This is a genomic window from Methylobacterium mesophilicum SR1.6/6 (assembly GCF_000364445.2).
Lineage (GTDB): Bacteria > Pseudomonadota > Alphaproteobacteria > Rhizobiales > Beijerinckiaceae > Methylobacterium > Methylobacterium mesophilicum_A.
In genome coordinates this window covers 4654695-5555938 of record NZ_CP043538.1, presented here as the reverse complement: position 1 = coordinate 5555938, position 901244 = coordinate 4654695, and the positions used below count along the sequence as shown (strand labels likewise).

General features: G+C 70.0%; 820 protein-coding genes, 8 tRNA genes, 20 pseudogenes and 3 riboswitches (2 of these 851 cut by a window edge). Of the genes and pseudogenes, 419 read left to right on the top strand and 429 right to left on the bottom strand.

Translation table 11 applies throughout. The features are described 5' to 3' along the window. Positions 1–32 carry the beginning of a carbohydrate porin gene (locus tag MMSR116_RS26290; RefSeq protein ID WP_039894009.1) on the bottom strand. The gene continues 1420 nt to the left of window position 1, outside the view, so only the first 32 of its 1452 coding nucleotides appear in the window; the start codon lies at positions 30–32; the stop codon falls past the left edge of the window. A gap of 306 nt (positions 33–338) precedes the next feature. Between MMSR116_RS26290 and MMSR116_RS26285 the strand changes: the two genes are divergently transcribed. After that, on the top strand, positions 339–1937 hold the full coding sequence (locus MMSR116_RS26285; protein WP_010685385.1) for a gamma-glutamyltransferase family protein: 1599 nt from the start codon (positions 339–341) through the stop codon (positions 1935–1937). 30 nt (positions 1938–1967) lie between these two features. Here the strand turns inward: MMSR116_RS26285 and MMSR116_RS26280 are convergent, their stop codons facing one another. Continuing rightward, positions 1968–2879: a cell envelope integrity EipB family protein gene (locus MMSR116_RS26280; RefSeq protein ID WP_010685386.1), complete on the bottom strand. Its 912-nt coding sequence runs from the start codon at positions 2877–2879 to the stop codon at positions 1968–1970. A gap of 61 nt (positions 2880–2940) precedes the next feature. Continuing rightward, complete coding sequence (locus MMSR116_RS26275) at positions 2941–4785, bottom strand: ABC transporter ATP-binding protein (protein WP_010685387.1); 1845 nt, start codon at positions 4783–4785, stop codon at positions 2941–2943. 368 nt (positions 4786–5153) lie between these two features. Here MMSR116_RS26275 and MMSR116_RS32435 point away from each other — a divergent pair, with 368 nt between their 5' ends. Beyond that, a complete protein-coding gene (locus MMSR116_RS32435) occupies positions 5154–5486 on the top strand; it encodes a helix-hairpin-helix domain-containing protein (RefSeq protein WP_010685388.1) in 333 nt (110 codons plus the stop codon). Between the two features lie 152 nt (positions 5487–5638). On the opposite strand, the gene trpB is transcribed toward MMSR116_RS32435, so the two are convergent. Beyond that, positions 5639–6880, bottom strand: coding sequence for a tryptophan synthase subunit beta (gene trpB, locus MMSR116_RS26265; protein WP_010685389.1), 1242 nt, complete (start codon positions 6878–6880; stop codon positions 5639–5641). 164 nt (positions 6881–7044) lie between these two features. On the opposite strand from trpB, the gene msrA reads away from it, so the two are divergent. Further along, the gene (gene msrA / locus MMSR116_RS26260) at positions 7045–7761 is read left to right on the top strand and encodes a peptide-methionine (S)-S-oxide reductase MsrA (protein WP_010685390.1); all 717 of its coding nucleotides are present in this window, start codon (positions 7045–7047) and stop codon (positions 7759–7761) included. 135 nt (positions 7762–7896) lie between these two features. Here the strand turns inward: msrA and MMSR116_RS26255 are convergent, their stop codons facing one another. After that, complete coding sequence (locus MMSR116_RS26255; RefSeq protein WP_010685391.1) at positions 7897–8838, bottom strand: prephenate/arogenate dehydrogenase family protein; 942 nt, start codon at positions 8836–8838, stop codon at positions 7897–7899. Further along, positions 8831–9946, bottom strand: coding sequence for a pyridoxal phosphate-dependent aminotransferase (locus tag MMSR116_RS26250; RefSeq protein WP_010685392.1), 1116 nt, complete (start codon positions 9944–9946; stop codon positions 8831–8833). Before MMSR116_RS26250 ends, MMSR116_RS26255 begins: the two co-directional genes overlap by 8 nt. A 188-nt stretch (positions 9947–10134) precedes the next feature. On the opposite strand from MMSR116_RS26250, the gene MMSR116_RS26245 reads away from it, so the two are divergent. The 8 genes from MMSR116_RS26245 to MMSR116_RS26215 all read left to right on the top strand — a co-directional run bounded on the left by MMSR116_RS26245 (position 10135) and on the right by MMSR116_RS26215 (position 15658). Then, on the top strand, positions 10135–10431 hold the full coding sequence (locus MMSR116_RS26245; protein WP_010685393.1) for a DUF1488 family protein: 297 nt from the start codon (positions 10135–10137) through the stop codon (positions 10429–10431). A 133-nt stretch (positions 10432–10564) separates the two neighbouring features. Then, on the top strand, positions 10565–10732 hold the full coding sequence (locus tag MMSR116_RS31480) for a hypothetical protein (RefSeq protein WP_191991843.1): 168 nt from the start codon (positions 10565–10567) through the stop codon (positions 10730–10732). Between the two features lie 80 nt (positions 10733–10812). After that, positions 10813–10992 (top strand): hypothetical protein, encoded by a 180-nt coding sequence (locus tag MMSR116_RS26240; RefSeq protein WP_010685394.1) that lies wholly within the window; start codon positions 10813–10815, stop codon positions 10990–10992. Positions 10993–11176: 184 nt separating this feature from the next. Continuing rightward, the gene (metX, locus tag MMSR116_RS26235; protein ID WP_010685395.1) at positions 11177–12382 is read left to right on the top strand and encodes a homoserine O-acetyltransferase MetX; all 1206 of its coding nucleotides are present in this window, start codon (positions 11177–11179) and stop codon (positions 12380–12382) included. An 8-nt stretch (positions 12383–12390) separates the two neighbouring features. Continuing rightward, positions 12391–13077: a methionine biosynthesis protein MetW gene (gene metW, locus MMSR116_RS26230; RefSeq protein WP_010685396.1), complete on the top strand. Its 687-nt coding sequence runs from the start codon at positions 12391–12393 to the stop codon at positions 13075–13077. 381 nt (positions 13078–13458) lie between these two features. Then, positions 13459–14580, top strand: coding sequence for a hypothetical protein (locus tag MMSR116_RS26225; RefSeq protein WP_010685397.1), 1122 nt, complete (start codon positions 13459–13461; stop codon positions 14578–14580). A gap of 72 nt (positions 14581–14652) precedes the next feature. Beyond that, positions 14653–15294 carry an adenylyl-sulfate kinase gene (cysC, locus tag MMSR116_RS26220; RefSeq protein WP_039893983.1) on the top strand — a complete coding sequence of 214 codons (642 nt, stop codon included), beginning with the start codon at positions 14653–14655 and terminating at the stop codon, positions 15292–15294. Between the two features lie 103 nt (positions 15295–15397). Beyond that, positions 15398–15658: a hypothetical protein gene (locus MMSR116_RS26215; protein WP_244625535.1), complete on the top strand. Its 261-nt coding sequence runs from the start codon at positions 15398–15400 to the stop codon at positions 15656–15658. 18 nt (positions 15659–15676) lie between these two features. Here the strand turns inward: MMSR116_RS26215 and MMSR116_RS26210 are convergent, their stop codons facing one another. The 5 genes from MMSR116_RS26210 to MMSR116_RS26190 all read right to left on the bottom strand — a co-directional run bounded on the left by MMSR116_RS26210 (position 15677) and on the right by MMSR116_RS26190 (position 21790). Further along, positions 15677–16669, bottom strand: a complete 993-nt coding sequence (locus tag MMSR116_RS26210; protein WP_010685400.1) for a catalase family peroxidase — start codon at positions 16667–16669, stop codon at positions 15677–15679. Between the two features lie 289 nt (positions 16670–16958). After that, entirely contained in the window at positions 16959–17501 is a 543-nt protein-coding gene (locus MMSR116_RS26205; protein WP_158169139.1) for a hypothetical protein, read from the bottom strand. Continuing rightward, entirely contained in the window at positions 17477–18367 is an 891-nt protein-coding gene (locus MMSR116_RS26200) for a hypothetical protein (protein WP_010685402.1), read from the bottom strand. The genes MMSR116_RS26205 and MMSR116_RS26200 overlap by 25 nt, the downstream gene beginning before the upstream one ends. Positions 18368–18376: 9 nt before the next feature. Next, positions 18377–18634 carry a hypothetical protein gene (locus tag MMSR116_RS26195; protein ID WP_039893986.1) on the bottom strand — a complete coding sequence of 86 codons (258 nt, stop codon included), beginning with the start codon at positions 18632–18634 and terminating at the stop codon, positions 18377–18379. A gap of 822 nt (positions 18635–19456) precedes the next feature. Next, positions 19457–21790, bottom strand: a complete 2334-nt coding sequence (locus MMSR116_RS26190; protein ID WP_010685404.1) for a lytic transglycosylase domain-containing protein — start codon at positions 21788–21790, stop codon at positions 19457–19459. A 179-nt stretch (positions 21791–21969) separates the two neighbouring features. On the opposite strand from MMSR116_RS26190, the gene dapA reads away from it, so the two are divergent. From dapA to MMSR116_RS26175, 3 genes are all read left to right on the top strand, one after another. Further along, the gene (gene dapA / locus MMSR116_RS26185) at positions 21970–22869 is read left to right on the top strand and encodes a 4-hydroxy-tetrahydrodipicolinate synthase (RefSeq protein ID WP_010685405.1); all 900 of its coding nucleotides are present in this window, start codon (positions 21970–21972) and stop codon (positions 22867–22869) included. A 10-nt stretch (positions 22870–22879) separates the two neighbouring features. Next, positions 22880–23353 (top strand): SsrA-binding protein SmpB, encoded by a 474-nt coding sequence (smpB, locus tag MMSR116_RS26180; protein ID WP_010685406.1) that lies wholly within the window; start codon positions 22880–22882, stop codon positions 23351–23353. Between the two features lie 232 nt (positions 23354–23585). Beyond that, on the top strand, positions 23586–24155 hold the full coding sequence (locus MMSR116_RS26175) for a peroxiredoxin (RefSeq protein ID WP_010685407.1): 570 nt from the start codon (positions 23586–23588) through the stop codon (positions 24153–24155). 4 nt (positions 24156–24159) lie between these two features. On the opposite strand, the gene MMSR116_RS26170 is transcribed toward MMSR116_RS26175, so the two are convergent. From MMSR116_RS26170 to rpoZ, 3 genes are all read right to left on the bottom strand, one after another. Next, a complete protein-coding gene (locus MMSR116_RS26170; RefSeq protein ID WP_158169137.1) occupies positions 24160–24801 on the bottom strand; it encodes an NYN domain-containing protein in 642 nt (213 codons plus the stop codon). Positions 24802–25149: 348 nt separating this feature from the next. Next, positions 25150–27402, bottom strand: a complete 2253-nt coding sequence (locus MMSR116_RS26165; protein ID WP_010685408.1) for a RelA/SpoT family protein — start codon at positions 27400–27402, stop codon at positions 25150–25152. A gap of 190 nt (positions 27403–27592) precedes the next feature. Next, the gene (gene rpoZ / locus MMSR116_RS26160; RefSeq protein ID WP_010685409.1) at positions 27593–28003 is read right to left on the bottom strand and encodes a DNA-directed RNA polymerase subunit omega; all 411 of its coding nucleotides are present in this window, start codon (positions 28001–28003) and stop codon (positions 27593–27595) included. Between the two features lie 305 nt (positions 28004–28308). On the opposite strand from rpoZ, the gene fabD reads away from it, so the two are divergent. From fabD to fabF, 4 genes are all read left to right on the top strand, one after another. After that, positions 28309–29253, top strand: a complete 945-nt coding sequence (gene fabD, locus MMSR116_RS26155) for an ACP S-malonyltransferase (protein ID WP_010685410.1) — start codon at positions 28309–28311, stop codon at positions 29251–29253. A 17-nt stretch (positions 29254–29270) separates the two neighbouring features. Continuing rightward, positions 29271–30008: a 3-oxoacyl-[acyl-carrier-protein] reductase gene (fabG, locus tag MMSR116_RS26150; RefSeq protein WP_010685411.1), complete on the top strand. Its 738-nt coding sequence runs from the start codon at positions 29271–29273 to the stop codon at positions 30006–30008. Between the two features lie 321 nt (positions 30009–30329). Beyond that, positions 30330–30569, top strand: coding sequence for an acyl carrier protein (locus MMSR116_RS26145; RefSeq protein WP_007559070.1), 240 nt, complete (start codon positions 30330–30332; stop codon positions 30567–30569). A gap of 175 nt (positions 30570–30744) precedes the next feature. After that, positions 30745–32007, top strand: a complete 1263-nt coding sequence (fabF, locus tag MMSR116_RS26140; RefSeq protein WP_039893992.1) for a beta-ketoacyl-ACP synthase II — start codon at positions 30745–30747, stop codon at positions 32005–32007. 113 nt (positions 32008–32120) lie between these two features. Here fabF and MMSR116_RS26135 read toward each other — a convergent pair whose 3' ends face one another. The 4 genes from MMSR116_RS26135 to MMSR116_RS26120 all read right to left on the bottom strand — a co-directional run bounded on the left by MMSR116_RS26135 (position 32121) and on the right by MMSR116_RS26120 (position 35973). Next, positions 32121–32828 (bottom strand): YidB family protein, encoded by a 708-nt coding sequence (locus tag MMSR116_RS26135; protein WP_010685413.1) that lies wholly within the window; start codon positions 32826–32828, stop codon positions 32121–32123. A 385-nt stretch (positions 32829–33213) separates the two neighbouring features. Then, complete coding sequence (locus MMSR116_RS26130) at positions 33214–33417, bottom strand: hypothetical protein (RefSeq protein WP_010685414.1); 204 nt, start codon at positions 33415–33417, stop codon at positions 33214–33216. Positions 33418–33524: 107 nt separating this feature from the next. Next, positions 33525–33794, bottom strand: coding sequence for a hypothetical protein (locus MMSR116_RS26125; protein WP_010685415.1), 270 nt, complete (start codon positions 33792–33794; stop codon positions 33525–33527). A 91-nt stretch (positions 33795–33885) separates the two neighbouring features. Next, positions 33886–35973 carry a hypothetical protein gene (locus tag MMSR116_RS26120; protein ID WP_010685416.1) on the bottom strand — a complete coding sequence of 696 codons (2088 nt, stop codon included), beginning with the start codon at positions 35971–35973 and terminating at the stop codon, positions 33886–33888. A gap of 177 nt (positions 35974–36150) precedes the next feature. Between MMSR116_RS26120 and MMSR116_RS26115 the strand changes: the two genes are divergently transcribed. From MMSR116_RS26115 to MMSR116_RS32075, 3 genes are all read left to right on the top strand, one after another. Further along, entirely contained in the window at positions 36151–36981 is an 831-nt protein-coding gene (locus tag MMSR116_RS26115) for a hypothetical protein (RefSeq protein ID WP_010685417.1), read from the top strand. 79 nt (positions 36982–37060) lie between these two features. Then, positions 37061–37309, top strand: a complete 249-nt coding sequence (locus tag MMSR116_RS26110; protein ID WP_010685418.1) for a hypothetical protein — start codon at positions 37061–37063, stop codon at positions 37307–37309. A 190-nt stretch (positions 37310–37499) separates the two neighbouring features. Then, entirely contained in the window at positions 37500–37703 is a 204-nt protein-coding gene (locus MMSR116_RS32075) for a hypothetical protein (RefSeq protein WP_244625534.1), read from the top strand. A 46-nt stretch (positions 37704–37749) separates the two neighbouring features. Here the strand turns inward: MMSR116_RS32075 and MMSR116_RS26100 are convergent, their stop codons facing one another. Further along, complete coding sequence (locus MMSR116_RS26100; protein WP_010685420.1) at positions 37750–37977, bottom strand: hypothetical protein; 228 nt, start codon at positions 37975–37977, stop codon at positions 37750–37752. 406 nt (positions 37978–38383) lie between these two features. Here MMSR116_RS26100 and MMSR116_RS26095 point away from each other — a divergent pair, with 406 nt between their 5' ends. Further along, entirely contained in the window at positions 38384–38638 is a 255-nt protein-coding gene (locus MMSR116_RS26095) for a hypothetical protein (protein WP_010685421.1), read from the top strand. 81 nt (positions 38639–38719) lie between these two features. Here MMSR116_RS26095 and MMSR116_RS26090 read toward each other — a convergent pair whose 3' ends face one another. After that, positions 38720–38962, bottom strand: coding sequence for a hypothetical protein (locus MMSR116_RS26090; protein WP_039893994.1), 243 nt, complete (start codon positions 38960–38962; stop codon positions 38720–38722). A 179-nt stretch (positions 38963–39141) separates the two neighbouring features. Further along, entirely contained in the window at positions 39142–39327 is a 186-nt protein-coding gene (locus MMSR116_RS26085; protein WP_010685422.1) for a hypothetical protein, read from the bottom strand. Between the two features lie 93 nt (positions 39328–39420). On the opposite strand from MMSR116_RS26085, the gene MMSR116_RS26080 reads away from it, so the two are divergent. Next, on the top strand, positions 39421–39639 hold the full coding sequence (locus MMSR116_RS26080) for a hypothetical protein (RefSeq protein ID WP_432419879.1): 219 nt from the start codon (positions 39421–39423) through the stop codon (positions 39637–39639). Positions 39640–39688: 49 nt separating this feature from the next. Here MMSR116_RS26080 and MMSR116_RS26075 read toward each other — a convergent pair whose 3' ends face one another. The 5 genes from MMSR116_RS26075 to MMSR116_RS26055 all read right to left on the bottom strand — a co-directional run bounded on the left by MMSR116_RS26075 (position 39689) and on the right by MMSR116_RS26055 (position 42405). After that, positions 39689–40018, bottom strand: coding sequence for a hypothetical protein (locus MMSR116_RS26075; RefSeq protein ID WP_010685424.1), 330 nt, complete (start codon positions 40016–40018; stop codon positions 39689–39691). A 293-nt stretch (positions 40019–40311) separates the two neighbouring features. Beyond that, positions 40312–40611 carry a PilZ domain-containing protein gene (locus MMSR116_RS26070; protein ID WP_010685425.1) on the bottom strand — a complete coding sequence of 100 codons (300 nt, stop codon included), beginning with the start codon at positions 40609–40611 and terminating at the stop codon, positions 40312–40314. Between the two features lie 220 nt (positions 40612–40831). Next, the gene (locus MMSR116_RS26065; RefSeq protein ID WP_010685426.1) at positions 40832–41014 is read right to left on the bottom strand and encodes a hypothetical protein; all 183 of its coding nucleotides are present in this window, start codon (positions 41012–41014) and stop codon (positions 40832–40834) included. A 463-nt stretch (positions 41015–41477) separates the two neighbouring features. Then, positions 41478–41747 (bottom strand): hypothetical protein, encoded by a 270-nt coding sequence (locus MMSR116_RS26060; RefSeq protein WP_010685427.1) that lies wholly within the window; start codon positions 41745–41747, stop codon positions 41478–41480. A gap of 196 nt (positions 41748–41943) precedes the next feature. Then, positions 41944–42405, bottom strand: coding sequence for a MucR family transcriptional regulator (locus tag MMSR116_RS26055; protein ID WP_010685428.1), 462 nt, complete (start codon positions 42403–42405; stop codon positions 41944–41946). Between the two features lie 354 nt (positions 42406–42759). On the opposite strand from MMSR116_RS26055, the gene MMSR116_RS26050 reads away from it, so the two are divergent. From MMSR116_RS26050 to MMSR116_RS26035, 4 genes are all read left to right on the top strand, one after another. Continuing rightward, a complete protein-coding gene (locus MMSR116_RS26050) occupies positions 42760–42966 on the top strand; it encodes a hypothetical protein (protein WP_010685429.1) in 207 nt (68 codons plus the stop codon). A 34-nt stretch (positions 42967–43000) separates the two neighbouring features. Next, positions 43001–43186 (top strand): hypothetical protein, encoded by a 186-nt coding sequence (locus tag MMSR116_RS26045; protein WP_010685430.1) that lies wholly within the window; start codon positions 43001–43003, stop codon positions 43184–43186. A 412-nt stretch (positions 43187–43598) separates the two neighbouring features. Continuing rightward, positions 43599–43832 (top strand): DUF6894 family protein, encoded by a 234-nt coding sequence (locus MMSR116_RS26040; protein ID WP_010685431.1) that lies wholly within the window; start codon positions 43599–43601, stop codon positions 43830–43832. Positions 43833–43913: 81 nt separating this feature from the next. Further along, positions 43914–44339, top strand: a complete 426-nt coding sequence (locus MMSR116_RS26035; protein ID WP_039893997.1) for a hypothetical protein — start codon at positions 43914–43916, stop codon at positions 44337–44339. A 56-nt stretch (positions 44340–44395) separates the two neighbouring features. Here MMSR116_RS26035 and MMSR116_RS26030 read toward each other — a convergent pair whose 3' ends face one another. From MMSR116_RS26030 to MMSR116_RS26020, 3 genes are all read right to left on the bottom strand, one after another. After that, positions 44396–44689: a hypothetical protein gene (locus MMSR116_RS26030; RefSeq protein WP_010685433.1), complete on the bottom strand. Its 294-nt coding sequence runs from the start codon at positions 44687–44689 to the stop codon at positions 44396–44398. A 107-nt stretch (positions 44690–44796) separates the two neighbouring features. Continuing rightward, positions 44797–46824 carry a threonine--tRNA ligase gene (thrS, locus tag MMSR116_RS26025; RefSeq protein ID WP_010685434.1) on the bottom strand — a complete coding sequence of 676 codons (2028 nt, stop codon included), beginning with the start codon at positions 46822–46824 and terminating at the stop codon, positions 44797–44799. A gap of 1116 nt (positions 46825–47940) precedes the next feature. Further along, complete coding sequence (locus MMSR116_RS26020) at positions 47941–49332, bottom strand: RsmB/NOP family class I SAM-dependent RNA methyltransferase (protein ID WP_244625533.1); 1392 nt, start codon at positions 49330–49332, stop codon at positions 47941–47943. Between the two features lie 56 nt (positions 49333–49388). On the opposite strand from MMSR116_RS26020, the gene MMSR116_RS26015 reads away from it, so the two are divergent. Beyond that, complete coding sequence (locus tag MMSR116_RS26015; protein WP_010685437.1) at positions 49389–49625, top strand: DUF1674 domain-containing protein; 237 nt, start codon at positions 49389–49391, stop codon at positions 49623–49625. Between the two features lie 318 nt (positions 49626–49943). On the opposite strand, the gene MMSR116_RS26010 is transcribed toward MMSR116_RS26015, so the two are convergent. Further along, on the bottom strand, positions 49944–50954 hold the full coding sequence (locus MMSR116_RS26010) for a 2-keto-3-deoxygluconate permease (protein WP_010685438.1): 1011 nt from the start codon (positions 50952–50954) through the stop codon (positions 49944–49946). A 212-nt stretch (positions 50955–51166) separates the two neighbouring features. On the opposite strand from MMSR116_RS26010, the gene MMSR116_RS26005 reads away from it, so the two are divergent. Next, positions 51167–51475 (top strand): cupin domain-containing protein, encoded by a 309-nt coding sequence (locus MMSR116_RS26005; protein WP_010685439.1) that lies wholly within the window; start codon positions 51167–51169, stop codon positions 51473–51475. A 13-nt stretch (positions 51476–51488) separates the two neighbouring features. Here MMSR116_RS26005 and MMSR116_RS26000 read toward each other — a convergent pair whose 3' ends face one another. Then, positions 51489–51998 carry a L,D-transpeptidase gene (locus tag MMSR116_RS26000; RefSeq protein ID WP_010685440.1) on the bottom strand — a complete coding sequence of 170 codons (510 nt, stop codon included), beginning with the start codon at positions 51996–51998 and terminating at the stop codon, positions 51489–51491. Positions 51999–52180: 182 nt separating this feature from the next. Continuing rightward, on the bottom strand, positions 52181–52819 hold the full coding sequence (gene bluB / locus MMSR116_RS25995; protein WP_010685441.1) for a 5,6-dimethylbenzimidazole synthase: 639 nt from the start codon (positions 52817–52819) through the stop codon (positions 52181–52183). Positions 52820–53174: 355 nt separating this feature from the next. Between bluB and MMSR116_RS25990 the strand changes: the two genes are divergently transcribed. After that, positions 53175–53549 carry a DUF2794 domain-containing protein gene (locus tag MMSR116_RS25990; RefSeq protein ID WP_010685442.1) on the top strand — a complete coding sequence of 125 codons (375 nt, stop codon included), beginning with the start codon at positions 53175–53177 and terminating at the stop codon, positions 53547–53549. 48 nt (positions 53550–53597) lie between these two features. On the opposite strand, the gene MMSR116_RS25985 is transcribed toward MMSR116_RS25990, so the two are convergent. The 3 genes from MMSR116_RS25985 to MMSR116_RS25975 all read right to left on the bottom strand — a co-directional run bounded on the left by MMSR116_RS25985 (position 53598) and on the right by MMSR116_RS25975 (position 56744). Further along, entirely contained in the window at positions 53598–54491 is an 894-nt protein-coding gene (locus MMSR116_RS25985) for a dihydrodipicolinate synthase family protein (protein WP_010685443.1), read from the bottom strand. Between the two features lie 424 nt (positions 54492–54915). Then, positions 54916–55686, bottom strand: coding sequence for a Bax inhibitor-1/YccA family protein (locus MMSR116_RS25980; protein WP_010685444.1), 771 nt, complete (start codon positions 55684–55686; stop codon positions 54916–54918). A gap of 470 nt (positions 55687–56156) precedes the next feature. Then, positions 56157–56744 (bottom strand): PAS domain-containing protein, encoded by a 588-nt coding sequence (locus MMSR116_RS25975; protein WP_010685445.1) that lies wholly within the window; start codon positions 56742–56744, stop codon positions 56157–56159. A 159-nt stretch (positions 56745–56903) separates the two neighbouring features. Between MMSR116_RS25975 and MMSR116_RS25970 the strand changes: the two genes are divergently transcribed. Continuing rightward, positions 56904–57188 (top strand): hypothetical protein, encoded by a 285-nt coding sequence (locus MMSR116_RS25970; protein ID WP_010685446.1) that lies wholly within the window; start codon positions 56904–56906, stop codon positions 57186–57188. 240 nt (positions 57189–57428) lie between these two features. Here the strand turns inward: MMSR116_RS25970 and MMSR116_RS25965 are convergent, their stop codons facing one another. Both MMSR116_RS25965 and MMSR116_RS25960 read right to left on the bottom strand, forming a co-directional pair. Beyond that, entirely contained in the window at positions 57429–60005 is a 2577-nt protein-coding gene (locus MMSR116_RS25965) for an ABC transporter permease (RefSeq protein ID WP_010685447.1), read from the bottom strand. Continuing rightward, positions 60005–60706 carry an ABC transporter ATP-binding protein gene (locus MMSR116_RS25960; protein ID WP_244625532.1) on the bottom strand — a complete coding sequence of 234 codons (702 nt, stop codon included), beginning with the start codon at positions 60704–60706 and terminating at the stop codon, positions 60005–60007. Before MMSR116_RS25960 ends, MMSR116_RS25965 begins: the two co-directional genes overlap by 1 nt. A 93-nt stretch (positions 60707–60799) precedes the next feature. Here MMSR116_RS25960 and MMSR116_RS25955 point away from each other — a divergent pair, with 93 nt between their 5' ends. Beyond that, positions 60800–61495 carry an arylesterase gene (locus tag MMSR116_RS25955; protein ID WP_432419919.1) on the top strand — a complete coding sequence of 232 codons (696 nt, stop codon included), beginning with the start codon at positions 60800–60802 and terminating at the stop codon, positions 61493–61495. Beyond that, entirely contained in the window at positions 61495–62034 is a 540-nt protein-coding gene (gene thpR / locus MMSR116_RS25950; protein WP_010685449.1) for an RNA 2',3'-cyclic phosphodiesterase, read from the top strand. Before MMSR116_RS25955 ends, thpR begins: the two co-directional genes overlap by 1 nt. A 229-nt stretch (positions 62035–62263) precedes the next feature. Here the strand turns inward: thpR and coaA are convergent, their stop codons facing one another. The 3 genes from coaA to MMSR116_RS25935 all read right to left on the bottom strand — a co-directional run bounded on the left by coaA (position 62264) and on the right by MMSR116_RS25935 (position 64850). Beyond that, entirely contained in the window at positions 62264–63253 is a 990-nt protein-coding gene (gene coaA, locus MMSR116_RS25945) for a type I pantothenate kinase (protein ID WP_010685450.1), read from the bottom strand. Then, positions 63250–63573 carry a phosphoribosyl-ATP diphosphatase gene (locus MMSR116_RS25940; RefSeq protein WP_010685451.1) on the bottom strand — a complete coding sequence of 108 codons (324 nt, stop codon included), beginning with the start codon at positions 63571–63573 and terminating at the stop codon, positions 63250–63252. The genes coaA and MMSR116_RS25940 overlap by 4 nt, the downstream gene beginning before the upstream one ends. 329 nt (positions 63574–63902) lie before the next feature. Then, positions 63903–64850, bottom strand: coding sequence for an aspartate carbamoyltransferase catalytic subunit (locus MMSR116_RS25935; protein ID WP_010685452.1), 948 nt, complete (start codon positions 64848–64850; stop codon positions 63903–63905). A gap of 528 nt (positions 64851–65378) precedes the next feature. Between MMSR116_RS25935 and MMSR116_RS25930 the strand changes: the two genes are divergently transcribed. Next, positions 65379–66239 carry a cytochrome b/b6 domain-containing protein gene (locus tag MMSR116_RS25930; protein ID WP_010685453.1) on the top strand — a complete coding sequence of 287 codons (861 nt, stop codon included), beginning with the start codon at positions 65379–65381 and terminating at the stop codon, positions 66237–66239. After that, positions 66236–67171 carry a molybdopterin-dependent oxidoreductase gene (locus MMSR116_RS25925; RefSeq protein WP_010685454.1) on the top strand — a complete coding sequence of 312 codons (936 nt, stop codon included), beginning with the start codon at positions 66236–66238 and terminating at the stop codon, positions 67169–67171. Before MMSR116_RS25930 ends, MMSR116_RS25925 begins: the two co-directional genes overlap by 4 nt. Positions 67172–67175: 4 nt before the next feature. On the opposite strand, the gene MMSR116_RS25920 is transcribed toward MMSR116_RS25925, so the two are convergent. Beyond that, a complete protein-coding gene (locus MMSR116_RS25920) occupies positions 67176–67436 on the bottom strand; it encodes a BrnA antitoxin family protein (RefSeq protein WP_244625531.1) in 261 nt (86 codons plus the stop codon). Between the two features lie 511 nt (positions 67437–67947). Between MMSR116_RS25920 and topA the strand changes: the two genes are divergently transcribed. Next, positions 67948–70632 carry a type I DNA topoisomerase gene (gene topA, locus MMSR116_RS25915; protein WP_010685456.1) on the top strand — a complete coding sequence of 895 codons (2685 nt, stop codon included), beginning with the start codon at positions 67948–67950 and terminating at the stop codon, positions 70630–70632. Positions 70633–70856: 224 nt separating this feature from the next. Here the strand turns inward: topA and MMSR116_RS25910 are convergent, their stop codons facing one another. Then, positions 70857–71045 carry a hypothetical protein gene (locus MMSR116_RS25910; RefSeq protein WP_010685457.1) on the bottom strand — a complete coding sequence of 63 codons (189 nt, stop codon included), beginning with the start codon at positions 71043–71045 and terminating at the stop codon, positions 70857–70859. Positions 71046–71404: 359 nt separating this feature from the next. On the opposite strand from MMSR116_RS25910, the gene parE reads away from it, so the two are divergent. Beyond that, a complete protein-coding gene (gene parE / locus MMSR116_RS25905) occupies positions 71405–73465 on the top strand; it encodes a DNA topoisomerase IV subunit B (RefSeq protein WP_010685458.1) in 2061 nt (686 codons plus the stop codon). An 84-nt stretch (positions 73466–73549) separates the two neighbouring features. Here the strand turns inward: parE and MMSR116_RS25900 are convergent, their stop codons facing one another. Beyond that, positions 73550–74044, bottom strand: a complete 495-nt coding sequence (locus MMSR116_RS25900; protein ID WP_010685459.1) for a PRC-barrel domain-containing protein — start codon at positions 74042–74044, stop codon at positions 73550–73552. 192 nt (positions 74045–74236) lie between these two features. Next, the gene (locus tag MMSR116_RS25895) at positions 74237–75106 is read right to left on the bottom strand and encodes an outer membrane protein (RefSeq protein WP_010685460.1); all 870 of its coding nucleotides are present in this window, start codon (positions 75104–75106) and stop codon (positions 74237–74239) included. Positions 75107–75512: 406 nt separating this feature from the next. Here MMSR116_RS25895 and MMSR116_RS25890 point away from each other — a divergent pair, with 406 nt between their 5' ends. From MMSR116_RS25890 to MMSR116_RS25880, 3 genes are all read left to right on the top strand, one after another. Beyond that, positions 75513–75833: a hypothetical protein gene (locus MMSR116_RS25890; RefSeq protein WP_010685461.1), complete on the top strand. Its 321-nt coding sequence runs from the start codon at positions 75513–75515 to the stop codon at positions 75831–75833. Between the two features lie 199 nt (positions 75834–76032). Beyond that, the gene (locus MMSR116_RS25885) at positions 76033–77565 is read left to right on the top strand and encodes a DEAD/DEAH box helicase (RefSeq protein WP_010685462.1); all 1533 of its coding nucleotides are present in this window, start codon (positions 76033–76035) and stop codon (positions 77563–77565) included. A 103-nt stretch (positions 77566–77668) separates the two neighbouring features. Continuing rightward, a complete protein-coding gene (locus tag MMSR116_RS25880; protein WP_010685463.1) occupies positions 77669–78727 on the top strand; it encodes a GGDEF domain-containing protein in 1059 nt (352 codons plus the stop codon). A gap of 81 nt (positions 78728–78808) precedes the next feature. Here MMSR116_RS25880 and MMSR116_RS25875 read toward each other — a convergent pair whose 3' ends face one another. The 10 genes from MMSR116_RS25875 to MMSR116_RS25830 form a co-directional block, all read right to left on the bottom strand. After that, entirely contained in the window at positions 78809–79186 is a 378-nt protein-coding gene (locus MMSR116_RS25875) for a HesB/IscA family protein (protein WP_010685464.1), read from the bottom strand. 364 nt (positions 79187–79550) lie between these two features. Further along, on the bottom strand, positions 79551–80543 hold the full coding sequence (locus MMSR116_RS25870) for a threo-3-hydroxy-L-aspartate ammonia-lyase (RefSeq protein ID WP_010685465.1): 993 nt from the start codon (positions 80541–80543) through the stop codon (positions 79551–79553). Between the two features lie 764 nt (positions 80544–81307). Next, a complete protein-coding gene (gene lpdA, locus MMSR116_RS25865; protein ID WP_010685466.1) occupies positions 81308–82747 on the bottom strand; it encodes a dihydrolipoyl dehydrogenase in 1440 nt (479 codons plus the stop codon). Continuing rightward, complete coding sequence (locus tag MMSR116_RS25860; RefSeq protein ID WP_051072256.1) at positions 82748–83218, bottom strand: DUF559 domain-containing protein; 471 nt, start codon at positions 83216–83218, stop codon at positions 82748–82750. It abuts the gene before it with no gap. A 254-nt stretch (positions 83219–83472) separates the two neighbouring features. Continuing rightward, positions 83473–84891 (bottom strand): pyruvate dehydrogenase complex dihydrolipoamide acetyltransferase, encoded by a 1419-nt coding sequence (locus MMSR116_RS25855; protein WP_010685468.1) that lies wholly within the window; start codon positions 84889–84891, stop codon positions 83473–83475. Between the two features lie 4 nt (positions 84892–84895). Continuing rightward, the gene (locus tag MMSR116_RS25850) at positions 84896–85084 is read right to left on the bottom strand and encodes a hypothetical protein (protein ID WP_010685469.1); all 189 of its coding nucleotides are present in this window, start codon (positions 85082–85084) and stop codon (positions 84896–84898) included. Between the two features lie 15 nt (positions 85085–85099). Further along, complete coding sequence (locus MMSR116_RS25845) at positions 85100–85387, bottom strand: DUF5076 domain-containing protein (RefSeq protein WP_010685470.1); 288 nt, start codon at positions 85385–85387, stop codon at positions 85100–85102. A gap of 66 nt (positions 85388–85453) precedes the next feature. Further along, positions 85454–86899 carry a pyruvate dehydrogenase complex E1 component subunit beta gene (locus tag MMSR116_RS25840; RefSeq protein ID WP_010685471.1) on the bottom strand — a complete coding sequence of 482 codons (1446 nt, stop codon included), beginning with the start codon at positions 86897–86899 and terminating at the stop codon, positions 85454–85456. Positions 86900–86954: 55 nt separating this feature from the next. Beyond that, positions 86955–88040 (bottom strand): pyruvate dehydrogenase (acetyl-transferring) E1 component subunit alpha, encoded by a 1086-nt coding sequence (pdhA, locus tag MMSR116_RS25835; RefSeq protein WP_010685472.1) that lies wholly within the window; start codon positions 88038–88040, stop codon positions 86955–86957. 160 nt (positions 88041–88200) lie between these two features. Then, entirely contained in the window at positions 88201–88512 is a 312-nt protein-coding gene (locus MMSR116_RS25830) for an FtsB family cell division protein (RefSeq protein WP_010685473.1), read from the bottom strand. Positions 88513–88593: 81 nt separating this feature from the next. On the opposite strand from MMSR116_RS25830, the gene MMSR116_RS25825 reads away from it, so the two are divergent. Next, a complete protein-coding gene (locus MMSR116_RS25825; RefSeq protein ID WP_010685474.1) occupies positions 88594–89796 on the top strand; it encodes an adenylate/guanylate cyclase domain-containing protein in 1203 nt (400 codons plus the stop codon). A gap of 161 nt (positions 89797–89957) precedes the next feature. Here MMSR116_RS25825 and eno read toward each other — a convergent pair whose 3' ends face one another. Further along, entirely contained in the window at positions 89958–91247 is a 1290-nt protein-coding gene (eno, locus tag MMSR116_RS25820; RefSeq protein ID WP_010685475.1) for a phosphopyruvate hydratase, read from the bottom strand. A gap of 194 nt (positions 91248–91441) precedes the next feature. On the opposite strand from eno, the gene queF reads away from it, so the two are divergent. After that, on the top strand, positions 91442–91912 hold the full coding sequence (gene queF, locus MMSR116_RS25815; RefSeq protein ID WP_010685476.1) for a preQ(1) synthase: 471 nt from the start codon (positions 91442–91444) through the stop codon (positions 91910–91912). A gap of 65 nt (positions 91913–91977) precedes the next feature. Here queF and MMSR116_RS25810 read toward each other — a convergent pair whose 3' ends face one another. Next, positions 91978–92310, bottom strand: coding sequence for a hypothetical protein (locus MMSR116_RS25810; protein WP_010685477.1), 333 nt, complete (start codon positions 92308–92310; stop codon positions 91978–91980). A gap of 322 nt (positions 92311–92632) precedes the next feature. Between MMSR116_RS25810 and MMSR116_RS25805 the strand changes: the two genes are divergently transcribed. Further along, a complete protein-coding gene (locus tag MMSR116_RS25805) occupies positions 92633–93307 on the top strand; it encodes a class I SAM-dependent methyltransferase (protein WP_010685478.1) in 675 nt (224 codons plus the stop codon). 5 nt (positions 93308–93312) lie between these two features. Here the strand turns inward: MMSR116_RS25805 and kdsA are convergent, their stop codons facing one another. Next, the gene (kdsA, locus tag MMSR116_RS25800) at positions 93313–94167 is read right to left on the bottom strand and encodes a 3-deoxy-8-phosphooctulonate synthase (protein WP_010685479.1); all 855 of its coding nucleotides are present in this window, start codon (positions 94165–94167) and stop codon (positions 93313–93315) included. 10 nt (positions 94168–94177) lie between these two features. Then, positions 94178–94666, bottom strand: a complete 489-nt coding sequence (locus MMSR116_RS25795) for a hypothetical protein (RefSeq protein WP_010685480.1) — start codon at positions 94664–94666, stop codon at positions 94178–94180. Between the two features lie 187 nt (positions 94667–94853). Between MMSR116_RS25795 and MMSR116_RS25790 the strand changes: the two genes are divergently transcribed. Next, on the top strand, positions 94854–95864 hold the full coding sequence (locus tag MMSR116_RS25790) for an alpha/beta fold hydrolase (protein WP_010685481.1): 1011 nt from the start codon (positions 94854–94856) through the stop codon (positions 95862–95864). 303 nt (positions 95865–96167) lie between these two features. Here MMSR116_RS25790 and MMSR116_RS25785 read toward each other — a convergent pair whose 3' ends face one another. After that, complete coding sequence (locus tag MMSR116_RS25785) at positions 96168–97343, bottom strand: glycine amidinotransferase (protein ID WP_010685482.1); 1176 nt, start codon at positions 97341–97343, stop codon at positions 96168–96170. A 209-nt stretch (positions 97344–97552) separates the two neighbouring features. Between MMSR116_RS25785 and MMSR116_RS25780 the strand changes: the two genes are divergently transcribed. The 6 genes from MMSR116_RS25780 (at position 97553) to MMSR116_RS25755 (ending at position 103928) form a co-directional block, all read left to right on the top strand. Next, complete coding sequence (locus MMSR116_RS25780; protein WP_010685483.1) at positions 97553–98665, top strand: flippase-like domain-containing protein; 1113 nt, start codon at positions 97553–97555, stop codon at positions 98663–98665. Beyond that, a complete protein-coding gene (locus MMSR116_RS25775; RefSeq protein WP_010685484.1) occupies positions 98656–99270 on the top strand; it encodes an MlaC/ttg2D family ABC transporter substrate-binding protein in 615 nt (204 codons plus the stop codon). The genes MMSR116_RS25780 and MMSR116_RS25775 overlap by 10 nt, the downstream gene beginning before the upstream one ends. Positions 99271–99354: 84 nt before the next feature. Beyond that, on the top strand, positions 99355–100563 hold the full coding sequence (gene hpnI, locus MMSR116_RS25770; protein WP_010685485.1) for a bacteriohopanetetrol glucosamine biosynthesis glycosyltransferase HpnI: 1209 nt from the start codon (positions 99355–99357) through the stop codon (positions 100561–100563). Between the two features lie 57 nt (positions 100564–100620). Then, complete coding sequence (gene hpnJ / locus MMSR116_RS25765; protein ID WP_010685486.1) at positions 100621–102054, top strand: hopanoid biosynthesis associated radical SAM protein HpnJ; 1434 nt, start codon at positions 100621–100623, stop codon at positions 102052–102054. A 123-nt stretch (positions 102055–102177) separates the two neighbouring features. Further along, positions 102178–103020, top strand: a complete 843-nt coding sequence (hpnK, locus tag MMSR116_RS25760; RefSeq protein WP_039894917.1) for a hopanoid biosynthesis-associated protein HpnK — start codon at positions 102178–102180, stop codon at positions 103018–103020. Positions 103021–103052: 32 nt separating this feature from the next. Next, positions 103053–103928, top strand: coding sequence for a bifunctional helix-turn-helix transcriptional regulator/GNAT family N-acetyltransferase (locus tag MMSR116_RS25755; RefSeq protein ID WP_010687454.1), 876 nt, complete (start codon positions 103053–103055; stop codon positions 103926–103928). A gap of 7 nt (positions 103929–103935) precedes the next feature. Here MMSR116_RS25755 and MMSR116_RS25750 read toward each other — a convergent pair whose 3' ends face one another. Further along, on the bottom strand, positions 103936–106602 hold the full coding sequence (locus MMSR116_RS25750; protein WP_010687453.1) for an MMPL family transporter: 2667 nt from the start codon (positions 106600–106602) through the stop codon (positions 103936–103938). Between the two features lie 615 nt (positions 106603–107217). Here MMSR116_RS25750 and hpnH point away from each other — a divergent pair. Beyond that, on the top strand, positions 107218–108381 hold the full coding sequence (gene hpnH / locus MMSR116_RS25745) for an adenosyl-hopene transferase HpnH (protein ID WP_010687451.1): 1164 nt from the start codon (positions 107218–107220) through the stop codon (positions 108379–108381). 74 nt (positions 108382–108455) lie between these two features. On the opposite strand, the gene MMSR116_RS25740 is transcribed toward hpnH, so the two are convergent. The 4 genes from MMSR116_RS25740 to MMSR116_RS25725 are packed head-to-tail and all read right to left on the bottom strand — an operon-like array spanning position 108456 to position 111136. Further along, positions 108456–109097 (bottom strand): GNAT family N-acetyltransferase, encoded by a 642-nt coding sequence (locus MMSR116_RS25740; RefSeq protein ID WP_039894916.1) that lies wholly within the window; start codon positions 109095–109097, stop codon positions 108456–108458. A 2-nt stretch (positions 109098–109099) separates the two neighbouring features. Then, positions 109100–109873, bottom strand: coding sequence for a hypothetical protein (locus MMSR116_RS25735; RefSeq protein ID WP_010687449.1), 774 nt, complete (start codon positions 109871–109873; stop codon positions 109100–109102). A gap of 16 nt (positions 109874–109889) precedes the next feature. After that, the gene (locus MMSR116_RS25730) at positions 109890–110090 is read right to left on the bottom strand and encodes a hypothetical protein (RefSeq protein ID WP_010687448.1); all 201 of its coding nucleotides are present in this window, start codon (positions 110088–110090) and stop codon (positions 109890–109892) included. Further along, a complete protein-coding gene (locus MMSR116_RS25725; RefSeq protein ID WP_039894915.1) occupies positions 110087–111136 on the bottom strand; it encodes a hydantoinase/oxoprolinase family protein in 1050 nt (349 codons plus the stop codon). The genes MMSR116_RS25730 and MMSR116_RS25725 overlap by 4 nt, the downstream gene beginning before the upstream one ends. Here MMSR116_RS25725 and MMSR116_RS25720 point away from each other — a divergent pair, their 5' ends adjacent. Both MMSR116_RS25720 and leuD read left to right on the top strand, forming a co-directional pair. Next, entirely contained in the window at positions 111137–111877 is a 741-nt protein-coding gene (locus tag MMSR116_RS25720) for a HisA/HisF-related TIM barrel protein (protein WP_051072325.1), read from the top strand. Positions 111878–111945: 68 nt separating this feature from the next. Further along, positions 111946–112548, top strand: a complete 603-nt coding sequence (leuD, locus tag MMSR116_RS25715) for a 3-isopropylmalate dehydratase small subunit (protein ID WP_010687446.1) — start codon at positions 111946–111948, stop codon at positions 112546–112548. A gap of 79 nt (positions 112549–112627) precedes the next feature. Here the strand turns inward: leuD and MMSR116_RS25710 are convergent, their stop codons facing one another. Further along, positions 112628–113299 carry an O-methyltransferase gene (locus tag MMSR116_RS25710; protein WP_010687445.1) on the bottom strand — a complete coding sequence of 224 codons (672 nt, stop codon included), beginning with the start codon at positions 113297–113299 and terminating at the stop codon, positions 112628–112630. Between the two features lie 94 nt (positions 113300–113393). Here MMSR116_RS25710 and MMSR116_RS25705 point away from each other — a divergent pair, with 94 nt between their 5' ends. After that, positions 113394–114047 carry a TetR family transcriptional regulator gene (locus tag MMSR116_RS25705; RefSeq protein WP_010687444.1) on the top strand — a complete coding sequence of 218 codons (654 nt, stop codon included), beginning with the start codon at positions 113394–113396 and terminating at the stop codon, positions 114045–114047. 54 nt (positions 114048–114101) lie between these two features. Here the strand turns inward: MMSR116_RS25705 and MMSR116_RS25700 are convergent, their stop codons facing one another. Then, positions 114102–114443: a carboxymuconolactone decarboxylase family protein gene (locus tag MMSR116_RS25700; RefSeq protein ID WP_010687443.1), complete on the bottom strand. Its 342-nt coding sequence runs from the start codon at positions 114441–114443 to the stop codon at positions 114102–114104. A gap of 172 nt (positions 114444–114615) precedes the next feature. Here MMSR116_RS25700 and MMSR116_RS25695 point away from each other — a divergent pair, with 172 nt between their 5' ends. The 3 genes from MMSR116_RS25695 to MMSR116_RS25685 are packed head-to-tail and all read left to right on the top strand — an operon-like array spanning position 114616 to position 116856. Beyond that, positions 114616–115830, top strand: coding sequence for a lytic murein transglycosylase (locus tag MMSR116_RS25695; RefSeq protein WP_010687442.1), 1215 nt, complete (start codon positions 114616–114618; stop codon positions 115828–115830). Beyond that, a complete protein-coding gene (locus MMSR116_RS25690; protein WP_010687441.1) occupies positions 115827–116210 on the top strand; it encodes a RidA family protein in 384 nt (127 codons plus the stop codon). Before MMSR116_RS25695 ends, MMSR116_RS25690 begins: the two co-directional genes overlap by 4 nt. 34 nt (positions 116211–116244) lie before the next feature. Then, on the top strand, positions 116245–116856 hold the full coding sequence (locus MMSR116_RS25685; protein ID WP_010687440.1) for a LysE family translocator: 612 nt from the start codon (positions 116245–116247) through the stop codon (positions 116854–116856). Between the two features lie 194 nt (positions 116857–117050). Here MMSR116_RS25685 and rplS read toward each other — a convergent pair whose 3' ends face one another. The 3 genes from rplS to argB form a co-directional block, all read right to left on the bottom strand. Continuing rightward, complete coding sequence (gene rplS / locus MMSR116_RS25680) at positions 117051–117452, bottom strand: 50S ribosomal protein L19 (protein ID WP_010687439.1); 402 nt, start codon at positions 117450–117452, stop codon at positions 117051–117053. 144 nt (positions 117453–117596) lie between these two features. Then, complete coding sequence (locus MMSR116_RS25675) at positions 117597–118343, bottom strand: pyrimidine 5'-nucleotidase (protein ID WP_039894914.1); 747 nt, start codon at positions 118341–118343, stop codon at positions 117597–117599. Positions 118344–118500: 157 nt separating this feature from the next. Next, entirely contained in the window at positions 118501–119394 is an 894-nt protein-coding gene (argB, locus tag MMSR116_RS25670; RefSeq protein ID WP_010687437.1) for an acetylglutamate kinase, read from the bottom strand. A gap of 304 nt (positions 119395–119698) precedes the next feature. On the opposite strand from argB, the gene MMSR116_RS25665 reads away from it, so the two are divergent. From MMSR116_RS25665 to MMSR116_RS25655, 3 genes and pseudogenes are all read left to right on the top strand, one after another. Continuing rightward, positions 119699–121042 carry a UDP-glucose dehydrogenase family protein gene (locus MMSR116_RS25665; RefSeq protein WP_039894912.1) on the top strand — a complete coding sequence of 448 codons (1344 nt, stop codon included), beginning with the start codon at positions 119699–119701 and terminating at the stop codon, positions 121040–121042. A gap of 343 nt (positions 121043–121385) precedes the next feature. Continuing rightward, a pseudogene (locus MMSR116_RS25660) lies at positions 121386–128842 on the top strand (SDR family NAD(P)-dependent oxidoreductase). Beyond that, positions 128839–130206 carry an aminotransferase class I/II-fold pyridoxal phosphate-dependent enzyme gene (locus tag MMSR116_RS25655; RefSeq protein WP_010687434.1) on the top strand — a complete coding sequence of 456 codons (1368 nt, stop codon included), beginning with the start codon at positions 128839–128841 and terminating at the stop codon, positions 130204–130206. The pseudogene MMSR116_RS25660 and the gene MMSR116_RS25655 overlap by 4 nt, the downstream one beginning before the upstream one ends. Positions 130207–130472: 266 nt before the next feature. Here MMSR116_RS25655 and MMSR116_RS25650 read toward each other — a convergent pair whose 3' ends face one another. The 3 genes from MMSR116_RS25650 to MMSR116_RS25640 all read right to left on the bottom strand — a co-directional run bounded on the left by MMSR116_RS25650 (position 130473) and on the right by MMSR116_RS25640 (position 132663). Continuing rightward, a complete protein-coding gene (locus MMSR116_RS25650; RefSeq protein ID WP_039894921.1) occupies positions 130473–131645 on the bottom strand; it encodes a polysaccharide biosynthesis/export family protein in 1173 nt (390 codons plus the stop codon). Positions 131646–131947: 302 nt separating this feature from the next. Beyond that, the gene (locus tag MMSR116_RS25645) at positions 131948–132196 is read right to left on the bottom strand and encodes a Flp family type IVb pilin (protein WP_010687432.1); all 249 of its coding nucleotides are present in this window, start codon (positions 132194–132196) and stop codon (positions 131948–131950) included. A 191-nt stretch (positions 132197–132387) separates the two neighbouring features. Next, entirely contained in the window at positions 132388–132663 is a 276-nt protein-coding gene (locus MMSR116_RS25640) for a DUF3072 domain-containing protein (protein ID WP_010687431.1), read from the bottom strand. Positions 132664–132839: 176 nt separating this feature from the next. On the opposite strand from MMSR116_RS25640, the gene MMSR116_RS25635 reads away from it, so the two are divergent. The 7 genes from MMSR116_RS25635 (at position 132840) to MMSR116_RS25605 (ending at position 138590) form a co-directional block, all read left to right on the top strand. Beyond that, positions 132840–133406 (top strand): gluconokinase, encoded by a 567-nt coding sequence (locus tag MMSR116_RS25635; RefSeq protein ID WP_010687430.1) that lies wholly within the window; start codon positions 132840–132842, stop codon positions 133404–133406. A 3-nt stretch (positions 133407–133409) separates the two neighbouring features. Next, positions 133410–134231 (top strand): Cof-type HAD-IIB family hydrolase, encoded by an 822-nt coding sequence (locus tag MMSR116_RS25630; protein WP_010687429.1) that lies wholly within the window; start codon positions 133410–133412, stop codon positions 134229–134231. A 249-nt stretch (positions 134232–134480) separates the two neighbouring features. Further along, entirely contained in the window at positions 134481–135467 is a 987-nt protein-coding gene (locus tag MMSR116_RS25625) for a transglycosylase SLT domain-containing protein (RefSeq protein WP_010687428.1), read from the top strand. Between the two features lie 320 nt (positions 135468–135787). Continuing rightward, positions 135788–136672, top strand: coding sequence for a helix-turn-helix transcriptional regulator (locus tag MMSR116_RS25620; RefSeq protein ID WP_010687427.1), 885 nt, complete (start codon positions 135788–135790; stop codon positions 136670–136672). Between the two features lie 226 nt (positions 136673–136898). Next, on the top strand, positions 136899–137750 hold the full coding sequence (gene cysE / locus MMSR116_RS25615; protein WP_010687426.1) for a serine O-acetyltransferase: 852 nt from the start codon (positions 136899–136901) through the stop codon (positions 137748–137750). A 151-nt stretch (positions 137751–137901) separates the two neighbouring features. Further along, a complete protein-coding gene (locus MMSR116_RS25610) occupies positions 137902–138117 on the top strand; it encodes a DUF3126 family protein (RefSeq protein WP_010687425.1) in 216 nt (71 codons plus the stop codon). Between the two features lie 143 nt (positions 138118–138260). Further along, positions 138261–138590, top strand: a complete 330-nt coding sequence (locus tag MMSR116_RS25605) for a DUF6949 family protein (protein WP_010687424.1) — start codon at positions 138261–138263, stop codon at positions 138588–138590. Between the two features lie 21 nt (positions 138591–138611). On the opposite strand, the gene MMSR116_RS25600 is transcribed toward MMSR116_RS25605, so the two are convergent. Then, on the bottom strand, positions 138612–139319 hold the full coding sequence (locus MMSR116_RS25600) for a transglutaminase-like cysteine peptidase (protein WP_010687423.1): 708 nt from the start codon (positions 139317–139319) through the stop codon (positions 138612–138614). 321 nt (positions 139320–139640) lie between these two features. On the opposite strand from MMSR116_RS25600, the gene MMSR116_RS25595 reads away from it, so the two are divergent. After that, a complete protein-coding gene (locus MMSR116_RS25595) occupies positions 139641–139898 on the top strand; it encodes a hypothetical protein (protein WP_010687422.1) in 258 nt (85 codons plus the stop codon). Positions 139899–139904: 6 nt separating this feature from the next. Here MMSR116_RS25595 and MMSR116_RS25590 read toward each other — a convergent pair whose 3' ends face one another. The 8 genes from MMSR116_RS25590 to MMSR116_RS25555 all read right to left on the bottom strand — a co-directional run bounded on the left by MMSR116_RS25590 (position 139905) and on the right by MMSR116_RS25555 (position 148715). Continuing rightward, complete coding sequence (locus MMSR116_RS25590; protein ID WP_244625530.1) at positions 139905–140504, bottom strand: transglutaminase-like cysteine peptidase; 600 nt, start codon at positions 140502–140504, stop codon at positions 139905–139907. 220 nt (positions 140505–140724) lie between these two features. Further along, positions 140725–140961 (bottom strand): hypothetical protein, encoded by a 237-nt coding sequence (locus MMSR116_RS25585; RefSeq protein WP_010687420.1) that lies wholly within the window; start codon positions 140959–140961, stop codon positions 140725–140727. 72 nt (positions 140962–141033) lie between these two features. Further along, complete coding sequence (locus tag MMSR116_RS25580) at positions 141034–142767, bottom strand: AMP-binding protein (RefSeq protein WP_010687419.1); 1734 nt, start codon at positions 142765–142767, stop codon at positions 141034–141036. A 62-nt stretch (positions 142768–142829) separates the two neighbouring features. Then, positions 142830–143609 carry an enoyl-CoA hydratase gene (locus tag MMSR116_RS25575; RefSeq protein WP_010687418.1) on the bottom strand — a complete coding sequence of 260 codons (780 nt, stop codon included), beginning with the start codon at positions 143607–143609 and terminating at the stop codon, positions 142830–142832. After that, a complete protein-coding gene (gene mmsB / locus MMSR116_RS25570) occupies positions 143606–144499 on the bottom strand; it encodes a 3-hydroxyisobutyrate dehydrogenase (protein ID WP_039894907.1) in 894 nt (297 codons plus the stop codon). The genes MMSR116_RS25575 and mmsB overlap by 4 nt, the downstream gene beginning before the upstream one ends. 301 nt (positions 144500–144800) lie before the next feature. Beyond that, positions 144801–145862: an enoyl-CoA hydratase/isomerase family protein gene (locus tag MMSR116_RS25565; protein WP_010687416.1), complete on the bottom strand. Its 1062-nt coding sequence runs from the start codon at positions 145860–145862 to the stop codon at positions 144801–144803. Continuing rightward, the gene (locus MMSR116_RS25560) at positions 145859–147004 is read right to left on the bottom strand and encodes an isobutyryl-CoA dehydrogenase (protein ID WP_010687415.1); all 1146 of its coding nucleotides are present in this window, start codon (positions 147002–147004) and stop codon (positions 145859–145861) included. The genes MMSR116_RS25565 and MMSR116_RS25560 overlap by 4 nt, the downstream gene beginning before the upstream one ends. A gap of 214 nt (positions 147005–147218) precedes the next feature. Then, on the bottom strand, positions 147219–148715 hold the full coding sequence (locus MMSR116_RS25555) for a CoA-acylating methylmalonate-semialdehyde dehydrogenase (RefSeq protein ID WP_039894906.1): 1497 nt from the start codon (positions 148713–148715) through the stop codon (positions 147219–147221). A 111-nt stretch (positions 148716–148826) separates the two neighbouring features. Between MMSR116_RS25555 and MMSR116_RS25550 the strand changes: the two genes are divergently transcribed. Next, positions 148827–149771 carry a LysR family transcriptional regulator gene (locus tag MMSR116_RS25550; RefSeq protein ID WP_051072324.1) on the top strand — a complete coding sequence of 315 codons (945 nt, stop codon included), beginning with the start codon at positions 148827–148829 and terminating at the stop codon, positions 149769–149771. Between the two features lie 53 nt (positions 149772–149824). Next, the gene (locus MMSR116_RS25545) at positions 149825–150988 is read left to right on the top strand and encodes an iron-containing alcohol dehydrogenase (protein ID WP_010687412.1); all 1164 of its coding nucleotides are present in this window, start codon (positions 149825–149827) and stop codon (positions 150986–150988) included. Between the two features lie 140 nt (positions 150989–151128). Here the strand turns inward: MMSR116_RS25545 and MMSR116_RS25540 are convergent, their stop codons facing one another. Next, positions 151129–152358 (bottom strand): ABC transporter substrate-binding protein, encoded by a 1230-nt coding sequence (locus MMSR116_RS25540; RefSeq protein ID WP_010687411.1) that lies wholly within the window; start codon positions 152356–152358, stop codon positions 151129–151131. A 284-nt stretch (positions 152359–152642) separates the two neighbouring features. On the opposite strand from MMSR116_RS25540, the pseudogene cpaB reads away from it, so the two are divergent. From cpaB to MMSR116_RS25505, 7 genes and pseudogenes are all read left to right on the top strand, one after another. Continuing rightward, positions 152643–153456: pseudogene (gene cpaB / locus MMSR116_RS25535) on the top strand (Flp pilus assembly protein CpaB). A gap of 5 nt (positions 153457–153461) precedes the next feature. Beyond that, a complete protein-coding gene (locus MMSR116_RS25530; RefSeq protein ID WP_010687409.1) occupies positions 153462–155021 on the top strand; it encodes a type II and III secretion system protein family protein in 1560 nt (519 codons plus the stop codon). Positions 155022–155039: 18 nt separating this feature from the next. Then, entirely contained in the window at positions 155040–155780 is a 741-nt protein-coding gene (locus MMSR116_RS25525) for a CpaD family pilus assembly protein (protein ID WP_010687408.1), read from the top strand. A gap of 56 nt (positions 155781–155836) precedes the next feature. After that, positions 155837–157096 (top strand): AAA family ATPase, encoded by a 1260-nt coding sequence (locus MMSR116_RS25520; protein ID WP_010687407.1) that lies wholly within the window; start codon positions 155837–155839, stop codon positions 157094–157096. A 27-nt stretch (positions 157097–157123) separates the two neighbouring features. After that, complete coding sequence (locus MMSR116_RS25515) at positions 157124–158566, top strand: CpaF family protein (protein WP_010687406.1); 1443 nt, start codon at positions 157124–157126, stop codon at positions 158564–158566. A gap of 16 nt (positions 158567–158582) precedes the next feature. Then, positions 158583–159571 (top strand): annotated as a pseudogene (locus tag MMSR116_RS25510) (type II secretion system F family protein). A gap of 32 nt (positions 159572–159603) precedes the next feature. Then, positions 159604–160581 (top strand): type II secretion system F family protein, encoded by a 978-nt coding sequence (locus tag MMSR116_RS25505; RefSeq protein ID WP_010687405.1) that lies wholly within the window; start codon positions 159604–159606, stop codon positions 160579–160581. A gap of 25 nt (positions 160582–160606) precedes the next feature. On the opposite strand, the pseudogene MMSR116_RS25500 reads toward MMSR116_RS25505, so the two are convergent. Next, positions 160607–160966 (bottom strand): annotated as a pseudogene (locus MMSR116_RS25500) (GcrA family cell cycle regulator); the annotation flags it as partial. 276 nt (positions 160967–161242) lie between these two features. On the opposite strand from MMSR116_RS25500, the gene sseA reads away from it, so the two are divergent. Then, positions 161243–162091, top strand: a complete 849-nt coding sequence (gene sseA / locus MMSR116_RS25495; protein WP_010687403.1) for a 3-mercaptopyruvate sulfurtransferase — start codon at positions 161243–161245, stop codon at positions 162089–162091. Positions 162092–162271: 180 nt separating this feature from the next. Here sseA and MMSR116_RS25490 read toward each other — a convergent pair whose 3' ends face one another. From MMSR116_RS25490 to MMSR116_RS25475, 4 genes are read right to left on the bottom strand one after another with little or no spacing between them, the layout of a single operon-like run. Continuing rightward, positions 162272–163096 carry an FTR1 family iron permease gene (locus MMSR116_RS25490; protein ID WP_010687402.1) on the bottom strand — a complete coding sequence of 275 codons (825 nt, stop codon included), beginning with the start codon at positions 163094–163096 and terminating at the stop codon, positions 162272–162274. A gap of 47 nt (positions 163097–163143) precedes the next feature. Beyond that, positions 163144–164577 carry a 4Fe-4S binding protein gene (locus tag MMSR116_RS25485; protein WP_010687401.1) on the bottom strand — a complete coding sequence of 478 codons (1434 nt, stop codon included), beginning with the start codon at positions 164575–164577 and terminating at the stop codon, positions 163144–163146. Continuing rightward, on the bottom strand, positions 164574–164918 hold the full coding sequence (locus tag MMSR116_RS25480; protein WP_010687400.1) for a cupredoxin domain-containing protein: 345 nt from the start codon (positions 164916–164918) through the stop codon (positions 164574–164576). Before MMSR116_RS25480 ends, MMSR116_RS25485 begins: the two co-directional genes overlap by 4 nt. A gap of 16 nt (positions 164919–164934) precedes the next feature. Next, a complete protein-coding gene (locus tag MMSR116_RS25475) occupies positions 164935–165498 on the bottom strand; it encodes an iron transporter (RefSeq protein WP_191991841.1) in 564 nt (187 codons plus the stop codon). Between the two features lie 350 nt (positions 165499–165848). Here MMSR116_RS25475 and MMSR116_RS25470 point away from each other — a divergent pair, with 350 nt between their 5' ends. Further along, a complete protein-coding gene (locus tag MMSR116_RS25470; RefSeq protein WP_039894905.1) occupies positions 165849–167975 on the top strand; it encodes a carbohydrate porin in 2127 nt (708 codons plus the stop codon). Between the two features lie 108 nt (positions 167976–168083). Here MMSR116_RS25470 and lipB read toward each other — a convergent pair whose 3' ends face one another. Next, the gene (gene lipB, locus MMSR116_RS25465) at positions 168084–168815 is read right to left on the bottom strand and encodes a lipoyl(octanoyl) transferase LipB (protein ID WP_010687397.1); all 732 of its coding nucleotides are present in this window, start codon (positions 168813–168815) and stop codon (positions 168084–168086) included. 104 nt (positions 168816–168919) lie between these two features. Between lipB and MMSR116_RS25460 the strand changes: the two genes are divergently transcribed. Together MMSR116_RS25460 and MMSR116_RS25455 are read left to right on the top strand one after the other, a co-directional pair. After that, positions 168920–169225, top strand: a complete 306-nt coding sequence (locus tag MMSR116_RS25460) for a FliM/FliN family flagellar motor switch protein (RefSeq protein WP_010687396.1) — start codon at positions 168920–168922, stop codon at positions 169223–169225. A 123-nt stretch (positions 169226–169348) separates the two neighbouring features. Continuing rightward, positions 169349–169433: transfer RNA gene (locus MMSR116_RS25455), tRNA-Leu, on the top strand. A 137-nt stretch (positions 169434–169570) separates the two neighbouring features. Here MMSR116_RS25455 and MMSR116_RS25450 read toward each other — a convergent pair. Together MMSR116_RS25450 and MMSR116_RS32610 are read right to left on the bottom strand one after the other, a co-directional pair. Continuing rightward, entirely contained in the window at positions 169571–170950 is a 1380-nt protein-coding gene (locus tag MMSR116_RS25450) for a tetratricopeptide repeat protein (RefSeq protein ID WP_191991839.1), read from the bottom strand. 79 nt (positions 170951–171029) lie between these two features. Then, positions 171030–171632 (bottom strand): adenylate/guanylate cyclase domain-containing protein, encoded by a 603-nt coding sequence (locus tag MMSR116_RS32610; protein WP_191991837.1) that lies wholly within the window; start codon positions 171630–171632, stop codon positions 171030–171032. A 1105-nt stretch (positions 171633–172737) separates the two neighbouring features. Between MMSR116_RS32610 and MMSR116_RS25445 the strand changes: the two genes are divergently transcribed. From MMSR116_RS25445 to MMSR116_RS25435, 3 genes are all read left to right on the top strand, one after another. After that, positions 172738–173010 carry a hypothetical protein gene (locus tag MMSR116_RS25445; RefSeq protein ID WP_158169135.1) on the top strand — a complete coding sequence of 91 codons (273 nt, stop codon included), beginning with the start codon at positions 172738–172740 and terminating at the stop codon, positions 173008–173010. 21 nt (positions 173011–173031) lie between these two features. Beyond that, positions 173032–173550 carry a hypothetical protein gene (locus MMSR116_RS25440; protein ID WP_244625529.1) on the top strand — a complete coding sequence of 173 codons (519 nt, stop codon included), beginning with the start codon at positions 173032–173034 and terminating at the stop codon, positions 173548–173550. Positions 173551–174246: 696 nt separating this feature from the next. Then, positions 174247–175782 (top strand): DEAD/DEAH box helicase, encoded by a 1536-nt coding sequence (locus MMSR116_RS25435; RefSeq protein ID WP_039894670.1) that lies wholly within the window; start codon positions 174247–174249, stop codon positions 175780–175782. Positions 175783–176035: 253 nt separating this feature from the next. Here MMSR116_RS25435 and MMSR116_RS25430 read toward each other — a convergent pair whose 3' ends face one another. Both MMSR116_RS25430 and MMSR116_RS25425 read right to left on the bottom strand, forming a co-directional pair. Then, a complete protein-coding gene (locus tag MMSR116_RS25430) occupies positions 176036–176731 on the bottom strand; it encodes an ArsR/SmtB family transcription factor (protein ID WP_010686870.1) in 696 nt (231 codons plus the stop codon). A 130-nt stretch (positions 176732–176861) separates the two neighbouring features. Beyond that, a complete protein-coding gene (locus MMSR116_RS25425; RefSeq protein ID WP_158169133.1) occupies positions 176862–177002 on the bottom strand; it encodes a hypothetical protein in 141 nt (46 codons plus the stop codon). Here MMSR116_RS25425 and MMSR116_RS25420 point away from each other — a divergent pair. The 5 genes from MMSR116_RS25420 (at position 176989) to MMSR116_RS25405 (ending at position 179168) form a co-directional block, all read left to right on the top strand. Next, a complete protein-coding gene (locus tag MMSR116_RS25420; protein WP_010686871.1) occupies positions 176989–177678 on the top strand; it encodes an antibiotic biosynthesis monooxygenase family protein in 690 nt (229 codons plus the stop codon). The genes MMSR116_RS25425 and MMSR116_RS25420 overlap by 14 nt on opposite strands. A 106-nt stretch (positions 177679–177784) precedes the next feature. Beyond that, complete coding sequence (locus tag MMSR116_RS25415) at positions 177785–177970, top strand: YegP family protein (protein WP_010686872.1); 186 nt, start codon at positions 177785–177787, stop codon at positions 177968–177970. A gap of 165 nt (positions 177971–178135) precedes the next feature. After that, on the top strand, positions 178136–178405 hold the full coding sequence (locus MMSR116_RS25410; RefSeq protein ID WP_010686873.1) for a hypothetical protein: 270 nt from the start codon (positions 178136–178138) through the stop codon (positions 178403–178405). A gap of 147 nt (positions 178406–178552) precedes the next feature. Then, entirely contained in the window at positions 178553–178690 is a 138-nt protein-coding gene (locus MMSR116_RS31470; protein ID WP_010686874.1) for a hypothetical protein, read from the top strand. Positions 178691–178715: 25 nt separating this feature from the next. Further along, a complete protein-coding gene (locus MMSR116_RS25405) occupies positions 178716–179168 on the top strand; it encodes an acyl-CoA thioesterase (protein ID WP_010686875.1) in 453 nt (150 codons plus the stop codon). Here MMSR116_RS25405 and MMSR116_RS25400 read toward each other — a convergent pair. After that, positions 179161–179703, bottom strand: coding sequence for a superoxide dismutase family protein (locus tag MMSR116_RS25400; protein ID WP_010686876.1), 543 nt, complete (start codon positions 179701–179703; stop codon positions 179161–179163). The two genes, MMSR116_RS25405 and MMSR116_RS25400, sit on opposite strands and share 8 nt — an antisense overlap. A gap of 110 nt (positions 179704–179813) precedes the next feature. Here MMSR116_RS25400 and MMSR116_RS25395 point away from each other — a divergent pair, with 110 nt between their 5' ends. The 5 genes from MMSR116_RS25395 (at position 179814) to MMSR116_RS25375 (ending at position 185179) form a co-directional block, all read left to right on the top strand. Next, positions 179814–180587, top strand: coding sequence for a TlyA family RNA methyltransferase (locus tag MMSR116_RS25395; protein WP_010686877.1), 774 nt, complete (start codon positions 179814–179816; stop codon positions 180585–180587). Continuing rightward, complete coding sequence (locus tag MMSR116_RS25390; RefSeq protein ID WP_010686878.1) at positions 180584–181834, top strand: class I SAM-dependent RNA methyltransferase; 1251 nt, start codon at positions 180584–180586, stop codon at positions 181832–181834. Before MMSR116_RS25395 ends, MMSR116_RS25390 begins: the two co-directional genes overlap by 4 nt. Before the next feature lie 53 nt (positions 181835–181887). After that, positions 181888–182160 carry a hypothetical protein gene (locus tag MMSR116_RS25385; protein WP_010686879.1) on the top strand — a complete coding sequence of 91 codons (273 nt, stop codon included), beginning with the start codon at positions 181888–181890 and terminating at the stop codon, positions 182158–182160. Positions 182161–182391: 231 nt separating this feature from the next. Next, the gene (locus tag MMSR116_RS25380; RefSeq protein WP_010686880.1) at positions 182392–183396 is read left to right on the top strand and encodes a magnesium transporter CorA family protein; all 1005 of its coding nucleotides are present in this window, start codon (positions 182392–182394) and stop codon (positions 183394–183396) included. A gap of 97 nt (positions 183397–183493) precedes the next feature. Continuing rightward, entirely contained in the window at positions 183494–185179 is a 1686-nt protein-coding gene (locus tag MMSR116_RS25375) for a methyl-accepting chemotaxis protein (RefSeq protein ID WP_010686881.1), read from the top strand. Between the two features lie 72 nt (positions 185180–185251). On the opposite strand, the gene MMSR116_RS25370 is transcribed toward MMSR116_RS25375, so the two are convergent. The 4 genes from MMSR116_RS25370 to MMSR116_RS25355 form a co-directional block, all read right to left on the bottom strand. After that, a complete protein-coding gene (locus tag MMSR116_RS25370; protein WP_010686882.1) occupies positions 185252–186937 on the bottom strand; it encodes a B12-binding domain-containing radical SAM protein in 1686 nt (561 codons plus the stop codon). 252 nt (positions 186938–187189) lie between these two features. After that, a complete protein-coding gene (locus tag MMSR116_RS25365) occupies positions 187190–187996 on the bottom strand; it encodes an SDR family NAD(P)-dependent oxidoreductase (RefSeq protein ID WP_010686883.1) in 807 nt (268 codons plus the stop codon). 32 nt (positions 187997–188028) lie between these two features. Next, on the bottom strand, positions 188029–188793 hold the full coding sequence (locus tag MMSR116_RS25360) for an enoyl-CoA hydratase-related protein (protein WP_010686884.1): 765 nt from the start codon (positions 188791–188793) through the stop codon (positions 188029–188031). Positions 188794–188803: 10 nt separating this feature from the next. Next, positions 188804–190543 (bottom strand): acyl-CoA dehydrogenase, encoded by a 1740-nt coding sequence (locus MMSR116_RS25355; protein WP_010686885.1) that lies wholly within the window; start codon positions 190541–190543, stop codon positions 188804–188806. A gap of 134 nt (positions 190544–190677) precedes the next feature. On the opposite strand from MMSR116_RS25355, the gene MMSR116_RS25350 reads away from it, so the two are divergent. Then, on the top strand, positions 190678–191676 hold the full coding sequence (locus MMSR116_RS25350; RefSeq protein WP_010686886.1) for an L-threonylcarbamoyladenylate synthase: 999 nt from the start codon (positions 190678–190680) through the stop codon (positions 191674–191676). Positions 191677–191826: 150 nt separating this feature from the next. On the opposite strand, the gene wrbA is transcribed toward MMSR116_RS25350, so the two are convergent. Further along, complete coding sequence (gene wrbA / locus MMSR116_RS25345) at positions 191827–192423, bottom strand: NAD(P)H:quinone oxidoreductase (protein ID WP_010686887.1); 597 nt, start codon at positions 192421–192423, stop codon at positions 191827–191829. A gap of 151 nt (positions 192424–192574) precedes the next feature. On the opposite strand from wrbA, the gene MMSR116_RS25340 reads away from it, so the two are divergent. Continuing rightward, the gene (locus MMSR116_RS25340) at positions 192575–193447 is read left to right on the top strand and encodes a LysR family transcriptional regulator (protein WP_010686888.1); all 873 of its coding nucleotides are present in this window, start codon (positions 192575–192577) and stop codon (positions 193445–193447) included. 6 nt (positions 193448–193453) lie between these two features. Here MMSR116_RS25340 and greA read toward each other — a convergent pair whose 3' ends face one another. The 18 genes from greA to rpsL all read right to left on the bottom strand — a co-directional run bounded on the left by greA (position 193454) and on the right by rpsL (position 216670). Further along, positions 193454–193927, bottom strand: a complete 474-nt coding sequence (greA, locus tag MMSR116_RS25335) for a transcription elongation factor GreA (protein WP_010686889.1) — start codon at positions 193925–193927, stop codon at positions 193454–193456. A 48-nt stretch (positions 193928–193975) separates the two neighbouring features. After that, positions 193976–194962: an MDR family oxidoreductase gene (locus MMSR116_RS25330; protein ID WP_010686890.1), complete on the bottom strand. Its 987-nt coding sequence runs from the start codon at positions 194960–194962 to the stop codon at positions 193976–193978. A 67-nt stretch (positions 194963–195029) separates the two neighbouring features. Beyond that, a complete protein-coding gene (locus MMSR116_RS25325) occupies positions 195030–195623 on the bottom strand; it encodes a hypothetical protein (RefSeq protein WP_010686891.1) in 594 nt (197 codons plus the stop codon). A gap of 215 nt (positions 195624–195838) precedes the next feature. Continuing rightward, positions 195839–196936: a cell wall hydrolase gene (locus MMSR116_RS25320; protein ID WP_010686892.1), complete on the bottom strand. Its 1098-nt coding sequence runs from the start codon at positions 196934–196936 to the stop codon at positions 195839–195841. Positions 196937–197370: 434 nt separating this feature from the next. Continuing rightward, positions 197371–201579: a DNA-directed RNA polymerase subunit beta' gene (gene rpoC / locus MMSR116_RS25315; protein WP_010686893.1), complete on the bottom strand. Its 4209-nt coding sequence runs from the start codon at positions 201577–201579 to the stop codon at positions 197371–197373. A 175-nt stretch (positions 201580–201754) separates the two neighbouring features. Beyond that, on the bottom strand, positions 201755–205879 hold the full coding sequence (rpoB, locus tag MMSR116_RS25310) for a DNA-directed RNA polymerase subunit beta (protein ID WP_010686894.1): 4125 nt from the start codon (positions 205877–205879) through the stop codon (positions 201755–201757). A gap of 245 nt (positions 205880–206124) precedes the next feature. After that, positions 206125–206505 carry a 50S ribosomal protein L7/L12 gene (rplL, locus tag MMSR116_RS25305; RefSeq protein WP_010686895.1) on the bottom strand — a complete coding sequence of 127 codons (381 nt, stop codon included), beginning with the start codon at positions 206503–206505 and terminating at the stop codon, positions 206125–206127. Between the two features lie 48 nt (positions 206506–206553). After that, positions 206554–207072: a 50S ribosomal protein L10 gene (gene rplJ / locus MMSR116_RS25300; protein WP_010686896.1), complete on the bottom strand. Its 519-nt coding sequence runs from the start codon at positions 207070–207072 to the stop codon at positions 206554–206556. Positions 207073–207605: 533 nt separating this feature from the next. Further along, entirely contained in the window at positions 207606–209249 is a 1644-nt protein-coding gene (locus tag MMSR116_RS25295) for a B12-binding domain-containing radical SAM protein (RefSeq protein ID WP_010686897.1), read from the bottom strand. 231 nt (positions 209250–209480) lie between these two features. Beyond that, the gene (gene rplA / locus MMSR116_RS25290; protein WP_010686898.1) at positions 209481–210179 is read right to left on the bottom strand and encodes a 50S ribosomal protein L1; all 699 of its coding nucleotides are present in this window, start codon (positions 210177–210179) and stop codon (positions 209481–209483) included. 11 nt (positions 210180–210190) lie between these two features. Then, positions 210191–210640, bottom strand: a complete 450-nt coding sequence (gene rplK, locus MMSR116_RS25285) for a 50S ribosomal protein L11 (protein WP_010686899.1) — start codon at positions 210638–210640, stop codon at positions 210191–210193. Positions 210641–210860: 220 nt separating this feature from the next. Then, positions 210861–211394 carry a transcription termination/antitermination protein NusG gene (gene nusG / locus MMSR116_RS25280; protein WP_039894690.1) on the bottom strand — a complete coding sequence of 178 codons (534 nt, stop codon included), beginning with the start codon at positions 211392–211394 and terminating at the stop codon, positions 210861–210863. Between the two features lie 56 nt (positions 211395–211450). Then, on the bottom strand, positions 211451–211747 hold the full coding sequence (gene secE / locus MMSR116_RS25275) for a preprotein translocase subunit SecE (RefSeq protein ID WP_010686901.1): 297 nt from the start codon (positions 211745–211747) through the stop codon (positions 211451–211453). A gap of 182 nt (positions 211748–211929) precedes the next feature. Continuing rightward, a tRNA-Trp gene (locus tag MMSR116_RS25270) sits at positions 211930–212006 on the bottom strand. 339 nt (positions 212007–212345) lie between these two features. Next, entirely contained in the window at positions 212346–213536 is a 1191-nt protein-coding gene (tuf, locus tag MMSR116_RS25265; RefSeq protein ID WP_010686902.1) for an elongation factor Tu, read from the bottom strand. Positions 213537–213593: 57 nt separating this feature from the next. Beyond that, entirely contained in the window at positions 213594–215669 is a 2076-nt protein-coding gene (fusA, locus tag MMSR116_RS25260; RefSeq protein ID WP_010686903.1) for an elongation factor G, read from the bottom strand. Between the two features lie 30 nt (positions 215670–215699). Beyond that, entirely contained in the window at positions 215700–216170 is a 471-nt protein-coding gene (gene rpsG, locus MMSR116_RS25255) for a 30S ribosomal protein S7 (protein WP_007557567.1), read from the bottom strand. Positions 216171–216298: 128 nt separating this feature from the next. After that, positions 216299–216670: a 30S ribosomal protein S12 gene (gene rpsL, locus MMSR116_RS25250; protein WP_007557568.1), complete on the bottom strand. Its 372-nt coding sequence runs from the start codon at positions 216668–216670 to the stop codon at positions 216299–216301. A gap of 758 nt (positions 216671–217428) precedes the next feature. Between rpsL and MMSR116_RS25245 the strand changes: the two genes are divergently transcribed. The 3 genes and pseudogenes from MMSR116_RS25245 (at position 217429) to MMSR116_RS25235 (ending at position 220915) form a co-directional block, all read left to right on the top strand. Beyond that, positions 217429–217806: a hypothetical protein gene (locus MMSR116_RS25245; RefSeq protein ID WP_010686904.1), complete on the top strand. Its 378-nt coding sequence runs from the start codon at positions 217429–217431 to the stop codon at positions 217804–217806. A gap of 302 nt (positions 217807–218108) precedes the next feature. Then, positions 218109–219637: pseudogene (locus MMSR116_RS25240) on the top strand (MDR family MFS transporter). Positions 219638–219880: 243 nt separating this feature from the next. Then, the gene (locus MMSR116_RS25235; protein WP_039894693.1) at positions 219881–220915 is read left to right on the top strand and encodes a TerC family protein; all 1035 of its coding nucleotides are present in this window, start codon (positions 219881–219883) and stop codon (positions 220913–220915) included. Between the two features lie 12 nt (positions 220916–220927). On the opposite strand, the gene MMSR116_RS25230 is transcribed toward MMSR116_RS25235, so the two are convergent. The 3 genes and pseudogenes from MMSR116_RS25230 to MMSR116_RS25220 all read right to left on the bottom strand — a co-directional run bounded on the left by MMSR116_RS25230 (position 220928) and on the right by MMSR116_RS25220 (position 222858). Beyond that, positions 220928–221683: an N-acetylmuramoyl-L-alanine amidase gene (locus MMSR116_RS25230; RefSeq protein ID WP_010686907.1), complete on the bottom strand. Its 756-nt coding sequence runs from the start codon at positions 221681–221683 to the stop codon at positions 220928–220930. Next, positions 221680–222436, bottom strand: a pseudogene (locus tag MMSR116_RS25225) (TerB family tellurite resistance protein). The gene MMSR116_RS25230 and the pseudogene MMSR116_RS25225 overlap by 4 nt, the downstream one beginning before the upstream one ends. Before the next feature lie 152 nt (positions 222437–222588). Then, positions 222589–222858, bottom strand: a complete 270-nt coding sequence (locus tag MMSR116_RS25220) for a hypothetical protein (protein ID WP_007560631.1) — start codon at positions 222856–222858, stop codon at positions 222589–222591. A gap of 250 nt (positions 222859–223108) precedes the next feature. On the opposite strand from MMSR116_RS25220, the gene MMSR116_RS25215 reads away from it, so the two are divergent. Beyond that, positions 223109–223717 carry an urease accessory protein UreE gene (locus MMSR116_RS25215; RefSeq protein WP_039894694.1) on the top strand — a complete coding sequence of 203 codons (609 nt, stop codon included), beginning with the start codon at positions 223109–223111 and terminating at the stop codon, positions 223715–223717. 545 nt (positions 223718–224262) lie between these two features. Continuing rightward, on the top strand, positions 224263–224886 hold the full coding sequence (locus MMSR116_RS25210; RefSeq protein WP_348529324.1) for an outer membrane protein: 624 nt from the start codon (positions 224263–224265) through the stop codon (positions 224884–224886). A 135-nt stretch (positions 224887–225021) separates the two neighbouring features. Here MMSR116_RS25210 and MMSR116_RS25205 read toward each other — a convergent pair whose 3' ends face one another. Further along, the gene (locus tag MMSR116_RS25205) at positions 225022–225234 is read right to left on the bottom strand and encodes a hypothetical protein (protein ID WP_010686911.1); all 213 of its coding nucleotides are present in this window, start codon (positions 225232–225234) and stop codon (positions 225022–225024) included. Between the two features lie 506 nt (positions 225235–225740). Here MMSR116_RS25205 and MMSR116_RS25200 point away from each other — a divergent pair. Further along, on the top strand, positions 225741–226616 hold the full coding sequence (locus tag MMSR116_RS25200; protein ID WP_010686913.1) for an SDR family oxidoreductase: 876 nt from the start codon (positions 225741–225743) through the stop codon (positions 226614–226616). Between the two features lie 56 nt (positions 226617–226672). On the opposite strand, the gene MMSR116_RS25195 is transcribed toward MMSR116_RS25200, so the two are convergent. Beyond that, a complete protein-coding gene (locus tag MMSR116_RS25195; RefSeq protein WP_010686914.1) occupies positions 226673–228250 on the bottom strand; it encodes a methyl-accepting chemotaxis protein in 1578 nt (525 codons plus the stop codon). 700 nt (positions 228251–228950) lie between these two features. On the opposite strand from MMSR116_RS25195, the gene dusA reads away from it, so the two are divergent. Continuing rightward, on the top strand, positions 228951–229982 hold the full coding sequence (gene dusA, locus MMSR116_RS25190) for a tRNA dihydrouridine(20/20a) synthase DusA (protein WP_010686915.1): 1032 nt from the start codon (positions 228951–228953) through the stop codon (positions 229980–229982). A gap of 15 nt (positions 229983–229997) precedes the next feature. Here the strand turns inward: dusA and MMSR116_RS25185 are convergent, their stop codons facing one another. From MMSR116_RS25185 to cobS, 3 genes are read right to left on the bottom strand one after another with little or no spacing between them, the layout of a single operon-like run. Further along, on the bottom strand, positions 229998–230690 hold the full coding sequence (locus MMSR116_RS25185; protein WP_010686916.1) for a retropepsin-like aspartic protease family protein: 693 nt from the start codon (positions 230688–230690) through the stop codon (positions 229998–230000). Then, positions 230687–230899, bottom strand: coding sequence for a DUF1289 domain-containing protein (locus MMSR116_RS25180; protein WP_010686917.1), 213 nt, complete (start codon positions 230897–230899; stop codon positions 230687–230689). Before MMSR116_RS25180 ends, MMSR116_RS25185 begins: the two co-directional genes overlap by 4 nt. A gap of 52 nt (positions 230900–230951) precedes the next feature. After that, positions 230952–231776, bottom strand: coding sequence for an adenosylcobinamide-GDP ribazoletransferase (cobS, locus tag MMSR116_RS25175; RefSeq protein ID WP_010686918.1), 825 nt, complete (start codon positions 231774–231776; stop codon positions 230952–230954). Positions 231777–231862: 86 nt separating this feature from the next. Here cobS and cobT point away from each other — a divergent pair, with 86 nt between their 5' ends. Beyond that, entirely contained in the window at positions 231863–232915 is a 1053-nt protein-coding gene (gene cobT / locus MMSR116_RS25170; RefSeq protein WP_010686919.1) for a nicotinate-nucleotide--dimethylbenzimidazole phosphoribosyltransferase, read from the top strand. A 139-nt stretch (positions 232916–233054) separates the two neighbouring features. Here the strand turns inward: cobT and MMSR116_RS25165 are convergent, their stop codons facing one another. Further along, positions 233055–234647: an ABC transporter substrate-binding protein gene (locus MMSR116_RS25165; protein WP_010686920.1), complete on the bottom strand. Its 1593-nt coding sequence runs from the start codon at positions 234645–234647 to the stop codon at positions 233055–233057. Positions 234648–234764: 117 nt separating this feature from the next. Here MMSR116_RS25165 and MMSR116_RS25160 point away from each other — a divergent pair, with 117 nt between their 5' ends. The 4 genes from MMSR116_RS25160 (at position 234765) to queC (ending at position 237662) form a co-directional block, all read left to right on the top strand. Further along, the gene (locus tag MMSR116_RS25160; protein ID WP_039894677.1) at positions 234765–235433 is read left to right on the top strand and encodes a GntR family transcriptional regulator; all 669 of its coding nucleotides are present in this window, start codon (positions 234765–234767) and stop codon (positions 235431–235433) included. Positions 235434–235544: 111 nt separating this feature from the next. Continuing rightward, positions 235545–236498, top strand: coding sequence for a dihydrodipicolinate synthase family protein (locus MMSR116_RS25155; protein WP_010686922.1), 954 nt, complete (start codon positions 235545–235547; stop codon positions 236496–236498). A 98-nt stretch (positions 236499–236596) separates the two neighbouring features. After that, the gene (gene queD / locus MMSR116_RS25150; RefSeq protein WP_010686923.1) at positions 236597–236953 is read left to right on the top strand and encodes a 6-carboxytetrahydropterin synthase QueD; all 357 of its coding nucleotides are present in this window, start codon (positions 236597–236599) and stop codon (positions 236951–236953) included. Continuing rightward, positions 236943–237662, top strand: a complete 720-nt coding sequence (gene queC, locus MMSR116_RS25145) for a 7-cyano-7-deazaguanine synthase QueC (RefSeq protein WP_010686924.1) — start codon at positions 236943–236945, stop codon at positions 237660–237662. Before queD ends, queC begins: the two co-directional genes overlap by 11 nt. On the opposite strand, the gene MMSR116_RS25140 is transcribed toward queC, so the two are convergent. Continuing rightward, positions 237649–238215: a TetR/AcrR family transcriptional regulator gene (locus MMSR116_RS25140; protein ID WP_010686925.1), complete on the bottom strand. Its 567-nt coding sequence runs from the start codon at positions 238213–238215 to the stop codon at positions 237649–237651. The two genes, queC and MMSR116_RS25140, sit on opposite strands and share 14 nt — an antisense overlap. Before the next feature lie 126 nt (positions 238216–238341). Here MMSR116_RS25140 and MMSR116_RS25135 point away from each other — a divergent pair, with 126 nt between their 5' ends. The 5 genes from MMSR116_RS25135 to MMSR116_RS25115 all read left to right on the top strand — a co-directional run bounded on the left by MMSR116_RS25135 (position 238342) and on the right by MMSR116_RS25115 (position 243188). Next, on the top strand, positions 238342–239310 hold the full coding sequence (locus MMSR116_RS25135; RefSeq protein WP_010686926.1) for a quinoprotein relay system zinc metallohydrolase 2: 969 nt from the start codon (positions 238342–238344) through the stop codon (positions 239308–239310). A 41-nt stretch (positions 239311–239351) separates the two neighbouring features. Then, positions 239352–240191: a quinoprotein dehydrogenase-associated SoxYZ-like carrier gene (locus MMSR116_RS25130; RefSeq protein WP_010686927.1), complete on the top strand. Its 840-nt coding sequence runs from the start codon at positions 239352–239354 to the stop codon at positions 240189–240191. 18 nt (positions 240192–240209) lie between these two features. Continuing rightward, on the top strand, positions 240210–240791 hold the full coding sequence (locus tag MMSR116_RS25125) for a rhodanese-like domain-containing protein (protein ID WP_010686928.1): 582 nt from the start codon (positions 240210–240212) through the stop codon (positions 240789–240791). Between the two features lie 218 nt (positions 240792–241009). Beyond that, complete coding sequence (panB, locus tag MMSR116_RS25120; RefSeq protein WP_010686929.1) at positions 241010–241828, top strand: 3-methyl-2-oxobutanoate hydroxymethyltransferase; 819 nt, start codon at positions 241010–241012, stop codon at positions 241826–241828. A gap of 223 nt (positions 241829–242051) precedes the next feature. After that, positions 242052–243188 carry an HPP family protein gene (locus tag MMSR116_RS25115; RefSeq protein ID WP_010686930.1) on the top strand — a complete coding sequence of 379 codons (1137 nt, stop codon included), beginning with the start codon at positions 242052–242054 and terminating at the stop codon, positions 243186–243188. 213 nt (positions 243189–243401) lie between these two features. Here MMSR116_RS25115 and MMSR116_RS25110 read toward each other — a convergent pair whose 3' ends face one another. Then, entirely contained in the window at positions 243402–244397 is a 996-nt protein-coding gene (locus MMSR116_RS25110; protein WP_010686931.1) for an NUDIX hydrolase, read from the bottom strand. 230 nt (positions 244398–244627) lie between these two features. On the opposite strand from MMSR116_RS25110, the gene thiE reads away from it, so the two are divergent. The 3 genes from thiE (at position 244628) to MMSR116_RS25095 (ending at position 246898) form a co-directional block, all read left to right on the top strand. Further along, positions 244628–245338: a thiamine phosphate synthase gene (thiE, locus tag MMSR116_RS25105; protein ID WP_010686932.1), complete on the top strand. Its 711-nt coding sequence runs from the start codon at positions 244628–244630 to the stop codon at positions 245336–245338. Then, positions 245335–246144, top strand: a complete 810-nt coding sequence (thiD, locus tag MMSR116_RS25100; RefSeq protein ID WP_010686933.1) for a bifunctional hydroxymethylpyrimidine kinase/phosphomethylpyrimidine kinase — start codon at positions 245335–245337, stop codon at positions 246142–246144. Before thiE ends, thiD begins: the two co-directional genes overlap by 4 nt. Before the next feature lie 127 nt (positions 246145–246271). Next, positions 246272–246898 carry a helix-turn-helix domain-containing protein gene (locus tag MMSR116_RS25095; protein WP_010686934.1) on the top strand — a complete coding sequence of 209 codons (627 nt, stop codon included), beginning with the start codon at positions 246272–246274 and terminating at the stop codon, positions 246896–246898. A 7-nt stretch (positions 246899–246905) separates the two neighbouring features. Here MMSR116_RS25095 and MMSR116_RS25090 read toward each other — a convergent pair whose 3' ends face one another. The 5 genes from MMSR116_RS25090 to MMSR116_RS25070 form a co-directional block, all read right to left on the bottom strand. Beyond that, positions 246906–247487, bottom strand: coding sequence for an ABC-type transport auxiliary lipoprotein family protein (locus MMSR116_RS25090; protein ID WP_010686935.1), 582 nt, complete (start codon positions 247485–247487; stop codon positions 246906–246908). Between the two features lie 121 nt (positions 247488–247608). Then, complete coding sequence (locus MMSR116_RS25085; protein WP_010686936.1) at positions 247609–248691, bottom strand: MlaD family protein; 1083 nt, start codon at positions 248689–248691, stop codon at positions 247609–247611. Between the two features lie 98 nt (positions 248692–248789). Then, a complete protein-coding gene (locus MMSR116_RS25080; protein WP_010686937.1) occupies positions 248790–249599 on the bottom strand; it encodes an ABC transporter ATP-binding protein in 810 nt (269 codons plus the stop codon). An 11-nt stretch (positions 249600–249610) separates the two neighbouring features. Further along, on the bottom strand, positions 249611–250750 hold the full coding sequence (locus MMSR116_RS25075) for an ABC transporter permease (RefSeq protein ID WP_010686938.1): 1140 nt from the start codon (positions 250748–250750) through the stop codon (positions 249611–249613). Positions 250751–250802: 52 nt separating this feature from the next. After that, positions 250803–251975: an MFS transporter gene (locus MMSR116_RS25070; protein WP_010686939.1), complete on the bottom strand. Its 1173-nt coding sequence runs from the start codon at positions 251973–251975 to the stop codon at positions 250803–250805. A 151-nt stretch (positions 251976–252126) separates the two neighbouring features. On the opposite strand from MMSR116_RS25070, the gene MMSR116_RS25065 reads away from it, so the two are divergent. Both MMSR116_RS25065 and MMSR116_RS25060 read left to right on the top strand, forming a co-directional pair. Beyond that, positions 252127–253101, top strand: a complete 975-nt coding sequence (locus tag MMSR116_RS25065; RefSeq protein WP_010686940.1) for a hypothetical protein — start codon at positions 252127–252129, stop codon at positions 253099–253101. A gap of 67 nt (positions 253102–253168) precedes the next feature. After that, positions 253169–253609, top strand: a complete 441-nt coding sequence (locus MMSR116_RS25060; RefSeq protein ID WP_010686941.1) for a DUF1489 family protein — start codon at positions 253169–253171, stop codon at positions 253607–253609. Positions 253610–253948: 339 nt separating this feature from the next. Here the strand turns inward: MMSR116_RS25060 and MMSR116_RS25055 are convergent, their stop codons facing one another. After that, positions 253949–261436, bottom strand: a complete 7488-nt coding sequence (locus tag MMSR116_RS25055) for a hypothetical protein (protein ID WP_158169131.1) — start codon at positions 261434–261436, stop codon at positions 253949–253951. 287 nt (positions 261437–261723) lie between these two features. Between MMSR116_RS25055 and MMSR116_RS25050 the strand changes: the two genes are divergently transcribed. Beyond that, on the top strand, positions 261724–262044 hold the full coding sequence (locus MMSR116_RS25050) for an Hpt domain-containing protein (RefSeq protein WP_010685603.1): 321 nt from the start codon (positions 261724–261726) through the stop codon (positions 262042–262044). Between the two features lie 159 nt (positions 262045–262203). Further along, on the top strand, positions 262204–262524 hold the full coding sequence (locus MMSR116_RS25045; protein ID WP_010685602.1) for a 2Fe-2S iron-sulfur cluster-binding protein: 321 nt from the start codon (positions 262204–262206) through the stop codon (positions 262522–262524). A 170-nt stretch (positions 262525–262694) separates the two neighbouring features. Here the strand turns inward: MMSR116_RS25045 and MMSR116_RS25040 are convergent, their stop codons facing one another. Then, positions 262695–263870, bottom strand: coding sequence for a vWA domain-containing protein (locus tag MMSR116_RS25040; RefSeq protein ID WP_010685601.1), 1176 nt, complete (start codon positions 263868–263870; stop codon positions 262695–262697). A 335-nt stretch (positions 263871–264205) separates the two neighbouring features. Here MMSR116_RS25040 and MMSR116_RS25035 point away from each other — a divergent pair, with 335 nt between their 5' ends. Continuing rightward, positions 264206–264613, top strand: a complete 408-nt coding sequence (locus tag MMSR116_RS25035; RefSeq protein ID WP_010685600.1) for a hypothetical protein — start codon at positions 264206–264208, stop codon at positions 264611–264613. Between the two features lie 35 nt (positions 264614–264648). Here the strand turns inward: MMSR116_RS25035 and MMSR116_RS25030 are convergent, their stop codons facing one another. Further along, positions 264649–266496, bottom strand: coding sequence for a cation:proton antiporter (locus MMSR116_RS25030; protein WP_010685599.1), 1848 nt, complete (start codon positions 266494–266496; stop codon positions 264649–264651). A gap of 298 nt (positions 266497–266794) precedes the next feature. Between MMSR116_RS25030 and MMSR116_RS25025 the strand changes: the two genes are divergently transcribed. The 3 genes from MMSR116_RS25025 (at position 266795) to MMSR116_RS25015 (ending at position 269779) form a co-directional block, all read left to right on the top strand. After that, positions 266795–268054, top strand: a complete 1260-nt coding sequence (locus MMSR116_RS25025) for a hypothetical protein (RefSeq protein ID WP_010685598.1) — start codon at positions 266795–266797, stop codon at positions 268052–268054. Next, a complete protein-coding gene (locus tag MMSR116_RS25020; RefSeq protein WP_010685597.1) occupies positions 268051–268692 on the top strand; it encodes a hypothetical protein in 642 nt (213 codons plus the stop codon). Before MMSR116_RS25025 ends, MMSR116_RS25020 begins: the two co-directional genes overlap by 4 nt. A gap of 235 nt (positions 268693–268927) precedes the next feature. Then, positions 268928–269779, top strand: a complete 852-nt coding sequence (locus MMSR116_RS25015; protein WP_039894050.1) for an AAA family ATPase — start codon at positions 268928–268930, stop codon at positions 269777–269779. A 15-nt stretch (positions 269780–269794) separates the two neighbouring features. Here the strand turns inward: MMSR116_RS25015 and MMSR116_RS25010 are convergent, their stop codons facing one another. Next, positions 269795–270724: a class I fructose-bisphosphate aldolase gene (locus MMSR116_RS25010; RefSeq protein WP_010685595.1), complete on the bottom strand. Its 930-nt coding sequence runs from the start codon at positions 270722–270724 to the stop codon at positions 269795–269797. A gap of 242 nt (positions 270725–270966) precedes the next feature. Between MMSR116_RS25010 and MMSR116_RS25005 the strand changes: the two genes are divergently transcribed. Next, positions 270967–271491 carry a SixA phosphatase family protein gene (locus MMSR116_RS25005; RefSeq protein WP_010685594.1) on the top strand — a complete coding sequence of 175 codons (525 nt, stop codon included), beginning with the start codon at positions 270967–270969 and terminating at the stop codon, positions 271489–271491. A 4-nt stretch (positions 271492–271495) separates the two neighbouring features. On the opposite strand, the gene MMSR116_RS25000 is transcribed toward MMSR116_RS25005, so the two are convergent. Then, positions 271496–272530: an alpha/beta fold hydrolase gene (locus MMSR116_RS25000; protein ID WP_010685593.1), complete on the bottom strand. Its 1035-nt coding sequence runs from the start codon at positions 272528–272530 to the stop codon at positions 271496–271498. A 194-nt stretch (positions 272531–272724) separates the two neighbouring features. Between MMSR116_RS25000 and MMSR116_RS24995 the strand changes: the two genes are divergently transcribed. Next, positions 272725–273207: an Hsp20 family protein gene (locus tag MMSR116_RS24995; protein ID WP_010685592.1), complete on the top strand. Its 483-nt coding sequence runs from the start codon at positions 272725–272727 to the stop codon at positions 273205–273207. Between the two features lie 152 nt (positions 273208–273359). After that, on the top strand, positions 273360–274373 hold the full coding sequence (locus MMSR116_RS24990; protein ID WP_010685591.1) for a GNAT family N-acetyltransferase: 1014 nt from the start codon (positions 273360–273362) through the stop codon (positions 274371–274373). Between the two features lie 189 nt (positions 274374–274562). Here the strand turns inward: MMSR116_RS24990 and MMSR116_RS24985 are convergent, their stop codons facing one another. Then, complete coding sequence (locus MMSR116_RS24985) at positions 274563–275012, bottom strand: hypothetical protein (protein ID WP_010685590.1); 450 nt, start codon at positions 275010–275012, stop codon at positions 274563–274565. 207 nt (positions 275013–275219) lie between these two features. On the opposite strand from MMSR116_RS24985, the gene MMSR116_RS24980 reads away from it, so the two are divergent. From MMSR116_RS24980 to MMSR116_RS24965, 4 genes are all read left to right on the top strand, one after another. Continuing rightward, on the top strand, positions 275220–276080 hold the full coding sequence (locus tag MMSR116_RS24980) for a Kdo hydroxylase family protein (RefSeq protein WP_010685589.1): 861 nt from the start codon (positions 275220–275222) through the stop codon (positions 276078–276080). A gap of 16 nt (positions 276081–276096) precedes the next feature. Then, complete coding sequence (locus MMSR116_RS24975; protein WP_010685588.1) at positions 276097–276396, top strand: antibiotic biosynthesis monooxygenase family protein; 300 nt, start codon at positions 276097–276099, stop codon at positions 276394–276396. Between the two features lie 109 nt (positions 276397–276505). Beyond that, positions 276506–281812: an alpha-2-macroglobulin family protein gene (locus tag MMSR116_RS24970; protein ID WP_010685587.1), complete on the top strand. Its 5307-nt coding sequence runs from the start codon at positions 276506–276508 to the stop codon at positions 281810–281812. 291 nt (positions 281813–282103) lie between these two features. Next, positions 282104–283228 carry a mechanosensitive ion channel family protein gene (locus MMSR116_RS24965; RefSeq protein WP_010685586.1) on the top strand — a complete coding sequence of 375 codons (1125 nt, stop codon included), beginning with the start codon at positions 282104–282106 and terminating at the stop codon, positions 283226–283228. Between the two features lie 179 nt (positions 283229–283407). Here MMSR116_RS24965 and rlmN read toward each other — a convergent pair whose 3' ends face one another. Then, entirely contained in the window at positions 283408–284682 is a 1275-nt protein-coding gene (gene rlmN, locus MMSR116_RS24960) for a 23S rRNA (adenine(2503)-C(2))-methyltransferase RlmN (RefSeq protein WP_039894048.1), read from the bottom strand. A gap of 98 nt (positions 284683–284780) precedes the next feature. Here rlmN and MMSR116_RS24955 point away from each other — a divergent pair, with 98 nt between their 5' ends. Beyond that, positions 284781–285437, top strand: a complete 657-nt coding sequence (locus MMSR116_RS24955; RefSeq protein WP_010685584.1) for a class I SAM-dependent methyltransferase — start codon at positions 284781–284783, stop codon at positions 285435–285437. 157 nt (positions 285438–285594) lie between these two features. Here MMSR116_RS24955 and grxD read toward each other — a convergent pair whose 3' ends face one another. From grxD to recQ, 6 genes are all read right to left on the bottom strand, one after another. Beyond that, positions 285595–285933, bottom strand: a complete 339-nt coding sequence (grxD, locus tag MMSR116_RS24950) for a Grx4 family monothiol glutaredoxin (RefSeq protein ID WP_010685583.1) — start codon at positions 285931–285933, stop codon at positions 285595–285597. Between the two features lie 14 nt (positions 285934–285947). Then, positions 285948–286823 (bottom strand): DUF29 family protein, encoded by an 876-nt coding sequence (locus MMSR116_RS24945; RefSeq protein WP_010685582.1) that lies wholly within the window; start codon positions 286821–286823, stop codon positions 285948–285950. 23 nt (positions 286824–286846) lie between these two features. Then, complete coding sequence (locus MMSR116_RS24940; RefSeq protein ID WP_007568343.1) at positions 286847–287083, bottom strand: BolA family protein; 237 nt, start codon at positions 287081–287083, stop codon at positions 286847–286849. 24 nt (positions 287084–287107) lie between these two features. Continuing rightward, positions 287108–289333: a phosphoribosylformylglycinamidine synthase subunit PurL gene (gene purL / locus MMSR116_RS24935; RefSeq protein ID WP_010685581.1), complete on the bottom strand. Its 2226-nt coding sequence runs from the start codon at positions 289331–289333 to the stop codon at positions 287108–287110. Positions 289334–289823: 490 nt separating this feature from the next. After that, positions 289824–290843: a hypothetical protein gene (locus tag MMSR116_RS24930; protein WP_010685580.1), complete on the bottom strand. Its 1020-nt coding sequence runs from the start codon at positions 290841–290843 to the stop codon at positions 289824–289826. A gap of 295 nt (positions 290844–291138) precedes the next feature. Then, complete coding sequence (gene recQ, locus MMSR116_RS24925) at positions 291139–292980, bottom strand: DNA helicase RecQ (RefSeq protein WP_010685579.1); 1842 nt, start codon at positions 292978–292980, stop codon at positions 291139–291141. Positions 292981–293063: 83 nt separating this feature from the next. Between recQ and MMSR116_RS24920 the strand changes: the two genes are divergently transcribed. Both MMSR116_RS24920 and MMSR116_RS24915 read left to right on the top strand, forming a co-directional pair. After that, a complete protein-coding gene (locus tag MMSR116_RS24920; RefSeq protein ID WP_010685578.1) occupies positions 293064–293303 on the top strand; it encodes a type II toxin-antitoxin system VapB family antitoxin in 240 nt (79 codons plus the stop codon). Further along, a complete protein-coding gene (locus tag MMSR116_RS24915) occupies positions 293303–293704 on the top strand; it encodes a type II toxin-antitoxin system VapC family toxin (protein ID WP_010685577.1) in 402 nt (133 codons plus the stop codon). The genes MMSR116_RS24920 and MMSR116_RS24915 overlap by 1 nt, the downstream gene beginning before the upstream one ends. Positions 293705–293708: 4 nt before the next feature. Here MMSR116_RS24915 and denD read toward each other — a convergent pair whose 3' ends face one another. From denD to MMSR116_RS24890, 5 genes are all read right to left on the bottom strand, one after another. Beyond that, on the bottom strand, positions 293709–294686 hold the full coding sequence (gene denD, locus MMSR116_RS24910) for a D-erythronate dehydrogenase (RefSeq protein ID WP_010685576.1): 978 nt from the start codon (positions 294684–294686) through the stop codon (positions 293709–293711). Positions 294687–294712: 26 nt separating this feature from the next. Continuing rightward, on the bottom strand, positions 294713–295987 hold the full coding sequence (otnK, locus tag MMSR116_RS24905) for a 3-oxo-tetronate kinase (protein WP_010685575.1): 1275 nt from the start codon (positions 295985–295987) through the stop codon (positions 294713–294715). Continuing rightward, a complete protein-coding gene (otnI, locus tag MMSR116_RS24900; protein ID WP_010685574.1) occupies positions 295984–296766 on the bottom strand; it encodes a 2-oxo-tetronate isomerase in 783 nt (260 codons plus the stop codon). Before otnI ends, otnK begins: the two co-directional genes overlap by 4 nt. Before the next feature lie 139 nt (positions 296767–296905). Beyond that, positions 296906–297814 (bottom strand): L-threonate dehydrogenase, encoded by a 909-nt coding sequence (gene ltnD / locus MMSR116_RS24895; protein WP_010685573.1) that lies wholly within the window; start codon positions 297812–297814, stop codon positions 296906–296908. Between the two features lie 61 nt (positions 297815–297875). Continuing rightward, positions 297876–299198 carry an MFS transporter gene (locus MMSR116_RS24890; protein ID WP_010685572.1) on the bottom strand — a complete coding sequence of 441 codons (1323 nt, stop codon included), beginning with the start codon at positions 299196–299198 and terminating at the stop codon, positions 297876–297878. A gap of 461 nt (positions 299199–299659) precedes the next feature. On the opposite strand from MMSR116_RS24890, the gene MMSR116_RS24885 reads away from it, so the two are divergent. Together MMSR116_RS24885 and MMSR116_RS24880 are read left to right on the top strand one after the other, a co-directional pair. Further along, complete coding sequence (locus MMSR116_RS24885) at positions 299660–300667, top strand: LacI family DNA-binding transcriptional regulator (protein ID WP_010685571.1); 1008 nt, start codon at positions 299660–299662, stop codon at positions 300665–300667. Further along, positions 300664–301341, top strand: coding sequence for an aldolase (locus MMSR116_RS24880; RefSeq protein ID WP_010685570.1), 678 nt, complete (start codon positions 300664–300666; stop codon positions 301339–301341). The genes MMSR116_RS24885 and MMSR116_RS24880 overlap by 4 nt, the downstream gene beginning before the upstream one ends. A 16-nt stretch (positions 301342–301357) precedes the next feature. Here MMSR116_RS24880 and MMSR116_RS24875 read toward each other — a convergent pair whose 3' ends face one another. Next, positions 301358–301954 carry a TIGR00730 family Rossman fold protein gene (locus MMSR116_RS24875; protein WP_010685569.1) on the bottom strand — a complete coding sequence of 199 codons (597 nt, stop codon included), beginning with the start codon at positions 301952–301954 and terminating at the stop codon, positions 301358–301360. 223 nt (positions 301955–302177) lie between these two features. Between MMSR116_RS24875 and MMSR116_RS24870 the strand changes: the two genes are divergently transcribed. Then, a complete protein-coding gene (locus MMSR116_RS24870; RefSeq protein WP_010685568.1) occupies positions 302178–303680 on the top strand; it encodes a LysM peptidoglycan-binding domain-containing protein in 1503 nt (500 codons plus the stop codon). Positions 303681–303686: 6 nt separating this feature from the next. Here MMSR116_RS24870 and MMSR116_RS24865 read toward each other — a convergent pair whose 3' ends face one another. After that, positions 303687–305021, bottom strand: a complete 1335-nt coding sequence (locus tag MMSR116_RS24865; RefSeq protein ID WP_010685567.1) for a PLP-dependent aminotransferase family protein — start codon at positions 305019–305021, stop codon at positions 303687–303689. A gap of 104 nt (positions 305022–305125) precedes the next feature. Here MMSR116_RS24865 and MMSR116_RS24860 point away from each other — a divergent pair, with 104 nt between their 5' ends. Together MMSR116_RS24860 and MMSR116_RS24855 are read left to right on the top strand one after the other, a co-directional pair. Continuing rightward, positions 305126–305347: a DUF1127 domain-containing protein gene (locus MMSR116_RS24860; RefSeq protein ID WP_039894042.1), complete on the top strand. Its 222-nt coding sequence runs from the start codon at positions 305126–305128 to the stop codon at positions 305345–305347. Positions 305348–305434: 87 nt separating this feature from the next. Continuing rightward, positions 305435–307357 (top strand): ABCB family ABC transporter ATP-binding protein/permease, encoded by a 1923-nt coding sequence (locus tag MMSR116_RS24855; RefSeq protein WP_010685566.1) that lies wholly within the window; start codon positions 305435–305437, stop codon positions 307355–307357. Between the two features lie 19 nt (positions 307358–307376). Here MMSR116_RS24855 and MMSR116_RS24850 read toward each other — a convergent pair whose 3' ends face one another. From MMSR116_RS24850 to MMSR116_RS24840, 3 genes are all read right to left on the bottom strand, one after another. Then, the gene (locus MMSR116_RS24850; protein ID WP_010685565.1) at positions 307377–307673 is read right to left on the bottom strand and encodes an addiction module antidote protein; all 297 of its coding nucleotides are present in this window, start codon (positions 307671–307673) and stop codon (positions 307377–307379) included. A 2-nt stretch (positions 307674–307675) separates the two neighbouring features. Next, positions 307676–307966, bottom strand: a complete 291-nt coding sequence (locus tag MMSR116_RS24845; RefSeq protein WP_010685564.1) for a type II toxin-antitoxin system RelE/ParE family toxin — start codon at positions 307964–307966, stop codon at positions 307676–307678. Between the two features lie 67 nt (positions 307967–308033). Further along, the gene (locus MMSR116_RS24840; RefSeq protein WP_010685563.1) at positions 308034–308939 is read right to left on the bottom strand and encodes an NAD(P)-dependent oxidoreductase; all 906 of its coding nucleotides are present in this window, start codon (positions 308937–308939) and stop codon (positions 308034–308036) included. An 812-nt stretch (positions 308940–309751) separates the two neighbouring features. Between MMSR116_RS24840 and MMSR116_RS24835 the strand changes: the two genes are divergently transcribed. The 3 genes from MMSR116_RS24835 to mscL all read left to right on the top strand — a co-directional run bounded on the left by MMSR116_RS24835 (position 309752) and on the right by mscL (position 311974). After that, positions 309752–310462, top strand: coding sequence for a phosphatidylserine decarboxylase (locus tag MMSR116_RS24835; protein WP_010685562.1), 711 nt, complete (start codon positions 309752–309754; stop codon positions 310460–310462). Between the two features lie 8 nt (positions 310463–310470). Then, positions 310471–311358, top strand: coding sequence for a CDP-alcohol phosphatidyltransferase family protein (locus tag MMSR116_RS24830; RefSeq protein WP_010685561.1), 888 nt, complete (start codon positions 310471–310473; stop codon positions 311356–311358). 196 nt (positions 311359–311554) lie between these two features. Next, the gene (gene mscL, locus MMSR116_RS24825) at positions 311555–311974 is read left to right on the top strand and encodes a large conductance mechanosensitive channel protein MscL (RefSeq protein WP_010685560.1); all 420 of its coding nucleotides are present in this window, start codon (positions 311555–311557) and stop codon (positions 311972–311974) included. A 4-nt stretch (positions 311975–311978) separates the two neighbouring features. Here the strand turns inward: mscL and MMSR116_RS24820 are convergent, their stop codons facing one another. The 16 genes and pseudogenes from MMSR116_RS24820 to MMSR116_RS24755 form a co-directional block, all read right to left on the bottom strand. Next, positions 311979–312251 carry a hypothetical protein gene (locus MMSR116_RS24820; RefSeq protein ID WP_010685559.1) on the bottom strand — a complete coding sequence of 91 codons (273 nt, stop codon included), beginning with the start codon at positions 312249–312251 and terminating at the stop codon, positions 311979–311981. 145 nt (positions 312252–312396) lie between these two features. Then, positions 312397–312810 (bottom strand): DUF1236 domain-containing protein, encoded by a 414-nt coding sequence (locus tag MMSR116_RS24815; RefSeq protein WP_010685558.1) that lies wholly within the window; start codon positions 312808–312810, stop codon positions 312397–312399. 150 nt (positions 312811–312960) lie between these two features. Next, on the bottom strand, positions 312961–313701 hold the full coding sequence (locus MMSR116_RS24810) for a NepR family anti-sigma factor (protein ID WP_010685557.1): 741 nt from the start codon (positions 313699–313701) through the stop codon (positions 312961–312963). A 163-nt stretch (positions 313702–313864) separates the two neighbouring features. Continuing rightward, a complete protein-coding gene (locus MMSR116_RS24805; protein WP_010685556.1) occupies positions 313865–314650 on the bottom strand; it encodes a class II glutamine amidotransferase in 786 nt (261 codons plus the stop codon). Positions 314651–314728: 78 nt separating this feature from the next. Continuing rightward, positions 314729–315040, bottom strand: coding sequence for a hypothetical protein (locus MMSR116_RS24800; RefSeq protein WP_010685555.1), 312 nt, complete (start codon positions 315038–315040; stop codon positions 314729–314731). A gap of 1 nt (position 315041) precedes the next feature. After that, complete coding sequence (locus MMSR116_RS24795) at positions 315042–315701, bottom strand: cytochrome c oxidase subunit 3 (RefSeq protein ID WP_010685554.1); 660 nt, start codon at positions 315699–315701, stop codon at positions 315042–315044. Further along, positions 315698–317374, bottom strand: a complete 1677-nt coding sequence (locus tag MMSR116_RS24790) for a cytochrome c oxidase subunit I (RefSeq protein ID WP_010685553.1) — start codon at positions 317372–317374, stop codon at positions 315698–315700. The genes MMSR116_RS24795 and MMSR116_RS24790 overlap by 4 nt, the downstream gene beginning before the upstream one ends. Next, positions 317371–318015 (bottom strand): c-type cytochrome, encoded by a 645-nt coding sequence (locus tag MMSR116_RS24785; protein WP_244625528.1) that lies wholly within the window; start codon positions 318013–318015, stop codon positions 317371–317373. The genes MMSR116_RS24790 and MMSR116_RS24785 overlap by 4 nt, the downstream gene beginning before the upstream one ends. 331 nt (positions 318016–318346) lie before the next feature. Next, entirely contained in the window at positions 318347–318835 is a 489-nt protein-coding gene (locus MMSR116_RS24780; RefSeq protein ID WP_010685551.1) for a hypothetical protein, read from the bottom strand. After that, positions 318832–319902, bottom strand: coding sequence for a hypothetical protein (locus MMSR116_RS24775; protein ID WP_010685550.1), 1071 nt, complete (start codon positions 319900–319902; stop codon positions 318832–318834). The genes MMSR116_RS24780 and MMSR116_RS24775 overlap by 4 nt, the downstream gene beginning before the upstream one ends. Further along, positions 319899–320444, bottom strand: a complete 546-nt coding sequence (locus MMSR116_RS24770) for a c-type cytochrome (RefSeq protein ID WP_010685549.1) — start codon at positions 320442–320444, stop codon at positions 319899–319901. Before MMSR116_RS24770 ends, MMSR116_RS24775 begins: the two co-directional genes overlap by 4 nt. Beyond that, a complete protein-coding gene (locus tag MMSR116_RS32065; RefSeq protein WP_244625704.1) occupies positions 320441–321250 on the bottom strand; it encodes a DUF3341 domain-containing protein in 810 nt (269 codons plus the stop codon). Before MMSR116_RS32065 ends, MMSR116_RS24770 begins: the two co-directional genes overlap by 4 nt. A gap of 142 nt (positions 321251–321392) precedes the next feature. Further along, a complete protein-coding gene (gene nrfD / locus MMSR116_RS32060) occupies positions 321393–322466 on the bottom strand; it encodes an NrfD/PsrC family molybdoenzyme membrane anchor subunit (RefSeq protein ID WP_244625527.1) in 1074 nt (357 codons plus the stop codon). Positions 322467–322468: 2 nt separating this feature from the next. After that, the gene (locus MMSR116_RS32605) at positions 322469–324679 is read right to left on the bottom strand and encodes a 4Fe-4S dicluster domain-containing protein (protein ID WP_432419878.1); all 2211 of its coding nucleotides are present in this window, start codon (positions 324677–324679) and stop codon (positions 322469–322471) included. 637 nt (positions 324680–325316) lie between these two features. Further along, positions 325317–325439: pseudogene (locus MMSR116_RS32600) on the bottom strand (TAT-variant-translocated molybdopterin oxidoreductase); the annotation flags it as partial. Next, positions 325436–326095 carry a cytochrome c3 family protein gene (locus MMSR116_RS24755; protein ID WP_010685546.1) on the bottom strand — a complete coding sequence of 220 codons (660 nt, stop codon included), beginning with the start codon at positions 326093–326095 and terminating at the stop codon, positions 325436–325438. The gene MMSR116_RS24755 and the pseudogene MMSR116_RS32600, both read right to left, overlap by 4 nt. 421 nt (positions 326096–326516) lie before the next feature. Here MMSR116_RS24755 and MMSR116_RS24750 point away from each other — a divergent pair, with 421 nt between their 5' ends. The 4 genes from MMSR116_RS24750 to MMSR116_RS24735 all read left to right on the top strand — a co-directional run bounded on the left by MMSR116_RS24750 (position 326517) and on the right by MMSR116_RS24735 (position 332781). Next, the gene (locus MMSR116_RS24750; RefSeq protein WP_010685545.1) at positions 326517–329102 is read left to right on the top strand and encodes an ABC transporter ATP-binding protein; all 2586 of its coding nucleotides are present in this window, start codon (positions 326517–326519) and stop codon (positions 329100–329102) included. A 212-nt stretch (positions 329103–329314) separates the two neighbouring features. Further along, positions 329315–330250 carry a helix-turn-helix domain-containing protein gene (locus tag MMSR116_RS24745; protein ID WP_010685544.1) on the top strand — a complete coding sequence of 312 codons (936 nt, stop codon included), beginning with the start codon at positions 329315–329317 and terminating at the stop codon, positions 330248–330250. A gap of 193 nt (positions 330251–330443) precedes the next feature. Further along, complete coding sequence (locus MMSR116_RS24740) at positions 330444–331637, top strand: L,D-transpeptidase family protein (RefSeq protein ID WP_010685543.1); 1194 nt, start codon at positions 330444–330446, stop codon at positions 331635–331637. Between the two features lie 205 nt (positions 331638–331842). Continuing rightward, complete coding sequence (locus MMSR116_RS24735; RefSeq protein WP_010685542.1) at positions 331843–332781, top strand: MBL fold metallo-hydrolase; 939 nt, start codon at positions 331843–331845, stop codon at positions 332779–332781. Positions 332782–332791: 10 nt separating this feature from the next. Here MMSR116_RS24735 and MMSR116_RS24730 read toward each other — a convergent pair whose 3' ends face one another. Continuing rightward, positions 332792–332998, bottom strand: a complete 207-nt coding sequence (locus tag MMSR116_RS24730) for a hypothetical protein (protein WP_010685541.1) — start codon at positions 332996–332998, stop codon at positions 332792–332794. Between the two features lie 178 nt (positions 332999–333176). Between MMSR116_RS24730 and MMSR116_RS24725 the strand changes: the two genes are divergently transcribed. Beyond that, positions 333177–334406: a complex I NDUFA9 subunit family protein gene (locus MMSR116_RS24725; RefSeq protein ID WP_010685540.1), complete on the top strand. Its 1230-nt coding sequence runs from the start codon at positions 333177–333179 to the stop codon at positions 334404–334406. Positions 334407–334519: 113 nt separating this feature from the next. Next, positions 334520–335485 carry an NAD-dependent epimerase/dehydratase family protein gene (locus MMSR116_RS24720; RefSeq protein ID WP_010685539.1) on the top strand — a complete coding sequence of 322 codons (966 nt, stop codon included), beginning with the start codon at positions 334520–334522 and terminating at the stop codon, positions 335483–335485. 76 nt (positions 335486–335561) lie between these two features. On the opposite strand, the gene MMSR116_RS24715 is transcribed toward MMSR116_RS24720, so the two are convergent. The 4 genes from MMSR116_RS24715 to MMSR116_RS24700 are packed head-to-tail and all read right to left on the bottom strand — an operon-like array spanning position 335562 to position 339348. Next, a complete protein-coding gene (locus tag MMSR116_RS24715) occupies positions 335562–336758 on the bottom strand; it encodes a CaiB/BaiF CoA transferase family protein (protein ID WP_010685538.1) in 1197 nt (398 codons plus the stop codon). Positions 336759–336770: 12 nt separating this feature from the next. Next, a complete protein-coding gene (locus MMSR116_RS24710) occupies positions 336771–337589 on the bottom strand; it encodes an IclR family transcriptional regulator (protein ID WP_010685537.1) in 819 nt (272 codons plus the stop codon). Next, positions 337586–338323, bottom strand: coding sequence for an enoyl-CoA hydratase/isomerase family protein (locus MMSR116_RS24705; RefSeq protein ID WP_010685536.1), 738 nt, complete (start codon positions 338321–338323; stop codon positions 337586–337588). The genes MMSR116_RS24710 and MMSR116_RS24705 overlap by 4 nt, the downstream gene beginning before the upstream one ends. Further along, complete coding sequence (locus MMSR116_RS24700; protein WP_010685535.1) at positions 338320–339348, bottom strand: NAD(P)H-dependent flavin oxidoreductase; 1029 nt, start codon at positions 339346–339348, stop codon at positions 338320–338322. The genes MMSR116_RS24705 and MMSR116_RS24700 overlap by 4 nt, the downstream gene beginning before the upstream one ends. Positions 339349–339682: 334 nt before the next feature. Between MMSR116_RS24700 and MMSR116_RS24695 the strand changes: the two genes are divergently transcribed. From MMSR116_RS24695 to MMSR116_RS24635, 13 genes are all read left to right on the top strand, one after another. Further along, the gene (locus tag MMSR116_RS24695) at positions 339683–341752 is read left to right on the top strand and encodes a 3-hydroxyacyl-CoA dehydrogenase NAD-binding domain-containing protein (protein WP_010685534.1); all 2070 of its coding nucleotides are present in this window, start codon (positions 339683–339685) and stop codon (positions 341750–341752) included. 14 nt (positions 341753–341766) lie between these two features. Next, complete coding sequence (locus MMSR116_RS24690) at positions 341767–342954, top strand: acetyl-CoA C-acyltransferase (protein WP_010685533.1); 1188 nt, start codon at positions 341767–341769, stop codon at positions 342952–342954. 4 nt (positions 342955–342958) lie between these two features. Continuing rightward, positions 342959–344155, top strand: coding sequence for an acyl-CoA dehydrogenase family protein (locus tag MMSR116_RS24685; protein ID WP_010685532.1), 1197 nt, complete (start codon positions 342959–342961; stop codon positions 344153–344155). 137 nt (positions 344156–344292) lie between these two features. Continuing rightward, the gene (locus tag MMSR116_RS24680; protein WP_010685531.1) at positions 344293–345447 is read left to right on the top strand and encodes an acyl-CoA dehydrogenase family protein; all 1155 of its coding nucleotides are present in this window, start codon (positions 344293–344295) and stop codon (positions 345445–345447) included. Between the two features lie 184 nt (positions 345448–345631). Further along, positions 345632–346603, top strand: a complete 972-nt coding sequence (locus MMSR116_RS24675; protein ID WP_010685530.1) for an ABC transporter substrate-binding protein — start codon at positions 345632–345634, stop codon at positions 346601–346603. A 113-nt stretch (positions 346604–346716) separates the two neighbouring features. After that, positions 346717–348999 carry a glycogen debranching protein GlgX gene (glgX, locus tag MMSR116_RS24670; RefSeq protein WP_010685529.1) on the top strand — a complete coding sequence of 761 codons (2283 nt, stop codon included), beginning with the start codon at positions 346717–346719 and terminating at the stop codon, positions 348997–348999. A 141-nt stretch (positions 349000–349140) separates the two neighbouring features. Beyond that, positions 349141–349230: transfer RNA gene (locus MMSR116_RS24665), tRNA-Ser, on the top strand. 127 nt (positions 349231–349357) lie between these two features. Next, complete coding sequence (locus MMSR116_RS24660; RefSeq protein ID WP_010685528.1) at positions 349358–350566, top strand: phage integrase central domain-containing protein; 1209 nt, start codon at positions 349358–349360, stop codon at positions 350564–350566. Then, a complete protein-coding gene (locus MMSR116_RS24655; RefSeq protein ID WP_158169129.1) occupies positions 350527–351093 on the top strand; it encodes a hypothetical protein in 567 nt (188 codons plus the stop codon). Before MMSR116_RS24660 ends, MMSR116_RS24655 begins: the two co-directional genes overlap by 40 nt. A 124-nt stretch (positions 351094–351217) precedes the next feature. Beyond that, a complete protein-coding gene (locus MMSR116_RS24650; RefSeq protein WP_010685526.1) occupies positions 351218–351445 on the top strand; it encodes a helix-turn-helix domain-containing protein in 228 nt (75 codons plus the stop codon). A gap of 213 nt (positions 351446–351658) precedes the next feature. After that, positions 351659–352570 (top strand): hypothetical protein, encoded by a 912-nt coding sequence (locus MMSR116_RS24645; RefSeq protein ID WP_010685525.1) that lies wholly within the window; start codon positions 351659–351661, stop codon positions 352568–352570. Next, on the top strand, positions 352567–352800 hold the full coding sequence (locus tag MMSR116_RS24640) for a hypothetical protein (RefSeq protein WP_010685524.1): 234 nt from the start codon (positions 352567–352569) through the stop codon (positions 352798–352800). The genes MMSR116_RS24645 and MMSR116_RS24640 overlap by 4 nt, the downstream gene beginning before the upstream one ends. Beyond that, complete coding sequence (locus MMSR116_RS24635) at positions 352800–354062, top strand: ATP-binding protein (RefSeq protein WP_010685523.1); 1263 nt, start codon at positions 352800–352802, stop codon at positions 354060–354062. The genes MMSR116_RS24640 and MMSR116_RS24635 overlap by 1 nt, the downstream gene beginning before the upstream one ends. A 127-nt stretch (positions 354063–354189) precedes the next feature. On the opposite strand, the gene MMSR116_RS24630 is transcribed toward MMSR116_RS24635, so the two are convergent. From MMSR116_RS24630 to MMSR116_RS24620, 3 genes are all read right to left on the bottom strand, one after another. Next, complete coding sequence (locus MMSR116_RS24630) at positions 354190–354375, bottom strand: hypothetical protein (protein ID WP_010685522.1); 186 nt, start codon at positions 354373–354375, stop codon at positions 354190–354192. 61 nt (positions 354376–354436) lie between these two features. After that, positions 354437–354679: a hypothetical protein gene (locus MMSR116_RS24625; RefSeq protein ID WP_010685521.1), complete on the bottom strand. Its 243-nt coding sequence runs from the start codon at positions 354677–354679 to the stop codon at positions 354437–354439. Between the two features lie 97 nt (positions 354680–354776). Beyond that, on the bottom strand, positions 354777–355145 hold the full coding sequence (locus tag MMSR116_RS24620) for a hypothetical protein (protein ID WP_010685520.1): 369 nt from the start codon (positions 355143–355145) through the stop codon (positions 354777–354779). A gap of 925 nt (positions 355146–356070) precedes the next feature. Between MMSR116_RS24620 and MMSR116_RS24615 the strand changes: the two genes are divergently transcribed. The 3 genes from MMSR116_RS24615 (at position 356071) to MMSR116_RS24605 (ending at position 357402) form a co-directional block, all read left to right on the top strand. Continuing rightward, positions 356071–356739 carry a hypothetical protein gene (locus MMSR116_RS24615; protein ID WP_010685517.1) on the top strand — a complete coding sequence of 223 codons (669 nt, stop codon included), beginning with the start codon at positions 356071–356073 and terminating at the stop codon, positions 356737–356739. After that, a complete protein-coding gene (locus tag MMSR116_RS24610; protein ID WP_010685516.1) occupies positions 356726–356992 on the top strand; it encodes a hypothetical protein in 267 nt (88 codons plus the stop codon). The genes MMSR116_RS24615 and MMSR116_RS24610 overlap by 14 nt, the downstream gene beginning before the upstream one ends. Before the next feature lie 227 nt (positions 356993–357219). Continuing rightward, positions 357220–357402, top strand: coding sequence for a hypothetical protein (locus MMSR116_RS24605; protein WP_010685515.1), 183 nt, complete (start codon positions 357220–357222; stop codon positions 357400–357402). Between the two features lie 8 nt (positions 357403–357410). Here the strand turns inward: MMSR116_RS24605 and MMSR116_RS24600 are convergent, their stop codons facing one another. Next, on the bottom strand, positions 357411–357704 hold the full coding sequence (locus MMSR116_RS24600) for a hypothetical protein (RefSeq protein WP_010685514.1): 294 nt from the start codon (positions 357702–357704) through the stop codon (positions 357411–357413). Between the two features lie 263 nt (positions 357705–357967). Between MMSR116_RS24600 and MMSR116_RS24595 the strand changes: the two genes are divergently transcribed. From MMSR116_RS24595 to MMSR116_RS24580, 5 genes are all read left to right on the top strand, one after another. After that, complete coding sequence (locus MMSR116_RS24595) at positions 357968–358504, top strand: hypothetical protein (protein ID WP_010685513.1); 537 nt, start codon at positions 357968–357970, stop codon at positions 358502–358504. Then, the gene (locus tag MMSR116_RS32305) at positions 358501–358623 is read left to right on the top strand and encodes a hypothetical protein (protein ID WP_280178350.1); all 123 of its coding nucleotides are present in this window, start codon (positions 358501–358503) and stop codon (positions 358621–358623) included. The genes MMSR116_RS24595 and MMSR116_RS32305 overlap by 4 nt, the downstream gene beginning before the upstream one ends. Before the next feature lies 1 nt (position 358624). Beyond that, positions 358625–359740, top strand: coding sequence for a phage baseplate assembly protein (locus MMSR116_RS24590; RefSeq protein WP_010685512.1), 1116 nt, complete (start codon positions 358625–358627; stop codon positions 359738–359740). Between the two features lie 30 nt (positions 359741–359770). Beyond that, the gene (locus MMSR116_RS24585) at positions 359771–362140 is read left to right on the top strand and encodes a hypothetical protein (RefSeq protein WP_010685511.1); all 2370 of its coding nucleotides are present in this window, start codon (positions 359771–359773) and stop codon (positions 362138–362140) included. Between the two features lie 627 nt (positions 362141–362767). Next, positions 362768–363346 carry a DUF2335 domain-containing protein gene (locus tag MMSR116_RS24580; RefSeq protein WP_010685509.1) on the top strand — a complete coding sequence of 193 codons (579 nt, stop codon included), beginning with the start codon at positions 362768–362770 and terminating at the stop codon, positions 363344–363346. Positions 363347–363402: 56 nt separating this feature from the next. Here the strand turns inward: MMSR116_RS24580 and MMSR116_RS24575 are convergent, their stop codons facing one another. The 5 genes from MMSR116_RS24575 to MMSR116_RS32300 form a co-directional block, all read right to left on the bottom strand. Next, positions 363403–363618 (bottom strand): hypothetical protein, encoded by a 216-nt coding sequence (locus tag MMSR116_RS24575; protein WP_039894036.1) that lies wholly within the window; start codon positions 363616–363618, stop codon positions 363403–363405. A gap of 232 nt (positions 363619–363850) precedes the next feature. Then, a tRNA-Ile gene (locus tag MMSR116_RS24570) sits at positions 363851–363926 on the bottom strand. A 469-nt stretch (positions 363927–364395) separates the two neighbouring features. Then, a complete protein-coding gene (locus MMSR116_RS24565) occupies positions 364396–364767 on the bottom strand; it encodes a hypothetical protein (RefSeq protein WP_010685506.1) in 372 nt (123 codons plus the stop codon). Positions 364768–364995: 228 nt separating this feature from the next. Next, positions 364996–365196, bottom strand: a complete 201-nt coding sequence (locus MMSR116_RS24555) for a hypothetical protein (protein ID WP_010685504.1) — start codon at positions 365194–365196, stop codon at positions 364996–364998. Next, positions 365193–365318: a hypothetical protein gene (locus MMSR116_RS32300; RefSeq protein WP_280178349.1), complete on the bottom strand. Its 126-nt coding sequence runs from the start codon at positions 365316–365318 to the stop codon at positions 365193–365195. Before MMSR116_RS32300 ends, MMSR116_RS24555 begins: the two co-directional genes overlap by 4 nt. Before the next feature lie 164 nt (positions 365319–365482). Here MMSR116_RS32300 and MMSR116_RS24545 point away from each other — a divergent pair, with 164 nt between their 5' ends. The 5 genes from MMSR116_RS24545 to MMSR116_RS24525 all read left to right on the top strand — a co-directional run bounded on the left by MMSR116_RS24545 (position 365483) and on the right by MMSR116_RS24525 (position 368092). Then, complete coding sequence (locus MMSR116_RS24545; RefSeq protein WP_010685502.1) at positions 365483–365818, top strand: hypothetical protein; 336 nt, start codon at positions 365483–365485, stop codon at positions 365816–365818. Next, positions 365815–366570, top strand: coding sequence for a hypothetical protein (locus tag MMSR116_RS24540; RefSeq protein WP_010685501.1), 756 nt, complete (start codon positions 365815–365817; stop codon positions 366568–366570). The genes MMSR116_RS24545 and MMSR116_RS24540 overlap by 4 nt, the downstream gene beginning before the upstream one ends. Next, positions 366567–366776: a hypothetical protein gene (locus MMSR116_RS24535; RefSeq protein ID WP_010685500.1), complete on the top strand. Its 210-nt coding sequence runs from the start codon at positions 366567–366569 to the stop codon at positions 366774–366776. The genes MMSR116_RS24540 and MMSR116_RS24535 overlap by 4 nt, the downstream gene beginning before the upstream one ends. 820 nt (positions 366777–367596) lie before the next feature. Next, a complete protein-coding gene (locus MMSR116_RS24530; protein WP_039894033.1) occupies positions 367597–367782 on the top strand; it encodes a hypothetical protein in 186 nt (61 codons plus the stop codon). A gap of 91 nt (positions 367783–367873) precedes the next feature. Continuing rightward, entirely contained in the window at positions 367874–368092 is a 219-nt protein-coding gene (locus tag MMSR116_RS24525) for a hypothetical protein (protein ID WP_010685498.1), read from the top strand. A gap of 207 nt (positions 368093–368299) precedes the next feature. Here MMSR116_RS24525 and MMSR116_RS24520 read toward each other — a convergent pair whose 3' ends face one another. The 3 genes from MMSR116_RS24520 to MMSR116_RS24510 form a co-directional block, all read right to left on the bottom strand. Then, positions 368300–368545, bottom strand: coding sequence for a hypothetical protein (locus MMSR116_RS24520; RefSeq protein WP_010685497.1), 246 nt, complete (start codon positions 368543–368545; stop codon positions 368300–368302). Between the two features lie 86 nt (positions 368546–368631). After that, entirely contained in the window at positions 368632–368991 is a 360-nt protein-coding gene (locus tag MMSR116_RS24515; protein ID WP_158169127.1) for a hypothetical protein, read from the bottom strand. Between the two features lie 97 nt (positions 368992–369088). Beyond that, positions 369089–370072, bottom strand: a complete 984-nt coding sequence (locus MMSR116_RS24510) for a LacI family DNA-binding transcriptional regulator (protein ID WP_010685496.1) — start codon at positions 370070–370072, stop codon at positions 369089–369091. Between the two features lie 186 nt (positions 370073–370258). On the opposite strand from MMSR116_RS24510, the gene ptsP reads away from it, so the two are divergent. From ptsP to MMSR116_RS24490, 4 genes are all read left to right on the top strand, one after another. After that, entirely contained in the window at positions 370259–372826 is a 2568-nt protein-coding gene (gene ptsP / locus MMSR116_RS24505; RefSeq protein ID WP_010685495.1) for a phosphoenolpyruvate--protein phosphotransferase, read from the top strand. Continuing rightward, entirely contained in the window at positions 372823–373785 is a 963-nt protein-coding gene (gene pfkB, locus MMSR116_RS24500) for a 1-phosphofructokinase (RefSeq protein ID WP_010685494.1), read from the top strand. Before ptsP ends, pfkB begins: the two co-directional genes overlap by 4 nt. 245 nt (positions 373786–374030) lie before the next feature. Next, complete coding sequence (locus tag MMSR116_RS24495) at positions 374031–375737, top strand: fructose-specific PTS transporter subunit EIIC (protein WP_010685493.1); 1707 nt, start codon at positions 374031–374033, stop codon at positions 375735–375737. Positions 375738–375779: 42 nt separating this feature from the next. After that, positions 375780–377273 (top strand): carbohydrate porin, encoded by a 1494-nt coding sequence (locus tag MMSR116_RS24490; RefSeq protein WP_010685492.1) that lies wholly within the window; start codon positions 375780–375782, stop codon positions 377271–377273. 39 nt (positions 377274–377312) lie between these two features. Here MMSR116_RS24490 and MMSR116_RS24485 read toward each other — a convergent pair whose 3' ends face one another. Beyond that, positions 377313–380300: a PAS domain-containing protein gene (locus MMSR116_RS24485; protein ID WP_010685491.1), complete on the bottom strand. Its 2988-nt coding sequence runs from the start codon at positions 380298–380300 to the stop codon at positions 377313–377315. A gap of 1253 nt (positions 380301–381553) precedes the next feature. Between MMSR116_RS24485 and MMSR116_RS24480 the strand changes: the two genes are divergently transcribed. The 3 genes from MMSR116_RS24480 (at position 381554) to MMSR116_RS24470 (ending at position 382220) form a co-directional block, all read left to right on the top strand. Then, positions 381554–381799 carry a hypothetical protein gene (locus tag MMSR116_RS24480; protein WP_039894030.1) on the top strand — a complete coding sequence of 82 codons (246 nt, stop codon included), beginning with the start codon at positions 381554–381556 and terminating at the stop codon, positions 381797–381799. A gap of 96 nt (positions 381800–381895) precedes the next feature. Further along, complete coding sequence (locus MMSR116_RS24475) at positions 381896–382072, top strand: hypothetical protein (RefSeq protein ID WP_158169125.1); 177 nt, start codon at positions 381896–381898, stop codon at positions 382070–382072. Between the two features lie 10 nt (positions 382073–382082). Further along, complete coding sequence (locus tag MMSR116_RS24470; protein WP_158169123.1) at positions 382083–382220, top strand: hypothetical protein; 138 nt, start codon at positions 382083–382085, stop codon at positions 382218–382220. 27 nt (positions 382221–382247) lie between these two features. Here MMSR116_RS24470 and MMSR116_RS24465 read toward each other — a convergent pair whose 3' ends face one another. The 3 genes and pseudogenes from MMSR116_RS24465 to MMSR116_RS24455 form a co-directional block, all read right to left on the bottom strand. Beyond that, positions 382248–382499 carry a hypothetical protein gene (locus tag MMSR116_RS24465; RefSeq protein ID WP_010685488.1) on the bottom strand — a complete coding sequence of 84 codons (252 nt, stop codon included), beginning with the start codon at positions 382497–382499 and terminating at the stop codon, positions 382248–382250. A gap of 102 nt (positions 382500–382601) precedes the next feature. After that, positions 382602–384452, bottom strand: coding sequence for an ABC transporter ATP-binding protein (locus tag MMSR116_RS24460; RefSeq protein ID WP_010685487.1), 1851 nt, complete (start codon positions 384450–384452; stop codon positions 382602–382604). A gap of 932 nt (positions 384453–385384) precedes the next feature. Further along, positions 385385–385636: pseudogene (locus MMSR116_RS24455) on the bottom strand (IS66 family transposase); the annotation flags it as partial. Between the two features lie 147 nt (positions 385637–385783). Here MMSR116_RS24455 and MMSR116_RS24450 point away from each other — a divergent pair. Both MMSR116_RS24450 and MMSR116_RS32430 read left to right on the top strand, forming a co-directional pair. Further along, positions 385784–386356 carry a hypothetical protein gene (locus MMSR116_RS24450; protein ID WP_158169121.1) on the top strand — a complete coding sequence of 191 codons (573 nt, stop codon included), beginning with the start codon at positions 385784–385786 and terminating at the stop codon, positions 386354–386356. 207 nt (positions 386357–386563) lie between these two features. Continuing rightward, positions 386564–387367 carry a transglycosylase SLT domain-containing protein gene (locus tag MMSR116_RS32430; protein ID WP_039892111.1) on the top strand — a complete coding sequence of 268 codons (804 nt, stop codon included), beginning with the start codon at positions 386564–386566 and terminating at the stop codon, positions 387365–387367. Positions 387368–388457: 1090 nt separating this feature from the next. Here the strand turns inward: MMSR116_RS32430 and MMSR116_RS24435 are convergent. Further along, positions 388458–388907, bottom strand: a complete 450-nt coding sequence (locus tag MMSR116_RS24435; protein WP_106428205.1) for a hypothetical protein — start codon at positions 388905–388907, stop codon at positions 388458–388460. 578 nt (positions 388908–389485) lie between these two features. Here MMSR116_RS24435 and MMSR116_RS24430 point away from each other — a divergent pair. After that, the gene (locus tag MMSR116_RS24430; protein ID WP_010681875.1) at positions 389486–389707 is read left to right on the top strand and encodes a hypothetical protein; all 222 of its coding nucleotides are present in this window, start codon (positions 389486–389488) and stop codon (positions 389705–389707) included. After that, positions 389704–389907, top strand: coding sequence for a hypothetical protein (locus tag MMSR116_RS24425; protein ID WP_010681876.1), 204 nt, complete (start codon positions 389704–389706; stop codon positions 389905–389907). The genes MMSR116_RS24430 and MMSR116_RS24425 overlap by 4 nt, the downstream gene beginning before the upstream one ends. 886 nt (positions 389908–390793) lie before the next feature. Here MMSR116_RS24425 and MMSR116_RS24420 read toward each other — a convergent pair. The 3 genes from MMSR116_RS24420 to MMSR116_RS24410 form a co-directional block, all read right to left on the bottom strand. Further along, positions 390794–391912 carry an ATP-dependent DNA helicase gene (locus MMSR116_RS24420; protein WP_039892113.1) on the bottom strand — a complete coding sequence of 373 codons (1119 nt, stop codon included), beginning with the start codon at positions 391910–391912 and terminating at the stop codon, positions 390794–390796. After that, complete coding sequence (gene hemF / locus MMSR116_RS24415) at positions 391909–392841, bottom strand: oxygen-dependent coproporphyrinogen oxidase (RefSeq protein ID WP_010681878.1); 933 nt, start codon at positions 392839–392841, stop codon at positions 391909–391911. The genes MMSR116_RS24420 and hemF overlap by 4 nt, the downstream gene beginning before the upstream one ends. A gap of 80 nt (positions 392842–392921) precedes the next feature. Further along, on the bottom strand, positions 392922–393335 hold the full coding sequence (locus tag MMSR116_RS24410; protein WP_010681879.1) for a PaaI family thioesterase: 414 nt from the start codon (positions 393333–393335) through the stop codon (positions 392922–392924). Positions 393336–393803: 468 nt separating this feature from the next. On the opposite strand from MMSR116_RS24410, the gene MMSR116_RS24405 reads away from it, so the two are divergent. Next, positions 393804–394319, top strand: coding sequence for a MucR family transcriptional regulator (locus MMSR116_RS24405; protein ID WP_010681880.1), 516 nt, complete (start codon positions 393804–393806; stop codon positions 394317–394319). A 61-nt stretch (positions 394320–394380) separates the two neighbouring features. Here MMSR116_RS24405 and MMSR116_RS24400 read toward each other — a convergent pair whose 3' ends face one another. Then, positions 394381–394578: a hypothetical protein gene (locus MMSR116_RS24400; RefSeq protein WP_010681881.1), complete on the bottom strand. Its 198-nt coding sequence runs from the start codon at positions 394576–394578 to the stop codon at positions 394381–394383. A 225-nt stretch (positions 394579–394803) separates the two neighbouring features. Between MMSR116_RS24400 and MMSR116_RS24395 the strand changes: the two genes are divergently transcribed. The 4 genes from MMSR116_RS24395 to MMSR116_RS24380 all read left to right on the top strand — a co-directional run bounded on the left by MMSR116_RS24395 (position 394804) and on the right by MMSR116_RS24380 (position 397790). Then, positions 394804–395331, top strand: a complete 528-nt coding sequence (locus MMSR116_RS24395) for a hypothetical protein (RefSeq protein WP_010681882.1) — start codon at positions 394804–394806, stop codon at positions 395329–395331. Between the two features lie 58 nt (positions 395332–395389). Next, complete coding sequence (locus MMSR116_RS24390; protein WP_010681883.1) at positions 395390–395851, top strand: GNAT family N-acetyltransferase; 462 nt, start codon at positions 395390–395392, stop codon at positions 395849–395851. Positions 395852–395935: 84 nt separating this feature from the next. Next, positions 395936–396292 (top strand): hypothetical protein, encoded by a 357-nt coding sequence (locus MMSR116_RS24385; protein WP_010681884.1) that lies wholly within the window; start codon positions 395936–395938, stop codon positions 396290–396292. Positions 396293–396659: 367 nt separating this feature from the next. Beyond that, the gene (locus MMSR116_RS24380) at positions 396660–397790 is read left to right on the top strand and encodes a DUF2336 domain-containing protein (RefSeq protein ID WP_010681885.1); all 1131 of its coding nucleotides are present in this window, start codon (positions 396660–396662) and stop codon (positions 397788–397790) included. Positions 397791–397797: 7 nt separating this feature from the next. Here MMSR116_RS24380 and MMSR116_RS24375 read toward each other — a convergent pair whose 3' ends face one another. Further along, the gene (locus tag MMSR116_RS24375) at positions 397798–398112 is read right to left on the bottom strand and encodes a hypothetical protein (protein ID WP_010681886.1); all 315 of its coding nucleotides are present in this window, start codon (positions 398110–398112) and stop codon (positions 397798–397800) included. A gap of 250 nt (positions 398113–398362) precedes the next feature. On the opposite strand from MMSR116_RS24375, the gene MMSR116_RS24370 reads away from it, so the two are divergent. Beyond that, on the top strand, positions 398363–400255 hold the full coding sequence (locus tag MMSR116_RS24370; RefSeq protein ID WP_010681887.1) for an ATP-binding protein: 1893 nt from the start codon (positions 398363–398365) through the stop codon (positions 400253–400255). 26 nt (positions 400256–400281) lie between these two features. Next, a complete protein-coding gene (locus MMSR116_RS24365) occupies positions 400282–400995 on the top strand; it encodes a peptidoglycan-binding domain-containing protein (RefSeq protein ID WP_010681888.1) in 714 nt (237 codons plus the stop codon). Between the two features lie 381 nt (positions 400996–401376). Here MMSR116_RS24365 and MMSR116_RS24360 read toward each other — a convergent pair whose 3' ends face one another. Beyond that, the gene (locus tag MMSR116_RS24360; RefSeq protein WP_010681889.1) at positions 401377–401667 is read right to left on the bottom strand and encodes a hypothetical protein; all 291 of its coding nucleotides are present in this window, start codon (positions 401665–401667) and stop codon (positions 401377–401379) included. Between the two features lie 302 nt (positions 401668–401969). Between MMSR116_RS24360 and MMSR116_RS24355 the strand changes: the two genes are divergently transcribed. Then, positions 401970–402308 carry a DUF1491 family protein gene (locus tag MMSR116_RS24355; RefSeq protein WP_010681890.1) on the top strand — a complete coding sequence of 113 codons (339 nt, stop codon included), beginning with the start codon at positions 401970–401972 and terminating at the stop codon, positions 402306–402308. A 348-nt stretch (positions 402309–402656) separates the two neighbouring features. Here the strand turns inward: MMSR116_RS24355 and MMSR116_RS24350 are convergent, their stop codons facing one another. The 5 genes from MMSR116_RS24350 to MMSR116_RS24330 form a co-directional block, all read right to left on the bottom strand. Beyond that, on the bottom strand, positions 402657–403706 hold the full coding sequence (locus MMSR116_RS24350) for a ketopantoate reductase family protein (RefSeq protein ID WP_010681891.1): 1050 nt from the start codon (positions 403704–403706) through the stop codon (positions 402657–402659). 182 nt (positions 403707–403888) lie between these two features. After that, positions 403889–404872 (bottom strand): N-acetyl-D-Glu racemase DgcA, encoded by a 984-nt coding sequence (gene dgcA, locus MMSR116_RS24345; RefSeq protein WP_010681892.1) that lies wholly within the window; start codon positions 404870–404872, stop codon positions 403889–403891. A 1-nt stretch (position 404873) separates the two neighbouring features. Continuing rightward, entirely contained in the window at positions 404874–405887 is a 1014-nt protein-coding gene (gene dgcN, locus MMSR116_RS24340; RefSeq protein ID WP_010681893.1) for an N-acetyltransferase DgcN, read from the bottom strand. A gap of 196 nt (positions 405888–406083) precedes the next feature. Further along, positions 406084–406635 carry a GNAT family N-acetyltransferase gene (locus MMSR116_RS24335; RefSeq protein WP_010681894.1) on the bottom strand — a complete coding sequence of 184 codons (552 nt, stop codon included), beginning with the start codon at positions 406633–406635 and terminating at the stop codon, positions 406084–406086. A gap of 251 nt (positions 406636–406886) precedes the next feature. Further along, the gene (locus MMSR116_RS24330; RefSeq protein ID WP_010681895.1) at positions 406887–408053 is read right to left on the bottom strand and encodes a type III PLP-dependent enzyme; all 1167 of its coding nucleotides are present in this window, start codon (positions 408051–408053) and stop codon (positions 406887–406889) included. Between the two features lie 717 nt (positions 408054–408770). On the opposite strand from MMSR116_RS24330, the gene MMSR116_RS24325 reads away from it, so the two are divergent. The 8 genes from MMSR116_RS24325 (at position 408771) to MMSR116_RS24290 (ending at position 417580) form a co-directional block, all read left to right on the top strand. Continuing rightward, positions 408771–409286 carry a GNAT family N-acetyltransferase gene (locus MMSR116_RS24325; protein WP_010681896.1) on the top strand — a complete coding sequence of 172 codons (516 nt, stop codon included), beginning with the start codon at positions 408771–408773 and terminating at the stop codon, positions 409284–409286. A gap of 100 nt (positions 409287–409386) precedes the next feature. Next, the gene (locus MMSR116_RS24320) at positions 409387–410829 is read left to right on the top strand and encodes a lipopolysaccharide biosynthesis protein (RefSeq protein ID WP_010681897.1); all 1443 of its coding nucleotides are present in this window, start codon (positions 409387–409389) and stop codon (positions 410827–410829) included. A gap of 204 nt (positions 410830–411033) precedes the next feature. Then, a complete protein-coding gene (gene hydA / locus MMSR116_RS24315) occupies positions 411034–412461 on the top strand; it encodes a dihydropyrimidinase (protein ID WP_010681898.1) in 1428 nt (475 codons plus the stop codon). 49 nt (positions 412462–412510) lie between these two features. Further along, positions 412511–413506, top strand: coding sequence for an ABC transporter ATP-binding protein (locus tag MMSR116_RS24310; protein ID WP_010681899.1), 996 nt, complete (start codon positions 412511–412513; stop codon positions 413504–413506). A 16-nt stretch (positions 413507–413522) separates the two neighbouring features. Beyond that, a complete protein-coding gene (locus MMSR116_RS24305; RefSeq protein WP_010681900.1) occupies positions 413523–414779 on the top strand; it encodes an ABC transporter substrate-binding protein in 1257 nt (418 codons plus the stop codon). Between the two features lie 72 nt (positions 414780–414851). Beyond that, positions 414852–415784 (top strand): ABC transporter permease, encoded by a 933-nt coding sequence (locus MMSR116_RS24300; protein ID WP_010681901.1) that lies wholly within the window; start codon positions 414852–414854, stop codon positions 415782–415784. A gap of 1 nt (position 415785) precedes the next feature. Further along, the gene (locus tag MMSR116_RS24295) at positions 415786–416679 is read left to right on the top strand and encodes an ABC transporter permease (protein WP_010681902.1); all 894 of its coding nucleotides are present in this window, start codon (positions 415786–415788) and stop codon (positions 416677–416679) included. Between the two features lie 208 nt (positions 416680–416887). Beyond that, on the top strand, positions 416888–417580 hold the full coding sequence (locus MMSR116_RS24290; protein ID WP_010681903.1) for a 50S ribosomal protein L25/general stress protein Ctc: 693 nt from the start codon (positions 416888–416890) through the stop codon (positions 417578–417580). A 220-nt stretch (positions 417581–417800) separates the two neighbouring features. On the opposite strand, the gene pdxH is transcribed toward MMSR116_RS24290, so the two are convergent. Further along, positions 417801–418442, bottom strand: coding sequence for a pyridoxamine 5'-phosphate oxidase (gene pdxH / locus MMSR116_RS24285; protein WP_010681904.1), 642 nt, complete (start codon positions 418440–418442; stop codon positions 417801–417803). A 92-nt stretch (positions 418443–418534) separates the two neighbouring features. Between pdxH and MMSR116_RS24280 the strand changes: the two genes are divergently transcribed. Beyond that, complete coding sequence (locus MMSR116_RS24280) at positions 418535–419026, top strand: RT0821/Lpp0805 family surface protein (protein ID WP_039892118.1); 492 nt, start codon at positions 418535–418537, stop codon at positions 419024–419026. Positions 419027–419118: 92 nt separating this feature from the next. On the opposite strand, the gene MMSR116_RS24275 is transcribed toward MMSR116_RS24280, so the two are convergent. Further along, positions 419119–419412 carry a hypothetical protein gene (locus tag MMSR116_RS24275; protein ID WP_010681906.1) on the bottom strand — a complete coding sequence of 98 codons (294 nt, stop codon included), beginning with the start codon at positions 419410–419412 and terminating at the stop codon, positions 419119–419121. 339 nt (positions 419413–419751) lie between these two features. Between MMSR116_RS24275 and MMSR116_RS24270 the strand changes: the two genes are divergently transcribed. The 9 genes from MMSR116_RS24270 to MMSR116_RS24230 all read left to right on the top strand — a co-directional run bounded on the left by MMSR116_RS24270 (position 419752) and on the right by MMSR116_RS24230 (position 430446). Beyond that, positions 419752–421353 (top strand): glucosamine inositolphosphorylceramide transferase family protein, encoded by a 1602-nt coding sequence (locus MMSR116_RS24270; RefSeq protein WP_010681907.1) that lies wholly within the window; start codon positions 419752–419754, stop codon positions 421351–421353. Between the two features lie 248 nt (positions 421354–421601). Next, positions 421602–423575 carry a monovalent cation:proton antiporter-2 (CPA2) family protein gene (locus MMSR116_RS24265; RefSeq protein ID WP_010681908.1) on the top strand — a complete coding sequence of 658 codons (1974 nt, stop codon included), beginning with the start codon at positions 421602–421604 and terminating at the stop codon, positions 423573–423575. A gap of 8 nt (positions 423576–423583) precedes the next feature. Continuing rightward, positions 423584–425035, top strand: coding sequence for an MATE family efflux transporter (locus tag MMSR116_RS24260; RefSeq protein WP_010681909.1), 1452 nt, complete (start codon positions 423584–423586; stop codon positions 425033–425035). A gap of 144 nt (positions 425036–425179) precedes the next feature. Continuing rightward, positions 425180–425971: a DUF937 domain-containing protein gene (locus MMSR116_RS24255; protein WP_010681910.1), complete on the top strand. Its 792-nt coding sequence runs from the start codon at positions 425180–425182 to the stop codon at positions 425969–425971. A 75-nt stretch (positions 425972–426046) separates the two neighbouring features. Then, on the top strand, positions 426047–426358 hold the full coding sequence (locus tag MMSR116_RS24250; protein WP_010681911.1) for a cupin domain-containing protein: 312 nt from the start codon (positions 426047–426049) through the stop codon (positions 426356–426358). Positions 426359–426759: 401 nt separating this feature from the next. Continuing rightward, a complete protein-coding gene (gene glyA, locus MMSR116_RS24245) occupies positions 426760–428064 on the top strand; it encodes a serine hydroxymethyltransferase (protein ID WP_010681912.1) in 1305 nt (434 codons plus the stop codon). Between the two features lie 110 nt (positions 428065–428174). Next, the gene (gene nrdR / locus MMSR116_RS24240; RefSeq protein WP_010681913.1) at positions 428175–428702 is read left to right on the top strand and encodes a transcriptional regulator NrdR; all 528 of its coding nucleotides are present in this window, start codon (positions 428175–428177) and stop codon (positions 428700–428702) included. A 10-nt stretch (positions 428703–428712) separates the two neighbouring features. Further along, positions 428713–429819, top strand: a complete 1107-nt coding sequence (gene ribD / locus MMSR116_RS24235) for a bifunctional diaminohydroxyphosphoribosylaminopyrimidine deaminase/5-amino-6-(5-phosphoribosylamino)uracil reductase RibD (protein WP_010681914.1) — start codon at positions 428713–428715, stop codon at positions 429817–429819. 3 nt (positions 429820–429822) lie between these two features. After that, a complete protein-coding gene (locus tag MMSR116_RS24230; protein WP_010681915.1) occupies positions 429823–430446 on the top strand; it encodes a riboflavin synthase in 624 nt (207 codons plus the stop codon). Between the two features lie 48 nt (positions 430447–430494). Here the strand turns inward: MMSR116_RS24230 and MMSR116_RS24225 are convergent, their stop codons facing one another. From MMSR116_RS24225 to MMSR116_RS24175, 11 genes are all read right to left on the bottom strand, one after another. After that, positions 430495–430923, bottom strand: coding sequence for a PaaI family thioesterase (locus MMSR116_RS24225; protein WP_039892120.1), 429 nt, complete (start codon positions 430921–430923; stop codon positions 430495–430497). A gap of 194 nt (positions 430924–431117) precedes the next feature. Further along, positions 431118–432695 (bottom strand): SpoVR family protein, encoded by a 1578-nt coding sequence (locus MMSR116_RS24220; RefSeq protein WP_010681917.1) that lies wholly within the window; start codon positions 432693–432695, stop codon positions 431118–431120. Positions 432696–432741: 46 nt separating this feature from the next. Then, entirely contained in the window at positions 432742–434043 is a 1302-nt protein-coding gene (locus tag MMSR116_RS24215) for a YeaH/YhbH family protein (protein WP_010681918.1), read from the bottom strand. 181 nt (positions 434044–434224) lie between these two features. Further along, entirely contained in the window at positions 434225–436177 is a 1953-nt protein-coding gene (locus tag MMSR116_RS24210) for a PrkA family serine protein kinase (protein ID WP_010681919.1), read from the bottom strand. Positions 436178–436394: 217 nt separating this feature from the next. Further along, positions 436395–436838, bottom strand: coding sequence for an Ig-like domain-containing protein (locus MMSR116_RS24205; RefSeq protein ID WP_010681920.1), 444 nt, complete (start codon positions 436836–436838; stop codon positions 436395–436397). Between the two features lie 120 nt (positions 436839–436958). Then, on the bottom strand, positions 436959–437378 hold the full coding sequence (locus tag MMSR116_RS24200) for a hypothetical protein (RefSeq protein WP_010681921.1): 420 nt from the start codon (positions 437376–437378) through the stop codon (positions 436959–436961). Positions 437379–437502: 124 nt separating this feature from the next. Continuing rightward, complete coding sequence (locus MMSR116_RS24195) at positions 437503–437991, bottom strand: MerR family transcriptional regulator (RefSeq protein ID WP_010681922.1); 489 nt, start codon at positions 437989–437991, stop codon at positions 437503–437505. A 119-nt stretch (positions 437992–438110) separates the two neighbouring features. Continuing rightward, on the bottom strand, positions 438111–438431 hold the full coding sequence (locus tag MMSR116_RS24190; RefSeq protein ID WP_010681923.1) for an integration host factor subunit alpha: 321 nt from the start codon (positions 438429–438431) through the stop codon (positions 438111–438113). 156 nt (positions 438432–438587) lie between these two features. After that, positions 438588–439595, bottom strand: coding sequence for a beta-ketoacyl-ACP synthase III (locus tag MMSR116_RS24185; RefSeq protein ID WP_010681924.1), 1008 nt, complete (start codon positions 439593–439595; stop codon positions 438588–438590). A gap of 117 nt (positions 439596–439712) precedes the next feature. Further along, entirely contained in the window at positions 439713–440747 is a 1035-nt protein-coding gene (plsX, locus tag MMSR116_RS24180) for a phosphate acyltransferase PlsX (protein WP_039892122.1), read from the bottom strand. 294 nt (positions 440748–441041) lie between these two features. Beyond that, positions 441042–441623 carry a carboxymuconolactone decarboxylase family protein gene (locus MMSR116_RS24175; RefSeq protein WP_010681926.1) on the bottom strand — a complete coding sequence of 194 codons (582 nt, stop codon included), beginning with the start codon at positions 441621–441623 and terminating at the stop codon, positions 441042–441044. Positions 441624–441789: 166 nt separating this feature from the next. On the opposite strand from MMSR116_RS24175, the gene MMSR116_RS24170 reads away from it, so the two are divergent. From MMSR116_RS24170 to MMSR116_RS24090, 17 genes are all read left to right on the top strand, one after another. Beyond that, a complete protein-coding gene (locus MMSR116_RS24170) occupies positions 441790–442512 on the top strand; it encodes an SDR family NAD(P)-dependent oxidoreductase (RefSeq protein ID WP_039892132.1) in 723 nt (240 codons plus the stop codon). After that, complete coding sequence (locus MMSR116_RS24165) at positions 442509–443699, top strand: hypothetical protein (RefSeq protein ID WP_051072103.1); 1191 nt, start codon at positions 442509–442511, stop codon at positions 443697–443699. Before MMSR116_RS24170 ends, MMSR116_RS24165 begins: the two co-directional genes overlap by 4 nt. Further along, on the top strand, positions 443696–444172 hold the full coding sequence (locus MMSR116_RS24160; protein ID WP_010681929.1) for an NUDIX hydrolase: 477 nt from the start codon (positions 443696–443698) through the stop codon (positions 444170–444172). Before MMSR116_RS24165 ends, MMSR116_RS24160 begins: the two co-directional genes overlap by 4 nt. Continuing rightward, positions 444169–444633 (top strand): TIGR02301 family protein, encoded by a 465-nt coding sequence (locus MMSR116_RS24155; protein ID WP_010681930.1) that lies wholly within the window; start codon positions 444169–444171, stop codon positions 444631–444633. The genes MMSR116_RS24160 and MMSR116_RS24155 overlap by 4 nt, the downstream gene beginning before the upstream one ends. Positions 444634–444805: 172 nt before the next feature. Next, positions 444806–445060 carry a hypothetical protein gene (locus tag MMSR116_RS24150; RefSeq protein WP_010681931.1) on the top strand — a complete coding sequence of 85 codons (255 nt, stop codon included), beginning with the start codon at positions 444806–444808 and terminating at the stop codon, positions 445058–445060. 102 nt (positions 445061–445162) lie between these two features. Then, on the top strand, positions 445163–446014 hold the full coding sequence (locus MMSR116_RS24145; RefSeq protein WP_010681932.1) for a YgfZ/GcvT domain-containing protein: 852 nt from the start codon (positions 445163–445165) through the stop codon (positions 446012–446014). Between the two features lie 67 nt (positions 446015–446081). Continuing rightward, positions 446082–446696 carry a DNA-3-methyladenine glycosylase I gene (locus MMSR116_RS24140; protein WP_010681933.1) on the top strand — a complete coding sequence of 205 codons (615 nt, stop codon included), beginning with the start codon at positions 446082–446084 and terminating at the stop codon, positions 446694–446696. A 29-nt stretch (positions 446697–446725) separates the two neighbouring features. Next, on the top strand, positions 446726–447286 hold the full coding sequence (locus tag MMSR116_RS24135) for a metal-dependent phosphohydrolase (protein ID WP_010681934.1): 561 nt from the start codon (positions 446726–446728) through the stop codon (positions 447284–447286). Between the two features lie 49 nt (positions 447287–447335). Further along, positions 447336–447848, top strand: coding sequence for a tyrosine phosphatase family protein (locus MMSR116_RS24130; protein ID WP_010681935.1), 513 nt, complete (start codon positions 447336–447338; stop codon positions 447846–447848). 139 nt (positions 447849–447987) lie between these two features. Further along, on the top strand, positions 447988–448248 hold the full coding sequence (locus tag MMSR116_RS24125; RefSeq protein ID WP_010681936.1) for an exodeoxyribonuclease VII small subunit: 261 nt from the start codon (positions 447988–447990) through the stop codon (positions 448246–448248). A gap of 43 nt (positions 448249–448291) precedes the next feature. Then, positions 448292–450262, top strand: coding sequence for a 1-deoxy-D-xylulose-5-phosphate synthase (gene dxs / locus MMSR116_RS24120; protein WP_010681937.1), 1971 nt, complete (start codon positions 448292–448294; stop codon positions 450260–450262). 108 nt (positions 450263–450370) lie between these two features. Beyond that, on the top strand, positions 450371–451399 hold the full coding sequence (gene hpnA, locus MMSR116_RS24115) for a hopanoid-associated sugar epimerase (RefSeq protein WP_051072104.1): 1029 nt from the start codon (positions 450371–450373) through the stop codon (positions 451397–451399). After that, entirely contained in the window at positions 451396–452292 is an 897-nt protein-coding gene (hpnC, locus tag MMSR116_RS24110) for a squalene synthase HpnC (protein ID WP_010681939.1), read from the top strand. Before hpnA ends, hpnC begins: the two co-directional genes overlap by 4 nt. Then, on the top strand, positions 452289–453140 hold the full coding sequence (gene hpnD / locus MMSR116_RS24105) for a presqualene diphosphate synthase HpnD (RefSeq protein WP_010681940.1): 852 nt from the start codon (positions 452289–452291) through the stop codon (positions 453138–453140). The genes hpnC and hpnD overlap by 4 nt, the downstream gene beginning before the upstream one ends. Next, entirely contained in the window at positions 453140–454441 is a 1302-nt protein-coding gene (hpnE, locus tag MMSR116_RS24100) for a hydroxysqualene dehydroxylase HpnE (RefSeq protein WP_010681941.1), read from the top strand. The genes hpnD and hpnE overlap by 1 nt, the downstream gene beginning before the upstream one ends. 42 nt (positions 454442–454483) lie before the next feature. Beyond that, positions 454484–456481: a squalene--hopene cyclase gene (gene shc / locus MMSR116_RS24095; protein ID WP_010681942.1), complete on the top strand. Its 1998-nt coding sequence runs from the start codon at positions 454484–454486 to the stop codon at positions 456479–456481. A 223-nt stretch (positions 456482–456704) separates the two neighbouring features. Continuing rightward, positions 456705–457418: a phosphorylase gene (locus MMSR116_RS24090; protein WP_039892138.1), complete on the top strand. Its 714-nt coding sequence runs from the start codon at positions 456705–456707 to the stop codon at positions 457416–457418. 213 nt (positions 457419–457631) lie between these two features. Here the strand turns inward: MMSR116_RS24090 and MMSR116_RS24085 are convergent, their stop codons facing one another. The 4 genes from MMSR116_RS24085 to MMSR116_RS24070 all read right to left on the bottom strand — a co-directional run bounded on the left by MMSR116_RS24085 (position 457632) and on the right by MMSR116_RS24070 (position 464680). After that, positions 457632–459158, bottom strand: coding sequence for a Do family serine endopeptidase (locus tag MMSR116_RS24085; RefSeq protein ID WP_010681944.1), 1527 nt, complete (start codon positions 459156–459158; stop codon positions 457632–457634). Between the two features lie 375 nt (positions 459159–459533). After that, positions 459534–462251 carry a valine--tRNA ligase gene (locus MMSR116_RS24080; RefSeq protein WP_010681945.1) on the bottom strand — a complete coding sequence of 906 codons (2718 nt, stop codon included), beginning with the start codon at positions 462249–462251 and terminating at the stop codon, positions 459534–459536. A 114-nt stretch (positions 462252–462365) separates the two neighbouring features. Continuing rightward, complete coding sequence (locus MMSR116_RS24075; RefSeq protein ID WP_010681946.1) at positions 462366–462968, bottom strand: DUF2497 domain-containing protein; 603 nt, start codon at positions 462966–462968, stop codon at positions 462366–462368. Between the two features lie 122 nt (positions 462969–463090). Beyond that, positions 463091–464680: a TolC family outer membrane protein gene (locus tag MMSR116_RS24070; RefSeq protein WP_051072105.1), complete on the bottom strand. Its 1590-nt coding sequence runs from the start codon at positions 464678–464680 to the stop codon at positions 463091–463093. An 808-nt stretch (positions 464681–465488) separates the two neighbouring features. Here MMSR116_RS24070 and MMSR116_RS24065 point away from each other — a divergent pair. The 7 genes and pseudogenes from MMSR116_RS24065 to MMSR116_RS24035 all read left to right on the top strand — a co-directional run bounded on the left by MMSR116_RS24065 (position 465489) and on the right by MMSR116_RS24035 (position 475251). Continuing rightward, the gene (locus MMSR116_RS24065; RefSeq protein WP_158169119.1) at positions 465489–465629 is read left to right on the top strand and encodes a hypothetical protein; all 141 of its coding nucleotides are present in this window, start codon (positions 465489–465491) and stop codon (positions 465627–465629) included. A gap of 560 nt (positions 465630–466189) precedes the next feature. After that, complete coding sequence (locus MMSR116_RS24060; protein WP_083920165.1) at positions 466190–467215, top strand: glycosyltransferase family 2 protein; 1026 nt, start codon at positions 466190–466192, stop codon at positions 467213–467215. Between the two features lie 313 nt (positions 467216–467528). Continuing rightward, positions 467529–467940 (top strand): annotated as a pseudogene (locus tag MMSR116_RS24055) (transposase); the annotation flags it as partial. 124 nt (positions 467941–468064) lie between these two features. Next, the gene (locus MMSR116_RS24050; RefSeq protein ID WP_010681951.1) at positions 468065–470728 is read left to right on the top strand and encodes a GMC oxidoreductase; all 2664 of its coding nucleotides are present in this window, start codon (positions 468065–468067) and stop codon (positions 470726–470728) included. A gap of 623 nt (positions 470729–471351) precedes the next feature. Continuing rightward, on the top strand, positions 471352–472401 hold the full coding sequence (locus MMSR116_RS24045; protein WP_010681952.1) for a glycosyltransferase family 4 protein: 1050 nt from the start codon (positions 471352–471354) through the stop codon (positions 472399–472401). Between the two features lie 174 nt (positions 472402–472575). Further along, a pseudogene (locus MMSR116_RS24040) lies at positions 472576–473398 on the top strand (IS5 family transposase). 428 nt (positions 473399–473826) lie between these two features. Beyond that, entirely contained in the window at positions 473827–475251 is a 1425-nt protein-coding gene (locus MMSR116_RS24035; protein ID WP_010681954.1) for a lipopolysaccharide biosynthesis protein, read from the top strand. 765 nt (positions 475252–476016) lie between these two features. Here the strand turns inward: MMSR116_RS24035 and MMSR116_RS24030 are convergent. Both MMSR116_RS24030 and MMSR116_RS24025 read right to left on the bottom strand, forming a co-directional pair. Beyond that, a complete protein-coding gene (locus tag MMSR116_RS24030; RefSeq protein WP_083920167.1) occupies positions 476017–477048 on the bottom strand; it encodes a glycosyltransferase family 2 protein in 1032 nt (343 codons plus the stop codon). A gap of 205 nt (positions 477049–477253) precedes the next feature. After that, a pseudogene (locus MMSR116_RS24025) lies at positions 477254–477908 on the bottom strand (IS3 family transposase); the annotation flags it as partial. A gap of 517 nt (positions 477909–478425) precedes the next feature. Between MMSR116_RS24025 and MMSR116_RS24020 the strand changes: the two are divergent. The 4 genes and pseudogenes from MMSR116_RS24020 (at position 478426) to MMSR116_RS24005 (ending at position 484621) form a co-directional block, all read left to right on the top strand. Then, a complete protein-coding gene (locus MMSR116_RS24020; protein WP_158169117.1) occupies positions 478426–480204 on the top strand; it encodes an alpha/beta fold hydrolase in 1779 nt (592 codons plus the stop codon). 846 nt (positions 480205–481050) lie between these two features. Next, the gene (locus MMSR116_RS24015) at positions 481051–481935 is read left to right on the top strand and encodes a glycoside hydrolase family 16 protein (protein ID WP_010681959.1); all 885 of its coding nucleotides are present in this window, start codon (positions 481051–481053) and stop codon (positions 481933–481935) included. Positions 481936–482192: 257 nt separating this feature from the next. Beyond that, entirely contained in the window at positions 482193–483314 is a 1122-nt protein-coding gene (locus MMSR116_RS24010; RefSeq protein ID WP_010681960.1) for an acyltransferase family protein, read from the top strand. 101 nt (positions 483315–483415) lie between these two features. After that, positions 483416–484621: pseudogene (locus MMSR116_RS24005) on the top strand (IS3 family transposase). A 66-nt stretch (positions 484622–484687) separates the two neighbouring features. Here the strand turns inward: MMSR116_RS24005 and MMSR116_RS24000 are convergent. From MMSR116_RS24000 to MMSR116_RS32595, 6 genes and pseudogenes are all read right to left on the bottom strand, one after another. After that, on the bottom strand, positions 484688–486325 hold the full coding sequence (locus MMSR116_RS24000) for a phosphoethanolamine transferase (protein ID WP_010681962.1): 1638 nt from the start codon (positions 486323–486325) through the stop codon (positions 484688–484690). Positions 486326–486720: 395 nt separating this feature from the next. After that, a pseudogene (locus tag MMSR116_RS32035) lies at positions 486721–486867 on the bottom strand (IS3 family transposase); the annotation flags it as partial. Positions 486868–486911: 44 nt separating this feature from the next. Continuing rightward, positions 486912–487331 (bottom strand): annotated as a pseudogene (locus tag MMSR116_RS23995) (IS5 family transposase); the annotation flags it as partial. Beyond that, a protein-coding gene (locus tag MMSR116_RS23990) for an IS5 family transposase (RefSeq protein ID WP_432419877.1) occupies positions 487280–488067 on the bottom strand; the annotation gives its coding sequence in 2 pieces (ribosomal slippage) (positions 487280–487731 and positions 487731–488067; 789 coding nt in all). The gene MMSR116_RS23990 and the pseudogene MMSR116_RS23995, both read right to left, overlap by 52 nt. Positions 488068–488485: 418 nt before the next feature. After that, a complete protein-coding gene (locus MMSR116_RS23985) occupies positions 488486–489733 on the bottom strand; it encodes a glycoside hydrolase family 16 protein (protein WP_158169115.1) in 1248 nt (415 codons plus the stop codon). Beyond that, positions 489730–490095 carry a transposase gene (locus MMSR116_RS32595; RefSeq protein ID WP_432419918.1) on the bottom strand — a complete coding sequence of 122 codons (366 nt, stop codon included), beginning with the start codon at positions 490093–490095 and terminating at the stop codon, positions 489730–489732. Before MMSR116_RS32595 ends, MMSR116_RS23985 begins: the two co-directional genes overlap by 4 nt. A 404-nt stretch (positions 490096–490499) precedes the next feature. Here MMSR116_RS32595 and MMSR116_RS23975 point away from each other — a divergent pair. The 4 genes and pseudogenes from MMSR116_RS23975 (at position 490500) to MMSR116_RS23960 (ending at position 494097) form a co-directional block, all read left to right on the top strand. Then, positions 490500–491142 (top strand): annotated as a pseudogene (locus MMSR116_RS23975) (IS5 family transposase). A 241-nt stretch (positions 491143–491383) separates the two neighbouring features. Further along, positions 491384–491620 (top strand): hypothetical protein, encoded by a 237-nt coding sequence (locus MMSR116_RS23970; protein WP_010685954.1) that lies wholly within the window; start codon positions 491384–491386, stop codon positions 491618–491620. A 567-nt stretch (positions 491621–492187) separates the two neighbouring features. Next, on the top strand, positions 492188–492559 hold the full coding sequence (locus MMSR116_RS23965; protein ID WP_010685955.1) for a c-type cytochrome: 372 nt from the start codon (positions 492188–492190) through the stop codon (positions 492557–492559). A gap of 410 nt (positions 492560–492969) precedes the next feature. Further along, entirely contained in the window at positions 492970–494097 is a 1128-nt protein-coding gene (locus MMSR116_RS23960; protein WP_083920289.1) for a glycosyltransferase family 61 protein, read from the top strand. Positions 494098–494198: 101 nt separating this feature from the next. Here MMSR116_RS23960 and MMSR116_RS23955 read toward each other — a convergent pair whose 3' ends face one another. Continuing rightward, complete coding sequence (locus tag MMSR116_RS23955) at positions 494199–494444, bottom strand: hypothetical protein (RefSeq protein WP_010685957.1); 246 nt, start codon at positions 494442–494444, stop codon at positions 494199–494201. A gap of 826 nt (positions 494445–495270) precedes the next feature. Here MMSR116_RS23955 and MMSR116_RS23950 point away from each other — a divergent pair. Continuing rightward, complete coding sequence (locus MMSR116_RS23950; RefSeq protein ID WP_039894247.1) at positions 495271–496038, top strand: helix-turn-helix domain-containing protein; 768 nt, start codon at positions 495271–495273, stop codon at positions 496036–496038. Positions 496039–496112: 74 nt separating this feature from the next. On the opposite strand, the gene MMSR116_RS23945 is transcribed toward MMSR116_RS23950, so the two are convergent. The 4 genes from MMSR116_RS23945 to MMSR116_RS23930 all read right to left on the bottom strand — a co-directional run bounded on the left by MMSR116_RS23945 (position 496113) and on the right by MMSR116_RS23930 (position 497129). Further along, positions 496113–496319 (bottom strand): hypothetical protein, encoded by a 207-nt coding sequence (locus MMSR116_RS23945; protein ID WP_039894249.1) that lies wholly within the window; start codon positions 496317–496319, stop codon positions 496113–496115. 93 nt (positions 496320–496412) lie between these two features. Next, the gene (locus MMSR116_RS23940; RefSeq protein WP_010685959.1) at positions 496413–496700 is read right to left on the bottom strand and encodes a hypothetical protein; all 288 of its coding nucleotides are present in this window, start codon (positions 496698–496700) and stop codon (positions 496413–496415) included. After that, entirely contained in the window at positions 496697–496942 is a 246-nt protein-coding gene (locus tag MMSR116_RS23935; RefSeq protein WP_039894250.1) for a hypothetical protein, read from the bottom strand. Before MMSR116_RS23935 ends, MMSR116_RS23940 begins: the two co-directional genes overlap by 4 nt. A 112-nt stretch (positions 496943–497054) precedes the next feature. Beyond that, positions 497055–497129: transfer RNA gene (locus MMSR116_RS23930), tRNA-Val, on the bottom strand. A gap of 249 nt (positions 497130–497378) precedes the next feature. On the opposite strand from MMSR116_RS23930, the gene MMSR116_RS23925 reads away from it, so the two are divergent. The 10 genes from MMSR116_RS23925 (at position 497379) to MMSR116_RS23880 (ending at position 509882) form a co-directional block, all read left to right on the top strand. Further along, on the top strand, positions 497379–498383 hold the full coding sequence (locus tag MMSR116_RS23925) for an alginate O-acetyltransferase AlgX-related protein (RefSeq protein ID WP_010685960.1): 1005 nt from the start codon (positions 497379–497381) through the stop codon (positions 498381–498383). A gap of 224 nt (positions 498384–498607) precedes the next feature. After that, positions 498608–499648: a hypothetical protein gene (locus tag MMSR116_RS23920; protein WP_010685961.1), complete on the top strand. Its 1041-nt coding sequence runs from the start codon at positions 498608–498610 to the stop codon at positions 499646–499648. After that, positions 499639–501828 carry a glycosyltransferase family 2 protein gene (locus tag MMSR116_RS23915; RefSeq protein ID WP_039894252.1) on the top strand — a complete coding sequence of 730 codons (2190 nt, stop codon included), beginning with the start codon at positions 499639–499641 and terminating at the stop codon, positions 501826–501828. The genes MMSR116_RS23920 and MMSR116_RS23915 overlap by 10 nt, the downstream gene beginning before the upstream one ends. Positions 501829–502010: 182 nt before the next feature. Further along, on the top strand, positions 502011–503342 hold the full coding sequence (locus MMSR116_RS23910) for an MFS transporter (RefSeq protein ID WP_010685964.1): 1332 nt from the start codon (positions 502011–502013) through the stop codon (positions 503340–503342). A 114-nt stretch (positions 503343–503456) separates the two neighbouring features. Further along, positions 503457–504686, top strand: a complete 1230-nt coding sequence (gene cyoA, locus MMSR116_RS23905; protein WP_085988056.1) for a ubiquinol oxidase subunit II — start codon at positions 503457–503459, stop codon at positions 504684–504686. 75 nt (positions 504687–504761) lie between these two features. After that, positions 504762–506762, top strand: coding sequence for a cytochrome o ubiquinol oxidase subunit I (cyoB, locus tag MMSR116_RS23900; RefSeq protein WP_010685966.1), 2001 nt, complete (start codon positions 504762–504764; stop codon positions 506760–506762). 4 nt (positions 506763–506766) lie between these two features. Beyond that, positions 506767–507399 (top strand): cytochrome o ubiquinol oxidase subunit III, encoded by a 633-nt coding sequence (cyoC, locus tag MMSR116_RS23895; RefSeq protein ID WP_010685967.1) that lies wholly within the window; start codon positions 506767–506769, stop codon positions 507397–507399. Then, complete coding sequence (cyoD, locus tag MMSR116_RS23890; RefSeq protein ID WP_010685968.1) at positions 507396–507797, top strand: cytochrome o ubiquinol oxidase subunit IV; 402 nt, start codon at positions 507396–507398, stop codon at positions 507795–507797. The genes cyoC and cyoD overlap by 4 nt, the downstream gene beginning before the upstream one ends. Before the next feature lie 14 nt (positions 507798–507811). Then, the gene (locus tag MMSR116_RS23885; protein WP_051072272.1) at positions 507812–508588 is read left to right on the top strand and encodes an SURF1 family protein; all 777 of its coding nucleotides are present in this window, start codon (positions 507812–507814) and stop codon (positions 508586–508588) included. Between the two features lie 76 nt (positions 508589–508664). Further along, the gene (locus tag MMSR116_RS23880) at positions 508665–509882 is read left to right on the top strand and encodes a TIGR03862 family flavoprotein (RefSeq protein ID WP_039894254.1); all 1218 of its coding nucleotides are present in this window, start codon (positions 508665–508667) and stop codon (positions 509880–509882) included. Between the two features lie 10 nt (positions 509883–509892). Here MMSR116_RS23880 and MMSR116_RS23875 read toward each other — a convergent pair whose 3' ends face one another. Then, positions 509893–510723, bottom strand: coding sequence for a collagen-like protein (locus MMSR116_RS23875; protein ID WP_010685971.1), 831 nt, complete (start codon positions 510721–510723; stop codon positions 509893–509895). Positions 510724–510949: 226 nt separating this feature from the next. Here MMSR116_RS23875 and MMSR116_RS23870 point away from each other — a divergent pair, with 226 nt between their 5' ends. From MMSR116_RS23870 to MMSR116_RS23850, 5 genes are all read left to right on the top strand, one after another. Then, positions 510950–511744, top strand: coding sequence for a hypothetical protein (locus MMSR116_RS23870; protein ID WP_010685972.1), 795 nt, complete (start codon positions 510950–510952; stop codon positions 511742–511744). Beyond that, entirely contained in the window at positions 511671–513281 is a 1611-nt protein-coding gene (locus MMSR116_RS23865; RefSeq protein ID WP_106428305.1) for a Y-family DNA polymerase, read from the top strand. Before MMSR116_RS23870 ends, MMSR116_RS23865 begins: the two co-directional genes overlap by 74 nt. Continuing rightward, positions 513278–516568 (top strand): error-prone DNA polymerase, encoded by a 3291-nt coding sequence (locus MMSR116_RS23860; RefSeq protein WP_039894256.1) that lies wholly within the window; start codon positions 513278–513280, stop codon positions 516566–516568. Before MMSR116_RS23865 ends, MMSR116_RS23860 begins: the two co-directional genes overlap by 4 nt. 44 nt (positions 516569–516612) lie before the next feature. Then, positions 516613–517089: a hypothetical protein gene (locus tag MMSR116_RS23855; protein ID WP_010685975.1), complete on the top strand. Its 477-nt coding sequence runs from the start codon at positions 516613–516615 to the stop codon at positions 517087–517089. Positions 517090–517154: 65 nt separating this feature from the next. Beyond that, on the top strand, positions 517155–517769 hold the full coding sequence (locus MMSR116_RS23850; RefSeq protein ID WP_010685976.1) for a Uma2 family endonuclease: 615 nt from the start codon (positions 517155–517157) through the stop codon (positions 517767–517769). Here the strand turns inward: MMSR116_RS23850 and fae are convergent, their stop codons facing one another. Continuing rightward, positions 517770–518309: a formaldehyde-activating enzyme gene (gene fae / locus MMSR116_RS23845; protein WP_010685977.1), complete on the bottom strand. Its 540-nt coding sequence runs from the start codon at positions 518307–518309 to the stop codon at positions 517770–517772. 62 nt (positions 518310–518371) lie between these two features. Further along, a complete protein-coding gene (locus MMSR116_RS23840) occupies positions 518372–519613 on the bottom strand; it encodes an NRAMP family divalent metal transporter (RefSeq protein ID WP_039894258.1) in 1242 nt (413 codons plus the stop codon). Positions 519614–519693: 80 nt separating this feature from the next. On the opposite strand from MMSR116_RS23840, the gene MMSR116_RS23835 reads away from it, so the two are divergent. After that, on the top strand, positions 519694–519909 hold the full coding sequence (locus MMSR116_RS23835) for a hypothetical protein (protein WP_010685979.1): 216 nt from the start codon (positions 519694–519696) through the stop codon (positions 519907–519909). A gap of 38 nt (positions 519910–519947) precedes the next feature. Here the strand turns inward: MMSR116_RS23835 and MMSR116_RS23830 are convergent, their stop codons facing one another. After that, the gene (locus tag MMSR116_RS23830) at positions 519948–520418 is read right to left on the bottom strand and encodes a hypothetical protein (protein WP_010685980.1); all 471 of its coding nucleotides are present in this window, start codon (positions 520416–520418) and stop codon (positions 519948–519950) included. Positions 520419–520654: 236 nt separating this feature from the next. On the opposite strand from MMSR116_RS23830, the gene lexA reads away from it, so the two are divergent. Further along, on the top strand, positions 520655–521380 hold the full coding sequence (lexA, locus tag MMSR116_RS23825) for a transcriptional repressor LexA (RefSeq protein WP_010685981.1): 726 nt from the start codon (positions 520655–520657) through the stop codon (positions 521378–521380). On the opposite strand, the gene MMSR116_RS23820 is transcribed toward lexA, so the two are convergent. Then, the gene (locus tag MMSR116_RS23820) at positions 521374–523656 is read right to left on the bottom strand and encodes a ComEC/Rec2 family competence protein (RefSeq protein ID WP_010685982.1); all 2283 of its coding nucleotides are present in this window, start codon (positions 523654–523656) and stop codon (positions 521374–521376) included. The two genes, lexA and MMSR116_RS23820, sit on opposite strands and share 7 nt — an antisense overlap. Before the next feature lie 167 nt (positions 523657–523823). Here MMSR116_RS23820 and gltX point away from each other — a divergent pair, with 167 nt between their 5' ends. The 3 genes from gltX (at position 523824) to MMSR116_RS23805 (ending at position 528023) form a co-directional block, all read left to right on the top strand. Continuing rightward, positions 523824–525251, top strand: coding sequence for a glutamate--tRNA ligase (gltX, locus tag MMSR116_RS23815; protein ID WP_010685983.1), 1428 nt, complete (start codon positions 523824–523826; stop codon positions 525249–525251). 532 nt (positions 525252–525783) lie between these two features. Then, entirely contained in the window at positions 525784–527073 is a 1290-nt protein-coding gene (gltA, locus tag MMSR116_RS23810; protein ID WP_010685984.1) for a citrate synthase, read from the top strand. A gap of 80 nt (positions 527074–527153) precedes the next feature. Further along, positions 527154–528023: a DNA-3-methyladenine glycosylase family protein gene (locus MMSR116_RS23805; protein WP_244625701.1), complete on the top strand. Its 870-nt coding sequence runs from the start codon at positions 527154–527156 to the stop codon at positions 528021–528023. A 150-nt stretch (positions 528024–528173) separates the two neighbouring features. Here MMSR116_RS23805 and parC read toward each other — a convergent pair whose 3' ends face one another. After that, the gene (gene parC, locus MMSR116_RS23800) at positions 528174–530420 is read right to left on the bottom strand and encodes a DNA topoisomerase IV subunit A (protein WP_010685986.1); all 2247 of its coding nucleotides are present in this window, start codon (positions 530418–530420) and stop codon (positions 528174–528176) included. 248 nt (positions 530421–530668) lie between these two features. After that, positions 530669–531388, bottom strand: a complete 720-nt coding sequence (gene recO, locus MMSR116_RS23795) for a DNA repair protein RecO (RefSeq protein ID WP_010685987.1) — start codon at positions 531386–531388, stop codon at positions 530669–530671. 158 nt (positions 531389–531546) lie between these two features. Between recO and MMSR116_RS23790 the strand changes: the two genes are divergently transcribed. Both MMSR116_RS23790 and MMSR116_RS23785 read left to right on the top strand, forming a co-directional pair. Continuing rightward, positions 531547–532011, top strand: a complete 465-nt coding sequence (locus MMSR116_RS23790) for a hypothetical protein (protein ID WP_010685988.1) — start codon at positions 531547–531549, stop codon at positions 532009–532011. 19 nt (positions 532012–532030) lie between these two features. Beyond that, on the top strand, positions 532031–532723 hold the full coding sequence (locus MMSR116_RS23785) for a gamma-glutamylcyclotransferase (RefSeq protein ID WP_010685989.1): 693 nt from the start codon (positions 532031–532033) through the stop codon (positions 532721–532723). A gap of 3 nt (positions 532724–532726) precedes the next feature. Here MMSR116_RS23785 and MMSR116_RS31465 read toward each other — a convergent pair whose 3' ends face one another. Continuing rightward, positions 532727–532870 (bottom strand): hypothetical protein, encoded by a 144-nt coding sequence (locus MMSR116_RS31465; RefSeq protein ID WP_191991834.1) that lies wholly within the window; start codon positions 532868–532870, stop codon positions 532727–532729. Positions 532871–533045: 175 nt separating this feature from the next. Between MMSR116_RS31465 and MMSR116_RS23780 the strand changes: the two genes are divergently transcribed. Then, entirely contained in the window at positions 533046–533669 is a 624-nt protein-coding gene (locus MMSR116_RS23780) for a hypothetical protein (protein WP_010685991.1), read from the top strand. Between the two features lie 64 nt (positions 533670–533733). Here MMSR116_RS23780 and dnaE read toward each other — a convergent pair whose 3' ends face one another. Continuing rightward, positions 533734–537252, bottom strand: coding sequence for a DNA polymerase III subunit alpha (gene dnaE, locus MMSR116_RS23775; RefSeq protein ID WP_010685992.1), 3519 nt, complete (start codon positions 537250–537252; stop codon positions 533734–533736). Between the two features lie 524 nt (positions 537253–537776). Between dnaE and MMSR116_RS23770 the strand changes: the two genes are divergently transcribed. Beyond that, positions 537777–539132 carry a glycosyltransferase gene (locus MMSR116_RS23770; RefSeq protein ID WP_083920290.1) on the top strand — a complete coding sequence of 452 codons (1356 nt, stop codon included), beginning with the start codon at positions 537777–537779 and terminating at the stop codon, positions 539130–539132. Between the two features lie 226 nt (positions 539133–539358). On the opposite strand, the gene MMSR116_RS23765 is transcribed toward MMSR116_RS23770, so the two are convergent. Next, a complete protein-coding gene (locus MMSR116_RS23765) occupies positions 539359–539616 on the bottom strand; it encodes a hypothetical protein (protein ID WP_010685995.1) in 258 nt (85 codons plus the stop codon). A 221-nt stretch (positions 539617–539837) separates the two neighbouring features. On the opposite strand from MMSR116_RS23765, the gene MMSR116_RS23760 reads away from it, so the two are divergent. After that, entirely contained in the window at positions 539838–540110 is a 273-nt protein-coding gene (locus tag MMSR116_RS23760; RefSeq protein WP_158169113.1) for a hypothetical protein, read from the top strand. A gap of 137 nt (positions 540111–540247) precedes the next feature. Here the strand turns inward: MMSR116_RS23760 and MMSR116_RS23755 are convergent, their stop codons facing one another. Genes MMSR116_RS23755 through proS form a run of 3 tightly spaced genes read right to left on the bottom strand, consistent with a single transcriptional unit; the run spans position 540248 to position 543612 of the window. Then, positions 540248–540961 (bottom strand): ABC transporter ATP-binding protein, encoded by a 714-nt coding sequence (locus MMSR116_RS23755; protein ID WP_010685997.1) that lies wholly within the window; start codon positions 540959–540961, stop codon positions 540248–540250. 14 nt (positions 540962–540975) lie between these two features. Next, the gene (locus MMSR116_RS23750) at positions 540976–542259 is read right to left on the bottom strand and encodes a lipoprotein-releasing ABC transporter permease subunit (protein WP_051072279.1); all 1284 of its coding nucleotides are present in this window, start codon (positions 542257–542259) and stop codon (positions 540976–540978) included. A gap of 27 nt (positions 542260–542286) precedes the next feature. Further along, positions 542287–543612 carry a proline--tRNA ligase gene (gene proS / locus MMSR116_RS23745; RefSeq protein WP_010685999.1) on the bottom strand — a complete coding sequence of 442 codons (1326 nt, stop codon included), beginning with the start codon at positions 543610–543612 and terminating at the stop codon, positions 542287–542289. A gap of 611 nt (positions 543613–544223) precedes the next feature. On the opposite strand from proS, the gene MMSR116_RS23740 reads away from it, so the two are divergent. After that, entirely contained in the window at positions 544224–544430 is a 207-nt protein-coding gene (locus tag MMSR116_RS23740) for a hypothetical protein (protein WP_010686000.1), read from the top strand. A gap of 6 nt (positions 544431–544436) precedes the next feature. Here MMSR116_RS23740 and MMSR116_RS23735 read toward each other — a convergent pair whose 3' ends face one another. From MMSR116_RS23735 to MMSR116_RS23650, 18 genes and pseudogenes are all read right to left on the bottom strand, one after another. After that, positions 544437–544760, bottom strand: a complete 324-nt coding sequence (locus tag MMSR116_RS23735) for a DUF1467 family protein (RefSeq protein WP_010686001.1) — start codon at positions 544758–544760, stop codon at positions 544437–544439. A gap of 8 nt (positions 544761–544768) precedes the next feature. Beyond that, positions 544769–545173 (bottom strand): methylmalonyl-CoA epimerase, encoded by a 405-nt coding sequence (gene mce / locus MMSR116_RS23730; protein ID WP_010686002.1) that lies wholly within the window; start codon positions 545171–545173, stop codon positions 544769–544771. Positions 545174–545383: 210 nt separating this feature from the next. Continuing rightward, positions 545384–547057, bottom strand: coding sequence for a ribonuclease J (locus MMSR116_RS23725; RefSeq protein WP_010686003.1), 1674 nt, complete (start codon positions 547055–547057; stop codon positions 545384–545386). A gap of 16 nt (positions 547058–547073) precedes the next feature. Then, positions 547074–547877: a biotin--[acetyl-CoA-carboxylase] ligase gene (locus MMSR116_RS23720; RefSeq protein WP_010686004.1), complete on the bottom strand. Its 804-nt coding sequence runs from the start codon at positions 547875–547877 to the stop codon at positions 547074–547076. Positions 547878–547884: 7 nt separating this feature from the next. After that, entirely contained in the window at positions 547885–549330 is a 1446-nt protein-coding gene (gene nuoN / locus MMSR116_RS23715) for an NADH-quinone oxidoreductase subunit NuoN (protein ID WP_010686005.1), read from the bottom strand. A gap of 10 nt (positions 549331–549340) precedes the next feature. Beyond that, the gene (locus MMSR116_RS23710) at positions 549341–550861 is read right to left on the bottom strand and encodes an NADH-quinone oxidoreductase subunit M (protein WP_010686006.1); all 1521 of its coding nucleotides are present in this window, start codon (positions 550859–550861) and stop codon (positions 549341–549343) included. Next, a complete protein-coding gene (gene nuoL, locus MMSR116_RS23705) occupies positions 550861–552969 on the bottom strand; it encodes an NADH-quinone oxidoreductase subunit L (RefSeq protein WP_010686007.1) in 2109 nt (702 codons plus the stop codon). The genes MMSR116_RS23710 and nuoL overlap by 1 nt, the downstream gene beginning before the upstream one ends. Positions 552970–553050: 81 nt before the next feature. Continuing rightward, positions 553051–553356, bottom strand: a complete 306-nt coding sequence (nuoK, locus tag MMSR116_RS23700; RefSeq protein WP_010686008.1) for an NADH-quinone oxidoreductase subunit NuoK — start codon at positions 553354–553356, stop codon at positions 553051–553053. 34 nt (positions 553357–553390) lie between these two features. Next, a complete protein-coding gene (locus MMSR116_RS23695) occupies positions 553391–554011 on the bottom strand; it encodes an NADH-quinone oxidoreductase subunit J (protein ID WP_010686009.1) in 621 nt (206 codons plus the stop codon). A 223-nt stretch (positions 554012–554234) separates the two neighbouring features. After that, positions 554235–554723, bottom strand: coding sequence for an NADH-quinone oxidoreductase subunit NuoI (gene nuoI / locus MMSR116_RS23690; protein WP_007560744.1), 489 nt, complete (start codon positions 554721–554723; stop codon positions 554235–554237). A gap of 28 nt (positions 554724–554751) precedes the next feature. Beyond that, on the bottom strand, positions 554752–555774 hold the full coding sequence (gene nuoH / locus MMSR116_RS23685) for an NADH-quinone oxidoreductase subunit NuoH (protein ID WP_010686011.1): 1023 nt from the start codon (positions 555772–555774) through the stop codon (positions 554752–554754). 12 nt (positions 555775–555786) lie between these two features. Further along, a complete protein-coding gene (gene nuoG / locus MMSR116_RS23680) occupies positions 555787–557868 on the bottom strand; it encodes an NADH-quinone oxidoreductase subunit NuoG (protein ID WP_010686012.1) in 2082 nt (693 codons plus the stop codon). Positions 557869–558060: 192 nt separating this feature from the next. Beyond that, complete coding sequence (gene nuoF / locus MMSR116_RS23675) at positions 558061–559362, bottom strand: NADH-quinone oxidoreductase subunit NuoF (RefSeq protein WP_010686013.1); 1302 nt, start codon at positions 559360–559362, stop codon at positions 558061–558063. Positions 559363–559371: 9 nt separating this feature from the next. Further along, positions 559372–560733 carry an NADH-quinone oxidoreductase subunit NuoE gene (nuoE, locus tag MMSR116_RS23670; protein WP_010686014.1) on the bottom strand — a complete coding sequence of 454 codons (1362 nt, stop codon included), beginning with the start codon at positions 560731–560733 and terminating at the stop codon, positions 559372–559374. Positions 560734–560743: 10 nt separating this feature from the next. Further along, positions 560744–561934 (bottom strand): NADH-quinone oxidoreductase subunit D, encoded by a 1191-nt coding sequence (locus tag MMSR116_RS23665; RefSeq protein ID WP_010686015.1) that lies wholly within the window; start codon positions 561932–561934, stop codon positions 560744–560746. A gap of 16 nt (positions 561935–561950) precedes the next feature. Further along, positions 561951–562601 (bottom strand): NADH-quinone oxidoreductase subunit C, encoded by a 651-nt coding sequence (locus tag MMSR116_RS23660; protein ID WP_010686016.1) that lies wholly within the window; start codon positions 562599–562601, stop codon positions 561951–561953. 9 nt (positions 562602–562610) lie between these two features. After that, positions 562611–563197 (bottom strand): annotated as a pseudogene (locus MMSR116_RS23655) (NuoB/complex I 20 kDa subunit family protein). A gap of 42 nt (positions 563198–563239) precedes the next feature. Further along, complete coding sequence (locus tag MMSR116_RS23650; RefSeq protein WP_010686018.1) at positions 563240–563605, bottom strand: NADH-quinone oxidoreductase subunit A; 366 nt, start codon at positions 563603–563605, stop codon at positions 563240–563242. A 326-nt stretch (positions 563606–563931) separates the two neighbouring features. On the opposite strand from MMSR116_RS23650, the gene MMSR116_RS23645 reads away from it, so the two are divergent. After that, positions 563932–564008, top strand: a tRNA-Asp gene (locus tag MMSR116_RS23645). 114 nt (positions 564009–564122) lie between these two features. Here MMSR116_RS23645 and MMSR116_RS23640 read toward each other — a convergent pair. Both MMSR116_RS23640 and MMSR116_RS23635 read right to left on the bottom strand, forming a co-directional pair. Further along, entirely contained in the window at positions 564123–565031 is a 909-nt protein-coding gene (locus MMSR116_RS23640) for an EamA family transporter (protein WP_010686019.1), read from the bottom strand. A gap of 29 nt (positions 565032–565060) precedes the next feature. Beyond that, positions 565061–565351, bottom strand: a complete 291-nt coding sequence (locus MMSR116_RS23635) for a DUF1127 domain-containing protein (RefSeq protein ID WP_010686020.1) — start codon at positions 565349–565351, stop codon at positions 565061–565063. A gap of 113 nt (positions 565352–565464) precedes the next feature. Between MMSR116_RS23635 and MMSR116_RS23630 the strand changes: the two genes are divergently transcribed. Continuing rightward, positions 565465–566856 (top strand): PLP-dependent aminotransferase family protein, encoded by a 1392-nt coding sequence (locus tag MMSR116_RS23630; RefSeq protein WP_010686021.1) that lies wholly within the window; start codon positions 565465–565467, stop codon positions 566854–566856. Between the two features lie 317 nt (positions 566857–567173). On the opposite strand, the gene MMSR116_RS23625 is transcribed toward MMSR116_RS23630, so the two are convergent. Both MMSR116_RS23625 and MMSR116_RS23620 read right to left on the bottom strand, forming a co-directional pair. Next, the gene (locus MMSR116_RS23625) at positions 567174–568496 is read right to left on the bottom strand and encodes a sensor histidine kinase (RefSeq protein WP_010686022.1); all 1323 of its coding nucleotides are present in this window, start codon (positions 568494–568496) and stop codon (positions 567174–567176) included. After that, positions 568496–569161, bottom strand: coding sequence for a response regulator transcription factor (locus MMSR116_RS23620; protein ID WP_010686023.1), 666 nt, complete (start codon positions 569159–569161; stop codon positions 568496–568498). Before MMSR116_RS23620 ends, MMSR116_RS23625 begins: the two co-directional genes overlap by 1 nt. A gap of 335 nt (positions 569162–569496) precedes the next feature. Here MMSR116_RS23620 and MMSR116_RS23615 point away from each other — a divergent pair, with 335 nt between their 5' ends. The 5 genes from MMSR116_RS23615 (at position 569497) to MMSR116_RS23595 (ending at position 574102) form a co-directional block, all read left to right on the top strand. Beyond that, the gene (locus MMSR116_RS23615) at positions 569497–570189 is read left to right on the top strand and encodes a hypothetical protein (RefSeq protein ID WP_010686024.1); all 693 of its coding nucleotides are present in this window, start codon (positions 569497–569499) and stop codon (positions 570187–570189) included. Between the two features lie 102 nt (positions 570190–570291). Next, entirely contained in the window at positions 570292–570582 is a 291-nt protein-coding gene (locus MMSR116_RS23610) for a hypothetical protein (protein WP_244625523.1), read from the top strand. A gap of 79 nt (positions 570583–570661) precedes the next feature. After that, complete coding sequence (locus MMSR116_RS23605) at positions 570662–572413, top strand: ABC transporter ATP-binding protein (protein WP_010686026.1); 1752 nt, start codon at positions 570662–570664, stop codon at positions 572411–572413. 101 nt (positions 572414–572514) lie between these two features. Further along, the gene (locus tag MMSR116_RS23600) at positions 572515–573390 is read left to right on the top strand and encodes an aldose 1-epimerase family protein (protein ID WP_010686027.1); all 876 of its coding nucleotides are present in this window, start codon (positions 572515–572517) and stop codon (positions 573388–573390) included. A 4-nt stretch (positions 573391–573394) separates the two neighbouring features. After that, positions 573395–574102 carry a uroporphyrinogen-III synthase gene (locus MMSR116_RS23595; RefSeq protein ID WP_010686028.1) on the top strand — a complete coding sequence of 236 codons (708 nt, stop codon included), beginning with the start codon at positions 573395–573397 and terminating at the stop codon, positions 574100–574102. Here the strand turns inward: MMSR116_RS23595 and MMSR116_RS32025 are convergent. Beyond that, on the bottom strand, positions 574099–574809 hold the full coding sequence (locus MMSR116_RS32025) for a hypothetical protein (protein WP_244625522.1): 711 nt from the start codon (positions 574807–574809) through the stop codon (positions 574099–574101). The genes MMSR116_RS23595 and MMSR116_RS32025 overlap by 4 nt on opposite strands. A 100-nt stretch (positions 574810–574909) precedes the next feature. On the opposite strand from MMSR116_RS32025, the gene MMSR116_RS23590 reads away from it, so the two are divergent. From MMSR116_RS23590 to MMSR116_RS23555, 8 genes are all read left to right on the top strand, one after another. After that, on the top strand, positions 574910–576505 hold the full coding sequence (locus MMSR116_RS23590) for a hypothetical protein (RefSeq protein ID WP_010686029.1): 1596 nt from the start codon (positions 574910–574912) through the stop codon (positions 576503–576505). 125 nt (positions 576506–576630) lie between these two features. Further along, the gene (locus tag MMSR116_RS23585) at positions 576631–578169 is read left to right on the top strand and encodes a heme biosynthesis protein HemY (RefSeq protein WP_010686030.1); all 1539 of its coding nucleotides are present in this window, start codon (positions 576631–576633) and stop codon (positions 578167–578169) included. Between the two features lie 243 nt (positions 578170–578412). After that, positions 578413–578844, top strand: a complete 432-nt coding sequence (locus MMSR116_RS23580) for an NUDIX hydrolase (RefSeq protein WP_010686031.1) — start codon at positions 578413–578415, stop codon at positions 578842–578844. 103 nt (positions 578845–578947) lie between these two features. After that, a tRNA-Thr gene (locus MMSR116_RS23575) sits at positions 578948–579022 on the top strand. A 377-nt stretch (positions 579023–579399) separates the two neighbouring features. Then, entirely contained in the window at positions 579400–580386 is a 987-nt protein-coding gene (locus MMSR116_RS23570; protein ID WP_010686032.1) for an NAD(P)H-binding protein, read from the top strand. 253 nt (positions 580387–580639) lie between these two features. Then, on the top strand, positions 580640–580951 hold the full coding sequence (locus MMSR116_RS23565; protein WP_010686033.1) for a DUF6894 family protein: 312 nt from the start codon (positions 580640–580642) through the stop codon (positions 580949–580951). A gap of 495 nt (positions 580952–581446) precedes the next feature. Beyond that, on the top strand, positions 581447–581644 hold the full coding sequence (locus MMSR116_RS23560; protein ID WP_010686034.1) for a hypothetical protein: 198 nt from the start codon (positions 581447–581449) through the stop codon (positions 581642–581644). Then, positions 581641–581922 (top strand): hypothetical protein, encoded by a 282-nt coding sequence (locus MMSR116_RS23555; RefSeq protein WP_039894272.1) that lies wholly within the window; start codon positions 581641–581643, stop codon positions 581920–581922. The genes MMSR116_RS23560 and MMSR116_RS23555 overlap by 4 nt, the downstream gene beginning before the upstream one ends. Before the next feature lie 229 nt (positions 581923–582151). On the opposite strand, the gene MMSR116_RS23550 is transcribed toward MMSR116_RS23555, so the two are convergent. Then, positions 582152–582793: a Crp/Fnr family transcriptional regulator gene (locus tag MMSR116_RS23550; protein WP_244625521.1), complete on the bottom strand. Its 642-nt coding sequence runs from the start codon at positions 582791–582793 to the stop codon at positions 582152–582154. Positions 582794–583421: 628 nt separating this feature from the next. Here MMSR116_RS23550 and MMSR116_RS23545 point away from each other — a divergent pair. Both MMSR116_RS23545 and MMSR116_RS23540 read left to right on the top strand, forming a co-directional pair. Beyond that, entirely contained in the window at positions 583422–584279 is an 858-nt protein-coding gene (locus MMSR116_RS23545) for a manganese catalase family protein (protein WP_010686038.1), read from the top strand. Positions 584280–584444: 165 nt separating this feature from the next. Continuing rightward, positions 584445–584702 carry a metal-sensitive transcriptional regulator gene (locus MMSR116_RS23540; RefSeq protein WP_010686039.1) on the top strand — a complete coding sequence of 86 codons (258 nt, stop codon included), beginning with the start codon at positions 584445–584447 and terminating at the stop codon, positions 584700–584702. Between the two features lie 72 nt (positions 584703–584774). Here the strand turns inward: MMSR116_RS23540 and MMSR116_RS23535 are convergent, their stop codons facing one another. Beyond that, a complete protein-coding gene (locus tag MMSR116_RS23535) occupies positions 584775–585020 on the bottom strand; it encodes a hypothetical protein (RefSeq protein WP_010686040.1) in 246 nt (81 codons plus the stop codon). A 299-nt stretch (positions 585021–585319) separates the two neighbouring features. On the opposite strand from MMSR116_RS23535, the gene MMSR116_RS23530 reads away from it, so the two are divergent. From MMSR116_RS23530 to MMSR116_RS23515, 4 genes are all read left to right on the top strand, one after another. Then, positions 585320–586069, top strand: coding sequence for a sigma-70 family RNA polymerase sigma factor (locus tag MMSR116_RS23530; protein ID WP_010686041.1), 750 nt, complete (start codon positions 585320–585322; stop codon positions 586067–586069). A gap of 88 nt (positions 586070–586157) precedes the next feature. Then, positions 586158–586544, top strand: coding sequence for an energy transducer TonB family protein (locus tag MMSR116_RS23525; RefSeq protein WP_010686042.1), 387 nt, complete (start codon positions 586158–586160; stop codon positions 586542–586544). A 424-nt stretch (positions 586545–586968) separates the two neighbouring features. Then, positions 586969–587190, top strand: coding sequence for a hypothetical protein (locus MMSR116_RS23520; RefSeq protein ID WP_010686043.1), 222 nt, complete (start codon positions 586969–586971; stop codon positions 587188–587190). 247 nt (positions 587191–587437) lie between these two features. Further along, positions 587438–587647, top strand: coding sequence for a hypothetical protein (locus MMSR116_RS23515; RefSeq protein WP_010686044.1), 210 nt, complete (start codon positions 587438–587440; stop codon positions 587645–587647). Here MMSR116_RS23515 and MMSR116_RS23510 read toward each other — a convergent pair. Then, positions 587627–587767, bottom strand: coding sequence for a hypothetical protein (locus tag MMSR116_RS23510; RefSeq protein WP_158169111.1), 141 nt, complete (start codon positions 587765–587767; stop codon positions 587627–587629). The two genes, MMSR116_RS23515 and MMSR116_RS23510, sit on opposite strands and share 21 nt — an antisense overlap. A gap of 498 nt (positions 587768–588265) precedes the next feature. On the opposite strand from MMSR116_RS23510, the gene MMSR116_RS23505 reads away from it, so the two are divergent. From MMSR116_RS23505 to MMSR116_RS23495, 3 genes are all read left to right on the top strand, one after another. Continuing rightward, entirely contained in the window at positions 588266–588976 is a 711-nt protein-coding gene (locus MMSR116_RS23505; RefSeq protein ID WP_010686045.1) for a restriction endonuclease, read from the top strand. A gap of 147 nt (positions 588977–589123) precedes the next feature. Further along, positions 589124–589366, top strand: coding sequence for a hypothetical protein (locus MMSR116_RS23500; RefSeq protein WP_010686046.1), 243 nt, complete (start codon positions 589124–589126; stop codon positions 589364–589366). 314 nt (positions 589367–589680) lie between these two features. Continuing rightward, positions 589681–589935, top strand: coding sequence for a hypothetical protein (locus MMSR116_RS23495; RefSeq protein WP_039894279.1), 255 nt, complete (start codon positions 589681–589683; stop codon positions 589933–589935). 737 nt (positions 589936–590672) lie between these two features. On the opposite strand, the gene MMSR116_RS23490 is transcribed toward MMSR116_RS23495, so the two are convergent. Together MMSR116_RS23490 and MMSR116_RS23485 are read right to left on the bottom strand one after the other, a co-directional pair. Next, the gene (locus MMSR116_RS23490; protein ID WP_010686048.1) at positions 590673–591086 is read right to left on the bottom strand and encodes a thiol-disulfide oxidoreductase DCC family protein; all 414 of its coding nucleotides are present in this window, start codon (positions 591084–591086) and stop codon (positions 590673–590675) included. Between the two features lie 22 nt (positions 591087–591108). Further along, on the bottom strand, positions 591109–591561 hold the full coding sequence (locus tag MMSR116_RS23485; RefSeq protein WP_010686049.1) for a hypothetical protein: 453 nt from the start codon (positions 591559–591561) through the stop codon (positions 591109–591111). 933 nt (positions 591562–592494) lie between these two features. Between MMSR116_RS23485 and MMSR116_RS23480 the strand changes: the two genes are divergently transcribed. Then, positions 592495–593661 carry a helix-turn-helix transcriptional regulator gene (locus MMSR116_RS23480; RefSeq protein WP_010686051.1) on the top strand — a complete coding sequence of 389 codons (1167 nt, stop codon included), beginning with the start codon at positions 592495–592497 and terminating at the stop codon, positions 593659–593661. Positions 593662–594100: 439 nt separating this feature from the next. Here the strand turns inward: MMSR116_RS23480 and MMSR116_RS23475 are convergent, their stop codons facing one another. After that, positions 594101–594529 (bottom strand): hypothetical protein, encoded by a 429-nt coding sequence (locus tag MMSR116_RS23475; protein ID WP_010686052.1) that lies wholly within the window; start codon positions 594527–594529, stop codon positions 594101–594103. A gap of 394 nt (positions 594530–594923) precedes the next feature. Here MMSR116_RS23475 and MMSR116_RS32295 point away from each other — a divergent pair, with 394 nt between their 5' ends. Beyond that, positions 594924–595058, top strand: a complete 135-nt coding sequence (locus MMSR116_RS32295; protein WP_010686053.1) for a hypothetical protein — start codon at positions 594924–594926, stop codon at positions 595056–595058. Between the two features lie 146 nt (positions 595059–595204). Here MMSR116_RS32295 and MMSR116_RS23470 read toward each other — a convergent pair whose 3' ends face one another. The 3 genes from MMSR116_RS23470 to MMSR116_RS32590 all read right to left on the bottom strand — a co-directional run bounded on the left by MMSR116_RS23470 (position 595205) and on the right by MMSR116_RS32590 (position 597099). Next, positions 595205–595912, bottom strand: coding sequence for a hypothetical protein (locus MMSR116_RS23470; RefSeq protein ID WP_010686054.1), 708 nt, complete (start codon positions 595910–595912; stop codon positions 595205–595207). A gap of 683 nt (positions 595913–596595) precedes the next feature. Beyond that, on the bottom strand, positions 596596–596832 hold the full coding sequence (locus MMSR116_RS23465; RefSeq protein ID WP_010686056.1) for a hypothetical protein: 237 nt from the start codon (positions 596830–596832) through the stop codon (positions 596596–596598). A gap of 102 nt (positions 596833–596934) precedes the next feature. Beyond that, positions 596935–597099 (bottom strand): Flp family type IVb pilin, encoded by a 165-nt coding sequence (locus MMSR116_RS32590; protein ID WP_083920293.1) that lies wholly within the window; start codon positions 597097–597099, stop codon positions 596935–596937. Positions 597100–597600: 501 nt separating this feature from the next. Here MMSR116_RS32590 and MMSR116_RS23455 point away from each other — a divergent pair. The 3 genes from MMSR116_RS23455 to MMSR116_RS23445 are packed head-to-tail and all read left to right on the top strand — an operon-like array spanning position 597601 to position 602447. After that, entirely contained in the window at positions 597601–599013 is a 1413-nt protein-coding gene (locus tag MMSR116_RS23455; protein WP_244625520.1) for a TadE/TadG family type IV pilus assembly protein, read from the top strand. Between the two features lie 37 nt (positions 599014–599050). Continuing rightward, positions 599051–600085: an HD-GYP domain-containing protein gene (locus MMSR116_RS23450; protein WP_010686059.1), complete on the top strand. Its 1035-nt coding sequence runs from the start codon at positions 599051–599053 to the stop codon at positions 600083–600085. Between the two features lie 49 nt (positions 600086–600134). Further along, positions 600135–602447, top strand: coding sequence for an ATP-binding protein (locus MMSR116_RS23445; protein ID WP_010686060.1), 2313 nt, complete (start codon positions 600135–600137; stop codon positions 602445–602447). Between the two features lie 257 nt (positions 602448–602704). On the opposite strand, the gene MMSR116_RS23440 is transcribed toward MMSR116_RS23445, so the two are convergent. From MMSR116_RS23440 to MMSR116_RS23400, 9 genes are all read right to left on the bottom strand, one after another. Continuing rightward, a complete protein-coding gene (locus MMSR116_RS23440) occupies positions 602705–603808 on the bottom strand; it encodes an SMP-30/gluconolactonase/LRE family protein (RefSeq protein WP_010686061.1) in 1104 nt (367 codons plus the stop codon). 666 nt (positions 603809–604474) lie between these two features. Continuing rightward, entirely contained in the window at positions 604475–606427 is a 1953-nt protein-coding gene (locus MMSR116_RS23435; protein ID WP_010686062.1) for a hypothetical protein, read from the bottom strand. A gap of 17 nt (positions 606428–606444) precedes the next feature. Continuing rightward, positions 606445–607269: a hypothetical protein gene (locus MMSR116_RS23430; protein WP_010686063.1), complete on the bottom strand. Its 825-nt coding sequence runs from the start codon at positions 607267–607269 to the stop codon at positions 606445–606447. Continuing rightward, the gene (locus MMSR116_RS23425; RefSeq protein ID WP_010686064.1) at positions 607266–608291 is read right to left on the bottom strand and encodes a TRAFAC clade GTPase domain-containing protein; all 1026 of its coding nucleotides are present in this window, start codon (positions 608289–608291) and stop codon (positions 607266–607268) included. The genes MMSR116_RS23430 and MMSR116_RS23425 overlap by 4 nt, the downstream gene beginning before the upstream one ends. Further along, positions 608288–609376: a GTPase-associated system all-helical protein GASH gene (locus MMSR116_RS23420; RefSeq protein WP_010686065.1), complete on the bottom strand. Its 1089-nt coding sequence runs from the start codon at positions 609374–609376 to the stop codon at positions 608288–608290. Before MMSR116_RS23420 ends, MMSR116_RS23425 begins: the two co-directional genes overlap by 4 nt. After that, positions 609376–610653 (bottom strand): caspase family protein, encoded by a 1278-nt coding sequence (locus MMSR116_RS23415; protein ID WP_010686066.1) that lies wholly within the window; start codon positions 610651–610653, stop codon positions 609376–609378. Before MMSR116_RS23415 ends, MMSR116_RS23420 begins: the two co-directional genes overlap by 1 nt. A 17-nt stretch (positions 610654–610670) precedes the next feature. Beyond that, a complete protein-coding gene (locus MMSR116_RS23410) occupies positions 610671–611012 on the bottom strand; it encodes a hypothetical protein (protein ID WP_010686067.1) in 342 nt (113 codons plus the stop codon). 292 nt (positions 611013–611304) lie between these two features. Continuing rightward, the gene (locus tag MMSR116_RS23405; RefSeq protein WP_010686068.1) at positions 611305–615033 is read right to left on the bottom strand and encodes an SNF2-related protein; all 3729 of its coding nucleotides are present in this window, start codon (positions 615031–615033) and stop codon (positions 611305–611307) included. A gap of 121 nt (positions 615034–615154) precedes the next feature. After that, positions 615155–616345, bottom strand: a complete 1191-nt coding sequence (locus MMSR116_RS23400; protein WP_158169108.1) for a hypothetical protein — start codon at positions 616343–616345, stop codon at positions 615155–615157. Positions 616346–617142: 797 nt separating this feature from the next. Between MMSR116_RS23400 and MMSR116_RS23395 the strand changes: the two genes are divergently transcribed. From MMSR116_RS23395 to MMSR116_RS23385, 3 genes are all read left to right on the top strand, one after another. Further along, positions 617143–620238 (top strand): MobA/MobL family protein, encoded by a 3096-nt coding sequence (locus MMSR116_RS23395; RefSeq protein WP_010686070.1) that lies wholly within the window; start codon positions 617143–617145, stop codon positions 620236–620238. Between the two features lie 273 nt (positions 620239–620511). After that, complete coding sequence (locus MMSR116_RS23390; RefSeq protein ID WP_010686071.1) at positions 620512–621156, top strand: ParA family protein; 645 nt, start codon at positions 620512–620514, stop codon at positions 621154–621156. Continuing rightward, a complete protein-coding gene (locus tag MMSR116_RS23385; protein WP_010686072.1) occupies positions 621153–621503 on the top strand; it encodes a hypothetical protein in 351 nt (116 codons plus the stop codon). The genes MMSR116_RS23390 and MMSR116_RS23385 overlap by 4 nt, the downstream gene beginning before the upstream one ends. Positions 621504–621978: 475 nt before the next feature. On the opposite strand, the gene MMSR116_RS23380 is transcribed toward MMSR116_RS23385, so the two are convergent. Then, the gene (locus MMSR116_RS23380) at positions 621979–622389 is read right to left on the bottom strand and encodes a hypothetical protein (protein WP_010686073.1); all 411 of its coding nucleotides are present in this window, start codon (positions 622387–622389) and stop codon (positions 621979–621981) included. A gap of 485 nt (positions 622390–622874) precedes the next feature. Between MMSR116_RS23380 and MMSR116_RS23375 the strand changes: the two genes are divergently transcribed. The 3 genes from MMSR116_RS23375 to MMSR116_RS23365 all read left to right on the top strand — a co-directional run bounded on the left by MMSR116_RS23375 (position 622875) and on the right by MMSR116_RS23365 (position 625532). Further along, the gene (locus MMSR116_RS23375; protein ID WP_010686074.1) at positions 622875–623813 is read left to right on the top strand and encodes a hypothetical protein; all 939 of its coding nucleotides are present in this window, start codon (positions 622875–622877) and stop codon (positions 623811–623813) included. 179 nt (positions 623814–623992) lie between these two features. Beyond that, positions 623993–625318 (top strand): exodeoxyribonuclease VII large subunit, encoded by a 1326-nt coding sequence (locus MMSR116_RS23370; protein ID WP_244625519.1) that lies wholly within the window; start codon positions 623993–623995, stop codon positions 625316–625318. 22 nt (positions 625319–625340) lie between these two features. Further along, positions 625341–625532 (top strand): hypothetical protein, encoded by a 192-nt coding sequence (locus MMSR116_RS23365; RefSeq protein ID WP_010686076.1) that lies wholly within the window; start codon positions 625341–625343, stop codon positions 625530–625532. A 397-nt stretch (positions 625533–625929) separates the two neighbouring features. Here MMSR116_RS23365 and MMSR116_RS23360 read toward each other — a convergent pair whose 3' ends face one another. Then, positions 625930–627174: an MFS transporter gene (locus tag MMSR116_RS23360; RefSeq protein ID WP_010686077.1), complete on the bottom strand. Its 1245-nt coding sequence runs from the start codon at positions 627172–627174 to the stop codon at positions 625930–625932. A 221-nt stretch (positions 627175–627395) separates the two neighbouring features. Between MMSR116_RS23360 and MMSR116_RS23355 the strand changes: the two genes are divergently transcribed. After that, entirely contained in the window at positions 627396–629558 is a 2163-nt protein-coding gene (locus MMSR116_RS23355) for a TonB-dependent siderophore receptor (RefSeq protein WP_010686078.1), read from the top strand. Positions 629559–629971: 413 nt separating this feature from the next. Here the strand turns inward: MMSR116_RS23355 and MMSR116_RS23350 are convergent, their stop codons facing one another. The 7 genes and pseudogenes from MMSR116_RS23350 to MMSR116_RS23325 all read right to left on the bottom strand — a co-directional run bounded on the left by MMSR116_RS23350 (position 629972) and on the right by MMSR116_RS23325 (position 637774). Then, positions 629972–630505 (bottom strand): AAA family ATPase, encoded by a 534-nt coding sequence (locus tag MMSR116_RS23350; RefSeq protein ID WP_010686079.1) that lies wholly within the window; start codon positions 630503–630505, stop codon positions 629972–629974. Positions 630506–630516: 11 nt separating this feature from the next. Then, positions 630517–631482: a DUF6925 family protein gene (locus MMSR116_RS23345; RefSeq protein WP_010686080.1), complete on the bottom strand. Its 966-nt coding sequence runs from the start codon at positions 631480–631482 to the stop codon at positions 630517–630519. Continuing rightward, positions 631460–632275 (bottom strand): ABC transporter ATP-binding protein, encoded by an 816-nt coding sequence (locus MMSR116_RS23340; protein WP_010686081.1) that lies wholly within the window; start codon positions 632273–632275, stop codon positions 631460–631462. Before MMSR116_RS23340 ends, MMSR116_RS23345 begins: the two co-directional genes overlap by 23 nt. Next, positions 632272–633393, bottom strand: coding sequence for an iron chelate uptake ABC transporter family permease subunit (locus MMSR116_RS23335; RefSeq protein ID WP_432419917.1), 1122 nt, complete (start codon positions 633391–633393; stop codon positions 632272–632274). The genes MMSR116_RS23340 and MMSR116_RS23335 overlap by 4 nt, the downstream gene beginning before the upstream one ends. 51 nt (positions 633394–633444) lie before the next feature. Beyond that, positions 633445–633861, bottom strand: a pseudogene (locus MMSR116_RS32585) (TonB-dependent receptor); the annotation flags it as partial. Positions 633862–634076: 215 nt separating this feature from the next. Further along, positions 634077–634283, bottom strand: a riboswitch (cobalamin riboswitch). Between the two features lie 99 nt (positions 634284–634382). Beyond that, positions 634383–635438: a HoxN/HupN/NixA family nickel/cobalt transporter gene (locus MMSR116_RS23330; RefSeq protein WP_010686083.1), complete on the bottom strand. Its 1056-nt coding sequence runs from the start codon at positions 635436–635438 to the stop codon at positions 634383–634385. Positions 635439–635842: 404 nt separating this feature from the next. Next, positions 635843–637774, bottom strand: coding sequence for a TonB-dependent receptor (locus MMSR116_RS23325; RefSeq protein ID WP_244625518.1), 1932 nt, complete (start codon positions 637772–637774; stop codon positions 635843–635845). A 16-nt stretch (positions 637775–637790) separates the two neighbouring features. On the opposite strand from MMSR116_RS23325, the gene MMSR116_RS31460 reads away from it, so the two are divergent. Continuing rightward, the gene (locus MMSR116_RS31460) at positions 637791–638036 is read left to right on the top strand and encodes a hypothetical protein (RefSeq protein ID WP_191991986.1); all 246 of its coding nucleotides are present in this window, start codon (positions 637791–637793) and stop codon (positions 638034–638036) included. A gap of 68 nt (positions 638037–638104) precedes the next feature. Next, a riboswitch (cobalamin riboswitch) is annotated at positions 638105–638302 on the bottom strand. A gap of 155 nt (positions 638303–638457) precedes the next feature. Here the strand turns inward: MMSR116_RS31460 and MMSR116_RS23320 are convergent. The 7 genes from MMSR116_RS23320 to MMSR116_RS23290 form a co-directional block, all read right to left on the bottom strand. After that, positions 638458–639636 (bottom strand): DUF1624 domain-containing protein, encoded by a 1179-nt coding sequence (locus MMSR116_RS23320; RefSeq protein ID WP_010686085.1) that lies wholly within the window; start codon positions 639634–639636, stop codon positions 638458–638460. After that, a complete protein-coding gene (locus MMSR116_RS23315) occupies positions 639636–641717 on the bottom strand; it encodes a TonB-dependent siderophore receptor (protein ID WP_010686086.1) in 2082 nt (693 codons plus the stop codon). The genes MMSR116_RS23320 and MMSR116_RS23315 overlap by 1 nt, the downstream gene beginning before the upstream one ends. 160 nt (positions 641718–641877) lie before the next feature. Then, a riboswitch (cobalamin riboswitch) is annotated at positions 641878–642070 on the bottom strand. Positions 642071–642289: 219 nt separating this feature from the next. Continuing rightward, positions 642290–644197 carry a DUF6538 domain-containing protein gene (locus tag MMSR116_RS23310; protein WP_083920295.1) on the bottom strand — a complete coding sequence of 636 codons (1908 nt, stop codon included), beginning with the start codon at positions 644195–644197 and terminating at the stop codon, positions 642290–642292. 120 nt (positions 644198–644317) lie between these two features. Then, positions 644318–644392: transfer RNA gene (locus MMSR116_RS23305), tRNA-Gln, on the bottom strand. Between the two features lie 80 nt (positions 644393–644472). Further along, complete coding sequence (locus MMSR116_RS23300; protein WP_010686088.1) at positions 644473–646050, bottom strand: aldehyde dehydrogenase (NADP(+)); 1578 nt, start codon at positions 646048–646050, stop codon at positions 644473–644475. Positions 646051–646091: 41 nt separating this feature from the next. After that, the gene (locus tag MMSR116_RS23295; RefSeq protein ID WP_010686089.1) at positions 646092–647762 is read right to left on the bottom strand and encodes a thiamine pyrophosphate-binding protein; all 1671 of its coding nucleotides are present in this window, start codon (positions 647760–647762) and stop codon (positions 646092–646094) included. Between the two features lie 126 nt (positions 647763–647888). Then, complete coding sequence (locus MMSR116_RS23290; RefSeq protein ID WP_039894293.1) at positions 647889–648569, bottom strand: GntR family transcriptional regulator; 681 nt, start codon at positions 648567–648569, stop codon at positions 647889–647891. 241 nt (positions 648570–648810) lie between these two features. Here MMSR116_RS23290 and MMSR116_RS23285 point away from each other — a divergent pair, with 241 nt between their 5' ends. From MMSR116_RS23285 to MMSR116_RS23275, 3 genes and pseudogenes are all read left to right on the top strand, one after another. After that, positions 648811–649530: a ribonuclease activity regulator RraA gene (locus MMSR116_RS23285; protein ID WP_010686091.1), complete on the top strand. Its 720-nt coding sequence runs from the start codon at positions 648811–648813 to the stop codon at positions 649528–649530. Between the two features lie 82 nt (positions 649531–649612). After that, positions 649613–651342, top strand: a pseudogene (gene araD, locus MMSR116_RS23280) (L-arabinonate dehydratase). Positions 651343–651390: 48 nt separating this feature from the next. Beyond that, positions 651391–652395 (top strand): SMP-30/gluconolactonase/LRE family protein, encoded by a 1005-nt coding sequence (locus tag MMSR116_RS23275; RefSeq protein WP_106428308.1) that lies wholly within the window; start codon positions 651391–651393, stop codon positions 652393–652395. Between the two features lie 130 nt (positions 652396–652525). On the opposite strand, the gene metH is transcribed toward MMSR116_RS23275, so the two are convergent. The 3 genes from metH to MMSR116_RS23260 all read right to left on the bottom strand — a co-directional run bounded on the left by metH (position 652526) and on the right by MMSR116_RS23260 (position 658462). Continuing rightward, complete coding sequence (metH, locus tag MMSR116_RS23270) at positions 652526–656278, bottom strand: methionine synthase (RefSeq protein WP_010686094.1); 3753 nt, start codon at positions 656276–656278, stop codon at positions 652526–652528. A gap of 207 nt (positions 656279–656485) precedes the next feature. Further along, positions 656486–657403 carry a methylenetetrahydrofolate reductase [NAD(P)H] gene (metF, locus tag MMSR116_RS23265; RefSeq protein WP_010686095.1) on the bottom strand — a complete coding sequence of 306 codons (918 nt, stop codon included), beginning with the start codon at positions 657401–657403 and terminating at the stop codon, positions 656486–656488. A gap of 48 nt (positions 657404–657451) precedes the next feature. Next, positions 657452–658462, bottom strand: a complete 1011-nt coding sequence (locus tag MMSR116_RS23260) for an ArsR/SmtB family transcription factor (protein WP_010686096.1) — start codon at positions 658460–658462, stop codon at positions 657452–657454. Between the two features lie 116 nt (positions 658463–658578). On the opposite strand from MMSR116_RS23260, the gene MMSR116_RS23255 reads away from it, so the two are divergent. Continuing rightward, the gene (locus MMSR116_RS23255; protein ID WP_010686097.1) at positions 658579–659160 is read left to right on the top strand and encodes a histidine phosphatase family protein; all 582 of its coding nucleotides are present in this window, start codon (positions 658579–658581) and stop codon (positions 659158–659160) included. Between the two features lie 61 nt (positions 659161–659221). On the opposite strand, the gene MMSR116_RS23250 is transcribed toward MMSR116_RS23255, so the two are convergent. From MMSR116_RS23250 to MMSR116_RS23225, 6 genes and pseudogenes are all read right to left on the bottom strand, one after another. Beyond that, a complete protein-coding gene (locus MMSR116_RS23250; protein ID WP_010686098.1) occupies positions 659222–660118 on the bottom strand; it encodes a bestrophin family protein in 897 nt (298 codons plus the stop codon). A 79-nt stretch (positions 660119–660197) separates the two neighbouring features. Then, complete coding sequence (locus tag MMSR116_RS23245) at positions 660198–661124, bottom strand: ROK family protein (protein WP_039894295.1); 927 nt, start codon at positions 661122–661124, stop codon at positions 660198–660200. Next, positions 661124–662500 carry a dicarboxylate/amino acid:cation symporter gene (locus MMSR116_RS23240; RefSeq protein WP_010686100.1) on the bottom strand — a complete coding sequence of 459 codons (1377 nt, stop codon included), beginning with the start codon at positions 662498–662500 and terminating at the stop codon, positions 661124–661126. Before MMSR116_RS23240 ends, MMSR116_RS23245 begins: the two co-directional genes overlap by 1 nt. A 411-nt stretch (positions 662501–662911) precedes the next feature. Further along, positions 662912–663924: pseudogene (locus tag MMSR116_RS23235) on the bottom strand (hypothetical protein). A 357-nt stretch (positions 663925–664281) separates the two neighbouring features. Beyond that, complete coding sequence (gene msrB, locus MMSR116_RS23230) at positions 664282–664692, bottom strand: peptide-methionine (R)-S-oxide reductase MsrB (protein WP_010686102.1); 411 nt, start codon at positions 664690–664692, stop codon at positions 664282–664284. An 82-nt stretch (positions 664693–664774) separates the two neighbouring features. Further along, complete coding sequence (locus MMSR116_RS23225) at positions 664775–665986, bottom strand: YihY/virulence factor BrkB family protein (RefSeq protein WP_010686103.1); 1212 nt, start codon at positions 665984–665986, stop codon at positions 664775–664777. 113 nt (positions 665987–666099) lie between these two features. On the opposite strand from MMSR116_RS23225, the gene MMSR116_RS23220 reads away from it, so the two are divergent. The 5 genes from MMSR116_RS23220 to MMSR116_RS23200 all read left to right on the top strand — a co-directional run bounded on the left by MMSR116_RS23220 (position 666100) and on the right by MMSR116_RS23200 (position 668666). Further along, positions 666100–667173 carry a UV damage repair endonuclease gene (locus MMSR116_RS23220; RefSeq protein WP_010686104.1) on the top strand — a complete coding sequence of 358 codons (1074 nt, stop codon included), beginning with the start codon at positions 666100–666102 and terminating at the stop codon, positions 667171–667173. A gap of 46 nt (positions 667174–667219) precedes the next feature. Then, the gene (locus MMSR116_RS23215; RefSeq protein ID WP_010686105.1) at positions 667220–667771 is read left to right on the top strand and encodes an RBBP9/YdeN family alpha/beta hydrolase; all 552 of its coding nucleotides are present in this window, start codon (positions 667220–667222) and stop codon (positions 667769–667771) included. Between the two features lie 51 nt (positions 667772–667822). Further along, positions 667823–668065, top strand: coding sequence for a CopG family ribbon-helix-helix protein (locus MMSR116_RS23210; RefSeq protein ID WP_010686106.1), 243 nt, complete (start codon positions 667823–667825; stop codon positions 668063–668065). Beyond that, positions 668062–668349: a type II toxin-antitoxin system RelE/ParE family toxin gene (locus MMSR116_RS23205; protein ID WP_010686107.1), complete on the top strand. Its 288-nt coding sequence runs from the start codon at positions 668062–668064 to the stop codon at positions 668347–668349. The genes MMSR116_RS23210 and MMSR116_RS23205 overlap by 4 nt, the downstream gene beginning before the upstream one ends. Positions 668350–668441: 92 nt before the next feature. After that, the gene (locus MMSR116_RS23200) at positions 668442–668666 is read left to right on the top strand and encodes a hypothetical protein (RefSeq protein WP_010686108.1); all 225 of its coding nucleotides are present in this window, start codon (positions 668442–668444) and stop codon (positions 668664–668666) included. 9 nt (positions 668667–668675) lie between these two features. Here MMSR116_RS23200 and MMSR116_RS23195 read toward each other — a convergent pair whose 3' ends face one another. The 8 genes and pseudogenes from MMSR116_RS23195 to MMSR116_RS23160 form a co-directional block, all read right to left on the bottom strand. Next, positions 668676–669704 carry a YcjF family protein gene (locus MMSR116_RS23195; protein WP_010686109.1) on the bottom strand — a complete coding sequence of 343 codons (1029 nt, stop codon included), beginning with the start codon at positions 669702–669704 and terminating at the stop codon, positions 668676–668678. A gap of 31 nt (positions 669705–669735) precedes the next feature. Further along, a pseudogene (locus MMSR116_RS23190) lies at positions 669736–671180 on the bottom strand (YcjX family protein). A gap of 86 nt (positions 671181–671266) precedes the next feature. Further along, entirely contained in the window at positions 671267–672436 is a 1170-nt protein-coding gene (locus MMSR116_RS23185; RefSeq protein ID WP_158169104.1) for a hypothetical protein, read from the bottom strand. A 130-nt stretch (positions 672437–672566) separates the two neighbouring features. Beyond that, a complete protein-coding gene (gene hisN / locus MMSR116_RS23180) occupies positions 672567–673355 on the bottom strand; it encodes a histidinol-phosphatase (protein ID WP_010686112.1) in 789 nt (262 codons plus the stop codon). Positions 673356–673724: 369 nt separating this feature from the next. Then, positions 673725–675773 (bottom strand): AI-2E family transporter, encoded by a 2049-nt coding sequence (locus MMSR116_RS23175; protein ID WP_010686113.1) that lies wholly within the window; start codon positions 675771–675773, stop codon positions 673725–673727. Between the two features lie 114 nt (positions 675774–675887). Then, positions 675888–677342 carry an MmgE/PrpD family protein gene (locus MMSR116_RS23170; protein WP_010686114.1) on the bottom strand — a complete coding sequence of 485 codons (1455 nt, stop codon included), beginning with the start codon at positions 677340–677342 and terminating at the stop codon, positions 675888–675890. Between the two features lie 113 nt (positions 677343–677455). After that, positions 677456–678748: a nicotinate phosphoribosyltransferase gene (pncB, locus tag MMSR116_RS23165; RefSeq protein WP_010686115.1), complete on the bottom strand. Its 1293-nt coding sequence runs from the start codon at positions 678746–678748 to the stop codon at positions 677456–677458. Positions 678749–678871: 123 nt separating this feature from the next. Next, entirely contained in the window at positions 678872–679375 is a 504-nt protein-coding gene (locus tag MMSR116_RS23160; protein WP_010686116.1) for a pyridoxamine 5'-phosphate oxidase family protein, read from the bottom strand. A 127-nt stretch (positions 679376–679502) separates the two neighbouring features. On the opposite strand from MMSR116_RS23160, the gene MMSR116_RS23155 reads away from it, so the two are divergent. The 3 genes from MMSR116_RS23155 to mobA all read left to right on the top strand — a co-directional run bounded on the left by MMSR116_RS23155 (position 679503) and on the right by mobA (position 681687). Further along, positions 679503–679781 carry a hypothetical protein gene (locus tag MMSR116_RS23155; protein WP_010686117.1) on the top strand — a complete coding sequence of 93 codons (279 nt, stop codon included), beginning with the start codon at positions 679503–679505 and terminating at the stop codon, positions 679779–679781. A gap of 138 nt (positions 679782–679919) precedes the next feature. Continuing rightward, the gene (gene apbC, locus MMSR116_RS23150) at positions 679920–681068 is read left to right on the top strand and encodes an iron-sulfur cluster carrier protein ApbC (RefSeq protein WP_010686118.1); all 1149 of its coding nucleotides are present in this window, start codon (positions 679920–679922) and stop codon (positions 681066–681068) included. A 4-nt stretch (positions 681069–681072) separates the two neighbouring features. Next, a complete protein-coding gene (gene mobA, locus MMSR116_RS23145) occupies positions 681073–681687 on the top strand; it encodes a molybdenum cofactor guanylyltransferase MobA (protein WP_010686119.1) in 615 nt (204 codons plus the stop codon). A 152-nt stretch (positions 681688–681839) separates the two neighbouring features. On the opposite strand, the gene MMSR116_RS23140 is transcribed toward mobA, so the two are convergent. From MMSR116_RS23140 to MMSR116_RS23115, 6 genes are all read right to left on the bottom strand, one after another. Beyond that, the gene (locus MMSR116_RS23140) at positions 681840–682298 is read right to left on the bottom strand and encodes a peptidylprolyl isomerase (protein ID WP_010686120.1); all 459 of its coding nucleotides are present in this window, start codon (positions 682296–682298) and stop codon (positions 681840–681842) included. Positions 682299–682377: 79 nt separating this feature from the next. Beyond that, the gene (locus MMSR116_RS23135) at positions 682378–682875 is read right to left on the bottom strand and encodes a hypothetical protein (RefSeq protein ID WP_010686121.1); all 498 of its coding nucleotides are present in this window, start codon (positions 682873–682875) and stop codon (positions 682378–682380) included. Between the two features lie 7 nt (positions 682876–682882). Then, on the bottom strand, positions 682883–683431 hold the full coding sequence (locus MMSR116_RS23130; RefSeq protein WP_010686122.1) for a peptidylprolyl isomerase: 549 nt from the start codon (positions 683429–683431) through the stop codon (positions 682883–682885). 16 nt (positions 683432–683447) lie between these two features. Beyond that, positions 683448–683951, bottom strand: coding sequence for a pantetheine-phosphate adenylyltransferase (gene coaD / locus MMSR116_RS23125; protein WP_010686123.1), 504 nt, complete (start codon positions 683949–683951; stop codon positions 683448–683450). A gap of 49 nt (positions 683952–684000) precedes the next feature. After that, the gene (gene gyrA / locus MMSR116_RS23120) at positions 684001–686733 is read right to left on the bottom strand and encodes a DNA gyrase subunit A (protein WP_010686124.1); all 2733 of its coding nucleotides are present in this window, start codon (positions 686731–686733) and stop codon (positions 684001–684003) included. Between the two features lie 189 nt (positions 686734–686922). After that, entirely contained in the window at positions 686923–687270 is a 348-nt protein-coding gene (locus MMSR116_RS23115; RefSeq protein ID WP_010686125.1) for a hypothetical protein, read from the bottom strand. Between the two features lie 217 nt (positions 687271–687487). On the opposite strand from MMSR116_RS23115, the gene MMSR116_RS23110 reads away from it, so the two are divergent. After that, positions 687488–688357, top strand: a complete 870-nt coding sequence (locus MMSR116_RS23110) for a S49 family peptidase (RefSeq protein WP_010686126.1) — start codon at positions 687488–687490, stop codon at positions 688355–688357. 35 nt (positions 688358–688392) lie between these two features. Here MMSR116_RS23110 and MMSR116_RS23105 read toward each other — a convergent pair whose 3' ends face one another. After that, on the bottom strand, positions 688393–689280 hold the full coding sequence (locus tag MMSR116_RS23105; protein ID WP_432419916.1) for an NAD(P)-dependent oxidoreductase: 888 nt from the start codon (positions 689278–689280) through the stop codon (positions 688393–688395). Positions 689281–689371: 91 nt separating this feature from the next. Here MMSR116_RS23105 and MMSR116_RS23100 point away from each other — a divergent pair, with 91 nt between their 5' ends. Next, on the top strand, positions 689372–690394 hold the full coding sequence (locus MMSR116_RS23100) for a P1 family peptidase (protein ID WP_010686128.1): 1023 nt from the start codon (positions 689372–689374) through the stop codon (positions 690392–690394). Between the two features lie 128 nt (positions 690395–690522). Next, positions 690523–690789 carry a GCG_CRPN prefix-to-repeats domain-containing protein gene (locus MMSR116_RS23095; RefSeq protein WP_010686129.1) on the top strand — a complete coding sequence of 89 codons (267 nt, stop codon included), beginning with the start codon at positions 690523–690525 and terminating at the stop codon, positions 690787–690789. 53 nt (positions 690790–690842) lie between these two features. Here the strand turns inward: MMSR116_RS23095 and MMSR116_RS23090 are convergent, their stop codons facing one another. From MMSR116_RS23090 to MMSR116_RS31455, 11 genes are all read right to left on the bottom strand, one after another. Next, a complete protein-coding gene (locus MMSR116_RS23090) occupies positions 690843–691124 on the bottom strand; it encodes a hypothetical protein (RefSeq protein ID WP_010686130.1) in 282 nt (93 codons plus the stop codon). Further along, positions 691121–693502 carry a response regulator gene (locus tag MMSR116_RS23085; protein ID WP_010686131.1) on the bottom strand — a complete coding sequence of 794 codons (2382 nt, stop codon included), beginning with the start codon at positions 693500–693502 and terminating at the stop codon, positions 691121–691123. The genes MMSR116_RS23090 and MMSR116_RS23085 overlap by 4 nt, the downstream gene beginning before the upstream one ends. A 52-nt stretch (positions 693503–693554) precedes the next feature. Continuing rightward, positions 693555–694475 carry an EamA family transporter RarD gene (gene rarD, locus MMSR116_RS23080; protein ID WP_010686132.1) on the bottom strand — a complete coding sequence of 307 codons (921 nt, stop codon included), beginning with the start codon at positions 694473–694475 and terminating at the stop codon, positions 693555–693557. Between the two features lie 110 nt (positions 694476–694585). Further along, positions 694586–696277: a methyl-accepting chemotaxis protein gene (locus tag MMSR116_RS23075; protein WP_039894389.1), complete on the bottom strand. Its 1692-nt coding sequence runs from the start codon at positions 696275–696277 to the stop codon at positions 694586–694588. Between the two features lie 256 nt (positions 696278–696533). Continuing rightward, positions 696534–697133 carry a pyridoxamine 5'-phosphate oxidase family protein gene (locus MMSR116_RS23070; RefSeq protein ID WP_010686134.1) on the bottom strand — a complete coding sequence of 200 codons (600 nt, stop codon included), beginning with the start codon at positions 697131–697133 and terminating at the stop codon, positions 696534–696536. Further along, complete coding sequence (locus tag MMSR116_RS23065) at positions 697130–697462, bottom strand: lipid-A-disaccharide synthase N-terminal domain-containing protein (RefSeq protein ID WP_010686135.1); 333 nt, start codon at positions 697460–697462, stop codon at positions 697130–697132. The genes MMSR116_RS23070 and MMSR116_RS23065 overlap by 4 nt, the downstream gene beginning before the upstream one ends. Next, positions 697456–698223 carry a glycosyltransferase family 2 protein gene (locus MMSR116_RS23060; RefSeq protein ID WP_010686136.1) on the bottom strand — a complete coding sequence of 256 codons (768 nt, stop codon included), beginning with the start codon at positions 698221–698223 and terminating at the stop codon, positions 697456–697458. The genes MMSR116_RS23065 and MMSR116_RS23060 overlap by 7 nt, the downstream gene beginning before the upstream one ends. After that, the gene (locus MMSR116_RS23055) at positions 698220–699941 is read right to left on the bottom strand and encodes an ArnT family glycosyltransferase (RefSeq protein WP_010686137.1); all 1722 of its coding nucleotides are present in this window, start codon (positions 699939–699941) and stop codon (positions 698220–698222) included. Before MMSR116_RS23055 ends, MMSR116_RS23060 begins: the two co-directional genes overlap by 4 nt. Before the next feature lie 248 nt (positions 699942–700189). Then, on the bottom strand, positions 700190–701623 hold the full coding sequence (locus MMSR116_RS23050) for an MmgE/PrpD family protein (RefSeq protein WP_010686138.1): 1434 nt from the start codon (positions 701621–701623) through the stop codon (positions 700190–700192). After that, positions 701620–702810, bottom strand: coding sequence for a cystathionine beta-lyase (metC, locus tag MMSR116_RS23045; protein WP_010686139.1), 1191 nt, complete (start codon positions 702808–702810; stop codon positions 701620–701622). Before metC ends, MMSR116_RS23050 begins: the two co-directional genes overlap by 4 nt. A gap of 107 nt (positions 702811–702917) precedes the next feature. Next, positions 702918–703091, bottom strand: coding sequence for a ribosome modulation factor (locus MMSR116_RS31455; RefSeq protein WP_010686140.1), 174 nt, complete (start codon positions 703089–703091; stop codon positions 702918–702920). Positions 703092–703179: 88 nt separating this feature from the next. On the opposite strand from MMSR116_RS31455, the gene MMSR116_RS23040 reads away from it, so the two are divergent. Then, a complete protein-coding gene (locus tag MMSR116_RS23040; protein ID WP_010686141.1) occupies positions 703180–703449 on the top strand; it encodes a hypothetical protein in 270 nt (89 codons plus the stop codon). 334 nt (positions 703450–703783) lie between these two features. Here MMSR116_RS23040 and ntrC read toward each other — a convergent pair whose 3' ends face one another. Genes ntrC through dusB form a run of 3 tightly spaced genes read right to left on the bottom strand, consistent with a single transcriptional unit; the run spans position 703784 to position 707463 of the window. Continuing rightward, on the bottom strand, positions 703784–705250 hold the full coding sequence (gene ntrC / locus MMSR116_RS23035; protein ID WP_010686142.1) for a nitrogen regulation protein NR(I): 1467 nt from the start codon (positions 705248–705250) through the stop codon (positions 703784–703786). 48 nt (positions 705251–705298) lie between these two features. After that, positions 705299–706441 carry a two-component system sensor histidine kinase NtrB gene (locus tag MMSR116_RS23030; protein ID WP_010686143.1) on the bottom strand — a complete coding sequence of 381 codons (1143 nt, stop codon included), beginning with the start codon at positions 706439–706441 and terminating at the stop codon, positions 705299–705301. Continuing rightward, complete coding sequence (gene dusB, locus MMSR116_RS23025; RefSeq protein WP_010686144.1) at positions 706438–707463, bottom strand: tRNA dihydrouridine synthase DusB; 1026 nt, start codon at positions 707461–707463, stop codon at positions 706438–706440. Before dusB ends, MMSR116_RS23030 begins: the two co-directional genes overlap by 4 nt. 173 nt (positions 707464–707636) lie before the next feature. Between dusB and MMSR116_RS23020 the strand changes: the two genes are divergently transcribed. Then, complete coding sequence (locus MMSR116_RS23020; RefSeq protein ID WP_010686145.1) at positions 707637–708968, top strand: bifunctional 2-C-methyl-D-erythritol 4-phosphate cytidylyltransferase/2-C-methyl-D-erythritol 2,4-cyclodiphosphate synthase; 1332 nt, start codon at positions 707637–707639, stop codon at positions 708966–708968. A gap of 131 nt (positions 708969–709099) precedes the next feature. Here MMSR116_RS23020 and MMSR116_RS23015 read toward each other — a convergent pair whose 3' ends face one another. Beyond that, positions 709100–709498, bottom strand: coding sequence for an MAPEG family protein (locus tag MMSR116_RS23015; RefSeq protein WP_010686146.1), 399 nt, complete (start codon positions 709496–709498; stop codon positions 709100–709102). A 103-nt stretch (positions 709499–709601) separates the two neighbouring features. Here MMSR116_RS23015 and MMSR116_RS23010 point away from each other — a divergent pair, with 103 nt between their 5' ends. After that, the gene (locus MMSR116_RS23010; protein ID WP_010686147.1) at positions 709602–710099 is read left to right on the top strand and encodes a CinA family protein; all 498 of its coding nucleotides are present in this window, start codon (positions 709602–709604) and stop codon (positions 710097–710099) included. A gap of 22 nt (positions 710100–710121) precedes the next feature. Next, the gene (locus MMSR116_RS23005; RefSeq protein ID WP_010686148.1) at positions 710122–711339 is read left to right on the top strand and encodes an FAD-dependent oxidoreductase; all 1218 of its coding nucleotides are present in this window, start codon (positions 710122–710124) and stop codon (positions 711337–711339) included. 214 nt (positions 711340–711553) lie between these two features. Here the strand turns inward: MMSR116_RS23005 and MMSR116_RS23000 are convergent, their stop codons facing one another. The 7 genes from MMSR116_RS23000 to MMSR116_RS22970 all read right to left on the bottom strand — a co-directional run bounded on the left by MMSR116_RS23000 (position 711554) and on the right by MMSR116_RS22970 (position 718654). Further along, positions 711554–712012, bottom strand: a complete 459-nt coding sequence (locus tag MMSR116_RS23000; RefSeq protein ID WP_010686149.1) for a type II toxin-antitoxin system RatA family toxin — start codon at positions 712010–712012, stop codon at positions 711554–711556. A gap of 15 nt (positions 712013–712027) precedes the next feature. Then, positions 712028–713011, bottom strand: coding sequence for a lipoyl synthase (gene lipA / locus MMSR116_RS22995; RefSeq protein ID WP_010686150.1), 984 nt, complete (start codon positions 713009–713011; stop codon positions 712028–712030). 137 nt (positions 713012–713148) lie between these two features. After that, entirely contained in the window at positions 713149–713880 is a 732-nt protein-coding gene (locus tag MMSR116_RS22990) for an MIP/aquaporin family protein (RefSeq protein WP_010686151.1), read from the bottom strand. Positions 713881–714172: 292 nt separating this feature from the next. Continuing rightward, positions 714173–715678, bottom strand: a complete 1506-nt coding sequence (gene glpK, locus MMSR116_RS22985) for a glycerol kinase GlpK (protein WP_010686152.1) — start codon at positions 715676–715678, stop codon at positions 714173–714175. 55 nt (positions 715679–715733) lie between these two features. Then, complete coding sequence (glpD, locus tag MMSR116_RS22980; protein ID WP_039894329.1) at positions 715734–717266, bottom strand: glycerol-3-phosphate dehydrogenase; 1533 nt, start codon at positions 717264–717266, stop codon at positions 715734–715736. A gap of 84 nt (positions 717267–717350) precedes the next feature. Next, complete coding sequence (locus MMSR116_RS22975) at positions 717351–718172, bottom strand: DeoR/GlpR family DNA-binding transcription regulator (protein ID WP_010686154.1); 822 nt, start codon at positions 718170–718172, stop codon at positions 717351–717353. A gap of 236 nt (positions 718173–718408) precedes the next feature. Continuing rightward, positions 718409–718654, bottom strand: coding sequence for a hypothetical protein (locus tag MMSR116_RS22970; protein ID WP_039894330.1), 246 nt, complete (start codon positions 718652–718654; stop codon positions 718409–718411). A gap of 182 nt (positions 718655–718836) precedes the next feature. Between MMSR116_RS22970 and MMSR116_RS22965 the strand changes: the two genes are divergently transcribed. Genes MMSR116_RS22965 through MMSR116_RS22930 form a run of 8 tightly spaced genes read left to right on the top strand, consistent with a single transcriptional unit; the run spans position 718837 to position 730138 of the window. After that, complete coding sequence (locus MMSR116_RS22965) at positions 718837–719358, top strand: chemotaxis protein CheW (protein WP_010686156.1); 522 nt, start codon at positions 718837–718839, stop codon at positions 719356–719358. A gap of 7 nt (positions 719359–719365) precedes the next feature. After that, positions 719366–720877, top strand: coding sequence for a CheR family methyltransferase (locus MMSR116_RS22960; RefSeq protein WP_010686157.1), 1512 nt, complete (start codon positions 719366–719368; stop codon positions 720875–720877). Beyond that, positions 720877–721485 carry a chemotaxis protein CheW gene (locus MMSR116_RS22955; RefSeq protein ID WP_010686158.1) on the top strand — a complete coding sequence of 203 codons (609 nt, stop codon included), beginning with the start codon at positions 720877–720879 and terminating at the stop codon, positions 721483–721485. The genes MMSR116_RS22960 and MMSR116_RS22955 overlap by 1 nt, the downstream gene beginning before the upstream one ends. A gap of 30 nt (positions 721486–721515) precedes the next feature. Continuing rightward, the gene (locus tag MMSR116_RS22950) at positions 721516–723189 is read left to right on the top strand and encodes a methyl-accepting chemotaxis protein (protein WP_010686159.1); all 1674 of its coding nucleotides are present in this window, start codon (positions 721516–721518) and stop codon (positions 723187–723189) included. A gap of 13 nt (positions 723190–723202) precedes the next feature. Next, positions 723203–725464, top strand: a complete 2262-nt coding sequence (locus MMSR116_RS22945; RefSeq protein ID WP_010686160.1) for a hybrid sensor histidine kinase/response regulator — start codon at positions 723203–723205, stop codon at positions 725462–725464. Further along, positions 725461–726528 carry a chemotaxis-specific protein-glutamate methyltransferase CheB gene (gene cheB, locus MMSR116_RS22940; RefSeq protein ID WP_039894331.1) on the top strand — a complete coding sequence of 356 codons (1068 nt, stop codon included), beginning with the start codon at positions 725461–725463 and terminating at the stop codon, positions 726526–726528. Before MMSR116_RS22945 ends, cheB begins: the two co-directional genes overlap by 4 nt. A 2-nt stretch (positions 726529–726530) precedes the next feature. Further along, positions 726531–728255: a response regulator gene (locus MMSR116_RS22935; RefSeq protein WP_010686162.1), complete on the top strand. Its 1725-nt coding sequence runs from the start codon at positions 726531–726533 to the stop codon at positions 728253–728255. Then, positions 728252–730138 (top strand): response regulator, encoded by a 1887-nt coding sequence (locus MMSR116_RS22930; RefSeq protein ID WP_010686163.1) that lies wholly within the window; start codon positions 728252–728254, stop codon positions 730136–730138. The genes MMSR116_RS22935 and MMSR116_RS22930 overlap by 4 nt, the downstream gene beginning before the upstream one ends. Positions 730139–730531: 393 nt before the next feature. Here MMSR116_RS22930 and rplQ read toward each other — a convergent pair whose 3' ends face one another. From rplQ to rpsM, 5 genes are all read right to left on the bottom strand, one after another. Beyond that, positions 730532–730942, bottom strand: a complete 411-nt coding sequence (gene rplQ / locus MMSR116_RS22925) for a 50S ribosomal protein L17 (RefSeq protein ID WP_010686164.1) — start codon at positions 730940–730942, stop codon at positions 730532–730534. 241 nt (positions 730943–731183) lie between these two features. Beyond that, positions 731184–732203, bottom strand: a complete 1020-nt coding sequence (locus MMSR116_RS22920) for a DNA-directed RNA polymerase subunit alpha (RefSeq protein ID WP_010686165.1) — start codon at positions 732201–732203, stop codon at positions 731184–731186. A 108-nt stretch (positions 732204–732311) separates the two neighbouring features. Further along, positions 732312–733184, bottom strand: coding sequence for an MBL fold metallo-hydrolase (locus MMSR116_RS22915; RefSeq protein ID WP_010686166.1), 873 nt, complete (start codon positions 733182–733184; stop codon positions 732312–732314). A gap of 34 nt (positions 733185–733218) precedes the next feature. Then, complete coding sequence (rpsK, locus tag MMSR116_RS22910; protein ID WP_010686167.1) at positions 733219–733608, bottom strand: 30S ribosomal protein S11; 390 nt, start codon at positions 733606–733608, stop codon at positions 733219–733221. Positions 733609–733781: 173 nt separating this feature from the next. After that, complete coding sequence (gene rpsM / locus MMSR116_RS22905; protein ID WP_010686168.1) at positions 733782–734150, bottom strand: 30S ribosomal protein S13; 369 nt, start codon at positions 734148–734150, stop codon at positions 733782–733784. Between the two features lie 252 nt (positions 734151–734402). Between rpsM and MMSR116_RS22900 the strand changes: the two genes are divergently transcribed. Continuing rightward, positions 734403–734756 (top strand): hypothetical protein, encoded by a 354-nt coding sequence (locus MMSR116_RS22900; protein ID WP_010686169.1) that lies wholly within the window; start codon positions 734403–734405, stop codon positions 734754–734756. Between the two features lie 19 nt (positions 734757–734775). Here MMSR116_RS22900 and MMSR116_RS22895 read toward each other — a convergent pair whose 3' ends face one another. The 13 genes from MMSR116_RS22895 to rplN form a co-directional block, all read right to left on the bottom strand. Next, positions 734776–735009 carry a hypothetical protein gene (locus MMSR116_RS22895; protein ID WP_010686170.1) on the bottom strand — a complete coding sequence of 78 codons (234 nt, stop codon included), beginning with the start codon at positions 735007–735009 and terminating at the stop codon, positions 734776–734778. Between the two features lie 263 nt (positions 735010–735272). Continuing rightward, a complete protein-coding gene (locus MMSR116_RS22890) occupies positions 735273–735875 on the bottom strand; it encodes an adenylate kinase (RefSeq protein ID WP_010686171.1) in 603 nt (200 codons plus the stop codon). Between the two features lie 172 nt (positions 735876–736047). Then, complete coding sequence (gene secY / locus MMSR116_RS22885; RefSeq protein WP_010686172.1) at positions 736048–737394, bottom strand: preprotein translocase subunit SecY; 1347 nt, start codon at positions 737392–737394, stop codon at positions 736048–736050. Positions 737395–737540: 146 nt separating this feature from the next. Next, positions 737541–738044: a 50S ribosomal protein L15 gene (gene rplO / locus MMSR116_RS22880; RefSeq protein ID WP_010686173.1), complete on the bottom strand. Its 504-nt coding sequence runs from the start codon at positions 738042–738044 to the stop codon at positions 737541–737543. Positions 738045–738054: 10 nt separating this feature from the next. Further along, complete coding sequence (gene rpmD, locus MMSR116_RS22875) at positions 738055–738246, bottom strand: 50S ribosomal protein L30 (protein WP_010686174.1); 192 nt, start codon at positions 738244–738246, stop codon at positions 738055–738057. A 12-nt stretch (positions 738247–738258) separates the two neighbouring features. Further along, on the bottom strand, positions 738259–738846 hold the full coding sequence (rpsE, locus tag MMSR116_RS22870; RefSeq protein ID WP_010686175.1) for a 30S ribosomal protein S5: 588 nt from the start codon (positions 738844–738846) through the stop codon (positions 738259–738261). A gap of 181 nt (positions 738847–739027) precedes the next feature. Beyond that, positions 739028–739390: a 50S ribosomal protein L18 gene (gene rplR / locus MMSR116_RS22865; protein ID WP_010686176.1), complete on the bottom strand. Its 363-nt coding sequence runs from the start codon at positions 739388–739390 to the stop codon at positions 739028–739030. A 10-nt stretch (positions 739391–739400) separates the two neighbouring features. Continuing rightward, on the bottom strand, positions 739401–739934 hold the full coding sequence (rplF, locus tag MMSR116_RS22860; protein ID WP_010686177.1) for a 50S ribosomal protein L6: 534 nt from the start codon (positions 739932–739934) through the stop codon (positions 739401–739403). Between the two features lie 22 nt (positions 739935–739956). After that, positions 739957–740352: a 30S ribosomal protein S8 gene (rpsH, locus tag MMSR116_RS22855; RefSeq protein ID WP_010686178.1), complete on the bottom strand. Its 396-nt coding sequence runs from the start codon at positions 740350–740352 to the stop codon at positions 739957–739959. A gap of 10 nt (positions 740353–740362) precedes the next feature. Beyond that, positions 740363–740668: a 30S ribosomal protein S14 gene (rpsN, locus tag MMSR116_RS22850; protein WP_010686179.1), complete on the bottom strand. Its 306-nt coding sequence runs from the start codon at positions 740666–740668 to the stop codon at positions 740363–740365. A gap of 40 nt (positions 740669–740708) precedes the next feature. Next, positions 740709–741275: a 50S ribosomal protein L5 gene (gene rplE, locus MMSR116_RS22845; RefSeq protein WP_010686180.1), complete on the bottom strand. Its 567-nt coding sequence runs from the start codon at positions 741273–741275 to the stop codon at positions 740709–740711. Further along, positions 741268–741582, bottom strand: coding sequence for a 50S ribosomal protein L24 (rplX, locus tag MMSR116_RS22840; RefSeq protein WP_010686181.1), 315 nt, complete (start codon positions 741580–741582; stop codon positions 741268–741270). The genes rplE and rplX overlap by 8 nt, the downstream gene beginning before the upstream one ends. After that, the gene (rplN, locus tag MMSR116_RS22835) at positions 741582–741950 is read right to left on the bottom strand and encodes a 50S ribosomal protein L14 (protein WP_010686182.1); all 369 of its coding nucleotides are present in this window, start codon (positions 741948–741950) and stop codon (positions 741582–741584) included. Before rplN ends, rplX begins: the two co-directional genes overlap by 1 nt. A gap of 394 nt (positions 741951–742344) precedes the next feature. Between rplN and scpA the strand changes: the two genes are divergently transcribed. Then, positions 742345–744510, top strand: coding sequence for a methylmalonyl-CoA mutase (gene scpA, locus MMSR116_RS22830; protein ID WP_010686183.1), 2166 nt, complete (start codon positions 742345–742347; stop codon positions 744508–744510). Between the two features lie 200 nt (positions 744511–744710). Here scpA and MMSR116_RS22825 read toward each other — a convergent pair whose 3' ends face one another. Further along, on the bottom strand, positions 744711–745832 hold the full coding sequence (locus MMSR116_RS22825; RefSeq protein WP_010686184.1) for an alpha/beta hydrolase: 1122 nt from the start codon (positions 745830–745832) through the stop codon (positions 744711–744713). Between the two features lie 217 nt (positions 745833–746049). On the opposite strand from MMSR116_RS22825, the gene MMSR116_RS22820 reads away from it, so the two are divergent. Beyond that, complete coding sequence (locus tag MMSR116_RS22820) at positions 746050–747684, top strand: alpha-D-glucose phosphate-specific phosphoglucomutase (RefSeq protein ID WP_010686185.1); 1635 nt, start codon at positions 746050–746052, stop codon at positions 747682–747684. A 153-nt stretch (positions 747685–747837) separates the two neighbouring features. On the opposite strand, the gene MMSR116_RS22815 is transcribed toward MMSR116_RS22820, so the two are convergent. After that, the gene (locus MMSR116_RS22815) at positions 747838–748344 is read right to left on the bottom strand and encodes a GNAT family N-acetyltransferase (protein WP_010686186.1); all 507 of its coding nucleotides are present in this window, start codon (positions 748342–748344) and stop codon (positions 747838–747840) included. Between the two features lie 192 nt (positions 748345–748536). On the opposite strand from MMSR116_RS22815, the gene rpsD reads away from it, so the two are divergent. Next, positions 748537–749154 carry a 30S ribosomal protein S4 gene (gene rpsD, locus MMSR116_RS22810; RefSeq protein ID WP_010686187.1) on the top strand — a complete coding sequence of 206 codons (618 nt, stop codon included), beginning with the start codon at positions 748537–748539 and terminating at the stop codon, positions 749152–749154. Between the two features lie 141 nt (positions 749155–749295). Here the strand turns inward: rpsD and MMSR116_RS22805 are convergent, their stop codons facing one another. Further along, complete coding sequence (locus MMSR116_RS22805; RefSeq protein ID WP_010686188.1) at positions 749296–749598, bottom strand: hypothetical protein; 303 nt, start codon at positions 749596–749598, stop codon at positions 749296–749298. Positions 749599–749700: 102 nt separating this feature from the next. Between MMSR116_RS22805 and MMSR116_RS22800 the strand changes: the two genes are divergently transcribed. From MMSR116_RS22800 to MMSR116_RS22780, 5 genes are all read left to right on the top strand, one after another. Next, a complete protein-coding gene (locus MMSR116_RS22800; RefSeq protein ID WP_010686189.1) occupies positions 749701–750099 on the top strand; it encodes a DUF2293 domain-containing protein in 399 nt (132 codons plus the stop codon). An 83-nt stretch (positions 750100–750182) separates the two neighbouring features. Further along, complete coding sequence (locus MMSR116_RS22795; RefSeq protein WP_010686190.1) at positions 750183–750392, top strand: TOBE domain-containing protein; 210 nt, start codon at positions 750183–750185, stop codon at positions 750390–750392. A 181-nt stretch (positions 750393–750573) separates the two neighbouring features. After that, entirely contained in the window at positions 750574–751638 is a 1065-nt protein-coding gene (tsaD, locus tag MMSR116_RS22790; RefSeq protein ID WP_010686191.1) for a tRNA (adenosine(37)-N6)-threonylcarbamoyltransferase complex transferase subunit TsaD, read from the top strand. Then, positions 751635–752492: a GNAT family N-acetyltransferase gene (locus MMSR116_RS22785; protein WP_010686192.1), complete on the top strand. Its 858-nt coding sequence runs from the start codon at positions 751635–751637 to the stop codon at positions 752490–752492. The genes tsaD and MMSR116_RS22785 overlap by 4 nt, the downstream gene beginning before the upstream one ends. Further along, entirely contained in the window at positions 752489–753487 is a 999-nt protein-coding gene (locus MMSR116_RS22780; protein WP_010686193.1) for an NAD(P)H-dependent glycerol-3-phosphate dehydrogenase, read from the top strand. Before MMSR116_RS22785 ends, MMSR116_RS22780 begins: the two co-directional genes overlap by 4 nt. Positions 753488–753559: 72 nt before the next feature. On the opposite strand, the gene MMSR116_RS22775 is transcribed toward MMSR116_RS22780, so the two are convergent. Next, positions 753560–755938, bottom strand: a complete 2379-nt coding sequence (locus tag MMSR116_RS22775; RefSeq protein ID WP_010686194.1) for an EAL domain-containing protein — start codon at positions 755936–755938, stop codon at positions 753560–753562. Between the two features lie 250 nt (positions 755939–756188). Here MMSR116_RS22775 and MMSR116_RS22770 point away from each other — a divergent pair, with 250 nt between their 5' ends. Further along, the gene (locus MMSR116_RS22770) at positions 756189–756605 is read left to right on the top strand and encodes an EVE domain-containing protein (RefSeq protein WP_010686195.1); all 417 of its coding nucleotides are present in this window, start codon (positions 756189–756191) and stop codon (positions 756603–756605) included. A 77-nt stretch (positions 756606–756682) separates the two neighbouring features. Here the strand turns inward: MMSR116_RS22770 and MMSR116_RS22765 are convergent, their stop codons facing one another. Further along, positions 756683–758215 (bottom strand): sensor histidine kinase, encoded by a 1533-nt coding sequence (locus MMSR116_RS22765; RefSeq protein WP_010686196.1) that lies wholly within the window; start codon positions 758213–758215, stop codon positions 756683–756685. A 276-nt stretch (positions 758216–758491) separates the two neighbouring features. On the opposite strand from MMSR116_RS22765, the gene MMSR116_RS22760 reads away from it, so the two are divergent. The 7 genes from MMSR116_RS22760 to MMSR116_RS22730 all read left to right on the top strand — a co-directional run bounded on the left by MMSR116_RS22760 (position 758492) and on the right by MMSR116_RS22730 (position 763810). Next, the gene (locus tag MMSR116_RS22760; RefSeq protein ID WP_010686197.1) at positions 758492–758947 is read left to right on the top strand and encodes a (2Fe-2S)-binding protein; all 456 of its coding nucleotides are present in this window, start codon (positions 758492–758494) and stop codon (positions 758945–758947) included. A 61-nt stretch (positions 758948–759008) separates the two neighbouring features. After that, a complete protein-coding gene (locus tag MMSR116_RS22755) occupies positions 759009–761204 on the top strand; it encodes a xanthine dehydrogenase family protein molybdopterin-binding subunit (RefSeq protein WP_010686198.1) in 2196 nt (731 codons plus the stop codon). A gap of 137 nt (positions 761205–761341) precedes the next feature. Beyond that, positions 761342–761959: a uracil-DNA glycosylase family protein gene (locus tag MMSR116_RS22750; RefSeq protein ID WP_039894338.1), complete on the top strand. Its 618-nt coding sequence runs from the start codon at positions 761342–761344 to the stop codon at positions 761957–761959. A 54-nt stretch (positions 761960–762013) separates the two neighbouring features. Then, positions 762014–762289 carry a BrnT family toxin gene (locus MMSR116_RS22745; RefSeq protein ID WP_010686200.1) on the top strand — a complete coding sequence of 92 codons (276 nt, stop codon included), beginning with the start codon at positions 762014–762016 and terminating at the stop codon, positions 762287–762289. Further along, the gene (locus MMSR116_RS22740; protein WP_010686201.1) at positions 762276–762617 is read left to right on the top strand and encodes a BrnA antitoxin family protein; all 342 of its coding nucleotides are present in this window, start codon (positions 762276–762278) and stop codon (positions 762615–762617) included. Before MMSR116_RS22745 ends, MMSR116_RS22740 begins: the two co-directional genes overlap by 14 nt. A gap of 79 nt (positions 762618–762696) precedes the next feature. Beyond that, positions 762697–763389 carry an orotidine-5'-phosphate decarboxylase gene (gene pyrF / locus MMSR116_RS22735; RefSeq protein ID WP_010686202.1) on the top strand — a complete coding sequence of 231 codons (693 nt, stop codon included), beginning with the start codon at positions 762697–762699 and terminating at the stop codon, positions 763387–763389. A 76-nt stretch (positions 763390–763465) separates the two neighbouring features. Then, on the top strand, positions 763466–763810 hold the full coding sequence (locus tag MMSR116_RS22730; protein WP_010686203.1) for a DUF1330 domain-containing protein: 345 nt from the start codon (positions 763466–763468) through the stop codon (positions 763808–763810). Positions 763811–763833: 23 nt separating this feature from the next. Here MMSR116_RS22730 and MMSR116_RS22725 read toward each other — a convergent pair whose 3' ends face one another. After that, complete coding sequence (locus MMSR116_RS22725) at positions 763834–764466, bottom strand: TetR/AcrR family transcriptional regulator (protein WP_010686204.1); 633 nt, start codon at positions 764464–764466, stop codon at positions 763834–763836. Positions 764467–764631: 165 nt separating this feature from the next. Between MMSR116_RS22725 and MMSR116_RS22720 the strand changes: the two genes are divergently transcribed. After that, positions 764632–765402 carry an SDR family NAD(P)-dependent oxidoreductase gene (locus MMSR116_RS22720; protein ID WP_010686205.1) on the top strand — a complete coding sequence of 257 codons (771 nt, stop codon included), beginning with the start codon at positions 764632–764634 and terminating at the stop codon, positions 765400–765402. 61 nt (positions 765403–765463) lie between these two features. Here the strand turns inward: MMSR116_RS22720 and MMSR116_RS22715 are convergent, their stop codons facing one another. The 4 genes from MMSR116_RS22715 to MMSR116_RS22700 all read right to left on the bottom strand — a co-directional run bounded on the left by MMSR116_RS22715 (position 765464) and on the right by MMSR116_RS22700 (position 768179). Beyond that, positions 765464–765661: a hypothetical protein gene (locus MMSR116_RS22715; RefSeq protein ID WP_012318739.1), complete on the bottom strand. Its 198-nt coding sequence runs from the start codon at positions 765659–765661 to the stop codon at positions 765464–765466. A 226-nt stretch (positions 765662–765887) separates the two neighbouring features. Next, entirely contained in the window at positions 765888–766532 is a 645-nt protein-coding gene (locus tag MMSR116_RS22710; RefSeq protein ID WP_083920299.1) for an isochorismatase family cysteine hydrolase, read from the bottom strand. Positions 766533–766741: 209 nt separating this feature from the next. Beyond that, complete coding sequence (locus MMSR116_RS22705) at positions 766742–767251, bottom strand: ferritin-like domain-containing protein (RefSeq protein WP_010686209.1); 510 nt, start codon at positions 767249–767251, stop codon at positions 766742–766744. 721 nt (positions 767252–767972) lie between these two features. After that, complete coding sequence (locus MMSR116_RS22700) at positions 767973–768179, bottom strand: hypothetical protein (protein ID WP_010686210.1); 207 nt, start codon at positions 768177–768179, stop codon at positions 767973–767975. Between the two features lie 593 nt (positions 768180–768772). Between MMSR116_RS22700 and MMSR116_RS22695 the strand changes: the two genes are divergently transcribed. Then, the gene (locus tag MMSR116_RS22695; protein WP_051072282.1) at positions 768773–770776 is read left to right on the top strand and encodes a putative bifunctional diguanylate cyclase/phosphodiesterase; all 2004 of its coding nucleotides are present in this window, start codon (positions 768773–768775) and stop codon (positions 770774–770776) included. Between the two features lie 96 nt (positions 770777–770872). Here MMSR116_RS22695 and MMSR116_RS22690 read toward each other — a convergent pair whose 3' ends face one another. From MMSR116_RS22690 to MMSR116_RS22680, 3 genes are all read right to left on the bottom strand, one after another. Continuing rightward, positions 770873–774331, bottom strand: a complete 3459-nt coding sequence (locus tag MMSR116_RS22690) for a PAS domain S-box protein (protein WP_010686212.1) — start codon at positions 774329–774331, stop codon at positions 770873–770875. Positions 774332–774479: 148 nt separating this feature from the next. Then, complete coding sequence (locus tag MMSR116_RS22685) at positions 774480–775172, bottom strand: hypothetical protein (RefSeq protein WP_039894343.1); 693 nt, start codon at positions 775170–775172, stop codon at positions 774480–774482. Positions 775173–775380: 208 nt separating this feature from the next. After that, positions 775381–777057 carry an outer membrane beta-barrel protein gene (locus tag MMSR116_RS22680; RefSeq protein ID WP_244625515.1) on the bottom strand — a complete coding sequence of 559 codons (1677 nt, stop codon included), beginning with the start codon at positions 777055–777057 and terminating at the stop codon, positions 775381–775383. A 774-nt stretch (positions 777058–777831) separates the two neighbouring features. Here MMSR116_RS22680 and MMSR116_RS22675 point away from each other — a divergent pair. The 6 genes from MMSR116_RS22675 to MMSR116_RS22650 all read left to right on the top strand — a co-directional run bounded on the left by MMSR116_RS22675 (position 777832) and on the right by MMSR116_RS22650 (position 783626). Then, entirely contained in the window at positions 777832–778095 is a 264-nt protein-coding gene (locus MMSR116_RS22675; RefSeq protein ID WP_010686215.1) for a hypothetical protein, read from the top strand. Positions 778096–778319: 224 nt separating this feature from the next. Continuing rightward, positions 778320–778637: a hypothetical protein gene (locus MMSR116_RS22670; RefSeq protein ID WP_010686216.1), complete on the top strand. Its 318-nt coding sequence runs from the start codon at positions 778320–778322 to the stop codon at positions 778635–778637. A 359-nt stretch (positions 778638–778996) separates the two neighbouring features. Next, positions 778997–779887 (top strand): LysR family transcriptional regulator, encoded by an 891-nt coding sequence (locus tag MMSR116_RS22665; RefSeq protein WP_010686217.1) that lies wholly within the window; start codon positions 778997–778999, stop codon positions 779885–779887. 100 nt (positions 779888–779987) lie between these two features. Further along, the gene (locus MMSR116_RS22660) at positions 779988–780758 is read left to right on the top strand and encodes an HpcH/HpaI aldolase family protein (protein WP_010686218.1); all 771 of its coding nucleotides are present in this window, start codon (positions 779988–779990) and stop codon (positions 780756–780758) included. Between the two features lie 10 nt (positions 780759–780768). Then, positions 780769–782337 (top strand): galactarate dehydratase, encoded by a 1569-nt coding sequence (garD, locus tag MMSR116_RS22655; protein WP_010686219.1) that lies wholly within the window; start codon positions 780769–780771, stop codon positions 782335–782337. 83 nt (positions 782338–782420) lie between these two features. After that, positions 782421–783626, top strand: coding sequence for a PepSY-associated TM helix domain-containing protein (locus tag MMSR116_RS22650; protein ID WP_010686220.1), 1206 nt, complete (start codon positions 782421–782423; stop codon positions 783624–783626). Between the two features lie 201 nt (positions 783627–783827). Here MMSR116_RS22650 and MMSR116_RS22645 read toward each other — a convergent pair whose 3' ends face one another. The 4 genes from MMSR116_RS22645 to MMSR116_RS22630 form a co-directional block, all read right to left on the bottom strand. After that, on the bottom strand, positions 783828–786008 hold the full coding sequence (locus tag MMSR116_RS22645) for a TonB-dependent siderophore receptor (protein WP_010686221.1): 2181 nt from the start codon (positions 786006–786008) through the stop codon (positions 783828–783830). 321 nt (positions 786009–786329) lie between these two features. Next, positions 786330–788174, bottom strand: coding sequence for an NADPH-dependent assimilatory sulfite reductase hemoprotein subunit (locus tag MMSR116_RS22640; RefSeq protein ID WP_010686222.1), 1845 nt, complete (start codon positions 788172–788174; stop codon positions 786330–786332). Positions 788175–788243: 69 nt separating this feature from the next. After that, positions 788244–790013, bottom strand: a complete 1770-nt coding sequence (locus tag MMSR116_RS22635; protein ID WP_010686223.1) for a diflavin oxidoreductase — start codon at positions 790011–790013, stop codon at positions 788244–788246. Between the two features lie 111 nt (positions 790014–790124). Beyond that, positions 790125–790640 carry an Lrp/AsnC family transcriptional regulator gene (locus MMSR116_RS22630; RefSeq protein WP_010686224.1) on the bottom strand — a complete coding sequence of 172 codons (516 nt, stop codon included), beginning with the start codon at positions 790638–790640 and terminating at the stop codon, positions 790125–790127. Between the two features lie 265 nt (positions 790641–790905). Between MMSR116_RS22630 and MMSR116_RS22625 the strand changes: the two genes are divergently transcribed. Genes MMSR116_RS22625 through cysN form a run of 3 tightly spaced genes read left to right on the top strand, consistent with a single transcriptional unit; the run spans position 790906 to position 794104 of the window. After that, positions 790906–791745, top strand: coding sequence for a phosphoadenylyl-sulfate reductase (locus tag MMSR116_RS22625; RefSeq protein WP_010686225.1), 840 nt, complete (start codon positions 790906–790908; stop codon positions 791743–791745). After that, entirely contained in the window at positions 791742–792701 is a 960-nt protein-coding gene (cysD, locus tag MMSR116_RS22620; protein WP_010686226.1) for a sulfate adenylyltransferase subunit CysD, read from the top strand. The genes MMSR116_RS22625 and cysD overlap by 4 nt, the downstream gene beginning before the upstream one ends. Beyond that, positions 792701–794104, top strand: a complete 1404-nt coding sequence (gene cysN, locus MMSR116_RS22615) for a sulfate adenylyltransferase subunit CysN (RefSeq protein ID WP_010686227.1) — start codon at positions 792701–792703, stop codon at positions 794102–794104. Before cysD ends, cysN begins: the two co-directional genes overlap by 1 nt. 392 nt (positions 794105–794496) lie before the next feature. Here the strand turns inward: cysN and MMSR116_RS22610 are convergent, their stop codons facing one another. Both MMSR116_RS22610 and MMSR116_RS22605 read right to left on the bottom strand, forming a co-directional pair. Beyond that, a complete protein-coding gene (locus MMSR116_RS22610) occupies positions 794497–795540 on the bottom strand; it encodes a fumarylacetoacetate hydrolase family protein (RefSeq protein WP_010686228.1) in 1044 nt (347 codons plus the stop codon). 108 nt (positions 795541–795648) lie between these two features. After that, positions 795649–796677, bottom strand: a complete 1029-nt coding sequence (locus MMSR116_RS22605; RefSeq protein WP_010686229.1) for an LLM class flavin-dependent oxidoreductase — start codon at positions 796675–796677, stop codon at positions 795649–795651. A gap of 190 nt (positions 796678–796867) precedes the next feature. On the opposite strand from MMSR116_RS22605, the gene MMSR116_RS22600 reads away from it, so the two are divergent. Further along, entirely contained in the window at positions 796868–798070 is a 1203-nt protein-coding gene (locus MMSR116_RS22600) for a pyridoxal phosphate-dependent aminotransferase (RefSeq protein ID WP_010686230.1), read from the top strand. A gap of 78 nt (positions 798071–798148) precedes the next feature. Here the strand turns inward: MMSR116_RS22600 and MMSR116_RS22595 are convergent, their stop codons facing one another. Together MMSR116_RS22595 and MMSR116_RS22590 are read right to left on the bottom strand one after the other, a co-directional pair. Then, entirely contained in the window at positions 798149–798475 is a 327-nt protein-coding gene (locus tag MMSR116_RS22595; protein ID WP_010686231.1) for a type II toxin-antitoxin system PemK/MazF family toxin, read from the bottom strand. Further along, a complete protein-coding gene (locus MMSR116_RS22590) occupies positions 798472–798693 on the bottom strand; it encodes an antitoxin MazE-like protein (RefSeq protein WP_010686232.1) in 222 nt (73 codons plus the stop codon). The genes MMSR116_RS22595 and MMSR116_RS22590 overlap by 4 nt, the downstream gene beginning before the upstream one ends. Positions 798694–798778: 85 nt before the next feature. On the opposite strand from MMSR116_RS22590, the gene MMSR116_RS22585 reads away from it, so the two are divergent. The 3 genes from MMSR116_RS22585 (at position 798779) to MMSR116_RS22575 (ending at position 801528) form a co-directional block, all read left to right on the top strand. Beyond that, positions 798779–799621, top strand: a complete 843-nt coding sequence (locus MMSR116_RS22585; RefSeq protein ID WP_010686233.1) for an NAD(P)-dependent oxidoreductase — start codon at positions 798779–798781, stop codon at positions 799619–799621. A gap of 437 nt (positions 799622–800058) precedes the next feature. Then, on the top strand, positions 800059–800448 hold the full coding sequence (locus tag MMSR116_RS22580; protein ID WP_010686234.1) for a hypothetical protein: 390 nt from the start codon (positions 800059–800061) through the stop codon (positions 800446–800448). Positions 800449–800574: 126 nt separating this feature from the next. Then, positions 800575–801528: a DMT family transporter gene (locus MMSR116_RS22575; protein WP_010686235.1), complete on the top strand. Its 954-nt coding sequence runs from the start codon at positions 800575–800577 to the stop codon at positions 801526–801528. An 18-nt stretch (positions 801529–801546) separates the two neighbouring features. On the opposite strand, the gene MMSR116_RS22570 is transcribed toward MMSR116_RS22575, so the two are convergent. Then, entirely contained in the window at positions 801547–801816 is a 270-nt protein-coding gene (locus tag MMSR116_RS22570) for a hypothetical protein (RefSeq protein WP_010686236.1), read from the bottom strand. A gap of 604 nt (positions 801817–802420) precedes the next feature. On the opposite strand from MMSR116_RS22570, the gene ileS reads away from it, so the two are divergent. From ileS to MMSR116_RS22545, 5 genes are all read left to right on the top strand, one after another. Next, entirely contained in the window at positions 802421–805387 is a 2967-nt protein-coding gene (gene ileS, locus MMSR116_RS22565; protein WP_085988059.1) for an isoleucine--tRNA ligase, read from the top strand. A gap of 241 nt (positions 805388–805628) precedes the next feature. Then, positions 805629–806144 carry a signal peptidase II gene (gene lspA / locus MMSR116_RS22560; protein WP_010686238.1) on the top strand — a complete coding sequence of 172 codons (516 nt, stop codon included), beginning with the start codon at positions 805629–805631 and terminating at the stop codon, positions 806142–806144. A gap of 160 nt (positions 806145–806304) precedes the next feature. Further along, positions 806305–806964: a hypothetical protein gene (locus MMSR116_RS22555; RefSeq protein ID WP_010686239.1), complete on the top strand. Its 660-nt coding sequence runs from the start codon at positions 806305–806307 to the stop codon at positions 806962–806964. 161 nt (positions 806965–807125) lie between these two features. After that, the gene (locus MMSR116_RS22550; protein WP_010686240.1) at positions 807126–808535 is read left to right on the top strand and encodes a M16 family metallopeptidase; all 1410 of its coding nucleotides are present in this window, start codon (positions 807126–807128) and stop codon (positions 808533–808535) included. A gap of 103 nt (positions 808536–808638) precedes the next feature. Then, on the top strand, positions 808639–809934 hold the full coding sequence (locus MMSR116_RS22545; RefSeq protein WP_010686241.1) for a M16 family metallopeptidase: 1296 nt from the start codon (positions 808639–808641) through the stop codon (positions 809932–809934). Between the two features lie 29 nt (positions 809935–809963). On the opposite strand, the gene MMSR116_RS22540 is transcribed toward MMSR116_RS22545, so the two are convergent. Further along, positions 809964–810287 (bottom strand): HigA family addiction module antitoxin, encoded by a 324-nt coding sequence (locus MMSR116_RS22540; RefSeq protein ID WP_010686242.1) that lies wholly within the window; start codon positions 810285–810287, stop codon positions 809964–809966. Positions 810288–810323: 36 nt separating this feature from the next. Then, positions 810324–810608 (bottom strand): type II toxin-antitoxin system RelE/ParE family toxin, encoded by a 285-nt coding sequence (locus tag MMSR116_RS22535; protein WP_039894350.1) that lies wholly within the window; start codon positions 810606–810608, stop codon positions 810324–810326. Positions 810609–810742: 134 nt separating this feature from the next. Between MMSR116_RS22535 and MMSR116_RS22530 the strand changes: the two genes are divergently transcribed. Together MMSR116_RS22530 and MMSR116_RS22525 are read left to right on the top strand one after the other, a co-directional pair. Next, on the top strand, positions 810743–811693 hold the full coding sequence (locus MMSR116_RS22530; RefSeq protein ID WP_010686243.1) for a ring-cleaving dioxygenase: 951 nt from the start codon (positions 810743–810745) through the stop codon (positions 811691–811693). Between the two features lie 329 nt (positions 811694–812022). Beyond that, entirely contained in the window at positions 812023–812796 is a 774-nt protein-coding gene (locus tag MMSR116_RS22525) for a ferredoxin--NADP reductase (protein WP_010686244.1), read from the top strand. A 213-nt stretch (positions 812797–813009) separates the two neighbouring features. On the opposite strand, the gene MMSR116_RS22520 is transcribed toward MMSR116_RS22525, so the two are convergent. After that, positions 813010–816456: a DUF3971 domain-containing protein gene (locus tag MMSR116_RS22520; RefSeq protein ID WP_039894352.1), complete on the bottom strand. Its 3447-nt coding sequence runs from the start codon at positions 816454–816456 to the stop codon at positions 813010–813012. A gap of 184 nt (positions 816457–816640) precedes the next feature. Here MMSR116_RS22520 and MMSR116_RS22515 point away from each other — a divergent pair, with 184 nt between their 5' ends. From MMSR116_RS22515 to MMSR116_RS22490, 7 genes are all read left to right on the top strand, one after another. Continuing rightward, positions 816641–817108, top strand: coding sequence for a peroxiredoxin (locus MMSR116_RS22515; RefSeq protein ID WP_010686246.1), 468 nt, complete (start codon positions 816641–816643; stop codon positions 817106–817108). An 85-nt stretch (positions 817109–817193) separates the two neighbouring features. Continuing rightward, complete coding sequence (locus MMSR116_RS22510; protein ID WP_039894404.1) at positions 817194–818393, top strand: M23 family metallopeptidase; 1200 nt, start codon at positions 817194–817196, stop codon at positions 818391–818393. Positions 818394–818450: 57 nt separating this feature from the next. Then, positions 818451–819014 (top strand): Uma2 family endonuclease, encoded by a 564-nt coding sequence (locus MMSR116_RS22505; RefSeq protein ID WP_039894353.1) that lies wholly within the window; start codon positions 818451–818453, stop codon positions 819012–819014. 47 nt (positions 819015–819061) lie between these two features. Beyond that, positions 819062–819403 (top strand): hypothetical protein, encoded by a 342-nt coding sequence (locus MMSR116_RS22500; protein WP_010686249.1) that lies wholly within the window; start codon positions 819062–819064, stop codon positions 819401–819403. A gap of 132 nt (positions 819404–819535) precedes the next feature. Then, the gene (locus MMSR116_RS22495) at positions 819536–820387 is read left to right on the top strand and encodes a DUF1206 domain-containing protein (RefSeq protein ID WP_010686250.1); all 852 of its coding nucleotides are present in this window, start codon (positions 819536–819538) and stop codon (positions 820385–820387) included. A gap of 106 nt (positions 820388–820493) precedes the next feature. Further along, entirely contained in the window at positions 820494–820652 is a 159-nt protein-coding gene (locus tag MMSR116_RS31450) for a hypothetical protein (RefSeq protein WP_010686251.1), read from the top strand. Between the two features lie 111 nt (positions 820653–820763). Next, complete coding sequence (locus MMSR116_RS22490) at positions 820764–822764, top strand: SDR family NAD(P)-dependent oxidoreductase (protein WP_010686252.1); 2001 nt, start codon at positions 820764–820766, stop codon at positions 822762–822764. An 18-nt stretch (positions 822765–822782) separates the two neighbouring features. Here MMSR116_RS22490 and MMSR116_RS22485 read toward each other — a convergent pair whose 3' ends face one another. The 3 genes from MMSR116_RS22485 to MMSR116_RS22475 are packed head-to-tail and all read right to left on the bottom strand — an operon-like array spanning position 822783 to position 826832. Continuing rightward, positions 822783–823703, bottom strand: coding sequence for an NAD-dependent epimerase/dehydratase family protein (locus MMSR116_RS22485; RefSeq protein ID WP_010686253.1), 921 nt, complete (start codon positions 823701–823703; stop codon positions 822783–822785). Continuing rightward, the gene (locus tag MMSR116_RS22480) at positions 823700–824737 is read right to left on the bottom strand and encodes a glycosyl transferase family 4 (protein ID WP_010686254.1); all 1038 of its coding nucleotides are present in this window, start codon (positions 824735–824737) and stop codon (positions 823700–823702) included. Before MMSR116_RS22480 ends, MMSR116_RS22485 begins: the two co-directional genes overlap by 4 nt. A 52-nt stretch (positions 824738–824789) precedes the next feature. After that, positions 824790–826832 carry a protein meaA gene (locus MMSR116_RS22475; RefSeq protein WP_010686255.1) on the bottom strand — a complete coding sequence of 681 codons (2043 nt, stop codon included), beginning with the start codon at positions 826830–826832 and terminating at the stop codon, positions 824790–824792. 453 nt (positions 826833–827285) lie between these two features. On the opposite strand from MMSR116_RS22475, the gene ccrA reads away from it, so the two are divergent. Further along, complete coding sequence (ccrA, locus tag MMSR116_RS22470; protein ID WP_010686256.1) at positions 827286–828572, top strand: crotonyl-CoA carboxylase/reductase; 1287 nt, start codon at positions 827286–827288, stop codon at positions 828570–828572. Positions 828573–828731: 159 nt separating this feature from the next. Further along, a complete protein-coding gene (locus MMSR116_RS22465; protein WP_010686257.1) occupies positions 828732–829025 on the top strand; it encodes an alkylphosphonate utilization protein in 294 nt (97 codons plus the stop codon). Between the two features lie 38 nt (positions 829026–829063). Here MMSR116_RS22465 and MMSR116_RS31445 read toward each other — a convergent pair whose 3' ends face one another. After that, on the bottom strand, positions 829064–829240 hold the full coding sequence (locus MMSR116_RS31445) for a hypothetical protein (protein ID WP_010686258.1): 177 nt from the start codon (positions 829238–829240) through the stop codon (positions 829064–829066). A 193-nt stretch (positions 829241–829433) separates the two neighbouring features. On the opposite strand from MMSR116_RS31445, the gene MMSR116_RS22460 reads away from it, so the two are divergent. Beyond that, entirely contained in the window at positions 829434–830903 is a 1470-nt protein-coding gene (locus MMSR116_RS22460; protein ID WP_010686259.1) for a serine protease, read from the top strand. 99 nt (positions 830904–831002) lie between these two features. Here MMSR116_RS22460 and MMSR116_RS22455 read toward each other — a convergent pair whose 3' ends face one another. The 5 genes from MMSR116_RS22455 to MMSR116_RS22435 form a co-directional block, all read right to left on the bottom strand. Continuing rightward, entirely contained in the window at positions 831003–831158 is a 156-nt protein-coding gene (locus MMSR116_RS22455) for a hypothetical protein (RefSeq protein ID WP_007563230.1), read from the bottom strand. Positions 831159–831279: 121 nt separating this feature from the next. Beyond that, positions 831280–832329: a cysteine synthase A gene (locus tag MMSR116_RS22450; RefSeq protein WP_010686260.1), complete on the bottom strand. Its 1050-nt coding sequence runs from the start codon at positions 832327–832329 to the stop codon at positions 831280–831282. Between the two features lie 149 nt (positions 832330–832478). Then, the gene (locus MMSR116_RS22445; protein ID WP_010686261.1) at positions 832479–832676 is read right to left on the bottom strand and encodes a hypothetical protein; all 198 of its coding nucleotides are present in this window, start codon (positions 832674–832676) and stop codon (positions 832479–832481) included. A 61-nt stretch (positions 832677–832737) separates the two neighbouring features. Continuing rightward, positions 832738–834051, bottom strand: coding sequence for an MFS transporter (locus tag MMSR116_RS22440; RefSeq protein WP_010686262.1), 1314 nt, complete (start codon positions 834049–834051; stop codon positions 832738–832740). A gap of 117 nt (positions 834052–834168) precedes the next feature. Beyond that, entirely contained in the window at positions 834169–834729 is a 561-nt protein-coding gene (locus MMSR116_RS22435; RefSeq protein WP_010686263.1) for a cupin domain-containing protein, read from the bottom strand. Between the two features lie 166 nt (positions 834730–834895). Here MMSR116_RS22435 and MMSR116_RS22430 point away from each other — a divergent pair, with 166 nt between their 5' ends. Beyond that, positions 834896–836230 carry an aspartate aminotransferase family protein gene (locus MMSR116_RS22430; protein WP_010686264.1) on the top strand — a complete coding sequence of 445 codons (1335 nt, stop codon included), beginning with the start codon at positions 834896–834898 and terminating at the stop codon, positions 836228–836230. A 360-nt stretch (positions 836231–836590) separates the two neighbouring features. Then, a complete protein-coding gene (locus tag MMSR116_RS22425; protein WP_010686265.1) occupies positions 836591–837652 on the top strand; it encodes an SDR family oxidoreductase in 1062 nt (353 codons plus the stop codon). A 94-nt stretch (positions 837653–837746) separates the two neighbouring features. Here the strand turns inward: MMSR116_RS22425 and MMSR116_RS22420 are convergent, their stop codons facing one another. Next, the gene (locus MMSR116_RS22420) at positions 837747–839039 is read right to left on the bottom strand and encodes an ArgE/DapE family deacylase (protein WP_010686266.1); all 1293 of its coding nucleotides are present in this window, start codon (positions 839037–839039) and stop codon (positions 837747–837749) included. A 240-nt stretch (positions 839040–839279) separates the two neighbouring features. Between MMSR116_RS22420 and MMSR116_RS22415 the strand changes: the two genes are divergently transcribed. The 3 genes from MMSR116_RS22415 (at position 839280) to MMSR116_RS22405 (ending at position 841144) form a co-directional block, all read left to right on the top strand. Then, entirely contained in the window at positions 839280–839918 is a 639-nt protein-coding gene (locus MMSR116_RS22415; protein WP_010686267.1) for a L,D-transpeptidase, read from the top strand. A 153-nt stretch (positions 839919–840071) separates the two neighbouring features. After that, positions 840072–840557, top strand: coding sequence for an SRPBCC family protein (locus tag MMSR116_RS22410; protein ID WP_010686268.1), 486 nt, complete (start codon positions 840072–840074; stop codon positions 840555–840557). Positions 840558–840799: 242 nt separating this feature from the next. Then, positions 840800–841144: a hypothetical protein gene (locus tag MMSR116_RS22405; RefSeq protein WP_010686269.1), complete on the top strand. Its 345-nt coding sequence runs from the start codon at positions 840800–840802 to the stop codon at positions 841142–841144. A gap of 228 nt (positions 841145–841372) precedes the next feature. Here MMSR116_RS22405 and fdhE read toward each other — a convergent pair whose 3' ends face one another. From fdhE to MMSR116_RS22380, 5 genes are all read right to left on the bottom strand, one after another. Then, entirely contained in the window at positions 841373–842368 is a 996-nt protein-coding gene (gene fdhE / locus MMSR116_RS22400) for a formate dehydrogenase accessory protein FdhE (RefSeq protein WP_010686270.1), read from the bottom strand. A gap of 4 nt (positions 842369–842372) precedes the next feature. Beyond that, a complete protein-coding gene (locus MMSR116_RS22395) occupies positions 842373–843095 on the bottom strand; it encodes a formate dehydrogenase subunit gamma (protein ID WP_010686271.1) in 723 nt (240 codons plus the stop codon). Between the two features lie 150 nt (positions 843096–843245). Then, complete coding sequence (gene fdxH, locus MMSR116_RS22390; RefSeq protein WP_010686272.1) at positions 843246–844181, bottom strand: formate dehydrogenase subunit beta; 936 nt, start codon at positions 844179–844181, stop codon at positions 843246–843248. 15 nt (positions 844182–844196) lie between these two features. Further along, positions 844197–847277, bottom strand: coding sequence for a formate dehydrogenase-N subunit alpha (gene fdnG, locus MMSR116_RS22385; protein WP_083920301.1), 3081 nt, complete (start codon positions 847275–847277; stop codon positions 844197–844199). A 153-nt stretch (positions 847278–847430) separates the two neighbouring features. Beyond that, a complete protein-coding gene (locus tag MMSR116_RS22380) occupies positions 847431–847772 on the bottom strand; it encodes a hypothetical protein (RefSeq protein ID WP_039894359.1) in 342 nt (113 codons plus the stop codon). A 93-nt stretch (positions 847773–847865) separates the two neighbouring features. Here MMSR116_RS22380 and MMSR116_RS22375 point away from each other — a divergent pair, with 93 nt between their 5' ends. The 12 genes from MMSR116_RS22375 (at position 847866) to MMSR116_RS22315 (ending at position 861792) form a co-directional block, all read left to right on the top strand. Next, complete coding sequence (locus MMSR116_RS22375) at positions 847866–848090, top strand: NepR family anti-sigma factor (RefSeq protein ID WP_244625512.1); 225 nt, start codon at positions 847866–847868, stop codon at positions 848088–848090. 586 nt (positions 848091–848676) lie between these two features. After that, a complete protein-coding gene (locus MMSR116_RS22370; protein ID WP_010686277.1) occupies positions 848677–849714 on the top strand; it encodes a sulfate ABC transporter substrate-binding protein in 1038 nt (345 codons plus the stop codon). Between the two features lie 11 nt (positions 849715–849725). Further along, entirely contained in the window at positions 849726–850580 is an 855-nt protein-coding gene (cysT, locus tag MMSR116_RS22365; protein WP_010686278.1) for a sulfate ABC transporter permease subunit CysT, read from the top strand. After that, entirely contained in the window at positions 850573–851454 is an 882-nt protein-coding gene (gene cysW / locus MMSR116_RS22360) for a sulfate ABC transporter permease subunit CysW (RefSeq protein ID WP_010686279.1), read from the top strand. Before cysT ends, cysW begins: the two co-directional genes overlap by 8 nt. A 16-nt stretch (positions 851455–851470) precedes the next feature. Further along, positions 851471–852496: a sulfate/molybdate ABC transporter ATP-binding protein gene (locus MMSR116_RS22355; RefSeq protein WP_083920303.1), complete on the top strand. Its 1026-nt coding sequence runs from the start codon at positions 851471–851473 to the stop codon at positions 852494–852496. A gap of 445 nt (positions 852497–852941) precedes the next feature. Continuing rightward, positions 852942–853436 (top strand): 6,7-dimethyl-8-ribityllumazine synthase, encoded by a 495-nt coding sequence (gene ribH / locus MMSR116_RS22350; RefSeq protein ID WP_010686281.1) that lies wholly within the window; start codon positions 852942–852944, stop codon positions 853434–853436. Positions 853437–853447: 11 nt separating this feature from the next. Further along, positions 853448–854068: a transcription antitermination factor NusB gene (gene nusB, locus MMSR116_RS22345; protein ID WP_051072283.1), complete on the top strand. Its 621-nt coding sequence runs from the start codon at positions 853448–853450 to the stop codon at positions 854066–854068. Positions 854069–854071: 3 nt separating this feature from the next. Beyond that, entirely contained in the window at positions 854072–855067 is a 996-nt protein-coding gene (gene thiL, locus MMSR116_RS22335; protein WP_010686283.1) for a thiamine-phosphate kinase, read from the top strand. A 548-nt stretch (positions 855068–855615) separates the two neighbouring features. Continuing rightward, a complete protein-coding gene (locus tag MMSR116_RS22330; RefSeq protein WP_010686284.1) occupies positions 855616–857760 on the top strand; it encodes a sodium-translocating pyrophosphatase in 2145 nt (714 codons plus the stop codon). Positions 857761–857965: 205 nt separating this feature from the next. Next, positions 857966–859060, top strand: coding sequence for an alkene reductase (locus MMSR116_RS22325; RefSeq protein WP_010686285.1), 1095 nt, complete (start codon positions 857966–857968; stop codon positions 859058–859060). An 85-nt stretch (positions 859061–859145) separates the two neighbouring features. Beyond that, positions 859146–861059, top strand: a complete 1914-nt coding sequence (locus tag MMSR116_RS22320) for a PAS domain S-box protein (RefSeq protein ID WP_010686286.1) — start codon at positions 859146–859148, stop codon at positions 861057–861059. Position 861060: 1 nt separating this feature from the next. After that, a complete protein-coding gene (locus MMSR116_RS22315) occupies positions 861061–861792 on the top strand; it encodes an HAD hydrolase-like protein (protein ID WP_010686287.1) in 732 nt (243 codons plus the stop codon). On the opposite strand, the gene MMSR116_RS22310 is transcribed toward MMSR116_RS22315, so the two are convergent. Beyond that, on the bottom strand, positions 861729–862226 hold the full coding sequence (locus tag MMSR116_RS22310; protein ID WP_010686288.1) for an outer membrane protein assembly factor BamE: 498 nt from the start codon (positions 862224–862226) through the stop codon (positions 861729–861731). The genes MMSR116_RS22315 and MMSR116_RS22310 overlap by 64 nt on opposite strands. Positions 862227–862426: 200 nt before the next feature. On the opposite strand from MMSR116_RS22310, the gene MMSR116_RS22305 reads away from it, so the two are divergent. Beyond that, positions 862427–863002: a ubiquinol-cytochrome C chaperone family protein gene (locus MMSR116_RS22305; protein WP_010686289.1), complete on the top strand. Its 576-nt coding sequence runs from the start codon at positions 862427–862429 to the stop codon at positions 863000–863002. Further along, positions 862999–863502, top strand: a complete 504-nt coding sequence (locus tag MMSR116_RS22300; protein WP_010686290.1) for a YceD family protein — start codon at positions 862999–863001, stop codon at positions 863500–863502. The genes MMSR116_RS22305 and MMSR116_RS22300 overlap by 4 nt, the downstream gene beginning before the upstream one ends. Positions 863503–863690: 188 nt before the next feature. Here MMSR116_RS22300 and MMSR116_RS22295 read toward each other — a convergent pair whose 3' ends face one another. From MMSR116_RS22295 to MMSR116_RS22285, 3 genes are all read right to left on the bottom strand, one after another. Further along, on the bottom strand, positions 863691–864569 hold the full coding sequence (locus tag MMSR116_RS22295; RefSeq protein ID WP_010686291.1) for an amidohydrolase family protein: 879 nt from the start codon (positions 864567–864569) through the stop codon (positions 863691–863693). A 2-nt stretch (positions 864570–864571) separates the two neighbouring features. Beyond that, the gene (locus tag MMSR116_RS22290) at positions 864572–865876 is read right to left on the bottom strand and encodes an MFS transporter (protein WP_010686292.1); all 1305 of its coding nucleotides are present in this window, start codon (positions 865874–865876) and stop codon (positions 864572–864574) included. A gap of 142 nt (positions 865877–866018) precedes the next feature. Next, a complete protein-coding gene (locus MMSR116_RS22285) occupies positions 866019–866513 on the bottom strand; it encodes a hypothetical protein (protein WP_010686293.1) in 495 nt (164 codons plus the stop codon). Positions 866514–866606: 93 nt separating this feature from the next. Between MMSR116_RS22285 and MMSR116_RS22280 the strand changes: the two genes are divergently transcribed. Next, complete coding sequence (locus MMSR116_RS22280; protein ID WP_244625511.1) at positions 866607–867485, top strand: phosphodiester glycosidase family protein; 879 nt, start codon at positions 866607–866609, stop codon at positions 867483–867485. Positions 867486–867494: 9 nt separating this feature from the next. Here the strand turns inward: MMSR116_RS22280 and MMSR116_RS22275 are convergent, their stop codons facing one another. Continuing rightward, the gene (locus tag MMSR116_RS22275) at positions 867495–868625 is read right to left on the bottom strand and encodes an NADH:flavin oxidoreductase/NADH oxidase (protein ID WP_010686295.1); all 1131 of its coding nucleotides are present in this window, start codon (positions 868623–868625) and stop codon (positions 867495–867497) included. Between the two features lie 198 nt (positions 868626–868823). Here MMSR116_RS22275 and MMSR116_RS22270 point away from each other — a divergent pair, with 198 nt between their 5' ends. Continuing rightward, positions 868824–869294 (top strand): hypothetical protein, encoded by a 471-nt coding sequence (locus tag MMSR116_RS22270; protein WP_051072284.1) that lies wholly within the window; start codon positions 868824–868826, stop codon positions 869292–869294. Between the two features lie 270 nt (positions 869295–869564). Here the strand turns inward: MMSR116_RS22270 and MMSR116_RS22265 are convergent, their stop codons facing one another. The 4 genes from MMSR116_RS22265 to MMSR116_RS22250 all read right to left on the bottom strand — a co-directional run bounded on the left by MMSR116_RS22265 (position 869565) and on the right by MMSR116_RS22250 (position 873944). Continuing rightward, entirely contained in the window at positions 869565–870848 is a 1284-nt protein-coding gene (locus MMSR116_RS22265; protein WP_010686297.1) for an extracellular catalytic domain type 1 short-chain-length polyhydroxyalkanoate depolymerase, read from the bottom strand. 56 nt (positions 870849–870904) lie between these two features. Beyond that, a complete protein-coding gene (locus MMSR116_RS22260) occupies positions 870905–871324 on the bottom strand; it encodes a hypothetical protein (protein ID WP_010686298.1) in 420 nt (139 codons plus the stop codon). A 290-nt stretch (positions 871325–871614) separates the two neighbouring features. Continuing rightward, positions 871615–873543, bottom strand: coding sequence for a propionyl-CoA synthetase (locus MMSR116_RS22255; protein WP_010686299.1), 1929 nt, complete (start codon positions 873541–873543; stop codon positions 871615–871617). 218 nt (positions 873544–873761) lie between these two features. After that, positions 873762–873944 carry a YdcH family protein gene (locus tag MMSR116_RS22250; protein WP_010686300.1) on the bottom strand — a complete coding sequence of 61 codons (183 nt, stop codon included), beginning with the start codon at positions 873942–873944 and terminating at the stop codon, positions 873762–873764. Between the two features lie 131 nt (positions 873945–874075). Here MMSR116_RS22250 and MMSR116_RS22245 point away from each other — a divergent pair, with 131 nt between their 5' ends. From MMSR116_RS22245 to MMSR116_RS22230, 4 genes are all read left to right on the top strand, one after another. Further along, a complete protein-coding gene (locus MMSR116_RS22245; protein WP_010686301.1) occupies positions 874076–874336 on the top strand; it encodes a YdcH family protein in 261 nt (86 codons plus the stop codon). Positions 874337–874414: 78 nt separating this feature from the next. Further along, positions 874415–874912 (top strand): 5-(carboxyamino)imidazole ribonucleotide mutase, encoded by a 498-nt coding sequence (gene purE, locus MMSR116_RS22240; protein WP_010686302.1) that lies wholly within the window; start codon positions 874415–874417, stop codon positions 874910–874912. 16 nt (positions 874913–874928) lie between these two features. Further along, on the top strand, positions 874929–876026 hold the full coding sequence (locus MMSR116_RS22235) for a 5-(carboxyamino)imidazole ribonucleotide synthase (protein WP_010686303.1): 1098 nt from the start codon (positions 874929–874931) through the stop codon (positions 876024–876026). 352 nt (positions 876027–876378) lie between these two features. Then, positions 876379–877251, top strand: coding sequence for a tetratricopeptide repeat protein (locus MMSR116_RS22230; RefSeq protein WP_010686304.1), 873 nt, complete (start codon positions 876379–876381; stop codon positions 877249–877251). Between the two features lie 530 nt (positions 877252–877781). Here the strand turns inward: MMSR116_RS22230 and MMSR116_RS22225 are convergent. The 3 genes from MMSR116_RS22225 to pdxY are packed head-to-tail and all read right to left on the bottom strand — an operon-like array spanning position 877782 to position 880276. After that, entirely contained in the window at positions 877782–878504 is a 723-nt protein-coding gene (locus MMSR116_RS22225) for an NUDIX hydrolase (RefSeq protein ID WP_010686305.1), read from the bottom strand. After that, the gene (locus tag MMSR116_RS22220; protein ID WP_010686306.1) at positions 878497–879381 is read right to left on the bottom strand and encodes a PhzF family phenazine biosynthesis protein; all 885 of its coding nucleotides are present in this window, start codon (positions 879379–879381) and stop codon (positions 878497–878499) included. Before MMSR116_RS22220 ends, MMSR116_RS22225 begins: the two co-directional genes overlap by 8 nt. A gap of 46 nt (positions 879382–879427) precedes the next feature. Next, a complete protein-coding gene (gene pdxY, locus MMSR116_RS22215) occupies positions 879428–880276 on the bottom strand; it encodes a pyridoxal kinase PdxY (protein WP_010686307.1) in 849 nt (282 codons plus the stop codon). A gap of 125 nt (positions 880277–880401) precedes the next feature. Between pdxY and MMSR116_RS22210 the strand changes: the two genes are divergently transcribed. The 4 genes from MMSR116_RS22210 (at position 880402) to MMSR116_RS22195 (ending at position 884128) form a co-directional block, all read left to right on the top strand. Then, entirely contained in the window at positions 880402–880905 is a 504-nt protein-coding gene (locus MMSR116_RS22210) for a DedA family protein (RefSeq protein ID WP_158169101.1), read from the top strand. Between the two features lie 33 nt (positions 880906–880938). Then, a complete protein-coding gene (locus MMSR116_RS22205; protein WP_010686309.1) occupies positions 880939–881715 on the top strand; it encodes a cobalamin-binding protein in 777 nt (258 codons plus the stop codon). Positions 881716–881806: 91 nt separating this feature from the next. Next, positions 881807–882319 carry an MmcB family DNA repair protein gene (locus MMSR116_RS22200; RefSeq protein ID WP_010686310.1) on the top strand — a complete coding sequence of 171 codons (513 nt, stop codon included), beginning with the start codon at positions 881807–881809 and terminating at the stop codon, positions 882317–882319. Between the two features lie 204 nt (positions 882320–882523). Beyond that, positions 882524–884128, top strand: a complete 1605-nt coding sequence (locus MMSR116_RS22195) for a Na+/H+ antiporter (protein ID WP_010686311.1) — start codon at positions 882524–882526, stop codon at positions 884126–884128. A 15-nt stretch (positions 884129–884143) separates the two neighbouring features. Here MMSR116_RS22195 and MMSR116_RS22190 read toward each other — a convergent pair whose 3' ends face one another. Then, entirely contained in the window at positions 884144–884422 is a 279-nt protein-coding gene (locus MMSR116_RS22190) for a hypothetical protein (RefSeq protein ID WP_010686312.1), read from the bottom strand. A 147-nt stretch (positions 884423–884569) separates the two neighbouring features. Next, positions 884570–885028, bottom strand: a complete 459-nt coding sequence (locus tag MMSR116_RS22185) for a GNAT family N-acetyltransferase (protein WP_010686313.1) — start codon at positions 885026–885028, stop codon at positions 884570–884572. A 146-nt stretch (positions 885029–885174) separates the two neighbouring features. Between MMSR116_RS22185 and MMSR116_RS22180 the strand changes: the two genes are divergently transcribed. The 4 genes from MMSR116_RS22180 to MMSR116_RS22165 all read left to right on the top strand — a co-directional run bounded on the left by MMSR116_RS22180 (position 885175) and on the right by MMSR116_RS22165 (position 890950). Further along, positions 885175–886083, top strand: a complete 909-nt coding sequence (locus MMSR116_RS22180; RefSeq protein ID WP_010686314.1) for a glycine--tRNA ligase subunit alpha — start codon at positions 885175–885177, stop codon at positions 886081–886083. A 232-nt stretch (positions 886084–886315) separates the two neighbouring features. Beyond that, a complete protein-coding gene (locus MMSR116_RS22175; RefSeq protein WP_010686315.1) occupies positions 886316–886759 on the top strand; it encodes a hypothetical protein in 444 nt (147 codons plus the stop codon). 51 nt (positions 886760–886810) lie between these two features. Next, positions 886811–888910, top strand: coding sequence for a glycine--tRNA ligase subunit beta (gene glyS / locus MMSR116_RS22170; protein WP_039894367.1), 2100 nt, complete (start codon positions 886811–886813; stop codon positions 888908–888910). 252 nt (positions 888911–889162) lie between these two features. Further along, positions 889163–890950: a methanol/ethanol family PQQ-dependent dehydrogenase gene (locus tag MMSR116_RS22165; protein WP_010686317.1), complete on the top strand. Its 1788-nt coding sequence runs from the start codon at positions 889163–889165 to the stop codon at positions 890948–890950. Here MMSR116_RS22165 and MMSR116_RS22160 read toward each other — a convergent pair. Continuing rightward, a complete protein-coding gene (locus MMSR116_RS22160) occupies positions 890904–891833 on the bottom strand; it encodes a LysR family transcriptional regulator (RefSeq protein WP_010686318.1) in 930 nt (309 codons plus the stop codon). The two genes, MMSR116_RS22165 and MMSR116_RS22160, sit on opposite strands and share 47 nt — an antisense overlap. 92 nt (positions 891834–891925) lie before the next feature. Between MMSR116_RS22160 and MMSR116_RS22155 the strand changes: the two genes are divergently transcribed. Beyond that, positions 891926–892795, top strand: a complete 870-nt coding sequence (locus MMSR116_RS22155) for an aldo/keto reductase family oxidoreductase (RefSeq protein ID WP_010686319.1) — start codon at positions 891926–891928, stop codon at positions 892793–892795. Positions 892796–892953: 158 nt separating this feature from the next. On the opposite strand, the gene MMSR116_RS22150 is transcribed toward MMSR116_RS22155, so the two are convergent. The 6 genes from MMSR116_RS22150 to MMSR116_RS22125 form a co-directional block, all read right to left on the bottom strand. Continuing rightward, positions 892954–894183 carry an ABC transporter substrate-binding protein gene (locus MMSR116_RS22150; RefSeq protein ID WP_010686320.1) on the bottom strand — a complete coding sequence of 410 codons (1230 nt, stop codon included), beginning with the start codon at positions 894181–894183 and terminating at the stop codon, positions 892954–892956. 305 nt (positions 894184–894488) lie between these two features. Then, on the bottom strand, positions 894489–895373 hold the full coding sequence (locus MMSR116_RS22145) for a 3-keto-5-aminohexanoate cleavage protein (protein ID WP_010686321.1): 885 nt from the start codon (positions 895371–895373) through the stop codon (positions 894489–894491). An 18-nt stretch (positions 895374–895391) separates the two neighbouring features. After that, complete coding sequence (locus MMSR116_RS22140) at positions 895392–896150, bottom strand: SDR family NAD(P)-dependent oxidoreductase (protein WP_010686322.1); 759 nt, start codon at positions 896148–896150, stop codon at positions 895392–895394. After that, entirely contained in the window at positions 896147–897097 is a 951-nt protein-coding gene (locus MMSR116_RS22135; protein ID WP_010686323.1) for a 3-hydroxyacyl-CoA dehydrogenase family protein, read from the bottom strand. The genes MMSR116_RS22140 and MMSR116_RS22135 overlap by 4 nt, the downstream gene beginning before the upstream one ends. A 185-nt stretch (positions 897098–897282) precedes the next feature. Beyond that, the gene (locus MMSR116_RS22130; RefSeq protein ID WP_010686324.1) at positions 897283–898308 is read right to left on the bottom strand and encodes a cyclase family protein; all 1026 of its coding nucleotides are present in this window, start codon (positions 898306–898308) and stop codon (positions 897283–897285) included. Positions 898309–898509: 201 nt separating this feature from the next. After that, on the bottom strand, positions 898510–899481 hold the full coding sequence (locus MMSR116_RS22125; protein ID WP_010686325.1) for a transporter: 972 nt from the start codon (positions 899479–899481) through the stop codon (positions 898510–898512). 319 nt (positions 899482–899800) lie between these two features. On the opposite strand from MMSR116_RS22125, the gene MMSR116_RS22120 reads away from it, so the two are divergent. Both MMSR116_RS22120 and MMSR116_RS22115 read left to right on the top strand, forming a co-directional pair. Further along, positions 899801–901090: an ABC transporter substrate-binding protein gene (locus MMSR116_RS22120; RefSeq protein ID WP_010686326.1), complete on the top strand. Its 1290-nt coding sequence runs from the start codon at positions 899801–899803 to the stop codon at positions 901088–901090. 18 nt (positions 901091–901108) lie between these two features. Then, positions 901109–901244: the 5' portion of a branched-chain amino acid ABC transporter permease gene (locus MMSR116_RS22115; RefSeq protein WP_010686327.1), read on the top strand. Its footprint extends 740 nt past the window's final position; the window shows 136 of its 876 coding nt (coding positions 1–136); it begins with the start codon at positions 901109–901111; its stop codon lies off the right edge, out of view.

The following is a 901244-nucleotide window of genomic DNA, read 5'->3' as shown; positions in this document are numbered from 1 at the left end:
ATCGCGAGACGGGGTGTGAGCCTGCGGATGATGCTCCGGTTGCCGCTGTGAGCGACCAAACACGATAATCCGGCCCACGCCCTCATCCTGAGGTGCCGGAGCGTAGCGGAGGCCTCGAAGGAGCCCTCCAGAGATCGCGGAGGCTCTTGAACCCCCCCTTCGAGGCCGCTTCGCGGCACCTCAGGATGAGGGGGCGTGTTGGAGGGCCCGGCACCTCTTACTCCGCTACGGGGGCAACGGTGCCACAGCGTAGCATACTGCATCGGTTGAGGGCCCCCACCCTTTGCAGGATCCACACGCTCGCCTAACCCTGCGTCCGGAACACGACAGGATCGCCGATGCCCGAGACCCCCGTCTTCACGTCAGCCGCCGTGGCCGCGCCTCACAGCCTCGCCGCGCAGGCCGGCCAGACCGTCCTCGCGCAGGGTGGCAACGCCATCGAGGCGATGGTCGCGATGGCCGCCTCGATCGCGGTGGTCTACCCGCACATGAACGGCATCGGCGGCGACGGCTTCTGGCTGGTTCGCGAGCGGGGCGGCCGGGTGCGCGGCATCGAGGCCTGCGGACCGGCCGGGCGCCTCGCCACGATCCCGCGCTACCGCGAGAAGGGCTACGACGCGATCCCCGCGCGCGGCCCCGACGCGATGGTCACGGTTGCCGGCGCGGTGGGCGGCTGGCGCCTCGCCCTGGAGCTCGCCCGAGCGCTCGGCGGGCGCCTGCCCCTGGAGACGCTGCTCGCCGACGCGATCGCGCAGGCGCGCGCCGGCGTCCCGGTCTCGCCCTCGGAGGCGCGCTACGTGCCCCAGGAGCTCGACACGCTCCACGACGCCCCGAATTTTTCGAGAACCTTCCTGAAGGACGGCAAGCCCTATCCGGCGGGCGAGACCCGCGCCCTGCCGCTGCTCGCCGCCACCCTGGAGCAGCTCGCCCATGCGGGCCTCGCCGACTTCTACCGCGGCGATATCGGCCGGGAGATCGCCGCCGACCTGGAACGCCTCGGGGCGCCGGTGACCCGGGCGGACCTCGAGGCCTTCACGGCGGCCGAGCGGGTGCCGCTCTCGATCCGGCGGCGGGACACGACGCTCTACAACTTCCCGCCCCCGACCCAGGGGCTCGCCGCGCTGCTGATCCTCGGCATCTTCGACCGGCTCAACATCGCCGAGCCGGAGGGGACGGCCCACTATCACGGCCTGATCGAGGCGACGAAGCGGGCCTTCGCGATCCGCGACCGGGTGGTCACCGATTTCGGCCGGCTGCGGCACGACCCGGCCGCCTTCCTGACCCCGGAGCGCCTCGCCCGGGAGGCGGCGCTGGTCGATATGGGCCGCGCCGCCCGGGTGCCGCTGCCCGATCCGGGCCACGGCGACACGGTCTGGATGGGGGCGATCGACAAGGACGGCCTCGCGGTCTCCTACATCCAGTCGGTCTACTGGGAGTACGGATCCGGCACGGTCCTGCCGGCGACCGGAATCTGCTGGCAGAACCGGGGCATGTCGTTCTCGCTCGATCCGAAGGCCGTGAACCCGCTGGAGCCAGGCCGGCGCCCGTTCCACACGCTGATCCCCGCCATCGCCGCCTTCGACGACGGCCGGGTGATGAGCTACGGCAGCATGGGCGGCGACGGGCAGCCGCAGTTCCAGGCCCAGATCTTCACCCGCTACGCCGACTACGGGATGGCAGTGGCAAACGCCGTCGATGCCCCGCGCCTCCTCTACGGCCGGACCTGGGGGGCGCCCTCGCTCAGCGTGAAGGTGGAGGACCGGTTCGATCCGGCCTGTATCGCGGCCCTCGGCCGCCTCGGCCACGACATCGAGGAGCTGGGCGGTCCCTACATCGACTCGCTCGGCCATGCCGGCATGCTGGTCCGCCACCCTGGAAACGGGCGGATCGAGGCAACCCACGATCCGCGTTCGGACGGCGGCGCGCTGGGGCTCTGAAGACAGGTATCCTTGGGTGGGGGCTGGTTCTCAGGGCGTGCAGCCCTTCCCGGCCTCCCTGTCAGCCCGCCCCGCCTGCGCGTCGATGTCGAGGGCGGTCATGTCGCCCAGGATGGCGAAGTCGCCGTAATCGAGCTTGAGCGCGCCGCTGACGCCGTTCTCGTAGAGGTCGAAGCCGAGGGTGTAGATCGGTGTCCGCTCCCCGGCGCCCTCCGTGTAGTAGCTCAGGCGCACGGGCCAGTGCGGCATGGCGGCGAGGGCCCCGTCGCGCAGGGGCTTGTCGCGGGTCGAGCCGGAGGCGGGTGCCGGCCCCGTCTCCGTGTGGCCGATCACCGCGAAGGTGTCGTAGATCTTCTTGCCGTCGTCCGAGCCGTCGAACACCTTCACCGACAGCGTCGGCTGGCCGGCCCGCGCGGTCTCGATCAGGCGGCGCATGTGCTCGCTGGGGAACAGGACCGGCCCCGCGACGGTCAGCGGCTTACCGGGACCCTTCAGCTTCACCGTCAGGCTGTCGCCCTGCTCGGTGGCGGTCCCGTCCACGGGGGCAGCGGGCTGGTTGTTGGTGAGCGTCGTCGTCTTGAACCGGAACTCGCGGCCCTGCCCGCCCTCGAAGGTGGTGCTGCGCATGTCGGACAGGCGCGTGCCGGTCTCGCCCGAGGCCAGTTCCGTCACCTGACGGGTCAGCATCGTGTAGCCCCGGCAGGCATCACCCCGGAAATCGACGACGATGCGGCCCCGGGCGCTCTCCACCGAACGGGTGCCGCCGCCCTCGGCGAGCGACAGGTCGTAGACCGCGCGGTGGTTGGCCAGCACGATGGCGGGTTCGGTGGCGGGAGCCTGCGGCTTGGCCTCAGGCTCGGGCGCCGCGGGCGGGGCCGCCTGCGCGCTCCAGGCGGAGACGAGAAGGCCGGCCGTCAGCAGTCGGGAGAGGCGCAGGCGCATGGAGGACCTCGGTTCAGCCCGCCGCAGATAGCAGGCTGGGCAAATCGGGCAAACCTCGCGATCACCGGTAGCCCTCGGCCTGCAGGGTGAACAACTCGGCATAGCGCCCGCTCCGCGCCATCAGGGCCGTGTGGCTGCCCGATTCCAGCACCCGGCCGCCCTCCAGGACCAGGATCCGGTCGGCCATGCGCACCGTGGAGAAGCGGTGCGAGATCAGCACCGCGGTGCGGCCAGCCGACAATTCGCGGAAGCGCGCGAAGACGTCGTGTTCGGCCCGGGCGTCGAGGGCGGCGGTGGGCTCGTCGAGGATCAGGATCTCAGCTTCGCGCATGTAGGCGCGGGACAGCGCGACCTTCTGCCACTCGCCTCCGGAGAGGTCGAGGCCGCCCGCGAAGCGCTTGCCGAGCGGCTGGGCATAACCCTCGGGCAGGCGCTCAATCACCGGGGCGGCGAGGCCCCGGGCGGCCGCGGCCGCGATGCGATCCTCATCCGCCGCGGCCTCGATACGGCCGACCGCGACGTTCTCCCCGGCGGTGAGATCGAAGCGGACGAAGTCCTGGAAGATTGCCCCGATCCGCGCGCGCAGATCCTCGAGGTCGTAGGCGGTGAGCGGCATGCCGTCGAGGAGAACACGGCCCTCGTGCGGGTCGTAGAGACGGGTCATCAGCTTGACGATCGTGGTCTTGCCGGCGCCGTTGCCGCCGACCAGCGCCACCGTCTCCCCGGCGCGGACGGTGAAGGAGAGGCTCCGCAGCGCCCAGATCTCCGTGCCGGGATAGCGGTATCCGACATCCTCGAAGACCAGCCCCTCGCGGATCGGCACCGGCACCGGGACGGGACGCGCGGGCGCGACGATCTGCGGCCGTATCTCGAAGAACGCGTAGAAGTCGTCGAGGTACTGGGCCTGGCCGGTGATCTGGGTGAGCCCGAGGAGCATCTCCCTGATGCCGCTGTGCAGGCGCTGGAAGGCGCCGGCCAGGAAGGCGAGGTCGCCCACCGAGAAAGATCCCGCCACCGTCCGCCAGACGATCACCGCGTAGGCGGCGTAGTAGGCGAGCGTCCCGAGGCCCGCGAAGGCGAAGCCCCAGCCGGCGCGGGCGGTGGCGAGCCTCCGGTTCTCGGCCAGCAGCCGGCGCGCCACCGTCGCGTAGAGGTCGGTGACGTAGCCCGAGAGGCCGAAGAGCTTGACCTCCTTGGCAGTCTCCACGCTGGCGCCGAGATAGCGCAGGTAGTCGAGCCTGCGCCGCTCGGGGCTGCGCAACCAAGCCAGCCGGTAACCGGCCGCGGTGAAGTGCCACTCGTTCAGCACCGCCGGCACCAGGGCCACGGCGATCAGGACGATGAGCCAGGGCGTGAAGGCCGCCACGCCCGCCGCCAGGGAGACGAGGGTCAGCAGAGCCTGGACCTGCCAGAGCACCGTCCCGATGAGGCCGGTGCGGCCGCTGACCTGCCGGCGCGCGCGCTCAAGGCGATCCTGCTGGGCACTGTCCTCGAACTGCGCGAGGTCGAGGGCGGCGGCATGCGCCATCAGCCGCAGGGAGGCCGCGTTGGCGTAGCGGTCGCCGATCAGGGTCTCGACGAGGCTCGTGAGCCGGCCGGCGAGATCCGAGACCAGGGCGAGGCCGAACTCGGCCGCCACCAAGCCGGCGAGCCGCGCCCGGGCGGGATCGGCGAGCCACTGGGACAGGCTCATCTCCGGCGCTGGCCGGGCGTGCTCGGCGACAATCCCGTCGAGGATCAGCTTGGCGAGATACAGGGACAGGACCGGCAGGCAGGCCGCGACGAGCCGCAAGGCGAGGCTCGCGGCGAGCAGGCGCGGACTCGCCGCGGCGATCTCGCGGAACAGGACGGGCAGGTAGCGCAGTGCGCCGAAGCGCCCGGCGAGGCGCGACGTGCGCTCGGTCATCCCCGGACGATTCCGCGCCGCCGATCGACGCCCGGTTGGCCGGCGTGCAGAGAAAGCATAAGCTGTAGCATTATAGAGGCTTAGATCTCGTCGAGTGGTGTGTGCTCAGCGGCCCTGCAATTCTGAGAGTTTCGGTCTTACTCATTATCGCTGGCATACTCGCCGCGGTGGTGCAGTTCCTGTTGCCGTCCGCGGGACCCGGGCTCGGGACCCAATCGGCACCGCCGCCCGCTCCCTCTCAAGTGAACGAGCCGCCGCCCGTCGTCCAGCCGGCGCCGCCGCCCTCGTCGCCCGTGCCGGCCGAGCGTTCCCGGGAGCCGGCCGCGCCTTCCGGGACTGGCGCGACGACGCAAGCAGCCCCGCACCGGATGCCCTCCGATGCCCTCGCCTTCCCGTCGGATCCGGCCGCGCAGCAGGACGCGCAGACACAGGCACAGGCACAGCCTCAACCGCAAGGCCAGGAGGCCGCAGGTCAGGCCGAGGTCGAGCGGGCCGAGGACGGTGCCGGACCCCGGGCGCTGGCGGTGGTCGACCTGAACACCGCCTCGGTGGCGGATCTCAACCGCCTGCGGGGTGGCGGCACCATCGGCCGAGCGATCGTCGCCAAGCGCCCCTACACCTCGGTGGACCAGTTGCTGTCGAAACGCGTGCTCAGCCGGGCGGTCTACCAGCGGATCAAGGATCAGGTGACGGTGCGGTGAGGCAGCGGCGGCCCCTGCAGATCATTGTATCGCGGATGCCGCGCCCCGACCGAGATCGATTTCGCGGCGCGGGCGCGCGGGCTCACGCGGTCAGCCGTCCTGGTCTCCGCGGCGCGGGACAAGATCCAGGCCGAAGGCTGACATGCGCCCCTTCAGAGCCTGGTCCCGAAGATCTCCGCCACCTGCGGGATGTCCTTGTCGCCGCGGCCCGACATGTTCATCACCATCAGGTGATCGGCCGGGCGCTGCGGCGCGAGTTCCAGGACCTTGGACAGGGCGTGGGCCGGCTCCAGGGCGGGGATGATCCCCTCCAGCATCGAGCAGAGCTTGAACGCCTCTAGGGTCTCGGTGTCGGTCGCCGACAGGTAGGTGACCCGGCCCATCTCGTGCAGCCACGCGTGCTCGGGGCCGATGCCCGGGTAGTCGAGGCCCGCCGAGATCGAGTGGGCGTCAGCGATCTGCCCGTCCCCGTCCATCAGCAGGTAGGTGCGGTTGCCGTGCAGCACGCCCGGCTTGCCGCCGGTGAGCGAGGCCGCGTGCAGGCCCGACTGCACACCGTGGCCCGCCGCCTCGACGCCGAAGATCTCGACCTCGCGGTCGTCCAGGAACGGGTGGAACAGCCCCATGGCGTTCGAGCCGCCGCCGATGCAGGCGACGAGGGAGTCCGGGATGCGGCCCTCCTGGGCGATCATCTGCTCGCGGGTCTCGCGGCCGATCACCGACTGGAAGTCGCGGACCATTGCCGGATACGGATGCGGGCCCGCCACCGTGCCGATGCAGTAGAACGTGTCGGCGACGTTGGTGACCCAGTCGCGCAGCGCCTCGTTCATGGCGTCCTTGAGGGTCTTGGTGCCGGATTCCACCGGGATCACCTCGGCGCCGAGCATCTTCATGCGGAAGACGTTGGGCGCCTGCCGGGCGACGTCGACCGCGCCCATGTAGACGACACACTTGAGGCCGAAGCGCGCGCAGAGGGTCGCGGTGGCGACGCCGTGCTGGCCGGCGCCGGTCTCGGCGATGATCCGCGGCTTGCCCATGCGGCGGGCCAGCAGGATCTGACCCAGCACGTTGTTCACCTTGTGGGAACCGGTATGGTTCAGCTCCTCGCGCTTGAAATAGACCTTGGCACCCTGCCCCGCCGGAGCCTTGGCGCGCAGGTGCTCGGTGAGGCGCTCGGCGTAGTAGAGCGGGCTCGGCCGGCCGATATAGTGGGTGCCGTAGGACTCCATCTCGGCCTGGAAGCTTGGGTCGGTCTTGGCCGCGTCGTAGGCCGCCTCCAGCTCAAGGATCAGCGGCATCAGCGTCTCGGCGACGAATCGGCCACCGAAGATGCCGAAGCGGCCGCGCTCGTCGGGGCCGGTGCGGAAAGAGTTGGGCTCGGGGGCGATGGTCACGGGACGGGTCCTGCGCGAAGGTCGATCGTTTGCCGGGTGCCTAGACCCATGCGGCCGCCGCCGCAATGCGGCCAGCCGCCCGCGTAACCGGATCGGCCCTCAGGACGAACAGGCTGTCAGCGCACGCCGCCGCATCCGGCAGGCGCATCCGACAGGAGGTCTGCATGGCTCTTCGCGATACGGTCCGTCCGCTCCTCGGCGCGGCTCTCGGGCTCGGCTTGGCCGGCGCGCTCCTGCTGCCCCGGCTGCCCGCCTTCGCCGAGGAGGCGCCGCGCCGTCTGCCGGAGGCGGTGACGCGCTCCGCCGAGGCGCCGGGACCACACGTGGCCGTCTTCGCCGGCGGCTGCTTCTGGGGGGTGCAGGGGGTGTTCCAGCATGTCCGCGGCGTGAGCAGCGCGGTATCGGGCTACGCCGGCGGCACCCGCGCAGACGCCGATTACCGGGCGGTGAGCGGCGGCGGGACCGGCCATGCCGAGGCCGTCAAGGTCACCTACGATCCGGCTTTGATCCGCTACGATGAGCTCCTGCGGATCTTCTTCTCCGTAGCCCTCGACCCGACCCAGGTGGATCGCCAGGGACCCGATTCCGGGAGCCAGTACCGCTCGGCCCTGTTCCCGCGGGATGACGCGCAGGCCGGCGTGGCGCAGGCCTATATCGCGCAGCTCGACGCGGCCAAGGCCTATGCGCGGCCGATCGCCACCCGGATCGAGCCGGGCGCGGCCTTCTACCCGGCCGAAGCCTACCACCAAGACTTCATGGCGCTCCACCCGGGGCACCCGTACATCACCGTCAACGACGCGCCGAAGCTGGAGGCGCTGCGCACGCTCTTCCCGGAGCGCACGGCGCCGCAGCCGGTCCTGGTCAACCGTCCCCCGGCGTGAGGGTCCGCTCCGTCATCACGAGCGCTGCGAAGCGACGCGGGGCAGCGCGACATCCCTGAGCGTGGCGCCACCCTGGATCGCTTCGCTCCGCTCGCAACGACGGCGGTGCGATCACCGCGAGCCGTCCAGACTCCCCTACTCTTCCGGCGGCCGCGGACGGCCGAAATCGGGAGCCGCGGTCTCCTGGCCCAGGGCCACGATGCTGCGCCGGATCGCCCGGGTGCGGGTGAACATCGCGTGCAGCGCGTCGCCGTCGCCCCAGCGCACCGCTTTGGCGAGGGCCGAGAGATCCTCGTTGAACCGCCCGAGCATCTCCAACACCGCGTCGCGGTTGTTGAGGAAGATGTCGCGCCACATCGTCGGGTCCGAGGCGGCAATGCGGGTGAAGTCGCGAAATCCGCTCGCCGAGAACTTGATGACTTCGGATTGCGTGGCTGATTCGAGGTCGGCGGCCGTGCCGACGATGTTGTAGGCGATCAGGTGCGGCAGGTGGCTGGTGATCGCCAGCACGTGGTCGTGGTGCTCGGCGCTCATCGTCTCCACGTTGGCGCCCATGCCCTCCCACAGCGCCCGGACCCGCTCGACAGCCGCCGGATCCGTGCCCTCCGGCGGCGTGAGGATGCACCAGCGGCCGTTGAACAGGGTCGCGAAGCCCGCATCCGGCCCCGAGAACTCGGTGCCGGCGATCGGGTGGCCGGGGACCAGTGCGACGCCCTCGGGCAGGTGCGGCCGGACCGCCGCCACGACGGCGCCCTTCACCGAGCCGACATCCGACACGATGGCGCCGGGCTTGAGATGCGGCGCCATCTCGGCCGCTGCCGCACCGATGGCGCCGACCGGCACGCAGAGGATCACCAAGTCGGTGTCGGCCGCGCCCTCCGCCGGATCCCCCGTGACCACGTCGGCGATGCCGAGCTCGCGCACCCGCTCGCGCACGGCCGGATCTCGGTCCACCGCCACGATCGTGCGGGCGAGGCCGTAGCGGCGCGCCGCGCGGGCGATCGAGGACCCGATCAGGCCGAGGCCCACGATGGCGAGGCGGCCGAGGGCGGGCTCCGCCGGGATCGTCTCAGGCATGCTGGCCCCGCACGAAGTCGCCGAGGGCTGCCAGGAAGGCCGTGTTGGCCTCCGCCCCGGCCACCGTCACCCGCAGGGCGTCGGGCAGGCCGTAGGCGGTCACGCGGCGTGTGATCAGGCCGCGCTCCGTGAGGAACGCGTCCGCGTCGGCCGCCGAGCGGCCGGGGGCGTCGGGGAAGTGGATCAGCAGGAAGTTCGCGACGCTCGGCGTCACGGTCAGGCCCAGGGCGCGCGCGCCCTCGGTGAGCTTCGGCAGCCACTCGGCATTGTGGGCGGCGGCCGCCGCCATGTGGGCCTCGTCGGCGATGGCCGCCGAGCCCGCGGCGATCGCCGGTCCCGAGACGTTGAAGGGGCCGCGAATGCGGTTGACCGCGTCGGCCACGTGTGACGGTGCCACCATCCAGCCGATCCGGACCGCGGCGAGCCCGTGGATCTTCGAGAAGGTGCGGGTCATCACGACGTTCTCGGCCTCAAGGGCGAGTTCGAGCCCGGCCGAGTAGTCGTTCGCCCGGACGTACTCCGCGTAGGCGCCGTCGATCACCAGCAGCACGTGCGGCGGCAGGCCGGCATGCAGGCGGCGGATCTCGTCGAAGGGCAGGTAGGTGCCGGTCGGGTTGTTGGGGTTGGTGACGTAGACGATCCGGGTCCGGTCCGTGACCCGGGCCAGGATCGCGTCGACATCGACGGTGAGATCGCGTTCGGGCGCCACCACGGGCTCGCCGCCGGAGGCCAGGATGGCGATCCGGTAGACCAGGAATCCGTGCTCCGAGTAGATCCCCTCGGTGCCCGGGCCGCCATACGCGTAAGCCAGCAGCGAGAGCAGCTCGTCCGAGCCAGCCCCGCAGACGATCCGCTCAGGATCGAGCCCGTATCGCTTCGCGATGGCGGTTCGCAGCACCGTGGCGCGCCCGTCCGGGTAGGTCTCCAGCTTGGCAGTGGCTTCGTGGAGGGCCGCGAGCGCCGCCGGGCTGGGGCCGAGGGGCGTCTCGTTGGACGAGAGCTTGTAGACCTTGCCGCCGCCGGGCCGCCCGCTCTTGCCGGGCACGTAGGTGTCGATCGCCAGGACGCCGGGACGCGGTTCCGGACGGGCGGGTCGGGGGGCGGACATGGGCGGGCGACTCGGGATGGGCGGGTTTGAGGATTCTCGCGCCCGTCTACAGCATTTCCTTTGCCGGTGAACCCGGGCCCTCCGGACGCGCCGGCGGATCCGCCGCGAAGCGGTCCGCCCGATCCATCCCCGCGCGACCGCGCCGCCCTACTTCTTCCCCGTCCCACCTCACTGCGGAGGACGATCCCATGCCCCTCGAACGCTATCTGGACGGCGGCGCCCACATCCTGCCCGCCAACGAATCCCTGATCCGCTTCGCCATGACCGACGGCCAGCGGGTGATCGGCATCGACGTTCCGATCCCCGTGCTGCGCCAGCACTTCGGCGGCGGGGCCGAACTCGCGCCCCTGGAGCTGTTCGCCCGCAACCAAGCGGTGATCGAGGCCGCGGCGAGCCAAGCCTACGACCGGACCGAGACGCCAAACGACCTGCTGGACATGGGGCCGGAGGATTTCGACACGCGGCCAGCCCCAGCCAAGCTCTGACCAGCAGGATCTCTCAGCGGCAAAACGGTGACGCGCAAATGCCGCGGGGCACTCGCCACGTTTCGGCCTGTTGAGTCCGGAGAAGGGGCGCGTCGGGCGTGCCGCGCCCAGAATCCTCGTTGGCGGATCGACGATGCCCGGTGACCTGATCCTCTGCAGCCTGTTCTTGACCGGGATCCTCACCTCGGTCGCCGCGGATTGCCGCCTCCGGCGCGTCGAGGCTGCCCCGTGGATGAACGGCTGCATCACGGCGGCCGGCGCAGCCCTGGTCTTCGTCGCCTGCGCGGCCGCGATCCGCTGAGGAACCGTCCGGCACCGGACGGATTTCCCCAGCCGGATCGGGTGCTGCGCAGGCGACGCGGCCGGTTGGATGAGGTGTTTATGGTTTCGATACAGGCCCTCATCGGCTGCGGACTCGTCCTGACCGGCATGGTCATCGAGAGTGCGGCGAGCCGGCATTGGCGTGGCGGTGTGCGCGCCGATCGGCTCGATGCCCGCGCAGCCCTCGCCCTCGGCCTTCCGGCGCTGGGTCTTGCCGTGATGGCCGCACCGCTGGCGTGAGCGGGTCGGGGCCGGCGCGGAAAGGTCCCTCCTTCACGAAGCCGCGGACGTGGCGCGTTGACGCTCGGCGCCCCGCGCATTACCTCCGCGGACGCTGACCGCGTCGGGCGAGTGCGGCGCGTCACGCGACCTCCCTTCTCTCCCGGTTCGGCTCCGATCGGATACACGGTCGTCACGACCCGCCATGGACACCCAACCGGACACGGCCCTTCGGCCGGACCCGACCGACGCGCCCGCCCGGACTGTGCCCGAGCGCTCGCAGGCGCTCGACCCGAAGAGCCCGGTCGCCCACTTCGCCGCCGACACGCCGCTCCTCACGGATGCAGGGGTCGAACTCGCCCCCTTCCAGATCGCCTACCAGACCGCCGGCACCCTCAACGCCGCGCGCTCGAACGCGGTGCTGATCTGCCACGCGCTCACCGGCGACCAGTACTTCGCCCACACCCATCCGGTCACCGGCAAGCCCGGCTGGTGGGAGACCCTGGTCGGCCCCGGCAAGCCGATCGATACGGACCGCTACTTCGTGGTCTGCTCGAACGTCATCGGCTCCTGTATGGGCTCCACCGGCCCGGCCTCGATCGACCCGGCGTCGGGGCGACCCTACGGACTGAACTTCCCGCTGGTGACGATCCGCGACATGGTCCGGGCCCAGGCGATGCTGCTCGAGCATCTCGGTATCCGGGACCTGTTCCTGTGCATCGGCGGCTCGATGGGCGGGATGCAAGTGCTGCAATGGGCGGCGCTCTATCCTGAGCGCGTCTTCGCCGCGATGCCGATCGCCACCGGCGCCCGCCATTCCGCGCAGAACATCGCGTTCCACGAGGTCGGCCGGCAGGCGATCATGGCGGATCCCGCCTGGGCGGACGGGCGCTACCTCGAGGCCGGCACGCGTCCCGCCAAGGGGCTCGGCGTCGCCCGGATGGGCGCGCACATCACCTATCTGTCGGAGCCCGCTCTGCACCGGAAGTTCGGCCGGCGTTTCCAGGACGGCACGGCGCCGACTTTCTCGTTCAACGCGGATTTTCAGATCGAGAGCTACCTGCGCCACCAGGGCCTGAGCTTCGTCGAGCGGTTCGACGCCAACGCCTACCTCTACCTGACCCGAGCGATGGACTATTTCGACCTCGCCGAGGACCATGGCGGCGTGCTCGCCAACGCCTTCCGGGGTACGAAGACCCGCTTCTGCGTGATTTCGTTCACGTCGGACTGGCTGTTCCCGACGCGCGATTCCCGGGCGATCGTGCACGCTCTCAACGCGGCCGCGGCGCCGGTGGCCTTCGTGGAGGTCGAGAGCGACAAGGGCCACGACGCTTTCCTGCTCGACGAGCCGGCGATGTTCTCTGCGGCCCGCGGTTTCATCGACGCCGCGGCACGGGCACGCGGCCTGTGAGCGGCTCGATGCTGGGCAAAACCGCCCACGGGGCGCCCTGGGAGAGCGCTGACGCCCTCCCCCACACGGCCGAGGAGAACGGCGCCCGCGTCGATCACCTCGTCGTGCTGGGCCTCGTCCCGGCGGGTGCCCGGGTCCTCGACATCGGCTGCGGTGACGGCTCGCTGCTGGCCCTGCTGCGCGACCGCCGCGGCATCGACGGGCGCGGGATCGAATTATCCCGCGAAGGGGTCAATGCCTGCCTCGCCCGGGGCCTCTCGGTGATTCAGGGCGACGCTGACACCGACCTCGCCAATTACCCGGACGGGGCCTTCGACGTGGTGGTCCTGTCCCAGACCATCCAGGCAACCCGCAACCCCCGGATCGTGCTGGAACACCTGTTGCGCATCGGGCGGCAGGTAATCATCTCATTCCCGAATTTCGGGCATTGGCGGGTGCGCTCCGAGCTGGCCTTCCGCGGGCGGATGCCGATCACCGAGATCATGCCGGATGCGTGGTGGGAGACACCTAACATCCACCATTGCACGATCCGCGACTTCGTCGGCCTCTGCCGCCTGATCGGCGCCCGCATCGAACACGCCACGGCGCTCGACGCCCGCGGCCGGCCGATGCGGTTCTCGATGCCCTGGTGGGTCTGGAACCTGTTCGGCGCCCAGGGGGTGTTCCTGCTCCGGCGCGAGGGCAGCGAGAACTAAGACGGGCGAGGCGGGACCCGCACAGCGCGCGTCCGGAGGCAGATGCGGCGGACGCGGCCTGCCCAGGCGCGCTCCCCGCATCGGGGAGCGCGCGTCGCACTGCGACGTGGAACGCATCCCAGGCCCGCGCCGGCGCAGCGGAGTCTGACCCGGTCACCGGCCCGAGAGCCCGCCGCGCCGCTCCGCATTCCCGCACATATCCTGAAATAGAGCAGAAACGGAGCTTGGCTATTTCTGATCGCGTCGCCGTGATCGGACCGTGATTACGGATTTGGCTGAGTCTTGCCCGAGGCATATGCGTCCACGGAGGGGTCGTGGACTGCGTTCTGCTGGGCTGAGATCTTGCCGCAATCACGAAGTCCAGCGAGGTCGACAGCACAGGTGCGACGGGCCATCGTCCATATCGGTATGCCGCGAACCGGCTCGACGTCCTTCCAGGAGGTTCTGGCCCGTCTGAGGCCGCGGCTCGATTCGGTCGGGATCTGCTACCCGACGCTGGCGTCTCCCGGAGCTCCGGGGCACGAGGACGTCAACCATTTCCGGCTCGGCCAGGCGCTCGACCGGCGACGCCCCACGGTCGAGCGCCGGGATGCCCTCGCCTGCCTCGACGCGATCCTCGGCACCACCGGGGCGGATACGGTCCTCCTGTCCTACGAGGATTTCTCCGTGCAGCGGCCCTACTGGCGCGTGCCCGACACCCTGCACGCGATCTTCGCGCGGCACGGATTCGCCATGGAGGCCGTGCTCGTGGTCAAGCCGCAGGTCGAGCAACTGGCCTCGGCCTACGCCCTGCGGACGCAGGTGGTCGTCGAGGGCCGCACCTTCCGCGGCTTCCTGCGGGGCGAGGGCGCTTCCGGACGCTACGATTACGCGGCCCGGCTGGAACCCTGGCGGCGGGCCGCGGCAGGTCGGGTCGTGGCCGTGCCCTTCCGGGACCGGGCCTCCGACGCGCCGCTGCTCAAGCGCCTGATCGACGATCTCGGGCTCGGCGAGCGCCTAGCGCGGCTGCTCGGCCCAGCCGATCTCGAGTACCGCACGAACCGCAGCTCGGGCCCCGTGGCGGTCGAGGCCGCGCGCCGGCTGTACCGGCTCGGGGTTCACCGTCAGGTCGCGGGGCATCCGCGCCGGCTCGGCCATTTCCTCGACGACTGGGCCTGGGCGCGGGGACTCGACGGCGAGCGGTTCCGCGGCGATGCCCCGGACGGGCTGGCGGAGGTCGCCGCGCGCTACGCGGACTCGAACGCGCGCTTCGCAGCCTCGTGCTGGGGCCGTTCCTGGGACGCGGTCGTGGAGGCGGGCCCCGCCGCGCCTCCGAACGAACTCGCCGCGGGGCCGATCGCACCGGAGACGGAGGCGACCGTCGACGCTCTGGTGGCGGCGGCGACGGCATACGCCGCCTTCCGGGCGCCCCCCGCCTGGCGGCGCCGTGCGGCCCACGCCCTGGAGGAGGCCAAGGAGCGCCTCGGCGATGCGGTCGGCCTGCCGGTCTGGCGCGTGCCCTAGGGCGAGGAGGGCAAGGCGTTGACGATGCGATGCTTTTCCGAACAGGGCCGGCTTGCGCGGCCTGAGCCTCAGATGGTGGATGCGGGTGCCGTACCGAAGATCCCGACCGGCGTCACATGGCACAGCCTTCAGCCCCGGGAGGAGCGTTGGGTGCGTCTCGGCCAGAGGCCGGTGATCGCCTGGCTGACGGGCTTGTCGGGGGCCGGGAAGTCGACCATCGCGGTCGCGGCCGACCGGACGCTTGTCGCGAACGGCCGGCACAGCGCCGTCCTCGACGGTGACAACCTGCGCCACGGCCTCAACGCCGACCTGACCTTCACCCACGCGGACCGGTCGGAGAATGTCCGGCGCACCGCCGAGGTGGCGCGGCTGATGGCGGAGTCGGGCTCGGTGGTGATCGTGTCGCTGATCTCACCCTACCGCGCCGACCGGGCGGTCGCCCGGCGGATCGCCGGCGACATCCCGTTCTTGGAGGTGTTCGTCGACACGCCGCTCGGCCTGTGCGAGGCGCGCGACCAGAAGGGGCTGTATCGGCTGGCCCGCGCCGGCCGGATCCCGGGATTCACCGGAGTCTCGGCCCCCTACGAGGCACCGGAAAGCCCGGACCTGACGATCGCCACGGAGGATTGCAGTACGGAAGCCTGTGCGTACCGCCTGAGCACCCTGCTCCTGCGGCTCAGCCGCGGAGGCGAGGCGGCCGCACAACGGCGATAGACGCCCGGGTCGCGGCCGACATCGCGGGGGAACGCGCCCGAGCGCACCCGGTTGGTCCGAGGGGCCCAGCAAGGCGGGGCTCGGCATGAACCGTGGAGGTCCCGTGAGGCAATCCCATCGCACGATCCTGTTCGCGGCGGCGCTCCTGACCTGCGCGACCGGGGCCGCGGACGCGACGGACGGCAAGGGAAAGGCGCCGTCGACCGGTGCCCGCAAAAATGACGGCGCATCGACCACCAGCGTGGGAGCGGGTGGCCTGACCGGTACGGGAGCCGTCAGGGACGGGGCCCGCACCGGCGACGGCCAGGCGCGGACCGGCGACGCGAAGCCGTCCTCCGCCCCGGCGGCCGGCATCACCCGCTGAGACGCCCGACTGGCCGCGCTACTGCGAGCGCCGGCTGAACGAGACCGCGTAGGCCTGGACGCGGGCGTCGATCAGCGGGTCATCCGACACCTCGATACCGTCGGTCAGGTTGTTCGGCATGAACAACAGGGCTTTCTCGGCCTCGGCGCTGTCCGGAACCGCCTTGCTCACCGTTAGCGTGCCGAGATCGATAGTTTTGCGGTCGTCCGGCCAGGGCTTGGTGGCGTCATTGGTCGGATCGCCCGGCTCAGCGAGCTGCGCCAGGATGCGGAACTTGGCCGGCTCCTTCGCAATGCGTGGGCCGATCTCGGTCATCAGGTAGTTCGGATCGCGTTTGGCCGCGTCCTCGGACGACAGGATCTCCTCGCCCTGCACCGGCTCGATCCGGAAGCGGAACGGTTGACGCTTGCCCGCCGCATCCACGAAAATGAAGGCGTTGACGCCGTTATAGGTCTGCCGGGCGAGGCTCGACGGAGTCTTGGCCGTGCCGCCCGCCGTGGCGGCGGCCGGATGGGCCGAGGCGAAGCGCTCCAGAGCGGTCGGGTGGGCCGCGTTCGGGCCGCTGTCGGCGACCGCCTTCAGGAGGTCGCGGAACTCTTCGCCGGTGGCGACCGGGAAGTATTTCAGCGCGTTGGTGACGACATCCATGTCCGAGCCGTCGCTGAGCTTGAACTTCAGCGCCATCCCGTGCGGATTAGCATTGGCCGAACCATCCGGGATCGTCGGCACGCCGGTGGCGTCCGAGAACCGGATCGTCACGGGCACTGCGGGGCCTTTGAACAGGGAGGCCTTGCTGATCCGGGCAGCCTCCGCCGACGGGGTGAAGCTGCCCTCGGCGACCACGCCCTTGGCATGGTTGGCGCGCGCCCCCGGATGCTTGCCGAACAGCGTGTTCATCACGTCGATGGTCTGCTCCGCCGTGGAGGCCTCCTGGGCCGCGGCCGGAACTCCGGCCGCCAGGGCCAGGGTGGCGCTCAGCGTCACGGCGCACCCAAATCGCGTCAACAGCATGTGGATCCTCTCGGCTGCGCCAGTCCCATGAACGGGACGAGGTCGATCAACCCACCTTCTAGTGAGGCCGACACAACGCGCACAACCCGAAGCTTCGCCGTCGACGGGCGGCGGTTACGTCCGGCCGGGATTTTTCCGCGCGCGTCGCCCGTGTGAAGGTGCCTGCGGTCGCTCCTGCGGGTGCAAGCCGAGGAACGGCTGTCCCGGCGGGCCCGCAGCCGTCATGGCAGCAGGAGCGTTGGCCGATCCGGCCGCCACCCCCGACACGCCACCCTTTGTCGGAGACCGATCACGGCGCACCGGTGCCGCGACCTTGGAGCAAGGGCTGCAGATCGTCGTACAGGGCGGACAGGATTGCGCCCGGCGCTGCGTCGCACGTCCCTGGAACGACGAGCTTCACGGCCCGCTCGTCCCCGGCGAAAGGCCCGCTGACGCCGAGGACGGCGCCCGCCCGGTACATGAAGTACAGCATGCTCAGCTTCATCACGGCGCGAGGCCCGGCCAGCGTCCAGCCGCGATAGACGAAGGTGGTGCGGTCGCTCGGATCGGGCGAGGCCATCAGGGACGTGTCTCTGCCGTGCGGCGATGGCTCGACGAAATCGACCAGCACGGGTGTCGGGCACGCGGCGATCCGGAGCAGACGGCGACCGGCGTGGTGGAGTGGCAGGGCCAACCGTTCACCCGGCGCGATCGTAACGGTGTTGGCATCGGAGTCCGAGGCTGCGGATCGGTACGCGACGATCCGGGCCGAGACCGACGCGAGGAGCAGCAGGCACAGGACCATCAAAGTCGCGCGATCCGCTGTCCTCAGGCGCGCGGAGTGGCTGGACACGGCGTTCTCTCGAGCTGCAGGACGATCGGCAGGACCGAGGCGGCCGCCGACGCGAGTGCGACGAGGACCGAACCGGTCCCATCGTGCCAATAGTGATAGGCCACGGGCGACGGCAGCATGGCCAGGATCCGGGCAATATTGATCGCTACGACCAGGACGGCACTCACCGCGAGGGCTCCGAACGCGCCCGGATCCGCCCGTCGTCCGGCGATCTTGAGCACGCACAGCCAGATCAGGGCGGCCAGCGACAGGTTGTGGAAGGCCGAGCAGCCCTCCAGCATGACGATCGTCCAGTCAGGACGGGTGCTGAGGTACACGCCCGTCGCGTGCAGGTTGGGAAAGGCCAGACGCCCGATCCAGGCCATGACGGCGACCTCGAACGGCTCGATGGCGTGGTAAAATAGCTTGAAGGCGAGTTTGCTCCACAACTCGCAGAGGGACAGGGCCAGCCAGATCTGGGCGACATCGGTCATCAGGCGGTCGCGGGACCGCTGCGTGATGAGCCATGCCGCGGCCAGCGTCATGCCGGCGTAGACCGCATGCGCCTCGGGGAGTGTCCAGGCCAGGGCGGACACCGCCAGGATGGCGAGATCGACCGGTGTCAGGGCCGGTCTCGAGCGCGGCGCGGTGAGGATGAGCGCGATTACGGCGGCGGTGGCGAACAGCTCACCGAGGTCGAGCTCGATCAGCCGCTGGGCGCCGGGATCGGGTTCCAGCAACATCCGCTGTAGCGCGGCGGAGATCGCCGTGCCGCAGGAGAAAACCAGCAGGATCCAGCTGGCGGCGTGAATGGGTAGGTTGCGCGGGATGAGCAGCGCGATCGTGGCGCGCAGTCCTCTCCCGCGCCGCGCGACGGAGCGGGCCATGGCGAGACCTCAGGCGACAGCGACCGGGCGGCCGACGTGCCTGCAGAGCAGGAACGCCGAGGTGCCCATGGGCATGGGGAAGCCGAGGAGCGCGTTGACCGCGAGCGCGTGGGGGCCGCCCAAACCGCTACTGCTGGACGCGGTGATCGACGAGACCAATTCGGCGACAGCGCCATCACCGCCGTAGGAAGTCGCCGCCACGCTGCTGGTCACCGCGTATGAGCCGGCGCTCAGGTTGAGGCTTGCTTGGCTGGAGGCAGCGTCCATCAGAGTTGCGGACGGTCTGGAGGTATCGGCACCGCCGTTCCCCCGCCTGAACGTCAATCCAGTGAGGACGGTCTGAGCCGCCGTGGTCGCAACGTTGATGCGAAACGGGTGAGCGCCCGAATAGGCGTCAGTGACTGTAGGGGGCCCAGAGACGGATGGGACGAAGGAGAGCCGTGGTGGCGCTCCTTCGACAATACCGGAATGGACCGGAAAAAATCCCGTATCTGCACGGAAGGAGATACTTTGCGGCCGGGCCGGAACGACATTGGCCATCGCCAACGTCACCCCGAGCAATACGGGCGCAGATCTGAGATTGCCCACTGCCCCAGCCTTCCGTTCGAGATTCTTGAAGCCGCAAGCGTTATGGGTGGATCGCACCCGATGGCTTATGTGCCATGATAATAGATGGTGTTTCAATCTGACCGACAGATAGTTGTCAAGCGGACAATCGTCGGCGATGCGAGTTAATATTAAGTACGGGCTATAAGATTTCAGCCGGATCGCGTGTCGATCACTGTCGATCTGGCTGAGTGGGATTACCGGTGTACGGTCCAGGCACAGATGGCCGTCCGCCGGCTCAATGCGGCGTGCGTCACGCGCCTTTCGCCGTAGGCCGGGGGATAGCGGCGCTCGGTGTTCCAGACGCTGCGTGGCCTGTTCGAACCGGTCGCGGTCTCCCGAAAGGGCGACATCCGGCGTCGTCCCGCCCGGGGTACAGCCGCCCCGGCTCCTCCGGGCGTGTTGCAAGCGCGTCGAGCCTGTTGCGTCAGTAACGACGATCACCTTCGAAGGCCATCAGGCCAGGACGATGGTCCGTGGGCCCTACCGCGCCCCGCGGTGGAGGTCGCCGTCGATCAGAAGGGCGCTGCGGCTGTCGAGCCGGGAGCGGTAGACTTGAAGGTTCTCCATCACCCGCTGCACGTAGTTGCGCGTCTCCGTGAAGGGGATGCGCTCGACCCAGTCGATCACGTCGACGTCGCCCTTGCGCGGATCGCCGTAGGCGTCGATCCACTTCTTCACGTTGCCGCCCCCTGCGTTGTACGACGCGAAGGCCAGCACGTAGGAGCCGCGCCAATCCTCCATCAGCTCGCCGAGATGGGCTTGGCCGAGCTTGGCGCAGTAGGCGGGGTCGCTGGTCAGGCGGTCGACGTCGAACGCGGCCGAGACCCGGCGGGCGGTGCGTTGGGCGGTCGCCGGCATCATCTGCATCAGCCCCCTGGCGCCGACGCCCGATTGCGCCCGCGGGTCGAACTGGCTCTCCTGCCGGGCGATGGCGTAGACCATGGCCCGCTCCACCTGCGGCACCGCCGTGAAGGTCTCGTAGGTGGGGATCCCGATCGTCGGATAGGCGTGGGCGTCCAGCGGCAGGCCCCGCTGAACCGCCAGCTTGCCGATTGCCACCAGGGCGCGGGCATCCTTCATATCGGTGGCGAGGTCGCCGAGCGCCTGGATCTCGCGGGGGTCGGAGAGCTCCCGAGCGGCGTCGATATAGAGCGGCAGGGCCAGTTCCTTGATCCCCGCCTCGCCCAGCAGGCGCAGCGCGCGGATGTAGAGCCGGCCGTCGAAGGCCTGACGCTCGGGCCCTTCGAGATCCGCGGGCGCCCGCAGGGGCAAGCTGGTCTGGCCGAGCCGCGCGCGGGCCACCTGCCCGTAATAGGCGATCGGCTGGAGGGCTGCCCGCTCGTAAAAGCGCTTCGCCTCCTCGGTCTGGCTCAGAGCCTCGGCCGCGCGGCCCTGCCAGTAGGCGGCCCGCGCCACCGAGATCGGACTCTCGGCAATCGCCACGACCTGCGCGAAGTGCTGCGCGGCGCGTGCCGGGTCGTTGACGAAGCGGAGCGCGATCCAGCCGGCGTGGAACTCGGCCTCGATCCGCTTCTCCGGAGTGCGCGCCGCCGGGGCGCTGGCCACCGCGTAGGCGGTCTTCGCATCGCCGAGGTCGAGGAGCTTGCGCGCCACGATCCGGCGCTCGATCCACCACTCGTCGCCGTCGACCAGCACGTCCGGGTTGCTTGGCGCCGTGGCCAGCACGGCGGCGGCCGCCTCGGGCTTGTCGGCCCGGCGAAAATATTGCGCCCGGGAGAAGATGTAGGAGGCGTCCCCCCGCAGGGACGGCGGCACCGCGGCCAGAGCGGCGGCGGCGCCCGAAGACTTGTCCTCCACGGCCCGCCGGGCGCGTACGAGGCTGGCATAGCCACCCCCCGCGTAGCCGGCGGCCCGGCCGGCGCTCTCCCAGTCGTCCTTCAGGAGCGCCCGCTCCATTCGGTAGCGGTGATCGACCCGGGTGAGCACCTCCGGGAAGGCGTCGAGAACCTTGGCTTCGAGGCTCCGCCCGAAGTTCTCGCCGCGCCAGAGGTCGCGGACCATATCGGCGGCGTCCGCCTCGTAGCCCTCGGCGCGCAGCGCCAGGGCAAGGGCGAACTTGCCCGGCGCGCTCGAGGGCTTCGCCGTGGCGAAGAACGCCCGTACCGTCGCGGGGGATTTTCGCTCGGAGAGCAGCGCCTCCTCGGCCCGGCGACGCAGCAGCGGGCCGGCCGGCCAGTCCGGGTTGGCCCGGGCGAAGGCGACGGTTCGGGCGAAGCCGATGCCGGCGCCCGCGCGGATCGCCACCCATTCGAGCAGCGCCTTCGCGGCCGGATCGGTGAAGCCGTCGCGCATCCGGTCGCCGTCGGCGACCCGGCCCTTGCGATAAAGGTCGATGGCGCCGCGCAACAGCGTCGGGTCGGTGTCGCCGGAGATCGTCGGGCGCGCCGGATCGGGCACCTCCGGCACCGGAGCCGCCGGGGTGACGGCGGCATCCGGCAGCGGGAAGGCCACGGGGGCGTCGGGATCCGCGGAGGCGTAGGCCGAGGCCGCGGCCGGCAGCGTGCGGGCGGGTTCCTCACCCTTGTCGTCACCGCCGGAGGCATGGACCGGATCAAGCTTCAGGGCGTCGGCCGCGACCGCGTCGGCGGCTTTCTCGGCCTGCGCCCCCCGGACCTGCGCGGTGGACAGGGCGTCGTCGCTCGCGGGCGGTGTCGGCTGCGTGGCCGGCGGCGTCGCCGTAGGCACGTCCGGGCCGACCGGGCCGGCCAGCGCGACGCCGACGGTGGCGATGAGCGCGGCGGCAGTGAGGGACGTGCGCCTCGAGGCCGGATACGGGGCCGCGGATCCGATCACGATTCCCCCCTACTGATCACCGGAGCGGGAAAGGCCGAGGTTGAGGCGGCGACCATTAAGATCGCGTTAACCGACGCCACGATCTGTTTGCGCGGCGTGGCGCGACCGCCTATGTCTGCCCGTCCGCGCCCGTGAGCCGTGCGGCACGCGCGACGTCGAGATCCGTTGGGACGCCTGAGATGACCGAGATGACCGGGAGCCGCCTGCGGGGCTCGCTCACCGCGCTTGTGACGCCGTTCCGCGACGGCGCCTTCGACGAGGCCGCGTTCCGGAAATTCGTGCGCTGGCAGATCGAGCAGGGCAGCCACGGCCTTGTGCCCACCGGCACCACGGGGGAGAGCCCGACCCTCACTCACTCGGAGCACGACCGCGTGGTCGAGGCCTGCATCGACGAGGCGGGTGGACGGGTGCCGGTCGTGGCGGGGGCGGGCTCCAACTCCACCGCCGAGGCGGTCGAGCGGGCGCAGCACGCCGAGCGCGCGGGCGCCGACGCCGTCCTGGTGGTGACGCCCTACTACAACAAGCCGACGCAAGAGGGGCTCTATGCCCACTTCAAGGCCGTGAACGATGCGGTCGGCATTCCGATCATCATCTACAACATCCCGCCGCGCTCCGTCATCGACATGAGCGTCGAGACGATGGCCCGGCTCTTCGAACTGAAGAACATCGCCGGCGTGAAGGACGCGACCGCCAAGATCGACCGCGTCAGCCAGCAGCGTCAGGCCATGGGGGCGAGCTTCCTCCAGCTTTCGGGCGAAGATGCGACGGCGCTGGGGTACAACGCCCAGGGCGGCCACGGCTGCATCTCGGTGGTGGCGAACGTTGCGCCCCGCCTCTGCGCGGACCTGCAGGAGGCGTCGCTGTCGGGTGATTACGCGAAGGCGCTGACCCTGCAGGACAAGCTGTACCCGCTCCAGAGCGGGCTGTTCGCCGAGGCCAACCCGGCGCCGGTGAAGTATGCGCTGTCCCGGCTCGGTCACATGGGTGCGGACCTGCGCCTTCCGCTGGTGCCGGTGAGCGCGCCCACGAAGCGCATCGTGGATGACGCCCTGCGGCACGCCGGGCTCCTGGTCGACTGAGAGGATCCGCATGGCCCCGAAGCCGGAGCCCGGCCGGCGCGTCGTCGCGGACAACCGCGCGGCGCGCTTCCACTATGCCATCGAGGACACGCTCGAGGCCGGCATCGCGCTGACCGGCACCGAGGTGAAATCCCTGCGCGGCGGCAAGGCGACGATCGGCGAGGCCTATGCCGGCCCCTCCGGCAATGACCTGATGCTGTTCAACGCCTACATCCCGGAATATCTGGAAGCGAATCGCTTCAACCACGACACGAAGCGGCCGCGCCGGCTGCTGCTGCACCGCCGCCAGATCGACAAGCTGATCGGCGCGACGCAGCGCCAGGGCTACACGGTGGTGCCGCTGAAGATCTACTTCAACGACCGAGGCCGCGCGAAGGTCGAGTTGGGTCTCGGCAAGGGCAAGCAGGCCCACGACAAGCGCGAGGCCGTGAAGGAGCGCGACTGGCAGCGCGACCGGGCGCGGCTGTTGCGGGACCGGGGGTAGGCGGAGCGGCCGCCGCGCGCGGGCAGCCCCGTCCCGTCATCGCGTGCGGCGCGACTGAGGGCGACATGACGGCGAGCCCGGTGCAGCCGGATGGCTGCCGCCGGGCTCGCAAGGACGGGGCTGCCGAAGTCGTCCGGTGGCGACAGGATCGCTTTGGCCGTGATCGCGCGATATCTCATGGTCACGGCTCCGCCGGTGCGGCGTTCCGAGCTTGCGATATGCGGAGCGATCGATGCAGTCCAACCCCGACTCCCTGCCCGACGACCTCCCGAGCCCTGTGGATGACGGCGCGGCCGATCATCTGCGCGGGATGCGGCTGCCCGACGTGGCGCTCACGGCCACGGATGGCCGCACCGTCTCGCTGGCGCGGCTTCCCGGCCGCACCGTGGCCTACGCCTATCCCCGCACCGGCGAGCCGGGGAAGCCGAGCCTCACACCCGACTGGGACGCGATTCCCGGAGCCCGGGGCTGCACGCCGCAGGCCTGCGATTTCCGCGACCACCACACCGAGCTGACGGCGCGGGGCGTCGACCACGTCTTCGGCCTCTCGACCCAGCCGAGCGCCTACCAGCGCGAGGCCGCCGAGCGGCTGCGATTGCCGTTCCCGCTGCTCGCCGATCCGCATCGCGCCTTCACGATGGCGGCACACCTGCCGGTGTTCGAGGCCGGCGGGCATGTGCTGCTCCGCCGCCTCACCCTGGTGATCGATGACGGCGTGGTCAGCCAGCTGTTCTATCCGGTCTTCCCGCCGGACCGGAGCGCACGGCAGGTCCTCGACTGGCTCGACGGCGCAGGCGCCTGAGGCGCTAGTCCTCTCCGTCCTCCGGCTGGCGGATGCCGTAGCGGTTCTCCAGGCTCGGGTTCGCCCGGCCCTCGCCACGGTAGCGGCTCGGCGAGTCGGCCGTCGTCCGGGCCGGGCGCTCGCCGGGCTCTCGCCCGATCCGGCTCGCGAGGCTCGCGAGGTCGACGAACTCGTCCGCCTGTCGCCGCAAGTCGTCGGAGATCATCGCCGGCTGGGTCTGGATGGTGGAAATCACCGTGACCTTGACCCCGCGCCGCTGCATGGCCTCGACCAGCGAGCGGAAGTCGCCGTCGCCCGAGAACAGGATCATATGATCGATATGGGCGGCGAGTTCGAGGGCGTCGATCGCCAGCTCGATATCCATATTGCCCTTGTACTTCCGACGTCCCATCGAGTCCGTGAACTCCTTCACGGGCTTGGTCACGACGCGGTAGCCGTTGTAGTCGAGCCAATCGATCAAGGGACGGATGGAGGAATATTCCTGATCCTCTATCATGGCAGTATAGTAGAAAGCGCGGAGAAGGTTCTCACGCGACTGAAATTCCTTCAGCAATTTTTTGTAGTCGATGTCGAAGCCCAGGGCTTTGGTCGTGGCATAGAGGTTTGCGCCATCAATAAAGATGGCGCTGCGCTGCATCGCAGTCATGGATAGTTCGAATCCTGAAAAGAAGGGTGACGGGAAATCGCTAGATGAAACGGCCTGGCCTCGTCCGGCGTGGAAGGCCGGGACCGGGGCCGCCAGGAGGCGTCGCTATAGTCTGCAATCCCGGGCGCAATAGCCCGGTCTTCTTCCGTATGACCGCCGCCCAGTCGGACGAACCATTCGTTCCAAACGCCGTCTTGTCAAGCAGATCCGAAGATTTCCCGCCCTTAAGATCGTCTCCCGTCGGGTTGGTGACCGGAAGGGACCGATACGGTTTGGCTTTCACTGTAGCTGGGAAGATTTGCCGAAGATAATCGACGCAATCTCAGGTCTGTCCCCCGGCGGGCAGGCTCAGCCGTTTACCCGCTCGACGCTGTTCACCGGGCGCTTGCCGCGCAGTTCGGCGATGATCGCGTTCAGGTGCTGAAGGTCCCAGACCGAGAGGTCGATGGTGATGTCGGTGAAGTCCTGGGTGCGCCGCTTCATCGAGATGTTGTCGATGTTGCCGTCGTGGTCGGCGATCACCTGAGCGATCTGAGCGAACACCCCCGGCTCATTGATCGACTTGAGCGCGAGCCGGGCGGGAAACCGCTCGCCGCTGAGCGCCTCCGTGTCCCAGCGGACGTCGAGCCAGCGCTCCGGCTCGTTGTCGAAGGCGGCGAGCGCCGCCGACTGGATCGGGTAGACGGTGACGCCGACCCCCGGGGTCAGGATGCCGACGATCCGGTCGCCCGGTACCGCGCCCCCGTTCGGCGCAAAGGTCACCGGCAGGTCGCCCGCGAGGCCGCGGATGGGGATCGCGTCGCTCCGGTTCTCGTCCGCACCGCCCTCGGCACCCGGAAATGTCAGGCGCATCGTCTGGTCGGACGAGCGCACGAGCCGGCCCGCGCCCCCGGCCGCTCCCGGCGACGGTGACGGCCGGCGCTCGTCGCGGTGGTCGGGGTAGACGGCGCGGACAACATCTCCGGAAAACATCTCGCCGCGGCCGACCGCGGCGAACACGTCCTCGGTGCTGGCGCGGGCGAGCCGCGGCAGGGCGCCCCGCAGCTTGTCCTCCGAGAAGGTCTTGGCCGCCCGCTCGAAGGCCCGGTCGAGGATCTGGCGGCCGAGCCCGGCATATTGCCGGCGCACGGCGGCCCGCGTCGCCCGCCGGATCGCCGCCCGGGCCTTGCCGGTCACCACCAGGGATTCCCAGGCGGCCGGCGGCGAGGCGCCATCCGAGCGGCTGATCTCCACCTCGTCGCCGTTGGCGAGTTCGTGCAGCAGCGGCGCCATCCGGCCGTTGATCTTGGCGCCCACCGCGGTGTTGCCGACGTCCGTATGGACCGCGTAGGCGAAGTCGATCGGCGTCGCGCCCCGCGGCAGCGCGATCAGCCGGCCCTTCGGGGTGAAGCAGAACACCTGGTCCTGGAACAGCTCCAGCTTGGTGTGCTCCAGGAACTCCTCAGGGCTGTCGCCCTCGGCGAGCAGCTCGATGGTCCGGCGCAGCCACTGGTAGGCGCCGCTCTCGGCGGCCAGCCGCGGATGCACGCTGCCCTCGCCGCGGGCCGGCTCCCGGGTCAGCTCGATGCCGAGCTCCTTGTACTGCGCGTGCGCGGCGATGCCGTACTCGGCGATCTCGTCCATGGCGCGGGTACGGATCTGCAGCTCGACGCGCTGGCTCTTCGGCCCGATCACGGTGGTGTGGATCGAGCGGTAATCGTTCTGCTTCGGCGTCGAAATGTAGTCCTTGTAGCGGCCCGGGACCATCGGCCAGCTGGTATGGACGATGCCGAGCGCCGCGTAGCAACCCTGCACGGTGTCGACAACGACCCGGAAGCCGAAAATGTCGGAGAGCTGCTCGAAGGCGACGGACTTCCGCTCCATCTTCGACCAGATCGAGAACGGGCGCTTCTGCCGGCCGCTCACCTCCGCGGTGATGCCCTGCGCGCCGAGCTTGTCGGTGAGCACCTGCGCGATCGTCTCGACCACGCTCTCGGACTTGGCGGTGAGCCGCTCCAACCGCTGGGTGATGGTAGCGTAGACATCCGGCTCCAGGTTGCGGAAGGCCAGATCCTCCAGCTCCTCGCGCAACTCCTGCATGCCCATGCGGCCGGCCAGCGGCGCGTAGATGTCGAGCGTCTCCTGCGCGATGCGGTGGCGCTTATCCTCCCGCATGTGCTGGAGGGTGCGCATGTTGTGCAGGCGGTCGGCGAGCTTGACGAGCAGCACCCGCACGTCCGCCGCCACCGCGAGCAGCAGCTTGCGGAAATTCTCGCCCTGGGCCGCCTGCTTGGAAACGAGGTCGAGACGCTTGAGCTTGGTCAGTCCATCGACCAGCGCGCCGATCTCCGGCCCGAACAGCCGACGGATCTCCTCCAGCGTCGCCTCGGTGTCCTCCACGGTGTCGTGCAGAACCGCGGCCACGATGGTGGCGTCGTCGAGATGGAGGTCGGTGAGGATCGCCGCGACCTCGAGGGGGTGGGCGAAGAACGGGTCGCCCGAGGCGCGCTTCTGCGTGCCGTGCGCCTGCATGGCGTACACGTAGGCGCGGTTGAGCAGCGCCTCGTCGGCGACCGGATTGTAGCGCTTGACCCGCTCGACCAGCTCGTACTGGCGCATCATCCGCCGGGACGGGGCCGGCTCCTGGGGCGTGCGCGGGGGCCGGATCACGCGCGATTGTTCCGCACCCTTCGGCGCCACGCCAGCCTTCGCGGCGAGCGGGGCCGGTGCGGGCTCGGAACGAGAGAACCCGGCGTCGCCGCCGGGTCCGGATTCACTCAGGTCGTGCGTGTCGAGACCCACGGGGCCTGACTCACTCGCCCTCGTCGTCGGTCTCGACCGGCGGGGCGAGGTTCTCGAGGCCGCGCAGGAGGTCCTCCTCGCTCATGCGGTCGAACTGGACAGCCGCGTCGTCGCTGGAGGATTGCGGCGCCACCGCGGCGGCGGCCGGCGAGCTCGACAGCAGCGGCACGGTCTCTGCCTCGGGCTCGTCCACCTCGACGTATTTCTGCATCGAGTGGATCAGCTGCTCCTTGAGGTCGTCCGCCGTGATCGTCTCGTCGCCGATCTCGCGCAGGGCCACGACGGGGTTTTTGTCGCGGTCGCGGTCGATGGTGAGGGGAGCCCCGGCGGCGAGGAGGCGTGCCCGATGGCTCGCCAGCAGGACGAGCTCGAAGCGATTCTCGACCTTCTCGATACAATCTTCAACGGTGACGCGCGCCATGCGGGGCGGCTCCTTGGGCTTGAGCGACGTGTGCTGTCAGGTATGACGCCGTCTTACACCGGATGCCGTTCTGCAACAAGCACAGCGGCTTGCGCCCGGCGCGGCCCTGAGGGGCGAGCCGGGCCTGCCCGGAGGCATGCGCGGGGTCGGAGGCGGGGTCGAACGAAGGTCAACACCGTGCGGCACATTGTGCGGCGCATTGTTGACACCCGCGGCCGCGGGTGCGAGTGCGCGCGCCATTCCAGAGTTTCAGCCGACACGGGCGGCGTCCGCGCGCCGTCCGGCGCCGGCGATCGGGAAGTACCATGCGCGCACTCATCTTTCCCGGCCAGGGCAGCCAAGCGGTCGGCATGGCGCGTGACCTCGCCGGGGCCTTCCCGCAGGCGCGGGCCGTGCTCGACGAGGTCGACGCCGCCCTGAGCCAGAACCTGTCGCGGCTGATGTTCGAGGGGCCGGTCGAGGAGCTCACGCTCACGGCCAATGCCCAGCCGGCCCTGATGGCGGCGAGCCTCGCGACCCTGCGCGTGCTGGAGGCCGAGCGCGGCCTCGACCTGACCCGGGATGTCTCCTGCGTGGCCGGCCACTCGCTGGGCGAATACGCGGCGCTGGCGGCCTCCGGCAGCCTCTCGGTCGCCGACGCCGCCAAGCTTCTGCGGCTGCGCGGCGAGGCCATGCAGGCCGCGGTGGCGCCCGGCGCGGGCGCCATGGCGGCGCTGATCGGCACCGACCTGGAGGCCGCCCGGTCCGTGGCCGAGGCCGCGGCCGACGAGGCCGGGGGCGCCGCGGTCTGCGACGTCGCCAACGACAATGGTGGCGGCCAAGTGGTACTCTCGGGCGACAGGGCCGCCGTGGAGCGTGCCATCGGCATCGCCACCAGCCGCGGGATCAAGCGCGCCGTGCTGCTCAACGTCTCCGCGCCGTTCCACTGCCGACTGATGGCGCCCGCCGCCGAGGCCATGGCCCGGGCGCTCGCCGCAGTGCGCCTGGCGGCGCCGCGCGTCACCCTCTATGCCAACGTCACCGCCGCCCCGGTCTCCGACCCGGAGGCGATCCGGCGGGCGCTGGTCGAGCAGGTCACCGGCACCGTGCGCTGGCGCGAGAGCGTCGCCGCCATGGCGGGGTCGGGCGTGGACCGGTTCTACGAGCTGGGCGCCGGCAAGGTGCTCACCGGCCTCGTCAAGCGCATAGCCCCCCAGGCCTCGGCCTCCGCGATCGGCACGCCCGCGGACGTCACGGCCTTCGCGCTCTGATCCCACAGGAGCCCTGCATGTTCGACCTCACCGGCCGCAAGGCCCTCGTCACCGGTGCCACCGGCGGCCTCGGCCAGGCGATCGCCCGGACGCTGCACGCGCAGGGCGCCACCGTGGCGCTCTCGGGCACGCGCCCGCAGGCGCTCGAAGCGCTCGCCGCCGAACTCGGCGAGCGGGCTCACCCGGTGGCGGCCGACCTCGCCGACGCGACCTCGGTCGAGGGCCTCGTACCGGCCGCCGAGGCCGCGATCGGCCCGCTGGACATCCTGGTGAACAACGCCGGCATCACCCGCGACAACCTCTTCATGCGGATGAAGGACGAGGAGTGGGAGCAAGTGCTGGCCGTCAACCTCACCGCCGCCTTCCGCCTGTCGCGGGCTGCCGTGAAGGGCATGATGCGCCGCCGCTTCGGGCGGATCGTCAACATCGGCTCAGTGGTGGGCTCGACCGGCAATCCCGGCCAGGGCAACTACGCCGCCGCCAAGGCCGGCCTCGTGGGCCTGACCAAGGCGCTCGCCGCCGAGGTCGCCTCCCGCGGAATCACCGTCAACTGCATCGCTCCGGGCTTCATCAGCTCGCCCATGACCGACGCGCTGAACGAGAAGCAGCGCGAGGGCATCCTGACCCGGGTGCCCGCCGGGCGCCTCGGCGAGGGCGCGGAGGTGGCGGCCGCCTGCCTATACCTCGCCTCCGCGGAGGCCGGCTACGTCACCGGCCACACGCTGCACGTGAATGGCGGAATGGCGATGTACTAGGATCTGTATACTGGTCTTGGCTGTTCGCGAATCAGGGTGTCCGGCACGCAAACGCCACACCCATGAAGGGTTTCTGAACGGCCCCTCGCCAGGGCGGGAGCCCTGTGCTACCAACCCCCCGCAGCCGCACAGGGGGTTGACGGTTCAGCGGGTTTTCAGTCCAAGGCCTCCCGGCGGGGGCACAGGGTTCACCTCGCCGGTTACCTCAGAAGCACGCGCGATCGGACACCGGCCCGTCAACAAGCCCTAGAAGGGGCGCGACGCGGTCAAGGCATCACCCCGAGAAGACTGACAGACCAGAAGGACGAGGACGGAAGACCGATGAGCGATATCGCTGAGCGCGTGAAGAAGATCGTCGTCGAGCACCTGGGCGTCGAGCCCGAGAAGGTGGTCGAGAGCGCCAACTTCATCGACGACCTCGGTGCCGACAGCCTCGACACGGTCGAGCTGGTGATGGCCTTCGAGGAGGAGTTCAACGTCGAGATCCCGGACGATGCGGCCGAGACGATCCAGACGGTGGGCGACGCCGTGAAGTTCCTGGAGAAGAACTCCGCCGCCTGACGGCGCCGGGACTTTTTCGATTCACGCGGCGCGGGCGAGGCGGAACGGCCCCCGCGCCGTTATGCGTTTGAAGGCTCGGAGGCGTGATCGGTCCCGACGGGACCGAATCCGCCTCCGGCAGTTATAGACGATGCGCTCCGGCGGACCGGGTGCGCCTCAAGACGGGACGGGTGCGATGCGGCGGGTGGTGGTCACGGGTCTGGGGATGGTCACGCCGCTCGGCAGCGGGGTCGAGCACACCTGGAGCCGGCTGATCGCGGGCGACAGCGGCGCCGGCCCGATCCGCGGCTTCGAATCCGGCGACCTGCCCTGCCGGATCGCCGCCCAGGTCCCCTTTGGCGACGGCACCGACGGCACCTTCAACCCCGACGCGGTGATGGAGGCCAAGGAGCAGCGCAAGGTCGACCCGTTCATCGTCTACGCCATGGCGGCGGCCGACGAGGCCCTGAAGGACGCGAATTGGCTCCCGAAGAGCCACGAGGACCAGTGCGCCACCGGCGTGCTGATCGGCTCCGGCATCGGCGGCATCGGCGGCATCTACGACGCCTCCGTGACCCTGCACGAGAAGGGCCCGCGCCGGATCTCGCCATTCTTCATTCCGGGCCGGATCATCAACCTCGCTTCCGGGCAGGTCTCGATCGCCTACGGCCTCAAGGGTCCGAACAACGCCGTGGTGACGGCCTGCTCCACGGGCGCCCACGCCATCGGCGACGCGAGCCGCCTGATCGCGCTCGGCGACGCCGACGTGATGGTGGCGGGCGGCGCCGAGTCGCCGGTGAACCGCCTCTCGATCGCGGGCTTCTCGGCCTGCCGGGCGCTGACCACGGGCTTCAACGACATGCCGGAGAAGGCCTCCCGCCCCTACGACCGTGACCGCGACGGCTTCCTCATGGGCGAGGGCGCCGGCATCGTGGTGCTGGAGGAGTACGAGCACGCCAAGGCCCGCGGCGCGAAGATCTACGCCGAGGTGGTGGGCTACGGCCTCTCGGGCGACGCCTACCACATCACCTCCCCCTCCCCGGACGGCGACGGCGCCTTCCGCTGCATGAGCGCGGCGGTGAAGCGGGCCGGGATCTCCCCGTCCGAGATCGGCTACATCAACGCCCACGGTACCTCGACGCCCATGGGCGACGAGCTGGAGTTGAAGGCCGTGGAGCGCCTCCTGGGCGACGCCGCCGCGAACGCCACCATGTCGTCCACCAAGAGTTCGGTCGGCCACCTGCTGGGCGCCGCCGGCTCGGTCGAGGCGATTTTTTCGATCCTTGTCCTGCGCGACAACGTCATCCCGCCGACGCTGAACCTCGACAACCCCTCGGTCGAGACCAAGATCGATCTTGTCCCGTTCGAGGCGAAGCGGAAGCAGGTGGATGTGGTGCTGTCGAACTCGTTCGGGTTCGGGGGGACCAACGCGTCGCTTGTGATGCGGCGGGTGAATTAATTTCTAGGGACTTTGATCCATTACTGAGGTCATAGGATCAGGCGCAGGCCTCAAAAGCGAATTCTACCTGACCAACACATTGTCATGGATCGGTAGGAATTAGAGGTTGGCGGTCACCACCTCTGCCGCTCCTCTGCTCCGGGCACCCGCCCCTGCGGCGTGAGCGCGTGCACCACCTCTGGCAACGCCTGGGCCAACTGAGAAAGAAGCATCTCGCGGTCCATCCCAGTCTGCTGCTGGAGGGTATCCACTGTGCCGGGGCCCAGCGCCCGGGCAAGCTGGTCCGGGGCCACCGGGCGGTTGGCGCCGTGGCCGATCCAGGACTCCATCACGTCGCCGAGGCCCCCCTGGCGGAACCGGTCCACCAGCCCGTCGAGGCCGCCGAGATCCCCCTGCCCTTCCGGCGCGGCGCGGCTCGGGGCCGGGGCGTCGCCGGGGCCGTCGAGCATGCCGGACAAATCCGAAAAATCGCCGGGCGGCAGGGACGGGTCGACGGTGCCCTCGGGGCCGCTATCGCGGCGGCCGCCATACTGGTCCCAGCCGCCGATATCGCCCCCGTCGGGCCGGCGCCCGCCGGCATCGGCGGGGTGCTGGCCGGGATCGCGCCCGTAGGGCCCCGCGCCGCCGGAGCGGTCGGCCTCGGGTCCCGGCTCACCCTGGTGCCCGCGCCCGAAAATGTCGCCGAAGCCGCCGCTCGCGCCCTTGGCGAGTAGCAGCATCAGCAGGGCCTTCACCAGGGGCGACATCCCCCCGGATCCCTGCTTCTGCCCGCCGAACACCTGGCCGAGCACGCCACCGATCGCCGATTCGAGCAGTCCCATGGCCGTCTCCCCGGAGCCCGGATGCGGGCTCGGGCGGACAACAATTCGGAGCCGGTCCGGGTTGCCTCACCGGACGCGGCGGGCCGGCGGATCCGCCGCGGATCGCGGTGGGCGGAGCAGATCCGCAACTGCCCATTCCGCGCCGCAGCTTCCGGAGTCCCGTATCCGGCGCGGCCCGAACGGCCGCGGAGCGGGGCGCGAGGCTCCTTCCCCCCGGCCGGGATTGCCCGTCGAGGACTTCTTCGTGCCGATCCCGGGCAGACCCGGGATCGGCCGGGAGGAGCTACGGGGTCAGGGATCATGTCCTTCCGGACAACGCGCACCCCTCGCCCTACCCCTTTCCAGCACGGCAGTGACGGCGCGTCCGCCCGACGCGCCGCCGCCATTAGCGGGCCGGGAGTGTCAGGGCCGCCTGCGCGGTGTGGCCGGAGGTGGTCGCGTCGGCGGGCTCGACCAGCGGCACCGTGGCGGCCGAGAGGGCGAGAGCGGCCAGGAACAGGCCGGTGGCGGCGGCGCCGGCCCGGGGGCGCGGCAGACGGAGGGCGGAGCGGCGCTGCGCCGGGCGGGGACTTCGATCGGTCCGGATCATGGCGGCCTCGTCGGTTCGGGGTGGGCATCGCGCCCTGCATGGGGAGGCAACGCGGGCAGGCCGCGCACCGGTTCCCGAACCGATCGATCGCCCGTCGCCGGAGCCGCTCAGCTCCGCGTCGCGAGATGCCGCCCCAGCGCCCCGAGCACGCAGCCGACGAGATAGGGCGGCAGCAGCAGGGCCGCCGCGTCCAGCCAGAGGCCCGGCACGCCCGGCACGAACCCGGCGATCGCCGCGGCCGCCAGCAGACCCGCCAGCACGAACAGGCCAAGGGGCACGCCGTACCGGTCCGGCCAGCCCGCGAGGGCACCGACCACGAGGCCGAGCGCACCTGCCCCGGCGAGCCCGGGCCAGAACCCGGCGAGCAGAAGCGTCACGGCCGTCCGGCCTCCCTGCGGGTGCGGTGAAGACGCGGGCGCGGGAACGGGCGCGACCCGGCCGGCGGGCGCGCGGCGGGGCAGATGGCCGTCACGGCAGCAGCGCGATGGCGACGGGCCCGGCCGGGACGTCCGGTCCCGGCGCGACCTGATCGGGGCGGGCGCCCGCCTGGAGCAGGTACTCGACCACGGCCTGCGCCCGCAGGCGCGGCAGGTCCTGCGGCGGCTCGTCGGGCGCTTCGGCCGGCTTCTTCGCCGCCGTCTTGCCGTGGGCGGCGGCCTCCTTCCGGAGCGGATCCTTCTTCGATCCGTCCTTCTTCCCCGCATCGGCCTTCGGCGCGTCCTTCGCGACCGCCCCCGCCTTCTCTCCGGGCCCCTCCGGCGCGGCCTTGCCGGATGCCGGTTTGGCCGCCGCGGACGTGTCCGGCGTCGCCGCGGGCTTCCCGGCCTGTCCCTCCGGCTTGGCGGCACTGGCGGCACTGGCGGGCTGGGCCGGGTCCGCGGCGGAATGGGCGCCCTCCCCCGGGCCCGGTCCGGCGGCCGGCGTCGGCGGAGCCTTCGCCGGGGCCGGCTTGGTGGCGTCGGCGGGCCCCGAGACCGCGAGGTGCAGCGACGGGCACGCCTTGGCCAGGGCGGCCAGGGCGTCGAGGGTCGGGTAGAAGGCCGGCGACAGCACGGTGCTGCCCGCCGGGAAGCGCAGGTCCGCCCGGGTCAGGTCGGCGGCGTCGGCCCGGCAGGTCTCCGGGTCGCGCCGTTCCGCCGGCTGCCGGGCCGAGACCGAGGCCTGCCCGGTCCAGCCCCGGGGAAGCGCCTCGGCCAGCCGGTCGGAGGCGCGGGCGGCGCTCTCGCGGTAGAGGCTTTCGCCGCTCAGCGTCAGGGCGCGGTCCGAGGCCGCCAACTCGCCCGAGGCGAGGCCGGTCACCAGGGGGATCGCGGCGGCCAGTGCGCCGCCCAGATCCGGCGGGGCACCCTCGGCGAGGCGGGTGCGGTCGATCACGGGCTCGCGGAACAAGCGCGGCCTCAGGGCGTCGAGCAGGCGCTCCCGGGTCTGGACATCCGGCACATGCCCGGTGAGCGTGACCGCATCCGCGGTCCGGCGGATCGTCACCCGGTAGGGCGAGAGTGGCCGCGCCGCCAGCGCCACCCTCCCGGCCTTCACGCCGGCGGGCCGGGCGTCGCGCATCAGCGCCTCCGCGTCGGGAACAGCCTGCCCGTCGATGGCGTCCCCGGTCACCGAGACGGCGCCGTCTGCGAAGGCGACGCGGCCGGTCTGGATCAGCTCAGCCAGCCGGAACGCGAAGGCGATGAGGGTCTTGGGATCGATCGCCGGGTCGAGGCCGCGGGCCGGCAGGAGCCGGTCGTCCACGGCGTCGCCGGCCGCAGCCTCGGAGGCGGCGCGCCGGGCCGCTTCAAGGTCGGACGCGGTGGGTGCGAACCCGTCGAGCGTGATCCCTCGGGCGGTCTTCTCCACGGCGAACCGATACGATGCCACCAGCGGAGGCAGGATCTCAACCCGCCCGACACTGAACCCCTCCGGCGGCTCGGATAGGGCGGCGCGGAGCGCCTCGTAGGCGGGCACGTCCACGGCCTCGCCGGACAGGCTGAGCACCGTGTCGTCGAGCGACGCCCGGCCGCCCTTGGCGAGGCCTGAGAGCCGTGCCGCCAGGAACGCCGCCGCGCTCGCGAAATCCGGCGGCGCCCCGCGGGCGGCCCGCGCGATGTCGTCGAGGCTCGTGCCGGGGCTCAGGGCGCCGGTGACCCGCGCCTCCAGGGCGCGCCGGCCCATCTCCGCCGGGCGGCTGCCCTCCAGGGCGACCCGGTCCGGCCCCAGGCGGATCGCGGTCCACCGGAACGGCGCCGCGGTCTCGACGAGGCCGATCTCGGAGACGATCCGGCGCGGCCCGTCCAGTGTGGCAAGACGGAGGAGCACGCCGGTGCGCGCCGTGACATCGGGCGCCTCGCCGGCCGCCAGGAGGTCCCGGCCCCGGGCCTCCAGCCGCAGCCAGGGCTCGCCGGTTCCGGTACCGGTGCCGGCCACCACGGTCGCGCCCGCGGCCTCGATCCGATCACCGATCTCCGGGGCGGCGTAGAGGGTCGCGCTCGCCCAGACCAGCGCGAACGCCGGCAGGCCGGCGAGCCAGCCGGCACGGCGCAGGCCTGAGGCGAAGAAGTCGGGCAACGGTGCAGTCGTGGGTTCGGGCGGATCCGCCTGTCAGACGACACCGGCTTTCCGGCAGGATGAAGGCCGCAACCTCCCGTTCCGGCCGCTGCGGTGGGTGGTCCGCGTCAGCGCGCCGCCGGACCCGCACGGGCCGCGGCTTCGTTGATCCCTGAAGCGCCTCACGCGGAGACAATCATGCGGGCCATCCTCGCCGCCCTGCTGTTGCCGATCGCCGTCCCGGCCTGGGCCCAGAGCCTGTCGGCCACCGCGACGGTCCCGAATTCGGCCTCCCTGGAGCCCAACAGCGCCATCGCTAATCCCGGGCAGCTCAGCCTCGGCGGCGGAACGACCACCGGCCCCTTCCCGACCCTCTCGGCGCAGACCGGCGGCCTCGTCAATGCCGGCCAGCTCAGCCTCAGCCGCTCGGGCGGCGGTGGCGGCACCATCGGCGCGCCGTCTGGAACCGGACTCGCCGCGGGCCAACTCGGCCCGTCGGGAACCGGGGATACGGGCGGCGCCGGACTCGCGGGGACGACGGCCGGTTCGAGCGGGATCGGCAACACGATCGGCGCTACCGGGATCCGGATCGGCTCCAGTTCCACCGCACGCTCGGCGCAGGGTTCGATCGGGGGCGGCGTCTCGTCGATCGGCTCCGGCAGCCTGCCGGTCGGCGCCTCCGCGAGCGGCCTGACCTCCCCGGCAAACGGCTTCGGAGCCGGTGGCACCGGGACATCGACGGGCGGCGTTTTCGGGGTCTCGACCGGACAGGGGCGCCTCGGCACCGGCTTCGCGACATCGGGGATTGCGGCCAGCGGCGGCGCAAGCAGTGGCGGCGCCGGAATCGCTGTCGGCACGTCCGGGATCACAGACCGCGATCTCGATGCCGCCGCCACGGCGCGCACGCCACAGGCCGCGGGCGGCGCCTCCGGCGGTGCCGGCATCGCGGGCGCGGCGCCCGGCTCAGGGAGCAGTGCCTGCAAAGGCTTGCCGGCCGAGGCCTGCCTCGTCGGGGCTGACACCTTCTGAGGGACCGGTCGACGCGGAACCGGTCTCAAGCGGTGCCGTTCCTTCTGAGCCGGCACCTGGGCCGGGACAGGAGGCAGGGATGAACGTCACGGTGGGCCGCATCTCGCTCGCGGCCGTTCTCGTTCTGGGCGTCTCCAGCGCGGCGTTTGCGCGCGAGGCGGGGACCAAGACTCGCGGGGCCGACAGGGCATCGGGCCTGCATGGGATCGGCTTCACCGAGCCGAAATTCGGATCGACGCTTCGGACGGCCAGGGATCAACCCTATACGTGGCCGGTGAGCGACCGCTATCGTCCGGTCTCCCAGCCCTTCTACGGACGGGCCTACTGAGAGTCTCCGAAACACCGCCGGCGCGACCCCGCGCCGGCGTCCAGAGGCAGAGCCAGGAATGTGCGCGATGCATCCGCGAAGCTGGCTTGTCCTAACGGCCCTCGTCGCCTCGCCTTTCTCGGTGCAAGCGGGGGAGTTCGCGCAGACGGCGCCAACTCCCGGCATGGCCTTGACGCTTCCCGAGCCCGGCATGGCGAACGGCGTTCCCGCACGGGCGCCGCCCTCTGCCGCAGAGACGCCAGCACCGGTCGCGCCCCAGGTCGAATTCCAGGGCAGTCGGCGGCGATTCAAGGCGCTTGGCAGTGGATTGCCGGTGATCGACGGCCAGCTTCCCAACCAGCGCACAGGGCCCAAACGCGAACACGTGGTGCACGACATCTGTATCGGCTGCTGATCGCTTTCGACGGCGCCCCGGGTGACCGAAATCGGGGCTGAAGACCCTATTGAAGCGGGCGCCCAAGGGTGTTGGCCCGGATCCAACGCGGCGAGAGGATGTCGCCCGCCTCGGTGATGATCCAAGGTTGAGCATCCTCGGCCTCGATCGCCTGTGCGGCGACGGCGAGTGCTTCCCTGAGGGTTTTAAACGGTCGTCCCTCGGCGGAACGGCCAGGCGAGCGCCGGGGCCAGACGGTCAGTTCGGCGCGCATGTCGAGATCGGCGGGCGTCATCTCTCGCTCCGAGTGCTTCGCGGGCTCGCCATCCCTAACGCCGCCGTGTGACGTGGATCTGGCGATCGTGTTGCCGATTCGTGTCGCGGTTCCGCGCCGGTCCTCAGTCCGCATGCGCGGGCAGGGGGCAGGAACTGCGTCGTCTCTGAAAATCAAATCTTATACGGCCTCAATTTTGATTTGAACTCGGCATATGGAAGTTTAATTCCGCTTGCAGTCAATGCATGGCTTCAACAGTCCTTCCTCAAATCTCGCTCTCAGAATGCATCGGAAACATTGCAGTACCGTTCCGATGCGGCGTTATGGTGCAATGCGCAATCAACATGCCGCAACGCACAAATCCATGGTTTTCTGCGGGTGTCGGTCGTGTCCTGCGATCGATCCGCGCTCGAAACGGAGATGCCCCATGCGCACGATCCTCATCCTCGCCTCGGCCGCGCTTGCCACGGCTGCCGTCCTGGTCGGTCCCGCTGCCGCCGATGACCGCCTGCACCTCACCCCGCCGCTCTACAGGGAGCAGGCGCGCAGCACCCGCGAAGTCCACCCCGCCGGCGATCTGACGACCACGCCCCAGCCCGTGGCCGCTCCTGCCAGCCAGATCCGGTCCACCTCCGCCCTCGTTCGGCCCCTCATTCAAGCCTCTGCCGAGGTGAGCCGCTGAGCGCGACGCCAGGGGCACGATCGTCTCCGGCGCAGCTTCAGCCCTAGCGTCATCCTGTGCCGAGCATCGCGACGTCGATGATCAGACGAGGCGCAGGTCGCGGGCCGCGGCGGAAGGCGCGACACCCAGCCGGATCAACCGGCGTGTCCGCGCCCTCTGATCCTGTCGAGCGCTGCAGACTGAAGCTGCCGACCGATGCGCTTCGAACCACCATTCGAACCAGGCATAGTGGACGGCAACAGCGAGCAGGATGACGGTCTCCGCCTGCCGAAGACTCAGCCTCAGGCTTTCGTCCGCCAGACGGTCAACCTCGCCCGACATCATCGGCGCACCCGTTCCGATCCGTTCACAAGAACCGGGGCCGCGACTGCCTCCTGCGCGCTCAGAACCGACACGGCGCGACCGAACGGGGACCGGGATCTTCGCAACGTCATCCTGCCTCCTCGTGCACGAGCTGGCTCCTCAACCCCACCCATCCGTTGGGCGGTCCGGGTGAGGCTCGGTCAGATGTCGGTCTCGCGCCGGATCACGGCGTCCTCGTCGAGGCCCTTCTGCGACAGGCCGACATCGGGATCCTCGTCGGTGATCGCCGGAGGCCTGACCGCAGGAGGCGACCGGCGCGATCCGGGCTCCGGCTCGACCGCGGCGCTGTCCTGATCCGAAAGCTCGGTCGCGCGCGCGTTCGACATCCTGAAGCTCTCCCCACCCTTTCAACGCGCCGCGTGCGCTCCGGCTCCCTGTCGGGAGCGCCCACGGCGGCAGGATCGGATCGGCAGCGCTATATGGGTCGGGAGAACAAGGAGAGCGTTGTGTTCACCGTCAAGGGGATCGACCCGTCCGGGCGCGTCATGACCTTCGCCTGCGGGACCGACGAGCAGGCCATGGAGAAGACGTGGGAACTTGCCCGTCGCGGCTTCCGCGAGATCACGGTCGCCGATCCCAAGGGCAAGGAGATGTCGGCGGCCGCTTTCGAGCGTTCCCTGAACATCGACTGGGATTGATGCGCACTCCGGCGAAGCGGCCCATCCGAACGGCGCCGCGACTGCGCCGTCAGTGCAGCTCGTAGCAGTTCGTGATCACGCGCGGGTTGCGGGTCACATCGTACAGGATCGAGCACTGGACGAGATACGGCCTGTCCTTCCTGCGAAACAGGATGAGGGATGAGCGGTTGTCGAAGGTCCCGGTATAGCCGGCGATCTCCCAGCCTTCCGTGCTGAGCCGCTCGATGGTGAGTGGTTGCTCGGCCGCCGCGGTCCCCGAAATCCAAGCGAGGCTGGCGATCAGACCCAGACAGCTGCCCGGCAGCCTGAAGCCTTGAGGCCATACGGTTGGAATGGGCCTGCGTCCCCACGGTGCGAAGTTGCGTCCCGCCGGGATCACAGCCCCGTCACCTCATCGATTTCCGGCGCAGGCTCCTCTCGCGGGGGCATCGGCTCGTCCTCCGGTGCTGGAGGAAGCCGCGGTGGGGGCATCTCGCCGCTGTTCGGCGGTGTCGGCAGCCCCTGCGGGAGGTCGACAGCAGGCGCTGCGTCGGCGTCGCGCGATTTCGGATCCGGCATGATTCGTCCCCGATGTGACTCCGGCGACGCGCCGCGCCGCGACATCAACCCGACAGAGAACGACCGGAGCGCGGGAAGGTGCCGCCCCTGCGGCGGTCGGTCCGTCGATGCCGGTCAGGACAGCTCGAGCGCGCGGGTAAGACCGAGGCCGTCCATGTGTAGGATCGGGGATTCGTCCGTCGTCGCTCCGATCTCTTCCGCCTTTCGCCAGACCGCCCGGCAGACGAGAAACTCATTGCTGGCATCGATGCTGAGCACGAAATGCTCCGGCACGATCTCGGCATCCGGCAGAGCGACGCGGATCCCGCCTGCGGATCGGTCGTAGACGATGCACGGCAGGCTCCGGTGCTCGTCCACCGAGATGCTGCCGGTCTCATTCAGGCGCGTACGCGGGTAACTGCGTCGTTCGAACATCGCCGCCTCGTGGAGCTTCGAGCGGCAGAATCGGCGATACGCGTTCAGGGGACGTTTTTGAATTACATCAAATTGTCTGCACTGGCGATCGATTGTGAATTATGAGTTTTGATGTCGTATCCACAACATATTCGCGGAATGTATGCAGGTGATGGATCGTCCTGCCAGGCGGTTGAGCCACGCCGAAGGCCCTAACGAGGCCAGTCCGGACCGCGAAAGCCTATCCGGTGATCACCTCGACAAGGGTGGTCAAGAAGCCAAGGGCGACCGCGCCGATCCCACTCATGAACGCCACATCCCAGCCGGCGAACTCCTTCGACTGCGGCGCGCGCATGAAGGTGAACACCGTAACGACGGTTCCGCACACGACGAGCGCGATGGCGAGGTAGATCGGACGGGACATGACGCTTCCTCTTCACCGGTCCCGCGGCCCTGGAGGGCTCATTCTGCGGACGCATGAAACCGGCGTGATCTGTCTTTGCGCATCCGTGGACGAAGCATGACAGACGCGAACGCGGTGAACAAGGTGCATGTCAGTTCTGCATCGCAGAACGACGACGCGCGAAGGTGTGGAGATTTGATCTCAAGGTCGAGCTGCTTCAAGGCGGTCGAATTGTACCGCAGCGCTGCTGGGGCGGCCGGCCCGGGCAGGTCGGAGAAAAGGCGAATGCCATCGGCGTCGAGAATGTCTTACCGGCCTGGCGCCGTCGCGCTGAGCCGATCGTCGCCAATTCCCGCGCGGCGCCACGGCCTTCCGTGGCGAAGCGAGCCTACACGCCGACGAAACGAACCGACGCCGCAGGCTTGACCGCCGACGCGTCGACCGCGCCCGCCCGATGGAGGATCCGAGGCTTATGCTCGGGTGATTACTTCCGGGCAGCCATCAGGTCGTGGGTGAGTACCGTCAGCTTGCCGATCAGGCTGCTGATGTCGGCGCCCTTGCAAGACCACTGCGTTCCGATTGCTTCCCCGTCCGCCGAGACGGAGACCACGGCCACGGAGCGCAGCCGACCCTCACGGGCGAGCGCCAACTGGTCCTGCAGCACTGCGATGATCGACGCGGTATCCTCGTCGGCAATGGCGGGGGCGACATGGGCCGGGAAGGGCACCACCGTACTCGTCTGCTCTCGCTTCATCTCGCTGATCCCTCGACTCTCGTCCCAGGGACCGACGTGCGCATCCGCTTTGTGCAGAGTAAGGCAGCTTGTCCGTGTCGCGCGACGTTGCGGATCAGTGTGGCGCTCGCGCAACGATCGCGGCGTCCGGGCAGCGTCGTGGCGGCATCCCGTCCGGGCGCCGCACGCGCAGCCCCGCGACGGGACGCGGATCGGCTCAGGCGGCCTGACGGCCCTTCCGCTCGGCCATGGCGCCGGGCTGTCCGAGGCCGATGGCCTTGGCGAGGGCGGAGCGCTGCTCGGCGTAGCTGGGGGCGACCATCGGGTAGTCGGCCGGCAGGCCATAGCGCTCACGGTAGCTCTTCGGGTCGAGGCCGTGGCTGGTGAGGTGGCGCTTGAGCGTCTTGTAGGTCTTGCCGTCGATGAAGCTGACGATGCCGTCGGGCCGGACCGACTTGCGGATCTGGGCCGCGCCGGGCTTGTCGACGTCCGCCGGTGCCGCCGCGCCGGTCTCGACCGTCAGCGTGCCGGCGACGAGGCCGGCGATCGCGCCGTGCACGCGGGCGATCAGCGCCGGCAGCTCGGCGGCCGGAACGGGATTGTTCGACACGTAGGCGGCGACGATATCACCGGCCAGTTCGATGAAATTCGGATTGGGACCGGATGTTTCTTCTATCACTTCAAAATTCCTGATGTGCCCCTCTCCTGCGATTTGCTACCTTCGTGCGCCGAAAGCAAGTTACAAAAACATTCAACGGCCAGCATTTCGTGCATGATTGGTATGCCCGCCCGCGCCAATGGGTAGGAATTTCTAGCATTTTCGCCGTGAGACCTTTTCGCCCCGACCACCGGGCAACCGGTTCATTGCGGGTCTGTTTCCGTTCTGCAGAACAACCGAGGCGGGCGCCTAGGCGGGTTGTGAGCAACTTACGAGGCGCATCAGGGGCGCACAGAGCCGTAGCTGCGCCTCGACCCGGAGATCCTGTTTCACCTCCGCGGTGACGTGACGGCCTGATCGTGGCATGGGGCAGCGATGCTCCTGCTCGTGCTTCTCGTCGCCCTGCTGGCCGTCGTGGTCGCGATGTTCGTCCTGCGGCGATGGACAGGCCGGCTGACGTCCCTGGCAACACTCATCGCGGCGGCGATCGTGGCATTGTGGCTGGCGCAGGTCGGACTTCTCCCGGGCTCCAAGGGACCGCTCACCGCGGAACGGCCGCTGATCCCGGGCCTCGACCGGTAACGGTCCGGTAAGCGTATCGGCGCGAGCATGGCCCATGCCCTCGCTCTCCGCTCCGCGTCTGCTCACGTTTCTGGTGTCGGCCGTGCTGATCGGCCTCGCCGTCGCAAGCCTGTATACCCGGATCCCCATGGTCGGCCGTACGGTCGTCATGCACCGGCAATGGTTCTTCATCGGTGCCTACGTCCTGCTTGCCCTCGGGGTCACCACCCGCAGCCTGTGACGGACCGCCTGCCGGGCAGGAAGGGACCGATGCTCGCCCCCGTAGCGCACGGCATGAGCCTCGAGATCACCTTCGTCATGCAGGCCTCCAAACTGCATCGGAACCGCTCGAGAGCCGCGCGCCAGGAGCCCGCCCAGATCGAGTCCGGCGCGCCTGAGAAGGCCGCGGTCCTTGCCGCAGGCATGCCGGGCACGGCCGTGCTGAAAGGGACGCCGTCGACGGGACCGTCGAACCGAACGGCGCGACGATCCGCGCGGTCCCGGAAGACTTCTCCGACCTCTGCAGGGCGGCTGACAAACCGGCCCGTTTCCCGGTGCGACAAGCGCGACACGCGATTGCGGGGGCCCGGAAACTACGTAGAAACGACGGAGACTGATTCCCGCGGGCTGATACGCTCGCCGAGCAGAAACCCGTGCCCCGCTATTTCATCGATCTTCATGACGGCGCCAACCTCGTCCGCGACCATGAGGGCTACGACCTGCCCGACCTCGCGGCGGCGCGGGCCCAGGCGGTCCGGATCCTGACCCGCCTGGCGCAGGGTCTGACCGACCCGGTCGAGCGGCAGGACTTCATCATCGCGGTCCGCGACGCGGACGGGCTGGTCCGGCTCCGCCTGCGATTGTCCTACGATGTCGAGCCCAGCTGAAGGGGTTCTCACATTCGGGATAGCGTGGCGCCGCGCCGCGTTGGTGCTGGGCCGGCGCAGGTGCTCGGCCGGGGAGATCGGATGCGACGGTCCACAGGTGTGATCGGGACGCTCGCAGCGTCCCTCGTGGCGTTCGGCTGCATCGGCGGGGCGTCGGCACAGACCGCGCCGCCCCCGCCCGTGGGCACGGCGACGGCGACGGCGGACAACGCCATGCTGCTGACGGTCTTCCTGCGGCACGACCAGTCGCGGCCTCTGGCGGAGCTGAACGCGCAGCTGGCCAAGCAGGGCTTCTACAAGGCCTTCCCGCCGCCGGGGATCGAGGTGGTCTCCTGGAACGTCGTCATGGGCATCGGGCAGATCATCACCCTGCGGCTGCCCGCCACCCGGCTCCGCGAGGTCAACCGCGTCCTCGAGGACACCGCCTGGGGTGCCTACCGAACCGAGTTCTACCCGAGCTACGATTACAAGGCGGTCGGTCTCGCGGAGCACGAGAAGGCGCGCTGAAGCGGCGTCGGCGCCGCTGCCCCGTCCCGTCCGCGCGTCGGCGGCCGCAATGCTTCTCAGCGCGGGCCGCTGTCGCTGTTCCGCTGCCGGCAGCGCCAGCCGGCCATGCAGGACGGCACGTCCGCGGTGGGCTCGAAAGCCGGGGCCGCCGTCTCGTCGATCCGGCATGAGCCCGAATCCAGGTGGACGGTCTCGTAGGCCGTCTCGCTGGTCGCCAGGACCAAGTTGCGCGCCTGCGCGACGCGGGCCTGCAGCGCCGCGCAGGTGAGGCTGCGCGTGGTCACCCGCTCCTGCGCCAGGGCGGCGGGGGCGAAGGCGATCAGCACGAGGACGGAGACGAGGCGGGTCATGGATCCCTCGAGCGTTTCCCATCGGTTCGGCTTCGTCCCCGGTGAGGATGTGGGTGAGCACCGCGGCACGGCCCGGCGCCGCCCTCCGACCGGGATGCCGCCTCCCGTCAGGGCGTGTCGTCCGGGTCGTGATGGCCGTCGAGCACGGTGCCGCTCGTCGGGACCGCCGCGGCCACCGCCTCGGCACGGCGGACATCCGGGGCCGTCGCCTCCTCGACGAAGGCCGCCACGGCCTCGGTCAGCGGCAGCGTCCGGGTCTGCTGGCTGCCGAGCCGACGGATCGAGACCGTCCGCTCCTCCGCCTCGCGGCGGCCGAGCGCCAGCAGCACCGGCACCTTGGCCAGCGAGTGCTCGCGGACCTTGTAGTTGATCTTCTCGTTGCGCAGATCGGCCTCGACCCGCAGCCCGGCCCGCTCCAGGGCGCGCACCACGTCGCGGGCGTAGGGATCGGCCTCGCCGGTGATCGTCGCCACCACCACCTGCACCGGCGCGAGCCAGAGCGGGAAGTGCCCGGCGAAGTGCTCGATCAGGATGCCGGTGAAGCGCTCCATCGAGCCGCAGATCGCCCGGTGGACCATCACGGGCGGCTTCCGGGCGCCGTCGGCATCGATGTAGAAGGCGCCGAACCGCTCCGGCAGGTTGAAGTCCACCTGCGTGGTCCCGCACTGCCAGTCGCGGCCGATAGCGTCGCGGAGCACGTACTCGAATTTCGGGCCGTAGAACGCCCCCTCCCCCGGATTGACGGCGGTCTTGATCCGTCCGCCCGACTGTTCCTCGATCTGCGCCAGCACCCGGGTCATCACCGCCTCGGCGTGGTCCCACAGGGCGTCGGAGCCGACGCGCTTCTCGGGCCGCGTCGAGAGCTTCACGACGATCTGGTCGAAGCCGAAATCCGCGTAGGTGGAGAGGATCAGGTCGTTGATCTTCAGGCACTCGTCGGCGAGCTGGTCCTCGGTGCAGAAGATGTGGGCGTCGTCCTGCGTGAAGCCGCGCACCCGCATCAGCCCGTGCATCGCGCCGGACGGCTCGTAGCGGTGGACCACGCCGAACTCGGCCATGCGCAGGGGCAGGTCCCGGTAGGATTTCAGCCCGTGCTTGAAGATCTGCACGTGGCCCGGACAGTTCATCGGCTTGAGAGCGAACCAGCGCTTGTCCTCGGCCTCCTCGCCCGCCGACTGCGCGGCGAACATGTTCTCCCGGTACCAGCCCCAGTGGCCGGAGGTCTCCCACAGCGCCTTGTCGAGGATCTGCGGGGCGTTGACCTCGGCGTAGTCGCCGCGCAGGCGCCGACGCATGTAGGCGATGAGTTCCTGGAAGATCGTCCAGCCCTTGGCGTGCCAGAAGACGACGCCCGGCCCCTCCTCCTGGAAGTGGAACAGGTCCATCTCGCGGCCGAGCCGGCGGTGGTCGCGGCGCTCGGCCTCCTCCAGCCGGTGCAGGTAGCCGTCGAGATCGGCCTGGTTCGCCCAGGCCGTCCCGTAGATGCGGGTCAGCATCGGGTTGTTCGAATCACCGCGCCAATAGGCACCCGCGACCTTCATCAGCTTGAAGGCGGTGCCGACCTTGGCGGTCGAGGTCATGTGCGGGCCGCGGCAGAGATCGAACCAGTCGCCCTGGCGGTAGATCTTGAGGTCCTCGCCCGGGGGGATCGCGTCGACCAGCTCGACCTTGAAGGCTTCCTGCTTGTCGGCGAACAGGGCCCGCACGTCCTCGCGCTTCCAGACTTCTTTGGTGAAGGGCGCATCGCGCGAGATGATCTCGCGCATCTTCGCCTCGATGGCCGGGAAATCGTCCGGTGTGAACGGGGTCTCGCGATAGAAATCGTAGTAGAAACCGTTCTCGATCACCGGGCCGATCGTGACCTGCGTGTCCGGCCAGAGCGACTGAACCGCCTCGGCGAGGACGTGCGCGCAATCGTGCCGGATCAGCTCCAGGCTGCGGGGATCGGTGCGGTCCAGAAACTCGATGCGCGCGTCGCGCGCGATCGGGTCGTCGAGATCGGCAACCGTTCCGTCCAGCGCCATGGCGACGGTGCGCTTGGCCAGCGACTTGGCGATGCCCTCGACGACGCTGCGGCCGGACGTGCCGGCGGCGACCTCCCGCGTGTTGCCGTCGGGAAAGGTGAGAATCGGCATGGCTTCAAGCGTCTCCAGGCTCAGTCCTGCATACGGGGCAGGTAAGCGTCTTCAGGGGAGCGGCCGTGTAGACCGATTTTTTCGGAGAGGGAACCGAGCCCGGCGCGTGGTCGCCCCGCGCCCTCGCGCAAATGCGCGCCATCGTCCCCACCCGCCGTTCGGCGCCGGGGGCATGGCCCAGGAAGCAACACGCGGGACGCGGGACGCCGCGGGAACCCAGGTGTCGGCCGTGTACGCGCGGGATCCGATCCCCGCGGCGCCCGCGGCAGCGGCCGGGCATCGCCCCCGATCGCGGCCGTCTTTCTCGTCGCGGTGTCTTGCCGACGTCCCGGTCCTGCGCCTCGCTGCCGGCGGTCTCGGACGAGGTGCACGCACCTCCGGAACCCGCCCTTCAGCGCCGTGGCCTTCCAGCCGTCCCCCGCCTCGTAGTGGGCGGGTCCGCAGGGGGCTTCGGGCACGCCCAGAGGCGGGTCGGCGCGGGGGCATTTCCTCACCCCGCCGGGCCAAGGGCCGCCCGGTCTCACGCCCGCCTCCGAGACACGCCCCGTGCCGGTCCGCCGCCCGGGGCGATGGCGGCTGAGAGCCACCGACGCGGGCACCGCCCCGCCCGCGGACCCGCCCGGTCAGCCACCGGACGGGCCCCGCGAAGGACGCCACAGGATCGCTCCCGAAGCGCCGCGGGCAGGTGCGGTCAGGAAGCACAAAATAGGAACATTGTCAAGGGATCGGCACGGGAGGTCGGTGTCTTCCCGCTCTGCAGGCCTCGATAATCAGACGCCCACTTGCCGATGCGCTCTCCTTCCCCCTTGCGGGGAGGAGCCGAGGTGGGGGTGGTTCAGAAGGCACCGCTACGCCTCATCCTGAACCACCCCCACCCCTGACCCCTCCCCACAAGGGGGAGGGGAAAAGCGCCTCGATCTCAGCAGGTTGCGTGTCGCGGACAGACGCGTGAATCCGCAAGCCTGCATGAAGATGGCGCGTCGCGCTCCCTCATGAGCATCGATCCCCGCGGAGACGCGAAAACGTCGTTGCCCGGTCGGCCGAGCGCGGTGTCGGTGCCGCACGCCAAGCGCATCCCAACCCCTCACCCGCTCGCGCCTCGATGCACCGCCCTCCTCACCCCGCGCGCCGCAGCCGGCTCGCGAAGAAGCCGTCGAGGCCGCCGCGGGCGCCCGGCACCTCGGGGAGATGGCACGGCAGGGTGCGCAGGTCGCCGTTGCCGTCGATCAGCTCCGCGGCGCCGCCGACCTCCTCGGGCCGGACCGGGACCCGGACGAACCGGGCGTCCCGGGCCAGGAAGGCCGCGACCTGCGCCTCGCCCTCCTCGGGTTCCAGCGAGCAGGTGCAGTAGACGAGCAGGCCGCCCGGGCGCACCAGCCCGGCCGCGTGGTCGAGGAGCCTCGCCTGCAGGGTCGCGAGGCGGCCGATATCGGCCTCCGCCTTGGTCCAGGCCACGTCCGGATGGCGCCGGATCGTCCCGGTGGCCGAGCAGGGCGCGTCGAGCAGCACCGCGTCGTGGTCCTGCGGCTCCAGGGCGAGCGCGTCGGCGACCACGATCTCGACCTCCAGGCCGAGCCGCGCGACGTTCTCGCGCAGGCGCTCGAGCCGGGGCGCCGAGCGGTCGATGGCGGTGACGCGCGCCCCAGCCGCGGCGAGCTGCATCGTCTTGCCGCCGGGGGCGGCGCAGAGATCGAGCACGCGGGCGCCGGGCTCCGGCGCCAGCAGCCGGGCGGGGATCGCCGCGGCGGCGTCCTGCACCCACCACGCGCCGTCCGGGAAGCCCGGCAGGTCGGGGATCGGCGGCCCGCTCTCCGGCATCCGCAGGGAGCCGGTGGGGAGCGTCACGGCCCCGAGCCGCTGCGCCCAGTCGCCCGCCGGGCCGCGCAGGGTCAGATCGATCGCCGCCCCGGCGAGATGGGCCTGCGCGATCCGGCCGGCGCGCTCGGGCCCGTAGGCTGCGCTCCACCGGCGGGCGAGCCAGTCCGGCGTGTTGATCGCCAGGGCGTCGGCGCTCTCGGCCAGGATCGCGTCCCGCTCCCGGGCGATCCGGCGCAGCACCGCGTTGACGAGGCCCGCGAGGTGCGCGGTGCGCGGGTCGGCCTTCGCGAGCCGCACCGCGAGGTCGACCGCCGCGTGGTCGGGCACCGCGAGGTCGAGGATCTGGGCCGCGGCGGTGGCGAGCAGCGCCGTGAGCTGCGGCTTGGCGGCGGGCAGCCCGCGCTCCAGCCGCTGGGCGAGCGCGGCGCGGATCAGCCCGTAGCGCCGGAAGGTCGCCACCGCGATCGCCCGCGCCAGGGCCGCGTCCGCGGGTGCCAGCGCGGCGGCGCGGGTCGCCTGCGCGATCGCGTCGTCCAGGGCCGGCGGGCGCTCCTGGCCGATCAGGGCGGCCACCGCCTGCAGCGCGGCCCGGCGCGCGCCCAGGCCGGCGGCCTCGGGCCCCGACTCTTCCGCCGGTCCGCCGGTCGGTGTCCCGACCCGCCTGTTGCGACCTTTGTCCCGCGATGCCACTTCTGCTCCGGAGCCGACTTTCATCCGGCCCACGCCCTCACACCCGAGCGAGCGCGATGCAAGACCCCACCGGAAAAGACCCGAACGGCCATGGCGCGGACGCGCCCGAAGGCGCTCCGCGCCGTCTGAGCCCCGCGGCGCAGCGCGCCCTGGCCGAGGCCGCCGAGCGGCGGGCGGCGATCGATGCCCGCGCCGCCGCGATCAGCGCCAAGCCCGAGCGTCAGGGCCGCGGCGGGCTGGAGCCGGTGCGCTACGACGACTGGGAGGTGAAGGGCCTCGCGGTCGACTTCTGAGCGGATTTGCGGTGGCCGTCTCCACGGTACAGGACAGGATGCGGTCGGACGGTGTTCCGGTAGATCCGACCCTGCTCGCCTCATCCTGAGGTGCCCGCGTCAGCGGGCCTCGAAGGAGGGCTCCAGGGATCTCGGAGCAATCTGGAAGCCTTCTTCGAGGCCTTCGCTGCGCTCCGGCCCCTCAGGATGAGGTGGAGGATTGGACAGCCGATCCGAAGCTGCCCGGGCTTGTGTCACGGACCGTGGGCAGGCCGACGCGGCATCCGCTCAGACCCTCGGCCCGGCGCAGGTTCTCGTCGCGAAAGAGGCTCCGCCCGCCTACTCGGCCGGGAGGCCGGCGGGCGCCCCCAGCGCCTGCTCGACCGGCGCCTCCGCGGCGCCCGCCCCGAACCGCCGGTACCAGAGGCCGGTCAGGATCGGCACGACGATCGAGGTGACGATGATGCAGATCGTCACCAGCACGGTGGCGGTCGGGGCCGCCGGGGCGAATTGCGGCGCCACGGCCGCGATGGCGAGCGGGTTGGCGGCCGCCGCCCCGGCCGTGGAGGCGGCGGCGAGTCCCGCCGTCCCGGTGCCGCCGCCGATGGCCCGGTCGGCCAGGATCAGCGGGATCCCGGTCAGGACGATCACCGCCAGCGCCAGCGCGATGCCGAGCCCGGCGAGCGGCGAGAGCAGGTTGCCGAGATCGACCGTGTTGCCCAGCGCGAAGGCGAAGAACGGGATCATCAGCTGGCCGCCCGGGGCGAACAGGGCGCGCAGCTTCGGGTCGAGGTTGCCCAGCGCGAAGCCGACGAGGAACGGCAGCACCGCGCCGACGAAGATCTGCGGCTCGAAATGGGCCGCCCCCGAGGCGCCGAGGATGATCATGCTCATCAGCGGGCCGGACTCGATCGACGTCAGGATGAAGGCACCGGCCTCCTCGCGGCTGCCGTAGGTCTGCATCAGGGAGGCGTAGAGGCCGCCATTGGTCATATCCATCGCGCAGACGATCGCCAGGATCGACAGGCCGGCGGAGAAGCCGGACTGCACGCCCTCGGGCGGGATGAACAGCGACGCGACCATCACGATCGCCCAGGCCGACAGGAGCTTGGTCAGCACCAGCGTGCCGGACTTGCGCAGGACCGTACCGGTGGCGCCGAGGCGCAGCGACGCGCCCATGCAGAAGAACCAGACCGCCAGGATCGGGATCACGCCGGTCATGATCCCCTGCGTGAAGCCCTTGAAATAGGCCGGCGCCCCCGGCGCGAAGGTCTTGCACAGGGCGCCGAGCAGGAGCGGCACCAGCATGAGCCCACCGGGAATCCTGTCGATCGCCGCCTTGATCTGCATGGCCGTCCCCTCCCGCACGTCCGGCATCTGCCGACGCGCCGGGTCCCGGGCGGTCCCGCTGGCGTCGGGCCGGCCCGCGCCTCTGACGGGCGCCCTGGTGGGTCGGTGCGACATCCTGTTCCGGCCGGCCGATCATCGTCAAGCGCGCCGCCCGGGGACGGAACGGGGCCCGCGCGCCGCCGTTGGCCTGGATCATCCGGAAAGGGCGCGCGATGGCGACGAAGGTATCGGCACGGGGCGCGGCCGAGGGGCCGCACGGCGAGATCACCCTGGCGCAGGGCGCGCGCTTGGGGATGCGGATGTGGCGGGGCGAGGAGCCCAACGCCGACAAGCCGATGACCACCTCGCCCCACGAGACCGTGGGCTACGTGATCAGCGGCCGGGCGGAGCTGATCGTCGGGTCGGAGACCGTGGCGCTCGCGGCCGGCGATTCCTACTGCGTGCCGGCCGGGGCCGAGCACACCTACCGGATCCTGGAGACGTTCACGGCGGTCGAGGCGACGGCGCCGCCGGCGACCTGATCGGCCCCTGCCCTCAGTGGGTCATGTAGACCCGCGTGCCCACGTCGACCCGGCCGTAGAGATCGACCACGTCCTGGTTGTACATGCGGATGCAGCCGTAGGACGCGTAGGTGCCCACCGAGCTCGGGCGGTTGGTGCCGTGGATCGCGTACTCGCCGCCCGCGAGCGTCATGGCCGCCGCGCCCATCGGGTTGTGCGGCGAGCCGCCCGCGATGAGGTTCGGCAGGCGCGGGTTGTCGCGCTTCACCTCGGCCGGCGGGGACCAGGCCGGGGCGACGTACTTGCCGTCGATGCTCGCCGTCCCGAACCATTGCTTCCCGGGCCGGCCGACCGCCACGGGATAGCGGATCGCCGTCCCGTCGCCGTTCACCAGATACAGCTTGCGCTGCGAGACGCTGATTACCACCGAGCCCGGCGCGACGCCGTTCTGGAAGGCCACGACCTCGCGCGCCTGCGCGGAGCCCAAACATCCGGCCAGCATCGCTCCGGCCAACCCGAATAAAGCCGCCACCCGACCCGACATCACCTGTACCTCGACAAGCAAGAGCTTCTGCGGCCAAGTAATCCACGGCCGAGCTTGTCGTTCCAGGAAAAGCTATGGTTGATGCGTCTTCAGTCCCGGAAACCCTAGGGGACGGTAAAAGAGCATCGTAAATCGCCGCGTCGCGCCGGGACGGCGGTCCCAAAACCTCGGCGGCGTCCCGCTCAGCGCTCGATCAACGTGCCGCCGCGCCTGTCCTCGGCCTGCCAGCCGTGGCGCTCCAGCTCCGGGTCGCAGTGCTCCTCCACCGGGTGGCCGACGCAGAGATAGGCCACGAGCCGCCACGTCTCCGGCACCGCCAGGAGCGCCGTCACGGAACCGGGGTCGAGGATCGACACCCAGCCGACGCCGAGCCCCCGGGCCCGCGCCGCCAGCCAGAAGCACTGCACCGCGCCGACGACCGAGTAGGCGAGCGTCTCCGGCATGCTCGCCCGCCCGAGGCCGAGGCCGGCCACGGTCGCGTCGTCGCAGAAGGCCGCGAGATGGACCGGCGCCTCGTTCAGCCCGGCGAGCTTGAGCGACCGGTACTGCGCGGCGCGCTCCGCGTCGTAGCCGGACGCCGCGGCGGCGTTGCAGCGGGCGAAGCTCGCGGCGACGCCTTCCCGCCGGCCGGGGTCCGAGACGCGCACGAAGCGCCAGGGCCGGCTGTTGCCCACCGAGGGGGCCCGATGGGCCGCCGCCAGGCAGGCGCGCAGGGCACCCTCGTCCACCGGATCCGTCCGGAACCGGCGCACGTCCCGGCGCCACGCGAACAGCGCGTCGAGGTCGTGCAGGAAGGCGTCGTCGAAGGCGGGCGGGCCCATGATGGATCTGGCATACCCGCATCCCGGTCCGAACCGGAACTAGAAAAAAGGCCGCCCGGGTGGGCGGCCTGAAGTCCTTGGGTCTCGAAACCTCGGAGTGCCGGATCCTGGGATCCCGAGCGGCGACCGCTGGCTGGGGAGCTGGGTCGCGGGGCGCCGCCCGGGCAGGGCCCGGCGAGGTTCACGAAGTGTTGTGCCCCGGCAACGCGGCCCCGAAAAGGCGCGATTGGGGCGGAAGCGTGTTTTTTGTCGCTTGGGTGTGTCTTCGACGACACGCAGCGTACCCGCAGCCGCCCTTGCGGCCCGCTGCGGCGAAGCCCATCATTCGGCAAAGGATCGATGCACGGGAGCGGTGATGACCGAACGGACGAGCGCCGGGCCGAGGCCCGACGAGGCGGCAGGGCATGTCATTCCCTTCCCAGCCCGCGCGGCTCCTCCGCAGGTCGCCTTCAACCGGGACGAACTGCGCACGATCTTCAACCTCTACGGCCGTCAGGTCGCCGCGGGCGAGTGGCGCGACTACGCCCTCGATTTCCGCCGCGACAAGGCGGTGTTCTCGATCTACCGCCGTTCGTCGGAGATGCCGCTCTACCGGATCGAGAAGGATCCCAAGCTCGCGCGTCGCCAGGGCGCCTACGCGGTGATCGCCGCCAGCGGCCACATCCTGAAGCGCGGCACCGAGCTGGCCCGGGTGATCGCCGTGCTGGAGCCGGCGCCGAAGGCGGTCTGACCGCTACCGCATGCAAGGCCCCCGGGATGACGAGGGCGACTTGCTCGCTCAGGCCAGCCCCAGGGCGCGGACAGTTGCGGCGATCTCGGCCACGACCTCCGGTGGCAGCGGCCGGATCGGCCGCGGCGGCTCGGCCCGGCACAGGCCCAGGATGTCGGCCGCCGCGTAGACCACGCGCAGGCTCGAATGTGCCTTGAACAGCGCCCAGAGCGGCTCGAGATCCGCGTTCAGGGCGCGCGCCCGCGCGGCATCGCCCGCCTCGACCGCGCGCACGATCGCCGAACAGGCCTTGGGAAACAGGCCGCCCGCGACGCTGAACCACGCCGCGCCGCCGGCGATCAGCGACTCGGTCACGTTCCAGTCGCCGCTGAAGCCGATCGGGAAGTAGGGCGGGACAGCCTCCCGAAGCGCCGCGACGCCGGGGGCTGCGGCCGCCGGATCCGGCGCCGGACACTTCGCGGCGACCACGCCGGGCAGCCGCGCGATCCGGCCGATCAGGGCCGGCGAGAACCGGAAATGCGTCGTGGCCGGATTGTCGTAGATCACGAGCGGCAGGCCGCCTTCCTCCGCCACCGCTTCGAAATGCGCCGCGACCTCGTCGTCGGTCAGCGGCGTGTAGGACATCGCCGCGAGGAGTCCGGCCCCGGCGCCGGCCGCCCGCGCGTCCTGCGCGAGGCGGATGGCCTCGTCGGTGCGCAGGGCGCCGATGCCGACGAGGAGCGGTACCCGCCCGCCCACGGTCTCGGCGGCGATCGTGACGGCCCGCCGCCGCTCGTCACGGCTCAGATACGCGTAGGTCCCGGTGCTGCCGAGCAGGCCGACCGAGTCGACCCCGGCATCCGCCAGGGTCTCCAGGAGCCGGCGCAGGCCCTCGGCGTCGACGCGGCCGTCGGCATCGCTCGGGGTGATCGGGAAAGCGGAGAGGCCGGAGAGTGCGGGCATGGCCGGAGCTTACCAGCGCTCGTGCTCGCAGGCCACGCGGTCGCCGACACGAGCCAGGACAAACCCGGGCCGGCTCCCCAACCCATGACCTCATCCTGAGGCGCCGGAGCAAACCGGAGGCCTCGAAGGCGCCCTCCAGAGGCCGCCGCGATCCCTGGAGCGCTCCTTCAAGGCCCGCCGACGCGGGCACCTCAGGATAAGGGCGTTGGATGGGACCCCCCGGCACCACATCCTGTCGTGTCCCGTCGGCAAGCCGAAGCTTCGTCCTCTTGGAGTCCACTCGCGGTCTCGGCCGCAGATCTTCGTCGCAAACCGACAGCCGCTTTTGCCAAGCCTGCTGGGCGCATCCGGCTGCGCCGGGCACACAAAAAGAAACCCCGGCGGTTTCCCGCCGGGGCTTCGCTGGTTCGCCGTCCAGGCTGGCTTAGCGGCGGTCGCCGATCAGGCTCAGCAGGAACTGGAACATGTTGATGAAGTCGAGGTACAGCGTCAGGGCGCCGTTCACCGACATCTTGGCCGCCATCTCACCGTCGAAGCCGCCGTAGAGATACATCTCCTTGAGCTTCTGCGTGTCGTAGGCGGTCAGGCCCGCGAAGATCAGCACGCCCAGCACCGAGATGGCGAACTGGAGGGCCGACGAGGCGAAGAAGATGTTCACCAGCGACGCGAGGATGATGCCGATCAGGCCCATCATCAGGAACGAGCCCATGCCCGAGAGGCTGCGCCGGGTGGTGTAGCCCCAGAGGCTGAGCGAGCCGAAGGCGGCCGCCGTGATGAAGAACACCTGGACCACGCTGCCGCCGGTGAAGACCAGCAGGAGCGAGGACATCGAGGCGCCCATCACCGCCGCGAAGGCCCAGAACATCGTCCGCGCCGACGAGGCCGACATCCGGTCCATCCGCATGGAGAAGACGAAGATGAACGCCAGCGGGGCGAGCATCAGGACCCACTTCAGCGGGCTGAGATAGAGCGTCTGACCGAAGGGGGTCAGGATCGGGCGGGTGCCCTGGTAGGCCGCCACGGAGGCCATGTTCAGGCCGAGCGCGACGAGACCCGAGATGCCGAGCCCGACGACCATGTTGTTGTAGACGCCGAGCATGAACGTGCGCAGCCCCTGGTCGACCTCGACCTGGGTGCCGGCGTAGCCGGACGGCTGCTGGGCGCCGTACCGGAAGGGGCTGTTTTCGAATGCCATGGGAGTTTCCTTGCGGAGGCTCTCTCAGCGTGGTGTTCGGGCGAGGCCCACGCAGGACCTCTGGCGCCCGACTGGCGCCTCGGCCAGGAATATGTTGCGCCTGCGTCCGCGACACAAGTCCCCGGTCACGGTTGCGGGGCCGCTTTTCCGTGTCCGGCGGATGTATTTTTGTCCATTCAGGCAGGGATTAAAATGCATTCCGGTCCGACAGCGTGTCGTTCGACTGACGGTTGCCGGGATCGGACCGTTTCGATGAGCCCGCCGGAAGTCTTAACGGCGTCCTGATGCGACCTGCGCCTGCGCGGCGGCGCGTTTTTCCGGTGCGGACCGGCACCCCGGGCCCGGATACGTGCCTGCGCGGGCGAACCGCATCGTCTGAGATCCGACCCCCACCGCGTGGAATCTGGGCTGACCGGATCCGCCGGCCGCGGGGCTGGATCCGCTCCCGGGACGCCGACCGGCGGGGTTGCTCAGTCGGCCACCGTGCCGGCGATCGTGCGGCCGAGACCCAGCAGGACGAGTTCAGCCGCGGTTCGCACCTCCGCCGGCATGTCGTCGGTGAGCGTGTCCTTGAGCGCGAGGGCGAGGTCGACCGCCCGCTCCAGGGGATCAACGCCCGTCAGGGGCTTGCCGAGCACGTAGCGGTCGCCGCCGTCACGGATTTCCGTGATGTCCATCAGGATTCCGTGCGACCGCTGCGGCTGGCCGTCCGCGCTCCGATGGGTCCGACCCCGGCTCAGGAGCCAGCGGACGGAGCCGTCCGCCTTGAACACGCGGTACTCGGCCAGCACCAGTCCGCTGGACGAGACGGCCCGCAGCATGTGGTCCATCAGCCACGTCATGTCCTCGGGATGCACCGCCGCCAGAGCCATCGGTCCGTTGATCGGGCGGTCGGCGAGGTCGGACTTGCCGGTCAGCAACAGCGCCGCGCCCGCGTCGTAGACGACGACACCGCCGACATGGTCCCACTCCCAGGCTCCCACAACGCAGGAGGCGTCGAGGGCCGCGCGGAGACGGTCGGCATTCTCCGCGTAGCCATCGATCTCGTTGATGCGCATGGTGGATGGTCCCCCAGACCGTTCACAATCCAAATGTCTGTCTCCGTACCAATCCTACGGCAGAATGACAAAGAGTTCACTTGCGAATACCTGTTTGTCCGATCACCTTTCCTCAGGTTGGGAATTCATCCTCCGTCTGGGGACCTCTGAGGCACTTCCATGGATGAGGGTGGGATCGACTTCCCGCGCATGATTGTCGAGCCGGCGGGCGAGTCCAGATCTTCCCGCGCGCTCGACAGGATTGCCCGGTCTCTAGATCTGCCGATTGCGGCGTTCCTTCGGCCTGATCGACATCAGCCCGTCCTCCAGCCGATGACCGAGCGGGAAGCCGAGTGGCTGCTGCGGCTGGTGGAGGTCCACCTGCGCCAGCTCGATCCGAGCGCGCGGCGGCGCTTCGGCGAAGCGGTCTGCGCGATGCTCGACGCCGCATCGGCGGAGGGCTGAGAGCGCCGGCCGATCCGATCGGCAGACCGGCGATGCGGGAACGCGCGCGTGGCCGGTCCGCGGGACACCGCACAGGACCGCAACGACGAGGTGGGTCGGCCCCGGTCGCGGCCCGTCTGCCGCCGGGCGGAGTCGCATCTCGCTGAGTGGGCCCCCGGAGCGGGACCGTGGCGGCCGGCACGGCTTCTCGCGCGCCTCTCCCCAGACCACCGTCGCCCGGGCCCCACCTCCCTTCGCGCTTCAGATCTGCCGCAGGTACGGCGCCGGCTTCTGCCCCAGGATCCGCCAGGTGCCGGCGAGGCCGAGGAGGATCGCGAGCGCCACCGCGGCCACGGCCGCCACCAGCGCGCCCGACAGGTCGAGCCGGAAATCGAGGTGCATGACCTTGGCGACGATCACCCAGCCGGCGAGCGTCCCGGCCATGAGGCCGAACAGGGCGGTGGCGAGGCCCAAAGCGGCGTACTCGATCGCGTAGGCCGCGAGCAGCCGGGACCGGCTGGCGCCCAGGACCTTCAGCACGACGGCGTCGTAGAGCCGCGCCCGGTGCCCGGCCGCGATGGCACCCGCCAGCACGAAGAGGCTCGCCAGGACTGCGACGGCGCTGGCTCCGCGGATCGCCAGGACCAGCCGGCCGACGAGGTCGCCGATGGCGTCCAGCGCGTCCTTGACCCGAACGGCGCTCACTGACGGGAATGTCTTCGCCACGTCGCGCAGGATGTGGTTCTCGGTGGCCGCGTCGGTGCCGCCGGGCAGGGTCAGCGTGGCGAGGTCCGAGTGCGGGGCGCCCCGGAACGTGCCCGGCGAGAACACCATCACGAAGTTGATGCCGAGGTTGCGCCACTCCACCCGGCGCAGGTTGAAGATCGTCGCGGTGAGGTCGCGGCCGAGCACGTTCACCGTCACGGTGTCGCCGAGCTTCAGGCCGAGCTGGCGGGCGAGGTCGGCCTCGAAGGAGACCAGCGGCTTCGCGCCCTGCTCGGCGCTCCACCACGCGCCCTCGGTGAGGCTGGAGCCGTCCGGCACCGTGTCGGCGTAGGTGATGCCCCGGTCGCCGTCGAGCACCCAGGCGGCGTCTTCCGGCGGCCGGATCTTGCGCGCCGGCACACCGTTCAGGGCGACGATCCGGCCGCGCATCATCGGCACGTCCTCGATCTTCCCGTTCGGGGCGGCGCCGGCCAGGAAGTCCCGGAACCGGGCGGCGTCCCGCGAGGGGATGTCCAGGAAGAAGAGATTCGGCGCCCGGGCCGGCAGGGTCGCGCTGATCGTGCGGCGGACGTTGACGTCGATCAGGCTGAGCGTCACGAGAAGCGTCACGCCGAGTCCCAGCGACAGGACGATGGCGGGCGTCAGGGCGCCGGGCCGGTGCAGGTTGGCGAGCGCCATCCGGGGCGCGGGCCAGCGCGGATGCGGCAGGCGGCGGGCGAGCGCCATCAGCCCGAGCGCCACCAGATGCAGCAGGCCGAACGCGATCGCGGCGGCCGCGATGAAGATCAGCGCCACCCGCCGGTCGAAGGCGGTCGCCACCGACAGGGCGACCAAGGCCGTGAGGCTGACAGCCAGCCAGATCCGGTAGCGCCAGCGCGGGCTGACCCGGGCGGGGTCCACCGTGTCGCGGAACAGGCCGGAGACCGGCACGTCGTGGGCGCGGCCGAGCGGCGTGATCGCGAAGGCGAAGGCGGTGATCAGCCCGTAGGCGGCGGCGAGCGCCAGCTCGCCCGGGGCGAGGGTCGGGTTGAGCGGCAGCGGCAGGTCGGCGGCGAACAGGGCGTCCAGCAGGAAGGGCAGGCTCGCGCCGATCGCGAGGCCGATCCCGGTGCCGAGGCCGGCGATCAGCATCACCTGGGTCAGGTACAGGGCGACCACCTGCGAGCCCGGCGCGCCCACGCTCTTGAGGGTCGCGATCGAGGGCCGCTTGCGCTCCACGAAGGCGTGGACGGCGTTGCCGACCCCGACGCCGCCGACGATCAGCGCGGTGAGCCCCACCAGGGTCAGGAACTGCGTGAAGCGCTCGATGCTCTTGGCGAAGCGCGGGTCGGCGTTGCTCCGGGAGCGGATCTCCCAGCCGGCCTCCGGCGTCGCGGCGCGGATCCGGGCCTGCGCCGCGTCGAGGTCGGCATCCGGCGTGCCGGACGGCAGGAGGATCCGGTAGCTCCAGCGGTTGAGGCTGCCGGGCTGGACGAGGCCGGTGGCGCGGAGCGTCGGCTCGGAGATCATCAGCCGCGGCCCGAAGCCGATGCCGCCGGCGATCTTGTCGGGCTCGGACACGATCGTGCCGCGGATCGCCACCGGGTGCCCGGCGAGCGCGATCCGGTCCCCGACCTTGACGTCGAGCCGGGTCAGCAGGGCCGGGTCGGCGAGCGCCCCCGGCACCCCGTCCCGCTCCGCCAGCAGGTCGGCGAGGCGGCCCGGCGGGTCGGTGGCGAGGTCGCCCGCGGCCGGGTAGGTGGCGGGATCGACGGCCTTCAGCTCGACCAGGGCCGCGTCGCCGCTGCCCGCCACCGCCATGGCCCGCAGGGAGGCGACGACGTCGAGGCGGCCTTCCCGCGCCAGCGCCTGCCGCTCCGTGTCGGTCGCCTCGCGGTTGATGAGGTTGTAGGCGAGGTCGCCCCCGAGGATCCGGCGTCCCTCCCGCCCGAGCCCGTCCGAGAGCGAGCGCGAGATCGACGCCACGCCGGCGATCGCCGCGACGCCCAGCGCGATGCAGGCGAGGAACACCGCGAAGCCCCTGAGCCCGGCCCGCAGCTCGCGCAGCGCGAGGCGCAGGGTCAGCGGGATCCGGCGGGGTGCGGGGTCGGGGCGGGCGATCGTGCCGTGCATCAGGCGGCCACCGCCTCCTCGATCCGCCCGGAGCGCAGGCGCACGGTGCGGTCGCACAGGCGGGCGAGGCCGTTGTCGTGGGTGACCAGCACGAGCGTCGCGCCGCGGTCGCGCTTCAGCCGGAACAGCAGGTCGACGATCTGGCGGCCGGTGGCCTCGTCGAGGTTGCCGGTGGGCTCGTCGGCGACCAGGATCGCCGGGTCGGGGGCGACCGCCCGCGCGATGGCGACGCGCTGCTGCTCGCCGCCCGAGAGCTGCGCCGGGTAATGGTGCAGCCGGTGCCCGAGGCCGACCGCCTCCAGCTCGGCGCGGGCGCGCTCCAGGGCGCCGGAGCGGTCCGCGAGTTCCAGCGGCAGCGCCACGTTCTCGAGCGCCGTCATGGTCGGCACGAGGTGGAAGGCCTGGAACACGATGCCGATCCGGCGGCCGCGGAACCGGGCGAGCGCGTCCTCGTCGAGGCGGACGAGGTCGGTCTCCTCGATGACGACGCCGCCGGAATCGGGCCGCTCCAGACCGGCCATGACCATCAGCAGCGTCGACTTGCCGGAGCCGGAGGGGCCGACGAGGCCCACCGCCTCGCCGCGGTCGACGCTGAGCGAGATGCCGCGCAGGACGTGGACGCGGGCGGCGCCGCGTCCGAGGCTGAGATCGATGTCCGAGAGCGCGATCGCCGGCGCGCGCGGCACCTTGCCTTGGCTCACGGGCAGGCCGATCTGTGGGCGATGACGAGCATGGCGCGCGAGGTCCTCGGTTGGCTTCGATCTTGGCTGTACGGGCCGCGGGTGCACCGCGATATGGGTGCCGCATTGGGGCCGCGCCATGACGAAGGCGGTGTGTTCCGGCGCGCGGCCCTGTTTGCCGCAGCGCTAACCCTCCTGATGGTCTCTTTCATGACAGCATCGCAGGCCGCTCCGGGCGGCCCGGTCAGGCTCGTCGCCCTCGGCGACAGCCTCACCGCCGGCTATCGCCTTCCCGCCGACGCCGCCTTCCCGACGGTGCTGGAGCGCCTGCTCAAGGGCAAGGGCGAGGACGTGAGCGTGGCCAATGCCGGCGTGTCGGGCGACACCGCCACCGGCGGCCTCGACCGGGTCGACTGGTCGGTGCCGGACGGGACCGCCGGGGTGATCCTCGAACTCGGCGCCAACGACATGCTGCGCGGCACCGACCCGAAGGTGACCGAGGGGGCTCTGTCCGCGATCATCGAGCGGCTGAAGGCGCGGGGCATCCCGGTGCTGCTCGCCGGGATGCAGGCCGCGCCGAATCTCGGGCCGGACTACAAGGCGCGCTTCGACGCGATCTACCCGACCCTGGCCAAGCGCTACGACCTGACCCTCTACCCGTTCTTCCTCGACGGGATCATCGGCGACCGGGCGCAGCATCTCGATGACGGGCTGCACCCGAACCGGCAGGGCGTCGAGACCATCGCGGCCCGCATCCTGCCGACCGTGGAAACCTTCCTGGGCGGCCTCCGACAGGGGGCGTCGCGGTAATGCCGCGCCTGTTCACCGGGCTCGCCGTCCCGCCGGCGATCGCCGACGCCCTGAAGACCTACCAGGGCGGCCTGCCCGGCGCCCGCTGGATCGAGCCGGGCGACTTCCACGTCACCCTGCGCTTCCTGGGCGATATCGAGGCCACGGTGGCCGACGACGTGGTCGAGGCTCTGGCCGAGATGCGGCCGCGTCCCGCCCTGCGGGTGACGCTCGACGGCCTCGGCATCTTCGGCGGCGACAAGCCGCGGGCGCTCTACGCGGCGGTGGTTCCGGAGGCGAGCCTGATGGATCTCCAGGCCGAGCAGGAGCGGCTGGTCCGGCGGGCCGGGGTCGAGCCGGAACGGAGGAAGTTCACCCCGCACGTGACCCTGGCCCGCCTGCGCCGCGACGCGACGCCGGAGGCGACGGCGATGTACCTGTCGCAGGCGCCGGTCTTCGCACCGCTGTCGTTCGACGCGGATCGGGTGACGCTGTTCTCGGCGCGGGACTTGACCGGCGGCGGCCCGTATGTGGCGGAGGCGGAGTTCCCGTTCGCGTGAGCTGTGCGACGGCTTCGCCGCACGCACCGGTCGGCCCCTGGATCCGTCCCGCGTCGTTCCGGGGCTCGCCGCAGGCGAGAGCCCGGAATCCAGAACCGCCGGCGAGGCCCAGGCACGCACGGCCCCGCGCCAGACTGAACACGCGTCGAGGTCCTGGATCCCGGGCTCCGCTGCGCGGCCCCGGAAGGACGGGCGCGCATGTCATGGAAGCCCTGTCTGCGCCTCACGATCACAGCCGCCGCAGGGCCACGCTCTCGATCCGGTGGCTCGCGCCCTTGGTCAGGATCAGGCTCGCCCGCTGGCGCGTCGGCAGGATGTTCTCCCGCAGGTTGGGCAGGTTGATCGTGGTCCAGAGCCGGTCGGCGATGTCGAGCGCGTCGGATTCCGCGATCTCGGCGTATTTCCGGAAGTAGGAGCGCGGGTCGCGGAAGGCGGTCTGGCGCAGCTTCATGAAGCGCGTGACGTACCAGCGGTGCAGATCGTCCTCGTGGCCGTCGAGATAGATCGAGAAGTCGAAGAAGTCGGACACGAACGGGATCGCGGTGCCGTCCCGCGGCAGGCGGGCCGGCTGGAGCACGTTCAGGCCCTCGACGATCAGGATGTCGGGGCTCTCCACCACCCGCTCCTCCCCGGGCACCCGGTCGTAGACGAGGTGCGAGTAGAGCGGCGCGGTCACGCGCCGGTGGCCGGCCTTCACGTCGTTGAGGAAGCGCAGCAGGGCGGCGGTGTCGTAGCTCTCGGGAAACCCCTTGCGCTCCATCAGCCCGTTGGCGGCCAGGTCCGCGTTGGGCAGCAGGAAGCCGTCCGTGGTGACGAGGTCGACCTTCGGGGTGTTGGGCCAGCGCGCCAGCAGGGAGGCCAGGATGCGGGCGGTGGTGGACTTGCCCACCGCCACCGAGCCGGCCAGCCCGATGATGTAGGGGGCCTTGGACTCGCGCTCGGCGAGCAGGAAGCGCTGCGTCGCCTTGAACAGGCCCTGCGTCGCCGCGACGTAGAGCGACAGGAGACGCGACAGCGGCAGGTAGATCGCCACGACCTCCTCCACCGAGATCGGGTCGTTGATCGACTGCAGGCGCTCCAGATCCTCCTGGTTGAGGGTGAGCGGCGTGTCGGCGCGCAGCTGCGCCCACTCGTCCCGGCTGAAGCGGCGATAGGGCGAGAGCCGGTCCGAGGCTTCGAGGATCGCCTCGACGGAGCCCGGCAGCGCGGCCGCGTTCACGCGTGGCGCCTCGCGGCCTTCTCGGCGATGCCGCTCTGGGCCGTCCGGCGCTCCAGCTCGGCCATGACGGCGCTGAGCTCGACGCCGCCCGCCCGGAGCAGCACGACGAGGTGGTAGAGCACGTCCGCGGCCTCGTTCGTCAGGCCGGTCCTGTCGCCCTGCACGGCCGCGATCGCCGCCTCGACCGCCTCCTCGCCGAGCTTCTTGGCCGCCTTGGCGGGGCCCTCCGACAGGAGCTTGGCCGTATAGGAGGTGGCCGGATCGGTCCCGGCGCGGCTCGCCACGAGGGCGGCGAGGTCGGCGAGCGTGTAGGCGGTCATGAAGCGATCTGCATGTTGGACCCGTCCCTTATACGGACCGGCACCGGATTTCGGCAGGAAACTGCGCTACGGCCGGTCTGCGGGCAAGCGGGGCGTGTGAAGGCGGGCGTCGTTTGTTCGGCGCGCAGCCCGCGCCGTCCTTGTCCCGGGCGCGTCCAGCGCCAGCGGATTGCGACCGGGGATCCGGCACAAGACTTCGTGAAGCGGCTGGCTGAACCAACCTGTGCCGCCGGCGCGGCGCTCAATGCGCTGGGTCTCGGATCGCCTTCTGCTGGGTTCCAGGCGTCCGGGAAAAGGGCGCGTCTCATCCGGAGCCGCGGCGCGCCGCTTTACTCGTTCGGCAGGTGCCGGGCGAGCGCCTCCAGCACGGCCATGCGCACGGCGACGCCCATCTCCACCTGCTCGCGGATCAGCGACTGCGCCCCGTCGGCGATCTCCGAGGAGATCTCGACGCCGCGGTTCATCGGCCCCGGATGCATCACCAGCGCGTCGGGCTTGGCGAGCGCCAGCTTGTCGCCGTCGAGGCCGAAGTACCGGAAATACTCCTTCACGGACGGCACGAAGGAGCCGTTCATGCGCTCCCGCTGGAGGCGCAGCATCATCACGATGTCGCAGCCGACGAGACCTTTTCGCATGTCGGTGAAGGTCTCGACGCCGAAGCGCTCGATCCCGGCCGGCAGCAGGGTCGAGGGCGCGATCAGGCGGACCCGCGCGCCCATCGCCTGCAGCAGGATGATGTTGGAGCGCGCCACTCGCGAATGCAGGACGTCGCCGCAGATCGCCACCTGCAGCCCCTCGATCCGGCCCTTGTTGCGGCGGATGGTGAGCGCGTCGAGGAGCGCCTGAGTCGGGTGCTCGTGGGCGCCGTCGCCGGCATTGACCACCGCGCAGTCGACCTTGCGGGCGAGGAGGTGCACGGCGCCGGCCGATTCGTGGCGGACCACGATGATGTCGGGCCGCATGGCGTTCAGGGTCGCGGCGGTGTCGATCAGGGTCTCGCCCTTCTTCACCGAGGACGAGGCCACCGACATGTTCATCACGTCGGCCCCGAGCCGCTTGCCGGCGAGCTCGAAGGACGACTGCGTCCGGGTCGAGGGCTCGAAGAACAGGTTGATCTGCGTGCGGCCCCTGAGCGTCGTGCGCTTCTTCTCCACCTGCCGCGAGATGTCGACGGCGGAATCGGCGGCGTCGAGCAGGCCCTCGATGTCGGGCCGGGTCAGGCCCTCGATACCGAGGAGGTGCCGGTGCGGGAAGGCCAGGGGCGCGGGCGTCGTCATGATGAGGCCCGGGTGTAGGTGCGGCGCGTCCGGCGGGCAAGGCCGTGATGGGCATACATCGCCATCGGAGGACGAGGAGCGACCGGCCCCGCATCGCTCCCTCCCCCCTCTGCGGGCTACGATGTGCACACATCCTTATCTGATGGGCGATGAACGGCTCCGCGGCTCCCCCTCGCCCCTCAGTGGGGGAGGGTGGCCCTCGAAGGGGGTCGGGAGAGGGGAGCGACGGTGCAGAAAAGGGCACCGCCCTTCATGCAAGGCGCGTCCCTTCCGGAAGCCGCGCTCCCCTCTCCCGACCCCTGCTTCGCACGGGCCACCCACCCCCGCAGAGGGGGGAGGGAGGGCGCGTGGGTGGGTCGTTGTTCTCATCCTTCACTGTGTGAAGCCGGGCGCTCCGGCGAGCCGTCCGGCCGCCTGCGGCCTTTTTTCCCGCGGATGGTAACCGAACGCCCCTGCCCCACGTATCCGCCCGAACGGTCGGGATTCGCACGCTCCCGGCCTCGCGCCGCTGATCCGGGATTCAGACGCTTGGCCGCCTCCCCTGCCCTCGAAGCCCCCGAGACCGTCGACCGGCAGGGCCGCCGGTGGTTCTACCGCCACCCGCTCGTGATCCGGCTGGCGCACTGGATCAACGCCGCGGTGCTGCTGGTGCTGCTCATGAGCGGCCTGCAGATCTTCAACGCGCATCCGGCCCTCTACTGGGGCGCGGTCTCGACCTTCGACGATCCGGCCCTCGCCATCACCAGCGAGCAGGGCCGCGACGGCAGGAACCGCGGCGTCGTGACGGTCGGCTCCCGCACCCTCGACACCACCGGGGTGCTCGGCCTGTCGAAGCAGGGCGGCACCGAGGTGGAGCGGGCCTTCCCGTCCTGGGCGACCCTGCCGGCCGATCAGGACCTCGCCACCGGGCGGCGCTGGCACTTCCTGTTCGCGTGGCTCCTCGTGATCAACGGCGCGGTCTACCTGCTCTACGGGCTGGTCTCGGGCCAGCTCCGCCGCCGGCTGATCCCGGACGGGGACCAGATCCGCGACTTCGGCGGCTCCGTGAAAGAGCACCTGCTCCTGCGCTTCCCCGAGGGCACGGAGGCCAAGCGCTACAACGTCATCCAGAAGCTGACCTACCTCGTCCTCGTGCTGGGCCTGCTGCCCGCCATGGTGCTCGCCGGCCTCGCCATGTCGCCCGGGATGGATGCCGCGTGGCCCTGGCTGACCGAGCTGTTCGGCGGCCGGCAATCGGCACGCAGCGTCCACTTCATCGCCGCCGGTTTGATCGTCCTGTTCGTGGTGGTCCACGTGCTGCTCGTGCTGGTCTCCGGCCTGGTCAACAACATGCGCGGCATGATCACCGGCTGGTTCAGCCTCGGCCGCGATCGGGAGACCGCGCGATGATCCTCCACCGCCGCAAGCTCCTGACCACCGGCGCCGGGCTGATGGGCACCGCCCTGCTCGGCGGTTGCGACCGCTTCGCCGGGACCGAGACCGGTCAGCGCACCCTCAAGATTGGAGAGGACGCCAACGCGTACGTCCAGCGCCTGCTGATGTCGCCCACGACCCTGGCGCGGGAATTCCCGGCCTCGATGATCTCGCCCTGGTTCAAGCCGAACGGCACCATCGACCCGCCGGACCGCGCCTATCGGGCGCTGGCGGCGCGGACATTCTCGGACTTCAAGCTGACGGTGGACGGGCTCGTGCAGACGCCGCTCTCGCTCAGCCTCGCGGATCTGCGCGCCCTGCCGGCGCGGACGCAGATCACCCGTCACGATTGCGTGGAGGGCTGGAGCTGCATCGGCCAATGGGCCGGCGTGCCGCTCGCCGAGGTTCTGAAGAAGGCCGGGCTGAAGCCGCAGGCGCGGTTCGCAGTGTTCCACTGCGCCGACACGCTGGAATATGCCGGCCGCCAGGACGGGGCGACGCTGCTGCGGCCCGGCCATCCGGGCGCGGTGCGGGACGGATATGTCCAGCTCGCCGCCGCGGAGGATTGGGGCGGCGCACCCACCGCCACCGACGCGCCCAAGGACGATTGGGGCCAGGGCAGCCCGGCCGCGGAGCCCGAGGATAAGCGGATTCCGATCCGCTACTACGAGAGCATCGACCTCTACGACGCCTTCAACCCGCAGACGATCCTGGCCTACGACCTCAACGGCAAGCCGCTGCCGGTCTCGAACGGCGCCCCCCTGCGCCTGCGGGTCGAGCGCCAGCTCGGCTACAAGCAGGCCAAGTACGTGATGCGGGTCGAGATGGTGGAGTCGCTCGCCGGGATAGGCCAGGGCGGCGGCGGTTACTGGGAGGATCGCGGCTACGAGTGGTACGCGGGGATCTGACCGCTCAACGCGGTATCTCCCCGCGCTCGCGCTCGATCGTCTCCATCAACACCGCGTTGATGCGGGCCTGCCAACCGGGCCCCTGGGCACGAAAATGAGCGACCACCTCCGGAAGGAGACCGATCACGACCGGTCCGTCCATCCTGTCAGGCGGGTCGCGCCGCACGAGGCGGTCGCCGATATAGAAGTCGGCGCGCGCGAGCATCGCGTCGGTCAACTTGGGGATCTCGTCGTACTCCTCTGGCGTGATCACGTGCGCGTCCACCCGGGTCAGATCGCTCTTGATCGCGGCCTCAACGGATGAGCGGTGCGTAACGCCTCTGCTCTCTGACATTGGCCTTCCTCATCCGGGACTGCCACGCGCCACCTCCCTCCCCCCTCTGCGGGGGAGGGTGGCCCCCGAAGGGGGTCGGGAGAGGGGAGAGACGGTGCAGGACAAAGCTCTGTGCTGTGTGATGGCTGCGCCCTTTTCTGAACCCGGGTTCCCCTCTCCCGACCCCTGCTGACGCAGGGGCCACCGTCCCCCGCAGAGGGGGGAGGGAAGGTGCCAGGGGAATCGGGATCGCCATCGCGCACCGTTCAAATAAGCCGCTCGCGCCGCTTACGACGAGTCCCTTCGGCGAGGCTTGCGTCACGGTCGTCATTTGACATCCCGCCGCCCGTGACCCACTTGTCCCCGGCGCGCGGCCCCGGCCCGACGGCGGGCCTCTGTCCCGCGCGAATCTCGAACAGAATTCGTCCGTCGAGCCCAGGCTCCGTCAGGGGCAGAGGTCTGAATGAAAGTCGTCGTCGTCGAGTCGCCGGCCAAAGCCAAGACGATCAATAAGTATCTCGGTCGCGACTATGAAGTCATCGCCTCCTTCGGGCATATCCGCGACCTGCCGCCCAAGGACGGCTCGGTGGATCCCGAGCAGGACTTCCACATGGTCTGGGAGCTGGCCGACCGCGGGGCGAGCCGGGTCTCGGAGATCGCCAAGGCGGTCAAGGGCGCCGACAAGCTGATTCTCGCCACCGACCCGGATCGCGAGGGCGAGGCGATCTCCTGGCACGTGCTGGAGGCACTCACCGCCCGCAAGGCGCTCAAGGGCATCCCGGTCGAGCGCGTGACCTTCAACGCCATCACCAAGGCGTCGGTCGAGCAGGCGATGCGCAAGCCGCGGGAGATCGACCAGGCGCTGGTCGACGCCTACCTGGCGCGCCGGGCGCTCGACTACCTCGTGGGCTTCAACCTCTCGCCGGTCCTGTGGCGCAAGCTCCCCGGCGCCCGCTCGGCGGGGCGCGTGCAGTCGGTGGCGCTCCGCCTCGTCGTCGAGCGCGAGATGGAGATCGAGCGGTTCAAGCCGCGTGAGTACTGGACGCTCATCGCCACCCTGACGACCGCCGACGGCGCGACCTTCGAGGCGCGCCTCGTGGGCGCCGACGGCAAGCGCATCCAGCGCCTCGACGTCGGCACCGGCGACGAGGCCGCCGCCTTCAAGCGCGATTTGGAGCTCGCGACCTTCCAGGTGGCGAGCGTCGAGGCGAAGCCCGCCAAGCGCCACCCGCAGCCGCCCTTCACGACCTCGACCCTCCAGCAGGAGGCATCGCGAAAGCTCGGGATGGCGCCGGCCCAGACCATGCGGGTCGCCCAGCGCCTCTACGAGGGCGTCGACATCGGCGGCGAGACGGTCGGCATCATCACCTACATGCGGACCGACGGCGTCGACATGGCGCCTGAGGCGATCCAGGACGCCCGCCGGGTGATCGGCAAGGAGTTCGGCGACCGCTACGTGCCGGACGTGCCGCGCAAGTACAGCGTCAAGGCCAAGAACGCCCAGGAGGCCCACGAGGCGGTGCGCCCCACCGACATGGGCCGCCTGCCCAGGATGGTCGCCCGCCACCTCGAGCCCGAGCAGGCCCGGCTCTACGAGCTGATCTGGACCCGCACCATGGCGAGCCAGATGGAATCGGCCGAGCTGGAGCGCACCACCGTCGACGTCACCGCCAAGGTCGGGCCGCGCACGATCGACCTGCGCGCCACCGGCCAAGTGGTGAAGTTCGACGGTTTCCTCGCGCTCTACCAGGAGGGCAAGGACGACGAGGAGGACGAGGAGAGCCGTCGCCTGCCGCCCATGAAGGCCGGCGACCCGCTCACCCGCGAGCGGATCAGCTCGACCCAGCACTTCACCGAGCCGCCGCCGCGCTACTCCGAGGCGAGCCTCGTGAAGCGCATGGAGGAACTCGGCATCGGCCGGCCCTCGACCTACGCGGCGGTGCTGCAGACCCTGCGCGACCGCGAATATGTGAAGCTCGAAAAGAAGCGGCTGCAGCCGGAGGACAAGGGGCGGCTCGTCACGGGCTTCCTCGAGAGCTTCTTCCGCCGCTACGTCGAGTACGACTTCACCGCCGGCCTCGAGGAGCAGCTCGACCGCGTCTCCAATGCCGAGATCGACTGGCGGGCGGTTTTGCGCGACTTCTGGCGCGACTTCTCGGCGGCGATCGGCGAGACCAAGGAGCTGCGCGTCGCCGACGTGCTGGAGGCGCTGAACGGCCTCCTCGGGCCGCACATCTTCCCCGACAAGGGCGACGGCTCGAACCCGCGCACCTGCCCGACCTGCGGCTCCGGCCAGCTCTCGCTGAAGCTCGGGAAGTTCGGCGCCTTCATCGGCTGCTCCAACTACCCGGAATGCAAGTACACCCGCCAGCTCTCGGCCTCGGGCGTCGAGGGTGAGGGCGACGGCTCCTCGGCCGAGGGCGGGCAGCCGGGCGTGCGCGTGCTGGGCGACGATCCGGCGACCGGCCTGCCCGTGACGCTCCGCGACGGCCGCTTCGGTCCGTTCCTGCAGCTCGGCGAGGCCTCGACCGAGAAGGGCGCGGAGAAGCCGAAGCGCTCGTCGCTGCCGAAGGGGCTCAGCCCGTCGGACGTGGATCTGAACAAGGCGCTCGCGCTCCTGGCGCTCCCCCGCGAGGTCGCGCGCCACCCCGAGACCGGCGAGCCGATCCTGGCCAATCTCGGCCGGTTCGGGCCCTACGTGCAGCACGGGAAGACCTACGCCAATCTCGGGCGTGACGACGACGTGCTGGAGATCGGCGGCAACCGCGCCATCGACCTCATCGTCGCCAAGGAGCAGGGCGGCGGCCGCGGCCGTCCGGCCGCCGATCCGGGCCGGCCGCTCGGCAAGGACGAGGCCAGCGGCCGCGACCTCGTGGTCAAGGCCGGCAAGTACGGGCCCTACGTCACGGACGGCGAGGTGAACGCCACGCTGCCGAAGAGCCTCAGTGCCGAGGCGCTGACCCTCGATGAGGCGATCGCCCTGGTGAATGCCAAGCGCGCTTCCGGTGGCGGCAAGCCGGCCAAGCGCGGCGCGGTCCGGAAGAGTTCGGCGCGTGCCGCGGGCGGCGACAAGCCGGCGGCGAAGAAGACGACAGCGAAGAAGCCCGCGGCCAAGAAGGCGGCGGCGAAGAAGTCGAGTTCCGGCTGAGGGATTCGTCGAGGAGCGTGTTCGGACGCAGCGACGAGGCTCCTGATCCCACCCCTCTTCTCACGTGTCCACGTCAGCGGGACTCGAAGAAGCGTTCAGGACGCGCGCGGCTGGCTGAAGGGCTCCTTCGAAGCGTCCGCCGCGCTGCGTCGCCTCGGGATTAGGGCGAGGATCGGAGCCAGGATGGACCGCCGCACCGAGGCGCTGCGGAGATCCTGCCCGCCTCAGACCAGATAGGTGATCGTCGCGGCCACCGCGGTCGCGAAGGTCGCGAGCGTGATCGTCGTGGCGTTCACCAGGGCGCGGGCGGGCGGCACGCCGGCCGCATCGTCCTCGCAGCCGAAGGCGGCACCGGCCGCGTGCTCGAAGCGGATCAGGGTCAGGCGGCGGGCTTCGATCGCGGCGTCACTCATCGACTGCGGCTCCCTGACCACGGTCAAGTCTTGTCTGCGGCGCTAACGCCGGGCCGATCGTTCTGTTCCGGCGGTAATCTGCTGAGTGCGGACAGGCTGATCATGGGAAAGCCTTAACCCAATGTTGTGCAACGTCGTGATGACGGTCGACGCACCGCGACCGGTCCGGGGCGCCGCGCCGGCCCTCGCTCGCGGCGGCGCAGCATGCGATAAGGCGGCGGCATCGCCAGGGGGCGAAGGCCTTTGATGTTTACGTTTTGTTCCGCTATCATGCGGGGATGAAGGCGCATGCTCCACGACCCAAGACCCGTCTGCGTGATCCTGAGCCAGCCGATGCGCCGCGCCCGCGGAGGCCGCGCGTGAGCGACCCGGCGCGCGACCTGTTCGGACCCGGCGGAAAGGCGTCCGCCGTCCGCCCGGCCGAGCCGCGGCGGCGCCTGGACGCCTCGGCTTCGGTGACCGCGCTCGCATCGGCTGCGCCGGAGGCAGGGTACACCGCCTCCGACATCGAGGTTCTGGAGGGGCTGGAGCCCGTCCGGCGTCGCCCCGGCATGTATATCGGCGGCACCGACGAGCGAGCCCTGCACCACCTCTTCGCCGAAGTGATCGACAACTCCATGGACGAGGCGGTGGCGGGTCACGCCAGCTTCATCGAGGTGGAGCTGGAGGAGACCGGCGCACTCGTCGTCACCGACAACGGCCGCGGCATCCCGGTCGACCCGCACCCGAAATTCCCCGGCAAGTCGGCGCTCGAGGTCATCATGACCACGCTGCATGCCGGCGGTAAGTTCGACTCGAAGGTCTACGAGACCTCGGGCGGGCTGCACGGCGTCGGCATCTCGGTGGTCAACGCCCTCTCCGACCTGCTGGAGGTCGAGGTGGCGCGCAACCAGACGCTCTACCGCCAGACGTTCTCGCGCGGTCACGCGCAGGGGGCCTTGGAACTGGTCGGCCGGGTCCAGAACCGCCGGGGCACGCGGGTCCGTTTCCATCCGGACGCCGAGATCTTCGGATCGCTGAAGTTCGATCCGCGCCGCCTGTTCAAGATGGCACGCTCGAAGGCCTACCTGTTCGGCGGCGTCGAGATCCGCTGGCGCTGCGCCCCCGCCCTGCTCGAAGGGCTGGAGGACGTGCCGCCGGAGGCCGTGCACCGCTTCCCCGACGGGCTGCGCGACTACCTCGCCCGGGACATCGACGGCAAGGAACTCGTCACCGAGGCGATGTTCTCCGGCAAGATCACCAAGCCGGGCTCGCACGGCTCGCTCGAATGGGCGGTGGCCTGGATGGTCGCCGAGGACGGGATCTCGCATTCCTACTGCAACACGATCCCGACGCCCGAGGGCGGCACCCACGAGGCCGGCCTGCGTGTCGCGCTGCTGCGCGGCTTGCGGGAGCACGCCGAGCGGGTGAACCAAGCCAAGCGCATGACGGCGGTGACCACCGACGACGTCATGGCGACCTGCGCGTCGATGCTCTCGGTGTTCATCCGCGAGCCGGAGTTCCAGGGCCAGACCAAGGACAAGCTCGCCACCGTGGAGGCGCAGCGCATCGTCGAGACGGCGGTGCGCGACGCCTTCGACCATTGGCTCGCCGCCTCCCCGGCCCAGGCCAACAAGCTGCTCGACTGGGTGATCGACCGGGCGGAGGAGCGCCTGCGCCGCCGCCAGGAGAAGGAGGTCGCCCGCAAGAGCGCGACGCGCAAGCTCCGCCTGCCCGGCAAGCTGGCCGACTGCTCGGCGGCCGGCACCGCGGGCTCGGAGATCTTCATCGTCGAGGGCGACTCGGCCGGCGGCTCGGCCAAGCAGGCCCGGGACCGGGCGACCCAGGCGATCCTGCCGCTGCGCGGCAAGATCCTCAACGTCGCCTCGGCCTCGCGCGACAAGCTCGGCGCCAACCAGCTGATCTCGGATCTCACCCTGGCGCTCGGATGCGGCACCGGCTCGGCCTTCCGCGAGGCGGACCTTCGCTACGAGAAGGTGATCATCATGACGGACGCCGACGTGGACGGCGCCCATATCGCCTCGCTGCTGATCACATTCTTCTACCGCCAGATGCCGAAGCTGATCGACCGCGGGCACCTCTACCTCGCGATCCCGCCGCTCTACCGGCTGCAGCAGGGCTCGAAGGTGGCGTATGCCCGGGACGACGCGGATCGCGAGCGCATCATCAAGACGGTGTTCAAGAACGGCAAGGTCGAGATCGGGCGGTTCAAGGGCCTCGGCGAGATGATGCCGGCCCAGCTCAAGGAGACCACCATGGACCCGAAGAAGCGCACGCTCCTGCGCGTCGCGGTCCTCGACGAGGCCCGGGAATCCACCGGCGACACGGTGGAGCGCCTGATGGGCAACAAGCCCGAGGCGCGCTTCGCCTTCATCAGCGAGCGCGCGGCCTTCGCCGAAGGGGCCGATCTCGACATCTGATGGGGTCGCGCCGGCGCGGCCTCGCCGCGCCGGCCGATGGCGCCGCTCCGCTCGCAACGACGGATGACGGGCTTCGGTCGCGGCCTATCGGGGCGCCGGGATTACCTTCGCGGGATCGAACGGCTGGGCCGCCGCCACCGTGTCCTTGCTCATGTTGAGGACCGCCGAGAACCGGTCCCCGCCCGGACGCAGCACGAGAGCGCCGGGCTCTACCGCGATCCGCTTGCCGCCGAGCCCGAGGAACCCGCTCACGTCGATGACCACCGCCTTGAAGGTCCCGCCGTCGGTGATCAGGAGATCTTCGATCGTGCCGACGTTCTCGCCCGCCGCATTGCGCACCGTCACGCCGATCATCTTCGAGGTGAGGAAGGTGGCGGGCTTCAGACCCTGACGCTTGGCGGCCTCCTCGGCGTTCGGGGCCTCCATCAATCGGCCGACGCTGTTGCCGTCCGTGGCGGTGCCCGGACCGGTTCCCGGCAGCACCGTGTCGCGGCCGATCACGGTGGCGTCCTGGGCCAGGGCTGGTGCAATCGCGAGGCCGATGGCCGCCAGCGATGCGAGAAGGATGTGGCTGCGCATGGCCGATCGCTCCGAAGCGCCCCGTCTCATCGCGGCGCACCCGGCCAATCGTCTGATGCCGGCCCGGTTCCGGACGGGCATGTCGCACCTGCGCCGGCCCTGAGACACCGCGCCTCAACGCGAAAGGGCCCGGCCTCGCGACCGGGCCCTTCCCGTGCGCGGAGCCGGTCGAGCCGGCTCCGGCCTTCGATCTCAGTACGAGCCGAACTTGTAGTTCAGGCCGGCGCGGACGACGGCGAACTCGGTCTTGGCCGCGGCGCCGTTGAGATAGGCGGTGCCGTTCGGGGGGAGCAGGTTGCCGTAGAAGACACCACCGGCGGTGTTCTTCTGCCGGTCGAGGCTGACGTACAGGCCTTCGACCTTGAGCGTCACGGCCGAGGAGCGGAAGAAGTTCAGGAAGGAGTCGGTGGGCAGCGCGTACTCGATGCCGCCGCCTGCCGCCCAGCCGGTGCGGAAGCTGTCACGGAACCGATTGCCGGCGAAGTTCTGGTCGTCCTGGCCGGAGCCGTAGGCGAAGCCGCCGGTGCCGTACACGAGGGTGCGGTCGAAGGCGTAGCCGAGGCGGCCGCGCACGGTGCCGAAGTAGTCGAGGCCGTTGCCGCTGGTGGCGACGTAGGCGCGCGGCGGCGCGAAGGCGATGCCCGTGCTGGGGCCGCCGAAGGCGTAGTTCTGCGTCGCGTCGGCGCGGCGGGCGAAGTCGACGTACTGGGCGTCGGCCTCGAAGCCGATCACGACGCCCGAGCCCGGCGTGAACTGATAGTTGTAGCCGATCTGCGCGCCGCCGCTGAACCCGTCATTGTTGCTGCGGTTGTTGACGCTGACGACGCCGTTGGTGCCGGGCGAGTTGATCAGCGAGCCGGCCGGCAGCGCGTAGTTGGAGGTGTTGCGGCTGCTGGCATCGAAGCCGTAGCCGGCGTTCACACCGAAGTAGAATCCGGTCCAGGTGAAGACCGGGACGGGGGTGAACACGGGCGGCGGGGCGGCGCGGCGCGGCAGATCCGCGGCGGACACGGCCGCGGTGGTGGCGACAAGCACCGTTGAGGCGAGGAGAAGCTTCTTCATGGTTCCAAAGGTCCTGGTTTAGCTTGAGCCGGCAGCCTTCAAGGCGCTCTCGGTCGGCAGGTCTGTCGCTTTCCCGCAACAAGCAGGGTGAGACTAGGACGATCCCGTCAACGAAAGATGAAGACTAACAGCCGGTATCCCGGGTCGCCGCGCCAATCCTGCGGTGACATGGCCGGTAGAAGGATAAGAATCCGAGTAATGCTGGCGGGCGTGGGACTCGGCGGTCTCCCGTAAGACCTTCGTGGCGCGGTGGAGTCTGTCGACCGTCGCGCAGGCGGGGCACGGGGCCGCCGTTATATTCTGGGACAACTGGATCGGCGGCGACGGTCTAACGTAAGCCGACCATTAACCCTGTTGCCGGAAGTTGCGCCGAGGGCGGCCCCGCGCCCGGCCCGGAGAGCCGCCCATGCACAGCCGCCATCACCGGGGCGTCCAGCCTTTCGGCAGGCGACGCCCGACGTCCGAGGACCCGGATCGGGGGCACCCCGCCCGTGCGGCGAGCGCCCTGCCCTGGGCGGTGCGCGTGTCGGGTCTCATCGGGCTCGTGGCCGTGCTCGCCGCCGCCCAGCTGGCCCGGTGGAGCGTCCCGGCGGAAGCGCCCCCGGCGATCGCCCTGGCCGCGGGCCGCGTGCCGGAGGATCCCGTGACGACCGGTGCGATTCCGGCCGCGCGGGCGACGCGGCTGGACCCCTGTCTGGCGCCCGCGGCGGCGCATCTGCGGCCCTGATGCGGCCCGATCGCCTGTGCGCGGCGTCGCGCCGGGACGCATTGCGAGATTGACAAGCTGCGCCAAGCCCCTAACTGACAGGAACTATGCGCCCTGCGGCCCCGGGAGCATCCGAGCGTCCCGCGCGAGCCTTCTCCCCTGCCGTTGCCGCGACGGTGTCCATCGCGCCGGCCGGGCGCGCAACGGTTCCTGAACGCAGATGCCTTTTTCCGACCTGGGACTGAGCGAGAAAGTCCTGAACGCCGTCGAAGCGGCGGGTTACACCGAGCCGACGCCGATTCAGGCCGAAGCCATCCCCCATGTGCTGGCCCGCCGCGACGTCCTCGGCATCGCCCAGACGGGCACCGGCAAGACCGCGGCGTTCACGCTGCCGATGCTGACGCTCCTGGAGAACGGCCGCGCCCGCGCCCGGATGCCGCGGACCTTGATCCTGGAGCCGACCCGCGAGCTGGCCGCGCAGGTGGTCGAGAATTTCGACCGTTACGGGACCAACCACAAGCTCAACGTGGCGCTGATCATCGGCGGCGTCTCCTTCGCCGATCAGGACGCCAAGCTGATGCGCGGCACCGACGTGCTGATCGCCACGCCGGGGCGTCTCCTCGACCATTTCGAGCGGGGCAAGCTGCTTCTCACCGGCGTCGAGCTCCTGGTGATCGACGAGGCCGATCGTATGCTCGACATGGGGTTCATCCCCGATATCGAGCGCATCGCCAAGATGGTACCGTTCACCCGGCAGACGCTGTTCTTCTCGGCCACCATGCCGCCCGAGATCGAGCGGCTGGCGGACATGTTCCTGCACAACCCGCAGCGGGTCGAGGTGGCCCGGCCCGCCTCCACGGCGACCACGATCACGCAACGTCTGGTCGCCACCGGACCGGAGGGGCACAGCAAGCGCGAGCGCCTGCGCGACCTGATCCGCGGCGAGGCCGAACTCAAGAACGGGATCATCTTCTGCAACCGCAAGCGCGACGTCGCCATGCTGCAGAAGTCTCTGGTGAGCCACGGCTTCGACGCGGCCGCCCTCCACGGCGACATGGATCAGCGCGCGCGCACCACCGCCCTCGACGCGTTCCGCAGCGGCGACACCGCGCTCCTTGTCGCCAGCGACGTCGCGGCCCGCGGCCTCGACATTCCCGCGGTCAGCCACGTGTTCAATTTCGACGTGCCGCACCACCCGGAGGATTACGTCCACCGGATCGGGCGCACCGGCCGCGCCGGCCGGTCAGGCACCGCCTACACGCTGGTGTCGCCCGACGATTCGCGCTCGCTCGGCGCCATCGAGGCGCTGATCGGCCAGCCGGTCCCGTGGCTCGACGGTGACCTGTCGACCGTGGCCGAGGGATCCGGCGAGACCGGCACCCGTCATCGCGGCCGGTCGGGCGAGGGCCGCCGCGGCGGGCGTTCGGCCAAGGGAACAGGCAGGGGCGACGCCAAGTCTGACGTCAAGCGTGACGTCAAAGATGACGCCAAGGGGGACGTGAAGCGTGAGGCCAGGGCCGACGGCGAGGCGGCGGACCGGCCCCGCGCCCGCCGCGGCAGCGCGTCGACGGCCCAGCGCGCCGAAGCGCGTCCGGCCTCGCCCCGCGGCGAGGCCCGCGCCGCGTCGCGCCCCGAAACCGGCCGCGAGGAGCGCGGGCGCCGGGCCGAGCCGGACGGCGAGACGCCGGTCGGCCTCGGCTCGCACGTTCCAGCCTTCCTGCTTCGTCCAGTCTTGGCGAAGAAAGAGAAGTAACAGCAGTCTTTCCTGGCTTAACTCTCCGGCTACCACCCTGCCCTACATTGATTTTCGAGCCACGACGGATTGAAGCGTCGGCGGCTCGGGCGGCGGGACAGGGATGAGCCAGGACACCCATTCGGATCGCGACCGCAGCTTCGCCCTGGCGAAGCGGGCCCACGATCTGATTCGCGATTACGGCCCCGCGGCGACGCCGCGGGCCTACGCGGTCTGGTACGCCTACGTCTCGGGTGAGCTGCCGCTGCTGGGCGACGCCGTGAAGCGCCTGACCGCGCAGAACGGCTGCCTGACGGAGTCCGATATCGACACGCTGCACGAGGCCTATCTGGACGGCCGGCGGCTGGCGAGCGCGATCGACGATGTCAGCCGGGTGGTGCTGTCCGAGATCGCGGCGGTCACCGAGATCCTCGACCTGTCCCTCGGCTCCACGGCCCAGTACGGCGAGTCGCTGCGCGGGCTGGCGCTGGATCTCGCGCAGGGCGCGCCGAGCCGCGCCCGGCTGGGCGAGATCCTCACCACGCTGGTCTCCACAACCCGCGAGGTCGCCGCCAACAACCGCACCCTCGAGGCGCGGATGCGCGAGACCCGCGGCGAGATCGAGACCCTGCGCGAGAAGCTGGAGGCGACCCGGCTCGAGAGCCTGACCGACGCCCTCACGGGCCTGTTCAACCGCAAGCACTTCGAGGAGACCCTGAAGGCGACGGTCGAGGCCGCCCGCGGGCGCCAACTGCCCATGAGCCTGATCATCCTCGACATCGACTTCTTCAAGCGCTTCAACGACCTGTACGGCCACCTCACGGGCGATCAGGTGCTGCGGCTCGTGGCGATCGTCATGCGCGAGAGTGCCGGGACGCAGGCGCACCTCGCCCGGTTCGGCGGCGAGGAGTTCGGCATCGTGCTGCCGGACACCGACCGCGCCGCGGCCCGGCAGATGGCCGAAACGGTCCGCGCCAGCGTGATGGGGCGCGAATTGATCAAGCGCTCGACGGGCGAGTCGCTCGGCAAGATCACGGTCTCCCTCGGCGTGGCGGTGCTGCGCCAGGGCGACACGCCGGCCTCGCTCGTGGAGCGGGCCGACCTGTGCATGTTCGCCGCCAAGCGTGCGGGCCGGAACCGCGCCGTCGACGACACGGCCGAGTCGCTGACGCAGGTGGCGTGACGGGGTCCCGGAGGGCGCGGCCCTTCGGCGGGTCGTCGGGGCAGGCCCCCGACGGATCGCGCGAAGCCCGACGGCCGGGGGTCAGGCCCGGACGGGCACCCGGTCGGCCGAGACCGGCGTGATCGCCACGGATTCCCCGCAACCGCAGGCCGAAGTCTGGTTCGGGTTGTTGAACACGAACTGCGCGGCCAGCTTGTTGGTGGTGAAGTCCATCTCGGTGCCGAGCAGGAACAGCACCGCCTTCGGATCGACGAAGACCCGGACGCCGCGATCCTCGACCACGTCCTCGCCGGGCTTGGCGCCTTCCGCATATTCCATCGTGTAGGACATTCCGGCGCAGCCGCCGTTGCGGACGCCGACCCGCAGGCCCGCGATCGGCCGGTCGGCCTCCGCCATGATCGCCTTGATCCGATCGGCCGCCCGATCGGTCAGCGAGAGAACCTTGAAGCTACCCGACATCGTCACCCTCCCGCCCATCCGGGTTCAAGGCCCGGGGACGCGTATTCTGACGCGCACAAGATAAGCATTGGGTTGAGGCCGGTCCACCGCGCCCGGGTCACACCCGCCCGGCATTCGGCGGCGGAGGGGCTTGCCCGATGTCAGGGCGATCGGATGATCCCATCCGACCCCCCCCCTCATCCTGAGGTGCCCGCGTCAGCGGGCCTCGAAGGAGGGCTCCGGGGATCTCGGAGCGATGTGGCGGGCTCCTTCGAGGCCTCTGCTTTGCTCCGGCACCTCAGGATGTAGGGCGTGAGCTGGACAGCCGATCCGTGGCTTCGCGAAGGCGTGGGGCGAGCCATGCGGCCTGCCCGCGCGCGCCTGCTCACTCATCCCCGGCGGTGAGCCGCGCGAAGGTCGCGAGGTCGACGTTGCCGCCGCTGATCACCACGCCGACGCGCTTGTCCGTCACGTCCACGAGGCCGTGCAGCACCGCCGCCGCCGCGAGGCAGCCGGTCGGCTCGACCAAGATCTTCATCCGGCTCGCGAAGAACCGCATGGTCTCGACGAGCTGCGCGTCGGTGACGGTAAGGATGTCGGCGACGCGGTCGCGGATGATCGCGAAGGTGAGGTCGCCCAGCGCCGTCGACTGCGCGCCGTCCGCGATGGTGCGGGGCACCGGGATAGTCACCACGCGCCCCTCGCGGAACGAGCGCTGCCCGTCATTGCCGGCCTCCGGCTCGACGCCAATCACCCGGCAGCCCGGCGACAGCGCCGCGGCGGCGAGCGCGCAGCCCGCCAGCATGCCGCCGCCGCCGAGGCAGACCACCAGCACGTCGAGGGGGCCCGCGGTCTCGATCAGCTCCTGGGCGAGGGTCCCCTGCCCGGCGATGACGTCCGGGTGGTTGAAGGGCGGGATTAGCGTCAGGCCCCGGGGCTCGGCGATCGACCGGCCGAGCGCCTCCCGGTCCTGCGTGTAGCGGTCGTACAGGACGACCTCGGCGCCGTAGCCGCGGGTGGCGGCGATCTTCGCGGCCGGCGCGTCTGCCGGCATGATGATCGTGGCAGGGGCACCGAGCAGCCGGCTCGCCAGGGCGATCGCCTGGGCGTGGTTGCCCGACGAGAAGGTCAGCACCCCGCGGGCGCGCTCCGCCTCGGTCAGGGCGCTGATGGCGTTGTAGGCCCCGCGGAACTTGAAGGCCCCGACCCGCTGCAGGTTCTCAGCCTTGAAGAACAGTTTTCCACCGGTCCGCGCGTCGGCGGTGCGGGAGGTCAGGACCGGCGTGCGGTGCGCGGCCCCCGCGATGCGCTCGGCCGCGCGCGCCACGTCGGCATAGGTGGGCAGGCCCTCGGCCGCCGCGCCGTGTTCGCCCCGCATCGGATCCCGCCTCGCTCCCGTTCCGGTGGGATGTGTCATACGGGCGATTGGCCCCGCACGCATCCCGCTCCCGTGCACAGCTGGAAGCGGAGCCATTCGCCGGCTCGGGGCTTATTCCGGCGGGATCAATCTTGGCAGCAACGCTGGGGGGCGGCTTCGCCATGCGGACGGGATCGAACGGGCGGCGTGGTGCGGCGGATCAGCGGCTGGCCGCAGGGGGCAGCAGGTGAGCGGCTGGGCGCGGGAGCGAAAGCCGGGCGACGGGGCGACCGAGGTCACTTTCCGGGGCCGCGGGCTGGCCCTGCGCGCCGGCGGGCGGCTGATTCTTCTGGTGTGTCCGCTCTGCTCACAGCGGAACGCGCCGCGGGGGGCCGAGCGGGGGATCTGTGAGTGGTGCGCGTATGTGCCTTCGCCGGATGAGGAGGAGCCGGTGGAGGTGGGGCGGGGGTGAGGGTGCGCCCGGCTCCCGCCGGCACAGGGCCGAATCCCGGTCTTTCCGATGCGATTGCATCGAGCCCGCCATGCACGTTTCGCCCCGCACTGGCACTGCCGGCCTCGTAGATCGCGGCGCACGAGGTGACCGCTTTCCCGGACAGGTGGAGCGAAGCGGAGCCTGATCGGGATCCGGCACAACACCGGGCCGCGCAGCGGCACCGCTTGCGTAAGTCGGACGCTTCCCCTGGTCTTGCGCTGGATCCCGGGTCGCGTTCCGCTGGCACTTCCTGCGCCGGGGGGAAGACTGACCTGGACCGGGCCGCCTCCCCCTACGTGTGGATCACCTTCCCATACGCATCCAGCACGCTCTCGTGCATCATCTCGCTGAGCGTCGGGTGCGGGAACACCGTGTGCATCAGCTCCTCCTCGGTGCTCTCCAGGTTCATCGCCACCACGTAGCCCTGGATCAGCTCGGTCACCTCGGCGCCGACCATGTGGGCGCCGAGCAGCTGGCCGGTCTTCGCGTCGAACACGGTCTTGATCAGCCCGTCCGGCTCGCCGAGCGCGATCGCCTTGCCGTTGCCCGCGAAGGGGAACCGGCCGACCTTCACGGCAAACCCCTGCTCCTTGGCCTTGGCCTCGGTCAGCCCGACGCTGGCGATCTGCGGCTGGCAATAGGTGCAGCCCGGGATCTTGGCCTTGTCCATCGGGTGGGTGTGCAGGCCCTTGATGGTCTCGATGCAGATGACGCCCTCGTGCTCGGCCTTGTGGGCGAGCATCGGCGGCCCGGCGACGTCGCCGATCGCGTAGAGGCCGGGCACGTTGGTGCGGCCGAGCCCGTCCGTCACCACGATCCCGCGGTCGATCTTCACCCCAAGCTTCTCGAGGCCGATATTCTCGATGTTGCCGACCACGCCCACCGCCGAGATCAGCTTCTCCGCGGTGATCTGCTGGGTCTTGCCGTCGCCGCCCTCGATGGTGGCGGTGACGGAATTGGCGCCCTTCTCGACCTTCGTGACCTTGGCGCCGGTGAGGATCTTGATGCCCTGCTTCTCGAAGCGCTTGCGGGCCAGCCCGGCGATCTCGGCATCCTCCACGGGGAGGATCTGCGGCAGCAGCTCCACCACGGTCACCTCGGCGCCCATGGTGCGGTAGAACGAGGCGAACTCGATGCCGATGGCGCCCGAGCCCATCACCAGCAGGCTCTTGGGCATCGTCTCCGGGACCATGGCCTCGTAGTAGGTCCAGATCAGCTTCTTGTCGGGCTCGATCCCGGGGATCGCCCGGGGGCGCGCGCCGGTCGCCACGATGATGTGCTTGGCCTGGTAGGTGCCGGCGCCCTTGGCGCCCTTCGGCGGCTCGGCGCGCTTGGTCTCCTTCACGGTGACCTGGCCGGGCTGGTTGCCCTTCGCGGCGCTGTCGACCGAGGCCTCGCCCCAGATCACGTCGACCTTGTTCTTCTTGAGCAGCATGCCGACGCCGCCGTTGAGCCGGGCCGAGACGCCGCGGGAGCGCTTCACGATGGCGGCCGTGTCGAACCCGACCTTCTCGGCCGTCAGCCCGTACTCGCCGGGATGCTGGAAGTAGTGGAAGATCTCGGCCGAGCGGAGCAGGGCCTTGGTGGGGATGCAGCCCCAGTTCAGGCAGATGCCGCCGAGATGCTCGCGGTCGACCACGGCGGTCTTGAACCCGAGCTGCGCCGCCCGGATCGCCGTGACGTAGCCGCCGGGCCCGGCGCCGATGATGAGGACGTCGTAGGTGTCGGACATTTACCTCTCCGCGGACGCCCCTCCCCCTTGCGGGGAGGGGGCAGGGGGTGGGGGTGGCTCCGCCTGGCCGGCTGAATCCGGGAAAGGCGCGTCGCATGCGGCGAGCGCCGCGTGGATCGTGTCGAGGACGGTATCGATCTCCCGCAGGACCATGCGGTTCGGGAAACGCAGGACGCGGAAGCCTTCAGAATGAAGATAGGTATCCCGACGGGCGTCGTAGGCCGTGCCGGCTTCGAAGCCGTGCTGGTCGCCGTCGACCTCGACGATGAGTCGGGCCGTCAGGCAGCAGAAATCCGCCACGTAGGAGCCGAGGGCGACCTGCCGGCGGAAATGCGAGCCGTCCACCGGCAGGCGGTGACGGAGGTGCCACCAGAGCCGCTTTTCAGGTTCGGTCAATGTCCGACGAAGCGTCTTCGCGTTCGCGGCGGCTCTTGGGGACGCGGCTCTCCGGGGCTGTTGGTTCCAGGTCATAGGGTGGCGCGTCAATTGAACGTGGCTGATGGAGGCATGCTGATCGACAGCAAGGAGCACGGTTCATCGCATAAGCAGTGCGTGTCCTGGCCGATGCCCGTCACGTTCCCCCACCTCGACATTTCACGACGCGCCTTCCCCTCCCCCTTGTGGGAGGGGCTAGGGGTGGGGTGGTGCAGGATTGAGCGCAAAGGTGCCTTCTGCACCACCCCCACCTCCAACTCCTCCCCACAAGGGGGAGGAGAGTGCACCCCTCACACCAGCATGCCCATCGGGTTCTCGATCAGCCCCTTGAAGGCCGAGACCAGCTCCGCGCCGAGCGCTCCATCGAGGACGCGGTGGTCGCACGACAGGGTGGCGGTCATCACCTGGACTACGGCCGGCGCCCCGTCCTTCACGACGACGCGCTTCTCGCCCGCGCCCACCGCCAGGATGCTCGATTGCGGCGGGTTGATCACCGCGGTGAAGTGCTTGATGCCGAACATGCCGAGGTTCGACACCGAGGTGACGCCGCCCTGGTACTCCTCGGGCTTCAGCTTCTTGGCGCGGGCGCGGGCCGCGAAATCCTTCATCTCGTTGGAGATGGTGGACAGCGTCTTCTCGTCCGCCCGGCGGATCACCGGCGTGAACAGGCCGCCGTCGATCGCCACCGCGACCCCGACCTCGGCGTGCTTGAAGCGCAGGATCCGGTCCTCGGCCCAGACCGCGTTGGCGGCCGGAACGCGGGTCAGCGCGAGGCCCATCGCCTTGATGACGAAGTCGTTCACCGAGAGCTTGAAGGCGGGCTTGCCGTCCTTGTCCTTGCCGGCCGAGCCGTTCAGCGTCTCGCGCAGCTTCATCAGCGCGTCGAGCTCGCAATCCACCGTCAGGTAGAAGTGCGGGGCGACCTGCATCGCCTCGGTGAGGCGCTTGGCGATGGTCTTGCGCATGCCGTCCAGCGGCACTTCCTCGTAGGCGTCCTTGGCGTAGAAGCCCTTGACCTGGTCGGTCGTGAGCCCGGCCGGCGCGCCGCCCGCGGGGGCGGCTTTCGGCGCGGGGGCCGCCTTCGGCGCCTCGGCGGCGGCCTGGGGTGCCAGTGCCTTCGTGGCGCCGGAGGCCTTCGCGGCCTGGACGTCGCGGGCGATGATGCGGCCGTGCGGACCGCTGCCCTGGACGGCGCCGAGCTCGACGCCCTCCTGCTTGGCGATCCGCCGGGCCAGCGGCGAGGCGAAGACCCGGCCGCCGGAGCCGGCCTGCGGAGCGCCGCCGGGCTGCGCGCCCTCGGGGGCCGCGTTCACCCGCTCGTACGACATGTGGCCGCCGCCGGGCGTGGTGTTCTGCGACGCGGCCGACGCGTCGGTCTTGGGCTCCGGCTTGGGCTCGGCCTTGGCCTCACCGTTCGAGGCGGCCTTCGGCGCGCCGCCCGAGGCCTGCACGCTCGACGGGTCCTCGCCCTCGGCGGCGATGATGGCGATCAGGTCGTTGACCGGCACGTCCGCGGTGCCCTCGGGCACGAGGATCTTGGCGAGCACGCCCTCGTCGATGGCCTCCACCTCCATGGTGGCCTTGTCGGTCTCGATCTCGGCCAGCACGTCGCCGGACTTGATCGGGTCGCCCTCCTTCTTCAGCCACTTGGCGAGGTTGCCCTTCTCCATGGTGGGCGACAGCGCGGGCATCAGCACGTTGATCGGCATGGCATCAGGTCTCGGGCTGGGCCGGGGCGGCCGGATCGTCGAAGGGAAAGAAGTCGTCGAGGGGGAACGGCACGGCGTCGAAGGGCGGTTGCGGACCTGGGGCCGGCGCCTCGTTGAAGCGCGCAGCAACGCGATGTGCGGGGACCGCCTCCAGATCCGCGTAGATCGCCTGCCGGACAGCCGCCTCAGCCATGGTCGGCCGCCATCGTCAGTTGAGACCGCCGGGGTCGAGCCCCTCGGCCTCCCAGCCAGCGCGGATGCGCTCGACCGCCTCCTCCTCCGACATGTCGGTCTCCAGCGCGTAGGCGCGGGCGGCCTGTCGGGCGAGGTCGGCCAGCAGCCTCCCCCAGGTCGCCGGGTCGTCGAAGGACCGGCGCAGGGCGACGCTCACCGCGCCGTCCACGACGGCCGCGCGCAGCACCTCGATGCCGCCCTGCTCCAGGGCGTCGGGCGGGATGGCGAGTTCGGCGAAGTCGTTGCTGGACTCTTGGCTCATGGCGCGCCGGCTGTTCCTTGACCCCCCTGCCGGGACGGGGCGGGATCGTACCCGCCCGCGCGCCGGTCACTTGTAGCAGACGCTCTTGGCCGCCTCGACGACCTCCGCCACCGTCGGCAGCGCCAGCTTCTCGAGGTTCGCCGCGTAGGGCATCGGCACGTCCTTGCCGGTGATGCGCAGGACCGGGGCGTCGAGGTAGTCGAAGGCGTCGACCATCAGGCGGGCCACGATCTCGGCGCCGATGCCGGATTGCGGGAATCCTTCCTCGACCGTGATGCAGCGGCCGGTCCTCTTGACCGATTGCACCACCGTCTCGCTGTCCATCGGGCGGATCGTGCGCAGGTCGATCACCTCGGCCTCGATGCCCTGCTCGGCGAGCGCCTGCGCGGCCTTGAGGGCGTAGTTCATGCCGATGGCGAAGGACACGATGGTCACGTCGCTGCCGGTGCGGTGGATCTTCGCCTTGCCGATCGGCAGCACGAAGTCCTCGAGCTTCGGCACCGGGAAGGATTGCCCGTACAGGATCTCGTTCTCAAGGAAGATCACCGGGTTCGGGTCGCGGATCGCGGCCTTGAGCAGGCCCTTGGCGTCGGACGCCGTGTAGGGCGCGATCACCTTGAGGCCCGGCACGTTGGAGTACCACGCGGCATAGTCGTGGCTGTGCTGGGCGGCGACGCGGGCGGCCGCGCCGTTGGGGCCGCGGAACACGATCGGGCAGCCGAGCTGGCCGCCGGACATGTACAGGGTCTTGGCCGCCGAGTTGATGATGTGGTCGATCGCCTGCATGGCGAAGTTGAAGGTCATGAACTCGACGATCGGCTTCAGGCCGGCGAGCGCCGCGCCGACGCCGATGCCCGCGAAGCCGTGCTCGGTGATCGGGGTGTCGACCACGCGCTTCGCGCCGAACTCCTGCAGCAGGTTCTGGGTGACCTTGTAGGCGCCCTGATACTCGGCGACCTCCTCGCCCATGACGAAGACGTCCGCGTCGCGGCGCATCTCCTCCGCCATGGCGTCGCGCAGGGCCTCGCGGACGGTCTGGGTGACCATCGGCGTGTCGGCCGGGAACTCCTCCATCACCGGCTCTTGGGCCTTGTTGGTGATGACCGCCGGGGCCGCCGGCGCTTTGGGTGCGTCGTCGCCGGTCTTCGCGGCGGGCGCGGCCTTGTCGGCCATGCCCTCGGCCTGCATGTCGGGCGTCGGGGCCGGGTGGCCGCCCGCGCCGTTGGGCTTGGCGCCGCCGCCGGACGACTGGACGCTCGCCGGATCCTCGCCCTCACCGGCGATCACGGCGATCGGCGTGTTGACCGCGACGCCCTCGGTGCCCTCCGCGATCAGGATCTTGGCGAGGATGCCCTCGTCGATGGCCTCCACCTCCATGGTGGCCTTGTCGGTCTCGATCTCGGCCAGCACGTCGCCGGACTTGATCGGGTCGCCCTCCTTCTTCAGCCACTTGGCGAGCTTGCCCTCCTCCATGGTGGGCGAGAGGGCGGGCATCAGGATGTCGGTCGCCATGCTCAGCTCTGCGGTCGTTTATTCGTTGGGGGGCGGCCAGCGGCTTTGTCCGCGCTCAGGCGTGCGCTTCGAGCAGGATGTCGGTCCACAGCTCGGACGGATCCGGCTCGGGATCGTTGGTGGCGAACTCGGCGGACGCGTTGACGATCTCACGGACCTTGGCGTCGGTGCTCTTCAGATCCGCCTCCGGCACCCCGTGCAGTTCGAGCAGGCGCTTGCGCACCATCTCGATCGGGTCGTGCTCGTCGCGCATCTTCGAGACCTCGTCCTTGGTCCGGTACTTGGCCGGATCGGACATGGAGTGGCCGCGGTAGCGGTAGGTCTGCATCTCCAGGATGTACGGGCCCTGGCCGGTGCGGGCGTGCTCGATCGCCCGGGTTGCGGCCTCGCGCACCGTGCGCACGTCCATGCCGTCGACCTGCTCGCCGGGGATGCCGAAGGAGAGGCCGCGCTTCGAGAAGTCGGTCTGCGCCGAGGCCCGGGCCACCGAGGTGCCCATGGCGTAGCGGTTGTTCTCGATCACGTAGACGACCGGCAGCTTCCAGAGCGCCGCCATGTTGAAGCTCTCGTAGACTTGGCCCTGGTTGGCGGCGCCGTCGCCCATGTAGGTCAGGCTGACCTTGCCGTTCTCCCGGTAATGGTCGGCGAAGGCGAGGCCGGTGCCGAGCGACACCTGCGCGCCGACGATGCCGTGACCGCCGAAGAACTGCTTCTCGCGGCTGAACATGTGCATCGAGCCGCCCTTGCCGCGGCTGTAGCCGCCGCGGCGGCCGGTCAGCTCGGCCATGACGCCCTTCGGATCCATGCCGCAGGCCAGCATGTGGCCGTGGTCGCGGTAGCCGGTGATGACCTGATCGCCCTCGACCGAGGCCATCTGCATGCCGATCACCACGGCTTCCTGGCCGATGTAGAGGTGGCAGAAGCCGCCGATGAGGCCCATGCCGTAGAGCTGGCCGGCCTTCTCCTCGAAGCGCCGGATCAGCAGCATCTCGTGATAGGCGTGGAGATCCTCGTCCCGCGTGAACTGGGGCATGTTCGGCGCGGGGCGATGCGCCTCGGCGGCCTGAGGGCTCGCGGCCTGCACCGGCGCGGACGACGCGTCCTTTGCGGGCTCCTTGGCAGGCTCCTTGGCGGCGTCCATCGGCGCTCTCCCCGTGATTCCACGCGACTTCGTGGGGGTGTAGGACAGCGACGGTTGGAAAGCGAGGGCTGCCGCTCTGACAGGAAGCCGCTCTTGTCAGACGACTTTGGGGACTAGAGAAACTGCGCGCCTCAACTTCGGCGGGACATCCCCGGAACTGTCAGGGCGTGATGACGACCACGTCGTTGGCGTGGACCCGGCCCAGCACGATTCGCGCGCGCTCTTCCAACAGGTCGCGGTCGATCTGGTCGCTCTTGAGGAGGGCCACCCGGTGCTCCCAGGTGGCGCGCTCGGCCTTCACGGCGGCGAGTTCCTGGTTGAGGCCGTAGGCGCGGATCTTCAGCACCTTCTTGGCTTCGAGGCCCCGGTTGCCGCTCTCGGCCTGCCACACGAAATAGCCGACTACGAGCGCCGACAGGGTCCAGAGACCCAGCGGCAACACGACCATTCTGACTCGGCGGCGCACGACCATGGCGTGACCCTGGCGCGGAAAGGTTAACGGTTCTTTTCGGCCGCATGGCGCGGCCAGCACGGACAGGGGCGAGCCTGCGGGATGGACCTGACACACCTGGGACGCTGGATCGCCGCGCACGCCACGGCGACCGACGATCACGACACCCTGCTCGCCGGCTTCTGTGAGGCGCTGGTCGAGGCCGGCACCCCCGTCTGGCGGGTGAGCGTCATGGCGCCAGCGCTCGACCCGACGCTGCGCGGTGTCAGCCTGAACTGGCACGCGGGCGAGGGCATGTCGTTCGTCGCCAACGCCCACGGCGCCGATGAGGAGAGCGACTGGCTGCTGAGCCCGGTCTACGCCCTGGTGGAGACGGGCGAGACCTTCGGCCGATGGCGCCTCGACGCGCCCGGACTGGCGGTGGACTTCCCGGTCCTGAAGGCCCTCGGGGCGCAGGGCGGCATCGACTACGTGCTGCACATCGCCGAGTTCGCCCCCGGCACCGCCCTGCGGGGCATCGCGGTCTCGTTCTGTACACGCGACGCCGCCGGCTTCACCGACGCGCATCTCTCCGCCATCGCCGATGTCCTTCCATTCCTGACGCTGGCGATGGCCAAGATGGGCTTGGCCCACACGTTCCGCGAAGTCTCCGCCACCTATCTCGGCCGGTCCACCGCCGAGCGCATCCTCGACGGCCAGATCCGGCGGGGCGAGGGGCGCGCCGTGCCGGCCGCCATCCTGCTGAACGACCTGCGCGGTTTCACGGCTCTGGCCGACCGGGTGGACCCGGCCGACATGGTCACGTGGCTCAACGAGCACTTCGACGCGCTGGGCGATCCGGTGGCACGGCACGGCGGCGAGATCCTGAAGTTCCTCGGCGACGGCTTCCTGGCGATCTTCCCGGTTCCGGACGCCGACACTCTCCCCTGCCCGGTCTGCGGTGCCGCCCTCGCCGCCGCGACCGAAGGGCTCGCCGCCAACGCGGCGCTCAACGCCCGGCGCCGCGTGGCCGGACTGCCCGAGCTCCCGGCCGAATGCGTCGTGCATTTCGGGACGGTGATCTACGGCAATGTCGGGACCGAGCGCCGCCTCGACTTCACGATCATCGGGCGGGCGGTCAACGAGGCCAGCCGGATCGAGAGCCAGTGCGCGGCGCTGGGCCATGATCTCCTGGTGTCGGACTCCTTCGCCGAGCGCTGCGAGCGCCGTCTGGAGCCGGTCGGGACGATCGAGCTGCGAGGCCTATCCCGGCCGATGCGGGTTTGGACCGTGCCGGCGGAGCCGTCCGATGCGGCGATCCCCTGAGGCGGGCGCCGTCATTCCGGGTCGCCGTCGGCGAGCCCGGACCCGGAGGGGCACGCCGAAGGCGGGCAATCCAGACGCGCAGATTCTCCCAGATCTTGCTCCGGCGGCGGATCCGGGTTCCGGGCTCCGCTGTGCGGCCCCGGAACGACGGGATTGACGGATCAGCGGCGGGCGAACTGCTTGAGCGCCGCGGGGCCGGCATAGAGCGCCTGCGGACCCAGGCCCTCCTCGATGCGGATCAGCTGGTTGTACTTGGCCAGTCTGTCCGAGCGGGCGAGCGAGCCGGTCTTGATCTGCCCGCAATTGGTGGCGACCGCGAGGTCCGCGATGGTCGAATCCTCGGTCTCGCCGGAGCGGTGCGACATCACCGCGGTGTAGCCGGCGCGCTGGGCCATATCGACCGCCGCCAGGGTCTCGGTGAGCGAGCCGATCTGGTTGACCTTGATCAGGATCGAGTTGGCCGTGCCCTCCGCGATGCCGCGCGACAGCCGCTCGACGTTGGTGACGAACAGGTCGTCGCCCACGAGCTGGCACTGCGCGCCGACCTTGTCGGTCAGGAGCTTCCAGCCGGCCCAGTCGTCCTCCGACATGCCGTCCTCGATGGAGACGATCGGGTAGGTGGCGACGAGCTGCGCGAGGTAGTCGACCTGCGCCTCGATGGTGCGGGTCTTGCCCTCGCCCTCGTACGCGTAGGCGCCGTCCTTGAAGAACTCGGTCGCCGCGCAGTCGAGGGCGAGCGCCATGTCCTGGCCGGGCTTGAAGCCGGCGGCGCTGATCGCGTCCATCACGAAGTCGAGGGCGGCCTCGGCGGAGGGCAGGTTCGGAGCGAAGCCGCCCTCGTCGCCGACATTGGTGTTGTGGCCGGCCTTCTTCAGCTTGCTCTTGAGGGTGTGGAACACCTCGGAGCCCATCCGCACGGCCTCGGCGATCGAGTCCGCGCCGACCGGCATGATCATGAATTCCTGGAAGTCGATCGGGTTGTCGGCATGCGCGCCGCCGTTGATGATGTTCATCATCGGCACCGGCAGCACCCGGCCCTGCACGCCGCCGACGTAGCGGTAGAGCGGCAGGCCCGAGGCCTCGGCCGCGGCCTTGGCCACCGCCAGCGACACGCCCAGGATCGCGTTGGCGCCGAGCCGCGCCTTAGTGGGCGTGCCGTCGAGCTCGATCATCGCCTCGTCGACCGCGACCTGATCCTCGGCCTCCATGCCGCCGATCGCGTCGAGGATCTCGGTCTGCGCCGCCTCGACCGCCTTCAGTACGCCCTTGCCGAGGAACCGGTTCTTGTCGCCGTCGCGCAGCTCCACCGCCTCGTGGGCGCCCGTGGAGGCCCCCGACGGGACCGCCGCGCGGCCGAAGGAGCCGTCCTCCAGGATGACGTCGACCTCGACCGTGGGGTTGCCGCGGCTGTCGAGGATCTCGCGGGCGCTGATATTGGTGATCGCGGTCATGGAACGTCCTCTCGCGGGGGCCGCGGGTCGGCGACCGCGCCCAAATCAGAGGGTGCGGCGCATCGCGGCGGCTTATCCGTCAAGCCGCGGCCGGCGGCAAGCGCCGGAACGGCCAGCGCACAGCCGGAGCCGTCCGGGAAAGCGTCGCGACTCAGACGGATGCGCACGGCGCTGCCAGGCTCTATATGCGCGCCATGACCTCCACCAACGACACGACCTCCACCGACGACTTGCAGCTCGGCCAGCCGACCCCCTTCCCCACCTCTCCCGAGGAGGCTCGCCTGGACCGTGTGCCGAACCCGCACGCGGATACCGACTACGTCGCCCGCTTCACCGCGCCCGAATTCACCTCCATCTGCCCAGTCACCGGCCAGCCGGATTTCGCGATTCTGGTGATCGACTACGTGCCCGGCGACTGGCTGGTGGAGTCGAAGTCGCTGAAGCTCTACCTCGGGTCGTTCCGCAACCACGGAGCATTCCATGAGGACTGCACGGTGGCGATCGGCAAGCGGCTGCGCGACCTCCTCGCGCCGCGCTACCTGCGCATCGGCGGGTTCTGGTATCCCCGCGGCGGCATTCCGATCGACGTGTTCTGGCAGACGGGCGAACTGCCGAAGAATGCGTGGCTGCCCGAACCTGGCGTGCCGCCCTACCGCGGTCGTTGAGCGACCAAACGAAAAGGGCGACCGGCTCGCGCCAGTCGCCCTCCGATCCTCGCGGATCTCAGATCTCAGTAGCCGTAGCCGTAGTAGCCGTAGCCCGGGCTGGCGTAGCCGTAGCCGCCGTAGACCGGGGCGTAGCCGTAGGACGGGGCATAGCCGTAGCCGCCGCCGTAATAGCTGTCGCGGGCCGCGCCGGCAGCGATCGCACCGGCCGCGAGGCCGGCAATGCCGAGGCCGATCGCGGCGCCGGTGCCGATGCCGCGGCGACCGCGGTAGTAGCCGTGGCCGTAGCCGCCGTAACCGCCATGGTAGCCGTAGGGACGCGCCTCGGCGCCCGTGGTGGCGGCGACGCTGCCGAGCGCCATGGCGGCGGCGGTAGCAATGATACCGATCTTGCGCATAGTGTTCCTTCTCGATCCTCGATCGAACATGCCCAATAACGTGGCCGCGCAGAGTGAGTTCCAGCTTTCGGATCGGGTTTAGGTGCGCATCCGCACACAACCGAAATTATGAACCGCCGTTCATCATCCCCTGCAGGGCCGGCGGCACCGCCAAGCTTGCCGATCTGTGTGCGGATCCAGCGCCAACTCTTGCGCAGGGGCTTCCCGACGATACCCGCGGGGGGGAGCCGGTCGCCGGGCCGGGACGATCGAGCCATCCCGACGGCGAGGAGGCGCCCGTCCTGTGACGGGGCATGCTAGGGAGAGATCCGGAGGACTCTCAATGGACGCCTTGAGCCTGATCCGCGACACCTTCGCGCCGCTGGCGGGGAAGCGGATCCTCGACATCGGCTGCGGACCCGGGACGCTCGCACGGCGGCTGGTCGATGGCGGGGCGGCCGTCACCGGGATCGATCCCGGCACGGCGGCCCTCGCCAGCGCACGGGCTGCCGTGCCGGAAGCGCGGTTCGAGGCCGCCGGCGGCGAGGCCCTTCCCTTTCCCGATGCCAGCTTCGACGGCGCCGTGATGCTCAACGCCCTGCATCACGTGCCCGATCCCGCGGCCGCCCTCGGCGAGGCCGCGCGCGTGCTGGCGGCCGGCGGGTCCATCGTCGTTGTGGAGCCCCTCGCGGCCGGCAGCTTCTTCGATGCCCTGCGACCGATCGAGGACGAGACCGCGATCCGGGCAGCGGCCCAGGACGCCATCGCGGCGTCCCTGTCCCGCGGCGCCTTCGTGTGCCGGAGGGATGTCACGGTCGAGCGGCGCGAGAGCTTCGCCTCCCTCGACGGCTTCCTCACCCGCGTCTGCGCCGTGGATCCGGCCCGCGCGGCGACGATCCAAGACCGGCGCTCGATCGTGGAGGCCGCCTTCCTGAGGGCGGCGGCGCGCGACGCCGACGGCCGCTACGCACTCGTCCAGCCCCTCCGGATCCACGTGCTGGAGCCGGTCGCGGCCTGAGCCCGTCAGGCGGCGCGGCGTTTGGCCAGCCGGTCGAAGGCGATGAGTTCCTCCAGAAGCGCCGGCATATCCTTGAGCGCCACCATGTTGGGGCCGTCGGAGGGGGCCCGGTCCGGGTCGGGATGGGTCTCGATGAAGACGCCCGCAACGCCCACCGCCACGGCGGCGCGGGCCAGGACGGCGACGAATTCCCGCTGGCCGCCGGAACTCGCTCCCTGCCCGCCCGGCTGCTGCACGGAATGGGTGGCGTCGAACACCACCGGGGCACCCTCCGTCACCTGCGCCATGATCGGCAGGCTGCGCATGTCCGACACCAGGGTGTTGTAGCCGAAGGAGGCGCCCCGCTCGGTGACGATGACGTTCGGATTGCCGGCCTCCGTCACCTTGGCGGCCACGTGCTTCATGTCCCAGGGCGCCAGGAACTGGCCCTTCTTGATGTTGACCGCCCGTCCGGTCGCGGCGGCGGCCAGGAGCAGGTCGGTCTGGCGGCACAGGAAAGCGGGGATCTGGAGCACGTCCACCGCCTCGGCGGCGCGGGCGCATTGCTCCGCGGCGTGCACGTCGGTGAGCACCGGCAGCCCCAGGGATTCGCGGATCTCGGCGAAGACCGGGAGCGCGCCGTCGAGGCCGATGCCGCGGGCGGCCTTGCCGGAGGTGCGGTTGGCCTTGTCGAAGGAGGTCTTGAACACGAGGCCCAGGCCCAGGCCGGCCGCCAGTTCCTTGAGGGCGGCGGCGACCTCCAGGGCATGGCCGCGCCCTTCGAGCTGGCACGGTCCGGCGATCAGCGTGAGCGGCAGGTGATTGGCGAAGCGCACGCCGCCGACTTGAACGACGGGGCCGGATTCAGCGAGGATCGACATGGCCGCCGGTCTACCCCTTGCTGCGCACCCGCGAAAGTCCGGTCCGGACCGCGATCCGGCAGACGGTGAGATCGTCGCGCAGGGCGTCCCCGCGCGGGCCGGTCTCGCACAGCATGAGTGCCCGGCCGCTGGCGCCGCGCCGCGGGGCGCCGGCCAGCAGGCTGGCCTGATGGAGGTTGAGCGCCAGCACCTCGGCCGCGGCGGCGTCCGCGCCGGCGAGCGCCCGCGCCGCAAGCCCGATCAGGACGAAGTAGGCGGGTGGCGGCTCGCGATCCAGGGACGCCACCGTCATCCGTGCGGGGACGCGGCAATCGAGGCTCATCCGCTCGGCATCCTGAGCGCGGAACACCGCGACCGGTCCTGCCCGGCCGGCCAGGGACGCCCCCGTGGAGCGGATCACCTTGGCGGCGAGGACATCGCAGGCATCGGCCGCGCGGGCAGGCGCAGGCCCGAACGTGAGCGCACCGGCGAGGGCGACCTGGGCGGGGAGGCGCAGCATCGGGGACATCCGCGGCTGGAGACGGGAGCGATCAGCAGATAGCGCGGCCGGACGGAAGCGCGAACCTGTGCCGCCGCGCATGGCTGCGGCGCATGGACAGCGGCGCATGGACAGCGGCGCCCGAATGCCCGATCTGGGCGGGCGGTGCGGCGCCGACCGCCGCTCACCGACCAGGTCCGACGCTGCCATGCTCCGATTCGCCCTCGCCTACGTCCTACTCGCCCTGGCGCTGCCAGGGAGCGCTCCGGCGGAGCCGCTGCCGCAGCCGGCTTACGGACCGGAACTCGAAGGCTTCGCCTATCCGTTCCCGGTCGAGCGCTTCACCTTCACGTCTCAGCGCCAGCCGCTGCAGATGGCCTATCTCGACATCCGTCCCGCGACGCCGAACGGCCGCACGGTCGTGCTGTTCCACGGCAAGAACTTCTGCGCGGCCACCTGGGAGAGCCAGATCCGGGCGCTTGGCGCGGCCGGCTACCGGGTCGTCGCGCCGGACCAGATCGGCTTCTGCAAGTCGAGCAAGCCGGCCGCCTACCAGTTCACCTTCCGCCAGCTCGCCGAGAACACCCACGCCCTGTTGGGTAAGCTCGGGATCGAGCGACCGGTCGTGGTCGGCCACTCCACCGGCGGCATGCTGGCCGCGCACTACGCCCTGCTCTACCCGAAGGAGGTCGAGCAGCTCGTGCTGGTCAATCCCGTCGGACTCGAGGATTGGAGCGCCAGGGGCCTGCCGCCGATTTCCCTGGAGCAATGGTATCAGCGCGAGCTGAAGGTCTCGGCGGCCTCGATCCGCGCCTACGAGACGGCGACCTACTACGCCGGCACCTGGGAGCCACGCTACGACCAATGGGTGGACATGCTGGCCGGCCTCAACAACGGACCCGGCAAGGAGGCGGTCGCCTGGGATTCGGCGCTCCTCTACGACATGATCGTGACGCAACCGGTGGTCTACCGGTTCCCGCAGATCACGGTGCCGACGCTCCTGTTGATCGGCCAGAAGGACAATACCGCCATCGGCAAGGATCTCGCGCCGCCGGAGCTGCGGGCGAGCCTCGGCAACTACCCCGAACTCGGGAAGGCCGCCGCGAAGGCGATCCCGGGTGCCCGGCTCGTGGCGTTTCCCGAACTCGGACACGCGCCGCAGATGTCGGATCCAGATGGGTTCAACAAGGCGCTGATCGAGGGGATCGCGGCGCGCTGAACCCCCTCGATCGGAGGCGAAGCTCCGTTTTCCTGAGCGAGCGGGGATCTGGACGGGCGCGCGAACGCTCCCCGTCATCCCGGGGCCGCGCAGCGGAGCCCGGGATCCGGAGCCGCCGACTTGCCGGGGCCTCGCACTGACAAGGCATCTGGATTGCCCGCCTTCGGCCTGCCCCTTCGGGTCCGGGCTCGCCTGCGGCGCCCCGGAATGACACGGTGCCTTTCCCGGGAAGTGTCGGTCAGGACATATTCCCGTCCCGGCTGCGCCCTCTCCCCATGAGGAGAGAGGGCGACGGCGCAGGTCCTAGAAGTACGACTTGAGCACGCCCCGGCGGCGCACGTCGAGCGTGGCGCAGTGGAACGAGCCGCCGAACGGGCCGTAGCTGAGGAACGGCGCCGGGATCGGGTCGAAGCCCCAGTCCTTCAGAGCCTTGATCAGCGTCGGCTGGCTCTGGTCGACGACGATCTTCTTCTCGGTGATCGCCAGGACGTTGATCGAGGTCCAGGGCGAGCACATCGAGATCTTGCTCATGAAGCCCTCGACCGGGTCGGGGCGCGGGGCGATCAGGACATCCCACTTCTTGAGCACGGCGGGCAGCTTCTCGACGTCGATGTAGTCCGGGTTCACCAGCACCTTGCCGGGGGCCAGCGGCATGAACGACGAGTCGATGTGCATCGGCTGCGGGCAGCGGCTCTCGATCTCGTGGATGCGGAAGCCCGGGCCGAGGTGGCGGCGCAGCCACTCGATGCCCATCAGGTTCGTCACGTTCGAGCGGGTCACGAACAGGTCGCGGCCGCAGCGGACGAAGTCGGCGGCGTCGAAGACCGGCTCGAACTCGTTCACGGTGAACTGCATGGGCTCGCCGGCTTTCAGATTCGGCACCCGGTAGTCGTAGTTGTACAGGTCGTCGGTGAGCTGCGGGCGCGGCGCCGAGGTCCAGCGCGCGCCGGCGCGGAAGTATTCCTTGAACAACGACCGGTAGGCATCGCCCTCGAAGTAGCGCGAGCGCCAGCACATCGGGCTCTCGATGATCTCGTCGCCGATCACGAGATACGGGTCGCGCGGGCAGGCGACGCAGAAGCCGCGGGAGGTCCAGCGCGGCGCCTTGAACTTCTTGGAGAAGTCCACCGTGTCGGGGCGGCGAACCTTCACGCCCTCTCCGGCCAGGATCCCGATGAAGTTGTCGAGCTCGGCCTGGGCGAGCTTCTTCATGAACTTCGGATACTTCCAGCCGCTCGCCAGCCGGTAGAAGGGCTGCGCGGCACGCGGCAGGTTGAAGATCACCGTCAGGTGGTGGGTCGGGATCGTGGCGCCGTCGAGCGAGCCGACGATCACCTCCTCCAGCGGGTCCCACTCGTTCCAGGCCATCACAGGCGAGTGCGGCGCCGGGACGCCCGGGCTCGATCCCGCCGCGAAGCCGCCGGCATGCGTGTCGTCGGTCACGGCCTCCAGGGCCGTGATCGGTGATTCGCGCTCCATGACGTGTGCCCCTTCTGCGACGTGCCGCGGCCTTCTGCGTAGGCCCTCAGGCCCCGCGCCGCTTTGGCCCCCGGTGTGTCAAACGGGTGATAGACACCGCTAATCCGTGCTGCAACGTGGCAGAAACGTTCTCGGCCTGGCGGACCTATTTCTGCCGCGACCGTGGCCGATTTCCCGCATCAAGCCTTTTGCGAGCTTGAAAGACGACAATGAAGCGCCTGACGACCTTGGCCTCGATCGCCGGTCTCTGCACGGTCGTCGGCCTGTTCATGTCCTCCGGCCTGGAAGACGTATCGGCCGCCGTCGTGAGCGCCGGGTGGGGCGCCGCCCTGGTGGTGCTCGCCCGCATCGTGGCCGTCGCCTGGGCCGGCCTCGGCTGGCACGTGGTGTTCCCCGCCGGCACGGCCAAGCTCGCCGATTGCGTGTTGCTGCGCTTCGTGCGCGAGGGCATCAACACCCTGTTGCCGGTGGCCACGGTGGGCGGCGACTTCGTCGGCGCGCGCCTGCTGGCCAAGCGCGGCGTGCCGGGGGCGCTCGCGGGCGCCAGCATGTTCGTCGACCTGATGACCCAGGCGCTGACGCAGCTTCTCTTCACCGTGGCGGGTCTCGCCCTGCTGGTGCTGATCTCCGGCGACGGGCCGATCGCCCACACCGTCGAGGGCGGCCTGGCCCTGGCGGTCCCCGCGCTCGGCGCCTTCTACCTGATCCAGCGGAAGGCGGGTCATCGGCTGATCCAGGGCCTGCTCAGCCGCTTCGCCTCCGGCCGCGAGTGGCGGGCCTTCGGCGCCATCGACCAGCTCTACGACAGCCTCCGCCGGCTCTACGGCAACCACGGGCGCTTCGCGGCGGCCCTGGCGGTCCACCTGGTCGGCTGGGTGATCGGCACGCTGGAGGTCTATGTCTGCCTGCGCTTCATGGGCTATCCCGTGGACTTCGCGCAGGCGCTGATGATCGAGAGCCTCGCCCAGGCCGTGCGCGGCGCCGCCTTCGCGGTGCCCGGCGCGCTGGGGGCCCAGGAGGGCGGCCTGATCGCCCTGTGCGGCCTGTTCGATATCCCGGCCGAGGCGGCGCTCGCCCTGTCGCTGGTCAAGCGCTTCGCCGATCTCGGCGTCGGACTGCCGAGCCTCCTCCTCTGGCACCGGCTCGAGGCCAGACTCCGTGCCGAGGCGCCCGAGGACGAGGACCGGGAGGTGGAAACCGCCGGCGGAAGCAGGGCAACCCGCGTGTCCCAGCCCGCGACCCTGGGGCCGTTCTACAGCTACGCCCCGCCCCGCATGGTCGCGCGGCTCGGCGACGGCGAGGAGTTGAAGAAGTGCGCCTGACCCGCCGTCTCGCGGCCGCCGTCCTCCTGGCCGCCCCCCTGCTCGTCCCGATCCAGGCGTGGGCCGCGGACGATCCCGCCGTCCAGACCGTGCGCGACCTGTACGCCGCGTTCAGCGCGGCACTGAAGGATGGCCCCGGTCCCCTGCCCGCGCGGGTCGAGGCCGTGGGACCGGCCCTCGACAAGGCATTCGATTTCCCCGCCATGACGCGGGTCGCCGTCGGCTCGAAATGGTCGAGCTTCACCCCGGAGCAGCAGGCGGCGGTGATCGACGCGTTCAAGCGCAGCCTGACCGTCACCTACGCCAACCGGCTGGCCCGCGCCGCAGGCGGCAAGTTCGACGTGACGCCGAAGGTCGAGGAGCGCGGCTCCCAGCGCGTGGTGCCGACCCGCGTCACCGCCTCGGACGGCGACGATTCCGAGGTCGACTTCGTCGTGAGCGACAGCAACCGAATCCAGGACGTGCTGCTCAACGGCGACGTCAGCGAGATCGCCGCCCAGCGCAACGCCCTCTCGGCGCCGCTGAAATCCGGTGGGGCCGACGGCGTCGTGAAATTCCTCCGGCAGCGCGCCGACGGCATGCTCGCCGCCAAGCCGACGCCGTGAGCCTGACCGACGGGGGCGAACTGAACCGGCCGCCCATGGCCATCGCCGCCTGAGGCGGCCGGACGATCGCACGGACCCGACCGGATGGATCTCTCCTCGCTGGCGCTGCACAGCCTTTCGTGGCTCTCGCTGATCTGCCTGATCCTGGCGGCGGCGGGCTGCCTCTACGGGCTGGCGGCCGCCTATTGCGCCGGCCGCTACGCGGCCCGCCCCGCCCCGGTGCTCGCGCCCGGCTCGCGCCGGCCGTCCGTGACCGTGCTCAAGCCTCTCTGCGGCCTCGAGCCGAACCTGTATGCGAATCTCGAGACCGTGCTGCGCCAGGACTATGCCGGCCCGGTGCAGGTTGTGTTCGGCGTCCAGAAGGCCGGCGATCCCGCCATCGGCGTGGTGCAGCGGCTGAAGCAGGCCTACCCCCAGGCCCGGATCGACCTCGTCATCGATGGCCGCCAGCACGGCTCGAACCGCAAGGTCTCGAACCTGATCAACATGGCCGAGGCCATCACCCACGAGGTGGTGGTGCTGGCCGACAGCGACATGGTGGTTCCGCCCGACTATCTGGAGCGCCTCGTCGCGGAGCTTTCGCAGGAGGGCGTGTCCGGCGTCACCTGCCTCTACCACGGCGTTCCGGCCTTCCGGGGGCTGTACGACCAGCTCTCCACCCTGGCGATCGACGCGCAGTTCCTGCCCAACGTCGTGATGGGCCTGAGCCTCGGGCTGGCCAAGCCCTGCTTCGGCTCCACGGTCGCCTTCACCCGGGCGAGCCTTGAGGCGGTCGGCGGGTTCCGCCGCTTCCGCGACGACCTCGCGGACGACTACGCGATCGGTGCCGCCCTGCGCGGCCTCGGCGGCCGGATGGTGATCCCGAGCTTCACCATCGGCCACACCAGCGTCGATACGGATCTGTCCGGCCTCTGGCGGCACGAGCTGCGCTGGAACCGTACCATCCGCACGGTCGATCCGGCGGGCTATGCCGGCTCGATCATCACGCACGCCGTCCCCCTGGCCCTCGTGGCCGCCCTGCTGCCGGGCAGCGGCACCGCCGCGCTGTGGGTCGCCGGCTTCGCCCTCGCGAGTCGCATCCTGCTCTGCCGTCAGCTCGAGCGGGCCTTCGGCCTCGCCCCGCACCCCTACGGACTGTTGCCGATCCGCGACATCCTCTCCTTCCTGAACTTCGCCTGGGCCTTCGTGTCGGGGGCGGTGACATGGAAAGGTCACGATTATCACGTGGTTGCGGACGGTACCCTGATCCCGGACGCCGAACTCGGCCGCGATGCCGGCGCGCCGCTCCGCTGAACCCGGCTTCCTCGTCCTCCGCCCCTCCCCCGGCACTGCCCTGAGGCCTTGAACCCCATGCGCACGCTCTTCCTCCAGGCCCCCACCTTCGACGGTTTCGACGGCGGTGCCGGCTCCCGTTACCAGGCCAAACGCGAGATCAAGTCGTTCTGGTACCCGACCTGGCTGGCCCAGCCGGCCGCCCTGGTGCCGAACTCGAAGCTGATCGATGCGCCGCCGCACAACATCAAGCTCCCCGAGATCGTCGCCCAGGCCAACGACTTCGACCTCGTCGTGCTCCACACCTCGGTGCCGTCGTTCAAGTCCGACGTGAAGACGATCGAGGCGCTGAAGGCCGCCAACCCGAAGCTGATCGCCGGCCTGATCGGCGCCAAGGTCGCGGTCGATGCCGCCGGCGCCATGGCCCAGGCCCCGGTGGTCGATTTCTGCGCCCGCAACGAGTTCGACTTCACCGTCAAGGAAGTCGCCGAGGGCGTCCCGATGTCGGAGATCAAGGGGCTGTCCTATCGCGACGCCAACGGTGTCGTGGTCCACAACGAGGACCGCGAGATCATGACCGACATGGACCAGCTGCCCTTCGTCACCAGCGTCTACAAGCGTGACCTGGAGATGGAGAAGTACTTCATCGGCTACCTGAAGCACCCCTACATCTCGTTCTACTCGGGCCGGGGCTGCAAGAGCCGCTGCACCTTCTGCCTCTGGCCGCAGACGGTCGGCGGCCACACCTACCGCACCCGCTCGGTCGCCCACGTGATCGAGGAGATCAAGTACTGCCTGAAGGAGTTCCCCCAGACCAAGGAGTTCTTCTTCGACGACGACACCTTCACCGACAACCTCCCGCGCGCCGAGGAGATCGCCCGCGAGCTCGGCAAGCTGGGCGTCACGTGGTCGTGCAACGCCAAGGCGAACGTGCCGCGTGAGACCTTGAAGGTGCTCAAGGAGAACGGTCTGCGCCTGCTGCTGGTCGGCTACGAGTCCGGCAACCAGCAGATCCTACACAACATCAAGAAGGGCATGCGGGTCGAGGTCGCCGAGAAGTTCACCAAGGACTGCCACGACCTGGGCATCGCCATCCACGGCACCTTCATCCTCGGCCTGCCGGGCGAGACGAAGGAGACGATCCAGGAGACGATCGCCTTCGCCAAGCGGATCAACCCGCACACGATCCAGGTCTCGCTGGCGGCACCCTACCCGGGCACCTTCCTGTACAAGCAGGCGGTGGAGAACGGCTGGCTCGACATCGAGAACGCCGAACTCGTCGACGAGAACGGCGTGCAGGTCGCGCCCCTGCACTACCCGCATCTCTCCCACACCGAGATCTTCACCTCGGTCGAGGAGTTCTACAAGAAGTTCTACTTCCGCGCGCCGAAGATCGCCTCGATCGTCAGCGAGATGGTGCGCTCGCCCGACATGATGAAGCGCCGCCTGCGCGAGGGCGTGGAGTTCTACCGCTTCCTCAAGGAGCGTCAGGGCACAGCCAAGGCGGCGTAAGTCAGGGGTCCGGGGCCTGCCGGCCCCAGCGGGGAGTGCGGGGCAGAGCCCCGCCCCTCTTCCAGGGCTCCGCCCTGGACCCGCGAGAGGGCGCGCCCTCTCGACACCCGTTACGAGGTTACCGTGAAGCGTCTGGTCGTCACCGCGGATGATTTCGGGCTGAGCCCCGAGGTCAACGAGGCCGTCGAGCAGGCCCATCGCGACGGGATCCTCACGGCGGCGAGCCTGATGGTCTCGGCGCCGGCCGCCGCCGACGCCGTGGCGCGGGCCCGGCGGATGCCGTCCCTGCGAGTCGGGCTGCACCTCGTCCTCGTCGAGGCGTGGCCGACCCTGCCGGCCGCCGAGCTGCCCGACCTGACCGATGACGCCGGCCTGATGCGCGCCGACATGGCCCGACTCGGCCTCGACTTCGCCCGCAGGCCCGCGGCCCGGCGCCAGCTCGCCGCCGAGGTCCGGGCGCAGTTCGAGGCCTACCGGGCGACCGGGCTGCCGCTGGACCATGTCAACGCCCACAAGCACTTCCACGTCCACCCGCTGATCGCGGGCGCGGTCCTGCGCATCGGCCGCAATTTCGGGATGCGCGCCCTGCGGGTGCCCCGGGAGCCGCGTGAGATCCTGCGCCGCGCCGAGCCTGGCGCCCGCCCGAAGCCGGCCCTCGACATCGCCCCCTGGGCGGCGCTGCTCGCCGTGCGCGCCCGGCAGGCCGGGCTGCTGATCCCGGACCGGACCCTCGGGCTCGCGTGGTCCGGCGCCATGACCCCCGCCCGGGTGGCGGCGCTGCTCACGCATCTCCCGGATGGCCTGACCGAACTCTACACGCATCCGGCCACCGGCGGCGGATTCCCGGGGGAAGCCCCGGGCTATCGCTACGCCGACGAACGGGACGCGCTGGTGGCGTCCACATCCCGTGCGGCGGCCGAGAGCTCCGGCGCGATCCGGGGCGGCTTCTCCGACTTCCTGCGTTGATCTCCCGAGATATCTGACTAAAGTCAGATATCATGGATCGTAGCGCCGTCGCCCGAATCCGCCGTTTCGCCCGCGCTGTAACAGCCGAGGTCGGCGCACTCGACAACTCCTTCCTCGGCCGGGGTCGACCCCTGGGGGCGGCGCGCGTCCTGAACGCCATCGGGGCCGGGCGGACCGACATCGCCGCGGTCCGTGCCTATCTCGGTCTCGATTCCGGCCTCATGAGCCGCCTGCTGCGGAGCTTGGAGGACGAGGGTCTGATCGAGATCGCGGCGCACCCCGCGGATGGACGCCGCCGGGTCGCAACCCTGACGGAGGCGGGGCAGCGGGAGTTCCGGGCCTACGAGGATCTGTCCGACGCCCGCGCCGCGGAACTTCTGGCGCGCGCCCCGCAGGTTGATGCTCTTCTGAACGCCATGGATCGCGTTGCCCTCGTGCTGGCCGCCGACACCATCGGGATCGAAGAGGCCGACCCGGCGAGCGAGCCGGCCCGGTCCAGCCTCGGTGCGTACTATGCGGAATTGGCCGCGCGCTTCGCGGGCGGCTTCGACGTGGCCCTGTCCTGCGATCCCGAGGCCGCCGATATGGTGCGGCCGCGCGGCACCTTCCTGCTCGCCGTCGCGGACGGCCTGCCGGTGGGATGCGTCGGACTCAAGGGCAACGGCGGCCCGGTCGCGGAGATCAAGCGGCTCTGGATCGATCCGGCCGCCCGGGGCCTCGGTCTCGGCAAACGCCTGATGGGCGAGGCCGAGGCCGCCGCCCGCGACCTCGGCATCCGGACGCTGCGGCTCGACACCAACAGCGCCCTCCCCGAGGCGTTGGCCCTCTACCGGCGCTCGGGCTGGGTGGAGATCGACCGCTTCAACGACGACCCCTACCCGGATCTCTTCTTCGAGAAGGCTCTCTGACCGGCCGCTACTTGGCCGGGACCGGATCCTTCATCGTGGTGCTCTTCCTCAGCGCCGCGCCCGCGGCCTTCTCGGCTTCCGGGCGATCCTCATCCGGCTGAACCGGCGGCTCGCCCAGCGTCGCCGGGACCACGAAGAACGCCGCCACCAGGGTGAAGAACAGCGACAGCGCCAGCAGCTTGCCCATGCTGGCCGTGCCCGGATGGCTCGACAGGACCAGCGACCCGAAGGCGCTGCCGGTGGTCAGCGCCGAGAAGAAGATCGCCCGGGTCAGGCTGGAGGCGAGCATGTCGGTCACGCCCGCCCGCCACGCGATCACGTAGTAGATGTGGAAGGCCACGCCGACCGCCAGCATCAGCGGCAGGGCGATGATGTTGGCGAAGTTCAGCGGCATGCCGACGATGCGAAGGGCCATCAGAGTCCACAGGGTCGCGATCACCAGCGGGCCCAGCGTCATCGCCACATCCCAGGGTTTGCGCAGCGCCACCGACAGGATGACGAAGATCAGCACGAAGGCCGTCACAGCCGCCTGCACGAAAGCGCCCAGGATGGTGTAGCTCGACTGCGTGGTCGCCACCGGCGCGCCGGTGGCGTGGGGCGCGACCTTCAGCACCTCGTCCGAGAAGGTACGCAGCACCTGATCGTCGTTCGAGTCGCCCTTGGGGTGGACCTCGATGCGGGCGCGGCCGTCCGCCGCCACCCAGTCGGCCTTGAGCTGCGGCGGCAGGTTGTCGAGGGTGATCTTCTCCGGGTGCAGCAGGTCGCGCAGATGCGCCAGCAGCGGGCCGAGATCCTTGGTCAGGGCGACCGAGGCGGCCTCGCGCTGCTGGACCGGGCCGGCGGCGAGCTTGTCGAGGGTGCCGGCGAGCTGCTTGGCGACCTGGGCGCCCTTCGCGTCGCCCTTCGGCTCGTTCGCCACGCCGTTGAGCGCCGTTGCGGCGTCCTTCAGGGCCTTGACGTTGTCGGCATCGGTGGGCGGCGGCGGGCGGCGGCCGGGGTTGAGCACCGGATCGAGGAGCTGCGCCGTGTCGGCGATCTGCGCGAGCTTCTTGTCCTGGTCCCGCGGCACGAAGGTGTCGATGCTGTTGACCGAATCGGTGACCGGCAGCGCCGCGAGCTTCTTGGAGAGCGCCGGGACCGCATCCACGCTCGGGGCCAGGACGTCGATGACGTTCGGGCTGGTCTCGGGGTTCTTGATCAGGTCGAGGTAGGTCGCGATCGACTGCGTCTTGGCGCTGCGCAGATGCATCGGGTTGGAGTCGAACGGCAGGTGCCAGAGCAGCGGCGCGCCGGCCAGCGTGACCAGACCGACGGCGATCAGGATCGGCTTGCGGTGGCGGATGATCCACGGATCGACGCCGACGAGCCACTCGGTCTGGACAGCGGCCTTCTCGCCCTCCGGCTTGAACACCGCGATCAGCGCCGGCAGCAGGGTCAGGGAGAACAGGAAGGCCACGACCATCCCGACGCCGGCGATCAGGCCGAGCTCCGACACGCCCCGGAAGGCCGTGGGCAGGAAGGCGAAGAACCCCGCCACCAGGGAGACTGCGGCGAGGGTCAGCGACCAGCCGACCCCGCGGGCGGCGGCGCGGATCGCGCTGTCGAGGCTCGGCTGCTCGTAGCGGTCCGCCCGGTAGCGCACCGAGAACTGGATGCCGAAATCGATGCCGAGGCCGACGAACAGGGCCGCGAAGGCCACCGAGATCGGGTTCAGCTCCTTGACCATGACGAGGCCGAGGGCGGCCGTGACCACGAGGCCCGCGAAGGTCGTGATGATCACCGCACCGACGAGCTTGCCCGAGCGCAAGGCCAGCCAGAGGAACAGCACGATGGCGCCGACGATGATGCTGTTGTTGAGGCCCGCATCCTCCGAGAGCGTGGCGAATTCCTCGTCCGCGACCGCGACCGTGCCGGTCAGCCGCATGCGCAGGCCGTGGGCCGCGTCGATCTTGAGGTCCTGCGCGACGTTGCGGATCAGCTTCGTCGCCTGGTAGCCGGGCTCCAGGGCGTTGAAGTCCAGCACCGGCTGGATGATCACGAACTTCATCTTGTCCGTGACGCGGGTCTCGCCGTTCGACAGCAGCTCCTGCCAGGACATCCGCGCCGGCTGGCCCGCCAGCACCTTCTGGAGCGTGGCGTCGATCTGCCCCATGGGTTTCTCGAGATCCTCGAGCTTGGCGTCGCCGGTCTTCACGCCGCGCGCGCCCAGCGTCAGCACCCGCATCACGCCGCGCAGGGACGGGTCGGCGGCCAGCGGCCCGAGCAGCCCCTGCTGTTGGGTCAGGGCCTCGAGGGTCTTGTCCAGTTCGGCCTGGGACATCAGCAGCAGGCCGTTCTTGTCGAAGAACGGGCCGCCGTCCGGGCGATAGACGGTCTCGATCAGGTTCTTGTGGGCGGTGAGCGCCTTGGCGAGGTTGGCGGCCGCCTCCTCGGTCTCCTCGGGGGTCTGCCCGTTGATCACCGCCACGATCGTGTTGGTGCGCTGCGGGAAGGCCTGCTCGTAGTTGATCTCGTCCTGACGCCACGGCTCCTTGGGGTCGATCAGCCGCTCGACATCCGTATTGATTCGGAACAGGTGCGCCGCGACGCCGGCACTCGCGACCGTGACGAACGCCACCAGGGCGATCACGATCCACCGATACCGCACCGAGAACGCGACGAGACTTTCGATCACGAGCACCCTGCCTGTTCGCCTCGGATACGCCTCCGGCGCATCCGGCTCATCCAATCCGGCTCAGCGGGATCCCGACGGCCGGCGCCACCGGGATACGGAGCCCCCTGTGTCGGCCGCGCCGTGCTCCGCCCGGACACGCCTCGGGTTCGAGGAACGCTGTACTGTCCGCACCGGCCGTGCGGCGCGATGCGCGCGGATCGTGGCCGATATGGACTCCCGCGCCGCGATCCACCATGGGCCGCTCTTGCGTTACGGCCACGGGGCTCAGTAAAGAGAGCGATGCCAGAATGCAACGCGACCGCCTCGGTGTGGTCCTTGCACCCGTCCATGTGCGCTAGCGCACGGCGTCCTCGGCGGGTTGACCAAAATCTGGGTGTTTCGGTCGCATTGCCGACGCATTGCGCGTGCTGACCTCAGCGACCGGGTTTCCCAGTCCAGCGCGTCTGCGCATGCGGACCATGTGGCGGCGTTGCGTCAGGCGCGGAATAAGATGTCATGATCCCGCCGAAACGGGGTCGTTTGAGATTAGTTCCAAGCTAGGTCGCTAGAAATCGGGATTTTTTCGCGTTAAGCACCCCAACGCCCCGGGGTCGACGAAGTGAAGGAGCCGCAATCTTGGGTATCCCCCTCCGGTACGTCGCGAAGATCGGCGGCTACATCCTGAAGCAGCACCTGACGGGCCGCAAACGCTACCCGCTCGTGATGATGATGGAGCCGCTGTTCCGCTGCAATCTCGCCTGCGCCGGCTGCGGCAAGATCGACTACCCGGACGAGATCCTCAACAAACGCCTGCCGGTCGCCGACGCGCTCGAATCGGTGCGCGAGTGCGGCGCCCCCGTGGTGGTGATCGCCGGCGGCGAGCCGCTCCTGCACAAGGACCTGCCGCAGATCGTCGAGGGCATCATCGCCCAGAAGAAGTTCGCGATCGTCTGCACGAACGCGCTGCTCCTCGAGAAGAAGATCAAGGAGTACAAGCCGAGCCCGTACTTCACGTGGTCGATCCACCTCGACGGCGACAAGGAGATGCACGACCAGTCGGTGTGCCAGCGCGGCGTCTACGACAAGGCCGTGGCGGCGATCGCGAAGGCCAAGGAGATGGGCTTCCGCGTCACCATCAACTGCACCTTCTTCAACAACTCCAGCCCTGAGAAGATCGCCGACTTCTTCGACAGCGTGACCCGGATGGGCATCGACGGCATCACCGTCTCCCCCGGCTACGCCTACGAGCGCGCCCCCGACCAGAAGCACTTCCTGAATCGCAAGGCGACCAAGGAGCTGTTCCGCGGCGTGTTCCGGCACGGCAAGGAGAAGGGTCGGGAGAAGTGGACCTTCCAGCAGTCGGGCCTGTTCCTCGACTTCCTGGCCGGCAACCAGACCTACCACTGCACCCCGTGGGGCAACCCGACCCGCACCGTGTTCGGCTGGCAGAAGCCCTGCTACCTGCTCGGCGAGGGCTACGCGGCGACCTTCAAGGAGCTGATGGAGACCACCGACTGGGACGCCTACGGCACCGGCAACTACGAGAAGTGCGCCGACTGCATGGTCCACTCGGGCTACGAGGCCTCCTCGGTGGTCGATTCGGTCCGCAAGCCCTGGAAGCCGCTGGTGCACGCGATCCGCGGCATCAAGACCGACGGCGCGATGGCCCCCGAGGTCAGCCTCGAGAACCAGCGCCCGGCCGAATTCGTGTTCTCGCGCAACGTCGCGCAGAAGCTGTCCGAGATCAAAGCGGCCGGCGTCGACACGAAGCAGGAAGCCCGCAAGCGCACCGCCGCCTGATCCGGGCGCAGCGCTGACGATGAGACCCGCGGTCGACAGCCGCGGGTTTTTTCGTACCAGGGGCCTGCCTGCGCTCAGGGTCGCCCGCGGCCGCCGCCATCGAGCCGCGGGATGTGCGCGGCGCAATCCCGGGGCAGCGCTCCCGTGAGCCGCGGATCCGGCGCCACTTCGACGTGCACGGCGTAGGGCTCGAAGCCCGAGCGCCTGTAGAAGGCGAGCGCTCCGGGATGGTCCAGGGTGCAGGTGTGCACCCAGAACCGTGCGATCGGACGCGACCACGCCCGCCGGATCGCCTCGTCCATGAGTGCGCGACCCAGTCCGTTCCCGATGAGATCCTGCGTCAGTCCGAGAAACACCAGTTCGCAGGTTCCGGCCTCCCGGAAGTCCAGCTCCAGCATCCCGACGTTCTGCCCGCCCCGACGGAGCGCCCGGATCTCGACCCGCGGATCGGCGAGGATCGCCGCCAGCGCGTCCTCCGGCATGGTGAGCCGCGAGAACCAGAGCCAGTCGGCACCGACCGCGCGGAACAGGCCCCGGTAGCTATCCGGATCGGCGGGGACAAGCGGCTCCAGCCGGAGCCCGGCCGGGAGGGGTCGCGGCGGGCGCGAGCACGGCGGGCGGAGCATCTCCAGGCTTGTGACGATCGTGGCGATATGGCCGGGCGGCACCGCCGCGTAGCCGGGTCCGAGCATCGGGATCGCCGGACCTGCGATCATGCCTAGGCCGCCCGGACGCGTCGCCGCGCGAACAGCCAGGGTAGGACGCAGGCTGCCGACACCGCGATCGAGAGCGCGTAGGCGAGGACAGGATCGAGCTGCCCGACCATCAGGTGGACGCAGACGTAGAAGGCGAGCACGCCGAAGGCGCCCTGGGCGCTGCCGCGCACCACGTCGAGGGAGGCGCCGACGCCGTCTTGGTAGCGGGCGAAGGCGATGAGCGGCCAGGAGATGATCGGGATCGGCGCGAGGACGCCGCTCAGGCCGGGGCCGAGCAGCGGCGCGAGGCCGGAAACCGCCAGGACCAGGATCGTCGCCGCCGCGAGGCGCGCCGGCATGTCCCAGCGCGGCGGCCTCGGCCGGTGCCGCTGAGCGCCCTCCGGCGGGCAGAGTGCGACCACCAGCGCCATCAGCGGAAGGTCGATGGCCGTGGCGAGCCAGAGCCCGGGCCGGACGAGTCCGTGCAGCAGCATCCCGCCGAGCGCGAAGGCCGCAAGGGCGGCGCCGATGGCCCGGAGCGGCGTGGTCCGCGGCGCGCAGAGGGCATAGGCCAGGTAGCAGAGGGTGACCGCGCCGAGCCCCTCCGCCGAGCCCACCGCGGCCTCGGCGGCGAAGCCCTCGCCCTGCTCGACGGCGAGGTAGATCGAGATCGGCGCCGAGGTGAGCGGCAGGCCCGAGAGCAGGCCGCCGACGAGGCTGCCCCACCGCCGGGCGGCCGCCGAGACGGCCCACATCAGCGTCGGGGTCACGGCGATCTTGGCGGCGATCAGGCTCATGGGACGCGTCCGGGCCTCACGCGGCCTCGGGCGGCCCGTCGTCGTCGGGTCCGGTGGGCGAGTGGAGGATGTCCTCCAGCTCGTCCACCAGCCGGTCGATCTGGTCCTCGGTGGCGAGCACCTTCAGGACTTCACCCGACTCGGCCTCCACGGCCAGCTCGATATGCGGGCCGACCCGGGCCGTCAGGATCCGGGCCAGGATCTTGATTGCACTCATGCGTATGCACCCTCCGCCGCAATGATGCCGACCGCCACCGCCGGCCCGCAGGTCGAGATCCAGTCGCCCGCACCGTCGATCCGGTCCCCCAGAAGCGACACGAGGAGCCTCGACGGCCGCCCGACTCGTGCGGCGAGGCGCTCGCCCAGGAAGGCGCCGGCGCCGCAGAGGATCAGGGGCGCATCGGCGGCGATGTCCGGCCGGCTGAGCAGGAGTGCCGCCGCGTCGTGCAGCAGGCGCAGCTGCGCCTCGGCGAAGTGACCCGCCAGCGCCGCCCAGGCCCCCGCCGTTCCCTCCCGGCGGTCGCGGCCCACGATGCGGGCGAGCCGGGTCTCGCTCTCGGGGACCGACTTGCCCTTGCGGTCGCCGCTGGCCTGCTGGTCGGCTCCGTCGGGCAGAAGCCCAAGGATCCGGTAAACGTCGGCCATGTGGGCGAAGGTCTCGGTCATCAGCCGGGTGCGGCGGCCCGCGAAGGGCGCGTGGTCGGCGAGCGCGATCACTGGCGTGCGCACGACGCCGGTGTAGACGAGTTCGCCCGTCTCCAGGCGCTCGGCGTCGCTGTAGCCGGTCGCTGCGGCCCGGCCGCCGACGACCGGGATCAGGTCCGCGGTGGTCGAGCCGATATCAACCAGCAGGGCGTCCGGGGTGATTCGCCCGAAGAGCGCCGCCGTCGCGTGCCAGTTGGCGGAGGCCACATCCGCCGACACGGCGGCGGCCTCCTCCGGGACGACGAAGCCGCAGCGGCCGGCATAGATCCGCACGTGGCCCCGCAGCTGCGCGGCGGCCCAGCCGGACAGGGCCGCCACGCCCGCTTCCCGATCGGCGAAGCAGTCGGTCAGCTCGCCGGTCATGGTGACGGCGTGCTGGGCGTCGGCGCGCGCCCAGTCCGGCAGAGCGGCGAGCGCCCCGTCGAGGGCCGGCACGCCCTGCCAGAGCGGACAGGGAACCTGGGCGGCGTCGACCACCCGGCCCGCCACGATCCGCGCGGCCTTGACGTGGACCCCGCCGAGGTCCCACCCGATGGTCTCTGGAGGAGGTGAAGGCATATGACCGCGACGCGCGCCTCGACGGACCACAGGATCGGGCGCCCCGGCTTCGCGGTAATCCCGGTGCTCGACCTCCGCGGCGGCCGCGTGGTGCGGGCGCGCCGGGGCGAGCGCTCCTCCTATGCCCCGATCGAGACGCCCTTGGCAAAGGGCTCCGCGCCCGACGCGGTGGCGCGGGGGCTCCTCGGCGCGTGGCCCGCCGGGATCCTCTACGTCGCCGATCTCGACGCGATCATCGACGGGACGCCGCCGGATCTGCACGCCCTCGAGGCCGTCGCGACCGCCTGCCCCGGCATCGCGCTCTGGGTGGATGCCGGCTTCGCCGAGGCGGCCTCCGTGGACGCGTTCCTGGCTTCCGGCCTCGGGCGGCCGGTGATCGGCAGCGAGAGCCAGGCGGATGCCGATCTCGTCACCTCGCTCGGGGACCGCGCCGTGCTCTCCCTCGACACAAGCGGCGCGGAGCGTCTCGGGCCGGCCTCCCTCCACGACGACCCGTCGCTCTGGCCGCCCGAGGTGATCGCCATGACCCTCGCGCAGGTCGGTGCCGGCGCGGGGCCCGCCCTCGACGCCCTCGCGGCCCTGCGCGCGCGGGTGCCGGACCGCCGCCTCTACGCGGCGGGAGGCGTGCGCGGCCCGGAGGATCTGCGGTCCCTGCGCGCGGCCGGCATCGCCGGGGCGCTGGTCGCCTCCGCGCTCCACGACGGCAACCTGTCCCAGGCCATCGCGCCCGACCTCGCCTGACGCTTCCGGCCCGTGCCGGGGGCTGCTAAACCCCCGATAGAGAATCCACCTTCAAGAGCCGTCAGACGATGGAAAAGTTCACGACCCTCGAGGGCGTCGCGGCGCCCATTCGGACGATTAATGTCGATACCGACCGGATCATCCCGGCGAAGTACCTGAAGACGATCAAGCGGACGGGTCTCGGCAAGAGCCTGTTCGCCGAGATGCGCTACCGCGAGGACGGCTCCGAGAATCCGGACTTCGTGCTGAACAAGCCGGCCTATCGGGACGCCAAGATCCTGGTCGTGGGCGACAATTTCGGCTGCGGCTCGTCCCGGGAGCATGCGCCCTGGGCGCTGGCCGATTTCGGCATCCGCTGCGTCATCTCCACGAGCTTCGCCGATATCTTCTTCAACAACTGCGCCAAGAACGGCATCCTGGCGATCGTCGTGGCGCCCGAGGACCTGGAGAAGCTGTTCGAGGACGCCGAGCGCGGCGCGAACGCCACCCTGTCGATCGACCTCGACGCCCAGACGATCAAGGGTCCGGATGGCGGCCAGCTGCACTTCGATATCGAGGAAGGCCGCAAGCACAACCTCCTGAACGGGCTGGACGAGATCGGCCTGACGCTGGCGCGCGCCTCGGCCATCGACGCCTACGAGGAGAAGCTCGCGCATCGGGAATGGGCCTGAGCGGCCGGACTATCGTTCCGACGGCGGCCGCCTCGGCGGTCGACCGCCGTTCGGGATCGGCCTCGGGCTTTTCCAGACCTCACCCGAGCCGCATCGACAGTTCCACGTCCTCGGCGAACCGGACCGACAGGTAGCCGCGGCTCGGTGCGCGCACCCGCGCCAGATAGTCCGGGCTGTGATCCGCGTTGTCGGCGACGACGAGGGCGCCCGGCCGGAGGCGGCTCTCCACGAGGCTGAGAACCTCCGGGTAGAGGCCCTTAGCCCCGTCGAGGAGCACCAGGTCGACCGCGTCGGGCAGGTCGAGGCCGAGGGTCTGAAGGGCGTCGCCCTCGCGGAATTCGACGAGGTCCGCCAACCCGGCCTCCATCAGGTTCGCCCGCGCCCGCACCACCTTGGACGGCTCGAACTCGCAGGTGACGAGCCGGCCGCCGCCGTTGTCGCGCAGGGCCGCGGCGAGGTGAAGGGTCGAGAGGCCGAAGGAGGTGCCGAACTCGACGACCGTCCGCGCGCGGCAGCTCCGGGCGAGCATGTAGAGCAGCCGGCCGGTCTCCCGCGAGACCGCGAGCGGCATGTCCTTGAGCCGGCTGTAGAAGTCTCGATAGCCGGTGCTGCTGCCCATGAGGCGCGTCCGCTCGTCCGCCGAAAGATCCCCGATGGCGCTCAAGGGTGAGGACGTCTCCGCCTGGGCGAAGAGACTGTCTAACAAGGATGCGATACGCGGTTCTGCGAGTGTAGAGGCTGAACGTGACATGGTGCGTTGCTTTCCGTCTTGCATGTTTGACTGAACACAACGCAGAATACCGGCGCCCCCTGCCCTCGCCTATTCGCGTTCCGAGCGCCACCCCATGCCCGATCGGCCAAGTCCCGGAATCTCCAAGCGGAAACAGCCCCGGCAGGCCCGCTCCAACGACCTCGTCGCGGCGATCCTACAGGCGGCCACTCAGGTTCTGGCGGATGGCGGACCGGAGCGTTTCACGACGGCGCGGGTGGCCGAGCGGGCCGGCGTGAGCATCGGCTCGCTCTATCAGTACTTCCCCAACAAGGCGGCGATCCTGTTCCAGCTGCAGAGCGACGAGTGGCGGGACACGACCACCCTCCTCGCCGGGATCCTGCTGGATCGCGAGACGGCGCCGGACGATCGCCTGCGCGCCGCCGTCCACGCCTTCGTGCGCTCGGAATGCGCGGAGGCCGAGATGCGGCGGGCCCTGGACGAAGCCGCCCCGACCTATCGCGACGCGCCCGAGGCCGCGGAGCCGCACTTCGCCGGCACGCGGGCGTTCCAGGACTTCCTGCGCGCGGCGCTCCCCGCAACGCCCGAGGCGGAGCTGCGCGTCGCGGGCGAGATCATCGCGATGACCCTCGCCGAGGTCGGCGAGCGCATCTCGGAGACGGTGCGGACCGAGGCCGCCATGAACGCCTCCGCCGGAGCCCTGGCCGACATGCTCTGCGCCTACCTGGGACACCTCGGAGGCGGAGCCGCGATGGTCGCGCCATCCTGAAGGCGCCCCTCCGCGTCGATCCGGGAACGCCGCGGACCGGGCAGGCGGGCCGGCTCAGCCGCCCTCGCCGGTGAATGCCTCGAAGGCACGCGCGGTGTAGACCAGCGCGGCGCCCGCGTTCAGGGCTACGGCGACGCCGAGCGCCTCCACCACCTCCTCCCTGCTGGCCCCGGCCTTGCGCGCAGCCTCGGAATGGACGGCGATGCATCCGTCGCAGCGGGTCGTCACCGCCACCGCGAGGGCGATCAGCTCCCGGGTCTTCGCGTCGAGCTTGGGCTCCTTCGGGGTCGCGGCGGCGAGCTGATCGTGGGCTTGAAGTAGCGCCGGACTGACCGCCCCGATGCGCCCGAGCGTGCTCACCAATTCGGCGCCGTACTGCTTCCAATTCTTCATCATGGGCCGCGTCTCCCTGGTTCGACCATCCCGCCTCTCTCGGGCGGCACTGGTGCCAACCTACCGATAGGTAGATCCGGAGGTCAAGGTGCGCGTCTCGGCCACACGCTTCGTTAACCCACATGTCGCCTGATTCCGGCTGCAGATTACGTCCCGGACTCTGAGGATCGCCGACATGCCGAAGCACCCGACAGGACCGAGGACCGCGCGCGCCCTCGGTCTCTTCGCCGGCATCGCGGCCCTGCCCCTGGCGAGCCTGCCGGCCCGGGCCGACTTCGACGGCTGCCTCGCCGGGATCCAGTCGCAGGCCGCCGCGGCCGGCGTCTCGGCGCAGACCTTCCGGGCGGCGACGAGCGGGATCAGCTACGACGACAAGGTGATCGAGCTGTCCCAGGCGCAGCCTGAGTTCAAGACGCCGATCTGGGACTACATGGCCGCGCTGGTGGACGACGAGCGGGTCGAGGACGGACGCGCGGCCATGCGGCAGAACGCGGGCGCCCTCGCCCAGGCCGAGTCGCGCTACGGGGTCGACCGCTACACGATCGCGGCCGTCTGGGGTGTCGAGTCGAATTTCGGCAAGAACCTCGGCAAGATGCCGCTGGTGCAGTCCCTGGCGACGCTGGCCTGCTCGAACAACCGCCGCCGGGACTTCTTCCGTGGCGAGCTGATCGCCACCCTGCGGATCATCGAGCGCGGCGACATCGCGCCGGAGCGGCTCACCGGCTCCTGGGCCGGCGCCTTCGGCCAGACCCAGTTCATGCCCACCACCTATCACCGCCTCGCCGTCGACGGCGACGGCGACGGGCGGCGCGACGTAGTCGACTCGACGGCCGACGCCGTGGCCTCCACGGCGAACTTCCTGCACGTCGCCAAGTGGCAGCACGGTCAGGTCTGGGGCTACGAGGTGAAGCTGCCGCGCGGCTTCAACGTCGGCGCCGCCGGTCGCAAGAACAAGAAGCCGGTCGCCCACTGGTCGTCGCTCGGCGTGACCCGCGTGGACGGCCGTCCGCTCTCGGGCGAAGGTCCGGCCGGAATCATCGCGCCCGCCGGCATCGACGGGCCGGCCTTCCTGGTCACCAAGAACTTCGACGCGATCTACTCGTACAACGCCGCCGAGTCCTACGGCCTCGCCATCGCGGTCCTGTCGGATCGCCTGCGCGGCAAGGCCGGCGTCCAGGCGGCATGGCCGACCGACGACCCGCCCCTGTCGCGGGCGGAGCGGCGTGACCTCCAGACCCGGCTGGCCGCCCGCGGCTACGATGTCGGCGAGCCGGACGGCAAGGTCGGCCAGAAGACGCGCGACGCCATCAAGGACGTGGAGCGCCGGCTCGGCATGGCGCCCACGGGCCGTCCTGGCGGCAAGGTGCTGGAAGCCCTGCGCGGCGGATGAGCCGGCGGCTGATCGCGTCGGGCTCGCCGTTCGAGCGGGATTACGGCTACTCGAGGGCGGTCGTCGACGGGGACACCGTCTTCGTATCCGGAACGACTGGCTACGACTACGCCACCATGACGATGCCCGAGGGCGCCACCGCGCAGGCGGAGGCGTGCTGGCGGACGGTCGGGTCGGTGCTCGCCGAGGCCGGGGCGAGCCTCGCCGGCATCGTGCGCGCCACCTACTATGTCACCGACCGAGGCGACGCCGAGGCGGTGCTGGCCGTCTGCGGACGGGTGCTGGCCGACGTGCGGCCGGCGGCCACGATCGTGATCGTGGCCGGGCTCCTGCGCCCCGAGATGCGGGTCGAGATCGAGGTCACGGCGCGGATCGGGTAGGCTCTGCGCACGATCGCGGTGCTCGGATAACGACATGTCACCTGCCCTCTACGCCGCCTTCATCCTCGCCTCCCTGGGCCTCATCGCCCTGCCTGGCCCGAATGTCGGGCTGATCGTCGCGACGAGTCTGCGCCATGGGACGCGCTACGGTCTCGCCACGGTGCTGGGCACGACGGCGGCCATGCCGCCGCAACTCGCGCTCACCATTCTCGGCGCGAGCGCGCTGCTCGAGACTTCCGCGACGTGGTTCGAGATCCTGCGCTGGGTCGGCGTCGCCTACCTGCTGGTGCTCGCGCTGCGGGCCTGGCGCGTCTCCAAGGCCGAGGCGCCGCTCGTCCTCCCGCCGCGGTCGGTCCGCGGGATCGTCCTGCGCGGCTTCTTCGTCTCGCTGACCAATCCGAAGACTCTGCTGTTCTACGGCGCCTTCCTGCCGCAGTTCGTTGTGCCCGGTCCGGCGGCCGCGGGACAGATGACGCTGCTCGCCGTCACCTTCGTGGTCCTGGCGCTGGCCCTCGACTCCGCTTGGGCGATGCTCGCCGGCCGTCTCCGCGGTCGCGCGGCGCTGCCGGCGCGGTTGCGCGATCGGATCAGCGCCGGCTTCTATGCGGGTGCTGGGCTGGGGCTCGCGCTCGCCCGGCGGTCCTGATTCGAGCCGCTCGCGGCGGCCGCGGGCTCCGCGAGCGCCGCCAGGCAAGCGGGCCCGACGCTTGCCGCAACCGCGTCGTTCACGCGCCGGGCGCGGGTGCCGGCGGCTGCAGGCATGAAAAAGCCGGCCCGGCTGAGCCGGACCGGCCTGTCGCGTAGGGCCGCTCCGGCGCTGGCCGAGCGGCGATGGACGACTTACTCCGCGGCGGCGGGTGCCTCGGCGGCCGTGTCCTTGGCCTTGTAGCGGTCGGTGCGCTCGACGATGCGGGCCGACTTCCCGCGGCGGTCGCGCAGGTAGTACAGCTTGGCGCGGCGCACCTTGCCGCGGCGGGCCACCTTGATCGAATCGATCATCGGGGAATGGACCGGGAAGACGCGCTCCACGCCCTCGCCGTAGGAGATCTTGCGAACCGTGAAGCTCTCGTTGAGGCCACCGCCCGAGCGGGCGATGCAGACGCCCTCGTAGGCCTGAACGCGGGTGCGCTCGCCTTCCTTCACGCGGACGTTGACGATGAGCGTGTCGCCCGGCTCGAAATCCGGGATGGTCTTGGCGAGGCGCGCGACTTCCTCGCGCTCCAGCTGCTCGATGATGTTCATGGCATAGCTCCGGCCGTCGCGCCGTTCCGCCCCTCATGGGCGTTCGGCGCCAGGATTTCGGCGATCCTGTTGTGAGTTGCGCGGGTCTCTACAGGATCGCCGCCGGCTTGTCGATTGCCTTGCGCGCGGCCCGATCCGGCACCGTCAGGCGGCCGTTGCGCCCGCCTCGGGCAGCACGCAGGCCGACAGAAAGGCCGCCAGATCGTCCGTGATGTGGTCGATATGCGGCTCGCGCACCGCCTCCTGCTCGAAGGCCTCGCGGTAGGGATCCGTGATCCGGGGCACCACCAGCACGGTCGCCATGCCGAGGTCGTGCGGTACGGCGAGGTTGCGGGCGATGTCCTCGAACAGGGCCGCGCGAGTCGGCTCGACTCCGTGGACGCGCAGGAACAGCTCGTAGGTGGAGCGCTCAGGCTTGGGCACGAAGTCGGCGGCGGCTATGTCGAATACGTCCTCGAAATGGTCGAGGATGCCGAGCTTGGCGGCGACGTTCTCGGCGTGGCGGCGCGAGCCGTTGGTCAGGATCAGCTTGCGGCCCGGAAGCCGCTCGATCGCGTCGCCGAGGTCCTTGTCGAGCTTGATCGACGAGTGGTCGATGTCGTGGGCGAAGTCGAGGAAGTCGTGCGGATCGACGCCTTCCTCCTGCATCAGGGCCGACAGCGTCGTGCCGTAGCGGTGATAGAAGTGCTTCTGCAGGGCCCGGGCGGAGATCCCGTCGAGGCCGTAGAGCCGCATGACGTAGAGGGTGATGCGCTCGTCCACCTTCGGCCAGACCTGCGCGTCGCTCGGGTAGAGGGTGTTGTCGAGGTCGAACACCCAGGTGTCGACGTCGGCGAACCCGCGGGCTGCGGCGGTGGTGAACTGCGCCTTGTCGGGGTGATGCACCGGCATCCCTTCTGGAGTCGTGGTCCCCAAGCTTGAGTCTGGACCTGAAAGGCCAAGCTCGCAAGGCCGGCTTGCACGGAGCTGGACCGGGGCACGACAATGCGCGAGCGGGACGGAAGTTGCCCTCCCGCTCGCGGTCGCCGGGTCGGCCGGCGAAGGGCCCTCAGCCGCGCCGGATCAGCGTGCCGGCGCCGTAATCGGTGAAGAGTTCCAGCAGCACCGCGTGGTTGACCTTGCCGTCGAGGATGACGACCGCCTCGACGCCGCGCTCGATCGCGTACATGCAGGTCTCGATCTTGGGGATCATCCCGCCCGTGATGGTGCCGTCGGCGATCAGGCGGCGGCAATCCTCGACGGTGAGTTCGGGGATCAGCTTCTTGTCCTTGTCGAGCACGCCCGGGACGTCGGTGAGCAGCAGCAGGCGCTTGGCCCGGAGCGCCCCCGCGATCGCCCCCGCGAAGGTGTCGGCGTTGACGTTGTAGGTCTGGCCGTCCGCCCCGTAGGCGACGGGCGCCAGAACGGGGATCAGCTCGGCCTTCAGCACCGCGTCGAGGACGCCGCGCTCGACGTGATCCGGCTCGCCCACGAGGCCGAGATCGACGGTCTGCTCCACGTGGCTCTCGGGATCGACCACGGTCTTCATCGCCCGCTTGGCCCGGACCATATTGCCGTCCTTGCCGCACAGGCCGACCGCCCGGCCGCCCTCGGCGGAGATCCAGCCGACGATCTGCTTGTTGATCAGGCCGGCCAGGACCATCTCGACCACCTCGACGGTGGCCTCGTCGGTCACGCGCAGGCCGCCGCGGAACTCGGACTGGATGCCGAGCCGGTCGAGCATCCGCCCGATCTGCGGGCCGCCGCCGTGCACGACGATCGGCTTCAGGCCGGATTGCTCCAGCAGGACGATATCCTCGGCGAAATCCTCTGCGGCCGCCCGGTCGCCCATGGCGTGGCCGCCGTACTTGATCACCACGATTTCCTGGTCGTAGCGCTGCATGTGGGGCAGCGCCTGGGCCAGGACCTCGGCGCGCACGTGCACGTTCGGCAATTCGGTCATCGCGGTCCTTCGCCGATCCTCGGGGCGGGGCCGCCGGGGCGGATCTGAGGCCGTCCCGCCGGGCGGTGGCGCTTCTACAGGAAGCCGCCCGCGCTGCGAAGCCGCATCGCGCCGGGGGATCCGACGCGCGCGATCCCGTGCGGACCGGGGAGAACAGCCGTGCTGTCAAAAAAACGTCACGCCTCCGGGGTGTTGCATGCTGGCGACAGATTGGAGCGCATCCAAGGTCGTCCGGGTTGCGGAACGGCGCGGCCCGGATCATGCTGCGTTGCAACAAGCGCGGGGCGGGCTGCCGGAGGGCCGAATGCGGATCGCGATGATTGGGGCCGGATATGTCGGCCTGGTCTCCGGAGCCTGCTTGGCGGATTTCGGCCACAGCGTGGTCTGCATCGACCGTGACCCCGACAAGATCGCGAGCCTGAACGCTGGCCGCATGCCGATCTACGAGCCCGGGCTCGATGCCCTGGTGGCCGAGAACGTCAGGCAGGGGCGGCTCGCCTTCCGCACCGCCATGCCGGAGGCGGTGGCCGAGGCCGACGCGGTGTTCATCGCGGTGGGCACGCCCTCGCGCCGCGGCGACGGCTTCGCCGATCTCAGCTTCGTCTTCGACGCCGCCCGGGAGATCGCCGGTGCGCTGTCGGGCTTCACCGTGGTGGTGACCAAGTCGACCGTTCCGGTCGGGACCGGCGACGAGGTCGAGCGAATCATCCGGGACGCCAATCCCGCCGCCGAGGTCTCGGTGGCGTCGAACCCGGAATTCCTGCGGGAGGGCGCGGCGATCGCGGACTTCAAGCGCCCCGACAGGATCGTGGTCGGCACGCAGGATGCCCGCGCCGAGGCGGTGATGCGCGAGGTCTACCGGCCGCTCTACCTCAACCAGGCGCCGATCCTGGTCACGGACCGGCGCACGGCCGAACTCACCAAATACGCCGCCAACGCCTTCCTGGCCGCCAAGATCACCTTCATCAACGAGATCGCGGATCTGTGCGAGCAGGTCGGCGCCGACGTCCAGCAGGTCGCCCGCGGCATTGGGCTGGACAAGCGCATCGGGCCGAAGTTCCTGCATGCCGGTCCCGGCTACGGCGGCTCGTGCTTCCCCAAGGACACGCTGGCGCTGGTCAAGACCGCCCAGGATGCCGGCACCCCCCTGCGGCTGGTCGAGACCGTGGTGGCGGTCAACGACCAGCGCAAGCGCGCCATGGCCCGCAAGGTGATCAAAGCCTGCGGCGGCTCCGTCCGCGGGAAAACGATCGCGCTCCTCGGCCTGACCTTCAAGCCCGACACCGACGACATGCGCGACGCGCCCTCGCTCGCCATCGTGGCCGGGCTGCAGGATGCGGGCGCGAAGGTGCGCGCCTACGATCCGGAGGGCATGGACCACGCCCGCGCCCTGATGCCCGGGGTGGATTACGCCGAGAACGCCTACGCCTGCGCGGAGGGCACCGAGGCGGTGGTGATCGTGACCGAGTGGAACGCGTTCCGTGCGCTCGACCTGGACCGGCTGCGCAGGATCATGTCCTCCGCGGGATCCGCGCCCGTGCTGGTCGACCTGCGCAACATCTACGATCCCGCCAGCGCCGCGCGACACGGTTTCACCTATTGCGGTGTCGGACGAAACAAGGAGAGCGGGGCGCCGAGCGCGTCCTGATCATCGGAGCGGCGGCCGGCGCCGCGCTATTCTTGCGCCAGATCTGTGCGGCGCCTCGAAGATCTCTTGGGGGATCCGGCCAGACGGCTTCCGGCCGCCGGGTCGCAACTGTGGCTTTTCGATGATCGTCCCAGCGTCTCAACAGGCAGCCGGGCTGTTCAATCCTCGGATTCTGATCGTCGGCACTGGATAAGCGTCTGATGAATACATGTCACAGCCTCCGGCAATTTTGCTACGCAGGGATGACCTCGCGTCCGGGCCGGTTGGACACCGCAATGGTGCCACAGTAAGGGGTGACAGGGTACTCACTCGTCGCGAGCCGAGCCGACTTCCGATAACGAGCGTGTGCGAACCGAACGTGACACAACGTACAGACATTGCGATCGTCGGACGCGCATGCCGACTGCCCGGGGCCCCGAGCGTCGACGGGCTGTGGTCACTCCTCTCCGAGGGGCGCTGCGCCGTCAGCAAGGTGCCGGCCGACCGGTTCTCCCTGGAGCGGTTCGCCCACCCGCGCGCCCATGAGCGCGGCAAGAGCTACACCTGGGCGGCGGGCGTCATCGACGACGTGTGGTCCTTCGACCCGGCGGTCTTCGGCATCTCGCCCCGCGAGGCTGAGCAGATGGATCCACAGCAGCGCATGCTGCTGGAGCTGACCTGGGAAGCGCTCGAGGACGCGGGCCTGCGCCCGTCGAGCGTGGCCGGCAGCAACATCGGCGTGTTCGTCGGCGCCTCGTCCCTCGACTACGGCAACCTGCGCATCCTCGACGCGCCGTCGGGCGACGCCTACGCGGCCACCGGCAACACGCTCTCGATCATCTCGAACCGCATCTCGTACATCTTCGACCTGAAGGGCCCGAGCTTCACGGTCGACACGGCCTGCTCGTCCTCGCTGGTGGCCTTCGACAACGCCGTGCAGGCGATCCGGTCGGGCCGCGTCGACACGGCCGTCGTCGCCGGCGTGAACGTGCTGGCGAGCCCGTTCAACTTCATCTGCTTCTCCAGCGCGCAGATGCTCTCGCGCACCGGCCTGTGCCAGGCGTTCTCCAAGAACGCCGACGGCTACGTGCGCTCGGAGGGCGGCGTGGTGTTCGTGCTGCAATCGGCCGAGGCCGCGCGGCGCAACGGCGCCACGGTCCGCGCCGTGGTGGCGGCCTCCGGCATCAACTCGGACGGCCGGACCACCGGCATCTCCCTCCCCTCGGGCTACGCCCAGGGCGCGCTTCTGGAGAAGGTGTATCGCGAGGCCGAGATCCGGCTCGACGACCTCGCCTTCATGGAGGCGCACGGCACCGGCACGCCGGTGGGCGACCCGATCGAGGCCTCAGCCATCGGCTCGAAGCTCGGCCGCGGCCGGCAGGCGCCGCTGCCGATCGGCTCGATCAAGACCAATATCGGCCACACCGAGCCGGTCTCCGGCCTCGCCGGCCTGATGAAGGCGACGCTGGCGCTTGAGCACGACCTCGTGCCGCCTTCGCTGCACGCGGCCGAACTGAATCCCGAAATCCCCTTCGGCGAACTCAACCTGCGCGTCGTGCGCGAGCCGCTGAAGATCGGCCGCAACGGGCGCGAGCGTTTCGCCGGCGTGAACTCGTTCGGCTTCGGCGGCACCAACGCCCACGTGGTCATCACCGATGCCCCGGCCTGGGCGAAGCCGAGCGCGGCGACCCCCGCGCCCGAGGCCCAGGTCCTGCTGCTCTCGGCCCAGAGCCGGGCGGCGCTGAACGAGCTGGCCCTCGACTACGCCGAGCGTCTCGAGGCCGAACCCGCCCAGGCTCCGACCATCGCGGCGGCCGTCGCGCATCGCCGCGAGCGCATGCCGGCCCGCCTGGCGGTCGCCATCGACGGCAAGACCGACGTCGCCGCCGCGCTGCGCGCCGTCGGCGAAGGCGAGGACAGCGCCGACGCCTTCACCGGCACCGCGGTCGACCGGGTCGCCGAGGTGGCCTTCATCTATTCCGGCAACGGCAGCCAGTGGGCCGGCATGGGTCGCGAGGCCTACGAGGAGAACGCGGTCTTCCGCGCGACCTTCGACCGGATCGACGCCCTGTTCCGCCCCTACTCGAACTGGTCGCTGAAGGAGGCGCTCTACGCCGACGATCTGGACGAGCGCCTCGCGCTCACCAGCGTCTCGCAGCCGCTGATCTTCGCCATCGAGAGCGCCTCCACGGCCGCCCTCAAGGCCAAGGGCCTGATCCCGTCCTACGTCCTCGGCCACAGCGTGGGCGAGATCGCGGCCGCCGAGGCCGCGGGGATCCTGAGCCTGGAGGATGCGGTCCGGGTCATCTACTACCGCAGCCACCACCAGGAGACGACGCACGGCCAGGGCACCATGGCGGTGCTGCTGATGCCGTCCGAGGAGGTCGAGACCTTCCTCAAGGATTTCCCGACCCTCGACATCGCCGCCTACAACAGCCCGAAGGCCGTGACGGTCGCCGGGCCGGTGGCCGATATCGACGCCGCCATCAAGGCCCTCTCGCGCAAGCGCCGCCGCGGCCGCAAGCTCGACCTCGCCTACGCCTTCCACGGCCGGCTGATGGATCCGACCGAGAAGCCGCTGCTGCGCGACCTCTCGGGCCTGAAGTCCCGGGCCGGCACCACCGCGATGGTCTCCACCGTCACCGGCTCGGTGCTGGACGGAGCCCATTTCGGCGCCGGCTACTGGTGGCGCAACATCCGCGAGCCGGTCCGCTTCTGCGAAGCCGTCCAGGATGCCACCCGCCGCGGCGCCCGCGTGTTCGTCGAGGTCGGCCCGCGCGCGACCCTGATGTCGCATGTCGGCGACGCGGTCGAGCCGCTCGGCATCGAGACCGCCACGGTCGGCGTCATGCACCGCAAGGCCTCCGGCGGCGACCCGATCGCCAAGGCGGTCAGCGCCGCCCTGGTCCAGGGCGCACAGGTCGACGAGACCCTGCTGTTCGGCGGCGCGCCGAAGGGTGACGTCCGCCTGCCGACCTATCCCTGGCAGCGCCGCCCGTTCCGCCTCGCCGACACCACCGAGGGCGTCGGCGCGATGAGCCCCCGCCCCTACCACCCGCTGATCGGGTCGCGCACGACCTTCGACGGCCTGGAGTGGAACGGCTTCGTAGATCCGGCGACCGTGCCGGAGCTGGAGGACCACAAGGTCGACGGCCAGGTGATCATGCCCGGCGCCGGTTTCGTCGAGATGGCGCTGGCCTGCGTCCGCGAAGCCCTGCGCGACGACGAGGTCGTGCTGGCCGATTTCGAGATCGTCGCGCCGATGGTGTTCGCCGAGGACGCCCTGCGCGAGGTCGCGGTGCGCCTGTCGGGCTCCGGCAACGGCATCCAGGTTCTGAGCCGTCCGCGCCTGACCCAGACCCCCTGGCAGCTGCACGCCCAGGCCAAGATCGTCGAGGGGACCTTCTCGGCCCCGAAGCTCCCCGATCTGGACGGCTTCAGCTTCGACACCGCGGGCGACCACGTGCTCACGGGCGACGCGCTCTACGCGAAGGCCCTCGCCTCGGGCCTCGCCTTCGGCCCGAGCTTCCAGCAGGTCGCCATGAGCGCCCGGTTGGACGATGCCACCATCGTGTCCGAGCTGCTGCCGGCCGAGCCCGACACCCGCTACGGCCTCGTGCCGAACCGCCTCGACGCCTGCTTCCACGGGCTGATCCTGCTCTTCGCCGACCTGCTCGGCGAGAACGGCGGCAAGGCCTATATCCCGGTGCGCTTCGGCGAGGTCCGGCTGCTGCGCCCCGGCGCGGTGATCGCCCGCTCGATCATCCGCACCCGCCGCTGCAACGAGCGCTCGATCCTGGCGGACTTCACCCTCCTCGACGCCGAGGGCGCCGTCGTCGCCACGATCCGCGAGGGCCGGTTCCAGGCCCTGCGTGCCAAGAACGGCGGCGACCTCTCGGCCTTCGCGATCTCGCAGATGCCGGAGCTCGCCACCGAGCCGACCGCGATCCCGATGGAGCGCCGCCCGAGCGTGGCCGCGCGGCTGCGTCCGCTCGCCGCCGAGGCGAGGGGGCCGTCCGACGCCGCCCTGTCGCCGGGCCACCTCCTGCTGGAGGGCTGGGCGACCTCGCTGGCCTACCGCCTCGCCTCCGGGCTGGCGCAGGGGGAGACCGTCTCGGTCACCGACAGCCGCGTGCCCGAGGCCCTGCGCCCCTGGCTGCTGAACGCCCTCTACGCCCTGGAGAGCAGCGGACTCGCCGAGCGCGCGGGCCAGAACTGGACGCTGGGCGACGGCTCGGCGCTCCCGGCCCCCGACGAGATCATGCGCTGGATCGCCGGCGACCACCCGGACCTCTCGGCCGAGCTGGTGCTGATCGCCGATGTCGGCGCCCTGGTCGACCGCCTGCTGGCCGGGAAGCTGACCGACGCGCCCGCGCTCCCGCAAGGGGCGATCGACGCCTTCGTGCTGCGCTCGGCCACCGCGCGCCACGGCGCCGACGTGGTCGCCACACTGATCGAGCGCAGCCGTGCCCAGCTCCCGAAGGAGCGGGCGCTGCGCGTTCTTCAGGTCGGCTTCGGCCCACTCTCGGCCCAGGCCGCGAGCTTCGCCGCCGCCGCCGAGGCCCGACTCACCGTGTTCGAGACCGACCGCAGGCTCGCCGAGCGCGCCCGCCTGTCGCTCGGTCGTACGGCCGCCGTGGCCGAGACCGCGGACGAACTCGCCCCGGCGAGCTTCGACCTGATCCTGGCCTCCGGCAGCCTGCATCGCGGCGACCGCGCCCTTCCGGGCCAGCTCGCCGGGGCGCTCGCCACCGGCGGCCTGCTGGTGGCCGTGGAGCCGGGCGCATCCCTGTTCCGCGACCTCGTGTTCGGCCTCACGGCCGGCTGGTTCGAGGAGGCCGTGGGCGGCCTGCCGGTAGGCCGGCTGGAGGACATCGAGGGCTGGCAGCGGACGCTCAGCGCCCACGGCCTCGTCAAGGTCGAGGTCGAGCGCGCGGCCTCCGCCAACGGCGACGACCTGCTGCTGACCGCCGAGGCGCCGGTGCGTCCGGGCCCGGCTCCGGCGCAGAGCTTCGCCTTCATCATCGGCTCCGACGACGAGTTCGCGGCCGAGACCGCCTCGTCCCTGGCGACCCTGCTGGTCGCGGGTGGCGTGCACGTCTCGATCATCCTCGACTCCGAGACCTCCCTGATGGAGCTGGAGAAGGAGACCCCCGACACGGTGGTGTTCCTGGCCGGCGCCTTCACCCGCGGCGGCGAGGCGTCCGAGCGTCTGCGCGACCGCTGCCTCAGCCTGAAGCGCTGCACCGAGCATCTCGGTGCCCGCCAGACCAAGCTCTGGGTCGTGGCGCCCGGCGCCACCCGCGACCGCGGCGGCCAGACCACCAATATCGAGGCCGGCGTGTGGGCCTTCTCCCGCACGCTCGCCAACGAGGCCCCGAACCTCGACGTCCGCCGCATCGACCTCTCCCCCGAGATGTCGTCGAAGCGCGCCTCCGAGCGCCTGCGCGACCTCATCCTCTCCGGCACGCCGGAGACCGAGATCGTGCTGGACGACGAGCGGACCCAGGTCGTGCGCTTCCATGCGGGCCGGCCGCAGCACCGGGATCCGGCGGATCTGGTCCCGGCCGAGGCGGCGCGCCTGGAGCGCAGCAACACCGGCGGCTTGAGCGAGATGGTCTGGGGTCCGGCCGAGCGCCGCGCCCCCGGCAAGGGCGAGATGGAGATCGCGGTTGAGGCCACCGGCCTCAACTTCCGCGACGTGCTCTGGGCGCTCTCGATGCTCCCCGAGGAGATCCTGGAGGACGGCTTCGCCGGCCCCCGGCTGGGCCTCGAGTGCGCCGGCCGCGTCACCGCCGTCGGCCCGGGCGTGAAGGGCTTCAAGGTGGGCGACCCGGTCGTCGCCTTCGCCCAGTCGGGCTTCGCCACCCACATTGTGGTGCCCGACCTCGTCGTCGCGCCGATGCCGCAGGGCCTCGACCCGATGGCGGCCGCCACCGTGCCGGTGGCCTTCCTCACGGCCTATTACGGCCTCGTCTCCTGCGCCCGGATGCGGCGCGGCGAGTGGGTGCTGGTCCATGGCGGCGCGGGCGGCGTCGGCCTCGCAGCCCTGCAGATCGCCAAGCTCAAGGGCGCCCGGGTCATCGCCACGGCCGGCTCCCGGGAGAAGCGGGCGCTCGTGAAGGCGCTGGGCGCCGAGCACGTGCTCGATTCCCGCTCGCTGGCCTTCGTGGACGAGGTCCGGGCGATCACCGGCGACGGCGTCGACATCGTGCTGAACAGCCTGTTCGGCGAGGCGATGGAGCGCTCGCTCAACGCGCTCCGGCCGTTCGGCCGCTTCGTCGAGCTGGGCAAGCGCGACTACGTCGCCAACACCCATATCGGCCTGCGCCCGTTCCGGCGGAACCTCAGCTACTTCGGCGTCGACCTCGACCAGGTCATTCAGCACCAGGGCGACGACGGCGCGCGGATGTTCCGCGAGGTGATGGCGCTGTTCAATGACGGCGGCCTCAAGCCCCTGCCCTACCAGCCCTTCACGGCGGCCGAGACATCGGACGCGTTCCGGCTGATGCAGCAGTCCGGCCATATCGGAAAGATCGTGATCAGCCCGCCGAAGGCCGGCACGATCATGAAGGACACGGCCCGGCCGTTCACGGTCTCGGCCGAGGGCGTCCACCTGCTGACCGGCGGCCTCGGCGGCTTCGGCCTGGAGGCGGCGCGCTGGCTGATCGACCGCGGCGCCAAGCACCTCGTGCTCGCCGGCCGCAAGGGCGCGGCCACCGACGAGGCGAAGGCCATCGTCGCGGAACTCACTGCACGGGGCGTGACCGTCGAGGCCAAGGCCGTCGACATCACCAGCCGCGCTTCGGTGGACCGGCTCATCGCCGGGATCGAGCAGGGCGGCAGGAAGCTCGCCGGCGTGCTCCACGCCGCGGCGGTGCTCCAGGACGGCCTGATCTCCAACATCGACGCCGCGGCGCTCGACGCGGTGATCGGCCCGAAGGTGGTCGGCGCCCAGCACCTGGACGCCGCGACCCGCGACCGGAGCCTCGACTACTTCGTCCTGTTCTCGTCGGCGACGACCTTCATTGGCAACCCGGGCCAGGGCTCCTACGTGGCCGCCAACGGCTTCATGGAAGGTCTGGCGCGCCAGCGCCGCCGCCGCGGCCTGCCCGCCCTGGCGGTGGCCTGGGGTGCCATCGGCGACGTCGGCATGCTCGCCCGCAACAAGGCGGTCATGGAAGGCCTTGCCGGCCGCGTCGGCGTCACGCCGATGGAGGCCCGCCGCTGCCTCGACCTGATGGCCGAGGCGCTGGGCAGCCAGGGCGCATCCCCCGACGAGGCCGTCATCGCCATCGCGGCGATGCACTGGGGCAAGGCGCGGGAGCGTCTCGCCACGATGCGCTCGCCGAGCTACGCCGAACTCGGGTCGGACCAGCAGGCCGAGGCCGGCGGCGTCCAGGCGATCAACATCGCCGCGCTCCTCAAGGGCGGCGACCTCGACGCGGTCCGCAAGACCGTGTCGGACGCGATCGTCGAGGACATCGCCCGCATCCTCCGCCTGCCGAAGGACGACATCAGCCGCGTGCGTCAGCTCTCGGAGATCGGCCTCGACTCGCTTATGGGCGTCGAGCTCGGCGCCAGCCTGCAGGAGCGCTTCGCCCTCGACGCGCCCCCGCCGGACTTTCCTCGGGCATGACCGTCAACGAGCTGTCGGAGTCCTTAATTCAGGCGGTTTCCGCGCCCATGGACGAGACGGCCGGCGTCGCGATGAGCCTCGTCTCGAAGCATGTCGGCGGTGAGGTGGATGCGCAGATCCTCGCGCCTCTCAAGGAACTCATCGAGCAGACGTCCAGCGAGATCAAAGAGACCAACTCATGACCGATACGGCACGGCCGGACGGCGGGCGCGCGGCGCTCGCCGGCTTCGTGACCAACCGGCTCGGGCGCGCCACGCCGCGCCCGGCCCCCGTCAAGGCGGCCTCCCCCGCCGGCAAGTCGGCGGCGCAGAATTTCGAGAATCTGCCGGGCTACCGCGAGCTGAAGCTCCAGCGTCAGGCGGCCGATCTGATCGGCCTGGGCAACCCGTTCTTCCGCGTCCACGACGCCAAGGCCGGGGCGACCACCCGGATCGACCAGAAGAGCTTCACCAACTTCTCGTCCTACGATTATCTCGGCCTGAACGGCCATCCGCGGGTGAGCAACGCGGCGCGCGAGGCGATCGACGCCTACGGCACCTCCTCGTCGGCGAGCCGCGTGGTGGCCGGCGAGCGGCCCGGTCACATCAGCCTCGAGCAGGCGCTGGCCAAGCACTACCAGTCCGAGGGCTGCGTCGTGATGGTGAGCGGACACGCCACCAACGTGACCACCATCGGCGCGCTGCTGGAAGCCGGCGACGTGATCTTCCACGACGCGCTCTCCCACAACAGCATCGTCACGGGCGCGCAGCTCTCCGGCGCCCAGCGCCGCTCCTTCGCGCACAACGATCTCGACGCCCTGGAGACCCTGCTCCAGTCGACCCGCCACGAGCACCGCCGGGCGCTGATCGTGGTCGAGGGCCTCTACAGCATGGACGGCGACGCGCCGGACCTCGCCGGACTCGTCGCCCTCAAGAAGCGCTACGATGCGTGGCTGATGGTCGACGAGGCGCACGGCCTCGGCGTCACCGGCCGCACCGGCGCCGGCCTGTTCGAGCATTGCGGTGTCGACCCCCGCGAGGTCGACATCTGGATGGGCACGCTGTCGAAGACGCTCTCGACCTGCGGCGGCTACATCTGCGGGCCGATCGCGCTGATCGAGTACCTGAAACACTCGGCCGGCGGCTTCGTCTACAGCGTCGGCATGTCGCCGCCGCTGGCGGCCGCCGCCGAGGCGGCGCTGGCCGTGATGCACGCCGAGCCGGAGCGGGTCGAGCGCCTGCGCCAGAACGGGACGTTGTTCCTGGCCACCGCCAAGAAGCTCGGCCTCGACACCGGATTCAGCCTCGGCCTCGCGGTCGTGCCGATCATCGTGAGCGATTCGCTGAAGGCCGTCACCCTGTCCGACCGGCTGTTCCGTCGGGGCATCAACGTGCAGCCGATCATCCACCCGGCGGTGCCGGAGCGGGCCTCGCGCCTGCGCTTCTTCCTGACCTCCGAGCACACGCCCGACCAGATCCGCGACACCGTCAACGCGGTGGCGGAGGAACTTGCGGCGATCGACAAGGGCGGCTCTCTGATCGAGCAGCTGCTGGCCAAGCGGGTCTGAGCGCGGTCGGGGCTTCTGCCTCGGGTGTCTGATGCGGGGTCACACAGCCAAACGGGGCGTGGATATCATCCGCGCCCTGTTTGGCGTTTCAGCGTAGGACGGCGTGGGCGCGACGCCTGCGCTTGAGGACTTGAGTCGGTTTAGCCCGTCTCCGAAAGCGCGGGCGGAGCGTACTGGCTCAATATCGGCGCGCCGCCGCCGCAGCTGGCCAAACTTGGAGCCGGAGCGCCGCTGACAGCCGGCGATATGGACGCTGCCGGTCCAGCTCAGTTTCTCGTGTACGCGTAGGCGGTGGCCGCGGAGGCGACCGGGCCGGTGACGCCGCTGAAGGCCGAGAGCACCTTCGACACCTCGGTGAACGGCGCGTTCGACACGTAGACGAGGTCGCGGTTGCGCATGCGGAACGCCTGGCTGACGAACAGGCTGTTGGGGTCGCGCATGTCGATCCGGTAGACCACCGGCACCAGCGGCGTGCCCAGAAGCTTCGAGCCCGGGTTCAGCCGGCGCACCACGCTGGCCGGCTCGAACCGGAAGATGAACGTGCCCGCCGGGTCGGCGGCGAAGTCCGACAGCCCGCGCGCCTTGGCCAGCGCCTGCGCCAGGGTGATCCCGTCGGCCTGGAACGGCAGCTCGGTGCTGTTGCCCAGCGCGCCCACCGCGATGAAGGTCTGCGGGTCGCGCACCAGGGTCAGCACGTCGTTGGGCCGCAGGTAGATGTTCTCACGCGGGTTCGACACCACCGTGGTCAGCGGCACCGTGGCGGTGACCGGCCCGCGCGAGAGCCGCACGAAGGTCTCGTTGACCGGCGCGCGGTTGCCGCCCGCGGAGGCGATGACGTCGAGGATGCGGTCGCCGTGGCCCGACAGCGGCAGGCGGGCGCCGGCCGCGCCCTCGCCGGTGACGGTGACCGCCTGGCTGATCGGGCGGGTGACCGAGACCAGCACCTGCGGCTGGATGGCCTTGCCGGCGAGCTCGTTCTCGATGAGCGCCTGCACGTCCTGGGTGCGGCGGCCGGCGACCTTGATGCGGCCGGCATAGGGCACCGAGATGGCGCCGTCGCGCCCGACCGGCTGCTCGGGGATGAGCGCGGACTTCGAGCCGGCGGAGAAGCGGTCGGCGACCAGCGGTCCGGAGAACAGGCCGCCGGAGCCGGCTTCCCAGACGGAGACGGAGACCATGTCGCCGATGCCGATCACCGGCTCGGAGGACGGGCGGTGGTCGCCGAAGGAGGCGAGCAGGCTGTCCAGCGGCCGGCCGCGCAGGGCCTCGACGACGCTGGGGGTGACGTCGATGATCTCGTAGCGCGCCAGGAGCCCGCCATCCGCCGTCGCCACCTCGGCGCCGGCCTGGATCATGCTCGCCGTCGGTCCCGCCGCGGGCAGGTACGTGCAGCCCGACGTCGCCGCGACGGCGAGCAGGACGAGGGGAAGATTGCGCATCCAGATGTTGCCCATCGGTATTGCCGAGCCCGTGCCTAGCCCATGGCGGCCCGGGTGTCCGTGGCGGGTGGGCCACACTCCGCAGGCGACGGCCGAGACCGCACTTTCATCCTCGTAAAGCACAGCTTTTTCGGGGCAGGGACGCGGTGTTTTCTGTTTCTGTCTATTGCCGACAGACGGCCTGTCGTGTTGGCGGGCTGGGCTCGTGCAGTCGGGACGACACCGCTCGCGCCGCAGCGCCACCGCCGGCTCCAGCAAGGCCCCGGGCCGCGGGCGGCCCCTCATCGAGCGCCCGGGACGAGTCAGTTCTGGGTCACCGCGGTGCTGATCTGGCCGTAGACCCCGCTCACCCGGGAGGCGTAGGTCCGCAGGCTCGCGGCGGCCACCAGGAAGATCAGGGCGCCGATCAGGGCATACTCGATCGACGTCGCGCCCCGCGCGTCGCGGGAGAAGCGGATCAGCGCCGTCGCGCCGCCGCCGGACAGGATTCCGACCCGTGCGACGGCCCGCCCGGTCCCGTGGCAGCCCGGTTCGCGCCCCGGTTCTTGCATCGTCGAAACCGCCTTCTCGTCACGTTCCGCTGCCCGAGCGGCCTCGTTCCATGACCTGTCGTAGCGCATCCGCCCTTGCCGGCGGCTTAATGCGGTCTTCGAAACTCGGCCGTCGCGCTCCGCCCGGCCAACCTTTGCACCGGGAAGATTGGCACCGGGAAGATTGGCACTGGGAAGAGCGCGCGACCGGATCAGGCCCGACCGGCCTTGTGGCGCAGGTCGTCGATCCGCTTGGAGGCCTCGGCCTTGTCGAGATCGGCCTCGAAGGCCTCCGGCTCCTTGGCCTCCTCCGACAGGGTCTTCAGGTAGGAGGCCTGCGCGCCCGTCATCGGCTCGCCGCCGGTGGTCCACTGGTCCGGGTCCTTGATCTGGTTGGACACGTCCTTCGGGTCGGTCTTGGGGTTCTCCTGAGCCGCGTCCCGAGGCGAAGCGTCTCTCTGCTGGGTCTTCGAAGCAGTCTTGGCCATGACTTCTCTGTTCCTGAAATGTTCTAACTTCCCTGCGCCAACGCGCGCGCCCGGCACGCGGTTCCGGCCGCGCCGGCGGCGTCTTGCGGGGCCGACACGGCCTTTCCTTCCCCGCGCGCGGGCCTATTGAAGGGGTGCTCGGCGTCGCGGGAACGCCTTCGAGCCGCGAGGTCCGGATGACGTCTCAGACGGGGGTGACCGACGAGGCCGCGGCGTCCGCGCAGGTGCTCGTGGTGATGGGCGTCTCGGGATCCGGGAAGAGCACCGTCGCGGCGCTGATCGCCGAGCGGCTCGGCTGGATCTTCGTCGACGGCGACAGCTTCCACACCCCGGAGCACGTGGCCAAGATGCATGCGGGCCACGCCCTCGACGACGAGGACCGCGCGCCCTGGCTGGCGCGGATCGCCACCTGGATCCAGCACCGGCTGGAGGCCGGCGAGTCGGGCGTCGTGGTCTGCTCGGCCCTGCGCCGCGCCTACCGGGACATTCTCACCCGCGGGAGCCGGCGGGTGCGGCTGGTCTATCTCGACGGGGACAAGGCCCTGATCGCCGGGCGCCTCGCGGCGCGCCAAGGCCATTTCATGTCCCCGCGCCTCCTGGACAGCCAGTTCGCCACGCTGGAGGTACCCGGTCCCGACGAACGCCCGATCATCGTCGGGGTCGCGGAGCCGCCCGAGGCCATCGCCGACCGGGTCGTGGCGCAGCTCGCCGCGGAGCCCCCCGTGCGCTCGGGAGCGGAGTGAGCCATGCCTGCAGGATCCGACGGGGCCGCGGGGATCGCCCTGGTGATCTCGGACGTCGACGGCACCCTGGTGACCGGCGACAAGCGCCTCACCGCCGCCACGGTGGCGGCCGTCGGGCGGCTGCGGGCGGCCGGGATCGGCTTCAGCATCGCCTCGGCCCGGCCGCCGGTCGGCCTGCGCAGCCTCGTGGCCGCGCTCGGCCTCGATCTGCCGATGGGCGCCTTCAACGGCGCCAGCGTGGTCCGGCCCGACCTCTCGACGATCGCGGAGCGGACGATCCCCGAGCCGGCCGCCAGGGAGGCCCTCGCCCGGCTGCTGGCCGCGGGCCTCGACGTCTGGGTCTTCGCCGAGGGCGCGTGGTGTCTGCGCGACCCGCAGGGCCCCTACACCGACCTGGAGCGCCGCACGATCGACGCGGAGCCGCGGGTCGTGGCCGACCTCGGCACGCTCATGGGGGCGGCCTCGAAGCTCGTCGGTGTCAGCCGCGACCATGCCCATCTCGCGGACTGCGAGCCCAGGATCGCGGCCGCGCTGGCGGACCGGGCGACGGTGCATCGCTCGCAGAAATACTACCTCGACGTCACGCCGCCCCACCTCGACAAGGGGCAGTTCGTCACCTGGATGAGCGGCCATCTCGGCATCCCGCCCGAGCGGATCGCGACCTTCGGCGATGCCGGCAACGACCGGCCGATGTTCGCCAACAGCGGCTTCTCGGTGGCGATGGGCAATGCCGAGGACGGCGTGAAGGCGGCCGCCCGCGCGGTCACCGACAGCAATGACGCGGACGGCTTCGCCCACGCGATCGAGCGCCTCATCCTGCCCTGACCCGTCTGCCGTGACCCGTCCGCGCCAGCCCGGCGCCCTCCCCTGCGCCCCGTCCTGTGAGCGGGCGGATCCACCATCGGCCCTGTGGATAACCGTACCGGCTCACGACGGGGCGCCTGCCTGTGGCCCGCGGAGCACAGATGGGGTCGCCGCCCGAGCCGCCCACAGCTTGCCGAAGCGAGGCCGCTTTCCGGCCTCATTTGCCCGCGACCTAGCTTGACCACAGAACAAGCAGAACCGGGTCTCGGAATGCATCGCCTTCTCCTGGCCGCCGTCCTCGCGGTCGCGCCCGCCGCCGCCTTCGGGCAGGCCGCGCGCGACAACATCGACGCGCTGATCGAGCAGCAGGCCAAGGCGAACGGCGTCCCGGCGAGCTTCGTCCACGCGGTGGTCAAGCGCGAGAGCAACTACAACCCGAATGCCAAGGGCGGCAGCGCGCTGGGCCTGATGCAGATCAAGCACGCGACCGCGCGCAGCCTGGGCTATACCGGGGACGCGGCGGGGCTCTACGATCCGGCGACCAACCTGCGCTACGGGGTCGCCTATCTCGCCGGCGCCTACCGCACCGCCCAGGGCAACCTTTCCCAGGCCTACCAATACTACAACCGCGGCTACTATTACGCCGCCAAGCGGCAGGGGATCTCCACCGAGGTCGCGTCCGTGGTGGCGCCGGTGGCGGCCTCGGCGAGCGCCCTGGCGAGCCTGTTCGGCGGCGGCGCGGCCGACGCCAGGAGCCCCGCCGCTTCGGCCCTTGCCTACGCCCCGACCACCGTGTCCGTGGCCGAAGCGCCCACCGAGACGGTGGAGGTGCCGCTGCCGCCCCGCCGACCCGCCGCGCTGGCCGGCGCGACGATCCAGCTCGCGAGCCTCGCGGTCGATCCGGCCGCCGCCGTCGTCGCGCCGGCCGCCGCCGCAGCGCCGAGCGAACAGGCAGCCGCCGCCCAGGCGGTGGAAGTGCCCCTGCCGCCGCGCCGACCGGCCGCCCTCGCTACCGCGGTCGCGACCGCGCCCGCGGCGGCCGAACTCGCCGAGCTGCGCCTCTCGCCCCCGGCCGAACCGGCCGCACCGATGACACCGGCTGCCGCATCAACCCCGGCGGCGGACACGGTCGCCGAAGCCGTAGACGTGCCGCTGCCGCCGCGCCGGCCGTCGGTTCAGATGCTCGCCGCCGCGTCGCCGCGGCGCGCGCCGATCGCCGCGGCCGTGCGCGAGGCGACGGCTCTGCCGATCGAGTGAGCCGGCTCGGACGGGGCGGCCCGACTCCGTGATTGCTCACATAAGGATCATGCCCACGGCTTGACCATCGGGACGTTACGCAACACATAAGCGCCACGCCAGCAACGTGGTTGGACCGGCCCGGCATCGCCCGGCGTCCGGTCTCAGCGGCCGGACAGTGGCGGCGCAACACTGATCCCAGGGCGGGAAACGTCGGCCGCCGCGCGGATGTTCGGGCAACCCTTCGCCCGTTCCGGACCGCGACGCATGATTGATCTCGAAGTGGCAGACATGCAGGGCACGGACTCTGCTTTCGAGCCGGCAGGAAAGCGGACGGCGCCATGACCGGCGTGGTGGAACAGGAATCACTCTTTCTCACGGATCTCGGGCGCCGGGTCCGTCACGCGCGCACCGTGCGCGGGCTGTCGCGCAAGGTCCTGTCGCAGACCTCGGGCCTGTCCGAGCGGTACATCGCGCAGCTGGAGGGCGGCCAGGGCAACGTCTCGATCATCCTGTTGCGGCGGGTCGCCAACGCCATGGGCGTGCGGCTGGACGACCTGATCACCGGCAACGACGCTCTGCCCGACTGGCCGGTGGTGCGCGACCTCCTCGGGCAGGCGAGCCCGGCGCAGATCGCGGCCGCCAAGGAGGCGCTCTCCGGCGGCGCTCGGCCGGAATCCAGCGGACGCGCGAGGGTGGCGCTGACCGGCCTTCGCGGCGCCGGCAAGTCGACCCTGGGCAAGCTCGCGGCCGATCGCCTGGGCTGGACCTTCGTGGAGCTCAATGCCGAGATCGAGCGCGAGAACGCGCTCTCGGTGCAGGAGATCTTCGCGATCTACGGCCAGGAGGGCTATCGCCGCCTCGAGCAGCAGGCGCTGCGCCGCCTGACCGAGCATCCCGGGCCGCTGATCCTGGCGACCAGCGGCGGCATTGTCGCCGAACCGCTGACATACGACCTGCTGCTGCAGGCCTTCTACACGATCTGGCTGCGCGCCCGCCCCGAGGAGCATATGAGCCGCGTGCGCGAGCAGGGCCACCTCGCGACCACGGGCGACCATGCCTCGGCCATGCAGGAGCTGCGCGCGGTCCTGGCGAGCCGCGAGCCGCTCTACGCGCGCGCCCCCGCCACCGTCGACACCTCCAACATCCCGGTCCCGATCATGCTCGACCGGCTGACCGCCGCGATCGAGGCGCGGTTCGGGCAGGCGGTGCCGGCGGCGGGCTGACCCGTCACGCTCGGAGGCTGTGACAGCCATGCCTCCGGCGCAGCCCCGCAGCTGCCCTGACCCTTGATCGATGCGCCGCAGCACACCACGCTAAGCGTAAATCTTTGTTCCCGCATTCTCCCCCCGCCGGGAGCTTCGCGGCGTCGCGCGGCCTGTGCGGGAGAAGAACCATCCCGCGCCGGAGCTGTGGACGGCCAGCCGGAGCCTCGGACAGGAGCATCCGTCCATGAGCGCCAGCCCTGCCGTCAACCATGAGCACCGCGACCTCGCGGTCCTCGACCCGGTCTGGTCGCGGGTGCGCGCCGAGGCGGAGGAGGTGCTGCACACCGAGCCGCAGCTCGCCTCGTTCATCGTGGCGACCATCCTGAATCACGCGAGCCTCGAAGCGGCGGTGTCCCACCGGGTCGCGGCCCGGCTCGGCCATCCGTCCCTGCCGGCCGAACTGGTCGCCCACGCCTTCCAGGAGGCCATCGCGGCCGATCCTCAGATCGGGCAGGCCTTCCGCGCCGATATCGGGGCCGTGATCGACCGCGATCCCGCGACCCTGCGGGCGCTGGAACCGGTCCTGTACTTCAAGGGCTTCCACGCGCTCCAGGCCTACCGCCTCGCCCATCACGTGTGGAACCGCGGCCGGCGCGACCTCGCCCTCTATCTGCAGAGCCGGATCTCCGAGGTGTTCCAGTGCGACATCCATCCGGCGGCGCGCATCGGGCGGGGCGTGTTCCTCGACCACGCCACCGGTCTGGTCGTCGGCTCGACGGCGGTGATCGAGGACGATGTCTCGATCCTCCACGCCGTCACCCTCGGCGGCACCGGCAAGCAGCGCGGCGACCGCCATCCCAAGATCCGCCGCGGCGTGATGATCGGCGCCGGCGCCAAGATCCTCGGCAACATCGAGGTGGGGGCCTGCGCCCGGGTCGCGGCGGGCTCGGTGGTGCTCCGGCCGGTGCCGCCCAACACCACGGTGGTCGGCGTGCCGGCCCGCGTGGTCGGAACCGCGGGCTGCGACGACCCGGCCCGCGCGATGGATCAGCTCGTCGCCCTCGACCAGTTCATCCACCTCGGCGACGGGATCTGACGGGCGACGGGATCCGGGCGAGCCGGCGCGCACGCCAATTGTCACGATCGGGGCGGCCGCGCTTGCCGCTCCACGGCAGGCGTGGCAAGCCCACCGCCCATAGGCCCACGGCCCATCCGCGGCCGCCGTGCCGCCAGGGAGACGAGACAGCGTGACCAAAGCCGAGACCGCGAAGCTTCAGGACTATCTCCGTCGCAAGTTCGCGAACAACAACATCCGATTGACGGCGATGAAGACCGGCGACTCCGCCGAGGTGTTCATCGGCGAGGAGTCGATCGGCGTGATCGCCGACGACAAGGAGGACGGCGACGATTCCTTCGTCTTCCGGATGGCGATCCTCGACATCGATCTCGAGGACGACGCCTGAGGCGAGCGGCGGGTCCCGCGCGATCCCGGCACAGGTTCCCCGCGTCGGTGCCTGTGTACGGGTTAAGGCTAACCGAAGGTATTGCTTAACAACCGGTAAATGACGCGGCTAGACTGCGCGCAACCTGTACAGGAGCGCGAAGAATGGTCGTCTCGCCCACCGTTCTCGAATCGATCCGGACACTGTGCATCGGCCTGGCGCTGTCCGGGCTGATCGCCAGCGCCTTCGAGCTGTTCGCGGCGCGGCGGGCGAGCTTCAACCTGCTGGAGCGCGGCGGCCTGCCGGCGGTGGCGGCCCTGCCGATGCTGGCCTTCTCGGCCCCCTTCATCATCCTGCGCAACACCGTGCGCGGGCGTCGGATCGAGGGGCGTCCCATGCCGTTCGTCATGCTGGCGACCGTCATCGCCTGCGGCTGGGGCCTGCTCTCCGGCCGCGTCGCCCTCGACCTCGCGGCGATGCTCGTCGGCGCCTGAGCGGCCGCGGCACGAGGGCTCTTACGGCTCGGCGGTCGCCACCTGGGCGGCGCCGTCCTTGCCCTCCAGGGAAACCCAGGCCGGCCCGTCCTGGCCGGCACGCTTGACGAAGCTGTAGCCGGTGCGTCGCCAGGACCGGATCGCGTCGGTCTTGTTGTCGAGCACGAAGTCGCCGCGGTCGGTCCGGACCGTCAGCACCGCGTGGCCCTCGTTGGTCTCGTCGATCACCACGGTCATCAGCAGGGCCCGTCGCGGCAGACCGCGCTCGACCAGCATCCGCCGCTTCAGGAGCTGGTAATCCTCGCAATCGCCGAAGCCGTCATCGGGAAAGTCCCAGCGGTCCACGACGCCCCAATGTGCCTGATCGGTGATGGGCCGGATGCGTCCGTTCACCCGCCGGTTGACGCTCTGCAGGGTCCGCCACACCGCCACGGTGAGCGGGATCGCGGCCGGCTCCGCGGTGTCGACCGTGCATTCCTGCGGGGACCGCGTGCAGAAATCCGTCCAGCCGGCGATCGGGTGTACGGCGCCGGTCGGCTCGGTGAGGGAGGTCTCGTCCGGCAGGACCAAGCGGGCATGGGCGTGGGTGGTCGCGCCGCCGAGGGTCAGGATCGTGCCGACGAGGGCGAAGCTGATCGCCTGTCGCACCCGCCGCGCCGGCCCGGCCCAACCCCGCCACTGGAGCTGGCCGAACGCCTGATCCGAGATCCCGCCATCCGCGTGCCGCATGGTCGAAGTCCCCGCCGCCCGATGATGACGGAAGGGTGACACGGCTTTTCGCGACGCACAACGGGTGCGAGGGGCGATAGAACGCGTGGAACCACGTAACGGTTCCCTTTTAAGGGAGTGTTGCGTCCGCAGAACTCAAGGCTGCCGCATGCGCCAGGGGAATGGCCGCCCTGCGACCCCGCGGAAGGCCTTGATTTACGACGGCTTTGCCGGCTTCTCAGAAGCGCAGCCGCGCCGGCTCCGGGTCGGCCTGGTCCCGTCGCAACATTCCGGCCACACCGTCGATCGGGGTGCGCCGCGCACCATGAGAAGGATACCGTGATGCAGCCCGCCATCCAGCAGGTGATCAGGGCGCTCGCCGAGGATGGTCGGGCCGGCGCGATCAACATCGCCGAGCACGCGGTGGATTCCTACCTCGCCGGCGCCCCGAGCGAGGGCGACCGGACTCTGTCGCGGGACATCCTGGTCCGCGACCTCGCGAGCCTCCGGGGCATCGCGCCCCACCTCGCCGACTTCATCGGCCGCGTGGAGGCCTACGTGGCGAGCTTGGCCCGGCCGACCCTGAGCCGCGCCGCCTGAGGGCGGTCAGCGGTTTGCGGTGGTGACGGGGGAGGTGACGCCGCCGAGGGACACCCAGGCGACGGCGTCCTGGCTCTCGCGCTTGATGAACACGTAGCCGGTCTTGTGCCAGGGCAGGATCGCGCTGGTCTTGTTGTCGAGCACGAGGTCGCCCCGGTCGGTGATCAGGGTGAGCACCGCGTGGCCCTCGCCCTTCTCGTCGATCACCACGGTCATGCGCATCGCCCGCCGCGGCAGCCCGGCCTCGGCCAGCAGGTGGCGCTTGAGCAGCTGGAAGTCCTCGCAGTCGCCGATGCCGTCCTCGGCCAGGTCCCAGCGGTCGGCCACGTGCAGGTGCTCCTGGTCTGTCATCGGCTCGACCGCCTTGTTGACCCGCCGGTTCACCGACACGATCGTCGCCCAGGTCGACGGCGTCAGGCTGATCCGCGCCGGCTCGCTGCGGTCCACCGCGCATTCGGCCGCGTAGGACTGGCAGAACGTCACCCACGCGGCGATCGGACGGGCCTCCCCCTGCACCCGCGCCCCAGCCTCACTCGGAAGGCTCGCCAGCGTCTGAGCCTGCGCGGTGGCGGCGAGGCCGAGCAGCGCCGCCGCACCGGCCATCATCCCCCGAACCGTCCTGATCAGCCCCGCGCCCATCGAACCCGTCCCCGTTGTTGAGGACAGGATTGCGCCGCAGAGCCTCCGCGGCGCTGAAAGCGATGCGCGCAATTTTACCGATTCGCCGGCCGGCCCCGGGTCATGCGCGACAGCGTCGACGGGTGGCTTGAGAAGCCCGGCAAATCCGCGCCGTCGGCTTCGGGAAACGGAAACCTTGAGGGTTCGTTCAAGGGCCGAGGAGCTTCACGAAGGCGACGCCGGCTCCGAAGAAGGCAGCACCAGCCGTCGTCCCGGCCAGGGCGACCTGCCAAGGAGCGAGCGCCCGGTCCCGCTCAAGCTTCGCAGCTTCGGCCATCAACGTCTTCTGCTCAGCGACGAATTTTTGTGACTCGTCCATCGCACGGAAAACCCGTGTGATCTGCTCAGCAAGATCGAGAGAGTCCGGGGCAGAAGTCTCGGCCATCGGCCCTGATTCTCAAGCGTTCCGATCCTTATGATCGGAACGCCCCGCGACACGACGGCAAGAGTAGCCTTCTCACCCCGCCGTCTGGTCGAGCTTGCGCTCCGCCTCGCCCTTCAGCTCGGGGAAATCCGCCTGCGTGTAGGCCCGGCCGCGATACGGATCGTCGGTGACGCCCTCGTGCTCCAGGCGGCGCAGCTGCACCCGGCGGATCTTGCCCGAGATCGTCTTGGGCAGGTCGGTGACGAATTCGAGCCCGCGCAGGCGCTTGAAGGTCGCGAGCCGCGCGTTGGTGAAGCGGAAGATGTCGAGCGCCGTCTCAGGCCCGGCGGCGGCGCCCGCCACCAAGGAGACATAGGCCTTGGGGATCGTGTGGCGCATCGGGTCGGGCACCGGGACCACCGCGGCTTCTGCCACGGCCGGGTGCTCGATCAGCACGCTCTCCAGCTCGAAGGGGCTGATCCGGTAGCCCGATGACTTGAACACGTCGTCGGCCCGGCCCACGAAGGTGAAGCAGCCCTCCTGGTCGACGAAGGCCACGTCGCCGGTGTGATAGAGGTCGCCGTCGGCGCCCGAGAGACGGCCCTGGCCGTCGTCGTAGCCCTGCATCAGGCCGGCGGGGCGGTGGGCGCCGAGTTCCAGGCAGACCTCGCCCTCGGAGGCCGGCTGTCCGTCGAGGTCGAGGACGCGCACCCGGTAGCCCGGCAGGGGCCGGCCGAGCGCCCCGGGCACCACCGGCTGGCCCGGCGTGTTGGCCATGAGCGCCGTGGTCTCGGTCTGGCCGTAGCCGTCGCGGATCGTGAGGCCCCAGGCGCCCTTCACCCGCTCGATCACCTCGGGGTTCAGCGGCTCGCCGGCCGCGCAGACCTCGCGCAGGGCGAGATTCCGGCCGGTGAGATCCTCCTGGATGATCATGCGCCACACGGTCGGCGGGGCGCAGAGCGTGGTGGCGCCGGTGCGCTCCAGCTGCGCCAGCAGGGCGGCGGCGTTGAACGGCGCCTGGTTGATGACCAGGATCGTCGCCCCCGCGTTCCAGGGGGCGAAGAACGACGACCACGCGTGCTTGGCCCAGCCCGGCGAGGAGACGTTGCAGTGCACGTCCCCGGGCTGCAGCCCGAGCCAGTACATCGTCGAGAGCGCGCCCACCGGGTAGGAGCGATGGCTGTGGCGGACGAGCTTCGGCTTCGCGGTGGTGCCGGAGGTGAAGTAGAGGAGCATCGGGTCGTCGGCCCCGGTCGGGCCGTCGGGCGCGAAGCTCTCGGGCGCGGCGAACGCCGCGTCGTAGGCGGCCCAGCCCTCCGCGGCGGCCCCGGTGACAAGGCGGATGGCATCCCCCATGTCGAGGCCGGAGAACCGTGCGATCTGCTCCGGCCCGGCCACGATCGCCCGCGGGCGCCCGCGGGCGAGGCGGTCGGCGAGCTCGTCGGCGGTGAGCAGCGTGGTCGCCGGGATGATCACGGCGCCGAGCTTCATCGCCGCCAGCATGGTCTCCCAGAGGGCGGGGACGTTGCCGAGCAGCAGGAGCAGGTGGTCGCCGCGCTTCAGGCCGAGCTGCCGCAGGTGGTTGGCCACCTGATTGGACCGGGCCGCCAGCGCACCGAAGGTGAGGCTCTGCTCGGCACCGCTGCCGGCCTCGATGATCCGGAGCGCGGCGCGGTCACGGCTTTCGGGGCCGGCCAGCACCGCGTCGAACCAGTCGAGCGCCCAGTTGAACGGCACCGGATCGGGCCACGCGAAGGCCGAGACGGCGGCGGCGTAATCGGTGCGGTGGGCCAGCAGAAGATCGCGGGCCTCGCGGAAGCTCGGCATGGTCGTTCCCCTCCCCGTCTTATGATCTTTCTCCCCGCCCCTCCCGCCGGGGCGGGCCGCGTTCAGGTGTTCTCGAACCGGGGCGGCCGCTTCTCCACGAAGGCGGCCATGCCCTCCTTCTGGTCCTTGGTGGCGAACATGGCATGGAACACCCGCCGCTCGAAGCGGATGCCTTCGGCGAGCGTGGTCTCGTAGGAGCGGTTGACCGCCTCCTTGGTCATCATGGCGATCGGCAGCGACATCGACGCGATCGTCTCGGCCGCCTTCATCGCCTCGTCGAGGAGCTGGTCGGCGGCGATGACCCGGGAGACCAGCCCGGCGCGCTCGGCCTCGGCGGCGTCCATCATCCGGCCGGTGAGGCACATCTCCATGGCCTTGGCCTTGCCGACGAAGCGGGTGAGCCGCTGGCTGCCGCCGATCCCCGGCATCACGCCGAGCTTGATCTCGGGCTGGCCGAACTGCGCGGTCTCGGCGGCCACGATGATATCGCACATCATGGCGAGCTCGCAGCCGCCGCCGAGCGCGTAGCCCGCGACCGCCGCGATGATCGGCTTGCGCACGGCGGTGAACCGCTCCCAATCGCCGAACCGGTCGCCCGCGTACATCTCCGCGTAGGTGGCGTGCTGCATCTCCTTGATGTCGGCGCCGGCCGCGAAGGCTTTGCCTGAGCCGGTGAGCACGATGCAGCCGATCCCGGGATCCGCATCGGCCTCGGTCGCGGCCCGGATCACCTCGCGGGTGAGTTGCGCGTTGATGGCGTTGAGCGCCTTCGGCCGGTTGAGGGTGATGAGGAGGACGCGGCCGCGCGTCTCCGTCAGGATCGTCTCGTACGGCTCGCTCACGACTCGCCTCCCTGGCCACGGAGCATACGGATGATCGCGGAAAAGTCCTCTCCCCCGTGGCCCGCCCCCTCGAACAATCCGTAGACCTGCGCGGCCTCCGCGCCGAGGGGCGTCGCGGCGCCCGAGGCGAGCGCGGCGGCCTGCGCCAGGCGGAGATCCTTGAGCATCAGCGCGGCGGCGAAGCCCGGCTTGTAGCCGGTGTTGGCCGGCGAGGTCGGCACGGGACCCGGTACCGGGCAGTAGGTGGTGAGCGACCAGCACTGGCCGGAGGAGACCGAGGCCACGTCGTAGAGCGCCTGATGCGACAGGCCGAGCTTCTCGCCGAGCGCGAAGGCCTCGCAGACGCCGATCATCGAGATGCCGAGGATCATGTTGTTGCAGATCTTGGCCGCCTGGCCGGCGCCGGCGTCACCGCAATGGAACACGTTCTTGCCCATGGCCTTGAGCAGGGGCTCGGCCCGCGAGAACGCCGCCGCGCCGCCGCCGGCCATGAAGGTCAGCGTCCCGGCCTTCGCGCCGCCGGTGCCACCCGAGACCGGCGCGTCCACCGACAGGCAGCTCCGCGCCTCGGCGAGGGCGTGGGCCGTGCGGGCACTCTCGACGTCCACCGTCGACGAATCGATCAGAAGGGTGCCGGCCGGCAGGGCCTCGGCGAGCTGCGTCCAGACCTCGACCACGTGCCGCCCGGCGGGCAGCATGGTGATCACGGTGTCCGCCCCCTCGGCCGCCGCCAGGGCCGAGCCCGCCACCGTGACGCCCTCGGCGCGGGCGGCCTCCAGCGAGGCCGGCGCGAGGTCGAACCCGCGCACGGTGTGTCCCGCCTTCACGAGGTTGGCCGCCATGGGGCCGCCCATGTTGCCGAGACCGATGAAACCGATGGTCTGCGCCATCCCGTCCTCCCTTGATTGTTGTTGCTCGCGTCTCCCACCCGCGCCCTCATCCTGAGGGCAGACCAAATCCCCCATGCGCTCTCCCTCCCCCCTCTGCGGGGGAGGGTGGCCCCTGCGTCAGCAGGGGTCGGGTCGGGACGTAGTCCCGCAAGAGGGGGACCCGGCTTCAGAAGAAGTCGCGACCGGCATGAGGGGCAGCGCCTTGTTCTGCACTGTCGCTCCCCTCTCCCGACCCCCTTCGGGGGCCACCCTCCCCCGCAAAGGGGGAGGGAGGGTGCAGATGGGAAAAAGCGAAGCTTCATCACACCGCCGCCGTCCGCGACTCCGAGAACACCGGCGCCGCCCGCCTCTCCAGCCATCGGGCGATCCGCGCCGGATCGACCGCGTCGAGGGTCGGCGGGTTCCAGCGCGGGCTCTTGTCCTTGTCGATCACCGCGGCGCGGATGCCCTCGCGGAAATCGCCCTCGTCCAGCAGCGCCAGGGAGGCATGGAACTCCCGCTCCAGACAGGCCTCCAGGTTCGGCGCGCCGCGGCCGAGGCGCAGCAGGCAGAGCGTCAGGACGAGGCTCGACGGGGCCTTGGTCAGCAGGGTCTCCCGGGTCGCGGCGGCGAAATCCGAGCCGTCCGCCGCGAGGGCCGACAGGATCTCGTCCACCATGTCGAAGCCGAAGCAGCGGTCGATGACGGCCCGGTGCTGCGCCAGAGGCGGCGGACCCGGATCCTGCGCGAAGCGCGCGATCACGTCCCGCACCCCCTCGTCGCCGGCATCCGGCGGCAGGGCCGAGAGGGCGTCGATCAGATCGGGCAGGGCCGCGGAGGCCACCATCGCGTCGGCGAGCCGGCAAAACAGCGCGTCGGCGGCGCCGGCCGGCGCGCCGGTCAGGCCGAGATAGGTGCCGGTCTCGCCCGGCGCCCGGGGCAGCAGCCATGTCCCGCCGACATCCGGCAGGTAGCCGATGCCGGTCTCCGGCATGGCGATGCGCGACCGCTCGGTGACGATCCGGTGGGCGGCATGACCGGAAATCCCGACGCCGCCGCCCATGGTGATGCCGTCCATCACCGCCACGAACGGCTTCTCGTACGCGGCGATGCGGGCATCCAGCCTGTACTCGTCCCGCCAGAAGGCTTCCGCGAAGGCGGTGCCCCGGCTCTCGTAGAGGCCGCGGAGGTCGCCGCCGGCGCAGAGGCCGCGCTCACCCTCACCGGTGAGCAACACCGCCGCGACGTCCGGATCCGCCGCGAACCGATCGAGGGCGCGGTCGATCTCGCCGACCATGCCGTGGGTCAGGGCGTTCAGGGCCTTCGGCCGGTCGAGGCGCAGGCGCCCGAGGGCGCCGGCCCGCTCGACGATCACCTCGCTCATCGGCGCCCCCCGGTCAGCGCGCGGGCGATGATCACCCGCATGATCTCGTTGGTGCCCTCCAGGATCTGATGGACGCGCAGATCCCGGACGATTTTCTCCACACCGTACTCGGCGAGGTAGCCGTAGCCGCCGTGGAGCTGGAGCGCCTGATTGGCGACCTCGAAGGCGGCGTCCGTGACGTGGCGCTTGGCCATGGCGCAGAGCTGGGTCGCGGCCGGGTCCTTCGCGTCGAGGGCGGCGGCCGCGTGGCGCAGGAAGGTGCGCGACACCTCCAGGCTGGTCGCCATGTCGGCGAGGCGGAACTGCAGCGCCTGGAAATCGGTGAGCTTCGCCCCGAAGGCGCGCCGGTCGCCCATATAGGCCAGCGCCCTGTCGAGGGCCGCCTGCGCGCCGCCCAGCGAGCAGGCCGCGATGTTGAGCCGGCCCCCGTCGAGGCCGCTCATGGCGATGCGGAAGCCCTGGCCCTCCGCGCCGAGGCGATTGGCCACCGGCACCCGGCAGCCGTCGAAGCGCACCGCGCGGGTCGGCTGGGCGTTCCAGCCCATCTTTCGCTCGTCGGCGCCGAAGGACAGGCCGGGCGTGCCCGTCTCGACCACGATCGCCGAGATGCCCGCCGGTCCGGCCTCGCCGGTACGGACCATGCAGACGTAGAGGTCGCTGGCGCCGGCGCCCGAGATGAACTGCTTCTCGCCGGAGAGCACGTAATGGTCGCCGTCCCGCTCGGCGCGGGTGCGGAGCGCCGCCGCGTCGGAGCCCGAGCCCGGCTCGGTGAGGCAGTAGCTGGCGATCCGCTCCATGCCCATGAGCGACGGGAGCCAGCGCCGGCGCTGGTCGTCGTCGCCGTAGGCGTCGATCATCCAGGCGCACATGTTGTGGATCGACAGGAACGCCGCCACGGTCGGGCAGCCGGTGCTCAGCGCCTCGAAAATCAGGGTCGCGTCGAGGCGCGACAGGCCGGAGCCGCCGACATCCTCGCGGACGTAGATGCCCGCCATGCCGAGGGCGGCGGCCGCCCGAAGGGTCTCCACCGGGAACGTCTTGTCCCGGTCCCAGTCGAGGGCGTGCGGCGCGATGTGCTCGGCCGCGAAGCCGAGGGCCATCTCGCGGATCGCGGTCCGGTCCTCGTCGAGCCCGAAACGCATGGGCGTGGCTCCAGCAGGTCAGACGGAACTCCCTCCCCCCTCTGCGGGGGAGGGTGGCCCCTGCGTCAGCAGGGGTCGGGAGAGGGGAACCCGGATTCCGAGAAGGGCGCGACCATCATGAAGGCCTCAGCCTGATCCTGGACCGTCGCTCCCCTCTCCCGCCCTGCATCCGCAGGGCACCCTCCCCCGCAGAGGGGGAGGGAGAACCGGCGTGCTACCGCATCGTCGGGATGGAGAACTCCGCCCCGCTTTTGATGCCGCTCGGCCAGCGCTGCGTCACGGTCTTGGTCTTCGTGTAGAACCGGATCGAGTCCGGCCCGTGCTGGTTCAGGTCGCCGAAGCCCGAGCGCTTCCAGCCGCCGAAGGTGTGGTACGCGATCGGAACCGGGATCGGCACGTTCACGCCGACCATGCCGACGTTCACCCGCGCGGTGAAGTCGCGGGCCGCGTCGCCGTCCTGCGTGAAGATCGCGACGCCGTTGCCGTACTGGTGGGTCGAGGGCAGCGCCAGCGCCTCCTCGTAATTCTGCGCCCGCACCACCGAGAGCACCGGGCCGAAGATCTCCTCCTTGTAGATCGTCATGTCGGGGGTCACGCGGTCGAACAGCGAGCCGCCCATGTAGAAGCCGTTCTCGTAGCCCTGGAGCTTGAAGCCGCGGCCGTCGACGGCGAGTTGCGCGCCCTCGGCAACACCCTTGTCGATGTAGCTCGCGACCTTCTGCACGGCCTCCCGGGTCACCAGCGGGCCGTAATCGGCCGAGCCGTCGTGCGAGGGTCCGATCTTGAGCGACTCGACCCGCGGGATCAGCTTCTCCATCAGGCGGTCGGCGGTCTGCTCGCCCACCGGCACCGCCACCGAGATCGCCATGCAGCGCTCGCCGGCCGAGCCGTAGCCGGCGCCGATCAGCGCGTCGACCGCCTGACCCATGTCGGCGTCCGGCATGATGATCATGTGGTTCTTGGCGCCGCCGAAGCATTGGGCGCGCTTGCCCGTCTCGGCGGCGCGCACGTAGATGTACTCGGCGATGTGCGAGGAGCCGACGAAGCCCACCGCCTTGATGTCCTCGTCGTCGAGGATCGCGTCGACCGCCTCTTTGTCGCCGTTCACGACGTTGAGGATGCCAGGCGGCAGGCCGGCCTCCAGGAAGATCTCGGCGATTCGGATCGGCACGCTCGGGTCGCGCTCGGACGGCTTCAGGATGAAGGCGTTGCCGCACGCGATCGCCGGGGCGCATTTCCACAGCGGGATCATGGCGGGGAAGTTGAACGGCGTGATGCCGGCGACCACGCCGAGCGGCTGGCGCAGGGAGTAGACGTCGATGCCCGGGCCGGCGCCCTCGGTGTACTCGCCCTTGAGCAGGTGCGGGATGCCGCAGGCGAACTCCACGACCTCGACGCCGCGCTGAATGTCGCCCTTGGCGTCCGGCACGGTCTTGCCGTGCTCGGAGGCGAGGAGCTCGGCGAGCGAATCGTTCTCGGCGCGGATGAGTTCGAGGAAGCGCATCATCACCCGGGCGCGCTTCTGCGGGTTGGTGGCCGCCCAGGCGGGCTGGGCTTCCCTGGCGTTCTCGACCGCGGCGCGGAGTTCCGCCTTGCTGGCCAGCGCGACTCTGGCCTGGACCTCGCCGGTCGAGGGGTGGAACACGTCGGCGAACCGACCGCTCTCGCCGCCGACGTTCCGGCCGCCGATGTAGTGCCCGATCGTGCGCATGCGCGCCTCCCTATGAAGTTCGATTTTGGCGCACCCTAACAGGATCGCTTGAGCGATAAAGCCGGATGCGCTTACACCCGTCGTGCATCGATGCACAGCGGGAGTGCGGCCATGGCCAGGACCGGGCCCAACTGGGACGATCTCCGCTTCTTCCTCGCGGTCGCACGAACCGGGACCCTCAGCGCCGCGGCCGCGCGCACCGGTACCGAGCACACGACGGTCGGCCGGCGGATCCGGGCCTTGGAAGAGGGTCTCGGCGCCCGCCTGTTCCACCGCAGCAACCTCGGCTACGCGCTTACCGAGGACGGCGCGAACCTGCTGGGCGTGGCCGAGACCATGGAGAGCGCGTTCCTCTCGGCCAGCGCCGCCACCGAGGCCGCCCAGGCGGTGTCGGGCACGGTGCGGATCGGCGCGCCGGACGGGTTCGGCAGCGTCTTCCTCGCGCCCCGGATGCACCGGCTGACCGCCCGCCACCCGGAACTGGAGGTGGAGATCATGGCCACCGCCCGAATCTTCAGCCTGTCGAAGCGTGAAGCGGACATCGTAATCAGCCTCTCCGGCCCGCAGCAGGCGCGGGTGGTGGCGCGCCGGCTCACCGACTACCGGCTATTCGTCTACGGGGCCGAAGGCTACCTCGCCGCGGCGGCACCGATCGCGGAGATCTCGGACCTGCCGGCCCATCCGTTCGTCGGCTACATCGAGGACATGCTGTTCACCCGTGAGCTGAACTACCTCGGGGCGCTCGGCCCCGCGGTCTCGGCCCGGCTGCGGTCCACCAACCTGCTCGCCCAGGTCCACGCGACGCTCGGCGGCGCCGGCCTGTGCATCCTGCCGGCCTTCATCGCGGTGGCCCATCCCGGGCTGGTTCCGGTGCTGCCGGAGGCGGTCTCGCTGACGCGCTCGTTCCACATGCACATCCACGAGGATCACCGGAAGGCGGCCCATATCCGCGCGGTGGCGGGGTTCATCGCCGCCGAAGTGAAGGCAGCGGGGGCGCTGTTCGCCGGGCCGGCGGTGTCAGCGACGGCGGTTTCGCGGGAACCGGCGGCGCCCTAAGATCGGTTCGCTCCGGCAGGTTCACGACTCGCGCCGGGTAGGAGAAGCAAGCAATGGTCGCCTCGATCGCCCTGCCCCGGCTGATGCGCGTCGGCGCCGGCGCCTCGCGGCTCCTGCCAGAGGTGCTCGGCCAGCTCGGCCTGTCGCGGCCCTTCGTGGTCACCGATCCCTACCTCGCCGGCAGCGGCCGCACCGACACGCTGCTCGAGCGGCTGACCAAGGCCGGCGCGCAGGCGACGATCTTCTCCGAGACCGTGCCGGACCCGACCGTCGCCTCGGTGGAGGCGGCGCTCGCCGCCCTCAAGGCAGGCGATTTCGACTGCGTGGTCGGCTTCGGCGGCGGCAGTCCGATGGACACTGCCAAGGCCGTGGCCGTGCTGGCGCGACACGGCGGCCAGATGCGCGACTACAAGGCGCCGCGCCAGCAGGACGAGCCGGGCCTGCCGATCGTGGCGATCCCCACGACCGCCGGCACCGGCTCGGAGGCGACCCGCTTCACCATCGTCACCGACGAGGCCTCGGACGAGAAGATGCTCTGCATCGGCCTCGCCTACCTGCCGGTGGCGGCTCTGGTCGATTACGAATTGACGCTCACCAAGCCCAGCCGGCTCACCGCCGATACCGGCATCGACGCGCTGACCCACGCCATCGAGGCCTATGTCTCGCGCAAGTCAAACCTGTTTTCGGACGGGCTGGCGCTCCAGGCGATGCGGCTGATCGCCCCGAACCTGCGCCGGGTCTGGACCGACCCGGGCGACCGGGCGGCCCGCGAGGCGATGATGCTCGGCGCCACCCAGGCCGGCATCGCCTTCTCGAACGCCTCGGTGGCTCTGGTCCACGGCATGAGCCGGCCGATCGGCGCCCATTTTCATGTGGCCCACGGGCTGTCGAACGCGATGCTGCTTCCGACGGTGACAGCCTTCTCGGCCCCGGCCGCCATCGATCGCTACGCCGCCTGCGCCCGCGCCATGACGATCGCCGGACCGGACACCGACGATCGATCCGCGGTCTCCGCCCTGGTGCGGGAGCTGGAGGCGCTCAACGACGATCTCGATGTGCCGGGCCCGAAGGAATACGGGATCGACCCGGCCCGCTGGGAGGCGCTGCTTCCCACCATGGCGGCCCAGGCTCTGGCCTCAGGCTCGCCGGCCAACAACCCGATCGAGCCGAGCGCCGAGGAGATCGTGGCGCTGTATCGACGCGTCTGGGCGGGTTGATCGAAGTCTTCAACGCGCCATCGTCTTTGCGAGCGGGGCGAAGCGATCCAGGGGCACGACGGTCAACGTAGTCGCGCTGTTCTGGCTCACTTCGCTGCGCGCGCGATGACGGAGGGGCGTCCGCGCCCCTCCCGCCGCTCCTACTTCGCCGCCGTCAGCGGGCAGCCGCTCTCTGCCGGGGACGCGAAGGCTTCCTTGCCGGGGACCGTCGAGATCAACTTGTACAGGTCCCACTCGTCCTTCGACTCGGCGGGCTTTTTGACCTCGAACAGGTACATGTCGTGCACCATTCGGCCGTTCGGCTGCACGATCCCGCCATGGGCGAAGACGTCGTCCACCGGCAGCGCCTTCAGCTTGGCGTTGACCGCATCGGTCTCGTCGGTGCCTGCCGCCTTCACGGCCTTCAGATACGACAGGACCGCCGAATAGGTGCCGGCCTGGATCATGTTGGGCATCCGGCCGGTGCGCTTCATGTAGCGCTGGCCGAAGGCCCGGCTCTCGTCGTTGGCGTCCCAGTACCAGCCCTCGGTGAGCGTCAGGCCCTGCGCCACCTTGAGGCCGAGCCCGTGCACCTCCGAGAGGGTGAACAGCAGCGCCGCGAGCTTCTGGCCGCCCTCGACGATGCCGTACTCGGCCGCCTGCTTGATCGAGTTCGAGGTATCGAGCCCGGCATTGGCGAGACCGATCACCTTGGCCTTGGAGCCCTGGGCCTGGAGCAGGAACGAGGAGAAGTCCTGGTTCGCGAGCGGGTGCCGGACGCTGCCCACCACCTTGCCGCCGTTGGCGAGCACAACCTTGCTGGTGTCGGCCTCCAGGGCCGAGCCGAATGCATAGTCGGCGGTGAGGAAGAACCACGTGTTCCCGCCCGCCCGGGTCAGCGCGCCGCCGGTGCCCACCGCCAGCGCCCGTGTGTCGAACGCCCAGTGGTAGCCGTAGGGCGAGCACGCCTTGCCGGTGAGGTCGCTGGTCGCGGCCCCGGTGGTGATGGTGATCTTCTTCTTCTCCTTGGACAGGCCCTGGACCGCCAGCGCCACCGAGGAAGTGGTCAGCTCCATGATCGCGTCGACATTGTCGCGGTCGTACCATTGCCGGGCGATCGCCGAGGCGATGTCGGGCTTGTTCTGGTGATCGGCCGTCAGGATCTCGATCGGCACGCTGCCGATCTTGCCGCCCATGTCCTCCACCGCCATGCGAGCGGCCTCCACCGAGCCCTGGCCACCGTACTCGGCGTAGAGGCCGGACTGGTCGTTGAGGACGCCGATGCGCACCGCGTTGCCCGAGAACGCGTCCCCGCCGCCCTGCGCGGCCGCGCCGAACGCCGTCCCCGCGAAGGCCGCCGCCAGAATCGCGCCGCCGAATGTCCTGATCATATCTCCCCCCGGTTCGCCCGAGCGCCCGCTTCTGAGGCGGTTCCGGCGGCACGATAGATCACGAAGGGGTGAGAGGCCACGGCCAGGCTCGGGCGAACGCTGAAGGTTTGCATGCATTGTGACGCGCGGCGCGCGAGGCGGGCTCGCCTGCGGCCCCGAGACGATCCGTTTCCGGACCAGCCAGACGCGGCGAGGTTATAATAGCTTAACCATAATTACACGAATCCCCGGGCAGGTTCGGGTCATGGACGGCACTTCTGCCGTCTCTGGCGCGTGTTCATGCGATGAAACCAGCCCGTCTCGCCGTCCTCGGCATCGCCCTCGCGGCGGGCAGCGGAGCGGCCTTCCTGATGAGTGGCGGCGATCCGCCACCGACGCCGCCGCCCCCCCGGGGCCGAGGCACCGCCGGCACCCGTCACCGAGGTGCTCGTGGCCGGCGCCGACCTGCCCATGGGGCACGTGCTGCAGGCCGCGGACCTCCGCTGGCAGGCTTGGCCGGACGGCGCCATGGCGGCGGGCTACTTGTCGCGCAAGACCAATCCCAAGGCGCTTGATGAGACGGTGGGCGCCTCCGTCCGCTCGGCCTTCCTGGCGGGCGAACCAATTCGCGCACAGAAGCTCGTGCGGCCGGAGAGCGGGTTCATGGCGGCGATCCTGCCGCCCGGGATGCGCGCGGTCGCCATCGTCACCGACAGCCGCGGCACGAACTCGGCTGGCGGCTTCATCCTGCCCAACGACCGCGTCGACGTGATCCGCACCTTCCGCGACGAGACCAGCTCGCGGGCCAGCAATTCCGAGGTGCAGCTTTCTCAGACGATCCTGACCGACATCCGCGTCCTCGCGATCGGTCAGCTCATCCAGGAGAAGAACGGCACCAACGTCGTCACCGGCGAGACCGCGACTCTCGCGGTCACGCCCGCCCAGGCCGAGACCCTGGCGCTCGCCCAGAAGGTGGGCGCCCTGTCGCTGGCGCTGCGCAGCCTCGCCGATGCAGGGCAGCCCGATGCTGCGCTGCAGGCCGACGCGTCCCGGGCGCAGACGCCCGACTCCGCACTGACCGTGGTGCGCTTCGGCGTCGCGCGGCAGCAGACGCCGTGATCCCCATGACCGCTCCGCTCCCCCTCCACAGCTTGGCCAACCGCCAAAAGCGCCGCCAAGCCGGTTTCCTCGCCCTGCTCGCGGCGCTGACCGTCCCCGCCCACGCCCAAGAGCGCCAGACGCTCGGTCCGGCGCCGGTGCTCACGGTCGGCTCCGCGGAGGCCAACTCGACCCGCAAGGTCGAGTTGACCGCCGGCCGCTCCGTGATCGTCGACCTTCCACGGGACGCCAAGGAGGTCTTCGTCGCCAACCCGGCGGTGGCCAACGCCGTGGTCCGCTCGACCCGCAAGGTCTTCGTGATCGGCATGGCCGACGGCGCGACCTCGATTTTCATCATGGACGCGGAGGGGCGCCAGATCGCGGCCCTCGACGTGACCGTCGCCCGGGACCTCAACCTCGGAACCCTGCGCGAGTTGCTCAACCAGAGCATCCCGGGCGGCCGCTTCGACGTGCGCTCCTCGGGCGCCTCAGTCCTGCTTTCGGGCTCCGTCAACTCGTCGGCCGACGCCCAGCAGGCGATCGACATCGCCAACGCCTTCGTGGGTCTCGGCAGCGCGGGCGCCGCCTCAGGAGCGCCGAGCGGCGGCGTCGGAGCCGGCGTGCGAGGCGCGGTGATCAACAACCTGTCGATCCGCAACAAGGATCAGGTGATGTTGCGCGTCACCGTGGTGGAGGTGTCGCGCAACGTCCTGAAGCAGTTCGGTATCAACCTGACCGGCAACTGGTCGGCGCTGAACCCGCTCGGGAACGCGACCACCTCCCCGGCGCTCAGCAACAACCTGCCGTTCCCGATCAACGGCGACGTCCCGTCCGGCAACCAGATCCAGGCCTCCGTGAAGGCTGGCGGCTTCTCGCTCCAGGCCACCCTGAAAGCCTTCGAGCAGGCGGGCGTCTCTCGGATCCTGGCCGAGCCGACCCTCACCGCGATCTCCGGCGAGGCCGCGAAGTTCCTGGCCGGCGGCGAGTATCCAGTCCCGTCCAGTGCCGCGACCTGCCTCAACGGGGTCTGCTCCGGGCCGGGGCTCACCTTCAAGCCCTACGGTGTCGCCCTGTCCTTCACGCCGGTCGTGTTGGCCGACAATCGCATCTCGATTCGCGTCGCGACCGATGTGACGGAGATCGATCCACAAACGAGCTTCAACTACACCCTGGATGGCGTCACCACGGCCGTGCCCGGCACCCGGGTCCGCCGCTCGGAGACCACCGTCGAGCTGCCTTCGGGCGGCGTCATGATGACGGCCGGCCTGATCCAGCAGGTCAACAAGCAAGCGATCGCCGGCCTGCCCGGCCTGATCAACCTCCCGATCCTCGGCGCGCTGTTCCGCTCCCGCGACTACCAGCGCCAGGAGACCGAGCTGATGATCATGTGCACCCCCTATATCGCGCGGCCCATGGAGGCGAAGCAGGTGAGCCGGCCCGACGACAACTTCGTCGATTCGACCGACGGCCAGGCGGTGCTGCTCGGCCAGATCAACCGCCTCTACGGCCGGGTCGGCCCGGCCGCGGCCGCGGCGCCCCCGCTCGGACGCACCTATCGCGGCCGCGTCGGCTTCATCGTCGAGTAAGGCCCGAGGACCGGATCCATGACCCGACGCCACCCGTCCGCCCTGCCACGCCTCGGCAGCCTGCTCGCCGCCTGCGCCCTCGGCGCCCTGGCGTCCGGCTGCAAGAGCGACCCTGCCACCACCGGCGACATCGCGGTTTCGGATTACCGCGCCCGCCATCCGATCGTGCTGGCCGACGGCACCCGCAGCCTCGACGTGTTCCCCACCGGGGTCGGTCATCTCGACCCGCGCCAGACCGCCGATATCGACGCCTTCATGCTGGAATACCGCCGCTTCGGCCGCGGCGTCCTGCTGATGGAGGTGCCCAGGGGCGTGCCGCCGGCCCTCGCGCCCGCCGTCGAGCGGACGGCGGCGGCCCTGCGCGGGCTCGGCGGCCAGAACGGCGTCGGCGCCCGGGAGATCGCGATCACCGGCTACGCAGTCACTGCGCCGACCCTCGCCGCGCCGATCCGCCTGAGCTTTCAGCGCATGCAGGCCAAGGTGTCGGACCAGTGCGGGCTGTGGCCGCAGGACCTCGGCACCTCGAGCTTCCAAGTCGATTACAGCAACCGCCCGAGCTGGAACCTGGGTTGCGCCATGCAGTCGAACGTGGCCGCCCAGGTGGCGGACCCGGTCGACCTCGTGCGCGGACGGCCCGAGGGCCGCATCGACACGGTCAAGCGGGTCAGGGACATCGGCCAGTTGCGGGACGGCAAGGATCCGTCAACCACATGGCGGCAAGATGGGCAGACCGCCGTCAAGTCTCAGGTCGGCCAGTAGAACTGCCGCGCCCACATCCGACGCCGCACCCCGAACGCGAACCTGAAAGCGCCGTCATGGCAGACCAGTCCGAGACAACCGAGCGCACGATCGCCCCGGTGCCCCGGATCACCATCCAGGCGTTCTGCGAGACCAGCGAGACCGCGGCGCTGATCGAGGGGGCCGCCCTCGACCGGCGCATGCAGAAGGCGCAGGTCAAGGTCCGGATGGGCGGCGGCGCCGCGGCGATCGAGGCTTACCGGCACGCGCCGACGCCCAACGTCATCATCCTCGAGACGCAGGGACCGCGCTCCAAGCCGATCGAGTGCCTGGACGCCCTGGCCGAGGTCTGCGACGAGGGCACCCGCGTCCTGGTGATCGGCCATCTCAACGACGTGGTGCTCTACCGCCAGCTGATCCAGCGCGGCGTGTCCGACTACCTGATGGCGCCGGTCGATCCGCTGACACTGATCGCGGCGATCTCCGACCTGTTCACCGCCCCGGGGGTCAAGCCGGTGGGCCGCACCGTGGCGGTCTACGGCGTGAAGGGCGGCATCGGCGCCTCCACGGTGGCGCACAACTTCGCCTGGGCGGTTGCCCGCGGCCAGGGCGTCCAGACGGTGATCGCCGATCTCGACATCGCCTTCGGCACGGCCTCGCTGAACTTCAACCAGGACCCGCCGCAGGGCATCGCCGAGGCGGTGTTCGCCCCCGAGCGTCTGGATTCGGCGCTGGTCGAACGTCTGCTGTCGAAGTGCAGCGATAACCTGAGCCTGCTCTCGGCGCCCGCGAGCCTCGACCGGACCATCGACCTGTCCGAGCCGGCCTTCGATGCGCTGATCGAGTACATGCGGGCGAGCGTGCCCTGCGTGGTGCTCGACGTCCCGCACCAGTGGAGCGCGTGGTCGAAGCGCGTCCTCACGGCGGCCGACGAGATCCTGATCGTCGCGGGTCCGGACCTCGCCTGCCTGCGCAACACCAAGAACCTGCTGGGCGCGCTCAAGCACGGCCGCCCGAACGATCAGCCGCCGCGGATCCTGCTCAACGGCGTCGGCGTGCCCAAGCGGCCTGAGATCGGGACCGCCGAGTTCGCCAAGGCCCTGGAGGCCCCGATCGCCCTCACCATTCCCTTCGAGCCGGCCCTGTTCGGCACCGCCGCCAATAACGGGCAGATGATCGCCGAGATCCAGGCGGGCTCGAAGGTCGCGGACCTGTTCAATGACCTGGCGGCCGCGACACTCGGCCGGCCGGAGACGCGACGGGGGCGCCAGAGCCTCCTCGAACCGCTGCTCGCCAAGCTCGCGGGAGCCAAGCTCCCGGGCCGGAAGGCGTCGTGATGCGGCGGCGCGACGAGGATCCGACCCATGTTCGGTAGACGGCAGGTCGGCGGCGCACCCGCTGCGGCCCCGCCGGTCCCGCAGGCGCGGACTGCCGCGCCTGCGGCCTCGACCCAGCGCGAGACGACGGCGCCGGCCAAGCGGACCGAGCCCACCGCGCCCCTGGTCGTCGAGACCGTGCGGTCCGAAGACTACTACCGCACCAAGAGCCTGATCTTCGGCGCGCTCATCGAGGCGATCGACCTCACCCAGCTCTCGCGCCTCGATGCCGAGACGGCGCGCGAGGAAATCCGCGACATCGTCACGGAGATCATCGGGCTCAAGAACATCGTCCTATCCATCGCCGAGCAGGAGGAGTTGCTCGACGACATCTGCAACGACGTGCTGGGCTACGGCCCGCTTGAGCCCCTGCTCGCCCGCGACGACATCGCCGACATCATGGTCAACGGCGCCAACCGGACCTTCATCGAGGTCGGGGGCAAGATCCAGCTGACCAGCGTGCGGTTCCGCGACAACCAGCAGCTGATGAACATCTGCCAGCGGATCGTCAGCCAGGTCGGCCGGCGCGTCGACGACGCCTCCCCGATCTGCGACGCGCGCCTGCCGGACGGCTCCCGCGTCAACGTGATCGCGCCGCCGCTCGCCATCGACGGCCCGGCGCTCACCATCCGCAAGTTCAAGAAGGACAAGCTGACCCTGGAGCAACTCGTGCGCTTCGGGGCAATCTCGCCCGAGGGCGCGGAGGTGCTCAAGATCATCGGCCAGTCGCGCTGCAACGTGGTGATCTCGGGCGGCACGGGCTCGGGCAAGACCACGCTGCTGAACTGCCTCACCGCCTTCATCGAGCACGACGAGCGTGTGATCACCTGCGAGGACGCGGCGGAGCTCCAGCTCCAGCAGCCGCACGTGGTGCGCCTGGAGACGCGCCCGCCCAACATGGAGGGCCAGGGCCAAGTCACCATGCGCGACCTCGTCAAGAACTGCCTGCGCATGCGGCCCGAGCGGATCATCGTCGGCGAGGTGCGCGGACCGGAAGCCTTCGACCTGCTGCAGGCGATGAACACCGGCCACGACGGCTCGATGGGCACGCTCCACGCCAACAGCCCGCGCGAGTGCCTGTCGCGTATTGAGTCGATGATCTCGATGGGCGGCTTCACCCTACCCTCGAAGACCCTGCGCGAGATGATCTGCGGTTCGATCGACGTGGTGATCCAGGCCATGCGCCTGCGCGACGGCTCCCGCCGCATCACCCACATCACCGAGGTGATCGGCATGGAGGGCGACGTCATCACCACCCAGGACGTCTTTCTCTACGACATCGTCGGAGAGGACGCGAACGGCAAGCTGATCGGCCGCCATCGGTCGACCGGCATCGGACGGCCCAAATTCTGGGAGCGCGCCCGCTACTATGGACTGGAGCGCCGCCTCGGCGAGGCGCTCGACGCGGCCGAAGTCGTCGACCGAGCCTGAGCGGGGATCTTAACCCATGCCGGACCTCGCCATCCCCACCGCCAACATGCCGATCGCCGCGGGCCTGATCGGCATCGCGGTGGCGGCGGTCGCCTACGTGGCGATCTTGCCCCTCCTCAGCGGCGAGCGCCGGGCGAGCAAGCGCCTGAAGACGATCGGCGTCTCGGCCTCCGGGACGGCGATCCGGGGTGTCGCGATCAACCGTCGCGAGCAGGTCGCCAAGACCCTGAGCGAGATCGAGGCCAAGGCGAAGGGCGCCACGAAGGCCACCGTGGAGCTGAAGCTCGCCCGCGCCGGCCTAGCCTGGACGAAGCAGACCTTCTACATAGTCTCGGCCGTCAGCGCCGCGATCCTCGGGCTCCTGCTCTTCGTGATCACCGACAACCCGATCGTCGGCGTCGGCGCCGCCTTTGCGGGGGGTTCGGCGTGCCGGCCTGGCTGCTGCGGCACCTGCGGCTGAAGCGCATCGCGAAGTTCAACAAGGAACTGCCCAACGCCGTCGACGTGGTGGTGCGCGGCATCCGCACTGGCATCCCGGTGGGCGACTGCTTCCGCATGGTCTCGCGGGAGGCGGAGGAGCCCGTGCGCAGCGAGTTCCGGACCGTCGTGGAGACCCAGGCGATGGGCCTGTCGCTCGGCGAGGCCTGCACGCGTCTGGTCGAGCGGGTGCCCACCGCCGAGGTGAACTTCTTCGCGATCGTGATCAACATCCAGCAGCAATCGGGCGGCAACCTGTCGGAGGCGCTGAACAACCTTTCCGTGGTGCTGCGCGACCGCTCCAAGATGCGCGGCAAGGTCAAGGCGATGAGCATGGAGGCCAAGGCCTCGGCCTCGATCATCGCCTGCCTGCCCTTCGGAGTCGCGGGCATCACTACCCTGACGAGCCCCGACTACATCTCGCTGCTCTGGACCACGGACATCGGCAAGATCGCGCTGGTCGGGGCGGCGATCTGGATGTCGATCGGCATCTTCACCATCAAAAAGATGATCGCCTTCGATTTCTGAGGCGTCGCGCGCATGTTTTCGGATCCGACCCCATGATCGACGACATCGCCGCAAAGCTGTTCGATCCCCGCTTCATGGGGATGCTGCTGACCTCCGTGGCGGCCGCCGCGACCGCCTTCGCGGTGGCGCAGCCCTTCTTCGAGACCGACAAGCTCGCCAGGCGCATGAAGCTCGTCAGCGACGAGCGCGAGCAGATCCGGCGGCGAGAGCGTGCGCTGGGCGACCGCGGCCAGAACCGGGCCACGCTGCGCGTGGCGCCGAAGGCCTACATGAAGTCCATCGTCGAGCGGTATCAGCTGCACCGCTGGCTCGGCACCGACACGGCCAAGCGCAAGCTGATGATGGCGGGCTATCGGGGACAGGGGGCGGAGACGGCGTTCCTGTTCTTCCGCCTCGTCGTGCCGATCGGCTCGGTGATCGCGGCCCTGTTCTACCTGTTCGTGCTGGAGGGGCTCGACGCCTCCTACCTCGTGCGGTTCGGACTCGTGGTGGGCGCGGCCTATGGAGGCATCAAGGCGCCGGAGCTGTTCCTGGTCAATGCAGCCAAAAAGCGCCAGACGGAGATCCGGAAGGCGTGGCCGGACGCCCTCGACCTCACGCTGATCTGCGTCGAATCCGGCATGGCGATCGAGCACGCCTTCCGGAAGGTGAGCACCGAGATCGCCACCTCCTCGGTCGTTCTGGCCGAGGAACTCGCGCTGATGACTGCCGAGATGTCTTTCCTGCCGGACCGGCGCCAAGCCTACGAGAACCTCGTTCTGCGCACCGGGCTCGACCCGGTAAAGGCCGTGGCGACCGCCCTGATCCAAGCCGAGCGCTACGGGACGCCCATCGGCCAGGCGCTGCGAGTGCTGGCGCAGGAAAGCCGCGACCAGCGCATGAATGAGGCTGAGAAGAAGGCCGCGGCCCTGCCGCCCAAGCTCACGGTCCCGATGATCCTGTTCTTCCTGCCGGTGCTGTTCGTCGTCATCATCACCCCGGCGGTGATCCAGATCATGCGGACGCAGTGACGGCCGGGGCCCGAGGGCCCGCCGCTCAGCGGATCCGGCCGGGGCGGGTCGGCTCGAACACGATCCGCCGGTGATAGGCGCACCAGCTCTTGCCGTCGGAGACCGGCGCGCCGCAGCAGATGGCGCGGTCGTTGGGCTCACCGATGATGTACTTGCACACGAAGGCGCCGGACTGCGCGAAGGGCACGCGCAGGTCGGCGGACGGCTCCTCGACGGTCTCGGCATCGCCGATCTGGGACATGCGGACGAGTTGATTCATGGTGTCGATCGGCTCAATAAGCATCCTGCTCGGTGGGTGCGGACGCCCCGGCAGACAGGGAGGGTGAGACGCCTTTCGTTCAGGCGGCGACCCCGTCTCGCGTCCAGAGGAGCGGCGACCGGAGCGGCCAGCGCGATGCCGGCCGCAGGGACCGACGCGATCGGCGTCATCGTGTTGTCGTAACTGGGGTTACGACGTTTTAAAACAAGACCAACCTGCATTGAGCGCATCGGACCACGGTGCGGGATGCGTAGCTCGACGCAATCCGCGCGGGCTTGATTGCCATTCGGCGGCGCTGACGAAACCGTCCGAACGCTCCCGATCGGACGTGGCTCGGAGGTGCAACCCGGCGGGACCTGTGATTTGGTGCGCCCTCTGCCAACAGAGCCGGACCCGCCGACCATGGCCCACGCGCCCCTCGTGTCCCCCGACTGGCTGCACGACCGTCTCGCCGCCCCCGACATCGTGGTGCTCGACGCCTCGTGGTACCTGCCGGCCGCCGGCCGCGATCCGCAGGCCGAGTTCCGGGCTGCCCACATACCCGGCGCGCGGCGCTTCGACCTCGACGCCATGAGCGACACGGAATCGAGCCTGCCGCACATGCTGCCGCGCCCCGAGGTGTTCGCCGCCCGCATGCGGGCCCTCGGTATCGGCGATGGAATGCAGATCGTGGCCTACGACGGCCAAGGGCTGTTCTCGGCCCCGCGGGTCTGGTGGATGCTCAAGGCCTTCGGCGTGCGCGACGCGCTGGTGCTCGATGGCGGCCTGCCGGCCTGGGTCGAGGCGGGCTACCCCACCGAGGAGGGCGAGCCGCGCCAGCCCGAGCGCCGCCACTTCACGGCCCGCCTCGACCACGGCGCCGTGGCGGATGCCGACGACGTCGCCCGCGCCCTGGAGTCCGGCTCGGCCCAGGTGGTCGATGCCCGCTCGGGGACGCGGTTCCGCGGCGAGGAGCCGGAGCCGCGGGCCGGTGTCCGGCCCGGGCACATGCCGGGCGCCTGCAACCTGCACTACGCGGCGCTCCAGCGCGACGGGCGGATGAAGAGCCCGGACGAGCTGAAATCCGTCTTTGCCGAGAACGGCGTCGACCCGGACCGGCCGATCGTGACCACCTGCGGCTCGGGTGTGACGGCGGCGATCATCGCGCTGGCGCTGGAGACGATGGGACGCCCAGCCCGGAGCCTCTACGACGGCTCCTGGTCGGAATGGGGTGCCGACCCGACCCGGGCGGTCGCGACGGGGGCGCCATAGGGCGTCGATCGACAGCGTATCAGGACGGCACTGCCCGATTTAGGGGCAGGCCCTTTCCCGGGCGTCTGGAGCGAAGGCGTCCGGGAAAGGAGCGCCCGTCATGAGAAGGCCGCCGGGACTACCCATCCGGCTTCGCCAAACACCACGCGCCAGGTCCCAGACCTTGCGAAACCGAAACCGTTACGCCGCCCGCACTGCGCGGCGCTTGTCGGCGGCGCTCCACTGCATCAGGCCGACCATCACCGCGATGGTGGCCACGTAGACGAGTGCCTGCAGGGCGGTGGGACGGTCGGTGTAGCCGACCAGCGCGTGCAGCACGCGGCCCGGCCAGGACGTCTCGGCGATCAGGCCTGAGCTGTTCCAGAGGGTGTGGCCGAGGACCTCGACGACGCCGGCATTGGCCAGGAACTGGGCCGCCTGCGCGGCGAGCCCCGCTGCCAGGAAGATGATCAGCACGCTGGTCACCGAGAACACGTAGCGGCTCGGGATCGAGGCGAGGCCGAGATACGTCACCGCGGAGAGCAGGACACCTGCGCCGATGCCGGCGACCGCGCCGAACTGGATGTCGGCGCCCGACGTGCCCGATGCGACGAGGCCGTAGAGGAATAGCACCAACTCGGCGCCCTCACGCAGGATCGCCGCGCCGATCACGATGGACAGGGCCGCCGCCTCGCGCTCGCCCGAGCGCACCGCCTCGCCGGCCGCCCGCAGCTCGCCCGCAAGCTCTTTCCCGTGCTTGCTCATCCAGGTGTTGTGCCAGATCAGCAGCAGCACCGCGACGATCAGCACCGACGCGTTCAGGATGTCCTGACCGTTGCCCTCGAAAGCATCGGAGATCTTCTCGGCGAACAGGGCGACGAGGCCGGCGCCCGCCAGCCCGCCCGCGACGCCGAGCAGGACCCAGCGCATCCGTCCCGGGATTCCCCGGGTCGCCGCCAGCACGATGGAGATGATGAGGCCCGCCTCGATGACTTCGCGGAAGGCGATGACGAAGGCGCCGATCATGGCGGTCTCCCGGGGTTAAGAGGTTGTGCGGGGATGCGCGGACCGCGCTACCAGATCCAGAACAGGAGCACCCAGTTGGCCACCGACAGGGCGGCCGCACCGGCGATGCAGGTCGCGGCCGCCGCTTGGCGGACGCCACCCGCGCTGAGTCCGGCGACCCGCCACGCGAGCCAGACGCTCCACAGGCTCGCGCCGGCGAGCAGCCCCGCGCGGATCTCCGCGACATACGGGATGACGATACCGTCGCCGCGCAGGAAGGTGACGGTGAGCGCCGAGAGGCCCAGGAAGACGCCGCAGCCCGCCACCGGGATCAGCGTCTGCGTCAGGTGATGGAACCGGCGAAGCGACCATCCGCCGAGGGCGAAAGTCGCGAGCGCCACGATGCCCGACAGGGCGAGCCCGAGGATCAACGTGGCGGCGCCGATATAGGCCAGGAGCAGCCCGCCATCGAGAAGTGTCATCACGTCATTGCGGTCGGGGTAGTTCGTCAGCACGAACCAGGGCGCCGAGTGCTCCAGCGGCCACGTCGTGCCGTGCTCGATGAGCCACGTGGCGGTCCATTGCTTGGCATCGACATACCAGGGGCTCGACGACCACTGGAAGGCACCCACCGCCAGCGCGAGCATGCCGAACAGGATCAGCATGGTCTGGTCGAGGCTTGGCTCCCCGCCGGCGACATGCACGATCTCGTGGTTGGGCGAGCGCAGGGCGAGGCGCACCGCGCCCCGATGGCCGCTGCAGCGCCCGCACATGTGGCAGGCCCCGGCGCCGCGCATCGTCTTCACCGGGACGAGGGGGGCACAGTTGAAGGCCTCGGCGCCGCGGACGGGCTTGGGCGAAGCCGCCCAGGCGGCGCGGTCGACCTGAAAGCTCACGGGGGCGAGCTTCGACAGCACCGCGAAGACACCGTTGACCGGGCAGAGATAGCGGCACCAGACCCGCTTGTTGCGCCCGTAGAGCAGGCCGATCACCATGGCGGCGAGGGTCGAGCCACCGAGCACCGCCAGCACCGGCTTCGGGTAGCCGTACACGCTGGTCATCTGCCCGTAGACGGTGGTGCCGGCGAAGGCCAGGAACGGCCAGCCCTGCCAGGTGATCCAGCGCGGCACCGCATAGCCGCGGCTCCAGCGGCTCGTGAACTCGCTGAGCGCGCCCTCGGGGCAGAGCACGCCGCACCACGCCCGGCCGACCAGCACCATGCTCACCAGCACGAAAGGCCACCAGATCCCCCAGAAGGCGAACTGGGCGGCGAGCGTCAGGTTGGTCCAGATATGGGCGGCGTTGCCGGGCAGCGGCAGCAGCGCCGGCACAATCACCAGGACCGCGTAGACGGCGACAATCACCCACTGCACGGCGCGGATCATCCAGCCGTGTCGGCGCAACGCGTCGCCGAAACGGGCGAGCCGCGCGTCGAGGGCGGCCCGGCGTGTGGGGACGCGGGCGAGCGAGAGGGAGGCCGGCGCTGTCGTCGACGCGCTCATTTGGCCACCAGGGTCGCCTTCGCCTCCGGGTGGAAATCGTCGAACACCTGATAGGTGCCGGGATCCAGGGTGCGGAACACGATCGCCGAGGTCGAGCCGGCGGCCAGCGCCTTCTCGCGCTTGAGCTCGGTACTTTCGAACTCCACCGGGCTCTGGCCGGTATTCGAGATCTCGAGCTTGAAGCGGGTGTTGGCGGGCACCTCGATCACCGCCGGGAGGATCACGCCGTCGCGCATCTCGACCTTGATGACCGGCATGTCGTCCGCATGCGCGGACTCCGCCGCGCCGGCGAGGGCGAGCAGAGCGATGACGAGGCGGGCGGAACGCGACAGGCGAGACACGCGGGATCCCCGAGGTTCAGTAGGCACCCTTCTTGCCGACGCCGGCGAAGGTGAAATCCTGGGTGACGTCGAACGGCTCGAACCACGGGCCGACCCCCGTCTCCTTGTCCACGTGGCGGCCGAAATGGCTGTCCTTGCCGGGGGGTGCCACGGTGACCTTGAGGCGGTAGCGGCCGGGACCGAACAGCTTGACGTTGTCGCCGTAATGCGGCCCGTCATTGGCGACCATCGGCATCAGCATGCCGGCCACCTTCTGATCGGTGGGCTTGTCGCCGTCGAGCTTCACTGCCTCGAAACGCACCTCCAGCGCCGGCACCCAATCACCCTCGGCGAAGCCGTTGCGGTTGTCCTTGGCGGCCCGGATATCCGTCTCGAGGTGGATGTCCGACTGCGCGGCCTCGCGCATCATGCCCGGTGGATCCATCTCGATCGGCTGCAGGTAGACGGCGGCGACCTCAAGGCCGTTCCGCGTCACATGCGGCCCGATCGGCACCTCCTTGGCGGACGCCGCCCCGGCGAGCACGAGGAGCGAGGCCGCGGCGAGGCCGCGGAGAATCAGGAAGACATTCGGGGCACGCATGCGATCGCACATAAGCCCTCCCGCGGGAAGTTCAAACAGGAATCGCAGCAGCATCAAATGATAACAATTCTAATCTGAGCACACCTGTGCGGCTCTGAGCCGTATTTCTACGTGCTCCCGCCCAAGATCACGGGCTTTGTGCCACGTCCACGAAGTTTATCGCCATCCTGTGATCTGACGGATCTTGACCAAGCCTTTCCCCATGGCATCGTCACGCACCTGCCATGCGGGACGGCGAGAAAGGCGGGCCGAAGCAGGAAGACTGTGGGTGTTCCCCCGCCACTCGACACGTCGGCTTGCGTGTACGCAGCCGACGTTTTAGCAAGTGCTATACTTTTGCCGCGAGCCCGATGAGAACCCGTTCCGTGTCCCTGGTCCGCGCCGCGGCCCTCGCGCTGACCGCGCCGATTGTCGCACCCGCGGCCGGGATCGCGGCTGATCTCGCCGCATCGCGCCCGGCCGCGGCAGCACCAGTCTATGCCGACTGGTCCGGCGGCTATGTCGGCCTTGAGGGAAGCGCGGGCGGCTCCTACGGCGCCTACACGTTCGGCCCGACGACGATCGGCGTCCGGCCGGTTCCCGCCTTCAGGAGCGGCGATTCCACCGGGCGCAGCGACCAGGGGCGGGACGCGACTACGGCGGTCGGCGGCATTTTCGGCGGCTGGAACTGGCAGAGCGGCCCGTGGGTCTACGGCGTGGAGGCCAATCTCGACGTCGCGAACCTGAAACGGCCCGTCCCCTCGACCATTGCGGGTTTCGGCTACGAGAACGTGGACCCGGTCTTCAACGTGGTGCGCGCCAAGACCGACCTGTACGGCAGTCTGCGGGCGCGGATTGGCTACAGCTTCGACCGGTACCTGATCTACGGGACCTTCGGCCTCGCGGGGGCCAGCGCGCGCTTCCTCGCGACCTATCCCGACCTCGACGTGGGCGGCCAAGCAGTTGCGCGGCGGGAACTCGGCTATGTTGGCTTTACCCTCGGAGCGGGCGTCCAGTACGCCATCACCGACAGCCTCGCCCTCGGAATCGACTACCGCTACATCGATCTCGGCGGCAGCCGACGCTTCTCCCTGGGCGCTGTCCCGGGTGACGACGGCGGTCCCGTGACGACCCGGGCGAGCTTCACCTCGAACCAGGTGCTCGCCCGGCTGATGTGGTTTCCGGACGGGCTGAAGGTACCGCCGGACCCGGACGAGACCGCCCCGCACGATCCCGACAACGGCGACACCGGCCGGTTCTCGCTGCACGGTCAGACCACCCTGATCGCCCAGGGGGTTCCGGGCTTCCGCTCGCCCTATGTCGGCGCGCAGAGCCTGATCCCGCATCAGGCCCGCCAGACCACCACCGCCACGATCTTCCTCGGGCTGAAGCTCACCGACACGACCGAGGTCTACTACAATCCCGAGTTCAGCCAGGGCTTCGGCCTGTCGCGGACGCTCGGTGTCGCGGGCTTCGTCAACGGCGAGGCGCAGAAGGCCGGCGCCCCGTTCCCGAAGCTGCGCTCGAACCGCTACTACGTGAAACAGACGATCAACCTCGGCGGCGAGACCGTCGAGGTGCCGGACGGGCCGAACCAGGTCGCCACCCGCTACGATTCCGAGCGGATCACCCTCATCGCCGGCAAGTTCGCGCTCGGTGACTTCTTCGACGGCAACATCTACGCGCACGACCCGCGGGTCGACTTCTTCAACTGGTCGCTCTGGGCCGCCTCGGCCTGGGACTTCCCCGCCAACCTCCCCGGCTTCACGCAGGGCGTCTACGCCGAGTACAACCGGCCGGACTTCGCCATCCGCGCGGCCTACACGCAGGTGCCCAAGGAGCCGTCGAGCGACGTGCTCGACCCGCGCGTGTTCCGGCGCGCCGGCCTCAACGCCGAGTTCGAGCAGCGCTACGTGCTGCCGGGGCTGGATCAGCCGGGCAAGCTGCGCCTCGGGTTCTTCTCGAATGTCGGCACCTCGGCGAACAACCGGGCGGTGGTGACGCTGACGCAGCTCGGTGCCTTCGACGACATCAACGACGCCGTCGCGGCGACCCGGCGGCCGCGCCGCAAGACCGGCGGCTACATCAACCTGGAGCAGGCGCTGACGCCGGAACTCGGTCTGTTCGCCCGCGCAAGCCTGAACGACGGGCGCACGGAGAACATCTCGTTCACCGACATTGACCAGAGCTTCTCCGGCGGCCTGTCGCTCAAGGGCAAGGCCTGGGACCGGCCGGACGACACGGTCGGCCTCGGCGCGGCGATGAACGGGCTCTCGCCCTCGCACCGGGCCGCCTTTGCGGCGGGCTATTACGGGCTGCTGATCGGCGACGGGCGGCTCAACTACGGGACCGAGCGGGCGATCGAGACCTACTACGCCCTGAACCTCACGAAGTTCGTGACCCTGACCTTCGACTATCAGTTCATCGACAATCCCGGCTACAATCGAGACCGCGGGCCGGCGCACTTCTTCGCCTCGCGGCTGCACGCGGATTTCTGATCGGGGTGCCGGCCATTCGGCCGAGAGGCCTTGCGGCGCAGCCGTCTCCGCGATGACGACGATACACCATCGTTGACGCCCGATCGGATGTCCGAGGTGGCGGCCGTGTCAGTCCGCCGCCTCCATCGTCGTCGCCCCGAAGATCCCCTCGAACGCCGCCCGCAGCTGCATGTCGACCTCCGGCAGGCTCACCGGCAGGCCAAGATCGACGAGGCTTGTCACCCCGTGCTCCCGGACGCCGCAGGGGACGATACCCGCGAAGTGCGACAGGTCCGGCTCGACGTTCAGGCTGACCCCGTGGAAGCTCACCCAGCGCCGCACCCGGATACCGATCGCCGCGATCTTATCCTCCACACCGTCCCCCTTCTCGGGGCGGCGCACCCAGACGCCGACCCGGTCCTCCCGGCGCTCGGCGCGGACGTTGAAGGCCGCGAGCGTCTCGATCAGCCACGCCTCCAGGCTGGCCACATAGGCGCGCAGATCGCGGCTGCGCCGGCCGAGGTCGAGCATCACGTAGGCGACCCGCTGGCCGGGGCCGTGATAGGTGTATTGCCCGCCGCGGCCCGTCGCGTGGACCGGGAAGCGGCCCGGCGCCACCAGATCCTCCGGCCGGGCCGAGGTGCCCGCCGTGTAGAGCGGCGGGTGCTCTAGCAGCCACACGCATTCCGGAGCCGCGCCGCGAGCGATCGCCTCGGCCCGCACCTCCATCCAGGCGACGGCCGCCGCGTAGTCGACCGGACCGTCGCTCACCCGCCACGCCACCGGCCCGGCGACCGGATCGGAACCGGGGGACTTCGGGAACGCGTGCGGGCTGACCGTGAGGCGGGGCGCGTTTACCAAGGGTTCACCATCCTGCGACGATGGTCGAAGCCTTCAACACCCGCGGCCCGCGGTTGCAAGCGTTCGACGCCCAAGGGTCCGGCCGCGAGACGGGATGACGAACGGTGGCGGTCTTCGAGACCCTCAAGGTCGATCTGACGGTGGTGCTGGGCCGCGCCCGCATGCCGCTGCACATGCTCCTGCGCATGGGCCGCGGCGCCGTGATCGAACTGGAGGCCAGCGACAGCGACATGGTCGAGATCCTGGCCAACGACCATCCGATCGCCCGCGGGCAGATCGTGGTGACGGGCGACCGCATCTCCGTGGAGGTGACGGAGCTGATCCGCAAGGCGGCCTCGATCGTGGAGCCCGGCGCCAGCATCGGCGACGGTGCGGCCGCGCTTCTGGAGACCGGGTACGATCCGGCGTGAGCGAAGCGCTTGTCGGCGGCGGGACGATCTGTTATCCGCTGCGCCGCCGACACGACAACGCCCTGCGGGATCTCCAGCGGGCCGCGCCGGTCGAGCGAGCGGACACGGATCAACGCGTCCGATGCGGCCATGGCGGAATTGGTAGACGCGCTAGCTTGAGGTGCTAGTCCCGCGAGGGGTGGAGGTTCGAGTCCTCTTGGCCGCACCAACCTTTCTTCGAACGATCGGGGGAAGGAACTGGGGCACGACGTTGAGGCGGCCGGCTGTCCCGGCCCGCCCCTGCTCGACAGATTCGGTTTCACCGACAGTCTGACACCCGTGACGGACCGGCCGCGTCAGCGCCAGTCAGTTCGTCGGCCCCTCCGGCAGTCCTGCCATGCGCAGGCCCTGAACGATGAACTGATACTCCTCCAGAAAGGTCGGGTTGTCCGACCAGCCTTCGTTGGCCCACCTCTGCACGGTGTAGCCGGGCATCAGCTTGAGGATCTCCGACACCGCTGCCGCAGCCTCGGGCTTCTTCCCGAGCCACGCGTAGCCGGCCGCGAGATCAACGTAGGACAGCCAGTAGGGTCCCGCGGCCACCGACTTGTTGCACCAGGGGATCGCTTCCTCCCAGCGCCTCTGGTGCGTGTAGGAGTGGCAGACGAAATAGTACCAGACGTTCAGCAACGGATCCTTGGGGCTCAGGCGTATGGCATCGAGCTCGCTCGGGATCGCCGCCGCGGCGTGGCCGGCCAGCGTGGAGATATGGCCCCGCAGGGCATACGCCATGGCGTAGTTCCGATCCTTGGCGATCGCGGCCTCATACATCGACAGGGCGGCCTCGAACTGCCTCGAGGCGCGCAGGACGTCGCCCTTGGTCACGTAGCCGAGCGCGTCGTCCGGGTAGGCCGCCTGATATCGCGTCACCAGGCTGTCGGCCTCCCGTATGTCATGGGCCTTGTCGGTGCTCCACGACATGCCAGGCCTCAGCACATACGTCCGCGCCAGCCCGATCAGCGCCCTGGGATTGCTCGGATCCAGCGCGAGCGCTTCTTTGAACAGCTCGGCGGCCGCATTGTTGTTTGCCAGCGACCGCGGCTTGTTGACGAGGGCCCAGCCGCGCAGGGCGAGGTCGGCGGCGTCGGGATTCGCGCGCCGCTCCCGCAGGAGGCGCAGGCTCTCGGCTTCGGTGAGCTGCACGTCGAGCGACCGGGCGAGCCGCGCGACGAACTCGGTCTGGAGCTTGCCGAGGCGGCTCCGCTCGCCCTCGAACCGGTCGGCCCAGACATGGGCGCCGGTCTCCGTCGAGATGAGCTGCGCGTTGAGGACGATGTGGGCGTCGGTGCGGCGCACGCTGCCTTCGAGCACGTAGCGCACGCCCAGGTCGCGCCCGACCTGCTTCACGTCGACGGCCTTGCCCTTGTAGGTGAAGGCGGTGTTGCGCGCGATCACGAAGCTGCCGGCCAGGTGCGACAGGTCGGTGGTCAGATCCTCGGTCAGCCCGTCGGCGAAGAAGTCCTGCTCCGGGTCGGCGCTCAGGTTGGCAAACGGCAGCACCACCAGCGACAGCGCCGGCAGCGGCTTGGGCGGCAGGCCGTTCTGGACCGCCAGCGTCGCCTCCGCCCGCGGCGCCGCCCCCGCGCTCCCGGATCCCGCCGAGCCCGGCAAGCCCGACCCCGGCGATCCCGGCCCCACCAGCCAGGCTGCCAGCCCCAGCGAGGCCAGGACGGCGAGACCCGCCACCAGCCCCGTCAGCAGCCCGGCCCGCCGCCCCGGCCCGGCCCAGGCCCGCGCGGCCGGCCGCGCAGGCTTCCGGCTCGCGTCAGTGCCTGCGCGCTCGGCGGCGTGCTGCTCCGGGCAGATCCTCGTCGTCGTCCTCGTCCTCGGGCAGGACCAGCGCCTGGACGGCCGCGGCCGAGAGCGCGAACACGCCCACCGGCCGGGCGATGTTCTTCAGATCGAGCTTGCCGCGGTCCTCGAACCGGCAGGGCAGCCGGTCGCGCACCTGATCGTGGACCGAGCGCGAGACGCACAGGCCGCCCGGCTCGGCCAGCGGCTCCAGGCGGGCGGCCACGTTGACGCCGTCGCCGAACAGGTCGCCGTCGGCCTGGGCGAGCACGTCGCCGACGGTGATGCCGAAGCGCAGGCGGAAGCGGCGCTCCTCGGGCAGGGCGGGCTCGCGCTGCGCCATGGCCTGCTGGATGCGCAGCGCGCAGGTGACGGCGCGCAGCGGGCTGGGGAACTCCACGAGCAGGCCGTCGCCCATGGATTTGACGATGCGGCCCTGGGCGGCCTGGATGGCCGGATCGGTGACCTCGCGGCGCAGGGCCTTGAGGCGCCGGATCGTGCCGCCCTCGTCGGCGCCCATGAGCCGGCTGTAGCCGACGATGTCGGCCACGAGGATCGCCGCCAGACGCCTACTCATCGGTGTGTGGCCTCACGCGCATGCAACTCGGACGCGGCCGTGTATCGGGACGGTCATAGCATGACGGAGGGCGCGGCAGGCAAGTCCATCGCGACGAGGATCTCTATTGGCTGCGCGCGTGCGGATCATCACCGCCACCGGGACTGCATCGGCGCATCGTTCCACCTCGATCCTGCCGAGGGAGTTCGCCATGTGGAACCGGATCATCGCTTCCATGACATCATGGTACACCAATGCACGTGCCGGCCGCGATCTGTGCCGGCTCGATTGCAGATGCCTCGAAGACATAGGCCTCAATCCGAAAGATGTGACGATCGGACTTGGGCCGTCATGCCACCGACTTCGGCACCATCCATCCTGGGATCAGGAGTCAAGACCCGTAGATCGCGCCATTTATATCCGCGAAAATTAGAAAGTTGACGATCTAATACATCCTGGAATGGCCGCCGATAAGTGGGCTGTCCTAGGGTCCGGGCCTCGCGCCGGAACCAGCCCGGTCGGCTCGGGGTTTATGTCGGACCCCGGATCCGCAACGCCCAAGCACTGAGTGCCCATGAGCGCGCCTGCAAAGTCATTCCTCGCTATCGGGGCCGCCTTCGCCGCCGGCGTCGCCGTCACTGCAGCCTATGTCGGCGCTCCATCCGAGACGACAGGGGCCCGGCAGGGCATGATGAGCGGCGCCCCTGAGCCAGCCGCCCCCAGCCAGCCTCCACACGCCGCCAGTGTCGCAGCCCACGCCCCGGCCGCGCGCATGGCCGAATCGGCTGCGGCAACGGAAGGGGCAAAGCAGACGGCAACGCAGGGCGTGCCGGCACCCGTGACGGAGGCCTGGGTCGATCCGGTCAAGCAGCGGACGGCCGGGGGTGCGGGCACACCGCCCCGCCCCCCGCTGGTGTTCCACATGGATCGCGAGCGGGCCGAGAGGGACACAGCGCACCGGGAGGAAGCGGCCGTGATGCCGCCGCGCCGGCCGAAAGCATCCGAGTTCCTCGCGAAGACCGCGGGGCAGCGCGATCCGGACGCCACAGGCACTTCTATCGCCGGGAACGCTGCGGCGCGGTCCCCAGGCGCTGCGCCATCCCGCAAGACGCAGGCGTCCCGGCAGTTGGCGAGTTCCCAGCGACGGCCGATCGGCGGCCGGTTCGCCGCCTTCGAGGCGGAGCAGGACGAGATCCGCCTCGCGGTCGAGAGGCAGGCGCGCCGGGCTCCCATCGCGCGGCGGGACTTCGCGGCCTGGCCGCCCGACCCCTACGCCCTGCGCAACCCCGACGGCCTCGATCGCTACGAGCGAGACGTCGCGGACCGCCCGCCCGTTTCCCGACGCCGTGTCACCTCTGCCGAGACGGGCGGCGTCCTGCGCTGGCTTGAGGAACCTTGAGTCTTCCGTTCCGAGATGGTGATGGCGCGCATGATGAACTTCCGGACCCTGGCCGTCGGCGTCGTCGTGGCTGCCATCCCGTGGGTCGGCGCAGCCCATGCACTCAGCCCCGCCGACATGCAGGCCCGTACGGCCGTGATCGCGAACCGCTATCTCCAGATCTGGTCCTCGAACAATGTGAGCCCCGTCGCGGACGTGCCCTACATGTACGGGCGCACGGTCCAGTTCTACGGCAAGCCGTACACGCAGGCTGACCTGCAGGCGGAGAAGCGGCGGGCCATCGCCCAATGGCCCGTGCGGCGCTACGTCCATCGGCCCGGCACGATGCGGATCCTCTGCAACGCCGAGGCGCGCAAGTGCGCCGCCCGCTCCACGATCGATTTCGCGGTGGCCAATCCCAGCCGAGGAACCCGCAAGAGCGGTTCAGCGAAATTCGACCTGGGCGTCAGCTTCGCGGGCCCGCATCCCGTCATCCTCTACGAGGGCGGGAGTTCGAATCGGCGGCAAGCCGGCGCGCTGTCCGGACGTTCCGGTTCCTAGCCGCACGCAGGTCTCATCCGCGTATCAAGTCACGCATCGGGACGCACCTCGACGACGAGCCGGCGCCGATCCGAAGGTCAATGCGTCCGCACGGCAAAGCATTTCCGTTTGTCGATGGGTGAAATAATCACAATTGGATCGTATTTCAGACGCGACATGCAATCTTCGTTTCGACCCGCGAACGCGTTTCATGTCACCTGATCGGGCCTGTTCAGCATCTTCATCCGTTACTGCCGGCGCAGCGCGGGCACCAGACTGACCGAATCGACGTCCGCGAGCCGATTTCCTGTATCCAGCGCCGCGTAATCCGCCGAGCTTGCCTTGTTTGGCGCTCGGGGCTGCGCTCACGCTGCTCCTCTCCGCCGTGCAGGCATGACGTTTGGGCGTCAGGCGGAAGTCGAGACGTGCGCCGACAGGGGCTGTGCCATGCGCCGCCGCCGGCCTCCGTTCATTGACTTCGCAGCCGCACACCTGCATATCGGCGGTGCAGCGTCAGCGGCCGTCACGGTCCGCTTGAGGGGGCTGCGTGACGGATCGGGCGCCACCCGGCGTGATCCGGCCCCCCTCTTCATAACGTGCATGCACCCGGGCCGCCCCATCACGCGGGCTGCCCCCTGCCAACGGACCGATCCGAAGACGGCGCCGCTCGCGAGGAACGCGGGGCGCCCGGTCGGCCCTGCTGCATCGGATACATCCTTGACCCAATTCACCGATTTCGGCCTCGCCCAGCCCGTGCTGCGGGCTCTCAGCGAGGCCGGCTACGTCGCGCCGACCCCGATCCAGGCCCAGGCGATCCCGCCGGCCATGGAGGGCCGCGACCTCTGCGGCATCGCCCAGACCGGCACCGGCAAGACCGCGGCCTTCGCGCTGCCGATCCTGCACCGCCTGTCGCTCTCGGACCGCCGCGCCCCGCGCCGCGGCTGCCGGGTGCTGGTGCTGTCGCCAACCCGCGAACTCGCCAACCAGATCGCCGAATCCTTCACGGATTACGGCCGCCACCTGCACTACACCACCACGGTGGTGTTCGGCGGCGTCACCATCAGCCGCCAGGAGCGGGCGCTCGCGCCGGGCGTCGACATCCTGGTCGCCACGCCGGGCCGGCTGATCGACCTCGTCGACCGCCGCTCCCTGACCCTCGACGGCGTCGAGATCCTCGTCCTCGACGAGGCCGACCAGATGCTCGACCTCGGCTTCATCCACGCCCTCAAGCGCATCGTGAAGATGCTGCCGGAGAAGCGGCAAAGCCTGTTCTTCTCGGCCACCATGCCGAAGAACATCGCCGGCCTCGCGGCGCAGTACCTCACCGATCCGGTCCAGGTCGCGGTGACGCCGGTCGCCACCACCGCCGAGCGGGTCGAGCAGCAGGTGATCTTCGTCCACACAGGCGCCAAGCAGGCGCTGCTCGGCCACATCCTACGCGATCCGGCGATCGAGCGCGTCCTCGTCTTCACCCGCACCAAGCACGGGGCGGACCGGGTGGTGCGCGGCCTCGACAAGGTCGGCATCGCGGCCGCGGCGATCCACGGCAACAAGAGCCAGCCCCAGCGCGAGCGGGCGCTCGCCGCCTTCAAGGACGGCTCCTGCCGGGTGCTGGTGGCCACCGACATCGCGGCCCGCGGCATCGACGTCGAGGGCGTGAGCCACGTGGTCAACTTCGACCTGCCGAACGTGCCGGAGAGCTACGTCCACCGGATCGGCCGCACCGCCCGCGCCGGCGCGGACGGGCTGGCGATCTCGTTCTGCAACGACGAGGAGAAGGCCTACCTGCGCGACATCGAGCGCGTGACGCGTCAGAAGGTGCCGGTGGCGGGTTTCCCGGAGGGCTTCAGCCCGCCGTCGCGCCAGGAGGCCGCGGAGATCGCCCGCGAGGAGGAGCGCCGGCCCGAGCGCCAGCAGCGCCCCGGCGGCGGCCGTCCGGGTCAGCGGCCCCGGCAGCAGCAGGGCCGGCCCCAGCAGGGGCGGCCCGAGGGCGGACGCGGCTTCGGCGGCCAGGGTGCGCCCCGGCAGGGGCGGCCGCAAGACGGCCGGAGCGACGGCCGAAGCGACGGCCGCGGCCAGGCTCCGCAGGGTCGTGAGTTCCGTGCGGACCGTCCCGCTCGCCCGCAGGGCGAGCCGCGCCCGAACCAGGGCCGCCCGAACCGCGACGGCCGGCCCCAGCGGGCCGAGTCCCGCCCGCGCGGCGGCGGCGAGGGCCGCAGCATCGGCTGGCTGGAGCGGGCACCGCGCTCCTGAGATCGACGTCATGGTGTGACCTGCGGAGCCGCCCGGGACGAGACCGTCCCGGGCGGCTTCTTCATGGATCGTGGCGACGCACGGGATTTGTTGGCCGGGGACCGTGTCCTGCCGTTTCCCGTCGATCCCTTCGGTGCCACCGTATTCGCGAGCGCAGCGAAGCTATCCCGAGCGCCACACCATTCAGCGTCGCTTCGCAGCGCGCGTTGACGGAGCGGGCTACTGCGACCGAATCCATCACCCTGAGACCGCATCAGTCCCGGCAGGATACCCCGAACTGGCGCTCGAAACCCCGTCGGCCCGCCTCGGTCACGCCGACGGCACGACCGTCGCGCGCCCGCGTGATCCAGCCGAGTTCCTCGCAGCGGCGGCACAGAGCGGCCCCCAGCCGGCCGGCGAGGTGCGGCCGCCGCTCGCTCCAATCCAGGCAGGGCCGGCAGAACACGCGGCGGGTCCGTCCGGCAGGTTCGATCGGGACGCCGAACGCGGCGAGCCATGCTTGCCCCGCCTCGGTCGCCGCCCCGGCTTCGTCACCCAGAACGATCAGGCCCCGCGCCACCAGGGCGTCCGCGATCTCGACGCCCAGTCGTCCGGCGAGATGGTCGTAGCACGTCCGCGCCCGCCGCAACGCCGGGTCGATCCGCGGCGTCGCGCGCGGCGCATCCGGTCCGGGCTCGTCGGCCACCACCATGATGCCCTCCAGCATCCGGGCGACCTCGGGGGCGGCCAGCCGGAAATAGCGGTGGCGTCCCTGCCGCGCGACACCGAGCAGCCGCCCGTCCACGAGCTTGGACAGGTGCCCGCTGGCCGTCTGCGCGCTTACGCCGGCCGCGTGGGCGAGTTCCGTCGCCGTCAGGGCGCGCCCGTCGAGCAGAGCCATCAGGATGTTGGCGCGGGCGGGATCGCCGATCAGGGCGGCGGTGCCGGACAGGCGGGCGGCGGTCGTCATGCACGCAGCCTAACCGCGAACGCCCCGCCGGGCACGCCGGAACGCTTCGGCCGGCGCCGAAGCGTTCGCGGCTGACAGCCGGGACCGGCCGGTCCATCGTCCGCATCGTCACAACCGGGGCGCCCCGATGTCAGCCGGGGTGCTGGATCTGCACGTGGAGGACCACAGGGTCGCCGGCCCCGCGATGGGTCTCGGCCTGCTCCTGCTGGGCCTCGGACGCGGGATGAAGAACACGCGCGACGCGGGGAGGAGGCAACATGTTCTCGGTCATCTTCGAGCTCCGTCCCGGCGATGGCCGGACGGACGCGTATCTGGAACACGCGAAGCTCCTGCGGCCGGAACTGGAGGGCATCGACGGCTTCATCGACAATGAGCGGTTCGCGAGCCGGACGCGACCGGGCTGGATGCTGTCGCACTCGACCTGGCGGGACGAGAAGGCCGTGATCCGCTGGCGTACCCATGCCGGCCACCACCTGATCCAGGAGACGGGCCGCACCGCGGTGTTCGCGGACTACCACCTGCGCGTCGCCGAGGTGACCGCCGACAGTGCACCGCCGGAGGGCTGCGCGCTGCACCAGCAGCGTCTCGACGCGACGGAGGTCGGCCGCGCCAGGGCCTGCACGCTGGTGGAGGCGGCCGCGCGGGACGGCCGCGCCCTCCCGGAGGATCCGGGCGACTTGGCGCTCGCCCTGGGCCTCGACCCCGCGGCCGAGGGGCTCGTGGCGTCGGACGTGTTCGTCTCGCTCTACACCAGCGGCAAGGTCATGCTGCTGGTGTCCTGGATCGGTCCGGAGGCGGCCGCTTCGTTCAGGCCGACGAAACCGTCCACGGCCGGCGATGTCCGCGTCCGGACCGTGCGGGTGATCCGCGACTACGGCCTGTTCGATCGCCGGGAGGCTCCGCAATTCTTTCCGCCGGTCCAGCGGCCGGGGATGTCCACCGGCTGAAGATCCGCGCCCCGGACCCGATCGCGCGGATGGGCCGCGCAGCACATCTTTTTCTGGCGGGCGAGGTGACCCATCTCATCCGCTGGATGAATCGGGGGCCCATACCATGCGGTTCGAACTGTACCGGGATTCCAAGGGCGAGTGGCGCTGGCGCCTGCGGGCGCGCAACGGCGAGGTGATCGCCGAATCTGGCGAGGGCTACGTCCGCCGGGAGGATTGCGAGCACGGCATCGCCCTGGTGCGCCAGAGCGCCGAGGCCCGCATCGACGACATGACCACCAAGATCGCCTGACGCCGCGGCCCTCAACGCACGATCAACCCTGTTCGTCACTCCGTAGCGGTTACGCTGCAACGCTTCGGCTCGCCCATGCGTTGCAGCGTTTCGGACCGGCGGAGGGCCCTCGCTCCCCGCGCGGTTCGTCGTCCGAGACGCAATCACACGAAGGGAGTCGAGACCGTGCTGAGGAAATTCCTGCTCGCGGCCCTGCTGGTGCTGGGCTTCGCGGCTGCGGCCCCGGAGGGAGCGTCCGCCGCGCCCATCGGTCCGGGGCTTGCCCTGCCGGCCGACGCCGCACCGGCGGTGACCGAGAAGGCCCAGTACTACTACCGTCGCCGCTTCTACGGTCCGCGGCCCTACTGGCGCCGTCCCTACTACGGCCGCCGATTCTACTACGGCCCGCGCCCCTACTGGCGCCGCCCGTACTACCGCCGCCGGTTCTACTACTAAGCCCACGCCGGCTTGGTCGGCCCTGCGGCTCCTGCAGCCGCAGGGCTTTTTCATGCCTTGATTCGGGGTGCGCAACGGATGTCCATGCGTTATCCTGCATGCAACGGCACGGGCGACGGCAGATCGGCCCGGCCGGGAGGACGCCCGATGAACGATATCGCGCAGCGCGCCGAGCCCGCGGCGGCGCCGCGAGACCTCTGGCAATTGGTCCCGCTCGAATGCATCCTGAGCGCCGCCGCCGTCCTGCTGGCCGCGGGCCTCAAGCTCGCCGGCCTGTTCCCCTGACGGCGCGGAACGGGGGATGGACGGCATGAAGCACGTCGGACTCTCAGCGGGCACGAGTGTGCCGCCGCCCCAGGAGGTCGATCTGCCTCGGGGCGACCTGACGGTGCGCACCATCGCCATGCCGGCCGACACTAACGCCAACGGCGACATCTTCGGCGGCTGGGTGCTGTCCCAGATGGATCAGGCCGGCGGCATCGCGGGGGTGGACCGGGCGCAGGGCCGCGTCGTCACCGTCGCGCTCGAATCCATGACCTTCATCCGGCCGGTGCGGGTGGGCGACGTGCTGTGCGTCTACACAAGGGTCTCGCATGTGGGCCGGACCTCGATGAAGATCGAGGTCGAGGCCTGGGCGCGGCGTTTCTGCACCCAGGTCCGCGAGCGGGTGACGCAGGCGACCTTCACCTTCGTGGCCATCGACGAGGAGGGCCGGCCGCGCCCGATCCCGCCGGCGGTGCCCTCACCCTCCGCGGTTACTTGATCACCGCGCAAGCGACTCGGTCGCCGGCACCGCCGATCGGCTGGCTGGTGTGGTCGTCCGGGTTGGCGTGGATGATCAGCGCCGAGCCGTCGCCATCCTTCAACCCGCCCTCGCCGGTGAGGGGCGTCTCGCTCGACACCTCGGCATTGGCTGAGCCGTCCTGGGCAACGTAGAGGTTCGGCAGGTCACCCTCGTCCGGGCCGTCCGGGTTCAGCAGGCCGTGCTTGCTCTGGTCGTGGTTCACGTGCGCCTTGGAATTCATGAATTTCGGGTCGGAGCAGTCGCCGACCGCGTGGAAATGCATGCCGTGCCAGCCGGGCGGCAAGCCGCCCGCCTGGATCGCCACCCGCAGCACCAGGGCGTTCGCCCCGTCGCGGATCGTCAGCGAGCCGATCGCGTCGCCCTTGGCGTTCTTGATCGGCGCCTCGAAGGTCTCGGGTGCCTTGCTCTCGGGCGCCTTGGCCGGCTCCTGCGCCAGGGCGCCGCTCCCGGCGAGCGTCCCGAGCAATGCGAACAGCGGCAGGGTGCGGATCATGCGGTGGCTCTCCTGTAAGGCCCGGTCTAGTTAGGGAGCACGCCGCCCTTCGACAGGGCTGGCGCTCTTGAACCTCAGCCGCAGCACTGCCCGGATCACGCGAAGCCCTGATGACCCGAGACCGGCCCATACAGGACCGCACCGCCTCCGGCGCGCCGACACGGCGCGCCGACCTGTTCCTGGTGGAGCACGGCCATTTCGAGAGCCGCGCCCGGGCGCAGGCGGCGATCCGGGCCGGCCTCGTGCGGATCGACGGGCGGACGCTCGCACGCGCTTCGGACCCCGTTGCCCCGGACGCGCAGGTCGAGGCGGCACCCGAGCACCCCTACGTGTCCCGGGGCGGCCTCAAGCTCGCCGCGGCCTTGAAGGCATTCCGCTTGGATCCGCGCGGCCGAGTCGGCCTCGATATCGGCGCGTCCACAGGCGGCTTCACGGACGTGCTGCTCGACCGCGGCGCCCACCATGTCTACGCGGTGGACGTGGGCCGGGGCCAGCTCCACCGGCGCCTCGTGGCGGATCCGCGCGTCACGAACCTGGAGGGCACCGACATCCGCGGCCTCGACCCGGCGGCGCTGGCGCCGCGCCCGGATCTCGTCGGGATCGACGTGAGCTTCATCGGACTGCGCCTCGTGCTGCCGGCCGTGCCGGCGCTGGTCAGGCCCGGCGCGGATCTGGTCGCGCTGATCAAACCGCAATTTGAGGCCGGCCGGGCCCGGGTCGGTCGCGGCGGCCTCGTGCGCGACCCGGCGGTCCACGCGGAGGTCTGCGCGGCCGTGCGGGGGGAACTGGAGGCGCTCGGCGCCGCAATCCTCGGCCTGATCGACTCGCCCGTGCCCGGCGGCGACGGCAATGCCGAGTTCCTGATCGGGGCGCGCCTGCCATGAGCGGGACCGAGAGCGAGACGGTCACGATCCGCGCCCTCGGCGCCCGCGGCGACGGCATCGCTGAAGACGGAACCATCGTCCCCTACGCGCTGCCGGGCGAGCAGGTCGTCATCCGTCCGGAGGGCCGGCGCGCGGAGCTGCTCGGCATCGCCGAGGCCTCGGCAGACCGGGTGAAGCCGTTCTGTCCCTACTTCATGCGCTGCGGCGGCTGCCGCACGCAGCACCTCGCGCGGCCGGCCGAGCTCACCTGGAAGGGCGGCCTCGTCGCGCAGGCCTTGTCGCAGGCCGGCCTCGGCCTGGAGCCCGCGCCGACGCTCGACGCCCACGGTGCCGGGCGCCGCCGCATCACGCTGCATGTCCGCGACATCGACGGCCGGGCCGAGGCCGGGCTCATGGAGGCGCGCAGCCACGCGTTGATCCCGATCGACCTTTGCCCGATCACGGTGCCGGCCCTCCACGCGGCACCGGAGGTCGCCCGTCGCCTCGCCGGGCCGCTCGGGCACGGCCGGAAGCCCCTCGACGTCGCGGTGACCGCCACCGACCAGGGCCTCGACGTCGACCTGCGCGGGCACGGGCCGGTCAGCGGCGGGGTCGGCGCCGCGCTGGTGCGGATCGCCGGAGAGCTGGGGCTCGCCCGGCTGTCGCTCCACGGCGAGCGCCTGATGGAGGCCGAGCCGGTCTCTGTCACGGACAGCGAAACGCGCCTCTACCCGGCCCCCGGCGGCTTCCTGCAGGCGACCGCGGCCGGGCAGGCGGCGCTCACCGAACTCACCCTCGCGGCCCTCGGCCCGCGGGTGCGCCGGGTGGCGGACCTGTTCGCGGGCTGCGGCCCCCTCACCCTGGCCATGGCCCGGACGGCCGCGGTCCACGCGGTGGAGACCGACGCGGCAGCGCTCGCCGGCCTCGACCGGTCGGCCCGTGCCGCCGTGGGCCGCCGCCAGATCACCATGGAACGCCGAGACCTGTTCCGCCGGCCGTTGCTGCCGCCCGAGCTCGACGCCTTCGACGCGGTGGTGCTCGATCCGCCCCGGGCCGGCGCCGAGGCGCAGGCCCGCCAGCTCGCGGCGTCGCGGGTGCCCCTCGTGGTCGGCCTCGCCTGCGACGCCGGCACCTTCGCCCGGGACGCCGCGACGCTCGTCGCCGGCGGCTACCGGCTGGAGGCGGTCACGCCGGTGGACCAGTTCCGTCACGCGGGTCACGTGGAGATGGTCGGCGTGTTCCGCCGCGCCGCCGCGCGCCGCCGATGAGCGACGCAACCTACGGCCACGTTTGACGTTCTCTCGATGATTGGAGGTCCCCCATGATCCGCGGATGCCTTCGCCCTGTGACCCTCGCCGCGCTGAGCCTCGCCCTCCCGGGCGCCCTCGCAGCGCAGTCCGTTGCGCCCGATCAGACCGGTACAGGCGGCGGCCCGGCCTCGACGATCACGGCGCCCAACACCAACAGCCTCGGCGTGACCAAGCCACCCGGCACGTCGCTGGGACCCGGTGAGGTGCCCTCACGCGAGGAGCGGCGGCGCGAGCGATCCTTGACCGACAAGATCGACCGCAGCATCTGCGACGGCTGCAACTGATCGACGTCGGGTCCAAGGCCGCGTCCAACGCGTCGGTTGATCTTCAGCGGTCTCCCGAGCCTGCGCCCTGAGGACGCCGCTCGCCGCGCCTGGGTCCGGGCGGCTGCGATGTCACGGAAGCGTCAGAAAACACCGCCACATCCGCGGCGCAGCTTGCGTCGGGACTCGCCGTGCCGGATGCGGGTGGCGCCCTGCGCTCGATCGTGACCGTCCTACTCCCGAGACCCGTCCGTGATCTTCATCCACCAGCCCGCCATCGGCGCCGGATCCACGCAGCTCGAGCGCCGCGTCGTCGACCTTCAGGACACGATTCCGGAGGACACGGTCTGGCTCGACCTGATCCGCCCGAGCCGCGAGGAGGAGCTTAAGGTCGAGGCTTTCGCGGGCATCGAGGTGCCGACGCGCGAGGAGATGAAGGACATCGAGCCCTCGGAGCTGCTCTACGTCGAGGAGGGCGCCCGCTACATGACCGGGCGGGTGCTGTCCAAGGTGAGCGATTCCGATGAGCCGGGACTGGCCGGCATCACCTTCATCCTGCGCGGCAACCGCCTCGTGACCGTGCGCCACGAGGAGCCCCAGGCCTTCCGCATGTACACGCAGCGCGCCGGCCGCTCGATGGGCAACGGCAGCAGCACGTCAGCCTCCGGCGAGACCATCCTGGCCGGCCTGATCGAGGCGGTGATCGACCGGGCCGCGGACGTGCTCCAGCTCCAGGGCGAGCGGATCGACCGCCTCTCGGGCAAGATCTTCGAGGTGCAGGAGGACCCCTCCGCCCGCAACACCGCCCTCCAGGACACGCTGCGGGCGCTGGGCCGGCACGGCGACCTCATCTCCAAGCAGCGCGAGAGCCTCGTCTCGATGGAGCGGATCCTGCTCTCCCTCTCGGCCACCTACCGGACCAACAAGGCCCCGCGCGATCTCCGGGAGGACGTCCGCTCGACCCTGCGGGATCTACAATCCCTGGAGGAGCACGCGACCTTCCTCAACAACAAGATCCAGTTCCTGCTCGACGCGACCCTCGGGCTCGTCAACCTCGAGCAGAACAACATCATCAAGCTGTTCTCGGTCATGGCCGTCGTCTTCATGCCGCCGACCCTGATCGCCTCGATCTACGGCATGAATTTCAAAGCCATCCCGGAACTAGATTTCTCGTTCGGCTACCCGATGGCGCTGGTCATGATGGTCGTAGCCGCCGTATTCCCGTACTTCTTCTTCCGCTGGAAGAAGTGGCTCTAGCCTCAGATGCGGGTCCACAACCGGTAAAGAATTAAGAGTTTCCTGCAAGAACCCCGGAGCCTGACGGCGCGGCGCGGCCGCGAAGACGGAAGCTCCCATGCAATTCTCCCTCAAGACGGTCCTGTCCGGGGCCATCGGCCTGCTTGCGCTCGCGGCCGCCGGGCAGGGCATCGCCAGCGTCGTGACCCTCTCGGAGATCGAGCGGAACGCGACGGCGATCTCGCAGCAGGCCCTCCCCGCGCAGAACGAGGCCGAGGCCATCGGGACGGCCGTCCGGGACGCACGGCTGAGGCTCTACCGGCTCGCGGTGGCCTCGCCCGACGCCAACGCCCTGGACAGGAACCAGACGGCGCTCACCGACACGCTCGGGGCGCTGTCCGGACTGCGCCAAGCCTTTCAGGAGCGCCTGACGGCGCCGCGGGACCGGGCGATCTACGAGCGCTTCACCACGGCGTGGAACGCCTATCAGAACATCCAGCTCCAAGTGGTGGAGCTGATGATCGCGGGCGACCAGCAGGGCGCCCTCGCGCTGGTGCTGGATCCCGCAACGGGCGCGCAGAACGACGCGGCGGTGGCCAGCCTCACCGAGACGATCGCCTCGGCCCGGGCGCAGACGCAGGCCAACGTCGCCGAGACCGCGCAGGAGGCGACGCGCGCCAAACTGATCGCCCTCGCCGCCACCGTGATGGGGCTGGCCGTCGCCGCAGCGGCGATGCTGTTCGCGATCTTCGGGATCGCCCGCCCGATCGAGCGCATGACCGGCGCGATGGGACGGCTGGCCGAGGGTGACGAGTCGGTTGCGGTACCGCATACCGGGCGTCGCGACGAGATCGGCGCGATGGCGGCCGCCGTGCAGGTCTTCAAGGACAATCTGATCCGCAGCCGAGCCCTGGAACGGGAGACCGCGCTGGCCCGCGAGGGCGCCGAGATGCAGCGCCGACGCGCCGTCCACGCGATGGCCGAGTCCTTCGAGGCCGCCGTCGGCGGCGTGCTGGCGCGGGTGTCGGATGCCGCCATCGGCCTGCGCGCCGACGCGGAGGCGATGTCCGACACCGCCACCCACACGGCCGAGCGCGCGGCCACGGTGGCCGGCGCCGCCCAGGAGGCGGCCCAGCATGTCGGCACCGTGGCGGCGGCCGCGGAGGAACTCGGCGCCTCCGTGCAGGAGATCAGCCGCCAGGTGGACGGTTCCGCTGACCTCGCCCGGGGCGCAGTGGTCCAGGCCGGCCAGACCACCGGTCTCGTTCATGAGCTGAGCGCGGCGGCGGGTCGGATCGGGGACGTCGTGCGGCTGATCACCGACATCGCCGGGCAGACGAACCTGCTGGCGCTCAACGCGACCATCGAGGCGGCCCGGGCCGGCGCGGCCGGCAAGGGCTTCGCGGTGGTCGCCGCCGAGGTGAAGCAGCTCGCCACCCAGACCGCCAAGGCCACCGGGGAGATCGCCGACCAGGTCGGTCGCATCCAGGGGGCGACGGGACAGACCGTGGGGGCGATCGACGGCATCGCGGCGCGCATCCGCGAGATCGACGGCGTGGCGACCTCGATTGCGGCGGCCGTCGAGGAGCAAGGCGCCGCTACCCGGGAGATCGCCCGCAACGTCGCCGAGGCGGCGTCCGGCACCGGCGCGGTCACCGGCACGATCGACGCCGTGGCGCAGGCCGCGGACGCCACCGGCACGGCCGCGACGCGGATGCTCGCCTCGGCGGCGAGCCTCTCCGAACAATCCGCCGAGCTGCGCCGGGAGATCGACACGTTCCTGGCGACCGTGCGGGCCGCCTGAGCCGTTCCGGAATGAGGCCGCCGCGGGGTACGCCCCTGTGGCGGCTCGGGGGCCCGCTCGCGGGAGCCGGGCTCAGGCCACCGCGGCGAGGTGCTTCACCTCCGCCTTCGCCGCCACCTTGCCGACCGGCGGCGCCTTGCAGGTCTCGACCTCCGGCACCAGGACCGGCGGCTGCACCCAGCGGCCGGCCTCGAGCTCGGCGATCCGGCCGTTGATCTCGCGGATGACGTAGCGCGAGAATGGGTAGACGTGCAGGTAGAGCACCATGTTGGTGACCACGGCCTCCAGGGCGGCCGGGTTGCGCCGGGCCGTCTCCAAGAACACGCTCCAGAAGTGCTTGGCGAGTTCCGGACGCCGCACGGTCATGCGCCAGCACACGCGCGCCAGCGACCAGAGATCGTGGGCGACGTGGCGCCAGTTGACCTTGTGGGCAGCGAATTTCGGGCGCTTCACCCGGCGCGCCACCACGCGCACCCGATCGAAGAAGTTGACCGGATCGTAGACCTCCTGAAGGACGTCGCGGTAATCGGCCAGCACGTCGCGCTGCGGACGCAGGGTCACGAAGTTGAGCCCCTGGGTGCACTGGTCGCCCTGGTCGGCCGTGGTCAGGGCGTAGTTCTCGTAGAGGCGGCCCTCCTTGCGCAGGCGGCGCGACAGCTGCGTGTTCGGCAGCGCGAACAGCAGGCCGACCATGGCGATCGGGATGCCGGTCTGGCTGATGCAGAGCGACATCGCCTTGGAGATGCTGTCCTTCTCGGTGTCGAAGCCGACGATGAAGCCGGCGGTGACGAACATCCCGTTCTCGTAGAGCTTGTGCACGCTGTCGGCGATCGACCGCTTGGTGTTCTGCTTCTTCTGGGTCTGGATCAGCGTCGCCTCGTCGGGCGTCTCGATCCCGGTGAACAGGGCGAAGAAGTTCGCATCCCGCATCATCCCGAGCAGTTCGTCGTCGTCCGCGAGGTTCAGCGACGCCTCGGTGGAGAACTTGAACGGGTAGCCGTGATCCTCCTGCCACTTGATCAGGTGCGGCAGGAACAGCTTGATCGCCTTCTTGTTGCCGATCAGGTTGTCGTCGACGAAGTCGACATGGCCGCGATAGCCGAGGCCGTGGAGCCGGTCGAGCTCGGCCAGCATCTGCGGCGTGGTCTTGGTCCGCGGCGCGCGGCCGTAGAGCTCGATGATGTCGCAGAACTCGCAGGTGAACGGGCAGCCGCGCGAGAACTGGACGCCGATGTAGAGGTAGTGGCTAAAGGTCAGCAGGTCGAAGCGCGGGATCGGGCTCTTCGTGACGTCGGCCTTGAACTTCTCCGCCGTCAACCGGCCGCGGCGCTCGCCGGCCTCCCAGGCGGCGACGAATTTGTCGAGGATGCCCTCGGCCTCGCCGAGCACGAGGAAGTCGGCCTTGTCGTAGACTTCCGGCGTCGAGGTCGGCGCGGGGCCACCGACGCAGACCGGCGTGCCGAGCGCCACGCATTTGTCGATCACCACGAGGCAGTCCGGCTCCTGGGGCAGCATGCCGCCGGTCATCACGAGGTCGGCCGCCTGGATCTGCGCGTCCGTCAGCTCTTCGCAGTTGCGGTTGACGAGCGTCACCTGCCAGGCCGACGGCAGCATCGCGGCCAGCGTGATCAGGCCGAGCGGGGGCGCGGGCGCGCGGGCGCCCTGCAGCTCCATGGCCTCTTTGAAGTTCCACATGGAGTTTTCGTAGAACTTCGGGAACACCATCAGCACGCGCGGGGCCGTGTTCGCATCCGACATGCCGGGTTCCTTCGTTCTCACAGGCGGCCTGACCCGCGCGAACGCGGATCGGGCAGAAGCGTGACCCCTGACTTGCGGGCGAAATCGGGCGAATTGAGGCCGTCTTTCGCGCCCGCAGCGATCCGGATCGCCGAGGCCGACAGGACGCCCGTCCGAAGGTCGCGAATCAACCCCTCCGGGTCCCGCGGAGAGAAATTCTGTCTGATTGACCGGATGTTGCGCCATTTCGGCGACAGCGCCCGCGGCGCACCATCACGGCCCGACCCGGAAACGCTCCGGCTGCGTGCCGTCAGCGTCGGTGAAGCCGTAGATCCGGGCGAGGTCCCCGGCATGCAGGACCGCACCGGCCCGGGCGGCGACCTCCGGATCGGCCGCCAGCGCGGCGAGCGCCCGGCCGGCGTAGAGCGGCCCCTCGGTGGCGAGCCCGTCCTGCCCTAGGTCCCGCGCCCGCTCGGTGGCGACGAAGCCCGGCGAGAGGCCGAGCGCCGTGACGCCGTGCGGCGCGAGTTCCCGGGCGAAGGCGAGCGCCAGCCGGTTGGTGGCGGCCTTGGCGGAATCGTAGAAGACGTCACCGAGATAATCCTCGGTCCCGAAGGAGACCAGCGCGATCAGCCCCGACCGCGCCGCCACCATAGCCGGCGCGACCGCGCGGGCCAGCAGCAGAGCCGGCAAAGGACCGGCCTCGAGGAAGCCGAGATAGGGTTCCGCGGAGCGGCGCCAGAACGGCGTGCCCCAACCGGCGCCGTCCGGATAGCGCTCGCCGTCGTAGCCCTCGTTGCCGCCCCAGACGGAACAGGCCGCCACGTCGATCCGCCCGAACCGGCGCAAGATCCAGTGGACCAGCGTGTCCGTGGCGCGCTCGGAGCGGTGATCGCAGAGGTAGTGGTGCCCGCGCCCGCCCGCGGCATCGACCATGCGGGCTGTGTCCTCGATCGATTCGGGCCGCAGCTCGGTGCGCGGGCCCGTCTCGCTGGAGCGGGCGGTGACGATCACGGTGGCGCCCGCCTCCCCCAGAGCGCGGGCGAGCCCGCGGCCGACGCCCCGCGAGGCGCCGGCCACGAGGCAGATCTTTTGGGACAGGTCGGGCGTGCTCACGCAGGACCAGGCTTCGACCGCGACAGGAAGGCGGCGAGCCGCTCCTGGGATTCGGGCGAGCGCAGTTGCGCGTCGAAGGCCCTGGCCTCGGCCTCCAGGGCCGCTTCGACCTGGGCCTGATCACCCCGGAGGAGCGCACGGGAGGCTGCCAGCGCACCGCGCGGGAGTGCGGCGAGGCGCGCCGCCTGCGCGATCGCATGCTCCATCAGCATGTCGGCGGGCATGACCGCGTTCACCAGGCCCAGCGCCTGGGCCTCGTCGGCCTCGAGCGGCCGGGACAGGAGGAGCAGCTCGGTGGCCCGGAGCCGACCGACGCGCAGGGGCAGCAGGTAGCTCGACGCCGCCTCGGGCACGAGGCCGAGTTCCACGAAGGGCATGCGCAGCCGCGCCGCCGGGCTGGCATAGACGAGATCGCAATGCAGGCAGAGCGTCGCGCCGATGCCCACCGCGATCCCGTCGACCGCCGCCACCATGGGCGTGCGCGTCCGGGCGAGCTGGCGGATGAACGACAGGGCCGGCGAGTTGCTGAACCCGTCCCCGGCATGCCCCATGAAATCGGCGAGGTCGTTGCCGGCGCTGAACATGCCGGGCTGCCCGGCGAAGACGACGGCGCCGACCTCGTCCGATCCATCGGCCTCGGCAAGCGCCGCGCGCATGGAATCGTACATGGCGCCGGTAAGCGCGTTCTTCTTCTCCGGCCGGTTCAGGGTGATGAGGCGGACGCCCCCTGGACGATCGGTGATCGCGACGGTGTCGGCCATGTCCCGCTCCTCAAACCGCCAGCGCCAGCGCGGCGTCGTCCGTGAAGGCGCCGCCGGCGACCACGCTCTGCTCCAGGCCGGCCGCGGCAACCAAGAGGTTCTCGGCGTAGAACCGGGCCAGCGCGATCCGCGCGGCGTGGGCCGGGTCGGTCTCGCCGGCGGTCCGGGCGGCGCTCGCCGCGAGCGCGCTCCGGGAGAGGCAGGCGCCGCCGAGCGTCAGGCCGAACAGGCGGAGATACGGGCCCGCGCCCGCGAGTGCCGTCTCGGGACGGTTCGAGGCCAGCGTCGCGAGCTGATGACTCGTGGCACGGTCAAGGCTGCCGATCGCGTCCCGCAGTCGCGCCGTCATGTGGCCGAAGGCAGGGTCGCCCGCCTTGAGCAGGCCCTCGGCCGCCCGGCGCATCCAGGCGATCTGCGAGCGGGCAGTGGCGCCGCCGTTCAGCGGCAGCTTGCGGGCGGTGAGATCGATGGCCTGAATGCCGTTGGTGCCCTCGTAGATGCCGAGAATACGCGCGTCGCGCATGAGCTGCGCCGCGCCGGTCTCCTCCACGAAGCCCATGCCGCCATGGACCTGCACGCCCAGCGATGTCACCTCGTTGGCGAGGTCTGTGGAGAACGCCTTGGCCACCGGGGTCAGCAGGGAGGCGCGGTCGAGGGCGGCCTGCCCCTCCAGCGCCTTCGACGCGTCGAGGGCGGCGGCGGTGAGGTAGCAGATCGCGCGAGCCGCCGCCGTGTAGGCCTTCATGGTGAGCAGCATCCGCTGCACGTCCGGATGGGCGACGATGGGGCTCGTCGCCTCCGCAGCCCCCACGGCCTTGCCCTGCCGCCGCTCCTGCGCGTAGGCCAGCGCCCGCTGCGTTGCGGCCTCGGCGACGCCGACCCCCTGAAGGCCGACGCCGAGCCGGGCCGCGTTCATCATCGTGAACATGCAGGCGAGGCCCTTGTGCTCCTGGCCGATCAGCCAGCCGGTCGCCCCGCCCTGGTCGCCGAACGCCATGGAGCAGGTCGGCGAAGCGTGGATGCCGAGCTTGTGCTCGATGCCGGAGCAGCGCAGGTCGTTGCGGGTCCCGTCCGGCAGAACCTTCGGGACCAGGAACAGCGAGATGCCGCGCGTGCCGGCGGGCGCGTCCGGCAGCCGCGCGAGCACGAGGTGGACGATGTTATCGGCGAGATCGTGCTCGCCGTAGGTGATGTAGATCTTGTTGCCGGTGATCCGGTAGGTGCCGTCGCCCGCGGGGACGGCGCGGGTCCGCAGCAGGGCGAGGTCGGAGCCCGCCTGCGGCTCGGTCAGGTTCATGGTGGCGGGCCATTCGCCCGAGACGAGCTTTTCCAGATAGCGCGCCCTGAGGTCGTCGGAGCCGTGGGCCGCCAGAGCCTCGATGCCGCCCTGGGTCAGGAGCGGGCAGAGGCCGAAGGCGAGGTTGGCGCCGTTCCACATCTCGGTGCAGGCGGCCTCGATCAGCTTCGGCAGGCCCTGGCCGCCGTGGTCGGCCTCGGCCGAGAGCCCGTTCCAGCCGCCCTCCGTGAAGGTGCAGTACGCCTCCCGCCAGCCCGGCGGGGTGGTGACGCGCCCGTCCGTGAAGGGCGTGCCGTGCCGGTCGCCGACCCGGTTGAGGGGCGCGATCACCCCGCCGGCGATCCGCCCGGCCTCTGTGAGGATCGCCTCCGCGTCCTCGGGATCGACGGCGTCGAGCCCGACCACATGCCGGAGGGTGAACAGCATCTCCGGAACCGGGGCACGGTAACTCATACGATCCTCCCTCGTCGCGGCCAGCACGGTCATTCGCCGGGCGGGTTTGACCGCGCGCGCGTGCCGGGGCTACGGCGGTTCGAGGATAGGCGGGCGCGCCGCGCGCCGCCATCACCTCGGAGACGGCTTCCCGCATGAATGATCCCGGGTCAACGGTCCCGGCCGCGACCCGGCGGCTCGCCCCCGATGCGTCCGGCCTCGGGGAGGCCGCCGCACTCCTGCGCGCGGGCGGCCTCGTCGCCTTCCCGACCGAGACGGTCTACGGCCTCGGGGCCGATGCCACGAATGACGCCGCCGTGGCGCGGATCTTCGCCGCCAAGGAGCGCCCGCGCTTCAACCCGCTCATCGCGCATCTGCCCGACACGGAGGCCGCCCTGGCGGAAGGCGCTTTCGACGCGCAGGCCCGCCGCCTCGCCGAGGCCTTCTGGCCGGGCCCGCTCACCCTGGTCGTCCCGGCGTGTCCGGGCACGCGCGTCTGCGACCTCGCCCGCGCCGGGCTGGGAAGCGTCGCCCTGCGGGTGCCTGCGCATCCCCTCGCCCGGGATCTGCTGGCCGCCGCCGGCCGACCCGTGGCGGCCCCCTCGGCGAACCGTTCGGGCCGGGTCAGTCCGACCCGGGCGGACCATGTCCTCGACGATCTCGCGGGCCGGATCGCCGCGGTGCTCGATGGCGGCGACACGCCGGTGGGCGTCGAGTCGACTGTTGTGGCCTGCCTCGGCGGGCCGCCGCGCCTGCTGCGTCCGGGCGGCATCACCCGCGCGGCGCTCCGCGCGGTCCTGGGCTCCGATCCGGCGGCGCCCGATCCGGCCGACGCCGACCGGCCGGCCGGGCCAGGCCTGCTCGCCTCGCACTATGCGCCCCGGGCACAGGTCCGGCTCGACGCGACGCACATCGAACCGGGCGAGGCGGCGCTGCTCTTCGGACCGGAACGCCAGCCGGGCCATGACCGGGCCCGCGCCGCGCTGAACCTCAGCCCGTCGGGCGATCTGGCCGAGGCGGCGGCGCGCCTGTTCGGCGCGTTGCGCGACCTCGATGCCGCGGGGACCGCCACCATCGCGGTGGCGCCGATCCCCGCAGAGGGTCTCGGAGAGGCGATCCGCGACCGTCTCGCGCGGGCCGCGGCGCCGCGCTGAGGGCCGAGATTGGGGCGGAGATTTTTTCCGCCACGGCGGAACAGACCCTGGGCCCATCCGTTTATTGATCACAAAGGCCTTCTCAGCCCCCATATGGCCTTTTCCCTTTCAGGCTCGGAGCAATCCGAGCCTTTTTTCTTGGGCCCTCCATCAGGCCAGCTTGGCGGCGATTCCAGCCACGTGGCGGCCCTGGAAGCGGGCGCCCTCCAGCTCGACGGCGCTCGGCTGGCGCGAGCCGTCCCCGTCCGCGATGGTGCTGGCGCCGTAGGGTGTGTTGCCCTTGACCGCCTCGACGCCGGCCTGTCCCTGGAAGCTGTAGGGTAGCCCAACCACGACCATCCCATGGTGGAACAGTACCGTGTGGAAGCTCGTCAGCGTCGTCTCCTGGCCGCCGTGCTGGGAGGCGGTCGAGGTGAAGACCGAGCCGACCTTTCCGACCAGCGCGCCCTTCATCCAGAGTCCGCCCGTCTGGTCGATGAACTGCTTCATCTGCGAGGCCATGTTGCCGTACCGGGTCGGCGTGCCGAAGATGATCGCGTCGTATTGGGGCAGCTCGTCGACGGCAGCGACCGGGGCGGACTGATCGAGCTTGAAGTGATTCTGGCGGGCGATCTCCTCCGGCACCAACTCGGGCACTCGCTTGACGACCACGTCGGCCCCGGCCTCGCGGGCGCCCTCGGCGACGGCGTAGGCCATCTGCTCCACGTGCCCGTAGGTCGAGTAGTACAGCACCAGAACCTTGGCCATGTGCGGATCTCCAAGATGAGTCTTGAACGATGAGGCTTGAACGGCCGGCCGTATCGTCCGGCGGCGCGGTACTCACCCATGGCGTGTTTTGGGTCTTGCAAGAACGCCTTCGGATGCAAGAGTGGTCTTGCATGAATGCAAGGATCGCCGCGTGGCACTCGATTGGGACGCGTTCCGGCTCGTCAAGGCGGTGGCCGACCGGGGCGGCCTCACGGCGGCCGCGGGGGACCTGGGGATCAACCCGTCCACGGCGTTCCGCCGGCTGGGTGCCCTTGAGGCTCATCTCGACGTGCGTCTGTTCGAGCGCCTGCGCACCGGTTACGTGCCGACGGCCGCCGGCCGGGCCATGATCGCGGCGGCCACCCGGATCGAGACGGACGTCACGGATTTCGCGCGCTCTGTGGCAGGCCTGGGCGAGACGCCGTCCGGCGAATTGCGGGTGACCGCCCCCGCCAACTTCGCGACCGACCTGCTCATGCCGATCCTCGTCGCCTTCCGCGCCCGGTATCCGAAGATCCACCTCAACCTGATCCTCGCCGAGGAGGCGCTGAACCTGTCCCGCCGGGATGCCGACGTGGCGATCCGCGCGAGCCGGGATCCGAGCGAGACGCTCGTCGGGCGCCGGCTCAGCGGGATCGCCTGGGCGATCTACGGCCAGGCCGGACGGGATTACGGCGACCTCGCTCAGGAGACCTGGGTCAGCGCCAGCCCGGCCGTGGCGGGCGGGGTGCTCGCGCGCTTCGTGGAGGCGCGGGCCGCGCCCGAGCGGATCGCCCTGCGGATCAACACCGTGACGGGCCTCGACGCGGCCGTGGCCGCAGGCGTCGGGATCGGTCCGCTGCCCTGCTTCGGGGCCGACGCCGACCCGGCGCTGCAGCGCCTGTCGAGCCCGGAACCGGACCTCGGTGTCGGTCTCTGGTTGCTGACGCATCCGGACCTGCGCCACGCGGCACGGGTCCGGGCCTTCATGGAGCATGTCGCCGAGGCGATCGTACCGCTGCGACCGCGCTTCGAGGGCCGCTGAGCCGGCTCAGCGGATCTCGATCAGCTCGACCTCGTGACCATTGACCTCGACCACATCGCCGATGGTCTTGCCGGTGAGGGCGCGGGCCAGCGGCGCCACGTAGGAGATTGAGCCCTTGTGCGGGTCGGCCTCGTCCTCGCCGACGATGCGGAAGGTCTGCCGCGTCTCCTTGCCGGCCTCGTCCTCGCGGATCACCGTGACGGTGGAGCCGAACTGAACGGTGTAGCCCCCTTTCGGCTCCACGAGCTGCGCGGTGTTCTTCCGGGCCGCCCAGTAGCGCAGGTCGCGGCCGATCCGGGAATCCTCGGCCTTGTCGGCGGGATCCAGGGACGCGACCTCCTTCTCCAGACGCGCGACCTCGGCCTCGATCTGGGCCAGGCCCTCCGGAGTCACGAAGTTGGTGTGGGGTGAGATCGGACGGTCGGGAAGGTTCTCGAACGCTTCTCCACCCTCAGGCTCTTTGACGAATGCGACGCTCATGGAGACTGAAACAGGAATGCTTAGGCTTCGGTTCCGGACGCGGCGATGCTATCCGATCTCGACCACGGTCCGCCCCCGCACCTTGCCCGCAAGGATCTCCTCGCCGAGGCGTCCGACCTCCTCCAGGCCGACCTTGCTCGTCATGGCGGCGAGCTTGGCCAAATCGAGATCCCGGGCGAGCCGCGCCCAGGCCTCGCGCCGCTTCTTCTGCGGGGTGGTGACGCTGTTGATGCCGAGCAGCGAGACGCCGCGCAGGATGAAGGGTGCCACCGAGGTCGGCAGGTCCATCCCCTGCGCCAGCCCGCAGGCTGCCACGGCGCCGTCGGCCTTCGTCATGGCGAGCACGTTGGCGAGCGTGGTGGAGCCGACCGCGTCGACTCCCGCCGCCCAGCGTTCCTTGCCCAGCGGTTTGCCGGGCTTCGACAATTCGGCCCTGTCCAGGATCTCGGCAGCCCCGAGCCCCTTCAGGTACTCCGCCTCGCCGTCCCGCCCCGTCGAGGCGATCACGTGCCAGCCCGCCCGCGCCAGCAACGCCACGGCCACCGAGCCGACGCCGCCGGAGGCGCCGGTGACGATCACCGGCCCCTGGTCGGGTGTCACCCCATGGGCGTCGAGGGCCATGCAACACAGCATCGCGGTGTAGCCGGCGGTGCCCACCGCCATGGCCTGCTCCGCCGTGAGCCCCTGGGGCAGCGGCACCAGCCAATCGCCCTTCACGCGGGCGCGCTGCGCGTAGGCGCCGAGATGGGTCTCGCCGACGCCCCAACCGGTCAGAACGACGGCATCGCCCGGCTTGTACTCGGGGTGGTCCGACGACTCGACGATCCCGGAGAAGTCGATGCCCGGGATCATCGGGAAGCGGCGCACCACCGGCGACGTGCCGGTGAGCGCGAGACCGTCCTTGTAGTTCAGGGTCGAGTGCGTCACCCGCACGGTGACGTCGCCGTCCATCAGGTCGGACTCGTCGAAGTCCCGGAAGGCCAGGCTCTGCCCGGCCTCGTTCTTCTCGACCACCCAGGCCTTGAACGTTCCCATCGTCACCTCCCGCATTGCGCGGTGAGGTGTAGCCGGGACGTCCGGAATCAAGACGGCCGGGACCGGATCAGTATCCGTCGTACTGGCTGCCGTACGAGAAGCCGAGGGCGACTCCGACGTCAGACGAACTGGCGCCGGTGATGCCGAGCGCGTCCGGGATCGAGCCGACCAGCGGGCCGCCATACGCGGCCGGGCGGTAGCCGTAGCCAGCTCCGTAACCGCCGACAGGCGCCCAACCGGCGCGCGCCGGCGCCACCAGGACGCGGCGACTCACGCTGGCATATTCCGGCGGAATCGTCTCGGGGATCGACTGCGGCGGGCGCACCAGCACGGTCCGGGTGCGCACCGCGAAGCGCGGCGGCGTCGTCACCCAGCAGCCGATCAGCTCGCCGCCGGGGCCGCGGCTCGTCTGCCAGAACCGGCCGCCGGGCGAGACCATCACGCGCTCCAACACGGTGTCGTAGACCGGCGGGACGGTGCGGTAGACCGTGCGGGGCGGGCGGACCAGTACGTTCTCCTGCACGGTGTCGTAGACCGGCGGCGTCACCACGCGGCGGTAGCATTGGGAGCCGTAGCAGCCGCCGGCTTCAGCCGGTACGGCGAACATCAGGCCCCCGATAGCGGCGGCGAACAATGCGGAGCGAGCGACCGGCGCGGTCATGAGAGTCCTCTGGTACGCGATACAGCGAGACGCTGCGCGAAGGCGGCGCTCGTCTCGACGTACCAGAGGCCAGACTCGTTGCCCGACGCGCAAGCATTATCGGAAATGAAGGTAAAATTAACCCTCGGTTTCGACTGCTTAGACGTCGCCTGCTTAGGTAGAATTCTCAGTTCATTCCACAGACTTCATTGTGAAAGCCGCTCGGCGGCCTGGGATCACGTCTGCCCTGCCTTGAGCTGATAGAAGATGTGGCGCCCGATCACGTCCATCTTGCGCAGGCGGCGAGCCCAGCCGGGCCGTACGTAGTCGGCATGGTAGTGGGTCGCCGCGCCGACCTCGGCGAGGTAGGTGCGTCCCTCGATGACCGAGCGAGCGATGCGGGTCGCGGTCTCCCAGGCGCCGGCATCGGTGATGCGCAGCGACTTGCCCTCGCAGGCGAACGAGAACTGGCAGCCCATGTAGTGGTGCCGGTTCTGGTAGACGACGCCGCAGACGTTGCTCGGGTAGAGGCCACTCTTCACGCGGTTGAGCACCACCTGCGCGACGGCGGCTTGGCCGGCCTCCGGCTCGCTCCGGGCCTCGAAATACACAGCTTCGGACAGGCAGCGCTGCTCCTTGTCGAGGGAGTTCGGGTCGATCAGGTCGGCGTAGCGCCGCCGCGCATCTTCCGGGACCGGCTGGGCACCGTCCGGGCGCTCGGTGCGGATCGCGAAATCGGGCAGGGCGAGGCTCGCCGCCGCGACCTCGACGGGGATCGCGTCCGCGGGTGCCGGGGTGGTGGAGGACAGGGCAACGGCACGCGGCACGGGCGGGGTCGATCCGTCGAAGCGCGCGGGGTCGCCGTCAACGGTGAGATCGGCCGTGCCCTCGCCCGTCGAGGCGGCGGTGCCGGCACCGGTGGTCAGGCCGAGATCGGGCACGGGAACGAAGGCGGCGTCCGGCTCGGAATCCGGATCCCAGACCGCGGAGCCTTGCGTCAGCACACCCGTGACGCTGCCGGTGACGTCGCCGAACACGAGGGCGCCGCCTGCTTCCCGCAGGTTCGCGGCCCGACGGGCGAAGCTCTCCGCGGGCGGCCGGGCCGGATTACCCTTGCCGCTCCGCTGGACCATCGGGAAGACATGCGCGCCGGTTTTGAACACCGCCTGAGGCGGCTCGTCGCCGAGCCGACGCAGGGCCGAGCCGATCAGCAGGGTGCCGGGTGGCAGCGGCGGCACGGTGTCGGCGTCGATCACGCCGAGACGGCTCGATCCGATGGCGTTCTCCGTGCCGGCATCGGCCGTGAACGACACCAGGAGGCCGAGCCCGACCATCCAGGGCGTCATGGCCGCCGAGAGCCAGCGGAGGCTCGATTCCCGTCGTCCCCGTCTCGTGCCCACGACGCCTGACCCGCACTCACGCACCTGACCCGACCCGATCCTCCCCGTTTCCAGGGTGTTTCTGCGGCCGTGCTGGATTTATCGCGCGGTATGGTTGAGTTGCGGTTAAGGTGGCCGACTGCGTGGTGTCTCGATGCGGCTTCGGGTTGAACGCTGCAGTCGACACGTCCCTGTCCGTCATCACGAGCGCAGCGAAGCGACCCAGGGCAGCGGGACGTCAGGACGCGCGGCGCCGCCCTGGCTTGCCTCGCTCCGATCGCAGAGACGGCGCTCACGTCGTCGATGGGAAACGGTCGAACAACGCGAGCCCGGAACGAAAAAGGGCGGCCCGAAGGCCGCCCTCTCTCAACGCAAACCGGCCGGCTGCCTCACTCGGCGGCGGGCGGAAGCTCCTCGACCGGCACCGCGCCGCTCTCGGTCTGCTTCTGCTGCAGGATCATCGCGTCGCGGCGGCGGGCGATGGCGCGGATGTCCGCCACCATCGAGCCGGTGCCGGCCGGGATGAGCGAGCCGACGATGACGTTCTCCTTCAGGCCTTCCAGGGTGTCGACCTTGCCGTTGACCGCCGCCTCCGTGAGGACGCGGGTGGTCTCCTGGAACGAGGCCGCCGAGATGAACGACTTGGTCTGCAGCGACGCCTTGGTGATGCCGAGCAGGACCGGAACGCCCTGGATCGGCTTCTTGCCCTCGGCAAGCAGCTTCTCGTTGAAGTCGGTCAGCTCGGTGCGATCGATCTGGTCACCCGAGAGGATGTCCGAGTCGCCGCCGTCGGTCACCTCGACCTTCTGCAGCATCTGACGGACGATCACCTCGATGTGCTTGTCGTTGATCGACACGCCCTGCAGCCGGTAGACTTCCTGGATCTCGTTGACGAGGTAGGCCGCGAGTTCCTCCACGCCCTTGATCGCCAGGATGTCGTGCGGGGCCGGGTTTCCGTCGACGATGTAGTCGCCGAGTTCCACCACGTCGCCGTCCTGCAGGTGGATGTGCTTGCCCTTCGGGATCAGGTACTCGACCGCCTCCGAGCCGTCGTGCGGCGTCAGCGTGAGCCGGCGCTTGTTCTTGTAGTCGCGGCCGAACGCGATGGTGCCCGACTTCTCGGCGATGATCGCCGCGTCCTTCGGGCGCCGGGCCTCGAACAGCTCCGCCACCCGCGGCAGACCGCCGGTGATGTCGCGGGTCTTGGCCGAGTCGGTCGAGACGCGGGCGAGGATGTCGCCGGCCTTGACCGTCGCGCCGGGGTCGAAGCCGATGATGGCGTCGACCGGCAGGAAGTAGCGGGCGTCCGAGCCGCGGGGCAGCTTGAGCGCCTTGCCGTCCTTGTCGACCACGACCATCGCGGGCTTCAGGTCCGAGGTCCGGGCCGAGCCGCGCCAGTCGACGACCACGCGCTTGGCGATGCCGGTCGACTCGTCGGTGGTCTCGGTCATGGACTGGCCGTCGACCAGATCCTCGTAGGCCACGATGCCGTCGACCTCGGTGAGGATCGGACGGGTGTAGGGATCCCACTCGGCGATCCGCTGCCCGCGCTTGATCTTGTCACCCTCGTCGACGCGGAGCTTGGCGCCGTATTGCAGGCGGTGAACCGCCCGCTCGACCCCGTCGGGCCCGACGATGACCACCGCCACGTTGCGGCCGGTGGCGATCAGGTCCCCGTCCGTGTTCTTGGCGATCGCCCGGTTGCGGATCTTGATCGTGCCCTCGAAGCTCGACTCGATGAACGACGAGTCGGCGATCTGGGCCGCACCACCGATGTGGAACGTGCGCATCGTGAGCTGCGTGCCCGGCTCGCCGATCGACTGCGCCGCGATGACGCCGACGGCCTCGCCCATGTTGACGGGCGTGCCGCGGGCGAGGTCGCGCCCGTAGCAGGTGGCGCAGACGCCGCTCTTGGTGGCGCAGACCAGCACCGAGCGGATCTTCACCTCCTGGATGCCGGCGGCGTTGATCGCCGGCAGGTGCCGCTCCTCGATGGTCTCGCCGGTCTTGACGATCACCGTGCCGTCCGCGGCCACGAGATCCTCCGCTGTGGCGCGGCCGAGGATGCGGGTGGCCAGCGTCGCCACGACCTGGCCGGCATCCACGATGGCGCGCATCTTGATGCCGCTCGTCGTGCCGCAATCCACCTCGCGGATCACCGCGTCCTGGGCCACGTCGACGAGGCGGCGGGTCAGGTAGCCGGAGTTGGCGGTCTTCAGGGCGGTGTCGGCCAGGCCCTTACGGGCACCGTGCGTGGAGTTGAAGTACTCCAGCACGTCCAGGCCTTCCTTGAAGTTCGAGATGATCGGGGTCTCGATAATCTCGCCCGACGGCTTGGCCATGAGGCCGCGCATCGCCGCGAGCTGCTTCATCTGGGCAGGCGAGCCACGGGCACCCGAGTGGCTCATCATGTAGATCGAGTTGACCTGCTTGTCCGCACCCTTGTCGTCCTTCTGGACGGCCGAGATGCGGCCCATCATCTCGGCGGCCAGCTTGTCCGAGCACTTGGCCCAGGCATCGACGACCTTGTTGTACTTCTCGCCCTGGGTGATCAGGCCGTCGTTGTACTGCTGCTCGTAATCCTTCACGAGCGCGCGGGTCGTGTCCACGATCGACCACTTGTTCTCCGGCACGACCATGTCGTCCTTGCCGAACGAGATGCCGGCCTTGAACGCGTGGGTGAAGCCCAGCGCCATGATCCGGTCGCAGAAGATCACCGACTCCTTCTGACCGCAGTGGCGGTAGACGGTGTCGATCATCGCCGAGATCTCCTTCTTGGTCATCAGCTTGTTGACGACGTCGAAGGGCACCTTCCGGTGCTTGGGCAGGGCGCCGGACAGGATCACCCGGCCCGGGGTGGTCTCGTAGGTCTTGGTCAGGGGCTCGCCGTCCGGGCCGATGCCGGTCCAGCGCCACTTGATCTTCGAGTGCAGCGACACGGCCTTGGCGGCCAGGGCATGCTCCAGCTCGCCCATGTCGCCGTAGACGCCCTGCATCGGGTTCTTGGCGTTGCCGGCCTTGAACTCGCCCGGCGCGCCCTCGGCCACGATCGACAGGTAGTAGAGGCCGAGCACGATATCCTGCGACGGCACGATGATCGGCTGACCGTTGGCCGGGTGCAGGATGTTGTTGGTCGACATCATGAGGACGCGCGCTTCCAGCTGCGCCTCGAGCGACAGGGGCACGTGCACGGCCATCTGATCGCCGTCGAAATCGGCGTTGAACGCGGCGCAGACCAGCGGATGCAGCTGGATCGCCTTGCCCTCGATCAGCTTCGGCTCGAACGCCTGGATGCCCAGGCGGTGGAGCGTCGGCGCGCGGTTCAGCATCACCGGGTGCTCGCGGATCACCTCATCGAGGATGTCCCAAACCTCCGGCTTCTCCTTCTCGACGAGCTTCTTGGCCTGCTTGACGGTCGCGGAAAAACCCTTGGCGTCGAGGCGCGCGTAGATGAACGGCTTGAACAGCTCCAGCGCCATCTTCTTGGGCAAGCCACACTGGTGCAGCTTCAGCTCCGGACCGACCACGATGACCGAGCGGCCCGAGTAGTCGACGCGCTTGCCGAGCAGGTTCTGGCGGAACCGGCCCTGCTTGCCCTTCAGCATGTCGGCGAGCGACTTCAGCGGGCGCTTGTTGGCACCCGTGATGACGCGGCCGCGGCGGCCGTTGTCGAACAGCGCGTCGACGGCCTCCTGCAGCATCCGCTTCTCGTTGCGGATGATGATGTCGGGCGCGCGCAGCTCGATCAGCCGCTTCAGGCGGTTGTTACGGTTGATGACGCGGCGGTACAGGTCGTTCAGGTCGGAGGTTGCGAACCGGCCGCCGTCGAGCGGGACCAGCGGGCGCAGGTCCGGCGGGATCACCGGCACGACCGTGAGGATCATCCACTCGGGGCGGTTGCCGGACTGCTGGAACGCCTCGATGATCTTGAGGCGCTTCAGCAGCTTCTTGGGCTTCAGCTCCGAGGTGGTGACGGCGATCTCCTCGCGCAGATCGTTGGCGATCTTGTCGAGGTCGAGTTCCTGCAGGATGCGCCGGATGGCCTCGGCGCCGATCATGGCGGTGAACGAGTCCTCGCCGTACTCCTCCTGGGCGCGCAGGTACTCCTCCTCCGTCAGGAGCTGACGCTCCTTCAGGGGGGTGAGGCCCGGCTCGATGACGCAGTACGACTCGAAGTACAGGATCCGCTCAAGGTCCTTGAGCGCCATGTCGAGCAGCAGGCCGATGCGGCTCGGCAGCGACTTCAGGAACCAGATGTGGGCGACGGGGGCGGCCAGCTCGATGTGGCCCATGCGGTCGCGCCGGACGCGCGCGAGGGTGACCTCGACGCCGCACTTCTCGCAGATGACGCCCTTGTACTTCATGCGCTTGTACTTGCCGCACAAGCACTCGTAGTCCTTGATCGGCCCGAAGATGCGCGCACAGAACAGGCCGTCGCGCTCGGGCTTGAAGGTCCGGTAGTTGATGGTCTCGGGCTTCTTGATCTCGCCGTACGACCAGGAGAGGATCTTCTCCGGGGACGAGATCGAGATCTTGATCTGGTCGAAGCTGACCGGCGTGGCCTGCTGGTTGAAAAGGTTCATGACCTCTTGGTTCATGATCCGCTCCTTGTTGACGCCGGCAGCCCCGCGCCGGGCCACCGCGTCCTGAAAACAATCCGGCGCCGCGCCCCGCGCGGGCGCTGCTCACCGTCGTCGAACCCTGGAAGGCCCCTCCCCTCCCCGCTCGACCGTGGCGGCGGTGCTCCGCCGCCACGGGAGGTTTTTTGCTGGCTTACTCGGCCGCGTCGGCCGGGGGCTCAAGCTGGTCGTTGGCGGCCTTCTTGGAGGACGTCAGCTCGACGTTGAGGCCGAGGGAGCGCATCTCCTTGACGAGCACGTTGAACGACTCGGGGATGCCGGCCTCGAAGGTGTCGTCGCCGCGGACGATCGCCTCGTAGACCTTGGTGCGGCCGGCCACGTCGTCCGACTTCACCGTGAGCATCTCCTGCAGCGTGTAGGCCGCGCCGTAGGCCTCCAGCGCCCAGACCTCCATCTCGCCGAAGCGCTGACCGCCGAACTGCGCCTTGCCGCCCAGCGGCTGCTGGGTGACGAGCGAGTACGGGCCGATCGACCGGGCGTGGATCTTGTCGTCCACGAGGTGGTGCAGCTTCAGCATGTAGATGTAGCCCATCGTCACCTTGCGGTCGAAGGGCTCGCCGGTGCGCCCGTCATAGAGCGTCGACTGCGCCGAGCGGTCGAGACCGGCCATCTCCAGCATCTGCTCGATGTCGGCCTCCTTGGCGCCGTTGAACACCGGAGTGGCCATCGGCACGCCGCGGCGGACGTTGTTGCCGGCCTCGGCCAGCTCCTCGTCCGTCAGGCCGTCGAGCTCGCCGGGGGAGTAGATCGCCTTCATCTCCTCCCGCAGCGGCGCGATGTCCTGCGACTTCAGATAGGCATCCACCGCCTTCGACACCTTGCGACCCAGGCCCGCAGCCGCCCAGCCCAGGTGCGTCTCCAGGATCTGGCCGACATTCATGCGCGAGGGCACGCCCAGCGGGTTGAGCACGATGTCGGCATGCGTCCCGTCCTCCAGGAACGGCATGTCCTCGATCGGCACGATCCGCGACACGACACCCTTGTTGCCGTGACGGCCGGCCATCTTGTCGCCCGGCTGGATCTTGCGCTTCACCGCCACGAAGACCTTGACCATCTTCATGACGCCGGGGGGCAGCTCGTCGCCGCGCTGCAGCTTCTCGACCTTGTCGAGGAAGCGCTGCTCGAGGCGCTTCTTCGACTCGTCGTACTGCTTCTGCATCGCCTCCATCTCGGTCATGAGACGGTCGTCGATGACGGCGAACTGCCACCATTGCGAGCGCGGGTAGTCGTTGATCAGCTCGCGGGTGAGCGTGGTGTCCTTCTTGAAGCCCTTCGGGCCGGCCACCGGCGCCTGACCGATCAGCACGTCCGCGAGGCGGGCGTAGGTGTTGCGGTCGAGGATCGCCTGCTCGTCGTCGCGGTCCTTGGCGAGCCGCTCGATCTCCTCGCGCTCGATCGCCTGGGCGCGCTCGTCCTTGTCGACGCCGTGGCGGTTGAACACGCGGACTTCCACGATGGTGCCGGTGACGCCCGGCGGCACCCGCAGCGAGGTGTCGCGCACGTCCGAGGCCTTCTCGCCGAAGATGGCGCGGAGCAGCTTCTCCTCCGGCGTCATCGGGCTCTCGCCCTTCGGGGTGATCTTGCCGACGAGGATGTCGCCCGCGTTCACCTCGGCGCCGATATAGACGATGCCGGCCTCGTCGAGGTTCTTGAGCGCTTCTTCCGAAACGTTCGGGATGTCGCGGGTGATCTCCTCAGGCCCGAGCTTGGTGTCGCGGGCCATCACCTCGAACTCCTCGATGTGGATCGAGGTGAACACGTCATCCTTCACGATCCGCTCGGAGAGCAGAATCGAGTCCTCGAAGTTGTAGCCGTTCCACGGCATGAACGCGACGAGCACGTTCCGGCCCAGCGCCAGCTCGCCGAACTCGGTCGAGGGTCCGTCGGCGATGATCTCGCCCTTCTTCACGAACTCGCCGACGCGGACCAGAGGCTTCTGCGTGATGCAGGTCGACTGGTTGGAGCGCTGGAACTTCTGCAGCCGGTAGATGTCGACGCCCGGCTTGTTGGCGTCGGCCTCTTCCGTGGCGCGGATGACGATACGGGTGGCGTCCACCTGGTCGATGATGCCGGCGCGGCGGGCCGCGATGGCGGCGCCGGAATCCCGGGCGACCACCGCCTCCATGCCGGTGCCCACGAACGGGGCGTCGGCGCGGACCAGCGGCACCGCCTGGCGCTGCATGTTCGAGCCCATGAGCGCGCGGTTGGCGTCGTCGTTCTCCAGGAACGGGATCAGCGCCGCGGCCACCGAGACGAGCTGCTTCGGCGACACGTCCATAAGGTCGACGCGCTCAGGACCCACGACGATCACCTCGCCGGCCCGGCGGCAGACCACGAGGTCCTCCGTGAGCTTGCGGGCCTCGTCCATCTGTGCGTTCGCCTGGGCGACGTAGTACTTCGCCTCCTCCATGGCGGAGAGGTAGGCGACCTCGTCGGTGACCACGCCGTCGCGCACGCGGCGGAACGGGGTCTCGATGAAGCCGTACTTGTTCACCCGCGCGAAGGTGGCGAGCGAGTTGATCAGGCCGATGTTCGGGCCTTCCGGCGTCTCGATCGGGCAGATGCGGCCGTAGTGGGTCGGGTGCACGTCGCGCACCTCGAAGCCGGCGCGTTCGCGCGTCAGACCGCCCGGGCCAAGCGCCGAGAGGCGGCGCTTGTGCGTCACCTCGGAGAGCGGGTTGGTCTGGTCCATGAACTGCGACAGCTGCGACGAGCCGAAGAACTCGCGCACGGCCGCGGCCGCCGGCTTCGCGTTGATCAGGTCCTGCGGCATGACCGTGTCGATATCGACCTGGCTCATGCGCTCGCGGATGGCGCGCTCCATGCGCAGGAGGCCCAGGCGGTACTGGTTCTCCATGAGCTCGCCCACCGAGCGGACGCGGCGGTTGCCGAGGTGGTCGATGTCGTCGACCTCGCCCTTGCCGTCGCGCAGCTCGACCAGCGCCTTGACCACCGCCAGCATGTCCTCCTTGCGGAGCGTGCGGACCGTGTCGGCGGCGTCGAGGTCGAGCCGCATGTTCATCTTCACGCGGCCGACCGCCGAGAGGTCGTAGCGCTCGGAATCGAAGAACAGCGAGTGGAACATCGCCTCGGCGGTGTCGAGGGTCGGCGGCTCGCCCGGGCGCATGACCCGGTAGATGTCGAACAGCGCGCCTTCGCGGCCGGAATTCTTGTCCACCGCCAGCGTGTTGCGGATGTAGGGACCGACATTGACGTGGTCGATGTCGAGCACCGGCAGCTCGGCGGTGCCGACATCCTCCAGGCTCTTCAGGAGCTTCTCGGTGATCTCCTCGCCGGCCTCGGCCCAGATCTCGCCGGTCTGGGTGTTGACCAGATCCTCGGCGATGTACTGGCCGACGAGATCCTCGTCGGTCGCCTTGAGGAACTTGGTGCCCTTCTCGGTGATCTGGCGGGCGTTGCGGGCGTTGAGCTTCTTGCCGGCCTCCAAGACGACCTCGCCGGAATCGGCGTCGATTAGGTCGACCGTGGCCTTCATGCCCTTCATGCGCTCGGCGTCGAAGGGCACGCGCCAGTCGGCACCGTCGCGGTCGTAGACGACCTTGTTGTAGAAGGTCGACAGGATTTCCTCACCGTCGAGCCCCAGGGCATAGAGCAGCGACGTCGCCGGCAGCTTGCGCTTCCGGTCGATGCGGACGTGCACGATGTCCTTGGCGTCGAACTCGACGTCGAGCCAGGAGCCCCGGTACGGGATGATGCGGGCGGCGAACAGGAGCTTGCCCGACGAATGGGTCTTGCCCTTGTCGTGGTCGAAGAACACGCCCGGCGAGCGGTGCATCTGCGAGACGATGACGCGCTCGGTGCCGTTGACGATGAAGGTGCCGTTCTCCGTCATCAGGGGCATGTCGCCCATGTAGACGTCCTGCTCCTTGATGTCCTTGACCGACTTGGCCTGGGTGTCGGGATCGACGTCGAACACGATGAGGCGCAGGGTGACCTTCAGCGGGGCCGCGAAGGTGATGCCGCGCTGGCGGCACTCGTCGACGTCGTACTTCGGGGCCTCGAAGGTGTAGCGTACGAACTCGAGCAGCGCCGTGGAGGCGAAGTCGGAGATCGGGAACACCGACTTGAACACGCTCTGCAGCCCCTCGTCGGCGCGCCCGCCCTCGGGCTCGTCGACCATCAGGAACTGGTCGTAGGACGCCTTCTGAACCTCGATGAGGTTCGGCATCTCGGCAACTTCCTTGATCTTGCCGAAGAACTTCCGAATGCGCTTGCGACCGACCAGCGTGTTGGCCATGTGACCTCGCTCCTACCCGCGTGCCTCGCGCCCGGGGAAGCGTTCCCGAAAGGGACCTCCCGCACCGGGCCGTGACGCGCGCCCCGCCGGGCCGCGCCACCGAACCGAATCTCTTGTCGGCCCTTTTCAGGACCATCCGCCGAAGCGGCCTAAAGCCCGCGGGCGCTGCACCCGCGGGCTCCAGTCACGACAGGCTCGCCGGGAGCCTCCGTGGGGTGATGGGCCGGTGCCGGCCCATCGTCGACTTACTTGAGCTCGACCTTGGCGCCGGCCTTCTCGAGCTGGCCCTTGAGCTTCTCGGCCTCGTCCTTGGCAACGCCTTCCTTGATCGGCTTCGGCGCGCCCTCCACGAGGTCCTTGGCCTCCTTGAGGCCGAGGCCGGTGATCGCGCGGACCTCCTTGATAACCTCGATCTTCTTGTCGCCGGCTGAAGCCAGGACAACCGTGAACTCGGTCTGCTCCTCGGCGGCAGCGGCAGCGCCACCACCGGCAGCCGGACCGGCGGCGACGGCGACGGCGGCAGCCGCCGAGACGCCCCACTTCTCCTCGAGCATCTTGGCCAGGTCAGCGGCCTCGAGCACGGTCAGCGAGGACAGGTCGTCGACGAGCTTGGCGAGATCAGCCATGGTGAATTCCTCTCAATATCGGTTCGAACGGATGGATTTTGAAGGGCCTCAGGCGGCCTCGTCCTTCTTGGCATAGGCCCCGAACACGCGGGCGAGCTTGGCCGCCGGCGCGTTGACGACCTGGGCCACCTTCGTCGCGGGAGCCTGGATGAGGCCCACGAGCTTGGCGCGCAGTTCGTCGAGGGACGGGAGCGAGGCGAGCGCCTTCACGCCGTCCGGGTTCAGGGCGGTCTTCCCCATCGCGCCGCCGAGGATCACGAGCTTGTCGTTGGCCTTGGCGAAATCGACCGCGACCTTCGCGGCTGCGACCGGATCGCCGGAATAGGCGAGCAGGGTCGGGCCCTTCAGGAGCGGCTTGATGGAGGCGACGTCCGTGCCATCGAGTGCGATGCCGGCGAGGCTGTTCTTGGCGACCTTCACGGTGGCGCCGGCCTGCTTCATCTGCGAGCGCAGCTTCTGCATGTCGGCGACCGTGAGGCCCTTGTAGTGGGCCACGACGACGACGGCGCTCTGATTGAACACGCCGTTGAGCGTCGAGACGAGATCAGCTTTAGCTGTCCGGTCCACTGGGCTCTCTCCGGTTGGCGAAACCCGGTCTCGGGTCCGCCGGTTGCACATGCCGCCCGGACGTGATCTCGGCCGTAAGACCGGGAACGTCCGAACGACGCTTCGCGGCCCTGTCCCCGCGCGTGCCCCTGGAGGCCGCCTCGGGCGAGTTGGTTCAAACCGACAACCCCTCCGCGGCGCGAGCCGAGGCGGAGCGTTTTCGAATTCGGTCTTCCCCGTCTGTGCAGGCTGGCGGATTAAGCCGGCGAACCGGCACCTGCAGTCTCGGACAGGACATGGCCGGACAAGGCTCCGCGGGGCTCGTCGCCCCTAGGATCCTTCCGGCCAGTGCCACCCGGTTGCCCGGGCGACATTTCGAGCGGAAACCGGCCGATCGGCCGTCTCCTTCCGTGAGGATGAAATGCGTGAGGCGCGGTGTATAGAGCCTAGCAAGCCGCCTGCCAAGGGCCGAAGCGCGACTTTTCCGCCGCAGGCAAGGACTTGCGCGGGAGCCTTGCCCTGACGGCATCGCTCCGCGCGGTCCGGATCCAGAGCTACGCCGCCTCCCGCTCCGGCACCAGCTTCCGCCGTGCCGCCTCCCACCAACTCCGGTCGCGGGCGGCTTTCGCCTCCGCAGCCTTGGCGGCGTAGAAGGAGGCGTTGTGCTCGCCGCGCAGGGCTTCCCGGGTGAAGCGGATCAGGTGGTGGGCCACGAAGCCCATGTTGAACACCGCCTCGATCTGCCCGCGCTTCAGCGCGTAGCCGGCCGCGCTCCAGAACGGCTTGCGGTAGTCGGAAAAGATCCCGACCCGGGTGATGATGTTGAAGCCGAGGATCAGGCCCCGGCGCAGGTTGGTGAAGGTGAGCTTGCCGGCGGTCGGCGTGGTGATGCGATTCGGGTAGGTCACCGCGCACTGGTGCTTGAAGCGCTCGAAGATTTTCTCGGGCTCGTAGGCGTGCGTGATGGCGCGGCGCCAGCTTCCCACCACCAGATCGTGAGGGCGCTTGAACAGCACGTTCGATTCCAGCGCCGCGTCGTGGACGAGACGCCCCTCGCGCTCCAGCCGGTCCCAGAGCGGGGTCTTGGGCAGAGCCTGCAGCAGGTTGATCGTCAGCACGGGGATCGCCGAGCGATCGATGAAATCGATCAGGTTCTGCTCGGACTTGTCGGTGTCGGAATCGAGACCCAGGATGATGCCTGAGGTGACCTCCAGCCCGTAGGAATTGAGGGTCTCGATCGCCTCGTACATCGGCACGGCGGCGTTGTGGGTCTTGTCGATACCCTTGAGGGCGTCCGCCTCCGGGGTCTCGATTCCGACAAACACCGTCATGAAGTTCGCCTGCCGCATCAGCTCGAGGATCTCGGGCTGCTTGGCCATGTTCAGCGTCGCCTCGCAGGCGAACTGAAGCGGGTAGTTGTTCTTCTTCTGCCAAGCCACGAGATGCGGCAGCATCTCGCGCGTCGCCTTGCGGTTGCCGATGAAGTTGTCGTCGACGAAGTAGACCACTGCCGGATGGCCCGGCTGGCTGACGATGGCGTCGAGCTCGGCGCACATCTGCTCGGGGCTCTTCAGACGCGGCTGGCGGCCGTAGAGCTGGGGAATGTCGCAGAACTCGCAGCGATAGGGGCAGCCCGAGGAGAATTGCAGCGAGCCGATCAGGTATCGCTTGAGCGGTGCTTGCTCGTAGGCCGGGGCCGGGAAGTCCGCGAGCGCGAGGCGGTCCTTCGTCTCCAGCACCACCTGCGCAGGCGGGGGAGTCAGGTCGGCATCGAGGCGCGCGACGAGCTGGTCGGTGGCGTCACCGATTTCGCCGATGTGCAGGTAGTCGAAATCGCCGTACTTCTCCGGTGCGCCCGAGACCGAGGGACCGCCCAGCACCGTGACCTTGCCGGCGGCGCGAGCGCGGTCGCGGATGTCGTGGATCTGCGGCTCCTGGATGTGCATGCCGGAGACGAACACCGCGTCCGCCCAGGCGAAGTCGACCGGACCGGCGCGGCGGATATTCTCATCGATGAACCGGCATTCCCAAGCCTCCGGCATATAGGCCGCGATCAGCAGCAGCCCCTGCGGCGGCATGAACGCCTTCACCCCGCCCATCAGCGGGTAGGCATGTGAGAATGTCCCGAAGGACGGTGTGTAGGCGGGAAAGACGCACAGGATGCGTCGCTTGGAGGTGACCGTCAGGGTGCATCGCATGGCGGCCTATTTAGCACAGCCATGCGCGTTGGCGCCCCCCTCGGCGGTTAAGAATGGCGTGAGGGAGCGTGGTGAAGCTGTCGCGGCGATTTCTGTGCTGGGTCCCAGGTCGCATTCCGCCGGCTCGCCAACATGTCGACGTCGGAAATTCGCTCCACCCTCGCCCCCGCAAAGCAAAACGCCCGGCCGTTTCCGGCCGGGCGCTCCGCAGCGTGGAGGCTTCGCCTTAGCTCAGGCGGTCAGAACCGTGCTCGGCTCGACCTTCACGCCCGGGCCCATCGTCGAGGTGACGGCGATGCGCTGGACGTAGGTGCCTTTGGCGCCCGCGGGCTTGGCCTTGGCGACCGCGTCCGCAAACGCTTTGATGTTCTCGACGAGCTTGTCGGCGTCGAACGAGACCTTGCCGACGCCGGCATGGACGATGCCGGCCTTCTCGACGCGGAACTCCACCGAGCCGCCCTTGGCGCCGGCCACCGCACCCTTCACGTCCATGGTGACGGTACCGACCTTCGGGTTCGGCATCAGGCCGCGCGGGCCCAGCACCTTACCGAGACGGCCGACCAGCGGCATCATGTCGGGGGTCGCAATGCAGCGGTCGAACTCGATCTTGCCGCCCTGCACGATCTCCAGGAGATCTTCGGCGCCGACGATGTCGGCACCCGCTGCCTTGGCGTCGTCCGCCTTGGCGCCGCGGGCGAAGACCGCGACCCGCACCGTCCGGCCGGAGCCGTTCGGCAGGTTGCAGACGCCGCGGACCATCTGGTCGGCGTGACGGGGATCGACGCCGAGGTTCATCGAGACCTCGACGGTCTCGTCGAACTTCGCGGTCGCCCGCTCCTTCACCAGCTTGATCGCCTCGTCGAGGGGATAAAGCTTGGTAACCTCGATGCCCTCGCGGGCGGCGCGGATGCGCTTGCCTTCCTTAGCCATGCTGCCCTCCCTTACGCGACGACTTCGAGGCCCATGGCCCGCGCGGAGCCACGGATCATCGCGACGGCCGACTCGACCGTGTCGCAGTTGAGGTCAGGCATCTTCTTCTCGGCGATCTCGCGGAGCTGCGCCTCGGTGATCTTGCCGACGGTCGGGCCCTTGCCCGGTGTCTTGGAGCCGGAGGCCGGCTTCTTGCCGAGCTTCAGGCCGACGGCCTTCTTCAGGAAGAAGGTGACCGGAGGCTGCTTCATCTCGAAGGTGAAGGAGCGGTCCTGATACGCGGTGATGATCACCGGGATCGGGGTGCCCTTCTCCATCTGCGCGGTCTTCGCGTTGAAGGCCTTGCAGAATTCCATGATGTTGAGGCCGCGCTGACCGAGCGCGGGACCGATCGGCGGCGACGGGTTCGCCGCGCCGGCCGGGACCTGAAGCTTCACGTAGCCCGTGATCTTCTTCGCCATGGGACTGCTCCCAATGAGGATCCGCCCCCGTGCGGCCTGAAGCGCGGCGGGTCGGACGGTTGCAGGTCGCGGTGCGAGCCGTTGATCCCGGAGGCGAGGCCGGGCGGGTCTCCCGCGGGGGTTTGGCGAATAGGGAGTAGCGAATAGCGAATAGGGCGGTCAGCCCGGCGGGGCGCCTGTACCCGTACTCGCTATTCGCTACTCCCTATTCGCTCTACGATCAGGCCTTCTCGACCTGGGCGTATTCCAGTTCCACCGGTGTGGCACGGCCGAAGATCGACACGGCCACCTTCAGGCGGGAACGGGCCTCGTCGATCTCCTCGACGGTGCCGTTGAAGCTGGCGAACGGACCGTCCGAGACCCGGACGGTCTCGCCGATCTCGAAGGAGATCGAGGGCTTGGGCCGGTCGACGCCCTCGGCGACCTGGCCCTTGATCCGCTCGGCCTCGGCGTCGGGAATCGGCACCGGCTTCGACTTGTCGGCCCCGAGGAAGCCCGTGACCTTCGGGGTGTTCTTGATGAGGTGGTAGACCTCGTCGGTGAGATCGCACTTCACCAGCACGTAGCCGGGGAAGAACTTGCGCTCGGCATCGACCTTCCGGCCGCGGCGCACCTCCACGACCTTCTCGGTCGGGACCATCACCTCGTCGAACAGCTCGGTCAGCCCGCGCTGGGCCGCCTGGTCCTTGATGGACTGGGCGACCTTGTTCTCGAAGTTCGAGTAGGCGTGGACGATATACCAGCGCTTCGACACGGTTCCGTTCAACTCCGACAAGTCCGCGAGGTCTCCCTCGTCCGATTGGGCCGCCCTCAGACGCCCAGGATCAGGCCGACCACGAAGCGCAGGGCCTGGTCCACCACCGTGAAGAACACGCTCGCGGCCACGACCATCACGAAGACCATGATCGTCGTAATGGTGGTCTCGCGGCGGGTCGGCCACGTGACCTTGCGGGCCTCGTCGCGAACCTGCGCGAAGAACTCGCCCGGCGTGGCCCGCTTCTGCGGCGTCCGGGTCGGCGTCGCCGGCCGGGCCGGCGGCGGATTCGCGGGTCCGCGGGCTGCGCCGCGCACCAGGTCCACCTTCTTGGTCGCTTCGTTCGATGCCATGGCGCCAGTGTCTGTGCGTGTTCGGCCCCGAGGCAGAGACCGCATCCGGGAATGCGAATGTCGGCGCCGAGGACCCGGATGGGCCCGCACCGACGGTCGCTTCAGATCTCGGATTGCGCCCGCTCTAGCGCAACTCCCCCGGCTTGTCGACCGGGCCGCCGCGCGGGATCGGGCTGAATGTCTGGCAGGAGTGGAGGGACTCGAACCCGCAACCTCCGGTTTTGGAGACCGGCGCTCTGACCAGTTGAGCTACACTCCTAGCGCACCGCCCAATGCCCCATCGCGGCCCGGCTTGCAAGGGGCTGCTTGCGGGAAGCGGAGCTTCGGAGCCGTTCTCGCGGCGCTCCGTCCGCTGGATCCCGGATCAGGTTCCGCTTCGCTCCAGCTGTCCGGACGAAAGGGGCACGCAGGATAAATCGCGGCCTTTTCCCGGGCGCATGCAGCGCCAGCGGAATACGCCCCGGGACCGAGCACGAGAATCGCCGCGAGAGCGGCTCTGTCAACGGGCTTGTCGGTCCCAGACGACAATGCCGGCCCCCGACGGGTCGGGGGCCGGCGCCGAAGGCGAAGCGGCGCGAAACGCCGCCCCGATCAATCGTCAGTCGTTGATGGCGGCGACGACGCCGGCGCCGACGGTGCGGCCGCCCTCGCGGATGGCGAAGCGCAGCTTCTCCTCCATGGCCACCGGCACGATCAGCGCCACGTCCATGGTCACGTTGTCGCCCGGCATCACCATCTCGGTGCCCTCCGGCAGCGTGCAGATCCCGGTCACGTCCGTCGTGCGGAAGTAGAACTGCGGCCGGTAGTTCGTGAAGAACGGCGTGTGGCGCCCGCCCTCCTCCTTGGTCAGGATGTACGCCTCGGCCTTGAACTTCGCGTGCGGCTTCACCGAACCCGGCTTGCACACCACCTGGCCGCGCTCCACGTCCTCGCGCTTCGTGCCGCGCAGGAGAACGCCGACGTTGTCGCCCGCCTGGCCCTGGTCGAGCAGCTTGCGGAACATCTCCACGCCCGTGACCGTCGTCTTCGTGGTCGCCCGGATGCCGACGATCTCGACTTCCTCGCCCACCTTCACGATGCCGCGCTCGACGCGGCCCGTCACCACCGTGCCGCGGCCCGAGATCGAGAACACGTCCTCGATCGGCATCAGGAACGGCATGTCGATCGGGCGCTCCGGCTGCGGGATGTAGCTGTCCACCGTCGCCATCAGCGCCAGCACCGCCTCCTTGCCGATCTTGGGCTCCTTGTCCTCCAGCGCCATCAGCGCCGAGCCCTTGGTGATCGGGATGTCGTCGCCCGGGAAGTCGTACTTCGAGAGAAGCTCGCGCACCTCAAGCTCCACCAGCTCCAGGAGCTCCTCGTCGTCGACCATGTCGACCTTGTTGAGGAACACCACCAGAGCCGGAACGCCGACCTGACGCGCCAGCAGGATGTGCTCGCGCGTCTGCGGCATCGGGCCGTCGGCCGCCGACACCACCAGGATCGCGCCGTCCATCTGCGCCGCGCCCGTGATCATGTTCTTCACGTAGTCGGCGTGGCCGGGGCAGTCCACGTGCGCGTAGTGCCGGTTCGAGGTCTCGTACTCCACGTGCGCCGTCGAGATCGTGATCCCGCGCGCCTTCTCCTCCGGCGCCTTGTCGATCTGGTCGTAGGCCGTGAACGTCGCCCCGCCCGTCTCCGCCAGAACCTTCGTGATCGCCGCCGTCAGCGACGTCTTGCCGTGGTCAACGTGCCCAATCGTGCCGATGTTGCAGTGCGGCTTGGTGCGGGAGAACTTTTCCTTGCCCATCAGAGCCTCCTAAATTCGAATTCGCGTTGCGGAAGAAGAGATGCTTAGGCGTGAACCTCAGGCGTACTTGGCGATGACCTTGTCGGCCTCGCCGCGCGGCACCTCTTCGTAATGGTCGAACTGCATCGTGAAGTTGGCGCGGCCCTGCGAGAAGGAGCGCAGCTGGTTCACGTAGCCGAACATGTTGGCCAGCGGCACCATCGCGTTGATGACGTTGGCGTTGCCGCGCATGTCCTGGCCCTGGATCTGACCACGGCGGGCATTCAGGTCGCCGATGACCGAGCCGGTATACTCTTCCGGCGAGACGACCTCGACCTTCATGACCGGCTCGAGCAGGACCGAGCCACCCTTCTGCAGGGCCTCACGGAAGGCCGCGCGCGAGGCGATCTCGAAGGCCAGCGCCGACGAGTCGACGTCGTGGTAGGCGCCGTCGATCAGCTCGACCTTGACGTCGACCACTGGGAAGCCGGCGAGCACGCCCGCGCCGAGGACCGAGTTCAGGCCCTTCTCGACGCCCGGGATGTACTCCTTCGGCACCGCGCCGCCGACGATCTTCGATTCGAACGCGAAGCCTGCGCCCGGCTCGTTCGGCTCGACGACGAACTTCACCCGCGCGAACTGGCCGGTACCGCCGGTCTGCTTCTTGTGGGTGTAGTCGATCTCCTGACGGCGGGTCAGCTTCTCGCGGTAGGCCACCTGCGGCTGGCCGATATTCGCGTCGACCTTGTAGGTGCGGCGCAGGATGTCGACCTTGATGTCTAGGTGGAGCTCGCCCATCCCCTTGAGGATGGTCTGGCCCGATTCCTGATCGGTGGACACACGGAAGGACGGATCCTCGGCGGCGAGCTTCGAGAGCGCGATGCCGAGCTTCTCCTGGTCGGCCTTCGACTTCGGCTCGACGGCGATCTCGATCACCGGCTCCGGGAACTCCATCTTCTCGAGGATGACGGCCTTCTGCGAGTCGCAGAGGGTGTCGCCGGTGCGGGTATCCTTGAGGCCGGCCAGGGCGACGATGTCGCCCGCGTAGGCCTCCTTGATGTCCTCGCGGTTGTTGGCGTGCATCAGGAGCATGCGGCCGACGCGCTCCTTCTTGTCGCGCGAGGAGTTGAGCACGTTGGCGCCCGATTCGACCTTGCCCGAGTACACGCGGCAGAAGGTGATCGTGCCGACGTGGGGGTCGTCCATGATCTTGAAGGCGAGCATGGAGAAAGGATCCGAATCCGTCGGATGACGGACGGTCTCTTCCTCGGTCTTGAAGTCGATACCCTTGATCTCGCCGCGATCGGCGGGGGAGGGCAGGTAGTCCACGACGGCGTCGAGGAGTGGCTGCACGCCCTTGTTCTTGAAGGCCGAGCCGCAGAGCACCGGGTGGAAGGCGCGCAGCTGCACGGCCTTGCGCACGAGCTTGCGCATGGCGTCCTCGTCCGGCTCGGTGCCGTCGAGGTAGGCGGCCATGGCGTCGTCGTCGAGCTCGACGCAGGCCTCGACCAGCTTGGTGCGGTACTCGACGGCCTGATCCTTCAGGTCGGCCGGGATCTCGACCTCGTCGAAGTTGGCGCCGAGCGCCTCACCGGACCAGACGATCGCCTTCATCTTGATGAGGTCGATCACGCCCTGGAAGCTGGACTCGGCCCCGATCGGAAGCTGGAGGCACACCGGCTTGCCGGCGACGCGATCGATGATGTCCGCGACGCACTTGAAGAAGTCGGCGCCGATCTTGTCCATCTTGTTGACGAACACGACGCGCGGCACGTCATACTTGTCGGCTTGACGCCACACGGTCTCGGTCTGCGGCTCGACGCCCTGGTTGCCGTCGAGCACGCACACGGCGCCGTCGAGCACGCGGAGCGAGCGCTCCACTTCGATGGTGAAGTCGACGTGGCCGGGGGTGTCGATGATGTTCAGGCGCTTGTCGCGCCAGAAACAGGTGGTCGCAGCCGAGGTGATCGTGATGCCACGCTCCTGCTCCTGCTCCATCCAGTCCATGGTGGCGGCGCCCTCATGGACCTCGCCGATCTTGTGGGACTTTCCGGTGTAGTAGAGGATCCGCTCGGTCGTCGTGGTCTTGCCGGCATCGATGTGGGCCATGATGCCGAAGTTGCGGTAGTCCTCGATCGCGTGCGTGCGGGGCATCGAATTGCTCCTGAGAGACGGCGGAACCGCTTACCAGCGGTAGTGCGAGAAGGCGCGGTTGGCTTCCGCCATCCGGTGCGTGTCTTCCCGCTTCTTGACGGCGTTGCCGCGGTTGTTGGCGGCGTCGAGCAGCTCGGCGGAGAGGCGCTCGATCATGGTGCGATCGTTCCGGGACCGGGCGGCCTGGATCAGCCAGCGGATCGCCAGCGCCTGGCGGCGCTCGGTGCGGACCTCGACGGGGACCTGGTAGGTCGCGCCGCCGACGCGGCGGGAGCGGACCTCGATCATCGGGGCGACATTGTCGAGGGCGGCGCGGAACACCTCGATCGGGTTGGCGCGGGCGCGGTTCTCGACGATGTCGAAGGCACCGTAGACGATCCGCTCCGCGGTCGACTTCTTGCCCTCGTACATGATGGAGTTCATGAACTTCGTGAGCACCACGTCCCCGTACTTCGGGTCCGGGATGATCTCGCGCTTCTCGGCAGAGTGACGACGGGACATTGTTTGCGGCTCTCGAACGAAAAGATCTTAAGCACCCTGCGCAGGCCACCTGAGCCTTCCGGCCGGCGGCATCCTTACAGGGCCGTGGAAACGCGAACCGGTGCCCGGAAAATGCCCGGGCCCCGAACTTACTTCGGACGCTTGGCGCCGTACTTCGACCGGCGCTGCTTGCGGTTCTTCACGCCCTGCGTGTCGAGCACGCCGCGCAGGATGTGATAGCGCACGCCCGGAAGGTCCTTCACGCGGCCGCCGCGGATCATCACCACGGAGTGCTCCTGAAGGTTGTGGCCCTCGCCCGGGATGTAGCCGATCACCTCGAAGCCGTTGGTCAGACGGACCTTGGCGACCTTGCGGAGCGCCGAGTTCGGCTTCTTCGGGGTCGTCGTGTAGACGCGGGTGCAGACGCCGCGCTTCTGCGGGCAAGCGTCGAGCGCCGGAACCTTGTTGCGGCTCCGCTGGATCTTCCGCGGCTGGGCGATCAGCTGGTTGATCGTCGGCATCCTGTGCCCTCTTCCTCGGTCACCTAGGCCGGACTGCGCAGGGCAGTCCGCAAAACGAATATGCGCCGGAGGGCCAGTCACGGACCCTCGGCGCGGTGTGGGCAGAGGAGCACGCCCGAAACGAACGCGCTCGTACCTACGGATCTGACTTACACGTCAGGCGATTTGAACCCTCGGAGCGCTCGGGGCGATGGCGGCGGCTTCCGGGGGTGTGCCCAAGGGCCGTCGGCAGCCGATGGCCGTCCGAAGTGGCGCGCTTCTAGACGCGGTTGCCCCGCAGGTCAATGCGTGCGCGGCAGAAAACTGCACCGCGCGGGAGGTTAAGGATCGGTCAAGACGCCGAAATTCCGAGCGCCCGAGCGACGCCCTTCCGGGCCGCCGCGCAGGCCCCTGCAGCCACCTGCACTGGCGACTTCGCGGGGACACGTGCAGGTGTGGAGGCCGGCAAGGTCGACCGTTCCCAGTGGACCCTTCGCGCGATGCAGCCCTAACCCGCGTCACATGCAGCGACGACAGCCTCGAACGTCGCAGGTGAAAATTGAATGGTTGCGGATCGAGGCCGCTGCTCTTGGCGTGAGGTCGTCAGGGCTGGGCGCGGGAGACCCGGCAAATCCTGCAGGGCGGCTCCGGTCCGGCGTGCCGGATCGGGGCAGGGGGGCGCCGTCTCGGTCTACGGAGAATTAAAGCGATCCGTCGAATTGTCGCGAACACCGGGCGGCCGGCACGCCGCCCTCACGTTCGCGTCGAGGATGTTGCGTATGGGTTGCGTCGCGGTCAGCAACGTCGTTCCGTTCCGGCGGCCACTCCCGTCCCAGGCACCGGGCGAGCGGGACGCGCGCAACCGCAGGCGCGGCGAGCAGCGCTCCCTGCTGGACGCGGTCTACGCCACGGGCAGCCTGATCGTCGCCGCCGATGACCGCGCGCTGAAGCTCACGGCCTCGCGCCTGCAGGTCTACGGCTTCCTGGCCATCGAGGAGATGGGCGAGGATGGGACCGCGCGGCGGCTGCGGCCCTCGGAGGCGATCCGCGCCCGGGCCGAGCGGCCGTGGCGCCTGTCGAAGCCGGCCTGCGGTGCGTCGGTGACGATTCCCAGCCTCGACGGCTTCCTGTTCGAATCGTCCGGCCAGCCGGCCTGATCCGGCTCACCTGAGACCGTCGTGAAGGGTTTCCGGCCGGCGCGCAGTCAAGCGCGCCGGCCGATCGCGTTGTCACGGACGCTTTCCAGCCGTGGCCCTCACCCGGAGCGGAGGCCACGCCCGATCGGACGAACCCGGTCCCTGAACCGGCGGGAATTGCCGCCCATCGAACATAAGTACTTCCCCAATCCCGTACCGGCCGGTATCGGCCCGCTGCGGCTGCGCCGCCGCGCGCCCCTTCACGCCGCTCAAGCCCGCTCCGGAGCGGGCTGAAGCGCGGCCCGGACCAGAGGCTCCTGCACGTGGCCAGCCCCGTCGCCGTCACAGGGATCCCGGCACAACCGGGTTCCGCCGCCCCGCCGGTCGTGCTCAACCACGGCGAGATCCGCGCGATCGTCCTCGGTCTGATGACCGCGATGCTGCTGGCCGCCCTCGACCAGACCATCGTGGCGACCGCCATGCCGACCATCGGCCTCGCGCTGGGCGACGCCGCCAACCTCCCCTGGATCGTCACCGCCTATCTGCTGGCCTCCACGGCGGTGACGCCGCTCTACGGCAAGCTCTCCGACATCCACGGCCGGCGGGTCATGCTCCTGATCGCCATCGGCACCTTCGTGATCGGGTCGCTGGCCTGCGCGCTGGCGCCCACGATGGTGACGCTGGCGCTGGCCCGGGGTCTCCAGGGGATCGGCGGGGGCGGGCTGATCGCGCTGGCGCAGACCATCCTGGCCGACATCATGTCGCCCAAAGAGCGGGCGCGTTACCAAGTGGTGATCGCGGGCGTGTTCGTCGCGGCCTCGGTGGCGGGGCCGCTGCTCGGGGGCTTCTTCGCCCAGCACCTGCACTGGTCGCTGATCTTCTGGATCAACCTGCCGATCGGTGTCCTCGCCTTCGCGCTGACCAACGCCAACCTGAAGCGCCTGCCGCGCCACGACCTCCAGCACCGGCTGGACTGGCCCGGGGCCGCCCTGATGGTCTCGGGCTCGATCGCCCTGTTGCTGGCCCTGAGCTGGGGCGGCGTGCGCTACCCATGGGGCTCCGCGCCGGTCCTGAGCCTCCTGGCCCTGGCGGCCCTGCTGGGCGGCGGCTTCGCGGCGCGGCTCGCCACGGCGGCCGAGCCGCTGATCCCCACCGAGGTGCTGAAGAATCAAGTGGTCTATAGCGCGACGCTGGCCGCCTGCTTCGCCATGGGGACCTTCATCGGACTGACCATCTACGTGCCGATCTTCCTCGAGGGTGTGATCGGCCTCTCGGCGAGCGAGGCCGGCGTCGCCCTGGTGCCACTCATGATCGGCACCGTCACGGGCGCCACCCTGTCGGGCCGGTCGATGATCTATTTTCGGCACTACAAGCGCGTGCCGCTCGCCATGATGTGCATCAGCCTCGCCTGCTGCGGGGTCATCGCCTGGCAGGGACGGGCGCTCCCCTTCTGGCTGATGGAGGTGCTGTTCGCGCTGCTCTCCATGGGGATCGGGACGATCCTGCCGCTCTCCACCATCGCGATCCAGAACGCGGTGGCGCGCCACCAGCTCGGCATCGCGACGGCGTCGATGAACTTCTTCCGCTCGCTGGGGGCGCCCTGATCGTGGCGGCCTTCGGCACCATCGTCCTGGGCGGTGTCGCGGGCGGCGCGTCCGGGGGGCACGACGTGGAGAGCCTGATCCGCGGCGCCGATCCGGCCCGCCTCGCCCTGACGTTCCGGCACGTGTTCCTGGCCGCCTGCCTCGGACTCCTCGCGGCCTTCGCGTTTCTGGCGCTGATGGAGGAGCGGCCGCTCGGCGAGCGCACCTCGCCGCGCATGGACGGCCGGACGCCGGACAAGCCGGCTTGAGGGTCCTGTCCGTCCCGGTCGGCTCCCTCTCACAGGGAGCCACGTGCCCGAGCCGGTCCGGGCCTCGCCACCCGCAGCCGTAGCCCGTCGTCCTGCACCCGGCCGCCAGATCCTGCCCTTGATTCGCCCCGATCGCCTCTTACCTCGCCTGCATCGGCTGCGGGCCCCTCTGGCGGGCGCTCCTCAGCGCCCGTGATGTCGGAGCCGATGCTTTCCGTCTGGAATCAGCATCAGGTCCCGCACATGATGGACGTCCTCACCGTCGAATGGCTCGGCAAGCCGTTGTGGATGTGGCTCGGGTTCCACGTCCTGATCGCCTGCCTCCTGGCCTTCGACCTGGGACTTCTCCACCGCGACAAGGACCACGAGATCGGCGTCCGGGAGAGCCTCCTGCTCACCGGCTTCTACCTCGTCCTCGGTCTGGCGTTCGGCGGCTGGGTCTGGTGGTACATCGGCCCCCAGGCGGGCGAGGAGTACGTCACCGGTCTCGTGGTCGAGAAGTCGCTGTCGATGGACAACGTCTTCGTCATCGCGATGATCCTCACGGCGCTGGGCGTCCCCCGCGCGGCTCAGCACCGGGTCCTGCTCTGGGGCATCCTGGGCGCGGTGCTCCTGCGCGGCTTGATGATCGGGCTCGGCGCGGCCCTGGTGCATCAGGTGCACTGGGTCCTGTCGCTGTTCGCCGCCTTCCTGATCTACGCCGGCCTGAAGATCCTGCTCTCCGGCGACGAGGAAGAGGGCGATTTCCAGAACAGCGCGGTCGTGCGCTGGTTCAAGACGACCTTCCGTGTCACGCCCGACCTGCACGGCCAGCGCTTCACTGTGCGCAAGACCGATCCGAAGACCGGCCGGGTGGCCCGGTACTTCACGCCGCTCGCGCTCGCCCTGGTGCTGGTGAACGGCGCCGACGTGATCTTCGCGGTCGACAGCGTGCCGGCGATCTTCGCCATCACCACCGACACGTTCGTGGTCTATACCTCCAACATCTTCGCGATCCTGGGCCTGCGGGCGCTCTACTTCGCTCTCGCCGCGATGGTCGATCGCTTCGCCTATCTCAAGACGGCGCTCGCCTTCATCCTGATCTTCATCGGTGCCAAGATCGTGGTCGCCGACACGTTCGGGCTCGTCGCGGTGCCGCCGTGGGTCTCGCTGGTGGTGACGCTCACCTTCCTGGCGGCGGGCGTCGTCTACAGCCTGTGGCGGACACGGACCGATGCGCCGGCCGAGGCGGTCCCGGAGTCCGGACACCCGCACGAGGCGCGGGCCCACCGGGCCTGATCCGGCCTGTCCTCAGGCGGCCGGGAGGGCCGCGATCAGGTCACGGAGGGTGGTGATGGTCGAGGCGTCGGCCACGCCGTCCACCCGCGCCTGCCGGAAGTGGCGCTGGAACGCTGTGACCACCGCGTGCGTGCGCCCGTCGAACATGCCGCTGACCGGCAGGTCATAGCCGTACAGGGCGAACATCGCCTGCAGCGCCTCGACGGGCTGGCCGGAATCGCCCTGGGCGAAGAAGCGGCCGTCCCGCATAGGCGCCGGCGGCACCCCGTGGCCGATTCCCGCCGCCGCCAGACGCGCCCACGGGAAGGTCTCGCCCGGGTCCTCCTTGCGCTCGGGGGCGATGTCGGAGTGGCCGAGCACCCGCTCGGGTGGGATCGGCCAGCGGCCGAGGATGTCGCGCGACAGGGCGGTCACGGCGTCGATCTGCGCCTCAGGGTAGGGCGGCAATCCGCCGGCATGGCCCGGATTCACGATCTCGATCCCGATGGAGCGGGAGTTGATGTCGGTCTCGCCCTTCCAGGCACCTGCGCCCGCGTGCCAGGCCCGGCGGCCCTCCGGGACCAGCTGGACGATGCCGCCATCTTCGAACACGAGGTAGTGGGCCGAGACCTCGCTCAGCGGGTCGCGCAGGCGCGCCAGCGCCGCGGCCCCGCTCTCCATGCCGGTGTAGTGCAGGATCAGCATGTCGAGCGGCCCGGCCCGGCGGGCGCCGTGGTTCGGCGAGGGTGCGACGCGGCGGGCGAGGGGGGTGTCGGGAACGAGGCTCACCGCAGCCCGCGCTCCTGCGCGACCCGGTCGTAGGCGGCGTTGATCGCGGCGAGCCGCCGCGTGGCGATGGGCCACGGCCTCCGTGGGCAGGCCGCGGGCGAGCGCCCGGTCGGGGTGGTGCTCGGCCACCAGCGCGCGGTGGCGCGCCTTCACGGCGGCGTCGTCCGCCTCCCGGTCGAGTCCGAGGACGCCGTAGGGATCGTCCGGCAGCCGCACATGCCGGGCGGCGATGCGCCGGAACGCGGCCTCGTCGAAGCCGAAGATGCCCGAGACGGCGCGCAGGTAACGCTCCTCCGCCTCGTGGAGCGCCCCGTCGGCGCCCGCGATCTGGAACAGCCCGTCGAGCACGTCCTCAAGCAGGGCCGGCTCGTCGCCGAAGGTCGTGGCGAGCTGCTGCGCGTAGGCCTCGAAGCCGTTCGTGGTCTTCTTGGCGAGATCGAACAGGCGTTCGACGCCCGCGCGCGCGGACGGCTCCACCTGCACGACCCGACCGAACGCCTCGACCTCGGAGGGCAGCACGACGCCGTCGGATTTGGCCATCTTGGCGGCGAGCGCCACCAGACCGGTGGTGAACACGACATCCCGGGGCGTCCGGCCGAAGGGCGCACCGACCCGGTCGAGGAGGAAGTGACCGGCGACGCCGCCGACCAGCGCCCCGAGGGGCCCGCCGATCGCGAGGCCGAGGCCGGCGCCGCCGATCTTGCCCCAGACGCCCTGAGCCTGGGTTGCGGAAGTCTTGGTGCCGGGATTCATCGGTCGAGCGACGCCGGCGAATATCGTGGACTCGGTGCTGTCATCGTAGGCGGCAAGCGTCCGTCACCGGGGACGCGCCCGGCCGGGCGTCGAGATAGCCGCTCCTCAGGCCGTGAGGAAGGGCCGGGTCGCGCCCGGCCCCCTCCCGCAGGTCAGCGGCAGTAGATGTTGCCGTAGGCGTCGCGATAGGTCCCGTAGGGGCAGCGCGGCGCGGTCGAAGCGCCCACGATGGCGCCTCCGGCACCGCCGATGGCCGCGCCCGCAAGGGCGCCGCCCGCGCGGCCCGTGGCGGCCGCGCCGATCGCCGCGCCGGTCAGCGCGCCGAGGCCCGCGCCGCCGAGCGCCCGGTCCTCGGGGGTGTTGCAGGCGCCGAGCGAGAGAGCGGCGATGGTGGCGAGGGCGGCTGCCGTGAGCTTCTTCATAGGTTCGGAACTCCCTTGTGCATCCGGTCCGGCATTTGGCCGTGATCGTGGCGGATCGCGCCGAGCTTAGCAGGAAAGGAATGGCGACCATACGGCTAAGGTTCCATCCGCCGAGCCTGGAGTTGCGACTGAGGTTGCGTCGGGTTCCCCGATCGCCCTATGCCACCCCAGCAGGCGGCGCCCCGACCGGCACCGCCGCGGCACCGTGTCCGAGGGTTTTATGTCCGAGGGTTCCATGTCCGTGGGTTCCATACCGACCGCCACCACGATCGTCCGCCGGCCCGCCGTGCGCGCCGACCGCGTCGCCGACACCGTGAGCCTCGGCCACGGGGCGCGGGCCGCAGCCGCGGGCTCGCTGGTCGCAGAGGGCGGATTGACCTTCTCGGTGGCCCTCACCAAGGCCGCGACGCTTGAGGATGGCGATGCTCTTCGCCTCGACGACGGGCGGCTCGTTGCGGTGCGGGCCCAGGCGGAGGACCTTCTGGAGGTGCGCGCCGAGAACCCCGCCCGGCTGCTGCGGCTGGCCTGGCAGCTCGGCGGCAGCCACGTGCCCGCCGAGATCGCCGGGGACGTGCTCTACGTCCCGGCGACACCCGCCACGGCCGAGCTGGTCCGTGGACAGGGCTGCCTCGCGACCCCCGTCTCCCGCGCCTTCCGCCCCGAGCACGCCGCCCACGATCACAGCACCTGCGGGCACGATCACCACGGCCACGGTCACCACGGCCACGATCATCACGGCCACGACCACCATGGGCACGACCAAGGCCACGATCATGGCCACAAACACGGCCACCACGATCACGGCCATGATCACGGCCACGGCCATGTGCATGGACCCGGCTGCAGCCACGACCATTAGCTTGGGCCGGAGCTGGGCGGTCCCGGTTCCGCGATGCAGACCTCGGCAACTTCCGAAGCGGCGCCTGATCGATATCCGATCAGGCGCCGCTCTTTTAAGTCGCGATGCCGCCCCCACGGGCGACCTCAACCGCGCGACGCAACGGCCGTTTTTCCCGCAAGCGACAGCCCGAAGAAACACAATTCGAACCTCGGAAACGCGCCTTTATCGATTTCAATCTAGATATAATTCGAAATTAATTCTCATTTTTCGAAATGTATCTTTCAAATATGCTTGATTTTGCTTGTTGCAAACGCACAACAGACGGACTTGGTGGCGGCATATATATCGATTCCTGTATCTTATTCCTGGAATCGACAAACATGAAGAACATCGTTACGTCCGTGGCCGCTCTCGCGGCCCTGACCACTGTCGCTTCAGCCGCAGATCTGCCCCGTCGGGCGCTCCCGCCAGCAGCTTTTCCTGTGCCGGTCTTCACCTGGACGGGCGCTTACTTTGGCATCAACGCTGGCTATATCACCTCGACCAAGGATATAGTGGACACAGTGGGCACGATCCGGGCCCCCAACGGCCGCCCCGACCTGGACTATTCAGCCTCGGCTCCGCTGCCGCGAGATGGGTTCACGGGTGGCGGCCAGGTCGGCTACAATTATCAGTTGACGCCCGGCTCGGGCTTCGTCGTCGGCGTCGAGGCCGATGCAGCCTACACGGCTCTCCGCCGCAGCAGCAGCTTCCAGAGCAGCATCCTCGGGACCCACAACTTCCGCCAATCCAGCGATTACCTCGGCACCGTGCGCGGCCGGATCGGTTATGCCGTTGACCGCACCCTGTTCTACGCCACGGGTGGCTTCGCCTATGCGGGCGACACCTACCGCGCGAGCCTCTTCCAGACCCGGATCGAGCCGAACTTCTACGGAAGCCGCGCGCGCACCGAGACAGGCTACGCCGTCGGCGGCGGCATCGAGTACGCGCTGCCCACCGACTCCTTCCTGAACGTCTTCCACTCCAGCGCCGTGACGGTGAAGGGCGAGGCCCTGTACTACGACCTCGGCAGCCGCACGATCCCCGTCCTCCCGACCTACCGGAACGTCAACGTCTTCGGGACGCGCTTCCAGAACGAGGGCGCGCTTGGTCGCGTCGGCGTCAACTACAAGTTCGGAAGCTACTGAGCCGCCCAGCCCCGGCCTTCGGCGGGCATCCCCAGCCCGATCAGACTGGTCGCCCCGTCGAAGGCCGCCCCAGGAGCCAGCTCCTGGGGCGTTTTGCGTGGCGCGGCCCCGGTTCGCCCTGGAGCCCGACGCCGCTCAGAGCCGCTTCGGCACGGGCCGCCGGCAATAGGTCCGCGCCTCCTCCGCGGCGAGGCCGTCCTGCGCCGCGACACACTGGTCGAGGGTGAGCCCGATGCTGCTCGCGTAGGGCTCGTTCGGCGACAGCGCCTCGCGGGCGAGGCTGGCCAGGTAGAGCAGGAAGGCGCCGACCGCGAACACCACGGCCGCGAGCAGGGCGCGGCTCAGCATGCGTTCCGAACCCCGGCCTCGCGCCGCGAGGTCTCCGGACCGGGCAAGCCCGATCCCTCGACGGGCAGGCCGTGGCCCCGGGACCGGTGATGACAGGCACCGGGGCGACGCCATGGGGCCCGGCGCGGCCGGGACGATCGATCCACGGCGCGTACGGCTGATCCGGCCGGCATTCCGGCCCGCCCTACTGCAACAGGCCCCAGAGGCCCGTGGCGAGGCCGAAGGTCAGCGAGAGCATGGCCGCGGCCACGAGGGCGCGGTCGATCAGGCGCGCGGCCCGGTCTTCAGGATGCGATTCGATCATGGCGGCGCTCCCTCTTCCCGCGAGACTGCGCAAGGCCTGTTGCTGCCCTGTGTCGACGCACTGTCAAGGCAGAGGTTCCCAGTGTCCGTGCTTCCACGGCCGCGGCCGAGACTGTCGAATCGGGCGGCCTGAACCCGGCGAGGCTGCCCCGGAACACCCCGGGTGCCCCGCGGTTGGACCGGACATTCACCGGAGACGACGCGTGACCACGGACCCGCTGCACAAGTATCCCCGACCGCCCTTCGCGGCTCAGCCGCAGAGCTTTCCCGGCAAGACGGGCCGGATGGAACCCGAACCGGATCACGGCGAGGAGAGCTACACGGGCTCAGGGAAGCTCACGGGGCAAGCCGCGCTGATCACCGGCGGCGACAGCGGCATCGGCCGCGCGGTGGCGATCGCCTTCGCACGGGAGGGCGCGGACGTCGCCATCGCCTACCTGCCGGAGGAGCAGGCGGACGCCGAGGCCGTGAGCGGCTGGATCGAGAAGGCGGGCCGGCGCGCGCTGCTCCTGCCAGGGGACCTCAAGGACCCCGCCTACGGGCGCCAGATCGTCGCCCGCACCGTGGAGACCTTCGGGCGGCTCGACGTGCTGGTGAACAACGGCGCGTTTCAGCAGCCGAACCAGGATCTCGCGTCGATCGACGACGCGATCTTTGAGGACCATTTCCGCACGAATGTGTTCGGGTCCTTCTACGTGACAAAGGCGGCGCTTGCCCATCTGAAGCCGGGCGCCTCCGTGATCTTCACCTCCTCGGTGAACTCCAAGCATCCGATGCCCTCGCTCCTCGCCTACAGCGCGACCAAGGGCGCCCTGAGCAACATGGTGCTGAGTCTCGCGCAGCTGCTGGCCGAGACGGGCGTGCGGGTCAACGGCGTGCTGCCCGGCCCGATCTGGACGCCGTTCATCCCGTCCGGGATGAGCCAGGATTCGTTGAAGTCCTTCGGCAGCCAAGTGCCGTTCGGCCGCCCGGGCCAGCCGGCGGAACTCGCCTCGGCCTACGTGATGCTGGCCTCCGAGGAGAGCAGCTATACGTCCGGCGCGCTCGTCACCGTGGCGGGCGCGATGCCGGTCTTCTGAGCGGCGTCCCTCCGGCCGGGCGCTGCGCTCGGCCGGAGGGGTCGGGACCCGCGACGTCAGGCGGCGCGCATGTCGGCGAGGAAGCGCACCACCTCGGCGCGAAGCACCTCCGCGCTGCGGCTCACGCTGCTGGCCGCCTCCCCCACCTCCTGGGCGACCCGCCGCGTGTCGTCCGCGGCCGCCGAGGCTGAGACCACCGTCCCGCTCACCGCGTCGGTCCCCCGCGACGCCTCCTCGATATTGCGGGAGATGTCGCCCGTGGCGGCGCGCTGCTGCTCCACCGCCGCCGCGATCGCGCTCGCGATCGCGTTCATCGTGTCCACCGTCTTGCCGATCGACTGGACGGCGCCCACGGCCGCGGAGGTCTCGTGCTGGATGGCGCCGATCTGCGCGGTGATCTCCTCGGTCGCCTTGGCGGTCTGGCCGGCCAAGCCCTTCACCTCGGCGGCCACCACGGCGAAGCCGCGGCCGGCCTCACCGGCGCGAGCCGCCTCGATCGTCGCGTTCAAGGCGAGCAGGCTCGTCTGCTCGGCGATGGCGGAGATGATCCGCACCACCTCGCCGATCCGCTCCGCCGCGCCCGCGAGTCCGCGGATCTGATGGTCCGTGCGCTCGGCCTCGCTCACAGCCCGGCCCGCGATCTCCGCCGACTTGATCGCCTGTCCGCCGATCTCAGCGATCGAGGCGGTCAGCTCCTCGGTGGCCGCCGCCACGGTCTGCACGTTGGCGGAGGCCTGCTGGACCGCATGGGCGGCCGAGCCGGCCTGCTTGGCGGTCTCGACGGCCGTGTCCGACATGGCGCGGCAAGCCTGCTGCATCCCGGAGGCGGCGCTGTCGACCTGCTGCAGGAGCGCGCCCGCGCTCTGGTCGAAGCTGCGCGTCAGATCCTCCATCCAGCGGGCGCGCTCCTCGCGCTTGGCCTGGTCGGACAGCCGATCGGCGATCAGTGCCTGCTCCTTGAGCATGCTGTCGCGGAAGATCCCGGCCGCCGCGGCCATCCGGCCGATCTCGTCGTGGCGGCCGATCCCCGGGATCGTGAAGGTCAGGTCGCCGCCGGCCAGCCGACGCAGGGCCGCCGTGAAGGCCGCCAGGGGCTTGGTGATGCTCCGGACGAGCACGATCCCCACCGCGACGATCGCCAAGCAGATCGGGACCAGCCAGAGGAGCGATTCCAGCATCCGCGCCCGGCCCATCGCCTCGATGTCGTCCACGTAGAGGGCGGAGGAGACGATCCACTGCCACGGTTCGTAGGCCAGGGAGTACGCGACCTTGGGCGCGGGCTCGGTCTCGCCGAGGCGCGGCCAGCGATATGCGGTGAAGCCGCCGCCCTTCCGTCCACGCTCGACCATCTCGCCCACGAAGGTCTTCATCATCGCCGCGTCGTCGCGGCTCTTGGTGCCCTGGACCTTCGGATCCGGATGGACGACGTTGCGCCCGATATCGCCCGGAGCCGCGCTGTAGACGAAGACGTAGTTGCCGCCGTTGTAGCGGATCGCCCGCAGGGCCTCGCCGGCCCTCCGCTTCGCCTCGTCCTGCGAGATCGTCCCGGCCTCGGCCTGCTTGCCGAAGGCGGTGACGAGGCTGTGCGCGACCTCGACCTGGAAGCGGACCGCCGACTTTCGGCCCTCCATCATCAAGTCGGTATTAGCAAATATCTCAACTCCCAGTATCGATATGAATGCCAGCAAGATCCCGAAAATCAGAAAATATATCTTGGATCTTATAGTGAGGCATGAATATCTTAGCGCGGATAAACGATCTGGGAACTTACGGCCTGCCGGTGAATAAATTTCGCTCATGGCAACCTTCCAAACAATCGATTTGAATTGTCCTTATGCTAACTGCAAGCTTCCTACAAGATCGCCGTTTTTTGACGACTCGTGAACTTTACAATTCTCAAAATCCAGTATCTTGAATAGATATCGTCTTACGGAAGATCGAGAAAAGACGATCTCATGGGCTGAACGGCAAAACTATTCTTCTACACGAATGAATTTGTTCGGTGCGATCCTCATCTAGCCCGATCAATGGATCGCCCCTCGATGTCCCCCGTGCGTGTCCGGCGCGCGTCAGGGGCCAGCCGGAGCATGGAGCCGTCAGCCTGTGGCGAAGCGCTGTAGCGGAAACCGGACCGGCTGACGCTGCGGCCCGTCCTTCCGCGTGCACAGCATGCCTTCGGACGCTCGCTCCATGTCGGGCATCACAGACGCGGCGGGTCTACCGTGGAACCCCAGCCCGTGGTATCGAACGGGCATCCTCCACAAACGCTGAAGGCGAGACGCGGTGTCCTCGGGCAGCCCGGCATCGTCGAGCGTGGAGGCCTACCGGTACAGAATGGATCGGGCACACGTGACGGCGGCTGACGAACGCGGCGCACTGGCGGGATGGCGGTTCTCCGTCGCGCCGATGATGGACTGGACGGATCGCCACTGTCGCGCGTTCCACCGGACCCTCTCGGCGCATGCCCGGCTGTACACCGAGATGGTCACCACCGGCGCTGTCCTGCACGGCCCGCGGGAGCGGCTGCTGGGATTCTCCGGAACGGAACATCCCGTGGCGGTCCAGCTCGGCGGGTCGAACCCGGCGGAGCTGGCCCAGGCCGCGCGGATCGCCGCCGAGTTCGGCTATGACGAGGTCAACCTCAATGTCGGCTGCCCCTCGGACCGCGTGCAGGAGGGCCGCTTCGGCGCCTGCCTGATGCGCGAGCCGGCCCTGGTCGGCGACTGCGTGGCGGCCATGAAGGCGGCGGTCTCCGTGCCGGTGACGGTCAAGTGCCGGATCGGCGTCGACGACCAGGATCCCGAAGCGGCCCTGGATACCCTCGCCGACGCCGTGGCGGCGGCCGGCGTCGACGGACTGATCGTCCACGCCCGCAAGGCCTGGCTCCAGGGCCTCTCGCCCAAGGAGAACCGCGACGTGCCGCCCCTCGATTACGGCCGGGCGGAGCGGCTGAAGCGGCGGCTCCCCGGGCTACCGCTCTCGGTCAATGGCGGCCTGCGCGACCTCGATGCCGTGCGGGCGCGACTCGCCGAGGTCGACGGCGCCATGGTCGGCCGCGCCGCCTATACTGAGCCGGCGCTCCTCCTCAATGTCGATCCGGCGCTGTTCGGCGTGCCCGCCCCGGCGGCCGACCCCTTCGCGGCGGTGGAGGCGTTCAAGCCCTATATCGCGGCCCTTCTCGCCCGGGGCGAGCGCCTGCACGCGGTGACCCGGCACATGCTGGGGCTGTTCAACGGCCGGCCGGGCGCGCGGGCCTACCGGCGCCACCTCTCCACCGCGGGCATGCGGCCGGACGCCGACCTAGCGACCCTGCGGGCGGCCGTGGCGCTGGTGTCCCGCGCGGCGCCGGAGGCCCGGGCAGCCTGAGCGGCGGCGTCCCGGTCAGGGCCGGCGCAGGATCAGGCGGTCGCCGCGGACCTCGTAGCCCGAGAGCCGCGTCAGGAAGGTCTGGCCGAGCAGGTTCGCCGAGAGCGCGCCGGGCTTGGCCACCATGGCGTTCACCCGTCGCTCGGTGATCGTGCCGACGCTGAGCGAGTCGAGCTGGATCGGCGCCGCGTAGGTGATGCCGTTGGCGGTGGAGACGCGGGCGGTGAAGGCGGAGGGCTCGGGGGTCAGGCCGAGGGCGGCGGCGTTGTCGGCGGTCAGCACCACGCTGCTCGCGCCGGTGTCGAACAGGAACGGCTGGACCCGGCCGTTCACCTCGGCGTCCACCCGGAAGTCGCCGTCCGCCCGCCGGGTGATGGTGACGGATCCGTCGCCGCTCGACGTGGCGGTCCCGGGCCGGAGTTCGCCGACCACCCGGGACGTGACGCCCTGGATCCGGTCCCGGTAGCTGTAGCCGATCACCAGGGCGAGACCGATCAGCGCCCAGGCCAGGAGCGCCCGCAAATTCGCGCCGAGCCGGGCCGTGAACTGCCGCCAGAACCCGGCCACAACCAGGAGCAGGATCGTGCCGGTCCAGGCGAGATTGGCCAGTTGATCGGGCTCGATCACGCCGCCGACGCTGTCGCTGCCGTCGCTGAGGACCAGGGCGGCGATCACCAGGGCGATCACGGCGAGCCCGAGATAGATCATGACGGCTGCGGCGCTTCCACAGGGGTGAGGCCGGCGGCCCGCATGCGGGCCACGAGCCCAGCCATGACGGCGCGGCGCCGGGCCTCCGGCATCGAGCCCCAGGCGGCGATCTCGTCGCGGGTCCGCCCGCAGCCGCAGCACAGGCCGGTCGTGGCGTCGAGCTCGCAGATCTTGGTGCAAGGCGAAGAGGGCTTTTCCGCGGGCGGCATCGGAGAACCTTGGCCGGGGGATCGTGGCCGGGTCATGACGTCGGAGGTCTCCTCAATCTGTCACCGACACCACCAGGGCCAGCAGGGCGGCGATCTCCGCGACCTGCTGGCAGGCGCCGATCACGTCCCCGGTCTGCCCGCCGATCTTAACGCGCGCCAGCCGGGTCAGGCCTAAAGCCGCGAGGCCGGCGCACAGGATCATGAGCGCCACCCCTCCGAACGGCAGGCCGAGCAGCGTCGCACCGAGCGCCAGGGCCGCGCCGAGGCCGATCGCGGTGGCGAGGCTCGCCCGGCCCGGGCGGCCGACCGAGGCCGAGAGGCCGCCCGGTCGCGCCGGCGCCAGCAGCACCATCGGGGCGAGGGCGGCGACCCGCGACAGGGTGGCCCCAAGGAGCAGGCCGGTCACGGCCGCGTAGCCGGTCCGGTCGAGGAGCGTCGCCAGGGCGCCGATCCGCAGGGCCAGCGCTAGGACCAGGGCCGCGCCGCCGTAGGCGCCGATCCGGCTGTCGCGCATGATCTCCAAGCGGCGCTCCCGCGTAATCCCGCCGCCGAACCCGTCGGCGACGTCGGCGAGCCCATCCTCGTGGAGGGCCCCGGTCGCCACCACCGACACCGACACCGCGAGGGTCGCGGCCAGGAACGGCCCGAGTCCGATGGCCCAGCCGGCCGCCAGCACGAGGGCCCCGGGCAGAGCGAGGATCAGGCCGGCCAGCGGCAGCATCCGCGGCAGGGTGGTGAAGTCGGGGCTCCGGTGCGGATCCGGCTCGCCGGGCAGTTGCGGCACCGGCAGGCGGGAGTAGAAGCGCAGGCACCCGGCGAGGTCGTAGAGGGCGCCGCGCCCGGGCCAGTCGGCCTCCCCGCCGGTCTGCCTGTCCATCGCGGTCTCTCGCATCCGCCCGCCACCGCGCGCCGCTCCCGTATAGTCTCCCCGACCGGAGGCGCCCACAGGAAATCATCGCCGCCATGTCCGACCCGGTGACCGACCCGATGACCGCTCCCGAACACGGCCCGTTCGACGACATCCGCAACCTGCTCAAGGCGATGCCCGGCCCGGACACCGACGCGCAGGCCGCCGTCGCGGCGCGGGACGCCACCCTGACCAAGCCCGCAGGCTCCCTCGGGCGCCTGGAGAGCCTCGTGTCCTGGATGGCCGCGTGGCAGGGCAAGGCGCCCCCGAGCTTCGACCGGCCGCTGGTCTGCGTCTTTGCCGGGAGCCACGGGGTCACGCGCCGCGGCGTCTCGGCCTTTCCGGACGCGGTCAACCGGCAGATGCTCGACAACTTCGCCGCCGGCGGCGGGGCGATCAACCAGATCTGCGCGGCCTACGGCCTCGGCTTCAAGGTGTTCGACCTCGCCCTCGACATGCCCACCGGCGACATCACGGAGGGGCCAGCCCTCGACGAGCGAGCCACGGTCGCCACGATGGCCTTCGGCATGGAGGCGGTGGCCGCCGGCACCGATTGCCTGGGCATCGGCGAGATGGGCATCGGCAACACCACGGTGGCGGCCGCCCTCTACGCCGCCCTGTTCGGTGGCGACCCAGCCCACTGGGTCGGGCGCGGCACGGGCGTGGACGGCGACGGTCTCGGCCGGAAGGTCGCCGCCGTGGAGGCGGCGCTCGCGCACCATGCCGGCCACCTCGACGACCCGCTCCAGGTCCTGGCGCGCCTCGGCGGCCGGGAGATCGCCGCCATGGCGGGGGCGATCCTGGCCGCGCGGCTGCAGCGCATCCCGGTGGTGATCGACGGCTACGTGGCCACCGCCGCGGCGGCCGTGCTGCACGCCGCCGACCCGGGCGCCCTCGACCATTGCCTCGCCGGCCACGTCTCGGCAGAGGGCGCCCACGCGGAGGTGCTGGAGCGGCTCGGGCTGGTGCCGCTGCTGGCGCTCGGCATGCGCCTCGGCGAGGCCTCGGGCGCCGGCATGGCGATGGGCCTGCTCAAGGGCGCGCTCGCCTGCCACACCGGCATGGCGACCTTCGCGCAGGCTGGGGTGTCCGAGAAAGGCGCGGGCTGAAGCCGCGCGGGCACCCGCGCCCCCGCATCTTTGCGAGCGGAGCGAAGCAATCCAGCGGCGGCACGGCCATCAGCGGCCCGCTGCCCTGGGTTGCTTCGCTGCGCTCGCGAAGACGAACCATCCTCGGGAGCGCCCGGACTCAGGCGGTCTTCTCGATGTTCCAGAAGAACTGAACGGGCGCCATGACCATGCCCTTGAGCTTCGCGCTGACCGCCATCGGCTGCTGCACGAGGCCCGCGGGTGCGTAGGGCACGACCGCGAAGGCCCGCTCCTCGATGCGCGCGGCCAGCGCCTTCTGCTGCGCCTCGTCGCCGGTGGCGATCCACTCGCTGCGCAGGCCCTCCAGGGTCGGGTCGTCCGGCCAGCCGAACCACGCGGCCGCGCCGTTGGCGCGGATCAGCGGGTGGAGCGCCGGGTTCAGCACGTCGGCCCCCGACCAGAGCGTGTGGAAGGCCGACCAGCCGCCGGCATCGACCGCCCCGCGATTGCCGCGGCGGGCGATGAAGCTGCCCCAGTCGGTCGAGACCAGATCGACGTTCATCCCGAGTTGCTTGAGCAGGTCCTGGGTCACCAGTGACTGGTTGTAGGCGATCGGCTGGTCGGCCGGGGCCAGGAGCACCACGCGCTCGCCCTTGTAGCCGGCCTTGGCCAGCATCGCCTTGGCCTTGCCGAGATCGTCCTGCATCGCCGCTGCCCCGCCGGCCCCGGTCGACATCGGCGAGCCCGGCGTGAAGAAGGTCTTGGCCTCGCGGTAGTATTCGGGGCTGCCGACCACCGCCTGCATGTAGTCGTCCTGCTTCATGGCCATCATCACGGCCCGGCGGATCTCGGGATTGTTGAACGGCGGCTGCGTGTGGTTGAACCGCATCAGCAGGATCAGCCCGAGCGGCACGTTGCGGATCTCGATCCCCGGCTTGCCCTTGAGGACCGGGATCAGGTCGATCGCCGGCTGCTCGTACCAGTCGACCGCGCCCTGGATCATCGCGCCCACCGCCGCCGAGGCCTCCGTGATGGCGAGCCACTCGATCCGGTCGACCTTCGCGACCTTACCGCCGGCCGCCCAGGAGGGCGCCTCTTCGCGGGGGCGGTAGCCGGCGTGGCGGGTGTAGATCGCGTTCTGGCCCGGGATCCATTCCCGCGCCTCGAAGCGCCAGGGCCCGGAGCCGGTGGCGTCGGCGATCGGCTTGGACGCGTCCTGGAGCGCGACGCGCTCCGGCATGATGAAGGGCACGTTGGAGGACAGCTTGCCGAGTGCCGCCGGGAGGAGGGGGAACGGCTTCTTCAGCGCGATGGTGAAGGTCCGCCCGTCCTCCTGGCCGTACCCCTCCACGAAGCCCGCCAGGGTCTGGCCGAAGGCGTCCCGCTTGGACCAGCGCGCGATCGACGCGATGCAGTCCTTGGCCTCGACGGGGGAGCCGTCGTGGAAGGTGAGGCCGTCGCGGAGATGGAAGGTCCAGCGCAGGCCGTCGGGCGCGGTCTGCCAGTCGCTCACCATCTGGGGCTGGATCCGGAAATTCTCGTCTGTGGCGAACAGCGTGTCGTAGACGAGATAGCCGTGGTTGCGGATGACGTAGCTCGTGGCGACGATCGGATCGAGGGACGGCAGGGGCGTCGACGGGATGAAGCGCAGCACGCTGCCGCCGCCGGGCTGGGCCCGGACCAAGTGCGGGAGGCCGAGGCCGGCGGCCGCGCCTGCGGTACCGGCCAAAATCTGGCGGCGAGAGAGCGTCATCGCGGGCACCCATGTCCTGATCGAGCCCGTTGCCCGATTGATTTTATACAATTTCAACACTGGAGCTCCGCCGTCAAGGGCCCCGCGGAGCGCCCGGGGCCGAGGCGGAGCGGGATCATGAAGAACAGGACCATGGCGGGATCGATCGGCGCCGAAATCCGCCGACGCGTCCTGGACGGACGCTACCCGGCCGGGTCGCAGCTGCGCCAGGACGCCCTCGCGGCGGAATTCGGCGCGAGCCGGATCCCCGTGCGGGAGGCCCTGTTCCAGTTGGAGGCGGAGGGCCTGGTGCGGATCCACCCGCATCGCGGGGCCATGGTCGCGCCGCTCTCGCCGGCCGACGCCGCCGAGGCCCTCGAACTGCGGGGCATCCTCGAGCCGCGCCTGCTCGCCGGGTCGGCACCGCATCTGACGGAGCAGGATTATCGGCAGGCCGACACCCTGCTGGACGATTACGCCGCCGCCCTGCGCGACGGCGCCACGGCGCGCTGGGGCGCCCTCAACACGGAGCTGCACCTCCTCCTGTACAGCCGGGCGGAGCGACCCCGCACGCTCGCCTTCGTCGGCTCGCTGCTGGCGGAGTGCGACCGCTACACGCGCCTGCAGCTCTCGACGGACGGGGCGGAGCTGGAGCGGGCCGACCGCGAGCACCGCGAGATCGTCCGGCTGTGCCGGAACGGCCACGTCTCGGCCGCCTGCGCCCTCCTGACCGACCATATCGGCCACGTCGCCGCCGCGCTGATGGCATTCCTCGGCGAGGCCTCGACCCCGCGAAGCTCCGGATGATTGTATAAAATCCTTGCCAGGATCGCGGCCGGCTGCCATGGAGGGGCGCGCCACCCCGCGAGGCCCGCACGGCCGGCCGGGGCGATCCTCCTCCCAGCAGACGAGCCGGCGATGGCCTCCGACCGACACATCTTCTCCGGCACGATCCCGGCCCTGATGACGCCCTGCCGTTCGGACCGGACGCCCGACCTCGACGCCCTCGCGCGCAAGGGGCGGGAACTCGTCGATGCCGGCATGTCGGCGGTCGTCTATTGCGGCTCGATGGGCGACTGGCCGCTGCTCACCGACGAGGAGCGGATGGCAGGCGTCGAGCGGCTGCTCGCCGCCGGCGTCCCGGTGATCGTCGGGACCGGCGCGCAGAACCCGAAGCGGGCCGCGGCGCTCGCGGCGCACGCCAAGGCGGCCGGCGCCCACGGCCTGATGATCATCCCGCGGGTCCTGTCGCGCGGCAGCTCGGCCGCGGCCCAGGAGGCGCATTTCGCCGGCATCCTGGAGGCGGCCGTCGACCTTCCGTCGGTGATTTACAACAGCCCCTATTACGGGTTCGAGACCCGGGCGGACCTGTTCTTCCGCCTGCGCGCCCGCTACCCGCACCTCGTCGGCTTCAAGGAATTCGGCGGCGCGGCCTCGCTTACCTACGCGGCCGAGTACATCACCGGCCAGTCGCCCGACATCACCCTGATGGTCGGGGTGGATACCCAGGTGGTGCACGGCTACGTCAATTGCGGCGCCCGGGGCGCCATCACGGGTATCGGCAACGTGCTGCCGCGGGAGGTGCTCCACCTCGTCGCCCTGTGCGAGAAGGCCGCCACGGGCGACGTCCAGGCCCGGCGCCGGGCCGAGGAACTCGACGCCGCGCTGGCGATCCTGTCGAGCTTCGACGAGGGGACGGATCTCGTCCTCTACTACAAGCACCTCATGGTGCTGGAGGGGAACCCGGACTACGCGCTCCACTTCAACGCCACCGACGCGCTGAGCGCCGGCCAGCGCCACTACGCGGAGACGCAGCTACGCCTGTTCAAGGCGTGGTACGCGCAGTGGTCGGAGGCCGGCGCCGGGGCCTGATCCTCAGCCATCTCGGCATGCAGGGCAGCCCATCTTTGCGCGGGACCGCCCGTCGGCGCTATGGCGGGGGCGAGATCGGCCACAGCCCGCGAACCCCCATGAAGATCACCCAAGCCTTCACCTTCGAGGCGGCCCACCGGCTGCCGAACGTGCCCGAGACGCATCGCTGCCACCGGATGCACGGGCATTCCTACCGGGTCGAGCTGACGGTCGCCGGCCCGGTCGATCCGCACACCGGCTGGGTCATCGACTTCTACGACATCGAGAGCATCTTCGGGCCGCTGCTCGCCCGGCTCGATCACCACTGCCTCAACGAGATCGAGGGGCTGGAGAATCCGACCGCAGAGAACATCGCGGCCTGGATCTGGCATCGGCTGCGGCCAGACCTTCCGGGGCTCGCGCGGGTGCGCGTCGCCGAGACACCGATGTCCTGGGCCGAGTACGATGGCGAATGAGACCGTGATCGCCGGGGACCGCGCCGCGCTGGTGCTGTTCTCCGGCGGCCAGGATTCGGCGACCTGCCTCGCCTGGGCGCTGGAGCGGTTCGACCATGTCGAGACCTTGGGGTTCGACTACGGGCAGCGCCACCGGGTCGAACTCGACCGCCGCGCGGCCCTGCGGGAGGGCACGACGGGCTTGAACCCCGTCTGGGCAGCACGTCTCGGCGACGACCACACGCTCGCCCTCGACGCCCTCGGGCAGGTGTCGGAGACGGCGCTCACCCGGGAGGCCGCGATCGGCTACGAGGCCTCGGGCCTGCCCAACACCTTCGTGCCCGGCCGCAACCTCGTGTTCCTGACCTTCGCGGCGGCGCTCGCCTACCGGCGCGGTCTCCGCCACATCGTGGGCGGCATGTGCGAGACCGACTATTCCGGCTACCCGGACTGCCGGGACGACACCATCAAGGCCCTGCAGGTGGCGCTCAACCTCGGGATGGAGCGCCGCTTCGTGCTGCACACCCCGCTGATGTGGCTCGACAAGGCGCAGACCTGGGGCCTCGCCGAGAATCTCGGCGGCGGGGCGCTGGTCGACCTGATCGTCGAGGAGAGCCACACCTGCTACCTCGGGGAGCGCGGGCAGCGCCATCCCTGGGGCTACGGCTGCGGGACCTGCCCGGCCTGCCGGCTGCGGGCGGACGGCTACGCCCGCTTCACTGCGGCCTGAGGCCGTCGACCAGCACCGCCAGCGTCCCCCGGAACGCGTCGGGGCTCGCGAACAGGCGCTCCATCAGGAGCGCCCCCTCCAGGGTGGCAATCACGTAGCGGGCGAGCACCGCCGGGTCGGCGCCCGCACGGACGCTGCCATCTGCCTGGCCCGCCCGCAGGATCGTCTCCAGCCACGCGAGGTGATTCGCGAAGAAGGCCGCGATGTCCCGGCGCAGGCGCTCGGGCAGGGCCTCGCCCTCGATGGCCAGCGCGGCGCAGAGGCAGCCGAGCCCCTGCTCGACGCCGCCGAGATATAGCCGTCCATAGGCCTCGACCCGGCCCGGACCGTCCGCCACGTCGCGCCGGATCGCCTCCAGGGCCGCGGCGTAGCGCGCCGCGTAGGCCGCCACCAGGGCAGCCCCGAGATCCACCTTGGTGGGGAAGTGGTGGTGGATGCTCGCCTTGCGGATGCCCACCGCCTCCGCGAGGTCGGCGTAGCTGAAGCCCGCATAGCCCCGCCCCCGGACCAGGGCCTCGGCCTGACTCAGCAGCTCGGCGCGGGTATCCCTCATCGCGGCGATCGTCTCTCCGGCTCACGCGAACGTGGGGCCCGTCGTGCCCCCGATCCAGATCCGCCCCTTGACGGTCCAGCAATCTACCTACTTAATGGTAGACAATCAAGATCGGGAGGTTCTGGCATGACGGCGTCCGCCGTCCATCCGCGGAAATCCGCCGCCGGCCGCACGCTGTCGCGGCGGCACGCCCTGTTCGGCGGCCTCTGCCTGTGCTGCCTGCCGACCCTCGGCCGCGCCGCCGAGAGCTTCACGATGGAGGAGGTCGGCCCGGGCATCTTCGTCCGGAAGGGCCTGATCGCCGACGCCACGCCCGACAACGCCGACGCCATCGCCAATATCGGCTTCCTCATCGGCAAGAGCGGCGTGCTCGTCACGGAATCCGGGGGCAGCCTCGCCGACGGCCAGTGGCTGCGGGCCGAGATCGCCAAGCGCACGGACAAGCCGGTCACCCACGTGGTGCTGACCCATGTCCATCCGGACCATGTGTTCGGGGCAGGGGCCTTCGTCCAGGACAAGCCGGTCTTCATCGGTCATGCCAAGCTTGCCGAGGCGCTGTCGGCGCGGGGCGAATTCTACCGCAAGCGGCTGATCGATCTCCTCGGCGAGGATCGGACCGGGCCGGTGGTGTACCCCACCATGGCGGTGGACGACACGGCCGAGATCGACCTCGGCGACCGGCGCCTGACCTTCACGGCGCACGGGCCGGCGCACACCACCTCGGACCTGTCGATGATCGATTCGGGGAGCGGGCTGCTGTTCCCCGCCGACCTGCTGTTCGTGAACCGCATCCCCTCCCTCGACGGCAGCCTGAAGGGCTGGCTCAAAGAGGCCGAACGCCTGAAGGCCATGGGCCCGACTCGGGCGGTGCCGGGACACGGGCCGGTCGCGGTCGACCTCGCCCCGGCGCTCGCCGACCTCACCGGCTACCTGACGGCGCTCCGCGACGGCACCCGGGCGGCGATCGCCAAGGACGTGCCGATCGAGAAGGCGGTCACGACCGTGGCCGCGCAGCAGAAGGACAAGTGGGCCCTGTTCGACACCTATAACGGCCGCAACGTCACCGTGGCCTACCAGGAACTCGAGTGGGAATAGCGTTTCGCGTCGCCATATCAGAACCAATCGGGAGACACGCCATGATGAACAGGTTCGGCAAGACCATCCCCACGCTCGCCCTCGGCCTCGCCCTGGCGACGACGACCCTGGCCGGCCCCCTGGTCGTGGCGGCGCAGGCCGCCGGCGCCTCCGACACCGATCAGGAGCGGGCGGCCCGCTGGCAGGAGATCGCCAAGTCGATCTTCGGCGATCGCCAGATCGCCCAGACCGACAGCCTCGTGAAGATCGACGCGCCGGCCCGGGCGCTAGATGCCGCCCTGGTGCCGATCACCCTGACCATGCCGAAGGACGGGCAGATCAAGGCGGTCTCGCTGATCATCGACGACAACCCGGCGCCCTACGCCGCCAAGTTCGAGTTCGGCCCCGCGGCCGATCCGGCCGAGCTGAAGCTGCGCGTGCGGGTCAACAACTACACCGACATGCATGCCGTGGTGGAGACGCAGGACGGCAAGCTCTACGAGGCCAAGCAGTTCGTGAAGGCCTCCGGCGGCTGCTCGGCCCCCATGGGCATGAGCGACGAGGAGGCCATGAAGGGCATGGGCGACATGCGCATGAAGTTCGCCGACGCCCAGCCCGGCAAGCCCGTGGAGGCGACGCTGATGGTCCGCCACCCGAATTTTTCGGGCATGCAGATGAACCAGGTCACCCGCGACTTCACGCCGGCGCGCTACATCGACAAGCTCACCGTCTCGGCCGGCGACCAGAAGGTCTTCACCATGACGGGCGACATCTCGATCTCCTCGAATCCGGTGATCAACTTCGCCTTCAAGCCGGACGGCAAGCCGATCCAGGTGGCGGCCTCCGACAATCAGGGCGGACGCTGGCAGCACAGCTTCAACCCGCCGGGCCCGACGAACTGAGCGATGCGGGAGCACCACATGATCGGCCGGATCGCGGCGGCCTGCGCCGCGCTTCTCTGCCTCGCCGCCGCGCCGGCCGATTCCCCGGTCAACGTGCCCGAGCCGGAGGGCCTCTATGCCGGCCCGCCGAAGGGCTACACGCCGCCGACCCTCAAAGGCGCCGCGGTGGTCGACGCCGACGCCGTCGCCGCCCTGATGGCCGGGCCGGACAAGCCGGTGCTGATCGACGTGGCAGCGCCGGACCGCAAGCCGTCGAACTTCCCCGAAGGCCGGCTCTGGCTGCCGGTGCATCCCTCGATTCCAGGCGCGATCTGGATGCCGGAAGCCGGGGCCGAGCCCCTGGCGCCAGAGCGCGAGGCGCTGTTTTACGACCGCGTCGCGGAGCTGACCGGGGGCGACAAGGCCAAGCCGGTGGTGGTGTTCTGCCACGTGGAGTGCTGGGGCAGCTGGAATGCCGGCAAGCGCCTCGTCCGGAAGGGCTATACCGGCGTGCGTTGGTTCCCCGAGGGCGTCGAGGGCTGGCAGGAGAAGCACGAGACCGCAAACCTGCGCGTCGATCCGGCCTGGAAGGCAGCGAGCGAGCCGCAGGCCGGGCGCTGACCCGCGCGGCCGGGCGGTGTAAGAGGAAGCGCCCCGCTCGCATGTGAGGCTCGAGGATATTCAACAACCGGACCGGGCTCTCTCCTCCCCCTTGTGGGGAGGAGTTGGAGGTGGGGGTGGTGCAGGATCAAGCGTAACGGTGCCTTCTGCACCACCCCCACCCCTCGCCCCTCCCCACAAGGGGAGGGGAAACGCCCGAGCCAAAAGGGATCTGAACCATGTCGCAGGTCGTGCAGTCCCGCCGGCTCCGGGCGATCGATATCGGCAAACGCAAGGCCGAGGGGCGCAAGATCACCGCGCTCACGGCCTACCACGCCCACACGGCGGGGATCGTCGACGCGTATTGCGATTTCATCCTCGTGGGGGATTCCCTCGGCATGGTGATGCACGGGATGGAGTCGACGATTCCCGTGACCCTGGAGATGATGATCCTCCAGGCCCAGGCGGTGATCCGCGGCACGTCGAAGGCCCTGGTGGTGGTCGACATGCCGTTCGGCTCCTACGAGGCGAGCCGCGAGCAGGCCTTCCTCAACGCCTCCCGGGTGCTCAAGGAGACGGGCGCCGGCGCGATCAAGATGGAGGGCGGCGCGCACTTCGCCGAGACCGTGGCGTTCCTGGTCCAGCGCGGGGTGCCGGTCATGGGCCATATCGGCCTCACGCCCCAGGCGGTGAACACGATGGGCGGCTTCAAGGTGCAGGGCCGGGCGCCCGACGACGAGCGCCGCCTCCTGGAGGATGCGCGGGCGATCTCCGAGGCCGGCGCCTTCGCGATCGTGCTGGAGGGGATCGTCGAGCCGGTGGCGCGGGCGATCGCGACCTCGCCGCGGGTCACGGCCGCCACGATCGGCATCGGCGCGTCGGCGGTCTGCGACGGGCAGATCCTGGTGCTGGAGGACATGCTCGGCCTGTCGGAGCGGACGCCGAAATTCGTCCGCCAGTTCGGCTCGCTCCGCGCCCATATCGAGGGGGCCGTGAAGGCCTACGCGGAGGAGGTGCGGGCCGGCCGGTTCCCCGCGGACGATCACACCTACGGGTAGGCGACCCGGCGAGGAGCGCGTCAACCGCCTCGCTCGCACAGCTCATCCGGCACCGGCCTCTGAAGCGTCATGCCCGCTCTGCCTCGCTGACGGGCATAGCGCCTAAACCTGTTGCAATTCCGTCCCCGGTCCGTATCGTCCATCTGGTATACCAGACCTCCGCGTCGACAGCCGCGGTGGTTGCCGACGGGGTCGGCGGGTCGAGCATGCGAAGGGCGCGCGGATGTCCAACACGGTTGGCCCAGAGAACCGAGCCAACCGGGTGCCCGGGTTTCAGCTGTTCAGGCCGATCCTCGCGGGGGCGACCCTGCGGGAGCGCCTCATCGCCTGCCTGGGCGCGCTGGCCGGCATCACACTCACCGGCCTGATCTGCGGCTGGTTCTTCGGTCAAGGCCCCCATATCCCGCTCATCGTCGCCCCGATGGGCGCCTCGGCTGTCCTGCTGTTCGCCGTGCCGGCGAGCCCGCTCGCGCAGCCCTGGTCGATCATCGGCGGCAACACGATCTCGGCGTTCATGGGCGTGCTGGCCGCCCACCTCATCACGAACCCGGTGGTGGCGATCGGCGTCGGCGTGTCGCTGGCCATCGCGGCGATGTCGCTCACGCGCTGCCTCCATCCGCCCGGAGGCGCGGCCGCCCTGACGGCGCTGATCGGCGGGCCGGCCGTCACCTCGGCCGGGTTCCTGTTCCCGCTGTTCCCGGTCTGCATCAACTCGGTGATCCTGGTGGCGCTGGGCGTCGCGTTTCACAAGATCTCGCGCCGCAACTACCCGCATGTGCCGGCGGCGGCGCCGGTCAACACGCACGGGACGGCCGACTTGCCGCCGTCGATCCGGGTCGGCTTCAGGCCGGAGGATGTCGACGCGGCCCTGCTCGCCCTGCACGAGACCCTCGACATCGACCGGGAGGATCTGGACCAGCTCCTGCGGCAGGTGGAGGCGCATGCGCTCCTGCGCACGCAGGGCACCCTGACCTGCGGCGCGGTGATGTCGCGCGACGTGGTGACCGTCGCGCTGGACAGCTCCGCCGAGCGGGCGCGGGACCTCCTGCTCGCCCACAACATCCGCACCCTGCCGGTGGTGGACGGGACTGGCCGGCTCGCCGGCACCCTTGGCCTGCGCGAGCTGACGCTGCGCGGCGACCGGGATGTCGCGTCGGCGATGTCGGAGGCCAGGACGGCCGCGCCGGACGAGCCGGTGGTCGGGCTGATCGGCTCGCTGACCGACGGCCACACCCACGCGGTCGTGGTCACGGCCGAGGACCGCAGCATCCTCGGGATCATCACCCAGACCGACCTGCTCGCCACCCTGATGCGGCTGCTCTCGGCCAAGGCCTTCGCCACGCCCGAGACGGCGGCGTAGGCGCCTGATTCCTGTCGGTCCGGATCCTGGCCCGGTCGTTGCCTCTGGCGGAAGCCGAGCAACGCCGCGTCCGCAGGATCCCGCCGATGCAAGATGGATCGCTTCTCCAGACCCTGCTGCATGTCGCCCTGATGGCATCGAGCATGATGCTCACGTGGCAGGTCTACCGCCTCCGCCGGCCCTGAGCACCTGAAGGGCGGGTCCGGACGGCTCTCACCCCACCCGCCGGGACGGCAGCCGCAGGCCCGGGGCCGGCCGCTCCAGCAGCACCTCCCTGCGGAAGCGCACGAGCCGCGCCGGACGGCCGGCGGCGCCGCTGGTGACGCTCTCGGTCTCCTCCACCAGCCCTTGCTGCGCCACGAGGCGGCGAAAATTCTGCTTGTGCAGCTGCGTGCCCGAGAGCGCCTCGACGGTGCGCTGGAGCTGGAGCAGGGTGAATTCCGGCGGCATCAGCTCGAACACCACCGGGCGGTACTTGATCTTGCCGCGCAGGCGCCCGATCGCCGTGGCGAGCACCCGCCGGTGATCGAAGGCCATGGGCACGCCGGTGGGGTCGTTCGGCAGGGCCGGGCCCGGGTTGCCGCGGGCCTCCGGGATGAGCCCGGCCTCGAAGAGCAGCTCGTAGCGCTCCAGCACCCGCTCCTCGTTCCAGGTGCCGCCATTCATCCCGAAGGTCAAGCCGAGGCGGTCGAGCCGGCGGGTTCGGACGGCGCAATCCTCGGGCTCGGCCGCCCAGGCGGCGAGATGCGCCTCGATAGCGTCGAGCTGGCGCGGACGCCCCTGCCGGAAATCCTCGTAGGGCAGGTAGCGGTACCAGTTCTGCCACGCCGCCTCGGCGATCCCGGCCGGCCGCTCCTCGCGGACCAGGGCCAGATAGGCCACCGACAGGGAGTGCACCGCCGCCATGTCGGAAGCTCCGGAGCGGTCGCGGTCGCCGAAGGTGTAGAGCTGCTCCACGTAGCCGAGGCGCTGGTGCGTCTGCCGCTCCACCCAGGCGCGCAGGCCGCGCTCCAGGGTCGCGTGCTCGGGGACCAGGGGCCCGGCCGGCAGGCCGTCGCCCCGGCCCGGCGCCTGATCGGGCACGCGGATCGTCAGGGCGCGCGGTTCCCCCCGCGTCGCGGCGACGATCACCGCGACGAGGCCTACGGAGGAGCGCTCCGGCGGGGCCTGCGCCCCGCGCGCACCCGTCTGCGCCGCGGCAACCGTCATCGTCCCTCGAAGTCCCTCGAAAACCTCTCCCCTCGGATACGCCGGAGCGGATCCCACCTATAGGGGTACAGGATCTCCGCGCGTCAACGCCGCCGTATGACGGCGCCGATCCGCGATGCTGGACCGCGACGCGCGACAGGAATGCTTGCCAAGCCCGCGGGGGCTGCCCAAACAGAAGCGCCCAGACGGGCCGGCACGGTGCCGGACGGGGCGGGGATCCAGCCACAGCGATGCCAGCCAGCGCGCGTTCTCCGGCGACCGGAAGCCGGGCGGTCGACCTGCGACTCTACGGCCTCCTCGACGTCGGCGTCTGCGGCGGCGACGGGACGCGGCTGGCGGAGCTCGGTGCCGAGGCGGTGGCGGGGGGCTGCACACTCCTCCAGTACCGCGAGAAGGACATCCCGGACGCCCGGGCCGCCCTGGCGCGGATCCGGGCGATCCGCGAGGCCGTGCGCGGCCGGGTACCGGTGCTCGTCAACGACCGCATCGACCTCGCCCTCGCGGCGGACGCCGACGGCGTGCATCTCGGACAGAGCGACCTCCACCCCGCCGACGCGCGCCGCCTCCTGGGGGAGGGCGCGATCATCGGCCTCACCCTGAAGAAGGCCGCCCAGGCCGACGAGCTGTACCGGCTGCCCGTCGACTACGCCTGCATCGGTGGGGTCTTCGCCACCACCAGCAAGGACAACCCGGACCCGCCGGTCGGGCTCGAAGGCTTCGCCAGCATCGCGTTCCGGGCCCGCCTCGCCCGGGGTGCGGACCTGCCGCTCGGCGCCATCGCGGGCATCGGCGCGGACAACGCCGCTGCGGTGATCGCCGCCGGGGCGGATGGCGTCGCGGTGATCACCGCCCTGTTCGGCGCGGAGCCGGTCCGCCAGCGCGCCCGGGACCTGCGCGCGCGCATCGATGCGGCCCTGGCGGAGCGGGCGGGCGCCCGATGAGCGCCCCCGTCGCGGTGACCATCGCGGGCTCGGATTCCGGCGGCGGCGCCGGCATCCAGGCGGACCTCAAGACGTTCTCGGCGCTGGGCGTCTACGGCGCCAGCGTGATCACGGCGCTGACCGCGCAGAACACCACGGGCGTCCAGGGCATCCACGACGTGCCGCCGGACTTCGTGGGCCGGCAGATCGACAGCGTGTTCTCCGACCTCGCCGTGCAGGCCGTGAAGATCGGCATGCTGTCGCAGACCGCGGTGATCGCGGCGGTCGCCGACGGCCTCGCGCGCCATTCCGGCGCGATCCCGATCGTCCTCGACCCCGTGATGGTCGCCACAAGCGGCGACCGGCTGATCGCCGACGACGCGGTGGCGGTGCTCCGGGCGCGGCTGCTGCCGCGGGCGGACCTGATCACCCCCAACCTGCCGGAGGCGGCGGTGCTTCTCGGCGAGGCGGTGGCCGAGGACGCGGCGACGGCGGTAGCCCAGGCCCGGCGGCTCGTGGCGCTCGGCGCCCGCGCGGTGCTGATCAAGGGCGGTCACGGAACCGGGCGCGAGAGCATCGACCATCTCGTGACGGCGGACGGGGCCCTGCGGACCCTGGCGGCGCCGCGGATGGCGACCGCCAACACCCACGGGACCGGTTGCACCCTCTCGGCCGCGGTGGCGGCGGGCCTCGCCCAGGGCCTGACGCTGCCGGAGGCCGTGGTCGAAGCCAAGAGCTACCTCACCGCGGCCCTCGCCGCGGCGGACCAGCTGGCGATCGGAGCGGGCCACGGCCCGGTCCACCACTTCCACGCGGTCTGGCCGTAGCGAGGGCCCGCGGAGCGGAGCTTTCGGTGGTTCGGTCCCGCGCGTGCCTTGCAACCGGACGGTGATTGCGTTTGAAGAAGCGCACCGATCGTTCGGATAATGGAACGGCGCAGGCGGACCGGTGACGATGCAGGATCAGGCGGAACGGCCCGACCGGGCGCGCGGGCGCGACCTGCTGACCGGCGCGCAGGTGCTCTCCGGCCAGCTCGGCAAGACCATCCAGCGATTGCGCAAGGCCTACAATCTGTCGCTCTCGGAACTCGCCGAGCAGTCGGGCGTGGCCAAGTCGATCATCAGCCAGATCGAGCGCAACGAGACCAATCCGACGCTGGCGACGATCTGGCGGCTGTCGCAGGCGCTGGACGTGTCGATCGAGCGGGTGCTGGCTGCGGGCGACGAGGAGCCCTTCATCGAGAAGACCTCGCGGGCGGACACGCCGATCCTCGTTTCCGAGGACGGCAAGGTACGGCTGGCGATCATCGGGTGGCTCAAGACGATCGAGTGGCTGCAATGGTACGAGGTCACGGCCGATCCGGGCGGCGTCCTCGACTCCGACCCGCACCAGCGCGGCTCGGTGGAATCGCTGTCCGTCTCGGAGGGGGCCTTCGAGGTCGAGATCGGCGGCACCGTGCAGCGGGCGCGGGCCGGCGAGACCCTGCGCTACCGCTGTGACCGCCCCCACCTCGTGCGCTGCACCGAGGGACCGGCCCGGGCCACCATGGTGGTGATCATGAAGGCCGCGGTGATGGAGTGAGGCGCCCTCAGCGCCCGGTGTTCACCCAGCGCACCACGTCCGCCAGCACGGTGGAGAGCGCCTGATCGAGGGCGTGGGCGCCGTTGCCCGAATCGATCTTCCCCACCGGCATGCGGGCCGTGAAGATCCGCGCGGCCACCACCTTGCCGGTGCCGTCCGCCACGAGCTTCAGCGACAGGTCGACCACCGCCTCGCCGGTCCCGGCCTGGACGTCGAAGGCGCGGATCTCGCTGATCAGCTGGTAATCCGCCACGACCTTGTCGCCGGGCCGGCTCACCGAGCGGAGCCGGCCGGAATTCTCAAGACTCTGGATGATCCGGGTCTGGATCAGCCGCGGTAGCCGGTCGGCCCACTGGCCGCCCCCAAGGAACGAGAGCGCTCCCCCCGGCTCGCGCACGATGATCCGGTCCGCCTCGAAGGGCTGGATGCCCACCGGCTCCGAGACCGCGATGGACCGCCCGGCGGCCACCGCCCGCCCGGAGGGTGGCAGGGCCGCGAGATCGAAGGTGAGGGGCGCCGCACCGCCGCCGCAACCGCCCAGAAGGGCAGCGAGCAGCGCGGCGGCGGCGATGTGGGACGAGCGAACCATGCGCACAACCTGAGAGACCCCACCGTCGGGCGGCAGAGCTGTAAAAGCTATGCGGTTAAAACTAACCCGCTCCCGGATTCGTGTCGTGCGCCGGGACACATCGGCCCTGCAGAGGGCGATTTCAGCGACCGCCGTTGTATTCGGGCAACGATGGCTTCCCGCCGAAGATCACCTGGCTCGGATCGCGCTCCAGGCTGCGGACTGTGCGGTTGAGGGTGCTCAGCGTCCGCTGGCCGTCGCCCGACAGAGCCTCGACCTCCCGGCGGCCGGTGCCGCTCAGGCGGCCGAAATTGCTCGAGATGCTGGCGGTGCGCTTGTCGAGATTCTCCGACATGGTCCGGAAGGCCTTGCCGGCATCCCGCACGGAGATCGCGGCCGCGCGGATCTCCGCGAAGGTGCTGGAGCCCTCCTGGCCGGAGGCCGAGCCGAGGAAGCCCTGCGCGCCGTTGAGCACGGCGTCGATCTTGTCGGCCGAGGCGTTGAGCTTGGCGGCCAGGGATCGGGCATCGTGCAGGCCGGACTCGATGTCCGGGCTCGCCTTCGACAAGGCCTCCGAGAAGCGGTCGGCGTTGTCGATCACGTGGCCGAGCTTCACGCCGTCCACCGCCTTGACCAGCGCCGAGATGTTCGGGCCGGCATCGGCGAGCGTCTTCGAGAAGGTCTCGACGTTGGTGAGCGAGCGGTTGATCGCGCCCTCGTTGGCGGAGACCAGCCGGTCGAGGCGGGCCAGCATGTCGTCTGCCCGCTGCGCCACCTGGCGCGCCAGCGCCATCATGTCCTGCATGTCGGAGGAGTCGGCGAAGATCGTCGGCGGCTCGCCGTTGGCCATCGGGGTCAGCACCGGCGCATCGGCATTGCCGCCCGACAGCGAGATCACCGAGACGCCGGTGAGCATCGCCGAGTCGAGGCGGGCGCGGGTGTCGGCCCGGAGCGGCGTCGCGGGCTCGACCTTGATCTGGGCCAGCACCCGGCGCGGATCCTGCGGGGCGAGGCGGATGTCGGTGACCTCGCCGACCTTGATGCCGTTGAAGTTCACGCTCGACCCTCGGGAGAGGCCGCCGACCGAGCCGGAGAAGACGATGCGCACCGTCTGGCTGACCTGCCGCGACGAGCCTCCGGAGAGCCACAGCACGGTGCCGAAGCCCGCCAGGATGACGGCGATGGTGAAGGCCCCGATGAGGGCGTAGTTCGCGCGGGTTTCCATGCGCTCAGCCTGCGGTTCTGGCCGGCGGACAGGGTCCGGCCGGGCCTCTGGCCCCGGTTCCCGAGTGGGAGCGGGGCGGGATCCGGGTGGGGCGCGGGTCAGACATGAGACGCCGCGCCGCCCGTGGCGATGGTCCGGGCGCGCTTGCCGTGGAAGTAGGAGCGCAGCCAGGGATGGTCGCTCGCCAGCATCTCGTCGATGGTCCCGGCCGCGATGATCTGGCCGTCGCCGAGCGCCGCGATGCGGTCGCAGGCGGTGTAGAGGCTGTCGAGGTCGTGGGTGACCATGAAGACGGTCAGTCCCAGCGTCTCCTTGAGGGTGGAGACGAGGTCGTCGAACTCGCCCGCGCCGATCGGGTCGAGGCCCGAGGTCGGCTCGTCGAGGAACAGGATCTCGGGGTCGAGCGCCAGGGAGCGGGCCAGCGCCGCGCGCTTGATCATGCCCCCTGACAGTTCCGAGGGCAGCTTGTCGGCGGCGTCGGGCTTCAGGCCGACCATCTCGATCTTGAGGCGGGCGAACTCGTCGAGCAGGCGCTCGGACAGGTTCAGGTGCTCGCGCATCGGCACCTGGATGTTCTGCTTGACGGTGAGCGCCGAGAACAGGGCGCCCTGCTGGAACAGCACGCCCCAGCGCTGCTCCATCCGGCGCCGCTCGGCGTAGGTGAGTTCGTCGACGTCGCGGCCGAACACCTCGATGGTGCCCGCCCGCTTCGGGTTGAGGCCGAGGATCGTCCGGGTGAGCACCGACTTGCCTTGCCCCGAAGGTCCGACGAACCCCAGGATCTCGCCGGCGCGGATGTCGAGGCTCAGGCCTTTCAGGATGTTGCGGTCGCGGAAGCCGACCACGAGGTCGCGCACGCGGATGATCGGGGAAGGGGCGGACCTCGGGGCATCCATCGGGGCGCTCATCGGGCCGGGTCTCAAAAATCGATCGCGGCGAAGAAGACCGCGAACAGGCCGTCGAGGACGATGACCATGAAGATGGACTTCACCACCGAGGCGGTGACGTGGCGGCCGAGCGATTCCGCCGAGCCTTCCACGGCGAAGCCCTCGATCGTGGCGATCACCCCGATGGTCAGCGCCATGAACGGCGCCTTGATCAGGCCGACCATCACGTGGTGGACGCCCACCGCCGCCTGGAGCCGGGCCAGGAACTGGTCGAGGGTCAGGCCGCCGTAGAGCATCGCGGTGAGGCCGCCGCCGGCGAGCGCCGCGAGGTCGCCGATCAGCGTCAGCATCGGCAGCCCGATCATCAGGGCGAGCACCCGGGGCACGATCAGGATCTCGACGGGGTCGAGGCCCATGACGCGCAGCGCGTCCACTTCCTCGCGCATGCGCATCGAGCCGATCTCAGCGGTGATCGCCGAGCCGGAGCGGCCGGCCACCATGATCGAGGTGAGCAGCACGCCCATCTCGCGCAGGATCAGGAGGCCGATCAGGTTGACCACGAAGGTCTGGGCGCCGAAGCGCTGGAGCTGGAAGATGCCCTGCTGGGCGACGATGCCACCGACCAGGAACGAGATCAGCACGATGATCGGCGTGCCGTTGAGCGCCACCTGCTGGATCTGGTTGATCAGGGCGTTGCCCCGGAAGGTGCCGGGTCGCAGGGCGACGCGCCCGCAGGCGGCGATCAGCTCGCCCAGGAAGGCGAGGGCGGTGACGAATTCCTGTCCGCCGCGCACCGTCTGCCGCCCGGTGGCGTCGAGGGCGCCGACGATCGGGCCGTGCCGCCGGGGCGGCATGGCCTCCGGCTCTCGCAGCCGGACCTCGCCGAGCAGGGTGCGGTGCTCCGGCCGCGCTCCGAGATAGGTGAGGGCGCCGCCCGCCTGCTCGATCTCGGCGCGGGTCCGCTCCAGCACCCAGGCGCCGAGCGTGTCGAGGCGCTCGATCCCCGAGAGGTCGACCGCCACCGGCCCGGCCCGGCCCGCCGCCGCGATGCGCGCCGCCGCCGCCTCGACGGTGGGTGCCTGGTCGGCGGTCCAGCGGCCGTCGAGCGCCAGCCGGCCGTCGGCCGGCCGGTCCCGCAGCGATGCGCCGAGAACGATGTTCTCGCTCAGCAAAAGACCTCACTCCTCGATCGAGGCGCCATCCTGACGGTCGGTTATGTCGACATTACGGTTGACGATCCGTGTCCGGCGTCGCGCCGGCCCGCCGCGACGCGAGGGCGAGCCCGAGGCCGGCGGCGGCGAGCGGCGCCATCAGCAGGAAGGCGAGGGGGCCGCCGGCCCGGTAGGCCATCCCGCTCGCCAGGGTGGCGACCACCGCGACGCTGGCATTGACCGCGCTGAGCGTCCCCTGGGCCCGGCCCCGGGCCCCGTCGGGGGCGTAGGCCGAGACCGCCGCCATGGCGCCGAGCTGCGTCGCCCCGAAGGTGAGGCCGTGCAGGCCTTGCAGCGGCACCAGGGCGGCGAGATGGTCGCCGAGGAGGAACATGCCGACGGCCCGCAGGATCGCCGCGCCGGCGCCGGCGCCGAGCAGCCGCACCGGGCTGCGCCACGCGGCGGGCAGGGCGGGCACGGCCGCGAACAGGGCGATCTCGGACAGGACGCCGACGGCCCAGAGCGATCCGACCCAGGCGGCCGCGATGCCGTGGTCGGTCCAGTAGATGCTGCCGAACCCGTAGATCGCGTTGAGGCTCGCCTGGATGGCGGCGGCCGCCCCGATGCAGAGCCACAACCTGCGCGGGAGGCGCGGCCGTCCGGCCTCGCTGGACACAAGGGGCAGGGCCGCCACCGAGCGGCTGCGCCACGCCACCCCGGCCGCCAGCAGGGCGAGGCCGGTGAGCAGCAGCGGCACCGCGAGCCGGCCGCCCAGGGCGGTGAGCAGGAGGCCGCCCGCGAGGTTCGCCAGCAGGAACGCGACGGAGCCCGCCATCCGGATCCGGGAATAGGCGAGGCGGGAATCCCGGCGCACGGCGGCCAGGGTCAGGTAGTCGATGCAGGGCACGAGGGGGGCGCCCGCGACGGCGTTGAGCACGATCAGCCCGGCCAGCAGGGGCCAGCCGATGCCGGCGGCGCCGGGCATCAGCGCGTAGGTCAGGCTCATGGCGAGGCTGCCGAGCAGGATCAGCCGGCGGGGGCCGAGGCCGCGGTCGAGCAGGCTCATCAGCGGCGCCGTGGCGGCGATCCGGGTGGCGATCGGCAGGGCGAGCAGCACGCCGATCAACCCCGCGTCGAGGCCGAGGGTATCGAGCCACAGGGGCATGAACGGCATCGCGATGCCGATCTCGGTGAAGACGACGGCGTAGAGCAGCGACAGGCGCGCCGGGCCGGACGGGCGAGGCAAGGCGGGTCTCGGGGAGGCGGATCCGGGGCGCCCGGCGGCGGGGCCCGCCCGTAAGCGCCCGTTAAAGCCATCCTGTCAAATTGCGTGCTCCCGGGCCGGGCCCTGCGCCGGCCGTCCGCCGCTGCGCGCCTCGACCCGTTCAGGGAAGTCCATGTCCGGTCCCGCCACACCGAGCCCCGACGCGTCGGCCGAGTACGAGACGATCGCGGCGGCGCTCGCCGCCACCGAGCGCGGGCGCTGGTTCCTGGCCGAGCATGGCCGCCGCAACCGGGGCGCCGACACCGAGATGCTGCTCGGCGCGATCACCCGGCTGGAGCGGACCGTGACCGCGGATCGCGGCCACGAGGCGTTCGGGCACCTGCGCGGCAACCTCGTCGACATGGCCGACGCGATCAGCCGCACCAAGGCCGAGATCGCCGCGATCAGCGCCACCAACACCGAGCAGACCCGCCTGACCCAGGCCTCGCTGGCCCTCGACGCGATCGTCCGCGAGACCGAGCAGGCCACCTCCGACATCCTGGGATCCGCCGAGTCGATCCAGGAGGCGGCCTGGACCCTGCGCGAGCGCGGCGCCGACGCGCAGGCCTGCGACACCCTCGACCGGCACGCCACGGCGATCTACACCGCCTGCTCGTTCCAGGATCTGACCGCGCAGCGCACCGCCCGGATCGTCTACACACTCCGCTACCTGGAGGACCGGCTCTCGGCGATGATCGCGATCTGGGGCAGCGAGGCCGCACCGATCCCGTCGCCGCCCGGCGCCCCCGATGCGGCGGCGGAGCCCGCGGACCTCTGCCAGAGCGACATCGACCGCTACATCGGCATGGACGTCCCGGCCGTGACGGCCGCCGCGCTGGTGGCGCGGCCCGGGAGCCCGCCGCTCCACGAGGATCTCGTGTTCCTGCCGGTCTCCGACGGGCGTGAGGCCGAGGCTGCTGCGGCGATCGACGGGGTCGCGGAGAGCGAGCCGGTCGCGGAGGCACCCGTCGGGGACGATCCCGAGCTGGACTGGGCCGCCCTGGTCGCGGCGACGCCCCTGCCGGCGCCGGCCGGCGAGGAGCCGGCTCTGAGCTTCGCCGAGATCGACGCGCTCCCGCCGGAGCAGCGGCTCGCGCTGTTCGCCTGAGAGGCGCGCCCGGACGCGGACCCTGCTATCAGGTCCGCCCCGTCGACAGTCGCGAGAACCCGTGTCCGTGGCCCTGCATCTGATCAAGCTCTGCGTCGGCCCCGCCTCGATCGCCGATCTCGAGGCGCGGCAGGCCCGGTTCCTGGCCGAGGCAGCGCGGGACGGCCGGCCCGCGGCGCCGTTCCACGTCACCCGGACCTTGCCCAAACGCCACGGCGAGATCACCGGACGCGGCTCGATCTACTGGGTGATCCGGGGCACGCTGTCCTGCCGCCAGGCGATCACCGCGATCGAACCGCTGACCGGCGAGGACGGGATCCCGCGTTGCCGGCTCGTCTTCGACCCGCGGCTCGTCCCGGTGGCGCCCCGCCCGTACCGCCCGTTCCAGGGCTGGCGCTACCTGACGGCCCGCGACGCACCGGCCGACCTCGGAGCGGGCGCCTCGGGCGACCTCGCCGAGATGCCCGAGACCCTGCGGCGCGAGCTGGTCGGCCTCGGCCTGCTGTGAGGGGGATGCGCCGAAAGCGCCGGCGTACAGAATTGCAGATGTCCGGCGCAATCCTCCCACCGTGTCCGGTCGCAGCCTCCGGCACCGACATCCTTGCGAGCGGAGCGACGCAATCCAGGGCAACGCCACGCTGACCGACGGTGCGCGGCCCTGGGTCGCTTCACTCGTGATGACGAGAGGGACGCGTCGATCGAGGCGTTCCATCGAAATCCGTATCGAAGACGCGCTCGGGCGACGCCCGAATGACCGCGGCCCGCCGATGGCGCCACCTCCGGGGAGGGGAAGACCGCCCCTCGCCCGGCGTACCGCCGGAACCGATCTCCGTTCCGGCGCGGACGACTACGCCCCGTCGAAGCGCCCGCTGGCATGGGCCAGCATGGTGTAGACCTTGCCGGTCTCCGAGGTGAGGTAGGCGTCGGTCCGCTTGGCGTCGCTGTCGTTCTTGACCACGTCGCCGAGCAGGCGTTCGAACTCGCTGACGTAGCGGTCGACGCTGCGGCGGAACTCCGTGTCGGTCCGATACCGGCGCTGGATCTCCGCGAAGGTCGCCCGGCCCTGCGGGGTGTAGATCCGCGGGTCGAACAGGTTCGGCTCGCCGCGGCGGTAGCGCTCCCAGAGATCGACCGCGGTCCGGTGCTCGATCATCTTGGCGATGTCGGTGGAGATCGTGTCGAGGGCGATCCGCCCGGTCTCGGCCGCGGCGACCGGGGCGCGGCGGGCGGAGGGCGCGGTCGCGGCCGGCGCCTCGGCCGCGGGTGCAGCCTCCTCGTCGTCGTCCAGGGACGCGCGGGTGAGCAGATCCGACAGCCAGCCGCGCTTGTCCCCGGCCTGCGCGGGGCCGGCGGGACGAGACGGGGCGACCGGACGGGACGCCTCGACCCGGGCCGGACCGGCCGCGGCGGACCGCGGCGCCGCGGGCGCCGGCAGCGCCGGAACCGTCGCGGCGGGGACCGTCGGCGCGAGGGCCGCGGCGGCGGCCGGAGCGACCGTCGGAGCCGGAGCGGCACGGCCGCCGCCCTCGGCCACCCGCCGCTGGGGCTGGGCCTGGGGCTGGGCGACGTCCAAGGCGCGGCCGGAGCGGGAGACCAGGGACGAGAGCTCGTTGAGCGCCTTGATCTGGTCCGACACCACCCGGCGCATCTCGCCGGTGGCATCCTGGGTCTCGCGCGGGAGTTCGAGGACGCCCTTGGCGAGTTCGGCGCGGGTCGCGTCGAGTTCGCCGCGGATCGAGCCCGCCATCTCGCGCAGCGCGGAGAAGGAGTCGCCGAAGCTGGCCTGGGCCTCCTGGAAGCCACTGCGCATCTCGCGGGCGGCCTCCTCCAGGGCCTGCCGCACGCCCTGGGCGGCCTTCTCGCCCTCGGCGCTGGCGCTGTCCTTGAGGTCGGCGAAGGCGCTCGTCACCGAGGCGCCGGCACCCTGGGCCGACTGGGTCAGGGACTCGCCCACGCTGCGGGCGCGCTCCTCGGCGGCGCGCAGCGTCTCCTCGATGGTCCGCTCCAGGGCCTTGCCGTTCTGCTCCAGGGCGGCGGCCCGCGCCTCGAAGGCGGCCAGCGCCTCCGTCAGCGCGGTTTCGCGGCCCGTCAGCGTCGATCCCAGACGCTCCTCGATCGCGGCCAGCGAGGCGGCCGCCCGGTCGAGGGCAGCCACGTGCGCGGCCGTCTGCTCGCCGAGCGAGCGGCCCCGCCCGTCGAGGGTCTCGGCGAGGCGGGAGGCCTCCTGGAGCGCCCCGTCGGCGGCGCCGCGGAGGGCCTCGACCTGCGCCGAGACCCCGGCACTGGCCTGACCGGTCTCGGCGGCGATCCGCTCCAGGGCGCCCTGGATCTGCTCAATCCGGCCCGACAGCCCCTGCTCGATCGCGCCGAAATTGGTGTCCGCCCCGGCCACGAGATCACTGAGCGCCGTGTTGGCGGTCTCGATCCTCTGGAGGAGGGCGCCCAGTTCCCGGCCCATCCGGTCGTTGGTCTCGAACAGCTCGGAGAGGGTGCGGCCGGCACCGTCCTCGACGGCGGCGCGCAGCAGCTCGGCCGAGGCCCGCGACTGCACCGCCAGCTCCTCGGTCCGCTCCCGCAGGGTCTCGGCCAGCGGCATGCCGGTCTCGGCCAGGGCCCGCTCGATCGCCTCGGCCCGGTCCGACAGGGCCCGGGACAGGTCGAGCATCGGCCCGTCGACGGCCTCGCGCAGGCGGGTCACATGGCCCTCCACGCTGTCGCCGACCGCGCGGCCGCTGCCCTCGACGCTGGCGAGCAGGGCGCCGCCCTTCTCCTCGATGGCGCGGACCAGGGCCTCGGCGCTCTCCGCGAGGCGGCGGGACAGGGCTTCGCCGCGGGCATCCACCAGGGCGCCGAGGGCCGTGACGCGCCGCTCGAACCCGGCCCCGAGGGCCTCGGTGCGGGCATCGATCAGGCCGGCGAGCGCCGCCTCGCGGCTGCTGAGCGTCTCGGCCAGCGCCGCGTTGTGGGCGTCGACCTGCTCGGCATGGGCCCGCGCGCGCTCGTCGAGGGCGGCGGCGAGCGCCGCCGTGCGCTCGTCCATGAGGCCGGCGAAGGCATCGTGGCGGTCGTCGAAGGCGGTGGCCAAGGTGTCGGCGCGCTGCGCCACCAGGGTCGCGAACAGGCGCATGCGGCTGTCGATGCGCTGGGTGAAGGCGTCGGCGCGGGCCTCGACGCCGCGGGCGAGCGCCTCGCTGTGCGTCTCCACGGCCTGCGCCAGGGCCGCGGTGCGTCCCTCCACGACGCCGTCGAGGTCGCGCAGACGGGCGTCGAAGGTCTCGACCAGGGCGCCCGTGCGGCCCTCGGCCGCCGCGATCAGCGTCTGGCTGCGGTCGTCGAGGAGCCCCTCGATCGCGGCGCGCGCCTGCTCGAAGGTGTCGCGCAGGGCGGCGATCCGCGCATCGACCCGCTCGGACACGTCGCGGCCGGTCCCCTCGACGCTCGCGCTGAGACGATCCTGGACCCGCTCGAACAGGGCCTGCAGCTCGCCCGTGCGCGCCTTGAGGGTCTCGGCGATTTCGGCGTGGCGCGTCTCCAGCAGGCCCGCGATGGCGGGGTTGGCCTGCTCGATGGTCGCCTGCAGGGCCTGCGTGCGGTGCTCGATCGTCCCGGCGATCTGGCGGCCGCGGCCCTCGACCAGGCGATCGATCTCCTCCTGTGCCCGCTCGAACACGGCCTGGAGCGCGCCCGTCCGCTCCTGCAGGGTCCCGGCGATCTGGGCCTCGCGCGCCTCCAGCAGGCCCGCGATGGCGGGGTTGGCCTGCTCGATGGTCGCCTGCAGGGCCTGCGTGCGGTGCTCGATCGTCCCGGCGATCTGGCGGCCGCGATCCTCGACCAAGCGTTCGATCTCGCCCTGCGCCCGCTCGAACAGAGCCTGAAGGTCCGACACGCTGGACTCCAGCAGTTCCGCCATCCGGGTCGGGGCCGCGTCGAGGGTCGTGCGCAGCCCTTCGGTCCGCGCCGCGATGGCGTCGGCGACCTCCTGGCCGCGCCCGTCCACGAGGTCGCGCAGGCCGTTCTGCGCCTCCTCGAACAGGGCCTGCAGGCGCTGCGTGCGTGTGTCGAGGGTCGCGGCGAGCTGGCGCTCGCGGGTCTCCACCAGGGCGGAGACGGCGGCGGGCGCCTCCTCCAGCACGGTCCGCAGGGACTGGATCCGGGTGTCGACCGCGGCGGCGAAGCGGCCGCTGCCGCCCTCGACCATCGCGTCGAGGGCGGCTTGCGCCTCCTCGAACAGGGTGCGCAGGGCCTGGCCCCGGGCGGTGAGCGTGTCGGCGAGGCGGTTGCCGCGGCCCTCGACCAAGCTCTCCAGGGTGCCCAGGCGCTCGTCGAACAAACTGCCGAGCTGCCGGGCCCGGTCCTCCAGGGCGCCGTTCGCGCTGCCGAACGCCCCCTCCAGGGCGGCGACCAGCGCCTGCCCGCGGCCGTCCAGCGCCTCGTTGATCGGGCCCATCCGGCCGTCGAGGGTGGCAGCCAGCGTGCCCGCGTGGTCGTCCAGCAAGACGCGGATCTGGTTGGTGCGGTCGTCCAGCAGGGTATGGACCGTGCGCACACCGTCATCGAGCAGGCCGCTGATGTCGGCGGTGCGGCTCGACAGGGTGTGGCCCAGGCGGCCCTCGCCGGCCTCGAGCATCCGCTCGGCATCCGCGATGGTCTGCTGCAGCTTGGCGAGCACGCTGTCGCCGCGCTGGTCGATCAGCTCGGCGAGCGAGTTGCCGCCGCGGTCGAACAGGCGGCCGAGCTCGGTGATCCGGCCTCCGATCGCGCCGAACACGGTCCGGCCCTTCTCGTCGAGCTCGCCCGATAGGGCGGCGATGCGCTCGTCGATCAGGCGGCCGAGCAGATCGGCGCGCTCCGAGAAGGCCGTGCGCACGGCCTCGGTGCGGGCGGCCAGCGCGGCGTCGGCGCTCTCGGCGCGCTCGTCCACCAGCCGGACGATCGCCTCGGCGCGGTTCGACAGGGACGCTTCCAGGCCGCGTGTCGACTCCTCGATGGTCGTGGTGAGGGCGCGGACGCGCTCGGCCATGGCGCCGTCGAGGCCGCCAGTCCGGTCTTCGATCATCGCGACGAGGTCGCGGGTCCGGCCGGCCAGTTCCTCGTCCACCGCGCGGGTGCGCGCCTCGATGAGGCGGATCGCCTCGAAGGCCTGCACGCCGAAGCTCTCGTCCACGAGGCGGGCGCGCTCGTCCAGCGCCTCGGCGATCGCCTGGAGGCGGCCGATCACGCCGGCGTCGAACTGGCCCGCGCTCTCGGCGATCCGGTGGGCGATCTCGGCCGTGTGCCGGGCGATGTCCTCCCCGAGGCCGGTGGTCCGGCCCTCCAGCATCTGGATCAGGCCGCGGTGGCCCTCCGCCATGATGCGCGCCATCTCGTCGGTCCGGGCACGCAGCGCCTCGTCCACCGCGGCGGCGCGGGAGCCCAGATGAGCGTCGATCTCGCCGACGAGGCCCGCCACGGCCGCGCCGATCTCGGCGGTCCGCTTGGCGGAACGGTCCTCCAGGCCGCCGAGATGGGTCTCGATCAGGCTGCCGGCCTCGCGGGCCTGGGCCGAGATCGTCTCGGCCACCTGCTGGCCCTTGCCGGTGATGAGCCGGTCCATCTCCTCCAGCCGGGCGCCGACGCTCTCGCCGAGCGCCGCGGTGTCGCGGCCGATCCGCTCGGCCAGGATGTCGCCGCGGGCGATGGTCTCCTGCAGGGCGGCGAGGCGGCTGCCCAGGGTCTCGTCGATCGCCCGGACCCGGCCGTCTGCGGTCTCGGTGAAGCTCGCGCCGGTCTGGCTGAGGGTGTCGGCGATGCGCGCGCCCTGGCTCGCCACCGCCAGCACGATGTCGCGGCCAGTGCCGCTGATGCGGGCCTGGGTCTCGTCGGCGTGGCTCGCCAGCAGCTGGGCGACGCCGCGGCCGTGCTCGCCGAAGGCGGCCTCCATCTCGCCGATCCGGGCGGCGAGGTCGGCCGAGATCGCGCGGGCAGCCTCGGCGAGGCTGCCGGTGGCGTCGCCCGTGCGGGCAGCCAGTTCGCGGTTGAGTTCGTCGAGGGCGGCGCGGACGGCGGAGACCGCCGCCAGGCCGCGTTCGCCGAGTTCGGTGCCGGCGCGGTCGGCGGCGTCGCGGAACCGGGCGGTGAGGATCGCGGTCTCGGCCTCGACGGCGCCGGTGACCTCGCCGGAGGCATTGCGCAGGGTCTCCAGGGCCGCAGCGAGCCGGGCAGCGGCGTCCCGCGTCTGGGTCTCGGCGGCGGTGCCAGCCTGGTCGGCGGCGGCGCGCAGCGCCTCGGCCGCCTCCTCGGTGCGCGCCGAAAGGGCGGCGGCGGAGTCCGCGACCCGGCGCTCGAACACCTTCACGGCCTCGAGGGTTCGGGCCTCGACCGCGCCGGTGGCGTCCTCGGCCGAGCCGTGCAGGGCGGTGGCGACCTCTTCGGTCCCGCGCCGGAGCGCCGCGACCGCCTCGGCGGTGCGGCCGTCGATCGCGCCCGACAGGGTCTCGACGGCCCCCCGCAGGGAGCCGACCGCGGCGGCGGCCCCGGCCTCGAAGCCCTGGCCCAGCGCCGAGAAGGCGGCCTCCAGGCTCGCCGCGGCGGTGCCCGTCTGGTGCGTGATGCCGCTGCCGGCGCGCTCGGCCGCCGCGACGACGCGGCTCTCGAGGTCCGCGGCCCGCACCGTCACGGTCTCGTCGAGGCGGGCGGCGATGCCGTCCATCCGCTCGGCGAGGGCGCCGCCGCGATCCGACAGCGCGTCGGCGATCCGCTCCGCCGTGCCGATGAGGTCGTCGCGGACGGAGCCCGCGCGGGTGGTCAGGGCCTCGCCGGCGCCGCTGGCGGCGAGCGCGAGGGCGGCCTGCGCGTCGCGCCCGCGGCCCTCGATCATCTCGGCCACCGACAGGCCGGCGGTCTCGATCTCGGCGCGCAGGGCCGTGCTGCGGCCGGCGATGTCGTGGGTCAGGGCGGCGCCGGTCTCGGCGAAGCGGGCGGTGATCTCCGCCCCCATGGCGCTGAAGCGCTCGGTCAGGTCCGAACCCCGGGACAGGAAGACGGTCTCGAGGCCCGTCACCGAGCGCTCGAAGCTCTCGCGCACCGCGCCGGCCTGACGGTTCAGGGTCTCGCTCACGCGTGTGCCCGTGTCGGCAAGCCCCCGGGTCAGGGCGTCGGTGTTCGCGGTGATCCGGTCGGTGAGGGCGGTGCCGGCCGCCTCGAAGGCGCCGGTCACCTCGCCCGCACGGCTTTCGAAGGCGCGGGTCAGGGTCTCGCCGACCTCCTGGAGGGTGCCGCGCACGTCCTGGCTGGTGGCCGTGAGGTTGTCGATCAGATCGCTGCCGCGGGCCGTCATCAGGCCCACCACCCGGTCGCCGGCCTCGCCCAGGGACGCGGTGATCGCCGCGCCGCGGGTCTCCAGCGCACCGGTCACGCGCTCGCCCGCGCCGGTGACCGCGGATACGATCCGGTCGGAGGCGCCCTCCAGCTCCTCGCTCAGGCTCTGGTGCGAGCCGGTGATGGCATTGCGGACCCGGTCGGCGTTGGTGACGATCGCCTCGCGCTGCGCCACCAGCTCGTCGACGAGGGAGCGGATGCGGATCTCGTTGTCGGAATAGGCCCGCTCCAGGGTGGCGATCTCGCCGCGCACCAGGGTCTCCAGCTCGCCGGCCCGGGCGAGCGCCCGCTCGACGCCGTCGCCCACCGCCGCCACCTCGCGGCGCACGGTCTGCGACATGGTCAGGACCGCGTCCGTGGAGAAGCTCTCGGGCTCGGCCAGCCGCACCGCGACCTCGCCGACCGCGCGGGCGACGAGGCGCATCTCCTGGGCTCGCACCGCCAGCATGGCGGCGATCACGAACAGCACCACCGGGCCGAACAAGGCCGCGGCGCCGACGCTCGCCTGCAGAGCGGTGAGCCCCGAGACGACCTCGCGCAGGTCGCCTCCGGACTTCGTCCAGGCGATCAGCACGAGGGCGCCGATCCAGACGAGGCCGGCGGCCAGCGCGAACAGGTAGGGCTTGGGCGAGGAGCGCACCCGCAGGGTCTGCTGCAGGATGCCGATGTTGCGGCGGTCGTCGTTGGCCACCAGGGAGCGGTCGGGCGGCAGCAGCCCGCCCTCGCGGCGGGGCCGGTCCAGGCCGGGCGGGGGCAGGTCGGAGACGAGCGGCGCGTCGAGGTCGAGGCGCGGCGGCATGGTGCGGCCGGCCGGGTCGAGGGTGCCGTCGAGCAGCGGATCCGTGTCGCCGACGTCGGGCAGGCGCGGCTCGGCCCGGGTGTCGGTGCCGGTCGGCGTCAGGGCGTCGAGGTTCAGCGCCTGCTCGATCGCAGAGAGCGCGGCCTCGGCCGGGTCCTTCAGCTTCTTCTCGGTCGCCATTCAACGCCTCGTTACACGGGTTCACCGGCACCTGGGGAGGCTGATGCCGGAGACGCAACACCCCGTTTACCATTACAAGATTAGACGCGGGCAGCGATTGCCGATACCCGAGCCTCCGGCCGGCCCCAGAAAACGTTAACCGAATGGTTACCGCGGCCGCCGTTCACCGCCGCGACCATCCTGCCGCAGAGGAGGGGTCCGGCGCGATCCCCGCCCCGCGAATCGGGGGGTGAATTGTGTGGATCAGCTCCGCCATCCACGACGAACACGGATCCCGGGACTCCAGCATGCAGGCCATCGACCGCGCGGCGCTCGACCTCCAGACGGCCGGCGACGCCGACCTCGCCCGCGAGGTGCTGGACCTGTTCGCCGGGCAGTGCCGGTCGATCCTGCCCCGGCTCGTCGACGCTACGCTTCCCTCGGATCGCCGGGCCGACCTCGCCCACACGTTGAAGGGCTCGGCCGCGGGCGTCGGGGCCGAGCGGGTGCGCGCGCTGGCGGACGCCGCGGAGCCGCGCCTGCGTGCGGGCGACGGGCCGGTGCCGCTCGACGACCTTGCCGAGGCGGTCGCGGCGGCGCTTGCTGAAATCGAGGGCCGGACACCCTGACGGCCGCCCCGGGCCGGCCCCGCGCGCGATGCGGCCGCGATGCGGCGATGGATCCGGGACGCGTGCCAACCGCTGCGCTTGCATTCCGCGGTCTCTGCCGCCAAGCAGGCACGCCGCCCGTCGGACAGATTGCGCTCGACGCGAGCCCGGAGCCCCAGCATGCCCAAGATCACCTACGTCGACCACGCCGGGACGGAGAGGACCGTCGAAGGCAGCGTCGGCGCGACCGTGATGGAGACGGCGTTGCGCAATAACGTTCCGGGGATCGACGCGGAATGCGGCGGCGCCTGCGCCTGCGCCACCTGCCACGTCTACGTTGCCGATGCGTGGATCGAGGTGGTGGGCAAGGCCGCCGACATGGAGCAGGACATGCTCGATTTCGCCAGCGACGTGCGCGAGAATTCCCGCCTGTCCTGCCAGATCAAGATCACGCCGGCGCTCGACGGCCTCGTGGTGACGACGCCCTCCCAGCAGGGCTGATCCGGCTCCGGCCGTCATCAGGTTCTTCCCTCTCACGCGTCATCGCGAGGCCGGCGATCCGGAGCAGCACGCCGTCGGCCAGCGTAGCGCCGCTGGATCGTCCGCTGCGTTCGCGATGACGGCAGCGGCGGGTCGGAGCGCACCACGCCGTGATGCCGTGAACCTGTCCCTCACCGCACGAGCGCCCGCGCCGCCGCGTCCAGCCCCTCCAGGGTGAGCGGGAACATCCGCCCGGCGACCAGCCGCTGCATCATGCCGATCGACTGCGTGTAGCCCCAGTGCGTCTCGGGCACCGGGTTCAGCCACGCGACCTTCGGGAAGTGGTTCGAGAGCCGCTGCATCCAGACGGCGCCGGCCTCCTCGTTCCAGTGCTCCACCGAGCCGCCGGGCGTGGCGATCTCGTAGGGGCTCATCGAGGCGTCACCCACGAAGACCAGCCGGTAGTCGCTGCCGTAGGTACGGATCACCTCCAGCAGCGGCGTCTTCGCCTCGTGCCGACGCCGGTTCTCGGTCCAGACCGCCTCGTAGGGGCAGTTGTGGAAGTAGTAGTGCGCGAGGTGCTTGAACTCCGAGCGCGCCGCCGAGAAGAGCGCCTCCGCCTGCTCGATGTGCCAGTCCATCGAGCCACCGACGTCGAGGAACAGCAGCACCTTCACGGCGTTGCGCCGCTCCGGGCGCAGCTTCACGTCGATGTAGCCCTGGCGGGCGCTCGCGCGGATCGTGCCGTCGAGGTCGAGCTCCTCGGCCGCCCCGGTCCGGGCGAAGCGGCGCAGGCGCCGGAGCGCCAGCCGCATGTTGCGCGCGCCGATCTCCCGGTCGTCGTCGAGGTCCTTGAACTCCCGCTTGTCCCAGACCTTCACAGCCCGGAAGTTGCGGTTGCCGTCCTGGCCGATGCGGATCCCCTCGGGATTGTAGCCGTAGGCGCCGAAGGGCGAGGTCCCGCCGGTGCCGATCCATTTCGAGCCGCCCTGGTGGCGCCCCTTCTGCTCGGCGAGCCGCTGCTTGAGCGTCTCGAACAGCTTGTCCCAGCCGAGCGCCTTCAGCTCCGCCTTCTCGGCCTCGGTCAAGTACTTCTCGGTGAGCTTGCGGAGCCACTCCTCCGGGACGGCGGCGGGCTCCACCGCCTCGCCGAGGGTCTCCAGTCCCTTGAACACGGTGCCGAATACCCGGTCGAACCGGTCGAGATGCGCCTCGTCCTTCACCAGCGCCGTGCGCGACAGGAAGTAGAACGCCTCGACGTCGCGCTCGGCAAGGCCCCGGTCGAGCGCGCCGAGGAGGGTCAGGTACTCCTTGAGCGAGACGGGGACCTTGGCGTCCCGGAGGGCCGTGAAGAAGTGCAGCAGCATGCCGGGAGAACGCGCCAGCCGCGCGCCCGGGTCAAGTCCGCGCGAATCGCGCGGGCCGGGGTCAGGCGGGGCAGGACGTTCCGGCCCCGATCCTGAATCTTCGCCGATGGTCGACAAGATTCATGACTGTGAACCGGGCTGATTCCACGTCCCAACAGAGTCTCCGCAGGTCGATGGGACTCATAACCTGGGCATAAGTCATCGAATCTGTTGATATGTGTCCGGCCAAGCCTCGCTCAGTCACTCATTCGGTCATGGGAATCGCTCAACTCGACACATCGAGTGGGTGCGGGCGCGGCGACGCGCGCCGGACCAGGCAAGCGTGGAGACCTGCGATGGCGGTCATCCTGCGGAATCTGACGGAATTCAAGCGGTTTCTCGGGAAGCCGGGGGCGACGATTCAGCTGGTGCGCAACACCTTCATGGATCGCCAGCCCGAGGCGACGCAGGAGGCCTACCGCAACAAGGGCATGTACGCGCCCCGCGCCGTGCAGGCCCTCTCGCGCAAGGCGGCCGTCTTCACGCTGCGGGGCTATCCCGGGACGGTCTGGCTCTACTGGGACAAGGGCATCCGCGGCTGGCGCTTCTCCGGGGATACCGTGACGGTCCCGCTGGTCACCGGGCTGGGGCCGGCCGATGAGCTGGTCTATCGCTGCAGCTTCGCCGACGGGTTCGAGCCGGCACCGCGCAGCCGGGCGGCGCGGCGCCCGAAGATCGCCGAGGCGCATCCCGTCCCAGCCTGACGGGGCCCCGGCCAGGCCTCGTGAGCAAGCCGTGATCAGGCCTCCTGACCGGCCGCAGCCCCCTGGCGCTCGGGCTCACGCTTGGCCGCCGGCTTGCCGAGCGCCTTCCCCACCGTGCGGCGGGCGCGGAAGATCGGCTTCGCCTCGCTCTCGCGCTTCTTGAGCAGAGCCCGGTACTCGTCCCGCCGCTCGTGGATCGACGCGATGACGAGTCCCATCGGCACCCCGACATCGACCAGCACGGCCTCCGACAGCTGAAGCGAGGCCTCGATCGTTTCCGGCACCGCGTCGTCGACGCCGAGCTCGTACAGCGCCGAGGCATGGCGGGCGTCGCGCGCCCGGGCCACGATGGTCAGGTCCGGCCGCTCGGCGCGGGCGGCGGCCACCGCCGCCTCGACGGCGCGGGGGTTGTCGAGGGTCACCACCAGAGCCCGGGCCGAGGCGATGTCGCAGCGGCGCAGGATCTCGGTGTTGCCGCTGTCGCCGAAATAGACCGGCGCGCCGGCCCGGCGCTGCTCGGCCACCCGAGCGGCGTCGGAATCGAGGGCGATGTAGGGGATCTTGTGCCGCTCCAGCATCTCGCCGACCTGCCGCCCGACGCGTCCGAAGCCCGCGACGATCACCCGGTTCTCGACCCGCTCCGGCACCGGCTCGGCCTTTACGGCGGCCTGGGTGCTGGCCGAAGCCCGCTGCTTGAGCCGCCGGCCGATCGCCGCCAGCGCCGGGATCATGATCATCGTGACGGTGGTCACCACGAGGGCGGCGGCGCCGACCTCCTCCGGCACCAGACCGGTGGCCATGGCGCCGCCGATCAGCACGTAGGCGAATTCGCCGCCCGGCCCGAGCAGCAGGGCCGTCTCCAGGGCCACGGGCTGCGGGATCTTCATCACGGGTGCCGCCATCATCACCACCGCGGCTTTGATCAGCACCAGCGCCAGGGACAGGCCGAGGATCGCGCCCGGCGTCGCCATGAGCTGGGCCGGATCGAGGTTCATGCCCACCGAGACGAAGAACACGCCGAGGAGCAGGCCCTTGAACGGGTCGATCGTCGCCTCGATCGCCCGGCGGTACTCGGTCTCGGCGAGCAGCAGGCCGGCCACGAAGGCACCGAGCGTCATCGACAGGCCGCTCGCCGCCGCCGTCAGCGCCGTGCCGACGATGACCAGCAGGCAGGCCGCCATGAACAGCTCGGTGGAGCGCGTGCGCGCCACGAGCTGGAACAGCGGCCGCAGGGCGAGGCGCCCCGCCACCACGATCAGCACCAGGGCGACGGCGGCCTGGCCCAGCGCCAAGGCCAGCGCCCAGCCCTTGTCGCCGCCGTCGTCGCGGCCGAGCACCGCGATGGCGAACAGCGCCGGCGCCACCGCGAGATCCTGGAACAGCAGGACCGCGAAGCTCGTCCGCCCGGTGGGCGCGTTGAGCCGCCGCTGCTCGGCCAGCACCGGCAGCACCACGGCCGTCGACGAGAGGGCGAGACCGATGCCGACGATCGCCGCGCCGGTGAGCGGCACGTTGAGCCCGTAGAGGATCGCCCCGAGGATCAGCGCGGAGCAGCCCACCTGCAGGGAGCCGAGGCCGAAGACGAGTCGGCGCAGGACCCGCAGGCGCTCCCAGGACAGCTCGATCCCGATCATGAACATCAGGAAGATCACGCCGAACTCGGCGAGGTGCGAGATCTCGGTGCGGTTGCCGATGGTGAAGAGGTGGACCGAGGGATAGGTGTCGGCCAGCCGTCCCAGCCCGAACGGCCCCAGCAGGGCACCGGCGCCGATGAATCCGAGCACCGGCGAGATCCGGAGGCGGTGGAACAGCGGCACCACGATGCCCGCTGTGACGAGAAACAGGATCGCTTCCTTGTAGGAGCCGGCGTGGACCTCTGGCATCGGCGGCGGATCGAACCTCGTCTTGCGGGGGCGGGAAGGCCGGTCACGGCTTCGCGATCATGGGTCGGCACCGGCCCGCGGGCAACCGGTTTCGCGCCCGGATCGCCCCAGCGCAGGTGCGTTCTGACACAAGCCGGATACACGAGCCGGGTGACACATTTCCGCCACCGGTCCGCCGCCCCCAGCCGCCCGGGCGGTCAAGGCGTGCAATGCGGCCCAAAATCGGCACAATGCGCGCATACACGCAGGAGTTAACCGAGGGTTATGCTCGGGCGGGCCGAGCCCTGGACTGGACCCGATGGATGCGACGAGGCCGATGATCTCCATCAAATCGATTTTCTCCGGCCCGGCAGCCCCTCCGAACCGCGACCTGAAGCGCGAGCAGCGCGAGTGGAAGCTCGAATCGGACCGCTGGCGCCACCAGCGCCACGTCGACCGGGGCTATCGCGTCAAGTGGGGCTACGTGGCGATCGCGTACCTCGTCGAGTTCATGGTGATCGGCGCCTCGCTCTGGGGCGCGTGGCTGTTCGCGGGCGTCTACAGCGACGGCGACTGGCACGCCTTCTACTTCATGCTGCTGGCGCCGCTGGTCTACGCCGCGGTGGAGCTGTGCCGCGTGCCGCTGGGCATCCTGGCGCGCACGCAACGCTCCTACTTCGTGCGCGGGCTCGCGGTGATCGGCATCATCTTCGCCGCGGGGGTGACCACCAAGTCGGTGTCGCAGCTCGGCGAGATGATGTTCCATCCCCGCCTGATGGAGGCGGCCCGGACCAAGACCGCCCTGAAGGACGCCCAGGCCGACCGGGCCACGATCGGCGACCGCATCAAGGCGGCGGACGAGCGCGTCGCCCAGTACACGGCCGAGCTCGATCAGATCGAGAAGCGTTCCGCCGACAACGCCCAGCAGCTCGCCGGCCTGCCGGCCCAGCGCTGCGAGCGGGTGTTCGGCACCAACAGCAAGGGCCGGAAGTATCAGAACCTGAAATGCGTGGCCGACCCGCGGGTCGCCGCCCTGTCGGGGGGCGTCGCCAAGGCCTCGGCCGACCGCGCCGCGATGATCAAGGACCTGGAGGAGGCCCGCAAGGCGCGCGCCGCCCTCGATCCCGGCGCCGCCGACCGGCGCGTGGCCGATGCCGAGCAGGCCTACCGCAACGCGGTCGTCCGCTCCCAGCTGCACTCCTTCACCGCCATGGTCTACGGCGTCGACCCGATCGACGTGACCGAGAGCCAGGTCCACGCCTTCCTGCGGATCTTCGTGTTCCTGCCGGCCCTCTGCGCCGCCTTCGCGTCGACCATCCTGGCGCTCTGCGCGGTCTCGACCCGCCGGACCTTCATGGACGAGGACGACCTCGGCGCCGCCGTGAACCCGGAGGCCGCCCCCTACATGCTGGACGCGATTGCCGACGCCCTGCGCGCGCATCCTGAGCCGATCCTGCCGCGCGCCGCCAACGCCTCGGGCGCGGTGATCCCGATGAACCGGCCCGCCACGGGCCAGCAGGCGCTGCCCGGCCAGACCGGTCCGAGCCAGACCCTGCCTGCCGCGGGAGCGGGCGCATGAACTACGTCGCGAACGGAACGCCCGAGAACATCGCCCTCGCCCAGCAGGTGAATTCCCGTCTGCGGGCGGATTCGAGCTACGTCGCCGCCCGGGCCTTCCTGTTCAGGGCGCTGGGCTTCGGCGCCTTCGCGTGCCTCGCCGGCATCGGCGTCGGGGCGGCGGCCTACGGCTGGGCGACGCTCAACCAGTTCGACACCGCCGCCGAGAAGATCGCCGCCGCCATGCAGGCCGCGCTGTCGGACGTGACGCTCAAGACCAAGGGCGAGGTCACGCTGACCGACAACGTGCTGAAGCTCGAGGGCCTGCCCAAGGCCACCGCCACGCCGACGCCCACCAAGGCCCAGCTCGGCAGCGACGCCGCCCCGGCCTCGAAGGCGACGGTGAACACCACCTTCACGGTGTTCAAGCAGGTGCCCTATCTCGACGGGCAGATCGTGACCGGCTGGAACTTCAAGGACAGCGCCGAGCAGCCCTACCAGCAGTACTGCTACTTCTCCCGCCGCTCCAACGAGGCCAAGGGGCAGGTCGAGATCAAGATCGACCTCGCGATGGACGGCAAGACCCTGCCGCAGCCGCAGAAGTCCGACGTGAACCTGGAGATCCTGGCCCGGAACTGCGTCTGGCACGAGAAGGGGTGAGACTCACGCCCGCTGAAGGATCCGGCGCCCCGTCCTTGCGAGCGGAGCGAAGCAATCCAGGGCGGCGCCACGCCTCGAAACGTCCCGCTACCCTGGTTCACTTCGCTTCGCGCGTGATGACGGTGTGGGCCCTTCGGCGAGCGCGCCGGCCGGGACGGCCGGACGGGGACGGCGCTTGCGGCACGCCCGCGCCCCGCGTTACCCGTTCCCCCAGGACCACCTCACCGAGACCGCGATGCGCTTTTCCGGAACCGAGACCTACGTCGCGACCCCCGACCTCACCGCGGCGGTCAACGCCGCCGTGGTCCTGGAGCGGCCGCTCCTGGTGAAGGGCGAGCCCGGCACCGGCAAGACCGTGCTGGCCGAGGAGATCGCCAAGGGGCTGAACGCGCCGCTGATCGTCTGGAACATCAAGTCGACCACCAAGGCGCAGCAGGGGCTCTACGAGTACGACGCGGTCTCGCGCCTGCGGGACTCGCAGCTCGGCGACCCGCGGGTCTCGGAGATCGGCAACTACATCCGGCGCGGCAAGCTCTGGGAGGCGTTCACGGCGCCCGAGCGCCCGGTCCTGCTCATCGACGAGATCGACAAGGCCGACATCGAGTTCCCCAACGACCTGCTCACCGAACTCGACCGGATGGAGTTCCACGTCTACGAGACCGGCGAGACCGTGAAGGCCGTGCGCCGGCCGATCGTGATCATCACGTCGAACAACGAGAAGGAGCTGCCGGACGCGTTCCTGCGCCGCTGCTTCTTCCACTACATCAAGTTCCCCGATGCCGAGACGCTGCAGCGCATCGTCGACGTGCACTATCCGGGCATCAAGCACCGCCTGGTCGAGGAGGCCCTGCGGACTTTCCTGGCGATGCGCGAGGTCCCGGGCCTCAAGAAGAAGCCCTCGACCTCGGAGCTGCTCGACTGGCTGAAGCTCCTCGTCTCCGAGGACATCGCTCCGGAGACCCTGCGCGAGCAGGACGGCCGCAAGCTGATCCCGCCGCTGCACGGGGCGCTCCTCAAGAACGAGCAGGACGTCAGCCTGTTCGAGAAGCTCGCCTTCATGATGCGCCGGGAGCAGCGGGGCGGCTGAGGCTCGCCGCCCGCGTCAGCCGGTCTTGCCCGCGTAGATGTCGGTGATCTGTCCCAGCAGCGTCAGCGCGTCCGCGCGGGAGCGCTGGAAGGCGTTGCGGCCGACGATCGAGCCGAAGCCGCCGCCCGCCTGGATCGCCCGGATCTCGTCGAGGAACGTGGCCTCCTCGGCATGGGCGCCGCCGGAGAAGATCACGATGCGCCGGCCGTTGAAGGCGCATTGCACCACGTGGCGGACGCGCTCGGCCGCGGTGCCGATCGCGATTCCGGTCGACTCGTAGACCTTCCTGGCGGCCGGCTGCTCGATATGGTCGGTGGGCAGCTTGACCTTGATGATGTGCGCGCCGAGCTGGGCGGCGATCTGCGCCGCGTAGCCGATCACGTCGATGGCGGTCTCGCCCGCCTTCGACAGGGCCGAGCCCCGCGCGTAGGACCAGATCACCACGGCGAGCCCGACGCTCTTGGCCTCCTCGGCGATCTCCCGGATCTGGCCGTACATGGCGTTGCGATGGGTCGAGCCCGGATAGATCGTGAAGCCGATGGCGCAGGCGCCGAGCCGCAGGGCGTCCGCCACCGATCCGGTGATCGCCTGCTCGGGATCCTCCTCGTCGGCCAGGAGATCGTGGTCGTTGAGCTTGAGGATCAGCGGGATGCGCCCGGCGTAGTCCCGCGCGCCGGCCTCCAGGAAGCCCAGCGGCGCCGCGTAGGCGTTGCAGCCCGCCGCCAGGGCCAGCTCGAAATGGTAGTGCGGGTCGTAGGCCGGCGGGTTGGGGCCGAAGCTGCGCGCCGGGCCGTGCTCGAAGCCCTGGTCCACCGGCAGGATCAGCATCTTGCCGGTGCCGCCGAGCCGCCCGTGCTCCAGCATGCGGGCGAGGTTGGTGAGCGTCCCGGGGCTGTCCGCCCCGTACCAGGACAGGATCTCGGTGACGCGGGGCGATCGGTCCATCGGGCAGCCTCCTTCGCCAAGGGCCGGCACGCCTTCCGCGCGGGCTCATCCGCGCCGGCCATCCGCGCCGGCACGGCGGCCCGGGTTCCGAACCGGCCGAGGAAAGCCGAGGTTCCCGCACGCCGCGCTTTCGGCTAACCGGGCGCGCGGCTTGCACGGCGCCGCTCCGGTGGACACCGCGCCGCAACGCCACGACGACGCCGGGAATGGCGCTCCGGAGGCTCATGTCAGAGGTCCATGTCATGCGCAGGCTGATCCTGTTGCGGCACGCCAAGTCGGACCGTCCGGCCGGCGTCGCCGACCGAGACCGTCCGCTCAATCCCCGCGGCCGCCGGGCCGCGCCGGCCGTGGGCGCCCATCTGGCGAAGGCGGGCCTGCGCCCCGACCTCGCCCTAGTCTCGACGGCCCAGCGCACGCGGGAAACCTGGGAGGCGATGGCGGCCGGGCTCGGCGATCCGGAGACGCGCTGGCAGCCCGAGATCTACGAGGCGCCAGCGGAACGCATCCTGGCGGTGATCCGCAACGCCTCCGACGCGGCCGGGACGGTGATCGTGGTCGGCCACAATCCGGGCTTGGGCGACCTTGCGGCGGGCCTGGCCGGGGAGGGGCCGCGCGAGGTCCGCACGCGCCTCGCCCTGGAGTTTCCGACCGCGGCCTACGCGGTGATCGACTTCGACACCGCCCGCTGGGCGGAAGTCGCCCCGGGCCGGGGGCGCCTGGACCGGTTCGTGCGCCCGCGCGACATCGACCCGGATCTCGCGGGCTGACCGCTCACGCCACCGGCACCGCGGAGGCGTGGGCCTCGACCTCCGCGTGGGTCGGCAGGGCGGAGCCCGGCGCGAAGGCCTCGAAGGCCGCCCAGAAATCCTGCCGGATGGCGTCGCGCTCGGTCAGGATCTCGTGCCGGGAATCCGGCAGGACCAGGATGTGGCCCGCCTTGAGCCGGGCCGCGAAGCGCTCGGTGTCGGCGGTGCCGCAGACCGGGTCGGCGCCCGCCGCGAGGATCAGCGTCGGCAGCGTGATGCGCGGCGCCGCCCGCGGGTCGCGCAGCCGCGCCATGGCGCGGAACGCCTCGGCGAGCCACGCGATCGTCGGGTCGCCCACGGCGCCGGCGCCGACCTGCCGGGCCGCCGCGGCGTTCCGGGCGTAGCGGACGGGATCGCGCGACAGCCGGTTGCCGGCATAGGGGTTGGTGGCGATCGAGACCGGCTTGCCGAAGGGGATGTAGCGGCTCCCGAGGCCCAGCCGCTGCAGGGCCCGCGACAGGACGGCGGCGCCGGCCGGCCAGCGGATCATCCGGATCGACAGCATCGGCGCCAGCGCCACGAGGCGCCGGAACGGCAGCCAGTCGTCGAGCGCCCCGAGAAGGGCCACGCAGCCGCCCATCGAGTGCGCGAGGCCGATATGCGGTTCCGGCATCAGCGGCACCAGCACGGTCTCGGCCACGGCCTTCAGGTCCAGCCGGTAATCGTCGAACCGGGCGACGTGGCCCTTGTGGGGATCGTCCACCCGGCGATCGGACTCGCCCTGGCCCCGCCAGTCGAAGGCCACCACCGCGAAGCCCCGCGCCCGCAGCTCGTGGATAGTCTCGTAGTACTTCTCGATGAACTCCGCCCGGCCCTGCAGCAGGCAGACCGTGCCGCGGCAGGTCCGCGCCGTGGTCTGCCAGTGGGCCGCCCGGAGGGTGCAGTCGTCGCTTGTGCCCACCGCGATGAGCGTGCCGCCCGGCGGCACCGGGTTGTCGGGCGTGCCGCGCAGGGTCAGGAGCGGCGGCTGCCGCCCGGTCTCACCGTCGAACCGTCCCACAGGGCTCACCTCACGCGCGTCCGTCCGGGACGGGACCCTACCGAAAAAATCTCGATTTCTGCCATCGGCCGGGGTCTTGAACCGGGATTTTCCCCCTCCGATATCTCGTCTGTGCCGGCCTTCGGGCGGCACGAAAGACGGGTCCGGCCCATCGGGCGGACCGGAATTGCATGTTGCTCACACGAGGATATGTCATGCGTCAGTTCGATCTCGCGCCCCTCTACCGTTCCACAGTCGGCTTCGACCGGCTGTTCTCCGCGCTCGACCAGTTCGCCAGCGCCGAGGCTGCGCCCACCTACCCGCCCTACAACATCGAGCGGACCGGCGAGAACGCCTACCGCATCACCGTCGCGGTCGCCGGCTTCACGGAGTCCGATCTGTCGATCGAGGTCCGGGAGAACGCGCTCACGCTGAAGGGCGAGCGCAAGGCCGAGGGCAAGGCGGAGTTCCTGCATCAGGGCATCGCGGCCCGCGCCTTCGAGCGCCGCTTCCAGCTCGCCGACCACGTCCAGGTGACGGGGGCGGCCCTCGAGAACGGCCTCCTCCACATCGACCTCGTCCGCGAGGTTCCGGAGGCGAAGAAGCCGCGCCGCATCCAGATCGCCACGGCGGGCCGCGCCAGCGCCCCGGTGATCGAGGGCGACGTCCGCACCGACTCGGTCCCGCAGGCCGCCTGATCCAGGCTCACGCGGAACGCTAGACTGATGGAGCGCCCCGGCCCCGCGGCCGGGGCGTTTTTTCTGTCGGCGCTGTCATAATGCCGTGTGCGCGTCGTGCTCTTAAGTCCGCCCGGACGGTGCATGACGCGCACCCGGAGTGATACCCGACCATGGTCGCCAATCTCGCCCGCGGAGCCTACAGCGCGCTCGGAGCCGGCTGGCACAGGGGCATGCAGTGGGGCGTCGGCGCGCCGATCGCGAAGCTGCGCCGCCGGCAGATGCAGGCCCGGGACCTCGAGGGCGTCCCGGCCGGGATCGCCGACGTCCTCTCGGCCGAGCGGGCGATCCGCCTCCCGGAACCGTTCGAGGGGCGCAGCCTCGGTCGAATCGGCAACCTGGAGGTGCGGCTCGCGACGAAGCGGTCCGAGATCCGCCGGGCCCAGCGCCTGCGCTTCAAGGTGTTCTACGAGGAGATGTCGGCGGTCCCGACCGGGCTCGCCGCCCTGTCGCGGCGCGACGTCGACAGCTACGACGCGCTCTGCGACCACCTCCTCGTCCTCGATCATGCCCCGCCCAAGCGGAAGAAGCCCTTCGCCAAGCACCTCGCCAAGCCCCGGCCGAAGGTGGTGGGCACCTACCGGCTGCTCCGCGGCGAGGTGGCCGACCGCCACGCGGGCTTCTACTCCGAGGGAGAGTACGACCTCGCGCCGCTGCTCGCCGCGCAGGGCCATCGGCGGCTCCTGGAGCTCGGCCGCTCCTGCGTGCTCAAGCCCTACCGGGGCAAGCGCACCGTCGAGCTGCTCTGGCAGGGGATCTACGCCTACATCCTGCACCACCGGATCGACGCGCTGATCGGCTGCGCGAGCCTGGAAGGCACGGATCCGGACCGGCTGGCGCTGCCGCTCGCCTTCCTGCACCACCACGCCCGCGCGCCCGAGGGCTGGCGCGCCCGCGCGCTGCCGGACCGGGCGGTGGCCATGGACCGGCTGCCGAAGGAGGCGGTGGATTCCAAGGCCGCCCTGCAGGCGCTCCCGCCCCTGATCAAGGGCTATCTCCGCCTCGGCGCGACCTTCGGGGACGGGGCGGTGATCGACCGCCAGTTCGGCACGACGGACGTGTTCGTGACGCTGCCGGTGGAGGCGATCGGCGCCCGCTACCGGGGGCACTTCGCGCCGGCGTCGTGAGGGGCGGGTCGGCGTCCTAAGTCGATCCCACCCTCCACCTCATCCTGAGGTGACCGCGCAGCGGGCCTCGAAAGAGGGCTCCAGGGGGCGCGACGCTTTCTGGAGGGCTGCTTCGAGGCCCGCGCTGCGCTCCGGCACCTCAGGATGAGGGAGACGGGTGGGAAGGACGAAACACCATGCGGTTGCGTCCTAAAGATCCCCCAGGGCCAGCTGCCCCTGGTTGCGCGCCTTCGGCGGCGCGGCCTTGCGCTCCTTGGTCCGGCCCGAGGCGGCGCGCGCGGCGGCCGGCTTCCTGGGCTTCGGATCGCCGCGCATCCGGGCCACCGCCTTGTCGCGGGCGACCGCCTCCGGGGCGCTCGGATCGTCCGTCAGCCACTTGCCGCGCTTGATCACCTCATTCACGCGGCCCTGGTTCACCCCGACCTTGAAGGCGATCTCCTGCTGGGTCATGCCGGTCGTGGCGTGCAGGTCCAGGATCGCCCGGGCGAGTTCCGGGGTCATCTTCTGGCCCGTCAGCCGCCGTGCCGGCTTGACCGTGCGGGTCGCCCGGTCGCGCTCGCGCAGGCGCTCCAGCAGCGCCAGCGCCATGTTCATGCCGTGCTCGCGCAGGGCTTCCTCGAACTCTTTCAGGGTCGCCATCGGCGCCAACCTCCGCCGGGCTCAGGGGCCGGTTACTGGCCGGGGAACGTGCCGGGAACGAAGCGGTTGCGCAAGCTTTCCGGGCGGGTGCCCGACCCGGTGTCGGTGGACGCGCGATGTCATCCACCGGAAATGCCGCCCCTGGCCTGCCCGCGGCCCCTCGGCTACACGGGCCGCATCCGACACGGCAGGCCCCGCCCGCGCACGATGATCAGCCCGATCCGCAGAGTCGTTCCCGGCGAGCCCCGAGGCCCCCTGGCCCGGGAGCTGGAGGCCGGGGCGGTGCTGCTGTTCCCGGACCTGCCCTTCCCGTTCAGCGACTTCGAGCGCCGCTTCACCGAGCGGCCCTTCGCGGATGGCAAGGCCAAGAACGTCAACATCCGCGGCGCGGCCGCGGAACTGCGCGGCGCGTCCGGCACGCCGGAGGAGCAGGAGGCCCTGCGCCAGCTCCTGATCCGCTACCGCGCCTTCGCCCAGGACCTGATCGGCACGTACCTGCCCGCGTATCTCGACCGGGTGAGCCTCGCCGGCACTTCCTACCGGCCCTTCGACGTGGACCGGCGCAAGCTGAGCTGGCGGCGCGACGACACGCGGCTGCACGTCGACGCCTTCCCGTCGAACCCGATCGGCGAGAAGCGGATCCTGCGGGTGTTCCGCAACATCAATCCCGCGGGCGAACCGCGCCTCTGGCGGGTCGGCGAGGATTTCGGGTCGATGGCGGAGAAGTTCCTGCCGCGGCTGCCGGGCTACTCCCCGCTCTCGGCGCGCCTGCTCGCCGCGCTGCGCATCACCAAGGCCCGGCGCTCGGAATACGACCACCTGATGCTGCACCTGCACGACGCCCTCAAGCAGGACGAGGCCTATCAGGCGTCGGCGCCCCAGGCCGACGTGCAGTTCCACCCCGGCGAGACCTGGGTGACCTTCTCGGACCTCGTGATGCACGGCGCCATGGGCGGCCGCTACATGCTGGAGCAGACCGCCTACCTGCCGGTCGCCGACCAGGCCGACCCAACCTTAAGCCCGCAGCGCATCCTGGCGGCCAAGCTCGGCCGCGCTCTTCGCACCTGAGACAGGGACCTCACCGATGATCCTCGAAATCGCGCAGATCGAGATCAAGCCCGGCCTGGAGGCCGAGTTCGAGAAGGGCATCACCGAGGCCTCGGCGATCTTCAAGCAGGCGAAGGGCTGCCGGCATTTCGAGGTCCGGCGCTCCATCGAGCACCCGCAGCGCTACCGGCTGCTGATCCACTGGGACACGCTGGAGGCCCACACCAAGGACTTCACCGGCTCGCAACCCTGGCAGGATTACCGCGCCCTGGTCTCCCACTGCTTCGCCGGCCCGGTGGCCGTGGAGCACGCCGAGCAGGTGCTGAAGGCGTTCTGATCGGAGCCGCTGGCGCGTCAGCGTTGCGACGCAATCCGCCGGTGCTAGGCTCCCGCGCGACCGGCTCCGAAGCGAATCATCGGGGTTGCGGCGGGTGGGGAACAGGCTGATGGCGCGGCTCGGACGGCTCGCGGGTGCCCTGGCGCTCCTCGGAGGGATCGCGGGCGGTCCGGCCCTCGCCCAGACCCCGCCCGCCCAGTCCCCACCTGCGCCCCGCACCGCGCCCCGGCCGGTCACCCCCCTCGCCGCGCCTTTCGCCAAGACCTTCGTCCGGCCCGACCTGGCCAGCGCGGCCGTCCGCCTGGAGACCGCGCTGAAGGCGGAAGCCGGCGGTTCGCTGCGGCCGGCCGGCCAGTCCCGCGCCGCCGGGCTGGCCCTGCTCGCCGCCGACAAGCCCGACGAGGCGCTGACCGCCCTCGCCACCGCCGTGGCGGCCGAACCGGCCGACGCGCGCAACTGGCAGGCCTACGCCCGCGGGGCCGCGGCGGCCCTGGGTGCCCTCGACGACAACGACTACCAGGGCCGGTCGCGCCTGCGCGGCCGGGTGACGGCCGCCGCCTACCGCGCCTACGAGCGCGCCGGGACGGCGGCCGACGCCGCGGCGTCGCTGGCCGCCCTCGGCGCCGCGGAGGCCGAGCAGGAATCCTGGCGCCCCGCGCTCGACGCCTACGCGGCGAGCCTCGCCCTGGCTGAGACCGGTCCGGTCCGGGAGACCTACGAGACCCTGCGGGCGCAGCACGGCTTCCGGATCCTCGACTACAAGGTCGATTCCGACGCGGCCGCCCCCCGGGCCTGCTTCACCTTCTCGGAGGCGATCCGCCCCAAGACCGACTACGCCCCCTTCGTCGCCGTCTCGGGCAGCAGCGCGGCCGCCGTGACCGGGGAGGGCGCCCAGGTCTGCGTCGACGGGCTCAAGCACGGGGGCCGCTACGCCATCGTGGTCCGCCAGGGTCTGCCCTCTACCGTCGGCGAGAGCCTGCTCAAGGCCGCCGATTACGAGATCTACGTCCGCGACCGCGCCCCGCAGGTGCGCTTCACCGGGCGCAACTACGTCCTGCCGCGGACGGGCCAAGCGGGCGTGCCCCTGGTCTCGGTGAACGCGCCCAAGCTCGACGTCGAGGTGCTGCGGATCGGCGACCGCGGCCTGCTGCCGACCCTGCGCTCCGAGGACTTCCTGGGCCAGCTCAGCGGCTCGACCGCCCGGACGATCGCCTCCGAGAAGGGCGTGCGCGTCTGGAAGGGCACCCTCGACACCGCCAAGGCGGAGGTGAACCAGGAGGCCGTCACCGCCTTCCCGGTCCTCCAGGCGGTGGGCAAGCTGGAGCCCGGCCTCTACGTGATGCTGGCCCGCCCCTCCGGCACCGCCGCCTCCGACGAGGAGTACGACACCCAGGCGACCCAGTGGTTCGTGGTCTCGGACCTCGGGCTCACCGCCACCAAGGGCCGCGACGGGGTCACCGTGGTCCTGCGCTCGCTCGCCTCCGCGCAGGTGATGCCGGGCGCCGAGATCCGGCTGGTCGCCCGCAACAACGAGGTGCTGGGCACGCGGACCACGGACGCGCAGGGGCACGTCGCCTTCGATCCCGGGCTCGCCCGCGGGGAGGGCGGTCTGGCGCCGAGCCTCGTGGTCGCGCAGGCGGGCGGCGATTACGGCTTCCTCGACCTCAACCTCGGCGCCTTCGACCTCACCGACCGGGGCGTGAAGGGGCGGCCCGAGACCGGCGGCCTCGACGCCTACCTGTTCCCGGAGCGCGGGGTCTACCGCACCGGCGAGACCGTCCAGCTCACCGCCCTGCTGCGCGATCCCCGCGGCGCCGCCGTGCCGGACCTGCCGCTGACCCTGGTGGTCAAGCGGCCGGACGGCGTCGAGTACCGGCGCGTCTCGGTGCCCGACCAGGGGCTCGGCGGCCGGGCCCTGCCGCTGCCGCTCCTGTCGGGGGCGATGCACGGCACGTGGCGGGTCTCCGCCTACACGGACCCGAAGGCGCCCGCGATCGGCGAGACCAGCTTCCTCGTGGAAGACTACGTCCCCGAGCGGCTGGAGGTGACCCTCAAGGCCCGGCAGGCGGCCCTGAACCGGGGCGAGGCCGCGCAGATCGACGTCGCCGCCCGCTACCTCTACGGCGCCCCGGGCGCCGATCTCGACGTGTCGGGCAGCGTCACCGTGCAGGCGGCGTCCACCAGCGGCATCAAGGGACTGGAGGCCTATTCCATCGGTCTCGACGACGAGGCCGTGGAGCCGGCGACCCAGGAACTGCAGGACCACGCCACCACGAGCGCGCAGGGCGCCACCACCGTCACGGTGCCGGTGCCGCAGGTCGCGGCGCCGCGGGCGCTGGAGGCGAAGATCACGCTGGCGGTCGGCGAGCCCGGCGGCCGGGCGCTGTCGCGCAGCCTGACCCTGCCGATCCTCCCGGCCAACCCGGTCCTCGCCCTGCGCAAGGGCTTCACCGACCTGAAGGAGGGCGGGATCGCGGGCTTCGACGTGGTGTTCGCGCGCCCCGACGGGGCGCTCCTGGCCCGGCCGGGCGTGAGCTGGACCCTGTCGCGGATCGACCAGTCGTACCAGTGGTACCGGGCGGACGGGCGCTGGTCGTTCGAGCCGGTGAAGTCCGCGCGGCGCGTCGCCAGCGGCACCGTCGACCTCACGGCCGCCGGCCCGGGCCGGATCGAGGCGCCGGTCGGCCTCGGCCGCTACCGGCTGGAGGTCTCGACCGCGGGCGCCCCGGAGGCGAGTGCGAGCCTCGGCTTCGAGGTGGGCTGGGGCGGCTCCGAGACCGCGGAGGCGCCCGACCTGCTCGACCTGACCCTCGACAGGGCCGCCTACGCGGCCGGCGACACCCTGCGGGCCAAGCTCAGCCCGAAGTTCAGGGGTCAGGCTAGCCTGATGGTCGTCAGCGACCGCGTGCACCAGACCCTGGAGGTCAGCGTGCCCGAGGGCGGCACCACGGTCAGCATCCCGGTGAAGGCCGAATGGGGCGCCGGCGCCTACCTGGTGGCCACCGCCTACCGGCCCCTCGATCAGGCGGCCAAGCGCTTGCCCGGCCGGGCGCTGGGCCTCGCGTGGTTCTCGGTGGACCGGGAGCGGCACAGCCTCGGCGTCGCCCTGAAGGCGCCGGAGCGGGCGCGCCCGCGCCAGGACCTGACCGTGCCGGTCCAGCTCACCGGGCTGAGGGCCGGCGAGGCGGCGCGGATCACCGTGGCGCTGGTCGATGTCGGCATCCTCAACCTGACCCGCTACGCGGCGCCGGACCCGACCCAGTACTTCCTCGGCCAGCGGGCGCTCGGGCCGGAATTCCGCGACCTCTACGGCTACCTGATCGACGGCATGCAGGGCTCGGCCGGGGCGATCCGCTCCGGCGGCGACGCGGGCGGCGGCGAGCTCGCCGATTCCCCGCCGACCCAGGCGCCGCTGGCGCTCTATTCCGGCGTGGTGACCGTGGGGCCGGACGGCGCGGCCAGCGTCACCTTCCCGATCCCGGCCTTCAACGGCACCGGGCGCGTGATGGTCACCGCCTGGAGCGGCGACCGGGTCGGGCAGGCGCAGGCCGACGTGATCATCCGCGATCCGGTCGTGCTCAGCGCCACGCTGCCGCGCTTCCTCGACACCGGCGACCGGTCGCGCCTGTTCGTGGCCCTCGACAACGTCGAGGGGCCGGCGGGCGAGTACACGGTTGACCTGATCCCGGCCGGCCCGGTGGTGGTCGGCGCCAGCGCGCTGCGGCAGACGCTGCGGCTGGAGGCCGGCGCGAAGGGCCAGTTCGCGATCCCCCTCACCGCCGCCGGACCCGGCACGGCCCGGCTCGACCTCGCCCTGTCGGGGCCCGGCCTCCCGGCCGCCCTCAACCAGAGCTTCGCCCTCGGGATCTCGCCGGGGACGGGCGCCCTGCTGCGCCGCTCGGTGCGCAGCCTCGCCCCGGGGGCGAACCTGACGCTGACCTCGGACCTCCTCGCCGACCTTCAGCCCGGCACCGGCAGCGTCTCGCTCTCGGCCACGGCCCTGCCGGGGGTCGACGTGGCGGCCCTGCTCCGGGCGCTCGACCGCTACCCCTACGGCTGCTCCGAGCAGGTGGTGAGCCGGGCGATGCCGCTGCTCTACGTCAACAAGCTCGCGGCATTGGAAAAACTCGCCCTCGACGCGGGCGCCGACGAAAGGGTGCGGGAATCGATCGATCGCCTGCTCGCCCGCCAGGATTCGAGCGGCGATTTCGGCCTGTGGTCGGCGCAGGGGTCGAGCGACCTCTGGCTCGACGCCTACGTGACCGACTTCCTGACCCGCGCCCGCGAGCGCAATTTTTCCGTGCCGCAGAAGGCCTTCGCCCAGGCCCTCGACTACCTGCGCAACGCGGTGGCCAACGCCACCGAGGTGCGGGGCGGCGGTGCCGACCTCGCCTACGCCGCCTACGTGCTCGCCCGGAACGGCCGGCCGGTGATGGGCGACCTGCGCTACCTCGCCGACACCAAGATCGGCGACTTCTCCTCCGCCCTCGGGCGGGCACAGCTCGCCGCAGCTCTGGCGCTGCTCGGCGACCGCGGCCGGGCCGCCAAGACCATGGAATCGGCGCTCACCGTCCTGCGCGCCGAGCGCGACAAGGGCGTCTACCGCGCCGATTACGGCTCCCGACTCCGCGACGGGGCCGGGCTGATCACGCTCGCCGCCGAGAGCGGGCTGGCGCAGGGGGCGCTGGGCCCCGCGGCTTCCGTGCTCGGCGAGGAGCAGCAATCCGAGCGCCCGACGAGCACGCAGGAGAATGCCTGGATGGTGCTCGCCGCCGAGAGCCTGTCGAACGAGGCGGGCACGCTGTCGTTCAGCCTGGACGGCGCGCCGCAGACCGGGATGCTGGCGCGGGTCTACCGGGAGGCGGCCCTGGCCGAAAGGGGCGTTCAGCTGACCAATACCGGCCGCGCGCCTGTGCAGGTGGCCGTGACCGTCAACGGCAGCCCCCTGGCGCCGGAGCCGGCGGCGCAGCAGGGCTACACGATCGAGCGCAGCTTCCGCCGCCTCGACGGCAGCACCGTCGACCCGGCGAGCGGCCTGCGCCAGAACGACCGGCTCGTGGTGGTGCTCAAGGTCACGGAGGCCAAGGCGGAAGCGGCGCGGCTCCTGCTGGTCGATCCGCTGCCGGCGGGGCTGGAGATCGACAACCCGAAGCTCCTCGACGCCGACGCGCTCCAGGGGCTCGCCTTCGCCAAGTCCGACGTGCAGCCGGTCCACACCGAGTTCCGGGACGACCGGTTCGTGGCGGCCTACGACCGCGACCCGAGCCAGTCGGCCTTCTTCACCGTGGCCTACACGGTGCGGGCGGTCTCGCCCGGGACCTACGTCCATCCGGGCGCCACCGTGGAGGACATGTACCGGCCGGCGCGGTTCGGCCGGACCGCCTCGGGCAGCGTGACGGTCGGGGCGGCGAAGTAGGGCGGGCGGCGTTCGCGCGCTCCGCTCGTCGGGGTCCGCCCGTCATCGCGAGCGCAGCGAAGCGACCCAGGGCAGCGCGCCATCGGTGAGCGTGGCGCTACCCTGGATTGCTTCGCTGCGCTCGCAAGGACGGTGGTGCGGAGGCCGTCGTCCGGATCCGACTAGGACGTCACGGCGCAACCCGCCGGGCCGGGCTGCTGCGTTGCGGCGGGCACATGGTGCGCTGCGGAACCGCGGCGAGCGCCCACCCATTCCTCCAGGTCCCGTTCGGAACCCGTGGAGCGATGCCCGATGCCGGACCTCGACGCGCTCGCCGGCTCCGCAGCCCGCGCGCTGGCCTACCTGCCGTGGTGGGCCGAGAGCCTGATCCTCATCGTCGCCTGCTGCGCCGTGGTGATGCCCCTGCACGGGGTCGTCTACCGGGCGATGAAGCGGGCGGTCGCGACCAGGAGCCTGTTCTGGCGCTCGCTGGTGTCGCGCACCCGCGGGCCGAGCCGCCTCGGCCTGATCGTGGTGGCGATCAGCCTCGCCTCGACCACCGTGCACCTGTCCTGGGAGGTGCGGATCGCCCTCAACCAGATCCTGCTGGTGGCCTTCGTGACGCTGACCGGCTGGTGCTGCGCCACCGCGCTCCACATCGCCACGGTGATCTACCTGCGCCGGTTCAAGCTCGACGCCGAGGACAACCTCCTGGCGCGCAAGCACTTCACCCAGATGCGCATCCTGGAGCGGGCGGGCGTGACGCTGGTGGCCCTCGTCACCCTGTCGGTGGCGCTGATGACCTTCGAGCCGGTGCGCCAGTACGGCGTCAGCCTGCTCGCCTCGGCGGGCGCGGCGGGCCTCGTGCTCGGGCTCGCCATGCAGCCGGTCCTGTCGAACCTCGTGGCCGGCATCCAGATCGCCATCACTCAGCCGATCCGGATCGAGGATGCGATCATCGTCGAGAACGAATGGGGCTGGGTCGAGGAGATCACCGCGACCTACGTGGTGGTCCGCCTCTGGGACTGGCGCCGGCTGGTCCTGCCGCTGACCTACTTCATCCAGAAGCCGTTCCAGAACTGGACCCGCGACGGCGCCTCGCTGATCGGCAGCGTGTTCGTCTACGTCGACCACCGCGCGCCGGTCGCGGCGATGCGCGAGAAGCTCGCCGAGATCGCCAGGGGCACACCGCTCTGGGACGGCAAGGTGGTCAACCTCCAGGTCTCGGACGCGAAGGAAGCGACGATCGAGATCCGGATGCTGGTGAGCGCCCGCAACGCGCCCCAGGCCTGGGACCTGCGCTGCGTGGTCCGCGAGGCGATGATCACGTGGCTCCAGGCCGCGCACCCGGAGGCCCTGCCGCGGCACCGCACGGAATGGGTCGGCGCCGAGGAGCCGGCCCTGCGTCGGGGGGAGGAGCGGCGGTTCGCGGCGTGAGCGGCACCATCCCGTGTGCCGGGACTCCCGACTTGGTCCTCATCCTGAGGTGCCGGAACGCATCGCAGGCCTCGAAGGCGGGCTCCAGGGATCGCAGTGCCTTCTGGAGGGATCCTTCGAGGCGGATTCGCCGCACCTCAGGATGAGGGCGCGGGTTGGACGCCTTGTTCGGCTGCCGCTCAGTCGTCGGCGCCCGCGTAAAAACTCTCCACGCCGATGCCCTCTTCCTGCATCAGCCGGGCGCGGGCGCGCAGCTTCTCGGTCTCGCTCTTGAGCTGGCCGCAGGCCGCCAGGATGTCCCGGCCCCGGGGCGTGCGCACCGGAGAGGCGTAGCCGGCGTTGAACACGATCTCGGAGAAGCGCTCGATCCGGTCCCAGTCGGAGCATTCGTAGCGGCTGCCCGGCCAGGGGTTGAACGGGATCAGGTTGATCTTGGCCGGGATGCCCTTGAGCAGGCGGACCAGCTCCCGCGCGTCCGCGTCCGAATCGTTGACGCCCTTCAGCATCACGTACTCGAAGGTGATCCGGCGGGCGTTGCTCAGGCCCGGATAGGCGCGGCAGGCCGCGAGCAGCTCGGCGATCGGATATTTCCGGTTGAGCGGCACCAGCTCGTTGCGCAGGTCGTCGCGCACGGCGTGGAGCGAGATCGCCAGCATGGCGTTGGCCTGCTCGCCGAGCCGGGGGATCTGCGGCACGACCCCCGAGGTCGAGACCGTGATCCGGCGGCGGGACAGGCCGAGACCCTCCTGGTCGGACATCACCCCGACCGCGTCGACCACGGCGTCGAGATTGTAGAGGGGCTCGCCCATGCCCATGAACACGATGTTGGTCACGAGCCGGCCGACCTCGCCGGAGCCGCCGGCGTCGCGGCTCGGCATCTGGCCGGGCCAGTCGCCGAGCTCGTCCCGGGCGGTGACGAGTTGCTGGACGATCTCGGCGGCCGAGAGGTTGCGCACGAGGCGCTGCGTGCCGGTGTGGCAGAACGAGCAGGTCAGGGTGCAGCCGACCTGGGAGGACACGCAGAGCGTGCCGCGATCCGGGCCGGGGATGTAGACGCACTCGATCTCGGCGCCGCGGTTGTGCTCCTGCCGGTTGGTCGGCGCCATGCGCAGGAGCCACTTGCGGGTGCCGTCGCGGGAGACCTGCCGGCTCGCGACTTCCGGCCGCTCCAGGGTGAAGTGCTCGGCGAGCTGCGCCTTCAGCGCCTTGCCGACATTGGTCATCTCGGCGAAGTCGGACGCCCCGCGGAAATTGACCCAGTGCCAGACCTGGCCGGCGCGCATCCGGCTCTCGCGCTCGGGCACGCCCATGCCGACGAGCTGCGCCTTAAGGGCGTCGCGGGTCAGGCCGACCAGCGACGGCCGGCGGCCTGGCAGCGCCTCGGGGAGGAGATCCGGCGCCTTCTCGATCGCGGCATCGGCCGCGCGGGCGCTGTCGAGCGACGGCGTCGCCATGGCGTTCAAACGATCCATACGTTGGAAAGGGTCTGATATAGGCGATCGCGCCGGCGAATGCGAATGCGCGTCGGCGACAGCTGACCCCACGGAGAGCGATGGCGACCGACACGCAGGCCGGGCAGGCGATCTACAATCCGCGGACGCTGCAGATCTACGACCTCGTCGTGCTGCGCCTGTCGAACCCGCTGATCTGGCGCTGCCCCACGGCGCGGATCCTCGATCTCTACGACCGACATGCGGGCCTCGCGCATCTCGATGTCGGGGTCGGGACCGGCTGGTACCTCGACCGGTGCCGCTTCCCGTCCTCCGCGCCGCGCATCGGCCTGATGGACCTCAACGCCGACAGCCTCGCCTTCGCGGCCCAGCGGATCGCACGCTACCGGCCGGAGACCTACCGGGTCGACGTGCTCGGCGCGCCGGCCTCCGGCATCGCGCCGTTCGACTCGATCGGGATGACCTACCTGCTGCACTGCCTGCCGGGCGCCATCGCCGAGAAGGCCAAGGCCTTCGACACGGTGCGACCGTGCCTGGCCGACGGCGGCGTGGTGTTCGGCGCCACGATCCTGTCGGGGGGCGTCCCGGTCACGGGTGCGGCGCGGGCGCTGATGCGGGTCTACAACCGCAAGGGAGTGTTCTCGAACGCCGCCGACACCCTGCCGGACCTGCGCACGGCGCTGGAGCAGCGGTTCCGGTCGGTGGAGATCACGGTCGTCGGCTGCGTGGCGCTGTTCGTCGCGCGGGACCCGCGCTGAGCCGGCCACCGTCCTTGCGAGCGCAGCGAAGCAATCCAGCGGCGCCACGCTGGCCGACCTCGCGCTGCCCTGGGTTGCTTCGCTCCGCGCGCAAAGACGGGCACGAAAAAGGGCGCCCGCGGGCGCCCTCATCCATCGTGCCAGATCTCAGAAAAAATCAGGCGGCGGCGGTCTTCACCGGCACGCCCTTCTCGGACAGGAAGGTCTGCAGCTCGCCCGACTGGAACATCTCCCGGGTGATGTCGCAGCCGCCGACGAACTCGCCCTTCACGTAGATCTGCGGGATGGTCGGCCAGTTCGAGAAGGCCTTGATGCCCTCGCGGATCTCCTGGTCGGCCAGGACGTTCACGCCCTTGAACGGCACGCCGAGGTAGTTGAGGATCTGCACCACCTGCCCCGAGAAACCGCATTGCGGCATCTGCGGCGTGCCCTTCATGAACACCACCACGTCCTGGGAGGCGATCTCGTTCTGGATGGTCGTGTTGGCGTCGGTCATCGGGTACCTCGGGTCTATTCGGTTGGCTTCATATCGCCGGTCCCGGCCAGCTTCTCAAGGAGGCCGGCGACGGGCAGCGTGCCTGTGGTCAGATCCTCGTAGCTGAACGGGCACTCCTGCGGCAGGTCCCGCGGCACGCGGATCGCATACTCCGATAGGCTGGCAGCGGCATCGGACACGCCGCGCCGCCAAGCCGCGTTCAGGTCGATCAACCGACGCATCGACGGCTTCGCCTCGTGGGAAATCCGGAGCGGAAACGCGTCGATCTCGATCCGCCAGCGATTGCGACTGGGCGCGTTCGGGTCGGACAGAAGTTTCACGAGATGCTCGAAAACCAGCTCCATCTTGCGGACCACGCCGCTGACCTGCGAGCGGCCAACGTAGAGGAGCTCCTCGATGATGTTCTGCCAGTCGATCTGGCGCGAGAGGGGATCACTTCGCTCGGCGAGTCGCGTGAGCAGGGCGACCTGTTCATGGCACCACGCGACAGTGTCGGTGTCGATCAGTTCGGGCTGCTCGCGTCGCAGTTCGGAATTCTCGTGGATATCGCGTGCATGCTGCAACGTGTCGGGCGCATCGGCGCGCTCGGCGAGCAACCGATCCAGCCAGGCATCGACACTGCCTTCCGCATCCCAAGCGTAATGTCCGAGTGCGGCCGGGATCGCGCTGCGATCAATCGCACCGTCCGAACCGGTTACCCTCGGCATGGCCTCGAACAGGCGTTCATGGAGGCCGATCGAGAAATCTTCAGGCGCGACCAGAAGACGAACGCCCGCGAAGAGGGATGGGTCGTCCAGCAGGGCGCCGAGCAGTTCGCGTTCCCGGGCGAAGGTTTCCCCCCAGGTCGGCGGCCGTACGCGTTCGATGAAGACGGACGGTTTGAGACTCATCGCGAAGCCTGAGGGTCTTCACCTCAATCCTGCGGGACGCCCGTGGTCAGCGCAAGGGCGTGGAGCACACCGCCCATCCGGCCCTGCAGGGCGCCGTAGACCATCTGGTGCTGCGCCACCCGGGTCTTGCCCTTGAAGGCCGCCGACAGGACGGTGGCGGCGTAATGGTCGCCGTCGCCCGCGAGGTCGCGGATCTCCACCTGCGCGTCCGGCAGGGCCTCGCGGATCATGCGCTCGATCTCGCCCGCATCCATCGGCATCGGCAAATTCCTCGGGTCAGGGGTTCAGGACGCCGGAGCCGCCGGCTGGCTCGCCATGTAGGCGGGCAGCCAGCCCTCGTGCGCCGCGGAGAGTTCGGCGAGCGGTATGGTCTCGCCGCCCGGCAGGGTCAAACGGTCGGAGCCGGTGACGCCGACCACCGCCGCGTCGATCCCCTGCGCCGAGGCGCTGTAGAGGAGGTCGCTCGCCGCCTCCGGATCGACCGCCAGCAGGTAGCGGCCCTGGTCCTCGCCGAACAGGTAGGCGTGGGGCGCCAGATCCACCGGCACCTCCGGCAGGGCCGCGCCGATTCCGCCGGCCATCGCCATCTCGGCGAGCGCCACCGCGAGGCCGCCATCCGACAGGTCGTGGACCGTGTCGACGGTGCCCGCCTGGATCAGGCCGCGGACGAAGTCGCCGTTGCGGCGCTCCAGGGCGAGGTCGACGGGCGGCGGCGCGCCCTCCTCGCGGCCCGCGATCACCGACAGGTAGGCCGACTGACCGAGCCAGCCCTCGCCCGCCCCGATCAGCACCAGCACGTCGCCCTCGCGCTTGAGGGCGATGGTGGCGTGGCGCTCCACGTCGTCGAGCACGCCGACGCCGCCGATGGTCGGGGTCGGCAGGATGCCGACGCCGTTGGTCTCGTTGTAGAGCGAGACGTTGCCGGACACGACCGGGAAGTCCAGCGCCCGGCAGGCCTCGCCGATGCCCTGGAGGCAGCCGACGAGCTGGCCCATCACCTCGGGCTTCTCGGGATTGCCGAAGTTCAGGTTGTCGGTGATGGCGAGCGGCTTGGCGCCGACCGCCGTGATGTTGCGCCACGCCTCGGCCACCGCCTGCCGGCCGCCTTCGACCGGGTCGGCCTCGCAGTAGCGCGGGGTGACGTCGCAGGTGATCGCCAGCCCCTTCGGGCCGTCCTCGACCCGCACGATGGCGGCGTCGCCCCCGGGCTTCTGGACGGTGTTCCCTAAGATGAAGTGGTCGTACTGCTCGAAGACCCAGCGCTTGGACGACAGGTCGGGCGAGCCGACGAGGCGCTTCAGGGCGTCGGTGAGCGAGGCCGGCGCCGGGACCTCAGAGGCCGAGAGCACCGGCAGGTGCGTGTTGGCCAAGTGCGGCCGGTCGTAGAGCGGGGCCTCGTCGCCCAGCTCCTTGATCGGCAGGTCGGCCACCGTTTCCCCGTGCCACTTGATCACGAAGCGCAGGGTGTCGGTGGTCCGGCCGATGACCGCGAAGTCTAGGCCCCACTTCACGAAGATCGCCTCGGCCTCGGCCTCCATGCCGGGCTTGAGCACCATGAGCATGCGCTCCTGGCTCTCCGAGAGCATCATCTCGTAGGGGGTCATGCCCGCCTCGCGGGCCGGCACCTTGTCGATGTCGAGCTCGACGCCGAGGTCGCCCTTGGCGCCCATCTCGACGGCCGAGCAGGTCAGGCCGGCCGCGCCCATGTCCTGGATGGCGATCACCGCGCCGGAGGCCATCAGCTCGAGGCAGGCCTCCAGCAGCAGCTTCTCGGCGAAGGGGTCGCCGACCTGCACGGTCGGGCGCTTCGACTCGGATTCCTCGTCGAACTCCGCCGACGCCATGGTGGCGCCGTGGATACCGTCGCGGCCGGTCTTGGAGCCGAGGTAGACGATCGGGTTCCCGACGCCCGCGGCGGCCGCGTAGAAGATGCCGTCGGTGCGGGCGAGGCCCACCGCCATGGCGTTGACCAGGATGTTGCCGTCGTAGCGCTTGTGGAAGCCGGTCAGGCCGCCGACGGTCGGCACGCCGAAGGAATTGCCGTAGCCGCCGATTCCCGCGACCACGCCGGAAACGAGGCTGCGCGTGCGCGGATGGTCGGGGGAGCCGAAGCGCAGGGCGTTGAGCGCCGCGATCGGCCGCGCGCCCATGGTGAAGACGTCGCGCAGGATGCCGCCGACGCCGGTCGCCGCGCCCTGGTAGGGCTCGATGTAGCTCGGGTGGTTGTGGCTCTCCATCTTGAAGACGCAGGCGTGGCCGTCGCCGATGTCGATGACGCCCGCGTTCTCGCCCGGTCCCTGGATCACCCACGGCGCCGAGGTCGGCAGGCCGCGCAGGTGCTTGCGGGAGGACTTGTAGGAACAATGCTCGTTCCACATGGCCGAGACGATGCCGAGTTCGGTCAGCGTCGGGTCGCGCCCGATCAGGCCGCGGAAGCGCGCGTACTCGTCCGGCGTCAGGCCGTGCTGGGCCACGAGTTCGGGGGTGATCGGAACGTCGTTGCGGAACATGCGAAGGGTCTCGGCAGAGAGCGGTCCGTGCCGGAGGCCGGCGCCGCGGCGAGCCCGGACCGGGCGGGGATCCTGGCTGCCCCGGCTCTAGAGCGGAAGCGCCTGCCCTGGCAACATCCGCGGGTATTCCGACGGAGGCGGAACCCTTGCGGGCTCGCGGATTCACACATCGGGTTTGGGACCATCGCCTCGTTGGTAAGTTTGACGGTCCGTGTCTCCCACGTGCTCTCCCTCCCCCCTCTGCGGGGGAGGGAGACGCGCGGCACCGTTCAGCCCCTCTCCGATAGAGATGTGTGAAGAGCGTAGCCCGCACGGGAGAAGGGTCATGGGTGAGGGTGGTGCAGACGGCACCGCATCGCCCTATCCCGCCCCCCAACTCCTCCCCACAAGCTCAAGCGATCCCGGGCAAGCCCGAGATCGCCTGGGGAGAAGAGCGCGTCGGCGCAGATGTGAGCATCATACCCTCTGAGGGGCAAGGAGCCGGAAGACGTCACCCACCCGGCACCGGGGCGAGGGCGTACACCGGCTCGGGCCCCGTCATCAGGTCGAGATAGTCGAATCCGGTCCGGCTCTGACTCGCCATGAGCAGCTGGAAATGCATCTGGAACAGGTTCCACTGGCGCCGGCCGACGTCGGCTCCCGTGATCAGGTCGTTGATCATCACCCCGAGCACGGCCGGACGTTCGGGATCGGGCAGCGCCAGGGCGCAGGCGGCCAGCGGGCTCTGCCCGTGGATCGACAGCCAGTCCCAGGGGGCGCGCACGTCGATCCAGCGGATCTGCCGCGCCCGGCCGAAGCGCAGCAGCGCGTCGCGGAACCCGCACGCAGCCGGATCCAGCCCGAGCCACGGGATGACGCTGCCGATGCTCATGAACGAGACCGGCGTGCCGCGGCCGCCGAAGCCCGGATCCCGGGCGAGCACCCGGTCCAGAACCTCGATCCCGAGGAAGCTCGACGAGGAATGCCCGATCACCACCACCTCGTCGGCCTGCCCCTCGGCGGCCCGGATGCGGTTCGCGAAGGCATCGAGGCGGGGGGCGATTTCGGGCGCGTGGCCCGCCGCGTAGGCGTGCGTGAAGGCCGTGTCGTCCACGAGATGGGAGACGTAGAGCGGCTTGCCGCGGGTCAGCCGCATCAGCCCGGCGAGGATCGCGTAGGCGAGCGGCGGCACCGCCAGCAGAGGCCAGGGCTGCAGGACGGACGGGGCCAGGGCGGCGAGGCTCCCCGCCAGCCCGAGGCTGAGGAGGACGAGCGCCAGGTAGATCCCGTGGACGCCGAAGATCACCGTGGAGAAGCGCCACCCCTCCCGGCGCAGGTCGGCGGCGTAGCCGGAGCGCCACAGCCGCCACAGCAGCGCCGGCACGCCCCGCAGGCGCGCCCAGCCGGATTGCGGGAACCGCGCGCGGACGAGATCCTCCCAGCGCAGGAGGACGTAGCGGGTGGTGACGCCGCGCGAGCGCACCGTCCAGGCCAGTTCGAGCCCGTCCGCCGAGCGGATCGGATCACCCACCGTGATCGCCGCGCCGCGACGCGTCGCGGTGAGGCGGGCCTCCCGGCGGAACAGGCCCCAGTAAGTCTCGGGCTCGCGGGGGTCGAAGCCCGGCAGGTAGAATACGATGCGGGACGTCAGCGTCCGCGGATCGCGCCGGCCCGATCGGGTTTCGGTCTCGTCCGGAGCCGTCCGGGACGGGGCTTCGGCGACGGGCGCGGATATCGAAATGACGGTTCCGATCGATTCGCTGGAGGGGCGCCCTCCCTACACGATCCCGCGCGACACGCCAGGACCGGCCCCGCCATCCCCCGGCTCACGCCACCGGGGGATGTGCCAGGAACTCGGCGATGGCCGCCACGAACTTCTCGCCGTAGGCCTCGCGCTTGCGCTCGCCGACGCCGTGGACGGTGCGCAGCGCCCAGAGGTCGACGGGCTTCTGACGGGCCATCTCGATCAGCGTGCGATCGGGAAAGACCATGAAGGCCGCGATCCCCTCCGCCCGGGCGAGGGTGGCGCGCAGGCCGCGCAGGTGCTGGAACAGAGCCTCGTCCGTCTCGGACAGGGCGATCTCGCCGTCCTCCCGCGGCGCGGCGCGGCGGCGCTCGCGCGTCTCGGCCTTCGGCTCCGGATCCGGGCGGAGCTGCACCGGCTCCCGCCCGTAGAGGATCGCCTCGCCCTTCTCGGTCATCGACAGGCCGCCGTAGCCGTCGGCGTTCTCGGCGATCGCTCCGGCGGCGAAGAGCTGGCGCAGGATCGCCCGCCACGCCGCCACCGGCTTGTCGGCGCCGACCCCGAAGGTCTTGAGGCTCGCGTGCCCGTTGCGGCGGATCTGGTCGCTCTCCTTCCCGTGCACCACGTCGCAGATATAGGCCGCGCCGAAGCGCTGGCCGGTGCGCACGATCGCCGAGAGGATCTTCTGGGCCGAGACCGTGCCGTCCACCAGGGTGACGCCGCCGCGGCACAGGTCGCAGCGGCCGCAGGCGCCGCTCGCCTCGCCGAAATAGGCGAGTAGCGACTGGCGGCGGCAGGCGGCCCCCTCGCACAGGGTGATCATCGCCTCGAGCTTGCGCCGCTCGACCCGGCGGCGGTCGTCGGAGATCTCCTTCTCGTCGATCTGGCGGCGCCGGAGCGCCATGTCGTCGAGGCCGTAGAGAGTCAGCGTGTCGGCGGGCAGCCCGTCGCGGCCGGCGCGGCCGATCTCCTGGTAGTAACCCTCGACGTTGTTGGGCATGTCGGCATGGCAGACGAAGCGCACGTCCGGCTTGTTGATGCCCATGCCGAACGCGACGGTGGCGGTCATCACCACCCCGTCCTCCTGCAGGAACCGGTCCTGGTTGCGCATCCGCGTGCCCTGGTCGAGGCCGGCATGATAGGGCAGGGCGTCGAACCCGTCCTTCCGCAGGGTCTCGGCGAGCTGTTCCGTGCGCTTGCGGGACGAGCAGTAGATGATCCCGCTCTCCGAACGCCGGTGCTTCAGGAAGCGCTCGATCTGCCGGGCCGGGTTGTCCTTGGGCTGGAACGTCAGCCGGATGTTCGGCCGGTCGAAGGAGTGGACGAAGATCCTCGGGGGCCGGTCCTGCGGGAACAGCCGCTCGGCGATCTCGGCGCGGGTGGCGGCGTCGGCCGTGGCGGTGAGCGCCACGGTCTGGACGTTGCCCAGCGCGGTCCGGGCGCGGGCGATCTCCCGGTACTCCGGCCGGAAATCATGGCCCCATTGCGAGACGCAATGCGCCTCGTCGACGGCCAGCCGCCGGACGCCGGCCCCGCGCAGGGCGTCCATGCAGCCGTCCATCAGCAGGCGCTCCGGCGAGACGAACAGCAGTCGCAGGTCGCCGGAGCGCAGGGTGCGCCACGTCTCGCGGGATTCCGTTTCGGCCACCGTCGAGTTGAGGGTCGCGGCCTGGATGCCGACGCTGCGCATCTGCTGCACCTGATCGTGCATCAGCGCGATGAGCGGCGAGACCACCACGGTGAGCCCCGGATCGACCAGCGCCGGGAGCTGGTAGGTCATCGACTTGCCCGAGCCCGTGGGCATTACGGCGAACACGTCGGCACCGTCGAGCACCGCGCCGATGACCTCGTCCTGTCCGGGCCGGAAATCCTCGTAACCGAACGTCTTCTTCAGCGCGGCGCGGGCCTCGTCGAGGCGGGTCATCGGGATCCTTGATCGGGTGTCTGCACCGGGCTTGCGGCGCGGATGTGTAGACACTAGCCTCGCGTGTCTACACGGAGGCGATCGTGCCGCTCAACATCCGCAGCGAAGTGGTGAATCAGCTGGCCGAGAAGCTGGCATCGCGGGCCGGCGTGAGCAAGACCGAGGCGGTGCGGATCGCGCTTCAGAACGAGCTGGATCGGCGGGACGAGTCGCTGACCGAATTTCTGGAGAAGATTCGCCCGATACAGGAGGCCCTTGCCGCCTACCCGAAGACCGGCCTCAAGGCCGACAAGACCTTCTACGACAGCCTCTATGAGGACTGATGTTCATCGATGCGTCGGCGCTGGTGGCGATCCTGTGCCGGGAGCAGGGCTATGAACGGGTGGCAGATTGTCTCCGCCAAGCTCCTTATCGTCTGACCAGCGCCCTCGCCCAGTTCGAGGCTGTCTTGGCGGTGGCTCGCATTCAGTCGCTGCCGCCTGAGACCGCCGAGAGACTCGTGAACAGCTTCCGCGAGACGGTCGGTATCAAGGTGGTCGCCCTCGGCCTTGCAGAAATCAGCATCGCCGTTGCGGCCCATGCCCGCTACGGCAAGGGCCGCCACCCGGCGCGCCTGAACCTCGGCGACTGCTTCGCCTATGCCTGCGCGCAGGTGCACGGCGTGCCGCTGCTCTATGTCGGCGACGATTTCCCGCAGACCGACATCCGCTCCGCCCTCGCCTGAGGCTTCAGCCCCCGTGGAACTCGGCCACGTGCTGGGCCACGATCGCGTCGAAGGATTCATCCGCCCGGAAGCCCAGGGCGAGCGCCGCCTCCGGCTCGAACGCCTCCGGCCAGGATCCGACGATCCGCGCGATGGTGGCGTCGGGTTCGCGCCGGATAAGCGCGACGGCCTTGTCGCCCGCCGCGCGCCGCAAGGCCTCGATCTCCTCCGCCACCGTCGCCGAGACGCCCGGCATGGTCAGGCTGATCCGGGGCCCGATTGCCGCGAGGTCGAGCCCGGCGGCGTGGACCAGGAAGCCCACCGCCGCGTCCGGGCTGGCGAACCAGTGCCGCACGGTGTCGGGCACCGGCAGGATCGCCTCCTGGCCGGCGAGCGGCTCGCGGATGATGCCCGAGAAGAAGCCCGAGGCCGCCTTGTTGGGCTTGCCCGGCCGCACGCAGATGGTCGGCAGCCGCAGGCCGATCCCGTCGAGGAAGCCGCGGCGCGCGTAGTCGGCGAGCATCAGCTCGCCCATGGCCTTCTGGACCCCGTACGAGGAGGCGGGGCGCAGGATGTGGTCGTCCGGGATGACCTTGGGGAAGGGCGGCCCGAACACCGCGAGCGAGGAGGTGAAGACGAGCTTCGGCCGGTAGCCGTCAGCCGCGTTGGCCCTGCGGATCGCGTCGAGGAGCAGGCGGGTGCCGTCGAGGTTGACCCGGTAGCCGAGTTCCAGATTCGCCTCGGCCTCGCCCGAGACCACCGCGGCGAGGTGGAAGATCACCTCCGGCCGCTCGGCGATGGCGGCCTCGGCGGCGCCGGGCGCCGTGAGGTCGGCGGCCTCGGCCCGCACCGGGCCGGAGAAGCCCTCGGGCGCCGATGGCGGGACCACGTCGAGGAGAGTGAGGGCGGTGAGCGGCTGCCCGCCGACCCGGCCGTCCTTCACCAGGGCGTCCACGAGGCGGCGGCCGATCATGCCGGCGGCGCCGAGAATCAGGGCGTGCATGGAGTACCTCCCGTCGGGTTGTGGCGTCAGGCCATCATGTCGAGGGCGCGGCCGAAGAAGTCGGCGCCGCCGAAATTGCCGGATTTGAGGGCGAGCAGCATCGGCTCCGGCCGTCCGGCGGTGCGCAGGACCGGCACGCCCGCGGCGATCTCCGGCCCGAGCAGGAAGGCGGTAAGGCCCAGCCGGTCGACCACCGCGCCGGAGGTCTCGCCACCGGCCACCACGAGCCGGCGCACCCCGCGGGCGACGAGCCCCTCGGCGATCGCCGCCAGCGCCGCCTCGATGGCGTGGCCGGCCGCGTCGACCCCGTGGGCGGCCTGGAGGGCGCGCACCGCCTCGGGCGGGGCCGACGTGGCGATCAGCACCGGGCCCGAGGCCAGGTGCGTCTCCGCGAAGGCCAGGGCCTCGGCCACCACGTCGTCGCCGGCCAGCAGCCGCGCCGGGTCGAGGCGCAGCACCGGCATGATCGCCTCAGCGGCGGCGACCTGCTGGAGCGTCGCCTGCGAGCAGCTGCCGGCGAGGCAGGCCGAGGCCCCGCCCACCGGCTCGCCCACGGCCGCGCCGGCGGCGTCTTGGGTTCCCCGCCCGTCGGCCGCGAGCGCCCGCGCGAGGCCGAGCCCGAGCCCGGAGGCCCCCACCGAGAACGTGCGGTCGATGATCGCCCGCCCGAGCACTTCGAGGTCGCTGTCGAAGATCGCGTCCGCGATGGCCGCGCCCTTGCCCTCGGCCGCGAGGGTGTCGAGGCGGGCGGCGACGGCCTCCGCGCCCCTCGCGACGGTGGCGGTGTCGACCAGCCCGACCGGGCTCCGGCTCTGGCGCCCGAGCACGCGCACGAGGTTGGCGTCGCGCATCGGGTTGAGCGGATGGTCCTTGAGCGGGCTCTCGTTCAGCGGCACCGCGCCGACGAACAGGTTGCCCTGGTAGACGCTCCGCCCGGTCTCCGGGAACGCCGGGGTGACGAGGGCGATGGCCTCGCCGGCCTCCGCCCGCAGGGCGTCCATCACCGGGCCGATATTGCCTGCATCGGTGGAGTCGAAGGTCGAGCAGACCTTGAACATCACGTGGGCGGCGCCCCGGGCGCGCAGCCAGGCCTCCGCCTCGCGGGAGCGCGCCACGGCCTCGTCGGCCGGGATCGAGCGGCTCTTCAGCGCCACCACGACGGCGTCGGCCTCCGGCAGGGTCCGGCCCGCCTCAGGCACGCCGATGGTCTGGATCGTGCGCAGGCCCGCCTTGGTCAGGGTGTTGGCGAGGTCCGAGGCCCCCGTGTAGTCGTCGGCGACGCATCCCAGCGCGAGGCTCATCGGGCGCTCTCCTTGTAGGCGGCGAGCCAGCCGAGGCCCGCGACGGTGTCGGCGGCCGGGATGTACTCGCAGCCGACGAAGCCGGCGTAGCCGAGCCGGTCCAGCTCGTCGAACAGGAAGAAATCCGCCACTTCGCCGGTGCCGGGCTCGTGGCGCTCGGGCACGCTCGCGGTCTGGACGTGGCCGATGATCGGCATCAGGGCGCGCAGCCGCATGGTCACGTCGCCGTGCAGGATCTGGCAGTGGTAGAGGTCGAACTGCAGCTTCAGGTTCGGCAGGGCGAGGTCGCGGATCAGGTCGGCGGCGCGGCCGAAATCGTTGAGGAAGTAGCCCGGCATGTTGCGGCCGTTGATCGGCTCCAGGACGAGGTCGAGGCCGGCCTGCGCCAGCCGCTCCGCGGTCCAGGTGACGGCCCGGCGGTAGGCCTCGACGGCCTTCGGGTCGTCGTGCGGGGCGAGGCCCGCCATCAGGTGGAGCCGGGCGACGCCGGTCGCGTCGGCGTAGCGCAAGGCCGTGTCGACGCCGGCCTTGAGTTCATCGAACCGCTCAGGAAACGCTGCCAAGCCGCGCTCGCCCTTCGCGAAATCGCCCGGCGGCAGGTTGAACAGCGCCTGGGTCAGGCCGTTGGCCCGGAGTCGCTCGCCGATGGCCTCGGGCGGATGCTCGTAGGGGAACAGGAACTCGACGGCGTCGAACCCGGCGCGGGCCGCGGCCTCGAACCGGTCGAGGAACGGCACCTCGTTGAACATCAGGCTCAGGTTTGCGGCGAAGCGCGGCATTCTCTTGGGACTCCCTGCCCGATCCTTGAAACGCGACGATCCGCTCAGCGGACCATATCATCCAACCCGTGCCCTCATCCTGAGGTGCCGGAGCGCAGCGCAGGCCTCAGGATGAGGTCCAGGGTGAGATCGGGCTACCTCAAGCTTTCCCCGGCAGCTTCGCGCCCGAAACCTGCGCGTAGAGCCGCGCCACGGAGGCGTCGTCGTCCCGGCCCATGCCGGCACCGGACGCCATCAGGAACATCTGCAGGGCCGCCGCCGCCACCGGCACCGGGTATTTTTCCGCGCGGGCCATGTCCTGCACGATGCCGAGATCCTTGACGAAGATGTCGACCGCGCTCTTCGGATCGTAATCGGCGTCGAGGATGTGGGGCACCCGGTTCTCGAACATCCAGGAATTGCCCGCCGACTTGGTGATCACCTCGTAGACGCGCCGGAGATCGAGACCCTGCTTGGCCGCGAAGGCCATCGCCTCGCAGGCGGCGGCGATGTGCACGCCCGCGAGCAGCTGGTTGATCATCTTGAAGGCCGCGCCCTGGCCGGCCGCGTCGCCGAGCTCGTAGAGCGTGCCCGCCATGGCATCGAGGGCGGGCCGTGCCTTGGCGAAGGCCGCCGCCGAGCCCGAGGCCAGGAAGGTCAGGCCGCCATCGGCCGCCCGGGCGGCGCCGCCGCTCATCGGGGCGTCGAGGTAGTGGCGGCCGGTGGCTTCCAGCCGGGCCGCCAGCGCCCGCGCGACGGCGGGGTCCATGGTGGCGGAGGAGACGAACACCGCGCCCTCCGGCATCGCCGCGGCGGCGCCGTTCTCGCCGAACAGCACCGCCTCGGTCTGGGCGGCGTTGACGACGACGCTCACCACCACGTCGGCGTCCCGCGCCGCCTCCGCGGGGTTCGCGGCGCCCCGGCCGCCGGCGGTGGCGAAGCGCGCCACGGCGTCCGGGTTCACGTCGCAGGCGGCCACGGAGAAGCCCGCCCGCAGGAGCGAGCCGGCCATGCCGGAGCCCATGGAGCCCAGGCCGATCACCGCGGCGCGGTGTGTTGGGTTAGTCATCGGGGGCGGCTCCTGGATGAAGGGGAGGGGGTTCTCTGCATATCCACGCCTGGATCGACGGTCAGCGGTTGACCATCCGCGCCGGCGTCACGAACACGCAGACCGCGCCGACCACCAGCATGGCGGCGAGCGCGTAGAGACCGGTGGCGGTGCTGCCGGTGGCGTCGCGCAGGGCCCCGATCACGTAGGGGCTGACGAAGCCCGCGAGGTTCCCCACCGAGTTGATCAGCGCGATGCCGGCCGCCGCGCCGGCGCCGCTCAGGAACGCCGTGGGCAGCGACCAGAACAGCGGCGAGCAGGTCAGCACGCCGGCCGCCGCCACCGAGAGCGCCGCGATGGCGAGCGTGGTCGAGCCGGCATTGGCCGAGACCACGAAGGCCGCCGCGCCGATCAGCGCCGGGAGGATCAGGTGCCAGCGGCGCTCGCGCATCCGGTCGGCGGAGCGGCCGAGCAGAACCATCACGATCGCCGCGCACACGAACGGGATCGCGCTGATCAGGCCGATGTTGAAGTTGCCCTGCACGCCCGACGCCTTGACGATCGTCGGCATCCAGAAGGTCAGGCCGTACTGGCCGGTGACGAAGGCGAAGTAGATCAGGCTCATGAACCACACGCGGCCGTTGCGGAACACGGTGGCGATCGAGTGCGGGCTCGATTCCTTGCCCTGGTTGTCGGCCGCGATGTCGCGCTCGAGGAGCTGCTTCTCGGCGTCGGTCAGCCACTTGGCCTCGGCGGGCCGGTTGTCGAGGTAGAGGAACACCGCGATGCCGATCAGCACCGCCGGCACCGCCTCGATCAGGAACATCCACTGCCAGCCGGACAGGCCGTGGGCGCCGTTGAACGCGTCCATGATCCAGCCGGAGAGCGGGTTGCCGAAGATGCCGGAGATCGGGATCGCCGCCATGAACACCGAGATCACCCGGGCGCGGCGGTGGGCCGGGAACCACGAGGTCGTGTAGAGGATCACCCCCGGGTAGAACCCGGCCTCGGCGAGCCCGAGGAGGAAGCGCATCCCGTAGAAGCTCCACTCGGAGTTCACGAACAGGAACGCGCCGGAGATCACCCCCCAGGTGATCATGATCCGGGCGATCCAGACCCGGGCGCCGACCCGGTGCAGGATCACGTTCGAGGGCACCTCGAACAGGAAGTAGCCGAGGAAGAAGATGCCGGCGCCCAGGCCGTAGACCGTCTCGGAGAACTTCAGCTCCTGGGACATCTGGAGCTTGGCGAAGCCGACATTCACCCGGTCGAGATACGCCACCACGTAGCAGAGCATCAGGAACGGCACGAGGCGCCAGAACACCTTCGCGTAGGTGCGGTCGGCGAAAGATTTCTCGTCCGCGGGCGCGGTGGCGCCCCCGAGCGGGGCGGCTTGGACCGGCATGGGCGTTCTCCCGTGCCCGCACCTGTTCAGTACGGACGGATCGTGGTCTTCGCCGCTCGTCGGGCGGCGCTGGGGCGGTGCCATATTGCCTTTTGGCAGCGCTGCCAATCCGGTTGTGCGCGATAATGCAGGCGGCTATGTCAGGTGCCGCCACGCGTGCCCTGGCCCGTGCGGTCTTGTGGATTCACACTTTTCTCAGAGGCTGAAGGCCTTCAGAAGAAAGCGCTTTTCCCTCCCCCTTGCGGGGAGGGGCCAGGGGTGGGGTGGTTCAGGATGAGGCGCAGCAGTGCCTTCTGCACCACCCCCACCTCCAACTCCTCCCCGCAAGGGGGAGGAGAGAGCGCCACGCAGTTGTGTGAACAGTGTAGCCCGCACGGGAGAGGGGACCCGCGCCTGTCCGGATCCATCCGGCTCATCGGCGATGTCATCGAAACAAGAAACCGCGCCGGGAGAGCGGGGCCATGGACGACATCCCGCCGCCGGGGCGGCTCGTGACGCTCGCTGACGTCGCCCGGGCGGCCGGTGTCGGCGAGAGCACGGTCTCGCGGGTGCTGCGCAACCACGGCTCCTATTCCAAGCGCGCCGGCGAGCGGGTGGCGGAGGCGGTGGCCCGCCTCGGCTACGTGCCGAACCGGCTCGCCGGCAGCCTCGCCGGCCAGGGGGCGAGCGCACGGCTCGTCGGGGTCGTGATCCCATCGCTCGCCAACGTGGTCTTCCCCGACCTGCTGCGCGGCCTGACCGCGGCCCTCGATGCCGAGGGCATCCCCTGCGTGATCGGAGTGAGCGATTACGATCCGGACCGGGAGGAGGCGCTCGCCGCCGCCCTCCTGTCCTGGCGGCCCGCGGCGCTGCTGCTCACGGGGCTGGAGCACAATCCCGGCACGGTCGCCCTCGCGAGGGCCGGGGGCGTGCGCGTCGTCGAGATGATCGACACGGACGGGGAGGGGATCGACGCCGTGGTCGGCTTCTCCAACCGGGCCGTGGGGGCGGCGAGCGCCCGGCACCTCGTGGCGCGCGGCTACCGGCGCATCGCCTATCTCGGGCACGACCTCGCGGTCGACCTGCGGGCGGGCAAGCGGCTCGCCGGGTTCGAGGACGCCCTGGCTGCGGCCGGGCTGGCGCTCCAGGCCAGAGAAATCCGGCCTGGGCCGTCCTCGCCGGCCTCGGGGCGGGCGGGTCTGGAGGCGCTGCTGGCGCGCCAACCCGACCTCGACGCGGTCTACTTCTCCAACGACGACATGGCGCTCGGCGGCTACTTCGCCTGCCTGGCGGCGGGCCTTGCCGTGCCGGGGCGGCTCGCGCTGTTCGGCTTCAACGGGCTCGACTTCGCCGCCGCGATGCCCCAGCCCCTGTCGACGGTGCGCACGCCGCGCCTGGAGATCGGCCGGCAGGCCGCCGCCTGCCTGAACGATCAAGGGCCCAAACGGATTGATCTCGGTTTCGAGCTGATCGAGGGAGCGACCGCATGAGCGAGACGGCGTTGCGCGAGCAGATCTGCCGCTACGGCCGCTCGCTGTTTGAGCGGGGCCTGACGCCGGGCTCGTCCGGCAACATCTCCCTGCGCCTGCCCGATGGTGGCTGGCTGGTGACGCCGACCAACGCGTCGCTCGGCTTCCTCGACCCGGCGCGGATCTCCCGGCTGGACGATCAGGGCCGCCTCGTCTCGGGCGACAAGCCCACCAAGGAGATCCCGCTGCACGGCGCGCTCTACGAGAGCCGGAGCGAGGCCAAGGCCATCGTCCACCTGCACTCGACCCACGCGGTGGCGGTCTCGATGCTGCCGGAGATCGACCCGCGGCAGGTCCTGCCGCCGCTGACGCCCTACTACCTGATGCGCACCGGCGGCACGGCGCTGGTGCCCTATTACCGCCCGGGCGACCCGGCCGTGGCGGACGCGATCCGGGGGCTGGCGGGCAAGTACAGTTCGGTGCTGCTCGCCAATCACGGCCCGGTGGTGGCCGGCGACAGCCTGGAGGGCGCGGTCTTCGCCACCGAGGAGCTGGAGGAGACCGCCAAGCTCTACCTGCTGCTGCGCAACCTCAACCCGCGGCAGCTCAGCCCCGGGCAGGTGGCCGATCTGGTGACCCATTTCGGCCTGACCCTGCCGGAGGCGGAGGATCATGCGGGGCACGACCACGGGTGAGGCCCCCCGGGGCCCGCTACATCCGCTGCTGGACGATATCCTCGGCCTCGGGATCGGGCTGGTGGCCGGCCTCGCGGAGCATCGGCACCACGGCCCCCGCCTCGCGGGCGACGAGGTAGCTGAGATCGAGCCCCTCGCGGATGAAGCCGTTATCGCGCATGTGGTCGAACAGGGCGAGCAGCGGCGCCCAGAAATCGGCTACCGAGACCAGGACCACGGGCTTCCTGTGCCGCCCGAGCTGCGCCCATGTCAGCTGCTCGACCAGCTCCTCCAGGGTCCCGATGCCGCCGGGCAGGGTCACGAAGGCGTCCGAGCGCTCGAACATCAGCCGCTTGCGGGTGTGCATGTCGGGCACCACCACGGTCTCCTGCACGTCCTCCAGCATGTGCTCGCGCGCCTGGAGGAAGTCCGGGATGATGCCGGTGACGTGGCCGCCGGCGGCGAGCGCGGCCCGGGCGACCGTGCCCATCAGGCCGACGTCGCCGCCGCCGTAGACCAGGCGCATCCCGGCCTGGGCCAGCGCGGTGCCGAGGGTCTCGGCGGCCGCGCGGAAGGCGGGATCCCGGCCGAAGCCGGAGCCGCAATAGACACAGACTGTCCTCACCGGAGCCATCCGGCGCCCTCCGTCGCGCTTCCGTTGCGTGCCGTCAGAAGGAGCCCCGCGCCCGGCGCTCCACGCGCCAAACTGCTGAAGTCGCGCGGGATTCACCCGCCTGGGCGGCGGGACGGCTTGGTGTCGGGACCATGTACGGTATTATGGGCGGTGCCGTCGACGCTTTTCGCGCGGATGGGCGAGCCGCAGGACCGCGGCGGGATTTGGGGAGGTTGGGGTGGCGATGTCGGGACGGGTGCGGCGCAGTCTCGCCCTGGCACTCGCCGGTCTCCTCGGCGGCCTCGGTCTCGTGCTGGCCCTGTTCGGCGGCGAGTCGCTGCGGCGGCTGACCGGCCGGGACGTGCCCGAGCCACCCGCCGCGTCTGCGCCGGAGAGCGGCCTGCGGAGCCTCGCCGATCCCGGCGCGATGGCCAACCGCACCGACCCGACCATCGATTTCCGCGACGACAAGCCGGCCGGGGCGAAGCCGGAGCCCAAATCGGAATCGAGGTCGGAGTCGAAGCCGGGGCCATCGTCGGAACCGAAGCCGGAAGCGAAGCTCGACACCCGGCCCGGGGTGTCCCCCGGCGGGAGCGAGCCTGCGCCGCCGCACGGGACAGGGCGGCCGGGACCCGACGCGGCGGGCAAGGCCCCCGCGGCCGCGGAGGCGCCGCGCTTCGACATCGTCCGGGTCGAACCGAACGGCGACGCCGTCGTCGCGGGGCGCGGGGCGCCGGACGCCGTCGTCGAGATGCTGGTCGACGGAAAGCCCGTGGCCCGGGCGACGGCGGACGCGAACGGGCAGTTCGCCATCGTCCCCCCGGCCCTGCCGACTGGGTCCAGCGTGATCGGCCTGCGGATGACCGTCCCGGGCGGCCACACCGCCCAGTCGCAGCAGAGCGTGGCGGTCTCCGTCGCTCCCGGCCACGACCGCCGGCCCCTGGTGGCCCTGACGGCCCCCGACGCGCCGACGGTCGTCCTGTCGCAGCCCGACGCGCCGGCGCCCGGCGCCCGGGTCGCCACCGCGGCCCCGGGCGGCGGAAGGCAGCCCGGCGCGGAGGCCGGCTCCGGGGCGGCGCAGCCGACCCGGATCGTCAGCGTCGACGTGCAGGGGAACGGCCGCCTGTTCGTGACGGCGTCCGGGGCGCCGGGGACCCCGCTCCGGCTCTACCTCAACGAGACGCTGATCGCCCCCGGGACGATCGGCCCGGACGGCCGCGCGAGCTTCACGATCGGCCGCGGGATCAAGCCCGGCCAGTACCAGGTGCGGATCGACCAGGTCGACCCGGCCACCGGCAAGGTCGCGGCCCGCGCCGAGGTTCCGCTGTCGGTGCCTGATGCGCAGGTCGCGACCCGCGAGCCCACCCCATCCTCCAGTCCCGACGCCGCCAAGGCGCCTCCTCGCGGGGACGGAAGGCCCGCGGCCGGACCGGCCGCCCCGCCCGAACCCGCCCGCGGGACCGCCTCTGAGGCCACCCGCGAGGCCACCCGCGAGGCCGCCTCCCCCGACACGAGCCATCTCGCGGCGGACACGACGGGGCCGGCCCGGGCCGGGGCGGTGTTCGTGCCGGAGATCAGCACGGCCAAGATCAGCCGGGGCGACAACCTCTGGCGGATCAGCCAGCGCACCTACGGCCGCGGCGAACGCTACACGGTGATCTACGACGCCAACCAGAGCCAGATCCGCGATCCGGACCTGATCTACCCGGGGCAGATCTTCGTGCTGCCGGTGGGCAAGCGCGGCTGAACCGCCTCACTCCACGACCTGATCGTCCCCCGCGGAGGCCAGTCGGCGCAGCCGCCGCAGGGCGTCGCCGAGATCCTCCCGGGCGGGCGCGGCCAGGGCGAGGCGGACCGCGTTCGGCGCGTAGCCGGGATTGACCGCGAAGGCCGAGGCCGGGAGCAGGGCGATGCCCTGCCGCAGGGCCGCGGCCGCGTAGGCCTCCGCCCGCCACGTCTCGGGCAATTCGAGCCACAGGTGGTAGGCGTGGGGATCGCCGACCACCCGCAGGTCGGCCAGGGCCGCCCGGGCGATGGCCTGCCTGTCCGTGGCGTCCCGGCGCTTGGCCGCGACGAGGGCGGCCGCCGAGCCCCCCGCCATCCAGTGCATCCCGGCCGCCAGCGACAGGCCGAGGGCGGTCCAGGCCCCCTGCCGGACGGAGGCGGCGAGCCGGTCGATCAGGTGCGGCGGCGCGGCGATCAGGCCGACGGTCAGCGCCGGCATCACCCGCTTCGACAGGCTGTCGATCAGGATCGTCCGGTCCGGCGCGAGGCTGGCGAGGGGCCGCGTCTCCGCCAGGAAGCCGTAGACGGCGTCCTCGATCGCCGTGAGCCCCGTCCGATCGAGGAGGCCGGCGAGGTCCGCGCGGCGCGCCGGACCCATCGTGACGCCGAGCGGGTTCTGCAGCGTCGGCTGGATGTAGACGCCGCTCAGCGGCGCCGTCCGGTGCGCCTGGAGCAGGGCGTCGGGGCACATACCCTCCGCGTCCATGGCGACCGGCACCAGCGTGATCCCGAGCCGGGCGGCGATGCCGCGCACCGCCGGATAGGTCAGCGGCTCGCAGCCGATCCGCTCGCCCGGCGCCGCCAGCGCCGCCAGGGCGGCGGCCAGCGCCTGCCGCCCGTTGCCGGTGAAGAGGATGTCGCCCGGCCTGGGCGCGTACTCCGCGCGGGCGAGGAATCCGGCGGCGACCGCCTGCGCCCGGGGTGTGCCCGCCGGCCCGTACTGGCTGAAACCGATCTCGGCCCCGCCCCGCGCGAGCGCCGCCAGGGTCTCGGCCAGGACCGCCTCCTGCTCGGGGAGCCGCGAATGGGTCCGCTGGAGGTCGACCGCCGCCGGGGGCGGCTCGGGCTGCAGCCGGCCCGCTCGGCCCGGCTCGGACCGGACATAGGTGCCGCGCCCGACCTCGCCGGTCGTCAGGCCCCGGCGCGCCAGTTCCGCGTAGACCCGGCTGGCCGTCGAGACCGCGATGCCCCGCGCGTAGGCGAAGTCCCGCTGCGGCGGCAGCCGTTCCCCGGGCCGCAGCCGGCCCGCCGCGATGTCGGCCGCGATGGCGTCGGCGACGGAGCGGAAGTCCGCGGCTCGCATTATTGCTCCGAGATCAATGTTTCGATTGATCCGATTTATGTATCGGATCAATGCTGCGCCCGCAATCCCGGCCGGACTGCATGCCCGCCATTGGATCGTCCGCCATGCCCGCCCTCACGCTCTCTTCGTCACCCGCCCGCCAACCCGCCACCCGCGCGTCGCCGCTCCGGACGTCGGTGTTCCGGACTTCGCTGCTCCGGACTTGGCTGCACCGGATCCGCACCCGCCGCGCCCTCGCGGCGCTCCATCCCGACCAAGCCCAGGACGCAGGGCTCGCGCCCTGGGAGCTGCGCGCAGAGATCCGGAAGCCGTTCTGGCGGGCGTGAGGTGGTGCCCTGCACGCAGCGCGGGTGATCCGGCGCGATCACCCGCCTATATGCAGGTCTCGCGATACGCCTCCTCACAGAACCCCCATGACCGACGACACCGCGCCCCCGGCCGGGCCGACCGCTCCGGCCGAGCGCCCCGGCCTGATCGCCACCTACCGGCGGCTCTGGCCGCATCTCTGGCCCCACGGCCGGCCTGACCTGCAGCGCCGGGTCTTCCTGGCCTTCGGCCTCCTGCTCGCCGCCAAGCTCGTGACCATGGTGACGCCGTTCACCTTCAAGTGGATCACCGACGCGCTGGTGGCGGCGGTGGGCGGCAAGGACGAAGCCGTGCCCACGGGTCTGCTCGCCGCGCCGATGCTGCTGATCGCCGTCTACGGCGTCTCGCGGATCGCCATGTCGGCGCTCACCCAGGTGCGCGACGGTCTGTTCGCCAAGGTGGCGATGCACGCGGTGCGCCGTCTCGCGCTCCAGACCTTCGAGCACATGCACCGCCTGTCCCTGCGCTTCCACCTGGAGCGCAAGACCGGCGGCCTCACCCGCGTGCTGGAGCGCGGCCGCGCCGGCATCGAGGAGCTCTCGCGCCTGATGGTGCTGACCCTGGTGCCGACCATCGTCGAGTTCGTGCTGGTGCTGGGCGTGCTCGCCTACGAGTTCAACTGGACCTACGCGCTGACCGCCTTCCTGACGGTCGCGGCCTATCTGGCCTTCACCTACAAGGCGACCGAGTGGCGGATCGCCATTCGCCGCCGGATGAATGCCTCGGACACGGACGCCAACACCAAGGCGGTCGACTCGCTGCTGAACTTCGAGACCGTCAAGTATTTCGGCGCGGAGCGCCGGGAGGCGTCCCGCTACGACGAGTCGATGGCGAAATACGAAAGAGCCTCGACGCAGACCTACGTGTCGCTGGCGGTGCTCAATGCCGGGCAGGCGGTGATCTTCACGCTGGGCATGACCGTGGTGATGTGGCTCGCGGCGCGCGACATCCTGGCCGGACGCACCACGATCGGCGGCTTCGTGCTGGCCAACACCATGCTGGTGCAGCTCTCGATGCCCTTGAACTTCATGGGCATGATCTACCGGGAGATCAAACAGGCGCTGATCGACATCGACGACATGTTCCGAATCCTCGGGCAGAACCCCGAGATCGCCGACCGCCCGGGCGCGGAACCCCTCCGGGTGGCGGGCGGCACGGTGCGGTTCGACGACGTGCGCTTCGCCTACAATCCCGAGCGGCCGATCCTGCGGGGCGTCTCCTTCGAGATCCCGGCGGGCCAGACGGTGGCGGTGGTCGGCCCCTCGGGTGCCGGCAAGTCGACGCTCTCGCGGCTGCTGTTCCGGTTCTACGAACCGCAAGGCGGCCGGATCAGCATCGACGGGCAGGACATCGCCGCGGTGACGCAGGCGTCCTTGCGGGCGGCGATCGGCATGGTCCCGCAGGACACGGTGCTGTTCAACGACACGATCGGCTACAACATCCGCTACGGCCGCGCCGACGCCACCGACGCGGAACTGCGCGAGGCGGCCCGCCTCGCGCAGATCGACCGGTTCGTATCGAGCCTGCCGGAGGGCTACGACACGCCGGTGGGCGAGCGGGGCCTGAAGCTCTCGGGGGGCGAGAAGCAGCGGGTCGCCATCGCCCGCACGATCCTCAAGGCGCCGCCGATCCTCGTCCTCGACGAGGCGACCTCGGCGCTCGATTCCTTCACAGAGGCCGAGATCCAGGCGGCGCTCGACCGGGTCAGCCGCGGCCGCACCACCCTGGTGATCGCCCACCGGCTGTCCACGGTGGTGAACGCCGACGCGATCCTGGTGCTCGACCACGGCCGGATCGTCGAGCGCGGCACCCATGCCGAGCTGCTGGAGGCCGGCGGCGTCTACGCGGCGCTCTGGGACCGCCAGCGGGAGGCCGACGCGGCGCTGGAGGTGCTCCAGCGGGCCGACGCCCCGGTGCTGCCGGCGCGGCCCGGGCATGCGGCGGTGCCGGAGACGGAGGCCGCGGAATAAGGTGTCGGCAGGCGCCGGCTCAGACCTCGGTCTCGATCGGCTTCACGCTGAGGCGTAACCCGATGGCCTTGAGCACGCCCATCAGCGTGTCGAGCTGCGGGTTCCCCTTCTCCGAGAGAGTCCGGTAGAGCTGCTCGCGGGATCGGCCGGTCTCCTGCGCGATCTGAGCCATGCCGCGCGCCCTCGCGACGACGCCGATCGCATCGGCGACGAGGGCCGGATCGCCATCCTCCAGCACGGCCTCGATGTGGAGGACGATATCCTCAGGCGTCCGCAGGTGTTCGGCGGTGTCGTACGGACGGGTTTCGAGGGGCATCGTCAGAGATCCTTCGCCAGCCGTTTCGCCTCGCGGATGTCGCGGTTCCGAGACCCCTTATCGCCACCGCATAGCAGGATCACGATCTCCTCGCCGTGTTGCACGTCGTAGACGCGGTATCCGGGGCCGTAATCGATCCGCAGCTCGCGAACGCCTTCGCCGACCGGCCTCACGTCGCCGGGGTTGCCCAGGCCCAGACGAGCGACGCGCGCCAGGACGCGCGTAGCCGCGCGGCGGTCCCGCAGGCCGTCGATCCAGCTCTGATAGGTCGGCGTCCGGCGGAGCAGCGGCACGCCATTTTGGAGTCATATGACGACAAGGTTGCAACCGGGTGGCTGAGCCGGCGCGTCGACGAAGCACCTATTCGCCTGCCCGCACCCGCACCTTGAGCAAGTCCTCAAACGGCAGCACCATCGCGCCCTTGTCCTTGTCGGCGTGGCCCTGGCGCAGGGCGATCTGGTAGGTGGCGGTGGCCGCCGCCGTGACCGGCATCGGGACGCCGCGCTCGGCCGAGATCGCCGCCGCGGCGACCAGATCCTTGTAGGCCGCGCCCATCGGGTAGCCCTCGTCGAAGCGCCCCTGCAGGATGCGCGGCACGAAGTACTGCGACGCGTAGCTCCGGCTCGTCCCCGTCGTCACCACCTGGGCGACCTGCGCGGGATCGAGCCCCATGGAAACGGCCATGGGCAGCACCTCGGCCAGCGCCGCGATGTTGATGTCGTAGAGCACGTTGTTGATCGTCTTGGTGAGCTGGCCCGACCCCACCGGCCCCATGTGGAGGATGCTGGTGCCGATCCGCTCCAGCAGCGGTCGCACCTGCGCCACCGTCCCGGCGGCGCCGCCGCACATGACGGTGAGCGTCCCGGCCTCGGCGCCGGCCGGCGCGCCGGAGACGGGGGCATCCACGAACAGCCGCCCGGCCGCCTCCAGGGCCCGGCCGATCGCCAGCGCCTTGGCGTGCGCGATGGTGCTGAGATCGACCACGACGGCCCCGGGGGCGAGTCGCCCGGCGACGCCGCCGGGGCCGAACAGGGCCGCCTCGACCACGTCGCCGTTGGGCAGGCACAGGAACAGCACCGCGGCGCCGTCGATCGCGCCCGGGTCCGTGGTGGCGACGAGGCCGGGGGCGTCGAGGCCGGCGAGACGGGCCGGATCGGCATCCACCGCGACGATCGTCTCGGCCTCGGAGCCGCGCTTGGCCGCGAGGTTGCGGGCGATGGGATGCCCCATCGCGCCGAGGCCGAGAAGGGCGATGCGGGTGGACATGGAAGCAGCTCCTGGCGGCCGTGCCGAAGCGGCCAGCCCGTCCCAGGATCGTCCGACGGCGCGCGGCGATCAATTCCCGGATCGCGGTCGGGCTTAGCCGCGGCGCGCAGCCAGGATTTCCTTGACAATGTTCCTATTTTGTGCTTCCTGACCGCACCTGCCCGCGGCGCTTCGGGAGCGATCCTGTGGCGTCCGTTCTGGGGCTTGTCCGGTGGCTGACCGGGCGGGTCCGCGGGCGGGGCGGTGCCCGCGTCGGTGGCTCTCAGCCGCCATCGCCCCGGGCGGCGGACCGGCACGGGGCGTGTCTCGGAGGCGGGCGTGAGACCGGGCGGCCCTTGGTCCGGCGGGGTGAGGAAATGCCCCCGCGCCGACCCGCCTCTGGGCGTGCCCGAAGCTCCCTGCGGACCCGCCCACTACGAGGCGGGGGACGGCTGGAAGGCCACGGCGCTGAAGGGCGGGTTCCGGAGGTGCGTGCACCTCGTCCGAGACCGCCGGCAGCGAGGCGCAGGACCGGGACGTCGGCAAGACACCGCGACGAGAAAGACGGCCGCGATCGGGGGCGATGCCCGGCCGCTGCCGCGGGCGCCGCGGGGATCGGATCCCGCGCGTACACGGCCGACACCTGGGTTCCCGCGGCGTCCCGCGTCCCGCGTGTTGCTTCCTGGGCCATGCCCCCGGCGCCGAACGGCGGGTGGGGACGAGGACACGCGTCCGCGAAGGAGCCGGGTCCGCGACCTTCGAAAAGTTGACGGCGGCCCGGCGGACTGCCATCCGCCTGTCCGCCCCTGCGGCCCCATGAGTCCGAAAAAGCAATGACCGACCTGATCGAGACGATCCGCCGGACGCTCGTGCCGATCCACAAGGAGGGCTATCCCTTCATCCTGATCGGCATCGTGCTCACGGTGCTCGCCGGCTACTTCTCCCAGTTCTTCGGCTGGATCTTCCTGATCCTCACCCTCTGGGTCTGCTACTTCTTCCGCGATCCCGAGCGGGTCACCCCCGTGGCGGACGGACTCGTGGTCTCGCCCGCGGACGGGCGCGTGAACCTCATCGCCACCGTTCTGCCGCCGCCCGAGCTCGACCTGCCGCAGGTGCCCACCCTGCGGGTCTCGGTGTTCATGAACGTGTTCGACTGCCACGTGAACCGCGTGCCGGTCTCGGGGAGGATCGGCCAGATCCACTACACGCCCGGCCTGTTCCTCAACGCCGAGCTCGACAAGGCGAGCGACGACAACGAGCGCAACGGCATGGTGATCGAGACGAGCCATGGCGGCGCGCCGAAGCGCGTCGGCGTGGTGCAGATCGCCGGCCTCGTGGCCCGGCGCATCGTCGGATTCGTGTCGGCGGGCGACGTGCTCGGCGTCGGCGAGCGGTTCGGCCTGATCCGCTTCGGCTCGCGGGTGGACGTCTACCTGCCGGCGGGGTCCACCGTGCTGGTCGGCCTCGGCCAGAAGGCGGTGGCCGGCGAGACCGTGCTGGCCGATCTCGGCGGCGGACCGGACCGGGTCTTCAAGCGGATCTAGAGGCGGCCATGGACGAGCTCTTCCCGCCCTTCGCGCCCGATCCGAACGAGCCGCGCCCGCGCCGGTTCAAGCCGGTGCCGTTCCGGATGATCGCGCCCAACATGATCACCCTGATGGCGCTCTGCCTCGGGCTCACGGCGATCCGCCTCGCCTTCGAGGGCAAGTTCGAGCCCGCGGTCATCGCCGTGGTCGTGGCGGGCGTCCTCGACGGCATCGACGGGCGGGTCGCGCGGCTGCTCAAGGGCACCTCGCGCTTCGGGGCGGAACTCGATTCGCTCGCCGACTTCGTCAATTTCGGCTGCGCCCCGGCGCTGATCCTCTACGGCTTCGTGCTGTTCCACCTGAAGTCGCTGGGCTGGATCGTGGCGCTGATCTTCGCCATCGCCATGGCGCTGCGGCTCGCCCGATTCAACGCCATGCTGGACGACCCGAACCGGCCGGAATGGAAGAAGGACTTCTTCGTCGGCATGCCGGCGCCCGCGGGCGCGCTCACCGCGATGCTGCCGCTCTACCTGCACTTCCTGGGCTTCGGCGTCGAGACCTGGGCGGCGCCCGCGGTGCTGATCTACGTGCTGTGCATCGCCCTCATGGTGGTCTCCACGGTCCCGACCTACTCGGGCAAGACCATGGGCAAGCGGGTGCCGCGCAGCCTCGTCCTGCCGATCTTCCTGTTCGGGGTCGCGGCCTTCGGCATCCTGATCAGCTATCCCTTCGAAGCCTTGGTGGCGGTGAGCGGCGGGTACCTGCTGACCATTCCGGTTGTGGCGGCGCAGTACCGCCGCCGGGTGAAGGCGGAGCTGGCGACCGCGGCCGGGGAGCGGCCCGCCGTCGGAATCCCGGCCGGATCGGATGAGAGCCTGTCCGTCGGCCCCTCCAATCGGACCCCCTCATCCTGAGGTGCTGCGCAGCAGCCTCGAAGGAGGTCTCCTTCGAGGCCTCCACCGCGCTCCGGCGCGTCAGGATGCGGGCGCGGGTCGGGTTTGCAGGCTCCAGGCACGGCGGGGATGAATCCGGGCGGCCAAACACGGCCTTCGATGCTGGCCGACGCGGAATCCTCCCCTACCTTGGCAGCGTGCGGCGGGGGGCTGGCGGATGCTCGAGGAATTCAAAAAATTCGCGCTGCGGGGGAACGTCGTCGATCTCGCGGTGGGCGTGATCATCGGCGCGGCCTTCGGGGCCATCGTCAACTCGGCCGTGCAGGACATCTTCATGCCGGTGATCGGCGCGGTCACGGGCGGGCTCGATTTCTCGAACTACTACATCCCGCTCTCGTCCAAGGTGCAGGCCGGCCTGCCCTACGTGGACGCGAAGAAGCAGGGCGCCGTCATCGGCTACGGGCAGTTCCTGACCCTGACGCTGAACTTCCTGATCGTCGCCTTCGTGCTGTTCCTGGTCATCCGGGCGATGAATCGTCTGCAGACCGCCGAGGCCAAGAAGCCCGACGAGGTGCCGGCCGACGTGAAGGTCCTGACCGAGATCCGCGATATCCTGGCGACGAAGCCGCGGGTCTGACGCCTCAGCCCGCGCGCGTGTCGTCCTCCGGCTTGACGCCGAAGGCATCGAGGATCTGATCGAGGGCCTGGCCCACGGCGCCGGTGCCTTCCTCGTGGGTCTTCAGCCGCGTCTCGAGGCGCCGGATCTGCGGCTCGAACACCTCCGGCACCGGGTCGTCGCCGAGGAAGCGCGGCTTGTCGGACCCGACCGGGATGACGCTGCGCAGCTGCTGGCCGAGATGGTCGCGCACCGGCTCCGGCAAGGTGGCATTCGGGTCGGTGGGAGTGTCGCTCATGATCGCCTCACGGGTCGAACCGCCTATCAACGGCCGGACGGATGAAGCGTTGCGCCGGCGGCCGCCGCGATGGGGCTGCCCCCGGAGCGAGCTCCGGGGGCGCTTGGGCCGGCGCTTGGCCGGCCCGGGACGTGGTATCCGCGCCTCAGTCGATGACCTCGACGATGCGGTGGCCGCGATCGACCAGCACCGGACGGTCATTCACCACGGTGTAGCGGTAGCCCGGCTGCACGCGGTACTCGTTCGGCACGTCGTAGTAGGTCACGCCCGACGCCGGCAGGGTGGTGCCGACAGCGACGCGGCCGTCGTAATCGTAGGAGCGGACGTTGCGCTCGCGGACGTAGCTGCGGAAGCGCGGGGCCATGTCGACGCCGAGGATGCCGCCCACCGTGCCGGTGGCCGCGCCGACGGCGCCGCCGACGATCCCGCCGATCGGGCCGGCCGCATCGGCACCCGCGGCCGCGCCGCGCTCGGCACCCGGGATCGTGCCCTGGGCCTGGGCGGCCAGCGGCAGCGACAGGGCGAGGGCCGAGGCGGCGATGAGGGTCTTGAAGGTCATACGGGCTTGCTCCGTTCCGTGGTGTTCCGCCGCAGGGACGCGGCGAAGCTCGGGCCGGTAACGCCCGATCCCCGGATTCGGATGCATGCCTTTTTGCGGCGCGGCGGACCGAGGGCGGTGCCGTCCTTGACGGTCTCCTTACGCGTGCTCTCACGCGTCCTTGGGCATCGCCGACTGGATGAACCGGTCGGAGCCGAGATCCTCCTCGTCGTAGCCGAGGAGTTCCGCGAGCCGGCCGCGGGCGCGGCTGACCCGGCTCTTCACGGTGCCGACCTTGCAGCCCATGATGGCCGCAGCCTCCTCGTAGGAGACGCCCTCCGCGCCGACGAGGACCAGGGCCTCGCGCTGGTCCGGCGGCAGCTTGGCCAGCGCCGATTGCAGGTCCTCGACGTCGAGCCGGTCGCCCTGGTGCGGGGCGGTGGCGAGGCGGGCCGCGTAGGACCCGTCCTGATCCTCGACCTCGCGGACCCGCTTGCGGTGATCCGAGTAGAAGATGTTGCGCAGGATCGTGAACAGCCACGCGTTCAGGTTGGTCCCCGGCTGGAACCGCGCGCGGTGCTGCCAGCCCTTCAGCAGGGTGTCCTGGACGAGGTCGTCGGACCGGGCCGGGTTCGACGTCAGCGACAGCGCGAAGGCGCGCAGCGACGGCACCGCGGCGAGAAGGCCGTTGCGGAATTCCGGCTCGATCGCCTCGCCCCGGGCCCGGAGCGCCGTCTCGAGCTTCTCGATCAGCTCGGCGAAGCGGGACGGCAGGGTCTCCTCGCCGATCCGCTCGTAGACGGTGCGCAGGTGCTCTCCGAGATGCGTGCGGATGCCGGGGGCCAGGTTCGGGCGGCCATCCCGCGTCCCGTCCTCCTGGGACAGGACGGTGTCGGTGTCGTCGCGGGTCATGCGTGTCGCACTCGTCAGCTCATCGTGGCTCGACCTGTGGTCCCGAGTGGGTCGAGGCGGGGCGCTTGGCGGCTTGAACTCGCGGCGAAGTCCGGCCGGTGCGCTCCTGTTACCGGGGTTCTAACGCATCGGGCGCGGGCATGCACCCTCGGGCAAACTACACTTAAGCTAAGTTTGCCGGTCTCAAAAGGCGGATCGCCCCGTCCCGGAGCGTCAGGACGTCGCCGCGGGCGAGGTCGGTCCAGCACTCGTCCCGGGTGAGGGGCTGGGTGGCGATGACCGTCACCACGTCGTGCTCGGTGGTCTCCTGCGCGAAGTCGACCTGCCAGTCCTCGTCGATCAGGGTGGCCTTGCCGAAGGGGGCGCAGCGGGTCAGGTAGCAGAGGCGCTTGCCGCAATGGGCGTAGAGGGTGCGGCTGTCGGTGAGCAGCATGTTGAACACGCCGAGCGCGTGCAGCTCGGCCGCGAGGTCGGCCACGGCCCGGTCGAGGGTCTCGGGGCGGGGCAGGGCGCGGAACCGGGCCTGGAGCCGGCCGAGCATCCAGCAGAAGGCGTGCTCGCTGTCGGTGGAGCCGATCGGCATGAAGCCGCCGAGCGGCAGCTTCTTCACGCCCTTGAGCTGGCCGTTATGCGCGAAGGTCCAGCGGCGGCCCCACAATTCCCGGGAGAACGGGTGGGTGTTCTCCAGGCTGACCCGGCCGCGATTGGCCTTGCGGACATGGGCGACGACGATCCGGCTCTTGATCGGCATGTCGCGGAGCAGCCGGGCGAGCTGCGAGCGGGCGCTCGGCTCCGGCTCGTGGAAGCTGCGGCAGGTGCGGCCGTCGTAGAAGCTGATGCCCCAGCCGTCGGCATGCGGCCCGGTCTCGCCGCCGCGCCGGGCCAGGCCCGCGAAGGAGAAGCGGATGTCGGTCGGCACGTTGGCGCTCATGCCGAGCAGTTCGCACATCGTCTTTCAGCCGGGCCATGCGGGGAAGCGGCGACGTTTAGGAGTGTTCGGCCGTCCCGACAACGGCTTTCGCGCGGATCAGCGCGCCAGATAGTCGGTGAGCGTCATGCCGACCATGATGGCGACCCAGAAGAAGCCGAGCCCCGAGAACAGCCGGATCAGCGGCGGCTCGTGGATCACCTCCATGGAGACGAGGAGGATCAGCGCCACCATCACGGCGACGACGGCGAGTTCGACGATCCAGACCTGCGCGAAGGGGAGGGTGGCGCCGAGGGTGACGTTGACGGCGAGCAGGCCGAGCAGCGCCAGGAAGGTGAGCAGCGGCGTGCGGAGACGTTTGCGGAGCAGGGCGCGGTCGTCGGTGCTCAGGGGCGCGAGGGGGTTCCGCATCCTACCGGTTCACCACGTAGAGGATCGGGAAGGCCAGGATCCAGACGAGGTCGATGAAGTGCCAGTACAGGCCGTAGACCTCGATCCAGTTCTGGTGCCGCGACAGGAACCCGGCCTTCGCGGCCAGCCAGGTCATGCCGAGCAGGAGCGCGATGCCGGTGAACAGGTGCAGCGCGTGGAGCAGCGTGGCGACGTAATAGAGGTTGACGAACAGCCGCGCGGCCGGCGTCTCGGCCAGCGCGAAGGGCCGGTCGCTGAGGAACGGCATCATGTGCTCGGCCCAGTCGGCATAGTACTCGTAGCCCTTGAGCACGAGGAACAGGCTGCCCAGTGCCGCCGTCGCCAGCATCGCCCGGACCATGGCGCGCTGCCAGCCCATCCGCGAGAATTCGATCGCCATCGACATGGTCAGGCTGGAGCAGATCAGCACCACGGTGTTGGTGGCGCCGATCCAGAACTTGAGGTGCTTGGCCGCCGCGACCGTCGCCTCGGGGTGCAGGATCCGGGTGATCAGTGCCACCAGGAACAGGGCCGAGAACAACAGCAGCTCGGTGATCAGCCACGCCCAGATGCCGAGCGTCGCGGCTTGGCGCTGCTGGGTCACGCTCTCGAAATGATGGGCGCGGGCGACCCCGACGCCGTCGGCGAGCGGCGCACTCATCCGTGCTGGTCCCGGGATTCCTGGGCCTGGATCGGGTAGTCGTAGGGGATGCGCGGCACCTCCGGCGGCGTGAGGAAGTTGTGGGTTGGAGGCGGCGACGAGGTCTCCCACTCGAGCCCCTTGGCGTTCCACGGGTTGGCGGGGGCCTTTCGCCCGAACCACAGGGAATAGACGAGGTACAGCATCGGGAAGAGGTAGCCGGCCGCCAGGATCGTGGCGCCGGCGGACGAGAGCACGTTGAGGAGCTGGAACTCGGCCGGGTAGGTCGCGTAGCGTCGCGGCATCCCGAGATAGCCCAGGATGAACTGCGGGAAGAAGGTCACGTTGAAGCCGAGGAAGATCAGCAGCGCCGAGACCCGGCCCCAGGGCTCGCTGTACATCCGGCCGGTGAATTTGGGCCACCAGAAGTGCAGGCCGCCGAGGAACGCCAGCACGGTACCGCCGACCATGATGTAGTGGAAATGCGCGACCACGAAGTAGGTCGCGTGGATGTGCTGGTTGATGGCGAGCGTCGCGAGGTAGAGGCCGGTGAGCCCGCCGAGGACGAACAGGCCGATATAGCCCATCGCGTAGAGCATCGGCGTGTCGAGGCGCAGGCTGCCCTTATGGATCGTGGCGGTCCAATTGTAGACCTTCACGGCCGAGGGCACCGCCACCGCGAAGGACAGGGCGGAGAACACCAGCGAGGCCAGGTCGCTCTGGCCGTTGACGAACATGTGGTGGCCCCAGACGAAGAAGGTCACCGAGGCGAGCCCGATCGACGCGTAGGCGACGAAGCGGTAGCCGAACAGCTTCTTCTGCGCGAAGGCCGGGACGATCTCGGAGATCACTCCCATGCCGGGCAGGACCATGATGTACACGGCCGGGTGCGAGTAGAACCAGAACAGGTGCTGGAACAGCACCGGGTCGCCGCCATAGGCCGGGTCGAACACGCCGATATGGAAGGCGCGCTCTGCGATCAGCAGGATCAGCGCGGTCGTGATGACGGGTGTGGCGAGCAGAAAAATCAGGCTCGTGGCGTAGTGCGCCCAGACGAAGATGGGGAGCTTGAACCACGTCATGCCGGGCGCCCGCATGGTGTGGATCGTGACCACGAAGTTGAGCCCCGTCAGGATCGACGAGAAGCCCACGATGGTCACCCCGATCAGCGCCGGCAGGACCCAGGTGTTCGAGAAGGCCGTCGAGAGCGGCGCGTAGAAGGTCCAGCCGGTGTCGACGCCGCCGAGCACGACTGAGACCAGGGTGAACAGGGCGCCCGCCATGAACACGTACCAGCTCGTCAGGTTGAGCTTCGGGAAGGCGAGGTCCTTGGCTCCGATCATCAGTGGGATCAGGAAGTTGCCGAAGGTCGCGGGGATCGACGGGATCAGGAAGAACCACACCATCACCACGCCGTGGATGGTGAAGGCCTTGTTGTAGGTGTCGTTTGTCATGATCGCGCCGTTCGGCACCACGAGCGCGAGGCGCACCACGCCGGCCGCCAGGGCCCCGATGACGAAGAATCCGGTGATCGAGACGAGGTAGAGGATTGCGATGCGCTTGTGGTCGGTGGCGAGGAACCACGAGCGCAGGGTCGATTCCGCGTGCAGGTAGTCCGCCTTGCGCCCGATCGTCGATTCCGGGGCGTGGGGTTCCCGGCGGGCGGTGCCGCCGATGCTGCCCGATGCGCTCATCGTGTCGCCCCCGCCGGCGTCGCGTCCGCGGCCTTGGCAGTCGGATAGGATTTCAGGAACTCGATCACGGTCGCGAGTTCGTCCGCCGGGATCCGGCCGGCGAAGCTCGGCATGACCTGCTTGCCCCCTCCGGCAAGACGGTCGCCGTTCGGGTTCAGGATTTTTTCGCGCATCCACCCTTCATCCGCCGTGACGGTGCGGCCGTCGGCGAGCCTCACCTGCGATCCGTACAGGCCCGCGAGGCTGGGCGCCTTCACGGACGAGCCGGGCTCGTGGCAGCCGGCGCAGCCATAGGCCTCGTAAAGGGCGCGGCCGGCCGCGACCTTGCCCTGCTGGGCGCCCGCGTGGGTCAGCCAGTCCTGATAGTCGCCGGGGTTCATGAAGGTGACCTCGCCGCCCATCACGGAATGGTCGGTGCCGCAATACTCGGAGCAGTAGAGATGGTAGGTGCCGGTCTTGTCCGCCTTGAACCACAGATCGGTATAGCGGTCGGGCAGGGCGGCGACCTGCATCCGCACCGCCGGCAGGTAGAGGGCGTGGATGACGTCCTGGCTGATGATGCGCAGACGGACCGGTTGGCCGATCGGGAGATGCAGGTCGTTGATCTCGGACTGACCGGTGGGATGCTGGAACTTCCACATCCACTGTCGGCCGACCGCCTCGACCACCATGGCGTCGGGGGCGGGTTCTTCGACTCGACGAAGAGCCGCGCCCCCCAGACGAAGAAGATCAGCGTCAGCAGGAACGGGATCAGCATCCAGCTGATCTCGATGAGGTTGGAGCGGATGCCCGACGGGCTCCGGTCCGCCTCGGAGCCCTCGCGGTAGCGCAGGGCGAAATAGGTGATCGCCACGAAGACCGGCACGGTCAGCAGCAGCGTCAGCACCGTGAAGGCCAGGATGAGCCAATCGGTCTCGGTCGCGACGGCCGAGACCGCGGCGGGCCAGAGTTGGAGGGAATCGTGGCTCGGCGTCATCGCGGTGCGGGCTCCGCCGGATCGAGGGAGTGGCCGACGGTCAGGTCCATGGCGCGCCCGATCGGGATCCGGGCGCGGGTACGAGACGTATCCCGGTAGCCGTAGCCGGCGAGGTGCCCCTCGGTCGCCGCCCGCTCCCGGTCGAGGTCGGCGTAGGGGTCCGGCTGAAGGTTCGGCGGCGGCGGTGTGAGCCGCGCCGTCTGCTGGGGCGTGAGCGCGGGGAGCGCCCGGCGCTGACTCGCCGCGAAGCTGCCCATCAGCCAGATCATCGTGCCGACGACCGCCAGGGCCGTGAGCGCGAGACCGGCCATGACCAGGGCCGTGTTGCGGACGTTGACGTCGCGCACCTCATGCCCCGGGTCATCCGGATCGCGCTGGGTGTTGGCGGCCGGACGCTGCGGGCGTCCGTTCAGCAGGCCGCTGCCGCGCAGGGTCAGGCCCGCGAGGATGGCCGGGATCAGGCCGGAGGGACCGCCCGGCCTCATGCCGGCCTCCCGGAGCGGCGGGCTGCCGCCGCGGCCCGGTCGGCCCCTGGACGCAGCATGAGGCGCAGGGCGGCGGCGAGGCAGGCCACCGCGCAGGCGGCCAGCACGTCGCTCGGCCGCAGCACGAACCGGTCGCGCAGCGCCGGGGTGACCAGCCAGAACATCTCCAGGGCGTGCACCGCGAGCGCCGCGCCCGCCAGGATCCGCGTGGTCGGGCGACCGGGCCGCAGGGTCGCCAGACCGGCGAGCACCACGACGGCGCCGGCCACGATCGAGAGTGTCCGCCCGAGCCAGCCGCCGCGGGCGAAATACCACGATACCTCCGGCGGCAGGTTCGCCGACCACACGATCAGGAACTGCACGAAGTGCAGGTAGGCCCACAGCCCGAGCAGCACCACCAGCGGCACCAACCGGCCGCGCCCCGGCGCGGTGCGGCCGCGGCCCACCGGCTCCGGCTCCTCCCAGGCGAGCAGGATCGCCGCCGCGAAGGCGAGGCCGCTCCAGGCGGTCATGATCAGGAGGCCCAGCAGCGCGGAATCGAGACGCGGGTCCAGGGACGCGATCACGTCGGTGACGAACAGGGTACCGACCACCGCGTGGAGGCCCACAGCCGGGACGGTGCGGCCCTCGCCGGGTGCGTCGAAGGGCCGGGCGAAGCGCAGCGCCAGCCAGGTCCAGGCGGCGAGGTAGACGACAACCCGGGCCACGAAGAACGGCGTCGTGAACCAGAGGGCCGCGAGCGGCGTATGCGCCGGCGCCTTCGCCCAGGGGTAGAGCACCGGCGCGGCGGCGAGCAGCGGCACCCCGAGGGTGGCGGCCACCGGCATCAGCGCCATGAGGCGCCGCAGACCCGCCAGCATCTCGACACCGCCGCGCGCCCGCACGCGGCGGCCGAAACGCTCGGCCACGATGACCACCGGCAGGGCGCCCACCGGCAGGGCGACGAGGACGAGCCATCCGGCGAGGTACGAGGCCGCCGCGCCGCGCACGCCGCCCGCCAGCAGGCAGAGGGCCAGGAGCGCGAAGCCGGCGAACCCGAGGAGCATGGGGCGGGCGGGACGGCTCATCGTGCCGCCTCCAATCGCGCCCGGTCTTCTGCCGGGAGACTGGCGACCGGAGCGTCCTGGCTGAGCTGAAGGGCGCGGACATAGGCCACGATCGCCCAGCGGTCGGCCGACGGAATCATCTGCGCCATGCCGAACATCGCCTTCCGGCCGTTCGAGATCGCGTCGTAGAGGTCGGCCGCGGAGGTCCTGCGCAGGGCCTCGCCCGTCAGGTCGCCGGCATGCGGGAAGCCGCGCGCCACGATCATGCCGGCGCCGCGCCCATCCTGGCCGTGGCAGGGCGTGCAGAACACCGTGTAGCGCTGCCGGCCGCGGTCGAGCAGGTCCCGGCTGATGGTCTTCGGCTGGGGCATGGGCTGCGCGGGATCGCTGCGGGGCACCGTTCCGGCCACCGGCTGGCGCATGGTGATGTCCCGGGGGAAGAACGGATTCTTGTCCCAGGTCTTGGCCCGGGCCTGATCGGCCATGTCAGCCTCGCCGCAGGCCGCCAGGGGCGCCAGGACGAGGAGAATGAGCAGCCCGGTGCGGAGACGGGCGATCCTCATCGCGGGATCCGCCGGATCTCAAGGGGACGTCCGGCCTCGGCCGGCAGGCTGGCGAGCCGCCGCTCGATCCGGGCCGCGTCGAACCGGTCGCCGCGCGCCTCCGCCGAGAGGAAGAATCGGTCTTCGGAGGCGCGCAGGAAGCCCGGAATATTGAAGGCCGGATGGTTCAGCCGCGGCAGGCGATTGAGCACCAGCAGCGCGAGGTGGATCGCTACGCAGCCCGCCATCATCGCGAAGGAGATGCTCGGCACCACGAACGAGGGCCAGGAGAGGCGCGGGCGGCCGCCGATCAGGAACACGTAGTCGTAGGCCGTGGCGTACACGCACATCGCGAAGAAGCCTGCGCCGCCGAGCAGCGCTCCAGCCAGCGCGTAGGGCAGGATCGAGCGGCCTTCGTGGCCCAGCGCCCGCAGGGTTCGGGGCATCGGCACCGGCCCATGGCCATCGAGATGGACATGATCCGAGCTGATGCCCGAGAGCGCCTGGAGGGCGGCGGCGAGGTCGCCCTGGCTCGAGAAGGTGGCGGACACGCCCCACAGGGGGGCGGCGACCGGTTTCTCCTCCGGTCGGGCGGCGGCCCGGGACGAAGCCTCGCGGGCGGCTTCCCGCGCGGCCGGAGCCTCCGCGAGGGCAAGGCGGCGGCTCTCGACGATCGAGACGGCCGGGAGGTAGCGCAGGAACAGGAGCAGCAGGGTGAGGAACAGGCCGACCGAGCCCGCGAAGGTGGCGATGCCCCACACGTCCGTCGAGTAGGGGAGCTTCGAGGACGGCAGAAAATCCTGCGTCAGGGTGACGACCAGGACCATGACGTGGTCGGCGTAGGCGCCGACGGCCACGAGCAGGCCCACCGCCGCGATGGCGAGCGGCGCCGTCCGGGCGCGCGCCGACCACAGGATCTGGGCGGGCAGGACGAGGCAGAGGATCGCCGTCCATGAGACGAGCGCGTGATCACCGGTCATGCGCCGAAGCAGGACGCCGCGCCCCTCGGCGTCGCCGTTGAGGAACGTGTCGAAGTACTCGGCCGCGTAGCAGTAGGCACTGGCGCAGCCGAGGCAGAGCAGCAGGCGTCCGAGCACATCGAGATGGCGGGCGGTCACCAGGGCGTCGAGGCCGTAGACGAGGCGGATCAGCATCACGATCACCGCCGTGACGCCGACACCGGAATAGACCGCGTTCACCAGGAAGCTCACCGGCAGCAGCGTGCTGTGCCAGCCGGGCATCAGCGAGCCCGCCAGCATCACCGAGGCGCCGGTCTGGACCGAGACCACCAGCAGCACGCCGAGCAGCGCCACAGTCCGGTAGGCCTGGGACCCAGATCTGCCAGTGGGCCGCCGAGCCGCGCCAGCCCGAGGCGAGGATGCCGTAGACCTGGGCGCGCAGCAGCGCGAGCTTGCGGGTCGGCGCCTTGATGTCGGCCTGACGCATCGCCTCGGCGAAGGCACGGTCGCGCAGGGTCGCCAGATCCGGCAGCAGGCCGATGAACCACAGGCTCACGCAGATCACCAGGAACGACACGATGTCGATCGCGTCCCAGAGCAGCGGCGAGCGGAATTGCGGCCAGAGATCGTAGGTGTTGGGGTAGGGCAGGTTCCAGAAGAAGAACCATGGCCGCCCGAGATGGATGATCGGGTAGAGCCCGGCCGCCGCGGTGGCCAGAAGCGCCAGGGTCTCGGCGACGCGGTTCACCGCCCCGCGCCATTCCGCCCCGAGCAGGAGCAGGACCGCGGAGACCAGCAGGCTGCCGGAGGCGACGCCGATCCACCAATCGTAGCTCGCGATGTCCAGCGCCCAGACAACGGCGTTGTTGTTCGCCCAGATCCCGGGGCCGGCATAGAGCAGGTAGGCGAGCGTGAGGGCGAACAGGCCGAGGAGCGAGGCCGCCCCCGCGAAGGCGATCCACCAGCGCCGGTTGCCCGGATGGGTCAGCGGGATCGCGGTCACAGCGCCGCCGATCCCCTGGAGGGTTTCCTCCGGCCGGATCAGGGGGCCGGGGGGCGTGCCGCCGAGCAGGGCGCCGGACACGCTCAGCCCTCCCGCCGGGTCGGATCGGCGGCGGGCGCGAGCCCGGCGAGATAGGTCGTGCGCGGCCGCGTGTTCAGGTGCCCGAGGAGCGCGTATTCCCGCGGGTCCCGGCGGGCAGCCGAGACCCGGCTGCCCGGATCGGCGACGTTGCCGAAGGTGATCGCCCGGGTCGGGCAGGCGCCCTGGCAGGCGGTCTCGACGGCGCCGTCCGGGATGGGGGCATGGGCGTCCTTGGCCGAATCGATCCGCGCCGCGGTGATGCGCTGGATGCAGTAGGTGCACTTCTCCATCACGCCGCGGGCGCGGACCGTGACCTCGGGGTTGCGCTGCTGCTGCTCCACCGGGGTCATGCCGCCAGTATAGTCGAGGTAATTGAAGCGGCGCACCTTGTAGGGGCAGTAGCTCTGGCAGGTCCGGGTGCCGACGCAGCGGTTGTAGACCTGCAGGTTCAGCCCCTCGCTGTCATGGAGCGTCGCCTCCACAGGGCAGCCGAGTTCACAAGGCGCGCTCTCGCAATGCATGCAGGGCACCGGCTGGAAATGCGTCTTCGGCGCGTCGAGTTCACCCGCGTAGTAGCGGTCGACCCGCAGCCAGCCCATCCAGCGTCCCTTCTCGACCTCCGCGCGGCCGACCACCGGGATATTGTTCTCCGCCTGGCAGGCGGTGACGCAGGCGTTGCAGCCGATGCAGGCGTCGAGGTCGATGGCCATGCCCCACTGCGCCGCAACCCATCGGTCCTGGCTCTCCGGCGGCGGGTAGAACGAGGCGGGGGTCGGCGCCCCCTTCGGATCGCCCGCTGGCGCGGCGCCGAGCGCCTGCACGCGCACGAGATCCTGCCCCTCCATCGTGCCGAGGTGCTGGGTCGTCACCGGCATGCTCCGCCGGCCGGTCTTCGTCAGCCGGGCGCCGGCGAGCCGCCAGGGCGAGCCCGGGGGGCGTACGGGCGCCGCGTCGTAGCCGAGGCCACGGGACAGGTGATCCGGCACGTCGCGGCCGTAGCCGAGGCCGAGCGTCACGGTATCGTCGGCCTGGCCGGGCAGGATCCAGGCCGGGCCCTCGATCCCGCGGCCGCCCGCCTCGACGCGCAGGACGTCGCCCGTGGCGATCCCCTCGCGCTCGGCCAGACGCGGGCTCAGGGCGATCACGTTCTCCCAGACCACCTTTGTCAGGGGCTTCGGAAGTTCCTGCAGCCACGCGAGGTCCGCATGGGTGCCGTCCCAGACGGTGGGATCGGGGCGAAACAGCACCTCGACGCCCTCGGCGGCGGGTGCGGCGGATGACGCGGACGCCGGCTCCTGCGTGAGCGCGACGGCCTCGGCTGGATGCGCGCTGTCGGCAAAGTATCCGCGGCGCAGGGCCTCGGCGAAGCGGGCCTCGAACGCCGTCTCGTCCTCGCCGTCGGTCCGCCAGCGCGCCTTGAGGAGGCCGAGGGCGTCCCGGTCGCCGTCCCCGCCCTCGCCGCCCGCCAGGAAGGCCAGCATCTCCGGCAGGGTGCGGCCGTTGTACAGGGGCGCGATCGTCGGCTGGATCAGCCCGACGGTCCCGTCGAGGGAGCGCACGTCCCCCCAGGACTCCAGCGGGTGTGCGGCGGGCAGGTGCCAATCGGCGTGGGTGCCGGTCTCGTCGTAGTACAGCCCGGCATGGATCTTGAGCGGCACGCGCTCCATCCGGGCGGCGAAATCGAGGGCGCCGGGCGCCTCGTAGACCGGATTGGCGCCGAGCACGATCAGGGCCCGGACGCTGCCGCGCTCCATCGCGTCGGCGAGATCCGCGAGGGTCCCGGCGCCGGTTTCCGCCGCGGGCGCCGTGTGCACCAGGGTCGTGCCGGTGTTGCCGAACGCATCGTTCAAGCGGTGCACCAGGGCGTGCAGATCCGGGCTCGCGGTCAGGCCGGCGGTGACAATGCCGGCCCCGCGGGCTTGATCGAGCTCCGCGCCGGCGTTCCGGGCCCAGCGGGACACGGGATCGTCACCCTCCGGGGCCGCGCCACCTTCGGCCAGAGCCAGGAGGCTCCGGGCCAGGGCCTCCAGCCGGCCGGCCGGCACGGGGACGCCGTAATCCGCCTTGGCGCTGGTCAGCGTCGGAGTCGGGGCCGCCGCGTGGAGGGTGAGGAGGCGCCCCTGCGCGTAGGCGGCGCGCCGGGCCTCGATCCAGCGCCAGGACAGGCCGACCTGGCCGGGCCCGAGGTCCAGGAAATCGCCGTCGAGCGCCACGAGGGTGCGGGCACGGCCGAAATCGGGATGCGTCTCCAGCGGCCGCCCGTAGGCAAGCCGGGCACCCTCGTAGGATCCCGTCGCGGCCGGCCCCGGCGCCGCCATACCAGCGGAGCGCCGGGTAGGCGGCCCGCAGCCGCGCGATCTGCGCCGCCACGCTGGGCGACGTCACCGGTCCGGTGAGCAGGGCGATGCCCTCGCCCCCGCTCTGGCGCCAAGCCGGCATCCGCGCCTGCAGGTCCGCCCGGAACGCCGCCCAGGAACTCGGCCGGCCGAGATGCTGCACCGCCTGGGATCGGAACGGGTCGTAGAGGCCGAGCACCGAGGCCTGGGCCAGCACGTCGGTGCCGCCGCGGCTCCAGGGATGGTCGGGATTGCCCTCGATCTTCAGGGGCCGGCCGTTGCGGGTGGTGACGAGGACGCCGTTGCCGAACCCGTCGAACAGGGCCGAGGAGGCGTAGGACAGGTCCGTGCCCGGCACGATCCGCTCGGGCTGGTTGACGTACGGCACCTCGTAGGCGCGGCCCCCGCCGCTGCCGCAGGCGGTCAGCCCCCCCAGCGCGAAGGAGGCCGCCATCAGCTTCAGGAAGCCGCGCCGCTCGGGCGCCGCGGCGAGCCGGGCCGCCGACGGGAACTCGGCGGCGAGGTAATCGCGGAACTCCGGGCTGTCGGCCACAGCGTCGAGGCTGCGCCAGAACCGCGGGCCGTCGCCGCCGGCGAGCTTTTCGCGCAGGACCGCGATGTCGAACCCGGGCGTCATCGATGGCAGATCCCGCATTCAGTGAGCCGAGCGCCGCCGCGGATATGGTTCTGCGCCACGAGCTTCGGACCGAGCGTCGCCTGATCGGCCGGCGGCGTCCAAGTCATGTTCCAGACTTGGTCCGGAGTGCGCACATACTTCTCCGGCGCCCTGTGGCAATCGAGGCAGAACTGCATCTCGAAGGCGTTGGCCCGGTAGGTCATCTGCATCGACGTCACGTCGCCGTGGCAGGTGGAGCAGCCGATCCCCTTCGTCACGTGGACGGAGTGGTTGTAGTAGACGTATTGCGGCAGCTTGTTCAGGCGCTTCCACTCCAGCGGCTTGTCCTGCGCGTAGCTGTCGCGCACCGGCTTGAGCATGTCGGAGCCGGTCCAGATCTGCGAGTGGCAGGTCATGCAGGTGTGCGTCGGCGGGATGCCGGCGGTGGCCTCCTTCTCGACGGTGGTGTGGCAGTAGCGGCAATCGATGCCGAGTTCACCGGAATGGTGCTTGTGGCTGAACGGCAGCGGCTGGGACGGCGCGATACCGACGCCGGTCACGTAGTTCGAGCGCACGATCCCGGCCGCCAGGACCGGGAGTCCGACGAGGCAGGCGACGCCGGTCATGAGCGCCAGGCGATAGAGCGCGTCGGCGCCGGGCGTGAACAGCTGCGCCATCAGGCGCACCCGCGGATCGGGACGGCCGTGCGGCCGCGTTCGGTCTGCTCAGCCCATCGCCGCACGCGTCGCCTCACCCTCTGACAGCGCTCTCCGCCGCTGTGGGAAAAGCGGCCCGGCGGAGAGGGTGTCCCAACACAGCCTTGAGTGCAGCCCGGTCGAACCCGGCGCCGTGCCGGCCCGCCCGCAGAATGCGGCCCAATCGGACAGAGCGACAGCTGCGCTGCGGCCGCACCCGACGACACTGTCCGCACGCCACCCAGGACAATCTAGAGCGCTTCCAGAACCGACGCTAGAAGCCGGACCCTGCGGTCCGACATGTCGCGGCCGGTGGCAGCCGACCGGCCACCCTTCCCGCAGGCGAGCCGAAGGCCTATGCCCCAGGCAGCAGCGGGGCGGCCTGAACTTCACCCGGAGACGCATGGAATCCGATCCTCTCGTCCTGACCTGGCGTGCCGCTCGGCGTCTTCACGCCGCCGCGGTGGCCCTGACGGTCGGGATCGGCGCCCCGCTCTGCGCGCTGGCGCTGCTGTGCCTGCGCGACCTGATCGCAGTTCTGCCCAGGGACGAGGCGCCCGTGCTGCCGTTCCTGCGCCTCGCCGTGCCGTTGCCCGGCCGGGAGTTCGTCGTCGCACCCGGCGTGGCGATGCGTCCGGCCGAACTCGAACTCGCGGCCTTTCTGTGCATCGCCGCCTGCGCGGTGATTCTGGCAGCGCTCGGCTGGAGCGTGGCGCGCCTGTGTTTCAAGGCCCAGAACCGGGCCGCCGACACGGTCCGCAACGCCGTCCTGGGGACGATCCTCGACGCGCCGGCCGGGGCGCGGGACGAGACCCGCAGCCTCGCCCGGCTCGTCGGCGAGGTGCTGGCGCGGGCCGACCGGCTGCTCGCCGCCGGCATCGTCCTGCCGGCCATGACCCTCGCGGCCCTGCTCCTGGCGCTGGGCTTCGCGGCGCTCGCTGCCCCCCGGCTGATCCCGGCCGCCGTGGTGGGGCTCGGGGCGGTGGGTCTCGCCTACGGGCTGGTGCTCGAACGGGCGCGGGACCGGCAGGACCTGCGGCTGCGCTCCAGTGCACGGGCGGAGGACAATTTGAACGACCTCGTCCGGCGCCTGCCGGCGGTGCGCAGCCACGGGGCCGCCGCCCTGGAGCGGGGACGCATCGCCTCCCGCGTCGCCGCGATGCGGACCAACGTGGCCCGGGCCGAGGCGCGGCTGGCCTACGCGCGGGCGCCGGCGCTGGCGCTGGCGGTGATCCTGCCGGCGATCGCGGTCGGGACGGCGCTGTGGCGCTCGACCGGGCCCGGTGCCGCCCCGGTCCCGCCGGTGGACCCGGCCGCGCTCCTGGCGGCGACCGGCGCCTTCGGCCTGGCCGGTTGGCTCGCGGCCATCTGCGCCCGCCTGTGGACGGTGCGCCGGGCGGTGCGCCCCCGCTTCCGCGACCTCGCCCGCATCATCGCGGCCCTCGAAGGCCGGCGGGCGCGGGCCGCCCGGACCGGCACCGCGCTGCCGCTGCCGCGGTCAGGGATCCTGGCGACGGAGGGGGTCGGGGCCTTCGATCCGGCGACGGGCGAGCGCCTGACGGGCGTCGACGTGGCGTTCCCCATGCCGGGCCACGTGGCGATCACCGGCAGCCGCGGCAGCGGCGCCCGGGCGCTGGCCGCCGTCCTGGCCGGGCAGGTCGAGCCGACCGCGGGCGCCGTCACCTACGGGGGCACGGATCTGCGCGTCTTCGACGCCGCGGAGCGCGCCCGCCGGATCGCCTTCGCGGCGGGAGAGGCCATCCTGATGGCGGGCTCGCTCCGGCAGAACCTGCTCTACGGCACCGATCCGGCTCACGCGCCCGACGAGATCGGGCTGATCGGGATCTGCCGCCTCACGGGGCTGGACGGGTTCGTCTACGCCCGCGGTCTGACCGGACGGCTGGATCCGACGGCGCAGCCGCGGCTTGCGGCCGCGATCGTCGCCGCCCGCCGGACCATGCGGCAGGCGCTCGCCGCCAAGGGGGCCGAGCGCCTCGTGGAGCCGTTCGATCCGGACCGATACAATCATCAGGCGAATGTCGGCGAGAACATCCTGTTCGGCGAACCGGTCGGCGGCGCCTTCGCGCCCCTGCGCTTCGCCCGCCACCCCTACCTGCGGGCGGTGCTGGAGGCCGAGGAACTGGTGCGCCCGCTCACGGAGATCGGCCTGTCGGTCGCCCGCAGCACCGTGGAGATCTTCGCCGACCTGCCCAACGACCACCCGCTGTTCGACGCCTACTCGCTGTTCCAGGCCGCCGAGCGGGGCTACTTCGAAGACCTCGTGGCGCGGCTGCCGAACGCCGCGAGCCTGCGCCGGGGTCCCGCGGGCCAGCGCGACCGCACGCGCCTGATCGGGCTCGCGCTGCGCTACAGCGAGACCCGCCACCGCTTCGGCCTGATCGACGCCGCCTTCGAGGAGCGTCTGGTCCAGGCGCGCCGCTCCTTCGCCCGGATGCTCCCGCCCCACCTCGCGGGCGCGGTGGAGTTCCACGATCCGTCCCGGGTCAACCCGGCCGCCAGCCTGGAGGAGAACCTGCTGTTCGGCCGCATCAGCCTCGGCGAGGCCAACGCCGAGCCCCGGGTCCGCGAACTGGTGCGGCGCGTGCTCGCCGACGAGGGGCTCGAAGCCTCGGTCTACGGGCTCGGCCTGGACAGCAGGGTCGAGATCCAGCCCGGCACCGGCGCGCTCGCGGACGGCACGATCAACGCGCGCGAGCGGGTGGCGATCGAGCTGAGCCGGTGCCTCGCGCGCGAGCCCGACATCCTCGTCGTCGCGATCGCCGCCGACGAGCGCAAGGCCGAGGGGCTGCGCGACCGCCTCGCCCGGCTGCGGCAGGCGCGGGCCGATCGCGGCTTCATCGTCTGCCTGCCCGAGACGGGCGTGCCCGAAGGCGCCGAACCGTTCGACGCGGTCGTTGTCGTGGAGAACAGCGCGGTGGTCGCGCCGCTGCACATGCCGGAGGAGGCGGAGCCTGCTCCGGTCGGTTGACGGGGCAGGGGCCGCCTCAAAGGCCGCAGAGCTTGACGACGACCAGCGTCGGCGCGTGCGGAGCCGGGGCGTCGGCCATGCCAGGACCCGGGTTCGAGAGCGACATGCGGTCGCGCGGTCGGGCAACGGGTGATTGTCGGCTGTGACCTGAAAGAAACGGGCCAAGCGCACGTCCAGGGTTAAAGGTACTTGCCCTCGACAGCAGAATTGCCGTGACCTTCGTACCTCGGTCCCACTTCACGACTGCGAGCCTTCCCGAGCGCGACCGGTTCGAGGCTTGGCGCGCCCTGTTCTCCGCGCACGATCTCGATGCAGACCCACAGGGCTTCTCGGGCAAGATCGAGACGACCCTGATCGGCTCGTTGGCCCTGCGCGTCATGAATGCCGCGCCCCAGGGGCCCGGCCGGTCCCGATCCCGGATCCGGCGCGACGGCCAGGACGGCTTCGTCCTGCACCTGAGCCGGCACGCCTACAGCGTCGAGACCGAACGCGGCGTGATCGACGTTCCGGCGGGCGCCATCAGCCTCAACGACCTGTCCCAGCCCTATCGCCGCAGCCGGGTGCCGGAGACGGACTCGCTGATCGTCGCGCTGCCGCGGGCGTCCGTCGCCTCCGTGCTGCCCGACGAGGACACGTTGCACGGACTCATCCTGCAGGGCGGTGCGGGCCGCCTCCTGGCCGATCACGTGCGAAGCCTGGCCGCGCACAGCCACGCGATCGCGACGGTCGACGCGGCCCACGTCGCCCAGGCCACGCTCCACATGCTCGCGGCCTGCGCGCGCCCGAGCCTGGAATCCATCGGGCGCGCCGGCGCGCCGCTCGATGCCGTCCGGCTCAGGGCCGCGAAGCAGCTCCTCCGGCGCCAGCTCTCCACGCCGCTCCGGATCGACGCGCTCGCGAAGACCCTCGGCATGTCGCGCTCGCAACTCTACCGCCTGTTCGAACCGGAGGGCGGAGTGGCGCACTACCTCGCCCGTCAGCGCCTCGCTGCGGTACGGGCGGCCCTGGACGAACCCCTCGAGCGGCGGTCCATCGGCGAGATCGGGGAGGCCTTCGGCTTCGGGAGCAGCGCGGTCCTCAGCCGTGCGTTCCGGCAGGCCTACGGCTTGAGTCCGCGCGACTACCGGGCGTCGGTCGGCGGCGCCTGACCTCTCCGGGAACAGGAGGGGGCGTCCGGGACCGTTAGCCGGAGCCTGATGCCAGGCTGCGCCGCGGATGGGATGAACCCGGCCCGTCAGGCCGCCGCGGCCCGCGTCAGCCTCACGGCCGCCGCAATACTCCGTCAGGGCGGAGGGCCGTGCCTGTCCGGCGCCATCCCGGCCGATCCAGGGCGGACGGTTCATGCCTCGAACGATCTCGATCACGCTCGCCGCGGGCCTCGCACTCCTGGTCGCCGCAGGCCCCGCCGCCGCACAGGCCGGGAAGGCCGAGGCGCCGATCCCGGCCGCGACCCTCGCGCTGATGGCGCAGAAGGGCGTGACGGCCGCCTCGCCGGTCCTGTTCCGGGCCTACAAGAAGGAATCGGAGATCGAGGTCTGGAAGAAGGGGCCGTCCGGCTACGTCTTCATCAAGACCTTTCCGATCTGCCGCTGGTCCGGCCAGCTCGGACCCAAGCGCAAGAGCGGCGACCGGCAGACGCCGGAGGGGTTCTACACGGTGCCACGGCGCCAGATGAATCCGAACTCGCACTATTACCTGTCCTTCGACGTGGGCTACCCCAACGCCTACGACCGCGCCCATGGCGGCACGGGCTCCGCCGTGATGGTCCACGGCATCTGCTCGTCGATGGGTTGCTTCGCCATGACCAACGGCACGGTCGGCGAGATCTACGCCATTGCGCGGGATGCGCTGAACGGCGGGCAGCCCGCCTTCCAGTTCCAGTCCTACCCGTTCCGGATGACCGCCGAGAACATGGCCCGCCACCGGGCCGACCCCAACATCGCCTTCTGGCGCGAGCTCAAGGCCGGCTCCGACCGGTTCGAGGCGAGCCGGGAGGAACTCCAGGTCTCGGTGGTCGCCGGCCGCTACGCCTTCGCCGCCTCCCGGAATCCGGCCGTCGAGGCGGCTGTGACCACGCGCCGGGCGGTGGAGGATGCGCGCATCGCCGCGCTCGCCGAGGCGGGGGAGCCCGCAGTTCGCACCACCTATTCCGACGGCGGCCAGAACGCCTTCTGGGCGGCCTTCACGGCCCGCGGCGGCGCGGTCGGCGACATCAGCCGGCCGGAGGCTCTCGCCTTCGCCGGGCAGGAGGTGGTGGTCGTGCCCGGTCGCCGCGCCGCGCACCCGGTGCCAGAATCCGTCTGGGCGACCTGGGTGGCGCCGGATTCCGTCCTTGCGCCGCGGCGGATGGCTGGCTTCGTCCCGGTCTACGAGCGCGCCCCCGACCCGTTCGGGCGCCTCGCCGCTCCGCTCGCGGCACGCTACGGCGACGGGCTGCCCACGTGGGTCGCGGCCGGTCTCGACGGCCGGGCCTTCGGCCGCCCGAATCTGCATGGATCGGCCTTCGGCGCCCTGGCCGCGGCGGAGGCGCTTTAGGCATGCACCGGCCCCGAGCAGCCGCCCATCCGTGTGCGCAGCCGCACATCACGGCGGTCCCTGGCACACCAATTCATGGTACGGCAGGGGATGAGCGGTACTCTCGCTCCGTCGGCCTGCCGTATTCAGAGCTACCTTCCCGGAACGGCGACGGGGTTTCGATCATAACAGATCGGGACCGCCCGTCCGCAGATTCGTGATCGCCATGTCCAACAGTTCCGAGCCGGCTCGTCCGGCGGCCGACCAGGACCTTATGCTCCGCTTCTGGGGCGTCCGCGGCTCGACCCCCGTCAGCGGCCCGCAATATGCCGAGTTCGGCGGCAGCACGCCCTGCATCGAGGTGCGGTGCGGCCAGCGGATGTTCATCGTCGACGCCGGCTCGGGCATCTACAACCTCGGGCAGGGCCACCGGACCGACCTGCCGCAGGAAGTCGACCTGCTGTTCAGCCACCTGCATCTCGACCACACGGCGGGGCTCCCCTTCTTCAAGCCGGCGGTCCTCGACGCCGAGCGGGTGATCAACACCTATTGCGGCAACCTCGGCGGCGAATCGGCCGGGCCGACCCTCGACCGCCTGTTCGCGCCGCCGCTCTTCCCGGTTACGCTCGACAAGCTGTGCTGCACCTTCCACCATCATGGCTTCGAGGCCGGCCAGACCCTGACCTTCCGGGACGGCACGCGGGTCGACACGATTCCCCTGAACCACCCGCAGGGCTCGGTGGGCTACCGGTTCGAGCATAACGGCCGCCGCCTGTGCCTGATCAGCGACATCGAGCACAGCGATCCCTGGCCGGACCCGGAGCTCGCGGCCTTCGTGGCCGGCGCCGACCTGATGGTCTACGACGGCATGTTCACCGACGGCGAGTATCCGACCTGCCGGGGCTGGGGGCACTCGACGTGGCAGAAGGGCGTCGAGCTGGCTCAGGTCGCCGGCGTCAAGGCGCTGGCCATCATCCACCTGCACCCGGCCCATTCCGACACGGCCCTGCGCGACATGGAGGCCGATCTCCAGGCCGAGATGCCCAGCGCCTTCATCGCCCGGGAGCGCCAGAGCGTCACGGTCGGCGCGCCCCGGACGGTGAGCCGCCGATCGAACAGCCGCCCCGCCGTCCGGGAGCTGCGCCGGCGGGTCAAGGTGGCCTGACCGGCCCGGATCAGGCCGAGCGCCCGGCGGACCGGGCCTTGCGCGTCCGGTTGAACCGGCCCACCGCGAACAGCACGAACAGCGCCGCGCCGATGATCAGGATGCTCCAGCCGTAATTGCTGACGAGCTGCGCGTCGATCGGGTGGCCGATGCGGCCGAGGGCGACGAGGAGCCCGAACACGGCGATCGCCGCAGAGATCAGCATACCAACGATCATCGAGAATCTCCGGCGCGGCGGGCCGGAAAAAATGCGCGGGTCCCGCAGCCGTTCCCGCTCGGACGCACCGGGAAACCCGAAACTTCGGACATCGCCTGATTGCAACGCCCTCGGGCGCCGCACTAAGTAGGCGCCGTGACGGCGCCCCCGGGCGCGCCAGGAGCCCGAGACCACGGCGATGACCGGCCAAGAGACGACGAACGCGCAGGCGACACCGGACAGCGGCCCCGCAACCGCGGCGCCAGGCCCCCTGCGCCCGCAGGACCAGCTCGTGACGATCTTCGGCGGGTCGGGCTTCCTCGGCCGGCACGTGGTGCGGGCGCTCGCCAAGCGCGGCTACCGGATCCGCGTCGCGGTGCGGCGGCCGGACCTCGCGCTGTTCCTGCAGCCGCTGGGGAAGGTCAACCAGATCGTGGCCGTCCAGGCGAACCTGCGCTACCCGGATTCGGTGACCCGGGCCGCCGAGCGGTCGGACGTGCTGATCAACCTCGTCGGCATTCTGCAGGAGACCGGCTCCCAGAGCTTCGCCCGGCTGCAGGTCGAGGGGGCGGACGCCATCGCCCGCGCGGCGGCGCGCCAGGGCGCGCGGATGATCCAGGTCTCGGCGATCGGGGCCGATCCGGCCTCGCCGTCGCTCTATGCCCGCACCAAGGCCGAGGGCGAGACGCGGGTCTTCTCCGCCTGCCCCGACGCGGTGGTGTTCCGGCCGTCGCTGATCTTCGGGCCGGGCGACGGCTTCTTCAACCGCTTCGCCAGCCTCGCCCGGGCGCTGCCGGTCCTGCCGCTCGCCGGCGGCCAGTCGCGCTTCCAGCCGGCCTTCGTGGGCGACGTCGCCGAGGCGATCGCCCGGGCGGTGGACGGCACCGTGGCCGGCGGCAAGGTCTACGAACTCGGCGGCCCGGAGGTGGGCACGCTGGAGCATTTCGTGCGCTACATGCTGAAGACGATCCGGCGCAAGCGCCCGGTCGTGGACCTGCCGCTGCCGGCGGCCAAGCTCCAGGCCCGGCTCCTGGAGATCGCCGACACCCTGACCTTCGGCCTGCTGCCCGACACGCTGAAGCTCACCCGCGATCAGGTCGTCCTGCTCCAGAACGACAACATCGTCTCCGAGGCCGCCAAGGCCGAGGGCCGGACCTTCGAGGGACTGGGGATCATCCCGACCGCCGCCGAGGCGGTGGTGCCGGGCTACCTCTGGACCTTCCGCAAGGCGGGCCAGTTCGCCACCGACCGGGACGAGGAGGTGCTGTCCGAGGTCCCCGACATGCTGGCGCCGAAGCCCATGGCGGACGGCTCGCAGCACCGGCCGAAGACCGCCTCCGGCCCGGCGATCGGGGCGGATGCCGGCGGCTCGCCGGGAACCGTCCAGGGCGGCATGGGCGTGCGCTGGGGAACCCGAACCCAGCGCTAGGCATCCCGGCTCGGCACCGGCGCGCGATCCGTCGCGGACTGAGAGCCTGGCCCGCACCGCACGGTGCCCGCGCCCTCGAACCACGGATCGGCAGGCAGATCGGCAGACAGGTCGTGAGACGCATCCTCGTCACCGGGGCCGCCGGGTTCGTCGGCGGTCATGTTCTGCCCCTCCTCACCGGGGCGGACGTCCGCGTGGCCGGGATCGGGCGCGGGCGACCGCCGTCCCTGCCGGAGGGCGTCACCTACGAGGCGATCGACCTCCTGGATGACGGCGCCCTCGGCGCCTTCGTGGCCCGCTTCCGGCCGACCGCGATCCTGCATCTCGCGGGTCTCGCCTCCGTGGCCGACTCCGCCAACGGGCCGGGTCAGACCTGGCGGGTGAACGTCAACGGCCTCATGAACCTCGTGGCCGCCGTGGAGGCGGTGCCGGGCTGCACGTTCTTCTTCGTCAGTTCCGGCGAGGTCTACGGCAGCGCCTTCCTGGCCGGACACGCCCTCACCGAGGCGGCCGAGCCCCTGCCGCGCAACACCTATGCGCGATCGAAATGGGTCGGCGAGCAGCTGCTGCGCGACCTGCTGCCCCGGATCGGCGTGAAGCTCGTCGTGCTGCGGCCGTTCAACCATATCGGCCCGGGGCAGGACGAGCGCTTCGTCGTGGCCTCGTTCGCGGGTCAGATCGCCCGCATCGAGGCCGGGCTGGTGCCGCCGTGCCTGGAGGTCGGCAACCTCACCTCCCACCGCGACTTCCTGGATGTCGCCGACGTGGCGGCGGCCTATGCCGATCTGATCGGCCGCGCCGATTCCCTGGCGGACGGGAGCGTGTTCAACATCAGCTCCGGCCAGCCGCGGACGATCGCCAGCGTGCTCGACGGGCTGCGCGCCCTGGCCCGGGTGCCGTTCGAGATCCGGATCGCCCCCGAGCGGGTGCGTCCCGCCGAGATCCCGCTCGCCGCGGGCGATGCCGGCCGCCTGCACGCCGCCACCGGCTGGCAGCCGCGGGTCGCGTGGGACGAGGCCCTGACGCGGGTGCTGGACGACGCCCGGGCGCGGCTCAGGGTTTCGCGCGGCGCCGGTTGAGGCGGCCCGTGTCTCTCCTGAGGCCTGTCACGCCTGGCATCCCGCACGGTGAAGGGGGAACCCGTCAGCGTCGCCGCTACCGCACCACCCCCTTCGCCGTGAGCGCGTCGCGCTCCGCCTCCGGATAGTCCAGCTCCTCCGCCAGGATCTCCCCGCTCGACGCGCCGAGCCCCGGCGGCATGCGCCGCACCGGCAGCCGGCGTCCGTCGAGACGGTAGGGCGGCGCGATCACGTGGGCGTTCCCGCCGCCCTCGACCACGAGACCGGCCTCCCGGGCCCGGTCGCAGGTCAGCGCCTCGCGCAGGCCCATCACCTCGCCGCAGGGGATGCCGGCCGCCCGCAGCCGCGCGATCAGCGGCGCGCGCGCCCACTTGGCGAGTTCGGCCTCCAGCACCGGGATGAAGGCGGCGCGGTTCTTCGAGCGGTCGAGGTTGGTGGCAAAGCGCGGGTCGGCGACGAGGTCGGGACGCTCCAGAACCTGCTCGCAGAAGCGGCGGTACTGGCCGTTGTTGCCCACCGTGATCACCACCGGCCCGTCGCCGGCCTCGAACACCCCGTAGGGCACGATCGAGGGATGGGCGTTGCCGTAGCGCGGCGGATCGACGCCCCGGGCCAGCGCCTCAAGGCCGTAATAGGAGGTCAGCGCCACGCCGCAATCGAACAGGGCGAGGTCGATCGCCTTGCCGCGCCCGGTGCGCTCCCGCTGATACAGGGCCGCCAGCACGGCCTGGGCGGCGAACTGCCCGGTGAACAGGTCCACCGCCGCGACCCCGAACTTGAGCGGCGGTCCGCCGGCCTCGCCGTTGAGCGCCATGACGCCGGACTCGCCCTGGACCACGAGGTCGTAGCCGGGCCGGCCGGCCTCCGAGCCATCGGAACTGTAGCCGGCGATCGAGCAGTAGATCAGCCCGGAATTCTCCGCCGAGAGGTCCGCGTAGCCGAGTCCGAGCTTCTCGGCCCCGCCGGTCTTGAAGTTCTGGACCAGCACGTCGCTCTCGCGGGCGAGCGCCTTGACGATCGCCAGCCCCTCCGGCGTGGCGAGGTCGACGCCGATCGAGCGCTTGTTGCGGTTCACGCTGTCGAAATACGAGGTGTTGCCGGGACTCGTCGGCACGCCCCAGTCGCGGGTGTCGTCGCCGCGCTCCGGGTGCTCGACCTTGATCACGTCGGCGCCGAGATCGCCCAGCACCTGCGCGCACCAGGGTCCCGCCAGGACCCGGGACAGGTCGAGGACGCGGATTCCGGCGAGCGGCAGGTCGGCAGCGGCATCCATCGCGAAAGGTCCTCAGGCTCCCATGACGCCGTCGAGGCTGCGCACGGCATCGATGAGTTTGGGGCGCGCCACCTCCAAGAGGAAGCGCGCATCGGTGATGACGGTGGGGGCGCCGCAATTGACCGACATGGGCGGCAGGCCGCCGCCGGGATGGAAGCCCACCGCGATGGCACAGACGGTCTCCTGCCAGTCGCCGAACGAGGTGCAGCAGCCGAGTTCCCGGTGCTCGTCCACCGCCCGGTCGAGACAGGTGCGGAGGGCCGGCCAGGCCACCGGATCGAGCGCCTTCAGATCCTCGTAGATGCCCGCGCGCTCGCGGTCCGGGCAGACCGCCACGTAGGCGCGGCCCATGGCGCTGCGGGCCAGCGAGATGCGCGAGCCGGTGTCGAGATTGAGCGAGATCGCCGCCGGGCCGCGCTGGCAATCGACGTAGCGCATGCTGAGCCGGTCGCGCACGCCGAGGCCCACGGAGGCGTTGGCGGCCTCGGCGACGGCCCGCAGCACCGGGCGGGCGATGGCGCGCACGTCGAGGCCGCCGAGCGCCGCCGAGCTGAGCGCGATGGTCGCCGTGCCGAGCCGGTAGCGGCCGAGCTCGGGCATGTGCTGCAGGTAGCCGAGCTTGGTCAGCGTATAGGTGAGCCGCGACACGGTGGAGCGCGGAAGCCCGCAGGCCTCGGCGATGTCGTGGTTGGCGAGGCTCGTGCGGCCGGGGCCGAAGCAGGCCAGCACCGACAGCCCCCGGGCCAGCGCCGTGACGAAGTGGCGGTCCTCCTTGGGCCCGGCCCCGGCGGCGTCGGGCTCGGCCAGCAGGGTCGTCTCTCCGGCCGTCATCGGCGCAGGAAGGCCGCGAACGCCGCCTGCGCCTCCGGGCCGCGGCGCAGCGCGTGGAACACCTCCGCCTCCTCGGCCAGCGCGCGGGCGACGCTCTCGTCCTGGCCCCGGCGCAGGGCTCGCTTGGTGGCGGCGATCGACACCCGGGGCAGGGCGGCGAGCGCCCGCGCCTTGGCCAGCGCGGTCTCGAGCGCGGTGCCCGCCGGCACGGCGGCGTTGACGAGGCCGGCGGACGCGGCGTCCTCCGCGGTGAAGGGCTCGCCGAGCATCAGCAGCGCTGCGGCGCGCTTCGATCCCGCCACCAGGGGCAGAAGATAGCTCGACCCGCCCTCCGGGCTGAGGCCCAGCGCCGTGAACGGCAAGCGGAACCGGGCACCGGCTCCGGCATAGGCGAGGTCGCAATGGAGCAGCAGCGTCGTGCCGATGCCGACGGCGTGCCCCTCCACCGCGGCCACGACCGGCTTCGCGCACGCGCGCAGGGCCGTGAGGAAGGTGAGGCCGGGGCTGTCGCCTCCGGTCTCCACGTCCTGGAAATCCTTCAGGTCGTTGCCTGCGGTGAAGCAGCCGCCCGCGCCGGTCAGCACGACGGCCCCCACGGCCTCATCGCTCGACACGGCCCCGAAGGTGGCGGTCAGATCCGCGTAGGCCGCCCGGTCGAGGGCGTTGCGCCGCTCCGGCCGGTCGATGGTGACGAGCCGGATCCCGGGCTCCGGATCGGTGACGCGGACGCTCACGGCGCAGCACCGCCCGCGTGATCCGCAGCGTAATCCGCCGAGACTCCGGCCGCCCGCGCCCGCGCCGCCGCGTATTCGCGGGTGAGGCGGGCCACGAGGTCGGCGGTGGCCGGCGCGTCCGCGATGGTGCCGACGCCCTGGCCGGCGCCCCAGACGTCGCGCCACGCCTTCACGCTGCCGCTGCCGAAGTTCATCGCGGTCTTGTCGCGCACCGGCAGCGCCTCGGGATCGAGGCCGGCGGCGCGGATGCTCGGCGTCAGGTAGTTGCCCGGCACGCCCGTAAAGTAGGGGGTGTAGAGGATGTCGGCGGCCGCGCTGCCGGCGATCATGTCCTTGTAGGCGGGGACCGCGTTCGCCTCCCGGGTGGCGATGAACCGGGTGCCCATATAGGCGAGGTCGGCCCCCATGGCCTGGGCCGCCAGGATCGCGGAGCCCGAGGTGATCGCCCCCGACAGGATCAGCGGCCCGTCGTAGAACCGCCGGATCTCGCCGACGAGGGCGAAGGGGCTCAGCGTCCCCGCATGCCCGCCCGCCCCGGTGCAGACCAGGATCAACCCGTCGACGCCGGCCTCCAGGGCCTTCTCGGCGTGGCGCACGTTGGTCACGTCGTGGAACACCACGCCGCCATAGGCGTGGACCGGGCGGATCACCGCGTCCGGCGCCCGCAGCGAGGTGATGATGATCGGCACCCGGTGCCGGACGCAGGCCTCGACGTCCTGCGCCAGACGGTCGTTGGAGGCGTGGACGATCTGGTTCACCGCGAAAGGGGCGATCCGTCTCGCAGGGTCCGCCGCCCGGGCCTCGGCCAGCGTGCGGGTGATCCGCGCGAGCCACTCGTCCAGCAGCTCGGCCGGCCGGGCGTTCAGCGCGGGGAACGACCCGACCACGCCGGCAAGACACTGGGCGATCACCAGCTCCGGCCCGGAGACGATGAACATCGGCGCGCAGATGACCGGCAGGGTGAGCCGGCCGCGCAGGGCTTCGGGCAGGCGGCCGGCCGGGAGCTGTTCGGGACCGTCGCTCACCGCACGCTCCTCGTCGCCCGATCCCGCGCCGAACCGGCACGCCTCGGCCGCTCGCCCCGATCGATGCCGCGCACCGCGATCCTCCCCCTGCCTCAGGCCACCAAGCCGGCGAACGCCCGGCAACGACTGCAGCCGAATTCTGCCGGAGCCGCCCTGATCGCACGCGGCCGGGTCACGGGTCAAACCATCGGGCGGCCCTTCTTCTGCAATGCAGAACAGCGGACCATGCCCGGGCGGATGTCTCGATCCGTCCTTGACGATGGGCCGGCAGCGCACCAACATTCGCCGAGCGACAGACGATTATTCTGCGGTGCAGAACGACAGGGAGTTCGGGGTGGTTCGTCAGGAGGTCGAAGGCGGCGTGGCGGTGCTCACGCTCGCCAACCCGCCGGTCAACGCGCTGGGCGCCGCGCTGCGGGCGGCCCTCGACGAGGCCCTGACGAAAGCCATCGCGGACGCTGCGGTCCGCGCCATCGTGCTGGCCGCCGAGGGCAAGGTCTTCGTCGGCGGCGCCGATATCGGCGAGTTCGGCCAGCCGCAGCGCCCGCCGAGCCTGCCGGACCTGCTGGACCGCCTCGATGCCAGCCCGAAACCGGTGGTGGCGGCCATCGGCGGCGCGGCGCTCGGCGGCGGCCTGGAACTGGCGATGGCCTGTCACGGCCGCGTCGCGGCACCGTCGGCCAAGATCGGCCTGCCGGAAATCAAGCTCGGGATCATCCCGGGGGCGGGGGGCACGCAGCGTCTGCCGCGCCTGATCGGTCCGGACGCCGCCTTCCCGATGATGCTCACCGGCGAGCCCGTCTCCGCCGAGAAGGCGGCGGCGCTCGGGATCGTCGATGCCGTGGTGCTGGGCGACCTCGTGGCCGAGGCCCGCAAGCGGGCGCTGGAGCTCGCCGATTCCGGCGTCCTGCCGCGGGTGCGCGACCGGTCTGAGAAGCTGACGCCGGAGGCGCGCGGACAATTCGAGGCGCAGGCCGCCGAGGCGGTCAAGCGCGATCCCGACGCCACGAACGTGCACGCCCTCGTGCGGGCCGTGCGCGCCGGCCTGGAACAGGATTTCGACGCCGCGGTGGCGGTGGAGCGCGCCGAGTTCCGGGCCCTGGTGGAGGATCCGCGCTCGAAGGCCCTGCGCTACGCCTTCTTCGCCGAGCGCGAGGCGGCCCGGGTGCCCGGCCTGCCGAAGGAGACAGCCCGTCGCCCGATCCAGACGGCCGCCGTGATCGGCGCCGGCACGATGGGCGGCGGCATCGCCATGTGCTTCGCCAATGCCGGCATCCCCGTGACGGTGATCGAGACGGAAGAGGGTGCCCTCGCGCGCGGCCTCGACCGGGTGAAGGGGCTCTACGCCGGCTCGGCCAAGCGCGGCTCGATCACCGAAACTCAGCGCGACGCGCGGGTCGGCCAGATCACCGGGGCGCTCGGCCTGGAGAACGCCCGGGCGGCCGACATCGTCGTCGAGGCGGCCTTCGAGGACATGGGCGTCAAGCGCGAGATCTTTTCGACGCTCGACCAGATCGCGAAGCCCGGCGCGATCCTGGCCACCAACACCTCCTATCTCGACGTGAACGCCATCGCGGCGGTGACGGACCGGCCGCAGGACGTGCTCGGCCTGCACTTCTTCAGCCCGGCCAACGTCATGCGCCTCGTCGAGGTGGTCCGGGCCGAGAAGACCGCCCCGGAGGTCCTCGCCACCGCCCTCGACCTGGGCAAGCGCCTCAACAAGCTGCCGGTGACGGTGGGGGTCTGCTTCGGCTTCGTCGGCAACCGCATGCTGGAGCGCCGCAGCCGGGCCGGCGAGCGGCTGCTGCTCGAGGGCGCGCTGCCCCACGAGGTCGACGCGGCGGTGACCGGGTTCGGCTTCCGGATGGGCCCCTTCGCCATGAGCGACCTCGCGGGGCTCGATATCGGCTGGCGCTCGCGCAAGGATTTCGGCGGACGAGCCCCGGTCGCCGATTCGCTCGCCGAGCAGGGCCGCTACGGTCAGAAGACCGGCCGGGGCTTCTACCTGTACCCGGACGGCGCCCGCACCGGCACGCGGGACCCGGAGGTGGAAGCGCTGATCGCGCGCGTCGCCGCCGAGCACGGCGTCGCGCGCCGCAGCTTCACACCCGAGGAGATCGTCGCCCGGCTGATGTACCCGATGGTCAACGAGGGCGCGCGGATCCTGGAGGAGGGCATCGCGGCCCGGCCCGGCGACATCGATACGATCTGGATCAACGGCTACAACTGGCCGGCCTGGCGCGGCGGCCCGATGCACTGGGCCGACACGGTCGGGCTGAAGACCGTCGCGGAGGCGCTGTCGCGCTTCGCGGCCGAGACCGGCGACGACAGCCAGGAGCCGGCGCCGCTCCTGAAGCGCCTCGCCGCCGAGGGCGGCCGCTTCGCCGACCTGAAGAACGCCTGAGCGGGAGAGAGATCATGACCGACGCGGTGATCGTCTCGACCGCCCGCACGCCCATCGGCAAGGCCCATCGCGGCGCGCTGAACCTCACCCGCGGCGCCGACCTCGCGGCCCACGCGATCCGCGGCGCCCTGGACCGGGCGCGCCTGGAGCCGGCGGCGGTCGAGGAGGTGGTGCTCGGCTGCGGCTATCCGGAGAACGCCACGGGCGGCAACGTCGCCCGCCACGCCGCCCTGGTGGCGGGGATCCCGGTGGACTCGGCCGGCGTCACGGTCTCGCGCTTCTGCGCCTCGGGCCTGGAGGCGATCGCCAGCGCGGCGCGCCGGATCGTCCTCGACGGCGTGCCGGTGGCGGTGGCGGGCGGCGTCGAGTCGATCAGCCTCGTGCAGCCGAAGGTGCAGCGGGAGCTGACCCGCAACGCGTGGCTGGAGGCCCATCTGCCGGCGATCTACATGCCCATGATCGAGACCGCCGACATCGTGGCGGAAAGATACGGCATTTCCCGGGAGGCGCAGGACCAATTCGCCCTGGAGAGCCAGCGCCGCACGGCCGATGCCCAGGCGCGCGGGCTGTTCGACGACGAGATCGTTCCGATGTCCGCCGTGATGGCGGTGACCGACAAGGCCACCGGCGAGACCCGGGAGGTCGAGACGCGGCTCGCCAAGGACGAGGGCAACCGGCCGGACACGACCCTGGAGGGTCTGTCCAAGCTCAAGCCCGTGCGCGGGGAGGGCGCCTTCATCACGGCGGGCAACGCCAGCCAGCTCTCGGACGGGGCCTCGGCCAGTGTGCTGATGTCGGCCGACGAGGCGGCGCGGCGCGGTCTCGAACCGCTGGGCACCTTCCGGGGCTTCGCCTCGGCGGGCTGCGGCCCGGACGAGATGGGCATCGGGCCGGTCTTCGCGGTGCCGCGGCTCCTCGAGCGCCAGGGCCTGCGCGTCGCCGACATCGACCTGTGGGAGCTGAACGAGGCGTTCGCGTCCCAGTCGGTCTACTGCCGCGACACGCTCGGGATCGATCCCGACAAGGTCAACGTCAACGGCGGCGCGATCGCGGTCGGCCACCCGTTCGGCATGTCGGGGGCACGGCTCGTGGGCCACGCCCTGCTGGAGGGCCGCCGCCGCGGCGCGCGCTACGCCGTCGTGACCATGTGCGTCGCCGGCGGCCAGGGCTGCGCCGGCCTGTTCGAGATCGCCCGGAGCTGAACCGATGGACCTGCGCTTCACCGACGAGGAAATCGCGTTCCGCGACGAGGTCCGGCGCTTCTGCCGGACGGAGATCCCGGCGGAGATCCGCAAGAAGGTCTCGGAAGGGCGCAGCCTCTCGAAGGACGACTACGTCACCAGCCAGCGGATCCTCAACGCCAAGGGCTGGGCGGTGCCGCACTGGCCGCAGGAATGGGGCGGCCGGGATTGGACCCCGATCCAGCGCTACATCTACACGGAGGAGCTGTTCCAGGCGGCGGTGCCACTGCCGCAGCAATTCAACTGCTACATGTTCGGCCCGGTGCTGGCGACCTTCGGCCGGCAGGACCAGAAGGCGCGCTTCCTTCCGCGCGCCGCCAATCTCGACGACTGGTGGTGCCAGGGCTTCTCCGAGCCCGGCGCCGGCTCGGACCTCGCCTCGCTCAAGACCAAGGCGGTGCGCGACGGCGACCACTACGTCGTCGACGGCCAAAAGACCTGGACGACGCTGGGCCAGCATGCCGACTGGATCTTCTGCCTCGTGCGCACCGATTTCGAGGCCAAGAAGCAGCGCGGCATCTCGTTCCTGCTGATCGACATGAAGACCCCCGGCATCACCGTGCGGCCGATCCTCACCCTGGAGGGCCGGCACGAAGTCAACGAAGTCTTCTTCGATTCCGTCCGCGTGCCCGTCGAGAACCTCGTGGGCGAGGAGAACCGGGGCTGGGATTACGCGAAGTTCCTGCTCGCCAACGAGCGGACCGGCATCGCCCGGATCGGGCTGACCAAGGAGCGGATCGCCCGGATCAAGCGGCTGGCCCGGGAGATGCCGGCCGGACCCGGCACGATGTGGGACGATCCCGCCTTCCGGTCTCGCGTCGCGGAGGTCGAGGTCGAGCTGAAGGCCCTGGAGATCACGCAGATGCGGGTCGCCGCCAAGCAGGGCCGGGCGGATTCGGTGGAGCCGGACCCGGCTTCCTCGCTCCTCAAGATCCGCGGCTCGCAGCTCCAGCAGGCGGCGACCGAGCTGCTGGTGGAACTCGCCGGCCCCTTCGCCCTCGCGGCCCCGGCGCGGGGCGCGGGCGCCAACAACCTGCCCGGGGGCTTCGACTGGGTCGATGCCGCCGCGCCGAGCTACTTCAACAACCGCAAGGTCTCGATCTACGGCGGCTCGAACGAGATCCAGCACAACGTCATCGCCAAGGGCATTCTGGGGCTGTGAGCGATTTCCCCTCCCCCTTGCGGGGAGGGGTCAGGGGTGGGGGTGGTTGAGGATCGAGCGCCGCGGTGCCTTCCGCACCACCCCCACCTCCGGCTCCTCCCCGCAAGGGGGAGGAGAGGGGGTAGAGGAACATCACCATGGATTTCGACCTGAACGAGGACCAGTCGCTCCTGCGCGACAGCGTCGAGCGGCTCTCCGCCGACCTCTACCCGTCGCTGGAGAGCCGGCAGGCGCGGCTGAAGGCGCCGCTCGGCTTCCCCGCCGAGGGCTGGGCCGCCTTCGCGGAACTCGGCGTCACCGGCCTGCCCTTCTCGGAAGAGGAGGGCGGGTTCGGCGGCGGTCCGGTGGAGACCATGCTGGTCATGGAGGCGGTGGGCCGCAACCTCGTGGTCGAGCCCCTGCTCGCCAGCCTCGTGCTCGGCTCCACGGCCCTGCGGCTCGGCGGCAGCGCCGCGCAGAAGGAGCGCCTCGTCCCGGGTCTCGTCGGCGGCGACCTGCGCCTGACCCTCGCCCACACCGAGCGCCAGTCCCGCTACGACCTCGCGGACGTCGCGACGACGGCCCGGCGCTCGGGCGACGGGTTCGTGCTGAGCGGAGCGAAGAGCGTGGTGCCCAATGCCGACGCGGCCGGCCTGATGGTGGTCTCCGCCCGCGTCTCGGGAGAACGGCGCGACCCGCAGGGGATCGGGCTGTTCCTGGTCCCCACCGATGCCGCCGGCCTCGCGATCGAGGCCTATCCGACCCAGGATGGCGGCCGGGCCGCGGAGGTCTCCTTCTCGGAGGTGCAGCTCCCGGCCGACGCGGCCCTCGGAGATCCGGACGCAGGCCTGCCGCTCCTGGAGCGGGTGGTGGAGCACGGCATCGCGGCGCTGGCCGCCGAGGCGGTCGGCTCCATGGACGCGCTCCACAAGCTCACGGTCGAGTATCTCAAGACCCGCAAGCAGTTCGGCGTCAGCGTCGGATCGTTCCAGGCCCTGCAGCACCGGGCGGTCGACATGCTGATCCAGCTCGAACAGGCCCGCTCGATGGCGCTCTACGCCGCCATGATGGTGGACACGCCCGACGCGCAGGCGCGGGCCGCGGCCCTGTCGGCCGTGAAGGTGCAGATCAACAAGGCCTGCCGTTACGTCGGCCAGGAAGCGGTCCAGCTCCACGGCGGAATCGGCATGACCCTGGAATACATCGGGGCGCACCACTTCAAGCGGCTCGCCATGATCGAGTACCAGCTCGGCGACACCGCCCATCACCTGCGCCGGATCACGCAGGACGAGAACGGGCTGCTGGCGGCATAGGGAGGATGGCGCCCGGTGCAAGACCGTTCCTGATCGTCTCACGCGCAGCGATCCGGTGAAACGCCATTGCCCGGGCAGCGAGAAATACAGATTTTCATTTCGTTGACCGCTGCCGACCCGATCATAAACTCGGCCGTTCCTGGAAATGCCCGCGCCGCGCGAGCATCAATCCGCGACAGGCCCCATGCGCATCGCATTCTCCGCCCGTTCCGTCGGCCACCGGCTGGCGGCCTCCGTCCTGGTCGTCGCCGTGGCGCTGGGGTCAGCGGCGGCGTTCGCGGCCGACACGGTCGTCCTGCGGGTCGGCGATCAGAAGGGTGGGAACCGGTCGCTCCTGGAGATCGCCGGCACCGCGAGGGATCTGCCCTATCGGATCGAGTGGTCGGAATTCCCCGCCGCTGCACCGATCCTGGAGGCACTCAACGCGGGCGCCCTCGACGTCGGCTACACCGGCGATCTCTCCTTCCTCACGGTCTTCGCCGCGGGCGCACCGATCAAGGCGATCGGCGGCACCAGGTCGAACCCGCGGACGCAGGCCATCCTGGTCCGCCAGGATTCGACGATCCGCTCGGCCGCCGATCTCAAGGGCAAGCGGCTGGCCGGCACCCGCGGCGGCTGGGGCCAGTTCCTGATCAGCGCGACGCTGGAGAAGGCGGGGATCGCGCCGTCGGAGGCCAGCTTCGCCCCGCTGAACCCCGTCGACGCCAAGGTCGCGCTGATGGCCGGCTCGGTGGATGCCTGGGCGGTCTGGGAACCCTACGTCTCGTTCGCGACGCTGAAGGATCACGCCCGCCCGGTCGCCGACGGGACAGATCTGACCCCGACCATCACCTTAATCGTCGCGTCGGACGCCGCCATCGCCACCAAACGGGCCGCCGTGCAGGACTTCCTGAACCGCCTGAGCAAGGCGCGGCTCTGGTCGCTGGACCACCTCGATGAGTATGCCCGCAGCACGGCCGGCCTGACCAAGCTGCCCGAAGACGTCCTGCGCGCGGCCTATACGGCGCAGCGGACCGGCCCGATCGCGATCGACGACGGCGTCGTGAGGGAGGTTCAGGAGGCTGCAGATCGGGCCACGCGGTACGGCATCCTGTCGAAGACGCTCGATGTCGGCCGGGCCGTCGACCGGAGCTTCACGACCGCGGCCTCGAACTGAGGCCCAGCGCCCGGCGATTTTTGCGGCACCGCGGGAGCTTCGCTGTTTCCGACACGTTCACCAGGGGCTCCCCGCCGCGGCACCTGCCCGGCGGGTCGCGCTCCGGAGTGTCCATGTCCGTTTCCCCAAGTCCCGCACCGCAACGTCCCGCATCGCAGGCGCGTGTGACCCGCTCGCGCATCGAGGAAGGCCAGCCTTACCCCCTCGGTGCCACCTGGGACGGGCTTGGGGTCAATTTCGCGCTGTTCTCGGCCCACGCCACCAAGGTCGAACTCTGCCTGTTCGACGACCAGGGCGAGCGGGAGATCGAGCGGATCGACCTGCCCGAATACACGGACGAGATCTGGCACGGCTACCTGCCCGACGCCCGCCCCGGCACGATCTACGGCTACCGGGTCCACGGTCCCTACGAGCCGAAGGCGGGCCATCGCTTCAACCCCAACAAGCTGCTGATCGACCCCTACGCCAAGGGACTCGTCGGCTCGATCACCTGGAACCCGGCCCTGTTCGGCTACCAGATGGAATCGGGCGATGACCTCACCTTCGACGAGCGGGACAGCGCCCCCTACACCCGCCGCTCCCGGGTGATCGACCCGGCCTTCACCTGGGGGCGGCATCGCAAGCCGCTGATCCCCTGGGAGAAGACCATCGTGTACGAGGCCCACGTCAAGGGCATGACCAAGCTCGATCCGCGGGTCCCCGAGAAGCTGCGCGGCACCTATGCCGGCCTCGGCACGAGGGACGTGCTCGACTACATCAAGAGCCTCGGCGTCACCTCGGTGGAGCTGCTGCCGGTCCATTCCTTCGTGCAGGACGATTACCTCCAGCAGAAGGACCTCGTGAACTACTGGGGCTACAACACGATCTCGTTCTTCACCCCCGCCCGGCGCTACGCCGCCGTGCCGGACTTCGCCTTCTCCGAGTTCAAGGAGATGGTCTCCCGCTTCCACGGCGCCGGCCTCGAGGTGATCCTCGACGTGGTCTACAACCACACCGCCGAGGGCAACGAGAAGGGCCCGACCCTGTCGTTCAAGGGGGTCGACAACGCATCCTACTACCGGCTGCTGCCGAACGAGCCGCGCTACTACATCAACGACACCGGCACCGGGAACACCTTCAACCTGTCGCATCCGCGGGTGCTGCAGCTCGTGACCGACTCCCTGCGCTACTGGGCGCAGGAGATGCAGGTGGACGGGTTCCGCTTCGACCTCGCCACGATCCTGGGCCGCGAGCCCTACGGCTTCGATGAGGGTGGCGGCTTCCTCGACACCTGCCGGCAGGACCCGGTGCTCAACAACGTCAAGCTGATCGCCGAGCCCTGGGATTGCGGCCCCGGCGGCTACCAGGTCGGCGGCTTCCCGCCCGGCTGGGCCGAGTGGAACGACCGGTTCCGCGACGACGTGCGCGCCTACTGGAAGGGCGATGGCGGGCTGCTGCCGGACCTCGCGGCGCGCATCGCCGGCTCGGCCGACAAGTTCAACAAGCGCGGGCGCAAGCCCTGGGCCTCGGTGAACTTCCTCACCGCCCATGACGGCTTCACCCTGCACGACACGGTCTCGTACAACGACAAGCACAACGAGGCGAACGGCGAGGGCAACCGCGACGGTCACTCGCACAACCTCTCGTACAATTACGGGGTGGAGGGCGCCACGGACGATCCCGAGATCCGGGCGGTGCGGCTGCGCCAGATGCGCAACATGCTGGCGACGCTGTTCCTGTCCCGCGGCACGCCGATGCTGCTGGCCGGCGACGAGTTCGCGCGGACCCAGAAGGGCAACAACAACGCCTATTGCCAGGACAACGACGTCTCCTGGCTCGACTGGGAGGCGATCGGGGAGGAGGAGCGGGACCTCGCCGAATTCACGCAGCGCCTGATCATCCTGCGCAACGCCCTGCCGATCCTGAGCCGCGGGCGGTTCCTCACCGGACAGTACGACGAGGAGTTCGGCGTCAGGGACGTGGCGTGGCTGCGCCCGGACGGAAGCGAGATGACGCCCGAGAACTGGACCGACGGCGGCGCCCGCGCCTTCGCGGTTCAGCTTGACGGGCGCGCCCAGGCCACCGGCCTGCACCGCCGCGGCGGCGACGCGACCCTGCTGATCATGTTCAACGCCTACCACGACCTCGTGACGTTCTCGCTGCCGGAGTCGGTCGGCGGCGTGGCCTGGACGCGGCTCCTCGACACCAACCTGCCCGACAGCCAGGACGTGGAGAGCTTCAAGTTCGGCTCCGGCTACGACGTGACCGGGCGCTCGCTGCTGATGTTCGTTCTGAAGCCGGAGGACAGCCCCGGCGACGGCGACAACGCCATGGAGCGCTCGTACCAGCACGTGATGCAGGCGTTCGAGCGCGCGAACGTGGAGCATGTCCGCTTCCACCTCGACACCGAGGGCTGAGGCCGGCGGCCGGGCGGTTTTCGCGCTGCCCGGCCCGGCGTGCCTTGCGCGCGGCGGCACACCCGGCTAACAGCACGGCACCGCGCGGCCCTGGCCGCGCCCGGCGGCCCACGGGCGCGCCCGGGCGCCCGGTCCGCGGACGGAGGGGTGGCCGAGTGGTTGAAGGCGCACGCCTGGAAAGTGTGTATACCGGAAACGGTATCGCGGGTTCGAATCCCGCTCCCTCCGCCAGCTACCTGTTCGTAGCCATTCGCCACAGACCGCTAAAGCACTCCAAAACCTAGGTAATCAGCAGTCCGCCTTTCGCGGCAGTTCGCTGGCATTCGCCCAAATCCGCGTTTATGATGTGGATAGCGTCATGGGTGCGAATGCCATGCTGGGCAAGCTCACCGCCCTCGGTGTCACCAAGCTGAAGATCCCCGGCATGTACGGGGACGGGGGCGGCCTGTGGCTGCAGGTGTCCGGCAAGGGTGGGAAGAGCTGGGTTTTCCGGTACACCCTGCGCGGAAAATCCCGGGAGATGGGGCTCGGGCCGGTCAGCACGTTCTCTTTGGCCGAGGCCCGCGACAAGGCCCTGACCTGTCGGAAGCTCTGCTACGAGGGCATCGACCCGATCGAGATGCGGCGCGGGCAGCGTCAGGAGGCCGCCGTAGAGGCCGCGAAGGCGATTACCTTCCGCACCTGCGCCGAGGCCTACATCGAGGCTCACAAGGCCGGCTGGCGCAACGACAAGCACGCCGCGCAGTGGACCGCGACGCTGGCGACCTATGCCTTCCCGGTGTTCGGGGATCTGCCGGTGCAGGCCGTCGACACCGGCTTGGTGCTGAAGGCCCTGGAGGCGATCTGGATCACGAAGCCGGAGACGGCGACGCGGGTGAGGGGACGCATTGAGTCGGTGCTGGATTGGGCCGCGACCCGCGGCTACCGGCGCGGCGAGAACCCGGCCCGCTGGAAGGGCCACCTCCAGAACTTGTTGCCGAAGCGATCCAAGGTGCGGAAGGTCGAGCATCACGCCGCCCTGCCGTTCAAGGACGTGCCGGGGTTCATGAAGGCCGTGGCCGCGCAGCCCGGCGTCGCGTCGAAGCTGATGGCCTTCACGATCCTGACGGCCGCGCGCACGGGCGAGGCGCTGGGCGCCCGCTGGGATGAGATCGACCTGGAAGCCGGGATCTGGACCGTGCCGGCCGAGCGGATGAAGGCTGGCGCCGAACACCGTGTGCCGCTCTCGCCCGCCGCGCTGGCGATCCTCGGCGAGATGCAGGGCCTCGACAGCACCTTCGTGTTCCCCGGAGGTCGGCGCGGGAAGCCGCTCTCCAACATGGCCATGCTGACGTTGCTCCGACGGATGGAGCGGCCCGACCTGACGGTTCACGGGTTCCGTAGCTCGTTCCGAGACTGGGCCTCCGAGACCACGGACTTCCCGTCCGAAGTGGTGGAGATGGCGCTCGCCCATACCGTTGAGTCCAAGGTGGAGAGGGCCTACCGGCGCGGCGACCTGTTTGAGAAGCGGCGCGACCTGATGGGAGCATGGTCTACCCATTGCTTGGCCCGGCTCACATCCGACTGATCAGCATGCGACAAGCTTCCCCTCTAGCGCAGCGCACGCACGACTGGATCGCTGGCGTTCTCAACGCGATCGAGGAAAAGGCTGGTGAGCTTACGCCTACAGCGGAGTCGCTTGCTGAACGCTCGACTTGGTCGTCGGTAGCTGAAGCAGGACGACGGCTTCTTGGGACAGCAGACCGATTGATACAGTCGGATCCAGAAAATGCTGAGGCCATCGTACTTGACCTCGCAGTCATGTTGCGGGGACTGCTGGAGGGGTCTCGCTTCCTCGCCGACGCGGAGATTGAGTTGTCAGCTCCGTCCGTGCAGGCGGCCAAAGCGCGGGCAGCACGTCAGAACAGCCCGGAAGAGCGCGCGCTACTGCGGGCGGTGAGACAGGCAGTCCAGAACAAAAGTTACAAGCAGATCGCGGCAAGGGGTGCGGCCTCTCTTATCCTGAGCCAGGTCAACAAATCCCTGGCGCAGGCTGGCTTCAAAGAGGTGAGTGTCGACGCGGTTCGAAGACGGCTTGCCAATCTGCGCTCTTAAGAACGCAGTATTTATTTCGCGCGCTCTTAAGAACGCGCATTTCGGACGCTTGCTCTACTAAGCGCCCAACCACAGTATTCGCCTGTCTTCGCTGGATTGCCGGCGAAATCAGAGGACAAGAGCCATGAATACCGAAAGGTTTCAGGCGGTGCAGGGAGACCTGCGTCCGTCGACGGGGAAGCTTTTGCACCGGCCCAACGAGGTCCGCGAGGCGCTCGGCATCGGCACCACCACGCTCTACCGCCTGATCGGGCAGGGCAAACTGAAGGTGGTGAAGATCGGATCCGCGACACGGATCACCGACGACTCCCTGCGGGCCTTCGCGGCCTCTCTAGAGACGGAGGCCGCGTAGACGAATGGCGTCCAGAAAAGGTGAAGCCCGCACGGCTCTGGCAAGCCGGCGGGCCTCGGAATTCTCGGTGGGCACCGATGGTTCTGAGATAGCACCCACCCCGCTCGAAATCCAGACCAGGCACCTGCGTGCACGGTACGATTTCAGCTCTAGCCTCGCCGCGGTGGTCGCGGAATTGGCGTTCGCCTCCTCGGACTCGTGGAGGGCGTCGCGATGAGCACCTCAGCCATCAACCCGACTTATCAGGCATGCCCTACAAAGCGGGCGCGGCGGTCAAAGGCTGCGGTCACCGACCTCAAGCAGGTCATCTACGATATCGTCGCGGCCGACCACCCGATGACGGTCCGGCAGATCTACTATCAGCTCGTCCAACGCAGCGTGATTGAGAAGACCGAGGCCGAGTACCAGCAGACGGTGGTGCGCCTGCTGACTTCGATGCGGATCGACGGCGAGTTGCCGTTCCACTGGATCGTGGATCACACCCGCCGGCGGCAGGTAACCAGAACCTACAGCAGCATCGCGGAGGCGGCGGACGACACCGCCACCTTTTATCGCCGCAGCGCTTTGCGGGACTCGCCCGCCTACATTGAGATCTGGGTCGAGAAGGACGCGCTGTCCGGCATCATGTGGGATCCGACCTCGACCTACGACGTGCCGTTGTTGTCGTCGAAGGGCATGCCCTCGCTCACCTTCCTGCATTCGACAGCCGAGCAGATCAGGCGCGAGTGGCAGGTCCGTCGGCGCCCCAGCTACATCTACCAATTCGGCGACCACGACCCGACCGGTGCGCTGATCCCTCGCACCATTGAGTCACGACTCCGGGAGTTCTGCCCGGGGATCGACTTCACCGTGGAGCGGGTGGCGCTGACCGAGCGCCAGATCAAGGAGCATCGGTTGCCGACGCGTCCGACGAAGCGGGACGGCAATCGACACGCCAAGGACTTTGAGGGCGAGAGCGTTGAGTTGGACGCGCTCCCGCCCCGAGTCCTGAAGGGTATGGTTCGGGAAGCGATTGAGCGGCACATCTCGCCGGTCGCGCTCGCCGCACTCAGGGTTGCTGAGCGGTCCGAGAGGGACCTGCTGCGCGCTTGGGGCGAACAGTTCAGCGAGGGAGGCGCGGCATGAACGCGCCGTTCCATAGCCCCGAGCGGGCGGCCATGACCGCCCACACCTTCGACGCCGTCCACGAGGCCGCGTCGATCGCCGAGAGCTACGCCAGGATGGCCACCGAGTTCGCGGCGATCGGTGACGCCCGCGGCCTTCGGTACGCGCTGCGCCAAGCTGCCGTCGCTCTCGCCAGCGCGGCGGACGCCGCGGCGCTACTCAAGCCCACCAGCTCGCGCGGAGGCGCCTGATGTCCGAGCGCTCGTTCAATGACTCCTCGCCGGACGAAGCGGACCAGTTTCACGGCTGGCCCGGCCCCGATCCCGACGCCATGCCGCGGGGTAAGGGTCGCAATAATAGTGCGGCCCTTGCCAGTACCGCGATCAGCATTCGCTGGCACGGAGATGCGGACCCAGACGCCGATCGCGCTTGGTTGGTCCAGGATCTAATCTGCGAAACCGGCAAAGGCCTGATGCCCGGCCAATGGGGATGCGGGAAGACCTTCACGGCGATCGACCTGTCCGCGTCGGTGATGACCGGGCAGCCGTTCGCCGGACGACGTGTTGTCCGGCAGGGCGGCGTTCTGTTCGTCGCCTCGGAGGGTGCCTTTGAGATCCCGATCCGGCTGCGCGGTCTGGTTCAGGGGAAGCTGGGAGGCGATCCCGGTGATAGGCTTCCCTTTGCATGGATCGATGACTGTCCGCGCCTGCTCAGCACCGAGGCGGTCGCCCAACTCGTCGCGGTAGCCAAGGCCGCTGCCGACCATCTGCGCGAGACCTTCGACCTTCCGCTCGCGCTGATCATCGTGGACACCGTCGCGGCAGCGGCTGGTTTCGGAGACGAGAACTCGGCCGCCGAGGCGCAGCGGGTGATGAACGCCATGGAGGCGCTGAGTCGCCAGACGGGGGCATTCGTCCTCGGCATCGACCACTTCGGGAAGACCGCCGAGACCGGCACGCGGGGCTCCTCTGCCAAGGAGGCTGCGGCGGACGCGGTTCTCGCCGTCCTCGCCAACCGGGACGAGGGCGGGTCCATCAGCAACACGCGCATGGCGATCCGGAAGGTGCGCGGCGCGCGCTGCGGGTACGAGATCCCGTTCGATCTGGAGATCGTCACCGTCGGCGAGAATTACGACCGCGAGCCGATCACCACCTGTGTGGTGAACTGGCAGACGGACCGGACCTCGGCCGCGGCCGTCGCCGCCAGCAGGGATCGCTGGCCAACCTCGTCGAAGGTGTTCCGGCAGGCCTTGCTGACGAGTCGCGCCGAAGAGGGCATCCGAGCGTGGCCGTTCGGGAACGAGGCCGCCGAAGTCCGAGCCGTACCGCTGCAAGCCGTAAGGGCGGCGTTCTTCGCCATCTACCCGGCCGATGGGGACGACGAGGCCAAGCGGTCGGAAGCCAAGCGCAAGGCGTTCAAGCGAGCCGTGGAGACCTGCCTCGGCCGCAGCCTGATCGGCTCCGTGGCCCTGAATGGCATCGACCACATCTGGCTGATCGAGGCGGGGGAATGACCCGATCGACCGGACGGACAGGACAGATCCCTAGGGTTTTGTCCTGTCCGTCCGGTGCTGGACGCCGGACAAACGGGACATCTGTCCGGAATGTCCGGTTTGTCCGACCCAGTCGTCTATGCAGCGTTCAACCGATCACAAGCTTGACCAACAGGAGCGCCACGAACGAACCGGCGGTCGCGATGCCTAGGAGGTACGGGCTGGGGAGCTGGTCCGTGGTGTCGACGTCTTCACCCGCGCGGTGGATCGGCCGAGTGGTGGCGTGGTTGCTCGCCGAGCTGGTGTTCACATCAGGGTAGATGGGTTGAGCCATGCTGATGTCCTCCGGTCAGTAGGAGGTTCAACTCACATCGGCCCATATGGTGCGGCTGCAGTTACCAGACGTGCTCCGTCACGAGCTGCCCGCTCTGATCGAATGTGCCCTGCCACCCGCCATCGTAGTGATGAACTGTGACGCGCGCGCTGCCCGCGTCCACCCAGCTTTCGGGGACGATCAGAACCCTGGCGTTCCCCTCAATGACAGAGCGCTTTAGAGCGGCCGCACTCACGCCGATGCGCAGTGCCACGTCCTCGGGATCAACGATCCAGATGCCGGGAAGATCAAGATCGAGCCTCATCGGAAAGCGCCTCTGCCGGGACACCTGAGCGCCTTCTATTGCTAAGGGCTGTGGGTTTCTTCCTCCAAATTAGGGAGGGGGCGGAAGGCTTAGCCGATCAGATGCCTACGCTCGCCGCGCCGGCTTCAGCGGCCTGCTTCACGGTAGCCCCGTCTCGCAGAGCCATCGCTATCGCGGTCGACATGGTATCCACGGCGTGCGCGCGATCTTCACCGTGATCGTAGGGGCTATTCTCCCCCGCTCTGAGCCGCCCATAGTGGCCGCTTGGGAACTTGCGGTCGATCCGGTCTCTCAGCATCCGCACGGCAGCATTGTAATCTGTCTCGAAGTTCCTTGCCCTAAAGAAGAACTCACCGTTGAAATCGCCGGCTTCCTTCTTGGCGGCGATTATGTCGGCTTTCCGCTCCTGGGCGTTGCCAAGGAGAAATGCGATCGTCTTGGAGACCAGCCAGGTAACAAACGACATCGAAGCCTCCCGATAAGGCGACGAATGACGCAACTGCCCGGCCTACGTAGCACGTGTCAGCGGCATTTGTGTTTCAACGCGGGATTGTGATGGCCGCTGGATAAGCGCAGCCTTCCGGCCTGCCTGACGATCACATCACTGCATCGCGACGGCGGCGCTCTGCGCCATCAGCGCGACGGTCAGGAGCATCCCGAGCGCGGCGGGCGTGGCGATGATGATGCGGTTCGACATGCTGATCATGGCGCGATCCTTTCCCGCTCAATGTGGCGAGATCATCGAAGCTGCGCCGTGCGGCATGTCACTCCATCTGCTGACGATCCTCGTGATCGCTGCCGTATTGCTGATCCATCGCACCTCTCCTCCGCTGAGAACTGCAACTTCCGCGCCAGCGCGGGGTCGACCATGACTCAGAGAACGGCATCGTGGTTAACGAAAGCTTGCGATCAGGCGGCTGCCAGCGCGAGGCGTCGGATTTCGGTGACCGCTGGATCGCTAGTCACCAAAGAGCGCCGAACACCCGCGGCAGAACAACGCAGTCTAGTAATAACACAACACAACAGCGAATAACTAGGCATAACAGCGAACGACGGCGAACGACTGATAGACACAAGTCGTTCGCTTGCAATTATATCTCAGATCACAACACATCTTAGAGCATCATTTGCACACGGAGTGCGCCCGAGATGTCCGCCGACCGTATCGAGTTCTCCGAACCCGTTCGCTTCAGGGCTGAGCCCGGCCTGAACCACGCCGTTGCTCGCGCCGCTCGGAAGGCTCGCACGTCGTCCGCGGAGTGGATGCGCCAAGCACTACGGCAGCGCCTTGCCGCCGATGGCGTTGCCCTCCCGGATCTGGACGGTGGCGACGGTCCCCGACCCGCCGGCCCGGCGGCCGCCCTCGCTCGTGCAGCTTGAGGGAGATCGGCATGAACCTCCCGATCGCCAACATCCGCACCGACCGCCACGTCGCGCCGTACGTCAGCCTCGGCCGCAGCCGTCCTGACCTAAAGCCCGTAGCGCCATCGGAGCCCCGCACCTCCGCGCAGATCTTCGCTGATGGTGAGCACGCGCGACGCCAGTGCGATGCCTTGCTGGCGAGCCGCCCCGATATGCTCTTGCTCGGCTCGCCGGAGGAGGTCGCCGCCCTCGACGCCAGCATTGAGCACGCTCGGATCCGGATGGCTCAGGCTCATGCCCAGCACGCCGCAGCGTTGGTGTCTGAGGCCGAGGCTCAGGCCGCGCACGAGGCCGAGCAGAAGCGCCGCAAAGATCTTCACCGCAAGGCCATGAAGGCCTCTGCCGAGGTCGAGAAGCTAGCGACCGAGTATGTCACCGAGGCCCAGCGCCTGGTGCCGTTGTTGGAGCGGATCCGCGAGCGTGCCGCGCTGATCGAGTCCGCCAACTTCGCCTTGCCCGATGGCGTTGATCCAGTTCCGACCGGCGAGCCCCCCTGCCGCTGGGAGGGCAGGCTCGACCAGCCGCACGCCTCAATCGCCAGCCGCGTGCGGTTGCCCAACCCGGGCAACGGCACTGGCTTCATCTGGGGCGAGATCGCCGCCCCGCTTCCCTACAGGATTGTCCATGACCCGCGCTGAGATCGAGGAAGGCGCCGCCTGGGCGCGTCGTCTGTTCCGCAAGCCCGAGCCGACCGCTCCCGAGCGCAAGCCCACTCAGGCGGAGCGCATGGCCGCTTGGTCGGCTCAGAACCGCCAGGACGAGGCCAAGGGCACGCAGACCCGCACGGCCGTTGAGCAGAGCCGGCGCGATCTGCACGTTCCCGGCACCGCCTATCAGGTTGGCCAGGAGCGCTACGCGGCTGACGGCAGCCGCTGGAAGCGTACCGGCTGAAGGAATTGCGCGGGTCCAAGCCTACGGGCCTTCTCCCCGCGCCATTGAGGGCGATGCAGTCAGCCCAACAGCGGAAAGCCAGCCTGTCCCCGAATGACCATGGCCATGGGACCGGGGATCCAAAGGCCGGCGAGGCTGCACTCCCTGACCAAGCAGGGACCAACGGAGATCGCGGCGGAGGGGGTCACCCCGCTGCGGTCTCCTCACCCGACAGTCCGGAGAGCCTCATGGCCAGCACAAAGCCCGACACCACCGTGAAGCCCGACGTGCCGGTTATTGAGACCACGCCTGTCGATCACGGTGACGCTCACGGCATCGGCAACACCGAGCGGGCTGTCATCAAGCCCGGCACCTTGCACGAGTCCGCCGAGGACGCTCAGGCCAACGGCACTGCGTTCCGGCGAGGCTGACGACCGTGTCAGTCGCCTCCACCACCGCCGCCGCCACCGCCGTCTCCACCACCACAGCTTCCGCCGTCGCTGGAGGAGCCGCCGTGCGAGCAGCCGTGACCACCATGGCCGCCGGACGACGAACTGTTGTCCGTCGAGGGGCTCGAGCCGCCGTAGCTCCCGCCTCCGCCACTACCGCTGCCGTTGTAGATGTAACCAACCTTCACGCGACGCTCTCGGGTCAGCATGTTGAAGAAGCTAGCGATTATCGCGATCACCGAAATGACGAGGACCGCAAGCTCAGTCGACTGCTTCACGTCCATCAGAACCTCCATCGGTTCGTCGGTCTGGACAGTATAGCACACACGCCCCTGCAGCGCCCTGAGGCCGATGAGCAGGTAGGACCCAACGGGGATCTCCGCACGGAGGGTGTCCGGTCAGAGCGAGTTCCGGGGTCCTTCCAGACCACCCCCAGAGGTGAGGGTCCGCCCGAGCAAAGCTTCTCCGCAGGTGTCAAATTTTACAGCGCGTTTCGCTTCGTCATCTCAAATCAAATTTGTCACCGTAGCTTCGAGGAAACCGGCCGTTGAAAGCGAAATCCGCCAGCCTTGATGCCGCCGCCGACGCCGCACTGATGGTGCCGGTTTCCACGATCGCGCACGTGCTCGACGTGACGCCGCGTCGTGTTCAGCAGCTCGTGGCCGAGGACGTACTGCCGAAGGAGGAGCGCGGACGCTATCCGCTGATCCCGGTGGTGCGCGCCTACCTTGCCCATTTGCGGGCCACGCCGGAGATCGCGCCCGGCAACCTCGACCCGGCGCAGGAGCGGGCTCGGAAGGATCGGGCGCTCGCCATCTCGGCCGAGATCAAGAACGACATCGCATTCGGCAACGTGGTGCTGATTGATGATGCCGTTGCGATCGTTACCCGCAGCTCAACCCGGGTCCGAAACAAGATGCTCGGCCTGCCCTCCCGGGTAGCCCCGCGGCTGGTGATGCGGCCGGAAGCGGAACCCATCCGGGCCATCCTCTACGATGAGGTTGTCGCCATCCTGCAGGAGTTGGTCGTCGAGCATGAGGTGCGGGCCCTGTCCGGCAAGGGCACGACTGAAGAAGCGGCATGACCGATCAGCCAGCCCCAACGCCCGTCCCGACCAACGCCCCGCCAATCCTCGGCGAGATCCGCGAGCTGCTCGGCGTGCGGTTGCGCTGGAACGGTTCCCGCTGGGTGAAGGCCGACTGACATGCCGAAGCCGCAGGAAGTCGCCGAGATCCTCGTGAAGGGGAAGCGCTACAAGAACTGGATGACGGCATCCGTCACCCGGAGCGGCGTCGAGCTATTCCCGAAGTTCGCATTCACGGCAGCCGCCCCGGCCGAGAGTGCCCCGGACTTCGCCTCAATGAAGCTCGGGATCGGTGATCCGTGCGAGGTGTACCTCGGCGGGCGACAGGCCGTTGCCGAGGGCCGCATCACTGGCCGGCAGCCGGCCTACGACGCCAAGGAGCACGGCCTGCAGATCACCGGCACCACACGCTCGCAGGTGATTGCCCGTTCGGTCGTCGATCACGAGAAGCGAGGCGAGTTCAAAGGCTACAGCCTCAGCCAGATCGCGAACTCGGTGCTGCAACCCTACGGCATCAAGTTCAGCCTGAAGGGCGACACCACCGACGCCGACAAGGTGTTCCCCAAGGTCAACGTCCAGGCTGGCGAGAGCGTCTTCACCTTCATCGAGCGCCTGTGCCGGTTCCGGAACATCTATCTGCTGCCGGGCCAGGGCTCCGACATCGTGGGCTACCGGCTGAAGTCTAAGTCGGGCTCAATCGCCGAGCTGGAGGAGGGCCGCAACATCCTCGCGGCCAACGCGGTGTTCGACTACGCCGACGCCTATTCCGAGATCCAGTCCATCGGCCAGCAGCCCGGCAACGATCAGACCTTCGGTGACGCCTCCCGGGACGTGACCGCGACGGTGAAGAACTCGGCCGTGACCGAGCACGCGCCGTACCACCTGATTGCGGAGATGCCGGGCGACCAGGCCGACATGCGGATGCGAGCCCAGCACGAGAACGGGTTCAATCTCGCCAACCAGATCAACGTGAACATCAAGGTCCAGGGCTGGTTCAAGGATCAGAACAGCCTTTGGCTTGAGCACATCGGCGACGTGGTCAGCGTCTTCAGCCCGATGTTGTTCACCAAGGACCGCATGCAGCTGGCGATCCAGGCCGTGACATCTTCTCAGGGGCCACAGGGCACCACCACCGACATCAACCTCGTCCTGCCGGAAGCCTTCAACGGCGGCGGCCAGGTCCAGTCCGGCGGGGCTCAGGGCTCCGGCGGTACCCCAGCGGGGCTCTACACCTGAGCGCCCCCACACAGATCATAGGAGGCCGGCATGGCCGATGAGACCCTGCGGATGCAGGCCGAGGTCGTTGATAAATTCAGCGGCCCGCTGAAATCGCTGCGCAGCCAGCTGCTCGACGTCTCCCGGCAGGGCGCCAGCCACGGCGAGACCCTGGCAAAGGGTATGGGCAAGGCCGAGGCGGCAATCCAGTCCACCGCGCGCTCCGCGACGACGGTGCTGAACCCCGCGTTGGCGACGGTCGGCGTGACGGGCCTGACGGCGGGCGCGGCGGTGGCCGGCGTGGCAATGTCGCTGAGCAAGCTCTCCAGCAACCTGTCGAGCCTGGGCGCGCTCTCGCGCGAGACCGGCGTGGCGGCCGGCACGCTGCAGACCTTCGGCGCCGTGGCCCGCAAGTTCGGTCTGGAACAGGATGCGGTCGCCTCCGGCACCAAGACCTTCGCCGGGAACATGCGCGAGTTCGCCCGCGGGATCGGCGACACCTACCAGTGGATCAACCGGCAGGGCACGGATGCGGCCGGACGGAAGGCCTTTCAGGACTTCGCCCAGGACATCCGCGGCACGACGGATGAGGGCGAGAAGCTCCGCAAGAGCCTCACCTTCATGGAGACGATCAAGAACCCTGTCGAGCGCGGGATCTTCGCCCAGCACCTGTTCGGCAACTCGGACTTCGGCCGACTGGCGGACGGGCACCTCGGCAAGCTCAGCGACGTGTGGAACGCGGCGAAGGAACGGCTCGGCCCGCTCGATCCGAAGGCCCTCCTGCAGGCTGAGAAGTTCGAGCAGGCCATCGCCGACCTGCGCACCTCCATGCAGACGATCGGCACCACCATCGCCAAGGAGGTGCTGCCCTTCGCCTCCGAGTTCACCCAGTGGATCGACGGCATAGCCAAGGATCAGCGTGGCGACTTCGTGAAGGGTCTGCGCGGCGGCCTGCAGGACATCGCCCGCGAGCTGAACGCCATCGATTGGAAGGGCGCCGGGGCCTCAGCGAAGGAGATGCTGCTCTCGACCACCGCGCTGGTGCAGCCCCTGGCCAACGACATCAAGGAGATTGCCGCGGCGATCCGCTCCTTCAATGAAGGCAAGTACGTCGAAGCGTTCCGGCACCTCGATGGTGGATCCGGCCCGCTCGCCCGGCGCCTCGCTCCGCTGCCCGGCGATGAGGTGCTGAACAAGCAGGACCGCCTCGACCAAGTGAAACGCCAGTTGGAGAACTTCGCAGCGTCCGAGAAGAGCGGCACCGCCAGCGAGCGCGCCCGTGAGCAGGCCGACCGTCTGCGCCGAGAGATGGAGAAGCTGACGGAGGAGATCCGGGCGCTCCGGCAGAAGAGCGAAGGCGACGCCAAGGCTCAGAAAAGCTCTGCGGAGGGCGACGGGCCGTTCGCAGGTGCCAGGATCCAGTCGGCGGCCTTCACGGGCGGTGGCGGCTTCGGGCGGCTTCCTGGGCTCGGACGTGGCGCGAACCTGCCGGGCGGCGGCTCAGGGCCAGGCTACAGCGGCGAGGCCGGCCCTGCTGGTCCAGATGCAGGCCGCGGCGGTGGGCGCCTCAACGGCCTCGGCAGCGGTGCGCCGCGGCTGGAAGGGATCGGCGCCGGCTCGGCTCCTCGTGGCGATGGCAGCGGGACCGCGGGCGCGGCACGCACCAGCCAGATGATGGGCTACGCGATGGATCAGCTCCGGCGGGAAGGTGTGCCGGAGGACAAGCTGCGGGAGTCCGCCGCGCATCTTGTCGGGCAGGCCACGATGGAGTCCGGCCTCGACCCGAACAAGGTCCACGACGGCGGGACCGGCTACGGCATCTACGGCGCGCGGGACCCGCACGGCTGGGGCAACTATCGGGGCGCTCGGCGCAGCGACATGGTCCGTTGGCTTGAGCAGAACGGCTACGCCCGCAACTCCGCTGAGGGGCAGATGCGCGAGATGGCTCACAGCGCCATGTCGGGGCGCTATCCTCGAACTCGTAGCATCCTGATGGGTGGCGGCTCGGGCAACCTCGAGGGCGACACCAACACCATCACGAAGGAGTTCGAGGCGCCGAAGTTCATCAACCGGCGCTCCGGTGCAGTCCGCAATGCCCTGCGTGCCGATCCTGAGATGCCGGCCAACCGCCTATCCGGCCTCCCGCGTCCAGATGTCAGCAAAGCCGATGGCGAGGCTTGGGCAGCCCGGGAGAATGCCCGGAAAGCCTACGAGGCTCAGATGAGCCGGAACGAGGGCCGCCTCGACGCCTCCGCCGGCAGGGCTGGCATCGTGGCCGGACCCAAGGTGGAGAACAACGGCAGCGTGACGGTCAACGTGCAGAAGGCCGGGCCGGACGCTCGGGTCACGACCTCCGCCACGGGGAACCTGTTCCGCGACATCGTCCAGAACCATGGGCGGCAGATGGCGAAGGCGGATTAAAGCCGCGCGCTAGATCTGGCGCGCGCAGCGTACCCCCACGCCAAATTCGTTCCACCAATGCGCCTCCGCTTAGCACGCCGTGCGTGGCGGATTAGCGCGTGCAATTAACTGCACGACGAGCGGCGCGCTCACGGAAAACCGAATTGGTGCTACGAATTTCGCTGCGCGCGTTTTGCCTGGCGCGACTGCGATCCGCATTAACCGCGCGTGTAACAGCGCTGTGCGTTTCATCGCATACCGGAACGCGTTACGAGATGGCATATTGATAGCATGGTGGTACAGAAAACGAGCCGTCGGGCTTTGCCCAACTCAAAAGCGTCTTCGCGGAAGGCATCTGGCTGCACCGCGTGCGTGGAGAGAAAACGATGAGCCGCTTCGCGAACGGATATCGCATCAAAGTCTCAGCTCGCACATTCGCCCAGAATTTTGCCCTGGGGTTCTCGGGCCCCTTGCTGCTGCTTCAACCCCTGCCGGGACCCCGAGCCTTGCAGCCGGGCGAAACAATAGGTCGTGCGTGGGACTCGGTTGGACGGCATCTGAACCGAGCTGCGCAACAGGTTGAGCGTGAGCAGCGGTCCAAACGATCCCTCTGACGCACCGGATCCGGCGCCTCCGCCTTCGACAGCCTTGGACGTGCTGCCGCGTGGTATGATCGAGCATGCGGCAGCAGCACTAGAGGGTGTCGTCGAACCGGATCGACGCATTGAGGCCGCCGAGAAAGTTTTGTCTGCCTTACAGGCGAAACCTGTGACTGCACCGGTCGCTGCGCAGCTCGCCGCGCAGATGACGGTTACTGCCACTCACACGCAGTACATCGGCCGCTTTCCACCCGAGGAGATGATTGCAGGATACGAGCGGGCCCGTCCAGGCTTAGGCGAGCGCGTGATCGCAATGGGCGAAGCCGATCAAGCGGCGACTATTGCCTCCGAGTCGCGGCAGCAGTGGATGGACTTCACCTATAAGGTACTCGGGCTGATCGCCGGCGTCATCTGCCTGTTCGGCGTTCTTTGGTACGTAGCGCATCTGTCCGCCACCGGCCATGATGGCTTGGCCGGCGGCGTTCTAGCCACTTTTGGTACCGGTCTCATCGGCCTCTTCGTCAACGCGTATATTGGCAGGTCCACCGCCTCGGCGCAGCCGCCGCCCGCCGTACTAGTACCACCGGAAGCGCCTTCCGCGGCGACGCCCCCGACGAAACCCGGCTGATCTCACGCCATCGCGAGCAGGTCTCCCACGATGGTCCGCGCGAACGGATCAGGCTCTCACCGCCCCCGGTCCTCAGCCATCACCTCGCGGCAGATCCGCAAGATGGTGTCCTCGCCCACCAACGGCGCCATGCCCCCGATAGCCTTCCGGATATCGGCTTCGAGCATGTTCGCGGCACCAGCGAGCGCTTCGGCATCGAAGGCAAGCTTCTTACAGGGAACGAAGCAGTCGGGAGCGATCTCAACGAAGGCACGGAGGGACTGTTTGCGCATGGCCAGATCCATAGCGAAGCGCACGCCGTGGAGGCGCGCGGACGCGAAAGAGGGAGAGAGATGTCGCGGCTCGCTTTGACCCGCTGGCGTTGACCCGGTGCCTCGTTGGCGATGGGTGCTCTGGCTCTGGGGTGCTACGGGCAAGAACCGGCCACGCGCGACGCAGGAACAATGCTCCGGCAGAGGATCAGTTGCAAGCGGCCGATGGCCTGAGCTGACTGAGGTGCTGAACTGGTGGGCCCGGCAGGACTCGAACCTGCAACCAGACCGTTATGAGCGGTCGGCTCTAACCATTTAGCTACAGGCCTTTCGCCGTTCTCGTCGAGGAAGATGACGCCGGCGGCTTTGAGGGCGGCCTAGAGCTTGGCCCTGAGGTCTGCGCGGCCGCCGATCAGGCCGCCTGCTTCCGTGGCCTCGCTAGAGAGTTGCCGACGGCACCCCTATCAGTGCCGGGTCGTGATGCCTCCGCCATCGCAGTCCTGCTGGAAGGGCTGCGGCGCGGCTCGGAGGTCTATCCTTCGCCGTTAGTTCTATCGCCGCCGACACCGTAGGTTTCGGACGATACCGCGAGGTGATCGGCCAATTCCTGGGCGGCCGCGTCACCGAACGTGCGACGCGCCATCGCCACCAGTTCGTCCCGCGTCGGCTCACTCATGTCGACGGGGCAACAAGCGCTGAACGCGATAAGCTGCGGCTGCATGGCGGTACCAGATGGCTGAGTGAACCTCTCCAACGCTCATCCGGCAAGTTGGTTACTGCCGTCTGAAGGTTTCGGCTTCAGTGTCCCGCCACCTTCGCCTGAAGTATCGCCTGCAGGACCGCTAGCGCGGCGCCTCCCGGATGCCGGATCGGCTCCAGGCCCTGGTAGCGACGACTCCGCACCCCCGGCGGTTGCATCTTGGCCTCACCCGGTCCCGGGCCAGTCCTCGTCACGACACCCCATTCTGGAAGAGCGTGCGCAGCAATGATCAACGCGGCGTCGGTCCAGGCCTTCGCCTCCATGAACAGGGCGAACCGCACTTTGATGTCGGCATGCGGCTTACCGGTCGTGGCGAACCACACATCGGCGAACAGCTCGCGCGAGGGTTCGCGGGCTGCGGCGGCCTTCTCAATCAGAGCGTTGAGGCGAGCTCCGTCGGGTTTCTTCACACCCGGTCAGATCCGCTTGCCCTGAACGTCCAGCCCCTTCAGAGGCACGCCTGTCCTGAACCGTCCGTATTTCCGGCCGATGTGATCGAGGAACGCACCGTAGGCCATTCTTACAAGATGCCGGTCGTTGTCGACAACGACGCGCAGGAGACGAGCACGGAACAGCTCGTCAGGCTCCGGATCGCTCACTTCCGATAGCCCTTCAACTTCAGACGCTCGGTGAGTGGGTTAGGCGTCGTCATCTTCGGTGCCGCCATCCTCGAAGCCATCGAACCCATCTAGGGGCACACCGGTCCGGTACACGTCGTATTTGCGACCCAACGCGTCGAGCTGCTTCCCCGACGCTCCCAACACGAGGTCCCGATCGCCGTCAGGAACTTCTCGCAGCAGCCGCTCGCGGAAATCGGCGTCGGGTTCGGGATCGCTCATTTGAGATAGCCCTTCGCCTTCAGGTGTTCGGCGAGGATCTGGCGGACTGCTTCGGCCCGCGGCGGCTTGTCTGGCTGTTGATCGGACCACGCGTCTACCGCGTCGAGCAGCGGCCGTTGCATGCGCGACCGAACCTCCTCGCTGTCAACCGAGGGGCGCCCCATCTTCGACTTTTTGCGCGCAACATCTGTTGACATAGCAACTTTATACGCGCAAGAAAGGCGGGCCGCAACGGTGCTGGACACACCGAAACGGCCCTGACCACCACGATCGAGTGAGGATCGAAATGGCTACTCACGCCTATAGCACACGCACGCCCTTATTACGCCTGTCCGGCAGCCCGCAGCCCTTATTAGGCACAGGGCTCGGCCGCCAGCCGGGCCCCGTCACCATCGCCCTCGCGGCCATGCAGGCTGCAGACCCTGACCGCCAGCGCATCCGCGAGCTGCGCCGCCGGATCGCAGACCGCATCGAGGCGGACCTCGCCTTATTAGATGCCCTCGACGGTGACACGGATCTGGAAGACGGCCACGACGCCGAGGGCAATACCGACGACAACGGCATTGCCGACTACGACGCGATCGCCGAGCAGGGCTTCCCTGGCTACGGGAGGTGCTTATGAGCGCTCCCGCCAATCGCTGCGGCTTTCTGCGCGGTCTCGCTCTCGCATCAGCAACTGCTGGAACCGGGGCGTTCGCCCTTCCCACGACTGCTGCACAGCAGTCGCATCCCGATGCGGATCTGATCGCCGCCGGGGTGGAGGCGGATCGCCTCGACGCGGCGTTCAAGGCTGCCTGTGAAGCCAGAACAGCCGCTGGCCGAGCTGCTCGGCGTGATCACGGCCTCGTGCCGCTCGCGCTCGTGCTGAACGCAGAGGAGAAGCGACTTTTCCGTCACTGGTGGTTCGGCATGCCGGGGGATCCGCCGTACCCGCGAGTGCGACCACAGTCCGCGCCTGATGGCTCTTGGCGCAATCCCGATCTGGCTTGGAGCGGCCGAGGTCTACGCGTCGTCATTGAACGTGCTGTTGGGCGCTTGGGCCCTGCGGGCCGCACGCCGCATCTGCTCCGCCGCTGGCGGCAGCTCCTGCCCTTGGCAGATGCCCATGACAGGCGCGTCGAGGAGGCTCATGCCCGATATAGGATTGTTGAACTGGGCGCTGCCGAGAGGGAAGCGGAGACGGCTTGGCGAGCCGCTCGCGACCGAATGCGGCTTCTCACAGCTACCACTTCTGAGGGCCTAGCTGTGCACGTCGGCATGTTCGAGGCGATGTATCGCGAGAACATCCCGGAGCACTACCTGCCCCTGCTGTTGAGCGCCGCCAACGTCTCGGGCGTCTCACTCAACCTGCGCGAGATGGGGCATTCCGCATGAAGGCGTTGCGCTTCACCGAGGCCGGCCCTGTCTGCCGCGTCCGGAGCCTGATCTACGCCTTCCTCGCCATCCGGATGATCCGGCTCGCCCGGTTCGATTTGGCCCGGTCAGAACGGCTGCACCGCGATGGTGATGAAGCCTTCGCGCGGTCCCGGGAGCGGGTGCGGCTGGCAGATGCTCTGGCCATGCGGGCAAAACCTGAGTGACGATCAGGTTATTGCCGGCAAACCCGGCATTTCCCGGTTTGAGCATCCACGCCCGCCCGCTCGGCCTTTGGGCAAAGGAGGTCGCGTAGCGGGCGTGGAAGGTCGGAGGACGATCCGACTTCAATAGCCTACGCTCGGTTGGCCAAATGCGAAACGGTTTCGCTTTTGGAAAACGGAAATGATTTCCGTTTTGCGCTCCCCAGATCCGGGGAGGTCAAACACGACACCGTGTCGCTTTTGAAAACGGACATGGTGTCCGTTTCGCTGAGCCGGTTCTCAGCATCCACGCCCGCCCAGTTGAGACGCACGGGGGAAGACGTCCGCGGGCGGGCGTGGTGGCCGAGAGGAGGTCGGCGTTCGACTGAATGCAAAATTCATGCATCCACGCCCGCCCGTTACCACCGGATGAAGATCCGTCAGACGGGCGTGGACGGCCAGCAGGGGCTAAGGCCGCCGGCAAGCTGATCAATAAATCGTGAGCTTTGCCAAATCATGTCCGCCGTCATCTGCCGGCGCTCGCTAAGATCCGCGCTCAGGATGTGGATCAGGACGTGGGTAGACACCAGGAGCCAGGAGCTAAGTGCATGAAGAACAACGCTGAAACTGGATCCATGGGCGGACGCTCCCTCCGCCAAATGATCCGCGAAATCCCTCATTCGCGACGACCTCGCGGTCCTCGTCATCGATCAGCCAACAATCGAGTCGACCGGATCGACGATGTTGTGGCGCGGAAGGCTCGAGCCGCGCTCGCGCAGAGCGCGATGAATCTGTCGACAGCCCCGATGCACGGGAACCGCGCGGTCGCGCAGCCGTAGGCTCTGTGTCGCTGATCGATACCGAGGCCAGCATGTTGTCCCTGGGCCTGTTCTGTTTCGTGGCCGGCGTCGGCCTGGCCGCCAGCTCCGACAGATTCCCCCGCCACAAGGCGATCCTCGAGGCGATGGGCGGAAGCCTGTTCGTGGCTGGCCTCGGTTTCGCAGGGGCAGACTTCGCGCTGGCGTCCTGATCCGTCGTCATTCGTTCGGGGGACGCGTCCGCCCGGCGGAGCGCCTAGCCTTCTCCTCGGCGCAGCCTCTGCGTCGCTCAGGAGGACGCTCATGTCCGCTGCCCTGCCTCCCGCGCTCCGGCGCAATCTTCTGCTGTTCGCGCTGGCCTTCGCGGTCGCCGCGACGGCGTTCGGCACCGTCATGCTGACCTCGCCTCCGACCAGCGAGGCGGCAGACGCGATCCTGACGGATGACGGCGTCATTCCGCCGGTCACCAACTGCGAGCTCCTGCCGATTGGCGACGTCAACCGGTGCACGGTCTACCGGTGAGCGCCTGAGGCCGACCGGGTGCGCCGTCCGGGCACCCGGCCCTCTCGCATCGCCCCTGCCGCACCGGCGCGGATCCGCCGACGCGGCCGGGACAGCGGTCAGCCGCCCGTCATAATCGGGGCAGTGCCTTCATCGCCGAAACGCATCGGCGGCGGCCTCCAGGCCCGCACGCGGCGAATCGTGAGCCATCGCCGGGTTCGGGCCGCCCTATCGGCCGATGCGGGCCATCAGATGCCGACCATAGGCATCCCAGAGCAGATGGGCGGCGTAGGAAGCCTGCAGGGTGATCATGACCTCCCAGTCTCGGCGCAGAACCTTCAGGAGCGTCCGATCATGGATCGCGCCTTCGACGCCGATGGCGACAGCGAGGATCGTGCTGACGGCGAAGATGCCGATCCAGTGAAATCGTCGAGCGACAACGACGCCGAGGGCCGCGGTCAGGATATACAGCATGGGGGGTGCCGGCCTGCCAATTCGGTCTGCTTAGGTAGCCCGATATGGTCAAGCTTAGCAAGCGAGGCGGTTGTCGCGCCGCAGCATCACGGCGCGACCAGGTCAGCCACGCCGTAGGCGGCCATGCTGAAAATCATGGTCCAGATCAACAGGAAGCCCGTCCTAAAGGAAAAGGCCTCCGACGGCGTGAGCCGATCATACCACATCTGCGCTTTGCGCAGCGGTATCTTGAAAGGATTGTCCGACGCTCTGTTGATCATTCTGGTCAACTTGATGCGAGGCTGGCGTAACAAAGTGTTTCCGACAATTTCAGCCGTCGCGATGCTACAGTCCAGCTCGCCGCAGGGATGCAACTTTTCGCACACAGCGCGCGCTTTTCGCACGTCGCGCAGCCGCGGGCGGTGATCGCGCGTGGGCTGACGGCGGAGGCCTGCCGGGCCGCGCATCCGCGCTCGCGCCCCTGATGGCTGAGGAGTGGGCAGCGGCGCGCGCGGCGCCCTCGCACCTCGCGATGGACGTCGCGCGGGCCCTCGGTGCAGACCTTCAGCGACGCCGCGTCGAGCCCCGCGCCACGAGGCGCCCGGTGAGGACGACCTTGCGGATGGGCTGATCCGGCGTGTCGATGCGCTCGAACAGGAGCCGCATCGCCTGGGCCCCGATCTCCGAGACGGGCTGCTCGATCACGGTGAGGCCGGGCTCGACCAGCTCGGTCCAGGGCTCGTTGTCGAAGCCCGCCAGCGCGAGGTCGCCCGGAAGGCTCAGGTTCAGGGTCCGCGACGCCCGCACAGCACCCATCAGGATCAGGCCGTTCGACACGATGAGCGCCTCCGGCCTGTCGGAATCCGCCAGCCAGCGGGCAGCCTCCGCCTCCGCGGCGGCGGCGTTCGGCGGCACCGTCCGGATCTGGGGGGCGAGCCCGTGCCGGAGCATCGCCGCCTCGTAGCCGGCCCGGCGCTCCTGCGCGGTCGAACTCGTCGAGCCGAACAGGCCGCCGATCCGCGCGAAGCCCTGGGCCGCCATGTGGTCGACCAGAGCCGCGCCGGCGGCCGCGTTGTCGAGGACCACGCCGTCATGCAGGCCCGGCGGCCCCGACCGGTCGATCAGCACCACGGGGAAGCCGAGGGGCTCCGCACCGAGCCGCTGCGTGGTCGCCACGGTCGGCGCGAAGATCACGCCGGTGACCCGCTCCTCCTCCATCAGGCGCAGGTACATCGCCTCGCGGGCGGGGTCCTCGTCGGTATTGCAGAGGATCACCCGCATCTCCACGGCGAAGGCGGCGTCCTCCACCGCGCGGCTCACGGCGGTGAAGAAGGGGTTGCGGATGTCAGCGACGATCAGGCCGATCGTCTGGGCCGCCTGCGAGCGCAGGCGCCGGGCGGAGAGATTCGGCCGGTAGCCCGTGGTGCGAACCGCGGCCTCGACCTGCGCGCGCAGCGCCTCGCTGATCGGCCCCCGACCGAGCGCCCGCGAGACGGTCGCCGTCGAGACGCCCGCCGCCCGGGCCACGTCACGGATCCCTACCTTCATGATCGCGAGTCCCAGGAAACGTTTTCAGCTGCGCGAACTCTTCACTGCCAGGGGTGCGGGCGGGCCGCAACTCACCAGGCCACATTTCCGGGCGGCTCGCCTTGACATACGTTGTGAAAACGTTTTCACTAAATGTAACGAACAGGCGACATCGCAATCGTCGCCGCCACGGGAGGAGCGCACGCCATGCTCGCACCGACACCCCTGTCCGCGCCCCGGATCCTGGTGCGCCTCGCGGCCGCGCCGGCCACCAAGGAGGCGGCGATCCGCGAGGCGGCGCAGCTCCTGACGGCTTCGGGCTGCATCGACGGCGCCTACGGCGACAGCATGCTGCGCCGGGAGGCGGTGGCGAACACCTTCCTGGGCCACGGGGTCGTCATCCCCCACGGCATGGTCGACGACCGCCACCTCGTCCGCCACAGCGGCCTCGCCGTCCTCCAGGTGCCCGACGGCGTCCTCTGGCACGACGGGCAGGTGGCCCACCTCGTGGTCGCCATCGCGGCACAGTCCGACACCCACATCACGGTCCTGCGGCGCCTCACGCGGCTGATCCAGGACGAGGCCCGGCTGGAGCACCTGCGCACCACGACCGCGGAGGCCGACATCGTCGGCGCCCTGTCGGAGGACACGGCCACCGGCGCCGCCTCGGGACCGGTCACGGACCTGCGCCAGCGCTTCGACTGGACCGTGGACTACCCGTCCGGCCTGCACGCCCGGCCGGCGGCGCACTGGGTGGAGGTGGCCAAGACCTGCGCGGCCCGGATCCAGGTCCGGCACGGCGCCCAGGTCGCGGATGCCAAGAGCCTGATCGGCCTGCTCCAGCTCGGCCTGCGCTGCGGCGAGGCGGTCACGATCTCCGCCGAGGGCGACGACGAGGCCGGGGCGCTCGCCCGGATCTGCGCGGCGGTCACGGGGCTCAGCGCCGGCGAGAAAGCGGCGGCCCAGCGCGCCGCGGAGGCCGCCGCCAAGGCCGCAGGCCCCGTCGCCGGCTGGAACCCCGCGGACCGGCCGACCACGCTGGCGGGCATCGGGGCGAGCCCCGGCCTCAGCATAGGGCCAATCCACGTGCTCGCCAGCGCCGACCTCGTGGTCCCCGACGCGCCCGAGCCCCTGACCACCGGCGCCGACCGCCTGCACCACGCGCTCGGCGCGACCGCCGACCAGCTGAAGGCGCTGGCCGACGACACCGAGCGGCGCCTCGGCAAGGCCGATGCCGGGATCTTCCGAGCCCAGGCCGAGCTGATCGCCGACACGGACCTGATCACGCTCGCCTGCCAGCTCATGGTGGAGGGCCACGGCGTCGCCTACGCATGGCACGCGGCCGTGGACCGCCTCGCCGGCCAGCTCGCAGCTTTGGGCAACCCGGTGCTCGCCGGCCGCGCCGCGGACCTGCGCGACGTCGGCCGCCGGGTCCTGGCGCAGATCGACCCGGCGCTGCGCAGCGGCCACGCGCTGCCCGACGCGCCCTGCATCCTGGTGGCGTCCGATCTCGCGCCCTCCGACACAGCCGGTCTCGACCCGGCCCGGGTGATCGGGCTCGCCACCGCCCAGGGCGGTCCGACTTCCCACACGGCGATCCTCGCCCGGACGCTGGGCATCCCCGCCCTGGTGGCGGGCGGCCCTGGCCTGCTGGCGCTCGCCGAGGGAACTCCGGCGATCCTCGACGGCGGCACCGGCCGCCTCTACCTCGACCCGAGTGCGGCCGACATCGCCGCGGCCGAGGCGTGGCGCGCGCGGCAGCGCCGGCAGGCCGAGGACGAGGCGCGCCAGCGCGCCCTGCCGGCCCGGACCCGCGACGGCCACGCGGTGGCGGTCGGCGCCAACGTCAACAATCCCGAACAGGTCCCCTTCGCCCTCGACCAGGGCGCCGAGGGCGTCGGCCTGATGCGCACCGAGTTCCTGTTCCTCGAACGCGGCGACACGCCCTCCGAGGACGACCAGTACGAGACCTACGCGGGCATGCTGAAGGCTCTCGACGGCCGCCCGCTGATCGTGCGCACCCTCGACATCGGCGGCGACAAGCAGGTCTCGCACCTGCAGCTGCCCAAGGAGGAGAACCCCTTCCTGGGCGTGCGCGGCGCCCGCCTGCTGCTGCGCCGGCCGGACCTGCTGGAGCCGCAGCTCCGCGCGCTCTACCGGGCCGCGAAGGACCATGTCGGTCCCGATGCGCCGACGGGCCAGCACGCCCCGCTCTCCATCATGATGCCGATGATCACCTCGGTCCCGGAGGTGCTGCGGCTGCGCGACATCGCCGAGCGGATCCGCGTGGCGATCGGCGCGCCCTACGTGCCGCTCGGCATCATGATCGAGGTGCCGGCCGCCGCGATCCAGGCCGACGCGCTGGCCCGCCATTGCGACTTCTTCTCGATCGGCACCAACGACCTCACCCAGTACGCCCTCGCCATCGACCGGCAGAACACGGAGCTGGCGCCGGAGGCCGATTCCCTGCACCCGGCGGTGCTGCGGCTGATCCACATGACCTGCGCGGGGGCCGCGCGCCACAAGCGCTTCGTGGGCGTCTGCGGCGGCATCGCGGGCGACCCGTTCGGCGCCTGCCTGCTGGCGGGGCTCGGGGTCCACGAGCTGTCGATGACCCCGCGCGACCTGCCGGGCGTGAAGGCGCGCCTGCGCGGAGCCGACATGGCGGCGCTGCGGGCGCTCGCGAGCCAGGCCTGCGAGCAGGAGGACGCGGCCGCGGTCCGCGCGCTGGACACGGCCTCGGACCTCGCCGGCCTCGCGGGAGTCGCCGCGTGAGCCCGATCGTCACCCTGACGCTGAACCCGGCGATCGACCAGACCGTCGTGCTCGACGCGCTGGAGCCCGGCAGCGTCCACCGGGCGTCCGCAGTGCGGTCCCATGCCGGCGGAAAGGGCGTGAACGTCGCCTGCTGCCTCGCCGATTGGGGCCTGCCGGTGACCGCCACCGGCATCCTGGGCGCCGACAACGACGCACCCTTCACGCAGGTTCTGTCCCGGAAGGGCATCGCCGATCGCTTCGTCCGGATACCCGGCGAGACCCGGACCAACCTGAAGCTCCTCGACCGGCGGACCGGCGACACCACCGACGTCAACCTCCCGGGCCTCGCCGTCACGGCCGACAGCCTCGACGCGGCCCGGGCCATCCTCCTGGACCACGCTTCCGCCGACGCGCTCGTGGTGCTGGCCGGGAGCCTGCCGGGGACGCTCGCGCCGGAGACCTACGCGGACCTAGCGGCTCGCCTGAAGGGCCGGGGCGCCCGGGTGGTCCTCGACGCCTCGGGGCCGCCGCTCGCCGCCGCCCTCGCGGCCAGGCCAGAGGCGCTGCCCTTCGCGGTGAAGCCGAACCGGCACGAGCTGGAGGAGTGGGCCGGTCACCCGCTGCCGACGCTGACCGACGTGTTGGCGGCGGCCCTGAACCTGCGCGATCTCGGCATCCCGATCGTGGTGATCTCCCTCGGCGCCGAGGGCGCGCTGTTCCTGACGCGGGAGGGCGCCGTCCAGGCGCGCCCGCCCGATATCGCGGTGGCGAGCACGGTCGGCGCCGGCGATGCCCTGGTGGCCGGCCTCGTGGCGGCGCTCCGGGTCGGCCTCGATCTCGACGCGACCGCGCGGCTCGCCATGGCATTCGCCGCGGGCAAGCTGACCCGGGCGGGCGCCAGCCTGCCGCCGCGGGACACCGTGGAGGCGCTGATGCGCGCGGTCCGCGTGGCGCCAGCCGGCCCTGTCGGACTCTGATTTCCCGCGCGGCGGAAGACGCTCCGCATGCGCCTTCGAACCCCACCCTCCACCTCATCCTGAGGTGCCGCAGCACAGCGGAGGCCTCGAAGGAGCCCTCCAGCCAGCCGCGCGATCCCTGGAACCCTCCTTCGAGGCTGCTGCGCAGCACCTCAGGATGAGGGCGCGGGTGGGACGTGACGTTGTTCGGCTCCGCGCCCTGCCGGCGCAGGACGCAAGGCAAATCGAAACACAGGGAGGAACCCATGGCACAGTTGCTGGCGGTGGTCGGAGGCGGAGACCTCTCCACCCACGCCGTCCTCGCCCTCGAGGCGCTGCGCAAGGCCGCGGGCCGGCGCAACCAGCCCATCGCCCTGGAGCTGCGCGGCGCGCCGGGCGCCAACCCGCTGCCGGACGCGGCGATCCGCGAGGCCGGCGCGGTGCTGCTCGTCGGCTCCGGGGATCTCGGCGAGGGCCGGTTCGGGGCGCTGCGCCGGGCGCGGGCCGCCGTCGAGGACGTCCTCACCGACGTCAACGCCGTGCTCGACCGGGCGCTCTCCGGGGCCGGGGAGGGGACGCCGGCCGCCGAGGCCGCCAGGACGAAGCGGATCGTGGCGATCACCTCCTGCCCCACCGGGATCGCCCACACCTTCATGGCCGCCGAGGGTCTGCAGGCCGCCGCCGAGGCGCTGGGCCACGCGATCCGCGTGGAGACGCAAGGCTCGGTCGGCGCCCGCGACGGCCTGACCGCCGCCGAGATCGCCGCCGCCGACATCGTCCTCATCGCGGCCGATACCGGCGTCGACCGGTCCCGATTTGCCGGCAAACGCGTCTACGCCACCACCACCAAGGCGGCGATCCGCGACGGCAAGGGCCTGATCGCCACGGCGCTGGCGGAGGCGCAGATGCAGCCGGCCGACGGCGCAGCGGCCGAGGCCCGGCCGGAGGCGGCCGAGCGGAAGGCCGGCGCCTACAAGCACCTGATGACCGGGGTCTCGTTCATGCTGCCCTTCGTGGTGGCGGGCGGCCTCTTGATCGCACTCGCCTTCGCGGTCGGCGGCATCGACGCCATGGCGCCCGGCCACGAGGGGACGCTCGGCTACGCGCTGGGCCAGATCGGCGCCAAGGCGGCCTTCGCGCTGATCGTCCCGGCGCTCGCCGGCTACATCGCCTACTCGATCGCCGACCGGCCCGGCATCGCGCCGGGCATGATCGGCGGCATGCTGGCGGCGAACCTCCAGGCGGGCTTCCTCGGCGGCATCGCGGCCGGGTTCATCGCCGGCTACACGGCCCGGTTCCTGAACACGCATATCCGCCTGCACCGGAACCTGGAGGGGCTGAAGCCGGTCCTGATCCTGCCGCTGCTCGCCACCACAATCACCGGCCTCCTGATGATCTACGTGGTCGGCGTGCCGGTGGCGGCGGTGCTGTCGGCCCTCACGGCCTGGCTCAAGGGCATGCAGGGGGCGAGCGCCCTGGTGCTCGGGCTCGTGCTGGGCGGCATGATGGCGGTCGACATGGGCGGCCCGATCAACAAGGCCGCCTACGCCTCGGCGGCGGCGCTGCTCTCCTCCGGCGTCGACGCGCCCATGGCGGCCGTCATGCTCGGCGGGATGACGCCGCCGCTCGGCCTCGCCCTGGCGACCCGCCTGTTCCCGGCCCGCTTCACGCAGGCGGAGCGCGAGGCCGGCGGCGCCGCCGCGGTGCTCGGCGCGGCCTTCATCACCGAGGGGGCGATCCCCTTCGCGGCCGCCGATCCCCTGCGGGTGATCCCGTCGCTGGTGGCCGGCTCCGCGGTGGCGGGCGCCCTGGCGCTGACCCTCGGCGTGACCCTCAAGGTGCCGCATGGCGGCCTGTTCGTCCTGCCGATCCCGAACGCCGTGACCAACCTGCCCGGCGCCGTCCTGGCCCTCGCCGCCGGCACCCTGGTCACCGCGCTGGCGGTCGGCCTGCTCAAGAAGCGGACCGGCTGAGCCGGGCCGCCGCACGAACACCATGCCATCGGGGGATGCGACATGACAGGTTTGGCGACGCGCGCCGCGCTGGCGCTCGGGTTGGGGTTCGGGCTGCTGCCGCAGCCCGGACGGACGCAGGAGCCGGCGGGCGGGCTCGCCGTGCCGGCGACGGCTTTGGGCCCGGTGCTGCGGCGCCAGGCAGCCCCTCCGCCGCCGCCCCGGCCGGACGGCCAGGGCTTCGGCGGGGCCGACAGTGCGGCGGGCGCCGCCGATACGCTGGGCCAGACCGCCACGCCCCCGACCCTGCCGCCCGGCACCCTCGACTTCGGCAACGGCCTGAGCTTCCTGGCCACCTACACAGGGCAGGGGGCGGTGAACCCGATCGGCGGCCTCCGCCAGGGCTCGGCCTATGCCGGCCAGCTGTTCTTCGGCATCGACGGCGACCTGCAGCGCCTCGCCGGCATCGACGGCGGCGCGTTCCACGTGGCGGTGACGAACCGGCACGGGCGCAGCCTCGCGCAGGACGTCATCGGCAACAACACGAGCGTGCAGGAGATCTACGGCGGCGGCCAGACCACGCGGCTGACGCTGCTCTCCTACCAGCAGAAGCTGTTCGACAACCGCCTCGACATCGAGGTCGGCCGGCTGGTCGCCAACATCGCGTTCCTGAACTCGCCGATCTACTGCAACTTCCAGACGAACTCGGCCTGCGGCAACCCGACCTTCGTGTTCAAGACGTCGAACTTCACCTTCTGGCCGGTGTCCAGCTGGGGCGCGCACGCCAAGGCGTGGCTCACCGACACGGTCTTCGTCCACGCCGGCGCCTACGAGGTGAACCCGCTGCACCAGCAGCCGGGCGACAACGGCCTCGACTTCTCCCTGAAGGGGGCCACCGGCGCGATCGTGCCGTTCGAGCTCGGCTACACGACCACCTTCGCCAACGACGCGCGGCCCCGCAATTACGGGATCGGCGGCTGGTACGACGCCTCCGACTACGCCGACCCCGTGCGCGACGTGACCGGGCGGCCGGCGGTGCTCACCGGCCTGCCGGCGATGACCCGGTTCGGGCGCTCGGGCGTCTACGCCCGGTTCGACCAGATGGTGACCCGGCCGGACCCGGCGGGCATCCAGGGCCTGACGCTGTTCGGCGTCGCCATGGCGGGCACCTCGGGCCGGCTGGTCGAGGATTACTTCCTGGAGATCGGCGCCGTGCAGACCGGCACCTTCGCGGGGCGGCCGTTCGACACGGTCGGGTTCGTGATCAACACGCAGGCCTTCAGCCCGCTCGCCCTGTCGAACATCGTGCTCGCGCAGAGCACGCTGGGCCTGGTCCGCAGGATCCCGACGCAGCAGGTGATGATGGAGCTGAACTACGGGATCCAGATCAACCCGGCGGTCCGGCTGACGCCGAACCTGCAGGTCATCGTCAATCCGGACCAGACCCGGTTCCCGTTCTACCGCCGCAACATTCCGGACGCCTTCGTGGTCGGCGCCAAGCTGTCGGTCGACCTGTTCACCCTGGTGGGGCTCGCCCGCGGCCCCGGCAGCCTCTGAGGCCGGTTCGGGTCGACGGCGCGGGCCCGTGGCAGCCCGCTACGGCTCGGCGCCGGGGGGAGCCCCCATGTCCTCGGGCGACGGTGCCGGGACGTGGATCAGATCCCTGATCCGCGCAGCGAGCGCCTCCATGGCGAAGGGCTTGGTCAGCACCTGCATGCCGGGGTCGAGCTGCCCGCTCCCGACCGCCGCGTTCTCGGCATACCCCGTGATGAACAGCACCTTCAGGCCGGGACGCCGGGCGCGGCCGGCATCGGCGATCTGCCGCCCGTTCATGCCCCCCGGCAGGCCCACATCCGTGACCAGCAGGTCGATCCGCACGTCCGATTGCAGCACCTTCAGCCCGGCGATGCTGTCGGCCGCCTCGATCGCCGTGTAGCCGAGATCCTCGAGCACCTCTGTCACCAGCATGCGCACGGACGGCTCGTCATCGACGATCAGGACCGTCTCGCCCTGGACGGCGCGCGCCGCCTCGGTGAGCATGCCCACGACGTCATCCGCGTCGCTCTCCCCGTCGTGCCGCGGCAGGTACAGGCAGACGGTCGTGCCCTGGCCGACCTCCGAGTAGATCCGCACCTGTCCACCGGACTGGCGGGCGAAGCCGTAGATCATCGACAGCCCGAGCCCGGTGCCCTGGCCGATGGGCTTGGTCGTGAAGAAGGGCTCGAACACGCGGGCGACCACCTCGGGGGGCATGCCCGTGCCGGTGTCGGTGACGCAGAGCGACAGGTACTGGCCCTCGGGCACCTCGTGCTGGATCGCGGCCGGCCGGTCCAGCCACGTGTTGGCCGTCTCGATGGTGATGCGCCCGCCGTCCGGCATGGCGTCCCGGGCGTTGATGCAGAGGTTCAGGAGCGCGTTCTCGAGCTGCCCCGGATCGATCAGCGCCGGCCACAGGCCCGCGGCGCCGGCCACCTCCAGGGTGATCGCCGGCCCGATGGTGCGCCGGATCAACTCCTCCATGTCCACCACGAGGCGATTCACGTTGGTGGGCTTGGGATCGAGGGTCTGGCGGCGCGAGAAGGCGAGCAGGCGGTGAGTGAGGGCGGCGGCGCGCTTGGCCGCGCCCTGGGCGACCGTCATGTAGCGGTCGAGGTCGCCGAAGCGGCCCTGCGCCATCCGCGCCTGCATGAGTTCCAGGCTGCCGGAAATGCCGGCGAGCAGGTTGTTGAAGTCGTGCGCGAGTCCGCCGGTGAGCTGGCCGACCGCCTCCATCTTCTGGGCTTGGCGCAGGGCCTCCTCGGCCTGCATCAGCTCGGCGGTCCGCTCGGCGACGCGCTGCTCGAGGGTCTCGTTGAGCGCGCGCAGCTCCGCCGCCGCCCGGTCGCGCTCCGCCAGGATGGCGCGGCGTTCCTCGACGTCGATGAGGACGCCGGGGAAGCTCAGGGGCGTGCCGTCTGAGGCGTGGTCGACCCGGCCGTTCGCCTCCAGCCAGTAGTAGTGCCCGTCCGCGCGCCGCGTCCTGTACTGGTGGGCGTAGGCGCCGCCTCGGGCGACCGCCTCGTTGATGGCGCCGGCCAATCCCGCTTGATCGTCGGGATGGACGGTGGCGACGATCTGGGCGAGGGGGATGCCGTCCCGTCCGAGCGCCGGGTCGAGGCCGAAGGCGCGGGCGAAGGCGTCGTCCACGGTGAAGCGGTCGCTCGGCAGGTCCCAGTGCCACGTGCCGATGATCGCGCCGGCCGCCAGCGCCAGTTGGACGCGCTCCACGTTCGCGCGCGCCAGCGCCTCGCTCACGCGCAGGCGCTCCTCCGCGGTCCGCCGGGCGGTGACGTCGTTGAAGATGATGGCGATCTGCCGCTCGGCCGGGTCGCCGACCGGGACCGCCCGGACGTCGAACCAGCGCTCGAAGGCCTTCGCGTAGCTCTCGAAGTTGGCGGGCTCCCGGGTCTTGGCGACGCGCCCGTAGGTCTCGAACCAGAAGCGTTCCAGATCCGGGGCGAACTCGGTGACCCACTTGCCCCGCAGGTTGACGCCCGCCTCGCGCTCGAAGGCGGGATTGGCTTCGAGGAACCGGTAGTCGATCGGCTGGTCGTCGGCGTCGAACTTGACCTGGACGATGGCGAAGGCCGCCTCGATGGTCTCCAGGATCGTCCGGAAACGCTCGTCGCTGCGCGCCAGGGCGTCGAGGGTCCCACGCTGCTCGGTCACGTCGCGCGCCACCCCGGAGAACCGCACGGGACGACCGGACGGGTCGCGTTCGAGCTCGCCCTTGCGGGCAATCCAGCGCAGCGCGCCGGTGTCCGGACGCCGGATGCGATACTCGACGTCCCGGGGCGGATCGCCCCGGCGCCGGGTTTCGGCGGTGGAGATCAGGTGCCTGTCCTCGGGGATGATCAGCCCCTCGAAAGCCGTCGACGGGTAACGCGGCGCCTCGGGCAGCCCGTAGAGGCGACAGAATTGCGGGGTCGGAGTCAGCACGTTGTCGGCGAGATCGATGGTGAACAGCCCGACGCCACCGGCCTCCTGGGCCTGGCGCAGCCGCGCCTCGGCATCGGCGAGCGCCCTGACGGTCCCGGCCTCCTCGGAGCGCGTCCGGTGCATCCGGAGCAGGCTGCAGACCTGCCGCCCGAGCGCGCGCAGGTTGTCGGCCTGCTCGGCGGTGAGTCCCTCGGGCCGCGGCGCGCGGTCGATGACGCAGAGGGAGCCGAGGACATCGCCCGCGCCCGTCCGGAGCGGCACGCCGGCGTAGAAGCGCAGGCCGGGCGCGTGCGTGACCAGCGGATTCGCCGCGGTCCGCGGGTCCAGGGTGAGATCCGGGATGACGAGCAGATCGGGCTCGGTCAGCACGAATTTGCAGACCGAAGCGTTCAGATCCGTCTCGCAGGGCGGAAACCCGACCCGGGCCTTGAACCATTGCCGGTCGGCGGCCACGAGGCTGACGAGGGCGACGGGCGCGGCGCAGAGCCGCGTGGCCAGGCGCACGATGTCGTCGAATTCCTCCTCCGGCGCCGTGTCGAGGATGTCGTGGGCGGCGAGGGCGGCGAGCCGGCCGGGGTCGGCGACCGCGTCAGGGGTCGGAGTCATGGTGATCTAGACCGCCCTGCGCCCGGCTTCCCGTCCCGTGCGGGATATCCTCTCTGGTGCGGGACCACCGGGGGCGGCGCTCCGCCGACGGCTCCCGAAGCCCGGAGCCGGGCGGACGCCCGCGGAGGCGCCACGGCCGCGCGCCGCGGGGCCTACGGCCTGCGGGGCGGCCCCACGTTCCGCGGCGTGGGTGGTGCAGCGGGTCGATGTGATGGACATGGGATGCCCTCGCATGATCGCGCCGGGCTATCAATCCGTGAGGGTCCGCTCCGGCCGGGGCGTGACTGAGCGCACGCCGCCCCGCCGCGCGGACGATCCGGTCGGCCGCACCCCCGCGGGCCTTCCGAGCGCGGCACGGATCTCGCGGTCGTGCGCCAGCGTCAGGCGCCGCACCGCCGGACTTCAGCGTCCCGACCTGCGATGCCTGCCGTCGATACCGCCCGTCCGCCGTCCGTTCCGGATGATCCTCACAGGCAGCGCCGCACGTCGACGGTCGCGCATGGTCGACCTGGGCGGGACCTGACTTCGAGCGACGCGAGCCCTGTGTGGCGGGCCTGTGGTCGGCCCCCTCCATATCGTCGGTGCGATGACTCTCGGACCAATCGCAGAGTCTCGCGGAGGCCCGAGCGAAAAAGAATGCCTCCGATGAGAGCCTGCGTTCGTTTGAACACCCCTCTCCGTACGTCTTTCGACGAAGAAAAATCCGTGCCCCTCATACTATGGCACGATCGCGGTCCGTAAATTTGTAGTCGACGGATTGTCTCTCTCGGACACACGTCTGTCTCCCTGCATGCCGGTCCTCGCTTTCACCGGAGGCCGTCCACGCGTCGCGCCCATGTGCGGAGTGTCGCATTTACCAAAACGTCAGGCGGCTAGGTTGATGGGCGCGCCGCTTCTCCCGGAAGCAAACCGCCTGCCCCGTACTCTTGACTTATGTTGTTCGATGGCCGCCAAGGATCGTTCCCGACCCGAGAGCCGTTTCATATTACTTCGCCTCCCTTGGCGATGGTACGAAGCATTGCCGCCGTCTGCTGCACTGTCCGTCCGTATCAGCGCCCTATTACTCGGATCTCTGCTCGCTACATCTTTCTCTTACATGGGATTTCTGTTGCTGATGAGCTGAATGGTGCAGCGCAATAATTGATACCGGACGCGCACCTCAACACAAGAATGTATTAATCGCCTCTTTCCAGCCTCATTCAAACTGCGTAAGTAACATCTCAGAAACAATTCCGGATCGGCGGGGGCGGGTCATGGTTTACATCTTGATCGCGGCCGTCGGATTGGTCACCGCCCGTTGGCTGAACTGGTTCAGCGTGGTCGCGATCGCGATGATCCTTGCCGTCGCCGTCGGCGTCGAGGGCGCTGTCCATGCTCGGCCCTTCCTGAAGGTCCTCCGGCGCTGCTTCGAGATGAACGCCACGTTCCAGGGCGCCTACCTCGCCCAGGCGCTCTACCTCGTCTACGTCCCCAACCTGCTGGGCCGGTTCGGAAAGTAGGTTCCGGCACCAATCCACGGACTTCCGTTGAGGCGAGGTTGCAACGGATTCATAAATGGCTAAGCTCCTGCGTAATTACGACTGAAGAGGGCGGCCATGAAAGCAGTCTATCCTCCGGTCCAAGACCGTCTCGACGCATCGCTCCCGTCGTCGAACCTCATCCGCCCCGTGCAGGCGGACGAAGTCCTCCAGGAACAGATGCGGCGCCTGCACAATGCCCGCGCCCGCCAGCGCGCCGTCCGGCATCCGCGCGCTGCCCGCGCCCCGATGTGACGCCGGCGCCGTGCTCGACGCCCTGCTTCTCGTCTGTGCCGCCGTGGCGATCGTCGCGACGGTGATCCGGATCAGCCTCGAACCGGCCGTCGCGGTCAGCCGGCCGCGCCGAATCACGTGGGACGACCCCGTAGACGTCGAGCGCTGAGGCTGCCCCGACCCGCAGGACGCAGCGCTACGTGTCTCGGAGGATGCGGATGGGCTGGATCGCGCGCGCGGCGACCTCGGCCGCGACCCAGGCGCGGGCGGAATCGGTCGAGGCATGGTCGCTGAAGGCGGCTGGCCGCGGTGGCCATTCCGACCCGGCCTGGACCACGTAACCGCGGGCGCCGACCGCCCGCGGTCCCACATAGCCGTACACCTTGCCGGTCGCGTCCACGAGGTCGGTGCAGTGAACCGGGCCTTCAGTCCAGCGGAGGTCAGGCATCGTCGCGCCCCGGATCCACGTCAGGGGCATGGTCGGCCCGCAGCGACGGGGACATGCCCTGTCCGGGCGCGAAGCTCAATCGCCGCGCCAAGGGCGGGCCCATCACGCAGCCGCCACCGACGTCGCGGGCGCGGACCAGTCGGAGCCCCAGTCCTGCACGACGTGGCCCGGGGATACCTCCCGGTAGAGCCGCTCGGGCGCCACGTAGTCGGGCGCCCGGATCGGGCTGCGGATCTCGTCGTCCGGCAGGGCGTGGCGCTCGCCGCGCCGGGCCGGATCCGGGACCGGCACGGCGGCCAGCAGCTTCTTCGTGTAGGGGTGCCGCGGATCGCCGAAGATCGCCGCGCGCGGGCCGATCTCCACGATCTCGCCGAGATACATCACCGCCACCCGGTGGCTCACCCGCTCCACCACCGCCATGTCGTGCGAGATGAACAGGTAGGCGAGGCCGAACTCCGCCTGGAGGTCGAGCATCAGGTTCACGACCTGCGCCTTCACCGAGACGTCGAGCGCCGAGACCGCCTCGTCGGCGACGATCAGGCGGGGGTTCAGGGCGAGCGCCCGTGCGATGCAGATGCGCTGACGCTGGCCGCCGGAGAATTCGTGCGGGAAGCGCCCGGCGGTCTCCGGGGGGAGCCCGACCCGCCCCAGCAAGTCCTCGGCGCGCCGCCGCGCCTCGCGGGGCGTCGCGAGGCGGTTGATCAGCAGCGGCTCCGCCACCGCCGCGCCGACGCTCAGGCGCGGGTCGAGGCTGGCGAACGGGTCCTGGAAGATCATCTGCATGCGCTGGCGGCGGGCGCGGAGGGTCTTGGGATCGAGGCCCGTGATGTCCTCGCCGTCGAGGAGGACCGAGCCCGAGAGCGGCTCGACGAGGCGCAGGATCGAGCGCCCGGTGGTGGACTTGCCGCAGCCGGACTCGCCGACGAGCGCCAGGGTCTCGCCGGCCGCGAGGCTGAACGAGACCCGCTCCACCGCGTGGACGCGGCCGGTCACGCGGCCGAGCAGCCCGGAGCGGATGTCGAACCGGGTCGTCAGGTCGCGCACCTCCAGAACCGGGCGCTCGGCGGCCCTGACGGTGTCGGGGGTCTCAGGCGTCGGCGCCGCCAGGCCGGTGGCCCGGTCGACCACCGGGAAGCGCATCGGGCGCGCCCGGCCCGCCATGGTCCCGAGGCGCGGGACCGCGGCCAGCAGCGCCCGCGTATAAGGCTCGGTGGGTTCGGAAAAAATCCGCGCGGTCGGGCCGGCCTCCACGGCGCGGCCCCGGTACATCACCACGGTGCGGTCGGCGATCTCGGCGACCACGCCCATGTCGTGCGTGATGAACAGGACCGACATGCCCTCCTCGGCCTGCAGGCTCTTGATGAGGTCGAGGATCTGGGCCTGGATCGTGACGTCGAGCGCCGTGGTCGGCTCGTCGGCGATCAGGAGTTTTGGCCGGCAGGCCAGCGCCATGGCGATCATCACCCGCTGGCGCATGCCGCCGGAGAAGCGGTGCGGGTACTCGTGCAGGCGCGAGCGGGCGGCCGGGATCCGGACCTTGTCGAGGAGCCGGAGCGCCTCCGCCTCGGCGGCGGACCGCGACAGGCCCCGGTGCCGGATCAGCGCCTCGGCGATCTGGAAGCCGATGGTCAGGACCGGGTTCAGGGAGGTCATCGGCTCCTGGAAGATCATGGCGATGGAATCGCCGCGCACCCGCCGCATCTCGGCCTCGGGGGCGGCGAGCAGCTCGCGGCCCGCGAAGCGCACGCGCCCGCCGATGCGGCTCGCGTCCCGCGGCAGGAGGCGCAGGATCGAGAGGGCGCTGACGCTCTTGCCGGAGCCGGATTCGCCGACGAGCGCCACGGTCTCGCGCGGGCCCACGTCGAAGGAGACGCCGTGCACGACCTCGCGCCAGCGCCCGTCCGACCGGAAGGAGACGGTGAGGTCCGAGACCGAGAGGATCGGGTCCGTCACAGGCTTCACTCCTGATCCATTCCGGATGGGCGCGGCGGTCCCGTCTCCTCCCTCCCCCCTCTGCGGGGGAGGGTGGCCCGCGAAGCGGGTCGGGAGAGGGGAGCGACGGTGCAGGATGAGGCTGCGCCCGTCATGAAGGCCCCGCGCAATTCTGAACCCGTGGCCCCTCTCCCGACCCCTGCTGACGCAGGGGCACCCTCCCCGCAGAGGGGTGAAGGGAAAGACGCGGAACCGGTGTTTCTCTCGAAACGAATCCGCCGCGATGCCTACAGCACGGCGCCGCGGATCGGGAGCGGCATCCGGCAAACCGTCGCCGATGAACGTTGATCGAGACAGCACCGTCAGGAAGATCGCGCCGGCCGGGAACCAAGCGCCCAGTGCGGCGCGACGGTCGAGGTGGTCCTTGGGCGTCGAAGCGGAGCGCCCCCAGTCGGGATGTCCGGGTCGGAAGCGAGCCGCCCAGGAAAGGAACAGGGTCGATTCCGGCGATGATACGCCTGCCGAGAGACCTCGGATCGGAGGCGCGTCACGTCACCGGGCCCAGCGCGTTTCTAGGCAGAGATGTGGCGGCAGCACGAGGTGCCCGGTCGTCGCCCCTGCGAGCGGCCGCTCCCCGAACTCCTTCTCGCGCCGAGGACAGGAACTTTGCGCCCGCACCAAGCCGGGGCGACGGATCCAGCGCAGAGGCCCCGATCACCGTGCGACGATCATCAAGGAACACGCCGCGCACCTGGCTGCCGAACGGCCTTCAGGCTGTCGGCGACCAGTAGAATCCACGAGGAGCAGCAGCGGCAGCTGCGGCAGCGACAGGAACAGGTCGGTCAGCCACATCAGCCACCGGGGTCGAGGAGACCGGGCGCGACATGCCGGCGAGCGCGCCGACCAGCACCCGATCAGGTCCGCCACGCATGGCGGCGAGCAAGAGCGGCGTGCAGGCTGGCGCCGCAGCACGCACACGCCTCGGGACGATGCTCGACGACTGCGTCGGGATCATCGCTGACGACGCGGCTATGGCCCTCGTGACCGGGCTTGGCGCCGCCGGGCTTTGAGTGCTCCCGCTGCTCCTTGCGATCGGTCGCGGGCGGCTTGGACGAGGTCCGCGAGGTCTTCTCTGGCCGCTGCAGCCGCAGCACCAGCTCGATCAGCTCCTCGCGGCTCAGCCGTTCCAGTTCGCTGCGGCCCATCCCACGAAGGAATCAGCGAAATTCGCCCCGCGCAAGAGACGACCCGCGCAAGAGGCAAGCTTGGCTCGGCAGGAGCGCAGCCGCGGGCGTTCAACCGACGACCAAGCTACCCCGTGGGTAATTACGCGCAACCAGCTCGGGCTCATCATGAAGTACGAGAGCCACGGCCAGAACACCATGAACTACGTGGGCCGGCAGCAGGGACTCAGCCCGTTGGCGACCAAGGACTACACCGCCCAGGGCTACTACCAGATGCTGAACTCGAACTGGCGCCGGATCGCGCCAGGCCTCGGGATCACGGCGCCCAACGCCATGGCCGGCAGTTTGGAGGAGCAGACCCGCGTGGCGCTCCACCCCCTGCGGAACGGCGGCATCCGCAACTGGTCGATCTACAACCCGGCGCTGCGAGGCGCCCTGGCGCGCGGTGAGCGGGCTCCGATCGGCGACGTCCCCGAACTCGCAGCAGGCCGCCCGGCCGGCATGCCGCGCCCAGACGTAGCGCAGGCTGATGGAGACGGCTGGGCATCCCGGGAGAAGGCGAGGAAGGCGGTCGAGACGATGCAGCAGGGTGAGGGTCGCCTCGATGCTCCGCCGCCCGTGCCGGTGTCGTTGCCGGACCCAAGATCGAGAACAACGGCAGCATCAGCGTCGTCGTGCAGCGGCCGGGGCCCGACACGAACGTTCGGACCTCGACTGCTGGCAACCTGTTTAAGGACGTAATGCTGAGCCGCGGGCGGACGATGGCTCCGGCGGGTGGAAACTGAGGCTGCCCCCTCAGGCTTCACCACAATCAACAGGGCTAGCCCTTGGTTTGGGGCCGGTCACCGATCAAGACCAGGCCCGTTGTGGTAGATCTGTTCCTAAATCGGCCAAGTTTCAGATCGACCAATCCCCAGGACCGACCGGGACAGCGCTCACAAGGCAGGGATGCAGGATCTATCACCGATCGGCCAACGTGAGTTCTGGGCGCGGGCCGACCGCAGCGCGGTCCGTAGTCGCGTGTATTGGGTCGTCTTGAAAGGCAGAAGATACGCTGTCCTCATGGGTGCAGCGAGCCTGGGAGTCGCGCTGACGGTTCTCCCTTCGCAGCCGGAACGTGACGTAGTTGCTCCGGTTGCCGCCGTTCCAGCCCTCACCCCGCAGCCGCCCAGCCTGATTGCAATCATGTCGGCTGATGGTGCCATAGCCAATTTCGTCCGGACGAACCTGACGGCTGTGAACGCGGCGGCCGCGATCCCCCAATTTGCCGGGACCCTTCAGGACACGTGGCTCAACGCCTTCTACGGCGACAAGCAGCGCTTGCGGCAGTTCATTGAGCACACAGCGGAGGCCAGCGGCTTGCCGGTCGACTTCTTCCTGCGTCTCCTCCAGCAGGAGAGCGGGCTTGATCACCGTGCCGTCAGCCGTGCCGGCGCTCAGGGCGTCGCGCAGTTCATGCCGGCAACCGCAGCCGAGCGGGGCTTGGTCGATCCCTTTGACCCGTTCGAGGCCATACCAAAAGCGGCGGAATTCCTGCGCGAGCAGCGCGCGGCATTCGGCAGCCTAGGCCTGGCAGCGGCGGCCTACAACGCGGGCCCGCAGCGCGTGAGAAACTGGCTCGCTGGGCGCTCATCGTTGCCGCAGGAAACCAGAGCCTATGTCGCCAAAATCACGGGTCGTTCCGCCGATGATTGGCGGCAAGGTGGTGACATGATCGCCATCGCTGAGCCCGTCGCCCGGAACGGTTGGTGATCACAGCGGCAGGCACGCGACCTCCGCTTCCGGCACCCTCTCCCGCGACATCGTCCAGAACTAGAGGCGCCAGATGGCCAAGGCGGAGTGAGGGCTGAGCCCCCAGCCCCTCAGCGACCTAACCTAGCGGGGATCACCGACGGTGCGGTGCTCGACGCATTGGACGCGGCGAATGAGGCTACGAAGCCGGCCAGAGAGCGGATATCATCCGGCTGACGCGGATCCCGAGCGACTGCCTCCGCCTCTCGCTCCAGCCGAAGGTTACAGGCCTTTGAGGGTAGGCCGACGTCCGGCGTGCAGGCGTCGTGCCGAGCGCAGGCGGCATCGAGGGCGTCGATCGGTGGTAGCGGCGCGTTGTTGCCCGGGCCGCAGTAGTTTCCGTGGATGAGAAGCTTTGGGGCACCATTGGCGCCGGGCTGAGCCAGAGATGGAGCGGCCCACGAGGCGATGAGGAATATCGGGGCGGCGACGCTGATGACGGTGCGAGTCAACATGGTGGAGACCCTCCAGCACCTACGCCTCAAAGTCTCAACGGCGACGACGGTGCGAGATATAGTTAATCCCCACACACCATCTCGCGGTGTGCTCCGGAGCACTACCCCTATTCGGATGACGCCCCAGCCGCGCGGTTGACGTCGCGACTACCCGACAACCTCTTCCGCAACATCGTACAGAGCCCCGGGCAGCGATAGCGAAGGCGGAATAGCTCAGCCTCCGCCACTGCTTCCGCCCGCTCCTGGACCGCCGAGATTGCCGCTCTTATTCGGCGTGTTCCAGTGAATGATGCCGTCGTCCTGAGGGCGCAGCCTCGTGTTTGGCAGTTGCAGGAGACCGGGCCGCGGTGCTTCGATTGTTGCACGAGGAGCCGCCCTGTGGATCCGCCTCCGCTGCGCGACAGCTGCGGTGCTCACACTGACGGTGATCGCCACAGTGAGCCATCCGATCAGCGTGGTTCTCATGGTGGCCCCACGTCAGACAGTGCGCGCTTCTCGGCGGCGAGGGCTGTGCGCATGGCGACAGGATAGCCGCCGGGATAGCGGTGTCGAGGCACAGGCCTTCGCGATGGCGAGCAACAGTGGGCAAGCTTGAGCTAGTGGGCGGGGCTGAACTTCGCTCCGTTCCAGTAGAGCGTGGCGCCACAGGCTTCAGCGCCCACTTTGCCGCACGAGCTGCCGTGGAGGCCGAGCAGCATCGCGGGACGGCCTTTGACGCGGCGGAAGCGGACCTCCTGCACGTTCTCGTCCAGCACCTTGACGTAACCTGAGGGCGTCGAGGCGAAGACCTGCGTGAGGCACCCGGCGGAGCCGCAGTTCAGTCGGCCACCGTCAGCACATGCCACAGCTTCGTAGCTCAGCACGAAGTCGGGCACACCGTCGCCGTTGATGTCCTGACGCTGGACGAAGCCGGGCCCGACCTTGGTGCGATCAGGCTGACAGGAGGATTTGGCCTCGGCCATTGCGGCCTGCACCGGCGGAGGCAGCGCCTGTGCGTTCGCTGCGGTGGCGACGGCGAGGATCACGGCGGCGATGGCGTAGTGCATCTCGGCAGGGTAGCTGTCGTAGCGCGTCCAACCAAGCAGGGAGCGTGTCACAGCTTAAGCGGCACCCTTTTTGGTGTTGTCGATCGCCATGTGCGGGAATGTTCTATCGCCGCCAATGATCTGATTGAGCATCTTCGCTTTCGCGCGGCGTTTCCCAATGAGCACGTATATAATGAACACCGCGCAAGCTAAGAACCCGCCCACGGGCAACACGTACAAAACGTAAATTTCAAGAGGCGCCATAATCGAACCTGAAAATCAATAATGACACGACCGACAATGTGTAGCGCGGCTCCTAAAAACAGATCAGCAACACTCGATAAGATTAAAGCCGATCCGGATTCGGCACAGGCACCTGCATCGGCGAGTCTGGAGAACGGCGTAAAAAATCCGACTGCGATTGCTCCAGCCCCAAGAGTGTTAAGCCACGAAGCGGTGAGTTTTGTAAGCTCCGATTGCCCCGTCGAGGCCGGCGCTCTGTACGTCGTCGGCGTCGCCCTCGTTGATGCCGCCATGATGGTCAAAGGCGACTGGGAGCGCTGCTTCGAGCTGTCCCGACCGCTGCGGGAGGGCACACGATGAGTGTCGCCCGCATCGAATGGGGCCAGATCCTCGCCCTGGAGGAAGACATCATGCACCCGGATCGTCTGGCCAACGTGCTGACGACCCTGAGCACACACGACGACATCGTGCACCGCGACTGCATCTACGTGATCGGCTGCATGCTCAGCCAGATCGGCAAGCGGCTGGAGGCGAACTTCGAGGCCATCACGCCGATCAAGGATGGGGGCCCGCGATGATGCTCGGCATCGGTGCTCTCGCTGGCCACGTCGTAGGCTTCGCTGGGCTCGGGCGCAGGCTGCTCCTGGCTTGGCTCGCCCACCGCGACCTGCGGCGGGCCACGGCGCTGCTGCGGCGCTCTGACCAGCGGTTTGCGGCCTCCGGGCTGTTCCGCCTACCGGTCACGGCGAGCGGCGTACCTCGTGTGAGTCGGCCGTGAAGGCCCTCGGCCCTAAAGCTAGTTAAATCAGCGGCTTAGACCCTGATTTGCGCCTGGAGGGCCTCACCATCCCGAAGCATCCACGCCCGCCCTCATGGACCTGGGGACGGTATTCGAGGGCGAGCGTGGCGGCCGAGAGGAGGCTCGACGCCGACAGCGGAGCAAGAATTGTGCTCCACGCCCGCCCAGATGGGTTTTGAGGGGACACACATTGGGGCGGGCGTGGAGGTCGGACCGATTTGCCGACGACGACGCCGTATCACAACCCAATGCGGCAAGTCACTAACGTATACGTCAGGTAAGGCAATACATCCACGCCCGCCTTCAGATGGCTGGAGGGGCACATCAGGTAGCGGGCGTGGAGGTCGACCTGAGCCGACGCACACGTAATGCTGTATTCAAAATAGGGTTCAATTCAGCCTTGGTGCATCCACACCCGCCCCCGGCCCGTCAGGTCGGAGAGAAAGGCCGGGGGCAGGCCTGAAAGGTCAGCGGGGCGGCAGCCGACGCCGACCGGACCAACCTAAGTAAAGTACGTAGAGATGTCGCCGCGGCGGATCAGCCGCCGTTTTGAACGCCCCTCACGCATCCGGTGCGGGAGCTTCCACACCGGAACAGAAAGCTTCCACCAGCTACCGCTTTTGCTACCAAATTCGGTAGCACCGGCCAGGATGGGATGTGATGAGAACGAGGAGAGGACCCGAAAATGCCTAGGCGAGGCAGTACGTTATCGGATCAGACGGGAGGTGGCAGGATGGCCGAAATCGCATTTCGAGTGCGGTGCATTCAACCGCTCTGCCACCTCTCCGCGAGGTGCCTCGATGAGACCGGCGGTGCCTGGCATGCGGGGTCGAGCTTCACAAGCGATGTCGCACGCCCCGATGGGTCAGACCACAACGGTGATCGCCTGGGCGGCGCGCGTCAGGCCCGTGTAGAGCCAGCGGGCACGGTGCTCGCGGAACGCGTAGGACTCGTCGAAGAGCGTCACACGGTCCCATTGCGAGCCCTGCGCCTTGTGCACCGTCAGCGCGTAGCCGTAGGTGAACTCGTCGGTCTCCCGGCGCAGGATCAACGGGATCTCCTCGTCCGTGCCGGTGATCATGGCGCGCAGCACCTTGATGTCGGTGGGCTTCCGGCGCAGGGCCGGATCGTCCTCCGGCACCACGTCGAGGCGGATCAGGTCCGGCCGCGGCGGCGCCCGCAGGGCGTGGACCGTCCACGTGGAGCCGTTGAGCAGGCCCTTAACCCGGTCGTTCCGGAGGCAGACCAGCTTCTCGCCCACCGCCGGCATCGGATCGGTGTGGCCGGCGAGTTCCCGCAGCCGGGCGTTGTAGAGGCGACGCGTCTTGTTGAGGCCGACGAGCACTTGGTCGCATTCGAGCACCTCGGCCGGGTCCAGCGCCCGGCGCGAGACCACCCGGCTCTGGCCGTAGACGCCGAGATCCAGCCGGCCGCCCTCGCGGATCGTCATCGCCATGCGGACGATCGGGTCGTCCTTGGCCTGCCGGTGCACCTCGGTGAGCATCACGTCGGGTTCGGCCTCGGTGAAGAAGCCCCCGCCGCGCACCGGCGGCAGCTGCGCCGGGTCGCCCAGGACCAGCACCGGCCGCTCGAACGACAGGAGGTCGTTGCCGAGGTCGGAATCGACCATCGAGCACTCGTCGATGATGATCAGATCCGCCTTGGCGGCCGGGCCGGAGCGGTTCAGCGTGAAGGTCGGGCCGCCCTCGTCGGCCTCCTTGGTGCGGTAGATCAGCGAGTGGATCGTCGCGGCGTCGTGGCAGCCCTTCTGGCGCATCACCGAGGCCGCCTTGCCGGTGAACGCCCCGTACACCACCGTGCCGTCGACGTCCTCGGCGATCCGGCGGGCGAGCGTGGTCTTGCCGGTGCCGGCATAGCCGAACAGCCGGAACACCTGCGACCCGCCCTCCTGCCGCCACGCGGCGATCGCCTTCAGCGCCGCGTCCTGTTGGGGGGCGTAGGCTGCCGGCAGCCCCGCGCTCACGGCCAGCGCACGGTGGGCGGCAACGACGACAGGATCGACGCCACGTTGCCGCCGGTCCTGAGCCCGAAGATCGTGCCCCGGTCGTAGAGCAGGTTGAACTCGACGTAGCGCCCGCGCCGCACCTGCTGCTCGGTGCGGTCGGACTCGGTCCAGGCCGTGCCGAGATTGTCGCGAACGATCTTCGGATAGGCCTCCAGGAATGCCCGGCCCACGTCACGGGTGAAGGCGAGGTCGGCCTGCGGGTCACCGCTCCAGAGGTAATCGTAGAAGATCCCGCCGATCCCGCGGGGCTCGTTCCGGTGCTTGAGATGGAAATACTCGTCGCACCACGCCTTGTAGCGGGCATGGTCGATGCCGTGCTCCGTGCAGGCGCGCTCCAGGCAGGCGTGGAAGTGGCGGCTGTCCGGATCGTCCTGCGTGCGGCGCCGCTCCAGGACCGGCGTGAGATCGGCGCCGCCGCCGAACCACGCCCGGGTCGTCACCACGAACCGCGTGTTCATGTGCACGGTCGGCACGTGCGGATTCCAGGGATGGGCGATCAGCGAGATGCCGGTGGCGAAGAAGCGTGGATCGTCGGCCGCACCGGGCATCTGCGCGCGGAACTCCGGGGCGAACTCGCCGTGCACCGTCGAGATGTGGACGCCAGCCTTCTCGAAGACCCGGCCCTTCAGCATCGCCATGACGCCGCCGCCGCCCGGGCGGCCGGTGTGGTCGGTGCGGTTCCATGGAGTCTTCTCGAAGGTTCCGGCGGCCGCCGGCGCATCCGGGTGGAACGGGCCCTCGGCCTCCGCCTCGATAGCCTCCAGCGCCGCGACGATGCGGTCGCGCAGCGTCTCGAACCACGCCGCAGCCTCGGATTTCAGGGCCGTGACATCGGGCTCTGAGGGGGGCGCAGACAGGGCTGCGCGCGCGTCATCCGGCATCGTCATGGCAGAGGCTTTCCCACCGCGCCGGGCCCACGTCAATTCGGTCTGCCCGGACGCGAGCGCACACCCTGTCGAGCCGCTGTTCAGGCTGCCGTGGGCCGTTCGGCCACCGGCTTGAGCAGGCCGGTGGCGCTCGCCACCAGCGCGCCGGCCGCATCGCGGATCTCGGCCTCGCAGAAGATCACCGAGCGCCCGGCCCGAGTGACGCGGCCCTCCGCCAGCAGGACACCGCGGCCGGGGCTGAGGAACCGGGTCTGCATGTCGAGGGTCACCACGGGCCGGCCGGCGTTGAGGCGGGCGGCCGTGCCCAGGGCAACGTCGAGCAGGGTGCAGATCACCCCGCCATGGGCGATGCCGAGGTTGTTGGCGTGTTCCGGCCGCAGGGCGAGGCGCAGGTGCGTGCGGCCCGCGCGCACGTCGATCGCCTCGATCCCGCAGAAGGTCACGAAGGGAATATGAGCCCCGAAGATGGTGCCCGGCTCGGTCTGATGGTCCACGCCGCTCGTCCCGCTTCACGCCCCGCCGGGACAGTTATGACCCGGCCGGCCGGGTCTTCCCAAGACCCTTTCTCTCTAAGACCCTATTCTTCCCAATACCCGTTCGCGCACCGCCGCGACACGCCTCGCGCAGGTCGGAAGCGGGAACGGCACCTCGCAAGATCGGCGGGCAAGCTCCGGCACGAGACTTTGCGCGTCTTGTCAGATGGGAAACGGATCTTTGCAGACGAAGCGGCCGGCTTGTCGCCCCCGGAAGCCGTACCCGCGAGGCGGCTTCAGACGCGAGCTCGTGCAAGTGCCCGTCGCGGCAACCCGGTTTCTCAGCCAACGATTTCAGCTCCACCGGCCGCTTGAATAATATGCGTGTTCACGACGGCGACATTGTGCAGGGAAATCCTCGACGACGACTTGATTTTGCTGCAAAGACGGTAGAACCGTGTCACCACCGCCGGATAGAGGGAATCATCGATGGACGACAACACTCCTGAACAGCAGCAGACCTTTATCGAGCAGGCGTCGGACATCGTCTCGGCGTATGTCTCAAACAATTCCGTGCCGATCAGCGAGCTGCCCGGCCTGCTCGCCGGCGTCCATGCGGCCCTGGCGAAGCTCTCGGCGCCCGCCGCCACCGTGACCGAGGCCGCCGACAAGCCGACGCCGGCCCAGATCCGCAAGTCGGTGACTCCGGACGCGCTGATCTCCTTCATCGACGGCAAGCCCTACAAGACGCTGAAGCGCCATCTCTCGCGCAACGGCCTGACGATCGAGCAGTATCGCGAGCGCTTCGGATTGCCGCGTGACTATCCGTCGACGGCCGCGAGCTATTCCGCTCAGCGCTCGGAGCTGGCCCGCAGCCTCGGCCTCGGCCAGCAGCGTCGGAAGTCGGCCAGTGCGGCCGCGCCGGCCCCGGAGCCCGTCGAGGAGGTGCCCGCCGAGAAGCCGAAGCGCGCGAGCCGTCCGCGCAAGGCGAAAGAGACCGCCTGATCGGACGCGCCCCGATCCGGCGCGTTGAACCGGGGTTGCGCACAACGGGTGCGCCCACCCCTCAGGCGAAGTCCGCGAGGTCGTCGGCGATGTCCCCGGCGGCGATCTCCGTTTCGGCCCGCTCGCGTTCGGCCGTCGCGGCGTCCTCGCGACGCGCTCGACCGTCGGCCGGCCCGCCCGACATGTCGGGCCGCGCGGCCTCCGACGGCCCGTCGCCGTCGTGCCCGCCTGGGTTCTGATCCGGCGCCCTGCCCACCATGCTGCCCCTCCTGGATGCTGCCTCGCTTCGCTGACTGCGCGGCTGGGCGACCAAAGCGCGACGCGCCGGCCCGTTCCCAGCGGTGGAGGCCGGTCCCAGACACATGCGTGACACACGCTTCCGGCCGGCAAGGCCCCGGCCTTCAGCCTGGGACCGAAGAGTGGGACGACGGGATGGCCGGCCCGGGAACGCCCGACCGCCGGCCCACGGGACGGAACGCACACGATGTCGGACACGGAACCCAGCGCGGCCGCGAGCCGCCGCGACCTGCTCGCGGCCTCGCTCCTCGGAACTCTCCCGCTCCTCTGGGCGGAGGCATCCCGGGCCAGTCCCCTCAACCCGGAGCAGACCATCATCCGCGCCCCCGAGGACCTGCCCTGGGTGGCGTCCAAGGGCTATCCCGAGCGCAGCGTCGACCGCTGCGCGCTCACCGGCGATATCAACGGCACCGGCCTCTACTACACCCTCATCCGCTGGTGGCCGGGCTACATGAGCGCGCCTCACACCTACACCACCGACCGATTCTGCATGGTCCTGACCGGCACGTGGTGGTGCAACAGCGGCGCGGATTTCGACCCTGCGGCCTGCGTTCCGGTGAAGGCCGGCAGCTTCGTGCGCCGAGTCGCCGGGACGCCGCACTATGACGGGGTGGTCCGCGATGGGGCCGAGCCGGCCGTGATCGCGATCTGCGGGATGGCCCCGGTCAACTACCGGCTGGTCGATCCCGCGCAGCCGGGCTGGCGCCGGGTCTGAGCGCGACCGACCGTCGCGAGCCGCGTTGACCGGCCGAGACCGTCATCGGGAGTGAGCGTTGGGCAATCGCTACGGGCTGGAGATCCGCGCCGCCGCGGGACCGGACGCTGCGGGACTCGCGGGCCTTCTGGGCGAGGCGGGCGCCGCGGTCGGCGCGTCGGAGCTCGCGGCCCGGATCGAGGCGCTTCAGCGCCACGGCGGGACCGCCCTCGTCGCCGTCGAATGGGGACCGCCGAGCGGCCTCGTGGCGCTCGCGCCCGTCGTCACCCTCGGCGCGGCGCGGGCTTTCGGACTGATCACGACCCTCGTGGTCGCGGGCGAGTCCCGGCGGCGGGGCATCGGCCGGGTGCTGCTGAAGGCGGCCGGACGGGCGGCGCGGCAGGCCGGCTGCGACCGGCTGCTCCTCAGCGTCGAACCGGATCAGGCGGACCTGCGCGCTTTCTGCGCCGCCGCGGGCTTCCTCGAGGAGGGCCGGATGCAGGCGCGTCCGCTGCTGAAGCGCGGATCCGGCGAGAGCTGAGATCCGCGACATCCGTCCGCGACAACCCGGACGCAGCCGACAGCGCCCGTCCGACGTTGAATGGGTGACGCCGGAGCCCTGCCGATGACACTGCGATCCGAGACACCGCCGCCGCCCGCGAACCTGCAGGTCGATCCACCGCCGGATTCCGAGGCGCCGACTTCGGCCCAGCTCAAGGCCGACATCGACAGCGGCCGCACCGCCGACAAGACCCCGCACTTGGATATCGGGGCCGCGCCGCTCGGCACCTGCGAGGAGGCCGGGGGAACGCCGCCGACCCCGCAGGAGGTTCGGCTCGCGCGTCAGAACGAGCGGGCGCCCTCCGAGAAGGCCGCGGCCGGCTACGTGCACCAGCGGCAGCCCTGGGTGCTGCCGCTCTATGCCGGCTTCATCATCCTGGCGGCCGTCGGCCTCGGCCTCGCGCTGTGGCTGACGCGGTGAGGCTGAGGTTCACGCAGACGGCATCCCCGAAACAGCACAGACCATCGGCGCATCGCCGGTGCCGACGGGCTTACGGCGACAAGCGGAAGGGCCGGTCGCCGACGCCGGCTGCTTGAGCGCGTCCGGCGGTCGAGGCCGCGCCTCGTCCCTGCGAGCGAAGCGAAGCAGTCCAGCCGCGTCTCAACGCCGATGTCGCGCGGTCCCTGGTTGCTTCGCTCCACACGCAAAGCGAGGGCTGGCCCCCGGGTGATGCGCGCCGCCGAACAGTGATGCAGGACGGCACGCCGCCGCGGAGGGCGGTTTAAAGGTCGATTCACGTCGATGCGGTTAGCGTAGGCTTACTGCAGTCCGCGTACCCCGATCCCCCATGCCCCCATCCGTCGATGCTCCGCCGGACCTGTCCGGGCTCCTCGAACTGTCCCGCATCGAGAATCTCGATCTGAAGCCCGTGATCCTCCGGGTGCAGACCGACCTGTTCGTGCGGGCGCCGAACCGGGACCGGACCGCGGTCGAGATCTTCGAGTCCCTCGCCTGCGGGCTGATCCCCACGGTGGACGAGGAGACCGCCCGCGTGGTCGCCGGGAAGCTCGCGGCCTTCCCCGAGACGCCGCCGGCAGTCCTTGAGGCGCTCGCTCTCCGGGGCGGGGCCGCCCGCGACGCAATCGTGGAACGTGCTCCCGCCCTGAGCCAGCGCCTCATCGAAGCCGCGCTGGCCGACGGCTCCGACATCGCCGGCCGCATCGCCGCCCGGGCCGGGCTGAGCCGCGAATCCGTGGACGAACTCTCCCGCGAGGGGCGCCCCGAGATCGATGAGGCCCTGGCCGCCAATCTCGGCATCACCCTGCGGGGCGCGGCGCTCGCCCGCCTGATCGGCCGCGGCCGCGGCGCGGCCGGCCTCGCCCGGCTGCTGCTGGTCCGCCCCGACGTCTCGGCCGCCGACCTCGCGCCCCTCTACCTGCACGCCGATCCGATGCGCCGGACGGTGATCGGCCGGACCGTCGAGGCGACGGCCGCCCTGCGCCCCTGCCCGCCCCCGCCCCGCGGCCTCGGCGAGACCCTCACGGCCCTGTCCGCCGCCCGCGACGTTCCCGCCTTCGTGGCCGCCCTGGCGGACGGGCTCGGCGTGCCGCGCGACTTCCTCACCGTGGTCGCCGACGCGGGGGGCCGCTACGACCTTCTGACCCTCGGCCTGCGCGCGGCCGGCCTGCACGAGGAGGAGGCGGTCTACATCTTCCTCACCCTCAACCAGGGCGTGGCGCGCTCGGCCGAGCGCGTGGCCGACCTCGTCCGCCTGTTCCGCACGGTAAGCCGGCCGGCCGCCCGCGACCTGATCGGCGCGATCCTCGACCGCCCCCTCCCCGAGCGCGGGCGGAGCGAGGCGCATCAGCCGCTGCACGGTCCGGAGGCCAAGCTGCGCCAGGGCGGCGAGCGCATGGCCGCGCAGCGCCCGCCCCTGCCGCTGCGCGCGCGCGTGGCCGTCGGCGGCGAGACGGCCTGAGGGACGGTCAGCGCGGCTCGACGCCGCGCCACGCGGGCTGCCGGTCGGCCTCTTCGAGGGTGTCGGTCGACGGCGGCTCGGCGGCGCGGCGGCTCAGCTCCGCCATCAGGCCTCGGGCCAGCACGGCGCGGACCGCGCGGTCGCGGGTCTCGGGGGGAACCGCATCGAGGGCCGCCGGCAGCGCCGCCTGAAGCGTACCTTGGGCGCCTGGCAGGGATCCGGCGAGCCTGCGGGCCTCGGCGGACGGATCCGCCCCGGTGCGCATCAGCGCGAAGTACGAGAGCACGCCGATCACCAGCGCGGCGCGCAGCAGGACGGTCATCGGACGGTTCCTCCGCTCAGGTCGGGCACGAGCATTCGACGGGTTTCGTGAACCGGGCCTCAACCAGCCGGGGCTTTCGCGCGCCATGGTGAACGAAGCTCGGCCGGACGCTCTGGTTACCTCTCCGAAAGCATCCCGATCATTCGGACAAGTCCCGCAACACTCGTTTAAGCCGGCTCTGCGACCGTCCGGAAGTCGTTCGAAGTCGAACCGGAGGCGCGACGGATGCGGAAACGCATACTCGCGGCGCGTGCCAACCTTGACCATTAAAAAAGTCCTGACTTCCCTGATCGACGATCGTCTCGCGGGGCTGGTCCACGAGTCCGTGGCCGACGATGCCGCCGCCCGCGCGCGCCACCAGCGCTTCCTGGTCTCGCGCCTGGCCACGGGCGCGGTGATGATGGTCGGGCTGCCGCCCTACCTGCTCTGGCGCGGGGTGCCGTCCGGCATCGAGGTTCTGGCGATCGCGAGCCTGCTGCTCCCGGTCCTCGCCGCCGTCCTGCTCGCCCGCACCGGATCCCTCTGGCTCGCCCATGCGGTTTCCTCGGCGGGGCTGACCGGGATCGTCGTAGCGCTGGCGGGCGTCACCGGCGGCGCCGCATCCCCGGCCGCCGTCTGGCTGGTGGCGATCCCCCTGGAGGCGCTGGTCTCCGGCTCGCTGCGCGCCACCATCGCGGCCTCCGTGATGGCGGTCCTCGGCGTGCTGGCCGTGATGGGCCTCGGCGCCTGGGCCGGCGCCCTGCCGGTGATGGACATCTCGGCCGCCTTCGCGCTGCCGGCCTTCGCGATCACCGCCATCGGCCACGTCGCCGCCCAGGCGCTGGAGCACAGGCGCAACGAAGGCGCGTGGCGCGAGCGGCTGCGCGACAACGAGGCCCGCGACCGGCTGCTGCTCTCGGCGATCGACGACCTCGTGACCTGGCACGACCGGAACGGGCGCGTGCTGGAGGCCTCGGTCTCGGCGGTGCGCCTCGTCGGCAGCGACCCGGCGCGGCTGCGCGGCCACGGGCTCCTGGAGCGGGTCCACGTCGCCGACCGGCCGGCCTTCCTCAAGGCGGTGAGCGACGTCGCGGCCAGCGGACGTCCCGCCACCCTGCCCCTGCGCCTGCATGTCGAGCCCGAGGCCGGCCGGGCCGACGGCGCACGCCTGATCCACGCGGAGATGCGCGCCCACCGGATCGACCACGGCCCGCACGACGCCCGGGCGGTCGTGGCGGTGACCCGCGACATGACCGAGCACCACCGCCACGCCGAGGAACTGGAGCGCGCCCGCGCCGAGGCGGAGCGGGCCGACGCCATCAAGGGCCGGTTCCTGGCCAACGTCACCCACGAGCTGCGCACGCCGCTCAACGCGATCATCGGCTTCTCCGAGGTGCTGGCGGGCGAAGGCTCGGTCAGCCTCGGCCCCGACCAGGCGCGGGACTATGCCGGGATCATCGGTGCCTCCGGCCACCACCTGCTCGGCGTCGTCAACACGCTGCTCGACATGAGCCGGATCCAGAGCGGCACCTTCGACTGCGCCCCCGAGGCCTTCGACATGGCGGACCTCGTCCGGTCCTGCTGCGACCTGATGCGCCTGAAGGCGGAGGCCGCCGGCGTCGTCCTCAGCGCCGTTGCGTCGGGCCCGGTCGAGATCACCGCCGATCCGAGTGCCTGCCGGCAGGTGCTGATCAACCTCATCTCGAACGCCGTGAAGTTCACCCCGCGGGGCGGCCGGGTCGACCTGTCCCTGCGCCGCGGCGCCGACAGCCTCGACATCGTCGTCGCCGATACCGGCCTCGGCATCGGCGCGGAGGACCTGCCCAAGCTCGGCACGCCGTTCTTCCAGGCGGGCGGCGGCGGCTACAAGCGCCCGCACGAGGGGACCGGCCTCGGCCTCTCGGTGGTGCAGGGCCTCGTCGGCCTGCACGGCGGCGCCCTGCTGATCGAGAGCGCCCCGCAGGGCGGCACCGTGGTGACCGTCACCCTGCCCCTCGTCTGCCAGCCCCCGGCCGCCACCGTGCCGGGCCCCGCCCCGATCCGCACGGCCGTGCGGGGTGCCGCGGCGCCGCGCCGGGTGGTGCGCCTGCCGCTCGGCCTGTTCGACGCGGAGCCCGGCCTCGCCGCGCCCCCCGCCGGCCCGAGCCTGCGCCGCACCGGCTGAGCCCCAGATCCCCGGAAGGAGATAGGATGTCAGGCTACCGCGAGATCACCGTACCGGGCGAAGCCGCCCGGACGCGCCGCCCGGCGCCCCGCCGGGCCGCCGTCTCGGGCGACTGGCGCGCCGTCCTGATCGGCGCGCTGAAGGCGACGGGCACCACCTGCCGGACCAGCCCGGGCCTGGTGCTCGGCAGCCTCATGGGCCTCGGCGCGGCGGGCTTCATCTGCGTCAACGCCCTCGGCTACCAGGCTGGACGCCACCCGGCGCCGATCCTGCCCAAGCTCGCCCAGAAGGTCCCCGGGGCGCGGGATGCGGCGCCCCCGGTGCGCGAACCTGTCCGGGATGTGACCAGGGAGTCGTCGAAGGAGACGCCCCGGGAGACGGCACGCCCGGAGCCCGAACGGACGGCGGCGGCCAAGCCGGTGCCCCGGGACGCGATCGGCGATCTGATCCGCTCCGAGGAGACCACCGCGTCGGTGACCCCGAAGGCCTCCCCGGCCCGGGCGGCCAAGCCAGCCGCGAAGGAGGTCGCCCCGGCCAAGGCCGAGACGAACGGGGATGCGGTCCTGCGGGCGCAGAAGGCCCTGGCGAAGCTCGGCTATGCGATCAAGCCCGACGGCGCGATGGGCCCGGGCACCCGCGCGGCGATCGAGAAGTTCGAGCGCAGCGCCAAGATGCCGGTCACCGGAGAGGCCACGGGCCGGACCCTGCGCGCTCTGGCGGCCAAGGCCGGTCAGGGCTAGGCGGGATTCGCAGAGGTGGCCGGCGGTCTGGCGACGGAAAGCTGCGGCCGACTGAGGGCTTGAGCGAACGAAGCGTTGGTCTGCCCAAGGCCCGCGACAGCGCCGCCACCTTCACGGGACGAGACGTGCGTACCGTTCGCTGGAGTGAGCCTCCCGCGCCCGCTCAGTCATTCCGGGGCGCCGCAGGCGAGTCCGGAATCCAGAACCGCTGTCGGTGCAAGGCTTGGCGCATCGGCGGCTCTGGATCCCGGGCTCCGCTGCCCGGCCCCGGGATGACGGTGTGCGGGTTGAAGAACCAGCGCATCGTCGGCTCAGAGGCAAGACAGACCAACCTGAGCACTCGGATGTCGTGCACCATGTGGCCTGCCAACGCACGTCGGCTCAGTATTGCGTGCCGGTGAAGCGGCAGATTGTCTTGCAGCGCGGGCCGCCATTGGCCTGAAAGGATTTGGCGTGGCCGATCGAGCCGGTCATGTCCTGCGTGGGATTACCGCCCGGCCGATGCACCACGATGTTGCACGGATCGCGCGGCGTCTGCTGGTAGCGCGGACAGTAGGCGGAGTCGCGGTGGCCCAGCAAATCCATGAGTGTTTCCGAACGGGCGTGGGCCGCCGGCGCAACACCGCACAGGCCGGCGACGATCAGCGTGGCAAGCGAGATCATTCTCCGCATCGGAATGCTCCATAAATCATCGTGACATGCGAATTCAGGCGCCCTTTGCTCAGTTAATCATCAAATAATACTGTAGATGTGCGTCACCACACATCGATCAGATCTTTTTTAATCCCGAAAAATACTGGATATTTTGAAGGAATATTCTGTGCGCCGAACCGTTGCGGCGCCCGGTCACGCGGCGGCTGTTGCTCGAGCCAGCGCTTTCGCGCATGGCGGAGGGTGCGCCGTTCAGGATCCGCCGACCGCCGCATCGGACGGCGCGGACGGCGCCGAAGAGAGGCTCACAGGGCTACAGACGCATGCGCCTGCGCTCCGATTTCTGGGTTTCGGCCCATCTCCGGCGCCTCGATGTCGCTGGCATCCCGGCCGTGCTGCGCCGGCGCGGCGCCGCGGAGGCGGGCGCGATCTTCGTGAAGGTCGATCGCCTCGACGGCAGCGCCGACCTCTACGGGCCGGCGCCGCAGGCCCTGTTCGAGGCCGAGGAGAGCGGCGACCGCCGCTTCGCGGCGATCCTCATCGGCGGCAGCCCCCTCGACGTGGAGGAGCGCCTGACCAAGGAGATCCGGTTCGATTCCGATCTCTGGATCGTCGAGATCGACGACCGCCAGGGGCGACATTGTTTGGATCTGGCGGAGTGATCGAGCGTCGCGCCCCGTCGGGAAATGAATTGGACGCCCCTTCAGGGAACGGCCGACCAATTCAACCCCCTCATCCTGAGGTGTCCGCGCAGCGGGCCTCGAAGGAGGGCTCCAGCCAGCCGCGCGATCCCTGGAGGGCTCCTTCGAGGCCTCCGCTGACGCTCCGGCACCTCAGGATGAAGGAGATGGGTGGGAACGGCGGGTAACCCAACGCGGTCGGGAGCGGCTCCGGCGCCCGCCGACCGTCCTTGCGAACGCAGCGAAGCAATTCAGCCGCGTCCGCAGATGTCGCGCCGCCCTGGCTCACCGCGCTCGTGCTGACGACGCAGATGAAGGCGACGGAGCCCGTCAGCCCTCGATGATGCGCTCGTCGAGCTTCCGGTCGACGGTCTCGACCGTGCGGTCGATCTCGGCGTTCGGCTCGCCGAGCTGGTGGGAGATCAGCTTCACCAGCAGGTCCACGCGCTCGATGTAGGGGGCGCCGTTCGCCACGGCGCGCGCCGCCGAGGACGGCTTGAGCAGGCTCTCGGCGGCCTTGGCGTATTTCTCGAACGGCACCTGGTCGGCGGGATCGGCGCCGAGCTTCCGGGCGATCCCGTCGACGTGGTCGTAGATCGCCCGCGAGCGCGTCAGGTCGCCGTGCACGGCGTCGTGGATCGATTGGGGCTCGCCCGGGGTGATGCAGCGGTAGTTGCCGGTCAGCAGCATCGACCACTTGGCCAGCGGCACGAACAGCGAGTCGAACACCTTCAGCTTCACCGGCACGTCGTGCCCGTCGAGGCGCACGGCGTCGATGTCGGCCTCCAGCTCCCGGAGCAGCCGGTTATGGGCCTCGTCCGCGAAGGTCGCGGCCTTGAAGTTCGTCGGCAGGCCGACATGGAGGACGTTCGCCTCCTCCTCCGGCGGCCGGAACGCCTGCGGGTCGGGGGAGCAGAGCGACACCAGCCCCGGCTCGAACCGGTCCCAGACGCCGGCATTGGTGTAGGCGTCCTCGAGGTCCATGGCGGCCAGCGCCGGGATCCGCTTGAGGTAGGGCAGCGGCGGCATGTTCATGATCGACAGGCAGGGCAGCTTGGCCGCCGCGATCTTGATCATCAGGACGCGGATCGTGTGGTTGTTGTACTGCGGCTCCTGCATGGCGAGGCCGACGAGGTCGTAGCGCGACACGTCGACGTCCTCCGGCGGCATGGCGTCCACCTTGCCGGGCAGATCGCGCGAGTGGATCGCCCGGTGCTCCTTCTCGTCGCGGAGCTTGATGCGGACCTCGGTGCCCTCGCGGTTGATCAGGTCGGCGGTCTTCCGGCGGCAGACCAGGGTCACGTTGTGACCGGCCATCAGGAGCTTGGTGCCCAGGAGCGAGCCGTAGGAGGCTCCCAGGATCAGGATATTCTTGGCCACGTCGGTCCTCCCCAGCATTGAAGACTGCTGTTGTGTTGTCTGGCTGCTGGGTACAGCGCGTCTACGCGAGGCCCCAATCGCACTGCCGATGGATGGCAGCCGGGCGGGCGGAACGCAAGCCTTCTGGTATACCTAATCCCAAATGGGTTGTGAGGCCCCGCCAGTGACAGGCGGGGCGTTTCCTAACCCCACAGTTCCGGCGCGGGCGGGTACATCAGGCTCCCCTCGTAGCGGAGCGGCGGATCGCGGTCGCGGGCGAGCAGCAGCGGCCCGTCGAGATCGACGAACTCCGCGTCGTTCGCCAGCAACGCCGCCGGCGCCATGCCGAGCGAGGTGCCGAGCATGCAGCCGACCATGATCGACAGCCCCCGCGCCCGCGCCTCGCGGGCGAGGAGCACCGCCTCGGTCAGGCCACCGGTCTTGTCGAGCTTGATGTTGATCGCGTCGTAGCGCCCGGCGAGCGCGTCGAGGCCGGCGCGGTCGTGCAGGCTCTCATCGGCGCAGACCGGCACGGGGTGGGAGATCTCGGCCAACAGGGCGTCGGCATCGGCCGGCAGGGGCTGCTCGATCAGCGCGACGCCGGCCTTCAGGCAGGCTTCGAGATTGGCCTCCACGTTCTCCGGACGCCACGCCTCGTTGGCGTCGACGATCAGCCGGGACTCGGGCGCGCCGGCTCGCACGGCGGCGATCCGCTCCGGATCCCCGTCCCCGCCGAGCTTGACCTTGAGCAGCGGCCGGTGGGCGGCCTTGCGGGCGGCCTCCGCCATGCTCTCCGGCGTGCCGAGGCTCAGCGTGTAGGCGGTGATCGCCGGACGCGGCGCCGGCAGGCCGGCGATCTCCCAGGCGGGGCGGCTTTGAAGCTTCGCCTCGAGGTCGAACAGCGCGCAGTCCAGGGCGTTGCGCGCCGCCCCGGCCTTCATGCCGGTCATCAGCGCGTCGCGCCCGATCCCGGCCGCGACCGCCTCCGCCTGCCCCTCGATCAGGGCGCTGACGCTCTCGACGCTCTCGCCGTAGCGCGGATAGGGCACGCACTCGCCGCGCCCGACCGTGTCGCCGTCCGCGATCGTCGCCACCACGACGGCGATCTCGGTCCGGCTGCCGCGGGAGATCGTGAAGGCGCCCGCGATCGGGAAGCGCTCGACGGCGAGGGTCAGGCGACGGGCCATGTCAGGCCTCCGGGAAGTCGGCGACGATCCGGTCGACCAGCCCGTCGACGCCGAAGCGCACCGGGTCGGTGGCGGGCAGGCCGTGCTCGGCCGCCAGCGTATCGAGGAGCGCCCGGGCTTCGCCCTCGGCGAGCGCCTGGGTGTTCACCGCGATGCCCACCGGCTTGATCCCCGGATTGGTCAGGCTGCCGAGCTGCACGGTGAGGTCGATGACCTGCTGGATGGTCGGCAGCGGGTGCTTCACGCCGCGCATGGTGGTGCGGGTCGGCTCGTGGCAGACCACGAAGGCGTCGGCCTGGGCGCCGTGCAGCAGGCCGAGGCTCACGCCCGCGAAGGACGGGTGGTAGAGCGAGCCCTGGCCCTCGATCAGGTCCCAGTGGTTCGGGGCGGCCTCGGGCGAGATCGTCTCGACGGCGCCGGAGATGAAGTCGGCCACCACGGCGTCGATGGCGACGCCCCGGCCGGAGATGAACACGCCGGTCTGACCGGTGGCGCAGAAATCGGCGTCGAGGCCGCGCTCGCGCATGCCGCGCTCCAGGGCCAGCACGGTGTACTTCTTGCCCACCGAGCAGTCGGTGCCGACGGTGAGCAGGCGCCGCCCCGCCCGCTTGGTGCCCTTGCCGGTGGGAAAGCGCTCGTCGGTGTGGCGGACGTCGTGGAGCTGGCGGCCGCGCCGTTCGGCGGCCTCCGCGATGGCGGGGACCGCGCCGAGCTTCACGTGCAGGCCGCTCGCCACGTCGAGCCCCGCCTCGATCGCCGCGACGATCTCCGTGATCCAATGGTCCGGCAGGACGCCGCCGGCATTGACGACGCCGATCACAAGGGTCCGGCAGCCCTTCGCCAGGGCCTCGGGCAGGGTCATGTCGGGGATGCCGAGATCGGCCGCGCAGCCCGGCAGGCGCATCTGGCCGACGCACCATTCGGGGCGCCAGTCCTTGATCCCGTAGGCGGTCTTGGCCGCCAGCGTGTCGGGCACGTCGCCCAGGAACATCAGGTAGGGCGTGGCGATCTGCATCGGTCGAGCAACCTTCTCCGGGAGGCCGGCGGACCGTCTATGCGGGATCGCGGGCGGCGGACGCAATGCACGACGGCAGCCAGGAGGGCGGATGCCGGTCGCTGCGCCCAGCCGGCGGACTTCCAGCCCTCCCCCCTCATCCTGAGGTGGCGGTGGGGAAAACCGCTCTCACCCCTGCGGCGCGTGCCGTCCCCGCTCAGGCGGCGCGTCGTCGCGCGACCTGCGCCTCGTTGGCCACCGCCTCGATCGGCGACAGCACGCCGGTCGCCCGGACCAGCCCGTCGGCGCCCGCGAGCGCGCCCGCCCGCAGCTCCAGACCGAGGAAGCGCGCGCGCTCGAACGGCCCCGGCAGGGTCAGACCCTCGGCGAGCGCCCGGTCGAAGCCGAAGCGGGCGTAGTAGGGCGCGTCGCCGACCAGCAGCACGGCGCCGTGGCCGAGCGATTCGGCCCGGCCGAGGGCCGCCTGCATCATCACCGAGCCAAGCCCCTGCCGCTGGATCGCCGGGTCGACCGCGAGCGGGCCGAGCAGCAGCGCCGGGCGGGCGTCGCCGGTCTCGACATGCCACAGCCGCAGGGTGCCGACGAGACGCCCGGCCCGGGTCGCCGCGAAGGCGAGGCCGCGGGCCGGCAGACGGCCCTCGCGCAGGCGCTCCGAGGTCTTGGCGCGCCGGTTGCCGGGGAAGCACGCGTCGAGCAGGCGCTCGCGCGCCGGGACGTCGTGCAGGTGCTCCGCGCGGATCTCGATCATGGCTGTGCCCTCCCCGGGCCGGCAAGCGGGAGAAGCGATGTCTCGTGACCGAGAGCCGGGGGCCCTCGGTCGACGCGGTGGTGGAAGTCAGCGTCCGGCTGGGTCGCCCTCCCCGTCATCACGAGGGAAGCGAAGCGACCCAGGGCGGCGCGACCTCAATCGGCGTGGTGCCACTGGATTGCTTCGCTCCGCTCGCAAAGACGGAGGAGGCTCCGTCCCTCAACCGGAACCCGTCTTGATCCTAGAAGGAATCAGATGACGATCTGCTGAAGAGGCGGGAAGCCGTTGAAGGCCACCGCCGCGTAGGTGGTGGTGTAGGCGCCCGCGCCCTCGATCAGCACCTTGTCGCCGATCGAGAGCGAGACCGGCAGCGGGTAGAGCTGCCGCTCGTAGAGCACGTCCACCGAGTCGCAGGTCGGGCCGGCGATGACGCAGGGCTCGGTCGCCTCCCCGTCCCGCGCGGTGCGGATCGGGTAGCGGATCGCCTCGTCCATGGTCTCGGCCAGGCCGCCGAACTTGCCGATGTCGAGGTAGACCCAGCGGACCTCGTCGGCATCCGCGGACTTCTTCGACACCAGCACGACCTCGGCCTCGATCAGGCCGGCATTGCCGACCATGCCGCGGCCCGGCTCGATGATCGTCTCGGGGATCTGGTTGCCGAAATGCTTGGTCAGGCCCCGGAAGATCGCCTCGCCGTAGCTCTCCACGCCCGGCACCGCCTTGAGGTACTTGGTCGGGAAGCCGCCGCCGAGATTAACCATCGACAGGCCGATGCCGCGCTCCGCGCACTCGCGGAAGATCGCCGCCGCGGAGCCGAGCGCCCCGTCCCAGGCCTCGGTGTTGCCCTGCTGCGAGCCGACATGGAACGAGATGCCGTAGGCCTCCAGCCCCTGGCGGTGGGCGTGCTCCAGCACGTCCGCGGCCATCTCGGGCACGCAGCCGAACTTGCGGGAGAGCGGCCAGTCGGCGCCCGCGCCGTCGCACAGGATGCGGCAGAACACCCGGATCTCGCCGGCCGGCACGTCCACGGCCTCGGCGGCGCGGGCGATCTTCTCGACCTCGGCCTGGCAGTCGACCGCAAACAGGCGGATGCCGAGCTTCAGGGCGCGGCCGATGCAGCGCTCCTTCTTGATGGTGTTGCCGAAGGAGATCCGGTCGGCGGTGGCGCCGGCGGCCAGCGCCATCTCCATCTCGGCCACCGAGGCGGTGTCGAAGCAGGAGCCCATCTCGGCGAGCAGGCGCAGGATCTCGGGGGCCGGGTTCGCCTTCACGGCGTAGAACACCCTTGTGTCCGGCAGGGACCGCGCGAAGGCGGTGTAGTTGTCGCGCACGACGTCGAGGTCGAGGACCATCACGGGGCCCTCGTCCTGGCCGAGGTCGCGGCGCACGCGCAGGAAGTCACGGATGCGGTCGGTCATGGTCGTCTCCCGGCACGGGTTCGCGTGCGCCCTGCGTGGGGCGCGCTGTCGAAGATGACGACCCAACGGGCCGTCGGCGTCAGGGGGCGATGCGTCGCGTGGACCCACGCGCTTTGGAGACGCGTGAAGCCAAGCGGGCGCAGAGCACCCGGAAGCTGCCGTGGATTGGAAGGGAGGACCCCCACCGCACGCCGGGCAAAGAGAAACAAGCCTCTTCGGTGCCGGCCTGTGGAGGGCCGACGAGACCAAAAAAGCCCGTTCGTCGTTGCTTTAAGCTGCGTCCCCCGTGGAGAGCGGGGTTCGCCGGTTTCGCCTCCGGCTGCCGGTTGTTGTCGGGGTCCGGTGTCACCACCTGGATGCCGGCCGTAGGGATCCACCCTTGCGACCATCGATCCTTTAAGACCCCTGGCGGCTGTCCGGCAGTTGACCGGATGCCCACCAACCGACACGCGGCCACAGGCACGTGCGAAATTGGGCACGCGGCATATACGGAGGCGAGCCCCGCGCGGCAAGGGGAAGACCCGCCGGAACGCCCGCTTTTTCGCCCGAAATCCACACCGTATTGGGCCCGTTGCAAAAACGACGCAGCCGGGCCGCGCCCGGGCCCCTGCGTGGGCTTCCCAAGCGCGACGGAAGCGGGCATCTGACCGGAGGGGCGGAGTACGCAGGCGAGCGAGCGATGGGCGGGCCGATCAGATCCACCGCGACGGCACGGGCGTGAGCGCCCCCCTGCGCAATCCGGTCGGCGCCGACCTCCCCGAGCCGGCCATCCGCGCCGCCACGCTCGCCGATCTCGACGCCCTGGTCGCCCTGGAGCACGCCGCCTTCGCCACCGACCGGGCCGAGCGCCGGGCGATCCGCCACGCGATCCTGTCCCCCACCATGGACGTGCTGGCGGCCCTGATCGATCCGCCGGACGTGGATCCGACGCCGATCCTCGTCGGCGCGGCCGTGCTGGAGCGGCGGCGCAAGAGCCGGATCGCCCGCCTTGCCTCGATCGCGGTGGCGCCGAATCGCGGCGGCCTGGGGCTCGGCGGCAAGCTCCTCGACGCGTCCGAGGCGCAGGCCCGCGCCCATGGTTGCGAGCGCCTGCGGCTGGAGGTCCGCGCCGATAACGGCGCCGGCATCCGCCTCTACGAGCGAAGGGGCTATACCCGTTTCGCCGTGTGGCCCGATTACTACGAGGACGGGATGGAGGCCTGGCGCTACGAGCGCGGGTTGCGCGGGTTGTAGGAGTCCGCCCCGATCTCGCCCGGTTAGGGGAGTCTTACCGCTCCCGCGCTACCGCGCGTGGAAACGGTGGGCCGTCCCCGCCGCTCGTGAGACGCCGTCCATGGCCGTGATCGCCGCCTTCGTCCTCAATGCGGGGCTCAACTTCGTCCTCGGCCTGCTGATCGCCAAGCTGCTGGGCCCGGCGGATTTCGGCCGCTTCGCCCTGGCGACGACCGGCGCCATCGTGCTGAACACGGTGCTGTTCGAGTGGCTGCGCCTCTCGGCGACGCGATTCTACTCCGGCCGCGTCCGCGTCGACGAGCCGTGGATCCGCCACGGGCTCGACCGGGCCTACCTGCGCATCGGCCTGCTCCTGCTCGCCGCCGCCGCCCTGTGCGGGGCCTTCGGCTTCGCGGGCGGCGCGGACGGGCGCGAGGCGGTTCTGTGCGGCACCGGCCTCGCGGCGCTCGGCATCGGCGTGTTCGACTACCACGCGGCGCTCGCCCGGGCGCGGTTCGACGGCAAGCTCTATCTCGGCCTCGTGGCGGTGAAGAACGTCCTGTCCTTCGCCCTGATGGCGGCGGCCGCGTGGTGGCTGCCCCAGCCGGCCTGGGTGCTGGCGGCGGCGGGCGTGAGCCAGCTCCTGGCGGTGGTCCTGCTGCGCCACCCCCTGCGCGATCCCCGCACGGCGTTCGAGCGGCCGCGCCTGACGGCGACCTGGGGGGTCTTCGCCCGCTACGGCCTGCCGCTCATCGCCGCCAACACCGCCTACCAATGCCTCGCCTTCGTGAACCGGGGCGCCATCGCGGGCCAGGCCGGCTTCGCGGAGGCCGGCTACTTCGCGCTGGCCGCCGACGTCACCGCGCGGTCCTTCATGACGCTCGGCACCGCCCTCGACCTGCTGCTGTTCCAGCTCGCCGTCCAGGCCGAGGAGCAGCACGGCCGGGTGGCGGCCGAGGCGCAGGTTGCGGAGAATGCCGGCACGGTCTTCGCCCTGCTGGCGCCCTGCGCGGTGGGGTTCTGGGCCGTGCTGCCGGCACTCCAGGGGTTGGTGGTTCCCGAAGCCTATCGCGGGCCGTTCGAGACCTACAGCGTCGCGCTGATGCCCGGCCTGTTCTGCCTGTCGATGATGTTCTACGCCCTCAACCCGGTCTTTCAGATCCGCCGCCGGACCTTTCCGGTCGTCGCGGCTGCCCTGGTCGGGCTCACGGTCAACGGCGCCGGCCTCCTGGTCCTGCCCGATCAGGCGGGCGGGATCGGGGTCGCGCTGGCGCAGACCGTCGGGCTTACCGCCGCCGCCCTCTGGCTCGGCTGGCGCGCGCTGACGGGCACGGAGCGACTCCAGCTCCCCTGGACCGAGATCGGCGTCGCGGCGCTGGCCTGCGCGGCGATGGGTCTGGTGCTCGCGCCCTTCCGCCACCTGCCGCCCGTGACGGCCCTGGCGGTGCTGGTCCCGGCCGGGATGGCGCTCTACGGGGCGTTGGTCTGGCTCTTCGACATCGCGGGCCTGCGCCGGCAGGTGCTGGCGCGCCTGCGCCCGGGGCGAGCCGTGGTGGCGGAGTAGGCCGCGACGACAGGCCGGCGCGGTTCAGGGCCGCATTCACCGGCGCTCCGCATCCGGGACGGGACCGGGCTCTGCACGCCCGTGGTCGGAACCGGCTGGACCGCGGCGACGGGCTATGACCTTCTTCCTACCATCCGCGCCGTCCGAATCGGCGCGGACGATGCATGGGCCCGGCGCGCCCGACGGCGCGGAGGAATGGACGGCATGCCCGATTTCGACTTGGCCATCCGCGGCGGCACGGTGGTCACGGCCGGCGACACGGTGCGGGCCGATATCGGCGTGCGCGGCGGGCGGATCGTGGCGGTGGCCGAGGGCATCGCCGACGCCGCCCGGGTGATCGACGCCTCCGGCCTGCTGGTCCTGCCGGGCGGCATCGACAGCCACGTCCACATCGCCCAGGAATCCGGTCCCGGCATCGTCATGGCCGACGACTTCGCCAGCGCCACCCGGGCGGCAGCGGCGGGGGGCAACACCTGCGTGATGCCCTTCGCGGTCCAGCCCCGGGGCGCCTCGCTGCGCGGGGCCGTCGAGGCCTACCGGGCCAGGGCCGAGGGCCAGTGCCACGTGGACGTGGCGATCCACATGATCATCTCGGACCCGAGCGAGGCGGTGCTCGGCCAGGAGCTGCCGGCCCTGGTGGCCGACGGCTACACCTCGTTCAAGGTCTTCATGACCTATGACGACCTCGTGCTGAACGACCGCCAGCTCCTCGACGTGTTCCACGTCGCCCGGCGGCAGGGCGCCCGGGTCATGGTCCATGCCGAGGGCTACGACGCGATCCGCTACCTCAGCGACCGGCTGGAGCGGGCCGGCGAGACGGCGCCCTACGGCCACGCCCTGTCGCGGCCCGAGGTGGTCGAGCGGGAGGCGGCCCACCGGGCGATCAGCCACGCCGAGCTGATCGACCTGCCGATCGTGATCGTCCACGTCTCGGGCCGCGAGGCGACCGAGCAGATCGCCTGGGCGCAAGCGCGGGGCCTGAAGATCCGGGCCGAGACCTGCCCGCAATACCTGACCCTGACGGCCGAGGACATGAAGGGGCTCGGCCAAGATGATCGCATGGCGGGGGCCAAGTACGTCTGCTCGCCGCCGACGCGGGACGTCGAGAGCCAGGAGGCGGTGTGGTCGGGGATCCGGCGCGGGATCTTCGACGTGGTCTCCTCCGACCATTGCCCGTTCCGCTACGACGACCCGCAGGGCAAGCTGAACCCGCGCGGCAGAACCTCCTTCCGCTGGATCCCGAACGGCATCCCCGGCATCGAGACACGGCTGCCGGTGTTTTTTTCCGAAGGGGTCTCGAAGGGGCGGATCAGCCTCAACCAGTTCGTCGCGCTCACCGCCACGAACCACGCCAAGCTCTACGGGCTCTATCCGCGGAAAGGCTCGATCGCCCCGGGCTTCGACGCCGACCTGACCCTCTGGGATCCGAACCGGCGCGAGACCATACGCCAGGCGAACCTGCACCACGGCTCCGACTACACGCCCTGGGAGGGGTTTTCGGTGACCGGCTGGCCGGTGGTGACCATCGCGGGCGGGCAGGTGATCGCCGAGGACGGCCGGGTGCTCTCCGAGCCGGGCCGCGGGCGGGTTCTCGACCGAGCGGTCGATCCGGCCGAGCGGCGGGACGCCTGACGGTCGCGCTGGCCCGCCGCTTGCCTGCAATCTCCGGGGGGAGCACCGCATGGACGTCGAGCTGATCGGCCTGACCAAGCGCTACGGCGCGGCCACCGCGGTCGATGGCATCGACCTAAAGGTGCCGTCCGGCGCCTATTGCTGCCTGCTCGGCCCCTCCGGCTGCGGCAAGACCACGACGCTGCGGATGATCGGCGGCCACGAGCGCGCGACCGCCGGCGACGTGGTGATCGGCCCGAGGGCGGTGGGCGACGCGGCCCCGGCCGCGCGCGGCACCGCCATGATGTTCCAGAGCTACGCGCTGTTCCCGCACTTGGATGCGCGCGACAACGTCGCCTTCAGCCTCAAGATGCGCGGGATCGGCACCGCGGAGCGCCGGGCGAAGGCGATGGCCATGCTCGACCTCGTGCAGATGGGCCACCTCGCCAACCGTCTGCCGGCCCAGCTCTCGGGCGGCCAGCAGCAGCGCGTGGCGCTCGCCCGCGCCCTCGTCACCGGCCCGAAGGTGCTGCTGCTCGACGAGCCGCTCTCCGCCCTCGACCCGTTCCTGCGGGTGCGGATGCGGGTGGAGCTGAAGCGGATCCAGACCGAGCTGGGACTCACCTTCATCCACGTCACCCACAGCCAGGAGGAGGCGATGGCGCTCTCCGACCTCGTGGTGGTGATGAATGCCGGCCGGATCGAGCAGGCCGCCGACCCGCGCACCGTGTTCGAGCGGCCCGCCACCGCCTTCGTGGCGCGGTTCATCGGCGGCCACAACGTGATCCGGCTTCCCGACGGGCTCGTCGCGGTGCGCGCCGACCGGATGCGGCTCGGCGCCGAGGCCGGCCCGGCCGCGCTGCCGGCCCGAGTGGTGGCGGTGGAGTACCAGGGCACGAACGTCCATGTCGGCCTCGACGCCGACGGGCTGGAGCGCCCGCCCGAGAGCCCCGCCGCCCTCACGGTGATCCTCAGCGATGCGGACTTCGCCGCAAGCCCGCTCCGGCCGGGCGACACGATTCCGGTCGGCTGGGACGCGGCCGCCGCCCACCGCCTCGACGCGTAACCGTACGGAGACGACGATGGACCTTTCCCCGAGCCGGCGCACGCTCCTGAAGGGCGTCGCGGCCTTGGCCGCCACGCCGGTGACCGGCTTCCCGGCGGTGCACGCCGCCGAGCCCGTGACCCTGCGCTATCTCGGCACCGCGGTGAGCCAGTCGTCCGACATCGCCAGGAAGGTGAAGGAGGATCTCGGCATCACTCTCGAATACATGCCGGTGGTGACCGACGAGGTGACCAAGCGCGCGGTCACGCAGCCGAACTCCTTCGACCTCATCGACACCGAGTATTTCAGCCTGAAGAAGATCATCCCGTCGGGCAACCTCGCGGGCCTCGACGCCAGGCGGATCAAGCTCGCCGACAGGATCACCGGCGTGTTCACCAAGGGTGAGGTGGCCGGGAGGAAGATCGGCGACCAGGGCACCGCGCCCCGCAAGGTGTTCTACCTCGAAGGCCAGAACGCCAGGACCTTCGCGTCCGCACCGACCGAGTGGCTGACGCTGATCCCCACCACCTACAACGCCGACACGCTCGGCATCCGGCCCGACCTGATCAAGCGGCCGGTGGAGAGCTGGAAGGATCTTCTCGATCCCGCCTTCAAGGGCAAGGCCTCGATCCTCAACATCCCGTCGATCGGCATCATGGACGCAGCGATGGTGGTGGAGGCGACCGGCGACTACACCTACGGCGACAAGGGCAACATGACCAAGCCCGAGATCGACCGCACCATCAAGGTGCTGATCGAGGCCAAGCGCGCCGGCCAGTTCCGGGCCTTCTGGCAGGACTTCAACGAATCCGTGAACCTGATGGCCTCGGGCGAGACGGTGATCCAGTCGATGTGGTCGCCCGCCGTCACCAAGGTCCGGGCGCAGGGGGTGCCGTGCGTGTACCAGCCGCTGAAGGAGGGCTACCGCGCCTGGGCCCAGGGCTTCGGCGTCCCGAAGACCCTGAGCGGCCGGAAGCTCGACGCGGCCTACGACTTCGTCAACTGGTTCCTGTCCGGCTGGGCCGGCGCCTACCTCAACCGGCAGGGCTACTACTCGGCGGTGCTGGAGACCGCCAAGGAGAACATGCAGCCCTACGAGTGGGCCTTCTGGATGGAGGGCAAGCCGGCCGAGAAGGACATCCTGGGTCCCGACGGCACGCTGATCGAGAAGGCCGGCGCCACCCGCGACGGCGGCTCCTTCGAGAAGCGCATGGGCGCGGTCGCCTGCTGGAACGCCGTGATGGACGAGAACACCTACATGGTGCGCAAGTGGAACGAGTTCATCGCCGCGTGAGCGGGCTGCGCGCCGCCCCCCTCCCTCCCGCTGCGGGGGGAGGGATGCGTCGGCACGCGTCGGGCGAATCCGATGACCGACCTCGCCTTGCCTGTCACGCCCGCCACGGAAACAGCCGCTCCGGCCGCATCACCCCGTCGCCCCCGCCGCGCTCTCGCCTATCTCCAGGCCGCGCCGCTCACCCTCGTCTTCCTCGTCTTCCTGGTGGTGCCGCTGGTGCTCACCGGGATCGTCTCGCTCTGGGAGTACAACGAGTACGAGATCATCCCGGCGCTGACCCTGCAGAACTACGCCGACCTGTTCGACGGCTGCCTGTCGGCCGACCTCTGCACGACGGTCCGCACCTATCTCTCGACGGTGAAGTTCGTCGCCCTGACGCTGGCGATCACCCTGCCGCTCGGTTTCGCCATCGCGTATTTCCTGGCCTTCCACGTCCGCTCGGGCACGGTGCGGATGGGGCTGTTCCTGCTCTGCACGATCCCGTTCTGGACCTCGAACGTGATCCGCATGATCTCGTGGATCCCGCTGCTCGGCCGCAACGGCCTCGTCAACGATACGCTCCGCGGACTCGGGCTGATCCGCGAACCGATCGAGGGCCTGCTCTACTCCGACTTCGCGGTGGTACTGGCCTTCGTGCATCTCGACACGGTGTTCATGATCGTACCGATCTTCAACAGCCTCGCGCGCATCGACCGCCGCCTGATCGAGGCGGCGCGGGATTGCGGCGCGTCCGGCGCGCAGATCCTCTGGAACGTGGTGCTTCCGCTGGCCAAGCCCGGCATCGCAATCGGATCGATCTTCGTGGTCACGCTCGTGATGGGCGACTTCGTCACGGTCGGCGTCATGGGCGGCCAGCAGATCGCCAGCGTCGGCAAGGTGATCCAGGTGCAGATGGCCTACCTGCAGTTCCCCGCCGCCGCCGCCAACGCCATGGTGCTGCTGGCCGCCGTGCTGCTGATGATCCTGGGGCTGACCCGCATGATCGACCTCCGGCGGGAGTTGTAGGATGGACCGGCCCCGCGGCCTCACCTTCTATCTGCTGGCCGGCGTCTTCATCCTCTACGTCCTGTTCCTCTACGGGCCGACGCTGACGATCCTGGCGCTCAGCTTCCAGGGGCCCTCCGGCGGCCTGACCTTCCCGATGAACGGGATCTCGACCCACTGGTTCGCCAAGCTGTGGGAGGGGGTTGGCGTGGTCGACATCTGGGCGGCGTTCCGGCGTTCCCTGGCGCTCGGACTCGTCGTCATGGCGCTCACCGTCGGGATCGCGTTCTTCGCCGGCCTCGCCTTCCGGAAAGGGTTCTGGGGATCCGGCCTCGTCTTCGCCCTGGCGGTGTCGAGCCTGATCGTCCCCTCGATCGTGGTCTCGCTCGGCATCGGGCTGGAATTCCGGCTCCTCGACGACGCGCTCAAGGCGCTCGCCGCCGCCACCGGCTGGGGCTTCCTGCAGGACCACGGCACCCTGATGGGCCTCTACAGCTCGGCGCTCGGGGCGCATCTCACGTGGACGCTGCCCTTCGGCCTGCTGATCCTGTTCGCGGTGTTCAACCGGTTCGACCCGGCCTACGAGGAGGCCGCCCGCGACCTCGGCGCCACCGGCGCGCAGACGCTGCGCCACGTGGTGGTGCCGATCCTCGCCCCGGCGCTCGTGGGCGTGGCGCTGTTCGGCTTCACCCTGTCGTTCGACGAACTGGCCCGCACCAGCCAGGCGATCGGCGGCCGCAACACCCTGCCGCTGGAGTTGCAGGGCCTGACGACCACGGTGACGACGCCGGCGATCTACGCCCTCGGCACGGTGACCACGGCGGTCTCGGCGCTGGTGATCGGGACGGCGCTGGGCCTGACCCTGTGGCTGCAGAAGCGACGGGCGCGGCGGGCGCTGGCGGCGTTGCGGCCGTAGCACGCCCACGCGTCGACGGGCCGGACGCGGAGTGAACCCGCAGCGAGGCTCCCGGGTGACGCCGCATTGCCAACCCGCCCCCGCCCGTGTATGCGCACGGCGCGCCCCCGAGACACCCTTGGAGGCAGGGGCGCGCCGGGAAGGATGTGGCCGTCCGCCAGGGGCGGCCTTTTCGTTTTCCGGCTCCAGCAATCTTAAGGATCACGCCATGAGCGCTGTGAAGACGCTTGAGGCCGTGGCACGCGACCGGGTCGGCAAGGGGGCCGCCCGGGCCGTTCGTCGCCAGGGCCAGATTCCCGCCGTCATCTACGGGGGCGGCCAGCCGCCGCAATCCATCGCGGTCGACCTCATCCGCACCCGCACGCTGATCTATGCCGGCGGCTTCAAGACCACGCTGTTCGAGATCAACGCCGGCGGCAAGAAGGTCCGCGCGATCCCGCGCGACTTCCAGCTCGACCCGGTGACCGGCGTGCCGCTGCACGTCGACTTCCTGCGCGTCGTCTCGGGCCAGACCGTCACGGTCGAGGTGCCGGTGCACTTCGTCAACGAGGACGCGGCCCCCGGCATCAAGAAGCTCGGCGGCACCCTCAACATCGTGGCCCACACGCTGGCCCTCGAGGTCGCCCCGGACCAGATCCCGGACGCCATCGAGGTCGACCTGACCGGCCGTGCCATCGGCGACGTCATCCACGTCTCCGACATCAAGATCCCGGCCGGCACCTATACCGGCGAGCAGACCGACCCGGTAGCCAACATCGTGCCGCCGACCGTGCTGGGCGCCGAGGTGGAGGCCGAGGAGGCCGCGATCGCCGAGGCGCAGTCGGCCGAGGCCGCCGACGAGAAGGCCGAGGCCGAAGCCGAGGCCGCCGAGGACGAGAAGAAGGACGACGCGGAGGCCTGAGCCTTCGCGCATGGCCGTCCGCCGCGAGAGCCCCGGCCCTGCCGGGGCTCTTTCGCGTTTCGGGGTGATGTGGCTTCTCAGCACCGTCGTCGTTGCGAGCGGAGCGAAGCAATCCAGGGCCGCACCACGCCTGCCGGGGTCGCGCGACCCTGGGCCGCTTCGCTGCGCTCGTGATGATGGTGGGAGATACGCCGACCGAAGCGGCCAAGCGGAAGCGCGATCAAGGATAGAGCCGCGCCCGGCTCCAGCCCTCGCCCGTCCGGGTGAAGCGCACCCGGTCGTGCAGGCGGAAATCGCCGTTCTGCCAGAATTCCAAGGTCACCGGGGTGATGCGGAAGCCGGTCCAGTGCGCGGGCCTCGGGATCGGACCGTCCCCGTAGCGCTCGGACAGCGCGGCCACGGCGCCCATCAGGGTGGCGCGGTCGGCGAGCGGGCGCGATTGCTGGCTGGCGATGGCGCCGAGCCGGCTCTCCCGGCGGCGGCTCTGGAAATACGCGTCCGCCTCCTCCGCCGTCACCGGGGTGATCGGCCCCCGGGCCCGCACCTGCCGGCGCAGGCTCTTCCAGTGCAGCACCAGCGCGGCCTGCGGATTCTCCGCCAGTTCCTCGCCCTTGGTGGACTGCGTGTTGGTGTAGAACACGAAGCCGCGCCCGTCGAAGCCCTTCAGCAGCACCATCCGCACGTCCGGCAGCCCGTCGGCCCCGGCGGTGGCCAGCGCCATCGCGTTGGGATCCTCGGGCTCGGCCGCCTCCGCCTCCTTCATCCAGGCGGCGAACAGCGCGACGGGGTCGTCGCTGCGGGTGAAGTCCGCAGCATCCGCAGAGTCCGCAACCTGCGGGTCATCGGTCCTTAACTGATCCACGCCAAGACTCCTGCCTGCCGCGTCCAGGGCCTGAGGGGGCACCGACATCGGCATGTTCGGTCGAGCGGAAAGCCCGTCGTGAGTCAGGTGTAATGCGGCGATGCGTGTGTAAAGAGCCAAGCCGGCGGTCGCGCATCCTCGCGTCCGTCTCGGCCCTGTCGGTGACCCTGGCCCTGTGCGGCTGCAGCCAGCCTCTCCTCGTGTTTCGGGGCGAGGCCGAGGCGCCGCCGCGCGTGGCCGAGGAGCCGGTCGTGACCGGCAGCATCGAGAAACGGCCGGCGAGCTTCGGGGATGACCTCGCCGAGGAGGATTGGCGGCGGGCGCGCGCCGCCCTGTCGGTCGCGCTCGATCCGCAGGGCAACGGCCGACCGGTGAAATGGGACAACCCCGAGACGGGATTGCACGGCAGCGTCAACCCGACCGGCCTGCCCTACGTCGCCGAGGATCTGATCTGCCGGAACTTCCTGGCCTCGGTGATCGGGCCGGACAACAGCCGCTTCGTCCGCGGCACCGGCTGCAAGCCCTCGGGCGGCCAATGGACCCTCAGGCGCGTGCGCACCGCGAAGGGGACCGAGCGCTCCTGATCGCCGCCGCGACGATCAGGCGCCTCCCGCACGGCGACGTTCTGCCCCCATCCCCCCCGCCGCCGCCGTGGCGCAGCGGGAGGGGGGCGCCGTCAGTAGGGATGGCCGTAATAGGGCCGCACGCGCAGGCGCGGCTGAGCCGCCGGCGGGGCGACGTAGCGGGCCGCGGCCTCCGGATCGTAGGTCCGGATATAGGGGTCGAGGGCGGGGTCGCGGTAATTCCCGTTGTTGACCCCGGCCGACCGGTCATTGCCGTTGAGGGCGGCGTAGGGCGAGAGGCCGCTCCCGCTATCGCCGCCGCCACCGCCGCCGCCACCCCAGGCGAAGGCTGTCCCGGGCAGGGCGGCGAGGAGCATCGCCGCGAGCGTCAGCGTCTTGCGCGTCATATCGTGTCTCCACACCACGTTATCGTGAGCGAACGGCCGAGCTGAAGTGCGGGTTCCGGCCGGACTCGTCCAGACTCGCGCGACACCGTAACACGGGCCGCTTACAGGGGCTTACAGGACCGGGTGAAACCCTGCGTCTTAATCAGTTTGCCAGAAATCATCCTGCATCCTGGGTGTATCCAGGTGGACAGCGGCCTGGTCTTGCTTGATCGTCTCGTCGAGCAACAGCTTTCAGCCCGCGGCGGCCAGCATCTTCGGCCATCGTCCGGCCCATGAGGGATCCTGGCCGCCGTGGGCGCCGCTCCGACGATCGACACGCGGTGGGAGGCTCTTCGGCGGATGGAGCGGACGATCGGCGGCATGGACCGGCCTCCGGCCGGCGGCGGCCGGGCCCCGGCTTGGTCGGAGACGCGGGCCGCCGGACCGGTGGCGCGCACCGTGACGGTGCGCCTCGGCCGCCGGACCCTGCGCGGCTGGCACATCCGCCTCCTCGACCAGCTCGGGCAGCGACCCGACCGCCGGGTCCAGATCGCCTGGGCGGAGGAGGCGGGCGGCCTGCCGCCGAATGCGGAGCTGCTGTTCCGGCTCGAAGCCGCGATCCACGGATTACCCCGGCCGGGCCTCGCCACCGCGGCCGAGCCGGTCGCCCTCGCGCCCTACGTGGCGGGCCGGACCGACTCCGCCGATCCGGCCGACATCATCCTCGATCTCTCGGGGGCGCCCGCCGAGGCGGCATCCGCACCGACGTGGCGGCTGGATTTCGACGGGCTGCCCGGCGAGGCCGGCCTCCTCACCGCCCTGTTCGCCCGGCGGGCGCCGGTGGCGGCCCTGCGCGGCGCCGACGGCCTCCCGATCGCCGTGGGACGCCTCGGCGCCGAGTCGCACACGGTGATGCTCGCCGCCTTCGAGGATTACCTCGCGCGGACGATCACGCTGATCGCCGCCGCCCTCGACGGCGCCGCCTCGCCGGTGCTGCCGGACGGGACCGAGGCGCCCCTGCAGCCGGGCGCCCCCTTCGATCTCGGCGGCCTCGGCGCCGGGCGGCGCGCCGCCGGGGGGCTGGCCCGGCTGATCGCCCGCCGGCTCTACGCCCTCTGCTTCCACAGGCCCGAATGGCGGGTCGGCTGGCGGCGGATCGAGGGTCCCGACCTGATCGACCTGCGCCGCCACCCGGAGGGCGGCTGGATCGACCTGCCCGACGACGGGCGCCGCTTCTACGCCGACCCCTTCGCCATCGCGCGGGGCGGCGCGGTGACCCTGTTCGTGGAGGAATTCGACTACCGGCGCGGCAAGGGCGTGATCTCGGCGGTGGGCTTCGACGCCGCCGGGCCCCGCGGCCGGCCGGAGCCGGTCCTGGAACTGGAGACCCACCTCTCCTACCCGTTCGTGTTCGAGGCGGACGGGGAGGTCTGGATGATCCCGGAATCCCACGCCTCCGGGACGATCGACCTCTACCGGGCCACCGCCTTCCCGCGGGGCTGGGTCCACGAGGCGGTGCTGGTGGACGGGGTCGTGGCGGGCGACGCGACGCTGCTGCACCATGACGGCCGCTGGTGGCTGTTCGCCACGGTCCGCGCGGGTGGGGGCAGCTACTCCGACACCCTGCACCTCTGGCACGCGCCGCATTTCCGCGGCCCCTGGACGCCGCACCGGCTGAACCCGGTGCTGATCGACGTCGGCTCGGCCCGGGCCGCAGGACCGATCGTCGCGCGGGACGGCGCCCTGATCCGCCCGGTCCAGGATTGCCGCCAGGGCTACGGCGCGGCGCTCGGCCTCGCCCGGATCCTGCGGCTCGACGAGGGCGGCTACGCCCAGCGGGTCGAGACGCGCCTCGGGCCCGGGGCGGCCTGGCCCGGCTCGCGCCTGCACATGCTGAGCGCGGCCGGCGGATTTGAGTTCATCGACGGGTCGCGCCGGGCGCGGATGCGGGGACTGGCGTGAATCTGCCCCCTCCCGTCATCGCGAGCGCAGCGAAGCGACCCAGGGATGCGCGACGTTCGGAAACGTGGCGCTCGGGATTGCTTCGCTGCGCTCGCAAAGACGGAGGCGATAGGTTCGACCGCGCTCGGCGGACACGGCAGTGCCCCCCCTTGTGCCGAACGGCACGTCCTTCCGGCTCGCATCCCGGCGCCGCCCGCGCTAAGCGGGTGCTTCGCACGCACCCCAGAAGAACCGCCGGGACGATCTTCATGGCGAGCCCCGTCGAACATGCGAGCTTCCTGCCGCCGGTCCTGACCTTCCTGACGGCGGCGGTGATCGGCGTCCCGGTGTTCCGGCTGATCGGCCAGAGCGCCGTGCTCGGCTACCTCGTGGCCGGCGTGCTGATCGGCCCCTCCGGCCTGTCGCTGATCGCCGAGCCCGACACGGCGGCCAGCGTCGCCGAGATCGGCGTGGTGCTGCTGCTGTTCATCGTCGGGCTGGAATTGCACCTGTCGCAGCTTGTCTCGATGCGCCGCGACATCTTCGGCCTCGGCACCGCGCAGCTCGTCGCCTGCGCCCTCGTGCTCGGCGGCGCCGGCGTGCTGGCGGGCCTGAGCTTCGGCGCGGCCGCGGTGATCGGCCTCGCGCTGGCCCTCTCGGCCACCGCGGTGGCGCTCCAGCTTCTGGAGGAGCGGGGCGACCTCGGCAGCGCCTACGGGGGCCGCGCCTTCGCGGTGCTGCTGTTCCAGGACCTCTCGGTGGTGGGCATCCTGGCGCTGATGCCGCTGCTCGCCTCGGCGGGCGGCGCGACCGATGCCTCCTGGCTCGGGGAGGCCGCTGTCTCCACCGGCAAGGCGCTGGCGGCGATCCTCACCGTGGTGGTGGTCGGCCGCTATGGCCTGAACCCGTTCTTCCGGCTGCTGGCGGCGAGCGGCGCCCGCGAGGTGATGACCGCCGCGGCCCTGCTGGTGGTGCTCGGCACCGCGCTGCTGATGGAGCAGGTCGGCCTGTCGATGGCGATGGGCGCCTTCCTCGCCGGCATCCTGCTCGCGGAATCGAATTTCCGCCACCAGCTCGAGGCCGATATCGAGCCGTTCCGCGGCATGCTGCTCGGCCTGTTCTTCATGAGCGTCGGCATGTCGATCGACGGCACCCTCGTGCGCGAGGTCTGGCCGGCCCTGTTCGGCGCGACGCTCGGGGCGATCCTCGTCAAGGTCGCCCTGGTGGCCGGCCTGTTCCGGCTGTTCGGCTCCGACACCCTCGGGGCCCTGCGCGGCGCCGCCGTCCTGGCGCCGGCCGGCGAATTCGCCTTCGTGCTGCTGCCCCAGGCCGAGGAACTGGGCCTCACGGGCGCCAAGGCGACGCGCTTCGCCGTGGCGCTCGCCGCGCTGACCATGCTGATCGGCCCGATCGCCGCCAAGGGCCTCGACAAGCTGATCGAGCGGCGCAACGCGCGGACCACGCACGCGCTGGAGGCGCCCTCCACCGAGCTGTCCGAGAGCGGCGAGGCCCGGGTTCTGGTGATCGGCTTCGGCCGCTTCGGGCAGTTGCTGACGCAGGTGCTGCTCGCCGAGGGCATCACCGCCACCGTCATCGACAAGGACGTGGAGCAGCTGCGCGCCGCCTCGCGATTCGGCTTCCGGATCTATTACGGCGACGGCACCCGGCTCGACGTGCTCCGCGCCGCCGGGATCGGCCGGGTCGAACTGGTCTGCATCTGCGTCGACGACCGGGAGGGCGCCCTCAAGATCGTCGACATCGTGCACGAGGAGTTCGCGGACGTGCGTACCTTCGTGCGTGCCTACGACCGGCTGCACGCCGTGGAGCTGATGAACCGGGACGTGGACTACCAGATCCGCGAGACTGCCGAATCGGCCCTCGCCTTCGGTCGGGCGGCGCTCGAAGGACTCGGCCTGTCGCCGGAGGCCGCCCTGGCGCGGACCGACGATGTGCGCAAGCGCGACATCGCCCGCCTCGTCCTGCAGCAGGCGGGCGCCCTGCCGGACGGCTCCAGCTGGATGCGCGGGGCCGCCGCGGGACTGAAGCCCGAACCGCTGACCGCCCCCGTCCGGCCCGCCCGCGCGCTCAACACCGAGACTCGCGACCTCGTGGGCGGCGAGCGGCGCGAGGCGGCCGAGCGGCTCCTCGAGAAGCCCGCCCTCGCCCCGCAGGAAGGCGAGGCCGCCGAGGCCGAGGGCGACGAGGCGGAGCTGGAAGCGGAAGGCAGCGCCCGGAATGCGTGACGCTCCGGATGTCTGACGGTCCGCCTTCGGCCGGCCCGCTCCAGGCGGAGACCGGCCGCTTCGTCACCGGCTCCATCCTCCGGCACGTCCTGGTGATGGCCGCCACCGGTTCGGTGGGGCTGATGGCGATCTTCGTCGTCGACCTCCTGTCGCTGCTCTACGTCTCGAAGCTCGGCGACCCGAACCTGACCGCGGCGGTGGGCTTCGCCGGCATCGTGCAGTTCTTCGCCACCGCGGTGAATATCGGCCTGATGATCGCCGCCGGGGCGCTCGTCGGGAAGGCCGTGGGGGCCCGCGACCGGGCGGCGGCGCGCCGCCTCGCGAGTTCCGCGCTGACGCTGGGCAGCCTCGTGGCCGCTCTCATCGCGGTGCTGATCGCCGTCCTCGCCGACCCGCTCCTGAGCCTGATCGGCGCCCGCGGCGAGGCGCTGCGGGTGGCCGAGCTGTTCCTGCACATCACCCTGCCGTCGAACCTCCTGCTTGCCGCCGGCATGTTGTTCACCGGCCTGCTCCGCGCCGTCGGCGAGGCGCGGCAGGCGATGCTGGTGACCGTGTCCGGCGCCGTGGTCACCGCCATCCTCGATCCGCTGCTGATCTTCGGGGCCGGCCTCGGCGTCGAGGGCGCGGCGATCACCGTCTGCGTGGCGCGCGCCACCTTCGTGGTCGTGGGCCTGCGCGGGGTCACCCGCCACGGGCTCCTCGGCCGGCCGCGCCTCGCCGACCTGCCGGCCGACGCCGCCGCCCTGTCGGCGGTCGCGGGGCCGGCGGTGCTCACCAACCTCGCGCCCTCGGTGGCGAGCGCCTTCCTGGCGCGCCTGTTCGCCGGCTACGGGGCGGACGCGGTCGCGGCCGCGTCGGTGATCGACCGCCTGACGCCCGTGGCCTTCGGCGGCCTGTTCGCCCTGTCGGGGGCGATCGGCCCGATCCTCGCGCAGAACTGGGGCGCGGCCCGGTTCGACCGGATGCGCGGCGTCCTGCGGGAGGCGGTGCGGGTGACGCTCGCCTACGTGGCGATCGTCTGGCTCGGCCTGGCCCTCGCCCGCGGGCCGCTCGCGGCCCTGTTCGGCCTGCACGGGGTGGCGGCCGATTTGTTCGGCTTCTTCTGCCTCGTCGGCGGGGCGATCTGGTTCTTCAACGGGCTCCTGTTCCTGGGCAACGCCGCCTTCAACAACCTCGGCTTCCCCCTCCGCTCGACGCTGCTGAACTGGGGACGGGCGACGCTGGGCACGATCCCGCCCGCGATGCTGGGCGCCTCGCTCTACGGCCCCCGCGGCGTGGTCGCCGGGATGGGGCTCGGCTCGCTGGTCTTCGGGGCGCTCGGCATCCTGCTCGCCCGCCGCACCGTCGACCGCCTCGAAGGCTCCGGCCCGCGCGGCCGAGAGCCGGAGGGCGCTCCGGAGGCGCCGCTCCGGGACGCGCCGCTGCCGGCGGGCCACCCCCATCCGGGACCGGTGAGCTGAGTCGGAAATGACAAGGCGGCCCGGTTATCCAGGTCGCGCCGCATTCCCGGACACAAGTTCCGCGGGCAAGAACTGGTATTTCGCCGCGCAACGGGTCACGATGCCCTGCCCTGGTCGGTCCGACCGGGGCAGGATCGAGGCCGCATGTTCAACCCGCTCGAGATGTTCCAGGCCCAGGGCGAGGCCGGGCTGCAGACCATGGCCCAGCAATTCGGTCTGACGACGGATCAGACGGCCCGCGCCTTCGAGGCGCTGATGCCGGCCCTGACCCTCGGCCTCCAACGCAGCGTCGGCATGGACCCGGGTAGTTTCGCCCGCATGTTCGGCCTGGAGATGCCCCGGCCCGCGGCGCCGCAGGGCATCGACGCCCTGAGCCAGATGTTCGGCTCGGCCCAGTTGATGCAGGGAGTGCTGCGGCAGGCCTCGGCCACGAGCGGCGTCGGCGCGCAGGTCCTGCGCCAGATGCTGCCGATGATGGCGGGTGCCGTCGTGGCGAGCATCGTCCACGTGATGCTCAACCAGCCGCAGGCCGAGCTTGCGCAGGCGCGGCCGGCCGCGCCGCCGCCACCCGTGCCGTTCCCGTTCGGCCCCGCCTGGGCCGAGATGGCCAAGGCGTTCCTGCCCGCCGCGGAGCCCCCTGCCCCCACGGCGAAGCCCGCCTTCAAGCCCAAGCCCACGCCCAAGCCTACGCCGCCGGAAGCGCCGGTGGGCGAGGCCGGCTCCGACATGCTCAACCAGATGCTGCGCACGGGCGCCGAGGTCCAGGGCAACAACATCCGGGCGATGCAGGAGCTGTTCGAGACCTTCTGGCCCTCCGCGGGTGCGCCGAGCGAGGGCGCCGCCCCCGCTTCGGCTCCGCCCGATCCCGGCCCATCGGCCTCCGATCCCGCGACGCCCAGGTCCCGGCGCGGCCGCCCGCCCGGCGGGACCGGTTGACGCAGGCCGGCTGGCCGGGCGGCCGTTGACCCGGCTCTTCCGGAGCGCATGTCCCGTCGCCGAGGAGACGCCACGATGACCGACCACCTGACCGCCTGGCATGACCGCGCCGAGAGCGTCGCCGCGAACGGCGTCGCCAAGCGGGAGATCCCGGGCGCGGGCGCGAGCCTCGTGCGCGTCGTGGTGCCGGCGGGGATCTCGGCCCCGCGCCACAGCCACGATCACGAACAGTTCGTGCAGGTCGTCTCGGGCTCCGGCGTTCTGGAGACCGAGCAAGGCCGCAAGCCGTTCTCCGCAGGCAGCGTGTTCCACTTCCCCGCCGGAGCGTGGCATGCGGCCGCATTCGACACCGAGACGGTGCTGATCGAGACGAATGTCTCCGCGTGACGCCCGTTAGGTCGGGCCGTCTTCGACGCTTCAAGCGGAGGGTACGGCAGGGGAAGGGGTGTGCTTCGTCACGCGATCGGTCATTCGAGGGGCGAAGCGGAGCCCGGGCGTAGAGCCGCCGACGCGGCAGGTTCTGAGCTCTAAGGGGACCCGGCTCGTCTGCGCCGGCGCGGAATGAGAGCCGGGAATGCCCTTCGCTTCCTGAAACCGGTAATCCCCAGGCACACGAAGCCCTTCGACAGGAACTCTCTGCTGGACTGCGGCAAATTATTCTTGGACGCGGTCCAAAATGCCTGTGCTTGGCCTGAAGGTCCGGCCCGTGTAGGAATCGGTGCTTCAACGCCCGCCCGTGCACGCCGACGAAAGGCCGGGCATCGCCCCTACCAGAACAGAGGCAGACCATGAGCGCCGGTACCGCCGCCGACAAGCATTTCTCCAACAGCTTCTTCGCCGCCCCCCTCACGGACGCCGATCCCGAGATCGCTGAGGCGGTGGCCAAGGAACTCGGCCGCCAGCAGCACGAGATCGAGCTGATCGCCTCGGAGAACATCGTCTCTCGCGCCGTGCTGGAAGCGCAGGGCTCTGTGCTGACCAACAAGTACGCCGAGGGCTATCCGGGCCGGCGCTACTACGGCGGCTGCCAGTTCGTGGACATCGCCGAGGACCTCGCCATCGAGCGCGCCAAGCGCCTGTTCGATTGCGGCTTTGCCAACGTGCAGCCGAACTCGGGCTCCCAGGCCAACCAGGGCGTGTTCCTGGCCCTGATGCAGCCCGGCGACACCTTCCTCGGCCTCGACCTCGCCGCCGGCGGCCACCTCACCCACGGCGCCCCGCCGAACGTCTCGGGCAAGTGGTTCAAGCCGGTCTCCTACACGGTGCGCCGCGACGACCAGCGGATCGACATGGAGCAGGTCGCCCAGCTCGCGCAGGAGCACAAGCCGAAGGTGATCATCGCCGGCGGCTCGGGCTACCCGCGCCACTGGGATTTTGCGAAATTCCGCGAGATCGCCGACTCGGTCGGCGCCTACTTCATGGTCGATGCCGCGCACTTCGCCGGGTTGATCGCGGCCGGCGTGCACCCGTCGCCGTTCCCGCACGCCCACGTGGTCACCACCACGACCCACAAGACCCTCCGCGGCCCGCGCGGCGGCATGATCCTGACGAACGACGAGGCGCTCGCTAAGAAGTTCAACTCAGCGATCTTCCCCGGTCTCCAGGGCGGCCCGCTGATGCACGTGATCGCCGGCAAGGCCGTGGCCTTCGGCGAGGCGCTGAAGCCCGAGTTCAAGATCTACGCCCGTCAGGTGGTGGAGAACGCCAAGGCGCTCGCCGACACGCTGATCTCGGGCGGCTACGACATCACCTCGGGCGGCACCGACAACCACCTGATGCTGGTCGACCTGCAGCGGAAGGGCCTCACCGGCAAGGCGGCGGAAGCCGCGCTGTCGCGGGCGCACATCACCTGCAACAAGAACGGCGTGCCGTTCGACCCGCAGAAGCCGACCATCACGTCGGGCATCCGTCTCGGCACCCCGGCCGGCACGTCGCGCGGCTTCGGTGTCGCCGAGTTCAAGCAGATCGGCGGCTTCATCGTCGAGGTGCTGGACGGCCTCGCCGCCAAGGGTGAGGCGGGCGACAGCGCGGTCGAGGCCGACGTCAAGACCCGCGTCCACGCGCTCACCGACCGGTTCCCGATCTACGGCTGAGGCCGGGGGACGCCTGCGCGGGGCCGGCCTTCCGGGCCGGCCATGAGTGGATTAGGAAACGGCCGCGGATCATCGGTTCGCGGCCGTTTCCATGCCCGAGTAACAGACCCATGCGCTGTCCCTATTGCGGCGGCTCCGAGACCCAGGTGAAGGACTCGCGGCCCTCCGAGGACGGCGCCGCGATCCGCCGCCGCCGGGTCTGCCCGGACTGCGCCGGCCGTTTCACCACCTTCGAGCGAGTCCAGCTGCGCGAGGTCGTGGTGCTCAAGCGCTCGGGCAAGCGCGTGCCCTTCGACCGGGACAAGCTCCAGCGCTCCATCGACGTGGCTCTGCGCAAGCGCGCCGTCGACCCGGAGCGGATCGAGCGTCTGGTCAGCGGCATCACCCGGCAGCTTGAGAGCGCCGGCGAGCCGGAGGTGACCTCCGAGGCGATCGGCGAGCTGGTGATGGCGGGGCTCAAGGGCCTCGACGACGTCGCCTACGTGCGCTTCGCCTCGGTCTACAAGAATTTTCGCGAGGCCAAGGATTTCGAGACGCTGCTCGGGACGCTCGGCGACGGCACGCTGGCGCCCGATATCGAGCCGTCGCCCGAGCCGGAGCCCGAGGCGCCGCGCCGTCGCCGGTCCGCGCGCCCATGAGACCGGCGTCATGAGCGACGACGCGACCTTCATGCGCCTCGCCCTGGCGCTGGGCCGGCGCGGCCTCGGCACCACGTGGCCGAACCCGTCGGTGGGCGCCGTCGTGGTCGAGCCGGATACGGGGCGCATCCTCGGGACCGGGGCGACCGCGCAGGGCGGGCGCCCGCACGGGGAGCCCCTGGCGCTCGCGGCCGCCGGCGCGGCCGCCCGCGGTGCGACCCTCTACGTCACCCTGGAGCCCTGCTCCCATCACGGCCGCACGCCGCCCTGCACCGAGGCGATCCTGGCCGCCGGGGTCGCCCGGGTGGTCAGCGCGATCGAGGATCCGGACCCCCGGGTCGCGGGACGCGGCCACGCGCTCCTGCGCCAGGGGGGCGTGGCGGTCGAGACCGGGCTGATGCGGGCGGAGGCGGCGCGCGACCATCTCGGCCACGTCACCCGGGTGACGCGGGGCCGCCCGGCCCTGCACCTCAAGCTCGCCCGCACCCGGGACGGATTCTGCGCGGCCGCCGGACCGGAGCGCCTGCGGATCACCGGGCCGGTGGCCGATGGCGCGGTCCATCTCTGGCGGGCGCATGCCGACGCGATCCTGATCGGCATCGGTACGGCCCGCGCCGACGATCCGTCGCTCACCGTGCGGCTGCCGGGACTCACCCGGCGTTCACCCCTGCGGATCGTCCTCGACACGCACCTGCGGCTCACGCCGGCCAGCGTGCTGGCCCGGACCGCCCGCGACACGCCGACCCTGGTGCTCACCACGCGCTCCGCGCCAGCCCATGCCAGGCGCGCCCTGGAGGCGCTCGGCGTCGAGGTCGCCCTCGTCGCCGCCGACACGGCCGGCGGGATCGACCTGTCGGCCGCCCTGGCGCTTCTCGGTGCGCGGGGCCTGACCCGCCTGTGCAGCGAGGGCGGGCCCCGCCTTGCGGACGCGCTGGCGCGGGCCGATCTGATCGAGGCCTGCACGCTGGTCACCGGGCCGGCGGAACTCGGCCCGGCCGGCGGCCTGCCGGCGCTGGGGCCCGCCCTGACGGCGGCGCTGGCGGACGGCTTCCGGGAAGCCGAGCGGCTCCGCCTCGGACCCGACGAGGCCGTGACCTACGAACGCGACAGGACGTAAGCGATGTTCACGGGACTCGTCAGCGATGTCGGCACGGTGGTCTCGGTGGCGGGCGAAGGCGACCTGCGCCGGATCGTGATCCGCGCCTCCTACGATCCGGCCACGATCGCGCTGGGCGCCTCGATCGCCTGTTCCGGCCCCTGCCTCACGGCGGTGTCGGTGGAGCCGGCCGAAGGCGGCTGCGTCTTCGCGGTGGACGCCGCCGCCGAGACGCTGGCGCGCACCACGGTCGGCGCCTGGGCGGCGGGCACGCGGATCAACCTCGAACGCTCGCTGAAGATCGGCGACGAACTCGGCGGCCACCTCGTCACCGGCCATGTCGACGGCCTCGCCGAGATCGCGGCGCGCGAGAGCGTCACGGCCGATGCCTGGGGCGCCAGCGAGCGCTTCACCCTGCGCGCGCCTGCGAGCCTGGCCAAGTTCATCGCCGAGAAGGGCTCGGTCTGCCTCGACGGCACCTCGCTCACGGTGAATTCGGTCGAGGGCGACCTGTTCTCGGTGCTGCTCATCCCCCACACGCTGCAGGTCACCACCTGGGGTGAGCGGCGGCAGGGGGACCGGCTCAACCTGGAGGTCGATCTGATCGCCCGCTACGCTGCCCGGCTCGCCGAGGCGCGGTCCGGCTGATCCGGTCGACTTTGCGAGCGCAGCGAAGCAAGGACGGCGGACGGCGCCTCAGCGCGGCGGGATCGAGTAGGTGCCGGTGGCGTGGCAGACGAGGTCGGGGTTGCCCACGGCGGTGATCAGCACCTCGCCGACGGCCAGACGACGGCCGAGCTTGAGCAGGCGGCACTCCGCCAAGAGATCGCCCGAGGCGGGCTTGCGCAGGAAGTTGAAGCTGAGGCTCGTGGTCACGGCGAGCGCCACCGGGCCGATATTGGCGAGGATCGCCGCGTAGAGGGCGTAGTCGGCGAGCGCCATCATGGCCGGGCCCGACACGGTCGCGCCGGGGCGCAGGAAGCGTTCGTGAGCTTCGAGCCGCATCCGGGCCGAGAGCGGGCCGACATCTTCCAGATGGTAGGCGCGGCCGCCCGCCTGCATCTGGGGGAATTCGTGGTCGAGGAAGTCGCTGGTCTCGGCGAGGGTCAGGATCGTGGCGGTCATACGTGTTTGCAGCATGGCCGGGACAACGAGGCAATCACCCGAGGCCATTCCGAGCCAAACACCTCATCCTGAGGTGCCGGAGCGTCAGCGCAGGCCTCGAAGGAGCCCTCCAGGGATCGCGCGGCTGGCTGGAGGGCTCCTTCGAGGCCCGCTGCGCGGGCACCTCAGGATGAGGCGTACGGGTTGGATCCCTGTCAGAAGAAGATCGGCCGCGCGCTGGCGCCGATCTCGCCCAGCACCGTGCCGGTGGCCGGCTCGATTTCCTTGAGCACCACGTCGTAACCCCAGAGGTCGGCGAGGTGCTGCAGGACCCGCTTGGCGTCATCCTTCTGCAGGGTGATCCGGTTGATCGCCTTGTGGTGCAGGATCAGGCGCCGGTCGCCCTCAAGGTCCACATCCACCACCTCGATATCGGGATCGAGCCACGCCACGTCGTATTGGCGCGCGAAGGACCGGCGCAGCTTGCGGTAGCCGCGCTCGTCGTGGATCGCCTCGACCCGCAACTCCGGCTCCTCGGGGTCGTCGACCACGTGGAACAGGCGCAGGTCGCGCATCAGCTTGGGCGAGAGAAACTGCTGGATGAAGCTCTCGTCCCGGTAATTCTCCCAGCAGTCGCGCAGCACCGCCATGGCGTCGCCGGTGCCGGCTATGTCGGGGAACCACGCCCGGTCCTCCTCGGTCGGCTGCTCGGTGATGCGGGCGATGTCCTGCATCATGGCGAAGCCGATCGCGTAGGGGTTGTGGCCGCCGTAGGAGCGGTCGTCGTAGTTCGGCTGGCGGATGACGTTGGTGTGGGATTGCAGGAATTCGAGGTAGGCCGCCTCGGTGATCTGCCCGGATTCAGACAGAGCGTTCATGATCCGGTAGTGGCAGTAGGTGGCGCAGCCCTCGTTCATCACCTTGGTCTGGCGCTGCGGGTAGAAATACTGTGCCACGAGGCGGACGATGCGCAGGATCTCGCGCTGCCAGGGGCGCAGTCTCGGCGCGACCTTCTCGAGGAAATAAAGAATATTCTCCTGCGGCAGCTCCAGCAGCGCCTTGCGCCGCTCCGCCGCCACGTCCGGGCGCGCCGTGCCGATCTTCTGCGGCAGGGTCCGCCAGAGGTCGTTGTAGATCTGCTCGCCGTGCTCGATCCGCTCGCGCTCCCGTCGCTGCTCGGAGGCGAGGTCCGGCCGCTTCTTGCGCGGGTAGCGGTGGACGCCCTGGCTCATCAGCGCGTGGGCCGCGTCGAGCACCTGCTCTACCGCCTGGTGGCCGTAGCGCTCCTCGCAGCGGCTGATGAAGCCCTTGGCGAAGTCGAGGTAGTCCAGAATCCCTTCTGCGTCGGTCCACTGCCGGAACAGATAGTTGTTCTTGAAGAAGTGGTTGTGACCGAAGGCGGCGTGCGCGATGACCAGCGTCTGCATCGTCGCCGTGTTCTCCTCCATCACGTAGGAGATGCACGGATCGGAATTGATGACGATCTCGTAGGCAAGCCCCATCAGGCCGCGGCGGTAGCCGGCCTCGTGCTGGGCGAAGTGCTTGCCGAACGACCAGTGCTTGTAGAACAGCGGCATGCCGATCGACGCGTAGGCGTCGAGCATCTGCTCGGCCGTGATGATCTCGATCTGGTTCGGGTACCACGACAGGCCGAGCTGCGGCCCGGCCACCGCCTCGCAGGCGTCGTGGATGCGGCGGATCGTGTCGAAATCCCAGTCGTTGCCGGTGAACAGGGGCTTATCGACCTTCACGGCCGGCGCACTCACCTTGGATCGGCTCAGGCTGGTCACCATGAAAACCTCATCGCATTCTCCTCTCCCTTGTGGGGAGGGGACAAACCTACGCCTCCGCCTCGGCGCGGCCTTCCTTGCGGCCGAACAGCTCGCGGAAGACCGGGTAGATCTCCCGGCGGTGGTTGACCTTGCGCATCGCGATCGGGCCGCCGGCCTTGGCGATCGCCTCGTAGGTCCGCCACAGGGTGGTGCGGTGCTCCACGAAGCCGGCGCGGGGGCCGTTCTCGTCGCCCACCTCCAGGTAAGCGAAGTGCTGGCAGGCCGGCAGGATGTGCGACCGAAGCAGCTCCGTGGAGGTCGGCCCGTCCGAGGAGACGTTGTCGCCGTCCGAGGCCTGCGCCGCGTAGATGTTCCAGTCGTTGGGATCGTAGCGCTCGGCGATGATGCGCTTCATCTCGACCAGCGCCGACGAGACCAGGGTGCCGCCGGTCTCGCGGGAGCCGAAGAAGGTCTCCTCGTCCACCTCGGTCGCCCGGTCGGTGTGGCGGATGAACACGATCTCCACGTGCCGGTAGCGGCGCGTCAGGAAGATGTGCAGCAGGATGTAGAACCGCTTGGCGAGGTCCTTCATGTGCTCGGTCATCGAGCCGGATACGTCCATCAGGCAGAACATCACGGCCTGCGCGATCGGCCGCGGATAGGGCTCGAACCGGCGGAAGCGCAGGTCGATTGGATCGACGTAGGGGATGCGTTTCGAGCGCTCGCGCAGCTTGAGGAGCATCTGTTCCAAGTCGAGCCGCTCGGGATCGCCCTCGGACAGCGCGTCGAGCTTCGCCTCCAGGGCCGCCACCTCGTCGGGCTTGGGCCGCTTGAGGGCGATCCTCCGAGACATCGAGTTGCGCAGGGTGCGGGTCAGCGCGAGATTCGCCGGCGAGCCCGTCACCGTGTAGCCGGCCCGGCGCAGGCCCTCCGTCTCCACCACCGCGAGGCGGCGCTTGGCGAGGTCCGGAAGCTCCAGATCCTCGAGGAAGAGTTCCAGGAACTCCTCGCGGGTGAGCACGAAGCGGAACGCGTCCTCGCTGTTCTCGCCGCCCTCCCCGCCTTCGCCGGAGCCGCGCCCACCGCCACTGCCCGGCGGGCGCTCGATCGTGTCGCCCTCCACGTAGGTCTTGTTGCCGGGCAGGATGTGGTCCTGCAGCCCGGTGCCGGGCTGGCGGGAGAAGCGCGGCTCGCGCACGCCGTCGGCCGGCACGGTGACGCGGCCGTCCTTGCCCAGATCCTTGATGTCCTTCTCGCGGGCGGATTCGCGCACGGCGCGCTGGGCCACGTCCTTCACGCGGCGTAGGAAGCGCTGGCGGTTGGGGAGGCTCTTGCCGCCCGGGTTCAGACGTCGGTCGACGATGTGCATCCGCTGCAAAAACCCTCGTCCGCGTGTGCCGGCCGGGTCCGGACCCTGATCGTACCATGCCGTTGCCGGAGGAAAGGATCCCTCGTTCGCAGCTGGCCCCAGATCTTCACCGGCCGGTCGTCCGAAACTGTGGCGGCGGAGGGTCGGAACAGGGCCCGGCCGAACCGGACCCCGTCATCCCTCAGCCGGCCTGCTTCACCCGCATGTACCACTCCACCAAACGGCGGACCTGCCGCTCGGTGTAGCCGCGCGCCACCATGCGCTCGACGAACTCGCCGTGCTTCTTCTCGGTCTCGCCGTCCTTTTTCGAGCCGAAGGAGATCACCGGCAGCAGCTCCTCCACCTGCGAGAACATCCGCCGCTCGATCACCTCGCGCAGTTTCTCGTAGCTGGTCCAGCTCGGGTTGCGGCCGCCGTGCTGCGCCCGGGAGCGCAGGGCGAACTTCACCACCTCATTGCGAAAATCCTTCGGGTTGGCGATCCCGGCCGGCTTCTCGATCTTGGTCAGCTCCTGGTTCAGGAGCTCGCGGTTCATCAGCTGGCCGGTCTCGGCGTCCTTGAAGTCCTGGTCCTCGATCCAGGCGTCGGCGTAGTCGATGTACCGGTCGAACAGGTTCTGCCCGTAATCGTGGTACGATTCGAGGTAGGCCTTCTGGATCTCGTGGCCGATGAACTCCGCGTAGCGCGGGGCCAGCTCGGTCTTGATGAATTCCAGGTACTTCTTCTCGGTCTCGGGCGGGAGCTGCTCGCGGCGCAGCGACTGCTCCAGCACGTACATCAGGTGCACCGGGTCGGCCGAGACCTCGGTGGTGTCGTGGTTGAAGGTCGCGGCCAGCACCTTGAAGGCGAAGCGGGTCGAGATCCCGTCCATGCCCTCGTCGACGCCGGCCGTGTCCTTGTACTCCTGCATCGAGCGGGCGCGGGGATCGACCTCGCGTAAGGACTCGCCGTCGTAGACCCGCATCTTCGAGAAGACGTTGGAATTGGCATGCTCGCGCAGGCGCGACAGCACCGAGAACCGCGCCAGCATCTCCAGCGTGCCGGGCGCGCAGGCCGCGTCCGACAGTTCCGAGCCGGAGATCAGCTTCTCGTAGATCCGCTGCTCCTCGGTGACGCGCAGGCAGTACGGGACCTTGATCACGTAGATCCGGTCGATGAAGGCCTCGTTGTTCTTGTTGGTCTTGAACGACTGCCACTCGGCCTCGTTCGAGTGGGCCAGGATCACGCCGGTGAAGGGAATCGCGCCGATATTCTCGGTGCCGACGTAGTTGCCCTCCTGCGTCGCGGTGAGCAGCGGGTGCAGCATCTTGATCGGCGCCTTGAACATCTCGACGAACTCGAGGATGCCCTGGTTCGCCCGGTTCAGGCCGCCCGAGTACGAGTAGGCGTCGGGATCGGCCTGCGACAGGGTCTCCAGGCGGCGGATATCGACCTTGCCGACCAGCGAGGAGATGTCCTGGTTGTTCTCGTCGCCCGGCTCGGTCTTGGCGATGGCGATCTGGCGCAGGCGCGAGGGCCGGACCTTGATCACCTTGAACCGCGAGATGTCGCCGTTGAACTCGTCGAGGCGCTTCAGCGCCCAGGGGCTCATCAGGCCGGTCAGCCGCCGGCGCGGGATGCCGTAGCGGCGCTGGATCTCCTCGCCCATGGTCTCGGGGTCGAACAGGCCCAGCGGACTCTCGAAGACCGGCGAAACCTCGTCCCCGGCTTTGAGTACGTAGACGGGGTGAACCTCCATCAGGAGCTTCAGCCGCTCGGCCAGCGACGACTTACCGCCGCCCACCGGACCCAGCAGGTAGAGGATTTGCTTGCGCTCCTCCAGCCCCTGCGCGGCGTGGCGGAAGAACGAGACGATCCGCTCGATCGTCTCCTCCATGCCGTAGAACTCGCGGAAGGCCGGATAGGTCCGGATCGTCCGGTTCATGAAGATCCGGCCGAGGCGCGAATCCCTTGCGGTGTCTACGAATTCGGGCTCGCCGATCGCCGCCAGGATGCGCTCGGCGGCCGAGGCGTACATCAGCGGCTCGTCGCGGCAGGCCTCAAGATACTCGGAGAGCGTCATCTCCGTGTCGCGGCGGGCCTCGTACCCTCGGGCGAAGCTCTGGAAAAGGTCGTTCGTCGCATGCATGGGCATTCGATAACCCTCTCAGACCGTGACAGCTTCATCCTGTCTCGGCTCGGATGCAACCGACAGGCCCGCTTTTGTCGCAGTGCGGCGAGCATGGTGCGCGGCATGTCGATTGCTTGCAACACTGCGTCGACCTGAACGCGGCCCGGACGAGTGTCCGCGCCGCGGCCGAGCGCGTGCGCAAGGCTGCAGGATCAGAGAGATCGCGGATCTCCGTCGCCGTTCACAGATCCGTCCCTTCCTTCTTGGCGTCATCTCCGGATTTGCCACCCGAGGCTGCGACCGTAATCTTGACGGTCTGCGTCTGGACTTGCCCGTCGGAACTCTTGACCTCGAACGTCACTTCGTCGGTCCCGGTGAAGCCATTGTTGGGCTGGTAAAAGAGCGCCTGGACGGCCGCCTCCTTGTTGGGACACCGGTAGCTGGCCGGCGTCTTCAGCTTGCCGACCTTGGTGATGACCGAACCGTTCTTCGGGGATCCGGAAACCTTGAACTCCGGCATCGGGCCAGGAGAACAATCCTTCTTGAGATTGGGTGCGATCTCGAGGCGTACGGTCTTGCCGGGGGCGACCGTCTTGGTCCGGCTGGTCGGCGACTGGGCCAGCGCCGGCCCGACGAGAGCCAAGCTCCCCACGAGCAGCGCGGCGAGCGGACGATGGGCGATCATGGCAGCGTCTCTCCGGTGCCGACCCGGGAGCTGTGTCCGGACGCCTGTCCGGATGCCCCGTTCATCGGTGGCGTGCATGTGGGGACGCCGCCGACTGCCGTCGAGGGCTTGGGCGTCGGGTTAATTCTGCAGCGCCGCCGCGACGATGCCGGTGACGCGCGCGATCTGCGCCGCGTCGAACTCTCCCGCCAGGGCGGTGGCGAGCCGCGCCTCGACCCGCGCGCGCTCCCCCGCATCGGCGGTCGGCACGGGGGGGATCTCGTCCTCGGCCAAGCGGCAGACCCGGCGAATCGTCTCGGCGGCCGCGAGCAGCTTCTCGCGATCGGTCGGCCCCATGTCCCAGAGTGGATGGCGCAGGCGGCTGATCACGCGCTTGGCGTCGCGGTACTCCCGATCGACGCCGGTGGCGGCCTCGATCTGGCTGACGAGGAACATCAGTTCCAAGACTTCGGACGCCGCTTCCGGGCAGGTGCGGACGATCCGCATGATGCGGGCCATCAGTTCCTGGCTGGGCGACAGCTTGGATTTGGGCGCGGCCATGCGGGCGACAACGCGAGTTGTTGCCGAAGGTTCGCCTTCCGCGCGTTGTGACAGGCCGGGTGCGGCAGCGGGGCCCGGCAAACCGGCCGGATCGGGTCCCACACCTCCTCGTCGGACGGTCTCGTCAGACGTCCTCGGTGGCCGTCTCCAACCCATCGAGCAGGGCGCGGCACGCACGCAGCTCGGCCAGGACCTCTGCCAGGACGGCACGGTCCGGATCCGCAAGCGCGCCGCTCCGGCCCCCCGCCTCCGCCTCGGCCTCCTGAAACAGCGGCTCGGCCGCCACGGCCTCGCCGCGACCGACCGCCTGGACGAAGCGGACCCCGTGGTCCTTGAGCACCCGCTGCGCCCCCGCGATCGTGTAGCGCCGGACGTGGAGCAGGTGGCGGATGCCGGCGACGAGCTCGACGTCCTGCGGCCGGTAGTAGCGCCGGCCCCCGGCCCGCTTCACCGGACGGATCTGACCGAAGCGGGTCTCCCAGAACCGCAGCACGTGCTGGGGCACGTCGAGGTCCTCGGCCACCTCGCTGATCGTGCGGAACGCGTGGGGGCTCTTCTCGCCGGCTCCGGCCGGCGGTTCGACGGGCTCTTCGGCGGCGAGGGCTGGCGGCATGGGGCTCTGGCGGATCGGTTCGGGACGGACCGATCTTGCCGGCCCGCAAGGCCGGGCTCAAGCCTCGCCGGCTCTGGAATTCCTCCGCAGACCGAAGATTGAGCCGCGCGCGGCTCCACTCAGTCGTCGTCGTGAGCGCCCGCGCCGTTCAGGCCGTTGATCTTGGCCTTGAGCACGTTGGAGGGCTTGAACACCATCACCTGTCGCGGCTCGATCGCCACCTCGACACCGGTCTTCGGGTTGCGGCCGACGCGCTTGCCCTTGCTGCGCACCACGAAGGAGCCGAACGAGGACAGCTTCACGGTTTCACCACTCGCGAGGCAGCTGCAGATCTCCGACAGCACGGTCTCGACGAGGGCGGCAGACTCGGTCCGTGACAGGCCCACCTGATGGTAAACGGCCTCGCTCAAGTCGGCGCGCGTCACCGTCTTGCCTGCCATGCCGTGTCCCCTCGCCCATGTTCCTCGCCCCCATGGCGCCGGGTGCGGCGATCGAGGCCGCACCGAACACTGAAGGCGTATCCCTATGATACGGCACGCTAATCGGCGCTCCGCCCCCGGTCAACCGCACGGGGGTGACGAATTGTTTCGCCGGCCTCACCAGCGGATCAGCGCCGCCCCCCAGCTGAAGCCGCCGCCGATCGCCTCGATCATCACCAAGTCGCCGGTCCGGATGCGGCCGTCCCGCCGCGCCACGTCGAGGGCCAGCGGGATCGAGGCCGCCGAGGTGTTGCCGTGGCGGTCCACCGTCAGGACGATCTTCTCCCGGGCGATCCCGAGCTTGTCGGCCGAGGCCTCGATGATCCGGCGGTTCGCCTGGTGCGGCACGAACCAGTCGAGATCCTGAGCCGTCGTGCCGGCCTGCTCGAAGGCCTCGACGATCACGTCGGTCACCTGCCCGACCGCGAATCGGAACACGTCGCGGCCCTCCATGCGCAGGTGCCCGGTGGTGCCGGTCGAGCCCGGCCCGCCGTCGACGTAGAGCTTCTCCCGGTGACGGCCGTCCGAGCGAAGGCTCGAACTGAGGACGCCCCGGCCCTCCGCCCCCTCCTGCGCCTCCAGCACGATGGCGCCGGCGCCGTCGCCGAAGAGGACGCAGGTGGTGCGATCCTCCCAGTCGACGATCCGCGAGAAGGTCTCGGCGCCGATCACCAGCGCCCGGCGGGCCGCCCCGGTGGTCAGGAACTTGTCGGCGGTCGAGACCGCGAAGACGAAGCCGGCGCAGACGGCCTGGAGGTCGAAGGCCGCGCCCTGGTGGATGCCGAGGGCCGCCTGGATCTGGGTCGCGGTGGACGGGAAGGTGTGGTCCGGTGTCGAGGTCGCGCAGATGACCAGATCGATGTCATCCGCCGTCAGGCCGGCATCGTCGAGGGCGGCCCGCCCGGCCCGGGTGCCGAGCACCGAGGTGGTCTCGCTCTCGGACGCGATGTGGCGCTGGCGGATGCCGGTGCGCTGGACGATCCATTCGTCGGAGGTGTCGACCCGCTCGGCGAGGGCGGCGTTCGTCACCACCGCGTCGGGCAGGCTCGATCCGGTCCCGACCACCACCGAGCGCAGGTTCGGGGCGCGCCGGTTCTGCTCGGGATCTGTGCGGAGGTTTGCCATCTGTGTCCTTCCCGGACGGTTGCGGCCTCACAATTCCCAGTTGTGATGCCGGGACCGCCCGATTTCCATCCCGTCCGGCGACGGGCTCTCAAGCCGGGACCGGCCGGCACTGGCCGGTCAGGCCGGCGCGAGGGCCGATGTCTGGTCGAGCATCTCGCGGATCGTGCGGATCATGTCGTGGCGGGCCATGTCGTGCGCCAGATCGATCGCCGCCGCGAAGCCCTGCGCGTTCTCCGAGCCGTGGCTCTTGATGACGATCCCCTCCAGGCCGAGGAACACGCCGCCGTTGGCCCGGCTCGGATTCATCTTGTCCTTGAGCGCCCGGAAGGCCTGCCGGGCGAACAGCGCGCCGATCTTGGCGGCGAGCGTCCGGGTCATCGCGGCGCGCAGGTAGGTGGCGATCTGCTTGGCGGTGCCCTCGGCGGTCTTGAGGGCGATGTTGCCGGTGAACCCCTCGGTCACCACCACGTCGACCGTGCCGCGGCCGAGATCGGTGCCCTCCACGAAGCCGTGGTAGCTCAGGCCCGGGCTCTCCATCTCGCGCAGGATCCGGGCGGCCTCCTTGACCGCCTCGTTGCCCTTCATCTCCTCGGTGCCGACATTGAGCAGGCCAACGGTCGGACGGTCGAGGTCGAACACGATGCGGGCCATGGCCGAGCCCATGACGGCCATCTCGACGAGGTGCTCGGCGTCGGTGCCGATGGTGGCGCCGACGTCGAGCACGACGCTCTCGCCGCGCACGGTCGGCCACAGGCAGGCGATGGCCGGGCGCTCGATGCCCGACATGGTCTTCAGGCAGATCTTCGACATCGCCATCAGGGCGCCGGTGTTGCCGGCCGACACGCAGGCATCGGCTTGGCCGTCGCGGACCGCCTGGATCGCCTGCCACATGGAGGACTTGCCCCGGCCCTGGCGCACCGCCTGGCTCGGCTTGTCGTCCATCGCCACCGCCACGCTGGTGTGGCGAATCTCGACGCAGTCCTTGAGCCGGGGCTCGTTGGCGACCAGCGGCGCGATGACGGCCTCGTCGCCGAACATCAGGAAGGTGGTGCCGGGATGGCGCTCGCGGGCGAGCGCGGCGCCGGGCACGACGGTGGTGGGCCCGTGGTCGCCGCCCATGGCGTCGAGCGAGATGCACACGCGTTGGGACATGTCGTTAGCGGATCGCGGATCTCGGCGGGGGATATGGCGGGACAGGCCCCGCCGGGCGCGGCGGACCATAGCGATACCGGCCCGGCGGGCAAATGAAATCGGGCGGCACGCGGTTCCGTTCTCCGCCCGGTGGCGCTCAGGCAGCACTCAGGCGGCAGCCCCGGCACGGTATCCGGCAGCGTGCGCTGCACGACCGCGCCCCTTCGCGTGGTGGCCTGCACCCGCTCCCGGACGGGTGGTGCGAACCGGAGTCTGATCCCGGCCCGACGATCGGCCGCGCGGCGGCGCCGCCGCCTATCTCACCAGCGTCGGCAGCGGCGCGGACGACCCGTCCGGCACCGCCGTCCGGGCGACGTTCATGGTCATGGCCAGCAGCGCGTAGTAGCCGTTGATGCCGGTCAGATCGATCGCGCCCTGCGCACCGAAGCGCGCCTCAACGGCCGCGTAGGTCGGGTCGCTCACCGCACGGTTATGCATCAGCTCCGTCGAGAAGGCGTAGGCCAGGGCCTCGTCGGCGCTCATGGTGTCGGGCCGGCGCCCCTCGGCCAGGGCCTGCGCGGTCTCGGGCGCGACGCCGGCCTTGAGGGCGATCGGGTGATGGATCGCCCACTCCACCGGCTGGCTCCATTCCCGGGCCACGATGAGGATCGCGAACTCGCTGATCCGCAGCGGCAGGGCACTGCCGTAGCGCAGGTACAGCCCCATCCGGCTGGCGCAGAGCATCAGTTCCGGGCTGCGCAGCAGCGGAACGAACGGCCCGAAGACCGGGACGCCGCGCTCGGCCGAAAACGCCGCCGCCGCGGCGGCCTGCGCCTCCGTGAGATCCCCCGCCGGGATCTCCGGCATGCGCTCCGCCCTGGTCTGGCCGCTCGCCATGACGTCTCCTCGCTTCCCTATCCCTGGCGCGCTCTGGATTTCCGGCCCCACTGCGCCTAGACCGTAGGGGCTCACCGGCACGACCCGCGCCCGGAGCGGGCCGCGATCCCTACCGCCAGCGAGGCTTACGGCTTTGGCCCTCCCCGTCAACGAACGCCGGCGCATCATGCTGCTCACGGGCGCGAGCCGGGGCATCGGCCACGCCACCGTCAAGCGCTTCTCGGCCGCGGGCTGGCGGGTGATCACCTGCTCGCGCCACGCCTTCCCGGAGAACTGCCCCTGGGAGATGGGCCCCGAGGACCATCTCCAGGTCGACCTCGCGGATGCCCAGGACACGGTCCGCGCCGTCGAGGAGGTCCGGGGCCGGCTCGCCGCCGAGGGCGGCGTGCTGCACGCGCTGGTCAACAATGCCGGCATCTCGCCGAAGGGACCGGAGGGCGAGCGCCTCGGCGCGCTCGCCACCGAGTTCGATGCGTGGCAGCGGGTGTTCCAAGTCAACCTCTTCGCCACGATCCTGCTCGCCCGGGGCCTGCGCGAGGAACTCGCCCGGGCCAAGGGCTCGATCGTCAACGTGACGTCGATCGCGGGCTCGCGCGTCCACCCCTTCGCGGGGGCGGCCTACGGCACGTCCAAGGCGGCGCTGGCCGGCCTGACCCGCGAGATGGCCGCCGATTTCGGGCCGCTGGGCGTGCGGGTGAACGCGATCTCGCCCGGCGAGATCGACACCTCGATCCTGTCGCCCGGCACCGAGAAGCTGATCGAGCAGATCCCCCAGCGCCGCCTCGGCACCCCGGACGAGGTCGCCAAGGCGATCTACTTCCTGTGCACCGAGGCCTCGTCCTACGTGAACGGGGCCGAGCTGCACATCAACGGCGGCCAGCACGTTTGACCAGAGCGCGCCTCGCCGACGCGGCGTCCGCTTCGACGCAGGCGCGTACGGACAGGCGCGCGGACAGACCGGACGCGGCGGCGCGTGGCCGTGACGTCCGGCGCCGGGCGCTCCTCGCAGGCCTGCTCCTGTGCGCGCTCCCGCACGCCACCGCGCGGGCCGAGCCCGCCGTCCGGATCCTCGACCTGCCCTTCAAGGTGCGCGCACTGCGCGGCCCCCGCAGCGAGGCCGCGGTCTCGGTGGCGACCTCCGGCCTCCTGCCGATCACCGGCGCGACGGTGAGTCAGCAGCCCGGCGACGAGGAGAGCGCACCGCTCGCCGTGGCCTGGGGCGACGCGGGCGGCGCCGTGCTGGCGCTGTCCAGCGGCACCGTCACGGTCCGCCCGATCGGGCCGGAGGCGGTGGAGGGGCTTACCGCCGCCGAGACGCCGCGCGGAGCCCTGCCCGGCTCGCGCCGGGCGCTGTCCGGGCCGATCAGCGCCTATCTCACCGGGCGCACCCGCGCCGCCGACGGCAGCGAGGCCGCCTCCGTCCTGACGATCCGCGAGCGCCAGCCGATGGCGGTCAGCACCGATCCGAAGCCGGTGCCGGTGGCCACCGTCACGGTGCCGGCGGGGGGCGAGGCGGTGTTCGCGCCCCTCCGGCCGCGCCTGCTGCGCCTCGGCGACCGCCCGGCACTGCTCGCCACGACGCGCTCCGGCGCGGATTCGGGCGGGCTCGTCCTGATCGGCCGTCCGGCGGGCGGCACCTGGGCGGTCACGGCGCGCACGGACCCGCAGCCCGGGCCGCCCCTCAAGATCGCCGGGATCGCCGACTTCGCCGGGTCCGGCCAGATCCAGGCCGCGACGGTGAGCGCGCGCGGCCGCCTGCAAATCTGGACGCTGCAGCCCGACCGGATCGAGCCGGCCGGCGCGGCGGAGGGCTACGCCGCCGGCGACGGCGATTCGGACCTCGCGGTCACGGCCCCGGCCGGCGGCAGCCCCGAGCTGATTCTGCCCGTGGCGGGCAAGCCGGAAATCGCCCTGATCACGGTGAAGGGCGCGCCGCGCGAGCGCCTGCGCGTGCCGCTCCCGGCGGCGCCCGAGACCGGCATCGTGGTCCTCGGCGAGGGCGCGGCGGCGCGGATCGTGGTCGGCCTCGCCGACGGGCGGGTGGCTGTGGTCGCCCCCGAGGGAGGGACGCCGTGACCGCGGACGCGCCGGCGGCCGACAGCCGCCTGTTCCCGGCGCGCCCCTTCGTGGGTGCGTCGATCGCGGTGATCCGCGGCGACCGGGTGCTGCTGGCCGCCCGCGCCAACGAGCCGATGCGCGGGGTCTGGACGCTCCCGGGCGGCCTCGTGGAGGCCGGCGAATCCCTCGCCGAGGCGGCCCTGCGCGAATTGTCCGAGGAGGTCGGCCTGTCGGCGGCGGTCGTCGGCGTGCTCCCGCCCACCGAGATCATCGTCCGCGACGAAGCCGGGCGCGCCCGGCACCACTACGTCGTCCACCCGCACGCGGCCCTGTGGCAGGGCGGCGAGCCGGTGGCCGGGCCCGAGGCCCTCGGGACCCGCTGGGCGACGCTGGCCGAGGTCGCCACGCTGCCGACGACCCCGGGCCTGATCGACACCCTGCGGGCGGCCTTCGCGCGCACGGCGCTGCAGGACCGGGAGGCGACGGCGTGAGGCGCCCGGCATCGATCCTGTGCCTGCTCGCGCTCCTCGCCGGGGAGGTTCCGACGCCGGCTCCGGCGCAGCAGCGCGCAGGGCGCCCGGCCGCCCGGGACACCGCCAAGGAAGCCACGAAGGAGGCGCCCAAGGAGGCGAACGCGCCCGCCGACGTCCCCGCGCCCTACGACCGCGACCTGATGCGCATGTCCGAGATCATCGGGGCGCTGGCGTTCCTGCGCGGCCTGTGCGGGACCCCCGACGCCGCGGACTGGCCGGCCCGCATGAAGGCGCTAATCGAGTCCGAGGGCGTGACGCCCGCCCGCCGCGACCGGCTGGCCGGGGCCTATAACCGCGGCTATCGCGGCTACGCGCTGACCTACCGGGTCTGCACGCCGGCCGCCCACGAGGCCGCCGCCCGCTACGTCGCCGAGGGCGACCGGCTGTCGCACGCGCTGGCCGGCCGGTTCGGCGGGTGAAACAAGGGGGTGATGCAGGGGGAACACACCCCGCGCCGATGCCGGCAATGCATCGGATTTGAGTCCCCGCGTTAACCGATCTGAAATTCCCGGCTGGCCGAGCCGCCGGGACCCGCCTATCATCCGTCCTGTCCACCGGGTCTCGTGCCCGGCGAAACGGAAGTGTCGGGCCATGCAGCACATCTCTCACACCGCCCCCACCGAGGTCGATGTCGAGGAGAAGCGCGTCGCGCTGAGTTACGTCTCGGAAGCGTTCGCGGAGGGCTGCCTCGACGGGCTCGACGGCGATTGCATGGCCCAGGCCGCGCTGTTCGCGGCCTTCCAGGAACTGGTGACCACCTACGGCGAGGAAGCGACGGCGCGCTACGCGGAAGGATTCCCCGAGCGCATCCGCGGGGGCGCCTTCACCACGACCCTCCAGCACTGAGGTGCGCGGCGCGGACGGTTGAGGCGGGCGCGGGCAGCGCCTACGTCCCGGCTCCGCGGTCCGCTACGCCGGATCGCCCCGTCGCGTGAGGAAGAGCCTGCCATGCCTGTCGCCCTGCTGCCGGACCGCGCCCTGGTCGTCGTCACCGGCCCGGACGCCACCGCGCTGCTCCAGGGCGTGCTGACCTGCAATGTCGAGACGCTGCAGGCCGGCGAGGCCCGGCTCGGCGCCTTGCTGACGCCGCAGGGCAAGATCCTGTTCGATTTCCTCGTCTCGCGGATCCCGGACGGGTTCCGGTTCGACGTGCAGGCCGATCGGGCGGCCGATCTCGCCAAGCGCCTGACGCTCTACCGGCTGCGCGCGCAGGTCACGATCGCCGCCGACCCGGCGGTCGCGGTGGCGGCCGCCTGGGACGGCGCCGTGCCGGCCGCGGCCGAGGCGGTCGCCGATTCCCGCCACGCCGATCTCGGCGCCCGGCTCTACGCCGAGGCGGGCGCCTTCTCGGCGGACGCCGCGGAGGCGGATTACCACGCCCACCGGATCGCCCTGGGCATCCCGGAGGGCGGGCGCGACTACGCCTTCAGCGACGCCTTCCCCCACGAAGCGCTGATGGACCAGCTCGGCGGCATCGACTTCCGGAAGGGCTGCTACGTCGGCCAGGAGGTGGTGTCGCGCATGCAGCACCGTGGCACGGCCCGGACCCGCATCCTGGCGGCCGCCTACCCGGAGGGGGCGCCCGCGCCGGGCACCGAGATCACGGCCGCCGGCAAGGTGCTGGGCACCACCGGCGGCGTGGCGAGCGGTCGTGGCCTCGCGACGGTCCGCCTCGATCGCCTGGGCGATGCTCTGGCGGCCGGCGAGACACCGCTCGCGGGCGACCGGCCGGTACAGTTGGAGCGGCCAGGCTACGCGACCTTCGCGATGCCCGAGGCGGCGGCAGGCGCAGCGGGTTGAACATCGTGCCGCTTCGCGGCTTCGCTGCACGATGGCGTTCTGCTCCTGTTCTCGTTAAACCGGGCGTATGTCCGAGACCGGCCTGATTCACCATCCCGATGGCTGCACCCGCTGCTGGTGGTCCGGCCTCGACCCGCTCTATGTCGCCTATCACGACACCGAGTGGGGCGTGCCCGAGCGCGACGGCCGCGCCCTCTACGAGAAGCTGATCCTCGACGGCTTCCAGGCCGGCCTGTCGTGGATCACCATCCTGCGCCGCCGCGAGGGTTTTCGCGAGGCCTTCGCGGGCTTCGACCCGGAGCGGATCGCGCGCTTCACCGACGCGGACGTGGCGCGGCTGATGGCGGATGCCCGCATCATCCGCAACCGCGCCAAGATCCAGGGCACCATCGCGGGCGCCCGGGCCTGGCTGCGGATCGAGGAGCGCGGCCCCGGCTTCGCGCGCTTCCTGTGGGATTTCGTGGACGGGCGGCCGATCCAGGGCACCGCCCGGACCCGCGCCGAGATCGCCACCGAAACCCCGGTCTCCCGGGCGATCGGCAAGGCGCTCAAGGCGGAGGGATTCTCCTTCTGCGGACCTACCATCGTGCACGCCTTCATGCAGGCGGTGGGCATGGTCAACGACCACCTCGTCGGCTGTCACCGGCACGGCCCCTGCGCGGAGCTGGGGCGGACCCCGTGAGCGGGCCGGCGCCCCGCGCGTGGCAGCGGATGCTCTCCGGCCGCCGCCTCGACCTCCTCGACCCAGCGCCCCACGACATCGCGGTCGCCGACATCGCCCACGGACTCGCCCGGGTCGCCCGCTGGAACGGCCAGACGCGGGGACCGCACGTCTTCTCGGTGGCCCAGCACAGCCTGCTGGTCGAGGCGGTCGGCCGTCACATCGCCCCCGGCTGCACCGCGGCCGACAGCCTGGAATTGCTGCTGCACGACGCACCGGAATACGTGGTCGGCGACATCATCTCCCCGCTCAAGGCGGCGATCGGCGATGCCTATCGTGGGGTCGAGCTGCGCCTGCTCGCCGCCATCCGCCGCCGGTTCGGGCTGGCGGAGCCTTCGCCGACGCTCGCTGCACTGGTGAAGCGGGCCGACCGATGCGCCGCCCATCTGGAGGCCGTCCGCCTCGCCGGCTTCGCGCCCGACGAGGCCGCCCTCTATTTCGGTCAGGCCGCGGACCTGCCCGATCCGGTCCTGGCGCTGGCGGAACCCTGGCCGACCGCCGAGGCCGAGGCCCGCTTCCTCGACCGGTTCCAGGATCTGTGCCGGACCTGACGCGCCCGCCCTCGATCCGTCACGATCCCGCGCCACTGGCCACGGCACCATGCCGACTCTCCACGTCTGCCCCCTCTCGCGCCTGTCCGAGACCGTCGCCGCCACCGGCGCGAGCCACGTGCTCACGCTGATCAACGTCGGCACGCCCCTGGAACGGCCCGCGGTGATCGACGCCGCGAACCACGCCGTCATCGGGGTCAGCGACATCGCGACGGCCCGGGACGGGCACGTCCTGCCGGCGGAGGAGCACGTCGCCCGCGTGCTCGACTTCGTCCGGGGCTGGCCCCGGGAGAAGCCCCTCGTCGTCCACTGCTACGCCGGGATCAGTCGCTCGACCGCCGCGGCCTACATCGCGGCCTGCGCGCTGGCGCCGGAGCGCGACGAGGACGCGATCGCCGACACCCTGCGGGCGGCGTCCCCGTCCGCCACGCCCAACCCGCTCTTCGTCGCCATCGCCGACCGGATGCTCGGGCGCGAGGGCCGGATGGTCGCGGCCATCGCGCGGATCGGCCGCGGGGCCGACGCCTTCGAGGGCACGCCGTTCTGCCTGACGCTGGTGTGAGGACCCTGCCGGTTTCCGGGTGTGGCGCAAACGCCGCCGCCCCGGTTCAAAACTGGCCCGCGGGGGCTGGCGCCCCCCGCGCCTGGGTTGTAGCCGCGGGGTCTACCGCCTTAGAACCTCCCCAAAGGAAGTATCAGGGATGACCACGAGCAGACCCGAGGTGGCCCCCGCCGCCGGCGACCTGCCCTTCGAGAAGGCTCTGGAGCAGCTCGAGGAAATCGTCCGACGGCTCGAGCGGGGCGACGTGCCGCTGGACGAATCGGTGGCGATCTACGAGCGCGGCGAGGTGCTGAAGAAGCATTGCGAGGCGCTCCTCAAGCGGGCCGAGGCGCGGATCCAGCGGATCACCCTCGGCTCCGACGGGCGGCCCGAGGGCGTGGCGCCGCTCGATATGTCCTGAGGCTCGGCGGTCCGACCGATCCTGTCCGATAGAGGTTGATGCCGTGGCGATTACCCCCGAGCAGAGCGCGCTCCTAGACCGTATCCCGAACCCTGCTGCGTTGCGCGGTCTTCCGGAGTCGGAGCTGCAGGCGGTGGCGGACGCGGTGCGGGCCGAGATGATCGACGCGGTCTCGATCACCGGCGGCCATCTCGGCTCCGGGCTGGGCGTGGTCGAGCTCACGGTCGCGCTGCACCACGTGTTCGACACCCCCGACGACCGCATCGTCTGGGACGTCGGCCACCAGTGCTACCCGCACAAGATCCTCACCGAGCGCCGCGACCGCATCCGCACGCTGCGCCAGGGCGGCGGCCTGTCGGGCTTCACCAAGCGCTCCGAGAGCGTCTACGACCCCTTCGGCGCCGCCCACTCCTCCACGTCGATCTCGGCCGCGCTGGGCATGGCGGTCGCCCGCGACCTCGACGCGGCCTCCGCCAAGCAGAAGGGCCAGGCGCGCAAGCGCCGCAACGCCATCGCGGTGATCGGCGACGGCTCGATGTCGGCCGGCATGGCCTACGAGGCCATGAACAACGCCGGCGCCCTGCACTCGCGCCTGATCGTCATCCTCAACGACAACGACATGTCGATCGCCCCGCCTGTCGGCGCCATGTCGGCCTACCTCGCGCGGCTGGCCTCGGGCGGCACCTACCAGTCCCTGCGCGAGACCGCCAAGCAGCTCGGCAAGCTGCTGCCGAAGGCGCTCTACCAGCGCGCGGCCGCGGCCGAGGAGTACGCCCGCTCGCTGGTGGTCGGCGGCGGCACCATGTTCGAGGAGATGGGCTTCCACTACGTCGGTCCCGTGGACGGGCACAACCTCGACCACCTGCTGCCGGTGCTGAAGAACGTGCGCGACGCCGAGCACGGCCCGATCCTGCTGCACGTGGTCACCCGCAAGGGCAAGGGCTACGCGCCGGCGGAAGCCAGTGCCGACCGCTACCACGGCGTGGTCAAGTTCGACGTGGTCTCAGGGGTGCAGGCCAAGGCCAAGCCGAACGCGCCGGCCTACACGCGGGTGTTCGGCGAGAGCCTGATCAAGGCGGCGGACGCCGACGACCGGGTGGTGGCGATCACGGCCGCGATGCCGGGCGGCACGGGCATCGACCTGTTCGGCAAGGCGCATCCGGACAAGACCTTCGACGTGGGCATCGCCGAGCAGCACGCGGTGACGTTCGCGGGGGGGCTGGCGACCGAGGGCTACCGTCCGTTCGTGGCGATCTACTCGACGTTCCTGCAGCGGGCCTACGACCAGGTGGTGCACGACGTGGCGCTGCAGAACCTGCCGGTGCGCTTCTGCATGGACCGTGCGGGGCTGGTGGGGGCGGACGGGGCGACGCATGCCGGCGCGTTCGACCTGGCGTATCTGTGCTGCCTGCCGAACATGACGGTGATGGCGGCGGCCGACGAGGCCGAGCTGGTGCACATGGTGGCGACCGCGCACGCGCACGACACGGGCCCGATCGCGCTGCGCTACCCGCGCGGCGAGGGTGTGGGGGTGGAGCTTCCGGAGCGGGGCGAGGTGCTGGCGATCGGCAAGGGCCGTGTGGTGCGGCGGGACGCGGAGGCGCGGGTCGCGGTTCTGAGCCTGGGCACGCGGCTTTCGGAGGCTCTGAAGGCGGCGGACACGCTGGCCGAGCAGGGCGTGGCGGTGACGGTGGCGGATGCGCGGTTCGCCAAGCCTCTGGACGAGGCGCTGGTCCTGGAGCTTGCGCGGGACCACGAGGTTCTCCTGACGATCGAGGAGGGCTCGCGGGGCGGGTTCGGCGCGATGGTTCTGCACCTGCTCGCCGAGAAGGGCGCGCTGGACGCGGGGCGGGTGCGGGTCCGGACGATGACCTTGCCGGACGCCTACCAGGACCACGACAGCCCGGAGAAGATGTACGCGCAGGCGGGGCTCGACGCCGCCACCATCGTCAGGACCGCGCTCGATACGTTGCCGGAGCGGAAGGAAGGGCGGTCGCGCCTGCGGCTCGCCTGAGGTCGGCCGCCGGGCCGCGGCTTGCCGCTCGAGCGGTTCGATGACACAAGCGCGGCGCGGCTGGGGATCCCCGGCCGCGCTGGTTTTCGGTAACCCTCCAGATCCGTGATGGCAGAGGCCATAACCCCCGGCTCATCCGAGGTCGGTCCCGTGCTGATCACCGGCGCGAGCGGCTTCCTCGGCTCCGCATTGGTCGACGTCTTCCGCCGGGCCGGCTTCCCGGTGCGCATCCTCGTGCGCGCCTCGAGCCCCCGCCGGAATCTCACCTGGACCGACGTCGAGATCGCCGAGGGCGACATGCGCGATCCGGCCGCCGTGGCGGCGGCGATGCGCGGACAGCGCTACCTGATCCACGCGGCGGCCGATTACCGGCTCTGGGCGCCGGACATGGAGGAGATCGTCCGCACCAACCGCGACGGCACGCGCCTGATGATGCGCGCGGCCCTGGAGGCGGGGGTGGAGCGGGTGGTCTACACGTCGAGCGTCGCGACGATCAGGCCGCCGGCCGACGGCGTCACGCCCTCCGACGAGACCATGCCGCTGACGCCCGAGACCGCCATCGGCGCCTACAAGCGCAGCAAGGTCGTGGCCGAGCGGGTGGTCGAGGAGATGGTCGCCCGGGACGGCCTGCAGGCGGTGATCGTCAACCCCTCGACGCCGATCGGCCCCCGCGACGTCAAGCCGACCCCCACCGGCCGGATCATCCAGGAGGCGGCGCTCGGCAAGATGCCGGCCTTCGTCGATACCGGCCTCAACCTCGCCCACGTGGACGACGTGGCCCAGGGGCACCTCCTGGCGCTGCGCAAGGGCCGGATCGGCGAGCGCTACATCCTCGGCGGCGAGGACGTGTTCCTGTCGCAGATGCTCGCCGACATCGCCGGGATGGTCGGGCGCAAGCCGCCGACCGTGAACCTGCCGCGGGCGGCGGTCTACCCGGTGGCGTTCTTCGCCCAGCTCGCCGCCCGGGTCACCGGCAAGCAGCCCTTCGCGACGATCGACGGCATCCGCATGTCCCGCTACCGGATGTTCTTCTCGGACAGGAAGGCGCGGGCCGAACTCGGCTACGCGGCGCGGCCCTACCGCGAGGGCCTGTCCGACGCGATCACGTGGTTCCGGGAGGCGGGGTACCTCGCATGAGCACCCTCGAGACCGCCACCGCGACGCGCTCCGGCAAGGGCCACCACGACGAGAATTTCCCGGTCGCCTCGCACCTGATCCATCCGCGCCACCGCGGCGCGATCCTGGCCTTCTACAACTTCGTCCGTGCCGGCGACGACGTGGCCGACCACGCGGACCTGTCGCCCGAGCGCAAGATCGAGCTGCTCGACCGGCTGGCGGATTCGCTCACCGGTGCCGGTCCCTCCGATCCGGAGGCCGAGCCGCTCAAGCGCGAACTCGCCGCCCGCGGATTGCCGCCCCGCCACGCCCTCGAACTCCTCGACGCGTTCCGCATGGACGCGCGCAAGAGCCGCTACGCCAACTGGGACGAACTGATCCACTATTGCCGCTACTCGGCCATGCCGGTGGGTCGCTACGTCCTCGACGTGCACGGCGAGGATCCGGCCCGGGTCTGGGGGCCGTCCGACGCGATCTGCGCCGCCTTGCAGGTGATCAACCACCTCCAGGATTGCGGCAAGGATTTCGCCGCCCTCGACCGGGTCTACCTCCCGCAGGATTGCCTCGACCGCCACGGCGCCACGGTAACGATGCTGGGTGAGGCCAAGGCGCCGCCGCAGCTCCGGGCCGTGATCCGCGAGCTGGCGCAGAAATGCCTCGACCTCCTCGACGAGGGTGCGGTCCTGCCGGACCTGATCGACGACCTGCGCCTGTCGCTGGAGATCGCCGCGATCCACCGCCTCGCCGTGGTTCTGAGCCGGGGCCTGCTGGAACGCGACCCGCTCTCGGAGAAGGTCCATCACGGCAAGGCCGCCTTCGCCCTCACGGCGCTCGGCGGCATCACCGCCACCCTGACGCGCCGGCCCTTCCGCGGCCGGATCGTCCGGGCCGCGGCTCAAGGAATCCGCCCGTGAGTGCCACCGCGACACCCGCCCACGACCCCGAGAGCGCCGCTCCGGCGCTGCCGGCCGCCGGCTCCTCGTTCTACACGGCCATGCGCCTGCTGCCGAAGGAGCGGCGGGAGGCGATGTACGCCGTCTACGCCTTCTGCCGGGCGGTGGACGACGTCGCCGACGACGGCGGCACCCGGGCGGTCCGGCAGGTCGAACTCGACCGCTGGCGCGCCGACATCGACGCCCTGTATGCCGGCCGCCCGGTCCCCCGGGTCCACGACCTCGTGGAGCCGGTGCGCCGCTTCGGCCTGAAGCGCGAGGATTTCCAGGCGGTGATCGACGGCATGGCCATGGACGCCGTGGCGGACATCGTCGCCCCCGACGCCGAGACCCTCGACCTCTACTGCGATCGGGTCGCCAGCGCCGTCGGGCGACTGTCGGTGCGGATCTTCGGCATGCCGGAGGCGGACGGCGTCCGGCTCGCGTGGCATCAGGGGCGCGCGCTCCAGCTCACCAACATCCTCCGGGACATCGACGAGGATGCCGAGCGCGGCCGGCTCTACCTGCCGCGGGAGAAGCTCCAGGCCATCGGCCTCACCGACCCGACGCCGGTCGAGGCGATCCGTCATCCGCGCATCGGCGAGGTCTGCACCTCCCTCGCCCGGGAGGCCGAGGACCATTACCAGGCGACCTGGGAAATCATCCGGCGCAGCCCGCGCAAGGCGACCAAGGCCGCCCGGCTGATGGCGGCGGCCTATCACCTCTATCTGAAGGCGGTGCTCGCACGCGGCTGGGCCATGCCCCGCGCCCGGGTGAAGCCCGGCAAGCTCGCCCTCCTCGGCGTCGTCCTCCGGCACGGCCTGATCTGATGGGCACCGTTCACGTCGTCGGCGCCGGCCTGGCCGGCCTGTCCGCCGCTGTCGCCCTGGTCGATTCGGGCGCCCGGGTCGTGCTGCACGAGGCCGCCAAGCAGGCGGGCGGTCGCTGCCGCTCCTATTACGACCCGGCCCTCGGCCTGACCATCGACAACGGCAACCACCTGCTGCTCTCCGGCAATGCCGATGCGCTGGGCTTCCTCAAAACGGTCGGCGCACCGCCCGACGCCCTGGTCGGGCCCGACGCGGCGGAGTTCGACTTCGCCGATCTGGAGACCGGCGAGCGCTGGCGCCTGCGGCCCAACGCGGGACGGCTGCCCTGGTGGGTGATGAGCCCGGCGCGGCGCGTTCCCGGCACGAAGGCACGCGACTACCTCGCGCCCCTCGGCATCCTGCGCGCCGCCTCCGGCAAGGCGGAGGGCGCGGGCGGCACGATCGGCGCCCACATGGCGTGCGAGGGCGCGCTCTACCGGCGCCTCTGGCATCCGGTGCTGCTCGCCGCCCTGAACACCGAGCCCCGCGACAGCGACGTCGGCTTGGCGGCGCGGATCCTGCGCGAGACCCTCGGCGCCGGCGGCAAGGCTTGCCGGCCCCTCGTCGCCGTCGAGGGCCTGTCCTACGCCTTCGTGGACCCGGCATTGCGCTACCTGACGGGGCGCGGCTGCGAGATCCGCCTCGGCCGGCGCCTGCGCGGGCTCGACCTCGCGGATGGCCGGGTCGGCCAGCTCGTGTTCTCGGACGGCGCCGAGAGCCTCGGGCCGGAGGACGGCGTCGTCCTGGCGCTGCCGCCCTGGGTGGCCCGCGAGGTGTTGCCCGGTCTCCTCGCCCCGATGGAATTCCGCTCCATCGTGAACGCGCATTTCGCGTATGTGCCGAAGCCCGGCAGCCCCCTGGTCCTCGGCGTCGTCAACAGCCTGACGGAGTGGCTGTTCGCCTATCCGGACCGGTATTCGGTGACGATCAGCGGGGCGGACCGGCTTCTCGACGTGCCGCGGGAAGACCTCGCGCGGCAGATCTGGTCCGAGATCGCACAGCTGTGCAACCTTGCACCGGACCTGCCCAGCTGGCAGATCGTAAAGGAGAAGCGTGCGACCTTCGCGGCGACGCCGGCGGAAGCCGCGCGGCGACCCAGGGCCGAAACCGCCTACGACAATCTCGTCCTGGCAGGCGATTGGACCGCCACCGGCCTGCCGTCGACGATCGAGGGAGCGATCCGCTCGGGCCAGACGGCCGCGCGTACTTTGCGCGCGGGATCTGTCGTGCGCGCCGGAACCCGGGCGCGCGGCGCAGCTTGAGGCATGGCGTCCGCCGCAAGGTGGCCGTTCGAGGCGAGGACTATGAGAGAGGCCGTAAGCAAAGTCGAGGCGCTGCAGCGCTCGAAGACGCAGGGGATCTCGCTGGACGACGTCGAGCGCGGCGTGGCGCAGGCGACGCGCGCGCTGACCGCCCTGGCGCATGACGACGGGCATATCTGCTTCGAGCTCGAGGCGGATGCCACGATCCCGTCCGAGTACATCCTGTTCCACCATTTCCGCGGCACGCAGGTCCCCGGCGACCTCGAGGCCAAGATCGGCAACTATCTCCGCCGCACCCAGGGGCGGCACGGCGGATGGGCCCTCGTCCACGAGGGGCCATTCGACATGAGCTGCACGGTCAAGGCGTATTTCGCCCTCAAGATGATCGGCGACGACATCGAGGCGCCGCACATGCGCCGGGCGCGCGAGGGCATCCTGTCCCGCGGCGGCGCGGCCAACGCCAACGTGTTCACCCGCTTCATGCTCGCCCTCTACGGCGAGGTGCCGTGGCGCGCCGTGCCGGTGATGCCCGTCGAGGTGATGTTCCTGCCGAAGTGGTTCCCATTCCACCTCGACAAGATCAGCTACTGGGCGCGCACCACCGTGGTGCCGCTGTTCGTGCTCCAGGCGACGAAGCCCCGGGCGCGCAACCCGCGCGGCATCAGCGTGCAGGAACTCTTCATCACGCCGCCGGAGAGCGTCCGGCGCTGGCCGGGCTCGCCCCACGCCACCTGGCCCTGGACGCCGATCTTCGGCTTCATCGACCGGATCCTCCAGCTCGTGGAGGATCACATGCCGCGCAAGAGGCGGCAGCGGGCCATGGAGAAGGCGCGCGCCTGGGTCAGCGAGCGGCTGAACGGCGAGGACGGGCTCGGGGCGATCTTCCCCGCCATGGTCAATTCGGTGCTGATGTACGAGGTGATGGGCTACCGGCCCGACCACCCGCAGGTCCGCGTCGCCTGCGACGCCATCGAGAAGCTCGTCGTCGAGAAGGCCGACGAGGCCTATGTCCAGCCCTGCGTCTCGCCGGTCTGGGACACGGCGCTCGCGAGCCACGCGCTGCTAGAGGCCGGCGGCCCCGAGGCCGAGGCCCAGGCCCGCGCCGGGCTCGACTGGCTGAAGCCCCGTCAGGTGCTCGACATCGTCGGCGACTGGGCGGCGCGCAAGCCGAAGGTCCGGCCGGGGGGCTGGGCGTTCCAGTACGCCAACGCCCATTATCCCGACCTCGACGACACCGCCGTCGTGGTGATGGCGATGGATCGCGCCATGCACCAGCACGGCCTGGTCGCCGGCATGCCCGACTACAAGGCCTCCATCGCCCGCGCCCGCGAATGGGTCGAGGGGCTGCAGTCCGAGGATGGCGGCTGGGCGGCGTTCGACGCCGACAACAACCACATGTACCTCAACCACATCCCGTTCTCGGATCACGGCGCGCTGCTCGATCCGCCGACCGCGGACGTGACCGCCCGCGTGGTCGGGATGCTGGCCCAGCTCGGCGAGACCCGCGAGACCTCCCGGGCGCTGGACCGCGGCGTGAACTACCTCCTGAACGACCAGGAGGAGGACGGCTCCTGGTACGGCCGCTGGGGCATGAACTTCATCTACGGCACGTGGTCGGTGCTCTGCGCCCTCAACGCCGCCGGCGTCGATCCGGCCGACCCGCGGATCCAGCGGGCGGTCTCCTGGCTCGTCCGCATCCAGAACCCGGATGGCGGCTGGGGCGAGGACGCGTCCTCGTACAAGATCGACCCGGCCTTCGAGCCCGGCTCCTCCACCGCCTCGCAGACCGCCTGGGCGCTTCTCGCCCTGATGGCGGCCGGCGCGGTCGACGACCCGGCGGTGACGCGCGGCATCAACTTCCTGACCCGCACGCAGGGCGCGGACGGGTTCTGGAAGGAGGAGCGCTACACCGCCACGGGCTTCCCGCGGGTATTCTACCTGCGGTACCATGGCTACCCGAAGTTCTTCCCGCTCTGGGCGATGGCGCGCTTCCGCAACCTCAAGCGCGGCAACAGCCGGCGCGTCCAGTTCGGCATGTGATGTGAGGGGGCTGGCCGCGAGGGCCGGCCCCGCCCCGCCGGATCGCAGCGCGTCCGACCGTCCCGGTGACCGACTCGCGAGCCCCGGTATCCGACACGTGGCCTCCTCAGACAGCGATCCCGCGGGACCGGGCAAGCCCCGCCCCGTGCCGGATCGGCCCGCCGCCGCACCGCGGCGCTCGCGCCTGCTTGCGGACCTCGCCGGACTGGTCCACCAGCGCGCCATGATCGACCCGACCGCACCCGTCCTGGCCGTCACCGGCCTCGCCCGCGAGCGCCGCATGGCGGCAGGGGAGGGGGTCGAGGCGGTGGGCGCCGGCGGCAACCCGCACCGGCTCCGCCAGCTCCTCGACGCGCGCGTCCCACCCGGGTGCCGGGCCGTCGTCAGCTTCGGGATCGCGGGCGGGCTCGATCCGTCGCTCAAGCCCGGGGACGTGGTGGTGGGCACCGGCGTCGTCGGCGAGGAGGGGCGGCGCGCCGTCGATCTCGACCTCTCGGCGACGCTCCTCAACGCCCTGTCGGGGGTGGGGCCGCGGGTGATCCCGGCGGATCTGGCCGGCGTCGACACGGCCGTCCTCGCCGTCGACGGCAAGACGGAGTTGCGGGCCGCGACGGGAGCCGCCGCCGTCGACATGGAGTCTCACGTGGCCGCGTCCTTCGCCGGGCGGCACGGGCTCCCCTTCGCGGCCCTGCGGGTGATCTGCGACCCTGCCGGCCAAGCGCTGCCGGCCTTCGCCGCGGAGGCGCTCACGGCGGATGGTGAGCCCGACATCGCGGCGGTTTTCTTCGCCTTCGCCCGCGGCCGGGCACGGCTCGGGGATCTGATGCGGCTCGCCCGCGATTCGAACGCCGCGTTCGCGGCCCTCGGCCGGTGCCGGGCGCGGCTCGGGTCGGGACTGGGGATCCCGATACCGGGACAAAATCCGGCTTCCGGTTGAGGGTGCGGCCACCCATCATCTTTGCGAGCGCAGCGGAGCAATCCAGCAGCGCCACGCCGGTCGATGTCGTGGTTCACCGGGTTGCTTCGCAGCGCTCGCAAAGACGACCGGTTCGAAGGCGCAAAGAGGCGCCGGCCTGATCGGCCGGCGCCAGTCGGGGGTCACCACGAGACGGCGCGAGGCGGAAGAACCCCGCGCCGGGATGAACCGGCCTCAGCCGGCGTTCTTGCTGAGCGAGACCGCGACGAAGCGCGTCTGGCCCTTGCCGCTCTTCACCCGCATCAGCACGGCCTTGCGCCCGCTCGACTCGGCCGACCGGATCTGTGCCGCGACATCCGCGGGACGGGACACGCTCTGGCCGCCGACGTCGAGGATGACGTCGCCCGCCTCGATGCCCTTCGCGGCCGCCGGCCCGTCGGGATCGACCTGCACCACCGCGACGCCCTGATCGGACAGGCCGACCTCACCGGCCGGGGCGAGCTGCAGACCGAGCCGCGGCTGGCCGTTGCCCGAATCCTCGTCGCGGCTGGCCATCTTGGAGCCGTCGGTGGGCATGGTGCCGAGCGTCACCGTGGCGGTGTCGGACTTGCCGCCGCGCAGGTAGCTCAGCTCGATCTTGGCGCCCGGCTTCATGCCGGCGATCTTGCGCGACAGCTCGCGGGCGCTGTCCACCGTGTCGCCGTTGACCTTCTCGATCACGTCGCCGGCCTTGAGCCCGGCCTTGGCGGCCGGCGTGCCGTTCTCGGCGTGGTCGACCAGGGCGCCCTTGGCCTTGTCGAGGCCGAGCCCCTCGGCGATGTCCTGCGTCACCGGCTGGATCTGCACGCCGAGATAACCGCGGGCGACCCTGCCGTCGGTGCGGAGCTGATCGACCACCGCCTGCACGGTCTCGGCGGGGATCGCGAAGGCGAGGCCGACGCTGCCGCCCGACGGGGACGCGATGGCGGTGTTCATGCCGACCACCTCGCCGTTGACGTTGAAGGTCGGACCGCCGGAATTACCCTTGTTGATGGGCGCGTCAATCTGCAGGAAGTCGTCGTAGGGACCGGCGCCGATGTCGCGGCCGCGGGCCGAGACGATGCCGGCGGTCACGGTACCGCCGAGGCCGAACGGGTTACCGATCGCCACGACCCAGTCGCCCACCTGCGGCGCGGCCTTGCCGAACTGCACGTAGGGGAAGTTCGAGCCCTCGGTGATCTTCAGCAGCGCGACATCGGTCTTGGAATCCTTGCCGATCACCTTCGCGTCGAGGGTGCGGCCGTCGTCGAGGGTCACCTGCACGGTTTTGGCGTGATCGACCACGTGGTTGTTGGTCACCACGTAGCCGTCGCCCGAGATGATGAAGCCGGAGCCGACCGCGCCGCGCGGACCCTGGTGCTGAGGCTGCATGCCGCCGGGGCCGTTCTGGCCGAAGCGCTTGAAGAATTCACGCAGCTGCGGCGGCACGTTCTGGAGGTTGCGGCCCTGGCTCGGGCCATCATCGTCGTCGCTGCTCGCCGAGTCGTCGAGCTTGACCTTCACCGATACGACGCCGGGCTTCACCTTGTTGACGATGCCGGCGAAGGAGCCCGGCGGATGCTCGGGGGCCTCGATCGGCGACTTGGGCAGGGCCTGCGCGTAGGCGGGCGTGGCGGACGGCAGGTAGCCGCTGCCGAGGGCGCCGCCGGCGATCAGCGCGGCGGCCGCCACGGAGGCGAGGGCGCGGCGCGAGGTGCGGCCTGAGGGACGGGTCTCGGTCATAGGGGTCTGAACCTCTTGAAACTGATCGGGACGACGCCGGCTCACGCGGCGGTCGATGGGATCTGTCTAGAGGGCCGCCCCTGACCCGGGCGTGGCGGTCAAATTACCGTTTGGACAGGTGGTGGTGCGGCCATGCGGGGTTAGGGTCATCCGCAGGTTGCTGGCATGCGCGCATGACGGCCGGGTCGTGTCACCGATCGAGTTCGACCCGGCCGTCCTTACGCGCGGAGTGAAGCAGGCCAATCGCCAGCATACCCTTCGCGGTTGCGCTTCGCCCCTGACGACAGAGGGGCGCGTCAGCAGCAGCGTTCGAACGGAAGTCGCATGACGGCCCGGACGGCGCGGCCGGCCGTGCCGGGTCTGGGCGAGACGCGATCAGTCCCCGCTCAGCCGGACCAGCGCCTCCTCGATCTTCACGAGCCGCGCCGCCTCGCTCTCGCGCCGCTCGCGATTCTCGTCGATGATCTCCTCGGGCGCCCGGGCCACGAAGTCGGCATTGCCGAGCTTGGCGTCGATCTTCTTGATCTCGCCCTGGGCCTTGCCCTGCTCCTTCTTCAGGCGCGCGACCTCGGCGGCGAGGTCGACGACACCCTCCAGCGGCAGCGCTGCGACGCTGCCGCGCACGAGCAGCTGGACCGAGTTCCTGGGCGGCCCCTCCGCGAAGGTGATGTCCGACAGCCGGGCGAGGCGCAGCAGCGTGTCCCGCCACGCCTCCACTCGTGCCCGGACCTCCGGAACCGCACCGACCATCACCAGCGGGATCTGCGCGGCGGCCGGGACATTGGTCTCGGAGCGCGCCGAGCGGATCTGGCTGACGAGATCGACCACGAAGCCGACCTCGGCCTCAGCGGTCGCGTCGGCGAGTCCGGCCAGGTCCGGCCAGGGCGCCAGGGTCAGGAGCCCGCGCTCCGGCAGGGCTGCGCCCTTGATCGCCCACAGTTCCTCGGTGAGGAAGGGCATGAACGGGTGCAGGAGCTTGGCGACCTGATCGATCAGGAACGCGACGCTGGCCTGCGTCTCCGCCCGGACTGCCGGATCGACGCTCTCGCCCTGCAGCACCGGCTTGGCGAGTTCGAGATACCAGTCACAGAAAATGTTCCAGACGAAGCGGTAGGCGGCGCCCGCCGCATCGTTGAAGCGGAACGCCTCCAGCGCCGCCGTCACCTCCGCCACCGCGCGGGCCGCCTCGGTCAGCGCCCAGCGGTTGATCGCACCGGTCGCGGAACGCGGGTCGAACGCCGGATCCAGGCGGCAGCCGTTCAGCTCGGCGAAGCGGGCGGCGTTCCAGAGCTTGGTCGCGAAGTTGCGGTAGCCCTGGACCCGGTCGGTGGACAACTTGATGTCGCGGCCCTGAACGGCCAGCGCGCAGAGGGTGAAGCGCAGGGCGTCGGCCCCGACCTGATCGATCAGCTCCAGCGGATCGACGACGTTGCCCTTCGACTTCGACATCTTCGCACCCGACGCGTCCCGCACCAGCGTGTGCAGGTAGACCGTGTCGAAGGGAGCCCGGTCGGTGAGGTGCAAGCCCATCATCATCATCCGGGCCACCCAGAAGAACAGGATGTCCTTGCCGGTCACCAGGGTGTTGGTCGGGTAGAAGCGGGCGAAGGCCGGCGTGGCATCCGGCCAGCCGAGGGTCGAGAACGGCCAGAGCGCCGAGGAGAACCACGTGTCGAGGACGTCCTCGTCGCGGGTGAGGGCGACCGGCCGGCCGACTTTCGCCTCGGCCTGGGCCAGGGCCTCGGCCTCGCTCTCGGCGACGAAGACGCCGCCTTCCGCGTCGTACCAGACCGGGATCTGGTGGCCCCACCAGAGCTGGCGCGAGATACACCACGGCTCGATGTTGGTGAGCCACTGGAAGAAGATCTTCTCGTAGTTTTCGGGGACGAATCTGGTCTGTCCGTCGCGCACCGCCTGGAGGGCGCGTTCGGCCAGCGGCTTGACGTTCACATACCACTGGTCGGTCAGGTAGGGCTCGATGACCACGCCCGAGCGGTCGCCGTGCGGGACCGCGTGCGTGTTCGGCTCGATCGTGCGCAGGCGCCCGCGCGCCTCCATCAGCTCGACGACCTTCCTGCGCGCGTGCGCCCGGTCGAGGCCGTGAAGCGCCAGCGCCTCGGGCTCGGGGGCGGCGTCGGCCAGGAACGCCGCGTTGCCGTCGAGGAGCATCTGACCTTCGGGGTCGAGCACGTTGATCAGGCCGAGGCCGTGGCGGCGGCCGACGTCGAAGTCGTTGAAGTCGTGTGCCGGGGTGATCTTCACCGCGCCGGTGCCCTTCTCGGGGTCGGAGTACTCGTCGGCCACGATCGGGATCAGCCGGCCGACCAGGGGCAGGCGCACGCGCTTGCCGACCAGTGCCGTGTAGCGTTCGTCTTCCGGATGGACCGCGACGGCGTTATCGCCCAGCATCGTCTCGGGGCGGGTGGTCGCCACTGTGATGACCGCGCCGGTCTCGGCGCCGGCCTCGTCCACCACCGGGTAGTCGAAATGCCAGAGGTGGCCCTTGGTCTCGATCTGCTGGACCTCCAGGTCCGAGATCGCGGTCTGGAACTTCGGATCCCAGTTCACCAGCCGCTTGTCGCGGTAGATCAGGCCCTGACGGTGCAGGTCGACGAAGGTCTTGAGCACGGCGCGGCTCAGCCCTTCGTCCATGGTGAAGCGTTCGCGGGACCAGTCGCACGAGGCGCCGAGCCGTTTCAGCTGGTTGACGATGGCGCCGCCCGATTCCGCCTTCCAGGCCCAGACCTTCTCGACGAAGGCGGCCCGGCCGATCTCGCGGCGGCCTGGCTCCTGGCGCTCCATCATCCGCCGCTCGACCACCATCTGGGTGGCGATGCCGGCATGGTCCGTCCCCGGCTGCCAGAGCACGTCCTTGCCGCGCATGCGCTCGAAGCGGCAGAGGATGTCCTGCAGGGTGTTGTTGAGGGCGTGGCCCATGTGCAGCGAGCCCGTCACGTTCGGCGGCGGGATCACGATGCAGTAGGGGCTTGCTCCGGCGCGCTCGGGCCGTCCGCCGCGAAACGCGTCCGCCTCAGTCCAGGCGGCAGAAATCCGCGCCTCGACGGAGGCGGGCTCGAAGGTCTTGTCCATCATCGCGGGTACGGGCCGGCGCTTGTCCAAACGGGGTCGGCCCCGCTTTCGACCGTCACGCCGCTCCCGTCAACACGCGGTGGGCAGGGCCCGGTGCTCGGACCCAGGCGCAGCGGCTCACCGGCCGCGCGAGACCCGCTCGATCTCGGCGCGCACGAGACGCTCCACCACGGCCGGCAGATTGTCGTCGAGCCAGGACTTCAGCATGGGCCGAAGCATCTCCTTGACGAGATCCTCGAGCGTGCGTGCGTTCTGGGTCAGCACCGTATGAGCCAGCAGGTTGAACGCACCGCTGACGCTGGCATCGGTCGCCGGCGAGACGAGGGCCTCGGGCTCCGGCTGCGGGGCCTGGAAGGCAGGCTCCGGCCGCGTAGCCTGGAAGGCAGGCTCCGGGGGCTTGCTTGGCGGTGCAGGCGGTTCCGGCACCAGCTCCGGCTCCCGCGCGACGGGCTCCGGATCGTCGAAATCGATGGCGTCGAAATCGAGGGGCTCGGGCTCCGGCGCGACGACGCGCGGCCGCACCACGGGCTCGGCGGCCTCGGCGAGGTCCAGCACATCCTCCGGCTCGGGCGTGGCCGTCTCGGTCGGCTTCGTCGCCTGATCGTCGGCGATGATCCGCCGGATCGACGCGAGGATCTCTTCCATCGAAGGCTCGTGCGCCTTGTCGGCAGCCTTGTCCTGGAAATTCGAATCCTGGATCTTGGGGCTTGCTGCACTCATCGGCAGGCGCACTCGGGCATGGGAGACTGGAATGCGACCCGGGCGGGTCGGTGTTCGATCAGTATTTCATGCCGTTTCGTTGCGGCAAGCGCGCCCGCACCACACTCACCGTGGAAAAGACCTCAGCGTCCGTCCGGCGTGCGCAGGCCGAACCACAGGTCCTTGACCTGATCGTAGTGGACCTTCGCGCTGTAGTATTCCACCGGCAGTGCCGTGAAGCGCGCCGTCAGCTGTCCGATCGCCTGCACCACCCCGTAGGAGAAGATCACCCGGTCGCGCTGGGCGAGGATCAGGTTCACCCGCGAGTTCAGCAATTCCTGCTGTGCGTTCAGGACGTCGAGGGTGGTGCGCTGGCCGACGCGGGCCTCCTCGCGCACGCCGTTCAGCGCCACCTCGTTGGCCTGGACCTGAGCCTGGGCGGCGATGACCTGCGCCTTCGCGGCCTCCAGCCGGCCCCAGAAATCGACGATCTGCGCCCGGACCTGATCGCGGACCTGATCGACCTGGATCCGCGTCTGGCCGACCGTCTCCTTGGCCTGGCGGATCTGCGCGTAGGTCTGGCCGCCCTCGTAGATCGGGATGTTGAGCCGGCCGCCGACGAAGCCGACGAAGAAGCTCGTGTTCGGGCCGTTCTGATCGTAGAGCTGGCTGAGCGAGCCCTGAAGGCTGAGGCTCGGGGCGAGCTGGCCTTCCAGCACCTTGACCTGCGATTCGGCGGCATCGACGGCGTGGATGGCCGACACGATCTGCGGATGCTCGCGCAGGCCGACGGCGATGGCCGCGTCGAGGCTCCCCGGCACGAACCGATCCAGCGGCCGGCCCGGCGCGAGCTGGCGCGGCTCGACGCCGATATTCTGCCGATAGATGCCGATGCTGGTGCGCAGGGCTGATTCGGCCGCGCTGACCTGCGAGCGGGCACCGGCGAGGCGCGCCTCCGCCTGGGCCACGTCGGTCCGGGTCACCTCGCCGACGTTGAACCGGTCGCGCGTCTGCCGGAGCTGCTCTTCCAGCACCTCGACGTTGTTGCGGTTCAGCTCCAGCGTCGCGGTGTTGCTGAGCACGTTCATGTACGCCTGGACGGCGTTGTAGAGGACCGTGAGCTCCGTATAGCGGAGCGTCTCGCGCTGGCTGTAGACGGTCGATTCGGCGCGCCGGGTCAGGTTGTCGGTCTGGAATCCGTTGAAGATGGTCTGCGAGACCGTCAGATTCGCGCTGCTCGGCAGATAGGTCGTCCGGATCGTCCGGCTCGATCCGATCGTCTGCGTCGCGATGTCGGTCGAGCCTCCGACAGAACCCCCGACGGCGGAGGCCGTCTGACCGGTGCCGCCCGTGGTGAACGAGCCGGCCGTCCCCGTGCCGGTCGTGCCCGAGGTGGTTCCGATACCCGTCGACGTACCGAGACCCGCGCCGGTGCTCGCACTCGTACCCAGAGCGCTGCCGGCACCCGTCGCTGTCGCGCCCGTGCCGGTCGAACTCGCGGCCGTGAGAGCGCTCGCGCTGCGGGTCTGGAGGTACTGGACACCGATGGACGCACCGACGTTGACCTGAGGCCGGTATCCGGATTGCGCGATCGCCACGTTCTCATCGGTCGCCCGAACGCCCGCACGGCTCGCGTTGAGCGTCGGATTCCCCTGGTAGGCCTTCGCGAGCGCGCTCTCTAAGGTCTCCGCAGCGGACGGTGTCGCTGCCAAGAGCGCGAGCGCGGAGACCATTCCGACGGAGCGGAACTTCAGGCAACCCGCTTGTGGACGCAGTGTCACGATAAACAAGCCCTTGCGGTCTCTTTCAATCCGGATTCCCGAGACGAGAACGGCCAAGGTACGGCGTTACGCTGGTATCCGATCAAGCCCGCCCCACGGTTAGGCTTAGCGCAAAAGCTGCGATCTGGCTCGGGTCAGCAGTGCAGATGGCAACCGAATATAAGGCGCTGGGGCTTTCAGGTGACACATGGCCCGAAGTCGATCCAGACAAGGCGCACGGCGGTCGACGGCAGACGCTGCCATGGGGCCGAAGAAGCCGCGCTCGCCCGTCCTCGCTCCAGCGGAGGTGGCGGTTATCGTCGGCGCCCGGCGCCACACACTGCCGCCGCCGGACGACGGCCTCTACGGTCTGAAGCCCACGTTCCCGCATCTGGCCCGCTCGTCACTCCGCCGCGGCCCGGGACCCGGCACGGCATCAGCCGCCTGCCGAAGATGGAAGGCGCCAAGCGCCGGAATGAGCGCTTGGCCGATGTTGGCATTGGCTGCGTCCACATCGACATCGAAAAGGCCTGGATTGAGCAAGGCAAAGTCCGCCTGTTCGTGGCCATCGACGGCACTTCGAAGCCGGCTCTCGCCAAGCTGGACGCTCAAGCGAACCCTGACCGACAACGGAGTGCAATTCCGCCCTGCCGCGGGCAATCGCTCAAGTCCGATCGTCTGGTACGGCCGGCTTATGCTCGATCGCATCTGCCACGACCACGGCATCGAGCGGCGCTTGACTCAGTCCAACCATCCGTGGACCACCGGTCGGGTCGAGTGAATGAGCCGCACCATCGAGGACGCGGCGGTCAAGCGCTCCCGCAACGACACGCACGAACAACTCCGGGACCGCTTTCAGGTGTTCGTCGACGCCTACGACCACGTCCGTCCGCTCGAGACTCTGCTTGGCCTCACAACCTAAGAGCTTATCGTTCGGACCTCGACGAGAAACCGAGCGCTTCGGGCTCGATCCGTCACCCCACTTCCGAGACCAAGCACTCAAGGGAACGGCGTGGACGCCGGGTTATGGGAACTTTCCAGCGCGACGATGGCGACGTGCAGCCACGCCTCATCGACGACATCGTTCCGGCCCGGATCGGCAATATGACGAATATCGTCCCCTCGCGCGTTTGGAATGCACGCCCACGGTCAACCATCCGAGCTCTGCTGCAAGCAATGAGTGCTCGTCTCGACCGGGCGGAGCTTCATGCGTCGAACCGACCATGCTGGGACAATGGTCCTTGTCACTCGCGCAGGCAAACCGTTCCAGGCCACATTCCTGCACAGAAGGTTCTGGAAGGCGGATGTCGATACGCACACTTCATGACCGTGTCAGGTCGACTGGCAACGCTTCCGCAGAATTTTGAATCAAGAATGAGATGGGCAATTCATTATGGCTTGTTAACAAAGTGATAATTATATCGACGATCATCTCCAGCCAATTTTTCATCCTCTCATAAGCAGCATTCCAGAGGCCTAAGGATGGATACCCAGCCAAAAATCAGCATCATAATTACCTGTTTTAATTATGGAAAATATGTAGCGACCGCAATAAACAGCGCGCTGGCTCAAAACGGCGTGAGTTTCGAAATCATAGTCGTAGATGATGGTTCAATCGACAATTCGTGGGAGGTTATCAGCTCCTACGGCAATAAATTGAACTCCTTTCGAACAGAAAATCGTGGCTCAATACCGGCCTGTCTGTACGGAGTCTCAAAGTCATCTGGCGAATTTCTGATGTTTCTTGATGCGGATGATGTGCTGTATCCTCACGCTGTTTCAAGCATATCTCAGTATTTGACGGATGAAGTTTCTAAAGTTCAATTTGCTCTCGATCCAATAGGGCCTGACGGAAAAATCATCGGGCTATCTTTCCCATCCTTGAATGACTCTGAAGGAAGTGATCAATTCAGACGCGACATTCAGCGCAGGGGTTATTATGTCATACCGCCAACCTCCGGGAATATTTGGAGGAGGTCGTTGTATGAAGGGCTTGGTGATATCAGTTACGATTTCGGTATCGATGGGGTCGCCTATTTGCTGGCGCCTTACAGGGGGCAAGTCATTTCAATCAACACGGCTCTTGGGCAGTATCGATTGCATGGTACCAATCTCTCTGGCGCTGGTTCAGTGAATGCCCAGCGGTTAAGACGTGATGCTCATGTCTTTGAGAAAAGATTGAGGCACCTCGCAAGCTTGTTGAACCATCACAATCTAGACGGATCGGAGACTGAAATACATTCTCGCTATCTTTATACTCTTCAAAGAGAATTCATGGCCGATGTGTTGGATCAAAAATCAATCTCATTCAGCCAAGTTACGGGAATTTTGAAGCGGGCGAAGCAAGAGGTCAGTCCTATTCAGTTCATACCAATCCTACTGTTCATCACAAGCCTTTGGACATTGCCGAACAAAATGGCGCGATCGATAATCAATGCCCGCATCAATCCTATGGCTTATCCCTATCTGCGCTCAATAATTCGCCGGGCGAAGAGAATTATATCTTAGATGGGGTGCATTTTGAGTTTTGCAGAAGATCTATATTTTTTGTTCGCCGAAACAACGTGAGCCCTATTCGAGGTTCGATCGACGTGATCGGGCATCCCCTGAGATACGCTTGTCGAGTAACGACTTGGTGGGCACGCCGCTGAGTTGATCATGTGAGCACACAGGGGCCTGAGCGGAACGGTCCCGGGAAAGTCCCTGAGCATGTGCGCTCGAAGGTGCTCATCACGCTGCCACGCAACGTCCCCCATTGTTTTGACCCGTCTTGAGCGCGAGTGTGCCGGCTTTGTAAGATCTTGAAGGGAGGAGCGGAGCCATAAAGAAGTGCAGGTTCAGCGAAGAGCAGATCGCGTTCGCGGCGAAGCAGGCCGAGACCGGGACACCGGCCGCGGAGGCACTGCCGGGATGGGCATTACCGAGCAGAGATTCCACCGCGCGAAGGATCTCTGTGGTGGATTGGTCACAGGCGAGCTACGGCGGCTGGAGCAGCGCGAGGACGAGAACCACAGGTTCAAGCAGCGCGTAGCCGATCTCAGCCGCGACAAAGATGGCCTGCCGGATGTGCTCGCAAAAGAGATCTGACGCCTGCTCGGCGACGCGAGCTTCTGCGCCAGGTTCAGGAGGCACACGGGGTCAGGGAGTGGCGCGGCTGCGCCGCGCTCGGCATCGGCCAGTCGAGCATCCGCTGCCGTTCGACCAAGCTCGATCAGGCACCGCTGCCGAATAGACAGACTGAGGAATAATATCATATAAACTTAACCGTACCAATTGGGTTTATGGCAAAGCTTACGATATATGTGTTCAAACCGGCCCGATCTGCCTTAAGCGATTTTGATCTGAAACGGAGGCATGATGAGGATCATCGATCTGCGCACCGCCGGCGGCCAAGCGACCGCAGCTGTCGAAGGCAGCGACGTGTGCATCGTGGGCTCTGGTCCTGCCGGTAGCACCATCGCCCGTGAACTCACACGGAGCGGCCTGCGTGTGACGATGCTGGAGAGCGGCAGTCACGAGCGGCAGTCCGATGCAGACGCGCTCGACGAAGTCGAGAACATCGGACGCGCACGCCTCTCAGTCGATGACCAGTGGCACGTACGCAATCGAATTATCGGCGGTAGTTCGCACACTTGGGGCGGCCGCTGCGCCGCCTTCGACGAAATCGACTTCGAGCACCGCCCTTGGGTGCCAGCTTCCGGCTGGCCCTTCAGGCGCGAAATCCTCGTTCCTTTTCTTGAGCGCAGCGCCGAATACCTCGGGCTGGTCTCCGGCGAGGGCTTCAGTGACGACCGCTTCTGGAGGCTTGCCAATCGCCAAGCGCCGGCCGCACCCGACCCACGGCTATTGCTGCCGTTTTTTTGGCAATTCAGTCGCGACGGCGAGCATGCCTACCGGTTCGAGTACATGCGGTTTGGACCGCGTATTGACGATCGGCTTGGCCCCAACTTCACGTTGCTGACAAACGCCACCGTGATCCGGATCGATCCGGTCGAATCCGGTAAGGCCGTTTCCTCGGTTATTGTTGCCGCGCCTGACGGACAACGGTTCACGATACCGGCCCGCACCGTTGTGTTGTGTGCGGGTGGCATCGAAAACCCACGCCTGCTCCTCTCATCAGATAGCGTGGTCAAAGGCGGCCTGGGCAACGACCGCGACCTCGTCGGCCGCTATCTCATGGACCATCCCCGCGGCTCAATCGCGTCCTTCCCGGTCGAGAGCTCGAGAGAGGTTGAGCGCCGCTTCGGGCGCTTCACCGTGCGCGGCAACCTGTTCCGGGCCGGCCTGCGGTTGAGCCCGCAATTGCAGCGCGAGGAAGGATTGCTCAACGTCGCGGCCTGGCTCGGAGAGGAAGTCGCACCGGGCGACCCCCTTGAGGCGCTTAAGCGCATCGCCTCGGGACGCGCCAAGTTGAGCGAAGACGTCGGCGTGCTAGCGGCCAGTCCAGGCCTGCTGGTGCGTGGTTTACATCAGTATTTCGTTCAGGCAAACGGCTTTCCCCGCAAGCTCTCGTCCCTGACGCTTGACGCGATGTGCGAGCAACGGCCGGATCCTGATAGCCGGATTACTTTGTCGGACCGGCGCGACCGTTTCGGCTCGCGGCTGCCCCGCATCGACTGGCGTGTACATCCGGACGAAGAGCGTTCCATGCGCCGCATGGCCGAAGTCGCCCGCGACAGCTTCGCGGCGATGGGACTTCCGGTTCCTGAACTCGAACCTTGGGTGCGGCACCAAGCACCTTTCCCGGACTCGATCACCGACGTCGGCCACCCGACCGGGGCAACGCGGATGGCGGACGATCCGACCATGGGCGTGGTGGACGCAGATCATCAGGTCCACGGGGTCGACGGGCTCTACGTCGCCGGCTCCTCGACCTTTCCCACGGCCGGCCACGCCAATCCAACGCAGATGATCGTGGCAACCTCTCTGCGCTTGGCCGACGGCCTCAAGGCCCGTGTCCGGTCTGCCCGCCCGCCCGCCATTTGCACTTCGCCGGCCGGCGAACAGAACCCAATACGGGTCTTGCTCACCGGTGCCACCGGGCGCATCGGCCGAGTTGTATTAGCCGACCTCGCTGCGCGGGGTTACCGGGTGCGAGCGACGACGTCCAAGTCCCTACCCTTAGACTCACGTGCGCCGGGGCTCGAATGGCGGCATTTCGACCTTTTGCGCCAAGATGGCTACGATGCTCTGGTCGAGGGCTGTGATGCAATCCTCCACATTGCTGCCGAGATGCACGACCCTGCTCGCATGCCGCAGGCCAATGTCGAGGCGACTCGGCTGCTCGCCGCAGCGGGCGAGCGGGCTCAGGTGCGCACCTTCGTCTACACCAGCTCAGTCGCCGTTTATGGCAGTGGCCGCGGTCGCATCATGTCTGAGGACGCCCCCGTGCTGACTGCCGATCGAGACGTGCCCAACGAGTACTGGGCCATCGACCAGACCCGAGCCTACGGCCGCACGAAACTCGCTGGCGAGCTTGCGTTGGCCGCCGAGGCACGTCTGACCCGCTACGTGGCGCTGCGCCCGACGGTAGTCGTGGGTCTCCCAGAACTCATTGAAATCCGTGATTGGCCCCGTTCGAAACGCGTCATTGCGGCCCACCGTCACGCGCACCACGTCTACGTGGGCGACGTCTCAGATGCGATCCTGTGGGCGATGGAGCGGGGGCTCTCCGGCGTTGGCCCTGCCGGGAGCTTCGAGACCTTCAATGTAGGCGAGGACCATTTCGCGACGCCGACGCACGCCGATTTTATGCTTAAGGCGTATGATGCGACCGGCGACTTACGCTTTAAGGTACCGCCCGTGCCGCCTGCGGTCGATTGGGTTCGCGACTTTGCGCGTTTCCGCCGCCTGCCATTGCGCAACCCGCTGTGGCGTATGCGCTTCCCCGCGAACAAGATTGCCGCAGCTGGCTGGTCTCCGCCATTCGGCATGGCCTGGGCGCATGCCGAGGCACTGCGCCTCTTGCGCGTTGAGGCGGCTTGCGAAGCGTTACCACAGCAAGGCGCGAAACCTCGTTAGCAAGCACAAGATAACCGGCTCAACAGCCTCCTTCGACGAACCGGCCTTCTGACGGACCCTTAAATGATCGGGCTGAGCAAGAGCTAATGAACGTTCAAATATCAATCCCCGCCATCTTAGCCTATAGCAAGCAATTTTCAGGAAATGAATTTTGGAACGATGAATTTATAAGTTTCCTTGATAAGACGAGAGCATAAAAACTCGCGTATGCGCGAGTGAGAGTCGGATAATCTGCTCAATTCGCGTCATATGCAATTGAAGTTTTGCGAACGGTCAATACTTAAACTGGCGAGTCGCCTTAATAAATGCTGATCGGTGTTGTTTTGTTGTTGGATCGAACCGATCATGTAGTTGATCGATCTCAGTTCTAAGCCAATTCATTCCTCGCGGCCCATTAAAAACTCATCGGCCGATCGTTGTGACGGGTTGGCAATTGCCGAGAACAATATTAATGGACGTGGGTAAATCAAGCGTTGGTCCAGCTGTCTTATCTGTACCGCCATCCAACTTCGTCGAAAGGCCGTTTGTTAACCTAATAGCCGCTGAATGAGTCGACTAAGATGGCGGACTGAATTTTCCCATTTGCTACAAACTATCTGCTGAGGAGCTTAAAGTCAGTTCCGATGAAAATCATCCATATTCTTAACCATACAAAGAAATCAAATGGGCATGTCCATGCTGCGGTCGACCTGGCATGCGAGCAGGCGCGACTAGATCATGCTGTTCTCATCGCTAGCGCCGGCGGTGACTTTGACGATTTGCTGCAGGACAACAAAGTTGGAACGAGATACCTCGCTCATCGGCGAAAGATACATCTCGTTCCATCTGAGATGCTGGCGTTTTATCGGTTGTTGCGAAAGGATCGCCCCGATATTGTGCATGCGCATATGATGACCAGTGCAGTCCTGGCGTGGCCATCCTGCATGATGCTTGGCATTCCTTTAATTACAACTGTACACAACGAGTTCGAACGAAGCTCCATCTTGATGGGGCTTGGCAAGAAGGTCATCGCAGTTAGCGAGGCCGTGAAAAAGTCGATGTCTAGGCGAGGCATTAAGGAAAAGAAGCTTGCGGTCGTGCTGAACGGCACAATTGGTTCCGCCCGATTGAAAAGTGTGGATCGCAAGCAAGTCTCTCTTTCAAAGCCCAATGTCATGTTCGTAGGAGGACTTCATCCTAGAAAAGGCTTGATTGATCTATTCGATGCCTTCGAAATTGTCTATCGATCCAGGCCGAATTGCAAATTATATATTGTCGGGGGCGGCCCTATGATCGACACATACACTAAATATGTTTCCGATCTGTCCAGCGCAAATTCGGTCGAGTTCCTTGGGACAATCCAGCAGCCAGTTTCCTATTTGGCCGCGGCGGATATCTTCGTTCTGCCCTCCCATGCGGACCCTGCACCGCTCGTGATCTCCGAAGCAAGAGAGGCGGGTTGTGCAGTGATCGCGACCGACGTCGATGGAATTCCGCAGCTGTTGAACGATGGAAAGGCCGGTATTCTTGTGCCCGCGCGAAGGCCAGACGCCCTTGCACGTGAGATGTTGCGGTTACTGGACGATCCGCAACAACTGGCGTTCTGGAAAATCCAAAGCCAGAACCAGATACAATATTTAACCATCTCGCGTGTTTGCGCCGAAACGATTGAGGTCTACAAATCAGCTCTGTGACAGACCCGCACGATCATAGTCGACACGAGCTTAAACAGTGCTGCATACGCTGTTTGGCTCTCGTGACGGCATGAAGCAAAGTCGCCGCCCTGACGCGCCGGCGTCGCTGCGCGCGATGCCGACTGAGAGCGCTCAACAGATCGGGCACGGATCGTTTGGCAGGCGTTGGTGGATGTGACACGCCCGCTTCTGCCCGATGATCTCTGGACCTTGAGTGCCCCGCTCCTTCCACCACCCCGGCCCCGTCTCAAGGGCGGACGCCGTCCGGTCGCGAACCGGGCGGCGCTGATCGGCCTTCTGTTTGTGCTGCGCTCAGGTCTGCACTGGGGAATGCTGCCCGCCGCGATGGGCTGCGGCTGCGGGATGAGTCGCTGGCGGCGCCTGCGTGACAGGCAGGGGGCGAGCGTCTGGGCGCGCCTGCATCCAGGTCATGCTGGAGAGCCTGCACGCGGCGAGTGAGATCGACTGGATCCGGGTGAGTTCGGACACTGCGTCGGTCCCTGCGGGAAAGGGGCTCTGCCACCGGCCCGAAGCGGACGGACCGGGGCAGGCCGGACACGAAGCGACACTTCGTCACTGATGCGCGCGGGACGCCGCTCGGCTTCTGCCTGAGCGGGGTCAATCGGCACGACAGCCCGATGCAGGCCCCGACGCTCGACGCCATCCCGCCCCTACGGAGCGGACGGCGCTGGCGACCGCGCCGACGGCCCGGAAAACTGCGCGCCGAAGGTCAAATGCCAGGGCGAGGCGCCAGATGTGCAGGGCCCGCGGGATCGTACCGGGTATCGCCCGCAAGGCACCGAGAGCAGCGAGCGGCACGGGCGTCACCGCTGGGTCGTCGATCCTTCGACAAGCTCAGGATGAGGGCATCCACGCGTGGTTCAACCGCTACCGCCTCCTGCCAATCCACTACGAGCGACGCGCCGATATCGACAAAGCCTTCACCAGCCTCGCTGGAAGCCTCATGATACTCAACTCGCGCAAACGGTTCCGTTAGGCGCTCTAGATCGGTTCACGGAGGAAGCGGTGGCTCCACCAGATCTATAATTTCCTGACGGTTGAGCTCGGATAGGCGATGTTCAATGCCGCCGAGCACTCAGCAGTGCTCAACCCGAAACGTACTCGCAATTGAAAAACTTACCGCCTACGCTAAAAGCCCCCCTGCGGCTCGGGCTCATTGGGCAGCCTGCTGGCAACGAGGCACAGCCCTAAACTCGCCTGGATGGTTTTCGCGCTGAGTAGCCGGGATCAGTCAGCAAGCCGCATCACATAAACTCGATCTTGGAAATTTGAGTGTTTAAGCAAAACGTGTCTATGATATGGCTATTTCGTCCACGAGTCATGATCTTGAAAGCATTCTTCGTCTATCGGTAAATTTGCGGATGGATTCGTGAGAAATTCGATGTTTCTGCCGGGATGTTTCTAATGAGTTCCAAACGAGCGCTTAACGGTGCCCTGTTAACAATTTCTTCAAAGATAATTGGAAAGGGAATCGATTTTATCACGTTACTTGTTCTCGCAAGAACGCTCGGACCCAGTGAATTCGGCATCGTTGCGATTGCGATGACGTTGATATCGATAATCGATATGATTACCGATTTCCCAGTTGGTGCTGCCCTCATTTGCATGCCTAACATTTCTAAATCACATCTAGACACTGCCTTTACAATTAATCTAGCAAGAAGTTTTTTGATAGCGTCTGTAACTGCTGCGCTGTCCGTGCCGTTCGCCGCAATCTACGGAATGCCTCAATTGCATGATTTAGTATTAGCACTAAGTTTGTGTTCGGTCGCGCGAGGCATGACAAGTCCTGGCATCGCTTTAACGGTAAAGAATTTGGATTTTAGACCGACATTCGTTATCGAAACGTTTGGGAAAGCTATAGGTAGCATAGCTGCCATCACCTGCGCATATATGGGCGCGGGAGTTTGGTCGATTGTCGTAAATACTGTTGTAGCTCCAGCGGCATCCTCAAGCCTGTCATATATTATCGCCCCGTGCTGGCCAAGATTAACTTTTCTGCAGTACAAATATTTTCTTTCATTCTCCGGCTGGCTGAGCCTATCGAAGGCATTTGCCGCATTCAATTGGCAGTATGATAGACTATTGCTAGGTAAATTTGTAGATCACGCGCAGTTTGGCAGATATACTATGGCCAATGACATCGCGGCGCTGCCGGCGCAGAGTCTGATCTTGCCAACAGTAACACCGATGATGTCAACGTTCGCAAAATCGACTGGCAATCGACCGATACTCACTCAACAATACGAACGATGCTTGCGAGCAGTTTCGATGGTCGGGGTCCCCATATTTTTTGGCCTTAGCGTTGCAGCAGACCCCCTAGTTCGAGCACTTCTCGGAGAAAAATGGCTCTCCGTGGTGCCGTTCTTGCAGATAATCGCGATTGAGCCCATTTTTTACTTATTGACTCAGCCATTTCCAGCGCTTGCTGCTGCACTTGGAAAGACAAAGATTTTATTCAATCTGTCTTTCGTCGAATTTATGCTGAAATTGCCAGTGATTGCGATCGGCGCCTGGCAGTTCGGTGCCGAGGGAGTCATATTATCACGGCTGCTGTGTTCATTTATATTGATGATAATAACGATGTATTGCTTAAAATCGATGATTGGGCTGAGTCCGTTTACACAGCTGCGACAATGCGCAATACCATTGATGGCCGGAGCCGCGATGTATTGTGCGGTTGGTCTATTAGGGGGAACTATCGCCGGTGTCTTTGTCAATATATATGTCACCACTGCGGTTGTCGTTTCTGTCGGTGCAATGGCATATTTGCTTGCCCTTCTAATTGCAGGATATAATATTAAATCTCTCGTCGCAGTTTTTAGATGACGTGTAAAATATTCACGAGTAAGTGTTCGCTGACATGCGTCTCAGTGGGTTAAAGGCGGGGCCTGGATACAGTGATGTCATGAAGGCCCTTATCTATCCTATGTCTTGACCTTCGATCTCGTCGCACCTCTTGGTCGCCAGTGCGCGCCGCTCCTGATTGCGTGAAAAGGTGCGAGCGGTTCTTGATGAGGCGGAGATCATCACAGCATCAATATCGTTTGTGGCGCGTCGCCACAGCCGACGCCATCGCTCCTCTGTCGCTGTCGACGTGAGGTCAGGGATGAGGAGGCGGCGAGAGGCCAACTTGGCCTCCCTTCGTTCCGCTCTCTCTTCCGGCGCCGGTCGGGCTACCGATGCGTGATCATGGTCAGCAAGGTCGCGCCATCGAGGTGGAACACATCGGCGACCATGGGCTGTGTGTTGAGGCCGTTGAACATACGGCCTTGGTCCGGGATCTCCACGCGGCGCCGCGGGATCGATGATCCCCGTTCCGTCGGGCTTGCGCCTGTGGCTGAATACTGGCCACAAAGACCCTGGGAAGGGCTTTGGTGGACTTGCCTCGCTGGAGCGGGACCGGCCTTGAACAGGATCCTTGCGCAATAAAAATTGAGGGACTTCGGGTTGTATCGGCCAATCGTCGCGCTCGAGCGTGAAGGTGACGCAGCAGCGAAGATCAATCGTGGCGTTTTTACACGCATTCATACGGCAGAATATCGCAACTTTGTTGGCTTAATTGGATAATCATCATAATTCGACGCGATGCTGCTAAACCGTTACTCTACTTTCTTTCGAGTATATCTGTGAGATGAGTCCAACTTGCACAAGTGTATTCCAGTCATTATAGTCGACAGTTTCACTGAATACAAAACCCTTCTCATAAGCTCGATTGGCTCCAAGTATATATTGACTGTACTCAGCGGTATGCTGCTGGCTCGTGATTTCGTTCAAAATTTTCGAGTCAAAATCACTTAAGAACTTAAAATGGAGCAGCGCTCCATGGTGTGGTCCTCCTTCAATGGAGTCGCCATTGTTAAGCCTTGGCGGCCAAAGTTCATGGGCGCACTTAATGAAGGCATAATGGCTCTTCCAGTATGTCAAAGGCGTCTTATTCAGCGCCGGAGAGCTAGAAATCTCCTCAAAAAATAATCTATTTCGCACGCCACCCTTGATCCAACTGGTTCTTGAAACCGAATCGTATGTGACTTGATATCCGGAGGCATCAAACTTGTTGCAGATTGTCAATGGATCCTGCCCAGACCTATAAAAATTCTCAGAGGGCAATCGGTCACTATACATGTCCAGCATGACGCACTGGACGCTGATTTGATTGCGAGCTGCGAGGTCCTTGGTAAACTCTAAAATTTTACGAGTCTTGTAGCCTTCGAAGACTAAAAATTCGTCTGCGTCAACATGTAGAAGCCATTTATTTGCGCAATATTTTGCCGCGATGTGATTAACCCAGTCCATGCCAAATCTCGCGCTCTTGAATCCGCCTTTGGCTTCAAATAGCGATACATCATGCTCCTGTAATAAGATTTCCCTTGTGCCATCGGTAGAGCAGTTGTCGATTGCTACAAAATGCTGAAATCCTAAGTTTCTATAATATCGCAGAAAGAACGGTATCCGCGATTGCTCATTCTTGACAATCATCAAAACAACATGGATCGCCTGGCTCAATTCCGGTCGAAGTTTGATGCACGCCAAGTCTCTTGATTTCGCAGTGCGGCGGATCCATGCGACAATCCCGTTAATAAGATAAGATTTAAGATATCTCGCAATTTTCATCTCAGAGGCCATTCCTGCATCTTTGTCGACTGAGCAGATCGACACGGTTGATCTATATCAAATGTCCAGCGAGTCAATTGCGAATTCAGAATCTGATTATAATTGCATGACTCAGTCTGCCGCAAGCCGCGATCAAATTCATCTCGCAAAATCGAGGAGGCTTAATTTGCACAGATATTCTACGGTCATCTTCACGGGAAACGGTTCGTAGCACAAAATCGGGAACGGTGGTGCGGACCCTGCGCTCTCCGCACCACGCCGGCCAAGCTCAACGCCCGCATCAGCCGGGCCACCGTGCAGCGTGCGACCCGGATCCCCGCGCGAGCGTGCCGCCGCCAGACCGTCCGGACGCCGTAGACGCCGAAGTTGACTGCGTGCACGCGCCGGACCTCGACCATCAGTGCCGCGGCACGCTTGGCCCGGGCGGCAGCGTGCCGGGATCGGTCCGCCGCGCAGTCTGGGCGCGGTACGTTGACGGGATGTTCGGCAGGACCCTCGAGATCGCCCCGTCAACGTTCAGGGCGCGGTGATCGTTGATGAATGTGATCACGACCGGAACCGGCAGTCGAGCTCCACCTGCGCAGGATACGTCGATCCTTTCCTCCGGATCTCGTTGGCCTGCCGGAGTTCGCGGTTTTCCCGCCCCAAAGCCTTGATCCGCTCGCACTCGTCCGTGGTCGAGCCGACCCCGACGCCCCGGCCGCGTTCGGCCTGGCGCACCGAATTGCGCAGCGTCTCGCCCAAGCAACCGATCTTGGCCGCGATCGATTGGATCGCAGCCCATTGCGAACTGGACTCACCCTCGTGCTCCCGAACCAGCCGGACTGCCCGCTCGCAAGCCTCAGGTATAAAGGCGGAGTGTGTTTCGTCATGGCTCCAGCTTTCCAAGAGCTGGAGCCTCCGAAAACCCCGGGGGCGGTTCAGTCCGTTGCTCGACCAGCCGCCAAGCGCGCCCAAGAGGGTTGTCGGCGACCGCGGCTCCACCAGGCACGCCGTCCGCGAGCACTTGTTAAACATGGGTGCGCGCCCCGCGATCCTGCTCCAGCGCACGAGGCCCCGCCCGCGCGTTCAACTTCAGCCCTCGGCGTATGCTGGCCTCCTTGGTATTGGCTGATCCTCTCAATCAGCCAAGTCCGGAGCTGCCGGGCAGATCACGTCCGTCTCGTCCGTGCTCTGTCGCGGCTGTACCACCATCGAACGGACGTCCGGACAGGGGTGCGGATACCTGTCGCAACGCCGCCTGTTGCGATTGGTTCGCCCGCAAATACCTCGCTGCCGTCTGCTTCGCGGCGACCGTTTGCAACTGGGAGTGAGTCCAGACGGTAGATCGGGAGTTTACACTGTAGGCCTCCGGAATTAATGGACACGCAATGGGAATCTCCTGACTTGATGGGCGCTGAATTCATGTCGGCAGCAATGAAAGATGTCGAGTCATCTATTCTTGAATATCCTGTTGAATTTAATGGAAATTTTGGCTGGTTCAGTGCTGGTGTCAGCGAACGCGCTGTGATTTTGTGCGGAACTTTAGGATTCGAACAACTTTCAGCTCATCGAGCATGGCGAGAATTAGCAGCGCAGATCGCGGGTGCTGGATGTGCAGTTCTGCGTTTCGATTACCCAGGAGAGGGCGATTCGCTCGACATCGATCCCCGGCGCCTGGATAATTTTACCAACGCGATTTTTCAAGCAGTCATGTTTCTTCGCACTGAAGCTGAAGCGAAGGAGATCGTACTGGTTGGACTTCGACTAGGCGCGACTCTCGCGGCTCTGGTTGCAGCCAATTGCAACGTTGACGGACTTGCCCTTCTCGCGCCTTTTACAAGCGGTCGAGCTTATTTGCGAGAAATGAGATTACGAGCGACTACGATCGATCATCTCCCGGATGGTACGCCAATCCCTCAGAAAGCTGACGAATTGCTGCTTGGCAGTTTTCGTTTACACAGTTCTCTGATTGTTGATATTTCAAAAATTGATTTGTTTGCTGATATACGAGCGCCGGCTCCCAGAGTACTTATCATCGGCAGCGACACCAAACGCCTCGCACAGCGATACAAGGATCTTGGCTGTGAAGTGTCGACAGACTTGTTTCCAGAACTTGCCAATCTTCTTGTCAGTGACATGTTTTCGGAAACGCCGACCGAAGCATTTAAACATGTTACGAATTTTGTTATTCACCAAGCGAGTTTATCGACGGAGACGCGACGAACGCCCGCACCGGCGAGCCAGATCAATGGTCCGGGCTGGAGCGAAAGGCCGAGACAATTCGGTCATGGCATGTTCGGCGTCTTGTGCCGGCCGGAACACAGTGCGGCCGATACTCCAATAATCTTGTTTATTGGCTCAGGTCGTAACCCACACTCGGGAAGAGGACGGCAGATTGTAGCCCTATCCCGCAAGTTAGCGCAATCCGGCGTATCGTCCTTCCGATTTGATCTCCTCGGCATCGGAGACAGTGTGGAAAGAAGGGACGGTTCATCGCCCTTGTACTCGCTGGACGCTGTCAATGACGTAAGAGCCGTTATTGATCATTTGCAAGCGTCAACTCAAAATCCGGTCATGGTCGTCGGATTTTGTAGCGGAGCGTTTCTCGCGTTTCACGCTATATGTCGAGATGAGCGGATCTCAGCGGCAGTTCTCGTAAACTTATTTTGCTTTGATTGGAATCCCTCGTATGATCTTGAAACTATGATGCGTAACCCGAATTGGGGCTTGGCGAGCTATGCAGCACAAGCCAAGAGCCGTGCATCATGGTCTCGCCTCTTTCGTGATCCCAAAAGAATTTTGAGCATATTGATGAAGCTATCGCGCCTTGCAGGTCGAGTTTCCAAAAGGAGCGTAAAAAATATATTCCAGAAAGTCAATTTTCAAGATACTGTAAGTGGCCGGATCGATAATGTCCGCAAACGCGGCGCGTCTCTTGCCTTCATTTTCAGCGAAAACGAGCCAGGCATGTTGGAGGTTTATAGAAATTTGGGACATGATAAGAAGAAGGTCGAGGATATTATTGGAGGCCCCATTGTCGTGATTGATAAGGCGGACCATAATCTCGCCAATGAAGGAGTGTTTGATGAATTTGACCTGGCGTTGAGAGGCATCATTCAAAATGAAAACGCCAAGTTAGCCGCACATAATCGACGTGAGCATTTTGGCGTGGTGTCGAAGGTCTGATAGGACATGTACGATCTGGATAAGGAATAAATTGTCGTGATACGGTCAGCCCGAAGCTTTCCAGTTTGGGGTTAAGCGTGTGCTCATTTCGCTTCGTTTTGGCTGATGAGGGCGCGGGCGTGGATGCAAGGGCGTAGTTGTCCTGTGCTGGTCACGGATTGGGCGGCGATGGACGCGAGCCAAGCGGGCCAGGCCGTCCTCATCCCAAGCCTGTCGATAGATCGACGATCTAGCCGCGGCGTCGCGGGCGCTCGCTGTTCTCGATCCTGCGGCAGACGAGGCTCAGCGTGATGCTGCGTGGCCGGAACCTGTCCGTGTCCTGATGGCCTGTGTAGTATGAGCTGTGACGTGCAAGGGCAGTCGGTAGGCTCAAAGGCTGCGTGATCCGTCCATGAACACCAACAGGACGCTGTGGTGTGCCGGGAGGCCTCCGAACCCACGCCCGGCACGGGTCGTCCCTCAGGCGGCGAAGCGGTGGTAAGCGATCTCGATACCTGTCGATGGGCGGCGTCGTGAAGGATGTTCGCACTGCCTGCATGGGAGAGCCATCGGCAGACCGACCTTCGACACGCGTTGAAAACGCCACCCGCACGAAGGTCTCCCGGTCGATGTCTAGCAGACTCATCACGCTCAGCCCGCCCGGTTTGTCGTGACGGCCGCTTGGCATTCGGTACGACGTCCGGAAATTTGTCGGATAACGTGGTATTGTCCGTAGATGGATGAGGCGTCTGGCGGTTGAGAGAGTGAGAGGGAGAAGCGACCGTGCTCTAGATTAACCTCGAAAAGAGCCTTCGTCGGCCGCTGCACCTATGCGCTGAGCCAACTTAGAATTAGCGGAACTCCCGAATGAAATCGCGTTTCCGAAAAGCGATCCTGATGATGTCCCCGGCCTCAGTGCTGAGCGTCGTTTCTGTCCTTGCAGCGTGTAATCAGCTTCAGGCAGGGGACGGATCACTGCAGATTTGCCGTTACAAAAAAGTCTGGGGTGACGATTTTAATGATTTAAGCGTATCTAAGTCCAACAACGAACGAGCGCGGTGGTCTGCACACACCCCCTGGAATGGCGATTTCGGCGACGCAAAGTTTCTGGATCCTATAGACTTTTACTCAGACCCCGAAAGGAACGTGCCGTTCTTTGTGAAAAATGGCATATTGACTATTAGAGCCAGGAAGCACGAGAACGGCAAGTGGACGTCGGGTTTGCTGTCTTCCGCTGACCCGACGACGGCCGGTTTCGCACAGACATACGGTTACTTCGAGGCACGTATGAAGTTGCCTCCCGGTCCAGGAGTTTGGCCGGCGTTCTGGCTTGCATCCAATTCACGGAAGGACGACAAGACTCCGAGCGTCGAGATCGATGTCATAGAGTATTATGGACACATTCCGGATGCCTTCAATTCTGTTCTGCATGTTTGGAATAAGATCAATCCCGAAGAAAATCGAGGCGAAGCAATTACCACTAAGGTGCCAAGCGGTAGTTTGAGCGAGACTTTTCACACCTATGGCGTCGAAGTGACAAAGGAATGGATCATATTCTATTTAGATCGGCGCGAGATCGGCAGAAAGCCAACTCCGCACGAGCACACGAAGCCACTGATGATGCTTGTCAATCTTGCCCTCGGATCAGGTTGGCCTATCGACAAAACGCGGAATCCTTCAGATTTGCTTGTTGATTATGTTCATGCCTATGCGCCCGATTTGCCTAAGCGCGATCTGATCTGCAAGGAATGAGCTAAAATGACATTCCTCTAAGATCGGCAAGCCCTCGTCATCCCATTTCGAGCTCCAAGATCCGGGCCGGCATGTCATTGCCACGTTGTCGATCTGTAAGTATTTTGTATCAACCCAGGGAAGAGATTTCTATTGACAGCATGGAAATATTGATAAATTTCGAAGTTGGCATTTTCTGCCATACGGATCGAATCAAGGGTTAGTAACGGCATCTGAGATTTTCAGTGTGGATGGAAGCATTTTGATTGTAAGAGCAGATGGCAGAGTCGACTAAATTTAGAATACTTGGCTTTAACGGGCTACGCGCTTTGTGCGTAATAGCCGTATTCCTATCGCACAAGTGCAATCTTGAGTTTTATGCCGCGCCCTTGGGGGTATGGACTTTCTTAGTAATTTCAGGATTCCTCATCATTGGCGAGTTGCATGGGGCGCGCCTTGATGTGGAGGCCGCTCGTTACGGGGTCGGCACGGCACTGCGCATCTTCGCCACTAAGCGAGCGCTACGTATCTTTCCAGCCTACTATGGATTGCTGGCTCTCCTCTTTCTTGTACGAAGGCTATATGACCCTATGGGAAATGGCCTCGATTTTGTTTGGCACGCGGTCTATTTGTCGAACTATTTCTCAGCGTTCGTCAGTCCCAATTTAGGCAGTCCTTTCGGAGTCCTATGGACGCTGTCGGTCGAACAGCAGTTCTATGTGCTTGCCCCGCTCGCCTTCGTGCTGTGCCCGGCGGTCTGGCATGCACGCATCTGTATTTGCGTGGTGGTCGTTGCCGCAGCAGGGCACTTATTGATGCAACATCACGGCGTGTCAGCGCGGGATATCTACCTGACAAGTCCTTGGAATTTCGCGCTGATCGCATTGGGAGGAGCGGCTGGCATTCTCATGCGCGCGGAGCGATACCGCGCGCCCTTACGCAGGCCACTTCCGCTCCTCATCGCGATGACCATCATCGCAACTTACAGCGCGAGTTGGCTTGCCGCCCGTGTGCCCGATCCCATTGGCGGATTTTCAACTTTCACAGTCAGCATTGCGCTAGCATTGCTTGTTGCATGGATACGTTGTAATCAAGAAAGTTTAGCGGTCCGGTTACTTGAGTGGCCGCCGCTTGAATATTTTGGGGTTATCAGTTACGGGTTCTATCTCATTCATAACTTCATACCGAGCCGATCAATTCCAGGCTATATTGGTCTTGCGAACTATCCAATCTTGGGCTGGTTCATTGGTGCCTTAATCAGCTTTGCAATTAGCGTTGCTCTCGCACATATTTCCTGGCGCTTCTATGAGAAGCCTATCCTTGGACTCCGCGCACGGCTGCTACCTAAGCGCGTGGAGCTACCTAAGGTCGCGATTGGAGCTGCTGGTTCACCGACCTGAGGTTAAGGTCACCTCCGTCATTCGCGGGGATCCGTATGTTGATCCTCCCTCGGCATCGCGGACACCTTTGATACGCTCATGCTGAGCGGGGAAGGTGTCGAATGGCGAAGACGAGACGAGAGTTCACACACGAGTCCAAACGCGAGGCGACCGCCTTGCTGGAGAGCAGCAGCCGGCCGCCGATGCAAGTCGCGGCCGAGCTCGGGATCCAGCACTCGATGCTGAGCAAATGGCACGACACGCTGAACGGGCCTTCATCTGGACCGCAGTCTGCTGGATTGACGGGTGCCTTGCTACCAAGCCCAGTGGCGTCCCCTTCCAATCAGGTTGCCGACATCGTCCGGCTGCGGCAGGGGCTCGAACGCCCGCGCATGGAGCGCGACGGATCAAAAAAGCCATCGGCAACTTCGCGGAGCTGCCCAAGTGACCTTCGCCTTGAAGGAGCAGCATGCGCGGACCCGGCCGGTGCGTCTCATGTGCCGCGTGCTCCGGGTCTCGCCCAGCGGCTTCCACGGATGGCGCTCAGGGCTTGAGAGCGCCCGCTCGGCCTCCGATCGCCAACCCCTGGACGACGTCCGGCGCGTCCATGCCGCCTGCCACCGACGACAAGGTGCCGCACGCGTGCATGCGGCCCTCCGGGCTGAGGGCTGGTTCGTCCGCCGCGAGCGGGTGGAGCGTCACATGCGCCGGCAAGACATTCGTGCCCTGGCGGGGCGTCGGTTCCGGCGCTGTACGACCGACAGCCGTCACGATCTCCCGATCGCGCCCAATCTCGTCAAGCAGGATTTCTCGGCTGCGCGACCCGACACGGCTTGGTTTGCCGAACCGAAGGATCGCGGAGCGACATCGCCAACCTGCCGACCGACACGGGCTGGCGGTACCTGGCCGCCGTCCTCGAACTGGCCGCGCGCAAGATCGTCGGCTGGTCGATGCGCGATCACATGCGCGCCGAGCTGAGGGGCGGCGGCATTGATGATGGCCGTCAAGCGGCAGCGGCCGGCCGCCGGGCTCATCGGCCACTTGTATCGCGGCAGCCAGGACGCAACCGAGGCCTACCGGAGACAGCTCGCCGGTATGGGGGGCGAAGCCGTCCATGAGCCGCACGGCTTGGGCCTCACGACAACGCTCCGAAGGAGAGCTTCTTCCACACGCTCGAGGTCGAGTTCGTCCATCAGCGACGATGGGTAACCCGGGATGAAGCGCGGCGCGATCTGCCCGCTCACATCGCGGGCTAACACGATCGGCACCGCATCCACTCGGCACTCGGCGATCTTACGCCCGAGCACGCCGAGAGGACCGCGAAATGATCTCCCTGTGTCCGCGATGCTGAGGGAGGCTCAAGATTGCGCTCATGCCGCGCAGCGATCTGATGCTCAAGGCAGGGTGTCACAGTATCGGACCGGGATCCGTAACGCGGGCGCGAACAGGCTCCTTTCGGCGACGCGGCCGGCATGGTCGATGCCGTACAGGTCAAGAAGGGTATTGATGACGCTGTCCGTCTGGTAGGGCCGCGTTAGATTCTCCCGAAGGTCCTCAACCTTGGCGCCGAGGCGGTTGCGCAGCGCCGGCGAGATCCACATTGTGAATGGAATCTCGTAGACTTGGCGTGGGGCGGGGCCATCAATGTGGGAGTGGAAGTCCGAGACCTCGCCGAGCGCCTCGCCATGGTCGGAGAGAAAGGTGACGCTTGCGTTCTCGCCGGTCTCGCGAGCGGCATCTATGATCTGTGCGACCACATGATCCGTGTAGAGCACGGCGTTGTCATAGGCGTTGTAGCGGTCGATTTCGATTCCCTGTAGGCGCCGTGGCGTAGAAGGAAGCGACACGTTGGTAAAGCGTGCAAACGCTGGCGCATATCGGAGGCTGTATTCGGCGTGCGCGCCGAGTAGGTGAACAATTACGAATTTCAGGGGCGCTGGGTCGGCGAGGGCCATTGTGAGGGGAGCGAGAAGCTGTTCGTCGAGGCTGACGCCCGCGCCCCAGCCGACGCGGTTCACGAAGACACGTGTGTCAGCCGGTCCCGACAGGATCGCAGACCAGTTGTCCCATCTGCCGTAGAGTTGCTGGTTCGAAAGCCACCACGTGCGGAAACCGGCGGCCTTCAGGATCTGGAGCAGACTCGGTTTCTCGAAGAGCGGCGCAAGATCCTCGCGAGATGCGAAGGTGAGCAATTCCTGCAGTGCCGGAACCGTCTGGCCGCGGGACGAACAGACGTCCTCAGCGACATAGAGTTCCGGCGCGAGCCGACGCAGGTTGGGTGTCGTGTCACGCTCGTAACCATAGAGGGACATGTGGCGGCGCGTGGTGGATTCCCCGATGATGAGGATGTGGGTCGCCGCCCGCTCTATTGGTCGGGTGACATCGCCGACACTATTCTTCTCAAGGGCGGCCTGCATGCGCTCGGCCGCGGCGCGGTAGAGCAGGTTGTTGGTAACCGAGCGCGGCAGGAAGAAGCCCGGATTGAAATACGAGATGCCGCGATGCCAAGCGCCGACCGGCAGCATCAGGCCGGCAAGCGCAACCGCAGCGAGCCCAATTCGCCGCGACGGCCTCGGGACTGAGCGTGGCGTCGTTAGGGCGAGCGCAAGTGCGGCGAGAACCGCCGCCAGGAGGGCCAGAAGCACACGACGCCAGTCCGTCGCCCAGTTTAGAAATTCAAGGGCCTCCTGCGGATTGGTATCGAGAAGCGCGCTGATCGACGGATCGCCTATGAGCTGTCCGTAGAGTAGGAAGTGGTATGTGTAAGCGAATAGGTAGAGACTCAAAAAAAGGCATAGTAAGCTGTAAAGTATGCGGAAGATAGTCCGCCCAAGGAAGTGCACGCCGGCTGTTAAAAGCGCTGTAAAGAAGACGAGATTGAAAAGGGCAATGCCCAAAAGAGCGAGGGTGGTGAAAGCCATCGCGGTGCCGGTTGCAGCTGTGAGAACGGCCGCCGCAAGGGGGACTGTGCCACCGAGTAGAAGCGCTGACAATAGCGGTCCTCCCCGCCTCATCCCGACGAGACCGAACATCAGCGCTTCCCCCTTTCAGTGCCCAAAGAACTAGCATGGAATCGTTCGCGAAGAAGGCAAAATCAATATCTCGGCTCGGGTTTTTGTTTGGGAAATTTTCGATTCTTTCTTGAAAAGATCAGAGACTGAGACAGGTCCGAATTCTCAAAATCTCAGGACCCGTTTGCTTGTATTTTCAAAACTAGGAACCGGCGGCAGAAAGTAAACAAGAGGCAGACTGCAGTGGATTAGCTGCGGACGAGGCGAGCGTGGTTTAAGGCGGTATGGTGGAATCCGTTGAGCCGTCTGAGTATTCATGCGGTCGGGCTCCGGCCACGATAAAGCACGGGCGGCACGTCCACGACTCCAGACAGGCCTGGACCGCACCGTATTTCCTGGGGGCCGTATGGCTTGGATCAGGGAGCCGGGGTGAGCGCCTCGACCTCAGGAAATCCGGTCGCTTCGGCTGCGGCAGAACGCGCGTTGCCGATGGGTTCGAGCAAGCGGCGGGTGTTGAACCAGTCGGTGAATTCGAAGGTAGCGAACTCGACGGCCTGCGCCGATGGATCACCTCGGCTTGAACAAGCCGCTGATCGTCTTAGAGCGCCTAACAGAACCGTTTGATCTGCTTGAGGGTGATGAGGCTCGCGGCCAGGGTTGTGAAGGCCTCGTAGATGTCGCCGCGCCGCTCGTAGCGGATGGGCAGGCGGCGGAAGCGGTTGAACCAGGCATGGGTCCGCTCGACGACCCAGCGGTGACGCCCGAGCCTCTCGCTGCTCTCGATGCCTTTGCGCGCGATCCGCGGCACGATCCCGCGCGCCCGGCACTCCCGGCGTCGTGCTTTGGCATCATAGGCCTTGTCCGCGTGCAACTTGTCCGGACGATGCCGCGGGCGTCCGCGCCGCCCGTTGCGCAGGGGCGGGATGGCGTCGAGGGTCTGGGCCATCATCACGCTGTCGTGTCGGTTGGCGCCGCTCAGGCAGAAGCCGAGCGGCGTGCCGCGCGCGTCGGTGACGCACGATCGACGGCGAATGTGAGAGATATGTTCGAAGATTTGAGCGAGGAGCGGTTGAACCAGGCATGGGTCCGCTCGACGACCCAGCGGTGACGCCCGAGCCTCTCGCTGCTCTCGATGCCTTTGCGCGCGATCCGCGGCACGATCCCGCGCGCCCGGCACTCCCGGCGTCGTGCTTTGGCATCATAGGCCTTGTCCGCGTGCAACTTGTCCGGACGATGCCGCGGGCGTCCGCGCCGCCCGTTGCGCAGGGGCGGGATGGCGTCGAGGGTCTGGGCCATCATCACGCTGTCGTGTCGGTTGGCGCCGCTCAGGCAGAAGCCGAGCGGCGTGCCGCGCGCGTCGGTGACGAGGTGGCGCTTCGTGCCCGGCTTGCCCCGATCCGTCGGGTTCGGGCCCGTGGCAGAGCCCCTTTTTTGGCCGGGACAGACGCACTGTCCAGGCTCGCGCGGCCCCAATCGATCTCGCCCGCCGCGTGCAGGCGCTCCAGCAGGATCTGATGCAGCCGCGCCCAGACGCCTGCCGCCTGCCAGTCGCGCAGGCGGCGCCAGCAACTCATCCCGCAGCCGCAGCCCATCTCGGCGGGTAGCATCTCCCAGGGCAGGCCAGAGCGCAGCACGAACAGGATGCCGGTCAGCGCCGCACGGTTCTCGAGCGGGCGCCGCCCGCCCTTCGGACGCGGCCGGGGCGGCGGAAGAAGCGGGGCGATCTCAGTCCACAGATCGTTGGGAAGAAGGGGGCGAGCCATCCCAGCCAACGCCCGACCACACGATCCGTGCCCGTTCTGTTAGGCGCTCTAAGTATCGCTATTTACGCTGGGTTCTCGATCATGTCGTGACGGGTAGAGGCCACCTCCGGGCTGGCTCGCATAACGGTCAACGCGGCGCGGTCGGGTGTGCGCGGCCGACCGCTCTCCAGCTTGGGCCAGCTCAAGCGGAGTTATCGGCACGATCCCGACCCAAGGGCCATCGCGACAGAGCGATTTCGTTGTCCCTCTGCAACGCGCCGAATACGGTTTTGTTTGAAGGTCTGAGCAGACTTTCGCATTCGCAGATGGATCTGCGCCCACGTCGTGCAACACCGTAGCGGTGGCCGATGGGAGCAGTCCAGCCTCAATGCCGCCATCGACCCGAGCACAGGTATGAGCGGGAAGGTCACGCCTTCATTCAATCTGCAGAATAAATTCGAATGTAATCAACCCACATATCAACATGTTTCGCGGGCGGAACGACTATGGGCCAATCACCCGAGGAGAGAGCGTTGTCAAACATCCAATAAAGAGGCGTCTTGCTGCCTTTCTCTGGGATTGGTATCTTGAAAGTTACTTTATCATCGATGTAGAATGTTGCCTGTGCATCTTCGACCAGCACCCCGTACGTATGCCAATCTGAGGTGGCGTCAAAATTTGCTGTGAACATCTGCCGAGGAACGCCATCATTCTTGCCGTCTCCTATCCAGAGGATGACGTTATTGGCTATGGTGTACGAACCGGGGTCAGCCTGCTCGTCGTAAGCCTCGAAACCATCGATCTCGAGGCCGTTCGGCTCGTTTCCCTTGCCGTCGGTGCCTAGGCTACCGGCCCACATGCTTGGCCACATACCCTTGCCGAGCGGCAAAATGGCTCGCATCTCGACGTAGCCTTTGCGGAATGCAGCAATCGGCGGCCGTCCATCTGCGTAAGCGGTGCAGAGCAGGCCGGAGCGCCATTTGCGCCCATAACTCTGTGGATCCACGTAGGCGTCATCGTAAAGGGCGCGAATGCGAAGGCAAGACGGCATCGGAAGCTGGAAGACATCGCTCAGCTTCTCGTTTTTTGTCATGAAGTACGAACCCGATCCCCACTGGTTGCCGTCAGGGCGCACGCCAAACGCCCACCGGCTGTCGTCCGGGAGCGTGTCGAAGTCGTCCGCGAGAAGCTGCCTCATCCCGGTCGCGGGAGCAGGAACCGACAGCGCCGCACGCCGGATGGCCGGATTATCGATCAACAGTGTGAAATCGAGGCGAAGCCCTTTTTCGGTTGGGTCGTCATACCACGCCATGATGCGGCAGTTGAGCGGGCCGGTGCGGACGCTGCTGAGATCCATCGTGGCGGTCCACCCGCCTTGGCCGTCCTGCACAACGCTGACCCAGGGCGACACGCCAGGCACGGCAATCATGATGTTCTTGAATGTGCCGGTGTATGTGCCGGCGAAGGCGAACGTCTTGCTGGCAGTGAGGATAATGTCCGGGTAGGCCACGCAGCCCTGCGCTTCTGCTGTGGCCGAGCCCGTCTTGATCGGTGATGTGAGCGTCAGCATGCGCGCAGCCGTGGCTTCAGCCGGCGTCGTCGGCATCGCGTTGGCCGCGAGGGCGGCAGCACCGGCGCCCAACAAAGATCGTCTGTCAATCTGCACGCGACGCTCCATGTAGCTCATTTGATATCGAACAGTATAGCTGTGTTCGATGGCGATACCATCAAATTGTCTTTGCCGTAGGATCTGCGTCGCGAGGACATCGACACGGTGGCAACGGCCGCCGATTTCTGTACGGATCGAGCCTCTCGCAGACCTTCCGAGCCGGTGACGAGGAGCCGGCGCGGGTACTGGTCTCCTCCCTTGGAGTTCCGGCCGAGCCGTTCCTCACCGCTGCTGGACTTGTCGAGCGGTGTCAAACCCGGCCAGGCCGCACACTGACGCTCGGAGCAGGAATGGCTCGGACCGGTGACGGCGGCGGCCAGCGCGGTCGCGCCGAGGAAGCCGCCGCCCCCCCGGCTTGTTGGCGATGCGTCGGGCGTGATCGTTCGAGCGGTACCAGGCCAACTGATCGCGCTCGAGCCGATGAAGGCTGTCTTGCACCCCCAATCGCCTGCTCAGCGAGGGTGCCGATCACTTGGCGGTCAGCTTCCGGACCTCGTACGCCTCGCCGGCGATCGCACGCGGTACTAAGGCGAGGGCGAGCGTGAGATCCGTCGGGATATCGATGCTAACTCGGGCAGCAGCGCGCGGACCATGTGACCAATTGCGTGCGCTGGCGGACCAGGAGATCGCGTGTCCGATTCAGAGACAGGGCTGATCGCTGCTCGACCAGTTTGGTCGGCACGAAGCACATGGTCGGCCGCGTGACAGCTTCGCAGTCGAAAATCCGCTGGCTAAGAGCGCCTAACAGAACGGGCACGGATCGTGTGGTCGGGCGTTGGCTGGGATGGCTCGCCCCCTTCTTCCCAACGATCTGTGGACTGAGATCGCCCCGCTTCTTCCGCCGCCCCGGCCGCGTCCGAAGGGCGGGCGGCGCCCGCTCGAGAACCGTGCGGCGCTGACCGGCATCCTGTTCGTGCTGCGCTCTGGCCTGCCCTGGGAGATGCTACCCGCCGAGATGGGCTGCGGCTGCGGGATGAGTTGCTGGCGCCGCCTGCGCGACTGGCAGGCGGCAGGCGTCTGGGCGCGGCTGCATCAGATCCTGCTGGAGCGCCTGCACGCGGCGGGCGAGATCGATTGGGGCCGCGCGAGCCTGGACAGTGCGTCTGTCCCGGCCAAAAAAGGGGCTCTGCCACGGGCCCGAACCCGACGGATCGGGGCAAGGCCAGGGCAACGAAGCGCCACCTATCGGTGGCCGGGTCGCGACACCGGCGGGTTGCGATGCCCTGGGACGCGCTGTGAAATTTCGAGCGTCAGCCTGGGCTCGGCGGGCGATCTCGCGTCGCGCTATGGTGTGGAAGCGCACCTGATGAATCAACCGCTTCCGCCGCCTGCCCATCCGCTACGAGCGGCGCGGCGACATCTACGAGGCCTTCACAACCCTGGCCGCGAGCCTCATCACCCTCAAGCAGATCAAACGGTTCTGTTAGGCGCTCTAAGAGATCGCGCGTGGCGGCGACTTCCGGAGCGTTGGTCCGGTAGCGGACCGCGGGGTGCGATCCGGACAGACCGGTCCGCGCTGATGCAGCCCGAGGGGCGGGCGAGACGCTGCCGGCAGAGCCGGGATGTTTCCGGCGGTCTCGAACGTCTATCCCGTGGGGCCGCAGCGCGCTGCTCGGGAGCAGGGCGGCGCGCCGGGCTCCGGATTGGCCTCGCACAGCGGTGATCCCGATGTCGCGCGAAACGCTCGTTCCCCTGATCCTCGCGGGCCTGTTCACGCTCGGCTGCGTCGGCATCCACCGCGCGCGCCGGCATCCCGATGCCGTCACGTTCGGGCTGGTTCTCCTCCTGGGACTTCTCGCCACCGTGTATGTCGGGCAGCACGTGGCCCTGGATGCCCGCCATCCGTCCTGGCAGCACGAGGCCTCGCACCCTTTGGTGCCGCTGCCCGCGAATCCGATGATGTGACGGGCATCGCGTCGCGTCCGGCTCCCCCGATCGCGCGGTTCCACCGCGCCGCCGCGCGGCATCCGGAACGCCGGGCTGGCGCAGCTTTTCTCCGACCTGCCTCATAGAGTCTCGGCCAGGCTCCGGAACGGGTCGATAACCGGCACGGCTTGATGTGTCCGCTTCCGCGGGAACGTCTCGACCGTCGGGCGCATCCCCAGAACCGGGGCCTTGCTGACGATCAGGAACAGCAAGGACAGCGTGATCGGCTGCGGGGACGCGGCGCTCCCGCTCCCCTGTCGCGAGGGTAAGACCGATCCGGGTTCGGCACTGCCATAGCCGATGAGGCGCGGCCCGGACGCATCGCAGCCCCGGATTAAAGCGGGCGTCCCGACGTCTACCCTTTCAGAACGAGACCACCTTCGCCCCGCCGGCCGCCGCCGAGCGGGGCTCTCTTTGACGCAACCGGGTCCCGCGCGGTGCCCATCATCCGCTTCGGATTAAGCGGGATCCGCCAACGTCTACGCTGGGTCAGGCGGCGTCCCGGCCCGCCATCGGCGTCGTCAGCATCCTCTCAGGAGTCAATCTGTGCGTTCATATGTGCTCGGCGTGATGCTTACCGTGCTGATCCCGCTCTCGCTCTCGGCGCAGGCCCAGGAGGCCGGAGACGCGGCCGCGGGCGAGAAGGCCTTCGCTCCCTGCAAGGCGTGCCACAACTTCCAGAAGAATGGTGTCGGCCCGGATCTCAAGGGCGTCGTCGGCCGCAAGGCCGGCACCTACGAGGGTTACAACTACTCCGCGGCGCTGAAGAATTCCGGGATCACCTGGGACGAGGCCAACCTGCACGAGTGGCTGAAGAACCCGAAGGCGAAGGTCCCGGGCAACAAGATGATCTTCCAGGGCTATACGGACGACAAGAAGATCAACGACGTGATCGCCTATCTCAAGACGCAGTCCTGACGCCGCGTCCGTTCGAGGCGCCATCCTCCACCCATCGGCGGCGCCGGCTCGGCACCGTCTTGGCCCGCCCGGTTCACCGCGGCGGGCCTTTCGCGTCGAGCCTCCGCCGCGCGAGGCCCGTTCGTGCTCCGGATCGAGGCCGGCGCGGGATGCCGGCCCGGCCGAACGCGGCCGCCGCGCCGACAACGTCCGCAGACTGTGCCGTTGCAACGTGAGATTTTGTGACGACAATCCGACTCCCGGCCGGAGGACCAGGGAGCTGACATGCGGCGCGGATCGGTCTTGCTCGTGCTGGCTCTGTCCGTCGCCGCGCCGTGGACGCTTCGCCCTTCGGCAGTCTCGCTTTCCTGCCCCGGCGGCCATATCCGAACCTCCGATGGCCGTCAGGGCCTCGCGCGATCCGGTCGAGAATGTTGAGCGACACAACGGTCTTCCGGCGCTGTCGATCGGTTTGGGGTTCGGCGGATGAACGGCCATCGCTTCCGGGCGCGATCACGATCGCCGATGTGCGTTACGTCCCGGACGGCGCGCCTGTCCCGTGGGGATTGTACAAGGGCGACCAGCGCATCTACGAAGTCGCCGATGCCGTCGCCACCGGTGCCGCCCGCTTCGGTTTCGACGGCGAGGCGGACGCCGCGGACGGGCCGTACCTCTATGTCGGCCTGCTGATCCTCCACTACGGGCACTTCATCATCGACACCCTGTCCCGGCTCTGGCCCATGCTCGTCATGACCGGGCGCCGGCCGAAGATTCTCTGTCATCGCCTCGAGGCATTTCCCGAAGGTCCGGAGCACGCATTCCTGTACGCGATGCTGTCCGGTCTGGGGATCCGGCGCGCGGACGTCGTGAGCTTCGACCGGACGACGCGGATTTCGCAGGTCATCGTGGCGGAGCGAAGCTTCCACGAGCGATCGCATGTCCATTCGATCTTCGGAGATCTGTGCAGGACAGTCGGTCAGGCATCTTGGCCGACCGCTTCCGGTGCCGCACCCGAAAGGCCCGTCTACCTGTCGAAGACGAAGCTCAGCTCGGGGATGAACTGTCTCGTCAACGAAGCGAAGCTCGAATCCGCGTTGAGCCGCCTCGGCATCGACATCGTCTATCCGGAAGAGCTGAGCTTCGGGGCGCAGGTGTCGTTGCTCGCAGCCCGCGGGCCGATCCTCGGGCCGACCACGTCGGCCTTTCACACGGCCGCGTTCTCCGCGCCGGGACGGCGCATCATCGGCTTGAACTGGAGCTATCAGATCAACTCAAATTTCCTGCTGTTCGACACATTCAATCACACGCAGGCTTACTATTATTGGATTTTCAAAACAGAGTATTCGGACGTCAGCAATTTCGGTGTCGGTTGGGCCATCCCCGATCCGGAGCGCGTGGCGCATGAGCTGCTCGAACGCGTGGCGCACTTCGACACCCTCGACCAGCTTGATGCCGCCCAGGAGGCGCGGCGTGCGCGCAAGGAGCGCCGCTGGACGCATCGGCTCAGCGCGTGGCGCCGGACATTCAAGGAGCGGTTCGGGGGCGGCGTGCGCGACTAGGGCGCCCGGGACCGATGCGGATGCCGTGCCGGCGCATCGGACGCGCGGCATGATCGGCTGGGACGTAGGGATCCTGTCCGGCGGTCCTCCCTCGGCCGCTTCTACTTGCCGGAGCGTCTCAGCAGACGAGGCCCGAACACGAGGAGGATGGCCTGGCCGAGATAGGCGCCCTGGAGCGTGGCATTCACCTCAAGGCCCCGTTGCAGGACCGTCAGGAAAGGTCGGGCGTGCAGGGCGCCCTCGATGCCGATCGCGGTGGAGAACACCATCGTGATGACAGCGAGGCTGAACCAGTTGAGCCACCGCGCGATGATCATCCCGATCGTTGCCGTCAAGAGATAGATCATGCCGGGCGCGCCTGTTTGATCTGCTTCCGGGGTTCCCCGTATCCCGATCGGCAAGCATCGGGAAGCGATGACGCGGCGATTGTCTCCCCGACACGCTCGCGAGATCAATATTTAAGGACGGAGTTATCAGCTCTTTAGAAGTAAAACAGAAACATAGGACAGGGTGGTCAGCAGCAGAGAGCAGACGAACGTGACGGCGACGCGAACAGACAGCGAAGAGGGCACAGGAGACATCTCCGAGCGCCGTCCTGAAGCACGAAGTCTCATAAGGCGAGGGCTCCATCCGAGGACGGTCGAGAAGCATCGAGGAATATAGCGCGCGCGTGGGGAGATTGGACTTACTCGCTACGGAAGCAAAGCTGAGAACGGCATCATCACCGTGTCCGTCTACGGATGCGACAATTCGCCTCACGGATGTGGCGCGTGGTTCGATCCGGCGTCGCTCCGCGACCCGACCGTCTCCGGCGCCATTCCCTCGGTAGGCCCCCCGTATGCCTCTCGACCATCGGTCACGATGAGTGTCCGACCTGAGCTGACACGGTCCGGTAGCATGGTCAGCGCGTCGCATCGCCCTCTTTTGATGGCTTGGCCGGGCCTCCGTCAGAGATCCGGTTCATCGACGGTCGCGGCGGCCGGCTCGCACGCGGGCGCGTCTGCCGATCCCGAGACAGGATGCGTGCCTTGGCCGGGCATGCGCGCGCGCCGCGGTCATTCCCGGCCCGGGGTAGGGCGATCGCAGATCGGGCACAAGATCGGGCACGGGGCGGATGCCGCGATTGCATGTATAGGGAGCACGTGTGTGTGCGTTACGAGTGCGGCGACAACTATGTTGGATCCCTTCATCCGAAAGTTGTCGCTCCGCGCGCATCTGGACCGGGATGATGTCGCGGCGCTGGAGCGCGCGATCCGCGACATCTCACGGGTCGAGGCCGGTCGTGATCTTGTGACGGAGGGGAGTGCCCCGGGAGGCGCCTGCATCATCCTCGACGGCTTTGCCTGCCGCTACAAGCTCGTGCCCGACGGCGGCCGCTCGATCCTCGCCTACCTGGTCCCGGGCGACGGCTGCGATCTGCACGCATCCCTTCTCAACCGCGCCATCAACTCCGTCGCGACACTGACGCACTGTACGATCGCCTCGGTCCCGTATCGCGCGATCAAGGAACTGGCCGCGGCTCGCCCCAACATCTATCGCGCTCTGTGGTGGTCCGTTCTGGTCGATGGGGCTGTGCTGCAGGAATGGCTGGTGGGGATCGGGCGTCGCTCCGCCGACAAGCAGGTCGCCCATATCCTCTGTGAACTCCTCACCCGGCTCAGGGCCGTGGACCTCGGCACGGAGGCCGATTACCGGCTCCCGCTGACGCAGGCCGAACTGGCCGACACGGCCGGTCTCTCGAATGTGCATCTCTCCCGCGTGCTCGCGGACCTGCGCAACGCGGGTTTGATCACCAGCGGACGCAAGAGCATCAGCGTACCGGACCTGGGCCGCCTGTGCGATTTCGCGGACTTCAAGCCTGACTACTTGCTCCTGCCGGCGGCCGAGAAATCGTCCGAGGAGCTTGGAAGGTTGCCCGGCATGACGAAGATCGTGTGCTGACCGGGCCCCCGGCTCAGCTCATGGGCCTGTGCCGCTCCTGAGCCTCCTGCTGGGCGAGCCTGCGGCCAGCTCCATCAGCAGCGCATCTGCCCCCGCGCCTTCAGGTCCGGTTCCGGGAGGTGAGCCAGCGCCTGTCGCGCCGCCAGAAGGTGCTCCGCCGCCTGTTCCAGAAGCGGCCTGTGGGCGGCATGCTCGCCCGTCGACAGGGTGAGCCTGCCGGTACGTGACCACGTGATGTCCACGGGGATGCCCCCGGCCACGCACCGGGCGACCCGCGGCATCGCGCACGGTGTCGCCGCGGTCCAGCACCCAGCGCGTGACGCCATCGGCCGAGAGGACCCGGTGCTCGGCGACGACGGGGCTGGGCTGTCCTCTCAGCGCCACCGCTCCTTCATGCAGGCCAGGATGTAGACCGTCCGCACGCAGCGGGTCTGGGCCTCGGGGGAATGCGCCTTGCCCATGCACGCATCCATCCCCGACGTGAGAAGCCAGTGATCGATGTCCTTGCCGGACTCGCAGGTGAAGATCGGCTGGAACCCCTCGAAGCGGCTCATCTGCCAGAAGATGGCGACGAACGACAACAAGCAGAACGCGCCGACCAGAAGCTTGCTGTCGTAGAACCAATGCCGGCGTTCGGCAGCTGTGGCCGCGCGCTCGCTCACCGCTGCACCGGATTCGGCGGCAGGATTGCGGCTCGGGCCCCGACGCGCGTGCGCAGGCGCTTCCCGGCTGCCAGCACCACGGTCACGGGCATGTTGGAGCGGAGCGTCCCGACCGCGTCGGGCGTCCGCCCCGTCGTGGCCTGATGGGCCGCTGCCGCGCTGCTGGCCTGAACGGCATCGAACGCCCGATCGGAGATCAGAGCGACCTTGCGCGGCGCGGTTGAGGCGGGATGGGCAGCCATGCGAGCCCGTCGGTGCAGTCCGCTGATCGGAATCCAGGTTCGGCGAACCTGACGACAAGACGTTAAACGATCGCTTGTCCGATAGACTATCACTCGGCCCCTGCAGGTCGAGTGGTGGGCGCGACAGGGATCGAACCTGTGACCCCTACCATGTCAAGGTAGTGCTCTCCCGCTGAGCTACGCGCCCGGGCCGGAGCCGTGCGGGCTCCGTTGGGCCGGGCCTATAGCGGCTGCCCGGCGTGGGTGCAAGCGGAACCTGCGCGCCCCGCGCGTTGGATCCCGGCGCGAACGCGTTCGAGAGGCTTGAGCGACATGCTTGCCTGCAACACCGATCATCGAGACAAGGGGCCGATCAGAATGCCATCCTGGCTTCCGCCAGCCGCCACCGCTTGACCGCCCGGAGACACGCTCCGGGCGCTCACCTTGGAAACGATTTATGGCCGCCGCCGACCAGATCCATATCGGGAAGGATGGCTTCCTGTTCCTTCTGCAGGGAAGCAACAACGTCAGCGAGCAGTTTGTCAGGTCTGCAGACGTTCAGAATTTTCTCCTGCACTGGCAGACCATGATCCTGTATCGCAGGCGAAAGCTCCGTGAGATGGGGGTCGCCTACAGGCACATTCTCGTTCCGGAAAAGATCACGATCTATGACAATCTTCTGGATCAGATCGATCTCGATTGGAAGTTGTCGCCAGCATTCAGGTTATACCACGAGGATCAATATCTTAAGCACGCTCCGCTTCTCCGCCTGCGCGTCGATCTCGTCTTGCGGCGTCGGGCACGCTGGCGATCAACCCTGATCGATCTGATCGGGCCGTTGCGGCGCCAGAGAGGCGAGCAGGATCTCTACTATCGGACCGACAGCCACCTGTCCTTCGCCGGCCGAATGGTGGCGTATCGCGCGATCTGCCGCGCGGTCGAAGCCAGTCCCGTGCGCGATTTCTGGGAACGTCCGACCACATACCATCCGGGTTGGGCGGGCGACCTCGGGATCGCCTTCACGCCGCCGAGATACGAGGGAACGACGCTGCACCACATCCAGCGGGACGCGGTTCGGGTGCATGCAAGCCCGATCGTCGAACTCCGGGAGCGTCTCGGACTGGAGGGAACGCTCCACACCGGCGCTCACGTCATCTACCGCAATGACGGCGCGGCCGACGCCCGGCGGGTCGTCCTGTTCGGCGACAGCTACGCGAACTGCCTGCCGAACGGCCTCACGATCATGCTGGCTGAGACGTTCCGGGAGCTGCACTTCATCTGGAGCACGCAGCTCGACTACGGCTACATCGAGCAGGTCCGTCCCGATCTGGTTCTGACGGAGATGTCGGAACGGTTTGTGTTCCGGTCCGCGGACGACGGGTGGAGCCTGGATCGTTACGCGCGGCACCGTTACGGTGCGGAGCTGGCGGCTGTGGCCGCGCCGGACGCCGTTCGGTCGTGAGGGATGACGCGCCGCGTTCCAGGGCGGCGGCAAGGCTGTGCGCCCGGATCCCGAACACGGTGCGCCGGATCCCGCGTCGCGCTTTGCACGCGCCTTCGCGCGCTGATAGGTTGGCCTGCCGAGAGAACGGCGTTCGCCGGCTGCGCGTGCTATGAACCGGCCCGGCTCCTGACGCAGACTTGCAGACCCGATCCTCGAGAAACAGAGAAATTTAGAAATCCGCCGTGCGCTTTTATATAGATCACGATGATATTCACTCGATCCGCGGCTGGGTTGTACCGGATAATCAGCAGGCCATCGGCCGGGTCGCCGTGTCCGTCAATGGACGTCGGGTCGCCGAGATCGAGGCAAGCCTCACCGACCCGGTGTTCAAGACCAACGGCTGGCACGCGACGGGGCAGTGCATCTTCCTGATAACCGGCGTCGAGGTGCCGGGGCTCCATGACATCGAGCGGCTGGAGCTTTACGACGCCGATACGAACACGCTCATCCATCGGCGCAATGTCCAGAAGAATCTCACGCAGGTTCGCACCTATCTCATAAATACCGGGATCGAGCCTGAAGTCCTCATTCAGAATGCTCTGTTCCCGCATTATGAGAAGTGCTACTTCGGCGCTCACAAATTGAGCGACGAGATCATATCCAGCATCTTCATGAGCACCACGCGCTCGCTCCTGATGTCGGGCTCGCTCACGGTGCCGCGGTATGAAAATTATCTGACGCCGGACCTGATGCTCACCGCGATCCTGCTGCAGGATCCGCATATCGAGATGGCGACCCGCATGCGCTGGCTCAAAGCCCGGGCCGGCGACGCTGCCGATCCGGCGCGCAGCTGGCGCCTGGGCCCGCTGGCCGAGGCCGCGACCTTCGCGGACGAGTACGACTTCGCCGACGTGAAGAGCCTCAAGCGCTTCTTCCGGATGCTGCCGGAGCCGGCCTACCGGCTGCTCTACAACCCGCTGACCCGCCAGCTCGGCACCCGCATGCCCGAGGACCGGCTGCATCCCGGCAATTCCATCGCGGCGATCGAGGTGCTCGCGCGGATCGAGATCGTCGGCCACAAGGCCCGGTTTCCCGCCTTCGCGTCGACCCTGTTCGACCGGCTCGGTATCGCCGCGCCGATCCCGGTCCTGCCCGCGGTTCCGCCGGAGACGGAAGCGCTCGCCCAGCGGTTGAAGAGCGTCAAGGCGGTCGAGGAGATGCTGGTGTTCGACGTCGCCATGTCGGATGTGGTGAAGGCCTCGGTCGACAAGGGATGGAGCTGAACGTGCGCGTCGCCGACGCGGCGGGGCACCGCCTGCCCCCGGCGCAGCTGGCCGGGACCCGGCGCGGCCGCGGCGGCCTGCCGGTCCGGTCCGGGGCCGACGGGCTGCGCGTCGCGCTCCCCGGCCTCGCCGGCCGCTGGGCCGAGATCGTCCTGTTCAACGATCCGGCCGACGGCCGCGACGCGGTGCCCGATATCAGCTTCGTCGGGGCCGACGGACGTCCCGGCCCGCTGCTGCCGCAGGAGGCCCGGGGCGCGGGGGCTTTCGCGTGGATCGGCCGCCTGCCCGAGGATGCCGCGGAGCTGCGCGTGTTCGACCCGGCCGGGCGGGTCCCGGCCCGTCTGCGCCGGATCGCGGTGCGCCGCCTCGCCCGGCCGGGCCTCGCCCTGCGCGGGCTCCTGCGCGATCCCGGCCTGACCGCGCGGGCGCTAGGCTGGCGGGTCGTGGGCAAGAAGGTGCGGGCCCGGGGCTTCCTCGGGCGGGCGCTGCGCCACCGGCGCGTCACCGGCTACGAGGCCTGGATCGGCACGCACGCGCTCCGCCGCACGGAGCGGGACGGGATCGCCGCCGAGATCGCCGCCTGGGCCGACCCGCCCCTAGTCTCCGTGCTGATGCCGGTCCACGACCCCGACCCGAAGGTGCTCCGGGCCGCCCTCGCCTCCCTGCGCGCGCAGCTCTACCCGCACTGGGAACTCTGCGTCGTCGACGATGCCTCGACGCGGCCCGCGATCCCGCGCATCCTCGCCAAGGCGGCCGCGGACGACCCGCGCATCCGCGTCGTCACCCGGCCCGAGAACGGCCACATCGCCCGGGCGACCAACGACGCGCTGGGGATCGCCCGGGGCGTCGCCTGCGCGTTCATGGACCACGACGACGCGCTGACCGACGACGCGCTCTACGAGGTCGCCCGGGCGCTGCGCCGCGACCCGGCGCTGGTGCTGGTCTACAGCGACGAGGACAAGATCGACGGGCGCGGGCGCCGGTTCGACCCGCACTTCAAGGCGGGCTTCGACCGGGAGCTGCTCTACGCGCAGAACTACATCAACCACCTCACGGTGGTGCGCACCGAGGCGCTGCGCGCCGTCGGCGGCCTGCGCCCGGGCTTCGAGGGCAGCCAGGACCACGACCTGCTGCTGCGCCTGACCGACGGGCTCGACCCGGCGCGCATCCACCACATCCCGCGGGTTCTGTATCACTGGCGGGCCGCTCAAGGCTCCGGCACCTTCTCGGACCGGGCGCTCGCCCGGGCCGAGGCCGCGCGCCTGCGGGCGCTGGAGGAGGTGGTCGCGCCCTTCGGCGGCCGGGCCGAGCGCGGTCCCGGCGGCTTCAACCGGCTGATCCGGCCGCTGCCGGAGCCGCCGCCCCGGGTCTCGGCGATCATCCCGACCCGGGACCGTGCCGAGATCCTGTCGATCACCCTCGACGGGCTGCTCGGGGCCACCGACTATCCCGACATCGAAGTTGTGATCGTCGACAACGACAGCCGCGAGCCTGAGACCGCCGCCCTGTTCGCCCGCTACCGGGACGATCCGCGGGTGCGCGTGGTGGCGGTGCCCGGGGCCTTCAATTTCTCCGATCTCTCGAACCGGGGCGCCGCGGCGGCCACCGGGCCGGTGCTCCTGTTCCTCAACAACGACATCGAGGTGCTGGAGCCGGACTGGCTCACCGAGATGGTCCGCCACGCTGTGCGGCCGGAGATCGGCGCCGTGGGGGCCAAGCTCCTCTACCCGGACCGGACCATCCAGCACGGCGGCATCGTGCTGGGGATCGGGGGCGTCGCCGGCCACAGCCATCTCGGCGTGGCGGAGGCGGATCCGGGCTATTTCTGCCGCATGGTCATCGCCCACGAGGCCTCGGCGGTCACCGGCGCGTGCCTCGCCATGCGGGCGGACGTGTTCGCCGAGGTCGGCGGCTTCGACGCGGTCGACCTCAAGGTCGCCTTCAACGATGTCGACCTCTGCCTGAGGATCCGCCGGGCCGGCTACAGGATCGTCTGGACGCCCTTCGCCACGCTGATCCATCACGAGTCGAAGAGCCGGGGGGCCGAGGACACCCCCGAGAAGAAGAAGCGCTTCGAGGGCGAGGTCCTCACCATGCTGGACCGCTGGGGCCCGGAACTGCGCGCCGACCCCTACTACAACATCAACCTGTCACGGAATTCTGCCCATTACCGGGTGTGAGCGGCGCGGTTTGCGTGGATGCTGCCGGATGGCTGCGACCGCGTGGTGCTATGCATGCGTCAGTGGGTGAACTTGCGTCCGGAGCCGGTTGCGATACCTCTGGACATGCCGCAAGAGGCGGTTCCGGCCGGGGCGCCCAGTGAGGCGTCCCTGCGGGCGCGCGGCGAGGGCGACAAGCAGAGATGAGTGCGAACACCCCGACGGTCACAGGGCTGGAACGCGACGCCCAGCAGGCGATGGGGGACCACAAGGTCCACCCGAACGAGATCGCCATCGGCGTGGTCATCGGGCGCGCCTCGGAATATTTCGACTTCTTCGTGTTCGGCATCGCCTGCGTGCTGGTCTTCCCGAAGGTGTTCTTCCCCTTCGTCGACCCGCTGAAGGGCACGCTCTACGCCTTCGCGATCTTCGCCCTCGCGTTCATCGCCCGGCCGATCGGCACCGTGATCTTCATGGCGATCGACCGCCGTCACGGACGCAGCGTCAAGCTCACCACCGCCCTGTTCCTGCTCGGCGCCTCCACGGCCGCCGTCAGCTTCCTGCCGCGCTACGACAGCATCGGCATCTCGGCCGTCTACATCCTCGCGGGCTTCCGGGTGCTGCAGGGCTTCGCCCTGGGCGGCGCCTGGGACGGGCTCGCCTCGCTGCTCGCCATGAACGCGCCCCGGGAGCGGCGCGGCTGGTACGCGATGATCCCGCAGCTCGGCGCGCCGCTGGGCTTCATGGTGGCGAGCGCCCTGTTCGCCTTCTTCATCGTCAACCTCGACGAGGCGGACTTCATCGACTGGGGCTGGCGCTTCCCGTTCTACTGCGCCTTCACCATCAACGTGGTCGCGCTGTTCGCCCGGCTGCGCCTCGTCGCCACCGACGAGTTCGCCCGGATGATGGACCTCGACCGTCTGCGCCCGGTGCCGGCCCTGGAGCTGTTCCGCCACCACGCGGGCGACGTGGTCCGCGGCGCCTTCGTGCCGCTCGCCGCCTTCGCGCTGTTCCACCTCGTGACGATCTTCCCGATCGCGTGGCTCGCGCTGAACAGCACGACCCGCTCGCCGGGGGAGTTCCTGATCGTGCAGTTCTCGGGCGCCATCGTGTGCGCCGGCGCGGTGGCGGCCTCCGGGCTGATCGCCGACCAGATCGGCCGCCGCAACTGCCTGATCATGAGCGCGTCGCTGATCGCCTTCTTCGCCGTGGGCAGCATCATCGCGCCGCTCCTGTTCGGCGAGAGCGCCATCGGCCAGACCATCTACGTCACGATCGGCTTCATGCTGCTCGGCCTCGCCTACGGCCAGACCGCGGGTGCGGTGAGCGCCCGCCTCGGCAACCGCTACCGCTACACCGGCGCGGCGCTGACCTCGGACTTCGCGTGGCTGATCGGCGCCGGCTTCGCGCCGCTGGTCGCGCTGTTCCTGTCCCAGCGCTACGGCCTGGCGATGATCGGGGTCTACCTCCTGTCCGGCGCGGTCTGCAGCCTCGTGGCCCTGTTCACCGACCGCTCGGAACTGCGTCAGATGTGACGGACGCGGCGCGCGGCGAAGGCCGCGCCGCCCTCCCGTGACGGACAGGAAAGCCGCTTCGCGCGGCACGGCAGAAGCGCCGCGTCAGCGGCATGGGATAACGAGACGCGTGCTGTGACCTCTTCGACCCATCGACCGGACAGGACCGACGCCTTGCGACCCCGGGGCTTCCGCGGGCGCCGCCTCCTGCCGCTCCTGACCCTGCCCCTCCTGACGCTGCTCGGAGGCTGCAACTTCGTGGTCCTGCAGCCGGCCGGCTACGTGGCCGAGCAGCAGCGCAACCTCGTGCTGGCCGCCACCGGGCTGATGCTCCTGATCATCGTGCCGGTCATCGCCTTCACGCTGATCTTCGCGTGGCGCTACCGCGCCTCCAACGAGGACGCGGTCTACGACCCCGAGTGGCACCACTCGACGCAGCTCGAGGTGCTGATCTGGACGGCGCCCCTGATGATCATCATCGCGCTCGGTGCGCTGACCTGGATCGGCACCCATACCCTCGACCCGTTCCGGCCGCTCAGCAAGATCGACACGAAGCGCGACGTGCCCGCCGGCACCGTGCCGCTGGAGGTCGAGGCCATCGCCATGGATTGGAAGTGGCTGTTCCTCTACCCGCAATACGGGATCGCCACGGTCAACGACCTCGCCGCGCCGGTGGACCGGCCGATCCGCTTCAAGATCACCGCCACCGACGTGATGAACACGTTCTACGTGCCGACGCTCGCCGGCATGGTCTACGCGATGCCCGGCATGCAGACGCAGCTCCACGCGGTGATCAACCGCGAGGGCGATTCCGAGGGACGCTCGGCCCATTACAGCGGCGCCGGCTTCTCCAACATGTTCTTCAAGTTCCGCGGGCTGACCAACGACAAGTTCGACCAGTGGGTCGCCAAGGCCAAGGCCGAGGGTGGCGAGCTGACCCAGGAGGCCTACCTGAAGCTCGAGGAGCCGAGCGAGGCCGAGCCGGCGCGCTACTACAAGTCCTACATGCAGGGTCTCTACGACCGGATCATCGGCATGTGCCCCCGTCCCGACCAGATGTGCGTCGGCGAGATGGCCAAGATCGACGCCCAGGGCGGCGCCTCGGGCGAGGAGGCGCAGGCGAACTACAAGCGGCTTCGGTACGACAACCGTCTCGCCGAGCGCGGCGTCGAGGGGCCGGGCGCCACGGCGCCGGCCTCGGAGACCCTGCCGCACGGCCAGACGCAGCCCCAGGGCATGCAGCCGCGGCCCGACATGGGCAACCCGGACGTCCGGGGGCAGAAGTCGCCCGACAGCCAGGGCAAGGGCTCCGGCGAAGGCCAGAGCGAGGGCTTCCAGATCGCCCCCAAGCAACTGAACCAATGAGGCCGCGCGCGATGGCAGCGGACTCCACACACAAGACCGGCGGTCGCCGTCGAACCCACTGAACGGGCCGATCCCATGTTCGCAAACCTGGACCTCCAGCAGCTGCTCTTCGGACGATTTACGATCGAGCAGATCCCCTACCACGAGCCGATCCTGCAGGGGACGTTCGCGGGCGTGGCCGTGGTCGGCCTCGCCGTGCTCGGCGTCATCACCTACTACCGCTTCTGGGGACCGATGTGGCGTGACTGGATCACGTCGATCGACCACAAGAAGATCGGCATCATGTACTGCATCTTCGCGGGCGTGATGCTGCTGCGCGGCTTCGCCGACGCGATCCTGATGCGCTCGCAGCAGGCGATCGCCTTCGGCTCGGAGCAGGGCTTCCTGCCGCCGCACCACTACGACCAGATCTTCACCGCCCACGGCATGATCATGATCTTCTTCGTGGCGATGCCGTTCGTCACGGGACTCATGAACTTCGCCGTGCCGCTGCAGATCGGCGCCCGCGACGTCGCCTTCCCGTTCCTGAACAACTTCAGCTTCTGGATGACGGTGGCCGGCGGCATGCTGGTGATGGTCTCGCTGTTCGTCGGCGAGTTCTCCCGCGCCACCTGGCTCGCCTACCCGCCGCTCTCCGGGGCGGCGATGAGCCCGGGCGTCGGGGTCGACTACTACATCTGGGCGCTGCAGATCGCCGGCATCGGGACGCTGCTCTCGGGCATCAACCTGGTCGCCACCATCGTGAAGATGCGGGCGCCCGGCATGACCATGATGAAGCTGCCGATCTTCGTCTGGTCGTCGCTGTGCACCAACATCCTGATCGTGGCCGCCTTCCCGATCCTCACGGCCGTTCTCGCGATGCTGTCGCTCGACCGTTACGTCGGCACGCACTTCTTCACGAACGACCTCGGCGGCAACGCCATGCTGTACTTCAACCTGATCTGGATCTGGGGCCACCCGGAGGTCTACATCCTGATCCTGCCGGCCTTCGGCGTATTCTCGGAGATCACCTCGACCTTCTGCGGCAAGCGCCTGTTCGGCTACACCTCGATGGTCTACGCGCTGGTGGTGATCACCATCCTGGCCTACCTCGTGTGGCTGCACCACTTCTTCACGATGGGCTCCGGCGCGGACGTGAACTCGTTCTTCGGGATCACGACGATGATCATCTCGATCCCCACGGGCGCGAAGATCTTCAACTGGATGTTCACCATGTACCGCGGCCGGATCCGGTTCGAGGTGCCGATGCTGTGGGTGGTGGCGTTCATCGTCACCTTCGTGATCGGCGGCATGACCGGCGTCCTCCTGGCGGTGCCCCCGGCCGACTTCGTCCTGCACAACTCGCTGTTCCTGATCGCGCACTTCCACAACGTGATCATCGGCGGCGTGCTGTTCGGCATGTTCGCCGGCGTGACCTTCTGGTTTCCCAAGGCCTTCGGCTTCAAGCTCGACGAGTTCTGGGGGAAGATGGCGCTGGGGTTCTGGGTGACCGGGTTCTACGTGGCCTTCATGCCGCTCTACGTGCTCGGCCTGATGGGCGTGACCCGGCGCATGCAGCACTTCGACGACCCGTCGCTGCAGATCTGGTTCGTCATCGCGGCGCTCGGCGCGGCGCTGATCGCCTGCGGCATCGCCTCGCAGATCGTGATGTTCGTGGTCTCGATCCGCAACCGCGACAAGCTGCGCGACCTCACCGGCGACCCGTGGGGGGGCCGGACGCTGGAATGGTCCACCTCCTCGCCGCCGCCGGACTACAACTTCGCCTTCACGCCGGTGGTCCACGATTCCGACGCGTGGTGGGACATGAAGAACCGCGGCTTCTCCCGCCCCCTCAAGGGTTACCGGCCGATCCACATGCCCAAGAACACCGCGGCCGGCGCGATCCTGGCGGGCCTGAACTTCACCTTCGGCATCGCCATGGTCTGGTACGTCTGGTGGCTCGCGGCGCTCAGCTTCGTGGCGATCTTCGTCGTGGCGATCGCCCACACCTTCAACTACAAGCGCGACTACTACATCCCAGCCGACACGGTCAGTTGGACGGAACGTCAGCGGACGCGCGAACTGGAGATGGCGTGATCCGATGATGCACGCAGAGACCGCACCTCCCGGCGCCGCGGCGCCGGTCTTCTACCAGATCGACGAGGAGGGCCATCATTCCGAGGGCTCGACCATGCTCGGGTTCTGGCTCTACCTGATGAGCGACTGCCTCATCTTCGCGACCCTGTTCGCGACCTACGGGGTGCTCGGGCGGAGCTACGCGGCCGGCCCTACCCCGAAGGACCTGTTCGACCTGCAGGGCATCGCTGTGAACACCGCCATGCTGCTGTTCTCGTCCATCACCTACGGCTTCGCCATGCTGGAGATGGACCGGGACCGGATCCGGCAGACGCAGATCTGGCTGGCGGTGACCGGCCTGTTCGGCGCCGCCTTCGTGGCGCTCGAGATCCGGGAATTCGTCCACCTGTTCCACGAGGGCGCGCCGCCCTGGCGCAGCGCCTTCCTGTCCTCGTTCTACACCCTGGTCTCGACCCACGGCCTGCACGTCTCGATGGGCATCCTGTGGCTGGTCGTGCTGATGGTGCAGGTGGGCAGGCACGGGCTGATCGTCGAGAACAAGCGCCGGCTGATGTGCCTGTCGATGTTCTGGCACTTCCTCGACCTGATCTGGATCGGCGTCTTCACCGTCGTCTACCTGATGGGAGTGCTCGAATGAGCGCCGACGCGCACCCCGCGGCTGCCCACGCCGGGCACGGCCACCACGACGCCCACAGCGAGGGCGGGCACGGCTCCTTCCGGGGCTACATGACCGGCTTCGTCCTGTCGGTGATCCTGACGGTGATCCCGTTCTGGCTGGTGATGGGCAACGTCCTCGACAACAGCCTCGTCACCACCCTGGTCATCCTGGCGCTGGGCGGCGTCCAGATGGTCGTGCACGTCGTCTACTTCCTGCACATGAACACGAAGTCGGAGGGCGGCTGGACCTTCATGGCGCTGATCTTCACGATCACGCTCGTGGTGATCATGCTCGCGGGCTCGGTGTGGGTGATGTATCACCTCAACCACAACATGATGCCGATGGACGCCCACGACGTCATGAACAACGCCCGCTGAGCGCGCGTCCGGAGATGAGGCCCGCGGGGTCGGGAGGGGACCCAGGTCCCTCCCCGGCCCCGATTTCGTTGCTGCGGCGCGTCGTATTCGGCGTTGCCGCCACCCTCGTATTCGTCGTCCTGGTCGGGCTCGGCACGTGGCAGGTTGAGCGGCGGGCCTGGAAGCTCGACCTGATCGCGCAGGTGGACGCCCGGGTTCATGCGCCCGCCGTGCCGGCGCCCGGCCCCGCCGACTGGCCCCGGATCGGCCCCGACGACGCCTATCGGCACGTGACGCTGTCGGGCACCTTCCTGCACGATCGCGAGACGCTGGTGCAGGCGGTGACCGAGCGCGGTGGCGGCTTCTGGGTGCTGACGCCGCTGCGCCGCCCGGACGGCAGCCTCGTGCTGATCAACCGCGGGTTCGTGCCGGGCGACCGCCGGGATCCAGCCTCGCGCGCGGCCGGGCAGCTGGCGGGCGAGACCACCGTCACCGGTCTCCTGCGGTTGACCGAGCCGAAGGGCGCGTTCCTGCGCGCCAACGACCCGAAGGACGACCGCTGGTACTCTCGCGACGTCGCGGCCATCGCGGCGGCGCGCGGCCTCACCGATGTCGCCCCCTACTTCGTCGACGCCGACGCGACGCCCAATCCCGGCGGCCTGCCGGTGGGCGGCCTCACGGTGATCGCCTTCCCCAACAACCACCTCGTCTACGCGATCACGTGGTACGGGATGGCGCTGATGCTGGCGGGGGCGGTGGTCTACGTCCTGCGGGGCGGCCGGGCGAGGGACGGAGCTGCCGAAGAGCACTGAGCCCGGTTGGCAGCGAGGCCCCGCCGCACAGCCTTCGCCCTTGACAGGGACCCGCGGCCTGCCGCTTCCCGGGCGGATGCCGGACGACACGGACGAGATCGCCATCGTGGGCGGCGGCCCCGCAGGGCTCGCGGCGGCCGAGGTGCTGGCGCAGGCCGGGCGCGCGGTCACGGTCTACGAGCGCATGCCGTCGGTCGCCCGCAAGCTGCTGATCGCCGGCCGCGGCGGCCTCAACATCACCCACAGCGAGGGGCGGGCCGACTTCCTCGCCCGCTACCATCCGCAGGGCTACCTCGACGCCGCCGTCGCGGCCTTCCCTCCCGACGCGCTGCGGGCGTGGTGCGCGGATCTCGGCGAGCCGACCTTCGTCGGGTCGAGCGGGCGCGTCTTCCCGCGGAGTTTCAAGGCCTCGCCGTTGCTGCGGGCCTGGCTCGGGCGGCTCGACCGCCTCGGCGTCCGGATCCGGACCCGACACCGGCTCACGGCGATCGACGGGGGGCTGCGCTTCGAGGCTCCGGACGGGCCGCTGGCCATCGCGCCCCGGGCGGTCCTCCTGGCGCTGGGCGGGGCAAGCTGGCCGCGGCTCGGATCGGACGGGCGCTGGGTGCCGGTCCTCGAAGGGCTCGGCGTGGCGGTCACGCCCCTGCGCCCGGCCAATGCCGGCTTCGCGGTGGCGTGGTCCGACCTGTTCCGGGAGCGGTTCGCCGGCACGCCGCTGAAGCGCGTGGCGCTCGCCTGCGACGGCAGCGCCGTGCGGGGCGAGGCCGTGATCACCGAGACCGGCCTCGAGGGCGGGGCGGTCTACGCCCTCTCGCGTTCCTTGCGCGCGGCGATCGCGGCGCGCGGCGGCGCCCGGCTCGTCGTGGATCTGCGCCCGGACCTGACCCGGGATGCCCTCGCAAGCCGCCTGTCCGGCGCCCGGCCCGGCGATTCGGCCGCCACCCGGCTGCGCAAGGCGGCGGGTCTCCCGCCGGTGGCCGCGGGCCTGCTGCGCGAGGCGGCGGGGGCCGCCCTCCCGACGGATCCCGAAATCCTCGCCGGGCTGATCAAGGCCGCGCCGCTGACCCTCACCGCCTCCGCGCCGATCGAGCGGGCGATCTCGACGGCGGGGGGCGTCCGGCTCGACGCCCTCGACGGGCGGTCGATGCTGCGGTCCCGTCCCGGTCTGTTCCTGGCCGGGGAGATGCTCGACTGGGAGGCTCCGACCGGCGGCTACCTGCTCCAGGGGGCCTTCGCGGGCGGCCGGGCGGCGGCCGCCGGAATCCTCGACTGGCTGGGCGAGACCGGCGGCTGAGGCACCGCCCTCACGGCCGCGCGCAGAACCCGACGATGCCGGAGGCCTCCGCCGGGCAGCTGGCCCCCTCCCCGTCATAGACCGGCGCACCGCCCTTGAGGCAATGGGCGGTGACGAGCGTCTCCCCGGTCTCGCAGGTCACGGCGCAGCCGCCCGCGCAGTCGGACTTGCGCACCGGCCGCAGGGCGGAGGCCGCGGCCTCGCCCCTCGGTCCCGGCGCGCCCTGCGGTCCGGCCTGCCCCCTGGGACCCAGGGTTCCCGCCTCGCCCTTCGGACCCGGCGCGCCCTGCGGGCCGGCCGGACCCTGTGGCCCGGCATCCCCCTTTGGGCCGGTCTCGCCCTTGAGTCCGGTCTCGCCCTTGGGGCCCTGATCGCCTTTGAGGCCCTGCTCCCCCTTGGGACCTGCCTCGCCGGGAGGCCCCGCGACGCCCTGAGAGCCGGCGGGGCCCGGAGGCCCTTCGGGCGCGCAGTTCGCCACCACGACCTCGCGCTCGTCCGGCTCGGACTTGAGCGTCGCCACGCAGGTCGAGGGCCGGTAGGGAAGCCGGAAGGTGAAGCGCCCGCGTCGGTCGGCCTGGATCGAGATGTCGTCGTCCAGCACCACGATCGCGCCCGGCTTGCGCACCGAGCCCGAGATGCGCAGGTCGCCGGCCTCGATCCGGGCGTCGTAGACCATGATCGGCTGGCTCGGGACCTGGGCGTGCCGGACCCGCGGGCGGGCCGGGCGTGTCTGCGTTGCCGGGGCCGCATCCGGGGCCGCGCCCCCCGGGTCCGCGGGCTGCTGGGCGAAGGCCGCGCCCGACAGGGCGAGCAGGATCGTCAGGGCGAGGGTCGAGCGCATGCGCGGTCCGTATCGACCGCGTCAGGCACGCGGCACCGGGACATTGGTCTCGCCCTGCGAGCGAGGTCAACCGTGGCCGTCGAAGCCGGCACGGGCGGCTGATTCCACAGGCGTCCACAGCCATCCACAGGCCAAGCCGCTGCGCCGCTGCGGGATTCCGGAACCCGGCGGAAACCGTTTGTGCGCGTTCCTGTTATGTTCCTATCGTTCGGCATGATCGGAGCCGATGGAAATGGGGCTGGACCCTGCGGACGAGACCGGGCGCGCGTCCGACCGCGGCGAGTCCCGGGCGCGGCTGGCGGCCCTGCGGACGCGTCTCGCGCCGCCGGTCGACGGACGGGGCTCCCGCCCGGTCCTGCCGCAGGACCTGCCAGCCCTCGACGCCCATCTCCCCGGCGGCCTCGTCCTCGGTCCGCCCCACGAGATCGCGCCGGCCGAGCCCGCGGACGGGATCGCGGCCCTCGGCTTCGCTCTGGCGCTCTGCGCCCGCCACCTCGCTCACAGGCCCGGGGCGGCGTTGATCGCCGCGGCGCCCGGCCAGCCCCTGCCCTACGGCCACGGCGTGGCCGGTCTCGGCCTCGACCCCGACCGGCTGCTGCTGCTGGAGGCCGGCAGCGACGCGGAGGTGTTCCGCGCGCTGGAGGCGGCCCTGCACGCGCGGGCTCTCACGGTCCTCGTCGGCCTCCTGCGGGACGGGCTGCCCCTGAAGCCGAGCCGGCGCCTCCAGCTCGCCGCCGAGGAATCCCCTTCGGGCCCCGCCCCGCCGCTCCTGCTGATCCTGCGGCCGGCGGAGGCCGGGATGCCCAACGGGGCCGCCACCCGCTGGCGGATCGCCGCGGCACCGGCGGCGCGGGACCGGTTCGGCACCCTCGACAGGCCGCGCTGGCGGGCGCGGCTCGAACGCTGCCGCAACGGGCGGGGCGGCGACTGGCTTCTGGAGTGGGACCATGCCGCGCATCGTCTGCATCTGCCTGAGCCACTGGCCGGTGACGCGGCTGCGGCGGGCCGGTCTCGCGCCTGACGCCGGGCCGTTGGCCGTGGCGGCCGAGGGCTCCGGCGGCCTGCGGCTGACGGCTCTCGATCCGCAGGCCCAGGCCCTCGGCCTGCGGCCCGGCGAGCCCCTGGGCCGCGTCCGGGCGCGGATCGGCGTGCCGCTCCAGGTCTACCCCGCCGACCCGGCCGCCGACCGGGAGGCCCTGCTGCGGCTCTGCCGCTGGGCGATGCGCTACGCGCCGCTGGTCGCGTCCTTCGGGGCGGCCGAGGCGGCGGACGGCCTCTATATCGACGTCGCCGGGGCGAGCCACCTGCGCGGCGGCGAGACGCGCCTCGTCGACGACCTGGCCGGACGCCTCGCGCGGGCGGGAATCCCCGCGCGGATCGCGCTGGCCGACACACCCGGGGCCGCCTTCGCGCTGGCCGGCCACGGCGGAGCCGACCGGATCGTCGTGCCGCCGGGCGGCGCCGTCCCGGCCCTGCGGGGGCTGCCCGTGGCGGCCCTGCGGCTCGATCCCGGCACGGTCTCGGGCCTGAAGCGGCTCGGCCTGAAGCGGATCGGAGAAATCGACGCCCTGCCCCGGGGCCCCCTCGCCCGCCGCTTCGGCGAGGCCCTGCTCCTGCGCCTCGACCAGGCCCTGGCGCGGCGGCCCGAGCCGCTGGCGCCCCTGTCGGACGCGGCCGCCTACACCGCGGGCCGCGGCTTCCTCGACCCGATCGGGCGGCAGACGGACATCGTCCGGACGGCCCGGGACCTGATGGCGGAGATCGCCCCTCAGCTGGAGCGCGCCGGGCTCGGCGCCTGCACCCTGCGCCTCGCCCTCCATCGGGTCGACGGGGCGGTGCGGGCCCTCGATCTCGGCCTGTCGCGCCCCGAGCGCTGCCCGGAGCGGGTCGCGGCCCTCGTCGCCCTGCGCCTCGACCGGCTGGGATCCGCCCTCGAGGCCGGCTTCGGCTTCGAGACGGTGGTGCTGGCCGTCACGGTGACCGGCCCCATGCCGGCCCGCCAAGCGGATCTCGGCGCCGCGACCGAGGGCGACGGGATCGGCTTCCTGGCCGACGCCCTGGCGCAGCGCCTCGGACGGGCGCTCCTGCGGCTCGAGCCGCGGGCGAGCCATCTGCCGGAGCGGGCCGACCGGGGTGTTCTGTGGAGGGCCGGATCGGTGCCGAGTTCGGTCCGGGGCCGGATACAGGCGCCACCCCCTCCCTCCCCTGCGGGGGAGGGTGGCTCCCGAGCCATGACTGCCTTCTTCGACGCCCCCTGGCCCGACCACCTCCCGCCCCGTCCCCTGGTGATCTTCCCCCGCGGCGAGGCCGCCTGCGACGTGCTCTCGACCGTGCCCGAGGGTCCGCCCCGGCGCTTCCGCTGGCGGGCCCGGATCCATCGCGTCGTCCACGCCGAGGGACCGGAGCGGATCGCCGCCGAATGGTGGCGCGCGCCCGCGGAGACGCGGGACTACTACCGCATCGAGTGCGAGGCCGGGCACCGCCTCTGGCTCTACCGCGACGGGGCGCACGCCCCCGACCGTCCGGCCGCGTGGTACGTCCACGGGCTGTTCGCGTGAGCCGTTCCGGGACCGCCTACGCCGAACTCGCCGTCACCACGAACTTCTCCTTCCTGCACGGCGCCTCGCACCCGCAGGAATTCGTCGTGCAGGCGGCGGCCTACGGCCTCAGGGCCATCGGCATCGCCGACCGCAACACCGTGGCCGGCGTCGTGCGTGCGCACGCGGCGGCACGCGCCCTCGAACCGCAGGGGACCGCGCTCCGGATCCTGCCGGGGGTGCGCCTCGTCACCGAGGAGGGGTTCGAGGCCGTCACCTACCCGATGGACCGGGGCGCCTGGGGGCGCCTCTGCCGGCTGCTCACCCTGGGCAACCGGCGCGTCCGCAAGGGCGCGTGCCGCTTCTCCTTCGCCGAGATGGTGGAGGCCGCCGAGGGGCAGATGTTCATCGCGATGCCGCCGGCCCGGCGCCTGCCGGAGGGGTTCAGGGCGCGGCTGGAGGCGCTGGCCGCCGCCGCCCCGGGCCGGACCTTCCTGGGGGCAAGCCACACGCGCCGCGGCGACGAGCGGCGGCGCCTCGGGCTGCTCGCCGAGCTGGGCGCGGCCTCCGGCGCCCCGATGGTCGCGGTCTCGGACGCGCTCTACCACCATCCCGAAAGGCGCCAACTGCAGGATGTGGTCACCTGCATCCGCGCCGGCTGCCGGATCGGCGAGGCCGGCTACCGGCTGGAGGCGAATGCCGAGCGCCACCTGAAGCCCGCCGCCGAGATGGCCCGGCTGTTCGCCGACCACCCGGAGGCGCTGGCCCGCTCCGTCGAGATCGCCGAGGCCTGCGACTTCGACTTGGCGCAGCTCCATTACGAGTATCCCGACGAGCCGGTGCCCCCCGGGCGCACGCCGCAGGAATACCTGGAGGAGAAGACCTGGGAGCGGGCGCGCTGGCGTTACGGCGGCGACGTCCCGCCCGGCGTCGCGGCGACGCTCCGCGAGGAGCTGCGGCTCATCGCCCAGATGGACTACGCCCGCTACTTCCTGACCCTATTCGACGTGGTCGAGTTCGCCCGCGGCCGGGGCATCCTCTGCCAGGGCCGGGGCTCGGCGGCCAATTCCGCCGTGTGCTTCTGCCTCGGCATCACCGCGGTCGACCCGTCGAAGCACCGGCTGCTCTTCGCCCGCTTCATCTCGGAGAACCGGGGCGAGCCCCCCGACATCGACGTCGATTTCGAGCACGAGCGCCGGGAGGAGGTGATCCAGCACCTCTACGCCCGCTACGGCCGGGAGCGGGCCGCCCTCTGCGCCACGGTGATCCACTACCGCCCGCGCATGGCGATCCGCGAGGTCGGCAAGGTTTTGGGGCTGACCGAGGACGTGACCGCGGCGATCGCCGACACGGTCTGGGGCTCCTGGGGCACCGGCATGCCGGACCAGCACGTGCGCGAGGCCGGCCTCGACCCGGAGAACCCGGCGATCCGGCAGGCGCTCGACCTCGCCCACCAGCTGATCGGCTTTCCCCGCCACCTCTCGCAGCATGTCGGCGGCTTCGTGCTGACCCGCGGCCGCCTCGACGAGACCGTGCCGGTGGGCAACGGCGCCATGGCGGACCGCACCTTCATCGAGTGGGACAAGGACGACATCGACGCGATCGGCCTGATGAAGGTCGACGTGCTGGCGCTCGGCATGCTGACCTGCCTCAAGCGCGGCCTCGATTTTTTGGAGAGGGATCACAGCACCTTCTACGAGACGCTGGCCGACCTGCCGCAGGACGATCCCGAGACCTACGCGATGCTCGCCAAGGCCGATTCCGTCGGCGTGTTCCAGGTCGAGAGCCGGGCGCAGATGTCGATGCTGCCGCGCCTGAAGCCCAAGGAGTTCTACGACCTCGTGGTGCAGGTCGCGATCGTGCGCCCCGGCCCGATCCAGGGCGACATGGTCCATCCCTACCTGCGGCGGCGCTCCGGGATCGACCCGGTGGAATACCCGGCCCCGCACCCGGATCACGGCCCGGCGGACGAGCTGAAGGAGGTCCTGCAGAAGACCTACGGGGTGCCGCTGTTCCAGGAGCACGCCATGCAGATCGCCATCACGGCGGCGGGCTTCAGCCCGGCCGAGGCCGACGGGCTGCGCCGGGCGATGGCGACCTTCCGCCATGTCGGCTCGATCGGCGGGTTCGCGGAGAAGTTTGTCGGCGGCATGACCCGCCGGGGTTACCCGCAGGACTTCGCCGAGCGCTGCTTCGCGCAGATCCGCGGCTTCTCCACCTACGGCTTCCCGGAGAGCCACGCGGCGAGCTTCGCGCTCCTCGTCTACGCCTCGGCCTGGATGAAGTGCCGGCACCCCGACGTCTTCCTGGCCGCGATCCTCAACGCCCAGCCCATGGGCTTCTACCAGCCGGCCCAGCTGGTGCGCGATGCCCGCGCCCACGGGGTCGAGGTCCGGGGCGTCTGCGTCAACGCCAGCGACTGGGACTGCACTCTGGAGCCGGCCGGGAATCCGAAGCGGCACGCCGTGCGGATCGGCCTGCGCGCGGTGCGCGGCCTGCCGGAGGCGGCGATGCGCCGGCTCGTGCGGCTGCGCGCCAACGGCTACGCCAGCATCGAGGGCCTGCAGGCCTCCCTCGCCCTGCCCCGCAACACCCTGGAGCGCCTGGCCGAGGCGGACGCGTTCCGCTCGCTCGGCCTCGACCGGCGCGCCGCCCTGTGGATGGTCCGCACCCTGGAGGGGACGTCATCCCGCAAGGCCGCCAGGGCCGACGGCTCCGAGCGCCGGGCCCATCTCCTCGAGGCGCCCCTGCCGCTCTTCGCGTGGCACGCCGATGACGGCCTGTTCCGGCACGAGCCGGCGGTGGAGCTTCCGGCCCTCGCCCCGTCCGAGGCGGTGGCCGAGGATTACGCCGCCACCGGCCTGTCGCTGCAGGGGCACCCGGTCGCGTTCTTCCGGGGACGGCTCGCCCGGATCGGCGCGATCCCGGCCCGGGCCCATCTGGATCCGGCCCTGCCCCAGGGCGCGCGGGTCACGGTGGCGGGGCTGGTGCTGATCCGCCAGCGGCCGGGCACCGCCAAGGGCGTGGTCTTCCTGACGCTGGAGGACGAGACCGGTATCGCCAACGTGATCGTCTGGAAAACCGTGTTCGAGGCGAACCGAAGGGCCGCCATGCAGGCCCGGTTCCTGGCCGTGCGCGGCCGGATCCAGCGGGCGGGCGGGGTGGTCCACCTCGTGGCGGAAGGGTTCCGCGACCTCAGTGCCTCCCTGCGCGACCTGCGCGAGGCTGGGATGAGGCTGCCGCCCGAGACCACGGATTTCAGTGCGCCCCCGGATCGGCGCGTGTATCGCAGCCGGGATTTCCACTGACGCCAACCCCTCGACAGGCCCCGCGTCGCGCGTAGAGTGCGGCCATGTCGAGCTTCGCCGTTCCGCGCCTCCTCCTCGCCGCCTGCGCGGCTCTGCCGCTCGCCCTGCCCCTCCTGGCGGGGGCCGCCCGGGCCGACAGCTGCGACGACCTCACCCGCCAGATCGCCGGCGCCATCGGCGGCCGGGTCGGCAAGCGCGCGGGCCCGAGCATCGACATCCGCATGGCCGGCCCGATCAAGTTCGACGTGACCTGCCGGGTCGAGCCGATCGTGCAGGCGACCTCGGCCGAGCCGACCCCCTCGGCGGCCTTCTTCCGGGACCTGTCGGTGGCCTCCGAGATCCTCGTCGGCGAGCCGGCCGCCACCGTCGAGCCGATCATCGCCAACGCCTACCGGACCGCGCTGTCGGAGCGGCGCAAGTCGTTCATCCAGCAGAACGGCTGGTCGGCCTCCTGCTACACCGACCCGGGCAGCACCACGATGCGCACCCTGTGCTCGGTGGGGCGCATCCCGCCGGGATAGGGGCTCTTGACCGAGGGCGTGGCCGGCGGGATCCTTGATCCCTGTCGACTCGGCCCGGGCTGCCCATGACGACTCTCGAAACCCCGCCCGTCCAGAGGACCGATCCCCATCGGGGATTCTGGGACTTCATCGAGACGCGCCCCGATGAGGAGAAGTGGGAGCTTATCGAGGGCCAGATCGTGATGCAGGCCCGGCCGAGCCTCATCCATCAGGTCATCGTCGTGACTCTCCAGCGCCTGCTGAACGAGGCTCTGGAACGGTCGGGCTCCTCGTGGATCGCCATCCACGATCCCGCCATCGACCTCAGGCCGTTCATCACGGGCCATACCTACGTCCCGGACGTCGCGGTCATCGACGCGGCCACCATCGAGCCTGACCGGAACGTCGTCGACGGTTGTTATCTGGCCGCTGAGATCCTCTCGCCGAGCGATCACCGGAAGCTGCCCGGCACGCGCCAGACGAAGATCGACGTCAAGCGCGCGGGCTACGAGGCCTTGCCGCTCTGTCAGGCCGTGCTCCTGATCGAGCAGAGGAGCCGCGCGCTGACCCTGTCGGTGCGCAGCGGGGAGACCTGGACCTGCGCCCGCCTGACCGGGGATGACCGTCTGGTCCTCCCCGGTTTCGGCCTCGATTGCGCCGTGGCGGATCTCTATGCCCGCACGCCCGTCGCACAGGGCTGATCAGTACTCGATCACGCCGTCGAGCGCGTAGTGCTTCACGGTCTTCCGGTTGGCGATCAGCTCGTCCACCGTCGGCTCGCCCTTGAGGGCGCGGGCGATGGCGAGCTTCGTCGCCTCGTAGTTGGTCCGGTAGAGGTCCTTCTGGTCGAGGTTGTCGTCCTCGGCGCAGCGCTGGTCGAGCCAGATCATGATGATCATGCACAGCTCGTCGAGCCCGTCCCTCGGCAGGATGCCCTCGATGATGCAGTCCACGATCGCGTCGCCGGTGGCGGCCTGGACCACGCCGCCGAGGAGCTCGGCATACTCGGCCGTGTGGATAGTGACCTTGGTGGTCATCATCGTGGCGGGGCGGACCAGCTGGTTGAGGTCGCGGACCACGAACATCCGCGTGTGGCCCTGGACCTGCCCCATCATCGACGCGAAGGCCTGACCGACCGGACCGCGCACCGAGCCGATCAGCACCTCCGGCATGGCGTCGGTGTACTGGCCCTCGGCCGCCAGCACCGTGGCCTCGCCCGTGCGGAACCAGATCTCTTGCATGTTCGAACTCCACCTGATCGGAGCCCGCGGGAGACATCATCGGAGGGCTCGCGTCAATCGCGTCAGAGCAGGCCGACCCCGTCGAGCACGCCGATCATCGCGAAGGCGATCGTGATCCCCGACACGGCGTAGACGACCCACCTGTAGGCCCCGGCCACGCGCTGCCCCTCCGGCAGGGCGCGCGTGGCCAGCAGGATCAGCAGGCCGAGCGCCAGGGGCAGGAGCAGGGCGTTCATGACCTCGACCGCGATGTTGAGCGCCACGAGGTTCGGCACGAGCTGCACGGCCACCGCCCCCGCGGCGACCGCCAGCGCGAAGGCGCCGTAGAAGGCCGGCGCCTCCCGGGGCGACTGCCCGAGGGAGTGCGGCCGGCCGGTCACGTCGCCGAAGCCCCAGGCCAGCGCCAGGGCCACGACGTTCAAAGCCACGAAGGCCGCCGCGATGATGCCGACCCCGAACACCACCTGCCCGAGCCAGGGCCCGAGGGCCGGGGTGAAGGCGCCCGCGAGGTCGCCCACGGTCTCCAGCCCCTTCGCGCTGCCCTGCCCGGACTTGCCGATCGTGGCGGCGGCCGCGATCAGGATCGCCCCCATCACGCATTGCGAGATCACCGCACCCACCAGGGTGTCGAGCCGCGAGCGGCGCGCATGGTCCCAGCCGAGGCCTTTGTCGACGATGGCCGACTGCTGGTAGAAGATCATCCACGGCATGATCACCGCGCCGATATTGGCGGCGATCAGCACCCGGTATTGCCCGTCACCCAGCGGGATGTGCCCGAAGGAGGCGACGATCTCCGGCACGTCCGGCCGCGCCGCGATCGCCAGCCCGACGAAGACCAGCTCGAACAGGCCGACTGCGATCGCCACCACCTCGACGCGCCGGTAGCTGCCGGTGAAGACCAGCCCGAGGAGCAGGGTCGCCGGCAGCCCGAGACTCACGAGCCGCGGAACCCCGAACAGGTCGCCGATCCCGGCGATCCCGGAGAACTCCGTCACGATGGCGCCGATTCCCGCGACCACGAGGCCGCCGTAGGAGATCCAGGCCCAGGCCGGCCCGTAATGCGTCCGGATCAGCTCGCCATGGCCGCGGCCCGTGGCGGTCCCGAGCCGGACCGTCAGCTCCTGGACGACGTAGAGGATCGGCACCAGCAGGATCTGCAGGAGCAGCAGCGAGTAGCCCCAGCGCGCGCCGCTCTGGGCCGCCGTGATCAGGCTGCCGACATCCGTATCGGCGAGCATCACGACCAGTCCCGGGCCCGCGGCCTTGAGGAACGCGGACAGGCGGGGCAGGGAAGCGCTGGGCACGGCTCGGGAACAGTCCCGGGCGGCGGCAGTTCCGGCGGACGCCTGCGGCGTTTTCCCGGGAGCCCGCGGGAGGAATTGAGATGGCGGAGAGCACGGATCGGGGTTCCGGCTGGAGCCTTCAGGCGAGCGCCGTGCCCGACGGGGTGCGCCTGGAACTCGCCCTATCCGACCTCGGCGGCGCGCCGGTCACCGCCGCCATCACCCTGGACCGGGCGGAGGCCCGCGCCTTCGCCCGCGCGCTGCTGGCGGCGGCTGGGGACGCGACCGAGCGCACCTTCCCCAAGCCGGGGACCTGAGCCGGGGACCTGACGGGCGCGGGCGCCGGGCCCGCGGTTCAGCGCAGGATCAGGCCCGGATTGCGGCCCGGAAGCCGCGGAACCACCGTGCCGCGCTTCTCGATCGGCGCGTCGCACGCGTAGGCGAACTCTGTCTTCAGCGGATCGAACACGGTCTCGCCGGTGATCCGGCAATCCTCGCGCACGGTCTCGTCGAGATAGGCCCGGGCCGCGGTCCGGAAGCGCTTCACCCGCGTCGCCTCGGGCTCGGGATCGATCCGGACCTCGCTCAGGTTGCAGCCGGCATATTCCCGCAGGGCGTTCGAGACGATCAGCATCCGGCGCACTTGCCGGTTGTCGTAGACCTCGTAGGGCTCCTTGCAGCCGATCGTCACCACCTGCGGGGTCAGCGCGACGTAGTTCCGGGAGATGTAGGAGAACCCGGTCGTGCAGCCGGCGAGCGCCAGGCCGAGGGTCACCACGCCGAAGGTCACCACGCCGAGGGGCAGCAGAGCTGCGGGTCGTCGCATCCTCGTCATCCCAGCCCGATCCACGCCGCGCCCCGGGCTTATCCCCGGACGGCCGGCTGGACGCATTGAAACGGCTCCGCTTGCGCCGTCAATGCGTTTCTCCCCGGCAGGCGGCCGCCACGCACGCAAGCGTGGCCATATCTCTCTTGCGGAACACTTGCGGAACGTTTAACGTGTTCGTGATTTGTTTCTGTGGCCGCCACGAGGCGGTCCCTCAAGCCGCGAGGCCCACGTCGATGCTCACGCGCAAGCAGCTGGACCTCCTGCGCTTCATCCAGAACCGCATGCAGGAATGCGGCGTCCCGCCGTCCTTCGACGAGATGAAGGACGCCCTCGACCTGAAGTCGAAGTCGGGCATCCACCGGCTGATCACGGCCCTCGAGGAGCGCGGCTTCCTCCGGCGCCTGCCGAATCGGGCGCGCGCCATCGAGGTGATCCGCATCCCCGAGAGCCTGACGCAGGCGGCCGCGGCCCAGGCGCCCGCCGAGCCCCGCCGGTTCACCCCGAGCGTGGTGGAGGGTGGCAAGTCCAAGCAGCCACCGCTGCCCGCCAATGCCCGCATGATCGACGAGGCCGGACGGGCGGTGTCGATCCCCGTCATGGGCCGGATCGCGGCCGGCACGCCGGTCTCGGCGATCCAGAACCAGAGCCACGCCATCACCCTGTCGCCGGACTTCCTGGCCGGCGGCGAGCACTACGCCCTGGAGGTGCGCGGTGATTCGATGGTCGAGGCCGGCATCCTCGACGGCGACCTCGTGGTGATCCGCAAGCAGGACACCGCCAACACGGGCGATATCATCGTGGCCCTGATCGACGACGAGGAGGCGACGCTCAAGCGCCTGCGCCGCCGCGGCTCCTCGATCGCCCTGGAGGCCGCCAACCCGGCCTACGAGACCCGCGTCCTCGGGCCCGACCGGGTCCAGATCCAGGGCCGCCTCGTGAGTCTCGTCCGCCGCTACTGAAGCGGTTCGGCGGGCGCGTCGCCGGGCGCGTCCCCGCCGCTCGATCCGTCGGCCTCAGCCGGGGCCGCAGGCTCCTCCATGGCGCGACTGCTGTCGACTGCGGCGGTCATCGGCGGTGCCGGCTTCGTGTCCCGGTGCGGTCGCCACGGCAGGCCGCGATCACCGGTCCGGGCGTAGCGCGCGGTGAACCCGCCGGGTTCGGCCCGGAGCGCCACGGCTCCGTGATCCGCCAGGACATGCCGGTCGATCACGAGGGGCCCCGTGCAGGTCGGGGGCGCCGCGAGGCCGGTGATCAGCACCGCGGCCCGGGCGCAATCCTCCGGGAAGGCGCGGCGATCCCGGACCAGCGCGACCGCCCGCCCATCCGGCAGGCGCGCGGTGCATCCGAGCCGGTCGCAGCGCCCGCTTCCGGACGGCGTGACCAGCGCGCCGGGGCGCCGCCCGTCGCCGTCCGCCTTCAGCCACTGTTCCAGCACGAAGCCGGAGGGGCTGCCCAGGGCGGCGAGGCGGCCGTCCGGCCCCCGCACCGCCGCGCCGCCGCCCTGCCGGTCGACGTAGACGTCGTAGCGGTCCGGCAGCACGGTGAGCCAGAGCCCCAGCAGGAGGGGCGGCCCGGCGAGCCAGCGCAGGCGCGAGACCGGGAGCGTCGCCAGCAGCAGGCTTGCGGTCAGCAGGGTCAGCGCCGCGGTTCCGAAGGCCGGCAGCACGAGGATGGCGCGCTCGAACCCGGCGATCCACTCGGAAATCGCCAGCATGCCCCCCACCGCCTGACCCATCAGCCACCAGACCGGCCGGTCGAGGGCGAAGGGATAGGCCAGGATCCCGAGGACCGCGGCGGGCATCACCACCAGGGAGACGAGGGGCAGCGTCAGGGCGTTGCCGACGAGCCCGAAGGGCTGCACGGTCTGGAAGTGGTAGGTGGCGAAGGGCGCGGTGGCGACCTGCGCCACCAGGGTCGTGGCCAGGGTCCCGGTGACCGCCGACAGGCCGCTGCCCACAAGGCGCCCGATCCGTCCCGCCCCGGGGCGCACGAACAGCCGGCCGTCGATCAGGCGCGCGCAGGCGATCAGCCCCGCCACCGCCCCGAACGACATCTGGAAGCTCGGGCCGAGCAGGCCCTCCGGCTCGCGGGCGAGCGCGATCAGGGCGGCGAGCGCGAGGTTGCGCATCGACAGGGCCGGCCGGTCTGCCAGGATCGCGCCCAGCATGATCAGGGTCATGATCAGCGAGCGCTCGGCGGCGATGTCCCAGCCCGAGAAGGCGCAGTAGGCGGTCACGCCCACCATGGCGAAGCCGGCCGCGATCTTCTTGATCGGCCAGACCAGCGCGCAGTACGGCACCAGGGCGAGGGCCGCCCGGACCAGCCAGAACACCACGCCGGCGGCCAGCACCATGTGGAGCCCGGAGATCGACACCACGTGGTAGATGCCGGCGGCGCGCAGCGCGTCGTTGGTCGCCGGCCCGATCAGCCCGCGCTTGCCCGTCACCAGGGCCGCCGCGACCGCCCCCGCCTGCCCGCCCTCGGCCTCCGCGATCCGGCGGGTCAACGCGTTGCGGGCCGCGTCCAGCGTCGCGGCGAGCCGCAGGCGCAGGGGCGGCGGCTCCGCGGGCGCGCGGACCGTGACCGCTCCGACCAGCGAGCCCACGGCGCCGAGACCCTGGAAATACGCGTCCCGGGCGAAGTCGTAGCCGCCGGGCCGGGCGGCCTCCGGCGGCGGCAGCAGCCGGGCGGTTGCGGCGATGACGTCCCCGGGTCGCGGGATCGGCGTCCTGCGGAACGACACCCGGACATGGACCGGCCGCGCCTCCGGCGCGAGCCCGGCGAAGCTCTCCACGCGGATCACCAGCCGGGCGCCGACCTCGCGCTCGTCCAGCGCCTCGACCATCCCGACGAGGGGGCCGATGGTGGTCCGGGTGAGGATCGGGGCGGCCACCTGGGTGACCCGCCACGTGGCCGCCGCGAAGCCGAGGAACCCGGCCGCGGCCGCGAGGGCCAGCGCCAGGGCCACGGGCCGCGCCCCCAGGAACGGCACCGGCGCCAGGGCCAGAGCCGCCCCCACCAGCGGCGCGGCCAGGATCGGCGTCCCATCGGCCGCCGCGAAGTAGACCAGGATCCCCGCGCCGAAGGCCACCGCCAGCCAGGGGAACAGGCGCCGCTGCTCGGCTTCCCGGCCGAGCCCCTCCGCCACCCAGCGGCGGACCGCCGGAGGGGTGAGCGCGCGCGGGCCGGCGAGCGCAAGGGCACCCCCCGCCTGCCTCGCGCCGATCCGCCGCATTGCCGCCGCCTCGATCCGCGCGACCTGTCGTCGTCGGCCGGCGATTCTCCGGCCGATTCTTAACCCATCCGCCGACCCGTGCTACAGGCGGCACTTCGTGCTACGGGCGCCCTGTCGAGCCCCTCGCCGCTCCATCCCCGCGCCCCGCCCCCGAACATACCGGACCGATGTCCTCAGCCGTCGTCACGCGCTTCGCCCCCTCGCCCACCGGCTACCTCCACATCGGCGGGGCCCGCACGGCCCTGTTCAACTGGCTTTACGCCCGCCACACGGGCGGCCGGATGCTGCTGCGCATCGAGGACACCGACCGGGAGCGCTCCACGAAGGGCGCGATCGACGCGATCCTCGACGGGCTCACCTGGCTCGGCCTCGACTGGGACGGCGACGTGGTGTTCCAGTTCGCCCGCGCCGAGCGCCACCGGGCGGTGGCCGAGGCGCTGCTGGCTGCCGGCCGCGCCTATCATTGTTACGCCACCGCCGAGGAACTCGCGCAGATGCGCGAGACCGCCCGTGCCGAGGGCCGCCCGCCCCGCTACGACGGCCGCTGGCGCGACCGCGACCCGTCCGAGGCCCCCGCCGGCGCCAAGCCGGTCATCCGCCTGCGCGCGCCGACCGAGGGCGAGACCGTGGTCGAGGACGCCGTCCAGGGCCGGGTGACCTGGGCCAACAAGGACCTCGACGACCTCGTGCTGCTGCGCTCGGACGGCACGCCGACCTACATGCTCGCCGTCGTGGTGGACGACCACGACATGGGCGTCACGCAGATCATCCGCGGCGACGACCACCTCACCAATGCCGCCCGCCAGACCCAGATCTTCTCGGCGCTGGGCTGGGACGTGCCGAAGATGGCCCATATCCCGCTGATTCACGGGGCCGACGGGGCGAAGCTCTCGAAGCGGCACGGGGCGCTCGGCGTCGAGGCCTATCGCGACCTCGGCTACCTGCCGGCGGCGCTCCGGAACTACCTCGTGCGGCTCGGCTGGAGCCACGGCGACCAGGAAGTGTTCTCCACCGACGAGATGATCGCGGCCTTCGATCTCGGTGCGGTGGGGCGCTCGGCCGCGCGGTTCGACTTCGCCAAGCTCGCCAACCTCAACGGCCTGTACATCCGCGGCAGCGCCGATGCCGACCTCGTGGCGGCGATCGAGACGATCCTGCCCCAGGTCGGGCCCGAGCGCGGCCTGTCGGCGCCGCTCCCGGCCGATCTCAAGGCCAAGCTCATCCAGGCCATGCCGGGCCTGAAGGAGCGGGCCAAGACCCTGATCGAGCTCATCGACAGCGCCTATTACCTCTACGCCCAGCGTCCCCTGGCGCTGGACGACAAGGCCCGCGCCCTGCTCTCCGACGAGGGCCGCGCCCGCCTCGCCGGCGTGCGCCCGGCGCTGGAGGCGCTGACCGACTGGAGCGCGGCCTCCACCGAAGGTGCCGTGCGCCAATACGCGGAGGCGGCGGGCTGCAAGCTCGGGCAGGTCGCCCAGCCCCTGCGGGCGGCGCTCACCGGCCGCACCACCTCCCCGCCCCTGTTCGACGTGATGGCGGTGCTCGGGCGGGACGAGACCCTCGCGCGCCTCGGCGATCAGGTGCCGCAGGGCTGAGGGTGACCGCTCGCGCACGGAGCGCCCTCTCCCCCGCGCGCGCCGACCGGATTCAAACACCTCGGCTTGGCGCCAACACTCTGAAGGAAGCGTGCTTTCCCCTCCCCCTTGCGGGGAGGGGTCAGGGATGGGGGTGGTTCAGGATCGAGCCGTGAGGTGCCTTCTGCACCACCCCCACCTCCAACTCCTCCCCGCAAGGGGGAGGAGAGGGCGCTCCGGCCAGAGAGGTGTGAATACCGTCGCTCCGCGCGCGGAGAAGAGGTGCGGTGCCACGGCCGCCCTGGAGCAGCGTCGCCACCCGGGCTGGGAACTGCGGGCTGCGGCCCGGATTTCGCTTGGTGGACTTCGCTTGACGAATCCGCTTGGCGTCGGGGTTCGGATGTCACCGACCCCGTTGCTGCTGCAGTGCCGTTTGGGTAACGCATGCCAGTGAGCACCCGCAGCATAGCGCGGGCGCTCAAGGCCCCCGGGACCGGTTCAGGGGCGCCCGAGGCCGGCATCCGCCACGTCGCCACAGAAGGGTCCACGATCCATGAGCGCACCCAGCACCATCACCGTGGACGGCAAGACGATCGAGCTGCCGGTGAAATCCGGCACGATCGGGCCGGACGTGATCGATATCGGCAAGCTCTACGCCCAGACCGGCGCCTTCACCTTCGATCCGGGCTTCACCTCGACGGCGTCCTGCGAATCGAAGATCACCTACATCGACGGCGACGAGGGCGTGCTGCTCTACCGCGGCTACCCGATCGAGCAGCTCGCCGAGCAGGGCGACTTCCTCGAGACCTGCTACCTGATGCTGTTCGGCACCCTGCCGACCGCCGCCCAGAAGGCCGATTTCGACTACCGGGTCACGCGCCACACCATGGTGCACGACCAGATGAACCGGTTCTTCACCGGCTTCCGCCGCGACGCGCACCCGATGGCCGTGATGGTCGCCTCGGTGGGCGCGCTCTCGGCCTTCTACCACGACTCGACCGACATCACGGACGAGAGCCAGCGGATGATCGCCTCGATCCGCATGATCGCCAAGATGCCGACGCTGGCGGCGATGGCCTACAAGTACTCGATCGGCCAGCCCTTCGTGTATCCGAAGAACGACCTCGACTACACCTCGAACTTCCTGCGCATGTGCTACGCGGTGCCGTGCGAGGAGTACGAGGTGAACCCGGTCTTCGCCCGGGCGCTGGACAAGATCTTCATCCTGCACGCCGACCACGAGCAGAACGCCTCGACCTCGACGGTGCGGCTCGCGGGCTCGTCCGGCGCCAACCCCTTCGCCTGCATCGCGGCCGGCATCGCCTGCCTGTGGGGCCCGGCCCATGGCGGGGCCAACGAGGCGGCGCTGAAGATGCTGATGGAGATCGGCACGCCGGAGAACGTCGGCAAGTTCGTCGCCAAGGCCAAGGACAAGAACGATCCGTTCCGCCTGATGGGTTTCGGCCACCGGGTCTACAAGAACTACGACCCCCGCGCCCGGATCATGCAGAGCACCACCCATCAGGTGCTCAAGGAGCTCGGCAAGACCGACGATCCGCTGCTCCACGTCGCCATGGAGCTGGAGCAGATCGCCCTCAAGGACGAGTACTTCATCGAGAAGAAGCTCTACCCGAACATCGATTTCTACTCGGGCATCACCCTCAAGGCGATGGGCTTCCCCACCGACATGTTCACGGTGCTGTTCGCGGTGGCGCGCACGGTGGGCTGGATCGCCCAGTGGGCCGAGATGATCGAGGACCCGTCGCAGAAGATCGGCCGCCCGCGCCAGCTCTACGTCGGCCCGGCCCAGCGCGACTACGTGCCGGTGGACGCGCGCGGCTGAGGCGGCCCCTGTCCCGGATCAAGTTCAGCGGGGCGGCCGAGAGGCCGCCCTTCGCGTTTGCGGAGGCGGTCGCGCTCCGCCTGCCCTACCACCCGCCCTACGATTGGGCTGCGATCCGCGCCTTCCTGGCCAAGCGGGCGATCCCCGGCGTCGAGGCGGTCGAGACCGGCGGCTTGGCCTATGCGCGCACAGTGAGCCTGGCAGGGCGCCACGGCATCCTGACGGTGCAGCCCGGGGACGAAAGCCTGCATGTCGGGCTCCACGGCATCGACTCGGGTGAGGGTCCGGCCGTTGCCGCGCGCCTGCGCCGCCTGTTCGACTGCGACGCCGACCCGGCCGCCATCGCGGCTTGCCTCGCCCGGGATCCTGTCATGGCCCCGCTCGTGGCGGCGCGGCCGGGCTTGCGGCTGCCGGGGGCGTGGGACCCGTTCGAGACCGGGTGCCGGGCGATCCTCGGCCAGCAGGTCTCGGTGGCGGCCGCGATCGGGCTCGCCGGGAAGCTCGTGGCGGCGTTCGGGACGCCGCTGGCGAAGCCGATGGGCGGGCTAGCCCACGTCTTCCCCACGCCGGCGGATCTGGTCGAGGCGGATGTCGCTCTGGCGCTGAACATGCCCCGCGCCCGCGGCGCGGCGATCCGGGCGCTGGCGACGGCCGCGCTCGCCGACCCGGATCTGTTCGCCCCGGCCGAATCCCTGGAGGCAGCGGTTCTGCGCTTCACGGCGATCCGCGGAATCGGGCCGTGGACGGCGCAGTACATCGCCATGCGGGCGCTCAAGCTGCCGGACGCCCTGCCGGTGGGCGATGTCGGGCTATTGCGGGCGCTGGAGACCGGCACCGGGCGTCCGAGTCCGGCGGCGCTCCTGGCGCGGGCCGAGGCGTGGCGGCCGTATCGATCTTACGCGGCGCAGCACCTCTGGGCTGCGGATGAGGCGGCCGTGAAGGGGCGGTGATCGCCGTCCATGACGTCAGCGGATCGTCCTTGCGGGCGCAGCGAAGCAGGGCTCCAGGAATCGCGCGCCTTCTGTGGAGCCCTCCTTCGAGGCCTCCGCTGCGCTCCGGCACCTCAGGATGAAGGGGGCGGGTTGGGGGCCGTTCTGCTCTCACCGCCCGAACCGCTCGAACTTCGGGAAGCTGCGCGCCATCATCAGCCCGACCTCGGCGCGGTGGCCGAGCCACTTCTCCAGCACCGACACGTTGGCGAGCCGGCCCTCAGTCGAGCCGTCCTGCCAGGGCAGGCCGTCGGCCAGCTTGAACACGTGCGCGTCGAGGAGCCTGCCGCTGCGGCAGCGCTGCAGGCGCACGCCCTTGCCGCGGGCGAGTTCGGCCACCTCGGAGATCGGGAAGATCAAGAGCAGCTTCTCGGTGTTCACCACCGCGACGTGGTCGCCGTCGGCCGGCACCAGCACGGCCGCGGTGGCGTCGCCGTCGAGGCCGAGCACGCTCTTGCCCTTGCGGGTGTTGGCCACCAGCGCGTCGGCGGGCGCCACGAAGCCGCGCCCGTCCGAGCCCGCGATCAGCAGCTTGGTCTCCGGCCGGTAGGGCAGAGCCGCCACGATCTCGGTGCCGTCGTCGAGGTCGGCCATCAGGCGCACCGGGTCGCCGAAGCCGCGGCCGCCCGGCAGCTTCGAGGCCTCCAGCGTGAAGACCTTGCCGTTGGTGGCGAGCAGCAGGATCTTCTGCGTGGTCTCGGTCGGGAAGGCGATCTTCAGGGTGTCGTCGCCCTTGAACGCCACGCCCGAGAGGTCCGCGACGTGACCTTTCAGCGCCCGGATCCAGCCCTTGGTGGAGACGATCACGGTGATCGGCTCGCGCTCGACCAGGGCCGCCGTGAAGTCGATGCCGCCGACATCCGGCGGGCTCGCCAGCGTCGTGCGGCGCCGGCCCAGCTTCGTCTCGGGCCCGAAGGTCTTCTTCACGGCGCGGATCTGCGCCTGGATCGCCTTCCACTGCGCCGGCTCGGAGGCGAGCAGCGCGTCGATCTCGGCCTTCTCGGCGGTGAGCGCCTCGAACTCGCGCTTCAGCTCTATCTCCTCCAGCTTGCGCAGGGAGCGCAGCCGGGTGTCGAGGATCGCGTTGGCCTGGAGCTCGGTGAGTTCGAACCGGGCCATGAGGGCGGCCTTCGGCTCGTCCTCCTCGCGGATGATGCGGATCACCTCGTCGAGGTCGAGATAGACGATGAGCAGGCCGCCCAGGATCTCCAGGCGGCGGTCGATCTGGCCGAGGCGGTAGCGCGAGCGGCGCTGCAGCACCACGCGGCGGTGGTCGACCCACTCGCGCAGGCACTCGGCGAGCCCGATCACCTTCGGCACGAGGCCGCCGACCAGGACGTTGAGGTTGAGCGGGATCCGCGCCTCCAGCTCGGTCAGCCGGAACAGCGATTCCATCAGGATCACCGGATCCACCGTGCGCGAGCGCGGCTCCAGCACGACGCGCACGTCCTCGGCCGATTCGTCGCGCACGTCGGCGAGGAGCGGCAGCTTCTTCTCCTGAAGCAGCTCGGCCATCTTCTCGATCAGCCGGCCCTTCGGGATGCCGTAGGGGATCTCGGTGACGACGATGTTCCAGGTGCCGCGGCCGAGATCCTCCTTGGCCCAGCGGGCGCGGACCCGGAACGCGCCGCGGCCGGTCCGGTAGGCCTCGGCGATCGCTTCGGCCGAATCGACCAGGATGCCGCCGGTGGGGAAATCCGGCCCCTGGACGAACCTGGCGAGCTGCCCCGAGGTCGCCTCGGGGTGGTTGATCAGGTAGAGCGCGGCGTCGCACAGCTCGGCGGCGTTGTGCGGCGGGATCGAGGTCGCCATGCCGACCGCGATGCCCTGGCTGCCGTTGGCGAGCAGGTTCGGGAAGGCCGCCGGCAGCACCACCGGCTCCTCCTTCTCGCCGTTGTAGGACGGGCGGAAGTCGACCGTGTCCTCGTCGATCCCGTCGAGGAGCAGGCGCGCGACCTCGGTGAGCCGCGCCTCGGTGTAGCGGTAGGCGGCAGGCCCGTCGCCGTCGATGTTGCCGAAATTGCCCTGGCCGTCGACCAGCGGGTAGCGCTGGGCGAAGTCCTGCGAGAGCCGCACCAGCGCGTCGTAGATCGCCTGGTCGCCGTGGGGGTGGAAGTCGCCCATCACGTCGCCGACGATCTTGGCGCACTTCTTGTGCGCGGTGGTCGGGTCGAGCCGGAGCAGCCGCATCCCGTACAGGATGCGCCGGTGCACGGGCTTCAGCCCGTCGCGGGCATCCGGCAGGGCCCGGTGCATGATCGTGGAGAGCGCGTAGGCGAGGTAGCGCTCCTCCAGCGCGGATTTCAGCTCGACGCTCTCGATCCCGTCGCCGGACGGCGGCTCGAAGGGCTGGCCCATGACGGCTCCTGTCTCAGGGCGGGGCCGCCGGAAGGCAGCGCCGCCGCGTGCAGCAATCCGTCCTTCCGGGGCGCCGAAGGCGAGCCCGGAATCCAGATCCGCCCGACAGGCCGGGGGAGACGGACCCGTCCTGCCGGCAGCGCGATTCTGGATTCCGGGCTCCGCTCCGCGGCCCCGGAAGGACGGGTTTGTTCGTTCCGGGTCGAGCGGCGCTCAAGCCCGGACGGGTTTGGAACAGAACACGAACATTACCCGGCCTCGCGGCCGAGCGCAACGAATCGCGCCCGCTCCTCCGGCGGCCCGAGGCCGCGGGGGCGCCAGACGTGACGGTCGAGGAAATACCCCGTCAAGGTAAACCCTTGTGCAACGCCGTCCGGACCGGGGGAACCGCCGGCGTGCAGGAAGGTGGGAAGCGCCAGCAGGCGATCGCGGAACGGCTCCCCCGCCGAGGCGCTCACCGCCCGCCCGCTCTTCGGCGAGACGTAGGCCAGGGCGTCGTTGCCGCCGGTGGCCGCGCAGGCGGTCAGGTCGAGGCCGAAGCCGAGTTCCGACAGGATCGCCAGCTCGAAGCGCACCATCAGGGGCGGGGCGATGGCCGGGTCGTCGAGGTGCTCCACCAGGATCCCGGCGGCCTCGTAGAGGGCGGAATGCGGGTCGCGCTCGGGCAGCAGCCGCAGCAGCGCCGCCATGTGGCCCATCCCGTAGAGCGCGAGGCTCGACGCGATCAGGCGCGAGACCTGCGAGTCCAGGGGCTCCACGGCGTACGAACCGAGGCCCTCGTCGAGGCGCGCCCGCCAGCTCAGCCGCACCCGGTTGCCGGGCTGCAGCACCGGCTGCATCCGGCGCGAGCGACCGCCGTGCACGAGGCCGAGATGGCGCCCGTGGCTCTCGGTCATCGCCTCCAGGATGACGCCGGTCTCCCCGTGCCGGCGCAGGCCCAGAACGATCCCCTCATCGGTCCACTGCATCACGCAGAGATAGGCATTCCGAGGCCATCTTGGCAGCCACGATCGCGACTGAAAAAATTCCTGACCCGCGGCGAAAACGCCTACGATGCGGCGTGCCGGATCGATTCGGGGCCCTCGTCCCGTCCCGATCGGCGAAACGCACTGGGGGATGTCGGGCAATGCCGGGGTTTTCGGTCCGCGAGAGGGGTCGTGACGGACGGCCTTCCGCGCGACGCCGGCGCGATCGGAGGCTGGTCCGATGCGGCCTCATCGCGCTGGCGCTGGCCGCGACCCCGGCAGCGGCGGCCTCGAAGGCGAAGCCCGCGGCCGAGGATGCCCCCTCCCCCGCCCTGCGGGCGCGGATCGCGGCGCTGACCCTGAAGCAGGTCGCCTTCGGCTCGATGTCGCTGCTGCCGGTGCGGTTCGAGGGCAGCCGACTCGCGGGCCCGATCGAGGACGGAGGCCGGGTGATCTACTGCGTGTCGAGCCGCATGAGCGGCCGGACCTTCGGCAAGCCCGAGCGGCCGAGGGTGGCGCTGCGCCACGAGGCTGACCGGCTCGCGGTGATCGACGACGACGAGGCTTGCAGCGGGCACCGCAGCCAGCCGTTCCCCGAACTGGAGATCCTGGGCAACAAGCCGTGACGCCTCCGCGTTGACGGCCATGCCCGCGACCGCCCGCGCCCTCGACCTCAGCCTCGACCTCATCGCCCGTGCCCATGCCGTCCCGGTGCCCGACGATCCGAGCGCCCTCGACGTGCTGACCGACGCGGAGCTGCGCCCGGGGCTCGACGCCATCGTCGCCGGCCGTGAAGGCAGCGACCTCTGGGTCTTCGCCTACGGGTCGCTGATGTGGAACCCGGAATTCCCGGTGGCGGAGCGGCGGATCGGGACGGTCCGCGGCTTCCACCGCCGCTTCTGCCTGCTCCAGCGGCGCTTCCGCGGAACGCCGGACCGCCCGGGCTTCGTCCTGGCGCTGGACCGGGGCGGTCTGTGCCGGGGCGTGGCGTTCCGGTTGCCCGGCATGGAGATCCGCGAGGCCCTGATGCCCGTCTGGCGGCGGGAGATGCGCGGCCGCGGCTACGTCGCCCGCTGGCTGCCGGTCGCCACCGAGGCCGGGACCGTCCCGGCCCTGACCTTCCTGGCCAACCGCGCCAGCGACCGCTACGCCGGGCGCCTCTCCGATGGCGAGATCGCCGACAAGATCGCCGCCGCCTGCGGGCACAAGGGACCGAGCGCCGAGTACCTGTTCCGGACCGTGGAGGCCTGCGAGCGCCTCGGCATCCGCGACCGGCACCTCTGGAACCTCCAGGCCCTGGTGGCCGAGCGGCTCAGGACCGGCGCGCCGGCGGCGTGAGCCTCAGGCCCAGGCGCGCTTCATCACGACGGCGACGCGCCCGCCCGCATGCTCCGCATCCGGGTTGCGCGGCTCCCGGATGCCGGGTGCGCGGCCGGTCATGAGATAGACCATCAGGGTAAGGGCGAGCAGGATCTTCGTGCGCATGGCGACGCTCAGGCTTGAGCGAGCGTGCATAGGACCGATCGGTTTTTACGGAGTTGCTGCAATGCACGCAGGCGCTATCGCGGCGCAGTTCCCGCGTTCATGGTGAACGGAGGGTTGCGGCCCGGCCGCGATCGTCTATGCCGCCGGCCCGGTATGTCCCCAGGTGGAGGATGGAATGCGGCTTCGGATCGGCGTGGCCCTGGCGGTCGTGATCATCGCCGCCGCGGCCCTCCTGGCGGGGCCGCTCAGCCGCGGCGAAAGGCTGTCCGACATCCTCACCGGACAAACGCCGCTGCTGGCCGGCGCCGCCCGGGCTCCCGGCGGCACCGCCGACCTCTCCGGAACGGCGGCGCTCGGCACGGACCGGCGCCCGGCGACCCTGCGCGTCGCCTGCGACCCGGCCGGGACCGGCCTGTCGGCGGCCCTGGTCGTGCCGCGCTTCGCCGAGCTGGCGCCGCGCTTCGACGTCACCGGGCTCGAAGGCTCCGGCGGCGAGACGCCGCTCACCGGGATCCTGGTCTCGAGCGCCGGAAGCGTGCGCTCCGTGCGCATGCCCGTCCGGGGCGCGGCGACCGGACCCGATGCGGGCTTCACCCTGACGGTGACGGGGGCCCGCCGCGGCGAGGATCCCCTGCGCGGGGTCGCGCTGGCGCTCACCGAGCCCGGGACCAAGCTGACCTGGACGCAGGCGAGCCCGCGCGCCGGCGACCCGGCCCTGACGGCGACCTTCACCCCGTCCGAGGGCGATTCCGCGGCGCTGAAGGGCGCGCTCGGCGGATGTCTCGCGGCGCCGTTCTGAGCGAACCCTGCTCCGTGCGGCTTCGCTCCGCACGCGAGGAGGGCGCGGCCTCAGCAGCGGTCCGCTAGCTCACCTCCACCTGCACCACCCCCGGCACGGTCCGGAGCTGTCCGGCGAGCGCCGGGCTCGCCTGGAATTTTCCGGGCAGCCGGATCTCCACCTCGCGCTCGCCGCCGTCGAGCTTGAGGATCAGCGAGACCTCGCTCTCACCCCGCATCGACAGCCGCTGCTGCACCGGCGCGACCCCGCGCGGATCGCTCAGATGGATGCGGATGCCCTTCTGGTGGCGGGCCACCGCCTGGTCGAGGGGCTCCGCCGTCAGGATGCGGGCGCGCACGTCCTCGCCCTCCAGGTTCGCCTGGAGCTGGAGCACCAGCGGGCGGCCCGGCTCCAGGATGTCGCGGTACTGGCCCAGACCCTCGGAGAAGATGATCGCCTCGAAATGCGCGGTCCGGTCCGAGAGGGTGACGATGCCCATCTTGTTGCCGGTCTTGGTCCGCCGCTCCGCCCGGTCGAGCACCGAGGCCGCCACCCGGCCGACGCTCGAGGTCCCGGCCCGGACCGCGCGGCAGAAATCCGTCCAATTCTGCACCCGCAGCTTGTCGAGCAGGTCGCCGTACTCGTCGAGCGGATGGCCCGAGATGAAGAAGCCGATCGCCGCGTATTCACGCTTGAGCGTGTCGGCCATCGGCCAGACCTCGTGGGGCGGGATCCGGAGCGAGACGTCGTCCGCCACCACGCCCCCGAACATGTCGGTGACGCCGGCCGATTCCGCCTCCGCCGCGCTGGCGGCGAGCTTCATCATCGGCTCCACCGCCGCGAAGGCGCGCGCCCGGTCCGGCTCGATGCAGTCCAGCGCCCCGGCCTGGACGAGGCTCTCCAGGGTGCGCTTGTTGATCAGCCGCGGGTTCAGCCGGCGGGCGAGGCAGGCGAGATCCTTGAACGGCCGGTCGCCGCGGGCCTCCACCAGCGCGCGCACGGCCTCGCGGCCGACGCCCTTGATGGCCGCGAGCGCGTAGAAGATCTTGCCGTCGCGCACCGCGAACACTTCGCCCGAGGTGTTGATCGAGGGCGGCTCGACCACGATCTTCAGGCGCTGCGCGTCCTGGCGGAATTCGGCGAGCTTGTCGGTGTTGTCGATGTCGAGGGTCATGGCGGCCGCCAGGAACTCGACCGGGTAGTTCGCCTTCAGGTAGGCGGTCTGGTAGGTGAGCAGCGCGTAGGCCGCCGCGTGGCTCTTGTTGAAGCCGTAATCGGCGAACTTGGCGAGCAGGTCGAAGATCTCGTTGGCCTTGGCCTTGGTCAGCCCGCGCTCGGTGCAGCCCTTGAGGAACCGGTCGCGCTGCGCGTCCATCTCGGCGCGGATCTTCTTGCCCATGGCGCGCCGGAGCATATCGGCCTCGCCCAGCGAGTAGCCCGCTAGGACCTTCGCGATCTCCATCACCTGTTCCTGGTAGACGATGATGCCGAAGGTCTCCTTCAGCATCGGCTCCAGCTTCGGATCCGGATACCAAGACGCCTCGTTGCCGGCGTCGCGGCCGAGCTTGCGCTCGCAATAGACCGGGATGTTGGCCATCGGGCCCGGCCGGTAGAGCGCCACCAGGGCGATGATGTCCTCCAGCCGGTCGGCCTGCATCTCGCAGAGCGCCTTGCGCATGCCGGCCGATTCCACCTGGAACACGCCGACCGTCTCGCCCCGGCCCATCGGCCCGTAGGTCTTCGCGTCGTCGAGGGGCAGGGAGGCGAGGTCGATCTCGATGCCGCGCTGCTTCAGCAGGTCCGTGCAGCACCGGAGCATCGTCAGGGTCTTGAGGCCCAGGAAGTCGAACTTCACCAGGCCCGCCTGCTCGACCCACTTCATGTTGAACTGGGTCACCCGCATGCCGGTCTTCGGGTCCCGGTAGAGCGGGACCAGCTCCTCGAGCGGCCGGTCGCCGATCACCACGCCGGCCGCGTGGGTCGAGGCGTGGCGGTGCAGGCCCTCCAGCTTCTTGGAGATGTCAATGAGCCGGCCGACGATCGGCTCCTCCTCCATGGCCTGCTGGAGCTTCGGCTCGCCCTCGATCGCCTGGGCGAGCGTCACGGGGTTGGCGGGGTTCTGCGGGACGAGCTTGGTCAGCTTGTCGACCTGCCCGTAGGGCATCTCCAGCACGCGGCCGACGTCGCGCAGCACGCCGCGGGCGAGCAGCGTGCCGAAGGTGATGATCTGCCCGACCTGCCCCTCGCCGTAGCGCTGCTGCACGTAGCGGATCACCCGCTCGCGGCCCTCGACGCAGAAGTCGATGTCGAAATCCGGCATCGAGACGCGCTCGGGGTTGAGGAAGCGCTCGAACAGCAGGCCGAAGCGCAGCGGGTCGAGGTCGGTGATCAGCAGCGACCACGCCACCAGCGAGCCCGCGCCCGAGCCGCGGCCCGGACCCACCGGGATGTCGTGGTCCTTGGCCCACTTGATGAAGTCCGAGACGATCAGGAAGTAGCCCGGGAACTTCATCGACACGATGACGTCGAGTTCGAAGGCGAGGCGCTTGCGGTAGTCGTCTTCCGAGAAGCCCGGCGCCGTGCCGTGCTGCTTCAGGCGCAGCTCCAGCCCGGCCTCGGCCTGGCGACGCAGCTCGGTCGGCTCGTCGGCCGAGACCGCCTGCGCACCGGCCTCCGACGCCTCCGCCAGCGCGTCCGCCATGGGCGGCGTCTCGCCCGCCGCCACGGCGCCGAAATTCGGCAGGATCGGCTTGCGGGTCCGCGCCCGCACGGCGCAGCGCATGGCGATCTCGACGGTGGCCTGGAGCGCGTCCGGCAGGTCGCGGAACAGCTCGGCCATCTCGGCCCGGGTCTTGAAGGCATGGCTCGCCGTGAGCCGGCGGCGGCGCTCGTCCGAGACGAGTCGGCCCTCCGCGATGGCGAGCAGCGCGTCGTGGGCGTCGTAATCGTCCGGCTTGGCGAAGAAGGGCTCGTTCGTCGCCACGATCCCGAGGCCGTGCCGGCCGGCGAGGTCGAGGAGCGCGGTCTCGATCCGCCCCTCCTCGGGCAGGCCGTGGCGCTGCAGCTCGACGTAGAGCCGGTCCTCGCCGAAGGCCTCCTTGAGGCGCTTCAGGCGGGCGAGGGCCAGCTCGGGCCGGCCGGCCCGGAACGCAGCATCGAGGGGGCCGGCCAGGCCGCCCGTGAGCGCGATCAGCCCGTCCGAGCATCCGGCGAGCGCCGCGGCGTCGAGGCGCGGAGCCTCGCCGAGGGCGGTGTCGAAATAGGCCCGGCTCGCCAGCCGCAGCAGGTTGGCGTAGCCGGCATCGTCCTGGGCGAGCAGGACGATGCCGTGGCTGGTCGGTGCCTGCCGCTGGTGCGGATCGGCGGCCTCGAACGCCACCGAGAGTTGCACGCCGGCGATCGGCTGCACGCCTTCGCCCGCCGCCTTCTCGGAGAATTCCAGGGCGCCGAACAGGTTGTTGGTGTCGGTGAGCGCGAGCGCCGGCTGCCGGTCGGCGACCGCGGCCTTGATCAGGGAGCCGACCTTCAGCGCACCTTCGAGCAGGGAATAGGACGAGTGGACATGGAGGTGGACGAATCCGACCTCCTTGAGCTGGCGTGGCATGGCCGACCTTGTTCAGGGGTCGTGCAGCATCCCCGCTCGGCCGGCTCAAGTCGACGTGCGGCGGGGCCTTCCGGGACGATATCCACCGGCCGTGCTCCGGGGGCACCAGTTCGGGCTGTCCCTGTGGACAATCGGCGCCGAATGGCCGATCGCCTGTGCATAAGTCCCATCGGGCCGGAACCGGAGGGGCTTCCGTCAAAACCGGCTAACGAACCGGTGCCAAGGCTACCGCCCAGGCGCCCACCGCGGCAAACAGCATTCCGAACGCCATGAACTCGGCCATCCCGGTCAGGATCATCCGTTTCATCATCGCCGTGCCTCCTCTGTGCATGGCTCATTATGTTCATGTTTTGTTCTAATGCTAGGCGGCGTTGGCGACGCGGGGTCACATCTCGCGGAGATGGTGAAAAGAACCTTGATGCGCCCCGGCCGGGCTGTCATCTCCCTGGCGGCGCATTGAACGCGTCGTCGGATCGGGGGGTTCGAAGGAGCAGGTCATTCCCGCGATACCGACGGTCGGACGGATCGAGATCGCGCTCGTAGCCGTCGGGACACACGGCGACGTGCTACCGTTCATCGCGCTCGGCCATGAACTCCTGGCCCGCGGCCACGGTGTCAGCCTCGCCGCCCCGGCCCCGTTCGAGGCCATGGCCCGCCGGGCGGGCCTGGCTTTCCAGCCCCTCGGCAGCACCGCCGACTACGACGCAGTGATCCGGCAGCCGGACCTGTGGCATCCGCGCCGGGGCTTCAAGCCGATGTTCGACTTCGCCCTCAAGGTGGCCGAGCCCACCTGCCTGTGGCTGGGCGCCACCCGGGCGCGCACCGCGAACCTGATCGTGGTGGCCTCGCCTCTGAGCTGGGGCGCACGGCTCGCCCAGGATCTCTACGATCTGCCCACCGCCACGCTGCACGTGATGCCGTTCCTGATCGAGAGCTGGTTCGATCCGCCGCGGCTGCCCGGATTGCCGTTGCCGCGCCTCCTGCCCGCTCGCCTGCGCGCCTTCATCAACCGCGGCACCGACAAAGTCGCGGTGGGTCCGTTCACGCTGCCGCCGCTCAACGCGCTACGCCGACGCCTCGGCCTCGACCCGGTCCGCCGGCTGCGCCATTGGTGGAACAGTCCCACCGCCATGCTGCTGATGTTCCCGGACTGGTACGCCGCCCCGCAGCCCGACTGGCCGGCCCAGGCGGTGCAGCTCGGCTTCCCGCTGGTCGACCGCTTCGGCGATGTCCCGGCCATGCCGCCGGAACTGGAGTCGTTCCTGGCCGCGGGCCGGACCCCGGACGATGCGCCGATCGTGTTCACCTACGGTTCGGCCATGCGCCAGGGGGCGGGCTTCTTCCAGACCGCGGTGCAGGTCTGCCGGCGGATGGGCCGCCGCGGCGTCCTGCTCGCGCCGCAGGGCGGCCAGATCCCGGGGCCGCTGCCCGACGGGATCATCCACGTGCCCTACGCGCCCCTGAGCGCGCTGCTGCCCCTGAGCGCCGCCCTGGTCCATCACGGGGGCGTGGGGACCGTGGCACAGGCCCTGGCCGCGGGGGTGCCGCAACTCGTCGTCCCAGTGGCGTTCGACCATTTCGACGAGGGCCGGCGCCTTAAGGACCGGCGCCTCGGGGCGACTTTGAGCCGCCGGATCTTCCGGCCGGCTCGCGCCGCCCGGGTGATCGGCCGGCTGCTGGCCGATCCGGAGGTGGCCCGCGCCTGCGCGCAGGCCAAGGCGCGCATCGCGGAGGGTCGCGACGCTACTGCGGAGGCCTGCGCGCAGGTCGAGGCAATCGCCGTCGCGAACGGCTTGGGGACGCCGAGTCCACGCAGTGATGTGGGCCGCGATGTGGGAAGTCCGCGCCGCGCCCGGGCGGAACGCCGCTGGACGGCCTGAAACCGGGGCCGCGTCGCTGACCCCGGTCGCAGATCGTGTCAGCTGCCATCTCGCGTCGCCGGGCCGCCGGGCTCTCAGAGCCCCGATGCGCGGCTGCGGCAATGCGGGGTCAATGGCTCAGGAGGAGGCTTGCCGTGCCGATCACTGTCGCGAGCAGGCCGCTCACGAAAGCACCGATCATCGCGTAGGAGACGACCTTGAGCTTCATCTGCACTGGCCTTCCGGATCAGCAGCGGTTGCCGCCGGCGGTCTGCCCGTACTGTTTCACGAGGCGGGTCTGCTGGTTGGCGTTGCCCTCGGCGGCCGAACTCATCGGGCAGCCCTCGTAGTAGGGATTGTCGTGGACGCCGAGGCCCAGCGTGCCGGTGGTCTCGGGCGTGTAGGGCGCGAAGCCGGTCCAGCGGGCCTCACCGGCCAAGGCGGACGAGAGCGGGGCGGCGCCAAGGACAAGCGCGGTTAGGGCGATGGCGATACGGTTCTTCATGGCAAGGCTCCAGAGATAACGCAGTACAGGCCGGTTGTTCGGCTCTGTTTAGTCTTGCGTAATTGCAATATAGTGGGTCGATGTCTTTTGCGGGGTGTCTCCCCGCACGTGGCGCGATGGATTAAAAGACCCGTGCCCCAAGGGATGCCGGCAGCGCCTCGGGTTCAGGCCGGCGATGCCGCGAATGCGGCCATCCAGGGTAACCAGAAGCCGCTGGCGCGATGCGCGGCCGGACGTTCGGGATGTTCGAGGGCGCGAGATCCGGCAGCCGGGAAGCCCGCAGGGCCGCCGCCCTGCAGCTTTTCGTCCGGCGCGGTCGTTCGGGTCGCGGGACGGGCGGCCGCGACCCGAACGACCGCGCCTACGATCTGCGAATGGCGCGGGCGGTCGAGCGGATGAATCCGGAGCGGGGCGACGCGCCGCTTCGCATGGGCGAGGACGAAGAGCCGGCTTCGGCCCGCGCCGGGCGGTTGGCCGATATCCGTTCCGATTGAGGCCTTCGAGGCCGCTCGCAGCATCATCGCGCGCGCGGCGCGGTGATCCAGGGCAGTGCGACCTTCGACGTGCGTCCCTGAATTGCACCGCTCCGCTCACAGCGAGGCGGTGCAGAAGGCATCTGGCGCGAACCGGATCAGTCGAGCGGCGTGATCAGCCCGTCGCGGATGGTCACCCGGCGGTCCATACGGGCGGCGAGGTCCAGATTGTGGGTCGCCACCAGGGCGGCGAGGCCCGAGGCGCGGACCAGGGCCATCAGCACCGAGAAGACGTGCCCGGCCGTGCCCGGGTCGAGATTGCCGGTGGGCTCGTCGGCGAGCAGGAGCCGCGGGCCGTTGGCCACCGCCCGGGCGATCGCCACCCGCTGCTGCTCGCCCCCCGACAGCTCCGCCGGGCGATGCGGCAGGCGCTCCTTGAGGCCGAGGAAGCTCAGGAGTTCGGTGGCTCGGGCTCGGGCCTCCGGGCGCTTCAGGCCGCGGATGAGCTGGGGCATCACCACGTTCTCCAGGGCGGAGAATTCCGGCAGCAGATGGTGGAACTGGTAGACGAAACCCATCTCCTCGCGGCGCAGGCGGGTGCGCTCGGAATCCGCCATCGCGGCGGTGGGCTGGCCACCGATGTAGATCTCGCCGCCGTCCGGCCGCTCCAGCAGGCCGGCGAGGTGCAGCAGGGTCGACTTGCCGGCGCCCGACGGCGCCACCAGCGCCACCAGCTCCCCCGGCCAGATCGCGAGGTCGGCCCCGCGCAGAATCTCCAGCGCGCCCTCGGCCTGGGCGTAGCGCCGCTCGACGCGGGAGAAGAACAGGGCCGGCACCGGCTGGTCGCCGGTCGTCTGGCTCGAATCGCTCATCGGAAAGGGGCCCGTCAGCCGTAGCGGAGGGCCTGCACCGGATCGAGCCGGGCGGCGCGCCAGGAGGGATAGAGCGTCGCCGCGAGCGACAGCAGCAGCGAGGTGATCACCACGGCGGTGATCTCCTTCGGGTTCATCTGGGCCGGGATCTCGGCGAGGAAGCGCACGGTGGGATCCCAGGCGCCCGGAAACAGCACGTGCTGGATCGGCTTGATGTTGAGCGTGATCAGGATGCCGAGCGCCAGCCCGCTGAGCGTGCCGACCACGCCGATCAGGGCGCCGTTGATCAGGAATACCCGCATGATCGTGCCCGGCGTCGCCCCCATGGTGCGCAGGATCGCGATGTCGCTCGACTTGTCGCGCACAAGGAGGATCAGCCCGGAGACGATGTTGAGCGTCGCCACCACGACGATCAGACTGAGGATCAGGAACATCACGTTCCGCTCGACCTCCAGGGCTCCGAAGAAGGTCCGGTTGCGCTGGCGCCAGTCGGTGAGCAGGATCGGGCGTTCCGCCGCCAGTTCCAGGGGCTCGCGCATGTCGCCGACATGGTCGGGATCGTCGACGTAGATCTCGATCATGCTGACGTCGCCGTCCTTGTTGAAGAAGGCCTGCGCCTCGGCGAGCGGCATGAACACGAAGGTCTGGTCGAACTCGGTCATGCCGACCTCGAACACCGCCTTGACCGTGTAGCTCTTGGTGCGCGGCGCGGTCCCGAAGGGCGTTGACGAGCCCTTCGGCGTCACCAGCGTGATCGTGTCGCCGGCCTGCAGGCCCAGCGTGTCGGCGAGCCGCCGGCCGATCAGGACGCCGGTGCCGTCATCGAAACCCTCCAGGGTGCCGCCGCGGATCGAGGTGGACACGGCCGCCAGGGCGTCGAGATCGGCCGCCCGCACGCCGCGGATGATGACGCCGGAGCCGCCGTACTGCGACGAGGCGAAGGCCTGTCCCTCCACCAGCGGCACCGCCGCGCGCACACCCGCTACCTTCGACAGGCGCTCCGAGAGGTCGGTCCAGTCGTCGAACGGTCGGTCGATCGGCGTGGCGAAGAGGTGGCCGTTGATGCCCACGATCTTCGACAGCAGCTCGGCGCGGAAGCCGTTCATCACGGAAAGCACGATGATCAGCGTGGCGACGCCCAGCGCGATGCCCAGCACCGAGAAGAACGCCACCACCGATACGCCGCCACCCCGGCGCCGCGCCCGGAGGTAGCGGCCGGCGAGGATCCACTCGAACGGCGCGAAGGGCGCGGTGCCCTCGCGGAACGAGGCCGCAAAGAGGCCCTTCAGCCGGTCCATCGCCGCCGATGCCGCCATCTGCCCGCCTCAGACGCGCCGGATGCGCGCCAGCAGGTCGACGGTCGCGAGGCTCTCGCGCTCGCCGCCGGCACGCCGCTTCAGCTCCACCTTGCCCTCGGCCAGACCCTTCGGCCCGACGATCACCTGCCAGGGCAGGCCGATCAGGTCTGCGGTGGCGAACTTGGCGCCGGGGCGCTCGTCGCGGTCGTCGTAGAGCACCGACAGGCCGGCGGTCTCGAGGTCTGACTGGATCTGCGCGCAGGCGGCGTCGGTGGCAGCATCGCCGACCTTGAGGTTGATCAGCGCCACGTCGAACGGCGCTACCGCGTCCGGCCAGATGATCCCGGCCTCGTCGTGGCTCGCCTCGATGATCGCCGCCACCAGCCGGCTCGGGCCGATGCCATAGGAGCCCATGTGGACCGGGCGCTCGATCCCGTCCGGCCCGGCGACCTTGGCGCCCATCGGCTCGGAGTACTTGGTCCCGAAATAGAAGATGTGGCCAACCTCGATGCCGCGGGCCGCGAGGCGGCTCTCCTCCGGCACCTCCGCGAAGGCCTCCGGCTCGTGCATCTCCTCGGTGGCCGCATAGTGCGAGGTCCAGGCATCGACGATGCCCTGAAGAGCGGCGACGTCGTCGAAATCGACGGTCTCGGGCGGGATGTCGAAGTCGAGATAGGCCTTGTCGCAGAAGACCTCGCTCTCGCCGGTCTTGGCCAGGATGATGAACTCGTGGGACAAGTCGCCGCCGATCGGGCCGGTATCGGCGCGCATCGGGATCGCCTTGAGGCCGAGGCCCGCGAAGGTCCGCAGGTAGGCCACGAACATCCGGTTGTAGGCGTGGCGGGCGCCGGCTTGATCGAAGTCGAACGAGTAGGCGTCCTTCATCAGGAACTCGCGGGAGCGCATGGTGCCGAAGCGCGGCCGCACCTCGTCGCGGAACTTCCACGAGATCTGGTAGAGGTTCTTCGGGAGATCCTTGTACGATCGGACGCTCGCGCGAAAAATCTCGGTGACCATCTCCTCGGCGGTGGGACCGTAGAGCATCTCGCGCTCGTGCCGGTCCTTCAGGCGCAGCATCTCCTTGCCGTAGGCGTCGTAGCGACCGGATTCCCGCCATAGCTCGGCGGATTGCACCGTCGGCATCAGGATCTCGATGGCGCCGGAGCGGTCCTGCTCCCGGCGGATCACCGCGCAGACGCGCTCCAGCACCCGCAGGCCGAGCGGCAGCCAAGCGTAGATGCCGGCGGCTTCCTGGCGGACTAGACCGGCGCGCAGCATCAGCCGGTGCGAGACGATCTCGGCTTCCTTGGGCGTCTCGCGCAAGGTTGGCATGAAGTAGCGGGAGAGACGCATGTCGGCAGAGTCTTGGGAGAGGATCCGGCCGGGAGGAGCCGCGGCGCGCCGGCACACAACACGCCGGAGACGCAAATTACAAGCACTGCGGGACCAAGGCGCGGCGTAATCGCGGCGAAGCGGTGGCGTTGGGGGCGTCCCGGAGGATCTCTGCCCAGGCTGGAAGCGGTCTGCCCATTTGCCGGCAAGAAAGCGCAGATTTTTCTCGCAGACCCGGTGACAACACGAATTGTTGTTCCTATAAGCGTCGCGCGATGTTTGCGACGCCCGGAAGAGGTGGCGCAAGGTCCGAGTCTCGGGAGGAAAAGCGACCGCCCCGCAGCCAATGCGGAGGATATTCAAAGGTCGAGCCACTGAAGCTTGAAAAGCAAGGCCTCTGGCCTTGCTTTTTTTATTCTTTGCCGCACGCGGGGTCGTCGCCGGCTCGGCCAAGGCCGGTCACCTCTCCCCCCTCGCAGGCTGCCACACTCCGTGTGATGGGGAGAGCGGTGAAAGCGCGGAGAAGCCGCGGCTTCGTCGAGGTTTCGACAGTGCCGGACCGAGCCGTTTACCCGGTGGGGCTTTCGGCCGGGCATGGTCGCGCACGAGGCCCTGTCGCCGCGAGCCCGACCATGCACTTCCAGATCCGCCAAGACGGCGACCGCTGGTCCTGGGTCCTGCTCGGCGAGGCCGACGAGACGATCGCCGAGTCGGACCAGACCTTCCCGTCGGCCGCGCAGGCCTCGGCGGCCGCCCTCGCCTTCGCCCACTTGGTGGCGCGGGCCGGCAAGTCGCTGACGGTGACGCCCTCCGGGACGCTGCCGGGAACGTTGCTCTGATCCGCCCTACAGCCCGGTGAGCGGGAACACCGCCAGGGCGATGAGGAAGGCGGCCCCCGCCACGAGCGTCGTCCAGATGGCTTTCTCGCGCAGCCGCGGCGCCGCGGGCGCGCCCGGGTCCTGTCCCGGCACCACGTGGCTGGGTCGCGTCTCCGGCTGGTTGCGCAGGGGCAGAACCGCGAAGAGCAGCGTCCACCAGACCACGAAGTAGAGGGCGATGGCGCCCCCCACCGTCAGCTTGAACAGGCTCACCCCTGCGGCCACGAAGACGGCCACCAGCGCGGTGATGACGGCGAGCGTCATCGGCGTGGAGCGGGCGAGCGTCGCCATCAACCGGCTCACACCTGTTCCAGCTCGACCAGGGTGCCGAGGAAGTCCTTGGGGTGCAGGAACAGGACCGGCTTGCCGTGGGCGCCGATCCGCGGCTCGCCGGTGCCGAGCACCCGGGCGCCCTGCGCCTTCAGCTTGTCGCGGGCGGCCAGGATGTCGTCGACCTCGTAGCAGACGTGGTGGATGCCCCCGCCCGGGTTGCGCGCCACGAAGGCCTCGACCGGCGAGCCCTCGCCTAGGGGCGCCATCAGCTCGATCTTGCTGTTCGGCAGCTCCACGAACACGACGGTGACGCCGTGTTCCGGCTGCGGCAGGGGTGCGGTGATCGTCGCGCCCAGCGTGTCGCGATAAACCGCGCAGGCGGCATCGAGATCCTGCACGGCGATGGCCACATGGTTGAGACGGCCGATCATGGTTGTTCCTCCCCGTTCGCGCACCGATCGGCAGGTCTTACCTCTCCCATCCGCCGACCTCATCCCAGGGGGCTGCGCAGAAGCTCCGAAGGAGGCCTTCAGGAAACGCGACGCCTTCTGGAGAGCTCCTTCGAGGCCCAGTTCGCGGGCACCTCAGGATGAGGGGGGATGGGTCGGATCTGCCTGGATACGTCGTGTCGGTTTCGTACCCTAAACCTCCACAACCTGCACGTGGCAGGCGGGCTTCTTGCCCCAGACCTCGTTGACGGCGGTGCGCACCGCCCGGTCGACCGTCTTCTCGACGCTCTCCGAGTCCTTGAGCTTGCCCCGCGACATCCCCGACAGGGTCCGCGACACGGCATCCACCACGGTCTCGATCAGCGGCTCGCCGGACCGTCCCCGGTTCGGCAGGCCGATGATGTCCACTGCCGGCTCGCCGAGCACGACGCCGTCCTCGTCGATGGCGATCGCCACCGAGACGAGGCCCGCCTGCATCAGCTTCCGCCGCTCCGGGATCGCCCGGTCCTTCTCGTCGATCAGGACGTCGCCGTCCTTGAACAGGCGGCCGGCCTTCACGTGGTCGATCACCTCCGGCGTGCCGGGGCTCAGGCGGATCAGGCTGCCGTTGCGGGCCTTCACGACGTTCTGCACGCCTTGCGCGCGGGCGAAGCGGGCATGCTCGTCGAGGTGAAGCGCCTCGCCGTGGACCGGGATCGCGGTGCCGGGCCGCGTCCACTTGTACATCTCGACCATCTCGTCCCGGCGCGGGTGGCCGGAGACGTGGACCAGGGCGGTGCGGTCGGTGATCACCTCGACGCCCTGCTCGATCAGGTCGTTGATGATCGCGCCGACGTCGCGCTCGTTGCCGGGAATCGCGCGCGAGGAGAAGATCACCCGGTCGCCCGCGGTCAGGCTGATGTCCGGGTGGTCGCGGCGGGAGACCCGGGCCAGAGCCGCCCGCGGCTCGCCCTGCGAGCCGGTGAGCAGGGCCACGACCCGCTCCCTGGGCAGGCTCTTCCACGAATCCGAGCGGCGGAACTCAGGCAGGCCGTCGAGGTAGCCACACTCGCGGGCCACGTCGATCACCCGGTCCATGGCCCGGCCGACCGCCACGATCTCGCGGCCGCACGCCACCGCCGCCTCGGCGACGGCCCGGATGCGCGCGACGTTCGACGCGAAGGTGGTCACCGCGACCCGGTGGGGTGCCTCGGCGATCAGGGTCTTGAGGGTCGCCGCAACTTCGCGCTCGCTGGGGGAAAAGCCCTCGCGGACCACGTTGGTGGAATCGCAGACGAGCGCCAGGATGCCCTCGTCGCCGAGCGCCGTGAAGGCCTCGGGCGAGGTGACCTCGCCGGCCACCGGCGTCGGGTCGATCTTCCAGTCGCCGGTATGAACCACGAGGCCGGCCGCGGTGCGGATCGCGATGGCGTTCGATTCTGGGATCGAGTGCGAGACCGGCACATATTCGAGCTCGAACGGACCGACGGTCACGCGCCGGCCGGGCTTCACCTCGCGCAGGTCCACCTTCGGGGCGCCGGCCTCGGACAGGCGGCGGGTCTCAAGCAGGTTCTTGGCGAAGCGGGTCGCGTAGACCGGCGCCTTGAGCCGCGACCACAGCTCCGAGATCGCTCCGATATGGTCCTCGTGGGCGTGGGTGATGAAGATTCCGAGCAGGTCCTTGCGCTTCTCCTCGATGAAGGTGAGGTCCGGGTACATCAGGTCGATGCCCGGCATCTTCTCCTCGCTGGCGAAGCCCATGCCGCAATCGACCATGATCCACTTGCGGCCCTTCTCCGGCCCGAAGCCGTAGAGCGCCGCATTCATCCCGATCTCGCCCACGCCGCCGAGCGGCAGGAAGACGAGCTCTTCCTGTCCTGTTGCCATCTGTCGTCGTCCAAACTCAGGCCGCCGTCGCGGCCGATCCGAAATGCACCTCGCCCGCCGTCACGGTATGCCGGTTCCCATCGGGGGCGAGGATCACGAGCCGCCCCCCCTCGTCGATCGTCTCGAACACGCCCGTGAGGGTATGTCCGCCGCTGCGCACCGCGATCTCGGATCCGAGACCGGCGGCCCGCGCCAGCCAATCGGCGCGCAGGGCAGCGAAATTCCGTCCCCGGTCCCAGGCGCGCGCCCGCGCGGCCATCCGATCCGAGAGGTGTTCCAGTAGCGCCTCAGCGTCGACGGCGTAACCCGCCGCCGCCAAGCTTGTGGCGGGAAGCCCGTCCGGAGCCGCCGCGACGTTGACGCCGAAGCCGACGACTACGGCACGCCGGCCGCCCGGCAGCGTCTCGGCCTCCAGAAGCAAGCCCGCGAGCTTGGCGCCGCCGAGCAGCACGTCGTTCGGCCATTTGAGCCGGAGAGATCGGGCGTCCGCCCCGGATCCGGTATCCGGCAGGGTGCCGCAGGCCGCCTGCAGCGCCTCGATCAGCGCCAGCCCAGCCACGAAGCCCAGTTCGGCAAGGTGATCCGACGCCACCCCGGCGACCGGCCAGAGCACGCTTGCAGCGAGGTTTCCCGGAAGGGCCGTCCAGCTGTTGCCGCGCCGCCCGCGGCCCGCCTCCTGCCGGTGCGTCACCACCCAGAGCGGTCCGGTCTCGCCCGCGCGCGCCTGCGCCATCGCCTCCGTGTTGGTGGAGCCGAGGGTGTCATGGACGTGCAGGCGGTGGCCCTGGCTGCGCGCCTCGGGCCCGAGTCGGTAGGGCAAGGCCGTCCTAGAACAGCGACTTGGCGGCCCGGCCGGCGGCGCCGACCAGCGGCCCGGGCAGGAGGAAGAACAGGACCACTACGACGCTCGACAAAGCGAGCACGACGCGCAGGCCCGGGGCCATCGCCTCGTACGGCTCCTTCGGCTCGTCGAAGTACATGATCCGCACGACACGCAGATAGTAGTAGGCGCCGACCACGCTGGTCACCACGCCGATCACCGCCAGCGTCACGAGGCCTGCCTTGATGGCGGCGGCGAAGACGTAGAACTTCGCGAAGAACCCGGCGAGCGGCGGGATGCCAGCCAGCGAGAACATCATCGCCGCAAGGCAGAAGGCGAGCCACGGATGGGTGCGCGACAGGCCCGACAGGTCCTCGATCTTCTCGAACATCACGTCCCGGCGCCGCAGCGACAGAATGATCGCGAAGGTGCCGAGCGTCATCGCGAGGTAGATGATCATGTAGGTGACGAGCCCGCTGATCCCCTCCTCCGAGCCGGACGCCAGGCCGATCAGCGCGTAGCCGATATTGGCGATGGACGAGTAGGCCATCAGGCGCTTGATCGACGTCTGGCCGATGGCCGCGAAGGAGCCCAGCGCCATCGACGCCACCGAGACGAAGATGAAGATCTGCTGCCAGATCGCCGTCACGTCCGGCATCGCGCCGATGAAGACCCGCACGGTCATCGCCACCGCGGCCATCTTGGGCGCCGAGGCGAAGAAGGCCGTCACCGGGGTCGGCGAGCCCTCGTAGACGTCGGGCGTCCACATGTGGAACGGCACGGCCGCGAGCTTGAAGCAGACGCCGGCCGCCAGGAACACGATGCCCAGCACGATGCCGAAGCCGGCATTCTCGTTGAGCGCCGAGACGATGCCGGGGAACGAGACCGTGCCGGTGAAGCCGTAGACCAGCGAGGCGCCGTAGAGCAGCATGCCGGACGACAGCGCGCCGAGCACGAAGTACTTGAGGCCGGCCTCGGTGGACTTCACGTCGTCTCGGTGGAACGCCGCGATCACGTAGGCGGCGAGCGACTGCAACTCCAGACCGAGATAGAGCGCGATCAGGTCGTTGGCCGAGACCATCACCATCATGCCGATGGTGCAGAGCACGATCAACACGGGGAACTCGAACCGGTCGATCCGCTCGCGCTTGAAGAAATCGTGCGCCAGCAGGATCGTCGCCGAGGAGCCGAGCAGCACCAGCGACTTCATCACCTTGGCGAAGCTGTCCGACACGAACGCGCCCGACAGGGTCGTGACCCGTCCGTTCACCGGCTGGGAGATCACCACCGACAGGGCGACGAGGAGCAGGACTAGGGCGCCGATGCTGACGGACTCGGCCGAGCGATCCCCGCGCCACGCGCCGTAGAGGATCAGCACCATGACGCCGATGCCGAGGATCAGCTCGGGCAGGAGCGGCGCCAGCGAGGGCAGGACGGAGTGGACGGTTGTCATGGTGTCCGCCTCAGCGCGGGACCGGCAGCGCCGCGGCGGCCGTCTGGGTGTTCGAGAGGGCGGTCTTGATGCTCGCCATCAGCGCGTCGGTCGAGGGCGCGAACACGTCGAGCACGGGGGCCGGATGCACGCCGTAATAGATCGTCAGCGCGACCAGCGGCGCCAGGATGATCTTCTCGCGGGTGTCGAGGTCCAGGATGCCCTGGAGGTTCGGCTTCTCCAGCTTCCCGTAAACGACCCTTGCGTAGAGCCACAGGGCGTAGCCCGCCGACAGGATGATGCCGAAGGTCGAGAAGAACGCGACGTTCGGGTTCGCCTTGAAGGCGCCGAGCATCGCCAGGAACTCGCCGACGAAGCCCGAGGTGCCGGGCAGGCCGACATTGGCCATGGTGAACACCATCATGGCGACCGCGTAGAGCGGCATCCGCTTCACGAGGCCACCATAGGCCGAGATCTCGCGGGTGTGCATCCGGTCGTAGACCACGCCGACGCAGAGGAAGAGCGCGCCGGACACGATGCCGTGGGAGATCATCAGGAACAGCGCGCCCTGGATGCCCTGCTCGTTCAGGGTGAACAGGCCGAGCGTCACGAAGCCCATATGGGCCACCGACGAGTAGGCGATCAGCTTCTTGATGTCGGTCTGCATCATCGCGGTGAGCGAGGTGAAGATGATCGCGATCACCGACAGGGCGAACACGAAGGGCGCGAAGTCGTGGCTCGCCACCGGCAGCATCGGCAGCGAGATCCGGATGAAGCCGTAGCCGCCCATCTTCAGGAGGATGCCGGCCAGGATCACCGAGCCTGCGGTCGGCGCCTCGACGTGGGCGTCGGGCAGCCAGGTGTGGACCGGCCACATCGGCATCTTCACCGCGAACGAGGCGAAGAAGGCGAGCCACAGCCAGGTCTGCATCTGCACCGGGAAGCGGTACTGCAGCAGGGTCGGGATGTCGGTCGTGCCGGCCTGCCAGTACATCGCCATCACGGCGAGCAGCATCAGCACCGAGCCGAGCAGGGTGTAGAGGAAGAACTTGAAGCTCGCGTAGATCCGACGCTGTCCGCCCCAGATGCCGATGATCAGGAACATCGGGATCAGGCCGGCCTCGAAGAACAGGTAGAACAGCAGCAGGTCGAGGGAGGCGAACACGCCGATCATCGTCGTCTCGAGGACGAGGAAGGCGACGAAGTACTCCTTCACGCGGAAGTGGATCGAGTGCCACGAGGCACCGATGCAGAACGGCATCAGGAAGGTGGTCAGCAGGATCAGCGGCATCGAGAAGCCGTCGACGCCGAGCTTGAACCGGATCGTCTCGGTCAGCCAGGCATGGCTCTCGACCAGCTGGAAGCTCGACGAGGCGGCGTCGTAGCGGTTCCAGGCCACCAGGGAGAGCAGGAAGGTGACGACCGTGGTGGCGAGCGCGGCCCAGCGGCTGTTGCGCGCGACCGATTCCTCGTCGCCGTTCAGCGTCAGGATGAAGGCCGCGCCGCAGAGCGGCACGATCAGCAGGCCGGAGAGGATGCCGAGGCCGAACATCAGTGAGCACCCTTGGGCAGGCCGGACATCAGGTACCAGCTGATCAGGCCGGCGACGCCGATGAGCATCACGAAGGCGTAGTGGTAGAGGTAGCCGGTCTGGAGGCGGACCACCCCGCGGGTGACGTCCACGACGCGGGCCGCGATGCCGTTCGGGCCGAGCCCGTCGATGATCCGGCCGTCGCCCTGCTTCCACAGGAACAGGCCGAAATCCTTGGCCGGGCGAACGAAGATCCGGTCGTAGATCTCGTCGAAGTACCACTTGTTGAGCAGGAACCGGTACAGCGACGGCTGCTGCGCGGCGAGCTCGCCCGGCAGCTCCGGACGGCGGATATACATCCAGTAGGCCAGTACGAAGCCGAGGATCAGCATGATCAGCGGCGAATAGGACACCAGCGCCGGGACCTCGTGGATCTCGTGCATGATGTGGTTGTTCGGGCCGTGCGCCAGGGCGTGGCCCCAGAACGCGTCCATCCCCGCGCCGATGAAGCGGTTGTGGAAGATGATTCCGGCGAACAGGGCGCCGAAGGCGAGGATCGCCAGCGGGATCGTCATCACGAGCGGGCTCTCGTGGGGCGTGTGGTCGCCATGGTGGCCGTGCCCGTGATGGTCGTCGGGGACGACATCGCTCATGTGGGCCGGCTCGATATCGTGGCCCTTGTCGTCGTGGGCGACGCCCTCGGTGTGGCCGGTCGGGCCGTCGGCCTCGTGCGCCATGGTGGAATGCGCGACTGCGGGGGCTGCGTGATGGTCGTGGGCGGCATGGGCGCCCCAGCGCTCAGGACCCTCGAAGGTCATGAAGAACAGGCGCCAGGAGTAGAACGAGGTGAAGAACGCCGCCACCACGACGCAGAGGAACGCGAGCGTGTGCCCAGGACGGGTCGAGGCGTAAGCCGCCTCGATGATCGCGTCCTTCGAGTAGTAGCCGGCCGTGTAGGGGAAGCCGATCAGCGCGAGGGAGCCGATCGCCATCATGGCGCTGGTGTAGGGGATGTAGCGGCGCAGGCCGCCCATGTTCCGCATGTCCTGCTCGTGGTGCATCGCGTGGATGACCGAGCCGGCCCCGAGGAACAGCAGAGCCTTGAAGAAGGCGTGGGTGAACAGGTGGAACACGCCGGCCGAGTAGGCCCCGACGCCGAGCGCCACGAACATGTAGCCGAGCTGCGAGCAGGTCGAGTAGGCGATCACCCGCTTGATGTCGTTCTGCACGAGGCCGATCGTGGCCGCGAAGAACGCCGTGATGCCGCCGATCACCGTCACGACGACGAGCGCGTTCGGCGCCTCCTCGAACAGCGGCGACAGGCGCGCGACCATGAACACGCCGGCGGTCACCATGGTGGCGGCGTGGATCAGCGCCGAGACCGGGGTCGGGCCCTCCATGGCGTCCGGCAGCCACGTGTGCAGCAGGAACTGCGCCGACTTGCCCATCGCGCCCATGAACAGCAGCAGGCAGGCGAGCGTCAGGGCGTTCCAGTCGTAGCCGAGGAAGTGGAAGGTCAGCGTCTTGATTGCGTCGACCTTGCCGAAGATCGCGTCGAACGCCACCGAGCCGGTGAGCACGAAGGTCAGGAAGATGCCGAGCGAGAAGCCGAAATCGCCGACGCGGTTGACGATGAAGGCCTTCATGGCGGCGGCGTTGGCCGAGGGCTTCTCGTACCAGAAGCCGATCAGCAGGTAGGAGGCGAGGCCCACGCCCTCCCAGCCGAAGAACATCTGCACGAGGTTGTCGGCCGTCACCAGCATCAGCATGGCGAAGGTGAACAGCGACAGGTAGGCGAAGAAGCGCGGCCGGTGCGGATCCTCCTCCATGTAGCCCACGGAGTAGAGGTGCACGAGGGTCGAGACCGTGGTCACCACCACCAGCATCACCCGGGTCAGGGTGTCGACCTTGAAGGCCCAGTCGACCTGCAGGTCGCCGGCCGAGAACCAGGACGCCACCTGCACGCGCTCGGCGTGGCCGCCGTCGATGAACACGCCCCAGGCGATCAGCGCCGTGAAGGCGAGGAACGCCGTGGTGATGTACTCGCAGGCCCGCGCCCCGATGTACCGGCCGAACAGGCCGGCGATCAGGAAGCCGATGAGCGGGAAGAAGACGATCGCGTGATACATCGCTCTCTTGCAGTCCGTCCTCCGGGCCGGCCGCGAAGCGGCGGCGTCCGGATGTGAATCGGGGCGGCGGGGAAGGAGGCCCTAGCCCTTCATCATGCTCACGTCCTCGACCGCGATGGAGCCGCGGTTGCGGAAGAACACCACTAGAATGGCGAGGCCGATCGCCGATTCGGCGGCCGCGACGGTCAGCACGAACAGGGCGAAGACCTGTCCGGTGATGTCGTTCAGCTGCGTCGAGAAGGCGACGAGGTTGATGTTGACCGAGAGCAGGATCAGCTCGACCGACATCAGGATGACGATGATGTTCTTGCGGTTGATGAAGATGCCGAGCACGCCGAGCGTGAACAGGATCGCCGCGACGGTGAGGTAGTGGCTCAGGCCGATCATCGTTCGACTCCTCGGGCTTTCATCCGACCGCGCATCAGACCTCGACACCCTGGCGCGACGGGACCTTGCGGGTCTCCACCGCCATGGCCTGGGTGCGGGCGTTCTGAACCGAGATATTCTGGCGCTTGACGCCCGGCCGGTCGCGCAGCGTCAGCACGATCGCGCCGATCATGGCGACCAGCAGGATCAGGCCGGCGAGCTGGAAGAAGTACGCGTAGTCCGTGTAGATCACGCGGCCCAGCGCCTGGGCGTTGGTGAGGTTCTCGGCCGAGGCGACATTGCCGAGCGGGGCCTGGACGAGGCCCGGATTGATGCTCCAGGAGCCGACCACCAGCAAAATCTCAACCAGGAAGATCGCGCCGATGAGGGCGCCGATCGGGAGATACTGCTGGAAGCCCTGGCGCAGCTCGGCGAAGTCCACGTCGAGCATCATCACCACGAACAGGAACAGCACCGCGACTGCGCCCACGTAGACGACCACGAGGATCATCGCGAGGAATTCGGCGCCCATCAGGACGAACAATCCGGCGGCGTTCACGAAGGCGAGGATCAGGAACAGCACCGAGGCGACGGGATTGCGCGAGGCGATCACCATGAAGCCCGACGCGACCGTGATGCTCGCGAACAGATAGAAGAAGGCGGCTGCTGCGGTCATGCGCTGGTCGGGATCGGCCGCCGAAGCGGCCCCTTCTGCCGTGCGTGAAGACGGTCCGCAGCGGGCGGGCCGTCTATAGAACCCGGTCGGCGGGGGCACAACAGCGCCCCCGGCATGGCTCTAGAGCATCGCGCCGGAAACCGGAACCGGCCCGACGCTCTAGAGCCTTGAATTTGCGTCATCTTCTCCCGAAAGCCGGGATCCCACCCTTCGGGATGACGCGTTAGCGGTAGGGCGCGTCCATCGCGATGTTGCGTGCGATCTCGCGCTCCCAGCGGTCGCCGTTCAGCAGGAGCTTCTGCTTGTCGTAGAGCAGCTCCTCCCGGGTCTCGACCGAGAACTCGAAGTTCGGACCTTCCACGATGGCGTCCACCGGGCAGGCCTCCTGGCACATGCCGCAGTAGATGCACTTCACCATGTCGATGTCGTAGCGCGTGGTGCGGCGGGTGCCGTCGTTGCGGCGGGGACCCGCCTCGATGGTGATCGCCTGGGCCGGGCAGATCGCCTCGCAGAGCTTGCAGGCGATGCAGCGCTCCTCGCCGTTGGGATAGCGGCGCAGCGCGTGCTCGCCCCGGAAGCGCGGACCGCGATGGCCCATCTCGAAGGGGTAGTTGATCGTGGCCTTCGGCTTGAAGAAGTAGCGCATGCCGAGGATCATCCCGGACACGAATTCCTTCAGGAGAAGGCTCTTGGCGACCTGATCGAGCTTCATGCCCGGATCTCCGATGCGAAGGGTGGGCTCAGGCGCCCGGCGCGAGGCCGGTCAGCTTGAGCACGAAGGCGACGACGACGACCGAGATCAGGGAGATCGGCAGGAAGACCTTCCAGCCGAGGCGCATGAGCTGATCGTAGCGGTAGCGGGGCACGATGGACTTCACCATCGCGAACAGGAAGAACAGGAAGCTCGCCTTGAGAACGAACCAGATCACGCCGGGCACCCAGGTGAACGGCGCGAACGGGATCGGCGAGAGCCAGCCGCCCATGAACAGGACCGTGCCGAGCGCGCACATGCTCATGATGGCGACGTACTCGCCGAGCATGAACAGCAGGTACGGCGTCGAGGAGTACTCGACCATGTAGCCGGCCACGAGCTCCGATTCGGCCTCCGGCAGGTCGAAGGGCGGGCGGTTGGTCTCCGCCAGCGCCGAGACGAAGAACACCACGAACATCGGGAACAGCCACAGCCAGTACCAGCCGAAGATCCCGAGGCTGGTGTCCTGCGCCATCACGATGCGCGAGAGGTTGAGCGAGCCGGCGCAGAGCAGCACGCAGATGATCACGAAGCCGAGCGAGACCTCGTAGGAGATCATCTGCGCCGCCGAGCGGAGGGCGCCGAGGAACGCGTATTTCGAGTTCGAGGCCCAGCCGCCCATGATGACGCCGTACACGCCGAGCGACGAGATCGCGAAGATGTAGGTGATGCCGACGTTGAGGTCGGCGATCGCCCAGCCGTCGGCCAGCGGGATCACCGCCCAGCTCGACAGGGCCAGCATCGCGAAGACCAGCGGCGCCAGCAGGTAGATCGCCTTGTTGGCACCCGCCGGGATCACCGGCTCCTTCAGCACGAACTTCAGCAGGTCGGCGAAGGACTGGAACAGCCCGAACGGCCCGACCACGTTGGGGCCGCGGCGGAGCTGCACCGCCGCCCAGATCTTCCGGTCGGCGAGCAGCGCGTAGGCGATGAACACGAGGAGCGCGGCGAGGAGCACGAAGCTCTTCAGCGCGATCAGGAGCACGGTCCCGAGCATTTCGAGCGGCGTCATCGGTCTTGGCTCCTACTCGGCCGCCGCCAGGGGCCGCGCCTCGGCGGCGCGCTCCCGGGCGATGCGCGAGCACTCGGCGAGGGTCCGCGAGGCGCGGGCGATCGGGTTGGTGAGGTAGAAATCGGTCACCGGCGACGCGAAGGCGGGGCCGCCCGTGGCGTCGCCGAGGGTGGCGAGCTTCTCCACCGCCTCCGCGACGTTCCCGGGCTCCACGGCCCCGACCGCCGCGAGATGCGGGTGGGCGGCGTAGAGCGCCCGGCGGAGCGCGGTGAGCGAATCGAAGGGCAGGCGCTTGCCCAGCACGTCCGAGAGCGCGCGCAGGATCGCCCAGTCCTCGCGGGCGTCGCCCGGCGGGAAGGCGGCGCGGTTGCCCATCTGGACGCGCCCTTCCGTGTTCACCCAGGTCGCCGACTTCTCGCTGTAGGCGGCGCCCGGCAGGATCACGTCGGCGCGGGAGGCGCCGCGGTCGCCGTGGCTGCCCTGGTAGACCACGAAGGCGCCCGGGGCGACGTCGCGCTCATCGGCGCCGAGGTTGAACAGGACGTCGAGCGCGCCCGGCTCCAGCATCTGGGCGAAGGTCAGGCCGCCCTCCCCCGGCACGAAGCCGAGATCGAGGGCGCCGACCCGGGCCGCGGCCGTGTGCAACACGCCGAAGCCGTTCCCCTCGGCCGAGACCGCGCCGATCTCCTTGGCGAGCGTGGCCGCCGCGGCCAGGATGCCGGGCTCGGCGTTGGCGCCGACGATGACGAGCGGCGCCTTCGCCTCCTTGAGGATCTCGAGGAAGCTGTGCTCGCCGCGGGCGAGCGCCGCGAGCGAGTCGGGCCCGGCGCCGATGTAGTGGCTCGGGTAGGTCAGGTCGACCGGCTCGCCGATCACGCCCACCGCCAGCGGCGCCATGCGCCAGCGCTTGCGGATGCGCACGTTCAGCAGCGAGGCCTCGGTCCGCGGGTTGGCGCCGACGATCAGGATCGCGTCCGCCGCCTCGATCCCCGGGATGGTCGGGTTGAAGATGTAGGACGCGCGGCCGAGCGCCGGGTCGAGGCCGGCATCGGTCTGGCGGCCATCGAGGTTCGGCGAGCCGAGGCTCCTGATCAGCTCGCGCAGCGCGAAGATCTCCTCGACGCCCGCGAGGTCGCCGACGATCGCGCCGATCCGCTTCGGATCCGCGCCCTTGACCTTGGCGGCGATGGCCTGGAACGCCTCACCCCAGGAGGCGGGCCGCAGCCGGCCGTTCTCGCGCAGGTACGGCCGGTCGAGGCGCTGCATCCGCAGCCCGTCGATGTGGTAGCGGGTCTTGTCGGAGATCCACTCCTCGTTGATCTCCTCGCTGATCCGCGGCTCGATCTGCATGACCTCGCGGCCGCGGGTGTCGATGCGGATCGACGAGCCGACCGCGTCCATCACGTCGACCGACTCAGTCTTGTTCAGCTCCCAGGGGCGGATGTTGTAGCTCTGCGGCCGGTGCACGAGGGCGCCCACCGGGCAGAGGTCGGCGACGTTGCCCTGGAGCTCCGAGGCCATCGACTGCTCGAGGTAGCTGGTGATCTCCATGTCCTCGCCGCGGCCGATGGCGCCGAGGTCGGGCACGCCCGCCACCTCGGCGAGGAAGCGCACGCAGCGGGTGCAGTGGATGCAGCGGTTCATCGCAGTCCGCACCAGCGGGCCGATATGCTTCTCCTCGACCGCGCGCTTGTTCTCGGTGTAGCGGGTCGAATCGACCCCGTAGGCCATGGCCTGGTCCTGCAAGTCGCAATGGCCGCCCTGGTCGCAGATCGGGCAGTCCAGGGGGTGGTTGATGAGGAGGAACTCCATCACCCCCTCGCGGGCCTTCTTGGTGCCCTGCGAGCGCGTCAGCACCTCCGGCGGCTCGCCGTTCGGGCCGGGGCGGCAATCCTTCACCGCGTAGGCGCAGGAGGCCACCGGCTTCGGCGCGCCCTTCAGCTCGACGAGGCACATGCGGCAATTGCCGGCGATCGACAGGCGCTCGTGGAAGCAGAAGCGCGGGATCTCGGCCCCCGCGGCCTCGCAGGCTTGGAGCAGCGTGTAATCGGCGGGGACGTCGACCTCGGTGCCGTCGACGAGGATTTTTGTCATCGGATCGTCTCGTAAACTGGCCCAAACGCGCGAGGCCGGCTTCCACCCACGCCCTCATCCCGAGGTGCGCGGCGCGGTCGAGCCTCGAAGGAGATGTCCAGCCCGCCTCGCGCTGCCCGGAGGCCTCCTTCGAGGCCCGCTGTCGCGGGCACCTCAGGATGAGGCTGTGGGTTGGACACCGGCATCGTGCTCCTACTCCGCGGCCATCGGCACAGGCTCGCTGTGCGGGTTGGCCGTGTAGCGGTCGATGCGCTTCTCGATCTCCGGGCGGAAGTGCCGGATCAGGCCCTGGATCGGCCAGGCCGCGGCGTCGCCCAGCGCGCAGATCGTGTGACCCTCGATCTGCTTGGTCACCTCGAACAGCATGTCGATCTCGCGCTTCTGCGCGCGGCCCTCGGTCATGCGCTGCATGACCCGCCACATCCAGCCGGTGCCCTCGCGGCAGGGCGTGCACTGGCCGCAGGATTCGTGCTTGTAGAAGTACGAGATCCGGGTGATCGCCGCGACGATGTCGGTGGACTTGTCGAGCACGATCACCGCCGCGGTGCCGAGGCCGGAGCCCAGGTTGCGGAGGGTGTCGAAATCCATCTTGGCGTCGACGATCTGCTCGGCCGGCACCAGCGGCACCGAGGAGCCGCCCGGGATCGAGCACAGCAGGTTGTCCCAGCCGCCGCGCATGCCGCCGCAATGGCGGTCGATGAGCTCGCGGAAGGTGATGCCCAGCTCCTCCTCGACGTTGCACGGCTTGTTGACGTGCCCGGAGACGCAGAAGAGCTTCGTGCCGGTGTTGTTCTTGCCGCCGAGCCCCGCGAACCACGCGCCGCCCCGGCGCAGGATCGTGCCGGCGACCGCGATCGACTCGACGTTGTTCACGGTCGTGGGGCAGCCGTAGAGGCCCATATTGGCCGGGAACGGCGGCTTCAGCCGCGGCATGCCCTTCTTGCCCTCGAGGCTCTCGATCAGCGCCGTCTCCTCGCCGCAGATATAGGCGCCTGCGCCGTGGTGGACGTAGATGTCGAACGGGTAGTCGTGGACGTTCGACTGGCCGACGAGGCGGGCCGCGTAGGCCTCGTCCACGGCCTTCTGGAGGGCGTGCTTCTCGGCGACGTACTCGCCGCGGATGTAGATGTAGCAGGCATGCGCGTTCATCGCGAAGCAGGCCAGCATGCAGCCCTCGATCAGGAGATGCGGGTCGTTCCGCATGATCTCCCGGTCCTTGCAGGTGCCCGGCTCCGACTCGTCGGCGTTGACCACGAGGTAGTGCGGGCGCCCGTCGGACTTCTTGGGCATGAACGACCATTTGAGGCCGGTGGGGAAGCCCGCGCCGCCGCGGCCGCGCAGGCCCGAGGCCTTCATCTCCTCGATGATCCAGTCGCGGCCCTGCTCCAGCAGGAACTTGGTCCCGTCCCACGCGCCGCGCTTCTTGGCGGCCTCCAGGCCCGGCGAGTGCAGGCCGTAGAGATTGGTGAAGATGCGATCCTGATCCGACAGCATGTCAGGTCCTCACTGAGCCGGCGCCGACAGGGCCTTGGCCTGCCCGACCCAGTTCTCCCGGTCGATGCGACCTGGAAACGCGAGGTAGGTGCCGACCCAGGCGATCTCGTCGCTGGACCACGCGGCGATCTGGTCGAAATGGTAGATGCCGAGCCCGTTCAGGCGCTGGCTGTTGCCCGGACCGATGCCCTTGATCCGGGTGAGATCGTCCGGCTGCCCGGCCCGGGCCGCGTCCAGCCCCGGGGGGCGCTTGCCGACCGCGTCGGCCTTCTGCTCGGGGCTTGCATCCTTCGGCAGGGCCGCGAGCGCGCCGGCGACGCGGGCCTCCTCGGCCTCGGCCGCCACCTCGCCCTCGCTCGCGCCGGAAGCCTCCGGCTGCTGCGGGACGGCATCACGGTCCGGCACGTCCTGGTGGCCCTGCTCGCCTGCGGCGGGCTCGCCCTCGGCGACGCGCTTGGCCGGCGAGTCGAGCACGTCCGCGTCGCCCTGCCGGGCCGACCCATGCTTGGCGGTGGAGCGGCCGCGCTCGGCCGCGTCGGCGCGATCCTCGGGCTTGACCGGTTCCTCGCCGCTGGCGGCGCGCTGGGCCGGTGCATCGCTCACGGTCCGCTCGACCGGGCGGCCGGCATCGGGCCGCGCCGGCTTCGGGTTCGTTGCGGCCTGTTGCGCGCCGGCGGCAGCCTCACCGGTCTTGGCGGCCGGATCCTCTGCCTTGCCCGCCTCCTCGAAGCGCTTGCGCCAAGCGCCGACCCGGGACCCGTCGAACAGGGTCGGATCGGTGAGGGTGTTCACCGCGCCCTGCGGCTCCGACGAGACGCGCCCGGTCTGAGATCCGATCTTCACGGGCCGGCCGGCCGCGAGGTCGTCCATCAGCGTGCCGAGCGATTCGGGCGTCAGGTCCTCGTAATAATCCTGGTTGATCTGCACCATCGGCGCGTTGCAGCAGGCGCCCAGGCACTCGACCTCCAGCCAGGAGAAGGTGCCGTCCGCCGAGACGTGGCCGGGCGGCCCGAGCCGCTCCTGCAGCATCTCCTTCAGCCCGCGCGCGCCGCAGGAATCGCACGGGACCGTGCCGCAGACCTGGATCCAGTAGCGCCCCACCGGCTCCAGCGCGAACATCGTGTAGAAGGTCGCGACCTCCAGCACGCGGATGTTCGGCATGCCGAGTTCGGCCGCCACGGCCTCGATCGCCGCCCGCGGCAGCCAGCCGCCGTTCTGCTCCTGCGCCTTCCACAGGAGCGAGATCACCGCGGAGGCCTGACGGCCTTCCGGGTACTTGGCGATCTGGGTCTTCGCCCACTCGGCGTTCTCGGGCGAGAACGCGAAGCTCTCGGGTTGCTCGGAGGCGGGGGCGAGTCTGCGGTTGGCCATCGCTTGAGTCTTACCGATCCACTTCGCCGAACACGATGTCGAGCGTGCCGAGCACGCAGGACACGTCGGCGAGAAGGTGCCCGCGGCACATCCAGTCCATCGCCTGCAGATGCGCGAAGCCCGGCGCGCGGATCTTGCAGCGATACGGCTTGTTGGTCCCGTCGGACACGAGATACACGCCGAACTCGCCCTTCGGCGCCTCCACGGCGGCGTAGACCTCGCCCTCGGGCACGTGGAAGCCTTCCGTGTAGAGCTTGAAGTGGTGGATGAGCGCCTCCATCGAGCGCTTCATCTCCCGGCGCGGCGGCGGCGCGAACTTGCCGTCGATCGAGGCGATCGGCCCCTGGCCGGCGGGCTCGCGCAGCTTGGCGACGCACTGCTTCATGATGCGCACGGATTCGCGCATCTCTTCCATGCGGATCACCTGGCGGTCGTAGGTGTCGCCGTTCTTCCCGACGGGGATGTCGAACTCCATCTCCTCGTAGCACTCGTAGGGCTGCGCCTTGCGCAGGTCCCACGGGATGCCGGAGCCGCGCACCATCACGCCGGAGAAGCCCCACTCCATCGCCTCGTCCACCGACACGATGCCGATATCGACGTTGCGCTGCTTGAAGATGCGGTTGGCCATGACGAGGTCGTCGAGATCCTGGACGACCTGCAGGAACGGGTCGCAGAACGCGTCGATGTCGTCGATGAGCTTCGGCGGCAGATCCTGGTGGACGCCGCCGGGCCGGAAGTAGTTGGCGTGGAGCCGGGCGCCGGAGGCCCGCTCGTAGAAGATCATCAGCTTCTCGCGCTCCTCGAAGCCCCAGAGCGGGGGCGTGAGGGCGCCGACATCCATCGCCTGCGTGGTGACGTTGAGGAGGTGCGACAGCAGGCGGCCGATCTCGCAGAACAGCACGCGGATCAGCTGCGCGCGCCGCGGCACCTCGATCCCGGCGAGCTTCTCGATCGCCAGGCAGAAGGCGTGCTCCTGGTTCATCGGCGACACGTAGTCGAGCCGGTCGAAGTAGGGCGTCGCCTGCAGGTAGGTCTTGTACTCGATCAGCTTCTCGGTGCCGCGATGGAGCAGCCCGATATGCGGATCGACCCGCTCGACCACCTCGCCATCGAGTTCCAGCACGAGGCGCAGCACGCCGTGCGCCGCCGGGTGCTGCGGGCCGAAGTTGATCGCGAAGTTGCGGATGTTGTGTTCTGTCACCGACGGTCTCCGCGGCTCAGGCCGACGTCTTCTTCTCGTCGCCCGGCAGCACGTAATCCGTGCCCTCCCAAGGCGAGAGGAAGTCGAAGTTGCGGAATTCTTGGGTGAGATTCACCGGCTCGTACACGACGCGCGCCTGGTCCTGGTCGTAGCGGACCTCGACGAAGCCGGTCAGCGGGAAATCCTTGCGCAGGGGATGCCCCTCGAAGCCGTAATCGGTCAGCAGGCGGCGCAGGTCGGGATGGCCCGAGAACAGGATCCCGTAGAGATCGTAGGTCTCGCGCTCGTACCAGTTGGCCGCCGGGAAGACCTCGATCACCGAGGGGACCGGCGTCACCTCGTCGGTCTGCACCTTCACGCGGATGCGCAGGTTATGGCGCAGGGACAGCAGGTGATAGACCACGTCGAAGCGCTTCTCGCGCTGCGGATAGTCCACCCCGCAAATGTCGATGAAGTTGCGGAACGCGCAGGCCGTGTCGTCGCGCAGGTAGGTGAGCGCGTAGACGATGTCGGAGGCCTGCACCACCAGCGTCAGCTCGCCGAACGCGATGGCGTGGGACACCACCGCCGGTCCCAGCGCGCCGGTCACGCGCTCGGCCAGGGCGGCCACGGCGTCGGCGCCGTAGGCCGGCTGGGTGTGGGGCAGGATCGAGATGCCGTTCGTCATGGCAGCCCCTCAGCGCTCGATCGTGCCGGTGCGGCGGATCTTCTTCTGGAGAAGGAGCACGCCGTAGAGCAGCGCCTCGGCGGTGGGCGGGCAGCCGGGCACGTAGATGTCCACCGGCACCACCCGGTCGCAGCCGCGCACCACCGAGTAGGAATAGTGGTAGTAGCCGCCGCCGTTGGCGCAGGAGCCCATGGAGATGACGTAGCGCGGCTCCGGCATCTGGTCGTAGACCTTGCGGAGCGCCGGGGCCATCTTGTTGGTCAGGGTGCCGGCGACGATCATCACGTCGGACTGGCGGGGCGAACCGCGGGGGCGAAGCCGAATCGCTCGCAATCGTAGCGCGGCATCGACATCTGCATCATCTCGACCGCGCAGCAGGCGAGGCCGAAGGTCATCCACATCAGCGAGCCGGTGCGGGCCCAGTTGATCAGCTCGTCCGTGGTGGTGAGCAGGAAGCCCCGGTCGGCCAGCTCGTCGCTGATCGACAGGAAGGTCGGATCGTCCGCGCCGATCGGGCGGCCGGTGTTGGGATCGATGATCCCCTTCGGCTGGGGCGCGATCGCGGGGGCGCGGTTGGTGTCGGTGATCAGGGCCATCGGCGACTCAGAAAATCCGGTGCGGGCGGGGGCTGACGGGGCTCAATCCCACTCGAGGGCGCCCTTGCGCCACTCGTAGACGAAGCCGACGGTCAGCACGCCCAGGAAGACGATCATCGACCAGAAGCCGAACCAGCCCAGATCCCCGAAGGTGATCGCCCAGGGGAACAGGAACGCGACCTCGAGGTCGAAGATGATGAACAGGATGGCGACGAGGTAGAACCGCACGTCGAACTTCATGCGGGCGTCGTCGAACGCGTTGAACCCGCATTCGTAGGCCGAGAGCTTCTCCGGATCGGGGCTCTTGAAGGCCACGATGAAGGGCACGACCAGCAGAGCCGTGGCGATGAACAGCGCCACGCCGATGAACACGATGAGCGGCAGGTAATCCGCCAACAATCCGGTCATGCCAGGGCCTCGCAGGGCGTGAGAAACCGCGGTGCGACGCCGACCCGGTCTCGCCCGTGGAATTGTTCTTATGCCAGGATGCGCGCGGCCGGAGGCTTAGTCGAGCCGCCGGCCCGTGACAATGGCTTGTCGCGTCGCACAAAGCGCGCTGTCAGTGCTCCCCTGAAATGGGAATGGGCGGCATGCCTGCAACACGACGGAAGCGCGCAGGCCCGCCGGCCGTGCTCCGGCCGAATCCCTGCCGGATGCGCTTGACAGGTCCCGAAGCCGCCCATAAACCCCGCCCCGTCGCCGGGCGAAACGCCCCTTCGAGGCGACCACGCCGTGCGGGCGTAGCTCAGTTGGTTAGAGTGCCGGCCTGTCACGCCGGAGGTCGCGGGTTCGAGCCCCGTCGCCCGCGCCACGTCCTTCCTTCACGATCAGGCCGGCCCGTCTCGCGTGAGAGGCGGCATCGCTGCCTCTGGCTCCGGGGTACCGCGGAAACCGGTGCGGATCGGCCGAGCCCGCGGGTTCGCGATCATGCTGCCGTCGCCGGCGGCACCGTCTCGGCCGGCGATGCGCCGACGGAGCCCGACCGCCGCCCGCCCCGGAGGCTCAGCGCGATTCCCGTCAGGATCAGGCCGCCGCCGGTCAGGATGTCGGCGCTCAGCGGCTCGCCGAGCACGATGTGCGTGCTCAGGATCCCCGCCACCGGTACCAGCAGCGCGAAGGGCGTGACGGTCGCCGCGGGATAGCGTGTCAGGAGGCGGTTCCAGAGACCGAAGGCCAGGAGCGTCGTCGGATAGGCCTGGAAGGCGACCGATCCGATCGCCGCCCAGCTCGGGTGCGTCAGCGCCGCGAGGGCGGCGGGGCCCTCCACGATCAGCGACAGGAGGATGAGCGGCGGCGTGGTGGCGAGGCTGCCCCAGACCATCAGCGCCAGCATGTCGACCCGGCCGATCCGCTTCACGATGATGTTCGCGCTCGCCCAGCCCAGGGCCGCGCCGACGACCAACAGCAGGGGCCCCAGCGGTGCGGCCCCGCCGCGCCCGAGCGCGACCGCGACGACGCCGAGGAGCGCGACCGCGCCGCCCAGCACCTGAAGCGCCCGCGGGCGTTCCCCCAGCACCGCCCAGGCGAGGGCCACGGTGAACGGCGCCTGGATCTGGATCAGCAGCGACGACAGCCCGGCCGGCATCCCGAGGCGGATGCCGGTCATCAGCAGCCCGAACTGGCCGATGCCGAGGGCGAGCCCGAACGCCGCCACCAGCACGCCGGGCGCGCGGGGCGGGCGGATCACCAGCGCCGCCGGCACCGCCGCGAAGGCGAAGCGCAGGGCGCACAGCATCAGCGGCGGGACCGTCTCCAGGCCGGCCTTGATGGCCACGAAGGCCAAACCGAGGATCGTGACCACCAGGAGGGCGGCCAGCACGTCGCGCAGCGTCATGGGCGGATCCTACGATCCCGCCCGTGCCGTCACCAGTGCCATGCCGCCCGTGCATGCCGGCGCTCGTCGCGGCGGCCGACAAGCAGGTCAATCGCATCGCCGGTGCCGGGCGCGCAGGCATCCGCCACGTCCTGCGGCGTCAGCCCGATATCCTTCAGCTCGCGCTCCGACAGCGTCGAGAGCCGCTGCAGCACGCGCCGGTTCATGGCGGCGCGCGACAGGCCGGCCCGCACCGCGGCGCCGAACGCGGCGGCGTGCGCGGCCAACCGGGCGATCCACGGCGGCCGCGTTCCGGCGGTCTCGGATAGGCACTGGTCCATGATCCCCTCCTCCGTTTCTCCGGGGCTAGCGGATCTTGATCCCACGGGGCTGGCGGCGACAGGAACACTTCGGTACGGTTCCGAAGAATTGTCCGGTCTAGCGAGCAGTACGGATGGCGGTCGCAGTCAGGAGTCCCGGGACCCGCGTCGAGGCCGTGGTCGGCGAGATCCGCGAGCGGATCGCGGCGCGGCGCCTCGTTCCCGGCGTCCGGATCCCGTCGGTCCGGGCCTTCGCGGACACGATGGGCGTCTCGAAATCCACCGTCGTGGAGGCCTACGAGCGCCTCGCCGCCGAGGGGGCGGTGGTGGCCCGTGCGGGTTCGGGCTTCTACGTCGCCGGCAAGACGCGGCCGCTCTCGCTCCAGGCGATGGGGCCGCGGCTCGACCGGATCGTCGACCCGCTCTGGATCACCCGGCAGGCGCAGCAGGCCGGCTCCGACCAGCTCAAGCCCGGGGCCGGGTGGCTGCCCGATTCGTGGATGCCTCACGAGGCGATCCGGCGGGGCCTGCGCCGGGTGGCCCGGGCCGACCTCGCAGAGATGACCAACTACGACCGGCCGCTCGGCTACGAGCCCCTGCGCAACCAGATCGCCCGCAAGGTCGGCGAGAAGGGCGTCGGCGCCGAACCCGGCCAGATCGTGCTGGTCGAATCGGCCACGCAGGCGCTGGACCTCGTCTGCCGCTTCCTGCTCCAGCCCGGCGACACCGTGCTGGTGGACGATCCCTGCTACTTCAACTTCCTGGCGCTGCTGCGCGCCCAGCGCGTGGCGGTGGTCGGCGTGCCGATCACGCCGGAGGGGCCGGACCTGCGGGCGCTCGCCACCCTTCTGGAGCAGCACCGTCCGCGCTTCTATCTGACCAACGCGGCGCTCCAGAACCCGACGGGCGCGAGCCTCGCGCCCACCGTGGCGCATCGTCTCCTGAAGCTGTGCGAGGCGCACGACACGCTCATCGTCGAGGATGAGATCTTCGGCGACCTCGAACCGGATGCGGCCCCGCGGCTCGCGGGCTTCGACGGGTTGGAACGGGTGATCCAGATCGGCAGCTTCTCCAAGACCCTGTCGGCCGCCGCGCGCTGCGGCTGGATCGCGCTCAGGTCCGATTGGGTCGAGCCGCTGGTGGATCTCAAGCTGGCGCTCAGCCTCGGCAACGGCCATGTCACGGCGGCCCTGGTGCACACGCTGATCAGCGAAGGCGCCTACCGGCGCCACCTTGCCGAGACCCGCCGCCGCCTCGCCGGCGCGATGGTCCAGGCCCATGCGGAGCTGCGCGCCTGCGGCCTGGAGCCCTGGTCGCAGCCCCGGGGCGGGTTCTTCCTGTGGATGCGCCTGCCGGACGGGCGCGACGGGGCCGACGTCGCCCGCCGGGCGCTCGCCCGGGGCATGGTGCTGGCGCCCGGGACCTCGTTCAGCCTGTCCGACGCCTGGAACGGCTACATGCGCTTCAACGTCGCCCACTGCGTCGACCCGCGCATCCGCCCGATCCTGCGGGAAGCGCTGGGCTGACAAGCGGGGTTTCCTGAGCGGAAGCTCGGACCCGGCCGTTGCCCGGGCCGCTTCGAGGACACGTCCGTCATCCCGGGGCCGCGCAGCGGAGCCCGGGATCCAGAACCCTCGTGGAGCCAGGGATGTGCGCCGTCGGCGGGGCAGGGTCCCGGGCTCGCCTCCGGCGCCCCGGGACGACGGGGTGGAGGCTCAACCGTCCGCGGATATGCAGGATCCGGGAGGTACGTCTGCCCGGTCCCATCTCGCGACCTCTCCCGTCTCCTCGACCGCCGCACGGCGCGATGCGATGCGAAACGGGTAATTCCGGTTGTCCCGGATCACGCCGGCAAGACCAGCGCCGCCCGCAATCCGCCGAGATCCGACCGCCCGAGGCTCAGCCCGCCGCCGTAGAGTTCGGCCAGTTCCAGGGTGATCGGCAGGCCGAAGCCGTGGCCCGGCACGCCCTCGTCCAGGCGCCGGCCCCGCGCCATCACGGCGGCGGCCGCCTGCGCGTCGAGGCCCGGCCCGTCGTCCTCCACGTCCACCTGCACGCGGCCGTCCCGGGCGGAGGCCGCGATCCGGACCCGGCTGCGGCACCAGCGGCAGGCATTGTCCACGAGGTTGCCGAGCATCTCGTCGAGATCCTGGCCCTCGCAGGAAACGGACAGATCCGCCGGCACGGCGAGGTCGATCGCCACGCCCTTGTCGGCGTAGAGCCGCGCCAGCGCCGCGCGCAGGTCGGAGAGCCGCGGCGCCAGCGGCGTGCGGCCCCGCGCCGAGCCCGCCAGCGCGGCGGCCCGCGCCCGGCGCAGGTGGTGGCGCACCCGCCGATCCATGTCGTCCACCTGCCGGCGGAGCGCCCCGTCCGGATCGCGGGCGGGCTCGGCCAGCGCCATCGACAGGGTGGCGAGCGGCGTCTTCAGGGCGTGGGCGAGGTTGGCGACGTGGCCGCGGGCGCGCTCCAGGTTCTGGGCGTTCTGATCCAGCAGCGCGTTGAGTTCCGATACGACGGGCGCGATCTCCGTGGGCTGCTCCGCCGGCACCCGCTCGCGCCGGCCGGCGCGCACCGCCGCGAGGTCGGAGCGCAGGCGTCTCAGCGGCGCGAGGCCGAGGCGCACCTGGAACGCCAGCCCGGCGAGGAGGCAGAGGCCGAGGATCCCGAGCGCCAGGGCGAGGCTGGTCAGAGCCTCGCGCAAAGGCCCCCGCAGCTCGCCCTCGGGGGCCGCGACCACGATCGTGGCCGGCTGCGGCCCAGGCAGGGTGAGCACCCGGGCGACCAGGGGCTCGCCCCGCGGCCCGGTGGCCGAGACCGGGTGCGGGCGGCCCGGATCGTCCACCGGCCCCGGATCGGCCAGGCGGAGGTCGCCGCCGCCCAGGGAGCCGGAGCGGATGGTCTCGGCCCCCCGGCGCACCTCCCAGGCCCAGCCGGGCCCCGGCCGGTCGTAGGGCGGCGCGTCGAGACTTCCCGGCAGGATCCCGGCCTCCAGGCCGGCCCGCAGGGCGACGATCTGGGCGTCGAGCCGCCCGTCGAGCTGCCCGCGCACGAACCGGTGCAGGATCACCCCGATGGCGAGGCCCGCAACCACCAGGGCCGCCAGCACCAGCACCAGGGCGGCGGCGAGCAGGCGGGTGCGGAGCGAGCGGCGCGGCGTCTCCGGCATCAGGCGGGGTCCGCGTGGAGGCGGTAGCCGTGGCCGCGCACGCTCTCGATCCGGGCCGGGGCGATCTTCCGGCGCAGCCGCGTGATGATCACCTCCACCGAGTTCGAATCGACGTCGGCGTCGCCCTCGTAGACCCGCTCGATCAGGTGGAGGCGCGGCACCACCGTCTCGCGGTTGAGCATCAGGCAGGACAGGACCCGCCATTCGAGGCCGGTGAGCCTGAGCGGCAGGCCCTCGTGCTCGAAGGCCCCGAGCCCGGGATCGAAGCTCAGCGGACCGCAGGCGAGCCGGCTCGCCCCGCCCCCCTGGGACCGGCGCACCAGGGCGCGCAGGCGGATCACCAGTTCCTCGACGCGGAACGGCTTGACGAGGTAATCGTCCGCGCCGGCCTTGAAGGCCGCGACTTTGTCGCTCCAGCCGTCCCGGGCGGTGAGAACCAGCACCGGGTGCGTCCGACCGGCCGCCCGCCAGGCCTGCAACACCGAGACGCCGTCGCCCTTCGGCAGGCCGAGGTCGAGCACGACGGCGTCGTAGCCCTCCGTCGCGCCGAGATGCTGGGCGTCCTCGCCGGTGGCGGCCTGGTCGAGCACGAAGTTCTCCGCGCGCAGGACCTTGGCCACCTCGGCGGCCAGCGCCGCATCGTCCTCCACCAGCAGGATCTTCACCCGTCCCGTCTCCCCCGCCCGGCCTTCGAAGCCGGGAATCGAACCCCGCCGGAGCGCACCGTGCCCAACAAAAACCGTGGAAAATCCAACTTGAAGAGAAATTTATAGCTGTGTCTTCACGTCGCCTGTTAAGCCCATGGCACGTGGGCGCCGATCTGCCGGCCTGCCTCAGCGCCTGCCGCCAAATCGTTGAGGCGGCACGGGTTCCGCCGGACGCGGTCTACGGGGCCGGGTTTAACCGGGCCTGAACCGGGCGGTTCAGACCGGATTGGCGACGCCGCCGTACCAAGGGGCCACGGATCGAGCGGATCCGGACCCTTCAGAGGCGACACACCATGACGGACGACAGGACGACGAACGACAAGACCATCGACGGCACGGCCCGGGAGATCCCCGAGCCGGGTCTTGATGCGGCCGGTCCGCGGCGGCCCCCGATCCCCCGCCGGACCTGGGTGGTGGGCGCGGTGGCGGCCCCACTGCTGCTCGGCGCCGTGGGCCTGTCCCTGGCCCAGGGCACGGCGTTCCAGCCGACGCCCGTGGCGCCCGTGGCGATCCAGGCCCTGGCCCCCTCCGGGGCGACCGCCGTCAAGGGCGAGGTCGCCGAGATCTTCGGCAACAAGTTCGTGGTCCAGGACGGGACCGGCCGGGCCCTGGTGGAGACCGGCCGCGAGGGTGAGGGCGGCGGTCTCGTCGCCAAGGGCGAGACCGTGACCGTCCAGGGGCGGTTCGAGACCGGCTTCCTGCACGCCCGGGTCCTGACCCACGGGGACGGGCGCACCAACCTGCTCGGGCCGGCCGGCGGCCCGCCGATGGGCAGCCTGGACTGGGCGAAGGATCGGATCGGCCTCGGGCCGAAGCCCGATCTGGCGGGCCTGACGGCCTCGGTCCAGGCGGCCGGCTACAGCGACGTGCGCATCACCGGCCGCGGGCCGCGCCATCTGGAGGTCGCCGCCAAGGACCGGGACGGGCGCGAACGCCAGCTCCATGTCGGCTTCGACGGTCAGGTGCGCGAGCGGCCGATGCTGTGATCCGGGCCGGGACGGGTTCGACGCCATGCAACCCTTCCCGCCCTGCCGCGTCCTCCTGTCTTTCGCGAGGCGGGAGTGCGTGCCGTGGAGCCGATGAAACCCATGAAGCCCATGGAGCCGATGAAGCCCATGGAACCGATGAAGGGCGCGGAGCCCTGGTGGCCGAAGAATCTCGGGGAACCCTCCACCAGCGGCGCCCAGAACGGCATGAAATACGCCGTCTTCCCGGACAAGAACCGGCTGCTGATCGAGCGCGACGGTCAGGTCTCGACCTACGACAGCGGCGATCACCGGATCGGCGGGGTGGCGCAGGCGGATGGGGGCGCGAAGACGCTGACCTTCACAAGCCAGACCGGCGACGTGGATCTCGCCTCCCGCAGGAAGCTCGACTGAGCCCGCCGTGGACAGGCCGGGACGGCACCCTTAAGCCCGGCCCGGCCATGCGACCCGTCCCGCCTCACCCCTCGATCCGATGCGTGCGCTGATCGACCTCGTCCGCGCCATGCGGGCGCCCGACCGGCGGCGGCTGGCGCTCATCGCCCTCGGGCTGGCGGTGGCGGCGCTTCTGGAGGTGGTGGGCGTCGCCTCGGTGATCCCGTTCCTGACGCTGGTCGGCGACCCGTCGGCGGCGACCCGCATCCCCTACCTGGTCCAGGCGCGGGCGCTCCTCGGGCTGACCGACGAGCGCGGCTTCCTGCTGGCGACCGGCGCCGCCGCCCTGGTGGCGATCCTCGTCACCGCGCTGGTCAATGCCGGGCTGACCTACGCGCAGCTCCGGTTCACGCATCTGGCGGGCTACGGCTTCAGCCGGCGCCTGCTGTTCCGCTACCTCGACCGCGAGCGGCTGTTCTTCACGCGGGCCAACAGCGCCGAGCTCGCCAAGAACGTGCTCTCCGAGACCGACCGGCTGGTGGTGGGCGCCCTCACCCCGGCCACCGTGCTGGCCTCGCGGGCGAGCTCGGCGCTGGCGGTGATCGCGTTCCTGCTGGCCTACGCGCCGCAGCTCGCGCTGATCCTCGGCGGCGGCTTCGGCGGGCTCTATGTCGGGATCTACCTCGTGATGCGGGCGCGGCTCGCGCGGCTGGGGGCGCGCACGGTCGCCGACAACGAGGCCCGCTTCCGGATCGTCCAGGAGACCTTCGGGGCGCTCACCGAACTCAAGCTCTACGGCCGGGCCGAGGCCTTCGCGGGCCGGTTCGACGCCCCGGCCCGCGCCTACGCGGTCGCCACGGCGGCGAGCCTGCTCACCGGCCAGATGCCGCGCTTCGTGATCGAGGCCCTCGCCTTCGGCGGCGTGATCGTGGTGGTGCTGTTCGCGCTGGCCCAGGGGCTGGACGTCGCCGGGATCCTGCCGCTGCTCGGCCTGTTCGCCTTCGCGGGCTACCGCATGCTGCCGGCCTTCCAGAACATCTTCACCTCGGTGGCGCTGATGCGCTTCACCCTGCCGGCGGTGCGGGTGATCGTCGACGAACTCGCCGACGAGCGCACCTCCCTGCCCCGCACCGCGGAACGCCTGCCCTTCGCGCGGGAGATCCGGCTCGAAGGGATCGGCTTCGACTACGGCACCGGCCGGCCGGCCCTCTCCGGCATCGATCTGACAATCCCCGTCCACACCACGGTCGGGCTCGCCGGCCGGACGGGCTCGGGCAAGTCGACGCTCGCCGGCCTGATCCTCGGGGTCCTGAGCCCGGGCGCGGGGCGGATCACCGTGGACGGATGCCCCCTCGATCCCGGGACGCTGCCGGCTTGGCAGAACCGCATCGGCTACGTGCCGCAGGACGTGTTCCTGGTGGACGGCACGGTGGCGGAGAACATCGCCCTCGGGATCGACGCGCCGGATCGCGCCGCCGTCGAGCGCGCGGCGCGGCTGGCGGGCGCCCACGACTTCGTCACGGCGCTGCCGCACGGCTACGGCGCGCGGGTCGGCGAGCGCGGGGCGCGCCTCTCGGGTGGACAGCGCCAGCGCCTCGGCATCGCCCGGGCGCTCTACCACGATCCGGACGTGATCGTGTTCGACGAGGCGACCTCGGCCCTCGACGAGGAGACGCAAGGGGCCGTGATGCGGGCGCTCCAGGCGCTGGCGGGCCGGCGGACCCTGATCCTGATCGCCCACCGCCTCTCGACGCTGGAGGCCGCCGACGCGGTCCACGTGCTGGAGGCGGGGCGGCTCGTGGCCTCCGGGCCGCCCGCGGTGGTTCTGCCGGGGCTCGGCACGGCGGCGTGAATCGGCGCGATGAGCGGCCTGATGAGCGGCCTGATGCGTGGCCCCTTGCCCCCCGCCCTGCCTCCGTTACCTCGGCTCATCGAGAGGACCGGGAGGAACCTGTGAGCGCGCGCATCGACCTGACCGCCCCGGACGGCACCACGGCCGCGCTCGTCACGCACGGGGCCGAGCCGGTCTCCTGGCGGGTCGGCGGGGCCGAGTACCTCTGGAGCGGCGACCCGGCGCACTGGAACCGCCACGCCCCCTGGCTCTTCCCGGTGGTCGGCGCCTCGGCGGGCGGGCAGGTGCGGGTCGGGTCCGACAGCTACCCGATGGGCCAGCACGGCTTCGCCCGCGACCTGCCGTTCCGGGTGGTCGCGCAGAGCGCCGACGCGGTGACGCTGCGCCTCACCGACGGGCCCGAGAGCCGGGCGCATTATCCCTTCGCCTTCCGCCTCGACGTCGCCGCCCGGGTCCGCCCGGCCGGCCTCGATCTCGACGTGACCGTGGCCAATACCGGGGATGGCCCCCTGCCCTACGCGCTCGGGTTCCATCCGGCCTTCCCCTGGCCGTTCGCGGGCGGCACGCGCGCCCGGGACGGCGGCTACGCGGTGGCGTTCGAGCACGCGGAGCGCCCGTTCGCCCCGCAGGTCGGCCCCGGCGGCCTGCTGCTGCGCGACGAGCAGCCGATCCCGCTCGCCGGCGACACCCTGCCCCTCGATCCGGCGCTCTTCACCGAGGCCTTCGTGTTCCGGAACGCCCGCAGCCGCCGGATGCGCTTTACCGGGCCCGGAAAGGCGATCCGCATGGAGATGGCGGATTTCCCGCACCTCGCCGTCTGGACCAAGCCGACGGCGCCGTTCCTGTCGCTCGAATGCTGGACCGGCTACGCCGACTGGGCGGATTTCGCCGGCCCGCTCGCCGAGCGCGATTCGCAGCGCCTGCTCGCCCCGGGTGCCGAGGCGCGCCACGGCGTGCGCCTGACGCTGGAAGGCTGAGGTCTTGCACGTCTGGGTCGCGCGGCCCGAGCCCGGTGCGACGCGCTCCGGCGCCGCCCTCGCGGCGCGGGGCCACGCGCCCCTGATCGCCCCGGTCCTGGTGGTGCGGCCCACTGGTGCCGCCCCGCCCGCCGGCCCCTTCGACGCGCTGCTCCTCACCAGCGCCAACGCGGTGCCGGTCCTGCAGGACGAACCGGCGCTGCGCGGCCTGCCGGTCTTCGCCGTCGGCGCCCGGACGGCCGCCCTGGCGGCCCGGGCCGGGCTCGGCCCCGTGCGGGAGGGTCCGGGGGAGGGCTCCGGGCTTGCCGCCCTGGTGGCCGATACGCTTCCGCCCGGGGCGCGCCTGCTCCACGCCGCCGGAGCCGAGCGCAAGGACGAACCGGCGGCGACGCTGACGGCGGCCGGCTTCCGGGTCGCGACCCTCGTGGCCTACGCGGCGGAGGCACTGTCCCGGTTGCCGGACGCCGTCGACGGCGCCCTGGCCGGCGGACGCCTCGAGGCCGCCCTCCACTACTCCCGGCGCAGCGCCGCCGTCGCCCTGGCGTTGGCGGAAGCCGCAGGTCACGGCGGAGCTTTCCGCGGGTTGAGGCATTACTGCCTATCGGTGGATGTCGCCGCGGCCCTGGAAGCGGCCGGCGTCCCGGTCCATTTCGTCGCGGCCCGCCCGCGCGAAGCGGAACTGCTCGACGCTCTCGGGCCGCACCCCCTCTAAGGGTGCGGTGACAGGGAGCGCGAGCCGCCGTATCTCGCCCTCGCGCTCGGCGCCGCCGCGATGCTAGGGGGACGCGGCGACGCCGAAAAGTTGGAGGACTTGCCCGTGACGCCACCGCCCAGCGACGTCGACAAGCCCGGATCCGGCGGCCGGAAGCCCGATCCCGCGCCCGGGAAGCCCGGCCAACCCAACCCGTCCGGGACCATGGCCCGACCGGCCGGCGCCACGGCGTCCACGTCGTCGGCGTCCACGTCGTCGGCGCCCACGTCGTCGGCCGCGACCGGCGGCGGGAAGCCCGGCACACCCGGTCCAGCCGCGAATGCGCCGCAGGGATCCGGGCAAGGATCTGGGCAAGGATCCGGGACGCCGCCCCGGCCGGCGACCGATCCGGTGGTCGCCGCCAAGCCCGGCACGTCTGACGCGCGGCCGGACGCCGGAAGGCCGGGTGCCAACGCCAGCGGCCCGAGGCCGTCGGCCGCGCCGGCTGCCCAGCCGGCCGCCATCAAGCCGGACGGCATCAAAGCCGAGCCCGCCAAGACCGAAACGAAGACGGAGCCGCCGAAGACCGGTCTCACGGGCTCGTCGGGGCCGACGGCCAGGACGGACGCGACGGCCTCATCCTCGACGACCGCCTCATCCTCGACAACCGCATCCCCGACGGCCTCCGCCGCATCGTCGGCTTTCGGCGCGAAGGCGGGGCCCGGCACGTCGGATCCGAAGGCCGAGCCTCCGAAGGCGGGCCAGACTGGCCCAGGGCCTCAAACCGGGGCCCGTCCAGGCGGACCGGCCTCGGGCGCCGCCGGCACGGTGGCGGCCGGTGCGGTGACGGCGGGGCCGATCATCGACATGAAGGCCAAGCGCATCCCGGATTCTCCGACCTCCGGGAAGGAGCCTCCCAAGGACGCGGCCAAGGACCCGGCCAAGGACTCGGCCAAGGACTCTGCGGCGGACAGGAAGGAGCCGCCGAGGGGGCCGATCCCGGCCGCGGCCGACAGCGCGACGCGCGGGGCGGCCGCCCCCGGCCGGGCCCGGGCCGGCTTCGGCTCCCTCGCGGCCGCCGGCTTGCTCGGCGGAGTGATCGGCGCGGGCCTGCTGTTCGGCGCCGAGAAGGCCGGCATCGGACCGGATCCGCGCCTCGACGCCCTCGACCAGAAGCTCTCGGGCCAGATCGCGGCCCTCGACAAACGCTTCGACGGGCTCCCCTCGCGCGATGCGCTGACCGCCCTCGACAAGCGGGTCGCCGCCGCCGAGTCGAGCGCCAAGCAGGCGCTGGACAAGGCCGCCGGCGCCCCCGCTCCGGCTGCGGCCGCGCCGGACGGGTCCGCCTCGGGTCAGGCGCCCGCCGTTCCGGCGGACTTGATCGCGCGCCTCGACAGCCTCGACCAGCGCGTGGCCGCCCTGCAGGAGGAGCCGGGCCAGGAACCCGGCCGCGACCAGGCCGCCGGTTCCAAGCTCAACGCGGTCCAGGAGAGCGGCAAGCAGCTCGCCGATCTTGAGGCGCGCCTGAAGGCCGTCGAGGCGAGCGGCGCCAACAAGGGCGCCTCCGACGACGCCTCGCAGAAGCTCGCCGCGCTGCAGAGCACGGTGGATCAGAAGACCAAGGCCAATGCCGAGGCCGACGCGGCCCTGGGCCAGCGCCTCGATTCGCTGCAGCAGGCCCTCGACGAACGGGTGAAGGCCGCCACCGAGGCGGTGCAGGCCGCGACCCAGGCCAGCCGCACCGCCGCCGAGGCCGGTCAGACCCAGGCCGCTGAGGCTGCGAAGGCCGTCGACCGGCGCCTCCAGGAGCAGGCCGACAAGATCGCGGCGCTCGACAAGAGCGTGGCGCAGCGCGCCGAGGCCGGTACGGTCCAGGCCGCCCTCCGGGTCGTCGTGACCGACCGCGTGGCGGCGGCCCTGGAATCCGGGATGCCCTTCGCGGAGCCGCTGGCGACCCTGCGCAAGCTCGATCCGGATACCGACGCGCAGGCCCAGGCGCTCGCCCCCTTCGCCGAGACCGGCGCCCCCACGGCGTCCCGGCTGGCCGACGATTTCCAGCCGATCGCCGAGCGCATCGCCGCCCAGAGACAGGCGCAGCGCGCCAAGACTGCGGCCGAGACCGGCGACTTCCGCACCAAGCTCCTCAGCATGGCCGACGGGCTCGTTCAGGTGCGCAAGGTCGATGCCCCGGCGGCGCCGGAGGCGTCGGACGATCCGGCCGCCAAGGTCCAGGCGGCCCTCGACCGCGGCGACCTCCCGGCGGCCGCGACCGCCTTCGCGGCGCTGCCGGCCGAGGCGCGGGAGCAGGCTGGCGATTTCGGCGCCAAGCTCAAGGCGCGGGCCGACGCCGAGACCGCGGCGCGGACGCTGCTCGACGGCGCCTTCAAGGCGCTGCCGACCCCGGCCGCGGCCGCCGGCCGCTGAGACGGTGACGGCCCCGATCCGCGCGCTGCGCGGCCGCGATCTCTCCGGGCGGACGCATCGGCGCTCCGCCCCTCCCGCACCCAGCGGCGGTCGCCCGCCGGCCGCCGACAGGAGATACTGACCCCATGTGGCGCGCCCTCGCCTTCCTGGCCCTGCTCGCACTCGCCGCCTTCGGGGCGGTCTGGATCGCCGACAGGCCCGGCACCGTCACCGTCGTCTGGAACGGCTATCAGATCGGCACCAGTCTGGCGGTCGCCCTCGTCGGCGTGATCGCCGCAGCGATCGTCCTTGGCGTGCTGTGGGCGATCGTGCGCGGCGTCATCGGTCTGCCCGAGGTGCTGGTCCGGGGCTCCGCCGAGCGCCGCCGCGCCAAGGGCCTCTCGGCCCTGTCCCGCGGCATGGTGGCGGTGGGCTCGGGCGATCCCCTGGCGGCCCGCCGCTTCGCGGGCGATGCCGAGCGGCTCCTCGGCACCGAGCCCCTGACCCTGTTGCTCAAGGCGCAGGCGGCGCAGATCTCGGGTGACCGGGATGCCGCCGAGAGCGCCTTCCAGCGCATGGTCGACGACCCGGAGACGCGGGTGCTGGGCCTGCGCGGCCTGTTCGTGGAGGCCCGGCGGCGCGAGGACGAGACCGCCGCCCGCGCCTACGCCAGCGAGGCCGCCCGCCTCGCCCCGAGCGTCACCTGGGCCAACGAGGCGCTCCTGGAAGCGCAGAGTGCCGACGGCGACTGGGGCGCAGCCCTTGAGACCATCGAGCGGCGCTCCTCGCTCGGCCTGATCGACAAGGCCAGCGCCCGGCGTCAGAGGGCCGTGCTGCTGACGGCGATCGCCGGCGAGCGCGAGGCCGGAGAGCCCGAACTCGCCACGGAGCGCGCGCTGCAGGCGGTCAAGCTGGCCCCGGACCTCGTGCCGGCCGCCTGCATCGCCGGCCGCCTCCTCGCCCGCCGCGGCGACGTCAAGAAGGCGGCCCGGATCGTGGAGGCAGCCTGGAAGGCCAATCCGCATCCCGATCTCGCCAAGACCTATCTCGGCCTGCGCACCGGCGATTCGGTCCGCGACCGCCTCGCCCGGGCCGAGGTGCTGGCCAAGCTGTCGGTCTGGCATCCAGAATCCCGCCTCGCCCTGGGGCAGGCCGCCCTCGACGCGCGGGATTACAAGCGGGCCCGGGAGGCCGTGAAGCCTCTGCTCGCCGATCGGCCGACCGCCCGCGCCTGCCTGCTGATGGCGGCGATCGAGGAGGCCGAGCACGGCGCCGCGTCCGGGCAGGCCCGCGAATGGCTCGCCCGCGCCGCGCGCGCGCCGCGCGATGCCCTCTGGATCGCCGACAACGTCGCCTCCGAGACCTGGGCCCCGGTCTCGCCGGTCACCGGGCGTCTCGACGCCTTCGAGTGGCGCGCGCCGCCGAGCACCCTGGCGGCCCCCGAGACCGCCGTCGAGCCGGAGCCCGACGCGGCCGACGCTGTTCTGGTCCCGGCCGGTCCGGTCGAGACCGCGCCGCCGAAGGGTGGGAGCCCGGCCGCGCCGCTTCCGGTCATCGCCCCGTCCGCTGCAGAGGTTAAGCCGGGCGACAAGGCTGCCGCCGGGACCGATCCCATCTCGGCCGGGATGGCGGCGGCGGCCCTGCCGCCCTCCGGCGGCGGGCAGGCCGTGCGCAGGACCGGGTGACCGCCGCCCGACGCCGGGCGGTCCTGCGGTGATGCGCGCGTTTCCGGCACCTTCGGGACCGGAAAACTCCTGTTCGTGTCACAGTGTTCGGTTATCGATAGTTGTTGGTTCGGCTTCACCGTGTAGCTTGCGCCAGACGACGCCGACCGAGGACTTGATCATCCGCCTCCCTGCTCATGCTCCGGAAAGGCGCCGGGCCCGATCGGGTCCGGCCTGGATCAGCCGCCGCGCGGTGCGGCCGTGATGATCCCCGACGACGACGGCGAGCCGCGGCGGCAGGTCGGCGCGCTGCCGTTCCGGCTCGGCCGGGACGGGACGCTGAAGGTCCTGCTGGTGACGTCGCGGGAGAGCCGCCGCTGGGTCATCCCCAAGGGCTGGCCGATGAAGGGCCGCAAGCCGTTCCAGGCGGCCGCCCGCGAGGCCTTCGAGGAGGCGGGCCTGCGCGGCGCGGTCGGCAAGCGACCGATCGGCCACTACCTCTACCAGAAGCGCCTGAAGAACCTCGACGCCGTCCTGTGCCAGGTGAAGGTCTTCCCGCTCAAGGTGCGCAAGCAGCTCAAGCACTTCCCGGAGGAGCACCAGCGCGAGCTGCGCTGGTTCACGCCCGCCGAGGCCGCCGAGGCGGTCTCGGAGCCGGGCCTCGCCGCCATCATCCGCGCGGCCTGCCGCACGTAAAGCGCGTGTGGATGCGCATCGCGGCGTTGCCAACGCGGCGACGATCCGTTATGGCCCCACTCGGCCGGACGGACACGCCCCTCTCGGGGCGCCCTGGTCACCTGCTGCGGTAGCTCAGTGGTAGAGCACTTCATTGGTAATGAAGAGGTCGAGAGTTCAATCCTCTCTCGCAGCACCAGTTTTCCTCACCTCAATCCATGATCTAGCGGACGGCTTGTTGTCCTGAGCCCTCAATCGAGGATCTTCGGTCAACCCAGCGCGCAACGGTGGCGCAGGCCCGGCCGTCATGGCCCCGGATGCAGGGGCCGGGATGCAGGAGACGACGGTTCGAGGCCCTTGGTCCAGGAGCGGTCACGCCTGTCGTCGGTCGCGTCGGGCACGGCGCGCCTCATGTCCGGCTGCGATGCGCATGTCTGATGAGACCGTCCGCACAGCGTCGGTCCGCCCGCTCGTGCAATCCTCGGGCACTCGGGACTCTGCAGCGTCTGCCGGACGCCCGGGCAGCGCAAGCGTCGCCGTCGCGCTAGGATGGCGACGGGTTGGGATGAGGTGACCATGGCCAAGGGCCGGCAGGTCGGCGCAGGACCGCGCCGCGTCCTCGTTCTGGGGGCGACCGGCACGATCGGCCGGGCGACCGTGCGGGCGCTGGTGTCACGCGGTCATGCGGTCGTCTGCCTCGTCAGACGCTCCGCCGACACCGCTCTCCCGGCCGGCGCGACTGAACGGATCGTGGATCTGACCGACCCGCTGTCCCTGGCGCGCGACGGCGTCCGCGGCGAGGCGTTCGACGTCCTGGTGTCGTGCCTCGCGTCGCGCACCGGATTGCCCGACGACGCCTGGGCGATCGATTACGCTGCGCAGGTCAGCGCCCTGCACGCGTGCCGGGCAGCCGGTGTGACGCACGTCGTGCTCCTCTCGGCGATCTGCGTCCAGAAGCCGATCCTGGCCTTCCAGCGGGCCAAGCTTGCCTTCGAGACGGTGCTGACCGAGTCCGGGCTCGACTACACGATCGTTCGGCCGACGGCCTTCTTCAAATCGCTCTCGGGGCAGATCGAGCGCCTGAAGCGCGGCAAGCCGTTCCTGGTCTTCGGCGATGGAACCCTGACAGCCTGCAAGCCGATCAGTGACGACGATCTGGGCCGCTACCTCGCGGCGTGCCTCGACGACGAGGAGCGGCGCAACCGCGTGCTGCCGATCGGCGGACCGGGGGAGGCGATCACCCCGAAGGCGCAGGGCGAGCGGCTCTTCGCCCTGCTCGGGCGCGAACCGCGCTTCACGCACGTCCCGGTGAGGCTGCTCGATGTGATCGTCATCGTTCTGGCGGCGATCGGACGGTGGGTGCCGGCCCTGGCGGCCAAGGCCGAACTCGCGCGGATCGGCCGCTACTACGCGACCGAGTCCATGCTCGTGCTGAACCCGGCGACCGGGCAGTACGACGCGCACGCCACCCCGGCGACGGGATCGGAAACGCTGTTCGACTACTACGCGCGCGTGATCCGCGGCGAGGCGGTCGCCGAGCGTGGCGACCACGCCGTGTTCTGACGCTCCTCTTGATAGCGCGGTGTCAGCTGACGCGGCGATGGTCCGACGGCGGCCAGGGCCGCCCTGCAGAGGGACCGGGCTGCCGGTCGGCTGAAATCGCGACGGGCGTCCCGGTCGTCCACACACGCCATTGCGGCAGGACGATCCCGGATCCGCGCGCTGCTGATGACACGCGCACCGAACGGTGCGACACTTCCCCCAACAAGAACAGATGCCGGCAACGCCGATCGACCAGGGGGCGCGGAGGAAACCCGTGCCGCACTACTTCTTCGACGTGCAATCGCCGCGTGGGGTGGTTTGTCTGGATTATCAGGGTCTGGACTGCTCCGATGACACCGCCGCCCTGGCGCTCGCACGCCACGGCGCGGGCTTTACCTCGGCCGGCGACTGTGAGCGCAACCCGCAGCTCAAAAGCTACCGGTTCGCCGTGGCGGATGCCGACCACCGCCTGCTCTTCACCGTACCGTTCACGGATCTGCTTCCGGATGAGGAGCCTGCGCCGGCAGCGCGGAAGCGTCGCCCGCGCGCTTCAACAAGGCGGCCCGGCGCGCCGGTGCACGCCTGAACGCGGCTGGCCCGCCGATGGCGTCGGGACGGAGAGTCCGGAACAGCCGACGCGGGCGAGGCCGAACGCCGGATGACCAGACTGCGGCGAGGCGACCGTGTCTCGCCCGCGACCCATCGCGCCCCGTCGCGCCCCATGAGGCGTGTTGGGCCGGCGTCGTCGTGTCCGTCGATCCGGTCAGACGCTCGTCACGGTCGGGTCGGCGGCTTCATTCGCCGCGCCGACAGCCGCCCTCCGATCGGACGGCGTGCACGAGGCTCATCAGGTAGATGATCGATGCGGCCGCGGCGCACGCCGTGACTCCGAGAATTTGTGCTGCTGGTAGCGTCATGCAACGATGATGCGGCCTCACTGTCTCGCGCGTGTTTCCCGGCCAAGCCTGACGATCGCGAGCCGACGGAGGCGAAGCTGCGTGCCGTCGCCCCGGCCTCATCGCATGCCGGTTCTGGTCGAGTCGCCACCCCGCGTATAGAAGAAGCGGGGTCGAACAATCGGATGGACAAGGTCGGGGAAGGCCTGGAACAGGCAGGATTCCGAATATCCGTGATGGGCAAGAAGAAGGTCGAGCGTTCCAGCCTCCCGCGCCGCAGCCGGATCGTCTCCGATCTGATCGTAGCCGCGGCCGAGGCCGGGGACATCGTGACGGGACCTGTCGCACACCGTCCTGCCGCCGAAGGAATCGTACGACCGTGAACTCGACAGCCCTGTTCACCATGCTGGGCCTCGTCCTCGGATGGGCCGCGCTGGCTCTGGCCGCCCTCGGCACAGGGCGGGTCGCCACCTTCGCGTTCCTGATCCTGACCGTGATCGCGCTCTACCTCTACGTGCCGTGGGTGCGGTTGCGCGCCAGCGGGATCGACGGCTCCAGCCGGCCGGTCCGGTTCTGGACGAACGTCGCCATGCTGGCGGTCAGCCTCGCCGCCTGCCTCGCCTTCGGCGTGATGCTGGCCCGGCGAACCGGACTCCTGTAACCGCCGGGCGGAACCTCCGGCTCCGACGAGAGCGACCTTCAGGACCCGCTCCTGCAGGATGGTGTCCGGATCGGCGCGGGGTCGATCGACGGTCGATCCGGAGGATGCGCGGCCGCGTGGTCGCGGCCCTGCCCGGGGGGCAGGCTTGGTCAGACGAGCTCCGCTCCGATCTCCAGATAGGCCGGATCGAACTGCGCCAGGCGTTCCAGGCGGGGGCGGTCGAGCAGGGTCAGGCGCCCCCCTTCAGCTGGATGAGCTGGCCGTCGCGCAGGCATTTGAGAACCCTGTTGACGTGCACCGGGGTGAGGCCGAGGGCGTCGGCGAGATCGTTCTGCGTGATGCGCATCTCGAAGCCGTTCTCCGTGGCGAGCCCCATGACCGCGAGCCGCCAGCGCAACTCGCACAGGAGGTGCGCCATCCGTTCGATCCCGGAACGCCGGCCCAGGCAGACGATCCATTCGCGGGCGATGGCCTCGTCGCGGCGCAGGCGGTGTCCCAGGGCGACGGCGAGATCGCGGCGATCAAGGACTGCGATCCGCGACAGGGGAATCTCTCCCACCGTGCAGCGGGTCAGCGCGGTGACGGCGTAATCGGAGCGACGCGCGAGGACCGCCCCCGGATCGCAGAGGTCGCCCGGTACCAGGATGGCGGTGATCTGCCGGCGGCCGTCCCGCAGCATGCGGTAGCGACCCGCGTAGCCGGCCAGCAGGAGCTGGGCGCTCGCCGGGTCGGTGTCGGGCGGCAGCACGTCGTGCTGCTTCGGGATCGTGCGTTCCCGCGCCGGGAGGCCGTGAAGTTTTGCGAAACTCTCCGGCTCGATCGGGCGGGCCGTCAGGAAGTCTGCCAAGTCGGCGGTCTGGACGGTGAGCATCGATGGACTCCAAGCCGTTGGCGAGCCACCAATCCGGGGCATGAGCCCAATGAAAATCGGCGTATCTCCAGGTACAATTCCTTTGGACGTGTTATGCGCCGTGCAACTCCGGTATTAATCAATGTGTACGCCACCGTACATGCGTTCCATGCAGGGCTTGATGCACGATTGTTTCGCAAAATACTTTGAAAGCTTGACCGAGACCGCGTGTGTCCGGATCGTGGCTGCGCTGGCCGTTCCGCGCATCGGCTCCCAAGTGCTCGTCGGTTCCGCCGTGGCGCATGAACGACGGGACGCTGTGTCGTGGCAATCTAAGTTAAAGTCGGTCGAGAAGGCGCCGTGCGGTAAAATCCTAACATATATCTGTGTGCATCAACCTGTGATATCGATTTGAGCGTGCGGCGAGGACACGGAAAAATCAAAATTCAACGCGCAAGAGCATTGATTTATCGGGTAAAAATCCAACCCACCGCGTCCAGATCGTTCTAAATAGGCTGATCGACCGAACCGTCATCGTGAGGCGGGGTTGAACAGGGAGCAAGGCCTGATGCTCCCATGGAGTACGGGCTCAGCGGCCGATCGTGCGGTGGGCTTGAGCGCGCCGTGCCTCTCGCGAGGGACCGACATCATGTACTATCACGACAAGCGACTGCAGTATCCCGTCAAGGTCGACAGTCCGGACCCGATCTATGCCCGCATGCTCCAGCAGGCGATCGGCGGTATTGAGGGCGAGATCCGGGTCGCGTTCCAGTATTTCTTCCAGGCGTGGGGCAACCGTGCGCCCACCACCAAGTACCGCGACATGCTGCTCAATACGGCCACCGAGGAGATCGGCCATATCGAGATGCTGGCCACCGCCGTGGCGATGAACCTCGAGACCGCGCCGACCAAGGTGCAGGAGGCCGGGGCCGCCGACGCGATCGTCGGGGCCGTGATGGGCGGCGAGAACCCGCGCCACATCGCCGAGGGCATGCTGCACAAGACGTTGCTGTCCACCGGCATGGCGGCCTTCCCGGGCAATTCCGACGGCCTGCCCTTCGACATGAGCCACATCTACGCCAGCGGCAACATCGCTGCCGACATGTACTGCAACGTCGCCGCGGAGAGCACCGGCCGCGTCCTGGCGGTGCGCCTGTATAACGCCACGAACGATCCCGGCATGCGCGACATGTGGAGCTTCCTCATCGCCCGCGACACGATGCACCAGCAGCAATGGCTGGCGGTGATCGAGGAACTCGGGGGTCACGCCGGCACGCTGCCGATCCCGAATTCCTTCCCGCAGAGCGAAGAGAACCAGAAGTTCAACTACAACTTCTTCTCGACGTCGGCGGACGGCTCGCCGCCCCCGGCCGGGCGCTGGACGCAGGGTCCGTCCCTCGACGGCAAGGGCGAGTACAGCGTCGTCCAGAACCAGCCGATGGGCGAGGAGCCGGTGCTCGGCCCGGCGCGGCCCGACAGCGGCGCCCAGTCCCAGCAGATCGGCTGACGGACCGGTGCTCCGGCTCGGCCGGAGCACCACCTCTTCCGGACCTTCCTGCCGGCGCCATCGACGGCCCGAGGCGGCGGCGCCGAACAGAGAGGGGGTCGAGCGGTGACAAGCGGCACAGTCGTCGAAGGTCGTGTCTGCCTCGCCCGGACCGAGGAGGAGCGCATGCCGCTGATCCGGCGGCTCGGGCGGATCGAGGGGCAGGTGCGCGGCCTCCGGGCAATGATCGAGACGGACCGGCATTGTCTCGACGAGATCCAGCAGATCCGCGCGGCGACAGCCGCTTTGCGCGAGGTCGGGCTGCTCATCATCGGCCAGCACGTGACCGCAGGCCTGAACCTGGCGCTGCGCGAGCAGGATCGCGAAGCCGTGTTGAAGGATCTCCAGAGCGTGCTGCGCGCCGCCATGACGGAAGCCGGGTAGGTGGCGGGGCCGGACGCGGCACGGTCGTCCCGAGCGTTACATCCCGGGACGCTTCGGGCCGTGACGCAGGGCTCAGTGCTTCGTCAATGACTCGACGACCGTGCCCTGTTCCAGCGTCTCCGAGAAACGGGCCAGTCGGCTGCGGCTCGGTTCGTTCAGGCCGCCGGCATGGGCGAAGGTCGTCAGGGCGATTCCCACCAGGAAGCGGGCCTCCTCCACCGTGACGGCCCGGCCGCTCAACGTGCTGGCCGCGCCCCGCACCGCAAGCACCGCCTCCCGGAAGGCGGGGTCGTCTTCAAGCTCCGTGAGTCGGCTCATACGCGTCGTCCTGTCTTCCGGGTTGGTCCCGGCCTCGCCGTCGCAGTCTCGATGGCGCCGCGGCTGAGACTGTTGCGTGCGGTGCGCCGCCTACGGCGGGCCGGGAAATAGATGTTCGTCCGATGCTTCCAAACTTAGACTGTTTTCTCGGATTTCAGATCCGCTGAAACTGCCAAGCATGGTATCATAGATCAGTCTGAAGATCGATATTTACGCTGATCTATGTTGCGGCAGGGGCTGCATATTCTGAGACTTATAGCTGAGCCCATGCTCTCGTCCCTCTCAGGTGATCGGCTGTCATGCTCGCACTCACGCTCGACGATGATACAATCGACACGCAGGCGCCTCGGCTCCCCGACAGCGTCCAGTATCATCTCGGCCATCTGCTCGCAGCGACCTATGCGCACGACGCGGCCGAGCCGCCCATCGCGGACCGCTTCGCCGAACTCCTGACGCTGCTGGACGCCGCGTTCGGCCGGGCGCAGGACGGCCGCGAGACGGCGTTCCAGGCCTCCCTCCTGGGGATGGTGCCCAACCTCCAGCGCTTCGCGCGCTCGCTGTTGCGCAACCATGTCGGCGCCGACGACCTCCTGCAGAACACGCTGCTGCGGGCGTGGCGCTCGCGCGCCAGCTTCGCGCCGGGCACCAATCTGGAGGCGTGGCTGTTCACGATCATGCGCAACCAGTTCTACAACGAGCACCGCAAGCGGGGCCGCGAGGTGCAGGACGAGGACGGCACCCAGGCGGAACGGATGGTCTCGCTGCCTGAGCAGGGCGGACATCTGGACCTGAGCGACGTGCGCGCCGCCCTCGATCGTCTGGCGCCGTCCATGCGGCAGGCGCTGGTCCTCGTGGCGATCGAGAACCTTACCTACGAGGAGACCGCGGCGGTCATGAAGTGCCGCATCGGCACGGTGAAGAGTCGCGTCTGGCGCGCCCGGACGCAGCTCGCGGAGATGCTCGGCTATACCGGGCTCGAAGTCGGCAGCGACGATGTCATGCTGGCCGCCGCGGGTCCGAAGGGCCGGAAATCCGTAACCGTTTCCTGACGGCATCCGGCTATCCGGAGTCGCGTGAGGCAGATCCGTGCGGTTGGGTCGGTCGTTCCTCCCGCGCGCACGGAGCCCCTGTCCCCGCATGACGTCACGCGTGCTCATCCCCGGGATCGTCGTGCTCGGCCTGCTCCTGATCGCCGGGGCCGACCCCGCTCCGGCGCGGGAACGTTCCGACCGCGCGGTGCGGAACTGGCTGTCCCGTCTCGTCACGCGGATCGACGCCGCGGATCAGGCCGCGCGGCAGCCAGGGTCGCGCCGGGCCGCCGGCAGCGCGGTGGTTCGCGTGCAGATCGCCGCGGACGGATCCGTGCAGCGGGTGGAGATCGAGGACAGCTCCGGCTCGCCGGACCTCGATCAGCGCGCGCTCCGTGCCGTTCAGGGTGTCGGTCCCCTTCCCGCGCCGCCCTCCGCCCTGCTGGGCCTGTCGGGCGTGGCCGATCTCAGCATCCCGGTCGAACTCGGCCGCTGAGCGTCCGGTGCCGGCGTGAGCGGATCGCGCCGTGCTGGTCAGCGCGGATGGCGGTGTGGATGGCGGCCGGGATGATCCGGCGGTCCGCCGGTGCCGCTGACGGGTCAACACAGCGCGACCACAATGGTAACCGGTCCCGTGCACAGCGTCCTCTGCGCCGGAAGCCGATCAGCGGATGGGCACCGGGCCGGATCTCTTGGATTCAGGCATCCGGACGGAAAGGCCGCTGCCCGTGGGGCGATCGCTTGCGCCGCTTGGACGCCAAGGGCGCGTTCGCAATACCGCCGAGACCCAGCGACCTCGCTCAGATATTGATACTATCAATTTTTGCTATCGATCCAATCTGTTTGGATCATGTTGCTGTGCAGCGTAGATATCGCTCGACCCCGGGCACGAGCCCGGACCATCGAGAGGTATCAGGATCATGACCCTTCGTACCGTCGCCCTCATCGCCATCGCCGCCGGATCCGTGGTCGGTTCCGCACGGGCGGATGAGGCCATTCACCTGACCCCGCCGCTCTACCGCGAGCAGGCCCGCGCCACGGCGACCGTCCGCCCGGCTTCCGAGCTGGCCACGACGCCGCGTCTTGTGCCGACCGCTCCCGCTTCCCCGCGCATTGTCGCCACGGCCGTCTCGGCCGAGTGAGGGGTGTGGATGTTCGGAACCGGTGCCGCCGGATCGTCCGGTGGCACCGGTGGCCGGAGGACGCGGTGGCGCTTTGGGCGGGACCGGGGCGCCGACCGCGGTGCAGTCAGCCTCGCTGCCGAAGATCGCAAGCGTCTTGAGATGTGAGTTCAGCGGTGCTCGCCGCCCAATACGCATCCTTGCTATGTCATCAACGGACGTGCCCACCCGGTTAAAAGGTGTATCCTCCGCAAAAAAGGAGGAGACGATGGCGTACAAGATTACGTTTCGAAAAGGCAAACGGGTGAGCTCCACCAAGCTTTGGCCCTGCGACCTCGAGGCCGCCGTCGCCCATGCCAAGGCTCAGCTTCCCATCCAGCGCGGGCAGAACGGGGCCACCTCGGTCAGCGTATCCTGCGAGCGGACCGGGGACGTCATGTTCACCTTCGCGGAGCAATCAGAGCCGGCGGATCTGTGACTTGGCTGGCTCGATGCCGAGGACGAAATCTTCGATGACCGCACGGGCGACGACGTCGGGCGCTCCATCCGACGCGACAGCATCGGAGTTCGGCACGTACAGCTCGCCCCCGTGCTTCATGCACGAGCTGGATCCTGCCTTTCTCGGCTTCGCCTCCACCGACGATGAGGGCTTACCCGGACCGCAATCCCAGAATCCGGAGCGAACAGCCGCGCGAGGGGAGCCGGAAATGCCCGCTGCACCATGCGGCCCTCGAGCCGCTCGTTCGGCAGAGTGATCCACACGCCGCAGCGGCACGGCGTATCGCGGCTCAAGGCCGGGGCGGTTCCGGGGCAAGGTCGTCGGGCCATGTCGATCGGGGCTGCTGCCGGAGCGCCGAGTCCCGACCGCGGGCGCACTCGACCGCATACGCCCGGACCATGCCGGTCCCGCTACGGTCAGCGTATGGCCATCGCTTTCCGCCGCCGATCCGCCGTTCGCGCTGCCGTCGCGAAGGATGCGTTCACCATCTCCAAAGACTTGCGAAAGCAAAGGGAAACCAAATTTGCTCAGCAATGTCCGATTAAGGTCTGCGGCCGATAAGTGTCCAACCTGCCCAATTCGTAAAGCCTCGCCGCCATGTTTGCGACGTGTCTCGGCCTCTGGGTGACGGCGGCCCTGCTGCTGATCGCCTATCTGCATCTGCACGCCCGGGCCTCCGCCCGATGTCGCGAGACCCTGAGGCGCGATGCCGAGCGACTGCTCATCGAGAGCCGTTGGAGGGAGCGCCACGCCAAGAGCCGGGCCGAGTTCGAGTTTCTTCAAGATGCGGAGCTGGGGCGGCTTCACCGGGCATACGTGCCGGGGCCGGTCCGAGCCTTCTTCTGGATCGGGAGCTTTCGACGGGCGCTGTACGCGGAATTTGCCTCGATCCTGGAGAGGGAGATCGAATCCTGGACCTTCGTTGATCGCGTCAGCGTCTCGCCCGAGAGCTTCGAGGTGTTGATGCTGCGCTGCCTCAAGTCCCTGGGTTGGCGGCTGGATTATCAGGAGGACGACGATTTCGTCCTGATCCGCGACCGGCACCGCTTCGTCGCGCGCTTCGCGTGGACGACCCGCGAGCTCGAATGCCTGCCGGTCAACGCGGTCGCGTCCGCCGCCGAGCGCAGCGGTTGCGCGGCCGCCTACGTGATCACGAACGGTCGCTTCAGTGGCGCAGCGCTCGCGATGGCCCATGCCAGGGGTGTGACTGCCCTGCACTGCTCGCAACTCGACCAGTTGTTGGCGCGTCCCGCGGACGCGGTCCCGATCCGGCGGCGGCAGAGGGAGAAGCTGCGCCTGGCCGCCTGACAGCGCCTCCCCGCCGGGGCGGTATCGCGCCTCCACGCCCGCCCGCCGGGACCGCCCGCGCGGCTCCTCCGGGAGCGGCGCGGGCGGCGTGTGGCCGGGACTCAGGCCGCGACCTAACTCCAGGGGCCCCGCAGTGTGAGACCCGCCATGGCTTTCCCCGATCCGAACGAACCCGACGCGACCGCGATCAACGGCCTGGAACTGGTGAACACGCTGATCGAGCGCAAGGAGAATGGTGAACCGGTCGACGCGGACATCCTGGCCCTGCTGACCGACATGGAGCGCCTGGGTCTCACCCATACGGACGCCTACGCGACGCTCGATGCTTACCGCCCCGGGCCCGCGACCGGAGCCACCGGCGGGGATGACGAAGCCGAGGCTCAGCCGTGAACCCGGTATCCTGTTCCGCGTGACCAGGGCGACGGCAGCGCGGACGACCCGCCGCCCGCGGTTTCGGCGGTCGGATCATCGCTCTCCAAACGCCCTCCCCCTTCGGCGGGGCGCCGGATCATCCTGGATCGAAACCGGCGCCTTTCACCGCCTTGCGGCACCGTGACCGTTTCCGGACGATCAATACATATCGCGCGACTTCATTCATTCGATAGTAAGCACGACGTGAAGGATTTCGATGCCTTTCATTGGCGGGAAGCTTTGCATCAATAGGAGCCAATATTTGAATGGTGGCAGAATCTGCAGGAGCGCCCATGACGACCGAGAAACGCCTGTCCGGCAGGACGGACTGCTTCAGCGCGGGGCACATCCTCGATCACGAGTCCGGTCGGCGGCTGCGGTGCCTCGTCTGGAACATGTCGGATACGGGCGCGCTGCTCGAGGCCGGCGATGACGATGCCGTGCCGGAAGCCTTCACGCTGCTGACCGCGATCGACCAGACGTCGCGGCGCTGCATGGTCGTCCGGCGCACCGGAGCCCGGTTCGGCGTGGTCTTCACCGAGACCTGACGGGCCGGATCAGCCGCGCTGCGACCGCCGGATCGGACGGCTGCGGGCCGCCCGCGCCGCTCTGACAGAGCCCGGGCGGCCTGTTCCCCGCGGCGCGAAATTCGGCCCCTCGCCTTCCGTCGCGCCTTCGTCCTGCCTGAACAGCATGGGGACGGGCGGCCAAGGTCCCGCCCGGGGCGGGGCCAGCCTGGGCGCGCGCCGACCGAAGCCGTCAGCGATTGTGCGCAGTCTCACCCTGCAGGGCGCGCCGGGACGCTTCGAGGCCGCCCTCGCGGTGCCAAAGCCACGCCGTTGCCGCGACCCATGGACCCCCGATGAGGATGAATGCGAGCAGGCCCATAGCTTCCTCCGTTGCAGACAACCGTCGTCGCCAGGATCGTGATTCGTATACAGATACGCCCAATCGGCCCGTCGTGGAATCGGTCTTCGCGTCCATTCCATCCGCCGGGCGAGCGCGGACGGCGCGCGCATGAGGCCGCCACCCCATCGCCCGCGGCTACTCCCGCGTGTCGATCGATCGAGGATACGTTCGGCCTCGGTCCAGTCTTGCGGCGCTGGTTGACCGACCGGCTTGGCAGCGGCGCCGCACGGGACCCAGGCCCGTTCGGGATCGATCCCGCGCGGCCGTCCGCACGTGATCCGCACGGGCGGTCGTGGGACCGAGCCGATGCCCGGCGTCGCCCCGTGGCGCCCTGGGTCGTGATCTGTCGTGATCTGTCGCGATGGTCGCGGCAGGTCTACGGTCCGCCGGAGTGCCTTCGCGCAAGCCGTCGCGCCAGCCGCGGACGCAGGGGCAGCGACAGCCGGTAGGCCCACTCGGCGCCGGCCAGCACGGGTTGAAAGCCGAGCAGGCGCAGCTCGATCAGGCGGCCGAGCCAGCGCCAGCCGGGTAGGGTCTGCCAGAGGCGGGCGAAGGCGGCGGCACCGGAGACCAGGCCTCCATCCGCGCCGCGTACGTGGAAGCGCCGCAAGGCTGCGTCGCGGGTGAGGCCGGGCCCGAGGGCCGGCGCCGGGACGACGCGCCCCACGTCGATGAAGGCGACCCGATCCGCCCCCGCGCAGCGCCGGTAATGGTCGATCTCGGCGCGGCAGAGCGGACAACCGCCATCGTAGTAGACGCTCAGAGGCTGGTCGGCCGTAGCGTCGGTCATGGCTGCACCGAAGGTCGCGGTCTCACTGGGCGGGTGCGCTCAGGACCAGCTTGCCTTTGAACGGCGCATCGATGTTGCGGGTGCTGGTGCAGGCATACGTCTCCTGACCGGCCTTCATCGTCCGCAGCCGCAGCGTGCCCTTGCCGTTCTGCTTGACGGTGTAACCCTTCTCGCTCGCCACATGGACGAGGTCGCCGTCCGCGTGGAGGACCAGGCCGTTCTCGAATTGGCCGGGCGCTGTGATCGTGACGGGCACGTCGGCGCTGCTGACGATGTTCAGCGCGACATTCGTGTCGGCCGGAAGGCGGAGTTCGGCCGGGTCGCAAACCGGCTTGCCGTCCTTCAGGCTGATCGTCAGCTCAACCGGCGGCATCGCATCGCTGGCGGGCGGCGCCAGGGGTTTGCCCTGGGCGAAGGCCGGCCCCGCGATGACGAGCAGCGCAAGCGCCGTTGATCCACGCGCGAACTTCAGCATTGAAGGCCTTTCCAGGTCGAGGCGCGGCGGCGTTGGCCGAGCGCATGGGCGGGAAAGGCGGCGCGGTGGTGCGACGTTCCATGGCGCAACGCCGCACCGTCGCGGCTCCGATCCGGCTCCCGTCGTCAGGGAATTCCGACGGGTTCGCCGGTCCCGAGCCCTCGCACGCACGGCCAGCATCTGCGGGCGGTGCGCACCCGTTGATGCGGTTTCCCGGAGACGCGGTCCGGACGCATTCCGATGCGCGGCGTGGCCGGGGCACCGCGACCGGACCGGTAGGGCTATAGGCCGTGCATCGCGCAGGCACGCGGCCCGACGACTGCGCGCGACACCCGGAGGGCCGGAATGTGCCCCAGTCCATGCGCGCTGAGCCACGCGGTGGTCGTGTCGTTCACCGCGTCCGAGCGGCCGGACCAGATCTCGACCGCGTTGCCGGCGGCGTCGAGGGCGAGAAGCGTCCGGATGATCGGATGGCAGGGCTCATCCTGGTCGCAGGTCGCGTGGAAGCCGCGTCAATCCCTGCGCCCGGGACCGGCGCGGACGTGCGCGCGAGGCTCGGTCAGCGCGAGCGTTCCGTCCAGGTCGAATACGACGGACATGGGCTTCCTCATGGGGCCGCGGACATGTGGAGCCGCGGACATGTGGAGCCGCGGACATGTGGGGCCGCGGACATGGCCGGCCGGGGTTTGGCCGGCCGGGGTCTGGCCGGTCGCGTCCAGGCCGCCCCCGCAAGGTCGCCCTCGGACAGGTCGAGGGTGCGAACACTTCTGCGTGTCCCGGGCGGTCGGTCGGGCCAATTTCACAGGTGAACGATGATGTTCGCCGTCGGGCCGGTGCTTCTGATCCAACACTGAAGGCTGTCTTGAAAACAGATCTCGGCAACGGCATCATGGCTGAATAGGCCTCAGCACTCGGCCTGCGGGGTATTCCGGGATGCGACCGCTGTACGATCACAATCCCAGGGTCGTCGCCCTTGCTGAAGATATTGGAGCGCTGATTGATCGCGCGGCGTTCGATCCCGACGCGTGGGAGGACGTGATGGCGGCCTTCGCGACCGCCGTGCCCGGGGGCAAAACCGGCATCCAGGTGGTGGATATCCTCGGCGAAAGCGCCGTGCCGCTGACCTCCTCCGGCTGGCCAGACGGCGTGGTTGCCCGGTATGCCGCGTATTACAACGCCATCAATCCCTGGATGCCGGTGATGCTGGCTGCTCCGGCAATGCAGCCGATCTTCAGCGAACGACTCCTGCCGGCTTCCGAGTTTGCGCACACGGAGTTCTACACGGATTGGCTGTCTCGAGCCGGAGGCGCCGACGCGTCGAGCGGCATGAGGATCGCCGAAAGCGATGGCCGCCTCGGCTTCATTTCGTTGCACTACGACCTTCGACGCGCCGAGTCCGCCAACGGGATCTACGAGCCTCTCCTGAAGATCCTCGGTCCACGCATCCGGCGGACGCTCGACGCCAGTCGCCATGCGGGACCGAGGCGGCTGAGAAGCTCCCTCCTCGATGCTCTTGTCGAGCCAGCGCTCCTGGTCGCGCAGGACATGCGGATCTACGGCGCGAACGAAGCGGCGGAAGCTTTGCTGCGGGATGGCAAGATCCTGAGGTGCGGGAGTCTCAACATCCTGGACGTGCGTGATCGCAACCTTCTCGCGAGCATCCGCGGCGCAGTGGCCACCACGTGCGCTCCAGACGCTGCGCTGGGGCCTTTCTCGGCAGCTCCGGCTATCACGACGGCAGCCGGAACCTTCGCCGCCTGCACGATGACCGTCGATCCGAAGTTCCTGAGCGCCGGACGCTTGGGTCTGCTTGTGCTGCCGCCCAAGCTCGCGCTCCTCGTCCTGCGCCGGTGCCCGAAGCCCCGCAGATCCGCCGACCTTCAGCAAATTCTGATGACGGACTACAGGCTCACGGCCGCCGAGGCGCGGCTCGCGTCGAACCTCGACGGTACCGTGAGCCTGAAGGAAGCCGCCGACCGCTTCGGCATCACGGTCGACACGGCGCGCACCCAGCTGCGCGCAGTCTTCCGCAAGACGGGCGTGTCCCGGCAGGCAGAGCTCACCCGGCTCGTCCTTCTCAAGAGCGGGCGCGGGAGGTGAGCGCGGCCGCCCCGGATCGCCGCAGGAGGCGCGGCCGGGGCGCGCACGGAAACGGCCGTCGTGCCCGGCGCTTCACGCGCCTGAGCCTCGCGCCGCATCAGCCGACGAGCCGTCGCACGCCGACAGAGGCGCGCCTGATCGCGGTGCACACCGTACGCGACAGCACGTCGTGTGGGGTGATCCCACTCAGATCCCTCATCCTGAGGTGCCCGCGTCAGCGGGCCGCGAAGGAGGCCTCCAGGGATCCCGCGGCTGGCTAGAGGGCTCCTTCGCGGCCTGCGCCGAGCGCCGGCACCTCAGAATGAGGTCGAGGGTTGGAGAGCCGGTCCAGGGATTCCCGGCCCTGTGTACCGTGCGCGTCGCGATCAGGCACGGCTCCGAGCCTGTGGTGTGACGCGCTTTCCGGCGCTGACAGGCGTCCATTTCGGCGGCGGGCGCTCTAGTTGATCAGGCAGAAACCGGTCCCTTCGCTCCCTGATCCGCCGACCATTCTCCCCGGTGCGCAGGACGGACGGAGCGCACGCGCTTCTCGAATCGGAGCGGGCGGCGAGGTCTCGACGTGGGTCGGCGGCGCGGCCGGGACGTCCGGCACGAGCGTCTCGGCTGAGGATGCGGGAAGCGCAGCGCTCGCGGCGACGACCGGAGCCACCGGTTTCGGTGCGAGGACGAGCGCGGGCCGGTAGCCGAGAATGCCCGCTCTCGGCTCTGCATGGACTCGACTCGGCTGGTTCAGGGCGGCCGACCGGTAAGACGTGTGGGAATGCCCGGAGAACAGGCGCGCGAACCCTCGGCCACCCCGCGCCTGCGCGGCGTCGCTGCCGACCGTCAAGGCCAGGATCGCCGCCCCCGCCACCATCCACGTCCGCATGACTCACTCCTCGCAGGCGAGGCATCCTGCGGGAGGTGAATTACCGTCGCGTTAGGCGATTGAACTGTAATCGATCGATCAAGGCGCCTGTGCAGAAGTCCCCGATCCACAGAAGCAGCTTTCGTGCTGCGACAAGACGGAGGGAGCGCTCACGTCCGCCCTGGAGCCGGTTCGATCCACCGCTCCGGCCGCCATCTGCCGCCGGATAGGGTGCTCTTCGTGGATCTCTCACCCGTCGGATGCGCGGCCCCGGCGGGGCGCCGATCAGGACCGCGGCGTCGGCGGCCGACTTCGCGGACGGTGCCGCCCGGCACAGGGCCGTTCAGGGCCTTTCCGTGCGCCCGAACCATTCGCATCCAGCGCCGTTGACTGCCAAATCAGGAGCAGGACGGACATGCAGACCAGATGGATGACCCTCGCCGAAGTGGCGGCAGATCGGCACCTGACACTCGCGGAAGCCCAGCGCCTGGTCGATGAGAGCAACTGCCCGAAGGCGTTCAAGGAGCACGGTACGGTCTATCTGATCTGACCGTACCCGCCGCATCGCCGCCGGCGCACCGAGGCAGCGGAGGATCGCGTCTCGATCATCGACAGGCTCGCTCCGGACGTGGTGCTTCGGAGAGGGCGGACGAGGGCGCCGGCCGGGACTCCCGACGGACTCGCTCTGCCTCATCGTCATTGCGGCATCCGCCGGATCGAGTCGACGATGTCCGGCGAGAGATCCGCTTCCAGACTCCGCTGATGAGGAACCGCGATCCGCTTGGCCTCGGCGTGGTTTATCTTCGCGGCTGGAGTCTTCTGATCCACTGAGCCGGTCGTCAGGGGCGCGGTGCGGTTCGGCCAGTCTTCCAGTTTCAGGGCCTTGGCCGGCTTCTGGTCGCCGCAACCGTCACAAACCGACACCAGCCAGGATTGCCACAGGCCGTTGGTCTTCTCCTGCGCCGACTCCGCCCGCTCGCGATGCGCCGAGGCCAGAGCGAAGGTGTCGAGATCGGGTTGCTTCTTGGGTTCGGACGGTGTGCGCAACTCGTCAAGTCGAACATCGCGCGTTTGAGGGGGCAGGACGGGTGACGGCGCGGCGGGCGCGGGTGCCACTGGAAGGGCACCTGTCGTGGCGGGTTCTCCGCCGCATCCGACGCAGACCCTCGTGCTGATAGCGTCGTCCACGGTTTGACGCGGCGTCTTGCGCTCGATCGACGTGGTGGATGTTGGGCTTGCATCCCGGCTCGGCGGTTTGGTCTGCCCGACCACCGTGGTGTTCGGCGCCTTTTCAGTCGAGAGCGGATCAACGCCCGTCTTCGTGCGGTCTACCTGAGCGAACACGGCGCCCGTCGACAACGAAATCAAAATCGATGCGGCGATTTGCGTGCGGAATGGCGTCATGGCTACCTCCATGAAAGCTCAATCGCCTAAATCGTCCTGGGTTCATCTCCTCTGAATGCTGATAACACCTCGAAGCGAGACGACGGGCCTGAACTCAGTCGGCCGCAACCTGGCAGGCGAGAGCGTGTGCAGTTGAGGCGGAAGGACGACGGGCGATGGTGGCACCTGACGCCTTGAGGCCAAGCGACGCCCCGGTCCGACCGGCGGAGAGCCAGTCGATCGGTACCGGCACGCCTGCCTGCGTGTGGAACGTCCCTCGACACCGGAACGATCGACCGTCTCACCCAGCAAGCACAGCTGTGCGGGGGTATTTCGATCGTTGAATGCCGATCGCAGCGATCACGACATGGGTCGAGACTTGCGCTGAACTATCAACAGAGCGCCCGCCCGGCTGGCCGCGACGGGCCCTCTTCGCGCGCGCCGCCGCGACCGCACACTACCGTTGCGGCAGGAGGTGCGACCTGAGGGTGAAGCGAACGGCTTGGCGATAATTCAGGCCCGCAATCAGTTCCTGTTCGCCGAAATAGATGGCGTAGGTTCCATCCCGGTTGTCCAGCAGCCTTAGCATCTGAAGGGCTCCTGCAAGCTGATTACAGGAAAGGTTAGGGCTCCGAAGACTGATTACAAGATGGTCGCCGGCTGCCCGAACGGGCCGCAATCGGCCCGGGGCGAAATGGCAGCGGTCAGACGTCGTCGCGAGGCTTCGTCGAGGATGAGCCGTAGCGCGTTGCCAGCTCGGCCGTGCCTGCGTCGGTGATCCTGTACTCAGCGCTGTCCGTCGCGGGATCCGTTCGACCCGTGGCCGCGATCAATCCCAGCACTTCCATGCGGCGCATGTAGGCGCTCACTTGGTAGAAGCGCGGGCCGGTCTGGGCGAGCGTGCGGAGCCGGTAGAGGCTGGCCGGCGCGAGCTTGTGCATGGCGCGGGAGCTTACCGGCCGGCGGCGCCGACGTCAGTGCGACCGACTAGTCCCTCCCGGTCGCCCGGGCTGCCGCCGCGAGGCTTCCGACGGGAGGCTTTTTCAGTTCAGGTTGTTGGAAATCGCGCTGAACTTCGTGCCGAGCCTCACGCCCACGAGCCTGAGCGAGGCAATAACGACGACCGCGATAAGGGCGGCAATCATCCCGTATTCAATTGCTGTAGCGCCGGACTCGTCGCGGATAAATCGTCGTAGGATCTGAGACATTGGGCTGACCTGTGGCAATACTGGAGCATCACGAACCAGCGATAGCGACGGCTCGTTTACGGTTTGTGAAGAAACATCGATCCCCGGTACTCCGCGCTGCGCGGCCGCGATATCGTCCGCGTCGATCGTGTCCGGCTGGCAGGCATGCCACTCCCTCAACGCGTCCGGTCGCCCCTCGCGGCCCCGGCACTGGGCGGCCGGATCCAAGAGATCGGAAACGTGGTGGACAAAGCGCTTCCGTCACGGCGCCCGTCACGATTGTGCAGCCGGCCATGCCAATTGCATCCATAAGTTGTTTCCGTCCCGGCATGGATCGTACGTGAGATCGCTTTTCTCGGCCGGTCCCCGGGCGGCGTCCGAGATTTTCCCGATCTTCAGCGGCGCGCGCTGGGTCTGGCAGCCGACGGTCACAAGATCTCGTGTGCCGGATTAAGATGTTAGCTATTTCTCTCCGCTAATTTTTCTCCACATCGACCCGCCGGGTCGAATCCAGACCCCACGATGAGGAGCATCAGGGTGAATGTCCGCTGGCAGATCTCTGCCCGCCGATGGCGCATGCGGGGCTTTGCCTTCGCCAGGAATGGCCGAGGTGGCGTCGCATTGACCTTCGCCCTCTCGTCCCCGGTCCTGTTCGGACTCGTCGGTGGCGGCGTCGACTACGCCCGCCTGGTGGCGCGCCGCACGCAGATCCAGAATGCCGTCGACGCCGGTGCCCTGGCCGGCGGCAACGCGCTGAAGCTCGCCGCCTCGGACGCGGCCTCCGTTCGGGGAGCCGTGGAGCAGATCATCGTCGCCAACGCGCCTGCACCCGCCGACAAGCCGCTGGCCATCACCGTCGCGGTGGCGGACGACAAGACCAGCGTGTTCGCCCGTGCCGAAGACCGCGTGGCGCTCACCTTCGGCCGCTTCATCGGCCTCGCCAGCCAGACCGTCGCCGCGCAGGCCAAGGTCAGCATCGTCGGCAAGATGCGCCTGTGCATGCTGACCCTCGATCCGAGTGCGCCGGGGGCCTTCAACCTCCAGAAGAACGCGCAGGTCACCGCGCTGGGCTGCGCGCTCTACTCCGACTCGGTGAGCCCGCTCGGGATGGTCGGGGGCGCCAACGCCCTGGCGCGGGCCGATACGATCTGCTCGGTGGGGGGCTATTCCGGCGTCCGGGCGAATTTTTCGCCCCCGCCGCAGACGGAATGCCCGGTCATCCAGGATCCCCTGCAGGGTCGCGTCGCGCCGCCCGTCGGCGGCTGCGCGAGCCTGCCCTTCCCGTTCAACCTGCTGCCGCTCGGCAAGATGGCGACCATCGACAAGGACGTCACGCTCGAACCCGGCACCTACTGCGCAGGCCTGACGGTCAAGAAGAACGCCACGGTGACGATGCGGCCCGGCATCTACGTGTTCAAGGACGGGCCGCTCATCGTGAAGGACAACGCGACGCTGACGGGCGTCGATGTCGGCCTCTACTTCGCGGGGGACAAGGCGGGCCTCCTCTTCGACAAGAAGACCACCGTCAGCCTCTCGGCCCCGACGACCGGCGTGATGGCCGGGATGCTGATGTCCGAGCAGCCTGCCGTGACGGCTCCGCTCGATCCGGCGCTGGGCGTGACGGACGACTCGACGGGCGCCCCTGTGCCGCCCACCCCCGCTCCGCTGGGGCAGACGGCGCCGATGCGGATCTACCGGATCATCAGCAACAATGCCCGCACCATGCTGGGCACGATCTACCTGCCCTCGGGCCGCCTCGTGATCGACGCCGACAAGCCCGTCGCCGACCAATCCGCCTACACCGTCGTCGTGACGCGGCAGGTCAATCTGTACGAGGGGCCGAACCTCTACCTCAACGCCAATTACGAGGGCACCAGCGTGCCCGTGCCCAAGGGCGTCGGCCCCCTCGGCGGCAGGGTCGTGATCTCGCAATGACATCCTCTTTCGCGGACGGATCGTCTGGAGGCTCGTGGTGCTCGCGCTGATCCTCGACGATGCCGAGATGAACAACCTGCTGATGGTGCAGGCCTTGAAGCCCGTGGCCGATTGCGAGCCTGTGGCCTTCACCTGCCCGAAGGCCGGGCTCGCCTTCCTGCGGGAGAACGTCGACCGGATCGGCGTCGTCGTCACCGATTACGACATGCCGGAATTGACCGGCCTCGACATCATCGCCGCCGCGCGGGACATCCCGGGCTTCGCGCACGTCCCCATCGTCATGGTCACGAGCATGGACCAGCGCAGCTTGCGCCATCAGGCCCTGCGCGCGGGGGCCACGGACTTCCTCGGCAAGCCGTTCGACCCGGTCGAGATCCAGGCGCGGATCGCCAATCTGTTGAAGATCAGCGCCGCCCATCGCCAGCAGCAGGACCGCGCCGCGTGGCTCGCCCGCGAGGTGGCGTCCGCCGTGGCCGTCATCGAAGCGCGGGAGCACGAGATCATCGCCCTGCTGATGCGCGCCGCCGAGCACCGCGACAACGATACCGGCAACCACATCGCGCGGGTGGCGGGCTATGTGGACGTCATCGCCCGGAATCTCGGCTTCGCGCCGCCGGACATCCAGATCCTGAAGCTCGCCTCGACGATGCACGATGTCGGCAAGATCGCGGTCCCCGACTCGATCCTGCTCAAGCGGGGGCCGCTGTCGGCCGAGGAGCGCGCCGAGATGGAGAAGCACGCCGAGCGCGGTCGGCAGATCCTGGAGGGCAGCAGCTCCGACGTCGTGCGGATCGCCGCCGAGATCGCCGAGAGCCACCACGAGCGCTGGGACGGAACCGGCTATCCGCGGGGGCTGAAGGGCGCGGCGATCCCGCTCCCCGGCCGCATCGTGGCGGTGGCGGATGTGTTCGACGCCCTCGTCTCCGAGCGTCCCTACAAGCAGGCCTGGCCGCTGGAGCGCGCGCGGGCCTTCGTCGCCGAGCAGGCCGGGCTCCATTTCGATCCGCGCTGCGTCGAGGCCTTCCTCGCGGGCTGGAGCGAGGTCGAGAAGACCTGGGCCGAGGCCGCCTGAGACTGGCGAAGGGGAGCGCAGCGTGAGGCACACGTGGAGGCACACGTGGGTGAGGCCGGGCCGCTCCGTCGCGGGCCGGATCGCCCTGGTCGTCACGGGCGCCGTCACGGCGGCCCTGATCGTCGCCGCCGGCCTGTCGGTCTGGCGCGAGCTCGACCGCTTCACCGAGGATCAGCGCGAGGCGCTCAACACGATCGCCCAGGTCTTCGCCTTCGGGAGCGCGAAGGCCGCCGCGTCGGGCGACGAGGAGGCGATGAACGCCACGCTCCGGGCCATCGGCAAATTGCCGCTGATCGTCTACGGCGCCGTCGAGGGGCGGGACGGCACGATCCTGGCCGAGCAGGGCCTGGGCCTGCGCCTCAACCGGGACACGGCCCTCGACGCGCAGGACATATCGCCGTGGAGCATCCTCGGAACCCGCACCCTGCGGGGCGAGGCGACGATCATGGACAACGGCGTCCCGATCGGCCGCGTGGTGCTCATCCGCGAGACCCCGCTCGTCGTCGGCCGCGTGCTGGACGCCGCGGAGAACGCGGGACTCGCGGCGCTGCTCGCCGTCGCCATCGGGATCGGCGTGTCCCTGCAGTTGCAGCGGAGCGTGATGCGACCCCTGGCGCTGCTGGCGGGGACCATGGACGCCGTGCGCCTACGCCACGACTACACGCGGCGCGCGCCCGTGACGAGCGACGACGAGGTCGGCCGGCTCGCGCGGACCTTCAACGATCTCCTCTCGGCCGTGAACGAGCGCGACGATCAGCTCGCCGCCCACAGCGCGCATCTCGAGGCGGAGGTGAAGGCCAGGACGATCGACCTGACCGAGGCCAAGCACGCGGCCGAAGCCGCCAACGCGGCGAAATCCACCTTCCTGGCGACGATGAGCCACGAGATCCGCACGCCGATGAACGGCGTGCTCGTGATGGCCGAGCTGCTCGCGGGTTCGGACCTGCCGCCGCGCCAGCGCCGCTACGCGGACGTGATCGCGCGATCCGGTAGATCGCTGCTGGCGATTATCAACGACATCCTCGACTTCGCGAAGGTCGAAGCCGGCAAGCTCGACCTCGAGCGGGTGCCGGTCAGCCCCGTCGAAGTGGCGGACACGGTCGTCGCGCTCTTCGCCGAACGCGCCCGATCGGCTGGGCTCGGCCTGACGGCGCAGATCGCCCCGGAGGTGCCGCGGGCCATCCTCGGAGACCCCGTGCGCCTCGGTCAGGTCGCGAGCAACTTCGTCTCCAACGCGCTGAAATTCACCGCGGCGGGCGAGGTCACGCTGCGCATGGAGATCGACCCCGCCGACGGGTTCCTCGTCCTCTCCGTGACCGACACCGGCATCGGCATTCCGCAGGACAAGCTCGGCGCGATCTTTTCGGCCTTCTCCCAGGCAGATCAGTCGACGACGCGGCGCTTCGGCGGTACCGGGCTCGGCCTCTCCATCGCCCAACGCATCGTGGAGGCCATGGGGGGCAGCGTCGGCGTCGACAGCGAGGTGGGCGCAGGCTCGACCTTCTTCGCCCGCTGGCCCGTCGAGGCGGTCGAGCCTGTCCCCGTGCACGCGAGCAAGCCGGCCCCGTCCCTGCCGCGCTTTCCCGGCGCGCGCGTGCTCGTGGCCGACGACAGCGCCGTCAATCGCGAGGTGGCCGTGGAGGCCCTGGCCCGGTGCGGTGTCACCGATGTCGTGACCGTCGAGGACGGGCTCGCCGCGGCCGAGGCCAGTGCGGCCCGTCCGTTCGACATCGTCCTGATGGACGGCAGCATGCCGGTGATGGACGGGTTCACCGCGGCCAGGACCATCCGCCAGCACGAGCTGCGGATGGGCAGACGGCGCACGCCGATCGTCGCGCTCACCGCCCACGTGCTGGCCGACGCGGCCGAGGCCGCGCAGGCCGCCGACATGGACGGCATCCTGCCCAAGCCCTTCACCCTGGCGCAGCTCGCGCACCTGCTTCAACAGCATGTCGCGGGTGAGGCGCCCAACCCGGTCGAGCCGTCCGAGCCGCAGGCCGACCCGGACGCGCTGCTGGACGGCGACGTCATCGACGGCCTGCTGAGCCTCGGGGACGGCGCCTTCCTGGCCCGCGTCGTCGATCTCTACCGCCAGCAGGCACCCGTCGCCCTGTCGGCCCTGCGGGACGCCGTCGCGGCGGCGGACCAGCCCGCCATCGCCCGGGCCGCTCACAGCCTGAAATCCATGAGCGCCAATATCGGAGCCCTGGTCCTTGTCGGGCGCCTGAAGCCGATCGAGATGGCGGCGCGCGACGGTGCCTTCGTCGGAAGTCTCGGCGATTGCGACGCTCTGGACCCCGTGCTCGACGCGACCATCCTCCTCCTCGATCAGCGCACGGCACAGGTGCGGGCCGCGGCGTAGGGGTTGTGCCGTGCATCGGTCCCCGGAAGCGGCGCGAGGCCGATCCCTCCGGAGGCCGGACGCGTGACGGGATGGACATGATCTTCCGGCAGGGAGGATCTTCCGGCAGGGATGGGCGCCGGATCGGCCCCGGGTCGAAGCGGTATGCAGGCCGGAGAACGGCCGCTTCCCGGACGCTCTAACGGGTGCTGGAGCCGCGCCTCGGGTCGCCACCGGCCATCGGCCGCGATCACCGAGCGTCAGCTTCGTTCCGCCGATCAGTTGCGCAGCGGCTTCGCCCCGATCTGCATCCGGTAGATCGTGGTCGGGAATTTCACCGCCGACGCTTCGCCGCCGTTCATCGTCGGCGTGCGGTTCATCTGCGCCGCGGGGATCCACAGGCCGCCCTGCTCGTCGATCCACATCGCGTCGACCCAGACCAGCCGCGGGTCCTCCACGAGCGTGCTCATCGTCCCATCCGGCAAGATCTTGAGGATGCGCAGACCGTCCGTGTCGCTCGCGTAGATCGTCCCGTCCGCGTCGATCGCGGTTCCGCCGGTGGCCACGGTGGCGGCGAACAGCGTCACGTGCTTGGCCCGCTCCGCGTCGCTCAGGTTCGCGTCATCCAGATAGCGCGTCTCGATGCTGTAGAGCGGGCCGGTGCAGGCCTGATAGTAGAACGTCTTGCCGTCGGGGGAGACTTCCAGCTGGTCGGCGTGGATGAACAGGAGCTTGCCCTTGTCGTCCCGGAGCACCCGGCCCTGGCCGGTGAGCGGCCGCTGCGCGATGGTCGACCAGTGTCCATCGAGCACCCGCCGTAGGCCGCCGGTGTCCAGGTCGAGCACGAGCAGCCCGGGCTGGCCGGCATCCGTCAGGTAGACGTTGCGGCCGTTGAAGCGGAAATCGTCGATGAAGCTACGGTCGGTGGTCGCCGCCTGCAGCGGGTAGACCTTGCGCACGGTGTTGGTGGCCAGATCGATCTGCACCAGCTTGGGGCCGCCGGGAAGCGGCGCCTCGCCCATGCCGGGCGCGCCCTTGTCGACGACCCAGAGATCGCCCTCCGGCCCGATGCGGATGGCGTTGACCGCCACGAAGGCCTTGGCCGGGTCATCGCCCTGCTTCCACGCGTTCCACGCCTCATCGGGGAAGGCGACGGGCTTGCCGTCGCGCCACTCGCCGAGTTCGATCCCCTTGCCCTTCGACTGGCGCTGGAACGGCGAGAACACCCGGCCGTCCTTCGCGCGGGTGATGCCGTTGAAGACCAAGCTGTCCGAGTGCAGCACGGGCTCGAGCGCGTCTGGCCCGGCCTGAGCGTCGGCCGCCCGTGCGGACGACGCCAAGCACCCTGCGAGCAGGAGGGCGGGGATCAAGAGACGGGTCATGGGCGATCACGCGCTGCGGTGGCAGGATGTTCCGCTGCAAGCCCTGGAAACCCGACGGTGTTCCCACCCGCGCGCCCTGCGCCGCCTCGGTGCAGCGTTCCGGTGGCTGTCCGGGACTATGCGGGCTCTCGTGCCCCGAAAAACCGTCTGTTGCGGGGGGGCGGTCGTGTTCCGGTCCTGAAGGCCCGGTCGTCCTTCAGGAACTTGGCTGGGGCGCCAGGATTCTCAGCCAAAACCGAAGGGGTACGACATCAAGGGGTTGGACCCTTGACCACCCGTCTCAAGTGGCATCGGACCTGGGAAATGGACCATCCGAGTGGACCTTGGTCAACGCTCGGTTTTAAGCGCTCCACACCCCCTTTAAAAATCGACGGCAGATCCGCAAAGCGCCAACATCTGACATCAAGTGTTCGCCCGAGAGCGGACAAGATCGCCGAATTTAATGGGGCTATTGACCTATCTTAGGCAAGTACGAATTTTGCTTCTGGCATCAGGTCACCGACGGTTACACCCGCTGTTCCTGATATCGGCCAACCGCCTATTTCCTTTCACGTGCCTCACACCCGACTCGGACGAAGCACGGTTCTGCTGAGCTAGGCAGCGGCTCACTTCCCCCGCATGCGGGCTTCGCGCGAACGCGCAGGGTCGGCTTAAGAGGCGACAAGCTCAACTCCACCAGGGCATCCACGCGGGCGTGTCTAGCTTCCTTCGGATAAGGATGGCGGTTGCGGGCGGCACGTCGGGGGCGAGCGTCGCCAGCTGCAGAGCGGACTTGGTCAGAACCGTCACGGCGGAGTCGATGAGCGCGCGCGCGTGTTCCCGATCTTCGCTCAGCGCGAATGCACCCGCGCTGCCGCTCTGCGGCGGCCAGCGATTTAGCGCAGCCTCCGCGAGCCGGTCGGCGAGTCGCCACACGTTCAGGCGCCCACTAGATATCGCGCGCTCCAGGTAGGCCTCCTGCTCGCGCGTTAGCCGGTGCCTGATGGCAAGCCGCATCAGAGGATCGAACGTCGATCGCGCCGTCTCAAGCCCGGCTGGCCCGCCCACGTTCATGGCCGCGACGTGGCATACCACGACGGTGTTTGCCGCAGCTGCCTTTGTGCCAAGGCGCGCGAGGCAGGTGCACCAGGCGGGGGCTGCCGGGGGCGGGGGTCCGTCTGCGATCTGGGCCTCGGCCAGTTTGTCCAGGGCGCCCGCGTGGTCGAGGCTCGCGAGCGCATCCCCCAGCTGCTCAGGCTGGGCAAGGAGCTGCTGAGCGGCGACTCGCACCACCGCGGCATCCTTGAACGCGAGCATGCCGAGCACCACCGAAGTGGGTGCGTCCTGGTCGCTAGCCAGAAGCGATCTCGCCGTCATGGGCCCGATGCTGAGGCCGAACAGCGCCAGTCCATCCTGCAGTCCAAGCGCCGCCGGCTGCCGGTCGATCATAATCGCACGGTCTGCGTCGTCGGCTGGCCAGAAGTCGATGCGAGCAATTAATCCGGGGCGCAACGCGAGCATGCGCTCCCGGTTCGAGACCCCGGCCGCCTTAGCCAGCCGGCCGGGTTCGCACCCGCGGACCACGGCCTCGAAGATACGCCCGCCCAGCTGGTCGGGGGCCGACGTGCCCGCGATCGCGAGCAACCGAGTGAACGACTTCTGATCCATACCGTCCGCCATTGGCACGGCACGGGCGGGATCGACGTCGAGCGACTGCTTACCCAGCTCCTCGACCATCGTCATGAGCGCGTTCGGATCGTCAGCCGTCGACAGCTCTTGGGAGATCAGATCGCGGGTGAGTCGGTTGAGCCGGTCCCCGCCGACGCGGCCAAGCGTGCGGAGGCGGTCTCGAAGCGGAGCGTCGGGATCAGACCAGAGCGCGGCGAGCGGCTCTGCGGCGCGACGGGGGTTGGTGGCCTCGGACGCATAGCGGCTGAGGAACCGCCGCAGTTCGGTGGGACCACGCAGGGGCAGGTCGTTTAGCAGCGCCCGCAACCCCGGTCCAAGGTTGGATCGAGCACCTCGCGATGCCGCCGGCACGAAGCGCAAGGTCCAGTCCGGGCCCGCGCCCGGCCGACTTGCAGCGAGACCAGCGGCGAACGAGAACGTCCGTCTTAGTCCCGGCCACATCTGCCGCCATAAAGCGAGTGCCAGGAGATCGTCTGTCGCGCGGTCGGCGGAAGGCACCTCGATAGCCCCCTCTGACTGGCCGGTACCATAGAGCCGCACCATCGCGTCGATGGAGTGCGGCCCGAGGTCGTAGCAGTCGGCCCCTGCCAGATTGACTGACACTTCCAGCGGCTTGGCGATCACGGCCTGGCGTGGATCCCCGGATCGCATCAGCAGCGGCTCAAGTGCGACGAGGTCGTTGAGCTTCGCGAGGCACTGGTAGTCCAGCACCAGCGAATGGGTCCACACGCTGCCCGGCCGGGAGCCGGCGCCGGCCGACCAAGTCCGCGCTAGGACGTGGCGCGACGCGGAGCGAAGCGGGTAGCAAGTCAGGTACATGCCGCCGCCCTCGTCGGCAAGCAGGTCGCTGTGGACGAGCATGGTCGCTCGGGCCTTCTCGTCGAGGCGGATCGACGAGGCGATCTCTTTGTGTCCGCGTTCGTAGCCGTGTAGCACCTGGTCGATGCGCACGGTCTGGGCGCCCGCGCTCACGTGCCCGCCAGCCAGCGCAGCGGCGCCGTTAAGTCGTGCGGCTTGGCCCGGTGTCCGACGATGCGGATCCGCTCGGCGGGTTTCATCGCCTTGAGCCGCTTCTTGTCCTGGGGTAGCCGTCCACCTTGCGCGCTCACCCCGTATACGCGCAGGTCCCACAGACTCGGGTTGTACTGTAAAAATTGTGCGAGCATCGGCCTCTTCTCGGCGAGCCACGCATCCGGCATCCTGTCGCTTGGGATCACGTCCCACGCCGATACCATCACCGCGATCCGGCGGCGTTTAGGAGTCAGGGGGCGGCGGTTCGCCATCTGTAGGAACTCAACGATCTTCACCTCCTCCGGCATCCCGTATGGATCGAAGAAGTTGGCCTCGTCGCGTGCGATCTGTCCGCTGTCGTCGAGCAGGTCACCCAGGTCGGAGACCAATAGCGCGTCATCCTCGCGTTCCGCGCTGGTGAACAGGGCGATCCCTGACGCGTTGGCGATCGCGTCGTAGAGCTGGTCCTGGCATTGGCCGGAGCAGGCCGGCTGCTCGAACGTCTCGCCCCGTAGGTCGGGCACCAGTAGCACCGACTCCGTTCCGGACGCGGCATCCCGGACGTGGAACTCTACCCAGCCCTCGGTGGCGGGCTTGGTGCGCTGCACCTTCTTCAGCTCCAGCCAGTCGGTCTCCAAGTCATTGACGTGCTTCTCCTCGTCGGCGAGCCTAGTAAGCGTCAGCTCCGTGCTGACCGTGGCGGAGAGCAGGAGGTGGCGGAGGGCCGCGATGAAGGTGCTCTTGCCCGACTCGGGCATACCGACGATCAGTTGGCGTGTCATCGCCGCGACCCGCGGTAGCCGCGCATCAGCTGGTCGAGCTCTGAGCGCTGCAGCGGCCAGGAGTCGTCGGCGACGGGCGGGCGAGGGGCCGGCGTTTCCAGGACGGCCGAGAGCAGCAGCTCTAGACCCTCCCCAATCACCGTCGATCCCCTGCGGGGCCGGCAAGCGACGACGTGCGTGTCTATGCGGAAGCGCCCGCCCGCGCGGCGCGCGAACTCCTCTGCCACCGCGGCCAGTTCGCGCGCCGCCTTCCTGCTCCGGGGTGTCGGCACTGCGACGTCGGCCTTGGTGCCGACGAGCAGCACCCGTCGATCCTCCAGCATGCCGCGCTGATCCATGGCCATAAACAGGCGTCGTACCGCCGACACGGTGAGGTGCGTGCTGGACGTGAGCAGGACAAGGTCGACGAGGACGATGATCACGTCCGCCCGGCGGAGTTCGACGAAGTCGTCGATGTCTGCGGGACGGGCGAGGACCTTGTCGAACAGTTCGCCGGAGCGATCGGCGAACACAGCGTCTTGGACGCCGGACCGAGTGGCGATGAGCAGGTGCGTAAATTGCAGTCCGGCCCCGACCTTGGTGCGCTGTGTGTCGGCGGCAGCCACACCTGACGAAAATCGGGCGAGGTGGCAACGCTCCTCGTGTGCCCGAAGCGTCTCCGATCCGGCAAAGCCGAAGCTCGCCATACGGCGACGGTGCAGCAGCTCGTAAATTGTAGAGATCAGCGTCGTCTTTCCAACCTCGGGCGGCCCGACGATACCCACCACGGTCCCGCCCCGGCGTCTGAGCAGCGCGTCGCACGCCGCGGCGTCGAGGCTTCGGCCGCCGGGTAGGTCGACTGTCTGCGGGGCGGTGTCGTCAGGCTCTTCTGCCCCATCCTGCTCCCCGGCATCCTCGTGCTCGCTCAGCTCAACGACGTCAGGGCATTCATCGAATGATAGGTTATTGATACACACGCCCGAGCGCGGGCCGTCGCAGCCGGGCAGCCTGCAGCCGAACCTGTCCGGGTTGTCGATGATCATCTTAGCGCCCGGGCGACCAGGCGCTCGCGGTAAAGCTGGACCGCGAACTCGGTGCCGGGCAGATGGGCGTCCGGCTCTATCCCGGTCGCGCGGGTGAAGCGCGGCTTCCAGTCCTCGGCGTCATCGCTCCCGGCCGCCAGGCCCATCGCGGTGCTCACCGGGAGAAGGGGGGCGAGGGCGCCTGACGACGGCACCGCAAAGTGGGCCTTGCGCCAGTTGCGATTGGTCATGGCGACAGCCTCCTGCATGGCAACGTTGCCTATCGGCTCCGGCCGGCCCCGCTCCAGCAGGAGATCGATCAGCGCGGGCGCGGCGAACAGGCCCAGCTTGCCGGTGTACTTGTCCGCGAGCTCCTTGCCGGCGCAGACGGCGGCGAGCGGAAGCTGGAGCTGGCGGAACGGCTTGCTGGACCCGTCGCTCCAGCCGCCGGTCACCCACCAATAGGTCCGCATCTCCTGCTCCAGATCGGCGACATGACGCAGCAGATCCTGGTGACCCGTCAGCGCCGCAGCGGACACCGCCTCGGCGTATTTGTTAGCTTCGTTAAGCGCGGCTGCGACGAGAGCGGGCTGGCTCCCCCCGTAGCTGCTTGGGTTGCTGGTTATCGCCTCCACCGTGGCGGAGAGCGTCTTCGGCAATTGTAGAGCCGCCCGCTGCTTCGGCCGGGCCGCGACCTGACCCTGAAATTGCGCCAGGTACCTGCGCGCGACGGGGAGCAGTTGATCGTTCATCGGCACCGAGCGGAGCCCGCCGCACGCGGAAGTCACGACGGCGAGCGCAAGATCGGGGCTGATCTCGCTCTCATTCTCGATCTCGCATTCGGCGACAGCCGCGGCGAGAAGGAGCGCCTCGCGATCCGCGAGTTGCACGTCGAACGTAGGGTCGCCCGAGAAGTCAGTTAGGAAGGCGAACCGCTCTTCGCCCGCGCCGATGCCGAAGGCAGCCTGGACTAGGGGCGCGATCCCAGCGAGCTCTAACGCGCCCGCTGCGGCTTTCACGCCTTCGCCGCGCCTGCCTATCAGGGCGGCATCGCTGGACAGTCCCAGCTTTCCATAAGCAACGCCCAGCCTTTTGATGGCCTCCATCACTGACCTTCCGCCTTGCTGATCATGCTCTCCAGCCGGTCGACGCGGTTCGCGTCCCGCGTTCTGGCCAGCATCGCCTTGTAGCGGTCTAGGTCGGGTAGTGCAGCATCCGTCGCGTCGCCGACGTTGATCTTTCGCGCGATCGCGTCCTTCGTTGAATGGGGCAGGCGGAAGAAGCGGTATGTCACTTGTCGGAAGCGCTGGTCTGGGGTCAAGGCACCCTCCATGCCCGATGAGAAGGCGTCGGCGGTCGCGGGGCTCCAGTCGAACGCTTCGGCGTCTTCCCCCGTGCTGGTCGAGCCATCAGTCGTGCCCGCCGGTCGAGCGGAGACAGGCGCGTGGACATCGCCGTCGGCGGATGCGGCCCCACCCGACCGGCCGGCAGAAGGCGGCAGGTCTGATTCATTCGCGGCGGCCGCGAGGGGCAGCGCGGTCCGCGCCAGCATACCGATGTGTTCGGCTACGTTGGGGAAGATCGGGACAGCCGCGATGCCACCATCCCTATCGTCGGGCGCGACTAGGATCGGCTTGACCGCATCGTCGCCGTAACGACCTCGCAGGACCGTTCTAAGCAGCTGGTGCGTCTGCCGGAGCGAGATCGCTTCGCCGAGGGCAGCGTCTCCTGTCTCCAGCACGCTTAGCAACCCATCCGTGAACTGCGTAAGCTGGCGTTCGCCGCCGGCGCTTGCGGTAGAGGTTCGGTCCGCCGAGCAGAGCGCTGCGACGCCGCGGTCGCCCCTGCCACTCTCCGGCCACGGCGCGATAATCGCGCCCACCTTCTCCTCTAGCGCGTCTCTGCCTGCGCTCATGATGTCGCGGAGCGAGGCAGCCGCGAAGCACGCGTCGAGGAGGTATATGCGTCGCTGCCGGGCGGCGTTCTTAGTCAGGATCTCGTTGAGTTGAGCAAGCGAGGCGCTAGTCATCGCGCGGTCGTCGGCGTCCGTGGCGTTGATGGATAAGTAGTGCTCTTCGCTGTTCGGCTTGAGCATGCCGTGCCCGACGTAGTGGACCAGCACGTTATCTACCCTCACGCCCGGTTCGGATGACTCATCCACGGCTATCTTGCCGCGCAGCCATTGGCGCATGGTCATCAGCTGGTCCGGCCAGGAGCGCGGGTCGTCCAACAGGTCGAGATGGTTGTCGTGCCTGACGAGCGGCTGGTGGCCGGTGGTGAGGATTGCGACGATGGCGCGGCTGCTGGCCGCGAAGGCGTCGTGCCGCAAACGGGCGGCGTTCGGGTAGGCCGCGCCACCCAGCGATAGCAGGAGCGTGCTCACGCGATGCCTGCGGGCGATCAGCCGGCCGGCCGGCCCAGGGCCGCCAGGATGAGCTCGCGCTTGGTCGCCTGGTCGAGACCGCCCTTGACGACGATGGAGTCGCGCCCTCGCTTGATGACGAGCGCTGGGTCGCCCTGCCGGCGAATCCAGTCTGCTATGCCCTTCGCCAGGTAGGCAACCGACGGGGCGCCGAGTATGATCGCGACGGTTGCGCCGAAGTCCATCGCGTCAGGGCTCCCCGGCGCCACCTCCGCCCGCACTCCGTCGATGGTGGTGCTGACGTGCCTAGCTAGGTCCTCCGCTAAGCGCGTCGCGTCCGCAGCCGCGCTATCCGGGAATTCGATGGTCAACTCATCCATAGAGGAACCCTTAGCATCGATCCGGGCCGTTGAGGAGATCGAGGTTCCGCAGACGTTGCTCAGATTACTTCGTAGAGCACGTGTCCGGTCGTAGCACCAATTGCGAAGTTCGAAATCCGACTGCTGATGAGGTGCTTGAGGTTGCCCGGGAGCTACCCGGAAGCAGACGCTCTGAAGTTCGGCTTTGGGTCAGCAATTCGCAAGCTGGTTGTCGGTTTTGCGTCTGAAGCCGGCCTGCAGTGCCTAACCAAAATTGGACTATCGCGGCGGGCTTACTCACGCGCGCTTCCAGCTACTGATTCACATCATCTGCGGACCATCCGGTGGTACCCCGCTTTCCCAGCGCTACCCTGCCCTGGATCTGGTTGGTAGAGGGCTCGTAGACGAATCCTGCTTGGCGCGACTTCAAGCCTAATAGCGTGCGGACCTCGGACGCCATGGCGACTCGTAGGCCGTTCGGTGACGCAACACCGGCTTCAATCCGGCATTTACCCTTGCGAAGGGCCGCCGCTTCCTGAGCTGCCGCCATGCCCCAGACATCTTGCCGATCAGTGGCACGGTTGACGCCGTCGAGCAGGGCAACCAGTGGCGCGAGGCGCGGTGGAGCAGCATTCGTTGCGAACGTGTAGAGGATCCCGATCCCAGTAAGCGCGCAGATCCTGACATCCTCTGGGTGCACAAATTGTCCACTCCAGCCGCACGTATGGGCTTCGGCAGGTAGACAATATACTCCATGCGCGGCCCGCACGGCTTTCTCCTCAAGCATTAGCGCTCCAGATATGCTGCTCGGCACGAGGAGGCGTTTTACTACCCGGCTTCCAGTAACGACGCAGCGGCCAAGCTCCGATGGGAGGGCCCGAGTTCCCGTGGCTGCGCAGGACTCCAGGATACCGGGGCGAACCAGATGCCCCGTCACGCTGCACCGTTCGCCCTCGCTCGGGACAAGGAGGCCTCGCGTCTCGTGGCACGCCACGAATTCGTCCTGATGGCCAATGCGCCCGGATACGGCCGACGAAGCGGCCCAATCCTCCCGGAACAGCTTGCCTGACAGATCACTCGTCAGGAGCTCGCTTCGCAACGCATCGTCGCCCGAGAAGACGCAGCGCCCAAAATAGATGGCTTCTGCATGCTTGCCGCTGACTGCTGATGTTTTAAGCTGGTCACGTCCTACGATTTTGCCAGTCATGGCCGACCGCTCGACCTCATCGGCCAGTAGACAACGATTTGTCAGTTCACATCGGACCACGTACTTTGGCAGCGCCCGACGGCCATTAAGTTCCGACGCCTGCAAGCGATGCCGCAACTCCCGCTGCCCGCTGATCGCGCATGCATCAAGGCAAGTTTCCGGTACCGGCTGCTGATTAGTACCGTATGATACCAGTGCTGGCGCCGCTGAAATGTGGTTTGAGGATGGGACGATCGTCAGCTCATCCGCGTAGCCGCCTTCGCCGACTCGATAGCTGACCCGTAGCTGTACGTCCCGGAGAACAGCGCCTTCCGCACCTGCCAGCACGAATGACAGGCGTGGCGTAAAATCCTCCTCCATCTTGGCACGCTTTCGGGCGTCCTGGCCCGCCGAGGCCATCTCCTGTCCGCGCCGTTCCAGGTAGAAGCGCGTGAACTCCGCGATGCCCGGGTCCTGACGGGCCGCCTCCATGACTTGGTCGACGCTAAGCCCCAACGCATCGGAGGCTGCGTCGAGAACCAGAGGGAGCGGAGCCAAAGCATCACGGGTAAATGAGAACTTTGCCCGATTACGCGGTGCACAACGCACCTCGAGCAGCCGCTCGTAGCCGTCGTGTGCAACGGTCGCCCGTACACGAACCAGGATAACTCCTTCGAACCAGCGGCGCGCGGCAGCGCTTTCCGTGCCGACCAGAGTCCCCCCGAAGCTTTCGACCCATTGCCTCGCCGCTGCATCTGCCCCACGCCGCGGATCCTCGTCGAGGTCGCGGACCGCATAGCGGCCGCTGACCACCATCCGCTGTACCATCCGGCTGAAAGCAGGCGACCCCGGCTGGTAAAGTGAGGACCGCGTCCCGCTCATCGCGTCGCGCTCGAAGCGGATCACTTCCTGGCCGCCCTCATCCTCAACCGCGAACAGACGGTTGGCCAACGGCGTGACCCGCGCGCCGAGCTGGCCCAGAGCGCCAAGAGCAAAGGGCTGGTACTCCATCGAACGTGTCTGCGGCGGCAGGCTCGGTGCCCGCGGCCCGACATAGCCCTGGCCGTCCGTGTCCCCGAGCATCGCATTGATGCGCTTTTCTTCCTCGAGGAGCGCCTGCTTAGCCGCCGCGATGCTTTGCTCGGCCATTGCCACGCTTGCTTTGACGTCCGCGCCCTTGAGCGCTGCCACCACAAGTTCGCGGATCCGCTCTTCGAAGCCCGCCGCGCCATCCTCGCCCCCTACGGAGCCTTCCAGCAGAGATTCGATGTCGCCTATGGCGCTCGTCGACATCTGCAGCTTCTCCATGAGCCGCCCGACGATATACTCCTCGAAAGTCCCCTGCAGCGTGACATTCAGAATGCTGACATGGGCATGCTGGGACGCGAGACGTTGTACCCGGCCGATGCGTTGTTCCACGATCATCGGGTTCCAGGGTAGGTCGTAGTTCACCAGCACGTTAGCGACTTGCAGGTTCACACCCTCTGACCCAGCCTCGGTCGAGACGATGACGCGGTAGCCGGGCGGATTGGCGCGGAAGCGTCCGATTGTCTCCTGGTTGCGCGCACCAGACGTGCCGTTGATAATCCCCACCGTCAGGCCGTGTCCCTCCAGAAACTCCTGGATGGTGGTCTGAGTCTCCCGCCGTCCGGTAAAGACGACGAGCCGCCAGCTGTCCGGATTCTCGTGCTTCAGTTGGGTGATCAATCGTCCGAGGCCATCCAGCTTTGCGCTCGTCGTCATGCCCCGCACGACTGCCCGCACCGCGCCCGCAAAATCGGGCGCAATCGTGCCGTTGCGCTCCATGTTATCGAGCTGGGCGCTGAGCGCGTGCGGGCTACTTGTCAGCGCCTGGAGGATGCCGATCTGCGCCAGACGATTGAGCTTCTCGATACCCTTGGCGACGATTGCGATCAGTTCGAGCTCGGCTGGTGTCGGCTGCACCCGGTGCAGCTGCACCTTGCGGTCGGGGAAATGGAGCTTGGCGTCGCCGCGCCGCACCCGAGACATGTAACCATAGACGATCGACCGGAACGCCTCGGCCGCCTCCGGCTTCAGCTGGCGTGCCTGCTCTCGGTCACCTGCGATGAAGCGCCGGGCAAACTGGCCTTCGTTGCCGAACGGGTTCTCGTGCCCCCTCGCCACGGTGAGCAGATCGACTAGCGAATAGAGGTCCCAAAGCCGATTCTGGATCGGCGTGGCCGTCAGCATCAGCACGAACCGGAACCGCCGCGCCGCCAAGGCACTCCGAATGACCTGCGCCACTTTGGGCGGCTCCGGCGTGCCGTAGAGATTTCGTAGCTTGTGCGCCTCGTCGAGGATCAGCATCTCGAAGCGATCGGCGGGCATTTTCTCCAGGTAGAGCCGTGCTGAATTGTACGTCGTGATGATCGCGCCAACGCCGTCCAAGTTCGCGCTCAGCAGGTCGCGGCCCGTTGCGACCTCGGCCGGAATTTCGAACTTCGTCTCCAGCTCTTCCTTCCACTGTGGTCCAAGTAGTTTGGGGCAGACGATCAGGGCCCGCGACAGCCGTGAACGCGCGATGAGCTCGCTCATCACCAGGCCCGCACTGATCGTCTTGCCCAGCCCAACATCGTCCGCAAGCAGCGTGACAGGCAGGCGGCGGCAAAAAGTAATCAAATTGCTGACTTGATGATTGAACGGCTCGACGCGGTCACGCCACTGCGCTTCCGACTTCACGTCCTTGCGTGACTCAATCACGATTGGATCGGCTAGGTCCCATTCAAGGGCTGCCTTATAGATCCGGTATTCCTCAGGCGACCGCGCCGCGCGAAGGAGCTTCGTCTGCCATCCAGAATCAGCGGGCATGTGCTGCCAGGGAGTGTTCTTTTCCAAAAATCATACTCCCGGGGCTAGGGGGCTTACTCAAGATTGTAGCGAGCTTGATTTCCGTCCGATGGCAGTCGTCAACATCCTCGTGCGCCGCCGCAGCGCAGCACGCGATGTCAAAATGAACTTAGCTCGCGTCACCCTCTTGGACTTCATCGTCATCCTCATAGACAGTGTAGCCGTCGCTAGCGTCTTCGGGCATGTCGTAGAGATCGGCCTCAGGATTCTCCACCTCAACCCCGTTTCCTGTCACCGCCCAGCGCGGCTTAGGGAGAAGCATCGTCAGTTCGTGCCAGACCTCATGCTGTTCAGGCGGAAAAGCGTTGCTGCATTCCGATCGGAGTACGGCATACTTCTTCTCCGCTTTTTGCGGTGTAATCTTTTCCCTGGGGCCGATGGGCGGAGACGACAGCACGCACCAGTACCATTCGAGGAGGTGGTTCCAGACGGCGCGGCGGACCTCCTCCCGCGCGATCGTATGTTCCAGCGCCGTTCGGCAGACGGCTCCTTCCTCGGTCCAGAACCACTCGTAAAAGTGGTCCTCGAGGTGGGGGATCGATCTGACGAGGTCATCATACTCCTCGGGCAGCAAGACCACGAGTTCGACCAAGTCGAGGTGGTCGAGATCCTTCAAGCGGGCTATCGGCATCTCGCAGAATGGAAACCGCTTACGCACACTCTTGGGAGGTTTGCGGACATCAAGCCAGCCGGGCGCCGCGGCCTCGATGATCGCATGCTTCGTCTCGAGATCCGGGACGGACTCCTCATCTCCAGGCGCGTGAGGCGCAGCTGGAGCCCCATCCGGTAGGCTCGGAGCATTAGGCGGAACGTGATCTGAAGCCGCCCCAAACACGGTGACGGATTGGGAAGCCGGCACCGGCAGGGCGTTATCCGTGTCGGGCGCGTGCTCGGGAAGTCCGAACATCTCGGCGTTTTCCGGTGCGGCCGAAGCCGCTGCCTTCTTTCCAAGTGCTGGCGGCGCTGCGGCGCCCGAAGCGAGGGCAGGGTCTGCCGCGGTGAGCTTTCTCTGGCGTTGCGGAACCTGGGCGTGCAGATCGGTCATCGCCAGTTCGATTAAGCAAGCATCCCGTCGATGCTGGAGGGCGCGCGTCCTGCGAGCATAGTCCCGCGTCACGGCACGCTGCTCAGCCGTGATTGCGGTAAACTGCCTCTCCAATCGGAGACGGTGGGCGTTCAGCTTCTCCTCGCCCCAGCAGAACGGTGCATCGGCGCGCGCAGCGTGCGGCGGCAAGCCGAAGCGGGCGCGCAGGATCGCAAAGACCGCGCGAGTGTCCAACATGTTCGATCCCTTTCTCACGACACGTCTCACCTGTTCGAATGGCCGCGCCACGGGTCGGCGACGGCGTCACACGCGAATGCGACCCGATTTGGCGACCTATCGTCAAGCTTGAGCCGTCACTCGCCGCGACCCGGACGGACGTTTTTTCAGGCTCAGCCGATCCGTCTGGGCAGCCTTCAAAACCCCAAAACTTGAACCCCAAAAGACACCCGCCCCGACGGGCGGTGGCCGGCCTTTGCCGTTCGTGCGAGACCACGAACCAAAGCCCGTCCAAGACCCCGGAAGGACAAGATCCCCCGGAAGGACGATCCCGGAAGGACTTCCCGGTTCGGCTGCGGGCTACAACCGAACCGGGAGCAGGGCTCAGCTCCCCTAATCCAGAGCAGCCCGGCGGCCGCTCCGGATTAAGCGGCTCCTGCGAGCCGGCTTCGAGTTCCCAAACCGAGACGGTGTGACCGGGCCGTCACCCCGAACAATGAGGCACGGCCGGCGGCTCGGCAGCGGGCCGAATTAGACTTTCCGAAGAGGCTCCGCGACCTTCCGCAGATGACCTGCACCCGGCGGTCCGAGCGCGTCCGGCGGCCGGCAAAAAAGGTGGATGCGGCAGAACTACGCAGGTAGTTTAAGCCTCGTCTAAACTGGACTCTCAGGCTACGATAGTTAGCGATTCGATAAATTTTCCTTGTCATTTGTTAAGGCGCCTGCATCGATTCGATCTTTCGAAGCGCGATACTGTCCGCCCGTTGCTCGAATCGAACACACCTGCCTAAGCTTGGCTTCCATCACGAGGCGTTGCTTCCAGGCAGGTACCGAACATGTTCGATCACGCCCACACGCACCCGTTCGTGCGGCGAACGCTCGCGTCCGTTTGCGGCCTCGCGACCGATCGCGGAGCACCCGGCCTCCGTATCGATCGCCCTCGCGCGCTCGATACGGCTCTGGGCTTCTACAGGCAGCCGGGCATCCGGTTCGCCGCGCGCGAGGATCGCGAGCGCCCGCTGTCGCGCGACGGTGCCGTGACGTGCCACTTTGCTCAGACCTCGATCTCCAAGACTTCGCCGATCTTGGCGATGATCCGGGCCGCCCGCACGGGCCGGCGCTACAGCGGATCCGGGGCGTGTGCGCACGTGAGCTACATCGAGCGGCCGGGCGCCGCCGAGCGGCTTGTCTTGCCACAGGGCCGGCCCGTCAGCGGACGGGACGGGCTTCAGCAGCAGGCCTATCTCGAGCGGGACGGGGCGGTCGAAGCGGACCCGGACGACAGCCTCGCGCTGGCCTCGTTCGGCACGATCGGCGAAACCCCCGAGGCGCGCACGCACTTTTGGGACCTCGTCGAAGCAACCGAACGCTCGCCACAGGGCGATCGCATCACAATCGAACCGGCGCAGAATCCGGACTGGTGGGCGAAAGCACGGGGCGCGATCGACGAAGCACCGGAGACGGCCCGGACCCAGCTGCGGGCTGCGGGCGCGGGGGCTCCAGCTCTCTTGGAGCTGACGCTGTCGACGCAGGACGCCTTGGCGCTGTGGCGCTGGTCAGAGAGCGTGGGTACCGGGGCGCCGATCAAGATCGTGCCGGGACGCGGCGGCCGCACGCAGACCCGGATCATCGGTGAACTGCCGCACGAGGTCGACGGCCACGCACGCCTGGCCATCGTGAAAGCGTTCACGGGCAAACTTGCAGCCCGGGGCTTTCCTTACTGGGCCGTGGTGCACGCGCCCGACGCCAATAACGACCGGCGCAACGTTCACGTTCACGTCGTGTACTACGACCGCCCCGCCCGGCGCATGCCGCACCCGGAGACCGGCCTCGCTACCTGGGACTTCGCGATCACGCAGGAAAAGCGGCGCGCGAACCGCACCAAGGTTTTGAAGCGGCCCTACCGGCAACCCAAGGACCGGGCGAGCCATGATCGCGCCTGGATCAAGGAACTGCGCACGCACTGGGGCACGTGCTGCAACGCGGTACTGACGGAAGCCGGGATCGGCAAGCGCTATGATCTGCGCAGTTACGCCACGATCGGTATCGATCAGACTCCGGGCGTCCACATCCCGGCACGCCAGTACAACAAGGAGCGCAAGGGCAGCCTGACAGAGGCGGGATCCGATCTCGCCCGGCGTCAGTGGCAGGCAGAGGCGGACCGGATCCTCGACGACCGGGCACGGATGACCGGGGAGAAGCTCAGCCTGCTGCTGGTGCAAGGCCGGCATGCCGAGCTTACCGCGTTCGATCGCGGAGGGACGGCGGACCGCAAGGGGGACGCCTCGGTCGGACCGGTGCGCAACCTGATCCGGCGCGGCCTCACCCTCGTCGAGGAGATTGGCCGGCTGGAACTCGTACGGGATCTGGCGGCATTGGTCATCATGCGGACCCTATCCCGGCCCCGCCTGCTCCTTGCAGCGGGCGCGGCGTCCGTGCGCGGTCCTCATGCGAGCGTCGATACCGGCCATCCCGCACCGGAAAATCCTGCGGTTCCGGGGGGCGAGTGCTCCGGTGACGCTGACCGCAGCGACCTCGTCCGGTTCTACGACGACCTTGAGAAGGGCGCCGCGCAACTCGCGACGGTCTACGAGGCGCGGATCGCCGAGCAGCGCGGGCGACTGAATCGCATCCGGACCGACCTCGCCGGGCTAGAGCCAATGACCGGGCCGGTACGGGGCTCGGCTTTGAGCTTCGATCGGACCGATCCGGCTCTGACGGGGGACGGCGATCCCGCTTCGGGTGCCGATGCTGCATCACCACCTGCTCCAATCGATCCAGTGCCGGCGACGTTGTTCGCCGCTCGCGTGCGGGCGAGCCTCGATCCCGGCACCGCCGCGCTCTGGGCGCGGTGCGTCGCGGTCGAGCCGGAGGTGACCGAAGCAGTCGCCGTGACGCCGTCGTTGTCGACCATCTTGCGCCAACCGACGCCCATGCTCGTCCCCGAGGCACCTCTTCCGCCCGACCGTTCACCGGTCGAACGCGCCGCCTCGTACGCCCCATCCTGGTCCTATGCCGTCGACCGCGCGGCCGAACGGCACGCCGCTCGGTCGAAGCCCGCAGGACCGGATGCCGGTGAACCGGCCTTGCGCAAGCGTCCACAGCCACCGTTCGATCTCACCATCGGGCAGGCTCGACGTTCCAACGGTGCGCCGCTGATCCCGCCCGGCCGTCCCGCCATCGCTGATCTTGCGGCCGCCCCTGTTGGGAATGCCCGTGGCGACCTGCCGATCGCTCCACAGGCCGAGGCGCGTCGTGCAGCTTCGCTGCCGGCATCGGACGTAAATTCAGCCGACGCGGCGGCTGCAATGGAGAGCACGGCGACGATGGCTTTGGCCTCAATGCCCGCAACCGCAGCGCGACGGGTGATCGTTGCGCCTACGGTCGCGGCGATCGCGCCGCCGCCGATCGTGCATGCACTGCCACGGCAGACGGTCGAAGCCGCGTCCGTCGAGCCGGTTCCGGTCGCCGCCGCCGTCGAGCAGGCCGCATCGGTGCCGCCTCCTGCGCGGAACCTCGCTGACCGAATGTCCATGCCCGCGGCGTCCGATCCGGTCTCGCTCACGCCGACCCATAAATCAGCGATTGAGATCGAGCTGCATCTCCCGACTTCCGCGTCGGAAGGCGGATCGGACCCTCTAGTGGAGACGCCGATGGCACCTCGCGAACCTATCGCGGTCCAGGCGCCCATCGAGACGGTAGAGCGCGACGACGAAGGCGATGCCCCTTGGCCGCTTACTCCGCGGATCGAGGCGCCGGCCCCTGCCGTTCGGGTGACGCCTCCGACCCCAACGCCGACTGAGGCCCTACCACGGCGCGTGCCGATCTCGGCCGTCCACGAAACGGAACACCCTGCCTCCCGGGCCAGGAACCGTACGGACATCCGGCGGCGCCCGACACGATCACGAAACGGACGCGAGATCGGAGATTGAGATGTGCACATTCCATCCCCTGCGAGCCAAATCTCGCCTTCGCGCGCTGCGCGTGGCGAGCGAAAGGTGCCGGTTGGTGAGGCCAGACAGTGCAGCGCTGCCGAGTCACGGCAACATGGCGCGACGGCGTCGTGACGCTCCAATGCCGTGGCGCCTCGATGCCGCGATGCTGAGGCGTTGGAGCGCAAGGATGGTGTGGAACCGTGATGCCGCAGCGCCGAACTTCCGTGAGGCGGCACCTTGGAGCCGTCCCTCGCACAGGGAGCTCGCGTGATGGACGTCCTCGCGATCGCGACCCAAAAAGGCGGTACCGGTAAGACCACGGTCAGCGTCAACCTTGCGGTCGCCGCCGCCGAGGGAGGACGGCGCGTCGCCGCCCTCGATCTCGACCCGCAGGGCTCGCTCGCCGGCTGGGCCACTCGACGCGAGGCCGACGATCCGGCCGTCGACCATCTCGGGTTGGAACGGATCGGGCAATTGCCCGAGATCCTCGCCGCACTCGAGCGGCAGGGTTACGACCTCGTCGTCCTCGACAGCGCCGGTGCCTTGAATCCCGCAGCGTACTTCGCCCTGCGGGCGGCCAGCCTCGTCCTGATCCCCGCCCGGCCCACCCTGCTCGATCTGCTCGCGACCGAGCCGACACTTCGCGCGCTCGCTGGGATCGGCCTCGCCGACCGCGTGGCCCTGCTGCTGAGCCAGTGCCCGACGCAAGGTCAGGCGCGCGCGGCGACTTATGCCGAGCGACTTCGCCGCTGGGGATATCTCGCCGAACCACCGCTGACCCAGCGCGTGGACTACCAGGACGCGCTGCTCGGCGGGCAGGGCGTCACCGAGTACGCTCCGGACGGCAAGGCGGCCGGGGAGATCCGCGCCCTGTGGGCTTGGACAGAACAGCGCCTGAAGGAATCCTGCCCATGAACGAGACGACCCGCCGCCCCCTGAAGCGCCTCGGCCTGCTCAGCGGCCTCGATCTGACTTCGCCGCAACCCGACCTCGACGCGGCAGACACTCTGGCCGACCACACCACCACTCCGGATGACCATGCCGCGGCGGAGCCGCTACGCGAGGTTCCTACCACGAATGGCCGCCCCTCGAACACGACGCGGCGAACCTCGGTTTATCTGTCTGCCGGGATGCTGCGACGGCTGAAGGAACTCGCGGTCGCTCGCGACTGCAAGGTGAACGACCTCCTCGTCGAAGGGGCGGCGTCCGTAATACGGGAGAGCGGTCACACGCCGACTACGACCTCTCGCGACGTGCGCTGAAAGCGTCGACACTTTCGCGCCGGCATCACGGCGCCACGGCATCACGGGGCTCCGATGCCGTGATGTTCTGGGTTCATAGCGCTCCAGCATCACGGCGTTCCAGAGCGAGAGCGCTGCGGATGCTCGACCCCCATCCCGGGAGTTCTGCATCCGGCATGGCGAGGATGCGTTCGTTGCACCGATCACCGCCTGCGCGCCGGGTGGCTGGCATCCGCCGTCCAGGCTGGACCGGAGACCGCCGGGACGCGGCGGCCCACGCGTTCCGCGACGATGCCGCGGTGAGTGCTCGGGCGTTCGACACGACCTCGCCCGCGATGTGGTTCAAGCTGGAGCGGGCGGTCCGACCGGAGCCGCCGACTGTGCCGGTTCTGTCCGAAATCTTGCCAGCGCGACAGAAGGTTCGATTGGGTACGACAAACGACGGAAAGCAGGGAGGCGGATGCGGAGATGGGTAGGAATAGCGGCCGCTCCTGGATCAAACCTCGGCTTTAAGGGGCTCGATCACGGCATCGATCCCGAAGACGAGCGCCTCGTAGTGCGCGCCGGACTGGGCGCGCAGAGCCATGCCGTAGAGGGTGGTGAGGATGAGTTCGGTCAGCGCCGGGACAAGCGTCGGCGATAGGTGCTCGTTGACCGCCTCACGGGCCAGTTGCCCCGCGATCGCGTCGGAGATCCGCTGTTGGTAGGCCGCCCCGAGCGGGGACACCTCGGCATCGACAGGTCGCCCGTTCACGAGGCCCGTCAGGATGAGGCAGACTCGCGCCGGGGCCACGGCCGTGTACAGTAGCGCGGCGCAATCGAGCAGGCCGTCGAAGGCCACGACCGGATCGTCGTCGAGACACGCCAGGACGGGGCCGAGACGGTGCTCCCGGTACGCTGCGAGCACGGCCTCGAACAGACTTCGCCTTCAGTCCGAACGCCGCGACCAGGCTGTTGAGATGGGAGGCGGCCATCGCCGACAGCAGCGCCTTGTACGAGGCATCACTGTGGCCGCGCTCCTAGAACAGCAGCATCGCCTGTTCCAGGGCCATCCGCCGATCGAAGCCCCAAGAGCGTCCGCGCGCCATCGCTACCTCGATATCCTGAGTGATCGCTCATCAAACGGATAGGACCTTCCGCCGGCCGAGCAAAGATTGATGAGCGGTCGCTCAGCCAGTCGGTAGACATAACGAAGGAGGGGAAGACGACACGCTCCCGGGCCTCTGCGGCCGCGGGAACGGAGGGATGAGGTCAAGCGACACGGATTTGGCGAAGGCCCTTCGCCCCAAAAGCCCAAGGAAAACGGGGACGGCAGAACGCGGCGCTCGGACAGCGCTCGCGGGACGCTCGGTGAGGCGCCTTCGCCCCTTCCCCTGATGATGGACACCACAAATGACAGATACAGATCATGACGCGCCCACCGGCGCGAACGAGCCCGGCCGGCCGCACGAGCCGCCGGGCTTGCAGGTTCGCGCACGGGTCGAGCGCCCGCGCCGGCACAAGGACGGCCTTACCCTCGAACTCCACCCCGTCGATCCCGGCCGCACCGGCCGGCTTCACGCCTTCCTCTCCGGCGACCTCATCCGCCAGATCCAGGACGCGACCGGCATCCTGCTCGATGCCGGTGTCATCGTCGGCGAACACGAACTCAAGCTGACCTTCGTAGCCGAGCCGCTGGGCAACCTCACCGCGGGGGTCGCCGGCTTCGTGCGAGACGCCTTCCTGACGGGATGGGCCGAGCAGGACGCTGCGGTCCGGGATGGCCTGGAAGCCGACTATCTCTGGGTTCGGCAGCACGACCTGCCGATCCCGCGCCGGCTCCGGCGGGTGTTCCTGATCGAGCCGGATGACGGCGCTCAGCACCCGCTCGTCGACGCCCTGGCCCATTGGTGGGATCGCGGCGCCATCGAGCTGATCCGGCATCCGATCGCGTTCGAGCAGCCGGGCTCGGTCGCCGCGCTTCGGCACGCGTTCGATTGCGCGATCGATCAGTACGAGTGGGGTTCCCTGGACGTGGTGGTCGTGGATCCGGGCAGCGGGTTCGCGTTCCGCGAGCTGTCGGACGACGGGCTGATGCGTCAGGTCGCCGTCCTGCCGGTGCCGGTGATCACGCGCCGCGCGTCGTCGCCGACGCTGCTCGACGGCTTGGCCCACCGCTGTTTCGATCACCCGGACGAGATCCTGGCCTTCCTCGCCGGCATCCTCCGGCAGGAGCTGCGGCTGGCCGACCGGGCACGGCTCGACGCGATGGCCGAGCTGATCGCGGCGATCCCCAAGCCTAAGCGCAAGGCGAAGGCGCCGCGCGGCAAGGGGGAGGCGCTGTTCGACTGACGCCACCCTCGACGATCCGGCCGCCGGCATGCTGGCCGCCGGACCACCGCCCCATTCCAACCTCAGCGAACGACACGATGCGACACCACAGATTCTTTCCTAAGACCCACGGGGGGCCTGTCCCCCCCGCTCACCTCGGGGATGTCCGTCCTCCCCCCGTCCCGCCGGACGACGCAGGGGTGACCCGGCCCACCGACGAGATCCGCGAGTTGCGCGATCTGCTCGGATGGCTGCGGCAGCGCCTGCGCGGCGAGCACACAGTGCGGGCCAGCGTCCTGACCGTCGAACCCCTCGGGTCTGATGGACACCTGCTCCTGCTCGGCGAGGGCGATCCGAGCGGTAGCGTCGAGCCACCCCGGCTCAAGGTCCGGCTCGCCGCGGCCGACTTCGCCGCCTGCCGGGATGCGATCGGCGACGCCCTCGATCCCGCGGCCCTGGTGAACCGGACGATCGTGGTCCGGCTGCAGACGGGCCTGCGCCAACGCTACGGGCGCGGGGCAGGCGTCCAGGCCCGGGTCACCGCCGTTATCTCGGTCGGCACGTTACCGATCGAGGGCGAGATCCAGCGCGAACGAACGCTGCAGCGCCTGCGGCGCGAGAGGTGCCGCCTCGGCCCCGGGACCTGGGAGGAGCCGGAAGATCCGCGCCACATCGCGCTGATCGCCGCCGAGTTCGGCGATGCGCGTCGCGACGTCGAGCACGTCCTGCGCCCGTTCGAGGAAAACGGACTGATCCGGCTCCACCGGATCTACGCGATGTTCGAGGGACCGTCGGCGGAGCACTCGTTGAGCGAGGCGTTCGCCCGAGCGGGCGAGCTACACCGCGAGCACGGCCTGTCCGCGACCCTGGTGTGCCGGGGTGGCGGTCCGGTCGAGGGGTTCCAGGCTCTCAACGCCTACGCGACGGTGCGCGCAGCCGCCGAGGTTCCGAACCTCGTCGCCGGGCTCGGCCATGCTGGGACGCCGCTCACCGCCCTCGATGCGGTCGCGGCGCGATCGGAGCCGACCCCGACGGCCGCGGCGATGCTGGTGCGCCGGCTTGTCGAGGCCACCGGCGCGCGGGCCGAGCGCGCGCTCGCGGCGTTCGACGCCGCCCTCGCGGAGGATCTCGAGACGGCCGGGCGCATCGCCCTGGCGGTGGCCTTGCAGGGCTTCGCCGCGAGCCTGGGCGATCTCGCGGAGCTCGCCGATCGGCGGCTGCGACAGCTTCATCGCGGCGTCGAGCGCAGCCTGCTGACCGGCCTCGCCGCGGCAGCTGGCATGGCGACCGGCGCGATGGCCGAGATCGAGCCGTCCGCCCCTCCCGTCGAGGTGCTCGGCTTCGGCGACGGGGATGACGACGAGGACCCACCCTGGGAACCGGGGTGGGCGCTGGTGACGGCGGCCGACACCGGCCTCGTCATCGAGCGCTATCGAGAGCTTACGTCCAATAGGCCGCTGTTCCTGCACTTCCGCGACGGGACGATCTTCGTCCGGATCGTGCCGACCTTCGTCGCCTACAACTGATCAGACACCGAGGAGTTAGAACATGACCAAGACCCGCTCATCCGAGACCCCGAGTTTCCTGACGGCAGTCCGGCGCATTGAGGCGCTGACCCAGGAGATCCAGAAGGATGGCTTGGTGGCCTTCGAGAAGGCCGAGGCCGCTTATGTCGAGGTGCAGGAGTTGCGCGCCGTGCTGAACGCCCGGATCGCTGACCTGCGCCGCCGGTCGGCATAGCCCGAGGATCCGCGCCACCGCCGATGCCATCGCATCGACGGTGGCGCCAGAGGGAACGCGTCCGCGACGCCCGTCGCGGAAGCCGCTTCGGGAGAGGCATGAGTACCGATCCAAACCCCGGAAGGGCCGATTTAACTCTACCGTGGACTAAGCTCTAGCTGTGGTTGGATCGAACGCCTGTAGTTGCCATTCCGTACATGCTCGCCCTGGAGCCCATCACGACGGTCAAAAGCCGCCCGCCGTTTTGGAAACGAGCTGTTGCAGAAGCGGACCGTCTGATTGCGACCCAAGTCTGCCGTTCCGAGCATTCCGCTACGAGCTTACAAGCGGACATTGCGCCGTTGCAGCGGCCTCCATCACTCGGCGACAACCGATCGTATCGCGCCTCCTTATGTCATCACACGGTTGCGGATCGGCAGTTGCGGATTAGGACGGGCACGCTGATGAAGGCGAGTAAGGTTGCGCACGACGCAATAGCAAAGCAACCGTCATACCCAAATCGGGTGGCGATCACGCCGCTTGTTGGTCCAGCGAGAAGTGCCAGTCCCGCGTCGGAACATTGGAATACCGTGAAGTCGACACCCGGTTGGCCCGGTGACGTGTAGGCCATCAACTCGGCGTACAATGCTACGAGCCCAAACGCTGTCGCGCCGGCCAGGAGCACGACGGGGCCAGCCACAAGCCACGGCGGGACCGAGCCCATTTGGCTCAACAGGGAGATCAGAGCGAGGCAACTGGCCTGGATGCCCAGCGCCCAGACGAGGGGCCGCAGTGGGCCGAGGCGGCGGACTGCAGCAGCCGCGCATAGGGTGCCGAGCAAGCTCACCGCAACACCGCCAATCCCGTCGATCAGCCCGATCACCGGCAGACTGAGGCCGCGATCCACTAACGAGGGGACGATCATACTCTGGCTCAATCGTGGGCCTGCGCTGCAGGCCAGTACCAGCAGCAGGCCGATGCGGACTGCCCGGCTTCCGAGGGCGCTACGAAGATTCGGCCGGTGGGAACGGATGCTGTCGCGATCGACAGCCATCGCCACGCGCAGGAACGGGATCGACAGGAGAACAGAAAGGCCTGTGAGGCCAAACAGGGTTGCAGTCCAACCTAGCGAAGGAAGCACCATCAGAAACAGGCCACCGCTTAGGGCGATGCCGACATAGGCTCCCGCCACCTGCGCGGTGTTCGCCCAGCCCCGATCCGCCGCGGCACTGACATCGATGGTGAAGCCATCGCACGCGATGTCGACGGTCGCGACCGCTGTAGCGGCCACGAGGAGACAACCGAGGAGGAAGGCCGGGGATGGGTCGCTGCTGACGGCGAGTGCGGCGAGCATGAGGGTGCTGACGCCTACGCCAGCCACTGCGATCGTAGCCGTGCGCTGCCGCCCGCGACATGGCAGGCGGTAGCGCTCGATCCAGGGAGCCCAGACGATCTTGGCCAGCCACGGCAGCATGACGATGGTCTGGAAGCCGATGAGGACGAGGGACTGACCGCCGTCTCGCATCTGTGCCGGAACGGCGACGAAGGCGAGGCCGGAGACAAAGCTCAGCGGCACGTACATCGCCGCAAGGCTGATTGTCCTGCGCACCGCCGATCCGGAAGCGGCCGCTTCGCAATGCGGATGATCGTTCCGCACACCCATTTCGAATATTTTCCTTGTAATAATTCTAATGCAGCGGACTATGTGCCTTTAGCGCCACTACAACAACCCGATACATCATAAGACACTACGGAATGGCCGACAATTGATGCGACAGGATTGACAGTATAGTTCTTGGATCTCTAGCTCTGCTCGCGCGGCCGTGAATGATGGAGTGGTGTGTGCAGCGGATCGGTCGGCGCAGCCATTTTATTGCGGCAGTGATGTCTGGCGCCTCCATCGCGGCGCCATTTGTCGCGAGTTCCATCGCCCTTGCTCAAGCGACCGGGGAAAGGGTGACGCTTCAGGAACTCTCGGTGGAGTCGAGCGGTCAGGGCGCTGTCGCAACGTCCGGTCCCGGATTGATAGGCGAAACTGCGAGGGGGCCGGTGCGTGGGTTCGTCGCCTCGCGCAGCGCCACCGCCACCAAGACCGACACTCCCCTGATCCGAACGCCAGAATCCATCGCAGTCGTGACCGCCGACGAGATCGCCACCGAGCAGGCGCAATCCCTCGGGGAAACGCTGAAGTACGTTGCTGGTGTGGCTGGGCAGGTCAACGGCGCGGGGGACACGCGTTGCGGCGGCTTCCAGATTCGCGGCTTCGATGTGACCAGCAACTCCGTCTACCGGGACGGCCTGCGCCTGCCAGGCACGTCGTCGGCCGACTTCAACTGCCTCGACCCATACGGGGCGGAGCGGATCGAGGTGCTGAAAGGCCCGGCCTCGGTGCTCTACGGGCAGAACGGACCCGGCGGCATCATCAACTACGTCAGCAAGCGCCCCCTGTTCACGACGTTTGGAGAGGTCGCGATCCTGGGTGGCAGCTTCGACCGCGTACAGGGCGAATTCGACTTTGGCGGCCCCCTCGATCGCGAGGGCCGGTTGGCCTACCGAATGACGGGTGTCGTGCGGCAGGCAGGCAACCAAGTCGACTTTGTCAACGATGACCGAGTGTTCCTCGCGCCAGCCCTAACGTGGCGGCCCGACGCTGACACGACGCTGACGATCCTATCCAACTACCAGAAGGACAAGGCTGGCTGGGGCCTCCAGTTCCTGCCGGCGGTGGGAACGGTGTTCCCGAACCTCGGCCGGTTCATCCCGCGCAACCGCTTCGTCGGTATTCCCGGTCAGGACCGCTACGACAGCGAGCAGGCCTCGATCGGCTACGAGTTCGAGCATCGTTTCGCCGACAGGTTCATCGTCCGCTCGAACACGCGCCTCAGCTATCTGCTGAACGATCAGATCCTCGCCTACGGAGCCGGTTACGCCGATCCTGTGACGGGCGACCTCGCCCGGTTCGGTGGCACCGGGCGCTCGGTGCTGCGGACCTTCGCGACCGACAATCATGCGCAGGTCGGCTTCGACACGGGACCGCTCGCTCACACGATGCTGTTCGGCCTCGACTACCGCAACACGGGCTACACGGAGAACGCGGCGAGCTTTGACACCAACACGATCAACGTCTTCGCGCCCGTCTACGATGGGACTGTGCAGAACTTGACCCGCTACCAGGACGTGAAGGTCCATCAGGAGCAGACGGGGGTCTATCTTCAGGATCAGATCCGGATCGAGCGGGCCACGCTCGTTCTCGGCGGGCGGAGCGACTGGGCCGATACCGACGTGAACAACCGGTTCGCGGGATCGCGGAGCGAGAAGGCCGTCCAGGCTTTCACCGGCAAGGCCGGCCTGATCTACAACTTCGACAACGGGCTCGCGCCCTACGTCAGCTACTCCGAGTCCTTCCTGCCGACGCTTCAGGTCGACCTCGACGGCCGACTGTTCAATCCTGAGACCGGGCGTCAGTACGAGGTCGGTCTCAAGTATCAGCCCCCTGGCTTCAACGGCTATTTCACGGCGGCCGCCTTCGACCTGCTCCGGCAGAACGTCATCCGGTTCGACGCCGTCAATGCGACCTTCGCGCCGCGGCAGACCGGCGAGATCGCCTCCCGCGGCGTCGAGCTGGAGGCGGTAGTCGGCTTGACGGAAGGGCTGAATGTCCGGGCGGCCTACGCCTACATCGATGCGGAGATCACCCGGGATCCGGACGGCGGCAACGCCGGCAAGGTGCCAGTCACGGTCCCGCGGCACCGGGCATCGGTATGGGCAAATTATACGGTCCAGACCGGCGAGTGGCAGGGCTTCGGGTTCGGTGGCGGCGTCCGTTTTGTTGGGTCGACCTATGGCGACGATGCCAACACGTTCAAGGTTCCGGCCGCGACGGTGCTAGACAGCGTTGTCAGCTACACGAGGGGCAATTACCGTTTCTCGATCAACGTGAACAATCTGCTCGACAAGCGCTACGTTGCTTCGTGCTTCAACGCCGATTTCGGCTGCTTCTACGCCGAAGGTCGTCGCGTTCTCGCCCGACTGTCCTATCGCTGGTAGCGATCGCCTCGCGCCAGGAAAGCTGAGCATGAACGCGGGACCACGCTTCCGCTGGCTATGAATTAACGATGGCGGCTTTCCCCATTGCGCGACCGAAACCGGACAGGCTGGAATCCACCCACTGCAGTCCTTCAGAGGCGCCGGTCGACGAGACCGGTGCTGGCCGAAAGCAGAATTACCGCTTCGGAGCGGCGCGGCCGAAAAAGCGGACGGCCTCCTACCGACCCAACGCAGTCACTCATGCACGGCTGCCCGGATCCCGAAAGCAGACACATGTTTCGATGCTACAAGAACGGCGATGCGCCCTTGGTTACCGCCTAGCAGGGCCCGACGGTATTTCAGAGGCAGATGTCAAAGAGGACACCTCTGCTAAGTCGCGATGGCCGATTTGCAGCTCAAACGGTGGGTACGTTTCAAGGCTTAATGAGCTCGACTTGAGCCTGTGGGAGCGAGCGCCACCACGCGTCGGGCGCCAGAAAGGCTTCGTAGGCCAACCGCAGGACGGTCTCCGGCTGACGATGTGACGGGTCAACTCCGCCACGGGCCTCATTGCGGGCAAGGAGTGACTCCCAGGACAGGTCGAACACCTTCCACTCGACCGAGAGCCCGTGCCGCGCGATGACTTGAAGCTCGGCTTCGAACGCCTCGCGGGTCAGATGGGTGTCGGCCATCACCACGTTGAACCCCGCCGCCAGGGCCGCGTCCAGGGCGGCGACCTTCGTGCCGTGGAGGAGTCCGCGTGCCTCTTCGTTCCAGTCCGTTCGTCGGACCTGCCAGTAGACGTGACGGTCCGGCGGCCAGAATGTCTGGCGGAGATCGTCCAGGGTGAGGTGCACCCAGCCCTGCATCGGATCGAAGAACCGGCGCGCATAGGTGGACTTGCCTGATCCCGGGCATCCGATCAGCCCCACCACCCTCTGCCGGCGCGGTTGTGCCTCAACATTCATGGAACGCGGGGTCAGGCATGGTGGGCGGCGTCCTCGTCCTCGTCGAGCTCGGGGTCAGCCTCGACGGTCTCACCGCGCAGATAGCGCGCCTGGACCTCGGCGACACGGCGGGCAGCCTGCGCGTGGCGGTTCGACACGAGGCTGTCCGGGCTGAGGTCCCCGCCGCGCTTGGCCGCGAGCAAGTCAGGATCACCCCACCGGTCGAGGAGGGTCTGGAAGGCGTCGTGCCGGACCACGTCGAAGGCGATCCGCTGGCCCATCATGTCCTTGTAGGGGTGAGCCGGATGAATGCCGGCACAGGGAACCCAGCCTGCCGGAATCGGCGTGGTCGCCGCATGAGTGCGACCGCCGCGCAGGAGCTTGGGCAGGACGTGTGTGTGAGGGCCCTCCGGGCTGGTGCCGCCAGGGCCCGGGATCGGGGCATAGACCTCGATGCGGCCGACCCGGGCGAGGAACACCCGGTGGGGGCTCAGCGCCACGAGTTGGCGACCGATGGGGCTCGCAGGGTCGAACAGCGGCAGTCCGACGCCGGACCGCAGGCAGGCGATGGCCTCCGGGTCGCTCGTGCGCACGCAGGCATCGACCGCCAAGAGACCCAGGCCCAGATCGAACAGGATGGCGTTGCGGTCCCGTTCGCGGGCGGCGTCCCGGTCGGGACCGAGTTCCGTCACCACGCCGCGCCGGTTCATCGCGCAACTCGCTTCAGGCAGGCAAAGGGCGACGGCGTGGTTCCAGCCGGTCGCGACGGCGGTCTCGTAGGCCACCGGACGCAGGTCGGGACTGGGGGCGAGAGCGATGGCGCCCCGCTCCGTTGCAAGACCCATGCGTCCGTCCGGCAGCGGCAACGTGGCCTCGTCGGGGTCGCGCATGAACTCGGCGATAGCCCCGAAGCTGCCGAGGCTCCAGGCGGTGCCGGGGTCGGACAACGCCTCGCGCAGCAGGGTCGTAACCGCGTCAGTCCGTGGTGGTGACGTCATCGCGTTCCTCCGTCTGAGCCCCGGACCGCACCCAGGGCAGGATGTATCGTGTTCCGTCGCAAGCCCAACCCCGCTCGGCCGTGACGCCGAACGCCCTGGCGAGCAGGACATCGCTCAGGGCCTTCTCCGGGCTGCCGTCGGCGATGAGGCGGCCATCGGCCAGCACGACGATGCGGTCGCAGAACCGGGCAGCGAGCGTCAGGTCGTGAAGCACGGCGACGACACCGGTGCCGTCCCGCGCGATGGCCCGAAGCAGCGCCATCGCGTCGAGCTGGTGCGCCGGGTCGAGGGCCGTGACCGGCTCGTCGACGAGAAGCCACGGCGCCTCGACCGCGAGCGCCCGGGCCAGCAGCGCGCGCATGCGCTCGCCCGAGGAGAGGGTCGGCTCGGCTCGGTCGGCGAGATGGAGGATGTCGGTGCGGGCCATCGCGCGAGCGACCGCGGCTTCGTCGGCGTCGGTCGGGGATGCGAAGGCCCGGCGGTGCGGCAGCCGTCCGAGCGCCACGATCTCGCGGACCGTCATCGGCCAGCCGACCCCCGCACCCTGGAACAGGGCGGCTATGTGGCGAGCCCGTTCGTCGCGGCCCATGCCGGCCAGCGGACGGCCTTCGAGGTTGGCTTGGCCGTGGCTTGGGGTAATCAGCCCCGCCAGGACGCGAAGGAGCGTGGTCTTGCCGGCCCCGTTCGGGCCCACCAGCCCGACGAAGCGGCCAGGCTGTAAGATCAGACCGATGTCCGAGAGGATGGTCCGGCCATCCAGCGTCACCAGGGCATCCTGCAGCCCGAGGCTCATGCCCGCCTCCCACGGCTGCGCAGAAGCAACACGATCAGGAACGGCGCCCCGACCAGAGCGGTCACCACGCCGAGCTTGAGTTCCGGCCGGGTGGCAAGCAGGCGCACGCCGATATCCGCCGCGAGGACCAGCACCGCCCCCGCGAGGCCGCTCGGCAGCAGGCATGCCCCAGGACGAGACCCGACGAGTGGCCGCATCAGATGCGGCACGACGAGGCCGTCGAACCCGAAGCTCTCCTCCGGCTTGAGGTTCGGGTTGCCGAAGAAGTTGGACGCCGGGAAGTTCTGGTAGAGCTGGCTGAGGGTCGGTGCCTTGAATCCCGTGCCCACGCTACCCTTCAGGCGCGTCTCGGTGCCGGGCAGGATGTAGCTCGGCGCGACGCGGAACGTGGTGGCGGGCCCGAACTGGTCGTTCTCGTCGTGGCGGATGTTGGCCACGAGCGCGGCGCGGTCGAAGGGCGTCAGTTGCACCTCGCCGTAGCCCGCCGTGTTGCCGTTGCGCGCCTTGAGGGTGCCGGCACCGAACGCGTTCGGATCGTTCGTCAGCAGGCTCTCCTCGTCGCGCTGCGCCCCGAACAGGACGAGGTTGCCGGGCGAGAGAAGGTAGTCGCCGCGGTACTCGTAGCGCAGGCGCTCGCCGAGGCCGGTCGTCGGTTGGATGGCGAACGGGTCGTACTCGTTCTGCTGCTGGCGGTTGAACAGGTTCGAGTAGTTGATCGCGAAGATGTTGTGAAAGCCGACGATGGGCGTCCATTCGGCCTCGTTGCGGGTGAAGAGCTGCTGCACGTCGGCGGCGCTGCGGACCGCGGACGGAAATGCCGGGAAGGTGCTGAAGTCCGTACCGGTGAACAGCAGGCGCGAGTTGATGAACCGCGTGGTCGAGTTGACCCGGAACGTGTCGGTGAACTGGTAGCCGAGCTTCGCCGAGACCGTCTCGTTGTCGTAGTAGTTCGGGTGGATCGGGCGGCCGAAGGGCACGAGGTCGCGCGGCGTGACGGGCGTCGCGGCTGCCCGGAAGTGCTGGATCGACACGGAGTAGTCGAAGCCGTCCTGCGCCCCGCTGATGCGGCCGAACTGGTTGAAGGTGCCGAACGATCCGCCCTCGGTCCGCAGGGTCACGCGCGTCGGTCCCTCGCCCCGCTTGGTCGTGAAGGAGATCACGCCGCCGATGGCGTCACTGCCGTAAAGGCCGCTCTGAGGCCCGCGCAGGACCTCGATGCGAGAGAGGTCGTCGGTCAGCAGCTGACCGAAGTCGAACGAGCCGTTCGAGTTCGAGGGGTCCGTGGCGTCGATGCCGTCGATCAGGACCTTGGTCTGGTTCGAGTTCGCGCCGCGGATGAACACCGATGTCTGCCCGCCGGGGCCGCCCGTCTGCACCACGTTGAGGCCGGGCACCTGTTGCAGGGCGTCCGGCACGGTGCGCCGCTGCTGGTCTTCGAGCACGCGGTCGGTCAGGACCGTGACGCTCGATCCCGTGGCGGCGATGGGCGTCGGCAGTCCGGTAGCGGAAACCGAGATCTCGGAGAGGCTGACCGCCGCCTCGGCCGCAGCCGCTTGCCGGGGGGCATCGGCGAAGGGAGCGGCCACCTGCTGGGCCAGGACCGGCGAGGCGGAGAGAACCACGCTGCCGATGCAGGACGAAACGAGCGCACGCCTGAGCGCGGGAGAGATGAAGCAGGACACGGGACGGCCTCGGGGGACGGCTGTGGCACGTCACCGCGAACGAGGCCTCGGCGGCCGCGTCCTCAAGGGAACCACGGCGCCGCGACACCTCCCAGGACACCCCGCCCGGCAAGCTCCGCGTGTGACCACGGCTGACGGCAGGTCTCCTGGCTCGCGGGTCGTCGCCCTCTCATCGTCTTCCCGGGCGAGGCCGCCCAGTGACGTCGTGATGAAGGACTCGCCGCTTACAGTTGCGGGGGCAGCCGCGGCATCGGCCGAGCCCTCACGGGCGTGACCTCACCACGTTCCCTTTTGATCCCCGAGGGGAACCGTCCCGTTCAAGCTAGGCTGCGGTGTCTCTATCCGTCAACGCATGAAAACAGGTTGTTGAGTCGTGTGTCTTCCGGGACGGATCGGTCGTTGTCCTAAGAGGTGCCCGTGAGTGGTCAGGGAGCATCTGCAGGTCTTACGTCGATACGGTCGAACCGGCCGAGGCGGTAGATCAGGAACGACAGGAGCCACGCCGCCGCGAAGAGGCCGACGATGCCGAAACCCAGCACGCCGAAATGGTCGTTGATCGCGGCCACCCGTTGCCAGAACCAGCCCTGGAGGTTGAGCTTGTCCGCCAGGAGGTTTAGCGCCTCCAGCGTGCCGACCACCAGCGCGACAGCCACCGAGACCAGAGTGATGGTGAGGTTATAGAACAGCTTCCGCATGGGCTGGACATAGGCCCAGCTGTAGGCGCCGAGCATCAGCACGCCATCGGTCGCGTCGATCAGGGTCATCCCAGCGGTGAACAGGGCCGGGAAGACAAGGATCGTCCAGAGGTCTGTGCCCTGGCTCGCCTGAGCGGCCGAGAGCCCGAAGAGGCTCACCTCCGTGGCGGTGTCGAAGCCGAGCGCGAAGAGCAGGCCCAGCGGGTACATGTGCCAGGAGCGCGTCACGAGGCGGAATAGCGGCCGCAGGATCCGGGCGAGCACGCCCTGGTTGGCGAGCAGCATGTCGAGGTCGGCCTCGACGTAGCGGCCGGTGCGCCGCACCTGTCGGAACGCGCGCCAGACGCCCACGAGGACGACGAGATTGACCAAGCCGATAAGGATGAGGAAGGCGGCCGAGACGCCGGTGCCGATCAGGCCGCCGAGTTCCCGGTAGCCTTCCGAGGCCGTGATCAGGCTGGTCGCGGCCAGCGCCACCGCGGCCGCGGCCACCACCACGACGGTGGAATGGCCGAGCGCGAACCAGAAGCCGACCGAGACCGGCCGCTGGCCCGCCTGCATCAGCTTGCGGGTGACGTTGTCGATGGCGGCGATGTGGTCGGGATCGACCGCGTGCCGTAGCCCGAAGACGTAGGCCAGCAGCGCGGTCGAGAGCAGGGCCGGCTGCCCCGCGAACAGGCTATAGGCCCAGGACCAAGCCGCGATGTTGGCCGCAATCAGGACGAGGTAGAGCAGACCGATACGGCGCCGGACGACGCCGGGTGCTGCGTCTTTGGATAGGACCATCCCTTTTATCATCCCCTATCCGTCCGACCTTGCCACGGCCACGCCACGGCGGCTTGCCGGGGCCCCGTCTCCCGCCTGCCCACCGGGTCGATGCACCTCCCGGCCAATGCTTGAGCGGCGCAGGAGCCTTTGCGCGTCTGCCGATGTCCAGATCACCCCGCCGCGCGGCTTTTGCACGGCACGGCGCGTCAGTTCAGTCGCGACGGCCTGGGCGGAGCGCCCCTGGTCTCGCATGATGGCTTCCAGCAGGGGCATCATGCCGACGACGTAGCGATGCGCCCGAGCCATCGAAGCACTCCGTCCGGCATCGCCGCATCGTTTGGGTCGGGCGCCATCACCGACCAGAGCCGGTATCGCGCGCTTCGCGGAGGCGTTCGCGATGACGCCGGATCGATGACGAGGCATCAGAACCGTCCGGCGATGGTGAGGCGCACGGCGGTGGGCTCGACCGGGTGGAACACTCGGTCGATCAGCCCCTCGGCGGGCTCGCCAGGCAAGCGCGAGACGTAGGCGTAGGTGATCTGGTCGGATTTGCTGTTCGTCAGATTCAATACGTCCAGGGAGACGCTGACGCCGTTCTCGAAGGCGTAGCCAACCCGGCCGTTGAAGAGCGCGGTCGGGCGCGAGCGGATGGAGTTGTCCTCGATCAGCGGCCGTGGCCCGAAGTAACGGAAGCGCAGGGAGCCGAACCAGCCGAGCGGCTCGCCGAATGTGATGCCCGCCGAGGCGATGGTGGTGGGAGCTTCCGGGACCCGGTTGCCCACCGGGTCGTAGTCAGAGAAGCGGGCATTGGTGATGGTCAGGTCGCCCTCCAGCGAGAGCCATGACGTCACCGCGTAGCGGTTGGTCCATTCCACGCCGAAGCGGCGGGTCGGGCGGCTCGGTTCGGTCGTGCCGGTGTCGCCCTGGAACAGGTTCTCCGATGCGAAGTCGAGCCGGAACAGGGCGAGGCTCGTCTCCAGCCCGGCGATGGAGCGGTTGCGCAGGCCGATCTCGTAGCCCGTGGAGGGCACGAGGAATGGCGAGCGTGTGGTGTTGAACAGCGACGACGTCGGATCGACGGTGGCGGTCACGCCGCGCACGTCGTTCGAGTGGAAGCCGCCGCCGTAGTTCACGTAGAGTTCGGTGTCGAACCACGGGCCCAGGACGAGGCCGAGCTTCGGGTTCACGATGGCGTCCCGCGCCTTCCCAGAATTGGCGGGCGTGTCGGAGACGACGCTCGCGTAGTAGCCATCGGCTCGGAAGCCGACGCTGGTGCGCAGCCAGTCGGTCCATCGCACCCGGTTGTCGAAGTAGAACGCCCCGCTCGTCTCCAGCACCCGATCGTCGAGCACGCCCGAGCGGAACTGCCGGTTCGTCGTGTTGAACAGGCCGACCCGGATCGAGTCCGTGCGGGTCTGGACGCCGATCTCGTTCTCCATGGGCAGGCCGAAGAGGTCGCCCTGGAAGATGTGCAGGGCCTCGCCGCCGCCGATGATCCGTTGGTCGAGCTGGTGGAACTGGTCGCCGTTGACCGGGTCGTTCAGGAAGTAGGTAAAGTCGTTGAACAGGTTGAGCTGGGAGCGGATCACGTAGGCGGAGGCCCGCGTCACGCCGGTGTCGTCCGTGGCGCTGAACCGTCCCGACAGGGAGAACCGAGAGGTGTCACCACCGTCGGTCGGGTTGATCGTGCCGTAGCGGCTGATCAGCCCCTCGGCCACCGCCCGCTCCGGGATCTGGTTGGTGGCCGTCCAGCGGGACGCGTAGGCCATGCCGGTGACGGAGAAGCCGTTGAGCGCGGTACCCTGGCTGTAGCGGGCCACCGTGCTGATCTTGCGCAGGGCATCCGGCACGACCCACGGCCCGTCGTAGACCTGCGCGTCGGCGGCGACCAAGAGATTGCCCTCTGCGAGCGGCACCGAGGCGATGGACAGGGCGCGCTTGTAGCCGAATGAGCCGATGGAGGTGAGCGCGAGGTTCTTCGGCATGCTGTCGAGGTAATCGATGCGCACCGAACCTGCGGAGGCGAAGTCGCCGTCGCGGACGAAATACGGCCCCTTGTGGAACTCCACGGCACCGACAAGCTCGGGGATGAGGAAGTTGATGTCGGCGTAGCCCTGGCCGTGGGCGTGGGTGCGCATGTTGAGCGGCATGCCGTCGAGGAACAGGGCGATGTCGGTGCCGTGGTCGAGGTTGAAGCCGCGCAGGAAGAACTGATTGGCTTTGCCCTCGCCCGAGTGCTGCGTGACGATGAGCCCCGGGACGGCCTCTAGCACCTCGCCGGGGCGTGTGACGGGTCGGTTGTTGACCTGCGCCCCGGTCAGGATCCCGGCGCTGGCCGAGTCTACGCTGAGCAACGAGCCACCGATCCCCGTGACACCGCCGACATATCCGGCGCTGGCGGCAGGTGCGGTTTGCGGCTTCGCGGCTCCCGTTTCCGAGGTGACCGAAATTTCCTCCAACGTCGTCTCGGAGGTGGAAGCGGCCTGGGTAAAACGGTCCTGGGCAAAGGAAGTGGTCGACAGCGCAAGGCTGCAACCGGAAATCGCGAGCATGGCGCGAAGAGAACGACGGGACACAGAAGCCTCGACGGCGGCAGTGGCACGTCACCGCGAATGACGTCGCCGCGCCTGGCCCGAGCCCAGCGCTTCGACACCCGTCAGGACACCCCGCCCGACGCGTTTCGCGTGTGACCACGACTGACGGCAGGTCTCCTGGCTCACGGGTCATCGCCCTTGCACCGTCTTCCCGGATGACACGCATCCAGTGACGCGGTGGTGCTGGGCTCGCCGCTTACAGTTGCGGGGGCAGCCGTGGCTTCGGGGTTGGCCCCTCACCACGTTCCCTTTTGATCCCCAAGGGGAACCGTCGAGCAAGGCTTAGCATTCGGGCTCAGTTGACCGTCAAGGCTCGACTCTCGTTTTACGTTTGAACGACTTCCTTCATCCCATGGGTGTGTCCGAACGGCGACGTGTGGCTACCTCCAATCAGGAGTCTGAACGCTCGCAGTGTCTAAGGCCGCGGCTGACGTCCCCACGCGCTACAGGTAGCTCAGGACCGGCGATGTCGAGGCCCGCTTCAGGCGCACCATGGCGCGGCACGCGAGCCAGAGAGGAACGCTGACGCCGGCTGCGATGAACCAGAGCGCGAGGGGTGAGCCGGCCTCAACCCGTCCCGACGCTCCGGCGAGGCCGAGCGCCGCCGCGCCATCGTAGAGGATGCGGAGCAGCGCGAGGTGGAGCAGGTAGAAGAAGAGGGGGGCGCCGCCGAAGACGCGCAGGCCGCCTAGGAGCCGCAGCGTTAGAACCTCGAACAGCGCCAGCAGGCCGAGGCCGAGCCCGAGCGTGAGCAGCAAGAAATCGGCCGAGGGCGGGTACTTGGTCAGGTTGACGAAGGACAGGGCGGTGGCGAGCGGCGTGGCTCCCGCCTGCCACGGCGTCGGATCGCCGTAGCCGTTGAGCCCGCGCATGACTAGGAGGCCGGCCAGGGCGGTCGCACCCAGCCCGAGGAGCCACGCGCGTCGGCGCGCGGCGTCGACCCCGCCGGCGAAGAGCGGCCCGAGGGCGTAGCCCGCCGCGATCACGCCGATCCAGGGCAGGAGCGGGTACGAGGTCCGCGCCATCCCGCCCCAGGGCAGCGCGATCATCCCGCGCTGGTGCAGGACCGACCATAGCACGTAGCCTGGTTCGTCCGCCCGGATCGCGATACCGTCCAGCAGGTTGTGGCCGAGCATGAGTGCCAGGGCACCGGCTACGAGGGCGGCCCGCGGCAGCCAGAGCAACCCGGCCAGCGCCACCATGCACAGGCCGATCACCCAGATCACCTGCAGGTACAGGATCGGCGGCCGGACACTGCCGGCCCAGGCGAAGTTGACGAGCGTCACCTCCAGCAGGAGCAGGAGCAGACCGCGCTTGAGCAGGAAGGTGGCGGTCGCCCGCCTGCCGTGCCTCTGCCCATAGAGGTGGGCCGAGAGGCCGGTGAGCAGGATGAAGACCGGCGCGCAGAGGTGCGAGGCCGCCCGCGTTAGGAACAGGTCGGGCGGCGTCGCGGCGAGGTCCACGGGATCGCGGACCTGGGCGTGCAGGTAGAAGAACTCCCGCACGTGGTCGACGAGCATCAGCAGCATCACCAGCCCGCGCAGGGCATCGATGGAGATGAGGCGTCCGGTCCTGGCCGATTTTTCCGCCGGCGCCTCCAGCGTGCCCGGATGCACGCCCATCAGAACCGCGCCGTCATGCTGACGGCCACCCGCCGGGGCTCGCCGACGCCCACCCAGAAAGCGTTGTAGGAGCGCTCGTAGTAGGTCTCGTCGAAGATGTTATCGACGTTCAGCCCGAAGCGCAGGTTCTCGTAGCGATAGTAGGCCAGGGCATCGGTCAGTACGTAGCCGGGGAGCCGAAACCGCTCGTTGCCGCTGTCCCCGAGACGCGAGCCGACGGCCCGGACGCCGCCGCCGAAGCCGAAGCCCTTCCAGTCGCCGGCCTGGACCTCGTAGACGCCGAGCAGGCTGCCCGAGTGGCGCGGGATGTTGAGGAGCGGCGAGCCGACCCGAAGGACCTCGTCGCGGGTCACTGCGGCGTCGATGAAGGCGTATCCGCCGATCACCCGGAACTCGGGGGTCACCTGTCCGACGAAGCTGAGGTCGAAGCCCTGGCTGCGCACGGCCCCGGCGGCGATCTGGAAGAAGAAGTCCCGCGGGTCGGTGGTGAGGACGTTCTCCTTTTCGATGTGGAAGGCCGCGCCGGTCACGCTCAGGCCGGTGAAGAGATCGAGCTTGACGCCTGCCTCGTAGCCGAAGCCGGTCTCCGGGGCGAAGGGTCGGGTCGCGATGTCGAAGCCGGTGTTGGGGCGGAACGAGGCCGCGACGTTGCCGTAGAACGAGAGGAAGGACAGCGGCTGGTAGACGAGGCCCGCGCGCGGCGAGAAGCCGGTCCGGTCCTGCTCCGTGCGCTCGTTGCCGACCTTGTCGCGGAAGGTCTGGTTGTAGAAGTCGGTCCGGTTGCCGAGGAGTAGCTTCCATTCCGGGCTGAGCGCGATCTGGTCCTGCACGTAGACGGCGGTGTTGCCGACGTTCTCGCTCGCGCTGTAGCGCCGGGTGAAGGGCGGCTTGGGCTGGCCGTAGACCGGGTTGAACAAGTCGATGGCGAACGGGTTGAGCCGTGGGGTCGAGCGCAGCAGGTTCTCGGTGCTGTTATAGCGCTCGTGCTCCAGGCCGAGCAGCACCGTGTGGGCGAACGGCCCGGTGTCGAAGTGCCCGACGAGCTCGGCCTGCCCGATCGCCACGCCCCAGGTGAAGTCGTGCCGGCGGAACTCGCGCAGCAGGGTTCGTCCGTCGTCGAGGAGGCCGGTCGCACCTGTCTGCAGGCCGGTGAGGCTTCCAGTGTTGAAGTGGCCGGCGACCCTGAGCTGCCAGTCGGCGTCGAAGGCGTGATCGAGCCGGATCTGCAGGATCCTGGCTTCCGACACGGAATCGTCGCCCGGCTCGCCGAAGAAGCGGGAGCGCGGGACGAGGCCGAGGCGGTTGTTCACCGCGACGGTGCCACGGTCGAAGGTCTGGCGGTTGCGGAGGTACTGCGCCTCGACGGTGAGCTTGGTGTCCGGGCTGATCTGCCAACTCACCACGGGCGCGACCAGGACGCGGTCGCCGTCGACGAAATCGCGGAAGCTATCCTGCCGCGCGAGGGCACCGTTGAACCGGTAGAGGACGGTGCCCTCCTCGTTCAGGGGTCCGCCGGCGTCGACGGTGGTGCGCGCCGTGCCGAAGCTCCCGAACAGCGTGCCCATCTCGACGAAGGGCAGGGCCACGGGCTGCTTGGTCAGGATGTTGACGGTGCCGCCCGGGTCGCTGCGCCCATAGAGTGCCCCGCTCGGCCCCTTGAGCACCTCGATGGACTGCACGTTCTGGGTATCCGGCGCGCCGTTGTAGCCGCGGGCGATGTTGAAGCCGTTGAAGAAGATGTCCTGGGTGGCGAAGCCGCGCACCGAGTAGAGCGCGAGGTTCTGGGCTCCGAAGTCATTCTGCTTGCTGACGCCCGGCACGTAGTCGAGGGCGCGCTCGACGCGCGTGGCGGCGGTGTCTCGCAGGACCTCCTGGGGCACGACGTCGACCTGCTGGGGCAGCGAGAGCCGCGGCGTCACGGTCTTGGTCCCGCTGTAGAGATCCCTGACCTGATAGGTCGGCGCGGCGGTGTAGCTGCCTTCGACCGAGAGCGGATCAAGAACTACAGCGGCCGCTGCTGCCTCGGCCGGGTCTCCCTGGGCCAGCGCCGGAGATGCGCCTGGGAGGGCGAGCGCGAGCATCGCGATGCATGCGCAAAGCCGCCTTTGGGAAGTTGAACGAAACACGGGCCTAGGACCTCGGGACGGCAGTGGCACGTCACCGCGAACGAGGCCTTGCCAGCCGCGCTGGCGCACGGCCGTCTCGACACCCGTCAGGACCACCCCGCCCGACGCGTTTCGCGTGTGACCACGGCTGACGGCAGGTCTCCTGGCTCGCGGGTCGCCGCCCTCGCACCGTCTTCCCGGGGTGACCCAGTGACATGGTGGTGAAGGACTCGCCGCTTACAGTTGCGGGGGCAGCCACGGCTTCGGAGCAGACCCCTCACCGTGTTCCCTTTTGATCCCCGAGGGGAACCGTCATGGCCCAGCTACAGCCTCACGAACTCGTGAGTCAACGCGAACTTCGGAATAGCTATGCCGTGACACGCTCTCGGCGTTTGGCCAGTTCCTGCAATGGGTCGAACGTCCGCGTTTTGAGCTCGGTGCTTCAAAGCCGACAGGCTGAAAGCCACCCGGGTCGGGCGCCAAAAGGACCAATGGCGGCGCCCGACGAGGCCGAAATCAGAATGGCTGCTCCAAGCAAGATATGCTCACTACCGCCCTGAATGTACCGCCTGGAACGATTTTACGGTGCGTGCCGCCTCAATCATTCTCTCAATGTCAATCGGCAAAACTAGATGATCGATCACATCTTTAAGTTTAATGAGAGTCTGGCCTTTGAAATAGCGCTCCATCTCTGACCGTCTGGCTTTGCTCTCGTGGCCGATCACTTCCTCCACAAATTCTCGCTGAGCTCCAGCATTCAGAATGAGCGTGGTCGCCGAGTGGCGGAACGAGTGAAATACGACGTCCTTCCGCACGTCGTGGTGTGATTTGAAGCGCTGGAACCATTTTCCGAAAGCGCTACCGTAAGATGCTTCGTCGCCATCATTGAGAACGTCGTTCTGCTCGGCGCCCGCTCTGCCTTCCGACAAGAGCAGTTCGTCCTCCCCTCGTCCGTCCACCAGGGCTTCGATCAAACCGAGCTTGAGGAGATTTTGATGGAGAGGGACCCATCGAGCGCTGCCCTCCGCCTTCAGTTCGAGGGTCCGCTCCATCAGGTTGAAGTACCAAATCCCAGTCTCTTCATCCCGCACGACGTGTCGTACCCGGAGTTGGAATATCTCGCCGCGACGCATGCCACTGTGAGACCCAATAAGGATCCCCCAGTATCGCTCGTCGCGCAGGAGATAGGGACCTGGTTTCTTCCAGCTGCGCCGACTGCGAATTCCAAAGAATAAATCTGCATTTAGCACGGCCGCGAGTTCTTCATGATTCCAGGCCGGACGCTCGTCCCGGGCCTTGTGATGCCGTCCTCGCACGCGCTTCAGGTTAATGTGCAAGTCATCGAAGATTGACGGCACACCCTTGGCGACCACTTCGTTGGACTGGGCCCACCGCCAGATACCTGACAACGCCGCAAGGTGCCGGTTAAAGGTCTGAGGTTTTATTCGGCTGACGTCGGACCTGTTCCTGGAGTATTCAATCAAGCCGCGAATGCCGTGTTGGCGTCGGATTTCACGCCATTCTCTGTTCTTATCATAGTTGGCTGGTAGCGCGAGCAAAGAACGCTTGAATTCCGTGGCATCAGCTGGCCCGTAGGCACTGAGCGGTTTGTCTCCGCAAATTTCAATAAATAAACGTGCGGTGGACTGAGCTTGGAGCTCGATCGATGGCTTCCAAGCACCGCTTTCCACCCGATCTCTACCGTAGGTCGTCCAGCATTCGCTGAACAATTTGCGAGAGTGACGTAGCAAAGGATCAGCAGGCGCGTCAGACCTCGATCGCGGAGCTGGAGCAGCCTCACGATGCGTGGCCGCGTGCAGGGGATGATGAGGCAGGACGCGGTCGCGGAGATAGGTTAGTTTCTCCTCGGTGATCGTGATATCGGCGTCGAGCAGTGCGCGGCACAGCGCGTTTGAATGAGGGTATGAGTCGAGGTCGATCCCGTTTTGCGCAGCGAGATCCTTCGCGGTATCGCGAACAGAGACGAAATTGTTGAGGGACCGATCGCGCAGCAGGCCATCTAGCCGAACCTCATAAAGAAATTTCCATTCGGCCGGGTCGTTGAGCGTCCCCTTGGGACCGTCCGGTGCGGGATCGCTGCTGTCGTCTATCTCGTCTTCAGAGGCCGGGCTGTCGGACGGAGGGAGATCCTCGAGTTCCGGATAGTGCCCGATGGTGGCGAGCAAGCCATCGTGCTTTAGAGACTCGGATTCGAGGTACTGCTCCGCGAGCCGGGCGATATCGGCTCGCGTGAGCGACCGATTGAAACGGACGAGGTTAAACAAGGTCTCTGTCCCATCCCACAGGCGTTGCGCCATCCGTCGGGCCTCGCCCGGCGTGGCGTGCCCAAGCGAGCGCAGGATCTCACGCTGGCCGAACCGCTGGCGCAGGTCGTGGGGGATGATACGGCGAAAAAAGACCGTTTGTCGGCGACGGCGGAGATGAGTACGGGCCAAGGCAGGAATCCCTGCCGTCCAGACGAGTGGACCTCCCGAGTGGACCTGGACGGAGCGGTCGGCCCGGGCGGGTCCGAAAACAGCCGGAGAATCAACGGCCGGCTGAGAATCTTGAGCCTTTGGCTGGGGCGCCAGGATTCGAACCTGGGAATGGCGGTACCAAAAACCGCTGCCTTACCACTTGGCGACGCCCCACCATGGGCCGGGGCTCTCTAGACGCCGGGGGACCGGCTGGCAAGCCGTTGAGGCGGGAAGCGGAGCCGCTTCCCGCCTCCTCAGCGCGGGTCGGGGATGCCATCGGTCCGGCGCGGGAGCTTGAGCGGATTGGCGGCCTGAAGCGCTGCCGGCAGCAGGGCGTCGGGGACGTCCTGATAGCTCACCGGCCGCAGGAACCGGTCGATCGCGAGGCTGCCCACCGAGGTCGTGCGCCCGTCCGAGGTCGCCGGGTACGGGCCGCCATGCACCATGGCGTGCGCCACCTCGACGCCGGTGCCGAACCCGTCCACCAGGATGCGCCCGACCCGCCGCTCCAGGAGCGGCAGGAGTTCCCGCGCGGCCGCATGGTCCTCTGGCGCGAGGTGCAGCGAGGCCGTGAGCTGGCCCTCAAGATGGGCCAGCACCGCGCGCATCGCGGCGAGGTCCCGGCAGCGGACCACGAGGGCGGAGGCGCCGAACATCTCCTCCTGAAGCACGGGGTCGGCCAGGAACGCGTCCGCGTCGGTGGCGAACAGGGCGGCCCGGCCCTGCGCCGCCGCGCCCTCCGGCCCCTCGGCCAGCCGGGTGACGGCGGCGTGGCCCGCGACCCGGTCGACGCCCGCGCGGTACGCGTCCCGGATGCCGGGCGTCAGCATGGTGGCGGCCGGGCTCTCCCGCAGGGCCGCCGCGGCCGCGTCGAGGAACGCGTCGAGGCCCGGTCCCGGCACCGCCAGGATCAGGCCCGGATTGGTGCAGAACTGGCCGGCGCCCAGCGTCAGCGAGGCCGCGAAGGCCTTGCCGATCGCGGCGCCCCGCGCGGCGAGCGCCGCCGGGAACAGCAGGACCGGGTTGATGCTGCTCATCTCGGCATAGACCGGGATCGGCGCCGGGCGCCCGGCGGCGATCGCCATCAGCGCGGTGCCGCCCCGGCGCGAGCCGGTGAAGCCGACCGCGGCGATCCGGGGATCGGCGACCAGGGCCTGTCCGATGGACTGGCCCGCATCGAACACCAGCGAGAACACCCCCTCCGGCAGGCCGCAGGACGCGACCGCCTTCTGCACCGCCCGGCCCACGAGTTCCGAGGTTCCGGGATGGGCCGGGTGCGCCTTGACCACCACCGGGCAGCCGGCCGCCAGGGCCGAGGCGGTGTCGCCCCCCGCCACCGAGAAGGCGAGCGGGAAATTCGAGGCCCCGAACACCGCCACCGGGCCGACCGCGATGCGCCGCAGGCGGAGGTCCGGCCGGGGCAGCGGCTTGCGGTCCGGCAGGGCCGGGTCGATCCGGGCCTCGACGTAGCTGCCCTCGCGCACCACGGCGGCGAACAGGCGCAGCTGGCCCGCGGTCCGGGCGCGCTCCCCCTCGATCCGGGGGCGGGGCAGCCCGGTCTCGGCCATGCAGCGGGTGACGAGGTCGTCGCCGATCTCCAGGATGTTCGCCGCGATCGCTTCGAGGAAGCCGGCCCGGGTCTCCGGGTCGGTCTCGCGGTAGGTGTCGAAGGCCGCCTCCGCCAGGGCGCAGGCCCGGTCGAGGTCGGCGAGGCTCGCGCCGGGGAAATCCGGCTCCAGGGCTTCGCCGGTGGCGGCCTCGACAGCCCGGAAGGCCGCCTCGGTGCCGCGCCGCGCCTCGGCGCCGATCAGGTTCTCGCCGCGCAGGGTCATGGGCTGCTCCTTCTCGTGTGATGCGGTCCCGCGGCGCGCGGTCAGCCCCGCTGCGCCGCGAGCGCCTTCTCGCGGATCGCCGCGAGGGTCATGGTCGGTGTGAGCGCCTCGGGGTCGACGCGGCAGTGGATCATCGCGGGCAGGCCCGAGGCGAGGCTGCGCTCGAAGGCCGGGGCGAACTCGTCGGTCCGCTCCACATGCTCGCCGTGGCCGCCGCAGGCCCGGGCGAGCGCGGCGAAGTCGGGATTGCGCAGCTCGGTCGCCGAGACGCGTCCCGGATACTCGCGCTCCTGATGCATGCGGATCGTGCCGTACATGCCGTTGTCGAGGACGACCACCACGACGGCGATCCCGTACTGCACCGCGGTGGCGAATTCCTGCACGGTCATCATCACGTCGCCGTCGCCCGCGAGCGCCACGACGATCCGATCGGGATGGCTGCGCTTGGCCATCACGGCGGCCGGCAGGCCGTAGCCCATCGAGCCCGAGGTCGGCGCGAGCTGTGTGCCGAAGGCGCGGAACCGGTAGTAGCGGTGGACCCAGGTGGCGAAGTTGCCGGCGCCGTTGCAGATCACCGCGTCGGGCGGCAGGCGCCCGCGCAGCCACGTGATGGCTTCGCCGTACTGGAACGCCCCCGGCTTCGGCTCCGGAGCCTCCGACCACGCGCGATAGGCGGCGTGGGCCTCGGCGGCGCGCCCGCGGCCCGTGGTCTCGAAATCCGGCACGGCCGCGCAGAAGGTCTCGGGCGCGGCCTCGATCGCCAGCGCCGGCTGGTAGACCCGGCCGAGCTCTCCCGCGTCGGGATGGACGTGAACCAGCGGCAGACCGGGATCGGGGATGCCGAGCAGGCCGTAGGATTGCGCCGGCATCTCGGACAGGCGGCCGCCCACCATGAGCAGCAGGTCGGACTCCTTGATCCGGGCGAGCAGTGCCGGGTTGGGTCCGATCCCGAGCTCGCCGGCGAAGTTCGGGTGGTCGGCGGGGAAGAGCTGCGCCCGCCGGAACGAGACCGCCACGGGCACGTCGTGGCGCTCCGCCCAGGCTGCCAGGGCGGCGACGGCCTCTGGCGTCCAGCGCGAGCCGCCGAGGAGCGCCACGGGCCGCCGCGCCTCCGCCAGCATCGCCCGCAGGCGCTCCGCGTCGCCCGGTGACGGGGCCGGCGCGGCCGGGACGACGCGCGGCGCGTCCGCGACCGCGACGGCGTCGTCAAGCATGTCCTCCGGCAGGGCCACCACGACGGGCCCCGGCCGGCCCTGCATCGCCACCCGGAAGGCCCGGGCGAGGATCTCGGGGATGCGGGCGGCGTCGTCGATCTCCACCGCCCACTTGGCGATCGCGCCGAACATCTGCCGGTAATCGACCTCCTGGAACGCCTCCCGGTCGCGCATCCGCCGGGCGATCTGCCCGACGAACAGGATCATCGGCGTCGAATCCTGGCGGGCGATGTGGATTCCGGCCGAAGCGTTGGTGGCGCCGGGACCGCGGGTGACGAAGCAGATGCCGGGGCGCCCGGTGAGCTTGCCGGCGGCCTCCGCCATGATGGCGGCTCCGCCCTCCTGACGGCAGACCAGCACGTCGATGCCGCTGTCGCGCAGGGCGTCGAGCACCGCGAGGTAGCTCTCGCCGGGAACGCAGGTGACGCGCGCGACCCCTTGCGCGCGCAGCTGATCGACGAGCACCTGTGCGCCGGTGCGTTGGAGCGATGCGCTCAAGCTGATCCTCCCTGGCCTCTGCCGGCCCGGCGCGATCGCGGGACGGCGCGCCGCGCGTCCGGTCGCGTCTGGGATACACCTGATATCCCAGTCGAGGATAGAGGCGCACCCTCGGCCGTCAACCTGTCAGACGAGGGGCCGCCGGTCGAGGGCCTTGCGTGTCATCTGGTCGAGAAAGTCGAACAGCGTCCCGATCCCGGCCAGCGCCGGTTCCGGATCCCGCGCCGCGATCGCGGCCACGATCTGCGCGTGGATCCGGGCGCAGTCCAGGAAGCTCGCGGTCGGTTCGTAGGTGTACCAGAACCGCCGGGATTGAGCGTGGAGCGCCGCCATGGTGCCGGTCAGCGTCGGGTTGTAGGCCGCCCCGACGAGCGCCTCGTGGAGCGCGCGCTTGATCCGGAAATACGCCTCGCGGTCCCGCCCGTCAGCGGCGGCCAGCAGGGCGGCGATGCAGCGCTGCAGCGCCGCCATGTCGTCGGCGGAGCCGCGCGCGATGACGCAGCGCGCCACCGTCTCGTCGAGGGGCCGGCGGACCTCGAGGAGTTCGAGATGCTTGATGATGTCGACCTGCGTGACGAGCACGCCCCGGCGCGGATGGACCTCGACGAAGCCGATCGTCTTCAGGCGCGCCAGCGCCTCGCGGACCGGGGTGCGCCCCAGGGCCAGTTCCTCGCCGAGTTCGCCCTCGGACACCATCGCGCCCGGCTTCAGGCGCCTGCTGATGATCATCTGCTCGATGGCGTCGTAGGCGGTCTCCGCCAGGGAGCGCGCCGGCCGCGGGCTCGGCACCAGGGTGCCGATGTCCACGTCAGCCGCGACAGATCTAGGGCCGGCCAACACAGTCCTCGTCGGTCTCGGAGCGTCCCGTTGCTTCGTGGGCCATACGTCCTGGAGTTGACACTGGATCCGATCGGAGGGTTATTCAAGCCCTGAGATATCAGTCGGCGCGCAGTCGGGGCCCTGCCGGGCCGGACTTGCCGGCCCGGACCCTCGACGGTCCGGTCCGCGGCGGCGAGACGATCGGCGCGACGTTCGGGAGGAGATGCGGATGCCCGGCCTGTCCCCGGAGACGCACGCCAAGCTGAAGACCGTCAGCACGGCGACGCTGATGACCGCGCTCTACAAGCGCGGCTTCCGCAACCAGATGATCCAGGGTGTCCTGCCCCTCAGGAAGGGTGGCGCCACCATGGTCGGCGAGGCCTTCACCCTGCGCTACATGCCGGCCCGGGAGGATTTGAACCCCATCACGGTGTTCCGCGACCGGGCGCACCCGCAGCGCAAGGCCGTGGAGGAGTGCCCGCCGGGCGCCGTGTTCGTGATCGACAGCCGCAAGGACGCGCGCGCCGCCTCCGCGGGCTCGATCCTGGCGACCCGCCTGATGGTGCGCGGCTGCGCCGGGCTGGTGACCGACGGCGGGTTCCGCGATGCCGACGAGATCGCCGCCCTCGACATGCCGAGCTACCACGCGCGGCCCTCGGCGCCGACGAACCTCACCATCCATCAGGCCATCGACATCAACGTGCCCATCGGCTGCGGCGACGCCCCGGTCTTCCCCGGCGACGTCATCGTGGGCGACGGCGACGGCGTCGCGGTGATCCCGGCCCACCTCGCCGACGCGGTCGCCGATGAGGCCGTCAAGATGACCGCCTACGAGGATTTCGTCACCGAGGAGGTCCGCAAGGGCCGCTCGATCCTCGGCCTCTACCCGGCCACCGATGACCAGAGCCTGGCCGACTTCGCCGCGTGGCGGAAGCGGACCGGCCGCTGAGTGCGGGACGATTCCCCGAAACGATCGGAACCCGCTGCGGTCCGTCCTGGCCGCCGGAACGCGTGAGACCGGAGAGATCGCGATGACCGCGCGCAAGAAGACGCTGGGCGCGCTGCGCAGCCAGCGCTGGTTCGGCGCCACCGATCTGCGCAGCTTCGGCCACCGCTCGCGGATGCTCCAGATGGGCTACGAGCGCGCCGACTTCACCGACAAGCCGGTGGTTGGCATCATCAACACCTGGAGCGACATCAACCCCTGCCACCAGCACTTCAAGGCCCGCGTCGAACACGTGAAGCGCGGGGTCTGGCAGGCGGGGGGCTTCCCGATCGAATTGCCGGCGCTGTCGCTGTCGGAAAACTTCGTGAAGCCGACCACGATGCTCTACCGCAACCTCCTCGCCATGGAGGTGGAGGAGCTGCTGCGCCAGCATCCGGTCGACGGCGCGGTGCTGATGGGCGGCTGCGACAAGACCACGCCCGGCACCGTGATGGGCGGCATCTCCATGAACCTGCCGATGATCTTCCTGCCGGCGGGCCCGATGATGCGCGGCCATTTCGGCGGGACCATCCTCGGCTCGGGCTCGGACGTGTGGAAGTACTGGGCCGAGAAGGAGGCCGGCACCATCACCACGCAGGAGTGGAACGACATGGAGGCGGGCATCGCCCGCTCGGCCGGCACCTGCATGACCATGGGCACGGCCTCGACCATGACGGCGATCACCGAGGCGATGGGGCTCAGCCTGCCGGGTGCGGCCTCGATCCCGGCGGCGGATGCCGACCATCCCCGCATGGCCGGCGCCTGCGGCCGGCGCATCGTCGAGATGATCTGGGAGGACCTGAAGCCCTCCGACATCCTCGACCGGCGTTCCATCGACAACGCCCTGGTGGTCCACAACGCGCTCGCCGGCTCGACCAACGCGATGATCCACCTCGTCGCCATGGCGGGCCGGGCCGGCATCCCGGTGAAGCTCACCGAGTTCGACGAGGTCGCCCAGCGGGTGCCGGTGATCGCGAACCTCCGGCCTTCAGGTGCGTGGCTGATGGAGGATTTCCACATCGCGGGCGGCATCCGCGCCCTGATGGCGCGTCTTGCCCCCCTCCTCCACCTGGACGCCCGCTCGGTCACCGGCGGCACGGTCGGCGACGGGCTCGCCGGAAGCCGCGTCTACAACGACGACGTGATCCGCCCGCTGGACCAGCCGATCGTGTCGACCGGCGGGACCGCGATCCTGTACGGCAACCTCGCCCCCGACGGCTGCGTGATCAAGCCGCCGGCGGCCGATCCGCGCTTCCTGCAGCATACCGGCCCGGCGCTGGTCTTCGACGATTATGACGCCATGAGCGCGGCGGTGAACGACCTCGACCTCGACGTCACCCCCGACCACGTGATGATCCTGCGCAATGCCGGCCCGATCGGCGGACCCGGCATGCCGGAATGGGGCATGCTGCCGATCCCCAAGGTCCTGCTGCGGCAGGGCGTGCGCGACATGGTCCGCATCTCGGACGCGCGGATGAGCGGCACGAGCTACGGCGCCTGCATCCTGCACGTCGCGCCGGAATCGGCGGCCGGGGGCCGCTCGGGGCGGTCCGCAACGGCGACCTCATCACGGTGGACGTGCCCGGCCGGCGCATCCACCTGCACGTGGACGACGCCGAGATCGCGGCGCGCGTGGCGGCGTTCCGGCCGCCGGACCGGGCCTATCCGCGAGGCTACAACCGGCTGTTCGCCCAGCACGTGCGGCAGGCCCATGAGGGCTGCGACTTCGATTTCCTCGAAGGCGCGGGCGGCATCCCGGAACCCGAGATCCACTGATCGGGTGAGCCGCCGGAGAGCGGCGACCCCTCACCACAGGGAGGTACCATGACGATGATCGCGCGCAGAGGCCTGCTCGCCGGCGCGGCCGTGCTCGGCGCCGCGCGGGCGGCCGGGGCCGGCTGGGAGCCGTCGCAGCGGGTGCCGGACCCGGCCGTCGAGATCCTCGACCCGGCCTTCGCCAAGTACCGCCTCGCCTCCGCGACGGTGGAGCGGGTCGCCACGGGCTTCCGCTGGGCCGAGGGGCCGGTCTGGTTCGGCGACATGGGGGCGCTGCTGTTCAGCGACGTCGTCAACGACCGGATCATGAAGTGGGAGGAGGCGTCCGGCGCGCTCTCGGTGTTCCGCAAGCCGTCGAACTACGCCAACGGCAACACCCGCGACCGGCAGGGCCGGCTGGTCACCTGCCAGCACAGGACCCGCAGCGTCACCCGGACCGAGCATGACGGCAGCATCACCACGCTGATGGACCGGTTCGACGGCAAGCCGCTGAATTCGCCCAACGACGTGGTCTGCCATTCCGACGGCGCGGTCTGGTTCACCGACCCGGCCTTCGGGCCGAACCCGCACGAGGCGATGGCCGCGCCGGAGCTTCCCGGCAACGTCTACCGGATCGACCCCAGGACGGGGCAGGCCAGCGTGGTGGTCGAGGGCGTGGCGGGGCCGAACGGGCTCTGCTTCTCGCCCGATGAGTCGAAGCTGTACGTCATCGAGGCGCGGGCGAAGCCGAACCGCCTGATCCGCGTCTACGACGTGGTCGAGAACGGCACGAAGACCGCCAACGGCCGCGTCTTCTACGATGCCGGCACCGGCACGCCGGACGGGTTCCGGGTCGATGTCGACGGCAACCTCTGGTGCGGCTGGGGGATGAGCGAGGCCGAGGACGGGGTCATCGTGCTCTCGCCGCAGGCCAAGCTGATCGGCCGGATCCGCCTGCCGGAGCGCTGCGCCAACCTGTGCTTTGGCGGACTCAACCGCAACCTGCTGCTGATGACGGCCTCACACTCGGTCTATTCGCTGTACGTGAACACGCGGGGTGCTGCGACCTGCTGAGGTTGGATCGGCGGTTCTGACCCCCGCAATCCTTGCGAGCGGAGCGAAGCAATCCAGGGGCGCCACGCCGACCGATGTCGCGCTGCCCTGGCTCGCTTCGCTGCGCTCGCGATGACGACGGTGCCCGAACCTACTCCGCCGCCTGCGGCAGGTACCGCGCCGGGTCGTAGTTCAGGATCGGCCCGAGCCAGCGCTCGACCTCGCGGACATCCATCCCCTTGCGGGCGGCGTAATCCTCGACCTGATCCCGCTCCACCTTGGCGACGCCGAAATAATGCGCCTCCGGGTGGGCGATGTAGATCCCCGAGACCGACGAGCCCGGCCACATCGCGTAGGACTCGGTGAGCTTCACGCCGATCCGGCTCTCCGCCTTGAGCAGGTCGAACAGCGTGGTCTTCTCGGTGTGGTCGGGCTGGGCCGGGTAGCCCGGGGCTGGGCGGATGCCGTCGTAGTTCTCCAGAACGAGTTCCTCGGGCCCGTAGGCCTCGTCGGAAGCGTAGCCCCAGAACTCCTTGCGCACCCGCTCGTGCATCCGCTCGGCGAAGGCTTCGGCGATGCGGTCGGCGAGCGCCTTCACGAGGATCGCCCGGTAATCGTCGTTGGCCCGCTCGAAGCGCTCGGCGATCCGCACCTCCTCCAGGCCGGCCGTGACCACGAAGCCGCCGACATAGTCGGCGATCCCGGTCTCGGACGGCGCCACGAAGTCCGACAGGCAGGTGTTCGACCGGCCGTCGCGCTTCGAGAGCTGCTGGCGCAGGCCGTGGAAGGTGGCGAGCCGCTCCGACCGGCTCTCGCCGGTGTAGAGCGCGATATCGTCGCCGACGCTGTTGGCCGGCCAGAAGCCGATCACCGCCTTCGGGTTGAACCAGCGCTCCTCCACGATCTGCTTCAGCATCGCCTGCGCGTCCTCGTAGAGGGCGCGGGCGGCCGGGCCCTGCTCGGGGTCGTCCAGGAGCGCCGGGAAGCGGCCCTTGAACTCGTAGGTCTGCAGGAACGGCGTCCAGTCGATGTAGGGCACGAGGTCGGCGACCTCGTAGGAGCCGTAGACCCGCGTGCCGGTGAAGGTGGGCTTCGCCGGCTTGTAGCCCGACCAGTCGATCTTGAAGGCGTTGGTCCGCGCCTTGGCGAGCGGCAGGCGCTGCTTGTCGGCCTCCGAGCGCCTGTGGGCGTCCGCCACCTTGGCGTACTCGGCCCGGACCTTCTCGATCGTGGGCCCGCGGGTCTCCTTCGAGATCAGGCTCGACACCACGCCGACCGCGCGGCTTGCGTCGGTGACGTAGACCGCCTGACCCTTGGCGTAGGCCGGGTGGATCTTCACCGCCGTGTGGACGCGGCTGGTGGTGGCACCGCCGATCAGCAGCGGCACGTCGAAGCCCTCGCGCTCCATCTCGCCCGCGACATGGACCATCTCGTCCAGCGACGGCGTGATCAGGCCCGACAGGCCGACGATGTCGACCTGCTCGCGCTTGGCGGTCTCCAGGATCTTCGCGGCCGGTACCATCACGCCGAGATCGATGATCTCGTAGTTGTTGCAGGCCAGCACGACGCCGACGATGTTCTTGCCGATATCGTGGACGTCGCCCTTCACCGTCGCCATCAGCACCTTGCCGGCGGCCTGGCGTTTGCCGTCGCCGCCGTTGGCGCGCTTCTCCTCCTCCATGAACGGCTCGAGATAGGCGACCGCCTGCTTCATCACGCGGGCGGACTTCACCACCTGCGGCAGGAACATCTTGCCGGAGCCGAACAGGTCGCCGACCACGTTCATGCCGGCCATCAACGGGCCCTCGATGACGTGGAGCGGACGCTCGGCGGCAGCCCGCGCCTCCTCGGTGTCGGCCACGATGTACTCGGTGATGCCGTTGACCAGCGCGTGCTCGATGCGCTTCTCCACCGGCGCCTCGCGCCAGGACAGGTCGGCGGCCTTGGCCTGCGCCGAGGCGCCGGACTTGAACCGCTCGGCGGCTTCCAGCAAGCGCTCGGTGGAATCGTCGCGGCGGTTGAGGACGACGTCCTCGCACAACTCGCGCAGCTCGGCCGGGATCTCGTCGTAGACGGCGAGCTGGCCGGCATTGACGATGCCCATGTCCATGCCGGCCTTGATGCAGTGGAACAGGAACACGGCGTGCATCGCCTCGCGCACCGGCTCGTTGCCGCGGAACGCGAAGGACAGGTTCGAGACGCCGCCCGAGATGTGGGCGTGCGGCAGGGTCTCGCGGATCGTCCGGGTCGCCTCGATGAAGGCCACGCCGTACGGGTTGTGTTCCTCGATACCCGTGGCAACGGCAAAGATATTCGGATCGAAGATGATGTCCTCGGGCGGGAAGCCGACCTGCTCGGTCAGGATCCGGTAGGCCTTGGTGCAGATCTCGACCTTGCGCTCGTAGCTGTCCGCCTGCCCCTGCTCGTCGAAGGCCATCACCACCACGGCGGCGCCGTAGGAGCGGCAGACCTTGGCGGCCTCGATGAACTTCTCCTCGCCCTCCTTCATGGAGATCGAGTTCACGATCGGCTTGCCCTGGATGCACTTCAGCCCGGCCTCGATCACCTCGAACTTCGAGGAATCGACCATCACGGGCACCCGGGCGATGTCGGGCTCGGCGGCGACGAGGTTCAGGAACTCGACCATCGCCTTCTGCGAGTCGAGCAGGCCCTCGTCCATGTTCACGTCGATCACCTGGGCGCCGGCCGCGACCTGATCGCGGGCGACGTCCAGCGCCGCCGCGTAGTCGCCGTTGGTGATGAGCTTGCGGAACTTGGCCGAGCCGGTGACGTTCGTGCGCTCGCCGACGTTCACGAAGGGGATTTCCTGCGTGAGCACGAAGGGTTCGAGGCCCGACAGCCGCATCAGGCGCGGCAGCTCGGGGATCGGCCGCGGCGCCTTGCCGGCGACCGCCTCCGCGATGGCCCGGATGTGGTCCGGGGTGGTGCCGCAGCAGCCGCCGACCATGTTGACGAGGCCGGATTCGGCGAACTCACCGACCAGCTTGCCCATTGCCTCCGGGCTCTCGTCGTAGAGGCCGAACTCGTTGGGCAGACCGGCATTCGGGTAGGCGCAGACCAGCGTGTCGCAGATCCGCGACAGCTCGGCGATGTGGCCGCGCATCTCGCGGGCGCCCAGTGCGCAGTTGAGGCCGAAGGTCAGCGGCTCGGAATGGCGCAGGGAGTGCCAGAAGGCCGCCGGGGTCTGGCCCGACAGGGTGCGGCCCGAGAGGTCCGTGATCGTGCCGGAGATCTGGATCGGCAGGCGAATGCCGGTCTCGTCGAAGACCTGCCACGCCGCCGCCACCGCGGCCTTGGCGTTCAGCGTGTCGAAGATGGTCTCGATCAGGATCAGCTCGGCGCCGCCGTCGATCAGGCCGCGGACCTGCTCGACATAGGCCTGCTTCACTTGGTCGAAGGTCACCGCCCGGAAGCCCGGGTTGTTCACGTCCGGCGAGATCGACAGGGTGCGGTTCGTCGGGCCAATGGCGCCGGCCACGAAGCGGCGGCGGCCGTCCTTCGCCGCGGCGAGCTTGGCCGCCTCGCGGGCGAGCCGGGCACCCTCGGCGTTCAACTCGTGGATGATCGATTCCATGCCGTAATCGGCCTGGGCGATGGTCGTACCCGAGAAGGTGTTGGTCTCGCAGACGTCGGCGCCGGCCAGGAAGTAGTCGAGGTGGATCTGCCGGATCGCGTCGGGCTGGGTCAGGATCAGCAGGTCGTTGTTGCCCTTCTGATCGTGGCCGTGGTCCTTGAACCGGTCGCCGCGGAAATCCTCTTCCGAGTATTTCAGCCGCTGGATCACCGTGCCCATCGCCCCGTCGAGGACGAGGATCTTTTCCGCCGCGCGCTGGCGCAGGGCCTGGGCGATCTCGGTGCCGTCGACGGGGGCAAAAGCAGTCATCATGCGTCCTGTCAGATCACCTCATCCTGAGGTGGAGGGTGGGATGTTCGGTCTCTTGCGTGCCCGGGCCTTTGGCTCAGACACAATCCGTCTTTGCGAGCCGAGCGAAGCAATCCAGCTGCGCCACGCTAACCGATGTCGCGCTGCCCTGGGTCGCTTCGCTGCGCTCGCGATGACGGAGCGGCGTGCTTACGAGACAGTCTTCATTCAAGCCGCCTTCGCGGCCGCCAGCTTCGGCGCCTGCGCGCGCAGGCCGAGCAGGTGGCAGATCGCGTAGACGAGATCCGAGCGGTTCATCGAGTAGAAGTGGAAGTCGTTGACGCCCTCGTCCACGAGGTCGAGGACCTGCTCGGCCGCCACCGCGCCGGCGACGAGGCGGCGGGTCTCGACGTCGTCCTCCAGCCCCTCGAACCGGGCAGCCAGCCAGTAGGGCACAGAGGCGCCGGTGCGGCGGGCGAAGTTCGCCGCCTGCTTGAAGTTCTGCACCGGCAGGATGCCCGGGATGATCGGGATCGTGATCCCGGCGGCCCGGACCTTCTCCAGGTAGCGCAGGTAGATCTCGTTCTCGAAAAAGAACTGGGTGATCGCCTGATCGGCGCCGGCATCGACCTTGGCCTTCAGGGCGTCGATGTCGGCCTCCAGTGAGGAGGCCTCGGGGTGCTTCTCGGGATAGGCCGAGACCGAGACCTTGAAGTCGCCGATCCGCTTGATCCCCTGCACCAGCTCGGCGGTCGAGGCGTAGCCCTCCGGATGCGGCCGGTAGGCGTGGCCGACGCCCTCGGCCGGGTCACCGCGGAGCGCCACGATGTGGCGCACGCCCGCGTCCCAGTAGGATTGCACCACCGCGTCGATCTCGTCGCGCGAGGCGTCCACGCAGGTGAGATGGGCGGCCGGCTTCAAGCCGGTCTCGCGGACCATCCGGGCCACCGTGTTGTGCGTGCGCTCGCGGGTCGAGCCGCCGGCCCCGTAGGTCACCGACACGAAGCTCGGCTGCAGCGGCGCGAGGCGCTCGATGGAGTTCCAGAGGATCTTCTCCATCTCGTCGGTCTTCGGCGGGAAGAACTCGATCGAGACGCGGATCGGGTGGTAGCCGTCGCGACTGGCGCGGTGGGTGGAACGGCGCATCGGGGTCTCGTCCTCTAGGTCGATCGGTTCAGACGATGGATCTTCGCCTCAGGCGACGGCGCGCTGAGGCTGTTCTGTGTCGGTCTCGGCCACCCCGTCCTGGGCCAGCCAGAGCGTTACGGTGAGCTGGCCCGACTCGCGGGGTGTCAGCTCGCGGGTCGCGACCGTGGCGAGTCCGGCCTCTGCGAGCCAGCCGGAGACCTGATCGGCCGAGAAGCCGAGCCGGCGGTGGGCCTGACCGGTGCGGAGGAACTCCAACTCGTGGGGCGCGAAATCCACCACCAGGAGGCGGCCGCCCGGCGCCACGAGGCGCGCGGCACCGCGGAGCGCCCGGGCCGGGTCGTCGAGGTAGTGCAGCACCTGATGGACCACCACGAGATCGAAGCTCGCCCGGGCGAAAGGCGGCGCGTGGATGTCCCCCTGCCGGAGGTCGACCCGAGCCAGGCCCTGCCGTTCCAGGTTCGCCCGGGCAACGGACAGCATGGCGTGGCTCGAATCAAGGCCGGTGGCGCGGCCGGCGCGCGGCGCCAGCAGGCCCAGCATCCGCCCCGTACCGGTGCCGAGATCGATCAGGCTGCCGATGGGGCGGTCGCCCAGCGCGTCGAGCACCGCCGCCTCGACGATTGTCTCGCAGACGTGCAGGGAGCGCAACTCGTCCCATTTGGGCGCGAGGCGGGCGAAGAAGGTCTGCGCCGTCTCGGCCCGCTGTGCCCGGACCGCGTCGAGCCGGGCACGGTCCTCCGACAGCGGCGGCGCGGTCCGGTCGAGCCCTGACAGCAGCGGGTCGGCCAAGCCGGCGCGGCTCTCGGACAGGCGGAAGAACGCCCAGGCCCCCTCGCGGTGGCGCTCCACGAGCCCGGCCTCGACAAGCAGCTTGAGATGGCGCGAGATCCGCGGCTGCGACTGGCCGAGAATATCGGTCAGGTCGGAGACCGACAGCTCGCCCTCCACCAGCAGCGCCAGGATGCGCAGGCGCGTCTCCTCGGCGGCCGCGCGCAGGACGCCGAGCGCCTCCGGGAACGGGATCGAGCCCGTCTCTTGCCTGCGTTCGATAGACATAAAGATATGTTTATGTGCGTTTCGATCCGGGCGCAAGGGTGATCTTGAGCCAACCCCGCGAGGCGGGGAAGCCGGAGCCCGCCGGCCGCGTTGATGCCGGGTCCCAGGAGGCGCGCATGTCCGAGAGCCCCTTCCCGCAGATCACCCTCGTCCGCCACGGCGAGACCGCCTGGAGCCTGTCGGGCCGGCACACCGGCCGCAGCGACATCCCCCTGACGCCGGCCGGCGAGGCGGCGGCGCGTGCCCTCGCCCCGCGGCTGGCAGCCCGGCGCGACGCGGCGGTGTGGTCCAGCTCGTCGAGCCGGGCGGCCGCCACCTGCGCGCTGGCGGGGTTCGGCGACGTCCGCACGATCGACCCGGATCTCGCCGAGTGGGATTACGGTGCCTACGAGGGTCGGACCACCCGGGACATCCTGGCCGAGCGTCCCGGCTGGCGGCTGTTTCGCGATGGCTGCCCGAGCGGCGAGACGGCGGCCGATGTCGGGATCCGGGCGGACCGGGTCATCGCGCGGGCGCGAGACCGCGCCGCGGACCTCCTCGTGTTCTCCAGCGCGCATTTCCTGCGGGTGCTCGCCGCGCGCTGGATCGGCCTGCCGCCGGAGGACGGCGCGCGGCTCGTCCTCGGGACCGCGAGCGTCTCGGTCCTCGGCTACGAGCACGACCGCAGCGAGCCCGTGCTGCGCGCCTGGAACGGCTGAGCCGGTTTTGCGGGCGGGGATGCCGGCTCTGCGCGTGCGTCAGAGCCCAGGCCCGGAGCCCCTACCGCAGCCAGTACCCGTCCGGCGCCAGCGGCTCCGGCATCGGCTCGCCGAGGGCGTGGTGGACGATCCGGTCGATGGTGCGGACCATGGCGTCGAGGGGCAGGTCGTTCGGCTCCGTGCCGAAGGGTTCCTCCAGCTCGTCGCCGAGGGCGTCGAGGCCGAAGAACGTGTAGCCGACGAGCGCCACCACGATCGGCGTCCCCCAGCCCAGGGAGCCCGTCAGCCCCACCGGCAGGAGCAGGCAGTAGAGCCAGGCCGTGCGGTAGACCAGCAGCGTGTAGGCGAAGGGCAACGGCGTGCTGGCGATACGCTCGCAGGCGGTGTGCACCCCCGACAGGGCCTCGATCCGCGCCTCCAGGATCCCGAACTGGATGTCCGTGAGGCGGCCGGCCCGCACCAGAGCGGCGAGATCGCGGGTCATCGCGGCCAGGACCGCGTCCGTCGGGCTCGGACCGGACCGGTCCGCTCCGGACATTTTCCCATCGACGATCGCGGCCTCGTCGAGGCCGCGCAGGCGTGCATGGAGGCCGTGCGCGAAGGCCGAGAGCCGGTGAAGCTGCGGGGCGGCCTCCGTCTGCGACAGCAGCGCCGGCAACGCGCGGGCGAGGTTGCGCACCTCGCCGATCAGGCTGCCCCACGCCTTCCGGGCCTCCCACCAGCGCTCGTAGCAGGCGTTGTTGCGGAAGCTCAGGAAGATCGACAGGGCGAGGCCGACCACCGTGAAGGGCGTGACCCCGGCCGAGACCGGGAACGCTTCGGGCCAGCGCGCCTCCGCCCACACCACCGCGCAGGACACCGCCACGATCCCGGCGAGCTTCGGCGCCACCCGCGGCAGGATCGAGCCGTGCAGGGTGAACAGCAGGGTCAGCAGGTTGGGCCGGGTGCGGACGATCATCGGGGCATCGGGGCTGGGACGCCGTCGTCCTGCCCTGCCCCCCGCCGGCCGGCAAGAGACGTCTCCGTGAGGCGGAGGTTCAGGCCGTCTCCGCCTCCCAGAGCCACGCCGCGCCGCGTACGCCCGACGCATCCCCGTGCAGGCTCGCCCGCACCGGCGTGTCGAAGGCGTCGGAGAAGACATGGGGGGCGATCGCCGCCGGCAGGCCGGCGATCAGCTCGGGGATTCGCGACAGGCCGCCGCCGATCACGATCACGTCCGGATCGAGGAGATTGACCACCTGTGCGGCCGCGCGTCCCAGCCGGTCGAGATGGGCCGCGAGCGTCGCCTGCGCCTCCGGGTTCCCCGTTCGGGCGGCGGCCACGACGGCTTCGGCGGTGTGGGTGCCGCCGTGCCGCCGGGCGTGATCCGCCGCGAGGCCTGGGCCCGACAGCCACGTCTCGACGCAGCCCCGGCGGCCGCAATAGCAGGCGGGACCCGGGCGCTCGTCGTCGCGGGGCTCCGGCAGGGGACCGTGACCCCACTCGCCGGCGATGCCGTTGCGGCCCGTGAGTGCCCGCCCGTCCAGAGCGATGCCGGACCCGACGCCGGTGCCCAGGATCACCGCCCAGACCACGCGCGCGCCGGTGCCAGCCCCGTCGACCGCCTCCGAGACCGCCAAGCAGTTGGCATCGTTCTCGATCCGCAGCGGCCGGCCGAGCCGCCGGGCGAGGTCGGCCCCGAACGGCAGGCCGTTGAGCCAGTGGGAATTGGCGTTGCGCACGAGGCCGGTCGCCGGGGACGGGCTGCCCGGCATGCCGATGCCCACGGTGCAGGGGGTGCCGGCCTCGGCCTCGAGCTGGAGGGCCAGTGCGGCCACCGCCTCGATGGTGGCGTGGTAATCGCCGCGCGGGGCGGCGACCCGGGCCTCGGCCAGGGTCGTGCCGTCACGGTCCAGCACGATCCCGGCGATCTTGGTGCCGCCGAGATCGATGCCGAGCCGCGCCCGGCCCCGGGGTGAGCCCATCACTCGGCGGCGGCGACCTTGCCGTCCGTTCCCATCGGCTGCGGCGTCTCGTCGGTGATGTGGGTGCCGATCGAGACCGGATGGGCCATCACCTCGTTGAGCTTGGCCACGTCGAGCTCGCCCTCCCAGCGGCTGACCACCACGCAGGCGACGCCGTTGCCGACGAGGTTGGTGAGCGCGCGGCACTCGGACATGAACTTGTCGATGCCGAGCACCAGCGTCATGGCGGCCACCGGGACCGGGCTGTTGGGGATCGCCGAAAGCGTCGCCGCCAGGGTGATGAAGCCCGCGCCGGTCACGCCCGAGGCGCCCTTCGAGGTCAGCATCGCCACCAGGATGATGGTCGCGTACTGGCTGATCGACAGGTCCGCGCCCACGGCCTGCGCCAGGAACAGGGTGGCCAGCGTCATGTAGATGTTGGTGCCGTCGAGGTTGAACGAGTAGCCCGTCGGGACCACGAGGCCGACCACCGAGTCCGAGGCGCCGAGCCGGCGCATCTTGGTCATGAGCTGCGGCAGCACCGTCTCCGAGGATGACGTGCCGACCACGATCAGCAGTTCGTCCTTGATGTAGGCGAGGAAGCGCAGGATCGAGAAGCCCGCCACCCGGGCGATCGTCCCGAGCACCACCAGCACGAACAGGATGGCGGTAACGTAGAAGGTGCCGACCAGCCACGCGAGGTCGTAGACCTTCTGGATGCCGTACTCGCCGATGGTGAACGCCATGGCGCCGAAGGCGCCGACGGGGGCGAGCTTCACCACGATGCCGATGATCCGGAAGAAGATCTGGCCGGCGGTGTCGATCGCGTGGTTCACGCCGGCCGCCCGCTCGCCCAGGCTCGTCACCACGACGCCGGTGAGGATCGAGATCAGCAGCACCTGCAGCAGGTCGCCGGTGGCGAAGGGATCGAGGAAGCTCTTGGGGATGATCGCCAGGATGTGGGCGACGGTGGAGTCGGCCGCCGCCTTGCTGGCGTAGCTCGCGACCTTGCTGGCGTCGAGCTTCGACGGGTCGGCGTTGAAGCCGGCGCCGGGCCGGATCACCTCGCCGACGAGGACGCCGATCAGCAGCGCCACCGTGGACACCACCTCGAAGTAGATGAGCGCCTTCAGGCCGACGCGGCCGACCTTCTTGAGGTCGCCGATCGACGCGATGCCGTGCACGATGGTGCAGAAGATGATCGGCGCGATCATCATCTTGATCAGGCCGATGAAGGCGTCGCCGAGCCACTTCATCGACTTGCCGGTGGCCGGGTCGTACCAGCCGAGCAGAACGCCGAGTGCGATGGCGATCAGGACCTGGATGTAGAGAACCTTGTACCAGGGCTCGCGGGGCGCTGCTGCGGCCGGACTCGGCGCGTGGGTTGCCTGTGCCATATCTGTCCCGTGCGACTGCCGCGCACCCTCCCGATGTGCCGGCACGCTAGCGACTATCGCCCCGCGCCTCAACGGCTGCCCGGTGATCTGCGCCGAACCTGCCGTGACAAAAACCGATCGATCCTCGCCGAAAAGGCGTCTGTCGTCCGACGATTACGGGGGACCGGCGCGATGCGTCAGATCCGGCTCGCGCCGGGTGAGGCCGGGCGACCTGCGGTCGTGCGAGAGCCGTTCGCGGCGACCGGATGCCACGTCCGGTCGAGGGCTTCGCCGCCGCCCCGACGCGCCTCGTGCCGGCCCGGACAACGTCGGCCGGCGGTCCGGCACGCCTCGATCCGGACAGCAGAAGGGCCGCAGGGCGTCTCGCCCTGCGGCCCTCGGAAGATCGGTCCGGCGCGAAGTCGCGCCGGCTCAGCTCTGCTGCTGGGTCCGGCGCGGACGCACGGTCCAGCGCTCGAACACAGAGCCGGCCTCCTCGCCCTTCGCGTCCTTGTTCTCAGCGCCGGGATCCGGCTGCTGATGGATCGCCGCGCCCAGCGCCTGGGACAGGCTCTCGATCACGTCGTCGATGCGGGCGTCGCCGTGCAGGGTCTCGGCGTTGGAGGCCTGGGCGGTCGGAGCCTCCGGCTCCGCGTGATGGACGGGCTCCGCGTGATGGACCGGCTCAACGTGGTGGACGGGCTCGGGCGCGGGGGCTGGCTCCGGCTCGTGATGGGGCTCGGGTGCGGGCTCGGCCTGCGCGGCGACCGGCGTCTCGACGGGCTCCGGCGCGGGCGGCGGCACCGGGACGGCGGCCGGGGGCGGAGCTGCGGCGGGGGCGGGGGCGGCGTCACGGCGCGGCGCAGGGCGCCGTCATCGGAATCCTGCGTCCGCGCGGAGCTGCCGTAGCGGCCGAAGCCGAAGCGCGGCTCGATGAGATCGAGCACCGCATCCAGGGCGGCGTTGCTCAGGGCCACTTCCTCGGCGGCCGGAACGCCCTGGATGGCGAGCGCCTGCCGCTCGTAGGCCGGCTCGCCGCTGACCTCGCGGCCGAACCAGCTCGGCGCGTGGAAGCCCGCCGCCTCGCCGTCATTGTCGAAGGTGATGGTGATCAGGTCCAGGCTGCCCGGCGTGACGTACCGGTCGAGGGCGATCTCGCGGCCGCCGGCATTCAGCGTGGTGCGGTCGTAGGCGGCCTTGCCGGGGCAGACATCCAGCAGCGCGTCGCCGTGGGCGCGCGGGACGTCCGTGCGCTCCTCGACCGGGGCGCCGTCCGCCCCCTTGTTCACGAGCACCAGCTGGCAGTTCTGGCCGTCGACGCGCACGTAGGAGGCGCGGCCGCCCTGAGGCGCGAAGTGTCCCTCGGTGATGCGGGCGCCCCCGCGCTCCTTGCGGATCAGACGAACCAGGGACGGGGCGACCAGAAATCGGCGAACGGTGCTCATAGACTAAAAACCCTCCCGCTTGGTCGGCGGCGCGCCGATCCGGCGGACAGCCCTCAGGTGTTCCGGCCGGGACGGAGCGGGTCAAGTTGAGGCGATGAATACAGCGTATAAGCTGAGCCGCGAAGCCGTATTCACGCGAACCTGACCGCATCTGCCAGCCATAACCGGACGGCGACAACATGAGAGCATACAGCGCTAAGCAAAAAAGCGACGAAATCAAGACCGGACTCGCCCGATCATCCGCCGCCGGTGGAATCTGTCCCCGCTATCCCAGCTTCGGACACCGGTTTTGCAACCCAGATTAAGCCGAGGGCCGCCTCACATCGCCGGCGCGCGGCGCCGTCGCATGCGGCCGGCTCACGCGGCCGGCTCGAAGGTCATGGCGGCCCCGTTCATGCAGTACCGCAGGCCGGTCGGGGCAGGGCCGTCGTCGAAGACGTGGCCGAGGTGACCCTTGCAGCGGGCGCAGTGCACCTCGGTGCGCACCATCCAGTGGCTGCGGTCCACCGTCGTCTCGACGGCGCCATCCATCGGCTCGAAGAAGCTCGGCCAGCCCGTGCCGGACTCGAACTTGGTGCCCTGCTCGAACAGCGGCTGCCCGCAGCCCGCGCAGGTGAAGGTGCCGGGGCGCTTCTCGGCGAGGAGACAGCTGGTGCCGGCCCGCTCAGTGCCGTGCTCGCGCAGCACCCGGTACTGCTCCGGCGTCAGGGTCGCGCGCCACTCGGCATCACTGCGGGCCTCGGGGCTGGTTGTCGGCGTATCGGCCATGACGGTCTCCCTTTCGCACCGCTATATAGGGATTCCGGGCCGTCTTCGGCAGTCCTGATGGCGGTGACGAGATCCGCTGGCGTCAGGCCGCGGCCCCCACCGTGTCGGCCATCCGCGCGCGGCGGGCACCCATCGGAAGCGGCGCGCCCGTCGTGGTGTCGCGACCGGTCTGGTGCTCCAGCTCGGCGTTGATCTCGCCGCCGAGCAGGACAATCGTCGAGGAGATCCAGATCCAGGTCATGAAGCCGATCACCGCGCCGAGCGAGCCGTAGGTCTCGTTGTAGGTGCCGAAATTGGCGACGTACCAGGAGAACAGCAGCGACGCGGCGAGCCAGAGCAGGCCCGCGACCACGCTGCCGACCCCGACCCAGCGCCAGCGGGCATGCTCGCGGCTCGGGCCGAACCGGTAGAGCACCGAGAGGCCCCCCAGCAGCACGATGAGGATCGCCGGCCAGCGCAGGGCGGCGAGCAGCCACGCGGTCGAGCCGAGGCCCAGGAAGTTCAGGACCACCGGCACCACCACGATGGCGTTGAGCGCGATGATGATGAACAGAAGGGCGCCCACCGTGAAGGTCAGGGAGCGGAGGTTCAGCCAGAAGAAGTTGCGCTTCTCATCCTCCTCGTAGACGACGTTCAGCGCGTCGAACATCGCCTTCATGGCGGCGTTGGCGCTCCAGATCGACAGCAGCAGGCTGGTGAAGAAGGTCACGCTGAGCGAGCCCGTGCCCCGGGACGCGATGCGCTTCACCTGATCGCCGATCAGTTCGACCGCCCCCGAGGGCAACACGGCGTGCAGCTGCGCGAGGTGGTCGTTGATGACGGTGACGTCGGCGAACAGGCCGTAGCAACTCACCAGCGCGGCGATCGCCGGGAACAGCGACAGCAGGGTGTAGAAGGTCACGCCTGCGGCGACCGCCAGCACCCGGTCCTTGTTGAACTCCAGATAGACCCGGACCGCGATGTCCTTCCAGCCGGATTGCGTCATCTCGGCGGGGCTGTCGGCGGCGCGGCCGCGCTCCGGCTGCGTCGCCGCGGTGAGCTGCGCGGCGCGGCCCGAGATCGAGCGCGCCCCGGGCGCCACGCCCTTCGGCCGCTCCCGATTGTCGCGGGTGCCCTCGTGGGTGCCGTCGTGGGCGCCCTCGGGATTGATCGGCTCGTCTGCGGCCCTGGTCTCAGGCGGGTTGCGCCGCGCCGGCGCCGCGGCGAGCGCCACCAGCGCCGACCCGAGCATCAGGATCCACAGGACCGAGCCGGTCTCGGACTGTCCGGTCGAACGCGACGGTGACGGAGGCATGGGTCGGGGCCAGTGCGCGGAACTGCCGCGCTCGGAACTCCCAACGTCGTCGTGCCGCGGCCGTTCCGCCGGTTCCGCGGGGACGCCCGGCGCCTCCGCGCGTTGTGCCTCGTATGCGCGAACAGCCCCGCCTCGGATTCTGCTGCAAGTTCGTCCTGGTCGAGCCCCCCGGCACGCACGCCACGCTCAAGGCGGAGCGGGACGCGACGCTGCACATGAACCTGACCAGCGTGACGATGGCCTATCTCGGCAAGCAGGAGCCCGCCGCGCGGCGGGCGAAGCTCGCCGGCCTCGTGGCCCACAACCTCGACGCGCTGGCCCGGCAGATCGCCTGGGTCGGCGCCCGACCGCCGATCGAGCGCCTGCTGCGCATGGCGAGCAACGTCCTGCCCGGCTACACGCACCCGATCGCGCAGGCGATCTACGCCGAGCCTGAGATGGCGGCACTGGTGGAGCGCGGCCTCGCGGAGGCGGGCGCCCTGGCGCGCCGGCTCGGCGTGCGCCTGAGCTTCCACCCGGGACCGTTCTGCCTGCTGGCGAGCCGGAACCCGGCGGCGATCGAGAACGGGCTCTCGGAACTCGACTACCACGCCGAGATTTTTGACCGGATGGGCTACGGCGGCGGCTGGCATCCGCACGGCGCGCATATCAACATCCATGTCGGCGCCGGCGACCCCGGCGTCGAGGGATTCCGCGCCACCCTGCCCCGGGCGAGCCGGGTGGCGCGCGACCTCGTCACGGTGGAGAACGACGAGAACGTCTTCGGTGTCGAGGCCGTCCTGCGTCTCGCCGACGTGGTGCCGGTGGTGCTCGATCTCCATCACCACTGGGTCCAGAGCGGCGGCGAGTACCTCGAGCCGGGCGATCCCCGGATCGCTCAGGTGCAGGAATCCTGGCGCGGGGTGCGCCCGGTGGCCCATATCAGCGTCTCGCGCGAGGCGGTCTCGGCCGATTGCGATCCGGACGCCCTGCCCGACTTCCCGGCCCTGCGCGCCGCCGGCCATTCGGTCCGGGACCTCGCGGCCCATTCCGACATGATGTGGAACCGGGCCGTGAACGACCTCGTCGCTCGCCACCTCGCCTGGGCGGATTTCGAGATCGAGGCGAAGGCGAAGAACTTCGCCTCCACGCAGATCGCCCGCCACATCCTGGCGCTGGAGCGGGCCGGCCCGATCGCCGCCGAGTGACCGGCCGATCTCGACGCTGCGGCCGGACGGGGCTAGGCATCCCGGCATGAAGACCGCCGATTGCGACATCCTGATCGTCCCGGGGCTCGGGGGCTCCGAGGAGGACCATTGGCAGGCGCGCTGGGCGAGCCGCCTCGCGACGGCGCGCATCGTGGAGCAGGACCAGTGGCACGCGCCGACGCCCGAGGCGTGGTGCGGACGGATCGCCGATGCGGTCGCGGCGGCGACCCGCCCGGTCATCCTGATCGCCCACAGCCTCGGCGTGGTGGCCTGCGTCGAGGCGGTGCCGCGCTTCCCCGCCGGCACCGTGCGCGGCGCCATGCTGGTCGCCCTGCCGGATGTCGAGGAGGCACCGGACCTGCCCGAGGCGGTGCGCGCCTTCGCGCCGATGCCGCGCGATCCCCTGCCCTTCCCGTCGCTGCTGGTCGCCAGCCGCACCGATCCGCATTGCCGCTACGAGCGGGCCGACGACTTCGCCCATGCCTGGGGCGCCCTGACGGTCGATGCGGGCGAATCCGGCCACATCAACGCGGCGAGCGGGCACGGGCCCTGGCCGGAGGGGCTGATGCGGCTGGCAGGGTTCCTGAAGGGGCTGTAGGCTGGGTGAACGCGAGGTGCAGAGTTCCTCGGCTTGGCAGAGACTGTCGTCATGGCGCGTCTGGATCGCGATCTGTCCGCCCTCTCGCTGCTCGATCCACGGCGTCGCGCGGCGCTGGTCGAACTGGCCGAATCGCGGAGCCTGCACCCGGCCGACCTGCTCAATAACGCCGTGGATGCCTTCCTCGATCTGGATGCCCGGCATCGCGCCGAGATCGAGGCCGGCTTGAAGGACGCTGAAGCTGGGGATTTTGCCAGCGCTGACGAGGTAGCGGAAGCCTTCAGACCACGGTGAGGCTGCGCTATACGCGCCGCGCGCTGCGGTATCTCCATCACGCACGCGCCTTCATCGGTTTACGGGACCCGCAGGCCGCCAACCGGGTGATCGCCAGAATCGCCGATGGAGTCGAAGGCCTGCGCCTTCATCCTCATCGTGGCCGGCCCGGACGGATCCCCGGCACCCGCGAGTCGGTCATCCCGGGAACACCCGATATCGCGGCCTACCGAATCGTCGGTGATGCGATCGAAGTCCTGGCCGTACTGCACGGAGCCCGCCAATGGCCCGGCTCCGATCCCTGAGGCGGTTGCCGCATTAACGCGCTGTTTACCACCGGCCTCTTCAGTGGCGGCACGGGCGGTCCTTCGTCCCGAAGCCGCCTCTGGAGAGCACCGTGACGCGCAAAGAGCTTCTGGAACGACTCGAAGCGGTGCAGACCGCCCTCGGCCCCCGGGCCCAGAGCAACTTCAACAGCTCGCTGTTCAACGACGTGACGCTGCTCAAGCGGATCGAGGCCTTCGAGGCCAAGCTCGGCGAGCCCGAGAAGCCCAAGACCGCCGACTACACCGGCAACATGTTCTCCCGCATCGCCAACCGCCGCGCCGCGGGCGCCAAGTAGCCCGCCTCCCTATTTCGGCTCGGCCTCGGCCGAGCGCAGCAGCTCGCCGGCGACGTCGGCGAGCCGCGGCGGGGCCTCCCGCACGAAGGGCAGCGGCCGGCAGACGTTGAGCGCCGCCAGCCCGAACCGGGCGGTCATCAGCCCGTTGAGCACGCCCTCCCCCAGCTTCGCCGAGACCCGGGCTGCGATCCCCAGGCCCAGCACCTGCTGCATCACGCTCTCGCCCACCGCCATCCCGCCGGTGACGGTGAGATGCGCGAGCGCCGCCCGCGCCAGCCGCAGGAAGCCCAGGAAGCCCGGCCGGCCGCCGTAGATCGCGGCGATCCGGCGCAGCAGCCGCACGGCCGCGAACACCACGAAGGCCACATCGACGATCGCCCGCGGGCTGAGCGCCGTCACGGCCGAGACCTGCTTGGCCGCCGTCGCGATGGCGTTGCGCGCCTGCCGGTCGAGCCCGGCCAGCAGCTCGTGCTCGGCCAGCCCGATCCGGTCGTCCACGTCGAGGATCGCGTCGGCGGCGGCGTCGATCCGGGCGCGGCCCGCCGACAGGGCGTCGCGGTCGGCGTAGAAGGTCGAGAGCGCCTGCACCACCGCCTGCGCGCCGGTGTGGTCGCGGGTCGCGAGGGCGTCGATCGCCGATTGGCGCAGGCGCTCGATCTTCCGCTCACGCCGGAGGCCAGCGAGTTCCCGCACCACGATCGCCGTCAGCGCGAGGGCGGCGAGGCCGAGCAGGGCCAGCGCCACCCAGCCGAGCCAGGGCGCGGCCTGGAACAGGTCGGCGATCATCCGCTCGACCGAGAGGCCGATGCCCAGCGAGACCAGGGCGCCGACCGCCGACAGGAACAGCGCCCCCCAGGGCGAGCGCCGCCGCGGCGCCACCGGCACGGCGACGCCGTCGGCGGCGTCGACGATCTCGAAGGGCTCCTCCACGATCCGCGCCTGCGGCGGCCGGGGGCTGAGCGGTGTCGTGGTCACGCTCGGCTCCGCGGCGGGCTCGGGCGTGATCCGGAAGGCGCGGGGTTTCTGGCCGGAAGTCATGGCTGGGTGCTCCATGGACGCGCCAACATCGTCAGGCCAGCCTGTCGCCGATCAGGAACTGCATCGCCCGGTCCAGCCGGATCTGCGGCAGGTGTCCGGGGCGGCCGAGCCCGTCGGGCCGCACCAGGGGGGGCGGAAGCGCGGGAAGCGCAGCGAGCCCGGCTCGACCGCGCCCTCCAGCACCGCCTCGGCGCGGGCCGGCAATTCGCCCGGGAAGATCGCGGCCTCGCTGTTCCCGTCGAACACCGCGTCGCCGACCACCTCGCCGGCCTCCGGGGTGCCGGCCACCGCTCGCAGCGTCTCCGCGCCGTCGTGGACGGTGGTCTCCCGGGTGGCGCGCACGGAGGCCAGCGCCACGGTGCCGACCCGGGCGCCCGCGGCCTCGGTCCGCCGCATCGCCCGAGACACGAGCAGCCGCAGCAGCGCGTCGAGCCGGTCGTGGCTCGTCTGGTGGAGGTGGTCGGCCTTGGTGGCGGCGAACAGGACCCGGTCGGCCCGCGGGGCGAACAGCCGGGACAGGACCGTGTTGCGGCCGATGTTGAGGCTCAGCAGCACCGCGTCCAGCGCCTCCTCCAGCTCCGCCAGGGCGGTCGGCCCGGCATCCACCGCCGAGAGCACGTCCACCAGCACGATCTGCCGGTCGACCCGCTGGAAATGGTCGCGGAAGAACGGCGTGACCACCTTGCTCTTGTAGGCCTCGAACCGGCGCTCCATCAGCCCGGCGAGGCTGTCGGGTGCGATCGTCTCGGTCAGGCGGTCGAGCGGCGCGAAGGTGAGCGCGGGAGAGCCCGCGAGATCGCCGGGCATCAGGAACCGGCCCGGGGGCGTCGTGGCGACCGATTCCGGGCCGGCGCGCAGCCCGGCGAGATAGGCCTTGAACGCCTCGCTCGCCCGCTCGGCCGCGATCTCGTCGAGGGGGCCGTTGGGATCGAAGCCCTTGAGTGCCTCCAGCCACGGCGCCGCGACCGCGGCGCGGCCCGGGCGACGGGTGCCGCCGATCGTGGCCCGGGACCAGGCCGTGTAGCTGGTCTCGATCAGCGCGAGGTCGAGGAGCCATTCGCCCGGGTAATCGACCACGTCCAGCATCAGGGTTGCGGGGCCGGTGCGCCAGCCGGCGGCGCGCTCGTAGGCGATCTCCAGGCGGAACTGGCTGATCCGGTCTGTGGAGCGCGGCCAGCGCCGCGCCTCGGTCAACGTCGCGAAATGCTCCTCGAAGGGGAAGCGCGGCACGTCGTCGTCGGGCTGCGGCACCAGCTTGGCGCGGCGCAGGCGGCCCTCCTGCGCGGGCGCGAAGGCCGGCAGCGCGTGGGTCTCCACGAGATGGTGGATCAGCGCCGTGGTGAACACGGTCTTGCCCGAGCGCGCGAGCCCGGTGACCCCGAGCCGGAGGGTCGGCTGGATCAGGAGGTCGTGGGAGGCTTCGGCGAAGGCTTTGACGGCCGAGCCGGCGCGCGCGGCAAGGTCGGTCAGGGGCACGGGCGGGCTCGTCGTGAGGGGGATGGGTGGGGCACGGGTGGCGCGGCAGAGGTGGCGCGACTCGGGTCGAACCGCAAGGCTTGCTCTTAGGGCGACGCGCTGTTGGCCGCCGGCGTGGGCGGCCTGAGACGGGTGATCGCCCCGGCGACGAGGTCCGGGCCGGCCCGGAGCGTGCCGAGTTCCACCGCCGACATCGCCAGCATCACCGGCGCGAGATTGGGACGCGGCGTGCCGTCCGGCCCGAACAGGTCGAGATCGTCGCCGGGCTTCAGGCCGACGCTGGCGCTGATCCGGTTGGCATAGGCCTGGATCCGCACCTCGTCGCCGGTGCAGAGCGGGGCGGGCAGGCGCAGGTCGAGGACCGGCAGGCCGGTGGCGATGGCCGGCAGGAGCGCGGATTCTACGACCATCCGGTCGGGACTCGGGACGCGGCTCGGCGCCTTGCGGTCGAGGAGTGCCGCCGGATCCGCGGCGCCCCGGGCCGGGCGTCCGGCCGCCAGGGATTCTGCCGCCGGGGACTTGGCCGCCGGGGACTTGGCCGCCGGGGACAGGCCCGCGGCGATATCGGGGACCGGCTGGAGCGTCGCCACGTGCGAGCGCACGACCGGGCGCCGGCCGGCCATGCGGGCGAGCGGCGACCAGGGCTGCACCCGCAGGGCGGAGGCCCGGCCCCGCGGCGCGCCGCCGGGCCGGTGCGCGGCGAGGAAGCGGGCGCGCAGGGTCCGCCCGAGGCCCCGCGGCGCCAGCGCCGCCGAGACGGCGGGCGTCGCCCACGCGCGGCCCGGCCGCGCGGGCGCGGAGCCGACGCGGCACTCGGCCGGCGCCCAGCGGCGCACGATGGCGAGCGCCGTCCGGCGGCCGTAGTCGCGGTAGTAGCGCCGCAGCAGGCTCGCCGCGGCGTCGGCGCCGTCATCCAGGGTGGCGAAGGCGGTGTGGCCCTCCCCGTCGGCGCCGATCTCCCCCGGCCATCGGGCCGACTTGATGCACCAGCCGTTGTTGAGCCGCACGCAGCGGGCCACGTAGGACGGATCCTCGGCCAGCGAGGCCGTCACGGCCAGTGCCTGCGGCAGCAGGTGCTGGCCGGTCTGCGCGTGCCAGTTGGAGACGGACCGGGTGGCCGGGTCGAAGCGTGGCGGTGCCGGCGCCGCGGGCGATACGCTCGTCATCGCGGGCGGTCTGGCCCGCAGCCATGCATCGGCGTCCGCCTCCGCGCGGGGCAACAGGGCCGTGAACAGGATCAGCGCGTTCAGCAGCACGCGAAAGGGTTCCGGTCATGGATCGGAGCCGCAGCGCGTTTCCTCCCCCCTCTGCGGGGGGAGGAAAGGCGCGCGTCGTCTCGATCGGATCGCGTGTCGCCGACCGAGACGATCGCATGCGTCTCCCGCCTCACGGGTTCAGCACCTTGAGCGCCGCCGCGTGCAGCCGCGGATCGCCGGCCGCCACGACCCGCCCGCCGCCCGCCGCCGAGCCCCCGTCCCAGGCCGTGACCCGCCCCCCTGCCCCCTCGACGATCGGGATCAGCGCGACGATGTCGTAGGGCTTCAGCCCGGCCTCGACCACGAGGTCGATCTGGCCAGCCGCCAGCATGCAGTAGGCGTAGCAATCCGCGCCGTAGCGGGACATCCGCACCTGGCCCTCCAGCAACCGGAAGCGCTCGGCTTCCTCGCCGGCCGCGAACAGCCGGGGGTCCGTGGTCGCCAGGATCGCCTGCCCGAGGTCTGCGCAGCGGCGCGTGCGCAGGGTCCGCTCGCCCGACGGCGTGCGGAGCTTCGCGCTGTGCCCGTCCCCCGTGAACCGCTCAGCGAGGTAGGGCTGGTGCATCATCCCGCGCACCGGCACGCCGTTGTGGGTCAGCCCGATCAGGGTACCCCAGGTCGGCAGGCCGGCGATGAAGGCGCGGGTGCCGTCGATCGGGTCGAGGACCCAGACGCACTCGGCGTCGGTGCGCTCGGAGCCGAATTCCTCGCCCAGGATCCCGTGCCCCGGAAAGGTCTGGCCGATCATCGCCCGCAGGACGACCTCGGCCGCCCGGTCGGCCTCGGTGACCGGATCGAAGGGCGCCCCGCCGCCGGCCTTGTCGTCGAGGCTGAACTGGGCGCGGTAGAACGGCACGATTGCCTTCCCGGACGCGTCCGCGAGGTCGTCCATGAACCGCCCGAGTTCGACGACGCTCATCGGCTCTCTTTCCTGTTCCGCCCGGAGATCGCCCGGCCGGGCCGCCGGTACCCGACGAAATCGGGGCGCCCCCTGCCCGTCAAGCCCCCTCCCCGGATCATGAGAGCTGCGAGCGCGGGTTCAGGGGTTGCCCCTCTTCCGTGTGACAATTGCCGCGTGACAACCACGCCGTCAGTCCGGGGCGCCGCGGGCGAGCCCGGACCCGAAGGGGCACGCCGGAGGCGGGCAATCCAGAGCCGCCGACCATGCCTTGCCAAGCGCGCGGTGCGGATCCGGATTCCGGGCCCTGCTCCGCAGTCCCGGACTGACGGGATTGTCCCTCTGAGATCGAGCCGGGTCTCGTTAATCTGAGTTCGGAGCTCCTCTGGCTCATGCCCCGGCCGGCGCCGCTTCGCGCGGCGCTGCGTCCTGCGCTTCCGGCCTCGGTTCCGGCGCGGCCTCCGCCCCGGTCCCGGCCGGAGCGGCGTCCGCCTGCGCGGCGGCCAGAACCGCCTCGACGGCCTCGCGCAGCGAATGCACCTGCCCGTCCGCCTCCGCCGCATGCCTCGATCCGCCGGCACCGCGGTCGGCCTCCGCCTCCTGGGTCAGCCAGAGCCCGAGCAGGATCGGCACGCCGGGGATCCGGCCCTCAAGGCGGCGGATCAGCCGGCGCAGGTGAGTCGGCTCGCCGTCGAGGGCGAGGGAGACCACGCAGGCCATGCGGGCCGGACCCGCCTCAAACCGCCCGATCCGCACCGCGGCCGTCTCGGCGAAGGGGACCGTGCGGACGCCGAGGCCGCGCTTCTCGAGGATCTGCGCGAGGATGGCGGAGGCGGCCTCGTCCAGGAAGCCCCGTCCGGCGACGCACAGCACCGCGCCCTGGCGCGTCCAGGCGGCGGGCAGCGCCTCCGGGGCCGGGCCCATGGGCAGCGGGCTGCAGGCCCCCTCCTCGCCCTCGTTGGCCGCGCCCATGACCGCGTCGCTCCGGTCGGAGAGGTCGGCGATCAGCTCGGCCAGGGCGGCGCGCATCGCCGCCTTCTGGCGCGCGGTCAGCACGCCCCGGGCGGCATCCCGGGCGGCAAGTTCCAGCGCCTTGAGGACCACCTCGTCGTAGTAGGACGAGAGCGAGCATTGCTGCAGGATCAGCTCGGCATGGCCCAGCACCTCCTCGGAATCGCCCGCGAGGATCCGCTGGTAGAAGTTCTGCACCGGCGTCAGCGCCGGCCGGTCGCCGAACAGCACGTCCAGGAACTCCAGGTGCTCGACGTAGCGGCCCAGCACCACGAGGCAGACGGTCAGCGGCGTCGAGAGCAGCAGGCCGACCGGGCCCCAGAGCCAGGTCCAGAACAGGGCCGAGACCAGGACCGCGAAGGGCGAGAGCCCGGTGGACTGCCCGTAGAAGATCGGCTCGAACACCTGGCCGGTGAGCGGCTCGAGCACGATGAACAGGATCGCCACGGCGATCATCATGTTCCAGCCGGGATCGACCGCGGCGGCGAGCGCCATCGGCAGGATCGCCGACAGGACGGCGCCGAGATACGGCACGAAGCGCATCAGGGCCGAGAAGATCGCCCACAGCACCGGGTTCGGCACGCCGATCAGGTAGAGGCCGATGCCGATCACGATGCCGAAGCCGGCATTGAGGGCGAGCTGCACCACGAAGTAGCGGCTCAGCCGCTTGGCGGCGTCGTCCATCGCCACGGTGGTGCGGTGCAGGTCGCTCGATCCGGCCAGACGGATCATGCGGTCGCGCAGATCCTCGCGCTGCATCAGGACGAACAGCAGCACCACGAAGACGATGCCGACGGTGGCCAGGGGATGCATCACCGGCGTGAGCACCGTGGAGAGCATCTCCAGCGAACCCGGTTGGGACGCGGCGACCTCGACGAGGACGGGCTTCGGGGACTGCGCCTGCTCCGGACGCGGCTGCGGCGGCGGAGCGGGCTTCGGCGTCTCCGCGTCGCCGGCCTCCTTGGCGCCGCCGTGCAGCGCCCGCCCGATATTGGCCACGTACGCGGTCACGTGGCCGACGGGGGAGTCGCGCAAGCCCTCGACCTTGCGCTCGATCGTCGTCCGGTAGCGCGGGACGTCGCTGGCGAGATCGGCGGCCTGGATCCCGATCAGCGTTGCGAGCGCCGCCACGATGCCCACGGTCAGCAGGACGCTGATCCCCACCGCCACCAGCCGCGGCAGGCGCAGGCGCCGCAGGCGGTTCACCAGCGGCGTCAGCACGAAGGACAGCAGCAGGGCGATCGCGATCGGGATGAAGATGTCGCGGCCGAAATAGAGGGCCGCGATGATCGTGGCGCCGACCACCACCGGCGACGCCATGGCGGCCCGCGGCGTCTCGGCGGCGGCCACGCGAGTCGGCCGCGGCGGGATCAGCGGCGTCCCGGGCCGCGCTGCCGGTTCGACCCCGACCGGGGTTCTCGTGCCCATACCGTAACCCGCGTCCCGAACGCCACGCGCGGGCGGCCGCCGGGATCGACGGGAGCCTCGCGGACGGGGAACGGCATGGGGGCCGAAAACGATCCCGCGGCGTTCACGGAGCCGTTACGCCCCCGCGACGCCGGCCCGCGCCACCTCGCCCGCATCCTTGAGCTCGGGCAGAGACCAGCACAGCTGCATCACCCGCTTGGCCTGCGCCTCCGGAAGAACGCCCGCCGCGAGGTCAGCGAACTTCGCCTCCAGCTGCGCGTCCGACATCGGCTTCTCGACGCTGCCGATGGCGTGCTCGATGTGCCGGTGGACGGTTCGCCCGTCATTCAGCGTCACGGTCATGTCGACCTGCGCGGCGTCGATGCCGGGGGTGATCACCGGGACCACCTTCTGCCGGAGCGCAACCACCCGCGGGTCGTTCACCGCCCGGTCGCTGAACTGCTTCTCGCCGCCCGCGCCCTCCACGAAGGCCACCGCGGCGGCGTGGTAGATGCTGAACTTGCCCTCCAGGCCGGTCTTCGGCGCGGTCTTGCCGGTCAATTCCAGCACCAGCGGGTGGACCTTCAGGTCGACGCGCTTGATGTCCTCCGGCTTGACGTGGTCTTCGTCGCGGATCTGGATCGCGGCGTCGATCGTCGGGTGCATGACGATCCCGCAGGCGAAGGGCTTGTAGGTGTTGAGCTGCGCCTCGTAGCGGGTGCCGAGGCCGTCGGTGATCTCGGACCAGTCCTGCTTGGTGGAGATCGTGTTGGCCCAGCCGCGCTTGGCCTCGATCATCCCGTCCGACGAGGTAAAGCCCTTCGCGGCCAGGATCGCCGCGAACAGGCCGTTGGACGCGGCGCGGCCCGGGTTGAAGCTCTTGTTCATGGAGCCGAACGACTCGCGCAGGCCAACCGGCTGCGAGGCGGCGAGGCCGAGCGCGTAGACCATCTGCTGCTCGGTGAGCCCCATCAGCTTACCCGCGGCGGCGGCCGCTCCGAACACGCCCGCGGTGCCGGTGATGTGCCAGCCGGCATCGTAGTGGTTCGGGTAGACGGCGTTGCCGATCCGGCACTCGGCCTCGATGCCGACCACCAGGGCGTCGAGGAAGTCCTTGCCGGAGACCGGCTTCATCGCCGCGTAGGCCAGGATCGCCGAGGCGACCGGGCCGGCCGGGTGGATGATGGTCTTCAGGTGGGTGTCGTCGAAGTCGAAGATGTGGCTCGACACGCCGTTGAGGAACGCGGCGTTCATGATGTCGAACCGCTCGGTCCGGCCGAACAGGCCCGCCTGCGGCGGCCCCGAGAATGGCTGCAGCGCCGAGACCGCCACGTCCACGGTCTCGTGATGCGAGCCGCCGATCGCCACACCCACCCAGTTGAGGAAGCTGCGCACGCCCTCGCGGCGGACGGGATCGGGCAGCGCGTCGTAGGAGGATGACAGGATCCATTGCGCCAGGGTCTTCGTCACCGGCGGCGGGGGCGCCTTGGGAGCCGGCTTGGCCGCCTCGGCGGCCTGTGCCCCCTGAAGGGCGGGCGCCGTCAGGGCGAGGCCCGCGGCCCCGATGAGCGAGCGGCGATTCATCGGCATGGCGTTCTCCCAGGCAGGACCGCCTCCGAGCGGCTCCGATTGGCCGACATGATAATGAATTCATCCCGGGATCGTCAGCCTCCGTGTTTCACCGCGGCGGGTCTGACACCCCTTCACACCACCACGGGCAGCGTCTCCTGCTCGCCCACGCCGAAGACCCGCCGGTAGCGCGCGACCTCCTCGGCCGGCCCCTGCGCCTTGGTGGGATTGTCGGAGAGCTTCACGGTCGGCCGGCCGTTGGCCTCCGTGACCTTGCAGACGATGGAGACCGGGTCGAGCTTGCCATCCGGCAGCAGCCCGCGGAAATCGTTGGTGAGCAGCGTGCCCCAGCCGTAACCGATGCGCATGCGGCCGTGGAACCGTGCGTGGATGCGCTCGATCTCGTCGATGTCGAGTCCGTCGGAGAAGATCGCGAGCTTGTCCCGCGGGTCGTGGCCGCGCGCCTGCCAGAAGCGGATCACCTCCTCGCCACCCTCGATCGGGTCCTTGGAGTCGATGCGGATGCCGGTCCAGCCGCTCACCCAGTCGGGGGCGTTCGCCAGGAAGCCGGTGGTACCGTAGGTGTCGGGCAGGATCACCAGAAGGTTGCCGCCGTAGTCTTCCTGCCAGTCTGCCAGCACCGCGTAGGGCGCGGCGGCGAGCGCCGCGTCGTCCTCGGCCAGCGCGGCGTAGACCATCGGCAACTCGTGGGCGTTCGTGCCCACCGGCTCGACCTCCTGCCGGGCCGCGATCAGGCAGTTGGAGGTGCCGAGGAACGCGCCGTCCAGGCCCTCCGCCATGGCCTGGACGCACCAGTCCTGCCACAGGAATCCGTGGCGCCGACGCGTGCCGAAATCCGCCACCGACAGGTCCGGAAGCCTCTGCAGCCGCTCGATCTTCTCCCAGACCCGGGTCATGGCGCGGGCGTAGAGCACCTGCAGGTCGAGCTTGCCGAGGCCCCGCAGCACGGCCCGCGCCCGCAGCTCGTTCAGGATCGCGAGCGCCGGGACCTCCCACATGGTGGTCTCGACCCAGGGCCCGTGGAAAGTCAGCTCGTACTGGCCGTCATGGACGGCGAGCTCGTATTCGGGGAGCTGGAAGGTCTCGAACCAGGAGACGAATTCGGGGCCGAGGATGCGTCCCTGGCCGCGGAACACGTTGCCCCGCAGCCACGTGATCTCGCCCTTGCTGAGGCGCAGCGTCCGGGCGTGGTCGAGCTGTTCCCGCAGCAGCCCGGCATCGACCTCGTCGGCGATCCGGATCCGGCGGGTGCGGTTGGTGATGCCGAAGGTAGTCTGGATGTCGGGATGCCGGCGCAGGATCGTCTGCGCCATCAGCAGCTTGTAGAAGTCCGTGTCGAGCAGCGACCGCACGATCGGGTCGATGCGGAAGCTGTGATCGTAGACCCGCTTCGCCAGATCGAGCATTCTTTTGGGACTCTGCCGCGCCTCGATCGTGCAGAGCGCATGGCAACACCGCGGACGTCAAGAAGACGGGCGGCCTCCCTCCGGAAACCGCCCGCGAAAAGCCCGTGTCCTGAAACCGGAATGTCAGGCGAGATCGACCTTCTTGGTCTCGGTCTTCGGGCTCTCGCCGGTGAGCGAGGCCTTCACGTAGCCGTAGAGGTGCAGCATCGTGCTGTTCGGGCTGTCCCAGTACTCGCCCTTCTCCGGGTGGACGCGGATCAGCGCAACCTCCGGATCGTTCTTGCCGTTCGGGAACCAGGTCTTCAGGCTCTCATTCCACTTGGCATCGATGATCGACTGGTCGCGGACAATCTCGGCCTTGCCGGCCACCGAGACGTAGTTCTGGCTGGACGGGTCGGAGTAGGCCAGGTTGATCTGGTTGTCCTTGCTGATCTCGGCCGTCTTGGGCGAGTGCAGCTTGGTGAAGAACCACAGGTCGCCGTTCTCGTCGGCGTCGTTGTTCCACATCGGGCGGCTGTTGAGCGTGCCGTCGGAATCGACGGTGGTCATCATGGCGATCTTCACGTCCTTGATGAGCTCGAACAGCTTCTTCGCGCCCTCGTGGTCGCGGTGGTTGCCCTGATGCATGAAAGTGGTCTCCTACGCGTCGTTTCGGTCCCGGCGGGGTCTCCGGAGGATGCCCCGGCCGAAGGCTGCCCCGACAACGGATCAGTCTCCGGTTGGTTCAGCTTCCCCGTGCGGTGAGGAGGTTCGGATGCGAGGTGTTCGGAGGTTGGGGTGCGCGGCGGCGCTGGCGCTCTGCGCGCTCTGCGCGCTGCCGGCCGCCGCCGAGGTGCGCTTCGGCCCGGGCGTGCGCATCGGCGGCCACGACTTCTCGAACCGGCGCTACGGCAGCGTCCATATCGAGCGCGTGAAGCGCCTGCGCGGCCCCCTCGGCTGCCGCCGCCTGCGCCACGGGGTCTACCGGCGCGGAGACGGGAGCGTGGTGCGTGGCCCCATGGAAGCGTGCAACCTCGTCGCCCGCCCGCACTGAACGCGAAGCGGGCGGCCGGGACGGCCACGGGGACGCAGGCCGCCGGCGCCGGCGCCGATTGCGGGCCCGGGGTCTGGTGTTCTCGGCCCGCTCGGCTACATGCACTGGCATACCTGCTTGCCCCGGTGGAGAACGATTTTGGCGATCACCCGCGACGACGTGCTGAAGGCGCTTGCCGACGTCACCGTCGATGCCGCCGGCACCACCCTGCCCGGCTCGGGACGGCTCTCTCAGGTCGTGGTCGATCCGAACAGCCGCGTGATGTTCTCGATCCTGGTCGATCCCAGCGAGGCCGAGCGGTTCGAGCCGGTACGGCGGCAGGCCGAGGGCCGGGTGCTGCAGATGCCGGGCGTCTCGGGCGTGTTCGCCAGCCTGACCTCCGAGCGGAACCAGAGCCACCCGGCCCAGAGCGGCGCCGCCCCCCGCCCCGTGACGCCGCCGCCGGTCGCGCCGCCGCGACCCGGCGCGCCGCCGAACCAGGGTCCGCAGATCGCGGGCGTGCGCCACATCGTGGCGGTCGCCTCGGGCAAGGGCGGCGTCGGCAAGTCGACCACGGCCTGCAATCTCGCCCTGGCGCTCCAGGCTCAGGGGCTGAAGGTCGGCCTCCTCGACGCCGACATCTACGGGCCGTCCGTGCCGAAGCTGTTCGGCCTCTCGGGCAAGCCCAACGTCGTCGACAACAAGGCCATGGAGCCGATGGTCGGCTACGGTCTCAAGGTCATGTCGATCGGCTTCCTGATCGAGCCCGAGACGGCGATGATCTGGCGCGGCCCGATGGTGCAGTCGGCGATCACCCAGATGCTGCGCGACGTGCTCTGGGGCGAACTCGACGTGCTGATCGTCGACATGCCGCCCGGCACCGGCGACGCGCAGCTCACCATGGCGCAGGCGACGCCGCTCTCGGGCGCCGTGATCGTCTCGACCCCCCAGGATCTCGCGCTGATCGACGCGCGGCGCGGCGTGACCATGTTCAAGAAGGTCGCGGTGCCGATCCTCGGCGTGATCGAGAACATGGCGACCTTCGTCTGCCCGAATTGCGGCCACGCCTCACACATCTTCGGGCATGGCGGCGCACGGAACGAGGCGCAGCGGCTCGGCGTGCCGTTCCTCGGCGAGGTGCCGCTGAACATGGCGATCCGCGAGACCTCGGATTCCGGCCGGCCAGTGGTCGCGACCGATCCCGAGGGGCCGCACGCCAAGGTCTACCGGGACATCGCCGCCCAGCTCTGGGCGAACCTGTCCGGCGCGCCGGCCGGGCGGACGGCGCCGAAGATCGTCTTCGAGTGAGGCCGTGGCGCCGCCGGCCGATCCCGCGCCGGTCCTGGGCCTGATCCTGGCCGGCGGCCAGGCGCGGCGGATGGGCGGCGGCGACAAGCCGCTGCTGCGCCTGGGTGGGCGGACCCTGCTGGAGCGGGTGGTCGAACGGCTCGCGCCGCAATGCGGGGCCGGTCTGGCGCTCAGCGCCAACGGCGACCCGGCGCGGTTCTCCGGGTTTCCCGGTCCGGTGCTGCCGGACCCCCTGCCGGACCAGCCCGGCCCGCTCGCCGGCATCCTCGCCGGGCTGGAGCACGCCGCCGCGCAGGGTGTCGCGCGGGTGGTCAGCGTGTCGGGCGACGCGCCGTTCCTGCCGGGGGATCTGGTGGCGCGGCTGGAGGCTGCCGGATCCGAGGCCGGCATCGCCCTCGCGGCCTCGGGCGAACGGCAGCACTACACGATCGCGCTCTGGCCGACGGCTCTGCGCGGCGCGCTTCGGGACTATCTCGAACGGGGCGAGCGGCGCGTCGGCGGCTTCATCGCGCGCCATGGGGCGGCGGTGGCATCCTGGCCGGCGGAGCCGGTGGATCCGTTCCTCAACATCAACACGCCGGCGGATCTGGCGGCGGCGGAAGCCCTCGACCGAGGGTGATGCGGTTCCGCCGTCATCACGAGCACAGCGAAGTGACCCCGGGGCAGCGCGACTGAGGGTGTCGTGCTGACTGGATTGCTTCGCTGCGCTCGCAAGGACGGCGGAGCCGAAGCCATCGAGAGATGGCTTCAGACGTCAGGCTTGATCCGAACTCAAGCCGCCGCGACGGTCGCCTTCACGATCTTGTCCGGCGAGCGCGGCGGCTCGCCCTTGTTGATCGTGTCGACCACGTCCATGCCTTCCACGACCTTGCCCCAGACCGTGTACTGCTTGTCGAGGAAGCGGGCGTCGTCGAAGCAGATGAAGAACTGCGAGTTCGCCGAGTGCGGGAAGTTCGTGCGCGCCATGGAGCAGGTGCCGCGCACATGCGGCTCGGCGTTGAACTCGGCCTTCAGGTCCGGCAGGTCGGAACCGCCGGAGCCAGTGCCGGTCGGGTCGCCCGTCTGGGCCATGAACCCGTCGATCACCCGGTGGAACGGCACGCCGTCGTAGAAGCCTTGGGCGGCGAGCGTCTTGATCCGCTCCACGTGGCCCGGGGCGAGGTCGGGACGCAGCGCGATCACGACGCGGCCCTTGGTGGTCTCCAGCACGATGGTTTCGTTGTCGGCCATAAGTCTATCCTTCCGGTTGAGGGAACTGTATCGGCGCCCGCCGGATCCGGCCAGCGCCCGTGACGTCGATCGCCGGCGCTCAGGCCGGCGGGCGGTAGACGAAGCGCAGCGCCACCGGCCGGCCCGCGATCGCCCGGCCGAGGCCCCGCGTCAGGTGGACAGGGGTGCAGCGCGCCAGCGCGTCCACGGTCCCGCGCACGAGAATCGCCCGCTGGTCGCCCGCGACGCCCGCCGCGTAGGTGATGCGCGGCGCGCCGATCAGGCTGCCGTCCCGCCGGAGGGCGAAGCGCGCAGTGATCTCGATATCCTCGGGCTCAGCCTTCGGCGGCCCGAGCCCTGCCGGAACCTGCCAGCAGGCGGCCAGCGCCGGGTAGAGCTCGTCCAGGGTATCGGCGGGCTTCGTCGCCATCCGCGACACCGGCACAGCGACCGTCGCCCGCAGGGTCTGCGGCAGGCTCAAGGGATAGCCGCCGCCGGGCTCGAAGGCGTAGCCGTAGAAGGGGCTGCCCTCATAGGTCTCGGCCTGCGCCGGACCCAGGCTCAACAGGAGGATCGCGGCGGCGCGCCAGCCCGGCATGCGGCCGCTACTTGCCCTTCTCGGCGAGGGTCATGCTGACGATCTTGTCGGGATCCTGCACAGCGCCGCCGGGGGCGCCGGGCGAGGCCTTCTTGATCTTGTCCAGGACGTCGAGCCCGTCGGTGACGTTGCCGACGACCGTGTACTGGCCGTTCAGGAACGGCGCATCGCCGAGGCAGAGGAAGAACTGCGAGTTCGCCGAGTTCGGATCCTGCGAGCGCGCCATGCCGACCGTGCCACGGCGGAACTGGGCCGATTGCGAGAACTCGGCCGGGATGTTGGGCAGGCTGGAGCCGCCGGTGCCGTTGCCCTTCGGGTCGCCGGTCTGGGCCATGAAGCCGTCGATGACCCGGTGGAACTTCAGGCCGTTGTAGAAGCCCTGGGAGACCAGCGTCTTGATCTGCTTGACGTGCTTGGGCGCCAGGTCCGGCCGCAGCTCGATGGTGATCCGCCCGTCCTTGGTCTGCAGGTAGACCGTGTTGGCGTCGGCGGCCTGGGCGGCCGTGGCGGTGCCGAGCGTGAGGGCGAGCGCGAGGAGGGCGTGGCGTCGGTTCATCGAAGTCCTTCCGGGGTCAGGAATTGGCGGCGAAGCGCTGCCGGAGGCGCGCGGCCACGGCGGCGGGGACGAAGGGCGAGACGTCGCCCCCCATGCCGGCGATCTGGCGCACCAGCGTCGCGGTGATCGGGCGCGCCTGCGTCGAGGCGGGCAGGAACACGGTCTGCACCTCGGGCGCCATGGCGCCGTTCATGCCGGCGAGCTGCATCTCGTAGTCGAGATCGGTGCCGTCGCGCAGGCCACGGATGAAGATCGCGGCGCCGCAGCGCCGGGCGGCCGAGACGGCGAGATCGTTGAAGGTCACGATCTCCAGCGCCGCGCCTTCGGCCTGGGCCACCGGCCCGCAGGTCTCGGTGAGGAGCGCCGCACGCTCCTCGGCGGAGAACAGCGGCGCCTTGCCGGGATGGACGCCGATGGCGATCACGAGGCGGTCCACCAGCCGGCAGGCTTGGCGGATCACGTCGAGATGGCCGTTCGTGACCGGATCGAACGAGCCGGCGTAGAGGGCAGTGCGGGTCATTAGGGCCCGACCTAGAGCATTTTCGCGCCGGACGGAACCGGGCGGCGCCTCAGGCCTCCTCGCCGCCCTCGGGGCCGGCCTCGGCGCCCTCGTCCTCGCCCTCGATGTGCTCCACCGAGACGACCTTCTCGTCCTTGGCGGTGTTGAACACCGTAACGCCCTGCGAGGCGCGACCGACGATGCGGATGTCGTCCACCGGCACGCGGATCAGCTGGCCGCCGTCGGTGACCAGCATGATCTGGTCCGAGGCCTCGACGGGGAAAGACGCCACGAGGCTGCCGTTGCGGGCGTTGACCCGCATCGCCGTGATGCCCTTCCCGCCGCGTCCCGAGGTCCGATACTCGAACGACGAGGAGCGCTTGCCGAAGCCCCGCTCCGACAGGGTCAGCACGTACTGCTCGGCGCCCCCCATCTCGTTGTAGCGGTCGAGCGAGATGGCCGCCGCCTCGGCGCCGTCCTCGGCCTCCGCGTCGCCGTTCTCCTCCGCCTCGCCGGTCACGGCGCGGCGCATCTTCAGGTAGCCGGCCCGCTCTTCCGCGGTAGCGTCGAAGGCGTTCAGGATGGTCATCGAGATGACCCGGTCGTCCTTGGCCAGCAGGATGCCGCGGACGCCGGTCGAGTCGCGGCCCTTGAACACGCGCACGTCCTCGACGGGGAAGCGGATGCACTGACCCAGAGCGGTGGTCAGCAGCACGTTCTGGTCCGGTCGGCAGATCTCGACGTGGACGATGTGGTCGCCCGGGTCGAGCTTCATGGCGATCTTGCCGTTGCGGTTCACCGTGGTGAAGTCCGACAGCTTGTTGCGCCGGACGTTGCCGCGCGCGGTCGCGAACATGACGTCGAGCGTCTCCCAGGACGCTTCGTCCTCGGGAAGCGGCATGATCGTGGTGATGCGCTCGGAGGTGTCCTGCAACTGCAGGATATTCACCAGCGCCTTGCCGCGGGCGTTCGGGGCGGCCATCGGCAGGCGCCAGACCTTCTCCTTGTAGGCCTGGCCCTGGCTAGAGAAGAACAGCACCGGCGTGTGGGTGTTGGCCACGAACAGGCGGGTGACGAAATCCTCGTCGCGGGTCGCCATGCCGGAGCGGCCCTTCCCGCCCCGGCGCTGGGCCCGGTAGGTCGAGAGCGGCACGCGCTTGACGTAGCCGGCGTGCGACACGGTCACCACCATGTCCTCGCGGGCGATCAGGTCCTCGTCCTCGACGCTGCCGTCGAAGTCGACGATCTCGGTCCGGCGCGGGGTGGCGAACTGCTCGCGGACTTCGGCGAGCTCGCCCTTGACGATCCCCTGGATGCGGGCGCGCGAGCGCAGGATGTCGAGGTAGTCGGCGATCTCGTCGGCCAGCGTCTTCAGCTCGTCGCCGACCTCGTCGCGGCCGAGCGCCGTGAGGCGCTGCAGGCGCAGGTCGAGGATGGCGCGGGCCTGGGTCTCGGACAGGCGGTAGGTCCCGTCCTCGGCGACGCGGTGGCGCGGGTCGTCCACGAGCGCGATCAGCGGCGCGATGTCGTGGGCCGGCCAGTCGCGGGCCATCAGGGCCTCGCGGGCCGTGTTCGGGTCCGGCGAGGTCCGGATCAGCCGGATGACTTCGTCGATGTTGGCGACCGCGATGGCGAGGCCGCACAAGACGTGGGCGCGCTCGCGGGCCTTGCCGAGCAGGAACTTGGTCCGCCGGGAGACGACCTCCTCGCGGAAGTCGACGAAGGCCTGGAGCAGGTCCTTCAGGTTCATCAGCTCGGGGCGGCCGCCGTTCAGCGCCACCATGTTGCAGCCGAAGGAGCTCTGCAGCGGCGTGAACCGGTAGAGCTGGTTCAGCACCACGTCGGCCATGGCGTCGCGCTTGATCTCGACGACGATACGCATGCCCGTCCGGTCGGATTCGTCGCGCAGGTCGGAGATGCCCTCGACGCGCTTCTCCTTCACCAGCTCGGCGATCTTCTCGACGAGCGTCGCCTTGTTCACCTGGTAGGGGATCTCGGTGAAGATCAGCGCCTCGCGCTCCTTGCGCAGCTCCTCGACATGCGACTTGGCGCGCATGATCACCGAGCCGCGGCCGGTGGCGTAGGCCTGCCGCGTGCCGGCGCGGCCCAGGATCATGCCGCCGGTCGGGAAGTCCGGCCCGGGCACGATCTCGGTGAGCTGCTCGATGGTCAGCCCCGGCTCGTCGATCAGGGCCACGCAGGCGTCGATCAGCTCGCCGAGATTGTGCGGCGGGATGTTGGTCGCCATGCCGACCGCGATGCCGCCGGCGCCGTTGACCAGCAGGTTCGGGAAGCGGGCGGGGAGGACGGTCGGCTCCTCGCGCGACTCGTCGTAGTTCGGTCCGAAATCGACGGTGTTCTTGTCGATGTCGGTGAGCAGCGCGGTCGCGGGCTTGGCCAGCCGCGATTCGGTGTAGCGCATGGCGGCCGGCGGATCGCCGTCCACCGAGCCGAAATTGCCCTGCCCGTCGATGAGCATCAGGCGCATGGAGAAGTCCTGCGCCATCCGCACCAGGGCGTCATAGATCGATTGGTCGCCGTGCGGGTGGTAGAGACCGATCACGTCGCCGACGATGCGCGCCGACTTGACGTATTTCCGCTCGGGCAGGTGCCCGGATTCGAAGGCGGAGTAGAGGATGCGCCGGTGCACCGGCTTGAGCCCGTCGCGCGCGTCGGGAAGCGCCCGGCTCACGATCACGCTCATGGCGTAATCGAGGTAGGAGCGGCGCATCTCGTCGGTGATGGAGACGGGGCGGATGTCGCTGGCGGGCGGGGCGGCGCCAGTCGGATCGTTCTCGGCCAAGTCGATTTCCGTTCTGAAGCCCGAAAGGGCGATGCTCGCGGCCCGAGCGCGGCGCGCGATGCGCCGGACCGGCCTTGCGGAAGAGCAGTGATATCAGACGGTTAAATAAGGTTTTCCGAGGCCGCCCGCAAGGTCGCCGACAGGGGCGCGTCCCGGCCCGCTCGGGGGTCGGGACGCAGGTCGGTTCGCTCAGTAGAACGTCAGATGGCGGTGGCCCACGGCGCGGCCGCGGAACGCGTGGTGTCGGTAGCCGTGATGCCGGTAGCCGTAGTGGCGACGGAAACCGTAGTGGCGGTGCCAATGGTGCCGGCGCCAATGGTGGCGACGGTGCCAATGATGTCGATGATGCCAGTGGCGCCGCCAGTGATGGCGCCGGTGCCAGTGGCGGCGGTAGTGCCAGCGGGCCTGCTGCACCGCGGGGGCGGGTGCCGCAGCGTCGGCGGTCGCCGGGACCGGAAGGGGCGCCGCGCGCGCGGGCACGCTCGCCAGCCCGCCGAGCAGGGCGGCGAGGAGGACCAGGATTGGCCAGGGTCGCATCGTTTCTCTCCCGTGTGAGCACCCGTCCGAGTCCAGCGGATCCGGGCCGGCACGAGGCTCGCACCGTCGCCTGAAACGGCCAAGGTCGGCAAACGGTTCGATCCGGTGTGACTGCGCAGCCGCACGACCCTTGCACGGGGTTAAGAAACGCCCAGTTTGCAAAAGACGCATCCGGGCCGTCCCCTGCCCGGCCTTCGACGAGCCGCGCAAGATCTCCATGGCGTTCGCGTTCCTCGACTCCGTCCGAACTCTCCTGCCCCGCCGCTTCCGGGACCGCCGCCCGCGGGTCGCGGTGGTGCGGCTCTCCGGGACCATCGGGGCGGTCTCGCCGCTCCGCCCGGGCCTCTCGATCGGCGGCGTCGCGGGCAGCCTGGAGCGGGCCTTCGGCATGCCCGGGGCCAAGGCGGTGGCGATCGTCATCAACTCCCCCGGCGGCTCGCCCGCACAGTCGCACCTGATCCACCGGCGCATCCGGGCGCTGGCCGACGAGAAGAGCCTGCCGGTGATCGCCTTCGTGGAGGATGTGGCGGCGTCCGGCGGCTACATGATCGCGTGCGCGGCCGACGAGATCGTCGCCGATCCGACGTCGATCGTCGGCTCCATCGGCGTGGTCTCGGCCGGGTTCGGCTTTCACGGCCTGCTGGAAAAGCTCGGCGTCGAGCGTCGCGTCCACACGCAGGGCGAGGCGAAGTCGATGCTCGACCCGTTCCGCCCCGAGGATCCCGCCGACGTGGAGCGCCTGAAGCGCATCCAGGCCGACGTGCAGGACCTGTTCACCGGCCTCGTCACCGCTCGCCGCCCCGGCCTGTCGAAGGCCGAGAACCTGTTCACCGGCGCGGTCTGGACCGGGCGGCAGGCGCTGGCGCTCGGCCTCGTCGATGCGCTCGGCGACGTGCGCACCGCAACGCGCGCGCGCTTCGGCGAGAAGGTCGACCTCCGGCTCGTGGCCGAGGCCCGGGGCGGATTGCTCTCCCGCCTGCTGCGCCGGGGAGGCGCTCCGGGCGGGATCGAGGCCGGGATCGGGCTCGCCGAGGGCGCGGTCGCGGCCGTCGAGGAGCGCGCGGCCTTCGCCCGCTACGGGCTGTAGGACGAGGGTCGCGGGCGCGACCCTCCGGTAGCCCGCTACCGCCCCGCACGCCGGGCCGAGACGCGCGCCAGGGCGGCGAGGTCCTTCTCGCCGTCGCCGTGGCTGATCGCCTCGATCAGGCCGTCGCGCAGGACGCTGGCGAAGGGCATCGGCACACCCGCACCCTCCGCGGCTTGGAGGGCGAGCCGCACGTCCTTGGCGCCGAGCTTGAGGATGAAGCCCGGGGGCTCGTAGCGGTTCTGGGCGATCGACGCGCCGTAGCCCTTGTAGACCGGCGAGGCGAACAGGGTGTTGGTCATCAGGTCCAGGAAGTCGGCGCCCGCGACTTCGTGGCCCTCCGTGAGGGCGCAGGCTTCCGCCATGGCCTCGATGGCGGAGATCAGCATGAAGTTGCCGGCGAGCTTGACGGCGTTCGCCCGCACCGGATCCTCGCCGAAGCGCCAGGTCTTGGCGCCCATGGCGTCGAGCAGCGGTCCCGCGCGGTCGATGTAATCGGCGGCGCCCGCCGCCACGATGTTGAGCTTGCCGGCCTCCGCCACGTCCGGCCGCCCGAAGACCGGCGCCGAGATGTAGGGCACGCCCGCCCGCGCGTGCACGGCGGCGAGCTGCTTGGCGAGCGCCACCGAGACCGTGCTCATGCCGATGTGCAGGCCGGGCCGCTCCGGCCGGTCGAGCAGGCCGCCCGCCACGATCACGGCTTCGAGCGCCGCGTCGTCGGCCAGCATGGTGATGACGGCCTCCCCGGCGAAAGCCTCGGCGGCGCTGCCCACCGGGGTGACCCCTTCGATGCCCTTCGCGGCCTCCGGCGAGCGGTTCCAGGCGCGGACCCGGTGTCCGGCCCGCGCGAGGCTGGCCGCCATGCCGCGGCCCATCCGCCCCATTCCGATGATTCCGACGTCCATGCCGTGCTCCTCGCGGCTGATCTGCCGTCCGCCAACCTGGGCGACCCCGGCCGGCGGTCAACGGGTCCGCGCGCGGATTTGCGTCGATCGCGGCGCGTGGCAAGCTTGCCCCATGCTGCACAACCGCATCACCGACATTCCCGGCCTGCGTGTCGGTCACGCCAGCGACATTTCGGTCGCGAGCGGCGTCACCGCGATCCTGTTCGACGCCCCTGTCGTGGCCTCGGTCGACGTGCGGGGCGGCGGGCCGGGTACCCGCGAGACCGACCTGCTCGACCCCGAGCGCACCGTGGAGCGGATCGACGCCCTCGTCCTGTCCGGCGGCTCCGCCTTCGGGCTCGACGCGGCCGCCGGCGTGACCGCGTGGCTCGCCGAGGCCGGGCGCGGCTTCCCGGTCGGCGGCATGCGCGTCCCGATCGTGCCCGGCGCGATCCTGTTCGATCTCCTGAACGGCGGCGACAAGGAATGGGGCCGCTACCCGCCCTACCGTGAACTCGGCTTCGCGGCCGCCGGCGCGGCCGCGGAGGATTTCGCCCTGGGCTCGGTGGGAGCCGGGACCGGCGCCCGCACGGGCCGGCTCAAGGGTGGGATCGGCTCGGCGTCGGCCCGCGTGGCGGGGACGGGTTTTCGGGTCGGGGCGCTCGTGGCGGTGAACGCCTTCGGCAACGCGACCATCGGGGACGGGCCGCATTTCTGGGCCGCGCCCTTCGAGGAGGGCGCGGAGTTCGGCGGCCTGGGCTCGCCGGCCCGGCTGACGCCGGAGGCCCTCACCTTCCCGGGCCGGGCGCTGCCGGGCGCCGCCACGACGCTCGCCGTCGTGGCGACCGACGCGGCACTGACCAAGGCGCAGTGCCGGCGCCTCGCGGTGGCGGCCCAGGACGGCCTCGCCCGGGCCCTCGTGCCGGCCCACACGCCGCTGGACGGGGATCTGGTCTTCGCGGCGGCCACCAGCGCCGTGCCGCTCTCCGACCCGGTGGTTGAGATGGCACGGCTGGGCGATGCCGCCGCGCGGGTGCTGGCCAGGGCGGTCGCGCGAGGCGTGTTTTCCGCCACGAGCCTGCCCGGCCATGCGGGCGCGCCGCCGCTGTCCTGGACCGGCCTGCCGCCGGCTTGGTGCGATCTGTTCGGCGTCTGATCCACGCCGCCGAATCGGACCCGCGCGGAACGAAGTGCCGGGAGAGGGGTTTCCGGCCGCGGCCGAAGGCCGTGTCGTGGCCTGGCCAGCGCCGGGCGGCGACCTGTCTCACATCGGGAGGAATGCTCATGCGAATGACCGGCCTGATCGTCGCCGCGTCCGTGGCGCTGTTCGCCGGCGGGGCCCAGGCGATGCCCGTGGCACCACTCTCCGGCGGCGACGCCTCGATCACCCTCGTCCGCGGCGGATGCGGGTTCGGCGCGCATCGCGGCCCCTATGGCGGCTGCCGCCTGAATCGCGGTCCGCGGGGCGCCATCCGCCGGTCCATCACCGGCGCACCCGGCGGCTGTCCGCCGGGCCTCTATCGCGGTCCGCGCGGATTCTGCCACCGGTGATCGACGGCGCCGCCCGGTCGAACCGGGCGGCGCGCACGGATGGCAGCGGTGGCTCAAACCTCGCCGCGCGCATCCTCGATGAGCTGGGCCAGCCCGGCATCCACCTCCTCGGCGAGCATCGCCCGCTCAGCGTCGGTAAGATCCTTGGCCCAGGCGCCGCCGCCGAACCCTTCCGCGCAGCGCGTCCGCTCCGAGGCGATGTAGGCCTCGGTCTCGGCCGGGCGCGTCTTCATGGCGTGGACGAGTCCGAACCACGCCGCCCGCTCCACCACGGCCAGCCGCGCCCGCAGGCGAATGGCCACGGCCTTCTCCGGATCGATCCCGTCCCCGCTCATCGCGCTTCTCCCCCATCGTTCTCGGCGAGCCGCTCGATCAGGCCCTGGAGACGTCCCGGCACCGGCTCGCTCGCCGAACGCGCGTAGAGCACGCGCAGTTGCCGGCCGATCTCGGCGAGGCTCATGGAGCCCTTGGCGATCACCCGGTCGGCCTGCCGGTTCAGGCTCTCCTTCTCGGCGATCGAGATCTCCTTGGCGGTGAGCACCACCACCGGCACGTCGCCGTCGGGTCGCGCGCGCAGAGCGCGCAGGAAGCCGAACCCGTCCATCTCGGGCATCATCAGGTCGAGGAGGATCAGGCTCGGCCGCGCCTGGCTGACACGATCCAGGGCGATCCGGCCGTTCTCCGCCTCGTCGACGGTCCAGCCCTCCCGGCCGAGGGAGCGGCGGAGGCGGTCGCGCGCGTCCGCATCGTCGTCGACCACGAGGATGCGCGCCTCACCGGGCGCCTCAGGCCGGTAGCGCTCCATGAGGCCCTTGAGCCGGTCCCAGTCGATCGGCTTGACGAAGTAGTCCGTGGCGCCGAGTGCCTGGCCGAGGCCCTGCTCGGCGACCACCGAGGTCATGATCACCGGTGTCCCGACGAGGTCGGGGTCGTTGCGCACCGCGTGCAGCACCGCCCAGCCGTCCATGCGCGGCATCTCGACGTCGAGCAGGATCGCCCGCGGCTTCAGGGCCCGGGCGAGCGTCAGGCCGGCGCGGCCATCGTTGGCGCTGCGGACGTGAAAGCCCTCGCGCTCCAGGAAGCGCTGGAGGAGCTCCCGGGCGGCCGGATCGTCGTCGACCAGCAGGACCGTCTCGTGCTGCTCGTGCGGCTCCACCGGCGTGTGCGCCTCGGCCTCGGCGGCCGCCGTATCCTCGGGCCTCAGCGTCGCGGGCAGGCGGATCGTGAAGGTGGCGCCCGCGCCCGGCGTGCTGGTGACGCCGATGTCGCCTCCCATCGTCCGGCAGAAGGCGCGGGTGATGGCGAGACCGAGGCCGGTGCCGCCGAACTGGCGCGTGGTCGAGTCGTCGGCCTGCACGAAGCGCTCGAACAGGCGCCCGATCTGCGCCTCGCTCATGCCGATGCCGGTGTCGGTAACCGCGAAGGACAGCCAGTCGGCCCCCTCCTCCCGGTGCCGGCGGACCATGAGGGTGATGGTTCCCCGCTCGGTGAACTTGGCGGCGTTGCCGATCAGGTTCAGCAGGCACTGGCGGATCTTGGTCTGGTCCTGGTGCATCGCGCCGAGATCCGCCTCCGCCGCGTCGAGGACGAAGCGGTTGGCCTTCTTCTCCACCAGGGAGCCGGTGGAGTCGGAGACGTCGCGGAGCAGGTCCGCCACCGAGAACGTCTCGGCCGAGGCGGTCATGCGGCCGGCCTCGATCTTCGAGATGTCGAGGACGTCGTTGATCAGCGACAGGAGGTGGCGCGCCGCCGCCTCGATCTTGCGCAGGTCCGGCAGCAGCGCGGCCTGGCCGATATCCTCCAGCTCCTCGCCGAGCATCTCGGAATAGCCGATCACCGCAGAGAGCGGCGTGCGCAGCTCGTGGCTCATGTTGGCGATGAACTGGCTCTTGGCGAGGTTGGCCGCCTCCGCCGCCTGCCGGGCACGCTCCACCGCCTCCTCGGCCTCCCGGCGCGCGGTGACGTCGACGCAGGTACCGACCCATTCCCGCAGAGAGCCGTCCTCGGCAAGCACCGGCACGCCGCGCACCTCCATGGCGCGCCAGACCCCGTCGTGGCGGCGCAGGCGGTACTCGACCTCGTAGACCGAGCGGCTCTCCACGCAGGCCGCCCAGGCATCGGCGGCGTGGCCGCGGTCGTCGGGGTGGACCGCGTCGAGCCAGCCCCAGCCCTGGTAAGTCTCCTCGCTCTGCCCGGTATAGACGCTCCAGCGGACCTGCGGCGGCAGCAGCTCGCCCGCCGCGTTGGTGTTCCAGATCACCGCCGCCGAGGCGTCCACCAGCGCCCGGAAACGCTCCTCGGAATGGCGCAGGCGCTCCTCGACGGCGCGTCGGCGGGTGATGTCGGTGTTGGTGCCGTACCAGCGCAGGATCCGGCCGGTCTCGTCCCGGTGCGGCAGCGCCTTCGACAGGAACCAGCGATAGGTGCCGTCCCGCCCCCGCAGGGGAAAGGTGTCCTCCCAGGACCGGCCCAGCAGGATCGCCGCCTGGTAGCGCTCGGTCACCGCCTCGACGTGGTCGGGATGGTGGACCGCCCGCCAGCCCCAGCCGCGCATCTCCTCTAGCGAGGTGCCGGTGTAGTCGTACCAGCGCTGATTGTACCAGATGATGGTCCCGTCAGCCTCGGCGATCCACGCGAGCTGCGGCAGCGTCTCGGCGAGGTTCCGGTAGTCGGCGTCCGTGACGGCCTGCCCGCCGCCCTCAGTCTCGCTCATCGGCCACGCGCAATCCCATCATCCGCCCCGCGGCGGCTCATACCGGTATTCCTTATACACGCATCGTGTCCGGATCCGACCGCGCCGGTGCAGGAGCGGGTGCAGGAGCCGGCGCAGGGCCCGGCCGACGCCGGCCCCGCAGCGCATCGACGGTGTAGAGGGCGAGCGCCACCCAGATCAGGGCCAGCATCGCGGCTCGCGGCGGCTCCACACGCTCGCCGAAGGCCAGGACGCTGAGCCCGAGCAGGCAGGTCGGGGCGACGTACTGCAGCAGGCCGAGGGTGGTGAGCCGCAGCCGGACCGCCGCGGCGGCGAACCAGATCAGCGGCAGGGCCGTGGTGAGGCCGGTGAGCATCAGGAGCGCGAGGCTCGCCGGTTGCGCAGGCAGGAAGGGCTCGGGCGTGTGGACGAGCCACGCGACCGCCGCCGGCAGAAGGAGCAGCGTCTCGGCCAGGAATCCGACGAGCGCGTCGACGCCGACGATCTTCCGGGCGAGGCCGTAGAGCGCGAAGCTCACCGCCAGCGACAGGGACATGAGGGGCAGCTCGCCGGCCCAAACGACCGCGACCCCGACGCCCGCCGTCGCGACGCCGACGGCCGCAGCCTGCATCGGCCGGAGGCGCTCCCCGAGCACCACGCGGCCGAGGGCCACGCTGACCAGCGGGTTGATGTAGTAGCCGAGGCTCGCGTCGAGCAGATGCCCGGTGCTGATCGCGTAGAGGTAGAGCAGCCAGTTCACGCCGATCATCGCGGCCGAGAGCAGCAGCAGGGCGTGGCGCGGTCGCAGGGGCAGCGGCAGGTTCAGGCGGTGGCGCGCCGCCAGGATCAGGGCCAGGGTGCCGGCGAACACGCTCGACCAGACGATCCGTTCCGCCAGGATGTGGTTGGGGCTGTAGGCGCCGAGCAGCCGGAAATGCAGCGGGACCAGCAGGCCCCAGCTCAGATAGGCAGCGAGCGCGTAGACGAGGCCCACGAGTTCCTCCCGGTCGGCCCGGATGGGCAGCCGGGCCCCGAGCCTTTAGCCCGGGCGGCGGCCGGGCGTCAGGGGGAGTGGCGCAGGGCTGCCATCCCGGAGGCTTGCCGTCAGGCGGCCCGGATCGTCGCGAGGAAGCGCCGAACCTCGTCGCCGAGCTCGTCCGATTGGCGGGCCAGCGCGGAGGCCGAGGTCAGAACCTCGCCGGCGGCCGTCCCGGCCTGCCCGGCAGCGGCGGCGACGGCCGCCATGGTGGCGGTGACCGCGCTCGTCCCCGCGGAGGCTTGCGCGACATTCCGGACGATCTCCTGAGTCGCCACCTCCTGCTGGTCCACCGCCGTCGCGATCGCGGACGCAGCGGCATCGATGTCCCGAATGCGCGCCAGGATCGAGGCAATCTCCGAGACGGCTTGCGCCGTGACGCCCTGAATGCGGCCGATCTGGTCCGAGATCTCGCCGGTCGCCCGGGATGCCTGGGCGGCGAGATCCCGGACCTCGCTGGCGACGACGACGAATCCCTGGCCCGCCTCCCCGGCCCGAGCCGCCTCGATGGCGGCGTTCAAGGCGAGGAGGTTGGTCTGGCCGGCAATGCCCGCGATCACCGTCACGACGTCGCCGACCTTGGCGGCGGCGGCGCTGAGATCCTGGACCAGGATGGCCGTCCGACCCGTCTCGGACGCGGCGGCCTGCGTGAGGGTTGCCGAGCCGAACACCTGCCGGCCGATCTCCTGAACCGACGCGCCGAGCTGCTCCGCCGCACTCGCAACCGTGTTGACGTTCAGGGCGGCTTCCTCGGCTGCGGTCGCCACGGTGGTGGATTGGTCGGCGGACCGTCCGGCGGTGTCGGACATGGTGTGGGCTGTGGTCTGCAGCGCGGTGACGGAGGCGGCGACATGGCCGATGATCCGGACGACCGTATCCTCGAAGCCTTCGGCGAGCCGCAGCAGCGTCCGGCTGCGGTCCGCCGCGGCCGCCGCAGCCAGCAGCCGCTCGCTCTCGGCCTGCTCGTTCGCCCGTCGAGAAACCAGAGCCTTGATGCCCTCGACGGCCTTGCCGATGGCACCGATCTCGTCCGCTCGTTTGGCCTCGGGGATCGCCGTATCGATGTGCCCGGCCGACATGGTCTTCAGGGCGACGGCGAGGTGGCCGAGCGGGCGCGTGACGCCGACATTCACCAGCAGCATCCCGATGAGGATGCTGGCCGCGATGCCACCCGCCGACACGCCGATCGCCCAGGTCAGGGTCGCGCGGGTTTCCACGCTCAGCGCCTCGGAGCCTGCGCGGATCGCCGTGTTCAGGTCGTCGGCGAAGGCCTCGAGTTCCGCAAACAGCGTCTTCTGGAGCGGGTCCACCTTCTTGTGGGCGAGGGTCAGCGCCTGGGCGCTCATGCCCTTCTTGGCCATGGCGCACATCTCGCCGGTCAGCGTGGCGTAGGTTTGGAGCAGGTCCGCGATCCGGCCGGTCCGGTCGTTCAATCCCGGCGCGTTGCGGCGCACGCCGTCGAGAAGCCTTCCCGCCTCGGCCGGGAGCGGCTCGAACGCGGCCCCGACGCGATCCGACTCGTCCGGATCGGCCTCGCCGAGGGTGCGAAAGGCCACGTAGCTCATCTGATAGACGACGCGACCCAGGCGCGCCGCCATCGTGGCCGCCGTCGCGTCGTTGCCGAGATAGGCTGTGTAGGCCGCGTCGGCGGCGGCCATGCGCTGGGAGATGTACCACAGATAACCGATCGAATTCGCGGCTATGAACGCGAAGGCGACGGCGATCTTGAGAGCAATGGAAACTTTGAGCAAGTAATGCACCGCCGCGGCCCCTGGTTGGAGCCGCTCGAAAAACGCCCGATCATCGGACATTCTCCCTGCGAAGCGTCGGCGCCGGGGAGTTCCATGAGTTGCTCTTAGCCGCGGCTTAAAAAGAAGGTGCCGCGAAGTCGATCTTGAGCCGCTGCGCTGGGACGGCTTGGATCGTAAAAGATACGGGCGCGATGGCGTTTCATCCTTCGGTGGCGTGGGAAGGTCGACTTCAACCACCTGAGACCGAATCGCCGGACCGGCCTCCTCAGGGTGCGAGCCAGCCGCCCTGCCAGTGCGGCGCGCTCCGGCGCCAGGCGGCGCGACGGTGACCGCGGCGGTCGAGGTAGAGGAAGTCCAGCCGCTCCGCCCGGATCACGACGGCGGCGAAATTCGGCCGGCCCAGCGCCGCCGTCCCCTCGTCCGGCAGGGCGTAGGCGCCACCCGCCGGGAGGGCGGTGCCGGGACCGGGCTCGCTCCCGTAACAGACCCGGCTCATCGCCCGGGAGCCGGCCCAGGCGGCGTCCGCGACGGCGTCGTCGGTGTGCAGGCTGGCGCGGCCCTCGACGCGGATCTGGACCTTCGCGGCGTCGTCGTAGGCGGCGAGCGCGCAGGCCGGACGCGCCCGGATCTCGGCGGCCTTGTCGGAGCGGCGGTCGCAGTGGAACCGCAGGGTGCCGTCGGCGCCGTCGGCCGCGCGCAGCACCACGGTGCGCAGCCGGGGGGCGCCGTCCGCACCGAGGGTTGCCAGCGCCGGCAGGTGGAAGCCGCTGCGGCCATGCACGGCGCCGTCCGCCAGGAGCCGCCACAGCTCGGCGTAGGTGGCGTCGAGATCGTCGTAGAAGGACGGCAGCGGTGCGCGGGTCATGCCGCGCCGCGCCTCCGGCGCCGCTCCCGGAAGATCAGCGCGAGGTTGCGCAGGTAGATGCCGGTCGACAGGCCCTGGCCGATGATGATCACCGGCTCGCGCCGTACGAACCCGTAGACCAGGGTCATGATCCCGCCGAGGATCGACAGGAACCAGAAGGAGAGCGGCATCACGCTCCGACCCGCCCGCTCGCTGGCGATCCATTGCAGGATGAAGCGCGAGCCGAACACCACCTGGGCGACGATGCCGAACACCAACCAGAAATCCATCCGGGTGACGAACACGTCGTAGAAGTAGTCCGGCAGATCGTGGGCAAGCTGGATCAGCATCCGACGTCCTGGTCTGCCGGCGCGCCGGCCGGAAGGGCGATCTCCTCCGGCCGCGGATCGGCGCGCTTGCGCCGGATCAGCCACCAGACCCCCGCGAGATCGAGGAGCCCGACCCAGAGGCGGTCGAACAGGCCGTAATTCGACACGCCGGTGAGCCGGGGCCGATCCACGACGTCACGATGGACCACGGAAAACCCCTCCCGGGCCACCAGGGCCGGCATGAACCGGTGCAGGGCGTCGAAATAGGGCAGCCGGAGATACACGGCGCGGTGGAAGACCTTGAGACCGCAGCCGGTGTCGCGGGTGGAGTCGTTCAGGAGCCGTCCGCGGACGCCGTTGGCGATGCGCGACTGCAGCATCTTGAACCGTCCGTCCTTGCGACCGCGCCGCTGCCCCTGGGCGAGGCCGGCCGCCGGTCCGGCCGCCTCCAGGGCGTCGAGCAGGATGGGGATGAAGGCCGGATCGTTCTGGCCGTCGCCGTCGAGCGTCGCGATGATGGTGCCACGGGCGGCGAGCGCCCCGCTGCGCACCGCCGCAGACTGGCCGCCGCTCCGGGCATGGCGGAGCACGCGCAGCCAGGGCCGGCCCGCCCGGGCCGCCGCGAGGGCCGCCGGCGTGCCGTCCGTGGAACCGTCGTCCACGTAGATCACCTCGAAGGCGAGGCCCGCGCAGGCGGCCTCGATCTCGGCGACGAGCGGCGCGATGTTGCCGCCCTCGTTCTTCACCGGCACGACGACGCTGAGGTGGGGAACGTCGCTCACGGCACCACCCCGTAGGCCGTGACGAAGACCCGCCGGCCGGTGTTGAGGTTGAAACCGTCGACCTCGGCCAGCGGCGCGGGCACCCCCCGCCCCACCGGCCAGGCCGCGTTGAAATCGTCGCGGTCGCGGGCTTCGACGAAGAGCAGCCGGCAGCCTCCGCCCTCCAGGAAGGCCTTGGCGGCGGCGCCGTCCGGCGGCAGGGCGAGGCCGGTGCCGACGAGGAAGACGAGGCTCGGCTCGCGGTAGCCCAGGCTCGCGACCTCCGGGTTCGGGCACGGCATCCGGTCGCGCAGGGCGGCGAGCCGGGGCGAGACCTTGAGGGCCGGCAGCGACAGCTGCGCCACGCCGAGCACGGCCGGGCCGAGCAGGCAGGAGGCCAGCACCCCGAGCACGAGGGCGCGCTCGGCCGAGCCTTGCGCGAAGGCGAGCCATCCCAGCGCCGCGACCACGCAGGCAGCGGCGAGCAGCGGCAGCGCGGGCCACGGGAGCGTGTGGGCATCGAGGCGCCAGCCGGCGAGGCAGAGGCCGAGGGTCAGCGCCGCCGGGATCGCCGGCAGCAGCAGGGCCGTGAGGCGCGCGCCCCGCAGCCGCGGGTCCAGCGCCCCCCGCGACAGCGCCAGCACGGTGAGGATCGCGAGCCACGGCATCAGCGGCAGGACGTAATGGGGCAGCTTGGTCGGCACCGCCTCGAAGATCAGCCAAGCCGGCAGCACCGCGGCGATCAGGAAGCTCACGGCGGCCTCGCGCCGCGCCCGCCACGCGAAGGGCAGGCTCATGGCGGCGAAGGCCGCCCCCGGCCAGAAGGTGGCGAAGAAGGCGAGCGCGTAGGCGCCGGGCGGCCCCCAGTGGCGCTCCGCCGCGCCGCCCACCTTGCCCAGCATGTCGTGCCCGACCGCCTCCGCGTAGAAGGCGCCGCCGCTCTTCCACGCGATGGCGGCGAACCAGGGCGCCACCAGCAGCACCGTCAGGGCGAGACCCGGGACGGGCCGCAGGGCCAGGAGCCAGCGCCCGGAGCGCGCCTGCACCGACAGGATCAGGGCCGGCAGCGCCACGAACAGCGGCACCATCGGTCCCTTCACCAGGATGCCCAGCGCCATCCCGACCCAGAAGGCCGCGAAGACCGGCCCCGCCGGAGCGCGGCCGTCGCGGGCCGCCAGCCACGCGCGGGCGAGGGCGCCGAGGCTCGCGGTGGCGCAGGCGACGAGGAGGGCGTCGGTCTTGGCCAGATGCGCCTCCGCGGCGAGCATCAGGCACCCGCCGTACAGGGCGGCGGCCAGCAGCGCGAACCGGCGGGACAGGAAGGCGAGCGCCGCCCAGTAGGCGAGCAGCACCGAAACGGTCGCTCCCAGCAGCGACGGAATCCGGTAGAGGGCGATCTGCGTGCGCGCCTCCGGGACGCCGAGGGCCTCGCCGGCCGCCACCGCGGCGGCCTGCGCCCAGTAAATCCCCACCGGCTTCTTGTGCCGCGCCTCGCCCTGGAAGCGGATGTCGACGAGGTCGCCCGTCTCCAGCATCTGCTTGGAGGCCTGGGCGAAGCGGGGCTCGTCGCGGTCCATCGGCTGCATCGAGATCTGGCCGGGCAGGAACATCACCAGGCACAGCGCCAGCAGGGCCGCCACGGCGCGGCCATGGCTGACGCTCAGCGCGTCGAGCCCGCGGCCGACCCGGTCGGCATGGGCGAGGCGCGGCGTGCCGCCGGCGGAGAGGCTCGTGGTCATGCCGGGCCGGTCAATCAGGAACGCGCCGGAAGGTCAAATGCAGGGGATCGGATCCGGAGCCGCTGGCGCGGCGAATTCCGGTGCTGGGTCCCGGATAAGGTTGCGCTAACGCTCCACCTGTCCGGGAAAGGGGCGGTCCAGGATGAATCGGAACCCTTTTCCCGGGCGCATGCAGCGTCAACGGACTGCGACCCGGGACCCAGCACATGGCTGGCCGCGTCAGCGGCACCGCAGAACCGCCCTCCCCCTCACGCGGTGAGGAGCGGGCGCAATTCGCGCATGTCGGCGACGGCCTCCAGGGCGTTGACCCGCGCGATCAGGCGCTCCGTAGCGTCCGGCCCGAGGACCGGCGCCATCAGGTCCCGCGCCTTGGCGTTCACCGCCTCGGTGCTTAGCGGGTTCTCCTTGGTGCCGGGCGGATGGCGGGTGTGGTGTTCCACGGTCCGGCCGTCCGCCAGCGTGATCGCCACCACGGCACCGCGCGGTGCGGCCGGGTCCATCAGGGCCGGGTCGCCCACCAGCTCGACCTTCGCGCGCTCCGCGGCGATCGCGGGATCGTGCATCAGGCCGGCATCGTGACTGTCGGCAAAGGAGACGCCACCCTTCACCAGGGCCAGCGCCACGAGGTGCTGGCAACTCACATCCGGCATGGCACTCGATCCGACGATGCCGACTGCATCGGTGGGCACCTTCACCAGGATGTGCCGCACGGTCTCCGGCGTGAGCCCGTATTGCCGGCGCAGCATCAGCGTCGCGTCGAGGGGCGACTGGATCGGGTAGCCCACCGAGAAGGTCTTGATCGCCGTCTCGGTGACGAAGAAGCGGCTGCCGAGCCCGTCCAGCATCAGCTCGGGCTTGGGTGCCGTCGAGAGGGCGTTGAGCAGGTTGTGGCGCCCGTCGAGCACGTCGGCGACGCCGGTGAGGCCGGCCTCGACCATGCCCACCGCGGTCACGCCGTTGCGCGCGCCCATGCCGGCGAAGTCGAACGCCTTCTCCACATGGTCCTTGTCGCGCACCCAGCTCCAGAGGCCGGAGACCTGCTGGGCCGCGTAGGAGAGCGCGAAGCGCATGCCGCGCTCGTCGAGGCGGGCCAGCGAGGCCGCGGCGCCGAGCGCCCCGAAGGTCGAGCTGGTGCCCTCGGCGCTCCGGTGCGCGCCGCGCACGAGGTCGGGCCCGAGGGCGAGGAGCAGGCGGCAGCAGAGATCGTAGCCGAGCGCCACCGCGCGGACGAACTCGGCGCCGGAATTGCCGTGCAGCTCGGCGAGCGCCAGGGCCGCCGGCACGGTGGCGCAGCCGGGATGCGCTTTGGTCACCGGTTCGAAATCGTCGGTCTCGTCCGCGTGGGCGCACATGGCGTTGGCGAGCGCCGCGTTGACCGTCGTGGTCCGGAAGCCGGAGGCCACGACACCCGCCTGCTCGGTGCCGCCGAGGCCCCGGACGTAGGTAAGAGCCATCTCGCCCGGCCGCATCCGGGCGCCCGAGACCATCGCGGCCAGGGTGTCGAGGATCCGGTGCTTGCAGGCGGTCAGCACCTCCGGCGGAAGCGCCTGTTCCCGCGCGGCCGCCATGTAGCGGGCGAGGCGGGCGGTGACCTCCGCCTCCGCGGCCGCGGCGGGCAGGCTGCCCGCGAGGGCGAGCGCGCCGGCGCCCTGGATCAGGCGGCGCCTCGTCGGCGCGCTCACGCGGCGACCCGCAGGCGCGCGAAGCCGGCGTCGAGGTCGGCCTTGAGGTCGGCGGTGTCCTCCAGCCCGATGTGGAAGCGCAGCGCCGGCCCGCCGGGGGACCATTTTGTGGCGGTGCGGTAGCCGGCGCAGTCGAACGGGATCACGAGGCTCTCGAACCCACCCCACGAGAAGCCCATCCCGAACAGCTGCAGGCCGTCCAGCATGGCGGCGACCGCGGCTTCGGGCACCGGCTTGAGGATCACGCCGAACAGCCCGGAGGCGCCGGAGAAGTCGCGCTTCCAGATCGCGTGGCCGGGATCCTCCGGCAGCCCGGGATGGAGGACGCGCAGCACTTCCGGCCGCGCCTGGAGCCACTGCGCCATCTCGAGGCCCGCGCGGCCGTGCTCGCGCAACCGAAGGTTCATGGTGCGCATGCCGCGCAGCGCGAGGAAGATGTCTTCCGCGCCCGCGCACATGGCGAAATGATCGAAGGTCCGGCGCACCGCCGGAAAGTACCGGGCGTTGGCGGAGGTGAGGCCGATCAGCAGGTCCGAGCCGCCGCTCAGGTACTTGGTGCCGGCCTCCACGGCGATGTCGACGCCCCGCTCGTGCGGCGGGAACAGCAGCGGCGTCGCCCAGGTGTTGTCCATGATCACGCAGGCGTCGTGGGCGTGTGCGACGGCGGCGATGGCCGGGACGTCCTGCATCTCGAAGCTCTGCGATCCGGGCGCCTCGACCAGCACCGCCCGGGTGTTCGGGCGCATCAGTTCCGCGATGCCGGCCCCGATGATCGGGTCGTAGTAGGTGACCGCGACGCCGTAGCGGGCCAGCACGCCGTCGCAGAACTGGCGGGTCGGCCGGTAGGCGGAATCGGTGACGAGGAGGTGGTCGCCCGCCGAGACCGCGGCCATCAGCGCGACCGTCAGCGCCGCGAGGCCCGAGGGCGTCACCACCGTCCCGGCGGCGCCGGCCAGTTCCGTCCAGGCCGCCGTCAGCGCGTCCATGGTGGGCGTCGCCGACGTCCCGTAATTGTAGCGCCCGCGCCGGTGCTTGATCGCGTCGTAGGTCGGATAGAGGACCGTCGAGCCGCGGTAGATCGGCGTGTTGACGAAGCCGTGCTGCTCCCCCGGATCCCGACCCGCATGGACGAGGCGCGTTGCGGGCGCGAAAGTCTGCTTGGCGTCGGGCGAGGGCTTCAGGGACATCGGGGCTCGGCGATGGGGTTGCGCTGCGGTGCACGAAGCGCCCCTCGCCCGTCGAGGTCAAGCCGGATACCCCGTGCTGCCCCGCTCAGGTCAAACATGCCCCGTGTTCACGGCTTCTCGGGCGGGTCGGAGTTCACGGCCTCCTCGTAGGCCTCCATCCAGGCCGCGCGCTCCTGCGAACCCTCCGGATAGGGGCATTCGCTGACGGGCTTGCCGTAGAGGCGGGCGTTGCGGCCCTGGATGAACGGGCTGTCGCTCGCAGTGGCCTGGGCGTTGGTCAATATCGCCTCCCGAAGATTGGGGGTGGGGCTTCGTTAACGGCCTCGCCCCTATTCTGTTGCCGTCTCAAGTCGCGTCCCGGGTCGTCGCGTGCGTATCCTGCGTTCCCTCTTCGGCGGCGTCCTCGTCCTGGCCTCGACGGCGGTCGTCGTGTTCGTCAGTGCCGACCGGCTGGCCCATCTGGCGCCGGCACCGGTGGCCCGCGCCGCCCAGGCCGAGCCGTCCGCCACCGGTTCGCTCCCGGCGCCGGCCAAGGCCACGCCCGCCACGAAGCCCGCTGTTCCCAGTATCCCGAACGGCTTCGATACCGAGCGTCTGCACGCGTTGATGCGCGGCGACCCGATACTGCCTGGACGCTGAGCGCCCGCAGCCTCATGCCCATCCTGGACCTGATCCTGAGGGGTCGGGGCGCAGCGGAGGCCTTGAAGGGGCCCACCGGGCTGCCGCGCGACGCCCGAGGAATTCCCGTGGGGCCGCCGCGGAACCTGAGAATTCGGGGGACTGTTCGGAAGGCCGGTCTGCAGACGCGTTGCTTCACCGGTGACCATTCGAACGCTGCGGTCGACGCGCGCCTCCCGTCATCACGCGCGCAGCGAAGTGACCCAGGGCGGAGCGCCACTGGGTTGCTTCGCTGCGCTCGCAAAGACGGCGGCGCCGAAGCTATCAGCCGGAAGCGGTATCGGATCTCGGCCGCCTACCGAGCCGTCCGAAAGACCTGCAGGTCGAGGTCGCGCACCTTCTTGCGAAGGGTGTTGCGGTTGACCCCGAGGAGCTCCGCTGCGCGAATCTGATTGCCGCGGGTGGCGGCCAGCGCCGCGCCGATCAGCGGGCCTTCGATCTCCCGCAGGATCCGGTGATAGAGGCCGGGGGGCGGCAGCGTGTCCCGGTAACCCGAGAAATAATCCGAGAGGTGGCGCTCCACCGCGCTCGAGAGGCTCTCGGACTCAGCCCCGGCCTTGCGGGCGCCGCCGTTGGCGTTCGGGTTGGCGGGCGCGGCCAGCGGAAGGGTGTCGAGCTCGGCCTCGATCACCGGGCCGGTGATCGTCTCCTGCGGGTAGAGCGCGGCGAGCCGCCGGACGAGGTTTTCCAGTTCGCGGACGTTGCCGGGCCAGCGGTAGCGCTTGAGCCGCTCCATGGCGTCGCCGTCCAGCGTCTTGCGGGTGAGGCCCTCGCGCTCCACCAGCACGAAGAAGTGGCGGACGAGGTCCGGTACGTCCTCGGACCGCTCCCGCAGGGCCGGCAGCCGCAGCGGAACGACGTTGAGGCGGAAGAACAGATCCTCGCGAAAGATGCCCTGCTGGATCGAGATCCGCAGGTCCTTGTTGGTCGCCGCGATGATCCGGACGTTGGTCTTGATCGGCACCCGGCCGCCCACCGTGGTGTACTCGCCCTGCTGCAGGACGCGCAGCAGGCGGGTCTGCGCCTCCATGGGCATGTCGCCGATCTCGTCGAGGAACAGCGTGCCGCCCTCGGCCTGCTCGAACCGGCCGGCGGAGCGCTGGAGCGCCCCCGTGAACGCGCCCTTCTCGTGGCCGAACAGCTCGGACTCGATCAGGTCGCGCGGGATCGCCGCCATGTTGACCGGCACGAACGGGCCGGTGCGGCGGCGGCCGTAATCGTGCAGCGCCCGGGCGACCAGCTCCTTGCCGGTGCCGGACTCGCCGGTGATCATCACGGTCAGGTCGGTGGGCATCAGCCGGGCGAGGGCCCGATAGATCTCCTGCATGGCCGGCGAGCGGCCGACCAGCGGGATGTCCTCGTTCTCGGGGGGCGCCCCGGCCGGCGCCGCGCCGCGGGGGCGCGAGAGCGCCCGGCCCACGATGGCGATCAGCTCCTTCAGGTCGAAGGGCTTCGGCAGGTACTCGTAGGCGCCCCGCTCCGAGGCTCGGATCGCCGTCATGAAGGTGTTCTGCGCGCTCATCACGATGATCGGCAGCTCGGGGCGCACGCGCTTGATGCGCGGCAGCAGGTCGAACACGTTCTCGTCGGGCATCACCACGTCGGTGATGACGAGGTCGCCCTCCCCCTGCGCGACCCAGCGCCAGAGGGTGGCGCAGTTGCCCGTCGAGCGCACCTCGTAGCCCGCCCGTGACAGCGCTTGGTTGAGCACGGTGCGGATGGCGGCGTCGTCGTCGGCGACGATGATGTGGCCGTTCGGCATGACTCTCTACTCAGACCTCCGACGGGGGGCCGGATTCGGGGATCGACATCACGGATCGACCGCCGATTCGCGCCCGTCCCGGGCACTCGACATCGGCAGAAGGATGCGGAACGCCGTGCGGCGCGGGGCGGGATCGCACTCGACGATCCCGCCGTGATCGCCGACGATCTTGGCCACCAAAGCAAGACCCAGGCCGGAGCCTTGAGCCTTGGTGGTGACGAACGGGTCGAACAGGTCGGGCAGCAGGTCGGCCGAGATGCCCGGGCCGTTGTCGCGCACCGCCACCTCGATCGGCAGGCTGACGCGCTCGCGCGAGCCCGGCACTTGGAGCCGCAGGCCGGTGCGGAAGGCGGTCGACAGGGTGATCTCGCCCTCGACGGCGTCCGGCCCGATCGCCTCGGCGGCGTTCTTCACGAGGTTGAGGATCACCTGAACCAGCTGGTCGCGGTTGCCGAGCACCGGCGGCAGCGACGGGTCGTAGGTCTCGATGAAGCGGATATGCCGCGCGAAGCCCGACTGCGCCGAGCGCTTCACCTGATCGAGAACCCCGTGGACATTGACGGCGCCCCGGTCGGAGGGACGCTCGTCGCCGAAGAGTTCCATGCGCTCGACGATGCGGACGATCCGGTCGGATTCGTCGCAGATCAGCCGGGTGAGCATCCGGTCCTCCTCGGCGCCGGTGCTCTCCAGGAGCTGCGCGGCGCCGCGGATGCCCGCCAGCGGATTCTTGATCTCGTGGGCCAGCATGGCGCCGAGCGCCACCATCGAGCGCGCGGCGCCCCGATGGGTGAGCTGTCGGTTCATCTTGTCGGCGATGGTGCGCTCCTGGAGCATCATCACCACGGAGTCGCCGTCGTCGCCGAGCGGCGTCGCGAAGACGTCGACGCTGCGCTCCAGCCCGAGCCGGGGCTGGGTCAGCTCGACCCGGTACTCGCTGACGCTGGCGCGGCGGCGACGCACCTCGGCCACCAGCGCGATGATCGGCGAGGCGAACGGGATGATGTCGCGCAGGCGGCGGCGCTGCATCAGCCGGGCGGAGTAGTCGAAGAAGGCCTCGGCCGCGTGGTTGCAGTGGAGGATCCGCTCGTCTCCGCCGATCGTCAGGACCGGGAGCGGCAGGGCGTTGAGCACGGCCTCCGCGGCGGTGTCGCGCCGGCCGCCGCTCTCCGGGGGGAGGGACTCGTCGGTCACGCGGCCTCCCGGACCGTGTCCGCCGGACCTGCGAAGGCCCGGGCCAGCAGCGTGAGCGCGATTCCCGGATCGGTGGTCGTCAGGAGCGCCGAGCGCTCGGCCGGATCCAGCGCGCCGCCGGTCTCGGCATAGGCGGCGAGGTGCTTGCGGGCATGCCGCACCCCCATGTCGCGTCCGTAGAGCGACAGAAGGCCGGTGTAGTGCTCGGCAGCGAGGGCAGCCTGTTCCGCCCGGGCGGGCTCGGAGGCGGGCCGGCCGGCAAGGGCCGCCGCGATCCGGCCGACCAGCCAGGGCCGACCGGTGGCGGCCCGCCCGATCATCACCCCTGCGGCTCCCGAGGCCGCCAGGCAGGCGCGGGCGCTGGCGAGATCAACCACGTCGCCGTTGGCGATCACCGGGATCGACACCGCCTCGACCACGTCGCGGATCGCCGTCCAGTCGGCCCGCCCCTTGTAGAATTGCTGCCGGGTCCGCCCGTGGACCGTCACGGCGTTCAGGCCCAGCCGCTCGGAGCGGACGGCGAGATCCGCGGCGTTCCGGCTCGCATCATCCCAGCCGAGGCGCATCTTGACCGTGACCGGCACCGAGACCGCTCCGCGGACCGCCGCGAGCAGGCGCTCCGCATGGTCGAGGTCGCGCATCAGCGCCGAGCCCGAGGCCACGCCGGTGACGATCTTGGCCGGACAGCCCATGTTCACGTCGATCACGTGGGCACCGCCGGCCTCCGCCATCCGGGCGGCCTCCGCCATCGGGTTCGCCTCGCAGCCGACGAGCTGAACCACGTGGAGGTCGACGCCGGTCCCCTCCGCGCGCAGGGCCGCCTCTCCGGACCCGCGGGCGAGATCCCGCGCCGCTACCATCTCGGAGATCACCGCATCGGCCCCAGAGCGGCGGGCGATGCGACGCATGTGAAGGTCGGTGACGCCCGACAGGGGCGCGAGCAGGCAGAGCGGACGGGCTTCCACCGCTCCGGCATTCGCAGCTCCGCGGCGCAGCGCGCTCAAATAATGATCAGTCGCCATTCTGCACAACAATGAGGCAAGGCCGGTCCGCTGGCAAGCGGGGCCGCGCGTTGATTTCGAACCCTCCCCCGCTTAAACGACGGGCACCCGCCGCGGCAGAGCTCCGGCGGCACGGCCGACTAGCGCGCCGGCCGCCGCCCTGCATGCTTCAGGAATCCACGAGACATTCGCCCATGTCCGCCACCGGCACACCAGCCACCGGACCTGCCAGTGCGGGAACCGGCGTCGCCGCGGTGGTGGTGGCGGCGGGCCGCGGTATCCGCATCGGCGGCGGCACGCCCAAGCAGTACCGCCGCGTCGGCGGGCAGGCGGTCCTGACGCGGACGCTGGCCGCCCTCGCCGCCCAGGACGCGATCGACCGGATTCAGCCGGTGATCGCGGCCGACGCGGCGGAGTTCTTCCGCTCTTGCCTCGACGAGCTCGCTCCCGCGGTCCGGACGAAGATCGCCGAGCCCGTCGAGGGCGGCGCCACGCGCCAGCTCTCCGTGCGGGCCGGGCTGGAGGCTCTGGCGGCGGGCGCCGAGCCCGAGATCGTGCTGGTCCACGACGCGGCGCGCCCCTATGTGGACGCGGCGCTGATCGCCCGCGCGATCGGGGCGGGCCGGGATCACGGCGCGGCCGTGCCCGGCGTGCCGGTGACCGACACGGTCAAGCGCGTGGTCGACATCGCTCCGGGCATCGGCCGGGTGCACGAGACCCCACCCCGGGAGCACCTGCGCGCGGTGCAGACGCCCCAGGCCTTCGCCTTCGGCCCGCTGCTCGGCGCCCACCGGGACGCCGCCGCGCAGGGCCTCGACGGCTTCACCGACGACGGCGCGCTGGCCGAATGGGCCGGCTTACCGGTGGTGGTTTTTGCCGGCGATGTCGCCAACCGCAAGATTACACAGCCCGCCGACCTGATCGAGGCCGACCGCGCCTTCGCGTCGGAAACCCTTGAGACGCCAGCGCCCGGAGCCCGCGCCATGACCACCTACGTCACCCGCCTCGGCACCGGCTTCGACGTGCACGCCTTCACCACCGGCGACCATGTCTGGCTGGGCGGCGTGAAGATCCCGGCCGACCGCGGCGTGCTCGCCCATTCCGACGGGGACGTGGCGCTCCACGCGCTGACCGACGCACTGCTGGGCGCCATCGCGGACGGCGATATCGGAACGCATTTCCCGCCCTCAGACGAGCGCTGGCGCGGCGCATCCTCGGACCAGTTCCTCGCCCATGCCTGCGACCTCGTCCGAGCCCGCGGCGGCCGCATCGACCACCTCGACATCACCGTGCTGGCCGAGGCGCCGCGCATCGGAAAGCACCGCGAGGAGATCCGGGCACGCATCGCGGCCATCGCGGGCGTGCCGCTGTCGGCGGTCTCCATCAAGGCGACGACCACGGAGAAGCTCGGCTTCGTCGGGCGGGCGGAGGGGCTCGCCGCCCAGGCCGCCGCGACCGTGCGGCTGCCCGAGGAGGACGGCCCCGCCCTCGATGCCCAGGCCGAGACGGCGATGCGGCAGGGCTGATCGTTTCCGTTCCCGGCCGCGGGCTCCCGAGACGCGGTCGTGGGGAACACGCGCGTCCTTCCTGGCGGGCAACGATTGTCGCGCGGGCGCTGTCGGCAGACCGTGACTGGCTCTCTGTTCCGTGACCCGCCTCAGGCCGTGCGAAGGAGCAGCGCGATCGCGGCGACGCCGAGCGTCGCCAGCGTCAGCAGGATGCCGCCGCCCCGGCAGGCGAACTGACGCGGGGAGTTCGGCGGCGCGAACATCCCGATCGGGTGCAGGATCCGGCCGACGAGGAGCGCGACCAGCAGCCCTTGCACCAGCCCGTGGCCGCCGCCGCCGGCTTCCAGCAGGCCGATCAGGATGAGCGCCAGCGGCACGTATTCCGAGAAATTGGCGTGCGAGCGAATACGCTTGAGCACCGCGTCGTCGCCGCCGTCGCCGAGCAGGACGTTGTCGGAGACCCGGCTCCCGATCACCCATCCCGACAGGCCCAGGTAGACGAGGGCGAGCAGCCCAGCAAAGAAGGCCGTGGTCGCGGGGAAGATCATGGATGGGGTGTCTCCGGGTTGGGGCCGCCGGTCCTTGAGCCCGGCTCGGCCTTGAGTCACAACACGAGATAGGGCGTGACCGTCCGAGGGGAGCCCGTTCGCGATGATCGACGACGCCGAGCTTCTCGCCCGGGCTGAGGCTCTGGTGGCAGCCTACGCGGCGGCCGGGTGCACCATCGCCACGGCCGAGTCCTGCACCGGCGGCCTCGTGGCTGGCCTGCTTACCGCCGTTCCCGGGTCTTCCGCCGTTCTGGAGCGCGGCTTCGTCACTTATTCCAATGCGGCGAAGGCCGAGGCGATCGGCGTTCCGATGGACGTGATCCGCCAGCACGGCGCCGTCAGCGAGCCGGTCGCGCGGGCGATGGCCATCGGAACGCTCGCCGCGGCACCGGCCTCCGTGGCCGTGGCGATCACCGGCATCGCCGGCCCGGGCGGGGGCAGCGCCGGGAAGCCGGTGGGGCTGGTCCATTTCGGTCTCGCGCTGCGGGATGGCGCCGCGCGCCATCTGGAGCGGCGCTACGGCGATCTGGGTCGCGCGGGCATCCGCCGGGCCGCCGTGGCCGACGCGCTCGGCCTCCTGGAGAATGCCTTGGGCAACTGATCACGGTTCGGGGAGGACGGCCATGGACACGGTGAAGACCCGCCTCTGCGTCGTCGGCGGCGGTCCCGCCGGGATGATGGCCGGGCTGCTTTTCGCGCGGGCCGGAATCGACGTGCTCGTCCTAGAGAAGCACGCGGATTTCCTGCGCGACTTCCGCGGCGATACGATTCATCCCTCCACCCTCGACCTGATGGACGAACTCGGATTCACCGAGCGCTTCCGTGCCCTTCCGCAGCGCCGCGTCGAGAACTTCTCGGGCGTCGTGGCCGGGCGCAGCTACCGGGTCGCGGATTTCAGCCGGCTGCCGACCCGGAACCGCTTCCTGTCGTTCATGCCGCAATGGGATTTCCTGGACTTCCTGGCCGGCGAGGCTGGGCGCTATCCGACCTTTCGCCTGCTCCGCCGCACCGAGGCGCAGGACCTGATCGCGGAGCAGGGCCGCGTCGCGGGGGTGCGCGCGACCGGGCCGGACGGTCCGGTCGAGCTCCGGTCCGACCTCGTGCTCTGCGCGGACGGCCGCCATTCGCGGATGCGTGCGCAGGCCGGCTTGATACCCCGCGCCTTCGGGGCACCCATCGACGTGCTGTGGTTCCGCCTGCCGCGCCGGGACGGAGATCCGGAGGCGGCGGCCGGCCGATTCGGGCCGGGACGGATCCTGATCACCCTCGACCGGGGCGATGCGTGGCAATGTGCCTACGTGGTGCCGAAGGGCGGCGACGCGGCGCTGCGCGCGAAGGGCCTGCCGGCGTTCCGGGCCGCGGTGGCGCAGATTGCGCCGTTCCTGGCCGACCGCACCGACGCCATCGCCGACTGGGACGCCGTCAAGCTCCTGACCGTCACCGTCGACCGGCTCGATTGCTGGCACCGCCCGGGGCTGCTCTGCATCGGTGACGCCGCGCACGCGATGTCGCCGGTGGGTGGCGTCGGGATCAACCTCGCGATCCAGGATGCGGTGGCGGCGGCCAATCTCCTGGCCGAGCCGCTGAGGGCCGGACCCGTTGCCGAGGCCGACCTCGCCCGGGTCCAGGCCCGGCGGATGTTCCCCGTTCGGGCGACGCAGGCGCTGCAGCGGGTGATCCAGTCCCGCGTGATCGCGGCCTCGCTTGCGGCCGACGCGCCGTTCCGGGCGCCGCTGGCGCTCCGGATCCTCGATGCGGTGCGACCGCTTCAGGTCCTGCCGGCGCGGATGATCGGGATGGGTGTGCGGCCCGAGCACGTGCGCGTGCCGATGCGGGCCTGACGCCGTCCTTGCGGGCAGCTCGCCGCGCCAGTGATCCCACCCTCCCCCTCATCCTGAGGTGCCTGCGTCAGCGGATCTCGAAGGAGCGCTCAAGGGATCGCGCGGCCGACTGAAGGGCGCCTTCGAGGCCTCCGCTGCGCTCCGGCACCTCAGGATGAGGTCGATGGATTGGACCACCGTCTTCGCGGCGCTACGGCGCAAGCGATGACGGGTCCTACGCCCGCGCCCCGTACATCCGATCCGCGCGCCCCTCGAAGGCATCGGTGAACTTACGGAAGGCCCGGTCGAACATCGAACCCATGAGGAGCCCCAGGGTGCGGCTCTTGAACTCGTAGGTGATGAAGAAGTCGACGTTGCAGCCGCCGCCCTGGCCGTCCTTGAACAGCCAGCGATTCTCCAGGTGCCGGAACGGGCCGTCGATATACTCGGCCACGATCTTGAGGTTTGCCGGATCGAGGGTCACCCGGGTGGTGAAGCGCTCCCGGATCGCCTTGTAGCCCACGCCCATCTCGGCGATCAGCACCTGCCCGCCGTCGGGCATATCCTGCCGGCGGATCACCCGGAGGGATTCGCAGAGCGGCAGGAATTCGGGGTAACGCTCCACGTCGGCGACGAGGTCGTACATCTGCTGCGGCGAATGCTTCACCGCGCGGGTGACCCGGAAGGACGGCATGGTGTTCGGGTTTCCTCAGGCCGAGAGCGCGGGCGACAGTTTGGCCAGACGCGCCGCCTGAAGTCGCGAAAAGTCCTCGCCCGCATGGTGCGACGAACGCGTCAGGGGCGTCGCCGACACCAGCAGGAAGCCCTTGGCGTAGGCGGTGGTCTCGTAGGCCTTGAACTCCTCCGGGGGGACGAAGCGCACGACCTCGTGGTGCTTCTTCGACGGCTGCAAATACTGGCCGATGGTGAGGAAGTCGACGTCGGCCGAGCGCAGGTCGTCCATGAGCTGGAGCACCTCGTTCCGCTCCTCGCCCAGCCCGACCATGATGCCGGACTTGGTGAAGATGGCGGGGTTGAGCTCCTTCACCCGCTGGAGCAGGCGCACGGAGTGGAAGTAGCGGGCGCCGGGCCGCACCGTGAGGTACTTGGCCGGGACCGTCTCCAGGTTGTGGTTGAAGACGTCGGGCTTGGCGGCGACCACGACCTCGAGCGCGCCGTCCTTGCGCAGGAAGTCGGGCGTCAGGATCTCCACCGTGGTGCCGGGGCTCGCCCGCCGGATCGCCGCGATGGTGCGGGCGAAGTGCTCGGCGCCCCCGTCTTTCAGGTCGTCCCGGTCGACCGACGTGATGACGACGTGGTGCAGGCCGAGCTTGGCGACCGAATCGGCAATTTTCTCAGGTTCATGCTGATCCAGGGCGTCGGGCAGGCCGGTGCGCACGTTGCAGAAGGCGCAGGCCCGCGTGCAGGTGTCGCCCATGATCATGAAGGTGGCGTGCCGCTTCTCCCAGCATTCGCCGATATTCGGGCAGCCCGCCTCCTCGCAGACCGTGACGAGCCCGTGCTCGCGCACGATCTTCTGCGTCTCGGTCCAGGCCTTGGAGCCCGGCGCCTTCACGCGGATCCAGTCCGGCTTCTTGGCCTGGACGGGCTGATCGGGCCGGTGCGCCTTCTCGGGATGGCGCAGGCGGTCCGGCCGCGGATCGTTCTTCAGGATGTCGAGGACGACGGCCATGAGTCGGGGGCTGCCACACCGCGGGAAGCGCCCCGAGGGCGCGGTCGTGATGGCCCTGACTTAAGGCTGAAGGCCGCGCGCCGCAAACCGCCGCGACGCAGGGACGCCCCGCGGCGGTTGAGGGTGGGCCCGTTCCGTCAGATCCCCAGCGCCCGGACGAACAGCCCGGCCAGCACGGCGCCAACCATCGGGGCCGCCACGGGGATCAGCGCGTAGCTCCAGTCGGACGAGCCTTTGCCGGCGATCGGCAGCACCGCATGGGCCACGCGCGGCCCGAGGTCGCGGGCTGGGTTGATGGCGTAGCCGGTGGTGCCGCCGAGCGACAGGCCGATGCCCCAGACCAGCATGCCGACCATGTAGGGCGCGACGGCCCGCGGGATGGCGCCGGCCGAGCCGAGCGTGGTGGTCACGAGGGCGGAGATAGTCAGGATCAGGAAGAAGGTCGCGATGATCTCGGAGAGCCAGTTGGACTTCGCGTCCCGGATCGCAGGGCCGGTGCAGAAGCAGGCGAGCTTGAGGCCGGGATCCTGGGTCGCGCCCCAGTGCGGCAGGTAATGGAGCCAGACGATCACGGCGCCCACGAAGGCGCCGAGCATCTGGGCCGGGATGTATGTGGCAAGCTTGCTGTAATCGCCGGAACTGACCGCACCTGCCACGGTGACCGCCGGGTTGATGTGGGCGTCGGCGCTGCCGGTGGCGTTGGCCACGAAGACCCCGGCGAGGACCGCGAAGGCCCAGCCCGCCGTGATGGCGATCCAGCCGGCGTTCTCGCCCTTGGAATGCTTGAGCAGGGCGCCGGCCACCACGCCGTCGCCGAGCACGATCAAGGTCATCGTACCCAGGAATTCGCCCAGGAATGGTGATGTCATAATCTTGTCTCCCCCGTTCGCTGCTTTTTGTGAAAGTTCAAAGCTTTGGCGAGCGCGTGATCGCTGGGAGCGGTCACGGATATTGGCGCGGATTTAATTAAGCTGCCTCATCCTGAGGTGCCGAACTGAAGCGTAGACCCCGAAGGAAAACTCCAGCGACCGCGCGGTTGGCTGGAACCCTCCGTCGAGGCGGCTTCGCCGCACCTCAGGATGATGTCGCGGGTTGGGATGGTGGTTGTCACGAGGGCGTAAGGCCAACGTGCCGCGCGCACGGACCCCGGCGGCCTGCCGCTCAATCCTCGTCGGTCTTCCAGTCGAAGGAGCGCTGCACCGCCCGGCTCCAGGCGGCGGCGATCTTCTCGCGCTGGCCGGCATCCATCTTCGGGGTCCAGCGCTGGTCCACGCCCCAGTTGCGCTTGAGATCGTCGAGACCCTTCCAGTAGCCGACCGCCAGACCCGCCGCGTAGGCGGCGCCGAGCGCGGTGGTCTCGGCCACCTTCGGGCGCACCACCGGCACGTCGAGCAGGTCGGACTGGAACTGCATCAGCGTGTTGTTGGCGACCATGCCGCCATCGGCCCGGAGTTCCTTGACGGGAATGCCCGAATCCTTCGCCATCGCCTGCAGCACCTCGCGGGTCTGGAAGGCGGTCGCCTCCAGCACCGAGCGGGCGATGTGGCCGCGGTTGACGTAGCGGGTCAGGCCGATGATCAGGCCGCGGGCGCCCTCGTTCCAGTGCGGCGCGTAGAGCCCCGAGAAGGCCGGCACGAAGTAGACGCCACCATTGTCCTCGACCGTGGTCGCGAGCGTCTCGACCTCGGCCGAATCCTTGATCATGTGCAGGTTGTCGCGCAGCCACTGCACCAAGGCGCCCGTGATGGCGATCGAGCCCTCCAGCGCGTAGGCGGGTTTGTGGCCGTCGAGGCGGTAGGCGAGCGTCGTGACGAGGCCGGCCTTCGACGGCACCGGCTCCTCGCCGGTGTTCATCAGCGCGAAGCAGCCGGTGCCGTAGGTGTTCTTGGCCTCGCCCGGCGCGAAGCAGGTCTGGCCGAACAGGGCCGCCTGCTGGTCGCCCAGAATGCCGGCGATCGGCACGCCGGCGAACGGCGCCTTGGTCTCCCCGTAGACCTCGCTCGACGAGACGATCCGCGGCAGCATCGCCCTCGGGATGCCGAAGGTCGTCAGCATGCCGTCGTCCCAGTCGAGGGTCTTGAGCGACATGAGCTGCGTGCGGCTGGCGTTGGTCACGTCGGTGACGTGGAGGCCGCCCTCCGTCCCCCCGGTGAGGTTCCAGACGAGCCACGTGTCGATGTTGCCGAACAGGACGTCGCCGGCCTCGGCCTTCGCGCGGGCGCCTTCGACATGGTCGAGCAGCCACCGCAGCTTCAACCCGGAAAAGTAGCTCGCCAGCGGCAGGCCGGTGAGGTCGCGGAACCGGTCGCGGCCGCCGTCGCGGGCGAATTCGGCCACCAACCGGTCGTTGCGGGTGTCCTGCCAGACGAGCGCGTTGTGCAGCGGCTTGCCGGTCGTCCGGTCCCAGATCAGCGTGGTCTCGCGCTGGTTGGTGATGCCCACCGCGGCGAGATCGGAGGGCTGGAGCCCGCCCTTCTCCAGCGCCTCGCGCATCACCCCTTGCGTCTTCGTCCAGATCTCGCCGGCGTCGTGCTCGACATGGCCGGGGGCCGGATAGATCTGCGCGTGCTCGGCCTGGGCGAGGGCGATGACGCTGCCCTCCCGGTCGAACACGATGAAGCGGCTGCTTGTGGTGCCCTGGTCGATGGCCCCGACGTAACGGCTCATCGTTCCCTCCCCTGTTATGCCCGACCGGTCTGCCGCCGGATCGGGGCCGAAAAGATCAGGCCGCCTCGGCCCTGCGGTCGAGGTAGGCGGCAAGGCGCGCCGCGCTCTCTGGACTCGTACGCAGGCCGAGCTTCGAGCGCCGCCACAGGATGTCCTCGGCGGTCACCGCCCATTCCTCGGTGCGCAGGTAATCGACCTCGGCCGCCGTCAGGCCGCCGTCGAAGGCTTCGCCGAGATCCGCCATGGAACGCGCGGTCCCGACGATGTCCCGCGCCCGCGTTCCGTAGGCGCGGGCGAGGCGTCGGGCGGTCTCGTCGGGCAGGAACGGCTTCTCCGCCTTCAGCTTGGCCAGGAACTGGTCGAAGTCCGAATCCTTCATCGCCCCACCCGGCAGCACCGCGTCCCCGGTCCAGGCCTTCTTGAGGTGCGGGAAGTAGGGTTTGAGCTTCTCCAGCGCGTGCTCGGCGAGTCGCCGGTAGGTGGTGATCTTGCCGCCGAACACCGACAGCACCGCCGCCGTCCCGCCCTGGTCCTCGACGTCGAGGACGTAGTCGCGGGTCACCGCGGAGGCGTTCTCGGCCGCGTCGTCGTAGAGCGGGCGCACGCCCGAGTAGCTCCAGACCACGTCGGCCGGGGTGATCTTGGTGTCGAACGAGCGGTTGATGCAGCCGCAGAGGTAGTCGGTCTCCTCCGCGGAGATCGAGACCGGGCCGGGCTCGCCGTCGTAGGGCACGTCGGTGGTGCCGATCAGCGTGAAGTCGCGCTCATAGGGGATCGCGAAGATGATGCGCTTGTCGGGCTGCTGCAGGATGTAGGCCTGATCGCCTTCGAACAGCCGCTTGACCACGATGTGGCTGCCCTTGATCAGCCGCACCGCCGCGCGGCTGTTGATGCCGAGCGTGCCGCCGAGCGTCTCGCTGACCCATGGGCCGGCGGCGTTGACGACGGCCTTCGCGTGGATCGTCCGCTCGGCGCCGCCGCGCTCGTCGCGCAGGGTCGCGACCCACCTGTTTCCTTCTCGCCGGGCTGAGACCACGCCGGTGCGGGTCAGCACCGTGGCGCCGCGCTCGCGGGCGTCCATGGCGTTGAGCACCACGAGGCGGCTGTCCTCGACCCAGCAGTCGGAATAGACGAAGCCGCGCGTCAGGCGCTTCTGCAGCGGCGTACCGTACTCGGAGCTGCGCAGGTCGACCCCGTGCGAGCCCGGCAGGGTCCGCAGCCGCGCCAAGTGATCGTAGAGGAACAGGCCGAGCCGCAGCATCCAGGCCGGGCGCAGGCCCTCGTCGTGGGGCAGCACGAAGCGCAGCGGCCAGATCACGTGCGGGGCGAGCCGCAGCAGCCGCTCGCGCTCGGCCAGTGCCTCGCGGACGAGGCGGAACTCGTAATATTCGAGGTAGCGCAGGCCGCCGTGGATCAGCTTCGTCGAGGACGAGGAGGTGAAGCCCGCCAGATCCCCGCGCTCGGCCAGCAGGACCGACAGGCCGCGGCCGGCCGCGTCCCGGGCGATGCCGGTGCCGTTGATGCCGCCGCCAACGACCAGAAGATCGTAGACGTCGGACGGCTCGCGCTGGCGCGTTGCTGCCGCCATGGTTCCTCCAATGCCGCCCTCGCGGCGGATTGGCATTATATTGACCCGGCTGCGAATTTTCGCAAGCGAAAAATTCAATGTTCGTTACGGTTCGTCGCTGGGGTCCGCGACCGCCAGCTTCACCCCCTGGCGCTCCAGCAACGCGACAATCTCCTCCGGCGGCATCCGGTCGGTGAAGAAGGTGTCGACCTGATCGAGCCGTCCGACCTGAACCATTGGGCGCCGGGTGAACTTGGTGTGATCGGCGACCAGGAAGGTCTTCCGGGCATGCGACAGGATCGTCTGCGTCGCACGCACCTCCTCGTAATCGTAGTCGAGAAGCGCCCCGTCGGCGTCGATGCCGCTGATGCCGATCACCGCTACGTCGACCCGGAACTGGCTGAGCGTGTCGCAGGTGAGCTGGCCCAGAACTGCACCGTCGCGGTTGCGCACCGTCCCACCCGCCACGACGATGCGGAACTCCGTAGATTCGGCGAGCGAGATCGCGACGTTGAGGTTGTTGGTGATGATGCTCAGATCGTCATGCCGGGCGAGTTCCCGGGCCACCGCCTCGGGCGTCGTGCCGATGTTGATGAAGACCGAGCAGTGGGACGGGATGCGGCTCGCCGCCAACCGGCCGATCCGGGTCTTCTCCGGCAGCAGGGTCACCCGCCGGTCCGCATAGTCGATGTTCTCGACGCTGGAGGGCAGGCCGCCGCCACCGCGGTAGCGCTCGAGCCGCCCCTCGGCGCTCAGCTCGTTGAGGTCGCGCCGAATCGTCTGGACAGTGACGCCGAACTGCGCGGCCAGCGCCTCGATGGTCACGAAGCCGCGCTGGCGCACCGTGGCCACAATGGCGCTTCGCCGGCCCTCCACGCCCACAGCCTCGGTCCGGTCCTCGGACCTGCGGTCGAGCGGTCGCGACATCTCCAAACCCCCCGGGATCCTCATGCCCTAGTAGCCTGATGTTCGTTTTCGAACATCTTCCGATTGAAATGCGGTTCGCGCAAGCTCGAACCCGCCGTCTCGGACCCACGAATCCTTGCCGGGCCGATTTATAATTCCATCCGTCTGCTCGCGTGCAGACACGAAAAAGGCCTGCCGCGGGTGCGACAGGCCGGATCCGGCAGGCAACGCCGCGTCCGCGGCGGAGCCCGCGCGTGTTACATGTGGTGACGCATGCGGCGGTGATGCTTCATCATGCGCTTGCGCTTCATCTGCCGGCGCATGACCGGACGCGACGCGGGGGCGACACCCCGCTCCATCGCGGCCGCCTCACCGGCACGCTCCATGCCGCCGCGCGGGCCGCCGGCCTGCGAGCCAGAGGCGTTGTAGGGCGAGTTACCCTGGGCATAGGCGGAGCCCGCGAGCAGCGTCAGCGACGCGGCGGCCAACAGAAGTTTCCTCATCGTCAATCCCTGGCGTAGACCGGCGCAGGCAAAGCTTCGCACCTCGTCAGGCATGTTGCCGCTGCGTCGGAAAATAAGCGGCTCAGACGAGACTTGGTTCCGCAGCCTCGTCCCGTTCGCAGCGCACGATTGCCGGACGCGTTAACGCGACCTATGTCGCGACCCGTCCCGGTCCGGCCCGGATGGGACGAATGGGGGAGCAGGTGGCGGTGGCCAGCAGCGGTTCGGCCTATCTCCTCCTCGACGTGGCCGGCACGCCCTGCGCCCTGCCGCGCGCCGCCGTCGCCGAAGTGCTGCCGCTGCCCGTCCTGCACAACCCGCCCGCCGCCGGAGGCTGGCTCAAAGGCTTCCTCAATCTCGGCGGCGCGCCTGTTCCGGTGATCGACCTCGCGGCCCTGCTCGGCCTGCGTCCGGCGGCGGCGGATCCCGGCCTCTACGCGCATCTCGTTCTGACCCACGGCAACGCGCTCGCCTATCTCGTCGATCGCGCCGCCGACCTCGTGTCGGTCCCCAGTTCCGCGATCCGGCCGGCGGAGGAGGCCGGATCCATCAACGGCTGCGTCGCAGCCGAACTTGTCCTCGGCGACCGCCTCGTCCACGCGCTGGCGCCGGAACGCCTCCTGACGGCGCAGGAGACGGCGCGGGTCGAGGCGCTGGCGCGGGCCGCCGCCGAGCGGCTCGCCGCGTTGCCCGGACCTGTCTGAGCACGCGATGGCGCGCCTGCGCAGTCCCCGCCCCGATCCGGGTGCCGACCCCGCCTACGCCGCCCTGAAGGCGCGGATCATCGCGCGCACCGGCCATCATTACTACGCCGACAAGGACGAATTGCTGATCGAGCGTCTGCATCGCCGCTTCCGTGCCGCCGCCATCCCCGATTGCGCCGCCTACGCCGCCCTTTTGTCGGACGGCGACGCGGGCGAGGCCGAATGGGCGCGCCTGGAGGCCGAGATCACCGTCGGCGAGACGTTCTTCTTCCGCTACGCCGAGCAGTTCGAGGCCCTGCGCGGGACGATTTTGCCTGCGCTGGTCGCGGCCCGGGACTCCGAGCGCACCCTCCGGATCTGGAGCGCCGGCTGCTCGACGGGTGCCGAGCCCTACTCTCTGGCGATCCTCGTGCGGGAGATTCTCGGGGACGCCCTGCCCGACTGGCGGGTCACGATCCTCGGCACCGACATCAGCACCGAGGCCCTGGCCACCGCCCGTGCCGCCGAGTACGGCCGCTGGGCCCTGCGCACCATGCCGCCGGAGGAGCGGCTGCGCTACTTCACCCGCCTGCCGCCCGCCCCCGGGATCCGGCGCGAGGGCGGCTACGCCCTGCGCCCGGAATACCGCGCGCTGGTGCGGTTTGAGCGCGGCAACCTCCTGACGCTCGCGGAGCCGGGGCCGTCGACCGCGGGACCGGATCTGGTTTTCGACCTGATCCTGTGCCGCAACGTGCTCATCTACTTCGAGGCCCGGACGGTCACCGCCGTCGTGCGCGGCCTCAGTCACCGATTGCGGCCGGACGGCTGGCTGCTCCTCGGCCACGCCGAGCCGAGCCCCGCCTTCGCGAGCTTCCTCGATGCGGTCAGCCTTCCTGGGACCGTCGCCTATCGCCGTCTCGCGGAGGCGCCGCCTTCGCAAGCCCTGCCCTCGCCGCTCCCGCCCCCCGCGGCGGTTACGGCACCGACGGCGCCGCCCGCCTCCCCGGCGGCGAAGCCCGATCATGTCGGGGATGCGTCACCGGCCCTCCTCCCGCTCGCGACGCCCGACACCGGCGAGGCGGCGGAGGCCGCGGCTGTCCGCGACGGCATGGAGGAGCCCGGGACCGTCGACCGGATCCGCGCCCTCGCCGATGCCGGCGAGACCGGCGCGGCTTGGCGCGCCCTGCGCGCGGCCGTCGACGGGGATCCAACCGACCCGGTGCTGCGGCTGTACGAGGGACTCCTCGCCCGCTCGCTCGGGCGCGACGCCGAGGCAGAGCGGGCGCTGCGGGCGGCGCTCTACCTCGACCGGCGCTTCGTGATGGCCCACTACCATCTCGGGCTGCTGCTGATTGCCCTGGGACGCCAGGGCGAGGCGGCCCGCGCCCTCGACAACGCGGTCGTCCTCAGCCAAGCCCTCGCGGTGGACGCGCCCGTCCCCGAGAGCGACGGTGCCACCGCCGCCGAAGTCGCCGCCGGTGCGGTGGCGGCCCGGGACGGCCTCGACCGGGGTCGCGACGCCCACAGGAGAAGGTCCTGATGGAATCGAGGCCGCGAGCAGAGGGGAGCCGTCCACCGGGCCGGCCGGAGCGCGATCTGCGGGCCGAGCGCGCCGCGGCCCTCGCCCGGCGCGGGAACGCCGCGGTGCGGTCCGAAGCGGGCGTCGAGCATCTCGTCTGCCTCTGCAAGGACGAACGCTTCGGCGTACCGATGGCCGCGGTCGCGCAGGTCCTGCCGATGCGGCCCTGCACGCCCGTCCCCGGCGCGGTGCCGGCGCTGGTCGGACTCGTCGCCCTGTCCGGCCGGATCGTCGGCGTGCTCAGCCTCGCCCGGGCCCTCGGGCGGCCCGATGCCGCGACCGATCCCGACGCGGGCGCGGGCCATCTGGTCGTCCTGCGCGGCGCGCAAGCCCATCCGCAGGCGCCCGCCTCCGTCCCGGTCCAGGCGCGGTCCCTCGCCTTCGCGGTCGACCGCGTGCTCGGGATCGCCCGGGCGGCGGGCACCGCCCCGGCCTCATCGGGCGGCCCGGACGCCGGCGGGTTGGGCAACGAGGCCGCTTCCGGCTATGCCCCCGGGGCGGCGGGCGACAGCCGTCCGGATTTCGTCGTGATCGATCTTCCCCGCCTTCTGCGCCGCGCCCTGCCCTGACGGCGCCCCCACTCGGAGTCCATCCCGACCGTGACCCTCTCGATCGGACGACGCATCCTTCTCGGCTTCTTCGCCGTCACCGTGGTCATCGTGGCGCTGGGCTTCTACGCGCTGGCGCAGATCGGGGCGGTGCGCGACACGGCCGACGCGATCGTCCGGCGCGACATGGCTGTGCTGCGCCAGCTCGACGATCTCGGAAACGAGGCCCGCGACCTCGGACTCCTGCGCCGCAACGCCGTGATCGCGATGCTGACGCAGGCCCAGGGCCGGCAGGCCCGCTCCGAGGACATCCTGGCCGCCTGGCGCCAGACCGCCGACCGGATCGAGGGCCGCCTCACCGCCATCGCGCAACTCGCCTCCGAGTATCAGGCCTCCTCGGCCTCCTCGGAGCGCGCCGCCGCCTGGGACCGGGTCGCCGCGGCGGCGGCCGACGTGCAGAGCGCGTTCGGCGAGGTCCGGACCCTGGGCGAGGCCCAGTTCGCCGCGATCGCCAAGCAGGACGCGGCCGCCGTGGAATCCCGCAACGACGATATCACCCGCCTTCAGGCGCCGTTCCTGGGCGGGATCAAGACGCTCAGGACGCTGCTCGATGGCGGCATGGCGGTCGGCCAGCGCGCCGCGCAGGCGGTCTACGAGCGCTCCCGCCTCTCGATCTACCTGACGCTGGCGGCCTCGGTGCTGCTCGCGCTCCTCGTCACGTGGCTGATCAGCCGCGCGGTGGTGCGGCCCCTGGAGACCGTCATGCGCTTTGTGGAGCGGGTCGGCGACGGCGACCTGTCGGGACAGCTCGAAGCCCGGCGGCAGGACGAGGTCGGCCGTCTTGCGGGGACCTTGAACGCGATGGTGTCCGGGCTGTCGGACCTTGCGCGGACCAACCGGGCGGCGACGGCCGACCTGAACGCGGCGGCGGCCGAGATCCGCGCCTCGGCGCAGGAGCAGGCGGCCTCGGTCGAGCAGCAGTTCGCGGCCGTGCAGGAGACGGCGGCCACGGTCGACGAGATCACGCACTCGGGCGCGCAGATCTCGAAGCGCGCCACCGAGGTGATCGCCACCGCCCAGGCGACCGCCCAGACCTCGCGCCAGGGCCTGCGGGCGGTCTCCGACACGGCCAAGGCGATGGAGGCGATCCGCGAGCAGGCGGAAGCGGTGGCCGGCAACATCGTCAGCCTGTCGGAGAAGACCCAGACGATCGGCGACATCATCGGGACGGTCAACGACATCTCGGAGCGCACGCACCTGCTGGCGCTGAACGCGGCCATCGAGGCGGCGGCGGCCGGCGAGAGCGGCCTGAGCTTTGCGGTCGTGGCCTCCGAGATGAAGCTTCTGGCCGATCAGGCGAAGGCGGCCACCGGCCAGGTGCGGGGTCTGCTGGGCGAGATCCAGCGGGGCATCAACACGTCGGTGATGCTGACGGAGGAGGCGGTGAAGCGGGCGGCGGCGGGCAAGACGCGCTCGGACACGACGCAGCGCACGATCGAGGAGATCACCGCGCGGGTGGAGGAGAACGTGCAGACGTTCCAGCAGATCGTGGCCTCGACGAACCAGCAGCAGCTCGGGATCGAGCAGGTGATGGGGGCGCTGCAGAACATCCGGCAGGCCAGCCAGCAGACCGCGGCCGGCACGCGGCAGGTGGAGGCGGCCTCCGCCAACCTCACCGAACTCGCCCAGGCCCTCATGGCCCTGGCCGAACGATACCGGCACTGAGGGCGGACACGTCTTGGCCGAGGATATCCGCCAGCTCCTGCTCGCCGCCTTCGATGTCGAGCACCGGGAGCACGTCGCGGCGATCCGGGCGGCGCTCGGAAGCACTCATCCGGACTGGAACGACGTCTTCCGCCGCGCCCACTCGCTGAAGGGGGCGTCCCGCGCCGTCGATCTGCCCGCCGTCGAGGCGGTCGCCCACCGCTTGGAGACTTTGTTCGAGGGCGTCCGGACCGGCGCCACCGCCCTGGACCGGGAGGCGGCCAACGCCGTCCACCTCGCCCTCGACCGGGTCGAGGCGTACGTCGCCGGCCTCAAGGGCGGGGCCGGACCGGAGATGCCCGCGGACGCGCTGGACGCCCTCGGGCGCCTCCTCGGTCTACCGGGCGCCGCGCCGCAGGCCGCCTCCGTCACGGAACTGCCTGCCCCGCCCGCGCCGGCTCCCCAGACCTCGGACCCCGCAGCTGCGCGGCCGCCGGCGCCGGATACCGCCCCGGCGTCGCCCGACGCGTCTCCCCCGAAGCCGCAGGCCGAGCCGGCCGATCCCGGCACGGCGTTCCTGCGCGTGCCAGGGGAGGCCGTGGAGGCGCTGGCGCGGGCGACCCACGACCTCGCCAGCACCCTCGCGGGCCACGCCCCGGCCGCCGAAGGCCTCGCCCGCCTCGCCCGCCTGGCCCGGGACCTACGCACCGGCGCCGAGGCCCTCGCCGCCGGGGCCGACGCGGCGCGGCCCGAATGGCGCAGTTTCGCGGCCCGCGTCGGCAGCTTCGCCCGCGAGATTACCGACCTGTCCCGGCGCCAGACCACGGCCACCAGCGCCCTGGAGGGCGCCGCCGCCCGGGTCCGCTCCGCGGCGGAGCGGCTCGCCCTGGTCCCGGCGGAGACGGTCCTGGCGCCCCTCGCCCGGTCGCTCCGCGAGACCGCCCGGGAGCAGGGCCGCGAGGTCGACATCGACCTGCGCGGCCTCGACCTGCCGGTGGAGCGCGGCACGCTTCAGGTCCTGAAGGACCCGCTTCTCCACGCCCTGCGCAATGCGCTGAGCCATGGCTGGGAGCCACCGGAGGTGCGCCGCGCCGCCGGCAAGCCCGAGGTGCTGGGCCTCCGGCTGGAGATCGCGGTGCGCGGCTCCCGCCTCCAGGTCACGGTGTCGGATGACGGGCCCGGTCCGAATCTGGCCCGGATCGAGGCCGCCGCTCGGGAACGCGATCTCCTGGCCCCGGACGCGCCCGCCGATCCCGAATCCCTGCTGCGCCTCGTCTTCGAGGCCGGCTTCTCCACCGCGGAGGCGGTCGATACGCTGTCGGGGCGTGGCTACGGCCTCTCCGTGGCGGCGGATGCCGCCCGCCAGCTGCTCGGCACCGTGCGCCTGGAGGCGCGCGCGCCGGCAGGGACGGCCTTGGTCTTCAGCCTGCCCCTGTCGGCGGCCCGGCGCAGCCTGCTCCTGGTCGAGGCGGCGGGGCGCAGCTACGCCCTGCCGGGCGGCGCGGTCGAGCGCCTCCTGCGTCTGAGGCGCGACGCGCTGCCGGTGGCGATGGGCCGCACGATCCTGCGGCTCGGCGAGGGCGACGCGGCGACGAGCCATCCTGTAAGCGAACTCGCACAGGTCCTCGGCGCGGTTCCGGCACCCGCCGACCCCGCCACCCTGGTCGCCGTGGTGCTCCGGGCGGGGAACGGCCGCGTGGTCCTCGCGGTCGACCGCCTGCACGACGTGCGCACGCTCCTGGTCCTGCCGGCGCCCGACTTCGGCGCCGATCCGGATCTGATCGCCGGCACCGCGGTGCTGCCCGGCGACGTCCCGGTGCTCGTCCTCGATCCTGAAGGCCTCGCCGCGCGCGCGTCGGTCGGATCGGCCGGAACGATGGCGCAGGCTCCACGTTCGACGACTCACGCGCCCTCGCGCGCGTCGGCCCGCGCGACGATCCTGGTCGTCGACGATTCGATCACCACCCGAACCTTGGAGAAGGGGATCTTGGAAGCCGCCGGCTACCGCGTGGTCGTCTGCGTGGACGGTCAGGACGCCCTCGACCGGCTCCGGGCCGAGATCGAGCCCGTGGACCTCGTCCTCGCCGACGTGGAGATGCCGCGCCTCGACGGGTTCGGCCTGCTTCAGGCGCTCCGGGCAGACGAGCGCTTCGCCCGTCTCCCGGCGATCCTGATGACCTCCCGCGGGGACGCCGCCGACGTGGCCCGGGGCCTCGACCTCGGCGCGGACGCCTACCTGACCAAGCAGACCTTCGACCAGCGCCAGCTGCTCGACACGATCGGGCAGCTCCTATGACCCCGGTCCGCGTCATGCTGGTCGAGGACAGCCTCGTGGTGCGCGAACTCCTGCGCCACATCGTCTCCCGCGACGAGCGGCTCGAGGTCGTCGCGGCGGTCGCCTCGGGCGAGGAGGCGCTCGAGAAGCTCCGCACGGTGCGGCCGGACGTGATCTCGATGGATATCCGGCTGCCCGGCATCGACGGGCTGGAGACCACGCGGCGGATCATGGCCGAGCACCCGACGCCGATCGTCGTAGTGGCGGACTCGGTCGAGGATTCCTCCCTGCGGATCTCGATGAACGCGCTCCGGGCCGGCGCCCTGTCGGTGGTGGAGAAGCCCGTGGCCACCACCCATGCCGGCTACGAGTCGGTGGCCGGCGAGATCTGCACGCAGCTGCGGATCATGGCTCAGGTCCCGGTGATCCGCCGCCGCCCGATCGGCACAGAATGGGCCGGCCGCAACGGCTCCACGCCGCAGGCGCAGCCGGCCGAGCTGCCTGGGCTGGCGCCGAGCCTCCTGGGGATCGGGGCCTCCACGGGCGGTCCCCCCGCGCTCGCCCGGGTGATCGGCGCGCTTCCGAGCGACTTCCCGCTGCCCGTTCTGGTGGTCCAGCACATGGGTGCGGCCTTCATGGACGGATTCGCCAGCTGGCTCGACAGCGTCGTGACCCTGCCGGTAGGCCTCGCCCGGGACGGCGAGCGCGCCGAGCCCGGCCGCGTCTACGTGGCTCCGGGCGACCGGCACCTTGAGATCGGCTCGGGCCGGATCCTGCGGGTGGTCCATTCCGCGCCGGTTTCCGGGCAGCGCCCGGCCGCCACCGTGCTGTTCCGCTCGATGGCCCGGCAGAGCGGGGCCTCCGGGATCGGCGTGCTGCTCACCGGCATGGGCGAGGACGGGGCAGCCGGCCTCGCCGACATGCACAAGGCCGGCGCCCAGACCGTGGCGGAACACGAGAGCACCGCGGTGGTCTACGGCATGCCGGCTGCGGCGGTGCGGCTCGGCGCCGCCCGCGCGGTCCTTCCCCTCGACCGGATCGCCGACCACGTCCTGCGCCTCGTCGAACCGGGTGCGCGGCCGTGACGATGGCCGAGGCCGGCGCCCCGGAGGGTCCCGCCCGGATCCTGCTGGTGGAGGATTCGGAGACGCAGGCCTTGGAGCTGCGCCTCCTCCTAGAGGCCAGCGGCTTCGCGGTCGAGCGGTGCCCTTCGGCCGAGACGGCGCTCGACCACCTCAACCGCAGCCAGCCGGACTTGGTGGTGGCGGATTACCACCTACCCGGCATGAACGGCGACGAGCTGATCCGGCAGATGCGCCTGTCCCTGCGCACCCGGGCGCTGCCCGTCCTGATGCTGACCGGCGGGAGCGGCGGTGAGCGGCAGGGGCTGGAGAGCGGCGCCGACGCCTACCTGCCGAAATCCGCCGACCGCGACCTGATGATCTTGCGGATCCGCGCCCTGCTGCGCGAGCGCCGCCCGGCGAGCGACGGCGCGAGTCCCGGCGCGGCCGCCTTCCGGCGCGGGCGGATCCTCGTGATCGACGGCAGCGTCACCTATCGGACCTTCCTAGCGGGCCTGCTGGGCCAGGACGGGCACCATGTCGCCACCGCCGACGGTCCGGATGCGGCTCTGGCTGCCCTGGACGGGGACGGGGACGGGGCCGACGGCGCCTTCGACTGCGTGACCGTCGATCTCCTGGGCCACGCCTACGATGGCCTCGCCCTATGTCGGGCGATCAGCCAGCGCCGGTCCGGCCAGGTGGCCGGTGCGGGGTTCCACCTTGTGGGCATCGCCGGGAGCGACCCGGCCAAGGATTTCCTGGTGGAGGCCTACGCGGCCGGGGCCGACGACGTGGTCTCGAAGACCGACGCCGAGGTGCTGGCGCTGCGGGTGCGCGGCTTCGTGCGCCGTCGCCTCCTGGAGGAGGACGACCGGCGCATCGCCGGCCAGTTCGGCGAGCGCGAGCGGGCGGTCGAGCGCGCGCGCGCCGAGGCCGAGGCGGCCGAGGCGAAGGCGCGCCTCGCCGACGCCCTGGAGCGGGCGAACCGCGACCTCGCCGACGCCAACCGCCAGCTCACCGAGGCGCAGTCCAAGCTCGTCCAGGCGGCCAAGATGGCGTCCCTCGGCGAGCTGGTGGCCGGCATCGCCCACGAGATCAACAATCCCCTGGCATTTATCCTGGCCCATCAGGGCACGGTGGAGCGGCTGCTCGGGGAGCTGCCGGACGCCGCACCGGACGCGGCCACCCGCGCCATCGAGAAGGCCCGGCAGCGGGTCGGCTCGATGCGCATGGGACTCACGCGGATCCAGGATCTGGTTCTGAATCTCCGAAAGTTCTCCCGCCTCGACGAGGGCGAGCGTGCCCTGGTCAACGTCCCGGAGGCGATCGACACGGTGCTGGCCCTGATCCAGCACAAGCTCGGGGACCGCATCGCCGTGGAGCGCAGCTTCACCGGACGGACCGAGATCCACTGCACCCCGGCGCTGCTGAACCAAGTGGTGATGAACATCCTGGGCAATGCCGCCGACGCCATGCCGGAGGGCGGGAAGATCCGAATCAAGACCCAGTCGAGCCCGGATTTCGACGAGATCCGGATCAGCGATACCGGGCCCGGCATTCCGGAAACCCTGCGTGAGAAGATCTTCGAGCCGTTCTTCACGACGAAGCCGGTGGGATCGGGCACGGGTCTTGGTCTTGCGATTGCCTACAGTGTCGTTCAAGCGCATAGCGGCTCGCTCACCGTGGAGACGGCCCCGGGTGGGGGAGCCTGCTTCGTGATCGGGATCCCGCGGCAGGCGGCCAGCGCATGAGTGACGGTACGGCAGGTTTGGGGACGATCCTGGCCGTCGACGACGAGCCGGACATCCTGATCGCCCTGGAGGATCTGTTCGAGGATTCCTATCGGGTTCTGACGACCTCGCGCCCCGCCGAGGCGCTGGAGATCCTGCGCGCCGAGCCCGACATCGCCGTGATCCTATCCGACCAGCGCATGCCGGGCCTCACCGGCGACGCGCTGCTCGCCGAGGCGCGCGGCTTCCACGACGCGCAGGCGATCCTGCTGACCGGCTATGCCGACATCACCGCGGTGATCGCGGCGCTGAACCGCGGCGGCATCGTCGGCTACGTGACGAAGCCTTGGGATGCCGGCCTGCTCCGTTCCACCGTCCGGCAGGCCTTCGAGCGCCATCGCCTCGGCCGGGATCTCGCCACCGAGCGGGCGCTCCTGCGCGGCCTCCTCGATCATGCTCAGGACGCCATCAGCTTCAAGGACGCGGAGGGTCGCTTCGTGCGGCTGAACGGCCGCAAGGCGGCGCTGCTCGGGACCGACGTCGCCGCCTGCCTCGGGCGGCGCGAGGGCGAGCTGCTCGGGGCGAAGGCCGATCCGGTGACCGAGGCCGATGAGGCGGCGATCCGCTCCGGCGCGGTCACCGAGGGCCTCGTCAGCGACGGGCCGATCGGGGCCGAGCAGTGGAGCCACGTGACCCGGGTGCCGATCCGCGACGCGGGCGGCGCGATCAGCCATCTCGCGGTGATCGAGCGCGACGTGACCGAGCAGCGAACCCTGGAGGCGCGCCTGCGCCAGTCCGACAAGATGCAGGCGCTCGGCACACTGGCGGGCGGCATCGCGCACGACTTCAACAACCTGCTCACCGCGATCCTCGGCAGTCTGGAACTCGCGGGCCCGAAGGTCGCCGACCAGCCGCGGGTGCAGCGCCTGATCGAGAACGCCCGCGGGGCGGCCGAGCGCGGCGCCTCGCTGACGAAGCGCCTCCTCAGCTTCAGCCGCGCCCACGACCTGCAGGCGCGGGCCGTCGACGTGAACAGCCTGATCAGCGGGATGAGCGACTTGTTCGGGCGCAGCCTCGGCGGCCTCGTGACCGTGCGCACCGACCTGGAGGAAGGTCTGCCGGCGGTCCAGGTCGATCCGGACCAACTGGAACTCGCCGTGCTCAACCTCTGCATCAATGCCCGGGACGCCATGCCGGAGGGCGGCGCCATCACGGTGGCGACGCGGCGTCTCAGCATCGCGGGCGATCCCGAGATCGCCGACGGCACCTATCTCGGCATCAGCGTCACCGACGAGGGGACCGGGATACCGGAGGAGATCCTGCGCCGGGTCTGCGAACCGTTCTTCACCACCAAGGCGGTCGGCCAGGGCACCGGCCTCGGGCTCGCCATGGTGTTCGGCCTCGCCCAGCAATCGAAGGGTCGGCTGGCGATCGACAGCGAGGTCGGCCGGGGCACCCGCGTCGAACTGGCCCTGCCCTTCGCCACGGAAATGCCCGAGCAGGCAGCCCAGGCGGCCGGCACGGCCCCGGTGGCCGGGCGGCGCGCCCGCGTCCTCATCGTCGACGACGACCCGCAGGTGCGCCACGTGACGGCGTCGTTCCTCACGGGATTCGGCCACAGCACCACGGAGGCCGGCGACGGCGAGGCCGCGCTCCGGCTTCTTGGGGGCGATCGCTACGACATCGTCGTGGCCGATCTGGCCATGCCCGGCATGAGCGGCATTGAACTCGCCGCCGAGATCCGCGAGCGGGATCCGCGTCTGCCAGTCCTAATTCTCACTGGCCACGCCGAGGCGATGCAGATCCCCGACGATCTGCCGGTGCTATCGAAACCGTTCCGTTCAGCCGATCTCGCGGCCCGGGTCGCCGCGCTGCTCGACGGCGCGGACGGTCCTTCCAACTGACAGGGACTTGCAACCAATCGGTTGCCGGCTCATTCTCCCTTCATGGGGCTCGCGGGCCCCGGCTTACGAAGAGGAGGTGGACCATGAGCAATCACGGCATCTTCCCGCGCCGCAGGCGTGACAACGATCTGGACCAGGACGGTCCACCGGACGAGTCCCGGCAGGGATAGGGGTTTTCGGATCGCGGCGCGGTCGAGTTCCCGGCCTGTTGAGACGGGCCGCCAGGGCGAACTCCCGCGACCATCCAAGACGTGGACCCTGCTCCAGACCCGTCGGCGCGAGCCGGCGGGTTTTTTCGTGTCGAGGGCGCCGGTGCCCGAAATGCGAGAAGCCGCCCCGGAGGATCCGGGACGGCTTCCCAAAGGACAGGAGCGAAAAACGCCCTCGTGAGGATCAGGCCGCCTCGGCGACCTGGCTCGGACCGGAATCCTTGCCGCGGGCATCGACGTCGCGGTCGACGAACTCGATCACGGCGAGCGGAGCGTTGTCGCCCTGGCGGAAGCCCGCCTTCATGATCCGGCAGTAGCCGCCGGGACGGCCCTTGTAGCGCGGGCCGAGCACGGTGAAGAGCTTCTTGACCATGTCGGCGTCACGCAGCTGGGCCATGGCGAGGCGGCGGGTGTGCACGCTGTCGATGCGGCCCAGCGTGATCAGCTTCTCGACGACCGGACGCAGGTCCTTCGCCTTCGGCAGGGTGGTGATGATCTGCTCGTGCTTGATCAGCGCGGCGGACATGTTGGCGAACATCGCCTTGCGATGCTCGGCGGTGCGGTTGAAACGGCGGCCGCGGTAGGCGTGACGCATGGTGCTGGCTTCCTTCTCGTCTCGGCCGCCGTGCCACGGTACGGCCGGGTGCCCCGGGAGCGGGGCGGTTGATTCCGCATGACCCCGCGGCGGGAATTCCAACCCAAAGCCCTCATCCTGAGGTGCTGCGCAGCAGCCTCGAAGGAGGGCTCCAGGGATTGCAGTGGTATCCGGAGGCCTCCTTCGAGGCCTCCGCTTCGCTCCGGCACCTCAGGATGAGGGCGCAGCGTGGGAAGACGGCTCAGTAATGCTCCTCGAAGCGCTTGGCGAGATCCTCGATGTTCTCCGGCGGCCAGCCGGGGATGTCCATGCCGAGGTGCAGGCCCATGCCGGCGAGCACTTCCTTGATCTCGTTGAGCGACTTGCGGCCGAAGTTCGGGGTCCGCAGCATCTCGCCCTCGGACTTCTGGATCAGGTCGCCGATGTAGACGATGTTGTCGTTCTTCAGGCAGTTCGCCGAACGGACCGACAGCTCCAGCTCGTCGACCTTCTTGAGCAGCGCCGGGTTGAAGGGCAGCTGCGGCGCGAGCGGCGCGGCCTCTTCCTTGCGCGGATCCTCGAAGTTCACGAAGACCTGCAGCTGGTCCTGGATGATGCGCGCCGCGTAGGCGAGCGCATCCTCCGGCGATACCGCGCCGTTGGTCTCCACCGTCATGGTGAGCTTGTCCTTGTCGAGATCCTGGCCCTCGCGGGTCGTCTCGACGCGGTAGCTGACCTTGGTCACGGGCGAGAACAGCGAGTCCACCGGGATCAGGCCGATCGGCGCGTCCTCGGGGCGGTTGCGCTCGGCCGGGACGTAGCCCTTGCCGGTGGCGACCGTGAACTCCATGCGGATCTCGGCGCCGTCGTCGAGGGTGCAGATCACGAGGTCGGGGTTCAGGATCTGGATGTCGCCGACCGTACCGATGTCACCGGCGGTGACGAGGCCCGGGCCGGTCTTGCGCAGGGTCATGCGCTTGGGCGCGTCCGTCTGCGAGCGGATCGCGATGGTCTTGATGTTGAGGACGATGTCGGTGACGTCCTCGCGCACGCCCGGGATCGACGAGAACTCGTGCAGCACGCCGTCGATCTGCACCGAAGTCACGGCCGCGCCCTGGAGCGACGACAGGAGCACCCGGCGCAGGGCGTTGCCCAGCGTCGTGCCGAAGCCGCGCTCCAGCGGCTCGGCGACGACCGTGGCGACCCGCTTGGGGTCGTCGCCGGTCGTGACCTGCAGCTTGTTCGGCTTGATCAGTTCCTGCCAATTCTTCTGAATGACCACGATCCTACCTCTCGTCCTTGCCCGGGATCCGCGACACCCGTCCCCGCGCTTCGGCCGTTCGGCGCAGCCCCCTGGCGCCCCGAACGGTCCCTGAATGGTTGTCCGCCGTTACTCGCCGCCGACCCACAGCACCGGCACGAAGCTGTAGCCCGCCCCGTCCCGGTCCACGTAGCCCAGCGCCGGGAACTCGAGATGGCCGCCGGCGATGAGCGTGCGCTCGCGGGCCACCTCGTCCAGGATCCGCTTGCGCGTCTCCCGTGCCTGATCACCGTCGACGTCGAAGCCGACGCCGGCCTCCGGGTTCTTGAACTGGATCGCCGGCAGGTGCACCACGTCGGTCCACATCATCAGCGCCTGTCCACCGGAGACGATGCGGAAACCGCAATGGCCCGGCGTGTGGCCGGGCAGATGGACTGCCGTGATCCCCGGAAGGACCTCGCCGCCCCGGTGCTCGCGCACCTTGCCGGCGTAGGGTGCCAGGGACTTGCGGGCACCCTCGAAGTACGGCTTCGCGGCCTCGGGCGCTTTGGCCAGGGCCTCGTCCGGGAGCCAGTGCGCGGCCTCGTCGGCGTGCAGCACGATCTCGGCGTTCGGGTAGCGCGCCGCGCCGTCCTTCACGAGACCGCCGACATGGTCGGGGTGCAGGTGGCTGACGAGCACCGTGCCGATCTCCTCGGGCTTCACGCCGGTCGACGCGAGCGCCGCCCCGGCCCGGCCGAGGGTCGGCGCCGGCGCGAGATCGCCGTAGCCCGTGTCGATCAGGGTCGGCGTGAGGCCGGGGCCCGTGATCAGGAAGGCGTTCAGCGTGATCTTGGGTTGCTCGGTGCGGAAGCCCGCCACCTGGAGCCGCCCCGCCTCCTCCTTGGAGATGCCCGTGACGAGATCGAGGCTGGCCTGAAACCAGCCGTCGTTGAGCGCGGTGACCGTGAGGTCGCCGAGGTTCCAACGCAGCACGCCCGGAAGCGGCTTCGATCCCGTCATGAGCTTCTCCGTCAAAAGGCTTCGCAGGCTCGGATCAGACGCGGCGGCGCTTGCGCGGCCGGCAGCCGTTGTGCGGGATCGACGTCACGTCGCGGATCGACGTCACCGTGAAGCCCGCGGCCTGGAGGGCGCGCAGCGCCGACTCGCGGCCCGAACCCGGACCCGACACCTCGACCTCGAGGGTGCGCATCCCGTGCTCGGCGGCCTTGCGGCCGGCATCCTCGGCGGCAACCTGGGCGGCATAGGGGGTCGACTTCCGCGAGCCCTTGAAGCCCATCGCGCCGGCGGACGACCACGAGATCGTGTTGCCCTGCGCGTCCGTGATGGTGATCATCGTGTTGTTGAACGAGGCGTTCACGTGCGCGACGCCCGACACGATGTTCTTGCGCTCGCGGCGGCGGACGCGTTGCGGTTCCTTGGCCATTCTGGTCTCGCTCTTCCTTCAGGCACGCCCGTAACACCAGGCGCTCGGGATTCTTTTTGGGACTTGGCCGGCGCGTCCGTGCAGGGCTGCCGAGCCAGAGCCGGGTTCCGTCACGGACACCCGGCGCGACGGTGAGGAGGCCGGGCGAAGCACGGCCTCCCAACCCCAAAAAATTACTTCTTCTTGCCGGCGATCGGCTTCGCCTTGCCCTTGCGGGTGCGGGCGTTGGTGTGGGTGCGCTGACCGCGGACCGGCAGCTGCTTGCGGTGACGCAGGCCGCGATAGGCGCCGAGATCCATCAGGCGCTTGATGTTCATCGAGACTTCGCGGCGCAGGTCGCCCTCGACCAGGTAGTCGCGGTCGATCGTCTCGCGGATCGAGAGAACCTCGGCGTCGGTCAGCTGGTTGACCCGGCGCTCGGCGGGGATGTTCACCTTCTGGGTGATCTCCTCGGCCTTCTTGGCGCCGATGCCGTGGATGTACTGGAGCGCGATGACGACGCGCTTGTTGGTCGGGATGTTGACGCCTGCGATACGGGCCACGATCACTCTCCATGTGGGGCCCGGGGATCCGGGCCTGTGTCGCGCGCGTCCGGTGGAGGCCGGCCCCTGCGCACGTGAAACGACGACGCGGCCCGCGGGCGGCCCTGGACAGGGCACCTCGGACCATCGTTCGGTTGGACGAAGGAGGGCCTGCTAGCGCGCAAGCGGGCCGATGTCAACGACGGGCGGGCGCGGGCTCAATCCGCCATGCGCCCGGTGCGGGACCGCAGTCGGGGTGATCGAGGAGGGGAGATGGCGGTTCTGACCAGCGACGGCGCAACCCTGCGGGCCTTCGCCGATGCGGTGCTGCGTGCCGCGGAGGAGACCCTGGACGAGGTCGTGCCCGTGACGCTGGCGGTGATCGGCGGGGTGTTGGCCGAAGCGGAGCCCGGCTCCGTCGCGCTCCAGGACGACGACGGTCCGCCCCTGCTCTGGGCGACCTTCGCCGGGCGCCGCATGGTGTTCCGCTACAATACCATGACGGCCATGATCGAGCTGCGCGACGGCACGTCCGAGGGCTACCCGATGCGCCTGTTCGGTCACCGGTCACTCCAGATGGACGTCGTCAACTTCTTCGGCAGCCTGCGCCGCGAAGGGCGGATCTAGTGTCCGCCACGCTTCCGTCTCAGCGGAAGCCCTGGTTCCGCAGCCGGCAATAGCCGCCCATGGTCTGGTAGCCTGCCGGACAGCGGCGGACGCAGGCGCCGGCCGCGAATTTGAGGGGCGGCCTGCAGGCGTGGCGGAACCGCTTCTGCCCGTACACGAAGGACTGGGCCGGACTCTGTGCGTAGGCGGGCGCATTCGGCAGCGCTACTGTGAGTGCGAGCACGGCCGCGGTGACGGTGAGGCGCAGGGTCATGATCTGTCCGATCGGTGATGCGCCACTCAACCGATCAGCCACGCAAAGGGTTCACGGGCGGAGTGCTGAGCCTGCATCATCCGCCGCCCGGCCGAGATTACCGCCCCGTCTCTGCGAGCGGAGCGAAGCAATCCAGCGGCACCACGCCCGCCGAGGTCGCGCTGCCTTGGGTCACGTCGCTGCGCGCGTGATGACGGGGAGGGCTTCCCTGCCCACCGACACGTCACTGGATCGATTGACGATCAGAGCAACTGCGCCGCCCGTCAGGACGCGACGCGTTCCTCGTGCGGCTCCAGCACGGCCATCAGGTCAGCGGTGACCTTGTCGATCGGCTGCATGCCGTCGATGGTCTTCAGTATGCCCTTCTCCGCATAATAGGCCGAGAGCGGGGCCGTCTGGGCGCGGTAGGCCTCGAGGCGCTGCTTGAACACCTCGGGGGTGTCGTCCTTCCGGACGGCCTGGCCGCGGGCCAGGGTCTCGGCGGCGCGGTTCTCGATCCGGCCGACCAGGGCGGCCTCATCGACCTTCAGCTCGATCACGGCGGAGAGCTTGAGGCCCTTGCTGGCGAGCATCTCGCCGAGCGCCTCGGCCTGGGCGACGGTGCGCGGGAAGCCGTCGAGGATGAAGCCGCGGCGGGCATCCGGCTCCTCGATCCGGTCGGCGACGATGCCGACCACGATCCGGTCGGAGACGAGGCCACCCGATTCCATCACGGCCTTGGCCTCGAGGCCGACCGGCGTTCCGGCGGCCACTGCGGCGCGCAGCATGTCACCGGTGGAGAGCTGCGGGATGCCGAAGCGCTGCACGATCCGCTCGGATTGCGTCCCCTTCCCCGCACCGGGGGGACCGAGCAGAATGATACGCATGGCGTTGTCCTCGTTCGGCCCACGCTCTCTGTGTGGGCACAAGCCGCGGTGGCGAAGCCTCCCTGGCATCGCCGGATTTCAGGATGTCTAGCCGGTCTCGGGCGCGGAGGCACCCGGACCTTTGGACCAGAGGCGGGAGGGGGCTAAGCGTCGTGCCGCCTCTGTATCAGTCTCAGCGGCGGCGTTGCGTGGTCGAGGCGCCACGCAGCTTGGCCTTCTTCACGAGGCCCTCGTACTGGTGGGCCATGAGGTGCCCGTGGATCTGCGCCACCGTATCCATCGTCACCGAGACGACGATCAGCAGCGAGGTGCCGCCGAAGCCGAGGCTCGCCGCCGCGTAGGAGGACAGGATCTCCGGGCACAGGCACACGAAGGTCAGGTACAGGGCGCCGATCACCGTGATGCGGGTCAGCACCTTGTCGATGAAGGCCGCGGTGCGCTCGCCGGGGCGGATGCCCGGGATGAAGCCACCATGCTTCTTCAGGTTGTCGGCCGTCTCCTGCGGGTTGAAGACCACCGCGGTGTAGAAGAACGTGAAGAAGATGATCAGCGCCGCGTAGAGCACCATGAACAGCGGCGTGCCGTGACCCAGATAGGCCGTGATCGTGCCGAGCCAGCCGGTGGCGCCGCCATTGGCCGAGAAGCTGGCGGCGGTGGCCGGCAGCAGCAGCAGCGACGAGGCGAAGATCGGCGGGATCACGCCCGACGTGTTGAGCTTGAGCGGCAGGAACGAGGTCTGGCCCTCGTACATGCGGTTGCCGACCTGGCGCTTCGGGTAGTTGATCAGGAGCCGGCGCTGGGCGCGCTCCATGAACACGATGAAGTAGACCAGCGCCACCGCGGCGACGGCCACGCCCAGGATGATCGCCGGGGACAGCGCGCCGGTGCGGCCGAGTTCCAGGGCACCCGCGATCGCGATCGGCAGGTGGGCGACGATGCCGGCGAAGATGATCAGCGACGAGCCGTTGCCGATGCCGCGCGAGGTGATCTGCTCGCCGAGCCACATCAGGAACAGGGTGCCGCCCGTGAGGGTAATCACCGTCGAGGCCAGGAAGAACGGGCCTGGATCGATCGCGGCCGACGAGCCCTGGAGGCCGATAGCGATGCCCCAGGACTGGACCAGCGCCAGAACCACCGTCAGGTAGCGGGTGTACTGGTTGATGACCTTGCGGCCGGACTCACCCTCCTTCTTCAGCGCCTCCAGGCTCGGGATCACCGAGGTCAGGAGCTGCACGATGATCGAGGCCGAGATGTAGGGCATGATGTTCAGGGCGAAGATCGCCATGCGCTCCACGGCGCCGCCCGAGAACATGTTGAACAGGCCCAGCACGCCGCCCGACTGCTGCTGGAAGTTGCGGGCGAACTGCTCCGGATCGATGCCGGGGATCGGGATGTACGTGCCCAGCCGGAACACCACGAGGGCGCCGAGCGTGAACCAGATGCGCTTCTTCAGCTCATCGGCCTTGGCGATCGCACCGAAGTTGAGGTTGGCGGCAAGCTGCTCGGCGGCTGAGGCCATAAGCGTCGCGTCCTGGACATGTCGCCGGGCGAAGGCTGCCCGGATGAAACGAAAAGCGGCGGCCCGCGTGGTCGCAGGGCCGCCGCTCGAAGGATCGGCTTAAAGGGTGCGCGGAGCCCGTGCAACGGGTCCCGCGGTCGCCCCCGTCAGGCCGAAGCCGCCTCGCTGCCGCCGCGGGTGGAGACACCCTGGGCGTAGACGGTGCTGACCGAGCCGCCGGCCTTCTCGACCGCCTCGACGGCGGACTTGGAGGCGCGGGTGACCTCGAAGCTGAGCTTCGCGGTCAGCTCGCCGACGCCGAGCAGCTTCACGCCGTCGCGGGGACGGGCGATGATGCCGGCTTCGACCAGGCTCTGCACCGTCACGGTGGCGGCCTTGTCGAGCTTGCCGGCGTCGACGGCCTCCTGGATCCGGCCGAGGTTCACCTCGTTCAGGTCCTGGGCGTAGAGGTTGTTGAAGCCGCGCTTCGGCAGGCGCCGATGCAGCGGCATCTGACCGCCCTCGAAGCCCTTGATGGACACGCCGGTCCGGGCCTTCTGGCCCTTCACGCCGCGGCCCGCGGTCTTGCCCTTGCCGGAGCCGATGCCCCGGCCGACGCGCATCCGGTCCTTGGTGGCGCCGGGATTGTCGCTGATCTGGTTGAGCTTCATCGGGACCTCCTCACGCCACGTCGCCGTGGACGCGCACGAGGTGCGCAACCTTGCGGATCATGCCGCGCACGGAGGGGGTATCCTCCAGCTCGGACACGCGGTGGAGCTTGTTGAGCTTCAGGCCGATCAGCGTCGCGCGCTGGCTGGCCTCGCGGCGGATCGGCGAGCCGATCTGCTCGACGCGGAGAGTCTTGCTTGCCATCGGACCCTCCCCTTACGCGACCGCGGCTTCGGACTGGTCGGCCGGGTCGGCGTCGCGGCGGCGGGCCTGGAGGCTCGACACCTTGATGCCGCGGCGGGCCGCCACTGAGCGCGGGCTGTCCTCGTTCTTGAGCGCCTCGAAGGTGGCGCGCACGAGGTTGTAGGGGTTCGAGGACCCCAGCGACTTGGCGACGACGTCCTGCATGCCGAGCGTCTCGAACACGGCGCGCATCGGGCCGCCGGCGATGATGCCGGTGCCCTGCGGGGCCGCGCGGAGAATCACCTTGCCGGCGCCGTGGCGACCGTTGACGTCGTGGTGCAGGGTCCGGCCCTCGCGGAGCGAGACGCGGATCAGGCCGCGCTTGGCGGCCTCGGTCGCCTTGCGGATGGCCTCCGGCACCTCGCGGGCCTTGCCGTGGCCGAAGCCGACGCGGCCCTTCTGGTCGCCCACGACGACGAGGGCCGCGAAGCCGAAGCGACGGCCGCCCTTCACCACCTTGGCGACGCGGTTGATGTGGACGAGCTTGTCCACGAACTCGCTGTCGCGCTCTTCGCGATCCTCGCGGCGGCCGCGGCCCCCGCCCTCACGTTCACGTGCCATTTCTTCTACCTGTTCATCTCACTGGCGCGAGCCCGAAGACCCGCTCGCTCGATCCCCCTCCCCCTTACGGGGAGGGGTAAGGGGTGGGGGTGGTGCAGAAGGCACCAGAGCGCCTCATCCTGCACTACCCCCACCTCCAGCTCCTCCCCACAAGGGGGAGGAGAGAGGCCCGTTGGAGGCCTTAGAACTCCAGGCCACCCTCGCGGGCGGCCTCGGCCACGGCCGCGACGCGGCCATGGTAGATGTAGCCGGAGCGGTCGAAGATCACCTTCGTGACGCCCGCGGCCTTGGCGCGCTCGGCGACCAGCTTGCCGACCGCCTTGGCGGCGGCGACGTCGGCGCCGGTCTTGAGTTCGCCCTTGAGGGCCTTGTCGATCGACGAGGCCGCGGCCAGCGTCTTGCCGGCGACGTCGTCGATGACCTGTACGTAGATCTGCTTCGACGAGCGGAACACCGAGAGCCGCGGGCGGCCGTTGGCGGCAGCCCGCAGCGCGCGGCGGACGCGCGCCTTGCGGCGATCGAGGGCTTCGAGCTTGCGAGACATGATGCCCTCCTTACTTCTTCTTGCCTTCCTTGCGGAAGATGAACTCGCCCGCGTACTTCACGCCCTTGCCCTTGTAGGGCTCGGGTCCGCGGTAGTCGCGGATCTCGGCGGCGACCTGACCGACCTGCTGGCGGTTGATCCCGGAGATCGTGATTTCGGTGGGCTTCGGGGTTGCGATCGTGATCCCGGCGGGGATCGCGTACTCGATGTCGTGGCTGTAGCCGAGCGACAGCTTGAGGGCCTTGCCGGCCATCGCGGCGCGATAGCCGACGCCGGTGATCTCGAGCTTCTTCTCGAAGCCCTTCGACACGCCCTCGGCGATGTTGGCGATCTGTGCCCGCGACGTGCCCCACAGGGAGCGCGCCGGCTTGGACTGGTTGACGGGCTGCACCTCGATGGCGCCGTCCTTCATCGCCACGTTGACGAGGGCGGGAACGTCGAACGACAGCTCGCCCTTCGAGCCCTTCATCTTCACCGTCTGACCGGTGACCGTGGCGGTAACGCCGGCCGGCACGGGGACCGGCTTCTTGCCTACGCGAGACATGGGATAACCTCCTCCGTCCCGATCAGAACACGGTGCAGAGCACTTCACCGCCGACGTTGCGCTCGCGCGCCTCGTGGTCGGCCATGACGCCCTGCGGGGTGGAGACGATGGTGACGCCGAGGCCGTCGGCCACGTGCGGCAGCTCGCCGACCGACGAGTAGACCCGGCGGCCCGGCTTCGAGACGCGCTTGATCTCGCGGATCACCGGGCGTCCGTCGTAGTACTTGAGCTCGATGGCGAACTCGGTGCGGCCGTTGCCGAGGTCGGTGGCCGCGTAGTCGCGGATGTAGCCCTCGGACTTCAGGACGTCGAGGACGCTGGCGCGCAGGCGCGAGCCGGGCGTCTGGACGACGTTGCGACGGCGCAGCTGGCCGTTGCGGATGCGGGTGAGCATGTCGCCCACGGGATCGTTGACCATGGGGACCTCCTTACCAGCTCGACTTGACCAGGCCGGGGATCAGGCCCCGGTTGCCAAGCTCGCGCAACGCCACGCGCGAGATGCCCATCTTGCGGTAGTAGGCGCGCGGGCGGCCGGTCATGCCGCACCGGTTGCGGATGCGGGTGGCCGACGAGTTGCGCGGCAGTTCCGCGAGCTTGAGGCGCGCCTCGAAGCGCTCCTCCATCTCGAGGGCGTCGTTGTTGGCGATCTCGAGGAGCGCCTTCCGCTTGGCCGCGAAGCGCTTCACCAGCGCCTTGCGGGCCTCGTTCTTCTCGACTGAGCTTTTCTTCGACATGTGGTCTATCTCCGGTGTCCGCGTCTGAGACCTCTCGGCCTCACTGCCGGAACGGGAACTTGAAGGCGGCGAGCAGAGCCTTGGCCTCGGCATCGGTCTTGGCGGTGGTCGCCACGACGATGTCCATGCCCCACATCTGCTCGGCCTTGTCGTAGGAGATCTCCGGGAACACGAGGTGCTCCTTGAGACCCAGGGCGTAGTTGCCGCGGCCGTCGAACGAGCGCGGGTTCAGGCCGCGGAAGTCACGCACGCGCGGCAGCGCGATGGTGATCAGCCGGTCCATGAACTCGTACATGCGCTGCTTGCGCAGCGTCACCTTGCAGCCGATCGGCATGCCCTCGCGGACCTTGAAGGTCGCGATGGCCTTGCGGGCTCGGGTGATCACCGGCTTCTGGCCGGCGATCAGGGCGAGGTCGCCCGCCGCCACCGAGGCCTTCTTGGAATCCGCGGTGGACTCGCCGACGCCCATGTTGATCACGATCTTGGTGATCTGCGGCACTTCCATGGGGTTCTTGTAGCCGAACTCTTCGATCAGCTTCTGGCGAACCACCTCGTCGTAGTGCTTGCGCAGGCGCGGGGTGTAGGCGTTCTTGTCGGCCTCAGCCATCGATCTGATCCCCCGTGGTCTTGGCGAACCGGACCTTGCGCCCGTCTTCGAGGATGCGGAAACCCACGCGGGTCGGCTTGCCGTTGGCGTCCGCCACCGCGATGTTCGAGAGCTGGATGGCGGCCTCCTTGGAGATGATGCCGCCTTCCTGGTTCTGGGCCTGCTTCTGGTGCTTCTTGACCAGGTTGATGCCGCGCACGAAGGCCCGGCCTTCCTTCGGCAGAACCTGGATCACCTCGCCCGAGCGGCCGGAATCGCGGCCGGTGAGCACGACGACGGTGTCGCCCTTCTTGATCTTGGCGGCCATTACAGCACCTCCGGAGCCAGGGAGATGATCTTCATGTGGTTGCGGGCGCGGAGCTCGCGCGGAACCGGTCCGAAGATGCGGGTGCCGATCGGCTCCTTCTGATTGTTGATCAGGACCGCGGCGTTCTTGTCGAAGCGGATGACCGAACCGTCGGCGCGCTTCACGTCCTTGGCGGTGCGGACGACGACCGCCTTCATGACGTCGCCCTTCTTGACGCGACCGCGCGGGATCGCCTCCTTGACGGAGACGACGATCACGTCGCCCACGCCGGCATACTTGCGCTTCGACCCGCCGAGAACCTTGATGCACATCACACGGCGTGCACCCGAGTTGTCGGCGACGTCCAGATTCGTCTGCATCTGGATCACGTGCGTGACTCCTTGTTTCAGGCGGGTTTCCGCACGCGGACGGTATTGCCCGGCGGACGACGCCTGATGGGGACCTGATGTCCCCGGCTCATGTGTTGAACCGCGCTGGCGGTGTCATAGGGACACCGGCGCGGTCACCGCGTTCACAGGGTGCGAGCACCCATTGGAATGTCGCGAAGGCCGGGCGCATACTACGAGCCCGCCGGGATGGCAAGCCGAGCGGCGCAAATTCGTCGGCGCCGCGTGGGCCCGGCGAACCGGTTGCGAGCCCCGGTTCGCCTTGGTCTCGCCGCGGGTCGGGGGGGGCGGCCGGGTAGCCTTGACCACAGGGGGAGTAGCCCGCTCCAAGCGTGTCTCTATAATGGCGTGACAAACGCCACAACGAGTCACCGCCATGACCTCCCGCATCCCGAACTTCGCCGAAATCCCGCTCGCCGGCGAATCGCTCGCGGTTGCGGCACCGGCGCTGTCCGAGCCCTGGATGACGCCGGAGGGAATCCCGGTGAAGGGCCATTACGGCCCGGCGGATCGGGAGGGCATCGAGTTCCTCGACACCTATCCGGGCATCGCGCCGTTCCTGCGCGGTCCCTACCCGACCATGTACGTCACCCAGCCCTGGACGATCCGGCAATATGCCGGCTTCTCCACCGCCGAGGATTCGAACGCGTTCTACCGCCGCAACCTCGCGGCCGGACAGAAGGGCCTGTCGGTGGCCTTCGACCTCGCCACCCACCGCGGCTACGACTCCGACCACCCCCGCGTCTCGGGTGACGTCGGCATGGCGGGCGTGGCGATCGATTCGATCTACGACATGCGCACGCTCTTCTCGGGGATTCCCCTGGACGAGATGACCGTGTCGATGACGATGAACGGCGCGGTTCTGCCGATCCTCGCCCTCTACATCGTTGCCGCCGAGGAGCAGGGCGTGCCGCCGCAGAAGCTCGCCGGCACCATTCAGAACGATATTCTTAAAGAATTCATGGTCCGCAACACGTACATCTATCCTCCCAAGGGATCGATGCGGATCATTTCCGATATTTTCGCGTATACCTCGAAAAATATGCCGAAGTTCAATTCGATCTCGATCTCCGGCTACCACATGCAGGAGGCGGGCGCGACGAACGACCTGGAGCTCGCCTACACGCTCGCCGACGGCGTCGAGTACATCAAGGCGGGCCTCGCGGCCGGGCTGACCATCGACCAGTTCGCCCCGCGCCTGTCGTTCTTCTGGGCGATCTCGACCAACTTCTTCATGGAGATCGCCAAGATGCGGGCCGCGCGCCTGATCTGGGCGAAGCTGGTCAAGAGTTTCGATCCGAAATCCGAAAAATCGCTGGCCCTGCGCACGCACTCGCAGACGTCGGGCTGGTCGCTCACCGCCCAGGACGTGTTCAACAACGTCACCCGCACCAACATCGAGGCGATGGCGGCGACGCAGGGGGGCACCCAGTCGCTCCACACCAACGCGCTCGACGAGGCGCTGGCGCTGCCCACCGACTTCTCGGCCCGGATCGCCCGCAACACGCAGCTGTTCCTGCAGCAGGAGAGCGGCACCACCCGGATCGTCGATCCGTGGGGGGGCTCCTACTACGTCGAGAAGCTGACCGCCGACATGGTCGCCCGGGCCTGGGAGCACATCCGCGAGGTCGACGGGCTTGGCGGCATGGCCAAGGCGATCGAGGCCGGCATCCCGAAGCTGCGGATCGAGGAGGCCGCCGCCCGGGCCCAGGCGCGGATCGATTCCGGCCGCCAGACCATCGTGGGCGTGAACAAGTTCCGGTCCGACGACGAGATGGCGATCGAGTTGCTGCGGGTCGATAACGGCAACGTCCGCCGGCTGCAGATCGACAAGCTCAAGCGCCTGCGCGCCGAGCGCGAAGAGGCGGCGGTGACGGCCCGGCTGGAGGCGCTCACCAAGGCCGCCGAGGGCACCGGGAACCTGCTGGAGCTCGCCGTCGAGGCGGCCCGCGCCAAGGCGACGGTGGGCGAGATTTCCGAGGCCCTGGAGAAGGCCTGGGGCCGGCATCGCGCCGAGATCCGCTCGATCTCCGGCGTCTACAAGCGCGAGGTGGGGGGCATGTCGCCTGTGGTCGAGGAAGTCCGGGCGCTGGTCGAGGCGTTCGAGGAGAACGACGGTCGCCGGCCGCGCATCCTGGTCGCCAAGATGGGCCAGGACGGGCACGACCGCGGCCAGAAGGTGATCGCCTCGGCCTTCGCCGATCTCGGCTTCGACGTGGATATCGGGCCGCTCTTCGCCACGCCGGCGGAGGCCGCCCGGCAGGCGGTGGAGAACGACGTGCACATCGTCGGCGTCTCGTCGCTGGCGGCCGGCCACCTGACGCTGGTGCCGGAGCTGAAGGCGGCGCTCACCGAACAGGGCCGCGACGACGTGATGATCGCCATCGGCGGCGTCATCCCGCCGGGCGACTACGAGGCGCTCACGGCGGCCGGCGCGGCGGCGATCTTCCCGCCGGGCACCGTGATCGCCGAGGCGGCCGCCAAGCTGATCCGCGCGCTGAACGACCGTCTGGGTTACGGGGCGCGGCAGGCGGCGGAGTAGGGAAAGCTTTCCCGAGGCGGCCGGACCGGCCGCCTCGCCCCATGCCCACCCTGGCCCTCATCCTGAGGTGCCGGAGCGAAGCGGAGGCCTCGAAGGAGGCCTCCAGGGATCGCGGCGAGGTCCGGAAGGCTGCTTCGCGGCGGCTTCGCCGCACCTCGGGATGAGGGCCAGGGTCCGACGTCCGTGCCCGAGGACTCCGCTCAGTTCAGCGCCTGCGGATCCGCCTCCGTGAGGAAGGCCCCGACCTCGTGGAGGAACTGCATGCGGTTCTTCTCCATCATCACCGTGTGGGTGCCCTCCCCCAGCTCGACGAAGCGCTTGTAGGGCGCGTGCGTGAGCTTGGTGAAGTACTCCTGCGCCTGGTAGCTCGGCAGGTCAGCGTCCCATTCGGCGTGGATGATCAGCACCGGCACGCGGATCTCGTCGGGGTCGTAGAGCGGCTTGCCGGCCGCCCAGTAGGCGTCCTTGTCGGCGACCGTGCCGTTCGGCGCGCGCAGGACCGGCGGCGACCGCTTCGCCCCGGCCGAGTCGGTCGCGAAGGTCGCGTCGGCCCACTGGTCCAACCAGCCCGCCGGGATCAGGTCGGCCTGCCTGTCCTCGGGCACGCCGGTCAGCCAGCGGGCCCGGGCGCTGTCCCGGTTGACGGTGCGATAGGCCCCCACCTTGCCGCCACCGCCGATCAGCCCCGGGGTGCGCGCGAGCCATTGCGGCGCGTAGAGGACGAGGCGGTTGACGCTGTCGTTGTGGGTGCTGGTGTAGAGCCCCATGGTGGAGGTTCCCCACGACCAGCCCATGAGGTCGATCTTCTCGACGCCGCGCCGCTTCCGGATGAAGTCGACGACCTGCCCGACCACCTTGGCGGCGTCGGGCGTGCGCATGAGGGGCGGGTTGTCGTCCGGCGGCGCGTCCATGGCGGCCGGGCGCCCGGACAGGCCGTAGCCCGGCAGGTCCACGCAGTAGACGTCGAAGCCGAGGCCCGCGAGGTAATCCATGGCCGACATCCCGCCGAGCGGCAGGTCGAAGGCCGTGGAGGACGGGTAGGTGGAGCCGTGCACGTAGAGCAGGATCCGGTCGCCCGGGAACCGGTCGATCCCGGCGGGGCGCTTGTTGCGGACGTAGATCTCGACCCCCGGCTCGCTCCAGGGCAGGCGGAACTCCTCCATCGTCAGCCGGCTCGACGGCGCTGCCGCCGGGGCCGGCGTCGCCGCGACTGCGGCTCCCGCGGCGAGGGCTCCGATCACGTGGCGACGGGCCAAGCCCCCGGTCGGGCCCTTGCCCTCCCGCGCCCCGTTCGGATCGGTCTGCGCGCGTCTGTCCGCCATGGTTTCCTCCGGCCCGCCTTGCGTGGCGGCTCCGGCCATTCAATCGACGGGTCCCGGCCGGCGCAACGCTCGGCGGCACGGGCGGCCGGACAGCCGGCGCATTCCGTCGCCCGATGCGGCCAAACCGGGTGAAAAACGTCCGTCCCTGTCGCCGGAGCTGGTGACGCCGCGCCTCCGGACGGGCATGGAGGCGGGAGATCCCGGGAGACGCCCGCCCATGACGACTCCGAAGACCGTCGCGACCGCCGCCTTCTCCGACCAGAAGCCGGGCACCTCTGGCCTGCGCAAGAAGGTGCCGGTGTTCCGGCAGCCGAACTACGTCGAGAACTTCGTCCAGGCGATCTTCGACACCCTGTCCGACAAGGACGGGGCAACCCTTGTGCTGGGCGGCGACGGACGCTTCCTGAACCGCGAGGTGGTGCAGAAGACGCTGCGCCTCGCCGCCGGCAACGGGTTCGGACGGGTTCTGGTCGGGCGCGGCGGCCTGCTCTCGACGCCCGCCGCCTCTTGCGTGATCCGGAAATCCAAGGCGCTCGGCGGCATCATTCTCTCGGCGAGTCACAACCCGGGCGGGCCGGAGGGTGATTTCGGCATCAAGTTCAACGCCGCCAACGGTGGGCCGGCACCCGAATCCCTCACCGACGCGATCTTCGCGCGGGCCAGGGCCCTGACCGAGTACCGCCTCGTGGAGGCCCCGGACCTCGACCTCGACACCCTGGGCGAGACCCGCCTCGGCGCCATGACGGTCACGGTCATCGACCCGGTGGCCGACTACGCCGAGCTGATGCGCACGCTGATCGACTTCGACGCGGTGTCGCGCCTGTTCGCCTCCGGTTTCCGCATGCGCTTCGACGCCATGAGCGCGGTGACCGGACCCTACGCGACTGCCATCCTGGAAGGGATGCTCGGCGCCCCCGCGGGCACGGTGGTCAACGCCGAGCCGAAGGAGGATTTCGGCGGCCACCACCCGGACCCGAACCCCGTCCACTGCCACGACCTGTTCGACCTGATGCAGGGGCCCGACGCCCCGGATTTCGGCGCCGCCTCCGACGGCGACGGCGACCGCAACATGATCGTGGCGCCGGGCCTGTTCGTGACGCCGAGCGACAGCCTCGCCCTCCTCGCCGCCCATGCCCACCGGGCGCCGGGCTACGCGGGCGGGCTCGCGGGTGTCGCCCGCTCCATGCCGACGAGCCGCGCCGCCGACCGGGTCGCGGCCGCCCTCGGCATTGAGGCCTACGAGACGCCCACCGGCTGGAAGTTCTTCGGGAACCTCCTCGACGCGGGCCTCATCACCCTGTGCGGCGAGGAGAGCGCCGGCACCGGCTCGAACCACGTGCGGGAGAAGGATGGGCTCTGGGCGGTGTTGCTGTGGCTCAACATCCTGGCGGCCACGGGCGAGCGCGCCGACGCGCTGGTGCGGGCGCATTGGCGCGCCTACGGGCGCGACTACTACGCCCGCCACGATTACGAGGAGGTCGACTCGGACGCCGCCAACGGCCTGATGGACGCGTTGCGCGAGAAGCTCGCCGGGCTTCCGGGCACACGGATCGGCGACCTCACGGTGTCGACGGCGGACGAGTTCGCCTACCGGGATCCGGTGGACGGCTCGCTGACCGAGCGCCAGGGCATCCGGATCCACTTCGCCGAGGATGCACGGGCGGTGTTCCGGCTCTCGGGCACCGGCACCGCCGGGGCGACGCTGCGGGTCTACCTGGAGCGCTACGAGAACGCGCCGGACCGGCTCGACCTGCCCGTGGCCGAGGTCCTGGCCCCGGTGGCGGTCGCGGCCGGCGCGATCGCCGAGATCGCGCCCCGCACCGGCCGGGCCGAGCCGAGCGTGGTGACCTGAGGGGAGCGGGGAGACCGGGTCTTCCGCCTGCGCCGGATGTACACGCCGCCTTTGCGAGCGCAGCGAAGCAATCCAGCGGCGCCACGCTCCGCGGCGGCGCGCCACCCGGGGTCGCTACGCTGCGCTCGCGATGACGGGGGGCGGATCGATGGGTCAGGCCGGCCGGCGCTCCGCCATGTCGGCCGCGAGATCCTTCACCATGTGCACGGTGACGTCGTCGTCCCGGGTCCGGCCGGGTCCGGCGTAGCGTTCCTCCCGCTCCACCCGGTAGCCGAGCGATCCGTAGAGCCGCAGGTTCGCCGTGTACTCTCTGTGAGTGTAGAGGCGCAGCCGATCGAGCCCCGCCTCGGCCGCGATCGCCTCGGCCTGCCCCAACAGCCGGGTGCCGAAGCCCCGGCCCTGGAAGGCCGGATGCACCGCGACGTTGACGACCAGCAGATGGGCGGCCTCGAACTTCGTCTCGATCAGGCCGGCGAGATCCGGGCCGGCGATGAGCAGGTCGAAGCGGTCCTCCAACACCGCCTGCGCGTAATCCGCCTGCATGGGGATCGGCAGGCGACCGATCACCGGGATCCACTTGGTGTAGGCCGCCGCGACCAACTCCTGGATCGCTTTCGCGTCCGAGGGCTCACCGCGTCGGACCGCCACGGATTCGTCCATCTGACCTCTCACGGTTGACCACGGCGCCCCCGTCCCCTAAGACGCAGCCCGTCGATGGGGCTCCGCACGGGGCCCCGTCGCGTTTTCACGCGCACCCGTGGGCGGGATCCTCCCGCCCTGTCGTCCCGGACCGCGAAGGGCCGGGAAAAGGAGGGCGCGTTCCTCATTCTCGTCACGAGAGGACGCGAAAGTATGTCGAAGCGGATTCAGGCGAAGCACAAGCTCGACCGCCGCATGGGCCAGAACATCTGGGGCCGCCCGAAGAGCCCCGTCAACCGCCGCGAGTACGGCCCCGGCCAGCACGGCCAGCGCCGCAAGGGCAAGATGAGCGACTTCGGCACGCAGCTGCGCGCCAAGCAGAAGCTCAAGGGCTACTACGGCAACATCACCGAGAAGCAGTTCCGCCGCTACTACGCCGAGGCGATCCGCCTGCGCGGCGATTCCGGCGAGAACCTCGTCGGCCTGCTTGAGCGCCGCCTCGACGCCGTGGTCTACCGGGCGAAGTTCGTCGCGACCCCGTTCGCCGCGCGCCAGTTCGTCAATCACGGCCACGTCAAGGTGAACGGCGTCCGCGTCAACATCCCGAGCTACCAGGTGAAGGCCGGCGACCTGATCGAGGTCAAGGAGTCGTCCCGCCAGCTCGAGATCGTCATCGTGGCGACCCAGCTCTCCGAGCGCGACGTGCCGGACTACATCGAGGCCGACCACGCCAAGATGACCGCCCGCGTCACCCGCATCCCCAGCCTGTCCGAGGTACCCTACCCGGTGCAGATGGAGCCGAACCTCGTCATCGAGTTCTACTCCCGCTGAGCCTGCGTCGATCTCCGGCGACCATGGAGGGGCTGCCCACCCGGGCGGCCCCTTCGCGTTTCCGGAACTGCATCCCGTACTGGGATCGCCCGCGTCGGCGACGATGCGGGACGATGCCGGGACAAGGGGCTGAATGAGGCCTCAGCAGCCGTGGCAGATCGAGCCCATCGTGTTGCGCATCTTGCTGTCCCAGGCCTTCGAGCGGGCCTCGGCGGCCTTCTGAGCCTTGATCATCTCCGCCTCGTTGATGGGGCGGGGCGGGAGTGCCGCGGCGCTGCCGGGCGGCTTGGTCTGGCCGGTGGGGGTGACGCGGCGGCCGCCGACAATGGGACCGGTCGGCGCCGGGGCCGCGGCGGCGCCCGGATTCGGGGCCGGGCCCTGGGCCAGCGCCGGCGGCGCCCCGAGCAGAAGGCTCAGCACAACCGCGTGACGAAGAACTGCCATGGACCTGCTCTCCCCGGCGAAGGACCGGATGCCCGTCCCGCCTCAACCGGTCGCGACCCTAGCCGATCCGCGCGTTGAAATCATGGCCTCGGGAGGCTCGCGATGAAGGAACCGTCTCCGCCCGGGAACCGCCGCGAGGCCGTGATCGCGGCCCTGCTCCGGCTCGCGCCGCGTCTGCCGGACTTCGAGGCCGAGGCCACCCTCGACCGGGCTCTGGCGAGCCCGGGCCTGCGCCGGGCCGCCCCGGAGACTGCCGCCCGCCTCGCCCTCGTAACCTACGCCCGCCACGTCTTCACCGACTACGACGACCTCCTCGCCGACGGATACGACCGGGACAGCGCCCGGCACTTCGTCCTCGACGACCTCAACGCCGCGCTGGCGGCCTGGGGCGCCGCGCCGGTCCCCGAAGATGTCCCCGACAACGCCTCTGAAGATGTCCGCGAAGATGTCCCCGAAGACGAGGCGGACGAGGCCGGTAACCCGGCGGACGACCCGCACTGAAATGGTCGCGCGGCTCCCCGCCATGCTGTAGGAGACCGGCCCGAGGCCGCCTCCGCGGCATACGACAACCGGCAGCAAAGACCATGAAGATCAGCGCGCGCAACGTCCTCAAGGGCACCGTGGTCTCGGTGGAGAAGGGGGCGACCACCTCCCACGTCAAGATCGAGATCAGCCCCGGCCAAGTGGTCACCGCCTCGATCACCAACGCGGCCGTCGAGTCCCTCAAGCTCGTCGCGGGCGGACCGGCCTACGCGGTGATCAAGGCCTCCGACGTGATGGTGGCGGTGGATTGAGGCGGCCGGGATCAGGCCTGGGTCTGGCGGGGGTGGATCTGCGACACGTCCCCTCCCCATTTCTCAGATCCTGAGGTGCGGATGGGACGGGCGGCCTTACGGGCCGTCGCGAGAGTCGGAAGCCGCTTTCGCGCCGCGGTCGGCCGCGGATAGAATGTGGTCCGGACAAGGAGTTCCGCACGTGCAGAAGACCGTGCTCGGCATCGAGACCACCTGCGACGAGACCGCCGCCGCGGTGGTGTCGGTCGACGCGGAGGGCGTCGGGCAGATTCGCGCCAATGAGGTGCTGAGCCAGATCGCCGAGCACGCGGCCTATGGCGGCGTCGTGCCGGAGATCGCCGCCCGCGCCCATGTCGAGGTGCTGGACCGGCTCATCGCCCGCGCCCTCGACAGGGCCGGGATCGGCTTCCCGGATCTCGACGGCATCGCGGTGGCGGCCGGGCCCGGGCTGATCGGCGGCGTGCTGGTCGGCCTCGTCACCGCCAAGACCCTGGCGCTCGTGACCCGCAAGCCCCTGCTGGCCGTCAACCACCTGGAGGCCCATGCCCTCACCGCGCGGCTGACCGACGGGATCGCCTTCCCCTACCTGCTGCTGCTGGTCTCGGGCGGCCACACGCAGCTGGTGGCGGTGCGCGGTGTCGGCGACTACGTCCGGCTCGGCTCCACCATCGACGACGCGATCGGCGAGGCCTTCGACAAGGCCGCCAAGCTCCTCGGCCTCGGCTATCCGGGCGGCCCCGAGGTCGAGCGCATGGCCGAGGCCGGCGATCCCGAGCGCTTCGCCCTGCCCCGCCCGATGCTGGGCCGGCGCGAGGCCGACTTCTCCCTCTCGGGTCTCAAGACCGCCCTGCGCATCGAGGCCGAGCGGATCGCGCCGCTGGCCGAGCGCGACGTCGCCGACCTCTGCGCGAGCTTCCAGGCCGCGGTGGTCGACGTGGTGGTGGACCGCGCCCGGGTCGCCCTGCGGGCCTTCTCGGACGCGGCCGGACGGCCGACCGCCCTGGTGGCGGCCGGCGGCGTGGCGGCCAACGGCGCCGTCCGCCGGGCGCTGGCTGCCCTGGCGGGCGAGGCCGGCCTGAGCTTCGTCGCCCCGCCCCTGCCCCTCTGCGGCGACAACGGCGCGATGATCGCCTGGGCCGGGCTGGAGCGCCTGCGCCTCGGGCTGGTGGACGACCTCACCGCCCCCGCGCGGCCCCGCTGGCCGCTCTCGGCCGATCCGGCCCCGGCGGCGATCCCGATCGGATGACCGAGGCGGCGCGCCGCGCGCACTGGCGGGACTTGGTGGAGCGGCGCCTGCCGGAGGCCGCCCGTCCGGGCTGGCCTGTGCGCCTCTACCACTGCTTCGCCCGGATCCTCCTGGACAATGCCTGCGGCGGACCCTGGCGCGACCACGTCCGACCTCCTGCCCACGCCACCCTGCCCCTGGACCAGCTGAAGGTGGCGATCGCCCTCGGCGAGGCCGTGCTCGCCGGCCACGCGGATCTCGTCCTCCTGAACCGCCGCTCGCTGGCGTGGCGCTGCAAGATCGCCGTCGCCCCGGTGCCCGCCGCCCTCCGGGACGGCGACCTGATCCTGCGCCGCTGGCGGCCGGACGATGCGGCGCCGTTCGCCGCGCTCAACGCCGATCCGGCGGTGATGGCGCACTTTCCCCGCCCCCGGACGGAGGCCGAGAGCGCCGCCGAGGCCGGCCAGTTCGACCGGCGCTTCGTGGCCGACGGATTCGGCCCCTGGGCCCTGGAGCACGAGGGCCGGTTCATCGGCTTCGCCGGCGCGATGCGGATCCTGCGCGCCCTGCCCTTTCCGGGCGGGGACCGGCCCGGGACCACGGTGGAGCTGGCCTGGCGCCTGGCGCGGAACGCCTGGGGTCGGGGCTACGCCACGCGCGCGGTGGGGCTCACCCTCGCCGACCTCGCCGACCGCTGCGGGATCCGCGCCGTCGTGGCCTACACGGCGGCGGGCAACATCCGCTCCCGGGCCGTGATGGAACGCCTCGGCATGGCGCCCTCCGGAAGCTTTCCGCATCCGGCGGTGCCGGAGGGGCCGCTGCGCGACCACGTGCTCTACCGGCTCGACGGGGCGGACAAAGAGGAAGCGGCATGAGCGCGGAAACCGCGATCAACGTGGTGGGCGGCGGCGCCTGGGGGACGGCGCTGGCCAATGCCGCCGCCGGGGCCGGCCATCCCGTGACGCTGTGGCTGCGCGACGCGCAGGCCGCCGCCGCCCTCCAGGCGGGCCGCGAGAATCCCCGCTACCTGCCGGGCGTGCCGCTCCATCCGGGCATCCGCGCGACGGCGGACGCGGACACACTCGCCGGCGCCCGGGCGACCCTGCTGGTCGTGCCCGCCCAGACCGTGCGCGGCGTGCTGGAGGCCCTGCGCGATCCCCTGGCCACGGCCGGGCCGGTGATCCTCTGCGCCAAAGGCATCGAGCGCGGCAGCGACAGCTTCATGAGCGCCGTGGCGGCGGAGATCCTGCCGCCGAGGACGCCGGTGGCGGTCCTGTCCGGCCCGAGCTTCGCGGCCGACGTCGCCCGCGGCCTGCCCACCGCCGTGACCCTGGCGGCCGCCGATCCCGGCCTCGCCGCGTCCCTGAGCGGGCTGCTGTCGGGGCCGAGCTTCCGGCTCTACCACACCGACGACGTGCGCGGCGTCGAGATCGGCGGCGCCGGCAAGAACGTGCTGGCCATCGCCTGCGGGATCGTGGCGGGGCGCGGCCTCGGCGAGAGCGCCCGGGCGGCGCTGATCGCCCGGGCTTTCGCCGAGCTGATGCGCTTCGCCCGCGCCTTCGGGGGCCGGGCGGAGACGCTGATGGGTCTCTCGGGGCTCGGCGACCTCGTGCTCACCGCCTCCTCGCCGCAATCGCGCAACTTCGCCTTCGGCCAGCGCCTCGGGGCCGGCGCGAGCCCTGAGGCGGCCGCGGGCGGCAAGCTCGCCGAGGGCGCGTTCACGGCCGCGGCGCTGGCCGGGCTGGCAGCGGCGAAGGGCGTCGAGATGCCGGTGGCGGAAGCCGTCGCGGCGATCGTGGCGGGGACGGCCGGCGTGGACGACGTGGTCGCGGGCCTGCTGGCCCGGCCGCTGCGCGGGGAGACCGACTGAGCCCGCGCCCGGGAAGGGCCACGAACCTGCCGGGCCCCGGGGCCGAGGCGGCCGGCCCCGGCGCGATGAGCCTCACGCCACCGAGGCCACCCGCTCCTCTGCGGCACCGTGGGTGTGATCGGCGAACTGCGCGATCGGCGCGGGCCGGCCCAGCAGGTAACCCTGCGCGAGGGTGCAGTGCTCTCGCGCCAGGAACGACAGCTCGTCGGCCGTCTCCACACCCTCCGCCACCACGGCGAGCCCGAGGCCCCGCCCCAGGCCCAGGACGGAGCGCACGATGGCGGCGCCCTGCGGGTTGCTGTGGACCGCCTTGATGAACGAGCCGTCGATCTTGATCCGGTCGAACGGGAAGGAGCGCAGGTTCGACAGCGAGGAGTAGCCGGTGCCGAAATCGTCCATGGCGATCCGCACGCCGAGCGCCTTGAGCTGGCGCAGGGTGAGCAGCGCCCTGGCCGGATCCCGGATCAGGGCTGTCTCGGTGATCTCGATCTCCAGGCGCTCAGCCTTCAGGCCCGTCTCGAACAGGATGCCGTGGACGAACTGCACGAAGTGCGGGTTGTGGAGCTGAACCGCCGAGACGTTGACGGCGATCGCCAGCGGCTGCGGCCATCCGGCGGCCGTCCGGCACGCCTCCCGCAGCACCCAGGCGCCGATCTCGAGGATCGCCCCGGTCTCCTCGGCGATCGGCACGAACAGGGCCGGCGAGACGCTGCCGCGTGCCGGGTGACCCCAGCGCAGCAGCGCCTCGAAGCCCGTCACCGCGCCGGTCTCGATCTGGGACTGCGGCTGGTAGACGAGTTCCAGCTCCCCGCGGGCCACCGCGTGACGCAGGTCGTGCTCCAGCATGCGCCTGTCGCGGATCTGCGCGCCCATGCTGGCGTCGTAGCGGCGGCAGGTGCCGCGGCCCTCGGCCTTGGCCCGGTACAGGGCGGCGTCGGCGTAGCTGAGGAGCGCGTGCTGGTCCTGGGCGTCGTCGGGGTAGACCGCGACGCCGATGCTGGTGGCGATCACCGGCCCGGAGGCCGCCGGCACCGCCGCCAGGGTCGCCAGGATCCGTTCGGCCAGCCGCTCGGCCGACCCGTCCGCGCATCCCGGCCCCTGCGGCGTGAGGATGGCGAACTCGTCGCCGCCCAGCCGCGCCATCAGCTGGTTGCCGTCGAGCAGGCCGCCGACCCGGAGAGCGAGGTCGCGCAGCATCGCGTCTCCGGCCGCGTGGCCGTACAGATCGTTGACCTCCTTGAACCGGTCGAGGTCGAGGCACAGCACCGCGAGCTTCGTGCCCTGGACGTCGGCGGCGCGCGTCTCGCGTTCCAGGCGAGCGTGAAAGCTGGTGCGGTTGGCGAGTCCCGTGAGCGCGTCGTGGTGGGCGAGATAGTGGATCTCGCTCTCGGCCCGGCGCCGCGCGCGCAGGTCGCGCACCGCGACGGCGTGGTGCGGCTGGCGCCCGTACTCGGCCACCGGGCGCATGATCACCTCGACCGGGATGGTGGCGCCCCCCGCCTGGACCAGCTCGAATTCCACCGGCTGATCGGCCGTCCCTGTGCCGGCGGCGAAACCCGGCAGGAACGCGGCAAGGCTCGCCCCGGCCAGGGCATTCGCCTCGGCGCCCGCGAGGCGGGCGAAGGCCTCGTTGGCGCTGACGATCTGGCCGGCGCGGCACACGACGAGCCCTTCCACGGCCGCGTTGGCGAGGCTGAGCAGGCGCTCGCGCTCGATCTCGGCGCGCTTGCGCTCGCGCAGGTCGAGCAGCAGGGCGGCCCCGGCGGTGAGCAGGATCAGGCAGCTCGCCAGCGCCACGGCGGCCGCGAGCCACTCGGTCCGGATCGCGCTCTCCGGGATCGCGACGGCCGGGTCGGGCACGAGGGTCACCGCGCCCATGCCGGTGAAGTGGTGGCCGCAGATCGCCAGGATCAGCAGCGCCGCACCCAGGCATCGGCCCCGTGCGGTGCGCGCCGACAGGCCGACCAGCAGGGATGCGCCTCCAAGCGAGGCGCCGATCACCACCGAGGCGGCCACCAGCGCCGGGTTCCAGATGAGGTGCCCGGGGACCTGGTAAGCCGCCATGCCGGTGTAGTGCATGGCGGCGATGCCGCCGCCCGCCACCGCGCCCCCGAGCGCAGCCCGGACATTTCCCCCGGTCGTGGCCAGGGCGAAGCCGAGGCCGGTGATCGCGACCGCGTCCGCGTAGGACAGGAGGGTCAGGCCGATTCCGTAACCCGAGGGCAGGTGCGGCTCGAAGGCGAGCATCGCCAGGAAGTGCGTCGCCCAGATGCCGGAGCCACCCGCCGCCGCCGCGACCGCGAGCCAGGTGAAGCGGCTGCGCCCGCCCGCCCGGCCGGCATGGGTCAGCAGCGCCATGGCGGTGGTGCTGGCCAGCGTGCAGACCAGCGCCGCCAGCGCTACCAGCCACAAGTTGTGTTCCCCGACGAAGCAACCGAGAACGGTCAGCATGTGGACGTCGTACTTCTACTCTGAGGTGTAGTTATAAGATTGTCGCAGATAGGATTTAATATTCATACAACGACCCGGTCTTGACCTTGCCGAATAGGGTTGTGGCCGCATCCTGATCGCTGGACGCCCGAGAAAGAGCCTGGGCGACGGGTCTGCGCGGAGCCCGGCGGCGGTGGTCTGTCCGTCGGGGATGAAGCTGCGCTATGGCGGGATGTGCCGCCGGGATCGGGCGGTTCCGGGAATCTCAGCGATGGCGTACTGGCTGTTCAAATCCGAGCCCGCGACTTGGTCGTGGGATCAGCAGGTCGCGGCCGGGGAGACCGGGACCTTCTGGAACGGCGTGCGCAACCACCTCGCCAAGCAGCAGCTGATGGCCATGCAGGTCGGCGAGCGGGGCTTCTTCTACCACTCGAACGAGGGCAAGGCGGTGGTCGGGATCGTCGAGGTGATCCGGCCCTACTATCCCGACCACACCGACGAGACCGGCCGCTTCGGCATGGTCGACGTGCGGGCGGTCCGGGCGCTTCCCCGGCCGGTGACTCTCGACGCGATCAAGGCCGATCCGGCACTCGCCGCCATGGTGCTGGTGAACAACTCCCGCCTGTCGGTGCAGCCTGTGACTGAGGCGGAGTGGGCGCGGGTCTGTGCGCTCGGAGGGGTGGGCTGAAGCGGTCTGCGCCGCGATCGCTCCGACACGCTTCGTCTCTGCTGCGCGGCGCTCGCAGAGACGTCGGATCCCCTGGCTCACGCCGCCCGATCGAGCGAGCTCCCGGACGGCAGCATCTCCTCGGCGACGTCGACGGCCGGCAGCGTGTCCATCACCCGGGTCGCCGGCAGCGTCACCACCACCTCGGTGCCCTCCCGGGGCTTCGAGGTCAGCTTGAACCGTCCGCCGTGCAGCTCGATCAGTCCCTTGACGATCGGGAGGCCCAAGCCCGACCCCTGCTCGGCGGTCTTGATTGCCAGGGAGCCGCGGCCGAACGACGACAGGACGGTGCCGAGTTCGTCCTCCGGGATGCCGGGCCCGCTGTCCTTGACCGAGACGTACTGCCCGCCCGAGGCGGTCCAGCCGACCTTCAGCCAGATCTCGCCCCCCGGTGGGGTGAACTTCACGGCGTTCGACAGGAGGTTGAGCACGATCTGGCGCAAAGCCCGCTCGTCCGCCCAGAGGCGCGGGAGGGAATCGTCGACGAGGTCGTGGAAAGTCTGGTTCTTCGCCTTGGCGCGCAGCCCCATCATGTGGCGGCACTCCTCCACCACGTGGGCGAGCTGGACCGCCTCCTCGTTGAGTTCGTAGCGCCCCGCCTCGATGCGCGAGAGGTCGAGGATCTCGTTGATGAGGTTGAGGAGATGCAGCCCGCTGTCGTGGATGTCGTTCGAGTACTCGCGATAGGAGGGCGCCGCGTGGGCGCCGAACACCTCGTTCTTCATCACCTCCGAGAAGCCCAGGATGGCGTTGAGCGGCGTGCGCAGCTCGTGGCTCATGGTCGCGAGGAAGCGGGACTTGGCGAGGTTTGCCTCCTCGGCCCGGCGGCGGGCCTCGTCGGAATTCGCCTTAGCCTGCTCCAGCTCGCCGAACATCGCGTCCTTCTCGGCGCGGGAGCGTAGGGCGCCCACCGTCGAGGCGTAGAGATGGCGGGACAGGCCGAGGAAGAAGAGCTGCGCGCCGCCGGCCATCACGACGAGCATCAGACCGTTCATCTCCCCCGAGAAGGCGGAGAGCGAGACCGTGGCGAGCGCCAGGGGGACCAGGGCGGCGACGGCCGCCAGCGGCACCGTCGCGGCCAGCATGGTGGTGACCGCGGAGGCGATGACGAGGCCGAACAGCGCGAAGGTCCAGCCCCCGGTGGCGCCGAGGCCGATCATCGCCGACCACGACAGGCTCTGCAGCACCTCGCCGATCAGAAAACGGCGGCGCCAGTGGGCCAGAGGACTCGTCGCCGGGTCGGCGCGCAGGAAACGGCGGCTCAACGTGGTGTTGAGCGAGATCATCAGGACGACACCCAGGGCCCAGGCCGCCGCCACTGCCGGGGCGATCCACACGGTCGCCGCCGCGGCGAGCACGGCCGCGAACAGCACCAGCGGGATGCCCGCCCCGGCCCGGTACTGGGCGTAGTGGCGCAGCAATTCATAGTCGAAGGCCCGTTCCAGGCCGGTCTGAGAGGTCAGCTTCTCGCGGGCCGAGCGGATCTCGCGGGCAACCCCGAGGCGGCGCGCCGCCTCCTCCGTCGAGGGGCCGCGACCGCGCTGAACCATCTCGACGGTGAGATCGGACATCGCGTCTTAAAACTCGAAACTGGTGTCGGCTCGGAATCGCTCCGTGAGGATGCGGCGGATGTGTTAAGAAGGGGCTGCCGGTATCGTTCGGATCTTATGCAACCGGCCTGTCGCGAGGCTGTCTTCAGGTTGCGCGCGGACCGGGTCGACGTGCGGTGCCGCACATCGCGCCGGCCCGGGTGAACGCTACGGTCGTGGCGACCGCGGTGCCCGATCGAGGCCGCGCATCGGGCTCCGGTGGGTCCGGACGCACGCGTCGAGGAAGGGCCGACGACCATGCCGAAGCTCACCGTCAACGGAGTCGCGCACGAGATCGACGCCGACCCGGACATGCCCCTGCTCTGGGTGCTGCGCGACCGGCTCGACGCCACCGGCACCAAATATGGCTGCGGCATCGCCCAGTGCGGTGCCTGCACGGTCCACCTCGACGGCCAGCCGGTCCGCGCCTGCCAGACGAAGATCGGCGATGTCGGCACCGCGCAGGTGACCACCATCGAGGGCGTCTCGGGCCGGGTGGCCGAGGCCGTCCAGGCGGCGTGGCGCAAGCTCGACGTGGTCCAGTGCGGCTACTGCCAGTCCGGCCAGATCATGTCGGCGATCGGCCTGCTCTCGGGCAACGCCAAGCCGAGCGACGCCGACATCGACGGGGCCATGGACGGCAACATCTGCCGCTGCGGCACCTACCAGCGCATCCGCGCGGCGATTCACGAAGCCGCGCGCAGCCTCGCCTGATCCGTCCCGGCGCCCACCTTTCCCCGCCCGCCCCCGCGGTCCCGACCGGAGCCTCGCCGCCATGCTGAACGCCCGTCGACCGAACCCCCTCCCCGTCCGTCCCAGCCGCCGCGGCCTGCTCGCCGGCGCCGGCGCCCTCGTGGTCGCGTTCCGGTTCGATCCCAAGCCCGCCCGGGCGGCGTCGGGCCCGAACCTCGCCGACGTGAAGGCGCAGCCCAATGCCTTCGTGCGGATCGGTGCCGACGACACCGTCACGGTGGTGATCAAGCACCTCGACATGGGCCAGGGGAACACGACCGGGCTCGCCACGATCCTGGCCGACGAGCTCGGCGCCGACTGGGCTAAGGTCCGCACAGAGTTCGCGCCCGCCGACGCGGCGCTCTACAACAACACCCTGATGGGCCCGATCCAGGGCACCGGCGGCTCCACCGCGGTGGCCAATTCCTGGTTCCAGCTGCGCAAGGCGGGCGCGGCCGCCCGCGAGATGCTGATGGCCGAGGCCGCCTTCCGCTGGAAGGTGCCGGTCTCGGAGATCACCGTCGCGGATGGCGTTGTGCGCCACGCGCCCTCCGGCCGGCAGGCCCGGTTCGGGGAGCTGGCTTCCTCAGCGGCCTCCCTGCCGGTGCCCTCCGAGCCGCGCCTCAAGGACCCGAGCGAGTGGCGGCTGATCGGCCAGAAGATCCCGCGCCTCGACTCGGTCGCCAAGACCAACGGCACGGCGGTCTATTCCCTGGATATCCGCCGCCCGAACCAGGTCACTGCCGTGGTGGCCCGGGCGCCACGCTTCGGCGCCACCGTGACGTCGTTCGACGCCACCGCCGCCCGCAAGGTCGCGGGCGTCCTCGACGTGGTGCAGGTGCCGACCGGCGTGGCGGTGATCGCCCGGGACACCTGGGCGGCCATGAAGGGCCGCGAGGCGCTCACGGTCGCCTGGGACGACAGCACCGCCGAGACCCGCTCGTCCGACGCGATCCTCGCCGAGTACCGCGAGCGGGCCAAGGGTCCCGGCCTCACGGCGTCCGAGCGCGGCGACCCGCAGGCGGCGCTGAAGGGCGCCGCCAAGGTGATCGAGGCCGAGTTCACCTTCCCCTATCTCGCCCACGCGGCGATGGAGCCGCTCAACGCCACGATCGAGAAGGCGGCCGATGGCGGCTACGACGTCTACGCCGGCTTCCAGTTCCAGACCGTCGAGCAGGCCACCATGGCGGCGATCCTCGGGGTGACGCCCGACCGGGTGCGGCTGCACAGCAACTGGGCCGGCGGCTCCTTCGGCCGCCGGGCGACGCCGACCGCCGACTACCTCGCAGAGGCCGCGACCGTCCTGAAGGCGTCGGGCGAGAAGGCCCCCGTGCATCTCGTCTGGACCCGCGAGGACGACATGGCCGGCGGCTACTATCGCCCGACCGTGCTGCACAAGGTCCGCGCCGGGATCGACGGCAGGGGCGCGGTGGTCGGCTGGGACCACGTCATGGTCGGCAAGTCGATCATGATCGCCTCGCCCTTCGAGGCGATGATCGTCAAGAACGGCATCGACGCCACCACCGTGGAGGGCGCCTCCGACACGCCCTACGCGCTCCCGGCCTACCGGTTCGGCGTCCATAACGGCCGCGAGGGCGTGCCGGTCCTGTGGTGGCGCTCGGTGGGCCACACCCACACGGCCCACGTGATGGAGGTGATGATCGACGAGCTGGCCCATGCCGCCAACGTCGATCCGGTGGCCTACCGGCTGTCGCTCCTGACCCAGGCGCCGCGGCTCGCCGGCGTGCTCAAGCTCGCCGCCGAGAAGGCCGGCTGGAGCGCCAAGCCCAAGGATCAGGGGCGCGGCCTCGGGGTGGCGGTCCACGAATCCTTCGGCTCCTACGTCGCCATGGTGGCCGACGTGACCGCTCAGGAGGCGGCGGTCCGGGTGAACCGCATCGTCGCCGCGGTGGATGTCGGCGTGGCGGTCAACCCGGATGTGATCCGCGCGCAGGTCGAGGGCGCGGTGGGCTTCGCCCTGTCGGCGGTGCTCAGGAACCGCATCACCCTGAAGGACGGGCAGGTGCAGGAGCACAATTTCGACGCCTACGAGCCGACCCGGATGAGCGAGATGCCGACGGTCGAGGTGCACATCGTGCCGAGCCGGGTGGCGCCCACCGGGATCGGAGAGCCTGGCGTGCCGGTGCTGGGGCCGTCGATCGCCAACGCGGTCTTCGCCGCCACCGGCCGGCGCCTGCGCTCGCTGCCCCTCGACCTGTCGAGCGTGAAGGGCGCGTGAGGAATCGCACGTTCAAGCGTCCATCGGCGGCGTAAGACGGAGGGGCCTTCCCCCCAAGGCAAGAGACCCGACTGACGACGGCGCGGCGCGACACCGCGCCGTTTCTTTTTGGGGTCGTCCGATCCCATCTCAGGCGGATGCCCGCCTTCGACGACACCGCCGCGCGCTTGCGCGCCTGCCGCCTCTGCCGGGACACACCGCTCTACGGCCAGCCCCTTCCCCAGGAGCCCCGGCCCATCGTGCAGGGATCGGCCACGGCCCGGCTCTGCATCGCCAGCCAAGCCCCCGGCACCCGCGCGCATCGCACGGGGCAGCCCTTCACCGACCCGTCGGGGGTGCGCCTGCGATCCTGGCTCGGGCTCGACGAGGCGCGGTTCTACGACCCCAGCCGGGTCGCTATCGTGCCGATGGGCTCGTGCTTCCCGGGCCTCGACGCCAAGGGCGGCGACCGGCCGCCGCGGCGGGAATGCGCCGAGCGCTGGCGGGCGGAGCTCTTCTCCGGCCTGCCGGACCTAGAACTGATCCTGGTGATCGGCCAGTACGCGCAAGGCTGGCATCTCGGACGGATGGAGGGCGGGCTCACCGGCACCGTGCGGCGCTGGCGGGAGATCCTGTCCGAGCCCCGCCGCCCCCGGGTCCTGCCCCTGCCTCACCCGTCCTGGCGCAACAACGGCTGGCTCAAGCGCGAGCCCTGGTTCGAGGCTGAGCTGCTGCCGGTGCTGCGGGACGCGGTGGCGCGGGTGATGGCGGGGTAAAAGGGCGGGCGGCCAATCGCATCTCGCGCGCGACTCACGTATAACCTCTGATCCGTGAAGTTCATCGCCCAGGAACCGAAGCGCTCGGCCAACATCGCCAAGCACGGATTCGATCCGGCGCAGTTCGAGGAGGCATTCAGCTTCGACCGGTACGCGACTGCACCCACCCGGCCGAGTTGCACAGGCCGCGTCCGCTACCTGCTGATCGGGACTTGGTTCGGAGCGGTGGTGGTCGTGGTGATCGTATCGCCACTCGGAACGGAGGCGTTCGACATTGTGAGCGTCCGCCGTGCAAATCGGACGGAGAGATCCATCTATGAAGCCCTCTGATCACGTCTCCGACGTTGGTGCGGATGCCAGCTACTCCCTCGAGGATTGGGAGGAGGTGTCCGATACGCCCGCGTTGACGGCCGAGCAATTGGCCGGGATGCGGCTGGGGCCGGAAGGTCTTCCATCGGATCTCGCAGCCGCGCTCGCTGCGCGGGCCGACCGGGTCAAGTCTGGGTCTCACGGCATTCCGGTTTCCCTGCACGTCGACCCCGACGTGCTCGCCGCCTACAAGGCTGCCGGTCCGGGCTGGGAGGCGCGCATGAACGAGGCGCTGGCGAAGGGCGCCCCGCGCCGACCGGCGCGGGCCAAGGCGCTCAAGCGTGGTTGATGTCAGGAGGGCCTCAGCGGGCTCGCATTGACAGGCGTCGCCGGCCCGTGATCCGTGCCGCGACCCCGAAGGACCTCCGATGACCGAGATTCCCGATCCCCGCGACCGCCTGATCGTGGCCCTCGACCTGCCGAGCGTGCCGGCCGCCGAGGCGCTGATCGACCGGATCGGCGACGCCGCGACCTTCTACAAGATCGGCTACCAGCTCGGCTACGCGGGCGGCCTCGCGCTCGCCGAGCGGCTGGCGGCCCGCGGCCTCAAGGTCTTCCTCGACCTGAAGCTCCACGACATCGGCAACACCGTGGAGGAGGGCGTGCGCTCGGCGTCCGGCTCCGGCGCCACCTTCCTCACCGTCCACGCCTACCCGCAGACCATGCGGGCGGCGGTGCGCGGCCGGGGTCCGGGGCTCAAGATCCTCGCCGTGACGGTGCTCACCTCCTACGACGATGCCGACGCCGCGGAAGCCGGCTACGGCCTGCCGGTGGCGGATCTCGTCGCCAAGCGCGCCGCCCAGGCCGCCGAGATCGGCATCGACGGGCTGGTCTGTTCCGCCGCCGAGGCGGGCTCGGTCCGGCGTATCGTCGGCCCGGACCGGCTGATCGTCACCCCGGGAATCCGCCCGGCGGGCGCCGAGGCCGGCGATCAGAAGCGGGTCATGACGCCCGGCGACGCCCGCAGGGCCGGGATCGACCACGTGGTGGTCGGGCGCCCGATCACCGGCGCGGCGGACCCCCGCGCGGTGGCGCAGGCGATCGTGACGGACCTCGCCTGACATCTCGTCCAACGCCCGGCGGGATTGCCTTCGCGCGGATCGGATCCACTTCGCTCCGCAAGGCAGGAGGCGCAGCATGACCAAGGGCTACTGGATCGCGCGGGTCGATGTCCGCGACGCGGAGGCCTACAAGGATTACGTGGCGGCCAACGGCGCGGCCTTCGCGAAGTTCGGCGGGCGCTTCCTCGTGCGCGGGGGCGCCCACGAGGCGGTGATGGGCCCGGCCCGGTCCCGCAACGTGGTCATCGAGTTCCCGAGCTACGCCGACGCCCTCGCCTGCTGGAACTCCGACCTCTACCAGGCCGCCAAGGCCAAGCAGCGCGGCGGCGTCGAGGCCGAGATCCTGGTGATCGAGGGGTATGACGGCGCTCAGCCCGGCGCCTCCGAGCCGGCACCGGAGGTCGGGCCGGCCTCCGAGTAGACGCCACGCTTACCCCATGCAGCCTAACGGCGTCCGCCGGTCCTGGGCGCGAGGCTCCGCAGCAGGAACGCGGTCATCACCTCCACCGGCGGCACCGGCTGGAGGGTGGAACTGCCCACCAGCAGCGGGTGGGTGTAGCGGGCGATGGCGGTGTGGATGCAGGCTGCCGCCTCGGCCGGATCGGCAGCCTCGAACGCGCCCCGCGCCACGCCCTCGCGGATGATCCGCTCGAACCCGGCGGTAATCCGGGCGACGTGGTGGCGGCAGACCTCCCAGCTCTCCACCATCGCCGCCTCGATCATCTCGTGCAGGCGGGGAAACGTCTCGCAGCGGCGGGTGCAGTCGCGATGGAGGGTCTCGATCGCCGCAACGAGACGCTCGGTGGCGTCGAGGCCCGGCCGGTCGGCGATCTCGGAGATGACCGCCTCGCTCTCGCCGATCAGGCGCTCCAGCACCGCCTCGTTGATCGCCTTCTTCGAGTCGAAGAAGCGGTAGACGTTGGCCGGGCTCATCTTCAGGGTCCGGGCGATGTCGGCCACGGTGGTCTTCTGATAGCCGATCTCGCGGAAATACGTGTCCGCCGTCGCGAGGATGCGGCTCCGCGTGTCGGGCGCGCACTCCTCCGCGATCAGGTGGGTCGTATCATCCAGGGACATGCGTCCTCACTAGGCCATGCGGGCGCGGAGCGTCAAAGACGCGAGCCCGGATCCGGTTCCCCCTGCGGCCGCTGCGCGCGCCCGGAACCCGCCCCGGCGGCACTCATTGCCCGCTCGACGGTGCCCGTCCGCGGCGCGCCCTGATGAGCCTTGATGGGATCGACGATGAGCTTCACCGACACCCGTGCCCTCGTCACCGGGGCCGATTCCGGCATCGGACGGGCGACTGCGGAGCTGCTGGCCCGCGAAGGTGCAGACGTGGCGATCACCTACCACACCGACGAGGCGGGCATCCGTGAGACGGCCGCGCGGGTTGAGGCCGCCGGCCGCCGGGCCCTTGTCCTGCAGCTCGATGTCGGCGACCCGGCCGCAGTCGCGGCCGCCTTCGACCGGATCGGCAGCGAGTTCGGCACCCTCGACATCCTCGTGGCCAATGCCGGGCAGGCCATGAGCGGCATGCCGGTCGTCGAGATGGACGACACCGTGCTGGAACGGATCCTGCGGGTGAACCTGATGGGGCCGCTGTTCTGCGCCCGCCCCTTCATCAAGATGCGCCGGGCCCAGGGTGGGAACGGCAAGATCGTGTTCGTCTCCTCCGTGGCCCAGCACCTGCCGACTCCGGAGAGCGCGCCCTACGGCATGTCGAAGGCGGGCCTCGGCTCCCTCTGTCGTTCCCTCTCGCGGGAACTCGCCGAGGACCGGATCAACGTCAACAGCGTCGCCCCGGGCCTGATCGAGACGCCGATGACCTCCGACCGCTTCGAGAAGCCGGAGGTGCTCGAGCAGTCGCTGGAGCGGATCCCGTGGCACCGGGCCGGCCAGCCGGAGGAGATCGCCCGGGCGATCCTCTACCTCGCCTCGGACGCGGCCGATTACGTCACCGGTCACACACTCGTGGTCGATGGCGGGCTGACGATGCAGTGGGGCGGGGCCTGAAACGACGAACGGCGCCGGACTCGCGTCCGGCGCCGCGCGGCGGCTTGGGTCAGGGACTGCGTTACGAGCCGAACTGCGAGCCCAGCCGTTCCAGGTACTCGGCGAGGTCGACGCCGCCGACCCGCTTGCCGTAATCGAAGCGCATGCCCTGGCGGATGTCGACGCTGGCATCGCGGGTCGTCAGGGTGAAGGGCCGGACGCACACCCAGGCCCCGTCACGGCGGTGCTCGAAGTACCCGAGGATCTCGTGCTTGGCCATGATCTGTCCTCCGAAACCGTGTTTGAGGATATAACGGCCGCGCTGGCCCGCGGTTCGCGTGGCGCGACTGTTTTTCGCGACGGGTCCGGGGACGATGGGAGTGTTCGTGGTCCTGAGGGACCGGACAGGTGCGGCCAGGTCTCGCTGCGGGCCGGATCGGATCCGCCTGGACTTGCCTTAAGCTTGGCCGCTGCCGCGTGAATGCTCGGTGCAGCGCACAAACCGGTCAGTGCCAGCGGTCGAGGATCTCGGCGGTCGTCATCGTCTCGACCTGATGGCCGTAGCGCATCCGGTACATCAGGAGCAGCGCGTCGTGCGCCTCGTCGCAGGAGCTGCAGAGCCCGTCCGAGGCCAGCACGATCCGGTAGCCAAGGTCGACGCCGCCGAGCACCGCGGCCAGCACGCAGACATCCGTCTCCGCCCCGGTGACGATCAGGGTGTCGATGCCCCGGGCCTGGAGGCGCGCGTCCAGATCCGTGTCGAGCCACGGCGAGTAGACCAGCTTGTCGAGGATCTCCGCGGGCGGCGCCAGCCGCGCGAGGTCCGGCACGAGGTCGATCAGGCCGGGGTCGAGGCGTTCCCGGGTCATGTCCGCCCACCGCTCCGAGTAGGTCGCCCAGGTGCCGCGCCCCTCCCCGGGCCGGGCAGCCGGGATGAAGCGGGTGAAGATGGTCCGCTCCGGACGTGCCGAGGCAAGCCGGCACACATGCGGAAGAACCCGCATCATCCAAGGTGTCTGCCAGTCGGTGGGCTCCGCGAACATGCGCTGCATGTCCACGCAGAGGTGGACGCAGCCGTCCCCCAGAGGCTTGCTGGACGAGGCGCCCTCCTGGCCCCTGTGGTCCGTCGATCGAGCGCTGCCTGTGTCCATCTCCGCGCAATCAGGCAGGGTGGGTGTTGTTCCTGCGGCAGAATGGGGCGCCGCGCGTCGCCGGAGGGCGCCTTCCGGCGCACCCACGACCCGACGCGAACGGCACCCCGTCCGCCGGGGCTGGCCGGCGCCGCGCCCGGGGGCGGCGCCGAACCCGTGCTCCGATGCTGTTCCTCCCGCCGAGCCGGCTTCCACCTCGGCGGGGCGCCCTACCGGTCCGCCTTCTCGCCGGCCGTGGTGAGCTGGAGGTAGCGCTCCGTGGTCGGGCGGATCAGGTTGCGCACTGCCTCCGCCATGGTCTGCTCCTCCTTCAACGACTGCTGGAAGGCCGTCCGGTGGCCCTGCTGGCCGGCCGCGTCGCCGATGGTGAGAAGCGACTCGTAGGCCGCGATCTCGAAGTTCTCGAAGGCGTGGTTGGCGTAGGTGTTCTTCAGGATCTCATCCTGGGCCGGCGTGTGTCCCAGAGCCATCATGTTGCCGACGAAGCCCAGGAACCCCTCCTTCAGGGCCGAGGGGCTGTCGCCGAGGCTCTGGAGCGCCTCCTCCAGGCGCTGGCGCTGGCCGTGCGTCTCCTCGATATGGCGGCGGAGGGCTTGCTCCATCTCCGGGTAGCGCTCGAGGCGCTCGACCTGCCGCTCCATGATCTGCAGCGCCTGCATCTCCAGGGCGTGGGTGTTCTTCAGGGCCGTGACGTAGATCTCGCGCGCGTCCATTGCCATGGTCGTCACCTCTGTTCCGTTGCGGGCTCGGGCGGCCCAGTCACCCGGGGAACCCAAACGCTGGACGGCCAAGTTCCTGGCGGACCACCGCGGGCTTCGGCGCGGCTCCGCGCCCGATGCGCGGGGCGGGGCGAGACAGGCCGGGTGCCGCCCGGGGGCGGGATGGGATCGCCGGACCCCCTTCCTGCGGCGATCTGCGCCGGCACCGGCTCGCGGTCGTGAGCCCCGCGCAGCGGGGCCCGGGCGTGACCGGCGGCTCAAGCCGCATCGACCTGCCTGAGGGCTCAAGCGTACCCGTCATGCGCCTGTCGGCACGGTGCCCGGATCTCCGCCACCCCTGCCGGGTTGGCTGAACGGGACGCGATTATAAGCCTGGAGCCCCGCAAGCGCGGCGACGCGGACGGATCAGGACTGCGCGATGTCGAAGGAGTCGTCGAAGGACTCGCCGATCTCGGACGGCCCGCGCTGACGCCCGCGCGACGAGACCATTGCGCAGACGGGACGCGGCTTGCCGAACGACACGGGCCATCCGGTCGAGATCGAGAAACACGAGCCCAGCGGGATCGGGAAGAGGATCCGCGAACTTTGAGCCGGCCGAAGCCTGCCGATCCCATCCGGACGCGGCGTTGGGGAGCGGCCGCTGCGTCCAGCGCGCACGGGCCGGCGCTCTGACCTTCGCGCCCGCCTTCGCGCCCGCGGCCGGTCGCGACTGGGCCGGGCCCTACCGGTGCGCCATGCAGGCCTTCATGAATTCCTCGCGCTGCGGCGCGTTCATCTGGTTGAACCGCCCCGGATTCCGGCCGGCCGTCGTGTAAAGGCCCTTCGCCTCCGCTTCCTTCAGGCACGCCTCCCGCTTCGGGTTGGCCTGCGCGCAGGCTTGCGTGAGCGGAAGGAGGACAAGGATTGAGGCGACGAAGACAGTTCTCATGAGGTCCGATCTCCCGCAACCGAGCGCTAACGAGATCGCGAAAACTGTCTTCGAACAAGACATCAATGGGTGGCTCCAGTTATTGTGATCGGGCCGCTGGTCGGTCGTTCGCAATCCGCCTGCCGGAGCGTTCCCCAATGGGAGGCGTCGGGGCTCAGCGGCGGTCCGTACACGCGGCGCTTGGAGCGGCGCGGTCCGTCGTCGTGCCGTTCCCGATTCGCCGCGAGCAGGAAGGACGCGATCAGCATCGCGCACGGAGGCCAAGGATCACGATCGATGGAGCGAACATCGGCAAATGAACGACTTTTGATCGTGATCGCTACGTCGCTGTCATGGCAAACGAGGCGTCAACGGCCGACCGGATCGTGCCGGCCGCCGCGCGCCGGCACCCCCGGCCGGGGGCGACCACCGACATCGTGGCCGTCATCGTAACGGTGGCGCGCAGGTTCGGAGATAGACGGGACCGAAGATATCTCCGGCACTATGCATCGGAATCCGAAGATTACAGAGTATTATAACTATCTGTGTCGGCGGATTTACCAACCATTACCGAATCGCGCGCAAGGTCACGCCCGGTGGGAACAGGCGTGGACATGAGCGGGACACCGCGTGATGGGACGGCGCCCGAGCGCACGGCTCCGGACCTCGTCAAGCTGGTTCGCCGGGATCAGCTCGAGGCCGTGCGCCGCAGCGTCCTCATCGCCATCCCGGTCAACGTGCTGCTCGGTCTGCTCGGAGCTCTCGTCGCCTACTCTGCCGGGCTCGGGCAGGCCGGCGCCGCCTGGTTCGCGATTTCCCTGTGCGTCAACCTCCTGCGCGCCGCCCTGTGCCGCGCGCCCTGCGGAGGCTTGTCGCTCACCCTCGACACGCCGCCGGAAGAGGCGGTGGGCCATGCGCGGGCGGTCGAGCGGCAACTCGGGCTCGCGACCGGCGCGGCCCTCGCCTCCGGTCTCGTCTGGGCCTTCGTGCCGACCCTGTGCGCGGGGCTCACCGCGACCTCGACGACCTTCTACCTGGTCGTCATCTGCGGCATCACCGCCGGCTCCGTCGTGCACGGCATCGCCTTCGCCCGCGTTCCGCTCTGCTTCATCACCCCGCCGCTCCTGTCGGTCGCTGGCTGCCTGCTCTACGCCGGCGGACTGGACGACGTCTGCCTCGCCGGCACCGTGCTCCTGTATCTGGTGGCCCTCGCGCGCAGCGCGGTCGAGAGCGAGAAGGTGTTTCGCGAGGCGAGCCGCCTGAAGCACGCGGCGACGGCGCTCGCGCGCGCGGCCGCCGCGGCCCATGCCGGCGAGGCGGCCCTGGCGGAGGAGATGCGTCGCCGCGCGACGCACGACGATCTCACCGGGCTGCTGAACCGCGCCGGCTTCGCGCAGCAGGCCGAGACGTGGGCCCAGCGGCCCGAGGCGGCGCGCTGCCTGCTGCTGCTCGACCTCGACGGCTTCAAGACCGTCAACGACATCTACGGGCATCAGATGGGCGACCGGGTCCTGGCCGAGGTCGGCCGTCGCCTGAGCATCATCCTGCCGCCAGGGGCCGTGGTCGCCCGGCTCGGCGGCGACGAGTTCGCCCTGCTGTACGATCCGCTGCAATCGGGCTTGGCGCCGAACGCCCTCGCCAAGCGCGTGATCGAGGCCGTCGCGGCGCCCTTCGGCGCCTTCGAGGCAGGTCGGCTGGGGGTCAGCATCGGCATCCAGTTCGCGGCCATGTCCAGCATCACACAGATGCTGAGCTGCGCCGACGAGGCGCTGTACGCGGCCAAGAGCGCCGGACGGAACAGCTACCGCGTCTTCGACGCTACCCTGCGGGCCCAGCGCGAGATGCGGCGCGACTGCGGTCGGGACCTCTCGAGCGCCCTGGCCGAGGACAGGCTCGCCGTCTGGTTCCAGCCCATCTTCGGCCAGGACGGCACGACCCTCGCGGGCCTCGAAGGGCTCGTGCGGTGGCAGCATCCGCGGCACGGCTGGATCCCGCCGGGCGACATCGTCACCGCGGCCGCCACCGCGGGCCTGACCGAGTCGCTGCTGCGCTTCGTCCTCGAACAGGCCTGCGGGATGATGGGCCTTCTGCGCGCTCTGGACCTGCCGCAGGTGCGCGTGGCGATGAACGTCTCGCCGCGGGAGATGGCGCAACTTCCCGTCGACGCGATCGTCCTGAAGCGGCTCGCGGATCTGGCTCTGCCGCCCGCGGGGCTGGAGATCGAGATCACGGAGGAGACGGCCCTCGGGATCAACGTGATCCAGGACAAGCTGCAGACCCTGGCGCGGGCGGGGGTGTGCGTGGCCCTCGACGATTTCGGGGTCGGCTACGCGTCCCTCGCCTCGCTGCGCCAGCTCCGGGCCGGACGGATCAAGATCGACCGCAGCCTCGTGACCGGCCTGTCCGAGAGCAAAGACAAGCGTGTCATGGTCCAGGCGGTGCTGAACCTCGGAGCCTCTCTCGGTCTCGAAGTCGTCGCCGAGGGGATCGAGACCGCCGACGATCTGGGCACGCTCCGGGATCTCGGCTGCCCGTTCCTGCAGGGCTACCATCTCGGCGAGCCGATGCCGCAGGGTGCGCTCGTCCCGATGCTGTCGGCCGCCCGGGCGGCCGCCTGACCCGCCGGCGAGCGGCCTGCGCTCGGGTTGGATGGAGCGGGGCGCGTCGGGACGGGGCGCCCGGGGCACCCGCGCCGCTGGAACCGGCGCGCCCGGTCAGGCCGCGCGCAGGGCCTCGATCTCGGCGATCGTCTCCGTCGCCCTCGCCCGGAGCGGGCCCAGCATCGGGCCGACATCGTCCCCCGCCCGGCAGGCCGCCTCGACCGTCCGGCAGGCCTCGGCGAGCGCCGCGAAGCCCACCATGCTGGCCGCTGACACCATCGCGTGCGCGTCCAGCATGAGCCGCTCGCGGTCCACCGCCGGCGACGCATCGGCTCCGAAGCGCTGGGCGAGTTCGCGGGCGAGCATCGCCAGGAGCTCGCGCATGCGCCCCCGGCCGACGATCTCGGTCATCTCGTCCAGGACGGCCCGGTCGATCGACGTGCCGGGGCAGGCCGGCGCCGCGGGCCGTGCCGCCCAGCGGTCGACCGCCGCCAGCAGCGCCTCCGTCCGGAACGGCTTGCCCACATGGTCGTCGAGCCCGGCCGCGCGCAACGCGGCCAGCTGCTGTGGCAGCACGTTCGCCGTCATCGCGACGATCGGCAGGCCCCCCGTCGATCCTCCGAGGGCGCGAATCCGACGGGTCGCCGTCAGGCCGTCCATCACGGGCATCTGCACGTCCATCAGGACGAGGTCGTAGGGTCTGGCTCGAACCGCCGCCAGAGCGGCGGCCCCGTCCTCCACCACGTCCACCGCATGCCCGGCCCGCTCGAGGATCGTCCGGGCGAGTTCCTGGTTGAGCCGCACGTCCTCGGCCAGGAGGATGCGCCGGCCCGGGCTGCGGGCGGTCGCGGCGGGCTGTGCCGCGACCGGGCGTTCCGGCACCGCCTCGGGCAGGGCGACTGTGAACCAGAAGGTCGCGCCCTGTCCGAAGGCGCTCTCGACGCCGATCGCGCCGTCCATCAGCGCCACGAGGGATTTCGAGATGGCGAGGCCAAGGCCGGTGCCGCCGTACTCGCGGCTGATGGAGCCGTCGACCTGCGAGAACCGCCGGAACAGGCGGTCGCATTTGTCGGCGGGGATGCCGATGCCGGTATCGCGGATCGCGAAGCGCAGGAGCCGTGCCCCGGCCCGATCGGCGGGATCGGCCTCGACCGTCAGGTCGATGCGGCCCGCGGGTGTGAACTTCACGGCGTTGTTGAGGAGGTTCAGCAGGATCTGCCGGAGCCGGTCCTCGTCACCCGCGATCCAGTCCGGCAGGCCCGGCCCGCGGGCGATGCTCAGCGCGAGCCCCTTGCGCTCGGCCGACGGTCGCACGATCGAGACGGCGTTGTCGATGAGCGATTCCAGCGCGAACGGCCGGGGCACGATCTCGATCTGCCCGGCCTCGACCTTCGAGAAGTCGAGGACGTCGTTCACCACCGTCAGGAGCGCGGCCCCCGCGCTGCGGATGCGGTCGGCGTGCCGGCGCGCCACAGGCCCGAGATCGCTCTCGTCGAGCAGCAGATCGGCATAGCCGATCACACCGTTGAGCGGCGTGCGGATCTCGTGGCTCATGGTGGCCAGGAACTCGCTCTTGGCCGCGCTCGCCCGCTCGGCCTCCAGGCGTGCGGCATCTGCCGCGGCCTTCGCGGCGATGAGCGCCGCCTCGGCGGCCTTGCGGGCGGTCACGTCGATGTTGAGGCCGAGCATCCGCCGCGTCCGGCCGTCGGGTCCGGGGACCCCGCGCCCGACGCCGTTGATCCAGCGCACGCCGCCCTCCGGCGTCGGGACCCGGAACTCGATGGAGAAGGTCTCCCCGGCTTCCGCGGCCGCCGAGGCGATCCGCAGGGCGCGCTCGCCGTCTTCGCGGTCGATCAGCGAGAGCCAGGTCTGCGCATCGAGGTTGTAATCCCGGTCGGTCTCGATCCCGTGCAGGCGCGCGCTCCCCGGGGACCATGCGATCCGGGCGCTGTCGAGGTCGAGGTGCCACGTGCCCGCCTCGGCCGCGGTCTGGGCGAGGAGCAGCAGGCTGCTCGCCTCCTCGACCTCGCGCCGCGCGGTCACGATCTCGTCGATGTCGAGGGCGGTGCCGAGCATGCCGATCATGGTCTCGCCCTGCCAGATCGGCAGGAGGACGAGCTTGTGCCAGCGATAGGCGCCGTCGTGCCGCCGCAGCCGCCCCTCGACCTCGTAGGCGCTCCGGCTGGCACGCGCCTCGGACCACATACGCTCCATCCGCTCCGCGTCGTCGGGATGGTTGCGGGCGATCCGGGCGGCGCGCGAGGGCCCGATCGGGCCGTAGTAATCCTCGAAGCGCCGGTTGACGTAGGTCGCCTCGCCGGTTCCGGTACTGGCGATCCAGACGAGCTGGGGCAGGGCGTCGGCGAGCGCCCGGTAGCGGGCCTCGCTCAGGCGCAGCGCGTCCTCGGCGGCTCTGCGGGCGCTCACGTCGCGCAGCGTGGCGACGTAGCCGTCCGGCGCCCCCGTCACCCGGTCGTGGGTCAGGCTGAAGGAGATCTCCAGCCAGATCCAGCGGCCGTCCGCGTGGCGGTATCGCTGGCAGGTCAGGGCCCGCGCGGTGCGGCCGCTGGTCAGGCCGACCAGGACTTCGCGGTAGACCGGAACGTCGTCGGGATGGACGAAGTCCAGGGGCTGGGTGCCGACGAGGGCCTCGGGCGCGTAGCCCAGGACGGCGCGCACGGCCGGCGAGACGTAGCGGCGGCAGGTGGTCAGGTCGGACCAGATGATGATGTCGGTGGCGTTCTCGGCCAGGAGCCGGTAACGGCGCTCGCTCGCCTCCAGCGCCTGCTCGGCGATCCGCGCCTGCGTGACGTCCCCGAAGGTGAGGACCGCGCCGCCGTCTGCCAGAGGCGAGCGCCGGACCTCCAGGACGGTCCCGCTGGGCAGGCGCCAGTCGAAGATCGGCGGGAGCGCCCGCGGGTCGCGGCCGACAGACCCCAGACGCAGATCGGATTCCGCCGCGGCGAAATCGCCCCGGGCGCGCTGGTAGGCGTGGATGTCGGGGAAGGCGACGCCTGCCCGCAGGACGTCGCCCGGCAGGGCGAGGAGGTCCGCGGCGCTGCGGTTGAACACCCGCACCCGCTGCGCGGCGTCGAGGATCACAAGTCCCTGGTCCATGCTGTCCAGAGTGCCGCGCAGGAGCGTGTCGGTCTCGTGCGCGCGCTGCTCGGACCGCACCAGATCGGTCACGTCGAGGAGGAGGCCGTGCAGCGCCACCAGGGCGCCGTCGGGGCCCAGTTCGGGCAGCCCCTGGATGATCGCGTCGCGGCCGGTGCCGTCCGGGCGCAGGATACGGGCGCGCGCCTGATACGGGTGCGGGGGCGTGCGGCCGGCCAGGAGATCCTCGACCCGCGCGACCACGGCGGCGCGGTCGTCCGGGTGATAGCAGGTGAAATGCTCGTCCAGGGAGAGGCAGCTTTCTCCGGGTGGATCGCCCAGGACGCGCGAGAGGCTCGCCGACCGGGTCACGCGCCGGGTGTGCGGGTCGAGGCGCCACTGCCCGAACCCGAAGACGCCCGCCCAAGGCCCCCGATCGCTTCCGGCCGGGACCGGGGCAGGCACGTCTGGGGGCATGGGCGCGTCCGGATCCGTTCGACCGGCGCAAACCGCGCCCCGGACGCCCGCGGCGCCCGTCCGGATGTCAACTGCTCAGCCGATGGTTGCTGATTTCTTGCCGGGTTCGCGCGGCGGCCGGGGATCCCACGCAGAACCTGGGGCCGTGTCACTGCCGCGCCGTGCACCGCGTCTTGCCGAGTCCCGCCACCGTGCGCGCCGCGAAGGTGAAGATCGACCGCTCCTCGATGGCCGCGGAGCCGGTCGACTTCATGAAACCCGCGTAGCCTGGGCAGTTCTTCGGTGTCGGCGTGTCGGCGACCTGGCGCCAGAACGTGAGGCCCTTGTCGTCGAGGCTGAATTCCTCGCTCCGGCAGCCGGAGGCCGGGTTGCAGCCTCCCTGCACCGAGTAGCCGGCCTCGAGCAGCTTGCGGGCAGTCGGGACCTCGTAGATCACCAGAGTTCGGTCCGGCCCGGTTCCGTCATCGACGATCAGGAATGTCCTGACGAGTTCGACATTGACGTGGGCCGTCTCGTCGCGCGGGCCATCGTCGCCCAGGACGCGGTCGCCGGGCCGCTGTCCCACGGCGCAGTCGGTCTTCGGGTCGGTAGTCGAGGCGCGCACCAGAAATCGGGTGCCGGCGGAGTCCATCTTATCGGTCGCCAGGACCGTGGCCACGGCGTTGCGGTAGCAGTGCCAGGCGATCGTGGCCCCGGGATCCGGTTGCGCCCGGCCGGCGGCCGGGGCGAGGCTCACGGTAAGGCCGAGAACGACGCTGCCCGCGAGGCTCGGCGAGAGGCGTGACGTGGATCGCGACGCCGGACGGGCGCCGTGGAGGCGGGACGGTTTCCGGAGGGGCATCGCCGCATCCTTGAGGTCGGCATGGAATCTATCGGGCGCGACGGCCGGTTCGTCGGGATCGAGGCCGTCTCGCAGAGGCGGCCGCCGGATCTGTGGCAGAAACCGGCGGCCGTTCGAGACCTGGGCCGAGCGTCGAAGCGGATGATGCGCTGGTGTGAGCGCATCCCCGCGCCGGGCGGGCCCCGCAGGATGCGCGCCCGGTCCGGCGTCAGTCCTTGCGGACCAGGGCCGCCGGAGTGGCCGGTTCGCCGAGTCCGAAATCGGCGAGCTTGTAGGACAGCTGCAAGAAGCCGCCGTAGCGATCGGTCTCGAACTTGGTCGGGCTGCGCGGATAGAACGGGAACTTCGTCTGGCCCGAATCCGTCTGCATCCGCCAGTAACGGCCGCCGACGCCGACGCTCACGCTGGAGGTCAGGTCGTACGAGACGAGGCCCTCCGCGAAGTAGCCGTCACCGCGGCCCCGCTGCGGCAGCGGATTGATGTCCGGTCGGAACCAGTGACGGTCGACCCCGTCCATCGTCACCACGGGCAGATAGGCGCCTTCCAGGCTCAGCCGGAGCCGGTCGAACCGAACCTCGCCGATCACGCCGATGCGCAGCGCATTCCAGCGTAGGTTCTCACCGAGGCCCTTGATCTGGTTGGAGATGGCACTCGAGCCTGCGCAGATGCCGCCCCGCGCCACCTGCTCGCAGCCGTAACCGTCGAGGAGTTCGGCCTCGTACTGGTAGCCGGCGAAGGCGCCGAGCCTGAACACGTCGCCGCGCAGGACATTGTAGCCGAGATCGACCACCCCGTACTTGATGTCGCCATCCTTGATGGGCGAGAGCGTCTTCGAGTAGCGGCTCAAGACTGGCGGGAAGTCCTCGTCGGAGAGGCGGCCGGAGGTGACTCCGCCTGCTCCCAGGAATCCCTTGGCGAACAGGCCCGTCGGCGCGTGGTCGAGCCGCGCAAAGCTCTCGCCGGCATGAGCGTCCGATCCCGCGTAGATCAGGCGGGAATTCACCTGGCGCGGGGTGTAGGGATCGCCGAGGGTGTAGCGCGGGCCGCCCGAGCTGTAGAAGTAGCGCAGCCCACCCTCGAAGGCCCAGGTGGCCGGGGCGGCCAAGCTGGCCGGCGCGAAGTCGGGCAGTCCGGCTCCGAAACGGTAATTGAGGCCGGCCCGGGTCAGGAAGCCGTCCGTCGCGATGCGGGTGCCGGCGTGATAGCTGGGAAGGTCGAGGCGGCTCCAGTCCGAGAGGACCGTGCGGCTGCCGAGGTCGTAATACAGGCCCTCGACCTTGATTGAGAGGTGCGGGCTGAGCGCCTGCTCGATGCCGGCACCGGCCACGTAGCCCAGGCGCAGGTCGCCCTGACGGCCATCGAAGACTGTGGTGGGGTCGTACGGGCTGAAAACGCTCAGGTTGTTGTCGGTCCGGACGCTTCCAAAGGCGAGACCGCCCGTAGCGTAGACGAACGTCCGGTCGAAGGCGAAGCCGAGCTTGCCGCGGACCGTCGTCAGATTGTCCAGTCGCTGTCCGGAATGCGCGCTGGTGTCGAAAAGATAGCCGCGGCCCTGAGTCCGGACATCGCCTTCCCAGTGATCGTAGCCCCAGAGCCGGGTGTACTGGTGATCCACGGCGCCACCGACGACCAGCCCCGAGCCCAGCTGCCAATTGTAGCCGACCTCGGCGCCCGCGATGAAGCCATCGTCGGTGGCTTTCCGCGACGGAAGGACAGGACAGAGGCGCCCGCCGGGCTGTCCGCCCGGGCCCGTGCAGACGAACTGCGTGGTCCGGTCGAGGGTGCCGTACCCGGTGAACAAGCCTGCATAGGCTCCCGTCCAGGTGAAGACCGGTGGCGGGGCGTGCGGGACCGGCCGGGACGTCCGCGGCAGATCCGCGGCCATCGCGGTCTGTGAGAGAAGGAGAAGAACAAGTCCGGAACCCAAGTTTCGATGCATCATAGGGACCTTAGATTCGCGCGCTCTTGCGTTGAGTAGAGATTTTCTTCGCGCCCGAGATTGCCTCGATGTTTATTTGATGCCGGTGAGTCTCGAAACGCGTTAGCATAGACGCCGCGCTTGGTTTTATATGATCGACGCAGATGATTGGACAAATCTTGGCGGTTCTGCGCATCCCGCTGAAGGGAAATAATCGTTCGGCGCAATGTTTATGATGCCATTGAATGTAATCAATATTGCGTATTATCCAGAGAGACAGAACCGTTAGTCCGCAATCAAAGGCTTATTATCTCTGTATATTGTTTGCCGTGGAGCGAGAAACATTTTGTTTCAGGTGATGCGTTGGTGCATCACCTTCGGTCTTGGCGGTCATTGCTTCGTGCGCGACGGGCCGCCTTGGTTCAGGAGGCTGCATGTCGGGAGCCTTGGAAGGCCGCCTTGGCTGCGCCATCGCTCTGGCCCGACTCGACCCGGCCAGGCCCCGCTCCGCGCAGCGCGGGGATGCCTGGGCGGCCTCCTCCGTGACATCCAGGCGAGGCAGAGGCGCAGGTCCCGCGTTCCGATCGTCTGCGTCGCGGGTCGCCCGTTCCGCCGACTCAATATTGGGAACCATCCGGGTGCGCCGCGGCTTCCTGCGCGGGGTCACGGAAGGATCTGCTCCGTCCGCGGCCTCGTGGAGACCGGCCGTCCCTCCCGGGGCGGCGAGAGAGGATTTATCGCGTGCGCACTTCGCTCATCACCGCCGCCCTGCTTGCAGCCCTCGGAGGCGCCGTGGCGTTGCCGGCTTCCGCCGCCCCGCTCGCGCCCGGTGCCGTCGCCGCGCCGGACGGCATGATCTCGACGGTCCAGATGGATCGGATGGAGCGCCACATGATGCGGCGACGCATGGAGCGCCGGATGATGCGTCACCGGATGGAGCGTCACATGATGCACCGCGAGATGCGTCACCGGATGATGCGTCGGGAGATGATGCACCGCATGTGATCGCAACCGGTCCGGCCGGCGACGCGACCGTCAGGATCCCCGCGGCACAGGGCCAGCGCCAGCGCGCCGGCCGCCGCGGGGGAGTGTCCGGGATCGAACTATCCGGCGCGCGGAGCGTTTCAAGCCACCCATCAGGCACCGCGCGCCTCCCGTCCACCTGCAACGGGCGGACGGGAGCGACCCGGTCAAGCGGGCTCGCGCCGTGTTTCAAGGAGAACTGAACGATGAAGGCGTATCTGGCAGCTGCCGCATTGAGTCTCGGTGTGCTGAGCGCGGTCGGTCCGGTTTCGGCGCAGCCCCGCCCCGACTACGACGACTACGGATATCGGGACCGGGGATACCGGGATCGCGGTGACTACGACGATCGCCGCTATCGGGATCGAGACGATTACCGCGGTCGCGCCACGTACGGTTTCGATGAGCGCGAATACCTGCGCTGCAACCCGGATGTCCGCCGTGCCGTGGCGGCCGGTCAGATGGAATCCGGCGCTGCACATTACCGCGTCTTCGGGCGCCGCGAAGGTCGTCGGCTGAGCTGCTGAGGCGGGGCGGCAGGCGCCGTTCCGACGGCGCCACCGCACGCGCGCGGTCGTTTCGGCACGGGGTGACGCTCCGGGTCGGGCCGGGGCGGTCGACCCGCCTCTGCGCCTGCGGTCTCAGCATCCAACAAGGACGGCGCGGGCGGATCCTCACCGGCGTTCCGACAGCACCCGATCCCGGGCATAGCGGCACCGGCCGCCGACCGTTCGACAGCGGTGTCGCGCGCACACGCTGCACGCGTCCCGGCCTGTCGCCCGCGGAGCGGCGCTCGATCGCGATTGCGGGGGTAACTCCCACCGCCGGGACGTGACACATCGGCAGGTTCTATGATGTCCCCTCCCGGCGCGCAGGGGGCGTCTCCATGTTCGACTTCAGTCAGCTCCGATGCTTCGCCGCGGTGGCGGAAGAGCTGCATTTCGGCCGCGCCGCCGCGCGTCTGAACATGACGCAGCCGCCCCTGTCGCGGCAGGTCCAGGTGCTGGAGCGCATCCTCGACGTGCAGCTGCTCGAGCGGACCAGCCGCTCGGTCCGCCTCACCGCGGCCGGACGGAGCTTTTTGCCCGAGGCCCAGCGCATCCTGCGGCTGGCCGAGTCCGCCACGCACACGACCCGGCAGGTGGCGGCCGGACGCGCGGGCGTCCTCAAGCTCGGATTCACGGCGGCCTCGGCCTACGATTTCCTGCCCCGCCTCGTGGCGGCCTTCCGGCAGGCGCTGCCCGACGTCACGCTCGCCCTGCGCGAGATGGTGACCAAGGATCAGCTCGAGGAGCTGCTCGCCGGGCGGATCGACGCCGCGCTGGTGCGCCCGCCCGTGACGCATCCGGATCTCACGGCCATCCGGGCGATGGCCGAGCCGCTCGTGGTGGCCCTGCCGGCCGGCAACGCCCTCGCGGCGCGCGGGACGCTCGTGCCCCGCGACCTCGCCGACGAGGACCTCATCGCCTACGCGCCGAACGAGGCGCATTACTTCCACGATCTCGTCCAGGAACTGCTCGCCGAGGCCGAACTCCGGCCGCGCGTCGTGCAGCAGCTCACCCAGATTCACTCGATCCTGGCTCTGGTGCGCAGCGGTCTCGGAATCGCCCTCGTCCCCGCGGCGGCCGAGCACCTGCGCCTCGAAGGCGTGGTGTTCCGGGCGCTGGCGCTGCCCGATCCGCGCCCGGCCGAGCTGATCCTGGCGTGGCGGCGGAACGCGGATGCGCCGCTCCTCGCGCAGCTGGTCTCGATCCTCGAAGCACTGCCGTCGGCCTGATCGATGCCGGTATGGCATCAATCGATCCACCCTTTGGCTTTGACCCAGGGGCGGAAGACTGCACCTATGGGATCAAACAAACATCCCCGGGAGGATCGCGATGGACAGCCTCACCAATCGCTTCAAGGCGGCGCTCGCAGAGGGCCGCCAGCAGATCGGCCTGTGGTGCAGCCTCGCGAGCCCCATCTCCACCGAGATCGTCGCGGGGGCCGGATTCGACTGGCTGCTCCTCGACATGGAGCACTCGGCCAACGACCTCCGGGACATCTACGCCCAGCTGCAGGCGATGATGGAGGGCGGCACCCACCCGATGGTCCGGGTGCCGAGCGACGATCCCATCACCATCAAGCGCATCCTCGACGCCGGCGCCCAATCGCTGATGATCCCCAACATCGACGACGCCGAGCAGGCCCGTCGGGTCGTTGCGGCGACCCGCTACGCGCCGCGCGGCATCCGCGGCTTCTCGCAGGCGCCGCGGGCCGCCCGGTTCGGCCGGATCCCGGATTACCACACTCGCTGCGAGGCCGAGATTTTCGTGGCGGTGCAGGTCGAGTCCCGACGCGCCCTCGATAATCTGGACGCGATCGCCGCCGTGGAGGGCGTGGACGGCGTGTTCATCGGACCCGGCGACCTCTCCACCAGCCTCGGCTATCTCGGCCAGCAGGGCCACCCGGAGGTGGTGCGGACCATCGAGGAGGCCGTCGGCCGTGTCGGCAAGGCCGGCAAGCATGCCGGCATCCTGACGCCGAGCGAGGAACTGGCCCGCCGCTACATCGCCGCCGGCACCCGCTTCACCGCCGTGGGCTCCGATATGGGCCTGCTCGCCCGCAACGCCGAAGCGCTGGCCGGGCGCTTCCGGACCGCACAGTGAGGGCCCGCCCATGCACGCCGAGATCGAAGCCCCGACCCGTGGGCGCCCTGCCGGCGACGTGCCGCGCACGATCCGCCTGAGCGACAGCGACAACGTCGCGATCGTGGTCAATGCCTTCGGGCTGCCCGCCGGCACCGTGTTTCCGGACGGCCTGGAACTCGTCGAGTTCGTGCCGCAGGGCCACAAGGTGGCCCTCTGCGACATCCCGGAGGGCGGCGAGGTCCGCCGCTACGGCGAGGTGGTCGGCATCGCGGTCCAGGAGATCCGGCGCGGATCCTGGGTGGAGGAGTCTCGGGTCACGACGCCGGTCGCTCCCGCCCTCGACGCCCTCGATCACGCCACCCGCGTGCCGGCGCCCCTGCCCCCGCTGGAGGGCTTCACGTTCGAGGGCTACCGCAACCCCGACGGGTCGGTGGGCACCAAGAACATCCTGGCGATCTCCATCAGCGTGCAATGCGTCGCCGGCACCCTCGACGTGGCGATCCGCCGGATCAAGCAGGAGTTGCTGCCGCGCTACCCCAACGTCGACGACGTGGTCGGCCTGACCCACGCCTATGGCTGCGGCGTCGCCATCAACGCCCCCGAGGCGGTGGTGCCGATCCGGACGCTCCAGAGCCTCGCCCAGAACCCGAATTTCGGCGGCGAGGTCATGGTGGTGGGGCTCGGCTGCGAGAAGCTCGTCTCGGAGCGCCTCCTGCCCGACAACGGGGCGGCCGGCGACGGGGTGGTGCGTCTCCAGGACGAGCGTCATCGCGGCTTTTCCGCCATGATCGACAGCATCCTGGCGATGGCGGAAGCCCGCCTGGAGGTGCTGAACCGCCGGACGCGCGAGACCTGTCCCGCCTCCGAGCTGGTGGTCGGCCTGCAATGCGGCGGCAGCGACGCCTTCTCGGGCGTGACCGCCAACCCGGCGCTGGGCTTCGCGGCGGATCTGCTCGTGCGCTGCGGCGCGACGGTCATGTTCTCGGAGGTGACGGAGGTGCGCGACGCGATCCACCTCCTCACTCCCCGGGCGAAGACCCCGGAGGTCGCCGAGGCGCTGATCCGCGAGATGGCGTGGTACGATGCCTATCTCGCCAAGGGCGAGGCCGACCGCCGGGCCAACCCGTCCCCCGGCAACAGGAAGGGCGGCCTCAACAACATCGTCGAGAAGGCCCTGGGCTCGGTGGCGAAGTCCGGCACCAGCGCCATCTCCGGGGTGCTGGCGCCGGGCGAGCGGCTGCGCGGGAAGGGTCTGATCTTCGCCGCGACCCCGGCGAGCGACTTCGTCTGCGGCACGCTGCAGCTCGCCTCCGGCATCACCCTGCAGGTCTTCTCCACCGGGCGCGGCACGCCCTACGGGCTCGCCCAGGCGCCGGTGATCAAGGTCGCCACCCGGACGGAACTCGCCGAGCGCTGGTCCGACCTGATCGACCTCGATGCCGGCCGCATCGCCACCGGCGAGGCCACGATCGAGGAGGTCGGCTGGGAGCTGTTCCACTTGATCCTCGACGTCGCGAGCGGGCGCAAGCGTCCCTGGTCGGACCAGTGGGGCCTGTTCAACGACCTGACCCTGTTCAACCCGGCGCCGATCACCTGACGGCTGCGCCGGCCGCCCGCGGGGCATGCGCTGTCGGGGGATCGCGGCGCGCGCCAAGCTTTGGTAGGCAGCCGGCGATTGCCATGACGCTGCCGATTCCCGCCCTCCGGACCGTGCTCTTCCGCCTGCACTGGGCGCTGGGCCTCACAGCCGGCCTCGTCCTCGCGCTGATGGGCCTGACCGGGGCGCTGATGAGCTACGAGGAGGCGATCACCGCCGTCGCCAACCGCGACCGGCTCGTGGTGGCCGCCGCCGACCGCCCGGCGCTTCAACCCGCAGCCCTGGCGGCGCGGATCACGGCGCAGGCCGGTCATCCGGTGAACGCCCTCACCCTCAGCTCCGACCCGGCGGCGAGCGTCCATGTCCGCTTCGCCCGTGATCCGGAGACCCGTGCGCGGCCGTCCTCGGTTTACGCCGACCCGTATGACGGCGCGGTGCTCGGCCCGGTGCGGCTGGAGGCAGCGTTCGCGACCGTGCGGGACCTGCACCGCTGGCTGCTGATTCCCGGCGGCTCCAAGGGATGGGGCCGCACCATCACGGGGGCCTGCGTGCTGGCGCTCCTGGCCTTCCTGGCCACCGGCCTGTACCTGCGCTGGCCCAAGATCCATCGCTGGCGGATCTGGCTGAAGCCCAGCCTGACCCGCCCGGGCCGGGCGCGGTGGTGGTCGCTCCACGCCGTGGCGGGCACGTGGCTCGCGCCGGTCTACCTCGTCATGGCGCTCACGGGGCTGACGTGGTCCTACCCGGCGTTCAAGGACGGCGCCCAAAGGCTGCTCGTGGGCGAGGCGCGGCCCGCGGGCGCCGAGGGCCGCCGGGCGTCCCGTGCCGTGCCGGCCGGCGACGAGGCTGCGGCCGCCGCGCCGACGGTCCTCGACCGGGCCTGGGTCGCGTTCCGGACCGGAGACGGGCGCGAGGCGGACTCGGCGATCTTGACCCTGCCGGAGCCCGGCGCACGGGCGATCCGGATCCGATGGCTGCCGCGGGGCGTCGATGCGCCGAGCGCCCGCAACGAGGTCCGCTACGATGCCGAGACCGGCGCGCCGCTCGCGGCCGAGCGCGCCGCCGACATGCCGCTGGGCAAGCGCCTCATGGAGAACATCCTCGAGGTCCACCGCGGGCGCTTCTTCGGCGACGTGTTCGCCCTGGTGTTCTGCCTCGCGGCATTGGCCATGCCGGGCTTCGCGGCGACCGGGCTGACCCTCTATGTCCTGCGCCGCCGCGCGGCGGCCCGGCGCAGGGGCGCGGTGCCCGCGGCCCCGGCAGGAGCCGTGCGTCCGGCGAGTTCCTGAGACGGTCCCCGAGTGTAGCCGGGCTTGCCCGCAGTTCTCTCGTCATCACGCGCGCGGCGATGCGACTCAGGGATGCGCGAGGCCGGTCGGCATGGCGCTGCCAGTATCGCTTCGCTCCGCTCGCGCAGGTGGCGACGCCGTTGCCGGAAATCGGGACGGTGTCGCGCCGGTCGCCTTTCGCGCGGAGGGCGCCCGCCGGGCTCACATCCGCGCGGTGATCGTCGCCAGGACCGTGAAGGGCGCGCCAGGGGTATTGTTGAACTGATTGAACGGTTGCTCGATGTAGCGCGCGTTCGTCAGATTCCGGATGTTGACCGCGAAGCGATAGTGCGCGTCGAAGTCGTAGTACACGGCCGCATCGACGCGATTGTACGCCCCGACCTTGTAGCTGTTGTTGAGGTCGCCGAAGCGCTGCCCGACATGGGTGATGCCGATGCCGAGCCCGAGGCCGCGCAGGGAACCGGCCTGGACGTCGTAGGTGGTCCACACGCTGCCGCTGAAGGCCGGCGCCCCCACGAGGCGGTTTCCGACCGCGAAGACCCTGTCCTTGGTGATCCGGGCGTCGAGATAGCCGACACCGCCGATGATCCTCCAGCCCGGAAGGATCTCGCCGGCCAGATCCGCCTCGACACCCTCCGAGCGCTGCTGCCCGGTGATCACCGAGAAGCCGGTATTGACGGGGTCATTGCCGGCGACGTTGTCCCGGGTGATCCGGAAGGCGGCCGCGCTCAGGGTCAGGTCGGGGTTGATGTCGATACGGGTTCCGACCTCGATCTGCTCGCCGGTCTCGGGCGCCGGATTGACGACGTTGAGCACGTTCGCTGTCTGCGGCGCGAAGGAGGTGGCGTAGCTGGCATAGAACGTCAGCGGCTCGAACGGCCGATAGATCAGGCCGATGCGCGGCGAGGCGCCGAACAGGTCCTGCTCGGGGGGCTGGCTCTTCGAGCCGGGCGTGCGGGCGAAATAATATTGGCTGCCGAGATCGAACCGAGCACCGAGCACGAGCTGCAATTCGGGCGTGAGGGCGATCTGGTCCTGCAGGTAGAACCCGAACAGTTCGAGCTTCTGCTTCAGGTCTTGCTGGAGCGAGAGCGCTCCGGGCGTGCCGCCGAAGACCGGGTTCAGGAAGCTGACCGGGGTGTAGGACCCCTGCTGGGAATACGGGTGGCGGAAGCCGTTGGTGTACTCGAAGCCCACCAGGGCGGTGTGGGCGAAGCCGAGCGTGTCGAACTTCATGATCGCTTCGGTCTGCGTATCCACCGCGGCGAAACGCGAATCGACCGAGGTGTCGCGCCGCGTGACCTGCGTGCCGGCAGTGTTGACGCCCGTGGCCCGGGCTGAGAATAGGTTGAACGCGCCCCATTGCCCGTTGATGACCTGCCGCAGCGTCACGTTTTCGTTGACGTCGTGCTCGGCCCGCATCGTGATCCCGTTGAACTCGCCGTAGTAACGCGAGGACGGCTCACCGTAGTAGCGGCGGATGTTGTCCAGCGGCACACGCCCGCGGAACGCGATGAGCCCTTCGTCGTACTGGGTGCGCTGGCTGGTGGCTTCCGCGTTGATGTAGACCCGGGTGTCGGCGCTCGGCGTCCAGCTCAAGGCCGGCGCGATGAAGACGCGCCGGTTGGTGTTGTCGCCGATATTGCGGAACGTCGGATCTTCCTGCGCGGCGAAGGTGAGGCGCGCGGCGAGCCCGTCGATGGCTGGGATCGCGCTCGAAACCGAGCCCTGAAACCGCCGGAAGCCGAAGCTGCCGCCCTGGACGCTCGCATCCGCGGTCGGCTCCAGGGTCGGTCTGCGGGTCACGATGTTGACGACACCGCCCGGATCGCCCCGGCCGAACAGCACGGAGGCCGGCCCCTTGATCACTTCGATCCGTTCGGCGTTCGCGAGGTCGCGTTCCACCGGATAGAAGTTGATCGCCGGATTGGTCAGGATGCCGTCGACGGCGAAGAGCTGCGTGGCGAAGCCGCGGATGACGTAGTTCTGCGAGCGGCCCTGCACGGTGCTGCCGGGCGTGACGTTGCTGACATTGGTGACGGCATCGGTCAGGCGCAGATCCTGCTGATCGGTGATCACCGCCCGCGGCACGATGTTGATCGATTGCGGCGAGTCGCGCACCGGTGTGTCGGTCTTGGTCGCCGTGGCCGAGCGCGTGGCTCGGTAGCCGATCACCGGGCCGTCCGCCCGCTCGATTGCAGGGCCGGTCCCGGTGACGCTCAGTTCCGAGAGGGCGACCTCGCCCGATACGACCTCAATCTCGGCTCGAGCCGAAGTCGTCGACAACACAATCAGCGATACCGTCAGACCAAAATGGGTTGAATTCCGGATCCCGCGCGATGCCGAAGTGCGTCGAGTGGCGTGTCCGCAAGACCAGGGCATAGTTTATAACTACTCTCAACAAGACGTGCGCCGGTCGGGCGCACGGATCCTTGAGAGGAGCGGCGATCACTTTTCAACGATCCTGCGTGATTGGATGCGCGGACTTCGCCGGAACTCGCCGGACGTGGCTGTTGAGCCACAGAATCTACTTTGAATAATTTAAAAGCTGTGGAACTTTCCAACCGGAATCTGTATGGCCACGGAGGCGGTACATCCAGAATTTGCTGGATCGTCGAGAACCTTCGCCTCTGCCGCGGGCTCGGCACCAGATCGCGGGCGCGGCGCCGGAAACGTCCGGCGCCGCGCGGGGACGACTCGGCGTTACACAGCCGGCTTGAGGGCTCCGGTCCGGTCGTGGAAGTCGGGGCCGTTGGTGGTCCGGGCCACGTGGCCGGCGCGGATCAGGTAGTCGCCGAAATGCTCGCCGGGCTGCCGGCCCTTCGCGTAATCGGCGAAGAGCGGGTCGAGGGTGTCGCGGATCTCGGAGGCCGCCACGTCCTCCCGGTAGAGCTTGCTCAGGCGCGAGCCGTCGAAGGCGGCGCCGAGATAGAGGTGGTAACGCTCGGGGCCGCGGCCGACGAGGCCGATCTCGGCGATGAACGGCCGCGCGCAGCCGTTCGGGCAGCCGGTGGAGCGGATCGTAATCTCCTCCTCGGCGAGTCCGTGGGCGGCCAGGCTCTCCTCTAGCTCGGTCATCAGGTCCGGCAGGTAGCGCTCGCTCTCGGCCAGCGCGAGGCCGCAGGTCGGCAGCGCCACGCAGGCCAGCGAGCTGCGCCGCAGCGCGCCCGCGCCCCGGGTCAGGCCATACTCGTCGACGAGCGCGTCGATCTCGGCGCGCTTCTCCGCCGGGACGTTGGCGATGATGACGTTCTGGTTGCCGGTGAGTCGGAAATCGCCCTCGTGCACCTCGGCGATCCGGCGCAGCCCCGAGAGGAACTGCGCGCCGCCGTCGATGTCCTTGATCCGGCCTGAGGGCACGTAGAGGGTCAGGTGGTGGCGGCCGTCCTCGCCCTCGACCCAGCCGTAGCGGTCGCCGTTGCCCGTGAAGGTGTAGGGCTTGGGCGCGCCGAGCTTCTTGCCGACGCGCTTCTCCACCTCGGCCCGGAAGGCGTCGAGCCCGTAGCGCTCGATCGTGTACTTGAGCCGGGCGTTCTTGCGGTTCTTGCGGTTGCCCCAGTCGCGCTGGACGGTCATCACCGCCTCGGCGACCTTCAGGGCGTCCTCGGGCTTCACGAAGCCCATCACGTCGGCGGTGCGCGGGAAGGTGTCGGGCTCGCCGTGGGTCATGCCCATGCCGCCGCCGACCGTCACGTTCCAGCCGGTGACCTGGTTCTTCTTGTCGAGGATCGCGATGAAGCCGAGGTCGTGGGCGAAGATGTCGACCTCGTTGGAGGGCGGCACCGCCACGACGGTCTTGAACTTCCGCGGCAGGTAGGTCCGGCCGTAGACCGGCTCGACCTCGGCCTCCTCCTCGCCGCCGACCACGCGCTCGCCGTCGAGCCAGATCTCGCGCCACGCGCTGGTCTTCGGCAGCAGGCTGTCCGAAATGTCCTTGGCGAGCTGGTAGGCGGCCTTGTGGGCGCCGGTCTGGGCCGGGTTCGTCGCCGCCATGACGTTGCGGTTGACGTCGCCGCAGGCCGCGATCGTGTCGAGCAGCGCGCCGTCGATGGCCGCCATCGTGCGCTTCAGGTTCGACTTGATCACGCCGTGGTACTGGAAGGTCTGGCGCGTGGTCGCGCGCAACGCCCCGCCCGCGTAGGTCCGGGCGATGTCGTCGAGGATCAGCCACTGCTTCGGCGTGATCACGCCGCCGGCGATGCGCAGGCGGATCATGAAGCTGTAGGCCTTGTCGAGCTTCTTCTTGGTCCGCTCGGGGCGCAGGTCGCGGTCGTCCTGCAGGTACATCCCGTGGAACTTCACGAGCTGCCCGTCATCCTCCGAGATCGCCCCGGTGGCGTGCTTCAGGAGGCCGTCCGCCAGCGTGCCGCGGAGGTAGCCGCTGGCGATCTTGATGTGCTCGTTGGCGGCGAGCTTCTCCGCGCGCGCGGCCTCGGCGTCCGTGATCGGGCGCGCGGTCGGCGGGGTCTCGTAGACGCGCTTGGCCGGGGCGGTGGTCGGGCCGGGGGCCGGGGTCTCGGCGGCGTCGCGGGGGCTGTGGTCGTCCATGGGGTGAATCCAGATGTCTGAACGCGTCTCCCTCCCCCGCAGAGGGGGAGGGCTCGTGTTTCCCGTGAGCTAGTACACGTCCTGCTGGTAGCGGTGGCTGCGCTCCAGAGCCGCGACCTGCGCCTCGGCGTCGGTGGCGCTGAGGCCCTTCGTGGTCTGGTAGGCTCCCACCACGGCGGCGCGCACGTCCTTGGCCATGGCCTTGGCGTCGCCGCAGACATAGAGATGGGCGCCCCCGTCCAGCCAGGAGACCAACTCCTGCGCGTGCTGGGTGATCCGATCCTGGACGTAGACCTTCTCCGGCTGGTCCCGCGAGAAGGCCACGTCGATCTTGGTGAGCGACCCGTCCTCCAGGGCATCCTGCCACTCGAGCTGGTACAGGAAGTCGTGGGTGAAGTGCCGGTCGCCGAAGAACAGCCACGACCGCCCGGGCGCCTCGACGGCCCGGCGCTCCTGCACGAAGGCGCGGAACGGCGCGACGCCGGTGCCGGGCCCGACCATGATGATGTCGGTGGCCGGATCCTGCGGCAGGCGGAAATGCCGGTTCGGCTTGAGCCGCACCCGCAGCTTGGCGCCGTCGCGGATCCGGTCGGCCACGTGGACCGAGGCGACCCCTGAGCGCGCCCGGCCGTGGGTCTCGTAGCGCACCGCCGCGATGGCGAGGTGGACCTCGTCGCCCACCTCCTTGCGCGAGGAGGCGATCGAGTAGGCCCGCGGCGGCAGCGGCCGGGTGATGGTGCCGATGTGCTCGGCCGTGAGCTTCGCCGGGTAGGTCTCCAGCAGGTCGATCAGGTGCCGGCCCTCGATCCAGGCCTTGGCCTCGCCGCTGTCGATGAGCGTCTGCGCGTCCGCGTGGCCGGTGGCCTTCACGAAGCGCTCGATCGTCGCGGCCGAGAGCGTGGTGATATCCCGCTCGGCGAGCAGCGCCTTGCGGAGGGCCTCGTCGCCCGAGAGCCCGGCGGCGTTGAGGATCTCGTCCACCAGTTGCGGGTCGTTCTCGGGGAAGATCTCCAGCGAATCGCCCGGCTCGTAGGCCGGCGCACCGTCCTCGAAGGCCAGCGCGAGGTGGATCGTCTCCTTGTCGGAGCGCGAGGAGTTGAGGTTCACGTGCTCCACGACCTCGACCACCACGGGCTCGCGGCTCGGCTCCGCGTCGTCGTCCTCACCGGTGCCGGCGCGGGCGAAATCCACCGCCACGACGTTGTCGGACTGCTCCGCCGGGGCGAGCGCCTTCAGCGCGCCCTTGATCCAGTCGGCGGCGGGCTTCTCGAAGTCGAGGTCGAGGTCGGCCCGCTCGGCGGCGCGCTTGGCCCCCAGCGCCTCGAAGCGCGCGTCGAGCGCCTTCCCGATGGCGCAGAATTCCGCGTAGGAGGTGTCGCCGAGCGACAGGACCGCGAACTCGACGCCGTTCAGGCGCGGGGCGCCCTCCCCCATCAGCTCGCCGTAGGCCCGCACCGCCCGGGCCGGCGGCTCGCCCTCGCCCCAGGTGGCCGCGATGGCGATCAGCTTGCCGGCCTTCGGCAGGGTCGCGATGTCGAGGTCGGCGAAGTCGACGACCTTCGGCTTGAAGCCCTGCTTGCGCGCGAGTTTCGCGACGTTGCCGGCAAGCGCCTCGGAATTCCCCGACTCGCTGGCGTAGATCACGGTCAGCGGCGCCGCGGCCTTGGGCGGGGCGGCAGGCACCGCGGCGGGCTGGCCGCCCGCGGCGTCGAGGCCCGCCAGGAAGCCGGCAAGCCAGGCGCGCTGCGTGGGGCTCGCGGCGCCGAGCACCGCGTCGAGGCTGGCGCGCTCGCCGTCCCCGAACGGGGCGGTGCGCGGGAGGAGATTCTGGCGGGACATCACGGGACCATGTCGGGGCCGGCGCGGCCGGTGTCAATCAGGAAACGTTCGTTTTGCAGAACGGGCGGAGTTTAGGACATCACATTCGCTGCGCTGCGGAAAAAGAGAACATCATTCTCCAACCACGGCGAGGACGGGGGCCGTCCCCGGCAGGTGCCGCCCGTTCTTCGGGGGCGCCGGCAGCGGCAGGGCCGTAGTCGATTTCACCTTCTCCATCGCGAAGCGGGAGGTGACGTTCTTGAGCGGCAGCACCGCGATGAGGTGCTTGTAGAAGCTGTCATAGGCCTGCATGTCGGCGACGACGACCCGCAACATGTAGTCCACGTCGCCGGCCATCCGGTAGAACTCGAGCACCTCCGGCATGGCCGAGACGGTTGCGGCGAAGCGCTGCAGCCACTCCTGGGAATGGTCGGCCGTCTCGATGGAGACGAACACGGTCAGCCCGAGGCCGAGCTTCACCGGATCGAGCACCGCCACCCGGCGGTCGATGACCCCGTCGGCCTCCAGCTTCTGGATGCGCTTCCAGCACGGGGTCTGCGACAGGCCCACGCGCTCGCCGATCGCCGCGATGGAGAGCGTGGCGTCCGTCTGCAGCAGGGCGAGAATCTTCAGATCGATCGCGTCCAAAGCTGTCTCCGTGGGCTTGCGCCGCCCGCGAGGCGCGAGCGCATATACGTGTCTACCGGCACCGGTGAGAAGAATCTTTTACCTCGGGCCTAGGCTGCCCGCGCCGGAAGCTGTGCGCAACCGCACGCCGAACCGCCGGTCCGACCCGGTCAAGGGCGCCGGGGCGCCTTGACTTCGTTCGGTATAGCGAACATTTCGACCGTTCGACAACAGGCGCGGCGCTGGCCGTGGCCTTTCCACCACGCGAACCCCGGGACATGGCGCGATGACCCGTCCGGACCGACAGGCGGCCGACTCCCTCGCGGAGCGGCTGTCCGGGCTCGACCTTCCAGGCCGCCTCCACCTGATCGCCGCGGAGATCCCCGGCCGCCTCGTCTTCACGACGAGCCTCGGCGTCGAGGACCAGGCGCTCACCCACGCGCTGGCCATGGCGGGCCTCGCGAAGGGTCGCGTCGAGATCGTCACCCTAGATACCGGCCGCCTCTTCGCCGAGACCTACGACACGTGGACCGAGACCGAGTCGGCCTACGGCATCCGAATCACCGCCTACGCCCCCGAACGCGCGGCCGCCGAGGATTTCGTGCGGAGCGAGGGCATCAACGGCTTCCGGCGCTCGGTGGCGGCCCGTCAGGCCTGCTGCGGCTTCCGCAAGGTCGAGCCGCTGGGCCGCGCGCTCGCCGGCGCGAGCGGCTGGCTCACCGGCCTGCGGGCCGGCCAGTCGGCCAACCGCGCCGCGACGCCGCTCGCCGCCTTCGACGCGGAGCGCGGCCTGATCAAGCTGAACCCGCTGGCCGACTGGTCGCGCGAGCAGGTCGACCGCTTCGTGCGCGACAATTTCGTGCCCTACAACGTCCTGCACGATCGCGGCTTCCCGTCGATCGGCTGCGCCCCCTGCACCCGGGCCGTGAAGCTCGGCGAGCCCGAGCGGGCCGGCCGCTGGTGGTGGGAGCAGGAAGACAAGAAGGAATGCGGCCTGCACGTCGGACGCCCCGGGGCTTCCGTGCAGCCGGGCCAGGAGCCCGCCGTCCTCGAGGCCGCCGCCTTCGAGCCTCCTTTCGAGACTACCCCGAATCAGACAGCCCGCCAGCCGGAGTTCGCCCGATGAGCGCCGCCCTCGCCGCCGCCGTGCCGCCGAGCGCCCCCACGTCCGCACAGACCGCCGACCGCCTCAGCCACCTCAAGCGGCTGGAGGCCGAGGCCATCCACATCTTCCGGGAGACGGTCGCAGAGACCGAGAACCCGGTGATGCTCTACTCGATCGGCAAGGATTCCTCGGTGCTGCTGCACCTCGCCCTCAAGGCCTTCGCGCCCGGGCGGCTGCCGTTCCCGCTGCTCCACGTCGACACCACGTGGAAGTTCCGCGAGATGATCGCCTTCCGCGATGCCCGCGCCAAGGAACTCGGCCTCGACCTGCTGATCCACACCAATCCGGACGGGCTCGCCCGCGGGATCGGGCCGGTGAGCCACGGCTCCGAGGTGCACACCGACGTGATGAAGACGCAGGCCCTGCGGCAGGCGCTCGACAAGCACAAGTTCGACGCGGCCTTCGGCGGCGCCCGCCGCGACGAGGAGGCGAGCCGCGCCAAGGAGCGGATCATCTCGCTCCGGACCGCGCAGCACCGCTGGGACCCGAAGCGCCAGCGTGCCGAGCCCTGGCACCTGTACAATCTCAAGAAGAAGCGCGGCGAATCCCTGCGGGTCTTCCCGCTGTCGAACTGGACCGAGCTCGACATCTGGCTCTACATCGAGCAGGAAAACATTCCGATCGTGCCGCTCTACTTCGCCAAGGAGCGGCCGGTGGTGGAGCGCGACGGTCAGCTCATCATGGTCGACGACGAGCGGCTGCCGCTCGCGCCCGGCGAGACCCCGCAGCAGCGCCTCGTCCGCTTCCGGACGCTCGGCTGCTACCCGCTCACCGGCGCGGTGGAGAGCGACGCGGCCAGCCTTCCCGAGATCATCGGCGAGACTCTGGCGGCGCGCACCTCGGAGCGCCAGGGCCGGGTGATCGACAAGGACGGGGCCGGCGCCATGGAGCGCAAGAAGCAGGAGGGCTATTTCTGATGACGCTCCACCAGGCTCCCACGGCCTTCACCGACCGGGCCTCCGGCTACGCGGCGTTCCTGACCGCCCACCGCAACAAGGCGGTGCTGCGCTTCATCGCCTGCGGCTCGGTGGATGACGGCAAGTCGACCCTGATCGGGCGGCTCCTGCACGACACCAAGCAGATCTTCGACGACCAGATCTCGGCGCTCCAGCGCGACTCGCGCAAGCACGGCACGCAGGGGCAGGAGGTGGATCTGGCGCTGCTGGTGGACGGCCTCCAGGCCGAGCGCGAGCAGGGCATCACCATCGACGTCGCCTACCGGTTCTTCTCCACCGACAAGCGCTCCTTCATCGTGGCCGACACCCCCGGCCACGAGCAGTACACCCGCAACATGGCCACCGGCGCCTCGACGGCGGACGTGGCGGTGATCCTGGTCGATGCGCGCCAGGGCCTGACCCGCCAGACGCGGCGCCACGCGCTGCTCGTGTCGAATCTCGGGATCCGCCGGGTCGTGCTGGCGGTGAACAAGATGGACCTCGCCGGCTGGTCGCAGGGCACCTTCGACGGCATCGTGGCGGGGTTCTCGGACTTTGCCCGCGGGCTGAATTTCTCCGAGGTCAAGGCGATTCCGCTCTCGGCCAAGAACGGCGACAACGTCGTGGAGCCGGGCATCGCGGCGCCCTGGTACACGGGCGGCCCCCTGCTCGGCTACCTCGAGACCGTGCCGGTCCGCGCGGAGGCGCTCAACGCGCCGTTCCGCATGGCGGTGCAGTGGGTCAACCGGCCCAATTCCGAGTTCCGCGGCTACAGCGGCCGGATCGCCAGCGGCCGGGTGCGGCCGGGCGACTCGGTGACGGTCCAGCCCTCCGGCCGGACCTCCACGGTGGCGCGGATCTACACCGCCGACGGCGACCTGCCCGAGGCCGGCGAGGACGAGTCGGTGACCCTCGTGCTCGCCGACCAGATCGACGCCTCCCGCGGTCAGGTGATCGTGTCGACCGACGCGCCGATGCGGGTCACCGAGACCCTCGACGCGCGCCTGTTCTGGGCGGCCGAGACCGATCTGAGCCCGGGGGCCAGCCTGCTCGCCAAGATCGGCACCGCCACGGTCACCGCGACCGTGGAGCGGATCGTCTCGCGGATCGATCCGGAGACCGGCCGGCCCGGCCCGGCCGAGCGCCTGTCGGCGAACGACATCGCCGACGTGAGCCTGCGCCTCGACCGGGCGGTGGCGGTGGATTCCTACGCGGAGAACCGCGAGACCGGCAGCCTGATCCTGATCGACCGCGAGACCACCGACACGGCGGCCCTCGGGCTGGTCCTGGCGCCGCAGGCGGAGCGCGTGAAGGCGCAATCCGCCGCGAAGCCTGCTGAAGGGTCCGGGTTCCTCGCCCGCCTCGGTCGCCTGTTCGGGCGCTGAGGACGGTCGGGCGCACGACGCGCGCCCTCCTTCTCCCATCTGGGTTACGACATTCACACATCGCTAGCTGAGGCGCGCTCTCCTCCCCCTTGTGGGGAGGAGTTGGAGGTGGGGGTGACGCAGAAGGCACCTTTGCGCTCGATCCTGAACCACCCCCAATCCCTGGCCCCTCCCCACAAGGAGGAGGAGAAAAGCGCTCCTATTTTCAGAGCTTTGGTGTCAGTCCCAGACGTGTGAGTCCCCTAGCCCACACGGGAGAGGGGCCGGTCGCGCCCCATCATCAGCTTCAGCGTTCAGCAGCGATGGGTGAACATTGGGGCCGGCACAGGAGCGGAAACGATCGCGCGCCGCGCCCGTGATTGCGCAGCGGACCGCGCCGTCACGCAACCCGATCAGACCAGCCTGAAGCGCAGCTCACCCAGCCCTTCCAGCTCGGACACGACCTCGTCGCCGGGCTTCAGCCACGCCCGGTCCTTGCGCGGGATCTCCTCGCCGAAGATCACCCCCTGCGGCGTGCCCGTGTAGAAGATGTCCCCCGGCCGGATCGTCATCACCTTCGAGGCGAAGCTGATGAGCTGGCGGCAGTTGAAGATCATGTCGTTTGTGCTCCAGTCCTGGCGCACCTGGCCGTTGACCAGCGTCTTGAGCTTGAGGTTGTTCGGGTCCTTCACCCGGTCAGCGGTCACGAGGTAGGGCCCCAGCGGCGCGAACCCGTCCGAGGTCTTCCCGATCATGAACTGCGAGGTCAGCGTCTGGAGGTCCCGGGCGCTGAAATCGTTGCCCGTGCAGTAGCCGGCGAGATAGTCGAGGGCGTCCGCCTCGGACACGTTCCGGCATTCCCGGCCGAACACCAGCACCAGCTCGGTCTCGTAGTCGAATTCCCGCGCCGCCTGGGTCGGCAGCGTGATCGTGCCGCCGTGATGGTTCAGGGCGTTGTTGTACTTGTTGAACAGCGGCGGGTCCTTGGGGATCGGCGTGCCGGTCTCCTCCGCGTGGTGGCGGTAGTTGAAGCCCATCATGATGATCTTCTCGGGCCGGGTGACCACCGGGCCGTAGGCGATGCCGGATTCCTCCAGCATGAAGCGCCCGTCGGGGGCGGCCTCGACCGCGTCGATCAGCGCCCGCAGCGCCGGGCCGCGGCCGTTCTGCAGCAGGTCGTCCATGTCGGCGGGGACCGGTATCCCGAGCGCCCGGCCGGCGGCGGCGACGTCGAGCACGCCGTCCTTCGTCTTCACGCCCAGGCTGTAGGCGTCGCCGCTGCGCATGTTGAGGAGCACCATGTCCCGCGGCATGCCGAACGGCGGGGGAGCCCCGGCCGGCGCGGTCTTGGGCGCGGTCTCGGGCGCCGCCGTCCGCTCCTCGGCGGCCCGGGCCGGCGCCGCCGCGGCGGCGAGCCCCGCGGCCGTGGCGGTCAGGAATTCGCGTCGGTTGCCCATGCTGCCTCTCCTCCGGTCGGCCCGTCTGGTCGCGGGGGTGATCCGGGCGGGAGCCTGCACGGCCGGCGGCGCCGCCGCCAGGACCCGCGGCGGGTGCCGGGTGACGGCTCAGGCCGCCTGTGAAGCGGCGCCGAGCCCCCAGACCTGCGCCAGGAGTCCGTAGGACTCGTGCCGCGCCGCCTGGTCGGGGATGGCCGAGACGATCATCAGCTCGTCGGCCTGCGTGCGCGCCACCATGTCGGCGAGCCGGGCCCGCAGGGTTTCCGGCCCGCCCACGTGCAGGCGGTCGCGGCCGCGCGCGATCTGCATCCGCTCAGCCTCGGAATACGGGTAGGCCAGCGCCTCGGCGAGGCTCGGCAGCGGCCGGTACTCGCCCCGCTCCCGCCGCAGCGTCGCCAGGCGTGCGCTCGCGGCCAGCCGCTCGGCCTCCGCATCCGTGGTGGCGCAGATCGCCGCCACCGCCAGGATCGCGTGGGGCTTCGCGCCGAGCCGCGTCGGCCGGAACCGGTTCCGGTAGTCCAGCATCGGCGGCTCCGCGGGCATCCCGGAGAAGTGCTGCGCGAAGCCGAAGCCGCAGCCGATCTCGGCGGCGAGCCGGGCGCTGTAATCGGAGGAGCCGAGCAGGAAGATCGGCGGCAGCGGCACCCCCGCGGGGCTTGCCTCGATCCGCGCGAAGGGGTGTCCCTCCGGGAAGCCGCCGTCCCAGAACAGCAGCTCCTGCAGGCGGTCGAGGAAGTCATCGCCCTGGCCGCCCTCCCCCGGTGCCTCCCGGCGGCGCAGCGCCCGCGCGGTGAGGCCATCCGTGCCAGGCGCGCGCCCGAGGCCCAGGTCGATCCGGCCCGGGAACAGGGCCTCCAGCACCCGGAAGCGCTCGGCCACCATCAGCGGTGGGTGGTTCGGCAGCATGATCCCGCCGGAACCGACCCGGAGGGTCCGGGTCGCGGCGGCGATCTGGCCGATCATGATCTCGGGCGCCGGGCTCGCCACGTTGGGGAGCGCGTGGTGCTCGGCGAGCCAGTAGCGCCGGTAGCCGAGGCCGTCGACGTGGCGGGCGAGCGCCAGGGTGTCGTGCAGCGCCTGCGCCGGCGTCGAGTCGGCGCTGACGAAGGAGAGGTCGAGGACGGAGAGCGGAGTCATCGTCGGGATCTGGTATCGCCGGTCCCGCAAAGCGAGGGCGGCCGCGCAGGAGAGACCTGCGCGGCGCGCCGGGCGCGAACTTCTGTGGCGCGCCGCACACCGCCTTGCCGGCTCCGCATCCCGGGCCTAGGGTCCGCCGCGCCGCGAAACGAGCGGCGCCCGACCTCGACAATCCGGAGCACCGCACGCCATGGCTCTCCTCGCCGATGTCCTCTCGCGGGTGAAGCCGTCCGCGACCATCGTGATGACCCAGAAGGCCCGGGACCTGAAGGCCTCCGGCGTCGACGTCATCAGCCTGTCGGTGGGCGAGCCCGACTTCGACACGCCCGAGCACATCAAGCAGGCCGCGATCGAGGCGATCCACCGCAACGAGACCCGCTACCCGCCGGTCTCCGGCATCGTGCCGCTGCGCGAGGCGATCGTGCGCAAGTTCAAGCGCGAGAACGGGCTCGACTACAAGGTCTCGCAGACCATCGTGGGCACCGGCGGCAAGCAGGTCCTGTACAACGCCTTCCTGGCCACCCTGAATCCCGGCGACGAGGTGGTCATCCCGCGCCCCTACTGGGTGTCCTACCCGGAGATGGTCGGACTGTGCGGCGGCACTCCGGTCTTCGCCGACACCGACATGGCCCACGGCTTCAAGCTCCAGGCCGAGGAACTCGACCGGGTGCTCACCCCGAAGACCAAGTGGATCGTCCTCAACTCGCCCTCGAACCCGTCGGGCGCCGCCTATTCCCGCGCCGAGATGAAGGCGCTCACCGACGTGCTGCTCCGCTATCCGGACGTGCACATCCTGACCGACGACATCTACGAGCACCTGACCTACGGCGACTTCGAATTCGTCACCCCGGCCCAGGTCGAGCCGCAGCTCCTGGAGCGGACGCTGACCATGAACGGCGTCTCGAAGGGCTACGCCATGACCGGCTGGCGCATCGGCTACGCGGCCGGGCCGGAGAAGCTCATCAAGGCGATGGACTTCGTCCAGGGCCAGCAGACTTCCGGGGCGAGCACGATCGCGCAATGGGCGGCGGTCGCCGCCCTCGACGGCCCGCAGGACCACCTCGCCACGTTCCGCGCGGCCTTCCAGGGCCGGCGCGACCTCGTCGTGTCCATGCTCAACCAGACCAACGGCCTGACCTGCCCGACGCCGGAGGGCGCGTTCTACGTCTACCCGTCCTGCGCGGCGCTGATCGGCAAGAAGACGGAAGGCGGCAAGACGATCGAGACCGACGAGGACTTCGTCATGGAGCTGCTCCAGGCCGAGGGCGTGGCGGCGGTGCACGGCTCGGCCTTCGGGCTCGGCCCGAACCTGCGCATCTCCTACGCGACGTCCAACGCGGTGCTGGAGGAGGCCTGCCGGCGGATCCAGCGGTTCTGCGGCTCGCTGCGGTAAGACTGAGAGCCTGCTTCGGTCATCCGGCGGAGCGTCTCCACGCCTGCGGGATCAAGCGTGCGGAACCAGATCGCCCCGTCAGTCGGCGGGGCCGAGCACGATGGCGAGCATCCGGTTCAAGGCTGTGAGGGTATCGCGTTCAAGCCGGCCGATGCGGGTGCCGCATTTCGCCCGCGGCAGGGCAATGATCTTGTCGACCATGATCTGCGAGGTGCTTCGCAACCCGTTAGCTGGAGTCGGCTCGACGGTAAGCCTGAAAAGCGGTGCCTCGCGCAATGTGCTCGTGACGAGGCAGACGAGGGTGCTGTCGGTCCCAGCCAACCAGTCGGATTGAACGACGATTGCGGGACGCGGCTTGCCGTAGGCTCCCGGCGGCGAGACGGTGACGATGTCACCACGCGTCACTGTTCGGGCCAGTCGAACGCTGATTCGATGAAGTTCAGAGCTTCGGCTTCCTCGGCAGCTCCCTTCAGAAGGGCGGCTTGCCGGGCGGCCTCCTCCTTGAACCCGGACCGCGATGGATCTGGAACCCAGAGGCGCAGCAGCTTCATGCCGTCGCGTCGCGGCGCCCGATGATAGCGGGGGGCATTCGAGGAGCCTGCTCTCGGCCTTATCTGAGTCATCGCGAGGATCCGATCGTGGCGCACTCTAGGCTCCGCCAAGACCGCTGACTACCATGCCCGGATCGCAGTCCGGGTGAGCATCGTCATGTCCACAATCGCCGTGATCGCGCCCGGCGCCATGGGCAGCGCCCTCGGGGCCCGGCTCGCCGAGCGAGGCGCCCGGGTGCTGACCTCCCTCGACGGGCGCGGGGCGGCGAGCCGGGCCCGGGCCGAGGCCGCCGGGATGCTCCATGCCCCGGAGGCCGATCTCGCGGGCGCCGACCTCCTGCTGTCGATCGTGCCGCCCGCCGACGCGGAGGCGTTGGCCCACCGGCTGGCGCCCGCCCTGTCGGCGGCCTCGAGCAAGCCGGTCTATGTCGACGCCAACGCCGTCAGTCCGGAGACCGTGAGGCGCATCGGCGGCATCGTCGCGGCCACCGGCACGCCGTTCCTCGACGGCGCGATCCTCGGCCTGCCGCCGAAGCCCGGCACGACGGGACCCCGCGTCTACGTCTCGGGCCCCGATACCGCCCCGGCGATGGTGCTGCGCGACCTCGGCCTCGACCTGCGCGTCTGCCCCGGCGGCACGGGGGCGGCGTCCAGCCTCAAGATGAGCTATGCCGGCCTCAACAAGGGCCTGACGGCGCTGGCCGCCATCATGATCGGCGCGGCGGAGCGCGCCGGCGCCGGCGACGCGCTGCTGGCCGAACTCGCCGAGAACGAGCCGGCGCTCCTCGCCCGGTTCGCCAGGGCCTTGCCCGACATGGCGCCGAAGGCCTATCGCTGGGCCCCAGAGATGGAGGAGATCGCCGCGTTCCTGGGGCCGGACGCGGCGGGGCGGCAGGTCTTCGCCAGCTATGCGGTGCTTTACCGTCGTCTCGCCGCGGAGGCCGGCGAGGCGGACATCGCCGCGCTGATACGCTTCGCCGCGGTCGCCGCGGAGCGCTGATCGCCGCGGGGTGCGGGGAAACGGCTCCGCCTCGGTTGCCGGCTCGGCTGTCACCCTCTACACGGGCTGTCCCCAGCGGCCGATGCGCCTGAAGGTTTCGCGAGCCCGCTCGGGCCTGCATGGTAGCGGGGTCGGCAGTGACGGGGTGGTCCGGACCAGTTCTCTGGGCCGTTCCTGTGAGGCTCAGTGGGCCGAGTTGCTGCAGGAGTGTCGGGCGCGCGGGGAACAGGAACCGCGGATCCGGCGCATGGCCCACATCAATCTCCTTCCGAGATGGATCGATCCGCCCGCCCGGACCGTGCCCCGACGGGTCGGATGCCCCGTTCCGGGACAGGGCCGGCGGCGGCGGTTGCGGCTTCGTTCACGCTCCCGCGGGATGATGCGGGAAGACCGGGGATCCGGTCCTGCGTAACCGCGTTTTCTCGGGCCTGACGATCATGCGAGCCCTGCTCACCAGCGGCATCAAGGCGATCCTGGCGGTCGCCGCCCTCTCCACCGCGGCGCACTGGGCGCTGCGCGTCCAGCGCGAGGCGGCGCCGGCCGCATCGGTCGCCAGCATCCCCGACCCGGTCGCCACGGGCTCCATCGAGCCGCGCGCGACCGAGCGACCCCTCGCGGCCATCGGCGCGCCCGCATCCGCGATCTCATCCGCGACATCGTCCCCGCCGCGCGCGGTCGCGGCACCCGCAACAGGGCTCGACCAGTCGCATCTCGCCGCGCTGATCGCGGGGGCGACGCCATCGAAGGCGAAGGTCGCGAAGGCGGCGACGAAGACCGCGTCCGCCGAGAAGATTCCCTCCGCCGAGAAGGCCGTGGCCAGGCGCTGAGCCGCGGGCGCGTGACGCAGCCGGCCGGGAGGCCGTGTCGGCTGCATGGTTCCCCTGCGCGGCGACGGATACCGCCCCGGGAGCGAGCGTGGCAGGACTCTCGGCCTCCACCAGGGTTCGGCAGGCATGACTCCGCAGGTCGCGACGTCCGTCACCGATGACATCGCCCCCGCCCGCGCCGCCGCCGAGGCGGATGCCGCCGGACGCCGGCGGCTCGTCGGCATCGCGCTGATGTGCGGGGCGGTCGCGTTCTTCGCGGGCCTCGATGCCAGCGCCAAGACGCTGGCGCGGGCCGGGGTCGACCCGCTGGTCACCACCTTCATGCGCTACGCCGCGAGCGTCGCGATGATCTCGCTGTTCATCAACCCGGTGCGCACGCCGGGCGTGGTGAAGAGCCGGCGGCTGACGCTCCAGATCGTCCGCTCGCTGCTGCTCTTCGCCTCCACGGCCCTGAACTTCCTGGCCCTGCGCTACCTGCAGATGGCCGAGACGATCTCGATCCAGTTCGCCGCCCCGCTCACGGTGGCGCTGCTGGCGGGACCGCTGCTCGGCGAGTGGTCGTCGCGGGCGCGGCTGGCGGCGATCGGCGTCGGCTTCCTCGGCGTGCTGGTTATCGTGCGCCCGGGCCTGGGCGGAATGCACCCGGCCGCCCTGCTCTGCGTCGCCAACGTCGTGGTCTACGCCTTCTACGCGATCATCACGCGCAAGCTCGCGGCCTACGACTCGACCGCCACGACCATGTTCTACACGGGGCTCGCCGGCCTCGGGCTGATGGCGCCGCTCCTGCCCTGGATCTGGGCCGCTCCGGCGAACCTGACCCACTGGGCCCTGCTCCTCGGCGTCGCGCTGTTCGGGACGCTCGGCCACTGGCTTCTGGTGATGGCCCATGCCCGCGCGCCGGCGAACGTGCTGGCGCCGTTCATCTACACGCAGCTGCTCTGGTCCGTGACCTTCGGCTTCCTGCTGTTCGGCGACCTGCCGAGCCGCTGGACCGTGGCGGGCGCCATGATCGTAGTCGGCTCCGGCCTGTACCTCCTGGCGCAGGAGACCATCCGCCGCGAGGCGCGGCCGGCCGCCTGAGGCGACCGGCCCTGCGACTTAGCGGCTCATCCGCTCCCGGCGCTCCATCCGCTCCTCGCGGCGATCCTCGCGGGCCCGGCGGGCCGGATCGGGATCGGTGCCGAGCACGCCGCCGACCGTGCCGGTGGCCGCGCCCACCGCGCCGCCGACGACGCCGCCCACCGGGCCGGCCGCGGCCGTGCCGTCCTCGGCGCCGCGCTGGGCGCCGCGGACCGTGCCCTGGGCCTGCGCGGCCCCCGCGAAGGCGATCGGCGCGAGGGCGAGGGTCGCGATCAGAAGCTTCTTCATGGGTCTACTCCCGGATGTTGATCTGGGTCGGCTCCGCGCCGCCACCGCGTGCGGAGAGTGTGGGTCAACGGTTCAGACGCCGATTGGTCCCATCCGGTTTCACAGGCGCGTGATCCGACAGGGCGGGGATCTCGGGTTGACGGACTGCAACGCGTCCGCGTGCCGGGTGATGCGTAGCGACCACGCCGTCATTCCAAGGGCGCCGCAGGCGAGCCCGGACCCGAAGGGGCATGCCGGAGGCGGGCAATCCAGATCCGCCGACCGTGCCATGCCATCCGCCCGTTGCGGAACTGGATCCCGGGGCCCCGCTTCGCAGGCCCGGATTGACGGGGTCGCCGCTCCTGGGCGGAGCCTCGTCGCGTCGACCCGCGTTCTCAGCCCTGCGTGATCCGCACGGCCGCTGGCCTCGCGCCGGAGCGGCTGGTAGAGAACCGGGCATGCCCGCTTCGCGCGCCCTGCGCGGCTTCGGCCGCCCCATTCGAATTACCGGCCCGGCCTCCGCCTGAGGGCCCGCTTCGGCGCGGCCGCGCGGAGGTCCGGGATCCTCCTGCCGCCTGACCCGATTCCGCCGGCCTTCCCGGCCCGACCGCCGATGCGAGATCCGATGACCGCCCCCGAGACCGCGCCCGCCCGCGACTATTCCAAGACCCTGTTCCTGCCGCAGACCGAGTTCCCGATGCGCGCCGGCCTGCCGGTGCGCGAGCCGCTCTTCATCGAGCGCTGGAAGCAGATGGATCTCTACGGGACGCTGCGCGCCCGCGGCCGGGACCGGCCGAAATTCGTGCTCCACGACGGGCCGCCCTACGCCAACGGCAACATCCACATCGGCACGGCGCTCAACAAGATCCTCAAGGACGTGGTGGTCCGCTCGCAGACCGCCCTCGGCTTCGACGCCAACTACGTGCCGGGCTGGGACTGCCACGGCTTGCCGATCGAGTGGAAGATCGAGGAGCAGTACCGCGCCAAGGGCCGCAACAAGGACGACGTGCCGGTGATCGAGTTCCGGCAGGAATGCCGGACCTTCGCGGCCCAGTGGCTCGACGTGCAGCGCGAGGAGTTCAAGCGGCTCGGCGTCACCGGCGACTGGGACCATCCCTACGCCACCATGGCGTTCCCCGCCGAGGCCGTGATCGCCGACGAGCTGATGAAGTTCTCGATGAGCGGCCAGCTCTACCGCGGCTCGAAGCCCGTCATGTGGTCGGTGGTCGAGAAGACCGCGCTGGCCGAGGCGGAGGTCGAGTACGAGGAGCACGTCAGCGACACGGTGTTCGTTGCCTTCCCGATCCGCTCCGGCGCCGAGGGCGACCTCGCGGCGGCCCGGGTGGTGATCTGGACGACGACGCCCTGGACGATCCCCGGCAACCGCGCCGTCGCGTTCTCCAAGAAGATCGCCTACGGCCTGTACCGGGTGACGGAGGCGCCGGCCGACAACTGGGCGACCCCCGGCCAGACCTACCTGCTCGCCGACAGCCTCGCCGCCACGGTGTTCAAGGCCGCCCGGGTCGAGGCGTTCGAGCGCGTGGGCGACGTGAGCCCGTCGACGCTCGCCGGCCTGACCCTGGACCATCCGCTGGCCAAGCTCGGCTATGCCTTCGCGGTGCCGATGCTCGACGGCGACCACGTCACGGACGAGTCCGGAACCGGCTTCGTCCACACGGCGCCGAGCCACGGCCGCGAGGATTTCGAGCTCTGGATGGCCAGCGGGCGGCTGCTGCGCGAGCGCGGCATCGACGCGACCATCCCCTACACGGTCGACGCCGACGGCGTGCTCACCGAGGCGGCCCCGGGCTTCACCGGCACCCGCGTGCTCACCGCCAAGGGCGAGAAGGGCGACGCCAACAAGGCGGTCATCGCCGCGCTGACGGAGGCCGGGGCGCTGATCGCCCGCGGGGTGCTGCGCCACCAGTACCCGCATTCCTGGCGGTCCAAGAAGCCGGTGATCTTCCGCAACACGCCGCAATGGTTCATCGCCATGGACCGGCCGGTGGATTCGCTCGGCAACCGGACGCTCCGCGAGGTGGCGCTCCAGGGCATCGACGACACCCAGTGGGTGCCGACTCAAGGAAAGAACCGCATCACCGGCATGGTCGCCAACCGGCCGGACTGGGTGGTCTCGCGCCAGCGCGCCTGGGGTGTGCCGATCACCGTGTTCGTCCACCGGGAGACCGCCGAGATCCTGAAGGACGATGCCGTCAACGCCCGCATCCGCGACGCCTTCGCCAGCGAGGGCGCCGACGCGTGGTTCCGGGACGACGCCGCTGAGCGCTTCCTGGCGCCGGACCATGACCCGGCCGCCTACGAGAAGGTCACCGACGTCCTCGACGTCTGGTTCGATTCCGGCTCGACCCACGCCTTCGTGCTGGACGATCCGGAAGCCTTCCCGGGGCTCGCGGGCGTCACGCGCGTCCGCGACGGCGGGAAGGACCGGGTCATGTACCTGGAGGGCTCGGACCAGCACCGCGGCTGGTTCCAGTCCTCGCTGCTCGAATCCGCCGGCACCCGCGGCCGGGCGCCCTACGACATCGTCCTGACCCACGGCTTCGTGCTCGACGGCAAGGGCCTCAAGATGTCGAAGTCGAAGGGCAACGTCGTCGCGCCGCAGAGCGTCATCAAGGATTCGGGTGCCGACATCCTGCGCCTCTGGGTGGCCGCCTCCGACTACACCGACGACCTGCGCATCGGCCCGGAGATCATCAAGACGTTTGCCGAGACCTACCGCAAGCTCAGGAATTCGCTGCGCTGGATGCTGGGCTCCCTGGCGCATCGGGTCGCGGGCGACGACATCGCGTTCAAAGAAATGCCGGAGCTGGAGCGGCTGATCCTGCACCGGCTCGCCGAGCTCGACGGCGAGATCCGCGAGGCCTACGCGGCCTTCGACACCAAGCGGGTGGTGGCGCTGCTCAACGGCTTCATGACCGGCGACCTGTCGTCCTTCTATTTCGACGTGCGCAAGGACGCCCTGTACTGCGATCCGATCTCCTCGGTGCGCCGCCGGGCAGCGCTGCAGGTGATCGACGAGTCCTTCCGGCGCGTCGCGATCTGGCTCGCCCCGGTCCTGGCCTTCACGGCCGAGGAGGCGTGGCTCGACCGCTACCCGTCCGAGGACGGCTCGGTGCATCTCCAGACCCTGCCGGAGACCCCGGCCGCGTGGCTCGACGCTGCCCTCGCGGAGCGCTGGCAGAAGATCCGGCGGGTGCGGCGGGTGGTCACCGGCGCCCTGGAGATCGAGCGCGCGGCCAAGCGGATCGGCGCGAGCCTGGAGGCGGCGCCGACGGTCTACGTGGCCGATCCGGAGCTGCTCGCCGCGCTCGAGGGCTGCGACTTCGCCGATACCTGCATCACCTCGGACATCACGGTGGCGGCGGGCGAGGGCCCGGCCGACGCCTTCCGCCTCGACGAGGTCCGCGGCGTCGCCGTGGTGCCGAGCCCGGCCCAGGGCCGCAAATGCGCCCGCTCCTGGCGGGTCAGCACGAGCGTGGGCAGCGATCCGGACTTTCCGGACGTGACCCCCCGCGACGCCCAGGCGCTCCGTGAGTGGGACGCGGCGCATCCGGAGGCGAGCGCGGCGTGATCATACCCGCGACAGCGCCCTCCCCCCTCTGCGGGGGAGGGTGGCCCCCGAAGGCGGTCGGGTCGGGCCGAAGTCCCGCAAGGGGGGAGCGCGGCTTCCGGATGCGGCGTGACCGTCATGAAGGCCGCTGCCTTCTTCTGCACCGCTGCTCCCCTCTCCCCCCCTGCTTCGCAGGGTACCCTCCCCCGCAGAGGGGGGAGGGAGAGGCGCGCGCGCGACAGCGCTTCTTCGGTCAGCGCTCATGACCCCCTTCCGTGCCGGCCTCCTGGCCCTCCTCCTCACCCTGATCCTCGATCAGGCCTCGAAGCTCGGCCTGTATCTCGGCACCGACCTCGTGCTGACGCAGCCCTGGCGGCTGGCGCCCTTCGCCGACCTCGTGGTGGTCTGGAACAGGGGCGTATCCTACGGCCTGTTCCAGCAGGAGGGCGGTTTCGGGCGCTGGTTCCTCGTGATCCTGTCGCTCGCCGCCGCCCTCGGCCTCGGGATCTGGATGCGCCGGGCGGGCTCGCGGCTTCTCGCGGTGGCGCTGGGCCTCATCGTCGGCGGTGCGCTCGGCAACGCCATCGACCGGGCCGCCTACGGCGCGGTGTTCGACTTCGTCCACCTGCATGCCGGCCGCTGGTCCTGGTACGTGTTCAACGTGGCCGACGCGGCGATCGTGGCGGGCGTGATCGGCCTGATCCTCGACAGCCTGTCCCCGGCCGGACGGCGGCCGCAGAAGGAGCCCGCCGCGGGCGACCCCGCGCCGCGCCGGTGATCCGCGCAACACACAGGTCCATCTGCACCACCGCCCTGGCGCAACGTGGTCAAGGCGCCATACGATCGCCGGAAACCGGCCTCAGGCCGGGACCCGTCGGATCAGGCCGCGCCGCGGCCGTCCCCGAGCCGGACCTCCCGGCCGGAACCCGTGAGGCAGCATGACCGGGCATCGCAGGCTTCGTCCCCTCCTTTCCGCCGCGGTCGTCCTGGCGTCCGTCGGCGCAGGCGGTGCCCGGGCGCAGGAGCGCGGCGAGTTCATGCGCGACGCGCTCTCGGGCATCGGCCTCCTGGAGAAGCGCCAGGATCCGATCGACTATCATGAGCGCCCGCCGCTGGTGATGCCGCCCAAGCTCGACGGCAAGGTCCTGCCGCAGCCCCGGGCCCGCTCCACCAGCACGGCCTGGCCGAAGGACCCGGAGATCGTCGAGCGCGAGCGCGCCGCCGCCGAGCGCCGCCGCCCGTCGGGCAATCAGGCCCGCGGCCGCTACGACGACAACAACGCCACCCTCTCGGTGGACGAGATCCGGGGCGGCCGTCGCGCCGGGGCGAGCCTGACCACCGAGGCCGAGCGCAAGCCCGGCGACAACACCCGCGACGACAGCCTGCTCAGCGCCTTCGACCTGCTCAAGGGCAAGAGCGCCAATGCCGAGCCCTCCGACGTCGAGCCGAACCGCGACGTCCTGACGGATCCGCCCACCGGATACCGCCAGTCGCCGAAGAAGCTGGCCCGCCCGTCGTCGAGCGATCCGATCAACAACGCCAGCCGCGAGCGCGAGGAAGCCGATCCCGGGGCCTATCTCCGGCAGCGCGCCCAGTAGTAGCGAGGTCGCCGTGTCGCCGTTGCAACGGCGACTCGGCGTGGCAACATGTGACGTTCGACCCGGTACGGCTCTTGCCGCCCGGAGATCAGGACGGTCCCGATTCGCGCGTGCGTCCCGACGTGAGACGCCGGGTCCGGGGCCGGCAGAAGGAAAGCGGAATGCACCTGTTCAGGAAGGCGACGCCCCACCTCTTCCCGCTGCGTCCGGGCTCGTCCTTCGGCGGCAGCGCCGGCCGGGGCGAGGCCGCGCCGTTCGGGCGTTCCGAGGCGGGCGGCCCGGAAGTGACGGCCTTCACCCTCGACAACGGCCTCGACGTGGTCGTCGTCCCCGACCACCGGGCGCCCGTCGCCACCCACATGATCTGGTACCGCAACGGCTCGGCGGATGATCCGCTCGGACAGTCGGGCATCGCCCACTTCCTCGAGCACCTGATGTTCAAGGGGACCGAGACGCACCCGGTCGGCGCCTTCTCGAAGGCGGTGTCGGGCCTGGGCGGCCAGGAGAACGCCTTCACCAGCTACGACTACACCGCCTATTTCCAGCGGGTCGCCCGGGACCACCTCGGCACGATGATGGAATTCGAGGCCGACCGCATGAGCGGCCTCGTCCTCGACGACGCCGTCGTTGCGCCGGAGCGCGACGTGGTGCTGGAGGAGCGCCGCATGCGGGTCGAGACCGACCCCTCCGCCCAGCTCTCCGAGGCGATGGCCGCCGCCCTGTTCGTGCATCATCCCTACGGGATCCCGATCATCGGCTGGATGCACGAGATCGAGGGTCTGAACCGCGAGCACGCGCTGGCCTACTACAAGCGCTTCTACACGCCGGAGAACGCCATCCTGGTGGTGGCCGGCGACGTGACCCCCGACGAGGTCCGGCGCCTCGCCGAGACCACCTACGGCCGCGTTGCGCCGCAGGGTGCCCGGCCGGAGCGCCTGCGGGCGCGGGAGCCGGAGCCGAAGGCCCTGCGCCGCGTCGCCGTCGCCGACCCGAAGGTCGAGCAGCCGACCCTGCAGCGGCTCTACCTCACCCCCTCCTGCATCACCGCCCGGAACGGCGGCTGCCACGATCTGGAACTCCTCGCCGAGGTGCTGGGCGGCGGCTCGACCTCCTACCTCTACCGGAAGCTGGTCATGGAGACCGGCCTCGCGGTGAATGCCGGCGCCTGGTACATGGGCTCGGCGATCGACGACACCCGCTTCTCCGTCTACGCGGTCCCCGCCGAGGGCGTACCCCTGGAGAAGCTGGAGGAGGCCGTCGACAAGGTGCTGCGCCGCGCCCCCGCGGAGGCCCTCGACGCGGAGGCGATCGAGCGCGCCAAGACCCGCCTGGTGGCCGAGACCGTCTACTCCTCCGACAGCCAGTCGTCGCTCGCCCGCATCTACGGCTCGGCGCTGGCGATCGGCGAGACCATCGAGGAGGTCCGCCGCTGGCCGACCGACATCGAGACGGTCACGCAGGACCGCCTCAAGAGCGCCGCCGAGCACTGGCTGACGCCGGCCCGCTCGGTCACCGGCTACCTGACGAAGGCGCAGGATCCCGACGCCCCGGTCGCGATGGCCGCCGAGTAGCGACGGCCGCGTCCCGGCGGCCCTGCCCTGGGCCGCCTGCGGGACGCGTCGAAGCGAGCCCTGTCCGGCTCCGCCGCCGCCCGAGAGAAGAGATGAGGTTCCCATGAGCTTGACCGAGACACTGGTCGAGACCACCGCCCCCGCCGCCAATTCGCCGACCACGGCGCTGCCGGTGTCGACCGCTCCCGGCGTCGAGGCGTGGCACGTCGAATCCCCCGTCGTGCCGATGATCGCCCTGGCCTTCACCTTCGAGGGCGGTGCCGCGCAGGATCCCGCCGGTAAGTCCGGCTGCGCGCAGATGCTGGCGCGGCTCCTCGACGAAGGGGCGGGCGACCTCACCTCCGACCTGTTCCAGGAGCGGCTCGCCGCCCGGGCGATCGAGCTGTCGTTCCACGCCGGGCCCGACGCCGTTGGCGGCTCGCTCAAGATGCTGGTCAAGCACGCTGACGAGGCGATCGGGCTCCTCGCCCTGGCGCTCGCCAAGCCCCGCCTCGACCCGGACGCGATCGAGCGGGTCCGGGGCCAGGTCATCGCCGGCCTGCGCTATCAGCAGAACGATCCGGGCGTGCTCGCCTCCCGCCGCTTCTTCAAGGAGGCCTTCGCCGGCCATCCCTACGCCCGCCCCTCCTCCGGCACGGTCGAGAGCGTCGCGGCGATCACCCGGGACGACCTGCTGGCGATGCATGCCCGCATCATCGGCCGCGGCCGGGTGAAGGTGGCGGCGGTCGGCGCGATCGGCGCCGAGCAGCTCGCCGAGGGTCTGAACCGCGCCTTCGGGACCCTCCCGGAGGCCGGGGAGCTGAAGGCGGTGCCGCGCACCGAGGTGCACGACCTCGGCCGCCGCGTCGTCGTCGATCTCGACGTGCCCCAGTCGGTGATCCGGTTCGGCATGGCCGGCGTGCCCTGGCGCGACCCCGACTTCATCCCCGCCTACGTGCTGAACCACATCCTGGGCGGCGGCGCCTTCACGTCCCGCCTGTTCCAGGAGGTGCGCGAGAAGCGCGGCCTCGCCTATTCGGTGGGAACGTCGCTGGTCAGCCACCGCTCGGCCGCGATGACCTGGGGCTACACCGCCACCAAGAACGAGCGCGTCGGCGAGGCGCTGTCGGTCATCGGCGACGAGATCGACCGGCTGATCGCCGACGGGCCGGACGACGACGAGCTGCAGAAGGCCAAGGACTACCTGACCGGCTCCTACGCGCTCGGCTTCGACACCTCGACCAAGATCGCCCACCAGCTGGTGCAGATCGCCTTCGAGGAACTCGGCATGGACTACATCGCCCGCCGCAACGCGATGGTGGCGGCCGTGACCCAGGCCGATATCCGCCGCGCCGCCGCCCGCACCTTCGCGGACGGCCGGATGCTGGTGGTCGCTGCGGGTCGTCCGGTCGGGCTGTGAGCAGCACTCGCCTGAGCCCGTTTAGGCGCTCAGGCGGCCTCTGCTGAGGCCAGAGGTGCGATCCGCTCGATCTCCGGCCCAAGCGTGCGGCTCCGCGTCTCAAGCTCGAACTGGCGTTGCAGGTTCAGCCAGAAGTCCGCGCGCGTGCCGAGATACCGGCCGAGGCGCAGCGCCGTATCGGTCGAGATGCCGATCTGCTCGGCCGCAATCCGCTCGATCCGGGTTCGGGGTACGTGGCAGGCCCGCGCGATCGCACCGGCGGACAATCCCAGGGGGATGAGAAAGTCCTCCCGCAGCACCTCGCCAGGGTGCAGCGGCGGGAGAGTTGTATCGGCCTCGTACGCAATGGCCATCGTCGTTTGCTCTATCCTCGCAGGTTTCACCCGCAATCAGCGGTAGTCGACTATCTCGACGGCCTCTGGGCCGGTCTCGGTCCAGCGGAAGCAAATCCGAAACTGGTCATTGATCCAAACGGCGTGCTGCCGGTTACAGTCCTTCGTCAGCGGGTGAAGCTTGTTGCCCGGCGGCACCTTCAGATCTTGCAGAGATGCTGCCGCATGGACCTGGCGTAGCTTGCGTCGCGCGACATTGAGGATTGCGGCAGGAATGCTCCTGGGATGCCGACCTTGGAAAACCGCCTCCGTCATCGCGTTCGCGACACTCCGGATGGGCATGACCGTGTCCCGGGACGACGCGAACTGTATCGCTCAGTGATACGTCCCAACCAAGTGCCGCCCGCCTGCCCCATCCTCGCAGCACCGATCAAGATTCCCACCTGAGCCCGAAGGCCGCGAACCCCCGGACCCCCATGCAGCTCGCCGGCATCCACCACCTCACCGCGGTGACAGCGCGCGCGGCGGAGAACGTCGCCTTCTACACCGGCACGCTCGGCCTGCGCCTCGTGAAGAAGACGGTGAACCAGGACGACGTCTCGGCCTACCACCTGTTCTACGCGGACGGGCTGGCGAGCCCCGGCACCGACATCACCTTCTTCGACTGGCCGGCGGCCCGGGAACGGCGCGGCTCCAACAGCATCACCCGCACGCATCTGCGCGTGCCCGGCGCGGGCGCGGTGACGTGGTGGCACGCGCGCCTGCGCGAGGCCGGGATGGTCGAGGCCGAGCCCGTGCTCCGCGACGGGCGCGTGACCCTGGATTTCGAGGATCCGGAGGGACAGCGCCTCGCCCTGGTCGATGACGGCGGCACCGGCCCGGAGCATCCCTGGGACGGATCGCCGGTGCCGGCGGCCTACCAGATCCGCGGCCTCGGGCCGATCCGGCTCTCGGTGCCGGAGATCGGGCGCACCGCCGCAATCCTCACCGAGGTGCTCGGCATGCGCCGGGCCCGGGCGTTCCAGACCGAGGACGGGCCGGTCGAGGTCTACGCCATGGGTCCCGGCGGCCCGGCCGCGGAGCTCCAGCTTCTCGCGGACGCGTCCGCACAGGCCCGGCAGGGGGCGGGCGCCGTGCACCACGTCGCCTTCCGCATCCCGGACGGGGATTACGGCGCCTGGGCTGATCGGCTCCGGGCCGCCCGGGTGCCGACCAGCGGTCCCGTGGACCGCTATTACTTCCGCAGCCTCTACTTCCGCGAGCCCAATGGCATCCTGTTCGAGATCGCCACGGACGGGCCCGGCTTCACGGCCGACGAGCCCCTGGAAACCCTGGGCGCGCGCCTCGCCCTGCCGCCGTTCCTAGAGCCGCGCCGGGCCGAGATCGAGGCCGGGCTCAAGCCGCTCCGCCCCGATCTTCGCGCCTGACAGCAGGCCGGGGCGGTGCACCCGGCGGCAACCCTCCCATGCTCACGGCGAGGCTGCAGCTCTTCCGGAATGACGCTAAATATTCGAACGATTCCAGGTCGTTCACTTCTTTCGCCTGTGTGATCCCCGCGCGCCTTGACGGGCGTGCTGCAACTGCGAAAGAAGCAGCGTATCTGTGTTCATCGTCCGGATCCCGGCGGGCCGTCCCATGGGGACGTGCTGAGGATCCGCCCCCGCCCGAGCCGGGCGGCGGGGATCCGCCGAACCGCGCGCCCCGAATCGTCGGGGCCGTGAGCCGAGCATCCGAGGATTCGAGGTCTGATCCGTCCATGAGCAAGTTCTACGAGGAGCGCGTTCTGTCGGTCCACCACTGGACCGACAACCTGTTCTCGTTCCGCACCACCCGCGATCCGGCGTTCCGCTTCCGCAACGGCGAGTTTACCATGATCGGCCTGGAGGTCGAGGGCCGGCCGCTGCTGCGCGCCTACTCGGTGGTCTCCGCCAATTACGAGGAGGAGCTGGAGTTCTTCTCGATCAAGGTCCAGGACGGGCCCCTGACCTCCAAGCTCCAGCACCTCAAGGTCGGCGATCCGATCATCGTCGGCAAGAAGCCCACCGGCACGCTGGTGCTCGACAACCTGCTGCCGGGCCGGAACCTCTACCTGCTCGGCACCGGCACGGGCCTCGCGCCGTTCCTGTCGATCATCAAGGACCCGGAAGCCTACGAGCGCTTTGAGAAGGTCGTGCTGGTCCACGGCTGCCGGCAGGTGCAGGAGCTCGCCTACGGCGAGACCATCACCGAGACCCTGCCCCAGCACGAGTTCCTGGGCGAGATGATCTCGAACCAGCTGATCTACTATCCGACGGTGACCCGCGAGCCGTTCCGCAACCGCGGCCGGATCACCGACCTGATGGTCTCGGGCAAGCTGTTCGAGGATATCGGCCTGCCGGAGATGTCGATCGAGAACGACCGCTTCATGCTCTGCGGCAGCCCCGACATGATCCGCGACACCCGTGAGCTGCTCTCGGGCCGCGGCTACGAGGAGGGCAACCACGGCGAGGCCGGTCACTACGTGATCGAGAAGGCCTTCGTGGAGAAGTAGGTTTTCCGGACTTGGCGCCGGCCCGGTGCGGTTCGCCGCGCCGGGCTTTTTCGTGCCGCGTTCCCACCAAGGCGGTCCGGCGCGATTCGCCTCTCCGTCGGCGGCGGGGCGAAGCTCTCTCCCGCCCGCGCCGATCGGCCTCCCGCATCCCCGAGACGGTCCGCTTCGCGCCTGTCGGCGCGCTGATCGACACGCCGTAGGACGGCGGCCACCCTATTGCTGCGGCACCGCCGGCATGCCGTCGGCGAAGGGGCCTCCCCCGGCGCTGAACAGCTTGCGCAGGAAACCCGGAGCGATCGCCGAGAGCGGGTTCACGCTCACATCCGGTGAGGCGAGCTTGCCGGAAACGCGGAAGTTGACCGCGAACAGACCCTCGTTGTGCCCGCCGCCGAGCAGCGGCCCGAGCAGCGGCAGCTGCGAGGCGACGTTGTTCAATCCGTACAGCGGTACGAAGGTCCCGTTCATGTCGGTGCGCTCGCGGCCTGTATCGAGCCAGCCCGACAGGGTGAAGCCCATGGCGGCGTTCGAGATCGCCGCATCGCTGAAATCGACCCGGGTCCCGTTGCGCACGAAGTTGGCGCGCATCCGGTCGAAGGTGACGTCGCCGGCGCTCCGGCCCGGGGCGGCCCGGCGGCCGCGGGCCGCGTCCGTGTCGGCCGCCTCCGGGCCCTGCGCCATGATGCTCGACAGGGCCGGCTCGTTGCGCAGGGTGAAGTCGCGGATCTGCACCACGCCGGATTGCGGGCCGTCATTGAGGCCGATGCCGGCATTGAGCCGCCCGCCATACATGCGGCGGTAGACGTCGACGAAGCGCAAGGTCGCGCCGGCATCGGCGGCGTCGACGGCGAGCGTCGGCGCCCCGCGTTCGCGGGTCACCGTGGCGGCGAACGGGGCGGACCGGAACCGCCCGGTGATGTTGGCGGCGCGCAGAGTCTTGCCGTGGAGGGAGAGCTGCAGCTTCGCGCTGGTCAGCGCCTCGTCGTTGAAGCCCGTCACGATCGGCAGCTGGATGTCGGCCTCGACATCCTTCGGGTTCGATTCCTTCGCCTCCTTGCCGCCTTTGGGATCCGGCGCACCGAGCGATTTCAGGAACGGCCGCGCGTCCACCACCGCCCCCCGGACCAGGACCTTGTAGCCGCTCCCGATCCGATCGAGGCTCACCCGCAGGTCGTCGCCGGGCGAGAGTTTGACGCTCGTCAGGTCCGCGCGCTCCAGCCCGCCGTCCGGAGTGATCGTCACGCTGCCGCGGGCTGTGGCCGGGGCGGCGTCGAGAGCGAAGTCGCGCAGCTCGAGGCTCTGGCCGTTGTCCACCAGGGTGAAGGTGAGCCGGCCCGCCTTGCCGGCGGGCTTCGTCAGGCCCGGAAGAAGCCCGTCGATCCCGGCCCTGGCGAGGTCGGCTTCGACCTTGATCGGCGGCTTTCCCGAACCGGGTCGGCCGATGGGCACGACGGCGCGGACCGGGATCGTGCCCGTGAGCTGCGGCGCGGTCGGCAGGCCCTTCCGGCTCCGGACCGCATCGTCCAGGGCGAGGTTGACCACGGCCTCGCCGGGCTGCCCGACCTTCGGTTGGCGCATGTCGACCGAGACGGGCGCCCCCGCGACCCGGCCGTCGCCCTTCAGCGCGAAGGCGCCCCGATCGTACGACAGGGCGAACTTGCCGGCCTCCAGCCGGTCCTTGCCCATCACCTTGTCGACCGAAAGGTCGGCCAGCGTGCCGGTCAGCGTCACCGGAAGATCGGGCAGATCGGGGATGTGCTTGAGATCGAGGGGGAAGTCGACGCGGAGATCCGCGCTGCCCTTGATCGTGGCAGGGTCGAGATCGACGCTCATCACGCTCTTGAACAACTTGGCCTGAAGGACGGAGGCCATCCCGTCGGCGCCACCCGAGAGCCGCATGCCGATCTGCGCGACCACCCGGTCCGGCGTGATCTGCGGGATGACGAAGTTGCCGTCCGAGATCGCGAGTCCGCGACCATCCGGTCCGTGGACTTCGGCGGTCACGTTGCGCACCGTGGTCGAGCGCCCGGTGATGGTTCCGACGACGTTGCCCTTCGTCACCGGCGGCGCGTCGGCGGTGACGTCGATCGCCGCGTCCGAGACGTGGAAGTTGATGTGGACCGAATCGTCGGGCGCCGGCTCGCCCCGGGTCGCGGCGGCCAGGACCGTGCCCGACATCTTCACCCGGATGTCGACGGAATCCACGCGGCCGCGCCGCAGCTGGTCCACCAGATAGGTCCGGGCCGGCGGCGCGATATGCTCGGGCCAGAGGCGCAGTCCGGTCCGGACCTCGCCGTCATGGCCGACAATGTGGAGCGTGAGGCCCCCATCGTCGGCCGAGGTGCCGATGGTCCCGGTGATCGTTCCCGACACGCCCGGGGCCGACAGGGTGAGCGCATCGATGGCGATGCCGCCGTCACGGCCGGAAAGCTGGGCATCCAGCGCGCCGATCTTCACCGGCGCGTCCTTCGATGTCGCCCCGCGCAAGGTGGCGTCGCGGCTCGCCAGCGTCGCGGTCCAGGTCGTGCCCGCATCGGGAGGGCTCCCCTTCCACGCCCCCGTCAGGTGCACGGCGTTGCCGGCCCCGCGATAATCCAGGCCGGCAAGTTCCATGACGCGGCCGGCCTCGTCCCAGGTCAGGTTGGCGTCCAGGCTCTCGACGGTGACGGGATTGAAGTCCTTCTCCTCGATCAGGAACGTGCCGTCGCCGGTGTGGAGCTTGGCGCTCATCGTCTGGATGCGTCCCGCCGACAGGCTCACGTCGGCGCGGGCCGAGACTTTCAGATCCGTGGTCAGCGGCAGGCCCGACTGGCCCGAGAGCAGGAGCAGGTCGGTCACCGGCAGGTCGTCCAGCGTGATGACGCCTGAGCGCGCACGCCCTTCGCCGCCATCGCGCAGCGAGCCGCCGAAGCGCCACTCGCCGTGCGGTCCGTCGAGACGCAACTCGAAGTTGCGAGTGCCATTCACCGGATCGCGCCCGAACAGCCCGTTGACGCGCGAGAAGACCGCCCGCTCGTGCCCGTCCTCGTCGATCAGGCGCAGGCGCGCGTCGGTCACGCGGGCGCGGTCGAGGGCTCCGACTACGCCGCTCGAATCGAGCACCACCCCGAAGATCGACGCGATGGCGGCCGAGAGCGGCGAGACGCTGCCCCGGACTCCGTCTACGCTTGGCGGCGTGACCGGCTCGATATCGACAGGGTGGTTGGCCTCCGAGGCCGCGAAGGCGATGGACCCGTCCCGGTGAACCAGTGCGGTGGTCTGGGTCTCGCGGAATTCGATGGAGCGCGGCTGAAGGTTGAGCCGCAGCAGGCTCCAGAGGTCCAGGCTGACCAGCGCCAGAGGTGCGCGGACGACCAGGGCACCTTGCGGGTTACGGATATCGAGCCCGGAAAAACGCAGCCTCAGGGCGTTCTCGCGGTCGAGCTCGAGGCTGCTGCCGCGGATCCCGATGCTCCAGCCGGGCCCGATCCGCTCGGCCACCGCGGTCGCGACGCGGCGCGAGAGACCGTCGATCTGCAGCGGCCCATTGGACAGGCGCACGGCCACAACGCCGATCCCGGCGCCGAGGAGCAGCACCAGAGCGAGGGCGCTCACGAGGCAGACACCTCCGACGCGCCGTGCCCTCCCCCGGGGTCTGCATGCCGACGTTGTCTCGTCCGCCATCGGGACCCTTGTTCCGGGGGGCTCTGCGCGCGGGACCGTCAGGCGCCGCGGCCGGTGGATCGAAGCGCGCCCGCGCTTTACAGCGGCCGCGACTCCGGTTTTGGCTCGGACGTGCACGGCGCAACCTTGTGATGCCGCGCACCCAATCGATTGCACATCATCAATCGGCCGAAAGGAAGGCACGATGTCCTTGTCCGAGGGCGACTCCGCCCCTGATTTCGACCTGCCCGCCTCCGCGGGAGGTCGCGTCGCGCTCTCCGCCCTCCGCGGTCACAAAATCGTGCTCTACTTCTATCCGAAGGACGACACGAGCGGCTGCACCCTGGAAGCGCAGGCGTTCAACGCGCTCCTGCCGGCCTTCGCGGAGGCCGACGTGAAGGTTGTCGGCCTTTCGCCGGATCCGGTGAAGAGCCACGACAAGTTCTGCGGCAAGTACGGGCTCGCCTTCCCGCTGGCCTCAGACGAGGACAAGGGCGTCCTCGAGGCCTACGGCGTCTGGGTCGAGAAGAGCATGTACGGCCGCAAGTACATGGGCGTAGAGCGCACCACCGTGCTGGTCGACCGCGACGGCCGCATTGCCCGGATCTGGCCCAAGGTGAAGGTGCCGGGCCATGCCGAAGCCGTGCTGGAGGCGGCCCGCGCCCTGTCGTGATGGAAGCCGAGCGGGCTCAACCCGGCTCTCGACGGATCTTTAACCTTACTGAGGCTTGAATGACGGCTCCCGCGGGGCCGTCCCGATGCTGTGTTCCAAGATCTTCTCGCGCGTCCTGCCCCGTCGGGCCATGCCCTGGCTCGCCGCGGGCTTCGGTCTCGCCCTCACTTGGGCCCTCGGGGCTTCGTACCTGATCGTCTTCCACGACGAGGTGCTCGCCGGGTTCGTGGCCCGTCAGGCTGCGATGCGGGACGCGTATGAGGCGCGGATCGTCACCCTTCAGGACTTGCTAGATCGGGACCGGCGCGCCCGCGCCGGCACCGAGGCGGCCCTGAGCGACCGGGTCTCGGCGGCGCTGGAGCGTCAAACCGAGCTGGAGCGGCGCGGGGCGGCCCTGACGGTCCTGGAACGGCGAGGCTTGTCTGATCCGGTCGTCACAGGCGCACTGCCATCGGCTCGCGATGCCGGCGGCGATGGTCTCTTCCTGCGCCCGTCCGAGGAGGCCGACGTGCTTCGCCCCGCCATCCGCCCGCTTCCGCGCCAGAGCGCGCGCGACGCCGAGCTGGGTCTCATCCGACTGGAGGCGCGTCTCGACGGCCTGCAGGCGGCGCAGGGCGAGCGCCTCGTCCGCCTAGCCGGCCGGGCCGAGGACGAGGTCCGGCAATTGCGCAGCCTGATCGGCCGCACCGGTCTCGACCCCGGCCGCTTCGACGCACCCGTCCCGACCGCCGGCATCGGCGGCCCGCTGGTTCCGCTGGACGCTCGAGGGCTGGATGGGGCCGGCTTCGAGGCCGGCCTGGCGCTGGTGCGCCGGGCCCTCGGCGACGGCGAGCGCCTGCGCCGGCTCGCCGCCGCGCTGCCTCTGAGGCGTCCGATCCGGGGCGCGGCCACCGTGTCGAGCCCGTTCGGCACCCGGCTCGACCCGTTCACCCGCGGCCTCGCCCTGCATACCGGACTCGATCTGAAGGCGGAGTACGGCGAGACCGCCCGCGCCACCGCGTCGGGCCGGGTGACGGCCGCGGAGTTCGCCGGGGGATACGGCAACATGGTCGAGATCGATCACGGCCGCGGCCTGACGACCCGGTTCGGCCACCTCGCCCGCATCGCCGTGCGCCCCGGTCAGCGCGTCGCTGCGGGCGATGTGGTCGGCTTCGTCGGCTCGACGGGGCGCTCCACGGGGGCGCATCTGCACTACGAGACCCGGGTCGACGGCGAGCCGGTGGATCCGCAGCGCTTCCTGGATGCCGGCGCGCCCTCCGCCTTGGCGCAGCTCAACGCCGACTGAATCCATCGCCGGAAAGCCCGCTCCGTGCTAGCCTCTGAGTCGCGATCGGAGGCTGCCGTGGCATTGGCCGTGAGGCGCGACGCGCGCAAGGGCGTCGCAGAATACAAGCGCTGGCTGGAGCCGCGACCGGATGAGGAGCGCTGGGCACCGCTCGACGGCGAACCTGTGCTCATGGCGCCGCCGCGGGAGCGGCATCAGGCGATCGTCGCCGACTTGATCCGTCGAAACGACGACCTCACCGACGGCAAAGGCTGCAGTGCGATGCCCGGTTTGGCGATCCTCAGCGACGCCATGGACGATGTCGCACCGATCCCCGAGGTGGTGGTGCAAGTCGGACCGCCCGTGCCGAACGGCTGCGCCGCGGATTTGCTCCGCGTCGCCGAGGTTCTCTCCCCCACGACCATGAGCCTCGATTGCGGGCGTAAGATCGACTTCTACCGGACCGTGCCGAGCCTCAGCACATTCCCGATCGTCTGTTCCGACGAGGCGCGGATCGCGGTCTGGCGGCGGGCGGGCGAGGATTGGAGCGTCGCGGCTGTCGGGCTCGACGGCACCGTGCCGCCGCCGGACCTCGACGGCGCTGTGCCGGTGCGCGACATCGACCGCGGCCTCGCCTTCTGAGCGCTGGCACCCCACATCATCGAACGGCCAAGCATCAAGGCACTGACTTGCCCCATTTCGAAGATTTCTACGCTGCCAAGCTGCGCGGTTCCCTCGGCGTGACCGACGCGGAGTCGGTGCTCGACCTGCGGGGCACCAACCGGGCGACCGCCGAGGCATCGCTGAAGGACATGCTGGAGCGCAGCCGTTTCGCCAAGGGCAAGACTGTGGCGATCCGGCTCGACCCGCCCCCGGACGGCGGCGGCGAGACCCTGTTCCAGCCGGCGGGACGCTTGCTCCTCGACGCGAAGCGCCGCGGCCTGATCGAGCGCCTGCAGACCCTGCCGGCCCAGGACGGACTCGGCTTCTACGTGGCGCTCGCCGGTCGGGCGGACCGGACGCCCATGTAGGACCGCCTCGAAGTCGCGCCGGCAACGGATCGGGTGCGCGCCGCCGGGCGTTGATCGGTCCCGCTTCACCGGAGGCCGCCCGTCGATGCCGCTCCTGCCGTGTCACCGATCCCAATCTTCCCGGTTCCGTCGATGAGCGCCTTCCCCGGCGGTCGCAACTCGATCGAGCGCATCGCCCGCTTCGGCTACGGCGCCCGGGGGGGGGTCTACCTCGTGGTCGGCGCGCTGGCCCTGCTGGCGGCCCTCGGGCACGGCGGGCGGGCTGGCGACAGCAAGGACGCCCTGCGGGCGGTGATGGCCGGCCCGTTCGGCGCGGCCATCGTCGGCTTGATCGCGCTGGGCCTCGTCGGCTTCGCCCTCTGGCGCCTCGTCGAGGGAATCACGGATGCCGACCGGCGGGGCACCTCGGCCAAGGGCCTCGCGGTGCGCGGCGCCCATCTGATCAGCGCCGGACTCTATCTCGGCCTCGCGGCGAGCGCGGCGTCACTCAGCCTCGGTCTCGGTATGGGCGGCGGCGACGGCATGCACGACTGGACCGCGTGGTTGCTCGCCAAGCCGTTCGGCCGCTGGCTCGTGGCCTTGGGCGGTCTCGCGGTCGTTGGCGGCGGCTTCGGCTTCCTCGGCAAGGCCTGGCGCGGAGACGTCACCGACCGGCTCAGCCTCGACGCGCGGGCCCGTGACCGCTGGGCCGGCCCGATCGGACGGTTCGGCTACGCGGCGCGGGGCTTGGCCTTCCTGATCATCGGCGCCTTCCTCGTGGCGGCGGCGTGGCACCAGCGCTCGTCCGACGCCAAAGGGCTGACCGAAGCCTTCGCGCTGCTGCGTGCCCAGCCTTACGGTTGGGTTCTGCTCGGGCTGGCGGCAGCGGGCCACGTCGCCTTCGGTGCCTTCGGGCTGATCCAGGCCCGCTACCGGCACATAGATGCGCCGGACATCGATCGCGTGGACGACGCGGCCGGTGCCGCGGCCCGGGCGCTGACTTGAGTCCGACGATTTATTATCTGTTCTGATTGTAATCTGACGCCGGCTTCCCAAGTAAAAACAACCCTCCGCGCAATTCAGTGCTCTGGGCGACGTTGTGGAGGCGATAATGGCGAGAATCTTGATCACCGGCCGGGCACAGACGGTGACCACGGAAGACTTCAACGAGCGCGTCCGGATTCTGATGCTCGACAAGCTTGATCCCGTGAAGGGCCGCATCTACCAGCGGACTTTCAAGGCGGGGTTTTCCGGCTCGCCCATCAAGTAGCCGGACGGGTCGCCGGATCTGCGGTCGCGCCTCCGTTTGGCGCGCCGTCCCCTGTGCGTTGACAGCGCCGATGCCGCGGCGGATACCCCGCGGCATCCCATCCGGCCCCCGATGCAGCAGCGCCTCTACAAGACCGCGGTGATGGTGACCCACGACCTCGCGGCGACCGTTGCCGCCGTGGTGCTCACCTTCCTGTTCCGCTTCCAGGGCGGCATGCTGGCCGAGCGCCTGCATGCCCTACCCCTGCTGCTGCCGCCGTTCCTAGTCTTCGCCGGCTTGGTCTACGGCCGCTTCCGCCTCTACCGGACCAAGTGGCGTTTCGCCTCGTTGCAGGATCTCGCCGGCATTGTCCGGGCGGCCAGCGTGCTGGCGCTGGCGCTTCTGGTCACCGATTGGGTCCTGGTCTCGGCCGATCTCTACGGCTTCTACTTCTTCGGCAAGATCGCGATCCTGCTCTACTGGGTGCTGCAGATCTTCTTCCTCGGCGGCACGCGGCTCGCGTTCCGCTATCTCAAGGACACCCGCTCCCGGCAGTCGAGCGCGCGGGCCGCCACCGTGCCGACGCTGCTCCTCGGACGCGGCGCCGATATCGACGTGCTGATCCGCGCCATCGAGGCCGGCTCGGTGAGGAAGCTGGCGCCACGAGGCATCCTGTCGCCGCGGGCGGACGAGCGCGGCCAGTTCATGCGCGGCGTGCCGGTCCTGGGCGGCTTCCCGGATCTTGAGCGGGTGGTTGCCGATCTCGCCGCCCGCGGCGAGCCGGTGCGGCGGCTCGTGGCCGCGCCGAGCGCCCTCGTACCTGAGGCGGCCCCAGACGACCTGATCGCCCGCGCCCGGCGCCTCGGCCTGCCGCTTGCCCGCGTCGTCGGCCTTGGCGAGGGCGTCCAGGGGCCGGAACTGGCGCCCCTTGAAATCGAGGATTTGCTGCTGCGGCCGACCGTGTCCATCGACCGGACGCGCCTGGAGACGTTCCTCACCGGACGCCGGGTCGTGGTGACGGGCGGCGGCGGGTCGATCGGCTCGGAGATCTGCCTGCGGGCGGTGGCCTTCGGGGCAGCCGCCGTGCTGGTGCTCGAATCCTCCGAGCCGGCGCTCCACGGTATCCTGAGCCATCCCGCGGTCCTGGCCGCCAAGGCCGAGGTCACGGGCGTCCTGGCCGATATCCGCGACGGAGAGCGGACCCGCGCGGTGATCGCGGCGTTCCGTCCCGATTACGTGCTGCACGCCGCCGCGTTGAAGCAGGTGCCTTATCTGGAGCGGGACTGGCAGGAAGGGATCAAGACCAACGTCTTCGGCTCGATCAACGTCGCCGAGGCCGCGGTCGCGGCGGGTGCCCGGACGCTGGTGATGATCTCCACCGACAAGGCGATCGAGCCGGTCTCGCAACTCGGCGTCACCAAGCGCTTCGCCGAGATGGTCGCCCAGGCCCTCGACGCGGAACTGTCGACCAAGCCCGGCCATCCGACCCGACTGATCGCCGTCCGGTTCGGCAACGTGCTGGGTTCCGTCGGCTCGGTCGTGCCGGTGTTCAAGGCGCAGATCGCCCGGGGTGGCCCGGTGACGGTCACCCACCCCGACATGGTCCGATACTTCATGACCGTGCGCGAGGCCTGCGACCTCGTGCTGACGGCCGCTTCCCACGCGGACGGCGAGGCACGCGGGGGCGCCGCGTCGGAGCGCGCCGCCGTCTACGTGCTCAAGATGGGCCAGCCGGTCCGGATCGCTGAGCTCGCCGAGCGGATGATCCGGCTCGCCGGCTTCGAGCCCGGCGCGGAGATCGAGATCGCCTATACCGGGGCGCGACCCGGCGAGCGGCTCAACGAGATCCTGTTCGCCCGCGAGGAACCCCGGGTCGCCCTGCCGGGCATTGACGGAGTGATGGCGGCGCGACCGGTCTTCGCGGACCGGGCCCGCCTCGAGGCCTGGGTCGCGCAGCTGCGGGCCGCCGTTGCGGCGGGCGACCGGGCCGCCGCCGAGGCTGTCTTCGAAGCTGCGGTGCCGCATTTCAGGGAGCGCGCTACGGAGCGGGCCGCGCGTCCGTCGGCATCCCCCACTGGGACCAATGCCGGACTCAAGGCGCCCGCCGGCGCGACGCCCGCCGTCATCGGCTGATCCAGCCGCCCAGGACGCTCATCCACCGTCGCGCGCAAGCCGCGCGAGCCCGTCCCGAGTCGGACCGGCCGGACGCCAGCCGAGGGATGCAAGTCCGTCGACGCGGGCCACCAGTCCTTCGGCGACGCGGGCGAATTCTGCGTCCCGGCCGGTCACCCGGCAGGCCAGCTTCAGCAGCCCGACCGGCACCGGGATCAGGCCTGGGCTCCGACCCAGTCCCTGGCGCAGGGCTGCGATCATCTCAGGCAGGCTCAGCGGATCCGGGTCGGCGGCGATAACGGCCCGGTTCAGCGGCTCCGGCGCCCGCAGCACGACATCGACCGCACTCGACAAACTCTCCAGCGCTATCAGCGAGCGCCGCGCCGCCAGGCCGCCGAGGGGCAGCGGATAGGGAGTGCGTGCCAGCCGAAGGAGCGCCGCCATGTTGCCCTTCACGCCCGCGCCGTAGACCAGGACCGGGCGCAGGGCGACCCAGTCGAGTCCGGTCTCGGCGAGCGCCCGCTCGGCGTCCAGCTTGGAGCGGCCGTAGGCATCGGTCGGCGCCGCGGGATCGCCCTCCCCGACCGTTCCGGGGGCGCTCGCCCCGACCTGGGCGCGGATCGACGACAGGAACACGAAGCGGCGCACCTTCGCCCGGGCCGCGGCCTCCGCGAGCTTGCGCGTCGCCTCGGTGTTGAGCGTCCGATAATCGTCCTCCGGGGCCCCCGACATGGCGTGAGCGAGGCCTGCCGAATGCACCACCGCGTCGACGCCACTCAGCGCCGCCGCCATGTTGATCGGCCGCGTCAGGTCGCCGACCACCGCGCTCGCCGCGCCCTGCGGCAGAGCCGTCGGCCGGCGCAGCAGGACCCGGACCCGGTAGCCGCGCGCAGTGAGATCGGCGAGCAGGTGGCGTCCGATGAACCCGGTCGCCCCGGTGAGCGCGATGAGTCCGGTCAAGGCTGAGTGGCACCTTCGGCTGGAGTCCGCGCCGGGGCGCGGGCAAAGCGGCGGAGCAGGCTCGCGACCAGGGCGAGTCCGGCCGCGAGAGCGGCGAGCGTGACCGTCCAGGACGGCCAAAGCAAGGTCGCGGCGGCAAGCGCCGCCAGGGCGAGATTGACGGCGAACACCGAACCCACCACGCCCGAGACCGTCAGTCCGTTAAGGGTGGCGCGCTGGTAGTAGTGTCCTCGATGCGCCTCCCAGACCCGCTCGCCCCGGGCGGCCCGGGCGATGAGCGTCAGCGTGGCGTCCGCCAGGTAGACCAGCGGCAGCAGTACGGCGGCTGCGAGGCTGCCCGCCACGGCCAGATGCCAGAGCAGCCAGCCGGTGACGAGGCCGATGGGCAGCGACCCGACATCCCCGAGGAAAAGCGTCGCGACAGGCCGGTTGAACGGCGCGAAGCCGAGCATCGCGCCCAGGAGACAGGCCGCGACCATCGTCGGCAGCGGTGGCAGGGGGCCGGCAAGGCCCAGCAGCAGGAGGGCGCCGGTGACCGGGACGAGTTCCGCGACGGTCATCCAGTCGAGCCCGTCCATGAAATTCGCCAGGTTCACGAACCACACGCCGGCGACGACGGCGAGGCCGCGTTCGAGCCAGGATGGGATGCCTGGTATCAGCCGCCCGTCCAGATGCCAGACCAGCAGGCCGACCGCCGCCGCCTGTGCGGCGAGCCGCAGCGCGGCCGGCAGGGGACGTATGTCGTCGACGGCACCCAGCAGTGCCAAAGCCAGAGCGCAGCCGGCAAGCCAGATCCAGTCCGGCCGTCCGCCGATCTCCGGCGCCGCGATGAACAGGCCCGAGATCGTGACAAGCGCCGTCACAACGGCGATTCCCCCTCCTTGCGGGGTCGGAACCGTGTGGCTGGAGCGGGCGTTCGGCCGCGCCAGCGCGTAGCGCTGCAGGAGCGGACGCAGCCGCAGGATGAGCCCGGCCGACAAGGCGGCGGTGAGCGGGACGGCGAGCAGGATGAGCGTGGGCAGCGCGGACGGCATGCGCCGTCCTACGCGATCCCGAGGACGACCGTGAGGGGGAGCGTCTTCCCGATCAGTAGACCTGCGCCTCCTCTCGCGGCCGATCCTCCTGGCCGTCGCGGCGATCCAGATGCTTCTCCACCACCTTGGCGAGGCCGACCATGATCTGGTCGATGGCGTAGTCCTTCGGCGTGTAGACGGCGCGCACGCCCATATTCTTGAGGACCAGCTCGTCCTCGGGCGAGATGATGCCGCCGACCACGACGGGAATGTAGTCGAGGCCCGCCTCGCGCATCTTGGCCCTCACTTCCCGCACCAGCGGCACGTGGCTGCCCGACAGGATCGACAGGCCGACCACGTGGGCGCCGGTCTCACGCGCCTTGGCGACGATCTCGGCCGGGGTCTGGCGGATGCCGTCGTAGGTGACGTCAAAACCCACGTCCCGTGCGCGGAGCGCGATCTGCTCGGCGCCGTTGGAATGGCCGTCGAGGCCCGGCTTGCCGACGACCAGCTTCGGCGTCTCGCCGAGCCGCTCGCCGAGATCGGCGATCAGGAGCTTGGCCTCCTCGGCCGCCCCGGACGAGACCGTCTCCAGCGTCACGCCCGTTGGCGCCCGGTACTCGCCGAACACCGCGCGCAGGCGGGCGCCCCACTCGCCCGTGGTGACGCCAGCCTTCGCGGCCTCGATGGAAGGCGGCATGATGTTGGCGCCCGAGCGTGCCGCCTGCTCCAGGGCGTCGAGGGCCTGACCCACGGCCCGCTCGTCACGGCCGCCGCGCCACTCGCGGATGCGGGTCTGCGCCTCCATCTCCACGGTCTCGGAGACGGAGAAGATTGCCCCCTCCCCGGCGGTGAGCGGGGACGGCTCGCCCTGCTGCCACTTGTTGACGCCGACGACGATCTGCTCGCCCGCCTCGATGGCCGAGATCCGCCGGGCGTTCGACTCCACCAGCGCACGCTTGAGCGCCCCGGTCTCCACGGCGGCGACCGCGCCGCCGATGCCGCCGATCCGCTCCAGCTCGGCGCGGGTCTGGGCCTTCAGCTCCTCGACCTTCGCCTCGATCACGTGGCTGCCGTCGAAGATGTCGTCGTATTCGAGGAGGTCGGTCTCGAAGGCCAGGATCTGCTGCATCCGCATCGACCATTGCTGGTCCCAGGGCCGCGGCAGGCCGAGCGCCTCGTTCCAGGCCGGCAACTGCACGGCGCGGGCGCGGGCACGCTTGGACAGCGTCACCGCCAGCATCTCGATCAGGATGCGGTGGACGTTGTTCTCCGGCTGCTGCTCGGTGAGCCCGAGGGAGTTCACCTGCACGCCGTAGCGGAAGATGCGCTTCTTCGGGTCGTCGATGCCGTAGCGCTCCCGGGCGATCTCGTCCCAGAGTTCCGAGAACGCCCGCATCTTGCAGATCTCGGTGACGAACCGCAGCCCCGCGTTCACGAAGAACGAGATCCGGCCGAACACCTCGGGGAAGCTCTCGGCGTCGAACTCCGGATCCTCCCGCACGGTGTCGAGGACCGCGATGGCGATGGCCAGCGCGTAGGAGAGTTCCTGGACCGGCGTCGCCCCCGCCTCCTGCAAGTGGTAGGAGCAGACGTTCATCGGGTTCCATTTCGGCACGTTCTTGGTCGTGAACAGGATCACGTCCTTGGTGAGCCGGAGGGACGGCGCGGGCGGGAACACGTAGGTGCCGCGCGACAGGTATTCCTTGATGATATCGTTCTGGGTCGTGCCCTGGAGGGCGGCGATGGGCGCGCCCTGCTCCTCGGCCACCGCGAGGTAGAGCGCCAGCAGCCAGGGGGCCGTGGCGTTGATCGTCATCGAGGTGTTCATCTGGGCGAGCGGGATGTCCTGGAACAGGGTCCGCATGTCGCCGAGATGCGCGATCGAGACGCCGACCTTGCCGACCTCGCCGCGGGACAGCTCGTGGTCGGGGTCGTAACCGGTCTGGGTCGGCAGGTCGAAGGCCACCGACAGTCCGGTCTGGCCCTTGGCGAGATTGCCGCGATAGAGCTTGTTCGACTCCGCCGCGGTGGAATGCCCCGCGTAGGTGCGGATGATCCAGGGCTTATCGCGGCTCGACTTGTCGCTCTTGGTCTCCGCGACGCTCGCGCCCATCCTCGCCTCCGTGTGATCTTTGTATCCGCGCCGGGCGCGGTCGTGCGGCCACCGTAGCGAAGGCTTGGCCACGCGTCATCCGCGACGGAAGTGCAAGAGCCTCCCGCATGCGGCCGACGGCCTTTAAAAAACTTGTGCGCGACGACAGCGGGATTTGAGGGTGCCGGCGCCGACACGCCTGTTTCGGTGGCTGGTATAAAGTCCACCTAAACGTCCGCGAGAGCGGCGCCTAAGGTCTCGGGCTTGTGACCTGCAACGCGGCGGGCGAATAATACTTGGTCGCGCGGGAAGGCGAATTTGAATACGTGAGCGGCGGCCCTTTGCCGACGGCTTTTTCAGGTCGGAAACCGTGGGGTTTCGACTTTCGACCCACTTGGACGCCCTCGACATCGCCGCTATAGCGCGAAGGAGAACCGCGGCCGTGAGCAACACGCGGGACGAGAGGAGAGTGAGATGGCGGCGAGCGCTGCGATCAGTCCGACGGGCGGGGAGGTCAAGGACCTCTACGAGATGGGTGAGATCCCGCCGCTGGGTCACGTGCCGGCCAAGATGTATGCCTGGGCGATCCGTCGCGAGCGCCATGGGCCGCCGGAGCAGTCTCACCAGCTCGAGGTGCTGCCGGTCTGGGAGATCGGCGACGACGAGGTGCTGGTTTACGTCATGGCTGCGGGCGTCAACTACAACGGCGTCTGGGCTGGCCTCGGCGAGCCGATCTCGCCCTTCGACGTCCACAAGGGCGAGTACCACATCGCGGGTTCCGACGCCTCCGGCATCGTCTGGAAGGTCGGTTCCAAGGTGAAGCGCTGGAAGGTCGGCGACGAGGTCATCGTCCACTGCAACCGCGACGACGGCGACGACGAGGAGTGCAACGGCGGCGACCCGATGTTCTCGCCCTCGCAGCGCATCTGGGGTTACGAGACCGGCGACGGGTCCTTCGCGCAGTTCTGCCGGGTGCAGTCCCGCCAGCTCATGGTCCGGCCGAAGCACCTCACCTGGGAAGAGGCGGCCTGCTACACGCTGACGCTGGCCACCGCCTACCGCATGTTGTTCGGCCACGCCCCCCACACGGTGAAGCCTGGCCAGAACGTCCTGATCTGGGGTGCCTCCGGCGGCCTCGGCGTGTTCGGCGTGCAACTCTGCGCGGCCTCCGGTGCCAACGCCATCGCGGTGATCTCGGACGAGTCGAAGCGCGACTACGTGATGAGCCTCGGCGCCAAGGGCGTCATCAACCGCAAGGACTTCGACTGCTGGGGCCAGCTCCCGAAGGTCAACAGCCCCGAGTTCCACGCCTGGACCAAGGAGGCGCGGAAGTTCGGCAAGGCGATCTGGGACATCACTGGCAAGCAGGACGTCGATATCGTGTTCGAGCATCCCGGCGAGGCCACCTTCCCGGTCTCGGCGCTGGTGGTGAAGCGCGGCGGCATGGTGGTGTTCTGCGCCGGCACGACCGGCTTCAACATCACCTTCGACGCCCGCTACGTCTGGATGCGGCAGAAGCGGATCCAGGGCTCGCACTTCGCCCACCTCAAGCAGGCCTCGGCGGCGAACCAGTTCGTGCTCGACCAGCGGATCGACCCGTGCATGAGCGAGGTCTTCCCCTGGGACAAGATCCCCCAGGCCCACACCAAGATGTGGAAGAACCAGCACCCGCCGGGCAACATGGCCTGCCTCGTCAACTCCCCGCGCGCCGGCCTGCGCACGGTCGAGGACGTGATCGAGGCCGGGCCGTTGAAGCGGTAAGGCTCTCGATCGGCCCGGCCCCGTCGCTCTCGCGCGGGGCCGGGCCGATCAACTCGGCTCCCGGCGTCCCGCGCCGACTCGCTGTACTGGAAGGCGCGCGGGTGGAGGGCCCAGGAGATCCTGACGGGACCCGGCCCCGAACCGAAAGGGGGCGGGGGTTTGAGTGGCGACGACGAGGCTTACGTCTACGACGCGGCGACGGGCGAATGGCTCCCGCCCGGTGCGGCTGCCCCCGAGGCGACGGCCGTCCGTGACGCGGCCGGCAACGTCCTGGCCGACGGCGGTTCGGTCACGCTGATCAAGGACTTCAAGGTCAAGGGCGCCAACCAGACCCTGAAACAGGGCACGGTCATCCGCTCGATCCGACTGACGGACGATTCGGCAGAGATCGACTGCCGCCACGCCACCATCAAGGGTCTGGTGCTGCGCACCGAGTTCGTGCGCAGGCGCTGAGGCCGTTTCTGGGCGGCAGCTTCCCCTGACCGTTCGCGCTACCGCCGCCGCGTCTCGTCCTGCGGCAGATGCCGGCCGTAGGCCTCCTGCTTCTCCGCGCGCTCCTGGATCAGGTCGGCGTAGGCCTGCCGCATCTCCGGCGACACGCTGATGCTCTTGCCCTTGGCGGCCTTGCGCTTGGGCGCCTTCCTGAAGGTGTTGTTCGTGTCGCTCATGCCGGGCCCCGCGTCGAACCGTGGCGGCATTGCGTGGCCGGACGACCGGTCCGGGAGCCGGCCGCCGCCCAGGGCCGGACTTCCGCCCTGTAGCGCATCGCGGTCCCGGACGCACGGTGGCCGGGGCCGGATTGATCTGGCCTGTCGCGACGGCCTCTGCCAGGATCGGCCCGACGAGCGTCGGGGGGCGAGAATGGTTTCGGGTGACGCGTCGCGGTGTCGGATCCCGGGCGCCCCGCGCGGCCGCGCCCGGCGCGCGACGGCCCTGGCGATCCTGATCGCCCTCGGCACCGGAGCGGTCGCGGCCCAGGACCGGCCGGCGCCCGCCCGGGCCGCTCCCGGATCCGTGCCGGCGGTCGGAGCGCCGGTCGACCCCGCCTTCGAGGCCATGAAGGCCGGCTTCGAAGCCCTTCCGGAGGCCGACCGCAAGGCCCTCCAGGATGCCCTGGTCTGGACCGGCGCCTTCAACGCAGTGGTGTCGGGCGCCTTCGGGCGCCGGACCTACGAGGCGCTCACCGCCTACGCCGCCCGGACCGGCGGGGCCGACCCCCTCGATCCGCGTGAGCGGGCGGCGCTGCTGGCCGCCGGCGCGGCTGCGCGGAACGCGGCGCGCTTCCGCGTCGCGGTCGATCCCGGGACCGGCGCCGTGATGGGGGTGCCCGAGCGCCTCTTGGCGAAGCGGACCGCCCTGCCCTCCGGAACCCGCTGGCAGAGCCAGGACGGGCGCGTGACCCTGGAATCCCGCGCCTTTCCACCCGGGGCCGAGAGCCTGGACGCGCTGTTCGAGAAGGCCACCGCGCCGCTCCCCGGTCGCAAGGTGACCTACAAGCTGCGGCGGCCGGACACCGTGGTGGTCACCGCCGAGACAGGGCCGGGACTGTCCTACATCCGCTACGCCATCGGACCCGAGGGCGTCCGCGGTTTCCTGCTCGGCTACGACCGCGCCCTGGCACCGGAGGTCGACAGGCTGGTCATCGCCGTGGCGAACGCCTTCGTGCCGTTTCCGGACCCGGCCGCGGCGCCGGCCGCCCAGCTTCCCTCAGGTCCGGCGCCGGAGACCCGTGTCCCCAACCCGGTGCCCCAGCCGCAGGCCGCCGCGCCGCTGAGGCCGGCGAGCCTCGCCTCCGCTCCGGCATCGGGCGCGGGCCTCGCAGTGGCGCCGGGACGCGTGCTGACCGCCACCGCCGTGCTGGAGAACTGTGTGCAGCCCCGCGTCGGCGCGACGCCGGCGCGGGTGCTCGCGACCGACCCGGCCGGTCTCACCCTCCTCGACGTGCCCGGCGCCCCCGCCCCGCTCCGGCCCGCGATCCGGTCCGAGACCGTCGGTGGCGAGGAGAGCGTGATCGCCCTGGCGCCGGGCTCCGACGGGGTCCAGGCCGCCCCCGGCGATGCGCGGGGCGGCGATGTGATCGCGGCGCTTCAGCCGGGTTCCAGCGGCGCGCCGGTGCTCGACCGGTCGGGGGCCCTCGTCGGCATCGTCGCCCGGTATCCCGCGGCGCCCCGCCGGGTCGCCGGGGTGGTGCCGCCGGCGCGCCTGCCGGTCGTGCCGGCACGGGCGATCACCGCCTTCCTCGCGACTCAGGGCATCGCCGGTGCGGCGCCGCGGCCGGGTGGCGGGCCCGGCGCGGTCGCGCCCGCCGTGGTCGGGATCACCTGCCGGTAGGGATCGCGCCGAACGTCGGATTTTCTGTCGCCCGACCGGGACCCGCGGCCATCCAGGGGCCCGGGCGGACGATCGTCCGCCCGGGCGGCGGGCTCCGGCTCAGAGCCGTCCGGTGACCAGGAGCACGATCAGCACGATCAGCAGGATGCCGCCCAGGCCGAAGCCGGGGCCGCGATATGCGCCGCCGCCGAGGAAGCCGCCGCCGCCGAAGGCCAGGATGATCAGGATGATGAGCAGGATGGTGACGAGGGACATCGGTCGCGTTCTCCGGACGGTCGCGCTGGTGCGAGCGTGACCGTTCAAACGCTGCGACATTCCGTTCCGTTCAACGCCAAGCCACGCTTTTGTGAGGAAAATTCCGGATGAGACCTCGGCCTCAGGCGTGCCAGTCCGGCAGAGCCTCCGCGGGCGCCTCAAGCCAGTCCGGAACCGGCAGGTCGCGCCCGGTGAGGAAGGCCGGGTTGAACAGCTTCGAGGCGTAGCGGGCCGCCCCATCGCACAGGATCGTCACGACGGTGTGTCCGGGCCCGAGCACCCTCGCCAGCCGGATCGCCCCGGCCACGTTGATCCCCGACGAGCCGCCCAGCGACAGCCCTTCCTCCCGCATCAATCCGAAGACGATGTCGAGGGCTTCGCGGTCGGGGATGCGGAAGGCCAGATCCGGGGTGAAGCCGTCGAGATTTTGCGTGATGCGGCCCTGGCCGATGCCCTCCGTGATGGAGGAGCCCTCGGCCTTGAGGGTGCCGGTCGTGTAGTGGGCGTAGAGCGCGGAGCCCTCGGGGTCGGAGAGTGCGATCCGCACCTGTGGGTTCCGGGCGCGCAGGGCTGCGGCAGTGCCGGCGAGCGTCCCACCGGTCCCGGCCGCGCAGACGAAGCCGTCGACCTTGCCGCCGGTCTGGTCCCAGATCTCTGGGCCGGTGCCCTCGACATGGGCCTGCCGGTTGGCGACGTTGTCGAACTGGTCGGCGAAGAAGGCGCCTGCCGGCTCCGTGGCGGCGAGCTTCTCCGCGAGGCGCCGGGCTACGTGGACGTAGTTGTTGGGGTTGGCGAAGGGCACGGCCGGGACCTCCACCAACCGGGCGCCCGCGAGCCGCAGGGTCTGCTTCTTCTCCTCGGACTGGGTCTCCGGGATGACGATCAGCGTCCGGTAGCCGCGCACCGAGGCGACCAGCGCGAGACCGATGCCGGTGTTACCGGCGGTGCCCTCCACGATGGTCCCGCCGGGGCGGATCAGTCCACGGGCCTCCGCGTCCCGCACGATATGAAGGGCGGCACGGTCCTTCACCGACAGGCCGGGATTGAGGAACTCGGCCTTGCCGTAGATGGCGCAGCCGGTCTCCTCAGAGGCGCGGCGCAGGCGGATCAGCGGCGTATGGCCGATGGCGGAGAGGACATCGGGCAGGCCGGTGCGATTCGATTCAGTCATGGACGGAAGGGTAGGAGAACGCTGCCGCACTGGCGAGCAACAACGTGCCATGAGGGGGCATGCGGGAAGCGTTGATCGGCACGCCTATCCCGATTGCGGCCAGCCTCGAACGACGTCCGATCTGCGTGCGGTTTCGAGAGGCCCGGCGGTCAAACCCGCCTGTCGACGGTCTGGCCCTGTCCGGGAGGCGCGGGCGGACCGGCACTCGCTGTCTGATCGGCGCCTTGCGCCACCAGCGCGGCCACGGCCCTGTCGGCGGCGATCTGCTGCCGGGCGACGGCGATTCCGATCTGCTGGTTCTGGGACGCCGCCAGCATCTGGACGGCGGTGGTCGCGATGGGGTCCATCACGGCACCCTAGTGCGGGGACCTGAATCCCGCGTTAGCCGAAACCGCTGCCTTCGAGCGATCACCCGTCCAGGAAGCCGCGCTGCCGCGCCCGGTAGCCGCCGATCAGCGTCACGCAGACGAAGGACACGCCGGCGAGGACGGTTCCGAAGACCGCGATCGGCCACCAATGCCCCTGAAAGCGCTCGGCCAGCACCGTACCGACGATCGGCGTCAGGCCGCCGGCCAGTGCGCCGCAGAACTGGTAGGCGATCGAGATCGCCGTGTAGCGCACCCGCGTCGGGAAGGCGCCCGCGAGATAGCCGGCGATCACCGCGTAGAAGGTCGCGCTCCCGATCACGTTCAGGGCGAGGCCCAGCACGATCAGCGGGACCGACTTGGTCTCGACGAGCCAGAACAGCGGGTATGGGGCGAGCATGGCCCAGACCAGCGTCCCCTGCAGGAACAGGCGCTCGTTGCGGATCAGCTCGGCGATCCGGGCGCCCACCGGGGTCATCACCAGCTGGACCACGGCGGCGATCAGCAGGGCGTCGAGGATCGTCGCCCGCGCGATGCCGAGATACTGCGTTGTGAACGCGATCATGAACGTGTTGAACAGGTAGACCGAGGCGATCGCGAAGGTGTTGGCGCCGGCCGCCAGCAGGACGGGCTTGAGGCTGGTCGTCAGAACCTCGCGCACCGGCGCCGCCGGCGGGCCGCCCGCGGCGCGGGCTTTCTCGAAGGCGGGTGATTCGGCGACGCCGAGGCGGATCGCGAGCCCCACGAACAGCAGCAGGATGCTCACCAGGAACGGCACCCGCCAGCCCCAGGTCAGGAAGCTCTCCTTGTCGAGGAGGCCGGCGAGGCGGAAGGCCAGCAGCGACAGGATCTGCCCGGCGGGGCTGCCGAGCTGGGCGAAGGAGGCGAAGAAGGTGTTGCGCCCGGCCGGCGCGTGCTCGGCGGCCATCAGCACGGCACCGCCCCACTCGCCGCCGACGGCGAGCCCCTGGATCAGCCGGAGCACGACCAGCATCACCGGCGCCCAGAGGCCGACCGACGCGTAGGTCGGCAGCAGCCCGATGCACGAGGTGGCGAGGCCCATCATCACGAGCGTCGCCACCAGGGCGCGCTTGCGCCCGAACCGGTCGCCGAGATGCCCGAAGATCAGGCCGCCGAGCGGGCGGGCCAGGAAGCCGACCGCGAAGGTGCCGAAGGCCGAGAGCGTCGCGATGTAGGGCGATTCCGCCGTGAAGAAGAGCGGCCCGAACACCAGAGCGGCCGCGGTGCCGTAGATGAAGAAGTCGTACCACTCGATCGTGGTGCCCACGAAGGCCGCGAGCGCCGCGCGGGCGGACTGGTTCTGGACAGGTCCCGGTGCTGCGGTGGTGACGGCCATCGGACCTCGCTCGGGATTATGAATTCAGTTGGAGCCATGCATGCGCCAGTCGGGCCGCCGACCGCAACGCCTGCACGCGACAGGGCGGCCGTTTCATCCGCCGCGGCGGGCTCCGTCTCAGAAGCTGGGCGGCGTGCAGGCGCTCACCACCTCGCAGGCGTTCGGGCCGACGCAGCGGAACCGGTGCGGGCGGCGGCTGTCGAAGCTGTAGGCGTCGCCGGGGCCGAGGATCCGGCGCTCGGCATCCACCGTCACCTCCAGGCGGCCGGAGAGCACGATGCCGCCCTCCTCGCCCTCGTGGGAGAGCGGCACCCGGCCGGTATCGGCGCCGGGCTCGTAGCGCTCCTTGAGGATCTGGAGCTTGCGCCCGAACAGGCTGTCGCCGACCTGCCGGTACGAGATCGCCCCCTTGGCGGCCCGGCGGCCGATCTCGGTCAGCTCCTCGGCGGCGAAGAACGCCTTGCGCTCCGGCTCCGGCTCCAGGGCGAAGAACTCGGCCATGCCGATCGGCACCCCGTCGAGGATCCGCTTCAGGGCGCCCACCGACGGGTTCACCCGGTTCGCCTCGATCAGCGAGATCGCGGAGTTCGTCACCCCGGCGCGCTTGGCGAGCGTCCGCTGCGACAGGCCGTGGCGGGCGCGCACGAAGCGCAGGCGCGCGCCGACATCGATGCTCATCCGGTCGAGGCCCGTTTCAGGTGTTGCGGATCCGGCAACAGTGCCGCGCGCGGCCCCGATCCTGCAAGAGGTTGGCGACGATCAGAAAAGGACTTGTTGCCGGATCGGCGAAGGTGTCCCCTGATCGCACCGCCCGATCCGCGCGCCCGATTCCGGAGAGCCGCCCATGACCGACCATCCGCTCCGCAACGCGCCCGCGATGGACGCCTTCTGGATGCCGTTCACCGCCAACCGCCAGTTCAAGGCGGCGCCGCGGCTGCTCGTGTCAGCCGAGGGCATGCACTACACGGCCGACGACGGCCGCACGGTCCTCGACGGCACCGCCGGCCTCTGGTGCGTCAATGCCGGTCACGGGCGCCGGGGCATCGCGGCGGCCGTGGAGCGCCAGCTCGCGACCCTCGACTTCGCCCCGACCTTCCAGATGGGCCACCCCATCGCGTTCGAGTTCGCCGAGCGCCTCGCCGAGATCGCCCCGGGCGGTCCGGACAAGCGCCTCGACCGGGTGTTCTTCACCAATTCCGGCTCGGAATCGGTCGACACCGCCCTCAAGATCGCGCTGGCCTACCAGCGGGCGATCGGCCAGGGCACCCGCACCCGCCTGATCGGCCGCGAGCGCGGCTATCACGGCGTCGGCTTCGGCGGCCTGTCGGTCGGAGGCATCGTGTCGAACCGGCGGGTCTTCCCGCAGCTCAACGGCACCGACCACCTGCGCCACACCCACGACCCCGCCCGCAACGCCTTCGTGAAGGGCCAGCCCGAGCACGGGGCGGAGCTGGCCGAGGACCTGGAGCGGCTGGTGGCGCTCCACGGACCTGAGACCATCGCGGCCTGCATCGTCGAGCCGGTGGCGGGCTCCACGGGCGTGCTGATCCCGCCGAATGGCTACCTCGAGCGCCTGCGCGAGATCTGCACCCGGCACGGCATCCTGCTGATCTTCGACGAGGTCATTTCCGGCTTCGGCCGCCTGGGCGCACCGTTCGCGACCGACTTCTTCGGCGTCGTCCCCGACCTCGTGACCAGCGCCAAGGGCCTGACCAACGGCACGGTGCCGATGGGCGCGGTCTTCGCGAGCCGCGCGGTCCACGACGGCCTGATGCAGGGCCCGGACGGGATCGAGCTGTTCCATGGCTACACCTATTCCGGGCACCCGATCGCCTGCGCGGCCGGCATCGCGACGCTGGACATCTACCGGGACGAGGGGCTGCTCACCCGGGTCGCCGACATCGCCGACGACTGGGTGGCGGCGATCCACGACCTGCGCGGGCGCAAGAACGTCATCGACATCCGCACCATCGGGCTCGTCGCCGGTATCGAGCTGGCGCCGCGTCCGGACGCGCCGGGCAAGCGCGCCTACGAGGTGTTCGTGGACTGCTTCGAGCGCGGCCTGCTCATCCGGGTGACCGGCGACATCATCGCCCTCTCGCCGCCGCTGATCATCGAGCGCGGCCAGATCGGCGAGATCGTCGACATCCTCGGCGCGGCGATCGACCGGGTCGCCTGAGCGCTCTCGATCCAGGTTTCCAAGGGGCAAGCCCTAACCTGCTGATGATGAACGCGCATTTCCCCTCCCCCTTGTGGGGAGGGGCAGGGGTGGGGGTGTCCAGGATTGAGCGCAACGGTGCCTTCTGCGCCACCTCCACGCGGGATCTGCGATCCCCAAGCTCCTCCCCACAAGGGGGAGGAGAGCGCGTCCGTTTGGTATCCCGCCGGCCCGAGATCACCTTGACAGGGCCGGGTCGAGACCTTTCGAAACCACGCCTTGCGCGCCGCACAGGCGCCCTCGCCGCGCAGCGGGGTTGTCGCTACACCACCCATGCCCATCTGCCCCGGACCCGGAATTCGGCCGGGCGCGAGGCTTTCCATGTCGAACACCGCCCTGATCGTCGGCGCCAGCGGGATCGTCGGCAGCGCCACCGCGGCGCTGCTGACCCAGGAGGGCTGGACGGTCGCCGGTCTCGCCCGCCACCCGGTGCGGCAGGACGGCGTCGCGCCGGTAACCGGCGACCTGCAGGATCGGGCCTCCCTGGAGACAGCGCTCGCCGATCTCGCCCCGAGCCACGTCTTCCTCGCGACCTGGCAGCGTCGGCCGACCGAGGCGGAGATGATCCGCGTCAACCGGGCGATGGTCGAGAACGTGCTCGACGCGCTCCGGCCGAAGAAGAGCGTCCGCCACGTCGCCCTGGTGACCGGGCTGAAGCACTATCTCGGCCCGTTCGAGGCCTACGGCAAAGGCACCCTGCCGCAGACGCCGTTCCGCGAGGACCAGGGCCGCCTCGACATCGAGAACTTCTATTACGCCCAGGAAGATGCGGTGTTCGCCGCCGCGGAGCGCGACGGCTTCACCTGGAGCGTCCACCGGCCGCACACGATCATCGGCAAGGCGGTCGGCAACGCCATGAACATGGGCACGACGCTCGCGTGCTACGCCACCCTGTGCCGGGAGCTGGGACGTCCGTTCGTGTTCCCGGGCTCGGCCGCGCAGTGGAACGGCCTCACCGACATGACCGACGCGCGGTTGCTCGCCCGCCAGCTGCTCTGGGCCTCCACTGAGCCGAGGGCCGCCAACGCGGCGTTCAACGTCGTCGACGGCGACGTCTTCCGCTGGAGCTGGATGTGGGGCCGGATCGCCGCGTGGTTCGGGATCGAGGCGGTGCCCTTCGACGGCACGCACCGGCCCTTGGAGCCCCGGATGGCGCAGGACGGGCCGGCCTGGGCGGAGATCGCGCGGCGCCACGGCCTCGCCGAGCCGGACCTGACCAAGCTGGCCTCGCCCTGGCACACGGATGCCGATCTCGGCCGGCCGATCGAGGTCGTCACCGACATGAGCAGGAGCCGGCGGCTGGGCTTCACCGCCTACCAGCCGACCGACGACGCGTTCTATGACCTGTTCGCCCAGCTCCGCGCGGATCGGCTGATCCCTTGAAGCCGGCCGCGCAATCACGATGGGTTCCGCGAGTCTCCCTCCCCCGCAGAGGGGGGAGGGAGAACTGCGCCTCACCTTCTCCCAGTCTGCACCGTCACCCGGCCCTGCGCTCCGTCCCGCACCACTCGGCCACGAACAGCGCCATGGTGGTCGTGATCCGCTTCACCGAGGCGAGGCTGACCCGCTCGTCGAAGCCGTGGATGTTCTGGGAGGTCGGGCCGTAGCAGAGGGCCGGCACCCGGTCGTAGAGGGCGTGGACGCGGGTATCGAGGTAGCCCGCCGTCATGAAGCTCTGCAGAGGGGAGCCGATGGCCCGCTCGTGGGCGCGGCCGAGCACCGCCTCGGCCTCGGAGCCCGCCTCCAGCACGTAGCCCTCGGCGAAGAAGCCGTTGAAGACGACCTGCGGCGGGCTGTTGGCCAGGAACGGGTCGGTGCGGGAGAAGGACGCCACCGCGGCCTCGATCTCGGCGGCGGCCTGCGCGGCGGTCACGCCCGGGTAGAGCGCGACCCGGCAGTGGATCCGGCACCAGGCCGGCACCGAGGAGGCCCAGTCGCCGCCCTCGATCTTGCCGATGTTGAGGTTGATCGGGTGGTCCTCGGTCTCGAAATGCGGGTGCGCCGCCTTCTCAGCGTTCCAGCGGGCCTCGACGGCGCGCAGCGCCCCGATCACCCGGTAGGTGGCGTCGATGGCGTTGGCGCCCGCGCCCATCTCGCGCACGTGGACCGGCACGCCCCGGACCTCCACGGTGAACCAGAGCACGCCGGTATTGGCGCGCACGAGCTTCTCGTCCTCCGGCTCGGGGATCAGCACGGCGTCGGCCCGGTAGCCGCGCAGATGGGTCATCAGGGCGCCGTTGCCGGTGGATTCCTCCTCGACCACGGATTGCACCGTCACGGAGGCCGCCGGCTGGAGGCCGAGACGCGCCAGGGCGTCGAGGGCGAACAGGTTGGCGGCGTGGCCGGCCTTCATGTCGCCGGCACCGCGCCCATACATCCAGTCGCCCTGGATGACCGGATCGAAGGGCCCGTGGGTCCAGAGGTCGAGGGGGCCGGGCGGCACCACGTCGACATGGGCCTGCAGGATCAGCGAGCGTCCGGTCTCGGTGCCCGGCCGGTGGTGGCAGACGACGATCGGCGCGTCCGAATGGTGGGCCTCGTCGATCTTCGAGCCGCCCGGATGGGCCGCGATGGCGGCGCGGTCCATGGCGAAGCGCTCGGTGGCGTAGCCGCGGGCACGGAATTGCTCGAAGACGTAATCCTGGCAGGCATGCTCTTCGCCGCGCAGGGACGCGAACCGGACCAGCGCCTGCGTGTGGGCGATCTGATCGGGAAACCCCTCCGCCACGGAGGCTTCGATCTCGGCGGCGAGGGTGGGGTCGAGGGCCATGGGAACTCCGAACCGGTGCGGCCGGGAGGAAGCGCCCGGGCTCGGGCGGCTGTCAACCGGCGGGTGCCGAGGGCACGGTTCGTGCCGAAATCCCGCGCCCGGCGCAGCCCCCGGCACAATCCCTGTGAGAGCCGTTCAGCAAAGCGTGACTACGCATCGCCGCCGACGGGCGGAACCGCGGTGTTGCCAACGGCTTAGCCTATCGGCAAACCGTCGCGCTTACCCAGTCGGAGTCGCTCCATGCGTATCGGTCTGATCTCGGCCCTCTCCGGCCTGCTCCTTTGGTCCGCGGCTCCGGGCTCCGCCAGCGCCGACGTGCTCGTCAACGTCGACAAGACCACGCAGCGCATGGAGGTCTCGGTCGACGGGCAGCCCCGCTATTCCTGGCCGGTCTCCACGGGCGTGGCGAGCTACGACACGCCGTCCGGGTCGTACCGGCCGTTCCGGATGGAGCGCACCCACTTCTCGAAGGAGTGGGACGACGCCCCCATGCCGTTCGCGATGTTCTTCACCAACCAGGGGCATGCCATCCACGGCACCAACCACGGCCGCGCCCTGGGGCGGGCGGCCTCCCACGGCTGCGTCCGCCTGTCGGTGCGCAACGCCGCCACCCTGTTCAACCTCGTGAAGGCCCAGGGCATGGGCCGGACCCGCGTGGTGATCGACGGTGCGGACGCCCCGGTCGCAGAGCGCGGGCGGCGCGGGATCCGCGTCGCCCGGCAGCGCAGCCCCTACGAGACGGACGACCTCCTGGCGGACAGCGACCAGATGGGCCGCCGGTCGGTGCCGGCCTATTACCGCCCCGCCGGCCGACCCGCCTACGCGCCGGCGGCGACCTACGGATACCCGGCCGACAGCGACGCGATGGAGGCTTGGTAGGTCCGCCCACGGCCGCGCGGCGTCAGGGCACGGACGTCACGCGCGGCGCCGTGCGCCCATTGCCGTGGGCGGCCTGCCGGCCTAGCTCCTCCGCGGCCATCAGAGCCCGCGCGGCCCCTGCCGCGACCTGAGACGGACGGAGACACCCCCAAGATGCCCATCGCTTTCTGCCGGTCCCTCCCCTTCGCCGCCCTGGCGCTCGCCGCGGCCACCGTGCCGGGCTACGCCCTGGAGGTGACGCGCTCGGCCGACATCGCCGCGCCCCCGGCCAAGGTCTGGCAGACCATCGGCGAGTTCTGCGGCATCGGCGACTGGCACCCGGCCATCGAGAAGTGCGCCCTCTCCGACAAGGACGGCATGAAGGTCCGCACCCTCAGCCTGAAGGGCGGCGGCACCATCAAGGAGGAGCAGGTCTCCCGCGACGACAAGGTGATGAGCTACACCTACACGATCCTGGAGAGCCCGCTGCCGGTCTCGGACTACAAGTCGACGCTCTCGGTCGCGCCCGCGGGCTCCGGCTCGAAGGTGACCTGGACCGGCACCTTCAACGCCAAGGGTGCGCCCGACACGGTCGCCACCGATGCGATCCAGGGCATCTACGATTCCGGCCTGAAGGCGCTGGCCGACAAGGCCAAGTAAGCGCTCCGAGCAGGCGCGTCGCGTAAGCGCGCCGAAGGTGCCGCGGTCACGATTTGGCGCGCACCGCCGGACCCGGAGGGGAGGCGCGCGCGCCAAGTCACGCGGGCGCCTCGGGAAACGACGTGGACGCAGTCCCCCCTGCCCCGCGCGGCGCGCGCACGCGGCGTGCCGCCCCGGCGATTGACCCACTGCCAAGCTCGGCTCACAACCCTGGCGGCGCCGCGATCGGCGCCCCCACCAGGATGATCGCCGTGCCCGCGTCCCGCCTCCCGCTGCGCCTCAGCCTCGCAATCCTCGCCGTCGCGGCGCTCGGCGCCTGCCAGCAGCGGGCCACCCCCGCGGTCACGGAGCCCTCGCCCGTCGTGCCGGCCCCGCTCGCCCTGCCCACCGGCAGCGGCTGCGGCCCCGAGATCGCGCGCACCCGGGCGATCGTCGACAGCGACGTGGCGACCGGCAACCTCAACAAGCCGGTGGGCGACCGCTTCGGCGCCGACCTCGCGCACGCCGCGGCGGAATGCGCGGCCGGCAAGTCGGGCGAGGCCCTGCACCTCCTCGCCGCCGCCAAGAGCCGGTACGGCTACCGCTGAGCGAGGCGTCTCAGGGCCGCCCGCCGTCGAGGTCGCCGTTCTCGCGCGTCGGCGTGCGTCCAACCCCTCCCCCTCATCCTGAGGTGCCGCAGCGGAGCGAAGGCCTCGACGGGGGGCTCCAGGGATTGCGGTGCTTTCTGGAGCACTCCTTCGAGGCCCGCTGACGCGGGCACCTCAGGATGAGGGTGTGGGCGGGATAAGGGTGGCCCTGCCCGGGTGGAGCGCGGCTTAGATCACGAACAGCAGGTTCAGCCCGGCCCGCCGGAACCCCTCCTCGGCGATCTTCAGATCGAGGCCGTAGGAGGCGATGTCGTCAGCCACCGGATCGAGCGTCGGCGCCCGGTGCTGGTGCAGGTGCTTGATGTAGCTGTGGCAGGTCGTGCAGGTCTCGACCTGGACGTCCTTCGAGACCTCGTCGAGCCCGTAATAGCTGATCCCCTCGCCGGAGCCGCAGGCGGTGCAGCGGATACGGACGTGGTTCCAGTAGGTGCCGCAGAGAGAGCAGCTGAGGTAGCGGGCCTTGTCGGCCGGCGTCCAGGCGACCACGACGCTCGCCACCGGCGCGCCGCCGCAGCACGGGCAGACGCCGTCCGCCACGGGCTTCAGGATCTTGGTGTCGAGCCGCGCCGCCTGCCCGGCGAGGCGCACCTGCAAGGTGGCCGAGACGAACACGCATTCGGCGATCCGGTCCACCGGCAGCGCGCCCTCGAAGACCTGCAGGGCGAGGTCGAGGCGATCCTCGCGGGAGGCCGCGCGCAGGGATTCGCGCGCCGCCCCCGAGGCCTCGGGCGCCGTGGTGAGATCGACCGCGTCGAGGAGCGCCAGCAGGCAGGCGTCGAAGGCCGGATCCGCCTCCAGGCCGTGCCGCGACAGGGGCGGCATGCCGTGCTCGCTGCGCAGCGCCAGATCGCCGGCCTCCGGCGCCGCGGGCGGCGGCACCTGCGCCTGGACCGTCGCCTGGGCCCGGGCGACCTCGGCGACGAACCGGAGATAGGCCTCCAGCGGGTGGCCGGGGGCGGCCTCGTCCAAGCGGGCGGCGCGGTCGGAGAACAGGCTTGCGGGGTCGGGCAGGCGCACGAACGGCACCGAGCCCGAGATGCCGATCTTGTCGGGATCGGGCTTGAGCTCATTGAAGTCCCGGCGGCGGGGTTTCGGCGCCTCGGCGGGCGTCGATGCCTTGTCCGCGGCGGGTGCCGCGGGCTTGCGCTTGAAGAAACTGGCCACGCGCTCAGGACCCGCGCTTGTCCACCGAGCCGTGGCGGGCCTTGCCGCCGGCCATCTGCCGGAACCACTTGCGGTGGTGCCGGTAGGCCCAGCCGCCCGTCACCGTGCCGCGGACCATCGCCCGGCCGGTGCCGCGCACCCAGATGCCAGCGTAGATGTGCACCACGATGATCGCGATGGCGATCACGGCGGCGAGCGAGTGGGCGAGGAGCGCCCAGCGCTGGGTCTCGATGGAGGTGAGGCCGCCGAAATAGGTGTTCCAGATCACGAGACCGGTGACGAACATCACGCCGATCAGCGCGGTCTGGCCCCAGAACACGCCCTTCTGGCCGGCATTGTACTTGCCGAGTTCGGGCAGCCGGTCCTCGCGGTTGGTGACCACGTCGCCGATCTTCATCGACCACTCGACGTCGTCCTTGTTGGGGATGTTGAGCTTCCAGAAGCGCACGAACAGGAAGAAGAAGCTCACCGCCAGCGCCACGCCGAACCACGGGTGGATCGCCCGGGTCGCCTGCCCGCCACCGAACAGGCCGGTGAGCGAGAACAGGTACGGCGTGAACATCGCCAGGCCCGAGAGGGTCAGCAGGGTGAACAGGATCGCGGTGATCCAGTGGTTCACGCGCTGCACGCCGGTGTAGCGGGGGACGTACATCACCTCCGGCGCCTCGGACTTGGCGTGGTGGAGGGGGCGGGAATCGCCGTCCCGGATATCGGTCTGGATCGTCATCGGCCTTCTCGCGCCTGATGCGGTGCCGGCCCCGCGGGGCGGCTCTGGAATTCAAAGATAGGGTGGGACGGCTGCAACGTCTCCATCCTGTCGCTCGCGGCTCCGCATCTCTCCCTCCCCCCTCTGAGGGGGGAGGGAGACCGTCGCGTCTCAGTGCGGCCGGACCTCGCCGCCGCCGTTCTCGCGGCGCTTGGCCTCGTCGTACTCGACCGCCTCTTCCTCCTCCTCGGGCACGACCTCGTTCGGGCCGGCCGTCACGTAGTGGAAGAAGCCCGCCACCGCCGCGAAGCCCATGGCGGCGAGCCCGAACACCTTGGCGCCGCCCTTCCAGAAGGCGACCAGCGGCGAGATCTTCGGGTCGTTCGGCAGGCCGGCATAGAGGCTCGGCTGGTCGGCGTGGTGCAGCACGTACATGACGTGCGTGCCGCCGACGCCCGCCGGGTCGTAGAGGCCGGCCTTGTCGAAGCCGCGCGACTTCAGGTCCTCGACGCGGTCGTGCGCCTGATCGATCATGGCCTGCTTGGTGCCGAACATGATCGAGCCGGTCGGGCAGGCCTTGGCGCAGGCCGGGGCCTGACCCACCGCCACCCGGTCCGAGCACAGGGTGCACTTGTACGCCTTGTGGTCGGTCTGGCTGATGCGCGGGATGTTGAAGGGGCAGCCCTTCACGCAGTAGCCGCAGCCGATGCAGTTCTCCTCGATGAAGTCGACGATGCCGTTGGAGTACTGCACGATCGCGCCCGGCGACGGGCAGGCCTTCAGGCAGCCCGGCTCGGTGCAGTGCATGCAGCCGTCCTTGCGGATCAGCCATTCGAGGTGGTTGGTCTCCGGGTTCTCGTACTCGGTGAACCGCATCAGCGTCCACGACTTCGGCGTGAGGTCGTGGGGGTTGTCATAGACACCGCGATTGATGCCGATGTCGTCGCGCAGGTCGTTCCACTCCTCGCACGCCGCCTGGCAGGCCTTGCAGCCGATGCACTTGGACACGTCGATGAGCTTGGCGACCTCCACCTGGCGGCGGATCTCCGGCGGCGTCTCCGTCGAGGCGGAGCGCTGGCGGATGTCGAGGGAGCTGTAGTCAGCCATGTCTGCCGCTCCCCCTTACGCGACCGCGTCCGACGGAGGCGAGGTCGGCTCGATGTTGACGAGCCAGGCCTTGAACTCCGGCGTCTCGGTGTTCGCGTCGCCCACGACCGGCGTGAGCGAGTTCGGGTGCCATCCTTTCTTGGTGAGGCCCATGAAGCCCCAGTGCTGCGGGATGCCGACGACGTGGACGGGCTTGCCGTCGCAGATCAGCGGCTTGATGCGCTTCGTCACCACGGCCTTGGCCTTCAGGGAGCCGCGCTTCGACCAGACGCGGACCCAGCCGCCCTTGGTGATGCCCTTCTCCTTGGCGAGCTCCTCCGAGATCTCCACGAAGGCCTCCGGCTGGAGGATCGCGTTGATCCGGGCGTGCTTGGTCCAGCCGTGGAAGTGCTCGGTCAGGCGGTAGCTCGTCGCCGCGTAGGGGAACTCCTTCGCGTCGCCGAGGTCGGCCAGATCGTCCTTGAAGATGCGGGACGCGGGCGCGCCCTTGATCTTCGGGAAGGCGAGGTTGGCCACCGGCGACTCGAACGGCTCGTAGTGCGTCGGGAACGGCCCGTCGCGCATGAGGCCCCGGGTCCACAGGCGGGCCACGCCCTCCTGGTTCAGGATGAACGGCCCGACGCCCTTATCGGGGGCGACGGTGACGCCGTAATCCGGCACGTCGAAGCCGATCCACTGCTTGCCGTTCCACTCGATGAGCTTCTTCTTCTCCGACCACGGACGGCCCTCGGGGTCGCACGAGGCGCGGTTGTAGAGCACGCGCCGGTTGGCCGGCCACGCGAAGGCCCAGTTCGGCGCGATGCCGCGGTCGCCGGGATCGGTGTTGTCCCGGCGGGCCATGGTGTTGCCCTTCTCGGTGTAGCAGCCCGAGTAGATCCAGCACCCGCACGCCGTCGTCCCGTCGTCCTTGAGCTGGGCGAAGCCGTCCACCTGCTTGCCCGCCGGGATGACGGTCCCGTTGAGGTCCGGCGTCGGCGCCAGCGTGTAGCCGTTGAGCTCGCGGGCGAGCTCCGTCGGCGTGGGCGCCTCCGCCATGGCGTAGTCCCACTTCAGATTGACGATCGGGTCCGGGAAGGCCCCGCCGTCCTTCTTGTAGGCCGCCTTCACGCGGAGGAAGATCTCCGACATGATCTCGATGTCCGAGCGGCACTCGCCCGGCGCGTCCTGCGCCTGCCAGTGCCACTGCAGCCAGCGGCTGGAGTTCGAGAGCGAGCCTTCCTCCTCCACGAACAGGGTGGTCGGCAGCTCGAACACTTCGGTCTGGATCTTGGTCGGATCGACGTCGTTGTACTCGCCGTGGTTTTCCCAGAACCGGGCCGTCTCGGTCTTGAGCGGATCCATCACCACCAAGAACTTCATCTTGGAGAAGGCTTCCGTCATCTTGGCCCGGTTCGGGAACGACAGCAGGGGGTTGAAGCCCTGGATGACGTAGCCGGTCATCTTGCCCTGCTTGGCGAGCTCGAACCCACGGATCACGTCGTAGGTCGGCACGTCGAGCTTGGGCAGGTAGTCGTAGGCCCAGTCGTTCTCCTTCTGGGCCTTGTCGCCCCACATCGCCTTCTGGAACGAGACGAAGAACTTGTTGTAGTTCTGCCAGTAGCTCGTCTGCCCCGGGCGCAGCGGCTTGAACTGCCGCTTGGCGATGTAGCTCGCGTAGTCGGGCTCCTTCTCCACCGGGATGTTGAGATAGCCGGGGATGAGGTTGCTCATCAGCCCGATATCGGTCAGCCCCTGGATGTTGGAGTGGCCGCGCAGCGCCTGCATGCCGCCGCCGAGCATCCCGATGTTCCCGAGCAGCGTCTGCACGATGCACATCGAGCGGATGTTCTGCGAGCCCTTGGAATGGTGCGTCCAGCCCAGCGCGTAGAGCGACGCCATGGTGCGATCGGGCGCGGCCGTCGTCGCCATCAGCTCGCAGACCTTCAGGAAGGTCTCCTTGGGCGAGCCGCAGATCTTCTCCACCATCTCGGGCGTGTAGAGCGCGACGTGCTTCTTCAGGAGCTGCATGACGCAGCGCGGGTGCTGCATCGTCTCGTCGACCACGGCGTAGCCGTCCGGGCCGATCTCGTAGTCCCAAGTGGTCTTGTCGTAGTCGCGCTTGTCGGCGTCGTAGCCCGCGAACAGGCCCTCGCTGAAGTCGTAGCCCTCGCGGACCACGTACCCGGCGTTGGTGTAGGCGGAGACGTAGCGGTGCTGCAGCTTGTCGTTGTCGAGCAGGTACTTGGCCACGCCCGACAGGAACGCGATGTCGGTCCCCTGCCGGATCGGGCAGTAGAGATCGGCCACCGACGCCGTGCGGGTGAAGCGCGGATCGACGACGATCAGCTTGGCGTTGTTATGGGCCTTCGCCTCGACGACCCACTTGAAGCCGCAGGGGTGAGCCTCGGCGGCATTGCCGCCCATCACGGTGATCACGTCCGCGTGCTTGATGTCCATCCAGAGGTTGGTCATCGCACCGCGTCCGAAGGAGGGCGCCAAACTGGCGACCGACGGACCGTGTCAAACCCTGGCCTGATTGTCGAAGACCAGGGCCCCCATGCTTCGGACTGTCTTGTAGGTCAGCCACGCCGTCTCGTTGGTGGTGGCCGAGGCCCCCAGGAAGCCCGTGGTGATCCAGCGGTTGACCGTGAGGTCGCCGTTCTTGGCCACGAAGTTCCGGTCGCGATCCTCCTTGAGGAGCGTCGAGATCCGGTCGAGGGCGAAGTCCCAGGAGACGCGCTTGAACTCGGTGGAGCCGGGGGCGCGGTGCAGCGGGTACTTGGTGCGGGTCTCGGAATGCACGAAATCGAGCAGCGCCGAGCCCTTCGGGCAGAGCGTGCCGCGATTGACCGGGTGATCGGGATCGCCCTCGATGTGCATCACCGAGGAGCGGGCGTTCTTCGACCGGTCGCCCAGGCTGTACAGGATGACGCCGCACGCGACCGAGCAGTACGGGCACGTGTTGCGGGTCTCGCGCATCTGCGCGAGCTTGAAGGGCCGCACCGCGGCGGCCATGGCGGGCTCGAGCCCGCCGAATCCGAGCGCACCCAGCGAGCCGCCCGCGAGGCCGGCACCGGCCCCCTTGAGCAGGCCACGCCTTGAGACCTGGACCGTCATCTCCGCTCCGTAAAAGCGATCTGGTATAATTCCAGGGTGTCCCAAAAAAGCGTGCGCCACACAAGTGCGGTCGCGTGACACAGCGACAGCCCGTGTATCGCCCCGGGCTGCACGTTCAAAGTGCCGATATCATCCTGGATGAATACGCTTTTTTTACTTGCTGGGATTTGCGGGATTCGTCCCGGATGGCCCTGCCGTCCGATGCTCCAGGGGAGCTTGCGGCTCGGTGCCGGCGGTGCCGCCGGGCTGGGCCGGCGGGACCGGACGGTCGGCGTTCTCCTTGATCGACTGGCCGCCCGGGTCGGGCGCATCCTTGGCGGCCGACTGCTCCCGGGGGACCGGCGCCTGGCTCCAGCCGTCCTGGGCGCTGCGCGACTTGTCGCCCATCGCGTCGATGCCCTTGATCTCGCCGGGTTTGGTCTGCGCCAGCGCGGGCGAACCGGCCACCGTCGCCGCGAGGAACACCAGCACGGACAGGGACATCGAACGGGACAAGGCGGAACTCCGGGCGCCAAGGTGGGTCAGCGGGCAACGTATCCCTCGCACCAGCAGTTCCGGCTCCGGCCGGTGACGGGTCCTTAACCAAGCTTGCGCATTCTGATCCGGAGCGGGCGCGGGGTTCCGGACGATGTCGAAGCCGAAACTCGAGCGTCCCGTGGAAGCCTCGGCGGACCCCGGCGTCGCCCCCTCGCGGCGGGCATCCGCCGCCATCTCGGCCAGAACCTGCGCGCGCTCTACGCCGACACGCTGGCGGCGCCGCTCACCCAGCGTCTCGAGACGCTGATGGCGCAACTCGACAAGACGAAGCGCTGAGCCGGCCCGGTCTCCCGCATTGAGGACGGATTCGACGGCGCGGGACCGGTGATGCCGTTTCCGCTCGATGACCGGAGCGCCGCCGTCTCTGCGAGCGGCGCGAAGCGATCCAGGGGCGCCACGCCTGCGGCGGTCGCGTCGCCCTGAGTCATTTCACTGTGCTCGTGATAACGGTGAGGAACGCGTCGCCGGCTACGAGACGCCCCTCCCCAATCCAGCGGAATGGATTCGCGGCGCGAAGGCCGGACGGCGCACGCCCCTCGCTCGCGTCGCGGGTCATCCCGGCCTCTGTCCCGGCCGCGGACCGACGTGTGCCGACGCACATGAGATCGTTCGTTCTATAAAACGCCTTCACCGGTTGATTTTCTTCCCTGTCCGGGTCCGGCGGGAGAAGATCCATGCCTTCTCTCACGCCAGCATATTGGCGACGCTGGCTTTCTGGTAAGAGCCGCCCGATGTGCGACCGGCGCAACCCGTTCCGGACGGTCGGGCGCGGCTTGACAATGTTCGATAAAACGAACGATTTTCCGGATCTCGGGGTCGGTCGTCCCCGTGTCGCAGGCAGTAGGGCTGGGGATCGGACGCGATGAAGAATGCTGCGGGTCGGGGCTTGGTGGCCCGGGCGATCGGGCTGTCCCTGCTGGCCGGGGCTGGGCTGTGGACCTGCGCGCTGCCGGCCGCGGCCGAGACCGCCCTCCTCAACGTCTCGTACGATCCGACCCGGGAACTCTACCGCGAGATCAACGCCGCCTTCGCGGAGACGTGGAAGGCCAAGACCGGCGAGGCGATCACGGTCCGGGCCTCCCATGGCGGCTCGGGCGCGCAGGCGCGCACGGTGATCGACGGCGTCGACGCCGACGTGGTGACGCTGGGCATCCCGTCCGACATCGACGCCATCGCCAAGCTCACCCACAAGATCCCGGACGACTGGCGCAGCAAGCTGCCCAACACCGCGACGCCCTACACGTCGACGGTGGTGTTCCTCGTCCGCAAGGGCAACCCGAAGGGCGTCAAGGACTGGGCCGACTTGGTCAAGCCCGACGTGAAGGTTATCACCCCGAACCCGAAGACCTCGGCGGGCGGGCGCTGGAACTTCCTGGCCGCCTGGGGCTACGCCTACGGCCAGGACAAGGACGCCGCCAAGGCCGACGCCTTCGTGGGCCAGATCTACAAGAACGTCCCGGTGCTCGACACGGGCGCGCGCGGCTCGACCGTGACCTTCGCGCAGCGCGGGCTCGGCGACGTGCTGCCGACCTGGGAGAACGAGGCCTACCTCGTGCTGCAGGAGTTCGGCGCCGATAAGTTCGACATCGTCTCGCCGCCGACCTCGATCTACGCCGAGCCACCGGTGGCCCTCGTGGCGGTCAATGCCGAGCGCAAGGGGACGACGAAGGCCGCACAGGCCTATCTCGACTTCCTCTACACCGACCAGGCCCAGGCGATCTTCGCCAAGCACCATTACCGGCCGATCAAGCGCGAGGCCGCGGCGCCGGCCGACCTCGCGCAGCTCCCCGACATCAAGCTGTTCCGGATCGAGGACCTGCAGGGCTCCTGGGACGAGATCCAGAAGCGGAACTTCGACGCCGGCGGCCTGTTCGACCGTCTGAGCCGGGCCGGCCGCTGAGGCTTGAGACCATGGTCGCGACGCCCCGTCCCCGATGGACCTTCCGACGGCCGAGCGTGATCCCGGGCTTCGGGTTCACCTTCGGCTACACGCTGACCTGCCTCGGCCTGATCGTCCTGCTGCCGCTGGCCGGGCTGGTGGTGAAGGCCTCGGGGCTCGGGCTCTCGGGGATCTGGGACGTCGCCACCGATCCGCGGGTGGCGAGCGCCCTGCGGATCAGCTTCGGCGTCTCGGCGGTGGCCGCCCTCGTCGCGTCCGTGTTCGGCTTCCTGGTGGCCTGGGTTCTGACGCGCTACCGCTTCCCGGGGCGCAAGCTCGTCGACGCCGCCGTCGACCTGCCCTTCGCGCTGCCCACCGCGGTCGCCGGCATCGCGCTCGCCTCGCTCTACGCGCCGGACGGGCTGCTCGGCGCGCCGCTCGCCCGCCTCGGCATCCAGGCGGCCTACACGCCGGTGGGCATCTTCATCGCCATGGTGTTCATCGGCCTGCCCTTCGCGGTGCGGACCGTGCAGCCGCTGATCGCCGAGATCGACAAGGAGATCGAGGAGGCCTCCGCGACCCTCGGGGCGACCCGCATCGCGACGCTGACCCGGGTCGTGCTGCCGCCGCTGATCCCCGCGGTGCTCACCGGCTTCGCCCTCGCCTTCGCCCGGGGCGTCGGCGAGTACGGCTCGATCATCTTCATCGCCGGCAACCTGCCCTACGTCTCGGAGATCGCGCCCCTGCTGATCGTCATCAAGCTCTCCGAGTTCGACTACGGCGGCGCGGCCGCCATCGCCACGATCATGCTCGGGATCTCGTTCCTGACGCTGCTCGCCATCAACCTCATCCAGGCCTGGTCCCGGAGGCGGTTCGGCTATGTCTGAGATCTTCTCGCCCGTCATCGTGCCGGCCGCCAAGCCCGCGCCGGTCGCCTCCGAGGGGGCGGCCACACGCGGGATCCTGATCGGCATCGCGGTGGCGTTCCTGGCGCTGTTCCTGGTGCTGCCGCTCTTCGCGGTCTTCGTCCAGGCCTTCTCGAAGGGGATCGCGGCCTTCCTGGAGGCCTTCCGCGAGCCCGATGCCTGGAGCGCGATCCGCCTGACGCTCACGGTGGCGGCGATCGCGGTGCCGTTCAACCTCGCGTTCGGGCTGGCGGCGTCCTGGGCGATCGCCAAGTTCGAGTTCCCCGGCAAATCCCTGCTGATCACCCTGATCGACCTGCCGTTCTCGGTCTCGCCGGTGGTGTCCGGGATGATCTACGTGCTGCTGTTCGGGTCCCAGGGCCTGTTCGGCACCTGGCTGATCGATCACGGGATCCAGATCCTGTTCGCGCTGCCGGGCATCGTGCTGGCGACGGTGTTCGTCACCTTCCCATTCGTCGCGCGCGAGCTGATCCCCCTGATGCAGGAGCAGGGCACCGCCGAGGAGGAGGCGGCGCTCACCCTCGGCGCGTCGGGCCTGCACGCGTTCCGGACGGTGACGCTGCCCAACATCCGCTGGGGCCTGCTCTACAGCGTGCTCCTCTGCAATGCCCGGGCGATGGGCGAGTTCGGCGCGGTCTCGGTGGTGTCGGGCCACATCCGCGGCCTGACCAACACCATCCCACTTCACGTGGAGATCCTCTACAATGAGTACAACTTCGTCGCCGCTTTCGCGGTCGCTTCGCTCCTCGCCGTCCTTGCCCTCATCACCCTCGTCCTCAAATCCGTCCTGGAATGGCGCTTCGCCGGCGAGCTCGCGCACGGCCGGGCTCACTGAGCGTCCCTCCACGGCGATCCGGGTCGAGAACGTCTCGAAGACCTTCGACACGGCGGCGGTGCTGCACGACCTGTCGCTCGACGTGCGGGCGGGCGAGCTGATCGGCCTGCTCGGCCCCTCGGGCTCGGGCAAGACGACGCTGCTGCGGATCATCGCCGGGCTCGACGCGCCGGACCGAGGCCGGATCCTGTTCGGCGACGACGACGCGACGGGTCTCGCCGTGCAGGAGCGGGCCGTCGGCTTCGTGTTCCAGCACTACGCCCTGTTCAAGCACATGAGCGTGGCCGACAACATCGCCTACGGGCTGAACGCCCGGCGCCGGGCGGACCGGCCGGCCAAGGCGGAGATCAAGCGCCGGGTCGGCGACCTGCTCGACCTGATCCGCCTCTCGGGCTTCGGCGACCGCTACCCGTCCCAGCTCTCCGGCGGCCAGCGCCAGCGGGTGGCGCTCGCCCGGGCGCTCGCCGTGGAGCCCCGGGTGCTGCTGCTGGACGAGCCCTTCGGCGCCCTCGACGCCCAGGTCCGGAAGGACCTGCGCCGCTGGCTGCGCGAGATCCACGACCGCACCGGCCAGACCACGATCTTCGTGACCCACGACCAGGACGAGGCCCTGGAGCTGTCCGACCGGGTGGCCGTGCTCGATCGCGGCCGTCTGGAGCAGGTCGGCACGCCCGACGAGGTGCAGGAGAACCCGGCCTCGGCCACCGTGATGAAGTTCTTAGGGGATTCCGTCGAGGTGGAGGCGATCGCCGAGGGCGGCCGGGTGCTGGTCCGGGGCCGCGAGACGCCCGTGGTGGCGCCGGCCGGGGTGATCGGCCCGGTCAAGCTCTACGTCCGGCCGTGGCAGCTGCAGCTCGCCGAGCCGGAGGCGGCGCATCTCTCCGGCACCGTCCGCAGCTCCTACCGGAGCCAGGGTCGCCAGCGGATCGAGGTGGCCGATGCCGAGGGGCGCGTCCTCGCCGTCGAGGATTTCGACGGCGTCCGGTACCCGGCCGGGCACCCGGTGGGCCTTCGGATCAACGGCGGCCACGTCTTCGGGTGAGGCCCGGCCGCAGCCCTTCGGTGACGTCCGGTCACGGTGTCTGGTCACGGTGTCTGGTGATGGCCTCTGGCCGAGCGCGCGGCGCGGCACGGGCCGCCTCGAACGCGTGACGCGTGCCCGGCCCCGGCCCCCGGAACGCGGAGCCCGGTAGCCGACCGCGGCGCGCGAGCCGCGGCGCACCGCCGGGGCGCTCATGTGCGGGGTCGCGCGCCGGCTCGGGGCGGGTCGGTCAAGGGCCGTCGGGCCGACGCGTCCCCGCCGGACCGGCGATCGCATGACGGATCGGGGACCCCGCACGAGACGGCGCGACGCGGCGCCACCCTCCGCACCGGCGGCACCGCTTGTGGCGCCGGCCGCTTCGGTCTAACCGTCCTCCCCGGGCGGGCGCCCGCCACGCCGCCCGCCAACCCCCGAAAACCCGGCCGGACGAGAGCCGACGAGAGCCATGGTCGCCCATACCCGCGCCGATTCGGCGCCGAAGCCCACCGATCCGGCGCTCGCCGGCGCCCGCATCCTCGTCGTCGAGGCGCGCTACTACGACGTGATCGCCGACGAGCTCCTCGCCGGCGCGCTCGCGGCGATCGAGGCCGCCGACGCGCAGGCCACCGTGATCACGGTGCCGGGCGCCCTGGAGATCCCCGCCGCGGTGGCGATCCTGCTCGATGCGGGCTCCTACGACGCCGTGGTGGCGCTCGGCTGCGTGATCCGCGGCGAGACCGGCCATTACGACATCGTGGCCGGCGAGAGCGCCCGCGCGCTCATGGATCTCTCGGTCCAGCGGCGCGTGCCCCTGGGGAACGGCATCCTCACCGTGGAGACCGAGGCGCAGGCGCTGGCCCGCGCCCGGGTCGCCGAGATGAACAAGGGCGGCGGCGCGGCCGAGGCGGCGCTCGGGGTGCTCGCCCTCAAGCGCGCGGCCGAGGCGGCGCGTACGCGATGACGGGAACCGACATGACCGGGACCACCGACGCCGGGCCGGAGGGCGCCCCCAGGGCCGCCGACACGGCCAAGATCAGCCCGCGCAGCGGCGCCCGCCTCGCCGTCGTGCAGGCGCTCTACGAGATGGACATCTCCGGCAAGGGCGTCCTCGACGCGCTCGCCGAGTTCGAGGCGTTCTGGATCGGCCAGGAGGTCGACGGGATCGCCCATCCGAAGGCCGAGACCGCCTTCTTCCGCGACCTCCTGCGCGGCACCGTCGAGGAGCAGCGGGCGATCGACCCGAAGCTCGATCAGGCGCTGGCCCAGGGCTGGCCGCTCCGCCGCATCGAGATCGTGCTCCGGGCGATCCTGCGGGCGGGCGCCTACGAGCTGATGTTCCGGCCCGACGTGCCGGTGGGGGCGGCGATCTCCGCCTATGTCGACGTGGCGCACAGCTTCTACACCGCCGACGAGCCGGGCCTCGTGAACGCGGTGCTCGACCGGCTCGCCCGGGACGTCCGGCCGGGCGAGGTCGCGGCCCCGAAGGGGTCGGGCAAGCCGGGAGCGGGCAAGCCTGGAGCGGGCAAGCCTGGAGCGGACAAGCCGGGCTCCGCCAAGCCGCTCCCCGGGAAGCCGCCGGCCCAGAAGGGCTGACCGGTGGCCGGGCCGGCCCGCGTCTCCGAGGAGGGGCTGATCGCCCGCTACTTCGCCCCCCTGGCGGGGCCGGGCGCGGACGGGCTCCGGGACGACGCCGCCATCCTGACGCCGGCCCCCGGCCACGACCTCGTCCTCACCGCGGACGCCGTGGTGGCGGGGATCCACTACTTCCCGGACGATCCGCCGGCCTCGATCGCCCGCAAGGCCCTCGGGGTGAACCTCTCCGACATCGCCGCCAAAGGCGCGGTCCCGCGCGGCTTCCTGCTGACCCTGGCGCTGCCCGGCGACTGGACCGAGGACTGGCTGGCGGCCTTCGCGGCGGGGCTGGGGGAAGCGGCCGTCGAGGCCGATTGCCCCCTGCTCGGCGGCGACACGGTCCGCTCCGGCGGGCCGGCCCTGATCGGCGTGAGCATGATGGGCGAAGTGCCGTCTGGCGCGATCGTCCGGCGCGGCACGGCCCGGCTCGGAGATCGGATCTGCGTCACCGGCACGATCGGCGACGCGGCCCTCGGCCTGCGGATGCGCCTCGAGCCGGCCGCCCCCTGGGTGGCCGTCCTCGGTCGGGCTCAGCGGGCCGCGCTGGCCGACCGCTACCTGCATCCCCGGCCACGCCTCGCCGCGGCCCGAGCGGTCCGCCACCACGCCACCGCCGCCATGGACGTGTCGGACGGGCTCGCGGGTGACCTCGCCAAGATGCTGGGCTCGGGCCGCAGCGCCCGCATCGACGTGGCGGCGGTGCCGCTCTCGGAGGCGGCCCGCCTCGCCTGCGCGGCCGCGCCCGGCCTGATCGAGGCGGTCCTCACCGGCGGTGACGATTACGAGATCCTCTGCACGGTGGCACCGGGAACGCTCGAAGCCTTCCAGGCCGAGGCGGCGGCGGCCGGGATCCCCATCGCCGCCATCGGCACCGTGACGGCGGGCGACGGGCCGCCCGGATTCGCCATGGACGACGGGACCGCGCGCGTATTCGCCGCCGGGGCGTTCAGCCACTTCTGACGCATTGTCCGGTTGAACGCTCCGGCCGGTAACGCGCGGTCGGCGCGGCCCGCTTCGTCGTCGCTTCGCCGCGCTCGCACGGACCGAGGCACCGACGTGATCCAGTCCACCTCCGCATCCTGAGATGCCCGCGTCAGCGGCCTCGAAGGTGGGCGCCCGGAATTGCCGCGACCTCTGGAGGGCTCCGTCGAGGCCCGCACTCCGCTCCGGTACCCCAGGATGAAGGGATCGAGGGGCGGTCCGATCCGCGGCTTCCCGCTCCCGTCGCGCTGCCCTTGCTCGATCGGTCCGCCGCCGTCACGCTCGAAAACAGCACAATAGTTCCCTGTATCGGCGGGCTCCGTCGTCGTGCAGTGCAGCATTCGCGCGCTGCGCCGCAGAAAAACACGAAGACGCCGTTTGCGCTCTCCGGCGAAGTTTGGCAATCAAGGCCTTGTTCTGGGAAGGAAAGCCCCGAATCCGAGCGCCACGTCCCGTCGCCGCCCTCCGGCGGCCAAGCTCGACAAACACAAGCCCACGCCAGGCACGATAATAACAAGGACGGTCGAATGATTCCCTTGGTTCTGATCATCGTGGGCGGGCTCTGCGCCGTCGCCTACGGCATTGTCACGATCCTCGACGTGCTGCGGCGCGACGCCGGCACCCAACGCATGCAGGAGATCGCCGCCGCCATCGCGGAGGGCGCCCAGGCCTATCTCCGGCGGCAGTACACGACCATCGGCCTCGTCGGCGTGGTCCTGTTCGTGCTGCTCGCCGTCTTCCTCGGACTCAAGGTCGCCATCGGCTTCCTGATCGGCGCCGTGCTCTCGGGCGCGGCGGGCTTCATCGGCATGAACGTCTCGGTTCGGGCCAACGTGCGCACCGCGCAGGCCGCCTCGACATCGCTCGGCGGCGGCCTCGACGTGGCCTTCAAGTCCGGCGCGGTGACCGGCATGCTGGTGGCGGGCCTCGCGCTCCTCGGCGTGGCGCTCTACTACCTGTACCTCACCCGCGGCGCGCATCTCGAGCCGTCGAGCCGCGAGGTGATCGACGCGCTGGTGGCGCTCGGCTTCGGCGCGTCGCTGATCTCGATCTTCGCCCGCCTGGGCGGCGGCATCTTCACCAAGGGGGCCGACGTCGGCGGCGACCTCGTCGGCAAGGTCGAGGCCGGCATCCCGGAGGACGATCCGCGCAACCCCGCCACCATCGCCGACAACGTCGGCGACAACGTCGGCGACTGTGCCGGCATGGCGGCCGACCTGTTCGAGACCTACGCGGTCACCATCGTCGCCACCATGGTGCTGGCCGCGATCTTCTTCTCCGGCCCCACCGGCAGCGGCCGGGACGCGCTGGAGCCGATGATGCTCTATCCCCTCGCCATCGGCGCGGCCTGCATCGTCACGTCGATCGCCGGCACCTACGCGGTGCGGCTCGGAGCCAACCAGTCGATCATGGGGGCGCTCTACAAGGGCCTGATCGCCGCCGGTGTTCTCTCGGTCGCGGCGATTGCCGCCGTCAACATGACACTGCTCGGCGGTTTCGCGACCACCTTCACCACCTCCACCGGCGTCACCTTCACGTCGGCCGGCCTGTTCGGCTGCGCGGTGATCGGGCTCGCCATCACGGCGCTGATCGTGGTGATCACCGAGTACTACACCGGCACGAACTTCCGGCCCGTGAAGTCGATCGCTGATTCATCGGTCACCGGACACGGCACCAACGTGATCCAGGGGCTGGCGATCTCGCTGGAATCGACGGCGCTCCCTGCGATCGTGATCGTGGCCGGCATCATCAGCACCTACGCGCTCGCCGGCCTGTTCGGCATCGCCATCGCGGTCACCGCCATGCTGGCGCTGGCCGGCTTCATTGTGGCCCTCGACGCCTTCGGGCCGGTCACCGACAATGCCGGCGGCATCGCCGAGATGGCCGGCCTGCCTCCGGACGTGCGCAAGTCGACCGACGCCCTCGACGCGGTCGGCAACACCACCAAGGCGGTCACCAAGGGCTACGCGATCGGCTCCGCCGGCCTCGGCGCGCTGGTGCTGTTCGCCGCCTACACGTCGGACCTGAACTACTTCATCGCCAATGCGAGCCCGACGCAGTACCGCTTCTTCCAGGGCGTCAGCGTCGATTTCTCGCTGTCGAACCCCTACGTGGTGGTCGGGCTGCTGCTCGGCGGCCTGATCCCGTTCCTGTTCGCCGGCATCGCCATGACGGCGGTGGGGCGCGCGGCGGGCGCGGTGGTGGAGGAGGTCCGGCGGCAGTTCCGGGCCAAGCCCGGGATCATGCAGGGCACGGACCGGCCCGATTACGGCCGGGCGGTGGACATGCTGACCCGGGCGGCGATCAAGGAGATGATCGTCCCCTCGCTGCTGCCGGTGCTGTCGCCGGTGGTGCTGTTCTTCGTGATCCAGCTCATCGCCGGCAAGAGCCAGGCCTTCGCCACGGTGGGCGCGAGCCTGCTCGGCGTGATCCTCACTGGCCTCTACGTGGCGATCTCGATGACCTCGGGCGGCGGCGCCTGGGACAACGCCAAGAAGTACATCGAGGACGGCCATCACGGCGGCAAGGGTTCGGAGGCCCACAAGGCGGCGGTGACCGGCGACACGGTCGGCGACCCCTACAAGGACACCGCGGGCCCGGCGGTGAACCCGGCGATCAAGATCACCAACATCATCGCCCTGCTGCTGCTGGCGGTGCTAGCGCACAGCTGAGGGCTGCCAAGTCCCTGACGCAGAGGGGAGGGCCGGGCTCCGCGCGAGCCCGGCCCTTCGCGTTTTGGCGCGCCTCCCGCCATGTGCGCCTCCGCACGGCGCCGCCATGCCCGCTGCGCTGCACCTTGGCATCGCCGCGCCGCAGCGCCACCTCGGCCGCGGATTAAACCGGATGCGGCGCGGCCGCACCAGCACGAGGTACCCTATGCCGTCCCTGCTCGACCCGATCCGAATCGGCGCCATCGAGGCGAAGAACCGGATCTTCATGGCCCCCCTCACCCGCGGCCGCGGCACCCGCGAGCACGTGCCCACTCCGATCATGGCCGAGTACTACGCCCAGCGTGCCGGCGCCGGCCTCATCCTCACCGAGGCCACCGGCATCTCCCAGGAGGGCCTCGGCTGGCCCTACGCGCCGGGCATCTGGTCCGACGCCCAGGTCGACGCGTGGCGGCCGATCGTGAAGGCGGTCCACGACAGGGGCGGCAAGATCGTCTGCCAGATCTGGCACATGGGCCGGCTGGTCCACCCGGATTTCCTCGGCGGCGCCAAGCCCGTCTCGTCCTCCGCCACCACGGCGCCCGACCAGGCTCACACCTATGCCGGCAAGAAGCCCTACGCGGAGGCCCGCGCCCTGGAGGTCGCCGAGATCCCGCGGCTGCTCGCCGACTACGAGCACGCCACCGCCAACGCCCTGGCGGCCGGCTTCGACGGGGTGCAGATCCACGCGGCGAACGGCTACCTGATCGACGAGTTCCTGCGTGACGGCACCAATCACCGCACCGACCGGTATGGCGGCGCCATCGAGAACCGTGTGCGGCTCCTGCGCGAGGTGACCGAGGCGGTGGCGAAGGTCGCCGGGCCCGAGCGCACCGGCGTGCGCCTCTCGCCCAACGGCGCGATCCAGGGCTGCAACGACTCGAACCCCGAGCCCTTGTTCGTGGCCGCCGCCCAGGCGCTCGCCGATGTCGGCATCGCCTTCCTGGAGATGCGTGAGCCGGGCCCCGACGGCACCTTTGGCAAGGCCGACCACCCGCCGATCGCCCCGGCGATGCGGCGCGTGTTCCGCAACCCGATGATCCTCAACGCCGACTACGACGGGACCAGCGGCCAGAAGGTCCTGGATGCCGGCGAGGCCGACGCGATCTCGTTCGGCCGGACCTTCATCGCCAACCCCGACCTCGTCGCGCGCATCGCCAAGGGCGCGCCCCTCAACAAGGACAATGCGGCCACGTGGTACAGCCAGGGACCGGAGGGCTACATCGACTATCCGACCCTCGCGGATGAGCCCCGCGCCGCGTAAGGCGGCGCTCCGGCGGCCGCCGCGTGTGGAAAGCGCGGCGGCACCTAGGCAGGGGGGTGCAAGGCACCTATGTGATTGCCGGACCATGAAAGTGCCGGCACCACACGCGCTCGCGGCTCCTGAACCGACCGTAGGGCCCTGGAGCACCGCGGACCGGATCGCGGAACTGCATGATCTCGCGATCCTCGATACGGAGCCGGAGCCGCTCTACGACGATCTCGTCCGGGTCGCCGCCCATGTCTGCCGCGCCCCCGTGGCCCTCGTCAGCCTCGTGGATGCCGAGCGGCAATGGTTCAAGTCGGAGGTGGGCCTCGGCAAGCGCGAACTGCCGATCAACTGCTCCGTCTGCGCCCACACGATCGAGGCGGGCGAGCTGCTGATCATCCCCGACCTGGCCGCCGATGCGCGGACGGTGGAGAACCCGCTGGTGACTGGGGCGCCGGCCTTCCGCTTCTATGCCGGCGCGGTGATCCGCGGGGCCCAGGGCATCCCCCTCGGCGCCCTCTGCGTGCTCGACCGGGTCCCGCGGCCGGGCGGTCTCGACTCGGAACAGACCGCCACGCTCACGGCCCTGGCGCGCCAGATCTCGAGCCTGCTGGACCACCGTCGGACGCTCGTGCAGGTGGCGGCCCGCGAGGCGGAGCTCGCCGCCAGCGAGCGCCGCTTCCGCGTGATGACGGCGGCGATGCCCCAGATGGTCTGGACCACGCAGCCCGACGGGTTCCACGACTACTACAACGACCGCTGGTACGAGTTCACCGGCGTGCCTTACGGCACCACCGACGGCGAAGGCTGGAACGACGTGTTCCACCCGGAGGATCAGGACCGGGCCTGGGCCCGGTGGCGCCATTCGCTCGCCACCGGCGAGCCTTACGAAATCGAGTACCGCCTGCGCCACCACAGCGGCGCCTACCGGTGGACGCTCGGCCGCGCCATGCCGATCCGGGACGCGGAGGGGCGGATCGAGCGCTGGTTCGGCACCTGCACCGACATCGACGACCTGAAGCGGACCGAGGCCGAGGCCCGCAAGCTCGCCGCCATCGTCGAGGCCTCGAAGGACTTCATCGGCCTCTCGACGCAGGACGGCGAGATCACCCATCTCAACGAGGCGGCGCTGGCGCTGGTCGGCCTGCCCGATCTCGCCGCCGCGCGCCGCCATCGGATCCCCGATTTCTTCACGCAGGAGAGCCGCCGGATCCTGGCCGAGATCGTGATGCCGGCGGTGGGCCGGGACGGCCACTGGGAGGGCGAGCTGGCCTTCCGGCATTTCCGCACGGGCGAGCCGGTGGCGGTCCTCTACAACATCTTCCAGGTGCGCGACCCCACCGGCGCCGAGATCGGCCACGCCACCGTCACCCGCGACCTGCGCGAGGCCAAGCGCGCCGAGGAGGCCCGCGACCTGCTGATCCGCGAGCTGTCGCACCGGATCAAGAACATCTTCGCGGTGGTCGGCGGCCTCGCGGCGCTCACCGCGCGCAGCGACCCGGCCGCCAAGCCCTTCGCCACGGCCTTCCGCGAGCGGCTCGGGGCGCTGGCCCAGGCCCACGAATATGTCCGCCCGCACTCGCCCGAGAGCGCCCCCGCGGTGGCGGGCCAGACGGTGTTCGGGCTCATGCGCCTGATCATGGCGGCCTACGCCGAGGATGGCCGCGCCCGGGTCGCGATCTCGGGCGACGACGCCGAGATCGGCGAGCGCACCGCGACGGCGCTGGCGCTGATCATGCACGAGCAGGCCACCAATGCCATGAAGTACGGCGGCCTCTCCACCAAGGAGGGCGGCGTCACGCTGAGCGGCAGCCGGGAGGCGGACCGCTACACCCTGACGTGGCAGGAGGCCGGCGGACCCCCGGTCACCGGCGCACCTTCCCGGAAGGGGTTTGGGACGGTGCTCGCCGAGCGCAGCGTCGCCGGACAGCTCGACGGAGAGCTGGAGCGCGACTGGGCGCCGGGCGGCCTGCTGATGCGGCTCAGCGTGCCGCTCGAGAATCTCCGGGCCTGACGTGGCCCTCCGGACGGGAGCGGCCGCGCCCGGACTCGTCGTCCTCGACTTCGACGGGACGCTCGCCGACAGCTTCGACTGGTTCTGCTCGGTCCTGAACGGGGTCGCCGACCGCTACCGGTTCCGGCGCGTCGAGGCCCACGAGGTCGACGGATTGCGGCTGCAGGGCGCCCGGGCGATCGTGGCCCATCTCGGCATCCCCCGCTGGAAGCTGCCGCTGATCGCCCGCCACATGCACGCGCTGGCTGCCCGGGACGCCGCGCGGATCGCCCTCTTTCCCGGCGTGACGGACATGCTGGCCGGCATCGCGGCGGCCGGCGTGCCTCTGGCGATCCTGTCGTCGAATCGCGCCGACACGGTCCGCCGGGTGCTCGGGCCCGACAACGCGGCGCGCATCGGCACCTATGCCTGCGGGGCTTCGATCTTCGGGAAGGCGCGCCGCCTGCGGACGCTGCTGGCGCGGTCCGGGGTCGCGCCGGCCCGGGCGCTGTGCATCGGCGACGAGATCCGCGACCTGGAGGCGGCGCGCGCCCTCGGCTGCCCGTTCGGCGCGGTGACCTGGGGCTTCACCGATCCGCGGGCGCTCGCCGCGCAGGCGCCCGACTATCTGTTCTCCGAACCCGCCGAGGTCGCCCGAGAGGTCGCCCGCTCGGCCGCCGGCACCTCAGATCACTGGCCGCGGTTGGCGCCCGGCACCACGCTGGTGCCCCTGCCGCTGCCGAACGGCTCGTAGCGGGTCAGGCCGCGGAACAGCTGGCTGAGGAAGGCGCGGTCGGCGCCGCTCGTCGGCGTGGTGCGCTCGATGAAGTCGAAGATCCGGCCGTCCTGGAGGCCGTAGAGGGCCACGCGCTCGACCTTGAAGCCGGGGGTGAAGTAGATCGCCGTGACCTTCTGATCCTCGACCTGCTCACCCAGGAACATGATCGTCCGGCGGGTGTTCTGCGAGATGTAGTACCAGGACTTGTTGCCCACCGTGGACACCGTCGACGGCGTGCCGAGGATCTGCAGAACCTGTTCGGGGCTCATGCCGGGCTTGATTGTGGCGAGGGCCGCCTGATCGACCTGATAGCCGTGGCGCAGTTCCTCGCCGATGCAGCCGGACAGGCCGGCTCCCGCGAGGCCGACCAAGGCAAGGCGCGCGAAGGACTGGACGAGACGGCGCCGCATCGGGCCCCCAGAGAGCGTGTTGATGGACGGGGCGCAACCGCTGCCGCCGGCACGGGACTCCGACGACGCTTGCGCCCTGGGCGTGGGTTGCCGTACCGCGGGGTTATGGCTTTGACAAGGCAAGCTTGGCCACAGATGGCCATCATCCGCACAGGGGCGGACGCGGTGCGACCGGCCCTCCCGGTCCCGGCGGGGCGCCCATGATCGCCGGCCTGTTCCGGCGCGCGAACGCGCGTCGCCGCGCCATTGAGGACCTGCACGTGGCGCTCAGCCTGGCCGCGCGCCGGCCGGGTCTCTACACGCGGCTCGGCATACCCGACACCGTGGAGGGCCGGTTCGAATCCCTGTGCCTGCACGCCATCCTGGTCCTGCGCCGGCTGAACCGGCTGCCGGCCCCGGCCGCCGAGGTCGCGCAGGATCTTGTGAACTCCGTGTTCGCGCAGCTCGACGCGTCCCTGCGCGAGCTGGGCGTCGGCGACATGGGCGTGTCCAAGCGGATGAAGAAGCTCGGTGCCGCCTTCTACGGTCGCGCCGAGGGCTACGACGCGGCGCTCAACGCGGGCGACACGGCTTCCCTGCGCACGGCCCTCGTGCGGAACGTGCTGGGCGGCGAAGGGGATGGGACCGGCCTCGCCGCCTACGTGCAGGCCGCCGACGCGGCGCTGGCCGGGGCCGACCTCGACGGGCTGCTCGGGGCCGGGCCGCCCTTCCCGGAGCCGGACGGCTTCGCGCCCGCATCGGCCGAGGCCGGAGACACTGCAGGAGGCACCGCATGAGTCAGGACGACTTCCCGCTCGCGCGCTGGGTGAACGTCGAGCGCCTGCCCCAGGGCCGCGGCGCCGTCACCGTGGAGGCGAGCCCGGCCGAGTGCGCGGCGCTCGCGGCCGATTTCGGCATCCCGGGCATCCGCGATCTGGTCGGACGCTTCGCCATCGAGGGACCGACCAGCCGGCTCACGGTCACCGGCACCGTGGAGGCCCTGGTCACGCAGGTCTGCACCGTGAGCCTCGAACCCTTCGAGGCACCGGTCCGGGAACCCGTCGAGGTGGTCTTCACCGATACCGACCAACTCGCCGGCACCGATGCCGAAGACGCCGACATCCCCGATCCCCTGGTCGGCGGACGCATCGATTTCGGCGCGCTGACCGCCGAGTTTCTGGCGCTCGGCCTCGATCCCTATCCCCGCAAGCCCGGCATCACCTTCGAGCCGGTCGTGGCCGGCGACGATGCGGGGCCGTTCGACGCCTTGCGCCGGATCCGGGACGGGAAGGCGTAGGGTCGGCTCCTGCCGCGGTGCGCACGGATCGGCGGCCGGCGCGGTTCCGGATTTCTGCCGCGCAGCGGACGGTGATCCGGGGGAACACATCGCGTGCCGCGACGACGGGGCGGTGCGTCACCGGCGCTCCGCGGCTCGCCCGGTCGGGGCCTGCGTCCGGTGCGCCCGTCCGCGACCGTGGCGGTCGCTCACGGACCGGCCGCGAATCCGTAGAGCCGCCGGGGATTGTCGACGAAGACCATCCGGCGCCGGTCCGCGTCCGGCACCCAGTCGGCCATCAGGTCGAGGAGCGTCGAGGTCCGGGGCGGCCCGTCCCAGGCGGCGACGTGCGGCCAGTCCGACCCCCAGAGGCAGCGCTCGGGGGCGGCGTCGTTGAGCGCGCGGGCGAAGGGGATCGTGTCGGCATAGGGCGGCCCCTCCACGGAATCCCGGAAGGCGCCGGACAGCTTGACCCAGTTCCCGTCGGCCACGAGGCCGAGGAGTGCCTGGAAGCCCGGATGGTCCAGCCCGGCGGAGGTCGGCATGTGGCCCATATGGTCGAAGACCAGCGGTACCGGCAGCCGCGCAAGGCGGCCGGCGATCGGCGGCAGGTCCCGGGCGTCGAGCAGGAACTGGAGGTGCCAGCCCATCTCGCGGGCGAGCGCCCCGTAGGATTCGACGGCATCGAGCCCGACTCCGCCGCCGAACAGGACGTTGAGGCGCAGGCCCACCACCCCGGCCTCCTTCAGGGCGGCGAGTTCCGCGTCCGGGAGGCCGAGGGGAATCACTGCGATGCCGCGCAGGCGCTGCCGGTTGGCGCGCAGCGTCTCGACCATCAGCCGGTTGTCGGTGCCGTGGACGCTGACCTGGACCAGCACCCCGTTGGCCATGCCGGTCCCGTCGAGCATCGCGAGGTATCGGTCCGCCGGGGCCGCCGGAGGCGTGTAGCTCCGGTCCGGGACCAGGGGATAATCCGGCGGCAGTCCGATGACGTGGGCATGGGTGTCCACGGCGCCCCCCGGCACGGCGTAGCGGGTCGGGCCGCCCGGATGGGGGTCCGGGGCGGGGCAGTCTCGGATCTCGGGCATGATCAGCTATCCGCGTGCAGGACCTTGCCGCGGGTCTCGGGCAGCGCGAAGGCCGCCAGGAAGAAGATCCCGTAGGCGACGGCGGCGAAGATCGCGATGGCGGAGGCGAGGCCGGCGCGCTCCGCGAGGTAGCCGACGAGCGCCGGGAACAGGGCGCCGATGCCGCGTCCGAAATTGTAGCAGAACCCCTGCCCCGAGCCGCGCAGGCGCGTCGGGTACAGCTCGGTCAGGAAGGCGCCCATGCCGGAGAAGTAGCCGGAGGCGAAGAACCCCAGCGGGAAGCCCAGCACCCAGAGCACGCCGTTCGAGAGCGGGATCTGCGTGTAGGCGACGATCACCGCGATGGCGCCGAGCGAGAAGATCAGGAACAGCGGACGGCGCCCGAGCCGGTCGGCGAGCCACGCCCCCACGAGGTAGCCGGTGAACGAGCCGATGATCAGCGCCGCGAGGTAGCCGGTGGAGGAGACGATCGACAGGTGGCGCTCGGTGGTGAGGAAACGCGGCACCCAGGTGGTGATCGCGTAGTAGCCGCCCTGGCACCCCGCCGCCGCCAGGGAGGCGAGCAGCGTGGTCTTGAGGATCGGCCCGGAGAAGATCTCCCAGATCTGTGGCCGGTCGCCGGAGGCCGCGGCGCGGGCGCGGCTCTCGGCGGCGACCTGCGGCTCCTCGACGTAGCGGCGCAGGTAGAAGATCAGCAGGGCCGGGAGCGCGCCCACGGCGAACATCCAGCGCCACGCCGTCTCGGGCGGCAGAATCGAGAACAGCACCGCCTGCGACAGGACTGCGAGCCCCCATCCGATCGCCCAGCCGGACTGCACGGAGCCGACGGCGCGGCCGCGATACTCGGCTCGGATGGTCTCGCCGATCAGCACGGCGCCGGCCGCCCACTCGCCGCCGAAGCCGAGGCCGAGGATCGCCCGGGCGATCAGGAGCTGCTCGAAGTTCTGCACGAAGGCGCAGAGCAGGGAGAAGAGCGAGAACCACAGGATCGTGATCTGGAGGGTCAGCACCCGGCCGATCCGGTCGGCGATGAAGCCCGCGAGCCAGCCGCCGATCGCCGAGGCCAGCAGCGTCACGGTGGCGGCGAGCCCGGCCGTGCCGGAATCCACGTGCCACAGGGCCATGATCGTCCCGATCACCAGCGGGTAGATCATGAAGTCCATGCCGTCGAGGCACCAGCCGGCCGCGCACGCCCAGAAGGTGTGCCGCTCCGATGGCGTCATCGATCGGTAGAAGGCGGTGAGGCTGGCATCGCGGATCTCGACCGCATCCACCCCGGAAGGCCCCTGCCCGGTTGCCGTGCTCATGACCGTCTCCCGCCGTTCGATACCAGTATCGGCGTCCTAGTCTGAGCTGTCCAACGCCGGGAAGGCGGCAGGCAAGGAAAAGGCCGCCCGAAGGCGGCCTCTCCCGTTCTTTCTCGCTGTCGGTCTTGCTGCCGGGCGCGGCTCAGTAGCAGCGCTCGACCAGGACCCGGCGGTATCCGTACGGCGTCCAGCGCACCCGCGGGACCGTGTAGCAGCCGCCGCCGTAGCCGTAATCGCCGCCGTAATAGCCGACGGGGGCGTAGCCGCCACCATACCCGTAGCCGTAGCCCGGGTAGCCGTAGCCGCCGTAGCCGCCGTATCCGCCGTAGAGGCCGCCGGCCGCGAGGCCCAGCCCGACGCCGAGACCCAGGCCGCCGAGGCCGTAGCCGTAGCCCCGGCCACCGTAGAAGCCTCGACCGCCGTAGAAGCCCCGGCCGCCGTAGAACCCACCACCACGGAAGCCGGCGCCGCGGAAGCCGCCGCCGAATCCGCCGCCTCGGAAGCCGCCGAAGCCGCCGCCGTGGAAGCCACCACCATGGAAACCGCCGCCGCCGAAGCCGCGCGCGTCGGCGCTGGCCGGCGCCAGCGCCAGGGCACCTGCAGCCAGCAGGGCCGAGCCGAGCACTGCACCCTTCATCACGTCATCTCCGTGGAATACCGCCCTCTGGCTGTACAAACGTTCGAGCAGCCAAAACGGTCCAGTCTTGCTCCGCGGCGCGCCGCCGCTGGCGTGCGCGCAAGCTCCAGGCCGGCTTCGGACACGAAAATCGCCGCTTTCCCGGGCGAGACGCGCCGCCCACACCTCTCGGCGCCGCTGTCCGGCGCCTTCGAGCGGCACGGAACGAGTGATGACGATGCGTCCGGCTCACGCCCTGTTGATTGCGCTGCTCGCGCTGCCCCTGCTCGGCCGCGCCGAAGCAACCCCGGCCCCCCGACCGCGCCCGAGACCTGCCGGGCCGTCCAGGCCCAGGGCGAGACGTTCACGGTCTGCGCGATCGACCTGCGGCGGCAGCGGCTGCGCCTGTTCTGGCTGCAGGGCGACGGCCGGCCCTATGGATCCCTCGGCACTCTGGCCGAGAAGCAGGGTGGCCGCCTGAGCTTCGCGATGAATGCCGGCATGTACGACAAGGATCAGGCGCCGGTGGGCCTCTACGTCGAGGACGGCCGCGAGATGCGGCACGTCTCCACGACGGACGGCCCGGGGAATTTCCATCTCAAGCCCAACGGCGTGTTCTGGGTGAAGGGCGACAAGGCCGGGGTGCTCGACACGACCCGCTACCTGCGCACGAAGGTCCGGCCGGACTACGCCACGCAGTCCGGCCCGATGCTGGTGATCGACGGCCAGATCCACCCGAAGATCTCGGCCGACGGGCCGAGCCAGAAGGTCCGCAACGGCGTCGGCGTGACGGCGGACGGACACGTGGCGGTTTTCGCGATCTCCGAGCGGCCGGTGACGTTCGGGGCCTTCGCGCGGCTGTTCAAGGACGACCTCGGCTGCCGCAACGCCCTGTTCCTCGACGGCTCGGTGTCGAGCCTCTACGCGCCGGGGATCGGGCGCTCGGACATCAGCCGGCCGCTGGGACCGCTCATCGGGGCGATGGCCCGGTGAGGCATCGCCTCACCGTTGCCCGAACGCCGTGTCCTTGAACAGGTCCTTGTACTCCCGCGGCTGCGAGCGCCAGTACTGCTTCGGCGCCCGCACCCGGGCGCCGAGTTCGGCCGCCGCGTGCCAGGGCCAGCGCGGATCGTACAGCATCGCCCGCGCCAGCGAGATCGCGTCCGCCTTGCCCTCCTGCAGGATCGTCTCGGCCTGCCGCGCCTCGGTGATCAGGCCGACCGCAATCGTGGTCAGGCCGGTCTCGGCCTTGATCCGCTCGGCGTAGGGCACCTGATAGCCTGGTCCGAGCTTGATCGCCTGCTTGGGCGAGACGCCGCCCGTGGAGACGTGGATCGCCGGCGAGCCCGCGCGCTTCAAGGCCTTGGCCAGCTCGACCGTCTCGTCCAAGTCCCACCCGTCCTCGACCCAGTCGGTGGCCGAGACGCGCAGCCAGACGGGGCTGCCCGCGGGGACGACGTCGCGCACCGCGTCGTAGACCTCCAGCGGGAAGCGCATGCGGTTCTCGAGGCTGCCGCCGTACTGGTCCGTGCGCTTGTTGGCGATCGGCGACAGGAACTGGTGCAGCAGGTAGCCGTGGGCGCCGTGCAGTTCCACCGCCTCGATGCCCAGCCGCACGGCGCGCTTGGCCGTGGCGACAAACTGGTCGCGGACGCGCTTCAGGTCGGCGGCGTCGAGGGCGTGGGGCGGGACCTCCCCCTCACCGTGGGGCACGGCCGAGGGCGCCTCGGTGCGCCAGCCGTAGGCGTGCTCCGGCGGGATCTGCTGGCCGCCGGCCCAGGGCGCGTCGCTCGAGGCCTTGCGGCCGGCATGGGCGATCTGGATGCAGACCGGCACCGGCGCGTACTCGCGCACCGCGTCGAGCACGCGGGCCAACGCCCGCTCGCAGCCGTCGTTGTAGAGCCCGAGGTCCCAGGCGGTGATCCGCGCCTCGGGAGAGACCGCGGTGGCCTCCAGGGTGAGCAGGCCGGCCCCCGACATGGCGAGTTGGCCGAGGTGCATCATGTGCCAGTCGGTGGCCTCGCCGTCCCGGGCCGAATACTGGCACATCGGCGCGATCAGAATGCGGTTCTCCAGAGTGAGCCCATCGAGCGTCATTGGCTCGAACAGGCGTGCGGTATTCGGCGATGTCATGGACGGCTCCGGCATGCTGCCGCCACTCTGGCGCAGGATCGTCCGGCCCGCCAGCCTCCCCGGCCGTGACGTGCGGCAGGTCAGCCCTGCGATCGCGGCGCGGGAACTTGCGGTGGCAGCCGGCCGTTTTTCGCGCTGTCGCCGCATCGCGGCATCCGACGCGAACCACCTGAGGGGGTGAGATCGCCCGAGGTCCTGATGATGCTCACGAGACTGGCCGCCCCGTTCCTTCTCGCCGCCGGCTGTGCCGCTTTCGCGGCACCGTCCCACGCGCAGCCCGCCGCCTTTGGCGGGCCCAAGATGCTGATCCACGGCAATTACTGTGGGCCGGGCAACAACGCCCCACTGCCGCCGATCGACGCCCTCGACGCGGCCTGCGCCCGCCACGACGCCTGCACGCCGCAGGGCGGCCTGCCCTCCCAAGCCTGCAACCTGCGCCTGCAGCGGGAAGCCGAGCAGATCTCGCGCGACCCGCGCCAGCCCCGGAACGTCCGTTCGCTGGCCGGCCTCGTGGCCGCCACCGCGACCCTGATCCCCTCCGAGCCCGATGCGCAGAGCATGCCGGCTTCGGTGACGACGAACCCGGCGCCGGGAGGTTACGCACCGGCCCTCGACCGGTCGGCCCCCGCCGACATGGACGAGGATACCGACGAGCCGGATGCGGAGTGAGCAGGGCCTGACATCGTCCTGATGGCGGCGGCGTGGCCCCTCACGGTCCACGACACGAGCCAGGAACCAGGTGGGGCGGGCCATCCAACCCCCGCCCTCATCCTGAGGTGCCGGAGCGCAGCGCAGGCCTCGAAGGAGCCCTCCTCCGAGGCCCGCTGATGCGGTCACCTCAGGATGCGGTGTCAGGATGGGATTTACCGGAATGTCGTCCCGCGGGGTTTCGTCGTGCACCGCGCGGGCCGCATTGCCGCCCATCCTGCTTTCACACCCTCAGGCTTCTGTCGCCGGAGCCGCTCCCTGCGCCAGGAAGAAGTCGATCAGCGCGCGGCTGGCGTCCGGGCCGCGGGGATCGGTGTAGGAGCCTTCCGGGTCTCCGCCCGACCACGCGTGCCCGGCCCCGTGCAGGACCCACTGCTCCAGCACCGGCCGGCCCAACGCGTCCGCGCGGACTGTCCGGGTATAGGCCATGCCGCCCGGGCTCGTGCCCCGGGTGACCGTCTCGGCGAGGCCCGAGTCCGGCGCGGCCTGGGCCGCGACCCGGTCGCCGTTGACGGGATGCACGGTGCGATCGCCGTCGCCGTGGAACACGATGGTCGGGACCGCCCGCCGGTTCCGCTCCGGCGCCGCGCCCTGCCCCTTCATGGCCGCGAAGGCGCCGGGCAGGTCCCGGGCCGCCCCGCAGGCCAGCCCGGAATGGACGCCGACGGCTGCGAACAGGTCCGGATAGGTCGCCGCCAGGATCGCCGCCGCCGCGCCGCCGGCCGAGAGCCCGGCCGCGTAGACCCGGCCGGGATCGGCGGAGAAGTCCGCGACGACTGCCCGGGCGATCCCGGCGATCAGCGCCGGCTCGCCACCCTCGCGAACCTGATCATCGGCCGCGTACCAGTTCCAGCAGCGCTGTACATGCGCCGATTGCGGCTGCTCCGGGTAGGCGACCAGGAAGCCCTGCTCCTCGGCGAGGGCATTCATCCGCGTGCCGGCGGCGAAATCGTCGGGGTTCTGCGTGCAGCCGTGCAGCATCACGACGACGGGCTGGCCAGGGCCCCGGTCGCCGCTCGGCACGTAGACCTTGTAGCGCCGGCTGCCGGCCGCGTTCGAAAACACCCGCTCCTCGAACCGCGCCCCGGGCGGGACCGCAACGGTCGCGCGCCGCGCCGGAGCGGTCTTCGGCAGATGCGTCCGCAGGGCGCGCATCATCGCCGACAGGTCCGGTGCTCCGCTGTCCGGGGTCGCCGCGTCGGGACCGTCGTCCCGGCCCGGCGCCGTCCAGGCGCCGCCGGCCGCCCTCGGCGCCTCCATGTCGAGGGTCGGTCCATCGTGGCCGCCGGTCTCCGACCGACCGCCACTGCTGCGACGCGCCTCGGTCCACCGCGTGAAGGCAGCTTCCTGCGCCTGACGGAACCGCGCCATCGCGTCCCGCATCCCGGCCGCGCGGTCGCCTGCTCCGGCCCCCCGTGCCTTCTGCGCCGCCGCGAAGGTGCGCGGATCGAGGTGCGGCATCCCGAGCGCGGAGAGGTCGAGCTTCGACGGGTCGATGTGGGGAAAGCGGAACATGGGGAATCCTTGTGCAAGGGCGTCGGGGCGGATGGCGCGGCCGGCGCGCGGATTGATCAGACGGTGCGGTCGGCCAGAGCGGCCTTGACGGCGGGACTTGCCTGGAAGGCCCCCAGCACCTCCACGGAGGCGATGGCGGCCCGCGCCAGCTCCGGGGTGACGTCGGCGGCGATCGTGGCGAGGCCGAGGACCTGGATGTGCAGCGGCGTGCCGGCATCCCGGGCCGCCTCCAGCTCCGCCCGCGAGTAGTGCGACAGCCCGAGGCGGAGCTGGCGCCGCGCCACCGATTGCCGGACGGCCTCCTCCTGGCGGTCCAGCTGGTTGCGCACGGCCGTGCGGATGAAGTCGGTCCGGTTGGCGTAGAAGCCGTCGCGGACCATCAGGTCCACGCGCCCGAGATCGACGAAGCCGAGATTGATCGTGATCTTCTCGCTGTCCGGCACCTTGGACCGGAGGTCGCGCACGTTGTCGGTCATCCCAGACGCTCCAGACCATCCCGTTGGATGGTCTGCAGATGGTGATGGGAATGTCGAACGCAAGGGCCGTTCGCGCGCCGCCCTGTCCCGGGCGCACGGAAAGTCTGCGGGACGCGGCCCGGGATCCGGCGCACGACGGCGCACGACGGCGCGAAGCGTCCGTGCAGATCGCCCGGAGCCGACTGCGCGGCGCTTCCCGCGCCGGAGCCCGGATCAGTTCCGCTGTCGCTCCGCCTGTCCGGGAGCGGGCGGCCGGTTGTGAGCGGCGTCAGCGGGACGCGGTGCGCTGTTCAGGGCGCTGCGCCGATCCCCCGCCCCTTGAGGCTCTCGCCGATCTCGTCGAGGGCTGCGGCGTCGTCGATGGTCGCCGGCATCGTCCAGGGCTCGTCGTCGGCGATGCGCTTCATGGTGGCCCGCAGGATCTTGCCCGAGCGGGTCTTGGGCAGCCGCGGCACGGTGAGCGCGAGCTTGAACGCCGCCACCGGTCCGATCTCGTCGCGCACCTTGGCGACGAGTTCGCGCTCGATATCGCCGGTCGGCCGGTCGACACCGGCCTTGAGCACCACGAAGCCGCAGGGCACCTCGCCCTTCAGGGCGTCGCGGATGCCGATCACCGCGCACTCGGCCACGTCCGGGTGGCTCGACAGCACCGCTTCCATGCCGCCGGTGGAGAGGCGGTGGCCCGCGACGTTGATGATGTCGTCGGTCCGCCCCAGGACCGTGATGTAGCCGTCCGCGTCGATCACTCCGGCGTCGGACGTGTCGTAGTAGCCCGGGAAGGTGGCGAGGTAGCTCGACCGCATCCGCTCGTCCGAGCCCCAGAGGGTCGGCAGGCAGCCGGGGGGCAGGGGCAGGCGAATCGCGATGGTGCCCATCGTGCCGGCCGGGACGGGCTTGCCGCCCTCGTCCAGCACCTCGACCCGGTAGCCCGGCATCGGCACGCAGGTGCTGCCGTGCTTCACCGGCAGGAGGCCGAGCCCCATCGGGTTGCCGGCGATCGGCCAACCGGTCTCGGTCTGCCACCAATGGTCGATGACCGGCCGGTTCAGCACCCGCTCGGCCCAGGCCACCGAGTCCGGATCGGCGCGCTCGCCGGCCAGGAACAGGCTGCGGAAGGCGGAGAGGTCGTAGTCGGCGATCCGGGCGCCCTTGGAATCCTCCTTCTTGATCGCCCGCAGGGCCGTCGGCGCGGTGAACAGGCAGACCACCCCGTACTCGGCGACGACCCGCCAGAAGGCGCCGGCATCGGGCGTTCCGACCGGCTTGCCCTCGTAGAGGACGGTGGTGCAACCGTGCAGGAGCGGCGCGTAGACGATGTAGGAATGGCCCACGACCCAGCCGATGTCGGAGGCGCAGAAATAGGTCTCGCCGGGCTGCACGCCGTAGAGGTTCGGCATCGACCACGCGAGGGCGACGAGGTAGCCGCCCGTGTCGCGGACCACGCCTTTCGGCTTCCCGGTCGTCCCGGAGGTGTACAGGATGTAGAGCGGATCGGTGGCGGCGACCGGCACGCAGGCCGTGCCCTGCCCCGCCGCCCGGGCGGCCGCGACCGCCTCGGCCCAGTCGCGGTCCCGCTCCGGCACGAGCGCCGCGGCGCATTGCGGCCGCTGCAGGATCAGGCACGCGTCGGGCTTGTGGCGCGAGGCGGCGAGCGCCGCGTCGAGGAGAGGCTTGTAGGCGACCACGCGGTTCGGCTCGATGCCGCAGGAGGCGGCGAGCACCACCTTGGGCGCCGCATCCTCGATCCGCACCGCCAGCTCGTTCGCCGCGAAGCCGCCGAACACTACGGAATGGACCGCGCCGAGCCGGGCGCAGGCGAGCATGCCGAACAGGGCCTCGGGCACCATCGGCATGTAGAGGATGACCCGGTCGCCCTTGCCGACGCCGAGGCCGGCCAGCACGGCGGCCAGCGTCGACACTTCATCGCGCAGCGCCCGGTAGGTGACGGCGCGCTTCGTGCCGGTGACGGGCGAGTCGTAGCGGATCGCCACCTGCTCCGCCCGCGCCCCGTCGGCGTGGCGGTCGACCGCGTTGTGACACGCATTGAGCGACCCGTCCGGGAACCAGCGGCCGTAGGGACCGGAATCCGGCGCGAAGGCCTGGCCGGGCGCCCGCGTCCAGTCGATCGCCCGGGCCGCGTCCAGCCAGAAGGCGTCCGGGTCGCGGCGGGCCGCGTCGTAGAGCTCGGGATAGCGGCCCGGAAGGCTGGCGGTGGTCATCGGTTCGGCGTTTCCCCGCGGGCCGCTCTCCGGCGGCGACGGGCAGATTAGCGCATTCTCGCGCGGGGGCGAGGCCGGTCCGTGCCCGAAGGCGGATCCCGACGGGGACGGGAGTGCCGCCGGCGCGGCGGGTGGACCACAACAAAAACCGCCGCACCGGGGCTCCCGATGCGGCGGCTGTCAGCCTGGATCTGCTGTCGGTCTGGACGTCGGACGGCTCAGTGCAGCGTGTCGTTGCCCGCCTGGAGCCGGTTCATCTCGTCCTTGAGAAGGAGTTTCCGTCGCTTCAGCTCGGCGATGTGGAGGTCGTTTGCCGATGGCCTGTGGATCGCTTCCTGAATCTCGCGCTCGAGGGCTTCGTGCTTCCGGGCGAGTTGGCTCAGATGCGTCTGCAGCGACATGAGTCGAATCTCCTGTCATCGTTTCGACCCGCCGAGACTGACACAGGATGCCACAGCAGTTGAAGCGTTTTCTCCGGTCAAGCTTGGTGAATGCTTGCCGGGCCCGCTTGTCCGGCGGGAGGGCGTGACGCATGCTCTCCGGCGATGAGCGATCCTTGGTCCCGCAGGTGACGATGGCGGACGAGTCGGGTGAGAATGCGCAGGCCGACCTCCTCGGCGAGCTGGCGCGGCTGCGCGAGGAGCACCGCGACCTCGACAGCGCCATCGAGGCGCTGGAGCGCAGCGTCGCGGGGGACCAGCTCCAGATCCAGCGGCTGAAGAAGCGCAAGCTGACGCTGCGCGACCGCATCTTCCACATCGAGGACGCGCTCACCCCCGACATCATCGCCTGATGCCGGTGGACGCCTCCGGGCATCGCCTTGCCGCGGGCCCGCGCCGCCTGTAAGCGCCGTCTTTTGCCGGGATCAACGATGGCGTCGCCTCCGGTCGCGATCATCATGGGCAGCCAGTCCGATTGGGCGACCATGCGGCATGCCGCCGAGACGCTCGACGCGCTGGGCGTGCCCTACGACGCGCGCATCGTCTCGGCCCACCGCACGCCGGACCGCCTCGTGGCCTTCGCCAAGGGCGCGGTCGCGGCCGGTCTCAAGGTCGTGATCGCCGGCGCGGGCGGCGCTGCGCACCTGCCCGGCATGGCGGCGGCGATGACGCGCCTGCCGGTCTTCGGCGTGCCGGTGGAATCGAAGGCCCTGTCCGGACAGGACAGCCTGCTGTCCATCGTGCAGATGCCGGCGGGCATCCCGGTGGGGACGCTGGCGATCGGCCGGGCCGGAGCGGTCAACGCCGCTCTGCTGGCCGCGGCGGTTCTGGCGCTCTCCGATCCGCAGCTGGCGGAGCGCCTCGACGCGTGGCGCGCGGCCCAGACCGCGTCGGTGGCCGAGCGCCCGGAGACGGAAGCACAATCGTGACAAACGAGTGTCTCGCGTGACGGACAGGATCCTCGGCCCCGGCTCCACCCTCGGCATCGTCGGCGGCGGGCAGCTCGGGCGCATGATCGCGCTGGCGGCGGCCAATTACGGCCTCAAGGTGCACGTCTACGCACCCGATCGGGACAGCCCCGCCTTCGACGTGGCCGCCCGCACCACCTGCGCGGCCTACGACGATGCCGAAGCGCTGGCGGCGTTCGCGCGCAGCGTCGACGTCGTCACCTACGAGTTCGAGAACATCCCGCACGCCACGGCCGACATCCTGGCCCGGCACGCGCCCCTGCACCCGAACGCGCGGGCGCTCTCCACGACGCAGGACCGCCTGTCCGAGAAGGAGTTCATCAACGGGCTCGGCATCCCCACGGCGCCGTTCCGGGCGGTGGACACGCCCGACGACCTCGACCGCGCGATCGAGGTGATCGGTCTGCCCGCGGTGCTCAAGACCCGCCGCTTCGGCTACGACGGCAAGGGCCAGCGCATCCTGCGCGAGCGGGCCGAGGGCGACCGCAACGCGCTGTTCGCCGAGTTCGGCGGCGCGCCGCTGATCCTGGAGGGATTCGTGCCCTTCGAGCGCGAGGTCTCGGTGGTGGGCGCCCGCGCCCGCGACGGCAGCTTCGCGGCCTTCGACCTCTGCGAGAACGAGCACCGCGACCACATCCTGGCCCTGACCCGGGTGCCGGCGCCGGGCCTGACGCCGGAGACCGGGCGCGCGGCCCTCGACATCGCCGAGCGCATCGCCGACGCGCTGGACTATGTCGGCGTGCTCGCCGTGGAGATGTTCCTAGTGCGCACGGATGGGGCGGAGCACCTCGTGGTCAACGAGATCGCGCCGCGGGTCCACAATTCCGGCCACTGGACCATCGAGGGGGCGCTGACCTCGCAATTCGCCCAGCATGTCCGCGCCGTCTGCGGCTGGCCACTCGGCGACCCGGCCCGGACCGGCGGCCTGCCGGTGGAGATGCGCAACCTGATCGGCGCCCAGGCCGACGATTGGTACGCGCTTCTGGCCGAGCCCGGCGCCCATCTGCACCTCTACGGCAAGGGCGAGGCCCGGCCCGGCCGCAAGATGGGGCACGTGACCCGGCTGGGGGTCTGACCGGGCCGGTTTCTGCGGCTTCGGGAACACACCTGCGGCCCCGCGCAAGGGCGGGCGGCGCGAACCCGGTGCCGGGGCGCCGTCGAGCCATACCTTCGCCACATCCCGCCGCTTCCACCAAGCCGTGGCCGGTGCCGAATGCGGTCGGTCGATTCTCCCCGCGCTGCCGGCCTCGGGCCGGCACGGGCGGCGGACCGGATCGCGACGCGGCGCTTCTTAAGCCGGCCTTCACCGTGATGCGCGACCGTGCCCCCATCGGGTGTTCCGGCCGCGCGGCGCGGTGCAGGAGACGGGAACTGAGAGGGCGGGGTGGGCTGCGCGGAGCGCGCCGCGCCTCGGGGAGAGTGGGGCGATGATCGTACGTAACGGGCTGGCACGGAAGTCGGCACTGATCGGCGCGGCCGCGCTCTCGGCCGCGGCCCTGGCCGGCTGCGAGACCGTCGGGAGCGCCGCCGGCCCGCGGCAATACGCGGTGCTGGAGACCGACACCACCGGCGCCACGAACGTCAACATCGCGTCGCTGACCGAGGTCGTGCAGCGCAACCCGAACGACGCGGCGGCCTACAACACCCGCGGCGCCGCCTACGCCCGGGCGGGCCAGTTCAACGACGCCATCGCGGACTTCACCAAGGCGATTCAGATCGACCCGAACTCAGCCTCGGCCTTCAACAACCGGGCGCTCGCCAGCCGTCAGGTCGGCCGCGACGGCCCGGCCCTGCAGGATTTCAGCAAGGCGATCCAGATCGATCCGAATTACGGTCCGGCCTATATCGGCCGCGCCAACGTCGAGCGCGCCCAGGGCAGCCTCGACCAGGCGCTCAACGACCTCAACGTCGCGATCCGGCTGATGCCCGAATCGGCCGAGGCCTACCATGCCCGCGGCCTCGTGCGGCAGAAGCAGGGTCAGGACACGCAGGCGATCGCCGATTTCGACGCCGCCATCGACCGCAACCCGTTCGTGTCCGCGCCCTACGCGGCCCGCGGCCAGAGTCTCATCGCCACGAACCAGTATCCGAAGGCGATCGAGGACTACAACGCCGCCCTCAACGTCAACAACAAGGACGCCACGTCGTGGGCGTATCGCGGCTTGGCCTACGAGAAGTCGGGCCAGCGCAAGGAAGCGCTGGAGAATTACCAGCGCGCCTCGACGATCGATCCCAACAATTCCGTCGCGCGCGCCGGTCTCGGCCGCGTGCAGGGTGGCGTGGGCTCGCTGTTCAACTGAAGGTCGCGGCCGCGGGGCTGGGTTCGATCCGCCCCGCGTCGTGAGTTGAGGAGCGGCCTCTCGGGCGAGGCCGATGTCTGATCTTCTCTTCTGAATCGCCGCGGCTCCGCTTCACTCGGTCATCCCGGGGCCGCGCAGCGGAGCCCGGGATCCAGACACGCCGACCTGCCATAGCCCTGCGATGTCGGCGGTTCTGAGTTGCCCGCCTCCGGCGTGCTCCTTCGGGTCCGGGCTCGCCTGCGGCGCCCCGGAAAGACGGGGCCGCTCGACAGGAACAAGCCCAAGGTAGGACGATAAATCTTCTCGAGCGTCGAGCCCTGAGCCCGCGGAGGAGAGGACACGCGCGCCTTACTCAGCACCGATTCAACTATCGATCCTGTTTCAAGTCGATCGGGAGCCGTGCGCGAGCGCCAAAACCCCAGTTCCGCCAGAGTTTTGATGCAGGTTTCTCGCGTCGCGGTAGAGCCAGGGGGTTAGGCCAGCGCATCGGGGCGATCGGACACCCGGTCGACGCGGATCGCTCGGGCGCGTCAGGAACCGGCCGGGAAGGCGTGCGCGAGATAGGCCCGGACGAAGGCCGGCATCCGCGCCGGATCGATGTCCGCCGCCCCGCGCACGATCTGCATCCCGGCGAGTTCCGGCTCCGCCTCGCTGCGAAGATGGGCCGCGATGCGCGCGTCCAGCAGATCGGCCGGCTCCGGGAAGTGCACCGGGCGCAGGAAGGCGAGCTGGCCTTCCCCTTCCAGCAGCACCCAGTCGGTGCCGGCATCCTCGGGCAATGCGAGGCCGGTCTCCTCGGTGAGTTCCCGGCCGGCGCTCCCGGCGAGGTCGACGCCGTCCCCGCGCACGTCGTCCGGATCCGGGGTGCCGCAGGGGAAGTAGAGCTGGCCGGCATTGGCCGTGTGGGCGCCCATCGCGCCGAGCAGGACGGCGCCGTCCGCGGTCCAGGGTACGATCGCCGCGAAGGCGTTGGCGATGCGCGCGTCGGCGTGCCGGACGTCCCGGTAGTAGGTGAAGGTCGCGTAGCGCGTCGCGAACAGGTCGAGCTGGGCGATGCCGTCGGCGATCGCCCAGGCGGAGCACAGCAGGACGGTGCCGTCGAACATGCCGGGGCTGCGGGCGATCCGGGCCTGCCAATGCGCCGCGATCGCGGCCGCGTTCTCCCTCGGGAAGGCCCAGTCGTGATCCACGAACCGCGCCGTGACGCCGGCGAGCCGCGTGAGGCGGAAGCCCTCGAAGAACCCGTCAGACATGCAGGACGCCGTCCGAGACCACCACGGCGCCGCCGCCGATCTCGACGCCCTGGAGGGCACCCGCCGCGACGGTGATCTGCAGGTCGATCGTGCTCGGCCGGCCCATGGCCTGCCCCTGGCGGATCGCCACGTCGTGGGTGCCGTCGCCGAGCGCCTCGAACTGCATCAGCACTCCCGCGAAGGCGGAGGCTGCCGAACCCGTGGCCGGGTCCTCCGGGACGCCGAAATTCGGCGCGAACATCCGCACCCGCCAGCTCTGGCCGGTGCGCTCGGGATCTGGGGTGTAGAGGTAGAGCCCGTCCGCCGGATCCGGGGCCTGCGCCGGACGGGCGGCGTCGAGGGCGGCGACCGAGGCGACCGGCACGCAGGTGAAGCTCGGCCCGACGCCGTGGCGGCTCGGCGCGTGCCGGCCGGTGCCGATGTCGCCGGGTTTCAGGCCGAGGAGCGGCGCCAGCACCGCGGGATCCGGCCCGGGGCCGAGATATTCCGGCAGGACCGGAAGCCGGAACCGCGCCCGCCCGCCGCCGCCGTCCGCGCGGGTCTCGACTACGCAGGGCACGATGCCGATCCCCTCCTCCAGGCCGAAGGCCCGGGCATCGCCGCGGGCCGGATCCTGGAGGGCCAGGAGCACCGCGGTCCCCACCGTCGGATGGCCGGCGAACGGCAGCTCGCGTCCGGGGGTGAAGATGCGCAAGCGCGCCCGGTACCGCGCCTCCGCGGGCGGCAGCACGAACACCGTCTCGGACAGGTTGAACTCCCGGGCGATGGCCTGCATGGCGGCGGTGTCGAGCCCCTCGGATTCGAGCACGACGGCGAGCGGGTTGCCGGCGAGCCGGTCCTCGGTGAACACGTCCAGGGTGACGAAGCGGCGCGCCATCGTGTCGTTCCTTGCTGATCCCGCGGGTCCGATCGACGGGGTGATGTCAAACCACCTCGACCGGAAACCGCACGCTTGGATTCACGTATTCCTCCTGCGCCGCGACCGTCAGGATCTCCCGGGATCCCGCCTCGGCGGTGCGCTTGAGCAGCCCGTAGACCGAGGCCGCCGCCGCGCCGAGCGCCGCTTCGGCCGAGCCGGTCCGCGCGTAGTGCACCAGGAACAGGGCCGCGATGCAGTCGCCCGCCCCGTTCACCGCGATGGCCAGCCGCGGGGTGCGGACCCGGAACAGCCGGCCCTCGGTGCCGGCGAGCAGGTCGATCCGGTCGGACGGCGTATCGGCGCAGAGCGCCGAGGTCACCAGCACCACCCGTGGCCCCCGGGCCTGAAGCGCCGCGATCGCCGCGCCGGCCTCCGCCAATGTGCTGTTCGGCAGCCCGGTGAGGCGGCCGAGTTCGAACTGGTTGGGAGTGAGGATGTCGGCATCCGGAACGGCGCGCTCGCGCAGGAACGCCTCGATCCCCGGCCGGACGTACACCCCCTCCTCGACGTCGCCGATCACCGGGTCGCAGCAGTAGAGTGCTTGGCGGTTCGCCGCCCGCACGGCACCAACCGCCTCCAGGATCGCGGCGCCGATCTCGGCCGAACCCATGTAGCCCGACAGCACCGCGTCGCAGGTGGGCAGCACCCCGCGCTCGCCGATGCCCTCGACCACCTCGCGGATCATCGCGGCGTCGAAGACCGGACCGCGCCACGCGCCGTAGCCCGTGTGGTTCGAGAACTGCACCGTGTGGACCGGCCAGACTTCGACGCCGAGCCGCTGCATCGGGAACACCGCCGAGGCGTTGCCGACATGGCCGTAGGCGACGTGGGACTGGATCGACAGGACGTTCAACGCGGGACTCGCTCGTAGTCACGCCTGGGTTAGCCGGTTCCCGCTCCGGCCGCACCCCCATCCCTTGCCGCCCTCCCCCGCGCGCCTCAGATGGGAGCGACCCCCCCCGTCTGAAGCTGAGCCCCATGGACCTCGAAGCCCTGCGCACGACGACCCTCGCCTTCGTGGAGGCGCACAAGGCCTGGACGCCGCTGATCGCGGGCGGCCTCGCCTTCTGCGAATCGATCGCGATCCTCTCGCTGTTCGTGCCGGCGACCGTGATCCTCATCGCCGTCGGCGCCCTGGTGGGCGGCGCCGACATCCCGTTCTGGCCGGTCGTCCTCGGCGCCGCCCTCGGCGCGGCGCTGGGAGACTGGATCTCCTACGAGGCGGGGCGCTGGCTCGGGCCGGGGGCGAAGACCAAGTGGCCGCTGCGGCGCTATCCCGAGCTGATGGCCAAGGCCGAGGCCTTCATCGGGCGCTGGGGCATCGCCGCCGTGGCGCTCGGGCGCTTCTTCGGCCCGGCCCGCGCCCTGGTCCCGCTGTTTGCCGGCATCCTCGGCCTGTCGAGGCTGCCGTTCCAGCTCGCCAACGTCGCCTCGGCCCTGGTCTGGGCCTTCGTGCTTCTGGCCCCCGGGCCGGGCTGCTGACATGGCTCGACCGATGAAGGGGCGCGACCGCTGATGCGCCGCTTCCCGCCGGAGCGGATCGTCTGCCTCACCGAGGAGACCGTCGAGACCCTGTACCTGCTGGGCGCGGAGGATCGCATCGTCGGCGTCTCGGGCTACGCGGTGCGCCCACCACGGGTCCGGAAGGAGAAGCCGCGCGTCTCGGCCTTCACCAGCGCCGACATCCCGAAGATCCTGGCCCTCGCGCCGGATCTGGTCCTCGCCTTCTCGGACCTCCAGGCCGACATCGTCGCCGACCTCGCCCGCGCGGGGGTGGCGGTCCACCTGTTCAACCAGCGCGACGTGGCGGGCTGCCTCGCCATGGTGCGCACGCTGGGCGCGCTCGTGGGCCTGCCCGAGCGGGCCGAGATCCTGGCGGCCGGCTTCGAGGCGCGGCTGGCGGAGGCGGAAGCAGCAGTGCGGGACCGTCCGCCCCTGCGGGTCTACTTCGAGGAGTGGGATGCGCCGATGATCTCCGGGATCGGCTGGGTCTCGGACCTGATCGGCCTCGCGGGCGGCCGCGACGTCTTCCCGGCCCTGAGCCGGCAGCCGGCCGCGAAGGACCGGATCGTCACCGCCGAGGCGGTGGTCGCGGCCGCGCCCGACGTGATCCTCGCATCCTGGTGCGGGAAGCGGGTCAACGTCGACCGCATCCGGTCGCGGCCCGGCTGGGACGCGATCCCGGCCGTGCGCGACGGGCGCATCCACGAGATCAAGTCGCCGCTCATCCTGCAGCCCGGCCCGGCCGCGCTCACCGACGGGTTCGACGCGATCCGGACCTGCCTCGGATGAACGTCCCGGGGTGATCCCGCGCCGCAGGTGACGGACGGCGCCGGGATTGGCAGGATGTGCCGATTCGGTACAGACGCATCCCCCAAGAGTGATGTCCGCTTCCCTCGCCCTTCCCGATTCCGCCGCCTCGATTGCCGAGGCGTTGCTGCCGCCCGACCGGCGGCAGTCGCCGACAGCCCTTCGGATCCAGCGCGGCGTGCGCCGGCTGTTCTCCGAGATGGGCTGCGTCACGCTGCCGGAATTCTCCCTCGTCAACGGCCGCCGGGCCGACGTCATCGCCCTTTGCGGCGCCGGGAAGCTCACCATCGTGGAGATCAAGTCGAGCGTCGCGGATTTCCGCGCCGACCGGAAATGGCCGGATTACCGCGATTTCTGCGACCGCTTCTTCTTCGCGATCCCCGAGGACGTGCCGGAGGCGCTGATCCCCGAGGAATGCGGGCTGATCGTCGCCGACGCCTACGGGGCCGGGATCCTGCGGGAGCCCCCCGAGCACCCGCTGAGCGGCGCCCGCCGCAAGGCCGTGACGCTCCGCTTCGCCCACAGCGCCGCGCGCATCCTGCACGCGCTGGCCGATCCCGGCGCGGTGCGGGAGGGAGCGCTGTAGCGCCTCAACCTGAGCGCTTCTCCCGGGGCCGGCAGGCTGCTGCGAAGCGCGCAAAGACGCGGACGCCGCAACGGCTTCGGCATCCGGCGATCGACAGGCCAGCCCGCTGAACAAGCCGTGCCGGTGTTCATGGTGTTCATACAGGCGGAAAACGTCCTAGAACGGCCGAGCTTGCCGGAGTTCCGGCGCGAAACCGGTCGATCCATGACATCCGTCGCCCTGTTCGAGCTGATCCTGGGCCTGCTCGGCGCTGCCCTGCTGCTGTCGCTGGCGGCCGGGCGCCTGGGCTTTCCGCCGGCCGCGGCCCTGGTCGTCGGCGGCATGGCGCTGGCTCTGGCGCCGGGCTTGCCGGCCTTCGACCTCGACCCGGACCTGATCATGGTCCTGTTCCTGCCGCCGCTCCTGCTCGAATCCGCCTACTTCACCGTCTGGCGCGACTTCCGGGCGAGCCTCGGCCCGATCCTGTCGCTCTCGCTTGGGGCGGTCCTGTTCACGACCCTGGTGGTGGGGCTCGTCGCGCACATGCTCGTGCCCGCCCTGCCCTGGGCCGCCTGCTTCGCGCTGGGCGCCATCGTCTCGCCGCCGGACGCGGTGGCCGCCAAGGCTGTGCTGGCCCGCGTCGCTTTGCCCCGCCGGATGATCACGGTCCTGGAGGGCGAGAGCCTCGTCAACGACGCGTCGGGACTCGTGCTCTACCGGTTCGCCGTGGCAGCCGCGCTGACGGGCAGCTTCAGCGCCTGGGCGGCGGCCGGCAGCTTCGCGTGGCTCGCGGTGGCCGGCGTCGCGGTCGGGATCGCCTGCGGGCTGGCGGTGAACGCCGTGATGCGGCGGCTGCACGATGCCAACGCCATCACGGTGCTGAGCTTCCTCGCCGCCTACGTCGCCTACCTCGCGGCCGAGGAGGTCCACGCCTCCGGCGTCCTCGCCGTGGTCGCCTGCGGCCTGATGATGGGCGGCCGGGAGCACGAGACCTTCGATGCCCATGCCCGCCGCCATTCCGTGGCGGTGTGGGAATTCGTGGTGTTCGTCCTGGAGGCCCTGGTCTTCGTGCTGATCGGGCTGGCGCTCCGCGGCGTGCTGGCGCGGAGCGGCGGGCAGGTCGGCGCGCTCGCGGCGGACCTGCCCCTGGCGCTCGCCGTCACGGCGGCCTGCGTGATCGCCCGGCTGCTCTGGGTGTTCCCGGCCGTCTACCTGCGGCGGCTCGTGTCGCCGCGGCATCGCGCGCGGGAACCGGCTCCGCGCCCCGCCGTGCCGCTGATCGTGGGCTGGGCCGGCATGCGCGGAGTCGTGACCCTCGCGGCCGCTCTGGCCCTGCCGGTGGATTTCCCGGGCCGCGACGCGATCCTGATCGCGGCTTTCGTGGTGATCCTGTTCACCGTGCTGGTCCAGGGCACCACGCTGGGCCCGCTGATCCGCCGGCTGCGCCTCGACCCGATCGCACATCTGCCCGACGGTCATCTCGACGCGCCGATGGCTCGCGTGGTCGTCAACGAGGCCGGGCTGACCGCCCTGGAGGGACTGGTGTTTCCCGAGAGCGGCGCGCTCCAGCACCCGCGCCTCGTCGAGGAATACCGCCGCCGGGTCCGGGCGACGTCCCGCGACCGCGACGAGCGGAAGGCCCTGGAAGCCGAGAAGAACGAGCACTTCGCCGCCGCGCTGCTCGCCGTGCGGTCAGGCCGGTCGGCGCTGATCGGCCTGCACCGGGAGAACCGGATCCACAGCTCGGTGCTGCGTCAGCTGGAGGCGGAGATCGACCTGGAGGAACTCCACCTCAAGCGGCTGGCCGGGGCCGCGCCGGCCCACGGCTGAGCCCGACCACGACGGTCAGTGGGCGGCGCAGCCGTCCGCGGGCTGGCCGTAGCCGCTGTAGACCACGCGCACCTTGCGCAGGCAGGTTCCTTCGGACTTCGGCGCCGCCGCCACGGGGGCGACCTCCACCGGCTCGACCCGCAGGGTGGCGGCCACCGGCTGGTCCTCCGACGTCGCCAGGGCGCGGCTGGCGCTCATCACGAACGGCGTGGCGACGAGCGACGAGATGGCGAGCGCGGCGAAGACGGCGATGTTCTTGCGGCCGAAGGTATTGAGCGTGCGGGCAGTGCGCATGACTGGTCGTCCGATGTCGTCTGTTCGGCAGCGCTGAGGTGCCGAGATCCCCTGTTGCGGCGATAACTTGGCCGTTGCCTTGACGGTTCCCGGTATTGCCCAAAAACCGCCACGCTTGCGTGTCCCGCCGCACGTCGGAGCCCGGTCTCAGAAGATCTTGCGGTACTGCACGAAGCCCGACTTGTCGGCGATCCGGTCGTAGAGCTGCATCGCGTCGGCGTTGGTCTCGTGGGTCAGCCAGTGAACGCGGGAGCAGCCCGCCGCCTCCGCGGCCGCGTAGACGTGCTCGATCAGCCGCCGCCCGATCCCGAGACCCCGTGTGCCGTCCGCCACGAACAGGTCCTGCAGGTAGCAATAATCGCCGATCGTCCAGGCCGAGCGATGGCGGATGTGGTGAACGAGGCCGACGGCTTCGGCCCCGCGCCAGGCCAGGGCGCCGTCGACCGGCTCGGCCGGGTCGTTGAGGCGCCGCCAGGTCGTGTCCGTGACGGCCGCCGGCAGATCGACCTTGTAGAAGGCCTGATAGCCCCGCCAGAGCGGCAGCCATGCGTCCCGGTCGCCTGCGCCGATCGGGCGGATCGCGATGCCGGCCGTGTCCCCGTCCATGATGTCCTCCGTGTGCCGTCGGGCGGGATCGGATCACCAACCGCCCCGGTCGCGCAAGCCGCTCCGCCTTGCACCCCTGCCCGCCGACACCTAAACCGGCCCGCCGGCGGCCCGATCCGCCGTACGAGCCCGAGCCTCCGAGAGCGATGTCCCAGACGAAATCCTTCCAGGGTCTGATCCTGACGCTTCAGGAATTCTGGGCGGCGCAGGGCTGCGTGATCCTCCAGCCCTACGACATGGAGGTCGGCGCCGGCACCTTCCATCCGGCCACGACCCTGCGGGCGCTCGGCCCGAAGCCCTGGAAGGCGGCCTACGTGCAGCCCTCGCGCAGGCCCAAGGACGGCCGCTACGGCGAGAACCCCAACCGGCTGCAGCACTATTACCAGTTCCAGGTGATCCTGAAGCCGAACCCGCCGAACCTGCAGGAGCTCTATCTCGCCTCGCTGGCCGCCATCGGCGTCGACCTGAAGCTCCACGACATCCGCTTCGTCGAGGACGACTGGGAGAGCCCGACGCTCGGTGCCTGGGGCTTGGGCTGGGAGTGCTGGTGCGACGGGATGGAGGTCAGCCAGTTCACCTATTTCCAGCAGGTGGCGGGCTTCGAATGCGCGCCGGTGGCGGGCGAGTTGACCTACGGGCTGGAGCGCCTCGCCATGTACGTCCAGGGCGTCGAGAACGTCTACGACCTCGACTTCAACGGCGCCGAAGGTCCCGACCGGATCACCTACGGCGACGTGTTCCTGCAGGCCGAGCAGGAATATTCCCGCCACAACTTCGAGTCGGCCGACACCGCGATGCTGTTCCGCCAGTTCACCGACGCGGAGACCGCCTGCCGCTCCTACCTCGACGCGGGCGCGCCGGACGCGGAGGGCGCGCGCCACCGGATGGCCCAGCCGGCCTACGACCAGTGCATCAAGGCGAGCCACGTCTTCAACCTGCTCGACGCGCGCGGCGTGATCTCGGTGACCGAGCGCCAGAGCTACATCCTGCGGGTGCGGGAACTCGCCAAGGCCTGCGGCGCGGCGTGGCTGAAGACGGCGGCCGGGGGGGCTTGAGGCTTCTCCAAGAAGGCGGTGCGGGCCGCGATCGGCGCGGCCCGGATCGTTGCGAGCCGAGCGAAGCCATCCGGCGACGCTCCGCACGGGAGGGCCAACGCGCAGTCCTGACCTGCCGCGTCGCGCTCACGATGACGGCATGTGGGCCCGGCGGAGCCCCTGGCCCCCTCGCGCGTTGCAACCCCCGCCAACCGGCGCGCTTCGGCGCGTCCGCAGACGCGGGAACACGCCTATGAAGAAGACCCTCCTCGCCCTCAGCCTCGTCGGGCTCGGCCTCGCCCCCGCGCTGGCGGCCGATCCCGGTCCGGAGGCCGTGGTCAAGAAACTCTACGCCGAGCCGCACCCGAATCACTCGGCGGTCTACACGAAGCGGCTCCAGGGCCTGTTCGACGCCGATGCCAAGCAGGCCAACGGTGCCACCGGCAACCTCGATTTTGACTTCCGCCTCAACGGCGAGCCGATGAAGCCCGACACGGTGAAGAGCCTGACCTTCCGGGAGGCCACTGAGGGCAAGGATCAGGCGAAGGTCACGGTGGAGCGCAAGGGCGGCGACGGCTCGAAGTCGATCGTCTACGACCTCGTGCGCGAGGATGGCGGCTGGAAGGTCTCGGACGCCCACGCCATCGGCGACCGCAAGTGGCAGCTCTCGACGATCCTCAAGGGCGAGGCGCGCTGACGCCGTCAGGCGGCCCTCGACAGGGGTGCGGCGCGGCGATATGGCCGCGCCATGCCCGACCTCCTGCTCGAACTCCGCTCGGAAGAGATCCCCGCCCGCATGCAGCGGCGCGCCGCGGAGGATCTGAAGAAGCTCGTCACCGACGCCCTGGTGGCGCGCGGCTTCCTGTACGAGGGCGCCAAGGCGTTCTCCACGCCGCGCCGGCTGGCGCTTCAGATCGCAGGCCTCCCCGCCCGGGGCGAGGCGGTCCGCGAGGAGCGCCGCGGGCCACGGGTCGGCGCCCCCGAGGCGGCCGTCCAGGGCTTCCTGAAGGGCGCGGGGCTGACCAGCCTGGATCAGGCCACGACCGTCACCGACCCGAAGAAGGGCGCGTTCTACCTCGCGGTGATCGAGCGCCCCGGCCGCGAGACGCTGGACGTCCTGGCCGAACTCCTGCCCGAGATCATCCGGACCTTCCCCTGGCCGAAATCCATGCGCTGGGGCGCGGCCTCGGCCGAGCCTGGATCCCTCCGCTGGGTGCGCCCGCTGCAATCGATCGTCGCCACCTTCGGGCCGGAGACCGAAACGCCCGAGGTGGTGCCGTTCTCGGTCGGCGGGATCGCGGCCGGCACCACGACCTACGGCCACCGCTTCCTCGCCCCCGAGGCGATCGAGGTGCGCCGGTTCGACGACTACATCCAGGCCCTGGAGCGGGCGAAGGTCATCCTCGACGCCGACCGGCGCAAGGACGTGATCCTGCACGACGCCCGCGACCTCGCCTTCGCCCAGAACCTCGACCTCGTGGAGGACGAGGGCCTGCTGGAGGAGGTGGCCGGCCTCGTCGAATGGCCGGTGGTGCTGATGGGCTCGTTCGACGCGAGCTTCCTCGACATCCCCGCCGAGGCGATCCGGGCGACGATCCGGGCGAACCAGAAGTGCTTCGTGCTGCGGACATCCGGCTCGGAGGATCTGGCCCCCGCCTTCATCCTGGTCTCGAACCTCGTGGCCTCGGACGGCGCGCAGGCGATCACCGCCGGCAACGAGCGGGTGGTCCGGGCGCGCCTGTCGGACGCGAAGTTCTTCTGGGAGACCGACAAGGCGACCCGCCTGGAGGATCGGCTCCCGAAGCTCGACAGCATCGTGTTCCACGAGAAGCTCGGGACGCAGGGTGAGCGGATCGCCCGCATCGCCGCTCTGGCGAAGGACCTCGCGCCGCTGGTGGGCGCAGATCCGACCCTGACCGAGCGCGCCGCGCGCCTTGCCAAGGCCGATCTCGTCACCGAGATGGTCGGCGAGTTCCCCGAGCTGCAGGGCCTGATGGGGCGCAAGTACGCGGCGCTTCAGGGCGAGCACGCAAGCGTCTGCGCGGCCATCGAGGAGCATTACAAGCCGCTGGGGCCGTCCGACCGGGTTCCGAGCGATCCCGTATCGATCGCGGTGGCGCTCGCCGACAAGCTCGACACCCTGGTGGGGTTCTGGGCCATCGACGAGAAGCCCACGGGGAGCAAGGACCCGTTCGCCCTGCGGCGGGCAGCCCTGGGCGTGATCCGGCTGATCCTTGACCGTGCGCTGCGCCTGCGCCTGCTGGAACAGTTCGGCGCGGCGGATCGCGGTGTGGCCGGGCAGGCCGGCGCGGATGCGAAGGATCTCCTCGCGTTCTTCGCCGACCGTCTGAAGGTCTACCTTCGCGACCAGGGTGCTCGGCACGATCTTGTGGATGCGGTCTTCGCGCTGCCGGGTCAGGACGATCTCCTGCTGATCGTCCGCCGGGTCGAGGCCCTGCAGGACTTCCTCGACACCGAGGACGGGAAGAACCTGCTCGCGGGCTACAAGCGCGCGGCCAACATCCTGCGCATCGAGGAGAAGAAGGACGGCCGCGCCTACGACGCCGCGCCCGATGCCGCCCTCGCCGCCGCGGGCGAGCCGGCCGAGCGGGCGCTGGCCGAGGCCCTTGCCAGGGCGCGGGAGACCGCCTCGGCCGCCATCGCCCGGGAGGATTTTTCCGCCGCCATGCAGGCGCTCTCGACGCTGCGCGCGCCGGTGGACGCGTTCTTCCAGGACGTGACCGTGAACGCCCCCGACCCGAAGCTCCGCGAGAACCGCCTGCTACTCCTCAACGCGCTGCGCGCCGCGACCCGGGAGGTGGCGGAGTTCTCGAAGATCGAGGGTTGATACGGTCTCCGGGTGGTCGCTTCGGTCGGTGCAGCCCGCTCCGTCATCGCGAGCGGAGCGAAGCGGTCCAGGGTCGCGCGGCATCGGTCAGCTCTGGCACGACACGGCCTTGCGTCTTTCGCGAGGACGGCGGCACCGACGTGATCAGCCGGAATCGGTATGAGACGCGCCTCGCCCACCCGATCGGTGTATGAGGCCGGCGGCGACCGGTCCGCCGGCCGGAACGGCTCAGCTCGAACGAAGATCCTCCCGATGCGCGCGCGACTCCTCGCCTGCCTGCCGCTCGCCTTCCTCGCCGGCCCGGCCACGGCGCAGGAGGGGCCGGTCCTCCAGACCCTGGACTACGCCAACACGCGCTATTCGACCCTCGACCAGATCGACGCCGACAATGTCGGGCGCCTGAAGGTCGCCTGGACCTTCTCCACCGGCGTCCTGCGCGGCCACGAGGGCGCGCCGATCGTGGTCGGGCATGTGATGGTCGTGCACACGCCGTTTCCCAACGTGGTCTACGCCCTCGACCTCGACCGGGGCGGAAAGATCCTGTGGCGCTACGTCCCGCGGCAGGAGGCGGGGGTCATCGCCGTGATGTGCTGCGACACGGTCTCGCGCGGACTGGCCTACGCGGAGGGGCGGCTGTTCCTGCAGCAGGCCGACACCACCGTGGTGGCCCTCGATCCGGAGACCGGGCGGGTGCTGTGGTCGGTGAAGAACGGTGATCCGGGCCGGGGCGAGACCAACACCGCCACGGTCCTGCCGGTCCACGGCAAGCTCATCGTCGGGCTGGCGGGGGGCGAGTACGGGGCGCGCTGCCACGTCACCGCCTACGACCAGGCGACGGGCCGGCGTCTCTGGCGCGCCTACGCCACCGGTCCCGATGCCGACATGCTGGTCGATCCGGCGACGACGACCGAGCTCGGGCACCCGATCGGCAAGGATTCCTCCCTGACGAGCTGGGAGGGTGACCAGTGGCAGACCGGCGGCGCCTGCAGCTGGGGCTGGTTCTCCTACGATCCGGACCTGAACCTCGTCTATTACGGCACCGGCAATCCCTCGACTTGGAACCCGAACCAGCGCCCGGGCGACAACCGGTGGGCCCAGGCGATCATCGCCCGCGACGCCGATACGGGCATCGCCCGCTGGGTCTACCAGATGACCCCCCACGACCAGTGGGACTACGACGGCGTCAACGAGATGATCCTGACCGAGCAGGTGATCGGCGGGCGCCCCCGCAAGGTGCTGACGCATTTCGACCGCAACGGCTTCGGCTACACGCTGAACCGGGCCACGGGCGAACTGCTGGTGGCGGAGAAGTTCGATCCCACGGTGAACTGGGCCAGCCGGGTCGAGATGGATCCCGCCGCGCCGGGCTATGGCCGGCCGGTGATCGACAAGCGCTACGCCCCCGGCGAGGCCGACGAGGACGAGACCACGAAGAACATCTGCCCCGGAGCGCTGGGCGCCAAGAACCAGCAGCCGGCGGCCTACTCGGCCAGGACGCGGCTGTTCTACGTGCCGACCAACCACATGTGCATGGATTACGAGGCGTTCCGGGTCACCTACACGCCCGGCCAGCCCTATGTCGGCGCGACGCTGACCCTGCACCCGCCGGAGGGCACCGACCGGACCGGGGCGTTCATCGCCTGGGACGGGGCGAAGGGCCGGATCGCCTGGACGATCCCCGAGCCGTTCTCGGTCTGGTCGGGGGCGCTCGCCACGGCTGGCGACGTGGTCTTCTACGGCACGCTGGAAGGCTACCTGAAGGCGGTCGATGCCCGGGACGGGCACGAACTCTACCGGTTCAAGACGCCGTCCGGCATCGTCGGCAATGTCACCACCTACCGGCACGACGGGAAGCAGTACGTGGCGGTGCTGTCCGGGGTCGGCGGCTGGGCCGGGATCGGTCTCGCGGCCGGGCTGACCGACCCGGCCGACGGATCGGGGGCGGTGGGCGGCTACGCGGCCCTGTCGCAGTACACGGCGCCGGGCGGGCAGCTCACGGTGTTCGAACTGCCGGATCCGGTGCCGCCGGCCGCGCACTGACGAAGTCCACGAAGGCGCGCAGGGGGGCCGGTACAAGGCGCCGGCCCGGGTAGTACAGGAAGGGGCCGGAGAAGACCTGCCACCAGGGCTCCAGCACCGGTTCCAGGGCGCCGCTGTCGAGGAGCGGACGCAGCCAGTCCTCGAACAGGTGGATGATCCCCGTTCCGGCGACCGCCGCCGCCACCGCGAGGTCGCTGGCGCCGACACGCACGATCAGCGGCCCGGACGGATCCACCCTGACGACCGCGCCGTCGCGCTCGAATTCCCAGGGCGCCGTCAGGGCTCCGCTGGGAAACCGGCCGAGCAGGCAGGCATGGTCCAGGAGGTCCCGCGGATGGTCCGGGCGCCCGCACCGGTCGAGATAGGCCGGGGACGCCGCGGTGGCGAAGCGCTGCCGCCGCGGGCCGATCGGCACGGCGATCATGTCCTGCTCCAGCCGCTCGTCGTAGCGGATGCCGGCGTCGCAGCCCGCCGCCAGCACGTCCACGAACCCGTCCTCGACCACCACCTCCAGGCGGATCTCCGGATACGCCGCCAGGAAGGACGGCACGAGCGCCGGCAGCACCAGCCGGGCGGCGCTCAGCGGCACGTTGAGCCGCAGCGTCCCGGCCGGCCGGTCGCGGAACCCGTTCACCACGTCGAGGGCGGATTCCACTTCGGCGAGGGCCGGGCCGAGCCGTTCGAGCAGGCGGGCGCCGGCCTCGGTCGGCGCGACGCTGCGGGTGGTGCGGTTCAGGAGGCGCACGCCCAGGCCCGCCTCCAGCCGGCGCACCGCCTCGCTGAGGCCCGACGCGCTCCCGCCGCACGCCCGGGCGCCATCGCGAAAGCCGCCGGCCCGCGCCACGGTCACGAAGGCGGCAAGGTCCGTGAGATCCTGGGTCATCGTTCGAGAATCCGCACAGGCCGTGCCGATTGTCACGGCTTATCGGCCTGAGCGCGGCGATCTACATCCGGCGCGGCAACAGGAGATTCGCCATGACCGACATCGCCCAGGCCGGCACGTTCCAGCTCGGCCACCGCACCGTGAAGCGGCTCGGCTACGGGGCCATGCAGCTCGCCGGGCCCGGCGTGTTCGGGCCGCCCAAGGACCGCGCCGCCGCGGTCGCGGTTCTGCGCGCGGCCGTGGCCGCAGGCGTCGACCACATCGACACCAGCGACTTCTACGGGCCGCACGTCACAAACCAGATCATCCGCGAGGCGCTCCACCCCTACCCGGACGACCTCGTGATGGTCACCAAGGTCGGCGCCAGGCGCGGGGCTGACGCCTCGTGGAACCCGGCCTTCTCGGCCGAGGACCTCACCCAAGCGGTTCACGACAATCTGCGCAACCTCGGCGTCGACGTCCTCGACGTAGTCAACCTGCGCTTGATGTTCGACGTCCACGGCCCCGCGGAAGGGTCGATCGAGGCGCCGTTGACGGTGCTGGCGGATCTCCAGCGCCAGGGGCTGATCCGCCGGATCGGCCTGAGCAACGCGACGCCGCGGCAGGTCGCGGACGGGCGCCGAATCACCGACATCGTCTGCGTGCAGAACCAGTACAACCTCGCGCACCGGGGCGACGACGCCTTCATCGACGACCTCGCAGCCGCCGGCATCGCCTACGTGCCGTTCTTCCCGCTGGGCGGGTTCAGCCCACTCCAGTCGGGCACCCTGTCGGAGGTGGCGGCCGGGCTCGGCGCGACGCCGATGCAGGTGGCGCTGGCGTGGCTGCTGCGCCGGTCGCCCAACATCCTGCTGATCCCGGGGACGTCCTCCCTCGGCCACCTGCGCGAGAACCTCGCGGCGGCCGAACTCAGCCTGCCGGCGGAGTCGGTGGCGTCGCTGGATCGGATCGGGGCGGCGTGAACGGCTTTCGTTCGGACGCTTCGATTGCGGTCTCCCTCACCGTCATCACGAGCGTAGCGAAGTGACCCAGGACAGCGCGACGACGGTCGGCGTCGCGCTGTCTGGATTGCTTCGCTCCGCTCGCAAGGACGGCGGTGCCGAAAGGAGCGGCCCGACGCCTACTTCGCCGTCATGCCGGCCACCATCGGGCAGCCGCCCTCGCTCATCGGGCGGAACGCCTGCTCGGCCGGGATCGTCTCCAGCACCTTGTAGAGATCCCACTCGCCCTTCGACTCGGACGGCGCCTTGGCCTCGAACAGGTACATCGGGTGGATCTTGCGCCCGTCCGGCCGGATCGTGCCCTTCCCGAACAGGGGGTCGTCGGTGGGCATTTCCTTCATCTTGGCGACCACGGCGGCGCCGTCCTTGGCCGAGTGGAGGGCCGCCACCGCCTTCAGGTAGTGCAGCGTGCTGGCGTAGACGCCCGCCTGGTAGGAGGTCGGCTTCTTGCCGGGCATGCGCTTCTCGAAGCGCTCCGCGAAGGCGCGGGTGCCGTCGTTGAGGTCCCAGTAGAAGGAGGCGGTGAAGTCGAGCCCCTGCGCCACCTCCAGGCCCAGCGAGTGGATGTCGGTGATGGCGATCAGCAGGGCCGCCAGCGACTGGCCGCCCTGGCGGATGCCGAACTCGTGCGCCTGCTTGATGGCGTTGGCGGCGTCGAGGCCGGCATCGGCGAGCCCGATCACCTGTGCGCCGGAGGCCTGGGCCTGGAGGAGGAACGACGAGAAGTCCGGGTTCGGGAACGGCGTGCGCACGCCGCCGACGACCTTGCCGCCGTTCTTCTCCACCACCGCCTTGGTGTCGCGCTCCAACGCGAGGCCGAAGGCGTAGTCGGCGGTGATGAAGTACCACGTCTTGCCGCCGCGCTTGAGCATCGCCTTGCCGGTACCGTTGGCGAGCGCCGCGGTGTCGTAGGTCCAGTGCACGGTGTTGGGGGTACAGGCCGGGCCGGTGAGGTCGGCGGTGCCGCCACCCGAGTTGATGAAGGCCTTGTTCTTCTCCTTGGTGATCTGCGCGATGGCGAGCGCCACCGAGGAGGTCGGCACATCGAACACCGCGTCGACGCCGTCGCGGTCGTACCATTGCCGGGTGATCGAGGCGCCGACATCGGGCTTGTTCTGGTGGTCGGCGGCGACGACCTCGACCTTCAGCCCGTGCTCCTCGGGCTTGAAGTCCTCGACCGCCATGCGAGCGGCGACCACCGAGCCCTCGCCGGTGGAGTCGAAGTAGACGCCGGAGCGGTCGTTGAGCACGCCGATCTTCACCGGCACGAGGTCGGCCGCGAGCGCCGCGCCGGCGCCGAGCGCGCATAAGCTCCCGAACAGCGCCGCGGCGCGGTGGCGGAGCGTCATGTCTCTCTCCCTGTCGTATCCACCCGGCGGCGTTGATCGCCGCTCGCGGTCTGCGCAGACAGAGTATCCGCGGGCGTTAGCGGCTGATACCGGCGCGGGTGAGGATGCCGCTAATCCGTAAGCGCTATGGCCCCTCCCTCCCCCGCAGAGCTACGATGTTCACACATCGCTGGCCGGGGCGCGCTCTCCTCCCCCTTGCGGGGAGGAGTTAGAGGTGGGGGTAGCTCAGGATCGAGCCCGGCGGTCCCTTCTGCACCACCCCCACCCCTGCCCCTCCCCACAAGGGGGAGGGGAAACGCGGGTCATCAGCCACGCGGCGCCAATCCAAACATCGCCCGCGCCTGATCGGGCGTCGCCGGCTCCCGGTCAATGTGGGCCAGCAGGCTCACCGCCTTCTCCACCAGGGCGGCGTTGCTCGGCGCCAGCGTGCCGCGGGACAGGTACAGGTTGTCCTCAAGGCCGACGCGGACGTTGCCGCCCATGCCGGCCGCCACCGCGAGGATCGGGAACTCCTCCCGGCCGATGCCGAAGGCCGACCAGATCGCGTCCTCCGGCAGCCGCGCCCGCATCGCCACCAGCGCCTCCGGGGTCGCCGGGGCGCCCCAGGGGATGCCGAGGCAGATCTGGAACAGGGGCGGGCGCGCCAGATGTCCGTCCGCGATCAGGTGCCGGGCCAGCTCGATCTGGCCGAGGTCGAACACCTCGATCTCGGGCTTCACGCCCGCGTCGCGGATGTGGCCCGCCATCGCCCGCAGGTGGCCGGGGGTGTTGAGGAACAGGTGCTCGCCGAAGTTCATCGTGGCGACATCGAGGGTGCAGATCTCAGGCCGCAGCGCCGACACGTGCCGGGTGCGGACCTCCGGGCTCACGAAGGTCGTGCCCGGGCCGGCGACCGCCGGGTCGGGCTCGCCCGGCACGAACCGGCCGCCCGCCCCCGTGGTCAGGTTGAGGATCACGGCGTCGTTCCGCTCGCGGATCCGTTCCACCACCTCGCGGTAATGGGCGAGTTCCATGCTCGGCGCGGCGGTCTCGGGATCGCGGACGTGGATGTGCACCACGGCGGCCCCGGCGGCGGCGGCCTCGAGCGCCGACTCGGCGATCGCCTTCGGGCTCACCGGCACGGCCGGGTTCTTCCGGGGCGTGTCGAAGGAGCCCGTGAGGGCGCAGGTGATGACCGTGATGCTCGACATCCGTGTGCTCTCCAAGCGTCAGATCGCCCCGCCGTCGACCGTGATCGTCTCGCCGGTGATGTAGGCCGCGCCCGCGGCCAGGAAGAAGATCGTCTCGGCGATGTCCTCCGGGCGGGCCATGCGGCCGAGCATGGTGCGCCCCACGGTCGAGGCCTTGCGCTCCTCCGACCAGGGCTCGGTCCAGGGCGTGGCGACGAGGCCCGGCGCCACCGCGTTGACGCGCACGTCCGGCGCCAGAGCCCGGGCGAGGCTGCGGGTCAGATTGATCAGCCCAGCCTTGCTGGCCGAGTAGGCCACCGAGGAGCCCCGCCGCCCGAGACCCGCCACCGAGGCGGTGTTGACGATGGCGCCGTGGCTCACCTTGAGCGTCGCGGCCGCCGCCCGGGCGCAGCGGAACGGCCCGAGCAGGTTCGTCGCCAGGATCGTGGCCCAGAAGTCCTCGGTCATCGCGTCGAGGTCCTCGAACGCGATGGGCGTGGTCGTGCCCGACGTCCCGGCATTGTTGACGAGGACATCGAGGCCACCGAGCCGGTCGATGCCGGCCGCCACCATCGCCTCGGCCTCGGTCGGCACGGACACGTCGCCGGCCAGCGCCACGACCGACAGCCCTTCCCCGGTAAGCCGTGCGGCCTCCGCGGGGCCGCGGGGATCGTCGGGCAGGTGGTTCAGCGCCACGGCGGCGCCGTTGCGGGCGAAGATCTCGACCGTCGCCAGCCCGATGCCCGACGAGGCTCCGGTGACGAGGACGCGCCGTCCCGACAGATCCGCCCCGATCATGTTCCCTCCATCCGGCCGATCCCGGCCATCGCCGCCTTGAGCGCCAGGAGCTTGCGGTCGCGCTCGCGGAACAAGTCCGCCGGCGCCCGTCCGCCCCAGTCGAAATAGCCTTGGCCAGCCATCACCCCGGTCCGGCCCGCGGCGCAGAGGGCGTCGAGGGTCTCGGAGCGGGTGCGCGGGGGCGGCGGCGCGTAGCTGCCGTTGGCGAGCGCCCGCTGCGTCAGCTCCAGGCCGGTGAAATCGGCCTTGGCGAGGTGGCCGAGGATCGGGATGCGCAGGGCGAGCCCATGGATGATCGCGTCGTCGATGTCCTTCGGGTCGGCCACGCCCTCGTCGAGGAGCCGGAACACTTCGGCGCTGATCGCCTGCTGGATGCGGTTGGCGATGTAGCCGGGAATGAAGCGCTTCAACACGATCGGGACCTTGCCCAGGCCGCGCACGAGATCGGCCATCGCGGCGACCACCGCCGGGTCCGTGCCGGGCCCCGGCACCACGTCGACGAGGTCGACGATGTAGGGCGGCGTGTACCAGTGCAGGATCAGCGCCCGCGCCTGCCGCGCGTCCGGGATCAGCGGGAAGACGTCCAGGTAGCTGGTGTTGCTGGCGAGGATCGCGTCGGCCGGGCAGAGGCGGTCGAGGTCGGCGAAGAGCGCGCGCTTGGCCTCGGGGTTCTCGGTGATCGCCTCGATGACGAGGCCGGCGCCCGCCACGGCCGGTTCCAGCTCCGCCTCGACGCGGACGGCCCGCGCCAGCCGGTCGGCATCCCAGCCCTCCGGGGCGGCGCCCGCCTCCCGCAGGGTCTCCAGCGCCGAAGCCATGAGGGCCGGCACCCGCGCGCGGGTCTCGGGCGCCGTATCGGTGATGCGCACGGCGTGCCCGTGGAGCGCCAGCACCAGGGCGATGCCGTGCCCCATCAGGCCGCCGCCGACGATCGCGATCTCGGTCATGCGGTCAGCTCCTGGCCCCGGTTCGGCATCCTGCCAGATCCCCTCATCCTGAGGTGCGGCGCAGCCGCCTCGAAAGAGGGATCCACGGATCGCGCGGCCGGCTGGAAGCCTCCTTCGAGGCCTTCGCTGCGCTCCGGCGCCTCAGGATGAGGGCACGGGTGAAAAGCATTGTGCACGGCGCTCCCTCACACCGTGGCGATGGGCGTCGTCGGCGAGCCGACCGCGCCGGGCAGGCGCATGGGCGGGGCGGTGAGCAGGAAGCGGTTCCGGCCGTGCGCCCGCAGCCAGTCGGCCAGCGGCGTCAGGTGCCACAGCTCGCCGAGATTGACCCCGAGCTTGAACAGGCAGTGCTCATGGAGCGGCAGCGTCGCGCAGCAGGCCGGTCCCGGCCCGGCCGGGTAGGCCTCCACGGCGTAGTTGTCGGCGATCAGCGCGCACAGGCCGGAGCGGGTGATCCAGTCGAGGAGGCGCGGGTCGCGCCCGTCGAGCCCGGCGCAGAGGTTGTGCACCTGCTGCGGGTCCGGATCGCCGCCCATGGCGATCAGCCGCTCGGCGAAGCCCGTGTGCAGGCAGACCATGTCGCCGGGCTCGACCACGACACCGTCGGCCTCCAGGATCCGGGCGAGCTGATCGTAGCCGACCTTCGCCTTGGCGTCGCCGAGATGCGCGCGCAGGTCGATCATCACGGCCCGGCCCTGCATGCCGCGCTCGGCCAGGCGCTCGATCCCGAGGCGCTTCGCGCGGGACGGCTGGTCCACCGCATCCGGGGTGCTCGGCCCAACGATGTCGTGGCCGCCGCGGAACCCGTTGTAGAAGGTGGGCGCCGCGCCCTGGCCGTCCGGGTCGAACAGCGAGCCGACATGGGCGAGGGAATCCCACTGCGTCGAATATTGCAGGTGGATCAGCGCGCGGTCGTCGCAGATCACGTCGGTGGCGCCGTCGACCTCCTCGCAGACCGGGAAGTTCATGTTCGGCCGGCCGTTGGCGCGGCGGGTCGGGGTGATCTGCGGCGGGTGGCGGCGCGGATTGAGGACGTTGCCGCCCGGCAGGTCGAGGGGCAGGCTGAGGCAGAAGGTCAGGCCCTCGCGCACCTCGGCGACGCCCTGGCGTACCTTCTCGGGGGTGAGCAGGTTGAGGCGCCCGAACTCGTCGTCGGGGCCGAAATCCCCCCAGGTCGAGCCCTCGGGACGCCGAGTCCAGCGCAAGCTCACGGTGTCGATTCCCGCGAGGGCCGGGCGCTGCGGCCCGGGATGGTCCCGGGCGCGGTCGTGGTTGCGTTCCTCACCTGTCCGCGCCCTTCTGAGGAGGCTGTCGGTCCGCTTGTCGCAGATCCGCCCGGAGCCTAGGCCCGCGCCCCCGAGCCCGGAAGCCCGCGGGCGGACAGCGCGGGCTCCGTGAAACCCGCTGCGGCTTCAGTTCTTGCTGACCAGCGGCTTCGGCGCGGCGGCGGCGAGGGGGAAGGGCAGGATCACCCGAAACCAGCCCCGCGTCTCCTCGTTATGCTGGCGATGCCCGGCCACGTTGAGGGTGTCGCGGGCGATGATCTCGCGCGTCACGACGCTCTGCAGGACGAAGCGCCCGAAATTGTAGCCCACGAGTCCGCCGGCGGCGACGGACCCGTCCCGCTGGAACCGGGAGAACAGGCGGTCACGGCGATTCACCGGCAGGTCCGTGTAGCCGTACGCCACGGCGCCGATCTCGAAGGCGTCGAACTTCTTGGTCGCGGTGAGGTCGAGGTTGATCTGGTCGGCCGCCGGGATCGGTCCGATCGCCGCTCCGACCGCGCCGCCGAACCGGCCATGCGCGTCGAACGGACGGTTGTAGGTGAGGATCGCCGAGAGGTTCAGGCTGCCGTCGCCCACATAGGTGGCGGCGACGCGCTGGGTCAGGGTCGCCGATGCGGATTGCGTGAGCAGCGGCGTGCCCCGCACTCCCAATCCCAGCGAGCCCCGGTCGCCGTAGGGGAGGTATGCGCCCGCGATGTACGACACGCCGAAGCCGCCGCCGAGATTCCAGGCGAAGATATTGCCCAGGAACGGGGTGTAGAAGGTGCTGATCTCCTTGTTGGGGATCGGCGCCGGGAAGTGGGTGTTGATGAACACCGACGGGAACGCCACCACCGGCTCGATCTGCGCCCCGAAGATCTTGAGCGGCGACGAGTAAATCACGAACGGGATGTTGACGCCGACCTCGGCGGCGTCGCGCCGGCCGTCCCGCCCCCAGCTGAACGTATCGAAGGCATAGAAGCCCTCCGGCAGCGGCAAGCCCGGTGCAAGGCCCACCTGTTCTCCTGGCTGGGTGACGGCGGCGGCGCGGGCCTGGCCCATCGCGCCCAGCAGCAGGGCGCCCGCCGTCAGAGCCGCGGTGGTGAAACGTGTGTGCATGGCGTCCCCCGATCCGATGCCGCTCGGCGCACCTGCGTCCGGGCTCGGTCGGGAGGGGACGCGACACCATCGCGCTGGGCCGAAGCTGGACTCCGGCGGACCGACGCGCGCGGCACGCGGCGACGGGCAGGCGGCGCCGCGGGAATCGAAGTACGTGTTGCCCAGGTGCAACGTTTCGGGCGCGGCCCTGCACCGCCAACGACTGGCCGGAAACGTCACCCACCCCGCGCCGCCAGCCCCTTGTGATCCGGCAGGCGCCGGATAGAGTCGTCGCCAAGCCTGCGAATAAAGAATGCGGGCAGGGTGAGAGGAAACGCCGATGTCCAAGACCGCGCGCGCCGTCGCCAAGCGCGTTCAAATTCGGCGCGTTCAAATTCGGCGCGTCCAGATCAGGCGCATGCTGCCCGCGCTCCTCGCGGCGGGCTCGATGCTGGCCGGGCCCGCGCGGGCGGCCGACCCGATCAAGATCGGCGTGATCGCCGAGGCGCAGTCGGTCGCCGGAGCCTCGATCCCGCAGGCGGTGCAGCTCGCCGCCGACGAGATCAACGCGAAGGGCGGCATCGACGGGCGCCAGATCCAGGTCGTCACCTACGACGACAAGTCCTCCGCCTCCGACGCGGTGCGCGCCTTCCAGCGGGCTGTCTCGGAGGACAAGGTCAACTTCGTCATCGCCAGCTACATCTCGGAGGTCGTGCTCGCGCTGATGCCTTGGGCCGCCCGGCTCAAGACGCCGATGATCACGCCCGGCGCCGCCTCCAACGAGATCAGCGTCGCGGTCCACAAGGACTACGCGCGCAACAAGTACACTTTCCACGGCTACCTGACCTCGCACGCCCTGGCGCAGGCGGTCTGCGACTCGGCCAAGGAGGTGCTGGTCGAGAAGCTCAAGGCCAAGACCGCCGCGATCATGAGCGAGGACGCGGCCTGGACCCGGCCGCTGGACGCCGCGTACCAGGAGTGCCTGCCGAAATCCGGGCTGAAGGTGGTGGAGCATGTCCGCTTCTCGCCGGACACGGGCGACTTCACGCCGATCTACAACAAGATCGAGGCGGCCAAGCCCGACCTGATCGTCACCGGCATCGCCCATGTCGGCGTTCAGCCGACCGTGCAGTGGCAGAACCAGCAGGTTCCGATCGCCATGACGGGGATCAGCGGCCAGGCCACCTCCTCGACCTTCTGGGCCAACACCAACGGCGGCACGCAGGGCGTGCTGTTCGACAGCGTGGCGCTGCCGGGCGTGGCCCTCACCGAGAAGACGATCCCGTTCTCGGAGGCCTTCACCAAGCGCTTCGGCGGGGCGCCCTCCTACGCGGGCTTCATGGCCTACGACGCCGTTTACTACACCGCGGAGGCGATCAAGCGGGCGGGCTCCACGGAGGCCGACAAGCTCGTCGACGCCCTGGAGAAGACCGACTACGTCGGCACGGTCGGGCACCTCAAGTTCTACGGCAAGGACGATCAATTCACCCACTCGATCCAGTACGGGCCCGGCCTGATGACCAGCGTCCTCGGGCAGTGGCAGAACGGCAAGCAGGTGGCGATCTGGCCGGCCGCGACCGCCAACGGGGCCATGATCCTGCCCCCCGCGGTGAAGGCGGCGGTCCAGTAGCCGGGCGGGGAGAGCGCGGTGATCGGCCTCCAGATCCTCGTCGACGGTTTCGCGATCTCGGCCCTCTACGCGCTCGGCGCGATGGGCTTCACCCTGATCTTCGGGGTCTCGGGCGTCCTCAACCTGACCCACGGCGCCCTGATGGTCATGGCCG

Bases quoted from the DNA above. Each gene is read 5' to 3' on its own strand.
- MMSR116_RS25825 (WP_010685474.1), top strand. From the start codon at position 88,594: ATGGACCTGACACACCTGGGACGCTGGATCGCCGCGCACGCCACGGCG.
- MMSR116_RS26110 (WP_010685418.1), top strand. From the start codon at position 37,061: ATGAACGTCACGGTGGGCCGCATCTCGCTCGCGGCCGTTCTCGTTCTG.
- dgcA (WP_010681892.1), bottom strand. From the start codon at position 404,872: ATGGCCCGTCGCCTGACCCTCGCCGTCGAGCGCTTCCCGATCGCGGGC.
- MMSR116_RS25925 (WP_010685454.1), top strand. From the start codon at position 66,236: ATGATCCTCCACCGCCGCAAGCTCCTGACCACCGGCGCCGGGCTGATG.
- MMSR116_RS25720 (WP_051072325.1), top strand. From the start codon at position 111,137: ATGACCGCGACGCGCGCCTCGACGGACCACAGGATCGGGCGCCCCGGC.
- MMSR116_RS23580 (WP_010686031.1), top strand. From the start codon at position 578,413: ATGATCCCCGACGACGACGGCGAGCCGCGGCGGCAGGTCGGCGCGCTG.
- MMSR116_RS26165 (WP_010685408.1), bottom strand. From the start codon at position 27,402: ATGATGCGCCAGTACGAGCTGGTCGAGCGGGTCAAGCGCTACAATCCG.
- MMSR116_RS25880 (WP_010685463.1), top strand. From the start codon at position 77,669: ATGAGCCAGGACACCCATTCGGATCGCGACCGCAGCTTCGCCCTGGCG.
- MMSR116_RS23535 (WP_010686040.1), bottom strand. From the start codon at position 585,020: ATGAGCCGACTCACGGAGCTTGAAGACGACCCCGCCTTCCGGGAGGCG.
- MMSR116_RS25640 (WP_010687431.1), bottom strand. From the start codon at position 132,663: ATGGCCAAGACTGCTTCGAAGACCCAGCAGAGAGACGCTTCGCCTCGG.
- MMSR116_RS25805 (WP_010685478.1), top strand. From the start codon at position 92,633: ATGGACGCCTTGAGCCTGATCCGCGACACCTTCGCGCCGCTGGCGGGG.
- MMSR116_RS24790 (WP_010685553.1), bottom strand. From the start codon at position 317,374: ATGAGCGCATCGGGCAGCATCGGCGGCACCGCCCGCCGGGAACCCCAC.
- MMSR116_RS22290 (WP_010686292.1), bottom strand. From the start codon at position 865,876: ATGAGCACGGCAACCGGGCAGGGGCCTTCCGGGGTGGATGCGGTCGAG.
- dgcN (WP_010681893.1), bottom strand. From the start codon at position 405,887: ATGCAGATCGCCACGCCCTACCTGATGTTCCTGGGCGACGTGCCCGAC.
- MMSR116_RS25090 (WP_010686935.1), bottom strand. From the start codon at position 247,487: ATGGTTCGCTCGTCCCACATCGCCGCCGCCGCGCTGCTCGCTGCCCTT.
- MMSR116_RS22525 (WP_010686244.1), top strand. From the start codon at position 812,023: ATGAGCAAGTTCTACGAGGAGCGCGTTCTGTCGGTCCACCACTGGACC.
- thiE (WP_010686932.1), top strand. From the start codon at position 244,628: ATGCCAGCCAGCGCGCGTTCTCCGGCGACCGGAAGCCGGGCGGTCGAC.
- MMSR116_RS22185 (WP_010686313.1), bottom strand. From the start codon at position 885,028: ATGGACGGGGACACGGCCGGCATCGCGATCCGCCCGATCGGCGCAGGC.
- MMSR116_RS25475 (WP_191991841.1), bottom strand. From the start codon at position 165,498: ATGCGTGCCCCGAATGTCTTCCTGATTCTCCGCGGCCTCGCCGCGGCC.
- MMSR116_RS24555 (WP_010685504.1), bottom strand. From the start codon at position 365,196: ATGAGCGATCCCGAACCCGACGCCGATTTCCGCGAGCGGCTGCTGCGA.
- MMSR116_RS24805 (WP_010685556.1), bottom strand. From the start codon at position 314,650: ATGTGCGAACTGCTCGGCATGAGCGCCAACGTGCCGACCGACATCCGC.
- smpB (WP_010685406.1), top strand. From the start codon at position 22,880: ATGGCCCCGAAGCCGGAGCCCGGCCGGCGCGTCGTCGCGGACAACCGC.
- MMSR116_RS24535 (WP_010685500.1), top strand. From the start codon at position 366,567: ATGAAGGCGTTGCGCTTCACCGAGGCCGGCCCTGTCTGCCGCGTCCGG.
- MMSR116_RS23360 (WP_010686077.1), bottom strand. From the start codon at position 627,174: ATGGGTGTGCGGAACGATCATCCGCATTGCGAAGCGGCCGCTTCCGGA.
- denD (WP_010685576.1), bottom strand. From the start codon at position 294,686: ATGCACGCCCTGATTCTCGGCGCCGCCGGCATGATCGGCCGCCGCCTC.
- MMSR116_RS26245 (WP_010685393.1), top strand. From the start codon at position 10,135: ATGCCCCTCGAACGCTATCTGGACGGCGGCGCCCACATCCTGCCCGCC.
- metC (WP_010686139.1), bottom strand. From the start codon at position 702,810: ATGTCCCTGAAGCCCTCGCCCGACGCCAAGCAGACTTTCGCGCCCGCA.
- MMSR116_RS22770 (WP_010686195.1), top strand. From the start codon at position 756,189: ATGGCGTACTGGCTGTTCAAATCCGAGCCCGCGACTTGGTCGTGGGAT.
- MMSR116_RS25795 (WP_010685480.1), bottom strand. From the start codon at position 94,666: ATGCTGCGCCTCCCCGCCCAGGTCGCCCTCGCCGGTGCGCTCACGTTC.
- MMSR116_RS23945 (WP_039894249.1), bottom strand. From the start codon at position 496,319: ATGCCGCGGGTCGCCCGGTGCGTGGCCGGGGGCATCCCCGTGGACATC.
- dusB (WP_010686144.1), bottom strand. From the start codon at position 707,463: ATGGCGACTGATCATTATTTGAGCGCGCTGCGCCGCGGAGCTGCGAAT.
- hisN (WP_010686112.1), bottom strand. From the start codon at position 673,355: ATGAGCGTCGTCGAACTCGGGCGGTTCATGGACGACCTCGCGGACGCG.
- MMSR116_RS25735 (WP_010687449.1), bottom strand. From the start codon at position 109,873: ATGAGCCTGATCGCCGCCAAGATCGCCGTGACCCCGACGCTGATGTGG.
- MMSR116_RS24190 (WP_010681923.1), bottom strand. From the start codon at position 438,431: ATGGCAGGCAAGACGGTGACGCGCGCCGACTTGAGCGAGGCCGTTTAC.
- MMSR116_RS22410 (WP_010686268.1), top strand. From the start codon at position 840,072: ATGCCCATCGCTTTCTGCCGGTCCCTCCCCTTCGCCGCCCTGGCGCTC.
- MMSR116_RS26095 (WP_010685421.1), top strand. From the start codon at position 38,384: ATGCGCACGATCCTCATCCTCGCCTCGGCCGCGCTTGCCACGGCTGCC.
- MMSR116_RS24430 (WP_010681875.1), top strand. From the start codon at position 389,486: ATGAGTGTCGCCCGCATCGAATGGGGCCAGATCCTCGCCCTGGAGGAA.
- MMSR116_RS22895 (WP_010686170.1), bottom strand. From the start codon at position 735,009: ATGACCCTGCGCCTCACCGTCACCGCGGCCGTGCTCGCACTCACAGTA.
- MMSR116_RS24980 (WP_010685589.1), top strand. From the start codon at position 275,220: ATGATCAGCCCGATCCGCAGAGTCGTTCCCGGCGAGCCCCGAGGCCCC.
- MMSR116_RS25560 (WP_010687415.1), bottom strand. From the start codon at position 147,004: ATGCGTTTCGGGCTCGACGAGGACCGGACCGCGATCCGCGAGATGGCC.
- MMSR116_RS22650 (WP_010686220.1), top strand. From the start codon at position 782,421: ATGACGCTGCCGATTCCCGCCCTCCGGACCGTGCTCTTCCGCCTGCAC.
- MMSR116_RS22600 (WP_010686230.1), top strand. From the start codon at position 796,868: ATGGCTCTCCTCGCCGATGTCCTCTCGCGGGTGAAGCCGTCCGCGACC.
- MMSR116_RS24990 (WP_010685591.1), top strand. From the start codon at position 273,360: ATGGTCGCCAATCTCGCCCGCGGAGCCTACAGCGCGCTCGGAGCCGGC.
- MMSR116_RS25520 (WP_010687407.1), top strand. From the start codon at position 155,837: ATGGCAGACCAGTCCGAGACAACCGAGCGCACGATCGCCCCGGTGCCC.
- rplX (WP_010686181.1), bottom strand. From the start codon at position 741,582: ATGGCCGCCAAGATCAAGAAGGGCGACACCGTCGTCGTGCTCACCGGC.
- MMSR116_RS24510 (WP_010685496.1), bottom strand. From the start codon at position 370,072: ATGAAGGTAGGGATCCGTGACGTGGCCCGGGCGGCGGGCGTCTCGACG.
- MMSR116_RS22205 (WP_010686309.1), top strand. From the start codon at position 880,939: ATGCGCCGCTTCCCGCCGGAGCGGATCGTCTGCCTCACCGAGGAGACC.
- MMSR116_RS22725 (WP_010686204.1), bottom strand. From the start codon at position 764,466: ATGTCCCTGGATGATACGACCCACCTGATCGCGGAGGAGTGCGCGCCC.
- MMSR116_RS22150 (WP_010686320.1), bottom strand. From the start codon at position 894,183: ATGACGCTCCGCCACCGCGCCGCGGCGCTGTTCGGGAGCTTATGCGCG.
- MMSR116_RS25630 (WP_010687429.1), top strand. From the start codon at position 133,410: ATGCCTGCAGGATCCGACGGGGCCGCGGGGATCGCCCTGGTGATCTCG.
- MMSR116_RS24355 (WP_010681890.1), top strand. From the start codon at position 401,970: ATGCGCCTGCGCTCCGATTTCTGGGTTTCGGCCCATCTCCGGCGCCTC.
- MMSR116_RS24060 (WP_083920165.1), top strand. From the start codon at position 466,190: ATGGATACCCAGCCAAAAATCAGCATCATAATTACCTGTTTTAATTAT.
- MMSR116_RS25580 (WP_010687419.1), bottom strand. From the start codon at position 142,767: ATGCCGAGCTTCCGCGAGGCCCGCGATCTTCTGCTGGCCCACCGCACC.
- nusB (WP_051072283.1), top strand. From the start codon at position 853,448: ATGACCGGGACCACCGACGCCGGGCCGGAGGGCGCCCCCAGGGCCGCC.
- MMSR116_RS25025 (WP_010685598.1), top strand. From the start codon at position 266,795: ATGGATGCGACGAGGCCGATGATCTCCATCAAATCGATTTTCTCCGGC.
- MMSR116_RS24830 (WP_010685561.1), top strand. From the start codon at position 310,471: ATGGACGAGCTCTTCCCGCCCTTCGCGCCCGATCCGAACGAGCCGCGC.
- MMSR116_RS22435 (WP_010686263.1), bottom strand. From the start codon at position 834,729: ATGAGCATCGATGTCGGCGCGCGCCTGCGCTTCGTGCGCGCCCGCCAC.
- MMSR116_RS24000 (WP_010681962.1), bottom strand. From the start codon at position 486,325: ATGTTCGGTCTCGTCGGGATGAGGCGGGGAGGACCGCTATTGTCAGCG.
- ntrC (WP_010686142.1), bottom strand. From the start codon at position 705,250: ATGCCGAACGGCCACATCATCGTCGCCGACGACGACGCCGCCATCCGC.
- cobT (WP_010686919.1), top strand. From the start codon at position 231,863: ATGTCCGACCCGGTGACCGACCCGATGACCGCTCCCGAACACGGCCCG.
- MMSR116_RS23115 (WP_010686125.1), bottom strand. From the start codon at position 687,270: ATGCGACCCTGGCCAATCCTGGTCCTCCTCGCCGCCCTGCTCGGCGGG.
- MMSR116_RS23420 (WP_010686065.1), bottom strand. From the start codon at position 609,376: ATGGAGGCCATCAAAAGGCTGGGCGTTGCTTATGGAAAGCTGGGACTG.
- MMSR116_RS22690 (WP_010686212.1), bottom strand. From the start codon at position 774,331: ATGCCCCCAGACGTGCCTGCCCCGGTCCCGGCCGGAAGCGATCGGGGG.
- MMSR116_RS22890 (WP_010686171.1), bottom strand. From the start codon at position 735,875: ATGCGTATCATTCTGCTCGGTCCCCCCGGTGCGGGGAAGGGGACGCAA.
- MMSR116_RS24755 (WP_010685546.1), bottom strand. From the start codon at position 326,095: ATGGCGCAGCTGTTCACGCCCGGCGCCGACGCGCTCTATCGCCTGGCG.
- MMSR116_RS23355 (WP_010686078.1), top strand. From the start codon at position 627,396: ATGTCTGGCGCCTCCATCGCGGCGCCATTTGTCGCGAGTTCCATCGCC.
- MMSR116_RS24465 (WP_010685488.1), bottom strand. From the start codon at position 382,499: ATGCCTGACCTCCGCTGGACTGAAGGCCCGGTTCACTGCACCGACCTC.
- MMSR116_RS24475 (WP_158169125.1), top strand. From the start codon at position 381,896: ATGAAAGCAGTCTATCCTCCGGTCCAAGACCGTCTCGACGCATCGCTC.
- MMSR116_RS22755 (WP_010686198.1), top strand. From the start codon at position 759,009: ATGCTGAACGCCCGTCGACCGAACCCCCTCCCCGTCCGTCCCAGCCGC.
- MMSR116_RS32435 (WP_010685388.1), top strand. From the start codon at position 5,154: ATGCCCTCCGATGCCCTCGCCTTCCCGTCGGATCCGGCCGCGCAGCAG.
- MMSR116_RS24435 (WP_106428205.1), bottom strand. From the start codon at position 388,907: ATGCACTACGCCATCGCCGCCGTGATCCTCGCCGTCGCCACCGCAGCG.
- MMSR116_RS24975 (WP_010685588.1), top strand. From the start codon at position 276,097: ATGATCCTCGAAATCGCGCAGATCGAGATCAAGCCCGGCCTGGAGGCC.
- MMSR116_RS25955 (WP_432419919.1), top strand. From the start codon at position 60,800: ATGGGTGCCGCATTGGGGCCGCGCCATGACGAAGGCGGTGTGTTCCGG.
- MMSR116_RS23495 (WP_039894279.1), top strand. From the start codon at position 589,681: ATGACGACCGAGAAACGCCTGTCCGGCAGGACGGACTGCTTCAGCGCG.
- MMSR116_RS24995 (WP_010685592.1), top strand. From the start codon at position 272,725: ATGCGTCAGTTCGATCTCGCGCCCCTCTACCGTTCCACAGTCGGCTTC.
- MMSR116_RS24310 (WP_010681899.1), top strand. From the start codon at position 412,511: ATGGACGTCGAGCTGATCGGCCTGACCAAGCGCTACGGCGCGGCCACC.
- MMSR116_RS24255 (WP_010681910.1), top strand. From the start codon at position 425,180: ATGTTCAACCCGCTCGAGATGTTCCAGGCCCAGGGCGAGGCCGGGCTG.
- MMSR116_RS26255 (WP_010685391.1), bottom strand. From the start codon at position 8,838: ATGCCTGAGACGATCCCGGCGGAGCCCGCCCTCGGCCGCCTCGCCATC.
- MMSR116_RS25130 (WP_010686927.1), top strand. From the start codon at position 239,352: ATGATGAACAGGTTCGGCAAGACCATCCCCACGCTCGCCCTCGGCCTC.
- MMSR116_RS22510 (WP_039894404.1), top strand. From the start codon at position 817,194: ATGCTGTGTTCCAAGATCTTCTCGCGCGTCCTGCCCCGTCGGGCCATG.
- MMSR116_RS25595 (WP_010687422.1), top strand. From the start codon at position 139,641: ATGCAGCCCGCCATCCAGCAGGTGATCAGGGCGCTCGCCGAGGATGGT.
- MMSR116_RS22120 (WP_010686326.1), top strand. From the start codon at position 899,801: ATGTCCAAGACCGCGCGCGCCGTCGCCAAGCGCGTTCAAATTCGGCGC.
- MMSR116_RS24185 (WP_010681924.1), bottom strand. From the start codon at position 439,595: ATGGCAAACCTCCGCACAGATCCCGAGCAGAACCGGCGCGCCCCGAAC.
- MMSR116_RS24875 (WP_010685569.1), bottom strand. From the start codon at position 301,954: ATGGCTCCGGTGAGGACAGTCTGTGTCTATTGCGGCTCCGGCTTCGGC.
- MMSR116_RS25690 (WP_010687441.1), top strand. From the start codon at position 115,827: ATGAGCCGGCGGCTGATCGCGTCGGGCTCGCCGTTCGAGCGGGATTAC.
- MMSR116_RS22815 (WP_010686186.1), bottom strand. From the start codon at position 748,344: ATGGACGAATCCGTGGCGGTCCGACGCGGTGAGCCCTCGGACGCGAAA.
- dapA (WP_010685405.1), top strand. From the start codon at position 21,970: ATGACCGAGATGACCGGGAGCCGCCTGCGGGGCTCGCTCACCGCGCTT.
- MMSR116_RS25515 (WP_010687406.1), top strand. From the start codon at position 157,124: ATGTTCGGTAGACGGCAGGTCGGCGGCGCACCCGCTGCGGCCCCGCCG.
- MMSR116_RS24865 (WP_010685567.1), bottom strand. From the start codon at position 305,021: ATGCGAGCCGCGGACTTCCGCTCCGTCGCCGACGCCATCGCGGCCGAC.
- MMSR116_RS23020 (WP_010686145.1), top strand. From the start codon at position 707,637: ATGTCCGCCACCGGCACACCAGCCACCGGACCTGCCAGTGCGGGAACC.
- MMSR116_RS25790 (WP_010685481.1), top strand. From the start codon at position 94,854: ATGCTCCGATTCGCCCTCGCCTACGTCCTACTCGCCCTGGCGCTGCCA.
- pncB (WP_010686115.1), bottom strand. From the start codon at position 678,748: ATGCTCGATCTGGCGAAGCGGGTCTACGATCACAGCTTCCGCATCGAC.
- MMSR116_RS24785 (WP_244625528.1), bottom strand. From the start codon at position 318,015: ATGTGGAAGTTCCAGCATCCCACCGGTCAGTCCGAGATCAACGACCTG.
- rplL (WP_010686895.1), bottom strand. From the start codon at position 206,505: ATGGCTGATCTCGCCAAGCTCGTCGACGACCTGTCCTCGCTGACCGTG.
- MMSR116_RS25890 (WP_010685461.1), top strand. From the start codon at position 75,513: ATGCACAGCCGCCATCACCGGGGCGTCCAGCCTTTCGGCAGGCGACGC.
- MMSR116_RS25530 (WP_010687409.1), top strand. From the start codon at position 153,462: ATGACCGCTCCGCTCCCCCTCCACAGCTTGGCCAACCGCCAAAAGCGC.
- MMSR116_RS24540 (WP_010685501.1), top strand. From the start codon at position 365,815: ATGAGCGCTCCCGCCAATCGCTGCGGCTTTCTGCGCGGTCTCGCTCTC.
- MMSR116_RS25185 (WP_010686916.1), bottom strand. From the start codon at position 230,690: ATGATCTATCTCGGGCTCGCCGTGATCGCCCTGGTGATCGCCGCCCTG.
- MMSR116_RS24575 (WP_039894036.1), bottom strand. From the start codon at position 363,618: ATGCGCAAACAGTCCCTCCGTGCCTTCGTTGAGATCGCTCCCGACTGC.
- MMSR116_RS24660 (WP_010685528.1), top strand. From the start codon at position 349,358: ATGGGTGCGAATGCCATGCTGGGCAAGCTCACCGCCCTCGGTGTCACC.
- MMSR116_RS26100 (WP_010685420.1), bottom strand. From the start codon at position 37,977: ATGACGCCCGCCGATCTCGACATGCGCGCCGAACTGACCGTCTGGCCC.
- MMSR116_RS22405 (WP_010686269.1), top strand. From the start codon at position 840,800: ATGATCGCCGTGCCCGCGTCCCGCCTCCCGCTGCGCCTCAGCCTCGCA.
- MMSR116_RS22495 (WP_010686250.1), top strand. From the start codon at position 819,536: ATGAGCGCCTTCCCCGGCGGTCGCAACTCGATCGAGCGCATCGCCCGC.
- MMSR116_RS22140 (WP_010686322.1), bottom strand. From the start codon at position 896,150: ATGATCGGGGCGGATCTGTCGGGACGGCGCGTCCTCGTCACCGGAGCC.
- cyoD (WP_010685968.1), top strand. From the start codon at position 507,396: ATGAGCGCCGACGCGCACCCCGCGGCTGCCCACGCCGGGCACGGCCAC.
- MMSR116_RS25085 (WP_010686936.1), bottom strand. From the start codon at position 248,691: ATGGAAACCCGCGCGAACTACGCCCTCATCGGGGCCTTCACCATCGCC.
- MMSR116_RS23530 (WP_010686041.1), top strand. From the start codon at position 585,320: ATGCTCGCACTCACGCTCGACGATGATACAATCGACACGCAGGCGCCT.
- MMSR116_RS24945 (WP_010685582.1), bottom strand. From the start codon at position 286,823: ATGAGTCTCAAACCGTCCGTCTTCATCGAACGCGTACGGCCGCCGACC.
- cyoC (WP_010685967.1), top strand. From the start codon at position 506,767: ATGATGCACGCAGAGACCGCACCTCCCGGCGCCGCGGCGCCGGTCTTC.
- kdsA (WP_010685479.1), bottom strand. From the start codon at position 94,167: ATGTCGATCCTCGCTGAATCCGGCCCCGTCGTTCAAGTCGGCGGCGTG.
- MMSR116_RS22555 (WP_010686239.1), top strand. From the start codon at position 806,305: ATGACCGGGCATCGCAGGCTTCGTCCCCTCCTTTCCGCCGCGGTCGTC.
- MMSR116_RS25855 (WP_010685468.1), bottom strand. From the start codon at position 84,891: ATGCCGATCAACGTGCTGATGCCCGCGCTGTCGCCCACCATGGAGAAG.
- MMSR116_RS25620 (WP_010687427.1), top strand. From the start codon at position 135,788: ATGACCGGCGTGGTGGAACAGGAATCACTCTTTCTCACGGATCTCGGG.
- MMSR116_RS24915 (WP_010685577.1), top strand. From the start codon at position 293,303: ATGTTCATCGATGCGTCGGCGCTGGTGGCGATCCTGTGCCGGGAGCAG.
- MMSR116_RS22370 (WP_010686277.1), top strand. From the start codon at position 848,677: ATGAAGAATGCTGCGGGTCGGGGCTTGGTGGCCCGGGCGATCGGGCTG.
- ltnD (WP_010685573.1), bottom strand. From the start codon at position 297,814: ATGACTAACCCAACACACCGCGCCGCGGTGATCGGCCTGGGCTCCATG.
- MMSR116_RS24600 (WP_010685514.1), bottom strand. From the start codon at position 357,704: ATGGACGTGAAGCAGTCGACTGAGCTTGCGGTCCTCGTCATTTCGGTG.
- MMSR116_RS22480 (WP_010686254.1), bottom strand. From the start codon at position 824,737: ATGCCGTCCGCGCTGCCCACGCTCATCCTGCTCGCCGTCCCGCTCACC.
- MMSR116_RS25990 (WP_010685442.1), top strand. From the start codon at position 53,175: ATGACCGAACGGACGAGCGCCGGGCCGAGGCCCGACGAGGCGGCAGGG.
- MMSR116_RS26195 (WP_039893986.1), bottom strand. From the start codon at position 18,634: ATGGACGCTGCCTCCAGCCAAGCAAGCCTCAACCTGAGCGCCGGCTCA.
- MMSR116_RS24020 (WP_158169117.1), top strand. From the start codon at position 478,426: ATGGGCGCTGAATTCATGTCGGCAGCAATGAAAGATGTCGAGTCATCT.
- MMSR116_RS23710 (WP_010686006.1), bottom strand. From the start codon at position 550,861: ATGTTCGGCCTCGGCATCCTCTCCGGCCTGCTGATCGTGCCGCTCTGC.
- MMSR116_RS26050 (WP_010685429.1), top strand. From the start codon at position 42,760: ATGCTCCTGCTCGTGCTTCTCGTCGCCCTGCTGGCCGTCGTGGTCGCG.
- MMSR116_RS25525 (WP_010687408.1), top strand. From the start codon at position 155,040: ATGACCCGACGCCACCCGTCCGCCCTGCCACGCCTCGGCAGCCTGCTC.
- MMSR116_RS23345 (WP_010686080.1), bottom strand. From the start codon at position 631,482: ATGACGTCACCACCACGGACTGACGCGGTTACGACCCTGCTGCGCGAG.
- MMSR116_RS22670 (WP_010686216.1), top strand. From the start codon at position 778,320: ATGAAGGCGTATCTGGCAGCTGCCGCATTGAGTCTCGGTGTGCTGAGC.
- MMSR116_RS23170 (WP_010686114.1), bottom strand. From the start codon at position 677,342: ATGCCGATGAATCGCCGCTCGCTCATCGGGGCCGCGGGCCTCGCCCTG.
- MMSR116_RS24655 (WP_158169129.1), top strand. From the start codon at position 350,527: ATGGTCTACCCATTGCTTGGCCCGGCTCACATCCGACTGATCAGCATG.
- MMSR116_RS25550 (WP_051072324.1), top strand. From the start codon at position 148,827: ATGGCCAGGACCGGGCCCAACTGGGACGATCTCCGCTTCTTCCTCGCG.
- MMSR116_RS25195 (WP_010686914.1), bottom strand. From the start codon at position 228,250: ATGATGGAGGGCCGAAAGTCGGCGGTCCGCTTCCAGGTCGAGGTCGCG.
- MMSR116_RS31470 (WP_010686874.1), top strand. From the start codon at position 178,553: ATGAACGATATCGCGCAGCGCGCCGAGCCCGCGGCGGCGCCGCGAGAC.
- MMSR116_RS25415 (WP_010686872.1), top strand. From the start codon at position 177,785: ATGCGGTTCGAACTGTACCGGGATTCCAAGGGCGAGTGGCGCTGGCGC.
- MMSR116_RS26240 (WP_010685394.1), top strand. From the start codon at position 10,813: ATGGTTTCGATACAGGCCCTCATCGGCTGCGGACTCGTCCTGACCGGC.
- MMSR116_RS26130 (WP_010685414.1), bottom strand. From the start codon at position 33,417: ATGATCCGGACCGATCGAAGTCCCCGCCCGGCGCAGCGCCGCTCCGCC.
- purE (WP_010686302.1), top strand. From the start codon at position 874,415: ATGGCGTCGCCTCCGGTCGCGATCATCATGGGCAGCCAGTCCGATTGG.
- MMSR116_RS22640 (WP_010686222.1), bottom strand. From the start codon at position 788,174: ATGGACGACCACAGCCCCCGCGACGCCGCCGAGACCCCGGCCCCCGGC.
- MMSR116_RS24495 (WP_010685493.1), top strand. From the start codon at position 374,031: ATGGCACAGTTGCTGGCGGTGGTCGGAGGCGGAGACCTCTCCACCCAC.
- MMSR116_RS23880 (WP_039894254.1), top strand. From the start codon at position 508,665: ATGCCGGACGACACGGACGAGATCGCCATCGTGGGCGGCGGCCCCGCA.
- MMSR116_RS22520 (WP_039894352.1), bottom strand. From the start codon at position 816,456: ATGGCGGACGAGACAACGTCGGCATGCAGACCCCGGGGGAGGGCACGG.
- MMSR116_RS23605 (WP_010686026.1), top strand. From the start codon at position 570,662: ATGCGTGCGCTGATCGACCTCGTCCGCGCCATGCGGGCGCCCGACCGG.
- metH (WP_010686094.1), bottom strand. From the start codon at position 656,278: ATGACTGCTTTTGCCCCCGTCGACGGCACCGAGATCGCCCAGGCCCTG.
- MMSR116_RS22610 (WP_010686228.1), bottom strand. From the start codon at position 795,540: ATGGGCAACCGACGCGAATTCCTGACCGCCACGGCCGCGGGGCTCGCC.
- MMSR116_RS24630 (WP_010685522.1), bottom strand. From the start codon at position 354,375: ATGGCTCAACCCATCTACCCTGATGTGAACACCAGCTCGGCGAGCAAC.
- MMSR116_RS23455 (WP_244625520.1), top strand. From the start codon at position 597,601: ATGAGGAGCATCAGGGTGAATGTCCGCTGGCAGATCTCTGCCCGCCGA.
- MMSR116_RS24770 (WP_010685549.1), bottom strand. From the start codon at position 320,444: ATGAGGATCGCCCGTCTCCGCACCGGGCTGCTCATTCTCCTCGTCCTG.
- MMSR116_RS24715 (WP_010685538.1), bottom strand. From the start codon at position 336,758: ATGGATGCCGCTGCCGACCTGCCGCTCGCCGGAATCCGCGTCCTCGAC.
- MMSR116_RS26280 (WP_010685386.1), bottom strand. From the start codon at position 2,879: ATGCGCCTGCGCCTCTCCCGACTGCTGACGGCCGGCCTTCTCGTCTCC.
- MMSR116_RS23970 (WP_010685954.1), top strand. From the start codon at position 491,384: ATGTCGCGCGAAACGCTCGTTCCCCTGATCCTCGCGGGCCTGTTCACG.
- glpK (WP_010686152.1), bottom strand. From the start codon at position 715,678: ATGAGCCGTTACGTCGGGGCCATCGACCAGGGCACCACAAGCAGCCGC.
- recO (WP_010685987.1), bottom strand. From the start codon at position 531,388: ATGCAGTGGACCGATGAGGGGATCGTTCTGGGCCTGCGCCGGCACGGG.
- MMSR116_RS23430 (WP_010686063.1), bottom strand. From the start codon at position 607,269: ATGACACGCCAACTGATCGTCGGTATGCCCGAGTCGGGCAAGAGCACC.
- MMSR116_RS22285 (WP_010686293.1), bottom strand. From the start codon at position 866,513: ATGAAGGGTGCAGTGCTCGGCTCGGCCCTGCTGGCTGCAGGTGCCCTG.
- MMSR116_RS23640 (WP_010686019.1), bottom strand. From the start codon at position 565,031: ATGACGCTGCGCGACGTGCTGGCCGCCCTCCTGGTGGTCACGATCCTC.
- MMSR116_RS22545 (WP_010686241.1), top strand. From the start codon at position 808,639: ATGAGCTTGACCGAGACACTGGTCGAGACCACCGCCCCCGCCGCCAAT.
- MMSR116_RS22800 (WP_010686189.1), top strand. From the start codon at position 749,701: ATGAAGGAACCGTCTCCGCCCGGGAACCGCCGCGAGGCCGTGATCGCG.
- MMSR116_RS23885 (WP_051072272.1), top strand. From the start codon at position 507,812: ATGAGGCCCGCGGGGTCGGGAGGGGACCCAGGTCCCTCCCCGGCCCCG.
- MMSR116_RS24740 (WP_010685543.1), top strand. From the start codon at position 330,444: ATGCCTCGAACGATCTCGATCACGCTCGCCGCGGGCCTCGCACTCCTG.
- cysD (WP_010686226.1), top strand. From the start codon at position 791,742: ATGAGCGCCGCCCTCGCCGCCGCCGTGCCGCCGAGCGCCCCCACGTCC.
- otnK (WP_010685575.1), bottom strand. From the start codon at position 295,987: ATGAGCCTCGCGCTGGGATGCGTCGCCGACGACTACACGGGGGCCTCG.
- lexA (WP_010685981.1), top strand. From the start codon at position 520,655: ATGCTCACGCGCAAGCAGCTGGACCTCCTGCGCTTCATCCAGAACCGC.
- MMSR116_RS24885 (WP_010685571.1), top strand. From the start codon at position 299,660: ATGGACGACATCCCGCCGCCGGGGCGGCTCGTGACGCTCGCTGACGTC.
- MMSR116_RS24395 (WP_010681882.1), top strand. From the start codon at position 394,804: ATGTCGGACACGGAACCCAGCGCGGCCGCGAGCCGCCGCGACCTGCTC.
- MMSR116_RS24985 (WP_010685590.1), bottom strand. From the start codon at position 275,012: ATGGCGACCCTGAAAGAGTTCGAGGAAGCCCTGCGCGAGCACGGCATG.
- MMSR116_RS22190 (WP_010686312.1), bottom strand. From the start codon at position 884,422: ATGCGCACTGCCCGCACGCTCAATACCTTCGGCCGCAAGAACATCGCC.
- MMSR116_RS26285 (WP_010685385.1), top strand. From the start codon at position 339: ATGCCCGAGACCCCCGTCTTCACGTCAGCCGCCGTGGCCGCGCCTCAC.
- MMSR116_RS22765 (WP_010686196.1), bottom strand. From the start codon at position 758,215: ATGTCCGATCTCACCGTCGAGATGGTTCAGCGCGGTCGCGGCCCCTCG.
- MMSR116_RS32075 (WP_244625534.1), top strand. From the start codon at position 37,500: ATGGCGAACGGCGTTCCCGCACGGGCGCCGCCCTCTGCCGCAGAGACG.
- shc (WP_010681942.1), top strand. From the start codon at position 454,484: ATGAGAGAGGCCGTAAGCAAAGTCGAGGCGCTGCAGCGCTCGAAGACG.
- MMSR116_RS24275 (WP_010681906.1), bottom strand. From the start codon at position 419,412: ATGACGCGCAAGACGCTGACGCTCGCGGCGATGCTCCTCGCCGCCCTG.
- pyrF (WP_010686202.1), top strand. From the start codon at position 762,697: ATGACCGAGATTCCCGATCCCCGCGACCGCCTGATCGTGGCCCTCGAC.
- thpR (WP_010685449.1), top strand. From the start codon at position 61,495: ATGCCGCGCCTGTTCACCGGGCTCGCCGTCCCGCCGGCGATCGCCGAC.
- leuD (WP_010687446.1), top strand. From the start codon at position 111,946: ATGGAAAAGTTCACGACCCTCGAGGGCGTCGCGGCGCCCATTCGGACG.
- MMSR116_RS22155 (WP_010686319.1), top strand. From the start codon at position 891,926: ATGACCGACATCGCCCAGGCCGGCACGTTCCAGCTCGGCCACCGCACC.
- MMSR116_RS25875 (WP_010685464.1), bottom strand. From the start codon at position 79,186: ATGTCGGGTAGCTTCAAGGTTCTCTCGCTGACCGATCGGGCGGCCGAT.
- MMSR116_RS24250 (WP_010681911.1), top strand. From the start codon at position 426,047: ATGACCGACCACCTGACCGCCTGGCATGACCGCGCCGAGAGCGTCGCC.
- MMSR116_RS24775 (WP_010685550.1), bottom strand. From the start codon at position 319,902: ATGAGCCGTCCCGCCCGCCCCATGCTCCTCGGGTTCGCCGGCTTCGCG.
- MMSR116_RS31445 (WP_010686258.1), bottom strand. From the start codon at position 829,240: ATGAGCGACACGAACAACACCTTCAGGAAGGCGCCCAAGCGCAAGGCC.
- MMSR116_RS25590 (WP_244625530.1), bottom strand. From the start codon at position 140,504: ATGATGGCCGGTGCGGCGGCGCTGCTCGGCCTCGCCGCCACCGCGCAG.
- MMSR116_RS25095 (WP_010686934.1), top strand. From the start codon at position 246,272: ATGCAGGATCAGGCGGAACGGCCCGACCGGGCGCGCGGGCGCGACCTG.
- MMSR116_RS22195 (WP_010686311.1), top strand. From the start codon at position 882,524: ATGACATCCGTCGCCCTGTTCGAGCTGATCCTGGGCCTGCTCGGCGCT.
- fabD (WP_010685410.1), top strand. From the start codon at position 28,309: ATGCGCGCACTCATCTTTCCCGGCCAGGGCAGCCAAGCGGTCGGCATG.
- MMSR116_RS25400 (WP_010686876.1), bottom strand. From the start codon at position 179,703: ATGATCCGCACCCTGCCGCTGTTCGCATTGCTCGGGACGCTCGCCGGG.
- metX (WP_010685395.1), top strand. From the start codon at position 11,177: ATGGACACCCAACCGGACACGGCCCTTCGGCCGGACCCGACCGACGCG.
- MMSR116_RS23830 (WP_010685980.1), bottom strand. From the start codon at position 520,418: ATGCGACGACCCGCAGCTCTGCTGCCCCTCGGCGTGGTGACCTTCGGC.
- MMSR116_RS22305 (WP_010686289.1), top strand. From the start codon at position 862,427: ATGATCGCCGGCCTGTTCCGGCGCGCGAACGCGCGTCGCCGCGCCATT.
- MMSR116_RS24170 (WP_039892132.1), top strand. From the start codon at position 441,790: ATGCTGCTCACGGGCGCGAGCCGGGGCATCGGCCACGCCACCGTCAAG.
- wrbA (WP_010686887.1), bottom strand. From the start codon at position 192,423: ATGGCCAAGGTTCTGGTGCTGTACTACTCGACCTACGGGCACGTGGAG.
- MMSR116_RS23095 (WP_010686129.1), top strand. From the start codon at position 690,523: ATGCGAATGACCGGCCTGATCGTCGCCGCGTCCGTGGCGCTGTTCGCC.
- MMSR116_RS24590 (WP_010685512.1), top strand. From the start codon at position 358,625: ATGCCGAAGCCGCAGGAAGTCGCCGAGATCCTCGTGAAGGGGAAGCGC.
- thiD (WP_010686933.1), top strand. From the start codon at position 245,335: ATGAGCGCCCCCGTCGCGGTGACCATCGCGGGCTCGGATTCCGGCGGC.
- glyS (WP_039894367.1), top strand. From the start codon at position 886,811: ATGCCCGACCTCCTGCTCGAACTCCGCTCGGAAGAGATCCCCGCCCGC.
- MMSR116_RS22200 (WP_010686310.1), top strand. From the start codon at position 881,807: ATGTCCGCTTCCCTCGCCCTTCCCGATTCCGCCGCCTCGATTGCCGAG.
- MMSR116_RS22460 (WP_010686259.1), top strand. From the start codon at position 829,434: ATGGTTTCGGGTGACGCGTCGCGGTGTCGGATCCCGGGCGCCCCGCGC.
- MMSR116_RS24675 (WP_010685530.1), top strand. From the start codon at position 345,632: ATGCGCATCGCATTCTCCGCCCGTTCCGTCGGCCACCGGCTGGCGGCC.
- MMSR116_RS25970 (WP_010685446.1), top strand. From the start codon at position 56,904: ATGGATGAGGGTGGGATCGACTTCCCGCGCATGATTGTCGAGCCGGCG.
- MMSR116_RS24585 (WP_010685511.1), top strand. From the start codon at position 359,771: ATGGCCGATGAGACCCTGCGGATGCAGGCCGAGGTCGTTGATAAATTC.
- MMSR116_RS22635 (WP_010686223.1), bottom strand. From the start codon at position 790,013: ATGTCCCGCCAGAATCTCCTCCCGCGCACCGCCCCGTTCGGGGACGGC.
- MMSR116_RS25940 (WP_010685451.1), bottom strand. From the start codon at position 63,573: ATGACCGCCTACACGCTCGCCGACCTCGCCGCCCTCGTGGCGAGCCGC.
- MMSR116_RS24780 (WP_010685551.1), bottom strand. From the start codon at position 318,835: ATGAGGCCGGGCGGTCCCTCCGGCCTGATCCCGGCCATCCTCGCGGGC.
- rpsE (WP_010686175.1), bottom strand. From the start codon at position 738,846: ATGGCACGTGAACGTGAGGGCGGGGGCCGCGGCCGCCGCGAGGATCGC.
- MMSR116_RS23410 (WP_010686067.1), bottom strand. From the start codon at position 611,012: ATGGATGAGTTGACCATCGAATTCCCGGATAGCGCGGCTGCGGACGCG.
- MMSR116_RS23960 (WP_083920289.1), top strand. From the start codon at position 492,970: ATGTTGAGCGACACAACGGTCTTCCGGCGCTGTCGATCGGTTTGGGGT.
- glpD (WP_039894329.1), bottom strand. From the start codon at position 717,266: ATGGCGGCAGCAACGCGCCAGCGCGAGCCGTCCGACGTCTACGATCTT.
- rpsD (WP_010686187.1), top strand. From the start codon at position 748,537: ATGTCGAAGCGGATTCAGGCGAAGCACAAGCTCGACCGCCGCATGGGC.
- MMSR116_RS24050 (WP_010681951.1), top strand. From the start codon at position 468,065: ATGAGGATCATCGATCTGCGCACCGCCGGCGGCCAAGCGACCGCAGCT.
- nuoG (WP_010686012.1), bottom strand. From the start codon at position 557,868: ATGACAAAAATCCTCGTCGACGGCACCGAGGTCGACGTCCCCGCCGAT.
- MMSR116_RS24485 (WP_010685491.1), bottom strand. From the start codon at position 380,300: ATGACTCCGACCCCTGACGCGGTCGCCGACCCCGGCCGGCTCGCCGCC.
- MMSR116_RS23480 (WP_010686051.1), top strand. From the start codon at position 592,495: ATGCGACCGCTGTACGATCACAATCCCAGGGTCGTCGCCCTTGCTGAA.
- MMSR116_RS25555 (WP_039894906.1), bottom strand. From the start codon at position 148,715: ATGCGCACGATCGGGCACTACATCGGCGGCCGGAACGTCGGCGGCGAG.
- MMSR116_RS25050 (WP_010685603.1), top strand. From the start codon at position 261,724: ATGCAGGCCATCGACCGCGCGGCGCTCGACCTCCAGACGGCCGGCGAC.
- MMSR116_RS22165 (WP_010686317.1), top strand. From the start codon at position 889,163: ATGCGCGCGCGACTCCTCGCCTGCCTGCCGCTCGCCTTCCTCGCCGGC.
- MMSR116_RS23915 (WP_039894252.1), top strand. From the start codon at position 499,639: ATGGAGCTGAACGTGCGCGTCGCCGACGCGGCGGGGCACCGCCTGCCC.
- MMSR116_RS32305 (WP_280178350.1), top strand. From the start codon at position 358,501: ATGACCGATCAGCCAGCCCCAACGCCCGTCCCGACCAACGCCCCGCCA.
- MMSR116_RS22965 (WP_010686156.1), top strand. From the start codon at position 718,837: ATGGGACGAATGGGGGAGCAGGTGGCGGTGGCCAGCAGCGGTTCGGCC.
- MMSR116_RS31465 (WP_191991834.1), bottom strand. From the start codon at position 532,870: ATGCGCACGAAGATCCTGCTCGCCCTTACCCTGATGGTCTATCTCATG.
- MMSR116_RS25115 (WP_010686930.1), top strand. From the start codon at position 242,052: ATGTCCAACACGGTTGGCCCAGAGAACCGAGCCAACCGGGTGCCCGGG.
- MMSR116_RS25900 (WP_010685459.1), bottom strand. From the start codon at position 74,044: ATGCGCAGCCACATCCTTCTCGCATCGCTGGCGGCCATCGGCCTCGCG.
- MMSR116_RS25565 (WP_010687416.1), bottom strand. From the start codon at position 145,862: ATGAGCGAGGTGATCGTCGAGCGGGCCGGCGCCCTCGGGCGCCTGCGC.
- MMSR116_RS25080 (WP_010686937.1), bottom strand. From the start codon at position 249,599: ATGAGCGCCCCGATGGATGCCCCGAGGTCCGCCCCTTCCCCGATCATC.
- MMSR116_RS23780 (WP_010685991.1), top strand. From the start codon at position 533,046: ATGCGGCTTCGGATCGGCGTGGCCCTGGCGGTCGTGATCATCGCCGCC.
- MMSR116_RS23275 (WP_106428308.1), top strand. From the start codon at position 651,391: ATGACGATGATCGCGCGCAGAGGCCTGCTCGCCGGCGCGGCCGTGCTC.
- MMSR116_RS25420 (WP_010686871.1), top strand. From the start codon at position 176,989: ATGTTCTCGGTCATCTTCGAGCTCCGTCCCGGCGATGGCCGGACGGAC.
- MMSR116_RS26080 (WP_432419879.1), top strand. From the start codon at position 39,421: ATGGGTCGGGAGAACAAGGAGAGCGTTGTGTTCACCGTCAAGGGGATC.
- MMSR116_RS23090 (WP_010686130.1), bottom strand. From the start codon at position 691,124: ATGAGCGGGGACGGGATCGATCCGGAGAAGGCCGTGGCCATTCGCCTG.
- MMSR116_RS23955 (WP_010685957.1), bottom strand. From the start codon at position 494,444: ATGATCTATCTCTTGACGGCAACGATCGGGATGATCATCGCGCGGTGG.
- MMSR116_RS24130 (WP_010681935.1), top strand. From the start codon at position 447,336: ATGCCGACTCTCCACGTCTGCCCCCTCTCGCGCCTGTCCGAGACCGTC.
- MMSR116_RS23910 (WP_010685964.1), top strand. From the start codon at position 502,011: ATGAGTGCGAACACCCCGACGGTCACAGGGCTGGAACGCGACGCCCAG.
- fdxH (WP_010686272.1), bottom strand. From the start codon at position 844,181: ATGGCTGACTACAGCTCCCTCGACATCCGCCAGCGCTCCGCCTCGACG.
- MMSR116_RS22415 (WP_010686267.1), top strand. From the start codon at position 839,280: ATGCGTATCGGTCTGATCTCGGCCCTCTCCGGCCTGCTCCTTTGGTCC.
- MMSR116_RS23490 (WP_010686048.1), bottom strand. From the start codon at position 591,086: ATGACCGACGCTACGGCCGACCAGCCTCTGAGCGTCTACTACGATGGC.
- purL (WP_010685581.1), bottom strand. From the start codon at position 289,333: ATGTTCCGCAACGACGTTCCGATCACCCCCGAACTCGTGGCCCAGCAC.
- rplK (WP_010686899.1), bottom strand. From the start codon at position 210,640: ATGGCGAAGAAGATCACGGGCTACGTGAAGCTTCAGGTCCCGGCCGGC.
- MMSR116_RS25725 (WP_039894915.1), bottom strand. From the start codon at position 111,136: ATGCCTTCACCTCCTCCAGAGACCATCGGGTGGGACCTCGGCGGGGTC.
- MMSR116_RS22260 (WP_010686298.1), bottom strand. From the start codon at position 871,324: ATGACCGACAACGTGCGCGACCTCCGGTCCAAGGTGCCGGACAGCGAG.
- MMSR116_RS24225 (WP_039892120.1), bottom strand. From the start codon at position 430,923: ATGACCGCCACGATCCTGACCCTCGCCGAGACCAGCGACTTCCTCGAC.
- MMSR116_RS25645 (WP_010687432.1), bottom strand. From the start codon at position 132,196: ATGCAAGAACCGGGGCGCGAACCGGGCTGCCACGGGACCGGGCGGGCC.
- MMSR116_RS25885 (WP_010685462.1), top strand. From the start codon at position 76,033: ATGCCTTTTTCCGACCTGGGACTGAGCGAGAAAGTCCTGAACGCCGTC.
- rpoZ (WP_010685409.1), bottom strand. From the start codon at position 28,003: ATGGCGCGCGTCACCGTTGAAGATTGTATCGAGAAGGTCGAGAATCGC.
- MMSR116_RS25235 (WP_039894693.1), top strand. From the start codon at position 219,881: ATGATGGACGTCCTCACCGTCGAATGGCTCGGCAAGCCGTTGTGGATG.
- MMSR116_RS22425 (WP_010686265.1), top strand. From the start codon at position 836,591: ATGTCGAACACCGCCCTGATCGTCGGCGCCAGCGGGATCGTCGGCAGC.
- MMSR116_RS24880 (WP_010685570.1), top strand. From the start codon at position 300,664: ATGAGCGAGACGGCGTTGCGCGAGCAGATCTGCCGCTACGGCCGCTCG.
- MMSR116_RS23285 (WP_010686091.1), top strand. From the start codon at position 648,811: ATGCCCGGCCTGTCCCCGGAGACGCACGCCAAGCTGAAGACCGTCAGC.
- fusA (WP_010686903.1), bottom strand. From the start codon at position 215,669: ATGCCCCGCACGCACGCGATCGAGGACTACCGCAACTTCGGCATCATG.
- MMSR116_RS24305 (WP_010681900.1), top strand. From the start codon at position 413,523: ATGGACCTTTCCCCGAGCCGGCGCACGCTCCTGAAGGGCGTCGCGGCC.
- argB (WP_010687437.1), bottom strand. From the start codon at position 119,394: ATGACCGAATTGCCGAACGTGCACGTGCGCGCCGAGGTCCTGGCCCAG.
- MMSR116_RS23375 (WP_010686074.1), top strand. From the start codon at position 622,875: ATGACAGATACAGATCATGACGCGCCCACCGGCGCGAACGAGCCCGGC.
- cobS (WP_010686918.1), bottom strand. From the start codon at position 231,776: ATGGACAGGCAGACCGGCGGGGAGGCCGACTGGCCCGGGCGCGGCGCC.
- MMSR116_RS25405 (WP_010686875.1), top strand. From the start codon at position 178,716: ATGAAGCACGTCGGACTCTCAGCGGGCACGAGTGTGCCGCCGCCCCAG.
- MMSR116_RS23195 (WP_010686109.1), bottom strand. From the start codon at position 669,704: ATGACTTCCGGCCAGAAACCCCGCGCCTTCCGGATCACGCCCGAGCCC.
- MMSR116_RS25330 (WP_010686890.1), bottom strand. From the start codon at position 194,962: ATGGGAACGTTCAAGGCCTGGGTGGTCGAGAAGAACGAGGCCGGGCAG.
- MMSR116_RS24320 (WP_010681897.1), top strand. From the start codon at position 409,387: ATGGCCGTGATCGCCGCCTTCGTCCTCAATGCGGGGCTCAACTTCGTC.
- MMSR116_RS25040 (WP_010685601.1), bottom strand. From the start codon at position 263,870: ATGCTGCTGCACTTCTTCACGGCCCTCCGGGACGCCAAGGTCCCCGTC.
- MMSR116_RS22975 (WP_010686154.1), bottom strand. From the start codon at position 718,172: ATGTCGCGACCGCTCGACCGCAGGTCCGAGGACCGGACCGAGGCTGTG.
- MMSR116_RS24090 (WP_039892138.1), top strand. From the start codon at position 456,705: ATGATCGACCCGACCGCACCCGTCCTGGCCGTCACCGGCCTCGCCCGC.
- MMSR116_RS23935 (WP_039894250.1), bottom strand. From the start codon at position 496,942: ATGGCTGCCCATCCCGCCTCAACCGCGCCGCGCAAGGTCGCTCTGATC.
- cysC (WP_039893983.1), top strand. From the start codon at position 14,653: ATGGTGGATGCGGGTGCCGTACCGAAGATCCCGACCGGCGTCACATGG.
- MMSR116_RS25055 (WP_158169131.1), bottom strand. From the start codon at position 261,436: ATGGCGACCGAGAAGAAGCTGAAGGACCCGGCCGAGGCCGCGCTCTCT.
- MMSR116_RS24215 (WP_010681918.1), bottom strand. From the start codon at position 434,043: ATGCACATCGTCGACCGACGTCTGAACCCGGGCGGCAAGAGCCTCCCC.
- MMSR116_RS25355 (WP_010686885.1), bottom strand. From the start codon at position 190,543: ATGAGTTACCGTGCCCCGGTTCCGGAGATGCTGTTCACCCTCCGGCAT.
- MMSR116_RS24330 (WP_010681895.1), bottom strand. From the start codon at position 408,053: ATGACCGACCGCATCCGTGACTTCCTGCGCGTGCGCCGCGACCTCGGC.
- rpmD (WP_010686174.1), bottom strand. From the start codon at position 738,246: ATGGCAAGCAAGACTCTCCGCGTCGAGCAGATCGGCTCGCCGATCCGC.
- MMSR116_RS24230 (WP_010681915.1), top strand. From the start codon at position 429,823: ATGTTCACGGGACTCGTCAGCGATGTCGGCACGGTGGTCTCGGTGGCG.
- nuoI (WP_007560744.1), bottom strand. From the start codon at position 554,723: ATGAAGCTCGATCAGGTCGCCAAGAGCCTTCTCCTGAAGGAATTCGTG.
- MMSR116_RS24260 (WP_010681909.1), top strand. From the start codon at position 423,584: ATGTCTGACGGTCCGCCTTCGGCCGGCCCGCTCCAGGCGGAGACCGGC.
- MMSR116_RS26015 (WP_010685437.1), top strand. From the start codon at position 49,389: ATGCAAGACCCCACCGGAAAAGACCCGAACGGCCATGGCGCGGACGCG.
- MMSR116_RS24955 (WP_010685584.1), top strand. From the start codon at position 284,781: ATGGCGACCGACACGCAGGCCGGGCAGGCGATCTACAATCCGCGGACG.
- MMSR116_RS24425 (WP_010681876.1), top strand. From the start codon at position 389,704: ATGATGCTCGGCATCGGTGCTCTCGCTGGCCACGTCGTAGGCTTCGCT.
- hpnE (WP_010681941.1), top strand. From the start codon at position 453,140: ATGGGCACCGTTCACGTCGTCGGCGCCGGCCTGGCCGGCCTGTCCGCC.
- MMSR116_RS24405 (WP_010681880.1), top strand. From the start codon at position 393,804: ATGGACGACAACACTCCTGAACAGCAGCAGACCTTTATCGAGCAGGCG.
- MMSR116_RS22625 (WP_010686225.1), top strand. From the start codon at position 790,906: ATGACCCGTCCGGACCGACAGGCGGCCGACTCCCTCGCGGAGCGGCTG.
- nuoF (WP_010686013.1), bottom strand. From the start codon at position 559,362: ATGCTGTCGGATCAGGATCGCATCTTCACCAATCTCTACGGCCTGCAC.
- MMSR116_RS23585 (WP_010686030.1), top strand. From the start codon at position 576,631: ATGTGGCGCGCCCTCGCCTTCCTGGCCCTGCTCGCACTCGCCGCCTTC.
- MMSR116_RS23100 (WP_010686128.1), top strand. From the start codon at position 689,372: ATGCTGCACAACCGCATCACCGACATTCCCGGCCTGCGTGTCGGTCAC.
- MMSR116_RS22645 (WP_010686221.1), bottom strand. From the start codon at position 786,008: ATGCCCTGGTCTTGCGGACACGCCACTCGACGCACTTCGGCATCGCGC.
- MMSR116_RS25845 (WP_010685470.1), bottom strand. From the start codon at position 85,387: ATGAGCCAAGAGTCCAGCAACGACTTCGCCGAACTCGCCATCCCGCCC.
- rpsL (WP_007557568.1), bottom strand. From the start codon at position 216,670: ATGCCGACGATCAACCAGCTGATCGCCCAGCCGCGGAAGATCCAGCGG.
- MMSR116_RS26090 (WP_039893994.1), bottom strand. From the start codon at position 38,962: ATGATGTCGGGCGAGGTTGACCGTCTGGCGGACGAAAGCCTGAGGCTG.
- MMSR116_RS23155 (WP_010686117.1), top strand. From the start codon at position 679,503: ATGCGAGGTGTTCGGAGGTTGGGGTGCGCGGCGGCGCTGGCGCTCTGC.
- MMSR116_RS22730 (WP_010686203.1), top strand. From the start codon at position 763,466: ATGACCAAGGGCTACTGGATCGCGCGGGTCGATGTCCGCGACGCGGAG.
- MMSR116_RS24365 (WP_010681888.1), top strand. From the start codon at position 400,282: ATGTCAGGCTACCGCGAGATCACCGTACCGGGCGAAGCCGCCCGGACG.
- MMSR116_RS23510 (WP_158169111.1), bottom strand. From the start codon at position 587,767: ATGAAGCACGGGGGCGAGCTGTACGTGCCGAACTCCGATGCTGTCGCG.
- MMSR116_RS23340 (WP_010686081.1), bottom strand. From the start codon at position 632,275: ATGAGCCTCGGGCTGCAGGATGCCCTGGTGACGCTGGATGGCCGGACC.
- MMSR116_RS22325 (WP_010686285.1), top strand. From the start codon at position 857,966: ATGCCGTCCCTGCTCGACCCGATCCGAATCGGCGCCATCGAGGCGAAG.
- MMSR116_RS22715 (WP_012318739.1), bottom strand. From the start codon at position 765,661: ATGGCCAAGCACGAGATCCTCGGGTACTTCGAGCACCGCCGTGACGGG.
- MMSR116_RS24640 (WP_010685524.1), top strand. From the start codon at position 352,567: ATGAACGCGCCGTTCCATAGCCCCGAGCGGGCGGCCATGACCGCCCAC.
- queF (WP_010685476.1), top strand. From the start codon at position 91,442: ATGACCTCCACCAACGACACGACCTCCACCGACGACTTGCAGCTCGGC.
- fae (WP_010685977.1), bottom strand. From the start codon at position 518,309: ATGCAAGAGATCTGGTTCCGCACGGGCGAGGCCACGGTGCTGGCGGCC.
- fabF (WP_039893992.1), top strand. From the start codon at position 30,745: ATGCGGCGGGTGGTGGTCACGGGTCTGGGGATGGTCACGCCGCTCGGC.
- MMSR116_RS24615 (WP_010685517.1), top strand. From the start codon at position 356,071: ATGAACCTCCCGATCGCCAACATCCGCACCGACCGCCACGTCGCGCCG.
- MMSR116_RS24085 (WP_010681944.1), bottom strand. From the start codon at position 459,158: ATGACCGAGACCCGTCCCTCAGGCCGCACCTCGCGCCGCGCCCTCGCC.
- MMSR116_RS26000 (WP_010685440.1), bottom strand. From the start codon at position 51,998: ATGTCGGGTCGGGTGGCGGCTTTATTCGGGTTGGCCGGAGCGATGCTG.
- MMSR116_RS24375 (WP_010681886.1), bottom strand. From the start codon at position 398,112: ATGACCGTCCTGCTGCGCGCCGCGCTGGTGATCGGCGTGCTCTCGTAC.
- MMSR116_RS26210 (WP_010685400.1), bottom strand. From the start codon at position 16,669: ATGCTGTTGACGCGATTTGGGTGCGCCGTGACGCTGAGCGCCACCCTG.
- MMSR116_RS23570 (WP_010686032.1), top strand. From the start codon at position 579,400: ATGGCCAAGGGCCGGCAGGTCGGCGCAGGACCGCGCCGCGTCCTCGTT.
- MMSR116_RS22575 (WP_010686235.1), top strand. From the start codon at position 800,575: ATGACTCCGCAGGTCGCGACGTCCGTCACCGATGACATCGCCCCCGCC.
- MMSR116_RS22805 (WP_010686188.1), bottom strand. From the start codon at position 749,598: ATGGCAGTTCTTCGTCACGCGGTTGTGCTGAGCCTTCTGCTCGGGGCG.
- thrS (WP_010685434.1), bottom strand. From the start codon at position 46,824: ATGCCGATTCTCACCTTTCCCGACGGCAACACGCGGGAGGTCGCCGCC.
- MMSR116_RS25165 (WP_010686920.1), bottom strand. From the start codon at position 234,647: ATGACGCTCTCTCGCCGCCAGATTTTGGCCGGTACCGCAGGCGCGGCC.
- MMSR116_RS24750 (WP_010685545.1), top strand. From the start codon at position 326,517: ATGGAATCCGATCCTCTCGTCCTGACCTGGCGTGCCGCTCGGCGTCTT.
- MMSR116_RS23465 (WP_010686056.1), bottom strand. From the start codon at position 596,832: ATGCACAAGCTCGCGCCGGCCAGCCTCTACCGGCTCCGCACGCTCGCC.
- topA (WP_010685456.1), top strand. From the start codon at position 67,948: ATGAAAGTCGTCGTCGTCGAGTCGCCGGCCAAAGCCAAGACGATCAAT.
- queD (WP_010686923.1), top strand. From the start codon at position 236,597: ATGAAGATCACCCAAGCCTTCACCTTCGAGGCGGCCCACCGGCTGCCG.
- rplF (WP_010686177.1), bottom strand. From the start codon at position 739,934: ATGTCTCGCGTAGGCAAGAAGCCGGTCCCCGTGCCGGCCGGCGTTACC.
- MMSR116_RS23210 (WP_010686106.1), top strand. From the start codon at position 667,823: ATGGCGCGTCTGGATCGCGATCTGTCCGCCCTCTCGCTGCTCGATCCA.
- MMSR116_RS22680 (WP_244625515.1), bottom strand. From the start codon at position 777,057: ATGGCCGCGGATCTGCCGCGGACGTCCCGGCCGGTCCCGCACGCCCCG.
- MMSR116_RS25650 (WP_039894921.1), bottom strand. From the start codon at position 131,645: ATGCGCAATCTTCCCCTCGTCCTGCTCGCCGTCGCGGCGACGTCGGGC.
- MMSR116_RS26115 (WP_010685417.1), top strand. From the start codon at position 36,151: ATGCGGGCCATCCTCGCCGCCCTGCTGTTGCCGATCGCCGTCCCGGCC.
- MMSR116_RS26030 (WP_010685433.1), bottom strand. From the start codon at position 44,689: ATGACCCGCCTCGTCTCCGTCCTCGTGCTGATCGCCTTCGCCCCCGCC.
- MMSR116_RS22750 (WP_039894338.1), top strand. From the start codon at position 761,342: ATGCCCGCCTTCGACGACACCGCCGCGCGCTTGCGCGCCTGCCGCCTC.
- rpsN (WP_010686179.1), bottom strand. From the start codon at position 740,668: ATGTCGAAGAAAAGCTCAGTCGAGAAGAACGAGGCCCGCAAGGCGCTG.
- MMSR116_RS22570 (WP_010686236.1), bottom strand. From the start codon at position 801,816: ATGAAGAAGCTTCTGATCGCGACCCTCGCCCTCGCGCCGATCGCCTTC.
- hpnJ (WP_010685486.1), top strand. From the start codon at position 100,621: ATGCGCACGCTCTTCCTCCAGGCCCCCACCTTCGACGGTTTCGACGGC.
- MMSR116_RS23000 (WP_010686149.1), bottom strand. From the start codon at position 712,012: ATGCCGTCCTTCCGGGTCACCCGCGCGGTGAAGCATTCGCCGCAGCAG.
- MMSR116_RS22135 (WP_010686323.1), bottom strand. From the start codon at position 897,097: ATGACCGAGATCGCGATCGTCGGCGGCGGCCTGATGGGGCACGGCATC.
- MMSR116_RS22785 (WP_010686192.1), top strand. From the start codon at position 751,635: ATGACCGAGGCGGCGCGCCGCGCGCACTGGCGGGACTTGGTGGAGCGG.
- MMSR116_RS24015 (WP_010681959.1), top strand. From the start codon at position 481,051: ATGAAATCGCGTTTCCGAAAAGCGATCCTGATGATGTCCCCGGCCTCA.
- MMSR116_RS22955 (WP_010686158.1), top strand. From the start codon at position 720,877: ATGGAATCGAGGCCGCGAGCAGAGGGGAGCCGTCCACCGGGCCGGCCG.
- MMSR116_RS23785 (WP_010685989.1), top strand. From the start codon at position 532,031: ATGCCCGCGACCGCCCGCGCCCTCGACCTCAGCCTCGACCTCATCGCC.
- MMSR116_RS24065 (WP_158169119.1), top strand. From the start codon at position 465,489: ATGAGCCGCACCATCGAGGACGCGGCGGTCAAGCGCTCCCGCAACGAC.
- MMSR116_RS24525 (WP_010685498.1), top strand. From the start codon at position 367,874: ATGTCCGCTGCCCTGCCTCCCGCGCTCCGGCGCAATCTTCTGCTGTTC.
- MMSR116_RS22700 (WP_010686210.1), bottom strand. From the start codon at position 768,179: ATGAGAACTGTCTTCGTCGCCTCAATCCTTGTCCTCCTTCCGCTCACG.
- MMSR116_RS22540 (WP_010686242.1), bottom strand. From the start codon at position 810,287: ATGGCCATTGCGTACGAGGCCGATACAACTCTCCCGCCGCTGCACCCT.
- MMSR116_RS23515 (WP_010686044.1), top strand. From the start codon at position 587,438: ATGGCGTACAAGATTACGTTTCGAAAAGGCAAACGGGTGAGCTCCACC.
- MMSR116_RS24690 (WP_010685533.1), top strand. From the start codon at position 341,767: ATGACCGACGCGGTGATCGTCTCGACCGCCCGCACGCCCATCGGCAAG.
- MMSR116_RS25965 (WP_010685447.1), bottom strand. From the start codon at position 60,005: ATGCACGGCACGATCGCCCGCCCCGACCCCGCACCCCGCCGGATCCCG.
- MMSR116_RS24335 (WP_010681894.1), bottom strand. From the start codon at position 406,635: ATGATCGAGATCCGCGCGGAGCACCTGCACGACGTCCCGGCGCGCGAG.
- MMSR116_RS23130 (WP_010686122.1), bottom strand. From the start codon at position 683,431: ATGAACCGACGCCACGCCCTCCTCGCGCTCGCCCTCACGCTCGGCACC.
- MMSR116_RS25585 (WP_010687420.1), bottom strand. From the start codon at position 140,961: ATGGCCGAGACTTCTGCCCCGGACTCTCTCGATCTTGCTGAGCAGATC.
- MMSR116_RS23560 (WP_010686034.1), top strand. From the start codon at position 581,447: ATGGACAAGGTCGGGGAAGGCCTGGAACAGGCAGGATTCCGAATATCC.
- nuoL (WP_010686007.1), bottom strand. From the start codon at position 552,969: ATGTATCACGCGATCGTCTTCTTCCCGCTCATCGGCTTCCTGATCGCC.
- MMSR116_RS22330 (WP_010686284.1), top strand. From the start codon at position 855,616: ATGATTCCCTTGGTTCTGATCATCGTGGGCGGGCTCTGCGCCGTCGCC.
- MMSR116_RS24480 (WP_039894030.1), top strand. From the start codon at position 381,554: ATGGTTTACATCTTGATCGCGGCCGTCGGATTGGTCACCGCCCGTTGG.
- MMSR116_RS24045 (WP_010681952.1), top strand. From the start codon at position 471,352: ATGAAAATCATCCATATTCTTAACCATACAAAGAAATCAAATGGGCAT.
- MMSR116_RS24270 (WP_010681907.1), top strand. From the start codon at position 419,752: ATGGAGCGGACGATCGGCGGCATGGACCGGCCTCCGGCCGGCGGCGGC.
- MMSR116_RS25675 (WP_039894914.1), bottom strand. From the start codon at position 118,343: ATGCCGGTGCATCACCCCGACAAGGCGCAGTTCACCACCGCCGCAGCC.
- MMSR116_RS24965 (WP_010685586.1), top strand. From the start codon at position 282,104: ATGCCGGACCTCGACGCGCTCGCCGGCTCCGCAGCCCGCGCGCTGGCC.
- MMSR116_RS22310 (WP_010686288.1), bottom strand. From the start codon at position 862,226: ATGCGGCGCCGTCTCGTCCAGTCCTTCGCGCGCCTTGCCTTGGTCGGC.
- MMSR116_RS22710 (WP_083920299.1), bottom strand. From the start codon at position 766,532: ATGGACACAGGCAGCGCTCGATCGACGGACCACAGGGGCCAGGAGGGC.
- MMSR116_RS25705 (WP_010687444.1), top strand. From the start codon at position 113,394: ATGCCCGATCGGCCAAGTCCCGGAATCTCCAAGCGGAAACAGCCCCGG.
- MMSR116_RS22180 (WP_010686314.1), top strand. From the start codon at position 885,175: ATGTCCCAGACGAAATCCTTCCAGGGTCTGATCCTGACGCTTCAGGAA.
- MMSR116_RS23755 (WP_010685997.1), bottom strand. From the start codon at position 540,961: ATGAGCGATTCGAGCCAGACGACCGGCGACCAGCCGGTGCCGGCCCTG.
- MMSR116_RS26170 (WP_158169137.1), bottom strand. From the start codon at position 24,801: ATGACTGCGATGCAGCGCAGCGCCATCTTTATTGATGGCGCAAACCTC.
- ribD (WP_010681914.1), top strand. From the start codon at position 428,713: ATGAGCGACGACGCGACCTTCATGCGCCTCGCCCTGGCGCTGGGCCGG.
- garD (WP_010686219.1), top strand. From the start codon at position 780,769: ATGCACGCCGAGATCGAAGCCCCGACCCGTGGGCGCCCTGCCGGCGAC.
- MMSR116_RS25140 (WP_010686925.1), bottom strand. From the start codon at position 238,215: ATGAGGGATACCCGCGCCGAGCTGCTGAGTCAGGCCGAGGCCCTGGTC.
- MMSR116_RS22820 (WP_010686185.1), top strand. From the start codon at position 746,050: ATGACGACTCCGAAGACCGTCGCGACCGCCGCCTTCTCCGACCAGAAG.
- MMSR116_RS25730 (WP_010687448.1), bottom strand. From the start codon at position 110,090: ATGAGTGCAATCAAGATCCTGGCCCGGATCCTGACGGCCCGGGTCGGC.
- metW (WP_010685396.1), top strand. From the start codon at position 12,391: ATGCTGGGCAAAACCGCCCACGGGGCGCCCTGGGAGAGCGCTGACGCC.
- MMSR116_RS25840 (WP_010685471.1), bottom strand. From the start codon at position 86,899: ATGGCGACCGACATCCTGATGCCCGCCCTCTCGCCCACCATGGAGGAG.
- MMSR116_RS24150 (WP_010681931.1), top strand. From the start codon at position 444,806: ATGCAGCACATCTCTCACACCGCCCCCACCGAGGTCGATGTCGAGGAG.
- MMSR116_RS22935 (WP_010686162.1), top strand. From the start codon at position 726,531: ATGGCCGAGGCCGGCGCCCCGGAGGGTCCCGCCCGGATCCTGCTGGTG.
- MMSR116_RS23835 (WP_010685979.1), top strand. From the start codon at position 519,694: ATGGCGGAGAGCACGGATCGGGGTTCCGGCTGGAGCCTTCAGGCGAGC.
- MMSR116_RS23985 (WP_158169115.1), bottom strand. From the start codon at position 489,733: ATGAGCTACATGGAGCGTCGCGTGCAGATTGACAGACGATCTTTGTTG.
- MMSR116_RS22825 (WP_010686184.1), bottom strand. From the start codon at position 745,832: ATGGCGGACAGACGCGCGCAGACCGATCCGAACGGGGCGCGGGAGGGC.
- panB (WP_010686929.1), top strand. From the start codon at position 241,010: ATGTCGCAGGTCGTGCAGTCCCGCCGGCTCCGGGCGATCGATATCGGC.
- MMSR116_RS25975 (WP_010685445.1), bottom strand. From the start codon at position 56,744: ATGCGCATCAACGAGATCGATGGCTACGCGGAGAATGCCGACCGTCTC.
- MMSR116_RS25160 (WP_039894677.1), top strand. From the start codon at position 234,765: ATGAAGAACAGGACCATGGCGGGATCGATCGGCGCCGAAATCCGCCGA.
- MMSR116_RS25540 (WP_010687411.1), bottom strand. From the start codon at position 152,358: ATGATCAGGACATTCGGCGGCGCGATTCTGGCGGCGGCCTTCGCGGGG.
- MMSR116_RS23330 (WP_010686083.1), bottom strand. From the start codon at position 635,438: ATGGTCCTATCCAAAGACGCAGCACCCGGCGTCGTCCGGCGCCGTATC.
- MMSR116_RS22915 (WP_010686166.1), bottom strand. From the start codon at position 733,184: ATGACGGGATCGAAGCCGCTTCCGGGCGTGCTGCGTTGGAACCTCGGC.
- MMSR116_RS25015 (WP_039894050.1), top strand. From the start codon at position 268,928: ATGCGCTTTTCCGGAACCGAGACCTACGTCGCGACCCCCGACCTCACC.
- MMSR116_RS25785 (WP_010685482.1), bottom strand. From the start codon at position 97,343: ATGGAGCGCGAATCACCGATCACGGCCCTGGAGGCCGTGACCGACGAC.
- MMSR116_RS26045 (WP_010685430.1), top strand. From the start codon at position 43,001: ATGCCCTCGCTCTCCGCTCCGCGTCTGCTCACGTTTCTGGTGTCGGCC.
- MMSR116_RS26250 (WP_010685392.1), bottom strand. From the start codon at position 9,946: ATGTCCGCCCCCCGACCCGCCCGTCCGGAACCGCGTCCCGGCGTCCTG.
- MMSR116_RS25205 (WP_010686911.1), bottom strand. From the start codon at position 225,234: ATGCTGAGCCGCGCCCTGCTCGCGGCCGTGGTGTTCGCGGTCGGCGCC.
- MMSR116_RS25020 (WP_010685597.1), top strand. From the start codon at position 268,051: ATGAACTACGTCGCGAACGGAACGCCCGAGAACATCGCCCTCGCCCAG.
- MMSR116_RS22580 (WP_010686234.1), top strand. From the start codon at position 800,059: ATGCGAGCCCTGCTCACCAGCGGCATCAAGGCGATCCTGGCGGTCGCC.
- gltX (WP_010685983.1), top strand. From the start codon at position 523,824: ATGTCCTCAGCCGTCGTCACGCGCTTCGCCCCCTCGCCCACCGGCTAC.
- lspA (WP_010686238.1), top strand. From the start codon at position 805,629: ATGACCCCCTTCCGTGCCGGCCTCCTGGCCCTCCTCCTCACCCTGATC.
- MMSR116_RS22175 (WP_010686315.1), top strand. From the start codon at position 886,316: ATGAAGAAGACCCTCCTCGCCCTCAGCCTCGTCGGGCTCGGCCTCGCC.
- MMSR116_RS22145 (WP_010686321.1), bottom strand. From the start codon at position 895,373: ATGTCGAGCATCACGGTCATCACCTGCGCCCTCACGGGCTCCTTCGAC.
- MMSR116_RS22760 (WP_010686197.1), top strand. From the start codon at position 758,492: ATGCCGAAGCTCACCGTCAACGGAGTCGCGCACGAGATCGACGCCGAC.
- MMSR116_RS23950 (WP_039894247.1), top strand. From the start codon at position 495,271: ATGTTGGATCCCTTCATCCGAAAGTTGTCGCTCCGCGCGCATCTGGAC.
- MMSR116_RS24515 (WP_158169127.1), bottom strand. From the start codon at position 368,991: ATGCGCGGCCCGGCAGGCCTCCGCCGTCAGCCCACGCGCGATCACCGC.
- MMSR116_RS23865 (WP_106428305.1), top strand. From the start codon at position 511,671: ATGCCGCGCATCGTCTGCATCTGCCTGAGCCACTGGCCGGTGACGCGG.
- MMSR116_RS24135 (WP_010681934.1), top strand. From the start codon at position 446,726: ATGCTCTCCGGCCGCCGCCTCGACCTCCTCGACCCAGCGCCCCACGAC.
- MMSR116_RS25135 (WP_010686926.1), top strand. From the start codon at position 238,342: ATGACGGCGTCCGCCGTCCATCCGCGGAAATCCGCCGCCGGCCGCACG.
- MMSR116_RS22225 (WP_010686305.1), bottom strand. From the start codon at position 878,504: ATGTCTGACGGGTTCTTCGAGGGCTTCCGCCTCACGCGGCTCGCCGGC.
- MMSR116_RS25700 (WP_010687443.1), bottom strand. From the start codon at position 114,443: ATGATGAAGAATTGGAAGCAGTACGGCGCCGAATTGGTGAGCACGCTC.
- MMSR116_RS22245 (WP_010686301.1), top strand. From the start codon at position 874,076: ATGCTCTCCGGCGATGAGCGATCCTTGGTCCCGCAGGTGACGATGGCG.
- MMSR116_RS22250 (WP_010686300.1), bottom strand. From the start codon at position 873,944: ATGTCGCTGCAGACGCATCTGAGCCAACTCGCCCGGAAGCACGAAGCC.
- MMSR116_RS26145 (WP_007559070.1), top strand. From the start codon at position 30,330: ATGAGCGATATCGCTGAGCGCGTGAAGAAGATCGTCGTCGAGCACCTG.
- MMSR116_RS22900 (WP_010686169.1), top strand. From the start codon at position 734,403: ATGGCGGTTCTGACCAGCGACGGCGCAACCCTGCGGGCCTTCGCCGAT.
- MMSR116_RS24635 (WP_010685523.1), top strand. From the start codon at position 352,800: ATGTCCGAGCGCTCGTTCAATGACTCCTCGCCGGACGAAGCGGACCAG.
- MMSR116_RS22295 (WP_010686291.1), bottom strand. From the start codon at position 864,569: ATGCCCGAGATCCGAGACTGCCCCGCCCCGGACCCCCATCCGGGCGGC.
- pdhA (WP_010685472.1), bottom strand. From the start codon at position 88,040: ATGGACGCCGCCAAGGAGCCTGCCAAGGAGCCCGCAAAGGACGCGTCG.
- rpoB (WP_010686894.1), bottom strand. From the start codon at position 205,879: ATGGCCAACACGCTGGTCGGTCGCAAGCGCATTCGGAAGTTCTTCGGC.
- MMSR116_RS24140 (WP_010681933.1), top strand. From the start codon at position 446,082: ATGTCCGAGACCGGCCTGATTCACCATCCCGATGGCTGCACCCGCTGC.
- MMSR116_RS26010 (WP_010685438.1), bottom strand. From the start codon at position 50,954: ATGCAGATCAAGGCGGCGATCGACAGGATTCCCGGTGGGCTCATGCTG.
- MMSR116_RS25245 (WP_010686904.1), top strand. From the start codon at position 217,429: ATGGGTTGCGTCGCGGTCAGCAACGTCGTTCCGTTCCGGCGGCCACTC.
- rplQ (WP_010686164.1), bottom strand. From the start codon at position 730,942: ATGCGTCACGCCTACCGCGGCCGCCGTTTCAACCGCACCGCCGAGCAT.
- MMSR116_RS23255 (WP_010686097.1), top strand. From the start codon at position 658,579: ATGTCCGAGAGCCCCTTCCCGCAGATCACCCTCGTCCGCCACGGCGAG.
- MMSR116_RS23260 (WP_010686096.1), bottom strand. From the start codon at position 658,462: ATGTCTATCGAACGCAGGCAAGAGACGGGCTCGATCCCGTTCCCGGAG.
- MMSR116_RS22445 (WP_010686261.1), bottom strand. From the start codon at position 832,676: ATGGACCCCATCGCGACCACCGCCGTCCAGATGCTGGCGGCGTCCCAG.
- MMSR116_RS23765 (WP_010685995.1), bottom strand. From the start codon at position 539,616: ATGAAGAACCGTATCGCCATCGCCCTAACCGCGCTTGTCCTTGGCGCC.
- MMSR116_RS23850 (WP_010685976.1), top strand. From the start codon at position 517,155: ATGACGACTCTCGAAACCCCGCCCGTCCAGAGGACCGATCCCCATCGG.
- mscL (WP_010685560.1), top strand. From the start codon at position 311,555: ATGCTCGAGGAATTCAAAAAATTCGCGCTGCGGGGGAACGTCGTCGAT.
- ptsP (WP_010685495.1), top strand. From the start codon at position 370,259: ATGCTCGCACCGACACCCCTGTCCGCGCCCCGGATCCTGGTGCGCCTC.
- MMSR116_RS25625 (WP_010687428.1), top strand. From the start codon at position 134,481: ATGCATCGCCTTCTCCTGGCCGCCGTCCTCGCGGTCGCGCCCGCCGCC.
- MMSR116_RS26065 (WP_010685426.1), bottom strand. From the start codon at position 41,014: ATGTCCCGTCCGATCTACCTCGCCATCGCGCTCGTCGTGTGCGGAACC.
- MMSR116_RS23875 (WP_010685971.1), bottom strand. From the start codon at position 510,723: ATGCGCTCGACCCTCGCCCTGACGATCCTGCTCGCCCTGTCGGGCGCG.
- MMSR116_RS22960 (WP_010686157.1), top strand. From the start codon at position 719,366: ATGGCGCGCCTGCGCAGTCCCCGCCCCGATCCGGGTGCCGACCCCGCC.
- cysW (WP_010686279.1), top strand. From the start codon at position 850,573: ATGTCTGAGATCTTCTCGCCCGTCATCGTGCCGGCCGCCAAGCCCGCG.
- MMSR116_RS26200 (WP_010685402.1), bottom strand. From the start codon at position 18,367: ATGGCCCGCTCCGTCGCGCGGCGCGGGAGAGGACTGCGCGCCACGATC.
- secE (WP_010686901.1), bottom strand. From the start codon at position 211,747: ATGGCATCGAACGAAGCGACCAAGAAGGTGGACCTGGTGCGCGGCGCA.
- MMSR116_RS24800 (WP_010685555.1), bottom strand. From the start codon at position 315,040: ATGCGGAACCCCCTCGCGCCCCTGAGCACCGACGACCGCGCCCTGCTC.
- MMSR116_RS23540 (WP_010686039.1), top strand. From the start codon at position 584,445: ATGCCGCTGATCCGGCGGCTCGGGCGGATCGAGGGGCAGGTGCGCGGC.
- rlmN (WP_039894048.1), bottom strand. From the start codon at position 284,682: ATGGCGACGCCGTCGCTCGACAGCGCCCGCGCGGCCGATGCCGCGATC.
- ribH (WP_010686281.1), top strand. From the start codon at position 852,942: ATGGTCGCCCATACCCGCGCCGATTCGGCGCCGAAGCCCACCGATCCG.
- MMSR116_RS26060 (WP_010685427.1), bottom strand. From the start codon at position 41,747: ATGAAGCGAGAGCAGACGAGTACGGTGGTGCCCTTCCCGGCCCATGTC.
- MMSR116_RS24290 (WP_010681903.1), top strand. From the start codon at position 416,888: ATGAGCGCTGTGAAGACGCTTGAGGCCGTGGCACGCGACCGGGTCGGC.
- MMSR116_RS22780 (WP_010686193.1), top strand. From the start codon at position 752,489: ATGAGCGCGGAAACCGCGATCAACGTGGTGGGCGGCGGCGCCTGGGGG.
- eno (WP_010685475.1), bottom strand. From the start codon at position 91,247: ATGACCGCGATCACCAATATCAGCGCCCGCGAGATCCTCGACAGCCGC.
- MMSR116_RS22695 (WP_051072282.1), top strand. From the start codon at position 768,773: ATGAGCGGGACACCGCGTGATGGGACGGCGCCCGAGCGCACGGCTCCG.
- MMSR116_RS32610 (WP_191991837.1), bottom strand. From the start codon at position 171,632: ATGAGTAGGCGTCTGGCGGCGATCCTCGTGGCCGACATCGTCGGCTAC.
- MMSR116_RS23520 (WP_010686043.1), top strand. From the start codon at position 586,969: ATGACCCTTCGTACCGTCGCCCTCATCGCCATCGCCGCCGGATCCGTG.
- MMSR116_RS23110 (WP_010686126.1), top strand. From the start codon at position 687,488: ATGGCGTTCGCGTTCCTCGACTCCGTCCGAACTCTCCTGCCCCGCCGC.
- MMSR116_RS22430 (WP_010686264.1), top strand. From the start codon at position 834,896: ATGACCGACCATCCGCTCCGCAACGCGCCCGCGATGGACGCCTTCTGG.
- MMSR116_RS23695 (WP_010686009.1), bottom strand. From the start codon at position 554,011: ATGACCGCAGCAGCCGCCTTCTTCTATCTGTTCGCGAGCATCACGGTC.
- MMSR116_RS24360 (WP_010681889.1), bottom strand. From the start codon at position 401,667: ATGCGGAGAATGATCTCGCTTGCCACGCTGATCGTCGCCGGCCTGTGC.
- MMSR116_RS26005 (WP_010685439.1), top strand. From the start codon at position 51,167: ATGGCGACGAAGGTATCGGCACGGGGCGCGGCCGAGGGGCCGCACGGC.
- MMSR116_RS25545 (WP_010687412.1), top strand. From the start codon at position 149,825: ATGGTCGCCTCGATCGCCCTGCCCCGGCTGATGCGCGTCGGCGCCGGC.
- MMSR116_RS23610 (WP_244625523.1), top strand. From the start codon at position 570,292: ATGAAGCCCATGGAGCCGATGAAGCCCATGGAACCGATGAAGGGCGCG.
- MMSR116_RS22270 (WP_051072284.1), top strand. From the start codon at position 868,824: ATGATGCTCACGAGACTGGCCGCCCCGTTCCTTCTCGCCGCCGGCTGT.
- MMSR116_RS25980 (WP_010685444.1), bottom strand. From the start codon at position 55,686: ATGGCATTCGAAAACAGCCCCTTCCGGTACGGCGCCCAGCAGCCGTCC.
- MMSR116_RS31480 (WP_191991843.1), top strand. From the start codon at position 10,565: ATGCCCGGTGACCTGATCCTCTGCAGCCTGTTCTTGACCGGGATCCTC.
- MMSR116_RS22665 (WP_010686217.1), top strand. From the start codon at position 778,997: ATGTTCGACTTCAGTCAGCTCCGATGCTTCGCCGCGGTGGCGGAAGAG.
- MMSR116_RS25780 (WP_010685483.1), top strand. From the start codon at position 97,553: ATGAAGCGCCTGACGACCTTGGCCTCGATCGCCGGTCTCTGCACGGTC.
- ccrA (WP_010686256.1), top strand. From the start codon at position 827,286: ATGGCGGCGAGCGCTGCGATCAGTCCGACGGGCGGGGAGGTCAAGGAC.
- gltA (WP_010685984.1), top strand. From the start codon at position 525,784: ATGAGCGCACCCAGCACCATCACCGTGGACGGCAAGACGATCGAGCTG.
- scpA (WP_010686183.1), top strand. From the start codon at position 742,345: ATGACCTCCCGCATCCCGAACTTCGCCGAAATCCCGCTCGCCGGCGAA.
- MMSR116_RS25005 (WP_010685594.1), top strand. From the start codon at position 270,967: ATGCGCAGGCTGATCCTGTTGCGGCACGCCAAGTCGGACCGTCCGGCC.
- MMSR116_RS23010 (WP_010686147.1), top strand. From the start codon at position 709,602: ATGATCGACGACGCCGAGCTTCTCGCCCGGGCTGAGGCTCTGGTGGCA.
- MMSR116_RS25910 (WP_010685457.1), bottom strand. From the start codon at position 71,045: ATGAGTGACGCCGCGATCGAAGCCCGCCGCCTGACCCTGATCCGCTTC.
- MMSR116_RS25390 (WP_010686878.1), top strand. From the start codon at position 180,584: ATGAGCGGGACCGAGAGCGAGACGGTCACGATCCGCGCCCTCGGCGCC.
- MMSR116_RS23505 (WP_010686045.1), top strand. From the start codon at position 588,266: ATGTTTGCGACGTGTCTCGGCCTCTGGGTGACGGCGGCCCTGCTGCTG.
- MMSR116_RS24840 (WP_010685563.1), bottom strand. From the start codon at position 308,939: ATGTCCACCCGCATCGCCCTTCTCGGCCTCGGCGCGATGGGGCATCCC.
- MMSR116_RS24280 (WP_039892118.1), top strand. From the start codon at position 418,535: ATGCGGCGATGCGTGTGTAAAGAGCCAAGCCGGCGGTCGCGCATCCTC.
- mmsB (WP_039894907.1), bottom strand. From the start codon at position 144,499: ATGGCGCAGACCATCGGTTTCATCGGTCTCGGCAACATGGGCGGCCCC.
- dusA (WP_010686915.1), top strand. From the start codon at position 228,951: ATGGATCGGGCACACGTGACGGCGGCTGACGAACGCGGCGCACTGGCG.
- MMSR116_RS23525 (WP_010686042.1), top strand. From the start codon at position 586,158: ATGACGTCACGCGTGCTCATCCCCGGGATCGTCGTGCTCGGCCTGCTC.
- MMSR116_RS24835 (WP_010685562.1), top strand. From the start codon at position 309,752: ATGACCGACCTGATCGAGACGATCCGCCGGACGCTCGTGCCGATCCAC.
- MMSR116_RS25740 (WP_039894916.1), bottom strand. From the start codon at position 109,097: ATGATCGCAGGTCCGGCGATCCCGATGCTCGGACCCGGCTACGCGGCG.
- MMSR116_RS23650 (WP_010686018.1), bottom strand. From the start codon at position 563,605: ATGACCGGATTGTTGGCGGATTACCTGCCGCTCATCGTGTTCATCGGC.
- coaD (WP_010686123.1), bottom strand. From the start codon at position 683,951: ATGACCCGCACTGCCCTCTACGCCGGCTCGTTCGATCCGGTCACGAAC.
- MMSR116_RS25665 (WP_039894912.1), top strand. From the start codon at position 119,699: ATGCGGATCGCGATGATTGGGGCCGGATATGTCGGCCTGGTCTCCGGA.
- MMSR116_RS24735 (WP_010685542.1), top strand. From the start codon at position 331,843: ATGTCCAACAGTTCCGAGCCGGCTCGTCCGGCGGCCGACCAGGACCTT.
- MMSR116_RS25035 (WP_010685600.1), top strand. From the start codon at position 264,206: ATGGCGGTCATCCTGCGGAATCTGACGGAATTCAAGCGGTTTCTCGGG.
- MMSR116_RS23055 (WP_010686137.1), bottom strand. From the start codon at position 699,941: ATGACCACGAGCCTCTCCGCCGGCGGCACGCCGCGCCTCGCCCATGCC.
- MMSR116_RS22605 (WP_010686229.1), bottom strand. From the start codon at position 796,677: ATGACTCCGCTCTCCGTCCTCGACCTCTCCTTCGTCAGCGCCGACTCG.
- MMSR116_RS24490 (WP_010685492.1), top strand. From the start codon at position 375,780: ATGACAGGTTTGGCGACGCGCGCCGCGCTGGCGCTCGGGTTGGGGTTC.
- MMSR116_RS24295 (WP_010681902.1), top strand. From the start codon at position 415,786: ATGGACCGGCCCCGCGGCCTCACCTTCTATCTGCTGGCCGGCGTCTTC.
- MMSR116_RS22590 (WP_010686232.1), bottom strand. From the start codon at position 798,693: ATGACTCAGATAAGGCCGAGAGCAGGCTCCTCGAATGCCCCCCGCTAT.
- MMSR116_RS25895 (WP_010685460.1), bottom strand. From the start codon at position 75,106: ATGAAGAAGCTTCTCCTCGCCTCAACGGTGCTTGTCGCCACCACCGCG.
- MMSR116_RS24685 (WP_010685532.1), top strand. From the start codon at position 342,959: ATGGACCTGCGCTTCACCGACGAGGAAATCGCGTTCCGCGACGAGGTC.
- MMSR116_RS25430 (WP_010686870.1), bottom strand. From the start codon at position 176,731: ATGACGACCGCCGCCCGCCTGTCCGGCACCGCCGCCCTGATCGGCGAT.
- MMSR116_RS24860 (WP_039894042.1), top strand. From the start codon at position 305,126: ATGCCCGCCCTCACGCTCTCTTCGTCACCCGCCCGCCAACCCGCCACC.
- cheB (WP_039894331.1), top strand. From the start codon at position 725,461: ATGACCCCGGTCCGCGTCATGCTGGTCGAGGACAGCCTCGTGGTGCGC.
- MMSR116_RS25485 (WP_010687401.1), bottom strand. From the start codon at position 164,577: ATGAGCGCGTCGACGACAGCGCCGGCCTCCCTCTCGCTCGCCCGCGTC.
- cysT (WP_010686278.1), top strand. From the start codon at position 849,726: ATGGTCGCGACGCCCCGTCCCCGATGGACCTTCCGACGGCCGAGCGTG.
- MMSR116_RS25045 (WP_010685602.1), top strand. From the start codon at position 262,204: ATGCCCAAGATCACCTACGTCGACCACGCCGGGACGGAGAGGACCGTC.
- nuoE (WP_010686014.1), bottom strand. From the start codon at position 560,733: ATGGCCAACCGCAGACTCGCCCCCGCCTCCGAGCAACCCGAGAGCTTC.
- MMSR116_RS24385 (WP_010681884.1), top strand. From the start codon at position 395,936: ATGACACTGCGATCCGAGACACCGCCGCCGCCCGCGAACCTGCAGGTC.
- MMSR116_RS22740 (WP_010686201.1), top strand. From the start codon at position 762,276: ATGAAGCCCTCTGATCACGTCTCCGACGTTGGTGCGGATGCCAGCTAC.
- glgX (WP_010685529.1), top strand. From the start codon at position 346,717: ATGTCCGTTTCCCCAAGTCCCGCACCGCAACGTCCCGCATCGCAGGCG.
- nuoN (WP_010686005.1), bottom strand. From the start codon at position 549,330: ATGACAACCGTCCACTCCGTCCTGCCCTCGCTGGCGCCGCTCCTGCCC.
- rplR (WP_010686176.1), bottom strand. From the start codon at position 739,390: ATGTCTCGCAAGCTCGAAGCCCTCGATCGCCGCAAGGCGCGCGTCCGC.
- cysN (WP_010686227.1), top strand. From the start codon at position 792,701: ATGACGCTCCACCAGGCTCCCACGGCCTTCACCGACCGGGCCTCCGGC.
- MMSR116_RS24545 (WP_010685502.1), top strand. From the start codon at position 365,483: ATGGCTACTCACGCCTATAGCACACGCACGCCCTTATTACGCCTGTCC.
- grxD (WP_010685583.1), bottom strand. From the start codon at position 285,933: ATGACCGACGCCAACACGACCATCCAGAACGAGATCGCCTCCCAGGAC.
- proS (WP_010685999.1), bottom strand. From the start codon at position 543,612: ATGCGTCTCTCCCGCTACTTCATGCCAACCTTGCGCGAGACGCCCAAG.
- lipA (WP_010686150.1), bottom strand. From the start codon at position 713,011: ATGGCCGTCGTCCTCGACATCCTGAAGAACGATCCGCGGCCGGACCGC.
- MMSR116_RS25180 (WP_010686917.1), bottom strand. From the start codon at position 230,899: ATGCCGCCCGCGGAAAAGCCCTCTTCGCCTTGCACCAAGATCTGCGAG.
- MMSR116_RS25985 (WP_010685443.1), bottom strand. From the start codon at position 54,491: ATGCCCGCACTCTCCGGCCTCTCCGCTTTCCCGATCACCCCGAGCGAT.
- MMSR116_RS22210 (WP_158169101.1), top strand. From the start codon at position 880,402: ATGGACCTCGAAGCCCTGCGCACGACGACCCTCGCCTTCGTGGAGGCG.
- MMSR116_RS25440 (WP_244625529.1), top strand. From the start codon at position 173,032: ATGGCGCGCATGATGAACTTCCGGACCCTGGCCGTCGGCGTCGTCGTG.
- MMSR116_RS24645 (WP_010685525.1), top strand. From the start codon at position 351,659: ATGAGCACCTCAGCCATCAACCCGACTTATCAGGCATGCCCTACAAAG.
- hpnC (WP_010681939.1), top strand. From the start codon at position 451,396: ATGAGCACCCTCGAGACCGCCACCGCGACGCGCTCCGGCAAGGGCCAC.
- MMSR116_RS23140 (WP_010686120.1), bottom strand. From the start codon at position 682,298: ATGGCCGACAACGAAACCATCGTGCTGGAGACCACCAAGGGCCGCGTC.
- MMSR116_RS24815 (WP_010685558.1), bottom strand. From the start codon at position 312,810: ATGACCTTCAAGACCCTCATCGCCGCCTCGGCCCTCGCCCTGTCGCTG.
- MMSR116_RS32430 (WP_039892111.1), top strand. From the start codon at position 386,564: ATGCAGGATCTATCACCGATCGGCCAACGTGAGTTCTGGGCGCGGGCC.
- MMSR116_RS24520 (WP_010685497.1), bottom strand. From the start codon at position 368,545: ATGCTGTATATCCTGACCGCGGCCCTCGGCGTCGTTGTCGCTCGACGA.
- ileS (WP_085988059.1), top strand. From the start codon at position 802,421: ATGACCGCCCCCGAGACCGCGCCCGCCCGCGACTATTCCAAGACCCTG.
- MMSR116_RS23160 (WP_010686116.1), bottom strand. From the start codon at position 679,375: ATGCATCAGGGCAACCACCGCGACCACGAGGGCGCGAAGAAGCTGTTC.
- MMSR116_RS23870 (WP_010685972.1), top strand. From the start codon at position 510,950: ATGGAAATGGGGCTGGACCCTGCGGACGAGACCGGGCGCGCGTCCGAC.
- plsX (WP_039892122.1), bottom strand. From the start codon at position 440,747: ATGTCCCAACGCGTGTGCATCTCGCTCGACGCCATGGGCGGCGACCAC.
- MMSR116_RS25220 (WP_007560631.1), bottom strand. From the start codon at position 222,858: ATGAAGAAGCTCACGGCAGCCGCCCTCGCCACCATCGCCGCTCTCTCG.
- MMSR116_RS23470 (WP_010686054.1), bottom strand. From the start codon at position 595,912: ATGACGCCATTCCGCACGCAAATCGCCGCATCGATTTTGATTTCGTTG.
- MMSR116_RS23385 (WP_010686072.1), top strand. From the start codon at position 621,153: ATGAACGAGACGACCCGCCGCCCCCTGAAGCGCCTCGGCCTGCTCAGC.
- MMSR116_RS23365 (WP_010686076.1), top strand. From the start codon at position 625,341: ATGACCAAGACCCGCTCATCCGAGACCCCGAGTTTCCTGACGGCAGTC.
- MMSR116_RS25755 (WP_010687454.1), top strand. From the start codon at position 103,053: ATGGATCGTAGCGCCGTCGCCCGAATCCGCCGTTTCGCCCGCGCTGTA.
- MMSR116_RS23250 (WP_010686098.1), bottom strand. From the start codon at position 660,118: ATGATCGTCCGCACCCGGCCCAACCTGCTGACCCTGCTGTTCACCCTG.
- MMSR116_RS24680 (WP_010685531.1), top strand. From the start codon at position 344,293: ATGGATTTCGACCTGAACGAGGACCAGTCGCTCCTGCGCGACAGCGTC.
- MMSR116_RS22660 (WP_010686218.1), top strand. From the start codon at position 779,988: ATGGACAGCCTCACCAATCGCTTCAAGGCGGCGCTCGCAGAGGGCCGC.
- MMSR116_RS22455 (WP_007563230.1), bottom strand. From the start codon at position 831,158: ATGTCCCTCGTCACCATCCTGCTCATCATCCTGATCATCCTGGCCTTC.
- MMSR116_RS25490 (WP_010687402.1), bottom strand. From the start codon at position 163,096: ATGATCGGCGCCTTCGTCATCGCCTTCCGCGAAGTCATCGAGGCGGGC.
- tuf (WP_010686902.1), bottom strand. From the start codon at position 213,536: ATGGGCAAGGAAAAGTTCTCCCGCACCAAGCCGCACTGCAACATCGGC.
- rplS (WP_010687439.1), bottom strand. From the start codon at position 117,452: ATGAACATCATCGAGCAGCTGGAGCGCGAGGAAGTCGCGCGCCTCGCC.
- MMSR116_RS23085 (WP_010686131.1), bottom strand. From the start codon at position 693,502: ATGAGCGAGACTGAGGGCGGCGGGCAGGCCGTCACGGACGCCGACTAC.
- MMSR116_RS32295 (WP_010686053.1), top strand. From the start codon at position 594,924: ATGCAGACCAGATGGATGACCCTCGCCGAAGTGGCGGCAGATCGGCAC.
- sseA (WP_010687403.1), top strand. From the start codon at position 161,243: ATGGCCCACGCGCCCCTCGTGTCCCCCGACTGGCTGCACGACCGTCTC.
- MMSR116_RS25320 (WP_010686892.1), bottom strand. From the start codon at position 196,936: ATGGTCGGGCTCGGCCTCCTGGTGTCGTTCACGGCCGATGCCGGCACG.
- MMSR116_RS24970 (WP_010685587.1), top strand. From the start codon at position 276,506: ATGGCGCGGCTCGGACGGCTCGCGGGTGCCCTGGCGCTCCTCGGAGGG.
- dnaE (WP_010685992.1), bottom strand. From the start codon at position 537,252: ATGCCACGCCAGCTCAAGGAGGTCGGATTCGTCCACCTCCATGTCCAC.
- MMSR116_RS25830 (WP_010685473.1), bottom strand. From the start codon at position 88,512: ATGGTCGTGCGCCGCCGAGTCAGAATGGTCGTGTTGCCGCTGGGTCTC.
- MMSR116_RS23500 (WP_010686046.1), top strand. From the start codon at position 589,124: ATGGCTTTCCCCGATCCGAACGAACCCGACGCGACCGCGATCAACGGC.
- MMSR116_RS25155 (WP_010686922.1), top strand. From the start codon at position 235,545: ATGGCCTCCGACCGACACATCTTCTCCGGCACGATCCCGGCCCTGATG.
- MMSR116_RS24820 (WP_010685559.1), bottom strand. From the start codon at position 312,251: ATGAGCGACACTCCCACCGACCCGAATGCCACCTTGCCGGAGCCGGTG.
- MMSR116_RS24890 (WP_010685572.1), bottom strand. From the start codon at position 299,198: ATGCCGGTCCAAGCCGCCCCGCTCGGGGGCGCCACCGCGCCCGCGGAC.
- MMSR116_RS25110 (WP_010686931.1), bottom strand. From the start codon at position 244,397: ATGACGGTTGCCGCGGCGCAGACGGGTGCGCGCGGGGCGCAGGCCCCG.
- MMSR116_RS22530 (WP_010686243.1), top strand. From the start codon at position 810,743: ATGCAGCTCGCCGGCATCCACCACCTCACCGCGGTGACAGCGCGCGCG.
- MMSR116_RS22930 (WP_010686163.1), top strand. From the start codon at position 728,252: ATGAGTGACGGTACGGCAGGTTTGGGGACGATCCTGGCCGTCGACGAC.
- MMSR116_RS25685 (WP_010687440.1), top strand. From the start codon at position 116,245: ATGTCACCTGCCCTCTACGCCGCCTTCATCCTCGCCTCCCTGGGCCTC.
- MMSR116_RS24195 (WP_010681922.1), bottom strand. From the start codon at position 437,991: ATGCCGCCAGCCCTCGCCGCCGAAGAGCCCGTCGAACCGCCGGCCGGA.
- MMSR116_RS23320 (WP_010686085.1), bottom strand. From the start codon at position 639,636: ATGGGCGTGCATCCGGGCACGCTGGAGGCGCCGGCGGAAAAATCGGCC.
- MMSR116_RS23630 (WP_010686021.1), top strand. From the start codon at position 565,465: ATGGCGGTCGCAGTCAGGAGTCCCGGGACCCGCGTCGAGGCCGTGGTC.
- MMSR116_RS22475 (WP_010686255.1), bottom strand. From the start codon at position 826,832: ATGGGCGCGAGCGTCGCGGAGACCAAGAGCGACAAGTCGAGCCGCGAT.
- MMSR116_RS26135 (WP_010685413.1), bottom strand. From the start codon at position 32,828: ATGGGACTGCTCGAATCGGCGATCGGTGGCGTGCTCGGCCAGGTGTTC.
- rpsG (WP_007557567.1), bottom strand. From the start codon at position 216,170: ATGTCCCGTCGTCACTCTGCCGAGAAGCGCGAGATCATCCCGGACCCG.
- rpsK (WP_010686167.1), bottom strand. From the start codon at position 733,608: ATGGCCAAGGAACCGCAACGCGTCCGCCGCCGCGAGCGCAAGAACATC.
- MMSR116_RS22450 (WP_010686260.1), bottom strand. From the start codon at position 832,329: ATGACTGAATCGAATCGCACCGGCCTGCCCGATGTCCTCTCCGCCATC.
- MMSR116_RS23135 (WP_010686121.1), bottom strand. From the start codon at position 682,875: ATGCCGGGCTGGCGCGCCGCCGCGATCCTCCTGTTGAGCCTGGGTCCG.
- MMSR116_RS25505 (WP_010687405.1), top strand. From the start codon at position 159,604: ATGATCGACGACATCGCCGCAAAGCTGTTCGATCCCCGCTTCATGGGG.
- MMSR116_RS25325 (WP_010686891.1), bottom strand. From the start codon at position 195,623: ATGACCGCGCCGGTCGCTCGCTCCGCATTGTTCGCCGCCGCTATCGGG.
- MMSR116_RS23740 (WP_010686000.1), top strand. From the start codon at position 544,224: ATGCACTTCCAGATCCGCCAAGACGGCGACCGCTGGTCCTGGGTCCTG.
- MMSR116_RS22490 (WP_010686252.1), top strand. From the start codon at position 820,764: ATGCAGCAGCGCCTCTACAAGACCGCGGTGATGGTGACCCACGACCTC.
- rpsH (WP_010686178.1), bottom strand. From the start codon at position 740,352: ATGGTCAACGATCCCGTGGGCGACATGCTCACCCGCATCCGCAACGGC.
- mce (WP_010686002.1), bottom strand. From the start codon at position 545,173: ATGATCGGCCGTCTCAACCATGTGGCCATCGCCGTGCAGGATCTCGAT.
- nrdR (WP_010681913.1), top strand. From the start codon at position 428,175: ATGCGCTGTCCCTATTGCGGCGGCTCCGAGACCCAGGTGAAGGACTCG.
- MMSR116_RS24070 (WP_051072105.1), bottom strand. From the start codon at position 464,680: ATGGTCTCCGCGCTCGCGCTCTTGGCAGCGACACCGTCCGCTGCGGAG.
- MMSR116_RS24145 (WP_010681932.1), top strand. From the start codon at position 445,163: ATGCCTGTCGCCCTGCTGCCGGACCGCGCCCTGGTCGTCGTCACCGGC.
- MMSR116_RS23215 (WP_010686105.1), top strand. From the start codon at position 667,220: ATGAAGACCGCCGATTGCGACATCCTGATCGTCCCGGGGCTCGGGGGC.
- MMSR116_RS25870 (WP_010685465.1), bottom strand. From the start codon at position 80,543: ATGCGGGGCGAACACGGCGCGGCGGCCGAGGGCCTGCCCACCTATGCC.
- parC (WP_010685986.1), bottom strand. From the start codon at position 530,420: ATGGGCCAGCCCTTCGAGCCGCCGTCCGGCGACGGGATCGAGAGCGTC.
- MMSR116_RS25695 (WP_010687442.1), top strand. From the start codon at position 114,616: ATGCCGAAGCACCCGACAGGACCGAGGACCGCGCGCGCCCTCGGTCTC.
- MMSR116_RS25375 (WP_010686881.1), top strand. From the start codon at position 183,494: ATGCAATTCTCCCTCAAGACGGTCCTGTCCGGGGCCATCGGCCTGCTT.
- MMSR116_RS22125 (WP_010686325.1), bottom strand. From the start codon at position 899,481: ATGCACACACGTTTCACCACCGCGGCTCTGACGGCGGGCGCCCTGCTG.
- MMSR116_RS23485 (WP_010686049.1), bottom strand. From the start codon at position 591,561: ATGCTGAAGTTCGCGCGTGGATCAACGGCGCTTGCGCTGCTCGTCATC.
- MMSR116_RS22320 (WP_010686286.1), top strand. From the start codon at position 859,146: ATGAAAGTGCCGGCACCACACGCGCTCGCGGCTCCTGAACCGACCGTA.
- MMSR116_RS22440 (WP_010686262.1), bottom strand. From the start codon at position 834,051: ATGGCCGTCACCACCGCAGCACCGGGACCTGTCCAGAACCAGTCCGCC.
- MMSR116_RS23820 (WP_010685982.1), bottom strand. From the start codon at position 523,656: ATGCGGCGGATCGGCGCGAGGCAGGCGGGGGGTGCCCTTGCGCTCGCC.
- MMSR116_RS24210 (WP_010681919.1), bottom strand. From the start codon at position 436,177: ATGCCCATGCATGCGACGAACGACCTTTTCCAGAGCTTCGCCCGAGGG.
- MMSR116_RS25030 (WP_010685599.1), bottom strand. From the start codon at position 266,496: ATGCCAGAGGTCCACGCCGGCTCCTACAAGGAAGCGATCCTGTTTCTC.
- MMSR116_RS23175 (WP_010686113.1), bottom strand. From the start codon at position 675,773: ATGGGCACGAGAACCCCGGTCGGGGTCGAACCGGCAGCGCGGCCCGGG.
- MMSR116_RS23790 (WP_010685988.1), top strand. From the start codon at position 531,547: ATGCCGGGGTTTTCGGTCCGCGAGAGGGGTCGTGACGGACGGCCTTCC.
- MMSR116_RS24265 (WP_010681908.1), top strand. From the start codon at position 421,602: ATGGCGAGCCCCGTCGAACATGCGAGCTTCCTGCCGCCGGTCCTGACC.
- MMSR116_RS24725 (WP_010685540.1), top strand. From the start codon at position 333,177: ATGACCGGCCAAGAGACGACGAACGCGCAGGCGACACCGGACAGCGGC.
- MMSR116_RS24850 (WP_010685565.1), bottom strand. From the start codon at position 307,673: ATGCCCCTCGAAACCCGTCCGTACGACACCGCCGAACACCTGCGGACG.
- rplA (WP_010686898.1), bottom strand. From the start codon at position 210,179: ATGGCTAAGGAAGGCAAGCGCATCCGCGCCGCCCGCGAGGGCATCGAG.
- MMSR116_RS24220 (WP_010681917.1), bottom strand. From the start codon at position 432,695: ATGGTGACCAGCCTGAGCCGATCCAAGGTGAGTGCGCCGGCCGTGAAG.
- metF (WP_010686095.1), bottom strand. From the start codon at position 657,403: ATGCGCCGTTCCACCCACCGCGCCAGTCGCGACGGCTACCACCCGATC.
- MMSR116_RS24200 (WP_010681921.1), bottom strand. From the start codon at position 437,378: ATGGCCGCGCCCAAATCCAAGCTGTCGCCCAGCCAGGAACTGATGGCC.
- MMSR116_RS24810 (WP_010685557.1), bottom strand. From the start codon at position 313,701: ATGACCCGCGACGACACCGACACCGTCCTGTCCCAGGAGGACGGGACG.
- MMSR116_RS24080 (WP_010681945.1), bottom strand. From the start codon at position 462,251: ATGATGGACAAGACCTTCGAGCCCGCCTCCGTCGAGGCGCGGATTTCT.
- MMSR116_RS25655 (WP_010687434.1), top strand. From the start codon at position 128,839: ATGACCGATACGGCACGGCCGGACGGCGGGCGCGCGGCGCTCGCCGGC.
- MMSR116_RS24650 (WP_010685526.1), top strand. From the start codon at position 351,218: ATGAATACCGAAAGGTTTCAGGCGGTGCAGGGAGACCTGCGTCCGTCG.
- MMSR116_RS23475 (WP_010686052.1), bottom strand. From the start codon at position 594,529: ATGCGGACGTGGATGGTGGCGGGGGCGGCGATCCTGGCCTTGACGGTC.
- MMSR116_RS23220 (WP_010686104.1), top strand. From the start codon at position 666,100: ATGCGCGAACAGCCCCGCCTCGGATTCTGCTGCAAGTTCGTCCTGGTC.
- MMSR116_RS25850 (WP_010685469.1), bottom strand. From the start codon at position 85,084: ATGGCTGAGGCGGCTGTCCGGCAGGCGATCTACGCGGATCTGGAGGCG.
- MMSR116_RS22585 (WP_010686233.1), top strand. From the start codon at position 798,779: ATGTCCACAATCGCCGTGATCGCGCCCGGCGCCATGGGCAGCGCCCTC.
- MMSR116_RS23245 (WP_039894295.1), bottom strand. From the start codon at position 661,124: ATGGGCTCACCCCGGGGCCGGGCGCGGCTCGGCATCGATCTCGGCGGC.
- MMSR116_RS24205 (WP_010681920.1), bottom strand. From the start codon at position 436,838: ATGATCGCCCATCGTCCGCTCGCCGCGCTGCTCGTGGGGAGCTTGGCT.
- MMSR116_RS25295 (WP_010686897.1), bottom strand. From the start codon at position 209,249: ATGCGATGCACCCTGACGGTCACCTCCAAGCGACGCATCCTGTGCGTC.
- MMSR116_RS25470 (WP_039894905.1), top strand. From the start codon at position 165,849: ATGAGAACCCGTTCCGTGTCCCTGGTCCGCGCCGCGGCCCTCGCGCTG.
- MMSR116_RS23615 (WP_010686024.1), top strand. From the start codon at position 569,497: ATGACGGACGACAGGACGACGAACGACAAGACCATCGACGGCACGGCC.
- MMSR116_RS24710 (WP_010685537.1), bottom strand. From the start codon at position 337,589: ATGACGGCCGGAGAGACGACCCTGCTGGCCGAGCCCGACGCCGCCGGG.
- MMSR116_RS32300 (WP_280178349.1), bottom strand. From the start codon at position 365,318: ATGCAACGGCCGCTGCTCGACGCGGTAGACGCGTGGTCCGATCAACAG.
- MMSR116_RS22420 (WP_010686266.1), bottom strand. From the start codon at position 839,039: ATGGCCCTCGACCCCACCCTCGCCGCCGAGATCGAAGCCTCCGTGGCG.
- MMSR116_RS22255 (WP_010686299.1), bottom strand. From the start codon at position 873,543: ATGACCACCGCCAGCCTTCCGGGCCGCTATCCCGAGCTCTACGACGCG.
- hpnA (WP_051072104.1), top strand. From the start codon at position 450,371: ATGGCAGAGGCCATAACCCCCGGCTCATCCGAGGTCGGTCCCGTGCTG.
- MMSR116_RS26070 (WP_010685425.1), bottom strand. From the start codon at position 40,611: ATGTTCGAACGACGCAGTTACCCGCGTACGCGCCTGAATGAGACCGGC.
- MMSR116_RS23350 (WP_010686079.1), bottom strand. From the start codon at position 630,505: ATGAATGTTGAGGCACAACCGCGCCGGCAGAGGGTGGTGGGGCTGATC.
- MMSR116_RS23390 (WP_010686071.1), top strand. From the start codon at position 620,512: ATGGACGTCCTCGCGATCGCGACCCAAAAAGGCGGTACCGGTAAGACC.
- MMSR116_RS25425 (WP_158169133.1), bottom strand. From the start codon at position 177,002: ATGACCGAGAACATGTTGCCTCCTCCCCGCGTCGCGCGTGTTCTTCAT.
- MMSR116_RS24605 (WP_010685515.1), top strand. From the start codon at position 357,220: ATGGCCAGCACAAAGCCCGACACCACCGTGAAGCCCGACGTGCCGGTT.
- MMSR116_RS24450 (WP_158169121.1), top strand. From the start codon at position 385,784: ATGAAGTACGAGAGCCACGGCCAGAACACCATGAACTACGTGGGCCGG.
- MMSR116_RS23300 (WP_010686088.1), bottom strand. From the start codon at position 646,050: ATGACCCTGCGCGGCGAGAACCTGATCGGCGCCGAGGCGCGGCGCGGC.
- MMSR116_RS26275 (WP_010685387.1), bottom strand. From the start codon at position 4,785: ATGACCGAGCGCACGTCGCGCCTCGCCGGGCGCTTCGGCGCACTGCGC.
- nuoK (WP_010686008.1), bottom strand. From the start codon at position 553,356: ATGATCGGCCTGAGCCACTACCTCACCGTCGCGGCGATCCTGTTCACG.
- MMSR116_RS24730 (WP_010685541.1), bottom strand. From the start codon at position 332,998: ATGATCGTTGGTATGCTGATCTCTGCGGCGATCGCCGTGTTCGGGCTC.
- MMSR116_RS23440 (WP_010686061.1), bottom strand. From the start codon at position 603,808: ATGACCCGTCTCTTGATCCCCGCCCTCCTGCTCGCAGGGTGCTTGGCG.
- glyA (WP_010681912.1), top strand. From the start codon at position 426,760: ATGAGCGCCGGTACCGCCGCCGACAAGCATTTCTCCAACAGCTTCTTC.
- greA (WP_010686889.1), bottom strand. From the start codon at position 193,927: ATGAGCGTCGCATTCGTCAAAGAGCCTGAGGGTGGAGAAGCGTTCGAG.
- bluB (WP_010685441.1), bottom strand. From the start codon at position 52,819: ATGGGCCCGCCCGCCTTCGACGACGCCTTCCTGCACGACCTCGACGCG.
- MMSR116_RS23425 (WP_010686064.1), bottom strand. From the start codon at position 608,291: ATGATCATCGACAACCCGGACAGGTTCGGCTGCAGGCTGCCCGGCTGC.
- MMSR116_RS24175 (WP_010681926.1), bottom strand. From the start codon at position 441,623: ATGGCGAGCGGCCAGACCAGGGCGGAGCGCATGCCGGAGATCCCGGCG.
- MMSR116_RS24625 (WP_010685521.1), bottom strand. From the start codon at position 354,679: ATGAGGCTCGATCTTGATCTTCCCGGCATCTGGATCGTTGATCCCGAG.
- rpoC (WP_010686893.1), bottom strand. From the start codon at position 201,579: ATGAACCAAGAGGTCATGAACCTTTTCAACCAGCAGGCCACGCCGGTC.
- MMSR116_RS24010 (WP_010681960.1), top strand. From the start codon at position 482,193: ATGGCAGAGTCGACTAAATTTAGAATACTTGGCTTTAACGGGCTACGC.
- MMSR116_RS22160 (WP_010686318.1), bottom strand. From the start codon at position 891,833: ATGACCCAGGATCTCACGGACCTTGCCGCCTTCGTGACCGTGGCGCGG.
- MMSR116_RS23225 (WP_010686103.1), bottom strand. From the start codon at position 665,986: ATGCCTCCGTCACCGTCGCGTTCGACCGGACAGTCCGAGACCGGCTCG.
- MMSR116_RS25370 (WP_010686882.1), bottom strand. From the start codon at position 186,937: ATGTCGGATGCGAACACGGCCCCGCGCGTGCTGATGGTGTTCCCGAAG.
- MMSR116_RS24855 (WP_010685566.1), top strand. From the start codon at position 305,435: ATGACCGACGACACCGCGCCCCCGGCCGGGCCGACCGCTCCGGCCGAG.
- MMSR116_RS22275 (WP_010686295.1), bottom strand. From the start codon at position 868,625: ATGACATCGCCGAATACCGCACGCCTGTTCGAGCCAATGACGCTCGAT.
- MMSR116_RS25385 (WP_010686879.1), top strand. From the start codon at position 181,888: ATGATCCGCGGATGCCTTCGCCCTGTGACCCTCGCCGCGCTGAGCCTC.
- MMSR116_RS22990 (WP_010686151.1), bottom strand. From the start codon at position 713,880: ATGACATCACCATTCCTGGGCGAATTCCTGGGTACGATGACCTTGATC.
- hemF (WP_010681878.1), bottom strand. From the start codon at position 392,841: ATGACGATGCCGGATGACGCGCGCGCAGCCCTGTCTGCGCCCCCCTCA.
- MMSR116_RS23925 (WP_010685960.1), top strand. From the start codon at position 497,379: ATGGCCGCCGCCGACCAGATCCATATCGGGAAGGATGGCTTCCTGTTC.
- MMSR116_RS24400 (WP_010681881.1), bottom strand. From the start codon at position 394,578: ATGGTGGGCAGGGCGCCGGATCAGAACCCAGGCGGGCACGACGGCGAC.
- MMSR116_RS22395 (WP_010686271.1), bottom strand. From the start codon at position 843,095: ATGACGATCCAGACCGATATCCGGGACGGCGATTCCCGCCCCCTCCAC.
- MMSR116_RS23735 (WP_010686001.1), bottom strand. From the start codon at position 544,760: ATGGCGACGCTCGCCCGCTCCACGCCGATGACGCTCGCCGTCATCACC.
- MMSR116_RS22265 (WP_010686297.1), bottom strand. From the start codon at position 870,848: ATGTTCCGCTTTCCCCACATCGACCCGTCGAAGCTCGACCTCTCCGCG.
- MMSR116_RS25810 (WP_010685477.1), bottom strand. From the start codon at position 92,310: ATGCGCAAGATCGGTATCATTGCTACCGCCGCCGCCATGGCGCTCGGC.
- MMSR116_RS26175 (WP_010685407.1), top strand. From the start codon at position 23,586: ATGCAGTCCAACCCCGACTCCCTGCCCGACGACCTCCCGAGCCCTGTG.
- MMSR116_RS23315 (WP_010686086.1), bottom strand. From the start codon at position 641,717: ATGCTCGCGCTCGCCCTCCCAGGCGCATCTCCGGCGCTGGCCCAGGGA.
- MMSR116_RS24940 (WP_007568343.1), bottom strand. From the start codon at position 287,083: ATGCCGATGGATGCGGGCGAGATCGAGCGCATGATCCGCGAGGCCCTG.
- otnI (WP_010685574.1), bottom strand. From the start codon at position 296,766: ATGCCGCGCTTCGCCGCAAACCTGAGCCTGATGTTCAACGAGGTGCCG.
- fabG (WP_010685411.1), top strand. From the start codon at position 29,271: ATGTTCGACCTCACCGGCCGCAAGGCCCTCGTCACCGGTGCCACCGGC.
- cyoB (WP_010685966.1), top strand. From the start codon at position 504,762: ATGTTCGCAAACCTGGACCTCCAGCAGCTGCTCTTCGGACGATTTACG.
- MMSR116_RS22775 (WP_010686194.1), bottom strand. From the start codon at position 755,938: ATGCTGACCGTTCTCGGTTGCTTCGTCGGGGAACACAACTTGTGGCTG.
- MMSR116_RS24795 (WP_010685554.1), bottom strand. From the start codon at position 315,701: ATGAGTGCGCCGCTCGCCGACGGCGTCGGGGTCGCCCGCGCCCATCAT.
- MMSR116_RS22550 (WP_010686240.1), top strand. From the start codon at position 807,126: ATGCACCTGTTCAGGAAGGCGACGCCCCACCTCTTCCCGCTGCGTCCG.
- MMSR116_RS22535 (WP_039894350.1), bottom strand. From the start codon at position 810,608: ATGCCCATCCGGAGTGTCGCGAACGCGATGACGGAGGCGGTTTTCCAA.
- MMSR116_RS24620 (WP_010685520.1), bottom strand. From the start codon at position 355,145: ATGTCGTTTGTTACCTGGCTGGTCTCCAAGACGATCGCATTTCTCCTT.
- MMSR116_RS25010 (WP_010685595.1), bottom strand. From the start codon at position 270,724: ATGGACCGATCGCCCCGCGTCACCGAGATCCTGTCCTGGTACGGGGCG.
- MMSR116_RS23635 (WP_010686020.1), bottom strand. From the start codon at position 565,351: ATGGACCAGTGCCTATCCGAGACCGCCGGAACGCGGCCGCCGTGGATC.
- MMSR116_RS23015 (WP_010686146.1), bottom strand. From the start codon at position 709,498: ATGATCTTCCCCGCGACCACGGCCTTCTTTGCTGGGCTGCTCGCCCTC.
- MMSR116_RS22795 (WP_010686190.1), top strand. From the start codon at position 750,183: ATGAAGATCAGCGCGCGCAACGTCCTCAAGGGCACCGTGGTCTCGGTG.
- hydA (WP_010681898.1), top strand. From the start codon at position 411,034: ATGCCCGATTTCGACTTGGCCATCCGCGGCGGCACGGTGGTCACGGCC.
- secY (WP_010686172.1), bottom strand. From the start codon at position 737,394: ATGGCCTCAGCCGCCGAGCAGCTTGCCGCCAACCTCAACTTCGGTGCG.
- MMSR116_RS23545 (WP_010686038.1), top strand. From the start codon at position 583,422: ATGTACTATCACGACAAGCGACTGCAGTATCCCGTCAAGGTCGACAGT.
- MMSR116_RS32065 (WP_244625704.1), bottom strand. From the start codon at position 321,250: ATGGTCCTGGTCGTCACCCTGACGCAGGATTTTCTGCCGTCCTCGAAG.
- MMSR116_RS23760 (WP_158169113.1), top strand. From the start codon at position 539,838: ATGCGCGGCCGGACGTTCGGGATGTTCGAGGGCGCGAGATCCGGCAGC.
- cysE (WP_010687426.1), top strand. From the start codon at position 136,899: ATGAGCGCCAGCCCTGCCGTCAACCATGAGCACCGCGACCTCGCGGTC.
- MMSR116_RS22220 (WP_010686306.1), bottom strand. From the start codon at position 879,381: ATGGCGCGCCGCTTCGTCACCCTGGACGTGTTCACCGAGGACCGGCTC.
- MMSR116_RS23005 (WP_010686148.1), top strand. From the start codon at position 710,122: ATGGACACGGTGAAGACCCGCCTCTGCGTCGTCGGCGGCGGTCCCGCC.
- MMSR116_RS22230 (WP_010686304.1), top strand. From the start codon at position 876,379: ATGATCGTACGTAACGGGCTGGCACGGAAGTCGGCACTGATCGGCGCG.
- MMSR116_RS22685 (WP_039894343.1), bottom strand. From the start codon at position 775,172: ATGCCCCTCCGGAAACCGTCCCGCCTCCACGGCGCCCGTCCGGCGTCG.
- MMSR116_RS25600 (WP_010687423.1), bottom strand. From the start codon at position 139,319: ATGCGGCACGCGGATGGCGGGATCTCGGATCAGGCGTTCGGCCAGCTC.
- MMSR116_RS25860 (WP_051072256.1), bottom strand. From the start codon at position 83,218: ATGACCTGGAACCAACAGCCCCGGAGAGCCGCGTCCCCAAGAGCCGCC.
- MMSR116_RS26035 (WP_039893997.1), top strand. From the start codon at position 43,914: ATGCGACGGTCCACAGGTGTGATCGGGACGCTCGCAGCGTCCCTCGTG.
- MMSR116_RS22720 (WP_010686205.1), top strand. From the start codon at position 764,632: ATGAGCTTCACCGACACCCGTGCCCTCGTCACCGGGGCCGATTCCGGC.
- MMSR116_RS25710 (WP_010687445.1), bottom strand. From the start codon at position 113,299: ATGTCACGTTCAGCCTCTACACTCGCAGAACCGCGTATCGCATCCTTG.
- lpdA (WP_010685466.1), bottom strand. From the start codon at position 82,747: ATGTCCGACACCTACGACGTCCTCATCATCGGCGCCGGGCCCGGCGGC.
- msrB (WP_010686102.1), bottom strand. From the start codon at position 664,692: ATGGCCGATACGCCGACAACCAGCCCCGAGGCCCGCAGTGATGCCGAG.
- recQ (WP_010685579.1), bottom strand. From the start codon at position 292,980: ATGACCCGCCTCGACGAGGCCCGCGCCGCGCTGAAGAAGACGTTCGGT.
- MMSR116_RS23240 (WP_010686100.1), bottom strand. From the start codon at position 662,500: ATGGCACAGGCAACCCACGCGCCGAGTCCGGCCGCAGCAGCGCCCCGC.
- MMSR116_RS25635 (WP_010687430.1), top strand. From the start codon at position 132,840: ATGACGTCTCAGACGGGGGTGACCGACGAGGCCGCGGCGTCCGCGCAG.
- MMSR116_RS25935 (WP_010685452.1), bottom strand. From the start codon at position 64,850: ATGACGACGCCCGCGCCCCTGGCCTTCCCGCACCGGCACCTCCTCGGT.
- MMSR116_RS25065 (WP_010686940.1), top strand. From the start codon at position 252,127: ATGTCCGGTCCCGCCACACCGAGCCCCGACGCGTCGGCCGAGTACGAG.
- rplO (WP_010686173.1), bottom strand. From the start codon at position 738,044: ATGAAGCTCAACCAGATCAGCGACAATCCCGGCGCCACCAAGGACCGG.
- MMSR116_RS23855 (WP_010685975.1), top strand. From the start codon at position 516,613: ATGTCGAGCTTCGCCGTTCCGCGCCTCCTCCTCGCCGCCTGCGCGGCT.
- MMSR116_RS25125 (WP_010686928.1), top strand. From the start codon at position 240,210: ATGATCGGCCGGATCGCGGCGGCCTGCGCCGCGCTTCTCTGCCTCGCC.
- msrA (WP_010685390.1), top strand. From the start codon at position 7,045: ATGGCTCTTCGCGATACGGTCCGTCCGCTCCTCGGCGCGGCTCTCGGG.
- MMSR116_RS32590 (WP_083920293.1), bottom strand. From the start codon at position 597,099: ATGTCTCAGATCCTACGACGATTTATCCGCGACGAGTCCGGCGCTACA.
- nuoH (WP_010686011.1), bottom strand. From the start codon at position 555,774: ATGACGCCGCTCGAAATGCTCGGGACCGTGCTCCTGATCGCGCTGAAG.
- MMSR116_RS23065 (WP_010686135.1), bottom strand. From the start codon at position 697,462: ATGCTGATCCAGCTTGCCCACGATCTGCCGGACTACTTCTACGACGTG.
- MMSR116_RS22705 (WP_010686209.1), bottom strand. From the start codon at position 767,251: ATGGCAATGGACGCGCGCGAGATCTACGTCACGGCCCTGAAGAACACC.
- MMSR116_RS24075 (WP_010681946.1), bottom strand. From the start codon at position 462,968: ATGAGTGCAGCAAGCCCCAAGATCCAGGATTCGAATTTCCAGGACAAG.
- MMSR116_RS23395 (WP_010686070.1), top strand. From the start codon at position 617,143: ATGTTCGATCACGCCCACACGCACCCGTTCGTGCGGCGAACGCTCGCG.
- MMSR116_RS25395 (WP_010686877.1), top strand. From the start codon at position 179,814: ATGACCCGAGACCGGCCCATACAGGACCGCACCGCCTCCGGCGCGCCG.
- MMSR116_RS24125 (WP_010681936.1), top strand. From the start codon at position 447,988: ATGACCACGAGCAGACCCGAGGTGGCCCCCGCCGCCGGCGACCTGCCC.
- MMSR116_RS24035 (WP_010681954.1), top strand. From the start codon at position 473,827: ATGAGTTCCAAACGAGCGCTTAACGGTGCCCTGTTAACAATTTCTTCA.
- MMSR116_RS24030 (WP_083920167.1), bottom strand. From the start codon at position 477,048: ATGGCCTCTGAGATGAAAATTGCGAGATATCTTAAATCTTATCTTATT.
- MMSR116_RS23750 (WP_051072279.1), bottom strand. From the start codon at position 542,259: ATGGACCGGCTGAAGGGCCTCTTTGCGGCCTCGTTCCGCGAGGGCACC.
- MMSR116_RS31450 (WP_010686251.1), top strand. From the start codon at position 820,494: ATGGCGAGAATCTTGATCACCGGCCGGGCACAGACGGTGACCACGGAA.
- MMSR116_RS22515 (WP_010686246.1), top strand. From the start codon at position 816,641: ATGTCCTTGTCCGAGGGCGACTCCGCCCCTGATTTCGACCTGCCCGCC.
- MMSR116_RS22970 (WP_039894330.1), bottom strand. From the start codon at position 718,654: ATGAGGAAACTTCTGTTGGCCGCCGCGTCGCTGACGCTGCTCGCGGGC.
- MMSR116_RS23725 (WP_010686003.1), bottom strand. From the start codon at position 547,057: ATGGCAACAGGACAGGAAGAGCTCGTCTTCCTGCCGCTCGGCGGCGTG.
- MMSR116_RS25605 (WP_010687424.1), top strand. From the start codon at position 138,261: ATGGTCGTCTCGCCCACCGTTCTCGAATCGATCCGGACACTGTGCATC.
- MMSR116_RS25350 (WP_010686886.1), top strand. From the start codon at position 190,678: ATGAATGATCCCGGGTCAACGGTCCCGGCCGCGACCCGGCGGCTCGCC.
- hpnI (WP_010685485.1), top strand. From the start codon at position 99,355: ATGGATCTCTCCTCGCTGGCGCTGCACAGCCTTTCGTGGCTCTCGCTG.
- MMSR116_RS24870 (WP_010685568.1), top strand. From the start codon at position 302,178: ATGTCGGGACGGGTGCGGCGCAGTCTCGCCCTGGCACTCGCCGGTCTC.
- MMSR116_RS24380 (WP_010681885.1), top strand. From the start codon at position 396,660: ATGCCCCCATCCGTCGATGCTCCGCCGGACCTGTCCGGGCTCCTCGAA.
- MMSR116_RS22300 (WP_010686290.1), top strand. From the start codon at position 862,999: ATGAGTCAGGACGACTTCCCGCTCGCGCGCTGGGTGAACGTCGAGCGC.
- MMSR116_RS24610 (WP_010685516.1), top strand. From the start codon at position 356,726: ATGACCCGCGCTGAGATCGAGGAAGGCGCCGCCTGGGCGCGTCGTCTG.
- MMSR116_RS25360 (WP_010686884.1), bottom strand. From the start codon at position 188,793: ATGGCCGACACCGTCGCGATCACCGATCGTCCAGGGGGCGTCCGCCTC.
- rplE (WP_010686180.1), bottom strand. From the start codon at position 741,275: ATGGCTGAGGCCGACAAGAACGCCTACACCCCGCGCCTGCGCAAGCAC.
- MMSR116_RS23625 (WP_010686022.1), bottom strand. From the start codon at position 568,496: ATGCCGGAGACGCCGCGCCGCTCGCTCCGCACCCGCCTGCTCGCCGCC.
- MMSR116_RS26085 (WP_010685422.1), bottom strand. From the start codon at position 39,327: ATGTCGAACGCGCGCGCGACCGAGCTTTCGGATCAGGACAGCGCCGCG.
- MMSR116_RS23660 (WP_010686016.1), bottom strand. From the start codon at position 562,601: ATGACGAACGGCATCTCGATCCTGCCCCACACCCAGCCGGCCTACGGC.
- MMSR116_RS23070 (WP_010686134.1), bottom strand. From the start codon at position 697,133: ATGACCCGCGCACCGCTGCCGTCCTTCTACGACGATCTCGACGCCACC.
- MMSR116_RS24300 (WP_010681901.1), top strand. From the start codon at position 414,852: ATGACCGACCTCGCCTTGCCTGTCACGCCCGCCACGGAAACAGCCGCT.
- MMSR116_RS23550 (WP_244625521.1), bottom strand. From the start codon at position 582,793: ATGCTCACCGTCCAGACCGCCGACTTGGCAGACTTCCTGACGGCCCGC.
- queC (WP_010686924.1), top strand. From the start codon at position 236,943: ATGGCGAATGAGACCGTGATCGCCGGGGACCGCGCCGCGCTGGTGCTG.